This window comes from Bradyrhizobium sp. USDA 4461 (assembly GCF_054055655.1).
Genome location: NZ_JBSRXM010000001.1, coordinates 7,539,045 through 8,398,325, shown reverse-complemented (window position 1 = coordinate 8,398,325; position 859,281 = coordinate 7,539,045). Strand labels below are relative to the sequence as shown.

General features: G+C 65.2%; 727 protein-coding genes, 1 tRNA gene, 12 pseudogenes and 1 riboswitch (1 of these 741 cut by a window edge). Of the genes and pseudogenes, 443 read left to right on the top strand and 297 right to left on the bottom strand.

Annotation, left to right across the window (positions count from 1 at the left end; genetic code table 11):
- The first annotated feature begins 103 nt into the window (after positions 1 to 103).
- From ACVINW_RS39230 to hemC, 12 genes are all read left to right on the top strand, one after another.
- Positions 104 to 1,291, top strand: a complete 1,188-nt coding sequence (locus ACVINW_RS39230) for an amino acid ABC transporter permease (protein ID WP_456756255.1) — start codon at positions 104 to 106, stop codon at positions 1,289 to 1,291.
- Position 1,292: 1 nt separating this feature from the next.
- On the top strand, positions 1,293 to 2,414 hold the full coding sequence (locus ACVINW_RS39225; protein WP_456756254.1) for an amino acid ABC transporter permease: 1,122 nt from the start codon (positions 1,293 to 1,295) through the stop codon (positions 2,412 to 2,414).
- Between the two features lie 136 nt (positions 2,415 to 2,550).
- The gene (locus ACVINW_RS39220; protein ID WP_456756253.1) at positions 2,551 to 3,345 is read left to right on the top strand and encodes a FadR/GntR family transcriptional regulator; all 795 of its coding nucleotides are present in this window, start codon (positions 2,551 to 2,553) and stop codon (positions 3,343 to 3,345) included.
- A 45-nt stretch (positions 3,346 to 3,390) separates the two neighbouring features.
- Positions 3,391 to 4,821 carry an amidase family protein gene (locus tag ACVINW_RS39215; protein WP_456756252.1) on the top strand — a complete coding sequence of 477 codons (1,431 nt, stop codon included), beginning with the start codon at positions 3,391 to 3,393 and terminating at the stop codon, positions 4,819 to 4,821.
- Between the two features lie 222 nt (positions 4,822 to 5,043).
- Complete coding sequence (locus tag ACVINW_RS39210; protein ID WP_456756251.1) at positions 5,044 to 6,264, top strand: ABC transporter substrate-binding protein; 1,221 nt, start codon at positions 5,044 to 5,046, stop codon at positions 6,262 to 6,264.
- 1,041 nt (positions 6,265 to 7,305) lie between these two features.
- Complete coding sequence (locus ACVINW_RS39205; RefSeq protein WP_456756250.1) at positions 7,306 to 8,898, top strand: FAD-dependent oxidoreductase; 1,593 nt, start codon at positions 7,306 to 7,308, stop codon at positions 8,896 to 8,898.
- A complete protein-coding gene (locus tag ACVINW_RS39200; RefSeq protein ID WP_456756249.1) occupies positions 8,898 to 9,305 on the top strand; it encodes a c-type cytochrome in 408 nt (135 codons plus the stop codon). Before ACVINW_RS39205 ends, ACVINW_RS39200 begins: the two co-directional genes overlap by 1 nt.
- A gap of 22 nt (positions 9,306 to 9,327) precedes the next feature.
- Positions 9,328 to 9,828, top strand: a complete 501-nt coding sequence (locus tag ACVINW_RS39195) for a Rid family hydrolase (protein WP_456756248.1) — start codon at positions 9,328 to 9,330, stop codon at positions 9,826 to 9,828.
- A 108-nt stretch (positions 9,829 to 9,936) separates the two neighbouring features.
- Positions 9,937 to 11,355, top strand: a complete 1,419-nt coding sequence (locus tag ACVINW_RS39190) for a M20/M25/M40 family metallo-hydrolase (RefSeq protein ID WP_456756247.1) — start codon at positions 9,937 to 9,939, stop codon at positions 11,353 to 11,355.
- Complete coding sequence (locus tag ACVINW_RS39185) at positions 11,355 to 12,173, top strand: aspartate dehydrogenase (RefSeq protein WP_456756246.1); 819 nt, start codon at positions 11,355 to 11,357, stop codon at positions 12,171 to 12,173. The genes ACVINW_RS39190 and ACVINW_RS39185 overlap by 1 nt, the downstream gene beginning before the upstream one ends.
- Entirely contained in the window at positions 12,173 to 12,793 is a 621-nt protein-coding gene (pncA, locus tag ACVINW_RS39180) for a bifunctional nicotinamidase/pyrazinamidase (RefSeq protein ID WP_456756245.1), read from the top strand. Before ACVINW_RS39185 ends, pncA begins: the two co-directional genes overlap by 1 nt.
- A 65-nt stretch (positions 12,794 to 12,858) precedes the next feature.
- The gene (gene hemC, locus ACVINW_RS39175) at positions 12,859 to 13,869 is read left to right on the top strand and encodes a hydroxymethylbilane synthase (RefSeq protein ID WP_456756244.1); all 1,011 of its coding nucleotides are present in this window, start codon (positions 12,859 to 12,861) and stop codon (positions 13,867 to 13,869) included.
- A 6-nt stretch (positions 13,870 to 13,875) separates the two neighbouring features.
- On the opposite strand, the gene ACVINW_RS39170 is transcribed toward hemC, so the two are convergent.
- From ACVINW_RS39170 to ACVINW_RS39160, 3 genes are read right to left on the bottom strand one after another with little or no spacing between them, the layout of a single operon-like run.
- The gene (locus ACVINW_RS39170; RefSeq protein WP_456756243.1) at positions 13,876 to 14,568 is read right to left on the bottom strand and encodes a DUF1045 domain-containing protein; all 693 of its coding nucleotides are present in this window, start codon (positions 14,566 to 14,568) and stop codon (positions 13,876 to 13,878) included.
- Between the two features lie 20 nt (positions 14,569 to 14,588).
- On the bottom strand, positions 14,589 to 15,767 hold the full coding sequence (locus ACVINW_RS39165) for an alpha-D-ribose 1-methylphosphonate 5-triphosphate diphosphatase (RefSeq protein WP_456756242.1): 1,179 nt from the start codon (positions 15,765 to 15,767) through the stop codon (positions 14,589 to 14,591).
- Entirely contained in the window at positions 15,764 to 16,429 is a 666-nt protein-coding gene (locus ACVINW_RS39160; protein ID WP_456756599.1) for a transferase hexapeptide repeat family protein, read from the bottom strand. The genes ACVINW_RS39165 and ACVINW_RS39160 overlap by 4 nt, the downstream gene beginning before the upstream one ends.
- A gap of 201 nt (positions 16,430 to 16,630) precedes the next feature.
- Here ACVINW_RS39160 and phnC point away from each other — a divergent pair, with 201 nt between their 5' ends.
- From phnC to phnE (ACVINW_RS39140), 4 genes are all read left to right on the top strand, one after another.
- Positions 16,631 to 17,446, top strand: coding sequence for a phosphonate ABC transporter ATP-binding protein (gene phnC, locus ACVINW_RS39155; RefSeq protein WP_456756241.1), 816 nt, complete (start codon positions 16,631 to 16,633; stop codon positions 17,444 to 17,446).
- 80 nt (positions 17,447 to 17,526) lie between these two features.
- Positions 17,527 to 18,459 (top strand): phosphonate ABC transporter substrate-binding protein, encoded by a 933-nt coding sequence (gene phnD / locus ACVINW_RS39150; protein ID WP_456756240.1) that lies wholly within the window; start codon positions 17,527 to 17,529, stop codon positions 18,457 to 18,459.
- A gap of 81 nt (positions 18,460 to 18,540) precedes the next feature.
- Entirely contained in the window at positions 18,541 to 19,425 is an 885-nt protein-coding gene (phnE, locus tag ACVINW_RS39145; RefSeq protein WP_456756239.1) for a phosphonate ABC transporter, permease protein PhnE, read from the top strand.
- The gene (gene phnE, locus ACVINW_RS39140; protein WP_456756238.1) at positions 19,422 to 20,270 is read left to right on the top strand and encodes a phosphonate ABC transporter, permease protein PhnE; all 849 of its coding nucleotides are present in this window, start codon (positions 19,422 to 19,424) and stop codon (positions 20,268 to 20,270) included. The genes phnE (ACVINW_RS39145) and phnE (ACVINW_RS39140) overlap by 4 nt, the downstream gene beginning before the upstream one ends.
- A 153-nt stretch (positions 20,271 to 20,423) precedes the next feature.
- On the opposite strand, the gene phnF is transcribed toward phnE (ACVINW_RS39140), so the two are convergent.
- Positions 20,424 to 21,149 carry a phosphonate metabolism transcriptional regulator PhnF gene (gene phnF, locus ACVINW_RS39135; protein ID WP_456756237.1) on the bottom strand — a complete coding sequence of 242 codons (726 nt, stop codon included), beginning with the start codon at positions 21,147 to 21,149 and terminating at the stop codon, positions 20,424 to 20,426.
- A gap of 104 nt (positions 21,150 to 21,253) precedes the next feature.
- On the opposite strand from phnF, the gene phnG reads away from it, so the two are divergent.
- The 9 genes from phnG to ACVINW_RS39090 are packed head-to-tail and all read left to right on the top strand — an operon-like array spanning position 21,254 to position 28,208.
- Positions 21,254 to 21,715: a phosphonate C-P lyase system protein PhnG gene (gene phnG, locus ACVINW_RS39130; protein ID WP_456756236.1), complete on the top strand. Its 462-nt coding sequence runs from the start codon at positions 21,254 to 21,256 to the stop codon at positions 21,713 to 21,715.
- Between the two features lie 4 nt (positions 21,716 to 21,719).
- A complete protein-coding gene (gene phnH / locus ACVINW_RS39125) occupies positions 21,720 to 22,328 on the top strand; it encodes a phosphonate C-P lyase system protein PhnH (RefSeq protein WP_456756235.1) in 609 nt (202 codons plus the stop codon).
- A gap of 3 nt (positions 22,329 to 22,331) precedes the next feature.
- Positions 22,332 to 23,435 (top strand): carbon-phosphorus lyase complex subunit PhnI, encoded by a 1,104-nt coding sequence (locus tag ACVINW_RS39120; RefSeq protein ID WP_456756234.1) that lies wholly within the window; start codon positions 22,332 to 22,334, stop codon positions 23,433 to 23,435.
- Positions 23,432 to 24,316: an alpha-D-ribose 1-methylphosphonate 5-phosphate C-P-lyase PhnJ gene (locus tag ACVINW_RS39115; RefSeq protein ID WP_456756233.1), complete on the top strand. Its 885-nt coding sequence runs from the start codon at positions 23,432 to 23,434 to the stop codon at positions 24,314 to 24,316. The genes ACVINW_RS39120 and ACVINW_RS39115 overlap by 4 nt, the downstream gene beginning before the upstream one ends.
- Positions 24,309 to 25,106 (top strand): phosphonate C-P lyase system protein PhnK, encoded by a 798-nt coding sequence (phnK, locus tag ACVINW_RS39110; protein WP_456756232.1) that lies wholly within the window; start codon positions 24,309 to 24,311, stop codon positions 25,104 to 25,106. Before ACVINW_RS39115 ends, phnK begins: the two co-directional genes overlap by 8 nt.
- An 8-nt stretch (positions 25,107 to 25,114) precedes the next feature.
- A complete protein-coding gene (gene phnL / locus ACVINW_RS39105; protein ID WP_456756231.1) occupies positions 25,115 to 25,813 on the top strand; it encodes a phosphonate C-P lyase system protein PhnL in 699 nt (232 codons plus the stop codon).
- A gap of 13 nt (positions 25,814 to 25,826) precedes the next feature.
- On the top strand, positions 25,827 to 26,981 hold the full coding sequence (locus tag ACVINW_RS39100; protein ID WP_456756230.1) for an alpha-D-ribose 1-methylphosphonate 5-triphosphate diphosphatase: 1,155 nt from the start codon (positions 25,827 to 25,829) through the stop codon (positions 26,979 to 26,981).
- The gene (gene phnN / locus ACVINW_RS39095; protein ID WP_456756229.1) at positions 26,978 to 27,574 is read left to right on the top strand and encodes a phosphonate metabolism protein/1,5-bisphosphokinase (PRPP-forming) PhnN; all 597 of its coding nucleotides are present in this window, start codon (positions 26,978 to 26,980) and stop codon (positions 27,572 to 27,574) included. The genes ACVINW_RS39100 and phnN overlap by 4 nt, the downstream gene beginning before the upstream one ends.
- A gap of 22 nt (positions 27,575 to 27,596) precedes the next feature.
- Complete coding sequence (locus ACVINW_RS39090) at positions 27,597 to 28,208, top strand: pyridoxamine 5'-phosphate oxidase family protein (protein WP_456756228.1); 612 nt, start codon at positions 27,597 to 27,599, stop codon at positions 28,206 to 28,208.
- A 13-nt stretch (positions 28,209 to 28,221) separates the two neighbouring features.
- On the opposite strand, the gene ACVINW_RS39085 is transcribed toward ACVINW_RS39090, so the two are convergent.
- On the bottom strand, positions 28,222 to 28,821 hold the full coding sequence (locus ACVINW_RS39085) for a TetR/AcrR family transcriptional regulator (protein WP_456756227.1): 600 nt from the start codon (positions 28,819 to 28,821) through the stop codon (positions 28,222 to 28,224).
- Between the two features lie 204 nt (positions 28,822 to 29,025).
- Here ACVINW_RS39085 and ACVINW_RS39080 point away from each other — a divergent pair, with 204 nt between their 5' ends.
- Entirely contained in the window at positions 29,026 to 30,270 is a 1,245-nt protein-coding gene (locus ACVINW_RS39080; protein WP_456756226.1) for an efflux RND transporter periplasmic adaptor subunit, read from the top strand.
- Between the two features lie 23 nt (positions 30,271 to 30,293).
- Positions 30,294 to 33,476, top strand: coding sequence for an efflux RND transporter permease subunit (locus tag ACVINW_RS39075; protein WP_456756225.1), 3,183 nt, complete (start codon positions 30,294 to 30,296; stop codon positions 33,474 to 33,476).
- A gap of 36 nt (positions 33,477 to 33,512) precedes the next feature.
- Here ACVINW_RS39075 and ACVINW_RS39070 read toward each other — a convergent pair whose 3' ends face one another.
- The 4 genes from ACVINW_RS39070 to ACVINW_RS39055 form a co-directional block, all read right to left on the bottom strand.
- Positions 33,513 to 33,731: a hypothetical protein gene (locus ACVINW_RS39070; RefSeq protein WP_456756224.1), complete on the bottom strand. Its 219-nt coding sequence runs from the start codon at positions 33,729 to 33,731 to the stop codon at positions 33,513 to 33,515.
- A gap of 216 nt (positions 33,732 to 33,947) precedes the next feature.
- Entirely contained in the window at positions 33,948 to 34,748 is an 801-nt protein-coding gene (locus tag ACVINW_RS39065; RefSeq protein ID WP_456756223.1) for an SDR family NAD(P)-dependent oxidoreductase, read from the bottom strand.
- 1 nt (position 34,749) lies between these two features.
- Entirely contained in the window at positions 34,750 to 35,304 is a 555-nt protein-coding gene (locus tag ACVINW_RS39060) for a carboxymuconolactone decarboxylase family protein (RefSeq protein WP_456756222.1), read from the bottom strand.
- Positions 35,305 to 35,351: 47 nt separating this feature from the next.
- Entirely contained in the window at positions 35,352 to 36,302 is a 951-nt protein-coding gene (locus ACVINW_RS39055) for a hypothetical protein (protein ID WP_456756221.1), read from the bottom strand.
- Between the two features lie 236 nt (positions 36,303 to 36,538).
- On the opposite strand from ACVINW_RS39055, the gene ACVINW_RS39050 reads away from it, so the two are divergent.
- From ACVINW_RS39050 to ACVINW_RS39035, 4 genes are all read left to right on the top strand, one after another.
- Complete coding sequence (locus tag ACVINW_RS39050) at positions 36,539 to 40,012, top strand: indolepyruvate ferredoxin oxidoreductase family protein (RefSeq protein WP_456756220.1); 3,474 nt, start codon at positions 36,539 to 36,541, stop codon at positions 40,010 to 40,012.
- A 182-nt stretch (positions 40,013 to 40,194) separates the two neighbouring features.
- Positions 40,195 to 40,581, top strand: a complete 387-nt coding sequence (locus ACVINW_RS39045) for a hypothetical protein (protein ID WP_456756219.1) — start codon at positions 40,195 to 40,197, stop codon at positions 40,579 to 40,581.
- A 346-nt stretch (positions 40,582 to 40,927) separates the two neighbouring features.
- Positions 40,928 to 42,508, top strand: a complete 1,581-nt coding sequence (locus ACVINW_RS39040; protein ID WP_456756218.1) for an alkaline phosphatase D family protein — start codon at positions 40,928 to 40,930, stop codon at positions 42,506 to 42,508.
- A 164-nt stretch (positions 42,509 to 42,672) separates the two neighbouring features.
- A complete protein-coding gene (locus tag ACVINW_RS39035) occupies positions 42,673 to 43,491 on the top strand; it encodes an aldo/keto reductase (RefSeq protein WP_456756217.1) in 819 nt (272 codons plus the stop codon).
- A gap of 92 nt (positions 43,492 to 43,583) precedes the next feature.
- Here the strand turns inward: ACVINW_RS39035 and ACVINW_RS39030 are convergent, their stop codons facing one another.
- Positions 43,584 to 43,811, bottom strand: a complete 228-nt coding sequence (locus ACVINW_RS39030; RefSeq protein ID WP_456756216.1) for a hypothetical protein — start codon at positions 43,809 to 43,811, stop codon at positions 43,584 to 43,586.
- Between the two features lie 161 nt (positions 43,812 to 43,972).
- Between ACVINW_RS39030 and ACVINW_RS39025 the strand changes: the two genes are divergently transcribed.
- Positions 43,973 to 45,253, top strand: coding sequence for an amidohydrolase family protein (locus tag ACVINW_RS39025; RefSeq protein ID WP_456756215.1), 1,281 nt, complete (start codon positions 43,973 to 43,975; stop codon positions 45,251 to 45,253).
- A gap of 10 nt (positions 45,254 to 45,263) precedes the next feature.
- Here the strand turns inward: ACVINW_RS39025 and ACVINW_RS39020 are convergent, their stop codons facing one another.
- Together ACVINW_RS39020 and ACVINW_RS39015 are read right to left on the bottom strand one after the other, a co-directional pair.
- Positions 45,264 to 46,502, bottom strand: coding sequence for an aminotransferase-like domain-containing protein (locus ACVINW_RS39020; protein WP_456756214.1), 1,239 nt, complete (start codon positions 46,500 to 46,502; stop codon positions 45,264 to 45,266).
- 62 nt (positions 46,503 to 46,564) lie between these two features.
- Positions 46,565 to 47,107 (bottom strand): DUF3124 domain-containing protein, encoded by a 543-nt coding sequence (locus ACVINW_RS39015; protein WP_456756213.1) that lies wholly within the window; start codon positions 47,105 to 47,107, stop codon positions 46,565 to 46,567.
- 58 nt (positions 47,108 to 47,165) lie between these two features.
- Here ACVINW_RS39015 and ACVINW_RS39010 point away from each other — a divergent pair, with 58 nt between their 5' ends.
- From ACVINW_RS39010 to ACVINW_RS38995, 4 genes are all read left to right on the top strand, one after another.
- Positions 47,166 to 48,899, top strand: coding sequence for a cation:proton antiporter domain-containing protein (locus tag ACVINW_RS39010; RefSeq protein WP_456756212.1), 1,734 nt, complete (start codon positions 47,166 to 47,168; stop codon positions 48,897 to 48,899).
- 201 nt (positions 48,900 to 49,100) lie between these two features.
- Positions 49,101 to 50,177 (top strand): 3,4-dihydroxy-2-butanone-4-phosphate synthase, encoded by a 1,077-nt coding sequence (gene ribB, locus ACVINW_RS39005; RefSeq protein ID WP_456756211.1) that lies wholly within the window; start codon positions 49,101 to 49,103, stop codon positions 50,175 to 50,177.
- A 129-nt stretch (positions 50,178 to 50,306) separates the two neighbouring features.
- A complete protein-coding gene (locus ACVINW_RS39000; protein WP_456756210.1) occupies positions 50,307 to 51,521 on the top strand; it encodes an acyl-CoA dehydrogenase in 1,215 nt (404 codons plus the stop codon).
- A 130-nt stretch (positions 51,522 to 51,651) separates the two neighbouring features.
- Positions 51,652 to 52,569, top strand: coding sequence for an MBL fold metallo-hydrolase (locus tag ACVINW_RS38995; RefSeq protein ID WP_456756598.1), 918 nt, complete (start codon positions 51,652 to 51,654; stop codon positions 52,567 to 52,569).
- Between the two features lie 128 nt (positions 52,570 to 52,697).
- Here the strand turns inward: ACVINW_RS38995 and ACVINW_RS38990 are convergent, their stop codons facing one another.
- Both ACVINW_RS38990 and ACVINW_RS38985 read right to left on the bottom strand, forming a co-directional pair.
- Positions 52,698 to 53,555 (bottom strand): DUF1499 domain-containing protein, encoded by an 858-nt coding sequence (locus ACVINW_RS38990; RefSeq protein WP_456756209.1) that lies wholly within the window; start codon positions 53,553 to 53,555, stop codon positions 52,698 to 52,700.
- Between the two features lie 308 nt (positions 53,556 to 53,863).
- Positions 53,864 to 55,492 (bottom strand): fatty-acid--CoA ligase, encoded by a 1,629-nt coding sequence (locus ACVINW_RS38985; RefSeq protein WP_456756208.1) that lies wholly within the window; start codon positions 55,490 to 55,492, stop codon positions 53,864 to 53,866.
- Between the two features lie 76 nt (positions 55,493 to 55,568).
- On the opposite strand from ACVINW_RS38985, the gene ACVINW_RS38980 reads away from it, so the two are divergent.
- Positions 55,569 to 56,732, top strand: coding sequence for an extensin family protein (locus ACVINW_RS38980; RefSeq protein ID WP_456756207.1), 1,164 nt, complete (start codon positions 55,569 to 55,571; stop codon positions 56,730 to 56,732).
- A gap of 24 nt (positions 56,733 to 56,756) precedes the next feature.
- Here ACVINW_RS38980 and ACVINW_RS38975 read toward each other — a convergent pair whose 3' ends face one another.
- On the bottom strand, positions 56,757 to 57,434 hold the full coding sequence (locus ACVINW_RS38975) for a L,D-transpeptidase (protein ID WP_456756206.1): 678 nt from the start codon (positions 57,432 to 57,434) through the stop codon (positions 56,757 to 56,759).
- A gap of 336 nt (positions 57,435 to 57,770) precedes the next feature.
- Between ACVINW_RS38975 and ACVINW_RS38970 the strand changes: the two genes are divergently transcribed.
- Together ACVINW_RS38970 and ACVINW_RS38965 are read left to right on the top strand one after the other, a co-directional pair.
- Positions 57,771 to 58,748, top strand: a complete 978-nt coding sequence (locus ACVINW_RS38970) for a magnesium transporter CorA family protein (protein ID WP_456756205.1) — start codon at positions 57,771 to 57,773, stop codon at positions 58,746 to 58,748.
- 131 nt (positions 58,749 to 58,879) lie between these two features.
- A complete protein-coding gene (locus ACVINW_RS38965) occupies positions 58,880 to 59,101 on the top strand; it encodes a hypothetical protein (protein WP_456756204.1) in 222 nt (73 codons plus the stop codon).
- Positions 59,102 to 59,226: 125 nt separating this feature from the next.
- On the opposite strand, the gene ACVINW_RS38960 is transcribed toward ACVINW_RS38965, so the two are convergent.
- Entirely contained in the window at positions 59,227 to 59,979 is a 753-nt protein-coding gene (locus tag ACVINW_RS38960; RefSeq protein ID WP_456756203.1) for an SDR family NAD(P)-dependent oxidoreductase, read from the bottom strand.
- 149 nt (positions 59,980 to 60,128) lie between these two features.
- Positions 60,129 to 60,770 (bottom strand): pyridoxamine 5'-phosphate oxidase, encoded by a 642-nt coding sequence (pdxH, locus tag ACVINW_RS38955; RefSeq protein ID WP_456756202.1) that lies wholly within the window; start codon positions 60,768 to 60,770, stop codon positions 60,129 to 60,131.
- A gap of 108 nt (positions 60,771 to 60,878) precedes the next feature.
- Between pdxH and ACVINW_RS38950 the strand changes: the two genes are divergently transcribed.
- Together ACVINW_RS38950 and ACVINW_RS38945 are read left to right on the top strand one after the other, a co-directional pair.
- Entirely contained in the window at positions 60,879 to 61,286 is a 408-nt protein-coding gene (locus tag ACVINW_RS38950; RefSeq protein ID WP_456756201.1) for an RT0821/Lpp0805 family surface protein, read from the top strand.
- 124 nt (positions 61,287 to 61,410) lie between these two features.
- Entirely contained in the window at positions 61,411 to 62,367 is a 957-nt protein-coding gene (locus ACVINW_RS38945) for a DnaJ C-terminal domain-containing protein (protein ID WP_456756200.1), read from the top strand.
- Positions 62,368 to 62,755: 388 nt separating this feature from the next.
- Here ACVINW_RS38945 and ACVINW_RS38940 read toward each other — a convergent pair whose 3' ends face one another.
- Both ACVINW_RS38940 and ACVINW_RS38935 read right to left on the bottom strand, forming a co-directional pair.
- Positions 62,756 to 63,520 (bottom strand): anti-sigma factor family protein, encoded by a 765-nt coding sequence (locus ACVINW_RS38940; RefSeq protein ID WP_456756199.1) that lies wholly within the window; start codon positions 63,518 to 63,520, stop codon positions 62,756 to 62,758.
- 81 nt (positions 63,521 to 63,601) lie between these two features.
- Positions 63,602 to 64,090, bottom strand: coding sequence for a sigma-70 family RNA polymerase sigma factor (locus ACVINW_RS38935; RefSeq protein ID WP_021076763.1), 489 nt, complete (start codon positions 64,088 to 64,090; stop codon positions 63,602 to 63,604).
- A gap of 222 nt (positions 64,091 to 64,312) precedes the next feature.
- Between ACVINW_RS38935 and ACVINW_RS38930 the strand changes: the two genes are divergently transcribed.
- The 4 genes from ACVINW_RS38930 to ACVINW_RS38915 all read left to right on the top strand — a co-directional run bounded on the left by ACVINW_RS38930 (position 64,313) and on the right by ACVINW_RS38915 (position 68,355).
- Positions 64,313 to 64,912, top strand: a complete 600-nt coding sequence (locus tag ACVINW_RS38930; RefSeq protein ID WP_456756198.1) for a histidine phosphatase family protein — start codon at positions 64,313 to 64,315, stop codon at positions 64,910 to 64,912.
- A gap of 219 nt (positions 64,913 to 65,131) precedes the next feature.
- Positions 65,132 to 66,220, top strand: coding sequence for a chorismate synthase (gene aroC / locus ACVINW_RS38925; RefSeq protein ID WP_456756197.1), 1,089 nt, complete (start codon positions 65,132 to 65,134; stop codon positions 66,218 to 66,220).
- Between the two features lie 49 nt (positions 66,221 to 66,269).
- Complete coding sequence (locus ACVINW_RS38920; protein ID WP_456756196.1) at positions 66,270 to 67,463, top strand: adenylate/guanylate cyclase domain-containing protein; 1,194 nt, start codon at positions 66,270 to 66,272, stop codon at positions 67,461 to 67,463.
- A 13-nt stretch (positions 67,464 to 67,476) separates the two neighbouring features.
- Positions 67,477 to 68,355: a DMT family transporter gene (locus tag ACVINW_RS38915; protein WP_456756195.1), complete on the top strand. Its 879-nt coding sequence runs from the start codon at positions 67,477 to 67,479 to the stop codon at positions 68,353 to 68,355.
- Between the two features lie 6 nt (positions 68,356 to 68,361).
- On the opposite strand, the gene clpS is transcribed toward ACVINW_RS38915, so the two are convergent.
- Positions 68,362 to 68,667: an ATP-dependent Clp protease adapter ClpS gene (clpS, locus tag ACVINW_RS38910; protein WP_021076758.1), complete on the bottom strand. Its 306-nt coding sequence runs from the start codon at positions 68,665 to 68,667 to the stop codon at positions 68,362 to 68,364.
- A 228-nt stretch (positions 68,668 to 68,895) separates the two neighbouring features.
- Between clpS and ACVINW_RS38905 the strand changes: the two genes are divergently transcribed.
- Positions 68,896 to 69,744 (top strand): DUF1194 domain-containing protein, encoded by an 849-nt coding sequence (locus ACVINW_RS38905; RefSeq protein ID WP_212017953.1) that lies wholly within the window; start codon positions 68,896 to 68,898, stop codon positions 69,742 to 69,744.
- Positions 69,745 to 69,845: 101 nt separating this feature from the next.
- Here ACVINW_RS38905 and ACVINW_RS38900 read toward each other — a convergent pair whose 3' ends face one another.
- From ACVINW_RS38900 to ACVINW_RS38860, 9 genes are all read right to left on the bottom strand, one after another.
- Positions 69,846 to 70,679, bottom strand: a complete 834-nt coding sequence (locus tag ACVINW_RS38900) for a nucleotidyltransferase domain-containing protein (protein WP_456756194.1) — start codon at positions 70,677 to 70,679, stop codon at positions 69,846 to 69,848.
- 53 nt (positions 70,680 to 70,732) lie between these two features.
- Positions 70,733 to 71,974 carry a class I SAM-dependent RNA methyltransferase gene (locus ACVINW_RS38895; RefSeq protein WP_456756193.1) on the bottom strand — a complete coding sequence of 414 codons (1,242 nt, stop codon included), beginning with the start codon at positions 71,972 to 71,974 and terminating at the stop codon, positions 70,733 to 70,735.
- Positions 71,967 to 72,728, bottom strand: a complete 762-nt coding sequence (locus tag ACVINW_RS38890) for a TlyA family RNA methyltransferase (RefSeq protein ID WP_456756192.1) — start codon at positions 72,726 to 72,728, stop codon at positions 71,967 to 71,969. Before ACVINW_RS38890 ends, ACVINW_RS38895 begins: the two co-directional genes overlap by 8 nt.
- 10 nt (positions 72,729 to 72,738) lie before the next feature.
- Positions 72,739 to 73,302 carry a nucleoside 2-deoxyribosyltransferase gene (locus ACVINW_RS38885; RefSeq protein WP_456756191.1) on the bottom strand — a complete coding sequence of 188 codons (564 nt, stop codon included), beginning with the start codon at positions 73,300 to 73,302 and terminating at the stop codon, positions 72,739 to 72,741.
- 96 nt (positions 73,303 to 73,398) lie between these two features.
- Entirely contained in the window at positions 73,399 to 75,327 is a 1,929-nt protein-coding gene (gene dxs, locus ACVINW_RS38880) for a 1-deoxy-D-xylulose-5-phosphate synthase (RefSeq protein ID WP_456756190.1), read from the bottom strand.
- 552 nt (positions 75,328 to 75,879) lie between these two features.
- Positions 75,880 to 76,131 (bottom strand): exodeoxyribonuclease VII small subunit, encoded by a 252-nt coding sequence (locus tag ACVINW_RS38875; protein WP_028334494.1) that lies wholly within the window; start codon positions 76,129 to 76,131, stop codon positions 75,880 to 75,882.
- A 128-nt stretch (positions 76,132 to 76,259) separates the two neighbouring features.
- Complete coding sequence (locus ACVINW_RS38870) at positions 76,260 to 77,186, bottom strand: histone deacetylase family protein (protein ID WP_456756189.1); 927 nt, start codon at positions 77,184 to 77,186, stop codon at positions 76,260 to 76,262.
- A 366-nt stretch (positions 77,187 to 77,552) separates the two neighbouring features.
- Entirely contained in the window at positions 77,553 to 79,223 is a 1,671-nt protein-coding gene (locus tag ACVINW_RS38865) for a bifunctional metallophosphatase/5'-nucleotidase (RefSeq protein WP_456756188.1), read from the bottom strand.
- Positions 79,224 to 79,284: 61 nt separating this feature from the next.
- Complete coding sequence (locus ACVINW_RS38860; RefSeq protein WP_456756597.1) at positions 79,285 to 80,046, bottom strand: crotonase/enoyl-CoA hydratase family protein; 762 nt, start codon at positions 80,044 to 80,046, stop codon at positions 79,285 to 79,287.
- A gap of 369 nt (positions 80,047 to 80,415) precedes the next feature.
- On the opposite strand from ACVINW_RS38860, the gene paoA reads away from it, so the two are divergent.
- Genes paoA through paoC form a run of 3 tightly spaced genes read left to right on the top strand, consistent with a single transcriptional unit; the run spans position 80,416 to position 84,247 of the window.
- Positions 80,416 to 81,057, top strand: coding sequence for an aldehyde dehydrogenase iron-sulfur subunit PaoA (gene paoA, locus ACVINW_RS38855; protein ID WP_456756187.1), 642 nt, complete (start codon positions 80,416 to 80,418; stop codon positions 81,055 to 81,057).
- Positions 81,054 to 82,004: an FAD binding domain-containing protein gene (locus tag ACVINW_RS38850; protein WP_456756186.1), complete on the top strand. Its 951-nt coding sequence runs from the start codon at positions 81,054 to 81,056 to the stop codon at positions 82,002 to 82,004. Before paoA ends, ACVINW_RS38850 begins: the two co-directional genes overlap by 4 nt.
- Positions 82,005 to 82,045: 41 nt before the next feature.
- A complete protein-coding gene (paoC, locus tag ACVINW_RS38845; RefSeq protein ID WP_456756185.1) occupies positions 82,046 to 84,247 on the top strand; it encodes an aldehyde oxidoreductase molybdenum-binding subunit PaoC in 2,202 nt (733 codons plus the stop codon).
- Here paoC and ACVINW_RS38840 read toward each other — a convergent pair.
- Positions 84,244 to 84,972 (bottom strand): alpha/beta fold hydrolase, encoded by a 729-nt coding sequence (locus ACVINW_RS38840; RefSeq protein WP_456756184.1) that lies wholly within the window; start codon positions 84,970 to 84,972, stop codon positions 84,244 to 84,246. The two genes, paoC and ACVINW_RS38840, sit on opposite strands and share 4 nt — an antisense overlap.
- A gap of 109 nt (positions 84,973 to 85,081) precedes the next feature.
- A complete protein-coding gene (locus tag ACVINW_RS38835) occupies positions 85,082 to 85,645 on the bottom strand; it encodes a DinB family protein (RefSeq protein ID WP_456756183.1) in 564 nt (187 codons plus the stop codon).
- 143 nt (positions 85,646 to 85,788) lie between these two features.
- On the opposite strand from ACVINW_RS38835, the gene ACVINW_RS38830 reads away from it, so the two are divergent.
- Positions 85,789 to 86,511: a VOC family protein gene (locus ACVINW_RS38830; RefSeq protein ID WP_456756182.1), complete on the top strand. Its 723-nt coding sequence runs from the start codon at positions 85,789 to 85,791 to the stop codon at positions 86,509 to 86,511.
- 85 nt (positions 86,512 to 86,596) lie between these two features.
- Here the strand turns inward: ACVINW_RS38830 and ACVINW_RS38825 are convergent, their stop codons facing one another.
- The 4 genes from ACVINW_RS38825 to ACVINW_RS38810 form a co-directional block, all read right to left on the bottom strand.
- Positions 86,597 to 87,250 (bottom strand): TadE/TadG family type IV pilus assembly protein, encoded by a 654-nt coding sequence (locus ACVINW_RS38825; protein ID WP_456756181.1) that lies wholly within the window; start codon positions 87,248 to 87,250, stop codon positions 86,597 to 86,599.
- Between the two features lie 12 nt (positions 87,251 to 87,262).
- A complete protein-coding gene (locus tag ACVINW_RS38820; protein ID WP_456756180.1) occupies positions 87,263 to 87,808 on the bottom strand; it encodes a TadE/TadG family type IV pilus assembly protein in 546 nt (181 codons plus the stop codon).
- Between the two features lie 18 nt (positions 87,809 to 87,826).
- A complete protein-coding gene (locus tag ACVINW_RS38815) occupies positions 87,827 to 89,230 on the bottom strand; it encodes a TadE/TadG family type IV pilus assembly protein (RefSeq protein WP_456756596.1) in 1,404 nt (467 codons plus the stop codon).
- A gap of 411 nt (positions 89,231 to 89,641) precedes the next feature.
- Positions 89,642 to 91,420, bottom strand: coding sequence for an acyl-CoA dehydrogenase (locus ACVINW_RS38810; RefSeq protein ID WP_456756179.1), 1,779 nt, complete (start codon positions 91,418 to 91,420; stop codon positions 89,642 to 89,644).
- Between the two features lie 217 nt (positions 91,421 to 91,637).
- Here ACVINW_RS38810 and ACVINW_RS38805 point away from each other — a divergent pair.
- Positions 91,638 to 91,712, top strand: a tRNA-Gln gene (locus ACVINW_RS38805).
- Between the two features lie 293 nt (positions 91,713 to 92,005).
- Complete coding sequence (locus tag ACVINW_RS38800; protein WP_456756595.1) at positions 92,006 to 95,158, top strand: DEAD/DEAH box helicase; 3,153 nt, start codon at positions 92,006 to 92,008, stop codon at positions 95,156 to 95,158.
- 178 nt (positions 95,159 to 95,336) lie between these two features.
- On the opposite strand, the gene ACVINW_RS38795 is transcribed toward ACVINW_RS38800, so the two are convergent.
- Positions 95,337 to 95,507 (bottom strand): hypothetical protein, encoded by a 171-nt coding sequence (locus tag ACVINW_RS38795; RefSeq protein WP_456756178.1) that lies wholly within the window; start codon positions 95,505 to 95,507, stop codon positions 95,337 to 95,339.
- Positions 95,508 to 95,825: 318 nt separating this feature from the next.
- On the opposite strand from ACVINW_RS38795, the gene ACVINW_RS38790 reads away from it, so the two are divergent.
- Complete coding sequence (locus ACVINW_RS38790; protein ID WP_456756177.1) at positions 95,826 to 97,379, top strand: porin; 1,554 nt, start codon at positions 95,826 to 95,828, stop codon at positions 97,377 to 97,379.
- 203 nt (positions 97,380 to 97,582) lie between these two features.
- On the opposite strand, the gene ACVINW_RS38785 is transcribed toward ACVINW_RS38790, so the two are convergent.
- From ACVINW_RS38785 to ACVINW_RS38770, 4 genes are all read right to left on the bottom strand, one after another.
- Positions 97,583 to 98,617, bottom strand: coding sequence for an LLM class flavin-dependent oxidoreductase (locus tag ACVINW_RS38785; protein ID WP_456756176.1), 1,035 nt, complete (start codon positions 98,615 to 98,617; stop codon positions 97,583 to 97,585).
- A 225-nt stretch (positions 98,618 to 98,842) separates the two neighbouring features.
- Entirely contained in the window at positions 98,843 to 99,766 is a 924-nt protein-coding gene (locus ACVINW_RS38780; RefSeq protein ID WP_456756175.1) for a glutathione S-transferase family protein, read from the bottom strand.
- 111 nt (positions 99,767 to 99,877) lie between these two features.
- A complete protein-coding gene (locus ACVINW_RS38775; protein ID WP_456756174.1) occupies positions 99,878 to 100,636 on the bottom strand; it encodes an SDR family NAD(P)-dependent oxidoreductase in 759 nt (252 codons plus the stop codon).
- 37 nt (positions 100,637 to 100,673) lie between these two features.
- Positions 100,674 to 101,243, bottom strand: a complete 570-nt coding sequence (locus tag ACVINW_RS38770) for a TetR/AcrR family transcriptional regulator (RefSeq protein ID WP_456756173.1) — start codon at positions 101,241 to 101,243, stop codon at positions 100,674 to 100,676.
- A 104-nt stretch (positions 101,244 to 101,347) separates the two neighbouring features.
- Between ACVINW_RS38770 and ACVINW_RS38765 the strand changes: the two genes are divergently transcribed.
- A complete protein-coding gene (locus ACVINW_RS38765; protein WP_456756172.1) occupies positions 101,348 to 102,136 on the top strand; it encodes a crotonase/enoyl-CoA hydratase family protein in 789 nt (262 codons plus the stop codon).
- A 358-nt stretch (positions 102,137 to 102,494) separates the two neighbouring features.
- The gene (locus ACVINW_RS38760; protein ID WP_456756171.1) at positions 102,495 to 103,346 is read left to right on the top strand and encodes a division plane positioning ATPase MipZ; all 852 of its coding nucleotides are present in this window, start codon (positions 102,495 to 102,497) and stop codon (positions 103,344 to 103,346) included.
- A 15-nt stretch (positions 103,347 to 103,361) separates the two neighbouring features.
- On the opposite strand, the gene ACVINW_RS38755 is transcribed toward ACVINW_RS38760, so the two are convergent.
- The 4 genes from ACVINW_RS38755 to ACVINW_RS38740 all read right to left on the bottom strand — a co-directional run bounded on the left by ACVINW_RS38755 (position 103,362) and on the right by ACVINW_RS38740 (position 108,103).
- Positions 103,362 to 104,873 carry a hypothetical protein gene (locus ACVINW_RS38755; protein WP_456756170.1) on the bottom strand — a complete coding sequence of 504 codons (1,512 nt, stop codon included), beginning with the start codon at positions 104,871 to 104,873 and terminating at the stop codon, positions 103,362 to 103,364.
- Positions 104,874 to 104,952: 79 nt separating this feature from the next.
- Positions 104,953 to 105,807, bottom strand: a complete 855-nt coding sequence (locus ACVINW_RS38750) for a sugar phosphate isomerase/epimerase family protein (RefSeq protein WP_456756169.1) — start codon at positions 105,805 to 105,807, stop codon at positions 104,953 to 104,955.
- 3 nt (positions 105,808 to 105,810) lie between these two features.
- A complete protein-coding gene (locus ACVINW_RS38745; RefSeq protein ID WP_456756168.1) occupies positions 105,811 to 107,154 on the bottom strand; it encodes an MFS transporter in 1,344 nt (447 codons plus the stop codon).
- A gap of 76 nt (positions 107,155 to 107,230) precedes the next feature.
- Complete coding sequence (locus tag ACVINW_RS38740; RefSeq protein ID WP_456756167.1) at positions 107,231 to 108,103, bottom strand: phytanoyl-CoA dioxygenase family protein; 873 nt, start codon at positions 108,101 to 108,103, stop codon at positions 107,231 to 107,233.
- Between the two features lie 97 nt (positions 108,104 to 108,200).
- Between ACVINW_RS38740 and ACVINW_RS38735 the strand changes: the two genes are divergently transcribed.
- Positions 108,201 to 109,223, top strand: coding sequence for a LacI family DNA-binding transcriptional regulator (locus tag ACVINW_RS38735; protein WP_456756166.1), 1,023 nt, complete (start codon positions 108,201 to 108,203; stop codon positions 109,221 to 109,223).
- Between the two features lie 35 nt (positions 109,224 to 109,258).
- On the opposite strand, the pseudogene ACVINW_RS38730 reads toward ACVINW_RS38735, so the two are convergent.
- Both ACVINW_RS38730 and ACVINW_RS38725 read right to left on the bottom strand, forming a co-directional pair.
- Positions 109,259 to 110,500, bottom strand: a pseudogene (locus ACVINW_RS38730) (SulP family inorganic anion transporter); the annotation flags it as partial.
- Positions 110,501 to 110,590: 90 nt separating this feature from the next.
- The gene (locus ACVINW_RS38725; protein ID WP_456756165.1) at positions 110,591 to 111,490 is read right to left on the bottom strand and encodes a CHAD domain-containing protein; all 900 of its coding nucleotides are present in this window, start codon (positions 111,488 to 111,490) and stop codon (positions 110,591 to 110,593) included.
- A 265-nt stretch (positions 111,491 to 111,755) separates the two neighbouring features.
- On the opposite strand from ACVINW_RS38725, the gene ACVINW_RS38720 reads away from it, so the two are divergent.
- From ACVINW_RS38720 to ACVINW_RS38710, 3 genes are all read left to right on the top strand, one after another.
- Positions 111,756 to 112,184, top strand: a complete 429-nt coding sequence (locus ACVINW_RS38720; RefSeq protein WP_456756164.1) for a MarR family winged helix-turn-helix transcriptional regulator — start codon at positions 111,756 to 111,758, stop codon at positions 112,182 to 112,184.
- Between the two features lie 17 nt (positions 112,185 to 112,201).
- Entirely contained in the window at positions 112,202 to 112,969 is a 768-nt protein-coding gene (locus tag ACVINW_RS38715; RefSeq protein ID WP_456756163.1) for an enoyl-CoA hydratase-related protein, read from the top strand.
- A 120-nt stretch (positions 112,970 to 113,089) separates the two neighbouring features.
- Positions 113,090 to 113,980 carry an aldose 1-epimerase family protein gene (locus ACVINW_RS38710; RefSeq protein WP_456756162.1) on the top strand — a complete coding sequence of 297 codons (891 nt, stop codon included), beginning with the start codon at positions 113,090 to 113,092 and terminating at the stop codon, positions 113,978 to 113,980.
- A 23-nt stretch (positions 113,981 to 114,003) separates the two neighbouring features.
- Here ACVINW_RS38710 and ACVINW_RS38705 read toward each other — a convergent pair whose 3' ends face one another.
- Positions 114,004 to 114,246, bottom strand: coding sequence for a hypothetical protein (locus tag ACVINW_RS38705; RefSeq protein WP_456756594.1), 243 nt, complete (start codon positions 114,244 to 114,246; stop codon positions 114,004 to 114,006).
- A 76-nt stretch (positions 114,247 to 114,322) separates the two neighbouring features.
- A complete protein-coding gene (locus tag ACVINW_RS38700) occupies positions 114,323 to 115,057 on the bottom strand; it encodes an SDR family NAD(P)-dependent oxidoreductase (protein ID WP_456756161.1) in 735 nt (244 codons plus the stop codon).
- A 199-nt stretch (positions 115,058 to 115,256) separates the two neighbouring features.
- Here ACVINW_RS38700 and ACVINW_RS38695 point away from each other — a divergent pair, with 199 nt between their 5' ends.
- The 3 genes from ACVINW_RS38695 (at position 115,257) to ACVINW_RS38685 (ending at position 117,903) form a co-directional block, all read left to right on the top strand.
- The gene (locus tag ACVINW_RS38695) at positions 115,257 to 115,670 is read left to right on the top strand and encodes a DUF3830 family protein (RefSeq protein WP_021077459.1); all 414 of its coding nucleotides are present in this window, start codon (positions 115,257 to 115,259) and stop codon (positions 115,668 to 115,670) included.
- Between the two features lies 1 nt (position 115,671).
- Positions 115,672 to 116,610: an allantoinase PuuE gene (gene puuE / locus ACVINW_RS38690; RefSeq protein ID WP_456756160.1), complete on the top strand. Its 939-nt coding sequence runs from the start codon at positions 115,672 to 115,674 to the stop codon at positions 116,608 to 116,610.
- A 150-nt stretch (positions 116,611 to 116,760) separates the two neighbouring features.
- Positions 116,761 to 117,903 carry a mechanosensitive ion channel family protein gene (locus ACVINW_RS38685; RefSeq protein ID WP_456756159.1) on the top strand — a complete coding sequence of 381 codons (1,143 nt, stop codon included), beginning with the start codon at positions 116,761 to 116,763 and terminating at the stop codon, positions 117,901 to 117,903.
- 13 nt (positions 117,904 to 117,916) lie between these two features.
- Here ACVINW_RS38685 and ACVINW_RS38680 read toward each other — a convergent pair whose 3' ends face one another.
- From ACVINW_RS38680 to ACVINW_RS38660, 5 genes and pseudogenes are all read right to left on the bottom strand, one after another.
- On the bottom strand, positions 117,917 to 119,449 hold the full coding sequence (locus ACVINW_RS38680; protein WP_456756158.1) for an ABC transporter ATP-binding protein: 1,533 nt from the start codon (positions 119,447 to 119,449) through the stop codon (positions 117,917 to 117,919).
- Positions 119,446 to 120,129: a biuret amidohydrolase gene (gene biuH, locus ACVINW_RS38675; RefSeq protein WP_456756157.1), complete on the bottom strand. Its 684-nt coding sequence runs from the start codon at positions 120,127 to 120,129 to the stop codon at positions 119,446 to 119,448. Before biuH ends, ACVINW_RS38680 begins: the two co-directional genes overlap by 4 nt.
- Positions 120,130 to 120,145: 16 nt before the next feature.
- Positions 120,146 to 121,073, bottom strand: a pseudogene (locus ACVINW_RS38670) (ABC transporter permease).
- A gap of 1 nt (position 121,074) precedes the next feature.
- The gene (locus ACVINW_RS38665) at positions 121,075 to 122,184 is read right to left on the bottom strand and encodes an ABC transporter permease (protein WP_456756156.1); all 1,110 of its coding nucleotides are present in this window, start codon (positions 122,182 to 122,184) and stop codon (positions 121,075 to 121,077) included.
- Complete coding sequence (locus tag ACVINW_RS38660) at positions 122,181 to 123,290, bottom strand: BMP family ABC transporter substrate-binding protein (RefSeq protein WP_456756155.1); 1,110 nt, start codon at positions 123,288 to 123,290, stop codon at positions 122,181 to 122,183. The genes ACVINW_RS38665 and ACVINW_RS38660 overlap by 4 nt, the downstream gene beginning before the upstream one ends.
- A gap of 370 nt (positions 123,291 to 123,660) precedes the next feature.
- Here ACVINW_RS38660 and ACVINW_RS38655 point away from each other — a divergent pair, with 370 nt between their 5' ends.
- From ACVINW_RS38655 to ACVINW_RS38645, 3 genes are all read left to right on the top strand, one after another.
- Positions 123,661 to 124,932: an allantoate amidohydrolase gene (locus ACVINW_RS38655; RefSeq protein WP_456756154.1), complete on the top strand. Its 1,272-nt coding sequence runs from the start codon at positions 123,661 to 123,663 to the stop codon at positions 124,930 to 124,932.
- A gap of 292 nt (positions 124,933 to 125,224) precedes the next feature.
- The gene (locus tag ACVINW_RS38650; protein ID WP_456756153.1) at positions 125,225 to 126,466 is read left to right on the top strand and encodes an ATP-binding protein; all 1,242 of its coding nucleotides are present in this window, start codon (positions 125,225 to 125,227) and stop codon (positions 126,464 to 126,466) included.
- Between the two features lie 142 nt (positions 126,467 to 126,608).
- A complete protein-coding gene (locus ACVINW_RS38645) occupies positions 126,609 to 126,830 on the top strand; it encodes a hypothetical protein (RefSeq protein ID WP_456756152.1) in 222 nt (73 codons plus the stop codon).
- Here the strand turns inward: ACVINW_RS38645 and ACVINW_RS38640 are convergent.
- Positions 126,778 to 127,749 carry a LysR substrate-binding domain-containing protein gene (locus ACVINW_RS38640; protein ID WP_456756151.1) on the bottom strand — a complete coding sequence of 324 codons (972 nt, stop codon included), beginning with the start codon at positions 127,747 to 127,749 and terminating at the stop codon, positions 126,778 to 126,780. The two genes, ACVINW_RS38645 and ACVINW_RS38640, sit on opposite strands and share 53 nt — an antisense overlap.
- An 86-nt stretch (positions 127,750 to 127,835) precedes the next feature.
- Between ACVINW_RS38640 and ACVINW_RS38635 the strand changes: the two genes are divergently transcribed.
- The gene (locus ACVINW_RS38635) at positions 127,836 to 128,888 is read left to right on the top strand and encodes a YeiH family protein (protein ID WP_456756150.1); all 1,053 of its coding nucleotides are present in this window, start codon (positions 127,836 to 127,838) and stop codon (positions 128,886 to 128,888) included.
- Positions 128,889 to 128,901: 13 nt separating this feature from the next.
- Here the strand turns inward: ACVINW_RS38635 and ACVINW_RS38630 are convergent, their stop codons facing one another.
- Positions 128,902 to 129,915 (bottom strand): formamidase, encoded by a 1,014-nt coding sequence (locus tag ACVINW_RS38630; protein ID WP_456756149.1) that lies wholly within the window; start codon positions 129,913 to 129,915, stop codon positions 128,902 to 128,904.
- A 283-nt stretch (positions 129,916 to 130,198) separates the two neighbouring features.
- Between ACVINW_RS38630 and ACVINW_RS38625 the strand changes: the two genes are divergently transcribed.
- The gene (locus ACVINW_RS38625; RefSeq protein WP_456756148.1) at positions 130,199 to 130,876 is read left to right on the top strand and encodes a cysteine hydrolase family protein; all 678 of its coding nucleotides are present in this window, start codon (positions 130,199 to 130,201) and stop codon (positions 130,874 to 130,876) included.
- Between the two features lie 158 nt (positions 130,877 to 131,034).
- Here ACVINW_RS38625 and ACVINW_RS38620 read toward each other — a convergent pair whose 3' ends face one another.
- The 4 genes from ACVINW_RS38620 to ACVINW_RS38605 form a co-directional block, all read right to left on the bottom strand.
- Positions 131,035 to 131,859 (bottom strand): carbohydrate ABC transporter permease, encoded by an 825-nt coding sequence (locus ACVINW_RS38620; RefSeq protein WP_456756147.1) that lies wholly within the window; start codon positions 131,857 to 131,859, stop codon positions 131,035 to 131,037.
- Entirely contained in the window at positions 131,856 to 132,797 is a 942-nt protein-coding gene (locus tag ACVINW_RS38615; RefSeq protein ID WP_456756146.1) for a carbohydrate ABC transporter permease, read from the bottom strand. Before ACVINW_RS38615 ends, ACVINW_RS38620 begins: the two co-directional genes overlap by 4 nt.
- Entirely contained in the window at positions 132,794 to 134,116 is a 1,323-nt protein-coding gene (locus ACVINW_RS38610) for an ABC transporter substrate-binding protein (protein ID WP_456756145.1), read from the bottom strand. Before ACVINW_RS38610 ends, ACVINW_RS38615 begins: the two co-directional genes overlap by 4 nt.
- Positions 134,117 to 134,287: 171 nt before the next feature.
- Positions 134,288 to 135,142, bottom strand: coding sequence for a VOC family protein (locus tag ACVINW_RS38605; protein ID WP_456756144.1), 855 nt, complete (start codon positions 135,140 to 135,142; stop codon positions 134,288 to 134,290).
- Between the two features lie 130 nt (positions 135,143 to 135,272).
- Here ACVINW_RS38605 and ACVINW_RS38600 point away from each other — a divergent pair, with 130 nt between their 5' ends.
- Positions 135,273 to 136,640: an NAD(P)/FAD-dependent oxidoreductase gene (locus ACVINW_RS38600; RefSeq protein ID WP_456756143.1), complete on the top strand. Its 1,368-nt coding sequence runs from the start codon at positions 135,273 to 135,275 to the stop codon at positions 136,638 to 136,640.
- Positions 136,641 to 136,656: 16 nt separating this feature from the next.
- Here ACVINW_RS38600 and ACVINW_RS38595 read toward each other — a convergent pair whose 3' ends face one another.
- From ACVINW_RS38595 to ACVINW_RS38580, 4 genes are all read right to left on the bottom strand, one after another.
- Positions 136,657 to 138,282 carry an ABC transporter ATP-binding protein gene (locus ACVINW_RS38595; RefSeq protein ID WP_456756142.1) on the bottom strand — a complete coding sequence of 542 codons (1,626 nt, stop codon included), beginning with the start codon at positions 138,280 to 138,282 and terminating at the stop codon, positions 136,657 to 136,659.
- Positions 138,279 to 139,109: an ABC transporter permease gene (locus tag ACVINW_RS38590; protein ID WP_456756141.1), complete on the bottom strand. Its 831-nt coding sequence runs from the start codon at positions 139,107 to 139,109 to the stop codon at positions 138,279 to 138,281. The genes ACVINW_RS38595 and ACVINW_RS38590 overlap by 4 nt, the downstream gene beginning before the upstream one ends.
- A gap of 2 nt (positions 139,110 to 139,111) precedes the next feature.
- A complete protein-coding gene (locus ACVINW_RS38585) occupies positions 139,112 to 140,089 on the bottom strand; it encodes an ABC transporter permease (RefSeq protein ID WP_456756140.1) in 978 nt (325 codons plus the stop codon).
- A gap of 196 nt (positions 140,090 to 140,285) precedes the next feature.
- On the bottom strand, positions 140,286 to 141,899 hold the full coding sequence (locus ACVINW_RS38580; RefSeq protein WP_456756139.1) for an ABC transporter substrate-binding protein: 1,614 nt from the start codon (positions 141,897 to 141,899) through the stop codon (positions 140,286 to 140,288).
- 444 nt (positions 141,900 to 142,343) lie between these two features.
- Here ACVINW_RS38580 and ACVINW_RS38575 point away from each other — a divergent pair, with 444 nt between their 5' ends.
- The gene (locus ACVINW_RS38575) at positions 142,344 to 142,643 is read left to right on the top strand and encodes an HU family DNA-binding protein (protein ID WP_021077434.1); all 300 of its coding nucleotides are present in this window, start codon (positions 142,344 to 142,346) and stop codon (positions 142,641 to 142,643) included.
- A 185-nt stretch (positions 142,644 to 142,828) separates the two neighbouring features.
- On the opposite strand, the gene ACVINW_RS38570 is transcribed toward ACVINW_RS38575, so the two are convergent.
- Both ACVINW_RS38570 and ACVINW_RS38565 read right to left on the bottom strand, forming a co-directional pair.
- A complete protein-coding gene (locus tag ACVINW_RS38570) occupies positions 142,829 to 143,608 on the bottom strand; it encodes an SDR family oxidoreductase (protein WP_456756138.1) in 780 nt (259 codons plus the stop codon).
- Positions 143,609 to 143,914: 306 nt separating this feature from the next.
- Positions 143,915 to 144,901: an ABC transporter substrate-binding protein gene (locus tag ACVINW_RS38565; protein ID WP_456756137.1), complete on the bottom strand. Its 987-nt coding sequence runs from the start codon at positions 144,899 to 144,901 to the stop codon at positions 143,915 to 143,917.
- A 57-nt stretch (positions 144,902 to 144,958) separates the two neighbouring features.
- Here ACVINW_RS38565 and ACVINW_RS38560 point away from each other — a divergent pair, with 57 nt between their 5' ends.
- The 13 genes from ACVINW_RS38560 (at position 144,959) to ACVINW_RS38500 (ending at position 160,902) form a co-directional block, all read left to right on the top strand.
- On the top strand, positions 144,959 to 145,213 hold the full coding sequence (locus ACVINW_RS38560) for a hypothetical protein (RefSeq protein ID WP_456756136.1): 255 nt from the start codon (positions 144,959 to 144,961) through the stop codon (positions 145,211 to 145,213).
- A 155-nt stretch (positions 145,214 to 145,368) separates the two neighbouring features.
- Positions 145,369 to 146,463 carry an ABC transporter substrate-binding protein gene (locus ACVINW_RS38555; RefSeq protein WP_456756135.1) on the top strand — a complete coding sequence of 365 codons (1,095 nt, stop codon included), beginning with the start codon at positions 145,369 to 145,371 and terminating at the stop codon, positions 146,461 to 146,463.
- Complete coding sequence (locus ACVINW_RS38550) at positions 146,441 to 147,457, top strand: ABC transporter permease (RefSeq protein WP_456756134.1); 1,017 nt, start codon at positions 146,441 to 146,443, stop codon at positions 147,455 to 147,457. The genes ACVINW_RS38555 and ACVINW_RS38550 overlap by 23 nt, the downstream gene beginning before the upstream one ends.
- Positions 147,451 to 148,248 carry an ABC transporter ATP-binding protein gene (locus ACVINW_RS38545; RefSeq protein ID WP_456756133.1) on the top strand — a complete coding sequence of 266 codons (798 nt, stop codon included), beginning with the start codon at positions 147,451 to 147,453 and terminating at the stop codon, positions 148,246 to 148,248. Before ACVINW_RS38550 ends, ACVINW_RS38545 begins: the two co-directional genes overlap by 7 nt.
- Positions 148,242 to 149,414, top strand: coding sequence for an acyl-CoA dehydrogenase family protein (locus ACVINW_RS38540; RefSeq protein WP_456756132.1), 1,173 nt, complete (start codon positions 148,242 to 148,244; stop codon positions 149,412 to 149,414). The genes ACVINW_RS38545 and ACVINW_RS38540 overlap by 7 nt, the downstream gene beginning before the upstream one ends.
- A gap of 132 nt (positions 149,415 to 149,546) precedes the next feature.
- Positions 149,547 to 150,641, top strand: coding sequence for an LLM class flavin-dependent oxidoreductase (locus ACVINW_RS38535; RefSeq protein WP_456756131.1), 1,095 nt, complete (start codon positions 149,547 to 149,549; stop codon positions 150,639 to 150,641).
- Positions 150,638 to 151,579, top strand: coding sequence for an ABC transporter substrate-binding protein (locus tag ACVINW_RS38530; RefSeq protein WP_456756130.1), 942 nt, complete (start codon positions 150,638 to 150,640; stop codon positions 151,577 to 151,579). The genes ACVINW_RS38535 and ACVINW_RS38530 overlap by 4 nt, the downstream gene beginning before the upstream one ends.
- A 395-nt stretch (positions 151,580 to 151,974) precedes the next feature.
- Positions 151,975 to 152,820: a CmcJ/NvfI family oxidoreductase gene (locus tag ACVINW_RS38525; RefSeq protein ID WP_456756129.1), complete on the top strand. Its 846-nt coding sequence runs from the start codon at positions 151,975 to 151,977 to the stop codon at positions 152,818 to 152,820.
- A gap of 214 nt (positions 152,821 to 153,034) precedes the next feature.
- Entirely contained in the window at positions 153,035 to 154,285 is a 1,251-nt protein-coding gene (locus tag ACVINW_RS38520; protein WP_456756593.1) for an MFS transporter, read from the top strand.
- A gap of 29 nt (positions 154,286 to 154,314) precedes the next feature.
- Positions 154,315 to 155,973 (top strand): hydantoinase B/oxoprolinase family protein, encoded by a 1,659-nt coding sequence (locus ACVINW_RS38515; RefSeq protein WP_456756128.1) that lies wholly within the window; start codon positions 154,315 to 154,317, stop codon positions 155,971 to 155,973.
- 7 nt (positions 155,974 to 155,980) lie between these two features.
- Positions 155,981 to 158,020: a hydantoinase/oxoprolinase family protein gene (locus ACVINW_RS38510; RefSeq protein WP_456756127.1), complete on the top strand. Its 2,040-nt coding sequence runs from the start codon at positions 155,981 to 155,983 to the stop codon at positions 158,018 to 158,020.
- 102 nt (positions 158,021 to 158,122) lie between these two features.
- Positions 158,123 to 159,346, top strand: a complete 1,224-nt coding sequence (locus ACVINW_RS38505) for an ABC transporter substrate-binding protein (protein WP_456756126.1) — start codon at positions 158,123 to 158,125, stop codon at positions 159,344 to 159,346.
- Positions 159,347 to 159,570: 224 nt separating this feature from the next.
- Complete coding sequence (locus tag ACVINW_RS38500) at positions 159,571 to 160,902, top strand: IS1182 family transposase (protein WP_456756313.1); 1,332 nt, start codon at positions 159,571 to 159,573, stop codon at positions 160,900 to 160,902.
- A gap of 302 nt (positions 160,903 to 161,204) precedes the next feature.
- Here the strand turns inward: ACVINW_RS38500 and ACVINW_RS38495 are convergent, their stop codons facing one another.
- The gene (locus tag ACVINW_RS38495) at positions 161,205 to 162,419 is read right to left on the bottom strand and encodes a mandelate racemase/muconate lactonizing enzyme family protein (RefSeq protein ID WP_456756125.1); all 1,215 of its coding nucleotides are present in this window, start codon (positions 162,417 to 162,419) and stop codon (positions 161,205 to 161,207) included.
- A 313-nt stretch (positions 162,420 to 162,732) separates the two neighbouring features.
- Positions 162,733 to 163,995 (bottom strand): amidohydrolase family protein, encoded by a 1,263-nt coding sequence (locus ACVINW_RS38490; protein WP_456756124.1) that lies wholly within the window; start codon positions 163,993 to 163,995, stop codon positions 162,733 to 162,735.
- Between the two features lie 154 nt (positions 163,996 to 164,149).
- On the opposite strand from ACVINW_RS38490, the gene ACVINW_RS38485 reads away from it, so the two are divergent.
- Positions 164,150 to 164,569 carry a nuclear transport factor 2 family protein gene (locus ACVINW_RS38485; RefSeq protein WP_456756123.1) on the top strand — a complete coding sequence of 140 codons (420 nt, stop codon included), beginning with the start codon at positions 164,150 to 164,152 and terminating at the stop codon, positions 164,567 to 164,569.
- A 148-nt stretch (positions 164,570 to 164,717) separates the two neighbouring features.
- Here ACVINW_RS38485 and ACVINW_RS38480 read toward each other — a convergent pair whose 3' ends face one another.
- Positions 164,718 to 165,476 (bottom strand): GntR family transcriptional regulator, encoded by a 759-nt coding sequence (locus ACVINW_RS38480; protein WP_456756122.1) that lies wholly within the window; start codon positions 165,474 to 165,476, stop codon positions 164,718 to 164,720.
- A 42-nt stretch (positions 165,477 to 165,518) separates the two neighbouring features.
- A complete protein-coding gene (locus ACVINW_RS38475; protein WP_456756121.1) occupies positions 165,519 to 165,680 on the bottom strand; it encodes a hypothetical protein in 162 nt (53 codons plus the stop codon).
- On the opposite strand from ACVINW_RS38475, the gene ACVINW_RS38470 reads away from it, so the two are divergent.
- From ACVINW_RS38470 to ACVINW_RS38445, 6 genes are all read left to right on the top strand, one after another.
- A complete protein-coding gene (locus tag ACVINW_RS38470; RefSeq protein WP_456756120.1) occupies positions 165,679 to 166,533 on the top strand; it encodes an ABC transporter ATP-binding protein in 855 nt (284 codons plus the stop codon). The two genes, ACVINW_RS38475 and ACVINW_RS38470, sit on opposite strands and share 2 nt — an antisense overlap.
- Positions 166,534 to 166,535: 2 nt before the next feature.
- Entirely contained in the window at positions 166,536 to 167,312 is a 777-nt protein-coding gene (locus tag ACVINW_RS38465; protein WP_456756119.1) for an ABC transporter permease, read from the top strand.
- A gap of 41 nt (positions 167,313 to 167,353) precedes the next feature.
- A complete protein-coding gene (locus ACVINW_RS38460) occupies positions 167,354 to 168,379 on the top strand; it encodes an ABC transporter substrate-binding protein (RefSeq protein WP_456756118.1) in 1,026 nt (341 codons plus the stop codon).
- Positions 168,380 to 168,514: 135 nt separating this feature from the next.
- Positions 168,515 to 169,951 carry an amidohydrolase family protein gene (locus ACVINW_RS38455; RefSeq protein ID WP_456756117.1) on the top strand — a complete coding sequence of 479 codons (1,437 nt, stop codon included), beginning with the start codon at positions 168,515 to 168,517 and terminating at the stop codon, positions 169,949 to 169,951.
- Positions 169,952 to 170,120: 169 nt separating this feature from the next.
- On the top strand, positions 170,121 to 172,544 hold the full coding sequence (locus ACVINW_RS38450; protein ID WP_456756116.1) for a CaiB/BaiF CoA transferase family protein: 2,424 nt from the start codon (positions 170,121 to 170,123) through the stop codon (positions 172,542 to 172,544).
- Positions 172,545 to 172,558: 14 nt separating this feature from the next.
- Positions 172,559 to 175,873, top strand: coding sequence for a carboxyl transferase domain-containing protein (locus tag ACVINW_RS38445; RefSeq protein WP_456756115.1), 3,315 nt, complete (start codon positions 172,559 to 172,561; stop codon positions 175,871 to 175,873).
- A gap of 191 nt (positions 175,874 to 176,064) precedes the next feature.
- On the opposite strand, the gene ACVINW_RS38440 is transcribed toward ACVINW_RS38445, so the two are convergent.
- Positions 176,065 to 177,699 carry a flavin-containing monooxygenase gene (locus ACVINW_RS38440; protein WP_456756114.1) on the bottom strand — a complete coding sequence of 545 codons (1,635 nt, stop codon included), beginning with the start codon at positions 177,697 to 177,699 and terminating at the stop codon, positions 176,065 to 176,067.
- A gap of 379 nt (positions 177,700 to 178,078) precedes the next feature.
- On the opposite strand from ACVINW_RS38440, the gene ACVINW_RS38435 reads away from it, so the two are divergent.
- The 9 genes from ACVINW_RS38435 to ACVINW_RS38395 all read left to right on the top strand — a co-directional run bounded on the left by ACVINW_RS38435 (position 178,079) and on the right by ACVINW_RS38395 (position 187,367).
- Positions 178,079 to 179,680: a GMC family oxidoreductase gene (locus tag ACVINW_RS38435; protein ID WP_456756113.1), complete on the top strand. Its 1,602-nt coding sequence runs from the start codon at positions 178,079 to 178,081 to the stop codon at positions 179,678 to 179,680.
- Positions 179,681 to 179,687: 7 nt separating this feature from the next.
- On the top strand, positions 179,688 to 180,137 hold the full coding sequence (locus tag ACVINW_RS38430) for a hypothetical protein (protein ID WP_456756112.1): 450 nt from the start codon (positions 179,688 to 179,690) through the stop codon (positions 180,135 to 180,137).
- A gap of 260 nt (positions 180,138 to 180,397) precedes the next feature.
- Complete coding sequence (locus ACVINW_RS38425; RefSeq protein WP_456756111.1) at positions 180,398 to 181,432, top strand: S1C family serine protease; 1,035 nt, start codon at positions 180,398 to 180,400, stop codon at positions 181,430 to 181,432.
- Between the two features lie 412 nt (positions 181,433 to 181,844).
- Positions 181,845 to 182,315 (top strand): DUF2147 domain-containing protein, encoded by a 471-nt coding sequence (locus tag ACVINW_RS38420; RefSeq protein ID WP_456756110.1) that lies wholly within the window; start codon positions 181,845 to 181,847, stop codon positions 182,313 to 182,315.
- Between the two features lie 339 nt (positions 182,316 to 182,654).
- The gene (locus ACVINW_RS38415; RefSeq protein WP_456756109.1) at positions 182,655 to 183,485 is read left to right on the top strand and encodes an oxidoreductase; all 831 of its coding nucleotides are present in this window, start codon (positions 182,655 to 182,657) and stop codon (positions 183,483 to 183,485) included.
- A 9-nt stretch (positions 183,486 to 183,494) separates the two neighbouring features.
- Positions 183,495 to 184,511, top strand: coding sequence for an AraC family transcriptional regulator ligand-binding domain-containing protein (locus tag ACVINW_RS38410; protein ID WP_456756108.1), 1,017 nt, complete (start codon positions 183,495 to 183,497; stop codon positions 184,509 to 184,511).
- A gap of 92 nt (positions 184,512 to 184,603) precedes the next feature.
- The gene (locus tag ACVINW_RS38405) at positions 184,604 to 185,749 is read left to right on the top strand and encodes an L-dopachrome tautomerase-related protein (RefSeq protein ID WP_456756107.1); all 1,146 of its coding nucleotides are present in this window, start codon (positions 184,604 to 184,606) and stop codon (positions 185,747 to 185,749) included.
- A gap of 132 nt (positions 185,750 to 185,881) precedes the next feature.
- Complete coding sequence (locus ACVINW_RS38400; RefSeq protein ID WP_456756106.1) at positions 185,882 to 186,730, top strand: SDR family NAD(P)-dependent oxidoreductase; 849 nt, start codon at positions 185,882 to 185,884, stop codon at positions 186,728 to 186,730.
- 25 nt (positions 186,731 to 186,755) lie between these two features.
- On the top strand, positions 186,756 to 187,367 hold the full coding sequence (locus tag ACVINW_RS38395; protein ID WP_456756105.1) for a class I SAM-dependent methyltransferase: 612 nt from the start codon (positions 186,756 to 186,758) through the stop codon (positions 187,365 to 187,367).
- A gap of 787 nt (positions 187,368 to 188,154) precedes the next feature.
- On the opposite strand, the gene ACVINW_RS38390 is transcribed toward ACVINW_RS38395, so the two are convergent.
- The 5 genes from ACVINW_RS38390 to ACVINW_RS38370 form a co-directional block, all read right to left on the bottom strand.
- A complete protein-coding gene (locus ACVINW_RS38390; protein WP_456756104.1) occupies positions 188,155 to 188,934 on the bottom strand; it encodes an alpha/beta fold hydrolase in 780 nt (259 codons plus the stop codon).
- Between the two features lie 5 nt (positions 188,935 to 188,939).
- On the bottom strand, positions 188,940 to 190,235 hold the full coding sequence (locus tag ACVINW_RS38385; protein WP_456756103.1) for an O-acetylhomoserine aminocarboxypropyltransferase: 1,296 nt from the start codon (positions 190,233 to 190,235) through the stop codon (positions 188,940 to 188,942).
- Between the two features lie 42 nt (positions 190,236 to 190,277).
- Positions 190,278 to 191,582 (bottom strand): nicotinate phosphoribosyltransferase, encoded by a 1,305-nt coding sequence (gene pncB, locus ACVINW_RS38380; RefSeq protein WP_456756102.1) that lies wholly within the window; start codon positions 191,580 to 191,582, stop codon positions 190,278 to 190,280.
- Positions 191,583 to 191,643: 61 nt separating this feature from the next.
- Positions 191,644 to 195,186, bottom strand: coding sequence for a molybdopterin cofactor-binding domain-containing protein (locus ACVINW_RS38375; RefSeq protein ID WP_456756101.1), 3,543 nt, complete (start codon positions 195,184 to 195,186; stop codon positions 191,644 to 191,646).
- The gene (locus tag ACVINW_RS38370; protein WP_456756100.1) at positions 195,186 to 195,653 is read right to left on the bottom strand and encodes a (2Fe-2S)-binding protein; all 468 of its coding nucleotides are present in this window, start codon (positions 195,651 to 195,653) and stop codon (positions 195,186 to 195,188) included. Before ACVINW_RS38370 ends, ACVINW_RS38375 begins: the two co-directional genes overlap by 1 nt.
- Positions 195,654 to 195,930: 277 nt before the next feature.
- Between ACVINW_RS38370 and ACVINW_RS38365 the strand changes: the two genes are divergently transcribed.
- From ACVINW_RS38365 to ACVINW_RS38330, 8 genes and pseudogenes are all read left to right on the top strand, one after another.
- On the top strand, positions 195,931 to 197,373 hold the full coding sequence (locus ACVINW_RS38365) for a 6-hydroxynicotinate reductase (protein ID WP_456756099.1): 1,443 nt from the start codon (positions 195,931 to 195,933) through the stop codon (positions 197,371 to 197,373).
- Positions 197,370 to 198,278, top strand: coding sequence for a UPF0280 family protein (locus tag ACVINW_RS38360; RefSeq protein WP_456756098.1), 909 nt, complete (start codon positions 197,370 to 197,372; stop codon positions 198,276 to 198,278). Before ACVINW_RS38365 ends, ACVINW_RS38360 begins: the two co-directional genes overlap by 4 nt.
- Positions 198,279 to 198,294: 16 nt before the next feature.
- A complete protein-coding gene (locus ACVINW_RS38355; RefSeq protein ID WP_223968163.1) occupies positions 198,295 to 198,879 on the top strand; it encodes an amino acid synthesis family protein in 585 nt (194 codons plus the stop codon).
- Positions 198,880 to 198,907: 28 nt separating this feature from the next.
- Positions 198,908 to 200,122: an ABC transporter substrate-binding protein gene (locus tag ACVINW_RS38350; protein ID WP_456756097.1), complete on the top strand. Its 1,215-nt coding sequence runs from the start codon at positions 198,908 to 198,910 to the stop codon at positions 200,120 to 200,122.
- A 183-nt stretch (positions 200,123 to 200,305) separates the two neighbouring features.
- Positions 200,306 to 202,199, top strand: a pseudogene (locus ACVINW_RS38345) (ABC transporter permease).
- The gene (locus ACVINW_RS38340; RefSeq protein WP_456756096.1) at positions 202,196 to 202,987 is read left to right on the top strand and encodes an ABC transporter ATP-binding protein; all 792 of its coding nucleotides are present in this window, start codon (positions 202,196 to 202,198) and stop codon (positions 202,985 to 202,987) included. Before ACVINW_RS38345 ends, ACVINW_RS38340 begins: the two are co-directional and overlap by 4 nt.
- Positions 202,984 to 203,688, top strand: a complete 705-nt coding sequence (locus ACVINW_RS38335; protein WP_456756095.1) for an ABC transporter ATP-binding protein — start codon at positions 202,984 to 202,986, stop codon at positions 203,686 to 203,688. The genes ACVINW_RS38340 and ACVINW_RS38335 overlap by 4 nt, the downstream gene beginning before the upstream one ends.
- A gap of 15 nt (positions 203,689 to 203,703) precedes the next feature.
- Positions 203,704 to 204,159 (top strand): MarR family winged helix-turn-helix transcriptional regulator, encoded by a 456-nt coding sequence (locus tag ACVINW_RS38330; protein ID WP_456756094.1) that lies wholly within the window; start codon positions 203,704 to 203,706, stop codon positions 204,157 to 204,159.
- 184 nt (positions 204,160 to 204,343) lie between these two features.
- On the opposite strand, the gene ACVINW_RS38325 is transcribed toward ACVINW_RS38330, so the two are convergent.
- Positions 204,344 to 205,540 carry an amidohydrolase family protein gene (locus tag ACVINW_RS38325; RefSeq protein WP_456756093.1) on the bottom strand — a complete coding sequence of 399 codons (1,197 nt, stop codon included), beginning with the start codon at positions 205,538 to 205,540 and terminating at the stop codon, positions 204,344 to 204,346.
- Between the two features lie 168 nt (positions 205,541 to 205,708).
- Between ACVINW_RS38325 and ACVINW_RS38320 the strand changes: the two genes are divergently transcribed.
- Entirely contained in the window at positions 205,709 to 206,482 is a 774-nt protein-coding gene (locus ACVINW_RS38320; protein WP_456756092.1) for a ferredoxin--NADP reductase, read from the top strand.
- 154 nt (positions 206,483 to 206,636) lie between these two features.
- Here ACVINW_RS38320 and soxA read toward each other — a convergent pair whose 3' ends face one another.
- From soxA to ACVINW_RS38280, 8 genes and pseudogenes are all read right to left on the bottom strand, one after another.
- On the bottom strand, positions 206,637 to 207,410 hold the full coding sequence (soxA, locus tag ACVINW_RS38315) for a sulfur oxidation c-type cytochrome SoxA (protein ID WP_456756091.1): 774 nt from the start codon (positions 207,408 to 207,410) through the stop codon (positions 206,637 to 206,639).
- Positions 207,407 to 207,727 (bottom strand): thiosulfate oxidation carrier complex protein SoxZ, encoded by a 321-nt coding sequence (gene soxZ / locus ACVINW_RS38310; RefSeq protein WP_456756090.1) that lies wholly within the window; start codon positions 207,725 to 207,727, stop codon positions 207,407 to 207,409. The genes soxA and soxZ overlap by 4 nt, the downstream gene beginning before the upstream one ends.
- Positions 207,727 to 208,188, bottom strand: coding sequence for a SoxY-related AACIE arm protein (locus tag ACVINW_RS38305; protein ID WP_456756089.1), 462 nt, complete (start codon positions 208,186 to 208,188; stop codon positions 207,727 to 207,729). The genes soxZ and ACVINW_RS38305 overlap by 1 nt, the downstream gene beginning before the upstream one ends.
- 3 nt (positions 208,189 to 208,191) lie before the next feature.
- Positions 208,192 to 208,638: a sulfur oxidation c-type cytochrome SoxX gene (soxX, locus tag ACVINW_RS38300; RefSeq protein ID WP_456756088.1), complete on the bottom strand. Its 447-nt coding sequence runs from the start codon at positions 208,636 to 208,638 to the stop codon at positions 208,192 to 208,194.
- Positions 208,631 to 209,903, bottom strand: a pseudogene (locus tag ACVINW_RS38295) (FCSD flavin-binding domain-containing protein). The gene soxX and the pseudogene ACVINW_RS38295 overlap by 8 nt, the downstream one beginning before the upstream one ends.
- Before the next feature lie 58 nt (positions 209,904 to 209,961).
- Complete coding sequence (locus tag ACVINW_RS38290) at positions 209,962 to 212,148, bottom strand: molybdopterin cofactor-binding domain-containing protein (RefSeq protein WP_456756087.1); 2,187 nt, start codon at positions 212,146 to 212,148, stop codon at positions 209,962 to 209,964.
- A gap of 10 nt (positions 212,149 to 212,158) precedes the next feature.
- A complete protein-coding gene (locus ACVINW_RS38285) occupies positions 212,159 to 212,608 on the bottom strand; it encodes a (2Fe-2S)-binding protein (protein WP_456756086.1) in 450 nt (149 codons plus the stop codon).
- 152 nt (positions 212,609 to 212,760) lie between these two features.
- Entirely contained in the window at positions 212,761 to 214,170 is a 1,410-nt protein-coding gene (locus tag ACVINW_RS38280) for an MFS transporter (RefSeq protein WP_456756085.1), read from the bottom strand.
- 992 nt (positions 214,171 to 215,162) lie between these two features.
- Here ACVINW_RS38280 and ACVINW_RS38275 point away from each other — a divergent pair.
- Genes ACVINW_RS38275 through ACVINW_RS38265 form a run of 3 tightly spaced genes read left to right on the top strand, consistent with a single transcriptional unit; the run spans position 215,163 to position 219,074 of the window.
- Positions 215,163 to 216,905, top strand: coding sequence for an ABC transporter permease (locus ACVINW_RS38275; RefSeq protein ID WP_456756084.1), 1,743 nt, complete (start codon positions 215,163 to 215,165; stop codon positions 216,903 to 216,905).
- A 24-nt stretch (positions 216,906 to 216,929) separates the two neighbouring features.
- Positions 216,930 to 217,955: an ABC transporter substrate-binding protein gene (locus tag ACVINW_RS38270; protein WP_456756083.1), complete on the top strand. Its 1,026-nt coding sequence runs from the start codon at positions 216,930 to 216,932 to the stop codon at positions 217,953 to 217,955.
- Between the two features lie 15 nt (positions 217,956 to 217,970).
- Positions 217,971 to 219,074 carry an ABC transporter ATP-binding protein gene (locus tag ACVINW_RS38265; protein ID WP_456756082.1) on the top strand — a complete coding sequence of 368 codons (1,104 nt, stop codon included), beginning with the start codon at positions 217,971 to 217,973 and terminating at the stop codon, positions 219,072 to 219,074.
- Between the two features lie 20 nt (positions 219,075 to 219,094).
- Here the strand turns inward: ACVINW_RS38265 and ACVINW_RS38260 are convergent, their stop codons facing one another.
- Positions 219,095 to 219,883, bottom strand: coding sequence for an IclR family transcriptional regulator (locus ACVINW_RS38260; RefSeq protein WP_456756081.1), 789 nt, complete (start codon positions 219,881 to 219,883; stop codon positions 219,095 to 219,097).
- 123 nt (positions 219,884 to 220,006) lie between these two features.
- On the opposite strand from ACVINW_RS38260, the gene ACVINW_RS38255 reads away from it, so the two are divergent.
- From ACVINW_RS38255 to ACVINW_RS38245, 3 genes are all read left to right on the top strand, one after another.
- Entirely contained in the window at positions 220,007 to 221,824 is a 1,818-nt protein-coding gene (locus tag ACVINW_RS38255; RefSeq protein WP_456756080.1) for a flavin-containing monooxygenase, read from the top strand.
- Positions 221,825 to 221,875: 51 nt separating this feature from the next.
- Complete coding sequence (locus ACVINW_RS38250; RefSeq protein WP_456756079.1) at positions 221,876 to 223,819, top strand: alkyl/aryl-sulfatase; 1,944 nt, start codon at positions 221,876 to 221,878, stop codon at positions 223,817 to 223,819.
- A 206-nt stretch (positions 223,820 to 224,025) separates the two neighbouring features.
- Positions 224,026 to 225,357, top strand: coding sequence for an IS1182 family transposase (locus ACVINW_RS38245; RefSeq protein WP_456756347.1), 1,332 nt, complete (start codon positions 224,026 to 224,028; stop codon positions 225,355 to 225,357).
- A gap of 122 nt (positions 225,358 to 225,479) precedes the next feature.
- Here the strand turns inward: ACVINW_RS38245 and ACVINW_RS38240 are convergent, their stop codons facing one another.
- The 6 genes from ACVINW_RS38240 to ACVINW_RS38215 form a co-directional block, all read right to left on the bottom strand.
- Positions 225,480 to 226,184 carry an ABC transporter ATP-binding protein gene (locus ACVINW_RS38240; protein WP_456756078.1) on the bottom strand — a complete coding sequence of 235 codons (705 nt, stop codon included), beginning with the start codon at positions 226,182 to 226,184 and terminating at the stop codon, positions 225,480 to 225,482.
- Entirely contained in the window at positions 226,177 to 226,926 is a 750-nt protein-coding gene (locus ACVINW_RS38235; RefSeq protein ID WP_456756077.1) for an ABC transporter ATP-binding protein, read from the bottom strand. The genes ACVINW_RS38240 and ACVINW_RS38235 overlap by 8 nt, the downstream gene beginning before the upstream one ends.
- Positions 226,927 to 226,936: 10 nt before the next feature.
- Complete coding sequence (locus ACVINW_RS38230; RefSeq protein WP_456756076.1) at positions 226,937 to 227,923, bottom strand: branched-chain amino acid ABC transporter permease; 987 nt, start codon at positions 227,921 to 227,923, stop codon at positions 226,937 to 226,939.
- A complete protein-coding gene (locus tag ACVINW_RS38225) occupies positions 227,923 to 228,792 on the bottom strand; it encodes a branched-chain amino acid ABC transporter permease (RefSeq protein ID WP_456756075.1) in 870 nt (289 codons plus the stop codon). The genes ACVINW_RS38230 and ACVINW_RS38225 overlap by 1 nt, the downstream gene beginning before the upstream one ends.
- A gap of 15 nt (positions 228,793 to 228,807) precedes the next feature.
- On the bottom strand, positions 228,808 to 230,061 hold the full coding sequence (locus tag ACVINW_RS38220; protein ID WP_456756074.1) for an ABC transporter substrate-binding protein: 1,254 nt from the start codon (positions 230,059 to 230,061) through the stop codon (positions 228,808 to 228,810).
- A gap of 302 nt (positions 230,062 to 230,363) precedes the next feature.
- The gene (locus tag ACVINW_RS38215) at positions 230,364 to 231,431 is read right to left on the bottom strand and encodes a glycosyltransferase family 4 protein (RefSeq protein WP_456756073.1); all 1,068 of its coding nucleotides are present in this window, start codon (positions 231,429 to 231,431) and stop codon (positions 230,364 to 230,366) included.
- Positions 231,432 to 231,748: 317 nt separating this feature from the next.
- On the opposite strand from ACVINW_RS38215, the gene ACVINW_RS38210 reads away from it, so the two are divergent.
- The 5 genes from ACVINW_RS38210 to ACVINW_RS38190 all read left to right on the top strand — a co-directional run bounded on the left by ACVINW_RS38210 (position 231,749) and on the right by ACVINW_RS38190 (position 239,548).
- Positions 231,749 to 233,512 (top strand): ABC transporter ATP-binding protein, encoded by a 1,764-nt coding sequence (locus ACVINW_RS38210; RefSeq protein WP_456756072.1) that lies wholly within the window; start codon positions 231,749 to 231,751, stop codon positions 233,510 to 233,512.
- Between the two features lie 91 nt (positions 233,513 to 233,603).
- Positions 233,604 to 235,805: an amylo-alpha-1,6-glucosidase gene (locus ACVINW_RS38205; protein WP_456756071.1), complete on the top strand. Its 2,202-nt coding sequence runs from the start codon at positions 233,604 to 233,606 to the stop codon at positions 235,803 to 235,805.
- Positions 235,806 to 235,846: 41 nt separating this feature from the next.
- On the top strand, positions 235,847 to 236,365 hold the full coding sequence (locus ACVINW_RS38200; RefSeq protein WP_456756070.1) for a PRC-barrel domain-containing protein: 519 nt from the start codon (positions 235,847 to 235,849) through the stop codon (positions 236,363 to 236,365).
- Between the two features lie 88 nt (positions 236,366 to 236,453).
- Positions 236,454 to 237,692, top strand: coding sequence for an MFS transporter (locus ACVINW_RS38195; RefSeq protein WP_456756069.1), 1,239 nt, complete (start codon positions 236,454 to 236,456; stop codon positions 237,690 to 237,692).
- A 230-nt stretch (positions 237,693 to 237,922) separates the two neighbouring features.
- On the top strand, positions 237,923 to 239,548 hold the full coding sequence (locus tag ACVINW_RS38190) for a L,D-transpeptidase family protein (RefSeq protein ID WP_456756068.1): 1,626 nt from the start codon (positions 237,923 to 237,925) through the stop codon (positions 239,546 to 239,548).
- 81 nt (positions 239,549 to 239,629) lie between these two features.
- Here ACVINW_RS38190 and ACVINW_RS38185 read toward each other — a convergent pair whose 3' ends face one another.
- Both ACVINW_RS38185 and glgA read right to left on the bottom strand, forming a co-directional pair.
- Positions 239,630 to 240,688 (bottom strand): class I SAM-dependent methyltransferase, encoded by a 1,059-nt coding sequence (locus tag ACVINW_RS38185; protein WP_456756067.1) that lies wholly within the window; start codon positions 240,686 to 240,688, stop codon positions 239,630 to 239,632.
- A gap of 217 nt (positions 240,689 to 240,905) precedes the next feature.
- Positions 240,906 to 242,339, bottom strand: coding sequence for a glycogen synthase GlgA (gene glgA, locus ACVINW_RS38180; RefSeq protein ID WP_456756066.1), 1,434 nt, complete (start codon positions 242,337 to 242,339; stop codon positions 240,906 to 240,908).
- A 282-nt stretch (positions 242,340 to 242,621) separates the two neighbouring features.
- On the opposite strand from glgA, the pseudogene ACVINW_RS38175 reads away from it, so the two are divergent.
- The 8 genes and pseudogenes from ACVINW_RS38175 (at position 242,622) to ACVINW_RS38140 (ending at position 251,541) form a co-directional block, all read left to right on the top strand.
- A pseudogene (locus tag ACVINW_RS38175) lies at positions 242,622 to 243,726 on the top strand (CaiB/BaiF CoA transferase family protein).
- 116 nt (positions 243,727 to 243,842) lie between these two features.
- Positions 243,843 to 245,384, top strand: a complete 1,542-nt coding sequence (locus ACVINW_RS38170; protein WP_456756065.1) for an ABC transporter substrate-binding protein — start codon at positions 243,843 to 243,845, stop codon at positions 245,382 to 245,384.
- A gap of 6 nt (positions 245,385 to 245,390) precedes the next feature.
- Entirely contained in the window at positions 245,391 to 246,341 is a 951-nt protein-coding gene (locus tag ACVINW_RS38165; protein ID WP_456756064.1) for an ABC transporter permease, read from the top strand.
- Positions 246,328 to 247,194: an ABC transporter permease gene (locus ACVINW_RS38160; RefSeq protein WP_456756063.1), complete on the top strand. Its 867-nt coding sequence runs from the start codon at positions 246,328 to 246,330 to the stop codon at positions 247,192 to 247,194. Before ACVINW_RS38165 ends, ACVINW_RS38160 begins: the two co-directional genes overlap by 14 nt.
- Positions 247,191 to 248,174, top strand: a complete 984-nt coding sequence (locus tag ACVINW_RS38155; protein WP_456756062.1) for an ABC transporter ATP-binding protein — start codon at positions 247,191 to 247,193, stop codon at positions 248,172 to 248,174. The genes ACVINW_RS38160 and ACVINW_RS38155 overlap by 4 nt, the downstream gene beginning before the upstream one ends.
- A complete protein-coding gene (locus tag ACVINW_RS38150; protein ID WP_456756061.1) occupies positions 248,171 to 249,139 on the top strand; it encodes an ABC transporter ATP-binding protein in 969 nt (322 codons plus the stop codon). Before ACVINW_RS38155 ends, ACVINW_RS38150 begins: the two co-directional genes overlap by 4 nt.
- Before the next feature lie 133 nt (positions 249,140 to 249,272).
- Positions 249,273 to 250,343, top strand: coding sequence for an alcohol dehydrogenase (locus tag ACVINW_RS38145; protein ID WP_456756060.1), 1,071 nt, complete (start codon positions 249,273 to 249,275; stop codon positions 250,341 to 250,343).
- Positions 250,344 to 250,458: 115 nt separating this feature from the next.
- On the top strand, positions 250,459 to 251,541 hold the full coding sequence (locus tag ACVINW_RS38140) for an isocitrate/isopropylmalate dehydrogenase family protein (protein ID WP_456756059.1): 1,083 nt from the start codon (positions 250,459 to 250,461) through the stop codon (positions 251,539 to 251,541).
- A gap of 174 nt (positions 251,542 to 251,715) precedes the next feature.
- Here ACVINW_RS38140 and ACVINW_RS38135 read toward each other — a convergent pair whose 3' ends face one another.
- Both ACVINW_RS38135 and ACVINW_RS38130 read right to left on the bottom strand, forming a co-directional pair.
- Positions 251,716 to 252,045 (bottom strand): hypothetical protein, encoded by a 330-nt coding sequence (locus ACVINW_RS38135; protein WP_456756058.1) that lies wholly within the window; start codon positions 252,043 to 252,045, stop codon positions 251,716 to 251,718.
- Between the two features lie 431 nt (positions 252,046 to 252,476).
- A complete protein-coding gene (locus tag ACVINW_RS38130; protein ID WP_016844123.1) occupies positions 252,477 to 252,872 on the bottom strand; it encodes a helix-turn-helix domain-containing protein in 396 nt (131 codons plus the stop codon).
- Between the two features lie 566 nt (positions 252,873 to 253,438).
- Here ACVINW_RS38130 and ACVINW_RS38125 point away from each other — a divergent pair.
- Entirely contained in the window at positions 253,439 to 253,750 is a 312-nt protein-coding gene (locus ACVINW_RS38125; RefSeq protein WP_456756057.1) for a hypothetical protein, read from the top strand.
- 51 nt (positions 253,751 to 253,801) lie between these two features.
- Here ACVINW_RS38125 and ACVINW_RS38120 read toward each other — a convergent pair whose 3' ends face one another.
- The 3 genes from ACVINW_RS38120 to ACVINW_RS38110 form a co-directional block, all read right to left on the bottom strand.
- The gene (locus ACVINW_RS38120) at positions 253,802 to 255,121 is read right to left on the bottom strand and encodes a dicarboxylate/amino acid:cation symporter (protein WP_456756056.1); all 1,320 of its coding nucleotides are present in this window, start codon (positions 255,119 to 255,121) and stop codon (positions 253,802 to 253,804) included.
- 102 nt (positions 255,122 to 255,223) lie between these two features.
- Complete coding sequence (locus tag ACVINW_RS38115; RefSeq protein WP_456756055.1) at positions 255,224 to 256,732, bottom strand: sensor histidine kinase; 1,509 nt, start codon at positions 256,730 to 256,732, stop codon at positions 255,224 to 255,226.
- Positions 256,733 to 256,891: 159 nt separating this feature from the next.
- Positions 256,892 to 258,166, bottom strand: a complete 1,275-nt coding sequence (locus ACVINW_RS38110) for a serine hydrolase domain-containing protein (RefSeq protein WP_456756054.1) — start codon at positions 258,164 to 258,166, stop codon at positions 256,892 to 256,894.
- Between the two features lie 146 nt (positions 258,167 to 258,312).
- Between ACVINW_RS38110 and ACVINW_RS38105 the strand changes: the two genes are divergently transcribed.
- From ACVINW_RS38105 to ACVINW_RS38080, 6 genes are all read left to right on the top strand, one after another.
- Positions 258,313 to 259,227, top strand: coding sequence for an intradiol ring-cleavage dioxygenase (locus ACVINW_RS38105; protein WP_456756053.1), 915 nt, complete (start codon positions 258,313 to 258,315; stop codon positions 259,225 to 259,227).
- 348 nt (positions 259,228 to 259,575) lie between these two features.
- On the top strand, positions 259,576 to 260,886 hold the full coding sequence (locus ACVINW_RS38100) for a CmpA/NrtA family ABC transporter substrate-binding protein (protein ID WP_456756052.1): 1,311 nt from the start codon (positions 259,576 to 259,578) through the stop codon (positions 260,884 to 260,886).
- A 66-nt stretch (positions 260,887 to 260,952) separates the two neighbouring features.
- Positions 260,953 to 261,855 carry a nitrate ABC transporter permease gene (gene ntrB, locus ACVINW_RS38095; RefSeq protein WP_456756051.1) on the top strand — a complete coding sequence of 301 codons (903 nt, stop codon included), beginning with the start codon at positions 260,953 to 260,955 and terminating at the stop codon, positions 261,853 to 261,855.
- 10 nt (positions 261,856 to 261,865) lie between these two features.
- On the top strand, positions 261,866 to 262,660 hold the full coding sequence (locus ACVINW_RS38090) for an ABC transporter ATP-binding protein (protein WP_456756050.1): 795 nt from the start codon (positions 261,866 to 261,868) through the stop codon (positions 262,658 to 262,660).
- Positions 262,661 to 262,737: 77 nt separating this feature from the next.
- Positions 262,738 to 263,163 carry a globin family protein gene (locus tag ACVINW_RS38085; RefSeq protein WP_456756049.1) on the top strand — a complete coding sequence of 142 codons (426 nt, stop codon included), beginning with the start codon at positions 262,738 to 262,740 and terminating at the stop codon, positions 263,161 to 263,163.
- A gap of 217 nt (positions 263,164 to 263,380) precedes the next feature.
- Complete coding sequence (locus ACVINW_RS38080) at positions 263,381 to 264,280, top strand: SMP-30/gluconolactonase/LRE family protein (protein WP_456756048.1); 900 nt, start codon at positions 263,381 to 263,383, stop codon at positions 264,278 to 264,280.
- A gap of 39 nt (positions 264,281 to 264,319) precedes the next feature.
- Here ACVINW_RS38080 and ACVINW_RS38075 read toward each other — a convergent pair whose 3' ends face one another.
- The gene (locus ACVINW_RS38075) at positions 264,320 to 265,405 is read right to left on the bottom strand and encodes a substrate-binding domain-containing protein (RefSeq protein ID WP_456756047.1); all 1,086 of its coding nucleotides are present in this window, start codon (positions 265,403 to 265,405) and stop codon (positions 264,320 to 264,322) included.
- 117 nt (positions 265,406 to 265,522) lie between these two features.
- On the opposite strand from ACVINW_RS38075, the gene ACVINW_RS38070 reads away from it, so the two are divergent.
- From ACVINW_RS38070 to ACVINW_RS38030, 9 genes and pseudogenes are all read left to right on the top strand, one after another.
- Entirely contained in the window at positions 265,523 to 267,010 is a 1,488-nt protein-coding gene (locus ACVINW_RS38070; protein WP_456756592.1) for an aldehyde dehydrogenase family protein, read from the top strand.
- Between the two features lie 127 nt (positions 267,011 to 267,137).
- Positions 267,138 to 267,977, top strand: a complete 840-nt coding sequence (locus tag ACVINW_RS38065; protein ID WP_456756046.1) for an aldo/keto reductase — start codon at positions 267,138 to 267,140, stop codon at positions 267,975 to 267,977.
- A 277-nt stretch (positions 267,978 to 268,254) separates the two neighbouring features.
- Entirely contained in the window at positions 268,255 to 269,211 is a 957-nt protein-coding gene (locus ACVINW_RS38060; protein WP_456756591.1) for a DMT family transporter, read from the top strand.
- A 463-nt stretch (positions 269,212 to 269,674) separates the two neighbouring features.
- Positions 269,675 to 270,199, top strand: a pseudogene (locus ACVINW_RS38055) (autotransporter-associated beta strand repeat-containing protein); the annotation flags it as partial.
- A gap of 178 nt (positions 270,200 to 270,377) precedes the next feature.
- Positions 270,378 to 273,242: an autotransporter outer membrane beta-barrel domain-containing protein gene (locus ACVINW_RS38050; protein ID WP_456756045.1), complete on the top strand. Its 2,865-nt coding sequence runs from the start codon at positions 270,378 to 270,380 to the stop codon at positions 273,240 to 273,242.
- 117 nt (positions 273,243 to 273,359) lie between these two features.
- Complete coding sequence (locus ACVINW_RS38045; protein ID WP_456756044.1) at positions 273,360 to 274,442, top strand: zinc-binding dehydrogenase; 1,083 nt, start codon at positions 273,360 to 273,362, stop codon at positions 274,440 to 274,442.
- Between the two features lie 171 nt (positions 274,443 to 274,613).
- Positions 274,614 to 275,372 carry an SDR family NAD(P)-dependent oxidoreductase gene (locus ACVINW_RS38040; protein ID WP_456756043.1) on the top strand — a complete coding sequence of 253 codons (759 nt, stop codon included), beginning with the start codon at positions 274,614 to 274,616 and terminating at the stop codon, positions 275,370 to 275,372.
- Between the two features lie 4 nt (positions 275,373 to 275,376).
- On the top strand, positions 275,377 to 276,636 hold the full coding sequence (locus ACVINW_RS38035) for an NAD(P)/FAD-dependent oxidoreductase (protein WP_456756042.1): 1,260 nt from the start codon (positions 275,377 to 275,379) through the stop codon (positions 276,634 to 276,636).
- 64 nt (positions 276,637 to 276,700) lie between these two features.
- Complete coding sequence (locus ACVINW_RS38030; RefSeq protein WP_456756041.1) at positions 276,701 to 277,369, top strand: amino acid ABC transporter permease; 669 nt, start codon at positions 276,701 to 276,703, stop codon at positions 277,367 to 277,369.
- A gap of 204 nt (positions 277,370 to 277,573) precedes the next feature.
- On the opposite strand, the gene ACVINW_RS38025 is transcribed toward ACVINW_RS38030, so the two are convergent.
- The gene (locus tag ACVINW_RS38025) at positions 277,574 to 278,452 is read right to left on the bottom strand and encodes a transporter substrate-binding domain-containing protein (RefSeq protein WP_456756040.1); all 879 of its coding nucleotides are present in this window, start codon (positions 278,450 to 278,452) and stop codon (positions 277,574 to 277,576) included.
- A 234-nt stretch (positions 278,453 to 278,686) separates the two neighbouring features.
- Positions 278,687 to 279,634 (bottom strand): polyphosphate kinase 2, encoded by a 948-nt coding sequence (gene ppk2, locus ACVINW_RS38020; RefSeq protein ID WP_456756039.1) that lies wholly within the window; start codon positions 279,632 to 279,634, stop codon positions 278,687 to 278,689.
- A gap of 147 nt (positions 279,635 to 279,781) precedes the next feature.
- On the opposite strand from ppk2, the gene ACVINW_RS38015 reads away from it, so the two are divergent.
- Together ACVINW_RS38015 and ACVINW_RS38010 are read left to right on the top strand one after the other, a co-directional pair.
- Positions 279,782 to 280,954, top strand: a complete 1,173-nt coding sequence (locus tag ACVINW_RS38015; protein WP_456756038.1) for a fumarylacetoacetate hydrolase family protein — start codon at positions 279,782 to 279,784, stop codon at positions 280,952 to 280,954.
- A gap of 337 nt (positions 280,955 to 281,291) precedes the next feature.
- Complete coding sequence (locus ACVINW_RS38010) at positions 281,292 to 282,689, top strand: cytochrome P450 (RefSeq protein WP_456756037.1); 1,398 nt, start codon at positions 281,292 to 281,294, stop codon at positions 282,687 to 282,689.
- A 36-nt stretch (positions 282,690 to 282,725) separates the two neighbouring features.
- On the opposite strand, the gene ACVINW_RS38005 is transcribed toward ACVINW_RS38010, so the two are convergent.
- The 3 genes from ACVINW_RS38005 to ACVINW_RS37995 form a co-directional block, all read right to left on the bottom strand.
- Positions 282,726 to 283,121, bottom strand: a complete 396-nt coding sequence (locus ACVINW_RS38005) for a (R)-mandelonitrile lyase (RefSeq protein WP_456756036.1) — start codon at positions 283,119 to 283,121, stop codon at positions 282,726 to 282,728.
- 98 nt (positions 283,122 to 283,219) lie between these two features.
- Positions 283,220 to 284,002 (bottom strand): carboxymuconolactone decarboxylase family protein, encoded by a 783-nt coding sequence (locus ACVINW_RS38000; protein WP_456756035.1) that lies wholly within the window; start codon positions 284,000 to 284,002, stop codon positions 283,220 to 283,222.
- Positions 283,999 to 285,207 carry an arabinose transporter gene (locus ACVINW_RS37995; RefSeq protein ID WP_456756034.1) on the bottom strand — a complete coding sequence of 403 codons (1,209 nt, stop codon included), beginning with the start codon at positions 285,205 to 285,207 and terminating at the stop codon, positions 283,999 to 284,001. The genes ACVINW_RS38000 and ACVINW_RS37995 overlap by 4 nt, the downstream gene beginning before the upstream one ends.
- Before the next feature lie 103 nt (positions 285,208 to 285,310).
- On the opposite strand from ACVINW_RS37995, the gene ACVINW_RS37990 reads away from it, so the two are divergent.
- Positions 285,311 to 286,213, top strand: a complete 903-nt coding sequence (locus ACVINW_RS37990; protein ID WP_456756033.1) for a LysR family transcriptional regulator — start codon at positions 285,311 to 285,313, stop codon at positions 286,211 to 286,213.
- A gap of 21 nt (positions 286,214 to 286,234) precedes the next feature.
- Here the strand turns inward: ACVINW_RS37990 and ACVINW_RS37985 are convergent, their stop codons facing one another.
- From ACVINW_RS37985 to ACVINW_RS37960, 6 genes are all read right to left on the bottom strand, one after another.
- Positions 286,235 to 286,405, bottom strand: a complete 171-nt coding sequence (locus ACVINW_RS37985) for a hypothetical protein (protein WP_456756032.1) — start codon at positions 286,403 to 286,405, stop codon at positions 286,235 to 286,237.
- 170 nt (positions 286,406 to 286,575) lie between these two features.
- Positions 286,576 to 287,721, bottom strand: a complete 1,146-nt coding sequence (locus tag ACVINW_RS37980; RefSeq protein WP_456756031.1) for a Spy/CpxP family protein refolding chaperone — start codon at positions 287,719 to 287,721, stop codon at positions 286,576 to 286,578.
- Positions 287,722 to 287,813: 92 nt separating this feature from the next.
- Positions 287,814 to 288,047, bottom strand: coding sequence for a hypothetical protein (locus ACVINW_RS37975; protein WP_456756030.1), 234 nt, complete (start codon positions 288,045 to 288,047; stop codon positions 287,814 to 287,816).
- Positions 288,048 to 288,339: 292 nt separating this feature from the next.
- Positions 288,340 to 288,732, bottom strand: coding sequence for a Clp protease N-terminal domain-containing protein (locus ACVINW_RS37970; RefSeq protein ID WP_456756029.1), 393 nt, complete (start codon positions 288,730 to 288,732; stop codon positions 288,340 to 288,342).
- The gene (locus tag ACVINW_RS37965; protein WP_456756028.1) at positions 288,618 to 288,971 is read right to left on the bottom strand and encodes a glyoxalase superfamily protein; all 354 of its coding nucleotides are present in this window, start codon (positions 288,969 to 288,971) and stop codon (positions 288,618 to 288,620) included. The genes ACVINW_RS37970 and ACVINW_RS37965 overlap by 115 nt, the downstream gene beginning before the upstream one ends.
- 866 nt (positions 288,972 to 289,837) lie before the next feature.
- Positions 289,838 to 290,299, bottom strand: a complete 462-nt coding sequence (locus ACVINW_RS37960) for an Lrp/AsnC family transcriptional regulator (protein ID WP_029078130.1) — start codon at positions 290,297 to 290,299, stop codon at positions 289,838 to 289,840.
- A gap of 130 nt (positions 290,300 to 290,429) precedes the next feature.
- On the opposite strand from ACVINW_RS37960, the gene ACVINW_RS37955 reads away from it, so the two are divergent.
- Together ACVINW_RS37955 and ACVINW_RS37950 are read left to right on the top strand one after the other, a co-directional pair.
- Positions 290,430 to 292,796, top strand: a complete 2,367-nt coding sequence (locus tag ACVINW_RS37955; RefSeq protein ID WP_456756027.1) for a transketolase — start codon at positions 290,430 to 290,432, stop codon at positions 292,794 to 292,796.
- 214 nt (positions 292,797 to 293,010) lie between these two features.
- Positions 293,011 to 294,444 carry an aldehyde dehydrogenase family protein gene (locus tag ACVINW_RS37950; protein ID WP_456756026.1) on the top strand — a complete coding sequence of 478 codons (1,434 nt, stop codon included), beginning with the start codon at positions 293,011 to 293,013 and terminating at the stop codon, positions 294,442 to 294,444.
- A 119-nt stretch (positions 294,445 to 294,563) separates the two neighbouring features.
- Here the strand turns inward: ACVINW_RS37950 and ACVINW_RS37945 are convergent, their stop codons facing one another.
- Positions 294,564 to 295,526: an SMP-30/gluconolactonase/LRE family protein gene (locus ACVINW_RS37945; RefSeq protein WP_456756025.1), complete on the bottom strand. Its 963-nt coding sequence runs from the start codon at positions 295,524 to 295,526 to the stop codon at positions 294,564 to 294,566.
- A 113-nt stretch (positions 295,527 to 295,639) separates the two neighbouring features.
- Here ACVINW_RS37945 and ACVINW_RS37940 point away from each other — a divergent pair, with 113 nt between their 5' ends.
- Positions 295,640 to 296,461, top strand: a complete 822-nt coding sequence (locus ACVINW_RS37940) for an NAD-dependent epimerase/dehydratase family protein (RefSeq protein WP_456756024.1) — start codon at positions 295,640 to 295,642, stop codon at positions 296,459 to 296,461.
- On the opposite strand, the gene ACVINW_RS37935 is transcribed toward ACVINW_RS37940, so the two are convergent.
- Both ACVINW_RS37935 and ACVINW_RS37930 read right to left on the bottom strand, forming a co-directional pair.
- A complete protein-coding gene (locus ACVINW_RS37935) occupies positions 296,462 to 297,034 on the bottom strand; it encodes an invasion associated locus B family protein (protein WP_456756023.1) in 573 nt (190 codons plus the stop codon).
- Between the two features lie 34 nt (positions 297,035 to 297,068).
- Positions 297,069 to 297,761, bottom strand: a complete 693-nt coding sequence (locus tag ACVINW_RS37930) for a GntR family transcriptional regulator (protein ID WP_456756022.1) — start codon at positions 297,759 to 297,761, stop codon at positions 297,069 to 297,071.
- A gap of 172 nt (positions 297,762 to 297,933) precedes the next feature.
- Here ACVINW_RS37930 and ACVINW_RS37925 point away from each other — a divergent pair, with 172 nt between their 5' ends.
- The 4 genes from ACVINW_RS37925 to ACVINW_RS37910 all read left to right on the top strand — a co-directional run bounded on the left by ACVINW_RS37925 (position 297,934) and on the right by ACVINW_RS37910 (position 302,888).
- Positions 297,934 to 299,637, top strand: a complete 1,704-nt coding sequence (locus ACVINW_RS37925; protein WP_456756021.1) for an IlvD/Edd family dehydratase — start codon at positions 297,934 to 297,936, stop codon at positions 299,635 to 299,637.
- 172 nt (positions 299,638 to 299,809) lie between these two features.
- On the top strand, positions 299,810 to 300,802 hold the full coding sequence (locus tag ACVINW_RS37920; protein WP_456756020.1) for a TRAP transporter substrate-binding protein: 993 nt from the start codon (positions 299,810 to 299,812) through the stop codon (positions 300,800 to 300,802).
- Positions 300,803 to 300,966: 164 nt separating this feature from the next.
- Positions 300,967 to 301,551, top strand: a complete 585-nt coding sequence (locus ACVINW_RS37915; protein ID WP_456756019.1) for a TRAP transporter small permease — start codon at positions 300,967 to 300,969, stop codon at positions 301,549 to 301,551.
- Positions 301,548 to 302,888: a TRAP transporter large permease gene (locus ACVINW_RS37910; RefSeq protein ID WP_456756018.1), complete on the top strand. Its 1,341-nt coding sequence runs from the start codon at positions 301,548 to 301,550 to the stop codon at positions 302,886 to 302,888. The genes ACVINW_RS37915 and ACVINW_RS37910 overlap by 4 nt, the downstream gene beginning before the upstream one ends.
- A 197-nt stretch (positions 302,889 to 303,085) precedes the next feature.
- On the opposite strand, the gene ACVINW_RS37905 is transcribed toward ACVINW_RS37910, so the two are convergent.
- Entirely contained in the window at positions 303,086 to 303,877 is a 792-nt protein-coding gene (locus tag ACVINW_RS37905; protein WP_456756017.1) for an enoyl-CoA hydratase/isomerase family protein, read from the bottom strand.
- 248 nt (positions 303,878 to 304,125) lie between these two features.
- Between ACVINW_RS37905 and ACVINW_RS37900 the strand changes: the two genes are divergently transcribed.
- A complete protein-coding gene (locus tag ACVINW_RS37900) occupies positions 304,126 to 305,343 on the top strand; it encodes an NAD(P)/FAD-dependent oxidoreductase (RefSeq protein ID WP_456756016.1) in 1,218 nt (405 codons plus the stop codon).
- A 97-nt stretch (positions 305,344 to 305,440) separates the two neighbouring features.
- Here the strand turns inward: ACVINW_RS37900 and rbsK are convergent, their stop codons facing one another.
- The gene (gene rbsK, locus ACVINW_RS37895) at positions 305,441 to 306,349 is read right to left on the bottom strand and encodes a ribokinase (RefSeq protein ID WP_456756015.1); all 909 of its coding nucleotides are present in this window, start codon (positions 306,347 to 306,349) and stop codon (positions 305,441 to 305,443) included.
- 23 nt (positions 306,350 to 306,372) lie between these two features.
- On the bottom strand, positions 306,373 to 307,266 hold the full coding sequence (locus tag ACVINW_RS37890; RefSeq protein ID WP_456756014.1) for a sugar kinase: 894 nt from the start codon (positions 307,264 to 307,266) through the stop codon (positions 306,373 to 306,375).
- Positions 307,267 to 307,481: 215 nt separating this feature from the next.
- Between ACVINW_RS37890 and ACVINW_RS37885 the strand changes: the two genes are divergently transcribed.
- From ACVINW_RS37885 to ACVINW_RS37840, 10 genes and pseudogenes are all read left to right on the top strand, one after another.
- Positions 307,482 to 308,342: a VOC family protein gene (locus ACVINW_RS37885; RefSeq protein WP_456756013.1), complete on the top strand. Its 861-nt coding sequence runs from the start codon at positions 307,482 to 307,484 to the stop codon at positions 308,340 to 308,342.
- Between the two features lie 247 nt (positions 308,343 to 308,589).
- Complete coding sequence (locus ACVINW_RS37880) at positions 308,590 to 309,294, top strand: TetR/AcrR family transcriptional regulator (protein ID WP_456756012.1); 705 nt, start codon at positions 308,590 to 308,592, stop codon at positions 309,292 to 309,294.
- A 252-nt stretch (positions 309,295 to 309,546) separates the two neighbouring features.
- A pseudogene (locus ACVINW_RS37875) lies at positions 309,547 to 310,357 on the top strand (ABC transporter permease).
- 58 nt (positions 310,358 to 310,415) lie between these two features.
- On the top strand, positions 310,416 to 311,414 hold the full coding sequence (locus tag ACVINW_RS37870; protein WP_456756011.1) for an ABC transporter substrate-binding protein: 999 nt from the start codon (positions 310,416 to 310,418) through the stop codon (positions 311,412 to 311,414).
- 169 nt (positions 311,415 to 311,583) lie between these two features.
- On the top strand, positions 311,584 to 312,432 hold the full coding sequence (locus ACVINW_RS37865; RefSeq protein ID WP_456756010.1) for an ABC transporter ATP-binding protein: 849 nt from the start codon (positions 311,584 to 311,586) through the stop codon (positions 312,430 to 312,432).
- A 13-nt stretch (positions 312,433 to 312,445) separates the two neighbouring features.
- Positions 312,446 to 313,852 carry a hypothetical protein gene (locus ACVINW_RS37860; RefSeq protein ID WP_456756009.1) on the top strand — a complete coding sequence of 469 codons (1,407 nt, stop codon included), beginning with the start codon at positions 312,446 to 312,448 and terminating at the stop codon, positions 313,850 to 313,852.
- Positions 313,849 to 315,000 (top strand): Gfo/Idh/MocA family protein, encoded by a 1,152-nt coding sequence (locus ACVINW_RS37855; protein WP_456756008.1) that lies wholly within the window; start codon positions 313,849 to 313,851, stop codon positions 314,998 to 315,000. Before ACVINW_RS37860 ends, ACVINW_RS37855 begins: the two co-directional genes overlap by 4 nt.
- Positions 315,001 to 315,015: 15 nt before the next feature.
- A complete protein-coding gene (locus tag ACVINW_RS37850; RefSeq protein ID WP_456756007.1) occupies positions 315,016 to 316,209 on the top strand; it encodes a dihydrodipicolinate synthase family protein in 1,194 nt (397 codons plus the stop codon).
- Positions 316,209 to 317,072, top strand: a complete 864-nt coding sequence (locus ACVINW_RS37845) for a sugar phosphate isomerase/epimerase family protein (RefSeq protein ID WP_456756006.1) — start codon at positions 316,209 to 316,211, stop codon at positions 317,070 to 317,072. The genes ACVINW_RS37850 and ACVINW_RS37845 overlap by 1 nt, the downstream gene beginning before the upstream one ends.
- Positions 317,073 to 317,184: 112 nt before the next feature.
- Positions 317,185 to 318,330, top strand: coding sequence for an alpha-hydroxy acid oxidase (locus ACVINW_RS37840; RefSeq protein WP_456756005.1), 1,146 nt, complete (start codon positions 317,185 to 317,187; stop codon positions 318,328 to 318,330).
- Between the two features lie 24 nt (positions 318,331 to 318,354).
- Here ACVINW_RS37840 and ACVINW_RS37835 read toward each other — a convergent pair whose 3' ends face one another.
- Both ACVINW_RS37835 and ACVINW_RS37830 read right to left on the bottom strand, forming a co-directional pair.
- Entirely contained in the window at positions 318,355 to 319,047 is a 693-nt protein-coding gene (locus ACVINW_RS37835; RefSeq protein ID WP_456756004.1) for an ion channel, read from the bottom strand.
- A gap of 231 nt (positions 319,048 to 319,278) precedes the next feature.
- Positions 319,279 to 320,490 carry a Spy/CpxP family protein refolding chaperone gene (locus ACVINW_RS37830; protein WP_456756003.1) on the bottom strand — a complete coding sequence of 404 codons (1,212 nt, stop codon included), beginning with the start codon at positions 320,488 to 320,490 and terminating at the stop codon, positions 319,279 to 319,281.
- Between ACVINW_RS37830 and ACVINW_RS37825 the strand changes: the two genes are divergently transcribed.
- The gene (locus tag ACVINW_RS37825; protein ID WP_456756002.1) at positions 320,483 to 320,713 is read left to right on the top strand and encodes a hypothetical protein; all 231 of its coding nucleotides are present in this window, start codon (positions 320,483 to 320,485) and stop codon (positions 320,711 to 320,713) included. The two genes, ACVINW_RS37830 and ACVINW_RS37825, sit on opposite strands and share 8 nt — an antisense overlap.
- A gap of 524 nt (positions 320,714 to 321,237) precedes the next feature.
- On the opposite strand, the gene rocD is transcribed toward ACVINW_RS37825, so the two are convergent.
- Positions 321,238 to 322,452: an ornithine--oxo-acid transaminase gene (gene rocD / locus ACVINW_RS37820; RefSeq protein WP_456756590.1), complete on the bottom strand. Its 1,215-nt coding sequence runs from the start codon at positions 322,450 to 322,452 to the stop codon at positions 321,238 to 321,240.
- A gap of 118 nt (positions 322,453 to 322,570) precedes the next feature.
- On the bottom strand, positions 322,571 to 323,794 hold the full coding sequence (locus tag ACVINW_RS37815) for a cytochrome P450 (RefSeq protein WP_456756001.1): 1,224 nt from the start codon (positions 323,792 to 323,794) through the stop codon (positions 322,571 to 322,573).
- 208 nt (positions 323,795 to 324,002) lie between these two features.
- Here ACVINW_RS37815 and ACVINW_RS37810 point away from each other — a divergent pair, with 208 nt between their 5' ends.
- From ACVINW_RS37810 to ACVINW_RS37780, 7 genes are all read left to right on the top strand, one after another.
- A complete protein-coding gene (locus ACVINW_RS37810; RefSeq protein ID WP_456756000.1) occupies positions 324,003 to 324,536 on the top strand; it encodes a phosphonopyruvate decarboxylase in 534 nt (177 codons plus the stop codon).
- Complete coding sequence (locus ACVINW_RS37805; protein ID WP_456755999.1) at positions 324,533 to 325,123, top strand: thiamine pyrophosphate-dependent enzyme; 591 nt, start codon at positions 324,533 to 324,535, stop codon at positions 325,121 to 325,123. Before ACVINW_RS37810 ends, ACVINW_RS37805 begins: the two co-directional genes overlap by 4 nt.
- Positions 325,124 to 325,187: 64 nt before the next feature.
- Positions 325,188 to 325,889: a TetR/AcrR family transcriptional regulator gene (locus ACVINW_RS37800; RefSeq protein WP_456755998.1), complete on the top strand. Its 702-nt coding sequence runs from the start codon at positions 325,188 to 325,190 to the stop codon at positions 325,887 to 325,889.
- Between the two features lies 1 nt (position 325,890).
- Entirely contained in the window at positions 325,891 to 327,084 is a 1,194-nt protein-coding gene (locus ACVINW_RS37795; protein WP_456755997.1) for an efflux RND transporter periplasmic adaptor subunit, read from the top strand.
- Between the two features lie 83 nt (positions 327,085 to 327,167).
- Positions 327,168 to 330,269: a multidrug efflux RND transporter permease subunit gene (locus ACVINW_RS37790; protein WP_456755996.1), complete on the top strand. Its 3,102-nt coding sequence runs from the start codon at positions 327,168 to 327,170 to the stop codon at positions 330,267 to 330,269.
- Between the two features lie 125 nt (positions 330,270 to 330,394).
- Positions 330,395 to 331,138 carry a 2-amino-5-chloromuconate deaminase CnbZ gene (gene cnbZ, locus ACVINW_RS37785; RefSeq protein ID WP_456755995.1) on the top strand — a complete coding sequence of 248 codons (744 nt, stop codon included), beginning with the start codon at positions 330,395 to 330,397 and terminating at the stop codon, positions 331,136 to 331,138.
- Positions 331,139 to 331,355: 217 nt separating this feature from the next.
- Positions 331,356 to 332,687, top strand: a complete 1,332-nt coding sequence (locus ACVINW_RS37780) for an IS1182 family transposase (RefSeq protein WP_456756313.1) — start codon at positions 331,356 to 331,358, stop codon at positions 332,685 to 332,687.
- Between the two features lie 127 nt (positions 332,688 to 332,814).
- On the opposite strand, the gene ACVINW_RS37775 is transcribed toward ACVINW_RS37780, so the two are convergent.
- The 12 genes and pseudogenes from ACVINW_RS37775 to ACVINW_RS37720 all read right to left on the bottom strand — a co-directional run bounded on the left by ACVINW_RS37775 (position 332,815) and on the right by ACVINW_RS37720 (position 346,767).
- A complete protein-coding gene (locus ACVINW_RS37775; protein ID WP_456755994.1) occupies positions 332,815 to 333,702 on the bottom strand; it encodes an ABC transporter permease in 888 nt (295 codons plus the stop codon).
- A gap of 4 nt (positions 333,703 to 333,706) precedes the next feature.
- Positions 333,707 to 334,648, bottom strand: a complete 942-nt coding sequence (locus ACVINW_RS37770; RefSeq protein WP_456755993.1) for an ABC transporter permease — start codon at positions 334,646 to 334,648, stop codon at positions 333,707 to 333,709.
- Between the two features lie 31 nt (positions 334,649 to 334,679).
- Positions 334,680 to 336,191, bottom strand: a complete 1,512-nt coding sequence (locus ACVINW_RS37765; protein WP_456755992.1) for an ABC transporter substrate-binding protein — start codon at positions 336,189 to 336,191, stop codon at positions 334,680 to 334,682.
- A 17-nt stretch (positions 336,192 to 336,208) separates the two neighbouring features.
- Complete coding sequence (locus tag ACVINW_RS37760; protein ID WP_456755991.1) at positions 336,209 to 337,312, bottom strand: ABC transporter ATP-binding protein; 1,104 nt, start codon at positions 337,310 to 337,312, stop codon at positions 336,209 to 336,211.
- The gene (locus ACVINW_RS37755) at positions 337,309 to 338,298 is read right to left on the bottom strand and encodes an ABC transporter ATP-binding protein (protein WP_456755990.1); all 990 of its coding nucleotides are present in this window, start codon (positions 338,296 to 338,298) and stop codon (positions 337,309 to 337,311) included. The genes ACVINW_RS37760 and ACVINW_RS37755 overlap by 4 nt, the downstream gene beginning before the upstream one ends.
- A complete protein-coding gene (locus tag ACVINW_RS37750; RefSeq protein WP_456755989.1) occupies positions 338,295 to 339,005 on the bottom strand; it encodes a DUF1028 domain-containing protein in 711 nt (236 codons plus the stop codon). The genes ACVINW_RS37755 and ACVINW_RS37750 overlap by 4 nt, the downstream gene beginning before the upstream one ends.
- Before the next feature lie 222 nt (positions 339,006 to 339,227).
- Positions 339,228 to 341,034, bottom strand: a pseudogene (locus tag ACVINW_RS37745) (gamma-glutamyltransferase family protein).
- 107 nt (positions 341,035 to 341,141) lie between these two features.
- Complete coding sequence (locus ACVINW_RS37740) at positions 341,142 to 342,137, bottom strand: ABC transporter ATP-binding protein (RefSeq protein ID WP_456755988.1); 996 nt, start codon at positions 342,135 to 342,137, stop codon at positions 341,142 to 341,144.
- Positions 342,134 to 343,117 (bottom strand): ABC transporter ATP-binding protein, encoded by a 984-nt coding sequence (locus tag ACVINW_RS37735; RefSeq protein WP_456755987.1) that lies wholly within the window; start codon positions 343,115 to 343,117, stop codon positions 342,134 to 342,136. Before ACVINW_RS37735 ends, ACVINW_RS37740 begins: the two co-directional genes overlap by 4 nt.
- On the bottom strand, positions 343,114 to 344,073 hold the full coding sequence (locus tag ACVINW_RS37730) for an ABC transporter permease (protein WP_456755986.1): 960 nt from the start codon (positions 344,071 to 344,073) through the stop codon (positions 343,114 to 343,116). Before ACVINW_RS37730 ends, ACVINW_RS37735 begins: the two co-directional genes overlap by 4 nt.
- Positions 344,074 to 344,084: 11 nt before the next feature.
- A complete protein-coding gene (locus tag ACVINW_RS37725; protein WP_456755985.1) occupies positions 344,085 to 345,065 on the bottom strand; it encodes an ABC transporter permease in 981 nt (326 codons plus the stop codon).
- A gap of 103 nt (positions 345,066 to 345,168) precedes the next feature.
- Positions 345,169 to 346,767 carry an ABC transporter substrate-binding protein gene (locus tag ACVINW_RS37720; RefSeq protein ID WP_456755984.1) on the bottom strand — a complete coding sequence of 533 codons (1,599 nt, stop codon included), beginning with the start codon at positions 346,765 to 346,767 and terminating at the stop codon, positions 345,169 to 345,171.
- Between the two features lie 379 nt (positions 346,768 to 347,146).
- On the opposite strand from ACVINW_RS37720, the gene ACVINW_RS37715 reads away from it, so the two are divergent.
- The 6 genes from ACVINW_RS37715 to ACVINW_RS37690 all read left to right on the top strand — a co-directional run bounded on the left by ACVINW_RS37715 (position 347,147) and on the right by ACVINW_RS37690 (position 355,006).
- The gene (locus ACVINW_RS37715; protein WP_456755983.1) at positions 347,147 to 347,395 is read left to right on the top strand and encodes a DUF6489 family protein; all 249 of its coding nucleotides are present in this window, start codon (positions 347,147 to 347,149) and stop codon (positions 347,393 to 347,395) included.
- A gap of 7 nt (positions 347,396 to 347,402) precedes the next feature.
- Positions 347,403 to 348,194: an esterase/lipase family protein gene (locus tag ACVINW_RS37710; protein ID WP_456755982.1), complete on the top strand. Its 792-nt coding sequence runs from the start codon at positions 347,403 to 347,405 to the stop codon at positions 348,192 to 348,194.
- A gap of 58 nt (positions 348,195 to 348,252) precedes the next feature.
- A complete protein-coding gene (locus ACVINW_RS37705) occupies positions 348,253 to 349,803 on the top strand; it encodes a WS/DGAT/MGAT family O-acyltransferase (RefSeq protein ID WP_456755981.1) in 1,551 nt (516 codons plus the stop codon).
- 9 nt (positions 349,804 to 349,812) lie between these two features.
- Entirely contained in the window at positions 349,813 to 350,808 is a 996-nt protein-coding gene (locus ACVINW_RS37700; protein ID WP_456755980.1) for an alpha/beta fold hydrolase, read from the top strand.
- A gap of 122 nt (positions 350,809 to 350,930) precedes the next feature.
- On the top strand, positions 350,931 to 354,164 hold the full coding sequence (locus ACVINW_RS37695; RefSeq protein ID WP_456755979.1) for a bifunctional cytochrome P450/NADPH--P450 reductase: 3,234 nt from the start codon (positions 350,931 to 350,933) through the stop codon (positions 354,162 to 354,164).
- A gap of 167 nt (positions 354,165 to 354,331) precedes the next feature.
- The gene (locus ACVINW_RS37690) at positions 354,332 to 355,006 is read left to right on the top strand and encodes a spermidine synthase (RefSeq protein ID WP_456755978.1); all 675 of its coding nucleotides are present in this window, start codon (positions 354,332 to 354,334) and stop codon (positions 355,004 to 355,006) included.
- 137 nt (positions 355,007 to 355,143) lie between these two features.
- Here ACVINW_RS37690 and ACVINW_RS37685 read toward each other — a convergent pair whose 3' ends face one another.
- Both ACVINW_RS37685 and ACVINW_RS37680 read right to left on the bottom strand, forming a co-directional pair.
- Positions 355,144 to 355,539, bottom strand: a complete 396-nt coding sequence (locus ACVINW_RS37685) for a nuclear transport factor 2 family protein (protein WP_456756589.1) — start codon at positions 355,537 to 355,539, stop codon at positions 355,144 to 355,146.
- 176 nt (positions 355,540 to 355,715) lie between these two features.
- Complete coding sequence (locus tag ACVINW_RS37680) at positions 355,716 to 356,636, bottom strand: alpha/beta fold hydrolase (RefSeq protein WP_456755977.1); 921 nt, start codon at positions 356,634 to 356,636, stop codon at positions 355,716 to 355,718.
- A gap of 178 nt (positions 356,637 to 356,814) precedes the next feature.
- On the opposite strand from ACVINW_RS37680, the gene ACVINW_RS37675 reads away from it, so the two are divergent.
- From ACVINW_RS37675 to ACVINW_RS37595, 17 genes are all read left to right on the top strand, one after another.
- Positions 356,815 to 357,198: a hypothetical protein gene (locus ACVINW_RS37675; RefSeq protein ID WP_456755976.1), complete on the top strand. Its 384-nt coding sequence runs from the start codon at positions 356,815 to 356,817 to the stop codon at positions 357,196 to 357,198.
- A complete protein-coding gene (locus tag ACVINW_RS37670) occupies positions 357,195 to 358,277 on the top strand; it encodes a PHA/PHB synthase family protein (RefSeq protein WP_456755975.1) in 1,083 nt (360 codons plus the stop codon). The genes ACVINW_RS37675 and ACVINW_RS37670 overlap by 4 nt, the downstream gene beginning before the upstream one ends.
- Positions 358,278 to 358,303: 26 nt before the next feature.
- Complete coding sequence (locus ACVINW_RS37665) at positions 358,304 to 358,900, top strand: N-acetyltransferase family protein (protein ID WP_456755974.1); 597 nt, start codon at positions 358,304 to 358,306, stop codon at positions 358,898 to 358,900.
- Between the two features lie 183 nt (positions 358,901 to 359,083).
- Entirely contained in the window at positions 359,084 to 359,560 is a 477-nt protein-coding gene (locus ACVINW_RS37660; protein ID WP_050420022.1) for a phasin, read from the top strand.
- Positions 359,561 to 359,780: 220 nt separating this feature from the next.
- Positions 359,781 to 361,064 (top strand): DUF445 domain-containing protein, encoded by a 1,284-nt coding sequence (locus ACVINW_RS37655; RefSeq protein ID WP_456755973.1) that lies wholly within the window; start codon positions 359,781 to 359,783, stop codon positions 361,062 to 361,064.
- A 194-nt stretch (positions 361,065 to 361,258) separates the two neighbouring features.
- Entirely contained in the window at positions 361,259 to 362,029 is a 771-nt protein-coding gene (locus tag ACVINW_RS37650; protein ID WP_456755972.1) for an esterase/lipase family protein, read from the top strand.
- A gap of 214 nt (positions 362,030 to 362,243) precedes the next feature.
- Positions 362,244 to 363,113: a phenylacetic acid degradation operon negative regulatory protein PaaX gene (gene paaX / locus ACVINW_RS37645; RefSeq protein WP_456755971.1), complete on the top strand. Its 870-nt coding sequence runs from the start codon at positions 362,244 to 362,246 to the stop codon at positions 363,111 to 363,113.
- A 76-nt stretch (positions 363,114 to 363,189) separates the two neighbouring features.
- Positions 363,190 to 364,182 carry a 1,2-phenylacetyl-CoA epoxidase subunit PaaA gene (gene paaA / locus ACVINW_RS37640; RefSeq protein WP_456755970.1) on the top strand — a complete coding sequence of 331 codons (993 nt, stop codon included), beginning with the start codon at positions 363,190 to 363,192 and terminating at the stop codon, positions 364,180 to 364,182.
- An 11-nt stretch (positions 364,183 to 364,193) separates the two neighbouring features.
- On the top strand, positions 364,194 to 364,481 hold the full coding sequence (gene paaB, locus ACVINW_RS37635; RefSeq protein WP_024579339.1) for a 1,2-phenylacetyl-CoA epoxidase subunit PaaB: 288 nt from the start codon (positions 364,194 to 364,196) through the stop codon (positions 364,479 to 364,481).
- Between the two features lie 126 nt (positions 364,482 to 364,607).
- A complete protein-coding gene (gene paaC, locus ACVINW_RS37630; RefSeq protein WP_456755969.1) occupies positions 364,608 to 365,384 on the top strand; it encodes a 1,2-phenylacetyl-CoA epoxidase subunit PaaC in 777 nt (258 codons plus the stop codon).
- Positions 365,378 to 365,881 carry a 1,2-phenylacetyl-CoA epoxidase subunit PaaD gene (gene paaD, locus ACVINW_RS37625; protein ID WP_456755968.1) on the top strand — a complete coding sequence of 168 codons (504 nt, stop codon included), beginning with the start codon at positions 365,378 to 365,380 and terminating at the stop codon, positions 365,879 to 365,881. Before paaC ends, paaD begins: the two co-directional genes overlap by 7 nt.
- Before the next feature lie 127 nt (positions 365,882 to 366,008).
- A complete protein-coding gene (gene paaE, locus ACVINW_RS37620; RefSeq protein WP_456755967.1) occupies positions 366,009 to 367,088 on the top strand; it encodes a 1,2-phenylacetyl-CoA epoxidase subunit PaaE in 1,080 nt (359 codons plus the stop codon).
- Between the two features lie 198 nt (positions 367,089 to 367,286).
- Complete coding sequence (gene paaI, locus ACVINW_RS37615; protein ID WP_456755966.1) at positions 367,287 to 367,742, top strand: hydroxyphenylacetyl-CoA thioesterase PaaI; 456 nt, start codon at positions 367,287 to 367,289, stop codon at positions 367,740 to 367,742.
- Between the two features lie 18 nt (positions 367,743 to 367,760).
- Positions 367,761 to 369,092: a phenylacetate--CoA ligase PaaK gene (gene paaK / locus ACVINW_RS37610; RefSeq protein ID WP_456755965.1), complete on the top strand. Its 1,332-nt coding sequence runs from the start codon at positions 367,761 to 367,763 to the stop codon at positions 369,090 to 369,092.
- Positions 369,093 to 369,124: 32 nt separating this feature from the next.
- Positions 369,125 to 370,144, top strand: a complete 1,020-nt coding sequence (locus ACVINW_RS37605) for a quinone oxidoreductase family protein (RefSeq protein WP_456755964.1) — start codon at positions 369,125 to 369,127, stop codon at positions 370,142 to 370,144.
- Positions 370,145 to 370,323: 179 nt separating this feature from the next.
- Positions 370,324 to 371,379: a YeeE/YedE family protein gene (locus ACVINW_RS37600; RefSeq protein WP_456755963.1), complete on the top strand. Its 1,056-nt coding sequence runs from the start codon at positions 370,324 to 370,326 to the stop codon at positions 371,377 to 371,379.
- 154 nt (positions 371,380 to 371,533) lie between these two features.
- Positions 371,534 to 371,845 (top strand): hypothetical protein, encoded by a 312-nt coding sequence (locus ACVINW_RS37595; RefSeq protein ID WP_456755962.1) that lies wholly within the window; start codon positions 371,534 to 371,536, stop codon positions 371,843 to 371,845.
- Positions 371,846 to 372,070: 225 nt separating this feature from the next.
- On the opposite strand, the gene ACVINW_RS37590 is transcribed toward ACVINW_RS37595, so the two are convergent.
- A complete protein-coding gene (locus ACVINW_RS37590) occupies positions 372,071 to 372,970 on the bottom strand; it encodes a DMT family transporter (RefSeq protein WP_456755961.1) in 900 nt (299 codons plus the stop codon).
- A gap of 89 nt (positions 372,971 to 373,059) precedes the next feature.
- Here ACVINW_RS37590 and pdxR point away from each other — a divergent pair, with 89 nt between their 5' ends.
- The gene (gene pdxR / locus ACVINW_RS37585; RefSeq protein WP_456755960.1) at positions 373,060 to 374,517 is read left to right on the top strand and encodes a MocR-like pyridoxine biosynthesis transcription factor PdxR; all 1,458 of its coding nucleotides are present in this window, start codon (positions 373,060 to 373,062) and stop codon (positions 374,515 to 374,517) included.
- 269 nt (positions 374,518 to 374,786) lie between these two features.
- Here pdxR and ACVINW_RS37580 read toward each other — a convergent pair whose 3' ends face one another.
- The 13 genes from ACVINW_RS37580 to ACVINW_RS37520 all read right to left on the bottom strand — a co-directional run bounded on the left by ACVINW_RS37580 (position 374,787) and on the right by ACVINW_RS37520 (position 388,947).
- On the bottom strand, positions 374,787 to 376,007 hold the full coding sequence (locus ACVINW_RS37580; protein ID WP_456755959.1) for a bifunctional alpha/beta hydrolase/OsmC family protein: 1,221 nt from the start codon (positions 376,005 to 376,007) through the stop codon (positions 374,787 to 374,789).
- Between the two features lie 28 nt (positions 376,008 to 376,035).
- Positions 376,036 to 376,698 (bottom strand): sulfite oxidase-like oxidoreductase, encoded by a 663-nt coding sequence (locus tag ACVINW_RS37575; protein WP_456755958.1) that lies wholly within the window; start codon positions 376,696 to 376,698, stop codon positions 376,036 to 376,038.
- 12 nt (positions 376,699 to 376,710) lie between these two features.
- Positions 376,711 to 378,033 (bottom strand): MFS transporter, encoded by a 1,323-nt coding sequence (locus tag ACVINW_RS37570; RefSeq protein WP_456755957.1) that lies wholly within the window; start codon positions 378,031 to 378,033, stop codon positions 376,711 to 376,713.
- 77 nt (positions 378,034 to 378,110) lie between these two features.
- Positions 378,111 to 379,337: a cytochrome P450 gene (locus ACVINW_RS37565; protein WP_456755956.1), complete on the bottom strand. Its 1,227-nt coding sequence runs from the start codon at positions 379,335 to 379,337 to the stop codon at positions 378,111 to 378,113.
- Between the two features lie 60 nt (positions 379,338 to 379,397).
- Positions 379,398 to 379,604 carry a ferredoxin gene (locus tag ACVINW_RS37560; protein WP_029078045.1) on the bottom strand — a complete coding sequence of 69 codons (207 nt, stop codon included), beginning with the start codon at positions 379,602 to 379,604 and terminating at the stop codon, positions 379,398 to 379,400.
- 179 nt (positions 379,605 to 379,783) lie between these two features.
- A complete protein-coding gene (locus ACVINW_RS37555) occupies positions 379,784 to 381,067 on the bottom strand; it encodes an aspartate aminotransferase family protein (RefSeq protein WP_456755955.1) in 1,284 nt (427 codons plus the stop codon).
- Between the two features lie 4 nt (positions 381,068 to 381,071).
- Complete coding sequence (locus ACVINW_RS37550) at positions 381,072 to 382,136, bottom strand: phosphotransferase (protein WP_456755954.1); 1,065 nt, start codon at positions 382,134 to 382,136, stop codon at positions 381,072 to 381,074.
- 22 nt (positions 382,137 to 382,158) lie between these two features.
- On the bottom strand, positions 382,159 to 383,088 hold the full coding sequence (locus ACVINW_RS37545; RefSeq protein ID WP_456755953.1) for a 2-hydroxyacid dehydrogenase: 930 nt from the start codon (positions 383,086 to 383,088) through the stop codon (positions 382,159 to 382,161).
- A 3-nt stretch (positions 383,089 to 383,091) separates the two neighbouring features.
- The gene (locus ACVINW_RS37540; RefSeq protein ID WP_456755952.1) at positions 383,092 to 384,711 is read right to left on the bottom strand and encodes an ABC transporter ATP-binding protein; all 1,620 of its coding nucleotides are present in this window, start codon (positions 384,709 to 384,711) and stop codon (positions 383,092 to 383,094) included.
- 3 nt (positions 384,712 to 384,714) lie between these two features.
- Positions 384,715 to 385,554 carry an ABC transporter permease gene (locus ACVINW_RS37535; RefSeq protein WP_456755951.1) on the bottom strand — a complete coding sequence of 280 codons (840 nt, stop codon included), beginning with the start codon at positions 385,552 to 385,554 and terminating at the stop codon, positions 384,715 to 384,717.
- Complete coding sequence (locus ACVINW_RS37530; protein WP_456755950.1) at positions 385,551 to 386,522, bottom strand: ABC transporter permease; 972 nt, start codon at positions 386,520 to 386,522, stop codon at positions 385,551 to 385,553. The genes ACVINW_RS37535 and ACVINW_RS37530 overlap by 4 nt, the downstream gene beginning before the upstream one ends.
- Positions 386,523 to 386,595: 73 nt before the next feature.
- The gene (locus ACVINW_RS37525) at positions 386,596 to 388,146 is read right to left on the bottom strand and encodes an ABC transporter substrate-binding protein (protein ID WP_456755949.1); all 1,551 of its coding nucleotides are present in this window, start codon (positions 388,144 to 388,146) and stop codon (positions 386,596 to 386,598) included.
- 27 nt (positions 388,147 to 388,173) lie between these two features.
- Positions 388,174 to 388,947 (bottom strand): class II aldolase/adducin family protein, encoded by a 774-nt coding sequence (locus ACVINW_RS37520; RefSeq protein WP_456755948.1) that lies wholly within the window; start codon positions 388,945 to 388,947, stop codon positions 388,174 to 388,176.
- Positions 388,948 to 389,095: 148 nt separating this feature from the next.
- Between ACVINW_RS37520 and ACVINW_RS37515 the strand changes: the two genes are divergently transcribed.
- The 3 genes from ACVINW_RS37515 to ACVINW_RS37505 all read left to right on the top strand — a co-directional run bounded on the left by ACVINW_RS37515 (position 389,096) and on the right by ACVINW_RS37505 (position 391,730).
- A complete protein-coding gene (locus ACVINW_RS37515; RefSeq protein ID WP_456755947.1) occupies positions 389,096 to 389,800 on the top strand; it encodes a GntR family transcriptional regulator in 705 nt (234 codons plus the stop codon).
- Between the two features lie 45 nt (positions 389,801 to 389,845).
- The gene (locus ACVINW_RS37510; protein ID WP_456755946.1) at positions 389,846 to 390,871 is read left to right on the top strand and encodes a histone deacetylase family protein; all 1,026 of its coding nucleotides are present in this window, start codon (positions 389,846 to 389,848) and stop codon (positions 390,869 to 390,871) included.
- A 229-nt stretch (positions 390,872 to 391,100) separates the two neighbouring features.
- Entirely contained in the window at positions 391,101 to 391,730 is a 630-nt protein-coding gene (locus ACVINW_RS37505) for a TetR/AcrR family transcriptional regulator (protein ID WP_456755945.1), read from the top strand.
- Here ACVINW_RS37505 and ACVINW_RS37500 read toward each other — a convergent pair.
- Together ACVINW_RS37500 and ACVINW_RS37495 are read right to left on the bottom strand one after the other, a co-directional pair.
- Positions 391,727 to 393,148 (bottom strand): amidase, encoded by a 1,422-nt coding sequence (locus tag ACVINW_RS37500; RefSeq protein ID WP_456755944.1) that lies wholly within the window; start codon positions 393,146 to 393,148, stop codon positions 391,727 to 391,729. The genes ACVINW_RS37505 and ACVINW_RS37500 overlap by 4 nt on opposite strands.
- 221 nt (positions 393,149 to 393,369) lie before the next feature.
- Positions 393,370 to 394,146 (bottom strand): SDR family oxidoreductase, encoded by a 777-nt coding sequence (locus tag ACVINW_RS37495; RefSeq protein ID WP_456755943.1) that lies wholly within the window; start codon positions 394,144 to 394,146, stop codon positions 393,370 to 393,372.
- A gap of 170 nt (positions 394,147 to 394,316) precedes the next feature.
- On the opposite strand from ACVINW_RS37495, the gene ACVINW_RS37490 reads away from it, so the two are divergent.
- Positions 394,317 to 395,390 carry a tartrate dehydrogenase gene (locus tag ACVINW_RS37490; protein WP_456755942.1) on the top strand — a complete coding sequence of 358 codons (1,074 nt, stop codon included), beginning with the start codon at positions 394,317 to 394,319 and terminating at the stop codon, positions 395,388 to 395,390.
- 145 nt (positions 395,391 to 395,535) lie between these two features.
- On the opposite strand, the gene ACVINW_RS37485 is transcribed toward ACVINW_RS37490, so the two are convergent.
- From ACVINW_RS37485 to ACVINW_RS37475, 3 genes are all read right to left on the bottom strand, one after another.
- The gene (locus ACVINW_RS37485) at positions 395,536 to 396,447 is read right to left on the bottom strand and encodes an NAD(P)-dependent oxidoreductase (protein ID WP_456755941.1); all 912 of its coding nucleotides are present in this window, start codon (positions 396,445 to 396,447) and stop codon (positions 395,536 to 395,538) included.
- Between the two features lie 30 nt (positions 396,448 to 396,477).
- Positions 396,478 to 397,728 carry an allantoate amidohydrolase gene (locus ACVINW_RS37480; RefSeq protein WP_456755940.1) on the bottom strand — a complete coding sequence of 417 codons (1,251 nt, stop codon included), beginning with the start codon at positions 397,726 to 397,728 and terminating at the stop codon, positions 396,478 to 396,480.
- Positions 397,729 to 397,866: 138 nt separating this feature from the next.
- Positions 397,867 to 398,784 carry a LysR family transcriptional regulator gene (locus tag ACVINW_RS37475; RefSeq protein ID WP_456755939.1) on the bottom strand — a complete coding sequence of 306 codons (918 nt, stop codon included), beginning with the start codon at positions 398,782 to 398,784 and terminating at the stop codon, positions 397,867 to 397,869.
- Between the two features lie 120 nt (positions 398,785 to 398,904).
- Between ACVINW_RS37475 and ACVINW_RS37470 the strand changes: the two genes are divergently transcribed.
- The 6 genes from ACVINW_RS37470 (at position 398,905) to ACVINW_RS37445 (ending at position 404,376) form a co-directional block, all read left to right on the top strand.
- Positions 398,905 to 399,723, top strand: coding sequence for a putative hydro-lyase (locus ACVINW_RS37470; RefSeq protein ID WP_456755938.1), 819 nt, complete (start codon positions 398,905 to 398,907; stop codon positions 399,721 to 399,723).
- An 84-nt stretch (positions 399,724 to 399,807) separates the two neighbouring features.
- Positions 399,808 to 401,049, top strand: coding sequence for an ABC transporter substrate-binding protein (locus ACVINW_RS37465; protein WP_456755937.1), 1,242 nt, complete (start codon positions 399,808 to 399,810; stop codon positions 401,047 to 401,049).
- A 31-nt stretch (positions 401,050 to 401,080) separates the two neighbouring features.
- Complete coding sequence (locus ACVINW_RS37460) at positions 401,081 to 401,959, top strand: branched-chain amino acid ABC transporter permease (protein ID WP_456755936.1); 879 nt, start codon at positions 401,081 to 401,083, stop codon at positions 401,957 to 401,959.
- Positions 401,959 to 402,945 carry a branched-chain amino acid ABC transporter permease gene (locus ACVINW_RS37455; protein WP_456755935.1) on the top strand — a complete coding sequence of 329 codons (987 nt, stop codon included), beginning with the start codon at positions 401,959 to 401,961 and terminating at the stop codon, positions 402,943 to 402,945. Before ACVINW_RS37460 ends, ACVINW_RS37455 begins: the two co-directional genes overlap by 1 nt.
- Complete coding sequence (locus ACVINW_RS37450; protein ID WP_456755934.1) at positions 402,942 to 403,688, top strand: ABC transporter ATP-binding protein; 747 nt, start codon at positions 402,942 to 402,944, stop codon at positions 403,686 to 403,688. The genes ACVINW_RS37455 and ACVINW_RS37450 overlap by 4 nt, the downstream gene beginning before the upstream one ends.
- Positions 403,672 to 404,376 carry an ABC transporter ATP-binding protein gene (locus ACVINW_RS37445; RefSeq protein ID WP_456755933.1) on the top strand — a complete coding sequence of 235 codons (705 nt, stop codon included), beginning with the start codon at positions 403,672 to 403,674 and terminating at the stop codon, positions 404,374 to 404,376. The genes ACVINW_RS37450 and ACVINW_RS37445 overlap by 17 nt, the downstream gene beginning before the upstream one ends.
- Before the next feature lie 195 nt (positions 404,377 to 404,571).
- On the opposite strand, the gene ACVINW_RS37440 is transcribed toward ACVINW_RS37445, so the two are convergent.
- Together ACVINW_RS37440 and otnC are read right to left on the bottom strand one after the other, a co-directional pair.
- Positions 404,572 to 404,874, bottom strand: coding sequence for a hypothetical protein (locus ACVINW_RS37440; RefSeq protein WP_456755932.1), 303 nt, complete (start codon positions 404,872 to 404,874; stop codon positions 404,572 to 404,574).
- A 33-nt stretch (positions 404,875 to 404,907) separates the two neighbouring features.
- Positions 404,908 to 405,564, bottom strand: a complete 657-nt coding sequence (otnC, locus tag ACVINW_RS37435) for a 3-oxo-tetronate 4-phosphate decarboxylase (protein ID WP_456755931.1) — start codon at positions 405,562 to 405,564, stop codon at positions 404,908 to 404,910.
- A 177-nt stretch (positions 405,565 to 405,741) separates the two neighbouring features.
- Between otnC and ltnD the strand changes: the two genes are divergently transcribed.
- The 7 genes from ltnD to ACVINW_RS37400 all read left to right on the top strand — a co-directional run bounded on the left by ltnD (position 405,742) and on the right by ACVINW_RS37400 (position 417,262).
- Positions 405,742 to 406,653: an L-threonate dehydrogenase gene (gene ltnD, locus ACVINW_RS37430; RefSeq protein ID WP_456755930.1), complete on the top strand. Its 912-nt coding sequence runs from the start codon at positions 405,742 to 405,744 to the stop codon at positions 406,651 to 406,653.
- A gap of 12 nt (positions 406,654 to 406,665) precedes the next feature.
- The gene (gene otnI / locus ACVINW_RS37425; protein ID WP_456755929.1) at positions 406,666 to 407,448 is read left to right on the top strand and encodes a 2-oxo-tetronate isomerase; all 783 of its coding nucleotides are present in this window, start codon (positions 406,666 to 406,668) and stop codon (positions 407,446 to 407,448) included.
- Entirely contained in the window at positions 407,445 to 408,746 is a 1,302-nt protein-coding gene (otnK, locus tag ACVINW_RS37420) for a 3-oxo-tetronate kinase (protein WP_456755928.1), read from the top strand. The genes otnI and otnK overlap by 4 nt, the downstream gene beginning before the upstream one ends.
- A gap of 170 nt (positions 408,747 to 408,916) precedes the next feature.
- Entirely contained in the window at positions 408,917 to 410,608 is a 1,692-nt protein-coding gene (locus tag ACVINW_RS37415) for a methyl-accepting chemotaxis protein (RefSeq protein ID WP_456755927.1), read from the top strand.
- 192 nt (positions 410,609 to 410,800) lie between these two features.
- Complete coding sequence (locus tag ACVINW_RS37410; protein WP_456755926.1) at positions 410,801 to 412,507, top strand: methyl-accepting chemotaxis protein; 1,707 nt, start codon at positions 410,801 to 410,803, stop codon at positions 412,505 to 412,507.
- Positions 412,508 to 412,893: 386 nt separating this feature from the next.
- Positions 412,894 to 416,073, top strand: coding sequence for an efflux RND transporter permease subunit (locus ACVINW_RS37405; protein WP_456755925.1), 3,180 nt, complete (start codon positions 412,894 to 412,896; stop codon positions 416,071 to 416,073).
- Positions 416,060 to 417,262, top strand: coding sequence for an efflux RND transporter periplasmic adaptor subunit (locus ACVINW_RS37400; protein ID WP_456755924.1), 1,203 nt, complete (start codon positions 416,060 to 416,062; stop codon positions 417,260 to 417,262). Before ACVINW_RS37405 ends, ACVINW_RS37400 begins: the two co-directional genes overlap by 14 nt.
- A gap of 135 nt (positions 417,263 to 417,397) precedes the next feature.
- On the opposite strand, the gene ACVINW_RS37395 is transcribed toward ACVINW_RS37400, so the two are convergent.
- A complete protein-coding gene (locus ACVINW_RS37395) occupies positions 417,398 to 418,909 on the bottom strand; it encodes an acetyl-CoA acetyltransferase (RefSeq protein ID WP_456755923.1) in 1,512 nt (503 codons plus the stop codon).
- A gap of 143 nt (positions 418,910 to 419,052) precedes the next feature.
- Positions 419,053 to 420,186 carry a nitronate monooxygenase gene (locus tag ACVINW_RS37390; protein WP_456755922.1) on the bottom strand — a complete coding sequence of 378 codons (1,134 nt, stop codon included), beginning with the start codon at positions 420,184 to 420,186 and terminating at the stop codon, positions 419,053 to 419,055.
- A 65-nt stretch (positions 420,187 to 420,251) separates the two neighbouring features.
- Here ACVINW_RS37390 and ACVINW_RS37385 point away from each other — a divergent pair, with 65 nt between their 5' ends.
- Together ACVINW_RS37385 and yghU are read left to right on the top strand one after the other, a co-directional pair.
- Positions 420,252 to 420,395: a hypothetical protein gene (locus tag ACVINW_RS37385; protein WP_456755921.1), complete on the top strand. Its 144-nt coding sequence runs from the start codon at positions 420,252 to 420,254 to the stop codon at positions 420,393 to 420,395.
- A gap of 66 nt (positions 420,396 to 420,461) precedes the next feature.
- A complete protein-coding gene (yghU, locus tag ACVINW_RS37380) occupies positions 420,462 to 421,337 on the top strand; it encodes a glutathione-dependent disulfide-bond oxidoreductase (RefSeq protein ID WP_456755920.1) in 876 nt (291 codons plus the stop codon).
- A 216-nt stretch (positions 421,338 to 421,553) separates the two neighbouring features.
- Here yghU and ACVINW_RS37375 read toward each other — a convergent pair whose 3' ends face one another.
- The 4 genes from ACVINW_RS37375 to ACVINW_RS37360 form a co-directional block, all read right to left on the bottom strand.
- Entirely contained in the window at positions 421,554 to 421,829 is a 276-nt protein-coding gene (locus ACVINW_RS37375; protein WP_456755919.1) for a GNAT family N-acetyltransferase, read from the bottom strand.
- 14 nt (positions 421,830 to 421,843) lie between these two features.
- Positions 421,844 to 422,461 (bottom strand): flavin reductase family protein, encoded by a 618-nt coding sequence (locus tag ACVINW_RS37370; protein ID WP_456755918.1) that lies wholly within the window; start codon positions 422,459 to 422,461, stop codon positions 421,844 to 421,846.
- A gap of 143 nt (positions 422,462 to 422,604) precedes the next feature.
- Positions 422,605 to 423,879 carry an acyl-CoA dehydrogenase family protein gene (locus tag ACVINW_RS37365; RefSeq protein ID WP_456755917.1) on the bottom strand — a complete coding sequence of 425 codons (1,275 nt, stop codon included), beginning with the start codon at positions 423,877 to 423,879 and terminating at the stop codon, positions 422,605 to 422,607.
- 179 nt (positions 423,880 to 424,058) lie between these two features.
- Entirely contained in the window at positions 424,059 to 424,841 is a 783-nt protein-coding gene (locus ACVINW_RS37360) for an SDR family NAD(P)-dependent oxidoreductase (RefSeq protein ID WP_456755916.1), read from the bottom strand.
- A gap of 163 nt (positions 424,842 to 425,004) precedes the next feature.
- Between ACVINW_RS37360 and ACVINW_RS37355 the strand changes: the two genes are divergently transcribed.
- From ACVINW_RS37355 to ACVINW_RS37345, 3 genes are read left to right on the top strand one after another with little or no spacing between them, the layout of a single operon-like run.
- Complete coding sequence (locus tag ACVINW_RS37355) at positions 425,005 to 425,799, top strand: enoyl-CoA hydratase/isomerase (protein WP_456755915.1); 795 nt, start codon at positions 425,005 to 425,007, stop codon at positions 425,797 to 425,799.
- A complete protein-coding gene (locus tag ACVINW_RS37350) occupies positions 425,796 to 426,782 on the top strand; it encodes a phosphotransferase family protein (protein ID WP_456755914.1) in 987 nt (328 codons plus the stop codon). The genes ACVINW_RS37355 and ACVINW_RS37350 overlap by 4 nt, the downstream gene beginning before the upstream one ends.
- A 2-nt stretch (positions 426,783 to 426,784) precedes the next feature.
- Positions 426,785 to 427,162, top strand: a complete 378-nt coding sequence (locus ACVINW_RS37345) for a DUF6285 domain-containing protein (RefSeq protein ID WP_456755913.1) — start codon at positions 426,785 to 426,787, stop codon at positions 427,160 to 427,162.
- Between the two features lie 129 nt (positions 427,163 to 427,291).
- Here the strand turns inward: ACVINW_RS37345 and ACVINW_RS37340 are convergent, their stop codons facing one another.
- Positions 427,292 to 428,071, bottom strand: a complete 780-nt coding sequence (locus ACVINW_RS37340) for an enoyl-CoA hydratase-related protein (RefSeq protein ID WP_456755912.1) — start codon at positions 428,069 to 428,071, stop codon at positions 427,292 to 427,294.
- 220 nt (positions 428,072 to 428,291) lie between these two features.
- Here ACVINW_RS37340 and ACVINW_RS37335 point away from each other — a divergent pair, with 220 nt between their 5' ends.
- Positions 428,292 to 429,566, top strand: coding sequence for an acyl-CoA dehydrogenase family protein (locus ACVINW_RS37335; protein ID WP_456755911.1), 1,275 nt, complete (start codon positions 428,292 to 428,294; stop codon positions 429,564 to 429,566).
- Between the two features lie 90 nt (positions 429,567 to 429,656).
- Here the strand turns inward: ACVINW_RS37335 and ACVINW_RS37330 are convergent, their stop codons facing one another.
- Together ACVINW_RS37330 and ACVINW_RS37325 are read right to left on the bottom strand one after the other, a co-directional pair.
- Entirely contained in the window at positions 429,657 to 431,237 is a 1,581-nt protein-coding gene (locus tag ACVINW_RS37330) for a fatty acid--CoA ligase (RefSeq protein ID WP_456755910.1), read from the bottom strand.
- Between the two features lie 285 nt (positions 431,238 to 431,522).
- Positions 431,523 to 432,398, bottom strand: a complete 876-nt coding sequence (locus tag ACVINW_RS37325; RefSeq protein WP_456755909.1) for an SDR family oxidoreductase — start codon at positions 432,396 to 432,398, stop codon at positions 431,523 to 431,525.
- Positions 432,399 to 432,499: 101 nt separating this feature from the next.
- On the opposite strand from ACVINW_RS37325, the gene ACVINW_RS37320 reads away from it, so the two are divergent.
- The 3 genes from ACVINW_RS37320 (at position 432,500) to ppc (ending at position 437,951) form a co-directional block, all read left to right on the top strand.
- Positions 432,500 to 433,309 carry a crotonase/enoyl-CoA hydratase family protein gene (locus ACVINW_RS37320; RefSeq protein ID WP_456755908.1) on the top strand — a complete coding sequence of 270 codons (810 nt, stop codon included), beginning with the start codon at positions 432,500 to 432,502 and terminating at the stop codon, positions 433,307 to 433,309.
- A 145-nt stretch (positions 433,310 to 433,454) separates the two neighbouring features.
- Complete coding sequence (locus tag ACVINW_RS37315) at positions 433,455 to 434,999, top strand: acyl-CoA synthetase (RefSeq protein WP_456755907.1); 1,545 nt, start codon at positions 433,455 to 433,457, stop codon at positions 434,997 to 434,999.
- Positions 435,000 to 435,182: 183 nt separating this feature from the next.
- On the top strand, positions 435,183 to 437,951 hold the full coding sequence (ppc, locus tag ACVINW_RS37310) for a phosphoenolpyruvate carboxylase (protein WP_456756588.1): 2,769 nt from the start codon (positions 435,183 to 435,185) through the stop codon (positions 437,949 to 437,951).
- Positions 437,952 to 438,068: 117 nt separating this feature from the next.
- Here the strand turns inward: ppc and ACVINW_RS37305 are convergent, their stop codons facing one another.
- The 4 genes from ACVINW_RS37305 to ACVINW_RS37290 form a co-directional block, all read right to left on the bottom strand.
- Positions 438,069 to 439,115, bottom strand: coding sequence for an SMP-30/gluconolactonase/LRE family protein (locus ACVINW_RS37305; RefSeq protein ID WP_456756587.1), 1,047 nt, complete (start codon positions 439,113 to 439,115; stop codon positions 438,069 to 438,071).
- A gap of 252 nt (positions 439,116 to 439,367) precedes the next feature.
- A complete protein-coding gene (locus ACVINW_RS37300; RefSeq protein WP_456755906.1) occupies positions 439,368 to 440,282 on the bottom strand; it encodes an SDR family oxidoreductase in 915 nt (304 codons plus the stop codon).
- Between the two features lie 131 nt (positions 440,283 to 440,413).
- A complete protein-coding gene (locus ACVINW_RS37295; protein ID WP_456755905.1) occupies positions 440,414 to 441,553 on the bottom strand; it encodes a thiolase C-terminal domain-containing protein in 1,140 nt (379 codons plus the stop codon).
- A 4-nt stretch (positions 441,554 to 441,557) separates the two neighbouring features.
- A complete protein-coding gene (locus ACVINW_RS37290) occupies positions 441,558 to 441,971 on the bottom strand; it encodes a Zn-ribbon domain-containing OB-fold protein (RefSeq protein ID WP_050420086.1) in 414 nt (137 codons plus the stop codon).
- 232 nt (positions 441,972 to 442,203) lie between these two features.
- Here ACVINW_RS37290 and ACVINW_RS37285 point away from each other — a divergent pair, with 232 nt between their 5' ends.
- From ACVINW_RS37285 to ACVINW_RS37240, 10 genes are all read left to right on the top strand, one after another.
- A complete protein-coding gene (locus ACVINW_RS37285; RefSeq protein WP_456755904.1) occupies positions 442,204 to 443,451 on the top strand; it encodes an amino acid ABC transporter substrate-binding protein in 1,248 nt (415 codons plus the stop codon).
- 46 nt (positions 443,452 to 443,497) lie between these two features.
- Complete coding sequence (locus tag ACVINW_RS37280) at positions 443,498 to 444,421, top strand: branched-chain amino acid ABC transporter permease (RefSeq protein ID WP_076862446.1); 924 nt, start codon at positions 443,498 to 443,500, stop codon at positions 444,419 to 444,421.
- Positions 444,414 to 445,334 carry a branched-chain amino acid ABC transporter permease gene (locus ACVINW_RS37275; protein ID WP_456755903.1) on the top strand — a complete coding sequence of 307 codons (921 nt, stop codon included), beginning with the start codon at positions 444,414 to 444,416 and terminating at the stop codon, positions 445,332 to 445,334. Before ACVINW_RS37280 ends, ACVINW_RS37275 begins: the two co-directional genes overlap by 8 nt.
- The gene (locus ACVINW_RS37270; protein ID WP_456755902.1) at positions 445,324 to 446,055 is read left to right on the top strand and encodes an ABC transporter ATP-binding protein; all 732 of its coding nucleotides are present in this window, start codon (positions 445,324 to 445,326) and stop codon (positions 446,053 to 446,055) included. Before ACVINW_RS37275 ends, ACVINW_RS37270 begins: the two co-directional genes overlap by 11 nt.
- Positions 446,045 to 446,764, top strand: coding sequence for an ABC transporter ATP-binding protein (locus ACVINW_RS37265; RefSeq protein ID WP_456755901.1), 720 nt, complete (start codon positions 446,045 to 446,047; stop codon positions 446,762 to 446,764). The genes ACVINW_RS37270 and ACVINW_RS37265 overlap by 11 nt, the downstream gene beginning before the upstream one ends.
- A gap of 110 nt (positions 446,765 to 446,874) precedes the next feature.
- A complete protein-coding gene (locus ACVINW_RS37260) occupies positions 446,875 to 448,224 on the top strand; it encodes an amidase (protein ID WP_456755900.1) in 1,350 nt (449 codons plus the stop codon).
- A complete protein-coding gene (locus ACVINW_RS37255; RefSeq protein WP_456755899.1) occupies positions 448,217 to 448,903 on the top strand; it encodes a DUF2848 domain-containing protein in 687 nt (228 codons plus the stop codon). The genes ACVINW_RS37260 and ACVINW_RS37255 overlap by 8 nt, the downstream gene beginning before the upstream one ends.
- Before the next feature lie 250 nt (positions 448,904 to 449,153).
- Complete coding sequence (locus tag ACVINW_RS37250) at positions 449,154 to 449,897, top strand: 2OG-Fe(II) oxygenase (RefSeq protein ID WP_456755898.1); 744 nt, start codon at positions 449,154 to 449,156, stop codon at positions 449,895 to 449,897.
- A 13-nt stretch (positions 449,898 to 449,910) separates the two neighbouring features.
- Entirely contained in the window at positions 449,911 to 450,564 is a 654-nt protein-coding gene (gene alkB, locus ACVINW_RS37245; protein WP_456755897.1) for a DNA oxidative demethylase AlkB, read from the top strand.
- 26 nt (positions 450,565 to 450,590) lie between these two features.
- Positions 450,591 to 451,805: an MFS transporter gene (locus ACVINW_RS37240; RefSeq protein ID WP_456755896.1), complete on the top strand. Its 1,215-nt coding sequence runs from the start codon at positions 450,591 to 450,593 to the stop codon at positions 451,803 to 451,805.
- Here the strand turns inward: ACVINW_RS37240 and ACVINW_RS37235 are convergent.
- The 6 genes from ACVINW_RS37235 to hpaH all read right to left on the bottom strand — a co-directional run bounded on the left by ACVINW_RS37235 (position 451,802) and on the right by hpaH (position 458,182).
- Entirely contained in the window at positions 451,802 to 453,430 is a 1,629-nt protein-coding gene (locus ACVINW_RS37235; RefSeq protein WP_456755895.1) for a thiamine pyrophosphate-dependent enzyme, read from the bottom strand. The genes ACVINW_RS37240 and ACVINW_RS37235 overlap by 4 nt on opposite strands.
- 24 nt (positions 453,431 to 453,454) lie before the next feature.
- Positions 453,455 to 454,327 carry a fumarylacetoacetate hydrolase family protein gene (locus tag ACVINW_RS37230; protein ID WP_456755894.1) on the bottom strand — a complete coding sequence of 291 codons (873 nt, stop codon included), beginning with the start codon at positions 454,325 to 454,327 and terminating at the stop codon, positions 453,455 to 453,457.
- A 10-nt stretch (positions 454,328 to 454,337) separates the two neighbouring features.
- Positions 454,338 to 455,321, bottom strand: coding sequence for a 3,4-dihydroxyphenylacetate 2,3-dioxygenase (gene hpaD, locus ACVINW_RS37225; RefSeq protein WP_456755893.1), 984 nt, complete (start codon positions 455,319 to 455,321; stop codon positions 454,338 to 454,340).
- Between the two features lie 100 nt (positions 455,322 to 455,421).
- Positions 455,422 to 456,966: a 5-carboxymethyl-2-hydroxymuconate semialdehyde dehydrogenase gene (hpaE, locus tag ACVINW_RS37220; protein WP_456755892.1), complete on the bottom strand. Its 1,545-nt coding sequence runs from the start codon at positions 456,964 to 456,966 to the stop codon at positions 455,422 to 455,424.
- Entirely contained in the window at positions 456,959 to 457,357 is a 399-nt protein-coding gene (locus ACVINW_RS37215) for a 5-carboxymethyl-2-hydroxymuconate isomerase (protein ID WP_456755891.1), read from the bottom strand. The genes hpaE and ACVINW_RS37215 overlap by 8 nt, the downstream gene beginning before the upstream one ends.
- An 18-nt stretch (positions 457,358 to 457,375) precedes the next feature.
- Positions 457,376 to 458,182 carry a 2-oxo-hept-4-ene-1,7-dioate hydratase gene (gene hpaH, locus ACVINW_RS37210; protein ID WP_456755890.1) on the bottom strand — a complete coding sequence of 269 codons (807 nt, stop codon included), beginning with the start codon at positions 458,180 to 458,182 and terminating at the stop codon, positions 457,376 to 457,378.
- 110 nt (positions 458,183 to 458,292) lie between these two features.
- Here hpaH and hpaR point away from each other — a divergent pair, with 110 nt between their 5' ends.
- Complete coding sequence (hpaR, locus tag ACVINW_RS37205) at positions 458,293 to 458,820, top strand: homoprotocatechuate degradation operon regulator HpaR (RefSeq protein ID WP_456755889.1); 528 nt, start codon at positions 458,293 to 458,295, stop codon at positions 458,818 to 458,820.
- Between the two features lie 7 nt (positions 458,821 to 458,827).
- On the opposite strand, the gene ACVINW_RS37200 is transcribed toward hpaR, so the two are convergent.
- The gene (locus ACVINW_RS37200) at positions 458,828 to 459,823 is read right to left on the bottom strand and encodes a GntR family transcriptional regulator (RefSeq protein ID WP_456755888.1); all 996 of its coding nucleotides are present in this window, start codon (positions 459,821 to 459,823) and stop codon (positions 458,828 to 458,830) included.
- Between the two features lie 271 nt (positions 459,824 to 460,094).
- Between ACVINW_RS37200 and ACVINW_RS37195 the strand changes: the two genes are divergently transcribed.
- The 11 genes from ACVINW_RS37195 to ACVINW_RS37145 all read left to right on the top strand — a co-directional run bounded on the left by ACVINW_RS37195 (position 460,095) and on the right by ACVINW_RS37145 (position 475,913).
- Positions 460,095 to 461,240: an ABC transporter substrate-binding protein gene (locus ACVINW_RS37195; RefSeq protein ID WP_456755887.1), complete on the top strand. Its 1,146-nt coding sequence runs from the start codon at positions 460,095 to 460,097 to the stop codon at positions 461,238 to 461,240.
- Between the two features lie 162 nt (positions 461,241 to 461,402).
- Positions 461,403 to 462,275, top strand: coding sequence for a branched-chain amino acid ABC transporter permease (locus ACVINW_RS37190; protein WP_050420108.1), 873 nt, complete (start codon positions 461,403 to 461,405; stop codon positions 462,273 to 462,275).
- On the top strand, positions 462,272 to 464,044 hold the full coding sequence (locus ACVINW_RS37185; protein WP_456755886.1) for a branched-chain amino acid ABC transporter ATP-binding protein/permease: 1,773 nt from the start codon (positions 462,272 to 462,274) through the stop codon (positions 464,042 to 464,044). The genes ACVINW_RS37190 and ACVINW_RS37185 overlap by 4 nt, the downstream gene beginning before the upstream one ends.
- Complete coding sequence (locus ACVINW_RS37180; protein WP_021079917.1) at positions 464,044 to 464,772, top strand: ABC transporter ATP-binding protein; 729 nt, start codon at positions 464,044 to 464,046, stop codon at positions 464,770 to 464,772. The genes ACVINW_RS37185 and ACVINW_RS37180 overlap by 1 nt, the downstream gene beginning before the upstream one ends.
- 49 nt (positions 464,773 to 464,821) lie before the next feature.
- The gene (locus tag ACVINW_RS37175) at positions 464,822 to 465,907 is read left to right on the top strand and encodes a malate/lactate/ureidoglycolate dehydrogenase (RefSeq protein ID WP_456755885.1); all 1,086 of its coding nucleotides are present in this window, start codon (positions 464,822 to 464,824) and stop codon (positions 465,905 to 465,907) included.
- Positions 465,908 to 465,966: 59 nt separating this feature from the next.
- The gene (locus tag ACVINW_RS37170) at positions 465,967 to 466,743 is read left to right on the top strand and encodes an HpcH/HpaI aldolase family protein (protein WP_456755884.1); all 777 of its coding nucleotides are present in this window, start codon (positions 465,967 to 465,969) and stop codon (positions 466,741 to 466,743) included.
- A gap of 103 nt (positions 466,744 to 466,846) precedes the next feature.
- Positions 466,847 to 468,370 carry a UxaA family hydrolase gene (locus ACVINW_RS37165; protein WP_456755883.1) on the top strand — a complete coding sequence of 508 codons (1,524 nt, stop codon included), beginning with the start codon at positions 466,847 to 466,849 and terminating at the stop codon, positions 468,368 to 468,370.
- 206 nt (positions 468,371 to 468,576) lie between these two features.
- The gene (locus ACVINW_RS37160; protein WP_456755882.1) at positions 468,577 to 469,080 is read left to right on the top strand and encodes a GDSL-type esterase/lipase family protein; all 504 of its coding nucleotides are present in this window, start codon (positions 468,577 to 468,579) and stop codon (positions 469,078 to 469,080) included.
- 142 nt (positions 469,081 to 469,222) lie between these two features.
- Positions 469,223 to 472,483 (top strand): transglutaminase family protein, encoded by a 3,261-nt coding sequence (locus ACVINW_RS37155; RefSeq protein WP_456755881.1) that lies wholly within the window; start codon positions 469,223 to 469,225, stop codon positions 472,481 to 472,483.
- Positions 472,484 to 472,503: 20 nt separating this feature from the next.
- The gene (locus ACVINW_RS37150) at positions 472,504 to 475,038 is read left to right on the top strand and encodes a circularly permuted type 2 ATP-grasp protein (RefSeq protein ID WP_456755880.1); all 2,535 of its coding nucleotides are present in this window, start codon (positions 472,504 to 472,506) and stop codon (positions 475,036 to 475,038) included.
- On the top strand, positions 475,035 to 475,913 hold the full coding sequence (locus tag ACVINW_RS37145; protein ID WP_456755879.1) for a transglutaminase family protein: 879 nt from the start codon (positions 475,035 to 475,037) through the stop codon (positions 475,911 to 475,913). Before ACVINW_RS37150 ends, ACVINW_RS37145 begins: the two co-directional genes overlap by 4 nt.
- Positions 475,914 to 475,938: 25 nt before the next feature.
- Here ACVINW_RS37145 and ACVINW_RS37140 read toward each other — a convergent pair whose 3' ends face one another.
- Positions 475,939 to 477,441 carry a diguanylate cyclase gene (locus tag ACVINW_RS37140; protein WP_456755878.1) on the bottom strand — a complete coding sequence of 501 codons (1,503 nt, stop codon included), beginning with the start codon at positions 477,439 to 477,441 and terminating at the stop codon, positions 475,939 to 475,941.
- A gap of 1,205 nt (positions 477,442 to 478,646) precedes the next feature.
- The gene (locus tag ACVINW_RS37135; protein ID WP_456755877.1) at positions 478,647 to 480,353 is read right to left on the bottom strand and encodes a methyl-accepting chemotaxis protein; all 1,707 of its coding nucleotides are present in this window, start codon (positions 480,351 to 480,353) and stop codon (positions 478,647 to 478,649) included.
- A gap of 349 nt (positions 480,354 to 480,702) precedes the next feature.
- Here ACVINW_RS37135 and ACVINW_RS37130 point away from each other — a divergent pair, with 349 nt between their 5' ends.
- The 4 genes from ACVINW_RS37130 to ACVINW_RS37115 all read left to right on the top strand — a co-directional run bounded on the left by ACVINW_RS37130 (position 480,703) and on the right by ACVINW_RS37115 (position 487,280).
- A complete protein-coding gene (locus tag ACVINW_RS37130; RefSeq protein ID WP_456755876.1) occupies positions 480,703 to 482,085 on the top strand; it encodes an ethanolamine ammonia-lyase subunit EutB in 1,383 nt (460 codons plus the stop codon).
- A gap of 129 nt (positions 482,086 to 482,214) precedes the next feature.
- A complete protein-coding gene (locus tag ACVINW_RS37125) occupies positions 482,215 to 483,801 on the top strand; it encodes a B12-binding domain-containing radical SAM protein (RefSeq protein ID WP_456755875.1) in 1,587 nt (528 codons plus the stop codon).
- A 4-nt stretch (positions 483,802 to 483,805) separates the two neighbouring features.
- Complete coding sequence (gene eutC, locus ACVINW_RS37120) at positions 483,806 to 484,600, top strand: ethanolamine ammonia-lyase subunit EutC (RefSeq protein ID WP_456755874.1); 795 nt, start codon at positions 483,806 to 483,808, stop codon at positions 484,598 to 484,600.
- 295 nt (positions 484,601 to 484,895) lie between these two features.
- Positions 484,896 to 487,280 carry an efflux RND transporter permease subunit gene (locus ACVINW_RS37115; protein WP_456755873.1) on the top strand — a complete coding sequence of 795 codons (2,385 nt, stop codon included), beginning with the start codon at positions 484,896 to 484,898 and terminating at the stop codon, positions 487,278 to 487,280.
- A gap of 81 nt (positions 487,281 to 487,361) precedes the next feature.
- Here ACVINW_RS37115 and ACVINW_RS37110 read toward each other — a convergent pair whose 3' ends face one another.
- Positions 487,362 to 487,865 carry a hypothetical protein gene (locus ACVINW_RS37110; protein ID WP_456755872.1) on the bottom strand — a complete coding sequence of 168 codons (504 nt, stop codon included), beginning with the start codon at positions 487,863 to 487,865 and terminating at the stop codon, positions 487,362 to 487,364.
- A gap of 405 nt (positions 487,866 to 488,270) precedes the next feature.
- On the opposite strand from ACVINW_RS37110, the gene ACVINW_RS37105 reads away from it, so the two are divergent.
- The 10 genes from ACVINW_RS37105 (at position 488,271) to ACVINW_RS37060 (ending at position 498,989) form a co-directional block, all read left to right on the top strand.
- Positions 488,271 to 488,510, top strand: coding sequence for a hypothetical protein (locus ACVINW_RS37105; protein ID WP_456755871.1), 240 nt, complete (start codon positions 488,271 to 488,273; stop codon positions 488,508 to 488,510).
- Positions 488,511 to 488,706: 196 nt separating this feature from the next.
- Positions 488,707 to 489,585: a squalene synthase HpnC gene (gene hpnC / locus ACVINW_RS37100; RefSeq protein WP_456755870.1), complete on the top strand. Its 879-nt coding sequence runs from the start codon at positions 488,707 to 488,709 to the stop codon at positions 489,583 to 489,585.
- On the top strand, positions 489,582 to 490,418 hold the full coding sequence (hpnD, locus tag ACVINW_RS37095) for a presqualene diphosphate synthase HpnD (RefSeq protein ID WP_456755869.1): 837 nt from the start codon (positions 489,582 to 489,584) through the stop codon (positions 490,416 to 490,418). Before hpnC ends, hpnD begins: the two co-directional genes overlap by 4 nt.
- Positions 490,418 to 491,668 carry a hydroxysqualene dehydroxylase HpnE gene (gene hpnE, locus ACVINW_RS37090; RefSeq protein WP_456755868.1) on the top strand — a complete coding sequence of 417 codons (1,251 nt, stop codon included), beginning with the start codon at positions 490,418 to 490,420 and terminating at the stop codon, positions 491,666 to 491,668. Before hpnD ends, hpnE begins: the two co-directional genes overlap by 1 nt.
- Positions 491,669 to 491,831: 163 nt before the next feature.
- Positions 491,832 to 493,793: a squalene--hopene cyclase gene (gene shc, locus ACVINW_RS37085; protein ID WP_456755867.1), complete on the top strand. Its 1,962-nt coding sequence runs from the start codon at positions 491,832 to 491,834 to the stop codon at positions 493,791 to 493,793.
- A gap of 26 nt (positions 493,794 to 493,819) precedes the next feature.
- Positions 493,820 to 494,545, top strand: coding sequence for a phosphorylase (locus ACVINW_RS37080; protein WP_456755866.1), 726 nt, complete (start codon positions 493,820 to 493,822; stop codon positions 494,543 to 494,545).
- A gap of 359 nt (positions 494,546 to 494,904) precedes the next feature.
- Positions 494,905 to 495,549 carry a TetR/AcrR family transcriptional regulator gene (locus ACVINW_RS37075; RefSeq protein WP_456755865.1) on the top strand — a complete coding sequence of 215 codons (645 nt, stop codon included), beginning with the start codon at positions 494,905 to 494,907 and terminating at the stop codon, positions 495,547 to 495,549.
- Positions 495,546 to 497,246 carry an acyl-CoA dehydrogenase family protein gene (locus ACVINW_RS37070; protein WP_456755864.1) on the top strand — a complete coding sequence of 567 codons (1,701 nt, stop codon included), beginning with the start codon at positions 495,546 to 495,548 and terminating at the stop codon, positions 497,244 to 497,246. The genes ACVINW_RS37075 and ACVINW_RS37070 overlap by 4 nt, the downstream gene beginning before the upstream one ends.
- 1 nt (position 497,247) lies before the next feature.
- Positions 497,248 to 498,090 (top strand): class II aldolase/adducin family protein, encoded by an 843-nt coding sequence (locus tag ACVINW_RS37065; protein ID WP_456755863.1) that lies wholly within the window; start codon positions 497,248 to 497,250, stop codon positions 498,088 to 498,090.
- Positions 498,087 to 498,989, top strand: a complete 903-nt coding sequence (locus ACVINW_RS37060; protein ID WP_456755862.1) for a Rossmann-like and DUF2520 domain-containing protein — start codon at positions 498,087 to 498,089, stop codon at positions 498,987 to 498,989. Before ACVINW_RS37065 ends, ACVINW_RS37060 begins: the two co-directional genes overlap by 4 nt.
- A gap of 66 nt (positions 498,990 to 499,055) precedes the next feature.
- Here ACVINW_RS37060 and hpnH read toward each other — a convergent pair whose 3' ends face one another.
- The gene (gene hpnH, locus ACVINW_RS37055; RefSeq protein ID WP_456755861.1) at positions 499,056 to 500,216 is read right to left on the bottom strand and encodes an adenosyl-hopene transferase HpnH; all 1,161 of its coding nucleotides are present in this window, start codon (positions 500,214 to 500,216) and stop codon (positions 499,056 to 499,058) included.
- 45 nt (positions 500,217 to 500,261) lie between these two features.
- Positions 500,262 to 501,188: a 4-hydroxy-3-methylbut-2-enyl diphosphate reductase gene (gene ispH / locus ACVINW_RS37050; protein WP_456755860.1), complete on the bottom strand. Its 927-nt coding sequence runs from the start codon at positions 501,186 to 501,188 to the stop codon at positions 500,262 to 500,264.
- A gap of 475 nt (positions 501,189 to 501,663) precedes the next feature.
- Between ispH and hpnN the strand changes: the two genes are divergently transcribed.
- Entirely contained in the window at positions 501,664 to 504,279 is a 2,616-nt protein-coding gene (gene hpnN / locus ACVINW_RS37045) for a hopanoid transporter HpnN (protein WP_456755859.1), read from the top strand.
- Between the two features lie 72 nt (positions 504,280 to 504,351).
- Here hpnN and ACVINW_RS37040 read toward each other — a convergent pair whose 3' ends face one another.
- Complete coding sequence (locus tag ACVINW_RS37040; protein WP_456755858.1) at positions 504,352 to 504,996, bottom strand: DUF2147 domain-containing protein; 645 nt, start codon at positions 504,994 to 504,996, stop codon at positions 504,352 to 504,354.
- A gap of 102 nt (positions 504,997 to 505,098) precedes the next feature.
- On the opposite strand from ACVINW_RS37040, the gene hpnO reads away from it, so the two are divergent.
- A complete protein-coding gene (gene hpnO, locus ACVINW_RS37035) occupies positions 505,099 to 506,490 on the top strand; it encodes an aminobacteriohopanetriol synthase HpnO (RefSeq protein WP_456755857.1) in 1,392 nt (463 codons plus the stop codon).
- Between the two features lie 138 nt (positions 506,491 to 506,628).
- Here the strand turns inward: hpnO and ACVINW_RS37030 are convergent, their stop codons facing one another.
- The 7 genes from ACVINW_RS37030 to ACVINW_RS37000 all read right to left on the bottom strand — a co-directional run bounded on the left by ACVINW_RS37030 (position 506,629) and on the right by ACVINW_RS37000 (position 514,277).
- On the bottom strand, positions 506,629 to 507,393 hold the full coding sequence (locus ACVINW_RS37030) for an anti-sigma factor family protein (RefSeq protein WP_456755856.1): 765 nt from the start codon (positions 507,391 to 507,393) through the stop codon (positions 506,629 to 506,631).
- Positions 507,390 to 507,947, bottom strand: coding sequence for a sigma-70 family RNA polymerase sigma factor (locus ACVINW_RS37025; protein ID WP_456755855.1), 558 nt, complete (start codon positions 507,945 to 507,947; stop codon positions 507,390 to 507,392). The genes ACVINW_RS37030 and ACVINW_RS37025 overlap by 4 nt, the downstream gene beginning before the upstream one ends.
- A 94-nt stretch (positions 507,948 to 508,041) precedes the next feature.
- Positions 508,042 to 508,365, bottom strand: coding sequence for a cupredoxin domain-containing protein (locus ACVINW_RS37020; protein ID WP_456755854.1), 324 nt, complete (start codon positions 508,363 to 508,365; stop codon positions 508,042 to 508,044).
- A 24-nt stretch (positions 508,366 to 508,389) separates the two neighbouring features.
- Positions 508,390 to 509,340: a metallophosphoesterase family protein gene (locus ACVINW_RS37015; protein ID WP_456755853.1), complete on the bottom strand. Its 951-nt coding sequence runs from the start codon at positions 509,338 to 509,340 to the stop codon at positions 508,390 to 508,392.
- A gap of 348 nt (positions 509,341 to 509,688) precedes the next feature.
- Positions 509,689 to 511,605, bottom strand: coding sequence for a potassium transporter Kup (locus ACVINW_RS37010; protein ID WP_456755852.1), 1,917 nt, complete (start codon positions 511,603 to 511,605; stop codon positions 509,689 to 509,691).
- A 99-nt stretch (positions 511,606 to 511,704) separates the two neighbouring features.
- Positions 511,705 to 512,607 (bottom strand): alpha/beta fold hydrolase, encoded by a 903-nt coding sequence (locus ACVINW_RS37005; RefSeq protein WP_456755851.1) that lies wholly within the window; start codon positions 512,605 to 512,607, stop codon positions 511,705 to 511,707.
- Between the two features lie 26 nt (positions 512,608 to 512,633).
- On the bottom strand, positions 512,634 to 514,277 hold the full coding sequence (locus ACVINW_RS37000) for a GMC family oxidoreductase (protein WP_456755850.1): 1,644 nt from the start codon (positions 514,275 to 514,277) through the stop codon (positions 512,634 to 512,636).
- Between the two features lie 299 nt (positions 514,278 to 514,576).
- On the opposite strand from ACVINW_RS37000, the gene ACVINW_RS36995 reads away from it, so the two are divergent.
- Positions 514,577 to 515,203 carry a pyridoxamine 5'-phosphate oxidase family protein gene (locus ACVINW_RS36995; protein WP_456755849.1) on the top strand — a complete coding sequence of 209 codons (627 nt, stop codon included), beginning with the start codon at positions 514,577 to 514,579 and terminating at the stop codon, positions 515,201 to 515,203.
- A gap of 3 nt (positions 515,204 to 515,206) precedes the next feature.
- Here ACVINW_RS36995 and ACVINW_RS36990 read toward each other — a convergent pair whose 3' ends face one another.
- From ACVINW_RS36990 to ACVINW_RS36980, 3 genes are all read right to left on the bottom strand, one after another.
- Complete coding sequence (locus tag ACVINW_RS36990) at positions 515,207 to 515,632, bottom strand: hypothetical protein (RefSeq protein ID WP_456755848.1); 426 nt, start codon at positions 515,630 to 515,632, stop codon at positions 515,207 to 515,209.
- 115 nt (positions 515,633 to 515,747) lie between these two features.
- Positions 515,748 to 516,275, bottom strand: coding sequence for a T6SS immunity protein Tdi1 domain-containing protein (locus ACVINW_RS36985; protein WP_456755847.1), 528 nt, complete (start codon positions 516,273 to 516,275; stop codon positions 515,748 to 515,750).
- A 264-nt stretch (positions 516,276 to 516,539) separates the two neighbouring features.
- Entirely contained in the window at positions 516,540 to 518,429 is a 1,890-nt protein-coding gene (locus ACVINW_RS36980) for a TIR domain-containing protein (RefSeq protein WP_456755846.1), read from the bottom strand.
- Between the two features lie 233 nt (positions 518,430 to 518,662).
- On the opposite strand from ACVINW_RS36980, the gene ACVINW_RS36975 reads away from it, so the two are divergent.
- Positions 518,663 to 519,835, top strand: a complete 1,173-nt coding sequence (locus ACVINW_RS36975) for a M20 aminoacylase family protein (protein ID WP_212018790.1) — start codon at positions 518,663 to 518,665, stop codon at positions 519,833 to 519,835.
- Positions 519,836 to 520,006: 171 nt separating this feature from the next.
- Here ACVINW_RS36975 and ACVINW_RS36970 read toward each other — a convergent pair whose 3' ends face one another.
- On the bottom strand, positions 520,007 to 521,188 hold the full coding sequence (locus ACVINW_RS36970; protein ID WP_456755845.1) for a cytochrome P450: 1,182 nt from the start codon (positions 521,186 to 521,188) through the stop codon (positions 520,007 to 520,009).
- A 137-nt stretch (positions 521,189 to 521,325) separates the two neighbouring features.
- Between ACVINW_RS36970 and ACVINW_RS36965 the strand changes: the two genes are divergently transcribed.
- Positions 521,326 to 522,234 (top strand): LysR family transcriptional regulator, encoded by a 909-nt coding sequence (locus ACVINW_RS36965; RefSeq protein WP_456755844.1) that lies wholly within the window; start codon positions 521,326 to 521,328, stop codon positions 522,232 to 522,234.
- Between the two features lie 85 nt (positions 522,235 to 522,319).
- On the opposite strand, the gene ACVINW_RS36960 is transcribed toward ACVINW_RS36965, so the two are convergent.
- On the bottom strand, positions 522,320 to 523,942 hold the full coding sequence (locus ACVINW_RS36960; RefSeq protein ID WP_456755843.1) for an inorganic phosphate transporter: 1,623 nt from the start codon (positions 523,940 to 523,942) through the stop codon (positions 522,320 to 522,322).
- 586 nt (positions 523,943 to 524,528) lie between these two features.
- Positions 524,529 to 525,962 carry a UdgX family uracil-DNA binding protein gene (locus tag ACVINW_RS36955; protein WP_456755842.1) on the bottom strand — a complete coding sequence of 478 codons (1,434 nt, stop codon included), beginning with the start codon at positions 525,960 to 525,962 and terminating at the stop codon, positions 524,529 to 524,531.
- Positions 525,963 to 526,219: 257 nt separating this feature from the next.
- Between ACVINW_RS36955 and ACVINW_RS36950 the strand changes: the two genes are divergently transcribed.
- The 5 genes and pseudogenes from ACVINW_RS36950 (at position 526,220) to ACVINW_RS36930 (ending at position 534,135) form a co-directional block, all read left to right on the top strand.
- A complete protein-coding gene (locus ACVINW_RS36950; protein ID WP_456755841.1) occupies positions 526,220 to 527,014 on the top strand; it encodes an ImuA family protein in 795 nt (264 codons plus the stop codon).
- A 223-nt stretch (positions 527,015 to 527,237) separates the two neighbouring features.
- Positions 527,238 to 528,716, top strand: a pseudogene (locus ACVINW_RS36945) (Y-family DNA polymerase); the annotation flags it as partial.
- Positions 528,717 to 528,777: 61 nt separating this feature from the next.
- Positions 528,778 to 532,230 carry an error-prone DNA polymerase gene (locus ACVINW_RS36940; protein ID WP_456755840.1) on the top strand — a complete coding sequence of 1,151 codons (3,453 nt, stop codon included), beginning with the start codon at positions 528,778 to 528,780 and terminating at the stop codon, positions 532,228 to 532,230.
- A gap of 472 nt (positions 532,231 to 532,702) precedes the next feature.
- Positions 532,703 to 533,239, top strand: coding sequence for a GlcG/HbpS family heme-binding protein (locus ACVINW_RS36935; RefSeq protein WP_456755839.1), 537 nt, complete (start codon positions 532,703 to 532,705; stop codon positions 533,237 to 533,239).
- 236 nt (positions 533,240 to 533,475) lie between these two features.
- Positions 533,476 to 534,135 carry a hypothetical protein gene (locus ACVINW_RS36930; RefSeq protein WP_456755838.1) on the top strand — a complete coding sequence of 220 codons (660 nt, stop codon included), beginning with the start codon at positions 533,476 to 533,478 and terminating at the stop codon, positions 534,133 to 534,135.
- Between the two features lie 547 nt (positions 534,136 to 534,682).
- Here ACVINW_RS36930 and ACVINW_RS36925 read toward each other — a convergent pair.
- Positions 534,683 to 534,970: a hypothetical protein gene (locus ACVINW_RS36925; protein WP_456755837.1), complete on the bottom strand. Its 288-nt coding sequence runs from the start codon at positions 534,968 to 534,970 to the stop codon at positions 534,683 to 534,685.
- 148 nt (positions 534,971 to 535,118) lie between these two features.
- On the opposite strand from ACVINW_RS36925, the gene ACVINW_RS36920 reads away from it, so the two are divergent.
- The 3 genes from ACVINW_RS36920 (at position 535,119) to ACVINW_RS36910 (ending at position 541,166) form a co-directional block, all read left to right on the top strand.
- On the top strand, positions 535,119 to 536,540 hold the full coding sequence (locus tag ACVINW_RS36920; RefSeq protein WP_456755836.1) for a CoA transferase: 1,422 nt from the start codon (positions 535,119 to 535,121) through the stop codon (positions 536,538 to 536,540).
- 150 nt (positions 536,541 to 536,690) lie between these two features.
- Positions 536,691 to 537,941 carry an efflux RND transporter periplasmic adaptor subunit gene (locus tag ACVINW_RS36915; RefSeq protein WP_456755835.1) on the top strand — a complete coding sequence of 417 codons (1,251 nt, stop codon included), beginning with the start codon at positions 536,691 to 536,693 and terminating at the stop codon, positions 537,939 to 537,941.
- A gap of 90 nt (positions 537,942 to 538,031) precedes the next feature.
- Positions 538,032 to 541,166, top strand: a complete 3,135-nt coding sequence (locus ACVINW_RS36910; RefSeq protein WP_456755834.1) for an efflux RND transporter permease subunit — start codon at positions 538,032 to 538,034, stop codon at positions 541,164 to 541,166.
- On the opposite strand, the gene ACVINW_RS36905 is transcribed toward ACVINW_RS36910, so the two are convergent.
- Together ACVINW_RS36905 and ACVINW_RS36900 are read right to left on the bottom strand one after the other, a co-directional pair.
- Positions 541,159 to 542,127 carry an amidohydrolase family protein gene (locus ACVINW_RS36905; RefSeq protein ID WP_456755833.1) on the bottom strand — a complete coding sequence of 323 codons (969 nt, stop codon included), beginning with the start codon at positions 542,125 to 542,127 and terminating at the stop codon, positions 541,159 to 541,161. The two genes, ACVINW_RS36910 and ACVINW_RS36905, sit on opposite strands and share 8 nt — an antisense overlap.
- Before the next feature lie 138 nt (positions 542,128 to 542,265).
- Positions 542,266 to 543,684, bottom strand: coding sequence for a TolC family outer membrane protein (locus ACVINW_RS36900; RefSeq protein WP_456755832.1), 1,419 nt, complete (start codon positions 543,682 to 543,684; stop codon positions 542,266 to 542,268).
- A 241-nt stretch (positions 543,685 to 543,925) separates the two neighbouring features.
- Here ACVINW_RS36900 and ACVINW_RS36895 point away from each other — a divergent pair, with 241 nt between their 5' ends.
- A complete protein-coding gene (locus ACVINW_RS36895; protein WP_456755831.1) occupies positions 543,926 to 545,788 on the top strand; it encodes an acetyl-CoA hydrolase/transferase C-terminal domain-containing protein in 1,863 nt (620 codons plus the stop codon).
- Here ACVINW_RS36895 and ACVINW_RS36890 read toward each other — a convergent pair.
- Both ACVINW_RS36890 and ACVINW_RS36885 read right to left on the bottom strand, forming a co-directional pair.
- Positions 545,785 to 546,564: an enoyl-CoA hydratase gene (locus ACVINW_RS36890; RefSeq protein ID WP_456755830.1), complete on the bottom strand. Its 780-nt coding sequence runs from the start codon at positions 546,562 to 546,564 to the stop codon at positions 545,785 to 545,787. The genes ACVINW_RS36895 and ACVINW_RS36890 overlap by 4 nt on opposite strands.
- A 119-nt stretch (positions 546,565 to 546,683) precedes the next feature.
- A complete protein-coding gene (locus ACVINW_RS36885) occupies positions 546,684 to 547,355 on the bottom strand; it encodes a hypothetical protein (RefSeq protein WP_456755829.1) in 672 nt (223 codons plus the stop codon).
- A 324-nt stretch (positions 547,356 to 547,679) separates the two neighbouring features.
- On the opposite strand from ACVINW_RS36885, the gene ACVINW_RS36880 reads away from it, so the two are divergent.
- Positions 547,680 to 548,225: a sigma-70 family RNA polymerase sigma factor gene (locus tag ACVINW_RS36880; protein ID WP_456755828.1), complete on the top strand. Its 546-nt coding sequence runs from the start codon at positions 547,680 to 547,682 to the stop codon at positions 548,223 to 548,225.
- Between the two features lie 2 nt (positions 548,226 to 548,227).
- Positions 548,228 to 548,866, top strand: coding sequence for an NrsF family protein (locus ACVINW_RS36875; protein ID WP_456755827.1), 639 nt, complete (start codon positions 548,228 to 548,230; stop codon positions 548,864 to 548,866).
- Positions 548,867 to 549,180: 314 nt separating this feature from the next.
- On the opposite strand, the gene ACVINW_RS36870 is transcribed toward ACVINW_RS36875, so the two are convergent.
- Complete coding sequence (locus ACVINW_RS36870; protein WP_456755826.1) at positions 549,181 to 550,287, bottom strand: DUF2336 domain-containing protein; 1,107 nt, start codon at positions 550,285 to 550,287, stop codon at positions 549,181 to 549,183.
- A 60-nt stretch (positions 550,288 to 550,347) separates the two neighbouring features.
- Positions 550,348 to 551,496 (bottom strand): GGDEF domain-containing protein, encoded by a 1,149-nt coding sequence (locus ACVINW_RS36865; RefSeq protein WP_456755825.1) that lies wholly within the window; start codon positions 551,494 to 551,496, stop codon positions 550,348 to 550,350.
- A 415-nt stretch (positions 551,497 to 551,911) separates the two neighbouring features.
- Here ACVINW_RS36865 and ACVINW_RS36860 point away from each other — a divergent pair, with 415 nt between their 5' ends.
- The 3 genes from ACVINW_RS36860 (at position 551,912) to ACVINW_RS36850 (ending at position 554,487) form a co-directional block, all read left to right on the top strand.
- The gene (locus ACVINW_RS36860) at positions 551,912 to 552,481 is read left to right on the top strand and encodes a sigma-70 family RNA polymerase sigma factor (RefSeq protein WP_456755824.1); all 570 of its coding nucleotides are present in this window, start codon (positions 551,912 to 551,914) and stop codon (positions 552,479 to 552,481) included.
- Positions 552,481 to 553,230, top strand: a complete 750-nt coding sequence (locus tag ACVINW_RS36855) for a hypothetical protein (RefSeq protein WP_456756586.1) — start codon at positions 552,481 to 552,483, stop codon at positions 553,228 to 553,230. The genes ACVINW_RS36860 and ACVINW_RS36855 overlap by 1 nt, the downstream gene beginning before the upstream one ends.
- Before the next feature lie 762 nt (positions 553,231 to 553,992).
- A complete protein-coding gene (locus tag ACVINW_RS36850; protein WP_456755823.1) occupies positions 553,993 to 554,487 on the top strand; it encodes a TIGR03809 family protein in 495 nt (164 codons plus the stop codon).
- A 59-nt stretch (positions 554,488 to 554,546) separates the two neighbouring features.
- Here the strand turns inward: ACVINW_RS36850 and ACVINW_RS36845 are convergent, their stop codons facing one another.
- Complete coding sequence (locus ACVINW_RS36845; protein ID WP_456755822.1) at positions 554,547 to 555,917, bottom strand: TIGR03808 family TAT-translocated repetitive protein; 1,371 nt, start codon at positions 555,915 to 555,917, stop codon at positions 554,547 to 554,549.
- A 443-nt stretch (positions 555,918 to 556,360) separates the two neighbouring features.
- Here ACVINW_RS36845 and ACVINW_RS36840 point away from each other — a divergent pair, with 443 nt between their 5' ends.
- Genes ACVINW_RS36840 through cyoD form a run of 4 tightly spaced genes read left to right on the top strand, consistent with a single transcriptional unit; the run spans position 556,361 to position 560,214 of the window.
- Positions 556,361 to 557,194 (top strand): cytochrome ubiquinol oxidase subunit II, encoded by an 834-nt coding sequence (locus tag ACVINW_RS36840; RefSeq protein ID WP_456755821.1) that lies wholly within the window; start codon positions 556,361 to 556,363, stop codon positions 557,192 to 557,194.
- On the top strand, positions 557,184 to 559,187 hold the full coding sequence (gene cyoB, locus ACVINW_RS36835) for a cytochrome o ubiquinol oxidase subunit I (RefSeq protein ID WP_456755820.1): 2,004 nt from the start codon (positions 557,184 to 557,186) through the stop codon (positions 559,185 to 559,187). The genes ACVINW_RS36840 and cyoB overlap by 11 nt, the downstream gene beginning before the upstream one ends.
- Complete coding sequence (locus ACVINW_RS36830; protein ID WP_456755819.1) at positions 559,187 to 559,828, top strand: cytochrome (ubi)quinol oxidase subunit III; 642 nt, start codon at positions 559,187 to 559,189, stop codon at positions 559,826 to 559,828. Before cyoB ends, ACVINW_RS36830 begins: the two co-directional genes overlap by 1 nt.
- Positions 559,825 to 560,214 carry a cytochrome o ubiquinol oxidase subunit IV gene (gene cyoD / locus ACVINW_RS36825; protein ID WP_456755818.1) on the top strand — a complete coding sequence of 130 codons (390 nt, stop codon included), beginning with the start codon at positions 559,825 to 559,827 and terminating at the stop codon, positions 560,212 to 560,214. Before ACVINW_RS36830 ends, cyoD begins: the two co-directional genes overlap by 4 nt.
- 20 nt (positions 560,215 to 560,234) lie before the next feature.
- Here cyoD and ACVINW_RS36820 read toward each other — a convergent pair whose 3' ends face one another.
- The 11 genes and pseudogenes from ACVINW_RS36820 to ACVINW_RS36770 form a co-directional block, all read right to left on the bottom strand.
- Positions 560,235 to 560,882 (bottom strand): pyroglutamyl-peptidase I family protein, encoded by a 648-nt coding sequence (locus ACVINW_RS36820; protein WP_456755817.1) that lies wholly within the window; start codon positions 560,880 to 560,882, stop codon positions 560,235 to 560,237.
- Entirely contained in the window at positions 560,879 to 561,871 is a 993-nt protein-coding gene (gene meaB / locus ACVINW_RS36815) for a methylmalonyl Co-A mutase-associated GTPase MeaB (RefSeq protein ID WP_456755816.1), read from the bottom strand. Before meaB ends, ACVINW_RS36820 begins: the two co-directional genes overlap by 4 nt.
- A 304-nt stretch (positions 561,872 to 562,175) precedes the next feature.
- The gene (locus tag ACVINW_RS36810; RefSeq protein ID WP_456755815.1) at positions 562,176 to 562,961 is read right to left on the bottom strand and encodes a DUF3298 domain-containing protein; all 786 of its coding nucleotides are present in this window, start codon (positions 562,959 to 562,961) and stop codon (positions 562,176 to 562,178) included.
- Positions 562,962 to 563,012: 51 nt separating this feature from the next.
- Positions 563,013 to 565,169, bottom strand: coding sequence for a methylmalonyl-CoA mutase (scpA, locus tag ACVINW_RS36805; RefSeq protein ID WP_456755814.1), 2,157 nt, complete (start codon positions 565,167 to 565,169; stop codon positions 563,013 to 563,015).
- Positions 565,170 to 565,181: 12 nt separating this feature from the next.
- On the bottom strand, positions 565,182 to 565,652 hold the full coding sequence (locus tag ACVINW_RS36800) for a GFA family protein (protein WP_456755813.1): 471 nt from the start codon (positions 565,650 to 565,652) through the stop codon (positions 565,182 to 565,184).
- A complete protein-coding gene (locus ACVINW_RS36795; RefSeq protein WP_456755812.1) occupies positions 565,649 to 567,523 on the bottom strand; it encodes a methylmalonyl-CoA mutase family protein in 1,875 nt (624 codons plus the stop codon). Before ACVINW_RS36795 ends, ACVINW_RS36800 begins: the two co-directional genes overlap by 4 nt.
- 105 nt (positions 567,524 to 567,628) lie before the next feature.
- Complete coding sequence (folK, locus tag ACVINW_RS36790; protein ID WP_456755811.1) at positions 567,629 to 568,120, bottom strand: 2-amino-4-hydroxy-6-hydroxymethyldihydropteridine diphosphokinase; 492 nt, start codon at positions 568,118 to 568,120, stop codon at positions 567,629 to 567,631.
- Positions 568,121 to 568,124: 4 nt separating this feature from the next.
- Positions 568,125 to 568,505, bottom strand: a complete 381-nt coding sequence (gene folB / locus ACVINW_RS36785; RefSeq protein ID WP_456755810.1) for a dihydroneopterin aldolase — start codon at positions 568,503 to 568,505, stop codon at positions 568,125 to 568,127.
- Entirely contained in the window at positions 568,502 to 569,359 is an 858-nt protein-coding gene (folP, locus tag ACVINW_RS36780; protein ID WP_456755809.1) for a dihydropteroate synthase, read from the bottom strand. Before folP ends, folB begins: the two co-directional genes overlap by 4 nt.
- A 98-nt stretch (positions 569,360 to 569,457) precedes the next feature.
- Complete coding sequence (locus tag ACVINW_RS36775) at positions 569,458 to 569,865, bottom strand: DUF4332 domain-containing protein (RefSeq protein WP_456755808.1); 408 nt, start codon at positions 569,863 to 569,865, stop codon at positions 569,458 to 569,460.
- Positions 569,866 to 569,922: 57 nt separating this feature from the next.
- Positions 569,923 to 570,289: pseudogene (locus ACVINW_RS36770) on the bottom strand (DUF2267 domain-containing protein).
- Positions 570,290 to 570,678: 389 nt separating this feature from the next.
- On the opposite strand from ACVINW_RS36770, the gene ACVINW_RS36765 reads away from it, so the two are divergent.
- Both ACVINW_RS36765 and ACVINW_RS36760 read left to right on the top strand, forming a co-directional pair.
- On the top strand, positions 570,679 to 572,298 hold the full coding sequence (locus tag ACVINW_RS36765; RefSeq protein WP_456755807.1) for a helicase HerA-like domain-containing protein: 1,620 nt from the start codon (positions 570,679 to 570,681) through the stop codon (positions 572,296 to 572,298).
- Between the two features lie 95 nt (positions 572,299 to 572,393).
- Entirely contained in the window at positions 572,394 to 573,794 is a 1,401-nt protein-coding gene (locus tag ACVINW_RS36760) for a M20/M25/M40 family metallo-hydrolase (protein WP_456755806.1), read from the top strand.
- Positions 573,795 to 574,016: 222 nt separating this feature from the next.
- Here ACVINW_RS36760 and ACVINW_RS36755 read toward each other — a convergent pair whose 3' ends face one another.
- Both ACVINW_RS36755 and ACVINW_RS36750 read right to left on the bottom strand, forming a co-directional pair.
- Positions 574,017 to 574,796 (bottom strand): class II aldolase/adducin family protein, encoded by a 780-nt coding sequence (locus ACVINW_RS36755; protein ID WP_456755805.1) that lies wholly within the window; start codon positions 574,794 to 574,796, stop codon positions 574,017 to 574,019.
- Between the two features lie 162 nt (positions 574,797 to 574,958).
- On the bottom strand, positions 574,959 to 576,608 hold the full coding sequence (locus ACVINW_RS36750; protein WP_456755804.1) for a glycosyltransferase family 39 protein: 1,650 nt from the start codon (positions 576,606 to 576,608) through the stop codon (positions 574,959 to 574,961).
- Between the two features lie 338 nt (positions 576,609 to 576,946).
- On the opposite strand from ACVINW_RS36750, the gene ACVINW_RS36745 reads away from it, so the two are divergent.
- Together ACVINW_RS36745 and ACVINW_RS36740 are read left to right on the top strand one after the other, a co-directional pair.
- Entirely contained in the window at positions 576,947 to 577,810 is an 864-nt protein-coding gene (locus ACVINW_RS36745; RefSeq protein WP_456755803.1) for a DUF308 domain-containing protein, read from the top strand.
- A 176-nt stretch (positions 577,811 to 577,986) separates the two neighbouring features.
- Positions 577,987 to 578,400, top strand: a complete 414-nt coding sequence (locus tag ACVINW_RS36740) for a MucR family transcriptional regulator (protein WP_456755802.1) — start codon at positions 577,987 to 577,989, stop codon at positions 578,398 to 578,400.
- A 6-nt stretch (positions 578,401 to 578,406) separates the two neighbouring features.
- Here ACVINW_RS36740 and ACVINW_RS36735 read toward each other — a convergent pair whose 3' ends face one another.
- Together ACVINW_RS36735 and ACVINW_RS36730 are read right to left on the bottom strand one after the other, a co-directional pair.
- Complete coding sequence (locus ACVINW_RS36735) at positions 578,407 to 578,838, bottom strand: SufE family protein (protein WP_456755801.1); 432 nt, start codon at positions 578,836 to 578,838, stop codon at positions 578,407 to 578,409.
- A 165-nt stretch (positions 578,839 to 579,003) separates the two neighbouring features.
- Positions 579,004 to 579,387 carry a DUF5330 domain-containing protein gene (locus ACVINW_RS36730; RefSeq protein ID WP_456755800.1) on the bottom strand — a complete coding sequence of 128 codons (384 nt, stop codon included), beginning with the start codon at positions 579,385 to 579,387 and terminating at the stop codon, positions 579,004 to 579,006.
- A 434-nt stretch (positions 579,388 to 579,821) separates the two neighbouring features.
- Here ACVINW_RS36730 and ACVINW_RS36725 point away from each other — a divergent pair, with 434 nt between their 5' ends.
- On the top strand, positions 579,822 to 581,633 hold the full coding sequence (locus tag ACVINW_RS36725; protein WP_456755799.1) for a PAS domain-containing sensor histidine kinase: 1,812 nt from the start codon (positions 579,822 to 579,824) through the stop codon (positions 581,631 to 581,633).
- Positions 581,626 to 582,372: a peptidoglycan-binding domain-containing protein gene (locus tag ACVINW_RS36720; protein ID WP_456755798.1), complete on the top strand. Its 747-nt coding sequence runs from the start codon at positions 581,626 to 581,628 to the stop codon at positions 582,370 to 582,372. Before ACVINW_RS36725 ends, ACVINW_RS36720 begins: the two co-directional genes overlap by 8 nt.
- A gap of 59 nt (positions 582,373 to 582,431) precedes the next feature.
- Here ACVINW_RS36720 and ACVINW_RS36715 read toward each other — a convergent pair whose 3' ends face one another.
- Positions 582,432 to 584,075 (bottom strand): ankyrin repeat domain-containing protein, encoded by a 1,644-nt coding sequence (locus tag ACVINW_RS36715; RefSeq protein ID WP_456755797.1) that lies wholly within the window; start codon positions 584,073 to 584,075, stop codon positions 582,432 to 582,434.
- Between the two features lie 225 nt (positions 584,076 to 584,300).
- Here ACVINW_RS36715 and ACVINW_RS36710 point away from each other — a divergent pair, with 225 nt between their 5' ends.
- Complete coding sequence (locus tag ACVINW_RS36710) at positions 584,301 to 584,645, top strand: DUF1491 family protein (protein WP_074131034.1); 345 nt, start codon at positions 584,301 to 584,303, stop codon at positions 584,643 to 584,645.
- Here ACVINW_RS36710 and ACVINW_RS36705 read toward each other — a convergent pair.
- A complete protein-coding gene (locus ACVINW_RS36705) occupies positions 584,642 to 585,574 on the bottom strand; it encodes a DUF2336 domain-containing protein (RefSeq protein WP_456755796.1) in 933 nt (310 codons plus the stop codon). The genes ACVINW_RS36710 and ACVINW_RS36705 overlap by 4 nt on opposite strands.
- A 295-nt stretch (positions 585,575 to 585,869) precedes the next feature.
- On the opposite strand from ACVINW_RS36705, the gene ACVINW_RS36700 reads away from it, so the two are divergent.
- Positions 585,870 to 586,064 (top strand): hypothetical protein, encoded by a 195-nt coding sequence (locus ACVINW_RS36700; RefSeq protein ID WP_212018878.1) that lies wholly within the window; start codon positions 585,870 to 585,872, stop codon positions 586,062 to 586,064.
- A gap of 16 nt (positions 586,065 to 586,080) precedes the next feature.
- Positions 586,081 to 586,848, top strand: coding sequence for a hypothetical protein (locus ACVINW_RS36695; protein WP_456755795.1), 768 nt, complete (start codon positions 586,081 to 586,083; stop codon positions 586,846 to 586,848).
- Here the strand turns inward: ACVINW_RS36695 and ACVINW_RS36690 are convergent.
- Positions 586,845 to 587,705 carry a LysR family transcriptional regulator gene (locus ACVINW_RS36690; protein WP_456755794.1) on the bottom strand — a complete coding sequence of 287 codons (861 nt, stop codon included), beginning with the start codon at positions 587,703 to 587,705 and terminating at the stop codon, positions 586,845 to 586,847. The two genes, ACVINW_RS36695 and ACVINW_RS36690, sit on opposite strands and share 4 nt — an antisense overlap.
- Positions 587,706 to 587,796: 91 nt before the next feature.
- On the opposite strand from ACVINW_RS36690, the gene ACVINW_RS36685 reads away from it, so the two are divergent.
- Positions 587,797 to 588,639 carry an MBL fold metallo-hydrolase gene (locus tag ACVINW_RS36685; protein WP_456755793.1) on the top strand — a complete coding sequence of 281 codons (843 nt, stop codon included), beginning with the start codon at positions 587,797 to 587,799 and terminating at the stop codon, positions 588,637 to 588,639.
- Here ACVINW_RS36685 and ACVINW_RS36680 read toward each other — a convergent pair.
- The 3 genes from ACVINW_RS36680 to ACVINW_RS36670 are packed head-to-tail and all read right to left on the bottom strand — an operon-like array spanning position 588,636 to position 592,142.
- A complete protein-coding gene (locus tag ACVINW_RS36680) occupies positions 588,636 to 589,268 on the bottom strand; it encodes a DUF1254 domain-containing protein (RefSeq protein WP_456755792.1) in 633 nt (210 codons plus the stop codon). The genes ACVINW_RS36685 and ACVINW_RS36680 overlap by 4 nt on opposite strands.
- Entirely contained in the window at positions 589,265 to 589,843 is a 579-nt protein-coding gene (locus ACVINW_RS36675; protein WP_456755791.1) for a DUF1214 domain-containing protein, read from the bottom strand. Before ACVINW_RS36675 ends, ACVINW_RS36680 begins: the two co-directional genes overlap by 4 nt.
- Before the next feature lies 1 nt (position 589,844).
- A complete protein-coding gene (locus tag ACVINW_RS36670) occupies positions 589,845 to 592,142 on the bottom strand; it encodes a transglycosylase domain-containing protein (RefSeq protein ID WP_456755790.1) in 2,298 nt (765 codons plus the stop codon).
- 286 nt (positions 592,143 to 592,428) lie between these two features.
- On the opposite strand from ACVINW_RS36670, the gene ACVINW_RS36665 reads away from it, so the two are divergent.
- From ACVINW_RS36665 to ACVINW_RS36635, 7 genes are all read left to right on the top strand, one after another.
- Positions 592,429 to 592,953: a YcgN family cysteine cluster protein gene (locus ACVINW_RS36665; RefSeq protein WP_456755789.1), complete on the top strand. Its 525-nt coding sequence runs from the start codon at positions 592,429 to 592,431 to the stop codon at positions 592,951 to 592,953.
- Positions 592,954 to 593,112: 159 nt separating this feature from the next.
- Positions 593,113 to 594,708, top strand: a complete 1,596-nt coding sequence (locus tag ACVINW_RS36660) for an MDR family MFS transporter (protein ID WP_456755788.1) — start codon at positions 593,113 to 593,115, stop codon at positions 594,706 to 594,708.
- A 579-nt stretch (positions 594,709 to 595,287) separates the two neighbouring features.
- The gene (locus tag ACVINW_RS36655) at positions 595,288 to 596,511 is read left to right on the top strand and encodes an ABC transporter substrate-binding protein (RefSeq protein ID WP_456756585.1); all 1,224 of its coding nucleotides are present in this window, start codon (positions 595,288 to 595,290) and stop codon (positions 596,509 to 596,511) included.
- A 94-nt stretch (positions 596,512 to 596,605) separates the two neighbouring features.
- Positions 596,606 to 597,481 carry a branched-chain amino acid ABC transporter permease gene (locus ACVINW_RS36650; protein ID WP_050424320.1) on the top strand — a complete coding sequence of 292 codons (876 nt, stop codon included), beginning with the start codon at positions 596,606 to 596,608 and terminating at the stop codon, positions 597,479 to 597,481.
- Between the two features lies 1 nt (position 597,482).
- The gene (locus ACVINW_RS36645) at positions 597,483 to 598,409 is read left to right on the top strand and encodes a branched-chain amino acid ABC transporter permease (protein ID WP_456755787.1); all 927 of its coding nucleotides are present in this window, start codon (positions 597,483 to 597,485) and stop codon (positions 598,407 to 598,409) included.
- On the top strand, positions 598,409 to 599,887 hold the full coding sequence (locus ACVINW_RS36640) for an ATP-binding cassette domain-containing protein (RefSeq protein ID WP_456755786.1): 1,479 nt from the start codon (positions 598,409 to 598,411) through the stop codon (positions 599,885 to 599,887). Before ACVINW_RS36645 ends, ACVINW_RS36640 begins: the two co-directional genes overlap by 1 nt.
- A 45-nt stretch (positions 599,888 to 599,932) precedes the next feature.
- Positions 599,933 to 601,174 (top strand): ABC transporter substrate-binding protein, encoded by a 1,242-nt coding sequence (locus tag ACVINW_RS36635; RefSeq protein WP_456755785.1) that lies wholly within the window; start codon positions 599,933 to 599,935, stop codon positions 601,172 to 601,174.
- 120 nt (positions 601,175 to 601,294) lie between these two features.
- Here the strand turns inward: ACVINW_RS36635 and ACVINW_RS36630 are convergent, their stop codons facing one another.
- The gene (locus tag ACVINW_RS36630) at positions 601,295 to 602,509 is read right to left on the bottom strand and encodes an NAD(P)/FAD-dependent oxidoreductase (RefSeq protein ID WP_456755784.1); all 1,215 of its coding nucleotides are present in this window, start codon (positions 602,507 to 602,509) and stop codon (positions 601,295 to 601,297) included.
- Between the two features lie 82 nt (positions 602,510 to 602,591).
- The gene (locus tag ACVINW_RS36625) at positions 602,592 to 604,286 is read right to left on the bottom strand and encodes a thiamine pyrophosphate-requiring protein (RefSeq protein ID WP_456756584.1); all 1,695 of its coding nucleotides are present in this window, start codon (positions 604,284 to 604,286) and stop codon (positions 602,592 to 602,594) included.
- Positions 604,287 to 604,489: 203 nt separating this feature from the next.
- Between ACVINW_RS36625 and ACVINW_RS36620 the strand changes: the two genes are divergently transcribed.
- A complete protein-coding gene (locus ACVINW_RS36620) occupies positions 604,490 to 604,714 on the top strand; it encodes a Flp family type IVb pilin (protein ID WP_456755783.1) in 225 nt (74 codons plus the stop codon).
- Positions 604,715 to 604,818: 104 nt separating this feature from the next.
- Here ACVINW_RS36620 and ku read toward each other — a convergent pair whose 3' ends face one another.
- A complete protein-coding gene (ku, locus tag ACVINW_RS36615) occupies positions 604,819 to 605,796 on the bottom strand; it encodes a non-homologous end joining protein Ku (RefSeq protein ID WP_456755782.1) in 978 nt (325 codons plus the stop codon).
- A 253-nt stretch (positions 605,797 to 606,049) separates the two neighbouring features.
- Between ku and ACVINW_RS36610 the strand changes: the two genes are divergently transcribed.
- From ACVINW_RS36610 to ACVINW_RS36575, 8 genes are all read left to right on the top strand, one after another.
- On the top strand, positions 606,050 to 606,202 hold the full coding sequence (locus ACVINW_RS36610) for a hypothetical protein (RefSeq protein WP_456755781.1): 153 nt from the start codon (positions 606,050 to 606,052) through the stop codon (positions 606,200 to 606,202).
- Between the two features lie 299 nt (positions 606,203 to 606,501).
- A complete protein-coding gene (locus ACVINW_RS36605; RefSeq protein WP_212019182.1) occupies positions 606,502 to 606,678 on the top strand; it encodes a hypothetical protein in 177 nt (58 codons plus the stop codon).
- Between the two features lie 157 nt (positions 606,679 to 606,835).
- The gene (locus ACVINW_RS36600; RefSeq protein ID WP_456755780.1) at positions 606,836 to 607,033 is read left to right on the top strand and encodes a hypothetical protein; all 198 of its coding nucleotides are present in this window, start codon (positions 606,836 to 606,838) and stop codon (positions 607,031 to 607,033) included.
- Between the two features lie 153 nt (positions 607,034 to 607,186).
- On the top strand, positions 607,187 to 607,456 hold the full coding sequence (locus ACVINW_RS36595; RefSeq protein ID WP_456755779.1) for a hypothetical protein: 270 nt from the start codon (positions 607,187 to 607,189) through the stop codon (positions 607,454 to 607,456).
- Between the two features lie 56 nt (positions 607,457 to 607,512).
- On the top strand, positions 607,513 to 607,929 hold the full coding sequence (locus tag ACVINW_RS36590; protein WP_456755778.1) for a hypothetical protein: 417 nt from the start codon (positions 607,513 to 607,515) through the stop codon (positions 607,927 to 607,929).
- 90 nt (positions 607,930 to 608,019) lie between these two features.
- Positions 608,020 to 609,048, top strand: coding sequence for an NAD-dependent epimerase (locus tag ACVINW_RS36585; protein ID WP_456756583.1), 1,029 nt, complete (start codon positions 608,020 to 608,022; stop codon positions 609,046 to 609,048).
- A 58-nt stretch (positions 609,049 to 609,106) separates the two neighbouring features.
- Positions 609,107 to 609,364, top strand: a complete 258-nt coding sequence (locus ACVINW_RS36580) for a hypothetical protein (protein ID WP_456755777.1) — start codon at positions 609,107 to 609,109, stop codon at positions 609,362 to 609,364.
- A gap of 767 nt (positions 609,365 to 610,131) precedes the next feature.
- A complete protein-coding gene (locus ACVINW_RS36575) occupies positions 610,132 to 610,341 on the top strand; it encodes a hypothetical protein (protein WP_456755776.1) in 210 nt (69 codons plus the stop codon).
- Between the two features lie 179 nt (positions 610,342 to 610,520).
- Here ACVINW_RS36575 and ACVINW_RS36570 read toward each other — a convergent pair whose 3' ends face one another.
- Positions 610,521 to 610,709 carry a hypothetical protein gene (locus ACVINW_RS36570; RefSeq protein WP_456755775.1) on the bottom strand — a complete coding sequence of 63 codons (189 nt, stop codon included), beginning with the start codon at positions 610,707 to 610,709 and terminating at the stop codon, positions 610,521 to 610,523.
- A gap of 666 nt (positions 610,710 to 611,375) precedes the next feature.
- Between ACVINW_RS36570 and ACVINW_RS36565 the strand changes: the two genes are divergently transcribed.
- Entirely contained in the window at positions 611,376 to 611,750 is a 375-nt protein-coding gene (locus ACVINW_RS36565) for a transposase (protein ID WP_456755774.1), read from the top strand.
- A 15-nt stretch (positions 611,751 to 611,765) separates the two neighbouring features.
- Here the strand turns inward: ACVINW_RS36565 and ACVINW_RS36560 are convergent, their stop codons facing one another.
- Positions 611,766 to 612,071, bottom strand: a complete 306-nt coding sequence (locus tag ACVINW_RS36560; RefSeq protein WP_456755773.1) for a hypothetical protein — start codon at positions 612,069 to 612,071, stop codon at positions 611,766 to 611,768.
- Positions 612,072 to 612,166: 95 nt separating this feature from the next.
- Between ACVINW_RS36560 and ACVINW_RS36555 the strand changes: the two genes are divergently transcribed.
- Positions 612,167 to 613,609, top strand: coding sequence for an undecaprenyl-phosphate glucose phosphotransferase (locus ACVINW_RS36555; protein WP_456755772.1), 1,443 nt, complete (start codon positions 612,167 to 612,169; stop codon positions 613,607 to 613,609).
- A gap of 36 nt (positions 613,610 to 613,645) precedes the next feature.
- On the opposite strand, the gene ACVINW_RS36550 is transcribed toward ACVINW_RS36555, so the two are convergent.
- From ACVINW_RS36550 to ACVINW_RS36530, 5 genes are all read right to left on the bottom strand, one after another.
- A complete protein-coding gene (locus ACVINW_RS36550) occupies positions 613,646 to 614,230 on the bottom strand; it encodes a hypothetical protein (RefSeq protein ID WP_456755771.1) in 585 nt (194 codons plus the stop codon).
- Positions 614,223 to 615,038, bottom strand: coding sequence for a metallophosphoesterase family protein (locus ACVINW_RS36545; RefSeq protein ID WP_456755770.1), 816 nt, complete (start codon positions 615,036 to 615,038; stop codon positions 614,223 to 614,225). Before ACVINW_RS36545 ends, ACVINW_RS36550 begins: the two co-directional genes overlap by 8 nt.
- A gap of 7 nt (positions 615,039 to 615,045) precedes the next feature.
- Positions 615,046 to 616,341, bottom strand: a complete 1,296-nt coding sequence (locus ACVINW_RS36540; protein ID WP_456755769.1) for a hypothetical protein — start codon at positions 616,339 to 616,341, stop codon at positions 615,046 to 615,048.
- A 125-nt stretch (positions 616,342 to 616,466) separates the two neighbouring features.
- On the bottom strand, positions 616,467 to 616,730 hold the full coding sequence (locus tag ACVINW_RS36535; RefSeq protein WP_456755768.1) for a hypothetical protein: 264 nt from the start codon (positions 616,728 to 616,730) through the stop codon (positions 616,467 to 616,469).
- Positions 616,731 to 616,854: 124 nt separating this feature from the next.
- Positions 616,855 to 617,187, bottom strand: coding sequence for a hypothetical protein (locus ACVINW_RS36530; RefSeq protein WP_456755767.1), 333 nt, complete (start codon positions 617,185 to 617,187; stop codon positions 616,855 to 616,857).
- Between the two features lie 228 nt (positions 617,188 to 617,415).
- On the opposite strand from ACVINW_RS36530, the gene ACVINW_RS36525 reads away from it, so the two are divergent.
- The 11 genes from ACVINW_RS36525 (at position 617,416) to ACVINW_RS36475 (ending at position 629,986) form a co-directional block, all read left to right on the top strand.
- Positions 617,416 to 618,600 (top strand): polysaccharide biosynthesis/export family protein, encoded by a 1,185-nt coding sequence (locus ACVINW_RS36525; RefSeq protein WP_456755766.1) that lies wholly within the window; start codon positions 617,416 to 617,418, stop codon positions 618,598 to 618,600.
- Positions 618,601 to 618,631: 31 nt separating this feature from the next.
- Positions 618,632 to 620,086, top strand: coding sequence for an O-antigen ligase family protein (locus ACVINW_RS36520; protein WP_456755765.1), 1,455 nt, complete (start codon positions 618,632 to 618,634; stop codon positions 620,084 to 620,086).
- Positions 620,087 to 620,181: 95 nt separating this feature from the next.
- Positions 620,182 to 620,823, top strand: a complete 642-nt coding sequence (locus ACVINW_RS36515) for a hypothetical protein (RefSeq protein ID WP_456755764.1) — start codon at positions 620,182 to 620,184, stop codon at positions 620,821 to 620,823.
- Between the two features lie 123 nt (positions 620,824 to 620,946).
- Complete coding sequence (locus ACVINW_RS36510) at positions 620,947 to 623,220, top strand: polysaccharide biosynthesis tyrosine autokinase (protein WP_456755763.1); 2,274 nt, start codon at positions 620,947 to 620,949, stop codon at positions 623,218 to 623,220.
- 13 nt (positions 623,221 to 623,233) lie between these two features.
- Positions 623,234 to 624,046 carry a hypothetical protein gene (locus tag ACVINW_RS36505; RefSeq protein ID WP_456755762.1) on the top strand — a complete coding sequence of 271 codons (813 nt, stop codon included), beginning with the start codon at positions 623,234 to 623,236 and terminating at the stop codon, positions 624,044 to 624,046.
- A complete protein-coding gene (locus tag ACVINW_RS36500; protein WP_456755761.1) occupies positions 624,043 to 624,795 on the top strand; it encodes a class I SAM-dependent methyltransferase in 753 nt (250 codons plus the stop codon). The genes ACVINW_RS36505 and ACVINW_RS36500 overlap by 4 nt, the downstream gene beginning before the upstream one ends.
- 3 nt (positions 624,796 to 624,798) lie before the next feature.
- Positions 624,799 to 625,914 (top strand): glycosyltransferase family 4 protein, encoded by a 1,116-nt coding sequence (locus ACVINW_RS36495; RefSeq protein WP_456755760.1) that lies wholly within the window; start codon positions 624,799 to 624,801, stop codon positions 625,912 to 625,914.
- Positions 625,911 to 627,203, top strand: coding sequence for an O-antigen ligase family protein (locus ACVINW_RS36490; RefSeq protein ID WP_456755759.1), 1,293 nt, complete (start codon positions 625,911 to 625,913; stop codon positions 627,201 to 627,203). The genes ACVINW_RS36495 and ACVINW_RS36490 overlap by 4 nt, the downstream gene beginning before the upstream one ends.
- Positions 627,200 to 628,519 (top strand): polysaccharide transporter, encoded by a 1,320-nt coding sequence (locus tag ACVINW_RS36485; RefSeq protein ID WP_456755758.1) that lies wholly within the window; start codon positions 627,200 to 627,202, stop codon positions 628,517 to 628,519. The genes ACVINW_RS36490 and ACVINW_RS36485 overlap by 4 nt, the downstream gene beginning before the upstream one ends.
- Positions 628,516 to 629,142, top strand: coding sequence for a class I SAM-dependent methyltransferase (locus ACVINW_RS36480; protein ID WP_456755757.1), 627 nt, complete (start codon positions 628,516 to 628,518; stop codon positions 629,140 to 629,142). The genes ACVINW_RS36485 and ACVINW_RS36480 overlap by 4 nt, the downstream gene beginning before the upstream one ends.
- 58 nt (positions 629,143 to 629,200) lie before the next feature.
- Positions 629,201 to 629,986, top strand: a complete 786-nt coding sequence (locus tag ACVINW_RS36475; RefSeq protein ID WP_456755756.1) for a methyltransferase domain-containing protein — start codon at positions 629,201 to 629,203, stop codon at positions 629,984 to 629,986.
- Here the strand turns inward: ACVINW_RS36475 and ACVINW_RS36470 are convergent.
- The 3 genes from ACVINW_RS36470 to ACVINW_RS36460 form a co-directional block, all read right to left on the bottom strand.
- Entirely contained in the window at positions 629,894 to 630,610 is a 717-nt protein-coding gene (locus tag ACVINW_RS36470) for a class I SAM-dependent methyltransferase (RefSeq protein WP_456755755.1), read from the bottom strand. The two genes, ACVINW_RS36475 and ACVINW_RS36470, sit on opposite strands and share 93 nt — an antisense overlap.
- Before the next feature lie 8 nt (positions 630,611 to 630,618).
- Positions 630,619 to 631,929 carry a nucleotide sugar dehydrogenase gene (locus ACVINW_RS36465; protein WP_456755754.1) on the bottom strand — a complete coding sequence of 437 codons (1,311 nt, stop codon included), beginning with the start codon at positions 631,927 to 631,929 and terminating at the stop codon, positions 630,619 to 630,621.
- Positions 631,930 to 632,002: 73 nt separating this feature from the next.
- Entirely contained in the window at positions 632,003 to 633,310 is a 1,308-nt protein-coding gene (locus ACVINW_RS36460; RefSeq protein WP_456755753.1) for a glycosyltransferase family 4 protein, read from the bottom strand.
- 117 nt (positions 633,311 to 633,427) lie between these two features.
- Between ACVINW_RS36460 and ACVINW_RS36455 the strand changes: the two genes are divergently transcribed.
- From ACVINW_RS36455 to ACVINW_RS36405, 11 genes are all read left to right on the top strand, one after another.
- On the top strand, positions 633,428 to 634,666 hold the full coding sequence (locus ACVINW_RS36455; protein WP_456755752.1) for a glycosyl hydrolase: 1,239 nt from the start codon (positions 633,428 to 633,430) through the stop codon (positions 634,664 to 634,666).
- A 109-nt stretch (positions 634,667 to 634,775) separates the two neighbouring features.
- On the top strand, positions 634,776 to 636,962 hold the full coding sequence (locus ACVINW_RS36450; protein ID WP_456755751.1) for a bi-domain-containing oxidoreductase: 2,187 nt from the start codon (positions 634,776 to 634,778) through the stop codon (positions 636,960 to 636,962).
- Positions 636,959 to 638,965, top strand: a complete 2,007-nt coding sequence (locus ACVINW_RS36445) for an alginate lyase family protein (protein WP_456755750.1) — start codon at positions 636,959 to 636,961, stop codon at positions 638,963 to 638,965. Before ACVINW_RS36450 ends, ACVINW_RS36445 begins: the two co-directional genes overlap by 4 nt.
- Entirely contained in the window at positions 638,962 to 640,173 is a 1,212-nt protein-coding gene (locus ACVINW_RS36440) for a glycosyltransferase (protein WP_456755749.1), read from the top strand. Before ACVINW_RS36445 ends, ACVINW_RS36440 begins: the two co-directional genes overlap by 4 nt.
- A gap of 603 nt (positions 640,174 to 640,776) precedes the next feature.
- A complete protein-coding gene (locus ACVINW_RS36435; RefSeq protein WP_456755748.1) occupies positions 640,777 to 642,048 on the top strand; it encodes a calcium-binding protein in 1,272 nt (423 codons plus the stop codon).
- Positions 642,049 to 642,531: 483 nt separating this feature from the next.
- Complete coding sequence (locus ACVINW_RS36430; protein WP_456756582.1) at positions 642,532 to 643,146, top strand: class I SAM-dependent methyltransferase; 615 nt, start codon at positions 642,532 to 642,534, stop codon at positions 643,144 to 643,146.
- Between the two features lie 195 nt (positions 643,147 to 643,341).
- Positions 643,342 to 645,576: a peptidase domain-containing ABC transporter gene (locus tag ACVINW_RS36425; protein ID WP_456755747.1), complete on the top strand. Its 2,235-nt coding sequence runs from the start codon at positions 643,342 to 643,344 to the stop codon at positions 645,574 to 645,576.
- The gene (locus tag ACVINW_RS36420) at positions 645,566 to 646,912 is read left to right on the top strand and encodes an HlyD family type I secretion periplasmic adaptor subunit (RefSeq protein ID WP_456755746.1); all 1,347 of its coding nucleotides are present in this window, start codon (positions 645,566 to 645,568) and stop codon (positions 646,910 to 646,912) included. The genes ACVINW_RS36425 and ACVINW_RS36420 overlap by 11 nt, the downstream gene beginning before the upstream one ends.
- A gap of 2 nt (positions 646,913 to 646,914) precedes the next feature.
- Positions 646,915 to 648,969, top strand: a complete 2,055-nt coding sequence (locus tag ACVINW_RS36415; protein ID WP_456755745.1) for an SEL1-like repeat protein — start codon at positions 646,915 to 646,917, stop codon at positions 648,967 to 648,969.
- 111 nt (positions 648,970 to 649,080) lie between these two features.
- Complete coding sequence (locus tag ACVINW_RS36410) at positions 649,081 to 652,611, top strand: rhamnan synthesis F family protein (protein ID WP_456755744.1); 3,531 nt, start codon at positions 649,081 to 649,083, stop codon at positions 652,609 to 652,611.
- 37 nt (positions 652,612 to 652,648) lie between these two features.
- Entirely contained in the window at positions 652,649 to 653,410 is a 762-nt protein-coding gene (locus ACVINW_RS36405) for a class I SAM-dependent methyltransferase (RefSeq protein WP_456755743.1), read from the top strand.
- Between the two features lie 32 nt (positions 653,411 to 653,442).
- Here the strand turns inward: ACVINW_RS36405 and ACVINW_RS36400 are convergent, their stop codons facing one another.
- Positions 653,443 to 654,114: a hypothetical protein gene (locus ACVINW_RS36400; RefSeq protein ID WP_456755742.1), complete on the bottom strand. Its 672-nt coding sequence runs from the start codon at positions 654,112 to 654,114 to the stop codon at positions 653,443 to 653,445.
- A gap of 129 nt (positions 654,115 to 654,243) precedes the next feature.
- Here ACVINW_RS36400 and ACVINW_RS36395 point away from each other — a divergent pair, with 129 nt between their 5' ends.
- Positions 654,244 to 655,596: a BNR-4 repeat-containing protein gene (locus tag ACVINW_RS36395; RefSeq protein WP_456755741.1), complete on the top strand. Its 1,353-nt coding sequence runs from the start codon at positions 654,244 to 654,246 to the stop codon at positions 655,594 to 655,596.
- A 10-nt stretch (positions 655,597 to 655,606) separates the two neighbouring features.
- Here the strand turns inward: ACVINW_RS36395 and ACVINW_RS36390 are convergent.
- The 3 genes and pseudogenes from ACVINW_RS36390 to rfbA all read right to left on the bottom strand — a co-directional run.
- A pseudogene (locus ACVINW_RS36390) lies at positions 655,607 to 655,744 on the bottom strand (UDP-glucose 6-dehydrogenase); the annotation flags it as partial.
- Positions 655,745 to 655,758: 14 nt separating this feature from the next.
- Complete coding sequence (gene rfbB / locus ACVINW_RS36385; RefSeq protein ID WP_456755740.1) at positions 655,759 to 656,826, bottom strand: dTDP-glucose 4,6-dehydratase; 1,068 nt, start codon at positions 656,824 to 656,826, stop codon at positions 655,759 to 655,761.
- Positions 656,816 to 657,727 (bottom strand): glucose-1-phosphate thymidylyltransferase RfbA, encoded by a 912-nt coding sequence (rfbA, locus tag ACVINW_RS36380; protein WP_456755739.1) that lies wholly within the window; start codon positions 657,725 to 657,727, stop codon positions 656,816 to 656,818. The genes rfbB and rfbA overlap by 11 nt, the downstream gene beginning before the upstream one ends.
- 111 nt (positions 657,728 to 657,838) lie before the next feature.
- On the opposite strand from rfbA, the gene rfbC reads away from it, so the two are divergent.
- Together rfbC and rfbD are read left to right on the top strand one after the other, a co-directional pair.
- Complete coding sequence (rfbC, locus tag ACVINW_RS36375) at positions 657,839 to 658,393, top strand: dTDP-4-dehydrorhamnose 3,5-epimerase (RefSeq protein WP_456755738.1); 555 nt, start codon at positions 657,839 to 657,841, stop codon at positions 658,391 to 658,393.
- Positions 658,394 to 658,395: 2 nt separating this feature from the next.
- On the top strand, positions 658,396 to 659,307 hold the full coding sequence (gene rfbD / locus ACVINW_RS36370) for a dTDP-4-dehydrorhamnose reductase (RefSeq protein WP_456756581.1): 912 nt from the start codon (positions 658,396 to 658,398) through the stop codon (positions 659,305 to 659,307).
- Positions 659,308 to 659,422: 115 nt separating this feature from the next.
- Here rfbD and ACVINW_RS36365 read toward each other — a convergent pair whose 3' ends face one another.
- Positions 659,423 to 660,730 carry a UDP-glucose dehydrogenase family protein gene (locus tag ACVINW_RS36365; RefSeq protein ID WP_456755737.1) on the bottom strand — a complete coding sequence of 436 codons (1,308 nt, stop codon included), beginning with the start codon at positions 660,728 to 660,730 and terminating at the stop codon, positions 659,423 to 659,425.
- Positions 660,731 to 660,958: 228 nt separating this feature from the next.
- On the opposite strand from ACVINW_RS36365, the gene ACVINW_RS36360 reads away from it, so the two are divergent.
- Positions 660,959 to 663,307 carry a glycosyltransferase family 2 protein gene (locus ACVINW_RS36360; RefSeq protein ID WP_456755736.1) on the top strand — a complete coding sequence of 783 codons (2,349 nt, stop codon included), beginning with the start codon at positions 660,959 to 660,961 and terminating at the stop codon, positions 663,305 to 663,307.
- On the opposite strand, the gene ACVINW_RS36355 is transcribed toward ACVINW_RS36360, so the two are convergent.
- Both ACVINW_RS36355 and ACVINW_RS36350 read right to left on the bottom strand, forming a co-directional pair.
- Positions 663,248 to 665,803, bottom strand: coding sequence for a glycosyltransferase (locus ACVINW_RS36355; protein WP_456755735.1), 2,556 nt, complete (start codon positions 665,801 to 665,803; stop codon positions 663,248 to 663,250). The two genes, ACVINW_RS36360 and ACVINW_RS36355, sit on opposite strands and share 60 nt — an antisense overlap.
- A gap of 23 nt (positions 665,804 to 665,826) precedes the next feature.
- Positions 665,827 to 666,777, bottom strand: coding sequence for a hypothetical protein (locus tag ACVINW_RS36350; RefSeq protein ID WP_456755734.1), 951 nt, complete (start codon positions 666,775 to 666,777; stop codon positions 665,827 to 665,829).
- 198 nt (positions 666,778 to 666,975) lie between these two features.
- Between ACVINW_RS36350 and ACVINW_RS36345 the strand changes: the two genes are divergently transcribed.
- The 5 genes from ACVINW_RS36345 to galE all read left to right on the top strand — a co-directional run bounded on the left by ACVINW_RS36345 (position 666,976) and on the right by galE (position 671,418).
- Entirely contained in the window at positions 666,976 to 668,181 is a 1,206-nt protein-coding gene (locus ACVINW_RS36345; protein ID WP_456755733.1) for a glycosyltransferase family 4 protein, read from the top strand.
- A 57-nt stretch (positions 668,182 to 668,238) separates the two neighbouring features.
- Positions 668,239 to 668,901: a ParA family protein gene (locus tag ACVINW_RS36340; protein ID WP_212019004.1), complete on the top strand. Its 663-nt coding sequence runs from the start codon at positions 668,239 to 668,241 to the stop codon at positions 668,899 to 668,901.
- 331 nt (positions 668,902 to 669,232) lie between these two features.
- A complete protein-coding gene (locus ACVINW_RS36335) occupies positions 669,233 to 669,862 on the top strand; it encodes a transglutaminase-like cysteine peptidase (RefSeq protein WP_456755732.1) in 630 nt (209 codons plus the stop codon).
- A 163-nt stretch (positions 669,863 to 670,025) separates the two neighbouring features.
- Positions 670,026 to 670,283 (top strand): hypothetical protein, encoded by a 258-nt coding sequence (locus ACVINW_RS36330; protein WP_456755731.1) that lies wholly within the window; start codon positions 670,026 to 670,028, stop codon positions 670,281 to 670,283.
- Between the two features lie 139 nt (positions 670,284 to 670,422).
- The gene (gene galE / locus ACVINW_RS36325) at positions 670,423 to 671,418 is read left to right on the top strand and encodes a UDP-glucose 4-epimerase GalE (RefSeq protein ID WP_456755730.1); all 996 of its coding nucleotides are present in this window, start codon (positions 670,423 to 670,425) and stop codon (positions 671,416 to 671,418) included.
- Positions 671,419 to 671,437: 19 nt separating this feature from the next.
- Here the strand turns inward: galE and ACVINW_RS36320 are convergent, their stop codons facing one another.
- Both ACVINW_RS36320 and ACVINW_RS36315 read right to left on the bottom strand, forming a co-directional pair.
- On the bottom strand, positions 671,438 to 672,424 hold the full coding sequence (locus ACVINW_RS36320; RefSeq protein WP_456755729.1) for a UbiA family prenyltransferase: 987 nt from the start codon (positions 672,422 to 672,424) through the stop codon (positions 671,438 to 671,440).
- 24 nt (positions 672,425 to 672,448) lie between these two features.
- Positions 672,449 to 673,999: a hypothetical protein gene (locus ACVINW_RS36315; RefSeq protein WP_456755728.1), complete on the bottom strand. Its 1,551-nt coding sequence runs from the start codon at positions 673,997 to 673,999 to the stop codon at positions 672,449 to 672,451.
- A 125-nt stretch (positions 674,000 to 674,124) separates the two neighbouring features.
- On the opposite strand from ACVINW_RS36315, the gene ACVINW_RS36310 reads away from it, so the two are divergent.
- Positions 674,125 to 675,273, top strand: a complete 1,149-nt coding sequence (locus tag ACVINW_RS36310) for a hypothetical protein (RefSeq protein ID WP_456755727.1) — start codon at positions 674,125 to 674,127, stop codon at positions 675,271 to 675,273.
- Entirely contained in the window at positions 675,270 to 675,503 is a 234-nt protein-coding gene (locus tag ACVINW_RS36305) for a hypothetical protein (RefSeq protein ID WP_456755726.1), read from the top strand. Before ACVINW_RS36310 ends, ACVINW_RS36305 begins: the two co-directional genes overlap by 4 nt.
- 5 nt (positions 675,504 to 675,508) lie before the next feature.
- Here the strand turns inward: ACVINW_RS36305 and ACVINW_RS36300 are convergent, their stop codons facing one another.
- Complete coding sequence (locus tag ACVINW_RS36300) at positions 675,509 to 675,868, bottom strand: VanZ family protein (RefSeq protein WP_456755725.1); 360 nt, start codon at positions 675,866 to 675,868, stop codon at positions 675,509 to 675,511.
- Positions 675,869 to 676,274: 406 nt separating this feature from the next.
- Here ACVINW_RS36300 and ACVINW_RS36295 point away from each other — a divergent pair, with 406 nt between their 5' ends.
- The 11 genes from ACVINW_RS36295 (at position 676,275) to ACVINW_RS36245 (ending at position 691,847) form a co-directional block, all read left to right on the top strand.
- A complete protein-coding gene (locus ACVINW_RS36295; RefSeq protein WP_163154879.1) occupies positions 676,275 to 676,937 on the top strand; it encodes a response regulator transcription factor in 663 nt (220 codons plus the stop codon).
- A 221-nt stretch (positions 676,938 to 677,158) separates the two neighbouring features.
- A complete protein-coding gene (locus ACVINW_RS36290) occupies positions 677,159 to 678,535 on the top strand; it encodes an ATP-binding protein (RefSeq protein ID WP_456755724.1) in 1,377 nt (458 codons plus the stop codon).
- A 275-nt stretch (positions 678,536 to 678,810) separates the two neighbouring features.
- A complete protein-coding gene (locus tag ACVINW_RS36285) occupies positions 678,811 to 680,205 on the top strand; it encodes a hypothetical protein (protein WP_456755723.1) in 1,395 nt (464 codons plus the stop codon).
- Between the two features lie 314 nt (positions 680,206 to 680,519).
- Positions 680,520 to 681,650 carry a c-type cytochrome biogenesis protein CcmI gene (ccmI, locus tag ACVINW_RS36280; protein WP_456755722.1) on the top strand — a complete coding sequence of 377 codons (1,131 nt, stop codon included), beginning with the start codon at positions 680,520 to 680,522 and terminating at the stop codon, positions 681,648 to 681,650.
- Between the two features lie 59 nt (positions 681,651 to 681,709).
- A complete protein-coding gene (gene ccmE, locus ACVINW_RS36275) occupies positions 681,710 to 682,207 on the top strand; it encodes a cytochrome c maturation protein CcmE (RefSeq protein WP_456755721.1) in 498 nt (165 codons plus the stop codon).
- Positions 682,204 to 684,189, top strand: a complete 1,986-nt coding sequence (locus ACVINW_RS36270) for a heme lyase CcmF/NrfE family subunit (RefSeq protein ID WP_456755720.1) — start codon at positions 682,204 to 682,206, stop codon at positions 684,187 to 684,189. The genes ccmE and ACVINW_RS36270 overlap by 4 nt, the downstream gene beginning before the upstream one ends.
- Positions 684,189 to 684,695 carry a cytochrome c-type biogenesis protein gene (locus ACVINW_RS36265; RefSeq protein WP_456756580.1) on the top strand — a complete coding sequence of 169 codons (507 nt, stop codon included), beginning with the start codon at positions 684,189 to 684,191 and terminating at the stop codon, positions 684,693 to 684,695. The genes ACVINW_RS36270 and ACVINW_RS36265 overlap by 1 nt, the downstream gene beginning before the upstream one ends.
- A 170-nt stretch (positions 684,696 to 684,865) precedes the next feature.
- The gene (locus ACVINW_RS36260; protein ID WP_456755719.1) at positions 684,866 to 686,452 is read left to right on the top strand and encodes a Do family serine endopeptidase; all 1,587 of its coding nucleotides are present in this window, start codon (positions 684,866 to 684,868) and stop codon (positions 686,450 to 686,452) included.
- A gap of 322 nt (positions 686,453 to 686,774) precedes the next feature.
- Positions 686,775 to 687,455: a winged helix-turn-helix domain-containing protein gene (locus tag ACVINW_RS36255; RefSeq protein ID WP_106319421.1), complete on the top strand. Its 681-nt coding sequence runs from the start codon at positions 686,775 to 686,777 to the stop codon at positions 687,453 to 687,455.
- Positions 687,439 to 688,893, top strand: a complete 1,455-nt coding sequence (locus ACVINW_RS36250) for an ATP-binding protein (RefSeq protein ID WP_456755718.1) — start codon at positions 687,439 to 687,441, stop codon at positions 688,891 to 688,893. The genes ACVINW_RS36255 and ACVINW_RS36250 overlap by 17 nt, the downstream gene beginning before the upstream one ends.
- On the top strand, positions 688,890 to 691,847 hold the full coding sequence (locus ACVINW_RS36245) for a bifunctional [glutamine synthetase] adenylyltransferase/[glutamine synthetase]-adenylyl-L-tyrosine phosphorylase (protein WP_456755717.1): 2,958 nt from the start codon (positions 688,890 to 688,892) through the stop codon (positions 691,845 to 691,847). The genes ACVINW_RS36250 and ACVINW_RS36245 overlap by 4 nt, the downstream gene beginning before the upstream one ends.
- A gap of 246 nt (positions 691,848 to 692,093) precedes the next feature.
- Here ACVINW_RS36245 and ACVINW_RS36240 read toward each other — a convergent pair whose 3' ends face one another.
- From ACVINW_RS36240 to ACVINW_RS36220, 5 genes are read right to left on the bottom strand one after another with little or no spacing between them, the layout of a single operon-like run.
- A complete protein-coding gene (locus ACVINW_RS36240; RefSeq protein WP_050405110.1) occupies positions 692,094 to 692,315 on the bottom strand; it encodes a formate dehydrogenase subunit delta in 222 nt (73 codons plus the stop codon).
- Complete coding sequence (gene fdhD, locus ACVINW_RS36235; RefSeq protein WP_456755716.1) at positions 692,299 to 693,135, bottom strand: formate dehydrogenase accessory sulfurtransferase FdhD; 837 nt, start codon at positions 693,133 to 693,135, stop codon at positions 692,299 to 692,301. The genes ACVINW_RS36240 and fdhD overlap by 17 nt, the downstream gene beginning before the upstream one ends.
- 2 nt (positions 693,136 to 693,137) lie before the next feature.
- Positions 693,138 to 696,014 carry a formate dehydrogenase subunit alpha gene (fdhF, locus tag ACVINW_RS36230; protein ID WP_456755715.1) on the bottom strand — a complete coding sequence of 959 codons (2,877 nt, stop codon included), beginning with the start codon at positions 696,012 to 696,014 and terminating at the stop codon, positions 693,138 to 693,140.
- Positions 696,015 to 696,026: 12 nt separating this feature from the next.
- Entirely contained in the window at positions 696,027 to 697,583 is a 1,557-nt protein-coding gene (locus ACVINW_RS36225; protein WP_456755714.1) for an NADH-ubiquinone oxidoreductase-F iron-sulfur binding region domain-containing protein, read from the bottom strand.
- Positions 697,580 to 698,056 carry a formate dehydrogenase subunit gamma gene (locus ACVINW_RS36220; protein WP_028331545.1) on the bottom strand — a complete coding sequence of 159 codons (477 nt, stop codon included), beginning with the start codon at positions 698,054 to 698,056 and terminating at the stop codon, positions 697,580 to 697,582. The genes ACVINW_RS36225 and ACVINW_RS36220 overlap by 4 nt, the downstream gene beginning before the upstream one ends.
- Positions 698,057 to 698,312: 256 nt before the next feature.
- On the opposite strand from ACVINW_RS36220, the gene ACVINW_RS36215 reads away from it, so the two are divergent.
- The 3 genes from ACVINW_RS36215 (at position 698,313) to mdoH (ending at position 702,985) form a co-directional block, all read left to right on the top strand.
- Positions 698,313 to 699,209 carry a LysR family transcriptional regulator gene (locus ACVINW_RS36215; protein ID WP_456755713.1) on the top strand — a complete coding sequence of 299 codons (897 nt, stop codon included), beginning with the start codon at positions 698,313 to 698,315 and terminating at the stop codon, positions 699,207 to 699,209.
- A gap of 204 nt (positions 699,210 to 699,413) precedes the next feature.
- The gene (locus tag ACVINW_RS36210; RefSeq protein WP_456756579.1) at positions 699,414 to 700,880 is read left to right on the top strand and encodes a glucan biosynthesis protein G; all 1,467 of its coding nucleotides are present in this window, start codon (positions 699,414 to 699,416) and stop codon (positions 700,878 to 700,880) included.
- On the top strand, positions 700,868 to 702,985 hold the full coding sequence (gene mdoH, locus ACVINW_RS36205; RefSeq protein ID WP_456755712.1) for a glucans biosynthesis glucosyltransferase MdoH: 2,118 nt from the start codon (positions 700,868 to 700,870) through the stop codon (positions 702,983 to 702,985). Before ACVINW_RS36210 ends, mdoH begins: the two co-directional genes overlap by 13 nt.
- Before the next feature lie 10 nt (positions 702,986 to 702,995).
- Here the strand turns inward: mdoH and ACVINW_RS36200 are convergent, their stop codons facing one another.
- On the bottom strand, positions 702,996 to 705,317 hold the full coding sequence (locus tag ACVINW_RS36200) for an ATP-binding protein (protein ID WP_456755711.1): 2,322 nt from the start codon (positions 705,315 to 705,317) through the stop codon (positions 702,996 to 702,998).
- A 192-nt stretch (positions 705,318 to 705,509) separates the two neighbouring features.
- Positions 705,510 to 706,898: a cation diffusion facilitator family transporter gene (locus tag ACVINW_RS36195; RefSeq protein WP_456755710.1), complete on the bottom strand. Its 1,389-nt coding sequence runs from the start codon at positions 706,896 to 706,898 to the stop codon at positions 705,510 to 705,512.
- 1,452 nt (positions 706,899 to 708,350) lie between these two features.
- Between ACVINW_RS36195 and ACVINW_RS36190 the strand changes: the two genes are divergently transcribed.
- Together ACVINW_RS36190 and ACVINW_RS36185 are read left to right on the top strand one after the other, a co-directional pair.
- Complete coding sequence (locus ACVINW_RS36190) at positions 708,351 to 708,602, top strand: hypothetical protein (protein WP_456755709.1); 252 nt, start codon at positions 708,351 to 708,353, stop codon at positions 708,600 to 708,602.
- 380 nt (positions 708,603 to 708,982) lie between these two features.
- The gene (locus ACVINW_RS36185; protein WP_456755708.1) at positions 708,983 to 709,477 is read left to right on the top strand and encodes an RlpA-like double-psi beta-barrel domain-containing protein; all 495 of its coding nucleotides are present in this window, start codon (positions 708,983 to 708,985) and stop codon (positions 709,475 to 709,477) included.
- Here ACVINW_RS36185 and ACVINW_RS36180 read toward each other — a convergent pair.
- The 5 genes from ACVINW_RS36180 to oxlT (ACVINW_RS36160) all read right to left on the bottom strand — a co-directional run bounded on the left by ACVINW_RS36180 (position 709,474) and on the right by oxlT (ACVINW_RS36160) (position 714,457).
- Positions 709,474 to 709,716: a hypothetical protein gene (locus ACVINW_RS36180; RefSeq protein ID WP_456755707.1), complete on the bottom strand. Its 243-nt coding sequence runs from the start codon at positions 709,714 to 709,716 to the stop codon at positions 709,474 to 709,476. The genes ACVINW_RS36185 and ACVINW_RS36180 overlap by 4 nt on opposite strands.
- A gap of 283 nt (positions 709,717 to 709,999) precedes the next feature.
- The gene (locus tag ACVINW_RS36175) at positions 710,000 to 710,968 is read right to left on the bottom strand and encodes a zinc-binding dehydrogenase (RefSeq protein WP_456755706.1); all 969 of its coding nucleotides are present in this window, start codon (positions 710,966 to 710,968) and stop codon (positions 710,000 to 710,002) included.
- A 188-nt stretch (positions 710,969 to 711,156) separates the two neighbouring features.
- Entirely contained in the window at positions 711,157 to 712,152 is a 996-nt protein-coding gene (locus ACVINW_RS36170) for an NAD(P)H-dependent flavin oxidoreductase (RefSeq protein WP_456755705.1), read from the bottom strand.
- A gap of 251 nt (positions 712,153 to 712,403) precedes the next feature.
- Positions 712,404 to 712,871: a CBS domain-containing protein gene (locus ACVINW_RS36165; protein ID WP_456755704.1), complete on the bottom strand. Its 468-nt coding sequence runs from the start codon at positions 712,869 to 712,871 to the stop codon at positions 712,404 to 712,406.
- A 269-nt stretch (positions 712,872 to 713,140) separates the two neighbouring features.
- Positions 713,141 to 714,457, bottom strand: coding sequence for an oxalate/formate MFS antiporter (gene oxlT, locus ACVINW_RS36160; RefSeq protein ID WP_456755703.1), 1,317 nt, complete (start codon positions 714,455 to 714,457; stop codon positions 713,141 to 713,143).
- Between the two features lie 38 nt (positions 714,458 to 714,495).
- Between oxlT (ACVINW_RS36160) and ACVINW_RS36155 the strand changes: the two genes are divergently transcribed.
- Entirely contained in the window at positions 714,496 to 714,678 is a 183-nt protein-coding gene (locus ACVINW_RS36155; RefSeq protein WP_456755702.1) for a hypothetical protein, read from the top strand.
- A 20-nt stretch (positions 714,679 to 714,698) separates the two neighbouring features.
- Here ACVINW_RS36155 and oxlT (ACVINW_RS36150) read toward each other — a convergent pair whose 3' ends face one another.
- The 3 genes from oxlT (ACVINW_RS36150) to ACVINW_RS36140 all read right to left on the bottom strand — a co-directional run bounded on the left by oxlT (ACVINW_RS36150) (position 714,699) and on the right by ACVINW_RS36140 (position 717,707).
- The gene (gene oxlT, locus ACVINW_RS36150) at positions 714,699 to 715,991 is read right to left on the bottom strand and encodes an oxalate/formate MFS antiporter (protein ID WP_456755701.1); all 1,293 of its coding nucleotides are present in this window, start codon (positions 715,989 to 715,991) and stop codon (positions 714,699 to 714,701) included.
- A 274-nt stretch (positions 715,992 to 716,265) separates the two neighbouring features.
- Positions 716,266 to 716,418: a hypothetical protein gene (locus ACVINW_RS36145; protein ID WP_456755700.1), complete on the bottom strand. Its 153-nt coding sequence runs from the start codon at positions 716,416 to 716,418 to the stop codon at positions 716,266 to 716,268.
- Between the two features lie 305 nt (positions 716,419 to 716,723).
- Positions 716,724 to 717,707 carry a cysteine synthase A gene (locus ACVINW_RS36140; protein ID WP_456755699.1) on the bottom strand — a complete coding sequence of 328 codons (984 nt, stop codon included), beginning with the start codon at positions 717,705 to 717,707 and terminating at the stop codon, positions 716,724 to 716,726.
- Positions 717,708 to 717,891: 184 nt separating this feature from the next.
- Between ACVINW_RS36140 and ACVINW_RS36135 the strand changes: the two genes are divergently transcribed.
- Complete coding sequence (locus ACVINW_RS36135) at positions 717,892 to 718,179, top strand: hypothetical protein (protein ID WP_456755698.1); 288 nt, start codon at positions 717,892 to 717,894, stop codon at positions 718,177 to 718,179.
- Between the two features lie 74 nt (positions 718,180 to 718,253).
- On the opposite strand, the gene frc is transcribed toward ACVINW_RS36135, so the two are convergent.
- The 3 genes from frc to ACVINW_RS36120 all read right to left on the bottom strand — a co-directional run bounded on the left by frc (position 718,254) and on the right by ACVINW_RS36120 (position 722,092).
- Positions 718,254 to 719,531 carry a formyl-CoA transferase gene (gene frc / locus ACVINW_RS36130; protein ID WP_456755697.1) on the bottom strand — a complete coding sequence of 426 codons (1,278 nt, stop codon included), beginning with the start codon at positions 719,529 to 719,531 and terminating at the stop codon, positions 718,254 to 718,256.
- Positions 719,532 to 719,591: 60 nt separating this feature from the next.
- Positions 719,592 to 721,325, bottom strand: coding sequence for an oxalyl-CoA decarboxylase (gene oxc, locus ACVINW_RS36125; RefSeq protein WP_456755696.1), 1,734 nt, complete (start codon positions 721,323 to 721,325; stop codon positions 719,592 to 719,594).
- Positions 721,326 to 721,396: 71 nt separating this feature from the next.
- The gene (locus ACVINW_RS36120) at positions 721,397 to 722,092 is read right to left on the bottom strand and encodes a GntR family transcriptional regulator (RefSeq protein ID WP_456756578.1); all 696 of its coding nucleotides are present in this window, start codon (positions 722,090 to 722,092) and stop codon (positions 721,397 to 721,399) included.
- 216 nt (positions 722,093 to 722,308) lie between these two features.
- On the opposite strand from ACVINW_RS36120, the gene ACVINW_RS36115 reads away from it, so the two are divergent.
- The 6 genes from ACVINW_RS36115 to ACVINW_RS36090 all read left to right on the top strand — a co-directional run bounded on the left by ACVINW_RS36115 (position 722,309) and on the right by ACVINW_RS36090 (position 727,461).
- The gene (locus tag ACVINW_RS36115) at positions 722,309 to 724,438 is read left to right on the top strand and encodes an acetate--CoA ligase family protein (RefSeq protein WP_456755695.1); all 2,130 of its coding nucleotides are present in this window, start codon (positions 722,309 to 722,311) and stop codon (positions 724,436 to 724,438) included.
- A gap of 173 nt (positions 724,439 to 724,611) precedes the next feature.
- Positions 724,612 to 725,409: a sterol desaturase family protein gene (locus ACVINW_RS36110; protein WP_456755694.1), complete on the top strand. Its 798-nt coding sequence runs from the start codon at positions 724,612 to 724,614 to the stop codon at positions 725,407 to 725,409.
- Positions 725,396 to 725,773, top strand: coding sequence for a hypothetical protein (locus ACVINW_RS36105; RefSeq protein ID WP_456755693.1), 378 nt, complete (start codon positions 725,396 to 725,398; stop codon positions 725,771 to 725,773). The genes ACVINW_RS36110 and ACVINW_RS36105 overlap by 14 nt, the downstream gene beginning before the upstream one ends.
- 12 nt (positions 725,774 to 725,785) lie before the next feature.
- On the top strand, positions 725,786 to 725,983 hold the full coding sequence (locus ACVINW_RS36100; RefSeq protein ID WP_456731904.1) for a hypothetical protein: 198 nt from the start codon (positions 725,786 to 725,788) through the stop codon (positions 725,981 to 725,983).
- A 28-nt stretch (positions 725,984 to 726,011) separates the two neighbouring features.
- Positions 726,012 to 726,320, top strand: a complete 309-nt coding sequence (locus ACVINW_RS36095) for a DUF6166 domain-containing protein (protein ID WP_456755692.1) — start codon at positions 726,012 to 726,014, stop codon at positions 726,318 to 726,320.
- Between the two features lie 31 nt (positions 726,321 to 726,351).
- Positions 726,352 to 727,461 (top strand): Zn-dependent alcohol dehydrogenase, encoded by a 1,110-nt coding sequence (locus ACVINW_RS36090; RefSeq protein ID WP_456755691.1) that lies wholly within the window; start codon positions 726,352 to 726,354, stop codon positions 727,459 to 727,461.
- A 6-nt stretch (positions 727,462 to 727,467) separates the two neighbouring features.
- Here the strand turns inward: ACVINW_RS36090 and ACVINW_RS36085 are convergent, their stop codons facing one another.
- Positions 727,468 to 728,226 (bottom strand): GntR family transcriptional regulator, encoded by a 759-nt coding sequence (locus tag ACVINW_RS36085; RefSeq protein WP_456755690.1) that lies wholly within the window; start codon positions 728,224 to 728,226, stop codon positions 727,468 to 727,470.
- A 103-nt stretch (positions 728,227 to 728,329) separates the two neighbouring features.
- The gene (locus ACVINW_RS36080) at positions 728,330 to 729,742 is read right to left on the bottom strand and encodes an MFS transporter (protein WP_456755689.1); all 1,413 of its coding nucleotides are present in this window, start codon (positions 729,740 to 729,742) and stop codon (positions 728,330 to 728,332) included.
- Positions 729,743 to 730,027: 285 nt separating this feature from the next.
- Between ACVINW_RS36080 and ACVINW_RS36075 the strand changes: the two genes are divergently transcribed.
- The 4 genes from ACVINW_RS36075 to ACVINW_RS36060 all read left to right on the top strand — a co-directional run bounded on the left by ACVINW_RS36075 (position 730,028) and on the right by ACVINW_RS36060 (position 733,212).
- Positions 730,028 to 730,435 (top strand): hypothetical protein, encoded by a 408-nt coding sequence (locus ACVINW_RS36075; RefSeq protein ID WP_456755688.1) that lies wholly within the window; start codon positions 730,028 to 730,030, stop codon positions 730,433 to 730,435.
- Between the two features lie 156 nt (positions 730,436 to 730,591).
- A complete protein-coding gene (locus ACVINW_RS36070) occupies positions 730,592 to 731,371 on the top strand; it encodes an NYN domain-containing protein (RefSeq protein WP_456755687.1) in 780 nt (259 codons plus the stop codon).
- A gap of 211 nt (positions 731,372 to 731,582) precedes the next feature.
- Positions 731,583 to 731,972, top strand: coding sequence for a DUF1236 domain-containing protein (locus ACVINW_RS36065; RefSeq protein WP_456755686.1), 390 nt, complete (start codon positions 731,583 to 731,585; stop codon positions 731,970 to 731,972).
- Between the two features lie 178 nt (positions 731,973 to 732,150).
- Complete coding sequence (locus ACVINW_RS36060) at positions 732,151 to 733,212, top strand: ketopantoate reductase family protein (RefSeq protein WP_456755685.1); 1,062 nt, start codon at positions 732,151 to 732,153, stop codon at positions 733,210 to 733,212.
- Positions 733,213 to 733,344: 132 nt separating this feature from the next.
- Here the strand turns inward: ACVINW_RS36060 and ACVINW_RS36055 are convergent, their stop codons facing one another.
- Positions 733,345 to 733,947, bottom strand: coding sequence for a thiamine pyrophosphate-dependent enzyme (locus tag ACVINW_RS36055; RefSeq protein WP_456755684.1), 603 nt, complete (start codon positions 733,945 to 733,947; stop codon positions 733,345 to 733,347).
- 8 nt (positions 733,948 to 733,955) lie between these two features.
- Entirely contained in the window at positions 733,956 to 734,531 is a 576-nt protein-coding gene (locus ACVINW_RS36050) for a thiamine pyrophosphate-binding protein (RefSeq protein WP_456755683.1), read from the bottom strand.
- A gap of 275 nt (positions 734,532 to 734,806) precedes the next feature.
- Between ACVINW_RS36050 and ACVINW_RS36045 the strand changes: the two genes are divergently transcribed.
- The 4 genes from ACVINW_RS36045 to ACVINW_RS36030 all read left to right on the top strand — a co-directional run bounded on the left by ACVINW_RS36045 (position 734,807) and on the right by ACVINW_RS36030 (position 738,622).
- A complete protein-coding gene (locus ACVINW_RS36045; protein ID WP_456755682.1) occupies positions 734,807 to 735,772 on the top strand; it encodes a Bug family tripartite tricarboxylate transporter substrate binding protein in 966 nt (321 codons plus the stop codon).
- 4 nt (positions 735,773 to 735,776) lie between these two features.
- Positions 735,777 to 736,673: an amidohydrolase family protein gene (locus ACVINW_RS36040; protein WP_456755681.1), complete on the top strand. Its 897-nt coding sequence runs from the start codon at positions 735,777 to 735,779 to the stop codon at positions 736,671 to 736,673.
- Positions 736,674 to 736,688: 15 nt separating this feature from the next.
- The gene (locus tag ACVINW_RS36035; RefSeq protein ID WP_456755680.1) at positions 736,689 to 737,738 is read left to right on the top strand and encodes a hydroxyacid dehydrogenase; all 1,050 of its coding nucleotides are present in this window, start codon (positions 736,689 to 736,691) and stop codon (positions 737,736 to 737,738) included.
- Between the two features lie 668 nt (positions 737,739 to 738,406).
- Entirely contained in the window at positions 738,407 to 738,622 is a 216-nt protein-coding gene (locus ACVINW_RS36030) for a hypothetical protein (RefSeq protein WP_021082086.1), read from the top strand.
- Between the two features lie 22 nt (positions 738,623 to 738,644).
- Here ACVINW_RS36030 and ilvD read toward each other — a convergent pair.
- Positions 738,645 to 740,491: pseudogene (gene ilvD / locus ACVINW_RS36025) on the bottom strand (dihydroxy-acid dehydratase).
- 484 nt (positions 740,492 to 740,975) lie between these two features.
- Here ilvD and ACVINW_RS36020 point away from each other — a divergent pair.
- The gene (locus ACVINW_RS36020) at positions 740,976 to 741,353 is read left to right on the top strand and encodes a hypothetical protein (RefSeq protein ID WP_456755679.1); all 378 of its coding nucleotides are present in this window, start codon (positions 740,976 to 740,978) and stop codon (positions 741,351 to 741,353) included.
- 69 nt (positions 741,354 to 741,422) lie between these two features.
- On the opposite strand, the gene ACVINW_RS36015 is transcribed toward ACVINW_RS36020, so the two are convergent.
- On the bottom strand, positions 741,423 to 742,418 hold the full coding sequence (locus ACVINW_RS36015; RefSeq protein WP_456755678.1) for a LysR family transcriptional regulator: 996 nt from the start codon (positions 742,416 to 742,418) through the stop codon (positions 741,423 to 741,425).
- A 184-nt stretch (positions 742,419 to 742,602) separates the two neighbouring features.
- On the opposite strand from ACVINW_RS36015, the gene ACVINW_RS36010 reads away from it, so the two are divergent.
- The 10 genes from ACVINW_RS36010 to ACVINW_RS35965 all read left to right on the top strand — a co-directional run bounded on the left by ACVINW_RS36010 (position 742,603) and on the right by ACVINW_RS35965 (position 755,764).
- On the top strand, positions 742,603 to 743,535 hold the full coding sequence (locus tag ACVINW_RS36010; protein ID WP_456755677.1) for an ABC transporter permease: 933 nt from the start codon (positions 742,603 to 742,605) through the stop codon (positions 743,533 to 743,535).
- 81 nt (positions 743,536 to 743,616) lie between these two features.
- Positions 743,617 to 744,639: a sugar ABC transporter substrate-binding protein gene (locus ACVINW_RS36005; RefSeq protein WP_456755676.1), complete on the top strand. Its 1,023-nt coding sequence runs from the start codon at positions 743,617 to 743,619 to the stop codon at positions 744,637 to 744,639.
- 124 nt (positions 744,640 to 744,763) lie between these two features.
- Positions 744,764 to 746,896 carry an ABC transporter permease gene (locus ACVINW_RS36000; RefSeq protein ID WP_456755675.1) on the top strand — a complete coding sequence of 711 codons (2,133 nt, stop codon included), beginning with the start codon at positions 744,764 to 744,766 and terminating at the stop codon, positions 746,894 to 746,896.
- The gene (locus tag ACVINW_RS35995) at positions 746,896 to 748,017 is read left to right on the top strand and encodes an SMP-30/gluconolactonase/LRE family protein (protein WP_456755674.1); all 1,122 of its coding nucleotides are present in this window, start codon (positions 746,896 to 746,898) and stop codon (positions 748,015 to 748,017) included. The genes ACVINW_RS36000 and ACVINW_RS35995 overlap by 1 nt, the downstream gene beginning before the upstream one ends.
- Positions 748,014 to 749,552: a sugar ABC transporter ATP-binding protein gene (locus ACVINW_RS35990; RefSeq protein WP_456755673.1), complete on the top strand. Its 1,539-nt coding sequence runs from the start codon at positions 748,014 to 748,016 to the stop codon at positions 749,550 to 749,552. The genes ACVINW_RS35995 and ACVINW_RS35990 overlap by 4 nt, the downstream gene beginning before the upstream one ends.
- Before the next feature lie 344 nt (positions 749,553 to 749,896).
- A complete protein-coding gene (locus ACVINW_RS35985; protein WP_456755672.1) occupies positions 749,897 to 752,212 on the top strand; it encodes a bifunctional salicylyl-CoA 5-hydroxylase/oxidoreductase in 2,316 nt (771 codons plus the stop codon).
- Positions 752,209 to 752,988, top strand: a complete 780-nt coding sequence (locus ACVINW_RS35980) for an SDR family NAD(P)-dependent oxidoreductase (protein ID WP_456755671.1) — start codon at positions 752,209 to 752,211, stop codon at positions 752,986 to 752,988. Before ACVINW_RS35985 ends, ACVINW_RS35980 begins: the two co-directional genes overlap by 4 nt.
- Before the next feature lie 11 nt (positions 752,989 to 752,999).
- Positions 753,000 to 753,839 (top strand): enoyl-CoA hydratase family protein, encoded by an 840-nt coding sequence (locus tag ACVINW_RS35975; protein ID WP_456755670.1) that lies wholly within the window; start codon positions 753,000 to 753,002, stop codon positions 753,837 to 753,839.
- Position 753,840: 1 nt separating this feature from the next.
- Positions 753,841 to 754,236, top strand: coding sequence for a RidA family protein (locus ACVINW_RS35970; RefSeq protein ID WP_456755669.1), 396 nt, complete (start codon positions 753,841 to 753,843; stop codon positions 754,234 to 754,236).
- A gap of 286 nt (positions 754,237 to 754,522) precedes the next feature.
- The gene (locus tag ACVINW_RS35965) at positions 754,523 to 755,764 is read left to right on the top strand and encodes a flavin-dependent oxidoreductase (RefSeq protein ID WP_456755668.1); all 1,242 of its coding nucleotides are present in this window, start codon (positions 754,523 to 754,525) and stop codon (positions 755,762 to 755,764) included.
- Positions 755,765 to 756,292: 528 nt separating this feature from the next.
- Here the strand turns inward: ACVINW_RS35965 and ACVINW_RS35960 are convergent.
- Positions 756,293 to 756,745: a cupin domain-containing protein gene (locus ACVINW_RS35960; RefSeq protein ID WP_456755667.1), complete on the bottom strand. Its 453-nt coding sequence runs from the start codon at positions 756,743 to 756,745 to the stop codon at positions 756,293 to 756,295.
- Between the two features lie 21 nt (positions 756,746 to 756,766).
- Positions 756,767 to 757,933 carry an ABC transporter substrate-binding protein gene (locus tag ACVINW_RS35955; protein ID WP_456755666.1) on the bottom strand — a complete coding sequence of 389 codons (1,167 nt, stop codon included), beginning with the start codon at positions 757,931 to 757,933 and terminating at the stop codon, positions 756,767 to 756,769.
- Positions 757,934 to 758,211: 278 nt separating this feature from the next.
- Here ACVINW_RS35955 and ACVINW_RS35950 point away from each other — a divergent pair, with 278 nt between their 5' ends.
- From ACVINW_RS35950 to ACVINW_RS35940, 3 genes are all read left to right on the top strand, one after another.
- Positions 758,212 to 758,706, top strand: a complete 495-nt coding sequence (locus ACVINW_RS35950; protein ID WP_029080721.1) for a MarR family winged helix-turn-helix transcriptional regulator — start codon at positions 758,212 to 758,214, stop codon at positions 758,704 to 758,706.
- Positions 758,707 to 758,709: 3 nt separating this feature from the next.
- Positions 758,710 to 759,525 (top strand): alpha/beta hydrolase, encoded by an 816-nt coding sequence (locus tag ACVINW_RS35945; RefSeq protein WP_456755665.1) that lies wholly within the window; start codon positions 758,710 to 758,712, stop codon positions 759,523 to 759,525.
- 142 nt (positions 759,526 to 759,667) lie between these two features.
- On the top strand, positions 759,668 to 761,311 hold the full coding sequence (locus ACVINW_RS35940; RefSeq protein ID WP_456755664.1) for a benzoate-CoA ligase family protein: 1,644 nt from the start codon (positions 759,668 to 759,670) through the stop codon (positions 761,309 to 761,311).
- Between the two features lie 43 nt (positions 761,312 to 761,354).
- Here the strand turns inward: ACVINW_RS35940 and ACVINW_RS35935 are convergent, their stop codons facing one another.
- Together ACVINW_RS35935 and ACVINW_RS35930 are read right to left on the bottom strand one after the other, a co-directional pair.
- Positions 761,355 to 762,968, bottom strand: coding sequence for a DHA2 family efflux MFS transporter permease subunit (locus ACVINW_RS35935; protein WP_456755663.1), 1,614 nt, complete (start codon positions 762,966 to 762,968; stop codon positions 761,355 to 761,357).
- 23 nt (positions 762,969 to 762,991) lie between these two features.
- Entirely contained in the window at positions 762,992 to 764,176 is a 1,185-nt protein-coding gene (locus ACVINW_RS35930; RefSeq protein WP_456755662.1) for an HlyD family secretion protein, read from the bottom strand.
- A 155-nt stretch (positions 764,177 to 764,331) separates the two neighbouring features.
- Between ACVINW_RS35930 and ACVINW_RS35925 the strand changes: the two genes are divergently transcribed.
- Positions 764,332 to 765,036, top strand: coding sequence for a TetR/AcrR family transcriptional regulator (locus ACVINW_RS35925; protein WP_456755661.1), 705 nt, complete (start codon positions 764,332 to 764,334; stop codon positions 765,034 to 765,036).
- 16 nt (positions 765,037 to 765,052) lie between these two features.
- Here the strand turns inward: ACVINW_RS35925 and ACVINW_RS35920 are convergent, their stop codons facing one another.
- Positions 765,053 to 766,750: an ATP-binding protein gene (locus ACVINW_RS35920; protein WP_456755660.1), complete on the bottom strand. Its 1,698-nt coding sequence runs from the start codon at positions 766,748 to 766,750 to the stop codon at positions 765,053 to 765,055.
- 148 nt (positions 766,751 to 766,898) lie between these two features.
- Positions 766,899 to 767,825, bottom strand: a complete 927-nt coding sequence (locus ACVINW_RS35915; RefSeq protein WP_456755659.1) for a LysR family transcriptional regulator — start codon at positions 767,823 to 767,825, stop codon at positions 766,899 to 766,901.
- A gap of 158 nt (positions 767,826 to 767,983) precedes the next feature.
- Between ACVINW_RS35915 and ACVINW_RS35910 the strand changes: the two genes are divergently transcribed.
- The 12 genes from ACVINW_RS35910 to ACVINW_RS35855 all read left to right on the top strand — a co-directional run bounded on the left by ACVINW_RS35910 (position 767,984) and on the right by ACVINW_RS35855 (position 781,981).
- Entirely contained in the window at positions 767,984 to 769,015 is a 1,032-nt protein-coding gene (locus ACVINW_RS35910) for a class 1 fructose-bisphosphatase (protein WP_456756577.1), read from the top strand.
- A gap of 11 nt (positions 769,016 to 769,026) precedes the next feature.
- Positions 769,027 to 769,902, top strand: a complete 876-nt coding sequence (locus tag ACVINW_RS35905) for a phosphoribulokinase (RefSeq protein ID WP_456755658.1) — start codon at positions 769,027 to 769,029, stop codon at positions 769,900 to 769,902.
- Complete coding sequence (gene tkt, locus ACVINW_RS35900; protein WP_456755657.1) at positions 769,899 to 771,923, top strand: transketolase; 2,025 nt, start codon at positions 769,899 to 769,901, stop codon at positions 771,921 to 771,923. Before ACVINW_RS35905 ends, tkt begins: the two co-directional genes overlap by 4 nt.
- Positions 771,924 to 771,938: 15 nt before the next feature.
- A complete protein-coding gene (gene fba / locus ACVINW_RS35895; protein ID WP_456755656.1) occupies positions 771,939 to 773,021 on the top strand; it encodes a class II fructose-bisphosphate aldolase in 1,083 nt (360 codons plus the stop codon).
- Positions 773,022 to 773,056: 35 nt separating this feature from the next.
- On the top strand, positions 773,057 to 774,514 hold the full coding sequence (locus tag ACVINW_RS35890; RefSeq protein WP_456756576.1) for a form I ribulose bisphosphate carboxylase large subunit: 1,458 nt from the start codon (positions 773,057 to 773,059) through the stop codon (positions 774,512 to 774,514).
- Positions 774,515 to 774,526: 12 nt separating this feature from the next.
- Positions 774,527 to 774,952 (top strand): ribulose bisphosphate carboxylase small subunit, encoded by a 426-nt coding sequence (locus ACVINW_RS35885; protein ID WP_456755655.1) that lies wholly within the window; start codon positions 774,527 to 774,529, stop codon positions 774,950 to 774,952.
- A gap of 111 nt (positions 774,953 to 775,063) precedes the next feature.
- Positions 775,064 to 775,996: a CbbX protein gene (gene cbbX / locus ACVINW_RS35880; protein ID WP_456755654.1), complete on the top strand. Its 933-nt coding sequence runs from the start codon at positions 775,064 to 775,066 to the stop codon at positions 775,994 to 775,996.
- A complete protein-coding gene (locus tag ACVINW_RS35875) occupies positions 775,993 to 776,709 on the top strand; it encodes an HAD family hydrolase (RefSeq protein ID WP_456755653.1) in 717 nt (238 codons plus the stop codon). Before cbbX ends, ACVINW_RS35875 begins: the two co-directional genes overlap by 4 nt.
- Positions 776,710 to 777,198: 489 nt before the next feature.
- The gene (gene chvE / locus ACVINW_RS35870; protein ID WP_456755652.1) at positions 777,199 to 778,266 is read left to right on the top strand and encodes a multiple monosaccharide ABC transporter substrate-binding protein; all 1,068 of its coding nucleotides are present in this window, start codon (positions 777,199 to 777,201) and stop codon (positions 778,264 to 778,266) included.
- Positions 778,267 to 778,328: 62 nt separating this feature from the next.
- Positions 778,329 to 779,903 (top strand): multiple monosaccharide ABC transporter ATP-binding protein, encoded by a 1,575-nt coding sequence (mmsA, locus tag ACVINW_RS35865; protein ID WP_456755651.1) that lies wholly within the window; start codon positions 778,329 to 778,331, stop codon positions 779,901 to 779,903.
- Positions 779,900 to 781,090: a multiple monosaccharide ABC transporter permease gene (mmsB, locus tag ACVINW_RS35860; protein ID WP_456755650.1), complete on the top strand. Its 1,191-nt coding sequence runs from the start codon at positions 779,900 to 779,902 to the stop codon at positions 781,088 to 781,090. Before mmsA ends, mmsB begins: the two co-directional genes overlap by 4 nt.
- Before the next feature lie 57 nt (positions 781,091 to 781,147).
- Positions 781,148 to 781,981 (top strand): inositol monophosphatase family protein, encoded by an 834-nt coding sequence (locus ACVINW_RS35855; RefSeq protein ID WP_456755649.1) that lies wholly within the window; start codon positions 781,148 to 781,150, stop codon positions 781,979 to 781,981.
- 239 nt (positions 781,982 to 782,220) lie between these two features.
- Here ACVINW_RS35855 and ACVINW_RS35850 read toward each other — a convergent pair whose 3' ends face one another.
- From ACVINW_RS35850 to cobU, 6 genes are all read right to left on the bottom strand, one after another.
- The gene (locus tag ACVINW_RS35850) at positions 782,221 to 783,570 is read right to left on the bottom strand and encodes a glycosyltransferase family 87 protein (RefSeq protein ID WP_456755648.1); all 1,350 of its coding nucleotides are present in this window, start codon (positions 783,568 to 783,570) and stop codon (positions 782,221 to 782,223) included.
- A gap of 201 nt (positions 783,571 to 783,771) precedes the next feature.
- Positions 783,772 to 784,509, bottom strand: a complete 738-nt coding sequence (locus tag ACVINW_RS35845; RefSeq protein ID WP_456755647.1) for a CbtA family protein — start codon at positions 784,507 to 784,509, stop codon at positions 783,772 to 783,774.
- Positions 784,510 to 784,518: 9 nt separating this feature from the next.
- Complete coding sequence (locus ACVINW_RS35840; protein ID WP_456755646.1) at positions 784,519 to 784,710, bottom strand: CbtB domain-containing protein; 192 nt, start codon at positions 784,708 to 784,710, stop codon at positions 784,519 to 784,521.
- A complete protein-coding gene (locus ACVINW_RS35835; protein WP_456755645.1) occupies positions 784,707 to 785,051 on the bottom strand; it encodes a hypothetical protein in 345 nt (114 codons plus the stop codon). The genes ACVINW_RS35840 and ACVINW_RS35835 overlap by 4 nt, the downstream gene beginning before the upstream one ends.
- A complete protein-coding gene (gene bluB / locus ACVINW_RS35830) occupies positions 785,029 to 785,661 on the bottom strand; it encodes a 5,6-dimethylbenzimidazole synthase (RefSeq protein WP_456755644.1) in 633 nt (210 codons plus the stop codon). Before bluB ends, ACVINW_RS35835 begins: the two co-directional genes overlap by 23 nt.
- Positions 785,662 to 785,707: 46 nt before the next feature.
- A complete protein-coding gene (cobU, locus tag ACVINW_RS35825; protein ID WP_456755643.1) occupies positions 785,708 to 786,211 on the bottom strand; it encodes a bifunctional adenosylcobinamide kinase/adenosylcobinamide-phosphate guanylyltransferase in 504 nt (167 codons plus the stop codon).
- Between the two features lie 143 nt (positions 786,212 to 786,354).
- Here cobU and cbiB point away from each other — a divergent pair, with 143 nt between their 5' ends.
- Positions 786,355 to 787,278: an adenosylcobinamide-phosphate synthase CbiB gene (cbiB, locus tag ACVINW_RS35820; protein ID WP_456755642.1), complete on the top strand. Its 924-nt coding sequence runs from the start codon at positions 786,355 to 786,357 to the stop codon at positions 787,276 to 787,278.
- 9 nt (positions 787,279 to 787,287) lie between these two features.
- Entirely contained in the window at positions 787,288 to 788,253 is a 966-nt protein-coding gene (cobD, locus tag ACVINW_RS35815; RefSeq protein WP_456755641.1) for a threonine-phosphate decarboxylase CobD, read from the top strand.
- Here cobD and ACVINW_RS35810 read toward each other — a convergent pair.
- Together ACVINW_RS35810 and cobO are read right to left on the bottom strand one after the other, a co-directional pair.
- Positions 788,250 to 789,698 carry a cobyric acid synthase gene (locus ACVINW_RS35810; protein ID WP_456755640.1) on the bottom strand — a complete coding sequence of 483 codons (1,449 nt, stop codon included), beginning with the start codon at positions 789,696 to 789,698 and terminating at the stop codon, positions 788,250 to 788,252. The genes cobD and ACVINW_RS35810 overlap by 4 nt on opposite strands.
- 11 nt (positions 789,699 to 789,709) lie before the next feature.
- The gene (gene cobO, locus ACVINW_RS35805) at positions 789,710 to 790,363 is read right to left on the bottom strand and encodes a cob(I)yrinic acid a,c-diamide adenosyltransferase (RefSeq protein ID WP_456755639.1); all 654 of its coding nucleotides are present in this window, start codon (positions 790,361 to 790,363) and stop codon (positions 789,710 to 789,712) included.
- Between the two features lie 36 nt (positions 790,364 to 790,399).
- Positions 790,400 to 790,610: riboswitch (cobalamin riboswitch) on the top strand.
- 92 nt (positions 790,611 to 790,702) lie between these two features.
- Between cobO and ACVINW_RS35800 the strand changes: the two genes are divergently transcribed.
- Genes ACVINW_RS35800 through cobJ form a run of 7 tightly spaced genes read left to right on the top strand, consistent with a single transcriptional unit; the run spans position 790,703 to position 798,610 of the window.
- Positions 790,703 to 791,077: a DUF1636 family protein gene (locus ACVINW_RS35800; protein ID WP_456755638.1), complete on the top strand. Its 375-nt coding sequence runs from the start codon at positions 790,703 to 790,705 to the stop codon at positions 791,075 to 791,077.
- Positions 791,074 to 792,108 (top strand): cobalamin biosynthesis protein CobW, encoded by a 1,035-nt coding sequence (cobW, locus tag ACVINW_RS35795; RefSeq protein WP_456755637.1) that lies wholly within the window; start codon positions 791,074 to 791,076, stop codon positions 792,106 to 792,108. The genes ACVINW_RS35800 and cobW overlap by 4 nt, the downstream gene beginning before the upstream one ends.
- Complete coding sequence (gene cobN / locus ACVINW_RS35790) at positions 792,108 to 795,356, top strand: cobaltochelatase subunit CobN (protein WP_456755636.1); 3,249 nt, start codon at positions 792,108 to 792,110, stop codon at positions 795,354 to 795,356. Before cobW ends, cobN begins: the two co-directional genes overlap by 1 nt.
- Positions 795,353 to 796,516 (top strand): precorrin-3B synthase, encoded by a 1,164-nt coding sequence (gene cobG, locus ACVINW_RS35785; RefSeq protein WP_456755635.1) that lies wholly within the window; start codon positions 795,353 to 795,355, stop codon positions 796,514 to 796,516. Before cobN ends, cobG begins: the two co-directional genes overlap by 4 nt.
- Complete coding sequence (locus tag ACVINW_RS35780; protein WP_456755634.1) at positions 796,516 to 797,145, top strand: precorrin-8X methylmutase; 630 nt, start codon at positions 796,516 to 796,518, stop codon at positions 797,143 to 797,145. Before cobG ends, ACVINW_RS35780 begins: the two co-directional genes overlap by 1 nt.
- Before the next feature lie 2 nt (positions 797,146 to 797,147).
- Entirely contained in the window at positions 797,148 to 797,879 is a 732-nt protein-coding gene (locus ACVINW_RS35775) for a precorrin-2 C(20)-methyltransferase (RefSeq protein WP_456755633.1), read from the top strand.
- Positions 797,876 to 798,610, top strand: a complete 735-nt coding sequence (gene cobJ / locus ACVINW_RS35770) for a precorrin-3B C(17)-methyltransferase (protein WP_456755632.1) — start codon at positions 797,876 to 797,878, stop codon at positions 798,608 to 798,610. The genes ACVINW_RS35775 and cobJ overlap by 4 nt, the downstream gene beginning before the upstream one ends.
- Here the strand turns inward: cobJ and ACVINW_RS35765 are convergent.
- Positions 798,586 to 799,335: a cobalt-precorrin-6A reductase gene (locus tag ACVINW_RS35765; protein ID WP_456755631.1), complete on the bottom strand. Its 750-nt coding sequence runs from the start codon at positions 799,333 to 799,335 to the stop codon at positions 798,586 to 798,588. The two genes, cobJ and ACVINW_RS35765, sit on opposite strands and share 25 nt — an antisense overlap.
- Here ACVINW_RS35765 and cbiE point away from each other — a divergent pair.
- The 6 genes from cbiE to cobF are packed head-to-tail and all read left to right on the top strand — an operon-like array spanning position 799,334 to position 804,451.
- Complete coding sequence (gene cbiE, locus ACVINW_RS35760; protein WP_456755630.1) at positions 799,334 to 800,515, top strand: precorrin-6y C5,15-methyltransferase (decarboxylating) subunit CbiE; 1,182 nt, start codon at positions 799,334 to 799,336, stop codon at positions 800,513 to 800,515. The two genes, ACVINW_RS35765 and cbiE, sit on opposite strands and share 2 nt — an antisense overlap.
- On the top strand, positions 800,512 to 800,880 hold the full coding sequence (locus ACVINW_RS35755) for a cobalamin biosynthesis protein (RefSeq protein ID WP_456756575.1): 369 nt from the start codon (positions 800,512 to 800,514) through the stop codon (positions 800,878 to 800,880). Before cbiE ends, ACVINW_RS35755 begins: the two co-directional genes overlap by 4 nt.
- Positions 800,877 to 801,662 (top strand): precorrin-4 C(11)-methyltransferase, encoded by a 786-nt coding sequence (cobM, locus tag ACVINW_RS35750; RefSeq protein WP_456755629.1) that lies wholly within the window; start codon positions 800,877 to 800,879, stop codon positions 801,660 to 801,662. Before ACVINW_RS35755 ends, cobM begins: the two co-directional genes overlap by 4 nt.
- A complete protein-coding gene (locus ACVINW_RS35745; protein ID WP_456755628.1) occupies positions 801,659 to 802,969 on the top strand; it encodes a cobyrinate a,c-diamide synthase in 1,311 nt (436 codons plus the stop codon). The genes cobM and ACVINW_RS35745 overlap by 4 nt, the downstream gene beginning before the upstream one ends.
- A complete protein-coding gene (cobA, locus tag ACVINW_RS35740) occupies positions 802,966 to 803,694 on the top strand; it encodes a uroporphyrinogen-III C-methyltransferase (RefSeq protein ID WP_456755627.1) in 729 nt (242 codons plus the stop codon). The genes ACVINW_RS35745 and cobA overlap by 4 nt, the downstream gene beginning before the upstream one ends.
- 7 nt (positions 803,695 to 803,701) lie before the next feature.
- Positions 803,702 to 804,451, top strand: coding sequence for a precorrin-6A synthase (deacetylating) (cobF, locus tag ACVINW_RS35735; RefSeq protein WP_456755626.1), 750 nt, complete (start codon positions 803,702 to 803,704; stop codon positions 804,449 to 804,451).
- A 37-nt stretch (positions 804,452 to 804,488) separates the two neighbouring features.
- Here cobF and ACVINW_RS35730 read toward each other — a convergent pair whose 3' ends face one another.
- The 3 genes from ACVINW_RS35730 to ACVINW_RS35720 form a co-directional block, all read right to left on the bottom strand.
- Positions 804,489 to 804,680 (bottom strand): hypothetical protein, encoded by a 192-nt coding sequence (locus tag ACVINW_RS35730; protein ID WP_456755625.1) that lies wholly within the window; start codon positions 804,678 to 804,680, stop codon positions 804,489 to 804,491.
- A 338-nt stretch (positions 804,681 to 805,018) separates the two neighbouring features.
- Positions 805,019 to 805,525: a YkgB family protein gene (locus ACVINW_RS35725; protein WP_456755624.1), complete on the bottom strand. Its 507-nt coding sequence runs from the start codon at positions 805,523 to 805,525 to the stop codon at positions 805,019 to 805,021.
- Between the two features lie 35 nt (positions 805,526 to 805,560).
- A complete protein-coding gene (locus ACVINW_RS35720; protein ID WP_456755623.1) occupies positions 805,561 to 806,097 on the bottom strand; it encodes a carboxymuconolactone decarboxylase family protein in 537 nt (178 codons plus the stop codon).
- Positions 806,098 to 806,227: 130 nt separating this feature from the next.
- On the opposite strand from ACVINW_RS35720, the gene ACVINW_RS35715 reads away from it, so the two are divergent.
- Positions 806,228 to 807,190, top strand: coding sequence for an AraC family transcriptional regulator (locus tag ACVINW_RS35715; RefSeq protein ID WP_456755622.1), 963 nt, complete (start codon positions 806,228 to 806,230; stop codon positions 807,188 to 807,190).
- A gap of 10 nt (positions 807,191 to 807,200) precedes the next feature.
- Here ACVINW_RS35715 and ACVINW_RS35710 read toward each other — a convergent pair whose 3' ends face one another.
- Both ACVINW_RS35710 and ACVINW_RS35705 read right to left on the bottom strand, forming a co-directional pair.
- On the bottom strand, positions 807,201 to 808,127 hold the full coding sequence (locus ACVINW_RS35710) for a response regulator (protein WP_456755621.1): 927 nt from the start codon (positions 808,125 to 808,127) through the stop codon (positions 807,201 to 807,203).
- Positions 808,117 to 811,485 carry a hybrid sensor histidine kinase/response regulator gene (locus tag ACVINW_RS35705; protein ID WP_456755620.1) on the bottom strand — a complete coding sequence of 1,123 codons (3,369 nt, stop codon included), beginning with the start codon at positions 811,483 to 811,485 and terminating at the stop codon, positions 808,117 to 808,119. The genes ACVINW_RS35710 and ACVINW_RS35705 overlap by 11 nt, the downstream gene beginning before the upstream one ends.
- A 170-nt stretch (positions 811,486 to 811,655) precedes the next feature.
- On the opposite strand from ACVINW_RS35705, the gene urtA reads away from it, so the two are divergent.
- The 7 genes from urtA to ACVINW_RS35670 all read left to right on the top strand — a co-directional run bounded on the left by urtA (position 811,656) and on the right by ACVINW_RS35670 (position 818,568).
- Positions 811,656 to 812,918, top strand: coding sequence for an urea ABC transporter substrate-binding protein (gene urtA, locus ACVINW_RS35700; protein ID WP_028331438.1), 1,263 nt, complete (start codon positions 811,656 to 811,658; stop codon positions 812,916 to 812,918).
- Positions 812,919 to 813,121: 203 nt separating this feature from the next.
- Positions 813,122 to 814,048, top strand: a complete 927-nt coding sequence (urtB, locus tag ACVINW_RS35695; protein ID WP_456755619.1) for an urea ABC transporter permease subunit UrtB — start codon at positions 813,122 to 813,124, stop codon at positions 814,046 to 814,048.
- 17 nt (positions 814,049 to 814,065) lie between these two features.
- A complete protein-coding gene (urtC, locus tag ACVINW_RS35690; RefSeq protein WP_456755618.1) occupies positions 814,066 to 815,199 on the top strand; it encodes an urea ABC transporter permease subunit UrtC in 1,134 nt (377 codons plus the stop codon).
- 12 nt (positions 815,200 to 815,211) lie between these two features.
- Entirely contained in the window at positions 815,212 to 815,967 is a 756-nt protein-coding gene (gene urtD / locus ACVINW_RS35685) for an urea ABC transporter ATP-binding protein UrtD (protein ID WP_456755617.1), read from the top strand.
- A gap of 200 nt (positions 815,968 to 816,167) precedes the next feature.
- Positions 816,168 to 816,857, top strand: a complete 690-nt coding sequence (gene urtE / locus ACVINW_RS35680; protein WP_212023054.1) for an urea ABC transporter ATP-binding subunit UrtE — start codon at positions 816,168 to 816,170, stop codon at positions 816,855 to 816,857.
- 31 nt (positions 816,858 to 816,888) lie between these two features.
- Positions 816,889 to 818,118 (top strand): formamidase, encoded by a 1,230-nt coding sequence (fmdA, locus tag ACVINW_RS35675; protein ID WP_456755616.1) that lies wholly within the window; start codon positions 816,889 to 816,891, stop codon positions 818,116 to 818,118.
- Between the two features lie 99 nt (positions 818,119 to 818,217).
- A complete protein-coding gene (locus tag ACVINW_RS35670; RefSeq protein WP_456755615.1) occupies positions 818,218 to 818,568 on the top strand; it encodes an FmdB family zinc ribbon protein in 351 nt (116 codons plus the stop codon).
- Positions 818,569 to 818,582: 14 nt separating this feature from the next.
- On the opposite strand, the gene ACVINW_RS35665 is transcribed toward ACVINW_RS35670, so the two are convergent.
- The 5 genes from ACVINW_RS35665 to ACVINW_RS35645 form a co-directional block, all read right to left on the bottom strand.
- Positions 818,583 to 819,368, bottom strand: a complete 786-nt coding sequence (locus ACVINW_RS35665; RefSeq protein WP_456755614.1) for an ABC transporter ATP-binding protein — start codon at positions 819,366 to 819,368, stop codon at positions 818,583 to 818,585.
- Entirely contained in the window at positions 819,365 to 820,138 is a 774-nt protein-coding gene (locus ACVINW_RS35660; protein WP_456755613.1) for an ABC transporter permease, read from the bottom strand. The genes ACVINW_RS35665 and ACVINW_RS35660 overlap by 4 nt, the downstream gene beginning before the upstream one ends.
- Positions 820,138 to 821,082: an ABC transporter substrate-binding protein gene (locus tag ACVINW_RS35655; protein WP_456755612.1), complete on the bottom strand. Its 945-nt coding sequence runs from the start codon at positions 821,080 to 821,082 to the stop codon at positions 820,138 to 820,140. The genes ACVINW_RS35660 and ACVINW_RS35655 overlap by 1 nt, the downstream gene beginning before the upstream one ends.
- 124 nt (positions 821,083 to 821,206) lie before the next feature.
- A complete protein-coding gene (gene hutC, locus ACVINW_RS35650) occupies positions 821,207 to 821,950 on the bottom strand; it encodes a histidine utilization repressor (protein WP_456755611.1) in 744 nt (247 codons plus the stop codon).
- Positions 821,947 to 823,305 carry a formimidoylglutamate deiminase gene (locus ACVINW_RS35645; protein ID WP_456755610.1) on the bottom strand — a complete coding sequence of 453 codons (1,359 nt, stop codon included), beginning with the start codon at positions 823,303 to 823,305 and terminating at the stop codon, positions 821,947 to 821,949. The genes hutC and ACVINW_RS35645 overlap by 4 nt, the downstream gene beginning before the upstream one ends.
- Before the next feature lie 85 nt (positions 823,306 to 823,390).
- Between ACVINW_RS35645 and hutI the strand changes: the two genes are divergently transcribed.
- From hutI to ACVINW_RS35550, 19 genes are all read left to right on the top strand, one after another.
- Complete coding sequence (hutI, locus tag ACVINW_RS35640) at positions 823,391 to 824,605, top strand: imidazolonepropionase (protein WP_456755609.1); 1,215 nt, start codon at positions 823,391 to 823,393, stop codon at positions 824,603 to 824,605.
- Positions 824,602 to 826,161 (top strand): histidine ammonia-lyase, encoded by a 1,560-nt coding sequence (gene hutH / locus ACVINW_RS35635; RefSeq protein ID WP_456755608.1) that lies wholly within the window; start codon positions 824,602 to 824,604, stop codon positions 826,159 to 826,161. Before hutI ends, hutH begins: the two co-directional genes overlap by 4 nt.
- A 32-nt stretch (positions 826,162 to 826,193) precedes the next feature.
- Positions 826,194 to 827,861 (top strand): urocanate hydratase, encoded by a 1,668-nt coding sequence (gene hutU, locus ACVINW_RS35630; protein WP_456755607.1) that lies wholly within the window; start codon positions 826,194 to 826,196, stop codon positions 827,859 to 827,861.
- 281 nt (positions 827,862 to 828,142) lie between these two features.
- Positions 828,143 to 829,363: a transporter substrate-binding domain-containing protein gene (locus ACVINW_RS35625; protein ID WP_456755606.1), complete on the top strand. Its 1,221-nt coding sequence runs from the start codon at positions 828,143 to 828,145 to the stop codon at positions 829,361 to 829,363.
- Positions 829,360 to 830,001: an ANTAR domain-containing response regulator gene (locus ACVINW_RS35620; RefSeq protein WP_244064222.1), complete on the top strand. Its 642-nt coding sequence runs from the start codon at positions 829,360 to 829,362 to the stop codon at positions 829,999 to 830,001. The genes ACVINW_RS35625 and ACVINW_RS35620 overlap by 4 nt, the downstream gene beginning before the upstream one ends.
- Positions 830,002 to 830,130: 129 nt before the next feature.
- Entirely contained in the window at positions 830,131 to 831,381 is a 1,251-nt protein-coding gene (locus ACVINW_RS35615; RefSeq protein WP_456755605.1) for a transporter substrate-binding domain-containing protein, read from the top strand.
- Positions 831,382 to 831,505: 124 nt separating this feature from the next.
- Positions 831,506 to 832,375, top strand: coding sequence for an urea ABC transporter permease subunit UrtB (gene urtB / locus ACVINW_RS35610; protein ID WP_212023066.1), 870 nt, complete (start codon positions 831,506 to 831,508; stop codon positions 832,373 to 832,375).
- An 18-nt stretch (positions 832,376 to 832,393) separates the two neighbouring features.
- The gene (gene urtC, locus ACVINW_RS35605; protein ID WP_456755604.1) at positions 832,394 to 833,545 is read left to right on the top strand and encodes an urea ABC transporter permease subunit UrtC; all 1,152 of its coding nucleotides are present in this window, start codon (positions 832,394 to 832,396) and stop codon (positions 833,543 to 833,545) included.
- Positions 833,542 to 834,294: an urea ABC transporter ATP-binding protein UrtD gene (gene urtD / locus ACVINW_RS35600; protein WP_456755603.1), complete on the top strand. Its 753-nt coding sequence runs from the start codon at positions 833,542 to 833,544 to the stop codon at positions 834,292 to 834,294. The genes urtC (ACVINW_RS35605) and urtD (ACVINW_RS35600) overlap by 4 nt, the downstream gene beginning before the upstream one ends.
- On the top strand, positions 834,287 to 834,979 hold the full coding sequence (gene urtE / locus ACVINW_RS35595) for an urea ABC transporter ATP-binding subunit UrtE (RefSeq protein WP_456755602.1): 693 nt from the start codon (positions 834,287 to 834,289) through the stop codon (positions 834,977 to 834,979). Before urtD (ACVINW_RS35600) ends, urtE (ACVINW_RS35595) begins: the two co-directional genes overlap by 8 nt.
- Positions 834,980 to 835,012: 33 nt before the next feature.
- Positions 835,013 to 836,050, top strand: coding sequence for an aliphatic amidase (locus ACVINW_RS35590; RefSeq protein WP_024579758.1), 1,038 nt, complete (start codon positions 835,013 to 835,015; stop codon positions 836,048 to 836,050).
- A 196-nt stretch (positions 836,051 to 836,246) separates the two neighbouring features.
- Positions 836,247 to 837,581 carry a purine-cytosine permease family protein gene (locus tag ACVINW_RS35585; RefSeq protein ID WP_456755601.1) on the top strand — a complete coding sequence of 445 codons (1,335 nt, stop codon included), beginning with the start codon at positions 836,247 to 836,249 and terminating at the stop codon, positions 837,579 to 837,581.
- Between the two features lie 33 nt (positions 837,582 to 837,614).
- The gene (locus ACVINW_RS35580; protein ID WP_456755600.1) at positions 837,615 to 838,634 is read left to right on the top strand and encodes an alpha/beta fold hydrolase; all 1,020 of its coding nucleotides are present in this window, start codon (positions 837,615 to 837,617) and stop codon (positions 838,632 to 838,634) included.
- 49 nt (positions 838,635 to 838,683) lie between these two features.
- Complete coding sequence (locus ACVINW_RS35575) at positions 838,684 to 839,496, top strand: AAA family ATPase (RefSeq protein WP_456755599.1); 813 nt, start codon at positions 838,684 to 838,686, stop codon at positions 839,494 to 839,496.
- Between the two features lie 14 nt (positions 839,497 to 839,510).
- Entirely contained in the window at positions 839,511 to 841,799 is a 2,289-nt protein-coding gene (locus ACVINW_RS35570) for a VWA domain-containing protein (protein WP_456755598.1), read from the top strand.
- Positions 841,800 to 841,973: 174 nt separating this feature from the next.
- A complete protein-coding gene (locus tag ACVINW_RS35565) occupies positions 841,974 to 842,666 on the top strand; it encodes a TonB C-terminal domain-containing protein (RefSeq protein ID WP_456755597.1) in 693 nt (230 codons plus the stop codon).
- 10 nt (positions 842,667 to 842,676) lie between these two features.
- Positions 842,677 to 843,180, top strand: a complete 504-nt coding sequence (locus tag ACVINW_RS35560; protein ID WP_456755596.1) for an RNA polymerase sigma factor — start codon at positions 842,677 to 842,679, stop codon at positions 843,178 to 843,180.
- Positions 843,181 to 843,274: 94 nt separating this feature from the next.
- A complete protein-coding gene (locus ACVINW_RS35555; RefSeq protein ID WP_456755595.1) occupies positions 843,275 to 844,270 on the top strand; it encodes a FecR family protein in 996 nt (331 codons plus the stop codon).
- A gap of 177 nt (positions 844,271 to 844,447) precedes the next feature.
- Positions 844,448 to 856,369 carry a filamentous haemagglutinin family protein gene (locus ACVINW_RS35550; RefSeq protein ID WP_456755594.1) on the top strand — a complete coding sequence of 3,974 codons (11,922 nt, stop codon included), beginning with the start codon at positions 844,448 to 844,450 and terminating at the stop codon, positions 856,367 to 856,369.
- Positions 856,370 to 856,415: 46 nt separating this feature from the next.
- On the opposite strand, the gene ACVINW_RS35545 is transcribed toward ACVINW_RS35550, so the two are convergent.
- Both ACVINW_RS35545 and ACVINW_RS35540 read right to left on the bottom strand, forming a co-directional pair.
- On the bottom strand, positions 856,416 to 857,003 hold the full coding sequence (locus ACVINW_RS35545; protein ID WP_456755593.1) for an ANTAR domain-containing response regulator: 588 nt from the start codon (positions 857,001 to 857,003) through the stop codon (positions 856,416 to 856,418).
- A complete protein-coding gene (locus ACVINW_RS35540) occupies positions 857,000 to 858,163 on the bottom strand; it encodes a transporter substrate-binding domain-containing protein (protein ID WP_456755592.1) in 1,164 nt (387 codons plus the stop codon). The genes ACVINW_RS35545 and ACVINW_RS35540 overlap by 4 nt, the downstream gene beginning before the upstream one ends.
- A gap of 420 nt (positions 858,164 to 858,583) precedes the next feature.
- Here ACVINW_RS35540 and ACVINW_RS35535 point away from each other — a divergent pair, with 420 nt between their 5' ends.
- Positions 858,584 to 859,281: the start of an amidase gene (locus ACVINW_RS35535; protein WP_456755591.1), read on the top strand. Its footprint extends 703 nt past the window's final position; only the first 698 of its 1,401 coding nucleotides appear in the window; its start codon is at positions 858,584 to 858,586; the stop codon falls past the right edge of the window.

The window sequence follows — 859,281 nt, the reverse complement described above, 5'->3', positions numbered from 1 at the left end:
ACATATGTTGCATGAATCCTGATTTGGTGCAACATATGAAGTGCGCATCCTCGAATAGACGCCTGCGCATGGCAGAAGATCGCTTCTCAGGGGATCCTGTGCTGTGACGACATCGACGCCGAAACGCCCTCCCGCCCGCAACTGGCGGCTCTCGCTCAGCGATCCCCGCGTCGCCGGCCTGTTCTGGCAGGTCCTGGTGGTCGGCATCGCGATCGCCATCGTCGCCTTCCTGTGGTCGAACGCGCTGCATAATCTCTCGGTGCGGCGGATCTCGACCGGCTTTGCCTTCCTCGGCCGCGAGGCCGGCATGCCGATCGCCGACAGCTGGATCGACTACACGCCGAAGGACACTTATCTGCGCGCCTTCATCGTCGGCGTCGTCAACACGCTGCGCGTTGCCGTGATCGGCATCGTGCTGGCAACGGTGATCGGCACGCTGGTCGGCATCGCACGGCTGTCGTCGAACTGGCTGCTGGCACGGCTCGCCGCCGTCTATGTCGAGGTGCTGCGCGACCTGCCGCTGCTGTTGCAGCTATTGTTCTGGTACGTGCTGATGCAGGGCCTGCCGGCGGCGCGCCAGGCGTTCAAGCCGGTCGAGGGCGTCTATCTCTCCAATCGCGGCCTGATCCTGCCGTCGGTGCCGCTGCACGAGGCCAATTGGTGGACCATCCTTGCGCTGGTCGCAGGCCTGATCGTGTTCGCTTTCGTCAGGCGCCGCCTGATCGCGCAGCAGATGCGCGACGGCCGGGCGCGGCCGGCCTGGCCCTACGCGCTCGGCCTCGTCGTCGCGTGGCCTGTGCTGGTGTCGTTCCTCGCGGGCGCGAGCTGGAGCGTCACGCTGCCCGAGCTGCGCGGCTTCAACTTCGTCGGCGGGCTGACCCTGGCGCCGGAATATTTCGCGCTCTTGATCGCGCTCGTCACCTACACCTCGGCCTTCATCGCCGAGATCGTGCGCAGCGGCATCCAGGCGGTGCCGCGCGGCCAGTCCGAGGCCGCCAAGGCGCTCGGGCTGAAGCGCGGCTTCGTGCTCCAGCACATCGTGCTGCCGCAGGCGCTGCGCGTCATCATCCCGCCGATGACCAGCCAGTATCTCAACCTGACGAAAAACTCCTCGCTCGCGGTCGCGGTCGGCTACCAGGACATCGTCTCGATCGCCAACACCACGCTGAACCAGACCGGGCAGGCGATCGAGTCGATCGCGCTGATCATGATGGTGTTCCTCACCATCAGCCTCGGCATCAGCCTGTTCATGAACTGGTACAATGCGCGGATCGCGCTGGTGGAGCGTTGACATGAGCTCGGTCGCACATGTCCCGCAGGATCCGCTGCCGATCGGCCCGCGCCCCGCACCGCGCGCGCTCGGCGGTCATCTCACCGCCTGGCTGCGCGCCAATCTGTTCGCCTCGATCCCGTCCGGCATCATGACCTTGCTGCTGCTGTTCGTGCTCGGCAAGGCCGGCATCGCGTTCTGGCAATGGGGCATCGCCAACGCGGTCTGGATCGTCTCCGGCAACGACACCGCCGCCTGCCGCGCGCTGCGCGGCGTCGGCGCCTGCTGGGCCGTCGTGCCCGAGAAGTACCGCTTCATCCTGTTCGGCACCTATCCGTATAGCGAGCAGTGGCGGCCTGCGCTCGCGGTCGTGATCTTCATCGCGCTGTTCGTGGTGTCGAGTCGCCGCAGCTTCTGGCGCAAGGAGCTGTTCCTCGTGTGGGCCGCGGCGCTGATCGTGATCGGCTGCCTGATGTGGGGCGGCTTCCTTGGCCTCACCTTCGTCACCCAGGACCGCTGGGGCGGGTTGCCGGTGACGCTGATCCTCGCGACCTTCGGACTGGCGCTCGGCTTCCCGCTCGGTATCCTGGTCGCGCTCGGCCGCCGCTCGAACTTGCCGGCGATCCGTTCGCTCTGCGTGCTCTATGTCGAATTGATCCGCGGCGTGCCGCTGATCAGCCTGCTGTTCATGGCGAGCGTGATGTTCCCGCTGTTCATGCCCGACGGCGTCAACATCGACAAACTCCTGCGCGCGCAGATCGCCTTCATCCTCTATGCCGGCGCCTATCTCGCCGAAGTCGTGCGCGGCGGCCTGCAAGCGGTGCCGCGCGGACAATATGAGGCCGCGGATGCGCTCGGGCTGTCTTACTGGGAGAAGCACGCGCTGATCGTGCTGCCGCAGGCGATCCGCCACGTCATCCCGCCGCTGGTCAACACCTTCATCGCCTTCTTCAAGGACACCAGCCTGGTCCTGATCATCGGCATCTTCGATCTCTTGACGACGGCGAAAACCGCGATCGTCGATCCGGCCTGGCAGCCCTTCAGCGTCGAGGTCTACGTCTTCGTCGGCGTGATCTATTTCGTGTTCTGCTTCGCGATGTCCCGCTACAGCCGCAGCCTCGAGGCGCAACGCGCGCACGGCTGAGCCGGCCGGGCTTTCCGTCAATTCCCGAATGTTCGATCCGGGCGGGCCGTCCGAAGGACGGCGCCGCTCCCGTTCGCTCCGCGATCGGGGATCGAGCCCCTTGCCAAGCCGGCCCGAGCCTATTTATGATCATAAAATGGATAAATCGGCTCTGCCCACCCTCGACCCCTCCCGCCGCGCTTCGATCAAACGCAAGCGGTCGGACGCGGTCGCCGATCTGATCCGCAGCCACATCTTCCAGGCCGGCTTGCAGCCCGACGACCGGCTGCCGCAGGAGAGTGAGCTGATCGAGATGTTCGGCTGCAGCCGCTCGACCATCCGCGAGGCGCTCAAGTCGCTGGAAGTGCAGGGGCTGGTGCAGAACACCACCGGGCCCGGCGGCGGCGCGCGGGTGGCGCCGGTCTCGATCAACCGGATCGTCGGCCTGCTCAGCAACTACTTCTATTTCCAGTCGGTCAATGCCGCGCAGATCTACCAGATCCGCCGCCTGATCGAGCCGGAGCTCGCCTTCAGCGTGGTCGGGCACCTCACGGCGGCGCATTTCGCCGCGCTCGACAACGCGATCGCGGTTCAGGAGCATCATCCCGGCGGCGAAGCCGATTGGGACCATCATCGCCACGCCGAGATCGATTTCCACGACATCCTGATCGAGGCCTGTCCCAATCCGCTGCTCGGCCTGATGTGCCGCTTCGTCAACGAGGCGATCCGTCATCTGATCGGCAAATTCGGCGCGCAGCAGTTCTCGTCGCGCTTCACCTGCGAGAATATCGACTTTCACAAGCGTCTGATGGCCGCGTTCCGCTCCGGCAATGCGGCGCGCGCCCGGCGCGTGATGCTCGATCATGTGCTCAGCGCCGAGGCGGTCGTCGTTCCCAGAGAGGACCGGCGAATGGACCAGCCGGTGTTCTACGAGCCGTTGCGGCTCGACTGAACCAACCAGCAAGAAACCAGTGCAAGAACCAGTGGAGGACAACACGTGACGAATGCACCGATCTGGCAATGGTCGGCCGTGGAGACGGCTGCGGCGATCAGGAACGGCGAGGCGACCTCCGAGCAGGTGGTCCGCGCGCATCTCGATCGCAAGCAAGAGGCCAACCCGGCGCTCAACGCTGTCGTCGTCGATCTCGGTGACGCCGCGCTGAAGTCGGCGAAGGCCGCGGACGAGGCGTTGGCCGCCAGCAAGCGCGGCGGCGCTGCCGTCGGGCCGCTGCACGGCGTGCCGGTCACGATCAAGATCAACATCGACGTCGAGGGCCAGGCCAATTCGAACGGCGTGGTCGCCTTCAAGGACAATATCGCGCCGGGCGACTCGCCGGTGACCGCCAACCTCAAGAAGGCCGGCGCCATCATCATCGGCCTGACCAACACGCCGGAATTCTCGCTGCGCGGCTTCACCGACAACCCGCTGCACGGCCTGACGCGCAATCCCTGGAATGCGGAGGTGACCTGCGGCGGCTCCTCCGGCGGCGCCGGCGCGTCGATCGCGGCCGGCATCGGCACCATCGCGCATGGCAACGACATCGGCGGCTCGCTGCGCTGGCCGGCGCATTGCAACGGCATCGCCACCATCAAGCCGACCCAGGGCCGGATTCCGGCGTTCAATCCCTCCGCCACGGCAGAGCGGCCGCTGATGGCGCAGTTCATGTCGTCGCAGGGACCTTTGGCGCGCCACGTCGCCGACGTCCGTCTCGGGCTCGAGGTGATGGCGCAGCGCGACCCGCGCGATCCCTGGTACGTGCCGGCGCCGCTCACGGGGCCGAAGCCGGCCGCGCTGGTCAAGGTCGCGCTGGCGAAGATCCCCGAGGACATGGTGACCGATCGCAGCGTGATCGCACTTCAGCGCAAGGCGGCCGATCATCTGGCCGATGCCGGCTACGCGGTCAGCGAGGTCGAGGTCCCCGAGCTCAACAAGGTCTGGCAGCTCTGGTGCGACCTGATCATGACCGAGACGCGGGTATTGCAGCAGGATCAGATGCTGGCGACGACGAGCGCCGACTTCCAGAAGACGTTCCACGGCTTCATGGCGCTGGCCAACCCGCTCGATCAGGCCGCCTACATGAAGGCCATTGCCGAGCGGTCGCGCCACATCAGGAACTGGATGGCCTTCCTCGAGCAATATCCTGTCGTGCTGATGCCGACCACGGTGCGCAAGACGCCGGAGGTCAATGCCGATCTCGGCGGCGATCAGCGCGTCAAGGATTTGTTCTGGAACGATCTGCGCTTCATCTCGTCGATCAACGTGCTCGGCCTGCCGGCGGCCGTGGTGCCGGTCGGCCTGCATGAGGGCGTGCCGGTCGGTGTCCAGATCGTCGGCTCGCGCTATCGCGAGGACATGTGTCTCGACGCCGCCGAGGCGATCGAGCGCAAGGTCGGTATTCTCACAAGGCAATTGTGGGCGCGGCGCTGAGGCGATCGCGACGGCATGATGCGTATGATCCAGGTCACGCCGCGGCGAAATCTCGTCGCGGCGTTCGCATGATTGGCGAGGTCCGCGAGCCGATGCATTCGTCGCGTTCCTCCTCCCGGAATTTTGGCGCGGAATCGCAGAGCGCCATGCCGGCGAACGGGGTTGTCGGTGATCCCTGATTGCTTCAGGAGTTCGTCGAACCATCCAAACCCTGGGAACGAAATGTCCATCACGAAACGCTCGTCCGTCCTGGCCGCCATTGCCGCCGCGTGTCTGTCATTTGCGGCCGGCACGGCCCGCGCGGAGGATGGTGTGCTGCGGGTCGGCATCATCACCGACATGAGCGGGCAATATTCCGACGGCAATGGGCCGGGATCGGTGATCGCGGCGCAGATGGCCGCGGAAGAAATCGGCGGCACGGTCGCCGGACGCAAGATCGAGATCATCTCGGCAGATCACCAGAACAAGCCTGACGTGGCGACCGGCATCGTGCGCAACTGGATCGACACCAAGGGTGTCGACGTGATTGCCGAAGGCGTCAACTCCGCGGTGGCGCTCGCGATCCAGACCGTGACGCGCGACCGCAAGAAGCTGTTCCTGATCTCGGGTTCCGGTTCGTCCGATCTCACCGGCAAGCAGTGCTCGCCGACCAGCGTGCAGTGGACTTACGACACCTATGCGTCCTCGAACGCGACGGCAAAGGCCGTGGTCGCGCGCGGCGGCTCGCCGTGGTTCTTCCTCACCGCGGACTACGCCTTCGGCCAGGCGCTGGAGCGCGATGCCAGCAAGGCCGTGACCTCAGCCGGCGGCAAGGTGCTCGGCGCGGTCCGTCATCCCTTCGACACCGCGGACTTCTCGTCCTTCCTGTTGCAGGCGCAATCCTCCGGCGCAAAAATCCTGGCGCTCGCCAATGCCGGCTCCGACTTCCGCAACGCGGTGTCGCAGGCCGACGAATTCAACATCCGCGCCAGCATGCAGGTCGTCGCGTTGCAGGTGACGCTCACCGACGTGCCGGCGCTCGGGCTGGCGCACGCGCACGACCTCTTGTTCACCGATTCCTTCTATTGGGATCGCACGCCGGATACACGCATGTTCGCCCAGGAGTTTTTCAAACGACATGGCGCGATGCCGACCGCCTACCAGGCCGGCGTCAATTCGGCGCTCAGGCACTATTTCAAGGCGGTCGCCGCCACCAACTCGGTGGATTCGGAAACCGTGATTGCGCAGATGCGCAAGACCCCGGTCAACGACTTCTTTGCCCAGAACGGCGTCGTGCGCGAGGATGGCCGCATGGTGCACGACATGTATCTGATGCGCATCAAGAAGCCGGAGGAGTCCAAGAGCAAGTGGGACCTCTACGAATATCTCGCGACCGTGCCGGGCGACCAGGCCTTCCGTCCGCTCGATGAAGGCGGCTGCCCCTACGTCGCCAAGGCGCACTGAAGCGATCGGGCTGCGATGCCGGGGAGGTGAGGATGTCTGCCTCTCCACGCGTCATTCCGGGGCGCGCCTCTTGGCGCGAGCCCGGATCCATTCCTCAACGAGTACATGCGGCCCGATGGATTCCGGGCTCGACGCTTCGCGTCGCCCCGGAATGACGAGGAGGGTGTCGGGTGCGACAAAGCAACCCGTCGGGCAACTCAGCAAAAACGCGTCAAGGGCCCGCAGTGAAAATATTTCGCTTTATCCGAAGAGCGATTCGGTGTATGAATTTCCCGTCTCGCCCGATTGAGGGGCGCTTCGCGGTCGTCACGAACGCGGGTCGAGATGCGGTGGACGCTGCGCGTGGCCTGACGAGAGCACGCAAGGCGGACGGCGAAGTCGTGCAGGCCTGACGCCCTAGCGGTAGGTGTCTCTTCCGATTGCGCAAATGCGCGTTGCGAAGACGGTGACAACAAAGCCAAGTCTCGCCGGGGAGAGCACGTATAAGCCGTAAGCCATCGCGCAGGGAAAGCCGGATTGCTCCGGTTACACCTGTGGTCCTACCCCCGTGCTTTCTACCCATTGCACGGGGCCCATGGGTGCGATCGGCACCCGGCTTTCCCTGCGCCCTCTGTGAAAACGAGAGGGCGGAACGAAAGAGCAAGACTCGGACAAATCATGTCGCGAGAATGCGAAGCTGTATCCCCACCCCACCTGTCATCGCCCGGCTCGCGGGTGATGACACCGCGTGTTTGACGCCTTGAATCGAGCACCATCCGCACCGTCGTCCCTGCCTAGTGCGCAATTGCGCACGGGAGCAGGGACCCATAACCACAGATGCAAATTGCAGTGCAGCGCTGGAACGACGAGTCCCTCTAACAACATCCGCCGCGGCGTATGGGGCCCGATTTTCGCCAGGACGACAGCGGTGATGAAATCGGGTCGGTCGCGTGATGCATCAAAAGCGCGTGTGGCTGGATGTGGAAGCGTGCGGCCTTTCTTGACACGGATCGCATCAACCGTTTCCCTTCGCCATCGACGTCAGCGGCTGGGTGGGCGCGGGTGCAGAACGAATCTGTGATCAGGCGGCGGGATCTGCTGACGCTGATCGGGACCATTGCCGGCAGTTCGGCGATGTATCACGCGATGACGAGCCTCGGCTTCGCATCGGAGTCCGCCTACAAGGGGCCGGTCAAGCTCGCCGGCGACGTCAAGGGCGCCTCGGTGCTGATCCTCGGCGCCGGGCTTGCCGGCATGACGGCGGCGCTGGAACTGCGCAAGGCCGGCTACAAGGTCCAGATCCTCGAATTCAACAGCCGCGCCGGCGGCCGCAACTGGTCGATCCGCGGCGGTGACAGCTTCACCGAGCTCGGCGGCTTCAGGCAGACCTGCCAGTTCGAGCAGGGGCTCTATCTCAATCCGGGCCCATGGCGGATTCCCTATCATCACCGCGCGCTGCTCGATTACTGCCGCCGGCTCAATGTGACGCTGGAGCCCTTCATCCAGCTCAACCACAATGCCTATCTGCACGCGACGCGCGCATTCGACGGCAAGCCGCAACGCTTTCGTAGCATCAAGGCGGATTTCCAGGGCGGCGTGTCGGAGCTGCTTGCGAAAGTCAGCCAGCAGGGCAGGCTCGACGAGTTCGTCGGCAAGGAAGATCAGGAGATCCTGTTGCAGGCGCTGCGCGACTGGGGCGCGCTGGATCGCGATTACAAATACAATGCCAACCTCGGCTCCGCCGAGTTTCGCGGTTATGCCCACGATCCCGGCGGGGGCCTGATGCCCGACCCGCTGCCCAGCGACCCGATCTCGCTGCAGGAGCTGTTGCGGTCGCGGATGTGGCGCTATCTGCAGACCTTTGCGCGCTACGACTTCCAGACCACGATGTTCCAGCCGGTCGGCGGCATGGACATGATCGGCAAGGCGTTTGCGCGCGAGGTCGGCGATCTCATCCGCTACAATGCCAAGGTGACGCAGATCCAGCAGAACGGCTCCGGCGTCACCGTGAGCTATGTCGACACCGCCAACCCGTCCGCGGTGCAGCAGGCGACCGCCGACTGGTGCATCTGCACCATCCCGTTGCCGATCCTGAGCCAGCTGCCGATCGATGTCGGCGCGCCGATGAAGAGTGCGATCGAGGCCGTGCCCTATGCCGCCTCGGTGAAGATCGGGCTGCAGTTCAAGCGGCGGTTCTGGGAAGAGGACGAGGCGATCTATGGCGGCATCAGCTACACCGATCTGCCGATCCGGCAGATCGCCTATCCGAACACTGGCTTCAACCGCGGCGGCCGCGGCATCCTGCTCGGTGCCTACATGTATGGCGGCGCCAATTCGTTCGAGTTCACCGCGATGACGCCGGCCGAGCGGGTCGCCAGCGCAGTCGAGTTCGGCTCGGCGATCCATCCGCAATACCGAAGCGAATTCGAGAACGGCGTCGCGGTGGCCTGGCATCGCGTGCCGTTCACGCTCGGCTGCGCCGGCGAATGGACCGAGGCCGCGCGGGCGCAGCATTACCGCAATCTCTGCCAGATCGACGGCCGCATCGCGCTGGCCGGCGAGCATGCCTCGCAGCTGCCGGCCTGGCAGGAGGGCGCGATCCTGTCCGCGCTCGACGTCATCTCCCGGCTGCACGAACGCGTGGTGAAGACGTGATGATGCGCAAAGGACCATCTGTCATTGCCATGTTGGCGCTGCTCGCAACGTCCGCGGCCGCTGCGCAGGACGGTGGTGCGGGCAAGCGCACCTTCTCGTCGGGTTACCGCTTCGTCGAGATGACCGGCGAAGAGCTGTTCGCCAACGTCTGCCAGGGCTGCCACATGCCGGACGCGACGGGCGCGAGCGGCGCCGGCAGCTATCCCTCGCTCGTCGGCAACAAGAATCTGGAATCCGGCAGCTATCCGATCTTCCTCGTCGTCAATGGCCGCCGCGGCATGCCGGCATTCGGCGACATGATGACCGATGGTCAGGTCGCCGCCGTTGTGAATTATCTGCGGACGCACTTCGGCAACAGCTATCAGGACGCGGTGACGACCAAGGACGTCCAGGACGCGCGCCGCTAACAAATACACTTGGGAGAGTTTGATGAAATTCACCGCTATCGTGTTGGGCGCCGCGCTGTCGGCGATGGCGAGCGCCGCCTCTGCGGACGTGGTCAGGCATCCGATTCCCAACTCGACATTCCCGATCGCGCAGGCCGTGACCGTCACCGGCAACACCACGACGGTCTATGTCAGCGGCCAGGTGCCGCCGGTCGTCAACAAGGATGCCGATCCGTCGAGCCCGCAGGCCTATGGCGACGCCAAGACCCAGACCGTCGGCGTGCTCAACCGGATCAAGGCGATCCTGGAGGGCCAGGGGCTCGGCATGGGCGACGTCGTCAAGATGCAGGTGTTCCTGGTGCACAGCGCGGGCGCGCCGATGGACTTCAAGGCCTTCATGGAGGGTTACACCCAGTTCTTCGGCGGCAGCCAGCCGAACCTGCCGGCGCGCTCGGTGGTCGGCGTCGCCGCGCTGGCCAATCCCGGCTTCCTGGTCGAGATCGAGGTGATCGCAGTCAAGGATTCCAATAAGAACTCCAAATAGCGTGCACGAAACTGCGGAGCATGCGCGCGCAAATTGAAGGGCTTGCCGTCTTGCCAAAGCCCGTGTCGCCTGTCTGAATTCGTTGCAGTGGAATTCTGGGAGAGCATGATGTCGCACAAGACCCGAAACATGGTTCGATCGTTGCTGCTGTCGGCGGCGCTCGGTGCGCTGCTCGCAACCGGCGCCGCAGCGGAGGGATTGACCGAGCAACAGCAATTTGCCCGCGGCATCTACCAGGAGCTGGTCGAGATCAACACCACCACCGCGACCGGCGACACCCGGAAGGCGGCGGAAGCGATGGGCGCGCGGCTCCGCGCTGCGGGCTTCCCCGAGGCCGACGTGCATGTGTTCTCGCCGGCGCCGCACAAGGGCAATCTGGTGGCGCGGCTGCACGGCTCCGGCGCACGCAAGCCGATCCTGCTGGTCGCCCATATCGATGTCGTCCCCGCCCTCCGGGAAGACTGGACGGTCGATCCGTTCAAGCTCACCGAGCAGGACGGTTATTTCTACGGCCGCGGCTCGAGCGACGACAAATACATGGCCGCGTCCTTTGTCACCAATCTGATCCGCTACAAGAAGGAGGGCTACAAGCCGGACCGCGACATCATCGTAGCGCTGGAGACCGACGAGGAGATCCTCGATGCCAACGGCCTCGGCATGCAGTGGCTGATCAAGAACCATCGCGACCTGATCGACGCCGAGTTCGCGCTCAACGAAGGCGGCGGTGTCGGCCTGAAGAATGGCAAGGCGATCCGCAACAGCGTGCAGACCAGCGAGAAGGTCTCGGTCGGCTACCAGCTCACCGTGAAGGATCGTGGCGGCCATTCATCGCTGCCGCGCAAGGACAATGCGATCTACCGGCTCGCCGAAGGCCTGGTTCGTCTCTCCAAATACGACTTCCCGATGAATCTCAACGAGACCACGCGGATCTATTTCGCCAAGACCGCCGAGACCGAGAGCAAGGAGAACGCCGACGACATCAAGGCAATCCTGGCGCCGCAGCCCGATCCGGCGGCCTTGGCGCGATTGTCGGACAAGCCCGGTTACAACGCCCAGCTCCGCACCACCTGTGTCGCGACCATGCTGGAAGGCGGCCATGCCATCAACGCGCTGCCGCAGCTGGCGAGCGCCAAGGTGAATTGCCGGATCCTGCCCGGCGAGCCGGTCGATGGTGTCCAGGCGGCGATCGAGCGCGTGCTGGCCGACAAACAGATCGAGGTGACCCCGACCGGCAAGGCGGTGCTGAGCCCTCCGTCGCCCTTGAACGAGGAGATCATGGGTTCGATCGAGAAGCTGTCGAAGGAGTTCTGGCCGGATGCGGCGATCGTCCCGGTCATGAGCACCGGCGCGACCGACGGCAGCTATCTGCGCAATGCCGGAATCCCGACCTATGGCCATTCCGGACTCGGCGCCGATGTCGACGACAACCGCAACCATGGCAAGGACGAGCGCGTGCTGGTCAAATCGTTCTACGAGGGCCAGGAGTACCTCTATCGCCTGGTCAAGATGCTCGCCGGTGGGAAATGATGGCGGACGGTAAGGCTAAGTTGCGGGTCGCGGTCGCCGGCCTCGGCGCGATCGGCACCGACGTCGTCAAGGCGCTCGATCAGGGCATCGAGGGCCTGACGCTGGTTGCGGTGTCGGCCAACAGTCCGGACAAGCATGGCGGCTGGGTCGCGGCGCTCAAATCCGCGCCGCGGCTGGTGCCGATCGAGCAGCTTGCCGATGTTGCCGACATCGTGGTCGAGTGCGCGCCGAGCAAGGTGGTGCGCGCGATCGTGGCGCCGGTGGTCGCGCGCGGCAAGACTGCGGTCGTGCTCAGCGTCGGTGCGCTGTTGCAGAACGAGGACCTGGTCGATCTCGCGCGAGCCCATGGCGGCCAGATCATCGTGCCGACCGGCGCGCTGATCGGGCTCGATGCGGTGACCGCGGCGGCGGTCGGGACCATTCATTCGGCGAAGCTCGTGACGCGGAAGCCGGTCGCGGGCCTGCTCGGCGCGCCGCATCTGGTCGAGAACGACATCAAGATCGATGATATCACCGAGCCGCTGCGCATCTTCGAAGGCAGCGCGCGCGACGCGGCAAAAGGCTTTCCGGCCAATCTCAACGTCGCGGTGGCGCTGTCGCTCGCCGGCATCGGCCCGGACCGGACCCGGGTCGAGATCTGGGCCGATCCGACGGTGACGCGCAACACCCACCGCATCGAGGTCGATTCCGATTCCGCGCGGTTCTCGATGATGATCGAGAACATCCCCTCGGAGAACCCCAAGACCGGCCGCATCACCGCGCTGTCGGTGATCGCCTGCCTACGCAAATTGCGCGCGTCGTTACGGATCGGCACCTGATGAAGATTGAGCCTGACGATCTCCTGTTGATCATCGACGTGCAGAATGATTTCTGCCCCGGCGGCGCGCTGGCGGTCGCCGATGGCGATGCGGTGGTGCCGGTGGTCAACCGGCTCGCGGCGCGGTTTGACCATGTCGTGCTGACCCAGGACTGGCACCCGGCGGGCCACAGCTCGTTTGCGACCTCGCATCCGGGCGCGGCGCCGTTCTCCGCGATCACCATGCCCTATGGGCCGCAGACGCTGTGGCCGGACCATTGCATCCAGGGCACCGCGGGCGCGGCGTTTCATCCGGGCCTCGCCACCGACCGCGCCGAGCTCGTGATCCGCAAGGGGTTCCGCTCGGCGATCGATTCCTATTCGGCGTTCTTCGAGAACGACCGCACAACCCCGACCGGGCTCGCCGGCTATCTGCGCGAACGTGGCCTCACGCGTGTCCTGATGGCGGGGCTGGCGACGGATTTCTGCGTGCAATATTCGGCGCTCGATGCGCGGCGGCTCGGCTTCGAGACGGTGGTCGTGTTGCCGGGCTGCCGGGCCATCGATCTCGGCGGTTCGCTTGCGGCTGCCATCGCGGCGATGCGCGAGGCCGGCGTGAAGCTTGTCGAGGAGATCGTCTGAGCCTCGCCAGGCAGGGGCAAAAACCATTGTTTTGACTGGCCTTTTGTTCTAATCCCCAGCCGTTGATGATCACGCGCAGCGGAGCTTTCGTGTCGGGACAGGTTTTGCGGATTGGGACGCGCAAGAGCGCGATGGCACTCGCGCAGACGGATGAGGTCGCGCGGCTGCTGCGCGCCTCGGCACCGGACCTTGCCGTCGAGATCGTCAAGTTCGAGACCCGCGGCGACCAGGACCAGACCAGCAAGTTGCTGCGTCACGGCGGCAAGGGCGGCGCCTTCGTCGCCGAGATCCGCGAGGCGATGCGCGCGGGCACCTTGCAGGCCGCGATGCATTCGCTGAAGGACGTGCCGGGCAATGAGGAGACGCCGGGTCTGGTCCTCGCGGCGATGCTGGCGCGCGACGCCGCCAATGACAGCCTGGTGCTGCGGCCGGGCCTGTCACTGGAGACCCTGCGCGCCGCCCGCGGCAAGGGCTTCATGATCGGTACCAACGCGGTGCGCCGCGCCGCCTATCTGCGCCGGCTGTTTCCGGAAGCAACCGTGATCCATTATCGCGGTGCTGCCGACACGCGAGTCGCAAAACTCGATCGCGGCGACAAGCAGCGATTGCCGGATGGCGGCGAGGTCGGGCCGGCGGATGCGCTGGTCATGGCGCGCTCCGGCCTCGAGCGCATCGGCATGACCGCGCGCATCGCACATGATTTCTCCGTCGGCGAGATGCTGCCGGCGGTCGGCCAGGGCATCGTCGCGGTCGAATGCGTCGCGACCGATTGGGCGACGCGGGCGCGGCTTGCCGCGATCGACAAGGCGGCGTCGCGGCTTGCCGCCGAGGCCGAGCGCGAGGTGCTGTGGGTGCTCAACGGCCATTGCAACTCGCCGATCGCCGGCCACGCTACGCTCTCCGGAAACGAGATGACGCTGCGCGCCTCGGTGCTCGACGAGGGAGGCGCCGGCTTCATCGAGGTGACGCGGCACGGGCCTTCGGATCGGCCGCGCGAACTCGGCCGCGCCGTCGGCATGGAGTTGTTGGAGAAAGGCGCCGCCGAGATCATCGCCCGCACCAGGGTGGACGAGTAGCGTCCGCTATTGCGCGCGCAAGGGCCAGCTGTCGATGATCCGGAACCTGGATGCACGATCGGCTTGCTTGAACAGCGCGATGCGGTCGATCGCGAGCGTCGCAAGCTCGATCGCCGCGAACCGCTCGCGCAGTTGCGCCACGATCGGGCCGCGCCGTTCGTCGCTCAACCGCCCGGTCAGCGTCATGTGGAAGCGGAATTCCTCCATGACGTAGGGATAGCCCCAGCGGTCGAGATAGTCGCGCTGCCGCTCCGTGAGCCGTTCGGGCTTGCGCCGCGCGCGATCGTCCGGCGTGAGCGGCGCGCGAAACCTGTCGAATTCGGTGACGCAGTCGGCGGCCAGCCGCTGCAATTCGTCCGAGCGGCTGGCCGGGATCACGGCAATGAAGCCGCTGATGGCATCGACCACCGGTTCGATCACGGGAATGCGCCGTGCGCGGCTGGCGAAGGCGGCGCAGGCGTCAAGAAGTTCGGACTCGCTCCTGCCGTCGGCGAGCGCAGTGGGCGCCTTCAGCGTGGCGTGAAAACCGTATTTGCGCGGATCCGCCGTCACCTCGCGCCAGTCGGGCGCGACGCCATCGGGAAACGGCAGGTCGTTGCCGTCAACGGCATCGTAGCCGAGCAGCGTCGAGCCGAAGCGATGCAAGGCGCTGTCGGGCGGCGGCGTATAATAGATCGCGTAGCGCGGGATGGAGGTCATGGCGGCAGAATAGAGCTTGACTACGCGGCCGCAACCGCCTTGCGCGGCGCGAACGAATGAACGAGGCAGCTTGCGTCCGCCAGATGCACCAGCCGCCCGGCCGCGATCACCGCGACGATGCGCGGGCGCATTGGCACCTTGTCGTCGACGACGATGACGTCGGCGCGGCGGCCGGCGGCGAGCACACCGCGATCGGCGAGCCCGGCGGCGCGCGCCGGCGCCGACGAGATCAGGTCCCACGCCTCGGTAAGCGGCAGGATGCCGTCGGCGGCGAGCCGGAACGCTGCGAGCAGCTGCGCCGGATAATAATAATCCGACGCCAGCACCGAGCAGAGGCCCTGCGCGATCATGTCGGAGGCCTTGGTCCAGCCGGTGTGGCTGCCGCCGCGCACCACGTTGGGCGCGCCGAACACGATGAAGTCGCCGGCAGCCGCGGCATCGCGCGCGGTCTCCTCGTTGACGGGGAATTCGGCGATCGTGGCGCCGAGCGCACGAAACTCCTGGCGCATCGCCGGGCTGTTGTCGTCATGCGACAGCATGCGGATATCAGCCGCGCGTGCAGCCGCAGCCAGCCGCCTGATCGAGGCCGGCACCTCGGGACGGCGCGCCACGATCCGATCGAGCATGTCGTTGACGGCGTCGACGGAGAGTCCGCTACGTTCGGCGAGCTGGTTGCGCTTCTTCGGCTTGACGTTGCTGTGGTCGTTGAAGGCGAACAGATCGATGCGGCCTTCGGTGAGCCATTGAATGATCTCGGCCTCGGCGTCGAGATTGTGGGTCTCGTGACGCAGATGGAAGCGGGTATCGGCGGCGAGCTGCGGCCGCAGCGCCTCGATCGCATCGAGCAGCTTGCGCGCGTTCTCAGCGCTGCGCAGGCCAGGCTCCCACGACCAGGTGGTGCCGTGGAACACGGTGGTGATGCCGTTGGCGATCGCCTGGCGGTCGCTGTCAACAATCGCCACGTCGGTCGGGAAGTCAACACCTGGGCGCGGCATCATCTGCCGCTCGAACGCATCGCCGTGCAGATCGATGATGCCGGGCAGCACCAGCAGGCCCTTGGCATCGATATGAAGCGCGGCGCGACCCTGCTCGGCGTCCAGCGCGCCGATGTCGCGGCCGGCGGTCCGCAGCGAGGTCTCGACCAATGCCCCGTCAACCAGCGCGCGCCCGCCTTCGATGAAGATATCTTCCCCCGTCACGATGCGGCGCTCCGTTGTTTGTCCAGTGATTGGGATACGGCCTCGGCCTCATACTTGTCGAGGAATTCTTCGGCCGTGAGCTTGCGAAAATCGGGCAGCACACGACGAAGTGTTTCGTGATCCCAGTCCCACCATGCGAGCGCCGCGAGGCGATCCGCCGTGGTCTCGGAAAAGCGCCGCTTGATCGGACGCGCCGGATTGCCGGCAACGATCGTATAGGCGGGGACATCCTTGGTCACGATCGCACCGGCGGCGACCACGGCGCCGGTTCCGATGTTCCGTCCCGGCAGCAGGATCGCGCCGTGACCGATCCAGACGTCATGGCCGATATGCACGTGATGCGCACGTCGCCAGTTGAAGAAATCGACGTCGTCGCTCTCTCTGGGGAAGTAGGCGCTGGCGCGGTAGGTGAAGTGCGCCTGCGTCGCGCGATGCATCGGATGGTTGCCGGGGTTGATCCGGGTCATCGCCGCGATCGAGCAGAACTTGCCGATCGAGGTGTAGGTGATCTGGCTGTCGTTCACGACGTAGGAATAGTCATCCATGCTGACTTCAAGCAGGATCGTGCGCGCGCCGACCTCGGTATATTTGCCGAGCTTGCTCTCGCGGACCGACGCGGTCGGGTCGATGGTCGGCACAACCGAGAGTGTTTTTCCGGCCATCAGGGCCCTCCGCAATTCTTGCAAATCGTTGGCTTCCGGGGAGATGGGGCCCGTCATCGGGATGCTTGATGACGGCATCATGACGTTACAATGACGACATGCGAGCGGGTGTGGACGATCGCCGCACCGCAACGTCACGTCACATAACTGTAAAACGCCGGGGATAGCGATGGCCCAAACGCGACGCGGTTGGAGCATTGCATGCTGGTGGTGGAAGGTTTGACGTGCCGGTTCGGCACAAAAGCCGCAGTCGACAACGCATCGTTTTCGATCGCGCCGGGCAGCTTTGTCGGTGTGATCGGCCGCTCCGGTGCCGGCAAGTCGACCCTGCTGCGGATGATCAACCGTCTCGCCGATCCGACCTCCGGCCGCATCCTGTTCGAGGGCATCGACGTCACCGCGCTGCGCGGCAAGGAGCTGCGGCAGTGGCGGGCACGTTCGGCGATGATCTTCCAGCAGTTCAATCTGGTCGGTAGGCTCGACGTGCTGACCAATGTGCTGATGGGCCGGCTTGCGCAGATTCCGTCCTGGCGCTCGCTGGCGCAGGTCTGGCCGGAGCAGGACAGGGCGCTGGCGATGTCCGCGCTCGATCAGTTCGATATTGCCCAGCTCGCGGCGCAGCGCGCCGACCAGCTTTCCGGCGGCCAGCAGCAGCGCGTTGCGATCGCCCGCGCGCTGGTGCAGGAGCCCGATATCATCCTCGCCGACGAGCCGATCGCCTCGCTCGATCCGCGGAACACCAAGATCGTGATGGATGCGCTGCTGCGCATCAACAAGCATTTCCGCATCACGGTGCTCTGCAACCTGCACTCGCTCGAGCTGGCGCGAACCTATTGCGACCGCCTGGTCGGCATGGCGGCCGGCCGCGTGGTGTTCGACGGCGCACCTGCGGCGCTGACCGACCATATCGCCCGCGAGCTCTATGACCTCGAGGCCAATGACGTCATCGGCGCGGCGCCGCTGCCCGCGCCCGACGGTGCGACCGCGCCGGCGCTCGGCACCGCTGCCGCGGCCTGAGCGTCGCGCATTTTTCTTGATCTGCGAGGCTGGGCGTTTTGCCCGGCCAACAGGTGTGTAACCACAAAAGAGGGGTAGTCATGTTCACTCGTCGCATCATTCTGGTCGGCGCTGCCGCGCTGGCCTTCGCCGGTTCGGCGTCCGCGCAGGACTGGAAGGCCAAATATCCGGAGCTCACCTTCGCGGTGGTGCCGGCCGAGAACGCTTCGGGCGTCACCGAGCGCTGGACGCCGTTCGTGGCGTATCTATCGAAGGAGCTCGGCGTGAAGGTCACGCTGCGCATCGCCAACGACTACGCCGCCGTGATCGAAGGTCAGCGCGCCGGCAACATCCAGATCGCCAGCTACGGTTCGGCGTCGTTCGCCCGCGCACGCCTCACCGGCGTCAAGACCGACGCCTTCGCCAACGACATGAACCAGGACGGTTCGACCGGCTACTACTCGGTGTTTTACGTGAAGGCGTCGAGCCCCTACAAGAAGGTCGAGGATCTGAAGGGCAAGAACCTCGGCCTGGTCGACCCGAATTCGACATCGGGCAACAACGTGCCGCGCTTCGAACTCGACAAAATGGGCATTCCCGATGCCGAGGGCTATTTCGGCAAGGTCGTGTTCACGGGCAGCCACGAAAACGCCGTGCTGGCGCTGGCGCAGGGCACCGTCGACATGGCGGCCAATCAGTGGACCAACGACGACGATTCGACGCTCGCGCAGATGCTGACCAAGGGCATGCTGAAGAACGCCGACGGCTCGGCGATGAAGAAGGACGACTTCCGCATCATCAACAAGTCGTCGCCGATCATCAACGGCCCCTACGCCTATAACTCCGACCTTCCGGAGGACCTGAAGGCGGCGATCGCCAAGGCCTTCTTCGACGCGCCGACCAAGGACAAGGCCGCGTTCGACCGTCTCTCCGACGGCCAGAAGAAGGGTTTCCATCCCGCCACGACCAAGGATTGGGACAGCACGATCGAGCTGATCAAGTTCGTCGACAGGCTGCGCAAGAAGGCGAGCTGATCGCACCACGGAGACATGCGGAGCCGGGTTTTTCATAACCCGGCTCTTTCCGTTGAACCTCCAGCTCGGCTGATCAACACGATGGCAACTGCCGTATCCATCCTTCCGGCCCAGCAACTGGCGGTGCTGGAAGACGCCTATCGCAAGGCGGTTGCACGCAAGCGGCTCAGGGGCGCGCTGGCGACCGCGGCGTTCTGCGTCGCCCTGGTCGTCGCCGCGTTCGGCGCCGAGGTGAACCTGCGCACGCTGTTCACCTATTTCGGCAATTTCGTCAGTTATTTCGATCGCATCCTCACGCTCGATTCCGGCGCGCGGGTCTGGACCGACCCCGCCGAATGGTTCTGGGGCTGGCACAAATGGCTGAGGATGCTCGGCGAGACGATCCTGATCAGCTATGTCGGCACGCTGACCGGTGCGGTATTCGCCTTCGCGCTCAATTTCTTCGCCGCCCAAAATACCTCGCCGGGGCCCTGGGTGCGCTTCATCATCCGCCGCCTGCTGGAATTCGCCCGCACCGTGCCCGGCATCGTGTTCGCGCTGATCTTCGTGATCGCGTTCGGCCTCGGCCCGATGGCCGGCGTGCTGGCGATCGCGATCCACACCACAGGCGCGCTCGGCAAGCTGTTTGCCGAGATCGTCGAAAATGCCGACATGAAGCCGGTCGAGGGCATCCGCTCCACCGGCGCGAGCTGGCTGTCCTGCATGCGCTTTGCCATCCTCCCGCAGGTCTCGGCCGGCTATGCGAGCTATGCGCTGCTGCGCTTCGAGATCAATGTCCGCGAGGCGTCGGTGATGGGTTTCGTCGGCGCCGGCGGCATCGGCCAGGAGCTTGTGGTCGCGATCCGCAAGTTCTATTACTCGGACGTCAGCGCCATCCTCGTCACCATCATCCTCACCGTCTTCATCATCGACATCTCGACCGGCTGGCTGCGCGGCCGGCTGTTCGGCAAGGAGACGCGCCGATGAGCCAGATGCCGAAGCCGGATGCCGCCGAGCTCCGTGCGAAATATCCCGACGCCTTCGAGCGGCCGGCATCGGCGCGGCTGGCATTGCCCGCGATGATCGCGGTCGCGTTCGCGATCTTCGTGTTCGGCCTGGTCGATCTCGACTTCTCGCCGTCCAGGCTGATCTCGGGCGTCGGCCAGCTCGGCTGGATCACCATGCTGATGATCCCGCCGAATCCCGGCGCATCATTCCCGCTCTACATGCAGGCGCTCGGCGAGACGCTGTCGATCGCGCTGCTCGGCACCACGCTTGCGGCGCTGTTGGCGCTGCCGGTCAGCCTGCTGGCGGCCCGCAACGTCATCCCCTCGAATTTCATCCGATTCCCGGTGCGGCGCTTCCTGGACACGATCCGCGGCGTCGATACGCTGATCTGGGCGCTGGTCTGGATCAACGTCGTCGGGCTCGGCCCGTTCGCCGGCGTGCTCGCGATCATGGTCTCCGACTTCGGCGCATTCGGAAAATTGTTCTCCGAGGCGATCGAGGCGGCCGACCGCAAGCAGGTCGAGGGCATCCGCGCTTCCGGCGGCAATGCACTTCATGAGATCCGCTTCGGGCTGCTGCCGCAGGTGCTGCCTGTGATCGCCGGACAGGTGCTGTATTTCATCGAGTCGAACACCCGCTCGGCCACCATCATCGGCATCGTCGGCGCCGGCGGCATCGGCCTGCAGCTCGCCGAGCAGATCCGCGTGCTGGAATGGCAGAAGGTGTCGTTCCTGATCCTGATGATCCTGATCGCGGTCGCCGCGATCGACTTCATCTCGAGCAAGCTGCGCTTCGCCATCATCGGACGGCGAGCGGTGGCGTAGGACTCCACCTCGCCCCGCTCTTGCGGGGAGAGGTCGGATTGCGAAGCAATCCGGGTGAGGGGTGCTCCCCCGTGCTCATATCTGTCGAATTCGCGGAGACAGCCCCTCACCCCAACCCTCTCCCCGCAAGAGCGGGGCGAGAGAGCAGAGCGATCAGCCGTTCTCGACCAGAAACTCGACGCGCTCGGCGGCGAAGCGCGAGCGCTTGGTCACCAGCGGCTGGTCCAGCATGTCGACATCGGTGGCATCGACCACCAGCACCGGCCGTCCCAGCGGCAGGTCGAGCCGCGCCGCATCGGTGGCATCGGCAATCGCCGCGGTGATCCGGGTCGAGGCGCGGTGATAATCCTTCACGCCGTAATGTCCGAGCAGCTTGGTCATCGAGTGGACATTGGCGAACACGTTGCCGGCATCCGGAAATCGCTCGGCTGACAGCCATGTGGTGGAGACGCAGATCGGTGTCCGGTCGGCAAGCCGCACCGCTTCGATCCGGATCAGCGGCGCACCGATCTTCAGGCCCAGTTCACGCGCGATCTCGCGGTTGGCAATATCCTCACCGGCCTCGATCAGCTGGCCACGCGGTTCGTGGCCGCCGGCGCCGACGATCTCCGAGAACCGCGTGCGCGAGCGCAGCGGATAGGCGAGGCGCTGGGCTTCGACATAGGTGCCGCTGCCGCGCTCGGCGCGCACCAGTCCGCGCTCCGCCAATGCGGCGAGCGCGCGCCGCACGGTGTGGCGATTGACGCGGTAAGTCTCGGCGATCTCCATCTCGCCGGGCAGCTTTTCGCCCGCGGCAAAGCGGCCGTCAGCGATGCCGCGCTCGATGCCGTCGGCGACCTGCCGCCACAAGGCGACGCCGGAACTTTCCTGCATGCTCATCGCGCGGTGATACCAGAAATCTTCGGTTTGTCACGAAACAGTCATGGCGCTCCGCTATCAAGTTGTCTAGTATCATAGACAACTTGATACAAGCAAGGTTGCCAATGAGTTCGACCGGATCAAACAGCAAACAGGCCCAGCGCAAGGCTGCGATGACGGTGCTGGCGCACTCCGCGGCTGCGGATATCGCGGGCAGGCTGGCGGCGATCGCAATGCCCGCGCACGAGAACCTCCGTGAACCGGAAAACGGCCTTGTGATGCTGCGCGGACGGATCGGCGGCGACGGCGCGCCGTTCAATCTCGGCGAGGCGACGGTCTCGCGCGCGGCGGTGCGGCTTGCCACCGGCGAGGTCGGCTTCGGCTACACGCTCGGCCGCGATGCAGAGAAGGCGCGGATGATCGCGCTGTGCGACGCCATGGTGCAATCGGCGGCGTTGTCCGGCGAGGTGGAGACCAAGGTGATCGCGCCGCTACGTGCCGCGATGGATGCCGAGCGCGCCCGCAAGGCTGCGGAGACCGCGGCGACGCGGGTCGATTTCTACACGATGGTGCGCGGTGAGGGGTGATGCAATGACGACGATTGCCGAAATGCCCGCAGGCTTTGCCGACAAGGTGCTGTCGGCGCAATCCACCTTCCGTTCCGTGATGGATGCGATGGCGCGTCCAGGCAGCGTGCAGCGCGTCGCAGCAAGCGTCGGGGTGCCCGCCGGCATGATGCGCGGCTCGGCCGCGATCGCGCTGACGCTGTTCGATCACGACACGCCGATCTGGCTCGATGCCGCGATGTCGGCGACGCCGGACGTCGCCCGCTGGCTGAAATTTCACGCCGGCGCGCCGGTGGTTGGGGATTCCTCGATCGCAAGCTTCGCGCTGATCGGCGATGCCGCGAACCTGCTGGCGTTGGAGCGCTTCGCGTTCGGCAGCAGCGAATATCCGGACCGCTCGACCACGCTGATTCTCCAGGTCGACAGCCTGACCCAGGGGCCGGCCTTCGAGCTGAAAGGACCCGGCATCGACGGTAGCGCGTTGCTGCAGGCGATGATCAAGCCGCGCGACCTGTTCCAGCGGCTTGCAATCAACGAAGTCCTGTTCCCGCGCGGCATCGATGTCGTGCTGGTCCATGACGATGCCATTGTCGCGATCCCGCGCACCACGCGGCTGATCGCAAGCGGAGTGTGAGCGATGTATGTAGCCGTCAAGGGAGGCGAACGCGCCATCGAGAACGCTCATCGCCTGCTGGCGCATGAGCGGCGGGGCGATCGCGATGTACCCGAGGTGACGCTGGCGCAGATCTCCGAGCAGCTCGCGCTCGGCGTCGATCGCGTGATGACCGAGGGCTCGCTATACGACCGCGAGTTGGCGGCGCTGGCGATCAAGCAGGCGCGCGGCGACATGATCGAGGCGATCTTCCTGGTCCGCGCCTTCCGTGCCACGCTGCCGCGCTTCGGCGCCACCGAACCGGTCGACACCGGCGAGATGCTGGTGCGGCGGCGGATCTCCTCGACCTTCAAGGACGTCCCGGGCGGCCAGATCCTCGGGCCGACTTTCGACTACACCCACCGCCTGCTCGACCCGCAGCTCGCGGAAGGCTTTGTGCCGGAGCAGCCGGCCACCGCGGAGGCCTCGCAGGCGGCCACGCCGCGGGTCACCGATATCCTCGGCCGCGATGGCCTGATCGAATCCTCGCCGCAGGCGGAGGCCGACGCGCCGGTCGGCGACCTCACGCGCGAGCCGCTGAGCTTCCCGGCCGATCGCGATCTGCGGCTGCAGAATTTGGCGCGCGGCGACGAGGGCTTCCTGCTCGCGCTCGGCTATTCGACGCAGCGTGGCTATGGCCGCAATCATCCCTTCGCCGGCGAGATTCGCTTCGGCGAGGTCGAGGTCGAGCTGTTCGCCGAGGACGTCGGATTCGCGGTGCCGCTCGGCTCGATCGAGCTGACCGAATGCCAGATGGTCAACCAGTTCAAGGGCTCGACATCAGAGGCGCCGTGCTTCACCCGCGGCTATGGCCTCGCCTTCGGCCAGAGCGAGCGCAAGACCATGTCGATGGCGCTGGTCGACCGCGCGCTGCGGGCACGTGAGCTCGGCGAGGATGCGGCGGCGCCGGCGCAGGACGAGGAGTTCGTGATGTCGCACTCCGACAATGTGCAGTCGACCGGCTTCGTCGAGCATCTCAAGCTGCCGCATTATGTCGACTTCCAGTCCGAGCTCGGCCTGCTGCGCAAGCTGCGGCAGGAATTTGCCGAGGCCAATCAGGCGATCGAACTGCAGGAGGCCGCGGAATGAGCGCGCCGACATACAATTTCGCTTATCTCGACGAGCAGACCAAGCGGATGATCCGCCGCGCGATCCTCAAGGCGATCGCGATCCCCGGCTACCAGGTGCCGTTCGCCAGCCGCGAGATGCCGATGCCCTATGGCTGGGGCACCGGCGGCGTGCAGGTGACGGCCGCGATCCTCGGTCCCGACGACGTGCTGAAGGTGATCGACCAGGGCTCGGACGACACCACCAACGCGATCTCGATCCGCAAATTCTTCGGCAAGACCGCGGGTGTCGCGACCACGACCTCGACCACGGACGCGACCGTGATCCAGACCAGGCACCGCATTCCCGAGGCGTCGCTGCATGAAAGCCAGGTGCTGGTCTATCAGGTGCCGATCCCCGAGCCGCTGCGCTTCCTGGAGCCGCGCGAGACCGAGACGCGGCGGATGCACGCGCTCGCCGAATACGGGCTGATGCATGTCAAGCTCTACGAGGACATCGCGCGCTTCGGCCACATCGCGACCGCCTACGCCTATCCGGTGAAGGTGAATGCGCGCTATGTGATGGACCCTTCGCCGACGCCGAAATTCGACAATCCGAAGATGGACAATTGCGCTGCGTTGCAGCTGTTCGGCGCCGGGCGCGAGAAGCGCATCTATGCGATCCCGCCCTACACCACGGTGGTGTCGCTGGATTTCGAGGATCACCCGTTCACGCGCTACCGCTTCAACGCGCCCTGCGCGCTGTGCGGCGCCGACAATTCCTATCTCGACGAGATCGTCACCGACGACAGAGGCGGGCGGATGTTCGTCTGCTCCGACACCGACTTCTGCGAGCAGCGCCAGGCCGCCGGCCATCACGGCACCGAGAGCGCCGCGCCGCACAAGGAGAAGGCGCATGTCTGAGCTCGCAACCCTCGACAACGACCAGCCGCTGCTGGTGGCCGAAGGGCTCGCCAAGAATTACGGCCGGCTTCCCGCCTGCCGCGACGTCTCGTTCGCGCTGTATCCCGGCGAGGTGCTGGCGATCGTCGGCGAGTCCGGTTCGGGCAAGTCGACCTTGCTGCAACTGCTTTCGGCGCAGCTCGCGCCGAGCGCGGGCCGGGTGTCGTACCGGATGCGCGACGGCGTGCTGCGCGATCTCGCCGAGCTCGGCGAGGCCGAGCGGCGCTTCCTGTTCCGCACCGACTGGGGCTTTGTGCATCAGGACCCGGCGCAGGGATTGCGCATGGGCGTCTCGGCCGGCGCCAATGTCGGCGAACGGCTGATGGCTGTGGGGTGGAATCACTACGGCCGGATCCGCGACACCGCATCGACCTGGCTGGAGCGGGTCGAGATCGATGTCGGCCGTATCGACGACGCGCCGAAAACCTATTCCGGCGGCATGCGGCAGCGATTGCAGATCGCGCGCAACCTCGTCACCGAGCCGCGGCTGGTGTTCATGGACGAGCCGACCGGCGGCCTCGACGTCTCGGTGCAGGCGCGGCTGCTCGACCTGATGCGCAACCTGGTCAGCGAGCTTGGCCTCGCCGCCATCGTCGTGACCCACGATCTCGCCGTTGCGCGCCTGCTGTCGCATCGCGTGATGGTGATGAAGGGCGGCCGCGTGATCGAGACCGGTCTCACCGACCAGGTGCTCGACGATCCGCGCGAGCCCTACACCCAGCTGCTCGTTTCCTCGATCCTGCCGCCATGAGCTTGCCAATGACCGCGATGATCGAACTTGCCAACGCCGAGAAGACCTTCACCATGCATCTGCAGGGCGGCGTCGAACTGCCCGTGGTGCGTGGCGTCTCGTTCCACGTCGTCGCAGGCGAATGCGTGGTGCTGTCGGGCCCGTCGGGCGCCGGCAAATCCTCGATTCTGAAGATGATCTTCGGCAACTATCGCTGCGACAGCGGCCGGATCGGCATCCGCCACCACGGCACGGTGATCGACCTTGCGACCGCCGAGCCGCGCCAGGTGCTCAGCATCCGCCGCTCGACCATCGGCTATGTGAGCCAGTTCCTGCGCGCGGTGCCGCGGGTGGCGACCATCGACGTCGTCGCCGAGCCGCTGATCGTCAACGGCGTGACGCGCGAGGAGGCCCGCGAGCGCGCCGGGAAGCTGCTGCGCCGGCTCAACATCCCGGAGCGGCTGTGGACATTGCCGCCCTCGACCTTCTCCGGCGGCGAGCAGCAGCGCGTCAACATCGCGCGCGGCTTCATCTCGGATCTGCCGATCCTGTTGCTGGACGAACCGACCGCTTCGCTCGACGCGGCGAATCGCGCCGTGGTGGTCGAGCTGATTGCTGAGAAAAAGACCAAGGGCGTCGCCATGGTCGCCATTGTCCATGACGACGAAATCCGTCATCTGATCGCCGACCGGATCGTCGACGTCACCTCGTTCGCCGCTGCCGCCTGAAGGACCGTTTGCAATGACCGCCAAGCAAGACACCATCATCGGCAACGCCCGGCTGGTCCTCGCCGATCGCGTGATCGAGCAGGGCTGGCTCGCGATCGCGGATGGCAAGATCGCCGAGTTCGGCGAGGGCAGGGCGCCGGAGGCTGCCGAGGATGCCGGCGGCGATCTGCTGATGCCCGGGCTGATCGAGCTGCACACCGACCATCTCGAGATGCACTACGTGCCGCGGCCGAAAGTGTTCTGGAATCCGGTTGCCGCCGTGATCTCCTATGATGGCCAGCTCGCGACCTCGGGCATCACCACGGTGCTGGATTCGCTGCGGGTCTGGCGCGAGGACGGCGCCGAGGATGTCGACGGCCGCGCCGGCGTCCTGGCGGCGGCGATCTCGGCCGCGCGCGAGGAGAACCTGCTGCGCGCCGATCACTTCCTGCATCTGCGCTGCGAGGTGCCGATGCCTGACGTCGTCGCCGAGGCCAAGGAGCTGATCGACCGGCCCGACGTGCGGCTGATGTCGCTGATGGACCACACGCCGGGCCAGCGCCAGTTCCGCGACGAGGTCAAGCTGCGCGACTACTATCGCGGCAAGGGCGGCGGCATGACCGACGCCCAGCTCGACGTGCTGTTCGCGCGGCGCTTCGCCTACCAGAAGGAATATGCCGTCGCCAACACCCGCGCGATCGTGGCGCTGGCGCATGCGCACCGGATCCCGCTGGCGAGCCATGACGACACCACGGACGAGAACGTGGTCGACGCCGTCAACGACAAGGTCGCGGTCGCGGAATTCCCGACCACGATGGAAGCCGCGCGCGGCCTGCATGCGGCAGGCATCGACATCCTGATGGGGGCGCCGAACGTGGTCCGCGGCGGCTCGCACTCCGGCAATATCGCCGCGGTCGATCTCGCCAATGAGGGCATGCTCGACATCCTGTCGTCGGATTACATTCCGTCGAGCCTGCTGATGGCGGCGCTGCAATTGCCGCGGCATGTGCCGGCGATCGATCTCGCCTCCGCGGTCCGCACCGTGACCAAGACGCCGGCCGAAGCCGTCGGGCTCTCAGATCGCGGCGAGATCGCGGTCGGCCGGCGCGCCGATCTGATCCGCGTCCACGTCGCGCGCGATCTGCCGGTGGTGCGCAGCGTCTGGCGCGAAGGGGGGAGGGTGGCGTGACCGACGCGTCCGTCATCGCCGGGCCGCATGCCAGCACGATCGGTCCCGGCCGGTTGATCCTGGTGGTCGGCCCGAGCGGCGCCGGCAAGGATACGCTGCTGGGGCTCGCGAAAGCGGCCTGCGCCGGTGATCGTGACATCGTGTTTCCCCGCCGCCTGATCACCCGCCGGGCCTCGGCGTCGGAAGACAATGAGGAGGTCAGCGCGGAAACATTCCAGAACGCCGCTGCCGCCGGCGACTATGCGATGCACTGGGAAGCGCACGGCCATCGCTATGCGCTGTCGCGGACGATCGACGACGAGATCCGCGCCGGGCGCACCGTGATCGCGAACGTGTCGCGCACCGTGATCGCGGCGGCGCGGCGCAACTATGCCAATGCGGTCGTGGTGTCGATCTCGGCGCCGCCGGACGTGCTGGCGGCACGGCTGGCCGCGCGGGCGCGCAGCAGCGACGGCCTGCTCGCGCAGCGGCTGTCTCGTACCGTCGACGAGAGCACGGCGACGCCCGATTTCACCATCGTCAATTCCGGCACCGCCGAATATCACGCGCGACAGCTGGTCCGCATCATCAAGGGCGAGCGCTGGGACGACTAACCACAGAGGGAGAACAGCACTGATGTCGGTGATCTCTACGATCGAGCAGCTTGAGGCGATCTACGGCTTTCCGAACGACGCGTCGACCGTGAAGGTCGCCGATCATGTGACGCCGCTCTATCGTGTGCTCATCGAGAAATCGCCATTCGTGTCGCTTGCAACCTCTGGCCCCGAGGGGCTCGATTGCTCGCCGCGCGGCGACCTGCCAGGTTTTGTCCGCATCCATGATCCGAAGACGCTGATGATGCCGGATCGCCGCGGCAACAATCGCTGCGATTCGCTGCGCAACATCGTGCGCGATCCCCGCGTCGGGCTGCTGTTCCTGATTCCGGGCTCGGGCAGCACGCTGCGCGTCAACGGCCGCGCCTATGTCACGGCCGAGCCGGAGCTGCTCGCCTCCTTCAAGATGGAAGGCAAGGCGCCGCGCACGGTGATCGTGATGACTGTGGACGAAATCTACTTCCAGTGCGCCCGCGCGATCGTGCGCTCCGATCTCTGGAATCCCGATAAGCGGGTCGATCCGACGACGCTGCCGACGCCGGGCCAGATCCTCGCCGAGATGAGCGAGCACACGGTCGGCGGCGAGACATATGATCGCGAGTGGCCGGAGCGTGCGCGCCAGACGATGTGGTGACGTAACGGGCCGCTCAGCCCTTCGCCTGCTCGTCGAACGCCTTCAGCGACACCGCAGCGATCTCGCGCAGCGCGTTGCGGTCGGCACCCGAGGAGGCCATCACGCACATGCCTGACGTCACCGCGGAGAGATAGCGCGCAAGCGTGGCTGGATCGACGTTCTCGCCGAGGTCACCTTCGGCCTTGGCGCGGTCGAAGCGATTGCGCAACTGGTCCTCGGTTCGGGTGCGACGCGCCGCCAGTTCAAACGGAACGTTCTCCGAGCCGGTGCCGCAGGCAAGGCCGCCCTGCACCAGCAGACAGCCGGGCGGGTTGGCGGGGTCGGTCTGGGCGTCCGCATGCTCCATCACGAATCGTTCGGCCACCTCGTGCGCGGTCGGGGCATCGAGCACCCGGTCCATCCAGGCGTCGCGCTTCTCGGTGTAGCGGTCGAGCGCGGCCTTCAGCAGGCCTTCCTTGCTGCCAAAGGCAGCGTACAGGCTCGGCGGATTGATGCTCATCGCCTCGGTGAGCTGCGCGATCGTCGCGCCCTCGTAACCATGGCGCCAGAACACATCCATGGCCCGGTCCAAAGCGGCGTCCGCGTCGAAGGCGCGGGGGCGTCCCATTCCCATGTGTCGTTGCTCCGTAAGCCGGGTGCCGTTTCTGCGACGGATTGCCCCTGGCTTATCCTCTTGTTGCACGTGATGTTTTTCCGCGTCTTCCCATTTCCCCACAAAATGCGATAATAATTCATAGTGCTCGATACATAAGTATCTTGCGAACCGGCGTCCAGCTCCACATCTGTAGCGAACACTACAGATATCTGGAGCGCGTGAATGCCCCCGTCAACCCAAAATCCCCGTTCCGGCCGTTTCCGACGCGTCGCCGGCGGTGCCGTGATCCTTGCTGCCCTCGCGGTGGCCGGTTCGATCGCGACCGGCCATTATTTCCATGCCGCCCAGGCGACTGCCACGGCCGCCGCCCCCGAGCCGGCGGTGCCGGTCACCGTGGCTGTGATCCAGCCGCGGCCGACCGCCTTGTTCGATGACTTCTCCGGCCGGCTCGAGGCCGTCGACCGCGTCCAGCTCCGGCCGCGGGTGGCCGGCGCGATCCTGTCGACCAATTTCACCGAGGGCGCCCTGGTGAAAGCCGGCGATGTCCTGTTCAAGATCGATCCCGCGCCTTACGCGGCCGAGGTCGATCGGGCCCAGGCGCAGCTCGAGGCCGCCAGAGCCCGCGCGGTCTTTGCCGCCAATGAGGTTGAGCGCGGCGCGCAACTGGTCGGCAACAACATCGTGACCAAGCGCGATTTCGACCAGCGCGACAACACCAATCGCGAGGCGATCGCCAACGTCAAGGCCGCCGAAGCCGCGTTGCAGACCGCAAAGCTCAACCTCGATTACACCGAAGTCCGCGCGCCGGTTGACGGCCGGGTCGGCAAAATCGAGGTCACGGTCGGCAATCTCGTTGCGGCCGGGACCTCGTCCCCGGTGCTGACCTCGCTGGTCTCGGTCAATCCGATCTATGCGAGCTTCGATGCCGACGAGGAAGTCGTGCTGCGCGCGCTGAACTCGATCGCGGATGCCTCCGGCAAGCGCGGCAATCTCGACCAGATCCCGGTCGACATGGTCACCTCAGGCGGCCTCAGCGCCAAGGGGCACATCCAGCTGATCGATAACCAGGTCAACGGCCAGAGCGGCACCATCCGCGTCCGCGCGGTGTTCAACAACGACGACGGGCGATTGATTCCCGGCCAGTTCGCCCGCGTGCGCATGGGCCAGCCCAAGCAGCAGACCCTGGTGCTGATCGACGAGCGCGCGGTCGGCACCGACCAGGACAAGAAGTTCGTCATGCTGGTCGGCGACGACAGCCGCGCGGTCTACCGCTCGGTCACGCTTGGCGGCGCGGTCGATGGCCTGCGGATCGTCACCGCCGGCCTGAAATCCGGCGACCGCATCGTCGTCAACGGCCTGCAGCGCGTGCGCCCCGGTGCGCTTCTGAAGATGGAAGTCGCCGAGATGGGCGCCCGCGGCATGCAGCAGGCATCCACTGAAACCAACCAGCACGTCGTGCAGCGCTAGGCGCTGCGCGCGGGGGCGGAGCCATGAATCTCTCAAAATTCTTCATCGACCGGCCGATCTTCGCCGGCGTGCTATCGATCCTGATCTTCCTGGCTGGCCTGATCTCGCTGGTGGCGATGCCGATCTCGGAATATCCCGACGTGGTGCCGCCGTCGGTCGTGGTGCGCGCGACCTATCCCGGAGCCAATCCGAAGGTGATCGCGGAGACGGTGGCCACGCCGATCGAGGAGCAGATCAACGGCGTCGAGGGCATGCTCTATATGTCGAGCCAGGCGACCACCGACGGCGCGATGACGCTGACGGTGACGTTCCGGCTCGGCACCGACCCCGACAAGGCCACCCAGCTGGTGCAGAACCGGGTGCAGCAGGCCGAGCCGCGCCTGCCGGCCGTGGTCCGCCAGCTCGGCATCATCACCAAGAAGAGCTCGCCCGACCTCACCATGGTCGTGCATCTGCTGTCGCCGAACAACCGCTACGACATGACGTATCTGCGCAACTACGCGGTGCTCAACGTCAAGGACCGGCTGGCGCGGATCGACGGCGTCGGCGATGTCCAGCTCTACGGCGCCGGCGACTATTCGATGCGGGTCTGGGTCGATCCGCAGAAGGCGGCCGAGCATGCGCTGACCGCGAGCGACGTGGTGCGCGCGATCCAAGCGCAGAACGTCGAGGCCGCCGCCGGCGTGGTCGGCTCCTCGCCGAGCGTCAAGGGCCTTGACCTGCAGCTTTCCGTCAACGCCGAGGGGCGGCTGTCGACCGAGGAGCAGTTCGGCGACATCGTGGTCAAGACCGGCGCGGCCGGCGAAGTGGTGCGGCTGCGCGACGTCGCGCGGATCGAGCTCGGCGCCTCCGAATACGGCCTGCGCTCGCTGCTCGACAACAAGCAGGCGGTCGCGATCCCGATCTTCCAGGCGCCGGGCTCGAACGCGCTGGAGATCTCCGATCACGTCCGCGCCACCATGGCCGAGATCAAGAAGAACATGCCGGAGGGCGTGTCCTACCAGATCGTCTACGATCCGACGCAGTTCGTGCGCTCCTCGATCGAGGCCGTCATCCACACGCTGCTCGAGGCGATCGCGCTGGTCGTGCTGGTCGTGATCCTGTTCCTGCAGACCTGGCGTGCCTCGATCATTCCGTTGATCGCGGTCCCGGTGTCGATCGTCGGCACCTTCGCTGTCATGCATGTGTTCGGCTTCTCGATCAACGCGCTCAGCCTGTTCGGACTGGTGCTGGCGATCGGCATCGTGGTCGACGATGCCATCGTCGTGGTCGAGAACGTCGAGCGCAACATCGAATCCGGGCTGTCGCCGCGCGACGCCACCAACCAGGCGATGCGCGAAGTGTCCGGCCCGATCATCGCGATCGCGCTGGTCCTGATCGCGGTGTTCGTGCCGCTCGCCTTCATCTCCGGCCTCACCGGGCAGTTCTACAAGCAGTTCGCGCTGACCATTGCGATCTCGACCGTGATCTCGGCGATCAACTCGCTGACGCTGTCGCCGGCGCTGTCGGCGCTGCTCTTGAAGGGCCATCACGAACCGAAGGACTGGCTGAGCCGGATCATGGAACGGTCGCTGAGCTGGTTCTTCCGCGGCTTCAACAAGGTCTTCACCAAGTCCTCGGAGAACTACGGCCGTACCGTCACCAAGGTGATCTACGGCAAGGCCGTGGTGATCGGCCTCTACGTGCTCCTGATCGGCGTGACCGGCGTGCTGTTCAAGCAGGTGCCGTCGGGCTTCGTGCCGGGCCAGGACAAGCAGTATCTGGTCGGCTTTGCCCGGCTGCCCGACGGCGCGACGCTCGACCGCACCGAGGAAGTGATCCGCAAGATGAGCGACATCGCGCTGACCCAGCCGGGTGTCGAAAGCTCGGTGGCATTCCCCGGCCTGTCGATCTCCGGCTTCACCAACTCCTCCAACGCCGGCATCGTGTTTTCGACGTTGAAGCCGTTCGACGAGCGCAAGGATCCGTCGCTCTCGGGACCTGCGATCGCGATGGCGCTGAACAAGAAGTATGCCGGCATCCAGGACGCTTTCATCGCCATGTTCCCGCCGCCGCCGGTCAACGGTCTCGGCACCATCGGCGGCTTCAAGCTGCAGATCGAGGACCGTGCCGGCCTCGGCTATGAGGCGCTGAACGACGCCACCAAGGCGTTCATGGGCGCGATCCAGAAGGCGCCGGAGATCGCCGGTGCATTCTCGAGCTTCCAGGTCAACGTGCCGCAGCTGTTCGCCGACATCGACCGCACCAAGGCGTTGCAGCTCGGCGTGCCCGTGACGGAAGTCTTCAATACGCTGCAGATCTATCTCGGTTCCTACTATGTCAACGACTTCAACAAATTCGGCCGCACCTATTCGGTCTATGTGCAGGCCGACGCGCCGTTCCGCGCGCGTGCCGACGACATCAGGCAGTTGAAGGTGCGTTCGTCGTCCGGCGACATGGTGCCGCTGTCGGCGCTGTTGAAGGTCCGCCAGAGCGCGGGTCCGGAACGTGCGATCCGCTACAACGGCTTCCTGTCGTCGGACATCAACGCCGCGGCCGCGCCCGGCTATTCCTCCGGCCAGGCGCAGGAGGCGGCGACGCGGATCGCGGCCGAAGTGTTGCCGCCGGGCTTTGCCTTCGAATGGACCGACCTGACCTATCAGGAGTTCATCGCCGGCAATTCCGGGCTCTGGGTGTTTCCGCTTGCGATCCTCCTGGTGTTCCTGGTGCTCGCCGCGCTTTATGAGAGCCTGGCGTTGCCGCTCTCGATCATCATGATCGTGCCGATGGGCCTGCTGGCCGCGATGTTCGGCGTCTGGCTGTCGAAGGGCGACAACAACGTCTTCACCCAGATCGGCCTGATCGTGCTGGTCGGCTTGTCGGCCAAGAACGCCATCCTGATCGTCGAGTTCGCGCGCGAGCTCGAATTCGCCGGGCGCTCACCGATTCGCGCCGCGATCGAGGCGAGCCGGCTGCGGCTGCGGCCGATCCTGATGACGTCGATGGCGTTCATCATGGGCGTGCTGCCGCTGGTGCTGTCGACCGGCGCGGGTTCGGAGATGCGGCGCGCGATGGGCGTCGCGGTGTTCTCCGGCATGATCGGCGTCACGGTGTTCGGCCTGTTCCTGACGCCGGTGTTCTATGTGCTGCTGCGCAGCCTCACCGGCATGAAGCCGCTGACGCAGCACGGCGAGGCGACGATCCCCGGAAAAGCACACGCGGCATGATGCCGCGTGTGCAAGCTTGATGTCAGCTTCGAAGGATCAGGCTGCGATATCGAGCAGCAGCAGCGACGAACCGCGGACCAGCACCTTGCGGCCCGCGGGCGTCAGTTCAAACGAATCGCCGCGCATGGCGACGTAGCCGAGCGTGATCAGGCTCTCGACGGCAAATCGGTTCAGCCGTGACGGGTTTGCTGCGGGAGCCCGCAGCGCTTTCAGCGCATCCCACTGATCGGGTCTGAGTTCGAATTCTTCGCTCATCGGTCCAGGCACTCCAGAAGTTCTTGGCGTGCGAGATACCGAGCGCAGATGAATTTCGTGCGACCACAACGAGTCAGGATTTCGATTTATGTGGACGCGCCGTCACATCGCCGTGTCATTGGAATACTTCAATTTTTTCGAATCATTGCGGCGCAATAACGCGTGATTGCGTCACATAGATTAACCGCGCGTGGTCACATAGGTTAATCGTCCGGGTTAACCGCGCCGCACGCTTGCGCCGCCATCGACCGGCAACGTGACACCGGTCACGAAATTCGCCTCATCAGAGGCGAGAAACAGCGCGGCATTGGCGACATCCCAGCCGGTGCCCATCTTGTGACGCAGCGGCACCTTGCTGTCGCGCTCGGCCTCGACCTCGGCGCGGCTCTTCTTGAATTCGCGCGCCCGCGTGTCCACCGCCATCGGCGTGTTCATCAATCCCGGCAGGATCACGTTTGCGCGAACGCCATATTGCGCATTCTGATAGGCGAGCTGTTCGGTGAAGGCGATCATCGCCGCCTTGGTCGCCTTGTAGGCGACGTAGGGATAGGTCGTGATCGCGGCCATCGACGAGATGTTGATGATCGAGCCGCGCTCCTGCCGGCGCATGATCGGGATCACGTGCTTGGCGGCGAGGATGCAGCTCTTCAGGTTGATCGCCACGCAGCGGTCGAACGCCTCCTCGGTGAGGTCGAGCAGTTCGGCATCGCCGCCGGACAGGCTGACGCCGACATTGTTGTGCAGGATATCGACGCTGCCCCAGCGGCCATGCGCATCCGCCACCATCGCCTTGATGTCGGCATTCCTGGTGACGTCGGCCTTGAAGGCAAGTGACGTGCCGCCCTTGGCCGCGATCAGGTCGACGGTCTCCTGTGCCGATGCCAAATTGTGATCGACACACAGCACCTTGGCGCCTTCGCGGGCGAAGGTCAGCGCAGTGGCGCGGCCGTTGCCGATACCCTCGCCGGGGCTCTGGCCGGCGCCGACGACGATGGCGACGCGATCTTTAAGGCGCATGTCACTTCACTCCCGGGATCGGGTACTGTTGCAGTACCTCTTTGTAGGTGGGCTCGTTGTCGATCTGCATGGTGGCAAGCACCCGCACCACGGCGCAGTAGAACGCGATGGTCAGTACCAGGTCGGTCATGTGTTCGTCGGACAGCTCCCGCTTGATCTCGGCGAAGGTCGCCTCCGACATCGCGAGCTCGCGCACCATCTCGCGGGCACCCCTGAGGATCGCTTTCGCCAACGGCTCGAGCGCCGAGGGCTGGCCGTTGGTCTCGGCGATCAGGCCCTGGATGTCCTCGTCGGTGACGCCAAACTCCTTGCCGATCTTCACATGGTGGGTGAACTCGTATTCCGACTTCTCGAGCCAGCCGACCTGAAGGATCGCGAGCTCGCGCAAGCGCGGGTCGAGCTTGCTCTTGAAGCGGATGTAGCCGCCGATCCCGTTGAAGGCCCGCGCCATCTCCGGCGAGTTGACCAGCAGCTTGTGCAGATTGGTGTTGCGCTTGAGCATGTCGCGATATTCTGGCGCGACCTGGTCGGCTTCGAGATAGGGCAGGCGGGCCATTGTTGTTGTCCTTGTTGCGGCGGCTTGCGGAACAGGCGGCTATTGCCTCAGCCGTAGAGGGCTTTGTGCTCGCTTTCGTAATTGGCGTAGGAGTCCTTCATGCTGGCGCCGTTGAGCAGCATGGTGGCGACGACGGCGTTGTCGGCATCGAACACGGTCGAGCGCACCCACATGCTCTCGGTGCGCTTGCTGCCGGAGAGCGCCACGACCTCGCGCTCGACCCAATAGGTCTCGCCCGGGAATAGCGGCCCGCGCACAAGCCGGATCTCCTGGTCGGCGAACAGCCCGACCGCAGGGCCCCGGACCGGCAGCCGGTCCTCGCGGGCGCGGTACTGGAACAGCACGCTCAGCATCTCCATCGGGATGATGGCGCGGCCCCAGGGATTGTGCTCCAGCGAATAATAGTCCGACGGCTCGGTGATCACCTTGAGCTTGTCGGTCAGCGAAAACGGGTAGAGATCGCCCATGTTCTGGTCGAAATCCATCCTGATCGCCTGCCGCGGCGTCTTCATGCCGACCTTGATGTCGGCGAGGATCACCGGATCGGTCAGCGGCTTCAGTTCGCCGAGCCGATGGCTCAGCGCGGTCTCGCTGCCGTCACCGTCGATCGAGGCCGTGCCGCGCAGGATTTCAGTGCCGTCGCGCTTGATCATCCCGATGGTGCAAACGGTCTGCCCCGGCTTCGGCTTCTCGATCTGGGCCTGCACCTCTTCGCCTTCGAACACCGGGTTGCGATAATGCACGGAGAGGCATCCGGTCATGAACCAGGCCCGGCCCCAGATCCGCTCGCACAGCGGCGCGAACTGGCTGAAATGGGTCGGCCCTTCAATCGTGCCGCCGCGGAAGCCGAGCTTCTGCGCGGTTGCGTCGTCGTGGATCGACGCGTGGGAGTCGTAGGTCTGGGCCTGCAGCATCTGCTTCGGGCTGCGCCAGGGACCCACCAGCAGACTCTCCTTCTCCACGATTTCCGTCGTGAACGCGGATTCGACTGTAATCATCCTTGGTCTCCCTTTGCCCGCCACCGTTTCAAAGATGCCGGGGTTCGGCAAGCCTCGCAGGACTACAAAGCCTCGCGGAGCAACAAGGCCTCGCAGGCGCAGCACGAGATATGTGCTGCGGCCATGGAACGGGGCTGTTCATGCATAACAAAATCAGTGCATGCTGATGCATGATTATTCCGACGACAACGAGACCGGTGCGGACCGGCGCGACTAACCGGCGGGGAGCCTGACTGATGGCGTTGATGGAAGTTGGACTGGACGACAAGTACCGGTTGGACACCAAGCGAATCTTCCTCTCCGGTACCCAGGCGCTGGTCCGATTGCCCATGTTGCAGCGCGAACGCGACCGCGCGCACGGGCTGAACACCGCCGGTTTCATCTCCGGTTACCGTGGCTCGCCGCTCGGCATGTACGACCATGCGCTGTGGCGGGCGAAATCCTTTCTGAAGCAGCATGACATCGCCTTCGTTCCCGGCCTCAACGAGGATCTGGCGGCGACCGCGGTCTGGGGCAGCCAGCAGGTCGGCATGTTCCCCGGCGCCAGGGTCGATGGCGTGTTCGGCATCTGGTACGGCAAGGGTCCCGGCGTCGACCGCTCGCTCGATGCGCTCAAGCACGCCAACTCGGCCGGCACCTCGCCGAATGGCGGCGTGATCGCGCTCGCCGGTGACGACCATGGCTGCCAGTCCTCCACGCTCGCGCATCAGAGCGAGCAGGTGTTCGCCTCGGCGCTGATGCCGGTGGTCAATCCGGCAACGTTGCAGGATTATCTCGACCTCGGCATCCTCGGCTTTGCGCTGTCGCGCTATTCCGGCTGCTGGGTCGGCTTCAAGGCGATCTCGGAGACGGTGGAGAGCTCGGCCTCGATCGTCAGCGATCCCGACCGCATCAGGATCATCATGCCCGACGATTTCGAGATGCCGCCGGGCGGGCTCTCGATCCGCTGGCCGGATCCGCCGCTGGAGGCCGAACGTCGTCTGCACGGACCCAAGATGGAGGCCATCGCGGCCTTCGCCCGCGCCAACCGGTTCGACCGCATCGTGCTGGATTCCAAGCCGGCGCGGCTCGGCATCATGGCGACCGGCAAGGCCTATCTCGACCTGCGCCAGGCGCTCGCCGATCTCGGCATCACCGATGCCGAGGCGCAGGCGCTGGGGCTGCGCATCTACAAGGTGGCGCTGACCTGGCCGCTCGAAGCAAACGGCGCGCGCGCCTTCGCCGAGGGCTTGCAGGACGTGCTGGTGGTCGAGGAGAAGCGCGGCTTCATCGAGGACCAGCTGGTCCGCATCCTCTACAACATGGATGCTGCCAGGCGTCCGTCGGTGGTCGGCAAGCGCGACGAGAGCGGCGCGCCGCTGCTGCCGAGCGAGGGCGAGTTGACGCCGACCATGGTCGCCGCCGCCGTGGTGGCGCGGCTGCGCAAGCTCGGCCACCGCAGTCCGCTGCTGGAGCAGCGCCTGGCAAAACTCGAGGCGTTCGATCGTCCGGCCGAGGGTACGGGGACCGCGAAACTGTCGCGGACGCCGTATTTCTGCTCGGGCTGCCCGCACAATTCGTCGACCAAGATCCCCGAGGGCAGCCGCGCCATGGCCGGTATCGGCTGTCACGGCATGGCGCTGTCGGTGCCGAACCGCAACACTCAGACCATCTCGCATATGGGCGCGGAGGGCGTGAGCTGGATCGGGCAGGCGCCGTTCACCAGCGAACAGCACGTGTTCCAGAATCTCGGCGACGGCACCTATACGCATTCCGGTCTGCTGGCGCTGCGCGCGGCGGCGGCCGCCGGCGTCAACATCACCTACAAGATCCTCTACAACGATGCGGTGGCGATGACCGGCGGTCAGCCCGCCGAGGGCGGCTTCACGGTCTCGCAGATCGCGCATCAGGTCTGGGCGGAGGGCACCAAGAAGCTCGCGATCGTCTCCGACGATCCCGACAAATATCCCGCCAATTATTTCCCGTCGGGCGCCACCATCCATCATCGCCGCGAGCTCGACGCCGTGCAGCGCACCTTGCGCGAGATCGAGGGCCTCACCGTCCTGATCTACGACCAGACCTGCGCCGCCGAGAAGCGCCGCCGCCGCAAGCGCGGGCTGTTTCCCGATCCGGCCAAGCGCGTGTTCATCAATGAGCGCGTCTGCGAAGGCTGCGGCGACTGCTCGGTGGCGTCGAACTGCGTCTCGGTGCAGCCGCTGGAGACAGAGCTCGGTCGCAAGCGCCGCATCGACCAGTCGAACTGCAACAAGGATTTCTCCTGCATCGAGGGCTTCTGCCCGAGCTTCGTGATGGTGCAGGATCCCAAGCTGCGCAAGGCCGACCGCACCGCTGCCGATCCGAAGGCGCTGTTTGCCGACCTGCCGACGCCGCCTGCGGCCACCCTGAGCAATCCCTACAACATCCTGATCACCGGCATCGGCGGCACCGGCGTCATCACCATCGGCGCGCTGCTCGGCATGGCCGCGCATGTCGAGGGGCTGGCCTGCTCGACGCTCGACTTCACCGGCCTGTCGCAGAAGAACGGCGCGGTCATGAGCCATGTCCGGCTGGCGCCTACATCCGATATGCTGACCACGGTCCGCATCGCGCCGGGCAATGCCAATCTGATCCTCGGCTGCGACCTCGTCGTCGCCACCAGCGTGCCGGCGCTGAGCCGTGCCGAGCGCGGCGTCACCCGCGCCGTCGTCAACGCCGACCTGCTGCCGACCGCGAGCTTCGTGATCGATCCCGATATCGACTTCGAGGCAAGCTCGATGCGCGATGCCCTGAACGGCGCGGTGACATCAGGCGATCTCGACATCCTCGACGCCACCGGGCTTGCCACCGCGCTGATGGGCGACAGCATCGCCACCAACGCCTTCATGCTCGGCTTCGCGTTCCAGCGCGGCGCGATCCCGCTGTCGCTCGACGCGATTCTGAAAGCGATCGAGCTCAACGGCGCCGCGATCGAGATGAACAAGACCGCGTTCTCGTGGGGCCGGCTTGCCGCGCACGATCTTCAGCGCGTGGTCAGCGCCGCCCGCTTCAAGAATGCGGGCGCAGCTCCGGCCAAGAAGACGCTGGATGAAGCGATCGCATTCCGCGCCAAATTCCTCACCGACTATCAGGACGCGGCCTACGCCAAGCGCTATCTCGACGACGTCGCGCGTGTCCGCACGGCGGAAGCCGCGGCGGCGCCGGGCTCGCAGGACCTGACCGAGGCTTTTGCAAAAGGCCTGTTCAAGCTGATGGCCTACAAGGACGAATACGAGGTCGCGCGGCTCTATTCCGATGGCGAGTTCAGCAAGGCGCTGCGGGAGCAGTTCGAGGGCAATTCCGGTTTGAAGGTCCTGCTGGCGCCCCCGCTGCTGGCACAGCGCGATCCCGTCACCGGGCGCTTGCAGAAGCGCGAGTTCGGCCCGTGGATCTTCAAGGCGTTCGGCTTGCTGGCCGGGCTGAAGGGCCTGCGCGGCACCGCGTTCGACATCTTCGGCTATACCGCCGAGCGCAAAATGGAGCGCGCGCTGCCGGTCGAATATTCGGCGATGATCCTGCGGCATCTCGACGGCAACAAGCCGCTCGATCTGTCGCGCCTGGTGGCGCTGGCCAAGGCTGCGGACCTCGTGCGCGGCTACGGCCACATCAAGGAAGGCAACGTCGCCCGCTACCGCACCGAATGTGCGCGGCTCGAGCGTGCGATCGGCCAGCCGCTGGCACAGGCGGCCGAGTAGGGGAACTTTCCGCGGCCGCCTTGGTTGACCGGTAACCCTGCCCGCAACCTGCGGCTGGATTCGCGCGGCCGGGCCCCTACATGATGGCTGTTCTGTTCGAGTGATTTCAGGAGGCCTTTTTGACGGTCCTGAAAAACGTTTTGGTTGCAACCGTTTGCGCCGCGTGCCTAGCATGGGGCGGTGTGGCGTTGGCCGACGACTACCGCCCGAGCGAGTTCTTCAGCCTCGATCTTTCACGCGCAGTCCTGTCGCCGAAGCCGCTTGGCCCGCCGGCGCAGTTCGAGCCGGTTCCGGTCGAGGCGAAGGCCGACCATGGGCCGGATCAGCATGCAGCCGCCGAACCGAAGGTTGAGGAGCCGAAGGTCGAGCGGCAGAAGCCGGTACGGACCACCAGGGTGACGGCGCCGCGCGAGACGGCACCGCGCGAGCGGAAGCGCGCAGTCGCGCACGTTCCTGCTCGCGCCAAGCTCGCGCGTCGGCATTCGAACCCGCTCGATGCCGAAGCCCGCGATACCAGGATCCAGACCTGGCCGTGCCGCACCGGCGGCATCTGCAACTGGCGGCGGTGAGAGGCGGCGGCCGCGCCTCTCTCTTTCGAGGTGCACTAATCCCAAACCGTCATCCTGAGGAGCGCGCACTTGCGCGCGTCTCGAAGGATCGACGGCCCGTCTCTGGCCGATTCATCCTTCGAGACGCGCGGAGCCTGTCATCGGGCCGCGCTTCGCGCGGACCCGGTGGCGCCTCCTGACAGGATGACGGGTCAGGCGCGTGAGCGCTCGGCGCCCCATGCCGTTCCCAGAATTTCCCTGAGTCATCCCGCCGTCGCAAAACCGTCGGCGCAGAGTCAAGAAACCGTCAGGGCGGAGTCAAACGGCGCAGGCAAAACCTTCGTTGCGATTCGACGAAGGTTATTCGATGCCGACAGCGATCTCCGCAAGGGGGCGAGACCTTACAAGGCGTCAACTTCTGGTGCGCTCGGCGTCGACGGCTGCGCTCGCGGGATTGGGGGCGCTGGCAAGGCCCTATCTAAGCCGCGCCGCGGATCGGCCCGCGATCACAGGGATCCAGTCCGGCGACGTCGCCAGCGATTCCGCCGTGATCTGGGCCCGCGCCGATCGCGCCGCGCACATGCGGATCGAATGCGCCGCGGTCGAGAGCTTTGCCACCATCCTGCGCAGCGCGACCGCCGACGCGCTGCCCGAGCGCGACTTCACCGCAAAGCTGCTGCTGGATGGCCTGCCGCCGGGGCAGGACCTGTTCTATCGCGTCAGCTTCGAGGATCGCGACGGCCTCGTCGGCGAAAGCCGCATCGGGCATTTCCGCACTGCGCCGGTCGATCGCCGCTCGGTCTCCTTTGTCTGGTCCGGCGACGTCGTTGGGCAGGGCTGGGGCATCGACCCCGCTCGCGGCGGCCTGCGCAGCTACCGCACCATGCTGAACGAGCGCCCGGATTTCTTCATCCACTCGGGCGATCATATTTATGCGGATTGCACGGTGCCCGCGGAGCAAGCGCTGCCGAACGGCGAGGTCTGGCGCAACGTCGTCACCCCTGAGAAATCCGTCGTCGCGGAGACCCTTGAGCAGTTTCGCGGTAATTACAAATACAACTGGCTCGACGAGAATTTCCACGCCTTCCATGCCGAAGTGCCTGTGTTCGCGCAGTGGGACGACCACGAGGTGGCCGATGACTGGTCGCCGATCGGCACCGCCGACGCGACCGGCTACGACGCGGACGGCAATTCGAAGCTGGTGGCGCGGGCGCGGCGTGCGTTCCACGAATTCATGCCGATGCGGCTGATGCCGGAGCGCGACGGCCGGGTCTATCGCAAGATCGCCTACGGGCCGTTGCTCGACGTCTTCATCGTCGACATGCCATCCTACCGCGATTCCAGCTGGAACAAGCAGGGCGATCCGGAGCAGGCGTTCATCCTCGGCGAGAGTCAGCTGGCCTGGCTGAAGCGCGAACTGATGGCATCGGATGCTGTCTGGAAGGTGATCGCGGCGGATCTGCCGATCGGGCTCATCAGCCTCGATGCCGTTGCGCTCGGCGACGGGCCGCCCGAGCGGCGCGAGCACGAGATCGCCGACCTGCTGTCCTTCATGAAGCGCGCCGGCGTCCGCAACACGGTGTGGCTCACGGCGGACATGCATTACACCGCGGCGCATCACTATGATCCGAACCGCGCCGTGTTCCAGGAGTTCGAGCCGTTCTGGGAGTTCGTCTCCGGTCCGCTGCATGCCGGCACCTGGTCGCCGGGCGCACTCGACAACACCTTCGGCCCGAAGGCGATGTACCAGAAGGGCTGCACCGCCGAGCAGGGCGACAACCTCGCGCCCTGCTTCGGCCTGCAATTCTTTGGCCGCGTCGACATCGACGGCAGGACCGCCGTGATGACGGTGACGCTGAAGGACGTCGACAACCACGATCTCTGGTCGGTCGACATCGAGCCAAGGCCGGACGCGCGGCCCGGCCAGGCCTTGGCGGAACATATTTAAGCTCGCCAATGCCGTCGCGACATCTTGATTTGCGGCGGCTTGCCCGAAGGGCCGGTTTGCGGGCAGACTAGGCATTGGCAGTCCTGCCAATTTCATTCCCACGAAACGATTTGCTGGCGTGACGTCGTCGATTTCCTCGGCGTCCCACGCGTCAGGAGCTATCCATGGAAAATCTGCAGACACAGGGCATCAGCCTGCCGCAACTCGGGCTCGGCACCTTCCGCATGCAGGGCGATGCCTGCCGCGCGGCGGTCGAGAGCGCGCTCGGGCTCGGTTACCGGCACATCGACACCGCCGAGATGTACGCCAATGAAGAGCCGATCGGCGCGGCGATCGCGGCTTCCAAGGTCCCGCGCAAGGACCTGCATGTGACGACCAAGGTGTGGCACGAGAATCTGGCACCGGATGCGATCCGGACGGCGTTCGATGCCAGCCTGAAGAAGCTGCGGCTCGATCACGTCGATCTCTATCTGGTGCACTGGCCGTCGAAGAACATGAAGCTGCCGGCCGTGTTCGAAACGCTGATGCGGCTGAAGCAGGAGGGCCGCGTCCGCGCGATCGGCGTCGCCAATTTCACCACCGCGCTGCTCAAGATCGTGGTCGAGGACATCAAGGCGCCGATCGCCTGCAACCAGATCGAATATCACGCGATGCTGGACCAGACGCCGGTGCGGACATATCTCGCCGCGAAATCGATCCCGCTGGTGGCCTATTGTCCGCTGGCGCAGGGCCGTTTCGCGACCGATGAGACGCTGACGAAGATCGGCAAGAAGCATGGTGCGACCGCAGCCCAGGTGGCGCTGAAATGGCTGCTCGATCAGGACGGCGTTGCGGCGATTCCGAAGGCCTCGCGCGCGGAGAGCCAGCAGGCCAATCTCGACGCGCTGAAGGTCAAGCTCGACGATGATGATCGCAACGCGATCGCTGCACTCCGCAAGGACATGCGCTGCGTCAATCCGGGCTTTGCCCCGGCGTGGGATTGAGCCCCTCCAGCATCTGATCAAGACGCAGAATAAGAAAATGGCTCCGCGAGGAGCCATTTTCCGTTGTGTCGGTCTCTTGGATGTGTCGGTGATTAGTAGCGATCGCGCCTGATCACGACCGTGCGGTCATGATCGTGATGCCAGCCGCGATGCCAACCGCGGTCATGCCAACCACGGCGCATCTCGGCGCGCGCGCCCCAGCCGCGATCCCAATGATGGTGATGGCCGCGCTTGATCACGACGGTCTCGGCGCTCGCGATCGACGGAACGGCCACTGCGAGCGTGCCGATCGCCGCAAGAACAAAACCAATCTTTTTCATGTCATCCTCCTCAAATGATGCGACGAGAAAACCGTGCAGGCATCGAAACGTTCCTCAGGAACAAGCAGAGTTTTCTGAACGGTTGTTCAGGTGGACTTGCCTAACCCCGGAGTCCGACGCATCATCGCGCCACAAAAATCAATGTTCGGGGGGACGTTGCCGTGAGTGGATCTTCACGCCGGGATTTCTTGAAAGGTGCGGGATCGGCTGCCGCCGCTGCCATCGCAGGGCCGGCCGCAGCCGCGATGGGGCCGGATGACAAGTTCGACCTCGTGATCAAGAGCGGCGACGTGATCGATCCCAGCCAGTCGTTGCGCGGCAAGCGCGACATCGGCATCCGCTGGGGCCTGATCGAGGCGATCGAGGACGAGATTCCGGCCGCGCGCGCCAGCAAGATCATCGATGCGTCGGGCAAGCTCGTGATGCCGGGCCTCGTCGATCTGCATTGCCACGTCTACCCCTATGGGTCCGCGATCGGCATTCCCGCCGACGAGCTGGTGCAATTCCAGGGCACCACGACAGTGGTCTCGGCCGGCGATGCCGGCGTCAACAACCTCGCGGCGCTGCGACGCTTCATCGTGGCGCAGTCGCGGACGCGGATTTATGCTTTCGTCCACATCGCCAATAACGGCCTGTCGGCCTTCCCGGTGGCCGAGCTCTACAACATCGACAACGCCCAGGTCGAAGCCTGCGCGATGGCGCTGGCCGAGAACCCGGACTTCCTGATCGGAGTCAAGGTGCGGATGTCGGAGAACGTCATCTTCAAGCACGGCATCGAGCCGCTGAAGCGCGGTATCCAGGCCTGCGAGATGTGCGGCTGGCCGGCGCGGATGATGGTGCATATCGGCGGCGTCGAGACCAAGGAGCTGATGTCCGATATTCTCGACCTGCTGCGGCCGGGCGATATCCTCACCCACGCCTATTCCGGCGCGCCGAACATGTCCGGCGCCTTCACCAACATCGTGCAGGACGGCAAGCTGTTGCCGGCCGCGCTTGCGGCCAAGCAGCGCGGCGTGCTGTTTGACGTCGGCCATGGCGGCGGCAGCTTTGACTTCACGGTAGCCGAGATCGCAATTCCGGCGGGCTGCACACCCGACACGATCTCTTCCGACATCCACGTCTTCTCGGGCAATTCGCCCGGCATCCCGTTCCTGCCGAACGTGATGAGCAAGTTTTTGGCGATGGGCTCCTCGCTGGATCAGGTGGTGGCGATGGCGACCTCGGCGCCGGCCCGGATCATCAATCGGACGCCGAAGATCGGCACGCTGCAGCGCGGCGCCCCTGGCGATGTCGCGATCATGGACCTCGTCGAAGGTCCCGTCACCTTCGTCGACACCCGCAACAACAAGCGCGACGGCAATCAGCAGCTGAAGCCGGTGCAGACAGTCATCAACGGCGTGCCGTTCGGCCGGCCCTATCAGGCGCCGTTTTCGGTGCGTTGAGCGCGGAACATCAGCCGCGCTTCTCCACATTGCTGCTGCGCGCGGGCACGCCGAATTCCTTGCGGCACACCTCGGCCAGCACCGCGATGCCCTCGCGGATCTGCGCGTGCGAGGGGCTCGCGAAGCAGAGCCGCAGCCGGCTGCCGGAATGCGCCTTGCTGGTCGACCATTCCGGTCCCGGATTGATCGAGACTCCGGCGGCGAGCGCGGCCTGATAGAGCTTCGACGTGTCGACATTGTCGGGCAGCTTGACCCACAGGAAGATGCCGCCCTTCGGCGCCTCGAATTCCGCCGCGGTGCCGAATTGCTCGTTCAGCGCCTCCATCAGCGTGTCGAGTTTTGCGCGCAGCCCTCGCGTCAGTTTGGGCACGTGGGTCGCGAAATGCGGCCCACAATATTCCGCGAGCACCATCTGCTCCAGCGCGCCGGAGCCGGCATCGGTCTTCAGCGGCAGCATCCGCGACATGATTGCCCATGGCGCGACGATGAAGCCGACCCGCAGCGCCGGCGCAATCGACTTCGAGAACGAGCCGATATGGATGACGCCGCCATGCGTGCTCATGGCGTAGATCGCGGGGGGCCGCTCGCCGTTCCAGATCAGATCGGCATAGCAATCGTCCTCGAAGATCGGCACGCCGTATTCTTTCGACAGCTTCAGCATCTCGGCGCGGCGGCTTTCGGGTAGGATCGAGCCGGTCGGGTTCTGCACGGTCGGGATGGTATAGATGTATTTCGGCGTGATGCCGCGCCGCTTGCGATCGGCGAGCGCGGCGGCCAGCGCATCGATCCGGATGCCGTCGCCGTCGAGGGGAATGCCGACCGCGTTGACGCCGAGCCGCGTCAACCGGTTCAGCGAGCCCTGATAGGTCTCCTGCTCGATCAGCACGGTGTCGCCCTTGGCGAGCAGGGTTTGATTGACCAGATCGAGCGCTTGCAGCGAGCCGGAGACGATCATGATCTCATCCGGCGTGCAGCCAATTCCGGCATCGCGCTTCAGCTTCTCGGTCAGGAACTGGCGCAGCGGCAGATAGCCCTGTGGCCCGTGCGCGAGATTGTAGGTCGCAAGATTCCGGCCCTCGCGCTTCAGCACGGCGTTGACCGCTTCCAATAGTCCGTCGACCGGGACCTGGTCGGGATCGTTGTTGCCGCCGACGAAGCTGTATTTCGCGAGCCCGGTCCAGCGCGCGGCCGGTGCAGGCAGGCCGGCCGGGAGCAGTGGTGCAAAATCGAACTGGGCTGAGGTGGACATGGGACGTTTCGCTCCGTGTTGTTATCGTTGAGGCGGCCGCACGTCAGCGGACGTCCGTGAAGTCAATTCTTGCCGGTCAGCCGGATCGGGCGGCCCTGGCTGACGAAGGCATAGTGCCCGGCGCCGACGCTGCCGATCATCAGGGCCTCGACTGCCGGTTCCGCGATCTCGCCGGCGGCGGCCCAATCGACCACGAAATTCGCGCCGGTGCCGCCGCGTGTATCGGTCGTCGCGATCGCGACCTCGACGGTCGCAAACGGTTTTAGCGCGATCGGCGATTTGAGGTAGTTCTCCACCATCTTGCCTGATGTGTCGAAATAGGCGATCCGCTTCAGCACCAGCGGCTTGGTCTCGGAGGCATTGTGCACGCTGAGCGTCACCGAGAAATCCGCCCTGAGCTTGCCCTGGCTCATCGACACGCTGGAATACACCGGCACGTAGAACGCACCGGTGGCGGTGAGGCCTTCCGACGGCACCGCGGTCAGCGAGTTCGCAAAATTTTGTTCAATACTCGCCGGAGATTGTGCTAGCGCCTCCGTCACCCGCACGGTGGGCAGGCAGAGCAGAACTGCCAGAAAAATGCCGCCTGCGCGGATGTGACACATTGCTAGGTTGATCCTCACGCCCGGCCCTCTAGGTTGCGGCAAAGGAAGTCTTTGACGCATGCATGAACTGATTCCCGATATCACGCTCTGTATCCTGTTTGCCTGGGGGATTGGGCTATTGGCCCATTTCTCCCGGCAACCGCTGATCCTTGCGTACCTTATCGCCGGCTTTTTCATTGGTCCATTCGGCATGGGCTGGGTCAAGTCCCAGGAATCGATCAGCGTCATCTCCGAGCTCGGCCTGATCTTCATGCTGTTCATGATCGGGCTCGAAATCGACCTCAAGAAGATCATCCGCGCCGGCAAGGTCATCCTGTTCGCCGGCGCCGGCGAGCTGATCGGCGGCTGCCTGATCGGCGTGGCGTTCTTTGCGGGAATAGGCCTTGCGATCGGCGGCGGCAAGTTCGATGCGGTCTATCTCTGCGTCGCCTGCGCGCTGTCCTCGACCGTCATCATCGTCAAGGTGCTCTACGAGAAGCGCGAGCTCGATACGCTGCCGGGCCGCATCACGCTCGGCGTGCTGGTGCTGCAGGACATCTTCGCGATCCTGTTCCTGGCGGTTCAACCGAGCCTCGACAATCTGCAGATCAGCGTCGTGCTGCTGTCGATCGCCCGCGTTGCGGTGCTGGTCGCGACCGCACTGGTGCTGAGCCGCTACGTGCTGCCGCGGCTGTTCCACCAGATCGCGCGGCGGCCCGAGCTGGTGCTGCTCGGCGCGCTCGCCTGGTGCTTCCTGATCGGCGAGATCGCCGAGCGGCTGCATCTGTCGCGCGAGATGGGCTCGCTGGTCGCGGGCGTCTCGATCTCGACCTTTCCCTACGCGCTCGACGTCACCGCCAAGGTCACGACGCTCAGGGATTTCTTTATCACGCTGTTCTTCGTCGCGCTCGGCATGACGATCCCGATCCCGGGCTTGCAGGTGATCGGACTGGCGCTTGTCATCGCGGCGTTCACGGTGGCGAGCCGCCTGGTCACGACGTTCACGCCGCTCTACCTGATGAAGCAGGGCCTGCGCGCCAGCCTGCTGCCGGCGATCAATCTGGCGCAGATCTCCGAGTTCTCGCTGGTGGTGATCCAGACCGGTATCGCCGCCAACCATATCGGGACCGAGACCGCGAGCGCGGCCTCGTTCGCCTTCGTGGTGCTGGCGGTGCTTTCGACCTTCGCGATTGGGCGCAGCGACCAGATCGTGCGCGGCCTGATCGGCCCCTTGAAGCGCATCGGCCTGCGCGATCTCGACCATGTGGGCGAAGCCCGCGGTGAGGGCGGCCAGGAGGGCGGACATGGCGAGATCCGGCGCATCGTGATCCTCGGCTTTTTCCGCGCCGCGAGCGCGCTGATCAGCCAGATCGAGCGGCAGAACCAGTCCCTGCTCGAGCAGATCAGCGTCATCGACTTCAATCCGCTGGTGTTCCGCACGCTGTCCGACCGCGGCATGCACGTGATCTATGGCGACATCAGCAACGTCGACACGCTGGTCCATGCCGGCATCGGCAAGGCCGAGATCATCATCCTGAGCGTGCCGGATTTCCTGCTGGTCGGCGCCGACAATGAGAAGCTGGTGCGCCACGTCCGCGCGCTCAATCCGACCGCGCGGATCGTCGCCACCGCCGATCTCCTGACCGGCGTCGACGATCTCTACGCCGCCGGCGCCGACTACGTGACGGTGACCCGGCTCAGCGACGCCGCCGAGCTTTACTCGGTGATCGAGGCCGCCGACGCCGGCCTGCTCGACGACAAGCGCGCCGAGCTGGATGCCCAGCTCAGCGACCGCCGCGAAGTGCTGCCGTAGAAGCCGACTGTGTAGCCCGGATGCAGCGAAGCGAAATCCGGGGATGTTTCCGTGTGCATGGTCCCGGATTTCGCTTCCGCTCCATCCGGGCTACGAGCTCCTGGTATGCCTGCCAAACGCATGGCGGGTTGCATAATGATACTGGCGCTGCCATCGGAACCCGGCTAATCCACTGCCTGCATAAAGCGAGATGTCAGGACAATGGCCGATACGATCCAGGAAGTGCTGCAAGCCTTTGCGAAGGGTGAACTCGTCGTCGTCACCGACGATGACGATCGGGAAGGCGAGGGCGATCTGATCGTCGCGGCGTCGTTCTGCACGGCGGAAAAGATGGCCTTCATCATCCGCCACACCTCCGGCATCGTCTGCGCGCCGATTACCACCGAGGATGCCCGCCGGCTGCGGCTCGACCCGATGGTGGCGCACAACGAGTCCAACCACACCACGGCCTTCACCGTCTCGATCGACTACAAGCCCGATGGCGGCACCGGCATCTCGGCCGAGGAACGTGCCTCCTGCTGCCGCGCGCTGGCCAATCCCAATGCCGGCGCCAACGACTTCGCGCGCCCCGGCCACATCTTCCCGCTGATCGCGCGCGATGGCGGCGTGCTGCTGCGCTCGGGCCATACCGAAGCCGCGGTCGATCTGTGCCGGCTCTCGGGCTTGCCGCCGGTCGGTGTCATCAGCGAGCTGATGAACGACGATGGAACCGTGATGAAAGGCGAGCAGGTCGCGAAATTCGCCGCCGCCCACAAGCTCAAGCACGTCACGATCGCCGACATGATCGCCTACCGCCAGGCGCGCGAGAAGCTGATCGAGCGGGTCGCGACCTTCACCACCGAGAGCCCGATCGGTCCGCTGCAGGGCTACGCCTATCGTTCGCCGTTCGACGAAATCATGCATGCCGCCTTCGTCTATAACGGCATCGGCGACGGCCGGGACGTGCTGACACGGCTGCACAAGCCCAACATCGTCAAGGATCTCTTCACCGGGCCGGCGCGGATGGAAGCCGTGTTGCGGCATTTCAAGGATGCCGGCCGCGGCGTGCTGGTCTATCTGCGCGACGGTGCCGCCGGAGTTCCGGTCCAGCCGGTGGACGAGCAGAAGTCGGCGGAGGCCGATCGCAACAAGCAATGGCGCGAGGTCGGCGTCGGCGCTCAGATCCTGCGCGATCTCGGCATCACCTCGATCCGGCACCTGACCTCGTCGGTGCACGACTACAAGGGGCTGTCAGGTTTCGGCATCGAGATTGTGTCGAATGAGAAGTTCGACGGCTAGTAGCTGTCATTCCGGGTTCGATGCTGCGCATCGCCCCGAAATGACGGTGATCCCAATTCAATTGCGCTTCGCAGCTGAGCGCTTTAATTTACCCGCCAATTTCCGAGTGATGACGCGAAAGGATGTTTCATGAGCGTGCGCCCCCAGTCCAAGGACAAGCCGGCTGCCGCCAGCTTCCAGTGGGATGATCCCTTCCTGCTTGACGACCAGCTCACCGAAGACGAGCGCCTGATCCGCGACACCGCGCGGGCCTATGCGCAGGACAAGCTGCTGCCGCGGGTCACCAAGGCCTATCTGGAAGAGAAGACCGACCGCGAGATCTTCAACGAGATGGGCGAGCTCGGCCTGATCGGCGTGACGCTGCCCGAGGAATATGGCTGCGCCAATGCGAGCTACGTGGCCTACGGCCTCGTCGCCCGCGAGATCGAGCGCGTCGACTCTGGCTATCGCTCGATGAACTCGGTGCAGACCTCGCTGGTGATGTATCCGATCTACGCCTATGGCGACGAGAGCCAGCGCAAGAAATATCTCCCCAAGCTCGCCACCGGAGAATGGGTCGGCTGTTTCGGCCTGACCGAGCCCGATGCCGGTTCCGATCCCGGCGGCATGAAGACCCGCGCCGAGAAAGTCGCCGACGGCTACAAGCTGAACGGCGCCAAGATGTGGATCTCGAATGCGCCGATCGCCGACGTGTTCGTGGTGTGGGCCAAGTCGGCAGCGCATGACAACCAGATCCGCGGATTCATCCTCGAGAAGGGCATGAAGGGCCTGTCGGCGCCGAAGGTCGGCGGCAAGCTCTCATTGCGCGCCTCGATCACCGGTGAGATCGTGCTCGATAACGTCGTGGTGCCGGAAAGCGCGCTGCTGCCCAACGTCTCCGGCCTCAAGGGCCCGTTCGGCTGCCTCAACCGCGCCCGCTACGGCATCTCCTGGGGGGCGCTCGGCGCCGCCGAGGACTGCATGCACCGCGCGCGCCAGTACACGCTCGACCGCAAGCAGTTCAACCGGCCGCTGGCCGCCACCCAGCTGGTGCAGAAGAAGCTCGCCGACATGGAGACCGAGATCGCGCTCGGCCTGCAGGCCTCATTGCGCGTCGGCCGCCTGATGGACGAAGGCAAGATGGCGCCCGAGATGATCTCGATCGTCAAGCGCAACAATTGCGGCAAGTCGCTCGACATCGCCCGCATGGCGCGCGACATGCACGGCGGCAACGGCATCCAGATCGAGTATCACGTGATGCGGCACGCCGCGAACCTCGAGACGGTGAACACCTATGAGGGCACGCACGACGTCCACGCGCTGATCCTCGGCCGCGCCATCACCGGCATCCAGGCGTTCTCGTAAGGGACACTGCTCCGACAGCGTAGGATGGGTAGAGCGAAGCGAAACCCATCTTACTGCCCGCCATGCGGCTCGCATGATGGGTTTCGCTGCGCTCTACCCATCCTACAAGATCGCACTCCGGGCACTCCCCATGGCCGACAACGACGACATCCCGTTCAATCGTGATTTTCCGCTGAAGCCCGGCGTGGTCGAGCAGGTCCGCCCCAGCGTCCGCCGCGTCCTCTGCAACAATCCGAGCCCGTTCACCTTCACCGGCACGGTCAGCTACATCGTGGGCGAGGGCAAGGTCGCGATCATCGACCCCGGTCCTGACGACGAGGCGCATGCGAAAGCGCTGCTCGATGCGGTCAAGGGCGAGACCGTGACCCATATCCTGGTCACCCATACCCATCGCGACCATTCGCCGAACACGCCGCGGATCAAGGCCGCGACCGGCGCGCCTGTTTATGCCGAGGGGCCGCATCGTGCCTCGCGGCCGCGCTTCGAGAGCGAGAAGCACAATCCGGAATCCGGCGCCGACCGCGATTTCCGGCCGGACATCGCCGTCAAGCACGGCGACGTCATCGAGGGGGCAGGCTTCGCGCTGGAGGCTGTCGCGACCCCCGGTCACACCGCCAATCATCTGGCCTTCGCGTGGACCGAGCGCAGCATCAATTTCGTCGGCGACCATGTGATGGGCTGGTCGACCTCGATCGTGGCGCCGCCGGACGGCTCGATGATCGACTACATGGCCTCGCTGGAGCGGCTGGAGCAGCGCCCCGAGCAGCTCTATTTCTCGGGCCACGGTCCGGAGATTCCGGAAGGCCCGCGCTATGTCCGTTTCCTGGCGCGGCATCGCCGCGCGCGCGAGGCGTCGATCCTGCATCGGCTCGGCAAGGGCGAGGCCGACATCCCGACCATGGTGCGGGCGATCTATATCGGGCTCGACCCGCGCCTCGCCAACGCCGCCGGCTATTCGGTGCTGGCGCATCTGGAGGACCTGGTCGCGCGCGGCGTCGTGGCGACCGACGGCGATCCGGTGATCGGCGGCACGTATCGGTTGGCGTAGGGACGCTGTCCATTCGTCATTCCGGGGCTCGCGAGGCGAGAGCCCGGAATCCATTTCACCACATCACTTGCGGCCCGATGGATTCCGGGCTCATCGCTGCGCGATGCCCCAGAATGACGGAGAGAGATTTATTTCTTCACCGTCTTCGCCGGCGGCGCCTTGGGTGCGACCGGAGCCGCCTTCTTCGCCGGCTTGTCCTTGTCGTTTTCCGCCGCGGTGTTGAGGTCCTCGATCAGCTTCTTGACCCGCGCGGCGTTGCTGCCGAGATCGGTGTCGAAATAGCGCGAGGCCGAGCGGATATCGACGCGGGAATCCTCGTCGTCGGGTGTCACCCGGATCGCGACGTCCTCGCGGAAGCCCATGATCGGTGTGCGCGCCACCGCTTCGATGCGGCCGATATTGCGCGGCGGCTGCGGGGCGCGGGCGTCGATGACGAGCCATTTGCGGCGGTTGACCAGCCGCAGCGCCAGCTCGTAGGCGCGGTCGGCCGGGACCTCAAGCTCGACCGTCTCAATATCCGGATAGGCGGCGCGCTGCCGCTCGGCCGAAGCGAGGCCCGCGTAGGCAGCGGGATTGGTGCCTTCCCCGGTGCGCAGCCGCGCCAGCGCCTCGAATCTCGGCGGGTCGATCGCATCTGTGGTGACGTCGTAGAGCCGCGGCAGCTTGCGGTACTGATAGGTCAGGTAGGCCGGGTAGGCGAGGATCGCGGCGTCGATCAGGAACGCGAGCAGGATCCGGCCCATGCCGCGGGTGCCGTTCTGCCAGATCGCGGCGAAGGCGGCCAGCCCAAGCAGGACCGACAGGCCGGCCAGGCCCAGCGCGCCGAAGAAGGTCGCCAGCGCCGGCTTGACCTCCAGGAACCCGAAACGGACGATCAGGATCGAGACCACCACCGCGACGACGGAGAAGATCGCGAGGTTGCGCGACCAGGTGGCAAGACCGGACACGGGCTCCTGCTGGTAGGGAGCGGAAAACCTGCGCGCCATCGTCGAAAAATCTGCCGGTTGAGATGTCCCCGGCGACCTCGGCCGCCGCCAATGACCGTGTGAGACCACGGACCTGCGGCGAATTCAAGGGATTTGGGCGGGTGTCTTATGCTCCGTTGGAGGGCAGGGCGATCGCACATCGCCGGCCTCCGCAGCGGCGCACGGCCAAAACATCGAAAACAACCCCATGCAAAGGAGCCGGCGGCGTATGCCGGCCCCACCTCGGTCCGCATTTCGCTGCGCGTCATGCGAACCGATCCCGGAGCGAGCTGCGCTCGTCTCGACCCCCTCCGGGGAGATAAGGGAGCCTACGCCGCAGCGGTCGGGAAGGTGTAGTCCTTGAACTGGTCGCGCAGCGCCGTCTTCAGGATCTTGCCGGTCGCGGTGTGGGGAATGCCGTCGACGAAGGCGACGTCGTCCGGCATCCACCATTTGGCGATCTTGCCATCCATGAACTTCAGGATGTCCTCCCGGGTGGCGCTCTGGCCCTGCTTGAGTTGCACGATCAGCAGCGGCCGCTCGTCCCATTTCGGGTGATGGACGCCGATCACGGCGGCTTCCGCGACCGCCGGATGGCCGACTGCGAGGTTCTCCAGATCGATCGAGGAGATCCACTCGCCGCCGGACTTGATCACGTCCTTGGAGCGGTCGGTGATCCGCATGTAGCCGTGCTCGTCCATCGTCGACACGTCGCCGGTGTCGAAGAAGCCGGCATCGTCGAGGATGTTGGCATCGACCCGGAAGTAGGCCTTGGCGATCGCGGGACCGGAGACCTTGAGGCGGCCGAAGGTCTTGCCGTCCCACGGCAACTCCTTGCCGGCATCGTCGGTGATCTTCATCTCGACGCCGAACGGCGGATAGCCCTGGGTTTGCAGGATGTCGAGCCGCTCCTCGCCGCTGCGATCGGTGAACGGCGGCTTCAGCGTCGCCAGCGTGCCGAGCGGACTCATCTCGGTCATGCCCCAGGCGTGGCGCACCTGGCTGCCCATGTCGAGGAACGCCTTGATCATCGAGCGCGGCATCGCCGAGCCGCCGCAGATCACCATCTGGAGGTCGGGCAGCTTGAGATTGTTGGCGGCCATGTATTGCAGCAGCATCAGCCACACCGTCGGAACGCCGGCGGTATGGGTGACCTTCTCGGTCGACAGCAGCTCATACACCGAGGCGCCGTCGAGCTTCGGGCCGGGCATCACCAGCTTGGTGCCCATCGACGGTGCCGAGAAGGCGATGCCCCAGCTGTTGGCATGGAACAAGGGCACCACCGGAAGCATTGTGTCCGATGCGGAGGTGCCGAGCGCGTCCTTCGAGTTGGCCATCAGCGCGTGCAATACGTTGGAGCGGTGCGAATACAGCACACCCTTGGGATCGCCCGTCGTGCCGGAGGTGTAGCACATCGCCGCCGCGGTGTTCTCGTCGAAGCTCTTCCACTCGAACTTGCCGTCGGATGCCGCGATCCAGTCCTCATAGGCGACCGCGTTCTTCAGCGTGGTCTGCGGCATGTGCGCCTTGTCGGTCAGCACCACGTAGCGCTCGACGCTCGGCAGCTGGCTTGCGATCTTCTCCAGCACCGGAACGAAGGTGAGGTCGGTGATGACGATGCGGTCCTGGGCGTGGTTGACGATCCAGGCGATCTGTTCCGGAAACAGCCGCGGATTGACCGTATGGCAGATCGCGCCGATCCCCATGATGCCGTACCAGACCTCGAGGTGGCGCCAGGTGTTCCAGGCGATGGTGGCAATGCGGTCGCCGAGCTTGATGCCGTCGCGCTCCAGGCTCTGCGACACCTTCAGCGCGCGGGCATGGATCTGAGCATAGGTGGTGCGATGGATCGGGCCTTCGACCGACCGCGTCACGACTTCCTGCGTGCCGTGATATTTCGCGGCGTGCTCAATAATCTTGTGGCACAGCAAGGGCCAATCTTGCATCAAGCCAAGCATACGCAACTCCCTCCTCGATCCTCACGCATGATCTGCCGGCATCTTGGACGGCCGGCAGTAAAATCATGGAACTGACATGAACTGTAGCGCGGAGAAAGCAAGCCGAAAATGGCCTGATGGCGCGTTTCGTCGCGCCTGCGCGGCAATGGTTACCGCTGCCGCCGCGCTGCTCTGCCTTGGCATGCAAGCGGGCCCCGCAGCGGCCGCCCGCGGCGCGCCGAGCTTCCCGTGGGACGATCTGTTCGGCACAAGGCCGCAGCGGGCGCACAAGGCCGTGCGCCGCTCCGCGGTGCCGCTGCCGAAGCCGCGCCCCGCCGAGGCGCCGGCGGCATCCGAGGCACCGGCGACCGCTGAGCATGAGCCGCCTGCGGCCGCTACGCAGCGGCCTGCCGCGCCTGCCGAAGCCGCCAAGCCGGCTGAAACGGCCAGACCGGCCGAGCCGCCCAGGCCGCAGCTCTCGGCCTGCCGGCAGGCGCTCACCGAGGAGATCGCGATCGCGCCGAGCATTCCGGATATCCACGGCGCCGGCGGCTGCGGGGGCGAGGACCTCGTGCGGCTCGAGGCCATCGTGCTGGCGGACAAGCGCAAGGTCGCGGTCAAGCCCGCGGCGATCCTCCGCTGCAAGATGGCCGCCGCAGTCGCGGACTGGGTCCGCACCGATATCGCGCCGCTGGCGCAGAGCTTCGGCGGCGAGATCAGCAATCTCGACAATTTCGACTCGTTCGAATGCCGCGGCCGCAATCGCGTCGCCGGCGCACAACTTTCCGAACATGCCCGCGCCAATGCGCTCGACGTGCGCGCGTTCGGTCTTGCCAACGGCAAGTCGATCTCGCTGACCGATCGCAGTGTGCCGCGGACCCTGCGCGAGACCGTGCTGCATTCGGTCTGCTCCCGCTTCTCCACCGTGCTCGGCCCGGGCTCGGACTGGTACCACGAGGACCACATCCATCTCGACCTGATCGAGCGCCGCAACAATTACCGGATCTGTCAGTGGAACGTGTACGACCCGCTGCCGCAGGTCGCGCCGGTATTGCCGGCCGAGCGGCCCGAGGAGGCGCCGCCGCGCGAGGTCGCTGCAAAATCGGACGTGTCCAAGCCGGACGCATCGAAAGCCGACCGCAGCAAGGCCGATGAGCCGGATGCGGCGAAATCAGACGATGCGGCCCCGTCCGAGGGTGCAGCCGAGACCAAGCCGCAACCGCAGCCAACAAAAAAGCGCCGGCACAGCCGGCGCTTTTGATCTCGTCCGCGTATCTGGTGCGGTTCAGTAGGTGACGTTGCCGCCACCCTGCAGCGCCATCTGCGGCTTGTAGGGCGAGTCGCCGTGCTTCGGCTCCAGCACCACCACGATGGTGCCGAGCTTGACGCGGTTGTAGAGGTCGATGACGTCCTCGTTGGTCATGCGGATGCAGCCTGAGGAGATCGACGAACCGATGTATTCCGGCTGGTTGGTGCCGTGGATGCGGAACAGCGTGTCCTTGCCGCCCGAGTAGAGATACATCGCGCGCGAGCCCATCGGATTGTCCGGGCCCGGGGCCACGAAGGTCGGCACGCCGAGGCGCGAGATCTCGCCGGGAGTGGGGTGCCAGGCCGGCCATTCGGTCATGCTGCCGACCTTGGCGATGCCGGACCAGGCCATGGCTTCTTCACCGACGGTGATGCCGTAGCGGATCGCCTTGCCGTCGTTCAGCACGTAATAGAGGTAGTGGTTGTCGGAATCGACCACGATGGAGCCGGGGGCTTCCTTGCGGTGATACTCGACGATGGCGCGGCGGAACGGCTCGGCGACCGGGGTCTTGACGTAGGTGGTCTTGGCCAGCAGTTCCTTGTCACGCGGCTTGAACGCAGCGGTATTGGTTGCCTCGTAGGTCGTGGCCTGCATGCAGCCCGACAACATCAGGCCCGCAGCGAGGATCCCGAGGGTAACTTTGAGCGACGACATGATTACATTCCAATCGAAAATCCGCGCCCGAAAGCGCCAACATTACGCCCCAAACGCCACGATTCCATGAGGGGCATTATCGCTGAAACCTGTGGTTCTTCCCAGACTTTAGATGGCTTTCCCGCATCGCGGGACGTGATCTGTGGCTTTTTTGCCGCAACTGTTCTGGCGTGGGTCGATTTTTTGTGCAAACAGGCAACGGTCGTCGAGTCGAAGCTCCCTCACTGCCACCTGGCCGCCACAAATATGGACGCCCGGTTAATGCCGCGGTCATGAAGCGCCCGCCAGAATCGGGCTAAGTCGGCGGTCTTGCCAGCCCTTTTTGTGGAGTTCGTGATGCTGTCGGTGTTCGTTCCCTCCGATTTCTCCCTCAAGAAGGTCGCCGCCACCGACCTCGGCGCGCTGCCCGAGGGCGCGGTCTGGGTCGATCTGGTGAACCCGACCGTGGAGGAGGACCGGGCCGTCGAGAAGCTCGCGGGGATCGCAGTTCCGACCCGGGAAGACATGCAGGAGATCGAGATCTCCAGCCGGCTCTATATCGAGAACAGCGCGCGCTACATGACTGCGACGCTGATGTGCCATTCCGACACCGACATGCCGCGCACCACGGCGGTCACCTTCATCCTGACCAGCCATCGCCTGGTCACGGTGCGCTACGACCTGCCGAAACCGTTCGCGCTGGTCGAGAACAAGCTGGCCCGCGCCTGTTCCCCCGGCATCACCGGCGAGCAGGTGCTGATGGAACTGCTGGATGCCGTGATCGACCGCTGTGCCGATCTGCTGGAGCGCTGTGGCGCCGACATCGACCAGGTCTCGCACGACATCTTCGAGCCGGAGAGCGAGCGCCACGGCCACGCCAAGCAATATTCGCAGATCCTGATCGCGATCGGCCGCAAGGGCGACCTGACCTCGAAAGTTCGCGAAAGCCTGGTCTCGATCGGCCGCCTCGTCACCTTCCTGTCCGCGATCGTGGAAGGGGTGAAATGGTCCAAGGACATGCGCGAGCAGCTCAAGACCATGCAGCGTGACGTGGCCTCACTGACCGATCACGCCTCCTATCTCTCCAACAAGATCACCTTCGTGCTCGACGCCATGCTCGGCGTGGTCAATCTGGAACAGAACAACATCATCAAGCTGTTCTCGGTGATGGCGGTGGTCTTGATGCCGCCGACGCTGATCGCCTCGATCTACGGCATGAATTTCAAGATCATGCCGGAACTCGAATGGACGCACGGCTATCCGTTCGCGCTGGTGCTGATGCTGATCGCGGCGATCGTTCCGTACTGGATTTTCAAGTGGAAGAAGTGGCTGTAGCGCTTGTTCCATCGTCGCGTTTTGGGACGCGCTTTTCTGCCTTATTTCCTCTCCTAAAATTTGAGGGTTGCGCTGAACGTTTGGGCGAAACTTGTCTGCGATAACGCCCGCCTCGAAGCCGGAGGACAGCAATGGTTGAGAAGATCATAACGCCACGGCGTAACGTCATCGACTTTGCGCGCTATCAACAGGACCGCGCAGCAGGCAAGGTGCAGGCGATCTCGCCGAGACTTTGCCGTTACTGTGACGCGGCGCTGCTTGATGGCGAGGACGAAGACGACTGCTCCAGCGCGCTGAACGACGTCGCGCTGCGGCAGACTGAGAAGAAGTCACGCCGGTTTTACGCCGACTAGAGGCAGAAGCCTCGTCCGCGTCGTTACGCCTGCCATCGAAGCATCCCTCTATCACGGCCGCGGCGGCGGCCGGGATCGCCTCGAACCCCTCGCTTCCTTCCCCGGAACACATCCAAGCCCGAAGCTCAGACGTGCTGGCCACCATTGATGTGGATCTCGGCGCCGTTCACGTAAGAGCTGGTCTCCGTGCACAGCACGTAGATGATCTTGGCGACCTCGTCGGGGGTGCCGAGACGATGCATCGGGATCTGCTGGTCGACGATCTTCTCGGTGCCGGGCGACAGGATCGAGGTGTCGATCTCGCCGGGCGCGATCGCGTTGACGCGAACGCCGACGCGGCCGAAGTCCGATGCCATTTCGCGCGTCAGCGCCGCCAGCGCCGCCTTCGAGGTCGCATAGGCCGCCCCCGCGAACGGATGCACGCGCGAGCCGGCGATCGAGGTGACGTTCACCACGGCGCCCTTGGCGTGCTTCAGCTCCTCGATCAGACCGCGCGCGATCATGATCGGAGCGAAGAAGTTGACGTGGAAAACGTGATTCCAGGTCTCGACGTCAGTGTCCATGGTGCCAAGCCGGCCGCCGCCGGGCGCCTTCGGCGAGATCGCGGCGTTGTTGACCAGCGCGTGCAGCTCGTCGTTGTCGAGCCGCCGCCGGATCTCGGAGATCGCGCGCACGGTGTCGTCATGGCTGCCGAGATCGACCTCGATGTGGTCTTCCGGCCCGGCGCCCCACGGACAGACCTCGGGGAAGGCATGCCGCGACAGGGTGATGACGCGCCAGCCGGCGGACGAGAACCGGATCGCTGTGGCGTGGCCGATGCCGCGGCTCGCGCCGGTCAGGAGCAGCGTGCGCCGCGGCGCATTGGAAGGGCGGGTCATCGACGGGGTTCTTTCGTTTTCGTCATGCGCAGCATCGTGCCGGGCATCGACGTCCTTGAACGATGGAGGATCAAGCCGTCGATGGCCGGGGTCATCTTACACGAAGACGCGCTTCGTACTTTCGCCCTTCCATGACGGTCGCGGCTTTTTCAGGGATAGAGCCGCACCTTCGACCAGGCGCTGCCGGCGCCATCGCGGCGGAATTCGATGCGGTCGTGCAGGCGATACGGGCGGTCGTGCCAGAACTCGATGCGCTGTGGCGTGATCCGCCAGCCGCTCCAGCCCGGCGGCCGCGGCACCTCGCCGATGACATATTTCGCGCCGGCCTTGGCGATCGCCTGCTCGAAGGCGAAGCGGCTCTCCAGCGGCTGCGACTGCTTGCTGGCCCAGGCGCCGATCTGGGCCTGCTTCGGCCTTGTGGCGAAATAGGCGTCGGCCTCGGCATCGGTGACCGGCGCGACCGGCCCGCGGATGCGCACCTGGCGGCGCAGCGATTTCCAGTGAAACAGTAAAGCCGCCTTAGGATTTGCGGCCAATTCGCGGCCCTTGGCGCTGGCAATGTGACTGTAGAACACGAAGCCGTCGGCATCGAAGCCCTTCATCAACACCATTCGCACGTCGGGCAGGCCGTCGGCGTCGACGGTCGACAGCGCCATCGCGTTCGGATCGTTCGGCTCGGACTTGACCGCTTCCGCAAACCATTCGCCGAACAGGGCGAACGGCTCCTCCGCCGCGGTGAAATCACCCGATGTTAACGGTGTCGGGTGTTTGATGGAGGTCGTGTCGGTCATGTCAGGAGTCCCGATTTGCATCCGCCCGCGTCAGACAACGCGTTACTGGCCCTATATAGGGCATGGGGGCGCGTTGGCCTATCGGTGATCCGCCCCGCGGGCGCGGTGGTGACCTTGATCGTTGTCGGCGTCGGCGCCAGCGGCTGCAGCCTGTCGCGCACCGATGCCTTCGCCAAGATCGACGACAAGGATGTGACGGGCTCGATCAGCCCGACTCTGGTCAACGCGCCGATGCCGACCGACAGCGATCTCGCCTTCGCCCGCAACGCCGCCTCCGACGTGCTGACCAAGGGCGACAAGGATTCCAGTCAGCCCTGGGAAAACCCCGAAACCGGCGCGCGCGGCTCGGTGACGCCGCTGGCCCAGGCCTACTCGGGCGAGGACGGCAAGACCTGCCGGGATTTCCTCGCCAGCTATGTCAACGGAACCACCGAAAGCTGGCTCCAGGGCGCCGCCTGCAAGGCTGGACAAGGGCGGTGGGAAATCCATAGTTTGAAGCCGTGGAGAAAGTCCTGAGGTTCCGGCTGGAGTCGGTCCAGGACTAGTTGCAAAAATGCCACTGACCCCCCACATCAAGGCGAGGTGGGCCCGGATCGGGTTCCCAGCCAGAATCGATTTTCCCGTGAAGGAGACGTGACGGATGCGCGACCCCTATGAGGTCTTGGGGGTGCAGCGGAGCGCCAGCGCTGCGACGATCAAGAGCGCCTATCGCAAGCTCGCCAAGAAGCATCACCCCGACAACAACAAGAACGACCCGAAGGCGGCGGCCCGCTTTGCCGAGATCAACACCGCCAACGAGATCGTCGGCGACGAGGACAAGCGCAAGCAGTTCGATCGCGGCGAGATCGATGCCGAAGGCAAGCCGCGCTTCCAGGGTTTCCCGGGCGGCGGCAGCGCCGGCGGCCGTGCCGGTCCGGGCGGCTTCGAGTACAGCTTCCGCGGCGGCCCCGGTGGCGGCATGGGTGGCGGCAGCTTCGAGGACATCCTCAACAGCATGTTCGGCAATGCCGCGCGCGGCGGCGCCCGCGCGGGCCGCACGAGCCCGTTCGAATTCGATGGCGGTGGGGTCGGCGTCGACCTCGATCTGTCGGTCGCGATGACGGTCTCGCTGGAGGAATCGGTCAGGGGCGGCGACAAGCGTGTCCGCCTGCCGACCGGGCGCGAGCTCAACGTCAAGATTCCGCCCGGCGTCAACGCGGGCCAGCAGATCCGGCTGAAGGGGCAGGGCGACACCGCGCCGGGCCATCCGCCCGGCGATCTCCTGATCACGATCTCGATCGCGCCGCATCCGTTCTTCAAGGTCGACGGCAACGATCTCAGGATCGATCTGCCGGTGACGCTCTACGAGGCGGTGCTGGGCGGCAAGGTGCGAGTGCCGACGCTGGGCAGCGCGGTCGAGCTGTCGATCCCGAAGAACACCTCGAGCGGCCGCACCTTCCGCCTCAAGGGCAAGGGGCTGCCGAAGGCGGGGGCTGTCGGCGACCTCTACGTCACCACCCGCATCATCCTTCCCGATGGGAACGATGCCGAGCTTGAGGCATTGATGCAGACGTGGCGGGAGCGTAACCCCTATAATCCGCGCAGCGATCTCGGCTGACCGCCGAGGGCGCGTCCCTAAGACGCGAAGACGCGAAACTGCAACTACCCCGGACTCTATCGGGGTAGACGCGGCGTCGTGAGCGCGTCAAAGGATGACCGGCCGTCCGTACTCCTGGTCTGCGGCGTGCAGACCGGATGGCGGAAAAAGGAGTGCGGCCTCGAGAGGGGGACCAGCGCGGTACACAAAACCCCAATCGAGGCCGCGTGCGCCGATCGGCGGATCGGGCGCTGATCATCTTCGCGTGAGCATCCGGTGCGATAATGAGACGCCTCGATGACGCGAATCGAAGTTTTCAATGTCGGAATTTGGACGCCGAGTGAGGCTGGATTCACTTGCTCGAAACGGCACAATTTCGCGCCGCGATCTCCCGTAGAATTACGGAAGATCAGCCGCCGCTCTTCTCCATCTGATCGTATACGGCCTGCGCGACCTGGTTCAGCCGGCTGCGGTCGGTGCCGCCGCTGACCACATAGGCAACACCGCGATCGGCCCAAAACAATGCGCCGTCGCTGCCCTGCACGGCGTAGCGCATCTGGGTCGCCTCGGTCTTGGCCTTGGCGGTATAGACCGTGAAGCGCTCGCCGGACGTGCTCTCATACATCAGGAACGACGCCGGCCCGCTCGGCCCCGGCAGCAGGCGGCCGCCGACCAGCTTCAGCCCGCTGAGCTCCGGCGCCCGGACGTCCCAGCCGCAGCGCTTGGTCAGCCATTGCTGCAGATGGTCGCGCTCGCTGCCGGGCACCTCCACGGGATGCCGGACCTCGACCACGTAGAGCCGGTGCGCATCGAGCGCATCAAGCGTGAAGCTCTGGAAGGTCGATGGTGCAGCCGTAGCGCCGCGCGCGATCCAGCCCACGCTGCCGCCGGCGATGAAGGCGACCAGCGTTGCCGCCACCGCACCATAGACCCAGCGGCGCGGCTGGCGCACCAGCCGTTCGAGCTCGAGCCGCTTCGGCACCGCCTCGTCCAGCACGCCGTCGTAGCGCGCATGCAGCGTCTCGGCCATCGCGCGCCATGACTGCACCCGCGCCGCGTCGTCAGGATGGGTGGCGAGCCAAGCCTCGACATCGCCGCGGCGTTCGGCCGGCAGCTCGTTGTCGACGTAGGCGTGCAGCTCGTCTTCGGTGACGGGGATGTTCGGGTTCGTCATATCAGTCGTCTCTGCCAAATCCTGTTCGAAAATCGTTCAAGCGAAACAGCTCAAGCGAAATGCCTGCCATCGCGCACGTTATCATTTCACCCGCCTCAGCGCCGGGCGCTGGCCCTCGATCGAGGCCCGCACATGGGCGCGTGCGCGGGCGAGGCGGGACATCACGGTGCCGATCGGTACGCCCTGGATGTCGGCGACCTCGCGGTAGCTCATGCCCTCCAGCATCACCAGCAGCAGCACCGAGCGTTGCTCCTCGACCAGCGTCGACAGCGCGCGCTCGATATCGCGTCCCTCGGCCTCGGTGCCGCTGGCATCGGCATTGTTGTCGAGCAGCGGCATCAAAGGCGGCCGCCGCGCCAGCGAGCGCCTGCGGTTCTTGTTCAGGTTGGTCAGGATCGTGTAGAGCCAGCTCCTGACGTCGCCGCCGAGAAACAGCCGCTCCGAGCGCAGCGCCCGCACCAGCGTGTCCTGCACCAGATCGTCGGCGATATCGGTGTCGCGCGTCAGCGCCCGCGCATAGCGGCGGAGCGCCGGAATCATGGCTTCGACACTTTGGCGAAACGCGGTCATGCATCCAGTCTTCGATGGTCTCGGCGATGAGCTGCCTTGTCCAGCATAACACCCTAACGGCGTGGCTATTCCGGTTGCATCGATCTGCGCGCAGAGCGCCTCAGCTGCGGCGGATTTGGGCTTGTCGCCAGGCGAAGCGCTGGTGTACCTCGAAGCCATAAAATTCGAGGCGTGGAAGCCTGTGGTGAGGCGCCCGACAGCTCAGGATCAGCCGTTACGGGAATGCCGGTGCCGACCATCTACTACATCCGTCACGGCGAGACCGCGTGGAACGCCGAAGGCCGGCTTCAGGGCGCGCAGGATATCGCGCTCAACGAGCGCGGCCGCGCCCAGGCGGCGCATGCCGGACGCATCCTCGGCGATCTCCTGGCGCGCGACGGCCGTGACAAGACGACGCTGCCATTCGTCGCGAGCCCGCTGATCCGGGCGCGCGCCACCATGGAGCTGGTGCGCGCCGAGCTCGGCCTGCCGCCGGGCGACTACGCGCTTGACGCGCGGCTGCGCGAGATCGGCTACGGCACGTGGGAGGGCTCCACCTTGGCGCAGGCGCAGGCCGCCGACCCCGTTGTCTATGCCCGCCGCCTGGCCGAGAAGTGGCAGGTCGCGCCGGAGGGTGGCGAGAGCTATGTCGAGGTGCAGGCGCGGATGACCGACTGGTACCATTCGGTGACGTCGGACACCGTCGCCGTCGCCCATGGCGGCACGGCGCGGGCACTGATGGTGGCGCTCGGCTTCGAGACCCCGGCCTCGGCCGCCGAGCTTTATATCGAGCAGGGCGCGGTCTACGTGTTCGGCGCGGCGGGCCTGCGGAAATATAGTTAAAGCCAGTAACTCTCTCCATCGTCATTCCCCGGTGCGCAATTGCGCACCTGAGGGCGACGCGTAAGCGTCGAGCCCGGAATCCATCAGGCCGCGTGTCCCGTGGGCCAATGGATTCCGGGCTCTCGCTTCGCGAGCCCCGGAATGACGACCTGGACGGCTATGCCCGGCCCTGACGAAGTCGAGGTTTGACCCCGCTGCCTCCGCGCGTTACGACACGCCATGTCCTTCAACACCTTCGGCCATATGTTCCGCGTCACGACCTTCGGCGAGAGCCATGGGGTCGCGATCGGCTGCGTGGTGGACGGCTGCCCGCCGATGATCCCGCTGACCGTGGAGGAGATCCAGCACGATCTCGACCGCCGCCGGCCCGGCCAGTCGCGCTTCACCACCCAGCGCCAGGAGCCGGACGCGGTGAAGATCCTGTCCGGCGTGATGGCGCATCCGGAAACCGGCGTGCAGGTCACGACCGGCACGCCGATCGCGCTGTTGATCGAGAACACCGATCAGCGCTCGAAGGACTATTCCGAGATCAAGGACAAGTTCCGCCCCGGCCATGCCGACTTCACCTATGAAGCGAAATACGGCCTGCGCGATTATCGCGGCGGCGGCCGTTCCTCGGCGCGCGAGACCGCGACCCGCGTCGCGGCCGGCGCGATCGCGCGCAAGGTGCTGCCCGACGTGAAGGTGCGCGGTGCGCTGGTGCAGATGGGCCCGCACAAGATCGACCGCGAGAAGTGGGACTGGGACGAGATCGCCAACAACCCGTTCTTCTGTCCCGACAAGGACAAGGCGGCGTTCTTCGAGAGCTATCTCGACGGCATCAGGAAGAGCGGCTCCTCGATCGGTGCCGTCATCGAGGTCGTCGCCGAAGGCGTGCCGGCCGGGCTCGGCGCGCCGATCTATGCAAAACTCGACAGCGATCTGGCGTCGGCGATGATGAGCATCAACGCGGTCAAGGGCGTCGAGATCGGTGCCGGCTTCGGCGCCGCCGAACTCACCGGCGAGGAGAACGCCGACGAGATGCGGACCGGCAACAATGGCACGCGCTTCCTGTCCAACCATGCCGGCGGCGTGCTCGGCGGCATCTCGACCGGGCAGCCCGTGGTGGTGCGCTTTGCGGTCAAGCCGACATCCTCGATCCTGACCACGCGCCGCACGGTGGATCGCAAGGGCGCCGATACCGACATCCTGACCAAGGGCCGCCACGATCCCTGCGTCGGCATCCGTGCGGTGCCGGTCGGCGAGGCCATGATGGCCTGCGTGCTGGCCGATCATTTTCTGCGCGACCGCGGGCAGACCGGGCGCTGATCCCCTATATCCTATATAATGGCGGTACCAGACCGCCTTGGGGACTGCCATGAACGCGTCGGAGCTTCGGGATATCATCGCATGGATGATCGGCGGCGCGCGATCGGCGCCGACCCCGGTGCAGATGATGGCGGAATGCTGCGAACGGCTGACGCGGGCCGGGCTGCCGCTGTGGCGCATCGGCGTCTTCGTGCGCACGCTGCATCCCGAGATCTACGGCCGGCATTTCCTCTGGAAGCCCGGCGCCGAGGTCGAAACCGGCACCGTCGCGCACAACATCGAGGAGTCCCCGGACTTCGCCGTCAGCCCGCTGCGGATCGTCTTCAAGCAAGGTGTTGAAGTACGCGCGCGGTTCGACGACCCCTCGAGCAAACGCTTTCCCATTGTCGAGGACCTGCAAGCCGAGGGCGTCACCGACTATATCGCGGTGCCGCTGATCAACACCGACGGCCGCCCCAATGCGTCGAGCTGGACCACCAAGCAGCCGGGCGGCTTCACCGACGAGCAGCTCGATGCGATCCGCTCGATCGCCGTGCCGCTGGCGCGCTACATCGAAATCGTGACGCTGCGCCGCACCGCCTCGCTGCTGCTTGATACCTACGTCGGCAACCGCGCCGGCGAGCGCATCATGGGCGGCCAGATCCGGCGCGGCCATGCCGACACGATGGATGCCGCGATCTGGCTGTCCGACCTGCGCGGCTTCACCGCGCTGTCGGACCGCCTGCCGGCCGAGACCGTCGTCGAGATCCTCAATCTCTATTTCGACTGCCAGGTCACCGCGATCCGCGACCATGGCGGCGAGGTGCTCAAATTCATGGGCGACGGCCTGCTCGCGGTGTTTCCGGTCGACGAATATCTCGGCGACGAGGTGCAGGTCTGCTCGCGGGTGCTGGACGCCGCGCGCGCTTCCCGCGCAGGCGTCGAGGCGCTGCAATTCCCCAATGGCGATGCCGTCGAGCGTTTCCGCTTCGGCGTCGCGCTGCACCTTGGGCGCGTGCTCTACGGCAATATCGGCGGCGGCAACCGGCTCGATTTCACCTGCATCGGTCCGGCGGTCAATCTCGCGGCACGCCTCGAGAGGATCGCCGGCCGTCTCGGCCGCACCGTCGTCGCCTCCGAGCGCTTCGCCGGCATCCATGATGGCGGCTGGAGCGATCTCGGGGAGTTTCCGATCGCGGGATTTGCCAAGGCCGAACGGGTCTACGGCCTGTTCGACGAGGCGCCGGTCGCGGCTGCGAGCTAGCCGCCGGTGTGACGTGGCTGACACGAACGCGCAGCATCGCAAGGGGATTGCGCTGGTCGTGGCGGCCGCTGTGGCCTGGAGTACCGCGCCGTTCTTCACCCGGCTGCTGCATTTCGATTCCTGGACCATCCTGTTCTGGCGCGGGCTGTTCGGCGGCGGCGCGATCGCGCTGTTCCTCCTCGCGACGCAAGGCCGGCGCGGCGTGCGCGATCTCGTCGCGATGCCGGCGAGCGGATGGCTGGTGGCCGGTCTCTCGACCTTCGGCATGGTGACGTTCATTCCGGCGCTGCAACTGACCAGCGTCGCCAATGTCGCCATCCTCATCGCGATGCAGCCGTTCGCGGCGGCCGCGATCGCTCGACTCTGGCTCGGCGAGCGGGCGCGGCCCGGCACATTGCTGGCAAGCCTCGTCGCGCTCGCGGGCGTCGCCATCACCGTCAGCGGCGCCGCAGGCGTTACGGATTACAGGGGCATTGGGCTCGCCTGCGTGATGGTGCTGGCGATTTCGCTGATGACGGTGGTGATCCGGCGGCACCGGGGCGCGCCGATGATCGCTGCCGCGGCGCTCTCGAACTTTCTCGGTAGCGTCATCAGCCTGCCGCTCGGGCAGGGCATCGGCGCGGTTGGCGGCACCGATCTCGGCGTGCTCGCGATGTTCGGAGCGTGCCAGGTCGGGCTCGGGCTCACTTTGTTTACCGTCGGCTCCAGATTCCTGCCGTCCGGGCAGGCGTCGCTGATTGCCACCCTGGAGACGCCGCTGATGCCGTTCTGGGTATGGCTGGCGTTCGCTGAAGTGCCGTCGCTGCGCGCGCTCATCGGCGGCGCGATGGTGCTGGGGGCCGTCGTCGCAGACATCGTGGCCAGCCAGCGGGCCGAGTCAGCGCGACGGTGATGCCTGCTACTCTTCCGGCTCGGTGGTGAACAGCAGCGGATAGCCCTTGGCGCGGCCGGCGTCGGTGGCGCGCGTCGCCTTGGTTTCGGCGACATCCCTGGTGAACACCGCGACCACGCAGACGCCGCGCTGATGCGCGGTCAGCATCACCTTGTAGGCCTGGTCGTCGGTCATGCGGAATTCACCCTTCAGCACGGTGACGACGAACTCGCGCGGCGTGTAGTCGTCGTTGACCAGGATCACCTTGTGCAGGCGTGGCCGCTCGACCTTGGTCTTGGTTCGGGTTTTCGGCTTGACGACAGTATCTGGCATCGCACTCCCTCGCGATTGCCCCGTAAGACTACCGTCTTCCGGCAGCTGTTGGAACCGTTCGAATTGCACGGCCTCATTGCGGCAGCGGCACGGCGCGTGCCGCCGCATTCGCGGCAAGTCACGTCGAACCTGCAAGCGCCTAACTCGAATGTGAAGGACAGATGATATCAGCGCTTTTCGCCGCCTGATTTGCGTGTCACCATGACGCGACACGACGGGAGGGCCGCAATGCGCTGGTATGTCTCGATCGGAGCGGTGCTTGTCGCGGGCATGCTGGCCAGCGGCGATGTGGCCGGTGTTGCCGCGCCCGGCCCGGGACCACAGACCGGCCGGCTGGCTGAAAAGGAATCCACGCCGAGCGTCGACATCGAGCTGATCATCGCGGTCGACGTCTCCTATTCGATGGACATGGACGAGCTCGCGATCCAGCGCGAGGGCTATGCGCAGGCGATCGTTTCCAAGGATTTCCTGCAGGCGCTGAAGGCCGGCCCGAACGGCAAGATCTCGATCACCTATTTCGAATGGGCCGCCTCCAACGACCAGAAGGTCATCATCCCCTGGCGGGTGATCGACGGTCCTGAATCCGCCGACGCGGTCTCCGCCGAGATCATGAAGACGCCGGTGCGGCGCGCCTCGCGCACCTCGATATCAGGCGCGATCTATTTCGCGATCCCGATGTTCGACGAGAATCCGCATCGCGGCCTGCGCCGCGTGATCGATATTTCCGGCGACGGACCCAACAACAACGGCGCACCGATCACGCCGGCGCGCGATGCGGCGCTCGACAAGGGCATCGTCATCAACGGCCTGCCGATCATGGTCAAGGAGCCGTCCTACTCGACGATGGACATCGAGAATCTGGATTACTATTACGAGGATTGCGTGATCGGCGGACCCGGCTCCTTCGTGGTGACGATCAAGGATCGCGAGAAATTCAAGGAGGCGATCCGCACCAAGCTATTGCTCGAGGTCGCCGGCCGCACTCCCGAGCGCCCGGTGGTGCGGACCGCCGAGAAGGAGCCGCGGGTCAGTTGCATGATCGGCGAGAAGATCTGGCAGGATCGCTGGGGGCGATAGCTGTGATGTAGGATGGGTAGAGCGGAGCGAAACCCATCATTCTAGCCGCAAAAGAAGAATTGATGGGTTTCGCTCCGCTCTACCCATCCTACAGTTCTTTGCTAGCCCAGCCTGCAAATCTTTGAAACGTCGCTTTCAAGTTCGCGCAGCAGCTGCAACGCACCGGTATGCTCGCCGGCTCCGATCCGTCGCCAGACTTCGGCAACATGCGTAGCGAGGTCGCGGACCGTCACCGGAAAATTCGCGGCCTGCGCCAGCGCGCCCTTCTCGTTGATCAGATATTGCCCGTTCAGCGCAAACAGCACCTGCGCGATGCAGGCCAGCGCGCGATAGGCGCAGCCGGCGATGTGCGTGCTGTCGCCGCGCGGCAATGCGAGCTCGGCATTCTCGATCGCGAACAGGATTTCCCATTGGAAACGCCGCACGAGAGCATCGCGCAGCGCCGGCGGGTAGGGCGCAGTCCGCGCCTTCAATGCCGCGATCAGGGCGTCGGGATCATGCAGGACGCGGCACAGCGCGATCTCGCCCATCCAGATCGCCGAGCAGAAGCCGTGCGGATGGCCGGGCTGGTAGTGCACGCTGATCTCGCCGCCGCGGCAGGCATCGATGACAGCGGTGACCTGGTCGATGCTGCGGTAGAGCAGGTCGACCTTGCGGCCGCCGATCGCAAGCCAGGCGCCGCCGACGATCCATGGTCCCCATTCGCCGACCGGCGTCACATGCGCAGCAGCGGGATCGTCGACCAGGGCCGCAACCGCCGCGCGCAGCTGGTCGATATCGAGAGCGGCGCCATCCCGATAGTAGATACCGAGATCGCAATCCGACATTTCATGCGCTGTGCCGCGCGCCCGCGAGCCGCCGAGCACGATGGCGGTGACGCCGGGCACGGCGACGAGGATGGGAATGATGCGCGCGAGCAGCGGATCGTGGGACATGCAGGGCGGACTATAACGAGACTGCCAGGCGCTGCGATAGTCGCAGCGTCGTCTCAGCGCGCAAACCGTGCCACCAGCTCGATATGCGGCGTGTGACGGAACTGATCGACCGGGGTGACATCGGCGAGCTTGTAGCCGCCATCGATCAGGATCTTTGCGTCGCGCGCAAATGTCGCGGCGTTGCAGGACACCGCGACGACCACCGGCACCTTGCTGGCCGCGAGCTGGGTGACCTGCGCCTGCGCGCCCTGACGCGGCGGATCGAACACGACGGCGTCATAGTCGCGCAATTCCTGCGGCATCAAGGGGCGGCGGAACAGGTCGCGCGCCTCGGCCTTCAGCGGCTTCAGCCCCGGCGTCGTCTGCGCGGCCTTCTGCAGCGCCGCGATCGCGCCGGCGTCGCTGTCGAACGCCGCGATCCGCGCCTTCTCCGCGAGGCGCAGCGCGAACGGGCCGACGCCGCAAAACAGATCGGCGATGTGCTTGGCGCGGCCGCAATGCGCACGAACCAGCGCCGCAAGCGTCTCCTCGCCCTTGACGGTGGCCTGCAGGAACGAGCCCGGCGGCAGCACGACCTTCGCCTTGCCGATCGCAATCTCGGGCGAGCCGCGCTGCAGCACCAGTTCGCCGTGCCGGGTCAGTCGCGCCAGCCGGTGTTTCTCAGCGACGCGCGAAAGCGTGGCGATCAGGCTGGTCGGCAGCGAGCCTGAGCCGCGCACGTCGATGTCGAGGCCGTTGAGCGTCGCGGTCACCTGGATGTCGAGCGGCTTGCCGATCGAGATCAGCGGCTCGGCGACCGCCCAGGCCGCCTCGAGCGCGCCGTCGAGCGCGGGATCGAGGATCGGGCAGCGGTCGACGGGAACGATGTCGTGCGAACCGGCAGCGGCGAAGCCGACCTTGAGGACCTCATGGGTGCCCATGCGCCCGTGCAGCGTGATGCGGCGGCGGCCTGCGCCATGGGCGCCGAGCAGCGGCGCGACCTCGGCGTCGATCCTGGCCTGCGCCAGCGTTTCCACGACAATGTTGCGCTTCCAGGCGTGGTAAGGCGCCTCGCTCCAATGCTGGATCGCACAGCCGCCGCAGACACCGAAATGCGGACAGAACGGCGCGATGCGCTCGGGGCTTTGCTGGGTGACCCGCAGCAGCCGCCGCCGGTCGGGATGATTGCCGGGGACGTCCTCGACCTCGACGGTTTCGCCGGCCAGCGTGTAGGGCACGAAGATCGACTGCGTGCCGTCGATCGCGACGCCGTCGCCGCGGTGGCCGACATGGTCGATGGCGAGAAGCTCAGCCACGGCGGGCGCCGAGGAAGAATTCGATGTTGCCGTCGCCGCCTGGGATCGACGACGGGAACACCTCGATATCGGTGCAGCCCTGCGAGGCGGCAAAGGCGGCGATGTCGTCGCAGATCTGCTGGTGCACCATCGCGTTGCGGATGACGCCGCGCTTGGAGTGTTTGCGGGCCGCCTCGAACTGCGGCTTGATCAGCGCCAGCAGATGCATGGGTGCTGCCGCCAGCGACAGCGCCACCGGCAGCACCAGCTTCAGCGAGATGAAGCTGACGTCGATCACCACGACGTCGGGCCGCGCCGGCAGGCGCTTGCCCTCGAAATTCCTGATGTCGGTCTCCTCCATGGAGACGATCTTCGGATGCCCTTGCAGCGACGGGTGCAGCTGGCCGTGGCCGACATCGACGGCGAAGACGAGGCTCGCACCGTTCGCGAGCAGCACTTCGGTGAAGCCGCCGGTCGAGGCGCCGACATCGAGACAGACATGGCCCTCGACGTCGATCGGGTAGTGCTCGAGCGCGCCGGCAAGCTTGACGCCGCCGCGCGAGACATAGGGATGTGCCGGCTCGGCGGTGAGTACGGCGTCGGACGCGACGATCTCGGACGCCTTCGCAATCTGCTTGCCGTCGGCGGTGACGAGGCCGGCGTCGATCGCGGCGCGCGCCCGGGCCCGGCTCTCGAACAGGCCGCGTTCGACCAGCAGCACGTCGATGCGCTTGCCGGCGGAGGCGTTGTTGTCGTTGTCGCCCGCCTTGGTCACGTGTGTTTGCTCACTTGGCAGCCTGACGGCGCTGCGCGGTTGCGAGCCGCACGCAGGCCTCGAAGGAGGTGAGGTCGTGCCAGAGGTCGGCCGCCGGCTCGCGCGGGGTGACCAGCGGGCTGCCGTGCAGATCGAGCGCATGCATCATCATCAGATTGTCCGACAAGCCAAACTCTTCCACGGTCAGACCCTCCACGTCGATCAGGCGTCCGTCGGATGCCGGCGCCACCTGGCTCAGCCGTGCCACGCGATTGGCGTAGGACGTGGGATCGTTCGAATAGGCGAGGCACAGCTTGCCGCGTCCCGCCATGTAGCCGAGTTCGTAGACGGTGCCTGCGTCGGCACTGGGGCCGCGAAACGGCGTCAAATTGGCGATGATGGCGTCGGCGGACTCCATCATCGCCTCGTTGCTCTTGAAGATGCTGAGCGACGCGCCGGCGACGGTCGGATCGATGCTGTTGTCGAGCGGGTACAGCCCGGTCAGCCCGTGATAGGCGCAGACCTCCGCCTTGCGGCGGCCGATCTCCACGGCATCCGGCAGGAATACGTCAGGACCTGCCAGATAGATTCTCATGGACGTGCCGGTGCTATGGCGTTTCGTGCAAACGGGAAGCCAGAGCTCCGGTTCTGATTCAATCAGAACCGGAAGTCCTCGGGCCGCCCGGAACGATTACGCGAGCTTGACGGTCTCGGTCTTGTAGTCCTTGCCGAGGGTTTCGAACACCTTGGCAACGATGCTCTTGGCGTCGAGGCCGGCGCGGGCATACATCGCCGCCGGCGTGTCGTGATCGAGGAACACGTCGGGCAGGATCATCGAGCGGAACTTGAGCATGCCGCTGTCGAGCATCGCGTTGTCGGACAGGAACTGCATGACATGCGAGCCGAAGCCGCCGATCGAGCCTTCCTCGATCGTGATCAGGATCTCGTGGTCGCGGGCGAGCTTCATGATCATCTCTTCGTCGAGCGGCTTCATGAAGCGCGCGTCGGCGATGGTGGCGGAGAGGCCGTGGGCGGCGAGCTCGTCGGCGGCCTTCTCGCACTCGGCGAGGCGGGTGCCGAACGACAGCAGCGCGACCTTCTTGCCCTCGCGGATGATGCGGCCCTTGCCGATCGGCAGGGGAACGCCGACTTCCGGCATTTCGACGCCGCGGCCTTCGCCGCGCGGATAACGCAGCGCGCTCGGACGGTCGTTGATCGCAACCTGCGTCGCCACCATGTGCACCATCTCGGCCTCGTCGGCGGCCGCCATGATCACGAAGTTCGGCAGGCAGCCGAGATAGGCGTTGTCGAACGAACCGGCATGGGTCGCGCCGTCGGCGCCGACCAGGCCGGCGCGGTCGATCGCGAAGCGGACCGGCAGGCTCTGGATCGCGACGTCATGGACCACCTGGTCGTAGCCGCGCTGCAGGAAGGTCGAGTAGATCGCGCAGAACGGCTTGTAGCCTTCCGTGGCGAGGCCGGCGGCGAACGTCACCGCATGCTGCTCGGCGATGCCGACGTCGAAGGTGCGGTCGGGGAACGCCTTGTTGAAGATGTCGACGCCGGTGCCCGACGGCATCGCCGCGGTGATGGCGACGATCTTGTCGTCCTTCTGGGCTTCCTTGACCAGGCTCTGGCCGAACACGTTCTGGTAGGCCGGCGCATTCGGCTTGGCCTTGGCCTGGGTGCCGGTCGCGACGTCGAACTTGACCACGGCGTGGTACTTGTCGGCGGAGGCTTCGGCCGGGCCGTAGCCCTTGCCCTTCTGGGTCACGACGTGAACCAGGATCGGCCCGGTCTCCATGTCGCGGACGTTCTTCAGCACCGGCAGCAGATGGTCGAGGTTATGACCGTCGATCGGGCCGACGTAATAGAAGCCGAGTTCCTCGAACAGCGTGCCGCCGTCCATCATGAAGCCGCGGGAATATTCCTCGACGCGGTTGGCGCGGTTGGCGAGGATCTTCGGCAGGCGCTTGTTGATCTGCTTGGCGGCCTCGCGCAGCGAGCGGTAGGTCTTGCCCGAGTAGAGGCGCGACAGATAGGCGCTCATCGCGCCGACCGGCGGCGCGATCGACATGTCGTTGTCGTTGAGGATCACGATCAGGCGCGAGTTCATCGCGCCGGCATTGTTCATGGCCTCATAGGCCATGCCCGCTGACATCGCGCCGTCACCGATCACGGCGATAACGTTGTTCTTGCCGCCGGAGAGGTCGCGCGCCACGGCCATGCCGAGGCCGGCCGAGATCGAGGTGGAGGAGTGCGCGGCGCCGAACGGATCGTAGTCGCTCTCGGTTCGCTTGGTGAAGCCGGAGAGGCCGCCGCCGGTGCGCAGGGTGCGGATGCGGTCGCGGCGGCCGGTCAGGATCTTGTGGGGATAGGCCTGATGGCCGACGTCCCAGATCAGGCGGTCGCGCGGGGTGTCGAAGATGTAGTGGATGGCGGTGGTCAGCTCGACGACGCCGAGGCCGGCGCCGAAGTGGCCGCCGGTCACCGACACGGCATCGATGGTTTCCTGGCGGAGCTCGTCGGCAACCTGCCGCACCTGCTCGACCTTCAGCTTGCGCAGGTCATCGGGCGTGTGAATAGTGTCAAGAAGCGGCGTTTTACTAAATGTGGTCACAGCGAATTTCCAATTTTTGCCTGTCGGAACGAACCGCCCGACGCGAGATGGGTTGGCGCGCACATCGCGCAGCGAATGCCAGACATCGGGTGCCGCCCCGGCAGACCGTGCCTGGTTGTAAGCCTCAATTCACTCCGGATTGGACCACGTGATATGCATCACCTTGGTCGCTCTTCACCCGTCCCGGTTCAGTTTTGTCGAACCATTCGAGATGCATGCCGCCCGAAAAATTCGGGCCGCCGGCCACCCTCAAATGCCCATAGAACTGGAAGCATTACACCAAAGCTGTAGCCAAAGCCAACCCGATCGGGGGTGCAGGGTTCCTATGCGCCGCATTGAAAAACCTAGCCTTTTCAATGCCTGTGCCGGGTTCCGGTTCCACTTCGCCCATTTTTGCGGCAGCCGGACGGTCCGGATCGGCCTGATTCGCGGCCGCACCCGATCGCCGCGGTGAGCTCCGCGTCGTCACGGAATGCTGGAAACACGCAGCAACAATCGCCCGCCGTGGCGGACATCGTGTCGCACGATCGGAGGTGCGAAACGCCCGCGGCGCTACTGCACGTCGAGCGGCTCGGTGCCGGTCGGCTGGCCCGAGGCGTCGGTGGTGATCTTGTCGACGCGGGCTTCGGCCTGGCGCAGCAATTCCTCGCAGCGTCGCTTCAGCGCCTCACCGCGCTCGTAGATCGCAACCGATTCCTCAAGCGGGACCTTGCCGTCCTCGAGCCGCTTGACGATCGATTCGAGCTCCTCGATCGCGCGTTCGAAGGACAGCTTCTTGACGTCGGCTTGAGTGTTTTCGGCCATTCTTTGCGTTCCCGATTGCGTGGATCAGATCGCAACCTGATCTTGTCGTCCAAACATGACCCGTCGCAGGCCATGTTTGCCCCGGCGCAGAATCAATCGAATTTTTGCGGACGTATTGTGGCGGGTATTTACGCGCCCATCAATGCGGTGACATGAGATGCCACCGACTCTTTCAGGCCCTCGAGGTCGTAGCCGCCTTCCAGCACGGAGACGACCCGGCCGCCGGCGCTCTTGTCGGCAACATCCATCAGCTTGCGCGTGACCCAGCCGAAATCCTCAGCCGTGAGGTTGATCGAGGCCAGGGGATCGCGGTGATGCGCGTCGAAGCCTGCCGAAATCACGACAAGTTCGGGCGAGAATTTTTCGAGCTGCGGCAGGATCAGGTTCTCGAACGCGGCGCGGAACTTGGCGCCGCCGTCGCCCGGCGCCAGCGGCGCGTTGACGACGGTGTCGTGCTCGCCGCGTTCGCCCGAAGCGCCGGTGCCGGGGAATAACGGCATCTGGTGCGTCGAGCAGTACATCACGGTAGGGTCGGCCCAGAAGATATCCTGCGTGCCGTTGCCGTGATGGACGTCGAAATCGACGATCGCGGCGCGCTTGATGCCGTATTTGCGCTGCGCATGGCGGGCGGCGATCGCGACATTGTCGAAGAAGCAGAAGCCCATCGGCGTCGACTTCTCGGCATGATGTCCCGGCGGGCGCACCGCGACGAAGGCGTTCTGATGCTTGCCCTCCATCACCGCTTCGGTCGCGGCCACCGCGCCGCCGACGCCGCGCATCACGGCTTCCCAGGTGCCCGGCGACATCGAGGTGTCGCCGTCGATATAGATCATGCCCGAGGTCGGCGCGATGTGACGCAGCTCACCGACATAATGCTCGCCGTGGCAGAGCAGCACGGTGTCGAGGTCGCCCTCCGGCGCGAGGTCGCGCACCAGGGCCTTGAAGCGGTCCTCGCCGAGCACCTCGGCAACCGCGCGCAACCGGTCGGGGCGTTCGGGATGTCCGGGCGGGGTGAGATGGTTGAGGCAGGCGGTGTGCGTCAGAAGCAGTGTCATGCAAATTCCCGGCGCAATGGAGGCGCGTGCGAGGACGCATGATCCGGAAAAGTGCGCAGCGGTTTTCCGGACAAGATCATGCGCGAACGACCCCTAATCTAGGCCGTTAGCGGCGTTCCGGAAAGGGCCCGCCCTGAGCCGGTCCTCACCTTTTCGGGACAGCGACCGAACGCGGAGGCAAAGCCGAACTCATTCCACGTCATTGCGAGGAGCGACGCGACGAAGCAATCCATGCAGCCGCACGCGCGGATGGATTGATTGCTTCGCGGAGCCTGTCATCCGGCGGCGCCGCGCGCCGACCGGGTGGCTCGCAATGACGAAGGATGCAGGGGTGTTCCATGCCCGCACGTCTTTCAATTGATCCGCTTAATTGATCCGCTCGATCCGCTTTCCGGCCGCCGGGCCGACCGGGCTGTTGACCTTGAAGTACGCATAGAGCGCGTCGACGTCGTAGATGCCGAACTGCTGCGCTGTTCCTTGCTTGAATACGGTGAAGCCGTCGCCGCCTTCGGCGAGATAATTGTTCACGGTGACGCGGTAGCTCGCGGCCGGGTCGATCGGCTTGCCGTCGAGCGACATCCGCTCGGCGATGATGCGCGCGCCGTCGCCCTTGCTCGCATCCCATGCATAGCCAAAGCCCTTCGAGACCTGCAGGGCGCGCGGCCGTTTCGGGTCGGCCCATTGCTGCTCCAGCACGTCCTTGAGCTGCTTGCCGGTCAGCGTCATCGTCACAAGCTGGTTGCGGAACGGCTGGCTGGCGAAGATATCGGCATAGGTGACCGCGCCGTCCTCGCGCTTGACGATGTCGGTGCGCACGCCGCCGGGATTGGTGAAGGCGATCACCGCGCCGCCATTCGGCTCCGAAGCGGTCGCAGCGAGCTGCGCGTCGGCGACGATATCGCCGAGCACGCTCTCGCCGGTCTCGGTGGGCATACGCGATAGCGTTTCCGTGACCGAGCCGGCCGCGCGATTGGCGATCGGCGCGGCCAGCCGGTCATAGGATTCCAGGAGCGCGCTCTGCTCCGGATCCTTGGCCGTGCCGCCGATTTTCACGATGGTGTTGGCGGCCGTGGCGCTGATCACGTCACGGCTCTTCGGATCGAGCTTGAGATCGAATGCGGTGACCAGCGTGCCGTATTTGTCGCCCGATGTGACGAGACGTCCGTCGATCTCGCAGACATAGGCCTGGTGGGTATGGCCTGAGATCACGACGTCGACCGCGCGATCGAACTTCTTGACGATGTCGACGATCGGGCCGGAGATCCCTGGGCATTCATTGTAGTCGCCGGTCGGGAAGCCGCCCTCATGGATCAGCACCACGATGGCCTCGACGCCCTTGGCCTTCAGCTCAGGGACCAGCGCATTGACGGTGTCGGCCTCGTCGTGGAAGTCGAGGCTGGCGACGCCGGCCGGTGACACCAGGTTCGGGGTGTTCTTCAGCGTCAGCCCGATGAAGGCCACCGGAATGCCGTCGAATTCCTTGATCTCGTAGGGCGGAAAAACCGTCTTGCCGGTGCTCTTGTCGAAGGTGCTCGCCGCCAGATAATGGAATTTGGCCCCTAGGAAGGGATGCGGGCCCCGGCACTGGTCGACCGGGTGACAGCCGCCATTCTGCATCCGCAGCAACTCGTCCTTGCCCTCGTCGAATTCGTGATTGCCGACCGAGGAGATCGCAAGCCCCATCATCGAGAGCGACTCGATGGTCGGCTCGTCATGAAACATCGCCGACAAGAACGGGCTCGCGCCGATCAGGTCGCCGGCGGCGACGAAGATGTTGTTCTTGTGTCCGTCGCGCAACTGCTTGACGACGGTCGCCATCCGCTCGGAACCCCCGGCGGGCACCATGATCTTCTTGGTCGCGTCGGCGGGATCGGTGATGCGGATGCCGCCCGGCGGCGGCCGCAGGTAGCCGTGGAAGTCGTTGATCGCGAGAACGCGCAAGTCGACCGGCGCTGCGCCCTGCGCCAGGCAGGGACTTGCTGCGGCGAGGCCAAGCGCGAAGAACGCGGCGAGGGGCGTGAGGCGGGGCTGTCTCATGACCTGTCCATGGAGCACACGATCATGGCGCGACGCCACTACAATTTTGCGACGCTTCGTTTCAATCCTTCGCGCGCGCCATGAACGCCTTGAAGGCGGCGATCGCCTCGTTGGAGCGCATCCGCTCGCTGAACAAATGGTTCTCCTGCTCGATGCGGCGGGTGACGTCCTCCGGCGGCAGCCGGATCAGGCGCCGCGAGGTCGCCACCGCCTCGGCCGGCAGCGCGCAGATCTCGCGCGCCACCTTGTGCGCCTCGACCTCGGCATGTCCCGGCGCCACCACGGTGTTGACGAAGCCGGCGACGCGGGCGTCGTCGGCCGACATGGTGCGGCCCATCACCAGCATCGCAAACGCCCGCTGGTGGCCCATCATCCGCGGCATCAACAGGCTGGAAGCGCCTTCCGGCACCAGCCCGAAATTGGAGAACGGCGTCGAGAACAGCGCGGTCTTGCTCGCCAGCACGTAGTCGCAGTGAAACAACATGGTGGTGCCGATGCCCATCGCGACGCCGTCGACGGCGGCGATGATCGGCTTCACATTGTGGGCCAGCGAATACAGGAACTTGACCAGGTCCGAGGCGGGCGGCGTGTCGCCGGTCGAGGTGCCCTGCGCGAGCAAATCCTCGATGTCGTTGCCCGCAGTGAACACGCCGGAGCCGCCGGTGATGATCAGGCAGCGGATCTTCGGATTGTTCTGCGCCTTGTCGACCGCATCGCTGATCGCGCGAAACATCTCCTGGGTGATCGCGTTCTTCTTCTCGGGCCTGCGCAGCCGGATCACGCGTGTGGCGGCTTCGTCGGTCACTATGACATGCGCGGTCATCAAGCGGTCCCAGGGTCGGCCGGCGTCGTCGCCGGGCGGAAGCATGCCGCCATCCTACATGATCCGGTGCAAGCCCCAAGGGCTCTAGGCCGCTTTTCCCGGTAGGCGAGCATGAGAACGGCGCAATGCAGTTAACCGGATTTCCGCGACTGCGGGCGGGGACGTTGGTCGTAGGCCGGTCTCGCGTGGTGAGGCCGAGGGGCCGCGCCATAATGGCGCAGTGGCGGCCGGCCTGCGGCGGCGTACCGCGCTCTCGACGAGTTTAAGTTCGGGCGAGAAACATTCCGCTGCCCGCAGCATTCCCCTCAGGTCCAGCCGGAGCCGACCCGGTGGTTCCGCGCTCGGCCGATGCGTGAGGAGGAGAGCGGCATGCAGATCTCCGGACATTTGGAACTATCCCGGCGCCATCTGTTGATTGTCGGAGCCGCCTCGCTGGCAGCGTCGTCGATCGCAACGCCGCCGCCCGCAGCTGCCCAATCTGCCCCAACCGGAGCGCCCGTGATGACGCGAGTATCCTTTGACGTGAACGGCGAAACCCATCAGCTCGAGCTCGACACCAGGACCACGCTGCTCGATGCCCTGCGCGAGCACCTGCATCTGACCGGTACCAAAAAAGGCTGCGACCACGGTCAATGCGGAGCATGCACGGTGATCGTCGATGGGCGGCGGATCAATTCCTGCCTGACGCTGGCCGTGATGCATCAGGGCGACGAGATCACCACGATTGAAGGTCTCGGCACGCCGGACGGGTTGCATCCGTTGCAGGCGGCGTTCGTCGAGCACGATGGCTACCAATGCGGCTATTGCACACCGGGGCAGATTTGCTCGGCGGTCGCGGTGCTGGCCGAGGTCAAGGCCGGGATCCCCAGCCATGTCACCGATGACCTCAATGCGCCGGTGCGATTGACCAATGCCGAACTCCGCGAGCGCATGAGCGGCAACATCTGCCGCTGCGGCGCCTATTCCAACATCGCCGAGGCGATCAGCGAGGTCGCCGGGAGGAGCGCATGAGATCATTCAGCTATGAGCGCGCGACTTCGCCGCGCGACGCGGCCGCCGCAGCTGCCGACACCGCGCACGCGAAATTCATCGCCGGCGGCACCAATCTGCTCGACCTGATGAAGCTCGAGATCGAGACGCCGGCGCACCTGATCGACGTCAATGACCTCGCGCTCGACCGGATCGAGGAGACCGCGGACGGCGGCTTGCGCATCGGTGCGCTGGTGCGCAACACCGATCTCGCCGCGGATCGGCGCGTGCGGCGTGACTATGGCGTGTTGTCGCGCGCGCTGCTCGCCGGTGCCTCCGGCCAGTTGCGCAACAAAGCGACCACCGCCGGCAATCTGTTGCAGCGGACGCGCTGTCCGTACTTCTATGACACCAATCTGCCCTGCAACAAGCGCAAGCCCGGCAGCGGCTGCGCCGCGATCGGCGGCTTCAGCCGCCAGCATGCGGTCGTCGGTGCGAGCGACGCCTGTATCGCGACCCACCCGAGCGACATGGCGGTGGCGATGCGCGCGCTCGACGCTGTGGTCGAGACGGTGCGGCCCGATGGCACCACGCGCAGCATCCCGATCGCCGCGTTGCATCGTCTGCCCGGCGACAGCCCAGAGCTCGAGACCACTCTGGAGTCCGGCGAATTGATCACGGCGGTGACGCTGCCCAAACCGATCGGCGGCACGCAGGCCTATCGCAAGGTCCGCGACCGCGCCTCTTACGCCTTCGCATTGGTCTCGGTCGCTGCGATCGTGCAGCGCGACGGCAGTGGCCGCGTCGCGCTCGGCGGCGTCGCGCACAAGCCATGGCGCGTCGAGGCGGCGGAGTCGGAATTGCCAAATGGTGCCAAGGCCGTCACCGCACGGCTGTTCGCCGATGCAAAACCGACCAAGGACAATGCGTACAAGCTGCCGCTCGCCGAGCGGACGCTGGCAGCGGTGCTGCGCGAGGCCAGAGCCTGAGACAGGCTTGAAATGAAGGTTTGACATAAGGGCTTAAGATCATGCGTTTTGAACATCCCGCCACCTTCAATCCGATCGACCAGCTCAAGGTGGTCGGCCATCCGACCAACCGGATCGAGGGGCCGCTGAAGACCACCGGCACTGCGACCTACGCCTATGAGCGGCACGAATTCGAAGCGAACCAGGCTTATGGCTACGTAATCGGATCGGCGATCGGCAAAGGTCGGATCGGCTCGATCGATCTCGAGGCCGCGAAGGCTGCGCCCGGCGTGCTCACCATCGTCACATCGGACAACGCCGGCAAGCTCGGCAAGGGCGAGCGCAACGCGGCGCCGCTGCTCGGCGGGCCGGAGATCGCGCATTACCACCAGGCCGTCGCCATCGTCGTCGCTGGAACCTTCGAGCAGGCGCGCGCCGCCGCGCAACTGGTCCGGATCGACTACGTCAAGGGCGACGGCCGGTTCGATCTCGCCGCGGAGCGCGACAAGGCTGAGACGCCGGATCCGAAGATCGGCGGCCCGGCCGATACCGCCGTCGGCGATTTCGCCGCTGCCTTCGCCGCTGCGCCGGTGCAACTCGACGCCACCTACACCACGCCCGATCAGGGCCACGCGATGATGGAGCCGCACGCGTCGGTCGCGGCGTGGGACGGCGACAAGCTCACGGTCTGGACCTCCAACCAGATGATCGCCTGGGGCGCGGAGGATCTGGCGAAGACGCTTGGCATCCCCAGGGAGAATGTCCGCCTGGTGTCGCCCTATATCGGCGGCGGCTTCGGCGGAAAACTGTTCCTGCGCGCCGACGTCCTGCTCGCAGCACTCGGTGCCCGCGCGGCCGGCCGTCCGGTCAAGGTCGCGCTGCAACGTCCACTGATGTTCAACAACACCACCCATCGTCCCGGCACCATCCAGCGCATCCGCATCGGCGCCGAGCGCGACGGCAAGATCACCGCGATCGGTCATGAAAGCTGGTCCGGCAACGTCAAGGACGGCGAGCCCGAGATGGCGGTGAGCCAGACCCGGCTGCTCTATGCCGGCGCCAACCGGATGACGGCGACGCGGCTCGCCGCGCTCGATCTCCCCGAAGGCAACGCGATGCGCGCGCCGGGAGAAGCCTCCGGCATGATGGCGCTCGAGATCGCGATCGACGAGCTCGCCGATGAGCTCGGCATCGATCCGGTCGCGCTGCGCATCGCCAATGACACCCAGGTCGATCCGGAGCACCCGCAGCGGCACTTTTCGCAGCGGCAGCTCGTGCAGTGCCTGAACGCGGGTGCAGCGCGGTTCGGCTGGAGCAAGCGCAATCCGAAACCGGGCCAGGTTCGCGACGGGCGCTGGCTGGTCGGCATGGGCGTTGCTGCGGCCTTCCGCAACAATCTCGTCACCAAATCGGCGGCCCGCGTCCGCCTCGACCGGCAGGGAAGGGTGACGGTCGAGACCGACATGACCGACATCGGCACCGGCTCCTACACCATCATCGCGCAGACGGCGGCCGAGATGATGGGCGTCCCGCTGGAGCAGGTCGTGGTGCGGCTCGGCGATTCGGATTTTCCGGTGTCGTGCGGCTCGGGCGGGCAGTGGGGCGGCAACAATTCCACCGCCGGCGTCTATGCAGCCTGCACCAGGCTGCGGGAGACCATTGCGCAGAAGCTCGGATTCAACTCCGAAGAAGCGGTGTTCGCCGACGGCGCGGTCCGCTCGGGCAATCGCACCGTGCCGCTGGCGCAGGCCGCCGGCGCGGGTGACCTGGTGGCGGAGGATGCCATCGAATATGGCGATCTCGCCAAGACCTACCAGCAATCGACTTTCGGCGCGCATTTCGTCGAGGTCGGCGTCGATGCCGACACGGCGGAGATCCGCGTCCGGCGGATGCTGGCGGTGTGCGCCGCGGGCCGCATCCTCAATCCGAAGGCGGCGCGCAGCCAGGTGATCGGCGCAATGACGATGGGCGTCGGCGCCGCGCTGATGGAGGATCTCGTGGTCGACAAGCGGCACGGCCTGTTCGTCAATCACGACCTCGCCGGCTATGAGGTGCCGGTCCACGCCGACATCCCGCATCAGGACATGATCTTCCTCGACGAGACCGATCCGATCTCGTCGCCGATGAAGGCCAAGGGTGTCGCCGAGCTCGGCATCTGCGGCGTCGCCGCCGCGGTCGCCAATGCGGTCCACAACGCGACCGGCGTGCGGGTGCGCGACTACCCGATCACGCTCGACAAGCTGCTCGTAGGGATGCCGGTCTAGCCGCGTCCGACGAACGAGCCGATGCCGCGGCCGATCGCGGCGCCGTGCTGAAACAATGCGCCGAGATGATCGCCGGGGACCGACATCGCGTACAGGCCGTTCTCTGCGGCAAAGCGCTGCATCGGCGCGTGCGGTCCGTCGTCCTGCCCGTTCCACAGCAGCACCGGCACGCGCGACGACAGCACGGCGTCCCTGGCACCGTCGACCTGGCCGAGCGCATTGAAGCAGGCGCGCACTCCGCCTTCGAGATCGGACGTTACCCATTCGGCGAGCTCCGGCACGGTGCGGCGGGCGAAGGTGATGAAGGCGGCATAAGTCAGCGGCCCGGCATTGCCGCGCGGCAATCCGGTGAGAAAATCCCAGCCGCCGATCGAAAGCGATGCCAGCCGCGCCGGGAAAAACCGGGCAACGCCGACCGCAACCCAGCCGCCCATCGAATGTCCGACCACATGGGCGCGCTCGCCGCCGAGATCGTCGATCACGGCGACGATGTCGCCGGCGCGCTGTTCCTGATCGTAAAGTTCGGGATCGGCGGGCTTGTCGCTCGCGCCGTGTCCGAGCGAGTCGACGCAGACGACGCGAAAGCGATCGGCAAGCGCGTCGACCACGCCGCATTGCTTCCAGCTTGCGGCGTCGAGCAGCAGGCCGTGTTGCAGCACGATCAGCGGCCCGGATCCCTCGACGGTGTAATGGATACGTTGGCCCCGATGATTGGCGAAAGGCATAGATGGAGTTCCCCACGTTTCACCAGAGGTGAGCGTGGAGATGGGCGACTTCAAGGCCCCGTTTAGATCGGGAACCGTTGCCATTGCGCGATCGCGGACGGAACCGCGCTCAGCCGCCCCACACGGCGGCTTCCGTCCATCCGAGCTCCTTGAACGCGGCCGCGCGCAGCGGGGCTTCGCCGGCGGCGAAGAATTCGTCGAGCTGCGGCGGCTTCACCGTGGTTTCGGACAGCATCGCGTGGGCCTGGCCGCGATGATGGATCTGGTGTTGAAACAGATGCATCAACAGGCGGTCGCGCCGGTCGGTCTGCACGGATGTGTCGCGATTGACCTTGACCAATTCGTCGAGCCGCTCAGCCGTCAGCGCATCGCAGTGGGCGATCAGCCGCTGGTCGACCGCGCGCTGCGCGCTCTTCAACGCGGCGACCGCGGGGTAAGGCACTTCGTTCGCCCACGCCTTTGGCCCGAGCCAGCCGCCTTCGAGCGCGTCGACATAGAACAGATCGATGACATGGATGTGGTTCAGCGTCGCCTGCAGGCTCGGGAAGAACCCGGTGCGCGCCGCGGCGAACTCCGCCTGGCTGAGTTCACCGCAGGCCGTCAGCAGGCGATGGTTGGCCCAGGCATTGTTGTAGGCAAAAGCGCGAAAGGTCTGAACCAGGCCTGCTGGCATATCGGTCCTCGCTGATTGACTGTGTCAGGCGGTCGCAGCGGCCAGGCGGCCGACCCGCGATAGTGATCGTGGTGCTTGCGTTGGTGACCTGATCCTCGCATAGCTGGCCCATCGTGGTGCACTTCATCCGAGGACAGCAGCAGATGCAACTGGCAAAGACGGTGATCGACATCGGCCTCTCCTCGAACCATCTCGAGCCGATGCTTCGTTTCTGGCAGCAGGACGCCGGCCTTCGCTTCGACCATGTGCAGCCGATCCGTCGTGGGCAGAAGCAGTACCGACACGACGCGCATGGTTCGGTGATCAAGCTCAATCATCATGTCGAGCCGCTGCCGGATGCGCCGCCGAGCGGCTATCGCGAGCTGATCGTTGCGCGCGAGGGCGTCGCGGCGCCGCAGCGCATGGTCGACCCAGACGGCGCCCGGATTTGCCTGGTGGCACCCGGACATGACGGCATCTCGCAGATCGCGGTCCTGATGGCGGTGCGCGACCTTGCCGCGCACCGCAGGTTCTACGGCGAGCTCCTCGGCTTTGCCGAGCAATCGTGGTCGGGCGGCCCGGCGTTTCGCCTTGGCGACAGCCTGATCCTGCTCACGGAAGATCGTGCCGCGACCGTCGATCCGGTCCGGTCGGCGCGCGGCTGGCGCTATATCACGCTGCAGGTCGCCGACATCGACGCGGTGCATCACGCGCTGCGCGCCAAGGGCGTGCGCGAGGGCCTTGCGCCGGTGACGCTCGGCGAGGTCGCACGGATTTCCATGATCCTCGATCCCGACGGCAACTGGATCGAACTGTCCCGCCGCGCGTCGATCGTCGGCAGCCTGACCGACCACAAGGCGCCGCGGCCGGACGCGACTTCAGTCTAGCTCGCGGACATTGCCCGCGGGCCGTCGGCGTGGCTGGAGTGTCGGACTTCCCGAGAGCAGAGGTTGTCAGGCCGCTATCAGGCCATTAGCAGCTCTTCTGTTGCAGATGCTGGATGCAGGTACATGTCGTCGAGGCCGTCAGCTTGACGTCATAGTACGGAAAGTTCGCGTTGGCGGGGCTGTTGGTCGAGCAGCGCGGGAACAGGTAATAGCTGTCCGCGAGCGTCAAGGTCCCGCTGATGGTGAAGCCGAGGTGGGGTGTGTAGCCGTACGACACTTCGCCCAGGACAAACGAGACATTGTAGTTCTGTGTCCCGGTGAGCGACGCAGGCAACGTGATTTTCTGCCCGACCGGCCGTCCCGTGCCGTAGCTCGCTCCATTGTACGATTCGCTCCACTGCACCGTCGCGTTGCCGTTGTTGTCGGTGGAGACGCCGGAAACGGTAATCGTGGTGACCGAGCTGCCGTTGGCGGTTGTTGGATACGGCGCGAGAATCGCGGTCGAAGCGCCGAGGATGTTCTGCAGCTGGGTCGCGCTGACCTGGGTGTTCTGCGAGACCATGTCGGCGACCGAATGAGCGGCCGCGGTGACCTTGACGTTGATGGCCATGCCATTGGCGAGCTCGATGCCGCCGACATAGAGCAGCAGCATGAAAGGCAATATCATGGCGAACTCGATCGCGGCCAGGGCCTCGGTGTCGATCCAGAACTTCCGCACGCGAAATGACGGGGGTCTCATGAAAATCACCTGTTACGAAGATGGCTCGTTCTGGAAGGCGGCGGTCGCCAGGATCAACCGCGTGTTGTTCGGCTGATTTGAAAGATTGAATCCGAGTGGTCCGAGGAAGACCGGCCACAAATACATCACCCGGACCACGACGATGTCTCCGGCGTTGCCCGGATTGAATTGCATGTTGTTGACGTTGCCCTGGCTGTCATACGTCGGAACGAGAGCCGAGGTATCGGCGCTCGACCAGCTGCTCGCGACCCGCACGTCGACGAATATCTTGCTGCAGGTGAACAGGACGGTGACCTGATTGCAGACGGTCTGGTGAAAGGCGGCCTGTGTCGCTTGTGCCGATTGGGTCTGCCCGGTCAGGATTTGGCGGCTCGATTGCTGCACTACGGATTCGAGCAATTCCTGCGCAAAAAAGACGAGAAACGTCTGCAGGATCGCGATAAGGAGCGCGATAAAGGGCGCCGCGACCAGCGCGAACTCGACCGCGGTGGCGCCCCGGCAATCCCTGACGAATCCGGCAGAGCGATATCGATGTTGTCTTGCCAATGCGAGTGTCACGTGGGTCTCGGCGCTTTGTTACTGCGTGAGGCTGGCTGTGCTTGAGGCGACCTTGATGAACAAGTCCGTCAACGCCGTGGAGATGTCGCCGCCGGTTTGAACATCGGAGAAAAGGCCGGGCGAGGCGCATGCTTGCAGGTTCTGCGCGATCTGGCCGGTTGAGGAGGATGGATTGTTGAATTGGGCGATGTGACCCGTGTACCAACTGTCGGTCGGAAGTTGCAGATACTCGGTGTAGAGGATCGCGATCCGGATGCCCCGGTTCTTGATCGTCGTGCACATCGTGGTGTCGAGCGGCTGCTGGCATCGATAGCTGGAGCCCACCGCCTGCAGCGTCGCGTTGGCGTTGCAGGACGAGCTGAGGGCAACGATCTTGTCGTCGACGCCGTCAGTGACGAGGAAGACGACTTCCTGCGGCGTATCTCCCGATTGATTGCTGCCAAGACCGGGGTTGGGCATCAGGTTGTTGACGCTGGTCAGCGCGTTCTCGATGTCCGTGCCATAGTCGGTGCTGCAGCTTCCCGAGATCACGCAGTTCTGGTGATCGACCGTCATCAGCTGAATGTTCGAGATGGCCTGCCCGGCCGTGGACGGGCTGGTCGGCGACTGCAGCGTGTTGAAGTTGTAGTCGAAGGTGTAGAGGCCCGCCTTGTAGGTGGTGTTGTTCAAGGCCGACATGCATTGCATGACGCCGCCCGACACGCTGGTCTGCGGGCAGTTCGACCATGACACGAGCAGCTGATTGACGGCATTCACCACGAGATCGATGCGCAAGGTGACGCCTTTGTTGCGCGCGATTGTCAGGTTGTCGACGCTCGAGGACTTGGCACCCGAGTCGAGGTTGGGATGCGTCTCGTGGCAGGCGAAGCCGCAGTTTTGCGAAGCCGACGGCTGCGCGGATGTGTACGAGATGAGGTTGTTGATGTCGGTCTGCGTCGCGCCGATCGCCATCGAGGGCGAGTCGTCGAGCACCAGATAGAAATTCATGTTGGGCGCGCTTGCCGCCTTCGCGGTCGAACTGCCGTTGATCGGCCAGGCCGCACTGCGCAGCAGGGTGCCGAAATTGTTGATCGATGCGGCGCTATACGAGACCGTCACGGTACGTTGCAGGCCGGAGTCGACGATGTTGATTGTCGGTGACGGGGCCGAGGTCAAGCCCGACATGCTGTTGGCGGTCGATGCGAAGACGGCGGCGGCCGCAGCCTTTGCCGTCGAATCCGTTTGCAGCAGCATCGCGGGCCTGACGGCTGCAATGGCGGCCGCGTCCGCCGCGGCATCCAGCTGGTTCTTCTTGCGCAGCGCCTGCGTGTAGTCCGTCGCCATCCCCAGCAGATAGATCAGCGGCACGGTCGCGAGCGCGAAGATGATCGCAACGTTGCCCCGGCGGTCTGTGGCGAAGCGATACAACCCGAAGCGCATCATGAACTTCATCTTCCACTATCGGTTTCAATAAAGCGATTTGCGGCAAACTCTGAGCGGCCGGAGGTATCCGGTGCTGTCAGAAGTTCTGAGGATGAAGCTCTTAAGCAATGCTTACGCACCCATATGAATCTCTATGGGGTCATAAAAATCTTTGCGTCGATGCGTGCGAGTGCAAAGTTTTTCGGCATCGGCTTACACGAAACTTACGGTGAGCTGACGCGAGGCTTACTGCGCTGCTGTTTGCGGATATTCGAACCGACGCGGTTCGTGCGCATTACTACTGGTTTCGCTGGCGGCCGGTGCAGGGGTGACCAAGGGGCGTTGCCGGTTCGACGGCGGTGAGTGAGGCGCGGCATGTGCGTCAACCAGTCGGGCCGAGGACAGCCGTGATGGCGGAAGACTGCCGGCGCGCTATCCCGCCAGCACCGCATCTGCCCCGGTCACCGCCTCGGCGCTCTCCGTCACCGTCTTCTCCAGCGACGGCGCCTGCACGGCGATGTTCTCGGCGAAGAAGCGCGCCAGTGCGACGTAGCGTTGCGGCTCGGCTTCGCCATTGGCCTTGGCGGCGAGCGCCTCGCCGGCGAGCATGCAGCCGCCGAGCGTCGAACCGAACAGCCGCAGATAGGGCGTCGCACCTGCCAGCGCCTCGTTCGGTGCGGAGGCCAGCCGCTCGAGCAGCCATTTGCTGCTGCGTTCCAGCGCGGCGTGGGCGTCGCGGAGCTTTGCGCCGGTGGTGCCGAACGCCGGATCGTTCGAGGTCTCGACCTGCTTGATGGTCGCATTGAGCTCGTCGAGCAGCGCCCACACCGACGCGCCGCCATTGGCGCCGAGCTTGCGGGTGACGAGGTCGATCGACTGGATGCCGTTGGTGCCTTCATAGATCGAGGTGATGCGGGCATCGCGATAATGCTGCGCGGCACCGGTCTCCTCGATGAAGCCCATGCCGCCATGGACCTGGACGCCGAGATAGGCGACCTCGTTGCCGATGTCGGTGGAGAAGGCTTTCGCAATCGGGGTCAGCAGCGCGCCGCGCGCAGCGGCCTCAGCGCGGACCTTGGCATCCTCAGCGCGCACCGAGACGTCGAGCGCGACCGCGGTGGCGTAGCAGATCGTGCGCGCCGCCGCCGTCATGCTGCGCATCTGCATCAGCATGCGCTTGACGTCGGGATGCACGATGATCGGATCCATGCCGTCGCCCTTGTGGCCGACGGCCTTGCCCTGCTTGCGCTCCTGCGCATAGGCCAGCGCCTGTTGATAGGCGCGGTCGGCAATGCCGACGCCTTCGAGGCCGACGCCGAGGCGCGCCTGGTTCATCATCGTGAACATGCAGCGCATGCCGGCGTTTTCCTCGCCGATCAGAAAGCCGATCGCGCCGCCCTTGTCGCCCATCGTCATGGTGCAGGTCGGCGAGGCGTGCATGCCGAGCTTGTGCTCGACGCCGGAGGCGTGGATGTCGTTGCGCGCGCCGAGCGAGCCGTCGGCATTGACCAGGAATTTCGGGACCAGGAACAGCGAGATTCCCTTGGTGCCGGCAGGTGCATCGGGCAATCGTGCGAGCACGAAGTGCACGATGTTGTCGGTCATGTCGTGCTCGCCATAGGTGATGAAGATCTTGGTGCCCTTGATGCGGTAGGTGCCGTCTCCGGCGCGCTCGGCGCGGGTGCGCAGCGCGCCGACGTCGGAGCCGGCATTGGGCTCGGTCAGCTGCATCGTGCCGGTCCATTCGCCGGTGACGAGCTTCTCGAGATAGATCTTTTTCAGCTCGTCGTTGCCGTGCGCATCGAGCGCCTCGATCGCGGACAGCGTCAGCAGCGGACAGAGGCCGAAGGCGACGTTCGAGGCGCTCCAGATCTCGGTGCAGGCGGCGTTGATCGCGAGCGGCAGGCCCTGGCCGCCGAACGCTTCCGGCCCCGACACTGCGTTCCATCCGGCGGCGGTCCAGCGCTGATAGGCATCGGGCCAGCCGGGCGCGGTGGTCACCTTGCCGTTGTCGAGCTTGATGCCGTGCTCGTCGCCGACCTTGTTCAGCGGCGCCAGCACATCGGAGGCGAACTTGCCGGCTTCTTCCAGCACCGCAGCGGTAATATCGCCGTCGAAATCGCCGTAATGGCCGGCCGCCACGGCGGCCGCGAGCCCCGCACCGTGGTTGAGGGACAGCAGGATATCGTTGATCGGCGCACGGTAGGTCATGGCGTTACTCCCGACGAGGCGTTTGGGAATTGTCTTCCCATGAAACCGGCGGCCTCTCAACAGTCCGAGCGGATAGCGCACGGTCTGTTTCGGCCGCCGCGGCGTCTCTCTATAATGGAGCCGGCATCACCTTGCGGCTTTCGTGCCTTTTCGACCGTCGCGCTGTTGAAATGGCGGGACTCACCCTATAGACCGACGTGGCCGTTGATCGGCGCGTTGGGGCGTAGCCAAGCGGTAAGGCAGCGGATTTTGATTCCGCCATTCGGAGGTTCGATCCCTCCCGCCCCAGCCAGCAAACAAGCTATTGATTCAGATGGAAGAATCGATTTCTCCCGATCTCGCCCCGGCGGGCATTTCGGGGGTCGGATCGGGCCTTCTGTCGGAAACCTGTGCCGCTTTGGTCTCCATGCCAGGGGGCGGCAGGCCCCGAGTCGCCCCGAAATGCTTGTCATCAGGCACTCGGACTTTCGACAAAACGATGGATGTGACGTGGCGAAGACCAGGAAGACTCGCGCTGCTGCTGGCGTGAGCAAGAAAAGCAAGGGAGCGGCGCGCTCCGGAATCTCATCGTCCTCGCCGCTCGGCATGCTGGCGCTGCATCTGCTGGAGCAATGGAAGAAGTCCGGCGGTGACGGCATCGTGTTCCTCGCGGACAGCGAGAACAGGGCGGAACGTCTCGGCAGCGTGCTGCATTCGCTCGATCCTTCGCTCGAGGTGCTGGTATTCCCGCGGCTGAACACCTTGCCGTTCGATGGGCTGGAACCGTCGCGCGAGATCGCGGGCAGACGAAGTTCGGTGTTGCGGCGTCTTGCGAAGAGCAGGAAGCCGGTGTTCCTGGTGTCGACGGCGGAAGCGATCATGGAGCGGCTGCCGCTGCCGGCGAGCTGGGCCCGCCTCAGCATCAGCCTGAAGGTCGGCGCCGTTTATTCCGAGCAGGATCTCAAGGATCGCCTGGAAGCGCTCGGATACGATCTCGACGAAGAGGCGGATTATCCGGGAAGTGTCCTGTTTCACGGCATGACGTTCGAGGTGTTTCCCGCCGGCGCGCTGGGGCCGTTCAGGATCGAGCATTCCGCCGGCGTGATCCGCCGCATCGCCGGCGTCGATCCGGACGAGCACGACGTCGTCTTCGACACGCAGGAGCTGCTGATCGATCCGATGTCCGAACGGATCGCGCTGGGCGGCAAGCGGATACAGCGCGCGGCGCTGCCGGATTATTGTCAACGCGCGCGCTGGATCGCGGATGCCGCGGTGTCGGGTCATGCCGATAGCTGGCTCGGCACGATCAAGGAGGCGGCCGGCCGCCGCGACGTCGAACGCGAATATCTCGGGCATGCCGACTGGAAGCGGCTCGCCAAACGCATGAGCGTGCTGCCGCGAAAGGCGGCGTTCACGGCGACGCCCGATTTCTCGAAGCTCGCCTCGTCGCGGAAGGCGCTCCGCGCCTTCGTTGCCGACACCGAGCGCGCCAAGTCGCGGCTGCTGTTCGTCGCGGCGGTCGAGGACGACCTGCGTGCGATGGAGCGCATGAGCGGGATCAAGGCGGAACGCTGCGCCGACTGGAACGAGGCGGCGAAGGGACGGGGCGGCGAAGCGGCCTTGCTGGCCGACTTCGACACGGGTTTCATCGGTTCCGGCCGCAAGCCGCTGGTCGTCGTGACGGCGACCGACGTGCTCGGCAGCCGGGCGCATCATCCGCAGCCGATGGCCAAGGCCTGGGCTGCAGCCTTCGATCATCCCGACGTGCCGGAGCGCGGCGCGGTCGTGGTTCATTTGCAGCGCGGGCTCGCCGTGCTCGACGGCTTGCAGACCTTCGACATGGGCGAGGAATCGGGCAAGGGATCGGCGAAGGGATCATCGCGCGAGATGGTCAGGCTGGCATTCGCGGGCGATGACGCCGTGCTGGTCCCGCCGGCCGATCTTGCGCTGATCTGGCCGTATGCCGCGGAGCTCGGCAGGCTGACATTGGACAAGGCCGATGGCAGCACGTGGTGGGCGCGGCGGACCAAGGCGGAGCAGGAAATCCAGATTGCCGCCAAGGCGCTCGCCAGGCACATCGCGCAGCGGCGCCGCCGTCGCGCGCAGAGGCTGGTCGCTCCCGGCCCCGCCTATGAGCGGTTCGTCGCGCGCTTTCCCTATTTCACGACCGTCGATCAGGCGAAGGCGATTCGCGACGTGCTCGATGATCTCGCCTCGGGGCATCCGATGGATCGGGTGGTCTGCGGCGACGTCGGATTTGGCAAGACCGAGGTTGCGTTGCGCGCGGCGGCGGCCGTTGCGCTATCCGGCAAGCAGGTCGCCATCGTCGTGCCGACCACCGTGCTCGCCAGGCAGCACGTCGCAACGTTCCGCAAACGGTTCGCGCCGCTCGGCATCGAGGTCGGAAGCCTGTCGCGTGCGACCTCCGCGCAGGACATGCGGGAGACCAAGGAGGGCCTGCGCAGCGGCAAGATGAAGGTCGTGGTCGGCACCCAGGCGATCGCGTCGAAGGACGTGAAGTTCGCCAAGCTCAGCCTGGTCATTGTCGACGAGGAGCAGCATTTCGGCGCCGCGGAGAAGGCGAAGCTGTCGGGCCTCGCAAAGGGCGTCCATACGCTCTGGATGAGCGCCACGCCGATCCCGCGCACGCTTGCGGCGGGGCTTGCGGGATTCAGGGAGCTCAGCGTGATCGCATCGCCGCCGGTTCATCGGCTGCCGGTTGTGACCAAGATCGCGCCGCTCTCGGACGCTGCCATTGCCGCCGCTTTGCTGCGCGAGCAGCGGCGTCACGGGCAAAGCTTCCTGATCTGTCCGCGCATCCAGGATCTGGAGCCGATGCTGGCGCGCGTGCAGGCGACAGCTCCGGAGCTCCGCATCGTTTGCCTGCACGGCAAGCTGCCCGCCGACGAACTCGACGACCGCATGATGAGCTTCGTCGAAGGCGCGGCGGACGTCCTGCTCGCAACCAACATCGTCGAAAGCGGTCTCGACATCCCCCGGGCGAACACCATCGTGGTGTGCTGGCCGGAGAAGTTTGGCCTGGCGCAACTGCACCAGCTCAGAGGGCGGGTGGGCCGCGGCGGCACGCGTGCCTTCGCCTATATGCTGACCGAATCCAGTTCGGAGCAATCCGGCAAGCGCCTCGCGGTTCTGGAGGAGTTCAGCAGACCGGGCGCAGGCTTCGCCATCAGCGAGCGCGATCTGGATCTCAGAGGTGCCGGCGATCTGCTGTCCGAGCGGCAGTCCGGCCATGTGCAGGTGTTCGGGCCGGTGCTCTACAGCCACCTTCTCAAACAGGCCTCGGAGAAGACCAGCGACCGGGCCGCCGATCTGTGGGTGCCCGATCTCAACCTTCCGTTCGCCGATCTCCTGCCCCGGAGCTACGTGCAATCGGAAGCCATGCGGCTTGAAATCTACGGCCGCGCCGCCAGGTGCGGGAACGAAGACGACCTGGAGGATCTGGAGGAAGAGACCTCGCGCCGCTTCGGCAAGCTGCCCGCGGCCGGCCGGGACTTCTTCGCGGCGGCCAGACTCAGGATCGATTGCAAGCGGCGCGGGATCGTGCGGCTCGACGTCGGGCCTGAGGCTGTCGCCGCGACGTTCCTGCCGGGAAGGCTGCCGAAATCCAAGGCACGATCCAAGGCACATTCCAAGGCACGTTCGCTCCAGCGCGACGGCGATCGCGTCTTCTACTCGGGCAACACGAATGAGCCGCCTTTCGAGCGGATCGAAGATCTGCTGGATATTCTGGACGACTGATACGCCCGGCGCCTTCGTCCGACTCACGCGGGCTGACATCTCACTGACATCGAGCTTCGCTACTGGACAGCTCGCGTGATCCGTCCGCCCTCGTTTGGCCTGCTCCGAGCAATCGGAATGCCCCCTTCCAGGTCCGAGTCGGCGGTATCCGAGGCAGGTTATCTCGTTCAGATGCCGGCTATTTTTGAGCCAAAATAATGAGCAAGGCGGCGGAATCAGCCGTCTCCAGATCGGTGCCGGCCGCAGCTTGCTCCGTAGGATTACGCGTTTTGCACACCGTTCCGCCCGGTGTTGCCCAAACTTGTGCCCGCCAGCGGTAACTTAAATATTCCTTTTTTGAATCAGTCACTTGTCCGGACGCCGCTGTTCAAATACCCGTGATATTTGTGCAACATTTGCCCGAAAACAGCCGCAACTCATCCCAAACTCAGCGGTCTTTTGTTGCGTGATCGGGGGCCTTCTGTCTCATATGGAACTGCGACGGAGGGGGGCATCCCAAGGTCGTCCCGTTTTAGGTGGTTCGCTTAAGTCCCTCGCGTTCATGCGGGTGTGTCCGAAGGCGCGAAGCGACTGAGCGGGGTTTAAGGGACAAAGGGAACCAACCTGAGGGTGTTTTACCCGGCGGATCCGGAACCTTCCCTGAGATAGAGCAACTTGGAGGTTTAACATGAAGATGGTTAAGAGCCTTATCCTCGGCTCGGCGGCGGCTCTCGTCGCGGTCGGCGGAGCTCAGGCGGCCGATCTTCCCGTCAAGGCCAAAGCGGTCGAGTACGTGAAGGTTTGCTCCCTGTATGGTCCCGGTTTCTATTACATCCCGGGCACCGATACCTGTATCAAGCTGGGCGGCTACCTGCGTGTCGACGTCGTGGCGAACACCAACTCGGACCACACCGGTAACTACGGTGGTGCGGGCGGTGCGGGCAACCGTTTCACCAACGGCTACACCTGGCGCTCCCGTGAAGATCTGAACATCGATACGCGCACCGCGACCGAATACGGCGTGGTCCGCACCTTCTTCGATGCGACCTTCAACTGGACCTCGGACAGCTACGCGGGTCAGGGCAACGGTTCGTCCGTCTACTCGGCGATCGGCACCGTCTCGGCTCCGAACAACGCCAACGGCGCTGCGGTTGCGGCCGGTACGGTCGGCGTCTACTACGCCTTCATCCAGTTCGCCGGCTTCACCATCGGTAAGGCGGTCTCGCAGTTCGCTGCTCCGTGGACCAACTACCCGGCCGGCAACACCTTCGACGGTCTCGTCGGCGGCAACAGCACGGTCACCGGTGTGAACCAGTTCAGCTACACCGCGCAGTTCGGCAACGGCGTGTCGCTGTCTCTGTCGGCTCAGGACCAGGTTGCCTACACCCAGGCTGGCGTGCTCAACCTCGGTGCGGCTCCGGGCGCACTCGGTCCGTACGGCACCAGCGACTATGCCGGCACGATCGCTCCGGACCTGATCGCGGCTCTCCGCGTTGACCAGGCTTGGGGTCTGTTCCAGGCGTCGTTCGCGGCGCATGACAACCACGCGGCCTACTACGGCGGCACCGAGTTGACCGGTCATCCCGACGACAAGTGGGGCTGGGCTGGTGCGTTGGCCCTGTCGATCAAGAACATCCCGACCGGACCCGGCGACACCATCAACATCCAGGGCGTCTACACCAACGGTGCGACCCGGTATAACCTGCAAGAGCTCTCGGGCACTTCCGCCTTTACCGCGTTCAGCGGCACCGGCGTTCCCGGCGCCTACCAGAGCATCGGCTTCGGCTTTGCGCCCGACTCGGTGTTCATCAACGGTGGCTCGCAGCAGCTGATTACGACCTACGGCTTCCGTGGTGCGTACATCCACAACTGGAACCCCTACTGGAACACCAGCATCTACGGTGCTTGGGCCCAGGTTAACTACAACAGCACTGCCAAGAGCTACATCTGCGGCCCGACCGGCAATGGTGTTGGCGGCTCGTTCGGCGCCACCTTCGGCACCGCCGGCCTGACCTCGTGCAACCCGAACTACAGCGTTGCGCAGCTCGGTACCCAGACCCAGTGGACCCCGGTGAAGAACCTGACCTTCTCGGCAGACTTCACCTACACCCGCCTGGATCAGAGCTATGCCGGCACGATCACCTATCCCGGCAGCGCCGCGATCGGCAAGCCGGCCGGCATCTACGAGCTGAAGGATCAGAACACCTACCTGTTCGCCCTCCGCGCTCAGCGCAACTGGTAATACCGGTTGATCCGACTGTGATCTAACAGAGCCCCCGGCGCCAAAACGCCGGGGGTTTTGTTTTGTGCGGCCAGAGCGTTTTCGAGCGAAGCCTGTCCCGGACTTGATCCGGGATGGACACCGGTTCGCGTGAAGAAAGCGCGTCAAGCAGGAATCCAGAGCTTCGGTTCTGATTCAATCAGGACCGAAGCTCTCTCGCTGCGTTACGCCGCGAGCATGTCGCGGACCATCGGCACCACCTTGCTGCCGTAGAGCTCGATGCTCTTCATCAGCTTCTCGTGCGGCAGCGGGCCGGCCGAGTATTTCAGCTGGAAGCGCGCCGCGCCGAGCGCCTTCACGGTCGTCGCGATCTTGCGGGCGACGGTTTCCGGCGCGCCGACATAGAGCGAGCCGTGCTCGGCCTCGGAGACGAACTCGTCACGGCCCATCGGCGGCCAGCCGCGCTCCTTGCCGATCCGGTCGCGCATCACCTTGTAGTCCGGCCACAGCTCCTCGCGCGCCTGCGCGTCGGTCTCGGCGACATAGCCCGGCGAATGCACGCCGATCGGCTGCGGCGTCCGGCCGAACTGCTGGTAGGCACGCTGGTGCAGATCGACATAGGGCGCGAAGCGCTTGGGATCGCCGCCGATGATGGCGAGCATCAGCGGCAGGTCGTAATGCGCTGCGCGCACCACCGATTCGGGGCTGCCGCCGACGCCGATCCAGGTCTTCAGCCGGCCGTGCTCGATCGGCGGATAGACCGACTGGCCCTTCAGCGGCGGCCGCAGCTTGCCCTGCCAGGTCACCGGCTCCTGCTTCAACAGCGCGGTGAACAGGTCGAGCTTCTCCTCGAACAGCTCGTTGTACTGCTTGAGGTCGAAGCCGAACAGCGGGAACGATTCGGTGAAGGAGCCACGGCCGAGGATCACTTCGGCACGGCCGTTCGAGACCGCGTCGACGGTCGCGAAGCGCTGGAAGACGCGGATCGGATCGTCGGAGCTCAGCACCGTCACCGCGGAGCCAAGCCGGATGTTTTCGGTGCGCGCGGCGATGGCCGCCAGCACGGTCTCGGGAGAGGAGATCGCAAAGTCCGCCCGGTGATGCTCGCCGAGCCCGATGAAATCGATTCCGAGCTGATCGGCCAGCACCGCCTCGTCGACGACGTTGCGGATCACCTGGGCATGCGACAGCGGCACGCCGGTGGCATCCTTGGTGACGTCGCCGAACGTGTCGAGCCCGAATTCGAGAGAGGTCGTCATCACAGAGTCCAGTTGTCGGCATGGCGGAGCATCCGCCACGGGCCACCCATCGCACGCAGGCCGGGAGGTCGTGTTGCTGCGGAGATGTCCGCAAGCCTGCGCTGTGGAGCCTTCGGTTGGAGATGGTGTGGAGGTATGGCTTGTTCGCCGGCCGGCAAGGTCACGCCGCGAAACGCAGCGTTTCCAGCTCGCCCGTATCCCCAGCCGTGGCGGCGACTGCGACGGTCAGCCCGGGACGACCAGGAAGCCGGCCCGCGGGAAATGCACCACGACCTCGCCGGCGCGCTCGTCGGAGCGGCGGATCGCGATGTGCTGCGCCGACAGCGAGACGATCTCGCCGCGGACCGGGACCTTGCCGTAGTCGTCCGGCATCACGCTGACGATGTCGCCGGGCTTGCGGCCGTTCGGATCCGCGGGGTCGCCGAACACAGGCGATTCCGGCTGCGCCTTCGCCGCGATCTCGAGCGCGTCGGCTGACGACATCTCGGTGCGCGTGCCGTGGCCGATGCCGCGGATGCGCTCTTCCCACGCTGCAACGCGCGGAAAGGCTTTCATGATCTCGTCCATCGTGGCGAGGCTCTGCCGCGCGTACCACACGTTCATGGAGGCGCTGACATCGGCAAGGCTGAACTCGCCGAACAGCCATGGCCTGTTATCGCCGAGCTGCGCCTCGATCCAGTCGAGGTTGGCGCGGAACTGGTCGCGCATCTGCGGCAGCGCTGCGGTCATCGCGGCGACGTCGAACTTGGCGCCGCGCAGCTTCTCGCGATCCTCGATGAAATCCTGCGGGACCTTATCGCCAATGAAGCCGAACACGAGATTGACCGTGTTCTGGAAGAACGGCCGGTCGGCCCACATGCCGAGCGCCCAGGGCATCCCGGCATTGCCCGCGGGAAACAGCGTCGGCGTCGGATAGCGCCGCTCCAGTTCGCGGATGATGATCTGGGTGTCGCAATAGATGTCGGCGCCGATCTGCATCGTCGGGGTGCGGCGATAGCCGCCGGTCATCGGCATCAAATCCGGCCGCGGCATGATCCGGGAAATCCGCACCGAGTTCCAGGCAAGCTTCTTGAATCCGAAGATGATGCGGATCTTCTCGGAGAATGGCGACTGATCGAAATGATGCAGGATCGGTGTCGGCTGCGACATGGCCTTCTCCCGGGATATGGTGCGATCTCGACGAACCTTGTCGCCTAGCCTGACAAGATTTCGGCCGATCGCAACCGATTTTCCCGGGTGAAGGGCGGCGACGCTCGGCCGTCAGAACTGTTCCGCCCAGGGCCGCAGGTCGAGCTCCAGCGTCCAGGCGCTGCGATGCTGGTGATGCAGCACCCAATAGGCGTCGGCGATCGCCGCGATGTTGAGCAGGCCATCCGGCCCGCGCTCGTCCTTCAATTGCGGACGCAGGCTCAGCAGCCGGTCGCCGCCGATGCCGCCATCGACCACGACGTGGCCGACGTGAATGCCCTGCGGCCCGAACTCCCGTGCCACGCTCTGCGCCAGCGCGCGCAGCGCGGCCTTGGCGGCGGCGAAGGGCGCGTAATTGGCCTTGCCGCGCAGCGAGCCGCTGGCGCCGGTGAACACCAGCGTGCCGCCGCCGCGCGCCAGCAGGGCGGGGATCGCGGCTTGCGCGAGCTGGAAACCGCCGAGCGCGTGTTCGCGCCAGTGCTCCTCGAAGCGCTGCTCGCTGACCTTGAGGAACGGCGCGGGCCGGTTCGAGCCCGCATTGTGCACGGCCATCGCCAGCGGCGCGAGCTGTTGGGCCGCCTCGACGAAGCGGGCGACATCGGCCGCGGTGGATGCATCGCCGACGACATGAGTGACGTTGGCTCCGCTTGCTGCGAGTTCGGCCGCCGTCGCGGCGAGCTTCTCGGCGTTGCGCCCGGCGATCGCCACGGGATAGCCACCGGCGGCAAAGCGTCGGGCGATCGCAGCGCCAAGGCCGTTGGATGCGCCGACGCCGGCGATCAGCACGCTTCCCTGCACCGCGGTCGGCTCGAGGACGGATCGGTCGTTCATGGCTTGCTCCATCAAGCAGCCCGCGGTGCGGGCAAGATCATTCGTCGGACGCCATCGCGACGACGCTGTCGCGCACCGTGCGCAGAACGGCATCGGATCGCTTCGGATCGGTGAGGACGCGCGAGATCGCGAGCGCGCCGACCATCGCACTGACCGCGACGATCGCGCGGCTATCGTCATCCTCACCGAGCGCCTCGGCGACCTTGGCGATGAAGGCTTCGATGTGCGGCTCCATCACCGCGCGACACTGCGCGTCGGCGCGGCCGACATCGGAGATCAGCGCGCCGATCGCGCAGCCCGACGTGGGCTGGTCGCGATGGCTGCGGCTGAGATAGCTTCGCGCCAGCGTGTTGACGCTGACCGGCTTGTCGGGATCGCGCGCGGCGTGCGCCGACGCTTCGCCTGAAGTCAGCGCCTGTTGCAGCGCGGCGGCGATCAGCTCGGAACGCGAGGCGAAGTGCCCATAGAAGCCGCCATGGGTCAGCTTCACCTGCTGCATCAGGCTGCCGATGCTGAGCGCGTCGAGCCCCTTGTCGCGGATCTGCGCCGCCGCCTCGTTCAGAATCCGCTCACGGCTCCTGGCCTTATCGGCCTGGGAATGGCCCATCTCGCATCGCCCCTGTTTGACTCTCCTTCTGGATTATGACCATCATGCATCTGGATGACAAGCATCATCCAGAAAATGTTCAGTCACAAGCCAGGGAGGAGCAGATGTCCGACGGCGCGAGCGAGGGGCGGGTCCGCCACGAGCGGCATGACCACATCCTGAAGATCGTCATCGACAATCCCGCGAAGAAGAACGCCTTCAGCCCGGAGATGATGGCCGAGCTGTCAGACGCGCTGACCTTGCTCGATAATGACGACGGCCTCTGGGTCGGCGTGCTCTGTGCCGCCGGCGGCAGCTTCACCGCGGGCCTCGACATGCCGAAATTCTTCGGCCCGACGGCATCGCGCAAGCCGCTGCCGGAGGGTAACGTCGATCCCTTCGGGCTGTCGAAACGATGCCGCAAGCCGATCGTCACGGCGGTACAGGGCATCGTGTTCACCGTCGGCATCGAGATGATGCTGGCCGGCGATATCGTCGTTGCCGCGGACGACAGCCGCTTCTGCCAGATGGAAGCCAAGCGCGGCATCGCGCCGCTGGCGGGCGCGCATTTCCGTTACATCAGCCGCGCCGGGTGGGGCGATGCGATGTATCACCTGTTGCTGTGCGACGAGTTCTCCGCGACTGAAGCGCATCGGATCGGTCTGGTGCAGGAAGTCGTGCCGGTCGGTCAGCAGATCGAACGCGCGATGGCGCTTGCCGCGATCATCGCGCGCAACGCACCGCTCGGAATCCAGGTGACGAAGGAAGCGGGCCGCAAGTTCATCGAAGCCGGCGAACAGGCAGCAATTGCGATCATCCCGCACATCCGCGAACGCGTGCTCAACACTGCGGATGCGGCCGAAGGCATCAAGTCCTTCGTGGAACGCCGCGCGGCCGTGTTCCAGGGACGCTAGGCCAGTCAGATTAGGTTGGGCTGGAGCGCCGTCGAACGTTCACCTCTCCGTTGGGAGAGGTCGATTTGCGCAGCAAATCGGGTGAGGGGTTTCGGTCTATCGAGAGAGCAAGAGCCCTCACCCGGATTGCACCGGACGATGCTTCGCATCGCCAGGCGCAATCCGACCTCTAACGGAGAGAGGTGAAGCGAGACCGCCAAGCCGATTCAGGTTGTGACAATGTTGTCGCAACCGCTGGATTTCGATCTCAACGATGTTGCGACGACTCTTGTCGAGATTCGTCGAATCAGGGAGATTCTAACCATTCATTACATTCCATTTCGTCCTGCTTTGACTCAAGCGTCCGGTAGGGATTCCCATGACAAACGCGCGCGTCATCGTTGTCGGAAACAACAAGGGCGGCTCTGGCAAATCGACAATTGCCATGCACATCGCCGTCGCGCTGATCAAGGCGGGTCAGCGTGTCGCCACCATCGATCTCGACAACAAGCAGAAGTCGCTGACGCATTACGTCGATAACCGGCGGGACTGGGCGCGGGAGACCTCGCTGGATCTCGGCATCCCCGCGCATATGTGCTTCGAAACGGTCAACGGCAGGAGCAGCGAGGTCGAGACGCTCGGCCGCAGCGCGCTCGCCGAGATCGTCGAACGGCTGAGCCGGTCGCACGATTTCATCGTGATCGATTGCCCCGGCCACGACACCTATCTGACGACGTTCACGCATTCGCTGGCGAACACGCTGATCACGCCGCTGAACGACAGTTTCGTCGATTTCGACGTGCTCGGCACTGTCGATCCGAACGACTTCAAGGTGACCGGCATCAGCCACTATGCGAACATGGTGGAGGAGGCGCGGCGCCAGCGCAGCGCGCACGATCAGCCGACCTTCGAATGGGTGGTGTTGCGCAACCGCCTGTCCACGATCGGGTCGCGCAACAAGCGCCTGGTCGGCGAGGCTCTCACCGAGCTGTCGAAGACGCTGAATTTCCGCCTGGTCGACGGCCTGGCCGAGCGCGTGATCTTCCGCGAATTCTATCCGCGCGGATTGACTGCGGTCGACGACGTCAATCAGCTCGCGCTCGGTGGCCGGCCGACCATGTCGCATGTCACTGCGTGGCTCGAGATGGAGCGGCTGATGACCGCGATCATGCTCGGCCATCTGGTGGCGCGCCCGCCGGCGTCCGCCGACGCCAGCCGCGACGCCGCATAAGCCGACGACGGACCGCTACCGGCAATTGCTGTTGCCCGTATCGGCAACGATCAGGAACGTGATCGTCGCAGGCGCGAACACAATCGAGCCTGCTGCGGTTAAGACACCGTTCAGATCGGGAATTTCGTCGGAAGTCCCGAGTGCAAGCGTGCTGCCGTTGAGCTGAATGCTGCCGTCGGCAGGCGTTGCGCTCGCCAACGTGTAGCGTTGCGAGGCGACTGGCAGCGTCAGCCTGCGCTGTCTCCGCCGATCATTGTTGATGACGAGCAAGGCTACCCCGTCTGGCATGTCGCGCGCGCAATGCGCATAGACATGGAAGCCGGGTTGCTCGGCGACGCTGGCATCGAGCACGGTGGTGCCCATCAGCCGTCGCCACAGCAGCGCGGCCCAGTAGTTCGGCCGCGGCAGATGGGTTCGCTCGTCGAGCAGCCCGTAGTCGCTCGCGGCAAGCGTGTTGTGCATCACCACCTGGACGCCGGCCTTGGCCAGCCGCCCGAGCTGATCGAGGTAGCGGAACGTGTCGATGAAGGTCGCCGCCCAACGGTTGCCGCCGCACGCGGTCTCGGCGGTCTCGGTCAGCCAGATCGGCTTATTCGGTGCGAGCCGGTCGCGCAGCGTCCGGTCTACGGCGAATGTCCTGCCGGTTCGTGCCAGCCATTCGTCCGACAGGGCTTGCGTCGCCGTGCGATCGCCACCGCATCGCGCCGAGAGCGCGCCATAGTGATGGTAGGAGACCGTGTCGATGCCGGCCGCCGAGACGGCGAAGCGCGCGCGCGCATCAGCACCGGCTCCGATCGTGCCGGGACCGAGGATGGTCACACCGGGCGCGGTGTCCTTCATGAAGGCGCGGAAGGTCGCAAAATCGCGGCCGTAGGCCGCGGCATCGTAGCGGTCAGGGGCGCCGCCGATCGCCGGCAGGTCCGGCTCGTTCATGAACTCGGCTGCCGCGATCTGCCCGCCACTCGATTGCGTGAAGGCGAGCAGCTGCCGCGCCTGTTCGGAGGTCCATCGCCCCGCCGCGTCACGCGTGCCGGCGCTGATCGCAAAGGAGGTGACGATGGGCGCGTCGACCGCGTGCGAGAAGTCGATCACGTTCCGCCACTGCTGTCGCGTCAGCACGCCTTTGAAGCCGGCCGGCGGTGCCGCCGGTGGCGTGTCGGAATCCGCAAAGAACGTGCTGTTGGCCCAGGTCCCGCTGACGCGCAGAAAAGCGGGCGAGAGCGCTGCGGCGAGCTTGCGCAGCCTGCCGTCGTGCAGATCGATCGGATCGCGCGCCGCGAACAGCTCCGCCCTTGCATTCGCGCGTGCGCCGGCGTCCGCATAGGGCTTCCAGAATCGCCCGCCGGTCACCTCGACCATCTCGATATTGTAGGACTGGAAGCGCGGATCGATGGTCGCGACGCGCGGCACGGTCGCGACATCGAGCGTCGGTTCGGCCACGATCGCCTTGGCGCAAATGAGGGCGGCAACCGCCGGGATGGCGATGCGCGTGAGACGTCGAAGTGCGGCCCGGCGATGGTTGCGCACGGCTCCTCGCGGCGTTCTGAACTGCAAGTTACGTTGGCAAGCCTTGTCAGAATGCCGCCGCAGCCTGTTTGAATCAACGCTACGGCGCGTCCTTCGGCTCGTTCGCGATGCGATCCCACAGCGCGCGGATCATGTCCTTCATATCAAGCGCGTCCTGCCAGCGGTCGGACAATTCCCTGCCGTCAGGTCCAGTGATCGCATAGGGCGGCGGGCCGAGCTCGCACAGGAAGGTCAGGGTCGCATCGGGCCCGGCGCGCTTGCGCCAGGAGCGGATGCCGTAGTCCCACCAAGCCGTGAACAGCGACACCCAGCCCTGGTGCTGCGGAAAGCCGAGCGAGATCTGCACCTGCTCGCGGCTCGCGATGCGGCCGTGGATACCCCAGGCATGGTCGAGGATGCGATGGATCATCGCATGGTTGACGTCGTCGACCGGCCAGGCGAATTCGCGGCCGACCAGGTAATGCGAGAGATCGGCGGTCAGCCGCAGGTCGGGACAGTGATCGAGCAAATCGAGCATGAAGAACAGATCGGTCGTCATGCGGTCGCGATGGGTCTCGACATGCACGGCAACGCCGGCCTCGGCGGCAAGCCGTCGCCAGCCGTCGAGCAGGGGAATGCAATCGGAAAGCCGGCGTGGCCGGACGTCCGGTTGCAGATTGACGTGATCGGCGCCGAGCCGGGCGACCAGCTCGAGCACCGGCTTCAGATCGTCGACGCTCTTCGGATAGCATTGCGCCTGCCAGATCATGCCGTGCGCGCGAAGGAAGCTCGTCACCTCGCGCGCAAAGGCCGGATCGATGAAGCGCACGCCGGCGCCGTCAAACCCGGCATCGCGGATCATCGCGAGCTGGGTTTGCAGCGGCCATTCGGCCTCATCCGCCAGCCGCCGCTCCATCGCCCAGAGCGATTGCAGGACCCGCAGTTGCTGCGCCACCGATCAGGCCCGCGCCGGGATCGCGGTGGGCAGCTCGGCCTGCTCGCTCGCATCGGCCGCGATGTTCTCCTGATAGGTCTCCGGCCCGATCCAGATCGCAATCACGGTGCAGGCCGACAGGAACATCGCGTAGCAGGCGACCGGCCACCAGGTGCCGTAAGCCGCCACCAGCGCAGTGGCGACGAACGGTGCCGGGCCGCCCGATAGCAGCGAGCCGAGCTCGCGCGCGAAGGCGAAGCCGGCGAAGCGGCGCTGCGGCGGGAACAGCTCGGCGAAATACGCCGCCTGCGGCCCGAACATCGCCGCCGTCACCACGGCGCGGGCCAGGATGAAGGCGAGCGCGATCATGATCCATTCCTTGGTGCCGACCATCCAGAAGAACGGGAAGGCGAGCGCCACGCCGGCGAGCGCGCCGAACATGTAGACCGGCCGCCGCCCGATCCGGTCCGACAAGGCGGCGAAGCCGAGGATCGCGAACAGCTCGACCGTGAAGGCCAGCATCAGCGCGCTGAGCGCGTCCGCTTTCGGCACGCCGAGCGTGGTGATCACGTAACTGAGGCCAAATACCGGGAAGAAATAGCCGAGCCCGTTCTCGGCCATGCGGGCGCCGAGCACGACCAAGAAGTTGCGCGGGTGCCGGCGCAACGCCTCCATCGCCGGGTTGCTCTCGATCTTGCCGCGCGCGACCACCGCCTCGGTATACACAGGCGTCTCGGCGATGCGCATGCGGACGAAGATGCCGACCACGATCAGGAGGAAGCTTGCCAGGAAGGGCAGGCGCCAACCCCAGCCCATCAGCTGCTCGCGCGGCAGCATCGTCACCAGCGCGAAGGCGCCGGCGGCGAGCAGATTGCCGACGGAGACGCCGAGCGGCGCGAAGCCGCCCCAGAAGCCGCGATGCTTCGGCGGCGCATTCTCGACCAGATAGATCACCGCGCCGCCATACTCGGCACCGGCGCCGAGGCCCTGGATGACGCGCATCGCGACCAGCAGCACCGGCGCCCAGATGCCGATCTGCCCATAGGTCGGCAGCACGCCGATCGCGGTGGTGCCGATGCCGATCATCAGGAGCGTGGCGACCAGCACCGGCTTGCGGCCATAGCGATCGCCGAGGATGCCGAACAACAGGCCGCCGAACGGGCGCACCACGAAGCCGACGCCAAAGGTCAGGAACGACAGCAGCGTGCCGACCACCGGATCGCTCTTCGGAAAGAACAATTCGCCGAACACCAGCGCGGCTGCGGTGCCGTAGAGGAAGAAGTCGTACCATTCGAGCGCGGAGCCGATGCTGGCGGCAAGAATCACACGCAGGCGCGATTTGCTGGCGCCATCTGCCATCTTGGTCATTCGCTTCCCCGTTGTCTGTTTTTATGTCTTGAAAGCAGCAATGCCCGCGGCTCGGCCACGGGCATTGTCTCAGGTCCTAAGCGGCGCGCGTGAAGTAGGATTTCTTCGACGCCGACTGGGTCTCGTAGATCGATCCCTGCCGCTTGGCCGGCGGCAGCGGCATCCGCACCGGGACGTCGGCGAGCCGCGGTGCGACCACCGGCGGACCCGCCAGCAGGCGGCTGTTGAACTCGTCGAAATCCTTCACGCCCATCAGCGGCCAGGCATCGCTGGCGGCGACTTCGTAGAGCAAGAGGTTGCGCGGCCGGTTCGACGTGTTGGTCGCCGAGCCGTGCAGCGCGCGCACGTGGTGGAACGACATGCTGCCGGCCTTGCCCATGCAGGGCACCGCGCGCTTGATCTCGTCCTGGATCTGGTCCGGATCGATCAGGCCTGCGAAGTGGCCGTCCTCGCCGTGATGATCCCACATCGTGGGGCCGGTATGGGTGCCCGGCGTCACCAGCATCGGGCCGTTCTCGATATCGCAATCGTCGAGCAGCACGCCGATCGCGAGGATGTCGTCATTGGTGTGCGGATAGAACGCCCAGTCCTGGTGCCACTCGACCGGCGAGCCGTATTGCGCCGACTTCATGTTGAGCTTGGAGCCGTGCAGGCGAAGGCCGGGGCCGATCAGTTTGGTCAGGATCGAGATCACGGCGGGGCTGCGGACGATCTCGTCGAAGATCGGGTGCACCTTGTGCGGCGCCTTGATGCGGCGGACGCGCGGGTTCTCCGGGGTGTGGCCCGGCTCGAGGTCGTAGACATCGGTGTGCTCGGTCACCGCGGCGGCCCCGGCCACCAGCTCCGCGAGCACCGTGCGCACCTTGCCGAGGGTCTCCTGGTTGAGCACCTCGGGGACCACGATCACCCCGTCGCGCTTGTAGGGTTGGGCCTGTTCGTCCGAAATCATGCCGTTTCTCCCTTCTTGTTCAATGTTAGCGCTAACATGAGGCGATGCTAGCGCTAACATCATGGCTTGGCAACCCGGAATCGTGCAGGGTCGGGCCATGAGCTCCGAACTCACGGCCCCCAGGACCGTCCCGAAGACCGGCCCGGCCGGTGCCGCGCCCACCCTCTCAGAGGTGGCCAAGCGTGCCGGCGTCTCCTCGATCACGGTCAGCCGGGTGGTGCGGATGCCCGATCTGGTCGCCCCGGAGACAAGGGCGCGGGTCGAGCAGGCGATGCGCGATCTCGGCTATGTGCCGAACCTGGTGGCCGGCGCGCTGGCGAGCGCGCGGACCAATTCGGTCGGCGTGCTCGTGCCGACCATCGCCAATTCGATCTTCGCCGACACGGTGCAGGGCCTGTCCGACAAGCTCGAGCCGCTCGGCTTCTCCGTGATCCTGGCGCAGTCGCGTTACGACGCGGCGCGCGAGGACCGCATGCTGGCGGCGCTGCTGTCGCGGCGGCCCGAGGCGATCATCATGGTCGGCTCACCGGCCACGGAGGACGGCAGCCGCCTGCTGCGCAATGCGCGGATTCCGATCGTCGAGACCTGGGATCTGCCGGCAAGCCCGATCGATGCGGTCGCGGGCTTCGACAATTACAGGGCCGGTGTCGCCGTCGCCAGGCATCTGGTCGCGCAGGGCCGCAAGCAGCTCGCCTTCATCGGCGGCGACGATCCGCGCGGCACGCGGCGCTGGCTCGGCTTCAGGGATGAGGCGCTGGCGAGCGGTCTCGCCGAGCCGCGCCGGCTGATCCTGGACCGCAAGGATTCCGGCAGCGTGGCCGCGCATGCACGGCTGCCCGGTGTCGATGCGGTATTCGCCGCTAACGATGCCCATGCGATCGGCTTCATGTCCGGGCTGCGCAAGGCCGGCGTGCTGCGTGACGGGCCCGCATCGGCGCAGCCGGTCGCCGTGATCGGGCTCGGCGATCTCGAGATGGGCCGGCTGATCTCGCCGACGCTCAGCACGATCAGCGTGCATGGTGACGCGATCGGCCGCACCGCGGCGACGCTGACGCTGGAGCGCGGCGGCGAGCGCCGCATCGATCTCGGTTTCGAGCTGGTGCTGCGCGACAGCGGCTAGTCGCTTGCGCGTCTTTGCCACCGCTCGACGCCGGCGAGCAGCGCGGCGATTACGCACCCCGAGATGATGCCGAACGTCAGGTCCTCGAACACCGTCAGGCCGAAGGTCGGGATCAGCACCACGGCACCGCGCCAGCGCCGGATCAGGTGCAGGAAGTCTTCCTTCTCGGCCATGTACCAGCACACGACGACGAGCACGCCGGCCAGCGCCGACAGCGGGATGTAGCTCGCAAGTGGCGCCGCCACGACCATGAACCCCAGCAGGAACGCCGAATGCATCATGCCGGACAACGGGCTGCGCGCGCCGGCCCGGATGTTGGTCGCGGTGCGCGCGATCGTGCCGGTGACGCTGATTCCGCCAAAAAACGCCGAGGCGATGTTGGCGATGCCCTGCGCCACCAGCTCCATGTTGGAGCGGTGCTTGCGGCCGGTCATGCCGTCGGCGACCTTGGCCGAGAGCAGGCTCTCGACGCCGCCGAGCAGCGTGAAGGAGAGCGATGCCGGCAGGATCTGCAGCAGCAGCGCCCAGGAGAATTGCGGCAGGTGCGGCACCGGCAGGCCGCGCGGAATTTGGCCGAACCGGCTGCCGATGGTCTCGACCGGCAGATGCAGCAGCAGCGCCGCGACCGATGCGATTGCGATCGCGATCAACATCGCCGGCCAGGAAGGCCTAGCAGCGCGCAGCACGAAGATCACGGCCGCCGACCCGATGCCGACCGCAAGCGCGGACCAGTTCAGCGTCGGCAAAGCATGGCTAAGCGCCGCGAGCTTCGGCAGGAACGGGCCGGGCTCGGCCCCTGATAGTGTCAGCCCGCCAACATCGCGCAACTGGCTGGCCAGAATGGTGACCGCGATTCCGCAGGTGAAGCCGACGGTGACGGGATGCGGGATATAGCGGATCAGCGAGCCGAGTCCCGACGCGCCGATCAGCGTCAGCATCAGGCCCGACACCAGCACCGTGAGCAGCAGCCCTTCGACGCCGAATTTCGCGGTGGTTGCCGCGACGAGGACGATGAAGGCGCCGGCCGGGCCGCCGATCTGAAACCGGCTGCCGCCGAGCGCCGAGACCAGGAAGCCGCCGACGATGGCCGTGAACAGCCCACGCTCCGGCGTCACGCCGGAGGCCACCGCGATCGCCATCGACAACGGCAGCGCCACCACGGCCACCGTCAGCCCTGCCATCACATCGTGGCGGAATGCGTCGAGACCGTAACCTTCGGTCAGCGTGGTGACGAGCTTGGGACGATAGAGATGCGCCGTGGAGGAACCGTCAGGCATGGGAATGAACTCGGGAAGAGGGTGAAGAAAACCGGCGGAAAAGCTCGATGCGGGAAACATGCTTCGGACTGCCGGGGCGAGGAAGTGCGTTCATTCGGCGATCTTCCGGTAGACCGCCGCGGCGCGGCGCAGCAGGTGGCTCTTGCGCTTCCGCGCATGCGCGCGCTGGTGCTTGGCCTTGCGCTCGTCGGCGCGCTGCGCGGCCGCGTCGGCGTTCTCGACCAGCTTGCGGCGGACCTCGTGATCGTTCAACTCGCCGAGCAATTGCTGGCCCTTGCGCAGATGCTTCAGCACATTGCGCCATGATGCGTAGTCGTCGGGGGGCAGGCCGCCCTCGGAGAATTCGATGGCGTAGCGCAGCCGCTTGCTGGCCAGCCGGACGCGGTGGCGCTTGTTCTTGCCCATGCCCTGCAGCCCGCGGCTCTTCTGGCACAGTTTGCCATGCCACCGCGCCAGCCGGCGCGCGTGGAACACCGCGACCGGCACGGCGCGCCGCTGCGCGGCCCGGCGATCCTGCCGCGCGGTCCAGGGGCCGCTGCCGACCCAGTCCCACATGCCGTCGAACCATTGCCAGTAGCGGTCGCTTTGCAGCGCCTCCCTGAGGGCTTCGAACGCGTCGGTTCGCGCGGTCTGGAGCATGTGCTGCTCGAGCAAGCCCTCGCTGTTTTCGATCGCGACGTCGAGGTCGCGCGTGGCGCCGAGATGGGCGCTCAGCCATTTCAGCTCGGACTTGAGTCGCTTCCATTCGGCGTCCGCCACCATCGGGCCATAGAACGCCACCGCGGCCTTCAGCCGCGTCAGTGCAATACGGGTCTGATGCAGGGCGGTCGGATCTCCGGAGCTCACGGCTTCATGGTTGGTCGCGACGTCTTCGAGGCATTCGGACAGGATCAGGCGAAACGCGGTCTCACAACGCATGGCTTCGCTGAGATGGCGCGGCCGCTTCGGGCGGATAGCACGCTCCCGGTCCGGACTGGCCGCTGACGTCATGACACTCCCGTGGCGCCGCCGAAGCCGCGAAGCAGTGACACGACTCACGGGAGAGAAGATTTCCCATTTGGTTGATGTCGATCAAGGGTTTTCTGCGTGGCCGCCGTGAAACGATCCGCCGGGGCATTCAAAATGTCGCAATTGCCTGTGGAGCTGGCTTATTTCGGGGTCATACGTGGCCTCGCTCCGATCAGGGCGCCCTGTCGCGCTTTATTTCGCGCGCGAAATATCTTGATATTTCGCATACGAAACATATAACGAGGATATGAAAGCGGAACACCGGCTGATCTTCCTTTTGACCGTGGCCTACCGGCGGCTGCAACGCGCCATCGATCAGGAGACGGCTGCGCATGACCTGACGTCGGCGCAGGCCGGCGTGCTGTTTTTTCTCGGGCGCAACGACGGCGCGCTGATCGGCGACGTCTCTCAGGCGCTCGACATCGTGCCGTCGGCGATGACCGGGCTCGCCGACCGGATGGAACGCGCGGGCCTCGTCAAGCGCCGCCGCGATGGCGAGGACGGGCGCAGCCAGCGGCTCCATCTCACCGTGGCGGGGCAGGAGCTCGGCAAGCGCGCGGCGACGCGGACCAGGGTGATCAACAACCGCCTGATGGATGGATTTTCGGAAGCCGAGATCGACGTGGTGTCGCGCTGGCTGACCAGCCTGCAAGAAAAATTTCCGAAAGATGTCTAGCAATCAAGGAGTGAGACATGAGTGAAGTGACCGTGGCGCTGGACAATGGCGTGCTCACCGTGACGATGGCGCGTCCGGACAAGAAGAATGCGATCACCAACGCGATGTATGGCGCGATGGCCGACGCGCTCGAACGCGCGGAAAGCGATCCTGCAATCCGCGCCGTCGTGATCCAGGGCGATGGCGACAGCTTCACCGCAGGCAACGACCTTGCCGATTTCGCGGCGGTGTCGCGCGGTGTGCAGGGCGAGCGTCACGTCTCGCGCTTCCTTAGCTGTCTTGCCAAGGCGACGCGGCCGCTGGTTGCCGCGGTGCAGGGCAATGCGGTCGGCATCGGCACCACCATGCTGCTGCATTGCGACCTCGTCTATCTGGCGCCGACCGCGCGGCTGATCACGCCGTTCGTCAATCTCGCGCTGGTGCCGGAGGCGGCGTCGACCTATCTGCTGCCGCAGCGCATCGGCTACGCGCGGGCCTATGCGATGTTCGCGCTCGGCGAGCCGGTCGAGGCGGAGACTGCGGTCGCCATCGGCCTCGCCAATGCGGTGGTGCCGCTTGAGGATCTCCGCGCCAGGGCACGCGCGGCGGCGGACGCATTGGCGAAGCGGCCGTTCGGCTCGCTTCAGCACACCAAGGCGCTGATGCGCGATCCCGCGGGGATCAGCGCGCAAATGGCCCGCGAGGGCAAAATCTTCCAGGAGCGGCTGATGAGTGCGGAGGCGCGCGAAGCGTTTGCCGCCTTTGCCGAGCGCCGTCCGCCCGATTTCTCCAAGATCGTCGGGTAAAAGATCGTCGGGTAAGCCGGGATGGGGCCGCCGCGTGCGGCCCCATCGCTTTGGGGTTGACGGCATCGCCCGCATCGAACATCTCGTGTCCGGGGCACAGCGAACCCGGCGAGGCGAGGCATGAGCGACAGTCACACGTTGCGCGGTGATGGCATCGCGGCGACCATTCAGGCCGAGGGCGCCGAACTGTCGTCGCTGAGGAATGCCGAAGGGACGGAGCTGTTGTGGCAGGCCGGCCCGCAATGGCCGCGCCATGCGCCGATCCTGTTCCCGATCGTCGGCCGGTTGAAGAACGACACGCTGCGTCACAACGGCAAGACCTATCCGATGACGCAGCACGGCTTTGCGCGGGACCGCCGCTTTGCCTGGGTGGAGCAGGGAGCTCGGTCGTGCAAGCTCGCGCTGTCAGACGATGCCCAGACGCGGGCGCGCTACCCTTTCACGTTCCGGCTGGAGGTCACCTGCACGGTCGACGGCGCCGATCTTGACGTCGCCTTCGACATCATCAACACCGACGACGAGGTGCTGCCGGCCTCGCTCGGCGGTCATCCCGCCTTCAACTGGCCGCTGGTGCCGGGGCTGCCGAAGGAGGCTTACACATTGACCTTCGGCAAGGCCGAACCCGCGCCGATCCGACGGTTGAAGGATGGATTGATGCGGCGGCAGCCTGAACCCAATCCGGTCAAGGGCAGAACGCTTGCGCTGTCGGTGGAGTTGTTCGATGACGACGCGATGATCTTCGATCAGGTCGCAAGTCCGTCGATCGTCTTCGCGGCGACACGAGGTCCGGCAGCAGCCACCCAGGGCCCGGCGGTGGAAATGTCATGGCGTGGCTTTCGCGAACTCGGCATCTGGTCGAAACCCGGCGGTGCACCGTTTCTGTGCATCGAGCCGTGGCATGGTTTTGCTAGTCCAGTGGAGTTCGACGGCGAGTTCGCCGACAAGCCCGGCCTGATGCATATCGCGCCGGGCGCCCGTCAGTCGCTCGGCTATCGCATTCGCGTGAACTGATCGGCAATAAACTGTGCCGCAACTCAATGCGCGCGGCTGCCGAGCGTGTTGGTGAGTGCGCCGACCGATGGCGGGTTTTCGTGCGCCCAGGCCTCGTGCGCGGCGAGATCGCGATAGTGCTCGGCCATCCGCAGCAGCCGCTCGCGGATGGCGCTATCTTCCTCGCCGTCGGCCTGGTCGGCGAGCTGCGCGGCGCGTTCGAGAAGCGTTTTCGGATCGATCACGACGGGCTCCAAATCCGGTTTCGCCTGGCGGATAACGGTCACAGCCAAGCACAGTTCCTGCCATGGCTTGATGACAGCTGTGCCGAACCGATCGATGCCGTCGGACTGCGTTGGAACCCTAGTTGAACGCCATGCCGCCGCTCATCGCGATGGTCTGCCCGGTCATATAGGGATTGTTGACCAAGAGCATTACCGCCTGCGCGACTTCCTCGGCGGTACCGAAGCGGCCGATCGGGATCCGGCTGACGAGGCCGCTCTGTCCCTTCATCATGTCAGTCTCGATCAGCGACGGCGCGACGGCGTTGACGGTGATGCCTTCCTTGACCAGGCGCGCGGCATAGCCGCGGGTCATGCCCTCCATCGCCGCCTTGGACGCGTTGTAGTGCGGCCCAATCGCGCCGGCGCCACGCGCCGCGCCGGAGGAGATGTTGACGATGCGGCCCCACGTCCGGGTGCGCATCATCGGCAGCACCGCTTGCGTGCAGAGGAACGCCGATTTGAGATTGACTGCGATGGTGCGGTCGAAATCCTCTTCGGTGAGGTCGTCGACACCCTTGACGATCGCGATGCCGGCGTTGTTGACGAGGATGTCGATCGGGCCGAGCTCGGACTTGGCGCGCTCGACCAGTCTCGCGACGGCGGCCGCGTCCGAGACGTCGGCGGCGACCGCGACGGCCCGGCCGCCCGCGGCAATGATGCCCTTCGCCAGCGTCTCCGCCTCGGCCGAGCGCTCGCGGTAATTGATCGCGACGGCGGCGCCGGCCTCCGCCAGCATCTTGACGATGGCCGCACCGATGCCGCGCGAACCGCCGGTCACCAGCGCCACATGTCCGTGCAGACTGTTGGTCGTCATTGGCCGTCCTCCTGTGCGCGTGCGGTCAGGTTCGCAAAGCGGGCGGCGCGGCGCAACGCAGCCCTGCTCAAATCTGCGTTGCGGCAGCCGCCCTTGCGGCCAAAAAACCGGCGTCCCGGGCCGGAATCGGCCTTGCGTCCGGCGCGGGCCGGCGGCAATGGTTGGGACGTCACTCCCCCCGCCTACCCACGAGAGCCCGATGAGCAAACTGATTGTCCGCGCCGGCGATTTCACCTTTGATGCCCGTTTCGAGGAACAGCTCGCGCCGAAGACGGTCGCCGCGTTCCGCAAGGCGATGCCGTTCGAGAGCCAGGCGATCCATGTGCGCTGGAGCGGCGAGGGGGTCTGGATGCCGCTCGGCGATCTCGATTTCGGCGTCTCCTACGAGAACCACACCAGCTATCCGGCGCCGGGCCAGATCATCCTCTATCCCGGCGGCATCAGCGAGACCGAGATCCTGCTCGCCTATGGCGGCGTGCACTTCGCCAGCAAGATGGGGCAACTCGCCGGCAATCATTTCATCACGCTGACCTCGGGGCTGGAGAACCTCACCGCCTTCGGCAAGACCGTGCTGTGGAAGGGCGCGCAGAACATCCGCTTCGAGGAAATCTGATGTGACCGAGGCCCGCTACCCGCGCGACCTCCGCGGCTACGGCCGCAATCCGCCCGATCCGAAATGGCCCGACGCCGCGCGCATCGCGGTGCAGTTCGTGGTCAATTTCGAGGAGGGCGGCGAGAACAACGTCCTGCATGGCGATCGAACCTCGGAAGCGTTCCTGTCGGACGTGCTGGGTGCGCAGCCCTGGGTCGGCCAGCGTCACGCCAATATCGAGACCATGTTCGAATATGGCTCGCGCGCCGGGTTCTGGCGGCTGTGGCGGGTGTTCACCGAGCGGAAGCTGCCTGTGACCGTGTTCGGCGTCGCGATGGCGCTGAAGCGCAATCCGGATGTTGTCGCCGCGATGCAGGAGGCGGGCTGGGATATCGCCAGCCACAGCCTGCGCTGGGTCGAACACAAGGACATGTCGGAGGACGAGGAGCGTGCGGAGATCGCGCGCGCGATTGCCGTGCACACCGAGGCGACCGGCGCGCGGCCGCTCGGCTGGTACACCGGCCGCTCCTCGATCAACACGCTGCGGCTTCTGATGGAGGCGGGCGGGCTGCGCTATCTCTGCGATTCCTATGCCGACGATCTGCCGTACTGGATCAAGGCTGATAGCACCGAGCCGCATCTCGTGATCCCCTACACGCTCGATGTCAACGACATGCGCTTCATCAATCCGCAGGGTTTTGGCGGCGGCGACGAGTTCTACACCTATCTGAAGGACAGTTTTGACGTGCTCTATGCCGAGGGCGCGACGCGACCTGCAATGATGTCGGTCGGCCTGCATTGCCGCGTCGTCGGCCGCCCCGGCCGCGCCGCCGCGCTGATGCGCTTCCTCGATTACATCCAGAAGCACGAGCACGTCTGGGTGCCGACCCGGCTTCAGATCGCCGAGCATTGGCACGCCAATCTGAAGCATCTCGCCGCGAACGCGTTCGAGATCGCCTAGCGGTTCCGCTACCGTCGACTTGACGAGGAGGGTATCCCGCGCATCCGGGCTGCGCGAGATGAATTGCTGCGTTGCGTCAGAGGCAGCAGCCATCTCGATTGCCGTGCGTTAGCGCCGCATCCGCGTGGGGAACGAGAGCGTCAAGGTTCCATGGAAGACATCGTCGGCAGGGTGGAGCGCCTCTTCGACTGGGTGCCACAATGGGTTGTCGGTCTTGGCCTTGTTGCGGGCGCGATCTTGCTTGCGCTCGTAGCCCATTCGATCGCACTGCATCTGCTCTGCCGCATTCTGAACACGAGGTATCCGGTCGCCACCGTGATGCTCAACCGGACGGCGGGCCCGACGCGATTGGCGGCGTGCCTGGCCGCGGTCGCTCTCGTGCTTCCGCTGGCGCCGCTCAACGATCTGTTGCGTCAGGCGCTCAGTCACTTCTTCGGCGTCGCGGTGATCGCGCTGGTGGCCTGGATCTCGATCAGGGTCGTCGACATGGCGTCGGCCAGGTACCTGGACCGCTTTCGCCTCGAGGTCGCCGAGAATTTCCTGGCGCGCAAGCACGTCACCCAGGTTCGTGTCTTCAAGCGGGTCACTGACACCCTGATCATCATCATCGCAATCTCGACCGCGCTGATGACATTCGATTCCGTCCGGCAATATGGCGTCAGCCTGTTCGCCTCTGCGGGCGCCGCCGGCGTGATCGTCGGCCTTGCGGCGAGGCCGCTGCTCAGCAATCTGATTGCCGGCGTGCAGATCGCCGTCACCCAGCCGATCCGGATCGAGGACGCCGTCATCATCGAGAACGAGTGGGGCTGGGTCGAGGACATCGCCTCGACCTATGTCGTGATCCGGCTGTGGGACTGGCGGCGCATGGTGGTGCCGCTGTCCTACTTCATCGAGCGACCGTTCCAGAACTGGACGCGCGACGCGCAGTCGCTGATCGGAGCGATCATTCTGCACGTGGACTACAGCGCGGACGTGCCGCGGATCAGGAAGCGGCTGGAGCAGATCGCGAAGGAGTCGCGGCTCTGGGACGGCGCGGTGGTCAATCTGCAGGTGATCGACACCCACCCACGCACCATCGAGCTGCGCGCGCTGGTCAGCGCCCGCAATGCGCCGCAGTCTTGGGATCTGCGCTGCGAGATCCGCGAGAAGCTGCTGGCCTATATCCGCGACGATATGCCGGAGGCGTTGCCGCGCGATCGCGCGATCCTCGCGCCTGCCGTCGACGATTTCGGCCGGGCGTTCCTGCGCGGCGCGCCTGCACGGCAGCGCGCAGCGCCGCCGTCGCGCAATTAGTCCGCGGCTTGCCTCAATGCCCGGCCATGTGGCGGCCGATCTCGGTGAGATCGGCCTCGCTGGCGCGGGCCTCGTGCACGAACGCGCCATGGAACATCACGACCAGCCGGTCCGACAATTCCAGCAGTTCGTCGAGGTCCTCGCTGACCAGCAGCACCGCCGCTCCGCGGTTGCGCGCGGCCATGATCTCGGCGTGGATCTGCGCCACTGCCGCGAAGTCGAGCCCGAAGCACGGATTGGCGGCGATCAGCACCTCGACGTCGCCCGAGAGCTCGCGCGCCAGCACCGCGCGCTGCACGTTGCCGCCGGACAGCGCCGCGATCGGCGTCTCCGGCGTGCGGGTCTTGATCTTGTAGCGGTTGATCTTGCGGGTCGCGTCGTCGCGGACCGCCGAGCGGTTCAGCCACCAGCCGCCGCGCGCGAACGGGGCGCGGTCGAATTCGCGGAACGCGATGTTGTCGGCGACGCTCATGCCGCCGACGCAGGCGTTCTTCAGCGGCTCTTCCGGCAGCAGCGACATCCTGTGGCGGCGCATCTCCTCGCGGCTTGCGGAATATGCTTCGCCCTGGACGCGGATCACGCCGCTCTCGGCTTCGCGCTGACCGGCCAGCACCTCGACAAGCTGGCGCTGGCCGTTGCCGGAGACGCCGGCGATGCCGACGATCTCGCCGCTCTTCACCGTCAGCGACACGCCGTGCACGGCAATCGCGCCGGCGTCATCGAGCGCGGTGAGCTTGTCGAGCTCGAGCCTGGCCGCGCCGGTCTCGCCGGTGCGCGGCGGCTGCACGGTCAGCTGCTCGGCGCCGATCATGGTGCGCGCCATTTCGTCGGGCGTCAGCTCCGAGACCTTGCCGGTGCCGGCGAGCTTGCCGCGGCGCAGGATGGTCACCTCGTCGGCGAACGCCATCACCTCGCGGAACTTGTGCGTGATCATCAGGATCGTCAGTTCGCCCGCGACCACCATGGCGCGCAGCATGCCGAGCACCTCGTCGGCTTCGCCCGGTGTCAGCACCGAGGTCGGCTCGTCCAGGATCAGGAAGCGGCGCTTCAGATAGAGCTGCTTGAGGATCTCGCACTTCTGCCGCTCGCCGGCGGAGATGTCGGAGACCTTGGCATCGAGCGGCACCTTGAACGGCATCCGCGCCAGGAACGCTTCGAGCGCGGTCTTCTCCTTGCGCCAGTCGACCACGGCGGGCACGTCGTCGCGCGCCAGCACCAAATTCTCGGCAACCGTCATCGCCGGCACCAGGGTAAAATGCTGATAGACCATGCCGAGCCCGAGCGCATGCGCATCCCTGGGATTGGCGATGGCCTGCTGACGGCCGCCGACCAGGATGTCGCCTTCGGTGGCGTGATAATAGCCCATGATGCATTTGACGAGCGTGCTCTTGCCGGCGCCGTTCTCGCCGAGCAAAGCGTGGAACGAGCCGGGGCGTACCTTGAGCTCGACATTGTCGAGCGCCGTGAAGTCGCCGAACCGCATCGTCACGGATATGGCGTCCACACCGAACGCGCCTGAGGGTGCGGGCGGCTCGCCGATGATCACGACAGCGCTCCGATCAGGTCGGCGGATCTGGTCACGGCGCCGAACACGCCGCCCTGCATCTTGATCATCTTCAGCGCGTGGTCGTGGTTGCTCCTGTCGGTGGCGCCGCAGCAATCCTCGACCAGCACGCATTCGAAGCCGCGGTCGTTGGCCTCGCGCATCGTGGTGTGGACGCAGACGTCGGTGGTGATGCCGGTCAGCACGATGTTATCGATGCAGCGCAGCCGCAGCATCAGCTCCAGATCGGTGGCGCAGAACGAGCCTTTGCCCGGCTTGTCGATGATCGGTTCGCCCGGCAGCGGCGCCAGATCGGGGATGATGTCCCAGCCGGGCTCGCCGCGCACCAGGATGCGGCCGCAGGGGCCGGGATCACCGATGCCGGCGCCGATCTGGCGCGAGCGCCAGCGCTTGTTGGTGGGCAGGTCGGCGAGGTCAGGCCGGTGGCCTTCGCGGGTGTGGATGATATGGAAACCCTGCGCCCGCATCACCGCGAGCAGCTTCTTGATCGGCTCGATCGGCGCCCGGGTGAGCGAGAGATCGTAGCCCATCTTGTCGACATAGCCGCCGACGCCGCAGAAATCGGTCTGCATGTCGATGATGATGAGCGCCGTGTTCTCCGGCCGCAGATCGCCGTTATAAGGCCAGGCATAGGGTTCGGATTTGACATAGCGCTCGGGCATGTTGAACTCACTGGTTCTATCGGGTGATCGACAATTCGGCCGGCGCGCCGGTCAGCGTGCGCTTCGGCGAGCAGGTGATGATCATGATCGCCAGGGTCAGGATGTAGGGCGCGGCGTTGAACAGATGATAGCGCGGAGGTGATGCCGACCGATTGCAGCGCCGGCCCGAGCGCTGCGGCGCCGCCGAAGGCGAGCGAGGCCCACAGGCACAGCATCGGGTCCCAGCGCGCGAAGATCACCAGCGCCACGGCGGTGATGCCTTGTCCGGACGAGAGGCCCTCGTTCCAGCTGCCGGGATAGAACAGCGACAGGAACGAGCCGCCGATGCCGGCGAGGAAGCCGCCGACCATGGTGGCGCGCAACCTTATCAGCAGCACGGAATGGCCCATCGCGCGCGCCGCGTCGGCGCTCTCGCCGGCGGTGCGGATCAACAGGCCCCAACGCGTGGTCCTGAACGCCCAATAGAGCAGCGGCGCGATCGCGACGCCGATCAGGAACAGCACGTTGATGCGCAATGCCGCGCGGAGCTGCGGCACGTCGCTCCACCAGCCGAAATCGATCGCCGGCAGCCGCGCCGCGGTCGGCTCGATCAGCGGCTTGCCGAGGAAGAAGGCGAGACCCGTTCCGAGCAGCATCAGCGCGATGCCGACCGCGATGTCGTTGACGCGCGGCAACGAGCAGATGCCGGCATGCAGCGCACCGAACAGCGCGCCGGTGATCCCTGCGGCGAGCACGCCGAGCCACGGCGAGCCGGACAGGTAGGAGATGCCGTAGGCGCTCATCGCGCCCATCACCAGCGTGCCTTCGAGGCCGAGATTGATGCGGCCAGATCGCTCGGTGATGCATTCGCCAAGGCTGACGAACAAAAACGGCGTCGAGACGCGGATGGCGCCGCCGAACACGGCAAGCGGAACGGTCCAGAGCCCGAGCGATGCGTCGGCCATGTCAGGACTTTCCCTTAGGGAAGCCGATCCGCCCATAGAGCGCATCGCTTGCCAGCACGAACACGAAGATGATGCCTTGCAGCACCAGCACGGACGCATCGGGCAGTCCGAGCCGCCGCTGCAACAGGCCGCCGGAGGCCGAGATGCCGCCGAGCAGGATCGCGACCGGAATGATCGCGAGCGGATTCTGCCGCGCCAGGAATGCGACCAGGATGCCGGTGAAGCCGTAGCCTGCGGCGAGGTTGGCATTGGTGCGGCCCTGCACGGCCGCGACCTCGATCATGCCGGCAAGCCCGGCGCAGCTGCCGGCGAGGAAGCACACGGTCATGATCAGTTTGCCGACCGAAAGCCCGACGATCTTGGCGGCGCGGATGTTGCCGCCGGCCACCCGCGCGGCGAAGCCGAAGGTGGTGTGATAGATCAGGATGTAGGCGGCAACGGCCGCGACGAGGCCGAACACCAGTCCCCAATGCACGTCGGTGCCGGGAATGCTGCCGATCATGTTGGCGGCGCCGATCTCGCGCGTCGACGGCTTGTTGAGGCTCGCCGGATCGCGCATCGGTCCCTCGACCAGATGGTTGAGGATCGCGAGCGCGATATAGACCAGCAGCAGGCTCGAGATCGTCTCGTTGACCCCGCGATACTGCCGCAGGCCGCCCGACAGCGCGATCCACAGCCCGCCGCCGATCATCCCGGCGATCACCATCGCGATCTGCACCACGATCGGCGCGGCGCCCTGCAGGGCCAGCGCCGCCGATGTCGCCGACAATGCGCCGATCAGCAGCGCGCCTTCGCCGCCGATGATCACCATGCCGAGCTGCGCCGGCAGCGCCGTGCACAGCGCGGTCAGGATCAAGGGCGCGGCGCGGGTCAGCGTATTCTGCCAGGAGAAGGCGGTGCCGAATGCGCCGTAATACATGTAGAAATAGAGATCGAGCGGGTTCTTGCCGTAGAGCGCAATGAAGCCGCCGAACACCGCGAGCGCGCCGATCAGCGCAGCAGCCGGGATCAGGATGTATTCGATGCTTGCGCCATGGCGCTGGAGGAACCCGGCATCGGCGGCCGGAGCAACGCCTGCCGCCTCCACCGATTCCGCCGCCTCGGTTGTCACGCGGTGGCTCCGATCACGCCCTCGACGAGATAGTCCATCTTCTCGAGTTCGGGATCCTGCTGGCCGCGATCGGTGCCGCCGGCAATCACGGTCTTGCCCTTGTTGTCGGCGATCGGACCCTTGAAGATCGTATACTCGCCCGATATGAACTTGGCCTTGACGTCGTCGGCATGCTTGCGCGCTTCGGCCGAGACCATCTCGCCATAGGGCGAGACCTTGACGATCTCTTCCTTCAGGCCGCCGCGATAGAAGTTCGGGATCGCTTCTCCAGCCACGATCATCTTGACGAATTTCGGATAGAGCGCTTCCCAATTCCATTCGGCTCCGGTGAGATAGGCTTTCGGCGCCAGCGGCGACTGGTTGACGTGATAGCCGCACACCATCGCGCCGCGGCGCGCGGCGTTCTCGACCATCGTCTTCGGTCCGTCGACGTGACAGGTCAGCACGTCGACGCCCTGGTCGATCAAGCTGTTGGTCGCCTCGGCCTCCTTGACCGGCATCGACCAGTCGCCGGTGAAGATCACCTGCGTGGTGGCCTTCGGGTTAGCGAGGCGCGCGCCGAGCGTGAACGCGTTGATGTTGCGCAGCACCTGCGGGATCGGCTTGGCGGCGACGAAGCCGAGCTTGCCGCTCTTGGTCGAATAGCCGGCGACGATGCCGGAGATGTATTGCGCCTCGTCGATGTAGCCGAAATAGCTGCCGGCGTTCTTCGGGTCCTTCTCGGACCACAGGCCGCCGCAATGCTCGAAGTGCATCTTCGGAAACTTGGCCGCCATCTTGAGAACGTGCGGGTTGTAGTAGCCGAACGAGGTCGGAAACAGCAGCGAGGCGCCGTCGAGATTGATCATGGACTCGATCGTCTTCTCGACCGCATCGGTTTCCGGCACCTTTTCTTCCTCGACCACCTTGATGCCGGGCAGCTTCTTCAGCGCCGCCGCGCCCTGCGCGTGCGCCTGGTTGTAGCCGTAGTCGTCGCGCGACCCGACATAGATGAAGCCGACCGTGGTTTCCGCCGCCGCAGCGCCGCGAACACCGAGCGTGCTGCCGAGCGCCAATGCCGCGCTTCCCTGCAATAAATGCCTTCGTGAAATCCTGCCAAAATCCATCGCCTGCTCCCTCCGGCGGGCCGGCCCGCCTGTCCTTGTCGCGGCCGCCGTAACGGCGACGCTTGACGGAATGTCGCAAGCTTCGTGCCAGAGCACGTTTGGTAATCATGGTTCCATAAGTAATTGAATATGAAAGAGAACGGATATTGACCTGCGACTGCCTGGAAGCTGATCAAGATCGGATTGCCTATTTTGTGAGCGATCAATCGTTGTTGTATGCAATGCCGTTAAGCAGTCGCTAACCGGCCGGCGGCCGATGCGAGCCCGCTTGTGACAGCTCACGGCGCACGATTTGCCGGCTGGTGAATCGGACTGGGCCTGCTACGAGTGAAGCGGGCTGCGGCGCCGGATTGGACTGATGGGAAACAGTATGAGCGAGACAAAACCGTCCTCGAAATCGTCCCCTCTTGGTGACGAGATCGTGGGCCGGATCAATCAGCTCGCGACGATCTCGGAGACGCCGGAGCATCTGGCGCGAATCTTCCTCACGCCCGAGCACCGCAAGGCGGCCGATCTCATCCTGTCCTGGATGCGCGAGGCCGGCATGCGCGCGCATCTCGATGCGATCGGCAATGTCTGCGGCCGCTACGAGGGCGAGCGGCCGGGCCTGCCGGCGCTGATGCTCGGCTCGCATTACGACACCGTGCGCGACGCCGGCCGGTGGGATGGCCCGCTCGGCGTCATCACCGCGATCGCCTGCGTCGCCGAGCTGAACCGGCGCGGCAAGCGGCTGCCGTTCGCGATCGAGATCGTGGGCTTCGCCGACGAGGAGGGCGTGCGCTTCGCCTCGACCCTGCTCGGCAGCCGCGCGGTGGCCGGCACCTTCGACGAGAGCGTGCTCAACACAAGCGATCGCGCCGGAACGACGATGCGCGATGCGCTGATCGCCTTCGGGCTCGACCCCGATCACATCGGCAGAGCGGCGCGCGCCCGCCGCGAATTGCTCGGCTATGTCGAGCTGCACATCGAGCAGGGCCCCGTGCTGGAGGAGAAGGCGCTGCCGGTCGGCGTCGTCAGCGCGATTTCAGGCGCGACGCGACTCGCCGCCAGTCTCACCGGCATGGCCGGGCACGCCGGCACCGTGCCGATGCCGCTGCGGCGCGATGCGCTTGCGGGCGCGGCCGAATGCATCGTTGCGATCGAGCAGTTCTGCAAGTCCGACGAACAGGGCCTGGTCGGCACCGTCGGCTACATCAATGCCATGCCCGGCGCCACCAACGTGATTCCGGGCAAGGTGTCGTTCACCATGGACATCCGCTCGCAGAGCGACATGCACCGCAAGCGTGCCGTCGCCGACATCGTGCGGCAGATCGAGGCGATCGCCAAGCGCCGCGAGCTCGCTCTGCAGATCGACATCACCCACGAGAACCGCAGCGTGCCCTGCGCGCCGTGGCTGAAAGCGCAGATCGCCGAGGCGGTCGCCGCCGAAGGCCATGCCGTGTTCGAGCTGCCGAGCGGCGCCGGCCATGACGGGATGGCGATGGTCGACATCGCCGACATCGGCATGATCTTCGTGCGCTGCCGCGGCGGGATCAGCCACAATCCGGCGGAGCATGTCGAGCTCGCCGACGCCGACACCGGCGCGCGGGTGCTGCTGCGCGTGATCGAGAATTTCCGAGCGCACGGTGCCGTGAATAGCTGAAGCTGCGGCGCCAATGCCATCTGAACCGTCATCCTGAGGTGCGAGCGGAGCGAGCCTCGAAGGATGCACGGCCACAGTTGGGCCGTCGACCCTTCGAGGCTCGCTCCGCTCGCACCTCAGAGTGACGGTGCTGGAGTTGAGTGCAGGGACGTCTGGCTGACCAGCTTGCGTCAGCACGCCGCAGACCCGTGTCGAATCCGGACAGGTCAGACCGTCGTTTCCGGCTCAGCTGCGGCTATTTGCGCCCCGGCCCTGAAGCGCTAGACTTGCGCCGATTGGGGAGGGGGAGGACATGCGGTCGTCCGTCGTCCAGGACGTTCAGTTCCCAAAGCAACCGGCGCTGCAGCTGATCTATGACACTGCACCGATCGGCCTTGCGTACCTCTCGCCCGATTGCCGTTACCTCCAGATCAATCAGCGCCTCACCGAGATCTGCGGCATCTCGGTCGAAGGTCATCTCGGACGCACGGTGCATGATTGCGTGCCTGCGCTGGCCACCGCGGTCGAAGACATCGTTCGCTCGATCATGGAGACCGGCGAACCCGTCACCGGCGTCGAGGTTTACGGCCAGCGCCCGGGCCACAATGACGAGCGCTGCTGGATCACGCACTGGCATCCGCAGCGCGGGGCGAACGGCAACATCGTCGGCATCAACGTGGCGGCCGAAGAGATCACCGATCGCAAGCGCAGCGAGCGTGAGATCCGTGCCGCGCGCGATGCGGCCGAGAAGGCCTTGCATCATTTGCAGGAGACCCAGGCATCGCTGATCGAGGCGGAGAAGCTCGCGGCGCTCGGCCGGCCGGTGGCCGGCGTCGCGCACGAGATCAACAGCCCGGTCGGCACCAGCCTCACGGTCGCCTCGGTGCTGGAGCAGAAATGCGCGGACTTCGCCGCCGAAGCGGCGCGCGGCAAGCTGAAGCGCTCGACCCTCAGCGATTTCATCGAGGTCGTCGAAAGCGCGTCGTCGCTATTGGTCGGCAACCTCAAGCGCGCCGCGGATCTGGTGCAGTCATTCAAGCAGGTGGCCGTCGATCGCAGCTATTTCGACCGCAGCGCGTTCGATCTCGGCGAGGTGACCGAGCAGGTGCTTTCGAATCTGCGTCCGGTGCTGCCGAAGAACAACCTCGCACTCGCGGTCGATTGCCCGTTGGGTGTGGCGATGAACAGCTATCCCGGTCCCTGGGGCCAGGCGCTGACCAATCTGTTCGTCAATGCGGTGGAGCATGCTTTTCCGGACGGCAGACGCGGCACCATCACGATCCGGCTGCGCGCGTCAGGCGTGGACCGGGTGGAGATCCTGTTCGCCGACGATGGCTGCGGGATGGACCGCGGCGACGTGCTGCGGCAGGCCTTCGATCCGTTCTTCACCACCCGCCGCGACATCGGCCGTATCTGGCTCGGCCTCCACATCGTGCACAACATCGTCACCAATCGCCTGGGCGGCGAGATCCATCTCGACAGCGTCCAGGGGATGGGGACCAGCGTGCGGATCACGCTGCCAAGGTTGGCGCCGCAGCGCGGGACCGATCATTGATAGGGGCCTGAGAAGGAAATCCTCCCCGGCCTCCGGCCCGGAAAACGTCCTTCCAAGGTACCGGCGCAAAAGGCATTCCACGACCCTTGCTTCCGCCCCCGTCGTCGCGACATTGTCACGGTAGTCCCTGATGGTCACGACGATGAGCCAATCCGCATTCGATCCCTTCGGTGAGCCGGTCCCCACGGTCGATTCGTCGGCCGCGAGCGAGGGCGTGTCGAAATGGCTGAAGACCGCGGGCACCAGCGTGTTCTGGGTGCTGGTGGTCGGCATCGTGCTGGCCCGCGCCGTCTATTTCGAGCCCGGCGTGTTCAGCTTCGAGCATGCCGTTGCCTGGGCGCAGGGTCTGTTCGCCGCGCTCTAGCCTCCGGCACCCGCGGTGCCGTCTTCGCAGTCGTCGTCTCCCGAATGATCCCCTCGAACGCCACCGCCGCCGGCACGTCGAGCCGGCCGGGCGATTTGAGCTGCCATAGCGTGCGTTCGATATGGACGCCCTTGATCGGGATCACCTTCAGCTTTCCGAGCTTCACCTGATCGTCGATGGTCGCGATCGACACGATGGCGACGCCGACGCCTGATGCCACCGCCTGCTTGATCGCCTCGGTGCTGCCGATCTCGAGCGTGCGCTGCGGCTCGACCCGGTGGGCGGCGAGCGCCTGCGCGACCACCTCGCGCGTGCCCGAGCCGGGCTCACGCACGATCAGGATCTCGTCATTGAGGTGGCGGACATCGATTGGTCCCGTGGCGCTTGCGAAGCGGTGATCGGGCGCTGCGATCAAGACCATCACATCGGTGCGCCAGGCTTCGCTGGTCAGGTTTTCGTCCTCGACCGGCCCCTCGACCAGCGCGATCTCGATCTCATGCCCCAGCATCAACGCGGCGATATCAGAGGTGTTGGCGCTGACGACATGCAGGTCGATGCCGGGAAAGGCGCGGTGGAACACGCCAAGATATTCCGGGATCATGTAGGTCGCGATCGTCGTGCTGGCGCCGATCCGCAGCGAGCCGCTGTCGAGGTTGCGCAGCGCCTGCAATTCGTCCTCGGCGGCGCGCTCGGCCGCGAACAGCGTCTCGGCATGGCGGGCCAGCGCCGCGCCCTCGCGGGTCGGGCGCACGCCCTTCGGGGTGCGGTCGAGCAGCCGGCAGCCGACCTGCAGCTCGAAATCCCGCACGCCCTTGGAGATCGCCGGCTGGCTGATGTGCAGCAGGTCGGCTGCGCGGGAGAAGCTGCCGGTTTTCGCCACGGCCGCGAACAGGCGGAGCAGGTGCAGGTTGAGGGACATAACTTCTCTCTATCGGGGCAGTCCGAAAAGATATTAGCCAAGAGGCCCGCTCTGGCGCATAAAATATTCTCTGAAAAGAGGATTTCGTGCCGGAACAACAACAAGACCAAGGCGAGAGGCAGGGGGCGCTGAAGCGCATATTCCTGCTCATTCCCGGCATCCTGCTCTGCGGGGTGGTCACGGTCGTCTCGCTGGGCATCCAGGCCGCCGAGGAGCGCCTTTTCGACCATCCCTATATCGAGGCGCTGGTGGTCGCGATCCTGCTCGGGATGGCGGTGCGCACCGCCTGGGAGCCGTCGGAGCGCTGGCGCTCGGGCATCGCCTTCAGCGCAAAACAGCTGCTCGAGGTCGCGGTGATGCTGCTCGGTGCCTCCATCAGCTTTGCCGCGATCGTGGCGTCGGGCGGGCTCCTGATCGGCGCCATCGCGGTGACCGTGGTGATTATGCTGGCGGTGAGCTATGGGCTGAGCCGGCTGCTCGGTCTGAAGACAAAGCTCGCGATCCTGATCGCCTGCGGCAATTCGATCTGCGGCAATTCCGCGATCGCGGCGGTGGCGCCGGTGATCGAGGCCGACGGCGACGACATCGCCTCATCGATCTCGTTCACTGCCATTCTCGGCGTGCTGATGGTGCTCGGCCTGCCGCTGCTGATCCCATTGTTGAAGCTGACGGCGACGCAATACGGCATCCTCGCCGGGCTCACGGTCTATGCCGTGCCGCAGGTGCTGGCGGCGACCGTGCCCGCCGGCATCGTCTCGACGCAGATCGGCACGCTGGTGAAGCTGGTGCGCGTCCTGATGCTGGGCCCGATCGTGGTCGGCCTCTCGCTGTTGGTGGCGCGGCGGCGCAAAGGTGCTGCGAAAGCCGCCGCGATCAGCCCGTTCAAGCTGGTGCCCTGGTTCATCATCGGCTTCCTGGTGCTGGCGGCGCTGCGCTCGTTCCAGCTCGTGCCCGACATCGCGATCGCGCCGGTGACCAGGACGGCCGCGATCCTCACCGTCGTCTCGATGGCCGCCCTCGGGCTCGGCGTCGACGTGCGCGTGCTCTCCACCGTCGGTGGCCGGGTGACGGCCGCGGTCACGCTGTCGCTGCTGCTGCTGCTGGCCTTGAGCATCGGCCTCGTGCATTTCTTCAAGTAGCCAGCTGCGGCGACTACTCGGCCGCCTTCGCGGTCTTGCCGAACATTCGTGTCGGTGCGGGGAAGCCGCAGGACGTGCCGTCCGTGATCTTGACCTGATCTTCCCAGGGCAGACGGAAGCGGCCCGACACCATGTCCTGCATGAAGGTGTAGGGGCAATCCATCGCGCCGCCTTTCACCGCGACATAGCCGCGGTGCCACAGCTGATAGATGTTGTTCTCGACGCCCCAGTTGATCCGCGCCTCGCGCACGAGGTCGGGCCGCACCTCGGCGGTGATGATCTCGTCGGCCCGTCCCGTGGTGCCGTGCGCGACGATGCTGCCGTCGAAATTGACGATCATGCCCTCGCCCATCGAGTCGAACGAGCCGTCCGAGCCGCACATGCAGACATTGGCGGTCACCATCAGGTTCTGGAACGCGTTGGCCTGGTTGGTGAAGCGCCAGCTGTCGCGGATCGGCGCGGTATAGCCCGCGGTGCGGATCATGATCTCGGCGCCCTTGTAGGCGCATTCGCGCGCCATTTCCGGGAACATGCCGTCGTGACAGATGATCAGTGCGATCTTCGCGCCGTTCGGCCCGTCGATCACGGGAATCCCGATGTCGCCCGGCTCCCACGGCTCGACGGGAATCCAGGGATGGAATTTGCGGTAGTACAGCTTGATCTCGCCGTGATCGTCGATGATCAGCCCTGAATTGTAGGGATTGCCATGCGGGTTGAACTCCATGATGGAGAAACAGCCCCAGATCCTGTTGTCGATGCAGGCCTGCCTGAAGGCCGCGACTTCCGGGCCGTCGAGCCGGCACATGATCTCCGGATTGGTGTCCATCGAAAGCCCGTGCAGCGAATATTCGGGGAACACGACCAGATCCATGGTGGCGAGATTGCGCCGTGCCTTGCCGACCATCCAGACGATGCGCTCGGTCTGCCGCGCCAGATCGGCCTTGGTCGCGACCACGGGCAGTTGCAGCTGCACCAGTCCGATCACCACGCCGTTGGGCGATTTGTTGAGGCCGCCAAGTCCATTCATGCCTGTCCTCCCGCTTGTTTGAAGCGTTGTCATTTCGCGAACATTCGTCGCCGCTCGTTCGGGCTCCCGGCCAGCTCTTAGCTAGCAACGATCATGCCAGCAGGATCAAGCGATGCGCAAATCAAGCGGATGAGAACCGGGCAGGGCGAACGGCCGCGCGCGAGTCTCAAGCAATTGAGATGCGGGGCATTTCGGGCAGTTGCGGGCGACCGCCACATCATTGCGCAATGGCACGCGGTTTGCTTAATCACGATAGGGCTTTCTCGCATTCGGGGTGTGCGTCATGGCAAATTCAGGCGGGACGATTGCGGCCGAGCCGGCGCCGATCACGCTCGACTGGAGCAAGACGGCGCTCGTCATCATCGACATGCAGCGCGATTTCATGGAGCCCGGCGGTTTCGGCGAGACCCTCGGCAATGACGTCAGCCGGCTTGCCCGCGCGGTGCAGCCGATCGCAGCAGTGCTTGCGGCGGCGCGCGATGCCCGGCTGTTGGTGGTCCATACCCGCGAGGGTCATCTGCCCGATCTCTCCGACGCGCCGCTCGCCAAGGTCGAGCGCGGCGCGCCGTCGCTTCGGATCGGCGATCCCGGGCCGATGGGACGGATCCTGATCCGCGGCGAGGCCGGCCACGACATCGTTCCCGAGCTCTACCCGCTCGAGAGCGAGATCGTGATCGACAAGCCGGGGAAGGGCGCGTTCTACGCCACCGAGCTCGGTGACATCCTCAGGAAATACGGCATCGAAAATCTCCTGGTCTGCGGCGTCACCACCGAAGTCTGCGTCAACACCACGGTGCGCGAGGCCAACGACCGCGGCTATCGCTGCATCGTGATCTCGGACGGCTGCGCGTCCTATTTCCCGGAATTCCATGAGATGGGCCTGAAGATGATCAAGGCCCAGGGCGGCATTTTCGGCTGGGTCACCGATTCAGCCGCGGTGCTGGCGGGGCTGGCTGGTTAGTGGCCCTGCGACATTTCGGAATATTAGAATATAATCCCTGAGTTGCCCGACATGTCAAGTTGCCTGGTCGACCGCCGGCCGCCGCCGGCTCCTTTGCATGGGGTTGTTCTTCGATATTTGGTGGGCCGCCCTGCGACGGCCGACAACTCGATATTCGTCTAGCCGCCTTTCACCGCCCCCGCCGTTAGCCCGGCGACGATCTGCCGCTGCGCCAGCACCGTGAGCAGCAGCACCGGCGCGGTCACGATCAACGCGGCCGCGGCGAGCGGGCCCCAGCTCAGCTGGTCGAACGAGATCATGTTGTAGACCGCAACCGGCAGCGTCCGGGTCTCGCGCCCGGCCAGCACGATGCCGAACACAAAATTGTTCCAGGAGAAGATCACCGCGAGGATGAAGGCGACCGCGAGGCCGGGCCTGGCGATCGGCAGCGCGACATGGCGGAACACCTGCCAGCGCGTGGCGCCGTCGATCAGCGCGGCCTCCTCCAGCTCCAGCGGCGTGGTCTCGAAATAGCCGATCATGATCCAGATCACGATCGGCACCGTCACCACGAGGTGAATGATGATCTGCGGCACCAGCGTGCCGAGCAGGCCGAGCCACTGGAACAGCAGGAACAGCGGGATCAGGTACGACAGGCCCGGCGTGATGCGCGCGATCAGGATCACGATCGCGGATTTATGCGCCGCCATCCGCGCAATGCCGTAGCCCGCGGGCACGCCGACCAGCATCGCAAGCGCCGTGGCGCAGCCGGTGACGACAAGGCTGTTGGTGAAATAGCTCAGGAAACGATTCGAGGCGAACACGTCGGCATAGTTCTTCCAGGCGACGTGCTCGGGGAAGAACACCGGCGGATAGGAGGCGTTGTCGATCTCGAATTTCAGCGACAGCGAGGCCATCCAGAGGAAGAACAGGATCGCCGGCGAGACGATGACCAACACCGACAGCCACAGCCCGATCCGGCCGAGAATCTGACGCGGGTTCATGCCTCGCTCCCGAGCTGCGACGTCCACAGCAGGCGCTTGCGCAGGTAGAGCAGCAGCGCCGCCAGCGCCACGATCAGCAGGAAGAACACCACCGCGATCGCCGAGCCGTAGCCGAGGTCGTAATAGACGAAGGCGACGCTGTAGAGATAGACGTTGATGGTCTCCGACGCCGAGCCCGGTCCGCCCTGGGTGATCGCGAAGATGATGTCGAAGCTTTTCACCGCGTCGATCATCCGGATCATGCCGGCGATGAACAGGAACGGCATGATCAAAGGCAGCGTGATGAAGCGGAACACCTGCCAGAAATTGGCGCCGTCGATCTGTGCGCTCTCATAGGGTTCGGTCGGGATCGCGGCGAGGCCGCCGAGCACGATCAGCATCACCAGCGGTGTCCATTGCCAGGTTTCGACCAGCACCAGCGACGGGATCACCGTCGTCGGGTTGAACACCCAGAGCTGTGGCGGCAACCCGACCAGCGACAGCAGATAGTTCAGCACGCCGAGCTGCGGGTGGAACATCATGGTCCACACCAGCGCGATCGCCACGGGCGTTGCCATCATCGGCATGATGAAGATGCCGCGCAGAAAGCCGCGCGCGGCGAATTTCTGGTGAAACACCACAGCGGCCAGCGTGCCGAACAGCAGCGGCAGCACCACCGACAGCGCGGTGTAGGACAGCGTGTGCCCGACCGCCTCGACGAACCGCGGATCGGTCGGCAGCCGCAGATAGTTGGCGAGCCCGACGAACACGGTGGGCGAGCCGACCTTCCACTCCTGCAGGCTCATCCAGATCGTGAACACCCAGGGAAAGATGATCACCGCCAGCACCACGACGAGCGCCGGGATCACGAACGGCCAGTAGGACGGCGGACGCCATTCACGCGCCGGCGCAACGTTCTCGGTCGTTGCCGCCGGCGAACCTTGTGTCACCACGCTCACGCTTTTTCGCTACGCTCCAGGATGGGGCGGAATTGCTCGTGCGCCTTCTTCAGCTCGGTGGCGGGGTCGGCGCCCGACAGCGTCGCGGTCAGCGCCGCACCGACGATGTCGCGGAATTCGGCGACCGGGATGATCACCGGCAGGCCGAGCTTGGAGATCTTGGCGGACTCGACCACCGATTGCAGCCACTCCTTGGTCTTCACGCCCTTGGCGACCTCGGCATCGTCGACGATGGAGTTGCGGAACGGCACGCCACCGCCGGCCTGCAGCAGGCGCGCGCCCTGTCCGCGCGAGACCACCCATTGGCAAAGCAGATAGGCGGCTTCCTTGTTCTTGCTGGCGGCGGCGATGCCGACGCCGTCGCCATAGGTCGAGGAGAATTTGCCCTTGGGACCGGCGGGCACCAGCGTGTAGCCGACCTTGCCGACGACGCGCGAGGCGGCGGGGTCCTCCAGCGGCGGGGCCCAGCCATCGGCGTCGATCCACATCGCCGACCTCCCTTGCGTGAACGAAGCCATCGACTCCATCCAGTTGAAGCCGGCAACGCCGGGCGGCGCGCATTTGGTCAGCAGCCGCTGATAGAGTTTGGTCGCCTCGATCGCCTCGGGGCCGTCGGTCAGGATGTTGCCCTTGGCGTCGAGGAATTCGCCGCCATAGTTCAGATAGAAATTGGTCCACATCGCCATGTTGGCGTTGCGCAGGCCGCGGCCGACGAAACCGTAGATGCCTTCCTTGGGATCGGTGAGCTTCTCGGCGGCGACCGCCATCTCGTCCAGCGTCTTCGGGACTTCGACGCCCTTCTTCTGGAACAGCTCCTTGTTGTAGTAGAGGATGAAATAGTCGACCGACCACGGCAGCGACAGCATCTGGCCCTTGTCGTTGCGCGCGTATTGCAGGCCGGCGGCGGAGAAATCGCTATCGACGAGGTCCGGCGGCGTCATGCTCGGATCCTTCAGATAGCCCGACAGGTCGGCGAGCCAGCCGGCCTTCTCGAACTGCCGCTTCTGCACGTGATAACTGAGATGCACGACGTCGAAGCTCGGCTTGCCCGAGGACAGCTCGATCACGCATTTCTGGCGCTGCTGCTGCTCGGGGACCTGCTCCGATTCCACCTTGATGCCGGTGAGCTCGGTGAATTCCTTGATGTATTTTTGCAGATTGTCGCCGCGCGGTCCCTTGGCGAGGCTGACTTCGAGCGTGGTGCCGGAATATTTCTTCCAGTTGACCTCGGCGCGGGCCGGAAATCCGGTCAATCCAACCGCGCCCGCGGCAGCGGTGCCGGCCAGCATCTGCCGGCGCGAGATCAGGTGATGCGACATGTTTCTCTCCCAGGACTGCTTCTTGTTTGGGAGAGATACTAGCGTGTGAACGTCGTCTGCCTAGCCCCCACGAGCGCGGCGCCGCTGCATAACGTCGCGCCGCGCATCCTCCTAAGCCCGTCATCCCCGCGCAAAGGCGAAGCCTTTGCGCGGGGATGACGGAAATGGCAGCTAGGCCTGGACGAAGGCGAGCAGGGTGCCGTTCGCTGCAGCCGGCGGCACGGTAATGCCGCTGCTGCTCTTCACGCCGGTCGCGCCCAGCGCCTTCTCGGTCGAGGCGAGATCGGCAGCGATCACGAGGCCGGCGCCGCCGCGATCGGACAGGCCATCCAGCGACACGCCGGGATAACGTTTACCGAGCTGATCCCTGGTCAGGAACACGAAGTCGGCGCGATCACCGCCTGAGGGTACCGCAACCGCGCCGTCGGGATCGTTCCTCACAGCGATATCGATCATCTTCGACAGATGCGCGGCGTCCGTTGCGGGATCGGGCGAGACGATCAACACCTGCTTGAGGCGTTTTGCCCCATTGGCGTGCGTCATCAGTTCGGGAATCCACACCGTCTCGCGGGTCTTGTGCTGGCAGGCGAAGATGCGGACCCCGCCGGGTGCTTCGGCGGTCGGCCACTGGAAGGTGCGGAATTTCGCCGCGGAGACCGTACCGTTCGGCAGCGTCACCGGGCGTTCGAAATCGGTCGGCCCGATCGGTGTGAAGCCGCGGGCGCGGATCTCCTCGGCACCTTCGGCGGAATCCACCGCGGTGAACGCGACGCGCTCGATGCCTTCGCCGCGCTTCTCCAGGAAGGCGCGTGCCGGCGCATTGTGTTCCGTCGGCGTCAGCACGCCGAGCAATTCCATGTAGTCGGGGTCGAACATGATGGTGTAATTGCCCGATCCCATATGCGCGCTATGGGTGCCGCGCGGCGACACGGTGAAGCCGAGCCGCTTGTAGTTCTCGGCCGCCTTGTCGAGGTCCTTCACCATGACCACGGCGTGATCGATTCCGATGACGTTTTTGAGTGCCACTTGTTGTCTTCCCGGCTTGAATAGGAGGCTTCACGTGAGCATGATCTTTTTCGGAAAACCGCTACGCACTTTTCCGGATCATGCTTTAAAGCTAACCAGAATGACCGGGCGCCCGCAAGAAAGGATGATGATGAGCAGCAATGCCGTGCGCTGGCCCAACTCGCTCTGGGCCGCAGCGACGCCACCTGGCCCCGATTGTCCCGAACTGACGGGCGCGCAGCAGGCCGATGTCGTCATCATCGGCGGCGGCTTCACGGGCCTGTCGACCGCGCTGCACCTGCGTGAGGCCAATGTCGACGTCGCGATCGTCGAGGCTGCCGAGCCGGGCTGGGGCGCCTCGGGCCGCAACAACGGCCAGGTGATCCCGACGCTGTCGCGGCCTGATCCGGACGACATCATCAAGAGGCACGGCGCAGCCGGCGAGCGCTTCGTCGCGATGCTGCGCGACAGTGCGGCCATGCTGTTCGACGTCGTCAAGCGCTACAATATCGAGGCCGAGCAGGAGCAGGCCGGCTGGGTGCAGCCGGTGCATTCGCCGGGCCGCATCAAGATCGCGGAACGGCGGGTGCGGCAATGGTCGAAATTCGGCGCGCCGGTCGAGTTGCTGTCGCGCGACCAGACCCGCGACATGCTCGGCTCGGATGCGTGGTACGGCGGCTTCTGGAACAGGACGGGCGGCCACATCAATCCGCTGGCGCTGGCGCGGGGCCTTGCGCGCACTGTGCTGAACCTCGGTGCGCGGATCTATGCCCGTTCGCCTGCGCTCGCTTTCGAGCGCCGCGGCGATCGCTGGGTGGTGAAGACCGAAAAGGGTGAGATCTCCGGTCGCGCGCTTGTGGTCGCCACCAATGCCTATAGCGGCGAGTTCGCCAAATCGCTGGTGCCCGAGATCGCGGCCGAGGTGATGCCGGTACTGTCCTGGCAGATGGCGACGCAGCCGCTGTCGGACAATGTCCGCAAGACCGTCATCCCCGGCCGGCAGGCGATGTCGGACACCCATGGCGAGCTGTATTTCGCGCGCTACGACGCGCGCAATCGCCTCGTCACCGGCGGCGCCGTGCTCGGCCCCGGCGACAAGATCGGGCGGCTGAAGGCGCGGGTGACCGAGCGGTTGCGGCGCTTGTGGCCGCAGATCGGCGAGGTCTCGTTCGACTATGTCTGGAACGGCTATGTCGGGATGACCGCGGATTTCCTGCCGCGCATGCATCGCCTCGGACCGGACGCCTATGGCTGGACCGGCTGCAACGGCCGCGCCGTCGCGCTGACCATCCCGCTCGGCCGTGAACTGGCGAAGGCTGTCCAGGGCGTGCCGGAAAGCGAGCTGGCGCTGCCGTTCACCGAGCCGGTGCAGTACATGGCGCATGGCTTGCTGCGCAAGCTCGCGCCGTGGATGCTGGTGCTGTATCGGCAGCGCGACGCGCAGGAGCTGGCCGGAGGCGATCGCTTCGAGCTGCTGCGCTGGGCCGAGTACTTCCTCGCCTCGCGCCGGTCGCGGTAAAAGTCGAGCGGCCCGATCATGCGATCAAGGCATCGCGCTTGCGCGTGAAGTCGCCGCCGGGGATCGCCGACAGCAGCGCCTGCGTATAGGGATGCTGCGGCTTGCCGAACACCTCGGTGGTCAGCCCTTGCTCGACCACGGCGCCGTCCTTCATGACCGCGACGAGATCGCAGATTTGCGCCGCGACCCTTAGATCGTGGGTGATGAAGATAATGGAGAGGCCCAGCTGCTGGCGCAGTCCGGCGAGCAGCTTCAAGACCTGCGCCTGCACCGAGACGTCGAGCGCCGAGACTGGCTCGTCTGCAACCAATACATCCGGCTTCAGCGCCAGCGCACGCGCGAGCCCGATGCGCTGCCGCTGGCCGCCGGAGAATTCGTGCGGGTAGCGGTCGCCGGCGGACGGGTCGAGCCCGACCAGCTCGAACAACCGTCGCGCCTCGGCGACCGCGGTCGCGCGGTCGGTGCCATGCACGATCGGGCCCTGCGCCACCAGCTCGGCCGCCTTGCGCCGCGGGTTGAGCGAGGCGAACGGATCCTGGAACACCATCTGGATGTGACGGGTCTCGCGCCTGATCTCGTCGCGGTTGAGCTTCGCCCAGTCCTTGCCGTCGAGCACGATCGACCCGGTATCGGGGTCGATCAGCCGCACGATGCAGCGCGCGAGCGTCGATTTGCCCGAACCGGACTCGCCGACGATGCCGAGCGTCGCGCCGCGCGGCAGCCGCAGCGAGACGTTCTTGACGGCGTCCGTAACCCGCGCGCCGCGGCCGAGGAAGCCCCCGGTACGGTAGGTTTTTGAAACGCCATCGATGGCCAGGATGTCCTTGCCGGAGAGGATGCGCGGCGGCGGCGCGTTCAGCGGCGGCACGGCTGCGATCAGTTGCTTGGTGTAAGTATGCCGCGGATCGTTCAACACCGCATCGGCGGTGCCCTGCTCGACGATTGCGCCGTGCTGCATCACCACGACGCGGTCGGCGATCTCGGCGACGACGCCGAAATCATGGGTGATGAACAGCACCGCCGTCTTCTTGCGCTGCTGCAAATCGCGGATCAACTTCAGGATCTGCGCTTGCGTCGTGACGTCGAGCGCGGTGGTCGGCTCATCGGCGATCAGGAGCTTCGGGTCAAGTGCGAGCGCCATCGCGATCATGGCGCGCTGGCGCTGGCCACCGGAGAGCTCGTGCGGATAGGCTCCTGCGGCCGCCTTGGGATCAGGGATGCGCACGTCCTCGAGCAGCGCCAGCACCCGGGCATTGATCTCGGCCTTGGACAGGCCGGTGTGGATCGCAAACATCTCGCCGATCTGGTCGCCGATGGTGCGCAACGGGTTGAGCGCCGTCATCGGCTCCTGGAAGATCATCGCGATCCCGGCACCGCGCACCTCGCGCATCGCGGCCGGGTCGGCGGCGCAGAGGTCGCGGCCGTCGAACATCATCCGGCCCCGTTCGATCGCCACCTCGTTCGGCAGCAGCCGCATGATGGCGTTCGCCATCATCGATTTGCCGGAACCGGACTCGCCGACCACGCAGAGGATCTCGTTCGACGCAACTGCAAGCGAAACGTCGGACAGCGCATGCGGCCGGTCGGCGCCCTTGGGCAGGCGCACCGTCAAGGCGTCGAGCGAAAGGACGGTGTCGCTCATCGGCTCTTCAGCCTCGGATTGAGCGCATCGTTGAGGCCTTGGCCGACCAGCGACACCGCCAGCACGGTGACGAGGATCGCAATGCCGGGGATCGCCGAGACATACCATTGCACCCGCAGCACGTCGCGGCCGAGCCCGATCAGATTGCCCCAGGAGGCGACATTCGGATCGGATAGTCTCAAGAAAGCGAGCGCGCTTTCCAGCAGGATCGCGACCGCCATCACCACGCTGGCATAGACGATCACCGGCGGCAGCGCGTTGGGCAGGATCTCGCCGAGGATGAGCTGGACGTCCTTCATGCCGAGCGTCTTGCCGGCCTGGACGAATTCGCGGCTGCGCAGCGACAGGAACTCGGCGCGGGTCAGCCGCGCCGGCGCCGGCCACGACACCACGCCGACCGCGATCGTCACCGTGGTCAGCGTCGAACCGAACACTGCGACCAGCACCAGCAGCAGCACGAAGTTCGGCAGCGTCTGGAACGCCTCGGTGATCCGCATCAGCACATTGTCGACCCAGCCGCCGTAATAGCCGGCGAAGGCGCCGACCAAAATGCCGATCAGGATCGCGATCACGGTGGCAACGCCGCCGATCAGGAGCGAGATCCGCGCGCCATAGAAAATCTGCGCGGCGATGTCGCGGCCGGAATTGTCGGTGCCGAGCAGGAAACGCGGGTTGGAGAACGGCCAGACCAGCGGCCGGCCCGCCAGCGCCAGCGGATCGCGCGGGTAGAGGAAGCCGGCGCTGACCGCCATCGCGATGACGAGCAGCAGCAGGATCAAGCCGATCACCGCGGCCGGGCTGCGGAAGTAGCGTTTCACCGCGTCCATCGTCAGCCCTCCGCCGCGATGCGCGGATCGAGCCGCGCGTAGAGCAGGTCGACGATGAAGTTCACTGCTATGACCAGCAGCGCCGAGACGAACACGATGCCGAGCAGGGTGTTGAGGTCGCGCTGCACCACAGATTCATAAGCAAGGCGGCCGAGGCCGGGCAGCGAGAACACGCTTTCCACCACCACAGAACCGCCGAGCATGGTGCCGGCCTGCAATCCGATCAGCGTCACCATCGGCAGCAGCGCGTTGCGCAGCACATGGCGGGTGATGACATGGGTTTCGTCCAGCCCCTTGGCGCGGGCGGTGCGGACGAAGTCGAGGTTGAGCACCTCCAGCATCGAGGCCCGCATGATCCGCAGATAGATGGCAAGGAAGATCAGCCCGAGCGTCAGCGTCGGCAGCACCAGATGCGCGGCGATATCGAGCACGCGCCAGATCCCGGTCTGGACGGTGCCGATGTCCTCGAAGCCACCCGGCGGCAGCCATTGCAGATAGACCGAGAACACCACGATCGCCATCAGCCCGAACCAGAACGAGGGGGTGGCGTAGAAGATCAGGCCGAGGGTCGAGATCAGCGTATCCGGCCAGCGGTTGACGCCGCGCGCGGCGATCACGCCGAATACCAGGCCGAAGAAGAACGCGAACGACAGCGACGCCGTCATCAGCAGGATGGTCGGCGGCAGCCGTTCCAGGATCACGGTCGCCACCGGCTTGCCGTAGATCGAGGAGAAGCCGAGGTCGAGCCGCACCAGGTGCCACAGATAATTGCCGAGCTGCGCCGGAACCGAGAGGTCGAGCCCGTAGAACTTGCGCAGCTCCTGCGCGGTCGGGGCATCGCCGCCGCCCATCTGCGCCATCAGCGCATCGACGGTGTCGCCCGGCGCGAGCTGCAGCAGCAGGAACACGCCGATCAGGATCAGAAACAAGGTCGGAATCGAGGCGGCAAGCCGCCGCCCCGCAAGGCTCAGGATACGCATGATTTATCTATAGCGTGTTCAGACGATGTGGACACTGGCCTCTCTTACCTCGCTCCGCTTGCGGGGAGAGGTCGGATCGCATCGCCAGATGCGATCCGGGCGAGGGGGTACAGGTCTATCGATGGATCAATGTCGTGGAGAGAACCCCTCAGCCCAACCCTCTCCCCGTGAAGAACGGGGAGAGGGAGGCGCGGCCTCATGCACTCAGCCAAAGATCGTGCCAGCTCGCCGAGCCCCAGCGCGGCGTGTTGGAGTGGTTACGCGCCTTGGCGGTGATCACGGTGACGAAGATCTGCTCGATCGGCATCCAGACCGGCAGCTCGGTGTTCACCTCCTTGACGAAATCGGCATAGAGCGCCTTGCGCTTGGCCGGATCGACTTCGGTGGCCGCATCGTCGATGGTCTTGTCGACGGTCTTGTCCTCCCAGCCCCACTGGTTGGTCCACGGCGCGCCCTTGGGTTGGCCGGAGCGGTACCATACCGTGGTCGAGACCGCGGGGTCGTTGCGATACTGGTGCCAGCCGGTGGCGAGATCGAAGGCGTGGTCGTCATAGACCTGCTTGAGGAAGCCGCCGCCGTCGTTGCGCACGATGTCGACCTGGATGCCGACTTCGCCGAGCGACTGCTGGATGAAGGTCGACCACAGCGAGATGTCCTCGCCCCACGGCGCCGGCAGCAGTTTCAGCGCGAAGCGGTTGCCGCCACTGGCCTTGAAGCCGGCCTCGTCGAGCAGCGCGATCGCCTTGGCCTTGTCGTAAGGATATTGCGGCGTGTTCGGCCCGGGATAGAAGTCGGTCGAGGTCGAGGGGATCGGGCCGGTGCCGAGCTTGGCGAAATCGCCCAGGAAATTGTCGATGAAGAACGGCACGTTGATCGCGTGCGCGATGGCGCGGCGGACCCGGATGTCGGACAATTCCTTGCGGCGGAAGTTGAACTCGATGGTGTTGGTGCGGGCGTTGCCCTCATTGCCCTTGGTCGAGACGATGAAGCGCTTGTCCTTGCCGAGCCGGGCCATGTCCGAGATCGTCAGCCCCGAGAACGGGCTGTAGTGCAGCTCGCCGGCCTCCATCTGGGCGGCCGCGGCGGCGCGGTCGGTGATCACCTTCCAGACGATGCGGTCGAGATAGGGCGCGTTCGGCCGCCAGTAATCCGGATTGCGATCGGCGATGATGTATTGCCCGCGCTCATATTTGACGAATTTGAACGGGCCGGTGCCGACCGGCGCCAGGTTGGTCGGGTTCTGCCTGATGTCGCCGCTCTCATAGAGATGCTTGGCCGAGACGTAGCCGAGGTCGGGCAGGGCGCGCAGCAAGAGGTTCAGCGGCATCGGCCGCTCGTAGCGGAAGATCGCAGTCTGCGGATCGGGCGTGTCGACCGCGGTCAGGAACAGTTGCAGCGTCGATCCGTAATTGAGGATCTTCTTCCACATGTTCATCGCGGTGAAGGCGACGTCCTCCGACGTGAACGGCTTGCCGTCGTGCCAGGTGATGCCCTTGCGCAGCTTGAAGGTGACGGTCTTGCCGTCGGGCGTCGCCTCCCAGCTCTCGGCGAGCACGCCGACCGGCTGGCCATTGGCATCGAGGTCGACCAGGTTCTCCTGGATCTTGCCGCCGATGATGTAGACACCGGTCGAGGCCTGAATGCTCGGGTTGAGCTGGCGCTGCTCGGCGCCGTAATGGACGTTGAACACGCCGCCCTTGCGCGGGGTCTCTTGCGCGAAGGCCCGCATCGGATTGATGACGTTGGCTGCGATCGCGGCCGAAGTCAGCAGGGCCGTGCGGCGGTTGATCTCGAGGCGGCTCAAATCCATACGCTACTCTCCAGCACTTACATCAGGGCTTACAATAAAGGCTTGCATCGGGGCCGCCCGCCGGTCGGCGTGGCGCCCCGTCGCGATGTTAGCTTGGAATGGGAACCCGAGTCATTTTCTATTGCCTCGGCCTTTTGGAGGATCGTTTCCGAAACCTGAAGTGGCGGGCCGCAGTGCTTCGCAACCCCGATTGCGCGCGGTGGTGTCGCACGCCGGCGGTGCGAGACGTGTCAGGTGATTCTCTCGCAGGCGGCGTTTCGGGAGCGCCGAAGCCGCGCAAACCCTGTAAATTTAGGGGTCGGAAGCGACTTGACTGGAAAAAACACTGGAAAAACCTGATTCGGGCGCTGTCCACAGCGATATTGCTGGGGTGAGTGCAGAAAACACTGTTTTTCTCGGCGTTTTCCGCCATATCGTGCCCACTCCAGAATCAATGGAGCAACCATGGCTACCCAACTGTCGAAGTCGCAAGTGATCGAGAAGATCGCGACCACCACCGAACTCTCCAAGCGCGACGTCAAGAACGTTTTGGACTCGCTCGTCGATGTCGGCCACAAGGAGCTGAAGAAGGCCGGGGTGTTCCTCGTCCCCGGCTTCGCGAAGTTCGTTGTGGTCAAGAAGCCTGCGACCAAGGCGCGCAAGGGCACCAACCCCTTCACCGGCGAAGAGATGATGTTCAAGGCCAAGCCGGCCCGGAAGATCGTCCGCGCACGGCCGGTCAAGGCCGCCAAGGACGCGGTTTAAGATGAAAGGCCTCCGGTGACGGAGGCCTTTTGCTTTTGAGCCGTTAGCCAGCCGCAGTAGGTTGCCTGCCCGCGAGAGTGTTCGAGCGCAATGGACACCGGCTCGCATGTGGAGACGTGCCAAAGCAAGCATCCGGAGCTCCGGTCCTGGCCGCGCCAGGACCGGAGTTCTGGATCGCCAGAGTTCTAGACCACCGGCGAGCGGCCACCATCGACATTGATGGCGGTGCCGGTGATGTAGGAGCCTTGCTCCGAGGCCAGGAAGCAGGCGAGGTTGGCGAATTCCTCCGCCGTGCCGATACGGCCAAGCGGCGTGCCCTTGGCAAGGCCCTTGGCGAATTCCTCGAAATCCGTGGTCGGCGCCTGGGCGGCATGCCGCTTGACCCATTGATCGCTCATGATCAGGCCGACTAACAGCGCATTGACCAGGATGTTGTGCTCGCCGCCTTCATTGGCCATCACCTTGGTCAGCGCCATGCCGGCCGCGCGCGATACCGAGGTCGGCGCGGAATGACCAGCCGGCGCCTTGGCGAAGGTGTTGAGCACGTTGATGATGCGGCCCCATTTGCGCTGCTTCATGCCCGGCCAGACCAGCCGGCTGAAGCGGATCGCAGCGAACAGCTTGAGGTCGAGGTCCTCCTGCCAGGCCTCGTCGCTGATGCTCTCGAAGGCCAGCGTACGCGCGGTGCCGGCGTTGTTGACCAGCACGTCGATCTTGCCGAAGTCGGCGACGATCTGGTCGTGAGCCTTGCTGATGTCGGTGGCCTTGGCGACGTCGCAGACGTAGTCGCGCACCACGAGGCCGTCCTTGGCGAGCGCCTCGCGCGCCGCTGCGAGATCGGCCGCGCCGCGGGCAAGGATCGCGACCTTGGCGCCGGATTCCGCAAATCGCCGCGCCACCGCGATCCCGATACCTTTGCTGCCGCCGGTGACCACCGCCACGCGGTCTTTCATTGATAGGTTCATTGTTGTTCTCCCTCGGGCTGGCCCGGAGAGAACGCTATCAAACCGACAGCGCGACCAACAAGGTCATGCAAAGCAGGTGTGCCGTGACGATCAGTGCGAGATGGAGCGGGCCGGGCATCGGATGTCTCCATGGCGGTGCAGTGTGAGGTGAGCACCGCCGTCAAGCTCCCTCACCCTGAAAGGGGGAGGGCGGGGTGGGGGTGCTCTCCGCGGGCGCCGGCGTCTGTGGAGAGAGCGGATCCCCACCCGGCTTGCGCTGACGCGCAATCCGACCTCCCCTTTTCAAGGGGAGGTGAAGAACCGCGGCTAGTTCGAGCTCGCGCCGGCCGTAAAGCTGCGATCGACCGCCTTGCCGACATCCAGCGTCTTGCCGAGGATGCCGTAGCGCGTGGCGCGGTCGGAGGCGGCCTGCACCTCCTTCACCACGGCCTCGTCGATCGCGATCGGGCTCGTCTTCTGCGCGGTGTAGGCGGCGAGCAGCACATCCTCCGGCAGTTTTGTCAGCTCGGCCGTGCTCTTGGCATATTCGGCGAGATGGTCGAGCGACCACAGCCGCGCCTTGTTGAGCCGCTGCACCAGGTCCTGCACTGCCGCGCGCTTGGTCGCGATCGCGTTGTCGGAGGCGACGATGAAGGTGATGGTCGGTGTCAGGCCCTCGCCGTCGGCGACGACCCGCGCGTTGTCCTTCAGCTTGGCATAGGAGACATAGGGCTCCCACACCGCCCAGGCGTCGATCGAGCCGGCAAGCAGCGCGATCTTGGCGTCAACCGGGCCGAGCGGCGCGAAGGTCGCGTCCTCGATCCTGCTGCCGGCCTTCTCCAGGGTCGCGTTGATCAGGAATTGGCCCCAGCCGCCGCGCGTGCCGGCGAGCCGCTTGCCCTTCAGGTCCGCCGCCGTCTTGATCGGCGAATCCCCGCGCACCAGGATGGCCTGCGTCCGCGCATCGGAGCGCGTGCCGCCGATCGCCTTGATCGGCGCGCCCGAGGCATAGACGGTGAGGAAGGACAGGTCGCCGGTGTAGCCGACGTCGAGCGCGCCGGCATTGATCGCCTCCAGGATTGGCGCCGCGGCGGGGAATTCCGACCACTCGATCTTGTAGGGCAGGTCCCGGGCGAGGCCGGAAATCTCCAGCAGCGAGCGGTTGCCGCCCTTCTGGTCGCCGACCCGCAGCACGACCGCGTCGGCCGCCAACGCCGCCGCCGATGTCGAGAGCGTGATCACTGCGGTGATCAGCGCAGCCGCGGTGCGGCGGGTGAGGGAATGGGAAGAACCCGAGCGGGTCAGTTTGCGCATATCGATTGTCTTTCTGATTCATTGCGGCGGAAAGCGCGGCAGCGTTCCATCGAGTCTATGAGCAAGCCGTTCGCCGTCAACGAAACGGAAATCTGTATTCTTAGGCTGTACGGCAAGGATGATTTCGTCGTGCATGTCGAATGGAGAAGACATCGTGCCTGGCACCGCCAGTCGCTCAAATTCGATGCAGGTGCGGTAACGGCGTTGCACGTCTGTGTCGCGACGAAAGCGAAAATCCTTTCATCGTCGTGCGGCGCGATCGTGGAGAGTTCGACTGCGGCGCCTGTGACATTCGAAATTCCATTTCATTGACGGTGAACTTGTCGCGCCGCATCATTTGAACGTTGCTTTGAGTGCAATAGCGCCGGAGAAATCGGCTTTTTCTGAACCATGAGCTTCGACGACGGGGTGCGCTGGCGGAGACGTCCGCGCGCGGGGCGGAGCCTTGCCGAAATGCAGGAGTGAAAATGTCTGTCGATAACAAGAAGACGGTGATGGATCGCCGCACATTGCTGCGTGCGGGCGCCGCCGCGGCCTTTGCCGGGCCGATCGGAGCCTATGGTGCGCAGGCCTTCGCGCCGCGCGCGATCACGCCGGCGATCGACTTTTCCGAATTCCCGGTCTGCAAGGCAGCCTCCGATGCGCCGCCGCTGGCAGGCAGCCCGCGCAAGCTGAAACTGTCCTGGAACGCCGGCGCGGTCTGCCTCGCGCCGCTGCCGGTCGCGATCGACCACGGCTTCTTCCAAAAGCAGAACCTCGACGTCGAGCTCGTCAATTATTCCGGCTCGACCGACCAGCTCTTGGAGGCGATCGCCACCGGCAAGAGCGATGCCGGGCTCGGCATGGCGCTGCGCTGGCTGAAGCCGCTCGAGCAAGGCTTTGACGTCAAGATCGCCGCCGGCACCCATGGCGGCTGCATGCGGGTGCTGACCCGCACCAATTCCGGCGTCGACAAGCTCGCTGACCTGAAGGGCAAGATCGTCGCGGTCGGCGATCTCGCCGGTCCCGACAAGAACTTCTTCTCGATCCAGCTCTCCAAGCTCGGCATCGATCCGGTCAAGGACGTCGACTGGCGCGCCTATCCCGGCAACCTTCTGAACGTCGCGGTCGAGAAGGGCGAGGTGCAGGCCTTCCTGTCGTCGGACCCGCTGGCCTATCTCTGGCTGAAGGATGCGCAGTACAAGGAGGTCGCCTCCAATCTCGATGGCGAATACCGCGACAAGAGCTGCTGCATCGTCGGCCTGCGCGGCAGTCTTGTCCGCGAAGAGCCGCAGGTTGCACGCGCCATCACGCAGGCGCTGCTCGATGCCGCGATGTTCACCTCGCAGAATCCGGACAAGGCGGCGAAATCGTTCCAGCCCTATGCGCCGAAGGCGGCGAGCCTCGCCGATCTCGAGGCGATGGCGCGCTACCACACCCATCACCATCATCCGACCGGCGAGGTGCTCAAGCGCGAGCTCAAGGGCTACGCCGACGATCTGAAATCGGTGCAGGTGTTCAAGCAGAGCACCGACACGGCCAAATTCGCGGAGCGGATCTATGTCGACGTATTCAGTGTCTGACGCGACGACTGCTGCGGCGCCGCGCGCCACGGTCACGTTCTCGCATCTCTCCGGCAGCTACGGCGTCGGCCTTGCGGCGAGCCTCGCCTGGCTCGCGTTCGGGCTGTCGTGCCTGTATTGGCCCGATGTCGGCGACTGGTCGCGCACGGAATCGCTCGGCATCGGCGCGATCGTGATCGCGGCCTTCATTCTGTTCGGCACATTCAGCGCGGACTATCTCGGCAGCGCCGGGCAGGCGTTGCGCAAACGTGCGCCGTGGCTGGTGGCGTTCGGCGCGTTCGTCACGCTGTGGGAAGTTGCCACCGCTAAATTCGCCTGGCTGCCGCTGCCGTTCTTCCCGCCGCCGCAATCGATCCTCGAGGTCTACACCGACGATCTGCCAAAGCTGCTTGACAGCGTGTTCGCCTCGATCAAGCTGCAACTCGGCGGCTACGTCATCGGCGCAACGGTGGGCTTCATCACCGGCGTCTCGATCGGCTGGTCGCAGAAGATCGGTTACTGGGTGCACCCGGTGCTGCGCTTTATCGGCCCGCTGCCGGCCACCGCCTGGCTGCCGATCGCGTTCTTCACCTTCCCGTCGAGCTGGAGCGCGTCGACCTTCCTGATCGCGCTCGCCACCGGCTTCCCGGTGACGGTCTTGACCTGGTCGGGCGTGGCGAGCGTCAGCAGCGCCTATTACGACGTGGCGCGCACGCTCGGCGCCAAGCCGTCATTCCTGGTGTTGAAGGTTGCGATCCCCGCGGCGCTGCCGCATGTGTTCGTCGGCCTGTTCATGGGGCTCGGTTCGTCGTTTGCCGTGCTCGTCGTCGCCGAGATGATCGGCGTCAAGGCGGGCCTCGGCTGGTACCTGCAATGGGCGCAGGGCTGGGCGGCCTATGCCAACATGTATGCGGCGCTGATCGTGATGTCGCTGCTCTGCTCCGGCGCGATCACGCTCTTGTTCCGTACCCGCGATCGCCTGCTGGTCTGGCAGAAGGGCGTCGTCAAATGGTAGTGCAGTCCGCGGCTGAAGCGATCACCTATCCCGCCGTCGGCGCCGAGCTCGATGTCGAGGGCGTCAGCCACGCCTTCGACATCGATGGCGCTCTTCTGCCGGTGCTCGACAATGTCAACCTTTCGATCGCGCCGGGCGAGTTCGTCGCGCTGCTCGGCCCGTCCGGCTGCGGCAAGTCGACCCTGCTGCGGCTGGTGGCCGGGCTGGAGAAGCCGCGGTCCGGCTCGCTGCGCGAGGATGAGGTCCGCATCGCCGGCCCGCATCCGTCGCGCGTCGTCGTGTTCCAGGATCCGACCCTGTTTCCCTGGCGCACGGTGTGGGACAATGTCGCGCTCGGGCTGGAAGCGCAGGGCATCCTGAAGACGCAGCGGCACCGGGTCGATGAGGTCATCGAGCTGGTCGGCCTGTCCCCGTTCCGCAATGCCTATCCGCACCAGCTCTCCGGCGGCATGGCGCAGCGCGTGGCGCTGGCGCGGGCGCTGGTCAACGATCCCAAAATCCTGGTGCTCGATGAGCCGCTCGGCAAGCTCGATTCGCTGACGAGGATTGCGATGCAGTCCGAGCTGGTGGCGCTGTGGCAGCGCAAGGGTTTTACCACGCTGCTCGTCACCCATGATGTCGAGGAGGCGCTGGTGCTCGCCAACCGCGTCATCGTGCTGTCCGACCGGCCGGCGCGGATCAAGGCGGATATCGCGGTACAGCGGCCGTACCCGCGGCATCGCGGCGATCCCCATCTCGCGGAGCTGCGCAAGCAGATCCTCGGCCTGCTCGGACTGGAGGCGACATGGTGACGTCTACGGCGAGGGAGCTGCCGCCGGCGAATGCGCCGGAATCCGTCGCGCGTGCGTTGCGGCTCGCCGAGCTGTTTGCGGCGCGCGCGCCCGCGCATGATCGCGACGCCAGCTTCCCGTTCGAGAATTTCGCCGATCTGTCGCGCGAAGGCCTGCTGGCATTGACCGTACCGGCGGCGCTCGGCGGCGGCGGGGCGGGCGCGTGTGAGGCCACGCGCGTGCTCGGTATCGTCGGCAAGGCCGATCCGTCGACCGCGCTGGTGCTGTCGATGCATTACATCCAGCACCTGGTGATGGCGCGCAGCACGCGCTGGCCGGCACGGCTGTCGCGCAAGCTCGCCAAGGAAACGGTCGAAGGCGTCGCGCTGATCAACGCGTTGCGAGTCGAGCCCGAGCTCGGCTCGCCGGCGCGCGGCGGCTTGCCGGCGACCACGGCGCGCCGTACCGAAACCGGCTGGCGGCTGACCGGCCGTAAGATCTATTCGACCGGCGCGCCGATCCTGAAATGGTATGCGGTCTGGGCCAAGACCGATGAAGCCGATACCCGCGTCGGGCAATTCCTGGTTCCCGCCGGCCTGCCGGGAACGCGGATCGAGGAGAGCTGGGATCATCTCGGCCTGCGCGCCAGCGGCAGCCATACCGTGGTGTTCGATGACGTGGTGTTCCCCCTGGACTACGAGATCGACGTCCGCAGGCCCGACGACTGGAAGGTTCCCGACGTCACCCAGGCGACCGTGCACGCGATCTTCGTCGCCGCGATCTATGACGGCATCGCCCGCGCCGCCCGCGACTGGCTGGTCAAATTCCTGAAGGAGCGGGTGCCCGCCAATCTCGGCGCGCCGCTGGCGACATTGCCGCGGATGCAGGAGGTCGTCGGCGGGATTGAGGTGCGGCTCGCGGTCAATGCCCGCCTGATCGACAGCTTCGCCGCCGATTTCGATAACGGCTTCCCGCTGTCCGCGATCGAGTCTAACATCGTCAAGCTGACGGTGACCAACAACGCCGCAGCAGCGGTGGAGGATGCCTTGTCGCTGACCAGCAATCACGGCCTGTCGCGAACCAATCCGCTGGAGCGGCATTACCGCGACGTGCTGTGCGGCCGCGTCCATACCCCGCAAGACGATGCCACCCGTGTCTCCGCCGGACGCTTCGCGCTGGGCGTCTGAAAAACAATGGAGCGTTTTCAAGCGAAGTGGATGCCGGTTCGCGTGAAGAAAACGCGTCAAAATAAGAATCCAGAGCCTCGTTCCGATTCTATCGGAACGGGGTTCTAGCCAACAACAACGGAGTTCCCAGTCATGCCGGTCGAGTTCATCGGCTTCATCACCAACAACAATGCCTCCGAAACGATCGTCCGCGCCGGGCCGGTGCTCGATCCGCCCTATATCGAGACCGTCGCCAAGGCCCATGAGCTGGCCGGTTTCGACCGTGCGCTGCTCGCGTTCCACTCGACCACCCCGGATGCATTGCAGGTCGCGCAGCATGTGCTCACCATCACCAAATCGCTGAAGGTGATGATCGCGCAGCGCCCGGGCTTCACCGCGCCGACGCTGCTGGCGCGCCAGCTCGCGACGCTGGACCAGTTCTATGGCGGCCGCGTCTCGCTGCATGTCATCACCGGCGGCAACGCCATCGAGCTGCGCCAGGACGGCAACACGCTCGACGACAAGGATGAGCGTTACGCCCGCACCAGCGAATTCCTCGATGTGGTGCGGCTGGAATGGACCAGCGAGAAGCCGTTCAATTACAGCGGCAAGTACTACAACGTCGAGAACGGCTTCTCGCAGGTGAAGCCGTTGCAGAAGGGCGGCATCTACACCTTCGTCGGCGGCGGCTCGGATGCCGCGGTCGAGGTCGCCGGCAAGCACGCCGATACGTTCGCGCTGTGGGGTGAATCCTATGCGCAGGTGCGCGACGTGACCGGGCGGGTACGCGCCGCGGCGGCCAAGCATGGCCGGCCGACGCCGCGCTTCAGCCTGTCGGTGCGGCCGATCCTGGCCGACACCGAGGAGAAGGCGTGGGCGAAGGCGGAGCATATCCTCGAGCGTGCCACCGCCTTGCAGGACCAGACCGGTTATCGCCGGCCCAACCACGCGACCGATGGCGCCAAGCGGCTGCTGGCACTGGCCGATCAGGGCACGCGCATCGACAAGCGGCTGTGGACCGAAATCGCAAAGCTCACCGGCGCCAACAGCAACACGACGGCGCTGGTCGGTACGCCCGAGCAGGTCGCCGAGGTGTTCGCCGATTATTACGATCTCGGCGTCAGCCACTTCCTGATCCGCGGCTTCGATCCGCTGGTCGATGCCATCGACTATGGCCGCGCGCTGATTCCGCTGACCCGCAAGCTGATCGAAGCGCGCGACCAGCAGCGGGGGATCGCGGCCGAATGATCCGTCTCATTGTCGCGGCGGCGCTTGCGCTCGCCGCCATCGACGGGGCCTTCGCGCAGACCACGTTGCGCGTCGGCGACCAGAAGGGCAATTCGCAGGCCGTGATGGAAGCGGCCGGCGTGTTGAAGGATGTGCCCTACAAGATCGAGTGGAAGGAATTCGCCGCCGCCGCGCCGCTGCTCGAAGCGTTGGGCGCGGGCGCGATCGACACCGGCCTGGTCGGCGATGCGCCGTTCACCTTCGCGGCCGCCGCCAACGTCCCGGTCAAGGCGATTGCCGCGGTCAGGCAGTCCGGCGAGGGGCTTGCCATCGTGGTGCCGGAGAATTCCGCCATCAAAAGCTTCGACGATCTGCGTGGCAAGAAGATCGCGACCGGCCGCGGCTCGATCGGCCATCAGCTGATCCTGGCCGCGCTGGAATCCAGGGGCTGGAAGGCAAGCGACGTGCAGATCGTGTTTCTGGCGCCGTCGGACGCCAAGGTCGCCTACTCGCAAGGCTCGGTCGATGCCTGGTCGACCTGGGAGCCCTATGTGAGCCAGGAAGAGGTGCTGTTCAAGTCGCGCCGCGTCATCACGGCTGACGGTATCACGCCCGGCCTCGGGTTCCAGGTCGCAACGCCTGACGCGATCAAGGCCAAGCGCGCCGAGCTCGAGGATTTCGTGCGCCGGCTCGCGGCCGCGCGCGCCTGGTCGCAGAATAATGTCGCGGGTTACGCTGCAACCTGGGGCAGGCTGATGAACATCCCGCCCGCGGTGCCATTGAACTGGCTGGCGCGCGCAAAAATCCGCATCGCGCCGATCGACGACGGCGTGGTCGCCGACGAGCAGAAAACCATCGATCTCTACGACCGCTGGGGCCTGATCCGGCAGAAGATCAACGCCGCTGATATCGTCGACCGGTCGTTTGGTGCGGCGGTGGAGAAGGGCGCTGGGCTGTAAGCGCAATCGCGCGACCTTTGGTGCTTGCGCTGCGCACGTTGAGAGAGCGCGACGTGTGGCACCCCTCTCCCTAGCCCTTCCCCGCAAGGGGGGGAGGGAACCCATTCGTCGGTGGCTCCCTCACATCGGTGCGGTTTGCATAGGATATCTTCGTGAGGTGAGCACGCTCGTCGGGCTCCCTCTGCCCTTGCGGGGGTGGGAGAGGGGTAAGCCGCGAAGTCGGCCCGTTCGAATGACCGCGAAATAACCATCCACGTCGCGACGCCGCCGCCGGAAGGAATTTCCCCATTCCGCGTCCGCGAAAACCGCAACGTTGCTATTTTCGCCGCGCCCTTGCCGCATTCCCTGGCACCGCCAAGATCAAACAGACGAACAATCGAGTCCGGGAGATCACCATGGGCCTGCAACAAACTCGCATCGAGTCGCTGCCGTTTGTGACCGCTGAACTGAATTACCTCGCGCCGACCCCGGGCAAGCCCCGGACCTACGCTTTCGATCCGCCGCCGGGCGAACCCAAATCCACCGCGCTGCCCGAAGCCCACAACGTTCCGATCTTCGACGGACGCCTGATCGCAGACAGCTTCTCGCTCGACCGCGAGGGCTTTGCGCTGGTCAAGCATCCGACCAGCGTCAAGGACTATTACGACGACAACGAAGTCCGCAACGTCTACTACCCGGCCGTCGAGGCCTTCCTGAAGGCGACGCTGAAAGCGGATCGCGTCTTCATCTTCGATCACACCGTGCGCAAGCGCGTCGAGGGCGCGGCTGATATCCGCGGCGGCGGACCGCGTCAGCCGGCAACCCGGGTCCATGTCGACCAGACCGCGGTGTCCGGCCGTAACCGCGTGTTCGAGCATCTGCCCGATGAGGCCGAGCAGCTCGTCAAGGGCCGGGTCCAAGTGATCAATCTGTGGCGTCCGATCCGCGGTCCGCTGCGCGATTCACCGCTGGCGATGGCCGACGGCACCACGATTGCGCCGGAGGATCTGATCGCCTCCGACCTGATCTACCCGAATCGCAGCGGCGAGACCTATTCGGTGAAGTATAATCCGAACCATCGCTGGTTCTACATTCCCGAGATGACGCCGGACGAGGCGATCCTGCTGAAATGCTACGATTCGGCGACCGACGGCCGCACCCGGTTCGGGCCGCACACGGCGTTCGTCGATCCGACCACGCCGGCGGACGCCGCGCCGCGCGAGAGCATCGAACTCCGCACGCTGGTGTTCCATAAGCAGTGACGTCGCCTCGCCCCGCTTGCGGGGAGAGGTCGCCGCGAAGCGGCGGGTGAGGGGGCTCTCCGCGCTTCGAATTGTCACTGTATTTGCGTCGGCAGCCCCTCACCCAACCCTCTCCCCGTGAAGAACGGGGAAAGGGCTGACCGATTGGCACCCCCAGCCAATAATGTTACGCCCGTCCCCAAGACGCTCGGGGAAGAGGCGATTCGTGGACGGGGTGGTGACCAAGGAAGAGGCGGGGATCGGGCTCCGCGCCCTGGTTCTGGCACTGTTGGCATTGGCTTCGGGCCATATGCTGTCGACGCTGCTGCGGACGATTCCGGCGATCAGCCTCGATCTGATGGCACGCGATTTCGGAACCTCGCCGCAGGCGCTGGCGAGCCTGACCTCGATCTATCATTTCTCCTTTGCCGCCTCGCAGATCCCGGTCGGCGCCGCGATGGACCGCTTTGGCGTGCGGCCGGTGTCGCTGAGCCTGCTCGCCGGTACCGTGGTCGGAACGCTGGTCTCGGCGATCGCCTCGGGTCCCGCGAGCTTCGTGCTCGGACAATTGATGCTCGGCGTCGCCACCTCGGGCATGCTGATGTGCCCGATGACGTTGGCCGCCAAGCAGATGTCGGCGGCGAAGTTCGGCCTGTGGTCGGGGCTGATCCTCTCGATCGGCAATATCGGCATGCTGCTGTCGGCAAGTCCGCTGGCGTTCGTGGTCGATCAGTTCGGCTGGCGGGCCGGCTTCTGGGTCGCGGCCGGCTTCGGCATTGTGGTGCTGATCGCGGTGTTCGCGCTGGTGCCGCAACAGCCCGCCGCGCATGCGGATGATTCATCGCCGCTGCGGCAGATGGCCGAGGTGCTGCGGCTCGGCCTGTCGCGCGCCCTGCGCGGATTGATCGCGCTGTCGCTGGTGTCGCTCGGCGCTTCGCTGACCTTGCGCGGACTGTGGGGCGGGCCGTGGCTGATGGATGTCAAGGGGCTCAGCCGGATCGAGGCCGGCAACGTGCTCGGCCTGTTCACGCTGGCGATGATCATAGGCCCGGCCTGCATCGGCGCGTTCGATCGCAAGTTCGGGCATCGCCGCACCATGGTGGCGGCGACGCACGCGATCGCCGCGCTGCTGCTGGTGCTGATGGCGGCCGGCGCGCCGCACTTCCCGGTCTCCGACCTGTTCGGCGTGGCCGTGATGCCGACGCAATATGATCTCGTGCTGCTGATCCTGATCGGGCTCGCGACCTCGGCGCAGCCGCTGATCTACGGCATGACGCGGCAACTGGTCGATGCCCAGAATACCGGCAAGGCGCTGTCCTCGGTCAACCTCGCGTTCTTCCTCGGCGCCGCGCTGCTGCAATCGAGCACCGCCGGCGTCGCGGCGCTGTTCGGGCTGCCGGCGGTGCTGCTGTTCATCGCCTTCGCGCTGGTGATCGGCACCGTGCTGTTTTGGCTCTATACCTCGACGACGGCGACGGTAAGATAGCGGCCTGTTCCATTGCTCACGGAAGTCACGTGTCCGCGCCCGCCAAGATCGATCCGATCACCCGCTCCGTCGTCCAGCACCGCCTGTCGTCGATCGTGAAGGAGATGGGCGAAGCCATGCTTCGCACCTCCTATTCGCAGATCCTCAATTCCAGCCGTGATTTCTCGCTGGCGATCTGCGACACCGGCGGGCGGCTGATCGCGCAGGCCGATCACATCCCGGTGCATGTCGGCGCGCTGCCGTGGGCGACGCTGGCGGTCGAGGAGCGCTTCAAGGATGTCGCGCCCGGCGACGTCATCCTGCTCAACGATCCCTATCAGGGCGGCAGTCATCTGCCTGATCTCACCGCCTTCGTGCCGGTGTTCGACGGCGACAAGCGGCTGCTCTGGACCATCGTGCGGGCGCATCAGAGCGACATCGGCGGCGCTACCCATGGCGCCTACAATCCCGGCGCCACCGAGATCTACCAGGAAGGCATCCGGATTCCGCCGATCAAGCTTTACGAGGGCGGCAAGCCCCGCGAGGACCTGCTTGATCTGCTGGCGCTGAACATCCGCAACCCCCGGGAATTCCGCGGCGACCTGGCCGCAATGCTGGGCGCCGCGCATCTCGGCGAGCGCCGGGTCGCAAAGCTGTTCAGCGAGTTCGGCGCCGGGACCGTCGAAGCCGCGATCGAAGCGATCCTTGACGCCACCGAGCAGCAGACCCGCGCCGTGGTGTCGTCCTGGAAGGACGGCGTGTTCCACGGCGAAGCGTTGCTCGACGATGACGGTCACGGCCGCACCGACATCAGGATCGCCGCCAAGGTGACCAAAATGGGCAGCGACATCGAGGTCGATCTCACCGGCTCCGATCCGCAATCGACGAGCTTCGTGAATTCCTCGCATGCCAACATGCAGGCCGCGGTCGCGATGGCCTTCGCCTACCTGATCGACGCCGACATCCCGAAGAACACCGGCGCGCTGCGGCCGCTGAAAGTGCTGGCGAAGCAGGGCACCATCGTGTGGGCCGATCCCGGCCGTCCCGTGACCTTGTGCACCAGCCATCCTTCGAATGAGATCGTCGAAGCCATCATCAAGGCGATGTCGGCGTCCTGCCCGGATCGCGTGATGGGTGGCTGGGGCCGCAGATTCCGCATCGCGATCCAGGGCGAGGATCCGCGCAACGGGCGCAACTTCATCTGGCACATGTTCCAGGCGCGGCCCGGCGGCGGCGCCTCCCCCGGCGGCGACGGCTATTCCTCGATCGGCGAATGGCACTCGGTCGGCGGACTCAAGTTCGGCAGCATCGAGGTTGCCGAGGTGCGCTTTCCCCTGCATTTCCGCCAGCACGAATTCCGGCCGGATTCCGGCGGCGACGGCCAGCATCGCGGCGGCCTCGGCGTCGCGCTCGACATGGTGCTGGAGACGCAAAAGCCGGCCAGGGGCAACACCGCCGGCGACGGCGCGCGCCACGGCCCCTGCGGCATGCTCGGCGGCAAGGACGGCGAGCCGCATCACTACCGGCTGCTGTCGGAAGGCCGTGAGCCGCGCGTGCTGAAGACCAAGGAGGTCGGCATCGAGCTGCGCCCCGGCGACTGCCTCGAGATCCGCTCCTCCGGCGGCGGCGGCTGGGGTCCGCCCGAGAAGCGCTCGGCGGAGGCGCGGGCGCGCGACGCCGCCCAAGGTCTGGTTTCGAAGGCGGTGTAGAGAAGTGATGTACACGATTGGGGTTGACGTCGGCGGCACCTACACCGACCTGGTTGCAACGGACAAAACCGGACGCACCGTTTTCGCGAAATCGCCGTCCACGCCGGCCGATCAGTCGATCGGCGTCATGACGGGACTGGAAGAGCTGGCGCGGCGTCTCGGCGTCACGCGCGCGGCGATGCTGGCTGCGACCGACCGCCTGGTGCATGGCACGACGGTTGCGACCAATGCGCTCTTGGAACGCAAGGGCGCCAAAGTCGCGCTGCTGACCACCGAGGGTCATCGCGACGTCATCGAGATGCGCGAGGGGTTGAAGCCGGATCGCTACGATCTGCGCACGCCGCCGCCCGAGCCCTTGGTGCCGCGCGAACGCCGCTTCGGCGTGCGCGAGCGGCTGAAGGCCGACGGCAGCGCCGCAATCGCACTCGATGCCACGGCGCTCGGCGACGTCATCGCCGAGGTGAAACGATCCGGTGCGAATTCGGTCGCGGTCTGCTTCCTGCACGGCTATCTCAACCCGGCGCATGAGCTTGCCGCGGTCGAACGGCTGGCGCATGAGCTGCCCGACGTCAGCGTGTCGCGCTCCAGCGACGTGCTGCCGCAGATCAAGGAATATGAGCGCGTCTCGACCACGATCGTGAACGCCTATGTCGAGCCGACGGTGCGGCGCTATCTCACCAATCTTGAGCGCAGCCTGCATGAGGCCGGCTTCAAGGGCTCGCTGTTCGTCGTGCTGTCACATGGCGGCATGGCGCCAGTCGAGGAAGCCTCGCGGCTTGCGGCGGGCACCGTGCTGTCGGGCCCTGCCGGCGGCATTTCCGGCAGCCGCCGCTGCGCCGAGATGCTCGGAATTCCGGACCTGGTGCCGTTCGACATGGGCGGCACCTCGACCGATATCTCGCTGATCGCGGACGGCCAGGCCTCGCTGTCGGCCGATGGCATGCTGGCCGGCCAGCGCATCGCGCTGCGCAGCCTCGACATCGCCAGCATCGCGGCCGGCGGCGGCTCGATTGCGAGCGTCGACGGTAGCCGCACGCTGCGCGTCGGGCCGGAAAGCGCCGGCTCGGTGCCGGGCCCGGCCTGTTACGGCAATGGCGGCCTGGCTGCCACCGTCACCGACGCCAATGTCGTGCTCGGCTATCTCGATGCGAGCGCCTTCATGGGCGGCGCCCGGCCGCTCGATCGCGCGGCGTCGGAAGCCGCGGTGGATCGGATCGCCGCGGCGCTCGAGCTGTCGCGGATCGAGGCCGCCGCAGGCATCGCCAAGATGATCAATCTGAAGATGGCCGACGGCATCCGCCTGATGACCCTGCGCCGTGGCGTCGATCCCCGCAAATTCGCGCTGCTCAGCTTCGGCGGCGCCGCCGGCATGCATGCCGCCGAGGTCGCGCGCGAGCTCGAGATCAAGCGCATCATCGTGCCGACGGTCGCCTCGGTGCTGTCGGCCTGGGGCATGCTGACCAGCGATCTGCGCTACGAGGTCAGCCGCACCCATTACGGCGCCGGCCGGATTTCGGCCGACGAGGTGCGGACCTTGTTCGCCGGGCTGGAGCAGCAGGCGGCCGGCCGCCTGCGCGACTGGTTCAAGGGCGACATCGCGCTCGAGCGCTCGGCCGAGATGCGTTACGGTGAGCAGGTGTTCGAGATCGACGTGCCGCTCGGCGATCTCGATCTCGCCGCCGCGGACCTGGTCGCGCAGATCGAGGAGCGCTTCCATCGCCGCCATGAGGAGCTCTACACCTATGCCTCGCGCGGCCAGGAGGTGGTGTTCGTCAACGCCCGCGTCGCCGCGGTCGGCAAGGTTGCGCCTGATGGCAGCGAGGCCGGACAGGCTGTGTCAACTGCGCCTTGCGCGCCGCGCGGCAAGCGGCAGGCCTGGCTCGGCGCCTGGCGCGAGGTACCGGTCTATGCGCTCGATGACCTCAAGCCGGGCCAGTCACTGGCCGGTCCCGCCATCATCGAGGCCGAAACCACCACGGTTCTGGTCGATGACGGCGATCGCGTTGCGGTCAACCCGCTGGGCTGGCTCGACATAACATTGCGCTGAGGCCCGCCTCCGCCATCAACATTTCATTTTTCCGGCGTTGGCTTGGGCGATAAGCTCCGCGGGAGGGAGCGCAGGCCTGTGCCGGCGTTTGTGGCGATGTTGATGCAAACAAAAAGACGAACTGCGCTTTCAATATCCCTCGTCCTCGCGGCAATGCTCGCGGCGGCGCCGTTGCGCGCGCAGACGGCGGTCGGCAGCGAGATCCGCGTCGGCAATGTGATGCCCTATACCGGGCCGCTCGCCGCGTTCGCGACCATCGGGCGGGCGGAAGCCGCCTATTTCGACATGGTCAACGAGCATGGCGGCATCAACGGCCGCAAGGTCAAATTCGTCTCGGTCGACGATAGCTCCAATCCGAAGACCGCGATGGAGCAGACCCGCGACCTCGTCGAGAAGCAGGACGTGCTGCTGATGTTCGGCTCGTTCGGCACCCCGAGCAATCTCGCGGTCCGAAAGTATCTCAACGAGCGGAAGATCCCGCAGCTGTTCGTCGCTTCCGGCGACGAGGAATGGGCGCATCCGAAAAGCTTCCCCTGGACGATGGGCTGGCAGCCGACCTTCCGCGCCGAGGGGCAGATCTACGCCAACTACATCCAGGCCGCCTATCCCTCGCGCAAGATCGCCGTGCTCTGGCAGAACGACCAGTTCGGCCGCGATCTGTTCAGGGGATTGCAGGAGGGACTCGGCGACACCGCCGGGATGATCGTCGCCGACCTCGCCTTCGACGCGTCGGAGACCGCGATCCAGAACCAGATCGGAATCCTGAAGAACTCCGGCGCCGACATCCTGGTGTTCGACGGCGCGCCGGCGATCGCGGCGCGTGCGATCCGCGTCGCCGCCGACCTCGACTGGCATCCGGTGTTCATCCTCGACAATGCGTCGGCCTCGATCGCCAGCGCATTGCGGCCGGCGGGCCTGCAGAACTCGCTCGGCGTGATCTCGACTTCGTTCCTGAAGGACGCCGGCGATGCCGCCTGGAAGAACGATCCGCAGATCAAGGCGTGGGACGCCTTCATGGACAGGTATTATCCCGACGGCGACAAGGACGACATCTACGCCGTGTTCGGCTATGCCGCCGCCGACACGCTGATGCAGGTGCTGCGCCAGTGCGGCGACGACCTGTCGCGCGACAACATCATGCGGCAGGCCGCCTCGCTGAAGGATTATCAGAGCCCGATCGCGCTGCCGGGGATCGTGATCAACACTGGCCCGAAGGATTTCCGCCCGATCAAGCAGATGCGCCTGGTGCAGTTCGACGGCAACGCCTGGCAGCCGATCGGCGACGTGATCGAGAGCGCATTCACGCCGGTGCGCGAGGATAATTGAAGCGAGCCTTTGTTCGCTGTACGCGCAGCGCTTCGATCACCGTCACCCTGAGGAGGCCGCGCAGCGGCCGTCTCGAAGGGTCGACGGCCCGAGTGTGGCCGTGCATCCTTCGAGACGCGCTGCGCGCTCCTCAGAGGGTGTGATTTTTTTGGGGTTTCAGCGAGCATTATAGCCGAAAGCCGGCGCGGTGTGATTCTCTGGCGATGACGGATTCGCGGGAGGTGATGTTGGCTGCCGATGAGTTGTTTGGGGACCTGCCGGAGCAGGCGAAGCCATCAGTCGAAGCGGGCTTGCCCGGCGCTCCGCGGCTGCGTGAGCCCCAGCGCGACCAGATTGCGCTGCGAGCGGTTGATATTGAGAGCCTGATCGGGGAAGACCATCCGGTGCGGCTGATCTGGTCTTATGTCGAAGAGCTTGATCTGAGTGAGTTGGAGGACCGGATCAAGGCTCGCGGCGATCGTCCCGGTCACCCCGCGACCTCGCCCCGGCTTTTGCTGGCGCTGTGGCTCTATGCCGCCAGCGAAGGCGTTGGCAGCGCGCGGGCGTTGGAGCGGCTGTGCGAGAGCCACGATGCCTATCGCTGGCTGTGCGGCGGGGTGTCGGTGAACTATCACCTGCTGGCGGACTTCCGGGTCGGCAACGCCGATCTGCTTGACCGACTGCTCAGTGAGCATCTGGCAGCGTTGGCAAAGGCCGGTCTCGTCGATCTGGAGACCTTGGCGCAGGATGGCATGCGGGTCCGGGCCAGCGCCGGGGCGGCCTCGTTCCGGCGCGAGGCGACGCTGGATAAGCATTTGGCGCAGGCTGAGGCCGTGGTGGAAGACCTCAAGCGCGAGGTCGACACACGCTCGGACGCCAGCAATAAGCGTGCCCGGGCAGCCAAGGAGCGGGCCGCGCGGGAACGCAGCGCGCGGGTGAAGGCGGCGCAGACGGCGCTCGCCGAGATCAAGCAGCAGCGCAAGGAGCGCGAAGAAAGTCGCGGCAACGGCAAGACGCCGAAGGAGCCGCGGGCCTCCACGACGGACGCCTATGCACGGGTCATGAAGATGGCGAACGGCGGCTTCCGCCCCGCCTACAACGTGCAGGTGACGAGCGTGGCCGGGGAGCAGATCGTCGTCGACACCAGAATTTGCAACATCGGATCCGATCGCGGCCTGATGCGCCCCATGCTGGAGCGGCAGCGTGCGCGGCCCGGAGGGTTGCCCAAGGACCATCTCGTCGATGGCGGCTTTGGCAGTGCCGAGGACATCGAATGGGCCTATGCCGAGGGCATCGATATCTTTTGTCCGCCCACTCAATCCAAGCACGGTACCGATCCCTATCTACCGCGGCGCGGCGACGGTCCGGGGGTGTTGGCCTGGCGTGCGCGAATGGCGAGCGAAGAGGGCAAGGCCCGATACAGGTCCCGGTCGATCTGCGAGTGCATCCATGCCCGCTGGCGCAATTGGGACCTGCGGCAATTGACCGTGCGCGGCATCGAAAAGGTCCGTGCCGTCGTGCTCTGGTACGCCCTCGTCAACAACATCCTGCAAGGCAACCGCCTCTCCAGAGCCTAAACAACGGGTCATCGCCGAACTCGAACTCAAACCTGCCAATTGCTGCGACGAACAGCCGCCAAAAACTCCGCAGGAGCCGAATCCGTCACAAGCTCTCAGGATGACGGATTGGGCGGTGCCGCCGCTCGGTTCCCTAAGTAACCACCTAGATATTTACGTGAAGCTCGTCGCTCTCTCACCGTCACCCTGAGGAGGCCGCATAGCGGCCGTCTCGAAGGGTCGACGGCCCGACTGGCGGCCGTGCATCCTTCGAGGCTCGCTCCGCTCGCACCTCGGGATGACGGGTCGGTCAGCATGACCACCTACTTCTTCAGCCCGTAGTTCAACAGCCCGCCCTTGTTCTTCGGCGGATGCGCGCGCAGGCCTTCCTCGTTCGGCTCGGTGCCCCAGCCCGGACGGTCCGGGATCACGAGATGGCCGTCGACGAACTCCGGCACATGGGTGAACAGCTCATGGTCCCAGGCCAGCCGATCGATATCGGTCTCCATGATCCGCAGGTTCGGCACCGCGGCGCAGAAATGCGCGTTCATCATGGTGCAGAGGTGGCCGTAGAAATTATGCGGCGCGACGTTGACCTCGAAATGTTCGGCGGCCGCGGCGATCTTCATCGACTGCCAGACCCCGTTCCACGGCGTGTCGATGATCGCGACGTCCATCGCCTGCTCGGTGAAGTAGGGCAGGAATTCGCGCAGGCCCAGCAGCGTCTCGCAGGACGAGATCGGATGCGGGCTCTGGCGGCGGATATAGCCGAGCGCCTGCGGGTTGAAGGTGTCGATCTCGACCCAGAACATGTCCATCTTCTCGATGGCGCGCAGGATCTTCAGATAGCCTTCGGTCTTGGCATTGAAATTGAGGTCGAGCAGCAGATCGACATCCGGCCCCGCGCCGTCGCGGATCGCCTCCAGATGCATGCAGAGATTGCGCAGCACCGCGCGGTCGACATTGATCTCGGGCGCAAACGGCGAGCCGAAGCCGGGGCGCCAGCCCACTGGCTTGCCGTCGGTGTAGACGAAGATGTTGGTCTTCATCGCCGAGAATTTCTTCTCGCGCACCTCGGCGCCGATCTCCTTGACGCCGTCGAGATCGGTAATCGCCGGCTTGTACCAGTCGGGATGATTGATGCGCCAGGTCGCGCAATGCGACCAGTAGACCCGCACGCGGTCGCGGATCTTGCCGCCGAGCAGATCGTAGCAGGGCACGCCAAGCGCCTTGGCCTTGACGTCGAGCAGCGCGTTCTCGATGGCGCCTAACGCCAGCGCCACCACGCCGCCGGCGGCGGGGCGCGTCGCAGCGAACAGCTCGACATAGATCCGCTCGTGCTCGAATGCGTTCTTGCCGACCACCCGCGCCGACAGCCGCTCGATCGCCGCCGTCACGCCGGGCGCGCCGAAACCTTCGTCATATTCGCTCCAGCCGGTCAGCCCGTCCGTGGTGGTCACCTTGACGAAGTGATAATTCCGCCAGCCGGCATCGCAGGCGAGCGTTTCGACGCTTTTGATGGTGGTTGATTTGCTCATGGTTTCCGCCCGGCTTTTGTTGGTGTTGGGCGAGTTCAACAACGGATCGGCTGATGCGTCAATTCGCGCTGGGGCAAGGCGACAATGCAGCCCAGTCATTGCGCTCGAGCGGCGAAGCAATTCATCGCCGGACGTGTGGAAGGATGGATTGCTTCGCTCCGCTCGCAATGACGGGTGAGGGGGCGTGCGCACAATTCTTCCCCGTCACCCTGAGGAGGCCGCGCAGCGGCCGTCTCGAAGGGCCGACGGCCCGGCTTTCCCCGCACGGATAGAGCGGGGCCGTGCATCCTTCGAGACGCCGCTTCGCGGCTCCTCAGGATGACGGAGAGGGAGTTTGCGCGTGCGGCCGGAACAATGTCGGCCGCTGACGCTCGAACGTCTTGCGGCCGCGCTTAAATCCCATCAGCACATCGGGCAGTTCGGCGATCGCGTTGGTTCCGCTGTCGGTGTCGAGCACGACGAGGTCGGCGGGGTTGCCGATCGCGATGCCGTAGTCTTTCAGGTTCATCAGCCGCGCCGGCAGCTCGGTGACGAGATCGAGGCAGGCGTCGAACTCGCCGGTCCCGGCATGCGCTGTATTGGCGTAGAGATTGGCCATCCGCAGCAGCGAGGCATCGCCGAACGGCGTGAAGGGATTTTGCACATTGTTGGTCGCGACCGAGCACAGCACGCCACTGGCGACCAGCCGGTGTGCCGCGGTCAGGCCGCGCGGCGCGTTATGGGTGGCATCACGCCCCATCAGATAGAGGTCGGTCGCCGGCAGCACGGTGACCGCGACGCCGGCCGCGGCGAGGCGGGCGCTCGCCGCCTTCAGCTCGTCAGGCGGCAGCGCCGAGAGCTTGGTCGCGTGCCCGATCGCGACACGGCCATGATAGTTGCGCCGCTCGGTCTGGCGGCAGACCTCCTCCATGTGCCACCAGGAGGGATCGAGGTCGAAATCGAGATGCAGGTCGACATCGATGTCGAATTGCTGTGCCAGATCGAAGATGCGCCCGATCTGCGCGTTCGGATCGCTGTCGACATAGGGGCAGCCGCCGATCGCCTCGGCGCCGTCATTGAGTGCCGAGACCAGCAGTTCATCTGTGCCGGGATCGTTCGTCAGACCTTCCTGCGGGAACACGCAAAGCGACAGCTCCAGCGCCCAGGCATAGTCGCGCTTCAGCGCCTTCACGGCCTCGAAGCCGCGCAGCCCGATCCGCGGGTCGATCTCGACATGGGTGCGCATCCGCGTCGTGCCCGCGCTGATCGCACGCTCGATCACCTTGGCGCCGCGCGCATAGACGTCCTCGACCGTGAAGTCGCGCTTCATCGCCGCCACCGCGCGAATGGCGTCCGCGACGCTGCCGTGGTCGTGGCCGCAGCGGCCGAGCAGGCAGGCCTTATCGAGATGGATATGGCTGTCGACGAAGCCGGGCAGCGCCAGCCGTCCGGCAAGGTCGACCTCGACGGCCTCGCAGGCGAGCTGCGGCGCGATCGCGGCGATGCGGCCGTCGGCGACGCCGATATCGACCGCGACGGCAGAGCTGCGCGTTACGGCATTGCGGAAGACCAGGTCGAAGGCAGGTTTCGCGATCATCGGGCAGGAAACGTCAGGTTGGTTTCAGCCTAGCGGAACGGCAGGGAACCGGCAGCACCACATTGTGTGCAATCTGCTCGCCGAATTGTTCAAAAAATGTGCATACACTTTTGCGTCTGGATTGTAGAGTCCTGATGTTCCCTGGAGGCCCGCCATGTCCGTGACCGCCACAGCCGATGCCCGCCCGCTGTCCGACGCCGAGATCGTCGAGGCTTATCTGACCGCGTCGATGATCCCCGATCCGGATGCGGCGGCGGCCTATATGAAGCCGGGCACGGTGATCACCTTCACCGGTGGCCGCGAATTCGACCATCCGCGCGGGCCGACCGGCTTCAACGCCAGGCGCTATCGCTGGGTGAAGAAAAAGATGGACCGCTTCGACGTCTGTCCCGGCGCATGCGAGACCGTGGTCTACAGCGTCGGCACGCTGTACGGCGAATGGATCGACGGCACGCCGTTCGAAGGCAATCGCTATGTCGATCGCTTTGTCGTGAAGGGTGGGCAGATCGTCAAGATGGACGTCTGGAACGACAGCGCCGAACGGATTCTGGTGCAGCGGGGGATTGAGGCTTAGGGAGCGCGTCGCTCCTTCCCCGTCATCCTGAGGAGCGGCCTCTTGGCCGCGTCTCGAAGGATGCGCGGCCACCGGCCGGGCCGTCGATCCTTCGAGACGGCCGCGTTGCGGCCTCCTCAGGATGACGGGGATAGAGTTGCAGCAACTGCTAACGCCGCACAGCCTTCGGCAGCTTCACTACCTTGTCGCCGCTTGCCTCATCGGCATAGGGCGCCAGGATATCCAGCAGATCCCGGCCGCGCTGCGGGCTCGGCGCGACCAGCGCGCGGGTCGCTACCGAATCCAGGTGGCTGTGCATCAGGCCCATCACCTTGTCGACGTCGCCCTTCACCAGGGCTGCGATGATCGCGCGGTGCTCGTTGATCGCGCATTCCGATGAATGCGGCCGGCTGTACAGCGACAGCGTCAGGCAGCAGCGGTAGGCGACCTCGCTGACGTAGCGCACCAGGATCGGGCTGTTCGTCATGTGGGCGAGCAGGATGTGGAATTCGGTGGCGAGCCGGATCGACACCGCGTCGGTGCCGTCGCGGGCACGATCCTCGGCGTCGACATGGGCGGTCAGCTCGGCGACCTGTGCCTTGGTCAGCTTGCCGGCGAGCTGCCGCACCACCAGCCGCTCGAGCTCGATGCGGATGTCGAACGCATCGCGCGCCTCCTGCCAGCTCGGCGTCGCCACCACGGCGATACGGTTGCGGCGCAGCTCGACCAGGCCTTCGGCGGCCAATTGCCCGAGCGCATGCCGCGCGATGGTGCGGCTGACGCCGAATCGCTCGCCGAGTGAATCCTCCGGCAGCTTGGCGCCGGGCTCCAGCGCCTGCTCGATGATCGCGCGCCGCAGCGCGCGGCAGATCACGCTGACCTTGTCGGACGATTCAGCCGTCTTGCTGGTGTCGGCGCGTCCCGCCATTGCAGCGAATCCCTCTCCAAAGGTGCTTCGAACGCCTCTCTATCATACCGCAAAAGCAATCGAGCGCCCGAATTGCATGCAGTTTGCGCCGTGAATTGCCCAGATAAAACCCGGCTCCGCGCCGGCCGGTTTCGCGATCCCCTTGATTTTGAACGGGGCAGCGGCTGGCATCCAGCTTGCATGCACTTTGCTCGTGATGCGCATGCAGCCAAACTCCGAATTTGCCGGCGAGCCTGTGGCCGCCGGATCCGCGCCGACCGCGATCGAGCTGTCGGAGGCCTCCGTCACGTTCGGCCGCGGTGCCCGCGCCGTGCCGGCGCTGTCGACCACCACGCTGCGGATCGCCGACGGCGAGTTCGTGGCGCTGGTCGGGCCGTCCGGCTGCGGCAAGTCGACCATCCTGCGGCTGGTCTCCGGCCTGGCCCGGCCCACCACCGGTGTCGTCATCGTCGGCGGCCGCGAGGTCGCGGCGCGCGCGCTGCGGGTCGGCATGGCGTTCCAGAACCCGACCATGCTGCCGTGGATGACGATCGAAAAGAACATCATGCTGCCGCTCAAGATCGTCGAGCCGTTCCGCTCGCAATTCCGCAAGCTGCGCAAGACCGCGTTCCGCGACAAGGCCAACGCGCTGCTCGAGCAGGTCGGGCTGAAGGGCTTTGGCGGCCGCTATCCCTGGCAGCTCTCCGGCGGCATGCTCCAGCGCGCCAATCTGTGCCGCGCGCTGATCCACGAGCCGCGCATGCTGCTGCTCGACGAGCCGTTCGGCGCGCTCGATCAGTTCACCCGCGAGGAGCTGTGGGGAATTCTTCAGCAGCTCTGGATGACCCACAGGCCGACCGTGCTCTTGGTGACCCACGATCTGCGCGAAGCCGGCTTCCTCGCCAGCCGCATCTGCGTGATGAGCGCGCGGCCTGGCCGCATCCTCGACGACGCCAGCGTCGATTTCGCCCGCCCGCGCACCGTGGCGATGACCTTCGAGCCTGAGTTCGTGGCGCTGAACCAGAAGCTCCGCGCCTTCATCGTCGATGCGCGCACCGCGGCGCGCGAGGGAGCCTGACCATGTCCGTGTCGGATATCAGGCAGAAGGCCTGGTCGGTGGCGCTGATCGTGCTGTTCTTCGTGGCCTGGGAGCTGTTCTGCCTGATGACGGGGATGTCCGACCTCGTGCTGCCGCGGCCGTCGCAGATCTTCGTCACGCTGTTCGAGAAATTCCCGATCCTGTGGCCGCACATCGTGCAGACGCTGGTCACCACGATGATCGGCTTCGTGCTCGGCGTGGCGCTGGGCGTGGCGCTCGGTGCCGTGATCGGGGTGTCGAAGACCGCCTACGACACGTGCTATCCGCTGCTGGTCGGGTTCTCTTCGATTCCGAAGGTCGCGGTGGTGCCGATCTTCGTCCTGTGGTTCGGCTCCGGCACCGTGCCGGCGGTGCTGACATCGCTCTCGATCTGCTTCTTCCCGATCGTCGCCAACATCGCGACCGGCCTCGCCACCACCGAGCCCGAGCTCGAGGATGTGCTGAAGGCGCTCGGCGCCAGCAAATTCGACATCCTGTGGAATGTCGGGCTGCCGCGGACGATGCCGTTCTTCTTCGCCTCGCTGAAGGTCGCGGTGTCCTACGCCTTCGTCGGCGCGGTGCTGTCGGAGACGGTCGCCTCGAACCGCGGCATCGGCAACGTGATGATGACCGCGTCCTCCAATTTCAACGTGCCGCTGGTGTTCGCCGGGCTGTTCGTGCTCGCCGGTCTCGGCGTCGCGCTCTACGTGCTGTTCTCGCTGATCGAGGGCCGGGTCACGGGCTGGGCGACGCGCAAGGACAATGTCATCGCCACCTGAAGGTTACGTCCATCGCCGTTCACTGGAGTTGAGGAGTCGTCATGCTGAAGATACTAAGCGCTGCATTGCTGGGATTGGCCGTGGTCGCGGGCCCCGCCCGCGCCGAGGACACCACCATCAAGTTCACGCTGGGCTGGAAGACGCAGGGCTCCGATGCCGCGTTCTTCTACGCCAAGGACAACGGCTATTTCAAAGAAGAAGGCCTCAACGTCGTGATCGACCAGGGCGAGGGCTCCGGCGCGACGGTGACGCGCATCATGTCGGGCGCCTATGACGCGGGGTTCGGTGACGTCAATGCGATCATCCAGAACGCGGCGACCAAGCCGCAGGATGCGCCTGTCATGGTCTACATGATGTGGAACCAGCCGCCATTCGCGATCGTCGCCAAGACCTCGAGCGGCATCAAGACCATCAAGGATTTCGAAGGCCATACGCTCGGCGGCGCGCAGGGCACGCCGACGACGCGGCTGTTGCCGGTGTTCTTGCACAAGAACGGGCTCGACGGCGAGAAGATCAAGATCTCCAACATGGCGCCGAACCTGCAGGAGCCGATGCTGATCAAGGGCGATATCGATGCCGCGCTGGTGTTCAACATCACGAGCTATTTCAATCTGGTGCTCAACCGCCAGGACCCCGACAAGGACTTCAAATGGTTCTCGTTCGGCGATTACGGGCTCGATCTCTATTCCAACGGCGTGATGGTGTCGCGCAAGCTGATCGCTGCGAACCCGAAGGCGGTGGCCGGCCTGGTGCGGGCCATCAACAAGGGCGCGATCGCGGTCGCCAAGGACCAGAACGCCGCGATGAAGGCGGCGCTGAACTACGACAATCTGATCAATGTCGAGGTCGAAAAGCGCCGGCTGCAATATTCCTTCGAGAAGCTGATCGTCTCGCCGGAGATGAAGGACATCGGCATCGGCGACATCAAGGACGACCGCATGGCCCGCGCCATCGGCTTCATCGTCGAAGGCTACCAGCTCCCCCGCACGCCGATCCCGGCCGAAGTGTTTTCGCGGGACTTCCTGCCGCCGCGCACGGAGCGGGAGCTGGTGTATACGGCGAACTAAGTTCGTTCGTGATTGTGAGCGAAGGCGGAGGCTTTTTGCCGTCATTGCGAGCGAAGCGAAGCAATCCATGCCTCCGCTTGCGGCAACATGGATTGCTTCGTCGCTTCGCTCCTCGCAATGACGAAGGAGGAAGTGATGCAGGTCACGGCAACCCGTCTTTTCTCAGGCCCTGACCACGACATCCGCAACGACGTCGTGCTCCGCCACGACGGCGGGGTCATCACCGGTATCTCCGGAGCCGCAGCGCCAACGCCAGGCCCGCGCTCCCTGATCCTCCCCGCCTTCATCAACGCCCACGACCATGCCCGCGCGCGGGCGTCGAGCTTTGGCGCTGTCGGCATGCCGCTCGAGAGCTGGCTCTTGCGCACGGTGCTCGGCACGCCGGTCGATCCGTATCTGACCGCAGCCTCCGCGCTTGCCCGCGCGGCGCAGGCCGGCTGTGCGGCGATGATGGTGCACTACACGCGGCCGAGCGGCACCATGCCGCTGGTCGAGGAGGCTAGGGCGATCGGCCGCGCCGCCGCCGATGTCGGCCTCCGCATCGCCTTTGCCATCGCGGTGCGCGACCAGAACCCGATCGTCTATGGCGACGGCGAGCCGGTGCTGTCAGGCCTTGCCTCCGACGACCGCAGGACCATCGAGCAGTTGTTCGTTCGCGCGCCGATGTCGCCGAAGGCCTATATCGAGCTGACGGACGCGATTGCCGCGGCGATCGGCGGGCCGAAGGTCGACGTGCAGCTTGGGCCGGCCGGCGTGCAATGGTGCTCGAGGCCGCTGCTGGAGGCGGTCGCGGAGAATTCCGCGCAGACCGGCCGCCGCATCCACATGCATCTGCTCGAGACGGTCTATCAGCGCGCCTGGGCCGACCGGCATTTTCCGGACGGCATCGTCCGCTATCTCCGCGACATCGGCTTCCTGTCGGAGCGGCTGACGCTCGCGCACTGCATCCACGCCCGGCCCGACGAGCTCGAGATGATCGCGGCGTCAGGCGCGCGCATCGTCACCAATTTCTCCTCCAATCTGCATCTGCGCTCGGGGCTGGCGCCGATCGCGGCGGCGCAGGCTTGCGGCTGCGCGATTGCGGTCGGCGTCGACGGCCTGGCGCTCGACGAAGACGACGACGTGCTGCGTGAGATGCGGCTGGTGCAGATGATACACGGCGGCCTCGGCTTCAAACGGACCTGGACCCCGCCGGAATTTTTCGCGCTCGCGATCCGCAATGGCCGCTGCGCCACCGGCGCACCGGGCACGGGCGAGCTTGCCGTCGGTGCGCCGGCTGATTTCGTCCGCATCGACCTCGACCGCCTGGAGCGCGACCAGATCATCGACGCCGATCCGCTCGATCTGCTCTTCGCACGTGGCAATGCCTCGCTGGTTTCCGAGCTCGTGGTCGATGGCCGCACCGTCGCCCGCGCCGGCCGCTGCCTCGGTGTCGATCTTCCCGCCATCGAGCAGGAATTGCGCGGCATCACCGGCGCCAGCACTGCCACATACGCGCATGTCTTGCGCGCATGGCCGCGGCTGGCGAACTCATTGCAGCATTGGTTCGAAGCGCAGCTCACCTGCGATTAGCTGCACATCTTCGCTTCACGCCAAGCAGCAACGACAATCGAATGCGGGCTAATTCCGTCAAGCGGAAGAAAATTCCACTTGCATCACACTCGCCGCGCGGCTTCAAGTTCATCCAACAAGAAAATTGAATCAGCCGTTGTCACCGGCTGGTTGCTTGTGGGGAAGCCTGATGGGCGTGTTGTCGCATCTGCGGATTGTCGAGATCGGAAGTGCCGCGGCGACGAGCTATTGTGCGCGGCTGTTTGCCGATTTCGGCGCTGATGTGCAGAAGGTCGAGCCGCCGGCGGGCGATCCGCTTCGCCGCGCCGCGCCGCTGACGCCGCAAGGACACAGCGCATGGTTTGCGTTTCTCAACTTCAACAAATCGAGCGTCGTTCTCGACGGGAGCGATGCCTCGCGGCTGCGCGAGCTCGTCGCAGGCTGCGACATCCTGCTCGATGGGCGCGGCATCGATGCGGCTGACTGTCCCGACATCGATCTCGCCGCGATCAGGCAGAGCAATCCGGGCCTGATCCATCTCGACCTCGCCTGGTTCGGCGATCGCGGTCCCTATGCCGATTTCGCCGCGACGGATTCCACGATCCGCGCGCTCACCGGGCTGGTGAAGCTGGTCGGACCGGAGCAGGGGCCGCCAATGCACGCGCCGGATTTCCAGACCGGGATCCTGGGCGGGCTGTGGGGCTTCATCGCCGCCGCCGCGTCGGTGCTCGGCCGCATGCAGGACGGGCGCGGGCGCGAAAGCCATCTCAGCCTGTTCGAGGCCTCTATCGCCGTCACCGAATACATCATGTTCGAGGCGTTCCAGCGCGGCGATATCATGCGGCGGATCGGCGTCAACCGGTTCTGGCCGACCTTTCCGGTCGGCATCTATGAGACCAGGCAAGGCTGGCTCGGCGTCACCACGGTGACCCCGGCGCAATGGCGTTCGTTCTGCGAGATGCTCGGGCTGAACGAGCTGCGCGACGATCCGGCGCTGGTGATGGGGGTCGACCGGCTGCGCCATGTCGCCGAGATCGAAGGCAAGATCCTGCCAAGGCTGAAGCAGCGCACCGCGCAGGAATGGTTCGCCGAGGGCCTCAAGCGCAAGATTCCGATCGTGCCGGTGCCGGAGATCGCGGACCTGATCGCCGACGACGAGAAGCGTGCGCGGGGCGCGATCGTCCCGATCACGGTCGGCGACGAGGCCGGCTTTTCCGCCGGCACGATGCAACGATTGACCGCAACGCCGCCGCTGCGGGGCGGCCGCGTGCCCGATATCGGCGAGCAGCAGGCCTCGCGCGTCGCCGCGCCGCGCACGCCGGTGCCCGCGCCCTCCGCGGCCAGCCGCCTGCCGCTCGAGGGCATCCGCGTCGTCGACTTCTCAATGGGCTGGGCCGGGCCGATCTGCACCCGCACGCTGGCCGATCTCGGCGCCGACGTCATCAAGATCGAGGCGACGCAGTATCCGGACTGGTGGCGCGGCGTCGATCGCCGGCCGGCCTATGTGCTGGAGCAGATGTACGAGAAGTCGGTGCGCTACTGCATCATGAACCGCAACAAGCGCGGCATCACGCTCGACCTGACCCGGCCGAAGGGGCTTGCGCTGGCCAAGCGCCTGCTCGCCGATGCCGACCTCGTGGTCGACAATTATTCGGTCGAGGTGCTGCCCAAGCTCGGCCTCGGCTACGAGGTACTGAGCAAGCTCAACCCGAAGCTGGTGATGATGTCGATGTCGGCGTTCGGCGCCGGCAGCGTGCACCGCGACTGCCGCGCCTATGGCTCGACGCTGGAGCAGGGCTCCGGCCTGCCCAGCGTGGTCGGCGATCCCGGCGGTCCGCCGGTGATGAGCCACACCGCGTTCGGCGATGCCGTCGGCGGCCTCAACGGCGCCGCCGCGGTGCTGACCGCGCTGATCCACGCCAGGTTGACCGGGCAGGGCCAGTTCATCGATCTCGCGCAGATCGAGTGCATGATGCCGTTCGCCGCGCCCTGGATCGTCGCGCATTCGACCAGTGGCAAGGAGCCTGCGAAATACGGCAACCGCCATCCGGATTTCGTGCCGCATGGCTGCTTTCGCTGCGCCGGCGAGGACAATTGGATCGTGGTCGCGGTGTCCAATAATGCGATGTGGCCGAAACTCGCGCGGATGCTCGGCCGCGCGGACTGGGCGACGAACGAAACGCTCAGGACGGCCGCGGGCCGCCGCGCCATCGAGGCCGAGATCGAGGCTGCGATCACGGCATGGACCTCGGCCCGCGATGCGGATGCGGCCATGACCGAGCTGCAAGGCGTGGGCATCGCGTCCGGCGTGGCGCGGCTGCCGGTCGATTTGCTGCAAGACCCGCAGCTGCACGCCCGCGGCTTCATCCAGCAGGTCGACCGCGCCTTCATCGGACGGCATCCGCAGCCGTCGATGCCGTTCCGCGAAGGCGATGCGCCGTTTGCGATCCGCTCGGTGCCGCCGACGCTCGGCGAGCACAACCGCGAGATCCTCGGCGGCGAGCTCGGCCTCTCCGAGGCCGAGCTCGAGGAGCTTAGCCGCGAAGGCATCATCGGCACCGAGATGCTGATGGAGGAACAGTTGGTGAAAGCGAAGCAGCGGGCGGCGGGTTGACAGGTGGAATAGGGATGTCTTTCAAGAAACTGCTGATTGCCAACCGCGGCGAGATCGCGATCCGGATTGCCCGCGCAGCCGGCGAAAGCGGGCTTGCCACCGTCGCGATCTATCCCGCCGACGACGCGGCCTCGCTGCATGTCCGCTCAGCCGATGAGGCGCGCGAGATTCCCGGCCATGGCGCGCGGGCGTATCTGGACATCGAGGGGGTCATCGCCGCGGCCAGGGCTGCCGGCTGCGACGCGCTGCATCCGGGCTATGGCTTCCTCAGCGAGAACACGGAGCTCGCGCGGCGCTGCGCCGAGGAGAAGATCGTCTTCGTCGGCCCGTCGCCGGAGGCGCTGGATCTGTTCGGCGACAAGGCCAAGGCAAAGGCGTTGGCGAAGAAGTGCAATGTGCCGATCATTGCCGGCACGTCGGGCGCGACGTCGCTCGACGAGGCCAGGGCGTTCTTCGCCTCGCTCGGGGCCAACGCCGCCGTGATGATCAAGGCGATCGCCGGCGGCGGCGGGCGCGGCATGCGCGTGGTGGAGGACGCGGCGAAGCTCGATGAGGCCTATGCGCGCTGCCAGTCCGAGGCCAAAGCGGCGTTCGGCAGCGATGCCGTCTATGTCGAGCGGCTGATCCGGAAAGCCCGCCATATCGAGGTGCAGATCATCGGCGATCGTCATGGCGCGATCAGCCATCTCTGGGAGCGCGAATGCACCATCCAGCGCCGCAACCAGAAGCTGATCGAGGTGGCGCCGAGCCCATCGCTGAGCGAGAGCCTGCGCGCCCGCATCATCGAGGCGGCCAAGCAGCTCGCGACCGCCGCGCGCTATGACAATCTCGGCACCTTCGAATTCCTGGTCGATGACGAGGCAGAGGAAGGCAAAAGCGAAGGCGATGGCGCCTTCGCCTTCATCGAGGCCAATCCGCGGCTTCAGGTCGAGCACACCGTCACCGAAGAGGTGCTCGGCATCGACCTGGTGCGGTCGCAGCTTGCGGTCGCCGCCGGCGCCACGCTGGCCTCGCTCGGGCTGGCGCAGTCAGCGGTGCCCCTGCCGCGCGGCTATGCGATGCAGCTCCGCGTCAACATGGAGGTGATGGACGAGAAGGGGCTGACAAAACCGACCGGCGGCACGCTCAGTGTGTTCGACCTGCCGTCCGGCCCCGGCGTCCGTGTCGATACGTTCGGCTATTCCGGCTACCGGACCAGCGCCGCGTTCGACTCGCTGCTGGCCAAGGTCATCGTGCATTCGCCGAGCCCGAAATGGTCTGACGTGGTGCACAAGGCATCGCGCAGCTTGCGCGACTTCCGGATCGGCGGTGTCGCCACCAATATTCCGCTGCTCGGCGCCATCCTGGCGCACCAGAGCTTTGCGCGGAACAAGATCAGCACCAATTTCATCGATAGCCACGTGGCGGCGCTGGTCGGCGCGGCCGGCGATCTCACCGTACCATTGATCGAAGTAAGTGAAGCGGCTGCGACCAAGGCGGTCGCCACCGAGGCGGCGCCCGAAGGCTCGCTTCCGGTACCGGCACCGCTACAGGGCACGATCGTGGCGATCGAAGTTGCGGAGGGCGATCTGGTTCGTCCCGGCCAGCAGATCGCGGTGCTGGAATCGATGAAGATGGAGCATCTCGTCACCGCGCCGCAGGGCGGCCGGGTGACGAGGATCGCCGGCGGTCCCGGCCTCACCTTGATGCATGGCGAGCCAATCCTGTTCCTGGAGCCTGCCGAGGTGGATGGTCACACCGCGGAAGAGGCTGCCGCGATCGATCTCGATCACATCCGTCCTGACCTCGCCGAGCTGATCGCACGCAAGGCGATCACGCTGGACGAGAACCGCCCGGCCTCGGTCGAGCGGCGGCGCAAGACCAACCAGCGCACCGCGCGCGAGAACATCGCGCAGCTGGTCGATGAGGGCTCGTTCGTCGAATACGGCTCGCTCGCGATCGCGGCGCAGCGTCGCCGCCGCAAGGTCGAGGACCTGATCAAGAACACGCCGGCCGACGGCCTGATCGCCGGGGTCGCCACCGTCAACGCGAAAGATTTCGGCGCCGACGGCGCGCGCTGCATGGTGATCTCCTACGACTACACCGTGCTCGCCGGCACCCAAGGCCACATGAACCACAAGAAGATCGACCGCATGCTCGGGCTTGCCGAGCAGTGGCGGATGCCGCTGGTGTTCTACGCCGAAGGCGGCGGCGGCCGTCCCGGCGATACCGACCGGCTCGGCATGACCGGGCTCGACGGCCCGTCCTTCGTGCAGTTCGCAAAACTCTCCGGCCTCGTGCCGGTGGTCGGCGTGGTCTCGGGCTATTGCTTCGCCGGCAACGCCGCGATGCTCGGCGTCTGCGACGTCATCATCGCCACCAAAAATGCCTCGATCGGCATGGGTGGTCCCGCGATGATCGAGGGCGGCGGGCTCGGCGTCTATCATCCGGCCGAGGTCGGCCCGGTCTCGTTCCAGTCGCCGAACGGCGTGATCGATATCCTGATCGAGGACGAGGAAGAGGCCACCGCGGTGGCGCAGAAATATTTGTCCTACTTCCAGGGCGCGGTGGCCGATTGGAAGGCGCCCGACCAGCGGCTGCTGCGTCGCGCGATCCCCGAAAATCGGCTACGGGTCTACGACATCCGCAGCGTGATCGACCTGATCGCCGACGAGGGCTCGGTGCTGGAGATCCGCAGGGATTTCGGGGTCGGCATGATCACGGCGTTCATCCGCATCGAGGGCAGGCCGTTCGGCCTGATCGCCAACAATCCGAAGCACCTCGGCGGCGCGATCGACGCCCCCGCGGGCGACAAGGCCGCGCGCTTCATGCAGCTGTGCGACGCCTTCGACATCCCGATCGTGTCGCTGTGCGACACGCCGGGCTTCATGGTCGGCCCCGAGGCCGAGAAGACCGCGATCGTGCGCCATGTCGCGCGGATGTTCGTCACCGGCGCCAGCATCACGGTGCCGCTGTTCGGTGTGGTGCTGCGCAAGGGCTACGGTCTCGGCGCGCAATCGATGATCGGCGGCGGCTTCCACGCCTCGTTCTTCACGGTGGCCTGGCCGACCGGCGAGTTCGGCGGCATGGGTCTCGAAGGCTATGTCCGGCTCGGCTTCCGCAAGGAGATGGAGGCGATCGCGGATCCCCTCGAGCGCGAGAAATATTTCCAGACCAAGGTCGCCGAGCTCTATGCCAACGGCAAGGCGGTCTCGATCGCTTCGGTGCTGGAGATCGACGAGGTGATCGATCCCGCCGATACGCGGCACTGGATCATGGCGGGCTTGCGCTCGGTGCCGAAGGTCGCGCCGCGCACGACGCGGAAGCGGCCGTGTATCGATGCGTGGTGATGATCTCTTCGCACCGTCATTCCGGGGCTCGCCGCAGGCGAGAGCCCGGAATCCATCGGGCCGCACAACTTGTGGAGGAATGGATTCCGGGCTCGTACTTCGCACGCTCCGGAATGACGAGCCAAACTCAGTACGTCGCCCCGGCCAAGGCCGGGGGTGGGTGTGGCTCGCGCTTCGCGTCAATACGCGCGCTACCCCAGCCGCAACTCCGCATATCCCGCCGCCGCCACCGCGTCGCATCGCGCGCGATAGGCCGGCGCGCTGCCGCTGTAGCGGGCGACGATGCGCCTCTGCTTGCCGTCGACGTTGCGGTTGATGCCGGTCATCCAGGAATCGACCTCGTTGGAGAGCAGGCCGACCCCAAGCGCCTTCACGTGATCGGTCCAGGCGAGAGTCCCCTCCGGCGTCGCATCGAGGAAGGTCAGGCCTTTTTCCTGGGCGAAGCGGAGCAGGCCGGTGACCCAGTCGACGCTGTATTCGATGCTGCGCGGAATGTTGCCGAGCGCGGTGTGCGGGCCCATCAGCATCATCATGTTGGGGAAGCCGTCGACCATCAGCCCGAGATAGGTTTCCGGCCCGTGGGTCCATTTTTCTTTCAACCGGGCGCCGTGCGCGCCGCGGATATCGATCCTATCGAAGCTGCCGGTGATGGCATCGAAGCCGGTGGCGTAGATGATGATGTCGAAGGCGTAGTCCTTGTCGGTGGTGCGGATGCCCTCGGGCGTGATCTTTTCGATCGGCGCCGCCTTGATGTCGACCAGCTCGACATTGTCGCGGTTGTAGACCTCGTAATAGAAGGTCTCGAGCGGCAGCCGCCGCGTGCCAAAACCGTGGTTGGTCGGGATCAGCATCTCCGCGACCTTCGGGTCCCTGACGCGCTCGCGGATCTTGCGCGCGACGAAATCGCTGATCGTCGCGTTCGCCGCGCGGTCGGCCAGGATATCCTTGAAATTGCCCTGCCAGATGCCGAAGCCGCGCTCGCCATAGAGCTTTTCGTAAAACGCCTCGCGCTCGGCGTCGCTGACCTCGAACGCGCCGCGCGGATCGGGCGTATGCACGAAGCAGGCAAAGGTCTCCTTGCAGCGCGCGAAGATCTCGCCATAGCCGGCCTTGATCTTGGCCTGGGTTTCGGCGTCGATCTTGCCGTTGTGCAGCGGTGCTGCCCAGTTGGCGGTGCGCTGGAATACGGTGAGGTGGCCGACTTCGCCGGCGATGGTCTGGATGGTCTGGATGCCGGTCGCGCCGGTGCCGATCACGGCGACCCGCTTGCCGGTGAAATCGACCGTCTGCTTCGGCCAACGCGCGGTGTGAAACGATTGCCCCTTGAAATTGTCGATGCCCTCGACGCGGGGCAGGGTCGGCGTCGACAGCGGACCGATCGCGGTGATCAGGAAGCGGCAGCTATGCTGCGCACCGCCCTCCAGCGTAACCTGCCAGCTCCGCGCCTCGTCCTGGTAGATCGCGGATACGACGCGACTCTCGAACTGCATGTCGCGGCGCAGGTCGAACTTGTCGGCGACATAGTTGCAGTAGCGCAAGGTCTCGGGCTGGCCGGCAAAATGCTCCGACCATTCCCATTCCTCGAGCAGCTCCTTCGAGAACGAGTAGCCGTAGGAATAGCTTTCGGAATCGAAGCGCGCGCCGGGATACCGGTTCCAGTACCAGGTGCCCCCCACGCCGGTGCCGGCCTCGAACACGCGCGCCGAAAGACCGAGCTCGCGCAGCCGGTGCAGCTGATACATGCCGGACAGGCCGGCGCCGATGATGATGACGTCATAGTCCAGCGCAGCCGTCTGGGCGGTTTCGTCCTGGCGCGATGCGGCCACCTGTCGTTGCTCCCCGATCGGTTGATCGCCGCCAAGGCTAGCCGGACTTTCCGCTGCGGACAAACATCGAAGCGCGGGGCAGCCATCGCGATTTGCCGGGGTGCGGGCGCGCGGTTCGCGCGCGGCATTCCGTGCCGCGGACGTCCGCCGCATGGCTTTACTCGGCCGCGGAATTGCCTCTATCGTCGGCTCAACACCAAAAGGCTCTATTTCAATTTCATCCGCGGTATACGAAGCTTGTCGGTGAGAATCGTCAATTGAGGCATTACCTCCATCTCCGTCATTGCGAGCGAAGCGAAGCAATCCATTTCACCGCTTGCGGAGGCATGGATTGCTTCGTCGCTTCGCTCCTCGCAATGACGAAAGGGGCCACCAAGGAATGAAGAACGATCCCGTTGACGTCCTGATCATCGGTGCCGGCGCATCCGGCGCCGCGGTGGCCTGGAGCCTTGCCGACACCAGGATGCATATCCTCTGCCTCGATCAGGGCGGCTGGATGAATCCATCCGAATATCCCAGCACCGGGCGCGACTGGGAGGCGAAATTCTTCGGCGAGTGGTCGTCCAGCCCCAACATCCGCAAGCGGCCCGAAGACTACCCGATCAATGACGACGATTCGCCGATCAAGGTCGTCAATTTCAACGCGGTCGGCGGCTCGACGGTGATGTACACCGCGCACTGGCCGCGGCTGCATCCGTCGGACTTCAAGGTCAGGACGCTGGACGGCGTCGCCGACGACTGGCCGATCGATTACGACGCGCTGACGCCGTTCTTCGAGGAGAACGATCGGATGATGGGCACCTCGGGCCTGTCGGGCGATCCGCTGTCGCCGCTGTCGCATCCGCCGATGCCGCCGCAGCCGCTCGGCCTGTCCGGCCCGTTGATCGGCAAGGCCATGAACAAGCTCGGCTGGCACTGGTGGCCGTCCGACACGACGGTGGCGACGACGGATTACGAGGGCAGGGCGCGCTGCATCAATCTCGGCCATTGCACGCCGGCCTGCGCGCAGGGCGCCAAATCCTCGACCGACATCACCTACTGGCCGCACGCGATCCGCGCCGGGGTCGAGGTCAAGACCCATTGCCGGGTGCGCGAGATCCTGACCAATGAGCACGGCATGGCCTCCGGTGTCGTCTATTACGACAAGGACGGCGTCGAGCAATTCCAGCCGGCCGAGGTCGTGATCGTCGCCTGCAACGGCGTCGGCACGCCGCGGCTGCTGCTCAACTCGGTCTCGGGAAAATTCCCCAATGGCCTGGCCAATTCGTCCGGCCTAGTCGGCAAGAACCTGATGTTCCATCCCTATGCGCAGATCTACGGCTATGTCGCCGAGCCGACCGACAGCAACCGCGCGCCGCCGACCTGCCTGTGGAGCAAGGAGTGGTATGACACCGATCTGTCGCGCGGCTTCGTCCGCGGCTACGGCGTCCAGTTCGTCCGCGGTGCCGGCCCGGTGTTCGAGGCGGTGACGAGCGAGCAGAAGGGCATCCTGCCCTGGGGCAGGGATCATCATCGCGCGTTCCGCAAGCTGAACGGCCATCGGCTCGGCTTCTCGGCGATCTGCGAAGATCTCCCCGAGGAGCACAACCGCGTCACGCTCGATCCGGTGCTGAAGGACGGCCACGGCATTCCGGCGCCGAAGATCGACTACACGATCAGCGAGAACAGCCGCAAGATGATGGACCATGCGCTGGCGCGCGGCCGCGAATTCCTCGAGGCCGCCGGCGCGACCGATCTCTGCGTCAACGCGCCGATCCCGTGGGGCGGCTGGCATCTGCTCGGCACCGCGCGGATGGGCACCGATCCGGCGCGCTCCGTGGTCAACGAATGGGGCCGCTCGCACGACGTGAAGAACCTGTTCATCGTCGACGGCAGCATCTTCGTCACCTCGGGCGGCGTGAACCCGACCTCGACCATCCAGGCCCTTGCGCTCTACATCGCCGACCAGATGAAGCAGCGCCTCGCCAACCTGTTCGATTGAGACCGTCATGTCCGATGCAAGACAACTGACCGCAGCCCAGCGCGCTGATCTCCGCACCGTCGCCGCGATGATCGTCCCCGAAAACGACGAGTACAAGGTGCCAGGCGCCGACGATGCCGCGATCCAGGCCGATATGCTGGCCACGCTCGGCCGCGACACCGCGCTGGTCGCGCAGGCGCTGGACCATCTGGCTGATCTTGCCGGCAAGCCGCTCGCCGAGCTCGACGAGGCCAAACGCGACGCGGTGGCGCAGGAGTTTCGTCAGCTTGGCGGCGCGGCCGCGGCGACGCTCGTCCGCGTCGTGCTGCAATGCTACTACCGCGACGACCGGGTGCTGCGCTCGCTCGGGCTCGAGCTGCGCGCGCCGTTTCCAAAAGGCCATGTGCTGCCGGACGGCGACTGGTCGCTGCTCGATCCGGTCCGGGCGCGCGGCGGGGTGCTGCGGCGGGCGGTCTAGTGTTGCGTCCTTGACGGTCCATTCCGTCATTCCGGGGCGCGACGAAGTCGCGAACCTCAGATGCGCAATCGCGCATCGGGGAATCCAGAGGTCGTACATCGAGATTCCGGGTTCTCGCTTCGCGAGCCCCGGAATGGCACTGAGGGCAATCGCACGTCAGAGACGCAGCCCTAGCCAACCGGGCAGGGTTGCGCGGGGGGCGTAACCACTTGCGGCGCAGGGAGCCGGTCACCATCTGAGGTGACCAAAGGATTCTCGCCATGCTGGATTTTACCTCGGATACCGCCGCTGACACGCCGTCAGCGGCGACGGTCGATGCTGCCCCAGATGCTGCTCAAGCCAACGACCGGGCCTTGCTGGATGCCTATTCCAATGCCGTGATCGACGTCACCGACCGCGTCGGCCCGGCCGTGGTCCGGGTCGAAACCGGGCCGAAACTGCGCAATGCGCGCGAGCGCGGCGGGCTCGGCTCGGGCATCGTGATCTCGCCCGACGGCTTCGTGCTGACCAACAGCCATGTGGTCGGATCCTCGAAGGAGATCCGGCTGCGCGACACCGAGGGCTTCGTTACCGATGCTCATGTGCTCGGCGTCGATCCCGATACCGACCTCGCGCTGCTGCGCGCCGATGGCGCGCGCGATCTGCCCTACGCCTCGCTCGGCAATTCCAAGACCTTGCGGCGCGGCCAGCTCGTGGTCGCGATCGGCAATCCGCTCGGCTTCGAATCGACGGTCACCGCCGGCGTGGTGTCGGCGCTCGGCCGCTCGATCCGCTCGGTCAGCGGGCGGACCATCGAGGACGTGATCCAGACCGACGCCGCGCTCAATCCCGGCAATTCCGGCGGCCCGCTGGTGTCGTCGAACGGCGAGGTGATCGGCATCAACACCGCGATCATCAACGGCGCGCAGGGCATCTGCTTTGCGGTCGCCTCCAACACCGCGCAATTCGTGCTGTCGGAGATCATCCGCCACGGCTATGTCCGCCGCGCCTATATCGGCGTCGCCGGCCAGACCGCGCCGGTGCCGCGGCGGCACGCGGTGCTCGCCGGGGTCGAGAACAAGATGGGCGCGCTGCTGATGCAGATCGAGCCGGACAGCCCGGCCGCGCGCGCGAGCCTGCTGCCGGGCGACGTCGTGATCCGGCTCGACGGCATCGAGATCAACGGCGTCGACGACCTGATCCGCGCGCTCGACTACAGCCGGATCGACCGCACCCTTTCGATGGACGTGCTCCGCCTCGGCCGCCTCCGCGCGATCGAGATCCATCCGATCGGAAGGAAGCCCGCGAAGCAGTGAGGGCTATCTTGTCCGCGTGCGAGCTGCACCCTCTCCCTCATGTCCGCCATAGCCTTCGAAGGCATGTGGGAGAGCGTGGCGAAATCGAGCGGAGCGAGATGAAGCCGGGTGAGGGGTTCTATCCGCGAGCTTATTTGCGGAGAGAACCCCTCATCCGGCGCTGCGCGCCACCTTCTCCCATGCAGCCTGCTCTGATGGCGTCACGCGCGATTCGATTGGCGCGATTTGTCACTGCCCCACCTTCTGAGAAAATCTAGATTCAGCGCGCTCGCAGCGAAACAACCTTGAAACTGTGGGCAGACTGATTGGACGAAGTTCGCTCCGTCGGCTTTTTGTCGTGGCTTCGCATGATAGCCCTTTGCTCGCTCATGCAAGCCATTCCGCAACGGTCCCTCAAAGTCAAAGGACGCCTATGCAAGCATCCCGGTATACCCGTCGCGCCGCGCTGGCGCTGGCACTTGCTACCTCAACCCTGTTCCTGACGCCCGCAGCCGATGCCGAACCGTCGCCGGCCGATGCGCTGGTCGGGATCTGGGAGGCTGACGACGGCACAGTGAAGCTCGATATGTTCAAGGCCGGATCGGAATTCCAGGCGCGCATGCTCTACGGCAACGAGATCGTGGAGGCTGACAACGTCACCTTCAAGAAGGACACGCAGAACCCGGACCCTGCGCTGCGTTCGCGCTCGCTCAAGAACATCGTGTTCATCACGGGCCTACGCTGGAGTGACGGCGAGTGGAGCGGCGGGACGATCTACGATGCCTCTTCCGGTCGTACCTACAACTGCAAGGCTGAGATCAAGGATGGGAAGATGGGCTTGCGGGGCTATCTCGGCATTCCGGCGATGGGGCAGACGCGTACGTTTCATCGGGTTCGCAGCTAACCCGATGAAAACACCAATCACGCAATTGATCCGGGGCGGCGCCTAGCGGCTCCGGCACGGGCTCCGTGAGAGCGTTGGGCGCATGCACAATATGCTGTTCGCGGTCTTGCTCGATCTCGGCCCGATCGGGGGATCGGCTTGTCGTGCCTTGGCGCGAAATCGCTGCGCGCCCAGTCGGCTGAGTCGCGCAACCATTGGCTAATCATATGATTTAATTGACGGTTTCCTGCTGGGCGTCGCTGGCAACAAATGGCGTGATGTGCAAGTCTATTGGCGGGCTTCGACAGTGTGTGGCGACCCGAAAGCCCTAAGTTGGGCTGCACACTGTGAGAGGTTACGATGAACGATAGACGGAAAAGGACAGCGCTTGTGACCGGGGCATCTTCCGGCATGGGCAAGGAAATTGCAAAGCGCCTGATCAAGGATGGCTTCCACGTCTTTGTCGCGGCGCGACACACCGACAAGATGAACGATCTCGTCAAGCTCGGCGCGCGCGCGTTGCGCATGGACATTTCCAACGAGGAAGAAATCAAGGCGACGGTCGACACCATCCTGAATGAGGCTGGTGGCGTTGACGTGCTCGTCAACAATGCCGGCTTTGGGCTCTACGGCCCGGTCGAGGAAATCGGTATCGAAGAAGCGCGCTACCAGTTCGAGGTGAACCTGTTCGGCGCGGCGCGCTTGACGCAGCTTCTGCTCCCGAGCATGCGGGCCAAGCGTTCCGGAACAATCGTCAACATCACTTCCATGGGCGGCAAGATTTATACGCTGCTCGGGGCCTGGTATCACGCGACGAAGCACGCACTTGAAGGATGGTCCGATTGTCTTCGGCTCGAACTTGCTCCCTTCGGCATCAAGGTGGTCATCATCGAGCCCGGCCTGATCGAGACAGGCTTCGGCAACGTGGTCGCCAACGGCTTGCTGAAACGTTCTGGCTCGGGACCGTATGCCAGGCAGACCGAAGCGGTCGCGAAGTCGACGGTTGACGCCTATGGTCAGGGCCGCGGCACGAATCCGACCGTGATTGCCGACGTCGTGTCCAAAGCCGTGAAGGCGCCGAAACCGCGTACGCGCTATGTCGCCGGCAAGTACGCCCTGCCCATGATCAAGATCCGCGAATGGTTCGGCGACCGCATGTTCGATCGCGTGATCATGAGCCAGATGCGCTAGGACGGGGCAATGAGCGCAGCGACAGCAGATCGGTGCAAAGTGCCAAAGGCCTTCTGGCAGAGCGTCGAGCATATCGGCGTGTCGCCAGCCGCGCTGTTGAGGCAAGCGCGCCTTCCAGCTACTTTGCACTTGAGCGAACAAGCACAGGTCACGACGGCGCAATACTTCACGTTGTGGCGGGCGTTGGAGGAATTGAAGCCGGAGCCGGGCCTTGGCCTTACGCTCGTCCAGCAAACGGATACGGCCGTGCACCCGCCATCGAGCCTCGCTGCGTTCTATGCGCGGGACTACCGCGACGGTTTGCTCCGCATCGCGCGATTTAAGCGCCTCTGTTCGCCCGAACAAGTGCGTGTGGCGCAAGGCAAGGAGGAATGTGCGGTCACGGTCGAATGGCCATACGCGACCGAGGCCGAGCCTGCGATCTCAACGGATGTGACCTTTGCTTCACTCGTAGAACTTGGGCGCCGAGGCACCGGGCAGTCGCTTGCTCCCTTGCGTGTCGAACTGGTTCGTGAGCGTCCCAAGAACGATGTTTATCAGAGGTATTTCGAATGCCCGGTTCGCTTTGGTGCTGCGCAGAGCCGGCTTATCCTGAAGCCGTCCGACCTCGATCGTCCGTTTCCCGGGCATAATCAAGAACTCCTCGAAATCCTCACCCCGGCGCTGGCTTCAGCACTCGGCGAGCTGCAAGCGCGCAGCTCGATCAAGGAACAGGTGAAGGTTGTTCTCAAAAGAAGCCTCGCGAGCGGGCGGCCGGAGCTATCGGACGTGGCGCGCGATCTCGGCTTGAGCGAACGCACGCTGCAACGAAGGATCACCGAAGAAGGTGCGAGCTTCCGCGAACTGCTTGCCGAAGCGCGGCAAGAACTCGGACGGCAGCTTCTCCTCGACCCTTCCGCTGAGATCGATGAGGTGGCCTGTCTGCTCGGCTACCAGGATACAAGCTCCTTCTATCGCGCATTCCGGGACCGGGAAGGCGTGACGCCCAGCCGCTGGCGGGAATTGAGGAGCGACAAACTTCACTAATTAGGCATTTAAGACATCGAGCATGGAGGCAGCCGCCGGGTGCGGCTTCTCCATGAACGTCGGAGGCTTCCCACTGCTCAGGAGCAGACAATATGAAGAAAATATCAAGTCGTCGTATTCTCCTTTGCCTTGCCACCGCTCTGATGCTGGCGATTTTGGGCCCGCTGGCGTTCGTCAAAATCGGGCACGGTCGGGGCACGCCCTATCCGGATATCGGCTCGGACAATCCGGAGGGCCTTGCAAAGCTCGAGACGCTCATCACCCTCGATTATCCTCCGGGCAATGTGGCTGTCGCAAACGATGGCCATGTTTATTTCAACTATCATCCGATCGCGCGCGCGAGCCGGTTCTCGCCGAACACGGTATTCGAATGGGCTGACGGCAAGATCACGCCGTTCCCGTCCAAAGAAATGCAGAAGGAGTTTCAAGGCAGTTTCGGCATGACCATCGACAACCAGAAGCGCATCTGGTTGATCGAGCCGGCGAGCTTCGATTTTCAACACACCCGCTTGTGGGCGTTCGACCTCGCGACACGCAAGCGTGTCGACTATTTCGAGTTCCCCGGCAAGGATGCGCAGTTCGCGCAGGATTTGCGCGTTACCGCCGACGGCAAATACATCGTGCTCGCCGACACCGGCATCATGCGGTTCACTGCACCGAAGCTGATCGTCTATTCGGTCGCTGATCACGCGTACCGGACCGCGCTGGGAGCGCATCCGTGCACCTCGCCCGAAGACTGGTTGATGCAAACGCCGTTTGGCGCGTATCGCCTGGGCTTCGGACTTGTGAACGTCGCGGTCGGTCTTGATGGCATCGAAATCAGCCGGGATCAGCAATGGGTCTACCTTGCGGGCATGACGAATTCACATCTTTGCCGGGTGCCCCTTTCAGCCGTGCTCGATCCCACGATCGCTCCGTCGGATGTTGCCAGCAAGGTGGAAGATCTCGGGCGCAAACCCCTCAGCGACGGCATCACCACGGACAAGGCGGGCGATGTCATTCTGACCGATGTCGAGCATGGCGGCCTCATGGCGTTTGATCTCAATACCAGGAAGGCCAGGACGCTCGTGCGCTCGCGTGACGTGATTTGGCCCGATGGGGTCGTGACGGGGCCCGATGACTCGCTCTATTTCACGGACAGCGCACTTTCGGCCTACATGGGTCAGCTCGCGGGACCGCCCGACCAGGCGCAACTGGCCGCACATCGACCGTATTTCATCTACCGCCTCAAACGCTAAGCACTGCACGTCTGCTGCATTATCGTTGGCGTTTGCCGCAAGTTCATTGGCGCGGTTGGTCACTGCCGATTGCGGGAGCCATCACTAAAACAGCGGCGGCAGATCAAGCGCTCTTCACGGAAGGAACATCGTATGTCTGACAAAATCTGGTTCATCACGGGCGCATCGCGCGGTTTTGGTCGCATCTGGACCGAAGCCGCGCTCAAGCGGGGCGACAAGGTCGCAGCCACCGCACGCATTGCGGCGGACCTTACCGACCTTACGGAACGCTTTGGAGAAAACGTGCTGCCGTTGTCGCTTGACGTGACCGACCCCCATGCGGTTCGGAATGCCGTTACGCGAGCCTACGGGCATTTCGGAAGGCTGGATGTCGTTCTCAATAACGCCGGCTATGCCCTGGTCGGCGCGATCGAGGAAGCCGACGAGACCGAGGTTCGGGCCGAGTTCGACACCAATTTCTTCGGCTCGCTCCGCGTGATCCAGGCCGCGCTCCCGATCTTGCGCCGTCAGCGTTGTGGTCACATCATCGGTGTATCCAGCGTGGCCGGAATCGTCGCGGGTCCTATCACGGGTTTCTACAACGCTTCGAAGTTCGCGCTCGAAGCACTCCATGACAGTCTGTCACAAGAGGTCGAGCACTTCGGGATCAAGGTGACGGTGCTTGAACCCGGCGCCTACGCGACAGGGTTTGCCAGCATGGCCTCGCTCAGGATCGCAACCGCGATCGAGGCTTACAGCGCGACGAGGGCGGAAGTCTTCGCGGCAGGCGCGGCAAGCCCGTTCGGCGATCCGGCGGCGACGGCGGATGCGATCCTGAAGATCGTCGACGCCGAGAATCCTCCCCTGCGTTTCTTCGTGGGTACCGAGGGTATGCCGCGCGCCCGGGCCGCCTACGCCGAACGCCTCAGGACGTGGGAAGCATGGGAGACGGTTTCAAACGCCGCGCAAGGTGAAGCACGGCAACACAACATCGCGTCCTGACCGGTCAACGCAAGGAGGGTTCGATATGAACGCCAGCGCTGTTGTAGATTTCTTTCAGTTCTTTCGCTCCTACGTCTCCAATCCGGGCCAGGTTTCGGCGATCGCCCCCTCGGGGCAGTCGTTGGCGCGCCTGATGACGCAAGAAATCGTACCAGGGGCCGGGCCGGTCATCGAACTCGGACCCGGCACGGGGGTGTTCACCAAGGCACTGCTCGCGCGCGGCGTTGCCGAGCAGGATCTGCTTCTCGTCGAGTATGGTTCCGATTTCATGCGCCTGTTGCAGCAACGCTTTCCAAGGGCGAGGGTGCTCTGGATGGATGCGCGACAGCTTTCGCAGTATGAGCCGTTCATGGCGCCTGCCGCAGCGACCGTGAGCGGACTTCCGCTCCTGACCATGTCGCCGCGCAAGGTCATCGCCATCCTGAGTGGCGCGTTCCGTCACATGCACGAAGATGGGACGTTCTATCAATTTACCTACGGGCCGCGCTGCCCTGTGCCACGCCCGATCCTGGACCGGCTCGGGCTGAAAGCCAGCCTCGTCGGGCGCACGGCATTGAACGTTCCTCCTGCCTCCGCCTATCGCATTCGGCGGCGTCCGCAACTTCCAAAGCACACGCTACGGCATGAAAATTGGTAATTGCGGATTGCCCGGGTCGAGACGTACTTGGACTTCGCAATGTCCGCTTTCGTGCGGCCATCACAGACATCCAACGCGCGTGATCGTGCGCGGGCTCGCAGCAACTAGCCCGCATGAGCGAAGCGAGATGCGGGATTGATGCCGCGACCTATTGCCGGCCCCGGATGTCGCTTCGCCCATCCGGGCTACGCTCGCTGTTGGCCCGAAGCCACCGCTGCGTCCGTCAGGCAACGATCACCACTTTTCCCGGAATGCGATCTGCTTGGCGTGATCGCTTTTCATCACCAGTATGGCCACCGCCAACCCTCATAGAGGTCCCACGACGACACCAGGGGCGCCGCATATGGATCGACCCGGTCGTCTTCAGGGCGATAGCGATATCGTGGAACGATATAATAATCCCACGGGGTCGGCGTTATCACGGGCGTCGAGATCACGACCCTCGTTCGTTCATGTGCCTTGCGCGCCCGGGCTTCAGCACCGGATGTCCCGAGGGTACACAGTACCAGGGCCGCTCCGAGAGCGCATGCGGCAGTCATCATCTTCATATGCATCGGCCTCCTCGCCTGAGAGTGCAAAAGGACTCAAAGCTAATTCGCTCTTGGCTGGTGAATCTCCGCGTCAGTACACTCTCGGAGTCGTCGCAAAAGTTCGGAATAATAGAAGATAGCGCTGAGTTGCCCGACGTGTCAAGTTGCTTGCCCGAGTGTCGGCGGCAGCCTGCCTCCTTTGCATGGGGTTGTTTTCGATGTTTTGGTGATGGCGGGAAGCGGAACCCGCCGCGCCGCTACTGCAACGCCGCCAGCAACTCGTCCGGCTGCTCGACCATCATCATGTGGCCGGCGCCTGCGAGCACAACGGTCCGTGCATTCGGCGTCGCGGCGGCCAGCGCCTTGCCCGCCTTCGCGGGTGTCATCATGTCGCGCTCGCCGAGGATGAAGGTCGCGGGCACCTTGACGGCGGCCGCGGCCGTGAGCGCGTTCTGGTAGGCGTTGCAGGCGTTGAGGTCGTTGTAGAGCACGCCGGGCTTGGCCTCCTGCAAGACGCGCTGCGCGCCCTGGTGCATCCACAGGCCGGGCGCGAGGCCGCCGCCGAGCTCGGCCTTGAAGCCGAGGCCCCAGATCGAGACCATGTCGATCGCGGCTGTGTCATTGGCCTCGGCGGCCTTCAGGAGATCGGGGCCGACCGTCATGGTCGCGGCGGTGCCGATCAGCGCGAGGCCGGAGACCTTGTCGGGATGCCGCGCCGAGGTCTCGATTGCGATCAGCGAGCCCATCGAATGGCCGATCAACCGGGCCTTGGTCGCGCCGGCGGCCGCAATCAGCGCCGCGATCCAGTCGGCCATCTCGGCGATGGTCGCAAGGGGCTTGCCGGCGGAGCGGCCATGGCCGGGCAGGTCGGGCGCCAGCACGGAGAAGCCGTGATGGGCGAACCAGCGGCTGTGCAGCGCCCAGGTCGAAGAGTCGAAGCCGGCGCCGTGGATCATCACGACAGCCGGCAGCGATGGATCGAACGGCTTGCCGCCGGTGGCGATGAAGGTGTCTGATCCGTTGACGGAAAGCTGCATGGCGCTCAAGTCCTTTGCGAGGCGCGCAGCGCCTGGCCGAGATCGTCGATGATATCGTCAGCGGTCTCGATGCCGACCGACAGCCGCACCAGCTCCTCGCCGATGCCGGCCGCCTTGAGCTGATCGGCGTCCATCTGCTGATGCGTGGTGCTGGCGGGATGGATCACCAGCGTCTTGGCGTCGCCGACATTGGCGAGATGGCTGATCAGCTTCAGGGACTCGATGAACTTCTTGCCGGCGGGGCGGCCGCCCTTGATGCCGAAAGAGATGATCGAGCCGGCGCCGCGCGGCAGCAGCTTCTTGGCCAGCGCATAGTCCGGATGCGTCTCCAGCGACGGATGCAGCACCCAGTCGACCGCCTTGTTGGCGGCCAGCGCATCGAGCACCGCATGGGTGTTGCTGACGTGGCGGTCCATGCGGACGCCGAGCGTCTCGATGCCCTGCAACAGCTGGAACGCGTTGGTCGGCGACAGGCAGGCGCCGAAATCGCGCAGGCCCTCGGTGCGGGCGCGCATGATGAAGGCGGCCTTGCCGAACTGCTCGTCGAAGACGATGCCGTGATAGCCAGCATAGGGCTCGGTGAGCTGCGGGAATTTGCCGGAGTCGCGCCAGTCGAACCGGCCCCCGTCGACGATGACGCCGCCGATCGCGATGCCGTGGCCGCCCATCCACTTGGTCGCCGAGTTCATCGTGATGTCGGCGCCGAGCTCGATCGGCTGGCTCAGATACGGCGTCGCGAAGGTGTTGTCGATCAACAGCGGGATCTTCGCATCATGCGCGATCTGCGCCACCGCAGGGATATCGAGCACCTCGAGGCCGGGATTGCCGATGGTCTCGCCGATCACAAGCCGCGTGTTCGGCCTGATCGCGGCGCGGAAGTCGTCGAGTGCGCGGGGCTTCACGAAGGTCGTGGTGATGCCGAAGCGCGGCAGCGTGTGCGCCAGCAAATTGATGGTGCCGCCATAGAGCGAGGCGGAAGCGACGATATGGTCGCCGGCATTGAGCAGGGTTGCGATCGCCAGATGCATCGCGGCCATGCCGCTGGCGGTGCAGATCGCGCCGACACCGCATTCGAGCGCGGCGATGCGTTCCTCCAGAACCGCAGTCGTCGGATTCGAGATGCGCGTATAGATGTGGCCGGCACGTTCGAGATTGAACAGCGCCGCGGCGTGGTCGGCGTCCTGGAACACGTAGGACGTGGTCTGGTAGATCGGCACCGCGCGGGCGCCGGTTGCGGGATCGGGGCGCTGGCCGGCGTGCAGGCTCAGGGTTTCGAAGGCAGGCGGCTTGGGTGCGGGCATGCAAGACTCGTCAGGTCAGTCGATGGGTGGGCACTGCCCGAATTACACGTGAACTGCGGTGCGAACGCGGCCGACATTGCCGAACACGCGCAAATAGCGCTCGACCTCCGAGGGGATGCCGGTCGCCTTCTCCGGATTGTCGGAGAGTTTCACGGCCGGGCGTCCGTCGACCGAGGTCACCTTGCAGACGATCGAGATCGGATCGAGCTCGGCGGAGCCGTCGGGCGCGCAGCCGACGAAGTCGTTGGTGAGGTTGGTGCCCCAGCCGAAGCTGACGCGCACGCGGCCCTTGAAGTGGTGGAAGGTGTCCTCGATCGAGCCGACGTCCATCGCGTCCGAGAACACCAGGAGCTTCTCCTTGGGATCGCGGCCCTTCTGCTTCCACCATTTGATGATCTCTTCGCCGGCGGTGATCGGCGGCGCGCTGTCGGGACGAAAGCCGGTCCAGTCGGCGACCCAGTCGGGCGCGTCGCGCAGGAACGGCTTGGTGCCGAAGGCGTCGGGCAGCGCGATCAAGAGGTTGCCGCCATAGGTGTGACGCCATTGGTCGAGGATGCGATAGGGCGCCCAGCGCAGCGCCTCGTCGTCATTGGCGAGCGCGGCCGCCACCATCGGCAGCTCATGCGCATTGGTGCCGATCGCCTCGAGATCGTTGTCCATCGCGAGCAGCACGTTCGACGTTCCGGTGAAGGACGGACCGAGGCCTTCCTTCACCGCCTCGACGCACCAGCGCTGCCACAGGAAGCCGTGGCGGCGGCGGGTGCCGAAATCGGACAGCCGCAGGCCGTCGAGCTTCTGCAGCCGCTCGACCTTGGTCCACAGCTTGGCCTTGGCGCGGGCGTACAGCACGTCGAGCGCGAAGCGGCCATAGGTCTTGGTCGCGGCGCGCGAGCGCAGCTCGTTGAGGATCGCGAGCGCCGGGATCTCCCACATCGTGGTGTGGGTCCAGGGCCCATGGAAATGCAGCTCATACTGGCCGTCGACCTTGTGCAGCTCGTATTCGGGCAGGCGGAAGGTCGAGAGCCAGTTGATGAAATCCGGCGAGAACATCTGGGTCTTGCCGTAGAACGTGTTGCCGGCGAGCCAGATCAGTTCCTTCTTGCTGAAGCGGATGGTGCGGGCGTGGTCGAGCTGGGCGCGCAACTCGCCCTCGTCGATGACCTCGGCGAGCCGGATATGGGTCGAGCGGTTGATCACCGAAAAGGTCGTGCGGGTGTCCGGATAGCATTCCCGGATCATCTGCTGCATCAACAGCTTGTAGAAATCGGTGTCGAGCAGGCTGCGCACGATCGGGTCGAGCCGCCAGCCATGGTTGTAGGTCCGGGTCGCGATATCTGTCACGGTCATAAGGGAACCTTAGCCTGCCCCGCGCCGCCCGCCCAGTGGGTATCGGGCGGAACATGGCAGGTCAGCGCGCTATGGTCCGCCGTATACGGCCGACGGTGGCGGCGACATCGGTCCACTCCGGCTTGTCCGGCGCGAATTGCCGCCGGAGGAAGGCGGCGAGCTCGGCGACCTGGTTGTCGTTCATGCTGTCCTTGAACGCCGGCATATAGCCGAGGTCGGTCACGGCCGGCTTGGCGATGCCGTGCAGGATCACCTGGATCAGATTGTCGGGCGCATCGCTGTGCAGATTGCTGTTCAGCGCCAGCGACGGCCGGCTGCCGAACAGCGGCGGGCCGCCGACCTCGTGGCACACCGCGCAGGCGCCTTGATAGATCCGCGCGCCAGCCGACGCGGCGGTGGTGACGGCGGTGCCGGCCTCGAGCTTCGCGGCGAGCGCATCGTGGGCCGGCTGATCAGCGGTTGGGTTGAACGAGGCGAGGTAAACCGCCATCGCACGGATATCCTGGTCGGGCAGCGCAGCCAGCTCCTGCACGACCGGCGCCATCGGTCCTGCGGCGACGCCGTGCAGGCGGGACTCGCCGGTGCGCAGATAGGCGTACAGCTCGTCCTCGCTCCAGGGGATCGGCGCCTTCGACAGCGACGTCAGCGCCGGCGCCTCCCAGCCCTCGGCAAAGCCGCCGGCGAGATAGGCCGCCTGTCGCTCGGCGCCGAGCGCATTGCGCGGCGAATGGCAGGCGCTGCAATGCCCGAGCCCTTCGATCAGATAGGCGCCGCGATTCCATATCTCGGGCTTCGATGGATCGGGCTGGAACGTGCGCGGCTGATGGAAAAACGCATTCCATCCGGCGAGCAGCGGCCGCAGGTTGAACGCAAAGGCAAGGGCATTCGCCGGCGTTTCGGCGCGCACCGGCGGCTGCGCCATCAGATAGGCATAGAGCGCTTGCAAATCGGCGTCGGTGGTCCTGGCGAAATGCGTGTACGGAAACGCCGGATAGAGATGGCGGCCGTCGCGATGAATGCCTTCGCGCATCGCGCGCTCGAAGGCGGGATAGGACCAGGCGCCGATGCCGGTGTCGATATCGGGCGTGATGTTGGTGGTATGGATGGTGCCGAACGGCGTCTCGAGCGGCCGGCCGCCGGCGTTCAGGATGCCGTGCTCCGAGGTGTGGCAGACGGCGCAGGCACCGAGCGCCGCAAGCTCCTTGCCGCGCGCGATCGTTGCCGTGGAATAGACCGAGGCATCGGGACGGGCGATCGGCGCGATCGCGCGCCATGGCAAGACGGCCGCGCCGATCCCGATCGCTGCTGCACACAGTGCGGCAATGCCGGCAAGCATTCCGCCGCGTTGCGCGAACGGATTTTTCCATCTGTTGAGGTCGGCCGCCTTCGCCGGCGGCGCAAGCGGGGCGGGCGCTGCCGGTTGCTCGCCGCGTAAGCCCTTCAAAATGCGCTCCGGCGTGAACGGCAATTCGCGGAAGCGCACGCCGGTCGCATCGTAGATCGCGTTCGCGATCGCAGCCGCGCTTGGCACCGAGGCGGACTCGCCGACGCCGAGCGGCGGCTGGTCCTGCCGCGGCAGCATCAGCACATCGATCTCAGGTAGCTCGGGGAATTTGATGATGGGGTAGGCGCCCCATTCCCGCGCGGCCACCGCGCCGCGCTCGAAGGAAACCTCCTCCATCAGCGCGCGGCTGGTCGACTGGATGACGTTGCCTTCGATCTGGTGCCGCACGCCCTCCGGATTGATCATCAACCCGGAGTCCTGGCCGGCGACGACGCGGGTCACGCTGACATCGCCGGTCGCCTTGTTGACCGCGACGTCGGCGATCCACGCCGACCATGCCGCACCGTAGCCGGGAAACTTGCTGTGCACATAGAGCGCATAGGCAAAGCCGCGGCCGCGCACGATGTCGCCGTCCGCCTCGGGCTCTTGCCGCACCGGGCGCGGCGTCCAGCCGGCGCGCTCGGCGACCGCGTTGACGAGATCGATCGCGCGCCTGTCCTTCAAATAGCGCAGCCGGTATTCGATCGGATCGACTTCCGCTTCGGCCGCGAGCTCGTCGATATAGGACTCGTGCGCAAACGTGTTCGGCAGCGCCGAGACGCCGCGAAACCAGGAGGCGCGCACGATCGGCGGCATGTCATTGGCGACCACGCGCATGTTCTCGTAGTCGTAGGGCGGGATCGCGGTGCGGTCGCCCATCTCGAATACGGCAGGCGTCGGCGCGATCCGCCCTGTGAGCAGCAGCGCCAGCGTCGGCGCGCCGTTCGAGGGATAGCGCGTATTGAAATCGTAGCCGGCGACGCTGCCGTCGGCGTTGAGCCCGCCATTGACGTCCATCAGCTGCGCGGTGCCCTTCGGCTCCCAGGCATGCTCCTGCTCGCGCGTGAGCTGGACCCGCACGGGCCGGCCGACCGCGCGCGACAGCAGCAGCGCGTCGGCGGAGACGTCGTCGGCGCAGTTGCGGCCGTAGCAGCCGGCGGCCTCCATCCGGATCACGTCGATCTCGGATTCCGGCCGCTGGATCAACAGCGCCAGATCGCCGCGCAGGATGTGCGGGTTCTGAGTGCCGGACCACACCCGGATCGCGCCGTCGCCGTAGTCGGCGACCGCGCAGGATGGGCCGATCGAGCCGTGCATCTGGTAGGGCCAAACGTAGGTCCGTTGCATCGGCTTGGCGGCAGCCTTGATCGCGGCATCGACGTCGCCCTGGTCGATCAGCTGGCGCGGCGTCGCGGGATTGGCGCGCAGCGCCTGCTCGATGTCGGAGAGATCGGTCAGCTGTGGCCCCGGCTTCCAGCTCACCTTGAGCTGTGCGGCAGCCTTGATCGCGTTCTCCTCGCGCTCGGCGACGACGCCGACGAAATCGCCGATCCGCACCACCGCGACAACGCCGGGGATATCCCGCACCGAAGCTTCATCGACCGCGATCAGGCTGGTGCCGACGAACGGGCCGGCATCGACGCCGGCATAGGGCGGTCGCACGACACGGCCATGCAGCATGCCGGGCACGCGCACATCGTGGACGTAGACAAGCTCGCCGGTCGCCTTCGCCGGCAGGTCGATGCGCGGCACCGACTTGCCGACGACGGAATGGCTTTTGACCGGCTTGACCGGCACGTCGTCGGCGAGCTCGAGCCGGATGGTCTCGTCGGTGATCAATTCGCCATAGCTGATGCTGCGGTTGTCATGGCCGCGGATCAGGCCGTCCTCGATCGTGAGTTCGTCAGCCGATAGTTCGAGCCGCTCGGCCGCGCGCGCGAGCAAAAAATGCCGGGCTTGCGCGGCGGCCTTGCGCAAGGGCACAGCCGTGATCTGGATGGTTTCGCTTGCGATCGTCGCGCCCTGGTTCGGCACCACGGCGGTGTCGCCGAGGATCACGACCACGCGGGCGAAGGAGACGTCGAGCTCTTCGGCGACGATCTGCCCGAGCGCGGTGCGGATGCCGGTGCCGAGGTCGACATGCCCATTATAGGCATTGACCGAACCGTCCGCCGTGATGGTGATGAAGGTCTCGAACGCGCCTTCCGTGCCCAGCACCGCGGGACGGACGACGGAGAGCGAGCCGCGCTTGCGTTGCTCGGCAGGCCGTGCGTCCGCCATCAATCGCGCGCCTCGAGCGCGTGGCCGGCGGCGCGCATCGCCGCGCGGACGATCTCGATATGCGCGCCGCAACGGCAGAGATTGTAGCGCAGCGCTTCCAGCACCTCGTGCTCGGACGGGCTTGGGTTGCGCGTGAGCAGCGCCTTGGTCGTGATGATCATGCCGTTGAGGCAATAGCCGCACTGCGCGGCCTGTTCGCGGATGAAGGCATCCTGCACCGGATCGGGATGCTCGCGCGTGCCGAGCCCTTCCAGCGTGACGATGCTGCGCCCCGTGCAGCCTTCGATCGGAATCACGCAGGCGCGCGCCGCGACGCCGTCGATCAGCACCGCGCAGGCGCCGCACTCACCGAGCCCGCAGCCATATTTCGGTCCATTCAATGCGAGGTCGTTGCGCAGCACGTAAAGCAATGCGGTGTCGGGAGCGGCGTCGATATCATGATTCCTGCCGTTCACGGTCAGGCGCATAGCCCCGGTTCTCCCCTCGATGTTTGCGCTGCAATGTCAGCGTCCGATCGGGAATGAGGATAACGTTTGTATACAAACGTGCAAGCGGCGGCATGCCGCGCTGCAGCGCGTGCACGCTTTATGAACAGGGTGCGCAAGCGAATGGCAGGGTTTGATCGCAAAGGTCGCTTGACAGGCTTGAGGCTCGCGCGCAGGATCATTCGTATACGAACGATATAGGCAGGGAGGCGGAAGCGCAGTATGATCGACCGCCACCACAAGTCCAGGCTGGGTCACGATGGCTGACACAATGACCGTCGCCGCCGGCGACAAGATCCGCTGCGATGCCTGTCCGGTGATGTGCTACATCAAGCCGGGCGCGGCCGGCGCCTGCGATCGCTACGCCAATCACGACGGCACGCTGGTGCGTGTCGATCCGCATGTGGTGCTGGAGCGCACGGTCTCGCATGGCGGCAAGCTGGTGCCGTTCCAGGTGAGCGGCGACTGGGACGGCAAGATCGTCCGCCAGCCAGACCTGTTCGTCACCGCGATCGGCGCTGGAACCACCTATCCGGACTACAAGCCGGCGCCGTTCATCGTGTCGTCGGAGGTCGACGGCGTCGACATGGTCACGGTGGTGACCGAGGGCATTTTCTCCTATTGCGGCGTCAAGGTGAAGATCGACACCGACCGCTATCTCGGGCCGGAGACCGCGACCGTGCGCGCGGACGGCGAGGCGGTCGGCCATGTCACGACCAGCGAATATGGCTCGCAGATGCTCTCGCTCGGCGGCGTGCATCATCTGACCGGCGGTTCCAAGAAGGAGGGCCGCGTCACCTGCGACACGCTGATGGATCTCTCCAACTGCAAGGCGGTGGAGCTCGTCATCGACGGCGGCGCCACCGTCGTGGTGCAGGCGGGCAAGCCGCCGATCGTCAACGGTGTGGCGGAAGAGCGCATGCGGGTCGGCTGCGGCTCGGCGACCATCGGCATGTTCGCCAAGCAGTGGCACGGCAAGGTCGATGAAGTCGTGGTGGTCGACGACCACATCACCGGCGTGCTCAGCGAGCACCAGGCCGGCAAGCTGCTCGACATCGCCGACACCGGCATCAAGATGAAGGGCCGACGCTCGACGCCCGGCCGCTATTTCCAGGTCGCCGATCCCGGCACGGGCTGGGGCGGCACCAACATCTCCGATCCGCTGTCGATCCTCGGCCCGTTCAATGCCAAGGAGGCGCGGCCCGGGCTCACCATGCTGATGGTGTCGACCACAGGCGAGCACGCGTCCTACTACGTGCTCGACGAGGCGTTGCAGCCAGTCGAGACCGAGATGCCTGCCGACCTTCGCTTCTCGGTCGAGCGCATCCAGGAGAATTGCGAGCCGGCGCTGTGCACCGTGCTGTTCATGGGCGGCGCGGGCGGATCGCTGCGCGCCGGCGTTACCGACAATCCGGTCCGGCTGACCCGCTCGGTGAAGGACGCGCTCACGAGGGTCACCAGCGGCGGCGCGCCGGTCTATGTCTGGCCGGGCGGCGGCATCACCTACATGGTCGATGTCACGCAGATGCCGGCCGGCGCCTTCGGTTATGTGCCGACCCCGGCATTGGTGGCGCCGATCGAGTTCACGATGCGCATGTCCGATTACGCGGCGCTCGGCGGTCATATGGACTATGTCCGGCCGCTGTCGTCGTTGCGGGACAGCGCCGAAGTCAGGCCGTATCTTCCGGGACGGCGCGCATGAGGCGGCTTCCGCAAATCGCGCTTCTTCCTGACGGCAAGCGGCTGCATTTGCAGGACGGTCCCATTGATCTGGTCGTCGAGGCCAACGGCAGGGACGCGGCTATTCGTGCCGCCTATCAGGCCGCGGCGGAGCGCTTCACCGGCTTGCTCGATGAACTCTGCGCGGAACTGACCGAGCTGCGCAGCGCGGTCCGTCCCGATCACTGTGGACTGATAGGCGTGGTGGCGCGGCGCATGCATGCGGCGGTCGTGCCGTTTGCTGCCGACTGCTTCATCACGCCGATGGCGGCGGTGGCGGGATCGGTCGCCGAGGAAATCCTCGGCGCGATGCTTCGGGCGGCAACGCTCGATCGCGCGTATGTCAACAATGGCGGCGACATTGCGCTGCATCTCGCCGGTGGCGAGCATTTCACCGTTGGCCTGATGGACCGCCCGGACCGCGATGGCGTGATGCACACCATGACCGTCGATGCCGACATGCCGGTCCGCGGCATTGCGACCAGCGGCCGCCACGGCCGCAGCTTCTCGCTCGGCATTGCCGATGCCGTCACCGTGCTGGCGCGGACGGCATCGCAGGCCGATGCGGCCGCGACGGTGATCGCCAATGCGGTCGATCTGCCCGATCATCCCGCGATCCTGCGCTGTCCGGCCAACGAATTGCAGCCGGACAGCGATCTCGGCGCGCGGCTGGTCACGCGTGATGTCGGAGCCTTGGCGGAACACGAGATCGAGCAGGCGCTGGAGGCGGGGGCAGCGCGGGCGCGCGACCTCCTGATGGCGGGATTGATCGAGGGCGCGGCATTGCGTCTACTGGGCGAAACGCGAATTGTCGGTGCAACTGGGATTGAGGCGCCGGCGTCGCACGCGTTTCAGGGGCGAACGATAAACAACAGGCTGCAGGCATGACCGGGAGCGAGGCACAATGAGCGCCGTCATTCGCAAGATCGTCACCGTGGTCGAGGAGACCCATCTGGAGATGGGCAAGACCATCGCGCCGCCGACAAGGCGTGCCGCCGCCATTGCGGTGATCGAGAACCCCTTTGCCGGCCGCTATGTCGAGGATCTGTCGCCGCTGATCGCGATCGGCGAGGAACTCGGCGAATTGCTCTCCAAGCGCGCGGTCGCTGCGCTCGGCATCGACGGCGCCAAGGCGCACAGCTACGGCAAGGCCGCCGCCGTCGGCGAGAATGGCGAGCTCGAGCACGCGGCCGCGATCCTGCATCCCAAGATGGGCGCGCCGGTGCGCAAGGTGCTGTCGAAGGGTGCGGCGCTGATTCCGTCGTCGAAGAAGCGCTCGGGTCCCGGTACCACGCTGGATATTCCGCTCGGGCACAAGGATGCCGCCTTCGTGCGCAGCCATTTCGACGGCATGGAGGTGCAGATCAACGACGCACCGCGGGCCAACGAGATCATGGTCGCGGTCGCGGTGACCGACAGCGGGCGGCCGCTGCCGCGGGTCGGCGGGCTGACGGTTTCTGAAGTCAAAGGCGAAGACGGATTGCGATAGTCTCTTTGAAGAACAACTGGAGGATGGGATGCGTGGTTATTTCGTAGGGGCGGGATTGGCGATCGCGGTCGCGGCCATGGCAACAAGCGTCATGACGACGCAGGCCATGGCGCAGAGCGAAATCAAGATCGGCGAGATCAACTCCTATTCCTTGCTGCCGGCGTTCACCGAGCCCTATCGCAAGGGCTGGCAGCTCGCGGTGGAAGAGATCAATGCCGCCGGCGGCATCAACGGCAAGAAGCTCGTCGTCATTTCCAAGGATGACGGCGGCAAGCCGGCCGACGCTCAGACCGCGGCCAACGAGCTGGTGTCGAGCGAGAACGTCGCGATGCTCACCGGCACCTTCCTCTCCAATATCGGCCTCGCGGTCTCCGACTTCGCCAACCAGAAGAAGGTGTTCTTCCTGGCGGCTGAGCCGCTGACCGATGCCATCACCTGGTCGAAGGGCAACCGGTATACATTCCGCCTGCGGCCGTCGAATTACATGCAAGCCGCAATGCTGGTGGAAGAAGCCGCAAAACTGCCCGCAAAACGCTGGGCGACGATCGCGCCGAACTATGAATACGGCCAGTCGGCGGTCGCGGTGTTCAAGAAGCTGATGTCGGAGAAGCGGCCCGACATCCAGTGGGTCGACGAGCAGTGGCCGCCGCAGGGCAAGATCGACGCCGGCCCGGTGGTGCAGGCGGCTGCCGCGGCAAACCCGGAGGCGATCCTCAACGTCACCTTCGGCGCCGACCTGGTCAAGCTCGTGCGCGAAGGCAACACCCGCGGCCTGTTCAAGGGCCGCACCGTGGTGAGCTTCCTGACCGGCGAGCCGGAATATCTCGATCCCTTGAAGGACGAGACGCCTGAGGGGTGGATCGTCACCGGCTATCCCTGGTACTCGATCAAGACGCCCGAGCACGACGCGTTCCTGAAAGCCTATCAGGCCAAGTACAATGACTATCCGCGGCTTGGCTCGATCGTCGGCTACCAGACCATCAAGGCGGCGGCGGCGATCCTGGCGAAGGCCGGCTCGAGCGATCCGGAGAAGCTGATCGCGGCAGCCGAAGGCATCTCGATGCCGTCGCCGTTCGGCGAGATCACCTTCCGCAAGATCGACCACCAGTCGACGCTGGGAGCCTTCACCGGCAAGACCGCGCTGAAGGACGGCAAGGGCATCATGGTCGATACCGCCTATCGCAAGGGCTCGGACTATCTGCCTGGCGATGCCGAGATCGAGAAGCTGCGGCCGAAGGATTGATTCTTCTTCTCCCTCTCCCCGTTCTTACGGAGAGAGGGTTGGGGTGAGGGGCTGTCTCCGCGAGCGTGCGCGTGGAGAGTCCCCCTCACCCGAAACTCAAGCTGGCGCTTGAGTTTCGACCTCTCCCCGCAAGCGGGGCGAGGTGAAGAAAGTGACGCTTGTGTTCTCCAACGCGGACCGCCCATGGCCTTCTATGTCGTCCAGTTCCTGACCGGTCTTGCCAGCGCGGCGTCGCTGTTCCTGGTCGCTTCGGGTCTGTCGATCATCTTCGGCGTGACGCGGATCGTGAATTTCGCGCATGGCGCGTTCTACATGCTCGGCGCCTATGTCGCCTTCACGCTGACCGAGCGCTTATCGGGCGCGTTCGGCTTCTGGGGCGGCATCGTCGTTGCGGCGCTGGCGGTTGCTGCAATCGGCGTGCTGGTCGAGATGGTGCTGCTGCGCCGGATCTATCATTCGCCCGAGCTGTTCCAATTGCTCGCCACCTTCGGCCTGACGCTGATGGTCGAGGACCTGGTGGTGCTGATCTGGGGGCCTGACGATCTGGTCGGCCGCCGCGCGCCCGGCTTCAAGGGCGCGATCGATTTCTTCGGCCAGAATATTCCGAGCTACGATCTGTTCCTGATCGTGCTCGGGCCGGTCGTGCTCGGCGTGCTCTGGCTCTTGTTCCAGCGCACCCGCTGGGGCGTGCTGGTGCGCGCGGCGACGCAGGATCGCGACATGGTCGCGGCGCTCGGCGTCAATCAGAAATGGCTGTTCACCAGCGTGTTCGCGCTTGGCGTCTTCCTGGCCGCGCTCGGCGGCGCGCTGCAAATCCCGCGCGATGCGGTCAACCACGCGATGGATCTGCGCGTCATCGTCGAGGTCTTCGTCGTGGTCGTGATCGGCGGCCTCGGCAGCATCATCGGCGCCTTCGTCGCGGCGGTGCTGGTCTCCGAACTCAACGCCTTCGGCATCCTGATCTTCCCGAAGATCTCGATCATCCTGGTGTTCCTGGTGATGGCGGTGGTGCTGATCGTCCGTCCCTGGGGCCTGTTCGGCAAGCCGGAGGCGCCGGCGCGGCGCACGCCGGGCCTCACCGTCAATCCGTGGCGGCCGCTGACTACGAACGAACGGCTTGCCGCGATCGCCGTGCTGGTGGTCGCCGCCGCGCTGCCGTTCGTCGCCGGCAATTACCTGCTCACCGTCGGCTCGGAGATCGCGATCTTCGTGATCTTCGCCGTCAGCCTGCACTTCCTGATGTCGGTCGGCGGGCTCGCCTCGTTCGGCCACGCCGCCTATTTCGGCCTCGGCGCCTATGGCGTGGCGCTGCTCGCCAAGATGGCGGGCCTGCCGATGATCGCCTGCCTGCTGCTCGGTCCGCTGCTCGGACTATTGGGCGCCGCGGTGTTCGGCTTCTTCGCAGTGCAGCTCTCCGGCGTCTATTTCGCGATGCTGACTTTGGCTTTTGCCCAGATCGTCTGGTCGGTCGCATTCCAGTGGGTGTCGGTCACCGGCGGCGACAACGGCATTCTCGGCATCTGGCCGGAAAAATGGGCGGCGAGCCCGTCGCATTTCTACTGGCTGTCGCTCGGCATCGCCGCGCTTGCGGTGATGATCCTGCGCATCATCGTGTTCTCGCCGTTCGGTTTCGCACTGCGCGCGCACGCGCGACTCGCCGCTGCGCAGCGAGGCGGTCGGCATCGACGGCAAGCGCATCCAGTGGACTGCCTTCGTGATCGCGGGCACGGTCGCCGGCCTTGCCGGCGCGCTGTTCGCCTATCTCAAGGGCAGCGTGTTCCCCGACAATATGGGCATCTCGCTGTCGGTCGACGCGCTGGTCATGGTGCTGCTCGGCGGCGTCGAGACGGTGTCGGGCGCGGTGGTCGGCGCCATCGTCTACAAGGCGCTCAACATCTGGCTGGTCAGCCAGACCGATCTCTCCAAGCTCGTGCTTGGCGGCTTCGTGGTGCTGATCGTGGTCGCATTCCCCAAGGGCATCGTCGGCACGCTGGAAGCCTTCATGCATCGCCGCCGCAAATCCTCGTCATCGGCGTCGTCGCCATTGCTGACATCCCGCATCGAGAGCGCCGAATGAGCATGGTCCCCACATTGCTGTCGGTCGAAGGGCTGACCAAATCCTATGGCGGCGTGCATGCCGTGCGCGGCGTCTCGTTCGAGCTGCGCGCCGGCGAGATCCTGGCGCTGATCGGGCCGAACGGCGCGGGCAAGAGCACCTGCTTCGACATGCTCAACGGCCAGAACATTCCAGACTCTGGCCGCATCCGCGTGCTGGGGGCGGAGACCACCGGCAAGAAGCCGCGCGTGATCTGGCGCATGGGGGTGGGGCGCACCTTCCAGATCGCGGCGACCTTCCCAACCATGACGATGCGCGAGAACGTGCAGGTCGCGCTGGTCTCGCATGGCGGGCAGCTGTTCAATCTGTGGGCCTCGACCGCGCGGCACGCCCGAGACGAAGCCGGGCGGCTGCTCGACCTGGTCGGCATGGGCGCCTATGCGGAGCGTCCCTGCGGCGAGCTCGCCTATGGCGACGTCAAGCGGCTGGAGCTTGCGATCGCGCTCGCCAACCAGCCAAAGCTGCTCTTGATGGACGAGCCGACCGCCGGCATGGCGCCGCGCGAGCGCGTCGAGCTGATGCGGCTGACGGCGCGGATCGCGCGCGAGCAGTCGATCGGCGTTCTCTTCACCGAGCACGACATGGACGTGGTGTTCGAGCATGCCGACCGCATCCTGGTGCTGAACCGCGGCACCTTGATTGCCGAAGGTTCGCCCGAGGAGGTCCGCGGTAACGCCCAGGTGCGGGCGATCTATCTCGGCGAAGGCCTGCTCTATGATGCCCGGCACCGCGAGGGAGCATCGGCATGAAGCTCACCGTAAAGGACCTCAACAGCTTCTATGGCCCGGCGCATATCCTGTTCGACATCGCGCTCGAGGTCGGCGAGGGCGAGGTGGTCGCGCTGCTCGGCCGCAACGGCGCCGGCAAGTCGACCACGTTCCGCTCCATCGTCGGCCTGGTCGAGAACCGCTCGGGCCGCGTGATGTTCGAGGGCCGGGACGTCTCCGATCTGCCGACGCATGCGATCGTGCGCGGCGGGCTCGGCTATGTGCCGGAGGAGCGGCGCATCTTCACGGATCTGACGGTCGAGGAGAATCTCGAGGTCGGCCGCCAGCCGAAGCGGGCGGGCGCGCCGCAATGGGATCGTGACAAACTGTTCAAGCTGTTCCCCAATCTCGGCGAGATGCGCGGCCGCCCCGGCGGGCGCATGAGCGGCGGCGAACAGCAGATGCTGACGATCGCGCGCACCTTGATGGGAAATCCCTCGATGGTGCTGCTCGACGAGCCGTCGGAAGGTCTGTCGCCAAAAATCGTCGAACAGATGGTCGATGCGATCCTGGCGATGAAGAAGGAGGGCGTCAGCATCGTCGTGTCGGAGCAGAATCTGCATTTCGCCCGGCTGATCTCGGATCGCGCCTACATCATCGAGCGCGGCCGGATCTGCTTCGGCGGCACCATGGCGGAGCTCGATGCGCGTCCGGATATCCGCGACGCGCATCTGTCGCTGTAACGGGCGGGGTGGACAATGGCGAGGAGCGCTGCACAGAAGCGAAGCGTCAAGGCGGCGAAGCCCGGCTACGTGCTGGACGAGCAGATCGGCTTCATCCTGCGCCAGGTGTCGCAGCGCCACGCCGTGATCTTCGCCCGCGAGATCGGCATCAATTTGACGCCGACGCAATGGGCGGCGCTGTCGAAGCTGTCCGAGGTCGGGCCGTGTTCGCAGAACCAATTGGGGCGGCTGACCTCGATGGACGTTGCGACCATCAAGGGCGTGATCGATCGCCTGACCGCACGCGGCCTGACCGAGACCTCGCCCGATCCCGACGACGGCCGAAGGCTGCTGGTAAGCCTCACCCGCGCCGGCCAGCAGATGGCCGACAAGGCCGCGCCGAACGCGCTGGTGATCTCCCGGGAAACCCTGGCGCCGCTCGACGCCAAGGAGCGCGAGACCCTGATCGCGCTGCTCGGCAGGTTGCGGTGATTCAAATCTGTTCTCACCGAAAATCTCTCACCGTCACCCTGAGGAGGCCGCAAAGCGGCCGTCTCGAAGGGGCGACGGCCACCAGCCGGGCCGTGCATCCTTCGAGACGCGCGGAGCCTGTCATCGGCCGCGCTTCGCGCGGACCCGTTGGCGCTCCTCAGTATGACGGGGCGGCTGCCGCAGCCTACTTCCCCACGATCTCCGGCACCTTCCCCGCGGGCGGCGTATTGCGGCTGCGCTGGGTGCGGACGATGCCGTCGATGATGGTCATGCCGATGCCGGGGAGGTCGCCGAGCTGAACGCTCTCCAGGATGTTCTTGCCCGGCGAATGCTGCGCCTTGTCCATCAGCACGAAATCGGCCGAGCGGCCGACCTCGATCAAGCCGCAATCGAGCTCGCGCATCCGCGCGGTGTTGCCGGTCGCGAGGCAGAACGCCAGCTCGGCCGGCAGTTCGCCGAGTGAGGACAGCAGCGAAACCATGCGCAGGATGCCGAGCGGCTGCACGCCGGAGCCGGCCGGCGCGTCGGTGCCGAGGATGACGCGGTGCAGATCGCCCATCTCGCGCGCGGTGCGCAGCGTGAACAGCGCCGAGCGCTCGTTGCCGTTGTGCACCAGCTCCAGCCCGCGCTTGCAGCCCTCGCAGATGCAGCGGATCTGGTCGTCGGGCAGCGCGGTGTGGCCGCCATTGATGTGGCCGACCACGTCGGTGTCGGCCTCCAGCACCACGTCCTTGTCGATCAGGCCGGAGCCCGGGATCGACGGTCCGCCGGTGTGGATCGTGCTTTGAATGCCGTATTTGCGCGCCCAGCCGACCATCTTGCGCGCCGTCGGCCCGTCCTTCACGCCACCTAACCCGACTTCGCCGAGCAGCTTGACACCGGCCGCGGCCATTTCCTTGAAATCGTCCTCGACCATCTCGCATTCGATCACCGGCGCGCCGGCATGCACCTTCACGCCGCCCGGCCGCAGCGTCCAGAATGCGCGTTGCGCGAAGATCGCCATCGCCTTCAGCCCGACCACGTCGCGCGGCCGGCCGGGCATGTGCACCTCGCCGGCGGAGATCATGGTGGTGACGCCGCCGTGCAGATAGCTGTCGATCCAGTTGATCTGGTTCTGCCGCGGCGTCCAGTCGCCGGCGACGGGATGGACGTGGCTGTCGATCAGCCCGGGCGCGACCGTCGTTCCCATCGCGTCGACGATCGTGGTGGCGCCTTCGGTATCGACGTCCTTGAGGCGGCCGATCGCTGATATCTTGCCGTTCTCGGCGACGATGGTATCGGCGTCCAGGATCGGCTTCTCCAGCGCTCCCGACAGCAAGAGCCCGATATTGCGGATCACCAGCTTGCTGGGGCCGGTGGCCTGGGGCGCGTCGTGAGCCATGGGTGCTTTCCTTCTGATTCTGCCGAATTGCCCGGGAATTTGAGCCCGGCTTGACTTTCCGATCAAGTCGGATTATTCGTTTGTATACGAATGATCGTATACAAACGATCCGGCCGGTCAACGGGTTCAAGTCCCCCTCCGCCGCGGCACAAATCAGGGGTTGGTGCGATGAGCAATTTCAACCAGGAAAGCGTCATCAGCGTCCACCACTGGACCGACACGCTGTTCTCCTTCAAGACCACGCGCAATCCGTCGTTCCGCTTCCGCAACGGCGAGTTCACCATGATCGGGCTCAAGGTCGGCGAGAAGCCGCTGCTGCGCGCCTACAGCGTCGCCAGCGCGAATTACGAGGACACGCTCGAGTTCTTCTCGATCAAGGTTCCGGACGGCCCGCTCACCTCGCGCCTCCAGCACCTGAAAGAGGGCGACGAGATCATCGTCAGCCGCAAGGCGACCGGCACGCTGGTCATCGACAATCTCGAGGACGGCCGCAACCTCTATCTGATCGGCACCGGCACGGGCCTCGCGCCGTTCCTCAGCGTGATCAAGGATCCCGAGACCTATGACCGGTTCGAGAAGGTCGTGCTGCTGCACGGCTGCCGCCGCGTCAAGGAGCTCGCCTATGGCGAGATGATCACCGAGACGCTGCCGCAGGACGAACTGATCGGCGAGCTGGTGCGCGACCAGCTGATCTACTATCCGACCGTGACGCGCGATCCGTTCCGCAACCGCGGCCGCATCACCGACCTGATCACCTCGGGCAAGCTGTTCGTCGATATCGGCCTGCCGGCGCTCGATGCCGCGCATGACCGCGTCATGATCTGCGGCTCGCCGGCGCTGGTCGCCGACACCCGCACTCTGCTCAACGGCCGCGGCTTCGTCGAGGGCAACCACGGCGAGCCTGCCCAGTTCGTGGTCGAGAAGGCGTTCGCCGAACGGTGATGTCGGCACGGTCTCGCCCCGCGTCATTGCGAGGAGCGACAGCGACGAAGCAATCCATCTCTCCATTCGAGTGGAGAGGTGGATTGCTTCGCTCCGCTCGCAATGGCGGGGGATAGAGCGACGCGCAATCATTGCTCATCGTAGGGGACCACCGTCACGGCCGCACCGCCGGTGTCTCGATCGGCATGCCGCGCGCCCGCGACATCAGATAGAGCTCGAGCTCGACGAGCTCCGGGGAGCCGTAATCATAGGCCTGCGCGCGGATGCCGGTGATGCAGGCGCGCAGCCGCCGCTGCAGCGATCCGAGCGACTGCCATTCCAGCCGGTACAGCGGATAACCCGTGGGCTGGCCTTGCGTGATCGCGCTGCCCGCGAGCTTCTTGTCCCAATTGTCATCGTGGCAGCTCGCGCAGGCCAGATTGAGCTGGCCCTGCCGCTGCATGAACAGCGCGTGGCCCTTGTCGACGAACGGCGCGAGCTCCGGATCGTCGCCGGCCGCGATCGGCACGCCGCGTGACTGCTGCGCGACGAAGGCGGTCAGCGCCAGCAGCTCACGGCTTTCATAGGCAAACGGTGACGCCTGCTGATGATTGGTGCGGCAGAGGTTGATCCGACCTTCGAGGTCGACCGGTTTGCCCAGCGCCTTCTCGAAGGCGGGATAATGCGCGGCGATGCCCTTCATGCTGACGCGTGCATCATTGTGGCAGTCGGCGCAGGCCTTGTTCGCGGTGCCGGCCTTGCGCGTCCACAGCGCCTCGCCGTCGAGCACGAAGAGCATGCCGGGATTGGCGGTGTCCTCGTCCTGCATCGCCTTGGTGTCGGCGCTCATGAAGCTGGTGCCGGAGCGGCGTTCGGATAGCGGAATCTCGGTGGCGAACGCTGCGCCCGCCATCGCCGTCAGCAGCGCGATTGAGACCGCAAGCCTCATTCGACCGTGATCGAAGCCTGCGCGGTCTCCGAAAACCCCTTGTCGCCGATCCATTCGAACTCGAACTTGCCGCTCTCGGTCGCCGTGGTGAAGAAGGTGATGAACGGATTGGCCGCGATCGCCGGATAAAGATCGGCGCGGAACACTTCGGTGCCGTTGAAGCGGCACGTGAAGCTCGTGATGATGTCGCGCGGCACCACGTCGCCGGACGCGGTGTGGCGATAGCCGGTCTCCATGATGTGCGACATCAGCGTCTTGATCTCGATAATTTCGCCGCGCCTGGCCTTCTTCGGCACGTTGATGAGGGCCGAGGGCATCAGATCGCCTCCTCGGTGCAGGCGGCGAGCGTCACCACGACGTCTGCGGTCGCCGACCAGAAGGTGTCGTCGGACAGCCGTGCGATCGCGGTGACCTTCTGGCTGTCGGCGAGGCGGATGCGGGTCGATATCTGCGCACGCCCGGCGCGCGGCCCGAGATGGAAATTGCCGATGTTCGGCTGCGGGTTCTTCTCGTTGAAGACGTGGATGCTCTTCACATACTCATCCGCCGTCATCGGGCTCGTCACGCTGACCGTCATCGGCACGGTGTTGCCGTTCTCGACCAGCGGCGGGATGTCGAGCTTGACCTTACCGGTCCGGACATTGGCTTCGCCGACGACGTTGCGGATCGCGGCTTGCAGCATCGCCGGCGTTGCATCAGCCGGACGGACGATCACCATCGACGCGGCAGCGCCGGTGAGGGCAAAAAACGTTCGCCGGGTGTGATCCGAATGCGCCATCGGCTAGTCTCGCAGTGTCACCAAGTAAGCCACGATATCCTCGATCTGCTCCGCCGACAGGATCGGCTTGCCGCGCCATGCATTGCCGACGTGCGTGAACCCGTCGACGCGATAATAGGACGGCATGATCGTTGCCGCATTGAGGTGCGACGCGTCGACCAGGCGGAGCCGTAACTGCCCTTCCGACCAGCGGCTGCCGCTGCCCGCGAGGTTCGGCGCGAGGTCACCCTGGAACGCCTGCTCGGGAAATGGGCCGCTGTGGCAGAGGATGCAAGTGGAGGAGCGCTCGACGATCAGCGCACGGCCGCGGATCGCGTCGCCCTTGGTTCCCGTCAGCGAGACTGGAATCGCATCGCCCACGACGGTGTAGGGGCGCAGGTCCTCGGCGCCGGCGGGCGCGCAGGCTGCGAACCCAGCCGCGAGCAATGCGATGAGGGAACGCCTAGCCAAAGGCGTCTCCCGTGATTGTCTTGAACCAGTCGAGCGCCTGATCGGCTTCGCGCTGGCGCATCTCGCGCGACGCGTCGACCGGGCTCGTCGTCACCTCGGCCTCCGCGTACTGATCCTCCTTCGGCTGATAGATGCCCTTCAGCGAGAACGCGTAGCCGGGAGCGACCGTGTTGTAGCAGGCGCCATCGAGCCGCGGCGTCTCCGGCGGCTTGCCCGCGAGCGCACTCACGATCGCGGCGGCGCAAGCCCGGCCTTGCGCCGCCGCGGCGGAAGCGGATTTCGGAATGCCGCCGGCGATCGCGGCATCGCCGATGACGTGGATATTGGGCACGAGCTTTGAGGCAAACGTCACAGGATCGATCGGGCACCAGCCGGTGTGGTCGGCGGCACCCGCGATTTCGGCGATGCGGCCGGCTCGCTGCGGCGGGATCACGTTGGCGACCGCCGCGGTGTAATTGCCGAAGTCGGTGACGATCTCGTTGGTTGCTGGATCGACCGACGTCACCCGGCCGCCCTGCGACAGCGCGATCCGCTCGATCATGCCGGGATAAAGTTCGGTCCACGCTTTCTCGAACAGCTTCTGCTGCGAGTAATTGTCCTTGGCGTCGAGCACCAGGATTTTCGACCTTCGGCTTGTTCGCCTTCAGGTAATGCGCGATCAGGCTGGCGCGCTCGTAAGGCGCCGGCGGGCAGCGCAACGGCGCGGCCGGCACCGCGATCACGACGAGGCCGCCGTCCTCCATCGCCTCGAGCTGCCTGCGCAACAGCAAGGTCTGCGCGCCGGCCTTCCAGGCATGCGGCATCTTCTCGGCTGCCGCCTCGTCATAGCCGGGCAGGGCGTCGAAGTGCATGTCGATGCCGGGGGCGAGCACAAGCCGGTCATAGGACTGCGTCGTGCCGTCGGAGAGCGTGATGCTGCGCGCCTGCGCATCGACCTTGGTGGCCGCCTGCGCGGCGACGGTGATGCCGTCGGCCGCAACCTTGTCGTAGCTGAATTGCTGTGCGGAGAGCTCACGCAGGCCGGCGATCACCTCGTTGCTGAACGGGCAGGCGGTGAAGGTCCTGTTCGGCTCGATCAGCGTGACCTGAAGCTTTGCATCGAGCCGCCGCAGCGCCCGTGCGCAGGCCGCGCCGCCGAAGCCGCCGCCGATCACTGCAATGCGCGGCGCGGCCTGGGCCAGCGCCGGACATGCCAATGCGGCCGCTGCGACGGCAGCGGCGCCACGGATCACATCCCTGCGCGTCCGATGACGCGAGACGGCCATGCACGACAATCCGGAAAATAAGGAAGCGGCGGCCGCTCGGGCCGCCGCCTCCGGTTGATCAGGCGAAGGAGATGTTCTGGTTGCGCAGCGGGAAAGAACGGATGCGCTTCCCCGTCGCCGCGAAATAGGCGTTGAGCACCGCCGGCGCCGCAACGCCGATGGTCGGCTCGCCGACCCCGCCCCAGAACCCGCCGCTCGGCACCATCACCGATTCCACCTTGGGCATTTCGTTGATGCGCATCGAGTTGTAGGTGTCGAAATTGGTCTGCTCGATGCGGCCGTCCTTCACGGTGCAGCCGCCATAGAACAGCGCGCTGAGGCCGTAGACGAACGAGCCCGCAATCTGCCGCTCCACCTGCGCCGGGTTGACGACATAGCCGGGATCGGTGGAGGCGACGATGCGATGCACCTTGATCTTGCTGCCCTCGGTCACCGAGATCTCGGCGGCGCCGGCAACATAGCTGCCATAGCCCATCACCTGCGCGATGCCGCGATAAACGCCCTGCGGGGCCGGCGTGCCCCAGCCGATCTTCTCGGCGACGGCGTTGAGCACCGCGAGATGCTTGGGATGCTTGCCCATCAGCTTGCGGCGGAATTCGAGCGGGTCCTGGCCCACCGCCAGGGCCAGCTCGTCCATGAAGCATTCCATGTAGATCGCGTTGTGATTGACGTTGACGCCGCGCCAGAAGCCGGGCGGGACGTGCGGATTGCGCATCGCATGCTCGACCAGCAGGTTCGGCACCGAATAGCCGACCGCGGCCTCGCCGGATTGCGCGACGCCCTGGAACGCGGCGGGGTCCATGCCGTTCTGCAGCGCTTCCGGGCGTAGCGAGAACAGGATGGATTGACCCGACAGCCGGTAGTGCAGCGCGACCAGATTGTTGTCGGCATCGAACGCGCCGGTCAGCTTGCATTGCGTGATCGGATGATATTTGCCGTGCTGCATGTCCTCTTCGCGCGACCACAACAGCTTGATCGGCGTGCCCGGCATCTGCTTGGCGATCGCCACCGCCTGCCGCACATAGTCGGTCATGCCGCGCCGGCCGAAGCCGCCGCCGAGCATCAGCTTGTGCACGTCGACCTTCTCCGCCGGCAGGCCGGAAGCCTCGAGCGCCGCGGCGAATGCCGCCTCGCCATTCTGCGTGCCGCACCACACCTCGCATTTGTCCGGCGTGTAGAGCACGGTGGCGTTCATCGGCTCCATCGTGGCGTGGTTCTGGTAGGGGTAGCTATAGACAGCTTCGACCTTCTTCGCCGCGCTGGCGATCGCCGCCTTGGCGTCGCCATTCTGGTTGCCGACATAGGCCGGCTGCGCGTTGTCGAGCCCTTCGGCCAGCCACTTCGCGATCGTCTCGCTGGAGACTTTTGCGTTGTCGCCTTCGTCCCAGACGATCGGCAGCGCATCGAGTGCGGTCTTGGCGTGCCACCAGGTGTCGGCGACGACGGCAACCGCACTGTCGCCGACCGGCACCACCTTCTTGACGCCCTTCATGCCCGCGATCTTGGCTTCGTCAAAACTCTTCACCTTGCCGCCGAACACCGGGCAATCCTTGATCGCGGCGTTCAGCATGCCCGGCAGCTTGACGTCGATGCCGTAGATCATCTTGCCGGTGGTCTTGTCGACGGTATCGAGCCGCTTCAGGCCCTTGCCGGCGATGGTCCAGTCCTTCGGGTCCTTCAGCTTGACGTCGGCCGGCGGCTCGAGCTTGGCGGCGGCTTCCGCGACCTTGCCGTAGGTCGTGGTCTTGCCCGATGGCGTATGGGTGATGACGCCGTTGGAGACCGTGCATTCCGCGGCCGGCACCTTCCACTCATTGGCCGCGGCCTGGATCAGCATCACGCGCGCGGTGGCGCCGCCCTTGCGGACATAGTCCTGCGAGGTGCGAATGCCGCGGCTGCCGCCGGTGGAGAAATCGCCCCAGGCGCGCTTGCGGGCGACGCTCTGGCCCGGCGTCGGATATTCGGTGGTGACCTTCGACCAGTCGCATTCCAGTTCTTCGGCGACGAGCTGGGCGAGGCCGGTCAGCGTGCCCTGGCCCATCTCGGAGCGGGCGATGCGGATCACCACGGTGTCGTCGGGCCGAATCACCACCCAGGCATTGATTTCAGGCGCGCCGTCGGCGGCGCGCAACACGGCGGGGCCGCCGAACGGCAGATCGAGGCCGAGCGCGAGACCGGCGCCGGCGGCTGCGGTGCCGATCACGAAGGCGCGGCGAGTGAGTTTGGGCATGACGTGCTGATTCATCCCTGCCTCCTCACGCGTTCGCGGCAGCATGGATCGCCTCGCGCACCTGCTGGAAGGTGCCGCAGCGGCAGATATTGGTGATGGCGTCGTTGATGTCGTCGTCGGATGGCTTCGGATTGTCCTTCAGCAACGCCGCCACCGCCATGATCATGCCGCTCTGGCAATAGCCGCATTGCGGCACGTCGTTGGCGATCCAGGCGAGCTGCACCTTGTGCATCACGCCGTTCGCCGCGAGACCCTCGATGGTGGTGATTTCCTTGCCGGTGGCTTCGCTTACCGTCACGCCGCAGGAGCGCATCGCGACGCCGTCGATATGCACGGTGCAGGCGCCGCATTGTGCAATGCCGCAGCCGTATTTGGTTCCCGTCAGTCCGACATTCTCCCTGATCGCCCAGAGCAGGGGCGTGTCGTCCTCGACGTCTACTGTGATTGTCTTGCCGTTGATTTTGAGGTTTGCCATCGCGATCCCCTGAATGGTCCAATCCTCCGATTGGACTCCAGCGCGATGTTGGCCTTGAAACTGGAACGTTTCAAATCAAGAAAACGCGTTTGCGGCGCGGAAGAAAGTTGATGGCGCGGTGTTTGGTCGCGCCCTCGCGCGCGACATGCCTGTCATGTCTTTTGCGGTGAGGCGACGGCCAGACGCAGGAAGCTCATGACGCTGCCGAGCGCGGCAAACCCGGCGCCCAGCGCCAGCGCCACGGTTGCGCCCTCGCGGTCGGCCAATGCGAAGCAGAGTGCGGCGAGGGCGGCACCGGTGGTCTGGCCGGTCAACCGCGCGGTCGCGACGATGCCGCTGGCGCTGCCGCTGCGATGCGATGGCGCGCTCGACATGATCGCCTTCATGTTGGGGGTCTGGAAGAACCCAAAGCCGATGCCGCAGACCATCGTGCGCCAGACGATGTTGGCGACGCTCGGCTCCGTCGGCAGGGTCGCCAGCAGCACCATGCCGAGCCCCAGCAGCAGCATGCCGATGCCGCCGAGGATGCCGGCCGGATAGCGATCCGACAGCCGGCCGCCGATCGGCGCCATGAAGGCGACCACCAGCGGCCAGGGCGTCATGAAGAAGCCGGTCTCGACCTGCGAGCGGTGCAGGATGTCCTCGAAGTAGAACGGCAGCGACACGAAGGCGAGGCCCTGCACGGCGAATGAGCAGACCGCCGTCGCGGCCGATAGCGCGAAGATCGGCCGGCGGAACAGATCGATCGGCAGCATCGGCGCCGGATGATCGGCGTGCCGCCGGGTCAGGATCCATCCGAACAGCACCGCGCCGACCAGCTCGGCGATGACGAGCGCGGGCGCGGTCTTGTGGGCGGCGCTGCCGATGCCGATGATGAACAGGCCGAGGCAGGCGCAGGCCAGCGCCGCGCCGGTGAAGTCGAAGGCGTGGGTGGCGCGCGGCGTCTTCGGCAGCGTCTTCATGCCGATCAGCAATGCAATGATGCCGAACGGAATGTTGACGGCGAACAGCCAGGGCCATGGGCCGAGCGCGAGGATGCCGGAGGCGATCGTCGGCCCCAGCGTGAATGCGGTCGCGACCACGAGCGCATTATGGCCGAAGCCGCGGCCGAGCATCCGGCTCGGATAGACGAAGCGGACCAGCGCGGTGTTGACGCTCATCAGGCCGCTGGCGCCGAGGCCTTGCAGGGTGCGCGCGACCAGCAGGCTCGGCAGCGACCAAGCCAGCGCGCAGCCGAGTGACGCCAATGTGAACAGCAACAGGCCGCCGAGATAGATCCGCTGGTGGCCGACGATCTCGCCGAGCGCGCCGAGCGGCAGCAGCGTTGCGACCAGGGCGATCTGGTAGACGTTGACGACCCAGACCACTTCCGCAGGGCTGACATGCAGATCGCTGGCGATCGCCGGCAGCGCAATGTTGGCGATCGCGGTGTCGAGCGAGGCCATCGCCAGCGCCGTGAAGATCGCGGCCACCGCCCAGCGCCGGGTTTCCCACGGCAACCCATCTGGCAGTCCATCGGTGATCGGCGCCGCTATCGCGGTGGTCGGGGTCTTCTCGAGCATGCCTGACAATGTCTCCAGGCGGCCATGTACTACGCCGTCTTCCTGTTCCCCAGTCGCGCCGTTGCATGATGCGTATGCGAAGCGGTCTTGCCGGGCGCGTTGGCACGCTCCTGCCGAGGGGAAGGGCGCGCGGCGAAGTTTCTTCGTTTTTTCAGAATTAGTTCTTGACGCGCACCCCAACTCAGATGTTCAATATGCCCGTCTCGCCCGACACGAGGGGCGCTTCGCGGTCGTCACGAACGCGGGTCGAGATGCGGTGGACGCCGATTGCGCAGTTGACGAACGCGCATGAAGCGGACGGCGAAATCGTGCAGGCCTGACGCCCTAGCGGTAGGTGTCTTTTCCGATTGCGCAAATGCGCGTTGCGAAGACGGTGACAACAAAGCCCAGTCTCGCCGGGGAGAGCACGTATAAGCCGTAACCCATCGCGCAGGGAAAGCCGGAGTGTTTCCGGTTACACCTGTGGTCCTACCCCCGAGCTTTCTACCCCATTGCTCGGGGCCCATGGGTGCGATCGGCACCCGGCTTTCCCTGCGCCCTCACCAACGGAGAGGGCGGAACGAAAGAGCAAGACTCGGACAATGCATGTCGCGAGAACGCGAAACCGCGTCCTCATCCAAGCTGTCATCGCCCGGCTTGACCGGGCGATCCAGTACGCCGCAGCCCATCGGTTCAATAACGACTGCCTCTGGAATACTGGATCACCCGCTTTCGCGGGTGATGACACCGAGAGTGTGGCAATTGAATCGAGACCGACCCTCATCGCGGTCGCGGCGAGGACCGGGACGACGATGAAATTGGGGTGCGTGAGCGGGATCAATCGAACGCGTGTTCCCGCAGTGTGTCACACAACCGCACGCAGACGACTTTCGGATAGCTTGCGTCATAATCGCGATCGACTACCCTTGGCATACGAGCAGGCGCGACGTCAGATCGGGCCGCAACAGGGGAAGCGCGCATTGCACGGACCGACCGACCGGCGCAGCGAAGCCATGCGAAGCGCCGGTGAAGCCACCCGCCGCCGCGCGCTCACCGGTCTCTGGGTCGCAGCCTTGCTGGCGGTCCTCAGCTTCCTGGTCATCTATCCCGTCTTGATGCTGCTGCTCGGTGCGCTCACCGACACCAATCCAGTGGTCGACGGCATCCGCCTCAGCCTGAGCCATCTGTCGATCGCCAATTTCCTCGCGGTGCTGGCCAATCCGAATGTCGGCGAAGCGTTGCTCAACACGCTGATCGCCTGCGGCGGCGGCACACTGATCGCGGTCGCGATCGGGCTGTTGTTCTCCTGGATCGTGGTTCGCACCAACACGCCGTTCAAGGGCTTCATCGCCGCGGCCAGCATCCTGCCGTTGTTTGCGCCGCCGCTGGTGGCGGGCGTGGCCTGGGCGATCCTCGGCTCGCCGAAGACCGGGCTGATCAACACGATGTTCAAGTGGATGGGATCGGACCTGCGCGTCGATCTGTATTCGATGTGGGGCATGGTGTTCGTGTTCGGCATCTACTACGCGCCCTACGTCTACATGTTCACCTCCTCGGCGCTGCGCAACATGGACCCGAGCCTGGAGGAGGCCGCGGAAATCTCCGGCGCCAGCGCGTTCGCGACGCTGTTCACGGTGACGTTTCCGCTGATCATGCCGGCGATCGTCTCGGGCATGCTGCTGTCGTTCATCGTGATGCTCGGCATCTACGGTATTCCGGCCGTGCTCGGCGCGCCGACCAACCTGAACGTGCTGACGACCTACATCTTCAAGCTCACCAACTGGTCGCCGCCGCTCTACAACACCGCGGCCGCGGTCGCGATCATCCTGATGGTGGTCACGGGGCTGCTGGTCTATCTGCAGCAGAAGCTGCTGAGCGGGCGCAGCTACACCACCGTCGCCGGCAAGGCATTCCGGCCGCGCAGCCTCGATCTCGGGCCGTGGCGCTGGCTCACCTTCGGGCTCGGCATCGTCTATCTCCTGGTCGTCGTGGTGCTGCCGTCGCTGGCGCTGATCGTTGCGGCGTTCCGCAAGTTCATGTTCATCCGCGACGCCGCCAGCCTGTTCGACATGCGGCAATACTCGTTGATGCATTTCGAGAGCATCTTCGACAATCCGCTGACGATGAAGTCGATCTACAACGCGCTCGAGGTCGGGATCATCACCGCAATTGTCGGCGGCGCGCTCGCCTTCGCGATCGGCTACACCATCCATCGCACCCGTGTCGCCGGGCGCGGCGCCATCGACCTGATCTCGACATTGCCGGTCGCGATCCCCGGGCTGGTGGTCGGCGTCGCCTATCTCTGGGCCTGGATCGGCGTGCCCGGCGGACTCTACGGCACGATCTGGATTCTTGCGCTCGCCTTCATCGCGCGCTTCATGCCCGACACCGTGAAGTCGCTGTCGACCTCGTTCCTGCAGATCCATCGCGAGCTCGAGGAAGCCGCCTGGGTTTGCGGCCGGGGTATGCTCGGCACCATCGCGACGATCGTGCTGCCGCTGGCGCGGCCGGGCGTGCTGGCGTCGATGACGCTGCTGTTCGTGCTGGCGATCCGCGAGCTCGGCTCGTCGCTGTTCCTCTACACCAGCAACACCATGGTGATGTCGGTGCTGCTGCTCGACTATTACGAGGGCGGCAATATCGGCAAGACCGCGGCCTTCAGCCTGGTGCAAACCGTGTTGCTCGGTGTCCTGATCGGCGGCGCCAACTGGCTGTCGCGCGGGGCTGCGCAGGGCAACGTCGCACGGACCGGATAACAAGAAACGAGGGGAGGATTGGCGATGGATAGACGGACCTTCACCACACTGGCCTTGGCGAGCGCCGCAGCGCTTGCGCTGGTGCCGGCCGCTCGGGCGCAGGAGTTCGGCTCGGCGGAATTGATCGCGGCTGCCAAGGCCGAAGGCAAGCTCGTGTTCTACACCGCGAACTTCGCGGAGATCGAGCAGCAGGTCATCAAGGCCTTCAACAAGCGCTATCCGGAGATCAAGGTCGAGATGGTCCGCGCGCCCGGCGGTCAGCTCATCACCCGCGTGAAGACGGAGGCGGCGGCCGGCAAGCTGATCGCCGACGTGGTCGATCATTCCGATCGCGCGCTGATGCAGCCGCTGCAGGACCTGTTCCAGGACTACGCGCCGCCGAACGCGGCCGATTACGATCCGCATGCACTGATCTCGCCAAAATACTGGCCGCGCGCCACGATCGCCTGGTCGATCGCCTACAACACCGAGCTGGTGAAGGATCCGCCGAAATCCTGGATGGACCTGACCAAGCCGCAATATGACAAGCTGATCGGCCAGGTGTTCGCGCAGTCCGGCGGCACCACCTGGACGCGGATCATGTTCGAACGCCAGGTGCTCGGTGAGGAGTACTGGGCCAGGCAGGCCGCGACCCATCCCGTGCTCTATCCCTCCGGCGCGCCGACCGCCGATGCGCTGGTGCGCGGCGAGATCGCGATCGCGCCGCTGCTCTACAACGTGATCTATCAAAAGAAGAAAGACGGTGCGCCGATCGAGATCTTCTTCCCGCCCGAGGGCGCGCCGGTCAATCCGTATGCGAGCGGCATTCCGAAGACGGCCGCGCATCCCAACGCGGCAAAGCTGTTCCTGAACTGGTGCCTGTCGAGAGAGGGCCAGACCTTCATGATCAAGGAACTCGGCAATCTCACATCGCTGAAGCAGCCGCCGGCATTTCCCGAAGGGTTCGATCCCAAGGTGGTCAAGCTCTGGTATCCGAACTTCGACGACTACGTGAAACTGCACGCGGCATGGGTTGCGGACTGGGACAAGACGTACGGGTATCGGCAATAGGCGACGAGGCAAGCGATGACGGCGACGCTCGAAGTCACCGATCTCAGGAAGCAGTTTGCGATCGGCCGCCCTGCGGTCGACGGGGTCAGCTTTGGCGTGCCGGCCGGCGAGATCGTGGTGCTGCTCGGGCCATCGGGCTGCGGCAAGACCACGACGCTGCGCTGCGTCGCCGGGCTCGAGCATCCGACCAGCGGCGAGATCAGCATTTCCGGGCGGGTAGTATCATCACCGGACCGCGGCATCCTGGTGCCGCCGCGTGCGCGCAACCTCGGCATGGTGTTCCAGTCCTATGCGGTGTGGCCGCACATGACGGTGCGTCAGAACGTGAGCTATCCATTGAAGCACCGCACCGTCGGGCGCACCGATGCCGCCCGCATGGTCGAGGAAGCGCTGGAGTTGGTCGGGCTGTCCGACTATGCCGACCGGCCGGTGGTGGCGCTGTCAGGCGGACAGATGCAGCGCGTCGCACTGGCGCGCAGCATGGTGTACCGGCCCCAGCTCTTGCTGCTCGACGAGCCGCTGTCGAACCTCGATGCCAAGTTGCGACTGCGGCTGCGTGACGATCTCCGCGTCATTCTCAAGCAGACCGGGATGACCGCGCTCTACGTCACCCATGACCAGGCTGAGGCGGTCGTGCTCGGCGACCGCATCGGCGTGATGCGCGACGGCAAGCTGCTGCAGATGGACACGCCGGACGTGATCTACAACCATCCGGCCGATCTGTTCGTCGCCAATTTCACCGGCGCCACCAACGAGCTCGCAGGCCGGCTCGTCGCCTGCAACGACGGCTATGGCACGGTCGATTTCGGCGACGGCCGGCGAGGCGAGGTCGCCCTGTTCCAGCCGCTGGCGCCGGATGAGAACGTCCGCGTGGCGCTGCGGCCCGAGAACATCGCGATCGGCCGGCCTGATGGCGCCAATACATTCTCGGCAAAGGTGCTCGACCGCCGCTACCAGGGCACGCAGACCGCCTACGGCCTCGAACTGTTCGGCAAGCGGCTGGAAGCAATCGAGCTAGGCACCGCCGCGCGCCATCAGATCGGCGTCGAGGCGCAGGTCGCCTTGCCGCGCGAATGCCTGTGGGCCTACCGCGACAGCGGGCCGGCATCGCAGGACTAGCTGTGCTGCCGATGCGCCGGTTAACCTTCCTCGACCAGCGCGCGGATGCTGCGCGCGAGGCCCAGGATGCGCGGGCCGCATTCGCGCTCGATCTGCTCGGCGCTGAAGCGGTAGGAGGGGACGCCGCAATTGACCGACAAGCACTCGCCGCTCGGCGTGCGATAGAGCGGGGCGGCAACGCCGAAGATCTCGCGCCGCCATTCGCCGAGCGAGATGGCAAAGCCGCGCTCCCGGCACAATTCGACGTCGGGCAGTGTGCGCTTCTGCACATAGTCGAACTCGTCGGGGCGCTCGGCCTTGACGCGCGCGACATAACGGCCGAGCTCGTCCTCGGTGAACAGCGACAGCAGCGCACGCCCGACCGCGGTCGGCGCCAGCGTGCTGACGAAGCCGACGTCGGGCACGTGCGGCGCGGTGTCCGTGGTGCGCAGCGTCTCGACATAGATGAAGTCGATCCCGAACGGCATCGCGATCGACACCGTGCCGCCGGCATAGGTCGCGAAGTCGCGCATCAGTGGACGCGCGAGCTGGCGCACCTTCAGCGCCGACAGCACCGGATAGGCGGCGGCGAGCGCGCCGAGCCCGAGCACGAAGCGGCCCTTGGCGTCGCGCCTGAGATAGCCGAGCTGCTCCAGCGTGTAGGTCAGCCGCGACACCGTCGGCCGCGACAGCCCGGTATGCAGCGCGAGTTCGGCATTGGACAGCGAGCCGGGATGGCGGCGGAACGCCGCCAGCACGTCGAGGCCATGCGCCAGAGTGGTCGCAAAGGACGGATCCGGCTGAGTATCGGCAGGGGAAGATGCTGTCATACGGAATATTGGTCTCGGACGACCAGTTTTGTCAATATATCGGAATGAATTTGCAAATCGTGTCGATATCGGTTTATCTGCCGGAAATAAGGATAAAGAACCGCTGGAGCGAGGCGCCCGCCGATGACGATGACCGAGCAAGCCGATGCAAAGCCCGCCGCGATCGACAAGGAGCGGCTGCGCCTGAAGTATCAGCACGAGCGCAACAAGCGGCTGCGTCCCGACGGCAACGACCAGTACCTCCAGATCAAGGGCCAGCTCGCGCATTATCTCGACGATCCCTACACGCCGGTCACAGAGCGCGCGCCGAAGACCGACCACGTCACCTTTGCCTTCATCGGCGGCGGCTTTGCCGGGCTCGCCACCGCGGCGCGGCTGACGGAGGCCGGCGTCAAGGATGTCCGCATCATCGAGAAGGGCGGCGATTTCGGCGGGACCTGGTACTGGAACCGATATCCCGGCGCGCAGTGCGACACCGCGTCGATGGTCTACATGCCGCTGCTGGAAGAGACCGGCCATATGCCGTCGGAGAAATACGCGCATGCGCCCGAGATCCTGGCGCACTGCCAGCGGATCGGCCGGCAGTTCGATCTCTACGACAACGCGTTGTTCCACACCGAGGTGACGAGCCTCGATTGGGATGCGGCGCAATCGCGCTGGATCATCCGCACCACCAGGGGCGATGCCTTCACCGCGCAATATGTCGGCATCGGCACCGGCCCGCTGCATGTGCCGAAGCTGCCCGGCATTCCCGGCATCGAGCGCTTCAAGGGCCACTCGTTCCACACCAGCCGCTGGGATTACGACTACACCGGCGGCGATCCCCGGGGCGCGTTGATGGAGAAGCTCGCCGACAAGCGCGTCGGCATCATCGGCACCGGCGCAACCTCGGTGCAGTGCATTCCGCACCTCGCCCGCGCCTGCAAGGAGCTCTACGTGTTCCAGCGCACGCCGTCGTCGGTCGACGTGCGCGGCAACGGCCCGATCGATCCGGACTGGTTTGCCGGTATCGCGACGCCGGGCTGGCAACAGCGCTGGCTGGAGAATTTCACGGCCAACCAGGCCGGTGGATCGGCCGAGGAAGATCTGGTGCAGGACGGCTGGACCGACCTGTCGAAGCGGATCCGCGCCAAGGTCATGCTGCTGCCGCGCGAGCAGCGCACCGTGGAAAACATGCGCGCCGTGTTCGAGGATTCCGACTTCGAGAAGATGGAGGAGATCCGCAACCGGGTCGACGGCATCGTCCGCGATCCCGAGACCGCCAGGAATCTCAAGGCGTGGTACGGCCAGCTCTGCAAGCGGCCGTGCTTCCACGACGCCTATCTTCAGGCGTTCAACACGCCGGGCACCCATCTGGTCGATACCGACGGCAAGGGCGTCGAGGAGATCACCGAGAACGGCATCGTCGTCGCCGGCAAGGAATACGCGCTCGACTGCATCATCTATGCGTCCGGCTTCGAGGTCGGCACCGAGTACAAGCGTCGCGCAGGCTTCGATCTGACCGGTCGCGACGGTCTCAAGCTGTCGGAGCACTGGGCGCAGGGCATGCGCAGCAAGCACGGCATTCACGTCCACGGCTTCCCCAACGTGTTCTTCGTGCAGCCGACGCAGGGCGCCAACCTGATCTCCAACGTGCCGCACAACCTGACCGAAGCGGCGCGGACCATCGCGCTGATGGTTGCCCACGCGCAGGACAACGGCTTCAAGGAAATCGAGGTCAGCAGGGAGGCCGAGGATCGTTGGGTCGAGCTGCTGCTGACCGCGGTCGGCCGGATGATCGGCGGGCCCGATTGCACGCCCGGCTATTACAACAATGAGGGACGCGAGCCGGGGCCCGCGGCCAAGCTCAATGTCGGCTATCCCGCCGGGCCGTTGGCCTACTTCAAATATATCGATGGCTGGCGCAGCAACGGCCGGTTCGAAGGCGTGCAATTCCGCTGAGCGATGCACGATCGAAACTGATCTTCAGAGTTGATGAGGGAGTGCTCGAGTATGACCCAGACAAATGCAGCTGAAACGTCGCACGAGCTTCCCAAAGCGGCATCCGCGTCGGTCATCGCGCAGCACGAGGCGACGCTGAAGGCGCTGCCGTTTGCCGACACCAGGGATTTCGACGACGCCGCGCGCGGCTTCCTCGGCACCATCGAGAACGCACGCATCAGCTCGGCGCAGGGCAGGGTGGTCTGGAGCCTCGAGCCTTATGGCTTCCTGTCCGAGGAGAAGGCTCCTGCAACCGTCGATCCGAGCCTGTGGCGGCAGTCGCGGCTCAACATGCATCACGGCCTGTTCGATGTGGTGCCGGGCGTCTACCAGGTGCGCGGCCTCGACATCGCCAACATGACGCTGATCGAGGGCGACACCGGCGTCATCGTGGTCGACACGCTGACCTCGATCGAGGGCGCGCGCGCCGCGATGGAATTGTACTTCCAGCATCGCGGCAAGCGGCCGGTTGCCGCCGTCATCTTCACCCACACCCACACCGACCATTGGGGCGGCGCCCGCGGCGTGCTCGACGACGCCATGCTGGCGGCGGGCGTGCCGATCATCGCGCCGAACTTCTTCATGGAGCACGCGGTCTCCGAGAACATCATCGCGGGGCCGGCGATGCTGCGCCGCGCGCAATACCAGTTCGGACCGTTCCTCGCCAAGGGCGTGCACGGCCATGTCGATTGCGGCCTCGGCAAGACCATGGCGGCGGGCGGCGTGGCGCTGCTGCGACCGACCGATCTGATCATCGCGACCGGTGACACGCGCGTGATCGACGGCGTCGCGTTCGAATTCCAGATGGCGCCGAACAGCGAAGCGCCGGCGGAGATGCATTTCTACATCCCGCGCTACAGGCTTTTGAACCTCGCGGAGAACTGCACGCACAATTTCCACAATCTGCTGCCGTTCCGCGGCGCCGACGTGCGCGATGCGCTGGCGTGGTCGAAATATCTCGGCGAAGCCCTGCAGATGTGGGGCGGCAAGGCGGAGGCGATGTGCGGCCAGCACCATTGGCCGGTGTGGGGGCGCGAGCGGATCGACACCATGATCCGCGAGCAGCGCGATCTCTACAAATACGCGCATGACCAGACCATCCGGCTGATGAACCACGGCCTCAACGCGGCCGAGATCGCCGAGACGATCCGGCTACCCTCGAGCCTCGAAGGGGCCTGGCACGGCCGCGGCTATTACGGCCACATCAGGCACAATGTGAAGGCGATCTACCAGAAGTATCTCGGTTGGTACGACGCCAATCCGGTCAATCTCGATCCGCTGCCGCCGGTCGAGGCCGGCAAGAAATATGTCGAGTATATGGGTGGCGCCGATGCGATCCTGGAACGGGCCGCGGCGGACTTCGCCAGGGGCGAATTCCGCTTCGTCGCGCAGGCCGTCAGCCATCTCGTGTTCGCGGAGCCCGACAACCAGGCGGCACGCGCATTGCTCGCCGATACGTTCGAGCAACTCGGCTACGCCGCCGAGAGTTCGACCTGGCGCAACGCTTATCTGTTCGGTGCGCAAGAGCTGCGGCTGGGCATGCCGAAGACGCCGCCGCGCTCGTCGATGCCGCGCGAGACGCTGGCTGCGCTCCGCACCGAGCAGCTCTGGGACGTGCTCGGCGTCCGCCTCAACGGCCCCAAGGCCGAAGGCAAGCGCATCGTGCTGAACTGGCGTTTTACCGATACCGGCGAGAGCTTCGTGCTTAATCTCGAGAATTCGGCGCTGACTTACGTTGCGGGCGCGCAGGCCGCCGATGCGCATGCCGGCTTCACCTTGGCGCGCAGCGTGCTCGACGAGGTCATCGCCAAGCTGACCACGTTCCCGGACGCGGTTGGTGCCGGCAAGATCAAGGTGACGGGCGATCCGCTGCGACTAGCCGAACTGATGGCGCTGATGGACGAATTCCCGCGGATGTTCGAGATCGTCGAGCCGAAGCGGACGGTGGTGGTGTAGAGCAGCATACTCAAAGCAATGACCGTCACCCTGAGGAGCCGCGCAGCGGCGTCTCAAAGGGTCGACGGCCCGGCTGGTGGCCGCGCATCCTTCGAGACGCGCTACGCGCTCCTCAGAGGGTGTGATTTTTTTGGGGTTTCAGCGAGCATTATAGCCGAAAGCCGGCGCGGTGTGATTCTCTGGCGATGATGGATTCGCGGGAGGTGATGTTGGCTGCCGATGAGTTGTTTGGGGACCTGCCGGAGCAGGCGAAGCCATCAGTCGAAGCGGGCTTGCCCGGCGCTCCGCGGCTGCGTGAGCCCCAGCGCGACCAGATTGCGCTGCGAGCGGTTGATATTGAGAGCCTGATCGGGGAAGACCATCCGGTGCGGCTGATCTGGTCTTATGTCGAAGAGCTTGATCTGAGTGAGTTGGAGGACCGGATCAAGGCTCGCGGCGATCGTCCCGGTCACCCCGCGACCTCGCCCCGGCTTTTGCTGGCGCTGTGGCTCTATGCCGCCAGCGAAGGCGTTGGCAGCGCGCGGGCGTTGGAGCGGCTGTGCGAGAGCCACGATGCCTATCGCTGGCTGTGCGGCGGGGTGTCGGTGAACTATCACCTGCTGGCGGACTTCCGGGTCGGCAACGCCGATCTGCTTGACCGACTGCTCAGTGAGCATCTGGCAGCGTTGGCAAAGGCCGGTCTCGTCGATCTGGAGACCTTGGCGCAGGATGGCATGCGGGTCCGGGCCAGCGCCGGGGCCGCCTCGTTCCGGCGCGAGGCGACGCTGGATAAGCATTTGGCGCAGGCTGAGGCCGTGGTGGAAGACCTCAAGCGCGAGGTCGACACACGCTCGGACGCCAGCAATAAGCGTGCCCGGGCAGCCAAGGAGCGGGCCGCGCGGGAACGCAGCGCGCGGGTGAAGGCGGCGCAGACGGCGCTCGCCGAGATCAAGCAGCAGCGCAAGGAGCGCGAAGAAAGTCGCGGCAACGGCAAGACGCCGAAGGAGCCGCGGGCCTCCACGACGGACGCCTATGCACGGGTCATGAAGATGGCGAACGGCGGCTTCCGCCCCGCCTACAACGTGCAGGTGACGAGCGTGGCCGGCGAGCAGATCGTCGTCGACACCAGAATTTGCAACATCGGATCCGATCGCGGCCTGATGCGTCCCATGCTGGAGCGGCAGCGTGCGCGGCCCGGAGGGTTGCCCAAGGACCATCTCGTCGATGGCGGCTTTGGCAGTGCCGAGGACATCGAATGGGCCTATGCCGAGGGCATCGATATCTTTTGTCCGCCCACTCAATCCAAGCACGGTACCGATCCCTATCTACCGCGGCGCGGCGACGGTCCGGGGGTGTTGGCCTGGCGTGCGCGAATGGCGAGCAAAGAGGGCAAGGCCCGATACAGGTCCCGGTCGATCTGCGAGTGCATCCATGCCCGCTGGCGCAATTGGGACCTGCGGCAATTGACCGTGCGCGGCATCGAAAAGGTCCGTGCCGTCGTGCTCTGGTACGCCCTCGTCAACAACATCCTGCAAGGCAACCGCCTCTCCAGAGCCTAAACAACGGGTCATCGCCGAACTCGAACTCAAACCTGCCAATTGCTGCGACGAACAGCCGCCAAAAACTCCGCAGGAGCCGAATCCGTCACAAGCTCTCAGGATGACGGGTCGATCGGGCGCCCTCAAATCCCGAGATACGCCGCCTGCACCTGCCTGTTGTTGGCGAGCTCGGCGCTGGTGCCCCGCATGATCACGTTGCCGCTCTCCAGCACGTAGGCGCGCTGCACCAGCGACAACGCGCGGCTGACGTTCTGCTCGACCAGCAGGATCGCGGTGCCCATCTTGTGGATTTCGCCGATCTTCTCGAAGGTCACGTCGGTCATGACAGGGGCGAGGCCGAGCGAGGGCTCGTCCAGCATCAACAGGCGCGGCTTCAGCATCAGGCCGCGGCCGACCGCGACCATCTGCTGCTCGCCGCCGCTCATGGTGCCGGCGAGCTGCTTCCTGCGGTCGGCGAGCCTCGGGAAGATGCCGTAGACCAGCTCCATGGTGCGCGCGCGATCCGCCTTGGCCTTGGGCGTGTAGGCGCCGATCTCGAGATTTTCCTGCACCGTCATGTCCGGGAACACCTGGCGGCCTTCCGGGACATGCGCGATGCCGAACTCGGGGATCCGGTACGGCGGCAGCGTGGCGAGGTCGACACCGTCGAAGGTGACCTTGCCTGCGAACAGTTTGACGAGGCCGGAGACGGCGCGCAGCGTCGTGCTCTTGCCGGCGCCGTTGGCGCCCAGCAGACCGACAGCCTCGCCTTCGCCGATGGAGATGCTGACATCGGTGATCGCGGGCACCGAGCCGTAGCTGGCGCTGACGCCGGAGAGCTCAAGCATGGGCGTCTCCTGGCGCAGTCGGATGCACGTAGGAGCCGAGATAGGCGCGGATCACGTCCGGGTTCTCCACGATCTCCTTCGGCGCGCCCTCGGCGATCTTCTGGCCGTGGTCGAGCACCACGATATGTCGCGCCACCGCCATGATCGCGCGCATCACATGCTCGACGATCACGATGGTCAGGCCGCTGGCGGACAGCTTCTTCACCAGCGCCACCGCCTGGTCGATCTCGGCCGGGTTGAGCCCGGCCATCACCTCATCGAGCAGCAGGATTCTCGGCTGCGTCGCCAGCGCGCGGGCCATCTCGAGGCGGCGCTGGTCGATGGTGGTGAGATCCTTGGCGGGGGTCTGCTCCTTGGCGCCGAGCCCGACGAATTCGATCGCCTCGCGTGCCTTCCTTTGCGCGGCGACGACGTGCCGGTCGCGCAGGAAGGCGCCGGTCATCACATTGGCAAGCACCGTCATGGCGCCGAACGGTTTTGCAACCTGGAAGGTGCGGGCCATGCCGAGCGCGCAGACGTCGTGCGGCTTCAGCCCGACGACCTCGTGACCGAAGGCGAGCACCGAACCGGAGTCCGGGCGATGGAACCCCGTGATCAAATGAAAGCTCGTGGTCTTGCCGGCGCCGTTCGGACCGATCAACGCGACCGTCTCGTTCTCCTGCACGGAGAAGCTGACGTCCTGCACGGCGCGCAGGCCGCCGAAGCGCTTGCTGAGACCCTTGATGACCAGTGCTTCCGCCATCGCAAAGACCTCAGGCGCGCGCCGGCTTGCGCCGGAGGGTGCGGTGATAGAAATCGGTCGCAAACCCGATCAGCCCGGTCGGCCGCCACAGGATCACCGCCATCAGGATCAGGCTATAGACCGTGAGCTGGATGCCGCCGACCGAGCTGCCGAGCCAGCTTTGCAGCAGCGCCGAAGTGGTCTCCAGCAGCACGGTGCCGATCACGGGTCCCCACAGCGTGCCGATGCCGCCAACGATCGACACCAGCGCCGCCTCGATCGAGACGTTGAAGCTGAACGCGGTCGCGGGATCGATGAAGTAGATGTACTGGGTATAGAAGGTGCCGGCGAGTGCGGTCAGGAACGCGCTGATCATGTAGATGTCGCGCTTGACCTTCGGCGCGTTGACGCCGATCGCCTCGGCTGCGTCCTCATCCTCGCCGATCGCGACGAGATAGTAGCCGATCCAGGATTTCTCGATTCGGTGGGTGATCCACAGCCCGACCACGAGCAGGCCGAGCACGACGTAGTAGTAGGACGATTTCTCCTCGAACTGCATCATGAGCGGCGCGCTGCCGAGGTTCGGGATCGTGGTACCCTCGGCGCCCCAGGCGAAGTCGCGAAATTTGAGGAAGATCAGCATCAGCACCTGGGCTGTCGCAATGGTGGCGATGGTGAAATAGGGCCCACGCAGGCGGAAGCAGAGCCAGCCGATCGGCAGGCTCGCGAGCATCGCGACCACGCCGCCCGCGATCATCCCGATCCAGGGCGAGATGCCGTAGTTCACCTGCATGATGGTCGAGGTGTAGGCGCCGAGGCCGAAATAGGCGGCGTGGCCCAGCGACAGCTGCTTGGCATAGCCGCCCATCAGGTTCCAGGCGACGCCGATGAAGGAGAACAGCAAGATGCGGATGAAGATGTCGATCGCAAACGACGAGGTGACGAGCTGGGGCAAAGCCATCATGACGACCGCTCCGATCGCCAGCCACAGCCATTTCGTGTTGCCGGATGCTTGCATCAGCGGCCCCTTCTGGCGCCGAGGCCGCTCGGCCTGAAGGCGAGCGTCAGCAGCAGCAGCGCGAACACCACGATCAGGCCTGAATCGGCGCCGACGAACTGGATGCCCAGCGATTCCGCCACGCCCATCATCAGGCTCGCGATCAGCGCGCCCATCACATTGCCGAGCGTGCCCATCACGACCGCGACGAACGCCATCAGCACGAACACCTGGCCGACGAACGGATAGGCCGAATAGAACGGCATCAAGAGCGAGCCGGCGGCGCCCGCCAGCGCCAGCGCGGTGCCGAACGCCACCGCGAACACCCGATTTGGATTGATCCCCATCAGCATCGCGACGTCGCGGTTCTGCGACGCCGCGCGCATGGCGCGGCCGAGATCGGTGGTGTGCAGGAACACCCAGAGCAGCCCGCTCAGCGCCATCGCGACGGCAAAGGCGATCAGCTTTGCCACCGGAATGTAGAGCCCGCCGATGTGCCACGCTTCATCCGAGTAAGAGGTGTGGACGGTGCGATAATTGGCGCTGAACAGCATCAGCGAGAGATTGAGCAGCAGCAGCGACAGCGCAAAGGTCAGAAAGATCTGCGGCATGTCGTTCGGCCCGAGCACCCTGCGGATCAGGAAGTGCTGGATCAGGACGCCGGCTGCGAACAGCACCGGCATGGAGACAACCAGCGAGACCAGCGGATCGATGCCGAACTGGGTGGCGAGGAAGAACGAGATATACATCCCGAGCATCACGAACTCGCCCTGCGCGAAATTCACGATCTTGACCACGCCGAAGATCAGCGTGACGCCGATGCTGACAAGCGCGTAGATGCCGCCGATAAGCAGGCCGTTGATCACGGCCTGGGCCAGTGTCTCCCACATCTGATCCGACCGCGCTCAGGTCTTCATCAGAGGGGCGCGGGCGTCTTCCTTGGGGAAGACGCTGACGAGATCGGCGTTCTGCCACTGCACGCCGACCGGACGGCCATAGACGTTCTTGCCGTCGGGGCCGAACTTCACCTTGCCGCCCGGTGCCATCGCAGCAAAGCCCGAGGAGACGTCGAGCGTCGACAACGCCTCGCGCACCTTCTTCGGATCGGCCGAGGCGGCGCGCTCCAGGGCATCGGCCAGCATGAAGGTCTGTGCCACCAGGCCGCCGGCATATTCGAAGGCGAACTCGCCGGTGCGCTTCTTGAATTCGACGTTGACCTTCTGCGCATCCTCGTTGACGTCGTGGTTCCAGTGCGCCACGCCTTGGAGTCCTTCGGCCGCGTTGCCGACATTCTTGTAGAAGTCCGGCATCACGAAGCCGCCCGAGCCGCCGTTGATCGCGATGTTGAGCCCGACCTGCTTCACGGTGCGCACGATCAGGATCAGGTCGTTGAGGTAGGACAGCGAGAACAGGGTGTTGGCGCCGGAGGCCTTGACCTTGTTGATCAGCGGGCTGGCATCGGTGAAGCCGGCCGAGTAGGGCTCGAACATCACGATCTCGACGCCTTCGCCCGGCGCCAGCTCCTTCAGCCCGTTCGAGGTCGAGGTGCCGAATGCGGTGTTCTCGAAGATGACCGCGACCTTGGCCTGCTCGCTGACCAGCTTCGCCATCTGCAACTGTGCCTTGGCGAATTGCGAGGCGCGGGCGAACGGCGTGAAGGTGTAGCTGCGTCCCTTGTTGAGCTGATCGGAGCTCGATCCGGTGATGATCGGAACGCGGGCGCGCTCGCAGACCTCGCTTGCGATCAAGGTCAGCGCGCTGGCGTAGCAGCCGTGGATCGCCGACAGCTTGTTGCCGGTGATGAGGCGATCGGTCTCGGTGCGCGTCACCGTGGTGTCGCTCTGCACGTCGGAGACGATCAAATTGAGCTTGGCGCCGCCCAGCGATTTGATGCCGCCGGCCTCGTTGACCATGTCGACTGCGAGCTTTGCCGCGGCAACGCAGCCGATGCCGATCTGCGCCATGCTGCCGGTGCTCGGATAGAGCGCGCCGATGTTGATCGGGTCCGCGGCCCAGCCGCGCAGCGGGACGGCGCCGAAAGCGCCGGCCGCGAGCACGCCGCCGGTTCTGGCCAGGAATTTGCGGCGGTTCAGTTTCTTCGGTGAAGTGGTAGTCGGTACGGCATTATTAATGGCCGACGGCTTGCGGTCCCCTGGCATGGCGTTCCCCCTGTGCGACCGCGGCACGGTTGCTCCGTCCGCTCGCTTATTATTTTTCGTTCAAGCGGGGCGCATAAGAGCACGTAATCCGCCAATCGCAAAGGCGATATCAGCCGGGTTGATGGGGATGCGTGTCACCAGGGGTGCGTCAGCAGCAATCGCGCGGCGCGGCGCATGCGGATCGTTTCGCCCCACGGGAGTTGCCGTCGGGTGACGGCATTATTGACAATCGAACGACCCGACGGATCGGCACGGACGGTGCCGGCCGGCCCGCCGGATCATTCGATCGGCCGCTGCAACTTCTATTCGGCGCTCGCCACGAGCTTGAAGCGCGGTTTGTCCTCCATCAGGCTGCGATAGGCGGCGAGATAGTCGAGCGCCATCCGGCGCGCGGTGAAGCGGGTCTCGAACTGCTTGCGGATCGCGTCGCGGTTGAGCGTCGACAGCCGACCGACCGAGGAGATCGCGCTGATCTCGTCCTCGACGATGAAGCCGGTCAGACCATCCTCGATGATCTCCGGCACCGAGCCGCGGTTATAGGCGATCACGGGCGTGCCGCAAGCCATCGCCTCGATCATCACGAGGCCGAACGGCTCCGGCCAGTCGATCGGAACCAGGAGCCCGATCGCGCCGCTGAGAAAATCCGGCTTCTCGCGGTCGCTGATCTCGCCGATGAACTCGACCAGCGGATTGTCGGTGATCTGAGGCTTGATCAACTCATCGTAATATTCCTGGTCGGCGCGATCGACCTTGGCCGCGATCTTCAGCGGAATGCCGCAGCGGGTCGCGATCTTGATCGCACGATCGACGCCCTTCTCCGGCGCGATGCGCCCGAGCACGGCGAGATAGGATGGCTTGGCCGGTTGCGGCGTCAGCAGGTTCTCCGGCAGGCCATGATGAATGGTGCGCACCCAATTCGCCTGCGGCACCGGCCGCCGCTGCGCATTGGAGATCGAGATCACGGGGATCTTGGAGAAGATGTTGAAGACCGGCTGATGCTCCGGCAGGTCGAGCCGGCCGTGGAGCGTGGTCACGAAGGGCGTCGGCTGGCGCGTGAACAGCGACCACGGATAATAGTCGAGATGGCAGTGCAGGAAATCGAACTCGTCATCGTCGGCTTTCTGCCGGACGCGCTCCAGCATCACCATGTGCAGCGCATTGGGGTCGCGGACGGAGCCGTCGAGGCGCAGCGCCTTCGGCCAGGTCGCATCGAGCTTCGCGGAGGTCTGTGAATCGCCACTGGCGAACAACGTCACGTCATGTCCAAGTGTTACAAGTTCTTCGGTCAGCCAGTGCACGACCCGTTCGGTGCCGCCGTAGAGCTTGGGGGGAACAGCCTCCGTCAGCGGGGCAACCTGCGCGATGCGCATTTCTCCGTCTCCTGTTTGTAATGTGGAATGAACCAGACCCCTCTGCCCTGTGATGGCACTGACGTGCCGAAGACGGGAACGTTCTCGCACGTGCGAGGTTCCTTATGGGTATGTGGATTCCCGCTTCTTTCTTCCATCACACTGTGGTCTTGCTGATGCCATCTCGCTCCAACACGTTTTTGCCGACGCCAGCGTTGCAAAATTGTTGCGCAGTGATGGCTGCATCAAGGAATCCAACCGCCGCCCTTCACGTCATCGTGCACGAGAGCTTCGACTAAAATTTTCTCGTTCACCTTCAACAGCTTTTGCAGGACGTCATGGACCATCTGTCAGGATATGCGCATCGCCCATTCCCCTTTGTGCTGCGCTATCTGCGCCGGCGGCTGCCGTCGCATGTTGTGATCTTGTCGGCCGTGGTCGCGGCGGTTGCCTGTTCGGTGGGCACACAATACGGCGTCAAGAATCTGGTCGACGCGTTGTCGGCCGGGCCGTCGGCCGCGAACGGCGTATGGCTGGCATTCGCTTTGCTCATGTCGCTGATCGCAGCCGACAACTTCATGTGGCGGATCGCGAGCTGGACGGCGAGCTACACCTTCGTCAGCGTCACCGGCGACCTGCGCCGCGACATGTTCCGTCATCTCACCGGCCACGCGCCGAGCTATTTCACCGACCGGCTGCCGGGCATGCTGACCAGCCGGATCACGGCGACATCGAACGCGGTGTTCACTGTCGAGAACATGTTCGTATGGAACGTGTTGCCGCCATGCATCGCAACCTTTGCCGCGATCACCCTGGTTGGAACCGTAAGTTTGACAATGTCAGCCGTGCTGATCCTGATCGCGGGAACCATGGTGGTGGCGATGTTCCGCATGGCCGCCGCCGGCCGGCCGCTGCATGACGATTTCGCCAACCGGGCAGCCGCCGTCGATGGCGAGATGGTCGACGTCATCAACAATTTGCCGCTGGTGCGGGCATTCTGCGGTCTCGGCTATGAGCACGACCGCTTCGACGCCACCGTGAATCGGGAACTGGTCGCGCGCGGCCGTTCTCTGCGCTATCTCGAAAAGCTTCGCCTGGTTCACGCCGCCGTGACCGTGATCCTGACGATCGCGATGCTGGCCTGGGCCCTCTCGCTCTGGCAGCAGGGCCAGGCCACCACCGGCGATGTCGTGCTGGTCTGCACGCTCGGCATCTCGATCCTCAGCGCCACCCGCGATCTTGCGGTTGCGCTGGTCGACGTCACGCAGCATGTCGCGCGTCTCACCGAGGCGCTGGCGACGCTGTTGCAGCCGCACGAGCTGAAGGACCACCCGGAGGCCGAAGCGCTGGTGAAGAGCGGCGCGGCGATCGCCTTCAACAACGTCTCGTTCCGCTATCCCGGCGGCTTGCAGGTCTTCGAGCGCTTCAGTCTGCGCATCCAGCCCGGCCAGCGGGTTGGCCTGGTCGGCCAGTCCGGTGGCGGCAAGTCAACACTGTTTACCCTTCTGCAGCGCTTCTACGATGTCGAGCAAGGCAACATCACGGTCGACGGCCAGGACATCTCGCGCGTCACCCAGCAGAGCCTGCGCGCGGCGATCTCGGTGGTGCCGCAGGATATCTCGCTGTTCCATCGTTCGATCCTGGAGAACATCCGCTACGGCAGGCCGGACGCCACCGACGACGAGGTGCTGCGCGCGGCGATCGCCGCACGCTGCGATTTCATTGAAACCTTGCCGGAGGGCATGAACACCATCGTCGGCGACCGCGGCGTCAAGGTATCCGGCGGCCAGCGCCAGCGCATCGCGATCGCGCGCGCGTTCCTGAAGGATGCGCCGATCCTGCTGCTCGACGAGGCCACCGCGGCGCTCGATGCCGAATCCGAGGAGGCGATCCGCGAGGCGTTGTCGCGGCTGATGCGCGGGCGTACGGTGGTCGCGATCGCGCACCGCCTCGCGACCCTGCGCAGCTTCGACCGCGTGGTCGTGCTGCAGGGCGGCCGGATCGTCGAGGACGGTCCGCCCGACATCCTCGTGAAGGGCAGAGGCCCCTACCGCGACCTGGTCGCGCGCGAGATGGGCCGCCTCTCCACCAGCGCGGCCTGACCCCGCGCCATCAAGCGTGTACTTGCGTTCCGGTGCGTTCGTTCGAACCGAGAGTCGAGACTCGAGCCAAGCAAGGTCGCCAGAGGTTCAGATGGCAGCTGACGTCGTTACGCAGATCATCACCGGTCGCATCACCGAGCACGTCGCCGAATCGCCGTTCTACATTCCGATGACCGGGCCCGCGGCACGGCCGCGGCGCTCGCTCAAGCACGACGACACCTTCATCGTGCTCGACAGCCATGGCGACATCGGCGCCTCCGCCGGCGGTCCCGACGGCCTGTTCAACGCCGACACGCGCTACCTCGCGCGGCTCGAAATGGTGCTGGAGGACGTGCAGCCGCTGCTGCTCGGCTCCAACATGCGCGACGACAATTCGGCGCTGACGGTCGATCTGACCAATTCCGACGTCTATCGCGACGACCGCCTGACCTTGCCGAAGGATACGCTGCACATCGTGCGCTCGATCTTCCTGTGGCGCGGCACCTTCTATCAGCGCATCGGCCTGCAGAACCACGGCGATCATGCCGCGAGCTTCGATCTCGCGCTCTTGTTCGACAATGATTTCGCCGACCTGTTCGAGGTGCGCGGCGAGCGGCGGCCGCGGCGCGGCATCGGCTCGAGCAAGCTGCTCGGTCCGACCGATGTCGTGCTGGAATATTGCGGCCTCGACGAGCAGACCCGGATCACCGCGCTGCACTTCGACCCGCGACCGACACGGTTATCGGTCAACGTTGCCACCTACCATTTCGACCTCGAGCCTGCGCAGGTCACCTCGCTGTTCGTCGCGGTGTCCTGCAACAAGCCGATCATGCAGAAGCCGGTGCCGTTCTTCCGCGGGCTGTTGGCGCATCGCCGCGAGATGCGCAATTCGTCGGCCGGCGCGGCCTCGATCGAGACCTCGAACAACATCTTCAACGAGGTGCTGTGCCAGGCGATGGCCGACCTCAACATGCTGATGACGGAAACGCCGCAGGGCCGCTATCCCTATGCCGGCATTCCCTGGTATTCGACGACATTCGGCCGCGACGGGCTGATCACCGCGATGCAGATGCTGTGGGTCGACCCGCGCATCGCCAAGGGCGTGCTGAAGCGGCTGGCGCTGTTCCAGGCCAAGGCGGTCGATCCGCTGGCCGATGCTGCGCCGGGCAAGATCCTGCACGAGATGCGCGGCGGCGAGATGGCCGCGCTTCGCGAGGTGCCGTTCGCGCATTATTACGGCAGCGTCGATTCGACCCCGCTGTTCGTGCTGCTGGCCGGGCTCTATCTGGAGCGCACCGGCGACGTCGAGACGCTGCGCGAGCTGTGGCCTGCGGTCGAGGCCGGACTACAATGGATCGATGGCCCCGGCGATCCCGACCGCGACGGCTTCGTCGAATATCAGCGCGCGACCGATGAAGGGCTGCGCAATCAAGGCTGGAAGGATTCCTTCGACGCCATCTTCCACGCCGACGGCACGCTGGCCGAGGGCAATATCGCGCTGGCGGAAGTGCAGGGCTATGTGTTCGCCGGCAAGCAGCTTGCCGCGCGCGCGGCGCGGACCCTTGGGTTCGCCGACAAAGCGGCGAGGCTGGATGCCGAGGCCGAGCGGCTGCGCGAGCGCTTCGAGGCGGCATTCTGGTGCGAGGAGCTCGGCACCTATGCGCTGGCGCTCGACGGCGCTAAGCAGCCGTGCAGGGTGCGCACCTCGAATGCCGGACAGACATTGTTTTCCGGCATGGTGCGCGAGGACCGTGCGCGACGGGTCGCCGCCGATCTGATGAGCCAGAAATTCTTCTCGGGCTGGGGCATTCGAACCGTCGCGGCGGGCGAGGCGCGCTACAATCCGATGTCCTATCACGATGGGTCGATCTGGCCGCATGACAATGCGCTGATCGCACTTGGACTGGCCCGCTACGGCCTCAAGCATTCGGTCGCGCATCTGTTCAAGGGGCTGTTCGACGCCGCGAGCTACATGGAGTTGCGGCGGCTGCCGGAGCTGTTCTGCGGCTTCCGCCGCGAACGAAGGCGCGGCCCCGTGCTCTATCCGGTCGCCTGCGCACCGCAGGCCTGGGCGAGCGCGACGCCGTTCACGCTGCTGGAGGCGGCGCTCGGACTCGAATTCGACACCGTGCGCGGCGAGATCCGCCTGCGCGATCCGCGGCTGCCGGAATTCCTCAACGACGTGGTGCTGCGCGACCTTCGGCTCGGCGCGTCCAGTGTCGATCTGCGGCTGCGTCGCCACGGCGACGAGGTGTCGCTCGAAGTGCTGCGCACGCGCGGACAGATCCAGGTGTCGATCGTGCTGACGCATTGAGCGTTGTCGCGCGGCGGACCGGGCAATCGTGGGAGAGGTAAATGCGTCCAGGGATCATGATTATGCTGGTCGCAGCGATGCTGCTGACATGCGCAGATGTCCGTGCCGCGGACGATGCGTCGCCGGCGCCGACACCACCCTCGCCGCCGGCAGCTCAAGCGCCGCCAGCAGCTCCTGCGGCACCGAAGGAGCAGGCCAAGGAGTCACCGCCGCCGTCGGTGACCGTGATCGGCGCACGCGATGCGCACGGCATTCTGGGTCGCGACGTGCGCAGCTCCGCCAATGAGGACATGGGCCGCATCGTCGACGTCATCGTCGACCGCGACGGCAAGGTCCGCGCCGCAGTGATCGATTTCGGCGGCTTCCTCGGCGTCGGCAGCCGCAAGATCGTGGTCGATTGGAACGCGCTGCGCTTCGCCGGCGTTTCCAGCAAGAGCGACAGCATCACGCTGGATCTCAACAAGCAGCAGGTGAGCGCTGCGCCGGAATACAAGGAAGATACGCCGCTGATCGTGCTGGGCGCGGCTGGCAGTCTCCATCCATGGGACTACGAACATTAGGGGGCTCAAACTGGTCGCGCGTCCGAACTCTTCATTCGGGACGGTTGGCGACGATCGTGACGAGCGATCAGCCGGCAGCGCCAATATTGTGTCGATTGTCCCCGATCAGCCCAATGCGGAGCCGCTGCGCGGGCCGTCGCGCGAGAGCCAGCGCGGGCTCGACTGGTTCATCTTCTTCCTGGCCGATGTGCAGACCGGATTCGGTCCGTTCATCGCTGTCTATCTGACGACGCAGAAATGGACCCAGGTCGAGATCGGCTTCGTGCTCTCGATCGGCGGCATCATCGGCCTGCTCGGTCAGATGCCCGGCGGGGCGATCGTCGACGCGGCGCGCTCGGAACGGGTGGTCGCAGGCTGCGCGGTTGCCGCGATCGGATCGGCCGCGCTGGCCTACGCGCTGTGGCCGATCTTCCCCGTGGTGACGCTTGCCGCGACGCTGCACGCGCTTGCAAGCTGCGTGCTGGGACCTGCGATCGCGGCGATCAGCCTCGGCCTGGTCGGGCCGCGTGCGATCGGCGAGCGGCTTGGCCGCAACGCACGCTTCGCCTCGCTCGGCAATGGCTCGGCTGCGGCGTTGATGGGCGCTTGCGGCTATTTCTTGTCGAGCCGTTCCGTGTTCCTCGTCACCTTCATCCTGGCGATCCCGACGCTGTTGTCGCTGGCACGGATCCGCGAGCGCGAGATCGACATCGCGCAGGCGCATGGCGAGGTGAAGCGTGAAGTTCCCGACAAGCGCGCCACCAGCGTCTTCACCCTGGTGCGGCACCGGACGCTCCTGATCTTCGCCGGCGCGATGATGCTGTTCCAGCTGGCCAACGCCGCGATGCTGCCGTTGATGGCGGGCGTGGTCACCACCCGCTCGAGCCAATGGGCGCCGGTCCTGATCGCCGCCTGCATCATTGTGCCGCAGGCGATTGTCGCGTTGTGCTCGCCGTCGGTCGGCCGCAAGGCCCAGGCTTTGGGCCGGCGGCCATTGCTCCTGCTGGCCTTCGTTTCGCTGGCGATCCGCGGCCTGTTGTTCGCGACGGTGCGCGATCCCTATCTGCTGGTCATGGTGCAGATCTTCGACGGCATCACCGCGGCGATCTTCAGCGTGCTGGTGCCGCTGATCGTGGCCGACGTTGCGTTCGGCAGCGGCCATTTCAACCTGGCGCAGGGTATTGTCGGTACCGCGGTCGGCATCGGCGCATCACTCAGCACGGTGCTGGCCGGTTATGTCAGCGACAAGCTCGGCAGCAGCACCGCCTTCATGGGTCTCGCCGGCATCGCAGCGCTGGGACTACTCATGATCTGGCTGGTGATGCCGGAGACGCGGCGGGCGACATGACGGCCAGGTGCCGCTCCATTGGCGGGGCGGCTCCAGGCAGTGGATTTCGGCGGCTACGAGGCGGTTTTGGCGGCGCGGCGCCCTTCCTCCTGCATCCGCCGTCATATATGAATGGATAGCTCCCCAGGATCGAATTCGCGGCACCGCATGGAGCCGCGATTAATCAATCCAAAATCGTGATCTGGTACGGATCGGCGCAGCGCGGGCAGGCATTTCGACCGAGGAATCGCATGGTAAATCGAACGACGACGGCGCAGACCACCGGAGCGATGCGGCGTTGGGGACACCCCGCCTTTGTGACATTCGCGGCGATGGTCACATTTGCGTCACTGAGCGGCGGCGCCGCGGCAAAGCAGCAGCGTCCGGCGGCAACCGTCGAGGCGACGGCGCCGCGGACCGCGGGCGAGCCGATCATGGCGATCGTGTCGATCAAGGCCCAAAAGGTCACCTTCTACGACGCCGACGGCTGGATCTACCGCGCGCCGGTCTCGAGCGGCGTCAAGGGACGCGAGACGCCGGCGGGCGTGTTTGCGCTGGTCGAGAAGGACAAGGACCATCACTCGACCATGTACGACGATGCCTGGATGCCGAACATGCAGCGCATCACCTGGAACGGCATCGCGCTGCATGGCGGGCCGCTGCCGGGCTATGCGGCCTCGCATGGCTGCGTCCGGATGCCCTATGACTTTGCCGAGAAGCTGTTCGACAAGACCCGGATCGGGATGCGGGTGATCATCGCACCGAACGACCCGGAGCCGGTCGATTTCACCCACCCGGCGCTGTTCGTGCCCAACGCGGAGGCGATCGCGGCAGCTCCGGCACGTGCCGAGAAGCTGGCCCGCGAGGCCGCGGATGCCGCCAAGGCGGCCGACGAGGCGAAGAAGGCCTCCGCGGCCGCGGCCAAGGAAGCGGCACTGTCCACGCCGGCGGCACTGCGCAAGCTGGAGCAGATCAAGACCCGTGCCGACGCCGCGGTTGCCTTGGCCGACAAGACGCTGGCCAAGGCCAACACCGACCAGGCCAAGGCGCGCGCCGAGGATCTGAAGCAGAAGGCAGTCGCCAAGGCCGCGGAAGCGACCACGCAGTTCGAGGCGGCGCAGGGTGACGCGAAGCCGAAGCTCGATGCCGCCGCCGCCGCGAAGGAGGCCGCCAAGGCGGCCGAGACCAAGAAGGCCGACACCCAGAAGGCGGCGACCGAGGCCAAGCTCGCACTGGAGCCGGTCTCGGTCTACATCAGCCGCGCGACGCAGAAGCTTTACGTCCGGCGCAACACCCATAAGCCATGGGCCGACGGCGGCGAGGTGTTCGACTCGAGCATCGAGGTTCCGGTCACGATCCGCGATCCGGACAAGCCGATCGGCACGCACATTTATACGGCGATGGCGCGCAACGGCTCCGGCCTGCGCTGGACCCAGGTGACGATCGACGACGGAGACAACGCCAAGGATGCGCTCGACCGTATCACCATCCCGCAGGATGTGCTGGATCGCATTGCGCCGACCGCGGTGCCGCGGTCTTCGATCATCATCTCGGACGAGCCGCTGAGCGCCGAAACCAACTATCGCACCGAGTTCGTTGCCGTGCTGAGCAACCAGCCACAGGGCGGCTTCATCACGCGCAAGCCGACACCGCGGCCGGTGGATGAGGATTACCCGGTTGCCAGCAGGGACGACGACGGTTTCGGCTTCTTCTCCCAGCGCAGTTGGAATCCGCAGTCCGGCCCTCAATACGGTTATCCCCAGTACGGCAATCCTCAAGCGCCGACCCAGTACGGCAACCCGTACTATGGCAACCCGCAAGCCGCCAATCCGCGCCGGCGCGGCGGCCAGCAATACTGGCAATCGCAGGACTGGTAAGCAGGGCGCTGACGACGCAGCTGCCGCGAACTTTGAGTATTGGACGGCGGTGTGATGCCGCCGTCCGATTGCGTTGTGCAGTTACGGTCGAGCTTCCAGGATCAGATTGAATGGTGTCTCCGCCGCGCGGCGGAAGCGCGAGAAACCGCCCTGTCGTGCGACCTCGCGCAGCCTGGTCTCTCCGGCCTGCGCGCCGAGCGCGAGCCCGACCTCCTGATCCAGCGAGGCCGGCGTGCAGATCATCGTCGAGGCCGCATAGTAGACCCGCCCGATCGGATTGAGGTTGTCCTCCAGCCGGTCGTTGGCGAATGGCTCGATCAGCAGGCAGGTGCCGTCATCGGCGAGGGTGGAGCGGGTGTGCTTGAGGGCGCCGACCGGGTCGCCCATGTCGTGCAGGCAATCGAAGAAGCACACCAGGTCATAGGCGTTCGCGGGGAATGTCTTGGCGGAATGCGTCTGGAAATGGACGCGGTCCGACAATCCGGCCTCCTTGGCGGCGATCCGCGCCGCCTGGATCGAGCCGTCGTGATAGTCGAAGCCGTAAAAGGTCGATTTCGGAAACGCCTCCGCCATCAGCCGCGTCGAGACGCCGTGGCCGCAGCCGACGTCGGCGACAACGGCGCCTTGCTTCAGCTTGTCGACCACGCCCTCGAGCGCCGGCAGCCATTCCTGCACCAGATAGTGCTTGTAGCTGGTGCGGAAGAAGCGGGCGGTGCCGCAGAACAGGCACTCGTTGCGCTTGTTCCAGCCGACGCCCTTGCCGGTCTTGAACGCGTCGGTGATTTTCGGCTCGTCGAGGAAGGTCGCGCCGACAAGGCTTCCCACCGCGCCGAGGAAGACCGGGCTGTCCTCGTCGGCCAGCGCGAGCGCTTGCTCAGGCAGCATCGAGAATTTTCCGGTCGCGCTATCGTATTCGATGTAGCCGGAGGCCGCCTGTGCCGAGAGCCATTCCTGAACGTAACGCCCGGCCGTTCCCGTTGCCTTGGCCAGCGCCGCAGCGTTCATCGGTCCTTGCTGGGCGAGGGCCCTGTAGAGGCCGAGCTTGTCTCCCAGCAGCATCAGCGAGGCGTTCATCGCCGCGCCGACATCGCCGATCATCTTACCCATGAATGAATTAAGACGCTCCTCGTTGACGTCCATGATGTTCCTCCATCGCAATCGCGTTTTGTGAAAAGTTCATCATTCGCAATTTCATGCATGCGCCGTCGTCCGGGCACGCAGCCTTGGATGCAGCCTTGGATGCAGCCCTGGAGATGGACATCATCGCACGGATAGGTTCGGCGGTAGAGGCCGATTGTTACGAAGCGTCTGGGATCCCAGAGCGGCCCGACTTCACAACCTTGCGAGGCTTTGCGCCTTAGGCCGCTGCTCGCGGCATGATGAGCTTCTTATACAGCGCGCTGTAGCAGGCGGCCGACAGGCCCCAGCTGTAGGACTTGGCCATCGCGCTGGCGCGCATGGCGTTGAGGCGATCCTTGGCGCGGTAGGCGTCGAAGGCACGCCTGACACCGCCGAGGAAGGATTCCGGCGATGGTTGGGAGAACAGGAAGCCTGTCTCGCCGTCGGCGATGGTTTCCGCAAGCCCGCCGGTCTGGTGGCCGATCGGCAGCGAGCCGAAGCGCTGCGCATACATCTGGCTGAGGCCGCAGGGCTCGAAGCGCGACGGCATCAAGGTGAAATCGCTGCCGGCGAAGATCCGCCGTGCCTGTCCGTCGTTGAAGCCGATGATGACGCCGATCGCGTCCGGCCGGCGCCGGTGCGCGGCGACCAGCGCGTCCTCGATCGCGGGTTCGCCGCTGCCGGTGACGACGATCTGCCCGCCGGCCTCCAGGATCTCGTCCGCGGCCGACAGCACGAGGTCGACGCCCTTCTGATGCACGAGCCGCGCGACCAGGCCGAAAATCGGCCCGCGCGAGACCGCCAGCCCGAATTGCCGCCGGACATAATCGGCGTTGGCCTGCTTGCCCTTCCAGTCGCCGGCGCCGAACGGCTGCGCCAGCTGGGCGCAATGGCGCGGATCCCAGCTCTCGTCGATGCCGTTCAGGATGCCGGTCAGCTGGTCGGCGGCGGAGCGCACGCGCAGCAAGCCCTCCAGCCCGCAGCCGAGCTCCGCCGTGGTGATCTCCTTCGCATAGGTCGCGCTGACCGTGGTCAGGTGCGAGGCGTAGACGAGGCCGCCCTTGAGGAAGGACAGCTTGTCGTAGAACTCCAGCCCATCGATGTGGAACGAGCTTTCCGGTGCGCCGATCCGCCGCAGCGAGTCCTTCGGAAACAGGCCCTGATAGGCGAGGTTGTGGATGGTCAGGATCGATGGAATCCGCGAGTCGCGCCACGCGAGGTAGGCGGGTGTGAGTGCGGCCTGCCAATCGTTGGCGTGAACGAGGTCGGCTGCCCAATTCTTGTCCAGCGTTCCGGCTGCAAGTTCGGCAGCAGCCGAAGCAAAGCGCCCGAAGCGGATGTCGTTGTCCGGCCAGTCGCGGCCGGATTCGTCGCCATAGGGATTGCCCGGCCGGTCGTAGAGCTCCGGACACAGCAGCACGTAGACCGGCAGCCCGTCCTTGGTCGATGCGCGACCGAGCGTGCAGGCCGGCATCTCGGCAAGCGCTGCGCATTGCCCGACGATCTCAATATGCGTGAATTGCTCGACCACATCCCGGTAACCGGGAAGCATGATCCTGACGTCGCTCCATGGTCGGAGCGCCCGAGGCAGTGCGGCGGAAAAAAAAACGGCGCCGAGCCCGCCCACGCGGACGAAATCGTCCATCTCGGTCGTGACGAATAAGACCTTCAACAAGCGCCCTCGTTCCAGCCCGTGGCAGGGCTATGCAAGATCGGGTCCAATCTGCCTTTGAGTCAAATGCAAGACCGCCCGCGGTCCCGGTCTGGACGAGACGCTTTCCTGTCAGGACGGCTCACTTTAGGGTCGCGCGATGCCGAAAAACCAATGACGAACGTGGAGGAAGCCTTGCCAACGACAATAGCTGCCGACGATGAGGGGAATTTGACACGGAGTTTCGACGGCCTTCGCGTGCTCGATTTTTCGACCACGATCGCCGGACCTCATTGCACGCGGATGCTCGCCGACATGGGCGCGGAGGTGATCAAGATCGAGCCCGCCGAGGGCGAGACGATGCGGACGCGGCCGCCGGTGCGCAACCATTGCTCGACGGCGTTCGGCCAGCTCAATATCGGCAAGAACAGCCTGGTGCTCGACCTGAAGTCGCCGGCCGGCGTCGAGGCCGTGCGCCGGCTGATCGCGACTGCCGACGTGCTGGTGGAGAATTTCCGCCCCGGCGTGATGCGGCGGCTCAAGCTCGACTATGCCTCGGTCCGCGATATCAATCCGAAGCTGATCTTCTGCTCGATCTCCGGCTACGGCCAGACCGGCCCGTCGGCGGAATTGCCGGCCTATGCGCCGGTGATCCATGCCGCCTCGGGCTACGAGATGGCGCATCTCGCCTACCAGCCGGGCCGCTCGCGTCCGGACTATTGCGGCATTTATCACGCCGACGTGCTGACCGGCGTCTATGCCTTCGGCGCGATCTCGGCGGCGCTTTATCAGCGCAGCTTAAGCGGCAAGGGCCAGCACATCGACGTCTCGATGCTGGAATCGACGCTGAGCCTGACCCTGAACGAGTTGCAGTGGTCGCAATTCGAGGTCAAGCAGAGCCAGCGGCCGATGTTCGGCCCGATCGAAACCACCGACGGCTACGTGATGGTGGCGATCGCGAGCGAGAAGACGTTTCAGAATCTGATGCAGGTGATCGGCCGGCCGGAATGGGTGTCCGATCCGCGCTTTGCCAAATATTCCGATCGGCGGGACAACTGGGCGGGTTTGATGGAGGGCGTCGAGGCATGGTCGCGCGCGATCAGCACGCAGGCCTGCCTTGCCGCGCTCAATGAATATGGCGTGCCGTCGTCGGCCTATCGCACCGTGCGCGAAGGCGCTCGCCGATCCGCAAATCGCCCATCGCGGCGCGCTGGCCGAGGTCGAGGACGGCGGCGGCAGCTTCAAGGTGCTCAACCTGCCGTTCCGTATGTCCGGCGCCGCGGTCGGCGCGCGCAAGCGAATGGCGACGCTCGGCGAGCACACGCTGACCTATCTGAAGGAGATCGGCCTTTCCGACGACCAGATCGCAGGGTTCGCAGCGCAACCGGCGAAGACGGCGAGCGATTAAGCCTGCGGCTTTTCATCCGTTTTACGGTCTTGTCGCGCGCGGCGATTCCGGACAAGCTGCCGCCAACACACGACGATCCGGAACACCGGACGTCGCCCACCTGGGAGGGAGCATCGATGAAGCTGGTCGGGCGCGCGCACGCGGTGGCGCGCATATTTCTTGTGGCGGGAATAGGTGCGGCCGCATTCGCTGTACCTGCCCATGCGCAAAAGCAGGGCGGCACGCTCACCGTCGGCCAGGAGCTCGACATTCCGGGCTTCGACCCGCTCAAGGTCGGTGTCTACGACACCTCGGCCAACACCGCGGCGGCCGCGATCTTCGACACGCTGATGACGCTCGACGAGAAGGGCGAGCCGAAACCGAAGCTCGCGCTGTCCTGGGAGCATTCCGACGATTTCAAGACTTGGACCATCAAGCTGCGGCCCGGCGTCAAATTCCACGACGGTACGCCGTTCAATGCGCAGGCGGTGAAGGAGAACTTCGATCGCCAGAAGGATCCGGCCAACAAGTGCCGCTGCGCCTTCTACATTACGAGCATCAAGAGCGTGGACGTCATTGACGACCTCACGGTGCGCTACAATTTCAGCGATCCGGCGGTGAATTTCCCGGCGACGCAGTCGATCCAGAGTTCCAACAATGTGATGCAGTCGCCGACCGCCTGGAAGACCAAGGGCGACGACTACAATCGCAACCCGGTCGGCACCGGCCCTTACATCCTGAAATCCTGGACCGCCGGCGACCGCATGGTGCTGGAGAAGAACCCGGACTATTGGGACAAGGGCAAGCCCTATCTCGATCGCGTCGTCCTGAAGCCGTTGCCGGATGCGCAGTCGCGCTTTGCCTCGCTGCAATCGGGTGAGGCCGACGTCATCTGGGACGATGAGTACGACGCCGACAATATCGTCAAGGCGCAAAAGGATTCCGGCCTGACCGTGCATTCCTATGCCGGCTCCGGCGCGCAGGTCTACGCGTTCAACACCAAGGCGGCACCGTTCGACGACGTCCGCGTGCGCCAGGCGCTGGTGATGGCGCTCGACCGCAAGAAGATCTCGCAGGCCATCACCAACGGCCTGGCGCGGCCGGCCAGCAATCCCTATGGCGACGGCTCCTGGGTCAAGTGCAAGGACGACGGCGCGCTGCCGGAAGACGTCAACAAGGCCAAGGCGCTGCTCAAGGATTACGGCAAGCCGGTCGATTTCAAGATGATCGTCTCGGCGACGCCGCGCGGCCGCACTGTCGGCCAGGTGTTGCAGCAGATCTGGAAGCGGGTCGGCGCCAATATGGAGATCGAGCAGGTCGATCAGGCCACGATCGTACCGCGCGCCTTCATGCGCCAATTCCAACTGACGCCGTGGCGCATCGTCGATCTCGCCGATCCCGATCCGCAGATGTACGCCAACTTCCACACCGGCAGCCCGGTGGCACTGGCGAATTTCTCCGATCCGGAGCTCGACCGCCTGCTTGAGCATGCCCGAACCACCGCCGATGTCGCCAAGCGGACCGAGGACTATTGTGCGGTCAGCCGCCTGATCAACAAGGAGGCGATTTGGTTCTGGACTTTCCAGAACACCTATTACGCGATCTCGAGCGCGAAGGTGAAAGGCATGCCGAAGATGTTCAACGGGGTGCTCGACGTCTCCACCGCCTGGAAGGAATAGCCTTTCATGCTGTTCTTCGTCGCGCGCAGGCTCCTCTATCTGGTGCCGGTGCTGATCGCGGTTTCGGTTCTCACCTTCGTGATCGCCTCGCTGCTGCCTGGCGATCTGGCGTACGTGATCCTCGGCGACCAGGCGACGCCGGAGAACGTCGCGGCGCTGCGTCACGACATGGGGCTCGATCAGCCGATCTGGCTACGCTATCTCGGCTGGCTGTGGCACATCCTGCAAGGTGACTTCGGACGATCGTTCCGCACCGGGCAGTCCGTGTTGCAGGCGGTCAGCGAGCGCATCCCGGTCTCCTTCGAGCTGATGATCCTGGCCGAGCTGATCGGGCTTGCGATCGGCGTGCCGCTTGCGATCGCCTGCGCGGCCAAGGCAGGCTCCGCGTTCGACCGCTTCATGACCGGCTCGGCCTTCGGCATGCTGTCGGTGCCGACCTTCCTGTCGGCGATCCTCTTGATCTATCTGTTCGCGGTCGAGCTGCGGCTATTGCCGGCGACCGGCTATGTGCCATTCAGCGAGGATCCCGTCGCCAACCTGCGCTTCATGGTGCTGCCGGCGCTGACGCTCGGACTTGCGGAATGGCCGGGCATCATGCGCGTGCTGCGCTCCGACATGATCGCGGCGCTGCAGGAGGACTATATCGCGCTTGCCAAGGCCAAGGGTCTGAAGCCGTCGCGCATCCTGTTCGTGCACGCGCTGAAGCCGTCGTCGCTGACGCTCGTCACCATCACCGGCATCAATATCGGCCGCCTGATCGGCGGCGCCGTCATCGTCGAATCGATCTTCGCGTTGCCGGGCATCGGCCGTCTGCTGGTCGGCGCGATCTATACCCGCGACCTCATCATCCTGCAGGGCGTGGTGCTACTGGTCGCCGCCGGCTTCGTGATCATGAACTTCATCGTCGACATGCTCTACGCCCTGCTTGATCCGAGGATCCGTCATGGCCACGCTTGAGCTGAGCCTCGAGGAGGAGGGGACGACCCCGGTTCGTCGCCGTCAGCTCGGCACGCTGTTCTGGATCGCGGCCGGCTGGATGGTGCTGGTGTTCGCGGTCGCGATCTTCGCCGATTTGCTTCCGCTGCCGAGTCCGACCGACATGGACATGCTGGAACGGCGCGCGCCGATCTCGGCCGAGCACTGGCTCGGCACCGACGGCCTCGGCCGTGACGAGCTGTCGCGGCTGATCTACGGCGCGCGGATCTCGCTGATCGTCGGGCTCTGCGCGCCGATGATCGGCGTCACCATCGGCGGTGCGCTCGGCATGCTCGCCGGCTATTTCCGCGGCCGTTTCGAATCCTTCGTGGTCGGCAGCATGGATGTGTTGCTGGCATTTCCGCCGCTGATCCTGGCGCTTGCAGTCACCGCCTATCTCGGCCAGTCGATCTTCAACCTGACCTGCATCCTCGGCGTGCTCGGCATTCCCGCCTTCATGCGGGTGTCGCGGGCCGCGACCCTGTCGCTGGCGCGGCGCGAATTCGTCATCGCGGCGCAGGCGCTCGGCGCCACCCATGCGCGCATCCTGCTGTGCGAGCTGCTGCCCAACGTGATGCTGCCGCTGCTCGCCTTCTTCCTGCTCGGCGTTGCCGTCACCATCGTGGTCGAGGGCTCGCTGTCGTTCCTCGGCCTCGGCGTGCCGCCGCCGATCTCGAGCTGGGGCAGCATGATCGGAGAGGGCCGTGAAAGCCTCGATGTGGCGCCAATGCTCGCCTTCATTCCGGCGATCGCGATGTTCCTGACCGTGCTCGCGTTCAACCTGATCGGCGACACGATGCGGGCGCTGACCGATCCCAGGCAGGGTGCACTATGAGCGGCGTGCTGCTGTCGGTCGAGAACGCGGTGGTCGACCTGCCGACGCCGCGCGGCAATCTGCGGGCGGTGGATCATGTCGATCTCGCCGTCGGCGCCGGCAGGACGCTCGGCATCGTCGGCGAATCCGGTTGCGGCAAGACCATGCTGTCGCGCGCGATCCTGCAACTCTTGCCCAAGAAGGCGAAACTGTCGGGCAAGGTGATGTTCGACGGGCAGGATCTGACGGGATTGTCGGCCGAGAAGTTGCGCAAGCTGCGCGGCCGCTCGCTCGCGGTCGTGTTCCAGGATCCCATGACCTCGCTCAATCCGGTGCTGACCATCGGCACCCAGCTGATCGAGACCATCCAGGAGCATCTCGCGCTCGATCTGGCCCAGGCCAGGCAGCGCAGCATCGAACTTTTGGCGGCGGTCGGCATTCCCGCGCCCGAGCAGCGGCTGGCGCAGTATCCGCACCAGCTCTCCGGCGGCATGCGCCAGCGCGTCGCGATCGCGGTGGCGCTGTCCTGCGAGCCGAAGCTTTTGATCGCCGACGAGCCGACCACCGCGCTCGATGTCACGATCCAGGCCCAGATCCTCGATCTCCTGGCGCGCGAGCAGCAGCGCCGCCACATGGCGATGATCATCATCACGCATGACCTCGGCGTGGTCGCCGGCCGCACCGACGAGGTCGCGGTGATGTATGCCGGGCGCGTCGTCGAGCGTGCGCCGACGCCGGCCTTGTTCAAGCGGATGCGGATGCCCTACACCGAGGCGCTGCTGGCCGCGCTGCCGAAGCTCGACGTCGCGCCGCACACGCCGCTGCCGGCGATATCGGGGCGGCCACCGGATCCGACCCGGCCGCTCAAGGGCTGCTCGTTCTCGCCGCGCTGCCGTTATTCGGCCGGCCGTTGCGGCACGGAGAAGCCGCGGCTCAGCCCGGCGGAGACGCAAGAGCATGTCTATGCCTGCTTCCATCCGATCGCGGGGGCCGGCGCATGATGCTGCAGGCCGCATCCGATCCGCTGATGAAAGTGGAGAACCTCGTCGTCGAATATTCGGTCGGCGGAAAGACCATCCATGCCGTCTCCGACGTCAGCCTCGAGATCGCGCGCGGCGAGACGCTGGGGCTGGTCGGCGAATCCGGCTGCGGCAAGTCGACGCTCGGCCGTGCCGTGCTGCAATTGCGCCAGGCGGTCTCCGGCAAGGTATTGTTCGACGGGTACGATCTCACCAGCTTGAAGGGTGAAGCGCTGCGCCGGATGCGGCGGCGCGTGCAGTTGATCTTCCAGGACCCGATCGCCTCGCTCAATCCGCGGCGGCGGATCGGCGATATCGTCGCCGAGCCGCTGGTGATTGCCGGCATCAAGGATCCGGAAGAACGCAAGCGGCGCGTCAGTGAAGTGCTGTCGGCCGTCGGCCTCGATCCCGTGCTGGTAAGCGGGCGGCTGCCGCATGAATTCTCCGGCGGCCAGTGTCAGCGCATCTGCATCGCGCGCTCGCTGGTGCTCAATCCGGAATTCGTGATCTGCGACGAGCCGGTGTCGGCGCTCGACGTTTCGATCCGCGCCCAGATCCTCAACTTGCTGGAGGAGATGAAGGCGCGTTATGGCCTGACCCTGCTGTTCATTGCCCACGACCTCGCGGTGGTGAAGGCGGTCTCGGATCGTGTCGCGGTGATGTATCTCGGCCGGCTCTGTGAGGTCGCTCCGTCGGAGCAGCTGTTCGCGCGGCCGGCGCATCCCTATACCGCGCTGCTCATCGAAGCGATTCCGATGCCTGATCCGGATGTGCGTCCGACCCAGAGCGTGCCGGTCGGCGAGCCGCCATCACCGATCGCGCCGCCGTCCGGCTGCCGCTTCCGCACCCGCTGCCCGCGCGCAGATGCACGCTGTGCCAGTGAGGTGCCGGAACTGCGCGTGGTGGCGCCGGGCCAATACGCGGCTTGCCATCATCCGCTGGTCTGAATAGGGCTTGCGCTTAGATCTTCCTTCGAGCGCGCCGCATGGCGGCTTGCTCGAAAATGAGGTCATGAACGTTTGTCCCGCGCGGGCAGGCGTGGCAAGGTCCGCCACAACAACAAGCTTCGGGAGAACAGCGATGAAGAGTTTCCAGGTCGTCGATTTCAACGCCCCCTTGAAGGAGGTCGATCAGCCGACGCCGCAACCGTCCGGCACGCAGGTCCTGATCAAGGTCAAGGCCGCCGGCGTCTGCCACAGCGACCTGCACATCTGGGAGGGCGGCTATGATCTCGGCCACGGCCGCAAGCCGCTGTCGCTGAAGGACCGCGGCGTCTCGCTGCCGCGCACGATGGGCCATGAGACGGTCGGCGAGATCGTCGCGTTCGGGCCTGACGTCAAGGACGCCGACAAGGGCGGCCTCACGGTCGGCGACGTCGCGCTGGCCTATCCCTGGCTCGGCTGCGGCAAATGCCCGACCTGTCTCGGCGGCGACGAGAACATGTGCGCGATCAAGCCGAATGCGCTCGGCGTCTATTGCGACGGCGGCTACGCCGATCACATGACGGTGCCGCATCCGAAATATCTGCTCAACCTCAGGGGGCTCGATCCGGTCACCGCCGCGCCTTACGCCTGCTCGGGAGTCACGACCTACAGCGCGCTGAAGAAGGTCGAGAAGGATTTCGACACGCCGATCGTGATCTTCGGCGCCGGTGGGCTCGGACTGATGGCGCTCTCGCTGCTGAAGGCGATGGGTGGCAAGGGTGCGATCGTGGTCGATATCGACGCCAGGAAGCGCGAGGCGGCCGAGGCCGCCGGGGCGCTCGCGACCGTCGACGGCAAGGCGCCCGACGCGCTGGAGCAGCTGATCAAGAAAGCCGGCCAGCCGATCCGCGCCGCGATCGACCTGGTCGGCAATGCCCAGACCTCGCAGCTCGGCTTCGACTGCCTGACCAAGGGCGGCAAGCTCGTGATCGTCGGCCTGTTCGGCGGTGGCGCGCCGTGGGCGTTGCCGCTGATCCCGATCAAGGCGGTCACCATCCAGGGCAGCTATGTCGGCAATCTGCGCGAGACCCAGGAGCTGCTCGACCTGGTGTGGACCAAGAAGATTCCGGCGATCCCGGTGACACCGATGCCGCTCGCCAAGGCGAACGAGGCGCTGACCAATCTGCAGAAGGGCCAGCTCGTCGGCCGCGCCGTGCTGACGCCGTAGATCAACTCCCCGTCATTCCGGGATGGTACGTCAGCACCAGACCCGGAATCTCGAGATTCCGGGTTCGAGGCTCCGCATCGCCCCGGAATGACAGTTGTCTTCCAGAGGAATCCCCATGTCCGCCAACGACGCTCTTCACATCGCAGTTCTCGGCGGCGACGGCATCGGCCCCGAGGTGATGGCGCCGGCGCTCGAAGTGCTGCGCAAGATCGAGGAATCGGCCGGCCTCAAATTCCGCTTCACCGAGGCACCGGCCGGCGCCGGCCATTACAAGGAGACCGGCAAGTCGATGCCGGACAGCACGATCAAGCTGTGCGAGGAGGCCGATGCGATCCTGCTCGGCGCCTGCGGCCTGCCGTCGGTGCGCTATCCGGATAACACCGAGATCGCACCGCAGATCGAACTGCGCATGATCTTCGATCTCTATGCCGGCGTGCGGCCCGCGCGATTGATCCCGGGCGTGTCGAGCACGATCGTCGGCGCCGATCAGAAGGGCATCGACCTCGTCGTGATCCGGGAATCGACCGAGGGCCTGTTCGCCTCGATGGGCAAGGGTGTCGTCACCGACAGTGAGGCGCGCGAGACCATGGTGATCACGCGCCACACCTCCGAGCGGCTGTTCGAGTTCTCGTTCCGGCTCGCCGAACGCCGCAAGGCGCGCGGCAAGGTTGGCGGCGGGCTGACCTGCGTCGACAAGGCGAACGTGTTCAAGGCGTTCGCATTCTTCCGCAGCATCTTCGAGGAGACCGCGAAGCGTCACCCCGACGTCAGGGCCGATCACCTCTACATCGACGCGACCGCGGCGGCGCTGGTGAAGCGTCCATGGGATTTCGACGTCATGGTGACCGAGAACATGTTCGGCGACATCCTGTCGGATCTCACCGCCGGCCTGATCGGCGGCATGGGCATGGCACCGTCGGCCGACATCGGCGACCGCTACGCGGTGTTTCAGCCCTGCCATGGCACGGCGCCCGACATCATGGGGCAGGGCAAGGCCAACCCGACCGCGATGATCCTGTCGGCCGCGATGATGCTGGACTGGCTCGCCGACAAGCACGGCCTCGAAGGCGCAGCCGAAGCCGGTGAGCGGATCGAGCGTGCGGTCGACAAGGTCTATGCCGGCGGCATCAAGCCGTTCGAGTTCCGCGGCAGCAACGGCACCGCGGATGTCGCGAAGGCCGTGCTGGCGGCGCTTTAGAGCATGATCCGGAAAAGTGAAAGTGCAATGAGAATTCGATCCAATCTCATCGCGCTTTAGTGCGCCGGCGCTCAATTCCCAACGCGGGCGATGCTCGCTCCTTGGGTGACAACGGCAAAGCAGTTGCGCGGGGTGACGGGAAAGAGGAGGGGGCCGAAGCCCCCTCGAGGGTGATCAGCGCCGGTGTCCGCCGTGGTGGCCGCCGCCATGATGGCCGCCACCGCGATGACCGCCGTGATGCCGGTGCCCGTGATGATGGTGGCGCGGGTAGAAGTGCGGACGATGATGCCATCCATGATGCCGCGGTCCGTAGTAGCCATAGCCCGGTTGCCAGTAGCAGCGGCCCCAGCGGTCGCAGACCTGACGCACCTTGTCGACATTGGACGTTTCGCCTGCGATGCGGTCGGCCTGCGGCAGCCCGTTCGGCATCGCCGATGCCGCGCCGGACAGCAACGCTGCGCTTCCGAGCGCGGCGAGTCCAATAACGGCAAGCTTGATATTCATTGAGATCTCCTTGGTTGAAGCCTGAAAACGTCCATGCGGCCACTTCGTTGCTGCGACAAAAAGACGAGCCGTGCACTTGGTTCTGGCGACGTTGGTTCAACGCAGGAAATGCGGGAGTTGTGAGATTGTCGCGTGCGCGGGCGACAATTGGCCGCGCGACAGAATGGCGACGAAGGGCGCGCGTGCAGTGCATGCGATACGCAGTCAGCGCGCGCGAACTGGATCATCTGCGTTCGGAAGCCGAACTGGCGAAGCCCGGATCACAAGTTCTTGAGAGCCCTCGCCGAAGAAAAAAGCGCTGCCATCCGCCGATGGCAGCGCTTTGACAACTTCCCGGCTCCACCGGCGTGTTGCGGTCGCGGCGACCGGCCAGCGGCCGATCGCTGCGGCGTGGTGGATCGCGTTCGCGGCCTCGCGACCCGATCCGCGGCTCAGTCTTCGTTGGCGGCGATCGATTCCATCAGCGACACCAGCTGGCGCTGCACGGTCTGATCCTTGATCTTGCTGTAGGCGCGCAGCAACCGGAGGCTGAACGCGCTGTCGAGGAACAGCAGGCTCTCGACTTCGCGGGCCTTGTTGTCGCCGTCATAGAAGAAGGTGACCGGCACATCGAGCGCGGTCGCGATCTGCTGCAGGCGGGCGGCGCCGACACGGTTGACGCCCTTCTCGTACTTCTGGACCTGCTGGAAGCTGACGCCGAGCTTGTCGCCGAGTTCGGCCTGCGAGATCTTCTGCTCGACACGGCGCAGGCGAATCCGTTTGCCCAACTCAATGTCCGGCTTGCCGGCGCTGCGCTGCTTCATCTTCTTTGCTGCTGATCTGTTCATTCTTGTGACCCGTCCTTCAAATCGAGAATCCCTGGCCCGGTCGGGTCAGAGACACGTTGATGATGTACCGCGTTAAGCTCGAGTGGATCGTCAGTTCGTCCGAACGACGAATTCCAAGAAGATCGCGGGATGGTATCCAAACGCATTGGCGCGTTGGAAGCACCCTTTACCGATACGGCCGACTACCTGAAGTCGATCGCACCAAGGTGTCTCTCGACACCCCGCCCTCAACATTTGGCAAAATATTGACCAAATCACAACTAGCGCGAGTTTGATCGTCACAGATTTTGCGCGCATGCTTACTGGGCGGCACTGCACTCCGCCCGTAGTTCTACGGGCGGCAATATTGTACGGGCGTCTTTGCAAGGATGCAACCCCAGCTAGTGCACCCTGAGGTCGCGGCGATGGTCCAGGGTTGCTTGACTGAATCGCCGTCAATGCGAAAAGTTTGACCTAAGTCCAAGTCGGGCTTTCGGAATGTTGCTGGACAATTGCCCAAAAGTTCTGAATCATCCGGAACAAATCTGTGCCTACGAGAAGTCGGCGAACTCTGGCGGGAGAGGCCAATGAAGCGAAAGAGGGGTACTCCCCGACTCTACCTCGCGGCTTCGGGAGTGGAAGATATGCCGGTGGCAAATACGGAAGAACGGTTGCTGGCACTGCTTGCAACTCTGGAAGAATGTCACGCGTTTCTGACCGACCGGGCGAATACGGAGACAGCACGGCTGCTGTCCCTTGCCATCCTCGAACTCCGGATGGAACTCCACAAGGTGACGGATTCCGAACTGAAGGCGCTGTGTGACATGATCGCGTCGGACGAGCCGGTGCAAGAACCGGCGACCAGGCCGTTGCCGCCCTATCTGAGGCTGATCAAGTAAGCGAGCGCCCCGCGCCAGGCGCGGGACGCTGCCGATTTTGAGCCGCGCCGCTCAACCTGCGGTCACGTCGACCGCCTCGGCGCCCTCGAGCACGCGACGGGCCTTGTCACGGTCCAGGTCACCTTCCCATGCCGCGACCACGACGGTGGCGACGCAATTGCCGATCAGATTGCCGACGGCGCGCGCCATGCCGATGAACCAGTCGACCGAGAGCACCAGCACGAGGCCGATCGCCGGGATGCTCGGCACCGCATTGAGCGTCGCCGCCAGGATCACGATCGCCGAGCCCGGCACGCCATGCGCGCCCTTCGAGGTGATCAGCGACACGCCGAGCACCAGCAGCAGGTCGCCGAACGACAGCGGCGTGTTGGTCGCCTGGGCGATGAACACGACGGCGAGCGTCAGATAGATCGAGAACGCATCGAGGTTGAAGGAGTAGCCGGTCGGGATCACGAGGCCGACCACCGAGTCCTTGACGCCGAGCCGTTCGAGCTTGCGCATGATCTGCGGCAGCACCGCGTCGGAGGATGCGGTGGCGAGCACGATCATCAACTCCTCACGCAGGTAGCCGAGGAATTTGAGGATGTTGATGCCGGCAAGCGCCATCACCCCGCCAAGCACGCCAAGCACGAAGATTGCGACCGAGATGTAGAACAGCGCGACCAGCGACAGCAGCTGCTTCAGCGAGCCGACGCCGTATTTGCCGACCGTGTAGGCGACCGCGCCGAGCACGCCGATCGGTGCGAAGCGCACGATCAGGCCCATCGCGCGGAACAGCACGGTCGAGACCGCGTCGATGAAGGAGGTGATCTTCTCGCCCTTTTCGCCGCCGACCAGCGCCAGGCTGACGCCGAAGATGATGGCGAAGAACAGCACTTGCAGCACGTCGTTGCGCGACAGCGCGTCGAACGAGGTGGTCGGGATGATGTTGAGCAGGAAGCTGCCGACGCCTTCGCCCTTCAGCTTCTGCGCATTGCTGGCGTAGTTGCCGAGCGCCTTGGGGTCCAGCGTCGAGGTGTCGATGTTCATGCCGTGGCCGGGCCCGAACAGATAGGCGAGCAGCAGGCCGACGACGAGCGCGACCGTGGTCATGGTCTCGAAATAGACCAGCGCCTTGACGCCGACCCGTCCGACCTTCTTGAGGTCGCCGGCGCCGGCGATGCCGTGCACAACGACGCAGAACACGATCGGCGCCACGATCATCGAGATCAGCTTCAGGAAGGCATCGCTGAAGATCTTCAGCCCGATCGCGAAATCGGGCGCGGCCATGCCGATGATGATGCCGAGCAGCAGCGCGACGAGCACCTGCACGAACAGCGATGTGTAGAGCGGCTTTCGTGCCACGGTGGCTTCGGCTGCAATGGTCGACATGAACTCCCCCTGTTTCTGGCCGGTGCTTCTTGCCGGCCGAACCCGTCCCATCTTAGCAACTTGCGTGCCAAGATGTCGCAGGATTGGGGGCGATTTGCGCGGTCATTCGCCGATTTCGAGGGTGCTGGTCACGGTGTAGACGACGCCATCGGGCCGGAAATCGACCGTGGCCTCGCCGCCGAGCTGGTCGCGGGCGCTGCGCTCGATCAGCCGGGAGCCGAAGCCGCGCTGCACCGGCGCCGCCACGGGCGGGCCGCCGGCCTCGGTCCAGATCATCCGGAGCTTCGGCCCGGGGCCTTCTTGCAGGATCTCCCAGTCCAGCGTCACCGTGCCGGTGTCGTTGGACAATGCGCCATATTTGGCGGCGTTGGTCGCCATCTCGTGCAGGATCATCGACAGCACCAAAGCGAGCCGCGGCGACAGCGGTACGCGCGGTCCGAACATCCTGACCCGCTCGGAGGTGTTCAGGAGATAGGGCCGCAGCACGCGGCTGACCACGTCCTGCAAGTCGGAGCCCTGCCATTTGTCGGTCGAGAGCAGATTGTGCGCCTCGGCCAGCGCGCCGAGACGTCCCTCGAATTTCTCGCGCTCGGCGCGGCTCGCGCTGCGGAAGGTCTGGGTGGCGATCGATTGCAGGATCGCCAGCGTGTTCTTGACGCGGTGGTTGAGTTCCTCGATCAGCAGGTCGTGCAGCATCTCGCCGCGCGCGATCGTGGTCGCCATCCGCAGGGCAAAGCCGAGGCCGACCATGAGCAGGACGCCGCCGATCACGCTGGTGATCGAAAGGGTGCGCCACAGCGGCGCCACCAGCGAGTTCTCGGCGATCCCGGCTGCGACGGTCCAGTCGGTGACGCGCGAGCGGGTGAAGCCGGTGATCAGCGCCACGCCTTCGAGCGAGACCGTCGGCAGCGTCGCCTCGCTGCGGCGGAACATCTCGGCAAACAGCGATGGCGATGCGTGCTGACCGATGGTCGCCTGCGGATTCGGCACCCGCGCCAGGTTGACGCCGTCGCTGTCGAAGATCGAGATGGTCCAGTCCTGGTTGAGGCGCTGCTTCTCGATGATGGCCTGGAAGACATCGATCGGCGGGCTGAAGGAGATGTCATAGAGCACCTCGCCGTCACGGATCACCGGCACTTCGACGGTGATGATCAGCCGCTGCTTCACCGCGCCGAAGAACAGGTTGGAGTATTGCGGCTGCCGGGTCGCGAACACCTTCTCGACGATTGCGAGATTGTTGCGCGGCGGCAGGCTCGCGGTATCCGTCGTCAGCGAGGAAAACGCCTGGCGTCCGCTGCGGTCGGCCACCAGAATCACGCCGTCCTTGCCGTACTGGTCGAGGAAGCCGGCCGCGACGCGGCGGAAATTGCCGAAGTCGCTGTTGCGCAGCGAATTGGTCAGCGCGAGCACCTCGAGCCCGCCGGTCATGCGCTGCATTTCCGCGTCGAGCAGCAGGCGCACATTGCGCGCGGTCTCCAGCACGCGCTGCGTGGCGGCCTGGCGCTCCTGTCGGTAGTTATGAAAGACGATGCCGACCGCGAAAATGATCAGCGGCAACATCGTTCCCGCGACCAGAAGCGCGAGACGCACTGGCAATGTCAGTTTCGGCACATAGTCCCCGGGTCGGTGCCCATTTGCTGTAAGCTTAGGGGAGGCGGGAAAAATCCGCCAAAGGAAACAGCTTGATATCAGAAAGCTTCCGCGGCGCCATGATGCTCAAGCGAGGTGTGCGCCGCGGAATAGCTTTTGCAATTGCTGGGAGCCCCGGCGTCAGAGGTTGCTCTCGGTGATCGCGGCGTAGACCATGGTGCGCAGCTCGCGCCGCAGCGGATAGGCGCTCGACGGCAGCACCTGGGTCATGAAGATGGTGATCAGCTCTTCGGCCGGGTCGATGAAGAACGACGTCGTCGCGGCGCCGCCCCAGTTGAATTCGCCCGGGCTGCCCGCGATCAGCGTCTGCGACGGATGCATGGTGACCGCGAAGCCGAGGCCGAAGCCGATGCCGTTATAGGCGGCTTCGGCGAACATCGAGCGCGACATCGCCGGCAGGTCGACGCCGCCGGGCAGGTGGTTCGAGGTCATCAGCTTCAGCGTCTTCGGGCCGAGCAGCCGGACGCCGCCGAGCTCGCCGCCATTGAGCAGCGCCCGGCAGAAGGTCAGATAGTCGGCTGCGGTCGAGCACAGTCCGCCACCGCCCGAGATCAGCGAGGGTGGCGACAGGAATGAACTCGTCGTCGGATCGTCCTGCAAGGTCAGCGTGCCCTTGCGCTCGGCGGCGAGCGGATTGAAGCCGCCCTGCGGGTCGGCCGAGTAGCAGGCGGCAAAGCGGTGCGCCTTGTCGGAAGGCACGAAGAAATCGGTGTCGTTCATGCCGAGCGGCTTGAAGATGCGCTCCTTCAGAAATTGCTCGAACGGCTGGCCGGAGATCTTGCCGACGAGATAGCCGAGCACGTCGGTCGAGACCGAGTAGTTCCAGGCCTCGCCCGGCGAGAACTCCAGCGGGATCTTGGCCAGGTCCTCGATCATGCTGTCGAGCGTGCCGGCCTTGATGACCTCGCCGATCTTCTTCTCGCGATAAGCGGCGTCGACATTGGAGCGCTGCTGGAAGCCGTAGGTGAGGCCCGAGGTGTGCCGCAACAGGTCGACGATCTGCATCGGCCGCGTCGGCGGACGGGTCAGGAAGGCGGGCGCAGTGCCGGCGACGAACACGCCGAGATTCTTCCATTCCGGAATGTACTTTGCGACCGGCTCGTCGAGCGCGACCTTGCCTTCCTCGACCAGCATCATGAAGGCGACCGAGGTGATCGGCTTGGTCATCGAATAGATGCGGAAGATGGTGTCGTCCTTGACCGGCACCTTGCGCTCGAGATCGGCAAACCCCTGGACGGTGGAGTGCACGATCTTGCCGCGGCGGTAGATCAGGACCTGGGTGCCGGGAAAGCGGCCGGCATCGATGTAGCGGCTCTTCAGATGCGCTTCGAGACGGTTCAGCGCGGCGGTCGACATTCCCGCGGATTCGGGCGAGGCAGGCGTGGGGGCTAACATCGGGCGTTTCTCCGGCTGGCAAGGCAGCCTTGATAGCCGAAAAGTGTCTGTTTCACCAACCGGCCGCTGCTTACCGGCGCAGGGCCGGTGGTGTAGGCTCGCCGGCGCAATCGTGCTCCAAAAAGGGGTTCAAGGGAAACGCCGAGATGACCCAGTTCAACGAAACCGAGCTCACCGCCGCCGTCATCCGCAGCTTCGACCAGACGCCCGATCCCAGGGTCAAGTTCCTGCTTCAGGAACTGGTGAAATCGCTGCACGATTATGTGCGCAGGACCGATCTCACCTTCGAGGAGTGGGACCACGCGATCGGTTTCCTGACCCGCACCGGGCAGAAATGCACCGACATCCGCCAGGAATTCATCCTGCTGTCCGACGTGCTCGGCGTGTCGATGCTGGTCGATGCGGTCAACCACCGGGATCGCGACGGCGCCACCGAGACCACCGTGCTCGGGCCGTTCTATGTCGGCGAGCACAAGGTGACGCCGCACGGCACCGATGTCTCGGCGAGCCTGCCCGGCGAGCGCATGTTCGTGCAAAGCCGCGTCACTGACCTCGACGGCAAGCCGCTGGCCAACGTGCCGGTCGACATCTGGCACGCCGACGACGACGGATTCTACGACTCGCAGAAGCCGAGCTATGCCACCGAAGGTCCGTCGTCGCGGGCGCGCTTCATCACCGATGCCGACGGCCGCTTCTTCTTCCGCACCATCGTGCCGTGCAGCTATCCGATCCCGACCGACGGCCCGGTCGGGCAGATGATCACGCAGACCAACCGTCACCCGATGCGGCCGGCGCATGTGCACTTCCTGGTCAACGCCAAGGGCTACGAGCCGCTGATCACGCATGTGTTCGTCGAAGGCGACAAGTACATCGACTCCGATGTCGTGTTCGGCGTGAAGGACGAACTGATCGCCAAGGTCGAGCGGCGCACCGATGCCGTGATGCCCGACGGCCAGCGATCGGATGGGCCGTGGAGCCTGATGACCTACGAAATCCGCGTGAAGCCCGGTGGCGGAATGGCGCCCGCGCCGCTCGGCACCAAGGTCACCGAAGACGCCTGATCGTCATCCTCCAAGCCGTCTGCCCAGTTTTTGTGCGTCGCACAACAATTGGGCGAATCGCAATTTTTGGCAGCGTGCGGCAAGCTCGCGCATGCTGCGACATGTTGCGCAAGACTTTGCAATAAAATCAATTTTTGCAATGCGGTAGCTTGGCACAAGGCTTGAATAGTCAAGTGCCGACGCCATTGAAGCCGTCCCTCGAGGCCACCCCATCGGATTTCTGACGCCGCCAGTCCCGGGGCCTCCCCGGTGCATGCCCTTTTGCGCCCTGCGCGCGTCGCCACCCGACGGGGGGTGTGCCCGACGCACAGCCGCAACACCGCAACGCAACGACGCAAAGGACGACCGATGACCAAGCCCAGCAACACGCCCCCGAGCCGTGCGATCAGCCGTCGCCGCCTGCTGAAGGCGACCGGCGGCGCCGCCGCGCTGCTCGCCGCAGCCAAGCTCAACTTTCCCGCTGGTGCATTCGCGCAAGGTGCGGCCCCCGAGGTGAAGGGCGCCAAGCTCGGCTTCATCGCGCTGACCGATGCCTCGCCGCTGTTCGTCGCCAAGGAGAAGGGCATCTTCGCCAAATACGGCATGCCCGACGTCGAGGTGCAGAAGCAGGCCTCGTGGGGCACCACGCGCGACAATCTGGTGCTCGGCTCCGAGGGCAACGGCATCGACGGCGCGCATATCCTGACCCCGATGCCGTATCTGATCTCGGCCGGCAAGGTGACGCAGAACAATCAGCCGACGCCGATGTACATCATGGCGCGGCTCAATCTGAACGGTCAGTGCATCTCGGTCGCCAAGGAATATGCCGATCTCAAGGTCGGCCTCGACACCGCGCCGTTCAAGGCGGCGCTGGAGAAGAAGAAGGCGTCCGGGAAGGCCGTGAAGGCCGCGATGACCTTCCCTGGCGGCACGCATGATCTCTGGATCCGCTACTGGCTCGCAGCCGGCGGCATCGACCCCGACAAGGACATCGAGACCATTGTGGTGCCGCCGCCGCAGATGGTGGCCAACATGAAGGTCGGCACGATGGACTGCTTCTGCGTCTGCGAGCCGTGGAATCTGCAGCTGATCCACCAGGACATCGGCTACACCGCGATCACGACCGGCGAGCTCTGGGACAAGCATCCGGAGAAATCGTTCGGCCTGCGCGCGGCCTGGGTCGACAAGAACCCGAAGGCCGCGAAGGCGCTGCTGATGGCCGTCATGGAAGCCCAGCAATGGTGCGAGAAGATGGAGAACCGCGAGGAGACCGCGGCGATCTGCGCCAAGCGGCAGTGGATCAACTGCCCGGTCGAGGACATCACCGACCGCATGAAGGGCAAGTTCGACTACGGCACCGGTCGCGTGGTCGAGAACTCGCCGCAGCAGATGCGGTTCTGGAAAGACAATGCGTCCTATCCCTATCAGAGCCACGACCTCTGGTTCCTCACCGAGGATATCCGTTGGGGCAAGTATGAGGCGGGCTTCGACACCAAGGCGCTGATTGCCAAGGTGAACCGCGAGGATCTCTGGAAGGAGGCGGCCAGGGAGCTCGGCGTGTCCGAAATTCCGGCTTCCACCTCGCGCGGCAAGGAGACCTTCTTCGACGGCAAGGTGTTCGATCCGGAGAATCCCGCCGCCTATCTAAAGTCGCTGTCGATCAAGCGCGTCGACGTCTGAGCCGACGACCAGAGGGCCGCGCTCTTCCTGCGCGGCCCGTCGCCCGACCACGGAGATGCTTTTTCAATGTCGATGCCTGCCATGAAGACCGAAATGTTGGAAGTCGCGACCCCGCCGGCCGCTGTCGCGGCGCCGGTCGTGACCATGACGCCGAAGCGCGCACCGCGCGCCGAGGCCTACGCCAGGATGGCGAAGGAGACCGCCGCGCGCGTCGTCCCGCCGCTGATCGTGGTCGCGTTGCTGCTCGTGGTGTGGGAGCTGGTCTGCCGGCGCGCCGGCTCCAGCCTGCCGCCGCCGTCAAAGGTGTTCAAGGACACCAAGGAACTGATCCTCGATCCGTTCTTCGACAATGGCGGCATCGACAAGGGCCTGTTCTGGCATCTCTCCGCCAGCCTGCAGCGCGTCGCCTACGGCTATTCGCTGGCGGCGATCGCCGGCATCGCGCTCGGCACGCTGGTCGGACAATCGGTCTGGGCGATGCGCGGGCTCGATCCGCTGTTCCAGGTGCTGCGCACGATCCCGCCGCTGGCCTGGCTGCCGTTGTCGCTTGCCGCGTTCCGCGACGGCCAGCCCTCGGCGATCTTCGTCATCTTCATCACCTCGGTGTGGCCGATCATCATCAACACCGCGGTCGGCATCCGCAACATCCCGCAGGATTACCGCAACGTCGCCGCGGTGGTGCAGCTCAATCCGGTGGAGTTCTTCACCAAGATCATGATCCCGGCGGCCGCGCCCTACATGTTCACCGGCCTGCGTATCGGTATCGGTCTGTCCTGGCTCGCGATCGTCGCCGCCGAGATGCTGATCGGCGGCGTCGGCATCGGCTTCTTCATCTGGGATGCGTGGAATTCCTCGCACATCAGCGAAATCATCCTGGCGCTGTTCTATGTCGGCATCATCGGCTTCGTGCTCGACCGCCTCATTGCGGGTCTCGGCAAAGTCGTGACCCGCGGCACCGCCGCCAATTGAGGGACAAATCATGCAGGCCTATCTGAAGCTCGATCACATCGACAAGACGTTTACCCGCGGCAGCGCCACCACGGAGGTGTTGAAGGACATCAACCTGACGATCGAGAAGGGCGAATATGTCTCGATCATCGGCCATTCCGGCTGCGGCAAGTCGACCCTGCTCAACATCGTCGCCGGCCTCACCGGCGCAACCAATGGCGGCGTGCTGCTGGAGAACCGCGAGGTCAATTCGCCCGGGCCAGATCGCGCCGTCGTGTTCCAGAACCACAGCCTGCTGCCGTGGCTCACGGTGTACGAGAACGTCAAGCTCGGCGTCGACAAGGTGTTTGCCAGGACCAAGAGCAAGGCCGAGCGCGACGCCTGGGTGATGCACAATCTCAGCCTGGTGCAGATGGCGCATGCCAAGGACAAGCGGCCGAGCGAGATCTCCGGCGGCATGAAGCAGCGCGTCGGCATCGCGCGTGCACTTGCGATGGAGCCGAAGGTGCTGCTGCTCGACGAGCCGTTCGGTGCGCTCGATGCACTGACCCGGGCGCATCTGCAGGACTCGGTGATGGCGCTGCACCAGAAGCTCGGCAACACCATCCTGATGATCACCCACGACGTCGACGAGGCCGTGCTGCTGTCGGACCGCATCGTCATGATGACCAACGGCCCGAGCGCGCGGATCGGCGAGGTGCTCGAGGTGCCGCTGGCGCGGCCGCGCAAGCGGCTGGAGCTCGCGACCAATCCCGGCTACCTGAAGTGCCGGCAGCGCGTGCTCGAATTCCTCTACGAGCGCCACAGCTTCGTCGAGGCGGCATGAGCGGACGCTTGCTCATGTGAAGTGCTTTTTCTGTCTCGCCGCAATGGCGCGGCGAGGAAGCGTGCACGGAGGCACACATGACGGAAGACCAGGTCAAGCTCGTCCAGGAGACCTTCGCCAAGGTGGCGCCGATCTCGGAGCAGGCGGCGGTCATCTTCTATGACCGCCTGTTCGAGGTCGCACCGGCGGTGAAAGCGATGTTTCCCTCGGACATGACCGAGCAGCGCAAGAAGCTGATGGGAACGCTCGCTGTCGTTGTCAATGGATTGAGCAATTTGCCGTCGGTGCTGCCCGCCGCGAGCGCGCTGGCCAAACGTCATGTCGGCTATGGTGCCAAGCCCGAGCATTATCCGGTGGTCGGTGGCGCGCTGTTGTGGACGCTGGAGAAGGGCCTTGGCGAAGCCTGGACGCCTGACGTCGCCGCTGCATGGACCGCCGCCTACGGCACGCTGTCCGGCTACATGATCTCGGAAGCCTACGGCAGCGCGCAGGCGGCCGAATAAGGTCGGCTGTCGTCGGCGTTCGCCGCACGACATGCGTGCGTAGCGCGCTGGGCGCCATCCCGCGTCGTTGCGAGCGCAGCGAAGCAATCCATGCCTCGGCGTGCGGGGACGTGGATTGCTTCGCTGCGCTCGCAATGACGCAATGTCCCCAGCGCATTCGACGCCGCGAGCCTTCTCCACTATGGTCCAGCCCGTTCCGCCAAGGGGTGAACCAACAATGATGTTCCTGGAAACGCCGCCAAAACTGATCCCGACCGAGATCTTCTCCACCGTGCCCGCCGAATTCCGCCGCAAGGTGGCGAGCGAATGGGCCGACGCCAACCGACCGGGCGCGGTGACCGACTGCTTCATCGAAGGGCCGTCGTTCGATGCCGATGGCAATCTCTACATCGTCGACATTCCGTTCGGCCGCATCTTCAGGATTGCGCCGGACAAATCATGGTCGCAGGTCGCCGAATATGACGGCTGGCCGAACGGGCTGAAGATCGACCCGATGGGCCGCATCCTGATCGCCGACTACCGGCACGGGCTGATGGAGCTCGACCCCAGATCGGGCGCGGTCACGCCGCTGCTGCGCTCGCGCAATTCGGAATCGTTCCGCGGCTGCAACGATCTGCACATCGCCTCCAATGGCGACATCTATTTCACCGATCAGGGCCAGACCGGGCTGCACGATCCGACCGGCCGCGTCTATCGGCTGCGGGTGAACAGCGCGCTCGACTGCCTGATCGACACCGGCATCAGTCCGAACGGTCTGGTGCTCGATCCGCGTGAGGCCGTCTTGTTCGTTGCGATGACGCGCGACAATGCGGTCTGGCGCGCGCCGTTGATGAAGGACGGCAGCGTTTCCAAGGTCGGACGCTTCTGCTCGCTGTTCGGCCCGAGCGGACCCGACGGCATGACGATGGACAAAGCCGGGCGGCTGTTCGTCGCGCACGCCTCGCTCGGCCATGTCTTCGTGTTCGCGCCGAACGGCGAGTGCATCGCGCGGATCAAGTCCTGCGCCGGACAGAGCTGCACCAACGTCGCGATCGGCGGCGCCAACCGCGATCGCCTCTACATCACCGAATCCGTGACTGGATCGGTATTGGTCGCCGATATCGGCGGATTGGCCTGATCGTTACACACCAGTCCAGCCGCCGCCCCACGTGGCTGGTCAGCGGTCGGAATGCATCTTCTCGAGAAATTCCTTCACGCCGCTGACGGCGCCGGTCTGCGAGGCGACATAGCCGGGAAGGGCGCCCACGGCCTTGTGAAACTCGCTGCTCTTCATGATCGCGAGCACGCGCTGCATCGGCTCGGTGTCGAGGAACGCACGCTTGCAGACGAAGAAGTAATCTTCCGTCAGCAGGCGGATGAAATCGAGCCCGAATTGCCGCGCGGCGGCCTCGACACCAAAACTCGCATCCGCCATGCCGCTCCCGACATAGGCGGCGACCGCGGCGTGGGTGAACTCCATGTGCTGGGCGCCGTTGATCCGGCCTTCGGGGATCTTGTGCAGCGCCAGCAATTGATCGAACAGCAGCCGGGTGCCGGAATCGTGGTCGCGGTTGACGAAACGGGCCTTGCGCTCGACCAGGTCCTTCAGCGTGGTGATCTTCAGCGGGTTGCCGCGCTTGACCATCAGGCCCATCTCGCGGGTCACGAAATTGATCACGCGGTCCTCGCGCGGATCGAGCCATTCGCGGCAGGCCTTGATGCCCTGCGCCCGCAACTCGCCGCGCGGCAGGTGCACGCCGGAGAGATCGCAGGCGCCCTGCGCCAGCGAGAGCAGCGAGTTCTGATTGCTGACGTAGCGCAGGTCGACGCCGACGCCGCTTGCGCGGTCGAGGAACTCGCGCAGCTTGGACACCGCAAAGCCGTGGCTGGCGTGGACGCGGATCACCTGCGGCCGCTGCTCGAGGAACGGCTTGATCTCGGTGACCAGTTCCTGCGCGAGGTTCTGCAATTGCAGGCTGAGCCGCGCCTGCATGCGCTCGCCGGCCCACACCAGCTTCTCGCCGAATGGCGTCAGCTTCGAGCCCTTGCCGCGCTGGGTCTCCACCAGCGGCACGCCGAAGAATTCAGACCATTGCTCGATCAGGTTCCAGACATGGCGATAGGACAAATGCGCGTCGTTGGCGGCGCTGGTGATCTTCCCGGTCTTGCGGATCTCGTTGAGGATGCCGAGCATCACCACCGCGGTCTGCGGCGAGTTCTCCTTGCGAAAGCGCCAGACGGTCTCGATTTCGATTTGCAGCATCGCGGTCACCGCTTATGAAGCTGACTTCATATCCTGGCATGCCAATAGGCACAAGATATCATATTTACTGCTGATCACAGCCTCCTAGGCTGAGGGACAAGACCAGGAGGAAATATGATGTCGATTGCATATGATTATGATTATGAACGCGATCGCCGCGCCCCGACCGTCAGGGACGAATTGCTGCTGATCGACGGCGCCCGTGTCCGCTCGCTGTCCGGAAACAGCTTCAAGTCGCTCAATCCCGCCACCGGGCAGGTGATCGCCACGATTGCCGAGGGCAACGAGGCGGATGTCGACCGCGCGGTCGCGGCCGCGCGTCGCGCCTTCGATGGCCCTTGGCGCACCATGCGCGCCGCCGAGCGCGGCCACCTCCTCTTGAGGTGGGCCGAGTTGCTGAAGCAGCACGCGGATGAAATCACAGAACTGGAGAGCCTCGATGCCGGCAAGCCGATCTCGGCCGTGCTGCGCCAGGACTTTCCTGCCGCCATCGACACGCTGACCTATTACGCCGGATGGGCTGACAAGATCAGCGGCGACGTGGTCTCGGCGCGCGACGATGCGCTGACCTACACGGTGCGCGAGCCGGTCGGCGTGGTCGCCGCGATCGTGCCGTGGAATTTCCCGCTGATGATCGGGATGTGGAAGTTGGCACCCGCGCTGGCCTGCGGCTGCACCGTCGTCATGAAGCCGGCCGAGCTGACCTCGCTGTCGGCGCTGCGGATCGGCGAGCTCGCGCTGCAGGCGGGGCTGCCGAACGGCGTGCTCAACATCGTGACCGGTCCCGGCCGTTCCGTCGGCGAGGCGCTGGTCAATCACCCCGATGTCGACAAGGTGACGTTCACCGGCTCGCCCGGCGTCGGCCGCGGCATCATGAAGGGCGCCGCCGGCAACTTCAAACGGGTCTCGCTCGAGCTCGGCGGCAAGTCCGCCAATGTGATCTTCGACGATGCCAATCTCGAAGCCGCCGCCAAGGCTGCCGCGGCCGGTATCTTCTTCAATGCCGGGCAGGTCTGCTCGGCGGGCTCGCGCGTGCTGGTGCAGGAGAACGCCTATGACGAGGTGGTGGAGCGCCTGGTCGCCCGCGCAGAAGCCTTGCGGATCGGCGATCCCGCGGAGCGCACCACCGTGCTCGGGCCCGTGATCTCCGAGAAGCAGATGCGCTCGATCCTCGACTATGTCGAGATCGGCAAAAACGAAGGGGCACTGCTCGCCACCGGCGGTGAACCTGTCGGCGACCGCGGCTATTTCATCAGCCCCGCGGTGTTCGCCAATGTCGCGCATGAAATGCGGATCTCGCAGGAAGAGATCTTCGGTCCCGTCGTCAGCGTGATCAAGTTCAAGGACGAGGCGGATGCGCTGCGCATCGCCAACGGCACGGCGTATAGCCTCGCCGCCGGCGTCTGGAGCGCCGACATGGGCCGCGTGCAGCGCTTCGCCAAAAAGGCCCGCGCCGGCACGGTGTGGATCAACACCTATGGCTACACTGACGTGCGGTTGCCGTGGGGCGGCGAGCGCGACTCCGGCCTCGGCCGCGAGCACGGCACCGCCGCGCTCGACAATTTCACCGAGCCGAAGGCGGTGTGGATGAATCTCAACGCGTGAGGATCGTCGAGAGGCGCGGGATCACGCCCGCCAACAAGTGTCGTCCCGGCTTCCGGGACGACGCGTGAGGGGACATCGCCTCACACTTCGTCTATGGTGCACGCGGACGGCAAGGAACGAGGCGACCGTGCAGACAAAAAAATTCGGCAACAGCGGCCCGCAAGTCTCGGTGATCGGGCAGGGCACCTGGTACCTCGATCGCGGTGACCGCAAAGCGGCCGTTGCGGCGCTGAAGCGCGGCATCGATGCCGGCATGACGCATATCGATACGGCGGAGATGTATGGCGACGCCGAGCTGGTGATCGCCGATGCCATCGCCGGCCGCCGCGACGAGCTGTTCCTGGTCTCCAAAGTGCTGCCGAGCAACGCCTCGCGCCGCGGCACCGTCACCGCCTGCGAGCGCTCGCTGAAGCGGCTGAAGACCGATCGCCTCGATTGCTATCTGCTGCACTGGCGTGGAACCTATCCGCTCGCCGAGACGGTTGCGGCGTTCGACGAGTTGGTCGCATCCGGCAAGATCCGCTCCTGGGGCGTCAGCAATTTTGACACGGATGATCTCGACGAGCTGCGCGATGTCGCCGGCGATGGCAAGATCGCCTGCAACCAGGTGCTCTATCATCTGCAGGAGCGTGCCATCGAGCACGCCGTCATTCCGTGGTGCGAGCAGCACGGCGTCGCCGTCGTCGCCTACTCGCCGTTCGGGCACAATGATTTTCCGTTGCCGTCGACCAAGGCCGGCACGGTGCTGCAGCAGGTCGCGCAGGCGCATAAGGCGACGCCGCGCCAGGTCGCGCTGAGCTTCCTGACGCGGCTGCCGTCGGTGATTGCGATCCCGAAGGCATCGAACGCGGAACACGCGGCGGCGAATGCGGCCGCAGGCACGCTCACGCTCAGCGGCGACGAAATCGCCGCGCTCGACAGGGCCTTCCCGCGCGGGCCGAAGCCGCGCTCGCTGCCGATGCTCTGATAGGTCACACGACGATCCAGAGTCCCCGCAAATTCGCGGGATTCACGCGTCCGCTCCACACAGGTGTTAACAAACTGTTGCAGGTGCGGCCGCATTGCGGCTGCGGCGGGCGGTCGCGCGCGCTGGTGCATATCGGAGTTCCGTTTTCGGGCATTGTTCTCGCGGCGGAATTGGCGTTCTGTACGAACAGCAGATTCCCCTTATTTTGCTCATCGAGATTGCCGTGACACCGCCCCCCGCCGCCGTAGCCGCCAGGCTGGACAGCGTTCCACTTTCATTGCCCGCCAAGACCGCGCCCTCAACGACAAGCGTCGCACGAAACAAGGCGCCTGCGCGCACCGACCGGCCCTTCAAGGGCATCGCGCTGATCCTGCTGTCGACGGTGTTCCTGGGAACGTCGGACGTCACCGCGAAATATCTTTCGTCCACGCTGCCGTCGATCGAGATCGCCTGGATCCGCTTCCTGGTGTTTGCGCTGATCATGACGCCGGCGATGCTGCCGGGCTCACCGCTGTTTGCGCTGCGCAGCAGCCGGCCCGGCCTGCACGTGCTGCGCGGCGCCGCGCTGCTCGGCTCGTCGCTGATCTTCATCACGGGACTGGGCTTCCTGCCGATCGCCGAAGCCTCGGCCACCAGCTTCGTCTCGCCGCTGTTCGTTACCGCGCTGTCGATCGCTTTCCTCGGCGAGCGGGTCGGCATGCGGCGCTGGATCGCGACCGCGGTCGGTCTCGCCGGCGTGTTCATCATCCTGCGGCCGGGCACCAGTGCCTTCCATCCCGCAGCGGTCTTTCCGCTCGTCTCGGCGCTGGCCTGGGCCGGCACGCTGATCCTGACGCGCATGATGAGCGGCAGCGAGCGCCCGGTCACCGTCATGACCTATTCGTCGATTGTCGGCGTCGCCATCGTCAGCGCACTGGTGCCATTGGTCTGGGTCACGCCGACCTGGCACGACATCATGTTCGGCATCCTGATCGGCGTTGCCTCCACCGTCGGACAGTGGATCGTGGTGCTGGCGTTCCGTTACGGCGATGCCTCGGTGCTGGCACCGTTCTCCTACACGCAACTGCTGTGGGTCAGCGTCCTCGGCTTCCTGATCTTCGGCGAGGTGCCCGACCGCTGGACCATCCTCGGCGCCGGCTTCATCGTCGCCTCGGGCCTCTACACCGCGCATCGCGAGCGCGTCAGGCGGTCGCAGTTGCTGACCACGGCCAGCGAGCCGTCGCCGAACGCCTGACCGGGGCTGCCGGAAATCGTGCGCTGGTTGCAAATGTGCACGCGCTAATCGTTGCACGGGTGCAACAGGGCGGCTGAAAACTTCGATTTCGTGACGCTGAATCAAGGGATTTCGGAAACAATCAGCAATCTCGCGTTCGCCGCGTGCTAACCTGACCCCAAGAACGCCGCAGAGCGTTTCGGGGGCGGTGCAAGTGCATTTTGGTTTGTCGTCTTTATCATCGGGATGTTGGCCGCGGAGAGACGTGATCGCGCTCTCGCTCTGCGCCCTGGGCGTTGCGGTCGCGTTGCCGGTCAGCTCGGCACAGGCGCAAAATTTCACCTGGGGCGGCTCGACCAGCACCGCCGACTACCAACTGTCGACCAACTGGACGACGTCGGCCGGCGCGCCGCCGATCTTTCCGGCGCAGTCGGCGATTTTCGATATAGCGGGATCGGCGACGGTCACCGTCGGTGCCGGGCCGATGTTTCCGGACTCCTGGACATTCACGGCCAATTCGCAGTCCTACACCATCGGCGGCCAACCGGTTAACTTCGCTTTGACGGGGCCGAGCGGCGGCCTGATCAACCTGGCCAACAGCGGCCAGACCGTCACCATCAACGCCAATATCAACGACGCCTTCACGCCTGGCGTGATGGTGCAGCAGCTCGGCAACAGCACGCTGGTGCTTGCAGGCACCAATGGCTACACCGGCGGCACCTTGATCTCGGCCGGCACCGTGCAGGTGACGAACGCGGATTCGGTCGGCACGGGTACCATCACGCTCAACGGCGGCACCTTCCAGATGCAGTCGCCGACGGTCGTGAGCGTCGCCTTCGCCAACAACATTGCGGTCAACGCCGCCGGCGGCACGGTCGATGCGAACGGCGCCCAGGTCAACCTGCAGGGCGTGATTGCCGACGGCGCCGGCGCCGGGCTCCTTCGCCTGATCGATTCGTCCGCATCGTTCAGCTCGAACGTTCAGCTCTCTGGCGCCAACACCTATACCGGCGGCACGCTGGTGGTCGATACGACCGTCGTCGTCAGCAACAACAAGTCGGTTGGGTCAGGCACGGTCACGCTCGACAATGCGTCGTTCCAGGCCGATGGCCTCAGCAACCTCGCCTTCGGCAAACAATTTCAAGATCAACGCGTCGGCGATCGGCAGTGCGATCGACGCCAATGGCGTGACGCTGACGATCGCCGGCAACATCGCCGACGGCAACGGCCCGGGCAAGCTGACGGTACTGGACAATTCGGGCGGTCTCGGCCGCGTGGTGCTCACAGGCACCAACACCTATACCGGTGGCACCACGATCTGCGATTGCGCGACGTTGCAGCTCGGCGATGCCACCCACACGGCCTCGATCGTCGGCGAGGTCACCGTCGACGGCAAATTCGACATCGTCAACGCGAACACGTCAGGCATCACCAAGATCGTCAACGACGGCCTCAACGGGATTGCCACCACGACGTTCTACAATGCCACGTCGGCGTCGACGGCTGTGATCGTCAACCAGAATTTCGGCATCACCGAGTTTCGCGACTTTAGCACCGCGGGCAATGCCACCGTGAGCAACACCAACGGTGCGCTCACGATCTTCCGCGACGCGAGCTCCGCCGGCAGTGCGTCGTTCAACAACGGTACCGGTAGCGCTCTGGTGTTCGGCGACGCGCTTGGTCCTCCCGGCGGCGCCGACACCAGCACGGCCGCCAAGGCCACGATCGTCAACCATGATGGCGGTAACACGGTGTTCCTGGGCCATACCAACGCGGGCCAGGCGAACATCACCAATCACGATAGCGGTTTGACGCAGTTCTTTGAATTCTCGTCGGCCGGGTCGGCAACGCTTGTGACGAGCGCGACCGGCTATCTCGGCTTTGTCCAGCACAGCACGGCGGCGAACGCGACGATCGATAACAGCGGCAATACTATTTTCGGCGGGTTCAGCGTCGGCGTCGATGCGCCGACCGCCGGCAACGCGAATATCACCAACCGTTCCGGCGCCGAATTGACCTTTGAGGCCTACTCGACGGCCGGCAGCGCCACCATTACTACCGAGAGCGGCGCCCGCGTCATCTTCTTCGGCAATTCGACCGGTGGTACCGCGCAGTTCATCACCCAGGGCACCGGCTTTGTGGACTTCGGCCGCAGCTTTGGGCCGAACGGCGACGGGCGCATCACGGCAGGTTCGATCGCAGGGTCAGGCACCTACTACATTGGTGGCAGCAACACACTCACCGTCGGCAGCAACAACCTCTCGACCACCGTCAGCGGCGTGATCGCCGATCTCAATCCGTGTTGCGTCCCGCTTAACGGTGCGAACGGCAATCTGGAGAAGACCGGTAGCGGCACGCTGACCCTGTCGGGCTTCAACACCTATTCGGGCACGACCACGGTCAATGGCGGCGTTCTGCAGGTCGATGGCGGGATCGCTTCGTCGTACCTCACCACGGTGAATTCCGGCGGCACGCTTTCGGGCATCGGCACCGTCAATAACACGACGATTGCAAGCGGCGGCATCCTGATGCCCGGCAACGCGACGCCAGGCACCTACCTGACCGTGGGCGGCAATCTCGCGTTTCAGTCCGGCGCGCTGTATCTGGTGAGTGTCGGCTCGACCGCATCCACCTTCGCCAGGGTGACGGGCACCGCGACGCTCGCCGGTTCGGTCGGCGTCAGCGCCGTCGCCGGCAGCACGATTGCCAAGCAATATACCATCCTTTCGGCCGTCGGCGGCCGCAGCGGAACGTTTGCCGGCGTCGATTCAACCGGGCTGCCGTCCAATCTCGTGGCGACGCTCGGCTACGACACGAACAACGTCTATCTCAATTTCACGCTCGACTATGGCACTGCTTCGAAGCTCAACATCAATCAGGGCAACGTCGCCACCACGCTGCAAAATTTCTTCAACGCCAATGGCGGCATCAAGGCGGTGTTTGCCGGCCTCTCGCCGAATGGCCTGACGCAGGCCTCGGGCGAGGGCGCGACCGGATCGCAGCAGGCGACGTTCAACGCGATGAGCCAGTTCCTCGGTTTGTTGACCGATCCGTTCGCCGCCGGGCGTGATGGCGGATTTGGTGGCGGCGCGGCGGCCACGCCGTTTGCCGAGGAGAGCGCTTCGCTCGCCTATGCAACGCGCAAGACGGAGCCGCGCGACGCGCTGGCCGCGATCTATGCCAAGGCGTCCCCGCAGCAGCTCGATTTCGCGCAACGCTGGAGCGTCTGGGCGGCAGGCTATGGCGGCTCGCAGACCACCAGCGGCAACGCGGTGCTCGGCTCGAACAACACGAGCAGCAGCATCTATGGCACGGCGGTCGGTGCCGACTACCGTCTCTCGCCGAACACCATCGCAGGCTTTGCGCTGGCCGGCGGCGGCACCAGCTTCAGCGTCAACGGCCTCGGCTGGGGCCGCTCGGACCTGTTCCAGGCCGGCGCGTTCGTCCGCCACACCGTCGGCGCGGCCTATCTGAGCGCGGCGCTCGCCTATGGCTGGCAGGACATCACCACCGACCGCATCGTCACCGCCGCAGGCGCCGATCATCTGCGTGCCAGCTTCAATGCCAATGCGTGGTCGGGCCGGCTCGAGGGCGGCTATCGCACTGCGACGCCGTGGATCGGGCTGACACCTTATACGGCAGCCCAGTTCACCAGCTTCGAGCTGCCGGCTTATGCCGAGAGCGTGGTTGCCGGTGGCGGCGCCTTCGCGCTGAATTATGCCGCGAAGAGCGTCACCGATGTCAGGAGCGAGCTCGGCCTGCGCAGCGACAAGTCGTTCGCGATCGATAGCGGCATCCTGACGCTGCGCGGCCGCGTCGCTTGGGCGCATGACTTCAATCCCGACCGCAGCGTCGGCGCCGTGTTCCAGACGCTGCCCGGCGCGGCCTTCGTGGTCAACGGCGCGGCACAGGCCAACGACTCCGCGCTGACCACGGCCTCGCTCGAGATGAAGTGGCGCAACGGCTGGTCGGCGGCTGCGACCTTCGAGGGCGAATTCTCCGACGTCACCCGGTCCTACGCCGGCAAGGGCGTTCTGCGCTATACGTGGTGACCCTCCGTGCTATAGCGTCTTGAAGCGAAAGCCGGCGCGGACTTGATCCGCGGCGATGTATTTCGCGAGACGAAATACGCATCAAAATGAGTGGGACAAAACCCACGCGGAGGGAACATGCGCGCAGCGATCTTCAGGAATGGCGAGATTGTCGTCGACCAGATGCCGGAGCCGAAGCCCGGCGCCGGCCAGGTGCTGGTCAAATCGCTGGCCTGCGGCATCTGCGGCTCCGACCTGCACGCGCGCAAGCACGCCCACCGCATGGTCGAGCTGAGCAGGTTCCTGCCCGGCCGCACGCCGATGGATCTGTCGCGCGACGTCGTGTTCGGCCACGAGTTCTGCTGCGAGATCCTGGATTACGGCCCGGACACCACGCGCAAGCTGAAGCCCGGCACGCGCGTCTGCTCGCTGCCGGCGCTGCTGACGCCGGAGGGGCCCAAGGGCATCGGCTATTCCAACGATTACGCCGGCGCCTATGCCGAGCAGATGCTGCTCAGCGAGCCGCTGCTGCTCGAAGTGCCGAATGGGCTTGCCGCCGAGCACGCCGCGCTCACCGAGCCGCTTGCGGTCGGCGTGCATGCGGTGGCGATGGCCAACATCAGGGGCGGTGAAGTGCCGCTGGTGATCGGCTGCGGGCCGGTTGGGCTCGCGGTGATCGCAGCGCTCAAGATCAGGGGGCTCGGCCCGATCGTTGCCGCGGATTATTCGCCGGCGCGGCGCGCTCTCGCCGAGAAGATGGGCGCCGACGTCGTGGTCGATCCCGCGAAGACGCAGCCCTATGCGAGCTGGGCCGAACACGCCCAGATGACCGAGGCAGAGAAGGCGGCGCGGCCGCCGATGCAGGCGCTGCTGCCGCCGCTGAAGCCCGCGCTGATCTTCGAATGCGTCGGCGTGCCCGGCGTGTTGCAGCAGGTGTTTGAGGGCGCGCCGCGCAGCGCCCGTGTCGTCGTGGTCGGGGTCTGCATGGAGACCGACAAGTCCGAGCCGATGCTCGGCATCATCAAGGAGCTCAACGTCCAGTACGTGCTCGGCTACACGCCGGAGGAGTTCGCCTATTCGCTACGCCTGATCGCGGAAGGCCAGGTCGACGCGGCGTCGCTGGTCACCGGCCGCGTCGGCATCGACGGCGTCGCGCAGGCCTTTGCCGATCTCGCCAATCCCGAGGCGCACACCAAGATCCTGGTCGAGCCGTGGCGGTGAGTTTTTGTAGGGTGGGTTGGGCGAAGCGTAATCCACCGTTCCCACACGCGGAGCGATGGTGGATTACGCTGCGCTAATCCACCCTACGGACCGCCGTTCGGCCGCGGTTTGCATTTCGCGCCACCGAACCTATAGTTCGCTGTCCCTTATCGCACCGACAGCACCCACCTCATGCGCGTTTCAATCATCACGGGAGGCGGCTCCGGCATCGGCGCGGCAGTTGCACGCCGGCTCGCCGGCCCCGATCAATCCCTGATGCTGCACGGGCAGGGCGCCGAGGCCACTGGCCTCGCGCGGCTGAATTCGGTTGCGGAGGAATGCCGCAGCAAGGGTGCGAAAGTCGCGGTCGCGACCGGCGATCTCGCCGCAGCCGGCGCCGGCACCGCACTGGTCGAGGCCGCGCGCGGTACGTTCGGGCCGATCGATGCGATCGTGCACGCCGCGGGCTTTGCCGACCGGCGCGACTTCGCCAGCCTGCCGCGCGCGGCGCTGGAGCGCGCCTTCGCCGTGATGGCGGCGGCATTCCATGAAATTGCAGCGGCCGCGCTGCCTGACCTCGCGCGCAGTGCACAAGGCCGCGTCGTCGCAGTCTCCAGCTTCGGGCCGCATCGCTTTCTGCCGGGCGCGACCTATCCGGGATCGGCCGCTGCGAAGGCCGCGCTTGAAGTGCTGGTGAAGTCGCTCGCGATCGAGCTCGCAGCCTCGGGCGCCACCGCCAATGCCGTGATGCCCGGCTACACCCGTAAGGATCCCGGCCTGTTCGGCGCGCTGGATACCGCGACCTGGGATCGCGTCGCAAAGGCCAATCCGATGCAGCGGCTGGCCGAGTCCGACGAGGTCGCCGCGGTCGTCGCCTTCCTGCTGTCACCGGAAGCGGGCCACGTCACCGGCGCCACGCTGCCGGTCGACGGCGGCCTGACCTTGATGTGACGGCGTGGGCGAGGGCGCGCCAGCACAACGGGTCGATGTCGCCGTGCTCGGCGCCGGCATGGTCGGCGTCTCGACGGGCCTCGCCGCGCGGCAGCGTGGGCTCTCCGTCGTCATCGTCGACCGCCGCGAGCCGGGCAGCGAGACCTCCTACGGCAATGCCGGCATCATTTCGTCGGGCTCGATCCTGCCGCTCAACACCCCATCGCTCCTCAAGAACCTGCCGAGATATCTCACCAACACGCATCCAGCCTTGCGCTGGAATCTGCCATGGGCCATCGCCAATGCCGGCTGGGTGATCCGCTTTCTCGCCACGGCTACGCCGGCGCAGACCAAACCACGCGCCGCCGCGCTGCACGGCCTGATCGGGACCTCGCTGACGTTGCATCGCGACTGGATCGTGCAGGCCGGCGCGGGCCATCGCATCCGCGAGACCGGCTGGCTGAAGGCCTGGCGCGGCGACGGGCTCGCCGCCGCCAAGGCCGAGCAGGCGGCGCTCGCCGAATTCGGCATCAAAAGCGAGGTGCTCGATCGCCAGGCGATCTCCGCGCTCGAGCCTGGTATCATTCCTGCCTATCGCGTCGGCCTGCTGCACAGCCAGACGGCATCGGTCGATTCACCCGGTGCGGTGGTCAGGGCCTATGCGCAGATGCTCGCGGTCAGTGGCGGCACGGTGCGGCAATCCGAGATCCGGCGGATCGAACCGCAAGGCGACGGCTGGCGCGTGCAGCTTGCCGACGGCGAGATCGCCGCGCGCCATATCGTGGTCGCGCTCGGGCCATGGTCGGCCGAACTGCTGCGGCCGCTCGGCTATCGCGTGCCGCTGGCGTTCGAGCGCGGCTATCACCAGCATTTCGTGCCGAACCCGGCACGCAAATTGCTGCGCCCGATCCATGACGCGGAGGGCGGCTTTCTGATGACGCCGATGGAGCAGGGCATTCGCATCACCAGCGGCGTCGAGCTCACCGCGCGCGACGCGCCGTCGAATTTTGCGCAGCTCGAGGCGGTGGTGCCGATGGCGCGCAGCGTGGCCGAATTCGGCGAAGCGGTTGGCGAGCGCTGGCGCGGCGCGCGGCCGACATTGCCCGACAGCCTGCCGATGATCGGGCAGGCGCCGCGGCATCGCGGGCTCTGGCTCGCCTTCGGCAACCAGCATATCGGCTTCACCACCGGTCCGGGAACGGGTGCCGCGGTCGCCGCGATGATTGCGGGAGACACACCGCCGTTCGAGGTCAAGGCGTTTTCGCCCGACCGGTATATCGCGTGACACGCGCAAGGCCGCCTGCGATGCTGGGACGTCAAGAGAACGGGCGCGGCAACCGAGGGGCAGGATGAACTACGTCTGGGATTTCGGGATCCTCGCCAAGTACAGCCATCTGTTCTGGCTCGGGCTCGGCTGGACCATGGCCTACACGATCGGCACCATCATTCTGGGCACGCTGATCGGCCTGATCGTCGGCATGCTGCGGCTCAAGCGCATTCCGGTGATCGACTGGCTCCTGATCGCCTATATCGAAACCTTCCGCTGCACGCCGCTCCTGGTGCAGATCATCTGGTTCTACTACGCCTTTCCGGTCGTGATCGGCGTCAACATCCCGGCGCATGTCGCGGCCGTCAGCGTGCTCTCGCTCTATGGCGGCGCGTTCTATGCCGAGATCGTGCGCGGCTCGATCGAGAGCGTGCCGATCGGGCAGTGGGACGCGGCGAAGGCGCTCGGCTTTCGCGGCTGGCACCTGATGCGGCTCGTGATCCTGCCGCAGGCGCTGAAGCCGATGATGGCGCCCTATGTCAATCAGTCGGTGACGCAGCTCAAGAACACCTCGCTGGTCTCGATCATCGCGGTGCCCGACCTCGTCTACAACGCAACCCTGATCAATGCCGACACCTATCGGCCGCTCGAGGTCTACACCATCGTGGCGCTGATCTATTTTGCGATCCTGTTCCCGTCGACGCTGGTGGCGCGGCGGCTGGAGCGCGGGCTGACCTACGACAAGGTGTGAGGCTTCTTCTCCCTCGCCCCGCTCCTGCGGAGTCGAGACCAGCGAAGCTTGCTCTTAGAGGGTCGGGGTGAGGGGCTCTATCCGGCAAGCAGTTCATGGCTTGTTGAGCAATGTGCCTCACTCCTCACCCGGATCTCATCTGCGATGCGATCCGACCTCTCCCCGCAAAGCGCGGGGAGAGGTGAAGAGGAGACATCCTCGATCTCAGATATTCAACTCCACCGGCACATCCTCGGCCTTGACGCCGGCAAGCCCGAGGCCCTTGACGAACCATTCGCGCATCTGGCCGATGCCGCGGTTATAGTCGATCCAGACCGATAGGAAATCGCGCCAGCGCTTGTCCTGTTCGCGCCGCACCGCGGTGCCGCTCGCGATCGTCACCGAGGGCGAGGTCAGGATCTTGTAGGTGCCGAGATTCGGGTTCTTGGCGATCGCGGTCAGCCCGAGCACCAGCGCGTTGACCACGCAATCGACGCGGCCCGACGACATTTCCAGCATCACCTCGTCGCGCGACTTCAGCGACTTGATGGTGGCGTTCGGCGCGAAGCGCCGCGCCACTGCCTCGTTGGCGGAGCCGACGTCGACCGCGATCTTGACCTCGGGCTTGTTGATATCGGCCCAGGTTTTTGCCTCCAGTCCCTTCTTCAGCATCGCGCCGAACGGATGCGGGAACACCAGATTGGTGAAATCGACCACCAGCGCACGCTGCGGCGTCGGGTTGAGCGCGAAGCCGAGATCGATCTTGTTGGCCTGCAGATCGAGGATCGAATTGCCGTAGGTCGACTCGACATATTCCAGCTTGACGTCGAGCAGCTTGGCCAGATCGTTGGCCATCTCGATCGAGAAGCCGGACCAGGTGCCGGTGGCGAGGTCCTTGTTGAAATAGGGCAGCTCGCCCGGCAGCACCGCGATCCGCAGCACCTTGTTGGCGCGGATGCGATCCAGCGTGTTGTCGGCCGGGGTCTGCGCCGAGGCCGGCGCCGCCATCGCGGCCGCGAGCGCCGCACCGCTGCCGATCCCGAGCGCATAGCGCAGCGCGTCGCGGCGATCTTCGGAAATTTTGATGTCGTCGGATTGAGTCAAGCGGGCCTCCCTGCACCAGATCGCCGAAGCCTAGCGTCGGGTTCCGGCGCCAGCAAGGGCGCGCGCCTGCACCATTGGTAGGCTTTCGACGAGGAGATGCCTATCCCTTCGCCTCATCCCGCGTGTGGCAGGGCGATCGCATATGCCGCCTCCGCAGGAGGCGACCCTCACCCTGACCCTCTCCCCGTAAGAACGGGGGAGAGGGGGAAATTGAGAGCGTGCCTGCGGCTCGCCTCAATACCGTCCCGGCACGTACATCTCCTGCGGGATCGGGCCGCGGTGATAGTCGGGGTTGCGCACCCGCGGCGGCAGCACCACCGGTTCGTGGGTGACCGACTGGTAGGGGATCTGGCTCAACAGATGCGAGATGCAGTTGAGCCGGGCGCGCTTCTTGTCGACGGCATCGACGATCCACCATGGCGTATCAGGCAGATGGGTGCGCTCCAGCATCGTCTCCTTGGCCTTGGTGTAGAGCTCCCAGCGGGTCCGCGCCTCGACGTCCATCGGGCTCAGCTTCCACTGCTTCAGCGGATCCTGGATCCGCATCGAGAAGCGGAACGCCTGTTCCTCATCGGTGATCGAGAACCAGTATTTCAGCAGGATGGTGCCGGAGCGGATCAGCATGCGTTCGAATTCCGGCACCGAAACGAAGAACTCCTCATACTGCTCGTCGGTGCAGAACCCCATCACCTTCTCGACGCCGGCGCGGTTGTACCAGCTGCGGTCGAACAGCACGATCTCGCCGCCGGCCGGCAGATGCGAGACGTAGCGCTGGAAGTACCATTGCGTGCGCTCGCGCTCGTTCGGCGCCGGCAGCGCCGCGATCCGGCAGACCCGCGGGTTGAGCCGCTGGGTGATGCGTTTGATGGCGCCGCCCTTGCCGGCGGAATCGCGCCCCTCGAACAGCACGACGACCTTCTTCTTCTCGTGCTGCACCCAGTCCTGCAGCTTCACCAGCTCGCCCTGCAACCGTAGCAATTCGCGGAAGTAGAACTTGCGGTCGATCGACGGCTTGCCGGCGGCGCCGTCGTGATCGAGCTCGTCGAGCCTCATGTCGTCGAGCTCGAGCTCGAGTTCCTCGTCGAGGCTGTCGGCCATCTCCTGATGGATGCGGGCGCGCAAGGCTTCGTCCCGCAAGGCTTCATCTCGAGAGGCTTCGTCAGTGAGGTGAGGGGCGGTCATGAAGGTCCGTCTTTCAGTGTGCTAGATGGATCGCCGGGAGCATTGACGGGCGATGTTACCCCTCTATGACAAGGGCATGACCGCTGTTTCACGACCCCGGTCGGATTGTGCTAACAAGCGACCACAAGATCAAAAAAGGAGACGCCGATGATTTCGCTCACGCCAAAAGACGTCCTGCCGGAGGACGGCACCGCCGGCACGCTGGTCGGGCGGGTCTGGCTGCCGCAGGCCGGCGGGCCGGCCGTGGTCGCGGTACGCGGCGACGGCGTGTTCGACGTCACCGCGCGCTTCCCCACGGTGAGCGCACTGTGCGAGGAGAGCGATCCGTCAGGTGTGTTGCGTGCGACCAAAGGCGAGCGGATCGGCGATCTCGCAGCGATCCTCGCCAACACGCCGCCCGACGGCCGCGACAAGGCGAAGCCGCATCTGCTGGCACCGGTGGATTTGCAGGTGCTGAAGGCCGCCGGCGTCACCTTCGCGATCTCGATGCTGGAACGCGTGATCGAGGAGCGGGCGCGCGGCAACCCGTCCTCGGCGGAGGCGATCCGCAAGGAGGTGGTGCGCCTGGTCGGCGACGATCTCTCCCAGCTCAAGCCCGGCTCCGAGCAGGCGATGCGGCTGAAGCAGGTGCTGATCGACCAGAATGCCTGGAGCCAGTATCTCGAGGTCGGCATCGGCCCCGACGCCGAAGTCTTCACCAAGGCGCCGACGCTGTCCTCGGTCGGTACCGGCATGGATGCCGGGCTGCATCCGAAGTCGACCTGGAACAACCCGGAGCCGGAGGTCGTGCTTGTCGTCTCCGGTGCCGGCAAGATCGTCGGTGCCGCGCTCGGCAACGACGTCAACCTGCGCGACTTCGAGGGCCGCTCGGCGCTCTTGCTGTCGAAGGCCAAGGACAACAACGCGTCGTGTGCGATCGGCCCGCTGCTCCGGCTGTTCGACGCGACCTTCTCGCTCGACGACGTCAGGCAGATGGATGTCGGCCTCACCGTGACCGGCGCCGACGGCTTCGTGCTCGAGGGCCATTCCTCGATCTCAAAGATCAGCCGTGACCCGACCGACCTGGTCGCGCAGACCATCGGCCCGGTGCATCAATATCCCGACGGCTTTGCGCTGTTCCTCGGCACGATGTTCGCGCCGGTCAAGGATCGCGACGCCAAGGGCGAGGGCTTCACCCACAAGCGCGACGACATCGTCACCATCGCAGCCCCGCAACTCGGCAAGCTCGTCAACCGCATGCGCAGCAGCGACCAATGCGAGCCCTGGACCTTCGGCGTCGGCGCGCTGATGAAGAATTTGGCGCAGCGCAAGGTGCTGTGAGGAGAAGCGTAGGGTGGGTTACCCGAAGGCGTAACCCACCGACTTCATGCCGCGGAAAAGGGGGACCATCGTGAGGTGAGCAAGCGCGTCAGGCTCCCTGCCCCCTTGCGGGGCCAGCAAGGGGGAGGGAACCCTTCCTCCGGTGCTCGCCTCACTTGGTCATAGCTCACACGTAATTCGCCGTCACGCTGCTGGACGGCATGAAAATGGGGCAACGCAGGTATCGTCATTGCGGCCGCGCCCGCCGTCTCGTGCTGCAACACGAAACGCAGCTTGAGGAACCGATCGTATTTCGCGTTATTATTCGCCGGTACATTGAACATTTTCGCGGTGGCCCATGTTGCAGTGCCACGAAGGCGATTATTGCCCGCCTGTCCCGCATCCGCCGCGAAGCCGGCTTGGATTCATTGAGCTGCTGACCAGGTTGCGGCGAAATCCACTTGAGTGCTGGAGCGAGGACTTCTTCCGGGAGCCGATCGTCAAGCTGCGTCTGCCGTTCACCGACGCATTTGTCGTTCACGATCCGCACGCCATCAAGCACGTGCTGATGGACCGTGCGGGGAATTACCCGAAAGACACAATCCAGCGCCGCATTCTCTCGTCCGGATTGTCCGACGGCCTGCTGAGCGTCGACGGAGAGCGTTGGGAGGTGCAGCGGCGAACACTCGCCCCGATCTTCGCGCGCCGCAACGTCACCTCCTTCACGATGCGGATGCTGGTTGCCGCCAACGAACTGTCGGCGAAATGGTCCACGATGGGACCCGATGCCACGGTGGATGTTGCCGCCGAGATGACGCTGGTCACGCTGAACGTGCTCGCGCTGACGATCTTCTCGGACGGCATCGGCGATGATCTCGACGAATTCCGGATGGCGATGAATGTCTATTTCAGCGTGATCGGTCGCATCGGGGCGCTCGATCTGCTCGGTGTGCCCAAATACGTGCCGCGCCCGGGTCATCGTCGCCTGCGCGCGACGATGGCTTACTTCGAGGCCGTGATCGACAGGATCATCGACGTTCGATGCCGGGGACGTACCGTCCCTGTCGAGGGCCCGAGCGATCTGCTGGCCTTGTTGTTGCGGTCGCCGGATCCTTCGACCGGACGGCAGCTGAGCCCGCGGGAGATTCGCTCCAACGTCCTCACCTTTCTCTCCGCGGGACATGAGACGACCGCAAACACGCTCGCCTGGTCGATCTTTCTGCTGTCGCAGTCGCCTGAGTGGCGGTCGCGTGTCGCGTCGGAAGCCGAGCGCGAGCTGTCCAATCCGGCCGATGACCTCGCCGAGCGGCTGGTCGTGACGAAGGCGGTGATCGAGGAGGCGTTGCGTCTTTATCCTCCGATCGCCGCCCTTAGCCGGACGGCGCGCGAGGCGGACAGGCTGGGCGACCTGGCGGTCGGCGCGCGATCCCTGATCGTGATCGCGCCCTACGTCCTGCATCGGCATCACAGGCTCTGGCGCCGCCCCGATGCATTCGACCCCTCGCGCTTCCTGGGGGAGGCGCGCGGCGCAATTCCGCGGTTCGCCTATCTGCCTTTCGGGGTCGGGCCGCGAACCTGCATCGGCGCGTCGTTCGCCCTGCAGGAGGCGGCCATCGTGCTCGCGGTCCTGATCCGCGATTTCGAGATGAGGGTGCTGCCGAACGCCGACGTGCAGCCGCTCCAGCGCATCACACTGCGTCCGGCGCATGGACTGCCGATGGCGATCAGCCGAAGGTCGACGCAGCAGCGGCCATGAAACGAGGCTGCATCGCCGATGCCTGGGGTATCGGAATCATGTCCGGTACTGCGCCCCGCTGACCTCTTCCAGCCAGTCGACGTTCTTCCCGTCGCGCGATTCCGTGATCGCGATGTGCGTCATCGCGGTCGTCGCCGACGCACCGTGCCAGTGCTTCTCGCCGGGCGGAAACCAGACGATGTCGCCCGGGCGGATTTCCTCGACCGGACCGCCCTCGCATTGCACCCAGCCGAGGCCGGAGGTGACGACCAGCGTCTGGCCGAGCGGATGGGTGTGCCATCTGGTGCGGGCGCCGGGCTCGAAGGTGACCTTGCCGCCACTGAGGCGCGCCGGGTCGCCGACCTGAAACAGCGGGTCGACGCGGACCGTGCCGGTGAACCAGGCCTCGGGACCCTTGCCCGAGGGACGTGAGCCGTTGCGGGTGATCTGCATTGTTTGATTCCTTTGGTTTGCCAATGTCGCACCGATTTTCGTCAGCGCGGTGAAGCCGGCGACGGCGCCCGTGAGCAGTCCGCGCCGCGAAAGCGTCATCATCGCGGCCGCTTCTCGATCACGTCCTTGACCACCGGCAGTGCCGAAAATGCGTTGGGCCATCCCGCATAGAAGGCGAGCTGCGTGATCATTTCGCCGGCTTCCGCTGGGGTCAGGCCGTTATCCATCGCGCGGTTGAGGTGATAGGTGATCTGCGCCACCTGTCCGGTCGCGACCAGCGCGCTGACCGTGACGAGGCTGCGGTCGCGCGGCGCCAGCCCCGGCCGCAGCCAGAGATCGCGGAACAGCACGTCGGTGGTGTACTGCACGAGGCCGGGGGCCACCTTGCCGAATTGCTCGCCGACGCGCGTCGCGCGCTGCGCCTCGGCGGCTTCGTCGAGCGCGAGCTTCGGGCCCGACGCGGCGGGAAGCTGGTCGACGCCGATGTTGCGGGTCCTGAAGACATCACTTGCGATGGCGACCGCCGACATGGCATTGGCCCAGCCGGTATAGAAGGCGAGGTGGGTCATGATCTCGGAGATTTCGGCAGGCATCACGCCATTGTCGAGCGCGAGGTTCAAATAGTCGGCGAGCTCGACAGTCTGGCTGCGCGCGATCAGCGCCGCGAGCGTGACGATGCTGCGGTCGCGCGGCGACATACCCGGGCGCTTCCAGAGATCGCCGAGCACGACAGTCTTGCGGTAATTTTCCAGCGCCGGTGCGACGGCGCGGACATCTTCGATCGAGGTCATGGGTCTTGCTCCCTGTGTTGTCGGCTCGGCCGCGACCGGTCCAGATGCGACCAGGCAGATCGCGCCGGTGATGGCTGTCACCAATTTCATGGCAGGCTCCTGTGCGACGGGCCGGCTGTCCTGATCAGCCACAGCGCGATGACGGCTCCGCTCAGCACGACCAGCGTGCTCGTCAGAAACACTGCATTGAGGCCCGCGGCGCCGGCGATCAGGCCGAGCAGTGGCGTGGTGACGCCGAGCGTCAGATCAAGGCAGGCGGTGTAGGCGCCCATCGCCAGCCCGCGGCTCTCGGGCGGTGCGCGACGCACCGCCTCGACGCCGAAGCCGGGATAGACCAGCGAATAGCCGAGACCGGCGAGGGCTGCGCCGGCGAACACCAGCACCGGCATCGCGGCAAGCCAGATCAGCGCCTGCCCCGCGGCTTCGATCAGGATGCAAACCAGCGCCACCAGCGGTCCGCCGATGCGGTCGGGCAGATGGCCGAAGATCAGCCGCCCGATGACGAAGCCGAGGCTGACCAGCGAGAGCGCCAGCCATGCCGCGCTCCAGCCGTTGCGCGCGAACAGCAGCACGACGAAGGTAGTGATCGCACCGAAGCCGACGCTGGACAGCGCCATGCCGAGACCCGGCAGCCAGATCGCGCCGAGCACCTTGGTCAGCGCCGGGCGCGCATGGCGTGACGGCGCGATGCCGCGCAGCGGCGCGACGACGCACAGCGTGAGCAGCGGGATCAGCATGGTCGCGAATGCAATCGCCGCGAAGCCGTGACGCGCATAGAGTGCGCTACCTGCCGGCGCGCCCGCCGCGTAGGCGACGTAGATCGCCGTGCCGACCCATGACATCACACGGCCGGTATTTGCCGGGCCGGCCAGCGCCAGCCCCCAGTTCAATGCCCCCGCGACCATGAAGCTTTCGGCGCCGCCGAGGATGGCCCGGCCGAGCAGCAGGATGGCCAGCGACAACGCCGGCATATCGACGAATTCCAGCGACAGGCCATAAAGCAGCCCCGCGACCGCGGCCGCGATCAGGCCGGCAACCACGACGCGCTTAACGCCTCTGGTGTCGGCAAGATGCCCCGCGGTGAAGCGCGAGATCAGCGATGCCGCGAACTGGCTGCCGGCGACGAGGCCGACCACGAAGGTATCGAAGCCGAGGCCCTGGTGAACGTGCAGCGGCAGCGCCGGCATCGCGAGACCGATCACGAGAAAGCCGGAGAAGATCACGGCGACGATCGGGAACAGCGTTGCGGCGACCGACGGCTCGGCGACCGGGATCTGTGACGTCGTGACGGACATGGGCGGTCAATGGGTTCGATGAATCTCCGGCTGCAAGCTAGGACTTCCGCCGTCCCCTGATTAGATGATAAAATCCGCATGGATTTATCAATCAGGCTTATCAATGAACCGGGACAACGCCAGCGACCTGCTGGTCTTCCTCGCGGTGGCGCGGGAGCGCAGCTTCACGCGCGCCGCGGCGCAACTCGGGCTGTCGCAATCGGCCCTGAGCCAGATCGTCCGGGCGCTCGAGGAACGCCTCGGCGTGCGGCTGTTGAGCCGCACCACGCGCAATGTCGCGCCGACGCTGGCCGGCGAGCGGCTGCTGCGCACCATCGGACCGAAGTTCGAGGAGATGGATACCGAACTGGCGGCGCTCGGTGAACTGCGCGAGAAGCCTGCGGGCACCATCCGCGTGACCTCGACCGAATATGCCGCCGAGGCGATCCTGATGCCGGCATTGCGCAAGATCCTGCCGAAATACCCCGACATCAAGGTGGAGGTCGTGATCGACTACGGCCTCACCAATATCGTCGCCGAGCAATATGACGCCGGCATCCGGCCCGGCGAACTGGTCGCAAAGGACATGATCGCGGTGCGGATCAGTCCGGACCTGCGCATGGCGGTGGTGGGCTCGCCCGACTATTTCGCGACGCGCAGGAAGCCGCGCACGCCGCAGGAATTGACCGAGCACAATTGCCTCAATCTGCGCCTGCCGACCCATGGCGGCCGGCTCTATGCGTGGGAGTTCGAGAAGAATGGGCGCGAGCTCAATGTGCGTGTCGAGGGCCAGCTGGTGTTCAACGGCTCCGGCACGCTGCTGAGCGCCGCGGTCAACGGGCTTGGGCTCGCCTACATGACCGAAGGACAGGCGAAGCCGCAGCTGGCGAGCGGCCGCCTGGTGCGCGTGCTCGGAGACTGGTGCCCGCCGTTCTCCGGCTATCATCTGTATTATCCCAGCCGGCGGCAGTCCTCGCCGGCATTCTCGCTGCTGGTCGACGCACTGCGATATCGCGGCAAGAGCTGAGGCGCGCTGCGCGATGATGTGCTACTGTTCGCTGCTGCCGCCTTCGTTGTCGAACATGTTCAGAAACCTGGGCGGCAGATCAATCGCGTGCCGCAACTTGTGCGCGCGCAGATGCGCGAAATCCGGAGCGACCGCTTGTCGCGCCGTTGTGTGAACCAGTTCATCCTCGTCCGCGCCGATCCGTTTCAGCATGGTGGCTCGACGCGAACAGAAGGAGTCGCGGACATGAACGAGCAGCCATCAAATGGAATGCCCGATTGGCTCACGACGGACATGCTGGTGATCGCCGTCGCACTGGCGATCATCGTGATGGGAATCTGGATCGCGCCGTAGCGGCCGCAGGCGCGCGGCAATGACGCGGCTTACAGGCCGATCATGCGGAAGATCATGCCTCCGATATTCGGACCATGATGGTGGTGGTGGCGATGACGGCCTCGCGGAGCTTCGTCATTGCTTGCGGCCATCGCGGTGCTGCCGCCGTTCCGCTCGGGGCCAATCGCGTCGAACGCGGCCTTCTGCTCGTCGCTGAGCGCGCTGTAGAAGGTATCCAGCGCAGGACGCACCGTGCCGATCGCCTGCAGCATGGCATCGAGCCGGGCTGCGACCGCCGCAAGGCGCGCCGGCGGCGTGCGGGCGTCGGTGGGCGGGCAGGATGATTTCAAGGTGTCCTCGGCCTTTGTCGCCGCATCCCGCAAGGCCTCGAGGTTCGCCCGCTGTGCGTCGGTCGGCTTGACGTCGCGGTCGATGATGTCGCCGGGCCACGCGATGGCGGCAGGCTGCGCCGTGTTGCAGGTGGCATTGTCCGAGGTCGCCTCACGCTGGCCGCGGTGCTGATCCGCCACCAGTGCCGTCACCTTGGCTTTCTGATCGTCGCTGAGCAGCCCGTAGAACTTCTCCAGCGCCGGCTGCAGGATCCCGACCGCATCGCGCATCGCCTGGAGCCGCTGCTGCATCGCGGAGAGCCGGCTCGGCGCGGTCAGCGGCACGTCCTTGGGACAGGAATTGAGAATGGTCTCGGACGCCCTCTGCGAGGCGCTGGCGAGTTCGTCGAGTGCCGCGCTCTGCTCCGCATTGGGCTGGATGGCGCTGCGGAATTGCTCGATCGGGAAGCCCGCGATGTCGCTTCGATCGCTGCCGCACATGTCGGCGAGAGTCGTTGCCTGACTGCTGCGCGATCGACCCGTGGCCGGCGGCCGGGGACCGGCATAGCCGGGCAGGTAGTAGGCATAGCCGCTCAACGCATCGTAGTCGTAGGGACCGAACAGACCGGCATAGAGATCGCCGTAGCCGTAATCCCAGAAGTACGGGTCGTAGCCCCAGCCCCACCAGGTGTAGTCGTAGAGATCGTAATAGGCGTAGGGCCAGAACACCGGGCCGACCCAGCCATAACCGCCATTCGGATGGCGCCACCAACCATCACCATTGCGATAGCCCAGGGCGGCTCCAGCGGCGGCGGTCGTGATGGCGGCGCGCGTCATCGGGTTGCGCAGGCCGCCGGGTCTGCCCATCGCGGCTCGGATCTGGCGAGAGGCCAGCGAGCGCCCCACGACGTTCGCATTGTGCCGCATCGCGGCGGGGGAGGCGGCATGCCGGCCGGCACCTACGCCGGGTGAGGCGGGCGCGGCATGCGCGGCGGGACGGAATTGGGAGTGGCGCGCACCGGCGCCGCCGCCGAGCCTCGTGCCGGCTCGTGCAGCGGGACGGATGGTATGAAAGCCGCCGCCGCGATGAAAACCACCGCCAGCGTGGGCGGCACCGCCGCCATGAAACCCGCCTCCGCCGCCATGAAATCCACCACCACCATGGCCGCCGCCACCGTGACCTCCACCACCATGGCCGCCGCCACCGCGCGCGGCGTCCGCGCTCCCTGCCAACAGCGCAGTCGATGCCGCGATTGCCAGGATCGCGGCGAGTGCCAACACGGTGTGTCGGCCGCGAGCAGGCCTCAGCATGGGTCGTCACCCTCCGGATACTCAGTGATGCCTGACATCAACATCGCACGCCGCCGCCGGGTTCCGGCGGGGGCGTGGATCGCGACGGATTTAATTGGCGAGGCGGGCCTTCAAGGCGGTCGGCACCCGGTCGTCTCGCGTCACAGTTGCTGAATTTTGCACGCCGGCCGACGCTTACGATGACGGTTGTGGCGCTTGCCCGGTCATTCCCTGCTGGCCTAACAGCCAGACCGCGGGACTCTCGGTCTCGCCGAGCATCGTGCCCAACACGTCCGCGCCGTTTGTCGCGCGATCTAGGCTGCGGACGGTCGCGCGATGCACCACACGGCGAAACGCAACGGTCGGCGTCGTCTCGCGTTCGTCCTTGCTCGTGACCCAAGTCTTCAGCTTGTGGTCGATATAGGCAATGATGCCGTCCCTGAGCGCCTGGAAGTCGAGCCCATTGGCCTTCATCACGGCCGATGCATCGGCGTCATCGAGCAACGCAAGTAGGAGATGCTCCAGCGTCGCGAATTCATGCTGCCGCTCTCGGGCATATGCGATCGCCCGATCGAGCGTCGCCGCCAACTCGTGGGTAAATCCGGAGGGCCAGACCACATTCGCGCCCCCTTCGGCCTTGAGGCCGTTTCCGACTTTTGGTCGGAAACGCTGCGCCGGATCGCGGCAGCAAGGGTGTTCCAGCCGGGAAGACCGAACATCTCGGCGGTCAATTCGAGACTCTGACCGACGGTGATCTTGAGACCTTTGGTGGCGAGAGCGGCACGAAGCGTGTGTGCCATGGCTTTTGAATCGCGAAAGTCGCGCATGTCCTGTCCTTTGCGTCGAAACGGAAATGCCAGGGCTTGCATTGCTGACCCGTTTGTCCGGGCAAAGGGATGTGGACGTCGCCGCGATACGTTCACCATTCCCCGACTGGGGCGCAAGCGGCAGGTCGTATCGAACCCGCTGAAAAAATGGTCCGCTGGACCGGGGTTGTCAAGATCGGGTGCGGTCAGCGGAGAGCCTGACAGAATGCCGATCACTGAGTTGCCCGACGGCGCAAGCCCCTGGTGAAAAAATATTTCGCTTTATCCGAAGAACAACTCAGTGTATGGTCTGTGCGTCTCACCCGATCGAGGGGCGCTTCGCGGTCGTCACGAACGCGGGTCGAGATGCGGTGGACGCCGATTGCGCAGTCGACGAATGCGCATGAGGCGGACGGCGAAATCGTGCAGGCCTGACGCCCTAGCGGCAGGTGTCTCTTCGCATTGCGCGACGCGCGTTGCGAAGACGGTGACAACAAAGCCAAGTCTCGCCGGGGAGAGCACGTATAAGCCGTAGCCCATCGCGCAGGGAAAGCCGGGTTGTTTCCGGTTACACCTGTGGTCCTACCCCCGAGCTTTCTACCCATTTGCTCGGGGCCCATGGGTGCGATCGGCACCCGGCTTTCCCTGCGCCCTCTGATCGAGAGAGGGCGGAACGACAAGCAAAGCTCGGACAGATCATGTCGCGAGAACGCGCAGTTGCATCCTTATCCTCACCTGTCATCGCCCGGCTCGATGTCCAGTCCAAACAATGCGCGGTTTTATGACACCGATGTTGGATATCTTGAATCGAGAACCATCCTCATCGTCGTCCTGGCCTGCCAGGACGACGCCGTGGTGTCGGCACCGTTCGCGAGATCAACCAACACTCACACCGGCAACGCCGTCGAATACTTCACCTGGCTGAGCGCAAAGCTCGACTCGATCGAGGCGATGCCATCGAGGCGGGTCAGCTTGTTCTTCAGGAATGCTTCATAGGAGGAGAGGTCGGCAGCGACGACGCGCAGCAGGTAATCGCGGTTGCCGGTCATCAGATAGCATTCGAGCACCTCGTCCCATTTCGAGATCGCGCGGGCGAAGCGGTTGAGATCCTCCTCCTTCTGCCGCGCCAGCTTGATCGAGATGAAGACCGAGACGTGCAGCCCGATCGATTTCTGGTCGACGGTCGCGATGTAGCGCGAGATCACGCCGCGCTGCTCGAGCAGCTTGACCCGGCGGTGACATGGCGACACCGACAGCCCGACCTTGTCGGCGAGCTCCTGCATGGTCATGCGGCTGTCGGTCTGGAGCAGACTCAGGATCTTGCGGTCGATGGCGTCGAGGGCAGGCATTGGGATGAACTCGGTTGTTGCGGCAGGATCGTGGAAATTTATCCCAATTTTTTCTGTGCTGTCGCGTGGAATTGAGATTTTCGGAGGCGCAGCCGGCAGTAACATCGGGAATATCGCTCGGAGCTCTGCCATGGGAATTGCGCCTGAACGCCTCGACATGCTCAAAGCCCTGGCCCGCAAGGTGCTGTGGCTGTCGTCGTGGACCATCCATCACGCCAACCATGTCAGGCCAAATGCCGATGGGCTGAAGGTCGGCGGCCACCAGGCCTCGTCGGCCTCGCTCGCCAACATCATGTCGGCGCTGTACTTCTCGGTGCTGCGGCCGCAGGACCGCGTCGCGGTGAAGCCGCATGCGAGCCCGGTGTTTCACGCCATCCAGTATCTGTTCGGTCACCAGACCCGCGACAAGCTGGAGAATTTCCGCGGCTACAAGGGCGCGCAGTCCTATCCCTCACGCACCAAGGACGCCGACGACGTCGACTTCTCCACCGGCTCGGTCGGCCTCGGCGTGGCGCAGACGCTGTTCGCCTCGCTGGTGCAGGACTACGTCAAGGCGCATGGCTGGATGAACGACCGGCCCGAGGGCCGCATGATCGCGCTGGTCGGCGATGCCGAGATGGACGAGGGCAACATCTTCGAGGCGCTGCTGGAGGGCTGGAAGCACGGCCTGCGCAACACCTGGTGGGTGGTCGACTACAACAGGCAGTCGCTCGACGCCGTGGTGCGCGAGGGCCTGTGGGCCAAGTTCGAGACCATGTTCCGCAATTTCGGCTGGGACGTGGTGATCGTGAAATACGGCAAGCTGATGCTGGAAGCGTTTGCCGAGCCCGGCGGCGAGGCATTGCGGCGCTGGATCGACAATTGCCCGAACCAGATGTACGCGGCGCTCTGCTTCCAGGGCGGCGCTGCGTTCCGCAAGCATCTGCGCGACGATATCGGCGACCAGGGCGACGTCTCGGCGCTGATCGATCGCCGCAGCGACGACGAGTTGCTGGCGCTGATGTCGAACCTCGGCGGCCACGACATGGCGAGCATGATCGAGGCGTTCGAGGCTGTCGATCACGACCGTCCGGTCTGCTTCATCGCCTACACCATCAAGGGCGTCGGGCTGCCGATGCAGGGCCACAAGGACAACCACGCCGGCCTGATGACGGTGGCGCAGATGGAGAAGTGGCGCGCCGCGCAGAACATCCGCCCCGGTCACGAGTGGGACAAGTTCGAGGGCCTGTCGCAGCAGCCCGCGAAGCTCGAGGCTTTCCTGGCCGAAGCGCCGTTTAACCGCGAGGGACGCCGCCGGCTCTCGGCGCCGGAAATCGCGGTGCCGGAGCGGCTGGCGTTCAAGGCCTCCGCGCAGATGTCGACGCAGCAGGGCTTTGGTCTCGTGCTGCATGAACTCGCGCGCGGCGAGAGCGAGCTTGCCTCGCGCATCGTCACCGTGTCGCCCGACGTCACCGTGTCGACCAATCTCGGTGCCTGGGTCAATCGCCGCGGCCTGTTCGCCAAGGCGGAGAACCACGATCTGTTCCGGCAGGAGAAGATCCCGTCGGCCTACACCTGGGAATATTCGCCGAAGGGCCAGCACCTCGAGCTCGGCATCGCCGAGATGAATCTGTTCATCATGCTCTCGGCGCTCGGCCTGTCGCAGCAGATCAACGGCGCGCGGCTGCTGCCGGTCGGCACGCTGTATGATCCCTTCATCGAGCGCGGCCTCGATGCGCTGAACTATGCCTGCTACCAGGATGCCCGCTTCATGGTGGCGGCGACGCCGTCGGGCATCTCGCTGGCGCCGGAAGGCGGCGCGCACCAGTCGATCAAGACGCCGCTGATCGGCATGGGGCAGGACGGACTCGCCTCGTTCGATCCGGCCTTCGTCGATGAACTTGCCGTGATCATGGGCTGGGGCTTTGGCCACATGCAGCGCGAGGGCGCCGAGGGTGGTTCGGTTTACTTGCGGCTGTCGACCCGGACGCTGGAACAGCCGCAACGGATCATGACGCCGGAGCTGCAGCGCGACATCACCGATGGCGCCTATTGGATGCGCAAGCCCGGCCCGAACTGCGACGTCGTGATCGCCTATACCGGCACCGTCGCGCCGGAGGCGATCGAGGCGGTCGGCCTGATCGGCGAGAGCCACCGCGATGTCGGTCTCCTGGCGGTCACCTCGGCCGATCGGCTCTATGCCGGTTGGTCCGCGGCGCGGAATTTGCGCCGCGACCGCCGTGGCGCGCAGCATTTGAGTCATATCGAGCGCATGCTGGCGCCGCTCGGCCGCGACTGCGGCATTGTGACCGTAATCGACGGCCATCCGGCGTCGCTCGGCTGGCTCGGCAGCGTGCGCGGCCACCGCCTCGAGGCGCTCGGCGTCGAGCATTTCGGCCAGACCGGCACCATCGGCGACCTCTACCGCCACTACGGCATCGACGCCAATGCCATCATCGACGCGGCGGAGAGCGTCTCGGCCGGCGCCCCGGTGCGGCATCGCAAGATGGCGGTGTAGCCGCATCGTGGTCCCGGCCCCGTGCGCAATTGCGCACAAGGCCGGGACGACGGATGTAATCTTGCCACCGGCGCGGCAGCGACATTATATGCCGTTCGCGTGCACGAGCCGCGCCCCGCATATGGCGGGTTCAATTCGCCCTGCTTTCGTGCAAGGATGCCTGCCGAACGCTTTCCGTTCCCCTTATCCATACGCCCCCTACAAGAGGTTTCCGATGGTCAATCGCATGCAATTCTACATCGACGGCGCCTGGGTCGATCCCGTCGTCAAGGGCAAGTCCACCCCGGTCGTCAATCCGGCGACTGAAGAGGCGATGTATGAAGTTGCGCTCGGCTCCAAGGCCGATGTCGACAAGGCAGTCGCCGCCGCCAAGCGCGCCTTCGAGACCTATTCCCAGACCAGCCGCGAGGAACGCATCGCGCTGCTCACCAAGATCGTTGAGGTCTACAAAGGCCGCATGAAGGAGATCGGCGCCGCGGTTTCCGACGAGATGGGCGCGCCGCTGCCGATGGCCGAGAAGCTGCAGGCCGGCGCCGGCCTCGGCCACCTCATGAACACCCTCGAAGTGCTCAAGAAGTACGAGTTCGAGGAGACCATGGGCACCGCCGTGATCGTGCGCGAGCCGGTCGGCGTGGTCGGCATGATCACCCCCTGGAACTGGCCGCTCAATCAGATCGCCTGCAAGGTCGCGCCCGCGCTCGCCGCCGGCTGCACCATGATCCTGAAGCCGTCGGAGTTCACCCCGACCTCGGCGCTGATCTTCGCGGAAATCCTCCATGAAGCCGGCGTGCCGAAGGGCGTGTTCAACCTGCTCAACGGCCTCGGCCCGGAGGTGGGTGCCGCGATGAGCGAGCACCCGGACATCGACATGATCTCGTTCACCGGCTCGACCCGCGCCGGCGTCGATGTCGCCAAGCGCGCGGCGCCGACCGTCAAGCGCGTCAGCCAGGAGCTCGGCGGCAAGTCGCCGAACGTGATCCTCGAGGGCGCCGATCTCGCCAAGGCGGTGACCGGCGGCGTGATGCACATGTTCAACAACTCGGGCCAGTCCTGCAACGCGCCGTCGCGCATGATCGTGCCGCTTTCCAAGATGAAGGAAGTGGCCGCGATCGCGAAGGGCGTCGCCGACAAGACCAAGGCCGGCGATCCGCGTGCCGACGGCACCACGATCGGCCCGGTGGTCAACCGCGGCCAGTGGGACAAGATCCAGGCGCTGATCCAGAAGGGCATCGACGAGGGCGCAACGCTCGTCGCCGGTGGTCCGGGCCTGCCCGAGGGCGTCAACAAGGGCTTCTATGTCCGTCCGACCATCTTCGCCGACGTCACCAACGACATGACGATCGCCCGCGAGGAGATCTTCGGACCGGTGCTGACGATCCTCGGCGCCAAGGACGAGGCTGAGGCGGTGAAGATCGCCAACGACACGCCCTATGGTCTCGCCGGTTACGTCTCCGCCGACACCGTGGAAACCGCGCGCCGCGTCGGCCGCCAGATCCGCGCCGGCAACGTCAACCTGCAGGGCGTGCCGAACGAGCGCACCGCGCCGTTCGGTGGCTACAAGCAGTCCGGCAACGGCCGCGAGTGGGGCCGTTACGGTCTGGAAGAATATCTCGAGGCCAAGGCGGTCGCCGGCTACAACGCCGCGTAAGCCGGAGCTGCGAGAGACGCGATTTTGGCGCCGGGGCGGATCACCGCTCCGGCGTCAGGCGTTTTGGGATAGCTGCATCTTCAACGTCGTCCCGGCCTTCGCCGGGACGACGTTGAAGTCTAACCGCCGGGCGCGCCCTGGGTGTTGACGTAGAGCGCGTAGATCGACTGGCTCGCCGCCATGAACAGGCGGTTGCGCTTGACGCCGCCGAAGCAGAGGTTGGCGCAGCGCTCCGGCAGCGCGATGCGGCCGATCATGACGCCGTCGGGCGCGAACACGACGACGCCATCGAGCTCGGGATCGCCCATGCCCCAGCCGCACCACAGATTGCCGTCGATGTCGCAGCGCATGCCGTCCGGCGTGCCGGGACCGGCATCGATGAACACGCGCTTGTTGGAGATCGTCGTGCCGTCGGCGGCGACGTCATAGGCGAGGATCTTGCGGTTCGGCTCGCCGCGGGATTCCACGACGTAAAGGATCTTCTCGTCCGGCGAGAAGCACAGCCCGTTCGGGCCGAGCACGCCCTCGGCGACGATGCTGGCCTTTCCCGTCTCGGGATCGAGCCGGTAGACGTTCGGCGCGATCTCCGGATCGGCCTTGTAGCCCTCGTAGTTGCCGAGCAGGCCGAAGATCGGATCGGTGAACCAGATCGAACCGTCGGACTTCACCACGACGTCGTTCGGCGAGTTCAACCGCTTGCCGCCGAAGCTATCGATCAGCACGGTAATCGATCCGTCATATTCGGTGCGGACCACGCGGCGGCCGCCATGCTCGCAGGTGATCAGCCGGCCCTGGCGGTCGCGGGTGTTGCCGTTGGCGAAGTTCGACGGCTTGCGGAAGATGCTGACCGCGCCGGTCTCTTCCTCCCATTTCAGGATGCGCTGGTTCGGGATGTCGCTGCACAGGAGATAGCGGCCATCGCCGAACCACACCGGGCCTTCGGCCCAGCGCAGGCCGGTGGCGATCCGCTCGACGGCGGAGAGTTTCAGCCAGTATTTCTCGAAGCGCGGATCGAGCGCGTGGATCGCGGGATCGGGATAGCAGGTCGCGGGACGCCAGCCGGCGGAATGAACATCGGACATTTGCTGTTCTCGTTGTTGTGTTTCGATGGTGTTTCCTTGAGCGCATGGTTTGCTATCATTGTCGGCCTGCGACCGCAATTCGATCGCAGCAATCAGGACAGACGAGGGACGGCATGCCACGCATATTGATGACCGGCGCATCGGGTGGAATCGGAACAAGCCTGCGCAAGATGCTGCCGTCGATCTATCCGGATCTCCTGCTGAGCGACATCAAGCCGCCCTCCGATCTCGGCGCACACGAAAAATTCAAGGCCGCCGATCTCGCCGATCTGGCGCAGGTCGAGGCGGTCTGCGAGGGCGTCGACGGCATCCTGCATTTCGGCGGCTATTCGGTGGAGGGCTCGTGGGACGCGATCCTGCAAGCCAACATCATCGGCGGCTACAATCTGTTCGAGGCGGCGCGCAAGCAGGGCGTCAAGCGCGTGATCTTCGCCTCGTCCAATCACGCCGTCGGGTTCTATCCGCGGCATCATCGCATCGGCACCGACGTCACCGCGCGGCCGGACAGCCGTTACGGCGTCAGCAAGGTGTTCGGCGAAGGCATCGGCGCGCTCTATGCCGACAAGCACGGCATCAAGGTGACCTGCATCCGGATCGGCAATTTCGGCGAGGCGCCGCTCGATCACCGCAGACTGTCGATCTGGCTCAAGCCGGAAGATCTGGTGCAGCTCTGCCGCATCGGGCTCGAGCATCCCGATATCCATTTCGAGGTGCTGTACGGCGCCTCCTACAATGAGCGCTCATGGTGGGACAATCACCGCGCCTATGATCTCGGCTATCGTCCGACCGGGCGGGCTGAGGATTTTCGCGAACACGCAATGGCCGAGCAGGCCAAGCTGCCGCCGGATCCGGTCGGCGACTACTACCAGGGCGGCGCGTTCTGCAGCATGGAGTTCGACGGCGACCGGACGAGGGTGATCGACTGGAAGACGTGATCAATCCTCGCATTGCGGCAGCTGCTTGACCGCCTCGGTGTGCTCGCGCTGCGGCTCAGTCGCGCTTTTCCCGGACGTCGCCTTGGGTGCGCTTCCGGGCCCGTCATAGACTTGCGAAAAGTGGTTGAGCGGGAAGCTGAGGCTGATTGTCTGCCCGGTCAGGTTCTTGGCTTCCACCGCGATCGCCTGCGCGTGCTTGAGCCGTTCGATCAGTTCGCCATTGGCCTCCAGCGTGCCGCCGCAGCCGAGCGTGTAGCAGTGCGTCCTTGCGATCTGCATCGGCTCGTCCTGGTCGATCCGCAGGCTGATCGTGCCCTCCAGCATGGTCCGCGTGCCGACATTGGCGGTGAGCAGCGCGCGTGTGCTGCTCTGCGGCGAGATGCTGATGGTGCCGCCCGACGGCGCGCACTTGCCGCGCGCGGCGGCCGCGACGAAGCAACTGGCCTCGGTGAGGCAGGTCTTGCTCCATGGCTCATAGGTCAGCTCGGTGGCGCGCGGATCGGCCGCCTCGGCAATGCCGCCAAGCGCAAGCTGCGCCGCGAACGATCCCACCAACAAAGCCACATGACGCATCGCCGTCTCCTTTACGAGGAGGCCGCGTATCGCGCTATTGCGGCTTTTTGTCGTTGGAGATGCGGACGAGATAATCCGCCTTGCTGTACTGCATGTGATCGACGCAGAGCTGTGCCAGCGCCCAGCTGTCGCGGCCTTTCAAGAGCTCGATCATCAACTCATGCTGGCGGCGCGACAGTGCGAGGCCTTCGCTGTCGGCGAGGTTCTTGGCGCGCATCGGCAGCGTCAGGTTCATGTAGTCCTGCAACGAGCGGACCAGATACGGATTGCCGCAGGCCGAGAACAGCGCGAGATGGAACGCGTCGTTGGTCTCGTGGATGCCGCGCATGTCCTGCGCGTCGGCCCTGAGGCAGTACTGCCGTTGCAGCTCGCTCAACCGGTCGATCAGGCCGTCGGGCGCGGGCAGGGCGATCATCAGCGCGGCCTGGCGCGTCAGCATCTCGCGCACCTCGTAGATCTGCCGTACTTCCTCGGCCGAATAGAACCGCACCGTGGCGCCGACATTCTTTTCGCGCAGCACGATGCCCTGGCGCTCGAGCTGGAACAGGGCCTGACGGACGAAATGTCGGCTCGCGCCGTAGCGCTGCATCAGCGTATCCTCGACCAGCCGCAGGCCGGGCGCGAAGCGGCCGAAGATGATGTCCTCCTCCAGCCGGCGGATCACCTCCGCCTGTTCCTCCTCGCGCGAGGGGGCCTGGAGTTCGGACAAGGTGGGTTCGGCTTTCATATGCGCTCGGCTTCGGATCGGTGCCGGAGGTCAGCATGGCGCTCCGGTTATTGTCAATAATGCGGGCGATTTTGCCGCAGACCAGCCGTGCTCTGTCGCCGGATTATCTCATATTGACAATAATTCCCGCCGCTCCTTAAGTGCGGCCGGATAACCATGGGACGAGAAGAAAATGGCCGACGGACTTCGCAAGGGACTGACCAGCTATGGTGACGCCGGCTTCTCGCTGTTCCTGCGCAAGGCCTTCATCAAGGCGATGGGCTATTCCGACGATGCGCTCAATTGCCCGATCGTCGGCATCACCAACACCTACAGCGACTACAATCCCTGCCACGGCAACGTGCCGCAGATCATCGAAGCGGTGAAGCGCGGCGTCATGCTGTCGGGCGCGATGCCGTTCGTATTCCCGACCATCTCGATCGCCGAGAGCTTTGCGCATCCGACCTCGATGTATCTGCGCAATCTGATGGCCATGGATACCGAGGAGATGATCCGCGCCCAGCCGATGGATGCGGTGATCGTGATCGGCGGTTGCGACAAGACCCTGCCGGCGCAGATCATGGCGGCGATCAGCGCCGATCTGCCGACGGTGGTGATTCCGGTCGGCCCGATGGTGGTCGGTCATCACAAGGGCGAGGTGCTCGGCGCCTGCACCGATTGCCGCCGGCTGTGGGGCAAGTATCGCGCCGGCGAGATCGACGACAACGAGATCGAGGCGGTGAACGGACGTCTTGCGCCTTCCGTAGGCACCTGCATGGTGATGGGCACGGCGTCCACCATGGCCTGCATCACCGAGGCGCTCGGCTTGTCGCTGCCGATGAGCGCAACGATCCCGGCACCGCATGCCGAACGCTTCCGCTCCGCCGAAGCGAGCGGCCGCGTCGCCGCCGAGATGGCGAAGACCAAGGGACCGAAGCCGAGCGAGATCCTGACGCCGGCGTCATTCCGCAACGCCCAGGTCGTGATGCAGGCGATCGGCGGCTCGACCAACGGGCTGATCCACCTCACTGCCATCGCCAATCGCTCGCCGCACAAGATCGACCTCGCGGCATTCGACAGGCTCGGCCGCGAAGTGCCCGTGCTGGTCGACCTCAAGCCGTCGGGCGAGCACTACATGGAGCACTTCCATCATGCCGGAGGTGTGCCGAAGCTGATGGCGCAGCTTGGCGACCTCATCGACCTCGATGCCAAGACCATCACCGGCCAGACCTTGCGCGAGGTCGTCGCCAACGCGGAGGACGTGCCGGGACAGGACGCGATCCGTTCCAAGGCGAACCCGATCAAATCAGAAGGCGCGATGGCGATCCTGCACGGCAATCTCGCGCCGCGCGGTGCCGTGATCAAGCAATCGGCGGCGAGCGAGAGGCTGCTGCAGCACACCGGCCGCGCCGTGGTGTTCGAGTCGGTCGAGGACATGACGCTGCGGGTCGACGATCCCGCGCTCGACGTGACCGCCGACGACGTGCTGGTGCTGCGCAACGCCGGGCCGAAGGGCGCGCCGGGCATGCCCGAAGCGGGATATCTGCCGATCCCAAAGAAGCTCGCGCGCGCTGGCGTCAAGGACATGGTCCGCATCTCCGATGCGCGGATGAGCGGCACCGCGTTCGGCACCATCGTGTTGCATATCACGCCGGAGTCCGCCGTCGGCGGTCCGCTCGGCCTGGTGAAGAACGGCGACATGATCCGGCTCGATGTCGCCAAGCGCAGCATCGATCTCCTGGTCGACGAGGCCGAGTTGCAGAAGCGCCGCGCCGCGCTCGCCCCGGCCGGCACGCCGGACTGGGCCAAGCGCGGCTATGCGCATCTCTTCAACGAGACCATCCTGCAGGCCGACGAGGGCTGCGATTTCGACTTCATGCGCGCCAAGGGAAAGTAACGGGGAAGTAACAGGCAAGTTCGGCGTGCCGGCCGAATTGTCGATAATTTCTGCGATGCGGCGCGCATTGGCGCCGACGACGAGCTGATTGCCTCTGTTTTATTGACAATCCCGCGCCACAGGTGGGATGATCCTGTCAATCAAAAACAGGGGGAACGTCGCGATGGGCTATATGGCCAAAATCGTCGGGATCGTCATGGCCGCAGCGGCGCTGCTGCTGCCCGCGCGTGCCGGCGCGCAGGAGGTCAAGCATTTCCGCTTCGCCTACGACCAGCCACGCAACACCGGCTATTCGGTCGCCGGCGATCTGTTCGCCGACAAGCTCAAGGAGTTGAGCAAGGGCACGTTGATCGTCGATCAATATCCCGGCGCGCAGCTTGGCCAGGAGCCGCAGCTGCTGCAGCTCGTCAAGTCGGGCGACATCGAGTTCGCGATCATCTCCTCCGCCAACACCGCGACGATCTCGCCGCAGGCCGGCGTGATGTCGCTGCATTTCCTGTTTCGCAACGACGCCCATGTGACCAAGGCGCTGGCCGACCCACAGGTGTTCGACGCGATCAGGACCATGATCGACGAAACTACGCAGGGCCTGCACGTGATCGGCACCGGCTCGCAGGGCGTGCGCCACATCTACAGCAAGCGGGAAATCCACAACGTCGGCGACCTCAAGGGATTGAAGGTCCGGGTGCAGGCGACCGCGACCGAGGACACCATGTTTCCGGCCTACGGCGCGCAGACCGTGCATATGCCGTTCGGCAGCGTCTACACCTCGCTGCAAACCGGCGTGGTCGACGCCGCCGAGAACAGCATCAACGTCTATCTCGTCAACAAGCACTATGAGGTGGCGCCGGTGCTCTCGATCACCGAGCACGAGGCCAACAATGCGCTGCTGTTCGTCTCCGACAAGCTCTGGCAGAGCCTCTCCGCCGAGCAGAAGCAGTGGGTGCAGGCGGCCGCCAACGAGGTCAGCGCCAAGGAGCCGCAGAAGGCGTTCGAGCTGGAGCGCAGCGCGCTGACCAAGCTGAAATCATTCGGCGTCAAGGTGGTCGAGGACGTCGACAAGAAGAGTTTTACCGCGATCGCCGATCCCTATCTCGACAAGCTCGCCAAGAATCTCGGTCCGCATGCGGAGAAGATCAAGAATTTGATCCGCGCGATCAATTAGCTCCTCCATGCGTCGTGCCGGAGAAGGCCGGGACCCATACGCCGCGGCCTATCGGTTGAAGCACTGGCCGCCGTTTTTATCAAAACAACACGCGCCGGGTGTTACGGGTCCCGGCCCCCCGTGCGCAATTGCGCACTAGGCCGGGACGACGAGGAATTCCGAGCATGGCCATCGCCGACAAACTGGTGCTGCAACGGCAGCGGCATCTGAAATGGCGGGCGCTCGACCGGCTCGAGCTGGTCCTGATGATGCTGTGCGGCCTGTTGTGCTTCGGCTTCTCGCTCTCGGTGACTGCCGACATCGTGACCCGGACCATCGGCCATCCCTGGCTATGGCTGCAGGAGGTGACCTCGACGCTGTTCATCTACGCGATCTTCATCGGTGCCGCGGTCGCGACGCGGCGCAACGATCATCTCTATCTCACCGCGATTTCGGAGGCGATGCATGGCAGGTCGCGGACATTCGTCGAGATTGTCATTCGTCTGGTCGTGCTGGGCGTCGCCTTCTGCCTGGTCTGGTATGGCTACCAGAACTACCTGCGCGGCTTCGGCAGCTTCCGCCTGCCGTCGGGCACGCCGATCGCCTCGCTCTATGCGGTGATCCCGCTGTCCGGCATCCTGATCGGGCTGTTCACGATCGAGCAGCTCGTCAACGGCATTCGCAACGGCTTTGATCATCCGGAGCCGCCGGATGACGACCTTGCGATCCCGGCGATCAATACCGGCGCAGCGACGGGAGCGCAGCCGTGAGCGCACCGGTCGTGCTTGTGCTGATGTCGTTCTGCTTCCTGTTCTTCGGCTATCTCGGCGTGCCGGTGCCGTTCTCGCTGATGGCCGGCGTGTTCATAGGCGCGATGCTGTCCGACGTGTCGCTGGCCGCGATCATCCAGAAGATCTTCGACGGTGTCGATTCCGAAGCTCTGCTTGCGATTCCGTTCTTCCTCCTGGTCGGCGAGCTGATGAGCTCGGCAAACGTCGTGGTCCGCATCGCCAACCTCTCGGTTTCGCTGGTCGGGCATATCAGGGGCGGGCTGTCGCAGGTCGTCGTTGTGTTCAGCATGTTCTTTTCGGAAATGTCGGGCTCGACCACCGCCGACGTCGCCGTCATGAGCCGGGCGCTCGGCGGCCCGATGCGGCGTGAGGGTTACGAGCCGGCCTTCATCGCCGCGATCATCGCCTCGGCCTCGACCATCGCGGCGCTGGTGCCGCCGAGCATCACGGCCGTGGTCTATGGCGCGGTCGGTAATGTCTCGATCGCCGGCCTGTTCATGGCCGGCGTCGTCCCCGGCCTGATGATCGGCTTCGGGCTGATGATCTATTGCTACTTCTTCGGCCCCTCAGGCCTGCGCAAGCCGCGCGCGCCGCTGCGCCAGATCGCCTTCGCCGCCGGCGACGCCACACTGCCGCTGATGATCCCGGTGATCCTGCTCGGCGGCATCCTGACCGGTTGGTTCACGCCGACCGAGGCCGGCGTGGTCGCGGTGGCCTACATCATCATCGTGGTGATCCCGGCGCTGAACCGCGGGCACCTGAAGAAGATCCCGTACGACTTCTGCCTCGCCGGCCTGATCTTCTCGCTGCCGCTGATCACGATCGGCGCGGCGAACGCGTTCGGCTGGATGCTCGCCTATCTGCGCGGCGCGATCTACATCGCCGACTGGATCACCTCGATCGCCGGCAACGATCCGCATCTCATCATGCTCTTGATGGTGCTGCTGTTCACCGTGGTCGGCGACTTCATCGAGCCGGTGCCGACCATCATCATCTTCATGCCGCTGGTCAATGCGCTGACCCAGGCCGGCGACATCAACGGCGTCCACATGGGCGTGGTGCTGATCGCGACGCTGGCCTTCGGCCTGATCACGCCGCCCTACGGGCTGGTGCTGCTGATGGCCTCGAAATTCGTCGGCATCAGCTTTGCGAAGGCACTGCGGGCCGCGCTGCCGATCTACGTCGTGTTCCTGGTCACGATCTGCTTCACGATCTATTTCCCGAAGGTGGTGCTGTGGCTGCCCAAGCAGGTGATCCCGGAATCCGTCGGCTGCTTCAAGGCCCCCGGCGGCACCGGTTACATCTGCCCGAACTAGCCCTACCGGGGAGGACCTTCATGGGGAGGAGCTCGCATCGCTCCATCCACGTCATTGCGAGCGAAGCGAAGCAATCCATCGCTCCGCAAGCGGAGAAATGGATTGCTTCGTCGCTATCGCTCCTCGCAATGACGGCAGTGCGAGGTGGCACCGGATGACAGGCAACAGCGGCTGTCACGCAGTCGTACCTATTGTTGCTACTTCGACTTGCTGGTGAACTTCTTCACCGCGATGCGGAAATCGTCGGTATGCATGGTCGTGATGATCTTGTGCTCCTCGGCATCGAGCTGCTGTTTGGTCGGCGTGGTGACAGCCTGATAGACCAGTGATTTGGTTGCCGCGATCGCGGCGGGCGGATTCTTGGCCAGGCGCTCGGCGAGCTGCCGGGTGGCGGCCTTCAGCTCGGTCGCCGGCACGGTCTTGACCACCAGCCCCCATTCATAGGCCTGCTGCGCGGTGAAGCCGTCTTCCGCGAGGAAAATTTGCAGCGCGCGGCGGGTACCGACAGTGCCGACGATGCCGACCGTGCTGCCGCCGTCCGGCGACACGCCGATCTTGGCGTAGGCGGGCGTGAAGCGGGCGTCGTCCGCGGCGATGCACAGGTCGGTGACGAAGGCGAGGCCCATGCCGGCGCCGGCCGCCGAACCATGCACGCTGGACAGCACGATCTTCGGCATCCGTCGGACCGTCTCGATGAAGGCGTGGTAGTGATGCAGCATCTCGCCGACCACGGGCGTGACATTGTTGGCCTCAGTCGCGGCGCCAATGGTTTGCAGATCGCCGCCGGCACAGAAGGCGCGGCCTTCGCCCTCGATGACCAGCACGCGGACGTCCTTGTTGGCCTCGACCTCGGCGCTCAGTTGCTCGAGCTTTTTGGCGATCGTCAGGTCGATCGCATTGAAAGCGGCTGGCCGGTTCAGCGTGATGGTGGCGATGGCGCAGTCGATGCGGAGCAGAGCGGGGTCGTTGGCGGAGGCGGGTGCTGGCATTTTGAAGACCTTGGGCTTGTCATTTCCGGACATTTAAGGCCTTGCCGGGAGCTGTGGCAATCCGGCCCGGCGCCGCGGCGGACCCAGAATCGCCGGGGACCCCCTTGCATCGACGCGGTCCATGAGGCCAAATAGCCCGCGCCTTCGGTACGCAGACACGAGCGCTGTGGGGACGGGGCGAGCAAGCTAACATCGACAAGAGGAAACGGCATGGGTCACTCCTGCTCGCGCGTATTTGGGTTGTTCCGATGACAGGCTCGGTCATCATCATCGGCGCCGGACATGCCGGCTTCCAGCTCGCGGCCTCGCTGCGCCAGGCTGGCTTCACCGAGCGCATCGCCTTGCTCAACGACGAAGGTCATTTGCCGTATCAGCGGCCGCCGCTGTCGAAGGCCTATCTGAAGGGCACCGGCGGGCCCGAGACCCTGATGTTCCGGCCCGAGAAATTCTACCACGACAACAAGATCGAGCTGATCACCGATCGTGCCCACGCCATCGATCGCAACGCCCGGAAGGTCGCGCTCGCCTCCGGCACCTCGCTCGACTACGGCCATCTGGTATTTGCGACCGGCGCGCGGAACCGGCTGCTCGATATTCCCAACGCCAGGCTCGACGCCGTTCGCTATTTGCGCATTCTTGACGAGAGCCAGGCGCTGCGCGATTTGATCGCGCCCGGCATGCGCGTCGTGGTGATCGGCGCCGGCTTCATCGGGCTCGAATTCGCGGCCACCGCGCGGGCCAAGGGGCTCGAGGTCGACGTGGTCGAGCTGGCGTCGCGCGTGATGGCGCGGGCGGTGACTGCGGAGATTTCCGAGTTCTCGCAGTCGCGCCACGCCGCGGCCGGCATCCGGATTCATCTCGGCGTTCAGGTTACCGCGATCGAGGCCGATGGTACCAAGGTCACCGGCGTCAGCCTGAGCAACGGCACGCATATCCCCGCCGATCTCGTCGTGGTCGGCGTCGGCGTGCTGCCGAATGTCGAGCTCGCAGCAGAAGCCGGTCTGCCGGTCGCATCCGGGATCATCGTCGACGAGCATCTTCTGACCGCCGATCCGAACGTGTCGGCGATCGGCGATTGCGCGCTCTACACCAGCAAGCGCTTCGGCGGATCGCTGCGGCTGGAGTCGGTGCAGAACGCCACCGACCATGCGCGCTGCGTGGCGGCGCGGCTGACCGGCAAGACCGAGGTCTATGACGGCCTGCCGTGGTTCTGGAGCGATCAGGGCCCCGACAAGCTGCAGATGGCGGGCCTCACCACCGGCTACGACCGCGTCGTGGTGCGCGGCGACCGCGCGCAGGGCGCGTTCTCGGCGTTCTGCTATCGCGGCGACCAGCTGCTCGGCATCGAGTCGGTCAATCGCGCCGGCGATCACATGTTCGGCCGCCGGCTGCTCGGCGCCGGCGGCTCGATCACGCCGGAGCAGGCGGCGGATGCGAGCTTCGATTTGAAGAGTGCGCTGAGCTGAGTGCGCAGGGTGGGCAAAGCGATAGCGTGCCCACCATCACGAGCAGCCCGCTCGATGGTGGGCACGGCGCAAACGCGCCTTTGCCCACCCTCCGTTTCTACGCATCGAGAGCGGCTTTGACCTCCGCCGCCGTCGGCATCGACGGCGCGGCGCCCATCCGTTGCACGCAAATCGAGGCGGCGGCGTTGGCGTAGCCCAGCGCGTCGCCGAGCGGCTTGCCGATGGCGAGCTGCGAGGCGAGGGCGCCGACGAAGCAGTCGCCGGCGCCGGTGGTGTCGACGGCCTTGACCTCGCGTCCCGGCACCAGCAGCGGCTGGCCCTCGACCAGCGCCAGCACGCCGCGCTTGCCGAGCGTGACGCAGACTGTCTTGCCTTGCCCCAACTGTCGGGCCGCCTCCGAGATGCGCTCCGGCGTGTCGCTGTCTCGCAGCTCCGTTCCGGTGAGGGCGCCGAGCTCGGTCTCGTTGAGAACAAGGATGTCGACCAGATCGAGCAGCGTCTCGTCGGCCTGCTTTGCCGGTGCCGGATTAAGGATCGTGGTGGCGCCGGCGGCGCGGGCACGGCGGAAGAACGCGGTGATCGCCGGCAGCGGAATCTCGAACTGGCTGACCGCGACGTCGCCCTTCATCAGGGCGGGCACCGCGACATCACGAGCGTCGACAAGCCCATTGGCGCCCGGCACGACCACGATCGTATTGTCGGCATTGGCAATGGTGATGATCGCCGTGCCGGAATGCGCACCAGCCGTGGTCTTGACGAGGCTGAGATCGACGCCTTCTGCGACGAGGAACGCTCTCAGCTCCTTGCCGAACGCATCGCTGCCGAGCCTGCCGATGAGTGTGGTCGCTACGCCGAGTTTTGCCGATGCTACGGCCTGGTTGGCGCCCTTGCCGCCGGGAAAATAGAGCACGGCCTCGCCGGCCACTGTTTCGCCGACCCGCGGATGGCGCTCGGCGGTCGCCACGACGTCCATATTGATGCTGCCGGCGACGAAAACGTGCCGCATGGCCCTAGCCTCGATCCGCCCGGTCAGGCCTCGGCACGAAACTCCTGCTTGACGGCCGCGATATCGGCGAGCGTCGGCAGGCCGGCCTCATTGCCGAGCTTCTGGATCTTGTAGGTCGACGCCGCGCGCGCGAACTTGAAATGCTCATGCCAGCCTTTGCTCGGATTCGAGAGGTAAGAGTAGATGTAGGCGCCGTGGAAGACGTCGCCCGCGCCGTTGGTGTCGATCACGCGCTCGCGCGGGATCGGAAACGCCGGCAGGGTGCGCACCACGCCCGCCTCGTCATACCAGAGCAGGCCGCGCTCGCCCATGGTGATACCGCCGACCTTGCAGCCGCGGCTCTTGAGATAGTCGAGCATCTGCTCCGGCGTCTTGTCCATCTGCTCGCACAGCCGCTCGGCGACGATCGCGATGTCGATGTAGGCGAGCAGCTCGTGGGTGTTGGTGCGCAGGCCGCCGCCGTCCAGCGAGGTCAGGATGCCGTCCTCGCGGCAGAGCTTTGCGTAGTGGATCGCGGCGTCCGGCTGGTGGCCGTCGATGTGCAGCGCCCGGCAGCCCTTGATGTTCAAGAGCGGAAAGGGATGGATGTGCTGGTCGTCGCGGCAGCGGACGATGGCGCGCTTGCCGTCATGGGGCATGATGAAGGACAGCGAGGAGGAGTTGACCTTGCGGGGATGGAACGAGATACCGTAGCGGTCGGCCATGTCCCAGAACATCCGTCCCAGCCAGTCATTGGCCATGGTGGCGATCAGGTCCGGCTGGATGCCGAGCTTGGCGCAGCAGAACGCCGCGGTCACGGCGTTGCCGCCGAACGATACCGCATAGGCGTCGGCGACGTGCTTCTCGTCGCCAACCGGCATGTGATCGGTGATGAAGGTGACGTCGATATAGGTCTGTCCGATGAAGAGAGCCTGCATTCGTTGTCCGTCGTCGCTTGGTGTGGTCCCGGCCGGCAACCAGACTAGAGCATTTTCGGTTCTGATTGAAATCAGAACCGAAGCACTCGAATCGCTGAAAATATTCGCAACCCTGCTTGGTTTACAGGTAGAGATGATGGATTCCCCGAGCGGGCCGTGGTTCCGGGCGGGTTAAGGAGAGGCACAATGACGGCAGATTCGGGGAGACCACAGCCATGATTACCGGCCTCGATCACGTCGTCGTCCTGACCGGTGACATCACCGCCGCCAGCGCCGCCTATCAGACGCTGTTCGCGCGGGCGCCGGCCTGGCGCAACAGTGGCGACGGCGCCGATCGCGTGCTGTTCACGCTCGACAACACCACGCTGGAATTGATGGCGCCGCGCGGCGATGATGCCGCAGCCCAGCGCGTCCGCAGCGCGCTCGTGACGCAGGGCGAGGGGCTTGCGAGCCTTTGCTTCCGTGTCGGCGATATCGCCAGGATGCACCGCCGGCTCGACCGGCTGACGCTGAAGCCCGAGCCGGTCGCCGAGGTCGAGAGCCGCGACGAGACCAGCGGCGCCACGCTGTCATGGCGGCGAACGCGCGCCGCGACCGATGCGACGCGGGGCATCCGGATGTTCTTCCTGGAGCGGGAGCAGGAACGGCCGCTGTCGGTGCGCACCACACCGGCCTCGATCACCGCGATGGATCATGTCGTGGTCTCGACGGCCGATCCGGAACGCGCCGCTGCACTCTACGGCGCGCGGCTCGGGCTCGACATGGCGCTCGATCGCTCGCATCCCGAGTGGGGCCGGCTGATGTTCTTCCGCTGCGGCGACCTCGTCGTCGAGGTCACGCACCGGCCGGGCAAGGGAAACAGCAAGGCGGAGGCGGACGCGCCGGACCGGCTGCGCGGCATCTGCTGGCGGGTGGCCGACATCGACGCCACGCATGCGCGGCTGGTTGCCGCCGGCGTCGACGTCTCGGAGATTCGCACCGGCCGCAAGCCCGGCACGCGCGTGATGACGGTACGCAACGGCACCTGCGGCGTGCCGACGCTCCTGGTGCAGCCCTCACAGGGAAAGCCAGACTAGGCGGCGTTTCACACGCGCGTCGTTCCGGCAGCGGGCGTGATGGGGAAGTGCGTCCATTTTTCTTCGTCATTCCGGGCTCGCGAAGCGAGAACCCGGAATCCATCAAGCCGCACGTTCTGCGGACTGATGGATTCCGGGCTCGTGCTGCGCACGCCCCGGAATGACGAAGCGACCGTCACGACAACATTCGTTCTCAAACCGCGTGCGTCATGCTACATTCGTCAGCTCAGCATCACAGGCGATCGAATTGGCCAAGGCAAAGCGGATACAGAGATGGCAGCGCGACCCGGAGGGGATGCGGCTGCGGATTCTCGAGGCGGCCAAGCAGGAATTCGCCGCCCATGGCCTTGCGGGCGCGCGGGTCGACCGCATCGCGGCCAATGCCGGCGCCAACAAGCGCATGCTGTACTACCATGTCGGCAACAAGGAGGATCTTTATCTCGAGGTACTGGAAGGCGCCTATGAGAAGATCCGCGCCGAGGAGCGCACGCTCGATCTCGAGCATCTCGATCCGCCCGAGGCGATCGGACGCCTGATCGACTTCACCTGGAACTATTTCCTGCGCAACCCCGAGTTCCTGGCACTGCTGAACACGGAAAACCTCGCCAAGGCAAAACACCTGAAGCGCTCGACCAAGGTCAAGTCGATGCACTCGCCTTTCGTCGAGATGATCCGCACCGTGGTGACGCGCGGGGTCGAGAGCGGCGATTTCCGCGTCGCGGTCGATCCGGTGCAGCTCTATATCTCGATCGCGGGACTCGCGTTCTTCTATCTCTCCAACAGCGCCACCTTGAGCGTGATCTTCGGCCGCGACCTCTTGAAGAAGGACGCCCGAGACGAGCGCCTCGAGCACATGACCGCGCTGGTGCTGGCGGCGCTGACCGGCAAGTCCACCGCCGCATTCGGTGGTGCGATGCCGGTGCTGCGCGCTGCGGAACACCGCGTGGTGTGAGGTCTCGCGATCATTGCGATGACTCGTAGCCCGGATGAAGCGAAGCGCAATCCGGGGCGCCTCTATCCATGGCGAGGCCGGCCCCCGGATTTCGCTTCGCTTCATCCGGGCTACGAAGCGTTCGAGCCCAAAAGTTCTCATCTGACGAAATGTGGGAATTTCAGTGCGATTTTGCCGCGTGCCGGGGGCTGGACAGTATTTATCCAACGGGTTAATTTCTAACCGAATTGAGAAACGGCAAGGGAGCGTGGCGTGGCGGAGGCAAAGAGCCCTTCGGGTCTGTCGAAGGTGCTGAATGCGGCATGGGTGCGCCCGTTCCTGTTCCTGGTCGTCATCGTGGCGGCCTGGGACCTTTCGATCCGGCTGTTCCATATCCCGGCCTATCAGATCCCGTCGCCCGGCGACGTCGTTGCGGTTCTGATCAGCGACTGGCCCGAGCTGCTGCGGCAATCCTGGCCGACCACCTATGCGACGATCTGCGGCCTTCCTGCTTTCGGCGGTGTTCGGCATTCCCGTCGCGATGCTGATCGCGGGCTCGAAGACGGTCGAGAGCTACGTCTATCCGCTGCTGGTGTTCTCCCAGTCGGTGCCGAAGATCGCGATCGCGCCGCTGTTCGTGGTGTGGTTCGGCTTCGGCATCATCCCCAAGGTGATTTCCGCGTTCCTGCTCGGCTTCTTCCCTGTGGTGGTCTCGGCCGTGCAGGGCTTCAAATCGGTCGATCCCGACATGGTCGATCTGGCGCGCGCGATGCAGGGCAGCCGCTTCAAGGTGTTCTGCGCGGTCAACCTGCCGCATGCGATGCCCGCGATCTTCTCCGGGCTGAAGGTCTCGGTGACGCTCGCCGTGGTCGGCGCCGTCGTGGGCGAGTTCGTCGGGTCCAATTCCGGCATCGGCTATGTGATGCAGCGATCGATCGGCACCTTCGACCTGCCGACGATGTTCGCCGCATTGGTGATCCTGGCGCTGCTCGGCGTCATCCTGTTCTGGATCGTCGACCGCATCGAGCGGCTGGTGATCCCCTGGCACGTCAGCCAGCGCGACGACATCAGCTTCGCGTCCTAGCGCGGCAACCGGACAAGCGGCCCACGCAAGGGCCGCGGACAATAAAGGGAGAACAACCATGAAGCGTTTGATTGCGGTCGCCGGCGCCGCACTGGCCTGGATCGCGCTTGCGGTGGCACCCGCGTCTGCGGCGGACAAGGTCGTGCTGATGCTCAACTGGTACGTCTATGGCGAACACGCGCCGTTCTATTACGGCAAGGCCAAGGGCATCTATGCGGCCGAAGGCATTGATCTGGAGATCCAGGAGGGCCGCGGCTCGGCCGCGACCACGCAGGCGGTCGCCGCCAAGACCGCGGATTTCGGTTATGTCGACGTGCCGACGATGATGCGCGCGGCGGTGAAGGGCGCGCCTGTGATCGCCACCGGCGTGCTGTTGCAGACCAGCCCGATGTCGGTGATGGGCTTCGTCGACAAGAACATCAGGAAGCCGGAGGACATCAAGGGCAAGACGGTCGCGATCACCCCCGCCGATTCGATGACCCAGATCTGGCCGCTGTTCCTGAAGAAGACCGGCCTGAAGGAAAGCGATTTCAACACGGTTGCCGGCGACGGCCAGACCAAGCTCAACGCCGTCATCAACGGCCAGGCCGATCTCTTGCTCGGCTATGTCATGGACCAGTCGATGAAGATCAAGGACGCCACGGCTAAGGACGTCTATCCGATCAAGTTCGCCGACTACGGCATCAACATGGTGTCGTCGGGCATCATCGCGAACTCCGACTACGTGAAGGCCAACGCCGACCTGGTGCGCCGCTTCATGTCGGCGACGACAAAGGCGGTTGAAGCCGCTGAGAAGGAGCCGAAGGCCGCCGCGCAATCGATCCTCGACGCCAACCCGAAGGGCGGCAAGATCGAGACGCTGACGCAGGGGTTCGAGCTGACGATCCCGCTCTATCGTACGCCGGAGACCAAGGACAAGCGGCCATTCCAGGTCACCGACCAGAACATGACCGAGTCGGTCGATCTGATGGTCGAGTATGGCGGCCTCGACGCCAAGGCCAAGGCCAATCCGAAGGCGTTCTACACCAACGACTATCTGCCGAAGGGTAATTCGTGACCCAACATTCCCCACTGTCGTCCCTGCGAAAGCAGGGACCCATAACCACCGATCTTGTTTGTTGCGAAAGGTCTCTACTCGCGTGCCCGAACGAGAAGCCGCGGCGTATGGGTCCCTGCTCCGTGCGCAATCGCGCACTCGGCAGGGACGGCGGGTGGAGAAAGCTGCGATGAATCCTGCGACGAAGCCAACTCACGCTGACCAACCCGCCGCGCATCTGCGCCTGGTGTCGGACCGCGCAGCCGGCGCCGCGCCGGGCATCACGCTCTCAGGCGTCTCGAAGACCTACCGGTCGCGCGACGGCGACGTGCCGTCGCTGCGGCCGCTCGACTTCACCATCAATGACGGTGAGTTCTTTGTCGTGGTCGGGCCTTCCGGCTGCGGCAAGTCCACGCTGCTCAAGATGATCTCGGGCCTGCTGCCGCCGACGACAGGCGAAGTTCTGGTCGACGGCGAGCCGGTAACGAAGCCGCACGGCAATGTCGGCATCGTGTTCCAGAACGCGCTGCTGCTGCCGTGGCGCAACATCCTCTCCAACGTGATGTTGCCGATCGACATGAAGCGGCTCGCCCGCGACAAATATCTCGACCGCGCCAAGGCGCTGTTGAAGCTGGTCGGGCTCGAAGGCTTCGAGAAGAAGCTGCCCTGGCAGCTCTCCGGCGGCATGCAGCAGCGCGCCTCGATCTGCCGCGCGCTGGTGCACGATCCCAAGATCATGCTGATGGATGAGCCGTTCGGCGCGCTCGATGCCATGACGCGCGAGCGCATGAATGTCGAGCTGATGCGGATCCAGCGCGAGACCGGCAAGACAGTGCTGCTGATCACGCATTCGATCCCGGAGGCCGTGTTCCTCGCCGACCGCGTGCTCGTGATGACCGAGCGGCCCGGCGCGATCGCCGCGATCTACGACGTGCCAATGCCGCGGCCGCGCTCGCTCGAGACGATGTCCGATCCGGTCTTCACCGGGCTGGTGCAGCGGATCCGCAAGCATTTCTTCACGCAGGGGTCGCTGGACTAACGCCGAGCCTTCCATGCCGCTTCGCCTCAAAGTCAACGATATCGCCTTCTTCGAACGACCGCTGCTGTTCGCCCGGCCGTTCCGCTTCGGCGCGGTGACGATCACCGCGTCGACGCAGCTGTTCGTGCGGGTCGAGATCGAGGTGGAAGGCAAGGGCCGCGCGACCGGTGCCAGCGCCGAGATGCTGGCACCGAAATGGTTCGACAAGCGGCCGCATCTGACGGCCGAGCAGACGGTCGACGAGCTCCGCTGCTCGCTCGCGATCGCGCGCGAGCTCTATCTGACAAGCAAAGGCTTCGACACCGCGTTCGGCCTGCACGCCGCGAGTATCGGCCGGCAGGTCGCGACCTGTGCCGCGAAAGACATTCCGCCGCTCGCGGCCGGCTTCGGCCCGGCCGAGATCGACAAGGCGATCCTGGATGCGCTGCTGCGCGCGGTCGGGGTGAACTTCTTCGACGGCATGGCCGGCAATATTGCCGGCATCGACGCGCGGCTGACGCCGGATCTCGATGATGCGGCGATCGCGCGGTTCCTGTCGACGCGCAAGCGGCTCGACCGTGTCGCCGTCAGGCACACGGTCGGGATGGACGACGAGGTTGAAGGTGAGGGCGGTGTCGCAGACCCCAACGAGAATGCCGGCGCACGCTACTTCAAGCTCAAGCTGAACGGCGATCCGGCGCATGATGCGGCGCGGCTGGCGCGGATCGGCAGTGAACTCGCAAAGCTGCCTTACGCCGTCAAGGTCACGCTCGATGCCAACGAGCAATATGCCGACCTTGCCGCCCTGAACGCGCTGGTCGAGCGGCTCGACCACGACGCCGCGCTGCAGCCGATCGCAGCGAACCTGCTCTATATCGAACAGCCGATGCCGCGCGATATCACGAAGGCCTCGCCGCTCGGGGCGCTGGCGGCGCGCAGCTTCATCATCGACGAGGCCGATGATTCCTACGATGCGTTTCCGCAGGCGCGGGCGCTCGGTTATCGCGGTATTTCCTCGAAATCGTGCAAGGGCATCTACAAGTCGATCATCAATGCCGCGCGCGCGGCGGCGTGGAGCGCGGATGGTGGTCAGTATTTCATCAGCGGCGAGGACCTGACCTGCCAGGCCGGGCTTGGCGTGCAGCAAGACCTTGCGTTGGGCGCGCTGATCGGCGTCGCCCATGCCGAGCGCAATGGACACCATTACGTCGATGGCTTTGCCGACACCCCGGCTGATGAGGCCGATGCCTTCCTTACCGCGCATCCAGATCTCTACGCGCGCACGGGCGGCAAGGTCCGCCTCGCGATCCACGGCGGCGATCTCCTGACCGGATCGATCGCCGCCGCCCGGGGCTTTGCCAGCTCGGTCCATCCGGACTGGTCCACCATGCAGCCGCTGCAGCGGCCAACATCACGCGTTTCGCAGGAGCAGACAGTATGACGACCAAACGCCTCGGCCTGATCATGAACGGCGTCACCGGCCGGATGGGGCTCAACCAGCATTTGATCCGCTCGATCGTTGCGATCCGCGAGCAGGGCGGCGTGCTGCTTGCGAACGGCGACCGCATCATGCCCGATCCGATCCTGGTCGGCCGCGACGCCGAGAAGGTCGGCGCATTGGCAAAACGCTACAACATCGAGCGGCATACCACCGATCTCGACCGTGCGCTGGCCGACAAGGATGACACCGTATTCTTCGACGCCGCCACCACGCAGGCGCGGCCTTCGCTGCTGACCAAGGCGATCGACGCCGGCAAGCACGTCTATTGCGAGAAACCGATCGCGACCAATCTCGAGGACGCCGTTGCGGTCGTGAAGCTCGCCAACGCAAAAGGGCTCAAGCACGGCACGGTGCAGGACAAGCTGTTCCTGCCCGGCCTGAAGAAGCTCGCCTTCCTGCGCGACTCCGGCTTCTTCGGCCGCATGCTCTCGGTGCGCGGCGAATTCGGCTACTGGGTGTTCGAGGGCGGCTGGCAGGAGGCGCAGCGGCCGTCCTGGAACTACCGCGCCGAGGACGGCGGCGGCATTATCCTCGATATGGTCTGCCACTGGCGCTACGTGCTCGACAATCTGTTCGGCGAGGTCGAGAGCGTGGTCTGCATCGGAACAACCGATATCCCCGAGCGCTACGACGAGAAGGGCAGGAAGTACGAGGCGACCGCCGACGATTCCGCCTACGCCACCTTCAAGCTGAAGGGCGGCGTGATCGCGCATATCAACATGAGCTGGGTGACGCGGGTCTATCGCGACGATCTCGTCACCTTCCAGGTCGACGGCACCCATGGTTCGGCGGTGGCGGGCCTGACCGACTGCGTGATCCAGGCGCGCCAGGCGACGCCGCGGCCGGTGTGGAATCCGGACGAGAAGCGCATGCATGATTTCTATGCCGACTGGCAGAAGCTGCCCGAGAACGTGGTCTACGATAACGGCTTCAAGGAGCAGTGGGAGATGTTCATCCGCCACGTCTGCGAGGATGCGCCCTACAAATACACCCTGCTCGAAGGCGCCAAGGGCGTGCAGCTCGCCGAATGCGCGCTGAAGAGCTGGAAGGAGCGGCGCTGGATCGACGTCGCCCCGATCGTGGTCTGAGAGAGGACCTTTGTCATGAACAAGCCAGTCCTGCCGATCTCGTCGCTGTCGTTGAATCTGCCGACCGCCGATGGTGGCCTTGAGACCTATCGCTTGGCGGCATCGCGAACCTTTCCGGCGAAGCTCGAGGGCACACTCAATCGTGTGGCATTCTCGGCCGCCCATGTGGTCGCCGATCCCCGCGCCGACGTCGATCCGTGGCTGACGGCCGCGATCGATTGGGACAAGACGATCGCATTCCGCGAGCATGTCTGGGACCTCGGCCTCGGCGTCGCCGAAGCGATGGACACCGCACAGCGCGGCATGGGGCTGGACTGGGCGACCTCGCTGGAATTGATCCGGCGCTCGGTCAAAGCGGCGAAGGCCAGGGGCAACGCGCTGGTGTTCTCGGGCGCCGGCACCGACCACCTCGCTGTGGAAGATGCCAGGTCGATCGACGACGTGATCCGGGCCTATGAGGAGCAGATCGCGGCGGTGGAGAAGGCCGGCGGCCGCATCATCCTGATGGCGTCGCGCGCGCTGGCCAAGCTCGGCAAAAGCGCGGAGGACTACGCTGGGGTCTACGACCGCGTGCTGTCGCAGGTCCGCGAGCCCGTGATCATCCACTGGCTCGGCGACATGTTCGATCCGGCGCTGGCCGGATATTGGGGCACGGCCGATCTCGACAAGGCGATGGACATTGCGGTTGCGATCATCAACGCCAATGCGGCCAAGGTCGACGGCGTCAAGGTCTCGCTGCTCGACAAGCAGCGCGAGATCGACATGCGGCGGCGGCTCGATCCGCGGGTCAAGATGTATACCGGCGACGACTTCAACTATGCGGAGCTGGTCGCCGGCGACGACAAGGGCTTCTCCCACGCGCTGCTCGGCATCTTCGATGCCATCGCGCCGGCCGCGTCCTACGCACTGTCGCGGCTGGCCGCGGGCGATGCGGCCGGCTTCCATGATGTGCTGGGCCCGACGGTGCCGCTGTCGCGCCACATCTTCAAGGCGCCGACGCGCTTCTACAAGACCGGCATCGTGTTCATGGCCTATCTCAACGGCCACCAGGATCACTTCACGATGGTCGGCGGACAGGAGAGCGCGCGCTCGACTCTGCATCTCGCCGAGCTGTTCCGGCTCGCCGACCAGGCAGGGCTGCTTGCCAATCCGGAGCTCGCGACCCACCGGATGCAGGCCATCCTGACCACACGCGGCATCGACGCCTGATGCGCGACTTTTCCCACGACCACCGCTGGCTGTCGCTGAACACGGCGACCGTCCGCAAGCAGGGCGATCTCACAGCCATCATTGACGCCTGCGCGCGCCACGGCATCCGTGCCATCGATCCCTGGCGCGACCAGGTCGCAGCCATTGGCCTCGATCGCGCCGTGCGCGCGGTCCGGGACGCCGGGCTCGATCTGTCGGGCTATTGCCGCGGCGGCATGTTCACCGCCGATAACGCGCATCGCAGCGCGGCACGCGACGACAACCGCCGTGCGGTCGACGAGGCGGCGGCGCTCGGCGCCTCCTGCATCGTGCTGGTGGTCGGCGGCTTGCCGCAATATTCGCGGCCGGGCAGCGCGGCCTCGAAGGACATCGCGACAGCGCGCAACCAGGTGCATGACGGCATCGCCGAGATGCTGGAGTATGCGAAGCAGGCAAAACTGCCGCTCGCGATCGAGCCGTTGCATCCGGCCTATGCCGCCGATCGCGCCTGCGTGAACACCACGAAGCACGCGCTCGACATCTGCGACGCGCTCGATCCCGGCCGTACCGGCGCGATCGGGGTCGCGCTCGACGTCTATCACATCTGGTGGGATCCCGAGCTGACGAGCCAGATCGCCCGCGCCGGCAAGGATCGCCTGCTGGCGTTCCATGTCTGCGACTGGCTGGTGCCGACCAGGGACATCCTCAACGACCGCGGCATGATGGGCGACGGCGTCATCGACATCAAGTCGGTGCGAGCGGCAGTCGAGGCGGAGGGCTTTGCCGGCTATTCGGAGATCGAGATCTTCTCGAACGACTGGTGGACGAAGCCGATGGATGCGGTCTTGACGACGTGCATCGAGCGGCACCGCTCGGTGGTTTGACCCAGCGGCCGGTGCGGTGGACAAGGCGAAGCGTGCCCGCTATGCCGGATGCTGTGGCGTGAACGGCACAGAGAGCCGTTGAACGCCGCGGTCCGGACCTTCGGAGCACGACATGCGCTTGAGCCATTGCCACAACTTCCATGATTTCCGCGAGCTGGCGCGGCGGCGGCTCCCGGGGCCGATCTTCAATTATATCGACGGCGGAGCGGATGACGAGGCCACGCTTCGGCAGAACACCGCGAGCTTCGAGCGGTGCGACCTGGTGCCCAACGTCCTGCGCGGCGTGCAGAACGTCGATCTCTCGGTCACCGTGATGGGGCAGAAGCTGGCGACGCCGTTCTATTGCTCGCCGACCGCCCTGCAGCGTCTGTTTCATCATGATGGCGAACGGGCCGTCGCCGCAGCAGCGTCGAAATTCGGCACGATGTTCGGCGTGTCGTCCCTCGGGACCGTGAGCCTCGAGGAATTGCGCAAGGCCTATGCGACGCCGCAGGTCTATCAGTTCTATTTCCACCGCGATCGCGGCCTGAACACGGCGATGATGCAGCGCGCCAAGCAGGCCGGCGTCAACGTGATGATGTTGACGGTCGACAGCATCACCGGCGGCAACCGCGAGCGCGACCTGCGCACCGGGTTCTCGATTCCGTTCCGCCTGACGCTCGGCGGCATGCTGCAATTCGCCGTCAAGCCGGCCTGGGCCATCAACTACGTCACCCATGAAAGTTTCAAGCTGCCGCAGCTCGACGACCATGTCGACATGAGCGGCGGCGCCATGTCGATCGGGCGGTACTTCACCGAAATGCTCGATCCCGGCATGACATGGGACGACGTCGCCAAAATGGTGCGGGAGTGGAACGGCCAGTTCTGCCTGAAGGGCATCATGTCGGTCGAGGATGCCAAGCGCGCCGTCGAGATCGGCTGCAGCGGCATCATCCTCTCCAACCATGGCGGCCGGCAGCTCGACGGCTCGCGGGCGGCGTTCGATCAGCTGGCCGAGATCGTCGATGCCGTGGGCGACCGGATCGACGTGATGATGGACGGCGGCATCAAGCGCGGCAGCCATGTGCTGAAGGCGCTGTCGCTTGGCGCCAAGGCCGTCGGCCTCGGTCGCTTCTATCTCTATCCGCTGGCATCAGCCGGCCAGGCCGGAGTCGAGCGGGCGCTCGGTCTGCTGCAGGCGGAGCTGGTGCGGGACATGCGGCTGATGGGGTGTTCCTCGATCAGCCAGCTCTCGCGCGCAAACCTGCGGTTCAGATAGCCGCCCGGCTAACCCGCATCGCGCTCACGAGTCCTGATCCTGGTGCGCGATCTCGAGCGTGACCAGCCGCGCCAGCAGCGTGGCGGGGTAGAGCTGGCCGAAGATCGCCTCGACATTGCACAGGCTGCGTGCAATCGGATGCAGCGGCGCGACGTCGCCATAGCCTGTCGTCGTCAGCGTGGCAAAGGAGAAATAGATCAGCTGGCTCGCGAGCGTCGGGCGGTCCTCGACCTTCATGCCGGCGAACGCATCCGGCACCAGCGTGCCGATGAAGGTGTAGAGCGCCGAGAAGATCACCGCGACCGTCAGATAGAGCAGGATCGCGCCGATCACCCGGTGATAATTGACGCGCCCCGGGGCGAAGGTGGCGCGCGCGACCGTCACCGCCATCGTGATGCCGACCAACAGCCAGGAGCCGGCGAACAGATTGAGGTCGAGGATCGAGGGCGAGCGCAGGCGCAGGATCGCGCCGGTCACGATCATCGCGAGTGCGATCAGCATGGTGACGACGGCAAGTGCGCTGCCCGACATCACGAATACGCCGCCGACCAGGAAGAGGGCGAGCAGCAGCTCGAAGATCTGAAACTCGAACAAGCCGAGCGCCTGCAGAGGTGCCACCACGAACATCATGACAAGGATCAGGACAGTGAGCACGGTCAGCAGCGAATCGCCCCAGCGATCGCGCAGCTCACTGATGCTCGTCCAACTGCGTTTCATGTCCTGCCCCGTCACTCGGCATGGCATCAGGATGCCGGTGCCGGACATTGCTGTGCGGCGGCCGCAAAGGCAAGGCGGGGGGCCGGCGTCGCCCGCACCGGGCAGCGAAGATCGCAGGCCGGCGGCCTCAGAGCGTTTTCTAGCGAAGTGGATACCGGTTCGCGTCAAGAAAACGCGCCAAAAGCAAGATCTAAAGCCCCGTTCCGATTCCATCGGAACGGAAAGGGCTCCCTAAGGGCTCGCGACCTGCTGCAGCGTGTTGAAGCGTGCCTTCTGCTCGCTGCTCAGCGTGGCATAGAACTGGTCCAGTGCAGGCTCGATCAGCTGCGCGGCTCGCTGCATGGCCTCGAGCCGGTGCTGCATCGCCTCGAGCCGGCCGACCGGCGTCAGCGGCACGTCGTTCGGGCAGGCCGCCTGCAGATCCGCAATGGCTCTTGTGGTCGCATCGCTCAAGCGGCCGAGCGCTTCCTTCTGCTTGCCGGCCGGATGAAGCGAGGCCTCGATCCGGTTGATCGGCAATTGGGCGAGGTCGGATTTCGAATCGCCGCAATTCCCGGATTGCGCGGTCGTTTCCTGCTGTTGCAGCGAACGTTCGCCGACATGTGGACCGAGCGCATTGAAGCGGGCCTGTTGCTCGTCGCTGAGTGAGCCGTAGAAATTCTCCAGCGCGGGCCGCACGATCTTGATCGCCTCGAGCGTCGCACCGATGCGGTTCAGCATCGACCGCAGGCGGCCGGCCGGCGTCAGCGCATAGCTGTCGGTGCAGGAGTCCTTGAAGACATTGGCGGCCTGCGCCGCGGCAGCCTTCAGATCGTCCAGCAAGACGCGCTGCTGCTGGTCCGGCCTTACCGCCCGGGCGATGTCGGCAAGCGGCCAGGCGGTGACGCCCTTGTCGGGTTCACCGCACAGCTGCTTGATCGCCTGCGGGCTCGTATCGGCGCGTTGACGGGACCGAGCGCGGCCTGCGGTCGACGGATAATCGCCCGGCTCGATGCTGGCATAGGCGGAGTAGGGACTGTTGGTGTCCCAGAACACGGTGTCGACGAGGTCGTCATAGGCGTAGGCCCAATAGCCGGGGTCGTAGGCGTAGGACCAGAACGTGTAGTCGAAGATGTCCGAATAGGCGTAAGGCAGGAACACCGGGCCAAGCCACGCCACGAATGCCGCACGGTGGCCCCGGTGCCAGGCATTCCGCGGCGCCCAGCTGCCTTGGCGCGCCGCAAGCGCCGCCCGGCCTTGTGCGGCTGCCTGTTCGCGGAAGCGTGCGGCAAATCGCTCGCGCTGGGCTGCCTGCGTCGCGGCGCTGGTTGCGGCGGCGACCCCAACTGTCGCTGCCGGTGCCAATCGCTGCTGCCGGGCAAGGTCGGCTTGCTGTGAGCGTTGCTCGCGCTGCAGCAGGCGGTTCTGCGCCTCCAGGGCGCGGTCGTGGACGCGTTTGCGCACGGGCGCCTTGAACCTTTTCCGATTGCAATTGCTGCACACGCTGCTGCAGGCGATCGATCCGGATTTGCCGCTCCGCGGTCTGGCGCGAAAGCGTGTCACGCTGCCGCTGATGCGCGGCCTGCTGGCGCTGCTGGGTGAGCTGCTGCCGCTGCTGCACACGCTGCTGAATTCGCTCGGCCGGCGAGGGCCGCTCGCTCACGCGCGCCGGCAGGCTCGGGCGTGATGGCGCGGCCATGCGGGGAGCAGGGCGCGGCGACGGGGCGCCGCGACGAAATTCGGGTCGGTGCGTTGCGACGTGCGGCGCGGCGATATGAGGAGCCTGGCGCACCGACGGAGCGGCGAAATGCGGTGCCGGGCGCGCCGCCATCGCCGGTCGCTGCGGGGCATGGAAGGCAGGTGCGGCCGGTCGAGCCATCGCTGGTGGCCGAGCCATTGCAGGCGGTCTCGCCATCGCGGGCGGGGCGGCGTGGACCATCGGCGCGGCAGGCCGCGTCATCGCCGGCGGCGCGGCCGGACGTGCCGCCGCTGCTGAGGCTCCACCTCTTGCGTGTGGATCGTGTGGTTGGGCGGCCGCGTCGCTCGCCGCCAGCGTCGCGGCACCAACCAGGAGCATGGCAAAGCAGATACCGTGGGGAGGCATGAGCGTGGCTCTCCATCCATCCCTGCCCGCAGCGCTTCAACGCACAGATGTCGAAATCGTTCGTGTCGGCCATCGCCGGCGGTGCGGTCTTGCGACGCAGGGCACCGTCAGGAGACATCCTGCGTCAAAGCGGCCGCGATCCGCTCCGTCGCCCAGTCGACCTGATCGGCGGTGATCACCAGCGGCGGGGCGATGCGGATGGTGTGCTCGTGGGTGTCCTTGGCGAGGATGCCGCGCGCTTGCAGCGCCAGGCAGTAGCGGCGGGCGCCGCCGGCGTCCGGGTGGAGTTCGATCGCCAGCATCAAACCGCGCCCGCGCACCTCGCGGATGACGTTGGCGCGGATGTCCTGCAATCCGGTGAGAAAGCGCGCGCCCTGCTGCGCCGCGTTCTCGATCATCCCTTCCTCGACCAGCACCCGCAGCGCGGCGCGTGCCACCGCGCAGGCCAGCGGATTGCCGCCGAAGGTCGAGCCGTGTTGGCCCGGCCGCAGCGTGCCGAGCACCGCGTTGTTCGAGAGCACCGCCGACACCGGATAGAAGCCGCCCGATAGCGCCTTGCCGAGCAGCGTCACATCGGCCTCGATGCCCTCGTGCTGCTCGGCGAGCAGCTTGCCGGTGCGGCCGAGCCCGGTCTGGATCTCGTCCAGCACGAGCATCACATTGCGCGCGGTGCACAGCTCGCGCACGCGGGCGAAATAGCCCGGCGGGGGCAGGATGACGCCGGCTTCGCCCTGCACCGGCTCGACCAGGAAGGCCGCGGTGTTCGGCGTGATCGCCTGCTCCAGCGCTGCGGCATCGCCGAACGGGATGATCTTGAAGCCCGGCGCGAACGGGCCGAAATGGTCGCGCGACCCCGGGTCGGTCGAGAAGCCGACGATGCCGAGCGTGCGTCCGTGAAAATTATTGGCGCAGACGATGATCTCGGCCTGCCCATCCGGCACGCCCTTGATCTCATAGGCCCATTTGCGCACCGACTTGATCGCGCTCTCCACCGCTTCGGCGCCGCTGTTCATCGGCAGCACCTTGTGCGAGCCGGTCAGCTCCGCGAGCTCGCGGTAGAAGGGAGCGAGCTGGTCGTTGTGGAAGGCACGCGACGTCAGCGTCAGCTGGCGCGCCTGCTCGATCATGGCTGCCAGGATCTTCGGATGACAATGGCCCTGACTGACCGCCGAATAGGCGGAGAGACAGTCGAGATACCGGTTGCCGTCGGTATCCCAGACCCAGACGCCTTCGCCTCGGGATAGCACCACCCCGATCGGCTCGTAATTGTAGGTGCCGAACTGCGCTTCGGTTGCGAGGAAATCAGTGACCGATGCATTCATCATGCGTCACTCCCGCTGCAGCGCACGAGAGATTACATCAATCCGTGCCTGCAGTTGATTTGGGTATCAGTTCTTCCACAGGGAAGTGTTGCCGCCAGCCAAATTCGCAGGGGACAATCTATGCGTTGATGCTGCATGGCACGCTGAGGAAGCCGCGGAAGCGCACCCGCCCGCCGCGCACCGGCTCGCCGTCAAGCGCGTAATTCGGGAAGCGCGCCAGGAAGCGCGAGATCGCGATGGCGCCCTCGAGGCGCGCCAGTGCCATCCCTGCGCATTGATGCGCGCCGGTGCCGAAGGCGAGGTGGCGGTTCGGCGTGCGTGCGACGTCGAAGCGCTCGGGCTCGGGGAATTGCGCGGGGTCGCGGTTGGCGGCGCCGATGCACAGCGTGACCAGCGTGCCGGCCGGCAGCTTGATGCCGCCGAGCTCGGTCTCCTCCACGATCATCCGGTTGCCGAGCTGGTTCGAGCTCTCGTAGCGCAGCATCTCCTCGACCGCAGTCTTGATCAGCTCCGGCTGCGCGATCAGCCGCTGCTTCTGATCCGGATTGTGGGTGAGCGTCACCAGCCCATTGCCGATCAGGTTGGTCGTGGTCTCGTGGCCGGCGTTGAGCAGGAAGATGCAATTGTGCAGCAATTCCTTCGCGGTCAGCCGCTCGCCATTGTCTTCGCCCTGAATCAATCGCGTCAGCACATCGCGTTCGGGATTGCCTGGTTTGGTGCGGCGGCGTTCGACGAGGGTTTCGAGATAGCCGAGAAAATCCTTCACCGCGTTGTTGCCGCGGTCGAACGCCTGCCTGCCGATCACCGGCTCCAGCGCGCCCAAAATCGCCAGCGACCAGTCGCGCAGCGGCTCGCGTTCGTCGTGCGGCACGTCGAGCAGATTGCCGATCACCTCGACCGGAATTGCCGAGGCGAAATCCTCGATGAGCTCGAAACGATCTTTCGTGGCGATCCGGTCGAGCAGGCTGTCGACCAGCGCGATCAAATCCGGCTCCATGCCGGCGATCGCCCGCGGCGACAATGCGCCCATGATCAAGCGCCGCACGCGGGTGTGCGCCGGCGGATCGTTGAAGACGAGGCTGGTGGTGTGGTGCTCGTAGAGCAGCGAGTCGCCGTATTTCGGCAGGAACTCCTTTTTCTTGTCGGAGGAGAACGCCTTGGTGTTCTTGTAGGCGGCGATCAGGTCGTCGTAGCGGGTGAGGAAATAGCAGCCGTTCGGCAGGCGTTTGACCGGCGCGGTCTCGCGCAGCGCGCGATAGGTCGGGTAGGGGTTGGCGTAGAACTCAGGCGTCAGCTTTTCCAGGTCGAAGCCGTCTGCCAGCTCTCGCGCGTGCCCTTCCATGGCGGATATCCAGCCCTGATTAGTTTCATTTGCAACTATCGTAAGCCGCTGGCGGCGGCCGCGCAACACAATTTGCGGGCTGACGGAACAGCGCACCGCGCGTTGCGCGATGCCTGTAAATCGCAGAGCCACATGCGGTATTGCACTTTGATGAAGCCCGCGCGCCCCTCTACAGTCGCGGCCAAACAAGAGAGAACCGGAAACGCCGATGCATGCCCGTGCCGAGACTGCCGCCTCCTGGCCCGAGGAGATCTTTTCGATATTGCAGCGCTTCGAGGTGCGCCAGGTGCCCTACGTGCCGGACGCCGGGCACTCGGAGCTGATCGAGCGGGTGCTGGGTTCGACCTCGATGCGCGGTGTCGCGCTGACGACCGAGGAGGAGGGCGTGGCGCTGCTCGCAGGCGCCTGGGCCGGCGGCCAGCGCGGCGTGTTGCTGATGCAGTCGAGCGGCGTCGGCAATTGCATCAACATGCTGTCGCTGGTGCAGATCTTCCGCCTGCCGTTCCTCACGCTGGTGACGATGCGCGGCGAGTGGGGCGAGTTCAATCCCTGGCAGGTGCCGATGGGCTCGAACACCCAGGGGATTCTCGAATTGTCCGGGATCAAGGTGTTGCGCGCCTCGCATTCCACTGAGGTTCGCGAGGTCGTCGAAGCCGGCGCAGCCCAGGCCTACAATGCCTGCACGCCGACCGCCGTCCTGCTGTCGCAGCGCCTGATCGGGGCAAAGGTCTTCACCAGATGAGCAAAGCCAATCTCCTCGACCGCCGCGCCGTGGTTTCCGAACTGCTGCGGGATCGCAAGGGCGCTTTCGCCGTCGGCGGCCTCGGCGCCTCGACCTATGACATCGCCGCCGCCGGCGACCACGACCGCAACTTCTATCTCTGGGGCGGCATGGGCGGCGCCGTGATGATCGGGCTCGGCCTGGCGCTGGCCCAGCCGACGCTGCCGGTTGTCGTGATCACCGGCGACGGCGAGATGCTGATGGGGATGGGGAGCCTCGCCACCGTCGGCTTGCAGCAGCCCAAAAACTTCTCGATCATCGTGCTCGACAACGAGGCCTATGGCGAGACCGGCGGCCAGGCCAGCCACACCGGTGGAACCGCCGACCTCGTCGGTATTGCCAAAGCCTGCGGAATCGGGGATAGCCGGGCGATCAGCACGATGGCGGAGGTCGAGGCTTTTGCTTCGTCTTTGCAAGACGTTACGGCGGGGCCGCGGTTCGCCAGCGCGAAGATCGACGGGGCCAATCTGGAGCGCGTGCTGTCGAGCCGTGACGGCACCTACATCGTCAACCGCATCCGCGGGTCAATCGGCCACACTCCAATTTAAAGTAGCTTTCGCGGTGCAATAGAACCTTGACTTTTGGTAAAGTGAGTGATTACTCACGACCCAAATGTCTACCTTACGCATGACGAGTGACTTGCGGCGTCAGTTGATCCTGAGCGCCGCAAAGCGGTGTTTCGCCCGCAATGGCTTTGCCGGCACCACGACAAAGAGCGTGGCGGCCGCGGCTGCCATTTCGGAGGGGCTGCTGTTCAAGCACTTCCCGTCGAAGGCGGCGCTCTATGCCGAAATCCTTGCCGAGGAGTGCGAGGCCGATCCCGATCTTGCACACCTGCTTGGCCAGGAGCCCTCGACCGCGACGCTGGTCGAGCTGGTGGAGGGCATGGTCGGCCACTTCATGCAGCTGCGCGATGCGCCGGACCAGGAAGAGGCGCAGCGGATGCGCCTGATGGTGACGAGCCATCTCGACGACGGCGAGTTTGCCCGCCTGCTCTATGACAAGGTCGGCAAGCTGATCGGTCCGACCTTCGCCGCCTCGCTGGATCGGGCGATCGCCGCCGGCGAGGCGACGCGGATCGGCGACGAGCCGCTCAACCTGTTCTGGTTTGCGCATCACACCGTGCTTATGGGCGCGTTGACGCAGTTGCCTGCGACACCATGTCTCCCCTACGGCGATGCCGCCGCGGCCGAGCGGCAGCTTTGCCAATTCATTCTTCGCGGCATCGGACTTACCGACGCCGCAATTTCAACTCATTTGGGCCGCCAGCCGTCGCCGAGCGCAGGACCGTCGGTAACTGCAGAAAGTGCATGACATGAATATTCAGACCGAAAGCCACATCTCGGGGCAACCGATCAAGGAAAAGCAGGCCAAGCGTCCGGTCAAGCTGGTGCGCTGGTTCATCATCGTGGGGTTGCTGCTGGCGCTGCTGGTCGGCGCGCTGGTCGGCTTCAACGCCTTCCGCAGCCACATGATCGCGCAGTTCTTCGCCAACAATAAGCCGCCGCCGTCGAACGTCACGGCGGCCGAGGCGAAGACGGAAGTGATTCCGAATCTGCTGACCGCCGTCGGCGATCTCGTCGCCGTGCACCAGGTCAACGTCACGACCGACGTGCCGGGCCGCATCACCGAGATCCTGTTCACCGCCGGCAGCCATGTGAAGGCCGGCACCCCGCTGCTGCAGCTGTTCGACGCACCGGAGCAGGGCGACCTCGCGAGCTTCAAGGCGCAGGCGATCGTGGGCGAGCAGCAGCTCGACCGCGCCAAGCAGCTTGCGTCGCGCCAGTTCGGGCCGCAGTCGACCGTCGACACGGCGCAGGCGACCTACGACCAGGCCAAGGCGGGCATTGCCAAGACCGAAGCGCTGATCTCGCAGAAGCTGGTGCGGGCGCCGTTCGAAGGTGATCTCGGCGTTCGCCAGGTCGAAGTCGGCCAGTATCTGACCGCCGGCACGCAGATCGTGTCGCTGACCGATTTGTCGGTGCTGTACGCCAACCTGACCGTGACCGAGAAGCAGAGCTCGCAGATCAAGGTCGGCCAGGCGGTGCGGATCTCGGTCGACGCCTATCCGGGCCGCACCTTCGACGGCAAGATCACGACCATCGAGCCGCAGATCGCGACCGACACCCGCAACATCCGGGTGCAGGCGACGATCCAGAATCCGGACAGCATCCTCAAGCCCGGCATGTTCGCGACCGCCACGATCGTGCTGCCTGAGAAGCCGCCGGTCGTGACCATTCCGGAAACCGCGGTCGACTACACGCTGTACGGCGACTCCGTGTTCGTGATCACCGAGAAGAAAGGCGAGGACGGCAAGACCACCCTGACCGCCGAGCGCACCTTCGTGAAGACGGGCAACCGCGTCGGAGGCCGAGTCGAGATCCTCAAGGGGCTGAAGGCCGGGGACCGTGTCGTGGCCGTCGGTCAGATCAAGCTGCAGTCCGGCATGGCGGTCGCGATTTCGACCGATCCGCCGCCGCCGGTGCCGGCCGAGCCGCCGCGCTACTGATCTCCACTATCTGAATTCGGAGGGCCGATTGGCCCTCCGCCACATGTTGCCGCAACCGGCAGACAACACGAATCGAGTTGGCGATGGCCTTCACTGATATTTTCATCAAGCGCCCGGTGCTGTCGGTCGTCGTCAGCCTGCTGATCCTCCTGATCGGCTTGCGCGCGGCGATGGTGCTGCCGATCCGGCAATACCCGAACCTGTCGAACACCGTGGTGACGATCACGACGTCCTATCCAGGCGCGTCGCCCGAATTGATCAACGGCTTCATCACCACACCGATCGAGCAGGCGGTCGCTTCGGCCGAAGGCGTCGACTACATGACGTCGAACTCGGTGCTCGGCACCTCGACGATCCAGGTCTACGTCAAGCTCAACCATGATCCGAACCAGGCGCTCACCGAGGTGCTCGCCAAGGTCAACTCGGTCAAATATCTGATCCCGAAGGAAGCCTTCGATCCGGTCGTGACCAAGGCGACCGGTGACACCATCGCCGTGATGTATCTCGGCTTCTCCAGCGAGGAGCTGACCGGATCGGCGATCTCGGACTATCTGACCCGCGTCGTGCAGCCGGTGCTCTCGACGGTCGACGGCGTCGCTTCGGCCGACATCCTCGGCGGCCAGACCTTCGCGATGCGCGTCTGGCTCGATCCGACCCGCATGGCCGGCCGCGGCGTGTCGCCGAACGACGTCGCCGCCGCGATCGCCGCCAACAACTTCCAGGCGGCCGCCGGCCAGACCAAGGGCTTCTTCATCGTCTCCAACGTATCGGCCAATACCGACCTGCAGAACATCGATCAGTTCAAGCGGATGATCGTGAAGGCGAAGGACGGCGGCTTCGTGCGCATCGAGGACATCGCGACCGTTGAGCTCGCGGCGCAGTCGACGGACGCCAGCGTCGCCTTCAACGGCGAGCACGCGATCTTCATCGGCATCAAGGCGACGCCGCAGGGCAACCCGCTGACCCTGGTGAAGGGCGTCCGCGCGCTGTTTCCCGATCTCGAGCGCAATTTGCCGCCGTCGATGAAGATGAAGGTGGCTTACGACTCCACCAAGTTCATCCAATCCTCGATCGACGAGGTCGAGAAGACGCTCACCGAAGCGGTGCTGATCGTCGTCGTCGTGATCTTCCTGTTCCTGGCCTCGCTGCGGTCGGTGATCATCCCCGTCGTCACCATTCCGCTGTCGCTGATCGGCGTCTGCATCCTGATGCTGGCAGCCGGCTTCAGCTTCAACCTGCTGACGCTGCTGGCGATGGTGCTGGCGATCGGCCTCGTGGTCGACGACGCCATCGTGGTGGTGGAGAACATCCATCGACACCTCGAGGAGGGCCTGCCGCCCGTGCAGGCGTCGCTGAAAGGCGCGCGCGAAATCGTCGGTCCCGTCGTCTCGATGACGATCACGCTGGCGGCGGTGTATGCACCGATCGGCTTCCTCGGCGGCGTGACCGGCACGCTGTTCCGCGAATTCGCCTTCACGCTGGCCGGTTCGGTGATCGTGTCGGGCGTGATCGCGCTGACGCTGTCGCCGATGATGTGCTCGGTGTTCCTGAAGAGCGCGGACGAGGGGCGGTTCGCCAAGCTCGTCAATCGCGTGTTCGGCGCAATGACCCGCGGCTATGGTCGCCTGCTCGACCGTTCGCTCGACTACCGTCCGATCACGGCGCTGTTCGCCGTGACCATCCTCGGCCTGGTCGGCTTCCTCTACATGCACATCCAGAAGGAGCTGGCGCCGCAGGAAGACCAGGGCATCGTGTTCGCGGTGACCAAGGCGCCGAAATACGCCAACATCGACTACATCGATTTCTACGGCGACAAGATGGACAAGGAGTTCCAGAAGTTTCCCGAGACCGACCTGCGGTTCATCCTGAACGGCATCACCGGTCCGCAGGGCGGCTTCGCCGGCATGCTGCTCAAGCCGTGGGATGAGCGCAAGCGCTCGGCCCAGACGCTGCAGCCGCTGGTTCAGGCCGAACTGTCCAAGATCGAGGGCGTCAGCGCGTTCGCGTTCAGCCTGCCGCCGCTGCCCGGCGGCCCCGGCGGTCTGCCGGTGCAGATGGTGATCTCGTCGACGGCCGGCTTCCAGCAGGTGTTCGATCAGATGAACAAGCTGAAGGATGCCGCGCGCAAGAGCGGCCTGTTCATCGTCACCGACAGCGATCTCGACTTCAACCAGCCGGTGGTCCGGGTGAAGGTCGATCGCTCCAAGGCAAGCGACCTCGGCATCACCATGCAATCGATCGGCGGTGCGCTGGCGACGCTGCTCGGCGGCAACTACGTCAACCGCTTCAACCTGGAGGGGCGCTCCTATCAGGTGATCCCGCAGGTGCCGCGCGCCAACCGGCTCGCGCCCGAAGCGTTCAACGATTACTACGTCCCGACCGCGACCGGGCAGCTGGTGCGGCTGTCGACCGTGGTCTCTGTCGAGACCGGCGTCGATCCGAACGCGCTGACCCACTACAACCAGCTCAACTCGTCGACCTTCCAGGCCGTGCCGATGCCCGGCGTCTCGATGGGCCAGGCGGTCGAGTTCCTGCAGGGTGAAGCCAAGAAGCTGCCGTCCGGCTTCAGCTATGACTTCCTTGCCGACTCCCGGCAGTACGTTAACGAAGGCAATCAGCTCCTGGTCACCTTCGCGTTCGCCATCATCATCATCTTCCTGGTGCTGGCGGCGCAGTTCGAGAGCCTGCGCGATCCGTTCGTGATCATGATCTCGGTGCCGATGGCGATCGTTGGCGCCTTGATCCCGCTGTTCTTCGGCGTCGCCACCATGAACATCTACACCCAGGTGGGCCTGCTGACGCTGGTCGGACTGATCACCAAGCACGGCATCCTGATGGTGGAGTTCGCCAACGAATTGCAGCTCAACGAGGGACTGGACCGCCGCTCGGCGATCGAGATGGCGGCCCGGATTCGTCTGCGTCCGATCCTGATGACGACGGCGGCGATGGTCACGGGCCTGCTGCCGCTGCTCACCGCCTCGGGCGCCGGCGCCGCGAGCCGCTTCTCGATCGGGCTCGTCGTCGTCACCGGCATGACGATCGGCACGCTGTTCACGCTGTTCGTGCTGCCGATGGTCTACACGGTGATCGCGACCGACCATCAGGCCGCGGCCCGTTCCGACCGCGCCAAGCAGATCGCCGACTACGAGCTCGAGGGCCGCGGCGGCGCACTGAAACCGACCTGAGCCCTCCAGGCTCATGCTCACGGAGAGGGCGGCACTGGCGAAAGCCACTGCCGCCTTTTTCTTTGTCTCGTGATAGCCTTGCCGAAGGGCGAGGCCAAATGTCCTCGCCACCCGGAGGATCAGGCATGGCGAGCGAATTTGCAGCAGGCAATTACCGGTTCATTCCGGCCGTGTTCCAATACTCAAGCGGCGCGCAGGCGAACGCCGGCTACGAGATCGAGCGGGTCCGGTTCGACCGGCTGGTGCCGCTTGCGGAAGGCTTTGCGCGGATCGCGGCCTACATCAAGGACGCCGGCCGGCCGCTGACCTCGTTCTGCGCCTGCGAATTGCGCTCGCCGGCCGCCTTCACCGAGGACGGCTTCCGCGCCTTCAACCAGCACTATGTCAAGACGCTCGCGGAGTGGGGCCTGTTCGACGGCACCATCAATCCGGTGGCGCGCAGCAATGTCTGTCCCGAGATCGATCCGCCGGCCGAGCCGTCGTTTCATGCGTTCTCGTTCACGCGGCCGAGCACGAGCACGTCGCCGTCCTTCGTGATCGCCGGCGGCGCCGAGGCGCGCGACGGCACCGCCCCCTATCCCGACCGCATCGTATGCTATCGCGATCTCAGCCCCGGCGCGTGGCGGGAGAAGGTCCGCTTCACCACAGGCGAGATGGAACGGCGCCTGGCGGAGTTCAGCTTCGGTTGGCAGGACACGACCGCGGTGCAGGCCTACACCGTGCACGACATCCATCCGGTGATGGCCGACGAACTGGTCCGCCGCGGCGCCACGCGCTCCGGCCTGACCTGGCACTTCTGCCGCCCGCCGGTGATCGATCTCGAATATGAGATGGATTGCCGGCGCGTGTTGAGGGAAGTGGTGATCTAGCCGAAGAGCTTTGGATCGCGTGCACTACTGGTCCCGTCATCCTGAGGAGCCGCGAAGCGGCGTCTCGAAGGATGTACGGCCACCGGCCGGGCCGTTCATCCTTCGAGACGCGCTACGCGCTCCTCAGAGGGTGTGATTTTTTTGGGGTTTCAGCGAGCATTATAGCCGAAAGCCGGCGCGGTGTGATTCTCTGGCGATGATGGATTCGCGGGAGGTGATGTTGGCTGCCGATGAGTTGTTTGGGGACCTGCCGGAGCAGGCGAAGCCATCAGTCGAAGCGGGCTTGCCCGGCGCTCCGCGGCTGCGTGAGCCCCAGCGCGACCAGATTGCGCTGCGAGCGGTTGATATTGAGAGCCTGATCGGGGAAGACCATCCGGTGCGGCTGATCTGGTCTTATGTCGAAGAGCTTGATCTGAGTGAGTTGGAGGACCGGATCAAGGCTCGCGGCGATCGTCCCGGTCACCCCGCGACCTCGCCCCGGCTTTTGCTGGCGCTGTGGCTCTATGCCGCCAGCGAAGGCGTTGGCAGCGCGCGGGCGTTGGAGCGGCTGTGCGAGAGCCACGATGCCTATCGCTGGCTGTGCGGCGGGGTGTCGGTGAACTATCACCTGCTGGCGGACTTCCGGGTCGGCAACGCCGATCTGCTTGACCGACTGCTCAGTGAGCATCTGGCAGCGTTGGCAAAGGCCGGTCTCGTCGATCTGGAGACCTTGGCGCAGGATGGCATGCGGGTCCGGGCCAGCGCCGGGGCGGCCTCGTTCCGGCGCGAGGCGACGCTGGATAAGCATTTGGCGCAGGCTGAGGCCGTGGTGGAAGACCTCAAGCGCGAGGTCGACACACGCTCGGACGCCAGCAATAAGCGTGCCCGGGCAGCCAAGGAGCGGGCCGCGCGGGAACGCAGCGCGCGGGTGAAGGCGGCGCAGACGGCGCTCGCCGAGATCAAGCAGCAGCGCAAGGAGCGCGAAGAAAGTCGCGGCAACGGCAAGACGCCGAAGGAGCCGCGGGCCTCCACGACGGACGCCTATGCACGGGTCATGAAGATGGCGAACGGCGGCTTCCGCCCCGCCTACAACGTGCAGGTGACGAGCGTGGCCGGCGAGCAGATCGTCGTCGACACCAGAATTTGCAACATCGGATCCGATCGCGGCCTGATGCGTCCCATGCTGGAGCGGCAGCGTGCGCGGCCCGGAGGGTTGCCCAAGGACCATCTCGTCGATGGCGGCTTTGGCAGTGCCGAGGACATCGAATGGGCCTATGCCGAGGGCATCGATATCTTTTGTCCGCCCACTCAATCCAAGCACGGTACCGATCCCTATCTACCGCGGCGCGGCGACGGTCCGGGGGTGTTGGCCTGGCGTGCGCGAATGGCGAGCGAAGAGGGCAAGGCCCGATACAGGTCCCGGTCGATCTGCGAGTGCATCCATGCCCGCTGGCGCAATTGGGACCTGCGGCAATTGACCGTGCGCGGCATCGAAAAGGTCCGTGCCGTCGTGCTCTGGTACGCCCTCGTCAACAACATCCTGCAAGGCAACCGCCTCTCCAGAGCCTAAACAACGGGTCATCGCCGAACTCGAACTCAAACCTGCCAATTGCTGCGACGAACAGCCGCCAAAAACTCCGCAGGAGCCGAATCCGTCACAAGCTCTCAGGATGACGGTGGGAGAGTGGAGGCCACGCTCACCGCGCCTTCGGATCCAGCGCATCGCGCAGGCCGTCGCCGACCAGGTTGAACGACAGCACGACCAGGAAGATCGCAAGGCCCGGCCAGATTGCCATCCAGGGCGCGGTGGTCAGGAAACGCTGCGCGGCGTTGAGCATGCTGCCCCAGGACGGCGAGGGCGGCTGCTGGCCGAGGCCGAGGAAGGAGAGGGCGGCTTCGGCGATGATCGCAGCCGCGATCGACAGCGTCGCCTGCACGAGAAGCGCCGGCAGGATATTGGGCAGGATGTGGACCAGCGCGACGCGCCAGCGCGGATTGCCCATCGCGCGCGCCGCCTCGACAAAGTCCTCGACCTTGACGTTGATCACCTGGCCGCGGGTCAGGCGGATGAAGATCGGGGTTGCCGAGACGCCGATCGCGATCATCGCATTGCCGAGGCTCGGGCCGAGAAAGGCGGACAGCGCGATCGCCAGGATCAGGAACGGGCAGGCCAGCATCGCATCGGTGATGCGGCCGATCAGGGCATCGACGAAGCCGCCGCGATAGCCCGCGAGCAGGCCGAGCGGAACACCGATCGCAAGCGCGATGCTGACCGAGATGAGGCCCGCCAGCAGCGAGGCGCGGGTGCCGTACACGACACGCGCGAGGACGTCGCGGCCGAGGTCGTCGGTGCCGAACCAGTGCTGGGCCGACGGCGCCTTGCGCACCAGCGACCAGCTTGCCGCGATCGGATCGTAGGGCACGATCAGCGGCGCGAACACCGCAAGCAGGATGAAGAACCCGATCACGAGCAGGCCGGCGACGGCGCCCTTGCGCCGTTTCAGCCGCCGCCAAGCGCGGCGCGACGGGCTCTCCAGCGTATCGGAGGCGGCAAGCGGGACCAGCCCGAGCGCGGTGTCGGTCATGGCGTCAGCCCCTCAGCCGCGGGTTGACGAGGATATAGGCGACGTCGGCGATCAAATTGAGCGTGATGTAGATCGTCGCCGTGGTCAGCACCACGCCCTGCACGACGGCATAGTCGCGGTTGAACACGGCATCGACGATCAGCTTGCCGAAGCCCGGGATCGAGAAGATCTGCTCGGTAAGCACCGCGCCCGACAGCAGCGTGCCGAGCTCGAGCGCGCCGAGCGTGATGATCGGCGTCAGCGCGTTGCGCATCGCGTGCTTGAGGATCACCGTGCGCTCCGAGAGGCCCTTGGCGCGCGCGGTGCGGACATAGTCGCTCTCCAGCACCTGCAGCATGGCGCTGCGGGTATGCCGCATCAGGATCGCCGCGATCGCATTGCCGAGCACGAAGGCCGGCATGATCGACGCAGCCAGGCTGGCGCGCCAGTTTTCGCTCAAGGGCACGTAGCCCGAGGCCGGCAACCAGCCGAGCTTGATGGAAAACAGGAAGATCAACATGATGCCGAGCCAGAAATTCGGTGTCGAGATCCCCCACAGCGCGAACAGATTGGCGCCGTAATCCCAGGCGGTGCCTTTCTTGACCGCGGAGACGATGCCGGCCGGAATGCCGATCAGGAAGGCGATCACGATGGCCATGCCGCCGATCTGCAGCGTGACCGGCAGCTTCTGCGCGATCAGGCTCAGCACCGGCATCTTGTTGCGCAGGGATTCGCCGAAATCGCCCGACAGCACGCCCTTGATCCAGTGGACATATTGCACCGGGATCGGTTGATCGAGGTGATACTGCTGCCGGATCTGCTGGATCACGGCCGGGTCGCGCTCCTCGCCGGCCATCACCAGCGCCGGATCGCCCGGCAGCAGATGTTGCAGCGAGAAGATCAGGATCGACACGAAGAACAGCGTCGGGACCAGCTGAACCAGCCGCCTGGCGAGGAAGTTCAGCATTGTCGGCCCCGCGTGCCCTGCGCCGCGGCGATCATTTCAATTTCAGCCCGGTCACGCGCACCAAACCATCCGGCATCTGCCGGTAACCCGCGAGCTTGGTCGTGTGCGCGATCAGCAGCGTGCGATGATAAAGGTAGATGATGGGCTCGTCATCGAGCAGGATCTTGGTCAGCTTCTCGTAGATCGCCTTGCGCTGCGCCGGATCGGCGATCAGCCGGGCGTCCTCCATCAGTTTGTCGGCTTCCGGATTGGAATAGCCGCCGTCGTTCTGCGGCGCCTTAGCGTGCATGAAGATGTAGGAATTGCCGTCGGGATCGATCCGGCCGCTCCAGTTGATCTGGAAGATCTGGAATTCGCCGGCCTGGGCCTGCTTGAAGGTGGTGGCGAACTCGACCACCCGGATCTTGATGTCGAAGCCGGCTTCCGCCGCCATCGACTGGACCACCTGGGCCACCGCTTCATACTCCGTGCCCTTGGGCACCATGTAGTCGACGGTCACCGGCAGCGCGACGCCGGCTTCCTTCAACAACGCCTTGGCCTTGGCGACGTCGGCGCCGCGAACCGGAAACGCCTTCTGGTAATAGGGATGGGTCGGAGAGACCCATTGATTGCCCGGCGTGAACTCGCCGTTGAACACGACCTGGTTGAGCGCCTCGCGATCGATCGCCAGATCCAGCGCCTGGCGCACCTTGACCGACTGGCTGAGCGGTCCCTTGGCCTTGTCGTTGCCGATGTTGATGGTCAGGCCGAGATAGCCGAGCTCGGGCGCCGTCGACAACACCAACTTCGGGTCGGAACGAACGTCCTTGATATCGGTCGCCAGCACGCGTTCGATCAGGTCGAGCCCGCCGGATTTCAGATTGGCGAGCCGAACCGTGGCGTCCACGATCGGCAGATAGACGATGCGATCGATGAAGACGTTGTCCTTGTTCCAGTAGTCGGCGAATTTCTCGAACACGATGCGGTCCTGCTGCACGCGCTCGACGAATTTGTACGGGCCGGCGCAGACCGGGTGCAGGCCGAACTTGTCGCCGGCCTCCTTCGCCGCCTTCGGCGACACCATCATGCCGGCCCGGTCGGTGAGCTGGGCGATCAGCGGAGAGTATGGCGTCTTCAGCACCAGCTTGATGGTGAGCGGATCGACCACCTCGACGTGATCGACGCTGGCGAGCTCCGACTTGCGGAACGAGGTCGGCAGCGTCATGTGGCGGTCGAGCGAGAACTTGGCGGCGTCCGCATCGAACGGCTCGCCGTCCTGGAACTTGACGCCGGGCCGCAGCTTGATCGTGACTTCCTTGCCGTCGGCCGAGGTTTCGTGCGACAGCGCGAGCTGCGGCACGATGTTGAGCTTTTCGTCGATGTCGAACAATTTGTCGCAGACGGCGGCAAACACGATCCGGCCGACATAGGTGCGTGCGGTCGAGGGATCGAGAATATCCGGGTCCTCGGCGAGGCCGATCCGCAACGTGGTCTGGGCCTGCACGCCGGCGCCGAGCGCCAGCAACAGCGCCGCGGCCGTCGCCGCCAAACGAAACATCTTCATCGCACTGCTCCCCATGTTCACGCGCCGACCTCGGTCCCGCCTGTACCAACCCCGGAGCGTCCGGCCCCTTCCGCCGCGCCAAAGGCAGCGAGCAGCTTTTCCAATGTCGGCGAAAAACCGCCGTCGGACGGGACGATCGCATCCGCCGGCGGCAGCTCCGTCGTCCGGTGACATGCCGTTGCATGTCCGGTGCCATCTTCGACGAGCTGCGGCATTTCGCTCCGGCAACGCGCGACGGCATAGGGACATCTTGTGTGGAAGCGGCAGCCCTTCGGCGGATTGAGCGCGCTCGGCAGCTCGCCTTGCAGGACAATCCGGTTGCGTTTTGCCTTCGGTTTGGGCACCGGGATCGCCGACAGCAATGCGCGGCTATAGGGATGGCGCGGCGCGGTGAACAGCGCTTGCGCATCCGCGGTCTCGACGATCATGCCGAGGTTCATCACGGCGACGCGGTCGGCGATGTGCTTCACCACGGCCAGATCGTGCGAGACGAAGATGTAGGCGAGCTTCAGGCGGTCCTGCAGGTCGCGCAGCAGATTGAGAATCTGCGAGCGGATCGAGACGTCGAGCGCCGACACCGGCTCGTCGCAGATGATCAGTTTTGGCTCGACCGCGAGCGCGCGCGCAATCGCGATGCGCTGGCGCTGGCCGCCGGAGAATTCATGCGGGTAGCGGCGGGCGAAGCGCGGCTCCAGCCCGACCAGGCGCAGCAGCTCCTCGACCCGCTCGCGGCGGCCCGCTGCCGGCACCAGATTGTGCAGGGCCAGCGGCTCGCCCAGGATCTGGCTCACCGTCATGCGCGGATTGAGCGAGGCGTAGGGATCCTGGAAGATCAGCTGGGCGTCGCGGCGGAACGCGCGCAATTGCTCGGCATCGAGCGTGCCGAGGTCGCGGCCCTCGAAGCTGACGCGGCCGGCATCCGGCTCGATCAGTCGCAGCACCAGCCGGCTGACGGTGGATTTGCCGCAGCCGGATTCGCCGACCAACGCCAGCGTCTTGCCGGCCTCGACCGTGAAGCTGACGCCGTCGACCGCCTTCACATGGGCGGTCGGCCGGCCGAACAGCGAGCGCTCGGCGACGAAATGCTTCACCAGCCCTTCGACCTCGAGCAGCGCGGTCATGACACCAGCCGTTCCAGCGGCGCGCGGATGCAGCGCGAGGCGTGGGTCGCGCTCAGCAGCGCGAGCGGCGGCGGCGATTTTGTGCAGGCACGCTCCACGAACGGGCAACGCGCGGCGAAGCGGCAGCCCGCCGGCGGGTTCGCCATGTTCGGCACCATGCCCTCGATGGTGGCGAGATGGCTGGTGCGGCGATCGAGCCGCGGGATCGAGCCGAGCAGGCCGACCGTGTAGGGATGCTGCGGATTGGCAAACAGCTCGTCGACCGGCGCCCGCTCGACGATCTCGCCGGCATACATCACGGCGACCTCGTCGCAGACTTCGGCGACGACGCCGAGATCGTGGGTGATCAGGATGATCGCCGCGCCACTGGCGGCCTTCAGCTCGCGCATCAGATCGAGGATCTGCGCCTGCAGCGTGACGTCGAGCGCGGTGGTCGGCTCGTCGGCGATCAGGAGCTGCGGATCGCAGGCCAGCGCCATCGCGATCATCACGCGCTGGCGCATGCCGCCGGACAGCTTGTGCGGATAGTCGTCGATGCGTTTCTCGGGCGAGGGGATGTGGACGCGGCGCAGCAGCTCGACGGCGCGTTCGCGCGCCGCGCGTCGGGAGCCGCCGCGATGGCGCAGAATCGTCTCGGTAATCTGGTCGCCGATGCTGAAGCTCGGGTTGAGCGAGGTCATCGGCTCCTGGAAGATCATGGCGAGCCGATTGCCGCGCAGGTCGCGCAGCGTCGCATCCGGCACCTCGAGCAGGTCGAAGCCGTCGAAACGGATCGCGCCGGACACGGCGGCGGATTGCTTCGGCAACAGCCCCATGATCGCAAGCGACGTCACGCTCTTGCCGCAGCCGGACTCGCCGACCAGCCCGAGCGTGGCGCCGTTGGCGACGGACAGGTCGACGCTGTCGACCGCGTGCGTGATGCGGCCATCGTCGCCGTGGAAGCTGACGCGCAGGCCCTCGATCTCGATCAACGGGCCCGCACTCATTCGTGGCCCGCTTTCGCGGCGGCGATGCCGGCGTCGATCCTGGCGCGGTCGCTGATTCCGGCCGGGTTGTCCCGGGTCGGCATGAAGCTCCGGAACGGCACCCAGTGCTCGCGGCTGACCGCTTCCAGCCGCTCCAGCTCGCGCAGGGGATCGGTGTGGTCGTCGACCCGCAGGTCGAGCAGCGGCCATTCCTCGGCGCCGTGGATCAGGAGGGCCGCCGATTGCTTGCCGCGCTTGTCGCCGCCGGCCGCTTCGCCGGCGAACATCGCGTTGATCAGCCGCTCCGCGAACGGCAGCCGTTCATTCGCGGCATAGACGTGCGCGGTCTCATCGAGCACCGCAGGTCCGGCCAGCATGTTTCCGGCGATCGAAAAACCGTCGCCGGCGATCTGGCCGAACCAGTCGATGCAATCCTTGCCGGAATGCGCGGCGATGCGGCCGTTATTGTCAACGACATGCAGCTGCCGGCTCTCGCGGCCGCCGTCGGGCGCGATCAGCCCCGCGATCACCTCGTGCGGGGTCTTGCCGTCGCGCAGCAGCGCGAGGCCGTCGATGCCGTAATAGGGATTGACCAGCGCCTGCGTCGCGATGGCGCCGATCCCGGGTGCGATATGCGGCACCAGCGCACCGACCGCGAAGAACCGCGTCGCGACGGCAATGCCGAGCTGGCCGGTGGCGCTGTCGCGGGCGATGATCGACCAGGTCATCTCGCTTCTCTTCTCCCTCGCCCCGCTCTTTGCGGGGAGAGGGTTGGGGTGAGGGGCTTGTTCCGCGAAGATGGTACAAATCGAGATTGCGGTGACTCCCCCTCACCCGGATCGCATCTTCGATGCGATCCGACCTCTCCCCGCAAGCGAGGCGAGGTGGAGTTTGGGGCTCGCTCCGCGATCCGACCCGACGTCATCATGCTGTGGCGATCATCTTCGTGTTTACCGGCCTGCGGCGTAACCCTGCATGCCGCGCGGGTTGGCGGCGGCGCGGCGGCGGGGGCCGACCTTCGAGGCCGCGGTGAGGCGGCCTTCCGACCAATCGGGGCCGATCTCCACCACATGGCCGCGGCGCTTCAATTCGTCGATGGTCGATTTCGGCACGCGGTTTTCCAGCACCAGCACGCCGGGGCGCGAGGTGCGCGGCCAGAACGAGATCGGGAAATGCTCGGAGTGCCAGGCCGGCGCGTCGATCGCTTCCTGCAAATTGAGCTTGGCGTGGACGTGGCGCAGGAAGAACTGCGTGATCCACTGATCCTGCTGGTCGCCGCCCGGCGAGCCCCAGGCGAGATACGGCGTGCCGTCGCGCAGCGCCATGCTAGGCGACAGCGTGGTGCGCGGCCGCTTGCCCGGCGCCAGCGAAGCCGGGTGGTTCTCTTCCAGCCAGAACATCTGGGCGCGGCTGCCGAGGCAGAAGCCGAGCTCGGGAATCACCGGCGAGGATTGCAGCCAGCCGCCGGACGGCGTCGCCGAGATCATGTTGCCGGCCTTGTCGATGATGTCGAAATGCACGGTGTCGCCGCGTACCTCGCCGAACCGGCCGACCGTCGGCTCGCCCGCGCCCATGGCGCCGACGGCCTCGCGATGCCCTTCGGCGTGACGCAGCTTGACGACGCCGCCGAACCCTTCGACCGAGCCGGGGCGGAAGTCGAGCGACGCCTTGTCCTTCGAAATCAGCTTGCGCCGTTCGTTGTTGTAGGCATCGGACAGCAGCGTCTCGATCGGAATGTCGGTGAACTTGGGATCGCCGTAGAACGTCTCGCGGTCGGCATAAGCAAGCTTGGCGGCCTCGATCTGCAGATGGATGAAGTCGGGCCCTGCAGGATCGAGCCCGTCGAGCTCAAAGCCCTTCAGCAGCGCGAGCTGCTGCAGCATCACCGGACCCTGGCTCCAGACGCCGCACTTCTGCACGGTGTAGCGGCCGTAATCGTAGGTCAGCGGCGCCTCGATGGTCGGCTGCCAGCGCGCCATGTCGTCGGCCGACAGCACGCCCGCGGTGCGGCGAGCCGGAGACGTCCATCACCTCCTGGGTGCGGCAGAACTTGTCGATCGCTTCCGCGACGAAGCCCTTCGACCAGGCCTGCCGCGCACGCTCGATCTGCGCGACGCGATCGCCGCCCGCGCCCTCCGCCTCGGTCAGGATGCGTGTGTAGGTCTCCGCGAGCTTCTTGTTGGTGAAAATGGTGCCGGGCTTCGGCACCTCGCCATTGGGCAGATAGACGTCGGCCGATGTGGTCCAGTATTTCCGGAACAGCTGCTCGACGGTCTTGATGGTGGCGGACGCGCGCTCGACCAGCGGGTGGCCGTCACGCGCGTAGCCGATCGCGGGCTCCAGCACGTCACGCAGCTTCAATGTGCCGTAGTCGCGCAGCAGCAGCATCCAGGTTTCGAAGGTGCCGGGCACGCAGGCGGCGAGCAGGCCGGTACCGGGCACCATCTCGAGTCCCTCGCTGCGATAGTGCGCGATGGTCGCCTTGGCCGGCGCCGGGCCCTGGCCGCAGATCACCTCGGCTTTGCCGCGCTTGATGTCGTGCACGATGATCGGGACGTCGCCGCCGGGGCCGTTCAGATGCGGCTCGACCACCTGAAGCGTGAACGCGGCTGCAACGCCGGCGTCAAATGCGTTGCCGCCCTTCTCCAGCGTCGCCATGCCGACCGCGGTGGCGATCCAGTGCGTCGAGGTGACGACGCCGAACGTGCCTTCGATCTCGGGCCTTGTGGTGAATGGATCGGGGTTGACGTTGCTCATGGCTATTCACCGTTCGGCGGCTTGCTGGGCGTGTTGCGCGCGCACTTGATCACAGGCGGGCTGGCATGCCAACCGCTTGGTGGACATGGCCGCTCCCATCCGCGTGATCATGCCGGAATGGCCGCTGCCGGACTGTTGACGGCGTGGCAGGCGACGCCGTCGATCAGGTCCGGCGTCTTCCGGCGGCAGAGGTCGAAGGCGAGGGGGCAGCGCGGATTGAAGGAGCAGCCCGACGGCGGATCGATCGGGTTCGGAATCTCGCCCTTGACCGGGATGCGCTGGCGGCCGGACATCGCAAGGTCCGGAACCGCGCCGAGCAGCATCCTGGTGTAGGGCATAAGCGGGTTCTCGAACAGTTTCCGGCCCTCGGCGATTTCGACGATGCGGCCGAGATACATCACGCCGATCCGGTTCGCCATGTGGCGGACCACAGCGAGATTGTGGCTGATGAACAGATAGGTCAGGCCGAACTTGTCCTGCAGATCGCGCATCAGATTGAGGATCTGTGCCTGCACCGAGACGTCGAGCGCCGAGGTCGGCTCGTCGCAGACGATGAACTCGGCCTCGGACGCTAATGCGCGGGCGATCGCGATGCGCTGGCGCTGGCCGCCGGAAAATTCGTGCGGGAATTTCTGGCCGTCGTCGGGATGCAGGCCGACCAGCGAGAGCAATTCGCCGACCCGGGCCTTGATGTCGCGCTCGCCCTGGATCAGGTCGAAGGCGCGGATCGGCTCGGCGACGATGGCGGCGACCCGGTAGCGCGGATTGAGGCTCGCATAGGGGTCCTGGAAAACCATCTGGATGCGCCGGCGCAACCGGCGGCGCGCCTGGCCCTGCCGCGGATCGGTCATCGAGACGCCGTCGATCACGACTTCGCCGGAGCTCGGCGGCAGCAGGCCGACAACCATGCGCGCCACGGTGGTCTTGCCGGAGCCGGATTCGCCGACCAGCGCAAAGGTCTCGCCGCGCCTGATGTCGAAAGAGACGCCGTCGACGGCCTTGAGATATTCGAGATGGCCGCCCTCGAGCACGCGGTTGAGCCATGGCTTCGAGACGTCGAACACGCGGCGCAGGTTCCTGACCTCGATCAATGTCCCGCTCATGCCGCGGTCTCCTTCGCGGGATCGAACAGGTGGCAGGCGACCGATTGCGCGCCCTGCCGGATCGGCTCGGGGCGTTCGACGCGGCAGCGATCGAAGACAAATGCGCAGCGCGGATTGAACGGGCAGCCCGGCGGGATCGCCGACAGCCGCGGCATCGAGCCCGGGATCTGCACCAGGCGCTTGTCCTCGCCCGCAAGCGTCGGGATCGCGCCCATCAGGCCGCGGGCATAGGGATGCAAGGGATTGCGCACCACCTCCTGCACCGGGCCGATCTCGGCGATGCGGCCGGAATACATCACCGCGACGCGGTCGCAGGTCTCAGCGATCACGCCCATGTCGTGGGTCACCAGCATCACCGCGGTGCCGTGGTCGCGGCCGAGCCGCTTGATCAGCGCGATGATCTGCGCCTGCACCGAGACGTCGAGCGCGGTGGTCGGCTCGTCGGCGATGATCAGCTCGGGCTCGGCGCAGATCGCGAGCGCAATCACGACGCGCTGGCGCATGCCGCCGGAGAATTCGTGCGGATAGCCGTCGATGCGCTTCTCGGGCGCGGGGATGCCGACCTCGGCCAACAGATCGATGGCGCGCCGTCGCGCGGCGCTTTCGCTTAAGCTGGTGTGGGTGCGGATGGTCTCGACGATCTGGTCGCCGATCCGGTAGAGCGGATTGAGGCTGGTCAGCGGATCCTGGAAGATCATGCCGATCCGCTTGCCCCTGACGCGGCGGATCTGCTCCGGCGGCAGATGGTCGATCCGCGTGCCGGACAGCTCGATCTCGCCGGCGGAGATGCGGCCGGGCGGATCGATCAGCCCGATCACGGCAAGGCCGGTGACCGATTTGCCGGCGCCGGACTCGCCGACCACGCCGAGCACCTCGCCCTTGGCGATCTCGAACGACACGCCGTTGATGGCGCGCAAGGTGGCGCGGCGGGTGACGAATTCCACCTCGAGATTGCGCACGGAGAGAACGGGCTTGGTCATCGGAGCTTCGGGTTGAGGGCGTCGCGCAGCCAGTCGCCGAGCAGGTTGATGGAGAGGATCAGGCCGGCCAGCGCAATGCCCGGGAAGGCGACGATCCACCATTCGCCGGCGAACAGGTAGTTGTTGCCGATCCGGATCAGGGTGCCGAGCGAGGGCATGGTGTCGGGCATCCCGGCGCCGAGGAACGACAGCGTCGCCTCGGTGATGATCGCGAGCGCGAGGTTGATGGTGGCGATCACCAGGATCGGTCCCATCGTGTTCGGCAGCACGTGGCGGAACATGATCTTCGGCGCCGGCAGGCCGATCAGCTGCGCTGCCGCCACATAGTCCTTGTTCTTCTCGACCATGACCGAGCCGCGCACGGTGCGGGCATATTGCACCCAGAAACTGAGGCCGATCGCGATGATCAGGACGCCGAGCGTGCTCATCTCGTCGAGCCGGTTGCCGAGCAGCGATTTGGCGACGCCGTTGACCAGCAGCGCGATCAGGATCGCCGGGAAGGTGAGCTGCACGTCGGCGATCCGCATGATCACGGTGTCGACCGCGCCGCCGAAATAGCCGGCGATCAGGCCGAGGGCGATGCCGAGCGCGCCGGCGAACACCACGCCGGCCAGGCCGACGGCAAGGGAGATGCGCAGGCCGTAGAGGATCGCCGAGAGCACGTCGCGGCCCTGCTCGTCGGTGCCGAGCAGGAACGGACTCTGGCCGTCGGCGGTCCACAGCGGCGCGATCCGCGAGTTGATCAGCTGCAACTGTGCCGGATCGAACGGATTCTGCACCGCAAGCCAGGACGCGAAAATCGCCAGCAGGAAGAACAACAGCGTGATCGCAGCGGCGACCATCGTCAGTTTGGAGCGGCGGAACGAATAGAAGATGTCGCTGTCGATCGCGCGGGCGAACCAGCCGGCAGGTGGCTGGTGGTCTTCGGCGCGATGGGGGACGACGGCGTCGGACATCGGTCAGCCCCTCACGCCGCGCGGCCGACGGTCGACCGCAAGCGCGGATCGACCACGGTGTAGAGGATGTCGACCACGAGATTGATGGTGACGAAGATCAGCGAGACCATCAACAGATACGCGGCCATGATTGGGATATCGACGTTTTGCACGGCCTGGACGAACAGGAGCCCCATGCCCGGCCATTGGAACACGGTTTCGGTGATGATCGAGAAAGCAATAACCGAGCCAAACTGCAGGCCAGCCACCGTGATCACCGGAACCAGGGTGTTCTTCAGCGCGTGGCCGAAATGGATCGCGCGCGTGGTCAGCCCGCGGGCGCGGGCGAAGCGGATATAGTCGGTGCGCAGCACTTCCAGCATTTCGGCGCGCACCAGCCGCATGATCAGGGTCATCTGGAACAGCCCGAGCGTGATCGCCGGCATGATGATCGCCTTCCAGCCGGAGACGGTGAGCAGCCCGGTCGACCACCAGCCGAGCTTCACGACCTCGCCGCGCCCGAACGAGGGCAGCCAGCCCAAGGTTACGGCAAACAGATAGATCAGCAGGATGCCGATCAGGAAGGTCGGCAGCGAAATGCCGATCAGCGATATCGCCTGGAATAATCTGGCCAGGATGGTGTCGCGGCGCAGCGCCGAATAGACCCCCATCAGGATGCCGGCCACCATCGCAAAGATGGTGGCGACGATCGCAAGCTCCAGCGTCGCCGGCATGCGCTCGGCGAGCAGCGAAGAGACCGGCAGGCGGAACTGATAGGACACGCCGAACTTGAACTGCAGCGCATTGATGAAATAGCGGCCGAACTGCACCAGCACGGGATCGTCAAGGCCAAGCGAGTGCCGGATCTCGGCCCGCTGCGCGGCCGAGGTGTCGATCGAGACGATCTGGTTGACCGGATCGCCGGCGAAGCGGAACATCGCGAACGCGATGATGCCCACGGCGAGCATGACGCCGATCGCCTGCAGGAAACGGCGAAGAGTGAAAGCGAGCATCTCTACCTTTCACTGCTTTTGACATTTGGCGCGCGGCGTTGCGCGACCGGAAAACGCGAGGTCCCGGAAGCCTGCGCTTCCGGGACCCAATTCGCCGAGACCACTATTCACCCTCTTTGGTCGCCCAGTACAGCAGCACCTGGTTGTCCGCGCGCTGGGTCAATTTGACCTTTTTCGACACGCCCCACACCAGCGGCTGCTGATGCAGCGGAATGTAGCCGTAATCCTTGATGACGATCTCGTAGGCCTGCTTGATCAGCTGGTCGCGCTTGGCGGTGTCGCTCTCGACCAGCACCTTGTCGGTGAGCGCGTCGACGTCCTTGTTGCAATAGCCGCCGAGATTGGCCTCGCCCCGGGTCGAGTCCTTCGGGTCGTCACGGCAACCGAGGATGTCGTGCAGCACGTTGTGCGAGTCGGACGTGGCGGGCGTCCAACCCAGCATGAAGAACGAGGTCTGGTAGCCGCCGGGCTTCAGCACCTTGCCGAAATACTGCGCCTTCGGCTGCGCCAGCAGGTTCACCTTGACGCCGATGCGGGCCAGCATGCCGACCACCGCCTGGCAGATCGCGGCGTCGTTGACGTAGCGGTCGTTCGGGCAGTCCATCGTGACCTCGAAGCCGTTCGGATAGCCGGCCTCGGCCAACAGCTTCTTGGCGCCTTCCGGATCGGGCTTCGGCCGGGTGAACTCCTTCGACAGCGGATACAGCTCGGGCGCGATCATCAGGGCCGAGGGCGTCGACATGCCGCGCATCACGCGGGTCTTGATCAGGTCGACGTCGATCGTCTTGTAGAAGGCTTCGCGGACCTTGATGTCCTTGAACGGATTCTTGCCCTTGACGTTGGAATACAGCAGCTCATCGCGCGCCATATCCATGCCGATGAAGATGGTGCGGATCTCGGGCGCGGTCATCACGGTGGCGACACCGCTGGAATTGACGCGCTGGATGTCCTGCAGCGGAACCGGTTCGATGACATCGACCTCGCCCGACAGCAGCGCGGCGACGCGGGTGGCGTCGGAGCCGATCGGGGTGAAGATGATCTCCTTGAGATTATGCTCCGGCTTGCGCCAATAGCCCGGAAACGCCTTGAACACGGTCTTCACGCCGGGCTGATGGCTCTCGATCGTGAACGGACCGGTGCCGTTCTCGTGCAGCGCCGCGTAGCTCGGCGTGGTCGCCGAGGCCGGCGTCGGTGCAACGGAGTTGTTCTCCTCGCACCACTTCTTGTCCATGATGTACCAGCTATCCCACTGCGAGATCAGGATGGGATTGGGCGAGTCCAGCGTCACGTCGACGGTGGTGTCGTCGACCTTGGTGAACTTGGCATCTGCGGGGACGTTGCTGAGGAAGTTGGAGCCCTTGGCGCGGACCCGGTCGGCGGAGAACAGCACGTCGTCGGCGGTGAAGGGGTCGCCATTGTGGAATTTGACGCCCTTGCGCAGATGGAAGCGCCATTTGGTCGGGCTCAGCGTCTCCCAGCTTTCCGCCAGGGCCGGAATGATCTTGAGGTCCTTGTCGCGGGCGGTGAGGCCTTCGTAGACGTGCGCATGGTGCGCGATCGTCGTGGTTTCCTTCAGCGTGTAGGGATCCAGCGACTTCAGCTCGCCCTGGTTGGCATATTTCAACGTCTGGGCCGACGACGGCAAGGCAACGGCGACCAGCGCGACGGCAGCCGCCGCAAACAAACTCCAACGTACCGACATGTGATCCCGCGTCCCCGTTTTTATCGGCCGGCTGCTTTGTCCGGCTGGTATTATTGATGCATGTTGCCAGAGTTTACCGGCCGCGCAAGCGCGATTTCCCAAAGGGTTAACCTGCTCGCGCGGGTGCAGCGCAACCACTGGGATTCTCACGACAGGCGGTCGATATCGGCGCGTGACATTCGACTTTCGGAGTGCTGCGTGCGGGGCGCGGGAGTGATCTGCGGCGCGCGCTGCCGATGCCGGTCGCTGCAAGACAGTTTGGTTGACCATAACGGATGATTGAGGGCGACTGCATCTTCGGACGGCCGGGGCCGACTTGCGCAACGCACCCCGTCGCGGCGATACTGAACCGGGTCACGGCGCATTTGAGGAGGCGGATATGAAGGTCAACGTCGAGATAGATTGTACGCCCCTCGAAGCGCGGCAATTCTTCGGCCTGCCCGATGTGGCACCGATGCAGAACGCCGTCATGGACAAGCTGCAGCAGCAGATGCTGTCGAACATCGATAAGATTTCGCCGGAATCGCTGCTGCAGAGCTGGTTCACCTTCGATCCCAAGCTCGCCGAGCGCTTCCAGGACATGTTCGTGGCGATGGCCGGCTTCGGCGGCGCGAGCAAGAAGAAATAGTGACGACATGGACAGGAGCGTTGATGGGACCGAACGCCGGTTGCGCCCGCCCAGCCTGTTCCTGATGCTGGCGGAAGCGCGCGGCGTGCTCGAGCTCAATTCGAGCCTGCTTTTGTCGCCTTTGCTGATGCAGGCGCCGAAGGGCGACGGTCATCCGGTGCTGGCGCTGCCGGGCTTCCTCGCCAGCGATCTGTCGATGGCGCCGATGCGGCGCTATCTGAAGGATCTCGGCTACGACGCCTACGCCTGGAACATGGGCCGCAATTTCGGCGGGATTTCCAGCAGGCGAGGTGCGCTGCGCGACCTGCTGAAGCGGGTCCATGAGGCCACCGGGCGCAAGATCTCGATCGTCGGCTGGAGCCTCGGCGGCGTCTATGCGCGCGATCTGGCGTCGCAGATGCCCGAGCTGGTGCGCTCCATCATCACGCTCGGCAGTCCGTTCGCCGACGACATCCGCGCCACCAATGCGACCCGGCTCTACGAGCTCTTGTCCGGCGAGGGCGTGGACGACATCCCGGATGTCCGCGCCGCGATCGCCGGCGACATGCCGGTGCCGGCCACCTCGATCTATTCCCGCACCGACGGCATCGTGAACTGGCGGACCTCGCGGGTGCGGCCGTCGGCGACCGCCGAGAACATCGAGGTGCATCTGGCGAGCCATCTCGGCCTCGGCGTCAACCCCGCAGCGCTGTGGGCGATCGCGGACCGGCTGGCGCAGCCGGAAGGCGAGTTCCGGCATTTTGACCGGTCCGGCCCCTTTGCCATTGCCTACGGACCGGCAGAACAGGCACTATCCTAAACCAAACGACGAGAAGCGCCTCAAGGCGCCCGCGTGAGTTGGCTCTCGGGAGGAGATCATGAGCGACGCCAAGAAGCTGTCCTCGCTGGACGCATCGTTTCTCTATCTGGAAACGCCGGAAATGCCGATGCATGTCGGCAGCATGGCGATCTTCCGCCTGCCCGACGGCTACAAGGGCGACTTCTTCGAGGAGTTCAAGGCGATGATCGCCTCGCGGCTGCACATCGCGCCGATCCTGAAGGCGCGCCTGCAGAAGGCGCCGCTCGACATCGATCATCCGTCGTGGGTCGAGGACGACCAGTTCGACATCGACCGCCATATCTTCCGCGCCAGCCTGCCGGCGCCGCGCGACCGTGCCACGCTGGAGCGCATCGTCGGCTGGATGCACGCCAAGCTGCTGAACCGCGCCCGCCCGCTCTGGGAATTCTACGTCTTCGAGGGCATGAAGGACAACGAGATCGGGCTCTATTCCAAGATGCACCACGCCTGCATCGACGGCGGCGCAGGTGCCGCGCTGACCAGCATGATCTACGATTTGACGCCGGTGCCGCGCGAGATCGAGCCGCCGAGCGCGAAGAAGGTCGCGCAGGAGCCGCGCGACATCGCGGCCAACCTGATCGATGCCTATCAGCAGCTCTGGACCCAGCCGTTCGAGGCGGCCGCCGCCGCGCAGAAGAGCCTGGAGCTGCCGCGCTCCGGCAAGAGCGATCTCGGTTCGATCCTGTTCGATAACGCCATGTTCCAGATCGAGAGCGCGGTGAAGTTCGCGGGCTCGATGCCGACCGTGATGAAGAGCCTGTCGGACGTCGTCGCCAAGGTCGCCGATCCCCGTTCGCGCGAGAGCCTGCAGGCGATGTCCTCGCCGCCGACCATCCTCAACAAGGCGATCTCGTCGGAGCGCAGCTTTGCCGGCACCTCGATCTCGCTGTCGCGCGCCAAGGCGCTGGCGAAAGCGTCCGGCGGCAAGCTCAACGACGTCGTGCTGGCGCTCGCCTCCGGCGTGGTGCGGCGCTATCTGATCAGCCAGGGCGCGCTGCCGAACAAGTCGCTGACCGCCGGCGTGCCGATCTCGCTGCGCGAGGAGGGCAATGCCGAATCCAACAACCAGGTGTTCGGCATGATCTGCTCGATCGCGACCGACATCGAGGATCCCAGGAAGCGGCTGGAGACCATCATCGCGCAGTCCACCAAGTCCAAGGAGATGTCGCATCCGCTGCGCGCCCTGATGCCGCAGGTCTCCAACATCTCCATGCTCGGCGCACCGATCCTGGTGCAGATCATGGCGCTGCTCTACAGCCGTTCCGACCTCTCCAACGTGCTGCCGCCGGCGACCAACATCACGGTCTCCAACGTGCCGGGGCCGCGGCAGACGCTGTATGCGGCGGGAGCGGAGCTGTTACATATCTTCCCGGTTTCGATCTCGACCCACGGCGTTGCGCTCAACATCACCGTGCAGAGCTACCGCGATCAGCTCGATTTCGGCTTCATCGTCGGTGCCAACATCATTCCCCACGTGCAGGTGATGTGCGACATGCTGCCGCTCGAGTTCGATGCACTCGAGGCGGCGTTCGCGCCTCCGCCTGCGGACATCAAGGGCGCGGCCGAATAGGATTTCACAATGATCGAAATGCCACCGCTGCAGTTCGCCGAGACCAACGGCATCCGCATGGGCTTCTACGAAGCCGGCCCCAGCACCGACACGCCGCCGGTGGTGCTGTGCCACGGCTGGCCCGAACTGGCGTTCTCCTGGCGCCATCAGATCAAGGCGCTGGGCGACGCCGGCATCCGGGTGATCGCGCCGGATCAGCGCGGCTATGGCGCGACCGACCGGCCGGAGCCGGTCGAGGCCTACGACATGGAGCATCTGACCGGCGATCTGGTCGGCCTGCTCGATCATCTCAAGATCGACAAGGCGATCTTCGTCGGTCACGACTGGGGCGGCTTCGTCGTCTGGCAGATGCCGCTCAGACATCATCAGCGGGTCGCCGGAGTCGTCGGCGTCAACACGCCGCATTGGGATCGGGCGCCTGTCGATCCGATCGCGTTGTTCCGCCAGCGCTTCGGCGACCAGATGTATATCGTCCAGTTCCAGGATCCGGGGCGCGAACCGGACCGGATTTTCAGCAGCCGGGTCGAGCAGACCTTTGACGCCTTCATGCGCAAGCCGGCTGCCCGCCCGCCCGGCGCGCCGGAGGAGCAGCCGATCGCCGGCGTCGGCGCGTCGGCACGGCTCAATCTGGCGTTTCCGCAGATGATCGCGAATTACGACGCCAGGCACGATCCGCGGACGCCGATCCTGTCCGCCGAGGAGAAGAAGGTGTTCGTCGACACCTTCAGCAAAACCGGCTTCACCGGCGGCATCAACTGGTACCGCAACTTCACTCGCAACTGGGAGCGTTCGGCCGGGCTCGACCATCACGTCCGGGTGCCGGCGCTGATGATCATGGCCGAGAACGACGCGGTGCTGCCGCCGTCGGCCGCCGACGGCATGGAGCGACTGGTGCCGGACCTCGAAAAATATCTGGTCAAGGACAGCGGCCATTGGACGCAGCAGGAAAAGCCTGACGAGGTCAGCGCCAAGCTGATCGAATGGCGCAGAAAGCGGTTCGGGTAATTCCTGGCCGTCATTGCGAGGAGCGAAGCGACGAAGCAATCCATTCTATCCGCTTGCGGCACGATGGATTGCTTCGCTTCGCTCGCAATGACGGTTGAGACAAGGTAGGGGGCAATCTCGACATGGCGTCCGGCAACAGACTGAGTCCGATCCCGCAACCGCCGACAAAGCCGGTGGTCGGCAACATGCTGTCGCTGGATTCAAGCGCGCCGGTGCAGCATCTGGTGAAGCTCTCCAAGGAACTCGGCCCGATCTTCTGGCTCGACATGATGGGCGCGCCGATCGTGATCGTGTCCGGCCACGACCTCGTCGACGAGCTGTCCGACGAGAAACGCTTCGACAAGGCGGTGCGCGGTTCGCTGCGCCGGGTGCGTGCAGTCGGCGGCGACGGGCTGTTCACCGCCGACACCAGGGAGCCGAACTGGAGCAAGGCGCACAACATCCTGATGCAGCCGTTCGGCAACCGCGCCATGCAGTCGTATCACCCGAGCATGGTCGATATCGCCGAGCAGCTGGTCAAGAAATGGGAGCGGCTCAACGCCGACGAGGAGATCGAGGTCGTCCACGACATGACGGCGCTGACGCTCGATACCATCGGGCTGTGCGGCTTCGACTACCGCTTCAATTCGTTCTACCGTCGCGACTACCACCCGTTCGTGGAATCGCTGGTGCGCTCGCTCGAGACCATCATGATGACCCGCGGCCTGCCGCTCGAGGGGCTGTGGATGCAGAAGCGGCGCAAGATGCTCGCCGACGACGTCGCCTTCATGAACAAGATGGTCGACGAGATCATCGCCGAGCGGCGCGGCAATACCGACGTGACCGACGACAAGAAGGACATGCTGGCCGCAATGATGACCGGCGTCGACCGCTCAACCGGCGAGCAGCTCGACGACGTCAACATCCGCTACCAGATCAATACCTTCCTGATCGCCGGCCACGAGACCACCTCTGGCCTGCTGTCGTGCACGATCTACGCGCTGCTGAAGCATCCCGAGGTGCTGAAGAAGGCCTATGAGGAGGTCGATCGCGTCCTTGGTCCCGACGTCAATGCGCGGCCGACCTATCAGCAGGTGACGCAGCTCACCTACATCACCCAATGCCTGAAGGAGGCGCTGCGGCTGTGGCCGCCGGCGCCGGCTTACGGCATCGCGCCTTTGGCCGATGAGACGATCGGCGGCAAATACAGACTGAAGAAGAACACATTCATCACCGTGCTGGTGATGGCGCTGCACCGCGACCCCTCGGTCTGGGGCCCGAACCCTGATGTGTTCGATCCCGAGAACTTCAGCCGCGAGGCCGAGGCCAAGCGGCCGATCAATGCCTGGAAGCCGTTCGGCAACGGCCAGCGCGCCTGCATCGGCCGCGGCTTTGCCATGCACGAGGCGGCGCTGGCGATCGGGATGATCCTGCAGCGCTTCAAGCTGATCGACGTGCATCGCTATCAGATGCATCTGAAGGAGACGCTGACCGTCAAGCCCGACGGCTTCAGGATCAAGGTGCGGCTGCGCGACGACAGGGATCGCGGCGCGTTCGCCGGCAGCGCGGGCGCGGTTGCGGCCGCGCCGAAGCCTCAGCGCGCGCCGACCACGCGTCCCGGCCACGACACGCCGATGCTGGTGCTCTATGGCTCCAATCTCGGCTCGGCCGAGGAATTGGCGACCCGCATGGCCGATCTCTCGGAGATCAACGGGTTTGCAACCCGCCTTGGCCCGCTTGACGATTATGTCGGCAAGCTGCCGGAAGAGGGTGGTGTCCTGATCATCTGCGCGTCCTACAATGGCGCGGCACCGGACAACGCGACGCAGTTCGTCAAATGGCTGGAGAGCGACCTGCCGAAGGACGCCTTCGCCAAGGTGCGCTACGCCGTGTTCGGCTGCGGCAACAGCGATTGGGCGGCAACCTACCAGTCGGTGCCGCGCTTCATCGATGAGCAGCTGACCAAACATGGCGCCCGCGCGGTCTATCCGCGCGGCGAGGGCGATGCGCGCAGCGATCTCGACGGCCAGTTCCAGAAATGGTTCCCGGAGGCGGCCAAGGTCGCGACCAAGGAATTCGGCATCGACTGGAATTTCACCCGCACCGCCGAGGACGAGCCGCTCTACGCGATCGAGCCGGTGGCGCAGGGCGCGGTCAACACCATCGTGACCCAGGGCGGCGCGGTGCCGATGAAGGTGCTCGCCAACACCGAGCTGCAGACCAAGGACGGAGCCCATCCGTCGGAACGCTCGACCCGGCATATCGAGGTCGAGCTGCCCGCCAATCTGAAATACCGCGTCGGCGATCATCTCAGCGTGGTGCCGCGCAACGATCCGACCCTGGTCGACTCCGTCGCGCGCCGGTTCGGCTTCCTGCCGGCCGACCAGATCCGTTTACAAGTCTCGGAAGGCCGCCGCGCGCAATTGCCGGTCGGCAACGCCGTGTCGGTCGGGCGGCTGCTCACCGAGTTCGTCGAGCTGCAGCAGGTCGCGACCCGCAAGCAGATCCAGATCATGGCAGAGCACACCCGCTGCCCGGTGACCAAGCCGAAGCTGATGGCCTATGTCGGCGACGACGAGGCATCGGCGGCGCGCTACCGGACGGAGGTGCTGGGAAAACGCAAATCGGTGTTCGACCTGCTCGAGGAATATCCGGCCTGCGAGCTGCCGTTCCACCTCTATCTCGAAATGCTGTCGCTGCTGGCGCCGCGCTATTACTCGATCTCGTCGTCACCGGCGGGCGAGGCGCAGCGTTGCAGCGTCACCGTGGGCGTCGTCGAAGCGCCCGCAAGCTCGGGCCGCGGCATCTACAAGGGCATCTGCTCGAACTATCTGGCGCGCCGCCGCGCCGGCGACACCATCCACGCCACCATCAAGGAGACCAAGGCCGGCTTCCGCTTGCCCGACGACAACGCCGTGCCGGTCATCATGATCGGGCCTGGCACCGGCCTGGCCCCGTTCCGCGGCTTCCTGCAGGAGCGCGCCGCGCGCAAGGCACAGGGTGCTGTGTTGGGCCCTGCGATGCTGTTCTTCGGCTGCCGCCATCCCGAGCAGGATTTCATCTATGCGGACGAGCTGAAGGCGTTCGCCGCCGACGGCGTCAGTGAGCTCTTCACCGCCTTCTCGCGCACCGATGGGCCGAAGATCTATGTGCAGCACCTCCTGGCCGCGCAGAAGGACCGGGTCTGGGAGCTGATCCAGAACGGCGCGATCGTCTATGTCTGCGGCGACGGCGGCAAGATGGAGCCCGACGTCAAGGCGACGTTGATGTCGATCTATCGCGAGCGCACCGGCACCGATGCCGATGCTGCCGCGCGCTGGATCGAGGAGATGGGGACAGGGAATCGCTACGTGCTCGACGTCTGGGCCGGTGGGTAGTTTCCCGCCTTTGTAGCCCGGATGCAGCGAAGCGAAATCCGGGGGCCGTCGCTCCGCATTGACACTGCCCCGGATTGCACGGAGCCTGTCATCGGGCGCGCGTTCGCGCGACCCGTTGGCTCCATCCGGGCTACGGCAGAGGTGCCGCCCATGCTACAAGCCGCCGCATGATTCCATGGGAAAAGATCGATACCGCGCGCATTCCCGGCACCGACGGTGAATTGCGTCTGATGCGGCGGGGCCGCGAATTCTCGATCATGCTCGGCACCAACGAGCTGATGAACAGCCGCCTGTCGGGCTCGGAAGAGGCGCTGGCGACGCTTGCGGCGAAGAAGATCGAGCAGGTCGCAAAGCCGCATTTTCTGATCGGCGGCCTCGGCATGGGCTTTACCTTGCGGGCTGCGCTCAAAGTGCTCGGACAAGACGCGAAGATCACGGTGGCCGAACTGGTGCCGGCGGTCGTTGCCTGGGCGAGGGGTCCGATGGCGGAGATCTTCGGCGACAGCCTGAGCGATCCGCGCGTCAGCATCCAGGAGGAAGACGTTGCCGGCGTCATCGAGCGCCACCCGCGCAGCTTCGATGCCATCCTGCTCGACGTCGATAACGGCCCCGAGGGCCTGACCCGCAAGGCCAATGACGCGCTGTACGATGTCTCCGGGCTCAAGCTGGCGCACACCGCATTGCGACGCGGCGGCGTGCTCGCCGTCTGGTCGTCCGGGCCGAACGCAAAATTCCCGAAATCGCTGTCCCGGGCCGGGTTCGCAGTCAATGAGATCGCCGTCCGCGCCACCGGAAAAGGCCGCGGCGTCCGCCACGTGATCTGGATCGCGGCCAAGGACTAAGAGCGTTTTCGAGCGAAGTGGATACCGGTTCGCGTGAAGAAAACGCGTCACAACAAGAATCTAGAGCCGCCGTTCCGATTCTATCGGAACGGGGCTCTAGCCCGGAATCCGGGGCGGCCTTTGGCCCAGCGGTCGCCTCAGAACATCGTGTTGCTGTTCGCCGGATTTTCCGGAATGGGCTGCACCACGTCCCAATGCTCGACGATCTTGCCGTCCTCGAGCTTGAAGATATCGACGATCGCGTTGCCGCGGGTGCCGGGCTCGCGCACGGCGTGGACGTGCAGGATCACGTAGTCGCCATCGACGAAGGAGCGCTTGATCTCGCTGTGCGAGTTCGGAAATTTTTCACGCAGGAAGGCGATGAACTTGCGGAAGCCCTCGGCGCCGTCGGCCGCGCCGGGATTGTGCTGTACATAGCGGTTGCCGACATAGGCGAGCGCCGCGTCGGCATCCTTCTGGTTCAGCCCTTTCTCGTAGAACGCCAGCACCGCCTTGCGGTTGGCTTCCTGCTGCGCCTCGCTGGTGGCGGCCATCGCGGACGACGATGCGAGCGCGAGGAGGAGGGCGGCGACGGCTGTCCGCGGCCGAAGCAAGGTCTTCATCTGGTTGCTCCCGGTGGCTGAGCGATGGATAGCGCTCTCTACAGCGTCTATGCCGCGCCCGGAAGAACGCACTCCCGGCTCACATGGTTACCGGGAGATACCGGCCCTCACGCTGCCTTCGCTGCCGCCCCGTGTGCGTGCTTGTCGATGGCGTCGATGATCTCTGGCCACATCGGGATCGGCAGGGCATGGCCCATGCCTTCGATCATCAGGAGCCTTGCGCCCGGGATCGAGGCTGCAGTGTCCCGGCCGCCTTCGGGATGCACCAGCGGATCGACGGTGCCGTGGATCACCAGGGTCGGCGCCTTGACGCTGCGCAGCCGCTCCTTGCGGCTGCCGGAGGCGAGAATGGCGCGCAACTGGCGACCGACGCCCTCCGGATTGAGGCCGCGCTCGAAGGTGCGCCGCGCGCGCTCGGCATCGAGCGCCTCGTCTTCCGGGAACAAGCCGTTGCGCAACACCTTCCAGGTCTGCCCGAAGCGGACGAAGTATTCTTCCTTGCTCTTCGGCGGCGGCGCCATCAGTACCGCGGTCGCCTCGCGGGTCGGCCCAGGGATCTTTGGATTGCCCGTGGTCGACATGATCGAAGTCAGCGAGAGCACGCGCTCGGGAAAGGTGATCGCAACCTCCTGCGCGATCATGCCACCCATCGAGGCGCCGACCAGATGCGCTTTGCGGATGCCGAGCGCGTCCATCAGGCCGATCGTGTCCCGCGCCATGTCGGCCAGTCGGTAGGGCGCCGCGACCGGAATTTTCAGGAAGCGCAGCTTGATGAGCTCGAGCGCGGTCAGCCGCTTGCCGCCGCTCATGCGGGAGGATTTGCCGATATCCCTATTGTCGAATCGGATCACCCGAAAACCGCGCGCGGCGAGCTGGCGGCAGAATTCGTCGTCCCAATGGATCATCTGGGCGCCGAGGCCCATGATCAGCAGCAGCGGCTCGGAATGCGCCTCGCCAAAAACCTCGTAGCAGATGTCGATGCCGTTGGCGCGGGCAAGCTGCGGCGGCTGATGGGCGAGCGTGGTCACGGGCGTCCCCTGCTGGTGTCGCGGTCAGCAACCTCTATGCCACGGATTGACGCAGCGCAGAAGGGCTCCGACGTCGCCGGGCGTGTCGCACTGTTGACCGATCATCGGCAACAGTGTCGTATGGCACAAACAAGTGGAAGCGCGGCAAGCGCTCGCAATTGGTGTGGAGGAGCGCCGCATGGCCGACAAGGGCAACGACCCTGCCGTGATTTGGCAGACGATGATTGGCGAGATGGAGAAGGGGTTCAACTCCTTCGGCAATCAGTTGATGAGCTCGCCTGAATTTTCCAAGGTGATGAATCAGGCCGGCGGCGTCGCGGCTGGTGCGCAGAAGCAGCTCGGCGAGCTGATGGAGAAATATCTGCTGGCGATGAACCTGCCGAGCCGCTCCCAGCTCGTCGGCATGGCCGAACGCCTGCAATCGATGGAGAACCAGCTCAACGAGATCAAGACGCTGCTGCAGCAGGTGCACCACAATTCGCTGGCGCCGGATGACGGCCACGGCGCAACGCCACGGCCGCCGCGCACCAGGCAGCCGCCAGCGGAGGGAGGCAGCAAATGAATGCGCCCACCCCGTTTGATTTTGCCTCGATCTCCGAGCGGGTGCAGTCCGAGGTGCAGCGCGCGATCCAGCGCAGCATCAAGGGCGTCGAGTATTTCTCGTCCTCCGGGCCCTCGCTCGGCGAGACACCGAAGGACGTGCTGTATTCGCGCGGCACCATGAACCTCTATCACTACCGGCCGCAGGCCAGTGAGGTCTATCGCGTGCCGGTCCTGATCGTGATGGCGACCACCAACCGCGGCTATATCCTCGACCTGGTGCCGGGGCAGAGCTTCATCGAATTCCTGCTCAAGCGCGGCTTCGATGTCTACATGCTGGACTGGACCGCGCCGAAGCCCGAGGAGAAATCGCTGCGCATGGAGGACTATGTCCTCGACTTCATCCCGGAATCGGTCCGCCGGGTGCAGCAGGATTCCGGCGAGAAGGACGTCTCGGTGATCGGCTATTGCTTCGGCGGCGTGCTGTCGCTGCTCTATGGCGCGATCTTCAACGACGGGCCGATGAAGAACCTGATCTGCTTCACCACGCCGATCGATTTCCGCGAGATGAAGCTGTTCTCCAATTTCGCCGACCGCCGCTATTTCGACGTCGATCGGCTGATCGACAGCACGGGCAACATGCCGCCCGAACTGATCCTGCAATCGTTCGACATGCTGCGGCCGGCCGCGCGCGTCGTCGGCCAGATCCAGTTGTGGGACAACATCTGGAACGACGAGTTCGTCAAGTCGTACCGGATGTTCGACCGCTGGGCGACCGACACGCTGCCGCTCGCCGGCGAGTATTTCCGCGCCATCACCAAGGATTTGATGTGGGACAACAAGCTCTACAACGACACCATGACGGTCGGCGGCCGGCCGGCCAGGCTTGCCGACATCAAGGTGCCGATCCTGCACGCGGTCGCCGAGCACGATCACATCGTGCCATATGACGCGGCAAAGCATTTGATCACCAAGATCGGCTCCGAGGACAAGGAGGAGGTGATGCTGAAAGGCGGTCACGTCTCGCTGGTCGCCGGCGCCAATGCAATCAAGCGGCTGTGGCCGAAGCTGGACTCCTGGTTGGGCAAAAGATCGACCTGAGAAGGGTCGACTTGAGAGAGATCGACATGACCGAACAACGTTCCTATCCGCGCCACGTCAAGACCGAGGCCGGCGACATCGAGTTCCGCCTGATGAAGCGGGCCGACGAGGCCGCGGTGCAGGCCTTCGCGCAAAAGCTGCCGACGCACGACCTGCTGTTCCTGCCGCGCAACATCAGCCAGCCCAAGGTGCTGTCGGCCTGGATCAACGAGATCGAGCGCGGCGACATCACGAGCCTGCTCGCGATCAAGGACGGCAAAGTGGTCGGCTGCGGCACGCTGGTGCGCGATCCGCATTCCTGGTCGCCGCATGTCGGCGAGATCCGGATGGTGGTGTCATCAGACGTGCGCGGCCAGGGCGTCGGCCGGGCGCTGTCGCAGGAGACGTTCGCCATTGCCCTCGGCGCCGGGCTGGAGAAGTTCTCGGTGCAGATGACCGTCGACCAGCGGGCCGCGATCGCGCTGTTCGAAAGCCTCGGCTTCAAGGCGGAGGCCCTGCTGCGCGACCATGTCCGCGATGTCGAGGGCAAGACCCACGACATTGTCGTGCTCGGGCATAATGTGGCGCAGGTCCGGGCGCAGATGGAAGCGTATGGGCTGCCGGGCGCGGTTGGAGGTGCTTAAACACCTCTAGCTGCCGGTTCCGCAGGCAATCTGCCGGATATTCATGCTGTTCACGAGCTCGTGATATCGCGCTGCAACATCAATGTTGCGGCGCACCATGGGGTGTGTCATAACACCGCTGCCCCGGGCCAATCCGGACGGGGTGAGCCCATAGCTCAAACCTGAGGATGGAGAGAGACCCCAATGACCACCGAAACCAATTCCGTGCTGAACAGCGTCAAGGAAGCCTTCGCGCCCGTCACCGAGGCGTTCACCAAGCTCCAGAACCTGGAAGTTCCGGAAGCCGCCCGTGAGTTCGTGAAGAAGCAGGCCGAGGCCGCCAAGACCCGCGCTGCCGATGCCTATGCCGGCTCGGAGAAGGTGACCAACGTGATCGAGACCGCTGTTGCCGGTTCGGTGACCGAAGCCGCCAAGATCAGCCGCAACATCCAGCAGGCGATCTACCAGGACGCCGAGGCGTTCTTCGCCGGTATCGACAAGCTCGCGTCGGCCAAGTCGCTGAGCGAAGCCGCCCAGATCCAGTCGGACCTGGTCCGTGCGCGTGGCGAACTGTTCGTCTCGCGAGCGAAGGCCACGTCGGAGTATCTCGGCAAGCTCGTCACCGACGGTGCGAAGACCGCGCAGGACAACTTCGCCAAGGTCTACGGCAAGACCGCCTGATCGCGCTTGCACTGACGACTGCCCTTTTCGAAGGCCCGCCATTTCGCGGGCCTTCTTTTTTGGCGGCGTTCTCATACATCGTTGATGTCGCGCCTGCCGTCATTGCGAGGAGCGACAGCGACGAAGCAGTCCATCTCTCCGCATGCGGTGAAATGGATTGCTTCGCTTCGCTCGCAATGACGGCTAGTGTTGTGCCCGTGCGCGAGCTTCCTCAATTCCCATGACCCTTCCCGCCGCCCTCATCGCAACCCCCGTCGATGCCGAACGTGCCGCCGAACTGCGCCGCGTGAAGTGGCTGGCGACCGGCGTGCTGGCGACGACCCTCATCGTCTTCATTGCGTCGAAGGTCCTGCTCCCGGTGCATCCGGCCTTCGGCTTCATCGCCGCCTTTGCCGAGGCTGCGACCATCGGCGGGCTCGCCGATTGGTATGCCGTCGTCGCCCTGTTCAAGCGGCCGCTGGGGCTGCCGATCCCGCACACTGCGATCATCCAGAGCAATCAGGAACGGATCGCCGAGAAGCTCGGCGAATTCATCGAGAACAATTTCCTGGAGTCGGGACCGGTCGAGGCCAAGCTGCGCGAGATCGATTTCGGCAGTTTCATCGCCGATTGGCTGCGCGACCGCAAACGCTCCGAGGACCTCGCGCGCTTCGTGCTGCGGATGTTGCCCGAAGCGTTCGCGGCGACCGAGAGCTCGGGCTTGATGCAGTTCATCAGCCGCCGCGTCACCACGCAGGTGCTCTCGATCGATCTCGCGCCGCTCGCAGCCGGCGCGCTGCGCGGCTTCGTGCAGGAGGGCAGGCATGGCGGGCTGCTCGACGACCTCTTGCGCGTGCTGCACCAGACGCTGACGCAGCAGGAGACCATGGCGGTGATCCGCGACAAGGTCCGCGCCGAGATGCCGACGCTGCTCAGGCTCTATCGCGCCGACAAGTTCGTGGTGAACCGGATCATCGCCTCGGCCACGAAATTCTTCGAGGAGGTGCGCAACGATCCGCAGCATCCGTTCCGCGGCGAGTTCGACCGCATGCTGCTGTCGTTCGTCGACCGGCTCGGCAGCGACAAGGCGTTCGCCGATCGGATCGACGGGCTCAAGCGCGACCTGCTGGCGCGGCCGGAGCTCGCCAATCTCGGGCGCACCGTCTGGGCCAACGTCAAGGACTTCATCGCGCGCAGCGCCTCCGGCGAGTCGCAGGTGTTGCAGCATCAGCTGGCGCGCATGTTCGTCGAGGCCGGCGATGCGCTCGACGGCGATGCGGACCTGCGCAGCGAAATCAATCAGGGCCTGGTCGCGATCCTGCGCACGGTCGTTGCCGAACAGAAGAGCGGCGTCTCGAGCTTCATCGCCGACCAGATGAAGAGCTGGGACATGGAGCAGTTGATCTCGCTCATCGAGGTCAATGTCGGCAAGGACCTGCAATACATCCGCTTCAACGGCTCGCTGATCGGCGGGCTTGCCGGCCTTGCGCTTTACACGCTGGAATATGCGCTGCGCCTGCTGTGACCGATTGGGCACGGCGACCACATTAGTTGTGGCAAGTGTGACCTGGACCGCTTGCACGAAAGTGATCGGTTCCCTAGCTTTTCATGATCGTTTGTTGCGTTGCGGAACGATTCCGCCGGGTTTGCGTCAACGCTATTGACTCGCCTGATGATCCCATTGCCGGCCGTCACCACGGCGCCGGAACAGGAGCTGAAATGTCCGTTGCTGCGCAGACGCTACGCCCGCCGTCCAGGACGCTGATGTTTCTGGAAGGCCGCGCCATTCACGAGCTCGGTGCTTTCCTCGGTGCATTGCCGCTGCTGAGCCTCGCGCCGCGCGGCGATGGGCATCCGGTGCTGGTGCTGCCCGGACTGATCGCCTCCGACATGTCGACGCGCCCGCTGCGCGACTTCCTGGGGAGCAAGGGCTACGCCGTCAGCGGCTGGCGCCAGGGCCGCAACCTCGGGCTTCGCGCCGGCGTGCAGGACGGGATGGTCGACCTGCTGCAGGAGATGAACGAGACGACCGGCCGCAAGGTCTCGGTGGTCGGCTGGAGTCTCGGCGGCCTCTACGCGCGCCAGCTCGCCAAGATGATGCCGGAGCGCGTGCGCCAGGTGATCACGCTCGGCAGCCCGTTCGCCGCCGGCCCGAAATCGACCAATGCCTGGCGCGTCTACGAGATGGCCAGCGGTCGCCGCGCCGACGAAGAGGATTCCCGCTTCGGCGGCTCGCTCGCCAGCGCACCGCCGGTGCCGACCACCGCGATCTTCAGCCGCACCGACGGCGTCTGCGCCTGGCAGGGCTGCCGCGAGCAGGCCTCGTCGATGACCGACAGCATCGAGGTCGAGAGCAGCCATTGCGGCATGGGCCATCACCCCGCGGTGGTCTACGCGGTCGCCGATCGCCTCGCGCAGAAGGAAGGCGAGTGGGCGCCGTTCGACCGCAGCGGTTGGCGCAGCTTGGTCTATCCGGATCCGAACCGCTGACTTTGTTTGCCTCGCCCCGCTTGCGGGGAGAGGCCGGATCGCATGAAGCGAAGCGCAATGCGATCCGGGTGAGGGGGAGTCTCCGCGAGTCGTCTTTCACCGTGAGCGCGGAGGCAGCCCCTCACCCCAACCCTCTCCCCGCAAGAGCGGGGCGAGGGAGAAGCTAGAGCGGCGACATTGTCGTTCCTCGACAAAACGCGCTATGCGTTGCGGCATGCCACAGCCGCTTGCCCGCATCGTCGATCAGCTGAAGCGCGAGCCGTCACGCACCGGCTCGATCATCATCACCGTGTTCGGCGATTCCATCGTGCCGCGCGGCGGCGCGGTGTGGCTCGGCACGCTGCTCGAGTTCTTCAAGTCGCTCGACATCGACGGCAATGTGGTGCGCACCGCGATGTCGCGGCTCGCCGCCGATGGCTGGCTCGAGCGCAGCAAGGTCGGCCGCAACAGCTTCTATCGGTTGAACGCCCGGGGACGGCAGACCTTCGACACCGCCACCCGGCACATCTACGATCCGCCGCCGTCGGACTGGACCGGCCGCTTCGAGCTGCTCCTGATCGGCAATGCCGAAGACCGCGACGCCGCGCGCGAGGCGTTGAAGAACGCCGGCTTCGGCAGCCCGCTGCCCGGCGTGTGGGTCGCGCCGTCGGGCGTGCCGATCCCCGATGAGGCGTCGCGCGCGATCCGTCTCGAGGTCTCGGCGGAGGACGACAGCGGGCGCAAGCTGCTCAGCGAGAGCTGGCCGCTCGATCGCACCGCGGACGCCTATCTGAAGTTCATGAAGACGTTCGAGCCGCTGCACGGTGCAATCATGCGCGGCGAGAGACTGAGCGACGCCGACGCCTTCACCGCGCGGATTCTGTTGATCCATCACTATCGCCGGGTCGTGCTGCGCGATCCGCTGCTGCCGTATCAGCTGCTGCCGAAGGACTGGCCGGGCAGGGCTGCGCGCAAGCTCTGCGGCGAGATCTATCGCGGGCTGCTTCCCGCGTCGGAACAATGGCTTGACGATCACGCGACCAACGAGGACGGGCCGCTGCCGAAGCCCAACGGGGCGGTGGCGCGACGTTTCGAGGGCGTCTGAACATATTACAAAAATATCTTGCATTTCAAAAATTGTGTTATATATTGCTGCCTAACAACACGCTGGGAGGTCGGCCATGTACACGCAGGCGCTCAACTCATCCGACGGCGACGATCGCGGCGTCGAGGATGTTGCCCGTGCCGATCAGTTCCAGGCCCGCATCGACGCCGACGAGCGCATCGAGCCGAACGACTGGATGCCCGCCGCGTATCGCAAGACGCTGACCCGGCAGATTTCCCAGCACGCCCATTCCGAAATCGTCGGCATGCTCCCCGAGGGCAACTGGATCACCCGCGCGCCGTCGCTGCGCCGCAAGGCCGCGCTGCTCGCCAAGGTGCAGGACGAATGCGGCCACGGGCTCTATCTCTACGCCGCCGCCGAGACGCTCGGCACCTCGCGCGAGGAGCTGGTCGATGCGATGCTCTCGGGCAAGGCGAAATATTCCTCGATCTTCAATTATCCGACGCTGACCTGGGCCGACATCGGCACCATCGGCTGGCTGGTCGACGGCGCCGCGATCATGAACCAGATCCCGCTGTGCCGCTGCTCCTACGGCCCCTATGCCCGCGCGATGATCCGCGTCTGCAAGGAGGAGTCATTCCATCAGCGCCAGGGTTTTGAGATCATGGTGACGCTGTGCCGCGGCACCGCCGAGCAGAAGGCGATGGCGCAGAACGCGCTCGATCGCTGGTGGTGGCCGGTGCTGATGATGTTCGGTCCGCCGGACCAGGTCAGCCAGCACAGCGACACCTCGACCAAGTGGAAGATCAAGCGCTTCTCCAACGATGAGCTGCGCCAGAAATTCATCGACGCCACCGTGCCGCAGGCCAAGTTCCTCGGGCTCAAGATTCCCGATCCCGGCATGACGCAGAACGCAAACGGCAATTGGGTACACAGCCCGATTGACTGGGACGAGTTCAAGCAGGTGCTGGCCGGCAACGGTCCCTGCAACCGCGATCGTCTCGCCGCGCGCCGCAAGGCGCATGAGGAAGGCGCCTGGGTGCGCGAGGCCGCGACGGCCTATGCCGAGAAGCGCAAGCGCCGCCAGCTCGCGCAAGCCGCAGAATAAGGGAGCCCGAGATGGCCACGCCGAACGTTCCGCTCTGGGAAGTCTTCATCCGCAGCCGCAACGGCCTCGCGCACAAGCATGTCGGCTCGCTGCATGCGGCGGATTCCACGCTGGCGCTGCAAGCTGCGCGCGACATCTACACCCGCCGCGGCGAGGGGCTGTCGATCTGGGTGGTGCCGTCGAACGCGATCACCGCGTCGGATCCGTCGGAGAAGGGCATGATGTTCGAGCCGGCGGAGTCCAAGATCTACCGCCACCCGACCTTCTACGACGTCCCCGACGAAGTCGGGCATATGTGAACTCGCCTCCGCTTCGTCATTGCGAGCGAAGCGAAGCAATCCATCGGGCCGCGAAGCGAGGAGCAAGCATGGATTGCTTCGTCGCTTCGCTCCTCGCAATGACGGCCAAATCAGCGAGTTGATAAGATGGCAACCGCCAATATCGAAGTCTCCGAAACGCCGCTGGTGCTCTACGCGCTGCGCCGCGCCGACGATGCGCTGATCCTCGGCCATCGGCTGTCCGAATGGTGCGGCCATGCGCCGGCGCTGGAGGAGGACATGGCGCTCGCCAATATGGGGCTCGACCTGCTCGGCCAGGCCCGCGAGCTCTACACCTATGCGGCCAAAGTCGAAGGCCGCGGCAATGATGAGGACAAGTTCGCCTATCTGCGCGACGTCCGGCAGTACCGCAACCTGCTGCTGGTCGAGCAGCCGAATGGCGACTTCGCCCGCACCATGGTGCGGCAGTTCTTCTACGCGGCGTTCGCCGATCTCTACTGGCGCGCGATGATGGCCTCCTCCGATCCGACGCTCGCCGCGATCGCGGCGAAGTCGGAGAAGGAGAGCGCCTATCACGTCAGGCATTCGTCGGAATGGATCGTCCGGCTCGGCGACGGCACCGAGGAGAGCCATCGCCGCGCGCAGCATGCGATCGACGACCTCTGGGCCTATACCGGCGAGATGTTCGCGGTCGACGACGCCGAGCGCGGCCTGATCGATGCCGGCATCGCGACCGATCCGGCGACGCTCAAGTCGCGCTGGCTGAAGACCGTCAGCGGCATCGTCAACGAGGCGACGCTGGCGTTGCCGAACAGCGATTGGATGCAGCAGGGCGGCCGCGTCGGCAGCCATAGCGAGCACCTCGGCCATCTCCTCAGCGAATTGCAATCCCTGCAGCGGACCTTCCCGGGGGCCACATGGTGACCGTCGCGCTCAGCGCTGCCGATTTGCGCCGGCGGGCCTGGCGCGCGGCTGCGCAGGTGGTCGATCCGGAAATCCCGGTGCTGACCATCGCCGATCTCGGCGTGCTGCGCGACGTCGCGGTCCGCGACGGCCATGTCGAGGTCGCGATCACGCCGACCTATTCCGGCTGCCCGGCGATGAACATGATCGCGCTCGAGATCGAACTCGCGCTGGAGCGCGAAGGCATTCACGCTCCGAAGGTGCGCACCGTGCTGTCGCCGGCCTGGACCACCGACTGGATGAGCGAGGACGGCCGCCGCAAGCTCAGGGACTACGGCATCGCGCCGCCGCAGCCCGGCTCCTCGCGCCGCGCGCTGTTCGGCGAGCAGCAGGTCGTGTGCCCGCAATGCAGCTCCGTCGATACCGAGCTGCTGTCCGAATTCGGCTCGACCTCTTGCAAGGCGCTGTGGCGCTGCAAGAGCTGCCGCGAACCCTTCGATTACTTCAAGTGTCATTGACCATGCTCGAGGCTATCAACAAGCACCCCGTCATTGCGAGCGAAGCGAAGCAATCCATGCTTCCTCGCTCGCGGAGCGATGGATTGCTTCGTCGCTTCGCTCCTCGCAATGACGGCGGAGATAGCTGATGTCCCTTGCGCCGCGCTTTCACCGTTTGTCCGTCCGCGATCTGCGCCGCGAGGCGTCGGATGCGATCTCGATGACCTTTGCGATCCCCGACGATCTGCAAGGCGACTACCGCTTCACGCCGGGCCAGTATCTGACGCTGCGCACCACGATGGACGGCGAGGAAGTCCGCCGCTCCTATTCGATCTGCTCCGGCCCGGATGACGGCGAATTGCGCATCGCGGTGAAGAAGGTCGACGGCGGCGCATTCTCGAATTGGGCCGCCGACGAGCTGAAGGCCGGCGACCAGCTCGACGTGATGACGCCGACCGGCCGCTTCGGTGTCGCGCATGCGCCCGGCGAGGCGCGGACCTATGTCGGCTTCGCCGCCGGCAGCGGCATCACGCCGATCCTCTCGATCATCAAGGGCGTGCTGGCGCGCGAGCCGAATAGCCGCTTCTTCCTGTTCTACGGCAACCGCTCGACCGAAGGCGTCATGTTCCGCGAGGCGCTGGAGGAACTGAAGGACCGCTTCATGCAGCGGCTGTCGGTGTTCCACGTCATCTCGGGCGAGGAGCAGGACATCCCGATCCTGCACGGCCGGCTCGACGGCGACAAGGTGCGGGTGCTGCTGCGCTCGCTGGTGCCGGCCGCAACCGTCGATCACGTCTTCATCTGTGGGCCGGCCGCGATGAGCGAGACCATCGAGGCGACCTGCCGCGAGATCGGCATCGCCGACGAGCGCATCCATGTCGAGCGCTTCGTGTCGGAATTCGGCGGCAAGCCGCGCCCGAAAATCGTCGTTGCCGCCGGCGCGCCGCCGAAGGCGATCGCCGGACTGATCATCGACGGCAAGCGCCGCGAAGTCCCGGTCGCCGACGGCGAATCGATCCTCGACGCCGCGCTGCGCGCCGGCATGGACCTGCCGTTTGCCTGCAAGGGCGGCATGTGCTCGACCTGCCGCGCCAAGCTTATCGAGGGCGAGGCGCCGATGGACCTGAATTATTCGCTGGAGCCGTGGGAGCTGAAGGCGGGGTTCATCCTCACCTGCCAGGCCAAGCCGTGCTCGGAGAAGGTCGTGGTCGATTACGACCACGTCTAGGTGTCATTCCGGGGCGCGCGTAGCGCGAGCCCGGAATCCATTCTTCTACCGGGGACGCGGCCCGATGGATTCCGGGCCTGCGCCTTGCGGCGCATCCCGGAATGACGGCGCAAGAGTTGACGACCATTGGTGTCGCGCACGACACTGATGTGACACCAAGAGGCCCATCGCAACGGGCCCGTGCACAGGGAGTTCGACGTGAATGTGAAGGCCACGCTATCGCCTGAGGATGTCGCCCGCGCCTGCGCGGATGCGATGTGGAAGGAAGACGACGCCAGCAAGGGCCTCGGCATGGAGCTGGTCGAGATCAAGCCGGGGCAGGCTGTGATGGCGATGACCGTGCAGCCGCACATGGTCAACGGCCAGCGCATCTGCCATGGCGGCTACATCTTCACGCTCGCCGATTCCGCGTTCGCCTTTGCCTGCAACAGTCATAACGATCGCGCGGTGGCGGCGCAGGGCAACATCACCTTCATCCGGCCCGGCAAGCTCGGCGACCGGCTGGTCGCGACCGCGCGCGAGATCTCGCGCAGCGGCCGCTCCGGAATCTACGACGTGCGCGTCGCCGCTGGCGACAACGTGATCGCCGAGTTTCGCGGACATTCGCGGGTGATACAAGGCAGCTGGCTGCCGGATACGGACATCAAGGCATAACGTTCAGGGGAAACGTCGATGGCTACGGCAAAGCTCAGGGTTGGAGACAGCGGCTATCACGCCGAGCTCGATGCGGCTGAACGCGCCTCGCGCGACGAGATCATGGCGTTGCAGACCAGGCGGCTCGCCTGGTCGCTCAAGCATGCCTATGACAACGTCGCGCATTACAAGAAAAGCTTCGATGCCGCGGGCGTGCACCCCACAGACTTCAAACAGCTCCCCGACCTCGCCAAGTTTCCCTTCACGGTGAAGACCGACCTGCGCGACAATTACCCCTTCAACATGTTCGCGGTGCCGCGCGAGCGGCTGGTGCGGGTGCACGCTTCCTCGGGCACCACCGGCAAGCCGATCGTGGTCGGCTATACCAAGGCCGATATCGACACCTGGGCGGACGTGATGGCGCGCTCGATCCGCGCCGCCGGCGGCCGCACCGGCATGCTGATGCATAATGCCTATGGCTATGGCCTGTTCACCGGCGGCCTCGGCGCGCATTACGGCGCCGAGCGGCTCGGCTGCACGGTGATCCCGATCTCCGGCGGCATGACCGAGCGCCAGGTGCAGCTGATCAACGATTTCAAGCCCGATATCATCACGGTGACGCCGAGCTACATGCTGGCGATCCTCGACGAGTTCAAGCGGCAGGGGCTCGATCCGCGCAAATCGTCGCTGAAGTTCGGCATCTTCGGCGCCGAGCCCTGGACCAACGCGATGCGCGTCGAGATCGAGCAGGCCTTCGACATGGATGCGTCAGACATCTACGGCCTGTCCGAGGTGATCGGCCCCGGCGTTGCGCAGGAATGCGTGGAGACCAAGGACGGGCTGCACGTTTGGGAGGATCATTTCTATCCCGAGGTGATCGATCCGCTGACCGGCAAGGTGCTCGGCGACGGCGAGAAAGGCGAACTGGTGTTCACCTCGCTGACCAAGGAAGGCTTTCCGATCATCCGCTACCGCACCCGCGACCTGACGCGGCTGCTGCCCGGCACGGCGCGGCCCGGCATGCGGCGGATGGAGAAGGTGACCGGCCGTTCCGACGACATGATCATCCTGCGCGGCGTCAACGTGTTCCCGACCCAGATCGAGGAAGCGCTGCTGGCGACCGACTGGTGCGGCGGTCACTTCATCATCGAGCTGACCCGCGAGGGCCGCATGGACGAGATGACGGTGCTTGCCGAAGCCCGGCCCGAGAGCTGGGACGGCGAGGGGCTCGCCGCGCACGCCGAAAAGCTCTCCGGTTTCATCAAGAACACCATCGGCATCTCGACCCGAATCCGCGTCGTCGCGCCCGACACTCTGGAACGTTCCCTCGGCAAGGCGAAACGGGTTTACGATAAGCGGCCGAAAGGGTAACTCCTGCTCATAACAGAGCAGGGTGATCCTTGATGCCGGTTTCTTCAAAGCCTGACGCGCGACCCGTCTCGGTCGACGCCCGCTGCGTCCGCCTGCTGGCGAAGGCGGAGAACGCGGCGGCGGTGGCGCCGGTGGTCGAGAACCACCTTCTCTCGCGCGGCGACAATGACGTCCTGATCGAGATGAAAGCCGCGGCGGTCAATCCGTCCGACGTCAAGGCTGCGACCGGGCTGATGCCTTATGCCGTGTTCCCGCGCACCTCCGGCCGCGACTATGCCGGCGTCGTGATCGACGGCCCGTCGGGCCTGATCGGGCGCGAGGTGTTCGGCTCGTCCGGCGACCTCGGCATCCGCCGCGACGGCAGCCATGCCACGCATCTGGTGGTCGAGGCCGCTGCCGTGGTGGAAAAGGCCGCCGGCCTGTCCTGGGACGAAGCTGCCGGGATCGGCGTGCCGTTTGTCACCGCGATGGAAGGCCTGCGCCGCGCCGGTCTGCCGAAACCAGGCGAGACCATGCTGGTGATGGGCGTCAACGGCAAGGTCGGCCAGGCCGCGGTGCAGATCGCGAGCTGGCACGGCGCGCGCGTGATCGGCGTCGTGCGCAAGAGCGAGCCCTATGAGGGCCACAGCAATGCGCCGGTCGAGGTGATCGACGCCTCCGCCGTCGATGTCGCCGCGCGCGTGCGCGAGCTGACCGGCGGCAAGGGCGCCGACATCGTCTACAACACCGTCGGCGATCCCTATTTCCAGGCCGCGCACAAGTCGCTGGCGCTGCGCGGCCGCCAGATCCTGATCGCGGCGGTCGACCGCATCGTGCAGTTCAACATCCTCGAATTCTATCGCGGCCAGCACACCTATGTCGGCATCGACACGCTCGCGCTGTCGTCGGTTGCGACCGGCGAGGTGCTGCGCGAGCTCGCGCCGGGCTTTGCCGGCGGACATCTGAAGCCATTCCCGATCAAGCCGAGCGCGATCTATCCGCTGGAACAGGCCAAGGCCGCGTTCGTTGCCGTGGCAGGCTCGTCGCGCGACCGCGTGATTTTGCGGCCGTAATCCACCGTCATTGCGAGGAGCCAACGGGTCTCGCCTCCGGCGAGCCCGATGATAAACTCCGCGACGAAGCAATCCATTCTCTCCCATTACGGTGCTATGGATTGCTTCGCGGAGCCTGTCATCCGGCGGCGCTTCGCGCCGACCGGTTGGCTCGCAATGACGAACTCTGAGGGACTTCCATGGACCCCGCCACAACAGTCATCCTCGCTGCCCTCGTCATCGGCCTGATCTACGGCTCGGTCGGGCTCGTCAGCGGCTTCTGCATGATGAGCGGCCTGCGCGGCTGGTGGGCGGAGGGCGACGGCCGGCTGGTACGCACCTATGCGCTGGCGATGGGTATCGCGATCGCGGCCTCGCAGCTGCTGGCGGCAGCCGGCCTCGTCGATCTCGGCAAGTCGATCTATCTGCAACCGTCGTTCTCGGCGCCGGTGATGTTCCTCGGCGGGCTCTTGTTCGGTTACGGCATGGTGCTGTCGAACGGCTGCGGCTCGCGGGCCTTGGTGCTGCTCGGGCGCGGCAACCTGCGGTCCTTCGTGGTCGTGATCGTGCTCGGCATTGTCGCCGAGATGACGCTGAAGGGCCTGATCGCGCCGGCGCGGATCGCGATGGTGCAGGTCTCGCAGGCCACGATCGCGGTCAATTCGGTGCCGGCGCTGCTGGCAAGCGCCGGCCTCGGCGCGGTGTCGGCGCGGATGATCGCAGCCGCGGTGCTATCAGCCGTGCTGATGATTTTCGCCTTTGCCGATGCACCATTCCGCAAGTCGCCGGGCCAGATCGCAGCCGGCCTGATCGTCGGCCTGCTGGTGGCGGGCGGCTGGTACGCGACGGGCTATCTCGGCGCCGACGATTTCAATCCGGTGCCGGTCACGTCACTGACCTTCATCGCGCCGATCGCCGACGCCCTGCAATATGTCATGCTGTCGACCGGCTCGACGCTCAATTTCGGCATCGTCACCGTGTTCGGCGTGTTTGCCGGCAGCCTGGTCACTGCACTTGCCACCGGGCGCTTCAAGCTCGAAGGCTACCGCTCGCCGCAGCACATGCTGCGCTCGGCAGGCGGCGCCGCCCTGATGGGCGCGGGCGGTGTGATGGCATTCGGTTGCTCGGTCGGGCAGGGGCTGACGGGACTGTCGACGCTGTCGCTGTCCTCCTTCATCGCCATCGCCGGCATCATGCTTGGCACCGCCGCCGGCCTGCGCGGCGCGCTCCGGGTGAGGCCGCTTGCGACGGCCTAGGGCGTTTACTCATAGCCGTCGGCTTCCAGTCATAAAGCGGAAGTTGCCCAGTTAGTTGTCGGCGGCTTATAACCCAATACGGACATTCGGCGCCCAAGCGCTATTTCTATGCTAATGGAAACCTTAACTGAAGTTCGTGCGGGCTATCCAGCAGATGTCCACCATCATAAAGGAAATGATTGCTTCGCTTGCCGCGAGGCATAAGGCAGATGAGGAGCTTGATAGGCCTGAGCCGCAGCGCCTGTTGAGCGATGCCGCTCTTGAGAAATGGAGCGTGCAGAGCGAGCTGCCGAGGGATGACTTGTACGATGCATTGGCGCTCGAATTGGCGTCGGAATTTAACAAGAAGACCCTTGATTTCGACTTCTGTGATCGGGTCGTGAACGAGCTGTTGGGCCATTATGGGCGCGCGTCCCGATTTGCCCCCTTTGTTTTGGGATGTCTACTTAGCCTTCGATGCGGGTGAGTTCTATCCTGACAACGACCACAGCACCGACCCGGTAGCCAGATTTACGCGGCCGCAGATTGCGGAAATTGTTCAAAGATTTACTTCAAGTCGTGGCTGAGCGGGGCCGCCTTGCATCTGCACTAAGTCCAGTGTTGGCCCAAGGCCGACATGCAGCGACGTCGGTTTCGACGTCAGCTTCCGAGACCGAAGCGGACGTGACAAATCTATGAGTACAGGCCCTAGTTACGCCCGCGCCGGCGCATCCGCGAGCGAGCTCAACGCGATGCCGCCGACGATCAGGGCCGCGGCGATCGCCAGTGAGAGATCGATCGGTTCGCCGAGCAGCAGTGAAGCGGTCACGATGCCGACGATCGGCGTTCCCGTGGTACCGAGCGATGTCGTCAGCGCCGGCAGGCTCTTGTTGACCATGGACATCGCCCAATAGGCCAGCGCCGTGCCGATGAAGCCGGAATAGAGGAACAGCAGCACGAGGTGCGGGGACCATGTCACCGTGGGCACGCCCTCGGTGACCAGCGCCGTCGTGGTCAGCACCAGCGTCGCGACCAGCACCTGCCACAGCAGGAGCTGCAGCGGCGTCGCGATCCAGCGGTGCGAGCGGATATAGATGATGTTGGCGGCCCAGCAGATCGCGGCGAGAATGATCATGCCGGCGCCGGCGATGATGTGCAGGTTGCTCCAGTCCAGCGATGCCGGGTTGAGGATCACGCAGAGGCCGGCGAGTCCCGACGCGACGCCGACGAGCTTCAGCGTTCCGAGCCGTTCGGTTCGCGCCACGCCTGCCGCCAGCGCCACCCAGAGCGGCGTGGTGTAGCCGAGCACGATGCCCTTGCTCGCCGGCAAATAGCGAAGGCCGGCGGCGACCAGCGTCGAGAAGAACGTCATGTGCAGCAGCGCGACGCTGAGCACCACCGGGACATCGGCGATCCGCGGAATGATCAGATTGCCGCTGGCGCGGAGGATCACCAGCAGTGCGGCCAGGGCGACCCAGCTGCGGATCGAAGCGGTCCACAGCGGCGGCACCGCCACCACCAGCGATTTCGTCACCGACCAGTTGATGCCCCAGGCCAGCACCACGACGATGAATAAAGCGGCGGCTTTGGCCGGCGATAGCGATTGATTCACTGCCGTATCCTTGCGGGCGATACCGCTTGTGAATAGGATCGCGCTGGCTCTCTCGAAAGAGCCAGATCGGATAGAACTAAGGAGCCAGATTGATCCTCGCCGAATTGCTCGAGCTGAAGCGGTCGGACGGTGCCGGGCTGGCCGCGCAGTTGACGCAGCAGCTGCGCGCGCTGATGGCGAGCGGCCGGATCCGCAGCGGCGCCGTGCTGCCGTCGAGCCGCACGCTTTCGGCGGAGCTCGACGTGTCGCGCAACACGGTGACGCATGCCTATGAGCAGCTCACGGCCGAGGGGTATCTGCGTGTCGCCGCGCGGCGGCGGCCGGTGGTGTCCGACGATATCGAGGCGCGCTTCGCCAAACCTGCGCCTGCGCCGCGGCGCGATGGCGCCCGCAGACCGCTGCTGTCGCCCTGGGCCTTGCAGCTTTCCGAGACAGATTGGCCGCTGTCCTACCAGGCCAATTTCCGGCCGCTCCGTCCCGGGCTGGCGGATGCGCGCGAGTTTCCGCACCAGATCTGGGGGCGCTGCCTGCGCCGCAGCGCGCTGCGCCGCCGCTTGAACGACCAGACCGTGATCAACAGGCCGAGCCTGCGCAAAGCCTTGCGCGACTATCTCGAAATCAGCCGTGGTGTGCACGCCGAGGCCGATCAGATCCTGATCCTGCCGACCGCGCAGGCGGCGCTGACGCTGATCGCAGCAGCCGTCATCGCGCCGGGCGATGCGGTGTGGACCGAGGATCCCGGCTATCCCGGCGCCGCGGCGGCGTTTCGCGCGGCCGGCGCCGACGTCGTCGGTGTCAGGCTCGACCAATGGGGCATGATGCGGACGCGCGCGGCGCGTGCGCCAAAGCTGATCTTCACGACGCCCTCGCATCAGCATCCGACCGGGCGGGTGATGCCGGTTGCGCGCCGCACCGAATTGCTGGCGTCCGCCGCGCCCGGCAAGACCTGGATCGTCGAGGACGATTACGACGGCGAGTTTCACTATGACAGCCGTCCGATGCCGGCGTTGCAGGGGCTCGACCGCGAGGGACGCGTGCTCTATCTCGGCACCTTCGCAAAAGCGATGACGGCCGATATCCGCATCGGCTATCTGGTGGTGCCGCAGCAACTGGCGCGGACCATGGAGATCGCGCAGCGCCATCTCGGGCTGATCGCGTCCGTGCATGTCCAGGAAGCGCTGGCCGATTTCATGGCTGACGGGCATTTCCTGGCACACATCAGGCGCATGCGGCGGATCTACCGGGCGCGCCGCGACCATCTCGCCGCGGCGCTGGCGCGGCAGCTGGGCGAGGTGCTCGCGGCCGAGGTCCCGCCGGGCGGCATGCAGCTGATCGCACGCTTCAAGGATGCCGCCACAGATCAGGGCGCCGTGACCCGGCTGGTGGCCGCCGGTGTCGAGGTGCGCGCGCTGTCGAGCCTCGCGCTGGAGCGGCCGCGCGACCACGGCCTGTTGATCGGCTTCGCGGCCTGGCGCGAAAGCGAGATCGGCGCCGCGGTCCGCACCATGGCGAACTGCCTGACGGGGAAGCGCGCGGCGCGGGGATAGACGGCGAGGGGGCGTGCAGGATTTCGGAATACTAGAAGTATATTGCTGAGTTGCCCGACGCGTCAAGTGGCCTGGAGCATGATCCGGAAAAGTGCGAAGCGGTTTTCCGAAAAGATCATGCTCAAACAAGGAGCTAACGCGCGATAACAATACAAGCCAATCTCCGCGCTTCAGTCGGTCGCCGGCTACCGCCGGCTCCTTTGCATGGGGTTGTTCCTCGATATTTGTCAGCGCGCCCTTGCGATGGCTCTTTTCCCTGCATCGCAGGCTCACTCCGCCGCCCTGGTGACGATCCGCACCTCCGAGGTCAACGTCTTGTGCACCGGACACTTGTCGGCGATCTCCATCAGCCGCTTGCGCTGGTCGGCGTCGAGCTCGCCGTCGATCCTGATGACGCGCTCGATCTGGTCGAGCATGCCCTCGCGCGTCTCGCACTCCTCGCAATCCTTGGCGTAGATCTTGTTGTGCTGGAGCGTCACGGTGATGCGATCGACCGGCAGCGACTTGCGGTCGGCATACATCCGCATCGTCATCGAGGTGCAGGCGCCGAGCCCGGTGAGCAGGAAATCGTACGGCCCGGGCCCGCTGTCATTGCCGCCGACGGCGACCGGTTCGTCGGCGATCAGCCGGTGCGGACCGGTGGTGACGAGCTGCTGGAACTTGCCGTTGCGGGTCTCCTGCACCACGACGTTGCGCGGCGCGCTGCCGGCCTCCGCCGCCGGCTGCGGCATGAGGTCGACATAGCGCTCGGCCCAGGCGCCGATCACGTCGGCGACATAGGCGGCGTCCTGCTTGCCGCTCAGAAGGTGATCCGCGCCGGCCAGCGAGACGAAGCTTTTCGGATGCCTGGCCGCGATGAAGATGTTGGTGGCGTTGTCGATGCCGACGGTGTCGTCGGTCGGTGCATGCATGATCAGCAGCGCCTTGTGCAGCTGCTTGACCTGCGCCATCAAATTCTGCTCGGCGACATCGTCGAGGAATTCGCGCGTGATGCGGAACGGGCGGCCGGCGAGCGACACCACGCCTTCACCCTGCGCGCGGATGTCCTCGATCTTGTCCTTGAAGAAATGCGTGACGTGGGCGGGGTCGGACGGTGCGGCGATGGTGACGACGGCCTTGGCCTCGGGGATCTGGCCCGCTGCCGCCAGGATCGCGGCGCCGCCGAGGCTGTGGCCGATCAGGATCGCCGGCGCCTTGCGCGTCTCGCGCAGATGGTCGGCGGCGCGGACCAGATCGGCGACGTTCGACGAGAACGTCGAGTTGGCGAAATCGCCCTCGCTGGAGCCGAGGCCGGTGAAATCGAATCGCAGCGTGGCGATGCCCTTGGCGGCGAGCGCAGTCGCGATGCGCTTGGCCGCCAGCACGTCCTTGCCGCAGGTGAAGCAATGCGCGAACAGCGCATAGGCCTTGATCGGGCCATCGGGCGTATCGAGCGCGGCGGCAAGCTGGTGGGCGCCGACACCGGTGAATTGGAAGCGTTCGTGCGGCACGGCCAGGCTCCATCACTGCGTTGGTTGGTCATTCGCCAGAATAGCGCTGTTCGGCCCAGGGATCACCGCGATTGTGATAGCCGCGCACTTCCCAGAAGCCGGGCGCATCCTCGGTGACGAATTCGATGCGTTGCAGCCATTTGGCGCTCTTCCAGAAATAGAGATGCGGCACCACGAGCCGCACCGGGCCGCCGTGCTCCTGCTCCAGCGGCTTGCCGGACCAGCTATGCGCGAGCAGCGCGTCCTCAGCGGCAAAGTCCTCGATCGGCAGGTTCGTCGTATAGCCGTCATAGGAATGCAGCACGACGAAGCGCGCATCCTCGCGCGGCTGGCAGGCGGCGAGCAGGTCGCGCGTCGCAAGCCCCTCCCATTGATTGTCGTAGCGCGACCAGGTCGTGACGCAGTGGATATCCGAAACAAATTTCGTTTGTGGCTGCGCGGTGAATTGCGCCCAGTCCCAGTAGATCGTCTGCTCGACCGCGCCGTGGACATCGAGCCGCCAGCGCTCCCGCGTGATGTTCGGCAGCAGCCCGAGATCGAGCACCGGCCAGTCCTTGGTCAGATGCTGGCCGGGCGGCAGGCGCTGCTCCTCCGGCCGCGTGATCTTGCCGGTGAGGAATTTGCCTTCGCGGGCCCAGCGCTGCTTGCTGCGCGTCAGCTTGCTCTCGGGCGGCTCCTGGTCGTCGGTCATCGCGTCAATCCATCATTCGTGCCGATGCATCGCGGAGTCGTGCTTGGTGTCGCGCATGGTCGAGTAGATCAAGAGCGACAGGAAGATCATGCCGCTGAGATAATAATAGAACCAGTCCTCGTGCCCGATGCTCTTGAAATAGAGCGCGACCGCGGGCGCTGTGCCGCCGAAGATCGATACCGTGATGGCGTAGGGCAGGCCGACGCCGAGTGCGCGGACATTGGTCGGGAACAGCTCGGCCTTCACGATCGCGTTGATCGAGGTATAGCCGGCGACGAAGATCCAGGCGCCGCAGATCAGCAGGAAAGCGATGAAGGGCGACTTGGTCTCCTTCAGCGCGGTCAGGATCGGGATCGTCGCCAGCGTGCCGGCGATGCCGAAGAAGATCAAGAGCGGCTTGCGGCCGATCTTATCGGAGAGACCGCCATAGATCGGCTGCAGGATGGTCGCGAAGATCAGCGAGCCGAAGATCACGAAGGTGGTCTGGTCCTCGGTGAGGCCGACCGACAGTTTCACGAAGGTCTGCATGTAGGTGGTGAAGGTGTAAAACGCCGCGGTGCCGCCGGCGGTAAGGCCGACCACCAGCAGCAATTCGCGCGGGTAGTTGAGGAGGCCGACGATCGAGCCGGTCGGCTTGGAGACCTTCTTGGCCTCCTCGAACGCCTCGGTCTCGTGCAGGCCGCGCCGCATCACCGCTGCGAAGATCGCGAGCAAGGCGCCGATCACGAATGGAATCCGCCAGCCCCAGGCCTTCAGCTCGTCCGGGGTCAGGAACACCTTCTGCAGCAACAGCAGCACGATGATCGCGGTGAGCTGGCCGCCGATCAGCGTGACGTACTGGAAGCTGGAATAGAAGCCGCGATGCTTGGGATCGGCGACCTCGCTGAGATAGGTGGCGCTGGCGCCATATTCGCCGCCGAGGCTGAGGCCCTCGATGACGCGGGCCAGCGCCAGGATCGCCGGCGCCGCAATGCCGATCGTGGCGTAGGTCGGCGTCGCCGCGATGATCAGCGAGCCGAAGCACATGCAGACCACCGAGAGCGTCAAGGACAGCCGGCGGCCGTAGCGGTCGGCGATGAAGCCGAACAGCCAGCCGCCGAGCGGGCGCATCAGGAAGGTCGCGGCGAACAGCACGGCGGCATTGAGCTGCTGCACCACCGGGTCGCTGTGCGGGAAGAACGCCGGCGCGAAATACAGCGCGAACGCGGTGTAGGCGTAGAAATCGTACCATTCGACGAGATTGCCGACCGATCCGATGAAGATCGCCTTCACCCGCCGCTCGACGTCATGGATGTCGAGACGATCGCTCGCGGATTGAGCGGTTTGTTCGGACATTGGCAGGCCTCCCCGGATTCTCTGGCACGATTCCGGGGCAACCTATCTCATTTGCGTGGGGCGATGTAACCTGCTCTTCAGGCGTTCTTGCCGAACAGGACAGGCAGTTGACGCGGGCCGCGCACCGTGCCTTCCGACCAGGTCACCTTGCCGGCCGGGTCGAGCCGGAAATCCGGAATCCGCTTCAGCCATTCCTCGATCGCGACCTGCATCTCCATCCGCGCCAGATTGGAACCGACACAGCGGTGGATGCCGAGGCCGAAGGCGGCGTGGCGGTTCTCCTTGCGGTCGATCACCACCTTGTCGGCATCGGGGAACATGGCGGGGTCGCGGTTGGCCGCGGGGAACGACAGCAGTACCATGTTGCCGGCCTTGACCGGGCAGCCGGAGATCGTGGTTTCCTTCATCACCTCGCGCGCCATCGTGACCGGCGAATAGGCGCGCAGGAATTCCTCGATCGCAGTCGGGATCAGCGCCGGCTCCGCGACCAGGCGCGCGCGATCGGCCGGCGTCCTGGCGAGGTGCCAGAGCGAGGAGCCGATCGCGCTCCAGGTGGTGTCGATGCCGGCGATCAACAGCAGCCGCAGCGAGCCGAGCACGTGCTCGTCGGTCAGCGGCTGGCCGCCGGGGCCCTTGGCCCGCAAGAGCTGCGAGATCAGATCGTCACCCGGCTCAAGCTTGCGCTGCTCGAGATGGGCCATGAAATAGCCGGTCATCTCGCGTACGCCGTTCATCAGCTCCTCTTCGTTCTTGATGCCGAGCTCGAGGATCTGGTGGATCCATTTGATGAAGAGGTCGCCGTCCTTCTCGGGAATTCCCAGCATATGCGCGATGGCGCGCACCGGGATGTGCTTGGTGTAGCGCGCTGCGGCGTCGCAATGGCCGTCGGCGATGAACTCGTCGATCAGCTCGTTGCAGATCGCGCGCACCCGCGGCTCCAGCCGCTTCATCGCATCCGGCGTGAACGGCGGCAGCAGCACCTGCTTGGCGGGCTTGTGCTCCGGCGGATCGGATGTGATCGGCGGTGCGCGGGCCGAGATCTCCGGGCGGACGTCGCGCACGATGACGCGGCGCGAGGAGAAGTGCTCGGTGTCGTAGGCGATCTCCTTCACCGCCTGATAGGTGGTCGGCATGTAGCAGCCGAGGAAGCGCTCGGTGTGCACGACCGGCGAGGCCGCGCGCAGCGTCTCCCAGATCGGGAACGGGTCGTCGGTCCAGACCGGATCGGTGTGGTCGAAATCATGCACCCAGTCGGTGACCGGAGGATGTTCGGGCAGATAGCTTGCGGACGGGGAATCGGACATCAGCTCGTTTCCTTCTCGTTCGATCAAACGCTGGTCGGCGCAGCGGGCGGCGCGCGGCCGTTACTCCTCGGTGACTTCGATCGCGATTTCCGGGCAGTTGGTCTGCGCGAGCCAGGCCTTGTCCTCGAGCCCGGCGGGAACGGTCCCGTCGCCGGCTTCATGAGCGTTGCCGTATTCATCGAGCTCGAACAGTTCGGGGGCGAGTGATTTGCAGCGCGCGTGACCCTGGCATTTGTCCTGGTCGACGCGGATTCTGAGCTTGGACATGCAAGCACTCTCCCTCGGCTCTGGCGCGCTGCGGAGCGCGCCGGGTTCCTCATTTTCGCATGATGCAAGTTCTAGCTTGCTTGGGCGGCCGGCCTCAAAGCCGGATCGCCAAGTTATACTCTATTACATTATCGTCAGGCGCGCGCGTCAAGCGAAAATTCAGTGGCTGGCGCGGCCGGTCAGCCCGGCGGATTTTCCTGCAGCGCCTGGTCGAGGGCGTCGACCAGCAAGTCGACATGCTCCGGGCCAAATACCAGCGGCGGCCGGATCTTCAGGACATTGCCGCCGGGCCCCGCCGCGCTGATCAGCACGCCGTTCTCGCGCAGCGCATTGACGATCCGCGCCGCCTGCTTGCCGGCGGGAGCGCCGCCATGGCGCAAGTCGACACCGATGAACAGGCCGGCACCGCGGACCTCCGCCACCAGTTCATGGCGCGCGCGCAATGCGTCGAGCCGCTGCCGCAGAAGCGTACCGGTACGCCCGGCATTCCCGACCAGGCCTTCGCGCTCGATCACGTCGAGCACCGCCATGCCGGCGGCGGCCGACACCGGATTGCCGCCAAAGGTGTTGAAATAGCGCGAGCGGGCGCCGAACTCCTTCAGCAACTCTGGTCGCGCGGCCATCGCGGCGATCGGATGGCCGTTGCCCATCGGCTTGCCCATCGTGACCAGGTCGGGAACGATGCCGTGGCGGGCAAAGCCCCAGAGGCCCTGGCCACAACGGCCGAAGCCCGGCTGCACCTCGTCGGCGATGAACAGTGCGCCGGCCGCATGCGCGGCCTCCACCGCCGGCCGCAGGAAGCCCGGCGGATCGGCGAACACGCCGTCGCTGGAGAAGATCGTGTCGACCAGCAGCGCGGCCGGACGAATGCCGCTGCGGGCCATATCGGCGAATGCGGTCCGGACGTGGCTTGCAAAGATCTCGCCCGTTTCATCGCCGGCGGACTGCGGCGCCGACACCAGACGGACATGGGGCGCGGTTGGCTCGGGCAGGCCGAGTGACGGCGACAATTCGGCCAGCGCGCCGGTGACGCCGTGATAGGCGGTGCGGGTGACGACGACGCCGGTGCCGCCGGTGCAGGTGCGGGCGACACGGAGTGCCAGATCGTTGGCCTCGCTGCCGGTGCAGGTGAACATCACCTGGCCGATTTCGGCCGGGAAGGTCGCGAGCAGCCGCTCGGCGTAGTCGAGGATCGTCTCGTGCAGATAGCGGGTGTGGGTGTTGAGCACTGCGGCCTGCCGCGCGATCGCCTCGATGACGTGCGGATGGCAATGGCCGACGCAGGCGACGTTGTTGTAGGCGTCGAGATAGCGCTTGCCTGCGGCGTCGTACAGCCAGATGCCGTCGCCGCGCAGCACATGCACCGGCTGCTCGTAGAACAGCCGGTAGGCCGGACCGAGCAGGCGGTTGCGGCGCGCGATCAGCTCCTGGGTCGATTGCTGCGTCGAGGTGTCGGCCGGCATTGTGTCACTCTCCCTGACAGGCACGCTCGATCTGTTGTGCGGCCTCTGTTCGCGTCAGCGTCGCGATCCGGGCGAGCCGGGCCGACGCCTGCTTGTTGTTGCGCAAAATATAGCCGCTGTTCTCCGGATAGCGAGCGGCCCTGATGTTGCTGATCACGATCGTCATCACCATGCGGGTCGCGATCAGGTCGAATAGGATGCCGCGCTCGCGCGGCTCGAGCGGCGAGACCGCATGATAGGTCGCGATCAGATCGAGTGTCGCCGCCAGCGGCTCGTCGCTGTCGGTCACCTGATAGGCGGCTGCTATCGCGAGGTCGTTGATGCGGGCCGTCGCCGTCATGTCGCCGAAATCGATGATGCCGCAGACGCGGGCTTGCGAGGCCGCGTCGACGACGATGTTGTGCGGATTGAGATCGTTGTGCAGCGGTTGCTTTGGAAGCTGCGCCAATACGGGTGCGGCGTCGGCCTCGAAATGATCGAGGACGCGTTCGACCTGCTCGCGCTGGGCTGATGGCACCGCGCCGAGCAGCGGCCGCAGCTCGGCGGCATGCTGGATGTCCCAGAGCAGTTTGTGGTCCGCACCGGGGTGAACGAAGTCGCGCAGCGCAAGCGCGAGCCGGGCCGCGCAGCGGCCGACGTCGCCGCGCAAGGTCGCCGATTGCGGCGCCTGATGCATCGGCGTTCCCGCAAGGAACGTCAGCAGCCGCACCACCCTCGTCGAGCCGTCGTCGAAGCCGATGTCGAGCTCGGCGGCGCCATTCCGCGCAGGGATGATGCGCGGGATCGGCAGCAGCGGATCACGGATCGCGACGTGACGCAGCGCCTCGGTCTGCAGATTGGTGACGGCGCGATCCTCTGTGGGATTGGCGATCTTGAGGACGTATTCGCATCCATCTGGCGCGCGCAGCCGGAAATTCTGGTCGCGCTCGCTGTCGAGCCGGCGGATCTCGGCCGACAGGCCGTAGTGCTCCCTGACAAGCGTCAGCGCATGTGCCTCCGCGATCGGCCCGGCGGCGCGCAGCCCGTCGAGCGGGTGCGTGGCGTCAGTGGACGAACGACAGTTCTGCATCTGACGCTCCTTGGTGCCGCGATCAATAACCGCGAGTGCGGTCGATCGCATGCGGCGGACGCCGTCCGGCGCGGATCGCGTCTGCCGTCGTGGCGAGCGTGGTCGCAACGGCGCTGATGCTGACGTCGCTGGCGTCATGCGGCGTGATGGTGATCCGCGGATGATGCCAGAACGGATGTGTCGCGGGCAACGGTTCGGTCACGAATACGTCGAGTGCTGCGCCGGACAGCTGACCGTTCTCGAGTGCCGCGAGCAGATCGGCTTCCACCAGATGCTCGCCGCGGCCAACCTGGATCAGGTAGCCGCCGCGGCGCATCCGGCTAAACAGATCGCCATTGAGGATGTTGCGCGTCTCCGGCGTCAATGGCAGCAGATTGACCAGCACTTCGGTCTCGCCGAGCATCGTGGCAAGACCGGCGGGTCCGTGGAAACTGCGGCTTGCCGATGAAATCGCCTTGGCGGTCCGGCTCCAGGACATCACGGGAAAGCCGAGATGGGCGAGGTCGACGGCGACGCGCCGGCCGATCTCGCCATTGCCGAGGATGCCGACCGGGACATCCTGCGCGCGGCGCTGCGCGCCGCGTTGCCAGATCCGGTCACGCTGCTGGGCGCGGAAGGCGGCAAAGCCACGCTGATGCCCAATCGCATGCCAGGCAATGAAGCCCGACATCATCTGGCCCTGTCCGGGATCGACCACGCGCACCACGTCGACGCTGGGCGGCAGGCTCGGGCAGGCCATGATGTTGTCGACGCCGGCGGCGATCGAGCACACCGCCTGCAGATCGGGATAGCGCTCGAACGCGTCGTCGGGCGGATGCCAGGCGAGGGCGAGACGGACATCCGCGGCATCGCCGGCGTGATCGACCACCTCGACGCGCGGCGCAATGCGCGCCAGCTCGGCGCCGAAATAGTCGCGCAGATCGAGCCTGCTGCTGATCAGGACACAACGCATGGTTCAGGCCGCGCGCGATGAGGAGATTTGGCCGGGCACCGCGGCGAGCAGCTCGCGCGTGTAGGGATGCTCGGGCGCCGAGAACAGCGCGGCGGTCGGCTTCAGCTCGACGATCGCGCCGCGCTGCATTACTGCGATCCGGTCGCAGATTTGTGCCGCCACCCGCAGATCGTGGGTGATGAACAGCATCGACAGGCCGAGCCGCGCCTTGAGGTCTTCCAGCAGGTTCAGCACTTGCGCCTGCACCGAGACATCGAGCGCCGAGACGGCTTCGTCGGCAACGATGATCTCCGGCTCGAGCGCAAGCGCGCGGGCGATGCCGATGCGCTGGCGCTGGCCGCCGGAGAACTCGTGCGGATAGCGTTCCATCGCGCTGGCATTGAGGCCGACGAGGCCGAGCAGCTCAGCGGCGCGCTGATGTGCGGCCGCCGGATCGGTGCCGTGGGCGATCGGCCCGTCGGCGATGATGTTGCCGACCTTGCGGCGCGGGTTGAGCGAGGCGAACGGATCCTGGAAGATCATCTGGATGCGGCTGCGTTCCTTGCGCAGCGCGCGGCCGGCGATGCGGGTGAAATCGGTGTCGCCGAGACGGACCGTGCCCTGGTCCGGCTCGATCAGGCGCATCACCAGCCGGGCGACGGATGACTTGCCGGAGCCGGACTCGCCGACCAGGCCGACGGTCTCGCCTTGCAGGATGTCGAAATTGACCTCGTTCGCGGCGCGCACCCGTCGCTCCGGCTGGAACCAGCCGCCGCCACTGACATAGGTCTTGTCGAGACCGATCACCTCGACCGCCTTGGCGCGATCCGTGAGCGGCGCACGCGCCGGCGGCTGCATCGATGGCACCGCCGCGAGCAGCGCACGGGTGTAGGCATGTTGCGGCCGCCGCAACACATCGTCGGCCGCGCCCTGTTCGACCACCTTGCCGTGCTGGAGCACGACGACGCGGTCGGCGATGTCGGAGACGACGCCGAAATCGTGGGTGATGAACATCACCGCCATGTTGCGGCGGCGCTGCAAGTCGCGGATCAGCTCGAGGATCTGCGCTTGCGTGGTGACGTCGAGTGCGGTGGTCGGCTCGTCGGCCACCAGCACCGCCGGCTCCAGCGCGAGCGCCATGGCGATCATGGCGCGCTGGCGCTGGCCGCCGGACAGCTGATGCGGGTAGGCGCGCGCCGAACGTTCGGGCTCCGGCAGGCCGACCTCGCGCAGCAGCTGCAAGGCTTTCTGCTTGCGCTGCTTCGGGGTCAGCAGATTGTGCGCCTCGAACATTTCGGCGATCTGCTCGCCGATCCGCATCAAGGGATTGAGCGCGGTCATTGGCTCCTGGAACACCATCGCGATATGGCGACCGCGCAGGGCGAGCCAGCCGGTGTCGTCGAGGGTGAGCAGATTTTGGCCATCATACGCAATCTCGCCGGCCTCCCGGATGATGGTGTCCGGCAACAGCCCCAGCAGCGCATGCGCGCACATCGACTTGCCGGAGCCGGACTCGCCGACCACGCAGAGGATCTTGCCGGGCACGAGATCGAACGAGACGCCGTCGACGGCGTAGGCGCGGTCGGAGCCCGGCGGCAGTGCGAGCTTCAAATCCTTGATCGAGACGACAGGTGCGGCCGACATGCGTCAACGCCCTTCCTTGTTGAGGCGCGGATTGAACGCGTCGTTGAGGCCTTCGCCGATCAGGTTCAGCGCCAGCACCGAAAGCAGGATCGCGATGCCGGGGAACAGCGTGATCCACCAGGCCTGCCGGATCACGGTGCGGCCGGCGCCGACCATGTAGCCCCAGGACATCAGATTGGGATCGCCGAGGCCGAGGAAGGAGAGCGAGGATTCCAGGAGGATCGCGGTCGCGACCATCAGCGAGGCCAGCACGATGACGGGCGACAGCGCGTTGGGCAGGATCTCGCGCCAGATGATCCAGCCGTGGCTCTGACCGGTGACGATCGCGGCCTGGACATATTCGCGGGTGCGCAGCGACAGCACCTCGCCGCGGACCAGGCGGGCGACCGGTGGCCAGCTCACGATCGCGATCGCCAGCACGATCGAGACGATCGAGGGCTGCAGGATCGCGACCAGCACGATGGCGAGCGCGAAGCTCGGCACGGTCTGGAAGAATTCGGTGAAGCGCATCAGGGCGTCGCCGACCTTGCCTCCGAAATAGCCGGCGAGGGCGCCGACGGGAATCCCGACCGCGAGCGCGGCCATGGTCGAGACCAGGCCGACCAGCAGCGAGACGCGGGCGCCGTAGATGATGCCGGCGAGCACGTCGCGGCCGAGCGCATCGGTGCCGAGCGGCAGGCCGGGCGCCGTGAGCGGCGGCAGGAACGGCCGCTGTACCATGCGCCAGGGTGAGGTCGGAAACAGCAGCGGGCCGAAGATCGCGATCGCGATCGCAAGCAGCAGGATCACGAGCCCGATCATGCTGCCGGGGTTGCGCAGCATGGTGCGCCAGAACTTGCTCATGAGGCGAACTCGATGCGGGGATCGACCGCGCGGTAGATCAGGTCGGTGATCAGGTTGAAGGCCAGCACCATCGCCGAGCACACCACGAAGACGCCGAGCAGCAGATTGTAGTCGCGCTGCAGCAGCGCCTCGTACATCAGCCGGCCGATGCCGGGCCAGGCGAACACGGTCTCGGTGAGCACGGCGCCACCGACCAGCGTGCCGGCCTGCAGGCCCGCCAGCGTCACCACCGGCAGCAGCGCGTTGCGCAGGACGTGGCGGCGCTGGATCACGGCGTCGCGCAGGCCCTTGGCGCGTGCGGTCTTGACGAAATCGTGCCGTTTCACCTCGAGCATCGAGGCGCGGGTCATGCGGGCATAGGTCGCCATGAAGAACAGGCCCATCGTCGTCGCCGGCAGGATCAGATGGGCGCCGACGTCGAGCAGATGGGCGAAACCGGTGTAGTTGGCGCCGACGGTCTCGTAACCGAAGCTCGGCAGCCAGTCCATCGCGACCGAAAACAGCAGGATCGCCATCAGCGCCACCCAGAACAGCGGCGTGGCGTAGAAGATCAGCGCCAGTATCGTGATCGCGGTATCCGCCCAGGTGCCGGCAAAGCGTGCGGCCAATGTTCCGAATAGCACGCCGAGCAGCAACGAGATCACGAAGGCCGTGACGGTCAGCAGCAGCGTCGCCGGCAGCCGCTCGGCGATCAGCTTGGCGACCGGCATCTGCTGGCGGAACGAGAAGCCGAGATCGAACGTCACGATGCCCTTGACGTAGCGGTAGAGCTGGACCGGCACCGGCTGGTCGAGCCCGAACTTCTCGCGCAGTTGTGTGACGAAGATCTGGTCGCTGGCGCCGGCCTCGCCCGCCATCACCATCGCCGGATCGCCCGGCGCCATGCGGATCAGCATGAAGTTGAGGACGACGATCGCGAGCAGCACGACCACGGCCTTGGCAAGTCTCTGGGCTATGAATGCGAGCATCGGTGACTTCAGTTGTGTTCGGAAAGGGAGGGAGCCGCGGCGCCTTGTGCACGCCGCGGCCCGGCAATGAGCCCTATTTGTCGAGCCAGGCGTCGCGGAAGCCGTCGTTGACGCCGATCGCGGTCGTGATCAGGTTCTTGACGTTGCAGCGGGTGATGGTTGGGAATTGCAGCTCAAGCAGCCAGGCCACCGGTACATCGTCGACCAGGACTTTCTGCGCTTTGTCATAAAATGGTTTGCGTGCCGCGTCGGGGAAGGCGACCGCGCCGTCGGCAAACAGCTTGTCGATTTCCGGGTTCGAATAGCCTTCGACGTTGTTGAACGGATTGCCCTTGACGATCTGGCTCGAGACATAGGTGCGGCTGACGCCAAGCGCGGGATCGCCGTACTGATAGACATAGGTGAAGGCGATATCGTAGTCCCACTCCGAGGTCTTCTGGTTCCAGCCAGCGACATCGGTCGAGAGCATTTCGACGTTGATGCCGACATCCTGCAGGTTCTGCTTCACGGCCTCGGCCCAGCGCTGCCAGGTTTCGCCATAGGGCAGCGGCAGCAGGCGGACCTTCTCGCCGTTGTAGCCGGCTTCCTTGAGCAGCGCCTTGGCCTTGGCCGGGTCGTAGTCGTATTTCGCCACGTCGCTGCTGTAGTACTTGATGGACGAGCTCGACGGGCCGGTCGCGACCTTGCCGAGGCCGTTCCAGATCACGTCTTTCGCGAAATTGCGATCGAGCGCGTACATCACCGCCTGGCGGAACTTCTTGTTCGCGGTTGGGCCGGAGCGGTTGTTGAGCCACAGCCATGACAGCGGACTGAAGAACTCCCAGCCGGCGCCGGTGACGCAGACATTCTTCAGCTTGGACAGGCGCGGCACGTCGAAATTCTCGACCGAGCCGCCTGGCAGCACGTCAACCTTGCCGGTCTCGAACGCCACCGCACGTGCGGCGGCGTCGGGGATCACGTGCCAGTAAATCTCGTCGAGATGCGGGAGGCCCTTGATGTAGTAGTCCGGATTCTTGACCAGGCGGATGAACGAGCCCTTCTGCCATTCCTTGAACATGAAGGGGCCGGTGCCAACAGGCGTATTGTTGGCGGGGTTGGTCTTGAAATCGGTGCCTTCATAGATGTGCTTCGGGATCATCGGCAGCGATCCGACCTCGAACACGCCGAGAAACGGCCCGAACGGCTGCTTCAGGTTGAAGATCACCGTATTGTCGTCAGGGGTCTCGATCTTGTCGACTTGCGCGAAATTGCCGCGCGCGCGGGGGTGGGTCTGCTTGAGGAATTCGATCGAGAACACGACGTCGGCCGAGGTGAACGGCTTGCCGTCATGCCAGGTGACGCCCTTGCGCAGCTTGAATGTATAGGTCTTGCCGTCCTCGCTGACGCTCCAGCTTTCGGCGAGACCGGGCAGCGGCTCGAGTTTCGCTGAATAGCGCAGCAGGCCTTCATAGATGTTGCCGGCGACCATCTGGGTCGGGCCGTTCTGCACCAGGCCCATCATCAGGCCCGGCGGCTCAGGCTGGATCACCGCGTTGATCACGCCGCCGGATTTCGGCTCCTCGGCGAATGCCGCGGTGCTCAGGGCACTCGCCAGCAAAAGACTCAACAGAACGCGCTTCAACATGTTCAGGCTCTCTTGTTCGAATAAGCTCTAGTTGACGAAATCCGGATCGGTGCGCGCGAGCATGCGCTTGAAGGCGGCCCACTCGGTATCGGGCACGCCGTTGGTCTCGATGCCGTCGTAGAAGGTTGCGTATTGCCCGGCCGTCTTGTGCGCGACCGCGTCCGACAGCGGTGCGATCTCGGCGCCGGCGGACTGGATCGCGAGCTGTGCGCGGCAGGAGCGCTCCAGATTGTGCATCAGCTTGAAGGCCTCAGAGACCGAGCGGCCGCAGGTCAGCATGCCGTGATTGCGCAGCACCATCACGAACTTGTCGCCGAGGTCCGCGACCAGGCGCTCGCGTTCGTCGAGATCGAGCGCGATGCCTTCATAGTCGTGATAGGCGAGGCAGCCGGTGAACTGCATCGACCATTGATTGAGCGGCAGCAGCCCCTGCTTCTGGCAGGATACCGCGACACCGGCCACGGTGTGGGTGTGCAGCACGCAGGCGACGTCCGGCCGCGCCGCATGCACCGCGCTGTGGATAGTGAAGCCGGCCGGATTGATGCCGAGCCCGAGCGGATCGTCGATCACGACGCCGCCGAGATCGACGGTGACGAGGTTGGACGCGGTCACCTCCTCGAAGCGCATGCCGTAGGGATTGATCAGGAAGCGGTCGTGGCTGCCGGGCAGCCGCACCGAGATGTGGGTGTAGATGCTGTCATCGAGTCCGAGCCGGTGGATCAGCCGGTAGGCCGCGGCGAGGTCGATGCGGAATTGCTGGTTCTGGTCCGTCACGGCGTCGGGCCGCACATGCGTCGTCATCGTTGCTGCTAGTCCCTGTGCGCGGGCCGCTTTTGTTGCGTTGCAATACCCGCGTCGCTAAACTGTCGACAATCTAAGAGTTGATCAAGGCTAAACTGTCGACAATCGACGATTAAATAATGTACAAGGGTCGAAACGGACCCTTTTGATGCGCACGATTTCCCCTCCGGTCGGCTTGCCGGCCCTCAACGAGACCGACCTTGTCGGCCAGGTCGCCCGGCGTCTGACCGAAGCCATCGTGCAGGGGCGGCTGCCGCCGGGATCAAAGGTCGTCGAAGCCGGCATTGCGCGCGAGCTGGGGGTGAGCCGGGCGCCGGTGCGCGAGGCGGCGCGGCTGCTCGAGCAACAGGGCTTGCTGGTCGCCAACCCGCGCCGCGGCTTCTTCGTCCGGCAGTTTGCCGCCGACGATATCGACGAGATCTACGACCTGCGTCTCTGCGTCGAGCGTCATGCCGCGGTGCTCGCCGCGCGCAACCTGACGCCGGAGACGCGCGACAAGCTGCGCCGCCAGATCGACGTGCTGCACGAGACCGCCGATCTCGACGATCCGGCGCGGCAGGTCGAGGAGGACTACCGCTTCCATCGCCTGATCTGCGAGATTGCCGGCAACCGGCGGATGCTGCGGCTGTTCGACGATCTCGCCTCCGAGCTGCGCATGGTGATCGGGCTGATCGGCCGCCTCTATGACGATCCGCATGAGATCGCGCGCACGCACGAGCCGGTGCTCGCTGCGATCGAGGCCGGTCATCCCGAGCGCATCGTCGCACATGTCGACTACCACATCGGCCATGCCTGGCGCGAAGTCGGACGGCTGGTGCGCGAGATTCCGCCGTGGCCGGTGGCGGCGAAATAGCCGTGCTATCTGCGATCTTTCCGATTCATCCAACAGGAGTATCCCGTGAAGGCCGTCTACAGTGATCTGCACCGCAGCCATGATCCGCAGTTCTTCCTGGTCCGCGGCGTAGTCCAGCGCACCACCGAGCAGCCCGAGCGCGCCGATCGCTTGCTGGCGGGCCTGAAGGCCGGCAAGCACACGCTGATCGAGCCGACCAAGTTCGGGCAGGGCCCACGCGCCCGCGTGCACAGCCCGGAATATCTGAGCTTCCTCGCCGAGGCCTGGGATGCGTGGACCGCGCTCGGCGATGCCGGGCCGGAGATGATCGCGAACATCCACCCGGTGCGCAACGCCGCCACCTATCCGACCCATATCGTGGGCAAGCTCGGCTGGCACACGGCGGATACCGCAGCGCCGATCGGCGCGGGCACCTGGGCCGGCGCCTGCGCCTCGAGCGACGTCGCGGTCACCGCCGCGCAGATGGTGCTGGACGGCGAGGATGCGGTTTATGCGCTGTGCCGTCCGCCCGGCCACCACGCCTATCGCGACATGGCCGGCGGCTTCTGCTTCCTCAACAACAGCGCGATCGCGGCCGAGCATCTGCGCCAGAAGCACGAGCGCGTCGCGATCCTCGACGTCGACGTGCATCACGGCAACGGCACGCAGGGCATTTTCTACGAACGGCCGGATGTCTTCACCGTCTCGATCCACGCCGATCCGTCGTTCTTCTATCCGTTCGTCTGGGGCTATGCGCATGAGCGCGGCGCCGGACCCGGTCTCGGCGCCAATCTCAACATTCCCCTCGCCAGGGGCACCGGCGACGACGATTACATGAAGGCGCTGGCGGCGGCGGAGCGGGCGATCCGTGCCTTCGCGCCGACCGCGCTCGTGGTCGCGCTCGGCCTCGATGCCTCCGAGAAGGATCCGCTCGCGGGCCTCGCCGTCACCACCGACGGCTTCCGCCGGATCGGCGAGGGGCTGGCCCGCTTCGGGCTGCCGACGGTGCTGGTGCAGGAGGGCGGCTATCTCTCCGATATCCTCGGCGCCAATCTGACGGCGGTGCTCGGCGGGTTCGAGGCTGCGCGCTAAAGCATGATCCGGAAAAGTGCGAACCGGTTTTCCGGAAAGATCATGCTCAAACAAGGAGCTAAAGCGCGATGACGATTCAACCCAATCTGATCGCGCTTTAGCGGCTTGCAGGAACCGGCCAGTCGCTCGCCGGTTTCGCGAACAGGTCTGGAAGGGACAAGGTAAGTGTTTGACTTCTCTGACATCCTGTTCTCAGCTACGGTCTGATGGGTCGATCATCGTTGCTGTAATGGGACAAATCGTTCGTAAGCCGTTCAAAACCTACCACCATGGCGACCTGCGCGAAGCGCTGATCCAGGCCGCGTTGCGCGAGGTCGAGCTTGGCGGGCCGGAAGCGATCAGCATTAAGGCGCTGGCCAAGCAGCTCGGCGTCTCGCAGCCGGCGCCGTACCGGCATTTCGCCGACCGCGAGGCGTTGCTCGAGGCGGTCACCGCGGAGGCGTTCCGGCAGTTCAACGTGATCATGCGCGAGGCGATCGCGCTGCCGGGCAAGGGCTCGAAACTGTCGCGTTTCGCGCAGGCCGCGCTCGCCTTCGGGCTGGAGCGCCATGGCATTTACCGGCTGATGTTCGCGTCGCGCACCATGGCCTGCGCGCCTAAGGGCAGCGAGCTGCACGTCGCGGCGATGGAAACGCTGGCGCTGTTGATCGAGTCGTTCGAGGCGCCAGCCGTCGGGCTGTTGCGCGAGCGGCAGGCACTGAAGATCTGGGCTGGGCTGCATGGCATCGTGATGCTCGCCGAGCAGGGCCTGCTCACCGGCGAAGCCGCGCAGATCAGCCGCGAGGAGCTGCTCGACGAGATCGTCGAGCAAACCAAGGCCGCACTTACGATCGCGCTGCAGGCGGCGGAAGGTAATTAGCGCGGCGGCCGCGGATCGATCGGGGTGGTGCCGCGCACGCCCAGAATGTCCTCCAGCACTTTCGCGCCGGCCAGCAGTTGCGCCTCGGCGCGCGGCTTGGCCACCATCTGCAGACCGATCGGCAGACCCGACGCGGTGAAGCCGCAGGGCAGCGACAATGCCGGGCAGCAGGCCAGCGTGATCGCGTAGACGATGCCGAGCCACTCGACGTAATTGTCGAATTTCCTGCCGTCACACTCGGCGACGTAGCGGTTCTCGACCGGGAATGGCGGCACGATGGTCGCAGGCGCCAGCAAGAGATCATAGGTCTCGAAGAATTCGAGCGCACGCTGCGTCATCGCGACGCGCTGCGCTTCGGCACGCTCGAGCTTCTCGACCGTCAGCTTGAGCCCCTCCTCGATGTTCCAGATCACCTCGGGCTTCAGCAAATCGCGCTTGGTGCGCAGCAATTCGGCCTTGCTGATCGCGAAGTCGAACGCGCGCAGCACGTGGAAGCACTCATGGGCCTCGCGCAGGTCGGGATGCGCCTCCTCGACGATCGCGCCGGCTTCCGCAAAGCGCTCCGCCGCCTTGCGGGTCACCGCCTTGACCTCGGGATCGACCGGCGTGATGCCGAGATCGGGCGAATAGGCGATGCGCTTCGGCTTGCTGCCGGACCGCGTCGCCGACAGGAACGACGTCGGCAGCGCCGGCAGCGACAGCGGATCGGCGGCGTGCTCGCCGCTCATCGCATCCAGCAGCAGCGCAAGGTCCTCGACATTGCGCGCCATCGGCCCCTGCACGCCGAGGGTACGGTCGACGCCGAATTTCGGCGTATGTGCGACGCGGCCGATCGAGGGCCGCAGGCCGACGATGCCGCAGAAGCTCGCCGGGTTGCGCAGGCTGCCGCCCATGTCGGAGCCGTGCGCGAGCCACGCGGTGCCGCTGGCCAGTGCCGCCGCGGCGCCGCCGGAGGAGCCGGCGGCCGAGCGCGACGTGTCCCAGGGATTGCGGGTCGGGCCGAACACCTCGTTGAAGGTGTTGGCGCCGGCGCCGAATTCCGGCGTGTTCGACTTGGCGTAGATCACGCCGCCGTTCTGTTCGAGGCGTTCGACCAGGATGTCCGACTTCGCCGGCACGTTGTCCTTGAAGATTGGCGAGCCCAGGGTGGTCAGCACGCCGGACACCGCGGTGAGATCCTTGATCGGAACGGGAAGCCCCGCGAGCAGGCCGCGCTCGCCGGCCGGCTTCTGCATCAGCGCCTTGGCGTGGCTGCGGGCGCGGTCGAAGCAGAGCGTCGGCAGCGCGTTGACCTTGCCGTCGACCTCGGCGATGCGCTGTTCCAGCACGTCGAGCAGGTCGAGCGGCGTGACGTCGCCGACTTTCAGTTTCTCGACGACGGCACACGCCGTTTCCTTCACCAAGCCCTGATCAGCCACTTGCTTGTCTCCGTTGTTGCAAGTCTTCTGTTGTTGCTGCTGTAGAACATTTTGGCCGGAAGTGGAAATCGCAGGCATTGCGAACGGCTCGCTCTCTCCCCGTCATCCTGAGGTGCGAGCGGAGCGAGCCTCGAAGGATGAATCGGCCCGGCCAGTGGCCGTCGATCCTTCGAGACGCCGCTTCGCGGCTCCTCAAGGATGACGGAGGAGAAAGCGAGCGCTTATCCCCACCCCGACGTCAGCCCGCCATCCACCGTGTAGATCACGCCCGAGGTATAGCCGGCGCGGTCGGAGGCGAGGAACGCCATCAGGTCGCCGATCTCGCGCGCATGCGCGGGGCGGCCGAGCGGTAGGCCCTTCTGGAATTCGGTGTAGCGGTTCTCGTCGCCGAACTGGTTCTTGGCGCGGGTCTTGAGCAAGGTGACGTGGCGGTCGGTTCCGACCGGACCGGGATTGATGCCGACGACGCGGATGTTGTCGGCGAGGCTTTTGCCGCCGAGCGCGCGGGTGAACGACATCAGCGCCGCGTTGCCGGCGCTGCCGCAGATGTAGTTGGCGTCGAACTTCTCGCCGGCCGCGCCGATGTCGTTGACAACAACGCCGCCGCCGCGCGCCTTCATCTGGGCATAGACCGCGCGCGTCAAATTGATGTAGCCGAACACCTTGAGCTCCCAGGCATGGCGCCAGGTCGCCTCGTCGATCTTGTCGATCGAGCCGCCCGGGATATCGCCGGCATTGTTGACCAGGATGTCGATGTCGACCGCCTCTTTTGCCAACCGCGTCAGGTCGTCCGACTTGCGCAGATCGACCACGCTGATCGCCGCATCGATCTGGTGCGCGGAGCGCAGCCGGTCGGCCAGCGCCTTGAGCTGCTCGCCGTTGCGGGCGGCGAGCAGCAGATTGGCGCCTTCCTCGGCAAAGGCTTCGGCGGCGGCCGCGCCAATGCCCTTGGAGGCGCCGGTGATCAGGACACGCTTGCCGCGCAGATGCAGATCCATGGGATGTCTCGCTTTGGGTTGAGGAGTGAGATGTCGGCGAAATTGGTGGGGCAGGGTCGCGCGCCGGTCAACACTGCAGTGCAGCGTTGCGCTCGCGCGCAGTTTGGTCCATTGCAGGGCGATCAGAATAGGCGGCAATGCCGGCCGGGCAAATCACAAGGGTGTTCTCGATGAGCAAGAAGCAATATCGAATTGCGGTCATTCCCGGCGACGGCATCGGCAAGGAAGTGATGCCGGAAGGCCTGCGCGTCATCGAGGCGGCGGCCAGGAAGCACGGCGTCGACGTCAAGTTCGATCATTTCGACTTCGCCTCCTACGACTATTACGAGAAGCATGGCGAGATGATGCCGGCCGACTGGAAGGACAAGATCGGCAAGCACGACGCGATCTATTTCGGCGCAGTCGGCTGGCCGGCCAAGATCCCGGACCACGTCTCGCTGTGGGGCTCGCTGATCAAGTTTCGCCGCGAGTTCGATCAATACGTCAATCTGCGCCCGGTGCGGCTGATGCCCGGCGTGCCGTCGCCGCTGGCGAACCGCAAGCCCGGCGATATCGATTTCTGGGTGGTGCGTGAGAACACCGAGGGTGAATATTCCTCGGTCGGCGGCCGCATGTTCCCGGACACCGATCGCGAGTTCGTCACCCAGCAGACCGTGATGACCCGCACCGGCGTCGACCGCATCCTGAAATTCGCATTCGATCTCGCGCAGTCGCGGCCGAAGAAGCATCTGACGTCGGCGACCAAGTCGAACGGCATCTCGATCACCATGCCCTATTGGGACGAGCGCGTGGAGGCGATGGCCAGGAAGTATCCGGGCGTGAAGTGGGACAAGTACCACATCGATATCCTCACCGCGAACTTCGTGCTGCATCCGGACTGGTTCGACGTCGTGGTCGGCTCCAATCTGTTCGGGGATATCCTCTCCGACCTCGGCCCGGCCTGCACCGGCACGATCGGCATCGCGCCGTCGGGCAACATCAATCCGGAAGGCGATTTCCCCTCGGTGTTCGAGCCGGTCCACGGCTCGGCGCCTGACATTGCCGGCCAGGGCATCGCCAATCCGATCGGCATGATCTGGTCGGGTGCGATGATGCTGGAGCATCTCGGCGAGAAGCAGGCGGCTGCCGCGATCGTCGGCGCGATCGAGCGCACGCTCGGCGAACGCACGCTGCGCACCCGCGACCTCGGCGGCAATGCCGACACCACGGCCTGCGGCAAGGCGGTCGCGGAGATGGTGGATTAGGCAAGCCGCGTCGTCGTCCCTGCGAAAGCAGGGACCCATAACCACAGGGTTCGGTTGTTGAGACACGCTGTGGCCACAGCCTTCGCGGTAACGCAGGGCTGTGGTTGGGTCCCGGCTCGCGCTTCGCTTGGCCGGGACGGTGAAATTATTGCTTCACGATCCGTCGGCAATGCTCCCAGGCCGCGTGGATCAAATTCTCGCTCGCTTCGGGCGTGCGGAAGGCCGAATGCGCCGACAGCGTCACGTTCGGGATCTTGGTCAGCGGGTGATCCTTCGGCAGCGGCTCGATGTTGTAGACGTCGAGGCCGGCGTGGCGGATGTGGCCGGACTTCAGCGCATCGATCATCGCCTGCTCGTCGACGATGGCGCCGCGCGCGGTGTTGATCAGCACCACGCCCTTCTTCATCTTGGCGATCCTGTTGCGCGTGATCATGCCGCGGGTCTCGTCGTTCAAGAGCAGATGGATCGAGACCACGTCGCTCGTCGCCAGCACGGTGTCGAGCTCGGTGAATTCGACGCCCGGATGGCTCTTGGGCGACCGGTTCCAGGCGATCACCTTCATGCCGCTGCCGAGCGCGATGCGGGCGACTTCGGCGGCGATGCCGCCGAAGCCGACCAGGCCGAGCGTCTTGCCGGTGAGCTGCATGCCGTCCTCGCGCAGCCAGTTGCCGGCGCGCATCTCGCGGTCCATCTGCGCGATCACCCGCGCCGACGACCACATCAGCGCGATCGCGGATTCCGCGACCGCGGTGTCGCCGTAGCCCTTGATCAGATGCACGGAGATGCCGATCTCGGCGAGCTCCTCCGGGTTCATGTAGCTGCGCGCGCCGGTGCCGAGGAACACGACGTGCTTCAGGCCGGTGCATCTCTTTGCGATGTCGGTCGGCAGCGCGGTGTGGTCGACGACAGCGATCTCGGCGCCGTCGAGCACCGCCGGATAATCCTCGGACTTGATGTCCGGGTTGCGGTTGATCCGCATCCTGGGATCGCCCGGTTTTTCCAGGCGTTCGGTGATGACAGCGAGCGATTCATTGGCGTCGACAAACACTGCGCGCACGAAAGCCTCCATCGAAGCAAGGACAGATGATCAGGACGCGACGCCGGCGAGCGCCAGTACCGTATGCAACAGGACGTTGGCGCCGGCGGCGCAATCGGGCTGGGTGGCGTCCTCCAGCTCGTTGTGGCTGATGCCGTCCTTGCAGGGCACGAACACCATCGCGGCCGGCATCACGGTGTTGAGGTTGCAGGCGTCATGGCCGGCGCCGGAGGTGATGCGGCGATGCGAATAGCCGAGCTGCTTTGCGGCGTTCTCCACCGCGTCGACCAGCTTCGGGTCGAAATGCGTCGGCGCCTTGCGCCAGACTAGGTCGAGCTGGACCTCGACCTTGCGCTTTGCTGCGATCTCGGCGACCGCGGCGCGCAGGTCGCGATCCAGTGCATCCATGATCGCGGCATCGGCGCTGCGGCAATCCACCGTGAAGGCGATCTCGCCGGGGATGACGTTGCGCGAGGGACTTGCGATGACAGCTTCGCCGATGGTGCCGACCGCCTTCGGGCCGTGCTTTTTGGCGATGCTCTCCATCGCCAGCACGATTTCCGACAGCGTCGCCAGCGCGTCGCGGCGCAGCGGCATCGGGGTCGAGCCGGCGTGGCTCTCGAAGCCCGTGATCTTGCCGTCGTACCACAGCACGCCCTGGCCGGAATCGACCACGCCGATGGTCTTGCCCTCGGCCTCCAGGATCGGGCCCTGCTCGATGTGCAGCTCGACGAAGCCTGAGAACTTCTGGCGGCCGACCGGGGCATCGCCGCGATAACCGATCGAGTCCAGCGCCTGCGCCACGGTGACGCCCTCGGCGTCCTTGCGCGACAGGATGTCGTCGGTGGTGAAATCGCCGACATAGGCGGCAGAGGCCATCATCGCCGGCGCAAAGCGCGAGCCTTCCTCATTGGTCCAGTTGCAGATGCAGATCGGCAGCTCGGTCTCGATCCCGGCATCGTTGAGCGTGCGCACCAGTTCGAGCGCGGCGAGCGTGCCGAGGATGCCGTCATATTTGCCGCCGGTCGGCTGGGTGTCGAGATGCGAGCCGACGCCGATCGGCGGCTTCGACATGTCCCGTCCCTTCCGCAACCCGAACATCGATCCGAGCGCGTCGATCTGCACCTCGAGCCCGGCGTCCTCGCACGCCTTGCGGAACCAGTCGCGCACCTGCTTGTCCTCGGCGCTCAAGGTCAGCCGCCGCACGCCGCCCTTCTGGGTTGCGCCGAACTGCGCGGTTTCGTGGATGGCGCCCCAGAGGCGGGCGGAATCGATCTGCAGGTTGGTGGCGGCTCGGCTCATGTCGTCAGTCCATTCTTTGTCGTCATTCCGGGGCGATGCGTCAGCATCGAACCCGGAATCTCGAGATTCCCCCGTGCGCGGTTGCGCACCTGAGGTCTGGTCCTTCGGACCATATGACAGTTCATCTCCGGCCTTCGTTCAATGACGTGCCGTTCTCGTGTCGTCAACCGCCACGCTCGCCTGCGCGATCTGCCTGGCGAGATGGGCAACACGCTCGATGGCGACCGCATCGGGAGAGGCGAGCCAGCTCGCGGTGAAGGTGAGCGGCGGCAGCTTGAGGTCGGTGTCGAGCAATTGCAGCCGGCCGTCGGCCAGTTCGTTCTCGACGATCGCCGACGGGATCACCGCAATGCCAAGGCCTTCATTGGCCATGTGGATCACGGTCGCGAGCGAGGTCGAGGCGTGCAGCCGGATCGGCGGCAGATCGGGCGCGTTGAACAGGGCGCGCACGGTCTCGTAGGGCTGGGTCTTGCGCGGAAAGGTGATGATCGGAAACCGCGCCAGATCCTGCCGCGCGACCGGGCCGTCGCAGAGGCCGAGCGCCGGGCTCGCCAGGAAGCCGATCGGGTAATCGCACAGCACGTGGTTGTGGGCGCCGGACGCCGAGATCGGTCCGAGCACGAAGGCGAGCTCGATCTCCTGCGCCAGCAGCCGCTGCGTCAGATTGGGCGTGATGTCGACCTCGATCTCCAGCGACAGGTTCGGGTAGATCTCGTTGACGCTCTTCACCAGTCGCGGCAGCCAGGTGTGCACGATGGTCTCCGCGACACCGAGCCGCAGCGCGCCGCGCATCGCCGAGCGGTCGCCGACCTCGGCCATCATCTCCGAGCGCAAGCCGATCAGCTTCTCGGCATAGACCATCATCAGCCGCCCACTCGGCGTCGGCGAGGCCACCCGATGATCCCGGTTGAGCAGTTTGACACCCATCTCGCGCTCGAGCTGGGCAATGCGCTGGGAGATCGCCGGCTGGGTGGTGTTGAGCCGCTGGGCGGCGCCGCGAAAGCTGCCGAGCTTGACGACCCAGAGGAAGGTTTCGATCGAGCGGAAGTCCGTCATTGGAAGCATTTTCCGGATCGATAAATTTGTATTATCGATTTTGATTAGAAAGGACGATTAGACATTATATCACGCTTGGTGTTGGTTTGTCCTTGTCGAGATTATGAGCAGGAGGCTCCGATGACTGTTTTTGCGGCAGTGCAGCGATCTCAGGGCGAAGCGGTGCTTCCGAGCGTCGAAGCGCGCCGCGCCTGCCGTGACGGCACGGCCTCGGTCACCACAGCCGGTCTCGCCAACGGCTTCGTCCAGGGCAATCTCGCGATCCTGCCGGAAAAGCTCGCCGGCGCCTTTCACCGCTTCTGCCAGCTCAATCCGAAGCCGTGTCCGATCATCGGCATGTCCGATGTCGGCGATGTCAGGATCCCCGCGCTCGGCCTCGATCTCGATATCCGCACCGATGTGCCGCGCTACCGGGTCTGGCGCGACGGCGAGGTGGCCGACGAGCCGACCGACATCACAAAGTACTGGCGCGACGATCTCGTCACCTTCGTGCTCGGCTGCTCCTATTCGTTCGAGGAGGCGCTGCTCGATGAGGGGCTGCCGATCCGTCACATCGAACGCAATCTGCGTGTGCCGATGTACCGCACCAACATCGCCTGCCAGCCGTCGGGGCCGTTCGCGGGACCGATGGTGGTGTCGATGCGCCCGTTCAAGCCGGCGGATGCTATCCGCGCGGTGCAGATCACCTCGCGCTTTCCCTCGGTGCACGGCGCGCCGGTGCATCTCGGCCATCCGCATGCGATCGGCATCAAGGACATCGCAAAGCCCGATTACGGTGACGCGGTGCCGGTGGCCGATGACGAGATCCCGGTGTTCTGGGCCTGTGGCGTGACGCCGCAATCGGTGATCGCAAGTGCGAAGCTGCCGTTTGCGATCACGCATTCGCCGGGCCTGATGCTGGTAACCGATCTCAGGAACAAGCAGCTCGCTGTGCTTTGAATAGGCAATTCGTGCAATTCATTGAGGCTTTACTGCGCGCTACAAGCATCACATCGATAACAGGCTGACCAAGAGGAAATTTCGATGACGATCTCTCGCCGTAACGTATTGCTTGGCGCCTCCGCCGCAGCGCTCGTGCCGATGATGGCCCGCGCGCAAACCTCCGAAGTGGTGATTGGCGTGCTCTACCCGTTTTCGGGCGCCAGCGCCCAGATGGGCGTTGATGCGCAGAAGGCCTACGAGACCGTGCTCGAGATCATCAACAAGAAGTACGATTTCGATCTGCCGCTCGCCAAGGATGAGGGATTGCCGGGGCTCGGCGGTGCAAAGATCCGTCTCGTCTATGCCGACCACCAGGGCGACCCGCAGAAGGGCCGTGCGGAGGCCGAACGCCTGATCACCCAGGAGAAGGTCTGCGCGATCGTCGGCACCTATCAGAGCGCGGTCGCGGTCACGGTGAGCCAGACCTGCGAGCGCTACCAGATCCCGTTCGTTTCGGCCGACAACTCGTCGCCGAGCCTGCATACCCGCGGCCTGAAATTCTTCTTTCGCGCGGCGCCCCACGACGAAATGTTCTCGAAGGCCATGTTCGACTTCTTCGATGCCATGAAGAAGAAGGGCACCAAGATCGAAACGCTGGCGCTGTTCCACGAAGACACCATCTTCGGAACGGACTCGGCGAACGCGCAGACCAAGCTGGCCAAGGAGCGCGGCTACAAGATCGTCGCCGACATCAAGTACCGCGCCAATTCGCCGTCGCTGTCGGCCGAGGTCCAGCAGCTCAAGGCTGCCAATGCCGACGTCCTGATGCCCTCGAGCTACACCACCGACGGCATCCTGCTGATCAAGACCATGGCCGAGCTCGGCTACAAGCCGAGCGCCATCGTCGCGCAGGCCGCCGGCTTCTCCGAGAAGGCGCTGTATGACGCGGTCGGCGACAAGCTCGACGGCGTGATCACCCGCGGCAGCTTCTCGCTCGATCTCGCGGCCAAGCGGCCGATGGTCGGCAAGATCAACGCCATGTTCAAGGAAAAGTCGGGCAAGGACCTCAACGACAACACCTCGCGCGAGTTCATGGCGCTGATCGTGATCGCGGATGCGATCAACCGCGCCAAGTCGACCGACGGCGAAAAGATCCGGGAAGCGCTCACCGCGACCGACATTCCGGCCGAACAGACCATCATGCCGTGGAAGCGCGTCAAGTTCGACGAGATGGGCCAGAACAACGACGCCGATCCGGTGCTGCTGCAATATGTCGGCGGCAAGTTCGTCACCGTGTTCCCGGCGCAAGCCGCGGTCGCCGAAGCCGTCTGGCCGATGAAGTGACGGTCGCGCGCGGGGGCGGGGGCAACACGCTGTGACAGCCGACACCATCATCCAGAGTCTGGCGAGCGGCCTTTTGATGGGGCTGCTCTACGGACTGATCGCCGCAGGCCTCGCATTGATCTTCGGATTGATGGACGTCGTGAATTTCGCGCACGGCGAGTTCCTGATGATCGCGATGTACGCGACCTTCTTCCTGTTCGCGTTCTTCGCGATCGATCCCTTGCTGTCGGCGCCGTTGGTCGCCGCGGCGTTGTTCGTGTTCGGCGCGGTGGTCTATCTGTTGATCGTCCGCTTCGCGATGCGCGCCAAGGCCAATGCCGGCATGGTGCAGATCTTCTCGACCTTCGGCCTTGCGATCGTGATGCGGGGGCTCGCGCAGTTCTTCTTCACGCCCGACTATCGCAGCGTCACCAACTCCTGGGTCGGCGGCAAGACGGTCTCGATCGCCGGCATCTATTTGCCGGAGCCGCAGCTGATCGGCGCCCTGGTCGCGATCGTGGCGTTCGTCGCGCTCTACTTCTTCATCAATCGCACCGATTTCGGCCGTGCGCTGGAGGCGACGCGCGAGGACGCCGGCGCGGTCGCTCTCGTCGGCATCGACAAGAACCGGGTGTTCGCGCTCGGCTGGGGCCTGGGCGCGGCGCTGGTCGGCCTGGCCGGCGCCATCATGGCGATCTTCTTCTACGTCTATCCCGATGTCGGCGCGTCGTTTGCCCTGATCGCCTACGTCACCGTGGCGCTCGGCGGCTTCGGCAGCGTGTTCGGCGCCTTTGCCGGCGGCATCCTCGTCGGCCTGGTGGAAGCGACCACCGCGCTGATCCTGCCGCCGTCGCTGAAGTCGGTCGGCATCTACGCCGTCTATCTCCTGGTCGTCTTCATCCGCCCGCGTGGCCTGTTCGGATCGATGTGATGGACACCCACTTCGCCCAGCGCCGCAGGCGTGACCTGATCGTGGCGCTTTGCCTTGCGGTGATCGCCGCGCTGGCGCCGCTGTTCGTCAAGGACGTCTACGTCCAGAACATCATGGTGCTGACCCTGATGTATGCGGCGCTGTCGCAGAGCTGGAACATCTTGTCCGGTTATTGCGGACAGATCTCGCTCGGCCATGCGCTGTATTTCGGGCTCGGCGCCTACACCACCGCGCTCCTGTTTACCAAGTTCGGCGTGCTGCCGTGGTTCGGCATGCTGGCGGGCGGGGCGATCTCCGCCCTGATCGCGATGGCGCTCGGCTATCTCTGCTTCCGTCTGCGCGGCCATTATTTCGTGATCGCGACCATCGTGATCGCCGAGATCGCGCTGCTGCTGTTCCAGAACTGGGACTGGGCCGGTGCTGCGCTCGGCATCGATATCCCGATGCGCGGCGACAGCTGGCTCAAATTCCAGTTCGCGCGTTCGAAATTGCCCTACCTCTATTTCGCGCTGACGCTCGCCTGCATCGCCTGGCTCGTCACCTGGTGGCTGGAAGATTCCAAATGGGGCTATTGGTGGCGCGCGGTGAAGGACAATCCCGACGCTGCCGAAAGCCTCGGCGTGGTGGTGTTCAATTCCAAGATGGGCGCCGCGGCGGTCTCCGCCTTCCTGGTCGCGATCGGCGGCAGTTTCTACGCCCAGTTCGTGTCCTACATCGATCCTGAAAGCGTGATGGGCTTCCAGTTCTCGCTGCTGATGGCACTGCCCGCGGTGCTCGGCGGCATCGGTACGCTGTGGGGTCCGGCGCTTGGCGCCGTCATCCTGATCCCGCTGACCGAGCTGACCCGCTCCTATGTCGGCGGTTCGGGGCGCGGCGTCGATCTGATCGTCTATGGCGCGCTGATCGTTGCGATCTCGCTGGCGCTGCCGAAAGGCCTCGTCAGCGTGTTCGGCATGCTCTCTGGGCGCAAGGGAGCTGCACGATGACGGCGCTCCCTGAAACCCCGCTCCTGGAAACCCGGGGCGTCTGGCAGCGCTTCGGCGGTCTGGTCGCCAACAGCGATGTCTCCATCTCGGTCGGGCGCGGCGAGATCGTCGGCCTGATCGGCCCGAACGGCGCCGGCAAATCGACGCTGTTCAACCTGATCGCGGGCGTGCTGCCGCCGACCCAGGGCTCGATCCTGTTCGACGGCGAGGACGTCACCCGGCTGCCGGCGGCCGAGCGCTGCCAGCGCGGTGTCGGACGCACCTTCCAGGTGGTCAAGAGTTTTGAGACCATGACCGTAATCGACAACGTCATCGTCGGCGCACTTATCCGCAACACCAAGATGCGCATCGCGCGGCAGAAGGCCTACGAGGTGCTGGAGTTCTGCGGCCTGGCCGCGCGCGCCGACAAGCTCGCCGCGGACCTGGTGCCGTCTGAGAAGCGCCGGCTCGAGGTCGCGCGCGCGCTGGCGACCGAACCCAAGTTGCTGCTGCTCGACGAAGTGCTCACCGGCCTGACGCCGGTCGAGGCGCAGACCGGCGTCGAGCTGGTGCGCAAGGTGCGCGCCACCGGCGTGACGGTGCTGATGGTCGAGCATGTGATGGAAATCGTGATGCCGCTGGTCGACCGCGCCATCGTGCTCAACCTCGGCAAGGTGCTGGTGGAGGGCAAGCCGACCGAGGTCGTCCGCAATCCGGAAGTCATTTCTGCCTATCTCGGGGATCGTCATGCTGTCGGTGCGTGAAGTCACCACCGCCTATCAGGGCCTGGTCGCGATCTCCTCGGTGTCGATCGACGTCACCAAGGGCGAGATCGTCTGCGTCGCCGGCGCCAACGGCGCGGGCAAGTCGACGCTGTTGAAATCGATCGCCGGCGCCGAGCGCCCGCGCGCAGGGACCGTCACCTTCGACGGCAAGCGGATCGACGGCCAGCCGCAGCACGTCATCACGGCCGGCGGCATCGCCTTCGTGCCGGAAAACCGCCGGCTGTTTCCGCGGCTGTCGGTGCGCGACAATCTGCGGCTCGGCAGCTACCTCTATCGCAGCCAGTCCGACCGCGATGCGCCGCTCGATCTGGTGTTCAAGCTGTTCCCGCGGCTTGGCGAGCGGCTCGAGCAGCGCGCCGAGACCTTGTCGGGCGGCGAGCAGCAGATGCTCGCGATCGGCCGCGCGCTGATGACGCGGCCGCGCCTCCTGATGCTCGACGAGCCGTCGCAGGGCATCATGCCGAAGCTGGTCGACGAGATCTTCCAGGCTGTGAAACGTATCCGCGACGCCGGCATGACGGTGCTGATCGTCGAGCAGCGGATGGCCGAGTGCCTGGAGATCGCCGACCGCGCCTACATCCTGCAGACCGGCCGCGTGCTGATGCAGGGCACATCAGCCGAGATCAGCGGCAATCCGGATGTGCGGAAGGCGTATCTGGGGCTGTAGCGATAACCGTTGTCTCCGCGGATACAGCCGTCATCCTGAGGTGCGAGCGGAGCGAGCCTCGAAGGATGGCCGCGGGCGATCATGTGGCCCATCCTTCGAGGCTCGCCCAGCGGCGCAAGGGCGCCGCCGAGCTCGCACCTCAGGATGACGTCGGTATGTGTGGCGATATGGGCTACCAAATCCAGCCTACGCCGCCTACTTGCTCTGTTCCTTGCCGTCTTCGACCTTCTCGACCTTCGCCGCAAGATCCGGCACGCGGCTGACGCGGTAGGTCGCGTTGTTGCAGGTCAGCGTCCAGGCCTCGTTGTCGGGCTTGGAGAGCTTGTCGTCCCGCTCGGCCTTGAGCGGCTTGTCGCAGGCATAGCCCTGCGCGCGTAGCTGGATCGCCAGCAGGTCCTGCAAGCTCTGCTCGGCCCGTGCCGTCGATCCCGCAAGGTGGCCGGCGAACAGAGCGGCGAGTGCCAAACCTTTGAACGCGAAGCCCGTGAACCTCATCATGACTGTCCTCCGCATATCCATCCTCCGCTTGATCTAGTGAGGGTGATCCGGCAGCACGAGCCCGAACGTCCTGGTCAAATCTGCCACCTGTTCGGGCGAGAGATAGCGCGGGTTCAGCCCGCGCAGCAGCAGATAGAGTTTTGCGGTTTCCTCCAGTTCCTCGGCCGCGAACACGGCAGCTTCCAGCGTGTCGCCGGAGACCACCGGGCCGTGATTGGCGAGCAGCACCGATGAATATTTCCCGGCCAGCCCTTTGATCGCGTCGGCAACGGCGGGGTCGCCGGGGCGATAATACGGCACCAGCGCGGTCTGGCCGCACTTCATGACGTAATAGGCCGTCATCGGCGGCAGCGCGGCGCGCGGGTCGATCTCGGGCAGCATCGACAGCGCGACCGAATGGGTCGAATGCAGGTGCACCACGGCGCCTGCGCTCGTGCGCGTCTGGTAGAGCGCGGTGTGCAGCGGCACTTCCTTGGTTGGGGCATCGCCGGAGAGGAGCCGGCCATTGCCGTCGAGCCGCGACATTTTCGCCGGATCGAGGAAGCCGAGCGAGGCGTTAGTCGGCGTCACCAGCCAGCCGCCGTCGTCGAGCCGGACGCTGATATTGCCCGAGGAGCCCGGCGTCAGCCCGCGCTCGAACAGCGAGCGGCCGAAACGGCAGATGTCCTCACGAAGCCTTGTTTCGCTCATCCGCTGTCGCCTACCTTGTGTCGCCCGCCTTATTTGCGTTGGCGCTATCCGTTTTCCGCTTTGTCTCATGCTTTGGCAGCGCGGCCAAGCCGTGATAGGCAGGCAGCAAATGCGCATGAACCGGAAAGATGGGAAGCCGTTCCATGCGCAATCAAGTAAAAATTCGAGGATCGCCTTATGTCCAGTTCCGCAACACAACACGTCGCCGTCATCGGGCTGGGCTCGATGGGATATGGCATGGCGACCTCGCTCAAGCGCGCCGGCTTTGCGGTGACCGGTTGCGACGTTTCGGCCGATGCCGTCGCGCGCTTCGTGGCTGACGGCGGCAAGGGCGCGAAAACGCCGGCCGAGGCGGCCCGGGATGCCGACATCATCGTCAGCGTCGTGGTCAATGCGGCGCAGACCGAAGCCATCCTGTTCGGCAAGGACGGCGCCGCCGAGACCCTGGCCAAGGACGCGGTCTTTATTTCGTCGGCGACGATGGACCCCGACATCGCGCGACGCCTCGCAAAGCAGCTCGAGGCGACCGGCCGGCACTATCTCGACGCCCCGATCTCCGGCGGCGCGCAGCGCGCGGCGCAGGGGGAGCTGACAATTTTGGCGTCCGGCAGCGCGGCGGCCTTTGCAAAGGCGCGGCCGGCGCTGGATGCGATGGCGGCGAAACTCTACGAGCTCGGCGATGCCGCAGGGCAGGGCGCCGCGTTCAAGATGATCAATCAACTGCTGGCCGGCGTGCACATCGCGGCCGCCTCGGAGGCGATCGCGTTTGCCGCCAAGCAGGGCCTCGACATCAGGAAGGTCTATGAGGTGATCACGGCCTCCGCCGGCAATTCCTGGATGTTCGAGAACCGCATGCCGCATGTCCTCGACGGCGACTATGCGCCGCGCAGCGCGGTCGAGATTTTCGTCAAAGACCTCGGCATCATCCAGGACATGGCGCGCAACGCGCGCTTCCCGGTGCCGGTCTCGGCTGCCGCGTTGCAGATGTTCCTGATGACCGCGGCGGCCGGCATGGGCCGCGACGACGACGCCTCGGTGGCGCGGATGTATGCCCAGGTCACCGGCACCAAGCTTCCCGGCGCGAAATAAGAGGACTTTGCGATGCCCCGCTTTGCCGCCAACCTCACCATGATGTTCAACGAGGTCCCGTTCCTCGACCGCTTCGAGGCCGCCGCGAAAGCGGGCTTCACCGCGGTCGAGTTCCTGTTTCCCTACGACCATCCGGCCGAGGAGGTCGGCAAGCGGCTGAAGGGCAACGGACTGACGCAGGCGCTGTTCAACCTGCCGCCGGGTGACTGGAACGCGGGCGAGAAAGGCTTTGCCGCGCTGCCGGATCGCTTCGCCGATCTGCAAGCGAGCCTGAAGACCGCGCTGCCCTATGCGCAAGCGACCGGCGTCAAGCGGGTGCATCTGATGGCTGGCATTGCCGATCGCGGCGATGCCAGGGCGGTTGCGGCATTTCGCAAGTCGGTCGGCTATGCCGCCGAGTTCTTCGCGCCGCATGGCCTCGACGTTGTGATCGAGCCGATCAATCCGCGCAACGTGCCCGGCTACTTCCTCAACGACTTCCTGTTCGCGCGCGACCTGATCAACGAGCTCGGGATTGCGAACCTCAAGCTGCAGTTCGACATCTACCACTGCCAGATCATCCATGGCGACGTCACGATGCGGCTGCGCGAGATGATGCCGATCATCGGCCACATCCAGATCGCCTCGATCCCCTCGCGCAACGAGCCCGATGGCGAGGAGCTGAACTATCCGTTCCTGTTCGGCGAGCTCGACCGGCTCGGCTATGCCGGCTTCGTCGGCTGCGAATACAATCCGCGGGCCAAAACCACCGATGGTCTCGCCTGGTTCAAGCCCTATGCCGGAGTGAAGCCGTGACCTCAGCCGGAAAACTGTCTCTGGGCTGCATCGCCGACGACTATACCGGCGCCTCCGACCTCGCCAACACGCTGACCCGCGCCGGGCTGCGCACGGTGCAGACCATCGGCGTCCCCGCGGACGATCTCGCGCTGCCCGAGGTCGACGCCGTCGTGGTGTCGCTGAAGAGCCGCTCGATCGAGGCCGGCCTCGCCGTGACGCGTTCGCGCGCGGCGGAGGCCTGGCTGCGCGGCCGTGGCGCGGAGCATATCCTGTTCAAGATCTGCTCGACCTTCGATTCCACCGATGCCGGCAATATCGGCCCGGTGATGGATGCGCTGCGCGCCGACTCCAAGGACAACATCGTGCTGGTGACGCCGGCGTTCCCGGAAACCGGCCGCACCGTCTACCAGGGCAATCTGTTCGTCGGGTCCGTGCCGCTGAACGAGAGCCCGTTGAAGGACCACCCGCTCAACCCGATGCATGATTCCAATCTGGTCCGCGTGCTGGCTCGCCAGAGCAAGACCAGGGTCGGCCTGGTCGATCTCGCGACCTTGAGCCGCGGCGCGGACGCAGTGCGCGCAAGGCTCGCCGAGCTCGCGCAAAGCGGCATCGGCGCGGCCATCATCGACGCGGTGTTCGACCGTGACCTCGAGACCATCGGGCAGGTGGCGCTGGATCACCGTCTCTCGGTCGGCGCTTCCGGGATCGGACTCGGATTGGCGCGCGCGCTGGTCGCAGCCGGCGAGGCCCGATCGAATGCCGCCGATGCGCAGCCAGCGGCGGCAGTCGGCGGCCCGGCAGCCTGCCTCGCCGGCAGTTGTTCGCAGGCAACCCTGCGCCAGATCGCCAACGCCGAGAAGGTGATGCCGGTCCTGCATCTCGACCCCGAGCGGGCGGTCGCCGGCAAGGACGAAGCGCAGCGCGCGCTCGCTTGGGCCAGGGAAAAGCTCGCGGGAGGTCCGATCCTGATCGCCAGCAGCTCGACCCCGGATGAGGTGGCAGCTCTGCAATCGCGTCATGGCCGCGATGCAGCCGGACATGCCATCGAGCAGGCCATGGCCGACATCGCGGACGGTCTGGTGCAGTCGGGTGTGCACCGGCTGGTGGTCGCCGGTGGTGAAACTTCAGGCGCGGTGGTCGATCGCCTCGGCATTCCGGGATTCCTGGTTGGCACTGAAATCGCCGCAGGCGTGCCGGTGCTGCGCGCGGTCGGTGCCAAGACTAACGCCCAGACCGGTGCGATGGTGCTCGCCCTGAAATCAGGCAATTTCGGCGGCCCGGAGTTCTTCTCCGATGCGCTCGCATTGATGCCGTGATGCGGCTGTCGCACATCATGTCACGGCGGTGACAGCGCATCTCAGTAGTTCAACGGGGAACTAAATTAACCCTACTTAAGGAGGGGGGCTGGCTTTGATGTGTGCGGCGCACCTCCGCGCCCCGAGCCATTCGATTGGGCTTCGCGAGCCCGCGTCCAAGAGACCTCAAGATGTTCGCCAAATACTCGATCCGCGCCAAGATCATTGCCGTGGTTGCGTTCCTGCTTGTCGCGATGACCGGCATGGGTTTGCTGGCGGTCGTGAACCTGAGGTCGATCAACGCCAACACGGTCGACATCACGACAAGCTGGCTGCCGAGCGTGCGGGCGTTGGGCGATTTGCGTGCCGGTGTCGTCACTTACCGCAACGTGATCCGCGAGCACATGCTGGCCGAGACGCTCGAGGAGAAGCTGGCGCAGGAAAAGACCCTTGCGACGGTGGTCGAAGCCAACATGAAGCTTCGCGCGATCTATGAACCGCTGATCACGTCCCCGGAAGAGCGCGCCCTGTATAATCAATGGGTAGATAGCTGGACCCGCTACAGGAAGGGCACCGAGGAGGTGATGGCGCTCTCACGCAATGAGGTCGGTAAGATCCCGCACGAGGCCCATGAGCTGAACGCCAAGACCGTGAACAAGATCGGCCTCGAGGCGGACGAGATCCTGCGCAAGGACATCGACCTGAACAATACCGGTGCCGACAAGGCGGCCCAGGATGCAGCGAACAGCTACGCATCGGCCGTCATGCTGCTCGCGATGATCCTTGGCGCCGCCATCATCGTCGGCGTCGGCGTCAGCTTCCTGATGATCCGCGACGTCTCCGCCGGTATCGCCTCGATCGTGAACCCGATGCAGGCGCTGGGCCGCGGCGACCTCACCGCAAACGTGCCGCACCAGGGCGAGAAGACCGAGATGGGCGCGATGGCCGATACGCTGCAGGTGTTCAAGGAAGCCCTGGTCGCCAAGAAGGCGGCCGATGAGGCAGCTGCCGCCGATGCCGAAGCCAAGATCGAGCGCGGCCGCCGGGTCGACGCCATCACCCGCAATTTCGAGCAGATGATCGGTGAGATCGTGCAGACGGTGTCGTCGGCCTCGACCCAGCTCGAAGCCTCGGCCTCTACGCTGTCGTCGACGGCCAGGCGTTCGCAGGAATTGACCACGTCGGTTGCCGCGGCGTCCGAGGAAGCCTCGACCAACGTCCAGTCGGTGGCTTCGGCGACCGAGGAGCTGTCGTCGTCGGTGACCGAGATCAGCCGCCAGGTACAGGAATCGGCGCGAATGGCCGGCGACGCCGTCGGCCAGGCGCGCACCACCAATGATCGCGTCAGCGAGCTGTCGAAGGCCGCCGCGCGCATCGGCGACGTGGTCGAGCTGATCAACACGATTGCCGGCCAGACCAACCTCCTGGCGCTGAACGCCACCATCGAGGCGGCGCGCGCCGGCGAGGCCGGGCGCGGTTTCGCGGTCGTGGCGTCCGAGGTGAAGGCGCTGGCCGAGCAGACCGCCAAGGCGACCGGCGAGATCGGCCAGCAGATCGCCGGGATCCAGACCGCGACCCAGGAATCGGTCGGCGCCATCAAGGAAATCTCGTCGACCATCGAGAAGCTGTCGGAGATCTCGTCCACCATCGCCGCTGCCGTGGAAGAGCAGGGCGCGGCGACGCAGGAGATTTCCCGCAACGTGCAGCAGGCGGCGCAGGGCACCCAGCAGGTTTCGGCCAACATCACCGACGTACAGCACGGCGCCAACGAAACCGGCTCGGCGTCGACCCAGGTGCTGTCGGCGGCACAGTCGCTCTCGGGCGACAGCAACCGCCTCAAGCTCGAGGTCGGAAAATTCCTCGAGGCCGTCCGCGCCGCCTGACCCAGTTGGAGCATCGATCATCGGAAAATGCCCGGCCGAAAGGCCGGGCATTTTCTTTATGTAGCGCTCAGTAGTTCCACGGAAGGCACGATTAACCAACCGTAGTGCCGCGCGCGGTACTGTGCCGCAGAGCGACGCGGCCACCCGCACAGAATCGCGAATTCAATTCCAGATCGAAACGAGGCACCCCGGATGATGTTCCTGGCGAGATTCCGCATTCTCACGAAGATACTGGCGATTGTGGGCGGTCTCTCGATCATCGCCGGCATGCTCGCCTATCTCGGGATTTCCTCGCTGAAGTCGCTCAGCGAGCGCGGGATCGTGACGGCGCGGGCCGCGGAGCGGGCATTGCTGTCGGCGCGTGCCAATCAGAACGTGCTGGCGATCAATCGCGCCGAGTTCCGCAGCGCGCTCGATCCGCGCGACGAGAACCGGATTTCGGCGCGAGGCGTGATCGACGAACAACTCAAATTGCTCGAGGAGCGTCTCGCCGAGATCAGCAAGACCCAGGATCCGCAGACCATTGCGTTGCTGTCCGGCGTACGCTCCGCGCAGTCCGCCTACCAGGCGCAGCTGAAGCAGACGCTCGATGCGGTCGACGGCGCGCGCGCCGCCGATCTGACGCAATCCGCCGAGAAGCTGCGCGACGTCGCGATGAAGAGCCGCGCGGCGGCGGAAGAGCTTCAGGCCAGGGTCCGGGCGGTCGCCGACCGCCAGGATCAGCGGGTCAGGGACAATGTGAAGGCCAACGAGCAGGAATATGCGTCGACCTCGGAGCTGCTGATCCTGCTCGCCGCATCGGGCGTCCTGATCGGCCTGCTGTTCGGTTTTGTCGTCGGACAATATGGCGTCGCAAAGCCGATCCGTGCCGTGGTCGAGCTGCTGCAGCAACTAGCCAACGGCCACTATGACATCCCGGTGCACGGTACCGATCGCCGCGACGAGGTCGGCGACGTCGCCAAGGCCGCACTGGTGTTCAAGGACAACGGGCTTGCCAAGGTCCGGATGGAGCGCGAGCAGAAGGACATGGAAGCGCGCGCCGCCGCGCAGCGCCGCACCGACATGCTCGAGCTGGCCGACGGCTTCGAGCGCGCGGTCGGCGAGATCGTCGAAACCGTCGCATCCGCCTCGAACGAGCTCGAAGCGTCCGCGACCACGCTGACCTCGACCGCCGAGCGGTCGCAAAGCCTGGCGACCACCGTCGCCAGTGCCTCGGAGGAAGCGAGCACCAACGTCCAGTCGGTTGCGTCGGCGACCGAGGAGCTGTCGTCCTCGGTCAACGAGATCAGCCGGCAGGTGCAGGAGTCCGCCCGGATGGCGGGCGACGCCGTCAGCCAGGCCCGTGCGACCAATGACCGGGTCGGCGAGTTGTCGAAGGCCGCCGCCCGGATCGGCGACGTGGTCGAGCTGATCAACACCATCGCCGGACAGACCAACCTGCTGGCGCTGAACGCGACCATCGAGGCGGCGCGCGCCGGCGAGGCCGGGCGCGGCTTCGCCGTGGTGGCGTCCGAGGTCAAGGCGCTCGCGGAGCAGACCGCCAAGGCGACCGGCGAGATCGGCCAGCAGATCGCCGGCATTCAGGCCGCGACCGAGGATTCCGTGAACGCGATCCGCGCGATCGGCTCGACCATCGAGCGGCTGTCGGAGATCTCGTCCACCATCGCCGCTGCCGTGGAAGAGCAGGGCGCGGCGACGCAGGAGATTTCCCGCAACGTCCAGCAGGCGGCGCAGGGCACCCAGCAGGTCTCCGCCAACATCACCGACGTGCAGCACGGCGCCAACGAAACCGGCTCGGCGTCGAGCCAGGTGCTGGCGGCGGCGCAGTCGCTGTCGGGCGACAGCAGCCGCCTCAAGCTCGAGGTCGGCAAGTTCCTCAACGCCGTTCGCGCCGCCTGATCCGGCGCCGACCGGGTCGGCGGCCGGGATCGTTCTCCGGGCAACTCGTCGCAGCGCGGTGACCGGCCGGCGCAGCACGCTTTGCATTTTCGCAGAGCTGCGATGCGCTAACCTACTGGCGGCCGCAACGGCGTGCTCGGGTTTCTCGCATTCGCAGCAGAGCCGTCTCTTTTTGACGATGATCCGAGTGCCGATCGACGGCAAGCCGCCCCGCGCGGTCGATCGAAGCGTGCGGCCTCACTGCGCTATGCCAAGGAAGTGAAGGCCGCTGCGGCGCCTATGGTTGGCGTTTTGCCCGGCATCGGGTAAATCGGCCGCTATCGGAACGGCTTTTGCAATGTCGATTCCTCTGCCTGGGCGGGCTTCATTTCGGGAATGCTGCTTTTATGATCGCACTGGTCCGTATCGCGCTGAGCCGGCCATATACTTTCGTCGTGCTCGCAATCCTGCTGTTGATTATCGGACCGCTGGCAGCGCTGCGCACGCCGACCGACATCTTCCCCGAAATCCGCATTCCCGTGATCGGCGTGGCCTGGCAGTACACCGGCCTGCCGCCGGACCAGATGTCCGGCCGTATCACCACGCCGTTCGAGCGCACGCTGACCACGACGGTCAACGACATCGAGCACATCGTTGCGAACTCCTATAACGGCATCGGCATCGTCAAGATCTTCTTCCAGCCCAATGTCGACATCCGCACCGCCAATGCGCAGGTCACCGCGATCTCGCAAACCCTGCTCAAGCAGTTGCCGCCGGGCGCAACGCCGCCGCTGATCCTGAACTACAGCGCCTCGACGGTTCCGATCATCCAGGTCGCGCTGTCGGGCGAAGGTCTGACCGAGCAGAACCTCGCCGACATCGGCATCAACCAGCTGCGCACGCCGCTGGTGACGGTGCCCGGCGCCGCGATCCCTTATCCGTATGGCGGCAAGCAGCGCCAGATCCAGATCGACCTCAATTCGACCGCCCTGCAGGCCCGCGGCCTGTCGGGGCAGGACGTCGCCAACGCGCTCGCTGCGCAGAACCTGATCACGCCGGTCGGCACCCAGAAGATCGGCAGTTTCGAATACACCATCAATCTGAATAACTCGCCGCTCCGTATCGAGGAGCTCGGCGACCTGCCGATCAAGACCGTCAACGGCGCCATGGTCTACGTGCGCGACGTCGCCACCGTCCGCGACGGCAACCCGCCGCAGACCAACATCGTCCATGTCGACGGCAACCGTTCGGTGCTGATGATGGTGCTGAAGGCCGGCGCGGTTTCGACGCTGGATATCATCGCCGGCATCAAGCAGAAGGTGATCGACGTCAAGGATCAGCTGCCGGACGCACTCAAGATCGGCTTCGTCGGCGACCAGTCGGTGTTCGTCCGCGGCGCGATCACCGGCGTCGCCTTCGAAGGCGTGATCGCGGCCCTTCTGACCAGCGTGATGATCCTGTTGTTCCTCGGCAGCTGGCGCTCGACCGTCATCATCGCGGTGTCGATCCCGCTGTCGGTGCTCGGTGCCATCATCATGCTGTCCTTGATCGGCGAGACGCTGAACATCATGACGCTCGGCGGCCTCGCGCTCGCGGTCGGCATCCTGGTCGACGACGCCACGGTGACGATCGAGAACATCAACTACCATCTGGAGCAGGGCAAGCCGGTCGAGCAGTCGATCCTGGACGGTGCCAACCAGATCGTGACGCCGGCGTTCGTCTCGCTGCTTTGTATCTGCATCGTGTTCGTGCCGATGTTCTTCCTCTCCGGCGTCGCGCGCTTCCTGTTCGTGCCGATGGCCGAAGCGGTGATGTTCGCGATGATCTGGTCGTTCATCCTGTCGCGCACCCTGGTGCCGACCATGGCGAAATATCTGCTGCAGCCGCATGTGCATCACGAGGGCGCGCCGCCGAAGTCGCGCAATCCTTTGGTCTGGTTCCAGCGCGGTTTCGAGGCCCGGTTCGAGCGCATCCGCGCCGGCTATCGCGGCCTGCTCCTGCTGGCGCTCGGCCATCGCAAGGTGTTCGTCGGCGGCTTCCTTGCGGTCGTGGCGGCGTCGTTCCTGCTGGTGCCGTTCCTTGGCCGCAACTTCTTCCCCGCGGTCGATGCCGGCAACATCCTGATGCATGTCCGCACCCAGGTCGGCACCCGCGTCGAGGAAACCGCCAACCAGATGGCCGATGTCCAGAAGGCGATCCGCAAGTTGATCCCGGGCGAGATCGAGACCATGACCGACAACATCGGCATGCCGATCTCCAGCATCAACCTGACCTACAACAACACCGGCGTGATCGGTCCGCAGGATGCCGACATCCAGATCAAGCTGAAGGAAGGTCACAAGCCGACCGAGCAGCATGTGCGCGCGCTGCGCGAGCAGTTGCCGCGGCTGTTCCCGGGCACCAGCTTCTCCTTCTTGCCGGCTGACATCGTCAGCCAGATCCTGAACTTCGGCGCGCCGGCGCCGATCGATCTGCAAATCCGCGGCGCCAATCTCGAGGCCAATTACGCCTATGCCAACAAGCTGCTGGCGAAGATCAAGCGGATTCCCGGTATCGCCGACGCGCGGATCCAGCAGTCGCCGAACAACCCGACCTTCAACATCGATGTCGACCGCACCCGCGCGCAATATGTCGGCCTGACCGAGCGCGACGTCACCAATGCGCTGGTCGTCACTCTCGCCGGCTCGTCGCAGGTCGCGCCGACCTACTATCTCAATCCCGACAACGGCGTGTCCTATTCGATCGTGATGCAGACGCCGCAATACCAGATCGATTCGCTGAGCGCGTTGCAGACCCTGCCGATCACCGCGACCGGCAACACCCAGGCGCCGATCCTGGGCGGCATCGCCGACATCAAACGCGCGACCTCGAGCGCGGTGGTCTCGCAATACGACATCCAGTCGCTGGTGCAGATCTACGCCACCACGCAAGGCCGCGATCTCGGCGGCGTCGCCACCGACGTGCGCCAGCTGATCGCCGACACCGCCAAGGAAGTGCCGAAGGACTCGTCCGTGGTGCTGCTCGGCCAGGTGCAGACCATGAACTCGGCCTTCACCGGCCTGCTGTTCGGCCTGCTCGGCGCGGTGGTGCTGATCTACTTCCTGATCGTGGTGAACTTCCAGTCCTGGTCGGACCCGTTCGTGATCATCACGGCGCTGCCGGCCGCGCTTGCCGGAATCGTCTGGATGCTGTTCACGACGGAGACGACGCTGTCGGTTCCGGCGCTCACCGGCGCCATCATGTGCATGGGCGTCGCCACCGCCAACAGCGTGCTGGTGATCAGCTTCGCCCGCGAGCGCTATGAGGAGCTCGGCGATCCCGTCGCGGCGGCGCTGGAGGCCGGCTTCGTCCGGTTCCGCCCGGTGCTGATGACGGCGCTCGCCATGATCATCGGCATGGCGCCGATGGCGCTGGGGCTGGGCGAGGGCGGCGAACAGAACGCGCCGCTGGGCCGCGCGGTGATCGGCGGCCTGATCTTCGCAACCTTCGCGACGCTGATGTTTGTTCCCGTGGTATTCAGTATGGTACACAAGAAGCAAGGCGCCAAAGTCGCCGCCTCATCGGAGATTCCGCATGCAGCCCACTGAACAGCGCCCCCCGGTGTCCGGCCGGAGATTGGGCATATTCGGCGTGGTTGCACTGGTCGGCGCCGGACTGATCGTCGGCACCGGCATTCGCGCCCGTGAGGAGCAGGGCAGCCGCTTGAAGGAGTGGACCGACGACCAGGCCGTTCCGACCGTCGCGGTGGCACTGCCCAACGCTCGCGCGCTCAGCCCGACGATCGAGCTGCCGGGCCGGCTCGAGGCCTATTCCCGCGCGCCGATCTATGCCCGCGTCTCCGGCTATCTCAAGAATTGGGACGCCGATATCGGCGCCCGGGTCAAGGCCGGCCAGGTGATCGCCGAGATCGAGGCGCCCGACCTCGACCAGCAATTGTTGCAGGCGCGCGCCGATCTCGCCAGCGCCCAGGCCTCGGCCAAGCTTTCCGAGGCGACGCTGGCCCGGCGCAAGACGCTGGTGGCCTCGAACTTCGTCTCCGCCCAGGAGATCGACGAGCGCACGGCCGACCTCTCCAACAAGAACGGTGCAGTGAAGGCCGGCCAGGCCAACGTCGAACGGCTGGAAGCACTCGCCGGCTACAAGAAGATCACGGCGCCGTTCGACGGTGTGGTGACCTCGCGCGATACCGATGTCGGCGCGCTGATCAATGCCGGCGGCGGCTCGGGCCCGGCGATGTTCACGATCTCCGACATCACCAAGCTGCGCGTCTATGTCAACGTGCCGCAGAATTACGTCCCGGCGATCAAGATCGGCGCCAAGGCCACGCTGGCGTTGCCGGATTACCCGAACCGCAGCTTCCAGGCGACGGTCGAAGCCTCCTCGCAGGCGGTCGACGTCGCCTCCGGCACCACGCGGATGCAGCTCGGGCTCGACAATTCCTCCGGCGAACTGATGCCGGGCAGCTATGCCAGCGTGAAGCTCAATCTGCAGCGCGAGTCCACGCCGCTCAGCATTCCCGCCAGCGCGCTGATCTTCAACAGCAGCGGGCTGCGGGTCGCGACCGTCAGCCCCGACGACAAGGTGCTGTTCAAGACCGTCAAGATCGGCCGCGACCTCGGCAAGGAGATCGAGATCGCCTCCGGCCTCGCGCCCGACGACCGCATCATCACCGCGCCGCCGGACGGTCTCGCCGATGGCGATCACGTCCGCGTCACCGGCGCCGGTGCCAAGGGCAAGCCGGCCACGGCGTCCGAAAAGCAGGACGTGAAGGGGTAGAGCCTTCGTAGCCCGTAGCCCGGATGAAGCGAAGCGCAATCCGGGGTAGGTCTATCAGCGGACAGAGCCCCCGGATTGCGCTGCGCTCCATCCGGGCTACGTGTTCTTGTTGCGCGGGCTAGCGCGGGAGAACTGCTACCCCACCCGCCATTCCAGCATGCCGTCATCGGCGGTGACGATATTGCCCGTGCTGCCGACCGGCGTGCGATCCATGTCCTGGAGATATGCCAGCGTCGCGGTGTCGCTCGCCGGGATGCGGCCGAGCGTGCGGCGGCCGTCCTCGGTGCGCAGCATGGTGACGCCGTGCTCGACCTCGCCATTGGCGCGATAGATCACGGTAAAGGCCTCGACCTTGCCTTTGCCCGCCGCCTCTGCGGTGAAATCGGGCACATCGCGCCGGTTGCGGTCGGCCTCCGCCTGCACGGAGGTCTCCTGCTTGAGCGCGGCCGTCGGCGCGGCGCGCGACAGCACGAGGCCATGGTGCTTGGTGACGAAACCACCCTGGCCGTAGAGCAGGCCGAGCGTGCCGCCGCCTCTCAATTTGCGCACCATCGCGCAGGCCGCGTGCGTCATGTAGGTGTTGAGCGGCGCGCCGAAGAACGTCAGACCACCGGTGACGGTCGGCTGCACGTCAGGCCCGAGGCCGAGCGTGCGGCGCGCCATTTTCGGCACGCAGGGGAAGCAGCTATAGAGTTCGATGGCGTCGAACTTTTTGCCGTCGCCGCCGACGAGATCCATGACCGCCTTCAGCACCGCGGTCTGCGCGTGGCTCTCGATGAACTGGTCGCGGGTCAGATAGTCGCGCGGCTCTTCCGCCGAGGCGCCGCCGAGCGGATAGATCAGCTTGTCCTCGGGCACCCCCGCGGCGCGTGCCTTGGCGAGGCTGGTCAGGATCAGCGCGCCGCCCATGTTCACGGTCGGGTTCGCCACCATCAGCTTTGTATACGGCCAGGCAATCATCCGGTTGTCGGGCGTTGCCGTGGTGATCTCGTCGCCGCTGAACTGCTTCTTCAGCCAGGAGTTCGGATTGGCGGCCGCAACCCTTGCATAGGTCGACCAGAGATCGCCCGACTCCTTCAGCGCCTGGCGCGGGGTCTGGCCCCAATGCGCCGAGGTTGCGGACTCATAGAGCGGATAGACCGTGATCGGCCTAAACACGCCGAGGCTCACGGCCAGCGGCTTCTGGAACGCGGCGCCGCGCTTCGGCTCCTCGACGTCGTGCGCGAACGGCGTCCACGGCAGTTCGACGCCGGCGCGCTGCGCCTTGGTCGCGGTCGACTGCGCCTCGGCGCCGCACACCGCCGCGACGCTGCATTCGCCGCGCGCGATGCGCTGCGCCGCCTCATGCAGATAGCGGATCGGGCTCTCGCCGCCGACCGGCCCGTAATAAAGATGCGAAGGCCGGATACCGAGCCGCGCCGCGAGCTGCTTCTCAGGATCGCGATAGCGCCAGCTCAGGAAGTTGACGACGTCGAGCGACTGCACGTCGGCGAGCAGCTTTGCGCCGCTGTCGGCCTCGGCGCGCTTCAGCGCCTGTTCCAGCAGCGTGAGCGGCTCGAGGCCGGCTGCGATGTCCTTTGGACGATCGACGATCTCGCCGACGCCGACGATAACGGGAATGCGGTCTTCGGGGATGCTGTTCGACATTCTTGTTGTTTCACTCTGCGGTATTGCACTCGGTGGTCGATTTAGCCGTCATTGCGAGGAGCGAAGCGACGAAGCAAACCATCCAACCGCATACGCGCTGAAATGGATTGCTTCGCTTCGCTCGCAATGACGGGGAGGGGCCGTCACTCCGCCACCAGTGCGTTCATGTGCTCGACGGCTTCGACGAATTCTTCCTTGAATTCCTGCACCACCGCGCTCGCAGACTTCACGCTGTCGATCAGGCCGACGCCCTGGCCGACGAAGTAGCTGACGAGATCGCGCGCCTTCTCGTTGCCGGCTGCGGCTGCACGGTCGATCGCGTTGAAGGCGTCGCGGCTGACGATGCTTTGCAGCGGCATCGGCAGCGCGCCGGGGCTGTCCGGCGCGCGGTCCCAGGCGTCGGTCCACACCGAACGGAGCTGCCGCGCCGGCTTGCCGGTGCGGCCCTTGGAGCGGATCGCGTCGCGCGAGGAGGCCGCGATCATCTTTTCGCGGAAGATCTCGGAGGTTTCCGACTCCACCGTGGCGAGCCACACCGAGCCGGTCCAGGCGCCGGCGGCGCCCATCGCCATGCAGGCCGCCATCTGACTGCCGGTCATGATGCCGCCGGCGGCGAGCACCGGCACGTCGCGGATCTTTTTCACCGCCTTGATCACCTCGGGCACCAGCACCATGGTCGAGACTTCGCCGCAATGGCCGCCGGCCTCGGTGCCCTGCGCAACGAGGATGTCGACACCGGCCGCGACCTGGCGCAGCGCGTGCTCCTTGGAGCCGACCAGTGCCGCCACCGGCACGCCGTGCTTGCGGCCCATCTCAATCATCGCCCTCGGGGGCACGCCCAGCGCATTCGCAATCAGCCGGATCGGGTGGCGGAACGAGACCTCGAGCAATTGCAGCGCGGTCTCGGCATCGAACGGCTGCGGCTGGTTGTCGGCGACATTGCGGCTGGTCAGCTCGATGTCGTATTTTTTGAGCAGATTGCGGGTGAAGTCGCGATGCTGCTGCGAGACGCGCGCCTCGAGGCTCTTCCAGGTGACGTTCTTCTCGCCGGCGGTCGAGATATTTTCCGGGATCAGCACGTCGATGCCGTAGGGCTTGCCGTCGACATGGGCGTCGATCCACTTCAATTCCTGTTCAAGCGTTTCCGGCGAATGCGCGGTCGCGCCGAGCACGCCGAAGCCGCCGGCGCGGCTGACCGCCGCCACCACGTCGCGGCAATGGCTGAACGCGAGCAGGGGGAATTCGATGCCCAGCATGTCGCAGATCGGTGATTTCATGGACTGCTTCTCTCCCGGCGGCTGCGTGTTGTGTTTGTTGGCATCAGCCTCTGCGACGCTAGCGCATGACGGTCGGCGAAGCCAAGCGGGTTTCGGCCGCGGCGATCTTGCGTGCAGGCGCTGCTTGGCTGCATCGCCCGCAGCGCATTCCGCTGGATAGAAAATGCGATCCGGCGGGCTGGGCAAAGCCGGGAAAACCCACCATCTAGTGCGGGCATGCGGATGGGCGCGGCGGTCGCCGCACCATGGAAAAATGGAAACCGGGAGCCAACGACGTGACTGACACCTCTGCCTACGAGCCGCCGAAAGTCTGGACCTGGAACAAGGAGAGCGGCGGCCGCTTCGCCAGCATCAACCGGCCGATCGCGGGGCCCACCCATGAGAAGGAACTGCCGGTCGGCCGCCATCCGCTGCAGCTCTATTCACTGGCGACGCCGAACGGCGTCAAGGTCACCGTGATGCTGGAGGAGCTGCTCGCCGCCGGCCACAAGGGCGCGGAGTACGACGCCTGGCTGATCAAGATCGACGGCAACCAGTTCGGCAGCGGCTTCGTCGCGATCAATCCCAACTCGAAGATCCCGGCGCTGATGGACCGCAGCGGGCCTGAGCCGATCCGGGTGTTCGAATCGGGCTCGATCCTGGTTTACCTGGCGGAAAAATTCGGCGCGTTCCTGCCGACCGACGTCAAGACCCGCGCGGAGACCCTCTCCTGGCTGTTCTGGCAGATGGGCTCGGCGCCCTATCTCGGTGGCGGCTTCGGGCATTTCTATGCCTATGCGCCGACCAAGATCGAATACGCCATCGACCGCTTTGCGATGGAGGTGAAGCGCCAGCTCGACGTGCTCGACCGTCGGCTCGCCGACAACGAGTATCTTGCGGGCGACGTCTATACGATCGCCGACATGGCGGTGTGGCCCTGGTACGGCAGCCTCGCCAAGGGCCTGCTCTACGGCGGCGGCGAATTCCTCTCGGTGCAGGACTACAAGAACGTGCAGCGCTGGACCGACGCGATCGCGGCGCGGCCCGCAGTGAAGCGCGGCCGCATGGTCAACCGCACCTGGGGCGAGCCGTCGAGCCAGCTCCACGAGCGGCACGACGCCAGCGATTTCGAGACCAAGACGCAGGACAAGGTCGAGCAGATGGCGTCGTAATCGCGTAGGGCGGATTGATCCTACTGCGTCACGAGTCTGTCTCCGTCGTCATTGCCAGGAGCGATAGCGACGAAGCAATCCATCCAACCGCATTTGCGGACAGATGGATTGCTTCGCTTCGCTCGCAATGACGGCTGGATTCGTTTGCAGCCTCACAGGACCGGCGGAAAAGACGTTTGTGGCGCAGTATGCTAACCTGCCCAATGTGTCAGCGCTTCACCCCAGCAAATCATCATACTCCGGATGCTTCTTCATGAAGCCCTGGATGAACTCGCATGTCACGACCAGCTTGATGCCCTGCGCGCGCACCGCGTCGAGTGTCGCACGCGCGATCCTGGAGCCGATGCCGCGGCCGCCGAGCTCCGGCGGCACTTCGGTGTGAACCAGCGTGATCGTGTCCGGCGTCTTGCGATAGACCACGAAGGCGGTGGCGCCGTCGACGGCGAGCTCGAACCGGCTCTGCGCTGCGTTATCCCGGAATGCTTCACTCATTGTCTTGTCCTCGGCTATTTCGTCTTTGCCCCTTCGGCCGCGGGAAACACCACGCGGTCGTCGGTGCGGCAGTAGCGATCGGCGAACATGCGGCCGATCGGGTGGTAGCGGTCCATATGGACGCGCATCGCATCATGGTCCCACAATTCGTCGCGGATGTGGAAATGAATGCCTTCGCCCATGATCAGCTCGCGGTCGCCATTGACGTCGATCAGCTTCCAGGTCTTGCATTCCATCGCGAACGGTGCGTCGGCAAGCCGAGGCACCGCGATCTTGCTCGAGGGCGCGAGCTTCAGCCCGAGATAGGCGGGCTCGCCGATCTCGGGCGGGAAGTCGCCGCTCGTCTCGTGCATCGCGCGCGCGAGCGGCTCGTCGGTCAGGTTGACCACGAATTCGCCCAGACGCTGGATGTTAACCATCGTGTCCTTCTCTCGGCCATCCGGCCTGCGGTTGACCGCGAACATGCAGAGCGGCGGGTCTTCGCAGAACACGTTGAAGAACGAGAACGGCGCCGCGTTGACCACGCCATCGGCGTTTTGGCTCGTGACCCATGCGATCGGCCGCGGCAGCACGAAGGAGGTCAGCACCTTGTAGCGTTCGCGCTGGGTGAGGTCGCTTGCGGCATATTCCATGGGACTGTCCGGAAGTTCGTGGGGCGGGTTAGCGCAAGCGTAACCCGCCGCGAGCGGACAAGAAAGTAAAAGGCGGGTTACGCTTGTGCTAACCCGCCCTCCGGGTCTGTTTGTTCGTCTCACCGCGAAGTGCGGGGAGAGGACTACGGCATGCTCAGTTCATGCCGGCCGACCACCATCCAGTGCACCTCGTCCGGACCGTCGGCGAAGCGCAGATGGCGGACGTCCTGGTACATTTCGCCGAGCGGGGACCATTGCGAGATGCCGGTGGCGCCGTGCATCTGGATCGCCTGGTCGATGATCTTGCAGGCGCGCTCGGGGATCATGGCCTTGACCATCGAGACCCAGACGCGGGCTTCCTTGTTGCCGAGCACGTCCATCGCCTTGGCCGCCTTCAGCACCATCAGCCGCATCGCCTCGATTTCGCAGCGCGCCTGGGCGATGATCTGCATGTTGCCGCCGAGATGGGCGATCTTCTTGCCGAACGCTTCGCGGGTCAGGCCACGCTGCACCATCATGTCGAGCGCCTTCTCGGCCTTGCCGATGGTGCGCATGCAGTGATGGATGCGGCCCGGTCCGAGCCGGACCTGCGAGATCTCGAAGCCGCGGCCTTCGCCGAGCAGCATGTTCTCCTTCGGCACCTTGCAATTGTTGAAGCGCAGATGCATGTGGCCGCGCGGCGCGTGATCATGACCGAACACGTGCATCGGCCCGAGGATCTCGACGCCGGGGGTGTCGATGGGGACCAGGATCTGCGACTGCTGCTTGCTTGGGGCGGCGTCGGGATTGGTCTTCACCATCACGATCATGATCTTGCAGCGCGGATCGCCGGCGCCGGAGATGTAATACTTCTCGCCGTTGATCACCCACTCGTCGCCGACGAGTTTTGCGGTGGTCGAGATGTTCTTGGCGTCGGAGGAGGCGACGTTCGGCTCGGTCATCGCATAGGCCGAGCGGATCTCGCCGTTGAGCAGCGGCTTCAGCCACTTCTCCTTCTGCGCCTTGGTGCCGACGCGCTCCAGCACCTCCATGTTGCCGGTGTCCGGCGCCGAGCAGTTCATGGTCTCCGAGGCCAGCGGGCTCTTGCCGAGCTCGGCGGCGATATAGGCGTAGTCGAGGTTGTTGAGGCCTTCGCCGGTCTCGGCGTCGGGCAGGAAGAAGTTCCAGAGGCCGACTTCCTTGGCCTTGTCCTTGGCCTTCTGCAGGATCGCGAGCTGTTCGTCGGTGAAGCTCCAGCGGTTGGTCTTCTTCTCGCCGGCGCGATAGAACTCGACCGACATCGGGTCGACGGTGTCGCGGATGAACTGCTTCACATGGTCGTAGAGCGGGCGGACCTTGTCCGACATCCTGAGGTCATTGAGCTCGTCGCCCGGATTGAGCGTGTAGTTCGTGGTGCGCGGCACATAGGCATGTTTCATTGTCTTTTCTCCCTCGCGAAGGCGCGTTTCGCGGCGGACAATAGACGCGTGCGGCGCCAAGCGCGAGCACCGATTTTGGCGGGATCGCTACCGCATCGCGGAATATCGTTGGGGCGTTTCAAACGTTGTTTGAACGCGGCCGCTGGCGACGCGATGCCGTTATTGCGGCAAGAGCCAACTCAGAACGCCGTGTACCCGCCGTCGATCACAAAGCAGTCCGCCGTATGATAGGACGACGCCTTGCTCATGATGTAGACGGCGATGCCGCCGAAATCGCTGGGCTCGCCGAAGCGGCGCAGGGGGATGCGCGGCATTACATTGGCGACGAACTTGTCGTTGGCCATGATGCCGGCGGTCATGTCGCTCTTGATCCAGCCGGGTAGGATCGCGTTCGCGGTGACGCCGTGGCGGGCGAGCTCGACGCCGAGCGCACGGCACAGCGCGTTCAGCGCCGCCTTGGTGCCGGCATAGTGCTCGTTGCGCGCGGTGCCGAACAGCGAGGCGAGGCTCGACGTGGCGACCAGCCGGCCGAACTTGTCGCCAGCTTCAGAGCGCTCGGTCATGTGGCGTGCCGCAGCCTGGAATACGTGAAACACGCCGTCGAGATTGGTCGCGAACATCTTGCGCCACTCCTCCTCGGTGCGGTCGATGAAGGAGCGGCGACCGCCGCCGCCGATGCCGGCATTGGCGAAGCAGCCGTCGACGCGGCCGAAGGTGTCGAGGGTTGCCTTCATCGCGGTCTTGACCGAGCCGGGATCGCTGACGTCGCAGAATTGCGTTGCGACCTTGCCGGGCCCGGCCTTCATCGACGCCGCGGCGTTGGCATTTTTTTCCGCGTTGCGGCCCCAGATCGCGACGTTGCAGCCGGCGGCGTTCAGCGCCTGCGCGATGCCGAGGCCGATGCCGCCATTGCCGCCGGTGATGACAGCGACGCGGCCGGTGAGATCGAAGATGCCACTCATTGGGGTTTCCATTTGGTTCAGTGCGCGCTAATCACGCGTTCACGGATGGGCTTGCCGCCGACCATGGACAAGCCCGGCACAAAAATCAAATATGGGTCCAGATGTAGGTCCACCCATCGACCTACCGCGGTACCCGCCGCCGCGACAACGTAAAGAGGAAACCATGCAGTTCAAGCACGTCACGCTCGACTTCGACGGATCGGTCGCGATCCTCAGGCTCGACCATCAGGAAGTCATGAACGCGGTCTCGCTCGACATGCTCGGCGGTCTTGCCGAGGCGCTCGATGCGATCGACGACAAGCGTGACGAGGTGCGCTGCCTGGTGATCACGGGCGCCGGCCGCGCCTTCTGCACCGGCGCCAATCTGCAGGGCCGCAACCAGCAGCAGAAGCCCGGCAGGAGCAATGCCGGCGCGGCGCTGGAGACCGCGTTCCATCCGTTCCTGCGCCGGTTGCGTAAGCTGCACTGTCCGATCGTGACCGCGGTGAACGGTCCGGCCGCCGGCGCCGGGATGAGCTTCGCATTGATGGGCGACCTCATTTTGTGCGCGCGCTCGTCCTATTTCCTGCAGGCCTTCCGCCGCATCGGTCTGGTGCCGGATTGCGGCTCGACCTGGCTGTTGCCGCGGCTGATCGGCAAGGCGCGCTCGGTCGAGCTGTCGCTGCTGGGCGAGCGGCTGCCGGCCGAGAAGGCGCTGGAATGGGGCCTCGTCAACCGCGTCTATGACGACGGTGCGCTGATGGAGGAGACGATGAAGCTGGCGCACGATCTCGCCAACGGCCCGACGGTGGCGCTGTCGCTGATCCGCAAGCTCTATTGGGACAGCCCGGAAAACACCCTCGAGGATCAGCTCAATCTGGAATTCGAGTCGCAGCGGATCGCGGGCAGCGCCGAGGATTTCAAGGAAGGCGTCACCGCATTTCTCGAGAAGCGGCCGGCGAAGTTCAAGGGCAAATGATCGAGACCGAGCTCGCCCGCTGCGTCGCCGCGTTTCATCCCGGCGCGACCGGCGTCACCGGTGCCGCAAAGCTCTCCGGCGGCGCCAGCCAGGAGACGTGGACGTTCGACATCGTGCACCCGGACGGCACGATCGGCGCGATCCTGCGCCGCGCGCCGCCGGGCTACGGTGCCGCGCCCGGCCGGGCCGCCGGGCTCGATGCCGAGGCCACGCTGATGCAGCTCGCGCATGACGCGGGCCTGCCGTCGCCGAAGGTGATGCACGTGCTGACGCCGGAAGACGGGCTCGGCCGCGGCTTCATCATGGCGCGGGTCGAAGGCGAGACCATCGCGCGGAAAATTTTGCGCGACGAGGAATATGCGGCCGCGCGGCCGATGCTGGCCCGCCAGCTCGGCCGCGTCATCGCGGGCATTCATAGCCTGCCGCAGGCCAAACTGCCGAAGCTGCGCAGCCTGACCGCGACCAGGGAGATCGAGGATCTCTCCCGCGAGTACCACAGCTTCAACTGGCCGCGGCCGGTGTTCGAGCTGGCGCTGCGCTGGCTGCGCGATCACGATCCCGGTCCGTCGTCCGAAGTGACGCTGGTGCATGGCGATTTCCGCCACGGCAATCTGATTATCGGTCCCGACGGCGTGCGCGCGGTGCTCGACTGGGAGCTCGCGCATTTCGGTGATCCGATGGAGGATCTTGGCTGGATCTGCGTCAATTCCTGGCGGTTCGGCGAGATCGACAAGCCGGTCGGCGGCTTCGGCACGCGCGAGGACCTGTTCGCTGGCTATCAGGAAGCCGGCCGCAAGGCCGACCCCGATCGGGTGAAGTTCTGGGAAGTGATGGGCACGTTGCGCTGGGGCGTGATGTGCTGCGGCATGATGCAGCGCTTCCGCATGGGCCCCGACCATTCGATGGAGCGCGCGATGATCGGGCGCCGCGCGTCGGAGACCGAGATCGATTTGTTGCGGTTACTTGCTCCGCGGGGAAAATAACCATGCAGGACGAACCGACACCCACCGAACTGATCAAGGCCGTCGCCGATTTCCTGCGCAATGAGATCGCGCCCGCAATCAAGGGCCACAACGGCTTCAAGCTGCGCGTCGGCATCAACGCGCTCGACCTGGTGACGCGGCAGCTCGCACTTGCCGAGGCCGGCGATGCGACCGAAGCCGCGCGGCTGAAGGCGCTGCTCGGCGCCGACGGCACGCTGATGGAGCTGAACCGCGCATTGTCGGAGAAGATCGCAAGCGGCGAGGTGGATCTGACGACACCGGGGCTATCGGAGCATCTCTGGCAGACTACGATGGACAAGCTCGCCGTCGACCAGCCGAACTATGCGTCCTACAAGCGGGAGTTAGGGAATAAGGCGTAGCGAATACCAAAACTCGTCATTCCGGGATGCGCCGCAAGGCGCAGGCCTGGAATCCATACTCACAATGGTGGTTATGGATTCCGGGCTCGATGCTGCGCATCGCCCCGGAATGACGGGAGGAGGAATGCCTTACCGCCCCAGCCATTTCGGCGGACGCTTCTCCGAAAATGCCTTCGGCCCCTCGATGTAATCCTGCGAGGCGGCCATCGCCTTCACCGCGGGATATTCGCGTTGCTCGGTCATGGCCTGCTCGAGCGAGACTTCGAGGCCCTTCTGGATCGCCTGCTTGGAGGCGCGGATCGACATCGGCGAGTTCTTGGTGATGGTCTCGGCCCAGCGCTCGGCGGCCGCCAGCGCCTCGCCCTGCGGCACCACCTCGTTGACGAAGCCGAGCTCGAGACCTTCCTTGGCGCTGACGTGGCGCGCGGTCAGGATCATGCCCATGGCGCGCTTCAGGCCGATCTGGCGCGGCAGCCGTTGCAGGCCGCCGGCGAGCGCGGCGAGGCCGACGCGCGGTTCGGGCAGGGCGAAGGTCGCATTCTCCGCGGCGATGATCAGGTCGCACGCCAGCGCGACCTCGAACCCGCCGCCCATCGCGACGCCGTTGACCGCCGCGATGATCGGCTTGTCGCAATCGAAGCGGGTGGTCAGCCCGGCGAAGCCGCCCTTGTCCCAGCCGCGCTTGCCGCCGGCGGCCTGCCATTTCAGGTCGTTGCCGGCGCAGAACGCCTTGTCGCCGGCGCCGGTGACGATCGCGACCCACTGCTCCGGATCGGCGGAGAACTCGTCGAACACCTTGTTGAGCTCGAAATGCGCGTCGATATGCAGCGCGTTGTAAACCTCGGGCCGCGACAGCGTCACGATGGTGATGGGACCCTTGCGCGTCACCTTGGAGAATTTCAGATCCATGTTTGCTCCCGTCGATTTTCTGCGGCGAAGAATATTGCCGATATCCTAGCGCCTGCGCGCCGGTCCGTGCCATCCAATTACGCAACGCGACCGCGCGTGCAAGCCTCACCGGCCTGCTTGACTTGGCGGCGTGCTTCTCACCTTAATCGATCCGAACGCGGATGCGCGATAGCGCCTCAACGCAAAACCACAATCAACAAGATCTTCGGGAGAGACCGCCTTGGATTTCAATCTGCCGGCTGACCTGACAGCCTATCTCGCCGAGCTCGATCAATTCATCGAACGCGAGATCAAGCCGCTGGAAGCGGCTGACGACAACATCCGCTTCTTCGATCACCGCCGCGAATGGGCGCGCACCGATTTCGACAAGGGCGGCCTGCCGCGCCACGAATGGGAGCTGTTGCTGCGCAAGGCCAAGAACCTGGCCGACGCCGCCGGCCATCTGCGCTTTGCGATCCCGAAACGCTACGGCGGCAAGGACGGCTCCAACCTCTGGATGGCTGTCATCCGCGAGCATTTTGCCTCGAAGGGGCTCGGCCTGCACAACGATTTGCAGAACGAGCATTCGATTGTCGGAAATCTGCCGATCGTGACCATGCTGGACCGCTATGGAACCGACGAGCAGAAGGCGATGATCGACGGCTCGATCACCGGCAAGTACCGCATCACATTCGGTCTCACCGAGCCCGAGCACGGCTCGGACGCCACGCACATGGAAACCAGGGCGGTGCCGGCGACCCGTGACAACGTCAAGGGCTGGATCATCAATGGCGAGAAGATGTGGACGACAGGCATGCATGTCGCGACCCACTGCGCGCTGTTTGCCCGCACGTCAGGCAATGACGGCGATGCGCGGGGCATCTCCTGCTTCCTGGTGCCGGCAAAGTCGCCGGGCGTGAAGGTCGAGGAGTATATGTGGACCTTCAACATGCCGACCGACCATCCCCGGGTCAGCTTCACCGACGTGTTCGTGCCCGAGGATGCGCAGTTCGGCGAGGTCGGCCGCGGCCTGTCGCTGGCGCAATGTTTTGTCCATGAGAACCGCATCCGTCAGGCCGCAAGCTCACTCGGCGCCGCCGTGTATTGCATCAACGAAAGTGTGAAGTATGCGCGCGAGCGAAAACCGTTCGGCAAGGCGCTGGCCGAGAACCAGGCGATCCAGTGGCCGGTGGTCGAGCTTGCGACCCAGGCCGAGATGCTGCGGCTGCTGATCCGCAAGACCGCCTGGGAGATGGACCAGCTGACCCAGGCGCAGGTCGAGCACACGCTGTCCGACCGGGTCTCGATGTGCAATTTCTGGGCAAACCGGCTGTGCTGCGAGGCCGCCGATCGCGCCATGCAGGTGCATGGCGGCATGGGCTATTCGCGCCACAAGCCGTTCGAGCACATCTACCGCCACCACCGCCGCTATCGCATCACCGAGGGCAGCGAGGAGATCCAGAAGCGCAAGGTGGCGGGCTTCCTGTTCGGCTACATGGGAGCGGGGAAGCATTAGGACGGTAGGGTGGGCAAAGCGAAGCGTGCCCACCATCCATGCCGCGCTCGCAAAGGTGGGCACGCTTCGCTTTGCCCACCCCTACGAGGCTTAATTCACCTGCCGGTCCTTGCCCGCCCAGTACGGTTCACGCAAGGTCCGCCGCAGGATCTTGCCCGACGGGTTGCGCGGCAGCGCCGGGATGAAGTCGACCGATTTCGGCGTCTTGTAGCCGGCGATCCGCTCGCGGGTGAAGTTGATGATGTCGGTTGCGGTCGCGCTCTTGCCCGGCTTCATCACCACCACGGCCTTCACCGCCTCGCCCCATTTGTCGTCGGGGATGCCGATCACGGCGGCCTCCGCCACATCGGGATGGTCGCACAGCGCGCTCTCGACCTCGGCCGGATAGATGTTCTCGCCGCCGGAGATGATCATGTCCTTGATGCGGTCGTGGATGTAGAGATAGCCATCCTTGTCCATGTAGCCGGCATCGCCCGTGCGCAGCCAGCCGTCGCCGTCGATGGTGCGCGCGGTCGCCTCGGGCAGATTCCAGTAGCCGGCCATGTTGGAGCCGGAACGGGTGGCGATCTCGCCGACTTCGCCCGGCGGCAGCGGCTTGCCGTTCTCGTCGAGGATCGCGAGCTCGACGCCGGGCAGCGCCTTGCCGGCCGAGCGCATCCGCTCGAGCCCCTCGATGTGATCCTCCGGCGGCAGCGCCACGATGGTGCCGGTGGTTTCGGTCATGCCGTACATCTGCACGAAGCCGCATTTGAAGACCTCGATGCATTCCTTCAATAGCGCCGCCGGGATCGGCGAGGCGCCGTAGAGCATGTATTTCAGGCGGGAGAAGTCGACCTGCCGCGCGCGCGGCTGCCGCACCACGAACTGCATCGCCGCCGGCACCATGAACAGTTTGGTGATGCCGGACTGTTCGAAGAAGTCGAGCACCTTGGTCGGGTCGAACTCGCGCGCGATCACGCCGCGGGCGCCGTGGTAGAGCCCCATCACGCCCCAGCCGGAGCCGCCGATATGGAAGATCGGCATCGCGACCAGCGAGACGTCGTCGGTGGTCCACCGGTTCCACTCCGGCTTCTCGGCCTCGTTGCCGCTCTGCACAAGGTTGAGGAAGTTGGCGTGCGACAGCATCGCGCCCTTCGGCTTGCCTGTCGTGCCGGAGGTGTAGAGCTGGATCGCAATGTCCTTCGGCGCGATCGCAAGGCGCGGATCGTCGCCGCTCTGCGCGTCGCGCCAGGCGACGAAGTCGAGCCATTCCGGCGCGCCGCCCTCGGTGGTGATGATGCTGCGGACGCTCGGCAGCTTTTCGCGGATGTTGCGCGCCTGGGTGATGAATTCGGGACCGACGAACAACACCGGGGCCTTGCAGTCGTCGACGATGAAGGCGACCTCGGGGCCGGCGAGGCGCCAGTTCACCGGCGCCATCACCACGCCGGCCTTCATCGCGCCCATCAAGAGTTCGAAGTAGAAGTCGCTGTTCTTGCCGAGATAGGCGATCCGCTCGCCCTTCTTGAGGCCCATCGCGATCAGCGCGTTGGCGACGCGGTTGGTCTTGACGTCGAATTCGGCGAACGAGGTCTGCCGTCCCTCGAACTCATAGGCCAGCGCATCGCCGCGGCTTCTGGCGCGGTCGCGCACCATATCGGCAAGGTTGTTCAGCTTCGGCGCGTCGGACATGTTTCCCCCGTGACGTTTTGTTTTGGTTGCGCGGAGTGTGGCGGCATCACGCGGGAAAAACAATACAGAGGAAGTAAGCCGCCTCAGCAACGTCGTCCCGGGCAAGCCAACGGGTCGGCGCGAAGCGCCGCCCGATGACAGGCTCCGCGCGACCCGGGACCCACAACCACAGGATCGAGTTGTCGAGCGCGCTGCGGCCCCAGCGTGCTCGATGTTTTCCAGTCGTGGTTATGGGTCCCTGCTTCCGCAGGGACGACAGCAGTGACTCGGGCGCGAGCGCAGGCTTCAACCCCGCGCCGCGCGATCCTTCTCGTTCTGCGCCTTGATCGAGTCGCGCGCCTTGGTCCAGTCGTCGTCGCTCCAGTCGCGCAGCTGGTAGAAATTGCCGCCCATCGCCAGCGCCTGCGCGCCGTCCATGGCGATGGTCTCGCCGTTGATCCAGTCGCAGCCGCCGGAGATCAGGAACACCGCGAGGTTCTGCAACTCCTCCATGGTGCCGACGCGGCCCATCGGGTTCATCGCCTTGGTGCGCGCGCCGGCCTCGTCGCCGGGCTTGATGCGCTTGCTCATGCCTTCGGTCGGAATCTCGCCGGGCGCGATGGTGTTGAGACGGATGCCGTGCCGGCCCCACTCGATCGCAAGCGACATGGTCATGGCGTGGATCGCCGACTTGCTCATCGCCGATGGCACCACATAGGGCGAGCCGTTGCGCACCCAGGTCACGGTGATCGACACCACGTTGCCGCGATGCCCGCCGGCGATCCAGCGCCGGCCGACCGCGTGCGTTACGTAGAAGGTGCCGTGCATCACGATGTTGGCCACGGCATCAAACCCTCGCGCGGAGAGCTCCTCGGAGCGCGAGATGAAATTGCCGGCAGCGTTGTTGATCAGATCGGTGAGGGGACCGCTGGTGGTCCAGATCGCCTCGATCATCTCGTCGACCGCCATGGCGTTGCGGATATCGACGCCGTGGCTGACCACGCGCCCGCCATGCTCGGCCATCAGTTCGGTGGCGGTCTCGTCGCAGACGCTCTTGCGTCGGCCGCAGATATGCACCTCGGCCCCGAGCTGGAGGAAGCGGGTGGCCATGGCCTTGCCGAGGCCGGTGCCACCGCCGGTTACCAGGATGCGCCGCCCGGCAAGAAGCTGATCGGTGAACATCGTTTCCTCCACGGGGGTTGTCAGTTAATTGGTCGATTGACTAAAAGCGGACAACGGCCTTTCTGTAAAGCGCCAACTCAGGGAACAAAGCGGAGGGAATGATGGAAGATCGCGTTTCGATATCGATTTCGGACGGTATCGCCGATGTCCGGCTGGTGCGGGCGGACAAGATGAACGCGCTCGATGCCGCGATGTTCGAGGCATTGGTCGCCGCAACCGACCGGCTTTCCAAGGAAAAAGGCGTTCGGGTGGTGGTGCTGTCCGGTGAGGGTCGGGCCTTCTGCGCCGGGCTCGACATGGGCCGGTTCGCCGCCATGAAGGATGGCGGTAACGGAGTGCCCGGCGGCGCGAACCGCGATCTCACAATCCGGACCCACGGCAAGGCCAACGCCCCGCAGCAGGCGGTCTGGGGCTGGCGCCAGCTCCCGGTGCCGGTCATCGCGGCGGTCCACGGCGTCGCCTTCGGCGGCGGCTTCCAGCTCGCGCTCGGCGCCGATATGCGCTTTCTGTCGCCGGATGCGCGGATGTCGATCATGGAGATCAAATGGGGCCTGGTGCCCGACATGGCGGGCACGCCGATCCTCGCCAGTCTCGTGCGCGACGACATCCTCCGCGAGCTCACCTATACCGGCCGGATCTTCTCGGCGCAGGAGGCCCAGAGTTACGGTCTCGCCACTCGGGTCTGCGACGACCCGCGCGCAGCAGCGTTCGAAGTCGCGCGCGAGATCGCCGGCAAGAGCCCGGATGCGATCCGCGCCGCCAAGCGGATGCTGAACAATCTGTCGGTCGATCCGGCCGCGGCGCTGCTTGCGGAATCCGTCGAGCAGCAGAAGCTGCTCGGCAGCCCGAACCAGACCGAATCCGTCCGCGCCAATCTGGAGAAGCGCGCGCCGAAGTTTGCGGATGTGTGACAGCGGCGACAATAGTCATTCCGGGATAGTCCGAAGGACCAGACCTCAGATGCGCGGTGCGCATCGGGGAATCTCGAGATTCCGGGTTCGCGCTTCGCGCGCCCCGGAATGACAAGTTAACCCGACACAAGATCGGACAATAACAATGGAAACGTCCCAGCCCTTCCTCGGCATCGTCAGCGGCGAGCGCCGGCGCGATCACGCCGCCGTCGCCGAGCGCACTGAGCGCATCGCCTCCGGCCTCAACAAGCTCGGCGTCAAGCCGGGCGACAGCGTCTGCATGCTGATGCGCAACGACATCGCCTTCATCGAGTCGGCCTATGCGGCGATGCGGCTCGGCGCCTATGGCGTGCCGATCAACTGGCACTTCAAGCCGGAGGAGATCAACTACGTGCTGACGGATTCCGGCACGCGCGTCCTGATCGGCCATGCCGACCTGCTGCATCCGCTGCGCGGCGCGATCCCGGATGATGTCATCGTGCTCAGCGTGCCGACGCCGCCGGAGATCCTCGCCAACTACAAGATCAATCCCGATCATCTCGCGGCGCCGGACTTCGCGATCGATTTCGAATCCTGGCTGGCGCAATTTCCGCGCTATGACGGCCCCGTGGTGCCACAGCCGCAGAACATGATCTACACGTCGGGTACCACGGGCCATCCGAAGGGCGTGCGCCGTTTCGCGCCGACGCCGGAGCAGACCGCAAACGCGGAAGCGATGCGCGCGATGATCTACGGCCTGAAGCCCGGCGCGCGCGCGATCCTGCCTGGACCGCTCTATCATTCCGCGCCGAATTCCTTCGGGCTGCGCTCGGGCAAGCTCGGCGGCGCGCTGGTGCTGATGCCGCGCTTCGACGCCGAGGAATTTCTGGCACTGATCGAGCGCGAGAGGATCGATACCATCTTCATGGTGCCGACGATGTTCATCCGCCTGATGAAGCTGCCGGAGGAGGTGCGCCGGAAGTACGACATGTCGTCGCTGCGCCACATCATCCACGCCGCCGCGCCCTGTCCGGCCGACGTCAAGCGCGCGATGATCGAGTGGTGGGGGCCGGTGATCTACGAATTCTACGGCTCGACCGAGTCAGGCGCGGTGACGTTCGCGACGTCGGAGGACGCGCTGAAGAAGCCCGGCACGGTCGGCAAGATATCGCCCGGCGCTGAGCTGCGCTTCATCGGCGACGACGGCCGCGAGGTGGCGCAGGGCCAGATCGGCGAGATCTATTCGCGGATCGCGGGCAATCCCGATTTCACCTATCACAACAAGCCCGAGAAGCGGACCGAGATCGACCGCGAGGGCTTCATCACCTCCGGCGATGTCGGCTATATCGATGCGGATGGCTACGTCTTCATCTGCGACCGCAAGCGCGACATGGTGATCTCGGGCGGCGTCAACATCTATCCGGCCGAGATCGAGGCCGTGCTGCATGCGGTGCCCGGCGTGCACGACTGCGCGGTGTTCGGCATTCCCGATGCCGAGTTCGGCGAGGCGCTGATGGCACTGGTCGAGCCGCAGCCGGACGTCACGCTCGACATCGCAGGGGTCCGGGCGCAGCTGAAGACCGCGCTCGCCGACTACAAGGTGCCGAAGCACATCGAGATCCAGACCAACCTGCCGCGCGAGGATTCCGGAAAGATCTTCAAGCGCCGGCTGCGTGATCCCTATTGGGAGCGGGCGGGGCGGAGGATCTAGGGGCCACAAGCTCGCTGTCGTCCCGGCGAAGGCCGGGACGACGTTGGCGGACGTGTGCACCGCGCAAGTTCATCTTGCGCTGCGGCAAAAAAAGCGCACACTTGGGAGCGAGCCGGGCAACCTCTGGAGTAGCCAGCCATGTCTTCCCAGACTTTGTCTCCGCAGACTTTGCCTCCCCAGACGATGCCTTCCGAGACCGACCGGCGCGCGGCAGAAGTGCAGGCGCAGGAGGAGGATGCACGGCTGCGGAACGACATCCGCCTGCTGGGGCGCGTGCTCGGCGACACCGTGCGCGACCAGGAAGGGGCCGAGGTGTTCGACCTGGTCGAGCGCATCCGCCAGACCTCGGTCCGGTTCCACCGCGACGAGGACAAGCTGGCGCGGCGCGAGCTGGAAGGCATCCTCGACGGCATGTCGATCGCCGAGACGCTGCGGATCGTCCGCGCGTTCAGCTATTTTTCCCACCTCGCCAACATCGCCGAGGACCAGAACAACATCCGCCAGATGCGCAGCCGCGGCCCGAGCGGGGCGCCGCGGCCGAGCACGCTGGAGCAGACGCTGGTGCATGCCCGCCAGGCCGGCATCAGCCCGGCCGATCTGCGCAGCTTCTTCAAGAGCGCGCTGGTCAGCCCGGTCCTGACCGCGCATCCGACCGAGGTCCGCCGCAAGAGCACGATGGACCGCGAGATGGAGATCGCCGACCTGCTCGACCGCCGCGAGCGGCTGCAGATGACGCCGGACGAGAGCGAGGCCAGCGACGAGCAGCTTCGCCGCGCCGTCGTGACGCTGTGGCAGACCAATTTGTTGCGCCGGACCAAGCTGACCGTGCTCGACGAGGTCGGCAACGGCCTGTCGTTCTACGACTACACCTTCCTGCGGGAGGTGCCGCGGCTGCATTGCGCGCTGGAGGACCGGCTGAACAAGGAGGGCGGCGAGGCCGGCGACCTCGCCTCGTTCCTGACGATGGGAAGCTGGATCGGCGGCGACCGCGACGGCAATCCGTTCGTCACCGCGGAGGTGATGCGCGGCACCTTGCGGCTGCAGTCGAGCCGGGTGCTCAGCTTCTATCTCGAGGAGCTGCACGCGCTCGGCGCCGAGCTGTCGCTGGCGGCGCACCTCGCCGACGTCTCGGACGAGCTGCGGATCCTCGCCGAGCGTTCGCCCGACACCTCGCCGCATCGCAGCGGCGAGCCGTATCGTCTGGCGGTATCCGGCATCTATGCGCGGCTTGCCGCCACCGCGATGCGGCTCGAGGTCGAGACCACGCGGCCGCCGGTTGGCAAGGCCGAGCCCTATGCGAGCGTGAAGGAATTCCAGGCCGATCTCGACGTGCTGAATCGCTCGCTGATCGCGAACAATTCCGGCGTGATCGCGCGCGGCCGGCTGCGGCAGCTGCGGCGGGCGGTGGATTGCTTCGGCTTCCATCTGGCGCGGCTCGATATCCGGCAGAATTCCGCGGTGCATGAACGCACAATTGCCGAGCTGCTCGACACCGCCAATCCCGGCATGTCTTATCTGGCGCTCGGCGAGGACGCGCGCGTCAGCCTGCTGCTCGGCGAGTTGCGCAGCGCGCGGCCGCTGGCCTCGCCCTTCGTCAAATATTCCGAGGAGACCCAGAGTGAGCTCGCCGTGTTCCGGGCCGCGGCCGAGGCGCATGCCAGATTCGGCCCCGAGGTGATCTCCCAATGCATCATCTCGATGTGCAAGGGCATGTCCGACATGCTCGAGGTCGCGGTGCTGCTGAAGGAGGTTGGTCTCGTCAATCCGTCCGGCCGCAGCGCGATCAACATCGTGCCGCTGTTCGAGACCATCGAGGATCTGCAGGCCTCAAGCCACATCATGGACCGCATGCTGGCGCTGCACGACTATCGCAAGCTGGTCGACAGTCTCGGCGGCGTGCAGGAGGTGATGCTCGGCTATTCCGACAGCAACAAGGATGGCGGCTTCGTCACCTCGGGCTGGGAGCTCTACAAGGCCGAGATCGGCCTCGTCGAGGTGTTCGAGCGGCACGGCGTGCGGCTTCGCCTGTTCCACGGCCGCGGCGGCTCGGTCGGCCGCGGCGGCGGCCCGAGCTACGATGCGATCATCGCGCAGCCCGGCGGCGCGGTGAACGGCCAGATCCGCATCACCGAGCAGGGCGAGATCATCTCGTCGAAATATTCCAATGCCGAGGTCGGCCGCAGCAATCTGGAGATCCTCGCCGCGGCGACGCTGGAGACCAGCCTGCTGCAGCCGCGGCAGAGCGCGCCGCGCCCCGAATATCTCAAGGCGACGGAGGAGATTTCCGCACTCGCCTTCAAGGCCTATCGCGGGCTCGTCTACGAGACCGAAGGTTTCGCCGATTATTTCTGGGGCTCGACCGTCATCAACGAGATCGCGACCTTGAACATCGGCAGCCGTCCGGCGTCGCGCAAGAAGACCCGCGAGATCGAGGATTTGCGCGCGATTCCCTGGGTGTTCTCCTGGGCGCAATGCCGGCTGATGCTGCCGGGCTGGTACGGTTTTGGCGCGGCGGTCGAGACCTGGATCGCGGAGCATCCGGAGCAGGGCATGCCGTTCCTGCAGGAGCTGTACCGGGAATGGCCGTTCTTCCGCACGCTCTTGTCCAACATGGATATGGTGCTGGCAAAGAGCTCGATCGCGATCGCGTCGCGCTACGCCGAGCTGGTGCCCGACGTTGCGTTGCGCGAGAAAATCTTCGGCCAGATCCGCCGCGAATGGCATCTTTCGATCGAGACGCTGCTCGACATCATGGGCCACGACCGGTTGCTGCAGGGCAACCCGCTGCTGGAGCGCGGCATCCGCAACCGCTTCCCCTACATGGACCCGCTCAATCACGTGCAGGTGGAGCTGTTGAAGGAGTATCGCGCGCAGAACCCGGACGAGCAGGTGCTGCGCGGGATCCAGATCACGATCAACGGGATTTCGGCGGGGTTGAGGAATAGCGGCTAAGGCCGTGAGGCCTGCGCCGTCATTGCGAGCGCAGCGAAGCAATCCATTGGGCCGCAAGCGGTGACATGGATTGCTTCGTCGATTCGCTCCTCGCAATGACGACGGAAGGAAGATCGATCAGCAATTATGCGCGCCCCGCGTCTCCACATAGACCGCATACAGCGATTGGCTTGCGGTCATGAACAGGCGGTTGCGCTTCTTGCCGCCGAAGGTGAGGTTGGCGCAGGTCTCGGGCAGCAGGATCTGGCCGATGCGCGCACCGTCGGGCGCGAACACCTGCACGCCGTCATAGCCCGGTCCCACCCAGCCGGCGCCGACCCAGATGTTGCCGTCGATGTCGACGCGCATGCCGTCGGGAAAGCCGGACTTGCCGTCCAGCGTCATGTCGATCAGCGTGCGCGGGTTGGACAGCTTGTCGCCGTTGAGATCGTACTGCCAGACGATGTTCTTGGCGTTCGGATAGTGCGTGATGCCGGTGTCGCAGACATAGACCTTCTTGTAGTCGTGGCTGAAGGCGATGCCGTTCGGCTTGAACGGTTCGTCGCAGACTTTGGTGATCTGCCCGGTCGAAGCGTCGATGCGGTAGACGGCCTCCTTCTGATAGGGCTGGTTCGAACCGGTATTGGCGCGCTGGCCTTCATAGATCGAAATCGCACCGTAGCCGGGGTCGGTGAACCAGATCGACTTGTCGTTGGGGTGCACGACCATGTCGTTCGGCCCGTTGAGCGGCTTGCCATTGGCCTGCTCCGCCAATGACGTCACGGTTCCGTCGTGCTCGTAGCGCACCAGCCGGGTGCGCTCGGCGGTGATCTGGCGGCCCTCGAAATCGAACGTCGAGCCGTTGGCCTCGTTCGACGGCTTGTGGAACTGCTCGGAGATGTGGCCGTCATCGTCGAGATAGCGCAGCTGCCGGTTGGCCGGGATGTCGCTCCACACCAGATACTGGCCTTGCGCATTCCAGGCCGGACCTTCGGCCCACAGACAGCCGGTGTAGAGGCGCTTGATCGCGGTGTTGCCGACCTTGGCCTTGAAGCGCTTGTCGTCGATCACGACGATATCAGGATCGGGATAGCGCTGCGGCTCCGCATTGGGGCCGAAGTCGCGCGCGGTGGCATCGGATGCGGCCATCGCAGTTGCAGCAAGCGCGGTTGCGCCGCGCAAGATCGTTCGACGGTCGAACGCCTTCGTTCCGTCGCCCTCGTGTTTCGCTGTGTTGCTCGGATGTGTGTTGCTTGGATTTGTCACGAAAGTCCTCCCAGGTTTCTTGTTATCGGGAGGACGATCATACCCCCGCAATTCTGGCACAATGCGGGCACGCTATGAAGGAACAACCAAAGAGTGTGTCACCCCGGCAACCTGCGCGATTGCGCGCGCAGCTCGCCGAGGCAATGTTTCATAAAACTGTTAGATCGAAGATCAGATCGGATCCCAGGTGAAGACGTCGGCCGAGCGGTCGAGCTTGGCGAACGATCCCTTCAGCGCCGGCATGCCGTGCTCGGCGATGGTCTCGGGCGTCCAGCCTTCGCCGCGATGCACCGAGCGCACCGGACGGTGCTGGCCGAACAGGAAGATCTCGTTCATGCGCACGCCGAAGATCTGGCCGGTGACGTCCTTGGCGGCGTCCGAGAGCAAGTAGGCGCAGATCGGCGCGATCTTCTCCGGGCCCATCTGCTTGATCTTCTCGACGCGGGCCTTCTCGGCATCGGTCTCGGTCGGGATGGTGCCGATCATTCGGGTCCAGGCGAACGGCGACACGCAGTTCGAGCGCACGTTGAAGCGGCCCATGTCGAGCGCGATCGATTTCGACAGGCCCACGATGCCGAGCTTGGCGGCGGCATAGTTGGCCTGGCCGTAATTGCCGATCAGGCCGGAAGTCGAGGTGAAGTGCACGAAGGAGCCCGATTCCTGCTCGCGGTAGATCCGCGCCGCAGCGTGGCTGACATAGAACGAGCCCATCAGATGCACCTTGATGACGGCCTCGAAGGCCTCCACGCTCATCTTGTGGAAGATCATGTCGCGCAGGATGCCGGCATTGTTGACGACGCCGTCGAGCCGGCCGAAATGATCGGTCGCGGTCTTCACGATCTTGCTCGCGGGAATGGCTTCCGCCACCGATTCGAAATTGGCGACCGCGGTGCCACCGCGCTTCTTGATCTCCTCGACCACCTCCTCGGCGGGCGCTGCGCTCGAGCCTGCGCCATCCGCCGCGCCGCCGGGATCGTTGACCACGACCTTGGCGCCTTCCGCCGCGCACAGCAGCGCGATCTCGCGCCCGATGCCGCGGCCTGCGCCGGTGACGATGATGACTTTATCCTGCAGTGATTTTGCCATGTGGGTTCTCCTTGTATGTGTCCGTCATTCCGGGGCGATGCGTCAGCATCGAACTATGGTGCGCAATTGCGCACCTGAGAATCTCGAGGTTCCGGGTTCGCGCTTCGCGCGCCCCGGAACGACGGAGGTTGTTACTTCTCATTCGTAAAGATGATCGTGCCTGATGCGGCGAACATGCCGCCGACGCCGTGGCAGACCGAAATCTTGGCGTTCGGCACCTGTGCGGGTGCAATGCCGCGCATCTGCCGGACGCTCTCCTGCAGCGCATACATGCCGTACATGCCGGAGTGCATGTAGCTGAGGCCGCCGCCATTGGTGTTGAGCGGCAGCTTGCCGCCGGGGCGGGTGTTGCCGTCGGCGATGAACTTGCCGGTTTCCTCGTAAGGCATGAAGCCGAGGTCGCCGAGGCCGTAGAGCGGCAGGTGCGCGAAGGCGTCGTAGATCATCAGGTGATCGACGTCCTTGTGGGTGATGCCGGCCTCCTTGAACGCCAGCGGGCCTGCCACCTTGAAGGCGCGCGAACTGTCAAAAGTCTTCATCTGGCTGACCATCGGCGTTTCCACGCTCTCGCCGGTGCCGAGGATATAGACCGGCTTTCTCGGGAAATCCTTGGCGCGGTCGGCCGAGGTCAGGATCAGCGCGCCGCCGCCGTCGGTGACGAGGCAGCATTGCAGCAACCGGAACGGATAGGCGATCATCCGCGAGTTCAGGACGTCGGCGACCGTGATCGGCTCCTTCATGGTCGCGCGCGGATTCTTCGCCGCCCATTCGCGCTGCACGACGGCGACCATCGCGAGCTGCTCATGCGTGATGCCGTGGGTCTTCATGAAGCGCAGCACCGGTATCGGGAACATGCTCGGCGGCCCGTAGACGCCGAACGGCGCCTCAAACTGGCCATTGAGGCTGTCGGGCGCGGTGAAGCGCGGCTGCTTGCCGATCATCGACTTGCCGCTCTCGGCATGGGTGATCAGCACGGTCTTGCAGAGGCCGGCCTCGATCGCGGCGGCGGCGTGGCGGACATGCAGCATGAACGAGCAGCCGCCGACCGAGGTGCCGTCGACCCAGGTCGGGGTGATGCCGAGATAATGCGCCATCTGCTGCGGGGTCTCGACCGCGGTGGCGAAGCCGTCGATGTCCGATAGTTTCAGGCCGGCGTCCGCGATCGCATTCAGCGCCGCGTCCGCGTGCAGCTGGATCTGCGACATGTTGGGGATGACGCCGAGTTCGGTGGTCTCGGCCGCACCGACGACGGCAACCTGGTTCCTGCGCATTGCGTTACCCCTTCGCCGGACGGAACAAGGGAAGGGTGATCTTGTCGTCGAGGGCCTCGAAGGCGACCTCGAGCGGCATGTCGAGCTCGAGCGCTTCCGGGGTCTGCGGACAATCGATGATGTTGCTCATCATGCGCGGGCCCTCGTCGAGTTCGACCACGGCGATCGCATAAGGCGGCGTGAAGCCGGGCGCGGCGGGGCGGTGGTTGATGACGTAGCTGTAGAGCTTGCCCTTGCCGCTGGCCTTGAACACCGAGACCTTGCGCGAGGCGCAGGAGGGGCAGAACGGCCGCGGCGGAAAGTAGACATTGGCGCAGGCGTCGCAACGCTGCAGGCGCAGCTCGCCGGCCTTGGTGCCGTCCCAGAAATGCTGGGTCTCAGGCGTCGGCTTTGGTTTCGCGCGCGCGGGCTCGGCCATGTCTATAGTCTCCTCCGGAAATCGTTACGGTCTTGATGCGCCATCGGACCGAGACCCGTCAACGGTCCATCCATGTCCCGCGCAGCGGCCTGTGTCCCGCGCATGCCGCATATTCCGCCCCTCGCACAATTGCTAAGGCCGGCGTGCTTGTGTCGCTCCGGTCCGGCGCGTAGAAGGGCCGCGTCCAAGATACGTCCAAGACACGTCAAAGATACCCGGGAGGAACAATATCATGCTGAGGATCATCGGCGCGGCACTCGCTGCCAGCCTCGCATTTGCCACGCAGGCGATGGCCGCCGACGCACCGTCGGAGATCAAGATCGGCACGCTCTACGCGTCCTCGGGGCGCTACGCCTCGATCTCGATGCCGGTCTACAGCTCGCTGAAATTGTGGGTCGAGCAGAAGAACGCCGAGGGCGGCGTGTTCGTGAAGGCGTTCGACAAGAAGATCCCGATCAAGCTCGTGTCCTATGACGACCAGAGCAATACGGCGACGGCCTCCACGCTCTATAACCAGCTGGTCACCCAGGATAAGGTCGACCTCCTGGTCGCCGATTCCGGATCGGTGCTGACGGCGCCCGCGGTTGCGATCGCGCGCGACCACAAGATGTTCCTGTTCGACCAGACCGGCACCGGTGCCAGCTTCTTCTCCAAGGACAATCCCTACATCGCGCTGATGGCCGACCCGGTGTCGACGGTCTGGCCCAAGCCGGTCGCCGACTTCATCAGCCATGACGGCCCCGGGCTCGGCATCAAGAAGATCGCGATCCTGTACGCGACCAACGAGTTCACCGGCACCCAGGCCAACGCGTTCCGCAAGTTCGTCAAGGAGTCCGGCGCGCCGATCGAGATCGTCTACGACCAGGGCGTTCCGACCGAGACCACCAATTACAACGTCATCATCAACAACATCAGCAACGCCAATCCCGACGCGGTGATCCATTTCGGCTATGCGCCGAACGACATCGCCTTCCTGCGCAACGTCCAGGACGTCGGCACCAAGTTCAAGATGCTGTTCGCCATCTATGCCGGCCTCGAGACCGAGCTGCTGGAGAAGAATGTCGGCGCCAAGGGCTTGGAGCACATCTGGACCTATGTGCCGCCGTCCGAATTGGATTATCCCGTCAATTTCGGGATGAACATGAAGGATTTCCGCGCCGCCTGGACCAAGAAGTACAACGACGGCAAGATGGAGTTCGGCTTCAACGCGGTGGCCGGCTACACCACGGCGCTGGTGATCGAGAAGACGCTGTCGGTTGCGACCAGCCTCGACCAGATGGAGCTGCGCCGCGCGGTGTTCTCGCTCAGCGGCCAGCTCAAGACGCTCGACGGCACCTTCGCGCTGGACGAGACCGGCGGCCAGATCGGCGAGTTGACGCCGCTCGGCCAGCTCACGGTCGATGAGCACGATCACATCAAGTTCGTCTCGATCTATCCGCACGAGACCGCCACCGGCAAGCCGATCTATCCGGCCCCGTGATGCGATTGACAGCCGCAGGCGTACACCTTCGGCGGCGAGCGATAGCATGACCTATGCGCTCGTTGCCGGCGTGCTGTTCGGGCTGTATTTCAGCCTGGTCGGCATCGGTCTCAATCTCGTGTTCGGCGTCATGCGCATCGTCAACCTTGCGCATGGCGACATCCTGATGCTCGGCGCCTTCATCGCGCTGGGCGTGGTCGGCATCGCCGGCATCGATCCGCTGTTCGCGGTGCCGCTGGCCTTCGTGGTCTTCGTGCTCGCGGGTGTGCTGCTTTACTGGGTGCTGGTGCCGCGGCTGCAGGGCTCGGCCAATCCGGAAATGCTGTCGATCATCCTGTTCTTCGGCCTGTCGCAGGTGATCGAAGCCGTCACCACGATCTTCGCCGGCACCAGCGAGCGCTCGATCCAGAGCCGGCTGCTCGGCACCGTGTTCACGACCATCAAGGTGAAGTGGTTCGGCGGCAAGGCAGGTGGCGCAGGGCCGATCCAGATCTTCGGCCAGGGCTTTCCCGCGCCCTGGGTGATCGCGGCGATCACCAGCCTGATCGCGATCGCGCTGGTCTACCTCTATCTCTACCATACCCGGCTCGGCACCCTGACCCGCGCGGTGATGTCGCGCCGCGACGAGGCCTTGGCGACCGGCATCGACGTCGATCGCGTCTCGGCGGCGGCGTTCGGCATCGGGCTCGGCATCGCAGCGGTCGCCGGCGTATTCGCTCCTTTCATGTTCGGCTCGGTGACGCCGGCGTTCGGCGCCGATGCCACCGTGACCTCGTTCGCCATCGTCGTGCTCGGCTCGCTCGGCAATCCCTTGGGCACCGCGCTCGGCGGCGTCGTCTATGGTCTCTGCTACATGCTGGTGCAGACCTATCTCAGTTCCTGGGCCGACTTGCTGCCCTATGTGTTGCTGATCGTGATCCTGTTGCTGCGCCCGAGCGGTCTGCTCGGAAGGCGGGTGCGCGTTGCCTAACGCCTCGAAACACCTGCTGTTCATCCTGGCGCCGCTGGTGGTGGTGTTCGCACTGCTGCCCGGCGTCTATCAAAACCATCTTTTGCTGTTCAACTTCGTGATCTTCCTGATCCTCGCGCAGGGCGTGAACATCATCTATGGCTTCACCGGCTATCTGCCGTTCGGCTATGTCGGCTTCTTCGGTGCCGGCGCCTATGGCTTTGCCATCATGGTGATGCACCTGCAGACGCCGGCGCCGCTCGCGGTGCTGGTCGGCGGCGCCGTCGCGGTCGCGCTGGGCCTGCTGCTGACGCCGCTATTGCGGCTGTCGGGCGCGTATTTCGCGATCGCCAACCTTGCGGCCTCGCTCGCGGTGCTGCACTTCGTCGCCAACCCGGCGCTGGAGGGCATCACCAAGGGCCCCTACGGCGTCTCGCTCACCGGCACCTTCAACCCGACCCACGCCTATTACGCCGCCGTGGTGGTGATGGCGCTGACCGTCGGCGCGGTGGTCTATCTGAAGAACTCTCCGTTCGGGCTTGCGCTGCAAGCCGTGCGCGAGGATGCGGTGTCGGCCTCGATGGCCGGCGTCAACATCATCAAGATGCGGGTGATCGCGTGGCTCGCCTCGGCGCTGGTCGCCGGCCTCGCCGGCGGCATCTATGCCTGGTATGTCTCGGTGTTCTATCCCGACAACGTGTTCTCCGGCGAGTTCTCGATCTTCGCCATCGTGTTCGCGCTGTTCGGCGGCGTTGCCACCATCACCGGACCGATCGTCGGCGTGCTGATCCTCTACGGCATCTACAATCTGATCGGCTTCACCACACCGCAATATTTCCAGCTGATCTATGGCCTGTTGATCATGGGACTGGTGCTGTTCCTGCCCGCAGGCCTGGTGTCGCTGGCAACCCGCAGGGGGTGGCATGTCCCCTGAGAGAACCCCGATCCTCAAGGTCTCGAAGCTGGTGAAACGCTTCGGCGGCTTCCACGCGCTCGACGGGCTGAGCTTTCATGTCGTGCCCGGCGAGATCCTCGGGCTCGTCGGCCCGAACGGCTCCGGCAAGACCACCGCGATCAACGTGATCTCCGGCCTCTATGCCCCCGATGGCGGTGAGGTGGTGTTCGACGGCACATCCTCCGGCGGCGTCGCCTCGCACAAGCTCGTCCATCGCGGCATCAACCGCACCTTCCAGGTGCCGAAGCCGTTCCTGTCGCTGACCGTGCGCGAGAACATCCAGGTGGCGCTGGCCTATGGCGGCGCCGCCGGCACGCCGCCATCGATCGCCGAGCTGCTCGACGAATATCGGCTGAAGGAGGTCGCCGACCGCCCCGCAGCCGACCTCAACAGCGCGCAGCAGAAGATGCTCGATCTGACCCGCGCGCTTGCGACGCGGCCGCGGCTGCTGCTGCTCGACGAGCTTGCCGCCGGGCTCAACCCGGCGGAGCTCGACTGGATCGCCGGCCGCATCAAGGCGCTGGCCGCGACCGGCATGGCGATCATCGTGGTCGAGCATCTGATGGGCTTCATCGAGCAGATCACCGACCGCGTCATCGTGCTCAATGCGGGCAAGGAGATCTTCGAGGGCACGCTGGCGACCGCGGTGCGCGAGCCGCAGGTGATCGAGGTGTTTTTGGGAGGCGAGCATGCCCACTGACGCAGCGCCGCTTCTCGACGCCAGCGGTGTCGACGCCGGCTACGGCACCATGCAGGTGTTGTGGGGCGTCGATCTCGACGTCCGCCCCGGCGAAACCGTGCTGCTGCTCGGCGCCAATGGCGCGGGCAAGACCACCTTCCTGAAGTCGCTGGTCGGCCTGATCGAGGCCCGCAGCGGCCACATCAAGCTCGGCGGCGAGGACATCACCAGGATGCGGTCGTCGGACCGCATGAAGCGCGGCATGACCTACATGTCGGAGCTCGCGGTGTTTCCCGACCTGTCGATCGAGGAGAACATCCGGGTCGGCGCGCAGGCGCTGGGCCATGCCGATCCCGGCGCGCGGGTCGACGAACTCTACGGCCTGTTTCCGGTGCTGCGCGACAAGCGCCGCGACCCGGCCTCCAGCCTGTCCGGCGGCCAGCGCAAGATGCTCGGCATCGCCAAGGCGCTGTCGGCCGAGCCGAAGCTATTGGTCATGGACGAGCCCTCGGCCGGGCTGTCGCCGCTGTTCGTCAAGGAGGTGCTGCGCGCCCTGTCGAGCCTGCAGGGCCGCGGCCTGGCGCTCCTGATCGCCGAGCAGAATATCGGCTTCCTCGAGATTGCCACCCGCGTCTTCGTGCTGGAAGGCGGCCGTATCCGCTTCTCCGGCACGGTCGCCGAAATGAGCGGCAATGAAGAGCTGCACCGGGCCTATTTCGGGCTGAAGTGATAGTGATGCGAGGCGGGGCCGGTGCACTGGAAATCGGCCCCGGTTCGCGCGACAATCGGCTGAAAGCCATGAAGCGCACGCCATGAAGTGCCAGCCGTGAAGTGAAAACCATGCCGAACAATCCGACACTCGCCTCCCTTGCCGCCGATCTCGCCAGCGGCGCGACCTCCGCCCGCAAGCTCGTCGAGCAATGCATCGCCAGGATTGCCGACCCGGCGGGCGAGGGCCAGCGCACCTTCATCCATGTCGACCGCGACGCCGCGCTGGACGCCGCCGACGCCATGGACCGGCTACGCAAGGCCAACGCGGCACCGTCGCCCTTCGCCGGCATTCCGGTCTCGATCAAGGACCTGTTCGACATCAAGGGCCAGGTGACGCGCGCGGGCTCGCGGGCGCTGGAGGATTCCGCACCGGCGGATGCCGATGCGCCTGTGGTGGCGCGGCTCAAGCGCGCCGGCTTCATCGTGATCGGCCGCACCAACATGACCGAGTTCGCCTATTCCGGCATCGGCATCAATCCGCATTACGGCACGCCGAAGAGCGCCTGGAACCGGAGCGTCGGCCATGTGCCGGGCGGCTCGTCCTCCGGCGCGGCGGTCTCGATCGCCGACGGCATGGCGTTCGGCGCGCTCGGCACCGACACCGGCGGCTCCTGCCGGATTCCGGCCGCCTTCAACGGCATCGTCGGCTACAAGCCGACGCAGCGCCGGATTCCGCTCGATGGCGGCGTGCCGCTGTCGTTTACGCTGGACAGCTACGGCCCGCTGGCGAATTCGGTGGCCTGCTGCGCCGCGCTCGATGCCGTGCTGGCCGACGACCCGGTGACGTCGCTGACCCCGCGCCCGGTCAAGGGCATGCGGCTCGCGGTGCCGACCACGATCGCGCTCGATGACCTCGACGATGCCGTCGCAAGAACCTTCGAGCGCGCGCTGGCGTCGCTGTCGCGCGCCGGCGCCTTGATCGAGCGCATCGAAGTTCCTGAATTCCACGACGTCGGCGTGATGAACGCCAAGGGCGGGTTTTCGGCGGCCGAGAGCTATGCCTGGCACCGCTTCCTGCTGGCCAGCAAGGGCGACATCTACGATCCCCGCGTTGCAGTACGCATCCAGCGCGGCGAGGGTTTCCTTGCGGCCGACTACATCGATCTCATCAACGCGCGCCGCTCGTTCATTGCCCGCACCGAGGCGCGCATCGCGCCCTACGACGCGCTGGTGCTGCCGACCACCGCGAACCTGCCGCCGAGCATCGCCGCGCTTGCCGATGACAGGGCGTTCGCAACGGAGAATCTGCGCGCGCTGCGCAATCCTTCGCTGATCAACACGCTCGACGGCTGCGCCATCTCGCTGCCCGCGCATCGTGAGGGCGAGGCGCCGGTCGGCCTGATGCTCGCCGCCGCCGGCGGTTCGGATCGCCGCATCTTCGAGCTCGCGGCCGGAATGGAGACCGTCATCCGTGTTTGATCTCACCTTCACTATCGATGACAAGGGCGTCGCGACGCCGCTCACGCTCGAAATCAAGCAAGCGGTGATCGCCGGCTGGACCGGCCGCGATCCGGTGGCACGCGACAAGCACATCGCCGAGCTCGAGGCGCTCGGCATCGCACGCCCCGCGACGACGCCGATCTACTACCGCTGCTCGGCCCGCCGGCTGACCTTCGCCGACACGATCGAGGTCTGCGGCGAGGACTCCAGCGGCGAGGTCGAGTTCGTGCTGATCGGCTGGCAGGGCCGCATCTTCGTCGGCTGCGGCTCCGATCATACCGACCGCAAGGTCGAGAGCTACAGCGTCACGGTGTCGAAGCAGATGTGCGACAAGCCGATGGCATCTGAACTGTGGGAGCTCGAGGACGTCATCGGCCATTGGGACCAGCTCATCCTGCGCTCCTGGGCCACGATCGGCGGCCAGCGCGTGCTCTACCAGGAAGGCACGCTCGATCACATGCTGCCGGTCAAGGACCTGATCGCGCGCGGCTTCGACAACGGCGCGCTGCCGGACGGCTGCGCCATGTTCGGCGGCACCTTCGCCGCCAAAGGCGGCATCCGCCCCGCCAGCCGCTTCGAGTTCGAGCTGGAAGACCCGGTCAAGAAGCGGAAGATCAGCCACGGATATGACGTGATCACGCTGCCGGTCAGGGGCTGAGCTCTTTCCGCGCGTCGTTCCTTCGACAGCCGAGCGACACTCTCTCCACACGTCGTCCCTGCGAAAGCAGGGACCCATACGCCGCGGCTTTCGCAAAGGGCACGCGGCTGGACGGCTTTCTAACAACCGGCACCTGTGGTTATGGGTCCTGCTTTCGCAGGGACGATACCGTGATTATGGCAGCGTTCTCGGCAGATCTGGATCGGAAATCGGGTGGCGCGGGGCGCAATCATGCGCCAGATTCCATCCCATGACAGCAACAGCCCAAACCCTCACCCGCCCATCCAGCAACAGCCTCGCCCGCGTCGACGCGCTCGACTGGGACCGGATCACCACCGAGCTCGACGGGCAGGGCTGCGCCGTCCTCAACGGGCTGCTGACGCCTGAGGAATGCGACGCCATCGCCGCGCTGTATCCCGACGACAGCCGGTTCCGCAGCAAGGTCGTGATGGGCCGCCACGGTTTTGGCCGCGGCGAGTACAAGTATTTCTCCTATCCACTGCCGGAGCTGATCGCGGAGCTGCGGCCGGCGCTGTATGCGCGGCTGACCGCGACCGCCAATCGCTGGAACCAGACGATGGGGATCGCGATCAGCTATCCGCCGTCGCATGCGGCATTCCTGAAGCGCTGCCACGATGCCGGGCAGACGCGGCCGACGCCGTTGCTGCTGCAATATGGCGAGGGCGACTACAACTGCCTGCACCAGGATCTCTATGGCGAGCACGTGTTCCCGATCCAGGTCGCGATCCTGCTGTCCGAGCCGGGGCGCGATTTCACCGGCGGCGAGTTCGTGCTGACCGAGCAGCGGCCGCGGATGCAGTCGCGGCCGGAGGTGGTGCCGCTCACCAAGGGCGATGCGGTGGCTTTTGCAGTGCATCACCGTCCGGTGCAGGGGACACGCGGAGCATATCGTGTCAATCTCCGCCATGGCGTCAGCCGGATCAGGTCCGGCCATCGCCACACCGTTGGTGTGATCTTCCACGACGCAAAGTGAGTGCGAGTGAGGCGTGGCCGCTGATCTGTTCGAGACCATTCGCGATGCAAGGCCGCCGCGCGAGACGATCGCGGACGGCGCCGTGCTGCTGCGCGGCTTCGTCCGGCCGTTCGAGGCCGAGCTGATCCCGGCCTTGCGCGTCATCGTCAAGCAGGCGCCGTTCCGGCATTTGATCACGCCCGGCGGTCACCGCATGTCGGTTGCGATGACCAATTGCGGCAGCGTCGGCTGGGTCTCCGACGCGAGCGGCTATCGCTATGATCCGATCGATCCTGAGAGCGGACAGCCCTGGCCTGAAATGCCGGAGGTGCTGCGCAGGCTCGCCGCCGATGCTGCTGGTGAGGCCGGCTTCAGCGGCTTCGCGCCGCAAGCCTGCCTGATCAACCGCTACGTGCCCGGCGCAAAACTGTCGCTGCATCAGGACAAGGACGAGCTCGATTACGGCGCGCCGATCGTCTCGATCTCGCTCGGGCTGCCGGCGATCTTCCTGTTCGGCGGGCTGAAGCGCAGCGACACGCCGCGACGCTACCGGCTCGAACATGGCGATGTCGCGGTGTGGGGCGGGCCGTCACGGCTGTTTTATCACGGCGTGGCGCCGCTCGCAGACGGCGAGCACGGCGTGCTCGGCCGCCAGCGCATCAATTTGACCTTCCGTAGGGTGCGCTGAGGCGCCGGCTGGTCTAGACTTGGCGGATGACCACCAAGGCCGACCGCGCGGTCAATCGCACCGGCGTCTATCTCGCCCTGCTGCAGCTCGTATTCACGCTGGGGTGGACGACCTACCTGATCTATCTGCCGAAGCTGTGCGCCGAAGTCGGCATCGCGCCGTCAACCGTGATCCTGATCCTGATGATGGACCAGGCCATCTTCACCATCACCGACACCGCGATGGGCATGGCCGCCGACAGGATCTCAGTCCTGGTCGGCCGGCTCGGCCTGTTCGTCGGCATCCTCGCCGCGATCTCCTGCGCCGCCTTCATCGCGCTGCCTTATGTCGCCGGCACCGGGCCGGGCGCAAAGGCCTGGCTGATCGGGCTGATCGTGATCTGGGCCGTGACGTCGTCGGCGTTGCGCGCGCCGCCGCTGACGCTACTCGGCAAGTATCGCGCGCAGCCGTCGGTGCCGTTCCTCGCCGCGCTGGCGATGCTGGGCTACGGCATCGCGGGCGCGGTCTCGCCCTATCTCGGCGTTGTGCTGCGCGATCATGATGCGCGGCTGCCGTTCGCACTGTCGGGCGCGGTGCTGCTGCTGACCGCGCTCGCGTTCTCGGGGATCGAGCGGCGTATCGCGGCGGAGACCGAGCCCGTGCGGCTCGCTGTACCGGCAAAGCGGCTCGGCGCCGTGCCGATGTTCCTGATCGGCTCGATGGTGCTGCTGTCGCTTGGCTATCAGCTGCACTTCAACATCAACAGCGCCCCGTTCTATTTGCGCTTTGCCAAATCGAACGAGTTGCAATGGTTGATGCCGGTGTTCTGGATCGGCTTCAATATCGCGATGTTTCCGGCCAGCATCGTCGTCAAGCATCGCGGCGGCCTGATCGTGATGGGCGCGGCGGGACTGCTCGGTGCCTTCGCCATCGTTGCCGCGGAGATCGCCGGAAGCCTCAACGTGCTGATCGCAGCGCAGTTCATGGCGGGCGCGGCTTGGGGCTGCATGCTGATGAGCGCGGTGTCCGCGGCGCTCGCGATCGGCGAGACCGGCGCGGAGGGCAAGGTCACGGGCCTCGTGTTCTCGGCGCTGGCGCTTGCGACCTTCGCGCGGATGGCGGCGGTTGCGGGCGGCCTGCAGAAGATGCCGGACTATGCGCCCCTGGTGCATTGGGCGCCGGTCGCCTGCTGGTCGGTCGCCGGCGCCGGCCTGCTCGTGATCGCCGCGTCGCGGCTGCACCGCGGCGTGAAGAGCGCCTAGTCGTTCCTTGCCGGATGGATGAACGCCCAGGGCGAGACTTCGGAATCGGTCGGCACTTCGATCGAGATCACATAGGGCCCGCCGTCGGCCAGTGCCTTCTCCAGCACCGGGCGGAAGTGATCCGGCGAGGTGACGCGCGCCGCGCCGACGCCGAAGGATTCCGCGAGCTTCACAAAGTCCGGATTGACCAGGTCGGAGGCGACGACGCGGCCGTCGAAGCGCTCGCGCTGGTCGCGGCGGACATTGCCATAGGCGTTGTTGTTGAACACTAAGGTCACCACGCCGATCTTGAACTGCACCGCGGTGGCGAGCTCCTGCACGGCGAACATGAAGCCGCCGTCGCCGGTGATGGCGACCACCGGCGTGTTCGGATTGGCGACCTTGGCGCCGAGCGCGGTCGGGAAGCCGGAGCCGAGCGTGCCCTGATAGCCCGAGGTGACGAAGGTGCGCGGCTCGTAAATCGGAAAGCCGTACCACGAGGCGAAGCCGACCTGCGACAGCTCGTCGGTGACGATGGCGTTCGCCGGCAGCACCTCGCGCAGGATCTTCAGGTAGGCCATCTGCGGCTGGATGCGCTGGATCTCCTGCTCGGTCGCGGCGGTCGCCTCGCGGATCGCGGCGCGGCGGCCGGAGGTCTTGCTGTAGCCGGCCTTGCGCACGGCCGCGACCAGGTCGGAGGTCGCAGCCTTGGCGTCGGCGATCACGCCGGCATCGGCCGGCCAGCGCCGCAGCTCGACCGGATCGATGTCGATGCGTACGCATTTCAGGCCGGCCGGCTGATAGGGCCAGCGCGACATCGTCGGCAGCTCGAGCCGCGTGCCGATGCCGATCATCAGGTCGGTCTTCGGCCAGAGCTTGTAGGCCGCGGCCATGGTGAGCCCGAGCTCATGCGCATTGGAGACGATGCCGCGGCCGCTGCGGAAGGCGACGACAGGCGCGTCGATCATCTCGGCGAGCTCGAGGATCTCCTCGCGCGCCTCGATGGCGCCGCTGCCGACGAAGATCATCGGCGTCTTGCTGCCGGCAATCAGATCGGCGGCCGCCTTGATGCGGTCCGGATCGGGCTGCGGCGCCGGCAACGGATCGAACGGCTTGACGGCTGCGACCTGGGTGCGCTGGGTGAACACGTCCCACGGCATCTCCAGCGACGCGGGGCCGCGCCGGCCCGACAGCATCTCCTGGAAGGCGCGCGACACCATTGCGGGCGCATTGTCGGGGTATTCGATCCGCTCCGCCCATTTCACGAAGCTGCGCAGCGTCGCGAGCTGGTCCGGCATCTCGTGCAGATGGCCGCGGCCCTTGCCGAGGAATTGCGTCGGCACCTGGCCGGTCAGGCACAGCACCGGCTCGTTGCAGCCGAACGCGGTCAAGAGCGCCGCCGAGGCGTTGAGCACGCCGGGGCCGGGCACCACGCTGAACACGCCTGTTTTGCCGGAGGAGCGGGCATAGCCGAACGCCATGTAGCCGCAGGCCTGCTCATGCCGGGCGCCGATCACCTTGAGCTGCGCCTGGTGGAAGGCATCGAACAGGCCATAGATCTGCGCGCCGGGCAGGCCGAACACGGTGTCGACGCCGTGGGCGACGAGGCCGTTGACGATCGCTTCGCCGCCGGATGTTGAGGTCATGGCACTGTCCACTTGCTTGGGGGGTTAGATGGCCTCGTCGACAACGCCGTTGCGCAGGATGCCGACGCCTTCGGCCTCGACCTCGACGACATCGCCGGGCTTCAGATAACGCGGCGGATCGAACCGCGCACCTGCGCCGGTCGGCGTCCCCGTGACGATGACGTCGCCGGGAACCAGCGTCGTGAAGGTCGAGATGTAGTTGATGAGGTAGCGGAAGCCGAAGATCAAGCGCGAGGTGCGGTCGTCCTGCCTGAGTTCGCCGTTGACCCGCGTGGTCAGCCTGACATCGGCGATCTGCGCTTCGCTGCTGTAGGGCACGATCCACGGGCCGAGGCTGCCGGTCGAATCGAAGTTCTTGCCCTGGGTGACGTTGAACTTGGCATGGCGCACCCAGTCGCGGATGGTGCCTTCGTTGCAGAGCGTGATCGCGGCGATGTGATCGAGCGCGCTGCTTTCCGGAATGTGGCGGCCGGCCTTGCCGATCACCAGCACCAGCTCGCCCTCATAGTCGAGCTTCGGCGAGATCCGCGGCCGCACCACCGGCGTGTTGTGGCCGACGAAGGAGCGCGGCACCCGCAGGAACATGCTGGGGTATTTCGGCGCGTCCGAACCGTCCTTGTATTCGGCATTGCGGTCCGGATAGTTGACGCCGATGCAGATGATCTTGTCCGGCGCCGGGATCGGCGGCTGAAAGGCGACCGCGTCGAGCGCGTGGTCGGGCGATCGCCTGGCCGCGTCTTCCACGAGCTTGCCCAGCGCGCCGGCGGCGATCGCCTCGCGCAAGGTCGGATAGTCCCTGGCGAAGCGCGACGAGAGATCGACGATGCCGGTGTCGGTGACGGCGCCATAGAGGGTGGCGCCGTTGACGGAATAGGTGGCGAGGCGAGGGGCTGACATCGGAAATCCCTCAGTCCGCAACCAAGACGTCGGCGACGAAGCGCGGCTCGCGCACCGCCTGCCCTGCGAAGGTCGAACCCTCCTCGAACCAGGAGCGTGGCGCCGGCGCGCCCCACAGCGTCTGGCGGCGCGGATCGCGCAGCGACCAGCGCAGCGGCTCGTGGTCGTGATCCCCGGTGAAATAGTCGCTGGTGTAGAGCTCGATGCGGTGGCCGTCGGGATCGCGGATGTAGAGGAAGAAGGCGTTGGAGATGCCGTGCCGGCCCGGGCCGCGCTCGATGTTCTTGAGGAAGCCGGACGAGGCCATCACGTCGCAGAGATGCACGATGTTCATCGCGGTCGGTACCCAATAGGCGATGTGGTGCAGGCGCGGGCCACGGCCGTTGGTGATGGCGAAGTCGTGGACATTGCCCTTGCGGTGCATCCAGGCGGCGGCGATGCGCCCCTGGTCGCCGTCCTCCTCGGCATATTCGGTGAGGCGGAAGCCGAGCCGGGCGTAGAAATCGATGGTGTCCTGCACCTCGGCGGCGAACACGTTGAAATGGTCGAGCCGCTGCGGATGGCAGCCCTTGTAGAGATCGTAGCGCCGCAGCAGATGCGGGCGCTTCTCCATGGTGGCGTAGAGCTCGATCTGGAAGCCGAACGGATCGGTGAATTGCAGCGTGCGGCCCTGGAACGGCTGGTCGACGAAAGCGTAGGTGATGCCGTTCTCTGAGCAGAACGCGGCCGCCTTGTCGAGGTCGCCATCATTGCCAACCTTGAAGCCGAGCCGGTTGCAGGCCGCCTTCGCCGCCTTGCGCAGCACCACCGAGTGGTGCTGGTGCTCCTCGCTGGCGCGCAGATAGACCGATTTGTCGTCGCGGTCCTCGATATGGAGGCCGACCGTCTTCTCGTAGAAGGCGGCGCTCTTGTCGAGATCGGTGACGTCGAGCACGGCATGGCTGCAGCGGATGATGTTGAACGGCGGATCGAAAACGTGTGTCGGAACGGGCATTGGTGTTTCCCCTCTGGATCGTCATTCCGGGACGGTCCGCAGGACCAGACCCGGAATCTCAAGATTCCGGGTTCGCTTCGCGCCCCGGAACGACGTGCAATCAAATTCCCAGTTTCTGAATCTTGTGCGTCCCGCGCGCGAGCGAGACGTGCTTGGTTTCCATGTAGAAGTCGAACGAGTAGTCGCCGCCGTCGCGGCCGATGCCCGACGACTTCATGCCGCCGAACGGGGTCGGCAGATGGCGGACGTTTTCCGAATTGAGCCAGATCATGCCGGCTTCCAGCGCATCGGCGACGCGCAGCGCGCGGCCCATCTCGCCGGTCCAGACATAGCCGGTCAGGCCGTATTGCACGCCATTGGCGATCTCGATCGCCTCTCGCTCGTCCTTGAACGGGATCACGGTCAGGAACGGGCCGAACACCTCTTCCTGCGCGACGCGCATGCTTGCGTTGGCGCCGGTGACCAGCGTCGGCTGCACATAGTGGCCGCCGCCGGGACCGTCATGCGGCTTGCCGCCGACCGCGATGGTCGCGCCATCCTTCTTGGCGACGTCGAAATAGCTGCACACCTTGGCGAGATGCCGCTCGTGGATCAGCGGCCCGATCTCGGTCGCGGGGTCGAGCGGGTGACCGACCTTCAACGCCTTCACGCGCGCGGTCAGCTTCTCGATGAACTTGTCGGCGATGCTTTCCTGGACCAGCAGCCGGCTCGACGAGGTGCAGCGCTCGCCGTTGAGCGAGTAGATCATGAACACGACGGCATCGAGCGCGCGGTCGAGATCGGCGTCGTCGAACACGATCACCGGGTTCTTGCCGCCGAGCTCGAAATGCACCCGCTTCAAGGTCGGTGCGCCCTGCGCCATGATCGCGGAGCCCGTCGCGCTCTCGCCGACAAACCCGATCGCCTTGATGGCGGGGTGTTCGGTCAGCGCCTTGCCGGCCTCTTCGCCGAATCCATGCACGGTGTTGAGCACGCCGTCGGGGAGGCCGGCCTGTTTTGCCAGTTTGACCAACAGGTCGGCGGTCACCGGCGACCATTCCGCCGGCTTATGCACCACCGTGCAGCCGGCCGCGAGCGCCGGCGCGATCTTCCAGGTCGAAAGCATGAACGGCGTATTCCACGGCGTGATCACGCCGACCGGGCCGATCGGCACCCGGGTCGAGATGTTCCAATGCTCGTCCGAGGGCGTGTTGAGGCCGTCGCGGGCCTCAGTGCATTTGTCGGCGAAGAAGCGGAAATTCTCCGCGGCGCGGATCGCGGCCTTGGCCATGAAGCGGTGCGCCTGGCCGGTGTCGATGCATTCGAGCACGGCGATGTCGTCGGCGCGCGCCTCGATCGCATCGGCGACGCGATGCAGCAGCTTGCGGCGCTGCGCCGCCGGCATGTCGCGCCAGGCCTTGAAGGCCTTGGCCGCCGCGGTTGCCGCGTTGTCGATATCCTCCGCATTGCCGCGCGCGACGCTCGCCAGCACCGTGCCGTCGATCGGGGATTTCGTCTCAAACGTCTGGCCGGAGGCCGCCGGCACGACCTTGCCGTCGATCACATTGCCGATGCCGTCGGCCTTCAATTTCGCCAGCAGGGGACCGGCGCGATCGCGGTTGGCCTGGAACACGTCGGTCGACGGTTTCGCTGTCGCTTTATCCATTGACCGTCTCCACCTTCAATGCGTCGTGGATGTTGTTGCGTTTCCAGCTCGTCTCCTTGTCGTTGATCTGCATGTCGAACGACAAAGCGAACTTGCTGTTGGCGAACACCGGATCGAGATGGGCCGACAGCGCCTTGAAGATGTGCTCGCCGGCCTTCTTGCGGGCCGCGAGGTCGCGGCCTTCGCCGAGCCGCAGCACCATGTCGAGAAAGCCGTAGGTCTTGCGGCCGTCGGCGATCGCGTAGTGCTCGCACCTGACGGCGCGAACCCGGATGCCGCCGAGCGGGAAGATGCCGGTCTCGACGGCGGCCTTGCGGACCACCTCGACGGTCGCGCCCATGTCGACGAGGCCGTCGAGATTGGCGGAATATTCAAGCGTGAAATGCGGCATGCAGCGCTCCTGAGTGCATCAGGCGAAGTAGCAGCTCACGGACCCGTACGGTCCGTAGTCGGCCTGGATGGTGTCACCCTTGCGGGTTTCGATCGGACGGATGAAGGAGCCCGCCAGCACGACTTGTCCAGCTTCCAGCGCCAAACCGTTCGGCGCGATCTTGTTGGCGAGCCACGCCACCGCGGTCGCCGGATGATTCAACACGCCGGCGGCCAGACCGGTTTCCTCGAGCTGGCCGTTGCGGAAGCACAGTGCGCCGATCCAGCGCAGGTCGGCCTCCAGCGGGCGGATCGGCCGGCCGCCGAGCACGATGCCGGCATTGGCGGCGTTGTCGGCGATGGTGTCGAAGATCTTGCGCGTCGCCTTGGTCTCGGGATCAACGCGCTCGACCCGTGTATCGAGGATCTCCAGCGCCGGGACCACGAAGTCGGTGGCGTTCAGCACATCGAACAGCGTGCAGTTCGGTCCCGCGAGGCGGTGCTTCATCACGAAGGCGAGCTCGGCCTCGACGCGGGTTGCGATGAAGCGGTCGGTCGGCACCAGCCCGCCATCGGCAAAGAACATGTCGTCGAGCAGGATGCCGGAATCCGGCTCGTCGATATTAAGCGCGCTCTGCATCGCCTTCGAGGTCAGGCCGATCTTGTGGCCCTTGACGATGCGGCCCTGCGCCACCTTCATCTCGACCCAGGCCTTCTGAATCGCGTAGGCGTCGTCGAGGGTGATGCGGGGGTATTCCAGCGAGAGCTGGCGGATTTGCTTGCGGGTCTTTTCCGCAGTGTCGAGCCGCTCGGCGGCAGCGCGGATATCGTCCTTGGAGAGGGCCATGCGTGCTACACAAAAGTGGATGTCGGGAGATGATTAACATGTTAAATGAATTCCCGCAAACTGAATCGAGGCATGCTGCAATGCGAAATTTCGTTGCGGTGGATTGAGCGATGGCGCGCAAGAAATTGGATGAGATACGGCCGGAGGACGAGGCGTCGGCGCGCCGGACCCCGATGCGCGAGTTCTCGCGCTCGCTGCCGATGTCGCTGCTCCGCGCGCGCGAAGCGGTGATGCGGCAATTCCGGCCGTCGCTGCGCAATCACGGGCTGACAGAGCAGCAGTGGCGGATTCTGCGTGCACTCACCGCGGTCGACGAGATCGAGGTTACCGAGCTCGCCCGCATGGCGTTTCTGCTCGGCCCGAGCCTGTCGCGAATCCTGCGCGATCTCGAGGCGCGCGGGCTGATCGAGCGCAAGGCGGCGGAGAACGACGCGCGGCGTGCGGTGGTCTCGATCTCCGCCAAGGGATTGAAACTGATCGAGGCCGTGGCGCCGACCTCCGAGGTGATCTACGCCGCCATCACCAGGCGCTACGGCGCGCGCAAGCTTGCGGAGCTGCAGGAGATGCTGGGCGCGCTGGAGGCGAGCCTGGCCGGAATGGGCGCGGCCGAAGGCGCCGACGTCGAGAGCGACGAATAGCCGTCGCTCAGGCCATGTAGGGCACCCGCGAAATCACGTTGATGGCGCGGAATTCGGCGATCCAGCCGGCGACCTTGGAGTGCGACCATTCGATATGGCGGCGCAGGATCGCCGCTGCCGCGTCGCCGTCGCGGGCGCGCAGGGCTTCGATGATCACCAGATGCTCATCCATGAAGGAATCGATCTGCGGCGCGGTCAGCGCCACCTGAATGTGCTTGCCGATTACGAACGCGCAGTGGGTGCGCTTGAGCGCTTCGAGCATCTCGCGATTGACGCCGTAACCCAGGCAGCGGATATGCAGGTCGCCCTCGATCTCGTCGAGCTCGCCGACGCCGACGTTGCTGCGGAATTGGATGCCCTCGCGCAGCCGCGCGGCCATCCGGTCCAGCAGGGCGGCCGGAATCTTCGCCGCGGCGGATTTCAAGAGCAGCGGCTCGAGGGTGGCGCGCACCTCGAAGATGTCGCGCAGGCGATCCTCGTCCAGCGGCACTACGTACCAATGCGCCTTGGCGCCTTTCTCCAGGATTCCGATCGCCTGCGCACGGAGCAACAGATTGCGCGCGACCGTGCGCCCGACCCGGAAATGCCGCGCCAGCGCCAGCTCGCTGACCCGGAAGCGTCCGAACAGCGAGCGGTAGATGATCTCGCGTTCGAGCTTGTAATAGAGGGTGTCCCAGGCGTCGCTGCGCACCGCCTCGACCGGGCCGTCGGTCAGCCCGAACATCTCAGGGGTGATCGGCACGCGCCGCGGTTCGACCTTGCGCTTGCCGGCAATGACGCCGCGGCCATCGAACCGGCGCACCAGGCCGATATGCTCGAGCTGCTCGAACGCCTGCCGTACCGGCGAGCGGCTGGAGCCGAACAAGGTTGCGATCGCCGACTCGGAGAGGACAGCGCCGGGCGGAACATCGCCGGCCCGGATGTGCTTTGCCAGCGCGCTCTTGATCAGCGCGTAGGCCGGCTGTTTCCGTCTGGTCTGCGATTTCGCTCTTGGAATCGACATCGATGACTGCCCGTCGGTCACATTACTGGTAGCAGGCATTTACGCACCGCCGCCAGCGAAGTTTTGGCTATTGCGTGCAATGTGCAATCATGTTTAGCTGAGCCGGTACGTTTGGATCGATTGTCGCCGTTGCACGTGTTGTGCGCTGCAGCGGCGCTGATGTTTGTTCGTCGCGCTGTTTGATGGCTGCGGATCGGGGCAACGGGTCTATGCGTCCAGCTCGTCTCAATGCAGCCGGCATCCAAGTTCGGCGCCATCAAGGGAGGATTGAATGAAACTGACGAGGCGTGAGTTTTCCGCCGGCTTGGCGGCAGGTCTCGCTGCGCCCGCGCTGATGCGCAGCGCGTGGGCGCAGGGCGCGACCATCAAGATCGGCATGTGCGTGCCGGTGACCGGTCCGGCGGCGGAGCAGGGGCTGTGGGCCCAGAACGGCGCCAAGCTGGCGCTGGCCGCGGTCAACAAGGCCGGTGGCGTGCTCGGCAAGCAGGTCGAGCTCGTGATCGAGGACGATCAGACCACCAATCCGGGCATCGTGCTGGCGTTCTCCAAGCTCGCCGCGCAATCCGACATCGTCGCCTTCCTCGGCTCGATCCGCTCGACCCAGGTGCAGGCGATGGCGCCCGACGTGATCAAGGTCGGCAAGCCGGTGATGATCGGCGGCACCAATCCCGATCTCACCCATTCCGGCAATCCCTGGCTGTTCCGCTTCCGCCCGAACGACAATTATTCCGGCCGCGTGATCGCCGACTTCGGCGTCAACACGCTCGGCAAGAAGAAATGGGCGATCGTGCATTCCACCGATGCCTTCGGCACCGCGGGCGGCAAGGCGCTCAGCGAAGCGCTGACCAAGCTTGGCGCGCCGCCGGTGCTCGACCAGGGCTATGCCAACCAGAGCCAGGATTTCACTCCGGTCGTGCTGGCCGTGAAGCAGTCCGGCGCCGACGTGCTCGGCACCTACTTCACCTTCGAGAACGATCTCGGCATCTTTGCCCGGCAGCTGCGCCAGCTCGGCGTCAACATTCCCTGGGTCGGCTCGCCCTCGGTGGTGGCGGTGTCCTCGACCAAGCTCGCCGGCCCCGCGCTGTTCGGCACCTACGGTGTCGCCGACTTCGCCGAAGACTCCAGCGATGCCGCGAAGGCGTTCGGCAAGGCCTATCGCGATGCCTACAAGACCGCGCCCGACAACCAGAGCGCCTGGCCCTATGACGCGATCACCATCCTGTCGGCGGCGATCAACAAGGCGGGCTCGACCGATCCGACCAAGATCCGCGAGGCGATCCTGGCGACGCAGAAATTCGCCGGCGCCGAAGGCGAATATAATTTCGACAAGAACGGCGACGGTCTGCACGGCTACAACGTCGTGAAGAACGACAAGGGCAAGATCGTCTACGACAAGCACATCGACTTCAACGATTGATTAGGCCGGTCAGGGAGGCGCGAGTGGATGGTTCCCTCCCCCACGCAACCGGGGTCTACCCCGGTTGCGTTGGGGGAGAGAGCCCTACCACCTCCCGAACGATAATCACTCCGATCCGGCTGGTCCCGGGATGTTCGTTTCGCCTTTCAATCGAGCGCCGTCATGGATCTCATCCTCCAACTGCTATTCACCGGAATCGGCATCGGCGCGGTCTACGCGCTGGTCGCGCTCGGTTTCGTGCTGATCTTCCGCGCCACCAACGTGGTGAACTTCGCGCAAGGTGAATTCTCGATGGTTGCCGCCTATCTGATGGTGGTCTGTGTCGAGCTCGGCCTGCCATACTGGCTGTCCTTCGTGATCGCGCTTGCCGGCATGGCGCTGCTCGGCGTCATCTTCAATCTCGGCGTCTATTATCCGCTGCGCCACCGCACCTATCTGCCCGTCATCATCGCGACCATCGGCGCCTCGATCCTGCTGTCGAACTCGGTGCTCGCGATCTACGGTCCGCAGCCGCAGGTGCTGCAGGGCTGGTTCGATACGCCCGGCATCCAGCTCGGCCCGGTCTATCTCGACAGCCAGTATCTGTTGATCATCGGCGTCACGATCCTCTTGGTGCTGTTCAATTTCTGGTTCTTCGAGAAGACGCTGCTCGGCAAGAAGCTGCAGGCGACCTCGCAGGACAAGGAGATGGCCTCGCTGCTCGGCATTTCCGTCTCCACCATGATCATGATCACCTTCATCTATTCGGCCGTGCTCGGCGGTCTCGCCGGCATCCTGGTGGCGCCGGTGCTGTTCGTCTCGATCCAGATGGGCTCGACCATCGCGCTGAAGGCGTTCGCCGCGACCATCATCGGCGGCTTCGGCGACGTTGCGGGCGCGATCGTCGGCGGCCTCGCGCTCGGCGTCATCGAGACGTTCGGCGCCGCCTACATCTCGGTGCCGTACAAGGACGGCTTTGCCTTCCTGGTGCTGATCGCCTTCCTGGTGTTCCGGCCGCAGGGCATCTTCGGCGAACGTGTCGCGGAGAAAGCATGAGCGCCAGCGACAACATGATTCCGGCGCCGGCCGTGCGCTCGAAACCGCTGATCATCCGGCATCTGCCGTATTTCCTCGGCGCCGCGGTGCTGGTGGCGCTCGCCGCCAGCATGCAGTTCGACGGTTACGTGCTCAACATCCTGCTGCAGGCCACGACCTTCTCGATCGCGGTGTTCGGGCTGTCGGTCGTGCTCGGCCTGTGCGGCCAGATCAACCTGGCGCAGGCCGCGTTCTTCGGCTTCGGCGCCTATGCCGTCGGCCTCGGGACCGCCGACCTGCATCTGAACTTCTGGCTCTGCCTGGTCGGCGGCTGCGTGATCACGTTGATCGCCGGCGCGTTCCTCGGCATGTCGACGCTGCGGCTCGGCGGGCATTACCTGGCCATGGTGACGATCTCGTTCCAGCAGATCGTGACGCTGGTGATGATCAACGCGATCGGCGTGACCCATGGGCCCGACGGCGTCGCCAACATTCGCCGCCCCGAGCTGTTCCAGTCCTCGCAAAGCTATCTGGCGTTCTGCGTCGCGATGCTCGCCATCGTCGGCTATCTGGTCTGGCATCTGCCCGACACCAAGCTCGGCCGCGCCATGCGCGCGGTGCGCGACAACGAGCTCGCGGCCGGCGTCAACGGCATCGACGTGTTCCGCACCAAGGTCTCCGCCTTTGCCGTGTGCGCGGTGCTCGGCGGCCTGGCGGGCGGCCTGTTCGCCGGCGGCTTCGCCTATGTCAGTCCGGACCAGTTCTCGTTCGCGGAATCGATCCAGTTTCTGACCATGTCGCTGCTCGGCGGCGTCGCTTCGCCGATCGGCTCGGCGATCGGCACCGGGCTGCTGATCCTGATCCCGGAATGGCTGCGCTTCCTCAAGAGCGTACCGGGTCTCTACCTCGCGATCTACGGCCTGTCGGTGATCCTGATCATCCGCTTCATGCCCGACGGCATCTGGGGCTTCGTGTCCGACGCCTTCACGCGCTGGCGTGCCCACACCAGGGCGCCGCCTGTGGCCGGAGCGCTCCAGCTCAAGCCAGCGACGACCGGCGGCGACATCGTGCTCGAAGTCACCGGGCTCTCGAAGCATTTCGGCGGCCTCAAGGCGGTCGACGGCGTCGACATCGCGGTGAAGCGCGGCAGCGTGCACGCGCTGATCGGACCCAACGGCTCCGGCAAGACCACGACGCTGAACGTGCTGTCCGGTCTCTACAAGGCGACATCAGGCAAGATCGTGCTCGACGGCACCGACATCACCGCCATGGCGCCGCATCAGCGCACCGCCGCGGGTCTCGGACGCACGTTCCAGAACATCCGCCTGTTCCGCTCGATGACGGCGCTGGAGAATGTCGAGATCGGCGCCGAGCGGCCCGGCAACACCATGATCGGGAAGGGCGACGACGCGCTGACCGAGCGCGCGATGGAGGCGCTGACCTTCGTCGGCCTCGGCAGCCGCGCCAACGAGCTGATCTCGAGCTTCTCCTACGGCCACCAGCGCCTGATCGAGATCGCGCGGGCGCTGGCCTCGAATCCGACCTTGCTGCTGCTCGACGAGCCGGCCGCCGGCCTCAACTCGACCGAGAAGCTCGAGCTGCACGAACTGCTCAAGCGCATCGCAGCGCAGGGCCTCACCATCCTGATCATCGATCACGACATGACGCTGGTCTCGGAAGCCGCCCAGCACATCACCGTGCTGAACTTCGGACGCCGCATCGCGGACGGCGAGTCGATGGCGGTGCTGCGCCATCCCGACGTCGTCTCCGCCTATCTCGGGAGCGAATGATGCCGCTGCTCGAAATCCGCAATCTCGTGGTCCGCTACGGCGAGATCGAGGCGCTGCGCGGCGTCACCATCGCCGTCGAGCAGGGCCAGGTGGTCACGCTGCTCGGCGCCAATGGCGCCGGCAAGTCGACCACGCTGCGCGCGATCAGTGGCCTCGCCAAGCCCGCCTCCGGCGACATCCTATTCGACGGTCACTCGATCGCAGGCCTCGGGCCGGAAGCGATCGTGCGGCTCGGCATCTCGCATGTGCCGGAAGGCCGCCGCGTGTTTCCGGGCCTCACGGTGAAAGAGAACATCATGCTCGGCGCGTCGAACCGGAAGGTTTCGGCGTCGCAGATCTCGCGCGAGGCCGACGCGATGTTCGATTTGTTTCCCGATATTCGCGCCTTCTCCAATGCGCTCGGCTGGACGCTGTCCGGCGGTCAGTTGCAGATGGTCGCGGTGGCGCGCGGGCTGATGGCGAAGCCGCGGCTGCTGCTGCTCGACGAGCCGTCGCTCGGTCTCGCACCTGTGATCGTGCAGGCGGTGTTCCGCATTATTTCGCAGATCAGGAAGGACACCACGGTCTTGCTCGTCGAGCAAAATGCGCGCATGGGACTGTCGGTCGCCGATCACGGTTTTGTCCTCGAAACCGGACGGATCGTGCTGGGTGGCAAGCCCGACGAATTGTGGGGCAATGAAGCCATCGCCGCGGCCTATCTCGGCGGCCACGCCAAGACCCACGCTTAAGACCCACACCTAAGAACACACTGTGCCTTATCGAGCGAGCTAGTTTTTCATGGTCACCATCAAGGTCGATAATCTCATCAACTTCGTGTCCGAGGTGTTTTCGCATTCGGAGTCGTCTGCGGAAGAGGCGAAGCGCATCGCGACCTATCTGACGACCGCGAACCTCACCGGGCATGACAGCCACGGCGTGATCCGCGTGCCCGTCTATGTCAGGTGGAAGAAGATGGGCTCGATCGTGCCGAACCAGACCCCCGAGGTCGTGGTCGACACGCCGTCGCTCGCGGTGGTCGACGGCAAGTTCGGCTATGGCCAGACCGTCACCCCGGTTGCGGTCAAGCTCGGGATCGAGAAGTGCAAGAAGGCGGGGCTTGCCGCCGTCGCGCTGCGCAACTCCGGCCATCTCGGCCGCGTCGGCGACTGGGCCGAAATGGCCGCCGCCGAAGGCCTCGTCTCAATTCATTTCGTGACCGCGGCGGGCTCGCTCCTGGTCGCGCCGTACGGCGGCGTCGAGAAGCGGCTGTCGACCGCACCCTATTGCGTCGGCATTCCGCGCCAGGGCCAGGATCCGATCGTGCTCGATTTCGCGACATCCGTTGTCGCAGAGGGAAAGTGCCTGGTGGCGAGCCGCGGCGGCAAGAAGCTGCCGATCGGCGCGCTGGTCGATGCCGACGGTACGCTGAGCGAAGACCCGCATGTGCTGTATGGCCCGTACACGCCGGATGGGCCGCGCGACCACACCAAGGGAACCGGCGCGATCCGCGCCTTCGGCGATCACAAGGGCTCGGGCCTCGCCTTCATCTGTGAGCTGCTTGGCGGCGCGCTGACCGGCACCGGTGCGACATCGTCGGACCGCCGCTTCGCCAACGGCATGATGGCGTTCTACATCGATCCCAAGGTGATCGACACCAGCAACTTCTTCGACGGCGAAATCACCCGCTACACCGATTTCATCCGCGCCACCAAGCCGATCGCGGGCACGGAGTCGGTGCTGGTTCCGGGCGATCCCGAGCGCAAGACCCGCGCCGATCGCACCAGGAACGGCATCCCCTTGCCTGACGACACCTGGGCGGCGATAGTGAATACCGCGCGCGACGTCGGCGTCAGCGAAGTCTCGATCCAGCGGGCGACCAGCTGAGCTCCGCTCCTCCAGGAAACGCAGCTGCCCTTCAAGAAACACAAAAGGAAACGTGGACAATGGCAAACAAGGTCAAGCAGGTCTGGGCATCGGGCAAGGCGGTGGTCAACGCGTGGCTCGCGATCCCCTCCGGGTTTTCGGCCGAAGTGATCGCGCAATGCGGCTTCGACAGCGTCACCGTCGACATGCAGCATGGCGTGCAGGATTATCAGTCGATGGTGCAATGCTTCCAGGCGATGCATGCCCATCCGGTCACGCCGATGGTCCGCGTGCCCTGGAATGAGCCCGGCATCATCGGCAAGGTGCTGGACGGCGGCGCCTATGGCGTGATCTGCCCGATGGTCAACACGCCGCAGGAAGCCAAGAACCTCGTTTCCTACGCAAAATATCCGCCGAAGGGCGTGCGCTCCAACGGTCCGATCCGCGCCGGCATGTATGGCTCGGCCGGCACCTATCAGCAGACCGCCAACGACGAGATCGCGCTGCTGCCGATGATGGAGACCAAGACCGCGGTCGAGAACATGGAAGCCATCCTCGACGTCGAAGGCATCGACGGCGTCTATATCGGCCCGTCCGATCTCGGCTTCTCCTACGGCCTGGTGCCGAAGCTCGATCGCGACGAGCCGGAGATCCTCAAGATCTACGAGAAGATCATCAAGGAATGCGGCAAGCGCGGCCTCAACCCGGGCATCCACTGCTCCGGCGCCGAAGGCGCGGTGCGCGCGATCAACATGGGCTTCAAGCTCGTGACGCTGTCGAACGAAGTCGGCCTGATGCAGGTCTACGCCAAGATGCAGGTCAATGCGACCCGCGAGAAGTCCGGCGGCAAGGCCTGAGAACGCGAATAGCGAGTAGCGAATGGCGAATAGGGGACGATGATTGGAGTAGCACTATTCGCTCCTCGCCATTCGCTATTCGCCCCTCAAAAGGAGAACTTCCATGGCCACCGCACAAACGATCCGCCTGCACGCCGACGATAGCGTCCTGATCGCGCGCGCGAGCCTGCCGCCAGGGTTGGAGGTGGCCGAAGGCGTCACCACGGTCGACCGCATTCCGGCCGGCCACAAGGTCGCGATCAAGCCGATCGCGCAGGGCGAGCCGATCCGCCGCTACGGCCAGATCATCGGCTTTGCGACGCAGCCGATCGCGCCCGGCCAGCATGTGCACACGCAGAATTGCGGCATGGGCGATTTCGCCAAGGACTACGCCTATGGCGTCGACGTCAAGCCGGTGCCGAATTTCGATCTGCCGGCGACGTTCGAGGGCATCCGCCGCGCCGATGGCCGCGTCGCGACGCGCAACTATATCGGCATCCTCACCTCGGTGAATTGCAGCGCCCATGTCGCCGGCATCGTCGCCGACATGTTCAAGAAGAACCCGTTCACCGGCGACAATCCGCTGGCCGATTTCCCCAATGTCGACGGCGTCGTCGCGCTGACCCACAAGACCGGCTGCGGCATGACCCAGGACGAGCCGCTGGCGCTGCTCCGCCGCACGCTCGGCGGCTATGCGCGGCACGTCAATTTCTCCAACGTCATCGTGCTCGGCCTCGGCTGCGAGGTGAACCAGATCGGCGGCCTGATGGCCGAGCAGAAGCTGGCCGGCCGGCTGCGCGCGATGGACATCCAGGAGGTCGGCGGCACGCGCAAGACGGTCGAAGCCGGCGTCGCCTTCGTCAAGGAAGCGCTCACTGATGCCAACAAGGTCAAGCGCGAGGCGGTGCCGGCGAGCGAACTCACCGTGGCGCTGCAATGCGGCGGCTCGGATGGATATTCCGGCGTGTCGGCCAATCCGGCGCTCGGCGCGGCGAGCGACCTGCTGGTCCGGCACGGCGGCACGGTCATTCTCTCGGAGACACCCGAGACCTACGGCGCCGAGCATCTGCTGACCCGCCGCGCCGTCAGCCGCGAGGTCGGCGAGAAGCTGGTCGGCCTGATGCGCTGGTGGGAGGAATACACGAGCCGCGAAGGCGCCGAGATGAACGCCAATCCGAGCCCCGGCAACAAGGCCGGCGGCCTCACCACCATTCTCGAGAAGTCGCTCGGCGCGATGGCCAAGGCCGGCAGCACCAACCTCGTCGACGTCCTGCACTACGCCGAGCCGGTGACAAAAAAGGGCTTTGTGTTCATGGACACGCCCGGTTACGACCCGGTCGCCGCCACCGGGCAGGTCGCCGGCGGCGCCAATCTCGTCTGCTTCACCACCGGCCGCGGCAGCGTGTTCGGCTGCAAGCCCGCGCCGTCGATCAAGCTCGCCACCAACACGCCGATGTACAAGCGGATGGAAGACGACATGGACGTCAATTGCGGCACCATCCTCGACGGCGAGGAGAGCGTGCAGCAATGCGGCCAGCGCATCTTCGACCTCATCCTCAAGACCGCCTCCGGCCAGCCGACCAAGAGCGAGAGCTTCGACTTCGGCGGCGCCGAGTTCGCGCCGTGGGTGCTCGGCGCGACGATGTAGTCTCACACTCCGCTGTCGTCCCTGCGAAAGCAGGGACCCATACCGCGTGATTTATCGATAAAGGCGGTGGCAGACACCTTCCACATTACCACGGCCGGTGGCTATGGGTCTCTGCTTTCGCAGGGACGACAAGGAAGTACGTTGGCGAATGAAGCTTCCCGGATTACGCTGCGCTCCATTCGGGCTACGGACCGAACGGAGGAAACATGCGCGCACGTCGGTTGGGTTGCTTCGGATGCATCGCATTTCTCGCCGCTTTGAGCCTTGGCACCGCATCGGCTGATGCCGCAACCGTCGTTGCGCTCGGCGCGAGCAACACCTACGGCAAGGGCGTGGCACGCAACCAGGCCTATCCCGCGCAGCTCGAAGCGATCTTGCGCGCGAAGGGACTGAACGTCCGCGTCGTCAACGCCGGCATCAATGGCGACACCACCGAAGGGATGCTGCAACGCCTCGACCGGGCGGTCCCGAACGGCACCCGTGCGGTGATCCTGCAGCCCGGCGGCAACGACCGGCGCAAGGGCAGCCCGGACCGGACCGCGGACATCCAAAGCCGGCTCAGCGCCCGCGGCATCACGGTGATCATGCTCCCCAACGGCATGCTGGGCGGACTTCCGCATCAGCCCGACGGCGTGCACCTGACCCCCGAAGGCTATCACATGCTCGCCGAGCAGCTTGCTTCGCAGGTGTCCGGCGCGATCGGCCGTTAGTCGGTGAGGGCGATTGCCCGCGGCCATTGCTGACCTCGGCACGCCGCGCGGATAATTCCTGGGCAATCGCTGCCCGTTGTTAGTGCTTGATCCATACCGGAACCAGTGTTCTGCTCAAAAAAGCTGCTGGAGTCCTCGGTCCGTGTCGATCTTCGTCGCACTGCATCACGTCACGCACTACAAATACGACCGGCCGATCGATCTCGGGCCCCAGACCATTCGGCTCCGGCCGGCGCCGCATACCCGCACGCCGATCCTGAGCTATTCGCTCAAGGTCACGCCATCGAATCACTTCGTGAACTGGCAGCAGGACCCGCAGGGCAACTGGCTGGCGCGCTATGTTTTTCCGGAGAAGGCGACCGAGCTCAAGGTCGAGGTCGATTTCACCGCGCAGATGACGGTGGTCAATCCGTTCGACTTCTTCGTCGAGCCTTACGCCAACAGCTTTCCGTTCGAATACCCCGCCGACCTCAAGACCGAGCTCGCGCCCTATCTCGAGACCGACGAGCCCGGGCCGTTGCTCGCGGCGTATCTGAAGGGAATCCCGCGCCAGGCCGACTCGACCGTCAATTTCCTGGTCGAGCTGAATGCGCAGCTGCAAAAACAGATCAGCTACGTCATCCGCATGGAGGCCGGCATCCAGACGCCGGAGGAGACGCTGGCCGCGGGCTCCGGCTCCTGCCGCGATTCGGCGTGGCTCCTGATCCAGGCGCTGCGCCATCTCGGGCTCGCGACGCGTTTCGTCTCCGGCTATCTCATTCAACTCCGGCCCGACATCGATCCGCTCGAAGGGCCGCGCGAGGTCGAGAGCGATTTCACCGATCTCCACGCCTGGGCCGAGGTCTATCTGCCCGGCGCGGGCTGGATCGGGTTCGACGTCACCTCCGGCATGCTGACCGGCGAGGGCCACATCCCGGTCTGCGCCACGCCGCATTACCGCTCGGCCGCGCCGGTGACCGGCACCGCGGGCATCGCCAACACCGAGTTCGGCTTCGACATGAGCGTCAAGCGGATCCGCGAGGCGCCGCGGATCACCCGGCCGTTCTCGGATGATTCCTGGGCACGGCTCGACCGGGTCGGCGAGCAGGTCGATGCCGACCTGACGGAGCACGACGTGCGGCTGACGATGGGCGGCGAGCCGACCTTCGTCTCGGTCGACGATCCGGAATCGCCGGAGTGGAATATTGCCGCGGTCGGTCCGACCAAGCGGGCGCTCGCCGACGATTTGATCCGCAAGCTGCGCACGCGGTTCGCGCCGGGCGGGCTGCTGCATTACGGCCAGGGCAAATGGTATCCCGGCGAAAGCCTGCCGCGCTGGGCGTTCGGCCTCTATTGGCGCAAGGACGGCAAGCCGATCTGGAACAACGCCGATCTGATCGCGTCGATCGAGAATCCGCGCAAGGCCGAGGTGGCCGATGCCGAGCGCTTTGCCGTCGGCACCGCGAGGAAGCTCGGGCTCGGCGCCGACTATGTCATGCCGGCTTATGAGGACCCTGCGTTCTGGCTGCAGCGTGAAGCCGGCCTGCCGCCCAACGTCACGCCCGATAACTCCAAGCTGACCGATGCCGAAGAGCGCGCGCGCCTGGCGCGGGTGTTCGACGAGGGACTGACGACGCCGAAGGGGTTCGTGCTGCCGATCCAGCGCTGGACGCCGCTTGCCGACAAGATCCCTGCGCGCTGGCGCAGCGAGCACTGGAAGATCCGCCGCAGCCATCTGTTCGCATCACCCGGCGATTCCCCGCTCGGCCTGCGGCTGCCGATCGGCTCGCTCGAACATGTCCCGCCCGAGGACTATCCTTACATCATCGAGCAGGATCCGATGGCGCCGCGCGAGGCGCTTGCCGATGCGGAGCTGAAGCAGGCGCTCAAGGATATCCCCGAGCCGCTGCCGGTGCGCACCGCAATGGCGATCGAAGTCCGCGACGGTGTGCTCTGCGTCTTCATGCCGCCGGTCGAGAAGGTCGATGACTATCTCGAGCTGATCACGGCAATCGAGGCGACCGCCGAGGAAACGCAGCTCGCGGTCCATGTCGAAGGCTATGCACCGCCATACGATCCGCGCGTCGAGGTGATCAAGGTGACGCCCGATCCCGGCGTGATCGAGATCAACGTGCAGCCGGCGCAAAGCTGGCGCGAGGCCGTCGATATCACGCTCGGCCTCTATGAGGACGCCGCGAAGACACGGCTTGGGGCCAACCGGTTCCTGATCGACGGCCGCCACACCGGCACCGGTGGCGGCAACCACATCGTGGTCGGCGGCAGCAAGCCGGAGGATTCCCCGTTCCTGCGCCGGCCTGATCTGCTCAAGAGCCTGGTGCTGTATTGGCAGCGGCATCCGTCGCTGTCCTATCTGTTCTCCGGTATGTTCATCGGCCCGACCAGCCAGGCGCCGCGCATCGACGAGGCGCGGCACGATGGACTTTATGAACTGGAGATCGCGCTGGCGCATGTGCCGCCGCCGGGCATCGATGCGCCGCTGTGGCTGGTCGATCGGCTGTTCCGGCACATCCTGGTCGACATCACCGGCAACACCCATCGCGCCGAGATCTGCATCGACAAGCTCTATTCGCCCGACGGCCCGACCGGCCGGCTCGGCCTGGTCGAATTCCGCGCGCTCGAAATGCCGCCCGATCCCAGGATGTCATTGGCACAGCAGCTTCTGATCCGCGCGTTGATCGCAAAACTGTGGCGCGAGCCGCAGCAGGGCAAGTTCGTGCGCTGGGGCACCGCGCTGCACGACCGCTTCATGCTGCCGCATGTCCTCTGGGAGGATTTTCTGGGCGTGCTCGCCGAGCTCAAGCAGTCCGGCTACGACGTCGAGCCGGAATGGTATCAAGCCCAGCTCGAATTCCGTTTCCCCGCCTTCGGCCGCGTCCATCACGGCGGTGTCGGCCTCGAGCTGCGGCAGGCGCTCGAGCCCTGGCACGTGCTGGGCGAGGAGGGCACCTCGGGCGGCACGGTGCGCTATGTCGATTCGTCGGTCGAGCGCCTCCAGGTCAAGGCGACCGGATTCGTCGAGGGCCGCCACGTCATCACCTGCAACGGCCGGCGGATGCCGATGACCGAGACCGGCCGCTCCGGCGAGGCGGTCGCGGGCGTCCGCTTCAAGGCCTGGCAGCCGGCCTCCGGCCTGCATCCGACCATTCCGGTGCACGCGCCGCTGACGTTCGACCTGATCGACACCTGGAACGGCCGCTCGCTCGGCGGCTGCGTCTATCACGTCGCCCATCCCGGCGGCCGCAATTACGAGACCAAGCCGGTCAATTCCTACGAGGCCGAGGCGCGGCGGCTGGCGCGCTTCCAGGAGCACGGCCATACCCCCGGCAAGATCGAAACGCCGCCGGAGGAACGCACAACTGAGTTTCCCTTGACCCTCGACTTGCGGACGCCGCTCCTGCACTAATTGGCTGCAGGGGAAGTGGAATGACCGTGTCGGGTGGCCAAGGCGGCAGCAGTCAGGAGAGCAGGGCCCGTCCCGGCCAGCGCCGGATGGCGCAATGGACCCGCGACTACGTCCGGCTGCCCGGCATTCCCGACGAATATATCGCCGAGAACGGCGCGCCGCGGCCGGCCTGGGCCCGTTTTTTCGACGCTTTTGCCGCGCTGTCGCCGGCCGATATCGAGCGCCGCTTCGCCTCCGCCGATCGCCATCTGCGCGAGGCCGGTGTCACCTACCGTACGCCCGGCGATACATCGGACCGGATCTGGCCGCTCAGCCATCTGCCGCTGATCATCGACGCCGCCGACTGGCGCCAGCTCGCCGCCGGCGTCGCGCAGCGCGCGCAGCTTCTGGAAATGGTGCTGGCCGATCTCTACGGCGACGGCCGTCTCGTTGCTGACGGCGCGATCCCAGCGGCGGCGATCGCCGGCAGCAGCGAATATCTGCGCGCGGTCAGCGGCATCAAGCCGCCGGGCGGCCGCTATCTGCATCTCTATGCCGCCGACATCGGCCGCGGGCCCGACGGCCGCTGGTGGGTACTCGGCGATCGCACGCAGGCGCCGTCGGGCGCAGGCTATGCGCTGGAAAACCGCCTGGTGCTGTCACGCGCCTTTTCCAATCTCTACAAGTCGATGAATGTCGAGCGCGTCGCGCCGTTCTTCGAGGCGTTCCGCGATTCGCTGCGCGCCAGCGCCGATCGCGACGAGCCGCGGATCGGCCTGCTGACGCCCGGCGCGTTCAGCGAGACCTATTTCGAGCACGCCACGCTGGCGCGCTATCTCGGCTTCCTGCTGGTCGAGGGCGACGATCTCGCGGTCTCCGGCGACCGCGTCCATATCCGCACCGTTGCCGGATTGAAGCGGCTCGACGTGCTGCTGCGCCGGGTCGATTCCAACATGCTCGATCCGCTCGAGCTCGATGCGTCGTCCTATCTCGGCGTGCCCGGGCTCGTCGAGGTGCTGCGCAAGGGCGGCGTCGTGGTCGCCAACATGCCGGGCTCCGGCGTGATGGAGGCGCGGGCGCTGCTCGGCTTCCTGCCCAATCTCTGCCGGCGCCTGCTCTCCGAAGACCTGATGATGCCGCACATCGCGACCTGGTGGTGCGGCCAGAAATCCGCCCGGGAGCAGGTGCTGTCGCGGCTCGACGAATTCGCGATCGAAGGCGCCTATGGCCGCGGCGTCGCGGATTTTCCCGGCCACGGTCCGGTACTCCCCGGCGAATTGTCGGCCGCGGACCGCGATCGCCTCAAGGATGCGATCAGCCATCGCGGCATCGACTATGTCGGCCAGGAGCTGGTGCGGCTGTCGACCACGCCGGTGTGGGAGAACGGTCGGATCACGCCGCGTCCGTTCGTGCTGCGGGTGTTCGCCGCCGCGACGCCGAACGGCTGGACCGTGCTGCCCGGCGGCTTCTGCCGGATCGCCGACCGGGCCGACGCGCGCGCGGTCTCGATGGGCGACGGCGCGGTGTCCGCCGACGTCTGGGTGGTCTCCGACAAGGCGGTGGCGACCTCGACCTTGCTGCCGGCGGTCGACACCGTCCGCATCCGGCGCATCGCCGGCGTGCTGCCGAGCCGCGCCGCCGACAATCTGTTCTGGCTCGGCCGCTATCTCGAACGCGCCGAGGCCACCATTCGCCTGATCCGCGCCCTGGGCACGCCGTTGCGCGATCCGGCGCGCGCCAATTCGAACGGCAACGCGCCGGCGATGCATTCGGCCGAGCGGATCCAGCGCCTGCTGGTGACCTGGGGCGCGGCCACGCAGACCGCGCGCGCCAATCCGGCCAAGGTCGCGCTCGAGGCGTTGCAGAACGAGGAGAAGTTCGGCTCGGCGCTGTCGCTGGTGCGATCGGCGCAGCGCACCGCGACCTCGCTGCGCGAGCGGCTGTCGCCGGACGCCTGGCAGGTCATCACCGAAATGGCCGACCGGCTCGCCATCGAGGTGCACGACGATGACGGCGTCGTCAGCGCCGCCGAACTGACCTTGCAGGAGCTGGCGAGCTTCGCGGGTCTCGCGCAGGAGAACATGAACCGCGCCGCCGGCTGGCGCTTCCTCGAGATGGGGCGCCGCGCCGAGCGCGCCATCAACACCACGCGCTTCGCCCGCCAGTTCGCCTATGACGAGGCCGGCGACGAGGATCTCGACGTCCTGCTCACGCTGGTCGATTGCCAGATCACCTATCGCTCGCGCTATCTGGTGCAGCCGCTGCTGACGCCGGTGCGCGATCTTGCGGTGCTCGATCCCTACAATCCGCGCTCGGTGGCGTTCCAGGTCGCGGCGCTGAACGAACATGTCGCCGCGCTGCCGAGCCTGAAGGAGCATGGCCTGATCGAGCGGCCGCAGCGGCTCGCGGTTGCGCTGGAGGCGATGCTGACGACGGCCGAAGCCTCGAGCCTCGACGTCAAGACGCTGTTCGCGCTGGAGCAGGATCTGCTCAATCTCGCCGACGCCGTCGGGCTGCATTATTTCCCGCATGGACCGAACGCCAGCCGGCCGGAGAAGCTCACGGGGCTGGCGTGATCTACGACATCCGTCACGTCACGACCTATAGCTACGAGACCCAGGTCAGCTTCGCGCGCTGCGCGCTGCGGCTGGAGCCGATCAGCGGCGACGGGCAGCAGCTGATCTCGCATGCGGTCGAGATCCGACCCAAGCCCGCGGAGCGCACCAGCCGGCGCGACTTCTTCGGCACGCTGACCGAAAGCGTCCTGATCGAGACCGCGCATCGCAGCCTCCGCATCGATTCCCGCTCGCGGGTCTCGGTGACGCGGCAGCCGCCGGCGCGTGACGCCGCCAGCCCGTCCTGGGAGGACGTGCGCGATCACGCGTTCGAAGGCTTGAGCCTCGATGCGGCCTCGCCGGTCGGCTACGTCTTCGCCAGTGCGCTGGTGCCGGTGTTGCGGCCCGTGACAGCCTATGCGTCTGCGAGCTTTGCGCCCGGTGGCGGCATCCTCACTGGGGCAGCCGACCTGATGCGGCGGATCCGCGGCGACTTCAAATACGATCCCAAGGCGACGGTGATCTCGACGCCGCTGCGCGACGTGTTCGAGAAGCGCCATGGCGTCTGCCAGGACTTTGCCCATGTGATGATCGCGGGGCTGCGCGGGCTCGGCCTGCCCGCGGCCTATGTCAGCGGCTATCTGCGCACCATTCCGCCGCCGGGCCAGCCGCGGTTGCAGGGCGCCGACGCAACCCATGCCTGGGTCTCGGTCTGGTGCGGCAGCGAGCTCGGCTGGATCGGGTTCGATCCGACCAACGATCTGATGGTCGGAGGCGACCACATCATCCTCGCCATCGGCCGCGACTTCGCCGACGTCTCGCCGGTCGACGGCGTCATCGTCGGTGCGCGCAAGCAGAAGCTCGGCGTTGCGGTCGACGTGCTGCCGGTCGAGTGAGCGGAGCTGGAGGCGAGAACCGCGATCAGGCGACGTGCCGCTTGCCGGATTTGTCCCATCCGATCGGGCTGACGACGACGCGGTCGCGGCCGTCGTGCTTGGCTTGATAGAGCGCAAGGTCCGCGGCCTTGAGCAGATCGCGCGACGTGCGCTCGTGGTCGGGCACGAGGCAAGACACCCCGATGCTGACGGTCGGCAGCTCCTGCTCGGTCTCGCGTGCAGCCGTCAGCTTGGCGCGAATCTGCTCGGCGACATCAAGCGCGCCGGCCTTGCCGATGCCTGGCAGCAGCACCGAAAACTCCTCGCCGCCGTAGCGCGCGCCGAGATCGGTGACGCGCTTGGCGCTGGCTGCGATGCACCGCCCCACGGTGGCGAGCACGGCGTCGCCGGCCTGGTGCCCGTAGGTGTCGTTGAACGCCTTGAAATGATCGACGTCGATCATCAGCAGCGAGACCGGCGATTTCGCGCGCATGCCGCGCCGCCATTCGATGTCGAGGGTGTCGTCGAGGCGGCGGCGGTTGGCGAGGCCGGTCAGCGCATCGGTGCTGGCGAGGTGCGCGAGCCGGCGTTCCGCCGCGGCCCGCCGCTTGAGAGCGGCCAGCAAATAGAACATCAGCACGATCGAGAAACCGCACAGCGCGGCCACCACGCTGCCGATCAGCCAGACCTGCTGCCACCAATCGGCATAGATGCCGTTGAGTGCGAGACCCTCGGCGATGATCAGGCGATGGCTGCCGACCGCCTGGAAGACGTAGAGCCGGCTGACATGATCGACGAGTGATTTCGTCATGTAGGAGCCGGATTGCCGTGCCGGATACTGCTTGAAGACCAGGGAGTCCTTGATGCTTTGCCCGATCTTGCCGATCTCGAATGGTGCGCGCATCAGCATGACGCCATCGGTGTTGAACAGCGCCATGCTGTCGCCGAGGCCGAAGTTCAGCTTGCGAAACAGATTGTGGAAATAGCTGAGCCGCATGCTGCCGGCGACCACGCCGGCAAACGAGCCGTCGTCGTTGCTGATGCGGCGGCTCAGGCTGATCAGATATTCGCCCTCCGGCGTGACCCAGGGCGCGCTGATGAACAGACCGCGGTCCGGTTGGGTTCGATGCACCAGGAAGAAGTCCCGGTCGGCGAAATTCGCGGTCCGCGGCGTCAATGTCCGGGAATCCAGCGTGACGTCTCCCGCGGCGCTCAGCACCAGGATCGAGCCGAGATCCTTGGCGGTGGCGGCGCGGTCGAACAGCACGACCTGGCGAAGCTCCGGGCTGATCTTGGTTAGTTCCGGCAGCTTGACGCCGTCGGCCACCGCCTGCAGCGAGAGGTCATAGAGCTCGATGTTGCGGTCGATCTCGCTGGCGATGGAGGCGACGAGGTTGGTCGCGCCTTGCTTCGCATGCTGGTAGTCCTTGTCCGCCATCTCCCAGAGGATCGATGCGCAGATCGCCGAAAAGCCCAAAACAAGGCCGATCCCGAGCGCAAGCAGCCGTTTGGTCGGCACCGCCTTCGGCCTTGGCACAAGCCCGTTCATTGCACGCTTCCACTTCCCCCCGCGCCCCCGCGCTTTGACCTTTTCTATGGGGGCATCAAATTGAGAAAGGCGACCCGAAGCGCGGGCAATTTATGTGCGCGCGTTGGCAGAGTCTTAACCATCGGGAGGCGGGGACCCAGTCGCTGGCCTTGGCCTGCGCGCCATGCGCTCAAACGCGAAAGCAGCGCGTAGGATGGTAGAGCGAAGCGAAACCCATCGCTGCTTTTGCGCTGCGCGAATGATGGGTTTCGCTGCGCTCTACCCATCCCGTCGCCAATCCTTAGGCGAGTCGTTCGGATTTTCGGAATTTTACTTGACAGCAGACCCAACTCAGATGTTTAATGCGTCTGTCTCACCCGACACGAGGGGCGCTTCGCGGTCGTCACGAACGCGGGTCGAGATGCGGTGGACGCCGAATGCGCAACTGACGAGTGCGCATGAGGCGGACGGCGAAATCGTGCAGGCCTGACGCCCTAGCGGCAGGTGTCTCTTCCGATTGCGCAATGCGCGTTGTGAAGACGGTGACAACAAAGCCAAGTCTCGCCGGGGAGAGCACGTATAAGCCGTAAGCCATCGCGCAGGGAAAGCCGGATTGCTCCGGTTACACCTGTGGTCCTACCCCCGAGCTTTCTACCCCATTGCTCGGGGCCCATGGGTGCGATCGGCACCCGGCTTTCCCTGCGCCCTCTGTGACAGGAGGGAGGGCGAAACGAAAGAGCAAGACTCGGACAAATCATGTCGCGAGAACGCGAAGCTATATCCTCATCTACAACTGTCATCGCCCGGCTCGCCGCCTCCGCTAAAGCTTCGGCGCGCCACGGACTGCTTGCCTCGTCGAAGCCTTGGCGTAGACGGGACCGGGCGATCCAGTACGCCGCGGCCTCTCGGCTCAAGCACTGCCGTCTCTGGAATACTGGATCACCCGCTTTCGCGGGTGATGACACCGACAGTGTGGCAAGTGAATCGAAACTCATTCTCATCGTCGTCCTGGAAAGCCAGGACCCATTACCCCGAATGAGACTTGTAGCGCGACGCTGGGGCCGCAATCCCTACGACAACCAAAATCAGTGGTTATAGGTCCTGGCTTTCGCCAGGACGACGAGGGGACAGGTCCAGTCAAGACATCAAACAGCGTGATGACCACCGAACACGACATCCCTGACGCAGCCCCGGGATCTGGATTGATTCCAGCAGCCGCTTTCTCGCTACGTCCCCGTCCGCCGCAGGCCGTCGTTGGCATCGCTGCGCAAATTGCGGAAGAACTGCTCGACCTCGCGCGACAGCGTTTCGGCGGTTGCGGTCAGATCGTTCGACGCCGCGAGCACCGCTTCCGCCGCCTTGCTGGTCTGGTCCATGTCGTCGCGGAGCGAGCCGACATTCGCGACCAGGGTTTCGTTGCCCTGGGCCGCCATCTGCGCGTTGGCCGAGATTTCGCGGGTCGCAGCATCCTGCTGGCCGATCGCGCTTGCGATGTTCGCGGTGACATCGCTGATCTCGCGCACAGCCTGGCCGATCTCGCGCACGGCAGCCACCGAGTTGCGGGTGGAGGCTTGGATCAGGCCGACATTCTCGCTGATCTCGGCGGTTGCCTTCGCGGTCTGCCCGGCCAGCGCCTTGACCTCGTGCGCAACGACGGCGAAGCCGCGGCCGGCATCGCCGGCGCGGGCGGCTTCGATGGTGGCGTTGAGCGCGAGCAGGTTGGTCTGCTCGGCGATCGCCTGGATCAGGTTCAGCACGCCGTCGATGCGCTGGGTGGTGGCGGCAAGGCCCTCGATCTCGGTGATCGAGCGGTCGGTGCGCAGCCCAGCCTGATCGACCGCGCCGGAGGACTGCTTGACCTGGCGGCCGATCTCCTCGACCGAGGCGGACAGCTCTTCGGCCGCGCCCGCCACCGCGGAGACGTTGCTCGAGGCCTGTTCGGTGGCGCCGGCCGCGGCAACCGCCCGGCCGCTGGCGTCCGCCGCGACGGTCGCGATGGTCTGCGCGGTCTGCCGCATCGTCGCGGCGTTGTCGTGCACCGCGCGCAGCACCTCACCGATGGTGCCGCGGAATGCGTCGACGAAGCTCTCGATGTGCCGGCCACGCGCGTCGCGGGCCGCGGAATCCTGCAGGACTTGCGCGTTCAGGCTGCGGTTGCGCTCCATCGCCTCCTGGAACACCTTGATGGCGCGCGCCAGGGCGCCGATCTCGTCGCTGCGCCCGACATGGGGCACTTCGACATGGTCGTCGCCGTCCGCGACGCGCTTGATGGTGGTGGTGATCTGCGACAGCGGCCGGGCCACCGAGCGGGCGATGATCAGGACGCCGAGCACCACCACGATCAGGGCGGCTGCACCGAGCCCGGTCAGCAGCAGCGCCAAAGTTCGGTTGGCGTCGGTCTGCCGTGCCAGCCGCTTGCTGCGCTCGGCATAGACCTTGGACAGCGCCTCGAGGTCCTTGTTCAGCGCGGTGCGCACGTCGCGGTTGGCGTCGTTGTCGCCCCACTCACGCCCGGCTGCGGCGCCGATCTCGATGCCGCGGCGAACCAGCTCCTTGCGGAATTCGACGAATTGCTCGATGCGCGTCTTGAACGCGGCGAACTGGGCGGCGTCGTCGGCCTGCACCAGGGTTTCCCAGTTCTTCACCACGCCGAGGATGCGGTCGTTGAACGCCAGCAGCCCGTCACCGTATTTCTTCACCGCCGCCGGATCGGTCGACATGTAGATGCCGCGGGATTCCATCACCACGGCATAGACCAGCGAGTTGACCCGCTCGACATTGAGTGCGGCGCGGCTCGCGAGGTCGACGGCCTCGGTCAGCTCGGCGTTGCGCCGCGCATTGGTGTCGGACAGGAAGGTGATGGCCGCGGTCAGCGCCGCGATCAGCGCAAACGTCGAGTACAGCCGGGCAGCAAGCGAGAATCGGGATGCCATAGGAGGCCGGGATCTGGAGATCGGAGGTGTGACGGGGGCGGGCATTGCGGGCACTCCAAGAGGCCGGGGAGTACCGTCGGCCAATTAAATCTTATGCAAAATGTTCATGGATAATGTCTTAACGAGCGCGATTTGCGCGGGCCGCTGCCGGCTAAATCTCCGAATAATCCCAATGTCTTATGAGGGGGCTCCGAACCTCCCATGTCGCGCCGCCTTGCCGCGCTGTCGAGTGACGGGCCGTCATCATCATCACTCATCAACATCCCCTGCGCGGTGGCAGCGAAGCCGATGGCACGACTTTCGCAAAGAGGTGCTAGGTTACGTTGCCCCTGCCTCGACGCGAACTCCCATGCACTATCGTCACACTATCGACGCCACCAATTACGCATTCGGCGATCTGCGCATCCTGCTTGCCAAGGCCTCGCCGCCGCGGTCCGGCGACCGTCTGGCCGGCGTTGCCGCCGACAGCGCGGAAGAGATGATCGCCGCGCGGCTTACGCTGGCCGACGTTCCGCTCAAGCAATTCCTCGACGAGCCGGTCATCCCCTATGAGGACGATGAAGTCACGCGCCTGATCCTCGACAGCCACGACGTTGCCGGCTTTGTGCCGGTGTCATCGCTCACCGTCGGCGGCTTCCGCGACTGGCTGCTGTCGGATGCCGCCACGGGCGAAGCGATCAGGAAGATCTCGCGCGGCATCACGCCGGAGATGGTGGCGGCGGTGTCGAAGCTGATGCGCAACCAGGATCTGATCCTGGTGGCGAAGAAATGCGAGGTCACGACCGCCTTCCGCAACACCATCGGTCTGCGCGGCCGCATGAGTACGCGGCTGCAGCCCAACCATCCGTTCGACGACGCCAAGGGCATCACCGCCTCGATCCTCGACGGGCTGCTACTGGGATCGGGCGATGCCTGCATCGGCATCAATCCGGCGAGCGACGATTCCAAAGTGATCGGCACCCTGCTGCGGCTGCTCGACGACATCATCGCGCGGCTGGAGATTCCGACGCAGGGTTGCGTGCTCACCCATGTCACCACCACGCTCGGACTGATCGGGCAGGGGCTGCCGGTCGATCTCGTGTTCCAGTCGATCGCCGGCACCGAAGCGGCCAACCGCAGTTTCGGCGTCGACCTGTCGCTGCTGCGCGAGGCGCGCGAAGCCGGGCTGTCGCTGCACCGGGGCACGGTCGGCGACAATGTGATGTATTTCGAGACCGGGCAGGGCTCGGCGCTGTCGGCCAACGCCCATCACCAGGTCGATCAGCAGACCTGCGAGGCGCGGGCCTATGCGGTGGCGCGCGCGTTCGATCCGCTGCTGGTCAACAGCGTGGTCGGCTTCATCGGTCCCGAATACCTCTATGACGGCAAGGAAATCATCCGTGCCGGGCTCGAGGATCATTTCTGCGGCAAGCTGCTCGGCCTGCCGCTCGGCATCGACGTCTGCTACACCAACCACGCCGAGGCCGATCAGGACGACATGGACAATCTGCTGACGCTGCTTGCCGCCGCCGGCGTCAATTTCATCATGGGCGTGCCGGGCGCCGATGACGTGATGCTGAACTATCAGTCGACGTCGTTTCACGATGCGCTCTACATCCGCGACCTGTTCGGCCTGAAGCGGGCGCCCGAATTCGACGCCTGGCTCGCGCGCGTCGGCCTTGCCGGCCAGGACTTCCGCCTTGTTGACGATGCGGAGCGGCTGCCCGATCTCGCGGCCCGGCTCCTGACCTGACGGGATAGCGAAATTCTGCAGAGCAACTATCTCGGCGTTGTGACGTTAGCCGGTGCCACAATGTTGAAGAATTTCTGGCCCAGCGTTCCGTGCCGTGGTTAGATTTGCAGGTGCTTCGGGGTCGTATTGATGAGAGCTGAGGGCATAGAGACAGCACGGCGTATCCTCTGCGTCTTTCCGCGCTATTCGTCGTCGTTTGGCACCTTCGAGCACTCCTATCCCCTGACCGACGGCGTCAAGGCCTTCATGCCGCCGCAGGGCCTGCTGCTGATCGCCGCATATCTTCCCGAGAACTGGCCGGTCCGGTTCGTCGACGAGAACCTGCGGCCCGCGACCGCGGAGGATTTCGCGTGGGCGGATGCCGTGTTCGTCAGCGGTATGCACATCCAGCGCCAGCAGATGAACGACATCTGCCGCCGCGCGCATGAGCATGACCGCGTGGTCGCGATCGGCGGCCCCTCGGTCAGCGCCTGTCCGGACTACTATCCCGCATTCGACTACCTTCATGTCGGCGAGCTCGGCGACGCCACCAATGAGCTGATCCGGCGCCTGGCGGAAGACACCAGCCGTCCCGACCAGCAGGTGGTGCTGACGACCGTCGACCGCCTGCCGATGACGGATTTCCCGCTGCCGGCCTATGAACTCGCCGAGACCAAGAAATACTTTCTCGGCAGCATCCAGTTCTCCTCGGGCTGCCCCTATCAGTGCGAGTTCTGCGACATCCCCGGGCTCTATGGCCGCAATCCGCGCCTGAAGTCGCCGCAGCAGATCATCGCCGAGCTCGATAAGCTGCGCGCCTGCGGCGCGACCGACACGGTGTATTTCGTCGACGACAATTTCATCGGCAACCGCAAGGCGGCGAGCGAATTGCTGCCGCATCTGATCGCGTGGCAGAAGCGGACCGGCTATGTGACGCGCCTTGCCTGCGAGGCGACGCTCAACATCGCCAAGCGGCCCGAGATCCTGGAGAAGATGCGCGAGGCCTTCTTCGTCACGATCTTCGTTGGCATCGAGACGCCGGATCCCGATGCGCTGAAGGCGATGCACAAGGATCAGAACATGATGGTTCCGATCCTTGAGGGCGTGCGCACGATCAATTCGTTCGGCATGGAGGTCGTCTCCGGCATCATCATGGGGCTCGACACCGACAAGCCGCAGACCGGCGACGCGCTGCTCTCCTTTGTCGAGGAATCGCGGATTCCGCTGCTCACCATCAACCTGCTGCAGGCGCTGCCGAAGACGCCGCTGTGGGATCGGCTCGAAAAGGCAGGGCGGCTGGTCGATGATGAGGGTCGCGACTCCAATGTCGAGTTCCTGCTGCCCTATGAGGACGTGGTCAGTTCCTGGCGCAAATGCATGGAAATCGCCTACGAGCCAAAGCGGCTGTTCGAGCGCTATCTGCATCAGTGCAACTACACCTATGCCAACCGCATCAAGGTGCCGGTCAGCCCGGAGATGAAGAGCTGGGCCAACATCCGGCGCGGGCTGATCATGCTGCGCAACATCTTCTGGAAGGTCGGCGTGCTCGGCGATTACAAGCGGGTGTTCTGGAAGTTTGCGCTCGGCCGGCTGAAGCGGGGCGACATCGAGGGGTTGATCTCGGCGACGCTGGTCGCACATCATCTGATCACGTTTGCGCGCGCAGCCTCCAGCGGCCGGCAGAACGCCTCGAACTACTCGATCCGGCTGCGCGAGGCATCCGTTCCCGCCGAATAGCAGCATGACCACACCGCCAGCGCCATCGCTCCCTTCGCTTCCCGATCTGCGCGAGCTCACGCCGGCGCGCGTCGGCCTCGGCCGCTCCGGGGCCAGCCTGCCGACCGATGCGCTGCTCTCCTTCACGCTCGACCATGCCCGCGCCCGCGACGCCGTTCACGCCGCCTTCGATGTCGGCGGGATTGCAGCCGGCGCTGCCGGCCTCGGCATCACGCCGCTTCAGGTATCGAGCCAGGCGCACAGCCGGCGCGACTATCTGCGCCGGCCCGACCTCGGGCGCATGCTGGATTCGGCGTCCCGGCGATCGCTGGAGGCTAGCGGCATCACCGCCTGTTCCTGTGCCATCGTGATCGGTGACGGCCTGTCGCCGACCGCGGTCAATGTGCATGCCGTCGAGTTGATCCGGCATCTGTTGCCGCAACTCGCGGCCGACAAGGTCGACGCCGCTGCGGTGATCGTCGCATCGGGGGCGCGGGTCGCACTCGGGGACGAGATCGGCGCCATCATCGGCGCGCGCATGCTGGTGATGCTGATCGGCGAGCGGCCGGGCCTGTCCGCACCCGACAGCCTCGGCGCCTATCTCACCTTCGCGCCGCGGATCGGTTTGACCGACGCCGATCGCAACTGCATTTCCAACATCCACCGTGCCGGGCTGAGCTATGCGGACGCCGCATTCAGAATCGCCTGGCTTGTGCGCGAAGGCCTGGCACGCCAGGTGACCGGGGTCGCGTTGAAGGATGAAAGTGGCGGTGGATCGTCACGGAATGCGCTCCCAGGGTGTGGCAAATCAGTTACTTAATGGCTGATATCGGTGGTTCCCCGTCGATTTGGCGCGCCCCGCGCGCTTGCGAGCAAGAGGGCGGACAGGTAAAACCGGCGCCGGTCAATATTCGCGTGTTTTCAAGGACTAGCGCCGGACAATCGCGCTCACCCGCCGCATTCGCGCCCCTGAAGCATGATCCGGAAAAGTGCGTAGCGGTTTTCCGAAAAGATCGTGCGCAAACAAGAAGCTAGAGCGCGATGATTCAATCCGATCTCATCGCGCTTTAGACCCAAGCTAGACAGATTGAGCCGTTTGCAGAACTGGACAGGGCATGCTCGAAAAGAATTCCGAAAGTCAGGTCCACGTCGAGAAGGTTGAAGAGCCGCGCTCGGGGCCCAGCATCGCCTTCGGAATCGAACGGCTCGGCCTGATCCCGATGCGAGCGCCGATCCTGTCCTGCATCGTGCTCGTCCTGCTGCTGATCGGTGCCGTGTTCGGTGTGCACCGGATCAAGATCGACGACTCGCTGTCGCAGCTGTTCCGTTCCGAATCCAAAGACTACAAGCAATACGAGGCGGTGACCAAGCGCTTCCCGGCGACCGAATTCGACGTCCTCGTCGTCGTCGAAGGCAAGACGCTGCTTGAGCGCGACAATCTCGGCAAGCTCCGTGACATGGTCACGGACCTGCAACTCGTCGAGGGCGTGCGCGGCCTGGTGTCGCTGTTCTCCGCGCGCCAGGCGCCGGAGCCCGGCAAGCTGCCGGCGGCGCTGTTCCCGAACGAGCTTCCGGAGGGCGCGGCCTACGACAAGTTCGTCGAGACCGTCAAAAGCAACGAGATCATCCGCGGCAAGCTGCTGTCGGAGGACGGCACGCTCGCGCTGGTCGTGCTGTCGCTCGAGCCGGAGGTGGTCGGCAGCAACAAGCTCGGCAAGGTGGTCGGCGACATCAGGAAGATCATGGCCGACGATCTCGGCGGCAGCGGGCTCAATGCCCAGTTGTCCGGCGTGCCGGTCATGCAGCTCGAGATCCGCAATGCGGTCGAGCGTGACGGCCTCACCTACAACATTCTCGGCATCCTCGCCGGCTGCGTCATCGCGATCATCTTCTTCCGCAAGATCTCCTTCATGGTGGCGGCGGCGTTCCCGCCGATGATCGCGATCCTGCTCGCGCTCGGCGGCCTCGGCTGGGCCAATTTCAATCTCAACATGTTCCTCAACGTGATGACGCCGCTCATCATGGTGATCAGCTTCTCCGATTCGATGCAGCTGACATTCGCGGCACGCGACCGGCTGATCGCGGGGCAGGACAAGTTCACCGCATTCAAGAACGCGGTGCTGGTGGTCGGCCCGGCCTGCGTGCTGACCCACGGCACGGCCGGCATTTCCTTCATCGCGTTGCAGTTCTCGGATTCCGACCTGATCCGCAAATTCGGCGAGGCCGGACTTGCGGCGACCATCATCGCGCTGGTCGCGGTGCTCTCGCTGGTGCCGGTGTTCGGCATCCTGCTGGTGCGCAACGAGAAGGTCTTCGCGGTCAAGTTCCAGAGCGCCGATGCCGGCGTCCAGGCGCTGCGCAATTTCTGCTACTGGATCGCGGTGCGCATGGTCGGCCGTCCCGGGCTGTTCAGCCTGCTCGCACTGATCGTGGTCGGCGGTCTCGGCATCATCTACGCCAATCTCGAGCCGCGTTACCGGCTCGCCGACCAGGTGCCGGACAAGCGGCAGGCGGTGGCGGCTTCAGGCCGGCTCGACGCCAAGCTGACCGGCGCCAATCCGGTCGACGTCCTGATCGAATTCCCCAAGGGTGAATCGCTCTACTCGCCGGAGACGCTGAAGACGATCGCCGACGTGCATGCGATGGTCGAGGACAGTGCCGGCGTCGGCAACGTCTGGTCGCTGGAAACCCTGCGGCGCTGGCTCGCCGAAAAGGCCGGCAGCAACGATGTCGCGACGCTGAAGGAATATGTCGGCGTGATTCCCGAACATCTTGTGCGCCGTTTCATCTCGAAGGATCAGGATGCCGTCGTGGTGTCGGGCCGGGTGCCTGATCTGGATTCCAGCCAGCTGTTGCCGGTGGTGAATAAGCTCGATCACTCGCTCGACAAGGTGCGTGCCGAGCATCCCGGCTACGAGATCGCCGTCACCGGCCTGTCGGTGATTGCCGCGCGTAACAGCGCCAACATGATCGAGAAGCTCAACCGCGGCCTCACGGTGGAATTCGCGCTGGTCGCGATCTTCATCGGGCTCGCGTTCCGCTCGGTCGTGGTGATGTTCTCCTGCATCCTGCCCGGCATCTTCCCCGTGGTGCTGTCGGGCACCGTGCTGTGGCTGCTCGGGGAGGGGCTGCAATTCGCCAGCGTGGTGGCATTGACCGTGTCGTTCGGCCTCGGGCTTTCCGCCACCATCCACTTCCTCAACCGCCTGCGGCTGGAGACCAAGCCGGGCGTCACGCCGGAACTTGCGGTGGAGCGCGCCACCGTGCTGGTCGGGCCGGCGCTGATCCTGACCACGGTGGTGCTGGCCTGCGGTCTGGTCGTCACCGTGTTCTCCGACCTGCCGTCGCTGCGCCTGTTCGGCTGGCTCAGCGCATTCTCGATGGTCGCAGCCCTGGTCGCGGACCTGTTCATCCTGCGGCCGACCTCGATGTTCCTGATCAACCTGTCGCAGAAGCTGCGCGGCAGAGGCGGCCAGCCGGCGCCGATCGAAAAGGCCTGATGCTCCGATCAACAAAAGGCCCGGTTCCGACGCGTTCGGAACCGGGCCTTTTTGTTGGCCGGTGAAATTGGCCGCGGAGCGTCAGCTCTTCGTCATCGTGATCGAGACGCCGCGGATCTCGCCCTTGGAGTCGATCTGCACAACCTGCTTGGAGCCGTTGGTCTGCAGGTTCAGGTTCGCGGCAAAGCCGGAGGCCTCGACGAACACGTCGATCCGTCCGCCGCCCGCGGTGCCCTGCAAATTGCCGAAGATGTTGCGGCTGGCCTCGCTCCAGTTGCCGGAGATCCGGTCGCCCTGGCTGGTGACATCGCTGGAGAGGTCGAACTTGTAGCTGTCGCTGGCGCAATGCAGGGACTGCTTCAGGTTCATGCCCGACGGCGCGACCTTGTAGTCAGCCTTGCAGCGAATCCGTTCCGTGGTGCCGTTGGACAGCGCCACCGTGCCTGTGCCGGTCCACGAGCCGGCAAAGCCGGCAAAGGGGCCGCTGGCCTGGGCGTGGACGGCGGAGGCAGACAGCATCAGTGCGGCGCCGACGCCCACAGCCCTGAGAGCCTGACCAAAAAGGCTGGAACCAAACCGTTTCATTGTGAATTTTCCCATCAAAATCAACGCCTCCTGCGCAAGAAAGCGTCTCGCCGCATCGAAGGTTTAGTGTCACCGTAGAATGTTAGGTTCAAACGACAGCAGCGCCGTCCCCGCGCCTCTACTGTCATCGAACAGAATCGGAAACCGCACGCCTCATGACCGCATGTAGCTTTGCGCAAGTGCTGTCCGCAATGGTCAAACGCGACAAAGTGATGGCACAAATCACTTTTTTGAATCAATAGCTTATGCGGGGGTTTACAGCGCCGCAAATTTAGCCGCATTTAGCGGTGCTTGTCGTCAATCCGTTGCCGCGTTACGTGGCGTCTGCAATCCCCAAAATCCGTCCCGGCCTTGCCGAAACGCTTTCGGGAACAGATTTTCTGCTGTCGGAAATGAAGGAATACGATGCGTAAATTTCTCTTGGCACTTGCCCTGTTGTCGATCCCGCTCGCGTCCAGCGCCGTCGCCCAGCAGCAGCAGGGACGCGGTACACCCGATGAGCAGAAGGCCTGCACGCGCGACGTGCAGCGTCACTGCCGCGCCGTGATCGATCAGGGTGATTTCACCATTCTCGCCTGCCTGCAGCAGAACCGCAGCAAGATCAGCGCCGCCTGCGACCAGGTTCTGAAGACCCACGGCCAGTAAGACTGAATTCAGGTCTCAAGGGATCGCTATCGGCACCGCGGCTGGCAGCCATGCCGGCCGCGGCCGCATATGCTGGCGGTCACAGATGGCATTGGTTTTGGTGGCGTATTCCCCTATATGGGGCTCGCAAATCCCCCGCATGCGCCCGGCCGTTCGCGCCTGCGTCGTGCCATGACCAGTGTAGCCCAAATTTCCCATGACCACCGCGAGCGACCTGCGATCCGGAAAGACCCATCGCGACGAGAATTTTCCCGTCGCGTCGTGGATCATTCATCCGCGGCATCGCGCCCTGATCCTGGCCTTCTATAATTTCGTCCGCACCGCCGACGATATCGCCGATCACGCGACGCTGCCGGCCGATGAGAAGCTGCGCTATCTCGACCTTATGGAGGCCGAGCTGCTCGGCAATGGCGAGACTCAGAAGGAAGCGGTCAATCTGCGCCGGGCCTTCGCCGAGCGCGGCATGCCGCCGCGGCACGCGCTCGACGTGCTGGTGGCGTTCCGCCTCGACGTCACCAAGCTGCGCTACGAGACCTGGGACGACGTGATCGACTATTGCCGCTACTCGGCGATGCCGGTCGGGCGCTTCATGCTCGACGTGCATGGCGAGGATACCTCGACCTGGGCGGCGTCGGATGCGCTGTGCGCCGGGTTGCAGATCAACAACCACCTTCAGGACTGCGGCAAGGACTACCGCAACCTGAACCGCGTCTACCTGCCGCGCGATGCGCTGGCTGCCGCGGGCGCGACCGTCGAGATGCTCGGCGAGGCGAAGTCGCAGCCGGCCCTGCTCAAATGCCTGCAGGCGCTCGCGGTGCGAACCGAGACGCTGCTCGACCGGAGCAAGTCGCTCGCCGCCGAGGTGAAGGATTTCAGGCTCGGCCTCGAGATCTCGGTGATCCAGGCGTTCGCCGACAAGATCGTCACCATGCTGAAGGTCCGCGATCCGCTCAGCGAGCGCGTGCATCTGAGCAAGGTTGAACTGCTGCTGCAGAGTCTCGGCGGTGTCGCCGGCGAGACCGCGCAGCGCGCCACCGGCCGCCGCGCGGCATCCAGGACGGCGGCAGGCGCATGAGTGTCGAGGCGGCGGCCAACGCAAATTACGGAAGCACCGCGTCGGGCAGCTCGTTCTATGCCGCGATGCGCATCCTGCCCCACGCGCAGCGCGAGGCGATGTTCCAGATCTACAGCTTCTGCCGGCAGGTCGACGACATCGCCGATTCCGACGGCCCGCGGCCGGAGCGGCTGGCGGCGCTGCAGCAGTGGCGCGACGATATCGACGCGCTCTATGCGGGGCATCCGCCGGAGCGGCTGAAGGACTATGTCGGATCGGTGAAGGCGTTCGGCCTGAAGCGCGAGGATTTCGTCGCGATCGTCGACGGCATGGAAATGGACGTGCCGCAGGACATCCGCGCGCCGGATCTCGCAACGCTCGATTTGTATTGCGATCGCGTCGCGAGCGCGGTCGGCCGGCTGTCGGTGCGCGTGTTCGGCCTGCCCGAGGAGGACGGCATCCAGCTCGCCTATCACCTCGGCCGCGCGTTGCAGCTCACTAACATCCTGCGCGACATCGACGAGGATGCCGGCCTCGGCCGGCTCTATTTGCCGCGCGAATGGCTCTGGCATGCCGGCATCACCAACAACGACCCGGCCCGCGTCACCGCCGACCGCGCGCTGCCGAAGGTGTGTGCGCCGCTCGCCGAGCGCGCCAAGATGCATTTCCAGAAGTCCGACGAGATCATGAAGCGCAATTCGCGCCGTGCCGTGCGTGCGCCCCGGATCATGTCGAAATACTACCGCGCGATCCTCGACCTGTTGATCGCGCGCGGCTTCGCCGCACCGCGTGAGCCGGTGCGTGTGTCCAAGGCGGCCAAGATCGGCATTCTTCTTCGTTACGCGATCATCTGATGCAAAAGACCGTTCATATCATCGGTGCCGGCATTTCCGGCCTCTCCGCTGCCGTGCGGCTCGCCAATGGCGGCTACAGGGTGGCCGTGCACGAGGCGACGCAGCAGGCCGGCGGCCGCTGCCGCTCCTATTTCGACGCCGCCACCAATCTCACCATCGACAATGGCAACCATCTCTTGCTGTCGGGCAACCGCCATGCGCTGAGCTATGCGCGCTCGATCGGCACCGAGGCCGGCCTGGTGGGACCTGCGCGCGCGCAGTTTCCGTTCGTCGATCTGGCCGGCGGCCAGCGCTGGCAGCTCGATCTCGGCGATTCCCGCCTGCCGCTGTGGGTGTTCGACGAGGCGCGCCGCGTGCCGGACACCACCCTGCGCGACTACCTCGCGTTGGCGCCGCTGGCCTGGGCCGGCACCGGCGCGCTGGTCGGCGACACCATTCCCTGCAAGGGCACGCTGTATGACCGGCTGGTGCAGCCGCTGCTGCTCGCGGCGCTGAACGTCGATCCGCCGGAGGGCTCGGCCGGGCTCGCCGGCGCCATCGTGCGCGAGACGCTGCTCGCGGGCGGGCAGGCCTGCCGTCCGCTGATCGCGCGCGACGGTCTGAGCTCGGTGCTGATCGAGCCCGCCGTCAAGCTGCTGCAGGAGCGGGGCCACAGCGTCCGGTTCAGTCACGAATTGCGTGCGCTCGTCATGGCGGGTGATCGCGTCAGCGAGCTCGACTTTGGCAATGGCGACAAGATCGCGCTGGCGGCCGACGATGCCGTCGTGCTCGCGGTGCCGCCGCGCGCCGCGGCATCGCTGCTACCCGGCCTGAAAACTCCGACCAAATTCCGCGCCATCGTCAATGCGCATTTCCGCGTCGATCCGCCGCGCGACGCAGCGCCCATTCTCGGCGTCGTCGGCGGCCTCGTCGAATGGCTGTTCGCGTTCCCGCAACGGCTGTCGGTGACGATCTCGAACGGCGACCGCCTGGTCGACATGCCGCGCGAGGAGCTTGCGCAGGCGGTCTGGCGGGATATCTGCAAGGCATCCGGCGTATCCGGCGACTTGCCAGCCTGGCAGATCGTGCGTGAACGCCGCGCCACATTCGAGGCGACGCCGGAGCAGAATGCCCTGCGTCCGGGGCCCGCAACGGCGCAAAAAAACCTGTTCCTTGCCGGCGACTGGACTGCTACCGGGTTGCCGGCGACCATCGAGGGGTCGGTGCGATCCGGTGATCGCGCCGCCGATCTGGTTCTGGCCACGCGCTAGATTCGACCTGCTGGAGCATTTTCGAGCGAAGTGGTCACCGGTTCGCGTCAAGAAAATGCGACCAACAAATGAATGAGAACATGATCCGATTTGATCGGATCATGTTCCGGAGCGGCCGCGGCTTTCGATCAGCCGGTCCGCGATGAAGAGGATATCGAGCGAAATGCTTTCGAGAGATCACGGCGTTGCAGTCGACCCGGTCGCGCTGGAGAAGAGCATCTCCAAGGCAACCGAGGCGCTGCTCGGCTATCGCCAGTCCGACGGACATTGGGTGTTCGAGCTCGAGGCCGACAGCACGATTCCGGCCGAGTACATCCTGCTGCGTCACTATCTCGCCGAGCCGATCGATACCGGGCTCGAGGCCAAGCTCGGCAATTATCTGCGCCGCGTCCAGGGCGCGCATGGCGGCTGGCCGCTGGTGCATGATGGCCCGTTCGACATGAGCGCCAGCGTGAAGTCGTACTTCGCGCTGAAGATGATCGGCGATTCCGTGGATGCGCCGCATATGGTGCGGGCGCGCGAGGCGATCCGTTCGCGCGGCGGCGCCGCGGCCAGCAATGTGTTCACGCGCTTCCTGCTCGCGCTCTATGGCGTCGTGACCTGGCGCGCGACGCCGGTGCTGCCGATCGAGATCATGCTGCTGCCGATGTGGTCGCCGTTCCACATCAACAAGATCTCCTACTGGGCGCGCACCACCATGGTGCCGCTGATGGTGCTCGCCGCGCTGAAGCCGCGCGCGAAGAACCCGAAGGGCGTCGGCATCGACGAACTGTTCCTGGAGGATCCGAAATCGGTCCGCATGGCGCCGAAGGCGCCGCATCAGAGCGCGAGCTGGTTCTATCTGTTCCGCTCGCTCGACGCCGTGCTGCGCGTGATCGAGCCGATGTTTCCGAAGCGCCTGCGCCAGCGCGCGATCGACGCCGCGCTCACCTTCACCGAGGAGCGGTTGAACGGCGAAGACGGCATGGGCGCAATCTATCCGCCGATGGCCAACATCGTCATGATGTATGATGCGCTCGGCAAGGACGAGAATTTCCCGCCGCGCGCCACCACCCGCCGCGGCATCGACAAGCTGCTGGTGGTCGGCGACGACGAGGCCTATTGCCAGCCCTGCGTTTCGCCGGTGTGGGACACCGCGCTGACCTGTCACGCACTTCAGGAAGCGGGCGGCGACGACACGCTCGCCAAGGCCAGGCAGGGTCTCGACTGGCTGAAGCCACGCCAGGTGCTGGACCTGAAGGGCGACTGGGCGGTCAAGGCGCCGGACGTTCGTCCCGGCGGCTGGGCGTTCCAGTACAACAACGACCATTATCCCGATCTCGACGATACCGCCGTGGTGGTGATGGCGATGGATCGCGCGCGCCGCCACACCGGAACCCGGGACTACGACGAGGCGATCGCACGCGGCCGCGAGTGGATCGAAGGGCTGCAGAGCCGCGACGGCGGCTGGGCCGCGTTCGACGCCAACAACCTCGAATACTACCTCAACAACATCCCGTTCTCCGACCACGGCGCATTGCTCGATCCGCCGACCGAGGACGTCACCGCGCGCTGCATCTCGATGCTCGGCCAGCTCGGCGAGACCGCCGAGAGCAGCAAGGCGATGGCCGACGGTATCGCCTATCTGCGCCGCACCCAGCTCGCCGAGGGCTCCTGGTACGGCCGCTGGGGCCTCAACTACATCTACGGCACCTGGTCGGTGCTGTGTGCGCTTAATGTCGCAGGAGTCGATCGCAACGACCCGATGATTCGGAAAGCGGTCAACTGGCTGGCATCGGTCCAGAATCAGGACGGCGGCTGGGGCGAGGATGCCGTCAGCTACCGGCTAGATTACAAGGGTTATGAAGTTGCGCCATCGACGTCCTCGCAAACGGCATGGGCCTTGCTTGGATTGATGGCGGCCGGAGAGGTCGAAAACCCCGCCGTTGCGCGGGGGGTGGAGTACCTAAAGGCAACACAGACGGAAAAAGGGCTGTGGGACGAGCAGCGATACACGGCTACGGGGTTTCCGCGGGTATTTTACTTGCGATATCATGGTTACTCGAAGTTCTTTCCGCTCTGGGCGCTGGCGCGGTATCGGAATTTGAGAAGCACCAATAGCAGGGTGGTAGGGGTCGGGATGTGATTGTTGAGGCGGGGGCCGCCGAGTCCGTGGGCAGAATTGATCCTCGGCCGGTACTGATTGTGACTGGATTGGTGCAGGAGGCCCGCATCGCGGCAGGCCCCGGCATGATCGTGATCTGCAGCTCGAGCGATCCACAGCAGCTGCGTGAATTGCTGGCGACGCTGGATCCGAAGACTTTCCGTGGCGTGATTTCGTTCGGCGTGGCCGGAGGGCTCGACCCGTCGCTGAAGTCGGGCGACGTCGTGGTCGCGACCGAGGTGATGTCGGGCGATACGCGTTTCCTGGCCGCATCCGCCTTGAACGAGGAGATGATCGCCAGCGCCGCGCTGAAGCGCCGCAGGATCGTCCGCGGCGGTCTCGCCGGCGTCGAACAGGTGATCGCGGCAAAGGCCTGCAAGGCCGCGCTGCGCTCGATCACCGGCGCCGCTGCGGTGGATATGGAGAGCCATATCGCGGCCGCCTATGCCGCCAAAGCTGGCATTCCGTTCGCAGCCCTGCGCGTGATCAGCGATCCCGCGCACCGGGCGCTGCCGGAGCTGGCGAAGTCAGCTGTGAAGCCGAACGGCGACATCGATCTGCGCAAGGTGCTGCGCGGCATCGCGCGCAATCCGCGGACGCTGCGGGCGCTGGTGTCGACCGGGATCGACTTCAACCGCGCGCTGCGCTCGCTGCGCAGCTGCCGCGGCTTCCTGCTCGGCAACGAGGTGCTGATGCCGGTGGACGACGTCATGGTGACGGCGAAGGCGGCCTGATCCAACCGTCCCAGGCTGGGACGGGTTTCTCGGGACATCGAGCTCAAAACAAGGCCCGATCGCATTGCGATCGGGCCTTTTGCTTGGGTGTCCGATGATCTGACGCGATGCCACCGTGCTGCCGGCGGTGCCCTCAGCGGGCTGGCAGCGCTGTATTGCCCGCTGGCGCGGGCCCCTGGCCGGCGCGCCGACTCCCTATCCCATAAGGTCCGTACGACGGCGGCGGCTGCGCTCCGGATGGCAGGGCGCGTCCTGGCAGGGCGCGTCCCGGCGGCGCAGTGCGCCTGTGGACCCTTGACAGGCAGGCGCACTCGGCCGAGTATGAATTATGATCCTTTATTCATGAATTACGGTTCACTATGGCAATCGCAGCGGTTCGCCTCAATCAGCTGGTCGAGACCAAGGCACGGATCCTGGATGCCGCGAGGGAAGCCGTGGCGCTGAGCGGGTGGAAGGACGCCCAGATCGCGCTGATCGCCGCCCGGGCCGGCGTCGCGACCGGCAGCGTGTATCGCTACTTCGACTCGAAGGCGGACCTGTACGCCCAGGTGCTCGGGCTGGTGTCGGAGCGAGAGGTGGCGGTGGTCGCTGCGATCGTCGAGGCGGAGGGATCGCCATCGCAATGCCTGGTGGATGCGATCTACACCTTCTCGGTCCGGGCGATGCGCGGCCGCCGGCTGGCCTACGCGCTGATCGCCGAACCCTGTGAGCCCGAGATCGACGCGGCGCGCCTGAAATACCGGGCGGCACTCGCCGATCAGATCGCGCGGCTGGTCCGGCGCGGCATCGCCAATGGCGAGTTCGTCGAGATTGACGCGAATGTCGCGGCATCCTGCGTGACCGGTGCGTTCATGGAGGCGCTGGTCGGTCCGCTGGCGCCCGAAGCGGCTCCCGATTCCGATGCGGCGAAGGCGGTCGCGCAATCGATCGCAGGGCTCGCCGCGCGCATGCTGTTTCGCCACACGACGCCTGAATTGATCCCCGTATCGCGAGTCTCCGCATGAATGCGCGTGTCCAACCGGTGGCCGTCACCGCAACGAAAACCGGTCCGTTTGCGACCCATGACGTCCGCAACCAGGCGCGGCCGGAGACAGGCTTCAACGCATTCGATGACGATCGTGCGTTGAGCGGCGTGATCGCGACGCTGGCGCCATGGGCGCGGGGCAAGCTGTCCGCGCTCGGAGCCCATGCCGGCAGCGAGGCCGTGCAGGAGGCGGCGCGGCTTGCCAATGAGCACGAACCGAAGCTCTTGACCCACGACCGCTACGGCAACCGCAATGATTGGGTCGAATTCCATCCGGCCTGGCATCAATTGATGGCGCTGGCGTTCCAGAGCGAGGTCCATAGCCTGGCCTGGTCGACGCGCGAGCCGCACGGCCATCTGGCGCGCGCGGCGCTGAGCTACCTCTGGAATCAGATCGAGAACGGCGTCGGTTGCCCGACCGGGATGGCGTACGCTGCGATCGCAGGGTTTGCCGGCAAGCCGCAATTCGCGTTGTGGCGGGAGCGGACATTGACGGCGGATTACGATCCGCGCCGGCTTCCGATCGAGGCCAAGCGTGCGGCTGTCATCGGCTATGCGATGACCGAGAAGCAGGGCGGCTCCGACCTACGCGAGACCCAGACCACCGCGCACTTCGTCGAGTGCGGCGCGCATGGCGAGATCTATGCGATCACCGGCCACAAATGGTTCTTCTCGGTGCCGGTCGCCGACGGCTTCTACACGCTGGCGCGCACCCAATCCGGCGTCAGTTGTCTGTTCGTGCCGCGCCTGTTGCCCGACGGCAGCGCCAACCGCATCCACATCCAGCGTCTGAAGGACAAATGCGGCAACCGCTCCAACGCATCGAGCGAGATCGAATATCATGACACCTGGTCGATCCTGGTCGGCGAGGAAGGCCGCGGCATCGCGGAAATCCTCTCGCATGCGCATCTGACGCGGCTGGATTTCGCGGTGGGCTCCGCCGGGCTGATGCGGCAGGCGTTGAGCCTCGCCATCAATCACGCGCAAAGTCGAACCGCGTTCGGCAAGCCGATGTCCGAGCTTCCGATGCAGCGCAATGTGCTCGCCGACCTTGCGCTCGAGAGCGAGGCGGCGATGCTGGGCGCATTCCGCGTCGCGCGCGCCACTGACGGCCTGCAGACCAGCGAGCACGAGCGGCTGCTGGCGCGGGTCGCAACCCCCGTGATGAAGTTCTGGAATTGCCAGCGCGCGCCGGCCTTCACTTACGAATGCCTGCAGGTGCATGGCGGCAACGGCTTCATCATGGAGAATGCGATGGCGCGGCTGTATCGCGAGGCGCCGCTGAATTCGATCTGGGAAGGCACCTCGAACATGATGTGCATGGACGTGCTGCGCGCCATGCAGCGCGATGCCAGGTGTCGCGATGCGTTGATCGACGAATTGCGCGCGAGCAGGGGCCTCAATCCGGTCTATGACCGGAGCACCGACGACCTCGCCGATCGCCTGCAGGCCCGATATCCGGACGACGGACATGCGCGGGCGCTGGTCACCCGGATGGCGCATGCGTTGCAGGCGGCCGAGATGTTGCGGCACAGCGACGCCGCTGCCGCCGATCTGTTCGTGCAATCGAGGCTCGGTGCCGACGCGATGCATGTGTTCGGCACGCTTCCATCGTCGGAAGGCCTCGGCGGCATCGTCGAGCGCGCCTCCGTCATCGGTCACCAGGGACCCCGGTAACATGCGTCAGAGCCAAGTTTGCGCCGTCAACGATATCAGGGCAATCGTGGGCGAACAGGAATGGGCAACCCGGGTCGACCTCGCGGCGTGCTATCGGCTGGTCGCGCTCTATGGCATGACCGACCTGATCTACAACCACATCAGCGCGCAGGTCCCGGGGCATGACGATCAGTATCTGATCAATCCCTACGGCATGCTGTACGAGGAGATCACGGCCTCCAGCCTGGTCAAGATCGACATCGAGGGCCGCACTTTGCTGCAGCCCGATCACGGCTACAACGTCAACGTCGCCGGCTTCTATCTGCATGCGCCGATCCATCGCGCGCGGCCCGACGTGAAATGCGTTCTGCACACCCATACCAGGGCAGGCACGGCGGTCAGCACGCTTGCCGAGGGACTGTTGCCGCTGTCGCAGACGGCGATGCGGTTTCACGGCCGGATCGGCTATCACGATTTCGAGGGGCCGGCGATCGATCGCGAGGAATGCGACCGCGTCGTCGCCGATCTCGGCCGCAACAACGTCCTGATCCTGCGCAACCATGGCCTCTTGGTCTGCGGCAACACGATTCAGCAGGCGTTCAATGCGATCTATTGGCTGGAGCAGGCCTGCCGGATCCAGATCGATGCGCTCGGCTGCGGCAGGCCGCTGCGCGCGCCGACTGAGCTCGCGATCGGCAACACGGTGACCTGCTTTGCCGGCACCGAGATCACGCTCGACAATGAGCGCGACACCAATCCAACAATGAATGAAGCGGCGCAGACTCTGCAAGCCGGTTACGGCCTGCTGGAATGGCCGGCGTTGCGGCGCAGGCTCGACCGCATCGACGGGAGCTACGCGCAATGAGCACGGCGCTGGCCGCGGCGCGGATCGGATTCATTGGCGCCGGCCGCGTCGCGCAAACGCTCGCGCCGGCATTCGCCCGCGCGGATTTGGATGTCGCGGCGTTCTACAACCGCGGTGCCGATGCCGCGCAGCGGCTCGGCTCCCGCGTCCCGTCGGCGAAGTCGCTGCCGGATGCGCAGCAGGTCGTCGACAGCTGCGACATGATTTTCCTCACCGTGAGCGACGATGCGATCCTGCCGGTGTGCCGCGACCTGCGCTGGCAGCCGCGTCACCGCGTGGTCCATTGCAGCGGCGCGACCGAGCTCGCGGCGCTCGACCATGCCAAAGCCGCAGGCGCGGCCACCGGCGGCTTTCATCCGATGCAGATGTTCGCAAATCCCGACGTTGCGCTCGAGGGGCTCTGCGGATGCACGGTCGGCATCGAGGCCGAGGGCGAGTTCAGGCGCGACCTCGAATGGCTTGCGACCCGGATCGGCTGCGAGCCGCTGGCGCTGCCGGCCGGGGTGCGGGCGCTGTATCACGCCTCGGCCTATTACGTCGGTCCGTTCCTGATCGCGCTGCTCAAAGAAGGCGTCGAGCTCTGGAAGAGCTTTGGCGCCAGCGAGACCGACGCGCTGCGCGCGATGATGCCGCTGCTGCGCGGCACGGTCGCGGCCGTGCTCGACGGCGGATTGGCCAACGGCATGGGCGGCTGCGTGGCGCGCGGCGATGTCGGCACCATCCTCAAGCATCTCCGCGCCCTCGACGAGCGGTTTCCGTCTTCGGGCGCGCTGTATCGCGAACTGGCGCTGCGCAATGTCCCGCTCGGGATCGAGCGCGGCACGCTCAGCGCGCCGCGCGCGGCGGAGATCGAGCAATTGCTGCTGCGGACGAGATTGGAAGAGCAGGCGGCATCCTGACCCAGCAAAAAGCCCCGGTTCGCTGAACCGGGGCTTTGATGCTTCTGCGTTCGCTCAGGTCGTGCGTCAGGCGGCGGTGGAGGCCTTCTGTTGCTGCTTGGCGGCAGCGGCTTCGGCCTCGTCGCGGCGAATCTCCGAGAGCTTCTTCTGCACCTGTTCGGCGAAGATGTACTGCGCCGGACGCTGCTTCGACATGTCGATCTCCGGCGCCATCGGGCCCGTGGTCTTGATGCCGCGCAGCGCGACCCACATCGCCTTCAGCGGGTTGTTGATCGCAGCAGTCGCCGCGGTCGGCTCGTAGCCGCAATGGGCCATACAGTCGGCGCACTTCTCGTACTTGCCGGTGCCGTAGGTCTCCCAATCGGTGGTGTCCATCAGCTCCTTGAAGGTCTTGGCGTAGCCTTCACCGAGCAGATAGCAGGGCTTCTGCCAGCCGAAGATGTTGCGCGCCGGCATGCCCCAGGGCGTGCACTCGTATTCCTGGTTGCCGGCGAGGAAGTCCAAAAACAGCCCGGAATGCATGAAATTCCACTTCTTGCCCTTGCCGAGCGCAAAGACGTCGCGGAACAGCTTCTTGGTCTTGGTGCGGTTGAGGAAGTGCTCCTGGTCCGGCGCACGCTCATAGGCGTAGCCCGGCGACATCGAGACGCCGACGCCGAGCTCGGTGGTGAAGTCGAGGAATTTCGCGATCTCCTCGGCCGGATGGCCGTCGAAGATGGTGGCGTTGACGTTGACCGTGAAGCCGCGCGCCTTCGCCGCCTTGATCGCGGAGACGGCGCGGTCGAATACGCCCTTCTGCGACACCGCCTTGTCGTGATGGTCCTTCAGGCCGTCGAGATGCACCGAGAAGAACAGATAGGGCGACGGCTCGAACAGATCGAGCTTCTTCTCCAGCAGCAGCGCGTTGGTGCACAGCGAGACGAACTTCTTGCGCGCCACGAGGCCGCGCACGATCTCGCCGATCTCCTTGTGGATCAGCGGCTCGCCGCCGGGGATCGCCACCATCGGCGCGCCGCATTCATCGGCCGCGTCCCAGCATTCCTGCGCGGTCATGCGGCGATTGAGGATCGCATCGGGATAGTCGATCTTGCCGCAGCCGACGCAGGCGAGGTTGCAACGGAACAAGGGTTCCAGCATCAGCACGAGCGGATAGCGTTTGCGGCCAAGCAGCTTCTGCTTGATCAGGTAACCGCCGATACGCATTTCCTTGAAGAACGGTATAGCCATTAGACGATTTTCTTTCTGCACTTATTCAAAGGAAGTCGGTTCAGATCAGCCCGCAGTCAGTTCGGCTGGCAGCCGGAATTCGATATTCTCTTCGCGGCCCGGAACGACCGAGACCGACACCGGTCCGATGCGTCGCAGGGCCTCGATGACATCGTCGACCAGAACTTCGGGTGCCGATGCACCCGCCGTGATCCCGACGGCCTTCGCATCCTTCAGCCAATCCGGGTTGAGCTCGCTCCCATCGGCAATGAGATAACTCGCGACGCCGACCTCGGTGCCGATTTCGCGAAGCCTGTTTGAGTTGGAACTGTTGGCGGCCCCCACCACCAAAATGACGTCCACCAGCTTGCTTAGGTCCCTTACCGCAGATTGGCGGTTCTGTGTCGCATAGCAGATATCCCGGGTGTCGGGGCCTTGAATATCTGTAAATTTTGCCTGAAGGGCCGCGATGATGTCCTTGGTGTCGTCCACGGACAGGGTGGTTTGGGTGATATAGGCGACCGGCGTATCGGTCGGCAGCCGCAATTCCGCCACATCCTGAACGCTCTGGACCAGCCAAACCGGCCCCGGAACCTGGCCCATGGTTCCCTCGACCTCGGGGTGGCCCGCATGTCCGATCAGGATCAGGGCGCGGCCCTTCGAGATATAGCGCTTGCCCTGGTTGTGGACCTTGGTGACCAGCGGGCAGGTGGCATTGAGGACCGGAAGGTCGCGGGCTTCCGCCTCCTCCTCGACGCTCCGGGCGACGCCATGGGCGCTGAACACGGTCACCGCCTTGGCCGGCACCTCCGAGAGATCCTCGACGAAGATCGCACCCTTCTTCTTCAGGCTTTCGACCACGTGCTTGTTGTGTACGATCTCGTGGCGGACATAGACCGGCGGGCCATACTTCGCGAGCGCGCGTTCGACGATCTCGATCGCGCGCACAACGCCCGCACAAAAGCCGCGTGGCTGGGCAAGAAACACTTCCATCGGACGTCCGTTACGCAAATTGCACCAATCTCATTCCAAGTCCTGTTCCAAGTCCTGTTCCAAGTCCTGCGGCCTTTTCGGCAACGCACTCCACAAGTCGGACGTCGCAACGTCAGTTGCAATGTCCGCGCCATCACAGTTCCTGCACGGGATCGATGCCCCAAGCGCATGGAAATACAGGGATTTGTGGCAAAAAGGTAGCGCTTCGAAAGGCAGAACCATCGGTGGGGAGGGGTGTTAGAGGTAATATGGTGTGGGATCGGAGCCGTGCGACCCTCCGCCCCTCTCACTTGTTCGTCACTTTATCGCCCACTGATGCGGTTTATACCGGCCACTCGTGGCCAGTCCTGTGGTTTGGAACCTCTTCGCCATCGCGTCGAGGAAGGTAACCAAAACAACATTAGATCGGCCCCCGGAACTCCGCTACAGAGCGGGCGTTTTCGGCCATGCTTCCCCGAGATTAGAAAGAAACGAAGTGCTGACAAATATTGTCGTCTCCGTTGTTAGGACCTGTACGCGTTTTGCCCTTCCGGTTGTCATTATCTCTGTGCTGCTGTCGATCGGCGCCGGCTTCTATACGGCCCGCAACTTCTCGATCAACACCGACATCAACAAGCTGATCTCGCCGGATCTGGATTGGCGCAAGCGCGACAACCAGTTCGAGGAAGCATTCGATCGCGAGCGTCTGATCCTGGCGGTGGTCGAAGCCGCGACGCCCGAGCTGACCAGCTCGGCGGCGAAGGCGCTCACCGCGAAGCTGCAGGCCGACAAGAAGAACTTCGAGGCGATCACCGCGCTCGGCTCCGGCGAATTCTTCGAGAAGAACGGCCTGCTGTTCCTGCCGACCGAAGAGGTCGGCAAGGTCGCAGGCCAGCTCGAATCGGCCGCGCCGCTGATCGAGATCATGGCCGGCGATCCCTCGATTCGCGGCCTGACCGGCGCGCTCGAGACCGGCCTTGCCGGCGTCAAGCGCGGGCAGGTCAAGCTCGACAATGCCGCGCCGCCCTTCAACCTGATCTCGGAGACCGTCGAGACCGTCCTCAACAAGGGCAACGCCACCTTCTCCTGGCGCGAGCTGACCAGCGACAAGCCGCTGACCGATTCGGACAAGCGCGCCTTCATCGAGATCAAGCCGATCATCGACTATTCGGCGCTGGAGCCCGGCAAGGCCGCGACCGATGCGATCCGGCAGGCGGCCGCCGACCTGAAGTTCCCGACCGAGTATCACGCGCGCGTTCGCCTGACCGGACCGGTGCCGATCGCCAACGAGGAATACGCCACCGTGCAGGACGGCGCGATCACCAACGGCATCGGCACCGTGGTGATCGTCTTGATCATCCTCTGGCTGGCGCTGCACTCGGGCAAGATCATCTTCGCCGTGTTCGTCAACCTGTTCATCGGGCTTGCGCTCACCACCGCGGTCGGCCTGATGATGGTCGGATCGCTGAACCTGCTGTCGATCGCCTTCGCGGTGCTGTTCGTCGGCCTCGGCGTCGACTTCGGCATCCAGTTCAGCGTGCGCTACCGCTCCGAGCGTTACAAGAACGACAATCTGACGCTCGCGCTGGAAAACGCGGCGCGCCGTTCGGCGGTGCCGCTGTCGCTTGCGGCGATGGCGACCGCCGCCGGCTTCCTGTGCTTCCTGCCGACCGACTACAAGGGCATCTCCGAGCTCGGCAAGATCGCCGGCGCCGGCATGCTGGTGGCGTTCGTCACCAGCATCACGGTGCTGCCGGCGCTGCTCGACCTGCTCAACCCTCCGGGAGAGAAGGAGCCGGTCGGCTACGCCTTCCTGGCGCCGGTCGACCACTTCCTGGAAAAGCATCGCATTCCTATCATCGTCGGCACGCTGCTGGTCACGGTCGCCGGGCTGCCGCTGCTGCACTGGATGAAGTTCGACTTCAACCCGATCAATCTGCGCAACAAGCAGGCGGAATCGATCGCGACCTTCCTCGACCTGAGGAAGGATCCGAACACCGGGGCCAACGCCATCAACGTGATGACGCGCTCGGAAGCCGACGCCAAAAAGATCGAGGCCAAGCTCGAGAAGTTGCCGGAAGTGGCGCGCGTGATGTCGCTCGACAGCTTCGTGCCGGACGACCAGCCGGCCAAGCTGAAGCTGATCGCGCAGGCGGCCAAGACGCTCGGCCCCGCGCTCAATCCGGACTCGGTCGATCCGGCGCCGTCGGATCAGGAGAATGTCGAGTCGCTGAAGAGCTCGGTCGACAGCCTGCGCAGGACCGCGGGCGACGGCAAGGGACCGGGCGCGGTTGCCGCGCGAAGGCTCGCCGACGCCTTGCAGAAGCTTGCCGATTCGAACCAGGCTGTCCGCGACAAGGCGCAGGACGTCTTCGTCGCGCCGATGAAGATCGTGTTCGATCAGCTCCGCAATACGCTGCAAGCCCAGACCGTCACCTTGCAGAACCTGCCGCCGGAACTGGTCGAGAGCTGGAAGACCAAGGACGGCCTGATGCGCGTCGAGGTCGAGCCGAAGGGTGACCCGAACGACAACGACAATCTGCGCCGCTTTGCCGACGCCGTGCTCGCCGCGGAGCCGACCGCAATCGGCGGACCGGTCTCGATCCTCAAATCGGGCGATGTCATCGTGAATGCGTTCATCCACGCCGGCATTCTGGCGCTGGTCACCATCGGCCTGCTGCTGTGGCTGACGCTGCGCCGCATCGTCGACGTGCTCATGACGCTGGTGCCGCTCCTGGTCGCCGGCATCGTCACGCTGGAGATCTGCGTCTTGATCGGGCTGCCGCTCAACTTCGCCAACATCGTCGCGCTGCCGCTGCTGCTCGGCGTCGGCGTGGCGTTCAAGATCTACTATGTCACGGCATGGCGGCAGGGCAGGACGAACCTGCTGCAATCGAGCCTGACGCGGGCGATCTTTTTCAGCGCGCTGACCACGGCGACGGCGTTCGGCAGCCTGTGGCTGTCCAGCCATCCCGGTACCGCGAGCATGGGCAAGCTGCTTGCGCTGTCGCTCGTCACCACGCTGGCCGCGGTGCTGCTGTTCCAGCCGGCGCTGATGGGCAAGCCGCGTGAGACCCTCAAGGAGGAGGATATCGCCAACGACGTCACCTGACGCGTTGTTTTGATCGGGCTTGGCGGCCGATGCCGCCAAGCCGCAATCACAGGCTGAGCGATGCCAGCCGTGTCAGTGCGTCGGTCGCGCGATGTCCGGCAGCAGGCAGATATCGCCGACCGTGTCAGCGGACGCATTGGCATTGCTTGGGGCCTGCTTCTGGCCCGGCTTGCTGGCAGGGGCCACGGCGCCGGTGGTCTTCTGCGGCGCTGTTGATTTGGGAACGGTGCCCTTTGCTGCCGAGCCTGCGGCCGCCGGATTGCCGGCGGCGCTCACCGGGATCGGCGGGCCGACGCGGGTCCAGGTCTCGCCGCCGCACAGGAAGCCGAGCACGCAGCCCTGGATCTCGAGCTGATCGGTGCCGACCGGCTTGATGGTCGAGCTGTAGAGCTGGCCGTCCTTGGCGTTATACACTTGGCCTTCCCAGGCATCGGCGCCGGCCTTCTTCTTCATGTCGATCAGGATCGGCATGCCGAGCGTCGGCCTGCTCTGCTTCGCAGGATCAGGATTGTTCTTATCCTTGCCGCCGGGGGTTTTTTCCCACGACACCGCCCCCCACATGTTGCCATTACACTGGGCGACGCGGATGATGGCGACACCGTCAGCGACCTTCCAGTCGCCGGTCGGGTCCGCTGCAAGTGCCGGTGATAATACGGTGGCCAAAAATAAACCCGAAAAGGCTATTGTGCGCGCGAAAGTTCTTGGGCAGTGCAACATGGTCCAAACCTGTGCTTAACTAGACGATCCGAGCGGGGGTCAAAACGCCGCTAGCGAGCGTTTTAAGTTGACGAGATGGCCATCAACCGACGTATGTAACGAATGGTAAGTTCCAATTTAGACGTTTCCGAGATTTTTGTGGAGCGCGAGGGGCAGCGCGGTGCCATGCACACGCGTCATCTCAACGAGCAGCTCGTTCGCGTCCTCAAAACCATCGGTTACGACGTCGGCTTCCAGAAGGGGCAAGGCCAGTACCTCTTCGATCGTCAGGGGGCTCGTTACCTCGATCTATTGAGCGGATTTGGCGTTTTTGCGATTGGCCGCAATCATCCGGCCCTGCGCCAGGCGCTGAAGAGCGTGCTCGACGCCGATCTGCCGAATCTGGTGCAACTCGACGTGTCGACGCTTGCCGGCGTGCTCGCGGAACGGTTGCTGGACTATGTTCCATACCTGGACAAGGTGTTTTTCGCCAATTCCGGCGCCGAAACCGTCGAAGCGGCGATCAAGTTCGCGCGCGGCGCGACCGGCCGTCCTGGTATCGTTTATTGCGGGCATTCGTTCCACGGCCTGTCGTACGGGGCGCTGTCGCTGACCGATGATTCGAATTTCCGCAGCGGCTTCGAGCCGCTGCTGCCCGGCTGCACCCCGATACCCTACAACGATCTCGAGGCGCTGGAGAAGGCGCTGTCGTCGCGCCAGGTCGGTGCATTCATCGTCGAGCCGATTCAGGGCAAGGGCGTCAATATGCCCACCGACGAGTTCCTGCCCGGCGCGCTGGCGCTGTGCCGCAAATACGGCACGCTGTTCATCGCCGACGAGATCCAGACCGGCATCGGCCGCACCGGGAAGTTCCTCGCGATCGAGCACTGGGGCATCGAGCCCGACATGGTGCTGCTGGCGAAAGCGCTCTCCGGCGGCCACGTGCCGATCGGCGCGCTGCTGACGCGCAAGAACATCTTCGACAAGATCTTCAACCAGATGGATCGCGCGGTCGTGCATGGCTCGACCTTCGCGAAGAACGATCTGGCGATGGCCGCCGGCATCGCGACCCTCGACGTCATCAAGTCCGAGAAGCTGGTCGAGAACGCCGCCAAGCGCGGCGCCGAGCTCCGCCTCGCGCTGACGCGCATGGTGCCGGGCTATGAATTGATGAAGGAAGTCCGCGGCAAGGGCTTGATGATCGGCGTCGAATTCGGACCGCCGAAATCGCTGCGGCTCAAGGCGTCGTGGAATCTGCTGGAGACCGCCAACAAAGGCCTGTTCTGCCAGCTGATCACAGTGCCGCTGTTCAAGGATCACAAGATCCTGACCCAGGTCGCCGGCCACGGCCTCCACACCATCAAGCTGCTGCCGCCGCTGACGATCACCGAAGAGGATTGCAGCTGGATCGAGAAGTCGTTCGACGACGTGATCGCCGGCAGCCACAAGGTGCCCGGCGCGATCTGGTCGCTCGGCAAGACGCTGGTCGACAACGCGGTGCGCAAGTCGGCGTAGGCACGTTCCCGTAGCCGGGATGAAGCAGCCTTATTCGTCATTGCGAGCGAAGCGAAGCAATCCATCGAGCCGCAAGCGGCGATATGGATTGCTTCGTCGCTTCGCTCCTCGCAATGACGAGAGCAGAGGTTTTGCTGCTCACCCTTCCTTGTTCGCGCGCATCGCGCTCTCGAACTTGTCGCCGAACTCGCTGAGTTCGTCGGCGCCGAGATCGCTGACCGCCCAGTAGTTCAGGCCGCGGTCGCTCCAGCGCCGGATATTGAAGCCCTGCAATGTCGAGATCTTCGCGGGCTTGCGTTCGGTGCTCGCGGTCTGCGCCACGAACAGGTTGATGACGTGCTGGCGCCGCTTGTAGACCACGGCGCCGATCTCGCGGGCGTTGACGTAGTCGAGCCTACCGCCGATCAGCGTGAAGCCCTGCGCGGTGAGATCGATCACCGGCGGCGAGACGTCGAGCTTGCCGTTGAACCACGGCTTGACCGTATGCTGGTCGGTCGACACCACGTCGATCAGGTGGCCGGCCTGCAGCGAGCGCAGATGCGCCGACACCACCTCGTTCTCGATGCGCTGCTCGTCGTCATTGCGCAGCACGATCGCGACCAGACCCGTTGCGGCCATCGCCGACACCGCCGAGCCCATCGCAAAGCCGCGCAGCACCGAGCGCCGGCTTGGCGCGGCCTGCGGTTGCGGCAGCGACTTCTCGATCTTGCGGCGCAGCTCGAGCGGAGCCTTGTAGCGCACGTCGCTCTCGGCGATCGCCTGGCGGATCTCCTGATATTCCTTCATGAGAGCGGCGCAATGCGCGCACCCCTCGACATGGGCTTCCACTTCGCGCGCATGGCCGGCATCGAGTTCGCCGTCGATCAGCGCGTGGATCAGCACTTCGGCTTCCTCGCAGGTCATTTCACGTGCTCCTGTTCCGCAAGCCAGGCCGATCGCAGCATGGCGCGGGCGCGCGCGAGGCGGGACATCACGGTGCCGACCGGCACGGCGGCGACATCGGCGATCTCGCGGTATGATAGATTCTGGATTTCCCTGAGCACGAAGGTCTCACGGAATGGCTCGGCGAGCGCCGCCACCAGCTTGCGCACGGTGTCGCCGTCGAACCGGCGCAGCAGCTGCTTTTCCGGGGTCTCCGGGGCTTCGTTCCACAGCGGGGTCTGCTCGCCGCCTTCCGGCAGCTCCTCGACCGCGGTGGGCGCGGTCTTGCGCCTTGCGTATTCGGCGCGGCAGACATTGCGCAGGATCGCGAACAGCCACGGCTTCATCGCGGGGCCGCGATAGCTGTCGAAATGCTTGTAGGCGCGCAGATAGCATTCCTGCACCGCATCCTCGGCGTCGGCGGCATCGCGCAGCAGATAGCGCGCCAGGGTATAGGCGTCGTCAAGGTACGGCAGCGCGGCTTCGCGGAAGCGTCGCGCCTTTTCGGGATCGTCTTGCGACGCGTTGACAACCATCGTGTCCTGCCCGGCATGTCGAGAGACGGCTTGTGCCCGGGCGGGGGCTGTGGGCCACCGACCGGGCATGGTTGTGATTGTATGGCTGGTCACGTTACCCAACCTTGATACTGCCTGTCATGTGCGGATGCAGCGAGCAGAAATACTTGTATTCGCCCGGCTCCGTGAAGGTGAACGAGAAGGTGCCGTCGGTGTCCATGGTCTTGGAGCGGAATTTGCCCGCACACACCACGGTGTGCGGGATGTCGTCGCGGTTGGTCCAGGTCACGGTGGTGCCGACCTTCACGTCGAGGGGGTTCGGCGTGAACGAGAAATTGTCGATATGGACCGCGGTGTCTTCGGCGCGGGCCGCCGTGACCGGCAGCAGCATGGTCGCGACCACGGCGATCCCGAAGTCGCGTCGATTGATCGTACTCATCGTCTGTTTCCTCAGCCGGATCCGTTAGCCTTGCAGCGGCGTGTCGATGATCGCCAGCGGCTGGCTGTTCTGCTTGAAGTTGATGCTGGCGACGCCGAGCATGCTGCGCAGCTTGGCATCCTCGACCTTCATCGGGCCGGGCGAGGGGGCAGCCCCCGGCGCCGGCTGCGGGAAGGCGGTCGAGCGCGCGGTGTGGAAGGTGACGTTGCCCTCGACCTTCTGCATCACCTGGTGGATGTGGCCGTTGAGCACGGTGACCGAACCGAAGCCCTTGACGTATTCCAGCGCGCGGGCGCCGTCCTCGGTGCCCCAGCCCCATTGCGGATAGACCGTCCACAGCGGGATGTGGGCGAACAGCACGATCGGCGTCGACTTGGAGCGGCCCTTGAGGTCGTTCTCCAGCCATTCGAGCTGCTCATTGCCGAGATTGCCGAGGCCGCCGCCCTTGAGGTCGACGACGTTGACGAGGCCGATGAAATGCACCCCGCCGGCGTCGAACGAATAGTAGCCCGGACCCTTGGTGCCCTTGCCGTAACGCTCCTTGTAGAGCTTGACCTCCTCGTCGATGAAGTCGTGCTCGCCCGGCACGTAATGCACGTCGAGCTTGGCCTGCGAGATGATGCGGTCGGCATCATCGAATTCGGACGCCTTCGACAGATGCGTGATGTCGCCGGTGTGGATCATGAACGACGGCTTGACCGGCATCGCCCGGACCTTGTTGATGGCCTCCTCCAGCGTGCCGATGGCGTTCGGGTTGGCCGGCTTGTCGAAGCCGACATGGCTGTCGCTGATCTGCATGAAGGTCATGCCGCTGGCCTCGGCGGCCTTGGCCGAGCCGACGATGCCGAGCGAATGCGGCACGCCGCCGGTGACGGTCCACAGCACGCCTGTGCCGGCCCAGGTCATGCATTCCAGCACCTTGCGTCGGCTGACGCCTTTCTCCTCATCGTGGTGATTGTGATCGTGTCCGCTCATGACAAGTCTCCCATGGGCCCAGGGATTGGGTTTCCGGGGAGGTGATCGGCAGGGCCGGAGCTTTATTCCCGGAGCGTCGGAGCGGGGTGAGGGGCGGAATGACGATTTCGTGAGGACCGGAAAGCCGGCTGCATTGCGGTGCAACATGGCGATGCGGCAACAGAAATGAACGGCCGCAACACGGCTGTCTTGCAGCCGTCAGCATAATGTCAGCGCTGCTGCGTAAGGTTGGCAGACATTTGATAGGTCCAGTACTGCGTGAGTGGCTTACGCCGTCCCCGAAAGGGGGCGGCGGTTTCCTTGGCGGCCGGGCAGCGGCGGCAATGGCTGCGGCTGGTCCATCGTGATCTACAGTTCCATCCTGCTGCCGATCTCGACCAGCGAACCGCTCGGAATCCGGAAGCGGTCGATCGCGTGCGCGGAATTTCGGGACATGAACGCGAACAGTGCAATCTGGAATCGGGCGATCGCGTTGCGGCGCGTACCGCTGACGGGATCGTGACGTTCGACGTAGTAGGTCGCGCCTTTCTGGATTGGCACCCCGATCTGCCTGGCATTGGCGAGTACGGCCGGCAGGTCTGGAATCTCGACGAAGCCGAAATGCACGGTAATGTGCCAGACGCCTTCGCACAGCTGTTCGCAGCGAATTCGATCCGCCGAGCGGATACGGGGCACGCTTTCAAAACTTGCGGTCAGCGCGATCGTCGTTTCGTGCAGGGAACGGGATTGCTTGACGTAGTTCACGATGATCGGCGGCATTCGGTGCCTCAGTCGGGTCAGGAATATCGCCGTTCCCGGGACCCGCGCAATGTGCTGCGTGCGCAGGCCGCCAACGAAGGCGTCGACATGCTGCGAATGCGCCATGCTCCGCCGATGCAGCGCATCGAGGCCGAAATGCCAGGTGATCATGACGCCAAACACCAGCGCGCCGAACAGCAGAGGAATCCAGCCGCCTTCCGCGATCTTGAAGAGATTGGCGAGAAAGAACGCAAGGTCGACCGCAAGCAGCAGCCCCGCGATCGTGACTGCTCGCAGCGCGCTCCAGCGCCACATGCCTCGCATCACCTGGTAGAGCAGAGCGGTGGTCAGGACCATGGTCGTGGAGACCGCGGCGCCATAGGCGGCGGCGAGGCGGTCTGAACTGCCGAAGCCGATTGTGAGTGCGACCGTCAGGCACATCATCGTCCAGTTCACGAAGGGGACGTAGATCTGGCCATATTCCTCGGCCGATGTCTGGTTGATCCGCACGCCTGGAAACCAGCCAAGCTGCATGGCCTGGCGTGTCATCGAGAACGAACCGGTGATGATGGCCTGGCTTGCGATGATGGTCGCGAGCGTCGCAAGCGTCACCAGCGGATAGACCGGCCAGACCGGTGCGAGCTTGAAGAACGGGTTGGCGCCGGGATCGGGGGAGGCGATGAAGTCACCGACCTGTCCGGCGTAGTTGAGGATGAGAGCAGGCAACACGACCCCGTACCAGGCGAGGCGGATCGGCTTGCGCCCGACATGTCCCATATCGGCGTAGAGGGCTTCACCGCCGGTGAGCGCCAGGAATACGCCGCCGAGCAGGGTGAAGCCGAGCAGGCCATGCGTGGTCAGAAGCAGAATGCCATATGCAGGATTGAGCGCACGCAGAACGTCGGGATGCCGCGCCACCGAGCTGGCGCCGAGCGCTGCCATTGTCACGAACCATAGCAGCATCACTGGGCCGAACGCCTTGCCGACGATGGCGGTCCCATGACGCTGAAACGCGAACAATGCGATCAAAATCCCGGCAGCGATGGGCATCGTGTACGGCCTGAACACGTCGGTGGCAACGTTCAGGCCTTCGACCGCGCTCAGCACCGAGATGGCCGGCGTGATGATGCCGTCGCCATAAATCAGCGCCGCGCCGAACAGCCCGATCGCAATCAGCCAACGGCCGCGCCCGGACCACCGTGCGCCGGTCAGCGCCATCAGCGCCAGAATGCCGCCCTCGCCATGGTTGTCGGCGCGCATGACGAACAGGCAATACTTGATCGAGATCGTGATGATCAGCGCCCAGACGATCAGCGAGAGCGAGCCGAGCGCGGCATCCGGGCTGAAACCGTTGCCCATCAGGTGAACGATGGTCTGCAGCGTATAGAGCGGGCTGGTGCCGAGATCGCCGTAGACGATGCCGAGCGCAAGCAGGATGCTGGTGAAAGTCGGCGCTTGCTCAAATCGGCTGTGCGCCTGCCCGGTGAAACCGGTCGTATCGTTCAGAGCAGAGATCGTCGAAGGCATCCGGCTCACCATTGTCGTCGAGTCGCGAGCAAGAGGCGGCCGCCCGGCGACAGGTCTCGCCGTTACAACGACGATGTAGCCCGATCGTTGCGAGGGTGCTCATCGGCTCGCGCCGGCAAACGCCCTGAGCGCGTCGAGCAGCAGGCCGGGCGCCTCCTGCGCGACGCAATGGCCGACGTTCTGGAACGTCCAGCGGCTGGCGTGCGGGATCAGGGCTGCGGTGCGCTCCGCCATCTCCTTGTAGATCGGCCATGACTGCTCGGCGGTGGCAATGCGGACCGGACAGGCGATCTCGGAGAACCACGGGAACGGATTGCCTCTGATGTCGCCGGTGTAGATCTGCTCCATGGCCTCAAAGATCGGTCCCAGCAGCGCCGACTCGATCTGCGGCGTGCAGCGCAGCCGCATCCGCCCGTCGTCGAGCTTTGCATATCCATGATGCACATAGGCCCACAGCGACGGTTCGGTCCACGGCGCGAAGGCCGGCGCGGCACGCAATCGGCGGAACAGGTCGTCGGCATTGTCGAATTCGGCCCGGCGGCGCAGCACGCCCTGCACCGACCCGTTCGCGATGTCGCTGAGGCCACCGCTGCGCGGCGTGCGCGGATCCATCGCGGTCGGCTCGGTCACGAACAGCCGCGCGAAGCGGTCCGGCATCAGCTTGGTGGCGAGCAGCAGGTCGGTGGCGCCGGCACTGTGGCCGATGCCGTAGATGTCATGGAGTTCGAGGCGCTGCACGATCATGCAGAGGTCGTCGGCGAAATCCTGGAAGTGATAGCGGTCGGCCGCCGGCTTGTGGCTCAGGCCATGGCCGCGGCGGTCGAGCGCATAGACGGTGTAGTCGGAGGCCAGCGCCTCCGCGACTTCGGTCCAGACCTCGGCGACGAAACCGGTGCCGTGCAGCAGCAGCGCCGGCGGCTTGCCGGACGAAGGCTCGCCCCAACGTGCGAGCGCGATCTGCGCACCGGCATCGCCAACGAGAATGCGCTGCGGCTGCATCATCGGTTGCTATCGCGCGTCCTGCAAAATCATCGCCCGTCCTGCAAAATCATCGCCGCGGCCTTTTCGGCGATCATCGCGGTCGGCGTGTTGGTATTGCCGGAGGTGATGGTCGGCATCACCGAGGCATCCGCGATGCGCAGGCCGTGCAGGCCGTAGAAGCGCAGCCGCTCGTCGACGACGGCCATCGGATCGCTCGCCAGTCCCATCTTCGCGGTGCCGACGGGGTGGAAGATCGTGGTGCCGATGTCGCCGGCGGCCTTGGCGAGCGCGGCATCGTCGTCGCCGACCGACGGACCGGGCAGGAACTCCTCGGGATGATATTGCTCCAGCGCCTTCTGCTTCATCAGTTTGCGGGTGGTGCGGATCGCGTCGGCCGCGACCTGGCGGTCGTCGTCGGTCGAGAGATAGTTCGGCGCGATCGACGGCTTGTCGTCGGGCGCGGTCGATTTGATCCGCACCGTGCCGCGCGAGGTCGGCTGCAAATTGCAGGCGCTGACCGTGATCGCGGGGAAGCGGTGCAGGGGATCGCCGAACTTGTCGAGCGACAGCGGCTGCACGTGGAACTGGATGTTGGCGCGCGCGCGCGTCGCATCCGAGCGGGTGAAGATGCCGAGCTGCGACGGTGCCATGGTCAGCGGCCCGCGGCGGCGGAACGCATAGTCGAGGCCCATCAGGCCGCGGCGGACCAGGTTGTAATAGGTCTCGTTCAGCGTGCGCACGCCCGACACCTTGTAGATCGCGCGCTGCTGTAAATGATCCTGCAGATTATGGCCGATGCCTTGCACGTCGGCCACGATGTCGACGCCGAGCGGCGACAGCCATTCGGCCGGGCCGATGCCCGAGCGGTGCAGCACCTGGACGGATCCGATCGCACCGGCGCAGAGGATCACTTCGCCTTTGGCACGCGCCTCCACGGTCTCGTTGCCTTGTCCATTGCCTTGCTCGTTGCCTTGGCGGAACAGCACGCCGGCGGCCCGGCCGCTCTCGATGATCAGGCGGTCGACCAGCACGCCGGTCTCGACCCTGAGATTGCTGCGGTTCAGCGCCGGCTTGAGGAAACCGCGCGCCGACGACCAGCGGCGGCCGCGCTTCTGGTTGACGTGGAAATAGCTGGTGCCTTCGTTGTCGCCGGTGTTGAAATCAGGGATGCGCTTGATGCCCATCTGCTCGGCGGCATCGCCGACCGCATCGAGGATCTGCCACGACAGCCGCGGCGCCTCGATGCGCCAGCCGCCGCCGGTGCCATGATGCTCGCTGGCGCCGAGGAAGTGATCCTCCAGCTTTTTGAATGCCGGCAGCACGTCGCTGTAGCTCCAGCCGGTGAGGCCGAGCTGCCGCCAGTGGTCGTAATCCGCGGCCTGGCCGCGCATCGAGATCATGGCGTTGATCGCCGACGAGCCGCCGATCACCTTGCCGCGCGGATAGGCGAGCGATCGGCCGTTGAGGCCGGGTTCGGCCTCGGTCTTGAACATCCAGTCCGAGCGCGGATTGCCGATCGCGAAGAGATAGCCGACCGGGATGTGAAACCAGATCCAGTTGTCCTTGCCGCCGGCTTCCAGCAGCAGCACGCGCTTGCTCGGATCGGCCGACAGGCGGTTGGCCATGATGCAGCCTGCCGTGCCTGCGCCGACGATAATGTAGTCGTAATCACCCTCGAGCCTTCGCGGCATGTCCTCGTTCCCGGCAAACGTCTCTTGTTGGGCTTCTTCTATAGCGTTTTCGAGCGAAGTGGAGCCCGGTTCGCGTGAAGAAAACGCGTCAATACAAGAAAATAGAACTCGGTTCGGACCGAGTCAGGACCGAGTTCTATCCAGACGCAGCCGGTCGAGACAAGCCCGGCGGTGGATGCCGGGCTTGGGCCTTTGCGCATAATTCGGACCGGATGTGGACTTGGGCGGCTTTTCACGCCCATTCCGAATGAATAGGCTTTCTCCTGATAGATGGTTGCTCAACTTGCCGGAGGATTGCCGTGGCAGACCCAGTCCGCGCCGCATTTTACCACGACGGAATGCGTGAGTTGCAGGATCGCTTCGACGGTCGTCGCGTCGCCGACGGCCTCGAGAAGCATCGCCTCCACTTCGAATTCTGGGAGCAGGATCGCAGGCTCATCGAGGAGACGCGTTTCTTCTTCATCGCGACGAGCTATCAGGACAACGTCGATTGTTCGATGCGTTCCGGCGATCCCGGCTTCGTGAAGATCACCGGGCCCGATACGCTTGAATTCCCGGAGTATGACGGCAACAACATGTACCGCACGCTCGGCAATATTCATCGCAACCCGAACGTCGGGTTGCTGTTTGTGCGCCTCGACGGCAAGACGTTTCGCACGCGCATCCGAGGCAAGGCAACGATCCACGACGACCCGGAGACGCTTGCCAGGCACCATGGCGCGAAGGTCGTCGTGCGCGTGACATGCGAGATCTTCCCGAATTGCCCGCGCTACGTTCCCGACCTGATGGGCGCCTCAGCGGATGTGCCGCCGAATCTGTTCGTTCCGCGGCCCGGCTACGAGCCGCCCGCACCGGAATGGAAGAGCCGGGATTACCTCAAGGACGTGCTTTCGAAATACGATCCGCATCGGAAGCGTGAGGTCTAGCGATCAAGGCAGCGGCGCCATGTAGGGAATGCTGGCCACCAGCGCGAACACCTGCACCGCATTGCACGCCATGCCGCCCCAATGCAGCCGGCGCAGCCGCCGCACGGCGGTCGGATCGCCTGAATCTCTCGCGTCTGCCTCGGCATCGAGCCGGCGCAGGAACCATCGCCGCGCCAGCACCGCGAAACCGGCGATCAGGGCGATGCAGAGTGCGGTGAGCGGCCGGCCCGCCGCGACAAAGGCGAGCGTCCCGATCACGCCGGAGACGGCCAGCACGAGGAAGTAGGCATTGAACATGCCGCGCAGCAGCCGGGTGACCGGCGGGACGTCGAGCTTCACCAGCAGGAACGCCGGCGCGGCCAGCAGGAAGTATCCCATCGGCACCAGCAGGATGATGGTGGAGAACAGGACCGCTTGATCCGGCGTCATGCAGCCGCTCCGTGTTTGGAAGAAGAGGGATTTCGCTGCGGAACCTGGGGTAGTATCCGTGCCGGATATGCCCCGTACTATTGGGCTTTGGTCGGGTGCGATCGTGTCGGTCGGGTCAGTCAGTGATAACGATCTTGACGGTTGACCCGTCCGGCAAGTCCTTGGTCTCCGAATACATCTTTGCCGTAAAGGCGATCCAGTCTCGACAAGAGCACATCCATACATTGTCGACCGTATACTCGCCCCCGAACAGCGGCAGCGTCGTGAAGGCGTAGCACTGGGAACGGCCAAGGATCAGTCCGGCCGAGCGGCACCGATCGACCAATGGGCGCAGCAGCCAACCATCCGCGTCATCCACGCAACGTTCGCGAAACGCACCCTCGGAAGCGGCGATCCTTGCGATCGAGCCCGCCGACACTTCCAGCATGTGAACCGCTCCTGTGGCGTCCGCCAAAAATATGTCCGCGAACAGGCTGGCTCCCAGGACGCGGCTCCCGGCAGGCAGTATGTCCGACCAAGTGGCGAGCTGGGCGAGCGTGATTTCAACCGGAAGGAAGTCTGAGCGGCCCTGTTCCATCCTGAGATCATGAATGCCCGTTCGCGCTGCGGCAAGTCGGAAGTTCTCTGTGCAGGTGACGTCCATGGCCCGGCGCTTTCCGCCAATCTCGGTCGCTCTGCATTTGCCGCGCCATGGGCCCAGCCACCAGCGCGAACACCTGCACCGCATTGCATGCCATGCCGCCCCAATGCAGCCGGCGCAGCCGCCGCACAGCGGTCGGATCGCCTGAATCTCTCGCGTCTGCTTCGGCATCGAGCCGGCGCAGGAACCATCGCCGCGCCAGCACGACCAAACGCCGCCTTGGCGAACAATGTCGGGCCCACGGGGGAGACGTATCAGCTTCGGAATTCAGCAGTTGCGTATGTCGCGGACGTCCCGGCAAATCCTCACGATTTCCTTTTGTAATTGTGCGTCGGTCAATTCGACGAGTGGCATCTGTGGGTTATTGGCCGCTTGAATATCGTTCAGCTCGGTCTCCTCGTAGAGCGCATGATCAATCGCTACCCATACGATTTTCACGCCGCGTGTCTTGGCGGCCTGCAGCAAGGTCTTTAGCTCGTGCTGCACCACGAAATCCGAAGCAAGGAAGTTGTGGCTCGCCAGAAGCAGCGCGACGTTGGCCTGCTGCATGGCAAGATCAATGGAGTCCTTCCAATTGCTGCCGGGCCTCAGTCGAGTGTCATCCCATAGATCGATGCTGCCCTTTCTGATCAAGGGTTTTAGCGTCGTTTGGAATTTTTTGAGCCAGTCACCATCCTTGTGGCTGTAACTGACGAAGACCGATGCGGGCGAATTGCCGACGCTTGTGGAGGGCATGTCTTCCTTCGCCGGCGGGCTTGAAGCGTCCATCTTGCCGATCCCAAGTGCTTCGAGTTCTCTTACGACTCGACTGAGGTCTTCGCATCCAATTTCCGCCCATAGCGCGGCGCGCGTGCTGTGTGCGCCCTCCACGGCAATGAAGGCGCCGAGTATCTCGCGTGTCCAGATTGGTCTTAGCCTGGAAAACATGGGGAATTTTTGCAGCGCTTTGTCGAGCTCGGTGACCAAGTGATGGCTTCCAGAATGAATGAGCGCCGTGAGAACCAATAGGCTTTCAATAGGTTCGGAAGTCTCGCGTTCTCTGTCCTCCAGAAGCGGCTTTGCGCTTGTCCCAAGGAGTCGCGCAAGAGCGATTGCACTGGTACCTCTGATAAAGGGGTCGCTCGCATTGAGGCGCTTATCCAAGGCTTGCAACACGGACTTTTCACCTCGGACCGCAAGTGAATAGCGCATCTGGGCGGCAATCTCATCGTCACCCTGTGCGATAGAGAAGGCCAGCTCGGAGCATTGTGGCCAGTCGATCCTCAGGCCGTAAAGCGCACTCAATGCCCAGCCTATGCCAGGGCACGTTGCCCCATCGCCGATGATAGCCGCCAAATGCCTGGCTGCTTCGGGGTGGACGATATTGCCCAGTGCAATGCCTGCACCGACGCCGATTGAGTCGTCCTCGAGAAATGAAGCGAGCCGTGGCACGGTTCGGCGCAAGCGCAGATGGCCCAATCCAACCATGGCGTGACCGCGATACTTGTCCTCTGGGTGTGTAAGCCAGCGCGCAATGAGGGCGTCAGCCGCGCGTGGCTCCAACTCGCCCATGACAAGATCGATATCCCAGGAATAATCTTCGTCGCGTACCGCTTGTTGAAAATCCCGCAATAGTTCTTCGCACGACTGGAGCAGGGATGCCTCGCCAATTCGGGCAAAGATTCGAAGCGTCGCCTGAATGGCATAGTATGCAAGCTTCCCCATCGTGTATTTGTCGATGGTACGGTATCGGTCGACTTGTCCCGGCCGGCCGTAGCGAGCGGTCTCGGCGATACTGTAAGCGCTCTCTGAAGCGGCAGCGTATCCAAGCGCCTCGATCGCTATCCTTTGTACGTCAATGTCCTTGGACTGGAGTAGCTGATAGGTGGCCGAGCGAACAACGCTATCCCCGACAAATGCGCTAAAGCAGGGGGAAACTGCCGTTTTGGCGTGCCAGGTTTCATTTTCAATAATGGTGAGCAGATGCTGGGCCACCTGCGGTCCCAGTATCTTACAAAGACGGGTCAGTCGTATCGACGAATGCCATGAGTGCGTCGGCCAAGCTGAGCCTAGCGGGAGCAATTCCTTTATGATGTCAGGACCGTTGGCGGCCAGCCGATGAAGTGCTGTTTCCGCCGCCAGTGGATCGGTCCCCCAAAAAGCCTCGAAATCGTCCATTCCAATGCCCGCGGAGAATAGCTTTAGACGGTGGCTCGGTTTGATAGCACGCCGAAACATTACCTTGTCGTGGAAAAATGGGGCAGTCCACCGCGTGGTTGCAAGGAGAACACCTTTTCAAAAAGGTTAGTGGTCGGATTTGCGTGTTTGGTATTACTTGCCGGCTGTTGGGTGGACCGCCTCTTGCATGCTAGACAGGCTCCCGTCGTCCAACCTTCGAGGCCAGAATTCTCATGCCCATCGTCAACCGCGTCGCCGATCTGCAACCCGATATCCAGGCCTGGCGCCGCGACATCCATGAAAACCCCGAGCTGCTCTATGATGTGCACCGCACTGCATCATTCGTGGCCGACCGTCTCAGGGAGTTCGGCTGCGACGAGGTCGTGACCGGGCTCGGCAAGACCGGCGTGGTCGGGGTCATCAAGGGCAACAAGGGGCCGGCCAAGGGCGACGTCAAGGTGATCGGCCTGCGCGCCGACATGGACGCGCTGCCGATCCACGAAGAGACCAATTTGCCCTACGCCTCGAAGACGCCCGGCAAGATGCATGCTTGCGGCCATGACGGCCACACCGCGATGCTGCTCGGCGCCGCGCGCTATCTCGCCGAGACGCGCAATTTCGCCGGCGACGTGGCGGTGATCTTCCAGCCCGCCGAGGAGGGCGGGGCAGGAGCGGCCGCCATGATCAAGGACGGCCTGATGGACCGCTTCGGCATCGAGCAGGTCTACGGCATGCACAATGGGCCGGGAATTCCGATCGGCTCGTTCGCGATCCGTCCGGGCCCGATCATGGCATCCACCGACGAGGTCAACATCAACATCGAAGGGCTCGGCGGCCATGCCGCGCGGCCGCACAAGTGCATCGATTCGGTGATGGTCGGCGCGCAGCTCATCACCGCGTTGCAGTCGATCGTGTCGCGCAGCGTCGATCCGTTGGATTCCGCCGTGATCTCGATCTGCGAATTCCACGCCGGCAACGCCCGCAACGTGATCCCGCAGACCGCGGTGCTGCGCGGCACGGTGCGCACCCTGACCCCGGAGGTCCGGCAATTGATCGAGAAGCGCATCGGCGAAGTAGTCAAGGGCGTGGCCCAATTGACCGGCGCGCGGATCGATCTCGACTACAAGCGCGGCTATCCCGTCACCGTCAATCACCCCTCGCAGACCGAATTCGCCACCCGCATCGCCAGGGAAGTGGCCGGCGACGGCAACGTGCACACGATGCCGCCGCTGATGGGCGGCGAGGACTTCTCCTACATGCTGGAAGCCCGCCCCGGTGCCTTCATCTTCTGCGGCAACGGCGACAGCGCGGGCCTGCACCATCCTGCCTACAATTTCAACGACGAGGCGATCGTGTACGGCACCTCGTATTTCGTGAAGATCGTGGAGGACGCGCTGGCGGCGTGAGCTTCGAAGTCGGCGTAACGCTTTCTACCGTCATTGCGAGGAGCGAAGCGAGGAAGCGACCCATATCTCCGCTTGCGGTGCTGTGGATTGCTTCGCGGAGCCTGTCATCGGGCGCGCGTTTGCGCGACCCGTTAACTCGCACTGACGGTGAGTGTTGGTCTTGGCGCCGGCTCACGCGTCCCAGCGCACCGGCAGCGTCACCGGGCCGCGGAACACCCAGCCGCGGACGACTGGTGGCGCCTCCGCGCGGAGGCGCAGATTCCGAAACCGGTCGAACAGCATCGGCGCCACGATCTTGCCGACGGTGAGCCGCGACACCCAGGTGCCGGCGCAGAAATGCGGTCCGGCGCCGAATGCCAGGTGCGATTGCCTGGGCCGCATCACGTCGAAGCGATCGGGCTCGGCGAAGCGATTGCCGTCGCGGTTGGCGGCGCCGACGCAGAGGCCGATCTGAAGGCCCTCGGGCAGCCTGGTGCCGGAGAGATCGACGTCGCGGGTGACGCGGCGCGGATACATGCCGATCGGCGAGATCCAGCGCACCGCTTCCTCGAGCGCCGCCGGCCACAGCTCCGGCTTCGCCAGCACGTTGTCCTTCTGCGCCGGGTTTTCCAGCAGGCCGAGCACAAGGGTCAGGATCGCGTCGCGCGGCTCGTTCAGGCCGCCGCCGATGATCACCTTGACGTTGGCGCGGATGCCCTCGATCGGCATCGGCGGATCGGCATGGACCATCGAGGACAGGATCGATGGATTCGGCCGGTTGCGATGCTCATCGAGCACCGCGTCGATCGCGGCATCGACAGCGGCGCTCGCCTGCATCGCCTTGCGCTCGATCTCGCCATGGGCGGCATAGTTGCCGGCGCCGTCGATCAGCGCCTGCGACCATTCGGCGAGCGTCTGCCACGGCATCGCGCGAAAGCCGATCATCGCCATCAGGCTGAGGGAAGCCATCGGCGCGGCCAGCGCGGTGAACAGATCGGCTTCACCGGCCGCCGCCAGATCGTCGATCAGTCTGTCCGCGATCGCGGTGAATTGCGGCGCCCAGTGCTCCTTGATCGTGGCCGGGCGGAACGAGGGTTCGATCGCCTTGCGGCCGATCGTATGCTCGGCGCCGTCCTTCCGCATGAAGGTCGGCCCCATCACCCTGTTGACCAGCGAGGCGGGATTGTCGGCCGAGTAGGTCGCGCCATCGCGCTCGATCCGCGTGATGTCGTCGAAGCGCGTCACCAGCGTCAGCTTGGCGGGCGCGACATGGACCGCCGGCGCCAGCTCGCGCAGGCGGCGGAAGATCGGATAGGGGTCGTCGAGCAGGTCCTGATAGGCGATGTCGCTGACGATGGGCACGCTGCTGGCCATGGGTCCTCCCGGAGCGGTTTTTTGCGAAGGCTAGCGCCGGGCGGGTAATCGCTCAATTCGATGGGATTGATATCATCCATCGAATTGTTCCATGACCCTGTGCTAGGCTGGACCGTCGACAATCCGGGAGGTGCAGCGTGGCGGTGAATTCCTCGATCGATCCGATCGACATCGGGACCTTGCGGACGCTGGTGCTGGTCTACGATCTGCAATCGTTCTCGGCGGCGGCCAAGCGGCTCGACGTCAACCAGTCCACCATCAGCTATGCGGTCGAACGGCTGCGCGGCGCGCTGCTCGATCCGCTGTTCGTCCGCAACGGCAATGGCGTGACCGCGACCGAGCGCTGTGCGGTGCTGGTCGGCTGGGCGCGGGACATGATCGGCGAGATCGACGGGCTGGCCTCACCGGTCGAATTCGACCCGGCGATCGCGCAGGGCAGCGTGGCCATCTCCTGCAACTATCACGAACGCCAGACCCTGATCCCGCAGTTCAGCGCGCGGCTGCGTGCCGGCGCGCCGCAGGTTCGTCTCGTCCTGCTCGATGCCGGAGGCCATGGCGACGTCCATCTCAAGCAGAACCAGTGCGACATCGTGCTCGGTCCGGTCGGGATCGTCGGCGAGAGCTTCTTCCGCCGCCACATCCTCACCGATCACTATGTCTGCGTGATGGATCCGGCCAATCCGCTGGCGCGGGGCCGGATCGCGCTGTCGGCCTATGCGAAGGCCGCGCATGTCTTCATCACCCATAGCGGCGAGTGGCAGCCGCTTTATCTCGCGGCGCTGAAGGCGAGGAAGATCGAGATCGCGCCGATCGTCAGCCTGCCGAACCACGACAGTCTGGAGCGGATCCTCACCGGCACACGGCTGGTCGCGACCATCCCGCATCATCTGGCGCGGGCGATGCGCGGCAGCCTGCACGTCGCTGCGCTGCCGTTCCGGGTGCCGATCTCGATCGACATGTACTGGAGCGCCAGGACGGCCAAGTCAGGCCTGCACAAATGGGCGCGCGGCCTGCTGGCGGAGGTCGCCAAGGCTTACGCCGGCTGAGCGTGGAGCACGTCTTGCGTTCCAATGCAGAAGGCCCGCACCTGAGGTGCGGGCCTTTCGTCCTGTCGCGGCGAAAGCGGGGCCATCAGAACACGTGGTAGAACACGTAGTACAGAACGCCCGAGAGGATCATCGCGGCCGGCAGGGTCAGCACCCAGGCCATTGCGATGTTGCGGATCGTCGACCATTGCAGGCCGGAGCCGTTGGCGGCCATGGTGCCCGCGATGCCTGACGACAGCACGTGCGTGGTCGAGACCGGCAGGCCGTAGCCGTCGGCCGCCGCGATCGTCGCGGCCGCGGTGATCTCGGCGCAGGCGCCCTGCGCGTAGGTCAGGTGGGTCTTGCCGATCTTCTCGCCGACGGTGACGACGATGCGCTTCCAGCCGACCATGGTGCCGAGGCCGAGCGCGATGGCGACGGCGAACTTCACCCAGCTCGGGATGAACTTCGTCGCGGCATCGAGCGAGCCCTTGTACTCGTTCAGCGTGGCGACGTCGGCGGCGGAGAGCTCGGCTTCCTTGTCCTTCATCAGGAAGCGGATCGCCTCGGACGCCAGGTACATGTCGTTGCGGGTGTTGCCGACCGCGTCGGCCGGGAACTTGGCCAGTGATCCGTACTCGGCGACCTGCTTGCCGATGTCGCGCACCAGCACCGCCAGCGACGGATAGGTGCCTTCGTTGATCTGGTGCTGCGCGACATAGTTGGTCACGGCCGGGCGCGGATTGCCGATCACGTTGTAGCCGGCGGCTTTGCCTTCGATGACCTTGCTGGCCGCGCTCGAGTGCGCGGCGAAGTACTCGATCTGGGCCGCCGGCAGCGCGCGGTTCAGCGCGTAGGCGGTCGGTACGGTGCCGATCAGGATCAGCATGATCAGGCCCATGCCCTTCTGACCGTCGTTGGAGCCGTGGAAGAAGCTCACCAGCGTGCAGGTCAGGATCAGGATGCCCCGGATCCACCACGGCGGCGGCTGGTTGCCGACCGGCTCGCCGAACAGTGCCGGCGTTGCGCGCGCCAGCACGGCCTTGAGGATGTAGAGCAGGCCGGCCGCGAGCACGAAGCCGAACAGCGGCGACAGCAGCAGCGCCTTGGCGATGCCGGCGGCCTGCGTCCAGTCCACGCCCGAGGTGCCGTCACGGCCGCGCAGCAGCGCATTGGTGATGCCGACCCCCATGATCGATCCGATCAGAGTGTGCGAGCTCGACGCCGGCAGGCCGAGCCACCAGGTGCCGAGATTCCAGAGGATGGCGGCGATCAACAGCGCGAACACCATCGCAAAGCCGGCGCTCGAGCCGACTTGCAGGATGAGTTCGACCGGCAGCAGCGAGACGATGCCGAACGCGACGGCGCCGCTCGAGAGCAGCACGCCGAACAGGTTGAACATGCCCGACCACACCACGGCGACATGCGCCGGCAGCGAGCGGGTGTAGATCACGGTGGCGACCGCGTTGGCGGTATCGTGGAAGCCGTTGACGAATTCGAAGCCGAGCGCGATCAAGAGCGCAACGAACAGCATGATGTAGGGCAGGAACGACGTGACGCGCGTGCCGGTGGCGTCGACGTCGGCATAGATGCTGTAGGCAACGAACAGCAGCGCGGCCGCAACCACGCCCAAATAAATAACCCCGGTCATGGGGTGGAAGCCTTTGTCGAGGTCCGGGCCCTTTTTCAAGGCGGGCTCGATCGAGCCGGGTAACGCCATATCGCTCATGGTAAACTCCTGTCCCAATGCCTCCGATTTTGATCGATGCATATGACAGGCAATTGAAATCGGGCCGTGAAATGAGGCGTTCGTCTGCGGCCGTGGATATCGAGCGGAGTTTATGTGCAACGCATTGATGGCTCACGCGCCTTGGCGGCCTCGTGGCAATCTTCAGCAATAGACGACCACCGATCACGACGGAGTTCACCGTCCGATTTCGCGAGGTGAGGCAATTGAGGGAGGCGAGGACGTCGCCGGAGAGACGTGGGGCCACGTGGCCAGCACATCTGGATTTCAGCACGCCTGTATTTCAAGTCGCCTGGAATCTAAGTCGTCAAGACTCCGCGTCACCAGGAATCCGGTGCGGACTGGAAGCGAGCGAGAGGGACGAATAGCGAGATGAGGTGGCGCGCCGCACGATCGGGGCTAGCAAACCGCGCGGCGCGCCCGCCTCGGGGTACGCCATGGCGTGAACATGACGCCCGATTACCTGCGGAACATGTCACAGTACCACGGATCAATTAAAGGTTGTAGGTATTTGTTTGCAGCTTAGAACAATTTCACGTTGAAGTGTGGTTCCACAAACCGGTGGAACTCAGGCCGCGCGGGCCGAATTGCGCAACCGTTCCGCGGCGATTTTCAGGTCGCCGATAAAGCGCTGATATTCCAGCGCCTTGGCTTTCTCGTCGGGCAATCGCAACAGATAGGACGGGTGCACGGTGACGAGCACCTTGGTGGCGTCGTGGTTAATCAGATGGCCGCGGTTCTTGTTGATCGGCGTGATCTTGCCGAGCACGCTTTGCGCTGCGGTGGCGCCGAGCGCAACCACGAGTTCCGGCTTGATGGCGGCGAGCTCGCGCTCATACCACTGACGGCAGGCGCGGATCTCCGGCGTGTTCGGCTTCTGGTGCAGCCGGATCTTGCCGCGCGGCACGAACTTGAAGTGCTTCACCGCATTGGTGATGTAGACCTTGCGGCGATCGATGCCGGCTTCCCCGAGCGCGCGATCGAGCAACTGCCCGGCCGGTCCGACGAAGGGGTGGCCGGCGAGATCCTCCTTGTCGCCGGGCTGCTCGCCGACCAGCATCAGCGTTGCGCTTTGCGGTCCTTCGCCGAACACGGTTTGCGTCGCATCCTTCCACAGCGGGCAGGCGCGGCAGGCGGCGGCCTCGTCGCGCAAGGCGGCAATCGTGTCGTGGGCCTGTTTGTTTGCAGTCGGCTTGCGAGGCATCGGCTGATCCTGAGGCTGCTGCGGCTCGGCCGCCCTGCGTGCGACGAAGGGGCCGCTGGTCATGCGCATGGCGTCTTCGATCAGCGGCTTAATGATCGAATCCTCCGGCAGGTTCCTCCAATTGGCCTGCGGCATCTCCATCACTTTCAGCCGCGCCGGATTGGAGAAGCTGTTGTCATGACGCCGCCAGGCCTCCTCGAGCCGGTCCTCGCTCGGCACCTCGGATTTGGCGACGCCCGGCGTGATCGAGATCGCGTGCCCGTCCCAATGGGCGCAGACGTCGGGCGTGAGGATCGACCACGGCATGTCGGCGAAACGGCCGGCGAAGAAAGGCGCGGCGAGCTCGACGACGTGATGCTCCGGCTCGAACCAGGCGACGTAATGCGCCGTCCGCTCGCGGCCGATCTCGCGAAAGCGGAGCTGCGCGTGCATCCGGTCGATGTCGCGATAGACCGCGCGCGCCATCGCGTGGACCTCGGCGACGTCGGGATCGGCGGTCGCGCCGAGCAGATCGTGGTGGCTGCGCAGCCGCCACAGCAGGCGATAGAGCAGGGCGAAGCGCCGATCGTCGCGATGCAGGATCGCGGCCTTTGCGAGCTCGACGAATTTGGCCGACACGCTGAACTGCGCCTGCGGCGTGTCAGGCCATTCATTCGCGCAGGCGGCCGACGACAATTCGTCGTCGCGGCGTATGGTCCATGTGACCTCAGCGGGCTGCACGTCATGTGTCGCCAGGCGCCGCGCGGCCTTGCGCCAGCCCTCGAAATCGGTGTCGTTGTCGAGCACGATGATACGCATGCGATTGCTCCATTTCCGTCACGCCGCCATTTTCGGGGCCTTCCGCGCCCGACGTTGCGAGCGATCCGGCTGCGGCCGCTGTTCGGCTGCTGAATCCCATTGATTCCACTGATGAATCGATGGGCTCACCAATCCGATTGACTCCGCGGGCCCTGTTAGCTTTATATTAGAACATATCATGAACAAATGGGCCAGTCCCTGGTTCTCTGTTCAGATCAGTGACGGCCTCAAATTTTGGTTGGGAAGGAGCGGCGCATATGAATGGCGCACGCATGGGTACGCTTGCGTCTCTGCGCGGCAGCATCGCGCGCATCGAGGCGGCATCGGAGGCGGCGATGCCGAACCGCGTCGCGCTCGGCCACACGAGTGCGGACGCGATGTTGCGCGGCGGGCTTGCGCCGGCCGCGCTGCACGAGGTGTTCGCCGCCGGCCATCAAAGCGGTGCTGCGACCGGCTTCATCGCGGGGCTTGCCGGACGCGTGTCGACGCGCAAGCCCCTGGTCTGGGTGCGGCAGGATTTTTCCGATCGCGAGAACGGCGCGCTGTCGATGCGCGGCCTTGCCGAGCTCGGCCTCGATCCGCGCCTTCTGGTCACGGTGCGTGCCGCCGATGTCGACGGCGCCCTGCGCACCGCGGCCGATGCGCTGGCCTGCGATGCGCTCGGCGCGGTCGTGCTCGAAATCTGGGGCCAGGCGCGCCAGCTCGATCTCGTCGCCAGCCGCAAGCTGACTTTGGCCGCGCAAGCCTCCGGCGTCACCGCGCTGGTGCTGCGGATCGCGGCGACGCCAATCCCCTCGACCGCGGAGACGCGCTGGATCGTGCGCGCGGCGCATTCGCCGCCCGGCCACGCCGCAAGCGCCTGGGGCGCGCCGCGCGTCGAGGCCGAACTGGTGCGCAACCGTCATGGCCCGGTCGGGCGATGGATCATGGAATGGAAATGTGATGAGTGCCAATTCAGCGAACCGTCGGCGTATCCTCAGCCTGTGGCTGCCACGCCTGCCCATCGACCGCATCAAGCGCAAGCTCGCGCAGGACATCGCCTCGCGAGCTGAGCTGGTTGCAAGCGAGCTGAGCCGATCTTCAAGTGAGGTGAGCACATTGGAAGGGCTCTCTCCCCCCTTGCGAGGTCCGAAGCTCGCTCTCGAAGTTGGAGAGAGGGGTAGCCACGAGCACCGCCCGTGGGGCTCACCCCTCTCCCTCACCCTCCCCCGCAAGGGGGGAGGGAACCCATCCGCTCATGCGTCCCTTACGAACGAGGCGAAACAAGCGGACCTCCCCAGCGTCGTCGTCGCAAAAGACCACAACGCCATCCTGCTGCATGCGATCGACGAGGCCGCGGTGCGCGCCGGGCTGTCGGTCGGGCTGCCGCTCGCCAATGCGCGGGCGATCTGCCCGGAGCTCACGGTCTATGATGCCGATCCGGCCGCCGATCTGAAGACGCTGAACGACATCGCCGACTGGTGCGACCGCTTCACGCCGCTGGTCGCGCTCGACGCGCCATACGGCCTGTTCCTCGACATCACCGGCTGTGCGCATCTGTTCGGCGGCGAGCGGGCGCTGCTGCAAATCGTGACTCATGCGCTGAGCCGGCGCGGCTTTGCCGTCAGTGCCGCGATTGCCGGCACCTCGATCGCGGCGCGCACGCTGACGCGTCACGCCTCGGGCAAGATTGTCGCCGATGGCGAGGAGGCGCAAGCGGTCGGCCCGCTGCCGGTGTCGGCGCTCGGTGCCGATGCCGCTGTGACCACCGGTCTGCGCCGCGCCGGGTTGAAGACCATCGGCGATGTCGCCGCGCGCGCGCCGCACGAGATCTCGGCGCGGTTCGGCGCCGCCTTCACCACCTTGCTCGGCCACGCGCTCGGGCGGGGCGATGCCCCGATCAGCCCGCGCAAGCCGCCGCCCGATTACATCGTCGAGAAGCGTTTCCCGGAGCCGATCGCGACCGACACCGTGATCGCACTGACGCTGCAAAACCTCGCCAAGATGCTGGTTGCGGCGATGGACAGGCAAGGCAAGGGCGCGCGGCAGCTGGAGGCGAGCTTCTTCCGCACCGACGGTGCGGTGCGCACGATCATGGTCGAGACCGGGCGGCCGGTGACGCGGCCGGAGATGATCGACCGCCTGTTCCGCGAGCGGCTCGATGCGCTCAACGATCCGCTCGATCCCGGCTTCGGCTTCGATCTCATTCGTCTTGCCGCCGGGCGTACCGAGATCGTGGTGCAGCAGCAGCGCGATCTCGACGCGACCGTGCACGACAATGACGAGCTCTCGGCGCTGATCGACCGCATCGCCGCCCGCATCGGGGGGAAACGCGTCGTCGTGCATCTGCCGCTCGAGAGCCACATCCCCGAACGATCTGCGCTCGCATTGCCGGCGCAGCATCATCTGGCTGCCGCCGGCGCCGCCGCCTGGCCGGAGCGCGTCATGGGCGAGCCGCCGCTGCGGCCGCTCAGGCTGTTCGAGCCGCCCGAGCCGATCAAGGTGCCGTTCGCGAGCGTGCCCGACGGCCCGCCGCATCAATTCACCTGGCGGCGCGCCCTGCACGCGGTGGTGCGGGTCGAGGGCCCCGAGCGCATCGCGATGGAATGGTGGAAGCAGGACGGCGCGGCACTGACGCGCGACTACTTCCGCGTCGAGGACGCCGAGGGCCAGCGCTTCTGGATTTTTCGCGACGGCCTCTACGAGAGCGAGCTGCGCGACGAAGAGGGCAGGCCGGTTCCGGCCAACTGGTATGTGCACGGGTTGTTCGCATGACGCAAAGCAAGCGAAGTGGAGGCCGGTTCGCGTGAAGAAAACGCGTCAAAACGAGAATCCCATGCCCGACTATGCCGAGATCGGCATCACCAGCAATTTCTCCTTCCTGCGCGGCGGCTCCGATCCGCGCGCCTATGTGCATCAGGCGAGCGAACTGAAGATTCCCGTGATCGGGCTCGCCGATCACAACACGCTGGCCGGCGTGGTGCGGGCCTGGAAGGAGCTCGACAGCGAGAAGGTTCTTCATCCGCCAAAACTCCTGATCGGCGCCCGCATCGTCTTCACCGACGGCACGCCCGACATCCTGGTCTATCCGCGCGATCGCGCCGCCTATGGCCGGCTGTGTCAGCTCTTGACCCGCGGCAAGCGTGGCCGTGGCATCGAACGGGTCGAGAAGGGCGACTGCCGGCTCACTCTGTCCGATTTGATCGATTTCGCAGAAGGCCAGCTTCTGGTGCTGGCGCTGCCGCATCGGTTCGAGGCGTCGAAAGCGCTCGATCTGCTCGCGCAATTGAAGGCCAGCGCCGCCGACGGCGTCTGGCTGGCCGCAAGCCTGCTCTATCGCGGCGACGACAAGCGTCGCCTGGCGCGGCTGCATGATCTCGCTACCGATGCCGGTGTGCCGCTGCTTGCCACCAACGAGGTGCTCTATCACCATCCCGCGCGCCGCCCGTTGCAGGACGTGCTGACTTGCATCCGCGAAAAGACCACGATCGAGGCGATCGGCCGCAGGCTCGAGGCCAATGCCGAGCGGCATCTCAAGCCGGCGCATGAGATGGTCCGGCTGTTCCGCGATTTGCCGGATGCGATCGCGGAGACCCTGCGCTTTGCCGCGCGCATCTCGTTCTCGCTCGACCAGCTCAAATACCAGTATCCCGACGAGCCGGTGCCGCCGGGCAAGACCGCGCAGCAGCATCTGGAAGATCTGACCTGGGCCGGCGTCGACAAATATTTCGGCGGCGAGATCGACGACAAGCTCCGCGCCACCCTAAACAAGGAGCTGGCGCTGATCGCCGAGCTGAAATACGCGCATTACTTCCTCACCGTGCACGACATCGTGCACTATGCGAGGAGCCAGAACATCCTGTGCCAGGGGCGGGGCTCGGCGGCGAATTCCGCGGTCTGCTACGTGCTCGGCGTCACCTCGGTCGATCCGACCAAGGTCGATCTGTTGTTCGAGCGCTTCATCTCCAAGGAGCGGCTGGAGCCGCCCGACATCGACGTCGATTTCGAGCATTCGCGGCGCGAGGAGGTGATGCAATATGTCTATCGCCGCTACGGCCGCCACCGCGCCGCGATCATCGCCACCGTGATCCATTATCGTCCGCGCAGCGCGATCCGCGATGTCGGCAAGGCGCTCGGGCTGACCGAGGACGTCACCGCGGCGCTCGCCGACACCGTGTGGGGCAGCTGGGGCAAGGGCCTCAACGACATGCAGGTGCGGCAGGCCGGGCTCGATCCGAAAAATGCGATGATCAACCTCGCGGTCGAGCTCGCCACCGAGCTGATCGAGTTTCCGCGCCATCTCTCGCAGCATGTCGGCGGCTATGTGCTGACCCAGGACCGGCTCGACACCTACGTGCCGATCGGCAATGCCGCGATGGAGGACCGCACTTTCATCGAATGGGACAAGGATGATGTCGACGCGCTGCATATGATGAAGGTCGACGTGCTGGCGCTGGGCATGTTGACCTGCATCCGCAAATGCTTCGACCTGATCGCCGACCACAAGGGCAAGCGCTGGGAGCTCGCCTCGGTCCCGCAGGACGAAGAACCGGTCTACGACATGCTGTGCCGCGGCGAGTCGCTCGGCGTGTTCCAGGTCGAGAGCCGGGCGCAGATGAACATGCTGCCGCGCCTGAAGCCGCGTACCTTCTACGATCTCGTCATCGAGGTCGCGATCGTGCGCCCCGGCCCGATCCAGGGCGACATGGTGCATCCCTATCTCAAGCGAAGGAGCATGAAGCCTGAGGATATCGAGTACCCTTATCCCAAAGGCGGCAATAAAGACGAATTGCGAAATGTCTTGCACAAGACGCTCGGTGTGCCGCTGTTCCAGGAGCAGGCGATGCGGATCGCGATCGAGGCGGCAAAATTCACCTCGGAAGAAGCCAATGGCTTACGGCGCTCGATGGCGACCTTCCGCAATCTCGGCACCATAGGAAAATTCGGAGACAAGATGATCGGGAACATGATCGCGCGCGGTTATGATCCTGAATTCGCCAAAAATTGCTTCGAGCAGATCAAGGGCTTTGGCTCCTACGGCTTCCCGGAAAGCCACGCCGCGAGTTTCGCACAGCTCGTCTACATCTCCTCATGGCTGAAGCACCATCATCCCGATGCGTTCTGCTGCAGCCTGCTCAACTCGCAGCCGATGGGCTTCTATGCCCCGGCGCAGATCGTCGGCGACGCCCGCCACAACGGCGTCACCGTGCGCGAGGTCGATGTCTCCTTCAGCTTCGCGCAGAACACGCTGGAGGAGCGCGACGGAAAATACTGCGCAGTGCGCCTCGGCTTCCGCCAGATCGACGGATTTCACTGGCTGGATGAGGACGAGGAGCGGTTGAAATCCCTCCAATTGTCATTCCGGGATGCGCCGTTAGGCGCAGGCCCGGAATCCATTTTTCAGCATAGACGCGGCCCGATGGCTTCCGGGCTCTCGCTTCGCGAGCCCCGGAATGACGATGCGGAGAAAGTCGAGGACTGGGCCGACCGCATCGTCGCCGCGCGCAACCGAAAACCGTTCACCTCGCTGGAGGATTTCGCCCGCGACACCGCTCTGCCCAAGCGGGCGCTGATCCTGCTTGCCGATGCCGATGCGTTCCGCTCGCTCGGGCTCGACCGCCGCGAGGCGCTGTGGGCGGTACGGCGGCTGCCCGATGATGTGCCACTGCCGCTGTTTCAGGCCGCCACCGCGCGCGAGCAGCCGGACGAGGGCGCCAAGCCGCTGCCGGAGATGCCGCGTCCCGAGCAGGTGGTCGCCGACTATCAGACCATCCGCCTGTCGCTGAAGGGCCATCCGATGGAGTTTTTGCGCGAGATGTTCACCAGGGAGCGCGTCGTCGCCTGCCACACCATCAACCAAAGCAACGACCGCCGCCGCGTCCGTTGCGCCGGCGTGGTGCTGGTGCGGCAGCGGCCGGGCAGCGCCAAGGGCGTCGTGTTCATGACGCTGGAGGACGAGACCGGCATCGCCAACATCGTGGTGTGGCCGAAGGTGATGGAGCAGTACCGCAAGGAGGTGATGGGCGCGCGCCTGATCCTGGTCGAGGGCTATATCCAGAGCAGCCCCGAGGGCGTCACGCATCTGGTGGCGCAGCGCATGACCGATCGCTCCCACGATCTGATCGGCCTCGCCAACGACTCCCTCTCCCGCAAGCATCCAGTGCCGGCCGGCCCCGCGCTGATCGAGCCGCTGAACGACGACCGCCGCGATCACGGCGACAACTCGCCGCAAAAAATCCGCCACCCCCGCAACGTCCGCATCCTGCCGCCGTCGCGCGATTTTCATTGAAACGTGTGCGACGGCTTTGCTCTCTCACCGTCACCCTGAGAGGATGTGAAGCTTTCACCGCCGTCATTGCGAGGAGCGGTAGCGACGAAGCAATCCATGCTTCCGCGTGTGCCGCGCGATGGATTGCTTCGCGGAGCCTGTCATCCGGCGGCGCTTCGCGCCGACCGGGTGGCTCGCAATGACGAAGATAGACCCGTCACCCTGCGGAGGCCGCGAAGCGGCCGTCTCGAAGGGCGACGGCCCGTCTTACTCCGCGGGGCCGCCAGCGGGGCCGTGCATCCTTCGAGGCGCGCAACGGCGCGCACCTCGGGATGACGGTAGCCTCTATCCTCACACGATCTTCATCGCAGCGGAATGCATACTGCGCTGCACACCGATCGCTGCCGCCTTGTGCGCCGCGGATCAGTTGCTATCGTCCCCCCGCCCGGGCACTCGATCCGGGGTTTGCAACGACAACATTCGGGAGCACTCCATGCGTTATCTCACGGCGCTCATCGGCGCGGCCTGCATCGCGTTCGTCACGGCCACCGGCGCGTTTGCCCAGGTGCCCTCCAATCCCGACAATCCCAACGACGTCGTCCCCGATGCGCTAACGCCGCCGCCCTATGGCGAGCCGATCAACCTCGAGACCGCCAAGAAGGTTGCCGCCGCCGCGGTCGCCGAGACCCAGAAGCGAAACTGGAATGCGTTCTGCATCGCGATCGTCAATCCGGCCGGCGAGCTCGTCTATTTCGAGAAGCAGGACAATTGCCAATACGCCTCGATCGGCGTCTCGCAGCACAAGGCGCGCACCGCGACGCGCTATCGCCGGCCCACGCTGACCTTCGAGAACCTGATCGGCAAGGGTGCCTACTTCAACTATCTCACGACCCTCGACGACGTGATCGCCTCGCGCGGCGGCAATCTGCTGATCGTCGACGGCAAGATCGTCGGCGCCATCGGCGTCAGCGGCGGCACCGGCTCGCAGGACAATGTGATCTCGCTCGCCGGGCAAGCCGCGCTGAAGTAAAACGAACTACGTTCCATGCCATCTGCCGGAACACCGCTCCGGCAGATGGCAGCGAATTTCCTGGTATTTGAATCAACCTCCTAAAGCGATCGAAAGGAGTATCTGCTACAAGCGTTACGGAAAGCCGACCACGACGAGGGCACTTGCCGCAGCACTTGGATAGGCGACGCGATCTGTGCGGACCAGCTGTTGCGAAGCCGTCGAGACCGAAACCGCCCTTCATTGATCGGCTGTTCATGCGCTTCTCGAAAAACCGGACCATTGATGGCCTCTGGGTCGGGACCTCCGAAAGCAAGCCGCATCCTGCCCTGCATCGCGTCGTCGAGGCGCTCACCCTGATCAAGCACCATCACGCGCTGCATTACTCCCGTGTCATCACCAGGCTCGACCGGATATGGGTGCATCTGATTCCGAGTGCTCAGGCGCATTACGAACGATCGCTGAATGGCTGCGTCCTCGATGAGCGCTATGTGCTCCATGAGACGATGACGATCGAACGGATCGCGTCCACCATCGTTCATGAGGCGACCCATGCGAGGCTCGAGAGCTGCGGCATCGAATATTACGAGAAGGATCGACACCGCATCGAGGCGATTTGCCTGCGACGCGAACTGAGCTTTCTCGCCGGTCTGCCTGATGTGGAATTGATGCGAGAGGAGATCAGGCAGACGATCGCGTGGTGCGCCAGTGACCGGGAATACCTATCCGATCCTAGTTTTCAGCAACGCCAGGAGCAGGGCCAGATCGAAACCCTCCGTCACCTGAATGTGCCGGAGTGGTTTATCAGACTGATACTGGGGGTGATCTGGCGACGGCGGTTGCGTCGTTTTGCAGTAGAAAATGCCGCGGATCCGGAGCCTGCTGCGACAAAACAACCCGACGGGCAACTCAGCTAAACCCTGTCAATCACCGCGCGTGAAAATATTTCGCTTTATCCGAAGCGTAATTTGGTGTATGAATTTCCTGTCTCACCCGATCGAGGGGCGCTTCGCGGTCGTCACGAACGTGGGTCGAGATGCGGTGGACGCCGATTGCGCAGTCGACGAATGCGCATGAGGCGGACGGCGAAATCGTGCAGGCCTGACGCCCTAGCGGTAGGTGTCTCTTCCGATTGCGCAGTGCGCGTTGTGAAGACGGTGACAACAAAGCCAAGTCTCGCCGGGGAGAGCACGTATAAGCCGTAGCCCATCGCGCAGGGAAAGCCGGGTTGTTCCGGTTACACCTGTGGTCCTACCCCCGTGCTTTCTAGCTATTGCACGGGGCCCATGGGTGCGATCGGCACCCGGCTTTCCCTGCGCCCTCCCCAACGGAGAGGGCGGAACGACAAGCAAAGCTCGGACAGTTCGTGTCGCGAGAATGCTGACACGTAGCTTACGCGAAACTGACGTGAAGCTTACAAGCGGTCTGCCTTCGCAGACGGATCAATCCTTGCGCAGCTGCACACTATTCCACCGCGGCGCCCACCGGCGGTCCGCCCGGCGGACGGTGCAGGAAGGTGATCGACGCATAGGCGCCGACCCAGGAGCCAGCTGCCGCGAAGGCGACATACATCCAGTTTTCGGTGTAGCTGATCACCGCATAGGAGGAGAGCAGATACCAGATGCTGCTCCAGGTCGCCGCCGGCACGCGCTTGCGCGCCACCACCGCCGACGTAAACATGACATAGACCGCGTCGGTGGCCGCGGTCGCGATGAAGACTGCGCCGGCAGTGATGGGATCGATGGCAACCATTGCAACTCCTGTTCGGGTCGGGCAGAAGGCATGAGATGTGAAGCGGTTTTCCGAAAGGATTATGCCCGACAAGGTATGATGGATGAGATCGGACAACGCTAATTTGTCATCAAGCTCGGGCATAGATTAATCGCAAACGGGAACGCGCATGCAGAGCATCCGTGAGATCCTTGCCGATATCTGGACCGGCGCCGGTGGTGCGCCGTCCGCGCTCGATGCTATCAGGCTTACCGGCAGCGAACCGCAATTGCCGTCGTCGTTTCGGGTCGCCGCCGCCGCGCAGGCGCCGATCGCAGCCGCCGGCCTTGCCGCGGCCGAGATCTGGAAGGCCCGCCGCGGCGAGGGGCAGGAGGTCGCGGTCGACATCCGCCATGCCGTCGTCGAATGCCGCAGCGAGCGCTATCTGCGCGTCGACGGCAAGCCGCCGCCGCCGGCCTGGGACAAGATCGCCGGCGTCTACCGTGTCAGGGACAACCGCTTCGTCCGCCTCCACACCAATTTCCCGCATCATCGCGATGCCGTCTGCAAGGTGCTCGGCTGCAACGCCGAGCGCGACGAGGTCCAGGCCGCGCTGCTGCAATGGGACGGCGAGGCGTTCGAGACCGCGGCCTATGCCGAAGGCGGCGTCGTGGCCCTGATGCGCTCATATGACGAATGGTCGGCGACGCCGCATGCCAAGGAACTGGCAAGACTGCCGCTGATCTCGATCGAGAAGATCGGCGAGGCGGCGCCCAGGCCCTGGCCCGCCGGCGATCGGCCATTGGCCGGCATCCGGGTGCTCGACCTGTCGCGCGTGATTGCAGGCCCCGTCGCCGGCCGCACGCTCGCGGCGCATGGCGCCGACGTACTGCTGATCTCCGGTCCCGGCCTGCCGGCGATTCCCTGGCTGACCATCGACACCGGCCGCGGCAAGCTGACGAGCCTCATCGAGCTGAAAAGCGAGCAGGGGCGCGCCGTGATGCGCGGCCTGGTGGCGCAGGTCGACATCCTCTCGCAGGGCTATCGCCCGCAGGCGATCGCGCGGCTCGGCTTCGCTCCGGAGGACGCGGCGCGGATCAATCCCGGGATCGTCTATGTGACGCTGTCCGCCTATGGCCACGCCGGACCATGGGCGGAGCGCCGCAGCTTCGATTCGCTGGTGCAGACCACGACCGGCTTCAATCATGCCGAGGGGCAGGCGGCCGGCGTCGACGGACCGAAGGAATTGCCGGCCCAGATGCTCGACCACGCCACCGGATATTTCATGGCGTTCGGCGCCATGATGGCCAGGGCCCGCCAGGCCCGCGAGGGCGGCAGCTGGCACGTCCGGGTGTCGCTGGCGCAGACCGGGCGCTGGCTGTGGAATCTCGGCCGCCTCGACACCGGCCTTGCCACCGAGGACCTCAAGGCGGAGGCGGTGCGGCCCTTCATCGAGCAGCTTCCGTCCGGTTTCGGCACGCTGAGCTCGGTCCGGCACGCGGCGATCCTGTCGCGGACCCCGGCGCATTGGTCCCGCCCGGCCATGCCGCTCGGCAGCCATTCCCCGGAGTTTCCCGCTCCGGAGTTTCCTGCCCCGGAGTTTCCCGGATGAGACGTTCAGCCGCCGTTCATGCCGTCGAAACTTTAACCTCAAGCGCAGCCAAACCGCGTTTTTTAGGTTGTTTGCGACGCCAATTCGGCACTATTAGCGCACCGCTGCGGCCGTCCCGCCGGCAGCGGCAGCGACCGGGCCCCGGACCGCATGCTTAGAGAGCTTAGCAAACGAATGCAGACCCTTAGCCGACCGCGGCTGGTGACGGTGGTGGTGGTGGCGGCGCTGGCCGGTGCCGCCGTGTACGGCTATACGCGTCTCAGCGCGGCCAAGCCGACGCCGTCGTCCGAGGTTTCCAGCCAGTCCCGCAAGGGCGGATCGCGTTACACCCCCACCCCGCCCGAATGGGCCAGCCTGACCTTCCAGGCGGTGGCCGAGCATACCTTCCGTTCCGAATTGGTGACCGAGGGCAAGATCGGGATCGATGAGGATCGTTCGACCCCGGTGTATTCGCCCTATACCGGCCGCGTCACCCGCCTGCTGGTGCGGCCGGGCGAGAGCGTGACCAAGGGACAGCCGCTGTTCGTGATCGAAGCCGCCGACACGGTGCAGGCGCAAAACGATTATGTGGCGGCGATGACAGGCCTCAACAAGGCGCAGTCGGCGCTCGACCTCGCTGCGATCCAGGAGAAGCGCGCCAAGGACCTGTCCGACGGCAAGGCGATCCCGCTGAAGGATTATCAGCAGGCGCAGGCCACGCTGGTGCAGGCCCAGAACGACGCGCGCTCGGCGCAGACCTTGCTCGAGGCCGCGCAGAACAAGCTGCACATCCTCGGCTTCGGCGACGATGCCATCACCACGCTGCAGCAGAAGGGCCGGCTCAATCCGGAGACGACGGTGTTCGCGCCGCTCGGCGGCACCATCGTGCAGCGCAAGGCCGGTCCGGGCCAGTACGTCTCGACCGGTGCCAGCGATCCGGTCTATGTGATCGGCGATCTCTCCACCGTCTGGCTGATCGCCTATGTCCGCGAGTCCGATGCCGATAATGTCGCGGTCGGGCAGGACGTCAGCTTCAGCGTGATGGCGTTGCCGGGCAAGGTGTTCTCGGCCCGGATCAACTACGTGGCCGCGGCGATCGATCCGACTTCGCGCCGGCTCTTGGTCCGCGCCACCATCGACAATGCCGACAACCGGCTGAAGCCGGAGATGTTCGCCAACGTGACGCTGTATTCGAAGGGCGAGCATCCGGCGGTCGGCGTGCCGAAGCAGGCGCTGATCTACGAGGGCGATCAGGTTCGCGTCTGGGTCGCGAAGCCCGACGACAAGACCATCGAGCTGCGTCAGATCAAGCCCGGCCTCATCAACGGCGATCTCGTCGAGGTCGCCGGCAACCTCAAGCCGGGCGAGCAGATCGTGACGAAGGGAAGCCTCTTCATCGACCGCGCCGCGTCCGGCACATAACGACGCATGATCCGGAAAACGGGGACCCGGCATTTCCGGATCGACTATGCTCAGCAAGAAAAATCCTCACCGTTGAAAGCTCCGATCTGAATGGATCGCCTGGTCGCAATCGCCGTCAATCGCCGCTACTTGATGGTGGCCTTGTTCGCCATCGTCTTCATCGGCGGTCTGCTCGCATTCCAGCAGCTCAACATCGAGGCCTATCCCGACCCGACCCCGCCGATGGTCGACATCGTGACCCAGAGCCCGGGCCTCTCGGCCGAGGAGATCGAGCGCTACATCACGATCCCGATCGAGACCCAGGTCGCCGGCATCAAGAACCTGAAGACCATCCGTACCATTTCGCTGTACGGCCTCTCCGACGTCAAACTGCAGTTCTCGTTCGACTACACCTATGACGAGGCGTTGCAGCAGGTGCTGAACCGGCTGTCGCAGCTCGCCCCGTTGCCGGGCAACGTGCAGCCCGGCATCTCGCCGACCAGCCCGATCGGCGAGATATTCCGCTACCGCCTGAAGGGGCCGCCGAACTACAGCGTGCTCGACCTCAAGACGCTGCAGGACTGGGTGCTGCAGCGCCGCTTCCGCGCCGTGCCCGGCGTGATCGACGTCACCGGCTGGGGCGGCAAGACCAAGACCTACGAGATCCAGGTCGACTTCAACAAGCTGGTCGCCAACGGCCTGACGCTGCCGCAGGTGCTGCAGGCGGTCTCCAACGCCAACATCAATGTCGGCGGCAACACCGTGAATATCGGCTCGCAGTCGGCGGTGGTGCGCGGCGTCGGCCTGATCCGCTCGATCGACGATCTCGCCAACACGATGATCGCGCAATCCGGCGGCAATCCGGTGCTGGTCAAGGACATCGGCGCGGTCACGATCGGCGAGAAGCCGCGGCTCGGCATCGCCGGCATCGACGGCGACGACGACATCGTGCAGGGCATCGTGCTGATGCGCCGCGGCGAGCAATCGTCGCCGACGATCGCCCGCGTCGAGCAGCTGGTCAACCAGATCAACAATTCGACGATCCTGCCGCCCGGCGTCAAGATCGAGCGCATCTATGACCGCAAGGACCTGATCGAGCTCACCACGCACACCGTGCTGCACAACATGGTGGTCGGCATCCTCTTGATCGTGCTGCTGCAGTGGATCTTCCTCGGCGATCTCCGCAGCGCGCTGATCGTCGGTGCGACGATCCCGTTCGCGCTGTTCTTCGCCGTGATCATCCTAGTGCTGCGCGGCGAATCCGCCAACCTGCTGTCGGTCGGCGCGATCGATTTCGGCCTGATCGTCGATGCCACCGTCATCATGGTGGAGGCGATCTTCCGCCGGCTGTCGCAGACCACAGCGCTGTCGGAGATCGAGCGGGCGCACATCTCCGAGGATACGGTGATGGGGATGAAGAGCCATGCGATCCTGTCGGCCGCGGCCGACGTCTCGCGCTCGATCTTCTTCGCCGCCACCATCATCGTGGCCGCGTTCCTGCCGCTGTTCACGCTGGGCGGCGTCGAGGGCAACATCTTCGGGCCGATGGCGCGGACCTATGCCTATGCGTTGGCGGGCGGTCTGCTGGCGACCTTCACGATCACGCCGGCGCTGAGCGCGATCATCCTGCCGGCGCATATCCATGAGACCGAGACCTGGATCGTCAAGAAGCTCGACGCGATCTACCTGCCGGTGCTGAACTGGGCGATCGCCAACCGCAAGATCGTGATGGCCGGCGCTGCCGGGCTCGTCGTCATGACCATCATCTTCGTGCGCTTCCTCGGCCTCGAATTCCTGCCCAAGCTGGAGGAAGGCAATCTGTGGATTCGCGCCACGCTGCCGCCGACGATCTCGCTGCAGGAGGGCAACGCCTATGTCAACGAGATGCGCAAGCTGATCCGCAGCCGTCCCGAGGTAGTGTCGGTGGTGTCGCAGCACGGCCGTCCCGACGACGGCACCGACGCGGCGGGATTCTTCAATGCCGAGTTCTTCGCGCCGCTGAAGCCGGCCAGCGAATGGCCCAACACGCATGACAAGGACGAACTCACCGCGCAATTGCTGGCGCAGTTGCAGGATAAGTTCCCCGGCGTCGAGTTCAACTTCTCGCAATATCTGCAGGACAACGTCTCGGAGGCGGTGTCGGGCGTGAAGGGCGAGAATTCCATCAAACTCTATGGCAATGATCTGCAGGCGCTGACCGACACCGCCAACAAGATCAAGTCCGTGCTCTCCACCGTGCAGGGCGTGACCGACCTTGCCGTATTCACCTCGCTCGGCCAGCCGACCGTCCAGATCGACGTCGATCGTGCGCGGGCGGCGCGTTACGGCCTGTCCCCGGGCGACATCAACGCGACGATCAAGGTCGCGGTCGGCGGCGACACCGCGGGCGATCTCTATGAACCCGGCAGCGACCGGCACTTCCCGATCATCGTTCGCCTTGCGCCGGACTACCGCAAGAGCGCCGAGGCGATCCAGAACCTGCGGGTCGGGGCGAGCAATCCCAATGGCGGGATCACGCAGATCCCGCTGAGCGAGGTCGCCTCGATCAAGCTGGTCTCGGGCGCGGCCTACATCTATCGCGAGCAGCAGGAACGCTATCTGCCGATCAAGTTCTCGGTGCGCGACCGCGACCTCGGCAGCGCGATCCTGGAAGCGCAGCAGAAGGTCAACGAGCAGGTACAGTTGCCGCCCGGCTCGCGGCTCGAATGGGTCGGCGAGTTCGGCAATCTGCAGGACGCGATCAAGCGGCTGTCGATCGTGGTGCCGATCAGCCTGGTGCTGATCGCTGTGCTGCTGTTCTTCAATTTCGGCTCGATGGTCGACACCATGCTGGCGATGAGCGTGATCCCGATGGCGATCTTCGGCGGCGTGCTCGGGCTCCTGATCTCCGGCATCCCGTTTAGCGTCTCGGCGGCGATCGGCTTCATCGCGCTGTTCGGCATCGCCGTGATGGACGGCATCATCATCCTGTCGCAGTTCAACCAGCTGATCGACGAGGGCTACGACCGGATGCGCGCGGTGATCCGCACCGGCGAGTTGCAGCTTCGTCCGGTGCTGATGACCTGCGTCGTCGCCGGCATCGGCCTGCTGCCGGCGGCGGTGTCGGAGGGCATCGGCTCGCAGGTGCAGAAGCCGCTCGCCATCGTCGTCGTCACCGGCATGATGCTGGCGCCGCTGGTGATCCTGGTCACGCTGCCGGTGCTGATCTCCTACTTCTCGCGCCGGCCGAGGGATACCGTCAGGTGAAGCCGTAGAGCCGTGCCGGATTGTCGACCAGGATGGTCTTGCGCACCGCGGCGTCCGGCGCCCAGACCGGGAGCTGGTTGAGGAGTCGGCCGTCGTCGATCTGATACAGCGGCGTCACCTCGGTGACCTTCCTGCCCGGTGGCGTCACCGAGTCCGGGTGCGGCCAGTCGGTGCCCCAGACGATGCGCTCGGCATTGGCCGCGATCAGCGCCTGCGCCAGCGGCGCGGCGTCGGCATAGTCGGGCGCGAGCTTGGAGGCGCGGTAGGCGCCGGAAATCTTGACATAGGCCTTGCCGGACCTGACCAGCGCGAGCAGGTCGTCGAACCCCGGCTGGCCGGTGCCGAGCGCGGCCTCGGCGCCGCCGAAATGGTCGAACACGACCGGCACCGGCGCCGTGGCGACCAGGTCCTTGATCGCGGAGATCATCGCGAGGCTGGTGAACAGCTGGACATGCCAGCCGCGCGCCTTCATCCGCTCGATCGCGGCCGAGAGGCGCTGCCGGCCGACATTGGGATCGTTGACGCCGCCGGTCGCGAGGTTGAGGCGGATGCCGCGGAAGCCGGCCTTGTGCATGGCATCAAGATCGCCCTCGCTGGTCTTGTCGTCGATCACGGCGACGCCGCGCGCGGTCGGCCCGCGCGCGATCATGCCGAACAGCGTCGACGAATTATCGGGGCCGTAGACGCTCGGCGTCACGATCACCACGCGCTCGACATGCAGCGCCTTGTGCAGCGCGCTCATCTCCTCTGGCGAGGCCGGCTCGGGGGTGTAGACGCGGCCGGCGAAGAACGGGAACTTGGCGGGATCACCATGGATGTGGGTGTGGCAGTCGCACGCACCGGCAGGCACGTCGAAATTCACCGCGGTCGATGGTTGTGCGGCCCTGGAAAATGCGTTGCTGCTGGTCATGGTCACTCCGGCTGCGATGGAAGCCAGCATCATATCGCGTCGCGTCAGCATTGGACGTCTCCCTGCGTGCTCGGCTGTTATGCGCGCACTCCGCGCACCGGCTTTGTTGATGGCCGGCGGGGCGGGAGGTTATCGGCGGAGAAAGCGGGCGGGAAGGGTCCGATCGCTGTGCGACCGGTTCCACAAAGCCTATTGTCCCGATGGCGTGCGCAAGCCGTGCCAGGCGTCGCGGACCTGGTGGTAGTGCACCTCTGGCAGATAGTCCGGCGTCTTGAGATTGAGCGTCTTGACGTCGAGGCGCCCGACCGCGCTGAGCAGTGTGTAGGAAGCGACCACGCGGTCGCGCTGCGCACCGATCAACCGCGCCCGTGCCGTGATCAAATCCTGCTGGGCGTTGAGCACGTCGACCGTGGTGCGCTGGCCGCCGGCGGCTTCCTTCTGCACGCCGGCCAGCGCAACCTCGGCGGCCTTCACCTCCGACTCGGAGGCCGACACCGCGATCTTGGCGCCCTCATTGGCGACCCAGGCGCTGACCACGGCGGTCTTGGCCTGATTGCGCACCTGATCCAGCACCAGCCGGCTCTGGGCCGCCACTTCCTTGGCCTGCCGGGTCTGCGAGGCCGCAGTGCCGCCGTCGTAGATCGGCTGGGTGATCTGGCCGATCACCGATGCCTGATCGGTGCCGAAGGTGCCGAGCGTCTGGTCGGTATCACGGGCGCGGCTGACGCTGCCCTGCACCGAGACGTTCGGCATCAGGCTGCTCTCGGCGACGCGGATCGAGGTCGAGGCGACGTCGACGTCGAAGCCGGCCGCGGTCACGGCGGGGTGCTCGCGGAGCGACAATGCGATCGCGTCCTCGCGGCTGCGCGGCAGCAGCCGGTCGGTGGTCTCGGCTGGCCGCAATTGCGACGGCGGGTTGCCGATCACCTGCGCATAGGTCGCCTGGCTGATCGCGAGGTTGACCTCGGCGGCATTGAGATCGGCGAGGCCGCGGTTGAGCCGGGCCTCGGCCTGGGCGGTGTCGGTCGGCGTGACGTCGCCGGCATTGAGGCGGCGCTGGGTGATCGCCTGGGTCTCCTTCAGGAAGGCGACGTTGGAGCGCTGCGCCTCGACCAGGGTCTGGTTGGCCAGCACGTTGGTATAGGCGGTGACGGCGTCGAGCAGCACGCCCTGGCCGACATTGCGCAGCGCCTCGCGGCCGGACTGCACCTGCAACTCGGCGACGCGGACGCTGTTGGCGGTCTTGAAGCCGTTGAACAGGGTCTGGGTCACCGTGACCCCGATCTGCCAGGGCTTCAGCGTCGCGGTCTGGATGACGTTGCCGGGCAGCTGGTCGCGCACTGCCTGCAGGCCGACCGAGAGACCGGCTGTGATCTGGGGGCGATAGCCGGCCAGCGCCTGCGGCACGTTCTCGTCGGTGGCGCGCTGGCGCGCTCGTTCGGCATTGAGCTGCGGATTGGTCTGATAGGCCTTGACCAGGGCTTCGGGCAGGCTCTCGGCGCGGGCGGCAGGACAGCTCAGCAGCGCGCACGCCAAGGCGCCAAGGCCGATGCCCGACAAAAGCACGCGCCTCGCCACCTCGCCGATCTCAGCGGCACGCTCAACCATGTGATCCCGCACACCAAAGCCCCGGCAGTCCGCACCCGCAGACGCCATCGACACATCTACCTGTTTACGGGCCACGACGGCCACAGGCAAACCGCCACGCGACATCTGCACATCATTTCGGTTCTTGTCTGTTGCCGGTTCGTCACAGGCGAACGCAACTGTCATATGAAGTATAAGTTCGAACCGCCGGCCGTCGATTCAGCGGTGCCGGTTATCCACTGCCTGCCCGGGTTCATTGCAGATGCCCAAGTTTTTCTCTGACCCCGAGGCGATCGCCGAGCACATCGTTCGTGACGTCGGAACCGAGCTGGTGGTCGGGCTGCCGCTCGGCCTCGGCAAGGCCAACCACATCGTCAATGCGCTGTATGCGCGGGCGGCCGCCGACCGCTCCATCAACCTGACGCTGTTCTCGGCGCTGACGCTGGAAAAGCCGAAGCCGAACAGCCTGCTCGAACAGCGCTTCATCGGCCCGGTGATCGATCGCCTGTTCGGCGGTTATCCGGATCTCGTTTATGCGGATGAGCTGCGTCACGGCGCGCTTCCGCCCAACGTCAAGGTGATCGAATTCTTCTTCCTCGCGGGCCAGTGGCTGTATCGGCCCTTCGCGCAGCAGAACTACATCTCCGCCAATTACACCCATGCGGCGTCCTACCTGCTGTCGCGCGGATTGAACGTCGCCCCCCAGCTGGTCGCCAAGCGCATGGTCGACGGCGTGCCGCGCTACAGTTTGAGCTGCAACACCGACACGACGCTCGACGTGCTGCGCGCCCGCGCGCAGCGGCGGGCGTCGTTCAAGCTGATCGGCCAGGTCAATTCCGAGCTGCCGTTCATGCCCGGGCCCGGCGACTTGCCCGCGGATGAATTCGCCGCAGTCCTCGACGGTCCGGATACCGATTTCCCGCTGTTCGCGCCGCCATCGGAGCCGATCAGCGATACCAAATATGCGGTCGGATTGCATGCCGCGGGCCTGGTCCGCGACGGCGGCACGCTGCAGATCGGGATCGGGCAGGTCGGCGATGCGCTGGCGCAGGGACTCGTGGTCCGCCATCGCGACAACGCCCAATTCCACGGCATCATGCAGCGCCTTGCACCCGGCACCGAGCAGCTCGCGGCGGCCGAGACCGGGCCGTTCGAGAAGGGCCTCTACGGCGTCAGCGAGATGCTGTTCGAGGCGTTCCTCGGACTGATCGATGCCGGCATCCTCAAGCGCGACGTCGACGGTGTGATCCTGCACGGCGCGTTCTTCCTGGGGCCGCAATCCTTCTACCGCGCGCTGCGCGAGATGCCGGGCGAGCAGCTGGCGCGAATCCAGATGATGCCGGTGTCCTTCACCAACGAGATCTTCGGCGACGAAGCGGGCAAGCGCCGCGCCCGGGTCGAAGCGCGCTTCGTCAACAACGCGATGATGGCGACGCTGCTCGGGGCGGCGGTCTCCGACGGGCTCGAGAATGGCCAGGTTGTGAGCGGCGTCGGCGGCCAGTACAATTTCGTCGCGCAGGCCTTCGCGCTGGAGGGCGCGCGTTCGGTGCTGGCACTGGAGGCGACCCACCAGTCCGGCAAGCAGGTGCAGTCGAACATCCGCTGGTCCTACGGCCACGAGACCATTCCGAGACACCTGCGCGACATCTTCGTCACGGAATATGGCGTTGCGGATACGCGCGGGAAATCCGACGCGGACGTGATCGCCGCGATGTTGCAGGTATCGGACTCGCGCTTCCAAGGCGAGCTGATGCGGCAGGCCAAGGACGCCGGCAAGCTGCCGCGCAGCCACGAGATCGCCGCGGCCCATCGCGAAAATTATCCCGAGCGCATCGGCGCTGCGCTGAAGCCCGCGCGCGAGGCTGGGCTGCTGCCGTCATTTCCGTTCGGCAGCGACTTCACCGATGTCGAGCAGCGGCTGATTCCGGCCTTGCAGATCTTGCAGCAGGCGCAGCGTGCGCCGCTGCAGCTCGCCGGCCTGCTGTGGCAGGGCATGCACCATCCGCCCGATGCCGCCGACCGCGAATGCCTGGCGCGGCTCGGCCTCGACAAGCCGACGCATGTTGCCGAGCGCGCCTATCGCGCACTCGTCACCGCGGCCTTGCAACGAAGCCGAAGGGGTTAGCGGTTCTTGTTGACCGGCTTGCGCTTCTCGATGAAGGCCGCCATGCCCTCGGCGCGGTCCTCGAGCGCGAAGGTCGAGTGGAACAAATTGCGCTCGACATTCATGCCTTCCGCGAGCGGCGTCTCGAACGCGCGGTTGACGGCTTCCTTGGCCATCGCGACCGCCGGGCGCGACATCGAGGCGATCTTCTCGGCCGCGGCGAGCGCCTCTTCCATCAGCTTGTCGGCCGGAACGATCCGCGACACCAGGCCGGAGCGCTCGGCTTCCGCCGCGTCCATCATCCGCCCGGTGAGGCAGAGGTCCATCGCCTTCGACTTGCCGATCGCGCGGGTCAGCCGCTGGGTGCCGCCGATGCCGGGAATGGTGCCGAGGGTGATTTCCGGCTGGCCGAACTTGGCGGTGTCGGCGGCGATGATGATGTCGCACATCATCGCGAGCTCGCAGCCGCCGCCGAGCGCATAGCCCGCGACCGCCGCGATGGTCGGCTTGCGGCACCGCGCGACGCGGTCGCCGCCGATCGCGGTGAAGTCGCTGTTGAACATGTCGATGAAGCCCTTCGGCTGCATCTCCTTGATGTCCGCGCCGGCGGCGAACGCCTTTTCGCTCCCGGTGATCAGGATGCAGCCGATCTTGTCGTCGGCCTCGAGATCGTCGACCGCCGCGGCGATCTCGCGGAACACGCCGAACGACAGCGCATTCAGCATTTTCGGCCGGTTCAGCGTGATGACGCCGACCGGTCCCTTGCTCTCGACGATGATGAATTCGAACGTAGCCATGACGCAAACCCCGTGCCTGATTTGGCGGGCAATGTGCCCGCTGGCGGGATGCGCTTCAAGGGGCAGCAACGGGGCTTTGGGCCGCGCCTGCGGCGCTGCTGCGCCGCAGGCCGGCTCGGCTAGGCCATGAACATCCGTGCGGCGGAGGCGACCGTGAGCAGGGCGCCGAAGCCGATGAAGATCTTCCCGATCAGCGAGGTCTGGTCCAGGGTCGCGCTGTCGCTGCTCGCCAGCACGGGAGCCGGCTTGGGGGCGGCCGTGGCGGCAGGCGGGGGCTGCGGCGCAGGCGCTTCCTGTTGCGCGGTCTGCGGTTGAGCCGGTTGCGGCTGTTCCGCCGGCTGCTCCTGCTGGAGGGCCCGGTCGACGTCGTTGAGCTGGTCGGACGCGACCACGTTGCTATCGGGCTGCGCGTCGGCGGGCTTGTCGGAGGCGGCCATCACAGGATTGACACTGGCGGGCGCGGGGCTCGCATTGCCTTCGCCGGAGGTCAGCTCCGCGTTGGCATTGGCGACCGTGGCGGGCATGCCCACCGAGGTCACGCTGCCGGCGTCGCTCGCGGCCTTCTTGGCCTCGGATTTGTCAGCCGTCTTCGACGATTGGTGACGCGCATGGCGCCGGCCATGCCGCGAACTCTGCTGCGCAGACGTGTCGGTGGTTGCGTTGTCGGATTTTGATGCGGACGCGTCCGAACCGGCCGCGGAGGCCGGCAACGGAGCTGCGAGACACACGACAAGTCCTGTCAGCCCTGTCGCAATCATCAAGGCCAAGCGCCCGCTGGCTTTGATCTTCATTCTGATGATCTCCCCATGATGCCCACCCAAATGCGAAAAGAGACCCGGCTGCGTGTCCACACCGGGGCAGAAAGAGGGAATCTTCGGGCCTGAGGGGGCAAAAGCTGGGCAATTTCGTCCCACCGGCCCGTCGGCGGCGACAGGCGGTGCTTGTCGGACCGATCGGTGTTATGAGCCGTTCCGTCTGCAAACCCGCCGGAGCGATTCTTTGCGGCTGATGCTCGGCGCGGCCTGGCCGAAGGATCGCGATCACGAATTCGTGATGCTGTCGGCTTGCCGCGTAACGAACTGAAAGATCGGCCGAATTGCAATTCAGGAGCCTGCGTGCGCGAACGTGAGGATGAATGGACCGACCTGATGCGGTCGGCCATTTCAGGCGATGACGCGGCGTATCATCGCCTGCTCAGGGCCATCACGCCGGTACTCCGTGCCGCGGCGCGACGTGGCTTGGCGCGTGCGGGTCAACCGGTCGATCAGTCCGAGGACATTGTGCAGGACATCTTGTTGGCGGTGCATTTGAAGCGACAGACCTGGGACACCAGCGCGCCGTTCGCGCCGTGGCTGTTCGCGATCGCGCGCAACAAGCTGATCGACGCGCTGCGCCGCCGCGGCCGGCGCATCTTCGTCAACATCGATGATTTCGCCGAGACGCTGCCGGGAGAAACACCGGAGCCGACCGCTTCGCCCGGCGAGGTCACCGCGCAGCTGCAGACGCTGCCGGCGCGGCAGCGCGACGTGCTGCAATCGATTGCGGTCGACAGCGCCTCGATCAAGGATACCGCGACGAAACTCTCGATGACCGAGGGCGCGGTGCGGGTCGCGCTGCATCGCGGGCTTGCGAGCCTCACCGCGAAATTACGGGACCGATGAGCATGGATACCGATCAACTCATTCGAACCCTTGCCGCAGACAACGCCTATCGCGCGCGCCCGATCGGTCTGGCCCTGATGCTGGCGCTGCTGGCGGCGGCGCCGGTCTCGCTGCTGATCTTCTTCGCCGAGCTCGGCGTGCGCCCGGACGTGATGAGCGCGATGCACAATCCGTTCTTCGACCTGAAATTCGCGGTGACCCTGGCGCTCGCCGCCTCGGCGATCGCGGTCAGCCTGCATCTGTCGCGGCCGGAAGCCTCGCTGCGCAGCTTCGGCTGGTGGCTGCTGATTCCGGCCGGCATCCTCGTTGCCGCCATCAGCGGCGAGATGATGATGCCGCAGCGGACGCCGATGATGACGCGCCTGATCGGCAAGAACTCGATGGCGTGCATGACCGCGATTCCCGCGATGTCGCTGCCGCTCTTGGTCGGCGCGCTGTATGGGCTGCGGCAGGGCGCTCCGGCGCGGCCGGCGGTCGCCGGCGCGGTGGCCGGCCTGCTGTCGGCTGGGCTCGCGGCGACCGTCTATGCCTCGCATTGCACCGACGACTCGCCGCTGTTCGTCGCGACCTGGTACACGCTGGCGACCGTGATCGTCGCAAGCGTCGGCGCGTTGATGGGAAGTCGAGCGCTACGGTATTGAGTGATCGTAGCCCGGATGCAGCGGAGCGACTGGGCAAGAATTGTGTTGTGAGCTGATTAGTTGGCGGGAGCGAAATCCGGCTGCGCTCTAACCTCCCCTTGAAAAGGGGAGGTCGCTTTGCTCGCCAGAGCAAAGCGGGTGGGGATCAGCTCTCTCCACGAACAACGTCGCCTGCGGCTGACCCCCATCCCGACCTTCCCCCTTCAGGGGGAAGGAGAAGACCGTAGCCGGATGGAGCGCAGCGAAATCCGGGGAGCCTTTGCGCGGTTGCATTGAATCCCGGATTGCGCTGCGCTCCATCCGCGCTACGGAAATCAGGCCGCGGGCGCGGACTGCTGCATGCGGTGGAAGCGCAGCACCTGCTGCGCGGTCGACGGCCGCAGCCGCTCATAGGTGTCCTTGCAGGCCTGCAAGTCGGTCGGCTCTGCGCCCGAGATCTCGTCGCGCAGGTTGATGATCGATCGCACCGTCGACCATGACAGGCTCGAGACCTTGGCCAGGATCATCACGCCTTCGGCGCGGGTTTCGATCATCATGTTCTCTGCGATGCTGACCGAGACGTTGGCGAGCGCGGCGAGCGAGGCGTTGGTCTCGTCGAACTTGCCGGCCTCGGCGAAGGCCGCGAGCTGGAATTCGTCAAGCCGTCCGTCCTGGTAGAGCGATTTGACCAGCGCATGCGCAATGGTGGTGTCCGACGTCACGGCAGCCGGCGCCGAGCGCGCGCGTCGCGTGGCTTCCTTCACCGCGATCGGAATCTCCTTGGCCTGCTGCGGATTGGCAGCCTCGAGGCGTTGCCTGACCGTATCCGAGGCCTTGGCGACCAGCTTGAGATAGAGATGCCGCGGGATGTTCGGGCGCAGCCCGACGCAGGTCGACAGGTTCTCGTCGCCCTCGGCGCGGCTGACCAGTCGGGTGAAGCCGCGCTCGGTGAATTCCGCGCCGGGATTGTTGACCGCGCTCTGGATCACCTCGTCATTGCCGCGCAGCACCAGCACATCGGTGACGGCACCGCTCAGCGACTTGCGGTTGGAGATCGCGAGCAGATGCGCCTGGCTCTTGCTGCGCGCCATCTCGATCAGGGTGTCGTCGTCGAGCCGCGGCGACAGCGTCAGCACGGGGCCTGCGACCTCGATCAGGTCGTCGAATGCCAGCGTGCGGATGGTCTGCGGCGGCGCGGTGTCGATCGGGGCGAGGCGGTTGGCGAGCAGCGCCTTGGCCGAGCTTTCGATGTGCTCGAGCAGGCATTGGAAGACGTCGTCGAACAGCACGATCTGCTCGTCCGAATAATTCACCGAGCCGTTGATGAAGAGGTCGGTCACCCGGCGCAGGGTCTCGACACGGCGTGCGACGGTGCCGTGGGCGAGGGTGGTCTGCAACTCGTCGAGCAGACTTTCGGGGGCGGTCGCGGGCTTCGAACTCATGACTCTGTCCTGGAGCGGTGGCGGCGGTTTCTCCGTCGCCGAATAGGGAAACGAAAGGGGTCAGGCGCTGGCGATGCGGTTGCGTCCCCTGGCCTTGGCTGCGTAAAGCGCGCCATCGGCGCGGGCGAGCAATGTGTCGGAGGTTTCCTGCGGCTTCAGTGTCGTGACGCCCGCGGAGATCGTGACCCGCATTCCCGGCGAGAACGCGCTCCAGTCGAGGTCGGCGATGATCGCGCGCAGCCGCTCGAGCGCACGCGTCGCCTGGTCCTGCGACAGCCCGGGCAGCACCAGCAGGAATTCCTCGCCGCCGTAACGGCCGAAGCGATCGATGCTGCGCAGATTGGCGAACATGCCGATGGCGAAGGTGCGCAGCGCCTCGTCGCCGATCGGATGGCCGTAGACGTCGTTGATGCGCTTGAAATGGTCGAGGTCGATCAGCGCGACCGCGCAGGAGCTGCCGTTGCGGGCGCAGCGCGCGATCTCGTCCTCGAGCGTGCGCATGATGCTGCGGCGGTTGGAGGTGCCGGTCAGTTCGTCGAGCTCGGCGAGCTCCTCGATGCGGCGGTAGGCCTCCTTCAGCTTCAGTCCGCTCTGATACAGCGATTGCTGCATCGCGCTCGAGAAGATCCCGAGATACATGCAGCGCCCGATGGTCAGCGCGAACACGATCATGGTGGCGAGGCGCTCGACCTTGGTGGCGGTCGGCATCCCGATCGGCCTGTCGGTTCCGAGGAACAGCGCGGCCAGGCCCAGCACCATGATGGTCCAGACCACAGCGGTCTGCCGCGCCGAGGTCCGCAGCGCGCCGAAGCTGAACACCACGAACAGGTTGCAGAGGAACAGCACGCCGACTTCCGGCGCGATGTAGGTGAACAGCAGCAGGTTCACCATGTTGACGGCCGATTGCGGCGCGACCAGATAGTGGTCGCGAAAGCGCTCGTGAAAGCCGCGCTCCGAGAGCACGACGTAGACGGCGACCAGGGACAGGCCGGTCAGGGCATAGCCGGTCGCCACCGCAACCGTCGTGGTGCCGGCATGCGCGTAGATCAACAGCACGACCGCATCGAGCGCGAAACAGGCGGCAATCATCGATTGGATCTGGCGGCGCTGCCTCGCCCGGCGCGCCAGGCGCTCGCGCGTCAGCGTGGGACGGCCGCTGTCCGGTGCGTCCGCGATCGGGCCGGGAAGTGACGACGCAGCGCTGCCCATGGTCTCGCCATTGCTGAAATCCCGCGAAATCTAAGTGGGAAAGCCTTTAGGTTTGGTATCTTTTGGAACCGACGCAACCCCGGTGAAACCCGGCCACGGCCCTTGTTTCGTAAGGAGAATCCGGTTGGCCGGGCCGATCGGGAGCGATCATGTGGCGGGCCTGCGCCGCGGCCCGCCTCGCGACGGCGCTGGCGTGGCGGCGAAGCCTTGCTATGGTCGCGCCACGGAGCGTGCCTGCGAGAGTATGCGGTGTTATGATACCATTTTTGGAGTCGCCGACGATTTTCCCTCATCGGAATCGTCGGCTGTGTCATAGATCACACATGCGGTCCGGACATTGCCGTAATGTGAAGAATCTTGGCTCTCGCGTCGAACCACGCGCCACCACCCTCAGACCAACTTTGCGAGACGGCCATTGAGCGCGACACAGGCGGCTTCAGACGATGTTCTGATCGCTCGGATCGCTCAAGGCGACCGGCTTGCCATGCAGGTGCTGTACGGACGGCATCATGTCAGGGTGTACCGCTTCGGGCTTCGGCTGGTGCGGGACGAACAGGTGGCGGAGGACCTCATCAGCGAGGTCTTTCTGGACGTGTGGCGTCAGGCGGGCAAATTCGAGGGACGATCCGCCGTTTCAACCTGGCTTCTGGCGATTACCCGGTTCAAGGCCTTGTCTTCGCTGCGGCGAAGGAAAGACGCCGAACTGGACGACGAGGCCGCGAACGCGATCGAGGACACGTCCGACGATCCGGAAACGGCAGTGCAGAAGAAGGACACCGGTGACACGCTGCGCAAGTGCCTGACGGGACTATCGGCGGAACATCGGGAAATTGTCGATCTTGTCTACTATCACGAGAAATCCGTGGAAGATGTCGCTGAGATCGTGGGGATTCCGGAGAATACCGTGAAGACGCGCCTGTTCTATGCGCGCAAGAAACTTGCCGAGTTGCTGAAGGCAGCCGGTGTCGAGCGAGGTTGGCCATGATGGCTGCGAGCAACAAGAAAGTGCAGGGCCAGGATCCTGACGACGTCGAGATGCTGCTGCCTTGGCACGCGGCCGGCACGCTGAACGCGCGTGACGCGCGCCGTGTCGAGGACGCGCTCGCGTCCGATCCGGAGCTCGCCCGGCAATATGCCGTCATCCGCGAGGAATATGCCGAGACCATCGGCCTCAACGAGAGCCTCGGTGCGCCCTCGGCGCGCGCCATGCAGAAGCTGTTTGCCGCGATCGATGCCGAGCCGGAGCGCAAGCCGTCGGCGGGCGCGCGGGTGTCGGCCGGGATCTCGGAGTTCTTTTCCAAATTGTCGCCGCGGACGCTGGCCTGGTCGTCCAGCCTCGGTGCGGTCGTGGTGTTGCTGCAGGCTGGCGTGATCGGGGCGGTGCTGATGCGCAGCCAGCCGGCCTCGTTCCAGACCGCCTCGCTTGATGCCGTCGAGCAACGCAGCGTGCCGGCCGCACCGAGCCCGGCCATTGCGCCCAGTGCGCCGATCACGCGTGACCTCGGTGCCAGCGTGGCGGCGACGCTGCCGACGCGGCTGTTGGTGCGCTTCACGCCCGACGCCCGGATCGCCGACATCACCGCGCTGCTGGACAGTTACCAGGGCGCGATCGTCGACGGGAAGGGCGGCATGTTCCGCTTGCAGTTCCGCGCGATGGACAAGGACAGTATCGCCGCGCTGATCGCCCGTTTGCAGAAAGAGAAGATCGTCAGCCTCGCCGTCGAAACGCCGTAAGCGACCGCAGACGGTTTTCGGGTCGAGGTCATTTGCGGCCAGACCGGACCGGACGCGGCGATTGCCGCGGTCGCGGACAAACCGTCGCAGCCTCGCAAACTCCCCATCGCAATAACACTTCCGTGAGCCGCGCATTGAATAAGCCCGCGCGGTGGTTCGCATCGGAGGTTTCCGTTGCAAATCGCCCTGCCGCGCAGTGATTTTCGGCGCGCAGCGCCTGAAACGGTACGGCGGAACCACGCGACGAAAAGGTTAAAAAAATCGCGGAGGATTTGAACGTCCGCCATCCTCTCACGACTTATGTGTGTGGGAGCGGTTTATCCCTCCCCGGCTATATCAGGCGCGAGCGCCCATCCACCCCAAGCGCCCATATGGCTTTGACCCGTCCGGTTGTCCCCCCGGACGGGTCTTTGCTTTTGGGGGCACCCTTGCATGACCGGCTGGCGCCGAACCCGGCGGATGCTTCAGGCCTTGCGCAGCGCGATCGCGAACGGCATGGGTGCGCGACGGCGGCGATAATTGCTGTGGATCATCCGGCTGCGCGGGGCGTGCACAGGATGCACACGGCCACCATGCAAGCCGATGACCTGACGATGGTTCGCGCAAGAAACTCCGTAGTCGAGCGGACTTCTTTGATCGCCCATTCCCGATTAAGAATTCAGTTAGACTTTATTTACCTTTTCCACAGAATATCAGGGTCGCGTCCAGTTGATTCGGTTCGGTTGCGTCTGCGTCCGTCTCTTTCCCTGCGGGCAAGTTTGAATGACACATCGGACCGACGTGGCCAGAGGCCAGGAAATTGTTGCGCGCTGGTGCAACCTTGCCGAGCAAAGGCTGGAACACCTTACCGAACTGTTCGAGACCGGACGCTGGCGCCGCTATCACAGCGAGCAGGCCTTTCTCGAGAACATCAGGGAAGCACGGGCCGCGGTCGAGATCTGGCGGGAATTGCTGACGCGCGAAGCTGCGCTCGACAATTCGCCGATCGACTTGTCCTGGCTCGGCCGCGGCAGCTCGATCCTGCCGCCGCGCCGCATCTCGCCGGCACCGGAGCGCCGGTCGGAGGCCGCCACACTGGCGGAGGCCGCGATGACCGCGGTTGCAGCCGCGCTGGAGACGGCAGCCGAGGTGCTGGAGGAGCCGCCCACCGTGACCGACGCGCCGCCGCTGGAGATGCCGCCTCCGGCTGCGCGGCCGCCGGTGCTCGATCTCGACACCATTCAGCGCCGCTATCCGCTGCTGCGCAACGCGCTGTAGAGCATGATCCGGAAAACTGTGAAGCGGTTTTCCGAAAGATCATGCTCAAACAAGAGGCGCTAACGCCGCACTGCATTGGCGCCGACAACGAGCTGGGCAACTTGCTGGGCGCCGCCCGCCGACAGATCCGACGTGATCGGGCGGGCGTGGTCGAGCCCGACCACCGCGCCGCCTGGGGTTTCCGCGATCATGTTGTTGTTGATCAGCGCGGAGCCGGCGCCCGGCACCACCGAGACGCCGATGCCGACGAACGCCTTGCGGATCACATTGCCTGATATCGCGACATCGCGCAGGTACTTGCCCCAGCCGGCGACGATGCCGAAGGTCGGCGCATTCTCGATCACGTTGCCGGTCACGGTGCTGTCGGCCTCGACATAGATGCCGATGCCGGCGCCGTCGTTCGGGTCGGTACCGACGGGGCGCTTCGGCAGCAGATTGCGGATGATGTTGCCCTGGACCACCGCGATGCGGCCGCCCTCGTTGAAGTTGCAGACGGAGACGCCGATTGCGGCGCCGTCGACGGTGTTGTTGGCGATCACAGCGGCCTCGAATGAGAATTCCGAATAGAGCGCCACCTCGCGGACATTGCTGACGCTGTTGTCGGTGATGTGGATGTTGGACGCCGAATTGCCGCGCACCGCGGAGAAGTCGCAGTTCCTGATGCGGTTGCCGCGCACGATCACATTGCCGGCGCGGAACGCGTTGATGGCGTTGCCGTACTGCCCGGAGCCGCCGGGGCCGGCCTTGATGTCCTCGATGCGGTTGTCGGCAACGATCGAGCCGTCGTCGCCGATCGCACTGCGCAGGATCTCGATGCCGTTATCGTTGGTGCCCTTGATGGTGTTGCGCGCGACCATCAGGCCGAGCGCGTCGAACGACACCAATGCCGTGCTCGCGATGTCGGTGAAGACATTGTTGCTGACGTCGCCCGACATCTGCTCGAACCAGATGCCGGCGCCGCCGCTGCCTGTGAGCTGGCAATCGGTGATGCGGATGTCGCGCCCGGACAGGCAATGCAGCAGGCCGCGCCGCGCCGGCAGCGGGATGCTGCCGCCGTCGAAGGTGAGGCCCATCAGGACGATGCCGTCGGCGCCTTCGGCTTCCAGCAGCGCGGCGCCGCCGTTGAAGACGAGCCGGCTGGCGCCGCGCACGCCGATCAGCTGGCTGCCGGGCGCAAGCCGCAACAGGCCGCTGCGATAGATGCCGGGCGGGAACGCCAGCGGCACCTGCGCGCGCGCGGCGTCGTCGATCGCGCGTTGCAGATTGCGGGTCTGGTCGTCGGGGCTGCCGGGGCGGACACCATATTGGGTGACGTCGCGGCCGAGCGAGCCGGCCGATTGCGCCGCGCGCGCGGCATCCGGCGACATCGCAAGCGCACCGGCTGCGCCTGCGGCGGTTGCTCCGATCAGATGGCGGCGGTTGACGTCCATGGGCATGGCCCTCGCACATAGTCGCGAGCGGTGACGTTCGCGGATCGAGTGGTAGCGCGAAACCCGGTGCTGCATGGTGAACACGCCGACGCAACCGGGCGATTGTTGGCGGTAGGGTTAATCCCGGGTGCAACCTATTCACGTCAAGCAGTCAAGCAATCGGATGACCTGCGCGAGGCGAGGCCATTGTCGCCAGTCAGGGCCTCGACCGCACGCCAGCTCGGTTTGGCAGAGACAGATGCCGGCATCGCGTGCCGCCCCCGCATTCCCACCCGCGCCGGAGGATCGCGAGACGCCCTCTTCAGGACCTGCAAGATTCCTGCCGGATACGTTCCATCGAACTCCATCTCAGCTTAGGAACCGCGACGTTCCCGGCGCGTTTGGGCAGGTCACGCAGGGCGCGTGTCTGCAACCACTCAAGCCATACTTGAGATCGGCTTCCCGTGAACATCCTCCATCCGCAAGGTCCAGTCGCTATCGCCGACAAGATGATCCTGATCGACTCGATCGCGATCATGCTGGCGATCGTGGTGCCGACCATTGTCGCTATCCTGGCGTTCGCCTGGTGGTTTCGCGCTTCGAATCCGCACGCCCGCTATCAGCCGTTCTTCGTCTATTCCGGACGTGTCGAAATGGTGGTCTGGGCGATCCCTGCGCTCACGATCATCCTGCTCGGCGGCGTGGCTTGGATCGGCTCGCATCAGCTCGATCCCGCAGCGCCGGTGCCGGGAACCGGGGCGCCCGTCCGCGTTCAGGCCGTCTCGCTCGATTGGAAATGGCTCTTCATCTACCCGGACCAGCGCATCGCCACCGTCAATGCGCTGACCGTGCCGGCTGGAGCTGAGCTGAATTTCGAGCTGACATCCTCGAGCGTGATGAACGTCTTCTTCGTCCCGCAACTCGGCAGCATGATCTACACCATGAACGGCATGGTGACGAAGCTGAACCTGCGTGCCGACAATGAAGGCAAGCTGCAGGGACTTTCGGCGCATTTCTCCGGCGACGGATTTCCCGACATGATGTTCGACGTCAACGTCATCTCGCCGCTCGCTTTCCCGGACTGGGTGGCCGAGACGGCGAAATCCGATTCCATACTCAACGAGGCCTCCTACAGGAAGCTGATGCAGCAATCGGTCGAAAAGGGAAGGCCGACTTTCCGGCTGGAGGACTCACGGCTGTTCGACATGATCGCAACCCAGCACATTCCGCCGGGTCCGGGGCCGCAGATCAGCGCGAATGCCGGACGCGAGCGAAGTGGAGAGCACGATGCTCGGTAAGCTTGATTGGTCGGCGATTCCGCTCGACCAGCCGATTCCGCTGGTCGCGGGCGCCGTGGTGCTGATCGCGATACTGGCGGTGCTCGCTTGGGTCATCGCCAAGGGACATCTGCCCTATCTCTGGCATGAATGGATCACCAGCGTCGATCACAAACGGATCGGCGTCATGTACATCCTGCTCGCTTCGGTGATGCTGCTGCGCGGCGGCAGCGACGCCATCATGATGCGCATCCAGCAGGCGATCGCCTATCAATCGCAAGGCTATCTGCCGCCGGAGCATTACAACCAGATCTTCTCGGCTCACGGCACCATCATGATTTTCTTCGTGGCGATGCCGTTCGTGATCGGGTTGATGAACCTCGTGGTGCCTTTGCAGCTCGGCGTGCGCGACGTCGCCTTTCCAACCCTCAATTCGGTCGGCTTCTGGTTGACTGCGACCGGCGCGTTGCTGGTCAATGTCTCGCTCGTGGTCGGCGAATTCGCGCGCACCGGCTGGCTGGCCTTTCCGCCACTCTCAGAGCTGTCCTACTCGCCGGGCGTCGGCGTCGACTATTACGCCTGGTCGCTCCAGATCTCCGGAGTAGGAACGCTGGTGGCGGGTATCAATCTCGTCACCACTGTGCTGAAGCTGCGCACCAGGGGCATGAACTATCTGCGCATGCCGATGTTCTGCTGGACCACCCTTGCTTCGAACCTGCTGATTGTCGCGGCTTTTCCGATCCTGACCGCGACCCTCGCGATGCTTCTGCTCGACCGCTATCTCGGCTTCCACTTCTTCACCAACGAAGCCGGCGGCAATGTCATGATGTTCATGAACCTGATCTGGGCGTGGGGACATCCCGAAGTCTACATCCTTGTGCTGCCGGCCTTCGGCATCTATTCGGAGGTGGTGTCGACCTTCTCCGGGAAGCCGTTGTTCGGTTACCGCTCCATGGTGCTCGCCACGATGGCGATCTGCGTCATCTCCTTCATGGTGTGGCTCCATCACTTCTTCACCATGGGCGCGGGACCCGACGTCAATTCGATCTTCGGAATCGCCAGCATGATCATCGCTGTGCCGACGGGCGTGAAGATCTACAACTGGCTGTTCACCATGTATGGCGGCCGCATCCGCTTCGCGACGCCGATGCTGTGGTCGGTCGGCTTCATGGTTACCTTCATCATCGGTGGGTTGACCGGCGTTCTCGTCGCGGTGCCGCCAGCCGATTTTCTGCTCCACAACAGCATGTTCCTGGTCGCTCATTTCCACAACGTGATCATCGGCGGCGTGCTGTTCGGCGCCTTCGCCGGCTTTGAATACTGGTTTCCGAAGGCTTTCGGCTTCCGTCTCGACGAACGCTGGGGCAAAGCGGCGTTCTGGTTTACCTTCACCGGCTTTTATCTCACCTTCATGCCGCTTTACGTCGTGGGACTGCTCGGCATGACCCGGCGCATGCAACATTACGACGTTGCGGAGTGGCGGCCGTGGATGCTCGTGGCCGCGGCCGGCATGGCGGTGCTGACGATCGGCGTATTGTGCCAGGTCATACAGCTCGTGGTGAGCATCCGCAACCGTGCGGCGTTGCGCGATCGCACCGGCGATCCCTGGGACGGCCGTTCACTGGAATGGGCAACGTCGTCACCGCCGCCGGTGTTCAACTTCGCCTTCTATCCGAACGTACGCGGTGAGGATGCCTATTGGGCGCTCAAGCTGCACGCCAAGGGGCAGCAGCTCGAGGATCGCTTCGAGCACGAGTATGAGGACATCGAAATGCCGAGGAACTCGCCGACCGGCTTCGTCTGCGCATTCTTCGCCACCGTCATGGGTTTTGCGCTGATCTGGCACATCTGGTGGATGGTGATCCTCGGCGGTCTGGGCGCATTCGCGACATTCGTGGTGTTCGCCTGGCGCGACCATGACGAGTACGTCATTCCGGCGGCCGAGGTCTCGCGGATCGATCGCCTCAATATCGAGGAGCGCCGAGACCTCGTCAGCGCTGCGGGTACGCTGTGATGGCAATCGCCGCGACCATCACCGACGCGCATGCCGACCCGCATCACCTCGGGCGTGCAGTCGAACATCCGGGGCCTGCGCCGAAACGCATCGTGACGGCCTATGGCTTCTGGATATTCCTGCTCTCCGACATCGTGATGTTCTCCTGCTTCTTCGCGGCCTACGCGGTGCTGGTCAATCAGACCGCCGACGGCCCGAAGGGGTCGGAGATATTCGACCAGAAGAGTCTCGCGGTCGAGACCGTATGTCTGTTGCTGTCGAGTTTCTCCTGCGGCATGGCCAGCATCGCAGCCGACCTTCGCAACAGGCTCTGGTTCTACCTGTCGATGGCGGTCACCTGCGTGCTGGGGCTTGCATTCCTCGCCATCGAGTTCCGGGAGTTCGCCGATCTGGTGTCCCGCGGCTTCGGACCGTCGCGCAGCGCCTTCCTGACGGCGTTCTTCTCGCTGGTCGGATGCCATGGCCTCCATGTCTCGGCCGGGATCTTGTGGCTGCTCACGATGATGGCCCAAGTGTTCGCCAAGGGCTTTCGCGCCGATATCATGCGCCGCATCATCTGCTTCGCGCTGTTCTGGCATGCGCTCGACATCATCTGGGTCGCCGTGTTTTCGGTCGTTTACCTGCTCGGAGGTGCGCCATGACCGAGTCGTCCGAACATCTCATCGAACGGCACGACGTTGCCCCGGGCGATGAAGGGGAACATGATCTTCGCGCCAGATTGCTGGGTTATGTGCTCGGCCTTGGCCTGGCGTTGCTGCTGACCGCCACCTCATTCTTCATCGCCGGAACCGATCTGGTCTGGCAGCCGAGCATTCCCATCGCCATCATCGTGCTCGCAATCGCGCAGATGGGCGTGCATCTCGTGTTCTTCCTGCACATCACGACAGGACCTGACAACACCAATAACGTCCTGGCATTGGCGTTCGGCCTGCTGATTGTCTTCCTGGTTGTTGGCGGCTCCATCTGGATCATGCAGCATCTCAATCAGAATATGCCGCCGATGGATCGCATCATGCAGATGCAGTGAGCGAGGGCTGCGCCGTGCGCTCACGCGCGCGCGGCCTGCCGGGTCAGCTTGACCAGCTCCAGCAGCATGGCTTCGCCGGCATCGACCAGCGCTTCCAGCGTGATCGATGATTTGCCCGCTGCCGCCGTTCCGTCATGGGCGAGCGGCGGCACATGGACGAATTGCGCGAGGTGCAGGCCGTTGTCGCCGTTGACGGCCTCGATCGCGCGCCAGCTCAGATAGTTGCAGAGATAGCTGCCGGCATCGCGCGAGGCCCGCGCGTCGATGCCGGTCGCGAGCGCCGCACGCAGCAATTTTTTGGTGTGTGGCCCGAACAGTTGCGCGTCGGCGCCGCCTGCGATCGAGCGCTTGCGCGCATGCTGGCGTCCGGCATCGGGGAACAGGGTGGTGACCGCGTTGCGGGCGCGGCTTTCGATCCGCAGATGGGCGCCGCGGCCGGCGAGGCCGAACATCAACAGCGCCTGCGGGCGATGCCCTGCGATCAGCTCCGGCAATTCGCGGTCGACGGTGGCGTAGGTGACGTCGAAGATGTGGCTCGATAGCGCAACGTCGTCGAAGGCGGGGCGGCGCAGCGCGGTCAGCCGTTTCACCAGCGGCATGGTCGGGTTGAACGGCGCGCCCGGGAACGGGCCGAAGCCGGTGAGCAGGATGCGCAGCTTCCCGCTCAATGCAGCATCTCCGCGATCTGTTCGGCGGCGATCGCGGGCGAGATGCGGCCGGCGGCGACCTCGGCTTCCATCTTCTTCACCTTGGTGCGGATCGCAGCGTCCGTGCGCAACCGCGCCATCATCCGGCTCTCCAGCATCGACCACATCCACTTCACCTGCTGCTCCCTGCGGCGACCCGCGAACTCGCCCGAAGCGTTCATCGCGGTGCGGTGGTCGAGGATCTTCCGCCAGAGCCTGTCGAGCCCGGCGCCGGTCAGCGCCGAATAGGTCTCGACCGGCGGATGCCAATGCTCGGAGCGCGGCGCCAGAATGTGCAGCGCGCTGCGATAGTCGGCGGCGGCGAGGTTGGCGCGCTTGAGGTTGTCGCCGTCGGCCTTGTTGATCGCGATCATGTCGGCGAGCTCGACCAGGCCCTTCTTGATGCCCTGCAGCTCGTCGCCGGCGCCGGGCAGCATCAGCGCCAGGAAGAAGTCGGTCATGTCGCAGACCGCGGTCTCGGACTGGCCGATGCCGACGGTCTCGACCAGCACCACGTCGAAGCCGGCGGCCTCGCAGAGCAGCATCGCCTCGCGGGTCTTCGCCGCGACGCCGCCGAGCGTGCCCGAGGAGGGCGAGGGGCGGATGAAGGCTTGATCGGAGCCGGCGAGCCGCGCCATCCGCGTCTTGTCGCCGAGGATCGAGCCGCCGGTGCGCGCCGAGGAGGGATCGACCGCCAGCACCGCGACCTTGTGGCCGCGCTCGATCAGGAACATGCCGAGCGCATCGATGGTGGTCGATTTGCCGACGCCGGGCGAGCCGGTGATGCCGACCCGCACCGCCTTGCCGGTGTCGGGCAGCAGCGCCTGCACCAGCTCGCGCGCGGCGGCCTGGTGATCGCTACGCCTACTCTCGACCAGCGTGATCGCCCGCGCCAGCGCGGCGCGGTGGCCGGCACGCAGGTCACGGGCAAGGGCGCGGATGTCGGGAGATGCGGGCTTCGATGCGGTCATGGCCTTGCTTTACAACGGCTGCTGGTTGCAGGCGAGGGGAACGCGTATTGGCACGTCGCAGGGGCGCACTACCAAAATGTCGAGGAACAACCCCATGCAAAGGAGCCGGTAGCGGCTACCGGCGCTCGACAAGACGACTTGACACGTCGGGCAACTCAGCGGCAATCTTCCATTATCCAGAAATCGTGCCGTAACCCGTAGCCCGGGTGAGCCAGCGGCTCGCGCAAACGCGCGTCCGATGACAGGCTCCGCAATGTCAGGGGAAACCGGTGCCGCATATCGCTTCGCTCATGCGGGGTACGAACTATCGCTGCTCGTCCGCGTCGCCCGTCGGCCGCGTGCCGGCGAAGATCCTTGCGCCTTGCGGCGTCAGATACGGCTTCAGCGTCTCCCATGGCACGAAGATCACATATTGGCCTTCGGCGTAGGGGCCGACGGCATAGGGCGGGTAGTGGAAGGTCAGGCCGGAGCTCTTGCCCGATACGGTCGACGGCGCCAGCGTCACGGCGCCGATCTTGAGCAGGGTCGGCTTCAGCTCCTTGTACCACTGGGCGCTCGCCGTCTCGCCGGCGTCGCGCCGCTTCTTCTCGGCGTTGAGCGCCGCGATGACCGCCTTGCGGATCGCCGCTAGCGTCGGGCCGCTATCCGCGGTCTCGGTGAAGAACGGGCGGATGCTGATGCGCTTCTTTGCTGTCGTGTCCCACAGGATGGTATTGACGTCGGAGTTCGGATGCGCGCCCAGAGTGTTCATGTAGTCGTCGCGCAGCACGCTGACATAGCGGCCGTCGACGACGGAGCGCACCGAATATTTGCGCTCGAATGAATAGCCGCCGCGTTCCTTGAACAGCTCAGGCTCCTGCTTGCGATCGTTGGCAGCCTCGGCGGCGTTCTTGTCGATCCATTTCTTGCCCTCGGCGAGGCAATCGGCCGCCAGCGCGCTATCCGCCTTGATCTTGTCGTCGAGATAGACGCTGGCCTCGATGCTCGCGTTCTTGATCGTGGCGTCGGGTTTGGGATCGGCGGCGCGTGCCGGAAGGCAGAGGCAAGCCAGCAGGCCGGCAAGGCCCAAGATGCGGACAGGCGTCAGCAAGCGAGCGGCGCGCGTGGAAAGCTCCTGGTGGGAGAGAGCAGCGCGGCAGCGCTACTCCGCCGCCTCGCTATGGCCGAGCCGGGCGTTGAGCTTGTGGATCAGCTCCTCGGCAGCCTCCGAGATCACGGTGCCCGGCGGGAAGATCGCCTCCGCGCCTGAGGCGTAGAGCGCATCGTAATCCTGCGGCGGCACCACGCCGCCGATGATGATCATGATGTCCTCGCGGCCATGCTTCTTCAGCGCGGCCTTCAATTCCGGCACCGCGGTGAGATGCGCTGCGGCGAGCGAGGAGACGCCGAGAATGTGGACGTCGTTCTCGACCGCTTGCCGCGCGGCCTCGTCGGCGGTCGCGAACAGCGGCCCGATATCGACGTCGAAGCCGACATCGGCGAAGGCGGATGCGATCACCTTCTGGCCGCGGTCATGGCCGTCCTGGCCGATCTTTGCGACCAGGATGCGCGGGCGGCGGCCTTCGGCCTCCTCGAACGCATCGATCAGCGCCTGCACCTTCTCGACCTTGTTGGACATCGCCGCTGCCTCTCGCTTGTAGACGCCGGTGATGGACTTGATCTCGGCGCGGTGGCGGCCGAACACTTTTTCCATCGCGTCCGAAATCTCGCCGACGGTGGCCTTGGCGCGCGCCGCGTCGATCGCCAGCGCCAGCAGATTGCCGTTGCCTTCGCCGGCCGAGCGGGTCAGCGCGGCCAGCGCCGCATCGACGTCGGCCTGGTTACGCTCCTTCTTGAGCCGCGCCAGCTTGTCGATCTGCAACCGCCGCACGGTGGAGTTCTCCACCTTCAGGACGTCGATCGGCTTCTCGTTCTCCGGCTTGAACTTGTTGACGCCGATCACCGCCTGGCGGCCGGCATCGATCCGCGCCTGGGTCTTGGCGGAGGCTTCCTCGATCCTGAGTTTCGGCACGCCGGCCTCGATCGCCTTGGCCATGCCGCCGAGTTCCTCGACCTCCTGGATGTGACCCCAGGCCTTCTTGGCGAGATCCTGGGTCAGCCGCTCGACATAATATGAGCCGCCCCAGGGATCGATGATGCGGTTGGTGCCGCTCTCCTGTTGCAGGAACAATTGCGTGTTGCGGGCGATGCGCGCCGAGAAGTCGGTCGGCAGCGCCAGGGCCTCGTCGAGTGCATTGGTGTGCAGCGACTGGGTGTGGCCCTGGGTGGCCGCCATCGCCTCGATCGTGGTGCGCATCACGTTGTTGAACACGTCCTGCGCGGTCAGCGACCAGCCCGAGGTCTGACAGTGCGTGCGCAGGCTGAGCGAGCGCGGATCCTTGGGGTTGAACTGCTTCAAGAGCTTGGCCCACAGTAGCCGCGCCGCGCGCATCTTGGCGACTTCCATGAAGAAGTTCATGCCGATCGCCCAGAAGAAGGAGAGCCGCGGAGCAAAGCGGTCGACGTCGAGGCCCGCGGCCAAGCCCGCGCGCAGATATTCGACGCCGTCGGCCAGCGTATAGGCGAGCTCGAGGTCCTGCGTCGCGCCGGCCTCCTGCATGTGGTAGCCGGAAATAGAGATGGAGTTGTATTTCGGCATCCGCTGCGAGGTGTAGGCGAAGATGTCGGAGATGATCCGCATCGACGGGCTAGGTGGATAGATGTAGGTGTTGCGCACCATGAATTCTTTCAGAATGTCGTTCTGAATGGTCCCCGACAGTTTTTCCGGCGGCACGCCCTGTTCCTCGGCGGCGGCGACGAACAGCGCGAGGATCGGCAGCACCGCGCCGTTCATGGTCATCGACACGCTCATCTGGTCGAGCGGGATGCCGGCGAACAGCGTGCGCATGTCGTAGATGGAATCGATCGCGACCCCGGCCATGCCGACGTCGCCGGACACGCGCGGATGATCCGAGTCGTAGCCGCGGTGGGTGGCAAGATCGAACGCGACCGACAGGCCCTTCTGCCCCGCCGCGAGGTTGCGGCGATAGAAGGCGTTGGAATCCTCCGCCGTGGAGAACCCGGCATATTGCCGGATGGTCCAGGGCTGATTGACATACATCGTCGGGTAGGGGCCGCGCAGATAGGGCGCGATGCCGGGCCAGGTCTCGAGGAAATCGATGCCTTTGAGATCGGCTTCGCCATAGATGGACTTCACCGGAATGCCCTCGGGCGTCAGCCACGGCTCCGCGCTCCCAGCGGGCGCCGCGACGGCGACGGGCTGGAAGGCGACATCGGCGAAATTGGGAATGCGGGTCATTCCTGGGCTTCCTTAGTCATGGTCCGGATGCTGATGGCTGACGATGGTCGCCATCTTGTCCGGGCCGTAATTCTGCATCGTGGTCTGGCTCGGCAAATTGGCGATGCCGACCACCCAGCCCTGGCGGGATTCGGTTCCGAATTGCTGCGTCGGGATCACCCGGTCGGGCCGGTCGAAGGCGCCGGTCATGATCTCGATGCGCGGACCGTCGATCCGACGGAAGCTGAGCGGCGTGCCGCAGGCGGCGCAGAAGTCGCGCTCGGCGATCGAGGAGGATTTGAACGCCGCCGGCTTGCCGCGGGTCCAGGCGAAATCCTCCTTGTTGATGTCGGCGAACGAGGCGAACGGCGCACCGGAGGCCTTCTGGCACATCCGGCAGTGGCAGATGCTGACCCGGTTCGGCGCCGCGGACACCGCAAAGCGCACGGCGCCGCACTGGCAGCCGCCGGTCAGAACGGGTTTCGCTGGTGCCTCTGCCGTCATGTCTGCTCCATCCGCCGATAGGCGTCGCGCAATGTCGCCAGCGCGTCACCGCCGGCGAAGACGAACTCACCGATGCCGGCCGCCCGCAGCGCCGCTTCCTGGTCGCCGGGCCGCCCTGCCAGATAGATATGCCTTGCTCCGGCGCCGTGAAGGGCCTTGGCGGCCTCAGCGGCACTGGCGGCATAGACCTTGTCCGAGGAACAAATGCACGCCATCGCGGCGCCGGAGGCCTTGAAGGCCGCGGCGAGCGCCGCCGGATCGGCAAAGCCCTCGCTGTCGACCGCCTCGATCCCGCCAGTCTCGAAGAAGCTCTTTGCGAAGGTGGCGCGGGCCGTGAAATCCGCCGGCGTGCCGAGATTGGCGAGGAAGATTTTCGGCCGCGCGCCATGGGCCTTCAGCGCGGCGTCCGATTTGTCGCGGAGCGACTCGAACGGCTCGGCGAGCCGCATCGGCGCCAGTGCGTCGAACCTGATCTTGGCGTCGGCCGTGGACACCGGCGCCGACGGTTTCACGTTCAACACTGCAGGGACGTCTTCGTGCAGGTTGGGGAATTCGCTGGCGCCGGTCAGGATGTCGCGGCGCTTGGCGACATTGGCTTCGCGCTGCGCCCGCGTTGCGGCGACCTTCTGCTGGATAAGCCCGTGTTCGAGGGCCGGGAAAATGCCGCCGGCCTTCTCGATCCCCTGGAACAACGTCCACGCTGCCTCGCAGAGCTGCGCGGTCAGCGTCTCGATGCCGCCGGCACCGGCCGCCGGATCGGAGACCTTCGCGAGATTGGACTCGTCGAGCAGTACGAGTTGCGTATTGCGCGCCACGCGCCGGGCGAAATCATCCGGCAGGCCGAGCGCCAGCGTGTGCGGCAGCACGGTGATCGCATTGGCGCCGCCGAGCCCGGCGGCAAAGGTCGCAATCGTCGCGCGCAGCATGTTCACATTGGGGTCGCGCTGGGTCAGCATCCGCCAGGCGGTCTGCGCGTTGACGAAGATCGGCTTCGGCACAAGACCGCAGGCTTGTTCGATCCGCGCCCACAGGCGGCGCAGCGCGCGGAATTTCGCCATGGTCAGGAACTGGTCGGCGTCGGCGCTGAGCCGGAACGAGATGGCTGCGCGCGCCGCATCGAGGTCGAGACCTGATGCTTCCAGCATGCGCAGATAGGCGAGGCCGAGCGCCAGCGTGAAGGCGAGCTCCTGCACCTCGGATCCGCCGGCATCATGCACCGGCCGGCCGTCGGCCAGCACGAACGGTCCCTTGAAACCGCGCTTGATCAGGCCGTTGACGACCTGGCCGAACGGCTTTTCGTAATTGGGCCAGGCGATGGCGGCGGCGCCGCGCACCGCCATGGTGCTGAGCGCCTGGTAATTGAAATGCAGGTCGAGCTTGGCCGGATCGAGCTTGCGGGCCTCGACCATGTCGGCAAACGTCTCGCCGGCATTCTCGCGTCCGATCACAGGGTTGAGCGCGATCATGATGCCGGCATCGAGATGGACGCCGCCGCAGGCCCGCGCCAGCGTCTTCTTGCTGGCGTCGGCGAGACCGAAGCCGCGCGTACCGGGACCGCCTGCGAACTCGAATTCGAGGCCGGTCGCGCCGTTCTCGAGGTCGTGCAACGCCTGCGCATTGGCCTGCGCGGCATCGGGATGATCGACCCGCTGCAGGATCTGCCAGGGGGTTGCAGCGGCACGGCCGGCAAGCGGGCCAGCGTTGGCGGCGCGGCGGTAGATCGGATCGATCCTCAGGCCATCATAGGTCTTGCCGACCAGCTTCTCGAACGGGGCGCCCTTCAGCACGCCGTCGACCAGCTTGCGCCAGTCGTCATAGGTCGCGGCGGCAAAATCCGAAGCCAGAGGCAAATCGTCAGTCGAGGTCGTCATCCGCCCAAATCGTCCTTCATCGGCCCCGCGAGAGGTCCCTTGATTTGGGCGGAAATTGCCACGGGCGGGCGGCCAAGCCAAACTTTTGTTTGCGGCCGATCGGCTTTAATCGAGGTCCGCAAGGCGGAAAATACCGTCAGTCGAGACCCCGGCCAGCGCATCGGCGACGCGGCGTCCCGCGATGACGCGTTCGGGAACGATCTCGGCCAGCGGCACCAGCACGAAGGCGCGTTCGAACCAACGCGGATGCGGCAGCGTCAGTTCCGGTTTCTCGAGTGTGACGTCGTCATAGGCGATCAAATCGAGGTCGAGGGTGCGCGGGCCCCAGCGCTGCTCGTTCTTGCGGTCGCGACCGAATTTGCTTTCGATCTTGTGCATCGTGAACAGCAGCGCGTGCGGATCGAGGCTGGTGTCGATCTCGATGCAGGCATTGATGAAGCTGTCCTGCTGCTGGTCGCCCCAGGGCGGCGTCGAGTAATCCGACGAGCGTGCCAGGAGCGCTGCCTGCGTCATGCCGCAGATGTTGGCGATCGCCTTGCGAAACGTCGTGCGGACGTCGCCGACATTGCCGCCGAGTGCGATCAGGACGTCGGCCATCGGTTCAACTGTGGGGCAGCGGATGCCGCGAGCGGGTCAGCACCACGCCGACATCGTCGAAGATCGCTGCGATTGGCGCGTGCGGCTTGTGCACGGTGACCTTGACCGCCCTGACGCGCGGGAAGCTCGCCAGGATGTCCTCGGCCACCGCGCCGGCGGCGCGCTCCAGCAGCTTGTAATTGGTGTTCTTGAACGCCGACGTCGCGGTCGCCACCACGTTGGAATAGGACACCGTGTCGGAGAGGCGGTCGGTGCGCGAGGATTCCGAGAGGTCGGTATAGAGCTCGAGGTCGATGACGAAGCGCTGCCCGACTTCGGTCTCATGTTCCATCACGCCATGGCGGGCATGGATGACGATCCCGGTGATGAAGATCGTGTCGGTCATTGCTGTCCCTCGATTGCCGCGGCCACCCGCAGCGCCTGAACGGTTTCGGCGACGTCATGCGCGCGGATGATGCGGGCGCCATGCTGTGCGGCGATCAGATGCGCCGCGAGCGAGCCGCCGATCCGCTGTTGCGGTTCCGACGGCACGACCGTGCTGATGAAGCGCTTGCGCGAGGCGCCGACCAGCACCGGCAGGCGGAACGCGTCGAGTTCGGCGAGCCGCGCCAGCGCGATCATGCTCTGCTCCGCTGTCTTGCCGAAGCCGATGCCGGGATCGAGCACGATCCGGTCGGGCGCAATGCCGGCGCTTGCGGCGATCGCGAGCGAGCGTTCGAAGAAGGCCGTGATGTCCTGCATGATGTCGATAGCGGGATCGGCGCTTTCGCGATTGTGCATGACGATCACGGGCACGCCGCGGGCGGCGACGACGGCCGCCATGCCGGCATCGCGCTGCAAGCCCCAGACGTCGTTGGCGATCACAGCGCCCTGGTCGAGCGCCCAGGCCACGACCTCGGATTTCATGCTGTCGATCGAGACCGGCACGCCGAGCGCGATCACCTCGGCCAGCACAGGCTTCAGCCGCGCCAGTTCATCGTCGGCCGTGACCGGCTGTGAGCCATAGGGGCGGGTCGATTCCGCGCCGATGTCGATGATGTCGACGCCGTCGGCCACCAGTCTGCGGGCCTGCGCCAGCGCCTGTTCGGGCGCGATGAACTTGCCGCCATCGGAGAACGAGTCCGGCGTGACGTTCAGGATGCCCATCACCGCCGGATAAGGCCGCGACAGCAAGGCCGGCAGCAGCGCAGCTCCGGCCGGGCCGGCCACCGCCGATGCTATGGGCTTGGTCGCCATCATGCGGTGGCTTTGCGCTGACGGCAGCGCCAAGTCAAGGTGTCGCGATGACGGCTGGCGCCGGCGGCCGCTTTTCCGGTTAAGACTGGCTAATAGGTGAGCTAATAGGTGATTTTTGGAGGCAGCTTGCGTGCCTCTTCAATCAGCAATTCGACCGATTTCTCCGACGGCATTACGCGGACCAGTTTACGCCGCACGTTGGCGTCCTTCATGCTCTGCGCCAGCCGCGACGGGTTGCGGTGGGCAAGCTCGCGCACGGTGGTGACGCCGGCGGCGCGAACCAGCCCGACCTTCGCCTTGCCCATGCCGGGAATCCGCATGTAGTCGGAGATGTTGGCCCATTCGAGCAGTTGCTGTTCGCTGATCCCGGTCTTGGCGGCGAGCGCCTTGCGTCCCCTAACGGTGCGAGCGGCTTCAAGCAGCGCGTCGGTCGTGCGGATTCCCTGCGATTTCAGTTTGGTGGCGCAATAGGCGGACAGGCCTTCGATCTCGGAGAGTGGGTATGTCATGATACTCGTATGCAGGTAGAAGGGAGCGCACGTGCAACGGCGTCGAGAGGAGGGGCTTCAGGCGAACTGGCTGAGGCCCGGTGTCCCCGAGATGATCTCGCCCATTTGATCCGCTCCGATTTTGTCGCGGCCGAACCTGAAAAGCTCACGCGCGACGTTCTGAATCTCACTCATGCTCAGGCCAAGCGCCATCAGCCGGGTGCCGACAGCCATCAGGCCGCCGCCCATCAACCGCGACAGTCCACCGCTGTTGTTGGAAGCGGCGATCGCCGCTTCGGCGCCGGGGATTTGATCGATCAGAGCCTGGACCTTGTCGGAAGGTCCCTCGTTACGGAGGAAACCCAGAACGATGCCGACGGTTTTTTCAGCGACAGCGCCATCGATGCCGGCCTTTGCGGCCAGCTGCCCAAACCAATTCGTCCATCTTGCCCCGCCTCAACCGGACTTTGCCGGATCGTTCTTGGAGATTTATCTTGAGCGCCTGTGTCACGAAATACAAGCGATCCGCGCATTTCAGTTCGTATTCTTTTTCGATCGCGTCGTGACTGTGGCCTCGCTGCAAGAGTGAGCGGCGGATTCACACCATCTTGTCGCAATGCGCAATGCCTTTCGTCACTTTGCCGGGAATAAAATCTGAGGAACTGCTGGCGCGACGATAGACGACGGCATCCGCTGACGGTTTCAATCGACCCACAACATGCAATATGATGGCTTGGGTTCATGACGGCATGGGTTCGTATCTCGAACCGGGTTCGAGCTTCGAACCCGGTGTGATGATCGAAACGATCTAAATTTTCGTGAAGAGGCGAAGCGATGGCGACCTCCGACAACAAGTCGGCCGATACCGGCGAGAAGATTTTTATCGGCAAGGGCGAGGAGACAGCCTGGCTGACGCTGGCACTTGCCAATCGGCATGGCCTCGTCACCGGCGCGACCGGAACCGGCAAGACCGTCTCGCTTCAAGTGATGGCCGAAGGGTTCGCGCGCGCCGGCGTTCCGGTTTTCGCAGCCGACATCAAGGGTGATCTCTCCGGTATCTCCGAGGTCGGCGAGGCCAAGGACTTTATCGTGAAGCGGGCTCAGCAAATGGGCTTGACCTTCCAGCCCGATCAGTTCTCGACCGTATTCTGGGATGTGTTCGGCGAGCAGGGCCATCCGGTGCGTGCCACCGTCACCGAGATGGGACCGCTGCTGCTCGCGCGGATGCTCGATCTGAACGACGTGCAGGAGGGCGTGCTCAATGTCGCCTTCCGCGTCGCCGACGAGAATGGCCTGACGCTGATCGACATGAAGGATCTGCGCGCGCTGCTGGATGCGATCGCGCCCGACGGCAGCAAGAAGGCCGCCGACGACGGCGAGGATCCGCTGGCGCCGATCCGCAAGGCCGCGCAGAGCTACGGCAACGTGTCCAAGGCGACGGTCGGAACGATCCAGCGCCAGCTGCTGGTGCTCGAGAACCAGGGTGGCGCGAAATTCTTCGGCGAGCCGGCGCTGACGCTGAAGGATTTCATGCGCACCGACCGCGACGGCCGCGGCGTGGTTAATATCCTGGTCGCCGACAAGCTGATGCAGAGCCCGCGGCTCTACGCCACGTTCCTGCTCTGGATGCTCTCGGAGCTGTTCGAGGAACTGCCGGAGGCCGGCGACCTGCCGAAGCCCAAGCTGGTGTTCTTCTTCGACGAGGCGCATCTGCTGTTCACCGATGCGCCGAAGGCGCTGATGGACAAGATCGAGCAGGTGGTGCGGTTGATCCGCTCCAAGGGCGTCGGCGTCTATTTCGTCACCCAGAATCCGATCGACGTGCCGGACAAGGTGCTGGCGCAGCTCGGCAACCGCGTCCAGCACGCACTGCGCGCCTTCACGCCGCGCGACCAGAAGGCGGTCGCAGCTGCAGCGCAGACCTTCCGGCCCAATCCGAAGCTCGACACCGCGCGGGTGATCATGGAGCTCGGCAAGGGCGAGGCGCTGGTGTCGTTCCTCGAGGGTGGCGGCACGCCGTCGATGGTCGAGCGCATCATGGTGCGGCCGCCGTCGGCGCGGATCGGGCCGATCACGCCGGAGGAGCGCAAGGCGATCATGGATGCGAGCCCGGTGAAGGGCAAATACGACACCGCGATCGACGCGGAATCCGCCTACGAGATGATCCAGAAGCGGCTTGCCGGTGCCGCGGCGCCGGCCGATGGCTCAGGGGGCGAAGGCGGCGGCATCCTCGGCCACATCGGGGCCATCGCCGCCACGATCTTCGGCACCAACGTCAAGCGCGGCCGGCTCTCGACCGGGCAGGTGATCGCGCGCAACGTCACGCGCTCGGTGACCGACAAGGTGGTCGGCGGCGTGGTGGCCGATCTCGGCAAGTCCGTCGGTGGATCGGTCGGCGGATCGATCGGCCGCGCATTGGTGCGCGGCGCGCTCGGCGGAATCCTGCGCAGGTAGCATCGCGACGATCCGAGCCGAACGGGCAACCGGCTTTGCCTCCGGCGGCCGGCGCGCTACAACGGCGGCAACGTCCAAGCAATAGGATCCAAGCGATGTCCAATGCCAAGCTGCAGCCGGTCCTCGACCGCATCGATGCCGATTTCGACAACAGCCTCGAGCGGCTGTTCACGCTGCTGCGGATCAAATCGATCTCGGCCGATCCGGCCTTTGCCAATGACTGCAAGGCGGCTGCCGATCATCTCGCCAAGGATATCGCGACCCTCGGCTTCAAGACCGAGGTGCGCCCGACCGCCGGTCATCCGGCCGTGGTCGGCAAGCTGAACGGTGCGACCGACGGGCGGCCGCATGTGCTGTTCTACGGCCACTACGACGTGCAGCCGGTCGATCCCCTGAATCTCTGGCATCGGCCGCCGTTCGAGCCTGTAGTGACCGACCATGCCGACGGCCGCAAGATCATCGTCGCGCGCGGCGCCGAGGACGACAAGGGACAGTTGATGACCTTCGTCGAGGCGTGCCGCGCCTGGAAGAGCGTGACGGGATCGCTGCCGGTCGACATCACCATCGTCATCGAGGGCGAGGAGGAGATCGGCTCGAAGAATTTCGTGCCGTTCCTCGAGGCCAACAAGGCCGAGCTCAAGGCCGACTTCGCACTGGTCTGCGACACCGGCATGTGGGACCCCAACACGCCGGCGATCACTACCTCGCTGCGCGGCCTGGTCTATGACGAGGTCAAGATCAAGGCCGCCAACCGCGACCTGCATTCCGGCGTGTTCGGCGGCGGCGCGCAGAACCCGATCCGCGTGCTGACGCGGATTCTCGGCGGCCTGCATGACGACAACGGCCACATCACCATCCCCGGTTTCTATGACGGCGTGAAGGATCTGCCGCCGGACATCCTGGCGCAGTGGAAGCAACTCAACCTGACGCCGGACAGCTTCCTCAAGCCGATCGGGCTGTCGGTGCCGGCCGGCGAAAAGGATCGGCTCCTGATCGAGCAGGTCTCCTCGCGCCCGACTTGCGACATCAACGGCATCGTCGGCGGCTACACCGGCGAGGGCTCCAAGACCGTGATCGCCGCCGAGGCCTCGGCGAAGGTCTCGTTCCGCCTGGTCGAGGGACAGGATCCCGAGAAGATCCGAAAAGCGTTCCGCGACTATGTGACGGCGCGCCTGCCGGCCGACTGCAAGGCCGAGTTCATCGATCATTCCGGTGCGCCGGCGATCGCGCTCGACTGGAACATGAAGCCGCTGGCGGCGGCCCGCCGCGCGCTGACCGACGAATGGGGCAAGGAGGCGCTGCTGATCGGCTCCGGCGCGTCGATTCCGATCGTCGCCGACTTCAAGCGCACACTCGGCCTCGACAGCGTGCTGATCGGCTTCGGCCTCGACGACGACAACATCCATTCGCCGAACGAGAAGTACGACCTCAAGAGCTACCACAAGGGAATCCGCTCCTGGGCGCGGATTCTGGCGGCGTTCGCCGAGGCGAAATAAGCAAGACGCGAATACGCTCGAAAGCGACCGAGTAGCCCGGATGAAGCGCAGCGAAATCCGGGACGGTCGATCCGCGGATGCGTCACCCCGGATTGCGCTCCGCTCCATCCGGGCTACGAAGACACAACTACACGTGAAAACGCCGCCCGGGATTGGGCGGCGTTTTGATTCAGGTCGTGCAGAGGGTGTTGGCGGACAGCCTATCCGAAGATTGCGAAATTTTCAATCACGGTAGCCGGGATTGACTCGGTCGAGCTTGCGCAGCAGCGGCGGCCAGACCAGCTGGGTCGAGCGCAGCTCGGCGCGGTCCGGGTTGGAGAGCAGCTCGGTGTTCTTGTCGATGGCGAGCTGGTCGACCGGGTAGGCGATCGGGCCGAGCGCGCGGGTCGCCACCTGCATCGAGCAGGCGCGCTCCAGATGGTACATCCGCTCGAAGGCGGAGGCGACCGAGCGGCCGACCGTCAACGTGCCGTGATTGCGCAGCAGCATGTGGTTCTTGGTGCCGAGATCGCGCTGCAGGCGCGGCCGCTCGTCGTGATCGAGCGCGATGCCCTCATAGTCGTGATAGGCGAGGTCGTGGGTGACGAGCTGCGCGGTCTGGTTCAGCGGCAGCAGCCCCTCGGGGCCGCTCGACACCGCGGTGCCGTCGACCGTGTGCAAATGGAGCACGCAGCCGGCATCCTCGCGCACCTCGTGGATCGCCGAATGGATGGTGAAGCCGGCCGGGTTGATGCTGTACTCGCTCTCAGAAAGCTGATTGCCGTCGAGATCGACCTTGACCAGGCTCGACGCGGTGATCTCGTCGAACATCAGCCCGTAGGGGTTGATCAGGAAGTGATGCTCCGGCCCCGGCACGCGCGCGGAAATGTGGGTGTCGACCAGATCGTCCCAACCATAGAGCGCGACCAGCCGGTAGCAGGCGGCGAGGTTGATCCGCTGCTCCCACTCCGCTGCACTCGTGTTCGATGGCACTTCCTTCAGACGCGCTTCCGCTGGCGACATGGCGATTTCTCCATTGATCGTTGTTGCTTGATTCAAGCGTAGCGCCGCTTCCGGAGCGCAGCAAGGCAGCGTAACGGCGTGACAGTCATGTCGGCATGCGGCCCACGATCCGAACCGCGATCGTCGGTGGGCAGCCGCGCGATGGTTGTTCTGTGGGTGGCGCTACGGCGCCGGGATCGCCAGCAGGCTCGAGATGCTGCGGCCGCGGATGTCGTAGACGCGGGCGAACACCACGTCGTCGCGCTTGATCTCGACCATCACGGGCGCGGCCAGGCCCTTGCAGTAGAACTCGCCGAGCGTCATCGCGAAGTCGGCGGCGTTGCTGTCCCAGCCGATCGTGAAATCGGGCCCGAGCGCGACCTGCGCGGGGCGCTGCGGTCCGCACACCGCGACCTTCCATTTGCGGTGCTGCGGCGGCACTTCCTGCCGCTCCGCCAGCTGCTCGCGCAGCCCGTCGGAAGCCTGCTTCAGCGCCAGTCCCCAATAGTCCAGCATGAAGAAATTGTCGGCGGTCCGCACCGTGCCGGCGATGTGGTTGAAGTGCGTGTATTGATACGGATGCAGGCGGATCATCTCGCTGAGCGGCAGCAGCAGGCCGAAGGCGAACACCGCGAGCGCCGCAGGCTGCCAGGCGCGGCGGTTCTCGCCGAGCCAGTCCATGCCGCGGGCGAAGGCGACGCCGGCGAGCACCGCCATCGGCGGGATCACGAAGATGAAGTGGCGGATGCCGTTATAGAGCGCCGGCCGCTTCACCATCGCGATCACCAGCGGCAGCGTCGCGGCGAGCGTCAGCAGCAGCATGATCGACTTGCGCTTCGCGGTCACGTCATTGCGCGACAGCGACGTGAAGGTGACGACGACGGCTGCGGTGAGCAGCACCAGCAGCACCTCGGGAAGCTGCAGCGCGAACAGCGTGGGCAGATAGGACCATGGCATGTCCGGCACCGACACCAGTGCGCCGTCGAACATCTCCTTCCACGGCTTCTCGAAGAAGTGCGAGAAGTAGGTCACCGCTTCCAGCGGATGCCCGGGCTCCATGATCGACCACGGCCAGATCAGGCCCATCACGAGATAGCCGAGCACCAGCCCCGGCAGCAGCACGTAGACGACATGGGCAAAGCGGTGGGTCGCCTCGCGCGCGCCCTGCTTGCGGAATTCCTCGATGAACAGCGGGATGAAGCCGACCACGGCGTAGATCAATGCGAGCCCGCCCAGCACGCGGCAGCCGATCGACAGGCCGGCCCCCAGGCCCACGATCAGGATCGTGCGCGGCGAGGGCGCCGGGTATTGCTCGATCAGGCGGACGAGACCCAGGATCAGCACGATCATCGCCACGGCGAACGGCGCATCCTTCGGGTTCATGAACATGTGGCCGTAGAAGGTCGGGCACAGCGCCAGCAGCAGCAGCGCAGCCAGTCCCGCCAGCGGGCCGCCGACGCGGCGCGCCAGACGCCAGGTGACGGCAAGGCCGATGACGCCGACGATCGCGCCGAGCAGGCGGCGCGTCTCGAACAGTTCGAGCGGAATGACCTTGTGCAGCAGGGCCGCGGCCATATCGAAGCCGCCGCCGTACATATAGAGGTTGGCAAACGACAGCGCGCCGGTGTCCTTGAAGCCGGAGCCGTACATGCGCAGCAGCAGGTCGGCATATTCGGCGTGGGTGTAATCGTCCCAGCCGAGACCGTAATCGCGGAATGTGAGGCCGGCGACCACGGCGACCACGCCGAGGACGAGGAATGCGAGATCGTCGCAGGTCTTCTCCGCCGAGCGCCGTGCAGGCGCCTCGAAGGCAGACGTCGTAATCGATGACATGGCTAGTGGTACCGGCGTGCCTGTGGCCCAGATTGGCGCTTTAGGGCCTCATTCCCCGGCATCCATAGCGCAGTTCCGTTTCCGAGTAATTGGTAATTGTGGCGTAATTTCCCAGATGCGTTGCAATAAATTGGCAGCAATTCGTAGCCAGTAGATCTACGGGAGCGGCGCCAAACGCGGTCGTGGCGATCGCCGTCGCGTGCCGCATCACGGCCCATTAAGCGGGATTTTAGGGAACTTGCTCTACAATTGGCGGTTGGCGGTGTGGATAATATGACGGTATCGTGGCATAGGCGGCCCGGGCCGATTTTCGGTTGGGTCTTCCGGGGGTTAGTTCGATGAAGGTTGGTCTGTTGGTCGTCGGCGCCGGCCTGGTTGTGGCAGGCTTGGCGGCGGTCGGCTTTGGAATCCCCTACAAGGAATTCAGTGTCGGCAGCACGTTGATCACGACGGGCGTGACTGGCGTGTGCACCGGCGCGATCGTTCTGGCCCTTGCCGCCGTCCTTGGCGAGCTCCAGGCCATGGGCGGACGGCTCGACGCGGTTGTTGCCGTGGGTCTGCGGTCCGGCGGTCCATCGCCGTCTGCAACTTCCCCGCGCAACGCTGCCGACGATTCGGTGTTCCCACCGTCGCCCGAGCCGAAGGTCGCGGCGGCTCCGCCATCCGCGCCGCCGCCCTGGCACGACGAAATCGCCCCGCGCGGCGCGTCGGGCGAGGTGCCGCCGCCCGTGCCGGGCGCAACGGCTGCTGACGGTGAAGCAGCGCTGCCCAAGCGGCGCAATCTGATGTTCTCATCCTCGCGGAAGGACCGGACCCAGACGCGTGGCACCGAACCGTTGACGCCGGACCTGCTGTCGCCGGAGCTGCGTCCGAATCCGGCCGCTGCGGCCGAGCCTGCCCCGGCGACGTTCGACGATGCCTGGCCGAAGGCCGACCGCCCGCGATCGGTCGATGTCGCGCCGCGGCGCACGCCGCGGCCGTCAACCCTCGGCGAGACCCAGCCGCCCGCCGCCTCTCCGTCATCGGGCCATCCGCCGCCGCCCCAGGAGCAGCCGCCGGTGACCGTGCTCAAATCGGGCGTGGTGGACGGCATGGCCTATTCGCTCTATTCGGACGGATCGATCGAAGCGCAGATGCCGGAAGGCATGATGCGGTTTGCCTCGATCGACGAGCTCAGGTCGCATCTGGAACAAAGGCCGTAAATCTGCGGCAATACTTGTGCCCGGTCGGCGCGAAGCCGGAAACATCGCGGTTCTTGTCAGGTTTGCTGCAATCCGCTCATATTCGCGAAGTAGTGCGCGATTCCATTAATGTATTGCTGCACGTGGATACTGTCCGGTGGGCGCCGGGCCGTCGGAACCACGGGGAAGGTTGAGCCATGTCCGATATGTCAGGCAAAACGCCGGTCGAGCTGACCGCAAACATCGTCTCGGCCTATCTCAGCAACAATCCGACGCCGGCCTCGGATATTCCGAACCTGATCAGCCAGGTCCACGCCGCCTTGCTGCGGGTGTCGAGCGGACGCGCTGACGCGCCAAGCGAGCCGGCCAAGCCCGCGGTGTCGATGAAGAAGTCGATCACGCCGGAATATCTGGTCTGCCTCGAGGACGGCAAGCGCTTCAAATCGCTCAAGCGCCATCTGCGCACCCAGTACAACATGACGCCGGAGCAGTATCGCGACAAATGGGGGCTGCCGGCCGACTATCCGATGGTGGCGCCGAACTACGCGGTGGCGCGGTCGCAGCTCGCCAAGAAAATGGGGCTCGGCCAGCAGGCCAGGAAGCGGAAGTAAGCGGCGCTAGGCGGCGGAGGCCAGCGCCTCGCGCGCATCGTTGCGGATGCGGTCGACCATCGAGCGCAGGCCGTTGGAGCGCTGCGGCGTCAGATGGTCGCGGAAGCCGAATTCGTCGAACAACGCCAGCGCATCGGTATCGAGGATCTGCTTCGGCGTATGCCCGGAAAACAGCGTCAGCACGATCGCGACCAGGCCGCGCACGATGTGCGCGTCGCTGTCGCCGAGATAGATCAGCCGCGGCTCGCCATTGCCGTCGCGCGCGATGCGCTTCGACAGCCAGACCTGGCTGACGCAGCCTTGCACCTTGTTCTCGGCCGAGTGCTCCGCCTCCGAGAGCGGCTCCAGCGTGCGGCCGAGCTCGATGACATAGCGGTAGCGGTCATCCCACTCGTCCAGCAGCGCAAAATTGTCCCGGATTTCGTCGATCGTCGTCATCGTGGCCCGCGTCCTATTCTCAACGGCTTATATAGGAAGCCGCGCTGCGAAAGCGACGAAAATGGAACCGGTTCCCGGTTGTTTTGACGCGTTTTCTTCACGCGAGCCGGCGGCCATCCCGCATCCAGTGAAGACAGGCCCCGCTCGAAAACACGCCGGCTTGCCTCACGGCGTCGGCGGCAGGCGGAATTCGATGCTCTGATCGTCAGCGGTCAGCGTGTCGCGGGATGCGGCCATGGCCAGATCGGTATCGTCCTTGCCGATCGAGCCCGTGTGGTCCGGCGGCTTCTTGTCGGTGATGATCTGGTACAGCTTGCGCGCCCCGTCGGTCGCGCGCTGGCCGATCGCGGTCGCGGCCTGACCGCCGACCTCGCAGGCGGACGGCTGACGCTTGCAGAACTGACCCATGTCGTTGATCGTCGCGGTCGCGGCCGACACCGCATCCGAGGCGCTGATCTGCGGCGTCTTGTCCGCTTCAGGAGTTTTGTCTCTCGGCAGCAGCACGAGCACGAGCCCGAGCCAGAATGCCAAACGCAACAGGAAGAACATGGCGCGATCCCGGTCGTCTGTCTTGTCTTTTGCTTCTTGCGCGGTGGAAGCCGCGATTGGCCTTGAGGGTTAGCATCGGTCGATAAACCGGACGTATCCGCATTGAAGTAAATCCGTCCAAAAATCGCGGAAAACCCGCCTGACTTGATTCGCCGTAAATTTTCGATTGATGGCGGCTTGAGGCGGCCGGATGCGCGGAATCCGCCGCGTCCACCATTTCGAAACCATAGATCATCGCATCCGGAAACCAGCCGTTCACCATCCCCGACAAATGAGCGGTGAATGGCGGCGTCGAAGCCTCCCAATGCACGGTGTTTGGCAGCAGGCCACCCCGCCTTAGCGTTCGCTTAAGTTCGCTCTGACACGTTGACCTGCAATCACGAAGGAGGCGTTCCGGCGCGTCTAACTGACGATTGAGCCGAAGCGCGAGTGCTGTGAGTAGTTTGAGTCTGATCCGCGATTGCCTGGATGCGCTGCTGCATCCGTCGGCGCAGTATGATGCGCTGACGCGTGCGCGCCATCGCGCCTTCATGGCGCCGCGGCTGCTTGGCAGCCTGGCGGCGCTGGCTTCGTTCCCTGCCTTTCTGGCGATGCGCGGCGCGCCGACGGCGATCGAGGTTGCGGCGTTCGCCTGGCTGATCGCGCCGATCCTGCTGTCCTGGTTCCTGTCGCGCACCGGCCGCTATGAGGGCGCGCACGTGCTGTCGTCGCTGGCGCTCGCCGGCCTCGTGATGCTGATCGCGGCCTCCACCGGCGGCATCGCCTCGTTCGCGGCGGTGTGGCTCGTCGTGATTCCGATCGAGGCTGCGCTGTCGGCGTCGCGTCGCGTGGTCGCCTTTGCCTTTGCGCTGGCGATGATCTGCGCCGCCTTGCTCAGCGTGCTCGGCCATTACCACGTGCTGCCGCTGGTCGATCCCGCGGTTGTGTCGAACAGTACGCTGGCCGGCTTCGGCGTCGTGTCGGCGATCTTCTATGCCGCCGGGCTGGCTTTCGGCGCGGAGTCGCTGGCGCGGACCAGCGTGGCGTTGTTGTATGTCGAGGAAGAGCGCTACCGGCTGCTCGCCCACAACATGAGCGACGTGTTGTCGCGGCACAGCCGCAACGGCGCGGTGCGCTTCATTTCGCCTGCGGCCGAGATCATGCTCGGCATGCCGGCCTCGCGGCTGTCCGGCCATGGCCTGTTCGACCGCGTTCATGTCGCCGATCGCCCGGCCTATCTCACGGCGCTGTCGGATGCGGCGCGCGGCGAGTCCCGCAGCGTCGAGTTCCGCGTGCGCCGCGACGGTGCGCGCGGCGAGGCTGCCGCCGAATTCATCTGGGTCGAGATGCGCTGCCGTGCGCTCGACCAGACCGCCGCCGATGCCGAGGTCGTCGCCGTGATGCGCGACGTGACCGATCGCAAGCTCCAGGAGCAGGCGCTCGAGCAGGCGCGCAACGCGGCCGAGCAGGCCGACGCCTCGAAGACGCGCTTTCTTGCCACCATGAGCCACGAGCTGCGCACCCCGCTCAATGCCATCATCGGCTTCTCCGAGATGATCGCGCAGGAGGATGTGCTCGGGCTCGATGCGGCGCGCCGCAAGGAATATGCCCAGCTCATCAACGATTCCGGCCAGCATCTGTTGTCCGTCGTCAACGGCATCCTGGACATGTCGAAGATGGAGTCGGGCAATTTCGAGATTTCGCCGGAGCCGTTTGCGCCGCGGCCGGCGCTGCTCAATTGCTGCAACCTGGTGGCGCTGAAGGCGCGCGAGAGCGGCGTCGACCTCGTCACCCGCGTGCCCGACGATCTTCCGATTTTGAACGGCGATCCGCGCGCGTTCAAGCAGATCGTTCTCAATCTGGTTTCCAACGCCATCAAGTTCACCGAGCGCGGCGGCAAGGTCACCGTGTCGGCCGGCGTCGAGGGATCGCGGCTGCTGCTGCGTGTCTCGGACACCGGCGTCGGCATTGCCGCCGACGACCTCAAGCGGATCGGCGATCCGTTCTTCCAGGCCGGCAAGACCTATCAGCGCCGCCACGAGGGCACCGGCCTTGGCCTGTCCATCGTGAAGGGGCTGGTCGGCCTGCACCACGGCGACATCAATGTGGAGAGCAAGGTGGGCGAGGGCACCATCGTGTCGGTCGCGCTGCCGCTGGCGTTCATCCCGCCGGCCGCGGTCGAGCCGTCCAGCAATGTCTCGACCTTGAAGCCCGCGCTGCGATCCGGACTGCAAGAGCAAACCCATCAGGTGAAGAAGAGTGCCTAGACAGACTTTGGATGACGACGAAACGCCGCGCCGTCGGCGCGGCGCCAAGGCAATGGCCGTCGCGGCCGGGGACGAACGCGGCCTCGTGCTGCGTTTGCTGCTGCACAGTCCGAAGGACTTGATCGCCGGCGTGCTGGCCCTGTCTGCCATCGTCGCGATCCTGATCAATGCGCTGTTCCTGCAGGCTGGTCGTCATCCGTCGCCGATGTTCGGCGGCTCGGTGGTAACGCTGCCGCCTCCGGCGGTCGCGGCCACCAATCCGATGCCGCGCCCGCGCCCGGCCGAGGCGGCTGCCCGCTCGGCCGAGCCGGCTGCGATGGAGCCGTCCAAGCCGGTCGATGTGAAGCCGGTGGAGACCAGGTCGGTCGAAGCCAAACCGGAACCCAAGCCGGTTGAAGCCAAGCCGGCCGACCCGATAGCGAATCTGGTGGCGAAGTCGGCCGCAACGCCGCCGGCCGCCGCCGCACCGTCTCCGGCCGCCCCGCCGTCCAGCGTCATTCGTCCGCCGGCGCCGATCCCGACCGCGCATCTGAGCCCGGCCGGCAAGCGCATCGCCGCGGTCCAGCGGACGTTGACGGAGTATGGCTACGGCCAGCTCAAGCCGACCGGCACGATCGGTGCCGATACCCAGCACGCGATCGCAAAGTTCGAGCGCGCGCGGAAATTGCCGGTGACGGGGCAGATGTCTGATCGTCTCGTGCGCGAACTCGGCGCGATGATCGGGCACGCAATCGAGTAGGATCTATTTGGGCCGGGCTTGAAGCCCGGCCATTTCACACCTGACGCATCAGAGTGTCGTCAGACCGCTTCGCCCAGCAGTACGTCTCTGACCTCATCCGAGAACGGTTTCCTGCGGCCGGCCACCAGCACCCATTCCGGATCGTCGCGATCGGCAATGCCGCGCGGCATGCCGTGATCGAGCAGGGCCTGCGCGCAGCCGACCCAATCGCCGCCTTCGACCGGCTCGTTGCAGGAGGCCCAGGACAGGCTTCCGGAGGCGTTGTCGCCAAAGCCATGCTGTTCGGTCCACTCTGCACCGTGCTCGAGCAGGAAGCGCGTCAGCCTGGCATTGCCGCGGAACACCGCATGATTGAGCGCCGAGGCATCCCAATCGCCGCCGCGCACGGTGATCGGCCAGCCAAGCCTGACCATCAGCCGCACCGCATCGTCATCGCCGACTGCGGCGAGCTCGGGAAGCAACCGCAACTGCTGCGCTGAGAGCGAGCCCGGAAGATCGGGCCGCGCGATCTGGATCCGCCGCGCTTCGCTCTCGTTGCCGCTGCTGCATGCCGCGACGAACCGCTCGTCATCGCCGAGCGTCTCGTCACCGGTCCGCTCGCGCAGGAGCGCGGCAACCTCGGTCAGGCCGAATTGCAGCGCGAACCGGTAGGCGCTGAGACCACCAGGTGTCGAGATGCGCGGATCCGCGCCGGCGTCGAGCAAGGTCGCGATGCACGTCGGCGACCGCCGCCGCCGGATCGCCCACATCAGCGGCGATCCGCAATCCGTCAGCGGCGCGTTACCGGCGGGCTCGTTCGGATTGGCGCCGTGCCGCAGCAGCAATTGGAGCGCTGGCAGATTCTCGTCGTCGAGCACCTTGTACATCGCATTGGTGCCGGCGATCCGCGCGCCATGCTCGAGCAGCAGGGCTGTCGTGACAGAGCCTTCGAGCGAGTGGTAGAGCGATTCATTGTCGTTCGGATTGGCGCCCGCTTCGAGCAACAGTTTTGTCAGCGCAAGATCGTGGTTGCGCCCGGCGGCGCCATAGAGCGCCGACAGCGGATTGCTGTCATCGGGCGCGTCGAGCGTTCCGGGCGGCCAGCGGCTGCCGATATGCTGGTCGGGGTCGGCGCCGGCGTGCAGCAGCAGGCGCGCGCAGCGATGCAGCCGCGGTTGATAGTCCGGAAGCTGCAGCAGGCTGGAATGCGTGACCGCGACGAGCGGCGGCAGTTTGAGTGGACCGCCGGGACGGTTGACCCATACGGGATCGTTGGCCGCGGTACGCCGCAGCGTCTCCTCGTCGCCAATAGCGCAGGCGAGATAGGGATCATCGGCCACGAGGTCGGGATACTCGCTGAGCATCCGCGCCGCTACGCGCGGATGCGCGCGATCGCTGGTGCCGCTGACATCTGCGGCATAGAGCAGCTGCAGCCAGCGGCGCACGCGCTCGTCCCGGCTTTTGCCGGGCGGCGATTGGGCCTCGACATAGCGGCGCAGGTCCGGCCACGAGGCGAAGCCGAGATCGCGCGCCACGCAGGACTGCGCGTCGTGCAGCCGCAGACCAAGTGCTGCGATCTGCGCGTCGCTGCGGTCGGCGGCCGCCGGAAGCGACTGCCGGAAACGGGCGTAGGCCTCCGGCGCCTGTCGCCGGTAAAGGCGGATGAGCTCCTTGGCCTGCTTCTTCAGATGTTCGAGATTCAATCGCGCGGGCGATCGGTTCATGGCAACCTCCGTGCATCACCGCCGATGGTCCACAAAACCGGCTGCACAAAGGCTTGGTTGGCCGCGTATTCGATGCAAGTGGGTTCGACCCTTCCCGTGGACCCGGGCGCGGCTTGCACCGCAGATGCGAGGATATGGGCGGCGCTTCTATCGGTCAACCCGCCACTGCGTGACGGCATCTGTGACGATTGGACGTGGCCGCGCCGCTGGCCTATAGGTCGGCGCATGCGATTGAAAACCAGCATTTGGGTCGCGGCGTATCTGCGCCGCTGCCAGACCGAGGGCGTGTTCGGCGCAGTCCGCAAGAAGGGCGCCGAAGAGGCTGGCGCCGTGTTCGTGAAGGTGGCGCTGATGGACGGCAATGCGATGCTGTATGCGCCGGCGCCGCAGACGGTCTATGACGACAGCCGTCCGGTCGAGCGGCTGTTCGTGCCGACGGCGCCGCAGCCGGTGTCGGAGCCGTCAGTCGAGGAGCGGTTGACCAAGGAACTCCGCTTCGATCCCGACGCCTGGATCGTCGAAACCGAAGATCGCGCCGGGCGGCACTTCCTCGATCTGGCGAAGAGCTAGCTGCCGGATTTCTGGTTGCGGATGGCGGGCGCGTTGCCGGGCTGCACCGCCGATCGCGTCTGCGAAGATGCCGCGCGGACGTGATGGCGCTCGTCGTCATAGAGCGACGAGCGATACTTGTTGCGGGCCACCGCCATGGTCGAGCCGCGCCACGCCGCCAGCATCACCAGCGCCGAGCGCTCGCTGAGACGATCGTAGAGCCGCGACAGGCGGTAGACATAGTTGACCGACGAGCCGGCTTCCGGATTGAGGAACATCAGGATCCGCTGGAACGCGGCACTCGACACCTCAAGCGCCCGCATCGCGCAGGCAAGCGGCTCGCCGCCGGGATCGCTGACGACATCGGCGGCGATCCGCGACGGCAGGATCAATGCCTCGCCGAGCTCGCGGGTAAAGTTGTCGACGTCCTCGGCAAACGCCGCCATCTCCAGGATATGGATCGCGCGCGCGGCGCGGACGGCCGGAATCCGCGCCGCGGCCTTCAGCGGCGTCTCCTGCAGATTGTGCAGGATCTGCGCGCGCTCCTTCGCGTTGGCGGCAAAGAACATGTCGGAGATCTCGGCGGCATCGTTCGGCCGCATCGCAAGGCTCGCGGCCATCCGCAGTTCGGCCTCGGTCGGGATCCTGGCCGGCAGCGCGGATGGCGCGGGCGGGGCAATCGGCGCGGCGGCCGGCTCCGGCTGGCCGGGTTCGGCGCGGCGCAGCCCGAGCTTGTCCATGATCCTGGCGGGCGTTGCCGGATAGATCGCAAGCCGCGCACGGACCGCGGCGCGGGTGGCGTCGTCGACCTCATCGATCAGGCGCGATGTCAGCTCGACGAACTGGCGTTCCTCGTCGGCGGAATGCGCGCTCGCCTGCACATAGAGGTCGGTCAGGACGCGCAGCAGCGTCGGGCGGATGTCGACGCCCTCGCGGCGGGAGAGGGTCATCAGCCCATCGAAACCAGGAAATAACGGAGCTGCGCTCATCTCGGGCGTACGCGACTTGCCAGTAAGACTCGGTCTGAAAACCTTGTGGCGGCGAGCCTACGCAGGCTGTTTTAAGACGCAGTTAAGGAAAACAAGCCGTGAAGCCAAACGCTCGCATTTGCCCGTGTCCATTAAGGCACAGCGCCATATCCGTAACCGTCCGTATCGGCAGTTTAAGATGTCATTAACCATGCCCGTTCTTAACTCGGCCTGCGCGAGGCAAATCATGTCCGTGCGGGGCCAGAGAGAACGGAACATGGGCACCATCGTTGAGTTTCCGGCGGATGCGGCTGCACGGCGGCCGAGTGTTGTCGGTGCTGCCGGCGAAGGCATGGGGACCGTGCTGATCCTTCCCGTCGTCCGGATCGAGCGAACGACGGAGGAGACCGGCGGTGGTCGCGGGCCGGAGCAGGGCACTGCGCAGGGCCGTCGTCGCCGACGCCGCTCCTGATCGCGGACATCGCGCAATGCCGCAGCTTGTGCAGCTGACCGCCGCCCGGCGGTCACTCCCGGCGCTGATCCTGCTACTCGCGGGCACAGCGCTCGCGGGCTGCAGTGGCGGCGATTTCGGCCGTACCCGTGCTGATTTCCGCAACGACGACATGCATCGCTGGATGGGCGCCGAGGCGACCGGCAGCGTCGGCAAGAACGCCTCGCAATTCCAGCTCACCGAACACGAACGCCAGCTGCGCGATCTCGCCTATCAGTTCATCGAGCCGCCGCTGTCGCGGCCGGCGTGGAAGAGCGTGTTCGGTGACTACCAGCCGCTGCCTTCGCCGTGGCGGCAGAAGGTGGTGTTCGATCGCACCGCCTATGGCCGCAATCTGATCGACGAGCCGCATCGCTCGTTCGCCTCGCGCTACTCGCTGTTGATCGACGAGGTGCGTGACGACATCACCCGCTTCGAGCCGTTCTTCGCCACCGCGGCCCAGGTGATCGAGCTCGACCGCAAGCGCAGTGCCAGCCTCAAGATGATCGGCGATGTGTCGCCGAAGGAGCGGGCGGATGCGATGGCGCGGATGGAAGAGAACGCGCTGATCGTGCAGTGGGTCCAGCAGAGCCTGGAGCGGCGGATCTCGTCCTATCGCTGGGCGCTGGAGCGGCTGGTGATCCAGGCGCCCGACGGCATGGCCGCCGACGCCGAACGCCAGATCAACGAGCTTGCCCGGCTCACCGCCAACGCGCCGCTGATGTCCGCGCCGGTCACGGGCCAGGCCGTGGTATCGAAGGGCTAGGCTCGCTTCGCTTTCCTTGCTGTCGATCTGACGTCGCGACCGCTTGGTTGCCGCGGCAGGCTCGCAATGAATGCCTTCAGCGCATCGGACGGCGGCTGCGCCGAGGGATAGGCGAGGCCGACCTGGCGCGTCACCTCGACATCGATCTTCCGCATCGCGACATCAGGATTGCCGCGGGCCACGCCTTCGGGGACGATCGCGACGCCGACCCCGGCCGCAACCAGCGCCATCGCCCACTCCTCGGATTCCGCGATCGCCACCGGCTTGCGCGGCGGCGAGGTGCGCTTGAAGAACTCCTGCTGCTCGCAATGGCAGCGGTCGATCATCGGAACGCCGGCGAAGTCGGTGGTCCGCAGCGTCTCCTTCAGGGTGAGGGGATGTGACGGCGGCAGCGCCGCGACGTAGCGCTCGCTCCAGAGCGGGATGAAGTGCTCGCCGGCGCCGATCATGGATTTGGCGACGATGCGTGCATCCGCTTTCTCGTTGGCGCCGACCAGCCGGAGTGCGAGGTCGGCATTGCCGGTCAGCGGCTTCAGCAGCGCGATGGTGCGGGCCTGATCGAGCGTTCGCAACAGCCCGAGCGTCAGCGCCTGCCGTGTCGCCGGCTTGCGGAACAGGTTTCGCGCCGCATCCGCTTCGTCGATGATCCTGCGCGCGATACCGTGGAATTGCGCGGCCGACTCCGTCGGCGCCATGCCCTTCTTGTGCCGGATGAACAGCGTGGTGCCGAGCTCGGCCTCGAGATTGGTGATCGCTGCCGAGATGGATGGCTGCGAGATGAAGCAGCGCTTAGCCGCGGCGGTCAGGTTGCGCTCGCGGTAGACCGCCGCGAAGTAGCGGAGTTCGCGGATATCCATAGGACAGTCCTATCATATCGATAGAAAGACGATATTTTACCTATGGAATGGCGAGTGGCAAGCCTGCCTCGGCTCCAGCGGAGGATTTGTCATGCGCATCCATCATCTCAACACCGGCACGATGTGCCCGATCGGCAAGCGGCTCGTGAACGGCAGCGGCAGCATCTTCCAGCGGGCGCGGATGGTCTGTCACTGCCTGCTGGTCGAGAGCAATGACGGCCTCGTGCTGGTCGACACCGGGATCGGGCTCGACGACATCGGCGACCCGCCGCGGCTCGGGCGCAAATGGGTGCGGCAGACCACGCCGCGGCTCGATCCGGCCGAGACGGCTGTCCAGCAGGTGAACGCGCTCGGCTTTTCGCCTGGTGACGTGCGCCATCTGCTGCTGACGCATCTCGATCGCGACCATGCCGGCGGCGTGCCTGACTTTCCAAAGGCCAGGGTGCATGTCCATCGCAAGGAGTACGATATGGCGGTGACACATCAGGTCGCGCCGCCGGTAGGACGCTACATCACGGCGCAGTGGCAGCACGGGCCGGATTGGGCGTTCTATGGCGCCGATGGTGAGGATTGGTTCGGCTTCAAGGGCGTGCGCGCGCTCGGTGATCGCGAGCCGGATATTCTGATGATTCCGTTGCACGGCCACACGCTCGGCCATTGCGGCATCGCGGTGCGCGACCAGGGCAAGTGGCTGCTGCACGCCGGCGATGCCTATTTCCATCACGCCCAGCTCGATGCAAGGCCGCGGATCCCGCTGGTGCTCGGCATGTTCCAGCGCCGGGCGGACATGGATCGCGCAGCGCGCGTCCAGAACCAGGAGCGGCTGCGGCAATTGAAGGCCGCGCATGGCGCTGACGTCACGATCGTCAACAGCCACGATCCCGTCGATTACGAGACCTGCCGTTGCGGCCGGCACCTGGCGTTAGCAAGCTAGCGCTTGCGTGCCGCAGGCGGCGGGGCAGGAGCGGGCGGCGGGGGCGGCGGGGGCGGCGGTGCCTCCTGCTTGGCCGCGACCGGCTCGCTCTGCACCTTGCACGAGGCGGCCGCGAGCGAGGCCTGCGCCTGCGGCATCAGGCCGGGCTCCGGCGCCAGCGCCTTCAGCAGGATCAGCCCGGTCGAGGTCGGCGAGTCGATGATCAGCCGGTCGGCCGCGGTGACTTCCTCGTCCTCGGGCAGATCGTTGTGCTGCGCCTCGGTCATCAGGTCGAGCTCGATCACCTTCTTGCCGGCGGAGCGGTCGTTGATCGCGTAATAGGCGACCTCGTTGCGGGTGTAGAACGACACCGAGGTGTAGGCCTGGCTGACCGGCACGGTGAGCTTGAGGGGCCCGGTCGAGAGATCGTAGCGGCAGATCGCCACCGCGAAGGCCGGATCCATCAGCGGCATCGGCGCGTGGCTCGGGTCGGCCAGCGGCAGCTGCGTCACCTCGTTGAGCTTGGTCATCGGCGTCAGCCGCGAATAGGCGTCCTGCGAGGCGATCCGCGGCAGCGCCAGCACGCTGACGAGATGCACCACGCCGCCGAGCAGCACGCCTGCGAGGATGGTGAGCAGCACGCGGATCATGAACAGCCCGTCGTGGTGATCGAGGGCATCGGCGCGTCGCGCTGGGTGCGGGTCGCGACCCCGACCGGCGTGTCGTAGAGCCGCAGCATCAGCGCGTAGCGCTCGATGCCGCCGGTCGGCAGCCAGTTGCCGGCGCGCGAGCGCGAGGCGATGTGGATCTCGAACGTGCCGTCGGAGGCGCGCATGATCTCCTGGCTGGTGAAGCCGTAGCGCTGCAGCGAATTGGCCACGAGGTGGCCCTTGCGGTCGAACAGCGTCAGCGTCCAGAACCGCGCCGCCGGGGTCACGCCGCTGACCACGACGTCGCAGCGGCCGTCGAGCGGCTTGTTCTTGTCGTCTGACGTCGCCGAGAACGCGATGCCGTCGCCGGTGCCGATCGGCAGCTCGCCGCTGCGTGCGATGGTGGCACGCGAATAGGGATCGACGTCCGAGGTGCCGTTCTTCGGCCGCGCGGTCCAGGCGCCGATCTTCAGCGTGCCGAGATCGGTGCCGCGCGTCGCCGTCGCGTAGGTCAGGCCGAGGCCGACGGCGGTGGCGATCACGAGGGCCAGCAAAGTGGTGAGGAGGAGCCGCACGTCAGTTCTTGCGTGGCACAGAAGGTGTCGCGCCGTCCGGCCCGGCCGCGGCAACGTAGTTTTCGGGGAACGCCAGCGCGCTCGAGGACTCCGCCTTGCCGGTCTTCGAGGGCTCGTTCAGCGTGGTCTTGCCGGTGGTCTTCTCGGCGGTTCTGGCGGCATCGTCGAGCAGCTTCTCGACCCGCACCAGGATATCCGCGCCGCGCTTGGTCAGCACCGGCGGCGGACCCGGCTTGGTCTCAAGGACGCGCGGCGCCGCGTTGGCCTGGGCATTGGCCTGCGCCTGCGGCAGCTTCTGGCCCATGCCGACGCCGGTGAGTTCGCGGACTTCCACGCCCTGATGTGCAGCAACCATGATGTCGTGCCAGGTCTGCGCCGGCAGCGAACCGCCGGTCATGCGGTTGGTCGGCGAATAGTCATCATTGCCGTACCACACCGCGCAGGTGAAGTTGCCGGTGTAGCCGACGAACCAGGCGTCGCGATAGGCGTTGGTGGTTCCGGTCTTGCCCGCGGTCGGAATGCCGTCGAGCGCGGCGCGGCGCGCGGTGCCTTCGCTGACCACGTGGCTCATCATGCCGGCCATGTCGGCGGCAATATTCGGCGGGATCGCCTGTCGCGGCTTCGGACCGTCGCGGTCCCAGCGCCAGACCAGATCGCCGGCGCCGGTGCGCACCTCGAGCACGGCATGCGGCGTCACGGACTTGCCGCGGTTCGGGAAGGTCGCATAGGCCACCGCATGCTCGAGCACGGTGACTTCGTCGGAGCCGATCGGCATCGACGGCGTATCGGGCAGCGGCGCCGTGAGGCCGAAGCGCCGCGCGACCTCGACGATCGCGGCGCGGCCGAACTTGGCCGGATTGGGCGCCTTCGGCTGCAGCTTCTGGCCGATCGCGATCGACAGCTTCACCGGGATCACGTTGATCGAGTTGGTGATCGCCTGCGTCAGCGTGATCAGGCCGGAATAGGAGTGGCCATAGTTCTGCGGGCACCAATTGCCGATGCAGACCGGACCATCGACGATCTTCGAATTGGGCGTGAAGCCGTTCAGCAGCGCCGTGGTGTAGACATACGGCTTGAACGACGAGCCGGGCTGGCGATAGGCGTCGGTGGCGCGGTTGAACTGGCTCGACCCGTAGTCGCGTCCGCCGACCATGGCGCGAACGCCGCCGTCGAGATCGGACACCACGGTCGCGGCCTGGGTCGCGTGATAGTCGCGACCGAACTGGCGGAGCTGGTTCTCGATCGCTTCCTCGGCCGCGTGCTGCACGTTCATGTCGATCGCGGTGCGGACCACGAAGACGCGCTCGGTGTAGGATTTCGGGAAGGTGTCGACCAGCTTGCGCATCTCGTCGAAGGCGTAGTCGAGATAGTAGTTCGGCGAGTTCTCGTCGCGCCGGTCGACCGCGACTGCGGGATTGCGGCGGGCGCCGAACACCTGGCCCTCGGTCATGAAGCCGGCATCGACGAGGTTGTCGAGCACGACGTTGGCGCGGGCGCGCGCCGCGGGCAGGTTGATGTGCGGGGCGTATTTGGTCGGCGCCTTGAACAGGCCGGCGAGCATCGCGGCTTCCGCGAGATTCACGTCGCGCACCGACTTGTTGAAGTAGAAGTGCGCGGCGCCGTCGACGCCGAAGGTGCCGCCGCCCATATAGGCGCGGTCGAGATAGAGCTTGAGGATCTCGTTCTTGGTCAGCCGGGTCTCGAGCCAGATCGCAAGGAAGGCTTCCTTCACCTTGCGCTCGATGGTGCGCTCATTGTTCAGGAACAGGTTCTTGGCAAGCTGCTGGGTGATCGACGAACCGCCCTGGCGAACGCCGCCGGCCTGCGCGTTGGTGACGAGCGCGCGGGCGAGGCCCGGTACGTCGATGCCGAAATGATCGTAGAAGCGGCGGTCTTCGGTGGCGAGCGTCGCCTTGATCAGGTTGTCCGGAAAGTCTTCCAGCGGGATCGAGTCATTATGCTTGATGCCGCGGCTGCCGATCGGGTTGCCATAACGGTCGAGGAAGGTCACCGCGAGGTCGGACTTCTTCAGCCAGTCCTCGTCGGCGGTCTCGCGGAACGCCGGGATCGCGAGCGTCAGCAGCAGGATCATGCCGCCGAGCCCAAGGGTTGCGGCTTCCGACAGCGGCTCGATGAACACCCAGCGCTTCCAGCGGCCGACATAGAAGCGGTCCATGAAGGTGGAATAGCGCTCGTAAAGCTCGCGCAGGCCCTTGCCCGACGAGAACAGCGTCGAGTCGATACGCGCATCGAGGTCCAGGAAGAAATTCCGGACCTTCTGTTTCCAATGCGACGGCATGATCTGAAAGGACCGACCCTTGATCAGTTTGACAGCACTGCGGGCGCCCTAACGGGCACAGGCCAGCGTCTTGCTTCGATGTTGCGGCAATCCCAAGGCGCTTTTGCGTCGTTGGGGACTCGTTCCACGTTCTATCCGAGCGGCTGCCATAAACCAATGGCGCGGCTGGTGAATTTAATGAAAGGCCTAACGCTGCCCACCGGCTTTTGGGACCCCGCAATCGCACCCCCTTGCGGAGGCGGCGCCGGCGTCCCAAGAAGATCTGCACCGTAAATTCAGGGATAGCATGACCGCACCGCCCAAGCGCCCGTCGGACCAGGAGGGATTCTTCTGGAAAACCAAGACGTTGGAAGAAATGTCCAGCGCCGAATGGGAAAGCCTGTGCGACGGCTGCGCACGTTGCTGCCTGGAGAAGCTGGAGGACGAGGACACCGGCAAGATCTATTTCACCCATATCTCCTGCAAGCTGCTCGATGCGGGCCTGTGCGTCTGCAAGGACTATCCGAACCGCTCCGACCAGGTTCCGGATTGCGTCCGTCTGACGCCGGAAAATGTCCGGACCCTGAACTGGCTGCCGCCGAGCTGCGGCTATCGCCTCGTGGCCGAGGGGCGGGACCTTTACTGGTGGCATCCGCTGGTCTCCGGTGATCCCAACACCGTTCATGAAGCTGGGGTCTCGGTGCGCGGGCGGGTGGAGGGCACCGAGCTCGACGTCAACGACGCCGACCTCGAGAGTCACATCGTGCGCTGGCCGGCGGTGCTGCCCAAGCAGGCGCAGTTGAAGAAGCGACCGAAATCGACCAAAGCCTGACGTTGCCGCTGCGTCCGCGATCACGTCATCGCGAGAACAGCGCGGTGGGATGCACCCATGCGCTGGGGTGCCTGCCTCAGCAGGCAATTGCTGCATAAATTGCAAAACAGAGAATGATTCCATCGCGGGATGCGCCCGCGCAGCAGCATTACGCCTCAAATGAACAAGTATGAACGGCAGAGCCGTTTTCCTGCCGACCAATCCACTTTGCCTGACGACATTGCCGGAGAGCTGTCCCGTCTTCCAAGCGAGGTGATCGAGCTCAGCGACGCGCCCCCGCTGGCGCCGCCGGCACCGCTCAATCCGGATGAAGTTCGCACCATCGTCATCAGCCTGATGCTGACGATGTTCCTGGCCGCGCTCGACCAGACCATCGTTGCGACCGCACTGCCGACGATCGGGCGCCAGTTTCACGACGTCACCAATCTGTCCTGGGTGATCACGGCCTATCTGCTCGCCTCCACCGCGGTGGCGCCCGTGTTCGGCACGCTGAGCGACATCTATGGCCGCCGCGTCATGATCATCACCTCGCTCAGCCTGTTCGTGGTCGGCTCGGTGCTGTGCGCGATCGCGCCCAGCATGACCATGCTGATCGTTGCCCGTGGCCTGCAGGGGCTCGGCGGCGGCGGCATCATGCCCGTGGTCCAGACCGTGATCTCCGACGTGGTCACTCCGCGCGAGCGCGGCCGCTACCAGGCCTATTTCTCCAGCGTTTGGATGGCGGGCGGCATTCTCGGCCCGGTGGTCGGCGGCGTGTTCGCCGAGCATCTGCACTGGTCGATGATCTTCTGGATCAACCTGCCGCTCGCGGCCGCTGCACTGGCGCTGCTGCTGCCGAAGATGGGCAAGATCCCGGTGTTCCACCGCAAGCGCAAGGTCGACTGGCTCGGCGGCGTGCTGCTGATGGCCTCGGCCGTCGTCTTGATGCTGGTGCTGACCTGGGGCGGCACGCGTCTCTCGTGGTTGTCGCCGACCATCACCGCGATGGTCGGCGCCTCGATCGCGCTCGCCGGTGCCTTCGTCTGGCACGCGCGCCGCGCCGACGAGCCGTTCCTGCCGCTGTCGCTGCTCGGCGGCTCGGTGGTGCCGTTCGCGATGGGCGCCGGCGGCTGTGCGCTCGGCGCCATGGTCGGCCTCACCGTGCACCTGCCGCTCTATTACGAGGTGGTCTATCACCTCACCGCCAGCGAGGCCGGCCTCGCGCTGATCCCGCTCGCGGCGATCTCGACCTTTGGTGCGGCGATCGCCGGCCGCACCATGGCGAAGGCCAAGCACTACAAGCGCGTCGCGATCGTCGGCACTTCGGTCGCCGCGATCTGTGCCGTCGGCATGGCGGTGACGACGCTGCCGCTGTGGGGCTTGCTGCTTGTCATGAGCGTATTCGCGCTCGGGCTCGGCACCACATTCCCGATCAGCGTGGTGTCGTTACAGAACGCGGTGGCGCGGCCGCAGGTCGGCACCGTGACCGGCGCGATGAACTTCTTCCGCGCCATGATGGCGTCGTTCACGGTCGCCGCCTTCACCACGATCCTCTTGATGACGCTCGGCACCGACATCTCGCTCGCCGGCGAGCATCACGCTGCTTCCGCCGGCACCGTCAGCGCGATCCCGATGGCCGACATGATCACGGCCTTCCGCTACGTGTTCGGCGCCGCCGCCGTGCTGCTGACCACCGCGTCGATCTGCATGATCACGATGGAAGAGCGCCCACTCGCCGGCCCCGCCACGCGGCCGCCGGCGGAGATGGCGGAGTAGGGCTTGTAGCCAAACTCACAGCTGTCGTCCCTGCGAAAGCAGGGACCCATACGCCGTGACTTTCGTTATCAAAGGGACTCGTCGTTCCAGCATCGTTTCGATAATGAGTATTTGTGGTTATGGGTCCCTGCTCCCGTGCGCAATTGCGCACTAGGCAGGGACGACACCGAGATTGTTACACGGTCTGCGAGTCATACATCCGCCTTCTCGCGAGGCCCACGCTACTCTATCCCTTCGTCATTCCGGGGCTCGCGAAGCGAGAGCCCGGAATCCATTTCACCACAGGTGATGCGGCTTAATGGATTCCGGGCTCGCGCCAAGAGGCGCGCCCCGGAATGACGGATGGAGAGTTTGGCGCCCCGCGCCTTTTATTCCGGCGCTGCCTCATATTTATTCAGCCGCCTCACTCCGACCCACTACTTTAGTCGCCGTCCAAGCATGGCGATCTGCGCGCAGTTTCACTTGCTGCGCATTTTGTCGCGGCTATAGTCCGGCCCCAAGAGCTCGAAGCAGCCGAACAAGAACACAAAAGAGGAGAGAAACAGGGTGAAAAGAACATCGCGACTGCCTGTTCATACGATGCAGCAACTTGCCGGAGCGGCCGTGTTGGGCCTGTTGGCAGCCAGCCCCGGCGGCGCGCTTGCCGCTGACACCCTCAAGATCGGCGTGATCGCCGAAGCTCAGGCCATCGCGGGGGCCTCGATCCCGCAGGCAGCGCAGCTGGCCGCCGACGAGATCAACGCCAAGGGCGGCATCGACGGCCGCAAGATCGAGATCGTCTCCTATGACAATCACTCGTCCTCGGCGGATTCGGTGCGCGCGTTCCAGCGCGCGGTCAACGAGGACAAGGTCAACGTCGTCATCTCGAGCTACATCAGCGAAGTGGTGCTGGCGCTCGAGCCGTGGGCCTCGCGCCTGAAGACGCCGTTCGTCACGCCCGGCGCCGCCTCCAACGAGATCAGCAAGAGCGTCCACGCCGACTACGAGAAGAACAAGTACACCTTCCACGGCTACCTGACCTCGGCGGCGCTGGCGCTGTCGGTCTGCGACGCCGCCAAGGAGCTCCTGGTCGATCAGAAGCACATGAAGACCGCGGTCATCATGAGCGAGGACGCAGCCTGGACCAAGCCGCTCGACGTCGGCTACGAGGAGTGCCTGCCCAAGATCGGGCTCAAGGTCGTCGACCATATCCGCTTCTCGCCCGACACCACCGACTTCACGCCGATCTTCAACAAGGTCGAAGGCTCGAAGCCCGACGTGATCATCACCGGTATCTCGCATGTCGGCGTGCAGCCGACCGTGCAGTGGAAGAACCAGCAGGTGCCGATCCCGATGTTCGGCATCTCCTCGCAGGCCACCAACGAGACCTTCGGCAAGGACACCAATGATGCCGCGGAAGGCGTGCTGTATCAGGGCGTGTCCGGCCCGAACGTCGCGGTGACGCCGAAGTCGGTGCCGTTCGCGGAGGACTTCAAGAAGCGCTACGGCAATTACCCGTCCTATGCGGGCTACACCGCCTATGACGAGGTCTACTACATCGCCGATGCGGTGAAGCGCGCCGGCTCGGTCGATGCCGACAAGATGGTCGATGCGCTGGAGAAGACCGATTGGGAAGGCACCATCGGGCGCGTCCAGTTCTACGGCAAGGACGATCCGTTCACTCATTCGATCAAGTACGGCAAGGGCCTGATCACCGGACTGATGCTGCAGTGGCAGGGCGGCAAGCAGGTCGCGGTCTGGCCGAAGGAGGTCGCCAAGAGCGACCTCAAGTTCCCGAGCTTCATCAAGCTCACCACCAATTAACCGATGATAATGCTCCCGGGTCGCTCCCGGGAGCATCCTTATTCGGTCCCGCGTCCTCCACAACAGGCAGCCCGGCTGCCGCGGCCAATCTGAGATGCTTGCCTTACAAATCCTGATCGATGGCTTTGCCATCAGTGCGCTCTATGCGCTCGGCGCCACCGGCTTCACCCTGATCTTCGGTGTCTCCGGCGTTCTCAATCTCTCCCACGGCGCCATCATGGTGGCCGCAGCGGTCGCGGCCTGGGCCGCGGCCAGCGTGCTGCACCTCGACATCTACACCGGCGCGCTGTTCGGTGTCGGCGTGGCGCTGATCGTGTCGTTCGCGACCTATTTCGCAGTCGTCAAGCCGATCCAGAATTCCACACGGATCCCCAATGAGGAGAAGGAAATCTTCGTCCTCACCGGCACGTTGCTGTGGGGCATCATGATCCAGGAGCTGATCGCCTATTTCTTCACCAACAATGCCAAGACCGTGCTGCCGATCGTCGAAGGCGTCGTCGATATCTTCGGAAACCGCACGCCGCGCAACAACATCTTCACCGCGCTGGTGTGCTGCCTCGTGATCGGCCTGCTCTGGCTCTTGGTGAACCGGACGCGGACCGGCAAGGCGGTGCTGGCGGCCTCGATGAACCCGCGCGGCGTCACGCTGCTCGGGCTCGAGCTCACCCAGATCTACATCGTGGTGTGGGGCATCTACGGCATTTTGGCCGGCATCGCCGGCGTGCTGCTCGGCATGTTCCTCGGCGTCAGCTCCTACAGCGTCGGACCGCTGACCGCGAGCGCGTTCTCGATCGTGGTGCTCGGCGGTCTCGGCAGTGTGTCGGGCTCGCTGATCGCGGCCTTCGTGGTCGGCTATCTCGAGACCATCACGGCCTACATGATCTCGCCGGCCTACCGCACCATTCCGGCGCTGCTGCTCCTGGTGTTCGTGATGTATATCCGGCCCCAGGGCCTGCTCGGGAGGCGCTGAGATGGCCAACTTCTTCACCTCGCGCCTGTTCTTCATTTCGCTGGCCTGCGTGGCGATCGCGGCGACGCTGCCGCTCTACGTCTCGGGCTACATCCTCGGCCTGCTCACCGTCGCGTTCTATTTCGGCGTGTTCGCGATGGCCTGGGACCTGTTGTTCGGTTTCGCCGGCGAGGTCAATTTCGGACCGACCTTCCTGATCGGCACCGGCGCCTACACCGCCGGCATTCTCAACAACCAGTATGGCTGGTCGGTCTATGTCTGCATCCTGCTCGGCGCGCTGGCCTCTGTGGTCGCGGGCTTCGTGCTGGCACTGCCGGCGCTGCGGGTGAGGGGGCCGTATTTCGGCCTCACCACGCTGGTCGCGGTCTTGATGTTGCAGAACTTCGTCGTGGTGTTCGCCGATCTGACCGGCGGCGAGATCGGGCTGACGATCCCCGACGTGATCAGCATCAATGCCGGCACCAACTACTGGATCGCGCTCGGCTTCATGACCGTGAGCGCGGCCATTCTGTACGGCTTGTCGCAATCGCCCGTCGGCCTGGTGTTGCAGGCGAGCGGGCAGGATCCGGTGCAGGCCGGCGCGCTCGGCTTCAATATCGTCAAGCACAAGCTCGCGGCCTTCATCGTCAGCGCGTTCTTCTCGGGCCTGTCGGGGGCGCTCTTGGTGTTCTATTTCGGCACCGCCTCGGTCGGCACCGTGGTCGACGTGGCGGTCGGCGTCAACGTCATCGTCTCCGCCGTGCTCGGCGGCCGGCGCACCGTGCTGGGCGCGGCGTTGGGCGCGATCTTCCTGATCGTCGCCGGCGAGTTCCTGCGTCCGACCGGCGAGCTTGCAACCTTCATCGTCTCGGCGGTGGCGCTGCTCGTCGTCCTGTTCTTCCCCGGCGGTTTCCTCGGAGCGGCCCTGTCACGCGAGGCGCGCTCCTGATGGATCAGACTGTGACCACCGCAACCCTCACCGTCCGCGGATTGACCAAGAGATTCGGCGGCCTGACCGCCGTGAAGAACCTCTCGTTCGATCTGCATCCCGGCGAGATCCTCGGCCTGATCGGGCCGAACGGCTCGGGCAAGTCGACCGCGATGAAGAGCGTGATGGGCATCGAGCGCCCGACCGCGGGCGAGGTGCTGTTCGAGGGCGAGAACATCGCTGGCCTGCCCGCGCACAGAATCGCGCGCAAGGGTTTTGGCATGGTGTTCCAGCACTCGCGGCCGCTGAACCGGCAGACCGTGCTCGAGAACATCATGGTCGCGCTGCTGCCCGACAGCCTGTTGATGCTGTTTCCCGACAAGGCGCTGACCGAGCGCGCCAAGTGGATCGCCGAGCGCGTCGGCCTGGGGGCGGTGATGAACCGCCGTCCGCCGACGCTGCCGTTCGCCGATCTGCGCCGGCTGGAACTGGCCAAGGCAATCGCGCGTGATCCAAAAGTGGTGCTGGTCGACGAGCCCTTCGCCGGGCTGACCAGCGCCGAGGTCGGCATGTTCTCGCAATTGATCCGCAGCTTCCGAGACGAGGGGCGGGCGGTGATGCTGGTCGACCACAACGTCAAGAGCGTTGCGGCGATGGTCGACCGCGTGCTTGCGATGTATCTCGGCGAGGAGATCACGACCGGCCGCGCCGAAGACGTGATGAAGAACGAGACCGTGCGGCGGGTCTATCTCGGCGGCGCGATCGAGACCCATGCGCGGCCCGAGACCTCGTTCAAGGATAAGGTGCCGCTGCTGCAGGTCGAGAATGTCAGCGTGCATTACGGCAAGGCGCAGGCGCTGGAGAACGTCTCGATGCACGTCCATGAGGGCGAGTTCGTCTCCGTCGTCGGCCTCAACGGTGCCGGCAAGACCACGCTGTTCAACACCATCTCCGGCTTCCTGCCTTACACCGGCGAGATCCTGCGTGGCGGGCAGCCGCTGCGCGGCACCGGACCGGCCAAGATCGCCCGCTCGGGTCTCGTGCAGTGCCCGGAATCGCGCGAGCTGTTCGGCGAGATGACGGTGCGGGAAAACCTCGACCTCGGCGGCCAGCATCTCGACGACGCTGCGCGGGCGAAACAGCTCGCCTGGCTGTTCGAGCTGTTCCCGATCCTCAAGGAGCGGCAGGGCCAGATGGCGCAGACGCTGTCCGGCGGCGAGCAGCAGATGCTGGCGATCGGGCGCGCGCTGATGATGCAGCCGCAGATCCTGATCCTCGACGAGCCGACGCTGGGCCTCGCGCCCGTGATCCTCGAACTGCTGTCGAAGGCGCTGGAGAAGCTGCGCCAGACCACCAAGATCACGGTGCTGCTCGGCGAGCAGAACGTGACGTTCGCGCTTCCGCATGCCGACCGCGTCTATGTGCTGGAGCACGCGCGGATCGTCTGGGAGGGCGATCCGGGCCGGTTCGCCGCGGAGGCCGGCAAGGACTTTCTCTGACGTTCGAAGATTTAAAAACAAGAAAGCAAAGCAAGGGAGATCATCATGTCACGCTATTCAACTGCCACCCGTTTGAGCCTGTTGGCGACTGCGCTCGCGCTGTGCCTCGCGGCGCCGGCCTATGCGCAGTCCAAGGATCCGATCAAGATCGGGGTCATCGCCGAGGTGCAGTCGATTGCCGGCGCGGCAACCCCGGGCGGCGCGCAGATCGCGGCCGACGAGATCAACGCCAAGGGCGGCGTGATGGGCCGCAAGATCGAGATCGTCACCTATGACAACAAGAGCTCGTCGGCCGATTCCGTGCGCGCCTTCCAGCGCGCGGTGAGCGAGGACAAGGTCTCGGCCGTGATCGCGAGCTACATCAGCGAGGTCGTGCTGGCGCTGGAGCCGTGGGCCTCGCGGCTGAAGATGCCGCTGATCACGCCAGGCGCGGCCTCCAACGAGATCACCAAGGCCATCCATAACGACTATGAGAAGAACAAGTACACCTTCCACGGCTATCTGACCTCGGCGGCGCAGGCGCAGCTGGTCTGCGACGCGGCCAAGGAGCTGCTGGTCGACCAGCTCAAGTTCAAGTCGGTCGCGATCATGAGCGAGGACGCGGCCTGGACCAAGCCGCTCGACGTCGGCTACGAGGCGTGCCTGCCCAAGGCGGGGCTGAAGGTGGTCGAGCACATCCGCTTCTCGCCCGACACCACCGACTTCACGCCGATCTTCAACAAGATGGAAGCGGCCAAGCCCGACGTGATCGTCACCGGCATCTCCCATGTCGGCGTACAGCCGACGGTGCAGTGGAAGAACCAGCAGGTGCCGATCCCGATGTTCGGCATCAGCGCGCAGGCGCTGAGCCCGACATTCTGGGGCGACACCAACGGCGCGGCCGAAGGCGTGCCGTCGCTCGCGGTCGCGACGCCCGACGTCGCGGTGACGCCGAAGACAAAGCCGTTCGCGGCCGCCTTCAAGGCCAAGTTCGGCACGCCGCCGGCCTACACCGGCTACACCGCCTATGACGAGGTCTACATCATCGCGGAAGCGATCCAGCGCGCCGGCTCGACCGATCCGGACAAGATGGTCGCCGAGCTCGAGAAGACCGACTTCGAAGGCACGATCGGCAAGATCCAGTTCTACGGCAAGAACGACGAGTTCACCCACGGCATCAAGTCCGGTCCGGGCGCCGTCACCGGCCTTGTGTTCCAGTGGCAGAACGGCAAGCAGATCACGGTCTGGCCGAAGGCGATCGCCGAGGGCAAGCTGAAGTTTCCGGATTTTGTGAAGCTGTCGCAGTAACGGACGTACTCGCCGTCATTGCGAGGAGCATAACGACGAAGCAATCCATCTATCCGAGTAAGTGGAGGGATGGATTGCTTCGCTTCGCTCGCAATGACGATTGGGGGATGTGAGCCTCAACTACTTGCGTGTCGGCGGTGCCGCCTGGATCGTCGGCGCGGCGGCCGCGAGCAGCGCGGCGCGATCACCGTTGCGCGGCGGATAGATGCGCTGCTGGTTGATGGTCTGCTTGGTGAGTTTCGCGGCCGCGCCCGTGCTGTGCACCTCGCGGTCCCAGCCGGTGGTGTAGAGCGCGCCCCAGGCCCCGAGATCGAGCACCGTCACATACCAGTCGATGGTGAGCGGCAGCAGCTTTTCGCCGAACAGGTCGGCCACCACATTGTGCCCGGCGAAGCGGCCCATCGGCCGCGCGAACTGGCAGGACATCACGGTCGGATGCGCGCCGTCGATCAGGCAGGACGCGACGTCGCCGGCGGCGAACACGCCCTCGAGGCCCTCGACCCGCATGGTGCGATCGACCGCGAGCCGGCCGAGCGCGTCGCGCTTGCCCGGCAGCATCGCGGCAAGCGGGCTCGCGCGCATGCCGGCACACCACACCACGGTCTTTGTCGGAATGATCTCGCCGCTATCGAGCGTGATGCTGTCGGCACCAATGGCATTGACCCTGACATTCAGCCGGGTCTCGACGCCGAGCGCGGTCAGTGCCTCGTTGATGACGGGACGGCCAGGCGCGCCGAAGGTCGCACCGACCACCGGATTGGGATCGATCAGGATCACGCGACGACCGCCCGTGATGCCGGCGCGCGCGAGCTTGGCCGGCATTTCGGCCGCGACCTCGATCCCGGTAAATCCCGCGCCGATCACCGCGACCGTCGAACGCGCCGGCGACGGCGGCTCCCTGCCGAGCGCCGCCAGATGCGCGTCGAGCCGCATCGCGGCGCCATAGGTGTCGACGTCGAAGCCGTGCGCGGCAAGGCCTGCGATGGCAGGGCGCAGCAGCTCGCTGCCGGTCGTCAGCACCAGCCGATCATAAGTCAACGTATCCGCGCTCGCGCCGGTCTTGACCACGACTTCGCGCTTGGCCGGATCGATCGCCGCGACCTCAGCCACCCTGTGCGCGACGCCGACGGGATCGAGCAGATCCTTGAGCGGCAGCGCGACGTCGCCGAGATCGACCTCGTAATTGCGCACCCGGATGTTGTGATAGGCGTTGCGATCGACGACGAGGATCTCGGTGTCCGCCGCCCGGGCGCCGATCTCGTCGCGCTTGCGGGCCGCACCGAGCGCGGCCCATAGCCCGGCAAAGCCGGCCCCCAGCACCAGGATGCGCGCCATTGCTCCCTCCGATCTTGCGTCGGAGAGAGCTTGCCCGCGCAGGCGAGGTCAAATCAAGTGGGTGAGGGCGTGTGAGGTGCCCTCACGTCCCCGGCCGCGACACCTCGGTCTCCTTGCTGGTGATGAACTCCAGCAGCACCGGCACGCCTTCCTTGGTCTTCTGGATGCCGCGCTTGATCGCGGGGATAATGTCTTCCGGCTTGGTCACGCGCTCGCCGTAGCCGCCGAAGGCGCGGGCCATTGCGGCGTAGTCGCCGGAGATGTCGGTGGAACGATATTTCTCGGTCGAGATCGGCATCACCTTCAATTCGATCGCCATCGAGAAGTTGTTCAGGAGGATCGACATGATCGGGATCCGCTCGCGCACCGCGGTCTCGAAATCCATGCCGGTGAAGCCGATCGCGGCGTCGCCCCAGACATTGATGCAGAGCTTGTCCGGTTTTGCCAGCTTGGCGCCCATCGCAAGACCGAGGCCGTAGCCGAGCTGCGTGGTCTTGCCCCAGCCGATATAGGACAGCGGCTCGACCGACTTCCAGAACGGCGACAGCTGGTCGCGCGGGCTGCCGGCGTCGTGGGTGATGATGGTGTTATGGATGTCGACGGTGTGCTGCAGGTCCCACAGCACGCGGTAGGGATTGAGCGGCGCGTCGTTATGCGTCAGCTTGGGCATCCATTTGGCGAGCCATTCCTTATGGGACGCGGCGATCTCTTCCGCGACCGCGCCGGCGTTGCGGTCCGAGGTCACGGTCTTGCCGATCTCCTCGAGCAGCGCGTCGAGCACCAGGCCGGCGTCGCCGACCAGGCCGATCCTGGCCTCGACATCCTTGTTGATGTGGTTCGGATCGAGCGTCGAATGGATGATGGTCTTGCCCTTCGGCATCGCGATGCCGAACGAGGTCTCGGTGAAGGAGCAGCCGATGCCGAAGATCACGTCGGCGTCGGCCAAAAATTTCGGCACCGCGCGCGGCACCGCGAGGCCGCCGGAGCCGAGCGACAGCGGATGCGTCTCGGGGAATGACGACTTGCCGCCGAGGCTGGTGGTGACGGGGATCGCGAGCCGTTCGGCGAGCCGCTTCAGTTGCGGCCAGGCCTTCGCATAGTGCACGCCCTGGCCGGCATAGATCACCGGACGCTTGGCGTTGATCAGCAGCGCGGCGGCTTCCTTCACATGGACAGGATCGGCGCCGTAGCGGGTGCGCAGCACCGGCGTGTAGTTGAGCGGCTCCGGCACCTCCTCGTTCCACATGTCAGCGGGGATTTCCACGATCACCGGACCGCCGCGGCCGTTCTTCAGCTTGGTGAAGGCGCGACGGAAGATGTTGCCGACTTCAGCTGCGATGTTGATCGGCTCGGAGGATTTCGAAAACGCCTTCATCGCCTGGCTGGAATTGAAGTTCGGGTCGATATTGGCAAGCCGCCGCGCATAGCCCATCGGCAACACCAGCACGGGGACGGATTCGCCGTAGCACTGCGCGACGCCGCCCATCGCATTCTCGGCGCCGGGGCCGTGCTGCATGCAGAACGCACCGATCTTCTCGCCCGAGGTGACGCGGGAGATCGCATCCGCCATGTGGACGCCGATGCGTTCCTGGCGAACCATCACGGGGCGGATGTCGGCGGCGGCGGCGTATTCGATCAGGTGGTTGACCGGATAGCCCGTGAGGATCTCGATCCCCTCCCGCTTCATGATTTCCGCGATCGCGGTGCCGAGCTTCATGACGGTCACTCCCTTCGAATGCGGCCGGTTTGGTCCGGCCTCGTTGTCGTCCTGTCCGATAAAGGAACAGGATTCCGCCGACGGGTAAAGCCGAGCGGCGGGCCGGATCGGGTAGTCCTGATATGCGTTTACGCCCAATCGCGAGCCGATTGCGCGCGCGGCGGCACCATGATGCAGGCAAAACTGGCAGTGAATTTCTGCGCAACCCTTAAGCGATCGTTCATCCTGTCCCTCAATGGGCCGTCAACCAATGTGGCCTAGTTTTGCTGGAATATTACTACGGCGCGGGAGACAAAGCCGCGGGCGTCGGACAGGAGCTTTTCATGCGCGCGTTGCTGGCAAGATTTCTGCGAGATGAGGTCGGGGCGACTGCGATCGAATACGCCATCATTGCTGGCGGCATCAGCATCGTGATCGTCGCCGGCGTCAGGGGCATCGGCACCCAGGTGGCAGGCCAATTCACCGCCGTCAGTTCTGCATTCAAGTAAAGCGCTGCAAGTAAGCGCCGCAAGGCGCCGCTTCATCGCGTTCCCGCTTCAGCCGTCCCGGTCGTCTCCATTCAACGCGCGCGGCATCGGCATGCGCGCGAATTTCAGCCGGCCTTCTTCCGCGCCGCGGTGCCTTGCGCGCGCGTTGCCTTCTCGGCCTTCTTCGGCTCGGGCTTGGCGGTCTCCTTGGGCTCGCGCTTGCCGCTGCCCGAGATCGGCAGCAGCATCTCGCGCTGGCCTTCGATGCGCTTCTTCGGCTTCTTGCCCTTCGCGGCCTTTGCCTCGTTCCTGGCCGGTGCGGCCTGCTTCTCGTTGGCGAGGCTCTTCTTCAGCGCGTCCATCAGATTGATGACGTTGCCGCTGGCCTTGGCGGCGGGCTTGGCGATCTTGATGCCGTTGCGCTTCTGGTTGATCAGATCGATCAGCGCCTGCTCGTAGCGGTCCTCGAACTCCTCCGGATCGAACTCGGCGGACTTCTGCTCGACGATGTGCTTGGCGAGATCGAGCATGTCCTTGGTGATCTTCACGTCCTGGATATCGTCGAAATACTCCTTCTCGCTGCGCACCTCGTAGGGGTAGCGCAGCAGCGTGCCCATCAGCCCGTTGTCGAGCGGCTCGAGCGCGATGATGTGCTCGCGGTTGGTCAGCACCACGCGGCCGATCGCGACCTTGTCCATGCTGCGGATGGTTTCGCGGATCACCGCGAAGGCGTCGTGGCCGACCTTGCCGTCGGGCACGAGATAATAGGGGCGGATCAGATAGCGGCTGTCGATCTCGCTGCGCGGCACGAATTCGTCGATCTCGATGGTGCGGGTCGAATCCAGCGCGATGTCGTCGAGCTCTTCCTTGGTGACCTCGATATAGGTGTCGGTGTCGACCTTGTAGCCCTTCATGATGTCGTCGGTTGCGACTTCCTCGCCGGTCTCGGCATCGACCTTGGCGTATTTGATGCGGTGGCCGGTCTTGCGATTGATCTGGTTGAACGAGACCTTCTCGGTATCCGACGTCGCCGGGTACAGGGCAACCGGGCAAGTCACGAGCGAAAGGCGCAAAAAGCCCTTCCAGTTGGCGCGAGGGGCCATAGGGAAAACTCCAATTACGCAACCGACGGAACGGTCAAGGATAACACCGGGAACCCCGGTTTGAAACAACATGGCCCGGTGAATCTCGTAACGGCGTTAACCGTGGCCTCAAGCCTGCGCCCGTTTGACGCGGTGCGCGGGACGCCGTCGGACCGCCGTCAAACGGTTCGGAACGTCACTCCTGATCACGCGTTGGCCTTGCGAAGGGGAGCAGCAACCGCCGGAATTACAGGCACTTAAGCAAGGAGGTCTTATGGCAACGGAACGACACGGTCAGATCATTGAAACCCCGACCGAGGCGCGCCAGGCCGAGCCTGGACCTTCGGTGCTCGCGCTGCTCACGGTGTCGATCGGGCTTGCCGTCCTGATCCTCGGCCTCGTCTGGCTCGTCTTCTTCCGCGTGTAACGCGGCTGTGGCGAATGCGCGTGCGAGGTCTCCAATGTTAAATTGAGATGCAGGCGGCGCAGGGCGCCGTGTCGTCATGGCGTTGCGCGCGGCCTCCCCCGAGCACTGATCTCCCGCGTCCGAGGCCAGGATGTTCGGGCAAGGATTTTCAGCCGAGGATTTTCTTCAAGCGGAATTCGTCGAGCGACGACGCGCGGCTTCACGAGATTTTGCAATGACCATCTGTGATGCGACGGGCGGATCGCTCGCGCGGCGCGTCACGAGATCATCGAAATTGACTGCTAGCTGATTTGAATCAGATGCGTCTCGAGCTTGAAATGTTGTATCGGCAAGAAGAAAAAAATTCGCTGTTGGTGCGCCTGAAGGAGAAAAGCGCATCGGGTGTCTTCGTCGGACTGACGGTGCTGGCGATGGCGGGGTGGATTTATCTTCTCAGTTCGATGTTCCTGAAATTCATGCTCTGGTGGTTCTCCTGAGATCGTTCTCGCGAGAACAACTCCGATTGGCGCCTGATCATTGCGTCGTTCGGTTGCACAAAGATTCCCGCGGCTGAACAATCTTTCGGCGCGCGCAATCATGATGTCGTCACAAGTCCGAATGTTAATAACATCGGGGCGAATGTGGACGATTGTGATGCTTTCTCCTGTTCTCATTCTCGCGGCGGCGTTCGTCGCAGGTTTCTTCTCCGGCTTCGCCGCGCGCGCGTGGCGATCGCATCGGCGCCGCGCACAATATCGGATCTATGCGCCCTATGTGGCGCCGTCGGCCACCAGATCGTCGCGACGGGAACAGCCGGTCAGCGCATTCGGTCATGTGCGCCGCGCGTTCTAGCGGGCTAGTTCGATCGAGGTAGCGCGACAGTCGGGCCAGTTGGGGTTGGCGTGCGAGATGCAATGGGTCATCTTGTCTTCGTTATGGCAGTTGGGCTGGGTGCCGGCCTGGTCTTGTCGTCGGCGCTCGGCAGCGTGAGGGAACTTGCACAGCATGAGTGATCTCAGGGGGCATTCGCCAAGGCGGTATGTCGTCGATGTCAGTGGCCGGCGCGTGCTGGTCGGTCTCACGCTTGAAGAGACGTCGGAGTTCGAGGGCTTGGACTCCGCGTTGCCGGACCGAGAAGAGCAGGGGCAAGGGCTCGTGCCGTCGGCCGGCGAGGGACGGTGGCTGGAACTCTACGACAAGCACGATAAGGCCTGGATCAAGTGGAAGGCCGACCTGAGGGCCGGCTACGAAGGCAATTCACCCTTTTTTAACTAAGACCGGGTGATTTTTGGCCTATCCTGCCTGAATGGGCCCGAACCGGATACCGACTGATGTTTCAGCTGTTTTTGCGGGCTCGCGCGCATGACCTGATCAGGTCGCGGCGTGGCGAGGAAGGTTTCAAGGCTCGCTCGGCCGAGCGCGATGCCGAGACCGATCGCGCCCGGATCGGATCGATCATGGCCGCGATCGAAGCCGCGTTGCAGGCGGCCGAAAGCGAGCAGACCGGTCTTGGCCGCCGTGTCGACGACGTTCTGGCCCGCGCCGCGGTGACGCTTGGCAACGGCACCGACGAGTATCTGGAGCGCGAGGCGCTTGACAACTACCATCAGGACCTGTTTGACGCCGAGATCTCCAACGGCCAGCGCCGCCTGAAGGAATTGGCGACCGAGATCGCGCACTTCAAGTTCATGAAGGCCGCGGTATTGAGCCGCTTTCCGGACTACAAAGCTCCGGCCGCCAGCAACTGACGTGCCTTGCAGCCGACGCGAAAGCGAAAGCTGCGGCCGCGCCTGATGTCGTCGGCGGCTCCGGCGCAAGGCGAAAGACACAGGCAGGACGTGGTGATCGCAGGCAATCTACTCGTCACCGGCTGCGCCGGCTTTATCGGCTTCCATCTGGCGGAGCATCTGCTGCGGGCAGGGCAGCCGGTCATCGGCATCGACAATCTGAACCATTATTATGACCCGGCGCTGAAGCGCGCGCGGCTCGATCTGCTCAAGCAGCACCCCGGCTTCACCTTCGTCGAGCTCGACCTTGCCGATCGCGCCGGGATGAAGGCGCTGTTCGAGCGTTATCGCTTCGAGGTGGTGGTGCATCTCGCCGCGCAGGCCGGCGTGCGCTATTCCCTGCAGAACCCGCACGCCTACGTGGATTCCAATCTCGAGGGCTTCCTCAATGTCCTCGAGGGCTGCCGGCATACCGCCTGCAAGCACCTGCTGTTTGCGTCCTCGTCGTCGGTCTACGGCGCCAACACCAAGCTGCCGTTCTCGACCCACGACAATGTCGATCATCCGGTCAGCCTGTACGCCGCGACCAAGAAGGCCAACGAGCTGATCGCCCATTCCTACAGCCACCTCTATCGCATTCCGACGACCGGGCTGCGGTTCTTCACCGTGTATGGGACGTGGTATCGGCCGGACATGGCCCTCTATGCGTTCGCGGATGCGATCACGCAGGGAAAGCCGATCCAGCTGTTCAACAACGGCAATATGCGGCGCGACTTCACCTATGTGGATGACGTGGTCGAGGCGATGGCGCGGCTGATCGGCCGTCCGCCCGAAGGCGACGCCGGCTGGTCGGGCGCGCACCCCGATCCCGGATCGAGCAAGGCGCCCTGGCGGGTGTACAATATCGGCAACTCGAGGCCGGAAGAACTGATGCATGTGGTGACGCTGCTCGAGCAGGGCTTCGGCCGGCAGGCCGACAAGCAGTTGCTGCCGATGCAGCCTGGGGATGTCCTGGAGACGTCAGCCGACGTCTCCGACCTCGAGCGCGAAATCGGCTTTCGCCCGCGGACGCGGATCGAGGACGGCATCACCAGGTTTGTCGCCTGGTACCGGGACTATCACGACGTCGATCGGACCTAGTGCTCCTGCCGAATCCGGGCGCGATAAAAGTTGGTTCGGCGTGGAACGGAGTTTGGTCATGAGAGTTATCACCGGTTTTGCAATCGCTCACGCCGTGATCATCATTTCCGGCATCATCGTTCCGGCGCGCGCGATCGACGTCAAAGTGGCACGCGCTTGCGATGCCTTGGTGGCGAAGGCATTCCCGCCGCTTCAGCCCGGCAATCCGGCCTCCGGCAGCGCCAAGGGTGGTGCGAAGGCCCAGCGGGACTATTTCAGCAAGTGCGTCGCCAATGGCGGCAAGATGGACGACGACACGCCTCCGAATTCGAAGTAACACGCGTCGCGATGCGCATTCCGGATTAGCGATGCTTATGGCGATTCGTGGCGCTCAGCTGTTTGCCTGGTGATCGTGCAAAGCATGTAGAATGAAGCGGCAAACGCATGAATGCGCGCCCGCTCGCCGTGCAAACCGGACGCATCGCTCCGCTCGATTTGAATTAGAATAGAGCTATCGTGCTTGCGTTCGATGGAGGCGAATATCGCGCCTGCCCCGGCTATCGCGCGCGAAAACATTTCGTCGCATCGCTCAGAACGGGATCGGGCCGCCAGGCATCGCTTCAACATTCGCAACCGGTCGCAACACTCTGCGATCCTTGATGCGTGGGGGTAGCAGATTTTGCGTCGATGGGGCAGGCTTGGTGGAATATCTTGTGCGCGTTTGAGCGGTCCTCATCGAGCCTTCGCCATAACGCGGCGATATTGTGATCCCCGGCCGACGCGCGTTGAGCAGCGCAAGCCACGGAGCTTATCGATGTTCGCCAAGCAATTTCATGCGCTTGCTCGAACTCCCATCTTCGCTGAGTTGCGTTGTCTGGCTGTGCGCCTTATCGCCGCCGCGGCCGTCGCACCTCTGCGACACATTCGGGCCATCGATCGAGCGCTTCGCGATCAGGTTGTGGAACCTGATGGAGAAAATTTAACGCGGAGCCGTGTTTGTCGCAAACCTGCCCCATTAACCGCATTGCATGTGCGCGGAATAACCCTGTCATCGAAACTTCAATCACATCGCTCATACCCTTAACCGCAGAGCGAGGGCGCGCCATGAAGCAGCACAAGATTCAACATTTGCATCAGCCGATCGAAGAGGCATTGCTGGCGACCAATCAATCGTTGCGCAACGAAGTCGTTGCGCTGATGCTTGATATCGCCGAGCTACGTGAAATCCACGAGCGCCCGGATTCGTCGCGTTCGTTCGGCATGTCCCGTGAGCAGAATACTCCGCGCGTCGCGCTGCGCCGGATTCACAGCTGAAGTCGTCAGCCTCCCACCGAGCAGAATTTGCGGCCACATCCAAGCCAATCCGGCGAGGATGCTGGCGCGCGTGCTGTGAAAACGCCAATTTTGAATTGAAGAGTGCTCCGCCCCGCCACTCGGTGGGGCGAGTTGGCGGATATTTGCTACGAAGGATTGCGGTCAAAGGGGAGGAGCGGTCAGTGTTCCTGACGCACGGGCTTGTGCGTCACGACATCGGACAGGCGCTCGCGCAGGATCCAGGTCTGCAAGACCAACTCGACGGCGGTATGCCGAAGCTCCGAATTCTCTGCGACCAGCCGCTCCAGCGCGTCGGTCGCCTCGCTGGACGTGGATTGGTTCCCCTCGAAGACCTTGAGACGCGCCATAGTGTCGATCCTCGCAAAAGTGGTGATCAGAGACTGGCTCTGACTGGCGTCAGCACAGAATAGTTCGCGGATTGTCGGGCGGTCGTGGGTCCGCCGGATGGCCTCGGGTGGGAAAGCGTTTAATTGACAAATCGTGGATCGAGCTATGAGTGTTAGGTCTCGCGAAAATAATGCTCAAATATGTTGAAACCCTCACGACACCTAACGTCTTAGTAACTACTTCCGCACGTGCGTGACCGCAAGCTATCGGGCGCGAAAGCTGCGGGATCAGTTTGTTAGAGTTTTGTGAAATCCTTACTTGACCGGCGGCGGTGCTATCACAAGGGAACATGGTGCACTCACAATCTGTCGACGGACCGATCGGATGTTCTCATTTACTTCTCATTGGGGAATGCAAACAGTGCGCCAGTTATCCAGATCAAATTCTCATACCCCAAAAGTAGTATAGCTTTTTTTCTCGGCCGCTTGCTGAGGGGGAATATTGCGCAAATATCTCGGTAAGTACCTTGCAGCTTCGGCGTTTCTTCGCACAATGCGTCGCTGCCGATGGCAAGCTTGAGGCTCCCGAAAGACCCCCGGGGAATCCTCAATTTGAATTTCCTGTTGCATTTACATAGCTTATAGGCCATGCGATTATTGCCAATCTAGGGGGCAATGAGATGACCAATGAGGCGTCATTCTACTGAGGAGATCACTTCCAAGGTCAAACAGGCCGAGGAACTCATGGCGCGGGGGCAGTCACAAGCCCAAGCGTGCAAGGTGCTGGGCGTTAGCGTGATGACATTTCACCGCTGGCGCAAGCAGGAGGCCGCGCGCGGTCACCAGGCGAATGGTACTGTTACCGAATTCGCCGCTCACTCCGAAGATCGAGATGGGATCCCCCCTGCGCGCAACCGTATTGACGAATTGCGGCTGGAAAATGAACGGCTGCGCCGGATCGTGACCGATCTGCTGCTCGAAAAAATGAAGATCGAGGAGAAGCTTGCGCTCAGATCCAGCGGCGGGAGCGGTTTGCCCCGCCGTGGTGAAGTTCAGAGCTGACGACCGGCTGATCCGCTAGTGGATTCGCGAGGGCCTGGGCGCCAGCAGCAGCTGGTCGCTCAGATGCGCCTTTTCCGAGCGTGCGCGCAGCTCTTCGAGGATCGGTCGCAACCTGGCCTGTGCGAGGTCCAGGCCATTGACGATGTCCTGATTCGGCATTTCGGCTGGAAAGCGGGCCGATCGCAGTTTTGTTTCGACTGCCTTGACGAGCACCTCGACGTCGTCGCGATGTTGACCTGCGACGAGTTCGGCGCCCATCAGGCGGATCAAGTGAAGGAGGGCCACAAGCGCGGCTTCGGTTTCGCCAGTCGATGAACTCATCGATGCTCTCTGCCTGAGATTGCCGGCAGGTCTTGCGAGCTCACGACCTGCCTGATATTAAACATATGAATTGTTAACACGAATGTTAATTCCCGATGACCGACCTTTCGGACGCTCGATTAGCGAAGGTACCGGTTAACTTCGGCGCCTTCTCGTTCGCTTTTGCCTCGCTCGAAGCGTTTGCCGTCGCTTTCGAGATGGTCATCGTCGTGCTGTCCAGCATCATCGGCGGCGCGGCCTATCATCTGTTTTACTACCACACGATTTATAGCAACAGCTTCGAGGGTTTTCTAGGGATCGGGGTCCTTGCCGCCATCCTTCACATGTTCGTGGCGAAGTCGCAGGGCCTCTATAACCCGCAGGTGCTGGCCGGCCTCGACCGGCGCTGGAGCAGCCTGCTCGGCGGCTGGCTGCTGGTCGTGCTGCTGATGACCCTGATCATCTTCCTCTTGAAGGTCGGCTCCGGCGTCTCCCGCGGATCGGTGCTGTCGTTCGGTCTGATCGGCGGCCTTGGTCTGGTGGGTGGACGCATGCTGCTGCAAGCGCCGCTGCAACGCGCGATCGACCGCGGCATGCTGGCGACGCGCCGTGCGGTCGTGGTCGGGATGGCGGACGAATTGTCGCGTGTGCGGCAATCGAGCCTGCTGCGCGACTTCGGCCTCAGTGAGGTGCGGCGGGTTCAGCTGTCCGGCCAGTCCGACCACGACGCCGATCGCGCTGCCGTCGCGTCGGCCATTCGCGCGGCGCGCGAATGCGGCGCCGACGAGATCATCCTGGCGATGCCCTGGCAGCAGGAGCCGCGCATCCAGTTCGTGTGCGATCAGCTGCGGGCGTCACCGTTGCCGGTGCGGTTGCTGCCGGATCGGACCGCGGAACGGTTCCTGGCGCTGCGGATGGTGGCGACCGGCCCGATACCGACGTTGGAAATGCAGCGCTCGCCGCTCACCTCGCTCGAGCGTGCCGGCAAGCGCCTGTTCGACATCGTGGCCTCCAGCGGCCTCTTGGTGCTGTTCGCGCCACTTCTGATCGGAACGGCGATTGCGATCAAGCTCGACTCCCGGGGGCCGATCCTGTTCCGGCAGCGCCGCAACGGGTTCGACGGCAAGCAATTTTATATCCTCAAATTTCGTTCGATGCATGTGCTCGAGGATGGCGACGTCATCACCCAGGCGCGGCCGAACGATCCGCGGCTGACCGGGATCGGCGCGACGCTGCGCCGGCGCAGCATCGACGAGCTGCCGCAACTGGTGAACGTGCTGCGCGGCGACATGTCGCTGGTCGGGCCGCGGCCGCACGCGCTGGCGCATGACGACAAATATTCGAAGCTGATCGCAAGCTATGCGCAGCGCCAGCACGTCAAGCCCGGCATCACGGGCCTCGCCCAGGTGCAGGGACTGCGCGGTGCGACGCCTGCGATCGAGGACATGCAGCTGCGCGTCGCGCACGACCTGATCTACATCAAGAGCTGGAGCTTCATGCTCGACCTGCGCATCCTGCTCCGCACGGTCGGCGCGGTGCTGCGGCACAAGGGCATCTGACGGGGCGGCCGTCCAACGGTTACCCGTGCCGCTGCGTTACTCCGGAATGCTCTGGTTGGCATCCTTGAATTCCGCCTCGATGATGCGCCGGTTGGCATCGGATGCGACCCGATAGGCTTGGCCGATCGCGCCTTTCAGCTCCGGCGCGCGGGTCAGGATCAGGCGTATTTGCCGCTGCAGCAGATCGACCAGCTCCACATCGCGTGCGGTGTCGACCTGCGCCAGCAGGATCAGGCGCGGCGCGATCAAGTCGCTGCGGTTGAAGCCCGTGTAATAAGACATCTTCAACGCCTTCGACGTGGTCGGGTTCAGCCAGTCGAACCGCCCGGTCGCCGAGGCGAGGCCGAACCAGGCGCCGGAATCCATCGGCGAGAGCCGAAGCGCGCGCGTGAAGGAGGCTTCGGCCGCCTCGGGCGATGGCTGCAATTCGCTCCAGCCGTCACGCAGCCACAGCTCGCTCCTGACCGCGCCGATATTGGCCGCAAGCGACGGCTTGACGCGCAATGCATCGGCGGCGAGCCACCACGCCGACAACGCCAGCGTCAACGCACCGATCGCTGTTGTCGCCGGCCTGAAAGCCGGCGACAGCAGCCGCGCATACCGCTGCAGCGTATCAGCCATTGTGCGAGCCTTCGTGTTTGCCTTGGCGTGAACCTTGGCGCGTCAGGCGGTCGCCGGTCGTCAGCAGGGTTCGCCGCGGTCCCTCCAGCTTGACGCAGGTCAGGCGGCCGGTTGCATAGGCGCCGGTGTCGACATTGATGCGGTTGTGCAGCAGCTCGGCCTCATACACCGGCGTGTGGCCATGGACCACGACCTTGCCGAAATCTTCTTCCGACAGCAGGAAGTCATCGCGGATCCAGAGCAGGTCTTCCTTGCGCTGCTGGTTGAGCGCGACGCCGGGCCTGACGCCGGCATGCACGAAGAAGTAGCGGCTGTGCACGTAGCAGATCGGCAGCGAGCGGAGGAAGGCGAGATGCGCCGGCGGCATTTGGCGAACCAATTGCCGGGCCAGCGCCCGCCGCTCCGCGGCATCGGGATTGGGCGAGGGCGACAGCCCGTAGGACATCAGCGTTTGCAGGCCGCCGAACTGCCGCCATTGCGCCAGCATGTCGGGATTGACGAGAAACTCCAGCAGGCAGGCTTCGTGATTGCCGAGCAGGCAGATCATGCTGCGGGTGCGGCGGCGCTGCTCGAGCATGGCGATCACGTCGCGCGAGTCCGGTCCGCGATCGATGTAGTCGCCGAGAAACACCTGGATCGGCCGCGCCGGCCGCGACTTGCGGATGTCGGCATCAATGCGGGCGCAGATCTCCTGCAGCAGGTCGGCATGGCCATGGATATCGCCGACGGCATAGATGCAGCTCTCGTCGCCCTCGTCATGGTCGAGGCCGCCGGTCTGGCCGACAAGACGCCGGAGGAGGCTGCGCATCTGCCGTCTAGCCCGCCCGCAGCCGTGGACGGCTGATGCGCTGGGCAAGTCCTGTTCCGATCACGGCTCCCAACACGATCACTCCGGGCAACGCCGGCAATTCCGGCAAGGTGAAGGCGGCGAGCGCCAGCGTCAGCAATACGGCCGCGGCCGCCGCGGAATAAGACCAGTCGCGGCCGCGATTGCGCGCGCCGGCCGTGAATGCCGCGATGGCTGCAACCGTAACCGCGAGTAACGTCCAGAACATGGCGGAACCGAACTGCGCGATCAAGGCGGCCGCGCTGGTTGCCACCACCGGCCGCGTGGTTGCGCCTTGCCAGTCCATGTAGGTCGACGCCAGCATCGCCGTGGTGCCGGCGCCGCTGCCGAGCGCGGGCAGGTCGCCGAGCAGATTTAGGGTCGATTGCACGAGCTCGGCCGGCGCCTCCGTGAAGGCAATGGCAAGCGGGACATCCGGATGACGGTTGGCGACCGCCGTCGCCAGTGCGATCAGCGCGATCGCGGCCGCCGCAGCAGCGCTGCTCCAGCGATGCAGATGAAGTTTTCTCGCGGCGAACGTCATCAGCACGAGCGCGATGCCGGCAGCGAGCGCGATCGCGGCGCCGCGACGGCCGTACCAGCAGGCGCAGATGACGCACAGCAGGGTGCTCGCGGCAAGCAGCCAGCGCAGCTGCGCCAACCGCGCCTGCGTGCGGCCATCGCCGTGCCCGCCGCCGCCATCGAGTGCGCGCGCCAGGCCGAGCGGGACGCCGGCGAGAACGACGAGCAAAAAGCCGTTTGCCGTCGCATCGCGCGCGGCGCTGGCCGCGCCGAGCCACGTTTTCAGCGGATCGCTGTCCGATAGCAGGATCAGGCCCGCGACCGCCGCCGTCGCGGCGATGCTGCGAGCCACCCTGTCGGCGCGGCGGGCATCGATCGCGATCGCCGCGGCGGCGATCATCACGGACAGAAATGACAGCCAGACCAGCAGCGCGCCAAGGCTTGCGCCGGTATCGATCGTGACGCTGCCGGTCAGCGATGCGCCGAGCGTCTCGCCGGCGAACTTCCACACCGGATTCGCCAGCGTCTGCAGCGGCAGCATCTGCAGGATGATCCAGAGCATCGGCAGCAGCGCCGCAGCCATCGCCGGGCCGGCGACCGATTTCAGGAACGACAGTTCACCGGGACGGATCGCCGTCAGGCTTGCCAGCAGTCCGAGCGACGTTGCGGCACCGACCAGACCGGTGGCGAGCGATCCGTCGATCAAGCCGAATGGAATCGACGCGCCGATCAGGATGCAGATGAAAGCCGTGACGTTCCACACGAGAAGGGCAAATCCTGAGAAGGTTGTTCCTGCGGAGGATGAGAACGCGAGGCAGCGGGATGCCCCGGGCTTGCCGCGAGGTCAATGGGAATCGGTCGCGCCCAATGAGGCAGCGTTATGCGGCGTTATTGCGGGCGGCGCAGCGCGAGCAGCGGCGTCGAGCTGCGAAACCAGCGCGACCAGACCAGCGGCGCGAAGCTGCTCGCGAGATAGCCGCCTTGCAGCGCCACCATCGCGACGACCATGCACAGCAGGGTCTCTGACCGAGCGCCGCCGATCGCGACGAGCAGCGCGAGCTCCGCAAGCGCCACCGGTGCCAGCGCCAGACAGTGCTGGCGTAGCCCGAGCGCGGCGCCGCCGATCAAATTGCCGAGGAAAACAAATAACATAACCAAACCCTGCGCCCGCATCCTAGCGGGCCGGGTGCTAAGCCGGGGTTAATCCGATGCTCGGAAAACCGTCGGATGCGGCATCTGCGTTCGCAGGCCGGCGGTTATGTTAATCAACTAACATTCAGAACGGGCGGAGGTCGCCATAGCTATAGGCCGCCCAATAATCGCGGCCGCCATACGGCCCGTAGGCGCCGTAGAGCGGGGCGCACGCATAACGGTCGGGACAGCCGTGCCAGCACACCCGCTTCCACTGGCAGATATCGCCGTGACAATATTGCAGCCGCTGGCAATTGCCGCTGACCCGCTCGACGGCGCGCGGGGCTTTATAGACGCTCAATTCGGCGGCAAAAGCGCTCGAGCCGCCAACCAGGAAGGCGACCGTTCCGAAGGAACTTCCGAAGGAAATTCCCAGGGCAATTCCCAAGGCAATCGTCAGGGACTTCATGCGGGCCATCGACCCCTCAATCGGTTAACGCAAACTATCTCATTCACAGATAACTGGAGCATCACACAAAATCAAAGCCGGAGTGACGTCGCGCCGGTCTTTGTCGCACGGCGATGCGCGGGTGTCGCCGAATTGCCGCACCTTGCTAACATTCTTTATCAATTGCACCGCAATATATCGTGGAACCTTGTGATTATGATAATCGGCGTGTTACGGCACGGCCGGAGTAATTTTTGAATGTCGCGTACGAATTTCATTCGGGTGATGTTATTGCTTGCGGCCGCCGGATGGCTCGGCGGTTGCCATTACATGCCGACCAACGGTCCGACCAGTTCTGATGTCCTTGCCGGGCAGAAGGACGCGGAAAGCCTGCCGTATGCGATGGTGAAGATCACGCCGCAGGTCGAGAACGTGCTGGCGTCGTTCGCGCCGCAACTCGCCGGCGGCATCCAGGGCCCGCCGCCCAAGGACATCCATTTCGGCATCGGCGACGTCGTCAGCGTCACGATCTTCGAGGCCGCCGCCGGCGGTCTGTTCATTCCGGTCGAGGCCGGCGTGCGCCCCGGCAACTACATCACGCTGCCGAACCAGAACGTCGATACCGACGGCAACATCTCGGTGCCCTATGCCGGCGCGATCCGCGCCAAGAACCGCACCCCGGCCGAAGTGCAGCGCTCGATCGTCGATGCGCTGAAGAATCGCGCGATCGAGCCGCAGGCCGTGGTCGCCCTGATCGAGCAGCGCACCTCGCTGATCTCCGTGCTCGGCGAGGTCAATACGCCGAACCGCTTCCCCGCCAACGCCGCGGGCGAGCGGGTGCTCGATGCGATCACCCGCGCCGGCGGTCCGAAAGGGCAGGGGTTCGACACCTGGGTGATGCTGGAGCGCGACGGCAAGCGCACCACCGTGCCGTTCGGCCAGCTGGTCTACGAGCCGAAGAGCAACATCTACGCGCATCCCGGCGATACCATCTATGTCTACCGCGAGCCGCAGACCTTCGTCGCCTTCGGCGCCTCGGGCGCGCAGGGCCAATTCAATTTCGAAGCCTGGCGCATCTCGCTCGCCGAAGCGGTCGCCAAGGCGGGCGGTCTGAACGATTCCTCGGCCGATCCGGCCTCGGTGTTCGTCTATCGCGGCGAGCTGCCGGAAGTGGCGGCCAAGCTCGGCGTCGACGTCAGCAAATATTCGGGGCCGATCATCCCGGTCGTCTACAACATCAATTTCCGCGATCCGGCCGGCTATTTCCTGGCCACGCGTTTCCAGTTGCGCAACAAGGACGTGCTCTATGCGTCGAACGCGGCATCCGTCGAGGACGCCAAGTTGATGCAGCAGATCCGCCTTGTCACCGCAACGGCGAACGATCCGATCGTGGCCGCCTACAACGCAACCTTACTTCGTAATTCGATCAAGCTTGCGCCCTGATACTAGGGCGTGAGCCGGCACGGCCGGCTTCATGACACCTGTGCGATTAGCTTCCGGCTCGGGCGAGGCGACGGCATTGCCGTGGCCGGTGCGCTGGTCGTCGTGGCTGTTCTGCGCCGTCGTCGCGCTGGCGCCGCTGCCGCTCGGCTCGATCGGCGCTGTCGCACCGGCGATCTGGTCGATCCTGCTCGGAATCGCACTGCTCGGGGTGCTGCCGATGCGCCTGCGCGGCGGCCAGCTCGCGATCCTCGCGGTGACGGCGCTGTTGACGGCGCTCGCCATGCTGGTGCTGCACGAGCAATCGGCGGTGCGGCCCTGGCTCGGTTCGGCGCCGAACGCGCTGTGGGCGGAGGCCGGCCGATTGCTGCCGGCCGAGCTGCCGCCCGTCGTGGCGATCGCAACCAATCTGCCGTTCTATTCCGCCGGTGTTGCGATCGTCTGCCTGCTCAGTTTCGCCATCGGCGTCGTGCTCGGCGCCAATCGCATCCTGGCGCGCGGCTTGTTGCGGGCGGTGGCGCTCGCCGGCCTCGCCTATGCGATCTGCGGCATCGTCACTTTCGCGATCGATCCCACCCGGATCTATCTGCTGCACGAGAAGCAGGCGCATCTGGAGTGGCTGACCTCGCCGTTCGTCAACCGCAACACCGCCGCCATCTATTATGGGTGTTGTGCCCTGATCTGGCTGCTGTTCGGCTGCGAGCTGATCGAGCGGCATTGGCCGTCGCGCCGGGGCAGCCTGCCACGTCTGTTGGCGCGCTTCGACAGGCCGGCGCGGCGCCGGCTTGCCGGCCATGGGGTCGGCTGGCTCATTTGCCTGCTCGCAATGTTTCTGACCGGATCGCGCGGCGGGGTGGGGATCTCGCTGCTGGCCGCGGTCGTCGGCGCCGCAATCCTGTTTCGCAAGCGGATGCCGCGCCGTTACGGCCTGATCGTCGCGCTCGGCATCGGCAGCCTGGTCGCACTCGCCTTGCTGCAACTGCTCGGCGGCGGCGTCGGCGCGCGCTTCAGCACGATGGGCCTGTCGGACGAGGGACGGTTCTCGACCTACCGTGCGACGCTGCGGATGATCTGGGACCACCCTTGGCTCGGCGCCGGGTTCGGATCCTTCGAATGGGTCTATCCGGCCTATCGCACCGACGACATCTCGCTGCGCGGGACCTGGAACCGGGCGCACAACAGCTGGCTCGAGCTCGCGTCCGACGGCGGAATGTTAATGGCCGGCGCCGTCATGATCGCGCTGCTCGCAGCCTTCGGCGTGCTCGCGCATGGCGTGCGGACGCGCCGCCGCGACGTCATCGTGCCGCTGGCGGCACTCTGCGCGTCGGTTGCCGGTGCGCTGCATTCGATGATCGATTTCTCGCTCCAGATCACCGGCTATGCCGTTGTTATCGCCGCCTTGCTCGGGGCGGGCCTGTCACAATCCTTCCGCTCCGGCCATGCCCGTGGCGACCGTGACGGCCATGTTACGGCCGGGGCGGCCGGTTAACGTTGATTTCGCGCGTCGTGCCGGGCAGGGGTTTTAATTGGCGCGATAACTCTGACTATGCTAACGAACTGTTAGTATTCGTTAGGGAGATAGAAGTGTTCACATTTGAACGATCCGGCGGTTTTTCCGCCCCGCGCCTGGCGGTTTTTGTGATGTTGGCGCTCGCGGCGCCCGGCGGCGCTGTGATGGCGCAAACGACGGGCGGGCTGGTCCAGCTCTCCCAGGCGGTGACGAGCTTCAAGGCCAATCCGGAGCAGTTGCTGACCCAGTTTCCGAACGCAGGCGTGGAGCTGACCTCGCGGGCACGCGATTTCGCCGTCAACGATCCGACTGCGCTCGATCCGCTGATCGCGCTGCTTGCCAAGGCAAGCAAGGATCAGAAGACCGCGATCGCCGCCGGTCTCGCCCAGGCCGCGCGCATCGTGGTGCGCAGCAACCAGCCCTACGCGACGCGCATCCAGCAGGCGATCGCCGACACCAAGGACCTCGACACCGTGATGGCGTTTGCCGCAGCGTCAGGCGATGCCGGCACCGCAGCGACCGGCGCCGGCGGCGCGGGCAGCGCCGGCGCTTCGGGCGGCCAGACCAGCGCGATCGGCGCCACCGGCGCCGGAGGCGGCACGCTCGAGGCGATCAACGGCAACAGCGTGAATACCGGCATCTTCAGCTTCACCTCGTCGGTCAGCAGTTCGGGCAACACGACGGGCACCACACTCATTTCCACAGTGACTCCCTGAGCGGGCTTGCGGTTGCCGATGGAGAACTCTCTGCAGCAATGCGCTTCGATGTCGGGACGCGTCCCGGCGCTATTGGAGGGCGCGAGGGCAGGATCCATCCTGCCGGCGCGGCGATAGGACGAGATGCTTCAGCGCAACCAGATTCCGCCGACTGTCGATCTGAGAAATCGTCCGGCCGAACTGCCGTCGCTGGCGGAAACCTTCGACGCCTTCGTCACCTATCTGCTGCGGCAGTACTGGGTGATCCTCGGCACCGCCGGGCTTTGCCTGTTCGGCGGCATCTGTTATCTCGCGACGGCGGCGCCGAGCTACACCGCGCTTGCCACGATGATCATCGACACGCGCAAATTCCAGGTGTTCCAGCAGCAGTCGCCGGCGAACGACGTCCCCGTCGATTCCTCCGCGGTCGAGAGCCAGGTCGAAATCCTGAAGTCGGAGAACGTGGCGCTCACGGTGATCCGCGACCTCAAGCTCAACGAGGACCCGGAATTCATCGGCTCCAAGGCCGGCGCGGCGGGAGCGGTGCTGGATTTCGTGACCGGCCTGTTCGCCGGCAGCGCGCCGCCCAACGAGTTCGACCGGACCCGGCGCGCAGTCCGCACCTTCCAGAAGCAGCTCGACGTCCGCCGCCGCGGCATGACCTATGTGATCGAGGTCAGCTTCCGCTCGCTCGATCCGGAGCGCGCGGCGCAGATCGCCAACGCCGTCGCCGATGCCTACATCGTCGACCAGCTCGATTCCAAGTACCAGGCGACCCGCCGCGCCAGCGTCTGGTTGCAGGACCGCATCCAGGAGCTGCGTACGCAGGCATCCAATGCCGAGCGCGCGGTGCTCGACTACAAGAAGACCAACAATATCGTCACTTCCAGCGGCAAGTTGCTCAACGAGCAGCAACTGGGCGAGCTCAACACCCAGCTGCTGCATGTGAAGTCGCAGGTCACCGACGCCAAGGCCAAGCTCGACCGCATCGAGGCGGTCGTGAAGGGCGGCGTTCCCGATGCGACGGTCGCCGATACCCTGAACAACCAGGTCATCACCAAGCTGCGCTCGCAATATCTGGAGCTTGCCAATCGCGAGGCCGACTGGTCGTCGCGTTATGGCTACAATCATCTGGCCGCGGTCAACCTGCGCAACCAGATGCGCGAGATCCAGTCGTCGATTATCGACGAGCTGAAGCGGCTCGCCGAAAGCTACAAGAGCGACTATGCGATCGCCCTGCAGCGCCAGGACGAGATCGAGCGCGCCGTCAACGATTCGGTGTCGCAATCGCAGTCGACCAACCAGGCGCAGGTCACGCTGCGCGAGCTCGAGAGCTCGGCACAGACCTATCGCTCGCTCTATGACAATTTCCTGCAGCGCTACATGGAAAACGTGCAGCAGCAGTCGTTCCCGGTCAGCGAGGCGCGGGTGATCACCCGTGCCTCGCGTCCCCTGAGCAAGAGCCACCCGCAGACCCTGGTCGTGCTGGCGCTCTCGGCGCTCGGCGGCCTGATCGCAGGCCTCGGGCTCGGCGTGCTGCGCGATCTCTACGACCGGGTGTTCCGCACCGCCGAGATGGTCGAGACCATCCTCGACGCCGATTGCGTCGCCATCGTGCCCCGCGTCGCGCCGGGCCAGCTCAAGCCTCCGAGGGCCGGTCGCCCCAATTTGCCAGTCGGCCTGCGCACGATCCAGCGCGGCGACGAGGCGGTGCTGTGGGCGGCGATCGATTCGCCGTTCTCGCGGTTCTCGGAAGCGATCCGCTCGATCAAGGTCAATGCCGACCTCAACGTCACCAAGCCGTCGAAGATCCTCGGTCTGACCTCGGCGCTGCCCAACGAGGGCAAGTCGACGCTGGCCTTCGTGTTCGCGCAACTGGTGGCGCAGAGCGGGGCGCGCGTGCTGCTGATCGATTGCGACCTGCGCAATCCCTCGCTCAGCCGCAAGGTCGCCGCCAGTGCCGAGCGCGGTATCCTCGACGTGCTGTCGAACAATGCGACATTGCAGGAGGTGTTGTGGCGCGATCCGGAGACGGGTCTGGCCTTCCTGCCGGGCGCCACACGGTCGCGCATCGCGCATTCGCACGAGGTGCTGGCTTCCGACCAGATGAAGGATTTCATCGACGGGGTCCGCAGCCAGTATGATTACGTGATCGTCGATTTCCCGCCGTTGACGCCGGTGGTCGATGTCCGCATCACCGCGCACTTCGTCGATTCCTTCATCTTCATCGTGGAATGGGGCAAGACCCAGGTGCAGGTGGTCGAGCGGGCGCTGCGCAGTGCGCGCGCGGTCAACGAGAACCTGCTCGGCGTCGTGCTCAACAAGGCCGACATCGCCGCGATGAGCCGCTACAGCGGCTATGGCGGCAAGAACTACTATTACAACTCGCACTATGGGCGATATGGCTACACCGAGTGAGACACGCGATGCGATGTCCCGGCGTGCCGCCGTCTGGTTCGCGCGCGGCTTGCTGGCCGTGGTCGCGTGCTCGTCGGTCGCCTGGGGCGCGACCACCTTGCCGGACTTTGTCGACCAGATCCGGCTGGATGGCGCCAGCGACCTGATCCTGCGCAACGTCGCGGTCAGCGATGCCGAGCTCGGCGTGCTTGCGCCGGCGCTCTCCCGCGCCGCGGCGCCATCTGATTGCATGCCTGCGAGCGATCGCAGCGCGGCGGTGATCCGGCTGCGGCTCGCCGAGAACGCGCTCGCATCCGGCGACCAGGTCGACGCCCGGATGGGCGAGCTCGATGCGGCGATCCGCAAGTCGCTCGGCTGCGCGCCGGCCGATCCCTATCTCTGGCTGGTGTTGTTCTGGCTTCGTAACACCAGGCAGGGCTTGAGCGACGCCAATTTCGACCTGCTGCGGATGTCCTACCGGCTCGGACCCAATGAGGGCTGGATCGTCGTCAAGCGCAGCGCCATGGCGCTCGCGATGTTCGATGCGCTGCCGCCCGATCTTTCGGTCGAGGTCGTTGCCGAGTTCGCGCGCCTGGTGAAGACGGAGCTCTACACCGAAGCGATCGATCTACTGAAGGGGCCGGGCTGGGTGCACCGGGAAAAGCTGCTGGCCGGCCTTGCCGCCGTTCCGCAGCGCAACGTCGACATCCTGACCAAGACCATGGCCGACATCGGATATGATCTCGACCGCCGCTCGCCGGCAGAGCGGCGCAATCTGGAGCGCAAATCGAACGACCGCCTCGACGAGCTTGCCCGAATGCCGCCCGAAGCGAGGGCTAGGCCATGACCATGGAATTTCTCGTCGGACGACACAACGCGCATTATGAGGGCGTCTATTCCGCGCAGGAGCGCGACTGGCGCCGCGTCTGCGCGGTCGACAAGGCCGATCATATTGCCGGCCTGCTTGGTGCGTCCGCTGCCGGGATCGGCACTGTGCTCGAGGTCGGCTGCGGCACCGGCGCCGTGCTGGCGCGGCTGTCCGCGATCGGTGTCGGCCGCGATTTCACCGGCATCGACGTGATCGATCCCGCGACCAATCTGGAGATCGACGGCGCCGCTTCAGCCCCGTTCCATTGGTCGAGCTATGATGGTGCGACGATCCCGTTCGCCGACCGATCGTTCGACCTGGTCTATGCCAGCCATGTGCTGGAGCACGTGCCCGAGCCGCGCGCATTCCTGCACGAGCTCGCTCGCGTCTCGCGGGACTTCATCTATGTCGAGGTGCCCTGCGAGTTGCACGCGCGGACCAGTCGCGGGGCGCTGCAATCGACGCTCGACATCGGCCACATCAATTTCTACACGCCTGACACCTTTCGGCTGCTGCTGGAGACAGTGGGGCTCAAGGTCAAGGGCTTCGGCACCTGGGACCACAGCCTGCCGGTGCATGCTTTTCATTCGTCGCGGTTGAAGGGGCTGGTGAAGAGCATCGTGCGGAAGTCGCTGTTGTCGGTCGGCCCAGGCCTTGCGACCCGGCTTGCGACTTATCATTGCGGAGCGATCTGCCGGCACGACGCGGCGCCGCCGCGGGACCGTTGAGCCATGGCGCCGCGCGTGGTCGTCTTCAACAACATGATCACACCCTACACCAACCGGCTCTACAACGAGCTGGTTGACGGAGGGCTCGATCTCGCCGTGCTGTCCTGCACCGCGCAGGAGGCCGATCGGTTCTGGGCCGGCTCGTTTACGCCGCGCTATACCACACGCACGGTGCCCGGCGTCTCGATCCCGCTGTCGCGGTCGCGTCACACCCATGTCAATATCGGGATCGGCCGCGCCTTGAACGCGCTTGCGCCCGACGTGCTGTTCGTCAACGGACTCTATCCCTCGATGCTGGCCGGCGCGGCATGGGCGGGCGCCAACGGCAAGGCGCTCGCGCTGACGATCGACGGCTGGCGCGAGACCATGCCCAACACCGCCTATCACCGGCTGGCGCGGCCATGGCTGCTCCGCCAGTGCGACGCGGTGGTCTGCTGCAGCGACAAGGGCAGGGCCTATTTCCGCGAACAGGGCGTGGTCGACGACGATCTGTTCGTGGTGCCGCTGGTGCCGGCATGGGATCCGCCGGCGACGGTGCCCGCCTTCCACGACCGTCCGTTTCATCTGCTCTGGTGCGCCCGCATCAACGACGACGCCAAGAATGCGATCTTCTTCGAGAACGTCGCGATCGCGCTCGGCAAGGTGCTGCCCGGACTCAGTATCCGCGTAGTCGGGTCCGGCGCCGCCGAGGCGCGGATGCTGGCGCGGCTCGGCGATGCCGGCATCGATGTCCGCCACGACAGCTATGTGCCGTGGCAAGCGATCTCGGAAGTCTATCTGCAATCCCGCCTGCTGCTGCTGCCCTCGCTGCTGGAGCCGTGGGGCCTCGTCTGCAACGAGGCGATGCAGTGCGGCGTGCCCTGCCTGGTGTCGCCGCATGTCGGGGCAGGCGGCGAGTTGGTGCGCGATGGCGACAACGGCCATGTTTGCGCTCTCGACGAACAGATGTGGGTCGATGCGGCGCGCGGCCTGCTCGAACATCCCGCACGCTGGGAAACGATGTCGCAGCGAGCCCGGCAAAGCGTGCGACGCGATGCGCTTGCCGACGCCGCGGCCCGCTTCAGCGCTGCGGTCGATCATCTCTCGCGGGCGCCGGCCCGGCAGGAGGCCGCGCCATGATCGGCCGATGGTGGTGGCGGACCGATGTGTTCCTGCACGCCTATCTGGTGATGGTGCTCGGCTGTATCTATTTCCTGTTCAATTTCATCGAGGGCATCTCGTTCGCGGAACGGGCCGGCGAATCCACGCTGTTCCGCGGCGCGTGGCTGCTGCTCTACATTCTCCTGATGCTGCATATTGCAGTCGACCGGAAGCGCTTCGGCCTGCTGATGCTGCAATCGCACCTTTATCTGACGTTTATGGCCTTCGCGCTGGTGTCGCTCATGCTGAGCGCCGATCCCGCCGGCTCGTCAGTCAAGTTCGCGATGTATCTGTTGACCACGATGTTCTCGGCCTGGGTCGTGATCAGCTGTCCGGTCGACCGTCTGGTCGACACCTTGTTCCGGATCGGGATCGTGGTCCTGATCGTTCACGTCGTGCTGTTTCCGGTGCTCGGCTCGCAATGGGATTACGACCCGCTGCATCGGCCGACGGTGCTCGGCACCCAGGCCTATGCCGGCGTGTTCGGCCACAAGAATCTCGCAGGCGCGTTCTTCGGCCTGATGGTGCTGATCTGCTTCGTGCGCATGCTGGCGGGGCCGCGCAAGCAATTCGGCTGGTCGCTGTTGCTGATGGGCTGCCATCTGTTTGCGCTCGCGGCGGCCGGCGCCGCAGGACCTTTGATCAGCATGCTGACGGCGCTTGCCGTCACGTTCGGGCTGCTGCTGGTGGCGCTCGGGCACAGGGGCGCCGCGGCGATCTACTGGCTTGGCCTCGCCTTCGTGGCGCTTGTCGTGTTCGCGGTGCCGAGCGACGAGTTGTATGGGCTGGTCGGCCGCAGCGGAAATCTGACCGGCCGCTCGTTCCTCTGGTCGGTGTGGCCGCATTTCTTCTGGCAACACCCCTGGCTCGGCTACGGCTTCTCCGGATTCTTCAACGAGCTGCCGAACTCGCCCGCGACCGAACTGACCAACATGGCGCCGTGGAATACCGAGTTCGGCTCGTTCGAAAATTCCTATCTCGACGCCTTCCTGCAGTTCGGTCTGCTCGGCGGCGTGTTCTACATCCTGCTGCTGGGGCGCGCATTGTGGAACACCATCGTCTTCACTTTCGAGCGGCGAGGAATGTACTGGCTGGCGCCGTTCGCGATGCTGCTGTTCGTCGTGGTCGCCTCCGCCAACGATTCGAGCCAGCTGCTGCACAATTATTTCGGCTGCGTGCTGGTGTTCTGGTGCTATTTCGGGCCGGAGGCGAGGCTGCAAACGGTGCCGCGGCGGGCGTTCACCAGATTGCGTGTGAGTGAGGCGTGAGTGCGTTGACCGACAGGTTGGATCGCGCGGCGGGCCAGTCCCGGGTCGCCGCCGCCGTGAGCGGATCGGTCCGCCGGCTGCGGCGAGCCGGCGGCAATGTCGCGCTCGGCCTGGTCGATCAGGCACTGCTCAGCGGCGCCGCCTTCGTGCTGACGATCGTGCTCGCCAATGTGCTCGACATCAATTCGTTCGGCCGGTTCAGCGTCGCCTGGTCGTTCTCGATCCTGATCGAGGCCGTGTTCCTGCGCGGCCTGTTCGACGACGGCCTGCCGGCGACCGCGCATCGCATCCCGAAATCGTTGTGGCCGCAGCTCCGGCTCGGCCTCTATCTGTCGTCGCTGCTGATCTCGGGTTCGCTCGGCTTGCTGCTGGTGATCGCAGGCCTGGTGATTGCCGCGATCGGCAGCGAAGCGGGCGGGCTCGTGGTTGCAACCGGGCTCGCGATCCCGGCGGTTCGGCTGCAAAGCATGTTCCGCCGCATCTGTTATCTCGACGGGCGGCTGCCGCGCGCGGTGGCGTCCTCGCTGACCTATTGCGTGGCGCTGGTCGCCTCGGCCGGGCTGATGATCGCGCTCAAGCTGACCGGCGCGGCCGCAGCGATGGGGTGTATCGCGATCTCGGCCGCGATCTCGGCGAGCCTGCTGCTGGCCCACACCAACGAGCTGGCCTGGCCGCAGGCAAGAATCTTCCGCGGGTCGCTGCGGCGGTTGTTCCGGAACGGCCGCTGGTTCGTCGCGACCTCGCTCACCTACTGGATCGGCAGCATCGGGCTGATCCCGGTGTGTGGTATCCTGATCGGGCTCGACGCCAGTGCATCGCTGCGCATCTTGCTGCTGGTGTTCGCACCGCTCAGCCAGTTCTGCGCGACGATGTTCTCGGTCCGCCTGCCGGAGATCGCATCCGAGCTGCGCGCCGGCCGGCGCAGCGCCGTTGCCGCGGCCGCGCGTGAAAATGCCTTGCTGCTCGGATCGATCGCCGCGGCCTATGGCACGGCGATCGTGCTGCTCGGCCAGCGCATCCTCGCGCTCGTCATCCATGGGCAGACCTATCAGATCGGCACCGGAAGCCTCGCCTTGATGGGCGCTGCGATGGCGCTCGATGCGGTGTGGCTCGGCCTCGCATTGCCGCTGTTTGCGACTGGCAAGCCGCAGCGGTTCATGCTGAGCCGGATCGCCGGCCTCGTCGCGCTGTGCTGCGTGCTGCCGTTCGCGGCCGGCGCGTGGGGGGTAACGGGTGCGGTTGCGGCGATGGTGGCCTCCAGCGCGGCGTCGGTGATTACGGTCGTGCTGACCAATTCGGCGCGGGAGCGGATATGACGAACGACGCATCGGGCCGCGCGCTCTCGAAGTTGCATATCGGCGCCTTCAATTGCGGCATCGAGGGCTGGATCAACACCGACATCACGATGCATCTGTGGATCGCGCGCCTGCCGTTCGCGGCGAAAGCGCTGCATCTCGCCGGCCTGCTGAACGATGCCCGCTATGCCGAACATCAGCAGGGCAAGTTTGCGGGACTCCGCCATATGGATTTGACGAAGCCGCTGCCGTTTGCAGATGGCAGCCTCACGGCGGTGTTCAGTGCGCATGTGTTCGAGCATCTGTTTCCCGACGAGGTCGCGCGGCTGGCGCGCGAGATCGTGCGGGTGCTGGCGCCGGGCGGGGTATGCCGCATCGTCGTCCCCGACATGGAACGGATCGTCGCGCTGTACGATCCGGCGGCGCCGCAGGCCTTCCTCAAGGGCGTGTTCGAGATCGAACGCCGCAAGGAGGTGGCCTTCGCGCATCACTGGGGTTTTACCCGCGCGTCGCTCGCGACGCTGTTCTGCGACGCCGGGTGCTCGGAGACCCACATAAGGGCCTATCGCGAGGGCATTTGTCCCGATATCGACCGGCTCGACAACCGGCCGGACGAGTCGATCTTCTTCGAGGCCATCAAGTGAGCGGGAAAGATCGCATGCGTCGTGCTGGATCGGTGCGACCGAAAGCAGGAGGCTGATCGTGCTGGGCGTCATTCAGGCCCGATTTTCCAGTGCGGCACGCCAGCGGCGCGGCGAGTTCCTCGTCCGCACCGTGAACCTGCCGCTCGATGCGAAGATCCTCGATCTCGGCGGCGGCACCGGCCGGCACATCCGCGCGATCCTGCCGCGCCATAGCGACATCACGGTTTGCGACATCGCGGCTGACGATCTGAAAGCTGCGCGCGAGCGCTTCGGCTTCAAGACTGTGCTGCTGCAGGAGACCGAGCGCCTGCCGTTCGACGATCAGGCGTTCGACTTCTGCTTCTGCTCGTCGGTGATCGAGCACGTCACCGGGCCGAAGCAGGACGTGGTGAGGATCGCAAGCGACGCAGATTTCCTGCATGTCGCGCGCGAGCACCAGAACCGCTTTGCCGGCGAGATCTCGCGGATCGCAAAATCGTTCTACGTGCAGACGCCGTACCGGTACTTTCCGATCGAGAGCCATACCTGGCTGCCCGGGATCATCGTGCTGCTGCCGCGGCGGCTGCAAATCACGCTGATCGACACCTTCAACCGCTTCTGGTTCAAGCGGACCGCGCCCGACTGGCACCTGTTCGATTGGCGCGAGATGACGGAAACCTTTCCGGACGCGAAAATCTATCGCGAACGCTATCTCGGCATGACCAAGTCGCTGATGGCGATCAAGATTTGCGACGGGCGTCCGCCTGCCGCGTCAATTATCGCGGCGGGCCAGGATGTTGATCAGCGTGCCGACCGCCGGCCGGCGATCGAGTGCCGGCGGCAGCGGGGATCCGGCAAAGCTTGAGTCGAGCATCGTGAGGCCATGCTGTCGCAGCAGGCCCTGCATTGTGGCCGGCGATGTGTCGAATTTGGAGAAGGCAAGGTAGCGGAACAACGGCCGCGCCGTCACGCGTGACGATGCCGCGTGCGCGAGCTTGTAGCCCCGGCGCAGCAGCGATCCGCGGTTCGGGATCGAGACCAGCAGCACGCCGCCGGGCCTGAGCACGCGATGGATCTGGCGGAGGCACTGCGCCACGTCCGGGACATATTCCAGCACGCTCGCGCACAGCACGCCATCGAACGATCGATCGGCGAAGGGCAGGTTTGCGATGGTCGGGATCTGCCGGAAGGTCAGCCGTTCGGCCGGTAGGTCGGCGAGGCGGCGGCGCGCCGCCGCGATCATCTCGGGCGAGGCGTCGACGCCGGTGACGTCGCAGCCGCGCGCGGCGAGCAGGCGCGACAGCGTTCCGGTGCCGCAACCCGCATCCAGCCAGCGCTGGCCGTTGAGCTCCGCATTCCCGAGCAGGCCAAACATCGCGGTAGTGCGCGCCCTGAAGGTGCGGCTCTGATGCAGTGCCTCCCATCCCGACGAGATCTCGTCGTGGAAGCGGATTTCGGGTCGGTCGCGGGTCTCGGCCATGGTCGCCATGGTCATCCCTACCAATGGAAGCCACTCACTCTGGCGCTGACTTCGTCGGGCAGTCCGATATCAGCCAGTTCGAGCACGGTCTGGTCGGGACGGCTTGCCGTCAGTGCCGCGACGAAGCGCGGATCGGCCGTCGTCAGCACGATGATATCGGCCCATTCGATCGTCGCCTCCACGTCGTCATGCAGCAGGCCGACCAGGTCCGGGTTGCGCATCAGGAAGTCCCGGTTGGCGCCGATCAGCTGCGACAGCTGCACATTGGGGTCATAGATCCGGATTTCCCGCCGTTCGCCGCGCAGACTCTTGACCAGTTCGACGAACGGGCTGTCGCGCACGTCGTCGGTACCGGCCTTGAAGCTGATGCCGAGGAAGGCGATGCGGCGCCCCTCGTGCGACAGGATCCAGTCGGCTCCGCGCGACATGATCATGTCGTTGCTCGGCAGAATGCTTTCGAGCACCGGCGTCGACAGCCCGCGGCTGTGCGCCAGATGCTTCAGCGCCTTGACGTCCTTGGGCAGGCACGAGCCGCCGAACGCAAAACCCGGCCGCAAGTATGCCGGCGAGATGTTGAGCCGCGTGTCCTGCATGAAGATGTTCATGACGTCGCGGCCGTCGATGCCGAATGTCTTCGCGATGGTGCCGATCTCGTTGGCGAAGCTGACCTTCAGCGCATGCCAGCTGTTGTCGACATATTTGGCAAGTTCCGCGGTCTCGACCGGCGGCGTGATCTTGGCGCCGGGCAGGTCCTTGTAAAGCGCCATGACGCGATCGGCGGTTTCCTGGTTGAAGGCGCCGACCACGGTCTTCGACGGCGCGTTGAAATCCGCGATCGCTGAGCCTTCGCGCAGGAACTCGGGATTGAAGGCGAGGTCGAAATCGCGGCCGATCCTGTTGCCGGAGGCTTCCTCGATCAGCGGCCCGACGGTGCCGCGGGTGGTGCCGGGCAGCACGGTGGAGCGGATCGTCACGGTATGCGGCGCGTTCTTCGCACGCAACCCGCGGCCGATCTCGATTGCGACCTGCCGGATCGCGGTGAGGTCGAGATTGCCGTTGCCGGAGGAGGGCGTGCCGACGCAGACCATCGAGATGTCGCTGTTGACGATCGCCTCGGTGGCGTTTGTGGTCGCGGTCAACTGGCCGGCTGAGACCGCGCGCGCCACCTTGTCGGATATGCCCGGCTCGATGACAGGCGATCGGCCGTCGCGGATCAGGTCGACCTTCGCCACGCTCTTGTCGACGCCGATGATCTGGTGGCCGAGCTCCGTGAAACAGGCGGCACACACCGTTCCGACATAACCCAGGCCGAATATGCTGACATTCATGCTTCGACCTTCAACAGCTTGGAAACGCGCGCGTGGCCGCGGCGCGCTTGGCGTGAGTGAGGCGACAGCGCGTTCAACGCGAGGCCCGCCCGGCGGCCGCATTGGCGTTGACGCCGGAGGCTTGTGAGGTCGGCCGTTCCGCGGTTGCGCTCGCGCGTGGCGCACGGCTCTCCGAGGCCTTCTCGGCGAACAGCGCCTCATAGGCCGCGAGCAGCTTCGGCTCCTCATGGCTCCAGGACAGTGCGCGCTCGACGCGGCTGCGGCCGAACGCGCCCATCGTCTGACGCCGCGACGGATCGTCGATCAACGTCATGATCTTGCTGGCGAAATCCTGCGGGTCGTTCTTCGCTGCATAGAGCGAGGCATCGAGCGCCGAGCGGCGGCCCTCGCGGACGTCGAACTGCACGATCGGCCGTCCCAGCGCCATGTACTCCATGATCTTGTTCATGGTGGAGATGTCGTTCATCGGCGTCACGCGGTCCGGATTGACGCAGACATCGGCGGTCGAGAGCATCGTGAACAGCGCATCGTCGGCGATCGCGCCGGTGAAGTTCACATAGTCGGAGAGCTGCATCTCCTCGCAGAGCCTGACCACCGCGTTCCATTCCGGCCCGGTGCCGGCGATGTTGAATTGGATGTCGGTGCGTACGAGATCGTGCACGATATGGCCGATCGACTGCAGCAGCAAATCGATGCCTTCCGACTGGCCGATCACGCCGACATAGCCGACGCTGTAGCGCCGGCCACGGCGCCACGCCGGATCGTCTGGGCGCAAGCGCACCCGCTCGAGGTTGGGGCCGGAGCGCACCACGAAAACCCGGTTGGCCGGCATGCCGCCGCGCGTGACCGCGATCTCGCGATAGGATTCGTTGGTCGCGATCGAGATGCTCGCCGTCTTGAAGGTGAGATATTCGACCAGCCGCAACAGATGCCAGAAAAAGTCCCGTCGGCCGAATTTCGCCTCATAGAGCTCGGGATTGACGTCGTGATGATCGAACACGAAGCGCTTGCCGCCGAGCTTGAACAACAGGCCGATCAGGAAGATCAGGTCGGGCGGATTGCAGCCCTGGATCACGTCGAAGCCGTGCTTCCACGCCACCTTGATCGCAAGCCAGGTTTCCCAGAACAGTGCGACCGGATACTCGATGAGATAGGCGGCGATGCCGCGTGCTTCCACCGGCATCGGATGGCGGTAGATGTGAATGCCCTCGAGACATTCGTAGGCTTCGTCGTGACCGCGGCCCATCGGGCAGATCACCGAAACCTGATAGCCCGCCTTCCGCAGCGACGTTGCCTCGCACCACACCCTGCGATCGAAAGGAACCGGAAGGTTCTCGACGACGATCAGGATCCGCCGCGGTGATGGTTCAGCTCTCGACATCTGCGATGATCTATACCATTGACCTAACAACATCACAATCCGACTAACATCGGCATTAACATGCGCGACTTGCACTTAGCAATCCCGGCGCGGATGTGACGGCGACGAGACGAGGACATGGCAGGCAAAGTGAGGGAATGGGGTCAAAGGGCGTTGATTGCCCTGGTTTTGAGCGCGCTCGCGCCGCTGGCCTACAAATGGCCGTTGCTGTGGGCCGGCTCGACCTCAAACGATGCGCTCGTTGCGAGCCGTCTGAACGCGGTGGTCCCGCCGACGCTGTTCGGCATGACGGTCAACGCGATCGGGCAATCGCAACCCTGGCCTGAACTGAAATTCGAGGGCGTTCGGCTGTGGGGCGCGATCTACTGGGCGCAGATCAATCCGGCGCCCGGGATCTATAACTGGGCGCGCTTCGACGCCATCCTTGCGGCGGCGGAGCGCGAGCACGTCGATATCGTGCTCAATCTCGCCTTCACGCCGCGCTGGGCCGCGTCGGTGAAGGATGCGCCGCCGGCGTTCACACCCGGCGCAAGCTCGCCACCTGCCGATCTGGCGTCATGGGATCAATGGGTGCGCGCCGCCGTCACACGCGCCGCCGGACGCATCAAATACTGGGAAATCTGGAACGAGCCGGAAGATCCCAAATATTACTCGGGCGATATCGCCACCATGGTCCAGATGCAGAAGCGGGCCTACGAGATCATCAAGGGCGCCGATCCCGATCTGATCGTGCTGACGCCGCCGTCCAACGGCACACCCGACGGATATCGCTGGCAAAAGGGCTTCATGGCGCAAGGCGGCGGCCAATATGCCGATGTGTTCGCCTTCCACGGCTATAGCAGCGAACCCGAAGCGGTGATTGGCATCATTGCGCGCTTCAAGCAGATCCTCGCCGCGCACGATCTCCCGGCACGGCCGATCTGGGACACCGAGGCGGGCTGGTCGTCCTATGAGGACAATCCGGACGGGTGCCTGGCGCGGGCCTACATCCTGAAATGGATCAGCGGCGTCGACCGGTTCTATTGGTACGAGTTTGCCGGCGGCGGCAGCGACTTTGGAAAATTATGGGATCCGGCACGCGGGCTGCTTCCGAGCGGAATTGCCTACCGCACGGTCCAGTCGTGGTTGGTCGGCGCCAGCGTCGTGGCCGCAGGCAGGACGTCGCCGTCGACGTGGCGGGTCGAGCTTCGCATGCCGGATGGCCGCAACGGCCTGATCCTCTGGAGCACCAAGGGCCGGTCGCTCACCCGGGTCGATCCGCATTTCAGCCGTTACCAGGGTCTCGACGGCGGCGAAGGAGCTGTCGCCAATGGCGAGGTCGAGATCTCGCCGAAACCGGTGCTGTTGCTGGAATGATAACGATGTTAAACCCCGGCCGCGGGATAACTATATCGATGTTCTTGGCTTCATTGCAGGCGGCGGGCGCGATACAAGGGCGCTGTTAACGTGAGGCGATTGACCGACTGTGAAGCAGATCGCGCAGAACTATAAGAGCGGCGAGCTCAAGCTGATCGATGTGCCGGCGCCGCGCTGCCGCCCCGGCGGGGTTTTGGTGCGCACGGCATTCTCGGCGGTGTCGACCGGCACCGAGATGATGAAGTTCACCGAAGGCCGCCTGTCGCTGCTCGGCAAGGCGCGCGCGCGGCCCGATCAGGTCGCCAAGGTGGCGCGCTCGGTCCGCCAGCAGGGATTGCTTGCGACCTACCAGAAGGTGATGAACCGGCTCGATTCCTACACGCCGCTCGGCTACTCGCTGTCGGGCACCGTCGTCGAAGTGGGCGAGGGCGTCGGCGGCTTCTCGGTCGGACAGCGGGTCTGCTGCGGCGGCAATCAATATGCGACCCACGCCGAATACAATTGGGTGCCGGTCAACCTCTGCGTGCCGCTGCCGGACAGCGCCGCGCTCGACCAGGCCGCCTTCACCACCATCGCGTCGATCGCGCTGCAGGCGATGCGCCAGTCGGAGATCCGTTTCGGCGAGACCGCCTGCGTGATCGGCCTTGGCCTGATCGGGCAGATCATGGTGCGCCTGCTGCGCGGCGCCGGAGTCGTGGTCACGGGGCTCGACAGGCTGGAGGCGCGCTGTCGGCAGGCCGAGTCTGCGGGGGCTGCGGCCTGCGCCGTCGCAGCCGACGATGGCGCGGCGTCCTTTCGCGCCCGGATCGATCAGCTGACCGCAGGCAACGGCGTCGATTGCGTGTTCATCACCGCAGGCAGCGACGATCCCGAGCTGGCATCGCGTTCGGCGGCGTTGCTGCGCGACCGCGGCCGCATCGTCGATATCGGCAAATGCACGCTGAACCTGCCGTGGAACGAATTCTACGACAAGGAGCTCGACGTTCGCTTTTCGCGCTCCTACGGCCCCGGCCGCTACGATCCGCTCTACGAGGAGGGCGGCATCGATTATCCGATCGGTCATGTGCGCTGGACCGAGAAGCGCAACATGGAGGCGATCGTAGCCCTGCTCGCCGACGGACGGCTCGATTTTTCCTCGCTGATTTCCGAAACAGTGCCGCTGGAGCAGGCAACATCGGCATTTGAGCGCATGAGCCGGGGCGAAGTCGGCCTCGGCATGGTGTTCGCCTATCCGGACGCCGCTCCCCGCACGATGCAGATGACCTATCGTCCGGCGCTTGCCCTGCGCAGCGGCCGGGTGCGGCTCGGCGTCATTGGCGCGGGCAATTATGCCTCCAGCATGCTGCTGCCGCAGCTCGCGAACAACGCACGCGTCGATCTGGTCGAGGTCGCCACCAATACCGGCTTGAGCGGCGCGACCGCGGTGCGCAAGTTCGGCTTCGCGCGCGCCTCGACCGATGCCGCCTCCGTGCTCGGCGCCGACGACATCGACGCGGTGCTGATCGCGACGCGCCACGCCTCCCATGCCGGCCTTGCGGTGCAAGCGTTGCGTGCCGGCAAGGCGGTGTTCGTCGAAAAGCCGCTGGCGATCGATGCCGGTTCGCTCGGCCAATTGGAGCAGGTGATCCGCGAGACCGGCAACAACAGGCTGATGGTCGGCTTCAACCGCCGCTTCTCGCCGCTGCTGCAAGCGATGCGCGCGGCATTCGCTCCGGCAGGTCCGCAGACCCTGCAGTATCGGGTCATCGCCGGCCCGTTGGAGAAATCATCCTGGTATTTGCAGGCCGAGAGCGAGGGCAGCCGCTTTGTCGGCGAAGGCGGCCATTTCATCGACGTGTTGTCGTGGTGGCTCGGCACTGAGCCGGTGCGCGTCTCCGCGCGCGCCGCGGGCAGGGATGTCGACAATCTCGTCGCCACCTTCGACTTTGCCGACGGCTCGGTTGCGAGCCTCAGCTATCTCACCGGCGGCGATCCACGGGTGCCGAAGGAGGCGCTCGAAATATCGGCAAGCACCGGCTTTGCCGCCTTCGATAATTTCGCAGGCTTCGAGGTCTGGCACGCCGGACAGCGGACGACGAAAAAAGCGCGGCTGGACAAGGGCCAGCGGCCGATGCTGGATGCCTTCATCGCGGCTGTCGCAGCGGGGAGCGCGATGCCGATCGGGCTGGATTCCCTGCTTGCGACCACCCGCGCAACGCTTGCGGTGCAGGAGAGCGCGGCCGCCGGCATGCCGGTCGATCTGACGCGTGACGTCGCAGAGCAGGGCGCCGCGCGCGCCGCGACCGGCGCGAGATGAATCCGGCCTGGTATCTGCGCAGGCTGCGGCGCATGGAGCCGTCCGAGCTTGCGGGACGGGTGAACGACCAAATGCTGCGCCAGCTTTGGCGGATCGCTCCGCCCGATCTCGCGCGGCGCACCGGCATCAGGCTCGCGCCGGGCACGCGGCAGCCGCGGCTGAAGCCGCTGCCTTCGCCGGACCGCGCGCCGCAGCCAGCCGCCGAGCGGCTGATCGCGTCCGCCAACCGGGTTCTCACCGGACACTGGCGGATCTTTGCCAGGGATCATGATGCCCTCGGCGAACGGCCCGACTGGTTCGTCGATGTCCGCAGCGGCAAGCGGGCGCCCGCTGGTGCGTACGCGTTTGCGGTTCCGTATCGCGACGAAGCCGCGATCGGAAACATCAAATACATCTGGGAGCCGTCGCGTCACCACCATCTCACGGTGCTCGCGTCCGCATACTACCTGACCTCGGATCAACGCTACGCCAGCCGCGTGGCCGAGCACCTGTCGAGCTGGTGGCGCGAGAATCCATTTCCCTGCGGTCCGCACTGGATCAGCGGCATCGAGCTCGGCGTGCGGCTGATCTCCTGGGCCTGGGTGCGCCAGCTGTTGCAGGGCTGGCCCGGTGCGCCTGCGCTATTCGAGGACAACGATCAGTTCCTGACGCAGCTTTATGCCCATCAATACTGGCTGTCGCAGTTTCCAAGCCGGGGCTCGTCCGCCAACAACCACATCATCGCGGAGGCTGCCGGACAGTTCGTGGCGGCCTGTGTGTTTCCCTGTTTCCGCGACAGTGCGCGCTGGCGTGCGCAATCCTCAGCGACGCTGGCGCATGAGGCGGTTGCGCAAACCCTTGGCTGCGGCAGCAACGCCGAGCTCGCCACCGATTATCACGGCTTTGTCCTCGAACTTTTGCTCGCCGCGGCGGTGCAGGGCGAAGCGTCGGGACATCCGCTTGACGACGCGGTCTGGGCCAATATGTGCCGGATGAGCGACGTCATTGCCGCGATGCTGGACGATCGCGCGCATCCGCCGCGTCAGGGCGATGGCGACGACGGCATTGGCCTGCTGCTCGACGATCACGCCGGCAATCGCTGGCTCGGCTTGCTCGCCACCGGCGCGCGCCTGTTCGGCGATCTGCCGTGGTGGCCGCCATTGCCGGAGTCCGATTTGCGCAGCTTTGTGCTGACCGACGGCATCGCGGGGCGCGCGATCGCGGGACGGCCGCAGCGCCGTCCGCATCTGCTGGCTGAGGCAGGACAAGCCTTTCTCGTCGATGCCGAGCGCGCGGTCTGGTGCCGCTGCGACCACGGTCCGCACGGCTTCGGCCGGATCGCCGCGCATGCCCATGCCGATGCGCTGTCGCTTGAATGCAGGATCGCCGGCGTCGATGTCCTCGCCGACCCCGGCACCTATTGCTATCACGGCGATCCGCGCTGGCGCGCCTATTTCCGCTCCACGCTGGGCCACAACACGCTCTGCCTGTTGGCGCGCGACCAATCGGTGTCGGGCGGGCCGTTCCTCTGGACCCGGCATGCGCAGAGCCGGCTGATCGCGACCAGTGGCCTGGATAATCGTGATGCAGACGCGAGCTGGGTCGCGGAGCACACGGGATATCGCGACGAAGCGGGTCTCGTGCATCGCCGCTCGGTGCATCTGCAGCGTCAGGCGGCGCGGCTCGTCGTCACCGATATTGTGCTTGGGGATGAAGGATTTGGCGACGAAAGACGTGCGGTGCCGGCGAGCCTCAGTTGGCATCTCGGTCCCGAGGTTGAATGCAGGCTCGAGGGGCGCACGGCGCAGCTCGCATGGCCGGGCGGACGCGGCGAGCTCGATCTGCCCGCCGGGCTCAGCTGGACGTCATATCGTGGTGACGAGGCCGTGCCCGCCGGCTGGTACTCGCCGTCGTTCGATCTGAAAGTGCCGGCGACCACGCTGATCGGCTCCGGTGCGCTTGCCGCCGGCCAAAGCCTGGTGACGGAGCTGCGCTGGTCGCGAGACTTGGCGCCCCGATCATGAAGATCCTGGTCGCTCACAACAGATTTCAGGGGCGCGGCGGCGAGGACGTTGTGTTCGAGGCCGAAGTCGGCCTGCTGCGCGGCGCGGGACACAGTGTGGAAACCCTCACGGTCAGCAACGAGACGATCAATTCGCTTGCGGCGCGGATCGCGACCACGCTGTCGATCGCCGACAATGCGGACGGCAGCAGGGTCATGGCGGATGCGATCGACCGCTTCCGCCCCGAAGTCGTGCACGTCCACAATTTCTTTCCGCTGCTGTCGCCCGCGGTGTTCGATCTCTGCCGGCAAAGGGGCGTGCCCGCGGTGGTGACGCTGCACAATTATCGCACCATCTGCACCGGCGGCATGTTGCTGCGGGATGGCCGCATCTGCCACAAATGCCTGGACCGCGGCCATCTCTGGGGCGTTGCGCATCGCTGCTACCGCGGATCGCTCGCCGGCTCGATGGCCTCGGCCTACATGATCGCGCAGCACCAGCGCCGCGGCACCTGGACGCGTCCCGGGCTGCGCCTGATCGCGCTAACGCAATTTGCCAAGACCCTGTTCGCGCAGGCCGGCTTCGACGCGGACCGGATCGACGTGAAGCCGAATTTCATGGCTGATCCCGGCGCGCCCGATCCGGCCGCGCCGCGTGCCGGATTGCTCTATGTCGGACGGCTGAGCCGCGAGAAGGGCGTCGGGGTGCTGCTCGATGCCGTTGCCGGGACCGACGTGCGGCTGCGGATCGTGGGCGAGGGCCCGGAGCGCGCCGCGCTCGCGGCGCGGGCGTCCGGCGATGTGACGTTCCTTGGTGCGCTTTCGCGCGCGGAGGTGCTGCGGGAAATGGCGAAAGCGCAGGCCTTGGTCGTGCCGTCGCTCTGGTACGAGGGCTTTCCGATGGTCGTGGTCGAGGCGTTTGCGCGCGGCACGCCGGTGATTGCCTCCGAGATCGGCGGACTTGCCGAGGTGGTGAGTGCCGGCAGGACCGGCGCGCTGGTGCCGCCGGGCGATGCGGCTGCGCTCCGACGCGCGATCGCCGACACCCTCGGCGCCGCGGACCTTGCTGCGGACTGGGGGCGGGCCGCACGGGCCGCCTACCTCGAACTCTACGCGCCGGCTGAGAACCTTCGACAGCTTGAGGCGGTCTACGCGCGCGCGACCGGAGGACGATCGCGGCCGGTGGCCGTCTTGCCCGATCGGAGGCCATCGGCCGGGCCGCGCTGCTAACAACTCGCGGCAAATCTGTGTTAATTTGTTATGTGCGGCATCCGACATGGCTCCGCACCGACCCTGGTCGGTGAGGGAATCGCCTCGAATCTGCGGCCGATTACGCGATTTCCGCCCGACCCGGAGCGGCAATCCGCAACCAGGAAGCGCAATAATGCCGGTCAGTTTGCTGGCCGGTTGTGAAGTTTGACGCTTTTTTGGAAAAGCTCTCACGCGGCGCAGAAATATTTTTTCAGATCAAAAAATCGCGTCGAAAGCAGCGCAACGACTGCAAAATTCCGCGCTCCGATGCGGTCGGCGGACCCGATGAAACCCCGTATAATCACTACCCTTTTTTGCGTCGCGGCTAACATTTCTGAGTTGTGTGCATTGAATGTTATTTCGTATTCGAAATCGCGCTAAGTCTCACATAAGTCTCAGGGAACCAGACGTTAATAGCACATTGCCGATTGACACTGCGTAATTGCGGACTTAACAATGGACTTAACAAGTTCGTAACGTGTGTCCACTTTTGGGTTGCGTCGCAACAAACCGGTTGTGAATCAACGGCTTAAGTGCGGGCGAGCGGCTTGAATCCTCGTATCCCAAGCAGGGGCTACCTCGATGGCGACTTACAATCTAGACCAAACGGACCTCAAAGCAGCGATCCACGGCACAATCGATCATGCAACCCAGCAACAGATTCTTGACTATCTGATCAATGCTGGGATCGGGTACACCAGCCCGGACAATGGCGCGACGATTCCGGTGCAGGAAGGGGCCGGCATCAGCAACCCGGATCCGAACGCCAACGTTCTCATCGAAACCAACGCAAATAACACTGTTAACACCGACGCCAACCTGAAGGCGATCATCGAGGCGACCAACCAGGACGTCACGCTGACAGTGAACGGCAGCACCCCGGTGCTGGTCGCGACCGGTAACGGCAACGATCAGATCTACATCAACAACACCGGTGACACGACGGTTCTTGCCGGCAACGGCAACGACACGATCTTCGGCGGTTCGGGTCACGACTCGCTCGTCGGCGGCCGCGGCAACGACGTGATTGTCGACAACCTCTCCGGTCACAGCACGCTGGACGGCGGCTCGGGCAACGATCTGCTGGTCGGCACCGGCGCCGACACCCTGATCGGTGGCTCCGGCAACGATACGCTTTACGGCGGCACCTCGTCGACCCTCGAGGGCGGCAAGGGCAATGACGTCCTGGTCGGCGGTTCGGGCAACAATCAGCTCATCGGTGGCGCCGGCAACGACGCGCTCTACTCGAACTCGGATGCGTCGCACGGCTCGACCCTCGAGGGCGGTGCAGGCAACGATTCGCTGTATGGCGGTGCGGGTGCCGATACGCTGTATGGCGGCGCCGGCAACGACCTGCTGGTTGGCGGCACCGGCACCGTTGCGGAATACGGTGGTGCCGGCAACGACATCATCTACTCGGGCAGCGACGCCTCGCACGCGACCTCGCTCTACGGCGGCGGCGGCAACGACTCGCTGTACGGCGGTGCCGGCAACGACACCCTGTACGGCGGCGCCGGCAACGACACGCTCGTCGCCGGGTCGGGTACCCAGACGCTCATTGGTGGCGCCGGCAACGACTCGTTCGTCGGCTCCGCGACCGGTACGGCGTCGATGGTCGGCGGCGCTGGTCAGGACTACTTCTACCTGTCCAACCTCCACAGCAGCGACACCATCGACGGTGGCGCAGGCAGCAAGGACTCCCTGACCTTCCTCGATCATTCCTCGACCGACGTGACCGGTATCACTGCCGGCAAGGATGGTTCTCTGGACGTCAACTTCAGCAATGGCCAGGTGACCCAGATCAGCAACATCGAATACCTGATCTTCAACGATGGTCACTCGACCAAGCTGTAATATCCCAAGTCTGAACCAAGCGAACCTGAACTAAGCAAAGGCGCCGTCTCAACTCTGGTTGAGGCGGCGCTTTTGCGATTGGCAGGAGCTATATCGACGGTGACGCAGAGCCTGAACCAGACGCAGCTCCAGGCCGCGATCAGCTCCACGATCGATCAAGCGCCCCAGGTCAGCAACGTTGAATACCTGATCTTCAACGACGGTCACCAGGCTGTGAGGATCGATCCCGGATTTGCATCAGGCGAAGCGCCGTCTCGACACCAGTTGAGGCGGCGATTTCCTGCATACGAATGTTAAGATCGGAACTTTGTCGACCGATCCGCGTCGAATCTGCTCCCCTCCATCACAAGTTCCCCGCCTGGCATCTCCGCCAGCGGATGTTAGAAGTTAGTTCGTCACATTCGGACCACGTAGCTTTTGTAAAGGCGTGCTCGATTGACGTCACGCGAACCCCGCGGAGCTCTCGAATTGGCCAAGAAGAAAATGCTGAATGCCGGCGCTGGATCGACGGTCAACAAGCGGATCCAGCCGCTCCTGACATCGCATGAGTGGGAGGAGATTCGATTGGACATCGACGGCGAGGTGAGCCCGGATGTCGTCGGGTCGATCACCGACCTCTCCCTCTTGTTCCCGCTGGCCTCGTTCGATGCGATCTGGTGCTCGCATGTCATGGAGCATCTCTATGCCCATGAGGTTCACCCGACATTTGTCCAGTTTCGTGAAGTCCTCAAACCGGACGGCTTCGCGCTGATCATGTCGCCCGACCTGGAGGCGGTGGCTCAGCACATGCTGACCCGGGGCCTCGGCGCGATCGCCTATGTCTCGCCGGCCGGTCCGATCCGGCCGCTGGATATGATCTACGGACACTCCGGCGCCATCGAGCAGGGGCGCCACCACATGGCGCACAAAACCGGCTTTTCGTGCGACCGGATGGGAAACCTGCTGCTCAGCGCCGGCTTTCCGACCGTTTCCGTCCGCAGCGGGAATTTCGAGATTTGCGCGCTGGCGCTGATGCCGCAGGCCCGGGAGGAGCGGATCCGGCCGCAGCTCGAGGCCTGCGGTTTCGACTTCCGGGAGACGGTGACCGCCGTCCCGTAATCGCAGATGTTGCTAAATGTTATAAAGTTCCGCGATTAACCTTCCACGGCAATGTTCGAAACCGGCTTTCGGGCCTGCCGCTCAAATATCTTTTTTGACCGGTGCGCTGAAAATGCTGCGTTAGCGAACTAACAATGATAAGTTATAACTCGCCCGATCCCCGTGATCATGCGCAGTCGAAACTCCGAGGCCTCCATGACCAAACACCTCTCGCTCGTCGGCGCACCTTCGGTGGAGGCGCTGCCACCCTCGGGTCTCGCCTGCCTCGTCATCGTGGCACGGCAGCACGGTTTGCACCTGACGCCGACCCAGCTGATCCACGACAATCTGCTGGGCGACCAGGAAGTCACGCTGCCCGAGCTTCTGAAGTGTGCGAATTCCTCGGGCATGACGGCCAAGGCCGTCACGCTGGATTGGCAGGGGCTGAGCCACCTCAAGCGGGCGCTGCCGGCGATTGTTCGGCTGCGCGACGGCAGCCACATGGTATTGCTGCGCCTCGAGGGCGATGAAAACAGCTCCCGGGTGGTCTTGCAGGATCCGAACGCGAGTGAGGACGCGCTGCTGATCATCGATCAACCGCGCTTTGAGGACATCTGGTCGGGCGACGTCGTCATGGCCAAGCGCGACTACGAAATTTCGGACGAGACCCAGCCGTTCAGCTTCGGCTTTGTCACCGCGTTGCTGTTCCGGGAACGGCGCATCCTGCGCGACGTATCGATCGCTGCGCTGATCCTTGGTTTCATGGGCCTGGCGCCGATCACGTTCTGGCGACTGCTCTCGGACAAGGTGATCTTCTACAAGGCCTACAACACGTTCTACGTGCTGTGCATCGGGATGCTGGTGATCATCCTGTTCGAGGCGGCATTCTCGTTCCTGCGCCAGTATCTGGTTCAGCGCCTGACGGCACGGCTTGACGTCAAACTGTCGACCTACGTGTTCGAAAAGGTGCTCAACCTTCCGATCGACTATTTCGAACAGAACCCTGTCGGCCTGATTTCGCGGGATATCCGCGAGGTGTTCCGGATTCGCGGCTTTCTGACCGGGCAGTTGTTCGGAACCATTCTCGATTCGACGACGCTGTTTTTCTTTCTGCCCGTCATGTTCTTCTTCAGCCCGATCATGACGCTGATGGTTCTCGCCTTTGTCGGCCTGATCGTCGCCTGGCTTATCCTGATGCTGCCGACCTATCGGAAGAAGTCCGCGGCAACTATAGCGGCTGAAGGCGCCCAGGGCGCATTTCTGATCCAGAGCCTGAACGGCATGCGGACGATCAAGTCGCTGGCGCTCGATACGCGACAGCGTCACATGTGGGATGTGCTTGTGGCGCGCGTCGCCAAGGCGCGTCTTGCGGAAGGCATGACCGGAACCGCCATCCAGACGCTGGTGCGTCCGTTGGAACGGTTGGCGGTGAGCGGTACCTATGCGTTCGGCGTCTACCTTGCCCTGAGCAGCGGCGACCCGGTCTACGTCGGGGCGTTGTTTGCCTTTCTGATGCTGTCGCAGCGGGTCGCCGGCCCGCTGATGCAGATGGCCCAGCTCATCAACCAGTATGACGAGGCACGCTCGGCGGTCACGATCGTCGGCAGGCTGGTCAATCAGCCGCCCGAGGAGGGACGTTCCGGACATGGCGTGAGGGTTCCGCTGAAGGGCCTGGTCGAATTCTCCGGCGTCACCTTCCAGTACAAGGGGGCGGTGTCGCCGGCGCTGAACAACGTCTCCTTCGAGATTCCGCGCGGTACGACGCTCGGCGTGATGGGCAAGAGTGGCTCGGGGAAGACCACGATCACGCGGTTGTTGCAGCGCTTGCACTCGGACTACGGCGGGTTGATCAAGGTCGACGGTGTCGATGTTCGCGAATACGATGTCGACCATCTCCGGCGCAATATCGGCGTCGTGTTGCAGGAGAACTTCCTGTTCAGCGGCACGATCCGCGAGAATATCGCGGCGGCAAAGCCCGATGCGACCTTCGACGACGTTGTCAGGGCGGCGCGCCTTGCCGGCGCCGAGGAATTCATCGACAAGCTGCCGCGCGGCTATGAGACCTATATCTACGAGGGATCCACCAATCTCTCCGGCGGCCAGCGTCAGCGCCTTGCGATCGCAAGAGCACTGATCGTCAATCCGCCGATCCTGATCCTGGACGAAGCGACCAGCGCGCTCGATGCCGAGAGCGAGACGATTGTGAACGCGAACATTTCGCGGATTGCACAAGGGCGCACGTTGATCATCATCTCGCACCGCCTGTCGTCGCTGACCAAGGCCGATGCGATCCTCGTGCTCAATCGCGGCGTAGTTAACGATATCGGCCGCCACGACGAGCTTCTGGAACGAAACGACATCTATAGCTCGCTCTGGTACCAGCAGAATACGCACCTGGTTCCGGCGGGCCGCAACGAAAAGAACTTCAGGAGCCCGACCCTTGTCTCGTAATCAAGCGTCGCTCGCGACCGTTCGCCAGTTCCAGTCCGAAACCGACGCCATCCGCGAAGCCGCCGAGCCGTTGCTGGCGCGCGCGACGCTGTTCCTCCTGGCGGGGCTCCTGCTATCCGTTGTGGCGATCATGTGCTTCACGCGCGTCGATCGGGTGATCTCGAGCTCGAGCGGCAGGATCGTTCCCGTCGATCAGATCAACGTGCTGCAGGCCCTGGACGCGTCGATCATCAAGACGATCGATGTCCGGGACGGTCAGCAGGTTGAGACGGGACAATTGCTCGCGACCTTGGACTCGACCTTCACCGCCGCCGATGTGGCGCAGTACAAGTCGCAGATTGCGAGCCTGGACGCACAGGTCGCCCGTGACGAGGCTGAATTGTCCGGCAAGCCGTTGTCCTTCGCCCAGTCCACGGATCCGGAAGTTACGAGGTATAACGCCTTGCAAAAGGCGCTCTACGATCAGCGTGTTGCCCAGTACAACGCGCAGGTGACCAGCTACGATTCCAAGATCAGTCAGACCGAAGCGACGATCCAGAAGGCGAAGAAGGACGACGAGCGATATGCTCAGCGTGCCGAGATCGCCGGCAAGATCGAGGACATGCGCTCGACGCTTGCCGAAAGCGGCAGCGGGTCCAAGCTGAACCTGTATCTGTCGCAGGACACGCGCCTGGAGTTGCTGCGCCAGATCGACAACACGCACAACAGCCTGCTGGAGGCGCAACACCAGCTGGATTCGCTGAAAGCGGATCGCAGAGCCTTCATCGAGCAATGGAACGCGCAGCTGAGCCAGGATCTGGTCACGACGCGCAACAGCCTGGATACCGCCCGCGCATCCTATGACAAGGCCATCAAGCATCAGGACCTGGTGCGCTGGACCGCTGCCGAGCCGTCGGTCGTTCTGACCCTCGGCAAGCTCTCGGTCGGATCGGTGCTGAAGCCGGGCGATCCCTTCATTACGCTGATGCCGCTCAAGACGCGGCTCGAGGCCGAGATTCAGATCCTGTCGCGCGATGTCGGCTTCGTGCGGCCGAACGACCCCTGCACCATGAAGATCGATGCCTTTAACGCGGCGGAGCACGGCACGGCGGAAGGCAAGGTTCGCTGGATCAGCGAAGGCGCCTTCACGACCGATGATGACGGCAAGCCCGTCGACGCCTACTACAAGGCGCGGTGCTCGGTCGACGCGACCAACTTCAAGGACGTTCCGGCGAACTTCCGCCTTATCCCCGGCATGACGCTGCAGGGCGATGTCAATGTCGGCACCCGCTCGGTGGCGATGTATCTGCTCGGCGGCATGCTGCGCAGTGCAAAGGAGGCAATGCGCGAGCCATGACGGTGTCGGCGCGATCCCTGCTCGACTTGCTCCGGCCCGGTTCGTCCCGTTCAGACTCAAAGCAGTTTGAACGGGGGCTGGCGGCGTATGAGGCCCGGCAATATCTCGAGGCGCTGCGCCTTTGGCGGCTCGCGTCGCGAGCCGGCAATCCGGAAGCGGATTACCGGATCGGGCTGCTCTACGCGAGGAATGAGGGTGTTATCGGCAATCTTCCGGACGCCGTCGCGTGGTATGAACGCGCCGCGCTGAACGGACATACCGAAGCGCAATTTCAGCTTGGCCTGATCTACCTCAATGGGGTCAAGGCCACGGTCGGGCCGAACAGGCCCGAGATGTGGCGGCAGTCCACTGCGGCGCGTTTGGGTGACAAGGCGACCAACCTGCACGATCTGGTCTTCCCGAACGGAATCGGCGTGCCCAAGGATATCGATGCCGCTTTCCTCTGGATGTCGGTGGCGGCGGAAGCCGGCAAGGCGGAGGCCCAGGCGATCCTCGGCGACATGTACGCCAACGGATGGGGCTGCACGAAGGATCACGCAACCGCGTTGCGCTGGTACGAGGCCGCGGCCGAGCAGAAGGCGGCGTCCGGCGAATTCGCGCTCGGCGATGTGTACTATCAGGGCCGCGGCGTTCCCGTTGATTTCGCGCAGGCGGCGATCTGGTATCACAAGGCCGCGGAGCAGGGACATGTCCGCGCGCAGGTTGCGCTCGCGTTCATGTGCCTCAAGGGCACCGGGCTTCCGGAGAATGCCGACGAAGCTGCACGACTGTTCCAGAGCGCTGCTGCCCATGACGATACGATCGCGCTCTACAACATCGCGCTGTTGCGGCTCGCCGGCAAAGGCGTTGCCAAGGATATCGACAAGGCCGAGACCGCGTTGCGCAAGGCGGCGCGGAAAGACTATCTGCCGGCGATCCAGGCATTGGCCGAGTTCTACGCGCTTGGCACCTCAGCCGAACCGGATCTGCGCGAGGCGGCGTATTGGTACGAGAAGGCGGCCGACCGCGGCGACGCGCAGGCGCAATTCTTGACCGGGCGCTTCTATGCCACCGGCACCGGCGTCCCGCCCAGCATCCGCCAGGCGGCGAAATGGTTCGAACGCGCGGCCGAGAGCGGCCACGCCACGGCGGCCCACAACATTGCGGTGTTCTATCTCAACGGCAACGGCGTGACGCGCGATGTCGCGACCGCGATCAAGTGGTTCGAGCGTGCGTCCGAAGGCGGCATCAGCGCCGCGGGTGTGCAACTCGGCCGGCTCTACGCGGCGGGCAACGGCGTGCCGCGCGACCAGGTGCGCGCAGCGGAATGGCTGAGCAAGGCCGCCAATGCCGGTGATGCCGATGCCAAGACGGCCTATGCCGTGTTTCTGATCCAGCAAGAGCCATCCGAAGCGCGTCTTGCGCAAGCACGCACGCTCTTGACCGACGCTGCCGAAGTCGGTCATCCCGCGGCGGCATTCCAACTCGGCGGGCTGCATATGGGAAGGTCCGGCGGCGCCGTCGATCTTGCGGCCGCGGCGCAATGGTTCAAGCGTGCGGCAAGCGCCGGCCATGTCGAGGCCCAGCACACGCTGGCGCTGCTGTATTCCGATCCCAAGAGCGACCTCAAGGATCCGCAGGCTGCGGCGAACTGGATCGTCAAGGCCGCCGAGGGCGGCAACGCCGCGGCGCAGTTCAAGCTTGCCGTTATGTATTGCACCGGGCAGGGCGTCGAGCAGGACCTTGCCCGGGGCGTGACGTGGTACGAGGCCGCAGCGCGCCAGGGCCACGCGACGGCGCAATACAACCTAGCCGTGATGCTGGGGAAAGGGCAGGGCTGCAAGCAGGATCAGCGGAAGGCATTCGAATGGTTCGAGCAGGCCGCCGAACAGGGAATGACGGCGGCACAGGTTGCGGTTGGGGACACACTCCATTCCGGAAACGGCGTGACGCAGAACGTCGAGGCAGCGATGGTTTGGTACGAGAAGGCCGCGGCGCGAGGCGATGAGGTGGCGCGGCAGAGACTGACTGCGATCGGCCACCGATCGCAGCGCGACGGAGGCTCAGATCCTTCATGAAGTCGTTCGGCATTCGCAGGGAATTTCTGCACGGCTTGTGAGGTTCGATTCTTGCATCGCATTTGTCATGCGAAGCAATCTTCGAGTTAGTCAGTAATCGGAATGATCAGAATGTCTAAATACACCTCGTTTGCAGAGATCGAAAACCTGTTCGAAGCGACGCCGTATTTCGATCCAGCGTGGTACGTTAGGTTCAATTCTATCACCTTGGCTCCAGATCAAACTCCGCAGCAGCATTTTCGGGATGTCGGCTGGGCTGCCCATCTTCAGCCAAGCTTCTATTTCTCTCCCAAATGGTACCTGTCAAAATACCCCGATATCAAAAAAGCCGGGATGAACCCCTTTTCTCACTTCTTGCTGAGGGGCATCAACGAGAACAGAGAAACCGCAGAATTCGTGAAGAGCGGCAAGCTGAACTTTCCGCCGGCGAAGTTGGCGTCGTTCGTAAGGGAGTCAGGCCTTTTCTCGCCTGAATGGTATGTTTCGAAAAATATGGACGTTGCGAGTGCAGGAATCGACCCTCTCGCTCACTTCAACGGCAAGGGGTATCGAGAGAATCGAACTCCAAATCCGATTTTCGATTTGAAATTTTACAAGCTGGCCAACTCCGACCTGGAGGCCTTCGGCTGGAACCCTCTCTTGCACTACGTGTTTGTGGGTTCGCTGAAGGACCAGTCTCCCAACCCCTTGTTCTCCCATGCTTGGTATTCAAGCAAGTATGGTCCGTTCAAGGAAGGCCAAACGCCTCTGGCTGACTTTCTCTTGCACCTGCACGATCGGGATCCCAATCCATTCCTGCATTCGGACTGGTACTTAAAAACGTACGCAGATGCGGCGGGCTATCCAGGCGGGCCGCTCAAGCATTACTTCGACATAGGGTATCTCGAAGGTCGCGATCCCTCGCCCGACTTCGATACCAAGGGCTACATTGATGCAAATATGGACGTAAAGGCTTCCAAAGCGAATCCTCTAGTCCATTTCGCTCTATTCGGACAAAAGGAGGGACGGGCTCCGAAACCGGAGCTGCGTGGCCGGCAAACCAAGCTGTTTCGGGTTGGCGTGCCTGAGTACGGTCCAATCGAGCAGGTGTTCTCGCACGATGCAAAAGTTGTCGGATCTCCCAAGATCGCAGTCCACCTGCACTTGTTCTATCCCGAACTATCCGAAGAATTAGCCGGCTATCTCGCCAACATTCCGATCGATTTCGATCTCTACATATCTACCCCCAAATCGGTGAGCGATCTGCTCGAGATTGAAGCGCGCTTCCGAAGGCGGCTGCCGAATGTCGACCTGATCGACGTTTGGAATTGCGAAAATCGCGGCCGGGATATGGCGCCGCTGTTCGTGGACATAGTCGATGAGATAGCCAAGTACGACCTGTTTTGCCATCTGCACTCAAAACGCTCGACGCACAATTTCGCGCATAGCGACTGGCGGCGCTTTCTTTGTCACCACATCCTGGGGTCGGAAGAAACCGTTCGGTCGATCCTGAATCAGTTCGAGACCCGGCCGGGTCTAGGGTTACTGCAGCCGCCATACCACGGAGCGCTCCGCAGCCAGCCAAACTGGGGTAAAAACCGCGGCGTCGTCGACGAAGCGCTCGAGCGTATCGGGGTAGAGTACGAAGGAGATGTGTGCCCGGACTATCCAGCCGGCTCATTTTTCTGGGCGCGGCCGGCTGCGATTGCGCCGATCCTAAACGCAAAGCTCACGCTCGATGAGTTTGCTCCTGAGGAGGGACAGGTAGACGGAACATTCGCTCATGCACTTGAAAGGCTTCTGGGTATCGTTCCGTTGACTCTCGGCTATCAGGTGAGCTGCTTCTCGATCGACGTCGCTCACAATCTCACGAGCTACTATCATCCCAAGAGGCTCTACAAGCCTCTCGAGCGAGATCGGACCGACGATATTCTCAGATACCGGGCCAGCCGGAAAAATAGAGGGCTCGCGCGGACCGCCGTTTGCACGGCTGTTTTCGGAGATTTCGACACTTTGCTTCTTCCCGAGGTTCTGGAGGAAGATTGTGACTACTACTGCTTCAGCGACCGACAAATAGACGGGTACGGTGTATTTGACATTGTACAGGCGGACTATCGCGACCCTGATCCGCGGCGGAGCGCGCGTTATGTCAAGACTCATTTGATTAATTATGTCGGCGAGTACGAGAACGTCATTTGGCTCGACGCAAATGTTCTTATTCGGAAATCTGTCCAACCCTATTTGAAGATGCTGGGAGGCGACATTTCGTTAGCGGCAATCGCTCATCCGTTCCGGGAAACCTGCTTTGAGGAAGCTTCGGTATGCAAAGAGATGAAGCTGGACGAAGCCGAACTGATAAACGAGCAGATCCGACGGTATGTCACCATTCCCGAATTGGCTTCGAGCCAGCTGATCGAAACGAATTTCTTTTGTTTCCTCGCGCAGCGAAAAGAAGTCCGGGAGATGTTCAGGGTTTGGTGGAACGAATTGAACCGCTACAGCCGCCGAGATCAGATCAGCATCAATTATGCGATCTATAAGAGCGGGGTTCGCTGGAAGCCCGTATTCGCCGATCGCATTTCGCTGAGGGATGCTCCCGATTTCTGCCTGTTCGAACACGGCATGAACAAGTGGCCCGGTCGTCCTCTGTCGGATCAGCCGTGGTATCGGCCAGCAAGCGTATCGTTCGCAGAAGGGACGGCATCGGATCGGAGGGGCGCAAAGCGAAAGAAATCCGCAAAGCGCCCGAGCGCCAGTTCGCGTGAGCCTACGGTGGACGTTGTCGTGTGCGTCCACAACGCGTTAGATGACGTCTTGCAGTGCCTCCGGTCGCTAGTTGACCAGGAGGATCGGAACTTCAGGTTGATCTTGGTCGACGACGTATCCGACAAGCCCACCAAATCCGCCATCGAACGCTTTGAGTACTCCTGGCTGGAGCATCAGATCGTGCCGCTCACCGTGCGTGGGGGTTACACTAAGGCGGTCAATGCAGGGCTCCGCCAGTCGAAGGCGGATGCGGTCTTTCTACTTAACAGCGACACGATTGTGCCACCTGCGGGCATTAAGAAACTGCGAGCCGCTCTCTTCAGCTCCGATGCGCGCGGAATAGTGGGTCCTCTCTCGAATGCTGCAAGCTTTCAGTCGGTTCCCAGCACCAAGGGAACAGTCGGGCAAACGGCCATCAATCCTTTACCCGTAGACATGACTGTGGAAGATTTGGATCAATATCTAGAAGCCAACTGGAATGGAATATATCCGCTGACGCCTTTGGTTCACGGGTTCTGTCTGTGTGTTCGGCGAACCGTGCTGGATGCGATCGGCGAATTCGATGAGAGTGCGTTTCCGTTCGGATATGGCGAGGAGAATGACTTTTGTTTTCGCGCCGCCGACGCCGGCTTCGAACTGGCCGTGGCCACGAATACCTACGTATTTCATGCAAAGTCCAAGAGTTACTCGGATGCGGAACGAACCAAGTATATGGAGGCGGGCGCCGAGGCGCTCTTTAAGAAGCATTCGAGAGGGCGCGTGAAATCTGCCGTGAAATTTATGGAGGACAATCAGGTTTTGAACGAGGTCCGTCTTCTGGCTGCCAAGCTGTTCGACAGCAGGGGCCGGCAGATTATTCAGTCTAGAGACAGTCGAACTAAGGGTACCGTGGCTTGACGCCGGGATGTCGTCTAATTGCAGTGGAGCTGAGCGTATGAATAACCCCGTGACGGAACTGGACGGCAAGGAACTTCCTCTTCCACCGAAGGACTTGCTGTTTATGAATGAAACTTGGGAGAGCTTTCCCAAGAATGGGGCGGGTCTGCTTGCCTTGGGCAATCGAGTTTTGCAGCTTCGTGGCCGGCCGATTGTCGATATCGGGTGCGGCTTCGGCCGGATAGCTTACGCATTGGCGGCAAAAGGATATCGCGGCAACTACTGCGGCGTAGACGTGTTGTCGCCTCAGATTAGCTGGTTGCAATCCAATTTCTCTCCGGTTCTGCCGAGCTACCAATTTCATCACTTTGATGTGCTGAACGATCGCTACAATGCGTCGGGAAAGCTGAGGACAGAAGACTTCAGAATAGATAGGCGATACGCGTCGCCCGACGCGATCTTTGTCCTCAGTGTCTTCACTCATATGTATGAGGCGGACATTATTGCTTATCTCAAGGAAATCGTAGCGATCATGGACGAGAAGAGCGTGATATACGCGACGTTCTTCCTTTCGAACGGCGAAAGTCGACACCTGGAATCGATCGATAAGTCGTCGTATCCAATGAAGCACGTGCTGAACGATCACTGTTCATATTTCAACACTGAGGATCCATTGCACGCTATTTCATTCGACGAAGTCTGGTTGAAAGCGACGCTGGCCGAATTGGGTCTCTACACCGCGGCCGTGTTTTACGGCACGTGGGCAGGGAGAAAGGGCGCGTTGAGCTTTCAAGACTCGATCTTCCTCATGAAGGCGTAAAGGCCCGGACGACCCGGCGACCAGGGGAAGGATCAGCTGCGGCCTGCAATCTTTGTACGCAATCTTTTCGGAGGTGGATTGTTACCCAACCGAAAAATCAGCAGGCTATCGAGGACCTCGATTGAGGTCAGACGGTGCCGCATCTCGGATACGTTCGCCTTGTTTTGATTGATCCAGTCGGCGTTGTCGAACAGCTCGGATGTTCCGGCAGCGATAAACCATTCATGCAGGGTATCCAGTTTATCGACGAGAAAGTTCGACAACGCGGCCTTGCTTGGAGGCGGTTGCCAGTATGCTGCGTGGGTATCCTCGATGATGTAGGCGTGTCTTGTCGATCGTATCAGCGACTCGAATGAAGCGATTTGGTCGGAGACCAGGTGACTTCCGTCATCGATGACGATGTCGAAGCCGCCAAATTGTGCCGATAGATCGGAGAGGAAAGCCTGATCGCCCTGGTCGCCGATCACGACATGGATGTTGCCGCCTTCATGTTTCTTGCATTCCGGATTCTTATCGACTCCTACGATGACGCTATCCGGCGAAAAGTACTCACTCCAGAGGCGAAGAGATCCGCCGTGGTACACGCCGATCTCGAGCAACTTCACCGTTCGAGGAAGCTGGAGAAAGAGTTCGGAGTACTTGGCGATATAGTGTTCCCACTTGTCGAGGTCGGGCCGCGGGCGCTTGGAAAACAGCTCAGCCAACGTTGGTTGCCGATTGGCGATGTATCTTGAAAGCAGTCGACTTATTTTCATCAAGATCGAAGACTCCAACTGTTGATCGTTTGAGACTGCGCGGGCCGGCTATGTGTCGAGAGCAAGTAGGAGGGAACCTTGAAACGATCTGTTCGTCATCTCCGGGACGTCCTCGTCTTCATCGCACTCGCCTGCAATCTGGCCGGGGCGTCTGGCGCCGATGCTCCGGCCCCGGTGATCGTGCCAGTAGACAATGTCTGGACAGGTACCAACTCGCAATTTGCTAGCCTGACGGTCGGAGAGCAAGCGTTCATCGCCTACTACAACGCACAACGTGTGTTCAGTGTTGCACAGATCGACCTGGCGTCAGGATCGGTGCGCCGTAAGGAGCTTCAAGCCAGCACCCCGGGTTGGGACAGTCACGATGAGACGAAGCTGGCACTTGACGAGCAGGGGCACTTGCATGTGGTTTTCGTGAACCATGCCCATCCACTGGAGTATTTCCGCTCAACGTCCGCGCGTTCGATTGCTGACATATCTGCAGCGACCATGACCGGAAGGAACGAGGAGCACATAACTTATCCATCGTTCGAAAAGGCTGGAAAGAATCTGCTGTTGGTATTTCGCGACGGCGTAAGCGGCAACGGAGCGTGGTACGCCAACATTTGGAACGGCACGAGCTGGAAGCGGCTTTCCGAAACGCCTCTATTCTCGGATAGGGCTAAGGGTGGATCGGTAAGCGCCTATCCCACGGCATTCGTCAGAGGGCCGGACGGAGAGGTCAATGTCGCAATCGTGTGGCGGAAAACCCCTGATGTCGCGTCGAACTTCAGGATTACCTTCGCCAAGAGTCGTGATTTTGTTTCGTGGACCAAAGCGAATGGTGATCCGATCCTCGGTTCAGTCAATCCAAGGAATAGCGATCTCGTTGATGATCCGGGCGAGGGCCGAGGCTTAGTGAACAATGCCGAACTGAACGTGACCACGGACGGCACTCCGCTCATTGCCTACACAAAGTTCGATGAAGCCGGAAGAAACGGCGTGTATCTGGCTTATGAGAAGGAAGGCTGGAAAACTCTGAAACTGGCCGCGTCCAGTGCGCCGATCGAAATTGCCGGGAGAGGATCGCTTCTCCGCCTTCCAAGATTCTCTCAACCGGTCATCACAAATGGAGTCGGCAGGGTTCACGTGACCTTTCCTGGTGAAGCCGCCGTGGACAAGACATTTGACGCCAGAAGTCTTGGGCTTGCCGATACAAAATCGAACGAGGCCCCCAAGTTCCAGTTTCCCGCGATTTCTACCGAAGGACTCTCCGAAGCAGTGACGCTTTCGTCGCTTGCGAAGCAATATGCTCCAAGCAAGTACAACGTTGTTTTTCGATGGGTCTCCCAAGGGCCACACTCGGACATTCCTCGGTCCTGCACCCGGCTTGAGCCAGAGGCTTGCAAGCCGAGGCCAGCACAGCTGCAGGCCTATATTTTCAAGCGATAAGAGGAAGCTCGACAGCGAAGCCTGCCGCGGGATTGGTCTCGCGTATGATGTGCTCGACGTCATCGCAGGTACCGACCGGCACGGTCGGTTCGCTGACGATGACGGCAAAGCCATTCAGATATGCGACGATCTCGCGGGCGGTTGCAAAGCCTATTCGCCGGACTACTGGTTCAGCCCGACGCGCTCAACCTTGTAGCCCCGCTCCAGGATCGCGCGCCACCAGGGTTGCTCGTCGACGTACCAACGCACGGTCTTGGCGATGCCGGTCTCGAAATTCTCCTCGGCGCGCCAGCCGAGCTCGGTTTCGAGCTTGGTGGCGTCGATGGCGTAGCGGCGGTCGTGGCCGGGACGATCGGCAACGAAGTTGATCAGCTGCCGTCGCGGGCCTGCAGCCGACGGCGCAACCTCGTCGAGCAGGTCGCAGATGCTTTCCACGACGTGCAGATTGGTGCGCTCGTTGCGGCCGCCGACATTGTAGGTCTCGCCGATCCTGCCGCGCTCCAGCACGAGCGTCAGCGCCTTGGCGTGGTCCTCGACGAACAGCCAGTCGCGGATGTTCTGGCCGTCGCCATAGACCGGCAGCGGCTCGCCGGCGAGCCCCTTGATGATCATGTGCGGGATCAGCTTTTCCGGGAAGTGATAGGGGCCGTAATTGTTCGAGCAGTTGGTCACCAGGGTCGGCAGCTCGTAGGTCTCGCGCCAGGCGCGCACTAGATGATCCGACGATGCCTTGCTGGCCGAATAGGGCGAGTTCGGCGCATAGGCCGTGGTTTCGGTGAACAGCCCCTCATCGCCGAGGGTGCCGAACACCTCGTCGGTCGAGATGTGCAGGAAGCGGAACTGGTCGCGCTTCTCGGGCGAGAGCGTGCGCCAGTGGCGCAGCGTCTCCTGCAGGATCGTGAAGGTGCCGACGATGTTGGTCTGGATGAATTCGCCGGGGCCGTCGATCGAGCGGTCGACATGGCTTTCGGCGGCGAGATTCATCACCGCATCGGGCTGATATTTCTCGAACAGCCGTCGCAGGCTCTGCGCCTCGCAGATACAGGCCTTCTCGAAGCTGTAGTTCAGGCTTTCGGCCGAGCCGGGCAGCGAGTCCAGATTGGCCGCATAGGTCAGCTTGTCGATGTTGACGACCCGGGCATGGGTGTCGCGCAGTAGATGGCGGACCACGGCGGAGCCGATGAAGCCGGCGCCGCCGGTGACGAAGATCGTCGATCCCTTAAACCGCATGTTTGAAGACCTCGGCGGTGCGGGGTTGGCCCTGGAACGAGCGGTAGACCGACAGCAGATACTCGCCGTAGCTGCTCTTGGCGGTCTTCTGCGCCACCTTCGCGAAGGCCTCCAGCGAGATGTAGCCCTGGCGCAGCGCGATCTCCTCGGGACAGGCGATGCGCAGGCCCTGGCGCTGCTCCAGGATCTGGACGAAATGGCTGGCCTCGACCAGCGAGGAGTGGGTGCCGGTGTCGAGCCAGGCAAAGCCGCGGCCGAGCACCTCGACATAGAGGTCGCCGCGCTCGAGATAGGCCTTGTTGACGTCGGTGATCTCGATCTCGCCGCGCGGCGACGGCTTGATGCCGGCTGCGATGTCGACCACGTCATTGTCGTAGAAGTAGAGGCCGGTGACGGCGACGTTCGACTTCGGCCGCTTCGGCTTCTCCTCGATCGACAGCGCCAGGCCGGTGTCGTCCAGCTCCACCACGCCATATTGCTCCGGCGCGTTGACGACGTAGCCGAACACGGTGGCGCCCTTCTTGCGGACCGAGGCGGCCGACAGCATGCTGGGCAGGCCATGGCCGTAGAAAATGTTATCGCCTAACACAAGGGCGACGGAGTCGTCGCCGATGAAGTCGCGGCCGACGATGAAGGCGTCGGCGAGACCGCGCGGGGTCTCCTGCGTGGCGTAGGAGAACCTGATGCCGATCTCGTGGCCGTCGCCGAGCAGACGCTGGAACAGCGGCTTGTCCTGCGGCGTCGAAATGATCAGAATGTCGCGAATTCCGCCCAGCATCAGCGTCGACAGCGGATAGTAGATCATCGGCTTGTCGAACACAGGCAGCAGCTGTTTGGAGACGACAGTGGTCACGGGGTAGAGGCGCGAGCCGGTTCCACCGGCGAGGATAATGCCCTTCATGGTCCCTCACAGTTTGACTATCAAAACATAACAGATAGCGTGCGCCGCACAAGTTTGTTATGAGTATCAAATTAACATTTCGGGCCTGCTCAAAACTGGAACCTGCGTTACATGAACGTCATCAAGACCGAGCTCCCAGAAGTCCTGATCGTCGAGCCGAAGCTGTTCGGCGACCAGCGCGGCTTCTTCCTCGAGACCTATCAGGCGCCCCGTTATGTCGAGCACGGCATCACGCGACCCTTCGTGCAGGACAACATGTCCCGCTCGGCCTATGGCGTGCTGCGCGGGCTGCATCTGCAAAACCCGCTCACCCAGGGCAAGCTCGTGACCGTGCTGCGCGGCAAGGTGCTCGACGTCGCGGTCGACGTGCGCATCGGCAGCCCGAATTTCGGCAAGCATGTCGCGGTCGAGCTGAGCGAGGACAACCGCCGGCAATTATGGGTGCCGCGCGGCTTCGCGCACGGCTTCGTGGTGCTCTCGGAAACCGCCGACTTCTTCTACAAATGCGACGATTTCTACAGCCCCAAGGACGAGCTCTCGATCCGCTGGAACGATCCGGCGATCGGGATCAAATGGGGCGTCGACAAGCCGCAGCTGTCGGCCAAGGATGCGGACGCGCCGCTGCTCGCCGATGCCAGCAACCTTCCGACCTACGGACAAATCTGATGATGCGGATCTTGTTGACGGGAACACGCGGGCAGGTTGGCAGTGCGCTGAAGCCGCTGCTGGAAAGTCACGGCACGATCCTCGCGCCGCCGACCGCGGAATTCGATCTGTCGAAACCGGATAATCTGACGGGCCAGCTCGAAAACCTGAAGCCCGATCTCATCATCAATCCGGCGGCCTATACGGCGGTCGATCGCGCCGAGGACGAGCGCGAGCAGGCCTTCCTGGTCAACGCCAGGGGGCCCGAGACGCTCGCCAGATGGGCCGCGGCGAACCATGTGCCGCTGGTGCATTTCTCCACTGACTACGTCTTCAACGGTTCGGGTGACAGGCCGTGGCGCGAGGATAGTCCGACCGAACCATTGTCCGTCTATGGTGCCAGCAAGCTCGCCGGCGACGTCGCGGTGCAGGCGGCGGGCGGTGCGCATCTGATCGTGCGCACCTCGTGGGTCTATGCCGCAAAAGGCACCAACTTCCTGCGCACGATCGCCCGGCTCGCCGGCGAGCGCAAGGAATTGCGGATCGTGGCCGATCAGATCGGGGCGCCGACCTCGGCACAGGCGATCGCCAGCGCGGTGGCCGGCATCGTTCTGCCGAACCTCACCACGCTGCACGACCAGCTCGCGCGCAGGGGCGGCGTCGTCAACCTGGTTTGTGCCGGCGAAACCAGCTGGCACGGCTTTGCCAGCGCCATTGTCAGTGGGTTGAGGTCGCGTGGTGTCACGTTGGCCGTCGAGACCATCGCGCCGATTGCAACGGCGGATTTTCCGACCAAGGCGGTGCGTCCGGGCAATTCACGGCTGGATCTGACCCGGCTGAAGGCGCAGTTCGGCGTGGCGATGCCGACCTGGCAGGAAGCGCTCGCGCACGAGCTTGATGCCTATGTCCAGCTCGGCGCGCCCGCGCCCGCTTGATGCGTCTTCGAGGTTCGCGAACAAGCGCATCAAAAACCAAGGCCCCGGCTCAGATTTGATCTGAACCGGGGCTCGTTGAACCGAGCGGCGGCGATCGCCGCCGAGGTGCTACCGCTCAGCGCGGCCGGCCGATGCTGTCGTAGGTGAATCCGTGCGCGGCCATCTCGTCCGGACGGTAGATATTGCGCAGATCGACCACGACCGGACGCTTCATCTCCTGCTTGATCTGCTTCAGATCGAGTGCGCGGAACTGGCGCCATTCGGTGACGATGACAAGCGCATCGGCCTGGCGCGCGCACTCATAGGCATCCTTGCAGTACTCGATCTCGGGCAATTCCTTGCGCGCCTGCTCCATGCCGATCGGATCGTAGGCCCGAACCTTGGCGCCGAAATCGATCAGGCCGTTGATCAGCGGGATCGAGGGCGCCTCGCGCATGTCGTCGGTATCGGGCTTGAAGGTCAGGCCGAGCACGCCGATCGTCTTGCCGCGCAGCTCGCCGCCGAGCACGTTGGCGACCTTGCGCGCCATCGCCCGCTTGCGGTTGTCGTTCGCGGTCAGCGTGGCTTCGACGATTTTCAGCTGGACGTCGTGGTCGAGCGCCGTCTTGAACAGCGCGCGGGTGTCCTTCGGGAAGCACGAGCCGCCATAGCCCGCGCCGGCATGCAGGAACTTGGTGCCGATCCGGTTGTCGAGCCCGATGCCGCGCGCGACCTCCTGCACGTTCGCACCGACCCTCTCGGAGAGATCGGCGATCTCGTTGATGAAAGTGATCTTGGTGGCAAGGAACGCATTTGCGGCGTATTTGATCAATTCAGCGGTGCGCCGCGCGGTATAGAGGATCGGCGCCTGGTTCAAATAGAGCGGGCGATAGACTTCGCCCATCACCCGCTTGGCCCGATCGTCCTCGGTGCCGACGACGATCCGGTCGGGATGGCGAAAATCCTGGATTGCCGCGCCTTCGCGGAGGAACTCGGGATTCGACGCAACGGCGAAATCGGCGTCGGGATTGGTCTCGCGGATCAGGCGCTCGACCTCGTCGCCGGTGCCGACAGGCACGGTCGACTTCGTCACCACCACGGTGAACTTCTTGAGCGCCGCGCCGATCTCCTTGGCGGCAGCATAGACGTAGCTCAGGTCGGCATGGCCGTCGCCGCGCCGCGATGGCGTTCCGACCGCGATGAACACGGCGTCGGCATCGGCGACGGCGCCGGTGAGCTCCGTCGTGAAGGTCAGCCGTCCGGCGGCGGCGTTGGTTTCGACGAGCTTGTCGAGGTCGGTTTCGTAGATCGGGATCTTGCCGCGCTTCAGGGCTTCGATCTTGCCGGCGTCCTTATCGACGCACACGACCTGATGGCCGAAATCGGCAAAACACGCTCCGGACACGAGACCTACATATCCCGTCCCAACCATTGCAATCTTCATCAATCCGCTCGTCGATCAGTGTGGAGAGGAGGAGTTAGCACTAGCACAATTGGCGCCGACAACGCCAAGTTTTATAACGTATAGTTTGTGTTGGAGCTCGGCGGCTTTTTGTGCAAACGGTGATCGCCTCAGTGCAGGTGAGTGCTCGCTAGTCACCTTTGGGCGCGCCATGGACACATTCTCAACTTGAAATCGACCGACAATCGAGCCGCCGTTTGAGGGGTGGACATGAGCACGAAGACGATTGGCAAGCACAGGCCCTCGGGAGCTGATTACGCGTCGTTGCAAACGCAGTTCACCAGATACGATCGAACGACGTTTTCCGGGTTTGTCTATGACCGCGCCGATCTCGGCCGACGCTACACCGTCGAACTGCTGGTCGACGGCGAGCCATACATGTCATCATTGTGTGACGAGTTTGTAACAGAGCTTGCCGAGGCCGGTATAGGCGACGGGCGCTTTGGTTTTACATTCAATGTGCAGGATCAGGTCGGCGCGAACGCTGGGATCGTCGAGGCCAGATTGGCCAACATCGGTAGTCCTGTCGGCGCTCCGATTCGCTGCGATGTCGCGGCACCGCAAGCCCAGTGGCATCGGATCGCCGACATCGAATGGGTCGGAGGCTTGCGCTTCGAGGGCTGGCTGTCCCGCGACATCGACGAAGATATCGAGATCCTGATCGCGCAGCGGCCGGTGATGACGGTGAAGCCGACCGGCTGGACCAACGTTGCGCGGGGAAGCGAGTTCGGCGTCGGCCGCCGGATCGATTTTCATCTGCCCGAGCATTTTGCCGACGGTCGCATGCGCGGCCTGTCGGCGCGGACGGTTTCCGGACGCAGCCTGATCTCGGAGCCGATTCCCTTTGTCGCTTTCGAACGCGGATTGGAGCAGACGCTTGCGGATCTCGGGCGCTGGGACAGCGAGCGGCTGCGCGGAGAACTGTTCGACCGCGTGCTGCCGGCCTCGATGCCGCTTCACGCCTATCGCAGCTGGAAGGAGCGCTTCGCACCGGCGGCGCAATCGGAGCAATCCGACGTTCCGTCCGAGGCCGCGGTCGTCCTGATCGGCGAGAACAGGGTGGATGAAAGCATTGAGAGCCTCGAAGCCCAGGGGCATTCGGCCTGGTCGGCGGTGTGCCTGCCGGCGCAGGCCTTCAGTCGGTTCGATCGGAAAGCGGCCCGCGACTTCGTCGATGGTGATGCCGCCAACAGCGAGTTCTTGGTCTTTTGCCTGAGCGGGACGATCCTCGCGGAGAATGCCTTGCAGCGCTTCGCCGCTGTGTTCGCGGCCGAGCCCGGCTGCGATCTCGCCTATGGCGACGTCGAGGTCGCTGCGGGCGCCGGTGCGGTCTGGCCGCTGGCGTTTTCGGCGTTCGATCTCGAACGCGCGCTCGAGCAGGGCTATGGCGCGTACTGTTTTGCGGTGCGCCGCCAACATGCCATCGAAGCGCTGCGAGCGGCGACGTCGCTCTACGACATCTTTCTGTCCTGCGCGGAGCCTGGCCGAACCTATCATCTTCCTGGATCGATTGCGGCACTGCCGCCGATCGATGCGTCGGCCGCAACCGGCGAACTGGCCGCCGCAAGCAAGGCATATTTGGCCAGAGCCGGCATCGAGGCGAGTGTCGAGCCGCGCAAGGCGGGGCTGCTTCCTGCCGTTCAGGTCAAGCGCACCGTCGATTGGAGCGAGCGCACCACCATCGTCATCCCGACCAGAAATCGCGCCGAACTGCTCAAGCGATGCATCGAGACGGTCACGCCGGCCGCGAATGAGACCAACGCCCGCATCCTTGTCGTCGATAACAGCTCGACGGAGCCTGAAACGCTCGACTATCTGGAGAGCCTATCCGAGGAGGACATCGACGTTATCTCCGTCGAGGGCCCGTTCAACTTCGCAGCCATCAGCAACGCCGCGATCGACTGTGTCGACGCAGAGAACATCTGCTTGCTCAACAACGATATCGAGGCGCTCGACGACGGCTGGCTGGCGGAGCTGCTGTGGCGGCTCGCCGCTCCCGATGTCGGGGCCGTCGGTGCAAAGCTGCTCTGGCCGAGCAGCGTCGTGCAGCATGGCGGGGTGGTACTGGGGACCAATTTCGCGGCCACGCACGCCTTCAATGACCGGATGGATGGTGATCCCGGCTACGGCGATCTGCTCCAGGTGGCGCACGAATGCTCGGCGGTGACGGCCGCGTGCCTCTTGATGCGCAAACGCGATTTCGTGGCCGTCGGCGGCATGGACGAGACCCGTTTCCCGATCAGCTTCAACGACGTCGATCTGTGCCTGAAGCTGCGCCAGCTCGGCAAGCGGATCGTGTTCACGCCGGATGCGAAACTCGTTCATCTGGAATCGGCAAGCCGGGGCCGCGATTCCGCACCGGATCGCAAGGCACGCTTCAAGCGCGAGCTGTCGATGCTGCGCGCGAAGTGGGGCGAGGTGCTGCTCGACGATCCCTACTACAGTCCGTTGCTTGGGCTCGACTCGACGCCGTTCTCCTCGCTGGCATGGCCGCCGCGATCATGGAAGCCGCGCGCCAACCTGCCGCCTGTGCCGGCCGCGCCTCCGGTCGGGATGTAGCCGGGCATCCCCGCTCACCCAGCCGAGCACGGAGGCAATTGTTTGATCGGCATCAAGGCCCGGCGGCAGCTTCAGGTCGGTTTCCCGGCCACGTCCCGCTGCTGTCGGTCTCCATTCCGTCGCGGCGGCCGGCAGCCCGGTTGCCCTGAGCGCATCCAGCAGCGGATGCCCAAAGGCGGGCTCGCCGATGTCGAGCACCAGTTTCGTGATGCCGTGACCCTCGACGAGCGTCGCGATGTCGTCGACGGCGACGTCGCCGGTGACCAGGACATTGCTCCGCTGCATCAGCTTGAGATCGTCGAGCGTGGTCCCGAGCACGATGATCTCGACGCCTGCACCGGCATCGGCGATTTGATCGCTCAACGCCCTGATGAAGCGAAACTCCGCCGCGCTGGCGCGCAGGACAAGCAGACCGAGACGCACAGGGCCGCTCACGGCGTGATGCCGCGTCGGCGGCGCAGGCGGGTCGTCCAGCCGGGTCGCTTGCAAGCCGAGCACCGTATCCGAAAAGGCGGCCCCGTCCTCTCCGATCGCGGTCACGCGTTGAGCGCCGGCGATCAGGCTGCTCCAGTCCGGGTGAACGCCCGATCCGAGTGCTGTGCGCAGTGCGAGGGCGGTGTCGGTGATCAGGACGTCGTAGGGGAAGCGTTGCGTGAGCTGGGCCAGGCATGCGGCGGGGATGCGGTTCGGCTCCGCAATCTCGATCGCGCGGATTTTGAGGTCGGTGAGCAGCGTCAGCAAGGCCTCACGGCCTTCAGGCGTTGCAACGTCGAGTGCGATCGACTGCGGTGCTACGCCATCCGGATCGAAAATGGTCGCCAGCTGGCGCGATCCCTCGGTTCGGGTCTGCACGACCAGCGCGCGCTGGTCGTCCGCCGCGAGTTGCCCGCATCGCCTGATGGCGATCTCGCGGCCAATCGCGGAACCGCAGAGGATGACGCACGGGCCGGCAGCGTGCGGTTCGCTCGCGAGCAGCTTGAGCTCCAGTGCCGCGCGGCAATCGCGGAGCGGATCGGCGAGCAGGAACGCGGCGCACTCCGTCGCATAGCGCCGGTAGCGCTGCTCGAGAACCCGCAGATTGCGCAGCACCAGCGAACGCTTCTCGCCGAGAAACGAGCGCGAGCCCTCGTGCCCGACAAATACCGACGGGATACACACGTTGCGGAGGCCGGCTTCTGCCGCGCGCAGGCAGAAGTCGACGTCTTCGAGATAGCCGCGATAGAAGTCGTCGGAGAGCTCACGCACGGCGTCGAGGCATTCGCGGGTGATGTAGAGGCAGAACCCGATGCCGTTGGGGATGTCGATCGCCTTCCCGGAATTTGCCGCGCCGGCGAGGTCGTCGAGCAGCGCTATCTCGTCCGGCGAGGGCAGGGGATTTGACCGGTTCGGGACCGGGAAGCTGGTGAATTCGCCGTTGTTCGACAGCGGCGTCGCCGTGCCCACGCGCGGTGTCGATTGCACCGCGCTGCGCAGCCGTTGCAGCGCGTATTTCGGCACGATGGTGTCCGAGTTCAGCAGCACGACGTCGCCGGCATCGGTTTCGCCGAGTGCCCGGTTGACCGCGCCGACGAAGCCGAGATTCTGCTCATTGATCAGCAGATGGATACGCGACCCGGCAGCCAGCTCGGCGAGCAGGCGCTTGATGTCGCGTTCGGGCGAGGCATCGTCCACCACGACGATGGTCGCGCCCGGCGTGCAGGCGGCGGCAGTCAATGCGCTCTCGATGCAGGCGCGCGTCGCGGCCAAATCCCGGTACACCGGGATGATGATGGTGAGTGGAGGCGTTTCACCGTCTCGCGCGCGCTCGGCCCGTGGCGGCGCGTTGCGGCGGTCCGGCGCGCGATTGGCCGGGAGTTGAACGCTTGCAATGATCCGGCCGGCTTGCGCGATCTCGAGCCGTTGCGAGGTCGCCGATGGCGGGCGGATCAGGCGAAAGCTCGCGGCGTGCCGCCCATCGCGTGCGAATCTGTGGCGGGGATCGGAGGGAAGCTGCACGGCACTGGATTGGTCCGCCTGCGCCAGTGAAAGCTGTGGGTCGTCAGACCCTCGCCACGTCACCCATCCCTTCACCTCTTCATCCAGGAAGTCGATACGGGCGCAGCTGTCCTGACCGTCCTGTTCGAGCAGCACGAGGGCGCTCCTCACCGAATCCGGATCGTCGTCGCGCCGTGCGATGCTGCGTGCGGCCTCGATCCGCTGCGGGCCGTCACCCCACGCCATCATGCGCCGTGCGGCAACCAGATCGTCCGGTTCGAGTTCGATCGCCCTGGCAACGCTGGCGACGGCATCATCCCTGAGATCAAGGCGGGACAGCGCCTCTGCGCGCAGCAGGTGGGCGCGGGCACCCGGATGCGGCATGATCCGGCAGCGGCGGTCGGCGAGCGCGAATGCCAGCCGGAAGTTGCGCGCCTCCAGGGCCGCGACCGCGGCCCGCTCGAGATCGACGTGATGGAGCGTTCTGGACGTAAAGGCGATCTTGCGCGCGTCGGCGGTCAAATGTCGCCCTTACCTGCCGGATGTCAGCCCGCGGTCTTCACGGCGCTCTGTCGGCTCCGGAACACGCGCACGCGGCCCTCGAGACGCGGTCCGTCCTGGCGCGGCGCCGGGTCGATCGGTTCGACGCGCCTAGGCTGCTGCGGCGCAAGCGGCGCGGCCTGCACGCGACGTTCTTCAAGGTTGAGCTTGAAGCCCACCAGGGGTTCCCGTCCCGACGGGCCCGACACCACAATCCGGTTCCCGGTCGCGCGCAGGGCTGGAGCGCCCAGGAAGATGGTCTCGGCCGAGATGATATAGCGATCCACGCTGGGCCCTGCGGCCTCTAGCGAGAACCCGGTGATGGCCAGTGCGCGGCCGCGGGTTCCAGCGAAGGTTCCGAGCGGAACGAACTGGTTGTCGCCGCGCTGCGGCCGGGCGAATTTGACCGCATATTGCAGGCTGAGATCGCGCGGCTTGTTCGGCCATTCGAGCGAGATGCCCTCGATCCGGGCGGGAGCGGACGGTCCGGCGATCCAGGTGTTCGGGCCGACGGTCACATCACCGAGGCCGGCGACATGGGCGAGCAGCCGGAGGTCGCCCTGCCCACCGGCGCCAGCCTGAGGCGCGAATTCGGGCTCGAACTCGGGCTCAAAGGCGTCAAACGGCTGGCTGGCCGGCTGCGCAGCCTGCTGCTGGCCCTGGGTCAGCGGCTCGATCTTGATGTTGGCGGCGGTCGACCCGCCGATGCGCCCCGCAGTGACCTCGACGATCAGGCGGCTCGGGCGGGCGACCGACACGACCAGCGCGCTTTCGGGCGCAAACAGGGTTCCATTGACGGCGTCGGGCCCGGAAATGATACTACAATTGTTAAGGCTGGCGCGGTCCGCGTATACGCGCACCACTGGAGGCGACATCTTATCATCTGCGCCGTTATACCGAACCAGGAAGAGGCCCCGTGCCAGATCAATGGTTTTCTGCTGAATCTGTTCGTTCATCGTCGCCTGCGAGCCTAACGGGATGGATTGATATGTTGCCCGCGCAGTGTGCACTAAAAATCTGTGTGATAGAAGGGGGCTTAATGTTAATCCGGTAAGATAGTTTCACCCGTGCATATCGATGCCACACCCCCGGTCATGATGCAGAGCCTGACGCCAATCGAAGATCGCCCGGCCGGGGGGCGCGTCCGCCCGCCGATGAACGTCCTCTTCGTCCACAATAACTTTCCAGCCCAGTACCGCCACATCGCGCGCGCGCTTGCGGAGCAGCCCGGCAACAAGGTCGTCGCGGTCGGCTCGTCGACCGCGAGCACGACGCCGGATATCCGGCTGATCAAATACTCGACGACCAAGTCGGACTCTGCGATCGTGCATCCCTTTGCCCGCCGCTTCGATGTCGAATCGCGGCGCGCCGAGGAGGTTCTGTATGCGCTGTCCTCACTGTCGGGGCAGGGCTTCGTGCCCGACCTGATCTTCGCGCATCCCGGCTGGGGCGAGACGCTGCCGTTGCGCACGATGTTTCCGCGCGCGCGGATCATCCTGTATTGCGAGTTCTTCTACGGCGCGGAGGGCAGGGACGTCGGCTTCGATCCCGAGTTTCCGATGACCGGCCTCGATGGCAATGTCGCGCTTCACCTGAAGAATGCGACCACGCTGCTGGCGCTCACGGAATGCGATTCCGGCGTGTCGCCGACGCCATGGCAAAGGTCGACCTTTCCCCGCGAGTTCCAGGGCAAGATCGAGGTCATCCACGAGGGCGTCGACACCGACGAGGTGAAGCCCAATCCGGTCGCGCGGTTTCAGCTGCCGAACGGCGCGACACTCTCGGCCGAGGATGAAGTGATCACCTACGTCTCGCGCAATCTCGAGCCGGTGCGCGGCTTCCACATCTTCATGCGGTCGCTGCCCAAGATCCTGGCGGCGCGGCCGAATGCGCAGGTGGTGATCGTCGGTGGCAGCGGAACGTCCTACGGGGCGAATCCGCCCAAGGGCTCGAGCTGGAAGTCGATGTTCCTCGACGAGATCAGGTCGGAGATCGACCTTCGCCGCGTGCATTTCCTCGGCCGGATTCCCCGGGACCAATATCTCGCACTGCTCCAGATCTCCTCGGTGCACGTCTATCTGACCTACCCCTTCGTGCTGTCATGGTCGCTGCTGGAAGCGATGAGCGCGGGGTGTGCGGTGGTGGCGTCCGACACCGCTCCGCTGCGCGACATCATCTCCGACGGCAACGGCCTGCTGGCGCCGTTTTTTGATATTGATGCCCTGTCGGATCAGGTAATCTCGGTGCTGAAACGGCCCAAGGCCTTCAAAAAGATGCGAATGAAGGCGAGAAGCTTCGTGAGGGACAATTACGACGCGAAACGGGTCTGTCTGCCCAGGATGCTGACGCTCGTTGGATGAAGGTGTCCTCCCGCGCACCCATCGGATCGCGCGGGGGATCACGCCCAGGAGTTTGCGATGCCGCTTGTCATTTCGGTTGCCCAGCGCAAGGGCGGGGTCGGCAAGACGACTCTCGCGGTCTTGCTGGCCGCGGAACTGGACCGGCGGACCGGCGTGGTGGGATTGGTCGACGCCGACTCCCAGGCATCCGCCTGTCATTGGGCCGAGCCCGGCAATCTGTCGTTCCCGGTCTACCAGCTTGATCCGGAAACCCGCCCCGTCGCCGAATGGGCCAAGCTGATGCGCCAGATTCCGCATCAGATCATCGTGGTGGACTCTGCCCCCAACGATCGGGTGCTCGGCGCCGTTCTCGCGGTCGCCAACATCGTGCTGATGCCCTGCACGCCGTCCGGCCTCGACATCGAAGCCACCGCGCGGACGCTCGACATCGTGCGGGAGGTCCGCGCCGCGCGGCGTACCGCGCTCCGCGCCATGATCGTGCCGAACCGCGTCGACCAGCGCACCCTCGAAGGCCAGCAATTGATCGAGGAGCTCGATACGCTCGACGAGGAGATCGGGCCGATGATCGGGAGCCGCTCGGCCTATGTTCGTGCGGTTGCGCTCGGCCAATCGGTGGCTGATTTCGCCGGCGGGACGCCCGCCGATCTCGAGATCAAGATGCTCGCCGATCTCGTGATGAACTGGTGCGGGATCGCGCCCAGGCAACGCGTGACCAGTTAACAGATCGCGCCGGCGCCTTCACGTCGGGCTAACCATTTCCGCAACGGAATCAGAAATCCCGCGCCGCAACCGGCCCTTGTCTGATCGCGCTGTCCGTGGGAACCGCAGGGAAAAGCCTGGAAAAGACGGCTCATCTGCCATCCATCGTGCATCACGACGCCGATGTGCGCGTTATCGTTGGCAATCGATAAGCCTGCCGGCGCCGCCGACGCCGCGTGGTTAACGGATGGCGCGCGCTCGCCCGCGCATTTGAAGCAAATGCCGCCGTGCGCTTGAGCCGAAGCGCAAGACATTTCCCGTACATGCTTCCCGGCACGGTGGGGAGTGAAGAATGTGCAGCGTCAAGAAAGTGATGGCCCTGGTTTTGGCCATCGTCGCGCTCGGGACCAGCGCACGGGATACGCAGGCCGGAATGATCGGCTTTCCGCTGCCGCTGCGCGGCGTGATCGAGCAGATCCGCTTCAGCGAGCCGACGCTGGCGCCGATGGCCTACACCATGTTCTGCATGCGCTATGCCGACGAATGCAAACAGAAGCCGCGCAGCCGCATGGTATTCCGCGGTGGTGCAACGCGCCTGACCAAGCAGCGCATCGCCGACCTGATCGAGATCAATGCGCAGGTCAACCGCCAGATCGCTCCGCAGCGCAATGAGCGCGGCCTCGCCGGCGAGGAATGGCTGATCAATCCGGCGCGCGGCGACTGCAACGATTATGCCGTCAGCAAGCGCCATGAGCTCCTGGCGCGCGGCTGGCCGATGCGCAATCTGCTGCTGAGCGAAGTGGTGACCTCCTGGGGCGAGCATCATCTGGTGCTGGTGGTCCGCGCCAAGGGCGGCGACATCGTGCTCGACAACCTGAATGCGCAGATCCGCAGCTGGTCGCAGGCGCGCTATCGCTGGGTCAGGATGCAGACCCCTGCGAACCCCGACCACTGGGCCGCGGTCGCACAGGCCGGCGTCTGAATTCCCGAGTTCACTCCATCGATCGAAACTGGCGCGGCGAGACATTTCGCCGTGCCGTTTTTGTTTGAGGTATGGATGACGATCGCAAGATCGCTGCGCTCACATTCCGGAACGATTGCCGGCTTGACCGGTTGATCCTGATCGCATCCATCGAAGCATCGCCATGAAACTGGCCGGCCTGTTCACGATCGCGACGCTGGCGGCTGCCGCCGCAGGCCCCGCGCTTGCGCAGGGCACCGGACCGACCACGCAGGGCGGATCCCGCTATTCGATCGACGGACCGGGCGGCGGCGTTCCGACCTCGCGGCCGCAGGCGACCCGGCCGGTCCCGTCGGCAACACCGATTTACCCTTACGGGAGAGCGTCGCGGCAGGCGCCGCCGGTCGGCCATCAGACCGGTGTGCCGCTGCGGTCGCGTTAACCGTCACTGCTGCGCACAAGCGGGACGGTCTTAACGCTATTCGCATTGCCGTTTTGCCGCGCCTGGCGGAATGTCGTACCCATGCAGGCGCTGCGTCTGTTGAGAGGCAGGATGGGTCCGCGCAGGGACGGCATTTTCGATGACGAGCAAGGGTTCGATACTGATCACAGGCGGCGCGGGATATATCGGCTCCCACTGCGCCAAGGCGGTTGCAGCGGCCGGATATGTTCCGGTCGTCTACGACAATCTGTCGACCGGTCATCGCAACTTCGTGCAATGGGGACCGCTGGTCGTCGGCGACGTCGCCGATCACGACAAGATCACCGCCACCGTCCGCGCGCACGATGCGTGCGCCGTGATGCACTTCGCGGCGTTCAGCGCGGTCGGCGAGTCCGTGGCGGATCCGCAGAAATACTTCACCAACAACGTCGCCGGCACGCTCGGCCTGCTGCGCGGCATGCGGCAGGCGGGTTGCGACCGGCTGGTGTTCTCCTCGACCGGCGCCGTCTACGGCAATGCCGGGCGCGATCCGATTCCGGAGAGCGCCGCGGGTCCGACCGTCAATCCCTACGGCCGCTCCAAATACATGATCGAGCAGATCCTGGCCGATTACCGCGCCGCCTATCAATTCAACTCGGTCTGCCTGCGCTACTTCAACGCCTGCGGCGCCGATGCGTCCGGCACCATCGGCGAGCTGCGTGATCCCGAGACACATCTGATTCCGCGCGCGCTGATGGCGCTGTTGGGGCACGTGCCTGATTTCGCGATCTTCGGCGAGGATTATGACACGCCCGACGGCACCGCGGTGCGCGACTACATCCATGTCGACGATCTCGCCAGCGCCCATATCGCCGCGCTCGAGCTGCTGCTGAAGGGCGACGCCGGCGGCGTGTTCAACCTCGGCACCGGCACCGGCTATTCGGTGCGCGAGGTGCTCGACGCGATCCGCGCCGAGACCGGGGAAGCGGTGCCGAGCGTGGTTCGCGAACGCCGGGCCGGCGATCCGCCGATCCTGGTCGCCGATCCCTCGAAGTCGGAAAGCGGCCTCGGCTTCAAGGCCAGTCGCTCGGATCTCGGCACCATCATCCGCTCGGCCTGGGCGTGGCACCAGAAGGCGCATCCGCGCCGGCGCTGACCACCGAGGCCGCAGTGCCTCAATCCAGCGTGATGTAATGCTGCTCCGCCAGCCGGGCGAGGAACGGCATGTCGACAAAGCTCGTCACCAGGAACACCACGACCAGCGCCAGCACGGTCAGCATCAGGCCGCGCTCGCCATAAAGCTTCTCGGGCTTTTGTGCCGACGATCCCGGTGCGGTCGACATCGAGAAATAGGCGGTGAACAGCATCACCACCAGCGGCATCGCAAGGATGTATTCGATGCGGTACTTCACCAGGAACACCGACAGGAAGAACACCGAGAACAGCGAATAGCTGAGACAGGAGGCGGTCAGCGACACCTCGGTATAGTCGGCAAAGCTCGCGCGGTAGCGCGCCAAGAGCTCCCGGCCGTGCGAGGCGGCGATCTCGCGATATTCGGACAGCCGCTTGGCCGCCATCAGGAATGCGCCGCCGAACCAGTAGCACAGGATCACCGAGCCCGGCGGCAGCGAGGTCGGGTCGATCATCGCCCAGCCGATCAACAGCCGCAGCGGATTGTTGACGGATTCCGAGATCACGTCGAAATAGGCCTTGTCCTTGCTGCGCAGCGGCGGGACGTTGTAGACGATGCCTTGAAGCGCGAAGATGCTGGTCGCGAACAGCATCAGGCGGCTGCTCGCCGCCGCGCAGGCGAGGCCAAGTACGACCAGCAGCAGCCATTCGATGCCGATGATCTTGCCGTCCATCGCGCTCTGCACCGCGGAGCGCTGCGACTTGGTCGGGTGATGCCGGTCGAAGTCGCGATCGAACCATTCGTTGATCACGTAATTCGCCGACGCGATGCAGATCGCAGCCAAGAGGCCAAGGATGATCGAGGCGGCAAGATGCTCGCCTCGCGTGCCGCGCAACAGCCAGGCCAGGATAATCCCGGGAATGATGAAGATATGCTTGGTGCTGTGATCGAGCCTGAGGATCGCAAGATACTGCTGAATGCCCGCGGCAGGCGGCTTGCTGGCTTCGACCTTGCTGTCCATCAGCGCCATGGCGCGGTTCCTTGTCCTGATCGCTTATCTGAGGAGGTAGACGTCGAAACTCTCGTCGCTCTTCGCCGGGCCGAAGCGGCGGATCATCGTGGTCGCTGCGCGGAAGTCGCTGAGGTCGGTGGCTGAGGCGCGGAACGTCCGCCACTCCTTGCCCTCGTCATAGGTCTGGTCGGGCGTGATCGCATCGAGCCGGTAGGCGAGCAGGATGATGACGGGCGCAGCACGCGTCTCGCGGAGCTCGCGCGCGAGTCGCAGCGTCTCGCCGAGATCGCCGTCCATTTTGCCCTTGCGCGAAAAGATCACGACGCTGCCGAACCTGTGGTCGCGTGCGAGATAGAGCGGATTCCCGACGTAATAGGGCAGCGCCTCGACCAGATATTCCGGCTCGCTGAGGATGATCGCGTTGGCGAGATCGGGGCGAGCGGCGATCAGGCGACCGAGATCGGCGCTGCGGCTTGCGACAACGCCGGTCGCCGCGTTGCGCAGATCGTTGATGCCGGCGGCGGTCTGGACAGCGAGCACCAGCAGTAGCGAGACGCGTCCGATCGCCGGCAGCAGTCCGGCGGAAGTCGCGGTGATCTTGCTCCAGCCGATCCAGTACAGCGCGATCAGGAAGCACAGGAAGACCGCGGCGTGGCGATAGGCGCCGTTGGCGGCGACGGCGAAGAACAGCGATGTCAGCAGCAGCGCGGCGATGGCGGCGAGAAACGCCGGTCGGCGCGGCAATAGCCCGAGGGTCGCGCCGAACAGCAGCGCCGATCCGACGACCGAAGGCAGCAAATTGGCAAACAGCGCGCCCAGCGACGTCGCGCCGGGGTTCACCAGCGAAAGAATTGCGGCCGTCAGCGGCGAAGCGTGCGACCAGTCGCGGGCCGCCGCATCATTGTAGGTCGGCAGCATCGTCACCGCGCAGATCGCGACGCCGATCGTCGCGATGGCCGCATTGACCGCGAAATTGGTCAGGAGCGGTGACCAGCGCCAGCCGTGAACTTCGAGCAGGTCGAGCAACCAGAACAGCAGGAAAGCGCCGGCCATGATCGCGCCGACGACATTGGTGTTGGCGAGCAGCAACAGCAGCACGCCGAGCACGAGGCCGCGGTCGCGGTGAGCCGGATAGCAGGCCGCGATCGCGAACAGGAACAAGGCCGAGATGCCGTAGTTCCTCGCCATCACCACATATTCGAACAGCAGCGCATGGCCGGTGATCAGCAGCAGGACCAGCGGCCGCGGCAACGGCGACCGGAAGATCAGCAGCGCGACGGTGACGAGCCCGACCGCGAAGGCCACACCGGGCAGCACCTCGACCCGGCCGACCGCGGCATGCGCGCCGCGCAGCAGCAGATACCAGAGGGCAGGGTGGCCTTCGCCATGCAGCCCTCGCAGCATCGCGATCACATCATCGCCATCAAGGGCGATGGTGAGCGCGCGCACCTCGTCGCGCCACATCACGTGACGGGAGATTTGGAAGCCGGTCAGCGCGATCCAGCCCGCCAGCAGCAGCAGGTCCGGCCAGGACCGGCGATCCCGCTTCGGCGCGAACAGCCAGTCGTCCAGGATTTGCAACAAGCGGGTCAATGAATCCTGCTGTATCCGGGAACGGTCACGCCGGACCGCGGCGTCATCTGCGGTTTCGTCATTTGTGTTAACAGTAAAAGCCACCTACAATATTGTAACATTATGGGCAATCCAGGCTAACATTTATGACGTCGACGCCGGCCCAGAGGTCGCTCAGCGACATCAGCCCTGCGCATCCCGAAGTGGAGTTCGCGCTGGTGCTGGCGCGGACCATCGATTCCGTGAACGCCGACCCGCAGCAGCTGCGCAGCGCGGTCTACGAGCTCGCGCGGCAAAAGCTGCAACAGCTCGCGCATCAGGATCCCAAGGAAAAAGCGCGCCTGATGCAGGCGCTGGAAGTCGCGATCGAGGGCGTCGAGGCGCACACCAGGGACAATCTGGTCGAGCGGTTCTCGGTGCCGCCGGCGCGGGCGCTGCCGGCATTCCTGGAAGCGGCAGGCGCCGCACGGCGGATCGAGGGTCCGCAGCGGATCGATGCCGAGGAGGCCTTTGTCGCGACGCTCGATCGGGTCGAGCTGCGGCGCCGGCCGCGCTGGTCGTCGTCGGCGCCGCTGCGCTACGTCGCGATGCTCGGCTTCTTTGCGTTGATCGCGGCCGTCGTGCTGTTGCAGCAGCGCGGCGTGTCATTGGCGGCAGCGCTGGCGATGATCGCGGGAACGCTTGCGCCGGTGCCGGCCGAACCGCAACGGCCCGCGGTCGTCGCGGCCGTGCCGGCGCCGGCCGCGCCCGTCGTGCCGCCCGCACCGAAACGGCCGTTGCCGACGGCTTACGGCGTCTACGCCGAGAGCGGCGGCAAGCTCTATGAGCTGCAATTGATCCAGGGCCGCGCACCGGATCCGCGCGTGGCGATTTCGGCTGCGATCACCAGGCCGAGCGAGACTGCATTGCCGGACGGCCATCTCCGCTTCATCGTGTTCCGGCGCGAGGGCGCCGGCGGCGCGTCCGATCCGATCGACGTGCGCCTGATCGCGCGCGTGACCCAGCAGACCACATTCGACACGGCCGGCAAGCCGGTGGTCTCGCCCGGTGACGACACCTGGGTGATCCGCAACATCTCGATCCCGTTCCGCGCCGCGCCGCTCAGCGAGGATCCGCAGATGTTCGAGGTCCAGCCGCGCGACGACACGCCGCTGTCGCCGGGACGCTACGCGCTGATCCTGAAGGCGCAGGCCTACGATTTCACAGTCGAGGGCGCGGTGACCGACAAGCGGCACTGCCTGCAGCGGCTGGCGGCCGCCAATGGCGTGTTCTACTCGGAATGCGAGAAGCCGTGAGCGGCACGCCCATTCGGCTCGGCATTGTGCTGGCGTTGTTGCTGTCGTCGCGGGCCGCCATCGCAGCCCCCGATGCCGAGACGGCGAAGCGGTGCCTGCGCGCGGCCTATATGGTCTATCCGTACAAGCGGCCGGGGGCGGCGCCGATGAATGGCGACCGGTTGAATTTCTTCCAGCAATGCATGGCGCAGCAGGGCACCAGGTCCGCGGAAGCGCCGAAGCGCGATTGAGCGGTTCAACCCGCGGATTGTTCCGCGCGCGACCGCAGCCGGCCGAACTGGCTGCGCAGCACCAGTAGGATGAGGTGACCCGCGCCGACGCCGGCGAAACCTCCCGCCACCTTGACGATCGCGTCGAGCAGCCGGCCGTGACGGTCCGGCGTCAGCAATTGCATCGCCTCGAGCGTGAACGAGCTGAACACGACAAACAGCACGATCAGCCCGGTCCGCCGCGGGTAACCCAGCAGGAAGGCCATCGCCATCACCGCATATGCGGCGAAGCGCTCGGTCTGGGGATGGAAGAACGACGGACGGTCCTGGATGGGGGACAACGTGACGAATGCGATGAAGGCCAGCGCAAGCCAGCCGGCAACCACGCCAAATGTCCTAATCTTCGAAACAAGCAATCAAGTATTCCCGGTCCCTGTGCCCCCGACGTGCCGCTGGATTAGCGTATCGCTGATACCAGCGAAAATGAATTGCCCGCCGAAGGTTAACCTGCCGCCCACTGTGACATTGCTCACGCTGCCGATGCGTCAGGACCATGATGATAGACCAGCGGTCGCATATCCAAAATTATAGTATCATAATACCAGTAATTGAAACCAAGCCTCATTCCGTCCGCACCTTGCGGCGGGAACCGGCCGCGCTTGCGCGGGTTCCCGGGATGGTGCACCTGACGAAAAAATTAGCTTTGGCCGGTGGCTCCATTCATAAGCCGTTCACGGCGCGAAGCCTCATTTGATGCCCGGACTATCGCAATGTTCACTCTCGGAGGCCAAAGTGCGTCTGCTTGTCGTTGAGGATGACCCGGATCTGAACCGCCAGCTCACCACCGCGCTGACGGACGCCGGCTATGTGGTCGATCGCGCGTTCGACGGCGAGGAGGGGCATTTCCTTGGCGACAGCGAGCCCTACGACGCGGTGGTGCTGGATATCGGCCTGCCCAAGATGGACGGTATCTCGGTGCTGGAGGCCTGGCGGCGCAACAAGCGGGTGATGCCGGTCCTGATCCTCACCGCGCGCGACCGCTGGAGCGACAAGGTGCAGGGCTTCGATGCGGGCGCCGACGACTATGTCGCCAAGCCGTTCCACCTCGAGGAGGTGCTGGCGCGGATCCGCGCGCTGCTGCGCCGCGCCACAGGGCATGCCCAGGTCGAGCTGGTCTGCGGGCCGGTGGCGCTCAACACCCGTACCAAGCGGGTCACCGTCAACGGCAACCCGATCAAGCTGACCTCGCACGAGTACAACCTGCTTGATTATCTGATGCACCACACCGGGCGGGTGGTGTCGCGCACCGAGCTGGTCGAGCATCTCTACGACCAGGACTTCGACCGCGACTCCAACACCATCGAGGTGTTCGTCGGCCGCATCCGCAAGAAGCTGGAAGTCGATATCATCCAGACGGTTCGCGGCCTCGGCTACATGCTGTCGCCGCCGACCTAAGGCATTTTCTGAAGCCGCCGGCGCGCGCGAGGAAAGCGCGACCAAACAACGGGATAAGGGCATAACCTGTTCAATCGGATCATGCTCTTGAGATGCTTGATCGCCATGCGGGCATTGGCATGATCCGGGCCAGGAGAAACTGGATTCGCGAAACTGGATTCGCCGATGTCTGAATCCCCGATGTCTGTTGCCGCCGGCCCGCTGCTCGAGCGCGTGCCCTGATGGGCGGCAGCTCGCTTGCGACACGCCTGTTCGTCTCGGCGACCGCCTGGGTGGTGGTGATCCTGGCGATCACCGGCGTCATCCTGTCGTCGGTCTATCGCGACGCGACCGAGCGCGCCTTCGACCGCCGGCTCAATCTCTATCTGCGCACCCTGATCGCCGAGGTGGCGACGCCGGACGAGCCGGCCGACCGCCAGTTCCAGTCACTCGGCGAGCCACTGTTCGACCTGCCGCTGTCGGGCTGGTACTGGCAGATCACCCGCACCGACACCGAAAAGGGCGAGACCCGGGCCTCGCGCTCGCTGTGGGACAAGAAGCTGCCCAAGCTCGAGGATCACGGTGCCGAACTGACCGCCGCCGGCGTCCGCCTCGGCTATGTCGACGGGCCCGAGGGCCAGAGCCTGCGGATGGTGGAGCGGCCGGTCGATCTCGGCGCCGACGGCAAGTTCCTGGTCAGCGTCGCCGGCGATGCCACCGAGATCTTCGATGAGACCCGCAGCTTCGATTATTACCTGTTCGGCACCTTCGCAGCCCTCGGCATCGTGCTGCTGCTGACCACCATCTTCCAGGTCCGTTACGGCCTGGCGCCGCTGAAGCGCATTTCGGACTCCATTGCCGATATCCGCTCCGGCCGCGCCGAGCGGCTGGAGGGCCGCTTCCCTGTCGAGATCGCGCCGCTGGCGCGCGAGACCAATGCGCTGATCGATGCCAACCGGGAGATCGTCGAGCGCTCGCGCACCCATGTCGGTAATCTCGCGCATGCGATCAAGACGCCGCTGTCGGTGATCGTGAACGAGGCAGGCGCGCATGCCGCCGATCCGTTCGCCAGCAAGGTGCTGGAGCAGGCCGATCTGATGCGCGACCAGGTCGCCCATCATCTCGAGCGGGCGCGGATCGCCGCCCGCGCCACCATCGTCAGCACCATCACCGACGTCGCGCCCGCGATCGAGGCGCTGCGCCGGACCATGGAGAAGATCCATCGCGATCGCGATCTCACCATCGAGGCCAAGGCCGATCCGGCGGCGCGGTTCCGCGGCGAGCGGCAGGACCTCGAGGAGATGGTCGGCAATCTCGTCGACAATGCCTGCAAATGGGCCGCCTCGCAGGTGCTGATCGAGATCGCCGTGGTCCCGCCGGAGACGTCGGGCGCAGGACCCAGGCTGCGCATCGTGGTCGACGACGACGGCCGCGGCCTGTCGGAGGCCGAGCGCGCCCAGGTGGCGCGGCGCGGCCAGCGGCTCGACGAATCGAAGCCCGGCTCGGGGCTCGGCCTGTCGATCGTGACCGATCTCGCCGGGCTTTATGGTGGCAAGCTCACCCTGAACGACGCTCCGATCGGCGGTCTGCGGGCGGAGCTGGTGCTGCCGGCGGTGTAGGCGAGCAATTCCATGAAACCAGCTCATGGGAACGCTCGTTGGGTATCGTCATTCCGGGGCGATGCGAAGCATCGAACCCGGAATCTCGAGATTCCCCGATGCGCAATTGCGCATCTGAGGTTCGCTGCGCGCCCCGGAATGACGATGTTCGCCGCCGCCGCATCGTTCCTTGCGCCCTCATTCTTCCTAAACGCGTTCTTAACGCGCCAACCACTATCATCGCGGGCGGACGGGCTGCGGCGTTTGCCGGGCACCAAGCTTTCACGACCGGGCGCATGAGCCAAAAATCGACCGAGCGGCTGAGGGATTATCTCGCGCAGCTTCCGCCGCAATCGCAGGCGCTGCTGATGCGCGAGCTGGAGCGCGCGGTCGAACGCGGCGACGATGTCGCCGTCGCCAATCTGGTGCTGGAGCAGCTGCGCAAGATCGTGCGCGGGGCCGAGGAGGACGAGCGGATCGAGCCGCGCAGCGACGATCCGGCGCGGCTGTTGTTCCGGCCGCTCGAGCCGTTCCTCGCCGAGACCAATTTCCCGACCCGGCCCGGCCAGCTGCGGCGCGCCTCACTGCTGCCGATCTGGCAGTGGCTGGCCCGCGAGGGCGCGCCGGAGGCGGCCCGCGCATTCGAGGCGGCGCTGGCGGCGGCCACCGAGAGCGGCCCGATGGAAGTCGCCGCGCGAAAATTCCAGCTGGCGGCTGCGGAGGCCATCCTCAAGGTCGCAGGGCCGAGCCAGGACGACCGCCAGCGCGCGCTGGCGCGGGTCGGCCCGCCGAGCGTGGTCGAGGACCTGCTGCCGATCGGCCTGGTGCTGCAGGCCCGCGAGGCGCTGGAAACCCTGGGCAGCCGGCTGCCAAGCCAGATCCGCGTGTTCGCGGATTCCCAGATCGCCTCCGCCACCGAGGCGCTGAAGCTGCCGTCGCTGCAGACGCCGCAGCTCTTGCCGTTCGCGCTGTCGCTGATCGCGCAGCGGCTCGCCGCGCCGTGGCAGATCGTCCGCCTCGCGATCAAGATGGCAGCCTCCGACGACGAGCTGCGGGTTGCGGCCACGCCCTACGGCGTCGCCGTCACCATCGCGCTGCATGATCTGTCGTTCGTCGCGGCCTGCCTGCGCACCGACATCAAGCGCGGGCATTTCGACTATGTCGGCGAGCAGCTCAAGACCCTGCATGACGGGGTCCGCGGCCTGCGCACCGAGCTCGACCTGCGCAACGACTCCACCTGGGGCCGTCAGCTGACGTCGGTCCGCGCCGACACCTCGAACGCGCTGCAATCGGAGATCGACAGCGTGCCGGGCCGGGTCCGCCGCATCCTGCGCCAGCGCGCCGACAAGGACATCACGGCCGGCGCCAAGATCGACCCGTCCGAGGTCGAGGACGCCGCCGCCCTGATCGATTTCGTCGCGGTGTGCCGCACCTATGCCAGCGAGCTCGCCATCAACGAGGTGACGCTGCGGACCTTCTCGGACCTGCAGCATTATGTCGAGCAATCGACCGAGGGGCTGGTGCAGTCACTGCGCGGCGGCGACGCCCGAGTCCGCGCCTTCCGCCAGCAGCAGGTCAAGGCCGCGATCCGCTTCTGCGAGGTGCTGTTCGGCCACGACTACGCCTCGCTAATGAACCGGGCGGCGGAGAATGCCGTGACAGGGGAGCGAAAGTCGTCGCGCGCGGGGTAGCGGGAGCGCTGGGACAGAGCGATCGCGCGATTTCGGAATAATGGAAGTGTGGCGCTGAGTTGCCCGGCGTGTCAAGTCGTCATTCGAGGGCCGGCGGCCGCCGCACCTTTGCATGGGGTTGTTTCGCGGTTTTTGATCGTGCGCGCCTTTACCGGGAAACACCATTGCCCGGCCGCCGCAACGACGCTGGAAAACCGCCTGATTTCGACCTTCCGCCGATCCAGCAATTGTCAATTGCCGGGCTCGCCGCCGGTGGTGTAAAGCGATTCTAAGGTGGCTTGCCGGAAGCCGCCGTTCCATCCGGGAACCGCTTGATGACGCTGTGGTTTGTGTTCGCGCTGATGACGGTCGCGGCGATCTTTGCCGTGCTGTGGCCGCTCAGCCGGCGCGGGCGCGCGGACTCGGGCGGCAGCGAGGTCGTGGTCTACCGCGACCAGCTCGCCGAAATCGACCGCGACATGGCCTCAGGGATCATCGGCGCCGCCGAGGCGGACGCCGCGCGGATCGAGATCAGCCGCCGGCTGCTCGCCGCCGCCGACCAGAGCGGACGCGACACCCCGGTAACGGGCAGTCTCACGCTGCGCCGCGCTGCGGCGGTGGTGGCGCTGGTCGGGCTGCCGGTGATTGCCTCGAGCTTCTATCTCGCGCTCGGCTCGCCGCGGCTCGGCGACTTTCCGCTTGCCGAGCGCAGCAAGGTCGCCGATGCCAACCAGCCGCTCGCCAATCTGGTCGCGCAGGTCGAGGCGCATCTGGAGAAGAACCCGACCGACGGCCGCGGCTGGACCGTGCTGGCGCCGGTGCTGTCGCGGCTCGGCCGCTACGATGACGCGGTGCGCGCCTATCGTAACGCCATCAGCTATGCCGGCGACAGCGCCGATCGCCGCGCCGATCTCGGCGAGGCCTTGATGGGAAGCGCCGGCGGCGTCGTCACCGCGGAGGCCAAGGCGGAGTTCGAGCGCGCGGTCGCGCTCAATGGCGATGATGCCAAGGCGAACTATTTCCTCGGCCTCGCCGCCGAGCAGGACGGTCGCACGGCCGACGCCGCCGCGCTCTGGCAGAAGATGCTGGCGAAGGCGCCGTCCGATGCGCCGTGGCGGCCGCTGGTGCAGGCCGCGCTGGTGCGGGTCGGCGGCAGCGTGCCAGACGTCCCGCCGGGCGTCAGCGCGCCGAGACTGCCGGACGGTGCGATGGCTGCGGCGAAAGACATGAGCGAGGCCGATCGCGGCACCATGATCAAGGGCATGGTCGATCGGCTGGCGACGCGGCTGAAGACCAATGGCGACGACGTCGAGGGCTGGCTGCGGCTGGTGCGCGCCTATCTCGTGATGGGGGAGCGCGACAAGGCGATGAGCGCGCTTGCCGACGCTCGTCAGGCTGTCGCCAAGGATGCGGTCCGGTTGCGTCAGCTCAATGAAGGGCTGAAGAATCTCGGGTTGGATGGATAAATCATGACGCCGAAACGAGCGCAGCGGTTTTCGGAGAACGTCATGAGCAAGGATAGACCATGACCAGGAAGCAACGGCGTTTGACATTGATCGGCTGCGCGCTCGCCGTGCTCGCGATCGCCGCGGGTCTGGTGCTGAACGCGCTGCGCGATTCCATCGTGTTCTTCTCGACGCCGTCGATGGTCGCCGAAAAGCATCTCGGCCCGGGCAAGCGTTTCCGCCTCGGCGGCCTGGTGGAACAGGGCTCGCTGAAGCGCGGCGACAATCTTGCCGTGACCTTCACCGTCGGCGACGGCGGCGCGACGCTGCCGGTCGCCTACAAGGGCATCCTGCCGGATCTGTTCCGCGAAGGGCAGGGCGTCATTGCCGAAGGCGCGCTCGATGCGGACGGCGTGTTCCGCGCCGACACCGTGCTCGCCAAGCATGACGAGACCTACATGCCGAAGGATGTCGCCGATGCCCTGAAGAAGCAGGGTCATTGGAAGGACGATTACGGCAAGAAGCCGAACAATATGCCGAGCGCCTCCGCGGCGCCGACCCAGGGAGCCATGCGGTGATCGCCGAAAGCGGACATTACGCGCTGGTGCTCGCGCTCGCCCTTGCGCTGATCCAGTCGATCGTGCCGATCGTCGGCGCGCGCTGGCGCGATGCGGCGCTGATGAACGTCGCGCGCTCGACCGCGCTCGCGCAATTGCTGTTCGTCGCGGCGTCGTTTGCAGCGCTGGTGACGCTGCACGTCACCTCGGATTTCTCGGTCGCCAATGTCTACGAGAATTCGCATTCGCTGAAGCCGCTGCTCTACAAGATCACCGGCGTGTGGGGAAACCATGAAGGCTCGATGCTGCTGTGGGTGTCGATCCTGGCGCTGTTCGGCGGCCTCGTCGCGGCGTTCGGCAACAATTTGCCGCTGTCGCTGCGCGCGCATGTGCTGGCGGTGCAGGCCTGGATCGCCAGCGCCTTCTATCTGTTCATCCTGATCACCTCGAATCCGTTTCTGCGCATCGCCAATCCGCCGCTCGAGGGCCGCGACCTCAATCCGGTGCTGCAGGACATCGGCCTCGCGGTGCATCCGCCGATGCTCTATCTCGGCTATGTCGGCTTCTCGATCTCGTTCTCGTTCGCGGTGGCGGCGCTGCTGGAAGGGCGGATAGACGCCGCCTGGGCGCGCTGGGTGCGGCCGTGGACGCTGATGGCGTGGATCTTCCTGACGCTCGGCATCGCGATGGGCTCCTACTGGGCCTATTACGAACTCGGCTGGGGCGGCTGGTGGTTCTGGGATCCGGTCGAGAACGCCTCGCTGATGCCGTGGCTGGCCGGCACCGCGCTGTTGCATTCGGCGCTGGTGATGGAGAAGCGCAACGCGCTGAAGGTCTGGACCGTGCTGCTCTCGATCCTGACCTTCTCGCTGTCGCTGCTCGGCACGTTCCTGGTGCGCTCCGGCGTGCTGACGTCGGTTCACGCCTTCGCCACCGATCCGACCCGCGGCGTGTTCATCCTGCTGATCCTGTTCGTGTTCATCGGCGGCAGCCTGTCGCTCTATGCCTGGCGCGCGCCGGCGCTGAAGCAGGGCGGCCTGTTCGCACCGATCTCGCGCGAAGGCGCGCTGGTGCTCAACAATCTCCTGCTCACCACCGCCTGCGCGACGGTGTTCATCGGCACGCTGTATCCGCTGGCGCTCGAGGTCCTGACCGGCGAGAAGATCTCGGTCGGCGCGCCGTTCTTCAATTTCACCTTTGCGCCTTTGTTCGTGCCGCTGCTGCTCGCGGTGCCGTTCGGGCCGCTGCTGGCCTGGAAACGCGGCGATCTGCTCGGCGCGGCGCAGCGGCTGATGGTGGCCGGTATCGTCGCGCTGGTTGCGATCGCGCTGGTGTTGGCCTGGACCTATGGCGGCGCGACGCTGGCGCCGCTTGCGATCGGGCTTGCGGCCTTCGTCATCATGGGCGCGCTGTGCGATCTCGCCGAACGCGTCGCGCTGTTTAGGATTCCGCTGTCGCTCTCGCTGCGCCGTGCGCGCGGCCTGCCGCGCGCCACCTGGGGCACGGCCTTCGCGCATGCCGGTCTCGGCATCGCGCTGATCGGGATCGTCTGCGAGACCACCTGGAACAGCGAATATATCGGCTCGATGAAGCCAGACGACACGGCCCGCGTCGCCGGCTACGAGCTGCGGCTCGACGGCCTGAACCCGCGGCAGGGGCCGAACTTCCGCGAGATGGTCGCGCAATTCACCGTGACCCGTGACGGCGAAAAGATCAGCGTGATGACGCCGTCGAAGCGCAATTTCACGACCCGCGGCGCCTCGACGACCGAGGCCGCGCTGCTGACCCGCGGCGCCAGCCAGCTCTATATCTCATTGGGAGATGCCTCGGCCGACGGCACGATCGCGGTGCGCATCTATCACAAGCCGCTGGTGCTCATGATCTGGTGGGGGCCGGTGCTGATGGCGTTCGGCGGGTTGCTGTCGCTGTCCGACCGCCGCCTGCGGGTCGGTGCGCCGAAGCCGGCCAAGGCGGCCGCGCGCGCCTTGCAGGCGGCCGAATGATGCGGAAGCGCAGCCTCGCAGCCGCCATGCTCGCGGCGACCTTGCTGCTCGGTGCGATGCCGGCGCGTGCCGTGCTGCCGGACGAGATCATGACCGACCCGGCCAAGGAGACGCGGGCGCGCGAGCTCTCGAAAGAGCTGCGCTGCATGGTCTGTCAGAACCAGTCGATCGACGATTCGGAGGCACCGCTGGCGCGCGACCTCCGCCTCTTGGTCCGTGAGCGCATCTCGGCCGGCGACAGCGACGCCCAGGTGATCGACTTCCTGGTGGCCCGCTACGGCGAATTCGTGCTGCTCAAGCCGCGCCTCAACGAGCATACGCTGGTGCTGTGGCTGACCCCGCCGCTGGCGCTTCTGCTGGGCGGTTTTGCGCTCTGGCGGCTCGGTCGGCGCAGGGCAAATCCGCGCCCCGGTGGGGCCGATTCCGCCCCCGGATTGACGCCCGACGAAGAGGCGCGCCTGGAACGGCTGCTGGCGGCTGAATCCGCGCCGGACAAGCCGGTTTAGTTCCGGCTTTAAGCTGTTATTTTGCCTGCGTTATTCTGCCGCAGCATCGGCGCGCTCAATTACCAAAGTTTAATTCCGCAGCCAGCGCGCTGTAAGGCTGATGACCCCATGTTCAGATGCATCAGGTGCTCGCCCCGCACCAATGATTCTGGCCCTGGAGATTTCAGCCAATGACCGAACGTCCCGACCTCTCGACCCTTCCGTCCTACAAGGCGCCGAAGCGCGCGCTGTTTTCCGCCCGCAAACTCGCGCTGATGGCCTCGGTCGTGGCTGGCCTCGGTGCCGCCACCTACGGCTTCAGCCCCTCGCATAATCCCGCCGACCTGTTCACGACCCCCGCGCATGCGCAGGTCAATAACGAGGTCAAGAAGGTCCAGCAGCCGGTCGGGTTCGCCGACATCGTCGAGCGCGTCAAGCCGTCGGTGATCTCGGTCAAGGTCAACATCCGCGAGAAGGTCGCCAAGGACGACGGCGGCAACAATGACGATTCGCCGTTCCAGCCGGGTTCGCCGATGGAGCGCTTCTTCCGCCGCTTCGGCGGTCCGGATGGCTTGCCCCCGGGTCTGCGCGGTGGGCCGCGTGGCGGTGGCGTGGTGACCGGTCAGGGCTCCGGCTTCTTCATCTCGGCTGACGGCTATGCCGTGACCAACAATCACGTCGTCGACGGCGCCGACAAGGTCGAAGTCACGACCGATGACGGCAAGACCTATTCCGCCAAGGTGATCGGCACCGATCCGAAGACCGACCTCGCGCTGATCAAGGTCGAGGGTGGCCCGAACTTCCAGTTCGCCAAGCTCTCCGACAGCAAGCCGCGCATCGGCGACTGGGTGCTGGCGGTCGGCAATCCGTTTGGCCTCGGCGGCACCGTGACCGCGGGCATCGTCTCCGCCTCCGGCCGCGACATCGGCAACGGCCCGTATGACGATTTCATCCAGATCGATGCGCCCGTGAACAAGGGCAATTCGGGCGGCCCGGCGTTCGACGTCTCGGGCGAGGTGATGGGCGTCAACACCGCGATCTACTCGCCGTCCGGCGGCAGCGTCGGCATCGCGTTCTCGATTCCCGCGGCGACCGTGAAGAGCGTCGTCGCCCAGCTGAAGGACAAGGGCTCGGTCAGCCGCGGCTGGATCGGCGTCCAGATCCAGCCGGTGACCTCCGACATCGCCGACAGCCTCGGCATGAAGAAGGCCGAAGGCGCGCTGGTCGCCGAACCGCAGGCCAACGGCCCCGCGGCCAAGGCCGGCATCGAGTCCGGTGACGTCATCACCGCCGTCAATGGCGAGCCGGTGAAGGATGCGCGCGAACTCGCCCGCACCATCGGCGGCATCGCGCCCGGCAATGCCGTGAAGCTGAACGTGCTGCACAAGGGTCAGGACAAGGTCGTCAACATCACGCTCGGCCAGTTGCCGAACAATCTGGAAGCCAAGGCTGACACCGATAACAGCGACAGGGGCAACTCGTCGCGCGGCACCGATGTGCCGAAGCTCGGCCTCACCGTGGCTCCCGCCAACAGCGTGGCCGGCGCCGGCAAGGAAGGCGTGGTCGTGACCGAAGTCGATCCCAAGAGTGCTGCCGCCGAGCGGGGCTTCAAGGAAGGCGACGTGATCCTCGAGGTCGCCGGCAAGTCCGTCGGCACTGCCGGCGAGGTCCGTGATGCGATCACCGCGGCCCGCAGCGACAACAAGAACAGCGTTCTCATGCGCGTGAAGAGCGGCGGTTCGTCGCGCTTTGTGGCAGTGCCGCTGGCCAAGGGATAACTACATATGAGTTGGAAAGCGTCGCCGGCATTCGTCGCCCCCGCCGACGGCGCTTTCCGGGGGGTGAGCCCCTTGCTCGCTCCCCATGTTGCCTTTCGATGGAATATGCCCCCCTCCGTCGGAAGGTCTCAGGGCGGTGAAGTCCCCCAGCTTCACCGCCCACTTTTTCCCAACCCGCACGTTCCGGAAAACTGGGGACCGGTTTTCCGGTCAGATCATGCGGCAGCTCAATTTACAGATTATGCGCGGTCGTCTTGCATGTGCAGGCCGGCCGCGCCATGCTGACAGAGGGCCCATTCCCGTGACCGCAACCGCTCCGCAAATGCGCATCCTGATCATCGAAGACGACCGCGAGTCAGCCGACTATCTGGTCAAGGCGTTCCGCGAAGTCGGTTACATCGCCGATCTCGCCTCCGACGGCGAGGAAGGGCTGTCGATGGCCGAAACCGGCGATTACGACGTGCTGGTGGTGGATCGCATGCTGCCGAAGCGGGATGGGCTATCGCTGATCGGCATCCTGCGCGACAAGGGCAACCGGACGCCGGTGCTGATCCTCTCGGCGCTCGGCCAGGTCGACGACCGCATCAAGGGCCTGCGCGCCGGCGGTGACGACTATCTGCCGAAACCCTATTCGTTCGCCGAGCTGCTCGCGCGCGTCGAGGTGCTGTCGCGGCGCAATGTCGGACCGGCCGAGGAGACCACCTACAAGGTCGGCGATCTCGAGCTCGACCGGCTGTCGCATCGCGTCGCCCGCGGCAAGGACGAGCTGACCTTGCAGCCGCGCGAGTTCCGCCTGCTCGAATATCTGATGAAGCATGCAGGCCAGGTGGTGACGCGCACGATGCTGCTGGAGAACGTCTGGGACTATCATTTCGATCCGCAGACCAACGTGATCGACGTGCACATCTCGCGGCTGCGCTCCAAGATCGACAAGGGCTTTGAGCGGCCGCTGCTGCATACCATCCGCGGCGCGGGGTATATGATCCGTGACGGCATTCGGTAAACTGATCCGGACCACGGCGTTTCGGCTGACGCTGGTCTATCTGTTCCTGTTCGCGCTGTTTGCCGCCTCGCTGCTGGCTTACTTCGCCTGGAACACGCGGCGGCTGATCACCGAGCAGATCACGACGACGGTCAATGTCGAGATCAGCGAGATCACCGACATCTACAACCGCCGCGGCCTGCGCGGCCTGCTCGGCACCATGGGCAACCGTGCGCTGCGGCCGGGCGCCAACCTCTATCTGGTGACGGCGCCGAACGGGCAGATGCTGGCCGGCAATGTCGGCGCGCTGGCGCCGGGCGTGATGAGCATGCAGGGCTGGACCGAGACCGCCTATCGCCGGCTCGACGACCAGGACCAGACCGATCACCGCGCGCTGGTGCGCGTCACCCAGATGGAGAACGGCTTCCGCCTGCTGGTCGGGCGCGACCTCGAGGAGCGGCGGCGGCTGTTCGGCATCGTCGCCAAGGCCGCGCAATGGTCGATCCTGGTCGTCATCGTGCTCGGCCTCGGCGGCGGCATCTTCGTCGCGCGCCGCGTGCTGCATCGGATCGACGCCATGACCGGCACCACCAAGCGGATCATGGCGGGCGATCTCTCGGGCCGGCTGCCGGTCGGCCGCAGCGGCGACGAGCTCGACCGCCTCGCGGAAAATCTCAATGCCATGCTGGAGCGCATCGAGGCGCTGATGACGGGGTTGAAGGAGGTTTCCGACAACATCGCCCATGACCTCAAGACGCCGCTGACGCGGCTGCGCAACCGCGCCGAGGAGGCGCTGGCGCGGTCGGGCACCGAGACCGACTATCGTGCGGCGCTGGAGCGCACCATCGAGGAGTCCGACGGCCTGATCCGCACCTTCAATGCGCTGTTGATGATCGCACGCGCCGAGTCCGGCCAGGCGCGCGGCAATATGGATGATTTCGACGGCGCCGACGTCGCCAACGGCATCCACGAGCTGTACGAGCCGCTCGCCGAGGACGACGGCATGACGCTGCAGGTCAGGACTGCGCCGGCGCCGATCCACGGCAACCGCGAATTGATCAGCCAGGCGCTCGCCAACCTGGTCGAGAATGCGATCAAATATGGCAAGCCGGATCCGGGCGTGGAGCCGATGAAGGCCGATGCGCGCGAGATCCTGATCGAGGCGCGGCGCGAGGGTGACCAGGTGCTGCTCAGCGTCATCGACCATGGCCCCGGTATCCCCGAGGGCGACCGCAAGCACGCAGTCGAGCGCTTCGTCCGGCTCGAGGCGAGCCGCACCTTACCCGGTTCCGGTCTTGGCCTCAGCCTGGCCTCGGCGGTGGCCACGCTCCATGGCGGCGAGCTCAGGCTCGGCGATTCCCATCCCGGGCTGGTGGCGACCCTGGTGCTGCCCGCGCGGGCCGGCGGCAGTGACAGGCTTGCGGCTCAAACGCAGGATGTGCCACAGAAGGCGGCATGAATGCCGCCGCGCCGGGGAACGCGGATCGACATTGTCTGGCCGCGCGGTTCGCGGACGGACCGCATGTCGCCGCGCCCCAATCCGCCGATCAACGCCTGACCGACTGGTTCGCCGAGCTCGAGCCGGCGCAGTCGAGCGCACTCGATGCATTGCTGGAATATCCGTTCGCACGGGACATCCTGCGCGGCATCGCCGAGTTCTCGCCCTATCTGTTCGAGCTCGCCCGCGCCGATGCCGCGCGGCTGATCCGAATCCTGTCATGCGACCCGGAACAGCATCTCGCGGGCCTGATCGAGACCACCTCGCGCGAGGTGCTCGCCGCCGGCAGCGAGGCCGAGGTGATGGCTCTACTTCGCCGCACGAAGGCGGAGGCCGCGCTGATGATCGCGCTGTGCGACATCGGCGGCGTCTGGCCGGTGATGCGGGTGACGGCGGCGCTGACCGACATCGCGGTGAATTCGGTGCAATCGGCGCTGCGCTATCTGTTCCGGCAGGAGGTCGCGCTCGGCCGGATGACCGCTGTCGATCCCAAGCATCCGGAGATCGGCTCGGGCCTGATCGTGCTCGCGATGGGTAAGATGGGCGCAGGCGAGCTGAACTACTCCAGCGACATCGACCTGATCGTGTTCTTCGACCGCAGCGCCACCTCGCTCGCCGAGGACATCGAGCCGCAGCCGTTCTTCGTGCGCGTCACCCAGGCGATGGCGCGGATGCTGCAGCAGCGCTCGGGCGACGGCTATGTGTTCCGGGTCGATCTCCGGCTGCGCCCGGATCCGGCCTCCACCCAGGTCGCGATCTCGACCGACGCAGCCTTGCACTATTACGAGCGCGAGGGACGCACCTGGGAGCGCGCCGCGATGATCAAGGCGCGGCCCTGCGCTGGCGATCCCAGGGCCGGCGAGGCGCTGATCGGCGAGCTGGCGCCGTTCGTCTGGCGCAAGCATCTGGACTTTGCCGCGCTGGCCGATGTCCACGACATGAAGCGGCAGATGCAGACCTATCGCGGCCAGAGCGAGATCTCGGTCGAGGGCCACAACGTCAAGGTCGGCCGCGGCGGCATCCGCGAGATCGAATTCTTCGCCCAGACCCAGCAGCTGATCGCCGGCGGCCGCCATCCGGAGCTGCGGGTGCGGCCGACGCTGGAGGCGCTCGACGTGCTCGCCAACAGCAACTGGATCACCTTCGAGGCGCGCGACGAGCTGACGAGGGCCTACGAATTCCTGCGCCGGGTCGAGCATCGGCTGCAGATGATTGCCGACGAGCAGACCCACGCGCTGCCCGAAGCGCCTGACGACGTCGAGCGGTTCGCGCATTTCTTCGGCTACGCGAATCGCGAGGCGTTCGCCAGGGATCTGCTCGGCCAGCTCAAGATCGTGCAGAACCATTACGGCAAGCTGTTCGAGGGCGACGATCCGACCGGCACCGCGAAGCTGCCGGATGTCGACTACGGTGCAGGGCCGGACGACGGCCGGCTGATCGAGCATCTCGCCCAGCTCGGCTTCAAGAAGCCGGTCGCGGTCGCGGGCACCGTGCAGCAATGGATCGCGGGCGATTATCGCGCGCTGCGCGTGGAGGCGACGCGGGCGGCGTTCCTCGAATTCATTCCCGGCTTGATCGACGGCCTTGCGCATGCCGAGGAGCCTGATGATGCGGTGGTGGCGTTCGACCGTTTCCTCGGCGCGCTGCAACGGGGCGGGCGGCTGATCTCGCTGCTCAGCCAGAACCGCGATTTCGTCGCGCTGGTGGCGCTGATCCTCGGTGCTGCGCCGCGGCTCGGTGACATGCTGGCGCGGCAGCCGCAGATCATGGATGGCCTGGTCGACCCACGCTTCTTCGGCGCGATGCCGGACAAGAAGGAATTGTCGGAGCGGCTTGCCGCCACGCTGCAGGATGCGTCGTCCTATGAGGACTTCCTGGATCGCCTGAGATTGTTCGGCCAGGAGAGCCTGTTCCTGATCGGCACGCGGATCCTGTCCGGCACGGTGTCGGCGCAGCACGCCAGCACGGCCTTTGCCGATGTGGCGGAGGGCATCGTGCACACCGTGCACGGCCTCGTCACCGACCAGTTCGCCGCGCAATATGGCCGCATCAAGGGGCAGGAGACCGCGATCATCGCGATGGGCCGGCTCGGCAGCCGCGAGATGACGGCGTCGTCCGATCTCGACCTGATCACGCTCTACGATTTCGACAGCGAGGCGCCGGATTCCGACGGCGAGCGTTCGCTGCACGGCGCGCAGTATTTTGCCCGCTTCACCCAGCGCCTGATCAGCGCCTTCACGACCCGCACCAATTATGGCGTGCTTTATGAGGTTGACATGCGGCTGCGTCCCTCGGGACGCGCCGGCCCGGTCGCCTCGCGGATCGACGCGTTCGCCGACTACCAGGAGCGCGAGGCGTGGACCTGGGAGCACATGGCGCTGACGCGCGCCCGCGTGATCTCGTCGTCGCCGCAGTTCCGCGAGCGGATCGAGGCGATCATCCGCAGCGTGCTGACCCGGCCGCGCGACGCCGCGTCGACCGCGGCTGACGTCGCCGACATGCGGCGGGCGATCGCGCTGGAGAAGGGCGAAAACGACGTCTGGGACCTCAAGCTCGCCGCCGGCGGGCTCGTCGACATCGATTTCATCGCGCAATATCTCCAGCTCGCGCACGCATCGGCGAAGCCGGAGATCCTCAGCGTCTCGACGCTGCAGGTGCTCGAAAATGCCGCCAAGCTCGGCCTGCTCGGCCAGTCCGAGGCTGAGATCCTGCGCTCGGCGGCGCGGCTCTATCATGATTTGACGCAGATCCTGCGGCTCTGCGTCACCGGCAAGTTCAATCCGGAGACCGCGGGCGAAGACCTGCTGCGCGTGATGGCGCGCGCCGGCGACACGCCGGATTTCTCCGCTCTGGAAGCCCGCCTGCGCGAGACCCAGAGCGAGGTGCGCTGCGTGTTCAATGCGATCGTAGGGTAGAGGGGTTAGCTCACCTGCGCAGGGTGGGCAAAGCGTAGCGTGCCCACCATTCCAGCACGGCACTTGAAGGTGGGCACGGCGCAGCGCGCCTCTGCCCACCCTACGATATCACGTCCGTCATCCTGAGGAGCGCGTAGTGCGTCTCGAAGGATGCACGGCCACCAGCCGGGCCGTCGACCCTTCGAGACGCCGCTCCGCGGCTCCTCAGGGTGACGGTGAGAGAGCTGAGCAAGCTTCCAATTTCAGCTACGCCTGCTGCTTCAGCTTCTGCAGCGCGTCGAGCACGTCGGGATCGAGGCCGGCGCCGCCGGCGTCGAGATGGGCGAAGATCTGCTTGCGCATCCGCGGGTCCCAGAACTTCCAGATGTGCTCGGAGATGCCCTGCACGGCGCGGTCGTGGCCCTGGCTGTGGAAGAACTTCCCGATCTGGTTCGCCATATAGACCAGCTTGTCAGGCGACGACGACATAAGCGGACTCCTTGCCGGGCACCGCGCCTGTGACGCGTTCCGGATGCGTGAAGATTTCAAATCCATCGGCGCGGGCGATCGCGGCGAGCGTGATGCCGGCGGCATCCGCCATCCGCACCGCAAGCGCTGTGGGCGCGGACACGGCGGCGATCAACGGCGCGCCGATCGCGGCGGTCTTCTGCACCATTTCGACCGAGACGCGGCTGGTCAGCAGCACCATGCCGTCGCTGGCGTCGATCCTGTCGCGGGCCAGCGCGCCGGCAAGCTTGTCGAGCGCATTGTGGCGGCCGACATCCTCGCGCACCACGACGATGCCGCGCGCGGCGGTCCAGAACGCGGCGGCATGCACGGCGCGGGTCTGGTGATTGATCTCCTGCAGCGGCGCGACTGCCGCGACCGCGGTCATGATCTCGCGCGGCGAAAAGATGCGGCCCGCGGGCACCACCGCGGCCGGCCGGACCGCCTCGGCGATGGAATCGATGCCGCAGAGGCCACAGCCGGTCGGGCCGGCGATGTTCCTGCGGCGTTGCGCGATCTGCTCGGCCTTGTCGGGCTTGAGCCACATCCTGAGCTCGATGCCGTCATCGAGCTCGACGATGTCGAGCGTCTCGATCTCGTCGGCCGATTGCACGATGCCTTCGCTCAGGCTGAATCCGACGGCGAAATCGCCGAGGTCCTCGGGCGAGCCCATCATCACGGCGTAGGTGCCGCCATTATAGGTCAGCGCCAGCGGCGTCTCTTCCGGGATCAGGCGCGCGCCGTCGCTGAAGACGCCGTCGCGCCAGACCTTCCGGATCGCCTTGTGGACCGGTTCGCGCATCGCTACTCCGCGGCTTCCACCACCGGCGCGATGCGGCGGGAGTGGCGTGCCTGCTGGTCATAGGCCTTCTGCCAGTCCGACGGGCCGTTCGACGGCGAGATCTGCACGGCCGTCACCTTGTACTCCGGACAGTTGGTCGCCCAGTCCGAGAAGTCGGTGGTGATGACGTTGGCCTGGGTGTCGGGGTGATGGAACGTGGTGTAGACCACGCCCGGCGCGACGCGGTCCGTGATCTCGGCGCGCAGCGTGGTCTCGCCGGCGCGGCTCGCCAGCCGCACCCAGTCGCCGTCGCGCACGCCGCGCTGCTCGGCGTCGTGCGGGTGGATCTCCAGCCGGTCCTCGGCGTGCCAGACCACGTTCTCGGTGCGCCTTGTCTGCGCGCCGACATTGTACTGGCTGAGGATGCGGCCGGTGGTGAGCAGCAGCGGGAAGCGCGGACCGGTGCGCTCGTCGGTCGCGACATATTCGGTGACGATGAACTTGCCCTTGCCGCGCACGAAGCCGCCGATATGCATCACCGGCGTGCCTTCCGGCGCCTTCTCGTTGCAGGGCCACTGCACCGAGCCGAGTTCGTCGAGCTTGGCGTAGGAGACGCCGGTAAAGGTCGGCGTCAGCGCCGCGATCTCGTCCATGATCTCCGACGGATGGCTGTAGTGCATCTCGAAGCCCATCGCCTTGGCGAGCAGGATCGTCACTTCCCAGTCGGCGTAGCCGTTGCGCGGCGTCATCACCTTGCGGACGCGCTGGATGCGGCGCTCGGCATTGGTGAAGGTACCGTCCTTTTCCAGGAAGGTCGAGCCGGGCAGGAACACATGGGCGTAGTTCGCGGTCTCGTTCAGGAACAGGTCGTGGACGATGACGCATTCCATCGCCGACAGCGCCGCCACCACATGCTTGGTGTTCGGATCGGATTGCAGGATGTCCTCGCCCTGCACGTAGAGGCCCATGAAGGTGCCTTCGATCGCGGCATCGAACATGTTGGGGATGCGCAGGCCCGGCTCCTTGTTGAGCTTGACGTTCCACATCGCCTCGAACTGCTCGCGCACGGCGTCGCCCGAGATATGGCGGTAGCCGGGCAGTTCGTGCGGGAACGAGCCCATGTCGCAGGAGCCCTGCACGTTGTTCTGACCGCGTAGCGGGTTCACGCCGACGCCGGGCCGGCCGATATTGCCGGTCGCCATCGCGAGGTTGGCGATCGCGATCACGGTAGTGGAGCCCTGGCTGTGCTCGGTGACGCCGAGCCCGTAATAGATCGCGCCGTTGCCGCCGGTGGCATAGATCCGCGCCGCTTCGCGCAGATCCTTCGGATCGACGCCGGTCATGATCGCGGTCGATTCGGGGCTGTATTTGTCCTGGGCGACGAAGGCCGCCCATTCCTCGAACTCGCTCCAGTCGCAGCGCTCGCGCACGAAGCTTTCGTTGACGAGCCCTTCGGTGACGATGACGTGGGCGAGCGCCGTGACCACGGCGACGTTGGTGCCGGGCATCAGCGGCAGATGCAGCGCCTTGACATGCGGCGATTCCACCATCTCGGTGCGGCGCGGATCGAGCACGATCAGCCTGGCGCCCTGGCGCAGCCGCTTCTTCAGCCGCGAGGCGAATACAGGGTGAGCCGAGGCCGGATTGGCGCCGATGATCATGACAACGTCAGTGTCTTCCACCGAATCGAAATCCTGCGTGCCGGCCGAAGTTCCAAAGGTCTGCGACAGGCCGTAGCCGGTCGGCGAATGGCAGACCCGGGCGCAGGTGTCGACATTGTTGTTGCCGAAGCCGCCGCGGATCAGCTTCTGCACCAGATAGGTTTCTTCATTGGTGCAGCGTGACGAGGTGATGCCGCCGACCGCGTCGCGGCCGTATTTCTGCTGGATGCCCTTGAACTTCGCGGCGGCGAAGTTGAACGCCTCGTCCCATGACACTTCCTGCCAGGGGTCCTCGATCCGCTCGCGGATCATCGGCTTCAGGATGCGCTCCTTGTGAGTGGTGTAGCCCCAGGCGAAGCGGCCCTTGACGCAGGAATGGCCGCGATTGGCCTTGCCGTCCTTCCACGGCACCATGCGCACCACTTCCTCGCCGCGCATCTCGGCCTTGAAGGCGCAGCCGACGCCGCAATAGGCGCAGGTGGTGATGACCGAGTGCTCGGGCTGGCCGATCTCGATCACGGATTTCTCGGTCAGCGTCGCGGTCGGGCAGGCCTGCACGCAGGCGCCGCAGGAGACGCATTCGGAGCCGAGGAAGCTCTCGCTCATGCCGGGCGAGACGCGGCTGTCGAAGCCGCGGCCGGAGATCGTCAGCGCGAAGGTGCCTTGCACCTCCTCGCAGGCACGGACGCAGCGCGAGCAGACGATGCACTTCGAGGGATCGTAGGTGAAGTACGGATTGGATTCGTCCTTCGGCATCCAATTGTCGTTTTCGCAGCCATGCGATTTGGCGAACACGTGGTTCTTGCCCTCATAGCCGTAGCGCACGTCGCGCAGGCCGACGGCGCCCGCCATGTCCTGCAATTCGCAGTCGCCATTGGCGGCACAGGTCAGGCAGTCCAGCGGATGGTCGGAGATGTAGAGCTCCATCACGCCCTTGCGCAGCTGCTTCAGCCGCTCGCTCTGGGTGTGCACGACGAGGCCGGGCATCACCGGCGTGGTGCAGGAGGCCGGCGTGCCGGCGCGGCCCTCGATCTCGACCAGGCAGAGCCGGCAGGAGCCGATGGCGTCGACCATGTCGGTCGCGCAGAGTTTTGGAATCTGGGTGCCGGCTTCCATCGCCGCGCGCATGATCGAGGTGCCCTCGGGCACGGTGATCTGGTTGCCGTCGATGGTCAACGTGACCATCGTCTCGGATTTGGACTTGGGCGTGCCGAAATCGATTTCCTGGATCAGCGACATCGTGATCTCCTGTTATTCCGCGGCCTGCAGCCGGGCCGGTGCGGGACCGAAATCTTCCCGGAAGTGTTTCAGCGCGCTCATCACCGGGTAGGGCGTGAAGCCGCCGAGTGCACACAGCGAGCCGAATTTCATGGTGTTGCAGAGGTCTTCGATTACGGCGAGATTCTCGGCGACGCGCTCGCCGTTGATGATCTTGTTGATGGTCTCGACGCCGCGGGTCGAGCCGATCCGGCACGGCGTGCACTTGCCGCAGGATTCGACTGCGCAGAACTCCATCGCAAAGCGGGCCTGCTTGACCATGTCGACGGTGTCGTCGAACACCACGATGCCGCCATGGCCGATCAGGCCGTCGCGCGCGGCAAACGCCTCATAGTCGAACGGCGTGTCGAACAGCGCGCGGGGGAAGTAGGCGCCTAACGGGCCGCCGACCTGCACTGCGCGCACCTCCCGTCCGGTGAAGGTGCCGCCGCCGATCTCATCGACGAGCTCGCCGAGCGTGACGCCGAATGCGGTCTCGAACAGGCCGCCATATCTGATATTGCCGGCGAGCTGGATCGGCATCGTGCCGCGCGAGCGGCCCATGCCGAAATCGGCATAGGCCTTGGCGCCGTTGTCGAGGATGAAGGGGATTGCCGCGAACGACAGCACGTTGTTGATCACGCTCGGACGGCCGAACAGGCCCTTATGCGCCGGCAGCGGCGGCTTTGCGCGGACGATGCCGCGGCGGCCCTCCAGGCTTTCCAAGAGCGAGGTCTCTTCGCCGCAGACATAGGCGCCGGCGCCGACCCGGACTTCGAGATCGAACTCATGCTTGGTGCCGCCGATCCGCTTGCCGAGCAGGCCGGCGCGGCGGGCGGCCGCGATCGCGGCGTTCATCGCCTCGACCGCATGGGGATATTCCGAGCGGATGTAGATGTAGCCTTTGGTGGCGCCGACCGTGATGCCCGCGATCGTCATGCCCTCGATCACGACGAAGGGGTCGCCTTCCATGATCATGCGGTCGGCGAAGGTGCCGCTGTCGCCCTCGTCGGCGTTGCAGACGATGTATTTGCGGTCGGCATTGGCCTGCGCCACGGTCTTCCACTTGATGCCGGTCGGGAAGCCGGCGCCGCCGCGGCCGCGCAGGCCCGAGGTCGTGATATCGGCAAGGATCTGGTCGGAGGTCAGCGTCAGGGCCCGCTCGAGGCCCTTGTAGCCGCCATGGGCGCGGTAATCGTCGACCGAGCGCGGATCGACCACGCCGCAGCGCACGAACGTCAGCCGGGTCTGCCGCTTCAGCCAGGCAATCTCGTCCGTGACACCAAGCCGCAGGGCGTGCTGGCCGTTACCAGCCATCGCATCGAGCAGCGCAGGCACGTCCGCCGGCGTCACCGGACCGAAGGCGATACGGCCTTGCCCGGTCGAAAGCTCGACCATCGGCTCCAGCCAGCACAGCCCGCGCGAGCCGTTCCTGACGATCTCGATCGCTGCGCCACGGGCTGCTGCGGCCTGCTCGAAGGCGAGCGCGACATCGTCGGCGCCGACGGCGACGGCCGCGGCATCGCGGGGGACGTAGATCCGCATCGTCATCGCTGCGCCTCCGCGACCAGCGCGTCGATCCGCGCTTCGTCGAGCCGGCCGACCACGCGGCCGTCCAGCATCGCCGACGGCGCGGTGGCGCACAGCCCGAGGCAATAGATCGGCTCCAGCGTCACGCGGTCATCCGCCGTGGTATTGCCCAGAGCAACGCCAAGCTTGGCCTCCGCGCGCGCCGCAAGCGCATCGCCACCGGCGGCCTGGCAGGCCTCGGCGCGGCACAGCTTGAGCACGTGGCGTCCGGCCGGTTGCTTGCGGAAGTCATGGTAGAACGTGAACACGCCGTGCACCTCGGCGCGAGACAGGTTGAGCGCCTCGGCAACCATCGGGATCGCCGGCTCCGGCACGTAGCCGAATGCCTCCTGCAACGCGTGCAGGATCACCAGCGTGGCGCCTTCAAGCCCGGCATGCTCGGCGATGATCTCGGCGCCGCGCGCCTTGTCCCAAGGTTCGTATCCCACCGTCATCAGCGCTTCTCACGATCTGTTTTTTGCTTTGCGCATCTGAGTTGGAATCGTTCGAAACATCAATAAAGCTGTCTCATGCGGCGATTGCGAAACGCGATTAATAGAGTTGTCGAATGGGTCGATCCGGGATCGCAATAATGTTCTGGAATCACGCACTTCCGGGGCGCTTTGGATTTCGGGATCGCACCCCGATCGTGCTACCTATGGCCGCGTCGGGCTGCCGCCCGGGGCACCGTTTTCCGAAGGGATTTGAACCTTGATCGACAAGCTGGAACTTCTGCTGGCGCTGGCCAAGGAACGGCATTTCGGCCGGGCTGCGGAGGCCTGCGGCGTCACCCAGCCCACCATGTCGACCAGCCTCAAGCAGCTCGAGGAGATCCTCGGCGTCATGCTGGTGCAGCGCGGATCCCGTTTCCAGGGTTTTACGCCCGAGGGCGAACGGACGCTGGACTGGGCGCGGCGCATCGTCGGCGACGCGCGCGCGATGAAGCAGGAGATCAACAGCCTGAAGGACAAGCTGTCGGGCGAGATTCGGATCGCCGCGATTCCGACCGCGCTCGGCATGGTGGCCGCGCTCACCACGCCGTTCCGGGCGCGCCATCCCGATGTCCGCTTCCGCATCCAGTCGTGCACGTCGGCCGACGTGCTCGGCCTGTTGGAGAACCTCGAGGTCGATGCCGGGCTGACCTACATCGAGAACGAGCCGATCGGCAAGGTCCGCACCATCCCGCTCTACAACGAGAGCTACCGGCTGTTGACGGCGCCGGATGCGATGTTCGGCGACCGCAAGCAGGTGACGTGGAAGGAGGTCGGCACCGTGCCGCTCTGCCTGCTGACGCCCGACATGCAGAACCGTCGCATCATCGATCGCGCGCTGACCTCGGTCGGCGCGGAGGCGACGCCAACACTGACATCGAATTCGCTGCTCGTGCTCTACACCCACGTGAAGACCGGACGCTGGGCCAGCGTGATGCCGGCCAAGCTCGCCGAAACGCTCGGCCTTGCGGATGCCGTGCGCAGCATTCCGATCGTCGATCCGGTGGTGGACTATAGCGTCGGCCTGGTGATCCCGCAGCGCGATCCGATGACGCCGCTGATCGCAGCGCTCGTGCAGGTCGCGCGCGAGGTCGCGCCGACGCTGGAGAGCACGTAAGCGCGCAGACATCGGCCGAGGCTCTGTCACGACGGTTCCGCTTCAGAGCGCAGGGCTAGGCGCCGAACGCAATCGTTTGCTTCACGTAGCAACGGTGGAACTCACGGACGGTTGAACGGTTTCATTGCGGCGTCCCGATCAGCGAGAGGAGCCGCTTTGAATCGTCGCCAGTTACTCCACGGATCGGCCGTGTTGCCGACACTCTTGCTGTTGTCGCAGCGTGAGGCCGCAGCCGCAGGGAACACGCCGGACGCGCCGTTCAACCCGTCGACGGTGAGGGAGCTGGCGCGCAGCCTCGCAGCCAAATCGTTCGTGGCACCGGACGAGAAGTTGCCGAACGGCCTGACCGACCTGAACTACGACCAGTACCGCTCGATCCGCTTCGTGCCGGAGCGCGCGTTGTGGCGCGGCGCGAAGCTGCCGTTCGAAGCGCAGTTCTTCCATCGCGGCTTCTTCTACAAGAACAAGGTCCAGATCTTCGAGGTCGCGGACGGCAAGGTCAGCGAGATCGGCTACAGCAAGGACATGTTCTCGTTCGGTGATACGGTACCCCCCTTCACCGAGGCGGATCTCGGCTTCGCGGGATTTCGCATCCATGCGCCGATCAACAAGCCGGATTATTACGACGAGGTCTGCGTCTTCCTCGGCGCGAGCTACTTTCGCGCCGTCGCCAAGGATGAGACCTATGGCCTGTCGGCGCGCGGCCTCTCGATCGATACCGGCGAGGCCAAGGGCGAGGAGTTTCCGTTCTTCAAGGCGTTCTGGCTCGAGCGTCCGGTGCCCAACGCGACCTCGCTCGTGATTCATGCCTTGCTCGACAGCAAGAGCTGCGCCGCGAGCTATCGCTTCACGATCAGGCCCGGCAAGACCACGGTGTTCGATGTCGAGGCATCGCTCTATCCGCGCGCCGATCTCGAGCACATAGGTCTTGCGCCGATGACGAGCATGTTCTTCTTCGGGCCGAACGACCGCAACGAGGTCGACGACTTCAGGCCGTCGGTGCACGATTCCGACGGACTTGCGATCTACAACGGCAAGGGCGAGAGCCTGTGGCGTCCGCTGAGCAATCCGCGCGACCTTCAGATCAGCACGTTCCAGGATATCAATCCGCACGGCTTCGGGCTGATGCAGCGGGAGAAGAATTTCTTCGCCTATCAGGATATCGAATCGAGCTTCGAGAAGCGTCCAAGCCTGTGGGTCGAGCCGATCGGCGACTGGGGCGAGGGCGCGGTGATCCTGTTCGAGATCCCGACCAGGGAGGAGATCCACGACAACATCGCCGCGTTCTGGCGGCCGAAGGCGCCGCTCAAAGCCAAGAGCGAGACCAATCTCACCTACCGGCTGCATTGGGGACCTGATGCGCCGAAGCCGCATTCGCTGGCGCGCTTCACGCGCACTGGCATCGGCGCACATGGCGAGAACAGCAAGCTGTTCGTGCTCGACCTGTTCGGCGACAATCTGAAGGGGATCGATCCTGCGAGCATCAAGGGTGTCGTGTCGGCCGAGAAGGCCGAGATCACGAACATCGTCACGCAGCCGAACCCGAACACCGGTGGATGGCGGCTCAGCTTCCAGTGCGCGGTCAAGAAGGAGCCGATCGAGCTGCGCGCGCATCTGGCGCAGGACGACAAGCCGCTCTCGGAGATCTGGGTCTATCGATGGGCGCCATAGTCACGTCGCCTCGTCGGGACGTCGCCGCGGCGGCCGACGGCTTCCTGCCGCACGAGAGCCCGCTTGCGATGGCGACCGCCGATCTCGGTCAGCCGCCGCATGCGGTGAGCAAGCCGGTGTCGGTCGGTGCGGGCATGTTGATGCGCCGCGCCTTCGTGCTGATGCTGACCGTCGCGCTGACCGGCGCCGGCGCCTACGAGATGTACATGGTGGTCCAGGTCGGCGGCGTGACGATCATGGAGTGGATGGTGCTGGTGCTGTTCGTGGCACTGCTGGCCTGGATCGCGTTCTCGTTTGCCTCGGGGCTGGCCGGCTTCTTCGTGCTGCTTCGGCGCAAGGGCAACGCGTTGCCGATCTCCGCGGATGGCCAGTTGCCGCAGCTCGCGAGCCGGACCGCGGTGCTGCTCCCGACCTACAACGAGAATCCGCATCAATTGATGGCGCGCCTGCGCGCCATCTACGAGTCCGTCGAGGCGACCGGGCAGGGCGAACGCTTCGACTGGTTCGTGCTGAGCGACACCCGCGATCCCGACATCTGGATCGCCGAGGAGCAGGCGTTCCTCGCGCTGAGCGAGGCCTGCGGCGGACGGCTCTACTATCGGCATCGCGCCGACAACACGGCGCGGAAGTCCGGCAATGTCGGTGAGTGGATCACGCGGTTCGGCGGCGGCTATCAGTTCATGATCGTGCTCGACGCCGACAGCCTGATGTCGGGCGACACCATGGTGCGGATGGTTCATGCCATGGAGACCAATCCGCAGGCGGCGCTGCTGCAGACGCTGCCCGTCATCGTCAACGCGCGCAGCCTGTTCAGCCGCCTGCAGCAATTTGCCGGCCGGCTCTACGGGCCGATGGTCGCCGCCGGTGTCGCGTGGTGGCACGGCTCCGAGGGCAATTACTGGGGACACAATGCCATCATCCGGATTCAGGCTTTTGCGGAGCAGGCCGGCTTGCCCGAGCTCTCCGGGCGCAAGCCGTTCGGCGGGCACATCCTAAGCCATGATTTCGTCGAGGCGGCGCTGATGCGGCGCGCGGGCTGGGGCATCTACATGGCGCCGGTGCTCGGCGGCAGTTTTGAGGAGGTGCCGCCGTCGCTGCTGGATTTTGCCGCGCGCGACCGCCGCTGGTGCCAGGGCAATCTGCAGCATCTCGCCGTGCTGAGGACGCGCCGCCTGCACTGGGTCTCGCGGCTGCATTTCATGACCGGGATCGGCTCCTATGTCACGGCGCCGATGTGGCTGTCGTTCCTGCTGCTCGGAATCCTGATTTCGTTGCAGGCGCGCTTCATTCGCCCCGAATATTTTCCGAAGGGTTTTTCGCTGTTCCCGAACTGGCCGGCGCAGGACCCCGTGCTCGCCGCCTGGGTGTTCGGCCTCACCATGGCGCTGCTGATCGTGCCGAAGCTGCTCGGCTACGTCCTGCTGCTGACGCGGTCGGACCTGCGCCGGCAATTCGGCGGCGGCTTCCGCGCGCTTCTAGGCGTCATCGCCGAGGTGTTGATTTCCGCCATGATCGCGCCGGTCATGATGGTGTTCCAGTCGGTTGCCGTCATCGAGATCCTGCTCGGCCGCGACTCAGGCTGGCAGACCCAGCGGCGTGACGACGGCGAGGTCGAGCGCCGCGAGTTGTACCGCAAGTACGGCGTGCCCACCGCCTGCGGCGTCGCGATGGCGGCGAGCGCCTATGCGGTATCGTTGCCGCTGCTGCTGTGGATGTCGCCGGTGATCGTTGGCCTGTTGTGCGCGATCCCGATCGGCGCATGGACGGCCAAGCCTGCGATGCGCGGGCTGTTCGTCACGCCGGAGGAGAGCGGTCCGCCGAGCGTGCTGCTCCGCGCCAACGAACTGGCGTCGCGGCCTGCCCACGCATCTGCGCCCGCGCTGGCGACCTTGCGGGAGGATGCCGGCCTGCTGCATCGGCATCTGTCGTCGCTGCCGCCGGCGCGGCGCAGCGGCCCGGGGGACATCGATCTTCATCGCGCGGTAGCGCGTGCGCGGATCGAGGCAAGCGACAGCTTCGACGAGGCCGTCACGCATCTCACGTCGCGCGAGACGTTGGCCGTGCTCGGCGATTCCGCGCTGCTGAAGGACGTGCTGGCGAAGTAGCGTAGGAGCTTCAGGCCGCTTCCGGCAGCCTGGTCTGCAGCGAGCGCGGATCGCGGGGCAGAGTGACGCGGACCACGGTGCCGACGCCGAGCTTGGAGCGCAGCTTCATCGAGCCGCCGTGCAGGTTGGTAAGCGAGCGCGCGATCGCAAGCCCGAGACCCGAGCCCTGGTAGCTCTTGGTGAGTTGGCTCTCGACCTGCTCGAACGGCTTGCCGAGCCGTCGCAGCGAGTCCGGTGCGATGCCGATGCCGCTGTCGGCGATCAGGAGCACGATCGAGTCGTCCAGCATCTGGCCGCGCACCAGCACGCGGCCGTGGTCGGGCGTGAACTTCACCGCGTTGGAGAGCAGGTTGACGATGATCTGCTTGACCGCGCGGCGGTCGGCGACGACCGAGATCGTGCTTTCGATGTCCGACTCCAGCGACAGGCCCTTGTGCTCGGCGCGGCCGGACACCACCCGCAGCGACTCGGCGAGGATGCCGGAGAGGTCAAGCGGCTCCATGTCGAACTTCATGCGGCCGGCCTCGATCTTCGACATGTCGAGGATGTCGTTGATGACCTCGAGCAGGTATTTCCCCGACGTCAGGATGTCGTGGCAGTACTCCTCGTACTTGTCCGAGCCGAGCGTGCCGAACAGGCCGGAGCCCATGATCTCGGAGAAGCCGATGATGGCGTTGAGCGGCGTGCGCAGCTCATGGCTCATATTGGCGAGGAATTTCGACTTCGCGGCGTTGGCGTCCTCGGCACGGGTCTTTTCCTGCGAGTATTTCTCGGCGAGGTCGGCGAGCTCAACGGCCTGCCGCTCGAGCTCGGATTGCGAGCGCTGCAGGTCGATCACGGTGGCGCGCAGCCGCAGATCGTTGTCGACCAGCTTCTGCTCGTGCGCCTTGATGCGGGTGATGTCGGTGCCGACCGAGACATAGCCGCCGTCCTTGGTGCGGCGCTCGCTGATGTGCAGCCAGCTGCCGTCGTCGAGCTGGGCCTCGAAGGTGCGGGCGCCCGGCGCCGGCACGCCGCTTTCGTGCAGGCGGGTGCGCACCTCGGGCATGCTGCCGACCTCGATCACGGTCTCGTAGGAGGTGCCGGGGCTGACGGCCGAGTCCGGCAGCTTGTGCAGCCGCTGGAAGTGCGAGTTGCAGAGCACCAGGCGGTCATCGGCATCCCACAGCACGAAGGCCTCCGGAATGGTCTCGATGGCGTCGCGCAGGCGGAGGTCGGCTTCCACCGACTTCTCGGCGAGGCTCTTCTGCTCGGTGATGTCGACCGCGATGCCGATCAGGTGCAGGCCGCCGTCGGCGGCGGCATGGCTGAGCTCGCAGCGCACGCGCAGCCAGATCCAGTGGCCGCCGACATGGCGCATGCGGAAGCTCTGGTCGATGTGATCGATCTTGCCGGAGATCAGCTGGTCGGCGAAGTCGAACAGGTTGATGTCGTCGGAGTTCACCAGCGCGTTGACCTCGCCGAAGGTGAGCAGGTCGTTGCGGGTGTCGAGGCCGAGCAGGGTGAACATCGACTGCGACCAGAAGATCCTGCCGCGCGACAGGTCCCAGTCCCACAGGCCACAGCGGCCGCGGTTGAGCGCGGTGTCGATCCGGCCGCGCACGGCGTCGTTGATCAGGTCGCCCTCGCGGGCGCGGGTCGATTGCCAGTGGAACGCGAAGCCGAGGATCAGCACCACGAAGCTCGTGGTCGCCGACAGCGTCACCGAGAGGGCGGCGTCCGATCCCCAGATCGGCTCGTTCATCTCCTGGATGACGACGACCTGGCCGGGCAGCGACTTGACCAGCGCCGAGATCGCCAGCGCGCTGCTGCCGTTCGGCAGCGTCATGTCGCTGACGGTGCCCTGCTGGCCCGGCGCGATCAGGAGCTGCGCGGTGGAGACGATGTCGAGGATGCGGTCGTTCTCGCCGGCGCCGTCGATCGGCACCCGCGCCAGCACGCGGTGATCGGCGCTGGTGATGATGACGTGGCGGCCATAGGCGATGCCCCAGGACGGGATCAGGTCCGGCAGCAGCTCCTGCATCCGTTCGATATTGGCGAGCCGCTCGTGACGCACCGAGGTGAGGCGATCGAGACGCTCGGCGAGGATGTCCGAGAGCGCAGCAAGGTCGCGCTTCATCGCGCCGCGCTTCTGCCGGTTCTGGTCGATCACCTGGACGAAGGCGCCGAGGCAGATCGTGATGAGGAAGGCGATGATGAGAGTAGGCACAGCGCGGCGCAGTGCAGGTTCGGCCGTCAAGAGCCTGTGATAAGCCGGTTTCGCGATCGACTGCGCCAATCCCTTGATCGAATCGGATTGGACGCACGCGTTCGCTGCATGCGCGCGCGCCATGCCTTAGACCCCCGCTCTAAGCTGATTTTTACCCGGTTCGGATGCTCCCCACGATGCATCCGAATCATGATCATTTGAATCCAGATTTCCGGGACTGTCGAGAGTCAACGATTCGTTAATGCGAAATAATTCTTGTCAAAAACAGAATCGGGATGCGCAAAGTGAGTCCGAAAGGAGAACGGCTCCGTAGAATTACGCGCGCTCGGGTTCTGCGTGACTGATCACACGCTTCACGGTGGGGAACGCGCGGCGCATCTTGCGTTCGATTTCGTCGACGCCTTCGTGCACCTTGATCACACTCATCGTGGGCGCGGCGCGGCAATGGAAGTTGACGATCTCGCCGGCATCGGTGTTGCGCACCCGCACATTATGGATGTCGTGGATCGCGCCGCCATCGGCAAATCCGGTCAGCGCCGCCTTGATGGTTTCGATACGCTCGGGTGCGGCGTCGGTTCCCCACGGCAGTTCCGGCTCGAGCGGCTCGATATGGGTGTCGACCTCGACGTCCTCGCCAAAATCCTCGCGGATCGCACGCTCGAGCTCGTGAGCGATGTCGTGCGCGGCATCGAGCGCCATGCCGCTGTCGACCTCGAGATCGATGCTGACGATCAGCTTGCCGCCGATGTCGTGAACGGTAACATGATGGATGGCGAGGCCGGAGTTGCGCGCGATCACCATGATGCGCTCGCGCACGCTCTCATTGTCGCGCGCCACAGGCACCGCGGTGAAGGTGAGGTCGGCATCGCCGAAGGTCTTGCTGACAGCCTCCTGCGCCCGGCACTTGATGTCCTCGACGCGGTCGATCGGGTAGGTGCGCGGCACGGTGGCGATGGCGTCGATGAAGTGCGTCGCGCCGACCATGCGGACCCTCAGGCGCTCGACGTCGACCACGCCCGGCACGGCCTTGATGGCGGCGGTGGCCTTTTCCAGCGCGCCTTCCGGCGCGCGGTCGAGCAGGGTCTCGACCGTCTCCCGCGCCATGCGCAGGCCGAGCAGGGCGATCATCACGGCGACCGCGATCGCCGCCGCGGCGTCGCCCCACCAGAACCCGAGGCCGGCCAGCACGAGGCCGACGATGACGGCCAGCGAGCCCATCACGTCGGAGGCGAAATGCAGCGCGTCGGCGGCCAGCGCCTGGCTCTTGGTGTCGCGCGCGGCGCGATGCAGCGCGCGGGCGCGCCACAGATTGACGCCGATATCGAGCAGCAGGACGACGAACGGAATGGCCGAGATCGACGGCGGCGGCGCGCCTTCGCGGAGATGGCTGTAGGCCTGGACCAGGATGCCGCCGGCCAGCACATAGAGCAGGGCGATGATGAAGAGTGCCGAGACGCTCTCGAACTTGCCGTGGCCGTAATGATGCTCGGCATCGGCCGGCTGGTCCGACACCCGCACCACCGCCCAGGTGATGATGGTCGCGACCAGGTCGATCGACGAGTGCAGCGCCTCCGAGATCAGCGCCAGCGATCCGATCGCGATGCCGACGACGAATTTTGCCAACGCCATGGTGCCACTGGCGAGGATCGAGATCGCCGCGACGGAGGTCTTGGTGGAGGCTGCGCTGGTGTCGGAAGAGCTCATGGGCGGCGGTTTAGCAGGCCATCTGTGAACATCAAGTGTCGTCAGTCACGCGTCATGCGCAATCGCAACTCACTTGCAAGAGCGAATATCGAGAGAGAGTTGTTGCGAACTGTTCCGAATCCAGGGCATGCGTTGCTCAACTTCACCAACCTCATCAAGTTCATCCAGGCATCGAGCGTCGTTCTCGCGGCGCGTTTCGCCCGAGCTTTGCAAATTCGTTCGCCCTCGGAAGAGGGCGCAGGGAATGCCGGGTGCGCGCTGCACCCGCGGTCCCGTGTGCAAAAGTGGAAACAAAAACGCACACGAGCATACAGGTTCAGCGGGAGACACTCCGGCATTCCCTGCGCGATGGGTTTACGGCTTACTTCGTGCTCTCCCCGGCGAGACCGGGCTTGCTTGTCACCGTCTCCGCAAGAGCGCCTAAGCGCCTTGCGGGGAGACACCTGCCACTGGGGCGTCAGGACCACACGACTTCACCGTCCGCCTCATGCATGCTCGTCAGTCACACACGCGGCGGCCACCGCATCTCATCGCAACACCCGTGACGATCGCGAAGCGCCCCTCGATCGGATGAGACGGGGAGTTCATACATCAAGCTTCGATTCGGATAAAGCGAAATATTTTTGCAGCGAGGGGTTGACGGATTTTGCTGAGTTGCCCGTCGTGTCGAATGGGCAACAGTCATCGTCACCGCAACTGGACGATCCTGCTTATCGCGAGACGGCAGGCGCGCTATCATGACCATGGCTTTGACAAGATTGAACCGGAGGCTGGTCGCTGATCGACCCTGACGGATGCCGAGAGGACACAGTCTTGGATGACATTGGACGGAAGAGGGACACGCCAATGAACTCCACGCCCACGCCGAATGCAGGTGAGCCTGGTGAGGGCCCGATCGCGAGCGCCGATGAGCGACTTGCGGAAGCCCACAAGCAGATCGCCCGCGCTGATGAAGAGCTCACGCGTTTGAGCGAGCAGCTCGCAAGGATGGAGCGCGACGCTGCATCCCCGCCGCCGGCTGAAGCTGAGCCGCCCTCGGTTGGACCTGCGCCTGCTCCTGCCCCCGCTCCTGCATCGGCCGGGCCCGGCCCGCAACCATCTTCGGGAAGGCCGGCTTTCCGGGCCCTTGCCGCCTTGTCGATGGCGGGGTGTGTCGTTGTCGCTGTCCTGGCTTCGCAGTCGTCGTATGGTGCGCGGGCCAAGCTGGCTGTCGCCCGCTGGGTGCCGCAGCTCGCGTCAGCTCCGTCACTGCCGCCGGACGATCCGCCGCTTCCCGCGCAGCCCGCTCCATCTGCGGTTCGAGTTGCCGCGGCGGACGCCCCGCCACCGCAACCGACGCCTGCGCCTTCGACCGCAACGCCGAAAGCAACGCAGGACAGCGCGCCGCCAGCTCCTCCCGCGCTTCCCGATCAAGCTGAGCTGCTGCAAACCATTGCGCGCGATCTCGCGAACATGCAGCGGAACATCGAACAGCTCAAGGCGGACCAGCAGCAAACGGCCCGCGAGAGCTCAAAAGCCATCGAGGAACTCAAGGCAAGCCAGGAAGAATTGAAACGGGCGCTCGCGAAGGTTTCCGAGCCGAAGACGTCGGCGCCTCCGACGCCGCCGGCTCCAACTGCGCGCAAGCCGCAGCGGACATATGAGCCGCCTTACGCGAGAGCGCCGCCGCGAATGCCGAGGGAATGGCTCTACGACGATTGGTAATCGTCGATGCGATGATGATCGATTCTGATCCGGCAGCAGCGCCTCGATTGAGAATTCGGCGCGGTGTCACTTTCGGTTATCCCCATCAGCGCAGTGGTCGCATGCCCCGTCAAAAGCAGGGTGCGGAATGTGACGTCGACACACCGTTGACGCGCCGTCGAAGAAGTTCGGTTCAGTCATGTTGCTGACGCATTCTCTGGCTTAGTCGGGCGCAATAACCAAAAACACTGTGTGGGACCGCTGCGGTTCCCACATTGGTTCCGTCGCCAGAATTGGCGCGAGTCCGCAAAAGTACCGGTCCGAGTGAACGCCTCCACGTTCGTTCGACCTTGTCTTGCGGAGTCGGGAACCAAACGATCGAAAAAATCAGTCAAGGAGTTATGATGCTGTTCGGCTCGAGCGCCGCAGTCTGCGGCGCCGTGGTTGCGCTCGCCATTTTTGGCCCCGCTACTGGAAGTGAAATCGGTACCGTTCATTCAAGCGACGTCGTCAATGCTGCCTGTGGAGATGCGATCGTTGGCGCAGCGTCCATGTACAATCCGTTCAAGCCCGGCAAGGAAGAGGGCGGTCCGAGCACAGCCTCCGGCGAGCGCTACGATCGCACGGTCTGGGCGGCGGCCATCAAGACAAGCCTGCGCCGGAAGTTCGGTGGCGTCCAATTCGGCGCCAGGCCGAAATATGCCCTGGTCGAGGCTGTCGGCAAGAAGGTCATCGTCAAGATCAACGATGTGGGGCCGCTCAGGCCCGGCCGCATCATCGACCTCAATGAGCGGACGATGCGCTATTTCGATCCGAGTCTGGAGATCGGAGTCATTCGCGACGTAAAAGTCAGCCCGCTTGCGGGGGACTATTGGAGCCCCGGACCGGTCGGCTAGCTGTGCCAGTATTTGGCGAGGCGGACGGTTGCTTTGCTCCCTGCAACTCCGCCCAGACCAAAGCACGCGAAGGCGCCGAGGAGCACGACAGCGGTCCAGTCACTGTGAATGCCTCCCTGTACATGACCGAGACAGGAGATCCCGATCGACAGGGCAGCGAAGCCAAATAGGGCTGCTCCAAGCGCGAAGCCCACCGCGCCCGCGAGCAGGACAACCAATGAGGTGCGCTTCACTTCCACCACCCGAACTCCCACAGCGCGCGTAGGCCGGGTTAGTACTACTGCGTCACACGCTCTTTCAGCCGATCCTGAGAGGCCGTGAACGAATCCAGCCGTCATTGCGAGCGAAGCGAAGCAATCCATCGGCCCGCAAACGCGGTTGGATGGATTGCTTCGTCGCTATCGCTCCTCGCAATGACGGCGGAGGCAGAATTATGACGCAGTAAGATTAGCCGGAGGCGTAACCCGCCGTTGCGTCGAAGGTGGGATGGCGGATTGCGCTGCGCTGATCCGCCCTACGCGCCTACAGCGTCACCACGATCTTGCCGAGGTGCTTGTTGGCTTCCATGTGCTCGAAGGCCTTGCCGATATCGGCGAATTTGTAGACCTGGTCGATCGGCAGCTGCAGCTTGCGCGCTTCGACCGCCGGCCAGATGTCCTTGCGCACCTCGTCGAAGATCGCGCGGATCTCTTCGATCGTGCGGGTGCGGAAGGTGACGCCGATATACTGGATGCGGCGCGCCGCGTGCAGGTCGAAGTTGAAGTCGCCATGGGTGCCGCCGAGCCGGCCGACATTGACGATGCGGCCCTTGACCTTGGTCGCCTTCAGATTCTGGTTGGCGACCGGCCCCGAGACCTGATCGACGATCAGGTCGACGCCTTCGCCCGCGGTTGCCTGCAACACCTGATCGACCCAGCCGGGATCCTTCGAGTCCACCGCGAGATCGGCGCCGAATTCCGTCAAGCGGCCGCGCCGCATCGGATCGGTCGACGATCCCACCACGAGCTTGGCGCCCTTCAGTTTCGCGATCTGCATCGCCATCAGGCCGACCCCGGAACTCGCGCCCTGGATCAGCACGGTCTGGCCCGGCTGCAACGCGCCATTGGTGATGACGGCGTTATGCATGGTGGCGAGTGCGACGGGAAGCGTGGCGGCTTCGTCGAAGTTCATGTTCGACGGCGCCCGGAAAAGCCGGCCGTGATCGGCCAGCGTGTATTCGGCGAACGCTGCGCCGCCGGAGCCCATGATCTTGTCGCCGACCTTGACGCCCCTGGCATCGGGGCCGAGCTCGGCGACCTCGCCGGCCCATTCCATGCCGAGCACGGTGCCGACGCCGCCGGCCGCGCCGTGGGCGTGGCCCTTGGTCATGCCGAGATCGGCGCGGTTCAGCCCGCAGGCGTGCACCTTGACCAGTACCTGCGTGCCTTTCGGCACGGGCTTGGCGACGTCGGTGATTTGAGGGCCGTTGGCTCCGTAGACATAGGCTTTCATAGGCTTGTTCTCGGGCTTGTTCTCGTTGTGTCGTCTGATGCGAGCTGAACTGATCGATTCACCCCGTCATCCTGAGGAGCGCGAAGCGCGTCTCGAAGGATGAACGGCCCGGCTGGTGGCCGTCGCCCTTCGAGGCTCGCTTCGCGAGCACCTCAGGGTGACGGATAACGGCCTTTGCTCCCGCCCGCTTACTCCGCGGCCTGGCGCTTGGCCCCGGACATCATCGCCTCGAGCCGTTCGCGGATGATCGCTTCCGCCTCGTGGACGATGCGCGAGACGAGCTCGGCGCAGGTCGGGATGTCGTGGATCAGGCCCTGCACCTGGCCGGCCGACCAGATGCCTTCGTCGGCATCGCCGGTCGCGTAGACCATCTTGCCGCGGGCGCCGGCGACCAGTTCGCGGACGTCCTCGAACTTGGCGCCTTCCTTCTCCATCTGCACCACCTTGGTCGAGATCGCGTTCTTGGCGACGCGCGAGGTGTTGCGCATGGTGCGGAAGATCAGCTCGGTCTCGCGCTCGTCATTGGCAACGATGCGTTCCTTGACGAGCTGATGGATCGGGCTTTCCCGGGTGCACATGAAGCGCGTGCCCATGTTGATGCCCTCGGCGCCGAGCGCCAGCGCGGCGACGAGGCCGCGGGCATCGCCGAAGCCGCCGGAGGCGATCATCGGGATCTTCACCTTGTCGGCCGCGGCGGGGATCAGGATCAGGCCGGGCGTGTCGTCCTCGCCGGGATGGCCGGCGCATTCGAAGCCGTCGATCGAGATCGCGTCGGCCCCCATCCGCTCGGCGGACAGCGCGTGGCGCACGCTGGTGCATTTGTGCAGCACCTTGATGCCGTGCTTCTTGAACTCGTCGACATGTTCCTGCGGCTTGTTGCCGGCGGTCTCGACGATCTTGATGCCGCTCTCGATGATGGCCTGGCGATATTCGGCGTAGGGCGGCGGCTTGATCGCGGGCAGGATGGTGAGGTTGACGCCGAACGGCTTGTCGGTCAGCTCACGGCAGCGCACGATCTCCTTGCGTAGATCGTCCGGCGTCGGCTGCGTCAGCGCGGTGATCATGCCGAGCGCGCCGGCATTGGCGACGGCGGCGACCAGTTCCGCGCGCCCGACCCATTGCATGCCGCCCTGCACGATCGGGTGGTCGACGCCGAACATTTCGGTGAAGCGTGTCTTGATCATTCTGCCCTCGTTTCCATCAGAATTTTCCGCGACGCGGACGGCCGCGCACGGTGCTGTTTTTGGATGTCGAGGGAAGGATGCAGTCCTGTCCGGCAAATGTCCACCGGCCAGCCGTGGCGCGCCCATGCGGAAATGAAGGGGCGCGCGGTGGTCCGCGCGAGGGCGGGGCAGAAGGCTTCGATGATCCGATCCGCTCAGGCGCCGGTGATCGACCACGCAGCGCCTGGCTGAGAGCGACGAGATCGAGACGGCTATTGGGTCGGCTGGGCCTGCTCGGATGTTTGATAGGCCGTCACGGTGCGTGCCATCGCAGCCGTCGCTTCCTCGTCGAACGCAGCCGAGATGTCGCGCATGCTGACGACGCCGATCAGGCTGTAATTGTCGATCACGGGCACGTGGCGGATGTGGTGCTTGGTCATGAGATGACGGATGTGCTCGAGCGTGTCGCTCGAATTGCACGACACCAGCTGCTGCACCGAGACGAACTGCGACACCTTCATGTTGGCGCCGGCCGCACCGTGCGCGGCGATCGCGCGCACCACGTCGCGCTCGGTGAACATGCCGGCGCAGGTGTTGCCTTCGGTGCGGACGACATCCTTGACCACGAGCGCGCTGATATTGCTGGCACGCATCAGCTGCGCGGCGATCGCGACCGTCTCGTTCATACGGACCGTAGCGACGCGGGGGGTCTTCTTGCGCAGGATATCTCCGACTTGCATGGCAACCTCCTTGGGATATCGGTGACCTAGTCTGGTATACATAATGCCAATTGTCAACGGGCGGATTGCAGCAATCTACCACCGGGAAGCAGCTTAAATAGGCAGATTTGCTGACATGTCGGATGATTGTGGGCGGTCATGAGCCGGCGAGCGATCATCGCGACCTCGGCCATCTGGTATCTGGTATCCCTGACGATGCCAAACGAAAGAGGCGCACCGGGGTGCGCCTCGATCCGTCCGGCAGGCGATCGCGAGATCAGGCGGTCTTGTCAGGCGGTTTTGGCGCCCGGCGCGGTCTCGGTCGCGGCGGCCGCTTCGTTGCCGTGGATGAAGGCGCGGCGCATCGGCTTGATCACGAACAGCGCCATCAACGCCGCGGTGGCGTTGAGCGCGACCGCGATCACGAACACCGCCTGCCAGCCATAGCTGGCGGCAACGATACTGGCGGCCGGCACCAGCAGCGCGGCGGTGCCCTTCGCGGTGTAGAGCATACCGTTGTTGGTGGTCGCGAACTTCGCGCCGAAGGTGTCGCCGGAGGTCGCCGGGAACAGCGAGTAGATCTCGCCGAACACGCCGAAATAGACCGCGGTCGCCAGCACGAACACCAGCGGATTGTGGCCCCAGGTCGACAGCGTCAGCAGCATCAGCGCGCCGGTGCCGAACGCGATGAACATGGTGTGCTCGCGGCCGATATTGTCGGAGACCCAGCCGAAGAACGGCCGTCCGAACCCGTCGAAGATGCGGTCGAGCGAGATCGCAAAGGTCAGCGCGGCCATCTGGAAGCCGGCGAGCGAGACCGGCGTCGTGGCGATCTTGTAGTCGTGCGCGATCGGCGCGATCTGCGCCGCCGCCATCAGGCCACCGGAGGCGACCATCACGAACACCAGGTACATCACCCAGAAGATCGGGCTGCGCAGCACCTGCGGCGGCGTGAAGTCGATCTTGGTCTGCGGCAGATTGAGCTGCTTCTTCTTCGGCGGGATCATGACCGAGGGCTTCTGGATGAAGAAGGCGAGGATGAAGACGATCAGGCCTTGGCCGATGCCGAAATCGAAGAACGCGGTCCGATAGCCGCTCGCGGCGATCATGTTGGCGATCGGCACGACGGTGATCGCCGCACCCGCGCCGAAGCCGGCCGCGGTCGCGCCGGCGGCGAGGCCGCGGCGATCGGGAAACCACTTCAGCGCATTGCCGACGCAGGTGCCATACACCGCGCCCGCGCCGATGCCGCCGACCACGGCCGCAGCGTAGAGCAGGGTCAGCGAGTCCGCATAGGAGTTCAGCACCCAGGCCAGCGCGATCATGATGCCGCCGAACATGATGACGATCCGCGGACCGTATTTGTCGACGAACCAGGCCTCGACCGGCACCAGCCAGGTCTCGGTCACGACGAAGATCGTGAAGGCGAACTGGATCGCCGCGCGGCCCCAATGGTGTGCGCCGTCGATCGGATCGACGAACAGCGTCCAGCCATATTGCAGGTTCGCGATCATCGCCATGCAGACGATGCCCATGACGAGTTGCAGCCAGCGGAAGCCGCTGGACGAAGGTTGAGCTTGTGTTGCGGCCGTATTGCTGGAAACCATCAAGTCCTCCCGAGCGCGCCCGGTCTTCGTGAGACCCAGTGTCGCAATTCTTGTGGCGTATCGTCGCAAGCGCTCGGGCGAGGTTGGTATACTATATTCCAGAAAGCAAGCTGATCTTCTGCTGCGACGCAGCAAAACTGGCATATTTTGGGCTGATCCAGCTTCTCGGCGGGGTGCCGAACAATGAAAAACGCCCGGCGATTGGCCGGGCGTTTTCGTGAGGGAAGACTGGGTGCGTTGCTTACGCCGTCGCCGATTTCGCGACCACGATTTTCCGCCATGGCTTGAGCACCGCGATCGCGAGCAGCGAAGCCAGGATGTTGGCGCCGGCCGCAACGATGAACACGCTGTCCCAATGGCCCGACGACTGCTGCATGTAGTTGGCGATCGGCACCAGCAGCGCGGCGGTGCCTTTCGCGGTGTAGAGCAGGCCGGCATTGGTGGTGGCGAATTTGGCGCCGAACGTGTCGGTGCAGGTCGAGGGGAACAGCGAGTAGATCTCGCCCCAGGCAAAGAACACGAAGCCCGAGAGCAGCACGAACCAGATCGGATCGTGACCCCAGAGATAGAGCATCCAGATGCCGAAACCTTCCATGCCGAAGGCGATGAACATCGTGTTCTCGCGGCCGATCATGTCGGAGATCCAGCCGAAGAACGGACGCGTCAGGCCGTTGAGCACGCGGTCGATGGTCGCGGCGAAGGTCACCGCCGTCATGGTCACGCCGATCAGCGTCACCGGGATGCTGTCGACCTTCCAGTCGACCGCGATCGGCTTCAGATTCGCCGTCACCATCAAGCCGCCGGCGCCGACGATCACGAACATGAAGTACATCAGCCAGAAGATCGGCTGGCGCAGCACTTCGGTCGGCTGATAGTTACGCCGGGTCTGGATCAGATTGGCGTTCTGCACCACCTGCGGCACCTGGCCCGCCTTCGGCGCAAGCAGGAAGAAGGCGAGCAGCACGATGATGATGCCCTGGCCGAGACCGAAATACAGGAAGGTGGTCTGGAAGCCGGAGTCCTTGATCATCGCCTGGATCGGCGCCACCGTGAGCGCGGAGCCGGCGCCGAAACCGGCTGCGGTGATGCCTGCGGCGAGGCCGCGCTTGTCGGGAAACCATTTCAGCGCGTTGCCGACGCAGGTGCCGTAGACGCCGCCGGCGCCGATGCCGGCGATGATCATGCCGAGATAGTAGCCGTTCAGCGAGGTCGCCTGCGCGTTGATCGCCCACCCGATCGCGCACAGGATGCCGCCGATCAGCACGACGAGGCGCGGACCGTATTTGTCGACGAACCAGCCCTCGACCGGCACCAGCCAGGTCTCGAACAGCACGAAGAGGGTAAAGGCCCACTGGATCGAGGCGCGATCCCATCCAAACTTCTTCTGGATGTCGGGGACGAAGAACGTCCACCCGTATTGGTAGTTTGCGATCATCACCATCGCAGCGACGCCGATGGCGAGTTGCGTCCAGCGATAGGTGTCGCTGACACGCGCGGCCGCGGGGGCCGCAGTTGCCTGAACCATGTCCGACATTGATCCTCCCAGTGCGCGCTTATCGTCATTCTGCTTTTGGCGCGGCGTGGCCATCTTGGTATTCGATATGCCAAGGTTCAAGCTGTCGCAGGTGCGGCGTGCGCATATGCCGCAGAAGACCGCATGCCACGGAAGATTCGGGGCCGCGCGAACACTAGTTCAGCGCGCAAAAAAAATGGCCCCGAAAATCGGGGCCATTGGTCGAAGGTTCAATGTCAGGTCGCATCTTGCGCCGAAACACCAGCCGGCGAAGCGCGCGTGGAATCCCGGTGCCTTAGAGACCGAAGCGCGGCAGGTCGCCGTTGCGGTTGGAGATCTCCGCGCTCTTCATCAGAAGGCGGTCGATCGAGGCCAGCAGGCGGCCGAGCAGGGTGTCGGCGGGCGCGAGCGCGATGGCGGTGGTCTTGATGGCAGTGGTCTTGGACATTGTCGTCCCCTTTGGCTGGAGGCCAGCAACGGGCCGGCTCATCATCTGCCGCCAAACTATGTATACCAGATGCCAGATACAACGAACTTGTTTGCATAGCAGCATGCGCGGCTGTGCAATGCAGCAAAATGGCCTGATTGGTATCCCAAATCGGCCCTTCTGGCCGCCATCCGGCCGGCCATCATAAAAAGTGCCGACCTATGAGAGCTCGGTGACGCTGAGGACTTGCCGGAGGGGGGAAGATGGAGAGACCAGCGGCGAGGGCGGTTGATCGGAAGCGCGATCCCGTACGCCAACCGGCCGCCTCAACTCATCCAGCGCGGCAGCGGCAGATTTTTCTTGCGCAGGAAATCCGCATTGAAGAGCTTGGATTGGTAGCGTTGGCCGCCGTCGGCGAGGATGGTGACGATGGTCTTGCCGGGGCCGAGCTCGCGCGCGAGCCGCATGGCACCTGTGATGTTGATCGCGCTGGAGCCGCCCAGCACCAATCCCTCGTGCTCGATCAGGTCGAACAGGATGGGCAGCGCTTCCTGGTCCGTGATGCGGTAGGCCATGTCGATCGGCGTGCCTTCGAGATTCCTGGTGATGCGGACCTGACCGATGCCCTCGGTGATCGAGTCGCCCTCGGTCGTCAGTTCGCCCCTGGTGAACCAGTTGTAGAGGGCGGCGCCCATGGGATCGCTGAGCGCGATCTTCACGTCGGGGTTACGCTCCTTGAGCGCGCGCGCCACGCCGCCCAAGGTGCCGCCGCTGCCGACCGCACAGGTGAAGCCGTCGATCTTGCCGTCGGTCTGCCGCCAGATCTCGGGACCGGTGGTGCGATAATGGCCGTCGCTGTTGGCGACATTGTCGAACTGGTTGGCCCAGAAGGCGCCGAGCTCCGCGGCGAGACGGCCGGAATAGCGCGCGTAGTGACGAGGATCGGAATAGGGCACCGCGGGGATCAGGCGCAGATCGGCGCCGTAGAGCCGCAGCAGGTCCTGCTTCTCCTGGCTCTGCGTGTCGGGCATCACGATCACCGAACGATAGCCGCGCGCATTGGCGACGAGCGCGATGCCGATGCCGACATTGCCGGCGGTGCCTTCGACAATGACGCCGCCCGGCTTCAGCTGGCCGCGCCGCTCGGCGTCGTCGATGATCGCCAGCGCCGCACGATCCTTGATCGAGCCGCCCGGATTGAGGAATTCGGCCTTGCCGTAGATGTCGCAGCCGGTGGCTTGCGATGGCCCGCGCAGCCTGATCAGGGGCGTATTGCCGATCGCCTCCAGGACACCCGAGCGAACATTCATGCTGCCGCACCCTTTGTTTTGTTGCGGTATCTTACGCCGGGCTGGTCAGCGCGTTGGTGCTGTTCTCGGCTTGATTTGGGAAGTATCTCTATCGTCCGTGCGGCGATGCCGACGATTTCGTTCTTTTGAAGGAGGCGGCGTCATGCGGGCTTTCACTTCAACGTCCAAGGAGGAGGTGCCCGTCATGCGAACGCTGATCGTTCTCGCCTTCGCAGCCTTCGTCGCCGTTCCGACATTGGTCGCGGCGCAACCCATGACTGCGCAGCAGTATCACAAAGAGAAAGGCCCCTGCGCCTGCCCTGAAGACAAGGACATGGCCGGAAACACATGCGGAAGACGAAGTGCCTTCTGTGAGAGCGACGGCATCGACATTCAGAATTGCTATCTGAAGGACGCTGAGCGCCGAAAGCAAACGGAGTGCTCGTTCGTTTACGATCCGATCCGGCCGCAGCCGCTCGCGCCGAAGAGATAATCGAACAGGACGCTACCAATGAAAAATGGCCGCGGTTGCCCGCGGCCATTTATGGTGTTGATTGAACGCAGGCCTTACTCGGCAGCCTGCTTGCGCGGTGGGTCGAGCGCGCCGGAGTCATGGATCTCGGCGACCTGGTGATCGCTGAAGCCGAGCACCTCGCGCAGGATCTCGTCGGTATGCTCGCCGAGCAGCGGCGAGCGCTGAACGTCGCTCGGCGAATCCGACAGCTTGATCGGGTTGCCGACCGAGATGTACTTGCCGCGGGTCGGGTGATCGACCTCGACCACGGTGCCGGTGGCGCGCAGCGACTGGTCTTCCGCGATCTCCTTCATCGAGAGGATCGGACCGCAGGGGATGTCGTCCTTGTTGAGGATTTCCATCGCCTCGAATTTTGTCTTTGTCATCGTCCACTGTTCGATGCGAGCAAAAATCTCGTTGAGGCGCGGCAGGCGGGCCGGCGGCTTGGCGTAGTTCGGGTCGGTCTTCCAGGAGGGCTCGCCGATCACGTCGCAGATCTTCTCCCAGACCGGGGCCTGGGTGATGAAGTAGATGTAGGCGTTCGGGTCGGTCTCCCAGCCCTTGCACTTCAGGATGCGGCCGGGCTGGCCGCCGCCGGAATCGTTGCCGGCGCGCGGCACGGCATCGCCGAACGGAATGCCTTCGCCGAACTGGCTGTATTCCTTGAGCGGGCCGTGGGCGAGGCGCTGCTGGTCGCGCAGCTTGACGCGGGCGAGGTTGAGCACCCCGTCCTGCATCGCCGCGGTGACGCGCTGGCCCTTGCCGGAATGGGTGCGGTGATAGAGCGCAGTGACGATGCCGAGCGCGAGGTGCAAGCCGGTGCCGCTGTCGCCGATCTGCGCGCCGGTGACCAGCGGCAGGCCGTCGCGGAAGCCGGTGGTCGAGGCGGCGCCGCCGGTGCACTGCGCGACGTTCTCGTAGACCTTGCAGTCCTCATACGGGCCGGGGCCGAAGCCCTTGATCGAGGCGACGATCATCTTCGGATTGATCGCCTGGATCTTCTCCCAGGGGAAGCCCATGCGATCGAGCACGCCGGGACCGAAATTCTCGACCAGCACGTCGCACTGCTTGATCAGCGCGGTCAGCACTTCCTTGCCCTTCGGGTTCTTGGTGTCGAGCGTGATCGAGCGCTTGTTGTGGTTCAGCATGGTGAAGTACAGGCTGTCCACGTTCGGGATGTCCTGCAGCTGGCCGCGCGTGATGTCGCCGACGCCGGGACGCTCGACCTTGATCACGTCGGCGCCGAACCAGGCCAGCAATTGCGTGCAGGTCGGACCCGACTGGACGTGGGTGAAATCGAGAATGCGAACGCCCTTCAGCGCCTTGGTCATATCTATTGCTCCGTACTCTGGTCTGCCCCTGCACCCGCAGGGAGTGATGGGTTGAGGGGTTTACTTCTTCTTGCTCAGGACGCTCTGCGGATTGAGGTTGCCGATGCGGCCGCTCTCCGAGCCCGCCGCCGGATCGATCACCGCGTTGATCAGCGTCGGCTTGCCGGAATCCAGCGCCGCATTGACCGCGCGTTTCAATTCGTCCGGCGAGGTGGCGTTGACGCCGACGCCGCCGAAGGCTTCCATCATCTTGTCGTAGCGCGAGCCCTTGACGAACACGGTGGTCGCCGGATCGTCGCTTGTGCCGTTGACGTCGGTGCCGCGATAGATGCCGTCATTGTTGAAGATCACGACGCAGATCGGCAGCTTGTAGCGGCAGATGGTCTCGACCTCCATACCCGAGAAGCCAAACGCGCTGTCGCCTTCGACCGCCAGCACCGGCAGGCCGGTCTCGACCGCGGCCGCGATCGAATAGCCCATGCCGATGCCCATCACGCCCCAGGTGCCGACATCGAGCCGCTTGCGCGGCTTGTGCATGTCGACGACGCCGCGGGCGAGGTCGAGCGTGTTGGCGCCTTCGTTGACGAAGATGGTGTCCGGACGCTCCGCGATGATGGCGCGCAGCGCGCCGAGCGCGCCGTGATAATCCATCGGCGAGGCGTTGCTCATCAGCTTCGGCGCCATCTTGGCGACGTTGTCGTCGCGCTTCTTGGCGATGGTCGCGAGCCAATCGCTCGGCGCGGCGGCCCAGTTCGCGCCCATCGCATCGAGGAACGCGGAGACGCAGGAGCCGATATCGCCGACCACGGGCGCCACGATCTCGACGTTGGAATCCATTTCCTTCGGCTCGATGTCGACCTGGATGAACTTCTTCGGGGCCTCACCCCAGGTCTTGCCCTTGCCATGCGAGAGCAGCCAGTTGAGCCGGGCGCCGATCAGCATCACGACGTCGGCTTCCTTCAGTACGGTCGAGCGCGCCGCACCGGCGCATTGCGGATGCAGGTCGGGCAGCAGGCCCTTGGCCATGCTCATCGGCAGGAACGGTACGCCGCTCTTCTCGACGAAACTCTTGATCGCCTCGTCGGCCTGGGCATAGGCCGCGCCCTTGCCGAGGATGATGAGCGGGCGCTTGGCGCTCTTCAGCACGTCGAGCGCGCGCTTGACCGACGACGGGGAGGGGATCTGCTCGGGCGCCGCGTCGATCACCTTGACCAGCGACTTCTTCCCGGCGTCGGCATTCATCACCTGCGAGAACAGCTTTGCCGGCAGGTCGAGATAGACGCCGCCCGGACGGCCCGATACCGCGGCGCGAATGGCGCGCGCAAGCCCGATGCCGATGTCCTGGGCGTGCAGCACGCGGAACGCCGCCTTGCACAGCGGCTTGGCGATCGCGAGCTGGTCCATCTCCTCATAGTCGCCCTGTTGCAAATCGACGATCTCGCGCTCGGAGGAGCCCGAGACCAGGATCATCGGGAAGCAGTTGGTGGTGGCATGCGCCAGCGCCGTGAGGCCGTTGAGGAAGCCGGGCGCGGACACCGTAAGGCAGACGCCGGGCTTCTTGGTGAGGAAGCCGGCGATCGAGGCCGCATAGCCGGCGTTCTGCTCGTGGCGGAACGAGAGCACGCGAATGCCCGCCGCCTGGGCCATGCGGCCCAGGTCCGTGATCGGGATACCCGGTACACCATAGATGGTGTCGATGCCGTTGAGCTTGAGCGCATCGATGACGAGGTGGAAACCATCCGTCAGCTCTTGCTCGGTGCCCGGTGCCTCGGATTTCGTAGCGGTATTCAGCATCGGCATCGTCTCCCTGATCGTTCTTGTTCGGACGATCTGTTTGTCGTCAGAAGCGTGTGGACTCGAAGTATCTAAGTGAACAGTTCCTGACCATGCGCCTCGACATAGGCGGCAAGGCCGAGCGTGTGATCGCGCGACCGCTTCTCGGCGAGTTCGGTGTCGCGCGCCTCCAGCGCCTCAATGATCCCGAGATGCTCGGGCAGCGAGGTCGCGGTGCGGTCCTTGCGGCCGATCGTGAGCTGGCGATAGCCGCGCACATGCAGCAGGAGGTCGTTGGTGAGGTCGACCAATACGGGTGATTCCGACAGCGCGATCAGCGCCTGGTGGAAGGCGATGTTGGCCCTGGAATATTCCTCGACGTGATCCTGCGGCAGGCGGTCGTCGCTGAAGTCCTTGAAGAAGTCGCGCAGCGCCGAGATGTCCTTCTTGCGCGCGGTGGTGGTGATCAGGCGCGCCGCCATGCTCTCCAGCGCCGCCCAGGCGCGGATCATGTCGACGATCTCCGACTTGGTGCGACGGACCACGATGATGCCGCGCCGCGGCACGGTCTTCACGAAGCCGTCCTGCTCGAGCATCGCGATCGCTTCGCGGATCGGCGTGCGGCTGACGCCGAGGCGTTCGGACAAGGCGCGCTCGTCGAGCATCACCGGCTCGGGCGTCGCGTAGATGTCCATCTTCAGGATCGCTTCCTTCAAGGCTTCATAGGCCTTGTTCTTGAAGCTCGTCTCCGGCGCGATGCGGACGATGGCGATATCTGTGTCAGCCATGTTGGGCGACGCCTTGGTCTGTTTCGGGTCAGGCACGACTCGTCTCCTCCTCTTGGAGACGTCTTCTTAGCAGAAGAAATTACCCTAGATTTTTGGCATGCCAAATACCAGAATGTCAAGACGTGCTTATTTTTCGGCATTTTTGGGCATGGACCGACCTTGACAATTGCGTTTTTGGCATACCAAATGCCAGGAAATTGTCCCAGGAGGAAGCCGATGTCAAATTCGAAGGATGCGGTCCGCAAAATTCTCGATGCGGTCAAGGCCGACAAGCGCACGAGCCTCACCGCGCCCGAAGGCAAGGTGGTCTGCGACGCCTACGGCATTCCGGTGCCGAAGGAGGGCGTCGCCAAGTCGGCCTCCGAGGCCGCGCGGATCGCCGCCGACATGGGCTTCCCGGTCGTGATGAAGATCGTCTCGCCGGACATCCTCCACAAGACCGAGGCCGGCGGCGTGGTCGTCGGCGTCAAGAGCGCCGCTGACGCCGAGAAGAGCTACGAGACCATCCTGGCCAACGCCAAGACATATAAGGCCGATGCCAAGATCGATGGCATCCAGGTCCAGCAGATGCTGGGCGGCGGCACCGAGGTGATCGTCGGCTCGATCACCGATGGCTCGTTCGGCAAGCTGGTCGCCTTCGGCCTCGGCGGCGTGCTGGTCGAGATCCTCAAGGACATCACCTTCCGCCTCGCGCCCGCAACCAAGGACGACGCGCTGTCGATGCTCGACGGCATTCAGGCCCATGAGATGCTGAAGGGTGTGCGCGGCGGCGAGCCGGTCAACCGCGAGGCGCTCGCCGACGTCATTGTCAAGGTGTCGCAGCTGGTCAGCGATTTCCCCGAGATCGTCGAGCTCGACCTCAACCCGGTGTTCGCCACCAGCAAGAACGCGATCGCCGCCGACGTCCGCATCGTCGTCGACTTCGACTACAAGCCACGCCCGGCGCCGCGTCCAACCGAAGAAATCGTCGCCGCGATGAACCGCATCATGCAGCCGAAGGGCGTGGCCGTGATCGGCGCTTCCGCCGAGGACGGCAAGATCGGCAACTCCGTGATGAAGAACCTCATCAACGGCGGCTATAAGGGCGAGATCTACCCGATCCACCCCAAGGCCGAAGAGATCCTCGGTTACAAGGCCTACAAGAGCGTCAAGGACGTGCCCGGCGTGATCGACACCGCGGTGTTCGCGATCCCGGCGAAATTCGTCGCGGGCGCCTTGGCCGAATGCGGCGAGAAGAAAATCCCCGGCGCCGTGCTGATTCCCTCGGGCTTCGCCGAGGCCGGCGCGCCGGAATTGCAGGCCGAGATCGTCGAGGTCGGCAAGAAGTACAATATCCGCCTGATGGGGCCGAACATCTACGGCTTCTACTACACGCCGGCCAATCTCTGCGCCACGTTCTGCACCGCCTATGACGTCAAGGGCCACGCCGCGCTGTCGTCGCAGTCGGGCGGCATCGGCATGGCGATCATCGGCTTCTCGCGCTCGGCCAAGATGGGCGTGTCGGCGATCGTCGGCCTCGGCAACAAGTCCGATATCGACGAGGACGATCTGCTCGCCTTCTTCGAGCAGGATCCCAACACCAATCTGATCGCGCAGCACTGCGAGGACCTGAAGGACGGCCGCGCCTTCGCCGAAGCCGCCAAGCGCGTCTCCAGGAAGAAGCCGGTGGTCGTGCTCAAGGCGGGCCGCACCTCTGCGGGTGCGAAGGCGGCGTCGTCGCACACCGGCGCGCTGGCCGGCAACGACAAGATCTACGAGGACGTGTTCAAGCAGTCCGGCGTGATCCGCGCCCGCTCGCTCCGGCAGCTCTTGGAATTCGCCCGCGGCGTGCCAGTGCTGCCGACGCCGAAGGGCGAGAACGTGCTGATCATCACCGGCGCCGGCGGCTCCGGCGTGCTGCTGTCGGACTCCGTGGTCGACAACGGCCTGTCGCTGATGTCGATGCCGCCGGACCTCGATGCCGCGTTCCGCAAGTTCATCCCGCCGTTCGGCGCGGCCGGAAATCCTGTGGATATCACCGGCGGCGAGCCGCCGATCACCTATGTCAACACCGTGAAGCTCGGCCTGTCGGATGAGCGCATCCACGCGCTGATCCTCGGCTATTGGCACACCATCGTGACGCCGCCGATGGTGTTCGCGCGCAACATGGTCGAGGTGAAGAAGGAGATGGAGGCCAAGGGCTTCGTCAAGCCGATCGTCGCTTCGCTCGCCGGCGACGTCGAGGTCGAGGAGGCCGCCGAATATCTCTACCAGAACGGCATTCCCGCCTACGCCTATTCGACCGAACTGCCGGTCGAGGTGCTCGGCGCCAAGTACAAATGGGCGCGCGGCGCGGGCCTGCTCTGATCGCCTGATCTGTCGAGACCAAAGGCCGCCCCGGACACCGTCCGGGGCGGCCTTTTCATTGGTTCCGCGCGCCAGGCGCTTGTTCCCGATCGCATCCGGACCGCCGACGAAGCTTGTCTTTCGCATCTGATGTGCTACTGATATGTCAGATGAGGCGCGATGGAGGACCGGCGATGGAGTTGGCTGCAACAGGGATGACCGACCGCCAGCGCAAATATCGCGCGACCTACCGCGAGCGCGTGGTGGGCTGGTACAATGGCTGGCTGCATGTCGTGCTGATCTACACGATCGGATTCACGGCGCTGTACGTCTATCTGGCCAATGTGCACGCCGTGAAATGGTGGGAATATCTCACCATTCCCGTGGTCTTCCTGATCGCCAACTTCTTCGAATGGGCGGTGCATCGCTTCGTCATGCACCGGCCCTCGAACGTGCCGCTGCTGCGCGCGATCTACAGCCGCCACACGCTGATGCACCATCAATTCTTCACCGAGGAGGAGATGCGCTTCGCCGATCATCACGACTGGCGCGTCACCTTCTTTCCGCCCTATGCGCTGGTCGTATTCACCCTGATGTCGATCCCGCCGGCGATCGTCGCGGGTCTGGTGATCTCGGCGAATGTCGGCTGGCTGCTGATCACCACGACCACGTCGATGTACCTGATCTACGAATTCATGCATTTCTGCTGCCACGTCGAGGAAAACGCCTTCGTGCGCAACATGCCGTTCGTCAACACCATCCGCCGGCACCATACCGCCCATCACAACCAATCGATCATGATGGAGCGGAACATGAACCTGACCTTCCCGGTGATGGACTATGTGTTCGGTACCTCCGATCTCGATCGCGGCCTGCTCGGCCACATCTTCAACGGCTACAGCACGCGCTATGTGAAGACCGATATGCGGCGAACGGCGCGGACCCCGCGGGTCGTGGTGAAGGAGCAATCGGTGCCGCATGCCGCAGCTTGAACCCAATCTCACAGGCCTCGCCTGGTTCGGTCTGCTGTGGAGCGTGTGCTGCATCGGCTTCCTGCAACTGGCCGGGATGTATCCGCTGCGCGGCCGCGCCGTTCTGCCGGTGACGATGACGACCGTGTTGTGGGTGCTGTTGCTCGCGGGCACGCTGGCATTCGCATTGGCCGAATTGCGCTGGACCACGGTCGTTGTCGTGGGCGGCGTACTGTTCCTGTTCCTGCCCGGACTGTTTCAGGCGCTGCCGGACTGGTGGCGCGACGGGCGCGCGGGATTGCGGCTGTCCTGTTGCGCCATGTTTGCAGCACTCGTGCTGCTGGTCGGCGTGGCGGCGCCGTCTTTTCACATCTGGATGGCCTGAAGGGAGATCGCGATGCCCAGCCACATCAAGCTCATGCTGTCGCTGGCGTGCCTCGCCACGGCGGCCTGCGGGTATGTCTTCATGGTCTATCTTGGACAGCAGGGACCGAGCTACGCGGTCGCTTTCCTCGGCGTGTTCGCCACGGTCGCGATGTGGATCTTCCCCGAGGTCGTGAAGAAGGACCTCAAGGTCCGTTCGCCAGGATCTTGATGTGATGTTGCGGCACGGGAAGGATGCAATGGCGAGCTACACCGGGGACCGCACTATCGACGGCATCTCCGTCCTGGTCGACGGCGAGCCGCTGTCACCGCATTACGACCAACTCCGGCTCACCGAGCACGGCTTTGAATGGAGCTATGAGGGGCCCGAGCCGGCACAACTGGCGTTTGCGCTGCTCTATGAGCATCTGCGCGACGCCGCTGCCGCGAAGGCGCTGCACGCGGCGTTCATGCGGCGCGTGGTCGCCAATTTCGGCAATGAATGGGAGCTGTCCTCGGCCGATCTCGACGAGGCAGTCGCCGCGCTGCGGTTCGGACAGCCGGCCTGATCTCGTTTCTCCGACAAAGGGCCCCCTCGAGATGACCCTGAGCTGTCGCGCGGCGGTGCTGCATCAAAGCGGAACGCCGCTCTCGATCGAGCGCGTTTCGCTGGCACCGCCCACGTCGACCGACGTCGTGGTGAAGGTGCGGGCCGCGGGGCTCTGCCACACCGATCTGGAGGTGATCGACGGATCGCTGCGCTATCCCTTGCCGATGATCCTCGGGCATGAGGCGGCCGGCGTGGTTGAGGAGGTCGGCAGTGCGGTGCGCGACATCAGCGTCGGCGATCACGTCATCCTGTCCTGGAATCCGCATTGCGGGCACTGTTTTCAGTGCGATCGCGCGCAACCGATCCTGTGCGAGACCTATCTCGCCAGGGGCGCGGAAGGCGTGCATTTCGACGGCGCGTCGAAGGCACAACTCGAGGGCGGCAGCAGCCTGGCGCATTTGATGTTCCTCGGCGCGTTCTCGGAATATGTCGTGTTGCCGGCGCAGCAGGCGATCGTGGTGCCCAAGGCCATCCCGTTCGACCGCGCCTGCCTGATCGGCTGCGGCGTCATGACCGGCGTCGGCGCCGCGCTGAACGTCGCCGAGATCGGCCACGGCGATACCGTGATGGTCACCGGCTGCGGCGCGGTCGGGCTCGCAGCGGTGCAGGGCGCACGGCTTGCGGGCGCCGGTGCGATCATCGCGGTTGACCTCGACGATGCAAAACTTGCACTGGCGCGACAGCTCGGCGCAACGCAAATCGTCAACGCGGCGCGCGAGGACCCGGTCCGGCTCGCAAGAGAGGCGACGGGCGGGCGGGGCGCCGACGTCATCCTCGAGGCGGCGGGCCACCCCAAGGCGTTTCGGCAGACTGCGGAGGCGGTGCGGCCCGGCGGCGAGGTGATCTGGCTCGGCAAGATCGACGTCTCGCACGACGTGAATTTCCGGTGGGGCGCGTTGATGGGCGAGAAGCGATTTCGCCGCTCGAGCTATGGCGGCGCGCGGCCGCGGCGCGACTTTCCCTGGCTGGCGCAGGCCTATCTCGATGGCCGGCTCAAGCTCGACGAGCTGATCACCGGCCGTTGCACCCTCGACGGCATCAACGATGGTTTCGAGGCGTTGCGGCGCGGGCGGTCGATCCGCACGGTCGTCGAGTTCTGAAAGCTCTTACAGCGTCGAACGCGCGAAACTCTCGATGTAGTTGATCAGACTGTCGGAGGCCGCGCCGGCGGCGTCGATGCGGCGGTCGGCGATGGCCTCGGCGACGTCGGCGTGCAGGCGCGCCGCGAGCGGCAGATCGGCCGCTTCCTTATAGTGCTGATACCAGAACCGGCGCGACAGGCCATGCATCAGGCCCATGGCGCGGGCGGCGAACTCGTTGCGCGACGCCGCGGAGACCAGCGTGTTGAACTGGTGGTCCAGCCGCATGAACAGCAGGTCGTCGGATTTCTCCGCCGCGCGCCGCATGCCGGCGGCGATCTCGGAGAATTGCGCGCGCTGCTCGCCGGTGGCCCGCTCGGCGGCGCCGCGCGCCATCAGCCGCTCCAGCTCGCGCCGCACCTCGAGCAGGCGGAGCTGGGCCCGCAGGTCGATCTCGGACACCAGCACGCCGCGACGGGCCAGGATGTTGACGAGGCCGTCGCGCGACAGCCGCTGCAATGCCTCGCGGATCGGGGTGCGGCCGATGGCGAGCCGCTTGGCGAGCACGAGCTCGGAGAGCGCGGTGCCGGGGGGCAATTGCAGCGTCACGATCAGTTCTTCCAGCTCGGCATAGGCGCGATCGGTGAGGGTGACGTCGCTCTGCGGGAGAGCGGTCTGCGCGGACGCGCGCGGCTTGTCGCCGGCGGCGGATGATTGCCGTGCCGGCTGACGGCTCCCTGTCGCGCGCGCGCGCGCCGTGCTGGATCGCTTGTTCGAATCTGCCATCGGATCCCTGCTGTACAGCAGATATCTCACACGCCCGATGGGCACTGACAAGGCCGGCCTATCAGTCTAAGCGAATCGGGGGCCGCGAAGGGTCATGCATTGATCAGTGCGAAATGCTCTCCAGCGTCCGGCCGCGGGTTTCCTCGCCGAGCAACAGCACCGCAAGCGCGGCCACCACGAACGCGCCGGCGCCGAGCGCGAACACGCCGCCCTGTCCGGCCGCCGGCAGGATCACGCCGATCACATAGGGGCCGATCAGCGAACCGATTCGGCCGACCGCGGAGGCAAAGCCGGTTCCGGTCGCCCGGACATGGGTCGGGTACAGTTCAGGCGTGTAGGCGTAGAGCGCCGACCACATGCCGAACAGGAAGAACTGCATGCAGAGGCCGGCAATGATGAGCTGGGTCTGGTCCGCCGCCGAGCCGTAGAAGTGGCAGGCGATCGCGCCGCAGAGCAGGTTCATCACCAGCGTCGCCCTTCGGCCCCAGGATTCGACGAGCCACGCCGACATCAGGAAGCCGGGGATGCCCGCGAGCGAGATCAGGATGGTGTAGAAAACCGATTTGGTGATCGGAAATCCTTTGGCCTGCAACAGTGCGCCGAGCCAGGTGGTCAGGCCGTAGAAGCCGAGCAGCGCGAAGAACCACAGCGTCCACAACATCGTGGTTCGCTTGGCGTAGACGCCTGAAAACAGCGTCCTCAGGCCGGTCACTTCCGAGGCGGGAGCGGCGGGCTGCCGCACCACCGGCGGCAGATCGTGACTGCCGAGGCGATCGCGCACCCTGGTTTCGATGTCGCGCACGGTCGCTTCGGCCCGCTCCGAATAGCCATGCGACGCGAGCCAGCGCGGCGATTCCGGCACATAGCGTCGCACCACCAGCACGAAGACGGCCGGGATTGCCTGCAGGATGAAGACCCAGCGCCAGTCGGCGGCCTGCAGCACGAAGTAGGTCAACAGCCCCGACGCGATGAAGCCGAGCGGCCAAAATCCTTCGAGGAACGCGATGTAGCGGCCGCGGTTCCTGGCCGGCATGATTTCCGAGACCATCGACTGCGCGACCGGAAACTCCATGCCCATTCCGAAGCCGAGCAGCAGGCGGGATGCGCCGAGCGCGGTCGCCGTCGTGGAGAGACCGCAGAACAGGCTGCCCAGGCCCCAGAAGATCATGCTGACCTGGAAGACGCGGGCGCGGCCGAACCGGTCGGCCAGCAGGCCGGCGGACGCAGCGCCCATGAACATGCCGAGGAAGCTCATGCTCGACAGCAGGCCGGCCTCCGCCGTCGACAGGCCGAAGGTCTGGCGGATCGAGCCGAGCACGAAAGTCAGCGCGGCGAGATCCATGCTGTCGAAGAACCACGCGGTCGCGATGATCCCGAAGATCCAGCGCTGATAGGAGGTCAGCGGCAGGCGTTCGAGCCGTGCCGCGATATCGGCCACCTGCTGCGCCTGCGCGGTTCGTGCAACGGCGGCTGGAGCCCGGCTTCCGGCCGATGCCGTGACGTCGGAAATGGTCATTGCTGTCCTCCCCAGGTGGACATTGGCGGGCTGTTGGACGGGCTCTTGCGGCTCTTTAATAAAATGTCACACGGATAGCAGTAATATGTCAATTGCTGATCACGAGCAGATTGGCAGCACGGGCCCCTTGTGATCCGATCGGCTATGGATGCCGCTTCGGCCAGTTTCCGAACCGCCATCAAGACCGGGTTAACGGCATCCGAGAAATCGGGGGCTAACGGATAATCCGGCTTTAACGGGGGGCCGATTACACGTCGCTTGGTTGCACGGAGGCGTTTTCCCCATATGTCAGTTCAGGTCGATTCGGATTTTGCGAGCGAGGATCGCGCGCGTGCGCAGATCGGTGCGGCGGTGAGCTTTTTGCTCCGCGACGCGAGCGGCGTCGCACGCGAGCATGCCGTCGAGGCCATCGTCGAGATGGTGCGCCAGCTTGCAAGCCTGCCGCCGACGCTGGACACGCCATCGATTCAGCCATTGATGAGCGGCATCGCCTATCGCGACTTCGTCATCGATGCCTACCGCCGCGATGTCGATCGCTGGCGCGCGACCATCCGCCGCTCGAACGGCAAGAAGATCCGGATCGCCTCGCCGCCTTCGGTGCGCGACGAGGCGACGACGACGGCGGATGCGATCACCGCCGAGAAGGCTATCGAGTTCGCCAGGCGGGCGATCGACATGGGCGAGGTGCTCTGACCCGTACGGCACCAAGCTTGCCGCGGCGGCGAAACGCTGTCTGACAGCCGGTGACTCTATGCTTGGGACGCGCGATGTGCTCCGATACGACGGCTGCGCCGGTTCCGGAGCCGTCGACCGGAATCTCGATCCATCGTGTCCCAGCCGAGAAACGCCATGCCGTCCGAACTCCGCTCGCCCCGTCTCGCCGTCCTGATCGACGCCGACAATGCATCCGCAAAGATCGCCGACGGGCTGTTCGAGGAGATCGCCAAGATCGGCGAAGCCAGCGTGCGCCGCATCTACGGCGACTTCTCCAATCCGCGGTCCAGGGCTTGGGCCGACATCCTGTCGAAGCACGCCATCATCCCGCAGCAGCAATTCGCCTACACCACCGGCAAGAATGCATCCGACATCACCCTGGTGATCGACGCCATGGACCTGCTGCACAGCGGCCGGTTCGACGGCTTCTGCCTGGTGTCGTCGGACAGCGATTTCACCCGGCTTGCCGCCCGCATCCGCGAGCACGGCATCGACGTGTTCGGGTTCGGCGAGCAGAAGACGCCGGAGAGTTTCCGGCAGGCCTGCCGCCGGTTCGTCTATACCGAGAATCTGCGCGGTGGCGCGACGAGCCATAAGGATGCGGCGGTGCGTCCGCAGCCGCTGCAGCCGCCGGACGCCGCCACGCCGATCCTCAAGAACGTCATCAGCCAGATGGCCAGCGAAGACGGCTGGGTGACGCTCGGCGAGGTTGGCCGGCAGCTCGCCAATCTCGCATCGGATTTCGATCAAAGGACCTACGGCTTCCGCACGCTCGGCGAGCTGGTGCGCAGGACCAACGCGTTCGAGATCGAGTCGAAAGGCGGGACGATGCGGATTCGCATCAAGCCGGCGGCTGCGCCGCCGCCACGACGGCGCGCGCCACGACGGCGAGCCGATCCGAAACCGCCGCAGTGAAAGGCGCGCGGCTGCACTGAACCGGTCTTTGAATCTGAACCAATGATGAATGCCGCTACGGACAAGATCCGGAGCGGCATCTTTCACTAGCGTGGGAACCGAAACGAGTTGCGGCGGAACTGAAATTTGCGCTCAAGTTGCGCGCTGGAACTGGAACGTCTCGTTCCCTGCGATGTTGAAGGGGCGTCTTGCAACTCGGAGGAGGACAACCATGAACAAGCGTTTTGCCGTTTCCCTTGTCGCTGCCGCCTCGCTGCTCGCGTCCGGCTCGGCCTTCGCGCAGTCGACGACTGCAGCGGGCGCCGCCAACGGTGCGCGGACCGGTGGCGAGATCGCGGGCCCGGTCGGCGAGATCGTCGGCGGCACGGTCGGCGCCGCAGTCGGTGCCGGCCTTGAAATCCCAAATGCCGTGATCACCGCGATCCCGCGCGACGAGCCGTCGGTCGTGGTGCGTGAGCGCGTCGTGGTCGGCGAGCCGCTGCCCGACACCGTCGTGCTGCGCCCGGTGCCGCGCTACAGCGAATATCGCTATGCCGTGGTCAATGATCGCCGCGTGATCGTGGAGCCGCGCACCCGCCGGATCGTGAAGATCATCGACTGATCGGGCGTGTTCTTACTTGTCGAGATCCTCGCGGGCAGATCGCCCGCGAGGATTTTCGCATGGCACAGGCCCGCTTTTTTCATGAAGCAGCCAGTTGGCCTGGCGGCTCGATCGCCTAGACTGGCGCGCAATCGGCGAACGCAGCCAGCGTCCGCCCCAATCAAGAGCAGGGTGGAACATGGATCGGAAGATCGCGATCGTCGGCGCCGGTGCGGTCGGCGGCTACGCCGGTGCGCATATGGTGCAGGCGGGGGAGGACGTCACCTTCATCGATCCCTGGCCCGAGCACGTCGCGCACATGCGCAAGCACGGGCTGCGCGTTACCCACGCAATGGATGTCGCCGAGTTCTCGGTGCCGGTGCGTGCGCTTGATATCACCGACGCGCAGCGGCTCGCAAAGGAGAAGCCGGTCGATATCGCGTTCGTCTGCATGAAGTCCTACGACACGGCCTGGGCCACCATGCTGATCCGGCAATATCTGGCGCCTGACGGCTACGTCGTGTCGCTGCAGAACTGCATGAACGAGGAGACCATCGCCGGCATCGTCGGCTGGGGCAAGACGCTCGGCTGCATCGCGAGCAGCATCACCGTCAATTTGCCGGAGCCCGGCCACATCCACCGCGGCGCCGGCAAGGGCGGGGCGGCGCACACTGTATTCCGCGCCGGCGAGGTGCATGGCCGCATCACCGCCCGGGCAGAGGAGGTGTGCCGGCTGGTCGGCTATTCCGACAGCGCCAAGGTCACCTCGAATCTCTGGGGTGAGCGCTGGTCCAAGCTCGTTGCCAATGTGATGGGCAACGGGCTGTCGGCCTGCACCGGCCTAGCGGGCGGCGAGGTGCTGCAAAGCGAGCCGCTGCGCCGATTCTCGACCCGGCTCGGCAGCGAGGCGATCCGCGTTGGCCAGGCGCAGGGCTATCAGCTGGAAGAGATCCTGCATCTGCCGCCCGAGACGATCGCCCGCGCCGGCGAGGGCGACGAGGCCGCAACCCGCGCCTGCGACGAGCAGCGCTTCAAGGATGCCAAGCGCACCTCGTCGGCGCAGCGCCCCTCGATGGGCCAGGACATGCAGAAGGGCCGCCGCACCGAGATCGAATTCCTCAACGGTCTCGTGGTGCGCGAAGGCGAGAAGCTCGGCATCGCCTGCAATGCCAATGCCGCGCTGACCGACATCGTCAAGCGCGTCGAGCGCGGCGAACTCGCGCCGGATCCGCGGCACATCACCGAGCTGCGGATGAATTGAGCGGGAAGCTCTCGTTGCCTCTCGTCATTGCGAGGAGCGAAGCGACGAAGCAATCCACTTCCCGCACGGCCGGAGAGGTGGATTGCTTCGCTCCGCTCGCAATGACGACTGGAGATATTGCGATAGACCGCCCTACAGCAGTTGCCGCACCCCCATCCCGTTCATGAACCGCTCGCGGATCTGCACGGGATCGCGTCTTGTCGTGCCGGTGCCGGGCTTGTCGTCGATGCGGACGCCGATCAGGGTTGGGCCTGCGGTCTGCTTCGACTGTTCGATCAGCCGCTCGAAATCGTCCTCGTCGGCGGCCCAGGAGCTGTTGGCAAGGCCGCTGGCGAGCGCGACTGCGACGATGTCGGTATGGCCGGCGGCCGGGGTCGGCTGGCTGCCGGTGATCTGGTAGATGCCGTTGTCCATCACCACCACGGTGAGATTCTCCGGCGCCAGCGTCGCGATGGTCGAGAGACAGCCGAGCTGCATCAACAGCGAGCCGTCGCCTTCCAGCGCGAACACGCGCCGCTTCGGCTGCGCCAGTGCGACGCCGAGCGCGATCGGGAAGGCGAGCCCCATGCTGCCCAGCATGTAGAAATTCTGCGGGCGGTGGCCCGCGGCCCACAGATCGAAGTTGGTGTTGCCGATGCCGCCGATCACGGCCTCGTCCGTCAGCCCGGCGACGAGGCGCTGGGTGAGATCGAAGCGGTTCATCACCTTGGTGTTGCGTGCGGGAGTGTTGGTCATGGCTGATCTCACTTGTCGAAGGTCTTGCCGCCGGTCAAAAGCGGCGAGAGGATCAGCGCCACCGGCGCCTGGGTGGTGACGGCCTGCTTGATCGAGCGGTCGGCGATGAATTCGAGCTCGTCGAGCCTTGTAATGGTGTGATGCTCCACGGCAAGCGAATCCAGCACCGGGCGCATGGTGCGGCAGACCAGCGCCTGGCCGTAATTGAACTCGCCGAGCGTGCCGCGCTCGGAGACGAACATGATCAGCGGGATCTGGTAGGGCACCGCGAGCGAGGCCAGCACATTGGCGAGTGTGGCAAATCCCGAGGTCTGCATCAGCACCGCGCCGCGCATCCCCGCCATCCAGGCGCCCGAGACGATGCCGACGGCCTCTTCCTCGCGCGCGGTCGGAAATGTCGTGAAATAGGGATCGGCGTGCAGGTCCTTGATCAGCGTGGTCAGCACCCGGTCGGGCACATAGGGCACCAGCTTGATCTCGTTCCGCTTCAGCGTCTGCAGCACGATGCCGTGCCAGGTGGTCGCCGCATCCTGGGACTTATCCTTGGCTTTATCCTTGGACGAGGCTTGTTCCGCGGCCGCCATCCTGCTCTCCCTGCTCGCGCGACCTGCTGGAGCCGTTTCCGTTCTGATTGGATCAGAACGGAGCTCCAGTTTTCTTACTTGACGCGTTTTCTTGACGCGAACCGGTGTCCACTTCGCTCGAAAACGCTCCCGTAGCCGCTTGCGGCACAAAACTTGACGCCGTGCATGTGATTGTCAACATGCCCCGGCCGCATCGCGATCTGCGGAATTCGGCGGTCCTGACGCCTGCCGCAACATGCGATACAGGCAGCAACGATAAACGACGGGAGGCGTGCATGGCCCGGTGGGTCTGGCGGATGGCCATCGCGGTCGCGGCGATGATCGCGGCCGGGCTCGCGTCCGCGCAGCCGTACCCGGCCAAGGCCGTTCACATTCTCGTTCCGTATCCGCCCGGCGGCGGCGTCGACGTGCTGACGCGGACGCTGGCTGAAGAGGTGTCGAAGAGCTGGACGCAGTCGATCGTGGTCGAGAACCGGCCCGGCGCCGGTGGGGTGATTGCCTCGCAAGCGATCGCGAGCTCGGCGCCCGACGGCTACAACCTGATCATGGTGGCGAGCGGCCACGCCACCAATCCGTTCCTTTATCCGAGGCTGCCTTACGATACGTTCAAGGATTTTTCGCCGATCTCGCTGCTCGCGTCGTCGCCGAACGTGCTGCTGGTGCGCGCGGATTCGCCGTTCAAGTCGGTCGGTGACGTCGTCGCCGCGGCGAAGGCGAAGCCGGGCAGCCTGTCGTTCGCGCATGCCGGCAACGGCACGTCGACCCATCTGGCCGGCGAGCTGCTCAACAATCTCGCAAAAATCGAGATCAGTGCGATCCCCTACAAGGGCGGTGCGCCGGCGATCAATGATCTGCTTGGCGGGCAGATTCCGATGTCGTTCAACAACGGGCCGGAATCGGTCGGGCAGTTGCAGGCCGGCACGGTTCGCGCGCTGGCGGTGACGACGGCGTCGCGCGCGCCGTTTCTGCCTGACGTGCCGAGCATGGCGGAGACCGTGCCGGGCTACGACACCGAGGTGTGGTGGGGGCTGCTTGGTCCCGGCAACATGCCGGCCGGCCTCGTCGCGAAGCTCTCGCATGATTTCGTCGCGGCGGTGAATACCGATGCCGTGAAGGAGCGTCTCGGCAAGCTCGGCGCGATTTCGATCGGGAGCACGCCGGAGCAATTCGCCGCCAAGATCAAGGCCGACTACGACAAATGGGGGCCGATCATCAAGGCCGCCGGCATGAAGGCGGAGTAAGCCAATGGCTGCATCAGAGATTCCAGCCTGCCTGCCGCCGCGTCCGGTGACGCCGCCGCGGGAGAAGCTGCCGCCGAAGGCCTGCGATACGCATGCGCATGTGTTCGGCCCCGCCGACCGCTTTCCCTATGCCGGCGATCGGAGCTACACGCCGCCGGACGCACCGCTTGCGAGCTATCTCGGCATGCTCGATGCACTCGGGTTCAGCCGCGGCGTGCTGGTGCAGGGCAGTGCACACGGCCACGACAATTCGGCAATGCTGGATGCGTTGCAGCGTGAGCCCGCTCGCCTGCGCGGCGTCGCGGTGGCCGATGCCGACGTCGCGGCGGGCACGCTGCGGCAATGGCATGTGCTCGGCGTGCGCGGCCTGCGCTTCAACCATTTCTTTCGCGGCGGGCAGCTGCATTATCGCGGCGGCATTCCGCTTGGCGTCGCCGAGACGCATGCGGCCGTGATGGGCGAGCTCGGCTGGCATCTGCAGCTCTGGATCGATGTGAAGGATCTGCCGGACACGATCCCGACGCTGAAGGCGCTCGGCTTGCCGGTCGTGGTCGATCACATGGGCCGCACCGATGCGGCCGCAGGGATCAACACCGCCGGTTTCCAGAGCCTGCTGCGCGCGGTGGATGAGGGCTGGTGCTGGGCCAAGCTGTCGGGCGCGCATCGCCTGAGCCGGCGGTCGCCGGATTATCCGGATGCGCGGCCGTTCCACGAAGCGTTGGTCGCGGCCAATCCTGAACGACTGGTGTGGGGCGGCGACTGGCCGCATCCTCGCGTGGAGGGCGAGATGCCCGACGCCGGCCATCTGCTGACGCTGTTCCAGGAGTGGACGCCGGATGCCGCCACCCGGCACCGCATCCTCGTCGACAATCCGGCACGACTCTATGGCTTCCCAAACTGAAGGCTGCTCGAAGACATGACCGTCAACAACAAGCGCGTGTTCTACGTCAAATACCTCGCCCACGAGATCTATGTCGACATCCTGAAGAAGCGGCCGGATGTCCGGCTCGATCGCCTGGAGAACGAGACGCCGGAGGCGACGTTCGCGCCGGTGCTCGCCGACGCGCATGCCTATCAGATCGGCGCCGCCCGCGACGAGCTGGCGCCGCATTTCCATGCCCATGCCGAGCTGTTGAAGCGCGCGCCGAACCTCTTGATCGTGTCCTCGAACGGCGCCGGCTTCGATCCCGTCGATGTCGATGCCTGCACCGCCGCGGGCGTGCTGGTGGTCAACCAGTCCGGCGGCAACGCCAATTCGGTCGCCGAGCACGCGCTCGGCATGATGCTGACGCTGTCGAAGCGCATCATCCAGTCCGACCGTCGGCTGCGGCGCGAGGCCAACGTCAATCGCAACGACCTGATCGGCAACGAGCTGAACCACAAGACCGTCGGCATCGTCGGTCTCGGCAATGTCGGCCGCCGCATCGCGGAGCTGTGCAAGGGCCTCCTGCACATGAAGGTGATCGCCTACGATCCGTATCTGACGGCGGAGGAGATGGCCAAGCGGGGCGGGGAAAAGGTCGAGCTCGACGATCTCCTGCGCCGCGCCGATTTCGTCTCGATCTCCTGTCCGCTCGACAGCAAGAGTCGAGGCATGATCGGTGCGCGCGAATTCGCGCTGATGCAGCCGCACGCCTATTTCGTCACTACCGCGCGCGGCTTCATCCATGACGAGAAGGCGCTGGAAGAGACGCTGCGCGACAAGCGCATCGCCGGTGCCGGCCTCGATGTCTGGGCCAAGGAGCCGCCGCCGCCGGATCATCCGCTCTTGCAATTCGACAACGTGCTGGCGAGCCCGCACACCGCCGGCGTCACCCGCGAGGCGCGCATCAACATGGGCCGGATCGCCGCCGAGCAGATCCTCGACGCCCTCGACGGCAAGCGCCCGCCGCGCATCATCAATCCCGAGGTCTGGCCGGTGTATGCGCGACGATTCGAGAAGGCGTTCGGGTTCATGCCGGGGTAGGGCGCGGTGGTAGCTCTCGCCTTCGTGGAGTGAGCACACTGGCCAGGCTCCTCTCCCCTTGCGGGGGAGGGTGGGGAGAGGAGTGGCCCCGGGCGAGAGCATCGACGAAGACCGATCGTCGCAATTTCGATCGCGCGTGTTGGGGGTCCAAAGTGAGAGAGTGTGCCGTGCGGTACCCCTCTCCCTAATCCTGCCCCCGCAAGGGGGGAACCCTTCCACCGGTGTGTCCCTTAACAGCGAAACGAGAAGCGTGGCGGCGTGACGCGGCGGCCCCGAGAAGCCGGAGAAAATCTCCTTCGCCAGCGCCGCGATTCGGGCAACAAACCCACTGCCGAACCGTCATCCCGCAACACGCCCGTTGTTATTTTCCCTGAGATATCGACGGCTTAGCCTGATATCGCCATGTTCCCGGTGTGCCCGACCATTGCGGGCACGGAAGGAAGATGATCATGCGACAGGTCCAGTCATTGCTCCGCAACGCGCCCGCGAGAATCGGCCGCCGTCTTGCGCAGATCGTCGCGATCGCCGCCGCCAGCCTGCCGCAGGCCGGCGCCTAGTTTTCCACCGCGCAAAGCGCCGCACCCGCGCGCGTCGAATTAACTCAACCCCATTTCGCGTTAGTGCTAAAGCGGTACTCCCGGCTCTTCCGGTCCAGCAGGGAGGGTTTCATGTCACGCTTCGTCGTTCATTTCATGAAGGACGTGCTCGGCGGCAATGGCCGCCAGCGCGAGGTCTGCCAGGGCGCGCTTGAGATCGACGCGTTGAGCGAAGGCCAGGCCACCGAGATGGCCAAGGTCAAATTCTGTCAGGAACAATCGCTGTGCGACTGGTCACTGCATGCCGACCGCATCCGGATCGAAGCGGCCGACTTGCAAATGACTTAGCGCTGACGCGCTTCGCGCGGTCCTACTCCGGCAGGATGCGCACCGCACCCTTCGCCGCGCTGCTCGCGAACGCCGCATAGGCCTTGAGTGCAGTCGAGACGGCGCGCTTGCGCGGCGCCGCCGGCTTCCATGCCGCATTGCCCTTGGCTTCCATCGCGGCGCGACGGCGCTTCAGCTCGGCATCATCGACCCTGAGGTTGACCTTGCGGTTCGGGATGTCGAACTCGATGATGTCGCCTTCCTCGACCAGGCCGATCAATCCGCCCTCGGCGGCTTCCGGCGAGACGTGGCCGATCGACAGGCCCGACGAGCCGCCGGAGAAGCGGCCGTCGGTGATCAGCGCGCAGGCCTTTCCGAGGCCCTTCGACTTCAGATAGCTGGTCGGGTAGAGCATCTCCTGCATGCCCGGGCCGCCGCGCGGACCTTCATAGCGGATCAGCACGACATCGCCGGCCTTGACCTTGTTGGTGAGGATGGCGTCGACCGACGCGTCCTGGCTCTCGAAGATGCGGGCCGGACCTGAGAATGTCAGAATGCTCTGGTCGACGCCGGCGGTCTTTACGATGCAGCCGTCTTCCGCAAGATTGCCGAACAGCACCGCGAGGCCGCCGTCCTTGGAGTAGGCATGGGCGGCATCGCGGATGACGCCCGCGTTTCGCGATCGACGTCGACCTCGTCGAAGCGGCGGTCCTGGCTGAAGGCTTCCTGGGTCGGCACGCCACCCGGCGCTGCGCGATAGAAGTTGCGCACCTTGTCGCTCGTGGTCCGCACCACGTCCCAGCGGTTCAGCGCGTCGTTGAGCGTTGTGGCATGCACGGTCGGGCCGTCGGTGGTGAGCAGCTTGGCGCGATCGAGCTCGCCGAGGATCGCCATGATGCCGCCGGCGTGATGCACATCCTCCATGTGGACGTCCTGCACCGAGGGCGCGACCTTGCAGAGCACCGGCACTTTTCGTGACAGCCGGTCGATGTCGGCCATCGTGAACGGCACCTCGCCCTCGCGCGCAGCGGCGAGCAGATGCAGCACGGTGTTGGTGGAGCCGCCCATCGCGATGTCGAGCGTCATCGCGTTCTCGAACGACTTGAAGTTCGCGATGTTGCGCGGCAGCACCTTGGCGTCGTCCTGCTCGTAATAGCGGCGGGCGAGATCGACGATCAGATGGCCGGCCTCGACGAACAGGCTCTTGCGGTCGGCATGCGTCGCCAGCACCGAGCCGTTGCCCGGCAGGGCGAGGCCGAGCGCCTCGGTCAGGCAGTTCATCGAATTCGCGGTGAACATGCCGGAGCAGGAGCCGCAGGTCGGGCAGGCCGAGCGCTCGATCACCTCGACCTCTTCATCCGACACGTTGGAATCGGCGGCCGCGACCATCGCGTCGATCAGGTCGACCGCGCGCTTCTTGCCCTTGAGCAGGATCTTGCCCGACTCCATCGGACCGCCGGAGACGAACACGGTCGGGATGTTGAGCCGCAGCGTCGCCATCAGCATGCCGGGGGTGATCTTGTCGCAGTTGGAGATGCAGACCATCGCGTCGGCGCAATGCGCGTTGACCATGTATTCGACGCTGTCGGCGATCAGCTCGCGCGAGGGCAGGCTGTAGAGCATGCCGTCATGGCCCATCGCGATGCCGTCATCGACTGCAATGGTGTTGAACTCTTTTGCCACCCCGCCGGCCTTCTCGATTTCTCGCGCCACCAATTGCCCGAGGTTCTGCAAATGGACGTGGCCGGGCACGAACTGGGTGAAGGAATTGACCACCGCGATGATCGGCTTGCCGAAATCCTCGTTCTTCATGCCGGTGGCGCGCCAGAGGCCGCGAGCACCCGCCATGTTGCGGCCGTGGGTGGTGGTGCGGGAGCGATAGGCGGGCATCATAAATCCTTGGGCTATGGGCATTTTTTAAGGAGAGACGGGGGTTCTTATGCCTGCCCCCAGCAGCCGATTCAAGCGCGGAACCGCATGGCTGAACCCCGCAATCTGATATCGATCCTCGCCGCGACGGTGACGCCACGGCCGACGCTGATCGCGTTCTTTCCGGTCCCGTCACACCAGATAACCACAAGGCTACACCGTCTGGGCGCAAGACGCTTGCGCGGCTTGTGAGACCGAGCAGGGAGGTCCGACCGGTTCGATCCTCCTGACATAGTCCCGAACGCAGGGCGCGGTATCGCGCGCGGCCGTTGTGCCGAAAGGCCAGGTGCTCAGTTCTTTTTCGCACTTTAGAGTTGTGTTACGTGGCTAATAAAGCCAAAGTGGGTGCTGCGCAGCTATTGGTTTGCGCCCGCGCACATCATCAAAATTTTAGGACCGCTTAGTAGCGGCGAATTGGCCTGATTGCTGATTCTGGAGAAATATTATGAAGATTTTTATCAGTCATAAGATGCCGGCCGATACTCCAGCGGTCAAGGAATTCGGAGACAGGTTGGCACTCTACGCAGGAAGCGCGATCGAGATCTCTCATGCGGGGAAATTCGATAAGGGTGCAGATTTTCGAAATCTAATCGAACAGGAGATTTTGTCGTCTGACATCTTCATCCTCTACTACACGAGCGATAGCTACGATTGGTCGTTCTGCATAACTTCGACAACGAAAGACTATGAGGCCGTAGCCAAGACGCTCTATGCGCTAGGTTTGGAGAATGCAAAATACTATCGGAATTCTGCGACAGCTTACGCCGCGGAAGCTCAATCGTTGTCGGATGTGAGCACTCCACCAGCCCCGGCTCCAAAATGAGGTCGGTCGAGCGAAGCGGCGCCTGCCCGCGCGAAAGGGTGTGGCCAATAGCCACTTCCAGCCCGGCCGCTATTCCGCAGCGAGACTGGTCGCCATCGGGATCGCGATCTTCGGGCGCGTCTTGGCCGCGCGCCGGTTCTTCTTGCTGAAGCGGCTGCCGGCCAGCAGCGCTGCGGCAGCGCGCAGCTGCTCGCGCAGCCACTGATTGGTGGTGTCGTCTTCGGCCGTGGCGTGCCAGTAGAGATAGTTGACGTGCGGGCTGATCGGGAACGGGCAGGGGAAGCACTGCAACTGCCCGGGATCTTCCAGCACCGAAGCGGCGCTTTCGGACGCCGTCAGCAGCATGTTGCTGCGGCTCACGACGTGGCAGGCGGTCGCGAAATTCTGGCAAGTCAGGCGCACGGTGCGGGTCAGGCCGAGGCGCTGCAGCTGAAAATCCTCGAACGAGACGCCGCTGCGCCGCGACGTCACGCAGACATGCTCCATGCGCAAGTAAGCCTTCTTGGCGAGCCGCGCGCCGAGCTCGGGATGGCCACGTCGCGCGAACACCGCAATATGCTCGGTCAGGATCTGCTCGCGCCGCACCTCCGCCGACAGCGGCAGCAGCGTATCGATCGCGACATCCAGCGTGCCGGCGGCGAGCTCGCGCTCCAGATTGTTGCGCTCGCAGCGCACCGTGGCGATCTCGACCAGCGGCGCCACGGCGCTGATCCGGTTGATCAGCGCGCCCAGCATCGGCGCCTCCAGATTGTTGCGCAGGCCGATCACGAACCGCTTCGATGTCCGCGCCGGATCGAACCGGTCGGTGTGGGTCAGCGTGGTCTCGAGGCCGTTGAGCGCCTGGCGCACCGTGGTGATGATCTGGCGTGCCAGCGGGGTCGGCGTCATCACATGGTTGCGGCGCACGAACAGCGGATCGTTGAACATCGCGCGCAGCCGGCTCAGCGCATGGCTCACCGCGGGCTGCGTCAGGTTGAGGCGGAAGCAGGCGCGGCTGACGCCACCCTCGGAATAGATCGCGTCGAACACCACGAACAGGTTCAGGTCGACGTCACGTACATGCATGGAAATAATCTATCCGTATCCGTCGAATGCATTTGACGAATATGAGTTGCCACTCTTAAAGTCTCAAGCAAAATAATACCTGGAGGAAACGATGAGCGTGCAATCGCCATCGCGCGGCGTTGCTGTCCCTGCGGCATCATCTCGCCCGGCTGCAATGTTTGCGAAACCGAGCCAGGAGCAGATCGTGCTCCTGATCACCATCGCGCTTCTTGTCGTATTCGGCCTGACGCTGAACGGCTTTGCCACCGTCTCCAATCTCCTGAATCTGCTGCGAAGTATTTCGATACTCGGCGTGCTCGGGCTCGGCATGGGGCTGATCGTGATCAGCCGCGGCATCGACCTTTCCGAGGTCGCGATCATGGCGGGTTCCTGGGCCATCGCGCTGATCTACATGCAGAACGGCATGCCTGTTTTCACGGCAGTGCTGCTGGCGCTGGCGATCGCGGTGCTGATCGGCGTCGTCAACGGCGTGATGGTCGCCTTCGTCGAGGCGCCGGCGCTGTTCGTGACCTTGGCCGCCGGCTTCGTGATCTATGGGCTCGCGTTCTGGATCGCGCCGGCCTGGGTGGTCTACGCGCCGAAGGATGCACCGGGCCTGATGTATCTCGGCGCCGGACGGCTGTTCGGCATCCCGGTTCCGATCCTGGTGTTCACGGTCGCGGCGATCGCGATGCATTTGTTCCTGTCGCGCACCTCGATCGGCCGCTTCATCTATGCGCAGGGCGACAATCCCGAGGCCGCGCGGCTGACCGGCATTCCGCTGCGGCCGCTGATCGTGCTGGAGCACGTGCTGGTTGCGCTGCTCGCCTGGATTGCAGGCCTGGTCTGGGTCGGCACGACAGGCAGCATGCAGATGGCGATCACGCAGGGGACCATGATCTTCGACGTCGTGCTGGTCGTCGTGATCGGCGGTATCAGCCTGATCGGCGGCCGCGGCAGCGTGTTCAGCGTGGTGGTCGGCTGCATCCTGATCGGCACGCTGCTCAACGCCTTCACCATCATGGATGTCAACAGCGAGGTGCAGAACATCATCAAGGGCGTGGTGCTGCTCGCCGCCATCGTGCTCGACAATTGGCTGCATCCCCGCGACGAGGAGACCGCGCGACAGGGCGACTGAGACAACTCGACTGAGCGCGCCCCTCGCGCCAATCAAAAACAAATCCCAATCAATCAAAAAGCATTTCTTGTGGAGGAGACGATGAAGACGACCAAGTTCTGGACGATCCTGCTCGCCGGTGTGGCGGTTGCCGCGATGCCATTCGCGGCATCGGCGCAGGAGGAGGGCACCAAGGCCGGGCGCGAATTGCGCGCCGCCTACGACAAGTCGCTGCAGGGCAAGACCATCGCCTATCTGCCGATCGCGCTCGGCGTGCCGCTGTCGGACGAATGGGGCCGCGTGGTGCAGGAAGAGGCCGAGTGGCGCGGCATGAAATACGTCGTGCGCGATCCCAACAACAATCCGTCGGCCATGCAGCAGGCGCTGACCGCGCTTGTCGACCAGAAGCCCGATGTGCTGATCGTGCAGAACCCGAGCGTGACCTTGCTGATGAAGGATCTCAAGCGCGCCGAGAGCCAGGGCACGCATGTGATCCAGGTCAACATGGCCTCGAACTACAAGTCGGGCGCCTTCGTCGGCGTCGACTGGCGCGAGATCGGCAGGATGCTCGCCAACGAGACCGTCAAGGCCTGCGGCACCGGTTCCGGCAAGTCGGGCAAGGTGCAGATCGTACAGGGCGAACTGACCGCGGCCGCAAGCGTCGATCAGGTCGGCGCCATCATGGATGTCCTGAACAAGGATCCCAACATCAAGGTGGTGTCGAACCAGGCGGCAAACTGGGACGCCAACACCGCGCTCAACATCACCGCGACCGTGATCCAGCAGCATCCCGATCTCTGCGCCTCGATCGGCTTCTGGGGCATCATGGAGTCGGGCGCCGCGCAGGCGATCCGCAATGCCGGCAAGATCGACGACGTCAAGGTGTTCGCTTCCGGCGAGGGCTCGCAGCTTGATTGCGACCAGGTCAACTCCGGGAATTTCAGCAAATTCCTCAGCTACAAGGCGACCGAGCAGGGTCACGACCTGATGTTCGCGGCCGAGACCCTGCTGATGTCCAGCGACAAGCCGGGTACGAAAAACCTGTCCTATTACACGCGGCCGATCTGGCTCGACAAGTCGAACGCCTCCGGCGCCAACTGTTTCGCGCTACCCAAGAAAAACTAACAAGGCGCGGGGCAGCCGGCGCGGGGGGCATTCCCGCGCCGGCTGATCAAAGCACGATCCGGAAAGCCGGGAGCCGGTTTTCCGCAAGATCATGCTCAATCAAGAAGAGTGGTTGACGATGTCGATGGCTGTCGATTCCCTTGCCGCATCGGTGCGGCGGTTCTCACCCCGGCTGCTGCTGTCGGAGCTGTTGCTGAAACAGTGGTTCGAGCCGGTCGTGCCCTTCACCGTGATGATCGGGCTGTGGGCCTATTTCGCGCTCACCATTCCCGACTACGCCTCGGTGCAGAACTCGGTATCGCTGCTGCGGCTGTTCGCCGAATTCGGTTTCGTCGCGCTGGCGATGGGCTTCTGCCTTGTCACCGGCGGCATCGACCTGTCGGTCGGCGCGATCTTCGCGCTGTGCAATTTCGCCGCGCTGTATTTCCTGCTGGTGCGCGAATGGCCGGTCGGCCTTGCGGTGCCGGCGACGCTCCTGGTCGGCGCGCTGCTCGGCAGCATCAACGGCTTCCTGATCGGCTTCCTGAAGACGCGGCCGTTCCTGACCACGCTGGTGACGCTGATCATCCTGCGCGCCTCGGTCAACCTGCTCAACACCTCTTATGCCCAGGTGTTCGCGACCAACTCGATCGACAGCGACGCCTGGGACTTCGTCGGGGGCGGCAGCGTGCTCGGCATCCCCGTCAACGCGGCGACGCTGTTCGTGGTGCTCCTGATCTGCCACATCTTCCTGTCGCGCTCGCGCTATGGCTGGCATCTCACCGCGATCGGCGCCAGCCGCAAGGCGGCGCGCCATGCCGGCATCCGCGTCAGGTTGATGCTGTTCATGACCTATGTGCTGTCGGGCACGCTGTGCGCGGCGAGCGGCATCTTCTACGCGGCACGGCAGGCCTCGACGGATTCCACCACCGGCGTCGGCTGGGAATTCCAGGCGCTGACCGCGGTGGTGCTCGGCGGCGTGTCGCTGGCCGGCGGCAAGGGCACGGTGTGGCGGGCGATGATCGGCGCACTGATCATCTTCCTCCTCATCAACGGCCTGGTGCGGATGGGCATCCCGGGCTACGTCACCTCGGCGGTGACCGGCATGATCCTGCTCGCCGCCGTCGGCATCGACGTCAAATGGTCGAAGAACCGCGGCAAGGCGATCCAGAAGATCTATGTCAATCCGGCCTTCGTTCCGCTGGCCTCGGCGCCCGCGGTGCAGCCCGGCGCGGCGTCGCCCTACGCGCAGAACGACCGGCTGATCAACGCGCAGGCGATCGGCGTCGACCAGGTCGAAGGGCCCGAGGATGTCATCCTCGATCGCCAGGGCCGGCTCTACGGCTCGACCCGCGACGGCAATGTGATCCGCTTCTCCGGGCCGAACTTCGAGACCCGCGAGGTGTTCGCCCATATCGGCGGCCGGCCGCTCGGCATGCAGTTCGACCGCGACGAGAACCTGATCGTCGCCGTGGCCGGCATGGGCGTCTACGGCGTCGCGCCCGACGGCCGCATCTTCAAGGTCACCGACGAGACCAACCGCACCTGGTACAAGCTGAACGACGACTCTCGCCTGCGCATGGCTGACGATCTCGACATCGCGCCCGACGGCAAGATCTATTTCAGCGACTGCACCACACGCTACGAGATGACCACCAACACCCTCGACATCCTCGAGGGCCGGCCGAACGGCCGCGTGGTCTGTTACGACCCCGCGACCAAGACCACGCGGACGGTGATCAACCACTTCTATTTCCCGAACGGGATCTGCGTCTCCCATGACGGCAAGTCGATCCTGATCGCGTCGACCTCGCTCTGCAAGGTGTTCCGGCACTGGATCGACGGCCCGAACAAGGGCAAGACCGAGGTGCTGATCGATGAGCTGCCGGGCAACCCGGACAACATCAACCGCGCCTCCGACGGCACCTACTGGCTGGCGCTGGTCGGTATCCGCACGCCGACCTTCGATCTGTCGTGCCGCAAGCCCGGATTCCGGCTGCGCATGGTCAAGCAGGTGCCGACCGACGAGTGGCTGGCACCGGCGCTCAACCATGGCTGCGTACTCAAGTTCAACGAGCAGGGCGAGGCGCTGGAATCCTGGTGGGACCCGACCGGCATCTCGCATTCGACCCTGACCTCGATGCGCGAGCACAAGGGCTACCTCTATCTCGGCGGGCTCGAGAACAACCGGATCGGCCGCATCAAGCTCGACGGCGTCGACGACAGTTGGACCGGCTACGACGCGTATTGGGGCGCAAAGAGCAGGGTGACGACATAATGGGATTCTTCGATCATCTGCTGCGCGACATCCGCAGCGTCATCGATCGCGACGGCGGCCAGAACGCGATCCCGCCGCTCGACGGTGCGCTTAGCCCGAACGACCGGCTCGATTCCGCTGTGCCGATCGGCGAGCCGCTGTCCGGCGTCGACGACGTCATCGCCGCCGGCGACGATGCGGTCTATGTGTCCGCCGGCCGGCGGGTGCTGAAGCTCAGCGGCGCGGATTTCTCGACACGCACGCTCGTTGCCGAGTTCGAGGACGATGCCGGCGGGCTCGCATTGCATCCGGACGGCCGCCTGCTGGTGTGCGTCGCGGGCAGGGGCCTTGCCGCGATCGATCCGGCCAAGCCCGCGCCGCGCTGGCTGGAGTCGGCCGGCGGCAGCGCGCTCACAGGATTGCTGTCCGTCACAGCCGCACCCGATGGCCGCATCTATGCCGTCGAAGGCAGCGCCGGCCGCCGTCCGGGCGAGTGGCGGCACGATCTGATGGAGAAACGCGCCGCTGGCCGCCTGATCAGCTGCGGCGCCGGTCTCGACAATCCGCAGGTGCTGCTGCGCGATCTGCCGTACCCCTATGGCGTGATGGTGTCCGCGGACGGCAACAGCCTGTGGCTCACCGAGAGCTGGGCGCATCGCCTCAGCCGGTTCGCGCTCGGCGGCAACGGCCTTGGTCCGCGCGAGATCGTCGCGACCAACATGCCGGGCTATCCGGCGCGGCTGCATCCGGACGGCCATGGCGGCTTGCTGCTCGGCATGTTCGCCCGCCGCACCCATCTGATCGAGTTCGTGCTCAAGGAAGACGATTTCCGCGAGGAGATGATGGCGACGATGCCGCCCGACTACTGGGTGGCGCCGGCACTGGCCGGCGGCAGCGATTGCCTGGAGCCGATGCAGATCGGCAGCGTCAAGGCGCTCGGCATCCAGAAGCCGTGGGCGCCGCCGCGCTCCTACGGCCTGCTGGTGCATCTCGACGCCGAAGGCGATGCGGTCGACAGCCTGCATAGCCGCGCCGGCGGCCGCTTTCACGGCATCAGCGCCGCCTGCGCCACGCCCGCCGGCATCGTGATCGCCGCGCGCGGCGCGGGGCGCCTGCTGCGCTACACGGGAGACCTGCGATGAATGACGGTGTGATGCAGGCAACGCCCGCGCCTCAATCGGCAACCCGCGAGCCGGTGCTGCGGATCTCGAACGGCTCCAAGATCTATGGCGGCGTCCACGCCATCGAGGGCGTCAACTTTGATCTCTATCCCGGCGAGGTGCATGCGCTGGTCGGCGAGAACGGCGCCGGCAAGTCGACGCTGTGCAAGGCGATCGCCGGCGCGATCAACCTGACCTCCGGCGACTATCTGCTCGACGGCAAGCCCGCCAATTTCGAGCAGCCGCGCGACGCGCTCAATGCCGGCATCTGCATGGTCTATCAGGAGACCAGCCTGGTGCCGACCATGACCGCGGCGCAGAACATCGAGCTCGGCAACGAGAAGCTCTTGACGCGTTTCCGGACGCTGAACATCCAGGCCCAGCAGCTGTTGCAGTCGCTCAATTTCCATGTCGATCCGGCGACGCCCGTGGCGCTGCTCGGCACCGCCAAGAAGCAGATGGTGGAGATCGCCCGCGCAATCTACAACAAGGCCCGCATCATCATCTTCGACGAGCCGACCGCGTCGCTGACGCCGGAGGAGATCGTCCACTTTTTCCACCTGGTGCGCGACCTGCGTGCCCGCGGCGTCTCGATCATCTATATCTCGCATGCGCTGGAAGAGTCGCTGCAGATCGCAGACCGCATTACCGTGCTGCGCGACGGCAAGCTGGTGATTACGGCGCCCGCCAGGCAGCTGACGCGTGATGCGCTGGTGCAGCACATGGTCGGCCGCGAGGTGGCGCAGGCGGTCTATGGCGGCAAGGCCAAGACCCATCAGCGCCGCGAGAAGGTCTTGACGGTCGAGAACGTCACCATGGGCATGGCGGTCAAGAACATGTCGTTCTCGATCTATGCCGGCGAGGTGGTCGGCATCGCCGGCCTGATCGGCTCCGGCCGCACCGAGATCGCCAAGATCGTGTACGGCGCGCTGAAGCGCAATCTGGTCAATGGCGGCACCATCCGGCTGCGCGGCAAACCGATCCGCTACCGCGTGCCGCGGCAGGCGATCAACGACGGCATCGCCTACATCACCGAGGACCGCAAGGCCAACGGCTTCTTCGAGACCATGGTGGTCGACGACAACGTCTATATCGGCAGCCTGGCCACGCGAAAGGGCTGGAGCTTCCTGCTGTCGCGCGCCAGGCGCAGCAAGCTCGCCAACTACTGGGTCGACCGGCTGAAGATCAGCGCGTTGCAGCGCAAGGCCCGGATCATCGAGCTGTCAGGCGGCAACCAGCAGAAGGTGGTGCTGGCCAAGACGCTGGTGCAGGAACCCTCGATCATCTTCTTCGACGAGCCGACGCGAGGCGTCGATGTCGGCACCATCCCGCACATCCACAGTGAAATCCGCCGCCTCGCCGACGAGGGCAAGGCGGTGGTGGTGATCTCGTCCTACCTGCCGGAGATCCTCGCCGTCTCCGACCGCATCCTGGTCGCCCGCACCGGCCGCATCGTCGCCGAGTTCGACGCTGCGGATGCGACCCAGGACAAGATCCTGTACGCCGCGGTGCATTGAAGGCCGCGACGCTCGGCCTTTCCCCATCGTCATTCCCAGGTGCGCAATTGCGCACCTGAGGGGCGTGCGAAGCACGAGCCCGGAAACCATTCGGCCGCGCATGATGCGGCCTGATGGATTCCGGGCTCAGCCCTTCGGGCTGCCCCGGAATGACGAGTGGATGGTGCCAGTCGCCCCATATTCGGCGTCGTCCCTGCCTAGTGCGCAATTGCGCACTAGGCAGGGACGACAGCTGGGGGCGCGGCCCATCCCGCCCTTGACAATTATTTTAAGTATAAAATAATATGCCGTATCGGCCGAAGGGAGGATGCCTGCCCGGCCGCCGAAGCCAACGGGAGAACGCCATGCGGATCGTGTGCATTGGAGGCGGGCCGGCCGGGCTTTATTTCGGCATCCTGATGAAGATGCTGGACCCCACCCACGTGATTTCCGTGGTCGAGCGCAACCGGCCCTACGACACGTTCGGCTTCGGCGTGGTGTTCTCGGATGCGACCATGGACAACATGCGCAAATGGGATCCGGTCACATCAGACACGATCGAGCAGGCCTTCAACCATTGGGACGACATCGAGGTCCTGATCAAGGGCCGCCGCATGCGCACCACCGGACACGGCTTCGTGGGCATCGGCCGCAAGCGGCTGCTCAACATCCTGCAAGCGCGGGCCGAGGAGCTCGGGGTCGAACTGATCTTCGAGCGCGAGGTGAATTCCGATCTCGAATTCCCTGATGCGGACCTGATCGTGGCGTGCGACGGCGTCAACTCGAAGATCCGCGCCAAGTACGTCGAGGGGTTCCAGCCCGATATGCTGATGCGGCCGAACCGCTACATTTGGCTCGGCACCAACCGGCCCTTCGACGCCTTCACCTTCGACTTCCGCAAGACCGAGCACGGCTGGTTCCAGGCGCATATCTACAAGTTCGAGGAGGGCGCGGCGACCTTCATCGTCGAGACCACCGAGGAGGCGTATCTCGCCCACGGCCTCGACAGGATGGAGCAGGGCGATTCCATCGCGTTCTGCGAGAACGTGTTCAGTGAAGTCCTCGAGGGGCATCATCTGGTCTCCAACGCGCGGCATCTGCGCGGCTCGGCCTGGCTGTCATTCCCGCGGCTGATCTGCGGCAAGTGGACCACGTTCAACGGCAATAGCCATGTCGTGCTGATGGGCGATGCCGCCCACACCGCGCATTTCGCGATCGGCTCGGGCACCAAGCTGGCGCTGGAGGATGCGATCGAGCTCACCAACCAGTTCAAGATCCACGGCGCGACCAAGGACAGTATTCCCGGCGTGCTGAAGGCTTACGAGGAGCTGCGCCGGGTCGACGTGGCGCGGATCCAGAATGCCGCACGCAACGCCATGGAGTGGTTCGAGGTGGTCGGCTCGCGCTATGCCGACACGCTGGAGCCCGAGCAGTTCATGTATTCGCTGCTGACCCGCTCGCAGCGCATCAGCCACGAGAACCTAAGGCTGCGCGACAAGACCTGGCTCGAAGGCTACGAGCGCTGGTTCGCGGAGCGCAATGGCGTGCCCGCCACCAACGACCGCGTCACGCCGCCGATGCTGACGCCGTTCCACATCCGCGGCCTGTCGCTGCACAACCGGATCATCGTCTCGCCGATGGCGATGTATTCGGCCGAGGAGGGCGTTCCGAACGATTTCCATCTGGTGCATTTCGGCTCCCGCGCGCTCGGCGGCGCCGGCCTGTTGTTCACCGAAATGACCTGCGTCTCGCCGGAGGCCCGGATCACACCCGGCTGCTGCGGCCTGTGGAACGAGGAGCAGGCGGCCGCCTACAAGCGCATCGTCGACTTCGTGCATCGTAATTCAAATGCGAAGATCGGCATCCAGCTCGGCCACGCCGGCCGCAAGGGCTCGACCCGCGTCGCCTGGGAGGGCATGGACGAGCCCTTGCCCGACCACAACTGGCCGCTGGTGTCGGCCTCGTCAGTGCCATATCTGCCCGACGGCCAGATCCCGGAGCCAATGAGCCGCGCCGAGATGGACGAGGTGCGCGAGCAGTTCGTCGCGGCGGCGATGCGCGCCGCGAGTGCGGGTTTCGACATTCTGGAGCTGCACTGCGCCCACGGCTATCTGCTGTCGAGTTTCCTGTCGCCGCTGACCAACCGCCGCAGCGACGACTATGGCGGATCGATCGAGAACCGGGCGCGTTATCCGCTGGAAGTGTTCCGCGCCGTCCGTGCGGTGTGGCCTGAGGACAAGCCGATGTCGGTGCGCCTGTCCTGTCACGACTGGGCCGAGGGCGGCAACACGCCCGAGGATGCGCTGGCTTTCGCAAAGCTGTTCAAGGCAGCCGGCGCCGACCTGATCGATTGCTCCTCGGGGCAGGTCTGGGCCGACGACCATCCGGTCTATGGCCGGCTCTATCAGACGCCGTTCGCCGACAAGATCCGCAACGAGGTCGGCATCGCCACCATCGCGGTCGGCGCGATCTCGGAGGCGGACCACGCCAACTCGATCATCGCCGCCGGCCGCGCCGATCTCTGCGCCATCGCCCGGCCGCATCTCGCCGATCCGGCCTGGACGCTGCATGAGGCCGCCAAGATCGGCGTCAAGCAAGTCGCCTGGCCGAAACAATATCTGTCGGGCAAGGCGCAATACGAGGCCAATCTCGAACGCGCCGCAGCGGGAGGCAAGGCATGACACGGTTCTGGCCCAACGCCCATGCGCTGGTCACCGGTGCCGGTTCCGGCATCGGCGCCGCGACGGCGATCGCGCTGGCAAAAGCCGGCGTGCGCGTCAGCATCGCCGGACGCCGGATCGATGCACTGAAGGCGACGGCCGCATCGCTCGGCCAGCAGGCCGGTGCCGCCGTTTCGCTCGACGTGACGGATGAATCTGCTGTGGCCAAAGGTGTCGCGCAGATCGAGGCCCAGGCCGGCCCGATCGATATCCTCGTCAACAATGCCGGCAAGGCCGGCAGCGCGCCGTTCGACAAGACCAGCGCGGCGCTGTGGGCCGACATGCTGGCGAGCAATCTCTCCAGCGTGTTCCTGGTGACGCAGGCCGTGCTGCCCGGAATGGCGCAGCGCGGCCGCGGCCGGGTGATCAACGTGGCCTCGACCGCGGGTCTCACCGGCTATGCCTATGTCTCGGCCTATGTCGCCGCCAAGCACGGCGTCATCGGGCTGACGCGCTCGCTGGCGCTGGAATATGCCCGGCGCGGCGTCACCGTGAATGCGGTCTGCCCAGGTTACACCGACACGCCGCTGGTGGCGGACGCCGCCGCCAATATCGTCGCCAAGACCGGGCGCAGTGAACAGGAAGCCCGCGCCGCGCTCGCCAAAGTCAATCCGATGCAGCGGCTGGTGACGCCGGAAGAGGTCGCCGACAGCATCCTCTGGCTTGCCTCCGAGGGCGCATCGTCAATCAACGGACAAGCCGTCGCGGTTGCCGGCGGCGAAGTCTTTACCGGGTGAAGGAAGCCATCATGTCCGAGATGAAAGCAAAGCTCCGTCCGTTCAGGGATTATCCCGCAAAGCACTTCCGCTGGTCGACGGACGCGAGCGGTCGCGTTGCGACCATCACGCTGAACCGGCCGGACAAGAAGAACCCGCTGACCTTCGAGTCCTACGAGGAGCTGCGCGACCTCTTCACCAACCTCAAATATGCCTCCGATGTCCGCGCCATCGTGCTGACCGGCGCCGAGGGCAATTTCTGCTCCGGCGGCGACGTGTTCGAGATCATCGAGCCGTTGACACGGATGGCGATGCCGGACCTGCTCGCCTTCACCCGGATGACCGGCGAGGTGGTGCGCGCGATGCGCAAATGTCCGCAGATCATCGTCGCCGCGATCGACGGCATCTGCGCCGGCGCGGGCGCAATGCTGGCGCTGGCATCCGACCTGCGGCTGGCGACGCCCCAGGCCAAGACCGCCTTCCTGTTCACCCGCGTCGGCCTTGCCGGCGCAGACATGGGCGCCTGCGGATTGTTGCCGCGGGTGATCGGGCAGGGCCATGCCGCCGATCTGCTCTATACGGGCCGCGCGATGAGCGCCGACGAAGGTTTTGCGTGGGGCTTCCACAACCGCCTGGTGCCGCCGGCGGAGCTTGCCGCCGCCGCGCAGGAATTGGCGCGCTCGCTTGCGGACGGGCCGTGGTTCGCGCATGGCGTGACGAAAACGATGTTCAACCAGGAATGGGCGATGGGCGTCGACGAGATGATCGAGTCCGAAGCGCAGGCGCAGGCGATCTGCATGGTGACCGGCGATTTCCGCCGCGCCTTCGAGGCCTTCGCCGCCAAGCGGAAACCCGCCTTCGAGGGCAATTGAGATGATCGAGATCCTGCAACCGGAAGGGTGGTCGAAGCCGATCGGCTACGCCAACGGCATGGCCGCGCGCGGCAAACAGATCTTTATCGCCGGCCAGATCGGCTGGAACGGACAATGCGTGTTCGAGACCGACGATCTCGTGGCGCAGATCGGCCAGACCCTGCGCAACATCGTCGCGGTTGCCGCCGCCGGCGGCGCCGGGCCGGAGCACATCGTGTCGATGACCTGGTTTCTGCTCGACCGCAAGGAATATTCCGCGCGGCTGAAGGAGATCGGCACGGTCTATCGCGACGTGATCGGCCGGCGCTTTCCGGCGATGACCGCGATCCAGGTTGCCGGCCTGATCGAGGACCGCGCCAAGGTGGAAATCCAGGCAATTGCGGTGGTGCCGGATTGATGAGAGCGCCGCGATTGCCAAACCCGTCATCCTGAGGAGCGCGGAACGCGCGTCTCGAAGGATGCACGGCCCGGGTGGTGGCCGTCGACCCTTCGAGACGCCGCGCAAGCGCGGCTCCTCAGGGTGACGGGGAAAGAAAGGAATCCGCTGAGCCGATGTTAATCCTAAGGCGAACCGACACGGCTCAACCGAGGGGCAAGGCCACAAACCCGCTTGCGGCCGGGCAACGGGCCATGCGACCCTAGGCCAAGCGTAAAACGTCCTGTTGTGAGTGGAGTAAGGGACGATGAAGGCGATTATCGTCGGAGGCGGAATCGGAGGCCTCACCACTGCGTTGATGCTGCGCTCGCGCGGCATTGCTTGCGAGCTGTACGAGCAGTCGGAGACGATCCGCGAACTCGGCGTCGGCATCAACACGCTGCCGCATGCGATCCGCGAGCTGGCAGGACTCGGTCTGCTCGACAAGCTCGACGAGGTCGCGATCCGCACCTTTGAGCTGTTCTATCTGACGCGGCATGGCCAGCAGGTCTGGCACGAGAAGCGCGGCCTCGATGCCGGCCACGAGGTGCCGCAATTTTCGATCCATCGTGGCCGCCTGCAAGGCGTGATCCATCAAGCGGTGATCGAGCGGCTCGGCACCGACGCGATCCGCACCGGCTGTCGGCTCGGCTCCTTCACGCAGGACGAGGGCGGCGTCTCGGCGTATTTCTTCGATCGCAGCGGGGCGCATGTGCACACGGCGCGCGGCGATATCCTGATCGGCGCCGACGGCATCCATTCCAAGGTGCGGCAAACGCTGTTTCCGGACGAGGGCGGGCCGTGCTGGAACGGGCTGATGCTGTGGCGCGGCGCCACCGACTGGCCGGCGTTCCTGACCGGACGTTCGATGATCATCGCCGGCGGGCTGAACGCCAAGGCCGTGATCTATCCGATCGCACCGGGTTCGAGCCCGGCGAGCCGTCTCACCAACTGGGCGGTGCTGGTGCGGATCGGTGACGGCACCTCGCCGCCGCCGCGCCGCGAAGGCTGGTCCAATCTCGGCCGGCGCGACGAGATGATGCCCTATGTCACCGGTTTCACGATTCCGCAGGTCGACTTCGCCGGCCTGATCAACGCAACGCCGGAGTTCTGGGAGTATCCGTGCTGCGACCGCGATCCCTTGCCCTATTGGTCGAGCGGCCGGGTCACGCTGCTTGGCGATGCCGCGCATCCGATGTATCCGGTGGGCTCGAACGGCGCCTCGCAGGCCATTCTCGATGCGCGCTGCCTTGCCGACATGCTGGCGCGATCGGAGCATCCGCGCCAGGCGCTGGCGGCCTATGAGCGGCAGCGGCTGCCGATGACCGCCGACATCGTCGCCTCCAATCGACGCGGCGGGCCGGAGGGCGTGATCGACGCCGTCGAGCAGCTCGCGCCGCAGGGCTTCACCGATGTCGACACCATCCTCAATTACGAAGCGCGCGAGGCGATCGTGCGCGGCTACGCCGCTAAGGCCGGCTTCGCCGCGCGCGTGGTGGCGCGGCAGTAGGGACGCCGGAACGAGCAGCCTCGGAGCAGCGACTGCTACTCTTCGTAGTGAGGAGGCAATGTCCAACCCGTCACCCTGATGAGCGCGAAGCGCATCTCGAAGGGTCGACGGCCACCGGCGGGGCCGTGCATCCTTCGAGACGCCGCTTCGCGGCTCCTCAGGATGACGGAGAGGAGCTGGCTTTGCCGCGCGCGTGGTGGCTCGGCAGTAGGGACGCCGGAACGAGAGCAGCCTCGGAGCAGGAGCTGCCACCCCTCGTGGTGAGCGGCAACGTCCGATCCATCACCCTGAGAGGATGTGAAGCTTTCACCGCCGTCATTGCGAGGAGCGGTAGCGACGAAGCAATCCATGCTTCCGCGTGTGCCGCGCGATGGATTGCTTCGCTGCGCTCGCAATGACGAAGATTGACCCGTCACCCTGAGGAGCGCGAAGCGCGTCTCGAAGGGTCGACGGCCACCGGCGGGCCGTGCATCCTTCGAGACGCCGCTTCGCGCTCCTCAGGATGACGGAGTGAGGCCGGCGCCTTCGTTACGCCGGAGGCGGCGGCAGGAAGTGGATGTTGTGCTCGGCGGCGAGCCGCACCACGTCGTCCGGGTTCTGCTCCTTCATGTTGTGGATCGCCCAGAACAGGTCGTAGAGCCTCCGCGTCGGCGACACCCAGAACAGCGTCTTGGCCGGCTGCGCCGACTTGTTGAAGATGCCGTGCGGCTTGCCCATCGGCAGCCGCACCAGATCGCCAGGCGTGGCGGATTCATCGGCGCCGTCGAGCATGAAGTCGAGCTTGCCCTCGAGGATGTAGAGATACTCGTCCTGGTCGGGATGGATATGCGGCGGCACGAAGGTGCCCGGCGGGAAAGTGGCGTGCCAGGAGAAGGAATGCTCGGTGCGGCTCTTCGGCACGTAGGTCTGGCCGAGGATGCTCCAGGAAATACCCTGCATGCCCTCATTGGCGCGGGTGATGCCGGCGATCTCGTCTTTCATGGCTGTCGTTTCTCCTGTGATTTACTTGGCGGCGCAGTCCTTGGCGTAACGGTCGCCGTAGTTCGAAAACACCTTTTCGACGATCTCGGTCTGGAATTTGCCGTCCGGCCGCTTGGCGACCTTGGTGAGGTAGAAATCCTGGATCGGATAGCCGTTGTTGTTGAACTTGAAGTTACCGCGCAGCGAGGTGAAGTCGGCCTTCTTCAGTGCGGCGGCGACCGCGTCCTTGTTGGAGAGGTCGCCCTTCACGGCCTTGACCGCGCTGTCGATCAACAGCGCCGCGTCATAGGCCTGCATGGCATAGGTGCCGGGTACGCCGTTATAGGCCGCCTCATAGGCCGCGACGAATTTCTTGCTCTGCGGATTATCGAGGTTGGGCGCCCAGTTGGCGCCGCCGAACATGCCGACCGCGGCGTCCTGCTGCGCGGGCAGGGTAGATTCGTCGACGGTGAAGGCGGACAGCACCGGCACGGTGGCGCCGGCCTGCTTGTACTGCTTGACGAGGTTCACGCCCATGCCGCCCGGCATGAAGGTGAACAGCGCGTCCGGCTTCTGGGCGGCGATCTTGGACAGCTCCGGCTGGAAATCCAGCGTATTCAGCGGCGTGTAGGATTCCTCCGTGATTTCGCCCTTGTAGTCGAGCTTGAAGCCGGCGACCGAGTCGCGGCCGGCCTGATAATTCGGCACCAGCAGGTAGACGCGCTTGTAGCCGCGGTCCTGCGCCACCTTGCCGAGGATCTCGTGCACCTGGTCGTTCTGATAAGACGTCACATAGAAGAACGGATTGCACTCCTTGCCGGCGTAGCTGGAGGGGCCGGCATTCGGGCTGATCAGGAAGGTCTTGCTGTCGGTGACCGGGCGATGGATCGCGAGCAGGATGTTGGAGAAGATCGGGCCGACCACGAAATCGACCTTGTCGCGCTCGAGCAGGCCGCGCACCTTGACCACGGCAGCGTCGGGCTTCAGCTCGTCATCGGCGTTGACGATCTCGACCTCGCGGCCGGCCATCTTGCCGCCGAGATCTTTCACGGCGAGGGCAAAGCCGTCACGAACCTGCTGGCCGAGAGCCGCGGCAGGGCCGGAGGTCGTGACCAGCACGCCGATCTTGATCTTCTCCTGTGCGGATGCCGGGGTCGCCGCAATACCGAGCAGCGCCGCCAATCCCACGAGCTTCGTCAGATGTTTCATGTTTCTCCCCCAAACCGCCGGCCCGATGCCTCGGCCCGCTTTATTTGGCCTCAGCTTAGTCTGACGCGCGCGACCGCCGCAAGCGATGTGACATTGCGTCAGGTTACCAGTAGCGCAACATGCAAGCGCCGCGCCAATTGCTTGAAGTTTAAAGAAATTGCGGGATCGCGCCGGGAGTTCAGGCAAGATTCGCAATTGTCCTTGCGGCGCGTCGCGAATTGCTTGAAGCTCAAAACAACCGGTCCGGCCGGAACCCGCCGCGGAGGCACGATCGCCGCATGATCCTCGATTCCGAAACCAAAGCCGTCGAACTGCCAGACGATCACGGCACCGAGCTCAGGCTGTGGCTGCGGCTCTTGACCTGCACCACGCTGATTGAAGGCGAGGTGCGCAGCCAGTTGCGCGAGAAGTTCGACGTCACGCTGCCGCGCTTCGACCTGATGGCGCAGCTCGACAAGGTGTCCGACGGCATGACGCTGTCGGACCTCTCGAAGCGGATGATGGTCTCCAACGGCAACGTCACCGGGCTGGTCGAGCGTCTGGTTGAGTCAGGCCATCTCGACCGCCGCACCTCGGAGACCGATCGCCGCGTGCAATTCATCCGGCTCACAAAGCTTGGACGGGCCGAATTCCGCAAGATGGCGGCCGAGCACGAGAAATGGATCGCCGATATTTTCGGCGACTTGTCGCCGAAGGACATCCGCGAATTGATGCGGCTGCTCGCCAAGGCCAAGGGCTCGGCCCAGCGCTCCGCCAAGGCAAGGACTGCTTAAGCCGTGAGCGGGATCGATTACGAGGTCGAATACAACAACCGGGCCCGGGTGCCGGAAAACCCGGCGCTGATGGCCGGCTGGGCGAGGGACTCCGCGGCCTATCGCGAGCAGCATCCGCCGCGGCGGCTGAGCTATGGCCCGGGCAGCCGCAACGTCATCGATCTGTTCGAGGACAATGGCGACGGGCCGCTCGTGGTCTTCATCCATGGCGGCTACTGGCAGGCGCTCGACGGCTCGTCGTCGAGCCACTGCGCGCGCGGCCTCAACGGCCACGGCATCGGCGTCGCGGTGCCGAGCTACGATCTTTGCCCCAATGTCTCGGTCGCCGACATCATCGGCGAGATGCGCGCGGCGTGCCGTGAACTTGCAAAACTCCGCCGGCCGCTGGTCGTGTCGGGGCACTCCGCCGGCGGACATCTTGCCGCATGCATGCTGGCGACCGATTGGCCGGCCTATGATGCGACGCTGCCGAACGATCTGGTCAGGGCTGCTTACGCGATCTCCGGCCTGTTCGAGCTCGAGCCGCTGGTCGGCACCTCCATCAATAAGGCGCTCGGCCTTGACCGCGACGCAGCAAGGGCGGTGAGCCCGCTGCTCTGGAAAGCTCCTCCCGGCGCGACGCTCGATGCCGTGGTCGGCGGCGCCGAGAGCGCAGAATATCACCGCCAGAGCCGGACCATCGTCGATGCCTGGGGCGGAGCAGGCGTGACGACGCGGTTCGGCATTGTGCCCGACGCCAATCATTTCACCGCGATCGCGCCGCTCGCCGACCCGGAGTCGGAGATGGTGGCGCGACTGAAGCAGCTTACACAAATCTGAGATTCCAGGGGATCGCAGCTATTCTCCACCCTTGCGCCGAATTATTTTAAGTATAAAATGATTGGCGCTTGGAACGCTGCCGGGCGTCCTCGATACGATGTTGGTCTTTGGCCTTTCTGGATGGAAAGCGAGGGGCAATCGAATGTCAGGTGAATTTCCCGGGCTCGGCCCATCCGGGCATGTCGACGATTTCGCGCGGCGCAACCTGCCGCCATCGGAGCAATGGCCGCAGCTGCTGCTCGACCGGCCGGAGTTCAACTATCCCGACTATCTCAACGCCGCTGTGGAGCTGACCGACCGCATCGTCGAGCAGGGGATGGGCGATCGCATCGCGCTGATCGGCAATGGCCGTCAGCGCACCTACAAGGAACTGACCGACTGGTCGAACCGCCTCGCGCATGCGCTGGTGGAGAATTACGGGGTCAAGCCCGGCAATCGCGTGCTGATCCGCTCCGGCAACAATCCGGCGCTGGTTGCGGCCTGGCTCGCGGCGACCAAGGCCGGCGCCGTCGTCGTCAACACCATGCCGATGCTGCGCGCGGGCGAACTCGCCAAGATCGTCGACAAGGCCGAGATTGCGCTGGCGCTGACCGACAGCCGGATCGCGGACGAGTTGGTGGCCTGCGCCAAGACCAGCAAATTCCTCAAGCAGGTGGTCAATTTCGACGGCACGCAGAACCACGACGCCGAGCTCGACCGGATCGCGCTGAACAAGCCGGTCAAGTTCGATGCGGTGAAGACCGGCCGCGACGACGTCGCGCTGCTCGGCTTCACGTCGGGCACCACGGGCGAACCCAAGGCGACCATGCATTTCCACCGCGATCTCCTGATCGTCGCGGACGGCTATGCGCGGGAAGTGCTGAAGGTGACGCCGGACGATGTGTTCGTCGGCTCGCCACCGCTGGCCTTCACCTTCGGCCTCGGCGGGCTTGCGATCTTTCCGCTGCGCTTCGGCGCCACGGCAACGCTGCTGGAGAACGCGGCACCGAGCGAGATGATCCGGATCATCGAGACCTACAAGGCGACCATCTGCTTCACCGCGCCGACCGCCTATCGGGCGATGATGGCCGCGATGGACAAGGGAGCCGATCTGTCGTCGCTGCGGCTCGCGGTCTCGGCCGGCGAGACGCTGCCGGCACCGGTGTTCGAGAGCTGGACCAGGAAGACCGGCAAGCCGATCCTCGACGGCATCGGCAGCACCGAGCTGCTGCATATCTTCATCACCAACCGCGTGGGCAGCGCTGTCGGCGGCACCACCGGCACACCTGTTGCCGGCTACCAGGCGAAGATCGTCGACGAGGACATGAACGAGCTGCCGCCGGGGCAGGTCGGCAAGCTCGCGGTTCGCGGCCCGACCGGCTGCCGCTATCTCGCGGACTCCCGGCAGACCAAATATGTCCGCGACGGCTGGAATATCACCGGCGATGCCTTTGTCAGCGACGAGAACGGCCGGCTGTCCTTCGTGGCGCGCGCCGACGACATGATCATCTCGGCGGGCTACAACATTGCCGGTCCCGAGGTCGAGGCGGCGCTGCTCGGACATCCCGATGTCGCCGAATGCGCCGTGGTCGGCGCGCCCGACGAGGAGCGCGGGCAGATCGTCTCGGCGTTCATCGTGCTGAAGCAGGGCGCGCGCAACGACGATGCCGAGGTCAAGCTGTTGCAGGATCACGTCAAGGCGACGATCGCGCCTTACAAATATCCCCGCGCGATCGCTTTCGTCGAGACGCTGCCGAAGACCCAGACCGGAAAGATCCAGCGCTTCAGGCTGCGCGAGGCAAGCTGAAGGCGACGGCCGCTGGCCGTCGCCCCGACGAAAGCAAAATGGGTCAATGTGCGCCGGCGCCGCCGGCCACATTCTTCGGCTTTCCGGTCAACAGGATCGCGATCGCGGCGAACACCAGCACGATGCCGATCACGGCGAAGGTGTCGCTGAAGCCCAGCACGAGCGCCTGCCGCTTGACGATATTGCCGAGCGCCACGATCGCCTGGTTGTGCGCGGTCGCCGGATCGGAGATGCCGTGGCTCAGGAAGTAGTTGGTGACCTCGGCGATCCGGGTGCGCACTTCCTCGCGGCCGAGGTCGACCGACTGGCCGATGATGTTGGAGTGGAACTGCTCGCGCTTGGTGACGATGGTCGAGAGCAGGGCGGTGCCGATCGCGCCGCCGAGGTTGCGCATCATGTTCGAGATGCCGGAGGCCGCGGGCGCATCCTGCGGTGCGACGCTGCCCAGGCTCACGGCCGACAGCGGCGCCAGCATGATCGCCTGGCCGACCGCGCGGACGATGTTCGGGACGAAGAACTGATCGCCGGAATAATCCAGCGACATCTGGATGTTCATGAACGACGAGACCGCAAACAGGATCATGCCGGTGAAGGCGATGTAGCGGGCATCGAAGCGCTGCATCAGCTTCGGCACCAGCGGGATCAGGATCAGCTGCGGCAAGCCGGTCCAGGCCAGCACCTGGCCGATCTGCTCGGCATTGTAGCGCTGCACCTGGCCGAGATAGGCCGGCAGCAGATAGACGGAGCCGAACAGCGCGAAGCCGACGAACACCGCCGAGATGGTGCCGAAGCCGAAGCTGCGCTGGGTCAACAGGCGCAGCCGGATCAGCGGCTTCTCCACGACGAGCTCGATCCAGACGAACAGAGTGAGGCTGACGGCTGCGATGACCGCGAGCTTGACGATGAAGGGCGAGCCGAACCAGTCGTCCTTGTTGCCTTCCTCGAGCACGGCCTGCAATGACGAGAGGCCGATCGCCATGGTGATAATGCCGAGCCAGTCGCCCTCGCGCAGCAACTGCAGCTGCATCGGCTGCCGTTCCAACGTGAAATAAAGGGTGATGACCATGACCGCGGTCGGGACCACGTTGACGAAGAAGATGGTCTGCCAGCCGTAATTCTCGGTGAGATAGCCGCCGATGGTCGGACCGATCGCCGGCGCAAAGGTCACGGCAAGCGCGAACATCGCAAGCCCGACCGGCTGTTGCACCTTCGGCAGCTTGGTGAAGACCAGCGTGAACGCCATCGGGATCAGTACGCCGCCGAAGAAGCCCTGCAGGCCGCGCATCGCGATCATCGACGGCAGGTCATGGGTGAAGGCACAGGCGACGGAGAATGCTGCGAACAGGGTGGCGAAGCCGATGATGATCTTGCGGAACGAGAACACCCGGCTGAGATAGTCGGTCAGCGGGATCACCACGATCTCGCCGATCAGATAGGACGTCGAGATCCAGGAGCCGTTGTCGACGCCGGTTCCGATACCACCCTCGATGTTGAGCAGCGAAGCGTTGGTGATCTGGATGTTGAGGATCGCCATGAAGGCGCCGATCATCGCGGCGACGATGGAGATCCAGACGGCCATGCTGGCCCGGTTGGGATCAGCTGTGACGGCCGCTGCGCGCGGCGCAGCGGCCGGGGAGGAGAGCGCGAGGTCGGACATGACATCACCTGTTTTGGTATCGTTTACTTGAACGAGGCGACTGCGAGCTTGGGAGAGGCGCTGGAGCGCGGCGCCTCGACCGGTTGCGATGCGGTCGCGATGCTCGGGATGACAGACATGCCGGGCCGCAACTCGACCGGCGTCGCGTCGAGCGCGATCTTCACCGGGATGCGCTGCACCACCTTGGTGAAATTGCCGGTGGCATTATCAGGCGGCAGCAGCGCGAATTCCTGGCCGCTGGCGGGCGCCAGGCTGTCGACATGGCCGCGCACCACCTGTCCCGGGAACATGTCGACCGCAATCTCGACCGGCTGGCCCTTGCGGACATTGGTGAGCTGCGTCTCCTTGTAATTCGCGATCACATAGGCGCCGGTGGCCGGCACCAGCGACATCAGCTGCGTGCCGGCCTGCACGAACTGGCCCGTGCGCAAGGTGCGGTTGCCGACCACGCCGTCGATCGGGGCCGTGATGGTGGTGTAGCCGAGGTTCAACTCGGCCTGATGCTGGAGCGCGGTGGCGCGCGCCTGCGCCGCGATGGCCTGGGCAATGTCGGCCTTGAGCAGCTCGACCTGACGCAGCGCGGAGGCGAGATTTGCGGTATCGCGGGCGACGGCGGCCTGTGCGCTGGCGTAGCGTGACTGCGCCTGCTGCGCGTTCTGCACGCTGCCGAAGCCGGTGCCGGCGAGATCGGTGTAGCGCTTGTTCTCCTGCTCGGCAAAAGTCTGGTTCGCGGTGTCGACCGCCAGCGTCGCGCGGGCCGCTTCGATCACGGATTGCTGCACGTCGAGCTGCGCGCGCTTGCTGGTGATCGCAGCGCCCGCGGCGGCGACGTCGGCCTTGGCCTGATCCAGCGCGACCTTGAAATCGCGTTCGTCGATCCGCGCCAGGATCTGGCCGGCGCGCACATGCTCGTTGTCGCCGACCAGCACCGCGCTGAGATAGCCGGAAACCTTCGGCGCGATCGTCGTGTTGTCCGCCTTCACATAGGCGTCGTCGGTCGAGATCTGGAAGCGGCCGACCGTCCAGTAGTCCCAGCCGTACCAGGCGCCGCCCGCGAGGACGGCAAGCGCTGCGCCGGCAAGCAGCAGGCGGCGGAGCGTGCCCTTGGCGGCAGGAGGTTTTGCGGCTTCGGGGGTGGCGATCAACTGCTTGGCGGTCTCGGCCGGAACCTGGCTCTCGGCCTTGAATGATGTCTCATGCTGGCTCATGGCGGCGCTCCTGATCCGTTCTATCCCTTTGGAAACCTTGCCAATCTCGGCATTCGGTCACGGGGGTAATTAGGAAACTTGATGTTTTCCAAAATAGAGCCCATATTGGGACTGTCAATAGAATGACAGTCATCATCTAAAAGCATGGCTCGCGGATGAACCGGAATGACAAGAACCAGACAGAGCAGGCCGCACCGGAGCGGCGCGGCCGCGGGCGGCCGCAGCTTCGCTCCGACGACGAGACGCGCGCGCTGATCTATGAGGCCGCGCGCCGCGAGTTCTCCGAGCGCGGGTTTGCCGCGGCCAATATCGCCGACGTCGCCTGCCGCGCCGGCGTCTCCACCAAGACGCTCTACCGGTTGATCCCGACCAAGCTGGCGCTGTTCGAAGGCATGGTGACGGACCGGATGGACCGCTTCATATCCAGCGTCAATCTCGGCGCCTGCGATGGCCGCGATATCGCCGCGGCCCTGGAGCGGGCGCTGCTGGCCTGCGCCGAACTCATCCTCGATGCCGAGGTCATCGCGCTTCAGCGCATCATCCTCGCCGACAGCGACAAATTCCCCGACATCGCCGAGACGTTCTACGAGAAGGCCATGCAGCGGTCGATCGCCGCGCTGGCGAGCTGGCTCGGCGTGCAGCAGCGGCGAGGGCGGATCGTGCTCGATGATGTCGAGGCGGCCGCAGGCATGCTGCTCGGCATGCTCGTGTTCAAGCCGCAGCGCGACGTGATGTTCGGGCACAAGCCCGCGCCGCTGCACAGCGAGATGGAGGCGCGCGCCAAAGCCTGCGCGGCTCTCTTCCTGTCCGGATGTGCCGCGCCGGCCGACCGGAGCAAACAACCGCGCGGAGACGCGTGATGTCGGAGCGGACCGCTTACTTGGCCGCGACCGCCGAGGCGGGAGGCTGGGTCAGCACCTGGCGGATCATCCGCGCCAGATCGGCTTTGCGATAAGGCTTCGGCAACAGCGTCACGTCGGGGTCGAGACGGCCGTGATGGATGATCGCGTCCTCGGTATAGCCCGAAGTGAACAGCACGCGCACCGAGGGGAGCCTGGCTATCACGGCATCGGCGACCTGCCGGCCGTTCATGCCGCCGGACATAATGACGTCGGTGAACAGCACGTCGCAGACGAAGCCCTTGTCGACGGCCGCCAGAGCTTCCGGGCCGTTGGCGGTGACCATGGTGCGGTAGCCGAGCTGCTCGAGCTGGGCGCTAACATAGTTGCGGACCAGCGGATCGTCCTCGACGACCAGGATGGATTCATGGCCGCCGCGGGTGTCGACCGCAGGCGGCGGCTCGACGTCGACCATGTCGCCCATGCTGCGCGGCAGATAGAGCTTGATCGAGGTGCCGTGGCCCTCCTCGGAATAGATCTTGAGATGGCCGTCGGACTGCTTGATGAAGCCGTAGACCATGCTGAGCCCGAGCCCGGTGCCCTTGCCGGTGTCCTTGGTGGTGAAGAACGGCTCGAACACCTTGTCGCGGATCGCTGCCGGGATTCCGCCGCCGGTGTCGCTGACCGCGACCATCACATATTCACCCGCCCGCACATCGGGATTGGCGGCGGCATAGACCTCGTCGAGGATGACGTTGCTGGTCTCCAGCATCAGCTTGCCGCCGTCGGGCATCGCATCGCGGGCATTTACGGCGAGATTGAGCAGCGCGGTCGCCATGTGGTTGGGGTCGATGAAGGCCGGCCAGGCGTCGGGCTCGAGCGCGGTATCGATCTCGATCTGCTCGCCGAGCGAGGGGCGCAGCAGCCGCGCGGTGTCCTGCACCAGCGTGTTGAGATCGGCTTCGCGCGGTTGCAGCGGCTGCTGCCGCGAGAACGCCAGCAGATGCTTGGTCACCTCGGCGCCGCGAAAGGCCGCATCGCTGATCATCTTGGTGACCGACGACAGCGCGGCATCGTGCTCGACGGCCTCGGCGAGGATGTCGATCAGGCCGGTGATGACGGTCAGGATGTTGTTGAAGTCGTGCGCGATGCCGCCGGTGAGGTGGCCGACAGCTTCCATCTTCTGCACTTGGCGCAGCTTCTGCTCGGCTTCGAGCTGCTCGCGGGCGGCCTCGACCTCGCGCGCGCGCATGAAGATCTCGGCTTCCATCTGCTCGGTGCGCTCGCGCAGCCGGTCGGTCAGTTCGGCCTGCTCGGCGCCGCGCTGCTTCAGCTGAATGAAGCTGGTGACGTCCTCGACCCGATGGATGATGTAGGTGAACTGTCCGGTCGGCCCGAACACCGGCGTATTGCGCGGGCTCCAGAAGCGCTCCTCGAATCCGCCGCCCTCCGATTCGGGCTTGCGGATGTCGTATTTCTGCACCGTCATGGTGTCGGGACGGCGAAACTGGACCACGCGCTCGAGTGAGGCGCGCAGGTTCCGCACGCCGTCGGCGGCCGGATCGTCCGGATTGTCGGGAAATACTTCGAACAACCCGCGTCCAAGGATCGCAGCGCGCTCGGTCCTGGTGGCGCGCAGATAGGCGTCGCTTACTGCCACGATGCGGAAGTCGGGCTGCGTCAGCACCAGATAGAGGCCGGGCGCCGCCTCGAATAACGCCTTGAAGTCAGGCATCGGCGGGGACTGGTTTTGCAGTTCATCCTCCCTCGCAGGGATACGGTCCGCCACTGACCGCGCTCAAGATGTGACACGCGTCTGCTGGAACTTCAATGGTTAACATACGGCGCCAATTCGATTTTTTCGATCGGTCGATGGTGCGGCGCTAGCGTGAATTGGGCAGATAACGCCAGCCCTCCTTGCCGAGGAATTCCAGCATGGCCTGTGCCGGCGGCAGCAGGATCTTGTCGGTGCGCCGGATCGCGTGCCATTGCCGGACGATCGGCAGGCCCTTCACCTTGAGCACCACCAGCCGGCCGTCCTCCAGCTCATGGAACACGGTGTGCTGCGAGATGAAGGCGATGCCGAGCCCGGCCATCACGGCCTGCTTGATGGTCTCGTTGCTGTCCATCGCCATGCCGAGCTTCGGCTCCAGTCCGACCCGCTCGAAATATTGCTGCATCAGCATCCGCGTGCCTGACCCTTGCTCGCGGGTGATGAAGGTCTCGTTGGCGAGCTCGGACGGGGCGATGTGCCGGCGCCGCGCCAGCCGATGGTCGGGCGCTGCGATGATGAAGTGCGGATGCCGGCCGAGCGGCTTCATCTCGACCTCGACATCGGCCGGCGGCCGGCCCATCACCGCGATGTCGAGATCGTAGCCGCGCAGCGCGTCGCGGATCTCCTCGCGGTTGCCGATCCGCAGCGTGACCTCGATCTTGGGAAAGCGGCGCGAGAACGCCGCGATCGCGAACGGCACGAAGTATTTCGCGGTCGAGACCGCGCCCATCGCAACGCGGCCGCCGCTGCGGCCTGCGATCATGTCGAGCGATTGCTCGCAATCCTTCAGCGCCGCCTCGATCCGCTCCACCAGTGTGAGCACATGCGCGCCGGCATCGGTCAGCGCCATGCCGTCGCCGGTGCGCTGGATCAGCGGCAATCCCGCGAGCGCCTGCAAATTGCGGAGCTGCAGGGTCACCGCCGGCTGGGTCAGGTTCAGCCGGTTCGCCGCCGAGGTGATCGAGCCGGCCTCGTGCAGGGTCGATAGCGCGCGCAGCTGGCGGATGGTCAGGTCCCGCGAGAAGTTGCCGGCCATATCTCACAAGCTCCATAAGAAATACTTTGCCCGGACCAAAGATAATAAAATTTCCCTAATTGGGCAATTCGCGCGTTGATACGGCGAGGGCGACTCTCTGAGGTCGCCTCTCGAAGCCTCGGGACAGAGGGCGCGATCATAGGGAGAGGCCGGTGGAGATTCGTCCTGCATTGCATGCCCATCTGGAGTGGCCGACGCGGCATAACCCGCTGCGCGCCGCGACCGTGGCGGTGATCGAAGCGCTTGCGGCGGCCGCAATCGAGCTGTCGCGCACCATTGCCGCCGGGCCGCTCGCCGGCATCGGCGGCGACAGCGGCGGCGTCAATCCCGACGGCGATCGCCAGAAGACCATCGACATCGTCGCGGACGGCCTGATGCGCGACGCGCTGCGCACGGCGCCGGTCGCCGCGGTGCTGTCGGAGGAGGCCGAACTGCCGGAGACGCTCGATCCCGATGCGCCGCTTTGCGTCGCGATCGATCCGCTCGATGGATCGGCCAATCTCGAAAACAACATCTCGATCGGCACGATCTTCTCGATCCGGCCGAAGGGCAACGACGTTCTCTCGACCTTCTTCGAGCCCGGCACGGCGCAATGCGCCGCCGGCTGCTTCATCTACGGTCCGCAGACCGTGCTGGTGCTGGCACTCGACCAGTGTGTCGACTGCTTCACGCTGGATCCGCGCAGCGGCGAGTTCGTCCTGACGGCACGTGACCTGCGGGTGCCGCAGGACGCCTCGGAATTCGCCATCAATGCCTCGAACCGGCGGCACTGGAGCGGCCCGGTGCGCAACTACATCGACGACTGCCTCGCCGGGGTGAATGGCGAACTTGGGCAGGACTACAACATGCGCTGGATCGGCTCGCTGGTGGCGGAAGCCTACCGCATCCTGATGCGCGGCGGCGTGTTCCTCTATCCGGCGGATGCGCGCCAGGGCTATCGCGAAGGCCGGCTGCGCCTGCTCTACGAGGCGCATCCCATCGCACTGATCATGGAATGGGCCGGCGGCGCCGCGTCGAATGGCCGCTCCCGCATCCTCGAATTGTCGGCACGCACGCCGCATCAACGTGTGCCGCTTATCATGGGATCGACGCGCGCCGTGCGCGACGTCGATGCGATCCACCTGACCGTCGAGCCGTTGTTCGAGAGCAGCGATGCCCCGCTGTTCGCGCGGCGCGGCCTGTTCCGCTGAAGGGGGAACGTATGTCTCGCAGGCATCCCATCATCTCGATCACCGGCTCCTCCGGCGCCGGCACCACCTCGGTGAAGAAGACGTTCGAGAACATCTTCCGCCGCGAGAACGTGATCGCGGCCTATATCGAGGGCGACGCCTTCCACCGCTACGACCGCACCGAGATGCGCAGCCTGATGGCGGAGCGGGCCGAGCACGGCAACAAGCACTTCAGCCATTTCAGCCCCGAGACCAATCTGTTCGAGGAGCTGGAGAAGCTGTTCAGCGACTATGCCGAGACCGGCACCGGAACGACACGGCACTACGTGCACGACGAGGAGGAAGCGCGGCTCTACGGCGCCAAGCCCGGCACCTTCACCGCCTGGGAGGCGCTGCCGGAGAATTCCGACCTGCTGTTCTACGAGGGCCTGCATGGCGCCGTGGTCACCGACAAGGTCAATGTCGCGCAGCACGCCGACCTCAAGATCGGCGTCGTGCCGGTGATCAACCTCGAATGGATCCAGAAGCTGCATCGCGATCGCAGCCATCGCGGCTACTCCACCGAGGCGGTGACCGACACCATCCTGCGCCGCATGCCGGACTACGTGAATTACATCTGCCCGCAATTCACCGAGACCGACATCAACTTCCAGCGCGTGCCGACGGTCGATACGTCGAACCCGTTCATCGCGCGCTGGATCCCGACCCCTGACGAATCGATGGTCGTGATCCGCCTGAAGAACCCGCGCGGCATCGATTTTCCCTATCTGCTCTCGATGATCCCGAACAGCTTCATGTCGCGCGCCAATTCGATCGTGGTGCACGGCGCCAAGCTCGATCTCGCGATGCAGCTGATCCTGACCCCGCTGATCCTGCAACTGATCGAACGAAAGAGGCGAACGATATGACGACCGCACTTGCGTCCGTTGCGAGCCGCCCCGACGTCAGCCATGACGAGATGGCCAATGCCATCCGCTTCCTCGCCATCGACGCGGTGGAGCAGGCGAAATCCGGCCATCCCGGCATGCCGATGGGCATGGCCGATGTCGCGACCGTGCTGTTCACCGACTTCCTGAAGTTCGACCCGGCCGATCCGGCCTGGCCCGACCGCGACCGCTTCGTGCTGTCGGCCGGCCACGGCTCGATGTTGCTCTATGCGCTGCTCTATCTCACCGGCTACGAGAGCATGACGCTCGATCAGCTCAAGGCGTTCCGGCAGTGGGGATCGCAGACCCCGGGACATCCGGAATACGGGCATACGCCCGGCGTCGAGACCACGACCGGGCCGCTCGGGCAGGGCATTGCGACTGCGGTCGGCATGGCGCTCGCCGAGCGATTGATGAACGCCCGCTTCGGCGACGATCTCGTCGACCACTACACCTATGTGATCGCCGGCGATGGCTGCCTGATGGAAGGCCTCAGCCACGAGGCGATCTCGCTCGCCGGCCATCTGCGGCTGAACCGGCTGATCGTGCTGTTCGACGACAACCGCATCTCGATCGACGGCGCCACCTCGCTGTCCTGCTCGGACGACCAGGCGGCGCGGTTTGCGGCGAGCGGCTGGAACGTCGGCCGCATCGACGGCCACGATCCGCAGGCGATCTCCGCGGCGATCCGGCAGGCCCGGTCGAGCGATCGTCCGTCGCTGATCGCCTGCCGCACCGTGATCGGGTTCGGTGCGCCGAACCGGCAGGGCAGCGAGAAGGTGCATGGTGCGCCGCTCGGCACCGACGAGGTGGCGAAGACCCGCAGCGCGCTGCGCTGGCCGTATCCGGCCTTCGAGGTCCCCGATGCGGTGCTGGCCGAGTGGCGCGAGCTCGGCGGCCGTGGCCGCGACGCGCGACGCGCCTGGATCGAGCGTTCGCGTGCCGCCGGCAAGACCGACAAGGGCGAACGGTCGCCGTTCCACGACGCGCTGAACCGGAAACTGCCCTGCGCCTATACCAAGGCCATGGTGGCGCTCGTCGAACGCTTTGCGACCGAGCAACCGAAGCTCGCCACGCGACAGGCCTCGCAGCAGGTGATCGACGTGATCGCGGAGGCGCTGCCCAATCTGCTGGGTGGCTCGGCCGATCTGACGCACTCCAATCTCACGCAGGCGAAGTCGCAGGTCTCGGTGCGACCGGACACGCTCGACGGCAGCTACATCCACTATGGCATCCGCGAGCACGGCATGGCGGCGGCGATGAACGGCATTGCGCTGCATGGCGGCTTCATTCCCTATGGCGGCACCTTCCTGAGCTTCGCCGATTATAGCCGGCCGGCGATCCGCCTTGCGGCGCTGATGGGGATCCGTGTTATCCATGTCATGACTCATGACTCGATCGGGCTCGGCGAGGACGGGCCGACGCATCAGCCGGTCGAGCATCTGGCGGCGCTGCGCGCGATCCCGAACGTGCTGGTGTTCCGTCCGGCCGACGCGGTCGAGACCGCGGAAGCCTGGGATTGTGCGCTGAAGGCAGAGAGTTCGCCGTCGATCCTCTGCCTGTCGCGGCAGGCGCTGCCGACGGTTCGCACCGATATCAAGGACAACCAGGTCGCGCTCGGCGCCTATGTCCTGGTCGAGCCGGCCTTCGCGCGTGACGTCACCCTGATTGCAACGGGTTCGGAGGTGGCGATCGCGCTCGAAGCCGCAAGGCTGCTGGCGGAAGACGGGGTACAGGCCGCGGTCGTCTCGGCCCCGTGCTTCGACCTGTTCCGCCAGCAGCCGAGCGACTATCGCGCCCAGGTACTGGGCAGCGCACCGCGCGTCGGCGTGGAAGCTGCGGTCGAAGGCGACTGGGCGCGCTGGCTCGGTGACAACGGGGCGTTCGTCGGCATGACCGGCTTCGGCGCCTCCGCGCCGGCCGACGTGCTGTACCGCGAATTCGGCATCACGCCGGCGGCGGTCAAAGCCGCAGCAAAACAGCTCATGCAACGAGCGAATTGAAAGGAGGACGCCACGATGGCGCGGATCACATTGAGGCAATTGCTGGACCATGCCGCCGAACGCGGCTACGGCGTGCCGGCCTTCAACATCAACAACATGGAGCAAGGCCTCGCCATCATGGAAGCGGCGGCCGGCTGCGATGCGCCGGTCATCATCCAGGCCTCGCGCGGCGCGCGGTCCTATGCCAACGACATCATGCTGGCGAAGATGATCGACGCGCTGGAGGAGATGTATCCGCAGATTCCGCTCTGCCTGCATCTCGATCACGGCAATGAAGAGGCGACCTGTGCCACCGCGATCCGCTACGGCTTCACCTCGGTGATGATGGACGGCTCGCTCAAGGCCGACGCCAAGACCGCGGCCGACTATGACTACAATGTCGACATCACCCGCCGGGTGGTCGACATGGCGCACTGGGTCGGTGCCTCGGTCGAGGGTGAGCTCGGCGTGCTCGGCTCGCTCGAGCATGGCGGCGGCGAGCAGGAGGACGGTCACGGTGTCGAAGGCAAGCTGAGCCAGGATCAGCTGCTCACCGATCCCGACCAGGCGGTCGATTTCGTCCGCGCCACCAAGGTCGACGCGCTGGCGATCGCGATGGGCACCTCGCACGGCGCCTACAAGTTCACGCGCAAACCCGACGGCGAGATCCTGGCGATGCGCGTGGTCGAGGAGATCCACACGCGGCTGCCGAACACGCATCTGGTGATGCACGGCTCGTCCTCGGTGCCGCAGCCGCTGCAGGACCTGTTCAACCAGTTCGGCGGCGAGATGCCGCAGACCTGGGGCGTCCCGGTCGAGGAGATCGTCCGCGGCATCAAGCATGGCGTGCGCAAGGTCAATATCGACACCGATTGCCGCCTCGCGATGGCCGCAGCCTTCCGCAAGGTCGCTGTGCAATCGAAGAGCGAGTTCGATCCGCGCAAATTCCTCAAGCCCGCGATGGATGCGCTGCGCGAACTCTGCCGCGACCGCTTCGAGCAGTTCGGCACCGCCGGCAATGCCGCCCGGATCAAGGTGGTGGCGCTGCCTGAAATGGCCCGTCGCTATCGCGCCGGCGGGCTCGATCCGCAGATTGGAAAGATCACCCAGGCCGCCTGAGCAACAGCGGCGAACGACAGGAGATTTTGATGAATATGCAGCAGTCGATCACGGTGCGCGGTAAGGATCGCTACAAGTCCGGCGTGATGGAATACAAGCGGATGGGCTATTGGGAGCCGAACTACGAGCCCAAGGACACCGACGTGATCGCGCTGTTCCGCGTGACGCCGCAGGACGGCGTCGATCCGACCGAAGCCTGCGCGGCGGTGGCGGGTGAATCCTCGACCGCGACCTGGACCGTGGTGTGGACCGACCGGCTGACAGCTGCGGAAAAATACCGAGCGAAGTGCTATCGCGTCGATCCGGTGCCGAACTCGCCGGGCAGCTACTTCGCCTACATCGCCTATGATCTCGATCTGTTCGAGCCGGGCTCGATCTCAAACCTGACGGCGTCGATCATCGGCAACGTGTTCGGCTTCAAGCCGCTGAAGGCGCTGCGGCTCGAGGACATGCGGCTGCCGACCGCCTATGTGAAGACGTTCCAGGGTCCGGCGACGGGCATCGTGGTGGAGCGCGAGCGGCTCGACAAGTTCGGCCGCCCCTTGCTCGGCGCCACCGTGAAGCCGAAGCTCGGCCTGTCCGGCCGCAACTATGGCCGCGTCGTCTATGAGGCGCTGAAAGGCGGGCTCGACTTCACCAAGGACGACGAGAACATCAACTCGCAGCCCTTCATGCACTGGCGCGAGCGCTTCCTGTACTGCATGGAGGCGGTCAACCGCGCGCAGGCCGCGACCGGGGAGATCAAGGGCACCTATCTCAACGTCACCGCGGCGACCATGGAGGACATGTACGAGCGCGCCGAGTTCGCCCATGAGCTCGGCTCCAACATCGTCATGATCGACCTCGTGATCGGCTACACCGCGATCCAGTCGATGGCGAAGTGGGCGCGCAGGAACAACATGATCCTGCATCTGCACCGTGCCGGCCACTCGACCTACACCAGGCAGCGCAGCCACGGTGTCTCGTTCCGCGTGATCGCGAAATGGATGCGGCTCGCCGGTGTGGACCACATCCATGCCGGCACCGTGGTCGGCAAGCTCGAAGGTGACCCGAACACCACGCGCGGCTACTACGATATCTGCCGCGAGGACTTCAACCCGATGCAGCTCGAGCATGGCGTGTTCTTCGACCAGAACTGGGCGAGCCTCAATAAGCTGATGCCGGTGGCCTCCGGCGGCATTCATGCCGGCCAGATGCACCAGCTGCTCGACCTGCTCGGCGAGGACGTCGTGCTGCAATTCGGCGGCGGCACCATCGGCCATCCCCGCGGCATCCAGGCCGGCGCCACTGCGAACCGCGTCGCGCTGGAAGCCATGATCCTCGCCCGCAACGAGGGCCGCGACTACGTCCATGAGGGACCGGAGATCCTGGCCAAGGCGGCGCAGACCTGCACGCCGTTGCGCGAGGCACTCGAGGTCTGGAAGGACGTCACCTTCAATTACGAATCGACGGACGCCCCCGATTTCGTTCCCACGCCGAGCATGGCGGTCTGACAGGAGTTTCTCATGCGCGTGACCCAAGGCTGCTTTTCTTTCCTGCCCGATCTCACCGACGAGCAGATCGCTGCGCAGGTGCAATACTGCCTCGACAAGGGCTGGGCGGTGAACATCGAGTTCACCGACGACCCGCATCCCCGCAACACCTATTGGGACATGTGGGGCCTGCCGATGTTCGACCTGCGCGATGCGGCCGGCATCATGAAGGAGCTCGCCGACTGCCGGCGGGTCTATGGTAACAGCTACATCCGGATATCCGGCTTCGATTCCAGCCATGGCTGGGAGTCGGTTCGGCTGTCCTTCATCGTCAACCGGCCGCGGGAGGAGCCGGGCTTCCGGCTCGACCGCTCGGAGGCTGCCGGACGCAACCTTCGTTACGCGACACATGCCTATGCGGCTGATCGCCCCGAGGGCGAACGCTACGCCGATCATTGACCGCGTCCGGTTGGCAAGCCAGGCGGGTTGCTCCCTCGACCGTCTGGTCCGGATGCACTTCTCCGTCGTCGCCGCAGCGACGACGGAGCTTTTTTCGAAAGCGAGAGGATGATGACGCAAGCGCAAGAACATATCGAACAAGCGATCCGCGAGACGCCGCCGGAGACCATCGACCTCCGGCATGAATTCGCCGACCTCGGCATCGGCGACGTGCTCGACCAGCTCGATTCCGAATTGATCGGCCTGAAGCCGGTGAAGACCCGCATCCGCGAGATCGCCTCGCTGCTTTTGGTCGAACGCATCCGGCAGAAGATGGCGCTGGCGACGACATTCCCGACGCTGCACATGTCGTTCACCGGCAATCCCGGCACCGGCAAGACCACGGTTGCGCTCAGGATGGCCGGCATCCTGCACAAGCTCGGCTTCGTGCGCCGCGGTCACGTCATCAGCGTCACGCGCGACGATCTTGTCGGGCAATATATCGGTCACACCGCGCCGAAGACGAAAGAAATCTTGAAGAAAGCGATGGGCGGCGTGCTGTTCATCGACGAGGCCTATTACCTGTACCGTCCCGAGAACGAGCGCGATTACGGCCAGGAGGCGATCGAGATCCTGTTGCAGATCATGGAGGCCCAGCGCGAGGATCTGGTGGTGATCCTGGCCGGCTATGGCGAGCGCATGGAGAAGTTCTTCCAGAGCAATCCGGGCTTCCGCTCCCGCATCGCGCATCACATCGACTTCCCGGACTATTCGGACGGCGAGCTGCTGTGGATTGCCGAGCTGATGCTGCAGCAACAGAATTATCGTTTCTCCCCCGAGGCACGCGAGGCCTTCACCCGCTACATCGGCATCCGCAAGGAACAGCCGCTGTTCTCCAACGCGCGCTCGATCCGCAACGCGCTCGACCGCATCCGGCTGCGCCAGGCCAACCGGATCGTGGCGAAGCTCGACCGCACGCTGACGGCCGACGACGTGATGTCGATCGAGGCCGGCGACGTGCTGGCCAGCCGCGTGTTCGCGAAAGGGGCGGGCGAGGGGCGATGAACCAGGCGCTCGCACTGATCCGGACATCCGGGATGCGCGACATCATTGCGAACGCCCGCGCCTTGATCTTCGATGTCGACGGCACGCTGGCCGAAACCGAGGAGGTGCACCGCCGCGCCTTCAATGAGGCGTTTGCCCAAGCCGGGCTCGACTGGTTCTGGGATCAGGTCACTTACGGGCGGTTGCTCCGGGTGGCCGGCGGCAAGGAGCGGATTCGCGCGTTCGACCAGCGCAATGCGGTTCCGTCGCTGACATTCGCCGACATCGCCGACCTGCACAGGATCAAGACCGCGCGCTACGCCGCGTTGATTGCCGCGGGCGGCTGCCCGTTGCGGCCGGGGGTGCGCGCCTGGCTCGCCGGTGCGCGCCGCCGCGGCCAGCGGCTGGCGATCGCCACGACCACCTCACATGGCAATATCGATGCGCTGCTCTCGGTCGCGCTCGGGCTGGACTGGGCCGGCCTGTTCGAGACGATCGTTGCCGGCGACGACGTGCCGCGAAAGAAGCCGGCCCCCGACGTCTATGTCGAGGTGTTGGCGCGGCTCGCGCTTGGTCCGTCGGATTGCATTGCCGTCGAGGATTCCGGCAACGGCCTCGCTGCTGCGGCGCAGGCGGGCATCCCCACGATCATCACCCGCAGCACCTATTTCAGCGGCGACGATTTTGCCGAGGCGTTGCTGGTCGTCGACGATCTCTCGGAGATCGACGCCTAAGCCACTGTCGCCGGCTGGCAGTTCCGATTAATTTATTCATGTAGTGAAATAAATGATGCTTGCATCCCTAGCATAGTGGGGGCACACTCCGACCGAAGGTTGCCATAGGCAGACGCACCACCTCATGATCCTCGATTCGCCGATCAATTTATTCGGACAGTTAAATAAATGACCAGTCGGTGCTGGCAGGCATATGGCAAGGGCAACGTCCACCAAAGGTTGCTGGAAACAAGTACCGCACCACCAGGGCTCTCCGGCGATGCTGGCGCTCGCCGACGATGCCGGGAGACGCGGCTTATGATCCTCCGCTTCATTCCTGCGCCTCGTCCGTCCCACGACATGACTCGCGGGTGAAAAATTTCGGTCGGTGACGGTCCCTGCGCGATCCGAGATCGCGGTAGACCTGCGGCCAGCCTACCAATGATAGCCGTCGATTGACGCTGTCCACGGCAACGGTAAACCAACTCAAAAAAACCAAGGGAGTGAAGCATGTTCAAGTTGAAGACCACCTTGTTCGCGCTGGCGTTGGCAGGTCTCTCCGTGGCCGCATCGGACGCGTACGCCCAGAGCAAGGCCACCATCGGCATTGCGATGCCGACCAAATCCTCGGCGCGCTGGATCGACGACGGCAACAACATGGTCAGGGTGCTGAAGGAGCGCGGCTACGGCACCGATCTGCAATATGCCGAGGACGACATCCCGAACCAGCTTTCCCAGGTCGAGAACATGGTGACCAAGGGGGCCAAGGTGCTGGTCATTGCCGCGATCGACGGCACCACGCTGTCCGACGCGCTGAAGCAGGCCAAGGCTCAGGGCATCACGGTGATCGCCTATGACCGGTTGATCCGCGACACGCCCAATGTCGACTACTACGCGACCTTCGACAATTTCCAGGTCGGCGTGCTTCAGGCCAGCTCGATCGTGAATGCGCTCGGGCTGAAGGACGGCAAGGGTCCGTTCAATATCGAGCTGTTCGGCGGCTCGCCCGACGACAACAATGCCTATTTCTTCTACGATGGCGCGATGTCGGTGCTGAAGCCATACATCGACAGCGGCAAGCTCGTGGTCGGCAGCGGCCAGATGGGCATGAACAAGGTCGCCACCTTGCGCTGGGACGGCGCGACCGCGCAGGCGCGGATGGACAATCTGCTCAGCGCCTTTTACGGCAAGAAGCGCGTCGATGCGGTGCTCTCGCCCTATGACGGCCTGTCGATCGGCATCATATCCTCGCTGAAGAGCGTCGGCTACGGCAGCAAGGACCAACCGATGCCGGTCATCAGCGGTCAGGATGCGGAAGTGCCCTCGATCAAGGCGATGCTGCGCGGCGAGCAGTATTCGACCATCTTCAAGGATACCCGCGACCTCGCCAAGGTCACCGCCGACATGGTCGATGCCGTGCTGAGCAAGAAGGAGGTCAGCGTCAACGACACCAAGACCTACAACAACGGGGTCAAGGTGGTTCCGTCCTATCTGCTCAAGCCGGTCGTGGTGGACAAGACCAATTGGGAGAAAGTCCTGATTGACAGCGGCTACTATAAGCGCTCGCAATTCGACTAGAGCGGCCGGCGGAGCGGCGGCGAACCGCACCAAGGCCGATCGACGCTGCAGGACATGATCCGATGACGGCAATGCTTGAGATGCGCGGCGTCAGCAAGAGCTTTGCGGGCGTGCAGGCGCTGCGCGACGTCAGCTTCACCGTGGAAGCCGGCGAGATCCATGCCCTGGTCGGAGAGAACGGCGCCGGCAAGTCGACCTTGATGAAGGTGCTGAGCGGGGTCTATCCGGCCGGCAGCTACGACGGATCGATCGTGTTCGACGGCGAGGAACGGCGGTTCCGCGACATCAATGACAGCGAGGCGCTCGGGATCATCATCATCCATCAGGAGCTGGCGCTGATCCCGCTGATGTCGATCGCCGAGAACATCTTCCTGTCGCATCCGCCCTCGCGCTTCGGCGTCATCGACCGCCACGCGGTGCATCGGCGCACCGCCGAGTTGCTGGCGCAGGTCGGCTTGCGGGAGTCGCCGGATACGCTGATCACCGACCTCGGCGTCGGCAAGCAGCAACTGGTGGAGATCGCCAAGGCGCTGTCCAAGCGGGTGCGCCTTTTGATCCTCGACGAGCCGACCGCAAGTCTCAACGAAGCCGACAGCGCGGCCTTGCTCGATCGGCTCCTGACCTTCCGCGAGCAGGGCATCGCCTCGATCCTGATCTCGCACAAGCTGAACGAGGTTGCGCGGGTCGCCGACCGCATCACGGTGCTGCGCGACGGCCGCACCGTCGACAGCATCGACTGCCGCACCGAGCGGATCGAGGAGGACCGCATCATCCGCAGCATGGTCAACCGCGATCTCGCGCACCGCTTTCCGGATCGAAGCGCCGAGATCGGCGAGCCCGTGATGCGTGTGGAGAACTGGTCGGTGTATCATCCGCTGCATCCCGAGCGGCAGGTGATCAAGAATGTCGATTTCAAGCTGCGCCGTGGCGAGGTGGTCGGGATCGCCGGCCTGATGGGCGCCGGCCGCACCGAGTTCGCCATGAGCCTGTTCGGCCGCGCCTGGGGTACCAACGTCACCGGCAAGGTTCGCCTCGAGGGGCGTGAGGCCGATTTGTCCAGCGTGCCGGCCGCGATCGCTTCCGGACTTGCCTATGTGACCGAGGACCGCAAGCAGCTCGGGCTGATCCTTGCCGCCGACGTCCGCAAGAACGTCACGGTGGCGAGCCTCGGCAAGGTATCGGAGCGCGGCGTGATCGACGATGTGGTGGAGTTGAAGGCGGCGAGCGACTACCGCACCCGGATGCGGATACGCTGCTCCGACGTGTATCAGGCGACCGGCGATCTCTCCGGCGGCAACCAGCAGAAGGTGGTGCTGTCGAAATGGCTGATGACCGATCCCAAAGTGTTGCTGCTCGACGAGCCGACGCGCGGGATCGACGTCGGGGCGAAATACGAGATCTATTCGATCATCAACGAGCTTGCCGAGGCGGGCAGGGGCGTCGTGGTGATCTCGTCGGAGATGCCCGAGCTGCTCGGCATCTGCGACCGGATCTGCGTGATGAATGACGGCGCCTTCGTCGGCGAGTTCGCCAGGGGCGAGGCGACCCAGGAGAAGATCATGCGCGCCATCATGCGCAATGTCAGGATGTCCGGCGTCGATAACGACGTGGCGCGGTCCGGAGGAGCGGCACAATGACCGACAAGACGGTGTCACTTCCCGAGACCCCGAAGCATTCCGGCTTCATCAAGAACAATCTGCGCAGCTACGGCATGCTGCTGTCGCTGCTTGCGATCATGCTGTTCTTCGAGATCGTGACCGACGGCACGCTGCTGCAGCCGCTCAACCTCACCAATCTCGTGCTGCAGAACAGCTACATCGTCATCATGGCGCTCGGCATGCTGCTGGTGATCGTCACCGGGCATATCGACCTTTCAGTCGGCTCGGTCGCGGGCTTCGTCGGAGCGGTCGCGGCGGTGCTGATGGTGCATTACCATGTCGGCTACCCGATCGCGTTCGTCGCCTGCCTGCTGCTGGGCGCTGCGATCGGCGCGGCGCAGGGCTACTGGGTCGCGTATTTCAAGATTCCGTCCTTCATCGTGACGCTGGCAGGGATGCTGGTGTTCAAGGGCCTGGCGCTCGCGGTGCTGCAGGGCCAGTCGGTCGGACCGTTCCCGCCGACCTTCCAGAAGCTGTCGTCGGGGTTCATTCCCGAGCTGTTTCCCAGCGCCGGAACCTTGTACCCGACGTCGTTGCTGATCGGCGTCGCGCTGGCGTTCGTGCTGGTGCTGGCCAGCGCCAAGAGCCGGGCGCGCGAGCAGGCGCACGGCATCGAGGTCGAGCCCTATGCCTTCTTCATCGTCAAGAGCATCGCGCTGGCGGGTGCGGTGCTCTACTTCGCCTATCTGATCGCCTCGCATCGCGGCCTGCCCAACGTGCTGGTGATCATGACCGCGTTGATCGCGCTCTATGGTTTCGTGACCCGGCGCACCGTGGTCGGCAGGCAGATCTATGCGGTGGGCGGCAATGCCAAGGCGGCGAAGCTGTCCGGGGTCAAGACCGAGCGGCTGACCTTTCTCACCTTCGTCAACATGGGCGTGCTCGCCGCGCTCGCCGGCCTGGTGTTCGCAGCCCGGCTCAACACCGCGACGCCGAAAGCCGGCCTCGGCTTCGAGCTCGACGTGATTGCCGCCTGCTTCATCGGCGGCGCCTCGGCCTATGGGGGCGTCGGCCGGGTCGGCGGCGCGGTGGTCGGTGCCATGATCATGGGCGTGATGAACAACGGCATGTCGATCCTCGGCATCGGCATCGATTATCAGCAGGTGATCAAGGGCCTCGTGCTGCTCGGCGCCGTCTGCATCGATGTCTACAACCAGCGCCGCTGACTGCGACGTGGTCACATTTCTGCGGTAGAATGCCTGGGCAACGCAGGAGAATGCCGCGTGAAACTATCCCATGCCGATGTGCTGACCATCGGAAGCATCCTCACTGAGGTCGGCCGCAGCGAGATCATGCCGCGCTTTCGCCGCGTGCGGGAGATCGAGGTCCGCACCAAGACATCGGCGTTCGACGTCGTCACCGAGGCCGACGAGCTCGCCGAGCAGGCGATCTCGGCGGCGCTGCTGCGGGCGTTCCCGAATGCCGCCGTGATCGGCGAGGAGGGCACCGCGCGCGATCCGGCCGCACTCGATCAGGTCGGAACCGCGGAGCTCGCCTTCATCGTCGATCCGATCGATGGCACGCGGAATTTCACCTCGAGCCTGCCGCTGTTCGGCAGCATGGTGGCCGCCACCATGCGCGGCGAGATCGTGTTCGGTGCGATCCATGATCCAGTCAGCAACGACACCGCATTCGCGCTGCGTGGTGAGGGGGCGTGGCTCGAGCTGCCGGACGGCAAGCGGCATGATCTGAAGGTGGCCGCGGCGGTGCCGATCGATCAGATGGACGCGGTGGTCGGCGTCAACTTTCTGCCCGAGCCGCTGCGCGCGCTCGTCGCCGGCAATCTGTCCAAGCTCGGCGCCAGTGCCTGGCTCCGATGTGCCGCGCATGAGTATCGCATGGCTGCCTCGGGCCATTGCCATCTCTTGTTCTACAACAAGCTGATGCCGTGGGATCACGCCGCGGGCTGGCTGTTGCATCGCGAGGCCGGCGGCTACAGCGCGCATTTCGACGGATCGCCCTACAAGCCGGTCAATCTGACCGGCGGCTTGCTCTGCGCGCCGGATGAGGAGAGCTGGCATGCGGTCCGGCAGTCGATACTGACGCGCGGCGAGTAGAGGCGGAAGCTGCTTATTGATACCGTATGCTGGGAGATGCGTGACTCCTTCCACGGGTCGTCCCTGCGAAAGCAGGGACCCATACTCCGCGGCGGATGTTGTGAGAGGGACTCGTCGTTCCAGTCGCATGCAACGATGACCATCGGTGGTTATGGGTCCCTGCTTTCGCAGGGACGACGGCGGAATGTGTTGGGTAGTAAGCCGAAAAGCTTTGCTGCGGGGCTTGCGCCTCGAGCTACTCAGCAATTTGTGATATCGGCCGGCGCGTCACAAGAAGCGGGCAGATGCGCAATCCGTCGAGCGACAAGCGCAATGAGCGCGACGCAGGCGATCGGCGCTAGTTGCACGCCGTTGGCGCTCGCGGGCACCATGGCGAACGGCGTCACATAAAGCGCGGCGAGTACGATGCGCTCATAGGGCAGCCAGCCCTGCGCAAGCGCTTGCGAGATCAGCCATGCACCGGGGATCGCCAGCATCACCACCTCGTAGCTGCCCAGCGACGGCACGCACAGCGGCGTTACCGCCACCATCAGCGCGATCTCGGCCGCGCCGCTGCGGCGTTTCCGCAGCATCGCGATCAGAACGATCATCGCGATCGCGGCCGCGACCACCTGAACGACCCAGGCAACGTTGCTCGAGCCGCCGGCCAGCCTGATTGCTGCATAGGGGCTTGCGAATTTCTCGAAGCCGGGCTGGCCGCCGAGGCTCCAGGCGCCGGCTTCCGGCAGAACGTCAAAAAATTTGTACCACGGCTCGATCCCGAAGCTCGCGGTCGCCGCCAGCACGAGAACCAGCGTCGTTGCGGCCGCAGCACCGAGCGCGCGCCAGCGCCGCGTCAGGATCAGCACCAGCGGGGCAAGCAGGGCGACCTGCGGCTTGTAGGCAAAGCATCCGAGCAGGACGCCGGCGATCACCGGAGAGCGGTCCAGCGTCACTGCCGATCCGCCGAGTAGGGCGGCTGAGAACAGCGAGTTCTGTCCGAACAATGCGCACACCCATACGCCGGGAAAGGCGAGTGCGGGAACGATTGATCCGCCCTTGAGGATGGCTCTCACCGCCGCTGCATAGGCGGCGCCGGTCGCGACCACCCAGATGATTGCGGCCGTTGCAAACGGCACCAGCGCAAAGGGAAGCCAGAGCAGCAGCGAGGTTGGCGGATAGAAGAACGGAGCGTAGGTCTTGTGACCGAGCACGGCCGCGACGGCGGCGCGGCCAGCGTCACCATAGGCATCGCTGGCGTGGCCTTCACGCGCGAGCTTGGCCGCGGTCCAGAATGCCGCGAAGTCGGGGCCGACATCCATCGTCGGTGCAGCCCACGGGATGATCGCGATGCAGCCTGTGAACAGCAGGAGGAAGACGCGGGTGAAGGCGGTGACGCGATCGGCCGTCAGCCAGTCGGCGTCACGGAACGCGGCGAACAGCGCGCCGATCCGCGACGAGGATTGACTTGTCGAGGCACGGGATGCCTGGCCCAACGCGCCGTGCTCCGTCGCCGCGCCGCGAGCTGCGTCAGCCTGCGTTGCGAGATCAGCCGTCGCATGATCGGCAAAGGCCAGCCTGTGCCCCTCAAGGTTCGACTTTTGCGACATCGGCCGCTTCATTCCGATTGCGTCGTGCACGCATCAGATGTGGACCAAATCGTCTAAGGTTGCGTAAACCCGGCCGCTGCAATTGGGTGGGGCAGAGCGGGAACCCGGCGAGGGACGTTGCCCTTGTCCGGGCCGGGCATGGTAAAGAAATCCGCAACGCGCGGCCGGACAGACGGCGTCCGTCATCATCAAGCGATGAGGTCAGGCCTCCGCCGGCCGGTCGAAATAGGCGAATGCGGCGCTGGTCAGGCTGCCGAGCAGCGACCAGAACACCAGGCTGGTCAGCGTGACCGCGACCACGAACTGATGCGACAATGACGAGGGCACGTTGGTCTCGACATGCTCGAGCTCCGGCGCGCCGATCAGATGCGGCAGCATGATCAGGACCACGCCGGCGATCGCGGCAGGCGCCGAGCGCCGAAACACGATCAGCCCGAGGCCGGCCGAGGTCGCCAGCACCGCGATCGTCCACCAGATCTGGCGCGAGAGCAGCGGCGCGGCGGGGACGCCGGGTAATTCCGGCGGCAGCCCGAGGCCCGGGGCGATGGTGAACACGGCGAAGCCTGCAAGGCCCCACATCAGGCCCTCATGCCAGGAGATCGCCTCGCCGGTGGCGCCGCTGCGCACCGAAAAGAAGCCGCAGAGCAGCAGCGCAAAGCCGATCGCGGTCAGGATGTTCGCGCCTGCCGTATAGAGATTGCGCTCCAGGCCGTCCTTCGGCTCCCAGGCCTCCGCAGCATGCGCAGCGTCTGCATGATCGTGCACCAGGACGGCGTGCGGTGACGCGGCGGCTTCGTGCTTGTGCGCGGGCGCCTTCTCATAGACCTCGGCTCGGAGGATCAGGGGAACGGTGCCGAATTGCTGGACCGCCGTGACGATCAGGCCGACGATGAATCCGGCAATGACTGACGAGAAGACGATCGAGCGGAACGTGCTCATGCCGACGAGTCAGTGGCAGGGGAAGGCGTTGGAGTGGCGCACGTCGTGCGCGGCGTTGTGGATCACGTCGATATGCGAGAAGCCGACCACGCCGACGATGAACAGGCCGAGCGTCATCGCCATCAGGGACTGGGCAAGCCGGCCGACCTGTCCTGTGGCGACCGGCAGATGCTGGGCTTGCGCGGTCTGGGACTGGCTCATGATCGCTCTCCACGTTCGATTTGGTCGGCTTCTAGCAGCTTTCGGGCGATGTCGCGACTGGTAAGATGCAGATTTGTTCCAACAGGGATACGCTTGCGCAGGATTTTTGCGGCTGCCGCGGCCCTGAACGCATGTTCATAGCGCGCGAAATAGCCGAGGCAGGCGGGCGGCGTCGGGTCGGCGCCGAGCAGCGTCCGGAAGGCGCCGCGATGCACCGCGCAGATCGCGTTATGCTCCGGGAGGGGAAAAATTACGGAGGCGATGTCGATGCGCCAGTGAACGCCGCCGGTCGCGGTGCCGCTTCCGCCCGCAGATTGGTCAGCGCCGGATAGTGAATTCATCCGGACCTCGCCGCGATTCCCACTTGGCCTGCTCGAGTTCTGGACGGTTGCACTCGGCCTGGGGGTATCCGATGCAGAGATAGCCGATGAATTTCCAGGCGGCCGGAATCTCCAGGATCGCGTGAATGCGGGACGGATTGAGGATCGAGACCCAACCGAGCCCGATGCCTTCGGCGCGCGCGGCAAGCCACATCGAGCAGATCGCGGCCACCACGGAGTAGTCGGAGGTCTCCGGCATCGTCGCGCGCCCGAGGCCGGAGCCGATCTGATCGCTCTTCTCGGCGAACACGGCGAGGTGCCCGGGCGCCTCTTCGAGGCCCGATAATTTCAGGGCGGCATATTTCGTGGCGCGCTCGCCGGAATAGGACCGCAGCGCATCGGCGTTGCAGGCCTTGAAGTCGTCGATCACAGCGCGGCGCCGCGCCGTATCCTCGACAATGACGAACCGCCAGGGCTGGCTCAACCCGACCGACGGCGACAGGCAGGCGATCTCGATCAGCCGCTCGATCGTGCCATCCGGCAGCGGATCGGTGCGGAAGCGCCGCACGTCGCGCCGCCACACGAACAGCTCGTGCAGCTGGCGGCGAAACGTGTCGTCGAATGAGATCATTGTGGCGCCTTGGGCTGGTTCGATCTCGGAGTCCGTTCAAGCTTCATTACTTGAGCTTCATGGGCAGGCCCGCAACGACGAACTCGACCTCGTCGGCCGCAGCGGCGATGGTTTGATTCATCAAGCCGGCGGCATCGCGAAACATTCGCGCCAGTGCATTGTCGGGCACGATGCCGAGACCGACCTCGTTGGTGACGAAAATGACCGGGCTGTGCTGCCGCGGCAGCACTTCTGCCAGCCGCGCGACCTCGCGCGACCAATCGCGCTCTGCATGCAGCAAATTGGACAGCCACAGCGTCAGGCAATCGACCAGCCTTGCGCCGCCGCCATCGGTCGCGGCCAGTGCCTCCACGAGGTCGAGCGGCACCTCGCGCTCGATCCAGTCGTTGCCGCGCCGCGCGCGATGTTTTGATATCCGCTCCGCCATTTCGGCATCGAGCGCCTCGGCGGTGGCGATATAGACCGGCTGTCCCGGAAAGCTCTGCGCACGCAGCTCGGCGCGCCGGCTTTTCCCGGAGCGTGCTCCACCCGTGATCAGAATGACGGCCATATGATCTCCTGTTACGTCCGCTCTAACCACCAATCGCGGGGAAACACAAAGCCGAAATCTGCCTCGGAGGGCTTGCACTCGGCCGATGCCTTGCGCATCAGGGGATCGCGGCAAGGAGAAGGCGCGTGTTTTTTGCGGGAGCGATGGCGGTGGCGATGGCTGTGGATGCCTTGATCGGCTGGCCGTCCGCGTTGTTTGCCCGTATCGGGCATCCCGCGACCTGGCTCGGCCGGCTGATCAATCTTCTCGACCGCAGCTGGAACCGGGACGCTGACGCGCCTGCGCTTCGGCGCGGGGCGGGCATTGCGGCTGCCATCCTGGTGATCGCAGCGGCGACGGCAATCGGTTGGGCGGTTCAGTCCATGCTCGCATCTGGCTGGGTGCGCGTTGTTCTTGTGGGTGTTCTGGCGTGGCCGCTGGTGGCGTTGCGCTCGCTGCATGACCACATCGCTGCGGTGGCCAGTCCGCTCGCCTCCGGCGACGTTGCGGCCGCACGTCTGGCGGTCGCGCAGATCGTCGGCCGCGATCCGGCAACGCTCGACGACGCTGGCATCGCGCGCGCGACCATCGAGAGCCTCGCCGAGAATGCCTCCGACGGCATCGTGGCGCCGGTGTTTTGGGGCGCGCTGTTCGGCCTGCCGGGAATTTTGGGCTACAAGGCGATCAACACGCTGGACTCCATGATCGGGCATCGCAGCGAGCGGCACGAGGCCTTCGGCTGGGCCGCCGCCCGGATCGACGATCTCGCCAATCTCATACCGGCACGGTTGAGCGGCCTCTTGTTCGTGCTGCTCGCCCCGAACCGTTCGTGGGCATGGACATGCATGCTGCGCGATGCGCGCCGCCATCGCTCGCCGAATGCCGGTTGGCCGGAAGCGGCGATGGCCGGCGCGCTCGGCGTGCGGCTCAGCGGCCCCCGGATCTATCACGGTCACGTCGCGGATGAGCCGTGGCTGAATGAGGGGGCGCGTGATCCGCTTGCCGTCGACATCTTCGCGGGGCTGCAGCTTTATCGTCATGCCATGATGCTGCTGGCCGGGGTGTTCGTCGCCCTGGCGTTGCTGTAAGAGCGGCACATGCAAGAGCACGGCGGAAATCTCGACGTCGCCCGGCAACGCTTCGGCGGCGCTGCGGAAGAATGGATCGACCTGTCGACCGGGATCAATCGGGTGCCTTATCCCTTGGTCGATGTGGAGCCGCGGCAATGGAGCGCGTTGCCGTCGCGATCCGAGATTGAATCGCTGCACGCCGCCGCGCGTCATGCCTATGGGACAGAGGCGCCGATCGTGGCGATGGGCGGTGCGCAGGCCGCCATTCAGTTGTTGCCCCATCTGGCGCCGCGCGGACGCGCGCGCATCCTGGCGCCGACCTATAATGAATATGCCGCGGTGTTGTCGGCGGCAGGTTGGGATGTCGCCGAGGTGTCCGATCTCGCCGCGCTCGCGGGCGCCGATCTTGCCGTCGTCGTCAATCCGAACAATCCCGATGGACGGCAGCATGACCGGCGCGAACTGCTCGCGCTGCTGCCGCGCGTCGGCCGGCTCGTGATCGACGAGAGTTTTGCGGATGCCGTGCCCGACCTGTCGCTTGCACCGGAAGCGGGACGAGCAGGCCTCCTGATCCTGCGCTCATTCGGCAAGTTCTACGGGCTCGCCGGCCTGCGGCTCGGCTTCGCCGTTGGCGGCGAGGCTGTCATCACCGCGCTTGCCGCGATGGTGGGCCCATGGCCGGTTTCGGGCGCCGCAATTGCGATCGGACGGCGCGCCTTGCTCGATCAGGACTGGGCCAAGGCCACCGCTGCACGTCTGGCGGATGACTGCGTCAGGCTCGATACAGAAACGCAAGTGCAGGGCTGGAAGCTGGTCGGCGGCACGCCGCTGTTTCGCCTCTACGACGTCGGCGATGCGCTGGCTGCGCAGGCGAAGTTGGCCCGTGCGCAAATCTGGTCGCGCGTCTTCCAGCAGAAGCCGGGCTGGCTGCGCTTGGGCCTGCCGGGCAGCGAGGCTGAATGGTCACGTCTTTCCGCTGCGCTGTCGGTTTAGCGCGCCAGCGCCAGCAGGCCTTCGACATCGAGATGGGTCTCGATGTGTTCGGCCAGCGCGTCGAGCGCGCTCTCGACCCTGGCGCCATAGGGCTGATCAGCGGCGGGGATGTCGAGCCGTGCGAGGAAGGCCTTGCGGAAATCGTCCGAGGTGAACAGGCCGTGTAGATAGCTGCCGTGAACGCGCCCGTCGGCGGACACCGCGCCTTCAGCCATGCTGTCGAGCAATGAAAATGGCCGTGCGCGATCTGGCCCGTCGGTGCGCCCGATATGGATTTCGTAGGCGCTGATCGGCTGATCGGTCGCGGCATGCACCGCGCTGACGCGAGTCAGCGTCTTCTGCTCGGTCATGGTGGTCGCAACATCGAGCAGTCCGAGGCCGCGCGTTTCGCCGGCAGGACCCTCGATCCCCTCGGGGTCGGCGACGCTCTGTCCGAGCATTTGGTACCCGCCGCACAGACCCAGCACATGGCCGCCGCGGCGATGATGCGCCAGCAGATCGATGTCCCAGCCTTGCGCGCGCAGGAAGGCAAGGTCGCCGCGGGTCGATTTCGAGCCGGGCAGGATGACGAGCCGCGCATCACCGGGGATGGCTTCGCCCGGACGGACCATCACGAGATCGACGCCGGGCTCGAGCTTGAGCGGATCGAGATCGTCGAAATTGGCGATCCGCGACAGCGCAAGGAAGGCGACCTTGCACTGGCCGGGCTTGCGCGCCTCGCCGAGCCCGACCGCATCTTCGGCAGGTAACTCGCCGGCACGAGCGAACCACGGCAGCACGCCAAAGCCGCGCCAGGCGGTGCGGGCTTCGATCAGGCGGTAGCCGTCATCGAACAGCGAGAGATCACCTCGGAATTTGTTGACGACAAAACCCTGGATCATCGCGGCATCGTCGGGATCGATCACCGTCCTGATGCCGACGAGCTGCGCGATCACGCCGCCGCGGTCGATGTCGCCGACCAGCACCACCGGGACGTCGGCCCGGCGCGCAAAGCCCATATTGGCGATGTCGGACTTGCGCAGGTTAACCTCGGCCGGGCTGCCGGCGCCTTCGACCAGCACGAGGTCAGCGCGATCCTTCAACCGCTCAAAGCTCTCCAGCACTGCGCCCATCAGCGACGGCTTCATGGCGGCATAGTCCCGCGCGCGGGCGGTCGCGATCCGCTTGCCGTGCACGATGATCTGGGCGCCGACATCGGTTTCCGGCTTCAGCAGCACCGGGTTCATATCGGTGTGCGGCTCGACGCCAGCGGCGAGCGCCTGCAAGGCCTGCGCGCGTCCGATCTCGCCGCCGTCGATGGTCACGGCCGCGTTGTTCGACATGTTCTGCGGCTTGAACGGCAGCACGCGGAGGCCGCGTCGCGTGGCGGCGCGCGCGAGGCCGGCGACGATGAGCGACTTGCCCACGTCCGAGCCCGCTCCCTGGATCATCAACGCGCGCGCCATGGTGCTGTCCGTCAGAACTCGACGCCCGGCTGCGCCTTGATGCCGGAGCGGAACGGATGCTTCACCAGCGTCATCTCGGTGACGAGATCGGCGATCTCGATCAATTCGTCCTTGGCGTTGCGTCCGGTGAGCACGACATGCGTCATCGGCGGCTTCGACGTCGTGAGGAATTCGACGACATCGGCGATTGCGAGATAGTCGTAGCGCAACGCGATGTTGATCTCGTCGAGCACCACCATGCGCAGGCTCGGGTCGGCGATCAGCTGCTTGGCCTTTTCCCAGCCCGCTTGGGCGGCTGCAATGTCTCGGGCGCGATCCTGCGTTTCCCAGGTAAAACCTTCGCCCATCGCGTGGAATTGACAGAGGTCGCCGAAATGCCCGGTGAGCAGGCGGCGTTCGCCGGTATCCCAGGCGCCCTTGATGAATTGCACCACGGCGCAGGGAAAGCCGTGCGCGACGCAGCGCACGATCATGCCGAAGGCCGAGGACGATTTTCCCTTGCCGGCGCCGGTATGAACGATGATCAGGCCCTTTTCGCCGCTCTTGGTCGCCATGATCTTGTCGCGGGCGACCTTCTTTTTCGCCATCTTGGTCGCGTGGCGCGCGTCCAGCGACGCCTCGCTGCTGACGATCTCGTCTTCGGCCCCGTTTCCTTCAGACGTCATGGCGTTCCTTCGGCTTGACAAGTTCGAGCCGCGGACGAATGGTGGGCCCGCGTTGGTTCCTGTCCTATGACAGGCGAAGAGGGAATGCGATAGGGCTCAAGTCGGGCCTGAAAAGCAGCCGCCCCCGCGACCGTGACCGGAGAGATGCCCAAAGCCACTGATTCCCCAAAGGGATCGGGAAGGCGGGGATCGAAGGGAGAAATCCTGCTCCGCAAGCCGGGAGACCTGCCAGCGCAGCAGTTGTGAGACCGGCGGACGGGGTGTTCCGCGACGGGGAACGAACCTGTTCGCATCGGTTCGTGTGCCTCATCGCTTCCCGTTGTCAATCCAGGAAGGGCGATGAGCGTTACACTTCATGTCTGTATCACCTGCCGCGCCGGCCAGACGCTGGGCGAAGGTGAGGCCGCGCCCGGTGCGCGCCTGCATGCCGCGCTCGTCGAGGCCGGCGTGCCCGATGATATCAATCTGGTTCCGGTCGAGTGCCTGTCGGCCTGCAGCCAGGGCTGCTCGGTCGCGCTCAGCGCGCCGGGGCGATGGTCCTATGTCTACGGCCGCTTATCCGAAGCCAATGCCAGGGATGTGATCGCCGGCGCGTCCGCCTATGCGGCGGCGCCCGACGGCATCGTGCCGTGGCGCAGCCGTCCCGAAATCTTCCGCAAGCAATCGCTCGCCCGCATTCCACCTCTTCCCGTCGTGCCGGAGGCCGCCGAATGACTACCCTCGCCAAGGTTCCGGTCACCGTCGTGACCGGCTTTCTCGGATCCGGCAAGACGACGCTGATCCAGCACCTGATCCGCAACGCCAACGGCAAGAAGCTCGCGGTGCTGGTCAACGAATTCGGCAGCGAAGGTGTCGATGGCGACATCCTGAAATCCTGCGCCGATGCCAATTGCCCGAGCGAGAACATCGTCGAGCTCGCCAATGGCTGCATCTGCTGCACCGTCGCCGACGATTTCATCCCGGCGATGGAGCAGTTGTTGGCGCGACCGGTGAAGCCCGATCACATTGTGATCGAGACATCGGGCCTCGCTTTGCCGAAGCCGTTGGTCAAGGCGTTCGACTGGCCGGAGATCCGTTCGCGGATCACGGTCGACGGCGTGATCGCGCTGGCCGATGCCGAGGCCGTCGCCGCCGGCCGCTTTGCGCCTGACGTGGCCGCGGTCGACGCGCAACGCGCGGCCGATGAGAATCTCGATCACGAGACGCCGCTGTCGGAGGTGTTCGAGGACCAGATCGCCTGTGCCGATGTCGTGCTGCTGACCAAGGCCGATCTCGCCGGGGCGGAGGGGATCAAGGCGGCGAAAGAAGTGATCGCGGCCGAGATGCCGCGCGAGGTGCCGATGCTGCCGATCGTCGACGGTGCCATCGATGCCCGCGTGATCCTGGGCCTTGAGGCGGCGGCGGAGGATGACCTCGCGTCACGGCCCTCGCATCACGACGGCGAGGAGGAGCACGAGCACGACGATTTCAATTCGGTGGTGATCGATCTTCCGGAGGTTACGGATATCGATGCGTTGGTGGCCTCGATCAAGGGGTTGGCGCGCGAGCAGAACGTGCTGCGCGCCAAAGGCTATATCGCGGTCGAAGGCAAGCCGATGCGGTTGCTGGTGCAATCGGTCGGCGAGCGGGTGCGGCATCAGTTCGACATGCCTTGGGGCATGCGCCCGCGGCAGTCGAAGCTGGTCGTGATCGGCGAACACGGCGATATCGATGAATCCGCGATCAGGGCGCGGCTTGGTGTCTGATGCATGTCGTCTTCCGCGAGAGCCGCGGCCTTGAAGAGACCGCAACGCCAAGGGACCTCGGCCAGGATCCGGCCGATCTCGTGGTGTTGTCGTTTTCCGACAGCGATCTCGCTGCGTTCGCGGCCGGTTGGCGTCGCGGCCGCGCCGCGCTGCCGCCGCTGCGGCTCGCCAATCTCGCGGAGCTGCGCCATCCGCTGTCGGTCGACACCTATATCGAGCGGACGCTGTCGCACGCGCGCGGCATCCTGATCCGGCTGATCGGCGGCGAGCCCTATTGGTCATACGGGCTGGCCGCGGTGCACCGTCTGGCAAAGGAACGCGGCATCGCTTTGGTGGTGCTGCCGGCGGACGGACGCGACGATCTGCGACTTGATGAATTTTCGACCTTGCCGGTCTCGACACTGCGTCGCCTGAAAGCGCTGTGCGACAAGGGCGGGCCGGTTGCCGCACAGGCCGTGATCGCGCAACTGGCGCTGGCGTCCGGGCTCTATGCCGGACCTGTTGTCGGTGAGATCGATCTTCCAGAGATCGGCGTCTACGATTCCGGGCGCGGTGCGGTCGCGGCGCTGCCGGCGTCGGATGGCCGGCCGCTCGTGCTGGTGACCTTCTATCGTTCGTATCTGGCGGCCGGCGACACGGCGCCGGTCGATGCACTGATCGATGCATTGCGGGCAAAGGGATTCGATGCCCACGGCGTCTTCGTCACGTCGCTGAAGGCGGCTGGCGTCGCCGATTGGCTGCGCGCGCAGTTCGCGCGATCCACGCCGGCCGCCATTGTCAACGCAACCGCGTTCTCCGCGGCTGGCGATGACGGCACGAGCCCGTTCGACGCCGTAGCGTGTCCGGTGTTCCAGGTCGCCCTATCCACGGCGCGGCGCGAGGATTGGACGGAGTCGCTGCGTGGCCTTTCGCCCGGCGATTTGGCGATGCATGTCGTGCTGCCGGAGGTCGACGGCCGCCTGTTTGCCGGCGTCGTGAGCTTCAAGTCGCCGGGCGAGCGCGATCCTGAGCTGCAGTTCGCGCATCTGGCACATCGGCCGGATGCCGAGCGCGTCGCAGCTGTTGTCGCGCGCGTCGCAGCCTGGCATCGGCTTGCGAGCAAGCCGGCGCAAGACAAGACGCTCGCGCTCGTGCTCTCGAACTACCCGGGCCGTCCGCATCAGATCGCGCATGCCGTGGGCCTCGATGCGCTTGCTTCGGTCGAGACATTGCTGGCCGATCTCGCGGCCGCGGGATTTGATCTTGCGCCGGTGGAGTCGCTGGGCGAGGTGCTGCTCCGCTCGAAACTAACATGGGGCGTCGCCGACTATCGCGCGGCGATCTCCAGCCTCCCGCAGCAGCTGCAGGACGATCTCGCGCGCGCATGGGGCGCGCCGGAGGATGATCCGGATTGCCGAGACGGCGCCTTTCATTTCGCCGCGATCGAATGCGGGAAGTCGGTCATTGTGGTTCAGCCGGAGCGCGGTGAGGTTGGCCAGCGCGACGCCGATTATCACGATCTCTCGCGCACGCCGCGCCATGCCTATGTCGCGTTTTATCTGTGGCTACGGCAGCAGGGCATCGATGCCGTGGTCCATATGGGCGCGCATGGTACGCTGGAATGGCTGCCCGGCAAATCGGTTGCGCTGTCGTCCGTGTGCTGGCCGGAGGCGCTGATCGGCGATCTGCCCGTCGTCTATCCCTTCATCGTCAACGATCCCGGCGAGGCGGCGCAGGCCAAGTGCCGGATCGGTGCGGTGACGATCGGTCATCTGCCGCCGCCGCTGGCGCAGGCCGCGGTCCCGGAAGGCTTGCGTAAGCTCGAGCGCCTGCTCGATGAATATTCGACCGCCGATGGCCTCGATCCGGCGCGGCGGCAGCGCCTGATTGCAGCGATCCGCGAGGAGACGCGGATCGCAGGTCTGGAGGACGATCTCGGTCTCGCGGCGTCGGTCTCGGCCGCCGAGGCGATTCCGCAGATTGATCGTTTCGTCTGCGATCTCAAGGAAAGCCAATTTGGCGACGGCCTGCATGTGTTCGGGCAGGGCGCTTGCGCCGACGCGGAGAAGGCCGCGTTGCGCGCGGCGCTTGCGGGTCGGCGTGTCGCGCCGGGACCGTCGGGATCGCCCTATCGCGGGCGCAGCGACGTGCTGCCGACCGGGCGCAATCTGTTTGCGGTCGATCCGCGCGCGGTGCCGACGCCGTCGGCGCATGCGCAGGGCGTGAAACTCGCCGAGGAGCTGCTGCGTCGTCATTTGCAGGATCACGGCGATTGGCCGAAAGGACTGGTCGTCGATCTCTGGGGCTCGTCGACGATGCGCACCGCCGGCGAGGACTTTGCGATGGCCTTGCATCTCGCCGGCATCGCGCCGCGCTGGGATCACGGGTCGGGCCGGGTGGTCGGCTACGACATCATTCCGCCGGCGGAGCTTGGCCGTCCCCGCATCGACGTCACGCTGCGCGTGTCGGGCTTGTTCCGCGACGTCTTTTCCGGGCTGGCCCAATTGTTCGAAGCGGCGAGCGAGGCGTTGTCCGAGCGCAACGATGAGGGCGACGAGAATCCTTACCGGCAGCGCATCTCGCGCGTGTTCGGCCCACGCCCCGGACACTATGGGGCCGGCATTGCGCCGATCCCTGATATTTTCACGCAGGAAGCGCGCGAGGCGGCCGGCGAAGCCTGGCTGTCGGCATCCTCCTGGGCGCTCGGGGCCGACGGCGAGATGCGGCCTGATCGTGCCGGCATCGAAGCCAGGCTCGCTGCTGCCGACAGTTTTGTTCATACCCAGGATTTGCCGGAGACCGATTTGCTGCTGGCCGCGGACTACGCCGCGCATGAGGCCGGCATCGCCGCCGCGGCCCGGCGGCTCGGCGCAACGGCCCCGTCGCTCTATCATCTCGATGCAACACGGCCGGATCAGCCGCATGCCCGCTCACTGACCGAGGAGATCTCGCGGGTGGTGCGCTCGCGCGCCGCCAATCCGGCATGGATCGCCGGCATGATGCGCCATGGCTTCCGTGGTGCTGCCGAGATATCAGCGACGCTTGAGCACATGGCGGCGTTCGCGCATCTTGCCGGCGCGGTGCCGCCGCATCTGTTCGATCTTTATTACGATGCGACGCTCGGCAATGACGAGGTTCGCACGTTCATGGCGCGGGAGAATCCGGCGGCGCTGGCAGCGATCGAGACCTGCTTCACCCGCTTGCGTGACGCCTCGCTGTGGCAGACGCGGCGGAACTCGATCGCGGCGGCGTTGCAGGAGGCCTCATGAGCGCGATCGCGGTCAAGGGCTGGTGCCCCGGCGCGCTGCGGCCGATGCAGTCGGGAGATGGCCTCGTGCTGCGCATTCGCCCGCGCGGGGGAAGGCTGGAGGCCGCACAGGCTGCGGGTGTTGCAGAGTTGGCGGGGCAATACGGCAACGGCCTGATCGACCTGACTAGCCGTGCCAATCTGCAGATCCGCGGCGTTAGCGATGCAGGCTATCCGCCCTTGATCGATGGGCTCGCCGGGCTCGACTTGCTGGACCCGGACTCGGGCACCGAGGCCCAGCGCAACGTGCTGGTGACGCCGTTCTGGGCGACCGATGACGAGACGCCCTTGCTTGCTGCCGAGCTTGAGCGCGCACTTGCCAGTGCTTCGCTCGATCTTCCCACCAAGTTCGGCTTCGCGATCGATGATGGCCGCGAGCGCGTGCTTGCCCGCGCGTCGGCGGATATCAGGATCGAGCGCGATCGCAACGGGGGACTGCTGGTGCGCGCCGATGGCGCGCAATTCGGGCTTTCAGTGACGCGGAGCGAGGCCGTGCAAGTGGCACTGGCGCTGGCTGAATGGTTCGTCGCCTCCGGCGGCGCTCAGGGCGAGAAACGACGGATGGCGGCTCATCTGGCCAGTGGCGTCAGGTTGCCCGGCTCCCTTCGTGGCGATGCCGAGCCCGTGGCCCGGTCGCCAGAGCCTGCGCCGGGCCTCTATCCGACTGGTGCGATGGTCGGCATTGCCTTCGGGCAAATGCCGCACCAGACGCTCGGCGATCTCGCCGCCTGCGGGCGGGCCCTTCGCATGACGCCGTGGCGGATGCTGCTGGCGGAGGGGATGCGCGAGATACCCCATCGGGTCGACCTCGTCACTGAGGCCGATGATCCGGCGCTGCGCGTGATCGCGTGCAGCGGCGCACCGCGCTGCGCCGAGGCGCATGCCGATACGCGGACGCTGGCGTCGGTGCTCGCGCGGCATATCCCGGCAGAATTCCGGCTCCACGTCTCCGGTTGCGTCAAAGGCTGTGCCCATTCAGGTTCTGCCGACGTCACCCTCGTCGCGTCGCGCGACGGCTTCGATCTCGTTCGATGCGGCACGACGCGGGATGCGCCGGTCCTGCGCGGGCTGACCAGCGCCGCCATCATCGCCAATCCCTCCGTGCTGATGGGAGGCGATTGATGCCGCACATTTATGAGACCGACGGCGCGGCGATCTATCGGCAGTCCTTTGCCACGATCCGGTCCGAAGCCGACCTTGCGCGCTTCACGCCCGACGAGGAGCCGGTGGTCGTGCGCATGATTCATGCCGCAGGCATGGTGGGCCTGGAGACGTATGTCCGCTTCACGCCCGGAATGGCCGCGCGCGCCCGCGCCGCCTTGCAGGCGGGCGCGCCGATCCTCTGCGACGCGCGCATGGTGTCGGAGGGGATCACGCGCGCACGGCTGCCGGCCGGCAACGCCGTGATCTGCACGCTCGGTGATCCCAGAATTGCCGCGCTCGCGCAGTCGATGCGCAACACGCGCTCCGCTGCTGCGCTCGAACTGTGGCGGCCGCTTCTCGGCGGCGCCATCGTCGCGATCGGCAACGCGCCGACTGCGCTGTTTCATCTGCTCAACATGCTGGAGGACGCCGATTGCCCACGGCCGGCGGCGATCATCGGCTGTCCGGTCGGCTTTGTCGGCGCGGCCGAGTCCAAGGCGGCATTGATGGCTGGGCCGCCCGTGCCGGCGCTGACCGTCGAGGGACGGCTCGGCGGGTCGGCGATCACGGTTGCCGCGGTCAATGCGCTGGCGAGCCGGAGCGAATGACGATGGGACGCATCATCTGCTGCGGGCTCGGCCCCGGCGATCCGGACCTGATGAGCGTGCGCGCCGACCGCACGGTGCGTGCCGCGAAGCATGTCGCCTACTTCCGCAAGAAGGGACAGGTGGGGCAGGCGCGGCGCATCGTCGAAGGCATGCTCGCCGCTAGCGTCAACGAATATCCGATGGAGTATCCCGTCACCACGGAGATCGCGTTCGACAGTCCGGATTATGCGCGGCTGCTCGCCGATTTCTATGACGCATGGGCCGAACGGCTGGCGCGGCTCGCGCGTGAGAGCGATGTCATCGTGCTTTGCGAGGGCGATCCCTATTTCTACGGCTCGTTCATGCACCTGCATGCGCGCCTGCAGGGGCGCGTCGAAATCGAGGTGATCGCCGGCATTCCCGGCATGGTCGGCTGCTGGAATGCGGTCGGCCGACCGATCGCGCTCGCCGACGATGTGACCACGGTCCTGATGGGCACGCTGCCGGAGGCCGAGCTTGCGCAGCGGATGCGGAGCTCCGACGCGCTGGTCGTGATGAAGACCGGCCGCAATCTTCCGAAGATCCGCCGCGCGCTCGCCTCCGCGGGCCGTCTCGACGATGCGTGGCTGGTCGAGCGCGGCACCATGCCGGATCAGCGCGTCGCGCGGCTCGCTGAGATCGGCGAGGCCGACGCTCCGTACTTTGCGATCGTGCTGGTGCACGGGCAGGGGCAGCGCAGGGAGGCGGCGCCATGACCGGCACGCTGACCATCGCTGGATTGGGGCCGGGCGACGAGGCGCTGATCACGCCGGAAGTCACGGCTGCGCTCGCGGCGGCGACCGACATCGTCGGCTATGCGCCGTACGTGACGCGCGTGCCGCCGCGCGCCGGGCTCACGCTGCATCCTTCGGACAATCGCGTCGAGTTGCAGCGCGCCGGCGAGGCGCTGCGGCTGGCGTCCGAGGGGCGCCACGTCGTCGTGGTGTCCTCCGGCGATCCCGGTGTGTTCGCGATGGCATCGGCCGTGTTTGAAGCGCTGGAGGATGCGCCGCAGTGGCACGACGCCGCGATTCGCGTTCTCCCCGGCGTGACCGCGATGCTGGCGGCGGCGGCGAGCGCCGGCGCGCCGCTCGGCCATGATTTCTGCGCAATCAATCTCTCCGACAATCTCAAGCCATGGCCGCTGATCGAGAAGCGGTTGCGGCTCGCCGCTGAAGCCGACTTCGCGATCGCGATGTACAATCCGCGTTCGGCCAGCCGCCCTGATGGCTTTGCGCGGACGCTCGAGATTTTGAAAGAGGCGGGGTGCGGCGAGCGCATCGTGATTTTCGCTCGCGCCGTCAGCACGCCCGAGCAACGGATCGAGACGGTCGAGCTGCGCGACGCCGGGCCCGAGATGGCCGATATGCGGACGCTCGTGATTGTCGGCAATTCGGCGACGCGGCGGGTCGGCCGCTGGGTCTATGCGCCGAGGCAGGTCCGATGACCAAGCCACTCCATCACGTCACCGACACGCTCAACCCGCGGCCGGTCCGGCAGATGCGGCCGCGTGATCATGATGACGGGAAGGTCAAGCGCGCGGGCGGCGTCGATCTTGGCGCGTGCGCCGGTTCCGCCGGAGTTGCGGGCAACGATCCACGCGATGCGACGCTCGCGCATCATCTCGAGTTCGTTCTCGAGCGTGAATGGTCCACGCGAGACGATGATCTCTGCATCGGGCAATGGCAGCGTTTCCCCCGGCGGATCGACAAATCGCAGCGTATAGGCATGCTGCGGTTTCGCGCTGAATGGCGCGATGTGCTGACGGCCGATCGCGAGGAACACGTTGGTGTGGCTCTCGGGCAACGCCGCGACCGCGGCTGCGATGTCGGCGACCTCGATCCAGCGATCGCCGGAAGTTCTCACCCATGGCGCGCGTTCGAGCGCGAGCAACGGTGTTCCGGTTTGCGCGCAGGCGGCGATCGCATTGCGGGTCATTTCGGCCGCGAACGGATGCGTCGCGTCGATCACATGCGTGATGGCTTCGCGATCCAGATAATCGGCAAGACCGTTGACGCCGCCGAAGCCGCCGATCCGCGTCGGCAGCGGCTGTTCGGCAGGAGCCGCGGTACGGCCGCCGTAGGAATAGATCGCCTCGATGCCGGCGCGGGCAATCGCTGCGGCAAGCAAATTGGCATCGGCCGTTCCGCCCAGGATCAGGGCGCGCATCATGAGTAATCCCTGGTTGACCATCATCGGTATCGGCGAAGATGGCCTTGCCGGGCTCTCCGATGCAAGCCGAAAGGCGCTTGGTGAAGCGGAGGTGGTGTTCGGCGGCGAACGGCATCTCGCGCTGGCCGTCATTACCGATCGCGGGCTTACCTGGCCGGTGCCGTTCGATGCGGACATCGTGCTGGAATGCCGCGGCCGTCCGACGGCCGTGCTCGCCTCGGGCGATCCGTTCTGGCATGGCGCGGGCGGAAGCCTCGTCGAGAAGCTGCAACCCGGCGAATGGATCGCACACTCCGCGCCGTCCACATTCTCGCTCGCGGCCGCGCGCTTGGGCTGGCGGCTTGAGAATGTCGTCTGCCTCGGCCTTCATGCCGCACCGTTCGAGCGGTTGTTGCCGCATCTGGCGCGCGACGCACGGATCATCTGCCTGCTGCGGGACGGCAAGGCGGCCTCCGATCTGGCGGGCTGGCTCACCGAACGTGGCTGGGGACCGTCGGCGATGTCGATACTTTCCGCGCTAGGCGGACCGCGCGAATCTATCACGCGGCATCGCGCGGACCGTTTTTCAGGCGATACGGGCGACGACCTGGTCGCGGTTGCGCTGGAGGCGAAGGGAGGCCAGGGGATCGCACGCAGCTCGGGTCTTCCCGATGCGCTCTTTGTTCATGACGGGCAGTTGACCAAGCGGCCGGTGCGTGCGCTCGCGTTGTCGGCGCTTGCGCCGCGGCCTGGAGAGCGGCTGTGGGACGTCGGCGCCGGCTCGGGCTCGATCTCGATCGAGTGGACGCTGTGCGGCGGAACGGCGATCGCGGTCGAAGCCCGCGGCGAACGCGCCGCCAATATCCGCAGCAATGCGGCGAGTTTCGGCCTGGCGCATCGGATCACCGTGATCGAAGGCGAGGCGCCGGGCATTCTGTCAGACCTTGCGGCGCCGGATGCCGTGTTCATCGGCGGCGGCCTCAATGCTGCGATGTTCGATGCGATCTGGCTGCGCATCGCGCCGGGAACGCGGCTGGTGGCGCATGCGGTGACGCTGGAGACCGAGGCGCTGCTGTCCGATCTGCACCAGCGCCATGGCGGCGAGCTGATGCGCCTCGAGATCGCCCAGGCCGAGCCGTTGGGGCGATATCGTTCCTGGAAGGCGGCGCGGCCGATCGTGCAATGGAGCGCTATCCGATGAAGGTCGCGGGCCTGGGATTCACCAGCAGTGCCAGCGTCGCGTCGCTGCGCGACGCACTCGATGCCGCCGGCGGTGCCGAAGGCCTCGCGGCAGTCGCGACGGTGAGTGACAAGGCGGGTGCAGTGGTATTGAAGGCGTTTGCACGCGAGCTGGGTTTGCCGATCTGCGGCATTCCCGCCGAGCTATTGGCTGACGTGAAGACCACGACGCAATCCGAGTTGATCAGAGCCAGGTTCGGAACGGGCTCGGTGGCCGAAGCCGTAGCGCTCGCGGCCGCCGGGCGTGATGCGCGCCTGATCGCGGTCCGGGCGACGTCGCAGGATCGGATGGCCACTGCCGCGATCGCGGAAGGAGACGATGAATGACGGTGCATTTCATCGGCGCCGGGCCTGGCGCTGCCGATCTGTTGACCTTGCGCGGCCGCGACCTGATCGCCTCGTGCCCGGTCTGTCTCTATGCTGGATCGCTGGTGCCCGCGGGTGTTCTGGCGCATTGCCCGAAGGATGCGCGGATCGTCAACACCGCGCCGCTGTCGCTTGACGAGATCATCGCCGAGATCGCGGCGGCGCATGCCGAGGGCAAGGATGTCGCGCGGCTGCATTCGGGCGACCTCTCGATCTGGTCGGCAATGGGCGAGCAGCTGCGCCGGTTGCGCGCGCTGAACATTCCCTATTCGGTGACACCGGGCGTGCCGGCGTTCTCGGCGGCCGCGGCGGCCTTGGAGTCGGAGCTCACGCTGCCCGGCCTGGCGCAATCGGTGGTGCTGACGCGCACGCCGGGTCGGGCGAGCGCGATGCCGGACGGCGAGACGCTCGCAGCGTTTGCCGCGACCGGCGCGGTGCTCGCGATTCACCTGTCGATCCATCTGCTCGACAAGGTCATCGCCGAGCTGACGCCGCATTATGGCGCGGATTGCCCGGTGGCGATCGTCTGGCGCGCGAGCTGGCCGGATCAGCGCATCGTGCGGGCCACGCTGGCGACGCTCGAGGCCGCGGTTGGTCCTGAGCTCGAACGCACCGCGCTGATCCTGGTCGGCAGGACGCTGGGCGCCGGCGATTTCGCCGAAAGCCGTCTCTATGCGGCCGATTATGACCGCCGCTACCGTCCGGTGGGAGAGACGCCGCGCTTTCCGGAAACATCGCGGTGACCGCGGGGCTCGTGATCTCGGCACCGGCATCGGGAGTCGGCAAGACGACGTTGACGCTGGCGTTGGCGCGTGCCTGTCGCAATCGTGGCCTGACGGTGCAATGCCTCAAGAGCGGGCCGGATTACATCGATCCGGCCTTTCATGCGGTGGCGACCGGACGTGCGTCGGTCAACATCGATAGCTGGGCGATGGCCTCAGATGCGATCGCGCATCTGGCGAGCCGCGGTGCCGACGCCGACCTCGTGCTGGCCGAGGGCTCGATGGGATTGTTCGACGGCGTCGCGACGCGTGGCCTGTCCGGCACCGGCGCCACAGCCGACATTGCCGAGATGATGGGATGGCCGGTGCTGCTGGCGATCGATCCTTCTGGCCAGGCGCAGACGGCGGCAGCGGTCGCGGCGGGATTGCGCGATTTTCGCGCCGGCGTCCGGCTGGCCGGCGTCGTCCTTAATCGTGTCGCCAGTCCCCGGCACGAAGCCCTGGTACGCAGCGCCATGGACCATGCGGGCATTCCGGTGCTGGGTGCACTGCCGCGCCATGCCGAGATCGCCCTGCCAAAGCGGCATCTCGGCCTGGTGCAGGCCGAGGAGCAGGCCGAGATCGACGGCTTGATCGATGAAGCCGCACGCTTTATCGCCGAGCACGTCGATCTTGATGCCGTGCTGAAATCAGCCCAGCCCTGGTCGCCGCAATCGGCCACGCGCAGCCTGGATTTCACGCCGCCCGGCCAGCGCATCGCGCTCGCGCGGGACGCCGCCTTCTCGTTCATCTATCCGCACATGCTGGAAGCCTGGCGCGCGGCCGGTGCAGAGATCGTGACGTTCTCGCCGCTCGCCGACGAAGGGCCCGACGCGAATGCTGACGTCTGCTGGCTGCCTGGCGGCTATCCTGAACTGCATGCCGGCCAGCTCGCCGCCAGCAGGCGTTTCCTCGGTGGCTTGCGCTCCTTCGCCGAGACCAGGGCGGTACATGGCGAGTGCGGCGGCTACATGGTACTGGGCACAGCGTTGACCGACGCCGACGGCGCACGCCACCAGATGGCGGGGCTGCTCGGCCTCGAGACCAGCTATGCCAAGCGGCGCATGCATCTGGGTTACCGGCTTGCCGAGCTCGTTTCGCCGATGCCCGGCCAAAGCCCCGGTGCGCGCCTGCGCGGCCACGAGTTTCATTACTCGACGATCATCGCGCAGCCGGACACGCCGCTCGCGGTGGTGCGCGATGCGGCCGGCGCGATCGTTGCGGAGACCGGATCGCGGCGCGGCAATGCAACCGGGACATTCTTCCATCTGATTGCGGAGGACCGATGAGCGGCTTGGTCTCCTTCGTCTCGGCCGGTCCCGGCGATCCCGAACTCCTGACGTTGAAAGGCGCCGCGCGGCTGCGCGCGGCCGACGTGGTGCTCTACGACGACCTCGCATCGGGCGCGATCCTCGATCTCGCGCGCCCCGGCGCCAATCTCGTCGCGGTCGGCAAGCGCGCCGGGCGGCTGTCGACACGGCAGCATCATGTCAGCCGTCTGCTGGTCGATTATGCGGCGACCGGTGTGCGGGTGGTGCGGCTGAAGTCCGGCGACGCCGGCATTTTCGGACGGCTCGAGGAGGAGATCGGCGCGCTGCGCGCGGCCGGCATCGGCTACGAGATCATTCCCGGCGTGACCTCGGCCTCGGTTGCCGCAGCCCAGGCCGGCATTCCGCTGACGCGACGGCTGACCTCGCGCCGGGTGCAGTTCGTCACCGGCGCCGACGTCACCGGCGGGTTGCCGGCGGATCTGAATTGGGCGGCGCTGGCCGATCCGGAAGCGACCACGGTCGTCTATATGGGGCGGCGCACCTTCCCGGCGCTGGCCGCGCAGTTGATTGCGCACGGACTTTCCCCCGACACGCCCGCGCTGCTGGCGGAGTCGCTTGGCCATGCCGACGAGCGGCTTCATCGCAGCACGATCGCAGAGCTGGCCGAACAGCTCACGCATGCCGATATTGCCACGGCGGCTGCGATCATCCTGTTCGGCGCGCTGGCGCCGGAAGACAAGTGACGCGGCGATGTTGACGCTGTCCCTGATTGGTATCGGTTGCGGCGATCCGCAGCAGCTCACGCTCGCTGCGATCGCTGCGATCAACGCCGCCGACCTGATCCTGATCCCACGCAAGGGGACCGCGAAGTCGGACCTCGCCGAATTGCGCCGGACGATCTGCGCGCAAGCCTTGAGCAACGACCGCACGCGCATGGCCGAATTCGACCTGCCCGTGCGTGACGCCGCCGAGGAGGACTACCGCAAGGGCGTCGACGATTGGCACGATGCGGTCGCTGCGACTTGGTCGCAGGAAATCGCGCGCCAACTCGGCGGCGAGGGGCGGGTTGCGCTGCTGATCTGGGGCGATCCTTCGCTGTACGATTCGAGCCTGCGGATCGCGCAACGGCTCGATCCGCAGCCCACGATCGAAACGATCCCAGGCATCACCTCGATCCAGGCGCTGTGCGCGGCGCATGCGCTGCCGCTCAACGAGATCGGCGAGCCATTCCTGGTCACGACCGGCCGGCGGTTGCGCGAGGGCGGTTGGCCCGCCGGCGTCGATACCATCGTGGTAATGCTCGACGGCGGCGCCGCCTTCCAGACGCTGGATGCTGCGGGCTTGACGATCTGGTGGGGCGCCTATCTCGGCATGTCCGATCAGATCATCATGGCGGGGGAGCTCGCAGAGACAGGACCTCGCATCGTCGCCGCGCGGCGGGAGGCGCGTGCGCAGCACGGCTGGATCATGGACTGTTATGTCTTGAAGCGGAGATCGTGATCGGGGATTGCGCCGGCATGCGATGCGCCGTCGCCAATCAGGTCTTCAACCCGCGAATGGAAGGCTGGATGGTGAGGCGATAGGCAACGAGCCTGTCGCCCTCGAACTGCTCGAGCGTTGTCTCGCAGACCGGGCAGCGATACTCGCCCTTGCTTGCTGATCCGGATGCCAGCTCAAGGCGTCGGAATCCAGCCCCGCAGCGCGGACACGTGACGTCGTCCTTCTTCATCAACCCACCCCAGAACAACACCGGCGTATTTTGTAACCCAGACCGCGCGGCGGAACTATGGTCATGGCGGAGGGCTGCGGACCGTTCGTGCATGGGAACAAACGATGCACCGGCACCGGGCGGGAGGCCACGCCGCCGATCGCGCCGAACGGAGGCCATTCCGCAAATCCGGCAATGGGTTATGCTTGGCCTTAAGCGGCCTTGGGCCGCCGTGCCTGCGCAGCAACAGCGGCCACCATGTTGCCGTGTTCGAGGGATGCTGCGCCTCAATCCGCCGGCGTGCGCGATCGCCGGTGTGCGCGAGGGCCCACCGGCGCTCAATCGCGATCAGCCGAGATCTATTGCCTGGTCAGACGAACCACGTCCTGCCTCAGCAAGTAAAGCGAGACGGCGAGCAGGACGACGTCCTTCATCAGGAAGGGCACGTTGCCGGTCATCGCGGGGAAACCTCCGGCGGCAACGTCCCAGCCATCGGGCATAAACGGGATGATGGTGACGGTTGCGATGAAGGTGCCGGTCGAGCCAAGCGCGCCGAGCACGCCGAGCCGCTTGTCCCAGAAGCCTGCGAGCAGCAGGGATCCGAACGTCCACTCCGAGGCGCCGAGGAAGTAGCTGGCGCCGGAATGGCCGAAGGCCGGATACAGCCACCAGATCAGCGGCCCGTTGCTGATGAACGGCACCAGCCGTTCGAATTCGTAGGGGAACCACTTCTGGTACCCGAAGAACAGGAACATGATCACCATCGCGGCGCGGACGACGTGATAGTCGAGATCCTCGGCGAGCAGGCCGGACCTGTACAGTGCGCGAACAATCCGGTTGTCAGCTGTGCTGGAAAGCGTTGTCATAGTCGTGATCCCTTGTGTGACATCGCCCGGTCGCTTCACGCGACGGCGGGGAAGTCGATGTCGGTGTCGTTGATGCGGTTAAAGACGTTGGTGAAGATGATGGTCGCGAACGCCAGGCTGATCTCGACCAGTTGCGCGTCGCTGTAGCCGGCAGCCTTGATCGCGGCGAAGTCCTCGTCACTCACGGTGCCGCTCGACTGCGCGAGCTTGCGAACGAAGCCGATCAGCGTGTCCTGCCTGGCATCGCCGGTAAGTGCGCCGTCGCGGATCTGCTTCAATGCGTCGGCCTTGACGCCGGCAAGCTTGGCGAGATGGGAATGCGCGGCGACACAGTAATCGCAGCCACCGGCGGTGCTGACCACGAGCTTGATGATTTCCCGATCGCGCTTGGACAGGCTGCCGCCGGCCAGCACCGCATCCGCGGCGAGGATCGACTTGAGCGCGGCAGGGCCGTGGGCGGCGACGGCCGCATAGGCGTTCGGGACGCTGCCGGCCGCCTTCTTGATCTGGGCGTAGATCTGGCCGGACGGGCCGGTATCGGTTTCGAGGTTAGGGACTGAGAGGCGAGACATGATGCAACTCCATGTTTGCGATTGTGAGCAAGTACGGAGTGACAATAGGAGCGTGAAATGAGACATTGAATGTCCATATTGCTCGAATATATGCTCAATCGTCTCATAAATTGCCTCGGGGGAACTGGTGGTGGATTGGCTCAGTCGGCTGTTCGAAATGATGCCGGTGCGCGGGCGGCTCGATATTCGCTGCAGTTACAGCGTCCCCTGGCGTATCGAGCAGGGCCCGGGTGTGACCAACGAGATCCCCTATCACGCGGTGCTTGCCGGCTCGGCGATTCTGGACGATCCCGCGGGCGGACAGCCATTGCTGCTGAAGGCCGGAGACATCCTGCTGCTTCCCGGCAACCCGCGACACGTGATGCACGACGGAAGCGGGGCGGCGCCGCTGCAGGCGCGTAACCGGGCGGCGCGGAATTTCACGATCAGCGAAAACCTCGGCTCGGACGAGCGGCTTGACCTGCTGTGCGGGCACTTCGCGATTGCACCTCCGCACGACCGTCTGTTGCGCAGTTATCTTCCGCCGCGTCTTGTGGTGCATGCCGGCGCAGGTACGGAAAAGGGGACGGCTGCCCAGCTCGCCGGACTTGTGTCCCTGATGCGCAGCGAAACGGCCGACGATCATCTCGGCGGCCACGCCATGCTCAACGCGCTGTCGACGGCAATGTTCACGCTGGTGTTGCGGCTTGCGAGCGAGATCGATGCAACATCACAGGGACTTCTCGCTCTGGTCGGCGATCCCAGGCTTGCGCCGGCGGTGGCCGCAATGTTCAGCGCGCCTGCGCACGCATGGCCGCTGCCGGAGCTGGCGCGCCTGTGCAACATGTCGCGCGCCACGCTGGCGCGGCAGTTCCAGGAGAAGCTCGGGCGATCGGCGAGCGATCTGCTGACCGACATCAGGATGACGCTCGCAGCAAATGAGTTGAAGGGATCATCGCTTTCGACCGGCGCCGTTGCGGAGATGGTCGGATACCAATCGGAGGCCGCCTTTCAGCGCGCCTTCAAGAGCCATATGGGCGTGACGCCGGCGCAGTGGCGAAAGATGAAACCGCCGGAACAAGAAACTGCTGCGCCCGCCGATCCGAAAGGCTAGAGGCGCTAGATCAAGACTTCCGATGCCTGGCGTTGACCGCGATTGCCGCGGCGGCGGTGCGGTTCTCGACCCCGAGCTTGGCGTAGATCTGCTCGAGGTGCTTGTCGACGGTGCGCGGGCTTAAGCCCAGGATCTGCGCAATGTCGCGGTTGGTCTTGCCCTTGGAAAGCCAGGACAGCACCTCGCCCTCGCGGGTGGTGAGGCCGAGCTCGCTCGAGAATTCGGCCGGCATGTCGCCGCTGGTGTCCTTGGCGAGCCGCAGCAGGAACTCGTTGGGACCGAGCTTGCCCATATATTGCAGCCGTAGCTGCTCATTGCCGGGGAACGACGCCACCGTCGCGGTCTTCTTTCCCGCCGTACCCTTCTGCGCCTGCTCGAGCCATTGCGGCATCGGCTCCGGCAGCACGAAATTGTCCGCGGCGTCGGCGAGTGTGTCCGACAGCAGCCGCTGCGCCTGCGGCGTCGCCCAGAGCAGCGCGCCTGAACTGTTGACCGCGAGCAGGTAGCGGCCGGAGACGTCGAGCGCGGCGCGGGCGCTCTGCGTCATCCGCGCATTGGCGAGATGGACCCGGATCCGCGCCAGCATCTCCTCGACCACGATCGGCTTGGTCACATAGTCGACGCCGCCGGCCTCCAGCCCGCGCACGATGTGCTCGGTTTCGGCCAACCCCGTCATGAAGATGATCGGCACGCCGTCGAGCCCGGCGTCGCGCTTCAGCCGCCGGCAAGTCTCGAAACCGTCCATGCCCGGCATCACGGCATCGAGCAGCACGATGTCGGGGGTGATCTGGTCGACGATGCGCATCGCAGAGGCGCCGTCGAGCGCGACCATCACGGTCATGCCGGCGCCGTCGAGCGCGTCGGTCAGCAGGCGCAACGTCTCCGGAGAGTCGTCGACGACGAGCGCGACGTCGCGCTTTCTTGGTTCAATGGTCATAGCTGTGCAATGTCTTCAACGTCGCCATGTATTGATCGAGATCGAAGCGGTCGATCAGCGTGCGCATCTGGCCGACGAAGTCGGCATGTTCGGGATGTTCATTGCCGATCTCGTCGAGCTTGAGCTGGATCGCCCTGATATAGCCGAGCTGGCCGAGGCCGATCAGCTCCTCGACATAGCTCACCGGCGGGCGCGAACCGCTGTCGGGCTTCCATTGCGCAGGCGAGGCCGGCTCGGCCTCGTACTGCCATTCGATCTTGAGCAACTGCCGGATGGCCTCGAGCAGCCGCGGGATGTCGATCGGCTTCATCAGATAACCGTCGTGGAATGGCTGCGCCAGCGGCGCGCCATGGGCCTCCAGCGCGCTCGCCGAGATCATCAGGATACGCGCCTGGTGATGGCCCTCGGAGCGCAGGGTTTCGGCGATCGTCCAGCCGTCCATGCCGGCCATCGAGATATCGAGCAGGAACATGTCGGGACGGCAGTGCTGCGCCAACGCAAGGCAGCCCGGTCCATCCGGTGCGCTGAGCAGGATGAAGCCGAGCGGCGCCAGGATTTCGCGCAGCAGGTCGCGATGGGTCGGATCGTCGTCGGTGATCAGGATCGTCTTGCGCGGACCGTGATAGCCGTACACGGGAGCATCGACCGGCGCATCGCGGCGCGGATTGGTGACCTCGGACAGCAAGAGCTTGACGCGGAATGTGCTGCCGGTGCCGACCGTGCTCAACACCTTGATGTCGCCGCCCATCACGCCCGCGAGCAGGCGGCTGATGGTCAGGCCAAGCCCGGTGCCGGTCTGCGGCTGGGTGACGCCGAGCGCGCCGCGCTCGAACGGCGCGAAGATCCGCTCGAGGTCGTCGGGCTGGATGCCCGGCCCGGTATCGATCACCTCGAACTCGGCGACCGGGCTGCGGTAGTGCACCACGAACTGCACCTGGCCGGACTGGGTGAACTTGATCGCATTCGAGAGCAGGTTGATCAGGATCTGCCGCAGCCGCTTCTCGTCGGCATAGACCACGACCGGCAGCACGGCGGGTCGCCTGAACACGAAGTTGATGCCTTTTGCTGCCGCCTGCAGGCGAAACATGCCGACCAGCTGCTCGAGGAAATCGTTCAGCCGCACCTCGTCGCGCGACAGATAGAGACGGCCGGCCTCGATCTTGGAGATATCGAGAATGCCGTCGATCAGTCCCGACAGATGATCGGCGCTGCGGCGGACCACGCGTACCTGCTCGCGCGGCCGAATGTGGAGACTGTCGTCCTGCTCCAGTAGCTGCGCGTAGCCGGAGATCGCATTCAGCGGCGAGCGGAGCTCGTGGCTGAGGCCCACCACGTAGCGGCTCTTGGCAAGATTGGCTGACTCGGCGACTTCCTTGGCGCGCTGCAGCTCGGCATCGGTGCGCTTGTGGGCGTCGATTTCCTGGATCAGCAGCGTGGTCTGCCGCTTGGTCTCTTCCTCGGCGGCGCGCCGGCTCTGTTGCGCCAGCACGAACAGCCAGGCGACGACGCCGATGATCAGGGTCAGCGCGAAGAACACCTTCCACAGCACGTCGGCCAACAATTCGTTGGCGTGCACGGCTGCCGTGGTCTGCAAATAGATCAGGCCGAGCACCAGCGCCACAAGGCCGGCCGAGACGGCGAACACGCCGAGGTAATGGCCTAGCTGCGAATTGAGGCGGGCATAGATCGGCTGCGGCATCACCCTGCCGAGCGCGTCCGAGACCTGCGCGCCGATCCGGCCATGCGGCTTGCAGAGGTCGTGGCAGCGCGCGTCGAGCGAGCAGCACAGGGAGCAGATCGGCCCGGCATAGGCCGGGCAGGAGGCCATGTCCTCGGGTTCGAACGCATGCTCGCAGATGCAGCACTGGATCGATTCAATGTTCTGCCAGCTCCGTTTCGGCTTGCGCGCGATGTAGTACTTGCCGTCGGTCGCCCAGGCAATCAGGGGCGCGGTGATGAACGCGACCGCGAGCGCCACAAAGGCGGACAGCGCCTTCGCGGTCGGGCCGAACAGGCCGTAGAACGCGCTGATCGAGACCACGGTCGCGATCGTCATCGCACCGACGCCGACCGGATTGATGTCGCAGAGATGCGCGCGCTTGAACTCGATGTGCTGCGGCCGCAGGCCGAGTGGCTTGTTGATGACGAGATCGGCCACCAGCGCGCCGACCCAGGCGATCGCGACGTTGGAGTAGAGCGCCAGCGTCTGCTCCAGCGCCTTGTAGACGCCGATCTCCATCAACAGCAGCGCGACGACGACGTTGAACACCAGCCAGACGACGCGGCCGGGATGCGAGTGGGTGAGCCGGGAGAAGAAGTTCGACCAGGCGATCGAGCCGGCATAGGCGTTGGTGACGTTGATCTTGACCTGCGACAGGATCACGAACGTGCCGGTCAGCGCCATCGCGAGATCCGGCTGCGACAGCACGTAACGGAAGGCCTCGAGATACATGTTGGCGGGCTCGGCCGCATGCTCGGCCGATACGCCGTGGCTGAGCGCGAAGAAGGCGAGGAACGAGCCGGCCAGCAGCTTGAGCGCGCCGAGCACGATCCAGCCTGGACCGGCGCCGAGCAGTGCGATCCACCAGGCCTTGCGCGAGGTGCGGCGGTCGCGCGGCAGGAAGCGCAGGAAGTCGACCTGCTCGCCGATCTGCGCCACCAGCGCGAACACCACCGAGGCTGCGGTGCCGAACAGCAGCAGATCGAGACTCCCTGCGGGATCGCCGTGATCGCCGGCGAATGTGCGCCACTCGGTGAAGGAATGCGGATTGGCCCAGGCGATCGCCGCGAACGGCATGATGTGGAGGATGATCCACAGCGGCTGCGTCCAGAGCTGGAAGCGGCTGATCAGCGTGATGCCGTAGATGACCAGCGGAATGATCACGACCGCGCTGATCAGATAGCCGATCGGCCGCGGGATGCCGAAGCACATGTCGAGCGCGCTGGCCAGGATCACCGCCTCGATCGCGAAGAAGATGAAGGTGAAGGAGGCGTAGATCAGCGAGGTGATGGTCGAGCCGATATAGCCGAAGCCGGCGCCGCGGGTCAGCAGGTCGATATCGATGCCGCATTTGGCGGCGTGATACGCGATCGGCAGCCCGCACAGGAAGATGATGACGCTGACGACCAGGATCGCGGCGGAGGCGTTCATCGCGCCGTAGTTCAGCGTGATGGTGCCGCCGATCGCCTCCAGCGCCAGGAAGGAGATCGCGCCGAGGGCGGTGTTGGCGACGCGGGCGGCGGACCAGCGCCGCGCGCTCTTGGCGGTGAAGCGCAGCGCGTAGTCTTCCAGCGTCTGGTTGGCGACCCATTGATTGTATTGGCGCCTGACGCGGTCTATCCGCTGCCGCCCTGCCACTTCGCTCTTACTCCTGGTCCACGATGCGCTGATCGCGGGCAAATCCCGTACCAAAAACCTACGTCGCTATTTTGCGGTGCAGTATACGCGATCTCACGTATCAGTGCGCTGCACAAAAGTAAGCAATCCTCGCCTCATCAATAAGCGTTCTCGAACCAGATGGGGTGCTCATGTCAGACGAAACAAAACCAGGCCTGAAGTCTCCGCTCCGGCGCAAGCTCTTGATGGGAATGGCGGCCTTGCCGGCCGTTTCGATGCTGGGCCGTCCGGCATTTGCCGACGTTCCCGCAACCTCCGCGGTCAACACCACGGGTCTTGCAGTCACCGATAGCGAAGTCACGGTCGGCATCCTGCATTCGGTGACCGGCACCATGGCGATCTCCGAGACCGGCTCGGTCGAGGCCGAAAAGCTCGCGATCGAGCAGATCAACGCCGCCGGCGGCGTGCTCGGCCGCAAGATCAAGTTCATCCAGGAAGACGGCGCCAGCGATTGGCCGACCTTCGCCGAAAAGGCCAAGAAGCTGCTGGTCAACGACAAATGCGCCGCCGTGATGGGCTGCTGGACCTCGGCCTCGCGCAAGGCGGTGCTGCCGGTGTTCGAGCAATACAACGGCATGCTGTACTACCCGACCTTCTACGAAGGCCTCGAGCAGTCCAAGAACGTGATCTACACCGGCCAGGAGGCGACGCAGCAGATCATCGCCGGCCTCGACTGGGTCAACAAGACCAAGGGCGCCAAGAGCTTCTACCTGCTCGGCTCGGACTACATCTGGCCGCGCACCTCGAACAAGATCGCGCGCAAGCACATCGAGAACCATCTGCAGGGCTGCAAGGTGGTCGGCGAGGAATACTTCCCGCTCGGCTCGACCCAGTTCAACTCGGTCATCAACAAGATCAAGCTGACCAAGCCCGACGTGATCTACGCGATCATCGTCGGCGGCTCCAACGTCGCGTTCTACAAGCAGCTCAAGGCGGCCGGTATCGACCTGTCGAAGCAGACGCTGCTCACCATCTCGGTGACCGAGGACGAGATCGACGGCATCGGCGGCGAGAACATCGCGGGCGCCTATGCCTGCATGAAGTACTTCCAGTCGCTCGACAATCCGAACAACAAGGCCTTCGTGCCCGCGTTCAAGAAGATGTGGGGCGAGAAGACCGTGATCGGAGACGTCACCCAGGCTGCCTATCTCGGCCCGTGGCTGTGGAAGTTGACCGTGGAGAAGGCGCAGAGCTTCGACATCGACAAGATTGCGGCAGCGTCCCCCGGCGTCGAGTTCAAGGGCGCGCCGGAAGGTTACGTCCGGATCCACGAGAACCATCACCTCTGGTCGAAGACCCGCGTCGGACGCGCCAAGGCCGACGGCCAGTACGAGCTGATCTACGAGACCGCCGATCTGGTCGAGCCGGATCCGTTCCCCAAGGGCTACCAGTGAGCCGGTAGCCCGCATGAGCCAACGGGTCGCGCGAACGCGCGCCCGATGACAGGCTCCGCGATATGCGGGACCGTCCCGGGTATCGCTGCCGCTCACCCGGGCTACGAAGCTCCACAACGCATCGCGGCGTGGACGTTGTCGTCCACGCCGCGGAACGAGCGTCGCTTGACCGGCGGCGCCAGCCCCTTGGACTGGAGAACCAGATGTTCGGCGACTATTCGATCAGCGACCTCGGTGCCATCCTCGCGATGCAGGGATTTGCCGGGCTCATCCTGTTCTCCGTCTACGTGCTGATGGCGCTGGGGCTTGCCATCATCTTCGGCCAGATGGGCGTCATCAACATGGCCCATGGCGAGTTCATGATCCTCGGCGCCTACGTCACCTGGATGACGTCGAACGCCGTGCAGCATGTCGCGCCCTGGCTGTTCCCGGGATACTTCTTCATCGCCATGATCCTGGCATTCATCGCCTCCGGCGCGCTCGGCATGCTGGTCGAGTGGGCGCTGATACGTCATCTCTACAAGCGGCCGCTCGATACGCTGCTCGCGACCTGGGGCCTCAGCCTGATCCTGCAGCAGGCCTATCGCTCGATCTTCGGCGCGCGTGAGGTCGGCGTCGAACTGCCGGACTGGATGATGGGCTCCTGGCAGGCGACCGACTCGATCCAGATCCCGATCAACGGCATGTTCGTGATGGCGCTGACCATCCTGATCACGATCGTCGTGTTCTACATCCTGTTCTGGTCGAGCTGGGGCAAGCAGGTGCGCGCCGTAGTGCAGAATCGCGTGATGGCGGGCGCCGTCGGCATCAACACCGAGAAGGTCGATCGCTACACCTTCGGTCTCGGTTGCGGCATCGCGGGTATCGCCGGCTCGGCCTTCACCATGATCGGCTCGACCGGGCCGACCGCCGGCCAGCTCTACATCGTCGACACCTTCCTGGTCGTGGTGTTCGGCGGCGCCGCCTCGTTGTTCGGCACCATCGCCTCCGCCTTCTCGATCTCGCAGACCCAGTCGACGCTGGAGTTCTTCCTGTCGGGATCGATGGCCAAGGTGATCACGCTGCTGACCATCGTCGCGATCCTGATGGTGCGTCCGCAGGGGCTGTTCGCGCTCAAGGTCCGCAAATAAGAACAAGCAGGCTGGTCATGATCAACTCGCGCTTTTTCAATCGCTCCGAACTGCTCGGCTTCCTTGCGCTCGCGGTGCTGCTGTTTCTCGTCCTGCCGCTGTCGCTCGATATCTTCCGCCTCAATCTGGTCGCCAAATATCTGACCTACGCCTTCGTCGGCATCGGGCTCGTGCTGTGCTGGGGCTATGGCGGCATCCTGAGCCTGGGGCAGGGCGTGTTCTTCGGCCTCGGCGGTTACTGCATGGCGATGTACCTCAAGCTCGAGGCATCGTCGGTCGCGAACACCAAGATCCAGTCGACGCCGGGCATTCCCGACTTCATGGACTGGAACCAGCTGACGTCGCTCCCCTTCTTCTGGAAGCCGTTCCATAGCTTCCCGGTCACGCTGCTGGCGATACTGCTGGTTCCCGCCTTCTTCGCGCTGATCATCGGCGCTGCGATGTTCAAGCGCCGGGTCGGCGGCGTGTACTTTGCGATCATCACGCAGGCAATCGCCGCGATCCTCACCATCCTGATTGTGGGGCAGCAGGGCTACACCGGCGGCATCAACGGCATCACCGACCTGCGCACGCTGCACGGCTGGGATATCCGCACCGATCACGCCAAGTTCATTCTGTATTTCGTTGAGGTTGTGCTGCTGTTCGGATGCATCGTCGCCGCGCAGTTCATTCGCCTGACAAAGCTCGGGCGCATCCTCGTGGCGATGCGGGAGCAGGAGGATCGCGTGCGCTTCTCCGGTTACAGCGTCGCCAACTTCAAGATCTTCGCGTTCTGCGCCGCCGCGGTGTTCGCCGCGATCGGCGGCGCGATGTTCACGCTCGAAGTCGGCTTCATGTCGCCGTCCTTCGTCGGCATCGTGCCGTCGATCGAGATGGTGATCTACACCGCGGTCGGCGGCCGGATGTCGATCTTCGGCGCGGTCTGGGGCGCGCTCTTGGTCAACTTCGCCAAGACCAGCCTTTCGGAATCCTTCCCGCAGCTCTGGCTGTTCGGCCTCGGCGCGCTGTTCATCGCGGTCGTGCTCGCCTTCCCGAACGGGCTGTCCGGCATCTGGGCGGACCACGTCCAGCCCCGCATCGATCGTTTGTTGTCATCGCGCAAATCGAAATCGGCGGCCGGCATGATCGCCGACGGCGCACCGGCCGAGTGAGGAGGGACCATCATGCTCGTCGGCCATCAGCCCAAGGAATTCCTGCTCGCGGTCTCCGGTCTCACCGTGTCCTTTGACGGCTTCAAGGCCGTCAACGATCTCTCCTTCTATGTCGAGGAGAACGAGATCCGCGTCATCATCGGCCCGAACGGCGCCGGCAAGACCACGGTGCTCGACCTGATCTGCGGCAAGACGCGGGCGACGTCAGGCTCGATCCAGTTCCGCGGCCAGGAGCTGACAAAGCTGCGCGAGAACGAGATCGTGCAGGCCGGCGTCGGGCGCAAGTTCCAGACGCCGTCGGTGTTCGAGGATCTCACCGTGTTCGAGAACCTCGAGATCTCCTTCCCGCGCGGCCGCACCGTGTTCGGCTCGCTGACCTTCCAGCGCGACGATACCGTCAAGCAGCGGGTCGAGGAGGTCGCCGAGATGATCTTCCTGAAGGACCGCCTCAACACCTATGCCGACCAGCTCAGCCACGGCCAGAAGCAGTGGCTCGAGATCGGCATGCTGCTGATCCAGGATCCGGACCTGCTGATGCTCGACGAGCCGGTCGCTGGCATGAGCGTGTCCGAGCGCGCCAAGACTGCCGAGCTGCTCAATCGCATCATCAAGGACCGCTCCGTGCTGGTGATCGAGCACGACATGAAGTTCGTCGAGGACATCGCCCACAAGGTCACCGTGCTGCACCAGGGACAGATCCTGTCCGAGGGGACGATGGACCACGTCAAGAACGATCCCAAGGTCATTGAAGTTTATTTGGGCCACTGACTGATGATCACGGTCGATCGACCTGCAAACCCGGTTCACCTCTCCCCCTGTGGGAGAGGTCGGATCGCATCGCTGGATGCGATCCGGGTGAGGGGTCTTGCTTCCTCGTGGGAGCTGTTACCCCTCACCCGGCGCTACGCGCCGACCTCTCCCCGATGGGGAGAGGTGAAGAAGACCATCCAGTCCTAGGAGCGGCGTCGATGCTGGCAATCAATGATCTTCACGTCGCCTACGGCCAGAGCGAGGTGCTGCACGGCCTCAACGTCAAGGTCGCGTCGAACGAGATCGTCGCGATCATGGGCCGCAACGGCATGGGCAAGACCACGCTGATGAAGTCGCTGATGGGCATCCTGCCGGCCAAGAGCGGCTCGGTGTCGATGGACGGCACCGAGCTCGGCGCGATGAAGAGCTACGAGCGGGTCGCGAAGGGCCTGGCCTACGTGCCGCAAGGCCGCATGATCTTCTCCACCATGACGGTGAAGGAGAACATCGAGACCGGGCTCGTGGTGTCGGGCGGCTCCGAAGTGCCCGGCGACATCTACGAGTTGTTCCCGGTTCTGCTCGAGATGAAGGGCCGCCGCGGCGGTAATCTCTCGGGCGGACAGCAGCAGCAGCTCGCGATCGCCCGTGCGCTTGCGACCAAGCCGAAGGTGCTGTTGCTGGACGAGCCGACCGAAGGCATCCAGCCGTCGATCATCAAGGACATGGCGCGCACGTTGAAGCGGATCCGCGATGAGCGTGGGCTGTCGATCGTCGTCTCCGAGCAGGTGCTGAGCTTCGCGCTCGACATCGCCGATCGCGTGCTCGTCATCGAGAACGGCGAGATCGTCCGCGACGATCCGCGCGACAGCGTCGATGCCGCGCAGATTTCGAAATATCTGTCTGTGTAACCACCACCAGTAAGCGAAGGGGAGCAATGCGATGCCAGATACACTGATCAAGGTCGATCTCAGCAAGTCGGCCTATGAAAACGACAAGATCCACAACCGCTGGCATCCCGAGGTTCCGATCGTCGAGTGGGTCAGCCCCGGCGACGACTTCATCATCGAGACCGTCGACTGGACCGGCGGCTTCATCAAAAACAATGATTCTGCCGACGACGTGCGCGACATCGACCTGTCGATCGTGCACTTCCTGTCCGGCCCGATCGGCGTCAAGGGCGCCGAGCCCGGCGATCTCCTGGTCGTCGACCTGCTCGACGTCGGTCCGTTGAAGGAGAGCCTGTGGGGCTTCAACGGCTTCTTCTCCAAGCAGAATGGCGGCGGTTTCCTTACTGATCATTTCCCGCTGGCGCAGAAGTCGATCTGGGACATCAAGGGCCTCTACACCTCCTCGCGTCACGTCCCCGGCGTGAACTTCGCCGGCCTGATCCATCCCGGCCTGATCGGCTGTCTGCCCGATGCCAAGATGCTGGCGGCCTGGAATGCGCGCGAAGCCGAGCTGATCGCGACCAACCCGACCCGGGTGCCGGGCCTCGCCAACCCGCCGTTCGCGCCCACCGCGCATGCCGGCCAGGCCAAGGGCGACGTCAAGGCCAAGATCGGGCTCGAAGGCGCCCGCACCGTGCCGCCGCGCGAGCATGGCGGCAATTGCGACATCAAGGATCTGTCGCGCGGCTCGAAGATCTATTTCCCGGTCTATGTGCCGGGCGGCGGGCTCTCGATGGGCGATCTGCATTTCAGCCAGGGCGACGGCGAGATCACCTTCTGCGGCGCCATCGAGATGGCCGGCTGGCTGCACATCAAGGTCGACGTCATCAAGGACGGCGTGTCGAAGTACGGCATCAAGAACCCGGTGTTCAAGCCGTCGCCGATCACGCCGAACTACAAGGACTACTTGATCTTCGAGGGCATCTCGGTCGACGAGGCCGGCAAGCAGCACTATCTCGACGTCCATATCGCCTATCGCCAGGCCTGTTTGAACGCGATCGAATACCTGAAGAAGTTCGGCTACTCCGGCGCCCAGGCCTACTCGATCCTTGGTACCGCGCCGTGCCAGGGCCACATCTCCGGCGTGGTCGACGTGCCCAACGCCTGCGCCACGCTGTGGCTGCCGACCGAGATCTTCGACTTCGACGTGATGCCGTCGTCGGCGGGGCCGATCAAGCACATCACGGGCGACGTGCAGATGCCGATCTCGCCCGACAAGTGATGCTCTAGGTGATCCCTGCGCGAAGGGTGCGGGACGGCTGCGACTTGGCCGCCCCGCATCCATCGCCGGATGTCACACGACTGCGCAAGGATTAAGAAGATGCCGATCTACGAATATCTATGCAATGATTGCGGCCCGTTCACGGACATGCGGCCGATGGCGGAATGCGACCTGCCGCAGGACTGCCCAAGCTGCGAGACGACGTCGCCGCGCGTGATCCTCACCGCGCCGGCGTTCTTCTGCATGCCTTCGCACAAGCGCAAGGCCCACGCCACCAACGAGCAGAGCCGGCACGCGCCGAAGACGCTCGATCAGTACAAGGCCGCGCACGGCCCGGGCTGCGGCTGCTGCTCCTCGTCGGGAAAGAAGAAGCCGGCGCGGCTGATGACCAAGACCAAAAGCGGGGCAAAGGGTTTTCCGACTGCGCGTCCCTGGATGATCAGCCACTAAAATCTGGCTGACCGTCAGGCCTGTTCGGCGACCTTGAGGGCTTCGGTACGGATCTCCTCGACCAGCCGCTCCTTGAGGGCGACGAATTCGGGCGTGGTCTTGATCTTGTAGGAGCGGGGATGGGGGAGATCGACCGCGATCTCCGCCTTGATGCGGCCGGGGCGGGCACTCATCACGATGACGCGGCTGCCGAGGAAGATCGCCTCCTCGATATCGTGGGTGACGAACAGCACCGTCTTCTGGTCGCGCTCCCAGATCCCGAGCAGCATCTCCTGCATCAAGGCCCGGGTCTGGTTGTCGAGCGCGCCGAACGGCTCGTCGAGCAGCAGGATCTTTGGATCGTTGGCGAGCGCCCGGGCGATCGCGGTGCGCTGCTGCATGCCGCCGGACAATTGCTTTGGCCAGTGATTCTCGAAGCCCGACAGCCCGACCCGGCGAATGAACGCGTCGGCGATGTCACGGCGCTCGCCTTGCGATATGCCGCGCTCGCGCAGACCGAAGGCGATGTTTTCCCGCACCGTCAGCCAGGGAAACAGCGTATAGGACTGAAACACCATGCCGCGATCGGCGCCGGGGCCGGTGACTGCGCGGCCGTCGAGCGCGACCCGCCCGCTGGTCGGCCGGTCGAGGCCGGCGATGATCCGCAGCAGGGTGGATTTTCCGCAGCCGGAGGGGCCGAGGATGGTGACGAAGTCGTTGTCGCCGACGTCGAGCGTGGTCGGCTCGAGCGCGCGCGTCGGCGCGTTGCCGGCGCGGGCGGCAAAGGTTCGCGAGACCTGATCGATCCGAAGCAGGGTCATGCGAGCTTCCACGGGAATAGCCAGGCGTTGAACGCCTTGAACAGGAAATCGGAGATCAGGCCGATCAGCCCGATCACGATGATGCCGAAGATAATCTGCCCGGTGTTGAGCAACGCCTGGCTGTCGGTGATCATGTGGCCGATGCCGGACGACGAGCCGATCAGCTCGGCGACGATGACGTAGGTCCAGGCCCAGCCGAGCACCAGCCTGAGGATCTCGGCGATCTCCGGTGCGGCGGAGGGCAGCAGCACGCGGCGGATGATGCCGCTGTCGCGGGCGCCGAGCGTATAGGCGGCTTCGACCAGGTCGCGTCGCGTGGCGCCGACGGTGACGGCTACCATCAGGATGATCTGGAACACGGCGCCGATGAAGATCACCAGCAGCTTCTGCAACTCACCGATGCCGGCCCACAGGATCAGCAGCGGGATGAAGGCAGACGCCGGCAGATAGCGCGCAAAGGACACGAAGGGTTCGAGGAACGCCTCGACCGGCTTGTAGGCCCCCATCAGCACGCCGATCGGCACCGCGATCAAAGCGGCAAGCGCAAACCCGCCGATGACGCGCCAGATCGTCATCCCAATGTCGAACAGGAAGCCTTGTTTGGCGAGCAGCTCGTAGCCTTCCTGCACCATGGTCAGCGGGTTGGCGAGAAATGTCTTCGACACATGGCCGCCGAACGTCGCCCAGGACCAGAGAACGACGAACAGCACGAAGAATGCGAGGCCATAGGCCACGCGCTGCTTCGATGTGGTGGGCTCGAGAGGACGCATTACTTGATGAAGCTGGCGTCGTAGATGTCTTCGATCTTCGGCGCGGCCTTGATGATGCCGACCTCGAGCAAGAGTTCCGCCGCGTCCTTATTGAAGGTGAGAAAGTCGCCGGCGAAGAATTTCTGGTTGGCGGCCTTGTCCTGCCAGCGCAGGTATTTTGCCGAGTTGCCGAACTGCTCGCCGGACTGCTTCACGTCGGCGCCCATGATCTCGTAGGCCTTGGCCTGATCCTTGGCGATCATGTCGAGTGCCTCGAAATAGCTGTCGGCCAGCGCTTGGGCCGCCTTCGGATTGTCGGTGAGGAATTTCGGCGTGCAGCCGAACGTGTCCATCACGATCGGATAGTCGAGCGTGGTGGCGATGATCTTGCCCTTGTCGGGTGCGGCGCGCACCGTCGACAGATAGGGCTCGTAGGTCATCGCGGCGTCGTTCTGGCCGGAGACGAAGGCCTGCGCGGCGGCGGCGGGCTCCAGATTGACCACGGTGACGTCCTTCACCGTGAGGCCGTTCTTCTTCAGCATCCAGGCCAGCGCGAAATAGGGCGAGGTGCCCGGCGCCGATGCCGCAACCGTCTTGCCCTTCAAGTCCTTGATCGCGGCGACGTCGTTACGCACGGCCATGCCGTCGGCCCCGTAGCTCTTGTCGAGCTGGAAGATCTGCTTGGTCGCGACGCCATTGGCGTTCCAGGAGATCCAGGTCTCGACCGTCGTCGCCGCGCACTGGATGTCGCCCGAGGCGATCGCCAGATGGCGGTCCTTCTGCGGGATCTTCTTCAAGGTGACGTCGAGGCCGTTCTTCTTGAAGATGCCGGCCTCCCTGGCGAGCGTCAGCGGTGCGAAGCCGGTCCATCCGGAGATGCCGACGCCGACCTTGACGTCATCCGCGAACGCGGCGGTGGACGCGAGCAGCGCTGCGATGGCGGGCAATAGCTTGAAGGAACGCATGATAGTCGACCCCTTGAGATGGATTGAACCCGGTTGATGTCTTCACTCAGTCGCGGCGGATTGCCGCATGAGGCATGTCGGTGGCTGACGATGCATTGCATGAAATATGCCGCGCAAGACGGCCTCAGCCTCCCTTGAAGCGAGCCACCAGCCGGTGCGTCTCGCCTGGATAATGCAGCCGTACCGCGGTCACCGTGCGCGCGCTGCGCCAGGTGTAGCGGTCGATCACGAGGCAGGGCGCGCCGACCGCGATGTCGAGCGCCTTGGCCGTGTGGTCGTCGGCAACGACCGCGCTGATTGTATGCTCGGCCTCGGTCCACGGCACGTGATGCAGCAGCCACGATCCCGGCGGTTCGCGCGCGAAGTCTGCGGTTGCGGCCTCCGGAACCGTGGAGAGATCGATCAGCCTGTCCTCGACGGCGAACGGCACGTCGTCGGCACTGTGCCGGCAGGCGATCGCGATCACCTTGCCGGCCGCGCTCACGCCGAGCCGGGTGCGATCAGCTGCGGTCGCGGTGCGTCGCCGGCAATCAATCAGCTGATAGCCGTAGCTGCGGCCGAGCGCGGTGATCTCGGCCCTGATGTCGGCGATCTTGAGCACCGCCGACATGTGCTGCGGTCGGCGCACGAAGGTGCCCGCCCGCCGCCGCCGCTCGATCAGGTCGGCTTGCGCCAATTCCGACAGCGCCTTGTTCACGGTCATGCGCGAGCAGCGATAGCGCGCCATCAACTGGTGCTCGAAGGGAATGCGGTGGCCCGGCGGCCATTCGCCGGTCAGGATCCGCGTCTCGATGTCGAGCCGGATCCGCTTGTAAAGCGTCGGCTTGCCGGCCACACGGGGCTTGGCCCGATCGGAAGCGAGGCTCATGCGACGAGCCTCCGGATGCTTGCGTTGAATCGCTCGCGCGCCTTGTCCCGCAGCCGATGCCGTCCGTCCACGACCACCTTGTCGCCGCCGGCCCACACGCAATCGATCGCATCGCTCCCGGCCGCAAACAGCCAGCCGTCGAGAAACGCATCGCCCGACCGCCCCGCCAGAGACGGGTGCGTGGTGTCGAGGCTGACGATGTCGGCGCGCGCGCCGAGCGCGAGCCCGGCGTTGGTCTGCGCCAGAGCCTGCGCACCTCCTCCGAGCGCGTGATCGAACAACGCGCGGCCGGTGGATGCGCCGGGGCGCCCCGACAGCACGTTGCGCTCGCGGTGCTTCAGCCGCTGGCCGTATTCGAGCTGGCGCAGTTCGTCGGCGACGCCGACCAGGATGTTGGAATCGGTCCCGACGCCGAACCGGCCGCCCGCGGCAAGGAATTCGCGGGCGGAAAAGATGCCGTCGCCGAGGCTTGCTTCAGTGGTCGGGCAAAGGCCGGCGACCGCCCCGCTGCGGGCGAGCGCGGCGACTTCACTTTCCGTCATGTGGGTGGCGTGGATCAGGCACCAGCGCTGATCGAGGGGCGCATGGTCGAGCAGCCATTCGACCGGCCGCTGCCCGGACCAGGCAAGGCAATCTTCGACCTCGCGCAGCTGTTCGGCAGCGTGGATGTGGATTGGCGTTCCCTCGGCAAGCGGAATGATCGCTGCGAGCTCATCCGGCGCCACGGCGCGCAGGCTGTGCGGGGCGATGCCGATAGTGGCGCCCGGCAGTTTCCGGATCGCCTCGCGCGAGGCTGCCATCAGCGCCGCGAACTGATCGACCGAGCAGATGAAGCGGCGCTGCCCGGCATGCGGCGCGGCGCCGCCGAACGTGCTGTGCGCATAGAAGCTCGGCAGCAGCGTGAGCCCGATGCCGGAGGCCGCAGTCGCCTCCGCGATGCGCACGGCCATCTCGGCCGGATTGGCGTAAGGCGAGCCGTCGCGATCATGGTGCAGATAGTGGAACTCGCCGACGCGGGTAAAGCCCCGTTCGAGCATCTCGACATAGAGCAGGGTGGCAACGGCGGCGACGTCGTCCGGCGTCATCGTCAGCGCAAAGCGATACATCGTCTCGCGCCAGGTCCAGAACGTGTCGGTGGTGTCGCCGTGCAGTTCGGCCAGGCCGGCCATGCCGCGCTGAAAGGCGTGGCTGTGCAGGCTCACCAACCCCGGAATGGCCAATTGGTGGCGTTCGTCGCCGGCAGTGGGCGCAACGCCTGCCGTCAATGAGGCGATCGTGCCGTCGGCGACGACAAGCTGCACATCATTGGCCCAGCCCGAAGGCAGCAGCGCACATGCGAAATGCAGTCGTGTCATTTTTCCACGCCGGCTGGACAGAACGTCGACACGATTATATGTCTAGACATATAAGTCAAGCATCCCAGCCCGAGGGGACGATCGCATGGCAGAGCGCTTCGACCGCATCTGGCACAATGCCCGGCTCGCCACGATGCGCAGCGACCGCGTCGATCTCGGCGAGATCGAGCAGGGCCTGATCGCGACGCGCGACGGCCGCATTGTCTATGCCGGCGCGCAGTCCGACTTTCCTGTGGATGGCGATGCCATAGAACGGATCGATTGCGGCGGCCGCTGGATCACGCCCGGGCTCGTTGATTGTCACACCCATCTGGTCTATGGCGGCAACCGCGCGCATGAGTTCGAGCTTCGCCTGAAGGGCGCAAGCTATGAGGAGATCGCGCGCGCGGGCGGCGGCATCGTCTCGACCGTGGCCGCAACGCGCAGCGCGACCGAGGCCGAGCTTGTCGCCGGCGCGCTGCCGCGGCTCGACGCGCTGATCGGCGAGGGGGCAACCACGGTCGAGATCAAGTCCGGCTATGGCCTCAACGCCGAGACCGAGATGCGGCAGCTTGCGGCGGCGCGCAGCCTCGGCCGCGTACGGCCGGTTGCGATCCGCACGTCGTTTCTCGGCGCACATGCGCTGCCGCCAGAAGCCGATGGCGACAAGGACCGCTATATCGATCTGGTTTGCAACGAGATGCTGCCGCCCGTGGCCAAGGCGGGCCTTGCCGATGCCGTCGATGGTTTCATGGAGGGCATCGCATTTTCCGGAGAGCAGACGGCGCGGGTGTTCGAGGCGGCGCGTGCGCTCGGATTGCCCTTGAAGCTGCATGCGGATCAACTGTCGAATCTCGGCGGCGCGGCGCTCGCCGCAAAATTCTCCGCGCTGTCGGCCGATCATCTGGAGCACACCGATGAGGCCGGTGCCGTTGCGATGGCAAAGTCGGGAACATCAGCGGTGCTGCTGCCCGGTGCATTCTATTTCATTCGCGAGACGCAGAAGCCGCCGGTCGAGCTGTTCCGGAGGCACGGTGTGCACATGGCGCTGGCGACCGATTGCAATCCCGGCAGCTCGCCGCTGACCTCGCTACTGCTTGCAATGAACATGGGCGCGACGCTGTTCCGGATGACGGTCGCTGAATGTCTGACAGGCGTGACGCGGGAAGGGGCACGGGCACTCGGCATGCTCGCCGAGATCGGTACGTTAGATGCCGGAAAATGGTGCGATCTGGCGATCTGGGACATCGAGCGGCCCGCTGAGCTGGTCTATCGCATTGGCTTCAACCCGCTGCACGGCCGGGTGTGGAGGGGACAATGAGCGCTGCTGCCGCACCGATCGTCGTAACACCCGGTACGGTTGGCCTCGACGTGCTCGCGCGTGTGCTCGCCGGCGCGTCGATCGCGCTCGATCCCTCGTTTTGGCCGCGCGTCGAGGCGGCCGCGGCGATCGTGGCGAAGGCCGCGCAGATCGACATTCCCGTCTACGGCATCAATACCGGCTTCGGGAAGCTGGCGTCGACGCGCATCGCGCCCGACCAGACTGCGCTGCTGCAGCGCAATCTGATCCTGTCGCATTGCTGCGGCGTAGGTCCGGCCACGCCCGGACCGATCGTACGCCTGATGATGGCGTTGAAACTGATCTCGCTCGGCCGCGGCGCATCCGGCGTGCGGCGCGAGGTCATCGAGCAGTTGCAGGGCATGCTGGCACGCGGTGTCTATCCGCTGGTGCCGCAGCAGGGCTCGGTCGGTGCCTCCGGCGATCTGGCGCCGCTCGCCCATATGACCGCGGTCATGATCGGGGAGGGGCAGGCATTCCTCGATGACAAGGTCGTGCCGGGCGGCGAGGCGCTGGCCGCTGCCGGCCTTGCGCCGCTGACGCTCGGTCCCAAAGAGGGGCTCGCACTGATCAACGGCACGCAATTTTCGACCGCCTACGCGATCGCCGGCCTGTTGCGTGCACATCGTCTTGTGTGCGTCGCGCTGGTGACGGGTGCGCTGTCGGTCGATGCGGCAATGGCGTCCACGGTGCCGTTTCGCCCCGAAATTCAATCCTTGCGCGGTCATGACGGGCAGATCGCCGCGGCGGCGACCCTGACCGCGCTGCTCGACGGCAGCGACATCAGGCAGTCGCACCTCGAAGGCGACGAGCGCGTGCAGGATCCGTATTGCCTGCGCTGCCAGCCGCAGGTCGCGGGCGCCGTGCTCGATTTGCTCGCGCAAGCCGCGCGCGGGCTGATCGTTGAAGCCAATGCCGTCACCGACAATCCGCTGGTCCTGGTCGAGACCAGCGAGATCGTCTCGGGCGGCAATTTCCACGCCGAGCCGGTGGCGTTCGCGGCCGACCAGATCGCGCTGGCGCTCTCGGAGATCGGCGCGACCAGCGAGCGCCGGATCGCAACCCTCGTCGATCCCGCCTTGAATTTCGGCCTGCCGCCGTTCCTGACGCCGCAGCCCGGCATCAATTCCGGCTTCATGATCGCCGAGGTGACGGCAGCCGCGCTCTATGCCGAGAACAAGCAGCGCGCGATGCCGTGCTCGATCGATTCCACGCCGACCAGCGCCAATCAGGAGGATCACGTCTCGATGGCCGCGCATGCCGCGCGCCGGTTGTCCGACATGGCCGACAATCTCGCGGCGATCCTCGGGATCGAGCTGCTGGTCGCGGCGCAGGGCATCACGCTGCGCGCGCCGCACGCGACCAGCGCGCCGCTCGCTGCCGTCATTGCCGCGTTGCGTGCGCAGGTGCCGGCGCTCGCCGCCGACCGCTACATGGCCGACGATCTCGCGCGGGCCGCATCGCTGATCGAATCCGGTGCGTTGCCTGCCGCTGCGACCGCGGTCCTCGCATCCGATCCATTTCCAAGACTCACTTAGAAAGACTTGCTTATCCGACAGGGACATCCGTCATGAACCGCCGACTGGATAATGAACGCATCATCCGTGCTCCCCGCGGCACCGACATCAGCGCCAAGAGCTGGCTGACCGAAGCGCCGTTGCGCATGCTGATGAACAATCTGGATCCCGACGTCGCCGAGCGCCCGAGCGAGCTCGTGGTCTATGGCGGCATCGGCCGTGCGGCGCGCGACTGGGAGAGTTTTGACCGGATCGTCGCGTCCTTGCGCAAGCTCGAAGGTGACCAGACGCTGCTGGTGCAGTCCGGCAAGCCGGTTGGCATTTTCCGCACCCATGCCGATGCGCCGCGCGTGCTGATCGCGAATTCGAACCTGGTGCCGCATTGGGCAACGCTCGATCATTTCAATGAGCTCGACCGCCAGGGCCTGATGATGTTCGGCCAGATGACGGCAGGGTCGTGGATCTATATCGGCAGCCAGGGGATAGTGCAGGGGACCTACGAGACGTTCGTCGAGGTCGGTCGCCGGCATTACGGCGGCAGCCTCGCCGGCAAGTGGATTTTGACTGCGGGACTCGGCGGAATGGGCGGCGCGCAGCCGCTGGCCGCGACCATGGCCGGCGCCTCGATGCTCGCCGTCGAATGCCAGCCGAGCCGCATCGAGATGCGGCTGCGCACGGGATACCTCGATCGCCAGGCGGCGACCCTCGATGAAGCGCTGGCGATCATTGCCGACGCGGCCAAGAGCCACAAGCCGGTGTCGGTCGGCCTGCTCGGCAATGCGGCCGAGATCTTTCCCGAGCTGGTACGCCGCGGCGTGCGGCCTGACATCGTCACCGACCAGACCAGCGCGCATGATCCGATCAACGGCTATCTGCCGAAGGGATGGACGCTCGGCGAGTGGGAGGCGCGGCGCGTCGCCGATCCGAAGGCGGTCGAGACAGCGGCCAAGACCTCGATGGTCGATCACGTCCAGGCGATGCTGGATTTCCACGCCCAGGGAATCCCGACGCTCGACTACGGCAACAACATCCGCCAGATGGCCAAGGACATGGGCCTGAAGCAGGCGTTCGATTTTCCGGGTTTCGTGCCGGCCTATATCCGTCCGCTGTTCTGCCGCGGCATCGGTCCGTTCCGCTGGGCGGCGCTGTCGGGCGATCCCGAGGACATCTTCAAGACCGATGCCAAGGTCAAGGAGCTGATGCCGAACGATAGCCATCTGCACAATTGGCTCGACATGGCAAAGGCGCGCATCAAGTTTCAGGGCCTGCCGGCGCGGATCTGCTGGGTCGGGCTCGGCGACCGTCATCGCCTCGGTCTTGCCTTCAACGAGATGGTGGCGCGGGGTGAACTCAAGGCGCCGATCGTGATCGGCCGCGATCATCTCGATAGCGGCTCGGTGGCGAGCCCGAACCGCGAGACCGAAGCAATGCGCGACGGCTCGGATGCGGTGTCCGATTGGCCGCTGCTCAATGCACTGTTGAATTGTGCGAGCGGCGCCACCTGGGTGTCGCTGCACCATGGCGGCGGCGTCGGCATCGGCTATTCGCAGCATGCCGGCATGGTGATCGTCGCGGACGGCACTCCGGACGCGGCGCGCCGGCTCGAGCGCGTGCTGTGGAACGATCCCGCGACAGGGGTCATGCGGCATGCCGACGCCGGTTATGAGACGGCGATCGGCTGCGCCCGTGCCAACGGGCTCGATCTGCCGAGCCTGCGCTGATGCGAGCCCGTACGAATGAGGCATCGCAAATTAGCGATCAATATGTTTGCGGCTCTCAACCTTCCGGTTGATGTACGTGAGGCGATCGGCCGGACATGTCTTGCGACGGGAAACCGCCGGTGCAGCTACCGGAGATAGGCAGTCCGCAGGGCGCCGCACCGGTGCTCCGCCGGCGACGACACATTTATCGTCTGCCTGCTTTCGCGTCAGCGGCGCTGACAGGATGAGCGGCGAGGGTCCTTGTCTCGCGGCAGACGACATGCAATCTTTCGCTCCCGGCAATGCTGTTCGAGAGCAACAAGAATAATAATCCCTCTCGTCCCTCCAATTCTGTCGAGGGCCTGATCATGTCGAACCTTACCCAAACGACCTCCGCTCCGTGGCGGATAGGAGTGCTGTTCTCGCGAACCGGCTTCATGTCGGTGATCGAGGAGACCCAGTATCAGGGCACACAACTCGCAATCGAGGAAGTGAACGAAGCGGGCGGAATCTGCGGCCGCGAGCTGGTTCCCGTCGCCTACGATCCCGGTTCGGATTCGGCGGCCTATGGCCACTACGCCAAGCGGCTGATGGTCGAGGACCAGGTCAGTACCATCTTCGGCTGCTACACCTCGTCGAGCCGCAAGGCGGTGCTGCCGGTGGTCGAGCGGCTGAACGGCCTGCTTTGGTACCCGACTCTCTATGAAGGGTTCGAGGCGTCGCCCAACGTCATCTACACCGGCTCCTCACCGAACCAGAACAGCCTCGCACTATGCCGCTATCTGATGGATACGTTCGGGACGCGATTCTATTTCGTGGGGTCGGACTACATCTTTCCGCGCGAATCCAACCGGGTGATGCGGGAGCTGCTGAAGTCCAACGGCGGCTCGGTCGTTGGCGAGCGCTATGTCAATGTCTTTGCGCGCTGGCAGGACTTTGTGCCGATCATCCAGGACATCAAGCGCGTCAGGCCGGATGTGATCTTCTCGACCGTTGTCGGCGAAGGCACGGTGTTTCTCTATCAGGCCTATGCGAATGTCGGGCTGGATCCGAAGCAGACCCCGATCGCGAGCCTGACGACGACGGAAGCCGAAATCGCCGCCATGGGTTTCGATGTCGGCGAGGGACACGTCACGGCGGCATCATATTTCCAGGGCGTCGAGGGCAGCGCCAACAACGCGTTCGTGCAGCGCTTCAAGAAGCGGTTCGGTTCCGATATCTCGACCAACATGTGCGCCGAGGCCTCCTATTTCCAGCTGCATCTGTTCGCCAAGGCGCTCGAGCAGGTCAACTCGCTCGACACCGAAGTGCTGCGATCGATGGTGTTCGGCACCAGCTTTGATGCGCCGCAAGGTGCAGTGACAGTCAACCCGATGTCGGGGCATACTGATCTGTGGACCCGGATCGGGCGCGCCAATCGCCAGGGGCAGTTCGATGTCGTCAGCCAGTCGAAGGAGCCGGTGCACGCCGATCCGTTCCTGATCGGATATGGTCGTGCAACGCAAACAGGAAGCGTCCAATGAACGAAATGTCGCGTAAGCCGCAGCTGAGCCGAGACGTCGGCGGACGCAAGACCATGGTTCAGGAGCTCGCCGATCTGTCGGCCGTGGTGGTGGCGCCGGTCGACGACCAGGTCGGCATGTTGCTGCGCGAATTGCAGCGCTTCCGGATGCGGGTGCGTCAGGTCTGGCCGATGCCGGAGAGCGTGCCGGCCGATGCCGACGTGGTGTATTGCGAATATTCGCCGGATCTGGCGCGGCGTCTGCCGTGGATCCCCGGCGATGCGCGCTCCGCACTGGTCGTGATCCTGCCGGCGACGGAGACCGTGCATGCCGACGCGCTGTGCCATGCGACGCCCAACGCCGTGCTGCCGCGGCCGTTCACGCAGAATGCGGTATTGTCCAGCCTCGTGCTGGCGCGCAGCCAATTCAGTTACGAGCGGCGGTTGCGCAGCAAGATCGAGAAGCTCGACGACAATCTGCGCTCGATGCGCACCGTGGAGCGCGCCAAGGCGATTTTGATGGCGACGCGGCAGATGCCGGAAACCGAAGCTTACGGCTTCATCAGGCGGCAGGCGATGGATCGTCGCGTGTCGGCAAGTGCAGTCGCCGCGGCGATTGTTGACTCGTTCGAACTGCTTGGCTACGATCATCAACAGTAAGCCCCAATAGCGGGGCCGGCGGCGACAGCGCCGCCTTCGACACAACCGGCAACAAAGCCCTCCCAATGCTCGCGTCAGCGCGCATCGGGAGGGCTTTTTGTTTTTTCAGTCCTGAAAAGGGAGCTAAGGATGAGCATTTCACGGCGGACTTTGCTGAGGAATACCGCAGCGCTTGGCGCGTTTGCCGGCGCCGGACTGCCGCATCTCTGGATCAAGAACGCCGACCTTGCTTACGCCGCGGGCGGCGAGATCAAGGTCGGCGTGCTGTTCTCGTTGACCGGGACGACCGCGATCATCGAGGAATCGCTCAACAAGGCGACGCTGCTCGCGATCGAGGAGATCAATGCCGCCGGCGGCATCAAGGGCAGCAAGATCGTGCCGATCGTCGAGGACCCCGCGTCCGACCCGGCGACGTTCTCGGAGAAGGCGCGCAAGCTCGTCGTCGGCGACAAATGCGTCAGCGTGTTCGGCTCCTATACCTCGGCGAGCCGCAAGGCGGTGCTGCCGGTGTTCGAGCGGCAGAACAATCTCTATTGGTATCCGACGCTCTATGAGGGCCGCGAGTGCTCCAAGAACGTGATCTACACCGGCGCGGTGCCGAACCAGCAGCAGGACGAATTCGTGCCCTGGCTGGTCAAGAAATTCGGCAAGAAGTTCTATCTGATCGGCTCCAACTACATCTATCCGAAGGAGGAGAACAACTACTGCAAGAAGCTGCTCGAGAAACTCGGCGGCGAGGTCGTGGCAGAGGAATATGTGCCGCTCGGCCATTCCGAATTCTCGTCCGTCATCAACAAGATCCGCTCGACGCAGCCGAACGTGATCTTCTCCACCGTGGTCGGCGATTCCGTGGTCGCGCTGCATCGTCAGTACAAGGCGGCCGGGCTCGATCCCGAGAAGATGCCGATGGCGAGCCTGACGACGTCGGAGAACGAAGTCGCGGCGATGGGCGGCGAGGCGGCCGCCGGTCACTTCACCTCGGCGCCGTACTTCATGGTGCACAAGTCCCCTGAGAACGAGAAGTTCGTCGAGGCCTACAAGAAGCGTTGGGGCGCCGACAAGGTGACGCATTTCGTCTCGGAGGCCTGCTACTTCCAGACCTATCTGTTCAAGCAGGCGGTCGAGAAGCTCGCCACCAGCGACCTCACGCCGCCGAACATCCGCGATGCGGTCAAGGGCGAGGCGATGATCGCGCCGCAGGGCAAGGTCCAGATCGAGCCGGAGAACCTGCACACCTGGCTGTGGCCGAAGATCGCCCAGGCGAAGTCGAACGGCCAGTTCGAGATTCTCGTCGAGGCCAAGGAGTGGCTGAAGCCGGTGCCGTATGCGGCCTATCCCGGGCAGTCCTGCACCGAGAAGGGCCTGGTCGAGAAGAGCTGACGACGGGGGCGACAATGGCCGTCGGCGTGCGGCGCCGGCGGCCGGCGTCCCGCAACGCATGCCCCTCGCACGCATCGTGCGAGGGCAGGGCGCACAACACGAACATCGAAAAGCGGATCCCGACGTGGACCAATTCATCGAACAAATCGTCACCGGCCTCAGCATCGGATCGATCCTGCTGCTGGTCGCGCTGGGCCTGTCGATCATCTACGGCTCGATGGGCATCATCAATCTCGCCCATGGCGAGTTCGTGATGCTCGGCGCTTACGCCGCCTGGGTGTTCCACACCTATCTCGGGCTCGGCCTGCTGGCGAGCCTGGTGCCGATCTTCCTTGTGGTGGCCGCGTTCGGCTGGGTCATCGAACGCTTCGTCCTGAGCCTGCTCAATAACCGGCCGCTGGATACGATCCTCGCGACCTGGGGCGTCGGCATCATGCTGCAGCAGGCGGTGCGGCTGATGGTCGGCAGCGAGTTGCGCTATGTGCAGCTGCCGCCGGCGCTGTCCGACAGCATGGATGTGTTCGGCATCCCGGTGTCGTCGTATCGCGTGTTCCTGTTCGTGGTGTCGATCGCGCTGTTCGGGGCGACCTGGTTGCTGATGAACCGCACCACGGTCGGGATGAAGCTGCGCGCCATCATCCAGGACCGTTCGGTCGCAGCGTCCTTCGGCATCAACGCCAAGCGGGTCTATGCACTGACCTTCGCCTATGGCGCGGGCCTTGCGGGACTCGCTGGCGCGCTGGTGTCGCCGCTCAAGAGCGTGTCTCCCGACATGGGCACCGGTTACGTGGTCGATGCCTTCATGGTGGTGGTGCTCGGCGGCGTGCAGAGCCTTGCCGGGACGGTGGCGAGCGCCTTCATCCTCGGCGAACTCTCCGGCGGCATCGCCTTCCTGCAGAACGACACGGTGGCCAAGGCGATCGTACTGCTCGCCATCGTCGTCCTCATCCGTTTTCGCCCCGAAGGGCTTTTCACCGCACGCGTGCGGGCCTGAAAGACAGATCGCTGATCGATGCCGTCGCATGTTCCTCACTCCAGCGGATTGCAGCGCCTGATCGCGCAGCTTGCACCTCTGCTGATCGTCTGCGCCGTGGTGTTCGCGCTGCCGGTGCTGCTCAACAACGACTTCCTACTCAACAAGGTCGCGCGCTATCTGGTGCTTGGCATCCTCACGGTGTCGCTCGGGCTCTCCTGGGGCTTCGGCGGCATCCTCAATCTCGGCCAGGCGATGAGCTTCGGGCTCGGCTCCTACGCCATGGCGATGACGCTGAAGCTCAAGACCGTGCCGGTGCATACCGGCGCCAGCGGGCTGCCGGACTTCATGGTCTGGAACAATGTCGCGCATCTGCCGTGGTTCTGGGAGCCGTTCCGCTCGCTGTCCTTTGCGATCGCGGCCGGCCTGATCGTGCCGGCACTGGTTGCGGCGGCGCTCGGCTGGTTCATGTTCCGCGGACGCGTCACCGGCGTCTATGTCTCGATCATCACGCTCGCCACCATGGTGGTGATCAATCTCGTGATCATCGACCAACAGAGCTACACCGGCGGCTTCAACGGCATCACCGATCTCGCCCAGCTCGAGCTGTTCGGCGTCGCGTTCGATGCCTATGGCCGCGCCACCTATTATCTCGTCGCCGGCTGCGTCCTGCTCAGCCTGCTGGTGGCGTTCGCCTTCACCAAGTCCAAGGCCGGCCTGATCGTGCAGGCGATCCGCGACCATGAGAGCCGGGTGCGCTACTTCGGCTACGACGTCGCGCTCTACCAGATCTTCGTGTTCGCGTTGTCGGCGGCGATCGCGGGGCTCGCCGGCATGCTCTACACGGTGGTGATGGAGTTTGCCTCGCCGACCTTCCTCGGTGTGCAACTTTCGCTTTCGGTCGTGGTGTGGTGCGCGGTCGGCGGCCGGCAGAGCCTGGTTGGCGCGTTCCTCGGTGCGGTGCTGGTGGCGGGCATGCAGGGCGCGCTGTCGGAATCCGCGGCGTTCCTGGAAACCTGGACGCTGGTGATGGGCGCGCTGTTCGTGCTCGTGGTGCTGTTCCTGCCGAAAGGGCTCGCCGGCCTTGCGCAAGCTGCCTTGCGCTGGATCGTGCGGCGGCGTCAGGCCGCCGGCCGCGGCGTCGCGCAAGGTGCCGGACAAGGCGTCGGCCAGACGGAGGGCAGCACATGAGCTCGCATCTCGATCTCCGCGACGTCTCGGTCAGCTTCAACGGCTTCAAGGCGCTCAATTCGCTCAACATGAGTGTGCGCAAAGGCGAGCTGCGCTGCCTGATCGGGCCGAATGGCGCCGGCAAGACCACCGCGCTCGACATTATCTGCGGCAAGGTCAAGCCGAGCGCCGGCACCGTCAACTTCGACGGCACGGCGCTGCAGGACCTCGAAGAATACGAGATCGCCCGCGCCGGCGTTGGCCGCAAGTTCCAGGTGCCGAGCGTGTTCCGCGAGCTGTCGGTCTCAGAGAATCTCGAGGTGGCGCGGGCCCGTCGCACCTCGGTGCTCGGCAATCTGCGCTGGAACATCGGCAACTCAGCTCGCGAGGATGTCGAACGCCTTGCCGAACTGGTCGGGCTCACCGAGCAGCTCGACCGGCCGGCCGCCTACCTGTCGCACGGCCAGACCCAGTGGCTGGAGATCGGCATGCTGGTCGCCCAGGACGCCGAGCTGATCCTGATGGACGAGCCGACCGCGGGCATGACGGCGCAGGAAACCCGTAAGACCGCCGAACTGTTCGCCCGGCTGAAGGGCAGGCACACGCTGATCGTGGTCGAGCACGACATGGGCTTCGTCAAGGCGATCGGCGACATCATCTCGGTGATGCATATGGGCCAGATGCTGGCCGAAGGCACCGCGGCGGAAGTCGAGACGCATCCCGAAGTCCGCCGCGCCTATTTGGGATCGGGAGGCATCAGCCATGCTTGAGCTGACCGACGTCGACGCGTTCTACGGCAACAGCCGTGCTTTGCAGGGCATCAACCTGACGGTCGGCAGCGGCGAATTCCTCTCGGTGCTCGGCCGCAACGGGGTCGGCAAGACCACCTTGATGCGCAGCATCCTCGGCCTGATGGACCGTTGCACCGGACGGCTGGCGCTCGACGGTGCCGACATCTCGCCGCTGCGGACCTATCAGCGCGCCAAGGCCGGCATCGCCTATGTGCCGCAAGGCCGCGGCATCCTGCCGAAATTCACCGTGCGGGAGAATTTGACGCTCGGGACCTTCGCCGCGAAATCGGCCAACGGCATCGACGAGTGGGTGCTCGAGCTGTTTCCGGTGCTCAAAGACTTCCTCAACCGCTACGGCGGCAATCTCTCCGGCGGCCAGCAGCAGCAGCTCGCGATCGCGCGCGCGCTTTTGGCCCAGCCCAAGGTCATCCTGCTGGACGAGCCGACCGAGGGCATCCAGCCGAACATCGTCGAGCAGATCGAGGACGTGGTCATGCGCCTCAACCGCGAGCGCGGGATCACGGTCGTGCTGGTCGAACAGAATGTCGCGTTCGCGCGGCGCGCGTCTCACCGCTTCGCGCTGCTCGAAAAGGGGCGCGTCGTCGCCAAGGGCGCGATCGGTGAGCTCACCGATGATCTGATCCAGCTGCACATGGCCGTGTAGCGGGAATTATCGTTCACGAAAGGGAGTCGAGACATGTTGCATGGAGACATATCGAGCAGCAAGGACACGGTCGGCGTCGCCGTGGTCAATTACAAGATGCCGCGCCTGCACACCAAGGCCGAGGTCCTGGAAAACGCGCGCAACATCGCCAAGATGGTCGAGGGCATGAAGCTCGGCCTGCCGGGCATGGATCTCGTGATCTTCCCGGAATACTCGACCCACGGCATCATGTACGACTCCAAGGAGATGTACGAGACCGCGTCGTCAGTGCCGGGCGAGGAAACCCGCATCTTCGCCGACGCCTGCCGCAAGGCCAAGGTCTGGGGCGTGTTCTCGCTGACCGGCGAGCGCCATGAGGAGCATCCCAACAAGGCGCCGTACAACACCCTGATTCTGATGAACGACAAGGGCGAGATCGTGCAGAAGTATCGCAAGATCATGCCCTGGGTGCCGATCGAGGGCTGGTATCCCGGCGATTGTACTTACGTCTCGGAAGGTCCGAAAGGGCTGAAGATCAGCCTGATCATCTGCGATGACGGCAATTATCCGGAGATCTGGCGCGACTGCGCGATGCGCGGCGCCGAGCTGATCGTGCGCTGCCAGGGCTACATGTATCCGGCCAAGGAACAGCAGATCCAGATCTCGAAGTCGATGGCCTGGGCCAACAACTGCTACGTCGCGGTCGCCAACGCTTCCGGCTTCGACGGCGTCTATTCCTACTTCGGCCATTCCGCACTGATCGGCTTCGACGGAAGGACGCTCGGCGAGTGCGGCACCGAGGAGAACGGGATCCAGTACGCCCAGCTGTCGGTGTCGCTGATCCGCGATGCCCGCCGCAACATGCAGTCGCAGAACCATCTCTTCAAGCTGATGCACCGCGGCTACACCGGCCTGATCAACTCGGGCGAGGGCGACCGTGGCCACGCGGTGTGCCCGTACACCTTCTACAAGAACTGGATCACGGACCCCGAGGGGACGCGGGAGATGGTCGAGGCCATGACGCGCCCGAGCGTCGGAACCGACGAATGTCCGATCGAGGGCATTCCGAACCAGAAGGTCGCGCATCGCTAAAGCATGATCCGGAAAAATGCGAAGCGGTTTTCCGAAAGATCATGCTCAAACAAGGAGCCAAAGCGCGATGACAATTCAACCAAATCTCATCGCGCTTTAGGCGACATCGACGATCGGCGGCGGCGCGAGCAATCGCGCCGGCGCATGTTCGAGGCAATGGCGGGCATCTTCACATCCGGCAAACAGGGGCGACATCATGAGCGGTCAATCGAATAGCGGACTGGTTCACCAGACCGAGGAGCAAATCGACGATCTTCTCGGCCATGAATTCGAGCACGAGCCGGTGCCGATCAGCGCCCGGCGCAGCGCCTTCTCGGTCACGATGGTGTGGCTGGGCTTTCCCATGATCATCACCGGCGCGATGACCGGATCGCTGCTGGTGCTCGGCATGGGGTTCAAGAATGCGCTGGTGGCGATGATCATCGGCAATCTGATCATGTTCGCCTATGTCGGCGCGCTCGGCCTGATCGGCACGCGGCGCGGCATGAACTTCGCGCTGATCGCGAGCATCGTGTTCGGAAAAAAGGGCTATGTGCTGGCCTCGGGCCTGCTGTCGACCCTGCTGCTCGGCTGGTATGCGGTGCAGACCGGCATCACCGGCGCGCTGATCTCCTCGACCTACGGCCTTAACTATGTGGCGATGACCATCGTCGCAGGCGTGCTCTATATCGGCATCACCTTCGTCGGCGTGAAGGGGCTACATTATATCGGGCTGGCGTCGGTGCCGCTGTTCGTCGTGCTCGGCCTCTGGGTCGCGGCCGATGCGGCCTCGACCACGACTGCAGCGGCGATTTTCGGCTATGCCGGCAACAACGGCGTTGCCAGCATGTCGATGGGCGTCGGCCTCACGGTGGTGCTGGCGCTGTTCATCGATGCCGGAACCGTGACCGCGGACTTCAACCGCTGGGCGCCGAGCCCGCGGGCGTCGCTGTTCGCGACCTTCAGCGCGTTCCCGTTCGCCAATCTGGTGGCGATGCTGGTCGGCGGCGTGATGACGGCGGCGCTTGCGGTGCCGAACGCCAATCCATTCGGCGTCGACAACATGTTCGGCTTCATGAACGGCAAGCAGCTCACCTGGCTCAGCATTCTCGCCTTCATCTTCCTCTACACCAATCTCGGCTCGGTGTGCTCGCACTGCCTGTACAATGCGGCCACCGGCTGGTCGCGGATCCTCGGCACCAACATGCGGCTGATGGCCGTGATCCTCGGTGCGATCGGCATCGTGGTTGCCGCCGGCAACGTCTGGGCGTTCTTCATCCAGTGGTTGTCGCTGCTCGGCATCCTTGTGCCGCCGATCGGCGCGATCATCCTGGTCGATCAATATCTGTTGCGTGCCGATGCGCGCGCCGACGTTGACTGGCGGGCGAAGCCGTTCATCGCCTGGGGCATCGGCTCGCTATGCGCCTTTGCGGTTGAGAATCTGATGCCGGGGCTGTCGACTGCGATATCGGCCGCGCTGGTCGCCGGCATCGTGTACGGGGCGATCGCGCGGGTGGAAGCGTCGGCCGAAAAAGTAGCGCGTCCCGCGTAAGCGCGAGCTCAATCAAGCAAGAAGGGTACAGCAATGAGCGTCGACTATCAGATCTATGATCTCGGCAATCTGGCCTTGCAGCGCGGTGCGACCATCCGCGACTGCAAGCTCGCCTATAAGACCTATGGCCAGCTCAACGCGGCCAAGGACAATGTAATCGTCTATCCGACCTGGTATTCCGGCCAGCACTACGACAACGAATGGCTGATCGGAGCGGGTATGGCGCTCGATCCGGCAAAATACTTCATCATCATTCCGAACATGCTCGGCAATGGCCTGTCGTCGTCGCCGAGCAACACGCCCGAGCCGTATAACGGACCGCGCTTCCCGCAGGTGACCGCCTATGACAATGTGCGGGCCCAGCACCGGCTGGTGACCGAGCAATTCGGCATCAAGCACATCCGCCTGGTGACCGGCTGGTCGATGGGCGCGTTGCAGACGTTCCATTGGGGTGCGCTCTATCCGGATATGATGGATCTCCTGGCCCCGTTCTGCGGCTCGGCCAAATGCTCGCGCCACAATTACGTGTTCCTCGAAGGCGTGAAGGCCGCACTCACGGCGGATGCTGCCTGGAAGGAGGGCTGGTACACCGACAAGCCGGCCCGCGGCCTGCGCGCCGCCGCGCGCGTCTATGCCGGCTGGGGCTTTTCGCAAGCGTTCTATCGCGAGCAGCTCGACATCAAGACCATGGGCTATTCGTCGCTGGAGGATTTTCTGGTGGCGTTCTGGGAGGGCTTCTTCCTGCCGAAGGATCCCAACAATCTGCTGACCATGCTGTGGACATGGCAGAACGGCGACATCAGCGCCAACGAGATCTACAAGGGTGGTTTCAAGGCCGCGCTCGGTGCGATCAAGGCCAAGACCTATGTCATGCCGGGCCGGACCGATCTCTACTTCCCGCCCGAAGACAGCGAGAACGAGGTCGCGCACATGCCGAATGCCGAGTTCGTGCCGGTGCCGTCGATCTGGGGCCACTTCGCGGGAGGACCGGGGACCAATCCGGTCGACGTCGCCTTCATCGACGCCAAGCTCAAGGAACTGCTCGCATCGTGATCTCGAACGATTGCGAACGGCTGCCTGCGCGATCATGGGAGGCGTGAGCTTGTCCAATCCCGCACTGCTGCTTGACCAGTACCGCATCCGGGAGGAGCCGTATTACCGGCCGCTCAGGGATGAGGTCGAATTGTTCGGCGCAGCCTATGCGAGCCGCATGCCGGTGATGCTGAAGGGCCCCACCGGCTGCGGCAAGACCCGCTTCATCGAATACATGGCCTGGCGGCTCGGCCGGCCGCTCATCACCGTCGCCTGTCACGAGGACATGACGGCGGCTGATCTGGTCGGCCGCTGGCTGCTCGATGCACAGGGTACGGTGTGGAGCGACGGGCCGCTGACGACGGCCGTGCGTCTCGGCGCGATCTGCTATCTCGACGAGATCGTCGAGGCGCGCCAGGACACCACGGTCGTGATCCATCCTTTGACCGACGATCGTCGTGTGCTGCCGCTGGAAAAGCGCGGCGAGCTGATCCACGCCCATTCCGACTTCCAGCTCGTGATCTCCTACAATCCGGGTTACCAGAGCGCGATCAAGGACCTCAAGGAATCCACCAAGCAGCGCTTTGCGGCGCTGGATTTCGGCTATCCCGACCGGCCGGCCGAAACCGAGGTGGTCGCGCGCGAGGCCGGCATCGAGCCTGATCTCGCCGATCTCCTGGTGAAGATCGCCCAACACAGCCGAAACCTGAAGGGCCAGGGCCTCGACGAGGGCGCCTCGACCCGGATGCTGGTCAATGCCGGCCGCCTGATCGGATGCGGCATTAGCCTCGAAAAGGCCTGCGAGACCACGATCGTGGTTCCGCTGACCGATGACACCGACACCAGGAACACGTTGCGTGACGTGATCTCGGCCTGCGCGTGAATGGACATTCGGAGGTGGCGGTCGCGCAAATCAGTTCGCTCGATAGCTTCCGATCCGGTCGCCGGCTCGCAGCGCTGCTGCGCGGCCACGATGATCTCGGCGCGGCCGTCCAGGCGGCGCGAGCCGCTTTGCACCGGACAGATCAGCTTGATCATCTCGCGGCCTGGGACGAGACCGTGCACGAGCTGTTCGCGGCCAATCTCGGCCAGACCGTTGTCCTGACTTTCTTGCGCCTGTCGGAGCAATGGCCGGCGCTGCGATCGACCGATGATCTGATCGCGATCGGACGTGCGACCCGGGACGTCGGCCGCAACGCCGGAAGCCGCGCCGCCCATGCGTTGCTGACCGAGATCTCCAAGGTGCTGCCGCAACTCGCGAGTGCCGGAGAGCTCAGCACCGCCCTTGCCGCGCTGGGCCAGCTCGCGGATATGGGACCGGAATCGGTGACCCTTGCAATTTCCCGCCTGGGTCCGCTGCTCGCGCATGCCGACGGCGAGGATTTTGCCGCCTGGGTCTTTGCCGGCCTGCGCGCAAGCGGCGGCCGCGCCTCGCGGCGGCGCGCTTATTTCGCGCTCGACGATCCGCTGTCGGCGCGGCTGTTCGCCGTCGGCCGCACCGGCGATGATTTTGCCCGGCTGGAGAAACGCCTCGCGGCAACCATGCTGGCGCTGTGGAACAGGAAGCTGCGCTTCCGCAAGCTTGCCGTCGCGCCGACGCCGGTGCCGCGGCGGACTTCGCTGGCCGCCGGCCTGATCGGCCTTCCGGAGACCTTTCCCGGCTTCGAAGGCGAGGCGGCGGACTTGATCTATCTCGCGGCGGTCGCGCATGCCGCCGCGCATCTGGCGCATTCCACCGTCCGCTTTCCTGTGGGGCGGCTGAAGGCGTTGCAGATCGCGCTGGTCTCGCTGGTCGAGGATGCCAGGGTCGAGACGCTGGCGCTGCGCGAGATGCCCGGCCTGCGCCGGCTGTGGCTGCCGTTCCACACCGCGACGCCGTCGGGGCAGGCAACTGCGGCCGGATTGATGACGCGGCTAGCGCGGGCGCTGATCGATCCCGGCTATCAGGATCCGGATGCGTGGGTCACCAAGGGGCGTCGGCTGTTTGCCGACGCCGCCGGCCGTTGGACGGACCCCGCCATCAGCCGCGAGATCGGCGGGCTGCTCGGCAACGACATCGGGCAGATGCGGCTGCAATTCAATGCCAAGAGCTATGTCGTCGAACCCACTTATCGCGATGACAATCTGGCGCTGTGGGATTTCGGCGACCAGCCGGACAGTCCGACCGAGACGATCGAACTTGCCATCGATTCGGTGCGGATCGAACGGCGCGACGATCCGAGCGGCCGATCGAGTGACGATAACGCCAAGCCGGACGAGACGCTGCGCGCGAAGGCCCGCGCGGTGACCCTGCTGGACGGATTTCCGGCCGCGACCTACCCGGAATGGGACTACGCGGCGCGTACCGAGCGGGCGGACTGGACCACCATTCTGGAAGCCGATGCCGCCACGTCCGCGCAGCCGTTCGATCCTTCGACGGACACCGAGGCGCTGCGCTGGATCACCGAACTGACCCGCGACGCGTCGATCGGCCGCCGGGTCCGTCAAAAGGGTCAGCGCGACGGCGATGCGCTCGACATCGACGCAGCGATTGCGCTGACGATCGAGCGGCGTGCCGGCAGCATCAGCGAGCCCAGGGTCTACCAGCGCGATGCGCCGGGGCCGCGCGATCTCGCGATCCTGCTGCTGCTGGACCTGTCGCAATCGACCGCGGACCGCGACCGCCGCGGCCGGACGGTGCTCGATGTCGAGCGCAAGGCGGCCGCGATCATGGCTTCGGCGGTCGACGCCGCCAATGACGCGATCGCGGTGCACGGCTTCAGCTCCGACGGCCGCGAGCGCGTCCGCTATCTGCGCATCAAGGGCTTTGAGGAACCGATGGACGCCGTCGTCCGTTCGCGTCTCGCCGGACTTGGCAGCAGCCATTCCACCCGGCTTGGGGCGGCGTTGCGCCATGCCGGCGGCTACCTCGCCGGACGGCGGGCGTTCCGCAAGGTGCTGCTCGTCCTCACCGACGGCGAACCGTCCGACATCGATGTGCCCGATCCGCAATATCTCGTCGAGGACGCGCGCCGTGCCGCCCAGCAGCTGCGGCGACGCGGCACCGATATTTTCGCCTTCGGGATCGGGGAGCACAAGTTTCCCCAGCTCGATCGGATTTTCGGCGAGCGCCATGCGCTCCGCGTGCCGCGGATCGAAGTGCTGCCGCAACGGGTGATGCAGCTCTATGCGGAACTGAAGAAATAGAGACTGCCGTCGAGCTGCGGATCGCCTCCGCGGGCCTACGCACCGTTGTCATACTTCGCCGCTAACGTTGCAGATTGGACACAGCGGCCCGCCTGGGAAACATTCGACGCGGATACGATGAGCATTGGATCTCTTGCGAGGGGCTTGGCGGGGCGCCCCTCAGACGCTCGTCGAATGTGCGTTTTGGTCTGCCTTTGCGTGCTGGGCGCAAGTACCGATGTCGCGTTGGGACAACAAGGTCCGATCGCTCCTGCGCCGCGCATCACGTTCGATATCCCGTCGCAACCCCTGACCTCCGCATTGGAGAGCTACGGCGCCACATCGAGGCGCGAGGTGCTCTACGATGCGAGGCTTGCAACCGGTCGGCTCTCGGGCGAGGTGAGGGGAGTTTTCGCGCCGTCCGAGGCGCTGCAGATCCTGCTTGATGGAACGGGCCTTGTCGGCCGTCTGACGTCGGAGAATGCAGTGGTGATCGTGCCCTCGTCTCCGGTTGGCGGGCAGCCAGCGACACCCGATGGCGCTGCGCCCAAGGGCGATCCGATCATGCGAGCCCGCTATTATGCCGTGGTGCAGGAGCGCGTTCGCGACGCTTTCTGCCGGGACACCATGTTGCGGCCGGGCCGGTACCGGATCGCCGTGCAGTTCTGGCTCGCCCCAACCGGAGCCGTCCAGCAGACCAGGCTTCTCAGCAGGAGCGGCGATGCGCGCGTCGACAGCGCGATCCAGGCGACGCTGCGTGGATTGAAAATGCGGGAGGTGCCTCCGCCAGGCATCGCGCAACCCCTGACGATGGTCGTTGTGCCGCACCCGTCGCAACAGGCGCAGGACTGCGCCGGCATCGACGCCATCCGTAGCGAGGCGAATTGAGCGTGCCGCAATGAGCGACGCAAACCGGACCATGCTGCGCAGCTTCTTGGCTGCCAGCTATGATGATCTCAAGCTGCGGCTGAGCCGTCGCCTGGGATCGACGGAGCTTGCCAGCGACGCGTTGCAGGACATCTATGTACGTCTCGGGCGGGCCGAGGTGGCGGAGGCGGTGCAAAGCCCGGCCGCGTATCTGTTCCGCATGGCCTTTAACGTCGCAATCGATCGGCAGCGCGCCGAGAAGCGGCGTCTGGCGCGCAGCGAGGTTCAGGATCTGCTTCATATTGTCGACGACGCGCCAGGGCCGGGTCAGATTGCGGAAGCCCGCTTCGAGATCGAGGCGCTGGAGAAGGCGATCGCGGAACTGACGCCGCGCCGCCGGGTCATCCTGCTGGCGGCGCGGCTTCAGGACATGCCGCAGCGGGAAATCGCCAAGCGGCTCGGGGTCTCGTTGCGCCTGGTCGAGAAGGAGCTCCGCCTCGCTCTGGAACATTGTGCCATGCGGCTCGGAAAATAATTGTGCGGTTTTTGGCTATGACGAACGTCAAATGGGCAAGCGCACGGTCTGATTGCGGCGACGGCCGACGGCTTGCGCTGCGAGGCAGGTCTGCATGACGCGGGAAGGCGGCAAATCGACGATGGGGCTCGGCGCAACGGAGCGGGAGGCCCACGCCTGGGTGCGGCGCCTGACGTCCGGAGAGGCGACGGTCGCCGATGCCGACGCATTCCAGCTGTGGCGTCAGCAGAGCGCAGCCCATGCGACGGCCTTTGCCAATGCCAGCAAGCTTTGGGAGACCGTTGGCAGCGCCGGCGATAACCTCCGCTACGATCCTGTATCGCTCGGCGCCTTGCTCGACGGCGAGGCAAAGCGCGTGATGACCCGCAGGCTCGTGCTCCGGGGCGGACTTGCGACCGCCGCGGTGGCTGCCGGAGTGGTCGCGCTGCATCCGCCGCTCGCGCTCTGGCCGTCCTGGTCCGAGCTTGCGGCGGACTACCGGACGGGGACGGGCGAGCAGCGCAAGCTCGCCCTGAGCGACAGCGTCTCGATCAACCTCGACACGCGAACCAGCATCGCACTGCGGCCGGACCACCGCGACACCAGCCGGATCGAGTTGATCTCGGGACAAGCATCGATCGCGACGCCGCCGCAGCTGTTGCGGCCTGTGACCGTGATCGCGTCCAGCGGTCAAACGGTTACAACGCAAGCCTCGTTCGACGTGCGTTACCTCGGCGCCGAGGTGCGCGTCACCTGCCTGGGCGGCGAGGTCCGGGTCGAGCACCAGGGCAATGCCCGCATCGTTCGCGAAAGGCAGCAGGTCGCTTATGACGCCAGGCGCATGAGCGATATCGTCGCGATCGATCCGGCCGTCGAGGCGGCCTGGCAGGAGGGCTTGCTGATCTTCCGCTACACGCCGCTGCCGAAGGTGGTGGAAGAGGTGAATCGGTACCGGTCGGGCCGGATCTTCGTCGTCAATGCCGAGCTGAACACGCACCTGATCAATGGCCGTTTCCATATCGACCGGATCGACGAGGTTCTCGTGCAGCTCGAGCAAGCGTTTGGCGTGAAAGCGAAAACACTTCCCGGCGGCATCGTGCTGCTGAGCTGAGGAGGCGGCGGGCGGGGTTTGCGAAAAAAGTTCGAGTCCGGCGTGCGGGCCGAGCCATCAGGGATCGTCACAGCCGCGAGGGTCTCGGTGCCGGCGCCGGGACGAAACGTCGGCTCTACGTCGCCCGCGCAAGAAAGCGATCCCATGGTTCCCCGTTCCTCCAGGTCCCACGCTCGCATGACGGTTCGCGCTGCGTTGTTCGGCAGCGCCAGCGTCGTGGCGCTCCTTGCCAGCGCCCCGGTGGCCGCGCGCCCGTTTGGATCGGCCTGGACGGCGTCGCCATCGGCTGCCGCGATGGCGGCGTCGCAATCGGCCGCGCAGGATGCGGCCGCCGCCGGCAAGCAAGGCCAGGATGCGATGGCGCGGGCGACGCGCGCCATCCAGGCGATGCAGGGCTTGCAGAATGCAGCGCGCAGCGCGGCGCAGACTTCGCAACGGTCGGTGACGTTGCCGCAGGTCGCCGTGCCCAACGGCCTGGTGCCCGGCGGTTTGCAGGCCGCGCCGGGATGGCAGGGGGCGAATGCGCCGACGCAGGCGGTCGATGCCGCGGGCCAGACCCAGGTCGGCATCCAGCAGAGCAGGCCGCAGGCGATCCTCAACTGGAATTCGTTCAATGTCGGCGCGCGCACCACGCTGAGCTTCGATCAGCAGGGCAATGCGAACTGGGTGGCGCTCAACCGCGTGGTCGGCTCTCCGGCGCCGAGCCAGATCCTCGGCAATATCAAGGCCGACGGCTCGGTCTATGTGATCAACCAGAACGGAATCATTTTCGGCGGCGCGAGCCAGGTGAATGTCGGCTCGCTGATCGCCTCGACCGCTGGGATCACCGATATTCAGTTCCTCACCAACGGCATCTACTCGCAACAGGCGAGCGGCCAATACGTGCCGAGCTTCACCGGAGCCCGTGGCACCGTGACGGTCGAGGCCGGTGCCCTGATCGCGACCAACACGCCGTCGTCGGTGACGCAGGGCGGCGGCTTCGTCCTGTTGATGGGAAGTGAGGTCAGCAATGCCGGCTCGATCAGCGCGCCGCGGGGCCAGGTACAGCTCGCCGCCGGCAACGACTTTCTGCTGCGCCCGGGTTACAGCACCGACGCAAACCAGGGCTCGACCACGCGCGGCAACGAGATTGCGCCGATCGTGCGCGACGCCGCAGCAGCTGTCGGCAATTCCGGCCTGATCTTCGCGCAGCAGGGCGACATCACGCTCGCGGGCCGCAGCGTCGCCCAGGACGGGGTGCTTGTCGCCACGAGCTCGGTCAACACCCGCGGCACGATCCACCTGCTCAACGCAGCCTCCGATGCCGCCGGCAGCGTCACGCTCGCCGCCGGCAGCCTGACCGCGATCCTGCCCGAGCTCGACAGCAGCGACACCGCGCTCGACAGCCAGCGCAGCCAGCTGGTCGCCGATTCCAGCGCTTTCAGCCACGCTCCGGTCGCCAACGCCCAGTTCGACAATCTGTCCCTGCTGTCCGACCGGCTCGATCAGGGACGTATCGAGATCGTCAGCGGCGGCACCGTGACCTTCAAGGACAGCTCGATCACGCAGGCGCAAGGCGGCCAGGTGGCGGTCAGCGCCGGCCGCCGCGTCTTCGCCGAGAGTGGATCGGTGATCGACGTCTCAGGCGTGCGCGGCGTGCTGCTGCCGATGTCGGCCAACAACCTCCTGATCAACGTGCAGGGCAATGAGCTGCGCGACTCGCCCGTCAATCGCGATGGGGACACGCTGAAAAATGCCGATGTCTGGATCGACGCGCGCGACCTGGTGCTGATGCCGGCGGGCACCGGCGGTTATGCGACGGACCGTTACTATACGCCGGGCGGCCTGCTCGAGGTCTCGGGATATCTCGCCAACACCGCGCATCGGATCGGCGAATGGGCCGCGGTCGGCGGCACCGTCACGCTGTCGGCGCAGGAAGTGGTCGCGCAGCAGGGGGCGGTGTTCGATGTCTCCGGCGGCTCGGTCAGCTATCAGGGCGGCTATATCCGCACCAGCAATTTCCTTGGCGCTGACGGCCGGCTCTACAGTGCCGACCAGGCCCGCGCCGACATGCAGTTCTACGGCCTTGGCTCAGGTTTCATTCGCGAGCACAAGCTCGGCGGCAAGGTTGCGCCGAATCTGACCGAAATCTGGACCAGCCCGTTCGGCAAGGGCCGCGTCACCACCCGCTGGGAAGACGGCTACACAATCGGCCGCGACGCCGGCGCTCTCATCCTGTCGACGCCGACGGCGATGTTCGAGGCAGACATCGTCACCGATGTCATCACCGGGGTGCGCCAGACGACGGCGCGGCCAGCCGGGACCACCGACGGCTACAAGCTGTCACAGGACGTTGCACCGCTGCAGGGCAGGCTCGCGCTCGGCGGCTATTCGGGACTTGGCCTCACCGATGCATCGACAGCGCGGGTCGTGTTCGGCCGAACGCCCGAGATCACCGGCGCGCTGGACGCCACGTCGGCCTTGCCCGACGATCGCATCGGGACCGCATTCTTCAATTCGGACGCACTCAATGCCGCCAGGCTCGGCGGCCTCAACGTTGCGAGCAGCAAGGACATCCTGGTCGCGGCGCCGCTCGAGCTGGCCCCCGGCGCACAGGTGATCCTCACGGCGCCACACGTCGAAGTCGGCGCCAACGTCACGGCGCGTGGCGGCAGCGTGACGCTGACCAACCTGATGCATGCGGTGCTCGGTCAGAACCAGAACGAGCAATGGTGGGCGCTGAACGACGCCAACGGCAAGGCGCAGATCACAGTTGGCCAGAACGTCGCCGTTGATCTCGGCGGGCTGTGGAGCAATGAGCTGACCGGTACGGATGGATCCGGCCGGGCGCATCTCGACGGCGGCAACTTCACGGTTTCGACCACCGGCAGTATCACGCTGGCGAGCGGGTCGCTGATCGATGTGTCGTCGGGCGGCGCCATCCTGGCGAACGGCAAGACGCAGGGCGGCAAGGGCGGCAATGTCAGCCTCGTGGCCAATGACTATTCGCATCTCGCCGGGACGCAGTTCTTCGCCAACCCGCTCATCCTCGATGGCGCCATTCGCGCCTATGGTTTTGCCGGCGGCGGCACGCTGACGCTGAACGCGGGCCAGGAGATCGCGGTCGGCAAGGCCGTCGCCGACGCGTTGGTGCTCGATCCAGCGATCTTCCAGTCCGGCTTCACGGCCTACAACATCAGCAGCAACACCGGCATCCGGATCGGCGAAGGCACGCGCGTGGATGCCGAGGTGCCGGTCTATCGCTTCAGCCAGGGCAGCTACACCGCGCCGGGCGGGAGCCTGGTCGCGGATGCCGCGGAACTGTGGACGCCGCCCAGATTTACGCTCAGTCCGTTCGCGCACAGCGCGACGCAGCGCGTCGGCGCCGATGTGACATTCTGGAGCCTGCATGACTTCACGCTGGCGAACGGCGCGTCGATCAACGTCGATCCCGGACGTTCGGTCTCGATCTACGCCAATCGCCAGACCGTCATCGACGGTGCGATCACGGCGCCGGCCGGCAACATCCTGATCACCAGCCTGCAGGACGCGCCCGGCGATACCAGGTACAATTCCGGTTACGGCGAGTTCGGGCTGACGCGTTCATTCTGGATCGGCGACGATGCGGTGCTGGACGTCTCGGCGCGCGACGCGGTCGGGCGCGACGAGAACGGGATCTCCTATGCGGCGGTGCCGGACGGCGGCACGATCCGGATCGGCGGCACCGGCGCGCTGGATCCAAAATATCCCGTCGTCAGCGATGCCTTCGTGATCGTTCGCCCCGGTGCGCTGATCGACGCGTCGGGCACCTCTGCGGTGGTCGATGTGCTCAGCGGCAACGGCTATGTCCCGACGCCTGCCGCGAGCGACGGCGGAACGATCTCGCTCTATTCCAGCTTCGGGATGGCGCTCGACGGCACCTTGCGTGCGGCGGCCGGCGGCAGCGGCGCGTCCGGCGGCGCGCTGAACCTGACGATGTCGTGGCGCGGCTATATTGTCGGGCAGCCCGACTCCAGTTCACCCAATGCCAGCAGCAACCTGCCGCCGGAGTTCCAGAGGTCGCGCGACATCACACTCGTGCAAAACGCACCCGGCAGTGGCCTGAGCGCCGATCTGTCGCCCGGTCAGGCCGATCCGGCCCTGCAGTTCGGGCGGACTGTGCTTGGCGTCAACCAGGTCGAGAAGGGGGGCTTCGGCTCGCTCGCGCTCTATACGCGCGATCTTCTGATCTTTGACGGCAATGTGAATCTCAGCCTGTCGCGCAGTGTTCGGCTGTCGAGCGGCGTCATCGCATCGGCGCCCGACACACCGAACAGCACGATCCATTTGTCGGCGCCCTATGTCCGTCTCGATGGCGTCTACAACGCCGAAGATGCGCAGACGGCGGTGGGATATTCCCCCGGGATCAACAATGTCGGCGTCCGGAATCCGGCGACGGGCGGAAGCTTCACCGTCGCCGGCGACCTGATCGATGTGTACGGGCCGGTCCAGTTCGGTGCCACCGGCCAACAGGGCAGTGGGGACGCGGACATCGGACGTCCTGTCAGCATTCCATTCGATGCCCGCGGCTTTCATCAGGTCGCGCTGCAGAGCAATGGCGATATCAGGTTCGGCACCGGCGGGCTCGATGTTGAAAACCTCGCGTTGACTGCCGACCAGATCTATCCGTTGAGCGGTGCCCTCGCGCTGATCAAGGTTGGGCTCCGTCCAAGCTCGCCGTCCGCTGCCTATGATCCCGACGCGCATCTCATCATTCGCCGCAATGACGGCGAGACGCCGCCGGTTCCGGCTTCGGCCTTTGGTGATCTGGATTTGATTGCCGCCAACATTGACCAGGGCGGCGTGGTTCGCGCACCGCTTGGTCGGATCTGGTTCAATGCGACGCAGCTCGACAACGGGCCGCTTATCCCGCCCCCATCCGACGCGCGTATCACGTTCCGCAGCGGCAGCATCACGTCGGCGAGCGCGGCCGGCTTGACCATGCCGTTTGGCGGCACCTCGGATGGCATCGCCTATCAAGGCGCAGACGGCACCTTGTACAATCTGGCGAGTGCTTCCTACGAAGATCATGTCAACGGTATCAGGATTGCGAGCGGGATTTCGCTCACTGCCGGCTCGGTCGTGGGCGAGCCCGGGTCGGTGCTCGACCTGTCCGGTGGTGGCTCGCTCACGGGGGCAGGCTTCATCTCCGGTCGCGGCGGCTCGGTCGATGTGCTGAAGACGGCGCTCGTCAATGCCAATCCGGCCAACAGCTACAGCGCGGCCGGCAACAAGGTCTATGCCATCCTGCCCGGTTACGCAGCCGACTATGCGCCGGCGATCGCGACCAACGGCGCCGGAGATCCGGCGATCGGCCAGCAGATCACGCTTCCTTCAGGCGTACCAGGACTGCCCGCCGGCACCTACACGCTGCTGCCGTCGAGCTATGCGCTGCTGCCGGGCGGCTATCGCGTCGAGCTCGGCGCGACCGGAACGACTGTGGTGCCGCCCGTGGCGGCCGGCAACGGCTCCGTCGTCACGTCGGGCTATCTCGGGGTTGCCAACAGCGCGATCCGGGACACGCTGCCGACACGGGTGATCCTCACCTCGGGCCAGACCACGCGGCATTATTCGCAGTACAACGAAACCAGCTATGCCGATTTCGCGCGCGCGCAAACGGCCCTATTCGGCGGGTTCCGGCCGCGCTTGCCGGAGGACGGCAAGGTCCTCGAGATCATCCTGCTCTCGCAGCCGGACAACGCGAAGTCGTTGTCGTTCGCCGGCACGGCCTTATTCGGTGGTGCGAAGGACGGCGTCGACGGCACGCTGTCGATCAGGCCGTTGCAATCCGTCGTGCTTGACATCACGCCGCCTGGAGCCGTGCCCATCGCCGGGCACACGTCCATATCGAGCGACGACATCAACGCCTTCAATGCACCGACGCTGTTGCTGGGCGGCACGAGCGTGTACGCCGTGGAAACGAATTCCGGGGCCGGTGCCAAGATTTATTTCGACGGAAACTCGACGGTCAATCTGCTCGACGGCGCGGCGATCCGGGCCGGGCAGGTGTTTCTTGTCGGTACGTCGGTCAATATGGCAGGCGGGGCGAGCATCGATACGCGCGGCCTGAAAACCAACGCGATCGATTCCACGCTCGGCTATGTCTATGGCAATTTGGACCCGACGTCGACGAGCACGACCAGCAGTACGGCCGTGCTCGGGGTCGCCAATGGCTGGTTCCAGTTTCTCGATGCGGTCGGGTCCGGACAAATCAGCATCGCGAGCGGTGCTTCGCTGCTGACCGACGGCAGCATCGTGCTGGCCGCGCCGGGCGGGCTCACCATGGGCGACGTCAATTTCGGCGCGCGCTATCTCAACGTCACGCAGGAGCAGGTCAATGTCGGCACCGAGGCGGCGCTCGCGGCAGCGCAGGCCGCAGGCCAGCTTCCGCCAGGATGGAATCTGACCCAAAACGTGCTCGACAGGCTTTTGCGGCCCTCGACAAGCGCGGGCAGTCCGGCACTTGAGCAGCTCATCATCACGGCGAGCGGTTCCTTCAATCTGATCGGCAGCGTCAGCCTGGACACCACGCGGCAGGGCGCCTCGGCCGACCCGCTCAAATTCGTTCTGAATACGCCGGCCATCTACGGGCTCGGCTCCGCCAGCGACACCGCGAGCATCACGGCCGATACGCTGGTCTGGAACGGCATCCGCAGCGGCGACGGCAGCCCATCGAACCCCTATGGCAGCCAGGTGCCTGCCGGTGTTCTGCCCGGCGGGCCCGGCACAGGATCCGGCCATCTCGCCATCACGGCCAGCGAGATCCTGTTCGGCTACGATGCTGCGCTGAGCAAGCCGACCGATGGCGCAACGCTGAACCGTCTCGCGCTTGGTTTCTCGGATGTGAGCCTGACAGCGACGAAGCGCATCACCGCGAACAGCGACGGCACGCTGAAGGTGGGTCTCGGCCAGGACAGCAATGGTGCCTTGCAGGGCGGCGCGCTCACCATCGCAACCCCGCTGATCACGGCGAGCAAAGGCGCGAAGCTCGATGTCAGCGCAGGCGCAGCCTTGCGCCTGGTCGCGCCGGCGGGGGCCGCTCCCGCCGATACGCGTGGCGTGACGGATCTCGGCGGCACGCTCGCCTTCGCCGGTGATAGCGTCTTTGTCGACACTGCGTTCGCCTTGCCGTCCGGCAAGCTGACGCTGAACGCGACGCACGATGTTGTGCTCGGCGCAAACGCGACCGTCGACCTGTCGGGCCGCGGCATCGCCTTCTTCGACGTCACCAAGTTCAGCTGGGGCGGCGATCTCATCCTGAGCTCCGCCGGCGGCAATATCATCCAGAATGCGGGTTCGGTGATCGATGTCTCGGCCGCCAACAATGCGGCGGGCTCGATCGCGGCGAAGGCGATCGACGCCGCGCACGGGCAGGTCTCGTTCGACGGCACGCTCAGGGGATCGTCGACCGGCGATTACGACAGCGGGCAGTTCACGGTCGCAGCGCAGAATTTCGGCGATTTCGCCGCGTTGAACGCCAAGCTCAACGATGCAGGTTTCTTCAACGCTCGCAGCTTTGATCTTCGGCAGGGCAGCCTTGTGATCGGCGATGGTGTGAAGGCGCGCTACCTGACGGTCTCGGTCGATCAAGGCAGTCTCACGGTTGATGGCAGGATCGACGCCAGCGGCGCCAAGCCCGGCACCGTCCGCCTGTCGGCGCGCGACGATCTCACGCTGACGGCGAATGCGGTGCTCGATGTCCACGGCAACGTGCTGCAGACCGACAGCTACGGCGCGCCGATCGAAGCCAACAACACCGCACATGTCGAGCTCACCACCACGCACGGCACGATGACGCTGGCTGCCGGCGCGACCATCGACATGAGCTCACCGGACGGCGTCTCGCGCGGCAAGATCGAGCTCAACGCGCCACGGCGCGGCGGCGCTGGCGGCGACGGCGCGGGCGCCAACGACATCGCGATCAACGCGCGCGGCCCGTTCAATATTCGCGGTGCCAGCAGTATCGCGTTGAACGGCTTCCGCACCTATGACCTGCCGGGCGGCAGCATCATCGATCAGGCCTATCTCGACGGTCTGCATCAGGACAGCACGGCATTCATCAATGCAGCGCTCCAGAATGGCGACCTGCGGAACCGCCTGGCCGGGCTCTCGGCCTATGGCTCGGCCTTCCATCTTCGGCCGGGCGTCGCGATTACGTCGGACGGGGATCTGTCGACGAAGGGCGATCTCGACTTCTCCGGTTATCGCTATGGGCGGAATGCCGATCCGGCCGTGCGTGGCTCCGGCGAGCCAGGCGTGCTCGTGGTGCGCGCCGCCGGCGATCTCAAGATCAATGGCAGCATCAATGACGGCTTCGCACCGCCGCCGGCGTCACCAGATGCCGTGACCGTGATTGCCTCCGGCACGTTACCTGACGGCTATACTGTCACGACGGGTGGTGTGGTCCTCGGCAGCGGTTCGACCATTCCGAACGATGGCACGATCAACTTGGAGCTGCAGCTCGAGGGCGGAGAGGTCATACAGAGCCCGGACGCCGCAAATCCGCTTCCCGTAGCGATCAAGTTGGCGGAGGACTTCACGGTGAGGGGACCGCCCAATCCGGCAAGGATAGTGAATGGCGGGCGCATCATCACGCCGGACAAGATTTACAACCCGGGTGATACGATCCTCACCGGAACAGTATTTCCGGCCGGCACCGTGTTCGAGAAGAATCTTTACTTCACCGGGCGGGTTTTCATCAATTCAGCGATCAGTCTGGTGCTTGAGCCCGTGAAGCTGCCGGCGGGCACCAGCCTTGTGCTGTTCGGCGGTTACACATTCCCGGCCGACACGCCGCTTCCCGTGGGCACGGTGCTTCCGGCGGGCATGACGAACATCAATCTGGTTGGACCGGGAGATCGTCAGATCTGGCCGATCGCCCCGATGCTCGCGGCGGGCACGCAATCCTGGTCGATGCGCCTGGTCGGCGGCGCCGATCTCGCGAGCGCCGACAGCCGCATGCTGCAGACAGCCGATGCGCTGGCCGGTTCGGGCAACGTGGTGTTGAACGATCCGTATAACGTCACCATCAACAAGCCGACCACACTGGGTGTCAGCGTCGTGCGCACCGGCACCGGCGATCTCGAAATTCTCGCCGGCGGCAATTACGATCAGCAGTCGCCGTTCGGCGTCTACACGGCCGGCACCGCGATCAGGGAGACCGGGACGGCAGCGAATGCCGACTATAACGTCGACCGCGGCACGGTGACGGATGGCACTGTGCTGGGATCGGCAAATGCCAGCTATGAATCAGCGCTCGGCTCGCAGCGAATGTATTACCCCGAGCATGGCGGCGATTTCCTGCTGGTGGCGCAAGGCGACGTCAGCGGGACGCTGACGAAGGGCACGACCGAGATTGGGTCGTGGCTATGGCGCCAGGGTGGCTCGGAGATCGGTCAGAGGACCGCCTGGGGCATCAATTTCGGCAGCTATACGCTCGATCAAATCCGTGACCCCAGCATCTTGTCTTTGGGACTCTCAGCCTTCTCCGGTCTTGGTACGCTCGGCGGCGGCAATGTCACATTGCAAGCCGGCGGCACGATCGGCGGCGCCGGCCGCGGTGTCGTCATCGCTGTCGGTGGCAGCGGCCGTGTGATGGCCGATGGCAGCCTGGTGCAGACCGGCGGCGGCACGCTGTCGGTGAAGGCTGGCGACGTCGGCATCGGCGGCAATCAATTCGTCAATCTGCGCGGTGCGATGGATGTCGTGACGGGAGATTTCGGCAGCATGATCGCGAACAACCTCCGCAACGACAGCGGGGCAGATCCGCGGCCGTCCAATCCGTTGACGTCCTATTCGATGATCACGGCCGCCGGCGGCGATTTCGCACCGGGCGACAGCGTGATCGACATCCGTGCACGTGGCGATCTGGCTGTCGGAGCCATCCTCGATCCGGGCCGGGTCGGTGTCACCGGCGTGACGGCCGCCGATAACGGCAGCACCAGCGGCCAGGGCGCCAGCTGGTTCACGCTGTGGACGGGGCAGACCGCCGTCAACATGTTCGCCGCGGGCGGTTCGCTCGCGCCGGGCAGTGCGCCATTCGGCTTCCAGTTCCTGCCCTCGACCGTGCGGGCGATCGCCGCGAACGGCAACATCTACAATTCGATGGATGGAATGCTGCTGCCGTCAGAGAATGGCGGCGCGTTCGAGATGCTGGCGGAAGGATCGATCTTCAGCACAACGAACGCCATCGGGGCGTCGATGGCGCCGGTATCGGCGCTCGCGACACCATTCCAGCCGGCTTGGGCGATCTCGATCACCCAACCCTGGGGACAGGTCATCACGGCCTCGAATTATTGGGGCAACTTCGCGCAAGTGAACGATGTCATCAGTGGATTTGGTGTCTACTCTTACCCGACGGGCGGATACCCCTTTGCCTTTGGTGCCAACACGGTGAAGGGCAACCCCGCGCAGAACCAGGGCGAGCCCGCGCGGATCTATGCGGTGAACGGCGACATCACCGGGATCACCTATGGCCAGACCGTTACGGTGCGGAGGACCACTGACGGCGTCGACTCCAGCGAAGTTTATTATCAGGCGGCAGGACCGCTGCGGATGCTGGCGGGCGGTGACATCGTCAATACCAAGGGCCTGATCCTGCACAACGACCCCAACGATGTGTCCGTCATCGCGGCCGGCGGCAGCGTCATCTATGCGGGCTGGCCGGGGCTCGAATCCGGAGTAGGCGGAGGCTGGACGATTGCCGGCCCGGGCACGCTCGAAATCACCGCGGCCAGGAACATCTATCAGGGATCGACGGCGACCGTCGAAAGCATCGGGGCGTTGGCTGCCCGTGACAAGCGGCCCGGCGCAGACGTGGTCATGCAGGCTGGCGTCGGTGAAGGGGAGATTGGCGTCGGACAAGTCGACTGGACCGGCTTTGCCAGGCTCTACCTCGATCCGGACAATCTCGCAGGCGCCGGGCCGCTCGCCGACCAGCACGGCAAGGTGGCGAAGACCTATGGTGATGAGCTTGATGCCTGGCTGACGGAGCGCTTCGGCTACGGCGGAGCCAAGGCCGATGCGCTCGGCTACTTCCTCACGCTGCCGGGCGAACAGCAGCGCGTCTTCCTGCGGCAGGTCTACTATGCCGAACTGACTGCCGGCGGGCGCGAATACACCGATACGAACGGCCCGCGCGCCGGCTCTTATCTGCGCGGGCGCGAGGCGATCGCTGCGCTATTCCCGAATCCGTCCGCCTATCGCGGCGACATCAGGATGTTCACCGCTGCAACCGGCACGCCGGGCGCGCCGAACTACGCGATTCAAAGCGGCTTCGTTCACACCGATTTCGGTGGCGACATCCAGTTCCTCACGCCGGGCGGCGGCGTCACGATCGGGACCGAGGGGCTGCTGCCGGGCAGTGATGCGGGCCTCATCACGCAAGGCGCGGGCAACATCCAGATTTATTCCCAGAACAGCGTGCTGATGGGCCTGTCGCGCATCATGACCACGTTCGGCGGCAATATCGTGATCTGGTCGGCGGAGGGCGACATCAACGCCGGTCGCGGCGCCAAGACCACGGTAATCTATACGCCGCCGAAGCGCGCTTACGACAGCTACGGCAATATCACGATATCCCCGGTGGTGCCGTCGAGCGGCGCCGGTATTGCAACTCTGCAACCGATTCCGGAGGTGCCGCGCGGCACGGTCGATCTGATCGCGCCGCTCGGCACTGTCGATGCCGGCGAAGCGGGTATCCGCGCCTCGAGCTTCGTCAACATCGCAGCGCTGCATATCGTCAACGCCGCCAACATCCAAGCGCAGGGCGGCGTGATCGGCGTGCCGCAGGTCCAGGCGCCCAACATGGGCGCCCTGAGCGAGGCCTCGAACACGGCCGGCGCCTCTGCCAAGCAGGCCGCCGCGCCGCCGCCGAGCGCCAACGAGCAGCCTTCGGTCATCATCGTCGAAGTGCTCGGCTATGGCGGCGGCGACGGCGGCGACGAGGAAAAGCGGCGCGGCAGCGACAAGCGAAGCCAGTACGACCCGAACAGCGCCTTTCAGGTGATCGGCGACGGCCAATTGAGCAAGGAGCAGCTGAAGAAGCTGACGCCGGATGAACGCCGGCAGGTCGTGAACTGACTTCGGCCCGTGGCGGCCGCCGCGATTTGGCATCGGCGATGCTGGTCTAGCCCGTTGCGCGGGGCAGGGAGCCCTTTGCGGTGATCTCCGCCGAGAGCTCTTCGATCGTCTTGCGCTGCTCCATGGCGGCCCGGCGGATCAACGCAAAGGCGGCCGGTTCGGCCAGCGCGTGGGTGTGCATCACCTGGAGCACCGCGGCGAGCACGATGCGGCGAGATCGAAGGCGCTGTTCGAGCTTGAGCACCTGCTGCTTCAGCTCGTCGCCGCGTTGGCGTCGTTCGAACGCCAGCACGAGCGCGGCATAGATGCCGGCCGAGCGCAGCGGCTTGACCAGGAACGAGGCCGGATCGAGCTCGAGCACCAGCTTCAGGCGGCTCGGCGTTTCGGTGCCGAGCAGGGCGATGACCGGGCTTCGCCCGAGCGAGGTACGCTGCACCGGGGAGGCAAGCGGCAGGTACTCGTCGTCGATCAGCGTCACGTCCGGACGGCAGTCGATACGGGCATCGCCATCCCATGTGACGATGTCGATCCCGAGACGCTCGAACTGACGCCTGACGATGGAGGCATCGCGCTCGTCCTTGATGGCGACGAGGGCCTTGCGTCCGCGCAGCGAAAATGAAGACGGCTTGGTCATTTCACAACCCGTAAATGCGGCGCATTTGGCGACGTTGCATCCCGTGCAGGGCTGGCGGCGACGTCGAGCTGCGTCAGATAGGGATCCGGCTTAACCGGAGCGTCGGCTTCCCAGAAGATGTCAAACTGTCCCTCGGTGTTGGAGACGGCGAGCCGCGGCGTCAGGACGCAGTGGTTGTTGCTGCCGTCGATCCAGACCGGGCCTTGCGGCGAATTGTAGCGGTGGCCGGCCGCGGCGCGCCGCACCTCGCCGATATCGGATGTGCCGGCGCGCTGCAACGCACGGGCCAGCAGATAGACCGCGACATAGGCGGATTGCCCGTCCACCGAAGGGCTGCTGTGCTCGCCGTAGCGCGCCTTCCAGCGCGCGACGAAGGCCCGGTTCTCGGGCAGGCGAATGCTCTCGAAATAGGCCGATGACGTGATGCATCCGGCCGATGCGGGCCCCACGATCTTGAGCTCCGGCTCGCACAGGCTGCAGCTGACCATCGGAATCTGGAGACCCGCGGCCGTGGTCGCGGCATGAAGGGCCCGAATGAAATCGTAGCTCGAACTGCCGACCAGTGTGTTGAACACCACCGGCGGCCGGCGGCGCACGATTTCGTCGACGATATGGCCGACGGCACTCTCGCCAAGTTCGAGCAACCGCTCGGCGAGAATGCGGCCTCCGGCTGCGGTCGCCAGCTCGCGGGTGACGCGATTGGTCTCCCAGGACCAGACATAGTTGGAGCCGACGCAGAAGATCTCGCGCGACAGATTGTCCAGCACGTAACGCACCAGCGGCAGCACATTGTGGTTGGGCGAAGCGCCGACATAAATCACATTGTCCGAGCATTCGAACCCTTCATAGCGGGCCGGATGCCAGAGCAGACGGTCGGTGCGCTCGACGATCGGCAGCACCTGCTTGCGCGACGCCGAGGTGTAGCAGCCGACAATGTGCTCGACGCCGACATTGCGGATGAGGTCGTCGCAGGCGGCGTGATATTCGGAAACCACACCGCGGGGATCGCGCACATGCGCCGCTATCGAGAAGTCGAAGCCGTCCTGGCTGTTGATCTCGTCGACCGCCATCATCGAGCTCTTCAGGAGCTCGCGCCCCATCGCCTGATAGGGCCCGTGCTGCGAGCAGATGATGCCAACGGGAATGGACGGCTTTGTCATCGACGACTTTCATTGCGACGCGCGAAGGAAATCATCTTCGCAGAGGTCGGTGCAAGAGGTCATGCTGATTTGCTGCGCATGCACCTCGCGAAATTTGTGCAGCCAGCCTCGTTGACAACGCGCTGCACATCTCCTTAGAATTTTCTCCTACAGGGCTACCTGTCGAACCCAGCGCGCGTCGATTTGGCCGATGACGTCCCGGTCGCCGCGCAGAGTGCTCCGTTCGATCCGGGCCCCACGCGATAGTTCATAGCCGCGGCATTTGAGCCATTCGTCACCTTCGTTTTGGAGGGGCGGGTGGCTTTTTGCATTTGCCGCCAAACACATTGGCGACACGACCGTGTCGTCAAGCCGGAGGCGCATGCGCGGTGATGGGCAGTGCCTGCGCTTGCGTCGTGCCAAGTGCGGGGATGAGAAACGATGCCGACGACGGAACTTCACTATCTCGGACTGATCGAGATCGGGCAGCAAATCCAGGCCAGGAAACTCTCGCCGGTCGAGGTGACCAAAGCGATGCTCGGACGCATCGAGCAGCTCGACGGCAAGCTCAAGAGCTACGCTCATGTGATGGCCGAGGCCGCGCTTTCCGAGGCTGCGGCCGCCGAGAAGGAAATCGCATCCGGCAAGATCAAGGGGCCGCTGCACGGCGTGCCGATCGCCGTCAAGGATCTGTGCTGGGTCAAGGGCGTGCCGGCCGCGCACGGCATGACGATCCATCGCGACTTCCGTCCGAGCGAAGATGCCACGGTGGTCGCGCGGCTCAAGGACGCCGGCGCGATCATCCTCGGCAAGCTGCAGCAGACCGAGGGCGCCTATGCCGATCATCATCCGAAGATCGATCCGCCGAAGAATCCATGGAATGCCGATCTGTGGTCCGGCGCGTCCTCGAGCGGTTCCGGCGTCGCTACCGCCGCGGGGCTCTGCTTCGGTTCGCTTGGAACCGACACGGGTGGATCGATCCGCTTCCCCTCGGCTGCCAACGGCATCACCGGGCTGAAGCCGACCTGGGGCCGCGTCAGCCGCTACGGCGCCTACGAGCTCGCGGCGACGCTCGATCACATCGGCCCGATGGCCCGCAGCGCGGCCGATTGCGGCGCGATCCTTGCCGTGATCGCGGG

Coding starts and splice junctions, on each gene's coding strand:
- ACVINW_RS36255 (WP_106319421.1), top strand. CDS start 686,775: ATGCGCATCCTGATCATCGAAGACGACCGCGAGTCAGCCGACTATCTG.
- ACVINW_RS37725 (WP_456755985.1), bottom strand. CDS start 345,065: ATGCTCGCTTTCACTCTTCGCCGTTTCCTGCAGGCGATCGGCGTCATG.
- ACVINW_RS38010 (WP_456756037.1), top strand. CDS start 281,292: ATGTTGCAGTGCCACGAAGGCGATTATTGCCCGCCTGTCCCGCATCCG.
- ACVINW_RS39085 (WP_456756227.1), bottom strand. CDS start 28,821: ATGGGAATGGGACGCCCCCGCGCCTTCGACGCGGACGCCGCTTTGGAC.
- ACVINW_RS37975 (WP_456756030.1), bottom strand. CDS start 288,047: ATGGTGGTGGAGGTCACGGTGGCGGCGGCCATGGTGGTGGTGGATTTC.
- ACVINW_RS38585 (WP_456756140.1), bottom strand. CDS start 140,089: ATGCGTATCCTGAGCCTTGCGGGGCGGCGGCTTGCCGCCTCGATTCCG.
- ACVINW_RS38620 (WP_456756147.1), bottom strand. CDS start 131,859: ATGAACCCGCGTCAGATTCTCGGCCGGATCGGGCTGTGGCTGTCGGTG.
- ACVINW_RS35670 (WP_456755615.1), top strand. CDS start 818,218: ATGCCGATCTACGAATATCTATGCAATGATTGCGGCCCGTTCACGGAC.
- ACVINW_RS36710 (WP_074131034.1), top strand. CDS start 584,301: ATGCGATTGAAAACCAGCATTTGGGTCGCGGCGTATCTGCGCCGCTGC.
- ACVINW_RS38240 (WP_456756078.1), bottom strand. CDS start 226,184: ATGCTTGAGCTCTCCGGCGTCAGCGCCAGCTACGGCTCGGTGCCCGCG.
- ACVINW_RS37905 (WP_456756017.1), bottom strand. CDS start 303,877: ATGCCAGCACCCGCCTCCGCCAACGACCCCGCTCTGCTCCGCATCGAC.
- ACVINW_RS38355 (WP_223968163.1), top strand. CDS start 198,295: ATGAGCGCCGTCATTCGCAAGATCGTCACCGTGGTCGAGGAGACCCAT.
- ACVINW_RS35975 (WP_456755670.1), top strand. CDS start 753,000: ATGTCCGAGATGAAAGCAAAGCTCCGTCCGTTCAGGGATTATCCCGCA.
- ACVINW_RS37185 (WP_456755886.1), top strand. CDS start 462,272: ATGAGCGCCAGCGACAACATGATTCCGGCGCCGGCCGTGCGCTCGAAA.
- ACVINW_RS36170 (WP_456755705.1), bottom strand. CDS start 712,152: ATGATCAAGACACGCTTCACCGAAATGTTCGGCGTCGACCACCCGATC.
- ACVINW_RS37040 (WP_456755858.1), bottom strand. CDS start 504,996: ATGTTGCACTGCCCAAGAACTTTCGCGCGCACAATAGCCTTTTCGGGT.
- ACVINW_RS37000 (WP_456755850.1), bottom strand. CDS start 514,277: ATGCCGCGAAGGCTCGAGGGTGATTACGACTACATTATCGTCGGCGCA.
- ACVINW_RS35905 (WP_456755658.1), top strand. CDS start 769,027: ATGTCTCGCAGGCATCCCATCATCTCGATCACCGGCTCCTCCGGCGCC.
- ACVINW_RS37525 (WP_456755949.1), bottom strand. CDS start 388,146: ATGTTGAAGCGCGTTCTGTTGAGTCTTTTGCTGGCGAGTGCCCTGAGC.
- ACVINW_RS36505 (WP_456755762.1), top strand. CDS start 623,234: ATGTCCCGGCGTGCCGCCGTCTGGTTCGCGCGCGGCTTGCTGGCCGTG.
- ACVINW_RS38370 (WP_456756100.1), bottom strand. CDS start 195,653: ATGCGCCTGACCGTGAACGGCAGGAATCATGATATCGACGCCGCTCCC.
- ACVINW_RS38435 (WP_456756113.1), top strand. CDS start 178,079: ATGAAGAACGATCCCGTTGACGTCCTGATCATCGGTGCCGGCGCATCC.
- ACVINW_RS36685 (WP_456755793.1), top strand. CDS start 587,797: ATGCGCATCCATCATCTCAACACCGGCACGATGTGCCCGATCGGCAAG.
- ACVINW_RS38960 (WP_456756203.1), bottom strand. CDS start 59,979: ATGACCCGCCCTTCCAATGCGCCGCGGCGCACGCTGCTCCTGACCGGC.
- ACVINW_RS36690 (WP_456755794.1), bottom strand. CDS start 587,705: ATGGATATCCGCGAACTCCGCTACTTCGCGGCGGTCTACCGCGAGCGC.
- ACVINW_RS37520 (WP_456755948.1), bottom strand. CDS start 388,947: ATGACGACGCATGTGCGGCCCGACGCCGTGACGGACCAGAACCAGCAA.
- ACVINW_RS37750 (WP_456755989.1), bottom strand. CDS start 339,005: ATGACCTGGTCGATCATCGCCCGCGACAGCGCCACCGGCCAGCTCGGC.
- ACVINW_RS36445 (WP_456755750.1), top strand. CDS start 636,959: ATGAATCCGGCCTGGTATCTGCGCAGGCTGCGGCGCATGGAGCCGTCC.
- ACVINW_RS35540 (WP_456755592.1), bottom strand. CDS start 858,163: ATGACAAAGCCGTCCATTCCCGTTGGCATCATCTGCTCGCAGCACGGG.
- ACVINW_RS36845 (WP_456755822.1), bottom strand. CDS start 555,917: ATGGACGTCAACCGCCGCCATCTGATCGGAGCAACCGCCGCAGGCGCA.
- ACVINW_RS36905 (WP_456755833.1), bottom strand. CDS start 542,127: ATGCTGACGCGACGCGATATGATGCTGGCTTCCATCGCAGCCGGAGTG.
- ACVINW_RS36560 (WP_456755773.1), bottom strand. CDS start 612,071: ATGAGTTCATCGACTGGCGAAACCGAAGCCGCGCTTGTGGCCCTCCTT.
- ACVINW_RS39035 (WP_456756217.1), top strand. CDS start 42,673: ATGGAAAATCTGCAGACACAGGGCATCAGCCTGCCGCAACTCGGGCTC.
- ACVINW_RS36735 (WP_456755801.1), bottom strand. CDS start 578,838: ATGACGACGATCGACGAAATCCGGGACAATTTTGCGCTGCTGGACGAG.
- oxlT (WP_456755701.1), bottom strand. CDS start 715,991: ATGTCGGACATGGTTCAGGCAACTGCGGCCCCCGCGGCCGCGCGTGTC.
- ACVINW_RS35935 (WP_456755663.1), bottom strand. CDS start 762,968: ATGTCCGACCTCGCGCTCTCCTCCCCGGCCGCTGCGCCGCGCGCAGCG.
- shc (WP_456755867.1), top strand. CDS start 491,832: ATGCTTTCGAGAGATCACGGCGTTGCAGTCGACCCGGTCGCGCTGGAG.
- ACVINW_RS38235 (WP_456756077.1), bottom strand. CDS start 226,926: ATGGCGGAAGCACTGGTCATCAAGGGTCTCAGCAAGCGCTTCGGCGGC.
- fba (WP_456755656.1), top strand. CDS start 771,939: ATGGCGCGGATCACATTGAGGCAATTGCTGGACCATGCCGCCGAACGC.
- hpaE (WP_456755892.1), bottom strand. CDS start 456,966: ATGGATAAAGCGACAGCGAAACCGTCGACCGACGTGTTCCAGGCCAAC.
- ACVINW_RS36330 (WP_456755731.1), top strand. CDS start 670,026: ATGAAACTGGCCGGCCTGTTCACGATCGCGACGCTGGCGGCTGCCGCC.
- ACVINW_RS38560 (WP_456756136.1), top strand. CDS start 144,959: ATGAGCAAGCCGTTCGCCGTCAACGAAACGGAAATCTGTATTCTTAGG.
- paaX (WP_456755971.1), top strand. CDS start 362,244: ATGCCACAGCCGCTTGCCCGCATCGTCGATCAGCTGAAGCGCGAGCCG.
- ACVINW_RS35960 (WP_456755667.1), bottom strand. CDS start 756,745: ATGAAAGACGAGATCGCCGGCATCACCCGCGCCAATGAGGGCATGCAG.
- urtC (WP_456755618.1), top strand. CDS start 814,066: ATGATCAACTCGCGCTTTTTCAATCGCTCCGAACTGCTCGGCTTCCTT.
- ACVINW_RS37575 (WP_456755958.1), bottom strand. CDS start 376,698: ATGACCGACGACCAGGAGCCGCCCGAGAGCAAGCTGACGCGCAGCAAG.
- ACVINW_RS36865 (WP_456755825.1), bottom strand. CDS start 551,496: ATGGGCAGCGCTGCGTCGTCACTTCCCGGCCCGATCGCGGACGCACCG.
- ACVINW_RS36360 (WP_456755736.1), top strand. CDS start 660,959: ATGAGCACGAAGACGATTGGCAAGCACAGGCCCTCGGGAGCTGATTAC.
- ACVINW_RS39170 (WP_456756243.1), bottom strand. CDS start 14,568: ATGACCTCCATCCCGCGCTACGCGATCTATTATACGCCGCCGCCCGAC.
- ACVINW_RS37285 (WP_456755904.1), top strand. CDS start 442,204: ATGCTGAGGATCATCGGCGCGGCACTCGCTGCCAGCCTCGCATTTGCC.
- ACVINW_RS35970 (WP_456755669.1), top strand. CDS start 753,841: ATGATCGAGATCCTGCAACCGGAAGGGTGGTCGAAGCCGATCGGCTAC.
- ACVINW_RS37190 (WP_050420108.1), top strand. CDS start 461,403: ATGGATCTCATCCTCCAACTGCTATTCACCGGAATCGGCATCGGCGCG.
- ppk2 (WP_456756039.1), bottom strand. CDS start 279,634: ATGACCGCCCCTCACCTCACTGACGAAGCCTCTCGAGATGAAGCCTTG.
- ACVINW_RS38445 (WP_456756115.1), top strand. CDS start 172,559: ATGTCTTTCAAGAAACTGCTGATTGCCAACCGCGGCGAGATCGCGATC.
- ACVINW_RS38900 (WP_456756194.1), bottom strand. CDS start 70,679: ATGTCCCACGATCCGCTGCTCGCGCGCATCATTCCCATCCTCGTCGCC.
- ACVINW_RS36090 (WP_456755691.1), top strand. CDS start 726,352: ATGACCCTGAGCTGTCGCGCGGCGGTGCTGCATCAAAGCGGAACGCCG.
- ACVINW_RS36700 (WP_212018878.1), top strand. CDS start 585,870: ATGGGCACCATCGTTGAGTTTCCGGCGGATGCGGCTGCACGGCGGCCG.
- ACVINW_RS36755 (WP_456755805.1), bottom strand. CDS start 574,796: ATGTCGCCAGCGGAAGCGCGTCTGAAGGAAGTGCCATCGAACACGAGT.
- mmsA (WP_456755651.1), top strand. CDS start 778,329: ATGACGGCAATGCTTGAGATGCGCGGCGTCAGCAAGAGCTTTGCGGGC.
- paaD (WP_456755968.1), top strand. CDS start 365,378: ATGGTGACCGTCGCGCTCAGCGCTGCCGATTTGCGCCGGCGGGCCTGG.
- ACVINW_RS35850 (WP_456755648.1), bottom strand. CDS start 783,570: ATGTCGCAAAAGTCGAACCTTGAGGGGCACAGGCTGGCCTTTGCCGAT.
- ACVINW_RS37075 (WP_456755865.1), top strand. CDS start 494,905: ATGGCAATCGCAGCGGTTCGCCTCAATCAGCTGGTCGAGACCAAGGCA.
- ACVINW_RS36665 (WP_456755789.1), top strand. CDS start 592,429: ATGACCGCACCGCCCAAGCGCCCGTCGGACCAGGAGGGATTCTTCTGG.
- ACVINW_RS38505 (WP_456756126.1), top strand. CDS start 158,123: ATGCAAACAAAAAGACGAACTGCGCTTTCAATATCCCTCGTCCTCGCG.
- ACVINW_RS37915 (WP_456756019.1), top strand. CDS start 300,967: ATGGCCATCGCCGACAAACTGGTGCTGCAACGGCAGCGGCATCTGAAA.
- cbiE (WP_456755630.1), top strand. CDS start 799,334: ATGAGTAATCCCTGGTTGACCATCATCGGTATCGGCGAAGATGGCCTT.
- ACVINW_RS36795 (WP_456755812.1), bottom strand. CDS start 567,523: ATGACGACCTCGACTGACGATTTGCCTCTGGCTTCGGATTTTGCCGCC.
- ACVINW_RS36430 (WP_456756582.1), top strand. CDS start 642,532: ATGCTGAATGCCGGCGCTGGATCGACGGTCAACAAGCGGATCCAGCCG.
- ACVINW_RS38760 (WP_456756171.1), top strand. CDS start 102,495: ATGACAAACGCGCGCGTCATCGTTGTCGGAAACAACAAGGGCGGCTCT.
- ACVINW_RS36100 (WP_456731904.1), top strand. CDS start 725,786: ATGCCCAGCCACATCAAGCTCATGCTGTCGCTGGCGTGCCTCGCCACG.
- ACVINW_RS36060 (WP_456755685.1), top strand. CDS start 732,151: ATGGATCGGAAGATCGCGATCGTCGGCGCCGGTGCGGTCGGCGGCTAC.
- ACVINW_RS36045 (WP_456755682.1), top strand. CDS start 734,807: ATGGCCCGGTGGGTCTGGCGGATGGCCATCGCGGTCGCGGCGATGATC.
- ACVINW_RS36175 (WP_456755706.1), bottom strand. CDS start 710,968: ATGAAAGCCTATGTCTACGGAGCCAACGGCCCTCAAATCACCGACGTC.
- ACVINW_RS39015 (WP_456756213.1), bottom strand. CDS start 47,107: ATGTGTCACATCCGCGCAGGCGGCATTTTTCTGGCAGTTCTGCTCTGC.
- ACVINW_RS37130 (WP_456755876.1), top strand. CDS start 480,703: ATGCACTATCGTCACACTATCGACGCCACCAATTACGCATTCGGCGAT.
- ACVINW_RS38770 (WP_456756173.1), bottom strand. CDS start 101,243: ATGGGCCATTCCCAGGCCGATAAGGCCAGGAGCCGTGAGCGGATTCTG.
- ACVINW_RS37490 (WP_456755942.1), top strand. CDS start 394,317: ATGAGCAAGAAGCAATATCGAATTGCGGTCATTCCCGGCGACGGCATC.
- hpaH (WP_456755890.1), bottom strand. CDS start 458,182: ATGGCCCTCTCCAAGGACGATATCCGCGCTGCCGCCGAGCGGCTCGAC.
- ACVINW_RS39090 (WP_456756228.1), top strand. CDS start 27,597: ATGTCGGTGATCTCTACGATCGAGCAGCTTGAGGCGATCTACGGCTTT.
- ACVINW_RS37440 (WP_456755932.1), bottom strand. CDS start 404,874: ATGATGAGGTTCACGGGCTTCGCGTTCAAAGGTTTGGCACTCGCCGCT.
- ACVINW_RS37160 (WP_456755882.1), top strand. CDS start 468,577: ATGCGCGCACGTCGGTTGGGTTGCTTCGGATGCATCGCATTTCTCGCC.
- ACVINW_RS36105 (WP_456755693.1), top strand. CDS start 725,396: ATGCCGCAGCTTGAACCCAATCTCACAGGCCTCGCCTGGTTCGGTCTG.
- ACVINW_RS38870 (WP_456756189.1), bottom strand. CDS start 77,186: ATGACACTGCTTCTGACGCACACCGCCTGCCTCAACCATCTCACCCCG.
- ACVINW_RS37465 (WP_456755937.1), top strand. CDS start 399,808: ATGACGATCTCTCGCCGTAACGTATTGCTTGGCGCCTCCGCCGCAGCG.
- ACVINW_RS36350 (WP_456755734.1), bottom strand. CDS start 666,777: ATGAACGAACAGATTCAGCAGAAAACCATTGATCTGGCACGGGGCCTC.
- ACVINW_RS35940 (WP_456755664.1), top strand. CDS start 759,668: ATGTCAGGTGAATTTCCCGGGCTCGGCCCATCCGGGCATGTCGACGAT.
- ACVINW_RS38450 (WP_456756116.1), top strand. CDS start 170,121: ATGGGCGTGTTGTCGCATCTGCGGATTGTCGAGATCGGAAGTGCCGCG.
- ACVINW_RS36850 (WP_456755823.1), top strand. CDS start 553,993: ATGACACATCGGACCGACGTGGCCAGAGGCCAGGAAATTGTTGCGCGC.
- ACVINW_RS36165 (WP_456755704.1), bottom strand. CDS start 712,871: ATGCAAGTCGGAGATATCCTGCGCAAGAAGACCCCCCGCGTCGCTACG.
- ACVINW_RS37140 (WP_456755878.1), bottom strand. CDS start 477,441: ATGAACGGGCTTGTGCCAAGGCCGAAGGCGGTGCCGACCAAACGGCTG.
- ACVINW_RS37395 (WP_456755923.1), bottom strand. CDS start 418,909: ATGTCGAACAGCATCCCCGAAGACCGCATTCCCGTTATCGTCGGCGTC.
- ACVINW_RS36495 (WP_456755760.1), top strand. CDS start 624,799: ATGGCGCCGCGCGTGGTCGTCTTCAACAACATGATCACACCCTACACC.
- oxlT (WP_456755703.1), bottom strand. CDS start 714,457: ATGGTTTCCAGCAATACGGCCGCAACACAAGCTCAACCTTCGTCCAGC.
- ACVINW_RS38745 (WP_456756168.1), bottom strand. CDS start 107,154: ATGACCAAGATGGCAGATGGCGCCAGCAAATCGCGCCTGCGTGTGATT.
- ACVINW_RS38660 (WP_456756155.1), bottom strand. CDS start 123,290: ATGGATTTTGGCAGGATTTCACGAAGGCATTTATTGCAGGGAAGCGCG.
- ACVINW_RS37805 (WP_456755999.1), top strand. CDS start 324,533: ATGAGCAAAGCCAATCTCCTCGACCGCCGCGCCGTGGTTTCCGAACTG.
- ACVINW_RS38875 (WP_028334494.1), bottom strand. CDS start 76,131: ATGGCCGAAAACACTCAAGCCGACGTCAAGAAGCTGTCCTTCGAACGC.
- ACVINW_RS38535 (WP_456756131.1), top strand. CDS start 149,547: ATGCCGGTCGAGTTCATCGGCTTCATCACCAACAACAATGCCTCCGAA.
- phnE (WP_456756239.1), top strand. CDS start 18,541: ATGGCAACTGCCGTATCCATCCTTCCGGCCCAGCAACTGGCGGTGCTG.
- ACVINW_RS36590 (WP_456755778.1), top strand. CDS start 607,513: ATGTTTCAGCTGTTTTTGCGGGCTCGCGCGCATGACCTGATCAGGTCG.
- phnH (WP_456756235.1), top strand. CDS start 21,720: ATGACGACGATTGCCGAAATGCCCGCAGGCTTTGCCGACAAGGTGCTG.
- ACVINW_RS35580 (WP_456755600.1), top strand. CDS start 837,615: ATGAGCGTCGACTATCAGATCTATGATCTCGGCAATCTGGCCTTGCAG.
- ACVINW_RS36405 (WP_456755743.1), top strand. CDS start 652,649: ATGAATAACCCCGTGACGGAACTGGACGGCAAGGAACTTCCTCTTCCA.
- ACVINW_RS38500 (WP_456756313.1), top strand. CDS start 159,571: ATGTTGGCTGCCGATGAGTTGTTTGGGGACCTGCCGGAGCAGGCGAAG.
- ACVINW_RS37650 (WP_456755972.1), top strand. CDS start 361,259: ATGTCCGTTGCTGCGCAGACGCTACGCCCGCCGTCCAGGACGCTGATG.
- ACVINW_RS38120 (WP_456756056.1), bottom strand. CDS start 255,121: ATGTCGACCATTGCAGCCGAAGCCACCGTGGCACGAAAGCCGCTCTAC.
- ACVINW_RS37860 (WP_456756009.1), top strand. CDS start 312,446: ATGCCGCTTCGCCTCAAAGTCAACGATATCGCCTTCTTCGAACGACCG.
- hpnO (WP_456755857.1), top strand. CDS start 505,099: ATGGTAAGTTCCAATTTAGACGTTTCCGAGATTTTTGTGGAGCGCGAG.
- hpnD (WP_456755869.1), top strand. CDS start 489,582: ATGAGTGTCGAGGCGGCGGCCAACGCAAATTACGGAAGCACCGCGTCG.
- urtE (WP_212023054.1), top strand. CDS start 816,168: ATGCTGGCAATCAATGATCTTCACGTCGCCTACGGCCAGAGCGAGGTG.
- hutI (WP_456755609.1), top strand. CDS start 823,391: ATGGCAGAGCGCTTCGACCGCATCTGGCACAATGCCCGGCTCGCCACG.
- hemC (WP_456756244.1), top strand. CDS start 12,859: ATGATCACGCGCAGCGGAGCTTTCGTGTCGGGACAGGTTTTGCGGATT.
- ACVINW_RS38350 (WP_456756097.1), top strand. CDS start 198,908: ATGCGTGGTTATTTCGTAGGGGCGGGATTGGCGATCGCGGTCGCGGCC.
- ACVINW_RS38395 (WP_456756105.1), top strand. CDS start 186,756: ATGAACGCCAGCGCTGTTGTAGATTTCTTTCAGTTCTTTCGCTCCTAC.
- ACVINW_RS37605 (WP_456755964.1), top strand. CDS start 369,125: ATGCCGGTTTCTTCAAAGCCTGACGCGCGACCCGTCTCGGTCGACGCC.
- cobO (WP_456755639.1), bottom strand. CDS start 790,363: ATGACGTCTGAAGGAAACGGGGCCGAAGACGAGATCGTCAGCAGCGAG.
- ACVINW_RS39100 (WP_456756230.1), top strand. CDS start 25,827: ATGACCGCCAAGCAAGACACCATCATCGGCAACGCCCGGCTGGTCCTC.
- ACVINW_RS38710 (WP_456756162.1), top strand. CDS start 113,090: ATGAGCGACAGTCACACGTTGCGCGGTGATGGCATCGCGGCGACCATT.
- ACVINW_RS37965 (WP_456756028.1), bottom strand. CDS start 288,971: ATGCGCGACTTTCGCGATTCAAAAGCCATGGCACACACGCTTCGTGCC.
- ACVINW_RS38165 (WP_456756064.1), top strand. CDS start 245,391: ATGCTGTTCTTCGTCGCGCGCAGGCTCCTCTATCTGGTGCCGGTGCTG.
- ACVINW_RS39225 (WP_456756254.1), top strand. CDS start 1,293: ATGAGCTCGGTCGCACATGTCCCGCAGGATCCGCTGCCGATCGGCCCG.
- cyoB (WP_456755820.1), top strand. CDS start 557,184: ATGCTCGGTAAGCTTGATTGGTCGGCGATTCCGCTCGACCAGCCGATT.
- ACVINW_RS36900 (WP_456755832.1), bottom strand. CDS start 543,684: ATGGTTGAGCGTGCCGCTGAGATCGGCGAGGTGGCGAGGCGCGTGCTT.
- ACVINW_RS36440 (WP_456755749.1), top strand. CDS start 638,962: ATGAAGATCCTGGTCGCTCACAACAGATTTCAGGGGCGCGGCGGCGAG.
- ACVINW_RS38775 (WP_456756174.1), bottom strand. CDS start 100,636: ATGAACGACCGATCCGTCCTCGAGCCGACCGCGGTGCAGGGAAGCGTG.
- ACVINW_RS36070 (WP_456755687.1), top strand. CDS start 730,592: ATGCCGTCCGAACTCCGCTCGCCCCGTCTCGCCGTCCTGATCGACGCC.
- ACVINW_RS38255 (WP_456756080.1), top strand. CDS start 220,007: ATGACGATGACCGAGCAAGCCGATGCAAAGCCCGCCGCGATCGACAAG.
- ACVINW_RS38420 (WP_456756110.1), top strand. CDS start 181,845: ATGCAAGCATCCCGGTATACCCGTCGCGCCGCGCTGGCGCTGGCACTT.
- ACVINW_RS37235 (WP_456755895.1), bottom strand. CDS start 453,430: ATGACCTCAACATCCGGCGGCGAAGCGATCGTCAACGGCCTCGTCGCC.
- ACVINW_RS38700 (WP_456756161.1), bottom strand. CDS start 115,057: ATGACGACCAACAGTCTGCACGGACATGTGGCGCTGGTGACCGGCGGT.
- ACVINW_RS37385 (WP_456755921.1), top strand. CDS start 420,252: ATGACGGTCGGCGAAGCCAAGCGGGTTTCGGCCGCGGCGATCTTGCGT.
- ACVINW_RS37295 (WP_456755905.1), bottom strand. CDS start 441,553: ATGCGCAGGAACCAGGTTGCCGTCGTCGGTGCGGCCGAGACCACCGAA.
- ACVINW_RS36955 (WP_456755842.1), bottom strand. CDS start 525,962: ATGCGTATCATCGTGCTCGACAACGACACCGATTTCGAGGGCTGGCGC.
- ACVINW_RS37755 (WP_456755990.1), bottom strand. CDS start 338,298: ATGAGTGCGGGCCCGTTGATCGAGATCGAGGGCCTGCGCGTCAGCTTC.
- ACVINW_RS38100 (WP_456756052.1), top strand. CDS start 259,576: ATGACCAAGCCCAGCAACACGCCCCCGAGCCGTGCGATCAGCCGTCGC.
- ACVINW_RS37810 (WP_456756000.1), top strand. CDS start 324,003: ATGCATGCCCGTGCCGAGACTGCCGCCTCCTGGCCCGAGGAGATCTTT.
- ACVINW_RS36580 (WP_456755777.1), top strand. CDS start 609,107: ATGAGAGTTATCACCGGTTTTGCAATCGCTCACGCCGTGATCATCATT.
- ACVINW_RS36970 (WP_456755845.1), bottom strand. CDS start 521,188: ATGGCCAGCAGCGTGCCCATCGTCAGCGACATCGCCTATCAGGACCTG.
- ACVINW_RS38790 (WP_456756177.1), top strand. CDS start 95,826: ATGAAGATGGTTAAGAGCCTTATCCTCGGCTCGGCGGCGGCTCTCGTC.
- ACVINW_RS38185 (WP_456756067.1), bottom strand. CDS start 240,688: ATGGACGTCAACGAGGAGCGTCTTAATTCATTCATGGGTAAGATGATC.
- ACVINW_RS36135 (WP_456755698.1), top strand. CDS start 717,892: ATGCGAACGCTGATCGTTCTCGCCTTCGCAGCCTTCGTCGCCGTTCCG.
- ACVINW_RS38945 (WP_456756200.1), top strand. CDS start 61,411: ATGCGCGACCCCTATGAGGTCTTGGGGGTGCAGCGGAGCGCCAGCGCT.
- ACVINW_RS36940 (WP_456755840.1), top strand. CDS start 528,778: ATGCCCGACTATGCCGAGATCGGCATCACCAGCAATTTCTCCTTCCTG.
- ACVINW_RS36490 (WP_456755759.1), top strand. CDS start 625,911: ATGATCGGCCGATGGTGGTGGCGGACCGATGTGTTCCTGCACGCCTAT.
- galE (WP_456755730.1), top strand. CDS start 670,423: ATGACGAGCAAGGGTTCGATACTGATCACAGGCGGCGCGGGATATATC.
- ACVINW_RS36600 (WP_456755780.1), top strand. CDS start 606,836: ATGCTTTCTCCTGTTCTCATTCTCGCGGCGGCGTTCGTCGCAGGTTTC.
- ACVINW_RS36655 (WP_456756585.1), top strand. CDS start 595,288: ATGCAGCAACTTGCCGGAGCGGCCGTGTTGGGCCTGTTGGCAGCCAGC.
- ACVINW_RS37450 (WP_456755934.1), top strand. CDS start 402,942: ATGACGGCGCTCCCTGAAACCCCGCTCCTGGAAACCCGGGGCGTCTGG.
- pdxH (WP_456756202.1), bottom strand. CDS start 60,770: ATGACCGACACGACCTCCATCAAACACCCGACACCGTTAACATCGGGT.
- ACVINW_RS36310 (WP_456755727.1), top strand. CDS start 674,125: ATGACGTCGACGCCGGCCCAGAGGTCGCTCAGCGACATCAGCCCTGCG.
- ACVINW_RS39065 (WP_456756223.1), bottom strand. CDS start 34,748: ATGCGCCTTAAAGATCGCGTCGCCATCGTCGTCGGCGCCGGCCAGAGC.
- ACVINW_RS37280 (WP_076862446.1), top strand. CDS start 443,498: ATGACCTATGCGCTCGTTGCCGGCGTGCTGTTCGGGCTGTATTTCAGC.
- ACVINW_RS37980 (WP_456756031.1), bottom strand. CDS start 287,721: ATGGGCAGACCCGGCGGCCTGCGCAACCCGATGACGCGCGCCGCCATC.
- ACVINW_RS35920 (WP_456755660.1), bottom strand. CDS start 766,750: ATGCCTGACTTCAAGGCGTTATTCGAGGCGGCGCCCGGCCTCTATCTG.
- ACVINW_RS38885 (WP_456756191.1), bottom strand. CDS start 73,302: ATGAGAATCTATCTGGCAGGTCCTGACGTATTCCTGCCGGATGCCGTG.
- ACVINW_RS37955 (WP_456756027.1), top strand. CDS start 290,430: ATGGGAATTGCGCCTGAACGCCTCGACATGCTCAAAGCCCTGGCCCGC.
- ACVINW_RS35980 (WP_456755671.1), top strand. CDS start 752,209: ATGACACGGTTCTGGCCCAACGCCCATGCGCTGGTCACCGGTGCCGGT.
- ACVINW_RS38850 (WP_456756186.1), top strand. CDS start 81,054: ATGAGATCATTCAGCTATGAGCGCGCGACTTCGCCGCGCGACGCGGCC.
- ACVINW_RS38935 (WP_021076763.1), bottom strand. CDS start 64,090: ATGACCGCGTTTCGCCAAAGTGTCGAAGCCATGATTCCGGCGCTCCGC.
- ACVINW_RS36080 (WP_456755689.1), bottom strand. CDS start 729,742: ATGACCATTTCCGACGTCACGGCATCGGCCGGAAGCCGGGCTCCAGCC.
- biuH (WP_456756157.1), bottom strand. CDS start 120,129: ATGCCCGAGCGCTATGTCAAATCCGAACCCTATGCCTGGCCTTATAAC.
- ACVINW_RS37565 (WP_456755956.1), bottom strand. CDS start 379,337: ATGTCCGATTCCCCGTCCGCAAGCTATCTGCCCGAACATCCTCCGGTC.
- ACVINW_RS38210 (WP_456756072.1), top strand. CDS start 231,749: ATGGACCATCTGTCAGGATATGCGCATCGCCCATTCCCCTTTGTGCTG.
- hpnC (WP_456755870.1), top strand. CDS start 488,707: ATGACCACCGCGAGCGACCTGCGATCCGGAAAGACCCATCGCGACGAG.
- ACVINW_RS38980 (WP_456756207.1), top strand. CDS start 55,569: ATGAACTGTAGCGCGGAGAAAGCAAGCCGAAAATGGCCTGATGGCGCG.
- ACVINW_RS36610 (WP_456755781.1), top strand. CDS start 606,050: ATGGCAACGGAACGACACGGTCAGATCATTGAAACCCCGACCGAGGCG.
- ACVINW_RS37545 (WP_456755953.1), bottom strand. CDS start 383,088: ATGCGTTGTGTCCTGATCAGCAGCAGGCTCGATCTGCGCGACTATTTC.
- ACVINW_RS36525 (WP_456755766.1), top strand. CDS start 617,416: ATGTCGCGTACGAATTTCATTCGGGTGATGTTATTGCTTGCGGCCGCC.
- ACVINW_RS37815 (WP_456756001.1), bottom strand. CDS start 323,794: ATGGAAGGGCACGCGCGAGAGCTGGCAGACGGCTTCGACCTGGAAAAG.
- ACVINW_RS38905 (WP_212017953.1), top strand. CDS start 68,896: ATGCGCTGGTATGTCTCGATCGGAGCGGTGCTTGTCGCGGGCATGCTG.
- ACVINW_RS36885 (WP_456755829.1), bottom strand. CDS start 547,355: ATGAAGATCAAAGCCAGCGGGCGCTTGGCCTTGATGATTGCGACAGGG.
- ACVINW_RS37790 (WP_456755996.1), top strand. CDS start 327,168: ATGGCCTTCACTGATATTTTCATCAAGCGCCCGGTGCTGTCGGTCGTC.
- ACVINW_RS38390 (WP_456756104.1), bottom strand. CDS start 188,934: ATGCAGCTTTCCGTCAACGGATCAGACACCTTCATCGCCACCGGCGGC.
- ACVINW_RS38800 (WP_456756595.1), top strand. CDS start 92,006: ATGCTGGCGCTGCATCTGCTGGAGCAATGGAAGAAGTCCGGCGGTGAC.
- ACVINW_RS35985 (WP_456755672.1), top strand. CDS start 749,897: ATGCGGATCGTGTGCATTGGAGGCGGGCCGGCCGGGCTTTATTTCGGC.
- ACVINW_RS38555 (WP_456756135.1), top strand. CDS start 145,369: ATGTCTGTCGATAACAAGAAGACGGTGATGGATCGCCGCACATTGCTG.
- ACVINW_RS36925 (WP_456755837.1), bottom strand. CDS start 534,970: ATGGTTGCCATCGATCCCATCACTGCCGGCGCAGTCTTCATCGCGACC.
- ACVINW_RS35545 (WP_456755593.1), bottom strand. CDS start 857,003: ATGACCAAGCCGTCTTCATTTTCGCTGCGCGGACGCAAGGCCCTCGTC.
- ACVINW_RS38940 (WP_456756199.1), bottom strand. CDS start 63,520: ATGACGAACCCGAACATCCCCGTCACCGAAGACGAGCTGCACGCCTAC.
- ACVINW_RS36410 (WP_456755744.1), top strand. CDS start 649,081: ATGTCTAAATACACCTCGTTTGCAGAGATCGAAAACCTGTTCGAAGCG.
- chvE (WP_456755652.1), top strand. CDS start 777,199: ATGTTCAAGTTGAAGACCACCTTGTTCGCGCTGGCGTTGGCAGGTCTC.
- ACVINW_RS38625 (WP_456756148.1), top strand. CDS start 130,199: ATGGCAAATTCAGGCGGGACGATTGCGGCCGAGCCGGCGCCGATCACG.
- ACVINW_RS37025 (WP_456755855.1), bottom strand. CDS start 507,947: ATGGTTGTCAACGCGTCGCAAGACGATCCCGAAAAGGCGCGACGCTTC.
- ACVINW_RS35590 (WP_024579758.1), top strand. CDS start 835,013: ATGTTGCATGGAGACATATCGAGCAGCAAGGACACGGTCGGCGTCGCC.
- ACVINW_RS37115 (WP_456755873.1), top strand. CDS start 484,896: ATGCTCGAAAAGAATTCCGAAAGTCAGGTCCACGTCGAGAAGGTTGAA.
- ACVINW_RS38460 (WP_456756118.1), top strand. CDS start 167,354: ATGCTGAAGATACTAAGCGCTGCATTGCTGGGATTGGCCGTGGTCGCG.
- ACVINW_RS38720 (WP_456756164.1), top strand. CDS start 111,756: ATGAAAGCGGAACACCGGCTGATCTTCCTTTTGACCGTGGCCTACCGG.
- ACVINW_RS38000 (WP_456756035.1), bottom strand. CDS start 284,002: ATGAAATTGGTGACAGCCATCACCGGCGCGATCTGCCTGGTCGCATCT.
- ACVINW_RS36630 (WP_456755784.1), bottom strand. CDS start 602,509: ATGGCGCGCATCCTGGTGCTGGGGGCCGGCTTTGCCGGGCTATGGGCC.
- ACVINW_RS36740 (WP_456755802.1), top strand. CDS start 577,987: ATGTCCGATATGTCAGGCAAAACGCCGGTCGAGCTGACCGCAAACATC.
- ACVINW_RS36670 (WP_456755790.1), bottom strand. CDS start 592,142: ATGCCGTCGCATTGGAAACAGAAGGTCCGGAATTTCTTCCTGGACCTC.
- ACVINW_RS37595 (WP_456755962.1), top strand. CDS start 371,534: ATGTCCACCATCATAAAGGAAATGATTGCTTCGCTTGCCGCGAGGCAT.
- ACVINW_RS36605 (WP_212019182.1), top strand. CDS start 606,502: ATGCGTCTCGAGCTTGAAATGTTGTATCGGCAAGAAGAAAAAAATTCG.
- ACVINW_RS37480 (WP_456755940.1), bottom strand. CDS start 397,728: ATGAGCCGAGCCGCCACCAACCTGCAGATCGATTCCGCCCGCCTCTGG.
- ACVINW_RS35645 (WP_456755610.1), bottom strand. CDS start 823,305: ATGACACGACTGCATTTCGCATGTGCGCTGCTGCCTTCGGGCTGGGCC.
- ACVINW_RS38130 (WP_016844123.1), bottom strand. CDS start 252,872: ATGAACAGATCAGCAGCAAAGAAGATGAAGCAGCGCAGCGCCGGCAAG.
- ACVINW_RS37940 (WP_456756024.1), top strand. CDS start 295,640: ATGCCACGCATATTGATGACCGGCGCATCGGGTGGAATCGGAACAAGC.
- ACVINW_RS37495 (WP_456755943.1), bottom strand. CDS start 394,146: ATGGATCTGCATCTGCGCGGCAAGCGTGTCCTGATCACCGGCGCCTCC.
- ACVINW_RS35995 (WP_456755674.1), top strand. CDS start 746,896: ATGGGATTCTTCGATCATCTGCTGCGCGACATCCGCAGCGTCATCGAT.
- ACVINW_RS38245 (WP_456756347.1), top strand. CDS start 224,026: ATGTTGGCTGCCGATGAGTTGTTTGGGGACCTGCCGGAGCAGGCGAAG.
- ACVINW_RS38230 (WP_456756076.1), bottom strand. CDS start 227,923: ATGCAAGCATCCGGCAACACGAAATGGCTGTGGCTGGCGATCGGAGCG.
- ACVINW_RS35655 (WP_456755612.1), bottom strand. CDS start 821,082: ATGCGTTCCTTCAAGCTATTGCCCGCCATCGCAGCGCTGCTCGCGTCC.
- ACVINW_RS38280 (WP_456756085.1), bottom strand. CDS start 214,170: ATGCTCGAGAAGACCCCGACCACCGCGATAGCGGCGCCGATCACCGAT.
- ACVINW_RS38430 (WP_456756112.1), top strand. CDS start 179,688: ATGTCCGATGCAAGACAACTGACCGCAGCCCAGCGCGCTGATCTCCGC.
- ACVINW_RS38205 (WP_456756071.1), top strand. CDS start 233,604: ATGGCAGCTGACGTCGTTACGCAGATCATCACCGGTCGCATCACCGAG.
- ACVINW_RS37320 (WP_456755908.1), top strand. CDS start 432,500: ATGGAAGATCGCGTTTCGATATCGATTTCGGACGGTATCGCCGATGTC.
- ACVINW_RS39060 (WP_456756222.1), bottom strand. CDS start 35,304: ATGGCCCGCCTGCCCTATCTCGAAGCCGACCAGGTCGCGCCAGAATAT.
- paoC (WP_456756185.1), top strand. CDS start 82,046: ATGCGTTTTGAACATCCCGCCACCTTCAATCCGATCGACCAGCTCAAG.
- ACVINW_RS37290 (WP_050420086.1), bottom strand. CDS start 441,971: ATGGCCGAGCCCGCGCGCGCGAAACCAAAGCCGACGCCTGAGACCCAG.
- ACVINW_RS36660 (WP_456755788.1), top strand. CDS start 593,113: ATGAACAAGTATGAACGGCAGAGCCGTTTTCCTGCCGACCAATCCACT.
- ACVINW_RS38765 (WP_456756172.1), top strand. CDS start 101,348: ATGTCCGACGGCGCGAGCGAGGGGCGGGTCCGCCACGAGCGGCATGAC.
- ACVINW_RS36455 (WP_456755752.1), top strand. CDS start 633,428: ATGGCAGGCAAAGTGAGGGAATGGGGTCAAAGGGCGTTGATTGCCCTG.
- ACVINW_RS36000 (WP_456755675.1), top strand. CDS start 744,764: ATGGCTGTCGATTCCCTTGCCGCATCGGTGCGGCGGTTCTCACCCCGG.
- paaB (WP_024579339.1), top strand. CDS start 364,194: ATGGCCACGCCGAACGTTCCGCTCTGGGAAGTCTTCATCCGCAGCCGC.
- cyoD (WP_456755818.1), top strand. CDS start 559,825: ATGACCGAGTCGTCCGAACATCTCATCGAACGGCACGACGTTGCCCCG.
- ACVINW_RS38110 (WP_456756054.1), bottom strand. CDS start 258,166: ATGTTAGCCCCCACGCCTGCCTCGCCCGAATCCGCGGGAATGTCGACC.
- ACVINW_RS38170 (WP_456756065.1), top strand. CDS start 243,843: ATGAAGCTGGTCGGGCGCGCGCACGCGGTGGCGCGCATATTTCTTGTG.
- ACVINW_RS36465 (WP_456755754.1), bottom strand. CDS start 631,929: ATGAATGTCAGCATATTCGGCCTGGGTTATGTCGGAACGGTGTGTGCC.
- ACVINW_RS39220 (WP_456756253.1), top strand. CDS start 2,551: ATGGATAAATCGGCTCTGCCCACCCTCGACCCCTCCCGCCGCGCTTCG.
- ACVINW_RS38735 (WP_456756166.1), top strand. CDS start 108,201: ATGAGCTCCGAACTCACGGCCCCCAGGACCGTCCCGAAGACCGGCCCG.
- ACVINW_RS36290 (WP_456755724.1), top strand. CDS start 677,159: ATGGGCGGCAGCTCGCTTGCGACACGCCTGTTCGTCTCGGCGACCGCC.
- phnF (WP_456756237.1), bottom strand. CDS start 21,149: ATGAGCATGCAGGAAAGTTCCGGCGTCGCCTTGTGGCGGCAGGTCGCC.
- ACVINW_RS36650 (WP_050424320.1), top strand. CDS start 596,606: ATGCTTGCCTTACAAATCCTGATCGATGGCTTTGCCATCAGTGCGCTC.
- ACVINW_RS36510 (WP_456755763.1), top strand. CDS start 620,947: ATGCTTCAGCGCAACCAGATTCCGCCGACTGTCGATCTGAGAAATCGT.
- ACVINW_RS38305 (WP_456756089.1), bottom strand. CDS start 208,188: ATGGCGCATTCGGATCACACCCGGCGAACGTTTTTTGCCCTCACCGGC.
- ACVINW_RS38335 (WP_456756095.1), top strand. CDS start 202,984: ATGAAGCTCACCGTAAAGGACCTCAACAGCTTCTATGGCCCGGCGCAT.
- ACVINW_RS35775 (WP_456755633.1), top strand. CDS start 797,148: ATGGGACGCATCATCTGCTGCGGGCTCGGCCCCGGCGATCCGGACCTG.
- ACVINW_RS36640 (WP_456755786.1), top strand. CDS start 598,409: ATGGATCAGACTGTGACCACCGCAACCCTCACCGTCCGCGGATTGACC.
- cobG (WP_456755635.1), top strand. CDS start 795,353: ATGAGCGCGATCGCGGTCAAGGGCTGGTGCCCCGGCGCGCTGCGGCCG.
- ACVINW_RS39195 (WP_456756248.1), top strand. CDS start 9,328: ATGAAATTCACCGCTATCGTGTTGGGCGCCGCGCTGTCGGCGATGGCG.
- ACVINW_RS38470 (WP_456756120.1), top strand. CDS start 165,679: ATGCAGCCAAACTCCGAATTTGCCGGCGAGCCTGTGGCCGCCGGATCC.
- ACVINW_RS36830 (WP_456755819.1), top strand. CDS start 559,187: ATGGCAATCGCCGCGACCATCACCGACGCGCATGCCGACCCGCATCAC.
- ACVINW_RS37020 (WP_456755854.1), bottom strand. CDS start 508,365: ATGAGTACGATCAATCGACGCGACTTCGGGATCGCCGTGGTCGCGACC.
- ACVINW_RS38030 (WP_456756041.1), top strand. CDS start 276,701: ATGAACTACGTCTGGGATTTCGGGATCCTCGCCAAGTACAGCCATCTG.
- ACVINW_RS37415 (WP_456755927.1), top strand. CDS start 408,917: ATGTTCGCCAAATACTCGATCCGCGCCAAGATCATTGCCGTGGTTGCG.
- ACVINW_RS39030 (WP_456756216.1), bottom strand. CDS start 43,811: ATGAAAAAGATTGGTTTTGTTCTTGCGGCGATCGGCACGCTCGCAGTG.
- ACVINW_RS36020 (WP_456755679.1), top strand. CDS start 740,976: ATGAAGATTTTTATCAGTCATAAGATGCCGGCCGATACTCCAGCGGTC.
- paoA (WP_456756187.1), top strand. CDS start 80,416: ATGCAGATCTCCGGACATTTGGAACTATCCCGGCGCCATCTGTTGATT.
- ACVINW_RS38045 (WP_456756044.1), top strand. CDS start 273,360: ATGCGCGCAGCGATCTTCAGGAATGGCGAGATTGTCGTCGACCAGATG.
- ACVINW_RS38275 (WP_456756084.1), top strand. CDS start 215,163: ATGCGAAGCGCCGGTGAAGCCACCCGCCGCCGCGCGCTCACCGGTCTC.
- ACVINW_RS38590 (WP_456756141.1), bottom strand. CDS start 139,109: ATGGACGCGGTGAAACGCTACTTCCGCAGCCCGGCCGCGGTGATCGGC.
- ACVINW_RS36695 (WP_456755795.1), top strand. CDS start 586,081: ATGCCGCAGCTTGTGCAGCTGACCGCCGCCCGGCGGTCACTCCCGGCG.
- phnG (WP_456756236.1), top strand. CDS start 21,254: ATGAGTTCGACCGGATCAAACAGCAAACAGGCCCAGCGCAAGGCTGCG.
- ACVINW_RS36040 (WP_456755681.1), top strand. CDS start 735,777: ATGGCTGCATCAGAGATTCCAGCCTGCCTGCCGCCGCGTCCGGTGACG.
- ACVINW_RS36520 (WP_456755765.1), top strand. CDS start 618,632: ATGACACCTGTGCGATTAGCTTCCGGCTCGGGCGAGGCGACGGCATTG.
- ACVINW_RS35930 (WP_456755662.1), bottom strand. CDS start 764,176: ATGAGCCAGCATGAGACATCATTCAAGGCCGAGAGCCAGGTTCCGGCC.
- ACVINW_RS36530 (WP_456755767.1), bottom strand. CDS start 617,187: ATGGCCCGCATGAAGTCCCTGACGATTGCCTTGGGAATTGCCCTGGGA.
- ACVINW_RS37935 (WP_456756023.1), bottom strand. CDS start 297,034: ATGCGTCATGTGGCTTTGTTGGTGGGATCGTTCGCGGCGCAGCTTGCG.
- frc (WP_456755697.1), bottom strand. CDS start 719,531: ATGACCAAGGCGCTGAAGGGCGTTCGCATTCTCGATTTCACCCACGTC.
- ACVINW_RS36140 (WP_456755699.1), bottom strand. CDS start 717,707: ATGAATGTTCGCTCGGGTGTCCTGGAGGCGATCGGCAATACGCCCCTG.
- ribB (WP_456756211.1), top strand. CDS start 49,101: ATGGCCGATACGATCCAGGAAGTGCTGCAAGCCTTTGCGAAGGGTGAA.
- ACVINW_RS36075 (WP_456755688.1), top strand. CDS start 730,028: ATGTCAGTTCAGGTCGATTCGGATTTTGCGAGCGAGGATCGCGCGCGT.
- ACVINW_RS38485 (WP_456756123.1), top strand. CDS start 164,150: ATGTCCGTGACCGCCACAGCCGATGCCCGCCCGCTGTCCGACGCCGAG.
- ACVINW_RS38480 (WP_456756122.1), bottom strand. CDS start 165,476: ATGGCGGGACGCGCCGACACCAGCAAGACGGCTGAATCGTCCGACAAG.
- ACVINW_RS37760 (WP_456755991.1), bottom strand. CDS start 337,312: ATGACCGCGCTGCTCGAGGTCGAAGGGCTGGTGAAGCATTTCGTCGCC.
- ACVINW_RS36680 (WP_456755792.1), bottom strand. CDS start 589,268: ATGATCCGCGTGCTGCTCACCATCCTCGCAGGCGTGCTGCTCGGCGGC.
- phnC (WP_456756241.1), top strand. CDS start 16,631: ATGCTGGTGGTGGAAGGTTTGACGTGCCGGTTCGGCACAAAAGCCGCA.
- urtD (WP_456755603.1), top strand. CDS start 833,542: ATGAGCTCGCATCTCGATCTCCGCGACGTCTCGGTCAGCTTCAACGGC.
- bluB (WP_456755644.1), bottom strand. CDS start 785,661: ATGATCTCATTCGACGACACGTTTCGCCGCCAGCTGCACGAGCTGTTC.
- paaA (WP_456755970.1), top strand. CDS start 363,190: ATGTACACGCAGGCGCTCAACTCATCCGACGGCGACGATCGCGGCGTC.
- ACVINW_RS37800 (WP_456755998.1), top strand. CDS start 325,188: ATGTCTACCTTACGCATGACGAGTGACTTGCGGCGTCAGTTGATCCTG.
- ACVINW_RS37355 (WP_456755915.1), top strand. CDS start 425,005: ATGCAGTTCAAGCACGTCACGCTCGACTTCGACGGATCGGTCGCGATC.
- ACVINW_RS36055 (WP_456755684.1), bottom strand. CDS start 733,947: ATGACCAACACTCCCGCACGCAACACCAAGGTGATGAACCGCTTCGAT.
- ACVINW_RS36480 (WP_456755757.1), top strand. CDS start 628,516: ATGACGAACGACGCATCGGGCCGCGCGCTCTCGAAGTTGCATATCGGC.
- ACVINW_RS37060 (WP_456755862.1), top strand. CDS start 498,087: ATGAGCACGGCGCTGGCCGCGGCGCGGATCGGATTCATTGGCGCCGGC.
- ACVINW_RS38655 (WP_456756154.1), top strand. CDS start 123,661: ATGAGCGAGACAAAACCGTCCTCGAAATCGTCCCCTCTTGGTGACGAG.
- ACVINW_RS36285 (WP_456755723.1), top strand. CDS start 678,811: ATGAGCCAAAAATCGACCGAGCGGCTGAGGGATTATCTCGCGCAGCTT.
- ACVINW_RS39200 (WP_456756249.1), top strand. CDS start 8,898: ATGATGCGCAAAGGACCATCTGTCATTGCCATGTTGGCGCTGCTCGCA.
- ACVINW_RS37735 (WP_456755987.1), bottom strand. CDS start 343,117: ATGACCAAGCCCGTTCTCTCCGTGCGCAATCTCGAGGTGGAATTCGTC.
- ACVINW_RS38545 (WP_456756133.1), top strand. CDS start 147,451: ATGGTAGTGCAGTCCGCGGCTGAAGCGATCACCTATCCCGCCGTCGGC.
- ACVINW_RS37730 (WP_456755986.1), bottom strand. CDS start 344,073: ATGTCCGACGCCGTCGTCCCCCATCGCGCCGAAGACCACCAGCCACCT.
- ACVINW_RS38920 (WP_456756196.1), top strand. CDS start 66,270: ATGAACGCGTCGGAGCTTCGGGATATCATCGCATGGATGATCGGCGGC.
- ACVINW_RS37105 (WP_456755871.1), top strand. CDS start 488,271: ATGCGTAAATTTCTCTTGGCACTTGCCCTGTTGTCGATCCCGCTCGCG.
- ACVINW_RS37990 (WP_456756033.1), top strand. CDS start 285,311: ATGAACCGGGACAACGCCAGCGACCTGCTGGTCTTCCTCGCGGTGGCG.
- paaE (WP_456755967.1), top strand. CDS start 366,009: ATGTCCCTTGCGCCGCGCTTTCACCGTTTGTCCGTCCGCGATCTGCGC.
- ACVINW_RS36550 (WP_456755771.1), bottom strand. CDS start 614,230: ATGGCTGATACGCTGCAGCGGTATGCGCGGCTGCTGTCGCCGGCTTTC.
- ACVINW_RS37925 (WP_456756021.1), top strand. CDS start 297,934: ATGGCCGACGGACTTCGCAAGGGACTGACCAGCTATGGTGACGCCGGC.
- ACVINW_RS39120 (WP_456756234.1), top strand. CDS start 22,332: ATGTATGTAGCCGTCAAGGGAGGCGAACGCGCCATCGAGAACGCTCAT.
- ACVINW_RS39000 (WP_456756210.1), top strand. CDS start 50,307: ATGAGCGTGCGCCCCCAGTCCAAGGACAAGCCGGCTGCCGCCAGCTTC.
- ACVINW_RS35550 (WP_456755594.1), top strand. CDS start 844,448: ATGACGGTTCGCGCTGCGTTGTTCGGCAGCGCCAGCGTCGTGGCGCTC.
- paaK (WP_456755965.1), top strand. CDS start 367,761: ATGGCTACGGCAAAGCTCAGGGTTGGAGACAGCGGCTATCACGCCGAG.
- ACVINW_RS37685 (WP_456756589.1), bottom strand. CDS start 355,539: ATGGCCGCCACCAGCGAGGCGCAGCAGGAAGCCAACCGCAAGGCGGTG.
- urtD (WP_456755617.1), top strand. CDS start 815,212: ATGCTCGTCGGCCATCAGCCCAAGGAATTCCTGCTCGCGGTCTCCGGT.
- cobA (WP_456755627.1), top strand. CDS start 802,966: ATGAGCGGCTTGGTCTCCTTCGTCTCGGCCGGTCCCGGCGATCCCGAA.
- ACVINW_RS36195 (WP_456755710.1), bottom strand. CDS start 706,898: ATGAGCTCTTCCGACACCAGCGCAGCCTCCACCAAGACCTCCGTCGCG.
- otnC (WP_456755931.1), bottom strand. CDS start 405,564: ATGAGCGAAACAAGGCTTCGTGAGGACATCTGCCGTTTCGGCCGCTCG.
- ACVINW_RS37960 (WP_029078130.1), bottom strand. CDS start 290,299: ATGCCTGCCCTCGACGCCATCGACCGCAAGATCCTGAGTCTGCTCCAG.
- ACVINW_RS38530 (WP_456756130.1), top strand. CDS start 150,638: ATGATCCGTCTCATTGTCGCGGCGGCGCTTGCGCTCGCCGCCATCGAC.
- ACVINW_RS35845 (WP_456755647.1), bottom strand. CDS start 784,509: ATGAGCACGTTCCGCTCGATCGTCTTCTCGTCAGTCATTGCCGGATTC.
- ACVINW_RS37670 (WP_456755975.1), top strand. CDS start 357,195: ATGAATGCGCCCACCCCGTTTGATTTTGCCTCGATCTCCGAGCGGGTG.
- ACVINW_RS35660 (WP_456755613.1), bottom strand. CDS start 820,138: ATGCGTCCTCTCGAGCCCACCACATCGAAGCAGCGCGTGGCCTATGGC.
- ACVINW_RS35835 (WP_456755645.1), bottom strand. CDS start 785,051: ATGAATTCACTATCCGGCGCTGACCAATCTGCGGGCGGAAGCGGCACC.
- phnE (WP_456756238.1), top strand. CDS start 19,422: ATGAGCCAGATGCCGAAGCCGGATGCCGCCGAGCTCCGTGCGAAATAT.
- pncB (WP_456756102.1), bottom strand. CDS start 191,582: ATGACCGTGACAGATATCGCGACCCGGACCTACAACCATGGCTGGCGG.
- ACVINW_RS39020 (WP_456756214.1), bottom strand. CDS start 46,502: ATGTCCACCTCAGCCCAGTTCGATTTTGCACCACTGCTCCCGGCCGGC.
- ACVINW_RS37835 (WP_456756004.1), bottom strand. CDS start 319,047: ATGAAACGCAGTTGGACGAGCATCAGTGAGCTGCGCGATCGCTGGGGC.
- ACVINW_RS38005 (WP_456756036.1), bottom strand. CDS start 283,121: ATGCAGATCACCCGCAACGGCTCACGTCCCTCGGGCAAGGGTCCCGAG.
- eutC (WP_456755874.1), top strand. CDS start 483,806: ATGACCACACCGCCAGCGCCATCGCTCCCTTCGCTTCCCGATCTGCGC.
- ACVINW_RS38375 (WP_456756101.1), bottom strand. CDS start 195,186: ATGGCGGACGCACGGCCTGCCGAGCAACGCAAGCGCGGCTCGCTCTCC.
- mmsB (WP_456755650.1), top strand. CDS start 779,900: ATGACCGACAAGACGGTGTCACTTCCCGAGACCCCGAAGCATTCCGGC.
- ACVINW_RS37215 (WP_456755891.1), bottom strand. CDS start 457,357: ATGCCGCATTTCACGCTTGAATATTCCGCCAATCTCGACGGCCTCGTC.
- ACVINW_RS36705 (WP_456755796.1), bottom strand. CDS start 585,574: ATGACCCTCTCCCGCCGCGAGGGCGTCGACATCCGCCCGACGCTGCTG.
- ltnD (WP_456755930.1), top strand. CDS start 405,742: ATGTCCAGTTCCGCAACACAACACGTCGCCGTCATCGGGCTGGGCTCG.
- ACVINW_RS38630 (WP_456756149.1), bottom strand. CDS start 129,915: ATGAATGGACTTGGCGGCCTCAACAAATCGCCCAACGGCGTGGTGATC.
- ACVINW_RS38330 (WP_456756094.1), top strand. CDS start 203,704: ATGGCGAGGAGCGCTGCACAGAAGCGAAGCGTCAAGGCGGCGAAGCCC.
- rocD (WP_456756590.1), bottom strand. CDS start 322,452: ATGAATGCATCGGTCACTGATTTCCTCGCAACCGAAGCGCAGTTCGGC.
- ACVINW_RS37715 (WP_456755983.1), top strand. CDS start 347,147: ATGAAGGTCAACGTCGAGATAGATTGTACGCCCCTCGAAGCGCGGCAA.
- ACVINW_RS38550 (WP_456756134.1), top strand. CDS start 146,441: ATGTCGACGTATTCAGTGTCTGACGCGACGACTGCTGCGGCGCCGCGC.
- ACVINW_RS38740 (WP_456756167.1), bottom strand. CDS start 108,103: ATGATTTCGGACGAACAGGCCCAACCCTACAAGCGCGACGGGGTGATC.
- folB (WP_456755810.1), bottom strand. CDS start 568,505: ATGACCGACACGATCTTCATCACCGGGATCGTCATCCATGCCCGCCAT.
- ACVINW_RS38715 (WP_456756163.1), top strand. CDS start 112,202: ATGAGTGAAGTGACCGTGGCGCTGGACAATGGCGTGCTCACCGTGACG.
- rbsK (WP_456756015.1), bottom strand. CDS start 306,349: ATGCGGCACGTTTTCGTCGCCGGCAGCATCAATATGGACGTCGTGGCG.
- ACVINW_RS38285 (WP_456756086.1), bottom strand. CDS start 212,608: ATGGCAAACCTCAAAATCAACGGCAAGACAATCACAGTAGACGTCGAG.
- ACVINW_RS36115 (WP_456755695.1), top strand. CDS start 722,309: ATGTCAAATTCGAAGGATGCGGTCCGCAAAATTCTCGATGCGGTCAAG.
- ACVINW_RS38070 (WP_456756592.1), top strand. CDS start 265,523: ATGTCGATTGCATATGATTATGATTATGAACGCGATCGCCGCGCCCCG.
- ACVINW_RS38475 (WP_456756121.1), bottom strand. CDS start 165,680: ATGCGCATCACGAGCAAAGTGCATGCAAGCTGGATGCCAGCCGCTGCC.
- hutC (WP_456755611.1), bottom strand. CDS start 821,950: ATGAGCCTCGCTTCCGATCGGGCCAAGCCCCGTGTGGCCGGCAAGCCG.
- ACVINW_RS39040 (WP_456756218.1), top strand. CDS start 40,928: ATGCCGACAGCGATCTCCGCAAGGGGGCGAGACCTTACAAGGCGTCAA.
- ACVINW_RS36265 (WP_456756580.1), top strand. CDS start 684,189: ATGCGGAAGCGCAGCCTCGCAGCCGCCATGCTCGCGGCGACCTTGCTG.
- ACVINW_RS37855 (WP_456756008.1), top strand. CDS start 313,849: ATGACGACCAAACGCCTCGGCCTGATCATGAACGGCGTCACCGGCCGG.
- ACVINW_RS37705 (WP_456755981.1), top strand. CDS start 348,253: ATGAGCGACGCCAAGAAGCTGTCCTCGCTGGACGCATCGTTTCTCTAT.
- ACVINW_RS38360 (WP_456756098.1), top strand. CDS start 197,370: ATGAGGCGGCTTCCGCAAATCGCGCTTCTTCCTGACGGCAAGCGGCTG.
- ACVINW_RS38190 (WP_456756068.1), top strand. CDS start 237,923: ATGGTAAATCGAACGACGACGGCGCAGACCACCGGAGCGATGCGGCGT.
- ACVINW_RS38990 (WP_456756209.1), bottom strand. CDS start 53,555: ATGGCGCGCAGGTTTTCCGCTCCCTACCAGCAGGAGCCCGTGTCCGGT.
- ACVINW_RS38415 (WP_456756109.1), top strand. CDS start 182,655: ATGAACGATAGACGGAAAAGGACAGCGCTTGTGACCGGGGCATCTTCC.
- ACVINW_RS38155 (WP_456756062.1), top strand. CDS start 247,191: ATGAGCGGCGTGCTGCTGTCGGTCGAGAACGCGGTGGTCGACCTGCCG.
- ACVINW_RS36035 (WP_456755680.1), top strand. CDS start 736,689: ATGACCGTCAACAACAAGCGCGTGTTCTACGTCAAATACCTCGCCCAC.
- ACVINW_RS38085 (WP_456756049.1), top strand. CDS start 262,738: ATGACGGAAGACCAGGTCAAGCTCGTCCAGGAGACCTTCGCCAAGGTG.
- ACVINW_RS36050 (WP_456755683.1), bottom strand. CDS start 734,531: ATGGCGGCCGCGGAACAAGCCTCGTCCAAGGATAAAGCCAAGGATAAG.
- ACVINW_RS38810 (WP_456756179.1), bottom strand. CDS start 91,420: ATGACCTACCGTGCGCCGATCAACGATATCCTGCTGTCCCTCAACCAC.
- ACVINW_RS35765 (WP_456755631.1), bottom strand. CDS start 799,335: ATGATGCGCGCCCTGATCCTGGGCGGAACGGCCGATGCCAATTTGCTT.
- ACVINW_RS35585 (WP_456755601.1), top strand. CDS start 836,247: ATGAGCGGTCAATCGAATAGCGGACTGGTTCACCAGACCGAGGAGCAA.
- ACVINW_RS35665 (WP_456755614.1), bottom strand. CDS start 819,368: ATGACCCTGCTTCGGATCGATCAGGTCTCGCGAACCTTTGCCGCCCGC.
- ccmI (WP_456755722.1), top strand. CDS start 680,520: ATGACGCTGTGGTTTGTGTTCGCGCTGATGACGGTCGCGGCGATCTTT.
- ACVINW_RS38815 (WP_456756596.1), bottom strand. CDS start 89,230: ATGATGCGCTTCGGGTTGTATCGCTTCGCCACAGACCGCCGGGGCAAC.
- phnD (WP_456756240.1), top strand. CDS start 17,527: ATGTTCACTCGTCGCATCATTCTGGTCGGCGCTGCCGCGCTGGCCTTC.
- ACVINW_RS38265 (WP_456756082.1), top strand. CDS start 217,971: ATGACGGCGACGCTCGAAGTCACCGATCTCAGGAAGCAGTTTGCGATC.
- ACVINW_RS37695 (WP_456755979.1), top strand. CDS start 350,931: ATGGCGTCCGGCAACAGACTGAGTCCGATCCCGCAACCGCCGACAAAG.
- ACVINW_RS36855 (WP_456756586.1), top strand. CDS start 552,481: ATGGCTGCGAGCAACAAGAAAGTGCAGGGCCAGGATCCTGACGACGTC.
- ACVINW_RS37985 (WP_456756032.1), bottom strand. CDS start 286,405: ATGCTGAAACGGATCGGCGCGGACGAGGATGAACTGGTTCACACAACG.
- ACVINW_RS36950 (WP_456755841.1), top strand. CDS start 526,220: ATGAATGGCGCACGCATGGGTACGCTTGCGTCTCTGCGCGGCAGCATC.
- ACVINW_RS37890 (WP_456756014.1), bottom strand. CDS start 307,266: ATGCAGGCTCTCTTCATCGGACAGACCTATATCGACGTCACCTTCATC.
- cbiB (WP_456755642.1), top strand. CDS start 786,355: ATGGCGGTGGCGATGGCTGTGGATGCCTTGATCGGCTGGCCGTCCGCG.
- ACVINW_RS35780 (WP_456755634.1), top strand. CDS start 796,516: ATGCCGCACATTTATGAGACCGACGGCGCGGCGATCTATCGGCAGTCC.
- ACVINW_RS37350 (WP_456755914.1), top strand. CDS start 425,796: ATGATCGAGACCGAGCTCGCCCGCTGCGTCGCCGCGTTTCATCCCGGC.
- ACVINW_RS37775 (WP_456755994.1), bottom strand. CDS start 333,702: ATGACCGACACCGCGCTCGGGCTGGTCCCGCTTGCCGCCTCCGATACG.
- ACVINW_RS36190 (WP_456755709.1), top strand. CDS start 708,351: ATGCAGCGGAACATCGAACAGCTCAAGGCGGACCAGCAGCAAACGGCC.
- ACVINW_RS37340 (WP_456755912.1), bottom strand. CDS start 428,071: ATGGATCTGAAATTCTCCAAGGTGACGCGCAAGGGTCCCATCACCATC.
- ACVINW_RS38385 (WP_456756103.1), bottom strand. CDS start 190,235: ATGCCCGCACCCAAGCCGCCTGCCTTCGAAACCCTGAGCCTGCACGCC.
- ACVINW_RS35560 (WP_456755596.1), top strand. CDS start 842,677: ATGAGCGACGCAAACCGGACCATGCTGCGCAGCTTCTTGGCTGCCAGC.
- ACVINW_RS37865 (WP_456756010.1), top strand. CDS start 311,584: ATGAATCCTGCGACGAAGCCAACTCACGCTGACCAACCCGCCGCGCAT.
- ACVINW_RS37270 (WP_456755902.1), top strand. CDS start 445,324: ATGTCCCCTGAGAGAACCCCGATCCTCAAGGTCTCGAAGCTGGTGAAA.
- ACVINW_RS38365 (WP_456756099.1), top strand. CDS start 195,931: ATGGCTGACACAATGACCGTCGCCGCCGGCGACAAGATCCGCTGCGAT.
- ACVINW_RS36910 (WP_456755834.1), top strand. CDS start 538,032: ATGGATCGCCTGGTCGCAATCGCCGTCAATCGCCGCTACTTGATGGTG.
- ACVINW_RS37360 (WP_456755916.1), bottom strand. CDS start 424,841: ATGAGTGGCATCTTCGATCTCACCGGCCGCGTCGCTGTCATCACCGGC.
- ACVINW_RS38160 (WP_456756063.1), top strand. CDS start 246,328: ATGGCCACGCTTGAGCTGAGCCTCGAGGAGGAGGGGACGACCCCGGTT.
- ACVINW_RS38685 (WP_456756159.1), top strand. CDS start 116,761: ATGGAAGACATCGTCGGCAGGGTGGAGCGCCTCTTCGACTGGGTGCCA.
- rfbA (WP_456755739.1), bottom strand. CDS start 657,727: ATGAAGGGCATTATCCTCGCCGGTGGAACCGGCTCGCGCCTCTACCCC.
- ACVINW_RS35950 (WP_029080721.1), top strand. CDS start 758,212: ATGATCCTCGATTCCGAAACCAAAGCCGTCGAACTGCCAGACGATCAC.
- ACVINW_RS36750 (WP_456755804.1), bottom strand. CDS start 576,608: ATGTCATCGATTACGACGTCTGCCTTCGAGGCGCCTGCACGGCGCTCG.
- ACVINW_RS37945 (WP_456756025.1), bottom strand. CDS start 295,526: ATGTCCGATGTTCATTCCGCCGGCTGGCGTCCCGCGACCTGCTATCCC.
- ACVINW_RS37005 (WP_456755851.1), bottom strand. CDS start 512,607: ATGATGCAGCCGCAGCGCATTCTCGTTGGCGATGCCGGTGCGCAGATC.
- ACVINW_RS37010 (WP_456755852.1), bottom strand. CDS start 511,605: ATGCCTTCGACGATCTCTGCTCTGAACGATACGACCGGTTTCACCGGG.
- ACVINW_RS38320 (WP_456756092.1), top strand. CDS start 205,709: ATGAGCAATTTCAACCAGGAAAGCGTCATCAGCGTCCACCACTGGACC.
- ACVINW_RS38400 (WP_456756106.1), top strand. CDS start 185,882: ATGTCTGACAAAATCTGGTTCATCACGGGCGCATCGCGCGGTTTTGGT.
- ACVINW_RS35615 (WP_456755605.1), top strand. CDS start 830,131: ATGAGCATTTCACGGCGGACTTTGCTGAGGAATACCGCAGCGCTTGGC.
- cobD (WP_456755641.1), top strand. CDS start 787,288: ATGCAAGAGCACGGCGGAAATCTCGACGTCGCCCGGCAACGCTTCGGC.
- ACVINW_RS37655 (WP_456755973.1), top strand. CDS start 359,781: ATGACCCTTCCCGCCGCCCTCATCGCAACCCCCGTCGATGCCGAACGT.
- ACVINW_RS36745 (WP_456755803.1), top strand. CDS start 576,947: ATGAAGGTTGGTCTGTTGGTCGTCGGCGCCGGCCTGGTTGTGGCAGGC.
- ACVINW_RS37175 (WP_456755885.1), top strand. CDS start 464,822: ATGGTCACCATCAAGGTCGATAATCTCATCAACTTCGTGTCCGAGGTG.
- ACVINW_RS37070 (WP_456755864.1), top strand. CDS start 495,546: ATGAATGCGCGTGTCCAACCGGTGGCCGTCACCGCAACGAAAACCGGT.
- ACVINW_RS37390 (WP_456755922.1), bottom strand. CDS start 420,186: ATGAAATCACCGATCTGCGACATGCTGGGCATCGAATTCCCCCTGCTC.
- ACVINW_RS36065 (WP_456755686.1), top strand. CDS start 731,583: ATGAACAAGCGTTTTGCCGTTTCCCTTGTCGCTGCCGCCTCGCTGCTC.
- ACVINW_RS36345 (WP_456755733.1), top strand. CDS start 666,976: ATGAACGTCCTCTTCGTCCACAATAACTTTCCAGCCCAGTACCGCCAC.
- ACVINW_RS35625 (WP_456755606.1), top strand. CDS start 828,143: ATGCTGTTCGAGAGCAACAAGAATAATAATCCCTCTCGTCCCTCCAAT.
- ACVINW_RS36715 (WP_456755797.1), bottom strand. CDS start 584,075: ATGAACCGATCGCCCGCGCGATTGAATCTCGAACATCTGAAGAAGCAG.
- ACVINW_RS38150 (WP_456756061.1), top strand. CDS start 248,171: ATGATGCTGCAGGCCGCATCCGATCCGCTGATGAAAGTGGAGAACCTC.
- ACVINW_RS37770 (WP_456755993.1), bottom strand. CDS start 334,648: ATGCTGAACTTCCTCGCCAGGCGGCTGGTTCAGCTGGTCCCGACGCTG.
- fdhF (WP_456755715.1), bottom strand. CDS start 696,014: ATGTCGCTGATCCAGGAAATCGATTTCGGCACGCCCAAGTCCAAATCC.
- ACVINW_RS37720 (WP_456755984.1), bottom strand. CDS start 346,767: ATGTCGGTACGTTGGAGTTTGTTTGCGGCGGCTGCCGTCGCGCTGGTC.
- ACVINW_RS38340 (WP_456756096.1), top strand. CDS start 202,196: ATGAGCATGGTCCCCACATTGCTGTCGGTCGAAGGGCTGACCAAATCC.
- ACVINW_RS36095 (WP_456755692.1), top strand. CDS start 726,012: ATGGCGAGCTACACCGGGGACCGCACTATCGACGGCATCTCCGTCCTG.
- ACVINW_RS36595 (WP_456755779.1), top strand. CDS start 607,187: ATGAGTGATCTCAGGGGGCATTCGCCAAGGCGGTATGTCGTCGATGTC.
- ACVINW_RS36575 (WP_456755776.1), top strand. CDS start 610,132: ATGAAGCAGCACAAGATTCAACATTTGCATCAGCCGATCGAAGAGGCA.
- ntrB (WP_456756051.1), top strand. CDS start 260,953: ATGTCGATGCCTGCCATGAAGACCGAAATGTTGGAAGTCGCGACCCCG.
- ACVINW_RS38830 (WP_456756182.1), top strand. CDS start 85,789: ATGCAACTGGCAAAGACGGTGATCGACATCGGCCTCTCCTCGAACCAT.
- ACVINW_RS35565 (WP_456755597.1), top strand. CDS start 841,974: ATGTGCGTTTTGGTCTGCCTTTGCGTGCTGGGCGCAAGTACCGATGTC.
- ACVINW_RS38495 (WP_456756125.1), bottom strand. CDS start 162,419: ATGAGCAAATCAACCACCATCAAAAGCGTCGAAACGCTCGCCTGCGAT.
- ACVINW_RS35925 (WP_456755661.1), top strand. CDS start 764,332: ATGAACCGGAATGACAAGAACCAGACAGAGCAGGCCGCACCGGAGCGG.
- ACVINW_RS36245 (WP_456755717.1), top strand. CDS start 688,890: ATGAATGCCGCCGCGCCGGGGAACGCGGATCGACATTGTCTGGCCGCG.
- ACVINW_RS38465 (WP_456756119.1), top strand. CDS start 166,536: ATGTCCGTGTCGGATATCAGGCAGAAGGCCTGGTCGGTGGCGCTGATC.
- ACVINW_RS37200 (WP_456755888.1), bottom strand. CDS start 459,823: ATGTCGATTCCAAGAGCGAAATCGCAGACCAGACGGAAACAGCCGGCC.
- ACVINW_RS37030 (WP_456755856.1), bottom strand. CDS start 507,393: ATGACCTGCGAGGAAGCCGAAGTGCTGATCCACGCGCTGATCGACGGC.
- ACVINW_RS37405 (WP_456755925.1), top strand. CDS start 412,894: ATGATCGCACTGGTCCGTATCGCGCTGAGCCGGCCATATACTTTCGTC.
- cobW (WP_456755637.1), top strand. CDS start 791,074: ATGACTACCCTCGCCAAGGTTCCGGTCACCGTCGTGACCGGCTTTCTC.
- ACVINW_RS37475 (WP_456755939.1), bottom strand. CDS start 398,784: ATGACGGACTTCCGCTCGATCGAAACCTTCCTCTGGGTCGTCAAGCTC.
- ACVINW_RS37375 (WP_456755919.1), bottom strand. CDS start 421,829: ATGAGTGAAGCATTCCGGGATAACGCAGCGCAGAGCCGGTTCGAGCTC.
- scpA (WP_456755814.1), bottom strand. CDS start 565,169: ATGACCCGCATTCCCAATTTCGCCGATGTCGCCTTCCAGCCCGTCGCC.
- ACVINW_RS35955 (WP_456755666.1), bottom strand. CDS start 757,933: ATGAAACATCTGACGAAGCTCGTGGGATTGGCGGCGCTGCTCGGTATT.
- ACVINW_RS37600 (WP_456755963.1), top strand. CDS start 370,324: ATGGACCCCGCCACAACAGTCATCCTCGCTGCCCTCGTCATCGGCCTG.
- ACVINW_RS38075 (WP_456756047.1), bottom strand. CDS start 265,405: ATGCTGCAAATCGAAATCGAGACCGTCTGGCGCTTTCGCAAGGAGAAC.
- mdoH (WP_456755712.1), top strand. CDS start 700,868: ATGGGCGCCATAGTCACGTCGCCTCGTCGGGACGTCGCCGCGGCGGCC.
- ACVINW_RS37560 (WP_029078045.1), bottom strand. CDS start 379,604: ATGTCCAAGCTCAGAATCCGCGTCGACCAGGACAAATGCCAGGGTCAC.
- ACVINW_RS37110 (WP_456755872.1), bottom strand. CDS start 487,865: ATGAAACGGTTTGGTTCCAGCCTTTTTGGTCAGGCTCTCAGGGCTGTG.
- ACVINW_RS38695 (WP_021077459.1), top strand. CDS start 115,257: ATGAGCAAACTGATTGTCCGCGCCGGCGATTTCACCTTTGATGCCCGT.
- ACVINW_RS37740 (WP_456755988.1), bottom strand. CDS start 342,137: ATGAGCGGGACATTGATCGAGGTCAGGAACCTGCGCCGCGTGTTCGAC.
- ACVINW_RS36015 (WP_456755678.1), bottom strand. CDS start 742,418: ATGCATGTACGTGACGTCGACCTGAACCTGTTCGTGGTGTTCGACGCG.
- ACVINW_RS38975 (WP_456756206.1), bottom strand. CDS start 57,434: ATGTCGTCGCTCAAAGTTACCCTCGGGATCCTCGCTGCGGGCCTGATG.
- ACVINW_RS35840 (WP_456755646.1), bottom strand. CDS start 784,710: ATGAGCCAGTCCCAGACCGCGCAAGCCCAGCATCTGCCGGTCGCCACA.
- ACVINW_RS38140 (WP_456756059.1), top strand. CDS start 250,459: ATGTCCGCCAACGACGCTCTTCACATCGCAGTTCTCGGCGGCGACGGC.
- ACVINW_RS38595 (WP_456756142.1), bottom strand. CDS start 138,282: ATGAGCGACACCGTCCTTTCGCTCGACGCCTTGACGGTGCGCCTGCCC.
- ACVINW_RS37535 (WP_456755951.1), bottom strand. CDS start 385,554: ATGAGCAAGTTCTGGCGCACCATGCTGCGCAACCCCGGCAGCATGATC.
- tkt (WP_456755657.1), top strand. CDS start 769,899: ATGACGACCGCACTTGCGTCCGTTGCGAGCCGCCCCGACGTCAGCCAT.
- cobU (WP_456755643.1), bottom strand. CDS start 786,211: ATGGCCGTCATTCTGATCACGGGTGGAGCACGCTCCGGGAAAAGCCGG.
- ACVINW_RS36635 (WP_456755785.1), top strand. CDS start 599,933: ATGTCACGCTATTCAACTGCCACCCGTTTGAGCCTGTTGGCGACTGCG.
- ACVINW_RS36220 (WP_028331545.1), bottom strand. CDS start 698,056: ATGACGGTGGGATACGAACCTTGGGACAAGGCGCGCGGCGCCGAGATC.
- ACVINW_RS39160 (WP_456756599.1), bottom strand. CDS start 16,429: ATGGCCGGAAAAACACTCTCGGTTGTGCCGACCATCGACCCGACCGCG.
- ACVINW_RS37710 (WP_456755982.1), top strand. CDS start 347,403: ATGGACAGGAGCGTTGATGGGACCGAACGCCGGTTGCGCCCGCCCAGC.
- ACVINW_RS38105 (WP_456756053.1), top strand. CDS start 258,313: ATGACCCAGTTCAACGAAACCGAGCTCACCGCCGCCGTCATCCGCAGC.
- ACVINW_RS39075 (WP_456756225.1), top strand. CDS start 30,294: ATGAATCTCTCAAAATTCTTCATCGACCGGCCGATCTTCGCCGGCGTG.
- ACVINW_RS37400 (WP_456755924.1), top strand. CDS start 416,060: ATGCAGCCCACTGAACAGCGCCCCCCGGTGTCCGGCCGGAGATTGGGC.
- ACVINW_RS38965 (WP_456756204.1), top strand. CDS start 58,880: ATGGTTGAGAAGATCATAACGCCACGGCGTAACGTCATCGACTTTGCG.
- ku (WP_456755782.1), bottom strand. CDS start 605,796: ATGGCCCCTCGCGCCAACTGGAAGGGCTTTTTGCGCCTTTCGCTCGTG.
- ACVINW_RS38225 (WP_456756075.1), bottom strand. CDS start 228,792: ATGTGGGAGACACTGGCCCAGGCCGTGATCAACGGCCTGCTTATCGGC.
- oxc (WP_456755696.1), bottom strand. CDS start 721,325: ATGCTGAATACCGCTACGAAATCCGAGGCACCGGGCACCGAGCAAGAG.
- ACVINW_RS36460 (WP_456755753.1), bottom strand. CDS start 633,310: ATGTCGAGAGCTGAACCATCACCGCGGCGGATCCTGATCGTCGTCGAG.
- ppc (WP_456756588.1), top strand. CDS start 435,183: ATGCCTTCCGAGACCGACCGGCGCGCGGCAGAAGTGCAGGCGCAGGAG.
- ACVINW_RS36085 (WP_456755690.1), bottom strand. CDS start 728,226: ATGGCAGATTCGAACAAGCGATCCAGCACGGCGCGCGCGCGCGCGACA.
- rfbB (WP_456755740.1), bottom strand. CDS start 656,826: ATGCGGTTTAAGGGATCGACGATCTTCGTCACCGGCGGCGCCGGCTTC.
- clpS (WP_021076758.1), bottom strand. CDS start 68,667: ATGCCAGATACTGTCGTCAAGCCGAAAACCCGAACCAAGACCAAGGTC.
- ACVINW_RS36240 (WP_050405110.1), bottom strand. CDS start 692,315: ATGTCGTCGTCGCCTGACAAGCTGGTCTATATGGCGAACCAGATCGGG.
- hpnH (WP_456755861.1), bottom strand. CDS start 500,216: ATGGCTATACCGTTCTTCAAGGAAATGCGTATCGGCGGTTACCTGATC.
- ACVINW_RS36500 (WP_456755761.1), top strand. CDS start 624,043: ATGACCATGGAATTTCTCGTCGGACGACACAACGCGCATTATGAGGGC.
- ACVINW_RS35875 (WP_456755653.1), top strand. CDS start 775,993: ATGAACCAGGCGCTCGCACTGATCCGGACATCCGGGATGCGCGACATC.
- ACVINW_RS38525 (WP_456756129.1), top strand. CDS start 151,975: ATGGGCCTGCAACAAACTCGCATCGAGTCGCTGCCGTTTGTGACCGCT.
- hpaD (WP_456755893.1), bottom strand. CDS start 455,321: ATGCCCGTTCCGACACACGTTTTCGATCCGCCGTTCAACATCATCCGC.
- ACVINW_RS38425 (WP_456756111.1), top strand. CDS start 180,398: ATGCTGGATTTTACCTCGGATACCGCCGCTGACACGCCGTCAGCGGCG.
- ACVINW_RS37135 (WP_456755877.1), bottom strand. CDS start 480,353: ATGGCATCCCGATTCTCGCTTGCTGCCCGGCTGTACTCGACGTTTGCG.
- ACVINW_RS38015 (WP_456756038.1), top strand. CDS start 279,782: ATGATTTCGCTCACGCCAAAAGACGTCCTGCCGGAGGACGGCACCGCC.
- ACVINW_RS35755 (WP_456756575.1), top strand. CDS start 800,512: ATGAAGGTCGCGGGCCTGGGATTCACCAGCAGTGCCAGCGTCGCGTCG.
- ACVINW_RS37995 (WP_456756034.1), bottom strand. CDS start 285,207: ATGTCCGTCACGACGTCACAGATCCCGGTCGCCGAGCCGTCGGTCGCC.
- ACVINW_RS39190 (WP_456756247.1), top strand. CDS start 9,937: ATGTCGCACAAGACCCGAAACATGGTTCGATCGTTGCTGCTGTCGGCG.
- meaB (WP_456755816.1), bottom strand. CDS start 561,871: ATGACCGCATCGAAGCCCGCATCTCCCGACATCCGCGCCCTTGCCCGT.
- ACVINW_RS39210 (WP_456756251.1), top strand. CDS start 5,044: ATGTCCATCACGAAACGCTCGTCCGTCCTGGCCGCCATTGCCGCCGCG.
- ACVINW_RS39050 (WP_456756220.1), top strand. CDS start 36,539: ATGGCGTTGATGGAAGTTGGACTGGACGACAAGTACCGGTTGGACACC.
- ACVINW_RS37265 (WP_456755901.1), top strand. CDS start 446,045: ATGCCCACTGACGCAGCGCCGCTTCTCGACGCCAGCGGTGTCGACGCC.
- fdhD (WP_456755716.1), bottom strand. CDS start 693,135: ATGCGCGAACCGGTCCACAAGGCGATCCGGAAGGTCTGGCGCGACGGC.
- cobF (WP_456755626.1), top strand. CDS start 803,702: ATGTTGACGCTGTCCCTGATTGGTATCGGTTGCGGCGATCCGCAGCAG.
- ACVINW_RS38410 (WP_456756108.1), top strand. CDS start 183,495: ATGAGCGCAGCGACAGCAGATCGGTGCAAAGTGCCAAAGGCCTTCTGG.
- ACVINW_RS36565 (WP_456755774.1), top strand. CDS start 611,376: ATGAGGCGTCATTCTACTGAGGAGATCACTTCCAAGGTCAAACAGGCC.
- ACVINW_RS37870 (WP_456756011.1), top strand. CDS start 310,416: ATGAAGCGTTTGATTGCGGTCGCCGGCGCCGCACTGGCCTGGATCGCG.
- ACVINW_RS36120 (WP_456756578.1), bottom strand. CDS start 722,092: ATGGCTGACACAGATATCGCCATCGTCCGCATCGCGCCGGAGACGAGC.
- ACVINW_RS38220 (WP_456756074.1), bottom strand. CDS start 230,061: ATGCCAGGGGACCGCAAGCCGTCGGCCATTAATAATGCCGTACCGACT.
- ACVINW_RS37195 (WP_456755887.1), top strand. CDS start 460,095: ATGAAACTGACGAGGCGTGAGTTTTCCGCCGGCTTGGCGGCAGGTCTC.
- ACVINW_RS37675 (WP_456755976.1), top strand. CDS start 356,815: ATGGCCGACAAGGGCAACGACCCTGCCGTGATTTGGCAGACGATGATT.
- ACVINW_RS38540 (WP_456756132.1), top strand. CDS start 148,242: ATGGTGACGTCTACGGCGAGGGAGCTGCCGCCGGCGAATGCGCCGGAA.
- ACVINW_RS35885 (WP_456755655.1), top strand. CDS start 774,527: ATGCGCGTGACCCAAGGCTGCTTTTCTTTCCTGCCCGATCTCACCGAC.
- ACVINW_RS37165 (WP_456755883.1), top strand. CDS start 466,847: ATGGCCACCGCACAAACGATCCGCCTGCACGCCGACGATAGCGTCCTG.
- urtC (WP_456755604.1), top strand. CDS start 832,394: ATGCCGTCGCATGTTCCTCACTCCAGCGGATTGCAGCGCCTGATCGCG.
- ACVINW_RS38640 (WP_456756151.1), bottom strand. CDS start 127,749: ATGTCCCTCAACCTGCACCTGCTCCGCCTGTTCGCGGCCGTGGCGAAA.
- ACVINW_RS36320 (WP_456755729.1), bottom strand. CDS start 672,424: ATGGCGCTGATGGACAGCAAGGTCGAAGCCAGCAAGCCGCCTGCCGCG.
- ACVINW_RS37850 (WP_456756007.1), top strand. CDS start 315,016: ATGAACAAGCCAGTCCTGCCGATCTCGTCGCTGTCGTTGAATCTGCCG.
- ACVINW_RS36870 (WP_456755826.1), bottom strand. CDS start 550,287: ATGAGTTCGAAGCCCGCGACCGCCCCCGAAAGTCTGCTCGACGAGTTG.
- ACVINW_RS37530 (WP_456755950.1), bottom strand. CDS start 386,522: ATGCTCGCATTCATAGCCCAGAGACTTGCCAAGGCCGTGGTCGTGCTG.
- ACVINW_RS37515 (WP_456755947.1), top strand. CDS start 389,096: ATGCGCACGATTTCCCCTCCGGTCGGCTTGCCGGCCCTCAACGAGACC.
- ACVINW_RS37840 (WP_456756005.1), top strand. CDS start 317,185: ATGCGCTTGAGCCATTGCCACAACTTCCATGATTTCCGCGAGCTGGCG.
- ACVINW_RS36875 (WP_456755827.1), top strand. CDS start 548,228: ATGGATACCGATCAACTCATTCGAACCCTTGCCGCAGACAACGCCTAT.
- ACVINW_RS36110 (WP_456755694.1), top strand. CDS start 724,612: ATGGAGTTGGCTGCAACAGGGATGACCGACCGCCAGCGCAAATATCGC.
- ACVINW_RS38260 (WP_456756081.1), bottom strand. CDS start 219,883: ATGACAGCATCTTCCCCTGCCGATACTCAGCCGGATCCGTCCTTTGCG.
- urtA (WP_028331438.1), top strand. CDS start 811,656: ATGTCAGACGAAACAAAACCAGGCCTGAAGTCTCCGCTCCGGCGCAAG.
- folK (WP_456755811.1), bottom strand. CDS start 568,120: ATGGCCGACGTCCTGATCGCACTCGGCGGCAATGTCGGCGACGTCCGC.
- ACVINW_RS37365 (WP_456755917.1), bottom strand. CDS start 423,879: ATGAAACATGCCTATGTGCCGCGCACCACGAACTACACGCTCAATCCG.
- ACVINW_RS36340 (WP_212019004.1), top strand. CDS start 668,239: ATGCCGCTTGTCATTTCGGTTGCCCAGCGCAAGGGCGGGGTCGGCAAG.
- cbbX (WP_456755654.1), top strand. CDS start 775,064: ATGACGCAAGCGCAAGAACATATCGAACAAGCGATCCGCGAGACGCCG.
- paaC (WP_456755969.1), top strand. CDS start 364,608: ATGGCAACCGCCAATATCGAAGTCTCCGAAACGCCGCTGGTGCTCTAC.
- ACVINW_RS39070 (WP_456756224.1), bottom strand. CDS start 33,731: ATGAGCGAAGAATTCGAACTCAGACCCGATCAGTGGGATGCGCTGAAA.
- ACVINW_RS37660 (WP_050420022.1), top strand. CDS start 359,084: ATGACCACCGAAACCAATTCCGTGCTGAACAGCGTCAAGGAAGCCTTC.
- ACVINW_RS37180 (WP_021079917.1), top strand. CDS start 464,044: ATGCCGCTGCTCGAAATCCGCAATCTCGTGGTCCGCTACGGCGAGATC.
- ACVINW_RS36730 (WP_456755800.1), bottom strand. CDS start 579,387: ATGTTCTTCCTGTTGCGTTTGGCATTCTGGCTCGGGCTCGTGCTCGTG.
- ACVINW_RS35710 (WP_456755621.1), bottom strand. CDS start 808,127: ATGACCATTGAACCAAGAAAGCGCGACGTCGCGCTCGTCGTCGACGAC.
- ACVINW_RS37795 (WP_456755997.1), top strand. CDS start 325,891: ATGAATATTCAGACCGAAAGCCACATCTCGGGGCAACCGATCAAGGAA.
- ACVINW_RS38580 (WP_456756139.1), bottom strand. CDS start 141,899: ATGGATTTGAGCCGCCTCGAGATCAACCGCCGCACGGCCCTGCTGACT.
- ACVINW_RS37315 (WP_456755907.1), top strand. CDS start 433,455: ATGGAAACGTCCCAGCCCTTCCTCGGCATCGTCAGCGGCGAGCGCCGG.
- ACVINW_RS38215 (WP_456756073.1), bottom strand. CDS start 231,431: ATGCGCATCGCGCAGGTTGCCCCGCTGACGGAGGCTGTTCCCCCCAAG.
- ACVINW_RS37470 (WP_456755938.1), top strand. CDS start 398,905: ATGACTGTTTTTGCGGCAGTGCAGCGATCTCAGGGCGAAGCGGTGCTT.
- ACVINW_RS37325 (WP_456755909.1), bottom strand. CDS start 432,398: ATGTTCACCGATCAGCTTCTTGCCGGGCGGCGCATCCTGGTAACCGGC.
- ACVINW_RS37570 (WP_456755957.1), bottom strand. CDS start 378,033: ATGTCCGAACAAACCGCTCAATCCGCGAGCGATCGTCTCGACATCCAT.
- ACVINW_RS36425 (WP_456755747.1), top strand. CDS start 643,342: ATGACCAAACACCTCTCGCTCGTCGGCGCACCTTCGGTGGAGGCGCTG.
- ACVINW_RS37065 (WP_456755863.1), top strand. CDS start 497,248: ATGCGTCAGAGCCAAGTTTGCGCCGTCAACGATATCAGGGCAATCGTG.
- ACVINW_RS37240 (WP_456755896.1), top strand. CDS start 450,591: ATGACCACCAAGGCCGACCGCGCGGTCAATCGCACCGGCGTCTATCTC.
- ACVINW_RS36980 (WP_456755846.1), bottom strand. CDS start 518,429: ATGGACGATTTCGAGGCTTTTTGGGGGACCGATCCACTGGCGGCGGAA.
- pncA (WP_456756245.1), top strand. CDS start 12,173: ATGAAGATTGAGCCTGACGATCTCCTGTTGATCATCGACGTGCAGAAT.
- ACVINW_RS36185 (WP_456755708.1), top strand. CDS start 708,983: ATGATGCTGTTCGGCTCGAGCGCCGCAGTCTGCGGCGCCGTGGTTGCG.
- ACVINW_RS38600 (WP_456756143.1), top strand. CDS start 135,273: ATGAGCAGCAATGCCGTGCGCTGGCCCAACTCGCTCTGGGCCGCAGCG.
- ACVINW_RS39115 (WP_456756233.1), top strand. CDS start 23,432: ATGAGCGCGCCGACATACAATTTCGCTTATCTCGACGAGCAGACCAAG.
- ACVINW_RS38835 (WP_456756183.1), bottom strand. CDS start 85,645: ATGCCAGCAGGCCTGGTTCAGACCTTTCGCGCTTTTGCCTACAACAAT.
- ACVINW_RS38455 (WP_456756117.1), top strand. CDS start 168,515: ATGCAGGTCACGGCAACCCGTCTTTTCTCAGGCCCTGACCACGACATC.
- ACVINW_RS35990 (WP_456755673.1), top strand. CDS start 748,014: ATGAATGACGGTGTGATGCAGGCAACGCCCGCGCCTCAATCGGCAACC.
- ACVINW_RS36975 (WP_212018790.1), top strand. CDS start 518,663: ATGCCCATCGTCAACCGCGTCGCCGATCTGCAACCCGATATCCAGGCC.
- ACVINW_RS36335 (WP_456755732.1), top strand. CDS start 669,233: ATGTGCAGCGTCAAGAAAGTGATGGCCCTGGTTTTGGCCATCGTCGCG.
- ACVINW_RS37700 (WP_456755980.1), top strand. CDS start 349,813: ATGATCGAAATGCCACCGCTGCAGTTCGCCGAGACCAACGGCATCCGC.
- rfbC (WP_456755738.1), top strand. CDS start 657,839: ATGAACGTCATCAAGACCGAGCTCCCAGAAGTCCTGATCGTCGAGCCG.
- ACVINW_RS38080 (WP_456756048.1), top strand. CDS start 263,381: ATGATGTTCCTGGAAACGCCGCCAAAACTGATCCCGACCGAGATCTTC.
- cnbZ (WP_456755995.1), top strand. CDS start 330,395: ATGGCGAGCGAATTTGCAGCAGGCAATTACCGGTTCATTCCGGCCGTG.
- ACVINW_RS36895 (WP_456755831.1), top strand. CDS start 543,926: ATGCCCAAGTTTTTCTCTGACCCCGAGGCGATCGCCGAGCACATCGTT.
- ACVINW_RS38930 (WP_456756198.1), top strand. CDS start 64,313: ATGCCGGTGCCGACCATCTACTACATCCGTCACGGCGAGACCGCGTGG.
- ACVINW_RS38290 (WP_456756087.1), bottom strand. CDS start 212,148: ATGAATCAGCACGTCATGCCCAAACTCACTCGCCGCGCCTTCGTGATC.
- ACVINW_RS37455 (WP_456755935.1), top strand. CDS start 401,959: ATGGACACCCACTTCGCCCAGCGCCGCAGGCGTGACCTGATCGTGGCG.
- ACVINW_RS35555 (WP_456755595.1), top strand. CDS start 843,275: ATGACGCGGGAAGGCGGCAAATCGACGATGGGGCTCGGCGCAACGGAG.
- ACVINW_RS36990 (WP_456755848.1), bottom strand. CDS start 515,632: ATGACGCCGGATCAAGCGGTCCTGTTCTCCACCATCATCCTGCTGGTG.
- folP (WP_456755809.1), bottom strand. CDS start 569,359: ATGATGGCGACCAAGCCCATAGCATCGGCGGTGGCCGGCCCGGCCGGA.
- ACVINW_RS38970 (WP_456756205.1), top strand. CDS start 57,771: ATGCTGTCGGTGTTCGTTCCCTCCGATTTCTCCCTCAAGAAGGTCGCC.
- ACVINW_RS37505 (WP_456755945.1), top strand. CDS start 391,101: ATGGGACAAATCGTTCGTAAGCCGTTCAAAACCTACCACCATGGCGAC.
- ACVINW_RS37125 (WP_456755875.1), top strand. CDS start 482,215: ATGAGAGCTGAGGGCATAGAGACAGCACGGCGTATCCTCTGCGTCTTT.
- ispH (WP_456755860.1), bottom strand. CDS start 501,188: ATGGAAGTGTTTCTTGCCCAGCCACGCGGCTTTTGTGCGGGCGTTGTG.
- ACVINW_RS38090 (WP_456756050.1), top strand. CDS start 261,866: ATGCAGGCCTATCTGAAGCTCGATCACATCGACAAGACGTTTACCCGC.
- ACVINW_RS37345 (WP_456755913.1), top strand. CDS start 426,785: ATGCAGGACGAACCGACACCCACCGAACTGATCAAGGCCGTCGCCGAT.
- ACVINW_RS35725 (WP_456755624.1), bottom strand. CDS start 805,525: ATGACAACGCTTTCCAGCACAGCTGACAACCGGATTGTTCGCGCACTG.
- ACVINW_RS35915 (WP_456755659.1), bottom strand. CDS start 767,825: ATGGCCGGCAACTTCTCGCGGGACCTGACCATCCGCCAGCTGCGCGCG.
- ACVINW_RS36570 (WP_456755775.1), bottom strand. CDS start 610,709: ATGGCGCGTCTCAAGGTCTTCGAGGGGAACCAATCCACGTCCAGCGAG.
- hutU (WP_456755607.1), top strand. CDS start 826,194: ATGAACCGCCGACTGGATAATGAACGCATCATCCGTGCTCCCCGCGGC.
- soxA (WP_456756091.1), bottom strand. CDS start 207,410: ATGAGGCTTGCGGTCTCAATCGCGCTGCTGACGGCGATGGCGGGCGCA.
- cobJ (WP_456755632.1), top strand. CDS start 797,876: ATGACCGGCACGCTGACCATCGCTGGATTGGGGCCGGGCGACGAGGCG.
- ACVINW_RS36435 (WP_456755748.1), top strand. CDS start 640,777: ATGGCGACTTACAATCTAGACCAAACGGACCTCAAAGCAGCGATCCAC.
- ACVINW_RS36030 (WP_021082086.1), top strand. CDS start 738,407: ATGTCACGCTTCGTCGTTCATTTCATGAAGGACGTGCTCGGCGGCAAT.
- ACVINW_RS38865 (WP_456756188.1), bottom strand. CDS start 79,223: ATGAGACAGCCCCGCCTCACGCCCCTCGCCGCGTTCTTCGCGCTTGGC.
- ACVINW_RS37230 (WP_456755894.1), bottom strand. CDS start 454,327: ATGTCAGCCCCTCGCCTCGCCACCTATTCCGTCAACGGCGCCACCCTC.
- ACVINW_RS36985 (WP_456755847.1), bottom strand. CDS start 516,275: ATGGACGTCACCTGCACAGAGAACTTCCGACTTGCCGCAGCGCGAACG.
- ACVINW_RS36470 (WP_456755755.1), bottom strand. CDS start 630,610: ATGGCGACCATGGCCGAGACCCGCGACCGACCCGAAATCCGCTTCCAC.
- ACVINW_RS38490 (WP_456756124.1), bottom strand. CDS start 163,995: ATGATCGCGAAACCTGCCTTCGACCTGGTCTTCCGCAATGCCGTAACG.
- ACVINW_RS38825 (WP_456756181.1), bottom strand. CDS start 87,250: ATGAGACCCCCGTCATTTCGCGTGCGGAAGTTCTGGATCGACACCGAG.
- ACVINW_RS36260 (WP_456755719.1), top strand. CDS start 684,866: ATGACCGAACGTCCCGACCTCTCGACCCTTCCGTCCTACAAGGCGCCG.
- ACVINW_RS35800 (WP_456755638.1), top strand. CDS start 790,703: ATGAGCGTTACACTTCATGTCTGTATCACCTGCCGCGCCGGCCAGACG.
- ACVINW_RS38645 (WP_456756152.1), top strand. CDS start 126,609: ATGAGCCAATCCGCATTCGATCCCTTCGGTGAGCCGGTCCCCACGGTC.
- ACVINW_RS35730 (WP_456755625.1), bottom strand. CDS start 804,680: ATGAAGAAGGACGACGTCACGTGTCCGCGCTGCGGGGCTGGATTCCGA.
- ACVINW_RS36890 (WP_456755830.1), bottom strand. CDS start 546,564: ATGGCTACGTTCGAATTCATCATCGTCGAGAGCAAGGGACCGGTCGGC.
- ACVINW_RS38200 (WP_456756070.1), top strand. CDS start 235,847: ATGCGTCCAGGGATCATGATTATGCTGGTCGCAGCGATGCTGCTGACA.
- ACVINW_RS37900 (WP_456756016.1), top strand. CDS start 304,126: ATGACAGGCTCGGTCATCATCATCGGCGCCGGACATGCCGGCTTCCAG.
- ACVINW_RS37885 (WP_456756013.1), top strand. CDS start 307,482: ATGATTACCGGCCTCGATCACGTCGTCGTCCTGACCGGTGACATCACC.
- ACVINW_RS36645 (WP_456755787.1), top strand. CDS start 597,483: ATGGCCAACTTCTTCACCTCGCGCCTGTTCTTCATTTCGCTGGCCTGC.
- ACVINW_RS38145 (WP_456756060.1), top strand. CDS start 249,273: ATGAAGAGTTTCCAGGTCGTCGATTTCAACGCCCCCTTGAAGGAGGTC.
- ACVINW_RS38780 (WP_456756175.1), bottom strand. CDS start 99,766: ATGTCGCAGCCGACACCGATCCTGCATCATTTCGATCAGTCGCCATTC.
- hpaR (WP_456755889.1), top strand. CDS start 458,293: ATGGCGCGCAAGAAATTGGATGAGATACGGCCGGAGGACGAGGCGTCG.
- ACVINW_RS37330 (WP_456755910.1), bottom strand. CDS start 431,237: ATGTCCGACGCGCCGAAGCTGAACAACCTTGCCGATATGGTGCGCGAC.
- ACVINW_RS36800 (WP_456755813.1), bottom strand. CDS start 565,652: ATGACGGCAGAGGCACCAGCGAAACCCGTTCTGACCGGCGGCTGCCAG.
- ACVINW_RS37150 (WP_456755880.1), top strand. CDS start 472,504: ATGACCGTGTCGGGTGGCCAAGGCGGCAGCAGTCAGGAGAGCAGGGCC.
- hutH (WP_456755608.1), top strand. CDS start 824,602: ATGAGCGCTGCTGCCGCACCGATCGTCGTAACACCCGGTACGGTTGGC.
- ACVINW_RS37250 (WP_456755898.1), top strand. CDS start 449,154: ATGACAGCAACAGCCCAAACCCTCACCCGCCCATCCAGCAACAGCCTC.
- aroC (WP_456756197.1), top strand. CDS start 65,132: ATGTCCTTCAACACCTTCGGCCATATGTTCCGCGTCACGACCTTCGGC.
- ACVINW_RS38785 (WP_456756176.1), bottom strand. CDS start 98,617: ATGACGACCTCTCTCGAATTCGGGCTCGACACGTTCGGCGACGTCACC.
- ACVINW_RS37950 (WP_456756026.1), top strand. CDS start 293,011: ATGGTCAATCGCATGCAATTCTACATCGACGGCGCCTGGGTCGATCCC.
- rfbD (WP_456756581.1), top strand. CDS start 658,396: ATGCGGATCTTGTTGACGGGAACACGCGGGCAGGTTGGCAGTGCGCTG.
- urtE (WP_456755602.1), top strand. CDS start 834,287: ATGCTTGAGCTGACCGACGTCGACGCGTTCTACGGCAACAGCCGTGCT.
- ACVINW_RS36365 (WP_456755737.1), bottom strand. CDS start 660,730: ATGAAGATTGCAATGGTTGGGACGGGATATGTAGGTCTCGTGTCCGGA.
- ACVINW_RS38985 (WP_456756208.1), bottom strand. CDS start 55,492: ATGCTTGGCTTGATGCAAGATTGGCCCTTGCTGTGCCACAAGATTATT.
- ACVINW_RS37920 (WP_456756020.1), top strand. CDS start 299,810: ATGGCCAAAATCGTCGGGATCGTCATGGCCGCAGCGGCGCTGCTGCTG.
- ACVINW_RS35620 (WP_244064222.1), top strand. CDS start 829,360: ATGAACGAAATGTCGCGTAAGCCGCAGCTGAGCCGAGACGTCGGCGGA.
- otnI (WP_456755929.1), top strand. CDS start 406,666: ATGCCCCGCTTTGCCGCCAACCTCACCATGATGTTCAACGAGGTCCCG.
- ACVINW_RS37845 (WP_456756006.1), top strand. CDS start 316,209: ATGCGCGACTTTTCCCACGACCACCGCTGGCTGTCGCTGAACACGGCG.
- ACVINW_RS37445 (WP_456755933.1), top strand. CDS start 403,672: ATGCTGTCGGTGCGTGAAGTCACCACCGCCTATCAGGGCCTGGTCGCG.
- ACVINW_RS35890 (WP_456756576.1), top strand. CDS start 773,057: ATGCAGCAGTCGATCACGGTGCGCGGTAAGGATCGCTACAAGTCCGGC.
- ACVINW_RS36145 (WP_456755700.1), bottom strand. CDS start 716,418: ATGTCCAAGACCACTGCCATCAAGACCACCGCCATCGCGCTCGCGCCC.
- hpnE (WP_456755868.1), top strand. CDS start 490,418: ATGCAAAAGACCGTTCATATCATCGGTGCCGGCATTTCCGGCCTCTCC.
- ACVINW_RS35965 (WP_456755668.1), top strand. CDS start 754,523: ATGAAGGCGATTATCGTCGGAGGCGGAATCGGAGGCCTCACCACTGCG.
- ACVINW_RS38725 (WP_456756165.1), bottom strand. CDS start 111,490: ATGACGTCAGCGGCCAGTCCGGACCGGGAGCGTGCTATCCGCCCGAAG.
- ACVINW_RS37765 (WP_456755992.1), bottom strand. CDS start 336,191: ATGAAGATGTTTCGTTTGGCGGCGACGGCCGCGGCGCTGTTGCTGGCG.
- ccmE (WP_456755721.1), top strand. CDS start 681,710: ATGACCAGGAAGCAACGGCGTTTGACATTGATCGGCTGCGCGCTCGCC.
- ACVINW_RS36915 (WP_456755835.1), top strand. CDS start 536,691: ATGCTTAGAGAGCTTAGCAAACGAATGCAGACCCTTAGCCGACCGCGG.
- ACVINW_RS37690 (WP_456755978.1), top strand. CDS start 354,332: ATGATTCCATGGGAAAAGATCGATACCGCGCGCATTCCCGGCACCGAC.
- ACVINW_RS38570 (WP_456756138.1), bottom strand. CDS start 143,608: ATGAACCTATCAATGAAAGACCGCGTGGCGGTGGTCACCGGCGGCAGC.
- ACVINW_RS38840 (WP_456756184.1), bottom strand. CDS start 84,972: ATGCCTTTCGCCAATCATCGGGGCCAACGTATCCATTACACCGTCGAG.
- ACVINW_RS38575 (WP_021077434.1), top strand. CDS start 142,344: ATGGCTACCCAACTGTCGAAGTCGCAAGTGATCGAGAAGATCGCGACC.
- ACVINW_RS37370 (WP_456755918.1), bottom strand. CDS start 422,461: ATGGAATATGCCGCAAGCGACCTCACCCAGCGCGAACGCTACAAGGTG.
- ACVINW_RS36760 (WP_456755806.1), top strand. CDS start 572,394: ATGTCCAATGCCAAGCTGCAGCCGGTCCTCGACCGCATCGATGCCGAT.
- ACVINW_RS38125 (WP_456756057.1), top strand. CDS start 253,439: ATGAAGCGAAAGAGGGGTACTCCCCGACTCTACCTCGCGGCTTCGGGA.
- urtB (WP_456755619.1), top strand. CDS start 813,122: ATGTTCGGCGACTATTCGATCAGCGACCTCGGTGCCATCCTCGCGATG.
- ACVINW_RS38135 (WP_456756058.1), bottom strand. CDS start 252,045: ATGAATATCAAGCTTGCCGTTATTGGACTCGCCGCGCTCGGAAGCGCA.
- ACVINW_RS36200 (WP_456755711.1), bottom strand. CDS start 705,317: ATGGCGCGCGCGCATGCAGCGAACGCGTGCGTCCAATCCGATTCGATC.
- ACVINW_RS39010 (WP_456756212.1), top strand. CDS start 47,166: ATGCATGAACTGATTCCCGATATCACGCTCTGTATCCTGTTTGCCTGG.
- ACVINW_RS37665 (WP_456755974.1), top strand. CDS start 358,304: ATGACCGAACAACGTTCCTATCCGCGCCACGTCAAGACCGAGGCCGGC.
- ACVINW_RS38995 (WP_456756598.1), top strand. CDS start 51,652: ATGGCCGACAACGACGACATCCCGTTCAATCGTGATTTTCCGCTGAAG.
- ACVINW_RS35810 (WP_456755640.1), bottom strand. CDS start 789,698: ATGGCGCGCGCGTTGATGATCCAGGGAGCGGGCTCGGACGTGGGCAAG.
- ACVINW_RS38405 (WP_456756107.1), top strand. CDS start 184,604: ATGAAGAAAATATCAAGTCGTCGTATTCTCCTTTGCCTTGCCACCGCT.
- ACVINW_RS38325 (WP_456756093.1), bottom strand. CDS start 205,540: ATGGCTCACGACGCGCCCCAGGCCACCGGCCCCAGCAAGCTGGTGATC.
- ACVINW_RS36555 (WP_456755772.1), top strand. CDS start 612,167: ATGACCGACCTTTCGGACGCTCGATTAGCGAAGGTACCGGTTAACTTC.
- ACVINW_RS37930 (WP_456756022.1), bottom strand. CDS start 297,761: ATGAAAGCCGAACCCACCTTGTCCGAACTCCAGGCCCCCTCGCGCGAG.
- ACVINW_RS38650 (WP_456756153.1), top strand. CDS start 125,225: ATGCGGTCGTCCGTCGTCCAGGACGTTCAGTTCCCAAAGCAACCGGCG.
- ACVINW_RS39055 (WP_456756221.1), bottom strand. CDS start 36,302: ATGATTACAGTCGAATCCGCGTTCACGACGGAAATCGTGGAGAAGGAG.
- soxZ (WP_456756090.1), bottom strand. CDS start 207,727: ATGCCCTCGGCCCTCATCAACGTGCCGAAGAAGGCCAGGCGCGGCGAA.
- ACVINW_RS37780 (WP_456756313.1), top strand. CDS start 331,356: ATGTTGGCTGCCGATGAGTTGTTTGGGGACCTGCCGGAGCAGGCGAAG.
- ACVINW_RS37170 (WP_456755884.1), top strand. CDS start 465,967: ATGGCAAACAAGGTCAAGCAGGTCTGGGCATCGGGCAAGGCGGTGGTC.
- cobN (WP_456755636.1), top strand. CDS start 792,108: ATGCATGTCGTCTTCCGCGAGAGCCGCGGCCTTGAAGAGACCGCAACG.
- ACVINW_RS38270 (WP_456756083.1), top strand. CDS start 216,930: ATGGATAGACGGACCTTCACCACACTGGCCTTGGCGAGCGCCGCAGCG.
- ACVINW_RS37015 (WP_456755853.1), bottom strand. CDS start 509,340: ATGAGCGGACACGATCACAATCACCACGATGAGGAGAAAGGCGTCAGC.
- ACVINW_RS37550 (WP_456755954.1), bottom strand. CDS start 382,136: ATGCAGAACTGTCGTTCGTCCACTGACGCCACGCACCCGCTCGACGGG.
- ACVINW_RS36935 (WP_456755839.1), top strand. CDS start 532,703: ATGCGTTATCTCACGGCGCTCATCGGCGCGGCCTGCATCGCGTTCGTC.
- ACVINW_RS36775 (WP_456755808.1), bottom strand. CDS start 569,865: ATGACATACCCACTCTCCGAGATCGAAGGCCTGTCCGCCTATTGCGCC.
- ACVINW_RS39185 (WP_456756246.1), top strand. CDS start 11,355: ATGGCGGACGGTAAGGCTAAGTTGCGGGTCGCGGTCGCCGGCCTCGGC.
- ACVINW_RS36005 (WP_456755676.1), top strand. CDS start 743,617: ATGAAGACGACCAAGTTCTGGACGATCCTGCTCGCCGGTGTGGCGGTT.
- ACVINW_RS36920 (WP_456755836.1), top strand. CDS start 535,119: ATGCAGAGCATCCGTGAGATCCTTGCCGATATCTGGACCGGCGCCGGT.
- ACVINW_RS38250 (WP_456756079.1), top strand. CDS start 221,876: ATGACCCAGACAAATGCAGCTGAAACGTCGCACGAGCTTCCCAAAGCG.
- ACVINW_RS36535 (WP_456755768.1), bottom strand. CDS start 616,730: ATGTTATTTGTTTTCCTCGGCAATTTGATCGGCGGCGCCGCGCTCGGG.
- ACVINW_RS38510 (WP_456756127.1), top strand. CDS start 155,981: ATGTACACGATTGGGGTTGACGTCGGCGGCACCTACACCGACCTGGTT.
- ACVINW_RS36545 (WP_456755770.1), bottom strand. CDS start 615,038: ATGCGCAGCCTCCTCCGGCGTCTTGTCGGCCAGACCGGCGGCCTCGAC.
- fmdA (WP_456755616.1), top strand. CDS start 816,889: ATGCCAGATACACTGATCAAGGTCGATCTCAGCAAGTCGGCCTATGAA.
- ACVINW_RS38565 (WP_456756137.1), bottom strand. CDS start 144,901: ATGCGCAAACTGACCCGCTCGGGTTCTTCCCATTCCCTCACCCGCCGC.
- ACVINW_RS39080 (WP_456756226.1), top strand. CDS start 29,026: ATGCCCCCGTCAACCCAAAATCCCCGTTCCGGCCGTTTCCGACGCGTC.
- ACVINW_RS37540 (WP_456755952.1), bottom strand. CDS start 384,711: ATGTCGGCCGCACCTGTCGTCTCGATCAAGGATTTGAAGCTCGCACTG.
- ACVINW_RS36225 (WP_456755714.1), bottom strand. CDS start 697,583: ATGACGATGCGGATCTACGTCCCCCGCGATGCCGCGGCCGTCGCCGTC.
- ACVINW_RS38860 (WP_456756597.1), bottom strand. CDS start 80,046: ATGACCGCGCATGTCATAGTGACCGACGAAGCCGCCACACGCGTGATC.
- cobM (WP_456755629.1), top strand. CDS start 800,877: ATGACGGTGCATTTCATCGGCGCCGGGCCTGGCGCTGCCGATCTGTTG.
- ACVINW_RS37300 (WP_456755906.1), bottom strand. CDS start 440,282: ATGGCAAAATCACTGCAGGATAAAGTCATCATCGTCACCGGCGCAGGC.
- ACVINW_RS37260 (WP_456755900.1), top strand. CDS start 446,875: ATGCCGAACAATCCGACACTCGCCTCCCTTGCCGCCGATCTCGCCAGC.
- ACVINW_RS38040 (WP_456756043.1), top strand. CDS start 274,614: ATGCGCGTTTCAATCATCACGGGAGGCGGCTCCGGCATCGGCGCGGCA.
- ACVINW_RS35720 (WP_456755623.1), bottom strand. CDS start 806,097: ATGTCTCGCCTCTCAGTCCCTAACCTCGAAACCGATACCGGCCCGTCC.
- ACVINW_RS36930 (WP_456755838.1), top strand. CDS start 533,476: ATGCGCTTCTCGAAAAACCGGACCATTGATGGCCTCTGGGTCGGGACC.
- ACVINW_RS36765 (WP_456755807.1), top strand. CDS start 570,679: ATGGCGACCTCCGACAACAAGTCGGCCGATACCGGCGAGAAGATTTTT.
- ACVINW_RS37410 (WP_456755926.1), top strand. CDS start 410,801: ATGATGTTCCTGGCGAGATTCCGCATTCTCACGAAGATACTGGCGATT.
- ACVINW_RS37555 (WP_456755955.1), bottom strand. CDS start 381,067: ATGCCGGCCGACACCTCGACGCAGCAATCGACCCAGGAGCTGATCGCG.
- ACVINW_RS36960 (WP_456755843.1), bottom strand. CDS start 523,942: ATGAGCGATATGGCGTTACCCGGCTCGATCGAGCCCGCCTTGAAAAAG.
- phnL (WP_456756231.1), top strand. CDS start 25,115: ATGACCGCGATGATCGAACTTGCCAACGCCGAGAAGACCTTCACCATG.
- phnK (WP_456756232.1), top strand. CDS start 24,309: ATGTCTGAGCTCGCAACCCTCGACAACGACCAGCCGCTGCTGGTGGCC.
- ACVINW_RS38610 (WP_456756145.1), bottom strand. CDS start 134,116: ATGTCGCATCACCTGATCTCGCGCCGGCAGATGCTGGCCGGCACCGCT.